The 922746-nt window shown below is 70.9% G+C and carries 780 protein-coding genes, 13 tRNA genes, 1 other RNA gene and 18 pseudogenes (1 of these 812 only partly in view); 514 read left to right on the plus strand and 298 right to left on the minus strand.

Features of this window, described 5'->3' with window-relative positions:
* From manD (HQM25_RS01260) to HQM25_RS01310, 11 genes are all read left to right on the plus strand, one after another.
* Positions 1–812 carry the 3' portion of a D-mannonate dehydratase ManD gene (gene manD / locus HQM25_RS01260; protein ID WP_172991440.1) on the plus strand. Its footprint begins 427 nt before the window's first position, so the window shows 812 of its 1239 coding nt (coding positions 428–1239); the start codon falls outside the window, past its left edge; its stop codon occupies positions 810–812.
* A gap of 278 nt (positions 813–1090) precedes the next feature.
* A complete protein-coding gene (locus HQM25_RS01265) occupies positions 1091–2455 on the plus strand; it encodes an MFS transporter (RefSeq protein ID WP_172988554.1) in 1365 nt (454 codons plus the stop codon).
* 83 nt (positions 2456–2538) lie between these two features.
* Entirely contained in the window at positions 2539–3420 is an 882-nt protein-coding gene (locus tag HQM25_RS01270) for a sugar phosphate isomerase/epimerase family protein (protein ID WP_254359480.1), read from the plus strand.
* Positions 3417–4460 carry a Gfo/Idh/MocA family protein gene (locus tag HQM25_RS01275; protein WP_172988555.1) on the plus strand — a complete coding sequence of 348 codons (1044 nt, stop codon included), beginning with the start codon at positions 3417–3419 and terminating at the stop codon, positions 4458–4460. Before HQM25_RS01270 ends, HQM25_RS01275 begins: the two co-directional genes overlap by 4 nt.
* Entirely contained in the window at positions 4457–5623 is a 1167-nt protein-coding gene (locus tag HQM25_RS01280; RefSeq protein WP_172988556.1) for a Gfo/Idh/MocA family protein, read from the plus strand. The genes HQM25_RS01275 and HQM25_RS01280 overlap by 4 nt, the downstream gene beginning before the upstream one ends.
* Before the next feature lie 39 nt (positions 5624–5662).
* Positions 5663–6556, plus strand: coding sequence for a sugar phosphate isomerase/epimerase family protein (locus HQM25_RS01285; RefSeq protein ID WP_172988557.1), 894 nt, complete (start codon positions 5663–5665; stop codon positions 6554–6556).
* 23 nt (positions 6557–6579) lie between these two features.
* On the plus strand, positions 6580–7116 hold the full coding sequence (locus HQM25_RS01290; protein WP_367948286.1) for a gluconokinase: 537 nt from the start codon (positions 6580–6582) through the stop codon (positions 7114–7116).
* Positions 7106–8155 (plus strand): LacI family DNA-binding transcriptional regulator, encoded by a 1050-nt coding sequence (locus HQM25_RS01295; protein ID WP_254359729.1) that lies wholly within the window; start codon positions 7106–7108, stop codon positions 8153–8155. Before HQM25_RS01290 ends, HQM25_RS01295 begins: the two co-directional genes overlap by 11 nt.
* Positions 8156–8355: 200 nt before the next feature.
* Positions 8356–10599 carry a hypothetical protein gene (locus HQM25_RS01300; RefSeq protein ID WP_172988558.1) on the plus strand — a complete coding sequence of 748 codons (2244 nt, stop codon included), beginning with the start codon at positions 8356–8358 and terminating at the stop codon, positions 10597–10599.
* Positions 10596–10892 (plus strand): hypothetical protein, encoded by a 297-nt coding sequence (locus HQM25_RS01305; protein WP_172988559.1) that lies wholly within the window; start codon positions 10596–10598, stop codon positions 10890–10892. Before HQM25_RS01300 ends, HQM25_RS01305 begins: the two co-directional genes overlap by 4 nt.
* A 258-nt stretch (positions 10893–11150) precedes the next feature.
* Positions 11151–12950 carry a glycoside hydrolase family 3 protein gene (locus tag HQM25_RS01310; protein ID WP_172988560.1) on the plus strand — a complete coding sequence of 600 codons (1800 nt, stop codon included), beginning with the start codon at positions 11151–11153 and terminating at the stop codon, positions 12948–12950.
* A gap of 67 nt (positions 12951–13017) precedes the next feature.
* Here HQM25_RS01310 and HQM25_RS01315 read toward each other — a convergent pair whose 3' ends face one another.
* A complete protein-coding gene (locus HQM25_RS01315; protein ID WP_172988561.1) occupies positions 13018–13809 on the minus strand; it encodes a glycoside hydrolase family 16 protein in 792 nt (263 codons plus the stop codon).
* A gap of 207 nt (positions 13810–14016) precedes the next feature.
* Here HQM25_RS01315 and HQM25_RS01320 point away from each other — a divergent pair, with 207 nt between their 5' ends.
* Complete coding sequence (locus HQM25_RS01320; RefSeq protein ID WP_172988562.1) at positions 14017–16122, plus strand: acyl-CoA dehydrogenase family protein; 2106 nt, start codon at positions 14017–14019, stop codon at positions 16120–16122.
* Positions 16123–16153: 31 nt separating this feature from the next.
* On the opposite strand, the gene HQM25_RS01325 is transcribed toward HQM25_RS01320, so the two are convergent.
* A complete protein-coding gene (locus tag HQM25_RS01325; RefSeq protein ID WP_172988563.1) occupies positions 16154–16558 on the minus strand; it encodes a glucose-6-phosphate dehydrogenase in 405 nt (134 codons plus the stop codon).
* Between the two features lie 195 nt (positions 16559–16753).
* Between HQM25_RS01325 and HQM25_RS01330 the strand changes: the two genes are divergently transcribed.
* Positions 16754–17320: a DNA-3-methyladenine glycosylase I gene (locus HQM25_RS01330; protein WP_172988564.1), complete on the plus strand. Its 567-nt coding sequence runs from the start codon at positions 16754–16756 to the stop codon at positions 17318–17320.
* A gap of 23 nt (positions 17321–17343) precedes the next feature.
* On the opposite strand, the gene HQM25_RS01335 is transcribed toward HQM25_RS01330, so the two are convergent.
* On the minus strand, positions 17344–18096 hold the full coding sequence (locus HQM25_RS01335; protein ID WP_172988565.1) for a formylglycine-generating enzyme family protein: 753 nt from the start codon (positions 18094–18096) through the stop codon (positions 17344–17346).
* 16 nt (positions 18097–18112) lie between these two features.
* Positions 18113–18301 (minus strand): PspC domain-containing protein, encoded by a 189-nt coding sequence (locus HQM25_RS01340; protein WP_172988566.1) that lies wholly within the window; start codon positions 18299–18301, stop codon positions 18113–18115.
* A 108-nt stretch (positions 18302–18409) separates the two neighbouring features.
* Between HQM25_RS01340 and HQM25_RS01345 the strand changes: the two genes are divergently transcribed.
* From HQM25_RS01345 to HQM25_RS01395, 11 genes are all read left to right on the plus strand, one after another.
* A complete protein-coding gene (locus HQM25_RS01345; protein WP_172988567.1) occupies positions 18410–19270 on the plus strand; it encodes an LLM class flavin-dependent oxidoreductase in 861 nt (286 codons plus the stop codon).
* Between the two features lie 98 nt (positions 19271–19368).
* Positions 19369–21726 carry an ATP-binding cassette domain-containing protein gene (locus HQM25_RS01350; RefSeq protein ID WP_172988568.1) on the plus strand — a complete coding sequence of 786 codons (2358 nt, stop codon included), beginning with the start codon at positions 19369–19371 and terminating at the stop codon, positions 21724–21726.
* Between the two features lie 205 nt (positions 21727–21931).
* Positions 21932–28000, plus strand: coding sequence for an Ig-like domain-containing protein (locus HQM25_RS01355; protein WP_172988569.1), 6069 nt, complete (start codon positions 21932–21934; stop codon positions 27998–28000).
* Between the two features lie 37 nt (positions 28001–28037).
* Complete coding sequence (locus HQM25_RS01360; protein ID WP_172988570.1) at positions 28038–29009, plus strand: AAA family ATPase; 972 nt, start codon at positions 28038–28040, stop codon at positions 29007–29009.
* Positions 29009–30268 carry a DUF58 domain-containing protein gene (locus HQM25_RS01365; protein WP_172988571.1) on the plus strand — a complete coding sequence of 420 codons (1260 nt, stop codon included), beginning with the start codon at positions 29009–29011 and terminating at the stop codon, positions 30266–30268. Before HQM25_RS01360 ends, HQM25_RS01365 begins: the two co-directional genes overlap by 1 nt.
* Positions 30265–32718, plus strand: coding sequence for a DUF4129 domain-containing transglutaminase family protein (locus tag HQM25_RS01370; protein ID WP_172988572.1), 2454 nt, complete (start codon positions 30265–30267; stop codon positions 32716–32718). The genes HQM25_RS01365 and HQM25_RS01370 overlap by 4 nt, the downstream gene beginning before the upstream one ends.
* The gene (locus HQM25_RS01375; protein ID WP_172988573.1) at positions 32715–33962 is read left to right on the plus strand and encodes an RDD family protein; all 1248 of its coding nucleotides are present in this window, start codon (positions 32715–32717) and stop codon (positions 33960–33962) included. Before HQM25_RS01370 ends, HQM25_RS01375 begins: the two co-directional genes overlap by 4 nt.
* On the plus strand, positions 33959–34798 hold the full coding sequence (locus tag HQM25_RS01380; RefSeq protein WP_254359481.1) for a PP2C family protein-serine/threonine phosphatase: 840 nt from the start codon (positions 33959–33961) through the stop codon (positions 34796–34798). The genes HQM25_RS01375 and HQM25_RS01380 overlap by 4 nt, the downstream gene beginning before the upstream one ends.
* Entirely contained in the window at positions 34798–36120 is a 1323-nt protein-coding gene (locus HQM25_RS01385) for an FHA domain-containing protein (RefSeq protein WP_172988574.1), read from the plus strand. The genes HQM25_RS01380 and HQM25_RS01385 overlap by 1 nt, the downstream gene beginning before the upstream one ends.
* Positions 36117–37877: a serine/threonine-protein kinase gene (locus HQM25_RS01390; protein ID WP_172988575.1), complete on the plus strand. Its 1761-nt coding sequence runs from the start codon at positions 36117–36119 to the stop codon at positions 37875–37877. The genes HQM25_RS01385 and HQM25_RS01390 overlap by 4 nt, the downstream gene beginning before the upstream one ends.
* A complete protein-coding gene (locus tag HQM25_RS01395) occupies positions 37865–38593 on the plus strand; it encodes a hypothetical protein (protein ID WP_438803614.1) in 729 nt (242 codons plus the stop codon). The genes HQM25_RS01390 and HQM25_RS01395 overlap by 13 nt, the downstream gene beginning before the upstream one ends.
* A gap of 10 nt (positions 38594–38603) precedes the next feature.
* On the opposite strand, the gene HQM25_RS01400 is transcribed toward HQM25_RS01395, so the two are convergent.
* From HQM25_RS01400 to HQM25_RS01405, 3 genes are all read right to left on the minus strand, one after another.
* Positions 38604–39071: a recombinase family protein gene (locus HQM25_RS01400; protein WP_438803642.1), complete on the minus strand. Its 468-nt coding sequence runs from the start codon at positions 39069–39071 to the stop codon at positions 38604–38606.
* Positions 39072–39180: 109 nt separating this feature from the next.
* Positions 39181–39306 (minus strand): hypothetical protein, encoded by a 126-nt coding sequence (locus HQM25_RS17925; RefSeq protein WP_302182835.1) that lies wholly within the window; start codon positions 39304–39306, stop codon positions 39181–39183.
* Between the two features lies 1 nt (position 39307).
* Positions 39308–40318: a malate dehydrogenase gene (locus HQM25_RS01405; RefSeq protein ID WP_172988577.1), complete on the minus strand. Its 1011-nt coding sequence runs from the start codon at positions 40316–40318 to the stop codon at positions 39308–39310.
* A gap of 695 nt (positions 40319–41013) precedes the next feature.
* On the opposite strand from HQM25_RS01405, the pseudogene pip reads away from it, so the two are divergent.
* Both pip and HQM25_RS01415 read left to right on the plus strand, forming a co-directional pair.
* A pseudogene (gene pip / locus HQM25_RS01410) lies at positions 41014–42036 on the plus strand (prolyl aminopeptidase); the annotation flags it as partial.
* A 310-nt stretch (positions 42037–42346) separates the two neighbouring features.
* A complete protein-coding gene (locus HQM25_RS01415) occupies positions 42347–43906 on the plus strand; it encodes a DEAD/DEAH box helicase (protein WP_172988578.1) in 1560 nt (519 codons plus the stop codon).
* A gap of 62 nt (positions 43907–43968) precedes the next feature.
* On the opposite strand, the gene HQM25_RS01420 is transcribed toward HQM25_RS01415, so the two are convergent.
* From HQM25_RS01420 to HQM25_RS01435, 4 genes are all read right to left on the minus strand, one after another.
* Positions 43969–45939: an aldehyde dehydrogenase family protein gene (locus tag HQM25_RS01420; RefSeq protein ID WP_254359482.1), complete on the minus strand. Its 1971-nt coding sequence runs from the start codon at positions 45937–45939 to the stop codon at positions 43969–43971.
* 58 nt (positions 45940–45997) lie between these two features.
* Positions 45998–47437, minus strand: coding sequence for an MFS transporter (locus HQM25_RS01425; RefSeq protein WP_172988579.1), 1440 nt, complete (start codon positions 47435–47437; stop codon positions 45998–46000).
* Between the two features lie 136 nt (positions 47438–47573).
* Positions 47574–48836: a kynureninase gene (locus HQM25_RS01430; RefSeq protein WP_172988580.1), complete on the minus strand. Its 1263-nt coding sequence runs from the start codon at positions 48834–48836 to the stop codon at positions 47574–47576.
* Positions 48823–49812 carry a hypothetical protein gene (locus tag HQM25_RS01435; RefSeq protein ID WP_254359484.1) on the minus strand — a complete coding sequence of 330 codons (990 nt, stop codon included), beginning with the start codon at positions 49810–49812 and terminating at the stop codon, positions 48823–48825. Before HQM25_RS01435 ends, HQM25_RS01430 begins: the two co-directional genes overlap by 14 nt.
* Before the next feature lie 157 nt (positions 49813–49969).
* Here HQM25_RS01435 and HQM25_RS01440 point away from each other — a divergent pair, with 157 nt between their 5' ends.
* Positions 49970–53137: a S8 family serine peptidase gene (locus tag HQM25_RS01440; protein WP_302182836.1), complete on the plus strand. Its 3168-nt coding sequence runs from the start codon at positions 49970–49972 to the stop codon at positions 53135–53137.
* A gap of 84 nt (positions 53138–53221) precedes the next feature.
* On the opposite strand, the gene kynA is transcribed toward HQM25_RS01440, so the two are convergent.
* Positions 53222–54082 (minus strand): tryptophan 2,3-dioxygenase, encoded by an 861-nt coding sequence (kynA, locus tag HQM25_RS01445; protein ID WP_172988581.1) that lies wholly within the window; start codon positions 54080–54082, stop codon positions 53222–53224.
* 45 nt (positions 54083–54127) lie between these two features.
* Entirely contained in the window at positions 54128–54391 is a 264-nt protein-coding gene (locus tag HQM25_RS01450; protein ID WP_172988582.1) for a glutaredoxin family protein, read from the minus strand.
* Positions 54392–54542: 151 nt separating this feature from the next.
* Between HQM25_RS01450 and HQM25_RS01455 the strand changes: the two genes are divergently transcribed.
* Positions 54543–55688, plus strand: coding sequence for a glycosyltransferase (locus HQM25_RS01455; RefSeq protein ID WP_172991449.1), 1146 nt, complete (start codon positions 54543–54545; stop codon positions 55686–55688).
* A gap of 398 nt (positions 55689–56086) precedes the next feature.
* On the opposite strand, the gene HQM25_RS01460 is transcribed toward HQM25_RS01455, so the two are convergent.
* Positions 56087–57268 (minus strand): SDR family oxidoreductase, encoded by a 1182-nt coding sequence (locus tag HQM25_RS01460; protein ID WP_172988583.1) that lies wholly within the window; start codon positions 57266–57268, stop codon positions 56087–56089.
* Between HQM25_RS01460 and HQM25_RS01465 the strand changes: the two genes are divergently transcribed.
* A complete protein-coding gene (locus tag HQM25_RS01465; protein WP_172988584.1) occupies positions 57267–57620 on the plus strand; it encodes a hypothetical protein in 354 nt (117 codons plus the stop codon). The two genes, HQM25_RS01460 and HQM25_RS01465, sit on opposite strands and share 2 nt — an antisense overlap.
* Positions 57621–57772: 152 nt before the next feature.
* On the opposite strand, the gene HQM25_RS01470 is transcribed toward HQM25_RS01465, so the two are convergent.
* Positions 57773–59569 (minus strand): LVIVD repeat-containing protein, encoded by a 1797-nt coding sequence (locus tag HQM25_RS01470; protein WP_172988585.1) that lies wholly within the window; start codon positions 59567–59569, stop codon positions 57773–57775.
* A 218-nt stretch (positions 59570–59787) separates the two neighbouring features.
* Between HQM25_RS01470 and HQM25_RS01475 the strand changes: the two genes are divergently transcribed.
* Both HQM25_RS01475 and HQM25_RS01480 read left to right on the plus strand, forming a co-directional pair.
* Complete coding sequence (locus HQM25_RS01475) at positions 59788–60447, plus strand: DUF305 domain-containing protein (protein ID WP_172988586.1); 660 nt, start codon at positions 59788–59790, stop codon at positions 60445–60447.
* Positions 60448–60476: 29 nt separating this feature from the next.
* Positions 60477–60989, plus strand: a complete 513-nt coding sequence (locus tag HQM25_RS01480; RefSeq protein WP_172988587.1) for a glycine cleavage system protein R — start codon at positions 60477–60479, stop codon at positions 60987–60989.
* Positions 60990–61043: 54 nt separating this feature from the next.
* Here HQM25_RS01480 and pgi read toward each other — a convergent pair whose 3' ends face one another.
* Both pgi and HQM25_RS01490 read right to left on the minus strand, forming a co-directional pair.
* The gene (gene pgi, locus HQM25_RS01485; RefSeq protein WP_172991450.1) at positions 61044–62729 is read right to left on the minus strand and encodes a glucose-6-phosphate isomerase; all 1686 of its coding nucleotides are present in this window, start codon (positions 62727–62729) and stop codon (positions 61044–61046) included.
* Positions 62730–62779: 50 nt separating this feature from the next.
* On the minus strand, positions 62780–63961 hold the full coding sequence (locus HQM25_RS01490; protein ID WP_172988588.1) for an aminotransferase class I/II-fold pyridoxal phosphate-dependent enzyme: 1182 nt from the start codon (positions 63959–63961) through the stop codon (positions 62780–62782).
* Between the two features lie 146 nt (positions 63962–64107).
* Here HQM25_RS01490 and HQM25_RS01495 point away from each other — a divergent pair, with 146 nt between their 5' ends.
* The gene (locus HQM25_RS01495; RefSeq protein WP_172988589.1) at positions 64108–64683 is read left to right on the plus strand and encodes a dihydrofolate reductase family protein; all 576 of its coding nucleotides are present in this window, start codon (positions 64108–64110) and stop codon (positions 64681–64683) included.
* Between the two features lie 118 nt (positions 64684–64801).
* Here HQM25_RS01495 and HQM25_RS01500 read toward each other — a convergent pair whose 3' ends face one another.
* Positions 64802–66400 carry a Na+/H+ antiporter NhaC family protein gene (locus tag HQM25_RS01500; protein ID WP_172988590.1) on the minus strand — a complete coding sequence of 533 codons (1599 nt, stop codon included), beginning with the start codon at positions 66398–66400 and terminating at the stop codon, positions 64802–64804.
* 176 nt (positions 66401–66576) lie between these two features.
* Between HQM25_RS01500 and HQM25_RS01505 the strand changes: the two genes are divergently transcribed.
* On the plus strand, positions 66577–68673 hold the full coding sequence (locus HQM25_RS01505; protein ID WP_172988591.1) for a glucose PTS transporter subunit IIA: 2097 nt from the start codon (positions 66577–66579) through the stop codon (positions 68671–68673).
* A gap of 153 nt (positions 68674–68826) precedes the next feature.
* Here HQM25_RS01505 and HQM25_RS01510 read toward each other — a convergent pair.
* The 3 genes from HQM25_RS01510 to HQM25_RS01520 all read right to left on the minus strand — a co-directional run bounded on the left by HQM25_RS01510 (position 68827) and on the right by HQM25_RS01520 (position 69169).
* Positions 68827–68899: transfer RNA gene (locus HQM25_RS01510), tRNA-Phe, on the minus strand.
* 93 nt (positions 68900–68992) lie between these two features.
* Positions 68993–69066, minus strand: a tRNA-Asp gene (locus HQM25_RS01515).
* A 30-nt stretch (positions 69067–69096) separates the two neighbouring features.
* Positions 69097–69169, minus strand: a tRNA-Glu gene (locus HQM25_RS01520).
* 216 nt (positions 69170–69385) lie between these two features.
* Between HQM25_RS01520 and HQM25_RS01525 the strand changes: the two genes are divergently transcribed.
* Positions 69386–70810 carry a peptidoglycan DD-metalloendopeptidase family protein gene (locus tag HQM25_RS01525; RefSeq protein WP_172988592.1) on the plus strand — a complete coding sequence of 475 codons (1425 nt, stop codon included), beginning with the start codon at positions 69386–69388 and terminating at the stop codon, positions 70808–70810.
* 51 nt (positions 70811–70861) lie between these two features.
* On the opposite strand, the gene HQM25_RS01530 is transcribed toward HQM25_RS01525, so the two are convergent.
* Positions 70862–72208 (minus strand): DUF2254 domain-containing protein, encoded by a 1347-nt coding sequence (locus tag HQM25_RS01530; protein WP_172988593.1) that lies wholly within the window; start codon positions 72206–72208, stop codon positions 70862–70864.
* Positions 72209–72217: 9 nt separating this feature from the next.
* Positions 72218–72751 (minus strand): inorganic diphosphatase, encoded by a 534-nt coding sequence (gene ppa, locus HQM25_RS01535; RefSeq protein WP_172988594.1) that lies wholly within the window; start codon positions 72749–72751, stop codon positions 72218–72220.
* Between the two features lie 99 nt (positions 72752–72850).
* Here ppa and tilS point away from each other — a divergent pair, with 99 nt between their 5' ends.
* The 12 genes and pseudogenes from tilS to lysS all read left to right on the plus strand — a co-directional run bounded on the left by tilS (position 72851) and on the right by lysS (position 83967).
* Positions 72851–73846 (plus strand): tRNA lysidine(34) synthetase TilS, encoded by a 996-nt coding sequence (gene tilS, locus HQM25_RS01540; protein WP_172988595.1) that lies wholly within the window; start codon positions 72851–72853, stop codon positions 73844–73846.
* Positions 73847–73916: 70 nt separating this feature from the next.
* Positions 73917–74468, plus strand: a complete 552-nt coding sequence (gene hpt, locus HQM25_RS01545; protein WP_172988596.1) for a hypoxanthine phosphoribosyltransferase — start codon at positions 73917–73919, stop codon at positions 74466–74468.
* A gap of 134 nt (positions 74469–74602) precedes the next feature.
* Entirely contained in the window at positions 74603–76612 is a 2010-nt protein-coding gene (gene ftsH / locus HQM25_RS01550) for an ATP-dependent zinc metalloprotease FtsH (protein ID WP_172988597.1), read from the plus strand.
* A gap of 10 nt (positions 76613–76622) precedes the next feature.
* Positions 76623–77213, plus strand: coding sequence for a GTP cyclohydrolase I (gene folE, locus HQM25_RS01555; protein ID WP_172988598.1), 591 nt, complete (start codon positions 76623–76625; stop codon positions 77211–77213).
* Entirely contained in the window at positions 77210–78022 is an 813-nt protein-coding gene (gene folP, locus HQM25_RS01560) for a dihydropteroate synthase (protein WP_172988599.1), read from the plus strand. The genes folE and folP (HQM25_RS01560) overlap by 4 nt, the downstream gene beginning before the upstream one ends.
* Positions 78022–78396 carry a dihydroneopterin aldolase gene (gene folB, locus HQM25_RS01565; protein ID WP_172991451.1) on the plus strand — a complete coding sequence of 125 codons (375 nt, stop codon included), beginning with the start codon at positions 78022–78024 and terminating at the stop codon, positions 78394–78396. Before folP (HQM25_RS01560) ends, folB begins: the two co-directional genes overlap by 1 nt.
* On the plus strand, positions 78393–78926 hold the full coding sequence (folK, locus tag HQM25_RS01570; protein ID WP_254359487.1) for a 2-amino-4-hydroxy-6-hydroxymethyldihydropteridine diphosphokinase: 534 nt from the start codon (positions 78393–78395) through the stop codon (positions 78924–78926). Before folB ends, folK begins: the two co-directional genes overlap by 4 nt.
* Positions 78923–79411 carry a DUF3180 family protein gene (locus HQM25_RS01575; protein ID WP_172988600.1) on the plus strand — a complete coding sequence of 163 codons (489 nt, stop codon included), beginning with the start codon at positions 78923–78925 and terminating at the stop codon, positions 79409–79411. Before folK ends, HQM25_RS01575 begins: the two co-directional genes overlap by 4 nt.
* Positions 79412–79607: 196 nt before the next feature.
* The gene (locus HQM25_RS01580) at positions 79608–80108 is read left to right on the plus strand and encodes a PH domain-containing protein (protein WP_172991453.1); all 501 of its coding nucleotides are present in this window, start codon (positions 79608–79610) and stop codon (positions 80106–80108) included.
* Positions 80105–81721: a PH domain-containing protein gene (locus HQM25_RS01585; RefSeq protein ID WP_254359488.1), complete on the plus strand. Its 1617-nt coding sequence runs from the start codon at positions 80105–80107 to the stop codon at positions 81719–81721. Before HQM25_RS01580 ends, HQM25_RS01585 begins: the two co-directional genes overlap by 4 nt.
* The gene (locus HQM25_RS01590; protein WP_172988601.1) at positions 81718–82443 is read left to right on the plus strand and encodes a Rossmann-like and DUF2520 domain-containing protein; all 726 of its coding nucleotides are present in this window, start codon (positions 81718–81720) and stop codon (positions 82441–82443) included. The genes HQM25_RS01585 and HQM25_RS01590 overlap by 4 nt, the downstream gene beginning before the upstream one ends.
* A pseudogene (gene lysS, locus HQM25_RS01595) lies at positions 82436–83967 on the plus strand (lysine--tRNA ligase). Before HQM25_RS01590 ends, lysS begins: the two are co-directional and overlap by 8 nt.
* Here the strand turns inward: lysS and HQM25_RS01600 are convergent.
* A complete protein-coding gene (locus HQM25_RS01600; protein WP_172988602.1) occupies positions 83960–85162 on the minus strand; it encodes a DUF4192 family protein in 1203 nt (400 codons plus the stop codon). The pseudogene lysS and the gene HQM25_RS01600 overlap by 8 nt on opposite strands.
* A gap of 120 nt (positions 85163–85282) precedes the next feature.
* Here HQM25_RS01600 and HQM25_RS01605 point away from each other — a divergent pair, with 120 nt between their 5' ends.
* From HQM25_RS01605 to HQM25_RS01625, 5 genes are all read left to right on the plus strand, one after another.
* A complete protein-coding gene (locus HQM25_RS01605; protein WP_172991455.1) occupies positions 85283–85510 on the plus strand; it encodes a hypothetical protein in 228 nt (75 codons plus the stop codon).
* A 61-nt stretch (positions 85511–85571) separates the two neighbouring features.
* The gene (cls, locus tag HQM25_RS01610; RefSeq protein WP_172988603.1) at positions 85572–87035 is read left to right on the plus strand and encodes a cardiolipin synthase; all 1464 of its coding nucleotides are present in this window, start codon (positions 85572–85574) and stop codon (positions 87033–87035) included.
* A gap of 82 nt (positions 87036–87117) precedes the next feature.
* Entirely contained in the window at positions 87118–87843 is a 726-nt protein-coding gene (locus HQM25_RS01615) for a hypothetical protein (protein WP_172988604.1), read from the plus strand.
* Positions 87844–88162: 319 nt separating this feature from the next.
* Positions 88163–89122 carry an endonuclease domain-containing protein gene (locus tag HQM25_RS01620; protein ID WP_172988605.1) on the plus strand — a complete coding sequence of 320 codons (960 nt, stop codon included), beginning with the start codon at positions 88163–88165 and terminating at the stop codon, positions 89120–89122.
* Positions 89123–89394: 272 nt separating this feature from the next.
* On the plus strand, positions 89395–91923 hold the full coding sequence (locus HQM25_RS01625; RefSeq protein ID WP_172988606.1) for an ATP-dependent Clp protease ATP-binding subunit: 2529 nt from the start codon (positions 89395–89397) through the stop codon (positions 91921–91923).
* Positions 91924–91990: 67 nt separating this feature from the next.
* On the opposite strand, the gene HQM25_RS01630 is transcribed toward HQM25_RS01625, so the two are convergent.
* The 3 genes from HQM25_RS01630 to HQM25_RS01640 are packed head-to-tail and all read right to left on the minus strand — an operon-like array spanning position 91991 to position 94859.
* Complete coding sequence (locus HQM25_RS01630; protein WP_172988607.1) at positions 91991–92638, minus strand: hypothetical protein; 648 nt, start codon at positions 92636–92638, stop codon at positions 91991–91993.
* Positions 92635–94257, minus strand: coding sequence for a copper resistance CopC/CopD family protein (locus HQM25_RS01635; RefSeq protein WP_172988608.1), 1623 nt, complete (start codon positions 94255–94257; stop codon positions 92635–92637). The genes HQM25_RS01630 and HQM25_RS01635 overlap by 4 nt, the downstream gene beginning before the upstream one ends.
* Positions 94254–94859: a hypothetical protein gene (locus HQM25_RS01640; RefSeq protein WP_172988609.1), complete on the minus strand. Its 606-nt coding sequence runs from the start codon at positions 94857–94859 to the stop codon at positions 94254–94256. Before HQM25_RS01640 ends, HQM25_RS01635 begins: the two co-directional genes overlap by 4 nt.
* Positions 94860–95011: 152 nt before the next feature.
* On the opposite strand from HQM25_RS01640, the gene HQM25_RS01645 reads away from it, so the two are divergent.
* The 5 genes from HQM25_RS01645 (at position 95012) to HQM25_RS01665 (ending at position 104845) form a co-directional block, all read left to right on the plus strand.
* The gene (locus HQM25_RS01645) at positions 95012–95566 is read left to right on the plus strand and encodes an amino-acid N-acetyltransferase (protein WP_172988610.1); all 555 of its coding nucleotides are present in this window, start codon (positions 95012–95014) and stop codon (positions 95564–95566) included.
* The gene (locus HQM25_RS01650) at positions 95563–96252 is read left to right on the plus strand and encodes a hypothetical protein (RefSeq protein ID WP_254359489.1); all 690 of its coding nucleotides are present in this window, start codon (positions 95563–95565) and stop codon (positions 96250–96252) included. The genes HQM25_RS01645 and HQM25_RS01650 overlap by 4 nt, the downstream gene beginning before the upstream one ends.
* A 263-nt stretch (positions 96253–96515) precedes the next feature.
* Positions 96516–103958: a cell wall-binding repeat-containing protein gene (locus tag HQM25_RS01655; protein ID WP_172988611.1), complete on the plus strand. Its 7443-nt coding sequence runs from the start codon at positions 96516–96518 to the stop codon at positions 103956–103958.
* A 70-nt stretch (positions 103959–104028) separates the two neighbouring features.
* Positions 104029–104436 (plus strand): dehydrogenase, encoded by a 408-nt coding sequence (locus HQM25_RS01660; protein WP_172988612.1) that lies wholly within the window; start codon positions 104029–104031, stop codon positions 104434–104436.
* A 40-nt stretch (positions 104437–104476) separates the two neighbouring features.
* Positions 104477–104845 (plus strand): hypothetical protein, encoded by a 369-nt coding sequence (locus tag HQM25_RS01665; RefSeq protein WP_172988613.1) that lies wholly within the window; start codon positions 104477–104479, stop codon positions 104843–104845.
* A gap of 83 nt (positions 104846–104928) precedes the next feature.
* On the opposite strand, the gene radA is transcribed toward HQM25_RS01665, so the two are convergent.
* The 5 genes from radA to HQM25_RS01690 form a co-directional block, all read right to left on the minus strand.
* On the minus strand, positions 104929–106296 hold the full coding sequence (radA, locus tag HQM25_RS01670) for a DNA repair protein RadA (RefSeq protein WP_172988614.1): 1368 nt from the start codon (positions 106294–106296) through the stop codon (positions 104929–104931).
* A 344-nt stretch (positions 106297–106640) separates the two neighbouring features.
* On the minus strand, positions 106641–107591 hold the full coding sequence (locus tag HQM25_RS01675; protein ID WP_172988615.1) for an L-lactate dehydrogenase: 951 nt from the start codon (positions 107589–107591) through the stop codon (positions 106641–106643).
* 75 nt (positions 107592–107666) lie between these two features.
* Positions 107667–108335, minus strand: coding sequence for a response regulator (locus HQM25_RS01680; RefSeq protein WP_172988616.1), 669 nt, complete (start codon positions 108333–108335; stop codon positions 107667–107669).
* On the minus strand, positions 108332–109984 hold the full coding sequence (locus HQM25_RS01685) for a sensor histidine kinase (protein WP_172988617.1): 1653 nt from the start codon (positions 109982–109984) through the stop codon (positions 108332–108334). Before HQM25_RS01685 ends, HQM25_RS01680 begins: the two co-directional genes overlap by 4 nt.
* Before the next feature lie 131 nt (positions 109985–110115).
* Positions 110116–110934: a universal stress protein gene (locus tag HQM25_RS01690; protein ID WP_172988618.1), complete on the minus strand. Its 819-nt coding sequence runs from the start codon at positions 110932–110934 to the stop codon at positions 110116–110118.
* A gap of 184 nt (positions 110935–111118) precedes the next feature.
* Between HQM25_RS01690 and HQM25_RS01695 the strand changes: the two genes are divergently transcribed.
* From HQM25_RS01695 to HQM25_RS17675, 4 genes and pseudogenes are all read left to right on the plus strand, one after another.
* Positions 111119–111292 carry a hypothetical protein gene (locus HQM25_RS01695; protein ID WP_172988619.1) on the plus strand — a complete coding sequence of 58 codons (174 nt, stop codon included), beginning with the start codon at positions 111119–111121 and terminating at the stop codon, positions 111290–111292.
* 190 nt (positions 111293–111482) lie between these two features.
* Positions 111483–111573, plus strand: a tRNA-Ser gene (locus tag HQM25_RS01700).
* Positions 111574–111663: 90 nt separating this feature from the next.
* Positions 111664–112284, plus strand: a pseudogene (locus HQM25_RS01705) (transposase); the annotation flags it as partial.
* A 52-nt stretch (positions 112285–112336) separates the two neighbouring features.
* Positions 112337–112597, plus strand: a pseudogene (locus HQM25_RS17675) (transposase); the annotation flags it as partial.
* Between the two features lies 1 nt (position 112598).
* On the opposite strand, the gene HQM25_RS01715 reads toward HQM25_RS17675, so the two are convergent.
* Positions 112599–112904 (minus strand): hypothetical protein, encoded by a 306-nt coding sequence (locus HQM25_RS01715; protein ID WP_172988620.1) that lies wholly within the window; start codon positions 112902–112904, stop codon positions 112599–112601.
* A 760-nt stretch (positions 112905–113664) separates the two neighbouring features.
* Between HQM25_RS01715 and HQM25_RS01720 the strand changes: the two genes are divergently transcribed.
* The 25 genes from HQM25_RS01720 to HQM25_RS01835 all read left to right on the plus strand — a co-directional run bounded on the left by HQM25_RS01720 (position 113665) and on the right by HQM25_RS01835 (position 140995).
* Positions 113665–114981, plus strand: coding sequence for an amidohydrolase family protein (locus HQM25_RS01720; RefSeq protein WP_172988621.1), 1317 nt, complete (start codon positions 113665–113667; stop codon positions 114979–114981).
* Positions 114971–116020, plus strand: a complete 1050-nt coding sequence (locus HQM25_RS01725; RefSeq protein WP_172988622.1) for a LacI family DNA-binding transcriptional regulator — start codon at positions 114971–114973, stop codon at positions 116018–116020. Before HQM25_RS01720 ends, HQM25_RS01725 begins: the two co-directional genes overlap by 11 nt.
* 151 nt (positions 116021–116171) lie before the next feature.
* Complete coding sequence (locus HQM25_RS01730) at positions 116172–116966, plus strand: glutamine amidotransferase (RefSeq protein ID WP_172988623.1); 795 nt, start codon at positions 116172–116174, stop codon at positions 116964–116966.
* Positions 116966–117673 carry a purine-nucleoside phosphorylase gene (gene deoD, locus HQM25_RS01735; protein WP_172988624.1) on the plus strand — a complete coding sequence of 236 codons (708 nt, stop codon included), beginning with the start codon at positions 116966–116968 and terminating at the stop codon, positions 117671–117673. The genes HQM25_RS01730 and deoD overlap by 1 nt, the downstream gene beginning before the upstream one ends.
* A 36-nt stretch (positions 117674–117709) precedes the next feature.
* Positions 117710–118819, plus strand: a complete 1110-nt coding sequence (locus tag HQM25_RS01740) for a BMP family lipoprotein (RefSeq protein ID WP_172988625.1) — start codon at positions 117710–117712, stop codon at positions 118817–118819.
* Complete coding sequence (locus tag HQM25_RS01745) at positions 118819–120381, plus strand: ABC transporter ATP-binding protein (protein ID WP_172988626.1); 1563 nt, start codon at positions 118819–118821, stop codon at positions 120379–120381. Before HQM25_RS01740 ends, HQM25_RS01745 begins: the two co-directional genes overlap by 1 nt.
* Entirely contained in the window at positions 120378–121478 is a 1101-nt protein-coding gene (locus tag HQM25_RS01750; protein ID WP_172988627.1) for an ABC transporter permease, read from the plus strand. Before HQM25_RS01745 ends, HQM25_RS01750 begins: the two co-directional genes overlap by 4 nt.
* Entirely contained in the window at positions 121475–122419 is a 945-nt protein-coding gene (locus tag HQM25_RS01755) for an ABC transporter permease (protein WP_172988628.1), read from the plus strand. The genes HQM25_RS01750 and HQM25_RS01755 overlap by 4 nt, the downstream gene beginning before the upstream one ends.
* A 23-nt stretch (positions 122420–122442) precedes the next feature.
* Positions 122443–123258, plus strand: a complete 816-nt coding sequence (locus tag HQM25_RS01760; protein WP_367948287.1) for a ribokinase — start codon at positions 122443–122445, stop codon at positions 123256–123258.
* A gap of 80 nt (positions 123259–123338) precedes the next feature.
* The gene (tkt, locus tag HQM25_RS01765) at positions 123339–125441 is read left to right on the plus strand and encodes a transketolase (protein ID WP_172988630.1); all 2103 of its coding nucleotides are present in this window, start codon (positions 123339–123341) and stop codon (positions 125439–125441) included.
* Positions 125438–125764: a YgjV family protein gene (locus HQM25_RS01770; protein WP_172988631.1), complete on the plus strand. Its 327-nt coding sequence runs from the start codon at positions 125438–125440 to the stop codon at positions 125762–125764. The genes tkt and HQM25_RS01770 overlap by 4 nt, the downstream gene beginning before the upstream one ends.
* 777 nt (positions 125765–126541) lie before the next feature.
* Positions 126542–127300 (plus strand): polysaccharide deacetylase family protein, encoded by a 759-nt coding sequence (locus tag HQM25_RS01775; RefSeq protein ID WP_172988632.1) that lies wholly within the window; start codon positions 126542–126544, stop codon positions 127298–127300.
* Positions 127301–127478: 178 nt separating this feature from the next.
* Positions 127479–127640: a hypothetical protein gene (locus tag HQM25_RS01780; protein WP_172988633.1), complete on the plus strand. Its 162-nt coding sequence runs from the start codon at positions 127479–127481 to the stop codon at positions 127638–127640.
* Positions 127641–128034: 394 nt separating this feature from the next.
* Positions 128035–129441 (plus strand): ABC transporter substrate-binding protein, encoded by a 1407-nt coding sequence (locus HQM25_RS01785; RefSeq protein ID WP_172988634.1) that lies wholly within the window; start codon positions 128035–128037, stop codon positions 129439–129441.
* Between the two features lie 56 nt (positions 129442–129497).
* Positions 129498–130439, plus strand: coding sequence for an ABC transporter permease (locus HQM25_RS01790; protein ID WP_172988635.1), 942 nt, complete (start codon positions 129498–129500; stop codon positions 130437–130439).
* Positions 130436–132004, plus strand: coding sequence for an ATP-binding cassette domain-containing protein (locus tag HQM25_RS01795; RefSeq protein ID WP_254359490.1), 1569 nt, complete (start codon positions 130436–130438; stop codon positions 132002–132004). Before HQM25_RS01790 ends, HQM25_RS01795 begins: the two co-directional genes overlap by 4 nt.
* Positions 131917–132261, plus strand: coding sequence for a hypothetical protein (locus tag HQM25_RS17680; protein ID WP_254359491.1), 345 nt, complete (start codon positions 131917–131919; stop codon positions 132259–132261). Before HQM25_RS01795 ends, HQM25_RS17680 begins: the two co-directional genes overlap by 88 nt.
* 2 nt (positions 132262–132263) lie before the next feature.
* Positions 132264–133097 (plus strand): ATP-binding cassette domain-containing protein, encoded by an 834-nt coding sequence (locus HQM25_RS01800; RefSeq protein ID WP_172988636.1) that lies wholly within the window; start codon positions 132264–132266, stop codon positions 133095–133097.
* A gap of 37 nt (positions 133098–133134) precedes the next feature.
* A complete protein-coding gene (gene uidA, locus HQM25_RS01805) occupies positions 133135–134937 on the plus strand; it encodes a beta-glucuronidase (RefSeq protein ID WP_172988637.1) in 1803 nt (600 codons plus the stop codon).
* A complete protein-coding gene (gene uxaC, locus HQM25_RS01810) occupies positions 134934–136337 on the plus strand; it encodes a glucuronate isomerase (RefSeq protein ID WP_172988638.1) in 1404 nt (467 codons plus the stop codon). The genes uidA and uxaC overlap by 4 nt, the downstream gene beginning before the upstream one ends.
* Positions 136334–137728, plus strand: a complete 1395-nt coding sequence (locus HQM25_RS01815; RefSeq protein WP_254359492.1) for a mannitol dehydrogenase family protein — start codon at positions 136334–136336, stop codon at positions 137726–137728. The genes uxaC and HQM25_RS01815 overlap by 4 nt, the downstream gene beginning before the upstream one ends.
* A gap of 39 nt (positions 137729–137767) precedes the next feature.
* Positions 137768–139006 carry a D-mannonate dehydratase ManD gene (gene manD, locus HQM25_RS01820; RefSeq protein ID WP_172988639.1) on the plus strand — a complete coding sequence of 413 codons (1239 nt, stop codon included), beginning with the start codon at positions 137768–137770 and terminating at the stop codon, positions 139004–139006.
* Between the two features lies 1 nt (position 139007).
* Complete coding sequence (locus HQM25_RS01825; protein ID WP_172988640.1) at positions 139008–139529, plus strand: gluconokinase; 522 nt, start codon at positions 139008–139010, stop codon at positions 139527–139529.
* On the plus strand, positions 139522–140592 hold the full coding sequence (locus HQM25_RS01830) for a LacI family DNA-binding transcriptional regulator (protein WP_172988641.1): 1071 nt from the start codon (positions 139522–139524) through the stop codon (positions 140590–140592). The genes HQM25_RS01825 and HQM25_RS01830 overlap by 8 nt, the downstream gene beginning before the upstream one ends.
* A gap of 172 nt (positions 140593–140764) precedes the next feature.
* On the plus strand, positions 140765–140995 hold the full coding sequence (locus HQM25_RS01835; RefSeq protein WP_172988642.1) for a HepT-like ribonuclease domain-containing protein: 231 nt from the start codon (positions 140765–140767) through the stop codon (positions 140993–140995).
* 695 nt (positions 140996–141690) lie between these two features.
* Here the strand turns inward: HQM25_RS01835 and HQM25_RS01840 are convergent.
* Genes HQM25_RS01840 through HQM25_RS01850 form a run of 3 tightly spaced genes read right to left on the minus strand, consistent with a single transcriptional unit; the run spans position 141691 to position 143902 of the window.
* A complete protein-coding gene (locus tag HQM25_RS01840) occupies positions 141691–142689 on the minus strand; it encodes a carbohydrate kinase family protein (RefSeq protein WP_172988643.1) in 999 nt (332 codons plus the stop codon).
* Positions 142665–142997, minus strand: coding sequence for a hypothetical protein (locus HQM25_RS01845; RefSeq protein WP_172988644.1), 333 nt, complete (start codon positions 142995–142997; stop codon positions 142665–142667). Before HQM25_RS01845 ends, HQM25_RS01840 begins: the two co-directional genes overlap by 25 nt.
* Positions 142997–143902 carry an SIS domain-containing protein gene (locus tag HQM25_RS01850; RefSeq protein WP_172988645.1) on the minus strand — a complete coding sequence of 302 codons (906 nt, stop codon included), beginning with the start codon at positions 143900–143902 and terminating at the stop codon, positions 142997–142999. Before HQM25_RS01850 ends, HQM25_RS01845 begins: the two co-directional genes overlap by 1 nt.
* Before the next feature lie 177 nt (positions 143903–144079).
* Between HQM25_RS01850 and HQM25_RS01855 the strand changes: the two genes are divergently transcribed.
* From HQM25_RS01855 to HQM25_RS01890, 8 genes are read left to right on the plus strand one after another with little or no spacing between them, the layout of a single operon-like run.
* Positions 144080–145378 (plus strand): ABC transporter substrate-binding protein, encoded by a 1299-nt coding sequence (locus tag HQM25_RS01855; protein ID WP_172988646.1) that lies wholly within the window; start codon positions 144080–144082, stop codon positions 145376–145378.
* On the plus strand, positions 145378–146319 hold the full coding sequence (locus tag HQM25_RS01860) for a carbohydrate ABC transporter permease (protein WP_172988647.1): 942 nt from the start codon (positions 145378–145380) through the stop codon (positions 146317–146319). The genes HQM25_RS01855 and HQM25_RS01860 overlap by 1 nt, the downstream gene beginning before the upstream one ends.
* Positions 146320–146328: 9 nt before the next feature.
* Positions 146329–147240 (plus strand): carbohydrate ABC transporter permease, encoded by a 912-nt coding sequence (locus HQM25_RS01865; RefSeq protein WP_254359494.1) that lies wholly within the window; start codon positions 146329–146331, stop codon positions 147238–147240.
* A complete protein-coding gene (locus tag HQM25_RS01870; protein WP_172988648.1) occupies positions 147237–148241 on the plus strand; it encodes a D-2-hydroxyacid dehydrogenase in 1005 nt (334 codons plus the stop codon). Before HQM25_RS01865 ends, HQM25_RS01870 begins: the two co-directional genes overlap by 4 nt.
* The gene (locus HQM25_RS01875) at positions 148225–149004 is read left to right on the plus strand and encodes a DeoR/GlpR family DNA-binding transcription regulator (RefSeq protein ID WP_172988649.1); all 780 of its coding nucleotides are present in this window, start codon (positions 148225–148227) and stop codon (positions 149002–149004) included. The genes HQM25_RS01870 and HQM25_RS01875 overlap by 17 nt, the downstream gene beginning before the upstream one ends.
* Positions 148998–149855, plus strand: a complete 858-nt coding sequence (locus HQM25_RS01880) for a class II fructose-bisphosphate aldolase (protein WP_172988650.1) — start codon at positions 148998–149000, stop codon at positions 149853–149855. Before HQM25_RS01875 ends, HQM25_RS01880 begins: the two co-directional genes overlap by 7 nt.
* 19 nt (positions 149856–149874) lie before the next feature.
* Entirely contained in the window at positions 149875–150249 is a 375-nt protein-coding gene (locus HQM25_RS01885; RefSeq protein ID WP_172988651.1) for a hypothetical protein, read from the plus strand.
* A gap of 1 nt (position 150250) precedes the next feature.
* Positions 150251–150931, plus strand: coding sequence for a polysaccharide deacetylase family protein (locus tag HQM25_RS01890; protein WP_172988652.1), 681 nt, complete (start codon positions 150251–150253; stop codon positions 150929–150931).
* A gap of 146 nt (positions 150932–151077) precedes the next feature.
* Here HQM25_RS01890 and HQM25_RS01895 read toward each other — a convergent pair whose 3' ends face one another.
* Complete coding sequence (locus HQM25_RS01895; RefSeq protein ID WP_172988653.1) at positions 151078–151761, minus strand: hypothetical protein; 684 nt, start codon at positions 151759–151761, stop codon at positions 151078–151080.
* 69 nt (positions 151762–151830) lie between these two features.
* On the opposite strand from HQM25_RS01895, the gene HQM25_RS01900 reads away from it, so the two are divergent.
* The 7 genes from HQM25_RS01900 (at position 151831) to HQM25_RS01930 (ending at position 160193) form a co-directional block, all read left to right on the plus strand.
* Positions 151831–152655, plus strand: coding sequence for a fumarylacetoacetate hydrolase family protein (locus HQM25_RS01900; protein WP_172988654.1), 825 nt, complete (start codon positions 151831–151833; stop codon positions 152653–152655).
* Between the two features lie 39 nt (positions 152656–152694).
* Complete coding sequence (locus tag HQM25_RS01905) at positions 152695–154062, plus strand: hypothetical protein (RefSeq protein ID WP_172988655.1); 1368 nt, start codon at positions 152695–152697, stop codon at positions 154060–154062.
* Positions 154059–155855: an IlvD/Edd family dehydratase gene (locus HQM25_RS01910; RefSeq protein WP_172988656.1), complete on the plus strand. Its 1797-nt coding sequence runs from the start codon at positions 154059–154061 to the stop codon at positions 155853–155855. The genes HQM25_RS01905 and HQM25_RS01910 overlap by 4 nt, the downstream gene beginning before the upstream one ends.
* A gap of 1 nt (position 155856) precedes the next feature.
* Entirely contained in the window at positions 155857–156312 is a 456-nt protein-coding gene (locus tag HQM25_RS01915) for a hypothetical protein (RefSeq protein WP_172988657.1), read from the plus strand.
* Positions 156309–157193: a 1-phosphofructokinase family hexose kinase gene (locus HQM25_RS01920; RefSeq protein ID WP_172988658.1), complete on the plus strand. Its 885-nt coding sequence runs from the start codon at positions 156309–156311 to the stop codon at positions 157191–157193. Before HQM25_RS01915 ends, HQM25_RS01920 begins: the two co-directional genes overlap by 4 nt.
* A 347-nt stretch (positions 157194–157540) precedes the next feature.
* Positions 157541–158863 carry a flavin monoamine oxidase family protein gene (locus tag HQM25_RS01925; RefSeq protein WP_172988659.1) on the plus strand — a complete coding sequence of 441 codons (1323 nt, stop codon included), beginning with the start codon at positions 157541–157543 and terminating at the stop codon, positions 158861–158863.
* A gap of 481 nt (positions 158864–159344) precedes the next feature.
* Positions 159345–160193: an HpcH/HpaI aldolase/citrate lyase family protein gene (locus HQM25_RS01930; RefSeq protein WP_254359496.1), complete on the plus strand. Its 849-nt coding sequence runs from the start codon at positions 159345–159347 to the stop codon at positions 160191–160193.
* A 606-nt stretch (positions 160194–160799) separates the two neighbouring features.
* Here HQM25_RS01930 and HQM25_RS01935 read toward each other — a convergent pair.
* Both HQM25_RS01935 and HQM25_RS01940 read right to left on the minus strand, forming a co-directional pair.
* Positions 160800–161129 (minus strand): annotated as a pseudogene (locus tag HQM25_RS01935) (transposase); the annotation flags it as partial.
* Positions 161130–161167: 38 nt separating this feature from the next.
* Positions 161168–161430 (minus strand): annotated as a pseudogene (locus HQM25_RS01940) (IS30 family transposase); the annotation flags it as partial.
* A gap of 197 nt (positions 161431–161627) precedes the next feature.
* Here HQM25_RS01940 and HQM25_RS01945 point away from each other — a divergent pair.
* Entirely contained in the window at positions 161628–162260 is a 633-nt protein-coding gene (locus HQM25_RS01945; RefSeq protein ID WP_172988661.1) for a hypothetical protein, read from the plus strand.
* A gap of 7 nt (positions 162261–162267) precedes the next feature.
* Here HQM25_RS01945 and HQM25_RS01950 read toward each other — a convergent pair whose 3' ends face one another.
* Genes HQM25_RS01950 through HQM25_RS01980 form a run of 7 tightly spaced genes read right to left on the minus strand, consistent with a single transcriptional unit; the run spans position 162268 to position 167840 of the window.
* Positions 162268–163236 (minus strand): energy-coupling factor ABC transporter permease, encoded by a 969-nt coding sequence (locus tag HQM25_RS01950; protein WP_172988662.1) that lies wholly within the window; start codon positions 163234–163236, stop codon positions 162268–162270.
* A 10-nt stretch (positions 163237–163246) separates the two neighbouring features.
* Positions 163247–164047 carry an urease accessory protein UreD gene (locus HQM25_RS01955; RefSeq protein ID WP_172988663.1) on the minus strand — a complete coding sequence of 267 codons (801 nt, stop codon included), beginning with the start codon at positions 164045–164047 and terminating at the stop codon, positions 163247–163249.
* 2 nt (positions 164048–164049) lie between these two features.
* Complete coding sequence (gene ureG, locus HQM25_RS01960; protein ID WP_172988664.1) at positions 164050–164823, minus strand: urease accessory protein UreG; 774 nt, start codon at positions 164821–164823, stop codon at positions 164050–164052.
* Positions 164816–165490, minus strand: coding sequence for an urease accessory protein UreF (locus HQM25_RS01965; RefSeq protein WP_172988665.1), 675 nt, complete (start codon positions 165488–165490; stop codon positions 164816–164818). Before HQM25_RS01965 ends, ureG begins: the two co-directional genes overlap by 8 nt.
* On the minus strand, positions 165490–167193 hold the full coding sequence (locus HQM25_RS01970; RefSeq protein WP_172988666.1) for an urease subunit alpha: 1704 nt from the start codon (positions 167191–167193) through the stop codon (positions 165490–165492). The genes HQM25_RS01965 and HQM25_RS01970 overlap by 1 nt, the downstream gene beginning before the upstream one ends.
* Complete coding sequence (gene ureB / locus HQM25_RS01975; RefSeq protein WP_172988667.1) at positions 167193–167528, minus strand: urease subunit beta; 336 nt, start codon at positions 167526–167528, stop codon at positions 167193–167195. Before ureB ends, HQM25_RS01970 begins: the two co-directional genes overlap by 1 nt.
* A gap of 9 nt (positions 167529–167537) precedes the next feature.
* Positions 167538–167840 carry an urease subunit gamma gene (locus HQM25_RS01980; RefSeq protein WP_172988669.1) on the minus strand — a complete coding sequence of 101 codons (303 nt, stop codon included), beginning with the start codon at positions 167838–167840 and terminating at the stop codon, positions 167538–167540.
* A gap of 404 nt (positions 167841–168244) precedes the next feature.
* On the opposite strand from HQM25_RS01980, the gene urtA reads away from it, so the two are divergent.
* The 9 genes from urtA (at position 168245) to HQM25_RS02025 (ending at position 177657) form a co-directional block, all read left to right on the plus strand.
* Positions 168245–169537 carry an urea ABC transporter substrate-binding protein gene (urtA, locus tag HQM25_RS01985; RefSeq protein WP_254359498.1) on the plus strand — a complete coding sequence of 431 codons (1293 nt, stop codon included), beginning with the start codon at positions 168245–168247 and terminating at the stop codon, positions 169535–169537.
* Positions 169538–169643: 106 nt separating this feature from the next.
* Positions 169644–170528, plus strand: coding sequence for an urea ABC transporter permease subunit UrtB (gene urtB, locus HQM25_RS01990; protein WP_172988672.1), 885 nt, complete (start codon positions 169644–169646; stop codon positions 170526–170528).
* Complete coding sequence (gene urtC, locus HQM25_RS01995; RefSeq protein WP_254359500.1) at positions 170528–171643, plus strand: urea ABC transporter permease subunit UrtC; 1116 nt, start codon at positions 170528–170530, stop codon at positions 171641–171643. The genes urtB and urtC overlap by 1 nt, the downstream gene beginning before the upstream one ends.
* Positions 171640–172449, plus strand: a complete 810-nt coding sequence (gene urtD, locus HQM25_RS02000) for an urea ABC transporter ATP-binding protein UrtD (RefSeq protein WP_172988674.1) — start codon at positions 171640–171642, stop codon at positions 172447–172449. The genes urtC and urtD overlap by 4 nt, the downstream gene beginning before the upstream one ends.
* Positions 172449–173129, plus strand: a complete 681-nt coding sequence (gene urtE, locus HQM25_RS02005) for an urea ABC transporter ATP-binding subunit UrtE (RefSeq protein WP_172988675.1) — start codon at positions 172449–172451, stop codon at positions 173127–173129. Before urtD ends, urtE begins: the two co-directional genes overlap by 1 nt.
* Positions 173130–173243: 114 nt before the next feature.
* Positions 173244–174926, plus strand: a complete 1683-nt coding sequence (locus HQM25_RS02010; RefSeq protein ID WP_254359501.1) for a purine-cytosine permease family protein — start codon at positions 173244–173246, stop codon at positions 174924–174926.
* Positions 174926–175489 (plus strand): TetR/AcrR family transcriptional regulator, encoded by a 564-nt coding sequence (locus tag HQM25_RS02015; protein ID WP_172988678.1) that lies wholly within the window; start codon positions 174926–174928, stop codon positions 175487–175489. The genes HQM25_RS02010 and HQM25_RS02015 overlap by 1 nt, the downstream gene beginning before the upstream one ends.
* 2 nt (positions 175490–175491) lie before the next feature.
* Positions 175492–176073, plus strand: a complete 582-nt coding sequence (locus tag HQM25_RS02020; protein ID WP_172988679.1) for a TetR/AcrR family transcriptional regulator — start codon at positions 175492–175494, stop codon at positions 176071–176073.
* A 189-nt stretch (positions 176074–176262) separates the two neighbouring features.
* Positions 176263–177657: a sensor histidine kinase gene (locus HQM25_RS02025; protein ID WP_172988680.1), complete on the plus strand. Its 1395-nt coding sequence runs from the start codon at positions 176263–176265 to the stop codon at positions 177655–177657.
* A gap of 4 nt (positions 177658–177661) precedes the next feature.
* On the opposite strand, the gene HQM25_RS02030 is transcribed toward HQM25_RS02025, so the two are convergent.
* On the minus strand, positions 177662–177985 hold the full coding sequence (locus tag HQM25_RS02030) for a hypothetical protein (protein WP_172988681.1): 324 nt from the start codon (positions 177983–177985) through the stop codon (positions 177662–177664).
* A gap of 94 nt (positions 177986–178079) precedes the next feature.
* Positions 178080–179918 carry a hypothetical protein gene (locus HQM25_RS02035; protein ID WP_172988682.1) on the minus strand — a complete coding sequence of 613 codons (1839 nt, stop codon included), beginning with the start codon at positions 179916–179918 and terminating at the stop codon, positions 178080–178082.
* Positions 179919–180348: 430 nt separating this feature from the next.
* On the opposite strand from HQM25_RS02035, the gene HQM25_RS02040 reads away from it, so the two are divergent.
* The 3 genes from HQM25_RS02040 (at position 180349) to HQM25_RS02050 (ending at position 184048) form a co-directional block, all read left to right on the plus strand.
* Positions 180349–181950 (plus strand): multicopper oxidase family protein, encoded by a 1602-nt coding sequence (locus tag HQM25_RS02040; protein ID WP_254359502.1) that lies wholly within the window; start codon positions 180349–180351, stop codon positions 181948–181950.
* A 58-nt stretch (positions 181951–182008) separates the two neighbouring features.
* Positions 182009–182476: a signal peptidase I gene (gene lepB, locus HQM25_RS02045; protein WP_254359503.1), complete on the plus strand. Its 468-nt coding sequence runs from the start codon at positions 182009–182011 to the stop codon at positions 182474–182476.
* 186 nt (positions 182477–182662) lie between these two features.
* Entirely contained in the window at positions 182663–184048 is a 1386-nt protein-coding gene (locus HQM25_RS02050) for a sensor histidine kinase (RefSeq protein ID WP_172988686.1), read from the plus strand.
* Positions 184049–184190: 142 nt separating this feature from the next.
* Here the strand turns inward: HQM25_RS02050 and HQM25_RS02055 are convergent, their stop codons facing one another.
* On the minus strand, positions 184191–186092 hold the full coding sequence (locus tag HQM25_RS02055; protein ID WP_172988687.1) for a hypothetical protein: 1902 nt from the start codon (positions 186090–186092) through the stop codon (positions 184191–184193).
* 408 nt (positions 186093–186500) lie between these two features.
* Between HQM25_RS02055 and HQM25_RS02060 the strand changes: the two genes are divergently transcribed.
* From HQM25_RS02060 to HQM25_RS02070, 3 genes are all read left to right on the plus strand, one after another.
* Positions 186501–188102: a multicopper oxidase family protein gene (locus tag HQM25_RS02060; RefSeq protein WP_254359504.1), complete on the plus strand. Its 1602-nt coding sequence runs from the start codon at positions 186501–186503 to the stop codon at positions 188100–188102.
* A gap of 83 nt (positions 188103–188185) precedes the next feature.
* Positions 188186–188896 carry a response regulator transcription factor gene (locus HQM25_RS02065; RefSeq protein ID WP_172988690.1) on the plus strand — a complete coding sequence of 237 codons (711 nt, stop codon included), beginning with the start codon at positions 188186–188188 and terminating at the stop codon, positions 188894–188896.
* A gap of 36 nt (positions 188897–188932) precedes the next feature.
* Positions 188933–189202, plus strand: a complete 270-nt coding sequence (locus HQM25_RS02070) for a hypothetical protein (RefSeq protein ID WP_172988691.1) — start codon at positions 188933–188935, stop codon at positions 189200–189202.
* A gap of 81 nt (positions 189203–189283) precedes the next feature.
* Here the strand turns inward: HQM25_RS02070 and HQM25_RS02075 are convergent, their stop codons facing one another.
* Positions 189284–191446 (minus strand): beta-glucosidase family protein, encoded by a 2163-nt coding sequence (locus HQM25_RS02075; protein WP_217275180.1) that lies wholly within the window; start codon positions 191444–191446, stop codon positions 189284–189286.
* Between the two features lie 225 nt (positions 191447–191671).
* Here HQM25_RS02075 and HQM25_RS02080 point away from each other — a divergent pair, with 225 nt between their 5' ends.
* Together HQM25_RS02080 and HQM25_RS02085 are read left to right on the plus strand one after the other, a co-directional pair.
* Positions 191672–191941, plus strand: a complete 270-nt coding sequence (locus HQM25_RS02080) for a hypothetical protein (RefSeq protein WP_172988692.1) — start codon at positions 191672–191674, stop codon at positions 191939–191941.
* A 6-nt stretch (positions 191942–191947) separates the two neighbouring features.
* Positions 191948–192628 (plus strand): TIGR00266 family protein, encoded by a 681-nt coding sequence (locus tag HQM25_RS02085; protein WP_217275181.1) that lies wholly within the window; start codon positions 191948–191950, stop codon positions 192626–192628.
* A gap of 18 nt (positions 192629–192646) precedes the next feature.
* On the opposite strand, the gene HQM25_RS02090 is transcribed toward HQM25_RS02085, so the two are convergent.
* The gene (locus tag HQM25_RS02090) at positions 192647–194302 is read right to left on the minus strand and encodes a DUF389 domain-containing protein (RefSeq protein WP_172988693.1); all 1656 of its coding nucleotides are present in this window, start codon (positions 194300–194302) and stop codon (positions 192647–192649) included.
* Between the two features lie 90 nt (positions 194303–194392).
* Positions 194393–195094, minus strand: a complete 702-nt coding sequence (locus tag HQM25_RS02095) for a TetR/AcrR family transcriptional regulator (protein ID WP_172988695.1) — start codon at positions 195092–195094, stop codon at positions 194393–194395.
* A gap of 109 nt (positions 195095–195203) precedes the next feature.
* Here HQM25_RS02095 and HQM25_RS02100 point away from each other — a divergent pair, with 109 nt between their 5' ends.
* Genes HQM25_RS02100 through HQM25_RS02120 form a run of 5 tightly spaced genes read left to right on the plus strand, consistent with a single transcriptional unit; the run spans position 195204 to position 202014 of the window.
* On the plus strand, positions 195204–196934 hold the full coding sequence (locus HQM25_RS02100; protein WP_172988696.1) for an amidohydrolase: 1731 nt from the start codon (positions 195204–195206) through the stop codon (positions 196932–196934).
* Positions 196931–198577 carry an ABC transporter substrate-binding protein gene (locus HQM25_RS02105; protein WP_172988697.1) on the plus strand — a complete coding sequence of 549 codons (1647 nt, stop codon included), beginning with the start codon at positions 196931–196933 and terminating at the stop codon, positions 198575–198577. Before HQM25_RS02100 ends, HQM25_RS02105 begins: the two co-directional genes overlap by 4 nt.
* A 13-nt stretch (positions 198578–198590) precedes the next feature.
* On the plus strand, positions 198591–199529 hold the full coding sequence (locus HQM25_RS02110; protein WP_438803615.1) for an ABC transporter permease: 939 nt from the start codon (positions 198591–198593) through the stop codon (positions 199527–199529).
* Positions 199526–200389 (plus strand): ABC transporter permease, encoded by an 864-nt coding sequence (locus HQM25_RS02115; protein ID WP_172988698.1) that lies wholly within the window; start codon positions 199526–199528, stop codon positions 200387–200389. Before HQM25_RS02110 ends, HQM25_RS02115 begins: the two co-directional genes overlap by 4 nt.
* Positions 200386–202014, plus strand: coding sequence for a dipeptide ABC transporter ATP-binding protein (locus HQM25_RS02120; RefSeq protein ID WP_172988699.1), 1629 nt, complete (start codon positions 200386–200388; stop codon positions 202012–202014). The genes HQM25_RS02115 and HQM25_RS02120 overlap by 4 nt, the downstream gene beginning before the upstream one ends.
* Here HQM25_RS02120 and HQM25_RS02125 read toward each other — a convergent pair.
* The gene (locus HQM25_RS02125) at positions 201999–202991 is read right to left on the minus strand and encodes a helix-turn-helix transcriptional regulator (protein WP_172988700.1); all 993 of its coding nucleotides are present in this window, start codon (positions 202989–202991) and stop codon (positions 201999–202001) included. The genes HQM25_RS02120 and HQM25_RS02125 overlap by 16 nt on opposite strands.
* Before the next feature lie 140 nt (positions 202992–203131).
* Here HQM25_RS02125 and HQM25_RS02130 point away from each other — a divergent pair, with 140 nt between their 5' ends.
* Positions 203132–206875 carry a S8 family serine peptidase gene (locus tag HQM25_RS02130; RefSeq protein ID WP_172988701.1) on the plus strand — a complete coding sequence of 1248 codons (3744 nt, stop codon included), beginning with the start codon at positions 203132–203134 and terminating at the stop codon, positions 206873–206875.
* 86 nt (positions 206876–206961) lie between these two features.
* Entirely contained in the window at positions 206962–207633 is a 672-nt protein-coding gene (locus HQM25_RS02135; RefSeq protein ID WP_172988703.1) for a GAP family protein, read from the plus strand.
* A gap of 6 nt (positions 207634–207639) precedes the next feature.
* Here HQM25_RS02135 and HQM25_RS02140 read toward each other — a convergent pair whose 3' ends face one another.
* The 4 genes from HQM25_RS02140 to HQM25_RS02155 all read right to left on the minus strand — a co-directional run bounded on the left by HQM25_RS02140 (position 207640) and on the right by HQM25_RS02155 (position 210870).
* Complete coding sequence (locus HQM25_RS02140) at positions 207640–207945, minus strand: SHOCT domain-containing protein (protein WP_172988704.1); 306 nt, start codon at positions 207943–207945, stop codon at positions 207640–207642.
* A gap of 14 nt (positions 207946–207959) precedes the next feature.
* Positions 207960–208406 carry a DUF6325 family protein gene (locus HQM25_RS02145; RefSeq protein WP_172988705.1) on the minus strand — a complete coding sequence of 149 codons (447 nt, stop codon included), beginning with the start codon at positions 208404–208406 and terminating at the stop codon, positions 207960–207962.
* A gap of 110 nt (positions 208407–208516) precedes the next feature.
* Positions 208517–210220: a long-chain-fatty-acid--CoA ligase gene (locus tag HQM25_RS02150; protein WP_172988707.1), complete on the minus strand. Its 1704-nt coding sequence runs from the start codon at positions 210218–210220 to the stop codon at positions 208517–208519.
* A 59-nt stretch (positions 210221–210279) separates the two neighbouring features.
* Complete coding sequence (locus tag HQM25_RS02155; protein ID WP_172988708.1) at positions 210280–210870, minus strand: TetR/AcrR family transcriptional regulator; 591 nt, start codon at positions 210868–210870, stop codon at positions 210280–210282.
* A 79-nt stretch (positions 210871–210949) separates the two neighbouring features.
* Here HQM25_RS02155 and HQM25_RS02160 point away from each other — a divergent pair, with 79 nt between their 5' ends.
* From HQM25_RS02160 to HQM25_RS02185, 6 genes are all read left to right on the plus strand, one after another.
* Positions 210950–212113, plus strand: a complete 1164-nt coding sequence (locus tag HQM25_RS02160) for an ABC transporter permease (RefSeq protein WP_172988709.1) — start codon at positions 210950–210952, stop codon at positions 212111–212113.
* Positions 212114–212254: 141 nt separating this feature from the next.
* Positions 212255–213079, plus strand: a complete 825-nt coding sequence (locus HQM25_RS02165) for a sugar phosphate isomerase/epimerase family protein (RefSeq protein ID WP_172988711.1) — start codon at positions 212255–212257, stop codon at positions 213077–213079.
* Complete coding sequence (locus HQM25_RS02170) at positions 213076–214200, plus strand: Gfo/Idh/MocA family protein (RefSeq protein WP_172988712.1); 1125 nt, start codon at positions 213076–213078, stop codon at positions 214198–214200. The genes HQM25_RS02165 and HQM25_RS02170 overlap by 4 nt, the downstream gene beginning before the upstream one ends.
* Positions 214201–214391: 191 nt before the next feature.
* On the plus strand, positions 214392–215363 hold the full coding sequence (locus HQM25_RS02175; RefSeq protein ID WP_172988713.1) for a ThuA domain-containing protein: 972 nt from the start codon (positions 214392–214394) through the stop codon (positions 215361–215363).
* Between the two features lie 184 nt (positions 215364–215547).
* The gene (locus tag HQM25_RS02180) at positions 215548–216288 is read left to right on the plus strand and encodes an IclR family transcriptional regulator (RefSeq protein WP_172988714.1); all 741 of its coding nucleotides are present in this window, start codon (positions 215548–215550) and stop codon (positions 216286–216288) included.
* A 5-nt stretch (positions 216289–216293) separates the two neighbouring features.
* Positions 216294–216929 (plus strand): IclR family transcriptional regulator, encoded by a 636-nt coding sequence (locus tag HQM25_RS02185; RefSeq protein ID WP_172988716.1) that lies wholly within the window; start codon positions 216294–216296, stop codon positions 216927–216929.
* Positions 216930–216934: 5 nt separating this feature from the next.
* On the opposite strand, the gene HQM25_RS02190 is transcribed toward HQM25_RS02185, so the two are convergent.
* The 4 genes and pseudogenes from HQM25_RS02190 to HQM25_RS18000 form a co-directional block, all read right to left on the minus strand.
* Positions 216935–217624, minus strand: coding sequence for a TetR/AcrR family transcriptional regulator (locus tag HQM25_RS02190; RefSeq protein WP_172988717.1), 690 nt, complete (start codon positions 217622–217624; stop codon positions 216935–216937).
* Positions 217621–218508 carry a shikimate dehydrogenase gene (locus HQM25_RS02195; RefSeq protein WP_172988718.1) on the minus strand — a complete coding sequence of 296 codons (888 nt, stop codon included), beginning with the start codon at positions 218506–218508 and terminating at the stop codon, positions 217621–217623. The genes HQM25_RS02190 and HQM25_RS02195 overlap by 4 nt, the downstream gene beginning before the upstream one ends.
* Positions 218505–219365 (minus strand): VOC family protein, encoded by an 861-nt coding sequence (locus tag HQM25_RS17995; protein WP_367948288.1) that lies wholly within the window; start codon positions 219363–219365, stop codon positions 218505–218507. The genes HQM25_RS02195 and HQM25_RS17995 overlap by 4 nt, the downstream gene beginning before the upstream one ends.
* 248 nt (positions 219366–219613) lie before the next feature.
* A pseudogene (locus tag HQM25_RS18000) lies at positions 219614–220345 on the minus strand (sugar phosphate isomerase/epimerase family protein); the annotation flags it as partial.
* 132 nt (positions 220346–220477) lie between these two features.
* Between HQM25_RS18000 and HQM25_RS02205 the strand changes: the two are divergent.
* Both HQM25_RS02205 and HQM25_RS02210 read left to right on the plus strand, forming a co-directional pair.
* Positions 220478–221236 carry an IclR family transcriptional regulator gene (locus tag HQM25_RS02205; protein WP_172988720.1) on the plus strand — a complete coding sequence of 253 codons (759 nt, stop codon included), beginning with the start codon at positions 220478–220480 and terminating at the stop codon, positions 221234–221236.
* Positions 221237–221238: 2 nt separating this feature from the next.
* Positions 221239–222000: an IclR family transcriptional regulator gene (locus HQM25_RS02210; protein ID WP_172988722.1), complete on the plus strand. Its 762-nt coding sequence runs from the start codon at positions 221239–221241 to the stop codon at positions 221998–222000.
* Positions 222001–222101: 101 nt separating this feature from the next.
* Here the strand turns inward: HQM25_RS02210 and dctP are convergent, their stop codons facing one another.
* Entirely contained in the window at positions 222102–223160 is a 1059-nt protein-coding gene (gene dctP / locus HQM25_RS02215; RefSeq protein WP_172988724.1) for a TRAP transporter substrate-binding protein DctP, read from the minus strand.
* A gap of 323 nt (positions 223161–223483) precedes the next feature.
* Here dctP and HQM25_RS02220 point away from each other — a divergent pair, with 323 nt between their 5' ends.
* On the plus strand, positions 223484–224575 hold the full coding sequence (locus tag HQM25_RS02220) for a Gfo/Idh/MocA family protein (RefSeq protein ID WP_172988726.1): 1092 nt from the start codon (positions 223484–223486) through the stop codon (positions 224573–224575).
* Entirely contained in the window at positions 224575–225930 is a 1356-nt protein-coding gene (locus tag HQM25_RS02225; protein ID WP_172988727.1) for an FAD-dependent oxidoreductase, read from the plus strand. Before HQM25_RS02220 ends, HQM25_RS02225 begins: the two co-directional genes overlap by 1 nt.
* Before the next feature lie 27 nt (positions 225931–225957).
* Here HQM25_RS02225 and HQM25_RS02230 read toward each other — a convergent pair whose 3' ends face one another.
* From HQM25_RS02230 to HQM25_RS02245, 4 genes are all read right to left on the minus strand, one after another.
* Complete coding sequence (locus HQM25_RS02230) at positions 225958–226401, minus strand: type II 3-dehydroquinate dehydratase (RefSeq protein ID WP_172988728.1); 444 nt, start codon at positions 226399–226401, stop codon at positions 225958–225960.
* A 77-nt stretch (positions 226402–226478) separates the two neighbouring features.
* Positions 226479–227759, minus strand: coding sequence for a TRAP transporter large permease (locus HQM25_RS02235; RefSeq protein ID WP_172988730.1), 1281 nt, complete (start codon positions 227757–227759; stop codon positions 226479–226481).
* Between the two features lie 3 nt (positions 227760–227762).
* On the minus strand, positions 227763–228419 hold the full coding sequence (locus HQM25_RS02240) for a TRAP transporter small permease (RefSeq protein ID WP_172988732.1): 657 nt from the start codon (positions 228417–228419) through the stop codon (positions 227763–227765).
* A gap of 205 nt (positions 228420–228624) precedes the next feature.
* Positions 228625–231312, minus strand: a complete 2688-nt coding sequence (locus tag HQM25_RS02245) for an outer membrane protein assembly factor BamB family protein (RefSeq protein ID WP_172988734.1) — start codon at positions 231310–231312, stop codon at positions 228625–228627.
* 305 nt (positions 231313–231617) lie between these two features.
* On the opposite strand from HQM25_RS02245, the gene HQM25_RS17685 reads away from it, so the two are divergent.
* The 4 genes from HQM25_RS17685 to HQM25_RS17590 are packed head-to-tail and all read left to right on the plus strand — an operon-like array spanning position 231618 to position 238438.
* On the plus strand, positions 231618–233069 hold the full coding sequence (locus tag HQM25_RS17685; protein ID WP_172988736.1) for an aldehyde dehydrogenase family protein: 1452 nt from the start codon (positions 231618–231620) through the stop codon (positions 233067–233069).
* Positions 233066–233965: a citryl-CoA lyase gene (locus HQM25_RS02255; protein ID WP_172988737.1), complete on the plus strand. Its 900-nt coding sequence runs from the start codon at positions 233066–233068 to the stop codon at positions 233963–233965. Before HQM25_RS17685 ends, HQM25_RS02255 begins: the two co-directional genes overlap by 4 nt.
* Positions 233962–235725 carry a thiamine pyrophosphate-binding protein gene (locus tag HQM25_RS02260; RefSeq protein WP_172988739.1) on the plus strand — a complete coding sequence of 588 codons (1764 nt, stop codon included), beginning with the start codon at positions 233962–233964 and terminating at the stop codon, positions 235723–235725. The genes HQM25_RS02255 and HQM25_RS02260 overlap by 4 nt, the downstream gene beginning before the upstream one ends.
* Before the next feature lie 16 nt (positions 235726–235741).
* The gene (locus tag HQM25_RS17590) at positions 235742–238438 is read left to right on the plus strand and encodes a TIM barrel protein (RefSeq protein WP_217275183.1); all 2697 of its coding nucleotides are present in this window, start codon (positions 235742–235744) and stop codon (positions 238436–238438) included.
* A gap of 144 nt (positions 238439–238582) precedes the next feature.
* Here the strand turns inward: HQM25_RS17590 and HQM25_RS02275 are convergent, their stop codons facing one another.
* Positions 238583–239569, minus strand: coding sequence for a phosphotransferase enzyme family protein (locus HQM25_RS02275; RefSeq protein WP_172988740.1), 987 nt, complete (start codon positions 239567–239569; stop codon positions 238583–238585).
* A gap of 35 nt (positions 239570–239604) precedes the next feature.
* Entirely contained in the window at positions 239605–241464 is a 1860-nt protein-coding gene (locus HQM25_RS02280) for a SulP family inorganic anion transporter (protein WP_254359505.1), read from the minus strand.
* On the opposite strand from HQM25_RS02280, the gene HQM25_RS02285 reads away from it, so the two are divergent.
* The 7 genes from HQM25_RS02285 to HQM25_RS02315 all read left to right on the plus strand — a co-directional run bounded on the left by HQM25_RS02285 (position 241463) and on the right by HQM25_RS02315 (position 249154).
* Positions 241463–242329 carry a MarR family transcriptional regulator gene (locus HQM25_RS02285; protein ID WP_172988742.1) on the plus strand — a complete coding sequence of 289 codons (867 nt, stop codon included), beginning with the start codon at positions 241463–241465 and terminating at the stop codon, positions 242327–242329. The genes HQM25_RS02280 and HQM25_RS02285 overlap by 2 nt on opposite strands.
* A 109-nt stretch (positions 242330–242438) precedes the next feature.
* Complete coding sequence (locus HQM25_RS02290; RefSeq protein ID WP_172988745.1) at positions 242439–244052, plus strand: esterase/lipase family protein; 1614 nt, start codon at positions 242439–242441, stop codon at positions 244050–244052.
* A 170-nt stretch (positions 244053–244222) separates the two neighbouring features.
* Positions 244223–245194 carry an ABC transporter substrate-binding protein gene (locus HQM25_RS02295; RefSeq protein ID WP_172988747.1) on the plus strand — a complete coding sequence of 324 codons (972 nt, stop codon included), beginning with the start codon at positions 244223–244225 and terminating at the stop codon, positions 245192–245194.
* Between the two features lie 131 nt (positions 245195–245325).
* Positions 245326–246264, plus strand: a complete 939-nt coding sequence (locus tag HQM25_RS02300; protein WP_172988748.1) for an amino acid ABC transporter permease — start codon at positions 245326–245328, stop codon at positions 246262–246264.
* Between the two features lie 5 nt (positions 246265–246269).
* Entirely contained in the window at positions 246270–247070 is an 801-nt protein-coding gene (locus tag HQM25_RS02305; RefSeq protein ID WP_172988750.1) for an amino acid ABC transporter ATP-binding protein, read from the plus strand.
* Positions 247071–248264: a M20 family metallopeptidase gene (locus HQM25_RS02310; RefSeq protein ID WP_217275184.1), complete on the plus strand. Its 1194-nt coding sequence runs from the start codon at positions 247071–247073 to the stop codon at positions 248262–248264.
* A 32-nt stretch (positions 248265–248296) separates the two neighbouring features.
* A complete protein-coding gene (locus tag HQM25_RS02315; RefSeq protein WP_172988752.1) occupies positions 248297–249154 on the plus strand; it encodes a MurR/RpiR family transcriptional regulator in 858 nt (285 codons plus the stop codon).
* Positions 249155–249215: 61 nt separating this feature from the next.
* Here the strand turns inward: HQM25_RS02315 and HQM25_RS02320 are convergent, their stop codons facing one another.
* Positions 249216–250523, minus strand: a complete 1308-nt coding sequence (locus HQM25_RS02320; RefSeq protein ID WP_172988754.1) for a cyanophycinase — start codon at positions 250521–250523, stop codon at positions 249216–249218.
* A gap of 168 nt (positions 250524–250691) precedes the next feature.
* On the opposite strand from HQM25_RS02320, the gene HQM25_RS02325 reads away from it, so the two are divergent.
* Positions 250692–252050, plus strand: coding sequence for a pyridoxal phosphate-dependent decarboxylase family protein (locus HQM25_RS02325; RefSeq protein WP_254359737.1), 1359 nt, complete (start codon positions 250692–250694; stop codon positions 252048–252050).
* A gap of 62 nt (positions 252051–252112) precedes the next feature.
* Positions 252113–253162, plus strand: a complete 1050-nt coding sequence (locus HQM25_RS02330; RefSeq protein WP_172988758.1) for a LacI family DNA-binding transcriptional regulator — start codon at positions 252113–252115, stop codon at positions 253160–253162.
* Between the two features lie 20 nt (positions 253163–253182).
* Here HQM25_RS02330 and HQM25_RS02335 read toward each other — a convergent pair whose 3' ends face one another.
* Both HQM25_RS02335 and HQM25_RS02340 read right to left on the minus strand, forming a co-directional pair.
* A complete protein-coding gene (locus HQM25_RS02335; protein WP_254359507.1) occupies positions 253183–254853 on the minus strand; it encodes a glycoside hydrolase family 32 protein in 1671 nt (556 codons plus the stop codon).
* An 83-nt stretch (positions 254854–254936) separates the two neighbouring features.
* Positions 254937–256586, minus strand: a complete 1650-nt coding sequence (locus HQM25_RS02340) for a glycoside hydrolase family 68 protein (protein ID WP_172988759.1) — start codon at positions 256584–256586, stop codon at positions 254937–254939.
* Positions 256587–256783: 197 nt separating this feature from the next.
* On the opposite strand from HQM25_RS02340, the gene HQM25_RS02345 reads away from it, so the two are divergent.
* The 9 genes from HQM25_RS02345 to HQM25_RS02385 all read left to right on the plus strand — a co-directional run bounded on the left by HQM25_RS02345 (position 256784) and on the right by HQM25_RS02385 (position 266803).
* Positions 256784–257830 (plus strand): LacI family DNA-binding transcriptional regulator, encoded by a 1047-nt coding sequence (locus tag HQM25_RS02345; RefSeq protein WP_172988760.1) that lies wholly within the window; start codon positions 256784–256786, stop codon positions 257828–257830.
* Between the two features lie 76 nt (positions 257831–257906).
* The gene (locus HQM25_RS02350) at positions 257907–259199 is read left to right on the plus strand and encodes a sugar ABC transporter substrate-binding protein (RefSeq protein WP_172988762.1); all 1293 of its coding nucleotides are present in this window, start codon (positions 257907–257909) and stop codon (positions 259197–259199) included.
* A 56-nt stretch (positions 259200–259255) separates the two neighbouring features.
* Positions 259256–260197, plus strand: a complete 942-nt coding sequence (locus HQM25_RS02355; protein WP_254359509.1) for a carbohydrate ABC transporter permease — start codon at positions 259256–259258, stop codon at positions 260195–260197.
* A 1-nt stretch (position 260198) separates the two neighbouring features.
* Positions 260199–261152: a carbohydrate ABC transporter permease gene (locus HQM25_RS02360; protein WP_172988764.1), complete on the plus strand. Its 954-nt coding sequence runs from the start codon at positions 260199–260201 to the stop codon at positions 261150–261152.
* A complete protein-coding gene (locus HQM25_RS02365; RefSeq protein WP_172988765.1) occupies positions 261149–262117 on the plus strand; it encodes a PfkB family carbohydrate kinase in 969 nt (322 codons plus the stop codon). Before HQM25_RS02360 ends, HQM25_RS02365 begins: the two co-directional genes overlap by 4 nt.
* Before the next feature lie 16 nt (positions 262118–262133).
* The gene (locus tag HQM25_RS02370) at positions 262134–263132 is read left to right on the plus strand and encodes a family 43 glycosylhydrolase (RefSeq protein WP_172988767.1); all 999 of its coding nucleotides are present in this window, start codon (positions 262134–262136) and stop codon (positions 263130–263132) included.
* A gap of 26 nt (positions 263133–263158) precedes the next feature.
* The gene (locus HQM25_RS02375) at positions 263159–265186 is read left to right on the plus strand and encodes a glycoside hydrolase family 32 protein (protein WP_172988768.1); all 2028 of its coding nucleotides are present in this window, start codon (positions 263159–263161) and stop codon (positions 265184–265186) included.
* A gap of 65 nt (positions 265187–265251) precedes the next feature.
* On the plus strand, positions 265252–265947 hold the full coding sequence (locus HQM25_RS02380) for a phosphatase PAP2 family protein (protein WP_172988770.1): 696 nt from the start codon (positions 265252–265254) through the stop codon (positions 265945–265947).
* Between the two features lie 52 nt (positions 265948–265999).
* Positions 266000–266803, plus strand: a complete 804-nt coding sequence (locus HQM25_RS02385; protein ID WP_172988771.1) for a DUF1206 domain-containing protein — start codon at positions 266000–266002, stop codon at positions 266801–266803.
* Here the strand turns inward: HQM25_RS02385 and HQM25_RS02390 are convergent.
* Positions 266788–267411, minus strand: a complete 624-nt coding sequence (locus HQM25_RS02390) for a TetR/AcrR family transcriptional regulator (protein ID WP_172988772.1) — start codon at positions 267409–267411, stop codon at positions 266788–266790. The genes HQM25_RS02385 and HQM25_RS02390 overlap by 16 nt on opposite strands.
* Positions 267412–267487: 76 nt before the next feature.
* Between HQM25_RS02390 and HQM25_RS02395 the strand changes: the two genes are divergently transcribed.
* Both HQM25_RS02395 and HQM25_RS02400 read left to right on the plus strand, forming a co-directional pair.
* A complete protein-coding gene (locus tag HQM25_RS02395; protein ID WP_172988773.1) occupies positions 267488–268933 on the plus strand; it encodes a purine-cytosine permease family protein in 1446 nt (481 codons plus the stop codon).
* Complete coding sequence (locus tag HQM25_RS02400) at positions 268930–270534, plus strand: amidohydrolase (RefSeq protein WP_172988775.1); 1605 nt, start codon at positions 268930–268932, stop codon at positions 270532–270534. The genes HQM25_RS02395 and HQM25_RS02400 overlap by 4 nt, the downstream gene beginning before the upstream one ends.
* Here the strand turns inward: HQM25_RS02400 and HQM25_RS02405 are convergent.
* A complete protein-coding gene (locus HQM25_RS02405) occupies positions 270522–271130 on the minus strand; it encodes a TetR/AcrR family transcriptional regulator (RefSeq protein ID WP_172988776.1) in 609 nt (202 codons plus the stop codon). The genes HQM25_RS02400 and HQM25_RS02405 overlap by 13 nt on opposite strands.
* A gap of 168 nt (positions 271131–271298) precedes the next feature.
* Between HQM25_RS02405 and HQM25_RS02410 the strand changes: the two genes are divergently transcribed.
* Together HQM25_RS02410 and HQM25_RS02415 are read left to right on the plus strand one after the other, a co-directional pair.
* Complete coding sequence (locus HQM25_RS02410) at positions 271299–272744, plus strand: MFS transporter (RefSeq protein WP_172988777.1); 1446 nt, start codon at positions 271299–271301, stop codon at positions 272742–272744.
* Positions 272741–274786, plus strand: coding sequence for a hypothetical protein (locus HQM25_RS02415; protein WP_217275185.1), 2046 nt, complete (start codon positions 272741–272743; stop codon positions 274784–274786). Before HQM25_RS02410 ends, HQM25_RS02415 begins: the two co-directional genes overlap by 4 nt.
* 57 nt (positions 274787–274843) lie before the next feature.
* On the opposite strand, the gene HQM25_RS17930 is transcribed toward HQM25_RS02415, so the two are convergent.
* The 3 genes from HQM25_RS17930 to HQM25_RS02430 form a co-directional block, all read right to left on the minus strand.
* The gene (locus HQM25_RS17930) at positions 274844–275878 is read right to left on the minus strand and encodes a peptidoglycan-binding protein (protein ID WP_172988779.1); all 1035 of its coding nucleotides are present in this window, start codon (positions 275876–275878) and stop codon (positions 274844–274846) included.
* A gap of 113 nt (positions 275879–275991) precedes the next feature.
* A complete protein-coding gene (locus HQM25_RS02425; protein ID WP_172988780.1) occupies positions 275992–278424 on the minus strand; it encodes a glycoside hydrolase family 2 TIM barrel-domain containing protein in 2433 nt (810 codons plus the stop codon).
* Positions 278421–279080, minus strand: a complete 660-nt coding sequence (locus HQM25_RS02430) for a TetR/AcrR family transcriptional regulator (RefSeq protein WP_172988782.1) — start codon at positions 279078–279080, stop codon at positions 278421–278423. Before HQM25_RS02430 ends, HQM25_RS02425 begins: the two co-directional genes overlap by 4 nt.
* Positions 279081–279138: 58 nt before the next feature.
* On the opposite strand from HQM25_RS02430, the gene HQM25_RS02435 reads away from it, so the two are divergent.
* On the plus strand, positions 279139–279483 hold the full coding sequence (locus HQM25_RS02435; RefSeq protein ID WP_172988784.1) for an ArsR/SmtB family transcription factor: 345 nt from the start codon (positions 279139–279141) through the stop codon (positions 279481–279483).
* Positions 279480–280703 (plus strand): MFS transporter, encoded by a 1224-nt coding sequence (locus HQM25_RS02440; protein WP_172988786.1) that lies wholly within the window; start codon positions 279480–279482, stop codon positions 280701–280703. The genes HQM25_RS02435 and HQM25_RS02440 overlap by 4 nt, the downstream gene beginning before the upstream one ends.
* A 94-nt stretch (positions 280704–280797) precedes the next feature.
* On the opposite strand, the gene cls (HQM25_RS02445) is transcribed toward HQM25_RS02440, so the two are convergent.
* On the minus strand, positions 280798–282264 hold the full coding sequence (cls, locus tag HQM25_RS02445; protein ID WP_254359510.1) for a cardiolipin synthase: 1467 nt from the start codon (positions 282262–282264) through the stop codon (positions 280798–280800).
* A gap of 171 nt (positions 282265–282435) precedes the next feature.
* Here cls (HQM25_RS02445) and HQM25_RS02450 point away from each other — a divergent pair, with 171 nt between their 5' ends.
* Genes HQM25_RS02450 through HQM25_RS02465 form a run of 4 tightly spaced genes read left to right on the plus strand, consistent with a single transcriptional unit; the run spans position 282436 to position 284702 of the window.
* A complete protein-coding gene (locus HQM25_RS02450; RefSeq protein WP_172988789.1) occupies positions 282436–282765 on the plus strand; it encodes a PadR family transcriptional regulator in 330 nt (109 codons plus the stop codon).
* Position 282766: 1 nt separating this feature from the next.
* A complete protein-coding gene (locus HQM25_RS02455; RefSeq protein ID WP_172988790.1) occupies positions 282767–283141 on the plus strand; it encodes a DUF1048 domain-containing protein in 375 nt (124 codons plus the stop codon).
* A complete protein-coding gene (locus HQM25_RS02460; RefSeq protein WP_172988791.1) occupies positions 283138–283938 on the plus strand; it encodes an ABC transporter ATP-binding protein in 801 nt (266 codons plus the stop codon). The genes HQM25_RS02455 and HQM25_RS02460 overlap by 4 nt, the downstream gene beginning before the upstream one ends.
* Positions 283935–284702 (plus strand): ABC transporter permease, encoded by a 768-nt coding sequence (locus HQM25_RS02465; RefSeq protein WP_172988793.1) that lies wholly within the window; start codon positions 283935–283937, stop codon positions 284700–284702. The genes HQM25_RS02460 and HQM25_RS02465 overlap by 4 nt, the downstream gene beginning before the upstream one ends.
* 276 nt (positions 284703–284978) lie before the next feature.
* Here the strand turns inward: HQM25_RS02465 and HQM25_RS02470 are convergent, their stop codons facing one another.
* The gene (locus tag HQM25_RS02470) at positions 284979–285554 is read right to left on the minus strand and encodes an NADPH-dependent F420 reductase (protein ID WP_172988794.1); all 576 of its coding nucleotides are present in this window, start codon (positions 285552–285554) and stop codon (positions 284979–284981) included.
* A 129-nt stretch (positions 285555–285683) separates the two neighbouring features.
* Between HQM25_RS02470 and HQM25_RS02475 the strand changes: the two genes are divergently transcribed.
* Both HQM25_RS02475 and HQM25_RS02480 read left to right on the plus strand, forming a co-directional pair.
* On the plus strand, positions 285684–286181 hold the full coding sequence (locus tag HQM25_RS02475; RefSeq protein ID WP_172988796.1) for a MarR family winged helix-turn-helix transcriptional regulator: 498 nt from the start codon (positions 285684–285686) through the stop codon (positions 286179–286181).
* Positions 286182–286243: 62 nt separating this feature from the next.
* Positions 286244–287629 carry an HNH endonuclease signature motif containing protein gene (locus HQM25_RS02480; protein ID WP_254359511.1) on the plus strand — a complete coding sequence of 462 codons (1386 nt, stop codon included), beginning with the start codon at positions 286244–286246 and terminating at the stop codon, positions 287627–287629.
* 45 nt (positions 287630–287674) lie between these two features.
* Here the strand turns inward: HQM25_RS02480 and HQM25_RS02485 are convergent, their stop codons facing one another.
* From HQM25_RS02485 to HQM25_RS02510, 6 genes are all read right to left on the minus strand, one after another.
* Entirely contained in the window at positions 287675–288523 is an 849-nt protein-coding gene (locus HQM25_RS02485) for an SDR family oxidoreductase (RefSeq protein WP_172988798.1), read from the minus strand.
* Positions 288524–288642: 119 nt separating this feature from the next.
* Positions 288643–289131, minus strand: coding sequence for a DUF3237 domain-containing protein (locus tag HQM25_RS02490; protein WP_254359512.1), 489 nt, complete (start codon positions 289129–289131; stop codon positions 288643–288645).
* Entirely contained in the window at positions 289128–290807 is a 1680-nt protein-coding gene (locus tag HQM25_RS02495) for a CocE/NonD family hydrolase (protein WP_172988800.1), read from the minus strand. The genes HQM25_RS02490 and HQM25_RS02495 overlap by 4 nt, the downstream gene beginning before the upstream one ends.
* Positions 290804–291376 (minus strand): MarR family winged helix-turn-helix transcriptional regulator, encoded by a 573-nt coding sequence (locus tag HQM25_RS02500; protein ID WP_172988802.1) that lies wholly within the window; start codon positions 291374–291376, stop codon positions 290804–290806. Before HQM25_RS02500 ends, HQM25_RS02495 begins: the two co-directional genes overlap by 4 nt.
* Positions 291373–292629, minus strand: coding sequence for a flavin-dependent oxidoreductase (locus HQM25_RS02505; protein WP_172988803.1), 1257 nt, complete (start codon positions 292627–292629; stop codon positions 291373–291375). Before HQM25_RS02505 ends, HQM25_RS02500 begins: the two co-directional genes overlap by 4 nt.
* 76 nt (positions 292630–292705) lie before the next feature.
* Positions 292706–293740 (minus strand): TolB family protein, encoded by a 1035-nt coding sequence (locus tag HQM25_RS02510; protein ID WP_254359513.1) that lies wholly within the window; start codon positions 293738–293740, stop codon positions 292706–292708.
* A gap of 92 nt (positions 293741–293832) precedes the next feature.
* On the opposite strand from HQM25_RS02510, the gene HQM25_RS02515 reads away from it, so the two are divergent.
* Genes HQM25_RS02515 through HQM25_RS02540 form a run of 6 tightly spaced genes read left to right on the plus strand, consistent with a single transcriptional unit; the run spans position 293833 to position 298164 of the window.
* Positions 293833–294315, plus strand: a complete 483-nt coding sequence (locus HQM25_RS02515; protein ID WP_172988804.1) for a heme-degrading domain-containing protein — start codon at positions 293833–293835, stop codon at positions 294313–294315.
* A 3-nt stretch (positions 294316–294318) separates the two neighbouring features.
* Positions 294319–294939 (plus strand): TetR/AcrR family transcriptional regulator, encoded by a 621-nt coding sequence (locus HQM25_RS02520; protein ID WP_172988806.1) that lies wholly within the window; start codon positions 294319–294321, stop codon positions 294937–294939.
* Positions 294940–294991: 52 nt separating this feature from the next.
* A complete protein-coding gene (locus tag HQM25_RS02525) occupies positions 294992–295804 on the plus strand; it encodes a DUF2520 domain-containing protein (protein WP_172988808.1) in 813 nt (270 codons plus the stop codon).
* Positions 295801–296682 (plus strand): pantoate--beta-alanine ligase, encoded by an 882-nt coding sequence (gene panC / locus HQM25_RS02530; protein ID WP_172988810.1) that lies wholly within the window; start codon positions 295801–295803, stop codon positions 296680–296682. The genes HQM25_RS02525 and panC overlap by 4 nt, the downstream gene beginning before the upstream one ends.
* Positions 296679–297533, plus strand: coding sequence for a 3-methyl-2-oxobutanoate hydroxymethyltransferase (gene panB / locus HQM25_RS02535; protein ID WP_172988812.1), 855 nt, complete (start codon positions 296679–296681; stop codon positions 297531–297533). Before panC ends, panB begins: the two co-directional genes overlap by 4 nt.
* 49 nt (positions 297534–297582) lie before the next feature.
* Complete coding sequence (locus tag HQM25_RS02540) at positions 297583–298164, plus strand: TetR/AcrR family transcriptional regulator (protein ID WP_172988813.1); 582 nt, start codon at positions 297583–297585, stop codon at positions 298162–298164.
* 18 nt (positions 298165–298182) lie between these two features.
* Here the strand turns inward: HQM25_RS02540 and HQM25_RS02545 are convergent, their stop codons facing one another.
* A complete protein-coding gene (locus HQM25_RS02545) occupies positions 298183–298815 on the minus strand; it encodes a TetR family transcriptional regulator (protein WP_254359514.1) in 633 nt (210 codons plus the stop codon).
* Positions 298816–298880: 65 nt separating this feature from the next.
* On the opposite strand from HQM25_RS02545, the gene HQM25_RS02550 reads away from it, so the two are divergent.
* The 4 genes from HQM25_RS02550 (at position 298881) to HQM25_RS02565 (ending at position 306544) form a co-directional block, all read left to right on the plus strand.
* Positions 298881–299978 carry an ABC transporter permease gene (locus HQM25_RS02550; protein ID WP_172988815.1) on the plus strand — a complete coding sequence of 366 codons (1098 nt, stop codon included), beginning with the start codon at positions 298881–298883 and terminating at the stop codon, positions 299976–299978.
* Positions 299975–301720: an ATP-binding cassette domain-containing protein gene (locus HQM25_RS17705; protein WP_172988816.1), complete on the plus strand. Its 1746-nt coding sequence runs from the start codon at positions 299975–299977 to the stop codon at positions 301718–301720. Before HQM25_RS02550 ends, HQM25_RS17705 begins: the two co-directional genes overlap by 4 nt.
* 270 nt (positions 301721–301990) lie before the next feature.
* On the plus strand, positions 301991–304528 hold the full coding sequence (locus HQM25_RS17935) for a LuxR C-terminal-related transcriptional regulator (RefSeq protein WP_302182837.1): 2538 nt from the start codon (positions 301991–301993) through the stop codon (positions 304526–304528).
* A 33-nt stretch (positions 304529–304561) separates the two neighbouring features.
* Positions 304562–306544 (plus strand): NAD(P)-binding protein, encoded by a 1983-nt coding sequence (locus tag HQM25_RS02565; RefSeq protein WP_172988818.1) that lies wholly within the window; start codon positions 304562–304564, stop codon positions 306542–306544.
* A gap of 55 nt (positions 306545–306599) precedes the next feature.
* Here the strand turns inward: HQM25_RS02565 and HQM25_RS02570 are convergent, their stop codons facing one another.
* Both HQM25_RS02570 and HQM25_RS02575 read right to left on the minus strand, forming a co-directional pair.
* Positions 306600–307397 (minus strand): ABC transporter permease subunit, encoded by a 798-nt coding sequence (locus HQM25_RS02570; protein ID WP_172988819.1) that lies wholly within the window; start codon positions 307395–307397, stop codon positions 306600–306602.
* Positions 307390–308352 carry an ABC transporter ATP-binding protein gene (locus HQM25_RS02575; RefSeq protein WP_254359515.1) on the minus strand — a complete coding sequence of 321 codons (963 nt, stop codon included), beginning with the start codon at positions 308350–308352 and terminating at the stop codon, positions 307390–307392. Before HQM25_RS02575 ends, HQM25_RS02570 begins: the two co-directional genes overlap by 8 nt.
* Positions 308353–308412: 60 nt before the next feature.
* Between HQM25_RS02575 and HQM25_RS02580 the strand changes: the two genes are divergently transcribed.
* Positions 308413–309975: an SLC13 family permease gene (locus tag HQM25_RS02580; protein ID WP_172988820.1), complete on the plus strand. Its 1563-nt coding sequence runs from the start codon at positions 308413–308415 to the stop codon at positions 309973–309975.
* 1 nt (position 309976) lies between these two features.
* Positions 309977–310348 carry a UBP-type zinc finger domain-containing protein gene (locus HQM25_RS02585; RefSeq protein ID WP_172988822.1) on the plus strand — a complete coding sequence of 124 codons (372 nt, stop codon included), beginning with the start codon at positions 309977–309979 and terminating at the stop codon, positions 310346–310348.
* A 351-nt stretch (positions 310349–310699) separates the two neighbouring features.
* Here HQM25_RS02585 and HQM25_RS02590 read toward each other — a convergent pair.
* Positions 310700–311760 (minus strand): annotated as a pseudogene (locus HQM25_RS02590) (SDR family NAD(P)-dependent oxidoreductase).
* A 50-nt stretch (positions 311761–311810) separates the two neighbouring features.
* On the opposite strand from HQM25_RS02590, the gene HQM25_RS02595 reads away from it, so the two are divergent.
* Both HQM25_RS02595 and HQM25_RS02600 read left to right on the plus strand, forming a co-directional pair.
* On the plus strand, positions 311811–312383 hold the full coding sequence (locus HQM25_RS02595) for a TetR/AcrR family transcriptional regulator (RefSeq protein WP_172988823.1): 573 nt from the start codon (positions 311811–311813) through the stop codon (positions 312381–312383).
* Between the two features lie 31 nt (positions 312384–312414).
* Positions 312415–312762 (plus strand): DUF7882 family protein, encoded by a 348-nt coding sequence (locus HQM25_RS02600; protein WP_172988825.1) that lies wholly within the window; start codon positions 312415–312417, stop codon positions 312760–312762.
* Here HQM25_RS02600 and HQM25_RS02605 read toward each other — a convergent pair.
* Complete coding sequence (locus HQM25_RS02605; RefSeq protein ID WP_172988827.1) at positions 312759–313124, minus strand: DUF7882 family protein; 366 nt, start codon at positions 313122–313124, stop codon at positions 312759–312761. The genes HQM25_RS02600 and HQM25_RS02605 overlap by 4 nt on opposite strands.
* Before the next feature lie 283 nt (positions 313125–313407).
* Between HQM25_RS02605 and HQM25_RS02610 the strand changes: the two genes are divergently transcribed.
* Complete coding sequence (locus tag HQM25_RS02610; RefSeq protein WP_254359516.1) at positions 313408–314499, plus strand: FUSC family protein; 1092 nt, start codon at positions 313408–313410, stop codon at positions 314497–314499.
* Between the two features lie 153 nt (positions 314500–314652).
* Here the strand turns inward: HQM25_RS02610 and HQM25_RS02615 are convergent, their stop codons facing one another.
* Positions 314653–316056 (minus strand): aspartate aminotransferase family protein, encoded by a 1404-nt coding sequence (locus HQM25_RS02615; protein ID WP_172988828.1) that lies wholly within the window; start codon positions 316054–316056, stop codon positions 314653–314655.
* A gap of 105 nt (positions 316057–316161) precedes the next feature.
* Positions 316162–317334, minus strand: coding sequence for an ROK family transcriptional regulator (locus HQM25_RS02620; RefSeq protein ID WP_438803616.1), 1173 nt, complete (start codon positions 317332–317334; stop codon positions 316162–316164).
* A gap of 125 nt (positions 317335–317459) precedes the next feature.
* Here HQM25_RS02620 and HQM25_RS02625 point away from each other — a divergent pair, with 125 nt between their 5' ends.
* Genes HQM25_RS02625 through HQM25_RS02640 form a run of 4 tightly spaced genes read left to right on the plus strand, consistent with a single transcriptional unit; the run spans position 317460 to position 323050 of the window.
* Positions 317460–318758 carry an ABC transporter substrate-binding protein gene (locus HQM25_RS02625; RefSeq protein WP_172988829.1) on the plus strand — a complete coding sequence of 433 codons (1299 nt, stop codon included), beginning with the start codon at positions 317460–317462 and terminating at the stop codon, positions 318756–318758.
* A gap of 10 nt (positions 318759–318768) precedes the next feature.
* Complete coding sequence (locus HQM25_RS02630) at positions 318769–319764, plus strand: carbohydrate ABC transporter permease (RefSeq protein WP_172988831.1); 996 nt, start codon at positions 318769–318771, stop codon at positions 319762–319764.
* Positions 319761–320654, plus strand: a complete 894-nt coding sequence (locus tag HQM25_RS02635) for a carbohydrate ABC transporter permease (RefSeq protein ID WP_172988832.1) — start codon at positions 319761–319763, stop codon at positions 320652–320654. Before HQM25_RS02630 ends, HQM25_RS02635 begins: the two co-directional genes overlap by 4 nt.
* A gap of 2 nt (positions 320655–320656) precedes the next feature.
* Positions 320657–323050, plus strand: a complete 2394-nt coding sequence (locus HQM25_RS02640; RefSeq protein ID WP_254359739.1) for a glycoside hydrolase family 3 N-terminal domain-containing protein — start codon at positions 320657–320659, stop codon at positions 323048–323050.
* A gap of 90 nt (positions 323051–323140) precedes the next feature.
* Here the strand turns inward: HQM25_RS02640 and HQM25_RS02645 are convergent, their stop codons facing one another.
* Positions 323141–324166 (minus strand): LacI family DNA-binding transcriptional regulator, encoded by a 1026-nt coding sequence (locus HQM25_RS02645; RefSeq protein ID WP_172988834.1) that lies wholly within the window; start codon positions 324164–324166, stop codon positions 323141–323143.
* A 120-nt stretch (positions 324167–324286) separates the two neighbouring features.
* On the opposite strand from HQM25_RS02645, the gene xylA reads away from it, so the two are divergent.
* The 9 genes from xylA (at position 324287) to HQM25_RS02690 (ending at position 333957) form a co-directional block, all read left to right on the plus strand.
* Positions 324287–325474 carry a xylose isomerase gene (gene xylA / locus HQM25_RS02650; RefSeq protein ID WP_172988835.1) on the plus strand — a complete coding sequence of 396 codons (1188 nt, stop codon included), beginning with the start codon at positions 324287–324289 and terminating at the stop codon, positions 325472–325474.
* A gap of 111 nt (positions 325475–325585) precedes the next feature.
* Complete coding sequence (xylB, locus tag HQM25_RS02655) at positions 325586–326887, plus strand: xylulokinase (protein WP_172988837.1); 1302 nt, start codon at positions 325586–325588, stop codon at positions 326885–326887.
* A gap of 34 nt (positions 326888–326921) precedes the next feature.
* Positions 326922–328448: a helix-turn-helix domain-containing protein gene (locus tag HQM25_RS02660; protein ID WP_172988839.1), complete on the plus strand. Its 1527-nt coding sequence runs from the start codon at positions 326922–326924 to the stop codon at positions 328446–328448.
* 118 nt (positions 328449–328566) lie between these two features.
* The gene (locus tag HQM25_RS02665) at positions 328567–329652 is read left to right on the plus strand and encodes a class I SAM-dependent methyltransferase (RefSeq protein ID WP_172988840.1); all 1086 of its coding nucleotides are present in this window, start codon (positions 328567–328569) and stop codon (positions 329650–329652) included.
* A gap of 62 nt (positions 329653–329714) precedes the next feature.
* The gene (locus tag HQM25_RS02670; RefSeq protein WP_172988842.1) at positions 329715–330575 is read left to right on the plus strand and encodes a transposase; all 861 of its coding nucleotides are present in this window, start codon (positions 329715–329717) and stop codon (positions 330573–330575) included.
* 22 nt (positions 330576–330597) lie between these two features.
* Positions 330598–331338: a GTP pyrophosphokinase gene (locus HQM25_RS02675; protein ID WP_172988843.1), complete on the plus strand. Its 741-nt coding sequence runs from the start codon at positions 330598–330600 to the stop codon at positions 331336–331338.
* 20 nt (positions 331339–331358) lie between these two features.
* Positions 331359–332558 (plus strand): cation:proton antiporter, encoded by a 1200-nt coding sequence (locus HQM25_RS02680; protein ID WP_254359519.1) that lies wholly within the window; start codon positions 331359–331361, stop codon positions 332556–332558.
* A 7-nt stretch (positions 332559–332565) separates the two neighbouring features.
* Positions 332566–333063: a glutaminase gene (locus HQM25_RS02685; protein WP_367948290.1), complete on the plus strand. Its 498-nt coding sequence runs from the start codon at positions 332566–332568 to the stop codon at positions 333061–333063.
* A 63-nt stretch (positions 333064–333126) separates the two neighbouring features.
* Positions 333127–333957: a tryptophan-rich sensory protein gene (locus HQM25_RS02690; RefSeq protein WP_172988845.1), complete on the plus strand. Its 831-nt coding sequence runs from the start codon at positions 333127–333129 to the stop codon at positions 333955–333957.
* On the opposite strand, the gene HQM25_RS02695 is transcribed toward HQM25_RS02690, so the two are convergent.
* A complete protein-coding gene (locus HQM25_RS02695) occupies positions 333887–334645 on the minus strand; it encodes a GMP synthase (protein WP_172988846.1) in 759 nt (252 codons plus the stop codon). The two genes, HQM25_RS02690 and HQM25_RS02695, sit on opposite strands and share 71 nt — an antisense overlap.
* A gap of 113 nt (positions 334646–334758) precedes the next feature.
* Here HQM25_RS02695 and HQM25_RS02700 point away from each other — a divergent pair, with 113 nt between their 5' ends.
* From HQM25_RS02700 to HQM25_RS02715, 4 genes are all read left to right on the plus strand, one after another.
* A complete protein-coding gene (locus tag HQM25_RS02700; RefSeq protein ID WP_254359521.1) occupies positions 334759–335376 on the plus strand; it encodes an RNA polymerase sigma factor in 618 nt (205 codons plus the stop codon).
* Positions 335366–335836, plus strand: coding sequence for a hypothetical protein (locus HQM25_RS02705; protein ID WP_172988848.1), 471 nt, complete (start codon positions 335366–335368; stop codon positions 335834–335836). Before HQM25_RS02700 ends, HQM25_RS02705 begins: the two co-directional genes overlap by 11 nt.
* A 76-nt stretch (positions 335837–335912) precedes the next feature.
* Positions 335913–337544, plus strand: coding sequence for a S8 family peptidase (locus tag HQM25_RS02710; RefSeq protein ID WP_172988849.1), 1632 nt, complete (start codon positions 335913–335915; stop codon positions 337542–337544).
* 40 nt (positions 337545–337584) lie between these two features.
* Positions 337585–340050 carry a CHAT domain-containing protein gene (locus tag HQM25_RS02715; protein WP_172988851.1) on the plus strand — a complete coding sequence of 822 codons (2466 nt, stop codon included), beginning with the start codon at positions 337585–337587 and terminating at the stop codon, positions 340048–340050.
* A 253-nt stretch (positions 340051–340303) separates the two neighbouring features.
* Here HQM25_RS02715 and HQM25_RS02720 read toward each other — a convergent pair whose 3' ends face one another.
* The gene (locus HQM25_RS02720) at positions 340304–341035 is read right to left on the minus strand and encodes a LysR family substrate-binding domain-containing protein (RefSeq protein WP_172988853.1); all 732 of its coding nucleotides are present in this window, start codon (positions 341033–341035) and stop codon (positions 340304–340306) included.
* A 35-nt stretch (positions 341036–341070) separates the two neighbouring features.
* Here HQM25_RS02720 and HQM25_RS02725 point away from each other — a divergent pair, with 35 nt between their 5' ends.
* Positions 341071–341469: a DUF1304 domain-containing protein gene (locus tag HQM25_RS02725; RefSeq protein ID WP_172988854.1), complete on the plus strand. Its 399-nt coding sequence runs from the start codon at positions 341071–341073 to the stop codon at positions 341467–341469.
* Positions 341470–341498: 29 nt separating this feature from the next.
* On the opposite strand, the gene HQM25_RS02730 is transcribed toward HQM25_RS02725, so the two are convergent.
* The 4 genes from HQM25_RS02730 to HQM25_RS02745 all read right to left on the minus strand — a co-directional run bounded on the left by HQM25_RS02730 (position 341499) and on the right by HQM25_RS02745 (position 345614).
* Positions 341499–342080 (minus strand): thermonuclease family protein, encoded by a 582-nt coding sequence (locus HQM25_RS02730; RefSeq protein ID WP_172988855.1) that lies wholly within the window; start codon positions 342078–342080, stop codon positions 341499–341501.
* 49 nt (positions 342081–342129) lie between these two features.
* Positions 342130–342537: a transferase gene (locus HQM25_RS02735; RefSeq protein WP_172988856.1), complete on the minus strand. Its 408-nt coding sequence runs from the start codon at positions 342535–342537 to the stop codon at positions 342130–342132.
* A 124-nt stretch (positions 342538–342661) separates the two neighbouring features.
* Positions 342662–344032: an aspartate aminotransferase family protein gene (locus HQM25_RS02740; protein WP_172988857.1), complete on the minus strand. Its 1371-nt coding sequence runs from the start codon at positions 344030–344032 to the stop codon at positions 342662–342664.
* Between the two features lie 19 nt (positions 344033–344051).
* Positions 344052–345614 (minus strand): CoA-acylating methylmalonate-semialdehyde dehydrogenase, encoded by a 1563-nt coding sequence (locus HQM25_RS02745; protein ID WP_172988858.1) that lies wholly within the window; start codon positions 345612–345614, stop codon positions 344052–344054.
* Between the two features lie 166 nt (positions 345615–345780).
* Between HQM25_RS02745 and HQM25_RS02750 the strand changes: the two genes are divergently transcribed.
* Entirely contained in the window at positions 345781–347367 is a 1587-nt protein-coding gene (locus HQM25_RS02750) for a PucR family transcriptional regulator (RefSeq protein WP_172988859.1), read from the plus strand.
* Here the strand turns inward: HQM25_RS02750 and HQM25_RS02755 are convergent.
* Complete coding sequence (locus HQM25_RS02755) at positions 347356–348522, minus strand: DmpA family aminopeptidase (protein ID WP_172988860.1); 1167 nt, start codon at positions 348520–348522, stop codon at positions 347356–347358. The two genes, HQM25_RS02750 and HQM25_RS02755, sit on opposite strands and share 12 nt — an antisense overlap.
* A gap of 125 nt (positions 348523–348647) precedes the next feature.
* Here HQM25_RS02755 and HQM25_RS02760 point away from each other — a divergent pair, with 125 nt between their 5' ends.
* A complete protein-coding gene (locus HQM25_RS02760; RefSeq protein WP_172988861.1) occupies positions 348648–350132 on the plus strand; it encodes an APC family permease in 1485 nt (494 codons plus the stop codon).
* On the plus strand, positions 350129–350743 hold the full coding sequence (locus tag HQM25_RS02765; RefSeq protein WP_172988862.1) for a TetR/AcrR family transcriptional regulator: 615 nt from the start codon (positions 350129–350131) through the stop codon (positions 350741–350743). Before HQM25_RS02760 ends, HQM25_RS02765 begins: the two co-directional genes overlap by 4 nt.
* Here the strand turns inward: HQM25_RS02765 and HQM25_RS02770 are convergent.
* From HQM25_RS02770 to HQM25_RS02785, 4 genes are all read right to left on the minus strand, one after another.
* Positions 350728–351075, minus strand: a complete 348-nt coding sequence (locus tag HQM25_RS02770) for a cupin domain-containing protein (protein WP_172988863.1) — start codon at positions 351073–351075, stop codon at positions 350728–350730. The genes HQM25_RS02765 and HQM25_RS02770 overlap by 16 nt on opposite strands.
* Positions 351072–352502, minus strand: coding sequence for an NAD(P)/FAD-dependent oxidoreductase (locus tag HQM25_RS02775; RefSeq protein ID WP_172988864.1), 1431 nt, complete (start codon positions 352500–352502; stop codon positions 351072–351074). The genes HQM25_RS02770 and HQM25_RS02775 overlap by 4 nt, the downstream gene beginning before the upstream one ends.
* A 251-nt stretch (positions 352503–352753) precedes the next feature.
* Positions 352754–354412 carry an amidohydrolase gene (locus tag HQM25_RS02780; RefSeq protein ID WP_172988865.1) on the minus strand — a complete coding sequence of 553 codons (1659 nt, stop codon included), beginning with the start codon at positions 354410–354412 and terminating at the stop codon, positions 352754–352756.
* A gap of 9 nt (positions 354413–354421) precedes the next feature.
* Positions 354422–355336: an ABC transporter permease gene (locus HQM25_RS02785; RefSeq protein ID WP_367948291.1), complete on the minus strand. Its 915-nt coding sequence runs from the start codon at positions 355334–355336 to the stop codon at positions 354422–354424.
* Positions 355337–355422: 86 nt separating this feature from the next.
* Between HQM25_RS02785 and HQM25_RS18005 the strand changes: the two genes are divergently transcribed.
* On the plus strand, positions 355423–355611 hold the full coding sequence (locus HQM25_RS18005; RefSeq protein WP_367948292.1) for a hypothetical protein: 189 nt from the start codon (positions 355423–355425) through the stop codon (positions 355609–355611).
* On the opposite strand, the pseudogene HQM25_RS02790 reads toward HQM25_RS18005, so the two are convergent.
* The 5 genes and pseudogenes from HQM25_RS02790 to HQM25_RS02810 all read right to left on the minus strand — a co-directional run.
* Positions 355530–356192 (minus strand): annotated as a pseudogene (locus HQM25_RS02790) (ABC transporter permease); the annotation flags it as partial. The gene HQM25_RS18005 and the pseudogene HQM25_RS02790 sit on opposite strands and share 82 nt — an antisense overlap.
* A gap of 73 nt (positions 356193–356265) precedes the next feature.
* Positions 356266–357453, minus strand: a complete 1188-nt coding sequence (locus HQM25_RS02795; RefSeq protein WP_172988867.1) for an extracellular solute-binding protein — start codon at positions 357451–357453, stop codon at positions 356266–356268.
* 42 nt (positions 357454–357495) lie between these two features.
* The gene (locus tag HQM25_RS02800; protein WP_254359522.1) at positions 357496–358662 is read right to left on the minus strand and encodes an ABC transporter ATP-binding protein; all 1167 of its coding nucleotides are present in this window, start codon (positions 358660–358662) and stop codon (positions 357496–357498) included.
* Positions 358663–358912: 250 nt separating this feature from the next.
* On the minus strand, positions 358913–359713 hold the full coding sequence (locus HQM25_RS02805; RefSeq protein WP_172988868.1) for an Fpg/Nei family DNA glycosylase: 801 nt from the start codon (positions 359711–359713) through the stop codon (positions 358913–358915).
* Positions 359714–359742: 29 nt separating this feature from the next.
* Entirely contained in the window at positions 359743–364527 is a 4785-nt protein-coding gene (locus HQM25_RS02810; RefSeq protein ID WP_172988869.1) for an Lhr family ATP-dependent helicase, read from the minus strand.
* A 99-nt stretch (positions 364528–364626) separates the two neighbouring features.
* Here HQM25_RS02810 and HQM25_RS17605 point away from each other — a divergent pair, with 99 nt between their 5' ends.
* A complete protein-coding gene (locus HQM25_RS17605) occupies positions 364627–365169 on the plus strand; it encodes a hypothetical protein (protein WP_217275187.1) in 543 nt (180 codons plus the stop codon).
* 49 nt (positions 365170–365218) lie between these two features.
* On the opposite strand, the gene HQM25_RS02820 is transcribed toward HQM25_RS17605, so the two are convergent.
* The 3 genes from HQM25_RS02820 to HQM25_RS02830 form a co-directional block, all read right to left on the minus strand.
* Positions 365219–366808 (minus strand): ABC-F family ATP-binding cassette domain-containing protein, encoded by a 1590-nt coding sequence (locus HQM25_RS02820; RefSeq protein WP_172988870.1) that lies wholly within the window; start codon positions 366806–366808, stop codon positions 365219–365221.
* Between the two features lie 227 nt (positions 366809–367035).
* Positions 367036–367710, minus strand: coding sequence for an alpha/beta hydrolase (locus HQM25_RS02825; protein ID WP_172988871.1), 675 nt, complete (start codon positions 367708–367710; stop codon positions 367036–367038).
* A gap of 54 nt (positions 367711–367764) precedes the next feature.
* A complete protein-coding gene (locus HQM25_RS02830; RefSeq protein WP_172988872.1) occupies positions 367765–368385 on the minus strand; it encodes a hypothetical protein in 621 nt (206 codons plus the stop codon).
* 102 nt (positions 368386–368487) lie between these two features.
* On the opposite strand from HQM25_RS02830, the gene HQM25_RS02835 reads away from it, so the two are divergent.
* The 3 genes from HQM25_RS02835 to HQM25_RS02845 all read left to right on the plus strand — a co-directional run bounded on the left by HQM25_RS02835 (position 368488) and on the right by HQM25_RS02845 (position 372744).
* On the plus strand, positions 368488–369075 hold the full coding sequence (locus tag HQM25_RS02835; protein ID WP_172988873.1) for a DUF4916 domain-containing protein: 588 nt from the start codon (positions 368488–368490) through the stop codon (positions 369073–369075).
* Between the two features lie 111 nt (positions 369076–369186).
* Entirely contained in the window at positions 369187–370803 is a 1617-nt protein-coding gene (locus tag HQM25_RS02840) for a DivIVA domain-containing protein (RefSeq protein ID WP_172988874.1), read from the plus strand.
* A 9-nt stretch (positions 370804–370812) separates the two neighbouring features.
* Entirely contained in the window at positions 370813–372744 is a 1932-nt protein-coding gene (locus HQM25_RS02845; protein WP_172988875.1) for a M3 family metallopeptidase, read from the plus strand.
* Between the two features lie 39 nt (positions 372745–372783).
* On the opposite strand, the gene HQM25_RS02850 is transcribed toward HQM25_RS02845, so the two are convergent.
* The 3 genes from HQM25_RS02850 to HQM25_RS02860 form a co-directional block, all read right to left on the minus strand.
* Positions 372784–373851: a threonine aldolase family protein gene (locus tag HQM25_RS02850; RefSeq protein WP_172988876.1), complete on the minus strand. Its 1068-nt coding sequence runs from the start codon at positions 373849–373851 to the stop codon at positions 372784–372786.
* 184 nt (positions 373852–374035) lie between these two features.
* Positions 374036–374707, minus strand: a complete 672-nt coding sequence (locus tag HQM25_RS02855; RefSeq protein ID WP_172988877.1) for an SDR family NAD(P)-dependent oxidoreductase — start codon at positions 374705–374707, stop codon at positions 374036–374038.
* Complete coding sequence (locus HQM25_RS02860) at positions 374700–376127, minus strand: DUF6421 family protein (protein ID WP_172988878.1); 1428 nt, start codon at positions 376125–376127, stop codon at positions 374700–374702. Before HQM25_RS02860 ends, HQM25_RS02855 begins: the two co-directional genes overlap by 8 nt.
* A 75-nt stretch (positions 376128–376202) precedes the next feature.
* On the opposite strand from HQM25_RS02860, the gene HQM25_RS02865 reads away from it, so the two are divergent.
* Positions 376203–376649, plus strand: coding sequence for an Lrp/AsnC family transcriptional regulator (locus HQM25_RS02865; protein WP_172988879.1), 447 nt, complete (start codon positions 376203–376205; stop codon positions 376647–376649).
* Positions 376650–377042: 393 nt separating this feature from the next.
* Here HQM25_RS02865 and HQM25_RS02870 read toward each other — a convergent pair whose 3' ends face one another.
* From HQM25_RS02870 to HQM25_RS02915, 10 genes are all read right to left on the minus strand, one after another.
* A complete protein-coding gene (locus HQM25_RS02870; protein ID WP_172988880.1) occupies positions 377043–378578 on the minus strand; it encodes a CoA-acylating methylmalonate-semialdehyde dehydrogenase in 1536 nt (511 codons plus the stop codon).
* 75 nt (positions 378579–378653) lie between these two features.
* Positions 378654–379982 (minus strand): aspartate aminotransferase family protein, encoded by a 1329-nt coding sequence (locus HQM25_RS02875; RefSeq protein WP_172988881.1) that lies wholly within the window; start codon positions 379980–379982, stop codon positions 378654–378656.
* An 86-nt stretch (positions 379983–380068) separates the two neighbouring features.
* A complete protein-coding gene (locus HQM25_RS02880) occupies positions 380069–381226 on the minus strand; it encodes an ABC transporter substrate-binding protein (RefSeq protein WP_172988882.1) in 1158 nt (385 codons plus the stop codon).
* Between the two features lie 69 nt (positions 381227–381295).
* On the minus strand, positions 381296–382105 hold the full coding sequence (locus tag HQM25_RS02885) for an ABC transporter permease (RefSeq protein WP_172988883.1): 810 nt from the start codon (positions 382103–382105) through the stop codon (positions 381296–381298).
* Positions 382102–382902 (minus strand): ABC transporter ATP-binding protein, encoded by an 801-nt coding sequence (locus HQM25_RS02890; protein ID WP_172988884.1) that lies wholly within the window; start codon positions 382900–382902, stop codon positions 382102–382104. Before HQM25_RS02890 ends, HQM25_RS02885 begins: the two co-directional genes overlap by 4 nt.
* Positions 382902–383855: an ABC transporter permease gene (locus tag HQM25_RS02895; protein WP_438803617.1), complete on the minus strand. Its 954-nt coding sequence runs from the start codon at positions 383853–383855 to the stop codon at positions 382902–382904. The genes HQM25_RS02890 and HQM25_RS02895 overlap by 1 nt, the downstream gene beginning before the upstream one ends.
* The gene (locus HQM25_RS02900) at positions 383852–384871 is read right to left on the minus strand and encodes a TIGR03842 family LLM class F420-dependent oxidoreductase (RefSeq protein WP_172988885.1); all 1020 of its coding nucleotides are present in this window, start codon (positions 384869–384871) and stop codon (positions 383852–383854) included. Before HQM25_RS02900 ends, HQM25_RS02895 begins: the two co-directional genes overlap by 4 nt.
* 34 nt (positions 384872–384905) lie before the next feature.
* A complete protein-coding gene (hydA, locus tag HQM25_RS02905; RefSeq protein WP_172988886.1) occupies positions 384906–386339 on the minus strand; it encodes a dihydropyrimidinase in 1434 nt (477 codons plus the stop codon).
* A gap of 42 nt (positions 386340–386381) precedes the next feature.
* Positions 386382–387230, minus strand: coding sequence for a nitrilase-related carbon-nitrogen hydrolase (locus HQM25_RS02910; protein ID WP_172988887.1), 849 nt, complete (start codon positions 387228–387230; stop codon positions 386382–386384).
* A 175-nt stretch (positions 387231–387405) separates the two neighbouring features.
* A complete protein-coding gene (locus tag HQM25_RS02915) occupies positions 387406–387951 on the minus strand; it encodes a hypothetical protein (RefSeq protein WP_172988888.1) in 546 nt (181 codons plus the stop codon).
* A gap of 75 nt (positions 387952–388026) precedes the next feature.
* Between HQM25_RS02915 and HQM25_RS02920 the strand changes: the two genes are divergently transcribed.
* Entirely contained in the window at positions 388027–388704 is a 678-nt protein-coding gene (locus HQM25_RS02920) for a 2-phosphosulfolactate phosphatase (protein WP_172988889.1), read from the plus strand.
* On the opposite strand, the gene HQM25_RS02925 is transcribed toward HQM25_RS02920, so the two are convergent.
* The 3 genes from HQM25_RS02925 to HQM25_RS02935 form a co-directional block, all read right to left on the minus strand.
* Positions 388664–389152, minus strand: coding sequence for a SprT-like domain-containing protein (locus HQM25_RS02925; protein WP_172988890.1), 489 nt, complete (start codon positions 389150–389152; stop codon positions 388664–388666). The genes HQM25_RS02920 and HQM25_RS02925 overlap by 41 nt on opposite strands.
* Before the next feature lie 30 nt (positions 389153–389182).
* Entirely contained in the window at positions 389183–389710 is a 528-nt protein-coding gene (locus HQM25_RS02930) for a hypothetical protein (protein ID WP_172988891.1), read from the minus strand.
* Positions 389711–389824: 114 nt separating this feature from the next.
* Positions 389825–390688: a spermidine synthase gene (locus HQM25_RS02935; RefSeq protein ID WP_172988892.1), complete on the minus strand. Its 864-nt coding sequence runs from the start codon at positions 390686–390688 to the stop codon at positions 389825–389827.
* Positions 390689–390928: 240 nt separating this feature from the next.
* Here HQM25_RS02935 and HQM25_RS02940 point away from each other — a divergent pair, with 240 nt between their 5' ends.
* The 3 genes from HQM25_RS02940 to HQM25_RS02950 all read left to right on the plus strand — a co-directional run bounded on the left by HQM25_RS02940 (position 390929) and on the right by HQM25_RS02950 (position 394656).
* Entirely contained in the window at positions 390929–392596 is a 1668-nt protein-coding gene (locus tag HQM25_RS02940) for an ABC transporter substrate-binding protein (RefSeq protein ID WP_172988893.1), read from the plus strand.
* A 91-nt stretch (positions 392597–392687) separates the two neighbouring features.
* Positions 392688–393692, plus strand: a complete 1005-nt coding sequence (locus HQM25_RS02945) for an ABC transporter permease (RefSeq protein ID WP_172988894.1) — start codon at positions 392688–392690, stop codon at positions 393690–393692.
* A gap of 67 nt (positions 393693–393759) precedes the next feature.
* The gene (locus HQM25_RS02950) at positions 393760–394656 is read left to right on the plus strand and encodes an ABC transporter permease (RefSeq protein ID WP_172988895.1); all 897 of its coding nucleotides are present in this window, start codon (positions 393760–393762) and stop codon (positions 394654–394656) included.
* A gap of 70 nt (positions 394657–394726) precedes the next feature.
* Here the strand turns inward: HQM25_RS02950 and HQM25_RS02955 are convergent, their stop codons facing one another.
* Positions 394727–396481 carry a dipeptide ABC transporter ATP-binding protein gene (locus tag HQM25_RS02955; protein WP_172988896.1) on the minus strand — a complete coding sequence of 585 codons (1755 nt, stop codon included), beginning with the start codon at positions 396479–396481 and terminating at the stop codon, positions 394727–394729.
* A gap of 237 nt (positions 396482–396718) precedes the next feature.
* Here HQM25_RS02955 and HQM25_RS02960 point away from each other — a divergent pair, with 237 nt between their 5' ends.
* Positions 396719–397474 carry a 5-oxoprolinase subunit PxpA gene (locus HQM25_RS02960; protein ID WP_172988897.1) on the plus strand — a complete coding sequence of 252 codons (756 nt, stop codon included), beginning with the start codon at positions 396719–396721 and terminating at the stop codon, positions 397472–397474.
* Between the two features lie 29 nt (positions 397475–397503).
* Positions 397504–399227 (plus strand): annotated as a pseudogene (locus HQM25_RS02965) (5-oxoprolinase/urea amidolyase family protein).
* 28 nt (positions 399228–399255) lie between these two features.
* On the opposite strand, the gene HQM25_RS02970 reads toward HQM25_RS02965, so the two are convergent.
* Positions 399256–401901: a DUF4062 domain-containing protein gene (locus HQM25_RS02970; protein ID WP_172988898.1), complete on the minus strand. Its 2646-nt coding sequence runs from the start codon at positions 401899–401901 to the stop codon at positions 399256–399258.
* Between the two features lie 322 nt (positions 401902–402223).
* On the opposite strand from HQM25_RS02970, the gene rpoB reads away from it, so the two are divergent.
* From rpoB to HQM25_RS02985, 3 genes are all read left to right on the plus strand, one after another.
* Positions 402224–405718 carry a DNA-directed RNA polymerase subunit beta gene (rpoB, locus tag HQM25_RS02975; protein ID WP_172988899.1) on the plus strand — a complete coding sequence of 1165 codons (3495 nt, stop codon included), beginning with the start codon at positions 402224–402226 and terminating at the stop codon, positions 405716–405718.
* 72 nt (positions 405719–405790) lie between these two features.
* Positions 405791–409663, plus strand: coding sequence for a DNA-directed RNA polymerase subunit beta' (rpoC, locus tag HQM25_RS02980; protein ID WP_172988900.1), 3873 nt, complete (start codon positions 405791–405793; stop codon positions 409661–409663).
* Between the two features lie 111 nt (positions 409664–409774).
* Complete coding sequence (locus HQM25_RS02985) at positions 409775–410389, plus strand: hypothetical protein (protein WP_172988901.1); 615 nt, start codon at positions 409775–409777, stop codon at positions 410387–410389.
* Positions 410390–410396: 7 nt separating this feature from the next.
* On the opposite strand, the gene HQM25_RS02990 is transcribed toward HQM25_RS02985, so the two are convergent.
* Both HQM25_RS02990 and HQM25_RS02995 read right to left on the minus strand, forming a co-directional pair.
* Positions 410397–411002 (minus strand): hypothetical protein, encoded by a 606-nt coding sequence (locus HQM25_RS02990; RefSeq protein ID WP_172988902.1) that lies wholly within the window; start codon positions 411000–411002, stop codon positions 410397–410399.
* 142 nt (positions 411003–411144) lie between these two features.
* Positions 411145–411627, minus strand: a complete 483-nt coding sequence (locus HQM25_RS02995) for a hypothetical protein (protein WP_172988903.1) — start codon at positions 411625–411627, stop codon at positions 411145–411147.
* A 48-nt stretch (positions 411628–411675) separates the two neighbouring features.
* On the opposite strand from HQM25_RS02995, the gene HQM25_RS03000 reads away from it, so the two are divergent.
* The 13 genes and pseudogenes from HQM25_RS03000 (at position 411676) to HQM25_RS03065 (ending at position 434432) form a co-directional block, all read left to right on the plus strand.
* The gene (locus tag HQM25_RS03000) at positions 411676–412230 is read left to right on the plus strand and encodes a hypothetical protein (RefSeq protein WP_254359524.1); all 555 of its coding nucleotides are present in this window, start codon (positions 411676–411678) and stop codon (positions 412228–412230) included.
* Positions 412231–412254: 24 nt separating this feature from the next.
* Positions 412255–412758 carry a hypothetical protein gene (locus tag HQM25_RS03005; RefSeq protein WP_254359526.1) on the plus strand — a complete coding sequence of 168 codons (504 nt, stop codon included), beginning with the start codon at positions 412255–412257 and terminating at the stop codon, positions 412756–412758.
* A gap of 85 nt (positions 412759–412843) precedes the next feature.
* Entirely contained in the window at positions 412844–413500 is a 657-nt protein-coding gene (locus HQM25_RS03010; RefSeq protein ID WP_172988904.1) for a spermidine/putrescine ABC transporter substrate-binding protein, read from the plus strand.
* A 129-nt stretch (positions 413501–413629) separates the two neighbouring features.
* The gene (locus HQM25_RS03015) at positions 413630–414763 is read left to right on the plus strand and encodes a serine/threonine-protein kinase (protein ID WP_172988906.1); all 1134 of its coding nucleotides are present in this window, start codon (positions 413630–413632) and stop codon (positions 414761–414763) included.
* A 554-nt stretch (positions 414764–415317) separates the two neighbouring features.
* A pseudogene (locus tag HQM25_RS17715) lies at positions 415318–417711 on the plus strand (Ig-like domain-containing protein); the annotation flags it as partial.
* A gap of 3091 nt (positions 417712–420802) precedes the next feature.
* Positions 420803–421768 carry an AAA family ATPase gene (locus HQM25_RS03030; protein WP_172991481.1) on the plus strand — a complete coding sequence of 322 codons (966 nt, stop codon included), beginning with the start codon at positions 420803–420805 and terminating at the stop codon, positions 421766–421768.
* A gap of 782 nt (positions 421769–422550) precedes the next feature.
* Positions 422551–423153: pseudogene (locus HQM25_RS17720) on the plus strand (DUF58 domain-containing protein); the annotation flags it as partial.
* A gap of 110 nt (positions 423154–423263) precedes the next feature.
* A pseudogene (locus HQM25_RS18010) lies at positions 423264–424982 on the plus strand (transglutaminaseTgpA domain-containing protein); the annotation flags it as partial.
* 688 nt (positions 424983–425670) lie between these two features.
* Positions 425671–427038, plus strand: coding sequence for a DUF5684 domain-containing protein (locus HQM25_RS18015; protein WP_367948303.1), 1368 nt, complete (start codon positions 425671–425673; stop codon positions 427036–427038).
* On the plus strand, positions 427035–427700 hold the full coding sequence (locus HQM25_RS03050) for a hypothetical protein (protein WP_172988908.1): 666 nt from the start codon (positions 427035–427037) through the stop codon (positions 427698–427700). The genes HQM25_RS18015 and HQM25_RS03050 overlap by 4 nt, the downstream gene beginning before the upstream one ends.
* A 21-nt stretch (positions 427701–427721) precedes the next feature.
* Entirely contained in the window at positions 427722–429071 is a 1350-nt protein-coding gene (locus tag HQM25_RS03055) for an RDD family protein (RefSeq protein WP_172988909.1), read from the plus strand.
* A 388-nt stretch (positions 429072–429459) separates the two neighbouring features.
* Positions 429460–433569 carry an FtsK/SpoIIIE domain-containing protein gene (locus tag HQM25_RS03060; RefSeq protein WP_367948293.1) on the plus strand — a complete coding sequence of 1370 codons (4110 nt, stop codon included), beginning with the start codon at positions 429460–429462 and terminating at the stop codon, positions 433567–433569.
* 29 nt (positions 433570–433598) lie between these two features.
* Positions 433599–434432 (plus strand): aldo/keto reductase, encoded by an 834-nt coding sequence (locus tag HQM25_RS03065; RefSeq protein ID WP_172988910.1) that lies wholly within the window; start codon positions 433599–433601, stop codon positions 434430–434432.
* 39 nt (positions 434433–434471) lie between these two features.
* Here HQM25_RS03065 and HQM25_RS03070 read toward each other — a convergent pair whose 3' ends face one another.
* On the minus strand, positions 434472–435233 hold the full coding sequence (locus HQM25_RS03070; protein ID WP_172991483.1) for an SDR family oxidoreductase: 762 nt from the start codon (positions 435231–435233) through the stop codon (positions 434472–434474).
* Positions 435234–435344: 111 nt separating this feature from the next.
* On the opposite strand from HQM25_RS03070, the gene sigJ reads away from it, so the two are divergent.
* Positions 435345–436229 carry an RNA polymerase sigma factor SigJ gene (gene sigJ / locus HQM25_RS03075; protein ID WP_172988911.1) on the plus strand — a complete coding sequence of 295 codons (885 nt, stop codon included), beginning with the start codon at positions 435345–435347 and terminating at the stop codon, positions 436227–436229.
* A gap of 10 nt (positions 436230–436239) precedes the next feature.
* On the plus strand, positions 436240–438351 hold the full coding sequence (locus tag HQM25_RS03080) for a S9 family peptidase (RefSeq protein ID WP_172988912.1): 2112 nt from the start codon (positions 436240–436242) through the stop codon (positions 438349–438351).
* A gap of 48 nt (positions 438352–438399) precedes the next feature.
* Here the strand turns inward: HQM25_RS03080 and HQM25_RS03085 are convergent, their stop codons facing one another.
* The 3 genes from HQM25_RS03085 to HQM25_RS03095 form a co-directional block, all read right to left on the minus strand.
* A complete protein-coding gene (locus tag HQM25_RS03085) occupies positions 438400–438588 on the minus strand; it encodes a DUF1918 domain-containing protein (protein ID WP_172988913.1) in 189 nt (62 codons plus the stop codon).
* Between the two features lie 85 nt (positions 438589–438673).
* Positions 438674–438898: a hypothetical protein gene (locus HQM25_RS03090; protein WP_172988914.1), complete on the minus strand. Its 225-nt coding sequence runs from the start codon at positions 438896–438898 to the stop codon at positions 438674–438676.
* A gap of 61 nt (positions 438899–438959) precedes the next feature.
* The gene (locus tag HQM25_RS03095) at positions 438960–439382 is read right to left on the minus strand and encodes a VOC family protein (RefSeq protein ID WP_172988915.1); all 423 of its coding nucleotides are present in this window, start codon (positions 439380–439382) and stop codon (positions 438960–438962) included.
* 429 nt (positions 439383–439811) lie between these two features.
* Here HQM25_RS03095 and HQM25_RS03100 point away from each other — a divergent pair, with 429 nt between their 5' ends.
* Positions 439812–440981 (plus strand): RtcB family protein, encoded by a 1170-nt coding sequence (locus HQM25_RS03100; protein WP_172988916.1) that lies wholly within the window; start codon positions 439812–439814, stop codon positions 440979–440981.
* 53 nt (positions 440982–441034) lie between these two features.
* Here the strand turns inward: HQM25_RS03100 and HQM25_RS03105 are convergent, their stop codons facing one another.
* Together HQM25_RS03105 and HQM25_RS17945 are read right to left on the minus strand one after the other, a co-directional pair.
* Entirely contained in the window at positions 441035–442009 is a 975-nt protein-coding gene (locus HQM25_RS03105) for a DNA-3-methyladenine glycosylase family protein (RefSeq protein WP_172988917.1), read from the minus strand.
* Between the two features lie 383 nt (positions 442010–442392).
* Positions 442393–443192: pseudogene (locus HQM25_RS17945) on the minus strand (winged helix-turn-helix domain-containing protein).
* 615 nt (positions 443193–443807) lie between these two features.
* On the opposite strand from HQM25_RS17945, the gene HQM25_RS03115 reads away from it, so the two are divergent.
* The 9 genes from HQM25_RS03115 to HQM25_RS03155 all read left to right on the plus strand — a co-directional run bounded on the left by HQM25_RS03115 (position 443808) and on the right by HQM25_RS03155 (position 453214).
* The gene (locus HQM25_RS03115) at positions 443808–444824 is read left to right on the plus strand and encodes a LacI family DNA-binding transcriptional regulator (protein ID WP_172988918.1); all 1017 of its coding nucleotides are present in this window, start codon (positions 443808–443810) and stop codon (positions 444822–444824) included.
* A 107-nt stretch (positions 444825–444931) separates the two neighbouring features.
* On the plus strand, positions 444932–446236 hold the full coding sequence (locus HQM25_RS03120) for an ABC transporter substrate-binding protein (protein ID WP_172988919.1): 1305 nt from the start codon (positions 444932–444934) through the stop codon (positions 446234–446236).
* Positions 446237–446327: 91 nt separating this feature from the next.
* A complete protein-coding gene (locus HQM25_RS03125; protein ID WP_172988920.1) occupies positions 446328–447311 on the plus strand; it encodes a carbohydrate ABC transporter permease in 984 nt (327 codons plus the stop codon).
* Positions 447311–448231, plus strand: a complete 921-nt coding sequence (locus HQM25_RS03130) for a carbohydrate ABC transporter permease (protein ID WP_172991484.1) — start codon at positions 447311–447313, stop codon at positions 448229–448231. Before HQM25_RS03125 ends, HQM25_RS03130 begins: the two co-directional genes overlap by 1 nt.
* On the plus strand, positions 448231–450462 hold the full coding sequence (yicI, locus tag HQM25_RS03135; protein ID WP_172988921.1) for an alpha-xylosidase: 2232 nt from the start codon (positions 448231–448233) through the stop codon (positions 450460–450462). The genes HQM25_RS03130 and yicI overlap by 1 nt, the downstream gene beginning before the upstream one ends.
* Positions 450459–451883: a glycoside hydrolase family 1 protein gene (locus HQM25_RS03140; RefSeq protein ID WP_172988922.1), complete on the plus strand. Its 1425-nt coding sequence runs from the start codon at positions 450459–450461 to the stop codon at positions 451881–451883. The genes yicI and HQM25_RS03140 overlap by 4 nt, the downstream gene beginning before the upstream one ends.
* A 98-nt stretch (positions 451884–451981) precedes the next feature.
* Positions 451982–452302, plus strand: a complete 321-nt coding sequence (locus HQM25_RS03145) for a GNAT family N-acetyltransferase (RefSeq protein ID WP_172988923.1) — start codon at positions 451982–451984, stop codon at positions 452300–452302.
* A 245-nt stretch (positions 452303–452547) separates the two neighbouring features.
* The gene (locus HQM25_RS03150; protein WP_172988924.1) at positions 452548–452757 is read left to right on the plus strand and encodes a hypothetical protein; all 210 of its coding nucleotides are present in this window, start codon (positions 452548–452550) and stop codon (positions 452755–452757) included.
* A 22-nt stretch (positions 452758–452779) separates the two neighbouring features.
* A complete protein-coding gene (locus tag HQM25_RS03155; RefSeq protein WP_172988925.1) occupies positions 452780–453214 on the plus strand; it encodes a DUF1801 domain-containing protein in 435 nt (144 codons plus the stop codon).
* Positions 453215–453602: 388 nt separating this feature from the next.
* Here the strand turns inward: HQM25_RS03155 and HQM25_RS03160 are convergent, their stop codons facing one another.
* On the minus strand, positions 453603–453818 hold the full coding sequence (locus HQM25_RS03160; RefSeq protein ID WP_172988926.1) for a hypothetical protein: 216 nt from the start codon (positions 453816–453818) through the stop codon (positions 453603–453605).
* Between the two features lie 171 nt (positions 453819–453989).
* Between HQM25_RS03160 and HQM25_RS03165 the strand changes: the two genes are divergently transcribed.
* The 4 genes from HQM25_RS03165 (at position 453990) to HQM25_RS03180 (ending at position 459600) form a co-directional block, all read left to right on the plus strand.
* Positions 453990–455144 (plus strand): exonuclease SbcCD subunit D, encoded by a 1155-nt coding sequence (locus HQM25_RS03165; RefSeq protein WP_172988927.1) that lies wholly within the window; start codon positions 453990–453992, stop codon positions 455142–455144.
* A complete protein-coding gene (locus HQM25_RS03170; protein WP_172988928.1) occupies positions 455141–458284 on the plus strand; it encodes an AAA family ATPase in 3144 nt (1047 codons plus the stop codon). Before HQM25_RS03165 ends, HQM25_RS03170 begins: the two co-directional genes overlap by 4 nt.
* Before the next feature lie 321 nt (positions 458285–458605).
* A complete protein-coding gene (locus tag HQM25_RS03175; protein ID WP_172988929.1) occupies positions 458606–459322 on the plus strand; it encodes a GDSL-type esterase/lipase family protein in 717 nt (238 codons plus the stop codon).
* A gap of 98 nt (positions 459323–459420) precedes the next feature.
* Complete coding sequence (locus HQM25_RS03180) at positions 459421–459600, plus strand: hypothetical protein (protein WP_172988930.1); 180 nt, start codon at positions 459421–459423, stop codon at positions 459598–459600.
* A 4-nt stretch (positions 459601–459604) separates the two neighbouring features.
* Here the strand turns inward: HQM25_RS03180 and HQM25_RS17735 are convergent, their stop codons facing one another.
* Positions 459605–459775 (minus strand): hypothetical protein, encoded by a 171-nt coding sequence (locus HQM25_RS17735; RefSeq protein ID WP_254359751.1) that lies wholly within the window; start codon positions 459773–459775, stop codon positions 459605–459607.
* Positions 459776–459906: 131 nt separating this feature from the next.
* Between HQM25_RS17735 and HQM25_RS17740 the strand changes: the two genes are divergently transcribed.
* Positions 459907–460263: a hypothetical protein gene (locus HQM25_RS17740; RefSeq protein ID WP_254359529.1), complete on the plus strand. Its 357-nt coding sequence runs from the start codon at positions 459907–459909 to the stop codon at positions 460261–460263.
* Positions 460264–460646: 383 nt separating this feature from the next.
* Here the strand turns inward: HQM25_RS17740 and HQM25_RS03190 are convergent, their stop codons facing one another.
* From HQM25_RS03190 to HQM25_RS18025, 3 genes are all read right to left on the minus strand, one after another.
* Entirely contained in the window at positions 460647–462191 is a 1545-nt protein-coding gene (locus HQM25_RS03190; RefSeq protein WP_172988931.1) for a lipase maturation factor family protein, read from the minus strand.
* A gap of 250 nt (positions 462192–462441) precedes the next feature.
* The gene (locus HQM25_RS18020; protein ID WP_367948294.1) at positions 462442–463131 is read right to left on the minus strand and encodes a phytoene desaturase family protein; all 690 of its coding nucleotides are present in this window, start codon (positions 463129–463131) and stop codon (positions 462442–462444) included.
* 101 nt (positions 463132–463232) lie between these two features.
* Positions 463233–463904: a phytoene desaturase family protein gene (locus HQM25_RS18025; RefSeq protein WP_367948295.1), complete on the minus strand. Its 672-nt coding sequence runs from the start codon at positions 463902–463904 to the stop codon at positions 463233–463235.
* A 130-nt stretch (positions 463905–464034) separates the two neighbouring features.
* On the opposite strand from HQM25_RS18025, the gene HQM25_RS03200 reads away from it, so the two are divergent.
* Complete coding sequence (locus HQM25_RS03200; protein ID WP_172988932.1) at positions 464035–464613, plus strand: hypothetical protein; 579 nt, start codon at positions 464035–464037, stop codon at positions 464611–464613.
* 97 nt (positions 464614–464710) lie between these two features.
* On the plus strand, positions 464711–465277 hold the full coding sequence (locus HQM25_RS03205; protein WP_172988933.1) for a hypothetical protein: 567 nt from the start codon (positions 464711–464713) through the stop codon (positions 465275–465277).
* Positions 465278–465292: 15 nt separating this feature from the next.
* Here the strand turns inward: HQM25_RS03205 and HQM25_RS03210 are convergent, their stop codons facing one another.
* Entirely contained in the window at positions 465293–467359 is a 2067-nt protein-coding gene (locus tag HQM25_RS03210; protein WP_172988934.1) for an NAD(+) synthase, read from the minus strand.
* Positions 467360–467452: 93 nt separating this feature from the next.
* Between HQM25_RS03210 and HQM25_RS03215 the strand changes: the two genes are divergently transcribed.
* From HQM25_RS03215 to HQM25_RS17750, 5 genes and pseudogenes are all read left to right on the plus strand, one after another.
* The gene (locus HQM25_RS03215; RefSeq protein WP_172988935.1) at positions 467453–471052 is read left to right on the plus strand and encodes a TM0106 family RecB-like putative nuclease; all 3600 of its coding nucleotides are present in this window, start codon (positions 467453–467455) and stop codon (positions 471050–471052) included.
* 85 nt (positions 471053–471137) lie between these two features.
* Positions 471138–471461 carry a DUF3467 domain-containing protein gene (locus HQM25_RS03220; RefSeq protein ID WP_172988936.1) on the plus strand — a complete coding sequence of 108 codons (324 nt, stop codon included), beginning with the start codon at positions 471138–471140 and terminating at the stop codon, positions 471459–471461.
* Between the two features lie 592 nt (positions 471462–472053).
* A complete protein-coding gene (locus HQM25_RS03225) occupies positions 472054–472575 on the plus strand; it encodes a hypothetical protein (protein WP_172988937.1) in 522 nt (173 codons plus the stop codon).
* Positions 472572–473359, plus strand: a pseudogene (locus HQM25_RS17745) (type III PLP-dependent enzyme); the annotation flags it as partial. The gene HQM25_RS03225 and the pseudogene HQM25_RS17745, both read left to right, overlap by 4 nt.
* Positions 473357–473875, plus strand: coding sequence for a hypothetical protein (locus tag HQM25_RS17750; protein ID WP_254359752.1), 519 nt, complete (start codon positions 473357–473359; stop codon positions 473873–473875). The pseudogene HQM25_RS17745 and the gene HQM25_RS17750, both read left to right, overlap by 3 nt.
* Before the next feature lie 10 nt (positions 473876–473885).
* Here HQM25_RS17750 and upp read toward each other — a convergent pair.
* Positions 473886–474517: pseudogene (gene upp / locus HQM25_RS03235) on the minus strand (uracil phosphoribosyltransferase).
* Between the two features lie 36 nt (positions 474518–474553).
* Here upp and tadA point away from each other — a divergent pair.
* Together tadA and HQM25_RS03245 are read left to right on the plus strand one after the other, a co-directional pair.
* Positions 474554–475012 carry a tRNA adenosine(34) deaminase TadA gene (gene tadA, locus HQM25_RS03240; RefSeq protein WP_254359754.1) on the plus strand — a complete coding sequence of 153 codons (459 nt, stop codon included), beginning with the start codon at positions 474554–474556 and terminating at the stop codon, positions 475010–475012.
* 121 nt (positions 475013–475133) lie between these two features.
* Positions 475134–475877: a DUF2306 domain-containing protein gene (locus HQM25_RS03245; protein WP_172988938.1), complete on the plus strand. Its 744-nt coding sequence runs from the start codon at positions 475134–475136 to the stop codon at positions 475875–475877.
* A gap of 4 nt (positions 475878–475881) precedes the next feature.
* On the opposite strand, the gene HQM25_RS03250 is transcribed toward HQM25_RS03245, so the two are convergent.
* The 3 genes from HQM25_RS03250 to HQM25_RS03260 are packed head-to-tail and all read right to left on the minus strand — an operon-like array spanning position 475882 to position 478964.
* On the minus strand, positions 475882–476808 hold the full coding sequence (locus HQM25_RS03250) for an LLM class F420-dependent oxidoreductase (RefSeq protein WP_172988939.1): 927 nt from the start codon (positions 476806–476808) through the stop codon (positions 475882–475884).
* 19 nt (positions 476809–476827) lie between these two features.
* Positions 476828–477793, minus strand: coding sequence for a cation diffusion facilitator family transporter (locus tag HQM25_RS03255; RefSeq protein ID WP_172988940.1), 966 nt, complete (start codon positions 477791–477793; stop codon positions 476828–476830).
* Positions 477794–477851: 58 nt separating this feature from the next.
* Entirely contained in the window at positions 477852–478964 is a 1113-nt protein-coding gene (locus tag HQM25_RS03260; RefSeq protein ID WP_172988941.1) for an alpha/beta fold hydrolase, read from the minus strand.
* Positions 478965–479156: 192 nt separating this feature from the next.
* Here HQM25_RS03260 and proC point away from each other — a divergent pair, with 192 nt between their 5' ends.
* From proC to HQM25_RS03275, 5 genes and pseudogenes are all read left to right on the plus strand, one after another.
* Complete coding sequence (gene proC / locus HQM25_RS03265) at positions 479157–479945, plus strand: pyrroline-5-carboxylate reductase (protein WP_254359756.1); 789 nt, start codon at positions 479157–479159, stop codon at positions 479943–479945.
* A 102-nt stretch (positions 479946–480047) separates the two neighbouring features.
* Positions 480048–480482, plus strand: a pseudogene (locus tag HQM25_RS18030) (potassium transporter TrkG); the annotation flags it as partial.
* Between the two features lie 37 nt (positions 480483–480519).
* Entirely contained in the window at positions 480520–480978 is a 459-nt protein-coding gene (locus HQM25_RS18035; RefSeq protein WP_367948304.1) for a potassium transporter TrkG, read from the plus strand.
* Positions 480975–481370, plus strand: coding sequence for a potassium transporter TrkG (locus tag HQM25_RS18040; RefSeq protein ID WP_367948296.1), 396 nt, complete (start codon positions 480975–480977; stop codon positions 481368–481370). The genes HQM25_RS18035 and HQM25_RS18040 overlap by 4 nt, the downstream gene beginning before the upstream one ends.
* Positions 481363–482058, plus strand: coding sequence for a potassium channel family protein (locus tag HQM25_RS03275; RefSeq protein ID WP_172988943.1), 696 nt, complete (start codon positions 481363–481365; stop codon positions 482056–482058). Before HQM25_RS18040 ends, HQM25_RS03275 begins: the two co-directional genes overlap by 8 nt.
* Positions 482059–482099: 41 nt before the next feature.
* On the opposite strand, the gene HQM25_RS03280 is transcribed toward HQM25_RS03275, so the two are convergent.
* Together HQM25_RS03280 and HQM25_RS03285 are read right to left on the minus strand one after the other, a co-directional pair.
* A complete protein-coding gene (locus HQM25_RS03280; RefSeq protein ID WP_172988944.1) occupies positions 482100–482771 on the minus strand; it encodes a potassium channel family protein in 672 nt (223 codons plus the stop codon).
* Positions 482764–484197 (minus strand): TrkH family potassium uptake protein, encoded by a 1434-nt coding sequence (locus HQM25_RS03285; RefSeq protein WP_254359757.1) that lies wholly within the window; start codon positions 484195–484197, stop codon positions 482764–482766. Before HQM25_RS03285 ends, HQM25_RS03280 begins: the two co-directional genes overlap by 8 nt.
* A 72-nt stretch (positions 484198–484269) precedes the next feature.
* Here HQM25_RS03285 and HQM25_RS03290 point away from each other — a divergent pair, with 72 nt between their 5' ends.
* The 5 genes from HQM25_RS03290 (at position 484270) to HQM25_RS03310 (ending at position 485840) form a co-directional block, all read left to right on the plus strand.
* Entirely contained in the window at positions 484270–484677 is a 408-nt protein-coding gene (locus HQM25_RS03290; protein WP_172988946.1) for an ArsR/SmtB family transcription factor, read from the plus strand.
* Positions 484678–484792: 115 nt separating this feature from the next.
* Positions 484793–484984, plus strand: a complete 192-nt coding sequence (locus HQM25_RS03295; RefSeq protein ID WP_172988947.1) for a helix-turn-helix domain-containing protein — start codon at positions 484793–484795, stop codon at positions 484982–484984.
* A gap of 82 nt (positions 484985–485066) precedes the next feature.
* Positions 485067–485165, plus strand: a complete 99-nt coding sequence (locus tag HQM25_RS03300) for a 30S ribosomal protein bS22 (protein WP_003792170.1) — start codon at positions 485067–485069, stop codon at positions 485163–485165.
* 100 nt (positions 485166–485265) lie between these two features.
* The gene (locus HQM25_RS03305; RefSeq protein ID WP_172988948.1) at positions 485266–485559 is read left to right on the plus strand and encodes a rhodanese-like domain-containing protein; all 294 of its coding nucleotides are present in this window, start codon (positions 485266–485268) and stop codon (positions 485557–485559) included.
* A gap of 32 nt (positions 485560–485591) precedes the next feature.
* A complete protein-coding gene (locus tag HQM25_RS03310) occupies positions 485592–485840 on the plus strand; it encodes a glutaredoxin family protein (protein ID WP_172988949.1) in 249 nt (82 codons plus the stop codon).
* Positions 485841–485846: 6 nt separating this feature from the next.
* Here HQM25_RS03310 and HQM25_RS03315 read toward each other — a convergent pair whose 3' ends face one another.
* Both HQM25_RS03315 and aspS read right to left on the minus strand, forming a co-directional pair.
* Positions 485847–486572: a tyrosine-protein phosphatase gene (locus tag HQM25_RS03315; protein WP_254359759.1), complete on the minus strand. Its 726-nt coding sequence runs from the start codon at positions 486570–486572 to the stop codon at positions 485847–485849.
* A gap of 99 nt (positions 486573–486671) precedes the next feature.
* The gene (gene aspS, locus HQM25_RS03320) at positions 486672–488030 is read right to left on the minus strand and encodes an aspartate--tRNA(Asn) ligase (protein ID WP_172988951.1); all 1359 of its coding nucleotides are present in this window, start codon (positions 488028–488030) and stop codon (positions 486672–486674) included.
* A gap of 79 nt (positions 488031–488109) precedes the next feature.
* Here aspS and HQM25_RS03325 point away from each other — a divergent pair, with 79 nt between their 5' ends.
* The 6 genes from HQM25_RS03325 to ccsB all read left to right on the plus strand — a co-directional run bounded on the left by HQM25_RS03325 (position 488110) and on the right by ccsB (position 494168).
* On the plus strand, positions 488110–489141 hold the full coding sequence (locus HQM25_RS03325) for a DUF368 domain-containing protein (protein WP_172988952.1): 1032 nt from the start codon (positions 488110–488112) through the stop codon (positions 489139–489141).
* 68 nt (positions 489142–489209) lie between these two features.
* Positions 489210–489839, plus strand: a complete 630-nt coding sequence (locus tag HQM25_RS03330) for a histidine phosphatase family protein (protein ID WP_172988953.1) — start codon at positions 489210–489212, stop codon at positions 489837–489839.
* Positions 489839–490453: a TlpA family protein disulfide reductase gene (locus tag HQM25_RS03335; protein WP_254359531.1), complete on the plus strand. Its 615-nt coding sequence runs from the start codon at positions 489839–489841 to the stop codon at positions 490451–490453. The genes HQM25_RS03330 and HQM25_RS03335 overlap by 1 nt, the downstream gene beginning before the upstream one ends.
* The gene (locus HQM25_RS03340) at positions 490450–491334 is read left to right on the plus strand and encodes a cytochrome c biogenesis CcdA family protein (RefSeq protein ID WP_172988954.1); all 885 of its coding nucleotides are present in this window, start codon (positions 490450–490452) and stop codon (positions 491332–491334) included. The genes HQM25_RS03335 and HQM25_RS03340 overlap by 4 nt, the downstream gene beginning before the upstream one ends.
* The gene (gene resB / locus HQM25_RS03345) at positions 491315–493105 is read left to right on the plus strand and encodes a cytochrome c biogenesis protein ResB (protein WP_172988955.1); all 1791 of its coding nucleotides are present in this window, start codon (positions 491315–491317) and stop codon (positions 493103–493105) included. The genes HQM25_RS03340 and resB overlap by 20 nt, the downstream gene beginning before the upstream one ends.
* A 4-nt stretch (positions 493106–493109) precedes the next feature.
* Positions 493110–494168 (plus strand): c-type cytochrome biogenesis protein CcsB, encoded by a 1059-nt coding sequence (gene ccsB / locus HQM25_RS03350; RefSeq protein ID WP_172988956.1) that lies wholly within the window; start codon positions 493110–493112, stop codon positions 494166–494168.
* Positions 494169–494298: 130 nt separating this feature from the next.
* Here the strand turns inward: ccsB and HQM25_RS03355 are convergent, their stop codons facing one another.
* Entirely contained in the window at positions 494299–495531 is a 1233-nt protein-coding gene (locus HQM25_RS03355; protein ID WP_172988957.1) for a trans-sulfuration enzyme family protein, read from the minus strand.
* Positions 495532–495644: 113 nt separating this feature from the next.
* On the opposite strand from HQM25_RS03355, the gene HQM25_RS03360 reads away from it, so the two are divergent.
* From HQM25_RS03360 to HQM25_RS03400, 9 genes are all read left to right on the plus strand, one after another.
* A complete protein-coding gene (locus tag HQM25_RS03360) occupies positions 495645–496130 on the plus strand; it encodes an Lrp/AsnC family transcriptional regulator (RefSeq protein ID WP_172988958.1) in 486 nt (161 codons plus the stop codon).
* A 296-nt stretch (positions 496131–496426) separates the two neighbouring features.
* Entirely contained in the window at positions 496427–497470 is a 1044-nt protein-coding gene (locus tag HQM25_RS03365; RefSeq protein WP_172988959.1) for a LacI family DNA-binding transcriptional regulator, read from the plus strand.
* An 88-nt stretch (positions 497471–497558) separates the two neighbouring features.
* Complete coding sequence (locus tag HQM25_RS03370; protein ID WP_172988960.1) at positions 497559–498506, plus strand: ROK family protein; 948 nt, start codon at positions 497559–497561, stop codon at positions 498504–498506.
* Entirely contained in the window at positions 498503–500320 is a 1818-nt protein-coding gene (locus HQM25_RS03375; protein WP_217275188.1) for a class I mannose-6-phosphate isomerase, read from the plus strand. Before HQM25_RS03370 ends, HQM25_RS03375 begins: the two co-directional genes overlap by 4 nt.
* 163 nt (positions 500321–500483) lie before the next feature.
* Positions 500484–501755 (plus strand): ABC transporter substrate-binding protein, encoded by a 1272-nt coding sequence (locus HQM25_RS03380; protein WP_254359532.1) that lies wholly within the window; start codon positions 500484–500486, stop codon positions 501753–501755.
* A 5-nt stretch (positions 501756–501760) separates the two neighbouring features.
* Complete coding sequence (locus tag HQM25_RS03385) at positions 501761–502702, plus strand: carbohydrate ABC transporter permease (protein WP_172988961.1); 942 nt, start codon at positions 501761–501763, stop codon at positions 502700–502702.
* Between the two features lie 2 nt (positions 502703–502704).
* Positions 502705–503517: a carbohydrate ABC transporter permease gene (locus HQM25_RS03390; protein WP_172988962.1), complete on the plus strand. Its 813-nt coding sequence runs from the start codon at positions 502705–502707 to the stop codon at positions 503515–503517.
* Between the two features lie 11 nt (positions 503518–503528).
* Positions 503529–505658 carry a hypothetical protein gene (locus HQM25_RS03395; RefSeq protein WP_172988963.1) on the plus strand — a complete coding sequence of 710 codons (2130 nt, stop codon included), beginning with the start codon at positions 503529–503531 and terminating at the stop codon, positions 505656–505658.
* A complete protein-coding gene (locus tag HQM25_RS03400) occupies positions 505655–506827 on the plus strand; it encodes a GDSL-type esterase/lipase family protein (RefSeq protein WP_217275189.1) in 1173 nt (390 codons plus the stop codon). The genes HQM25_RS03395 and HQM25_RS03400 overlap by 4 nt, the downstream gene beginning before the upstream one ends.
* Here the strand turns inward: HQM25_RS03400 and HQM25_RS03405 are convergent.
* Both HQM25_RS03405 and HQM25_RS03410 read right to left on the minus strand, forming a co-directional pair.
* Positions 506814–507863: a DUF4185 domain-containing protein gene (locus HQM25_RS03405; protein WP_172988964.1), complete on the minus strand. Its 1050-nt coding sequence runs from the start codon at positions 507861–507863 to the stop codon at positions 506814–506816. The genes HQM25_RS03400 and HQM25_RS03405 overlap by 14 nt on opposite strands.
* Positions 507864–507920: 57 nt before the next feature.
* Positions 507921–509090 (minus strand): DUF4185 domain-containing protein, encoded by a 1170-nt coding sequence (locus HQM25_RS03410; RefSeq protein ID WP_217275190.1) that lies wholly within the window; start codon positions 509088–509090, stop codon positions 507921–507923.
* A gap of 126 nt (positions 509091–509216) precedes the next feature.
* Here HQM25_RS03410 and HQM25_RS03415 point away from each other — a divergent pair, with 126 nt between their 5' ends.
* From HQM25_RS03415 to HQM25_RS03440, 6 genes are read left to right on the plus strand one after another with little or no spacing between them, the layout of a single operon-like run.
* On the plus strand, positions 509217–510179 hold the full coding sequence (locus HQM25_RS03415) for a DUF4432 family protein (RefSeq protein WP_172988965.1): 963 nt from the start codon (positions 509217–509219) through the stop codon (positions 510177–510179).
* An 18-nt stretch (positions 510180–510197) separates the two neighbouring features.
* Positions 510198–511079 (plus strand): fumarylacetoacetate hydrolase family protein, encoded by an 882-nt coding sequence (locus HQM25_RS03420; protein ID WP_172988966.1) that lies wholly within the window; start codon positions 510198–510200, stop codon positions 511077–511079.
* Positions 511067–511813, plus strand: coding sequence for an SDR family NAD(P)-dependent oxidoreductase (locus HQM25_RS03425; protein WP_172988967.1), 747 nt, complete (start codon positions 511067–511069; stop codon positions 511811–511813). The genes HQM25_RS03420 and HQM25_RS03425 overlap by 13 nt, the downstream gene beginning before the upstream one ends.
* Positions 511814–511824: 11 nt before the next feature.
* The gene (locus HQM25_RS03430; RefSeq protein WP_217275191.1) at positions 511825–512682 is read left to right on the plus strand and encodes an SMP-30/gluconolactonase/LRE family protein; all 858 of its coding nucleotides are present in this window, start codon (positions 511825–511827) and stop codon (positions 512680–512682) included.
* 16 nt (positions 512683–512698) lie between these two features.
* Entirely contained in the window at positions 512699–513505 is an 807-nt protein-coding gene (locus HQM25_RS03435) for an SDR family NAD(P)-dependent oxidoreductase (RefSeq protein ID WP_172988969.1), read from the plus strand.
* 8 nt (positions 513506–513513) lie between these two features.
* On the plus strand, positions 513514–514533 hold the full coding sequence (locus HQM25_RS03440; protein ID WP_172988970.1) for a mannonate dehydratase: 1020 nt from the start codon (positions 513514–513516) through the stop codon (positions 514531–514533).
* A gap of 136 nt (positions 514534–514669) precedes the next feature.
* Here the strand turns inward: HQM25_RS03440 and HQM25_RS03445 are convergent, their stop codons facing one another.
* Together HQM25_RS03445 and HQM25_RS03450 are read right to left on the minus strand one after the other, a co-directional pair.
* On the minus strand, positions 514670–516943 hold the full coding sequence (locus HQM25_RS03445; protein WP_172988971.1) for a YhgE/Pip domain-containing protein: 2274 nt from the start codon (positions 516941–516943) through the stop codon (positions 514670–514672).
* Positions 516940–519870, minus strand: a complete 2931-nt coding sequence (locus HQM25_RS03450) for an MMPL family transporter (protein ID WP_172988972.1) — start codon at positions 519868–519870, stop codon at positions 516940–516942. The genes HQM25_RS03445 and HQM25_RS03450 overlap by 4 nt, the downstream gene beginning before the upstream one ends.
* A 127-nt stretch (positions 519871–519997) precedes the next feature.
* Here HQM25_RS03450 and HQM25_RS03455 point away from each other — a divergent pair, with 127 nt between their 5' ends.
* A complete protein-coding gene (locus tag HQM25_RS03455; RefSeq protein WP_172988973.1) occupies positions 519998–520654 on the plus strand; it encodes a TetR/AcrR family transcriptional regulator in 657 nt (218 codons plus the stop codon).
* A 28-nt stretch (positions 520655–520682) separates the two neighbouring features.
* Here the strand turns inward: HQM25_RS03455 and HQM25_RS03460 are convergent, their stop codons facing one another.
* Entirely contained in the window at positions 520683–521702 is a 1020-nt protein-coding gene (locus HQM25_RS03460; RefSeq protein ID WP_254359533.1) for an o-succinylbenzoate synthase, read from the minus strand.
* Between the two features lie 106 nt (positions 521703–521808).
* On the opposite strand from HQM25_RS03460, the gene HQM25_RS03465 reads away from it, so the two are divergent.
* Genes HQM25_RS03465 through HQM25_RS03475 form a run of 3 tightly spaced genes read left to right on the plus strand, consistent with a single transcriptional unit; the run spans position 521809 to position 526927 of the window.
* Complete coding sequence (locus HQM25_RS03465; RefSeq protein ID WP_172988975.1) at positions 521809–522609, plus strand: LLM class F420-dependent oxidoreductase; 801 nt, start codon at positions 521809–521811, stop codon at positions 522607–522609.
* 55 nt (positions 522610–522664) lie between these two features.
* The gene (gene metH, locus HQM25_RS03470) at positions 522665–526333 is read left to right on the plus strand and encodes a methionine synthase (RefSeq protein ID WP_172988976.1); all 3669 of its coding nucleotides are present in this window, start codon (positions 522665–522667) and stop codon (positions 526331–526333) included.
* Between the two features lie 18 nt (positions 526334–526351).
* Positions 526352–526927, plus strand: a complete 576-nt coding sequence (locus HQM25_RS03475) for an AAA family ATPase (RefSeq protein WP_172988977.1) — start codon at positions 526352–526354, stop codon at positions 526925–526927.
* Between the two features lie 39 nt (positions 526928–526966).
* On the opposite strand, the gene HQM25_RS03480 is transcribed toward HQM25_RS03475, so the two are convergent.
* Entirely contained in the window at positions 526967–527698 is a 732-nt protein-coding gene (locus HQM25_RS03480; RefSeq protein ID WP_172988978.1) for a flavodoxin family protein, read from the minus strand.
* Between the two features lie 183 nt (positions 527699–527881).
* On the opposite strand from HQM25_RS03480, the gene HQM25_RS03485 reads away from it, so the two are divergent.
* Positions 527882–528157, plus strand: coding sequence for a GlsB/YeaQ/YmgE family stress response membrane protein (locus tag HQM25_RS03485; RefSeq protein WP_172988979.1), 276 nt, complete (start codon positions 527882–527884; stop codon positions 528155–528157).
* Here HQM25_RS03485 and HQM25_RS03490 read toward each other — a convergent pair.
* A complete protein-coding gene (locus HQM25_RS03490; RefSeq protein ID WP_172988980.1) occupies positions 528147–531110 on the minus strand; it encodes an ATP-binding cassette domain-containing protein in 2964 nt (987 codons plus the stop codon). The two genes, HQM25_RS03485 and HQM25_RS03490, sit on opposite strands and share 11 nt — an antisense overlap.
* Before the next feature lie 4 nt (positions 531111–531114).
* Positions 531115–531663, minus strand: coding sequence for a hypothetical protein (locus tag HQM25_RS03495; protein WP_172988981.1), 549 nt, complete (start codon positions 531661–531663; stop codon positions 531115–531117).
* Positions 531664–531835: 172 nt separating this feature from the next.
* Between HQM25_RS03495 and HQM25_RS03500 the strand changes: the two genes are divergently transcribed.
* The 3 genes from HQM25_RS03500 (at position 531836) to HQM25_RS03510 (ending at position 535120) form a co-directional block, all read left to right on the plus strand.
* Positions 531836–532768, plus strand: a complete 933-nt coding sequence (locus tag HQM25_RS03500; protein WP_172988982.1) for a 1,4-dihydroxy-2-naphthoyl-CoA synthase — start codon at positions 531836–531838, stop codon at positions 532766–532768.
* Positions 532769–532781: 13 nt separating this feature from the next.
* Positions 532782–533933, plus strand: a complete 1152-nt coding sequence (locus HQM25_RS03505; RefSeq protein WP_172988983.1) for an AMP-binding protein — start codon at positions 532782–532784, stop codon at positions 533931–533933.
* A 206-nt stretch (positions 533934–534139) separates the two neighbouring features.
* A complete protein-coding gene (locus HQM25_RS03510; RefSeq protein ID WP_172988984.1) occupies positions 534140–535120 on the plus strand; it encodes a 1,4-dihydroxy-2-naphthoate polyprenyltransferase in 981 nt (326 codons plus the stop codon).
* A 65-nt stretch (positions 535121–535185) separates the two neighbouring features.
* Here the strand turns inward: HQM25_RS03510 and HQM25_RS03515 are convergent, their stop codons facing one another.
* A complete protein-coding gene (locus HQM25_RS03515) occupies positions 535186–535521 on the minus strand; it encodes a DUF4229 domain-containing protein (RefSeq protein ID WP_172988985.1) in 336 nt (111 codons plus the stop codon).
* Positions 535522–535632: 111 nt separating this feature from the next.
* Between HQM25_RS03515 and HQM25_RS03520 the strand changes: the two genes are divergently transcribed.
* The 3 genes from HQM25_RS03520 to HQM25_RS03530 all read left to right on the plus strand — a co-directional run bounded on the left by HQM25_RS03520 (position 535633) and on the right by HQM25_RS03530 (position 538825).
* Positions 535633–536082: a PLDc N-terminal domain-containing protein gene (locus HQM25_RS03520; protein ID WP_172988986.1), complete on the plus strand. Its 450-nt coding sequence runs from the start codon at positions 535633–535635 to the stop codon at positions 536080–536082.
* Positions 536083–536084: 2 nt separating this feature from the next.
* Complete coding sequence (gene menD / locus HQM25_RS03525; RefSeq protein WP_254359534.1) at positions 536085–537881, plus strand: 2-succinyl-5-enolpyruvyl-6-hydroxy-3-cyclohexene-1-carboxylic-acid synthase; 1797 nt, start codon at positions 536085–536087, stop codon at positions 537879–537881.
* A gap of 80 nt (positions 537882–537961) precedes the next feature.
* A complete protein-coding gene (locus tag HQM25_RS03530; RefSeq protein ID WP_172988987.1) occupies positions 537962–538825 on the plus strand; it encodes a PPK2 family polyphosphate kinase in 864 nt (287 codons plus the stop codon).
* A 214-nt stretch (positions 538826–539039) separates the two neighbouring features.
* On the opposite strand, the gene HQM25_RS03535 is transcribed toward HQM25_RS03530, so the two are convergent.
* A complete protein-coding gene (locus HQM25_RS03535; RefSeq protein WP_172988988.1) occupies positions 539040–540290 on the minus strand; it encodes an isochorismate synthase in 1251 nt (416 codons plus the stop codon).
* Positions 540291–540312: 22 nt separating this feature from the next.
* Here HQM25_RS03535 and HQM25_RS03540 point away from each other — a divergent pair, with 22 nt between their 5' ends.
* The 6 genes from HQM25_RS03540 to HQM25_RS03565 all read left to right on the plus strand — a co-directional run bounded on the left by HQM25_RS03540 (position 540313) and on the right by HQM25_RS03565 (position 548165).
* Positions 540313–540903 (plus strand): DUF402 domain-containing protein, encoded by a 591-nt coding sequence (locus HQM25_RS03540; RefSeq protein ID WP_254359535.1) that lies wholly within the window; start codon positions 540313–540315, stop codon positions 540901–540903.
* Positions 540904–541013: 110 nt separating this feature from the next.
* Positions 541014–541724 carry a class I SAM-dependent methyltransferase gene (locus tag HQM25_RS03545; RefSeq protein ID WP_254359762.1) on the plus strand — a complete coding sequence of 237 codons (711 nt, stop codon included), beginning with the start codon at positions 541014–541016 and terminating at the stop codon, positions 541722–541724.
* A gap of 34 nt (positions 541725–541758) precedes the next feature.
* The gene (locus HQM25_RS03550) at positions 541759–542814 is read left to right on the plus strand and encodes a polyprenyl synthetase family protein (protein ID WP_172988990.1); all 1056 of its coding nucleotides are present in this window, start codon (positions 541759–541761) and stop codon (positions 542812–542814) included.
* Between the two features lie 23 nt (positions 542815–542837).
* Positions 542838–544211 carry an FAD-dependent oxidoreductase gene (locus tag HQM25_RS03555; protein WP_172988991.1) on the plus strand — a complete coding sequence of 458 codons (1374 nt, stop codon included), beginning with the start codon at positions 542838–542840 and terminating at the stop codon, positions 544209–544211.
* Between the two features lie 61 nt (positions 544212–544272).
* Positions 544273–545277 carry an alpha/beta hydrolase gene (locus HQM25_RS03560; RefSeq protein ID WP_172988992.1) on the plus strand — a complete coding sequence of 335 codons (1005 nt, stop codon included), beginning with the start codon at positions 544273–544275 and terminating at the stop codon, positions 545275–545277.
* A gap of 482 nt (positions 545278–545759) precedes the next feature.
* On the plus strand, positions 545760–548165 hold the full coding sequence (locus HQM25_RS03565; RefSeq protein WP_172988993.1) for an HAD-IC family P-type ATPase: 2406 nt from the start codon (positions 545760–545762) through the stop codon (positions 548163–548165).
* On the opposite strand, the gene HQM25_RS03570 is transcribed toward HQM25_RS03565, so the two are convergent.
* Positions 548144–548578 (minus strand): hypothetical protein, encoded by a 435-nt coding sequence (locus tag HQM25_RS03570; RefSeq protein WP_172988994.1) that lies wholly within the window; start codon positions 548576–548578, stop codon positions 548144–548146. The genes HQM25_RS03565 and HQM25_RS03570 overlap by 22 nt on opposite strands.
* 269 nt (positions 548579–548847) lie before the next feature.
* On the opposite strand from HQM25_RS03570, the gene HQM25_RS03575 reads away from it, so the two are divergent.
* From HQM25_RS03575 to HQM25_RS03585, 3 genes are all read left to right on the plus strand, one after another.
* Positions 548848–549891, plus strand: coding sequence for an iron ABC transporter substrate-binding protein (locus HQM25_RS03575; protein WP_172988995.1), 1044 nt, complete (start codon positions 548848–548850; stop codon positions 549889–549891).
* A 62-nt stretch (positions 549892–549953) separates the two neighbouring features.
* Positions 549954–551444, plus strand: a complete 1491-nt coding sequence (locus tag HQM25_RS03580) for an ABC transporter permease (RefSeq protein WP_254359763.1) — start codon at positions 549954–549956, stop codon at positions 551442–551444.
* Complete coding sequence (locus tag HQM25_RS03585) at positions 551441–552586, plus strand: ABC transporter ATP-binding protein (RefSeq protein WP_172988996.1); 1146 nt, start codon at positions 551441–551443, stop codon at positions 552584–552586. Before HQM25_RS03580 ends, HQM25_RS03585 begins: the two co-directional genes overlap by 4 nt.
* On the opposite strand, the gene HQM25_RS03590 is transcribed toward HQM25_RS03585, so the two are convergent.
* Entirely contained in the window at positions 552537–555227 is a 2691-nt protein-coding gene (locus HQM25_RS03590) for an AMP-binding protein (protein ID WP_172988997.1), read from the minus strand. The two genes, HQM25_RS03585 and HQM25_RS03590, sit on opposite strands and share 50 nt — an antisense overlap.
* A 223-nt stretch (positions 555228–555450) precedes the next feature.
* On the opposite strand from HQM25_RS03590, the gene HQM25_RS03595 reads away from it, so the two are divergent.
* The 3 genes from HQM25_RS03595 to HQM25_RS03605 all read left to right on the plus strand — a co-directional run bounded on the left by HQM25_RS03595 (position 555451) and on the right by HQM25_RS03605 (position 558881).
* Entirely contained in the window at positions 555451–556416 is a 966-nt protein-coding gene (locus tag HQM25_RS03595; RefSeq protein ID WP_172988998.1) for a TIGR03885 family FMN-dependent LLM class oxidoreductase, read from the plus strand.
* Entirely contained in the window at positions 556413–558080 is a 1668-nt protein-coding gene (locus HQM25_RS03600; protein WP_172988999.1) for an alpha-amylase family protein, read from the plus strand. The genes HQM25_RS03595 and HQM25_RS03600 overlap by 4 nt, the downstream gene beginning before the upstream one ends.
* A gap of 81 nt (positions 558081–558161) precedes the next feature.
* Positions 558162–558881 carry a hypothetical protein gene (locus HQM25_RS03605; RefSeq protein ID WP_172989000.1) on the plus strand — a complete coding sequence of 240 codons (720 nt, stop codon included), beginning with the start codon at positions 558162–558164 and terminating at the stop codon, positions 558879–558881.
* Here HQM25_RS03605 and HQM25_RS03610 read toward each other — a convergent pair.
* Together HQM25_RS03610 and HQM25_RS03615 are read right to left on the minus strand one after the other, a co-directional pair.
* Positions 558812–560152: a nucleotide disphospho-sugar-binding domain-containing protein gene (locus HQM25_RS03610; protein ID WP_172989001.1), complete on the minus strand. Its 1341-nt coding sequence runs from the start codon at positions 560150–560152 to the stop codon at positions 558812–558814. The genes HQM25_RS03605 and HQM25_RS03610 overlap by 70 nt on opposite strands.
* Positions 560149–562305: a glycosyltransferase gene (locus tag HQM25_RS03615; RefSeq protein WP_172989002.1), complete on the minus strand. Its 2157-nt coding sequence runs from the start codon at positions 562303–562305 to the stop codon at positions 560149–560151. The genes HQM25_RS03610 and HQM25_RS03615 overlap by 4 nt, the downstream gene beginning before the upstream one ends.
* A gap of 171 nt (positions 562306–562476) precedes the next feature.
* On the opposite strand from HQM25_RS03615, the gene HQM25_RS03620 reads away from it, so the two are divergent.
* Genes HQM25_RS03620 through HQM25_RS03630 form a run of 3 tightly spaced genes read left to right on the plus strand, consistent with a single transcriptional unit; the run spans position 562477 to position 566059 of the window.
* Positions 562477–563769 (plus strand): polysaccharide pyruvyl transferase family protein, encoded by a 1293-nt coding sequence (locus tag HQM25_RS03620; protein ID WP_172989003.1) that lies wholly within the window; start codon positions 562477–562479, stop codon positions 563767–563769.
* A gap of 4 nt (positions 563770–563773) precedes the next feature.
* Positions 563774–565684: an amylosucrase gene (locus HQM25_RS03625; RefSeq protein ID WP_172989004.1), complete on the plus strand. Its 1911-nt coding sequence runs from the start codon at positions 563774–563776 to the stop codon at positions 565682–565684.
* 30 nt (positions 565685–565714) lie between these two features.
* A complete protein-coding gene (locus HQM25_RS03630; RefSeq protein WP_254359536.1) occupies positions 565715–566059 on the plus strand; it encodes a hypothetical protein in 345 nt (114 codons plus the stop codon).
* 64 nt (positions 566060–566123) lie between these two features.
* Here HQM25_RS03630 and HQM25_RS03635 read toward each other — a convergent pair whose 3' ends face one another.
* From HQM25_RS03635 to HQM25_RS03660, 6 genes are all read right to left on the minus strand, one after another.
* Positions 566124–566522 (minus strand): ester cyclase, encoded by a 399-nt coding sequence (locus tag HQM25_RS03635; RefSeq protein WP_172989005.1) that lies wholly within the window; start codon positions 566520–566522, stop codon positions 566124–566126.
* Between the two features lie 71 nt (positions 566523–566593).
* Entirely contained in the window at positions 566594–567463 is an 870-nt protein-coding gene (locus tag HQM25_RS03640) for a ribokinase (protein WP_172989006.1), read from the minus strand.
* A complete protein-coding gene (locus HQM25_RS03645; protein ID WP_172989007.1) occupies positions 567460–568365 on the minus strand; it encodes a nucleoside hydrolase in 906 nt (301 codons plus the stop codon). Before HQM25_RS03645 ends, HQM25_RS03640 begins: the two co-directional genes overlap by 4 nt.
* Before the next feature lie 54 nt (positions 568366–568419).
* Complete coding sequence (locus HQM25_RS03650; protein ID WP_172989008.1) at positions 568420–569283, minus strand: carbohydrate ABC transporter permease; 864 nt, start codon at positions 569281–569283, stop codon at positions 568420–568422.
* A 1-nt stretch (position 569284) separates the two neighbouring features.
* Entirely contained in the window at positions 569285–570223 is a 939-nt protein-coding gene (locus HQM25_RS03655; protein ID WP_172989009.1) for a carbohydrate ABC transporter permease, read from the minus strand.
* A complete protein-coding gene (locus tag HQM25_RS03660; RefSeq protein ID WP_172989010.1) occupies positions 570220–571500 on the minus strand; it encodes a sugar ABC transporter substrate-binding protein in 1281 nt (426 codons plus the stop codon). The genes HQM25_RS03655 and HQM25_RS03660 overlap by 4 nt, the downstream gene beginning before the upstream one ends.
* 168 nt (positions 571501–571668) lie before the next feature.
* On the opposite strand from HQM25_RS03660, the gene HQM25_RS03665 reads away from it, so the two are divergent.
* A complete protein-coding gene (locus HQM25_RS03665) occupies positions 571669–572688 on the plus strand; it encodes a LacI family DNA-binding transcriptional regulator (RefSeq protein WP_172989011.1) in 1020 nt (339 codons plus the stop codon).
* A gap of 254 nt (positions 572689–572942) precedes the next feature.
* Here the strand turns inward: HQM25_RS03665 and HQM25_RS03670 are convergent, their stop codons facing one another.
* From HQM25_RS03670 to HQM25_RS03695, 6 genes are read right to left on the minus strand one after another with little or no spacing between them, the layout of a single operon-like run.
* On the minus strand, positions 572943–573152 hold the full coding sequence (locus HQM25_RS03670) for a hypothetical protein (RefSeq protein WP_172989012.1): 210 nt from the start codon (positions 573150–573152) through the stop codon (positions 572943–572945).
* Positions 573153–573173: 21 nt separating this feature from the next.
* Positions 573174–574064, minus strand: coding sequence for an HNH endonuclease (locus tag HQM25_RS03675; protein WP_172989013.1), 891 nt, complete (start codon positions 574062–574064; stop codon positions 573174–573176).
* A complete protein-coding gene (locus HQM25_RS03680) occupies positions 574064–574348 on the minus strand; it encodes a hypothetical protein (protein WP_172989014.1) in 285 nt (94 codons plus the stop codon). The genes HQM25_RS03675 and HQM25_RS03680 overlap by 1 nt, the downstream gene beginning before the upstream one ends.
* Before the next feature lie 42 nt (positions 574349–574390).
* The gene (locus HQM25_RS03685; RefSeq protein ID WP_172989015.1) at positions 574391–574708 is read right to left on the minus strand and encodes a hypothetical protein; all 318 of its coding nucleotides are present in this window, start codon (positions 574706–574708) and stop codon (positions 574391–574393) included.
* A gap of 25 nt (positions 574709–574733) precedes the next feature.
* A complete protein-coding gene (locus HQM25_RS03690) occupies positions 574734–576410 on the minus strand; it encodes a nuclease-related domain-containing DEAD/DEAH box helicase (RefSeq protein ID WP_172989016.1) in 1677 nt (558 codons plus the stop codon).
* 34 nt (positions 576411–576444) lie between these two features.
* Positions 576445–579192 carry an ATP-dependent helicase gene (locus HQM25_RS03695; protein WP_217275192.1) on the minus strand — a complete coding sequence of 916 codons (2748 nt, stop codon included), beginning with the start codon at positions 579190–579192 and terminating at the stop codon, positions 576445–576447.
* 154 nt (positions 579193–579346) lie between these two features.
* On the opposite strand from HQM25_RS03695, the gene HQM25_RS03700 reads away from it, so the two are divergent.
* The 7 genes from HQM25_RS03700 to HQM25_RS03730 all read left to right on the plus strand — a co-directional run bounded on the left by HQM25_RS03700 (position 579347) and on the right by HQM25_RS03730 (position 598309).
* The gene (locus HQM25_RS03700) at positions 579347–582082 is read left to right on the plus strand and encodes a hypothetical protein (RefSeq protein ID WP_172989017.1); all 2736 of its coding nucleotides are present in this window, start codon (positions 579347–579349) and stop codon (positions 582080–582082) included.
* Entirely contained in the window at positions 582079–583662 is a 1584-nt protein-coding gene (locus HQM25_RS03705; protein ID WP_217275193.1) for an AAA family ATPase, read from the plus strand. The genes HQM25_RS03700 and HQM25_RS03705 overlap by 4 nt, the downstream gene beginning before the upstream one ends.
* Before the next feature lie 10 nt (positions 583663–583672).
* A complete protein-coding gene (locus HQM25_RS03710; RefSeq protein ID WP_172989018.1) occupies positions 583673–585811 on the plus strand; it encodes a site-specific DNA-methyltransferase in 2139 nt (712 codons plus the stop codon).
* Positions 585808–588420 (plus strand): DEAD/DEAH box helicase, encoded by a 2613-nt coding sequence (locus HQM25_RS03715; RefSeq protein ID WP_172989019.1) that lies wholly within the window; start codon positions 585808–585810, stop codon positions 588418–588420. The genes HQM25_RS03710 and HQM25_RS03715 overlap by 4 nt, the downstream gene beginning before the upstream one ends.
* A 27-nt stretch (positions 588421–588447) precedes the next feature.
* Positions 588448–591756 carry a hypothetical protein gene (locus HQM25_RS03720; RefSeq protein ID WP_172989020.1) on the plus strand — a complete coding sequence of 1103 codons (3309 nt, stop codon included), beginning with the start codon at positions 588448–588450 and terminating at the stop codon, positions 591754–591756.
* Positions 591740–596440: a DEAD/DEAH box helicase gene (locus tag HQM25_RS03725; protein ID WP_172989021.1), complete on the plus strand. Its 4701-nt coding sequence runs from the start codon at positions 591740–591742 to the stop codon at positions 596438–596440. The genes HQM25_RS03720 and HQM25_RS03725 overlap by 17 nt, the downstream gene beginning before the upstream one ends.
* Before the next feature lie 96 nt (positions 596441–596536).
* On the plus strand, positions 596537–598309 hold the full coding sequence (locus tag HQM25_RS03730; RefSeq protein WP_172989022.1) for a DUF262 domain-containing protein: 1773 nt from the start codon (positions 596537–596539) through the stop codon (positions 598307–598309).
* A gap of 263 nt (positions 598310–598572) precedes the next feature.
* Here HQM25_RS03730 and HQM25_RS03735 read toward each other — a convergent pair whose 3' ends face one another.
* The 3 genes from HQM25_RS03735 to HQM25_RS03745 form a co-directional block, all read right to left on the minus strand.
* Positions 598573–599415, minus strand: coding sequence for an endonuclease/exonuclease/phosphatase family protein (locus HQM25_RS03735; protein ID WP_172989023.1), 843 nt, complete (start codon positions 599413–599415; stop codon positions 598573–598575).
* Positions 599416–599424: 9 nt separating this feature from the next.
* Positions 599425–600126, minus strand: coding sequence for an N-formylglutamate amidohydrolase (locus HQM25_RS03740; protein WP_172989024.1), 702 nt, complete (start codon positions 600124–600126; stop codon positions 599425–599427).
* A gap of 379 nt (positions 600127–600505) precedes the next feature.
* Positions 600506–600994 (minus strand): hypothetical protein, encoded by a 489-nt coding sequence (locus tag HQM25_RS03745; RefSeq protein WP_172989025.1) that lies wholly within the window; start codon positions 600992–600994, stop codon positions 600506–600508.
* Positions 600995–601056: 62 nt separating this feature from the next.
* On the opposite strand from HQM25_RS03745, the gene HQM25_RS03750 reads away from it, so the two are divergent.
* From HQM25_RS03750 to HQM25_RS03765, 4 genes are read left to right on the plus strand one after another with little or no spacing between them, the layout of a single operon-like run.
* Positions 601057–601662 (plus strand): hypothetical protein, encoded by a 606-nt coding sequence (locus HQM25_RS03750; RefSeq protein ID WP_172989026.1) that lies wholly within the window; start codon positions 601057–601059, stop codon positions 601660–601662.
* The gene (locus tag HQM25_RS03755) at positions 601659–602150 is read left to right on the plus strand and encodes a 5' nucleotidase, NT5C type (protein ID WP_172989027.1); all 492 of its coding nucleotides are present in this window, start codon (positions 601659–601661) and stop codon (positions 602148–602150) included. The genes HQM25_RS03750 and HQM25_RS03755 overlap by 4 nt, the downstream gene beginning before the upstream one ends.
* A 9-nt stretch (positions 602151–602159) precedes the next feature.
* Entirely contained in the window at positions 602160–602717 is a 558-nt protein-coding gene (locus HQM25_RS03760) for a phosphohydrolase (protein WP_172989028.1), read from the plus strand.
* Between the two features lie 33 nt (positions 602718–602750).
* Positions 602751–603407 carry an NUDIX hydrolase gene (locus HQM25_RS03765; RefSeq protein WP_172989029.1) on the plus strand — a complete coding sequence of 219 codons (657 nt, stop codon included), beginning with the start codon at positions 602751–602753 and terminating at the stop codon, positions 603405–603407.
* 263 nt (positions 603408–603670) lie between these two features.
* Here HQM25_RS03765 and HQM25_RS03770 read toward each other — a convergent pair whose 3' ends face one another.
* Both HQM25_RS03770 and HQM25_RS03775 read right to left on the minus strand, forming a co-directional pair.
* A complete protein-coding gene (locus HQM25_RS03770) occupies positions 603671–603856 on the minus strand; it encodes a hypothetical protein (RefSeq protein ID WP_172989030.1) in 186 nt (61 codons plus the stop codon).
* 213 nt (positions 603857–604069) lie between these two features.
* Entirely contained in the window at positions 604070–604558 is a 489-nt protein-coding gene (locus HQM25_RS03775; protein WP_172989031.1) for a YajQ family cyclic di-GMP-binding protein, read from the minus strand.
* Positions 604559–604808: 250 nt separating this feature from the next.
* On the opposite strand from HQM25_RS03775, the gene HQM25_RS03780 reads away from it, so the two are divergent.
* From HQM25_RS03780 to HQM25_RS03820, 9 genes are all read left to right on the plus strand, one after another.
* Positions 604809–606050, plus strand: coding sequence for a sugar ABC transporter substrate-binding protein (locus HQM25_RS03780; protein ID WP_172989032.1), 1242 nt, complete (start codon positions 604809–604811; stop codon positions 606048–606050).
* Positions 606051–606132: 82 nt separating this feature from the next.
* Positions 606133–607758, plus strand: coding sequence for an ABC transporter permease subunit (locus HQM25_RS03785; protein WP_172989033.1), 1626 nt, complete (start codon positions 606133–606135; stop codon positions 607756–607758).
* A gap of 1 nt (position 607759) precedes the next feature.
* Positions 607760–608779: a sugar ABC transporter permease gene (locus HQM25_RS03790; protein WP_172989034.1), complete on the plus strand. Its 1020-nt coding sequence runs from the start codon at positions 607760–607762 to the stop codon at positions 608777–608779.
* Between the two features lie 119 nt (positions 608780–608898).
* On the plus strand, positions 608899–610266 hold the full coding sequence (locus HQM25_RS03795) for an alpha-amylase (protein ID WP_172989035.1): 1368 nt from the start codon (positions 608899–608901) through the stop codon (positions 610264–610266).
* 150 nt (positions 610267–610416) lie between these two features.
* Entirely contained in the window at positions 610417–612354 is a 1938-nt protein-coding gene (locus HQM25_RS03800) for a glycoside hydrolase family 13 protein (RefSeq protein ID WP_172989036.1), read from the plus strand.
* A 334-nt stretch (positions 612355–612688) separates the two neighbouring features.
* Positions 612689–613591, plus strand: coding sequence for a bile acid:sodium symporter family protein (locus tag HQM25_RS03805; protein ID WP_172989037.1), 903 nt, complete (start codon positions 612689–612691; stop codon positions 613589–613591).
* 73 nt (positions 613592–613664) lie between these two features.
* The gene (locus HQM25_RS03810; RefSeq protein WP_172989038.1) at positions 613665–614165 is read left to right on the plus strand and encodes an FBP domain-containing protein; all 501 of its coding nucleotides are present in this window, start codon (positions 613665–613667) and stop codon (positions 614163–614165) included.
* Positions 614162–615079, plus strand: a complete 918-nt coding sequence (locus HQM25_RS03815) for a PfkB family carbohydrate kinase (RefSeq protein ID WP_172989039.1) — start codon at positions 614162–614164, stop codon at positions 615077–615079. Before HQM25_RS03810 ends, HQM25_RS03815 begins: the two co-directional genes overlap by 4 nt.
* Positions 615080–615168: 89 nt before the next feature.
* Positions 615169–615250: transfer RNA gene (locus tag HQM25_RS03820), tRNA-Tyr, on the plus strand.
* Positions 615251–615321: 71 nt separating this feature from the next.
* Here HQM25_RS03820 and HQM25_RS03825 read toward each other — a convergent pair.
* Positions 615322–617439 (minus strand): RecQ family ATP-dependent DNA helicase, encoded by a 2118-nt coding sequence (locus HQM25_RS03825; protein WP_172989040.1) that lies wholly within the window; start codon positions 617437–617439, stop codon positions 615322–615324.
* 155 nt (positions 617440–617594) lie between these two features.
* Here HQM25_RS03825 and HQM25_RS03830 point away from each other — a divergent pair, with 155 nt between their 5' ends.
* Positions 617595–618770, plus strand: coding sequence for a hypothetical protein (locus HQM25_RS03830; RefSeq protein WP_172989041.1), 1176 nt, complete (start codon positions 617595–617597; stop codon positions 618768–618770).
* 145 nt (positions 618771–618915) lie between these two features.
* Here HQM25_RS03830 and HQM25_RS03835 read toward each other — a convergent pair whose 3' ends face one another.
* Positions 618916–620526, minus strand: a complete 1611-nt coding sequence (locus HQM25_RS03835) for a phytoene desaturase family protein (RefSeq protein ID WP_172989042.1) — start codon at positions 620524–620526, stop codon at positions 618916–618918.
* A 42-nt stretch (positions 620527–620568) separates the two neighbouring features.
* Between HQM25_RS03835 and HQM25_RS03840 the strand changes: the two genes are divergently transcribed.
* From HQM25_RS03840 to HQM25_RS03855, 4 genes are all read left to right on the plus strand, one after another.
* Positions 620569–621384, plus strand: a complete 816-nt coding sequence (locus HQM25_RS03840) for an inositol monophosphatase family protein (protein ID WP_172989043.1) — start codon at positions 620569–620571, stop codon at positions 621382–621384.
* A gap of 182 nt (positions 621385–621566) precedes the next feature.
* A complete protein-coding gene (locus HQM25_RS03845) occupies positions 621567–623279 on the plus strand; it encodes a M23 family metallopeptidase (RefSeq protein ID WP_254359537.1) in 1713 nt (570 codons plus the stop codon).
* Positions 623280–623344: 65 nt separating this feature from the next.
* Positions 623345–623416, plus strand: a tRNA-Thr gene (locus tag HQM25_RS03850).
* Between the two features lie 34 nt (positions 623417–623450).
* Positions 623451–623524 (plus strand) — tRNA-Met (locus tag HQM25_RS03855).
* Between the two features lie 161 nt (positions 623525–623685).
* Here the strand turns inward: HQM25_RS03855 and HQM25_RS03860 are convergent.
* From HQM25_RS03860 to HQM25_RS03870, 3 genes are all read right to left on the minus strand, one after another.
* A complete protein-coding gene (locus tag HQM25_RS03860) occupies positions 623686–627996 on the minus strand; it encodes a Calx-beta domain-containing protein (protein ID WP_172989044.1) in 4311 nt (1436 codons plus the stop codon).
* A 264-nt stretch (positions 627997–628260) separates the two neighbouring features.
* Positions 628261–628611 (minus strand): DUF7882 family protein, encoded by a 351-nt coding sequence (locus HQM25_RS03865; protein WP_172989045.1) that lies wholly within the window; start codon positions 628609–628611, stop codon positions 628261–628263.
* Between the two features lie 47 nt (positions 628612–628658).
* Positions 628659–628847 carry a hypothetical protein gene (locus HQM25_RS03870; protein WP_172989046.1) on the minus strand — a complete coding sequence of 63 codons (189 nt, stop codon included), beginning with the start codon at positions 628845–628847 and terminating at the stop codon, positions 628659–628661.
* 186 nt (positions 628848–629033) lie between these two features.
* On the opposite strand from HQM25_RS03870, the gene HQM25_RS03875 reads away from it, so the two are divergent.
* From HQM25_RS03875 to HQM25_RS03885, 3 genes are all read left to right on the plus strand, one after another.
* On the plus strand, positions 629034–629546 hold the full coding sequence (locus HQM25_RS03875) for a MarR family winged helix-turn-helix transcriptional regulator (protein WP_172989047.1): 513 nt from the start codon (positions 629034–629036) through the stop codon (positions 629544–629546).
* Positions 629547–629682: 136 nt separating this feature from the next.
* Positions 629683–631434 (plus strand): bifunctional metallophosphatase/5'-nucleotidase, encoded by a 1752-nt coding sequence (locus tag HQM25_RS03880; RefSeq protein ID WP_172989048.1) that lies wholly within the window; start codon positions 629683–629685, stop codon positions 631432–631434.
* 138 nt (positions 631435–631572) lie between these two features.
* Complete coding sequence (locus HQM25_RS03885; RefSeq protein ID WP_172989049.1) at positions 631573–632961, plus strand: SPFH domain-containing protein; 1389 nt, start codon at positions 631573–631575, stop codon at positions 632959–632961.
* Positions 632962–633018: 57 nt separating this feature from the next.
* Here HQM25_RS03885 and adhP read toward each other — a convergent pair whose 3' ends face one another.
* A complete protein-coding gene (gene adhP, locus HQM25_RS03890; RefSeq protein WP_172991498.1) occupies positions 633019–634041 on the minus strand; it encodes an alcohol dehydrogenase AdhP in 1023 nt (340 codons plus the stop codon).
* 176 nt (positions 634042–634217) lie between these two features.
* On the opposite strand from adhP, the gene HQM25_RS03895 reads away from it, so the two are divergent.
* From HQM25_RS03895 to HQM25_RS03905, 3 genes are read left to right on the plus strand one after another with little or no spacing between them, the layout of a single operon-like run.
* On the plus strand, positions 634218–634688 hold the full coding sequence (locus tag HQM25_RS03895; protein ID WP_172989050.1) for a hypothetical protein: 471 nt from the start codon (positions 634218–634220) through the stop codon (positions 634686–634688).
* 22 nt (positions 634689–634710) lie between these two features.
* On the plus strand, positions 634711–635631 hold the full coding sequence (locus tag HQM25_RS03900; RefSeq protein ID WP_172989051.1) for a DUF2510 domain-containing protein: 921 nt from the start codon (positions 634711–634713) through the stop codon (positions 635629–635631).
* Entirely contained in the window at positions 635628–636422 is a 795-nt protein-coding gene (locus HQM25_RS03905; RefSeq protein WP_172989052.1) for a sulfite exporter TauE/SafE family protein, read from the plus strand. The genes HQM25_RS03900 and HQM25_RS03905 overlap by 4 nt, the downstream gene beginning before the upstream one ends.
* A 31-nt stretch (positions 636423–636453) precedes the next feature.
* Here the strand turns inward: HQM25_RS03905 and HQM25_RS03910 are convergent, their stop codons facing one another.
* The 3 genes from HQM25_RS03910 to HQM25_RS03920 form a co-directional block, all read right to left on the minus strand.
* Entirely contained in the window at positions 636454–637653 is a 1200-nt protein-coding gene (locus HQM25_RS03910; protein ID WP_172989053.1) for an ROK family transcriptional regulator, read from the minus strand.
* Positions 637654–637775: 122 nt separating this feature from the next.
* Positions 637776–638834, minus strand: coding sequence for an ABC transporter permease (locus HQM25_RS03915; RefSeq protein WP_172989054.1), 1059 nt, complete (start codon positions 638832–638834; stop codon positions 637776–637778).
* Positions 638831–640306: a sugar ABC transporter ATP-binding protein gene (locus tag HQM25_RS03920; protein WP_172989055.1), complete on the minus strand. Its 1476-nt coding sequence runs from the start codon at positions 640304–640306 to the stop codon at positions 638831–638833. Before HQM25_RS03920 ends, HQM25_RS03915 begins: the two co-directional genes overlap by 4 nt.
* 310 nt (positions 640307–640616) lie before the next feature.
* On the opposite strand from HQM25_RS03920, the gene HQM25_RS03925 reads away from it, so the two are divergent.
* From HQM25_RS03925 to HQM25_RS03965, 9 genes are all read left to right on the plus strand, one after another.
* Positions 640617–641663 carry a substrate-binding domain-containing protein gene (locus HQM25_RS03925; RefSeq protein WP_172989056.1) on the plus strand — a complete coding sequence of 349 codons (1047 nt, stop codon included), beginning with the start codon at positions 640617–640619 and terminating at the stop codon, positions 641661–641663.
* A gap of 93 nt (positions 641664–641756) precedes the next feature.
* On the plus strand, positions 641757–642896 hold the full coding sequence (locus HQM25_RS03930) for a Gfo/Idh/MocA family protein (protein WP_172991499.1): 1140 nt from the start codon (positions 641757–641759) through the stop codon (positions 642894–642896).
* 35 nt (positions 642897–642931) lie between these two features.
* Positions 642932–643933, plus strand: coding sequence for a sugar phosphate isomerase/epimerase family protein (locus HQM25_RS03935; protein WP_172989057.1), 1002 nt, complete (start codon positions 642932–642934; stop codon positions 643931–643933).
* 97 nt (positions 643934–644030) lie between these two features.
* Positions 644031–644480, plus strand: a complete 450-nt coding sequence (locus tag HQM25_RS03940) for an FAS1-like dehydratase domain-containing protein (protein ID WP_172989058.1) — start codon at positions 644031–644033, stop codon at positions 644478–644480.
* Complete coding sequence (locus HQM25_RS03945; protein ID WP_172989059.1) at positions 644477–644881, plus strand: MaoC/PaaZ C-terminal domain-containing protein; 405 nt, start codon at positions 644477–644479, stop codon at positions 644879–644881. The genes HQM25_RS03940 and HQM25_RS03945 overlap by 4 nt, the downstream gene beginning before the upstream one ends.
* On the plus strand, positions 644881–646017 hold the full coding sequence (locus tag HQM25_RS03950; protein WP_172989060.1) for a UDP-N-acetylmuramate dehydrogenase: 1137 nt from the start codon (positions 644881–644883) through the stop codon (positions 646015–646017). Before HQM25_RS03945 ends, HQM25_RS03950 begins: the two co-directional genes overlap by 1 nt.
* 478 nt (positions 646018–646495) lie before the next feature.
* Positions 646496–647176, plus strand: a complete 681-nt coding sequence (locus HQM25_RS03955; RefSeq protein ID WP_172989061.1) for a response regulator transcription factor — start codon at positions 646496–646498, stop codon at positions 647174–647176.
* Positions 647169–648500, plus strand: a complete 1332-nt coding sequence (locus HQM25_RS03960) for a sensor histidine kinase (RefSeq protein WP_172989062.1) — start codon at positions 647169–647171, stop codon at positions 648498–648500. Before HQM25_RS03955 ends, HQM25_RS03960 begins: the two co-directional genes overlap by 8 nt.
* A gap of 86 nt (positions 648501–648586) precedes the next feature.
* Positions 648587–649246: a PepSY domain-containing protein gene (locus tag HQM25_RS03965; protein WP_172989063.1), complete on the plus strand. Its 660-nt coding sequence runs from the start codon at positions 648587–648589 to the stop codon at positions 649244–649246.
* A gap of 76 nt (positions 649247–649322) precedes the next feature.
* Here the strand turns inward: HQM25_RS03965 and HQM25_RS03970 are convergent, their stop codons facing one another.
* Positions 649323–650522, minus strand: a complete 1200-nt coding sequence (locus HQM25_RS03970; RefSeq protein ID WP_172989064.1) for a pyridoxal phosphate-dependent aminotransferase — start codon at positions 650520–650522, stop codon at positions 649323–649325.
* A 163-nt stretch (positions 650523–650685) separates the two neighbouring features.
* Between HQM25_RS03970 and HQM25_RS03975 the strand changes: the two genes are divergently transcribed.
* From HQM25_RS03975 to HQM25_RS04010, 8 genes are all read left to right on the plus strand, one after another.
* Positions 650686–651549: an ABC transporter ATP-binding protein gene (locus tag HQM25_RS03975; protein ID WP_172989065.1), complete on the plus strand. Its 864-nt coding sequence runs from the start codon at positions 650686–650688 to the stop codon at positions 651547–651549.
* The gene (locus tag HQM25_RS03980) at positions 651546–652418 is read left to right on the plus strand and encodes an ABC transporter permease (protein WP_172989066.1); all 873 of its coding nucleotides are present in this window, start codon (positions 651546–651548) and stop codon (positions 652416–652418) included. Before HQM25_RS03975 ends, HQM25_RS03980 begins: the two co-directional genes overlap by 4 nt.
* A 17-nt stretch (positions 652419–652435) precedes the next feature.
* Positions 652436–653644 carry a sensor histidine kinase gene (locus HQM25_RS03985; RefSeq protein ID WP_172989067.1) on the plus strand — a complete coding sequence of 403 codons (1209 nt, stop codon included), beginning with the start codon at positions 652436–652438 and terminating at the stop codon, positions 653642–653644.
* Positions 653641–654273, plus strand: a complete 633-nt coding sequence (locus tag HQM25_RS03990; RefSeq protein WP_172989068.1) for a response regulator — start codon at positions 653641–653643, stop codon at positions 654271–654273. Before HQM25_RS03985 ends, HQM25_RS03990 begins: the two co-directional genes overlap by 4 nt.
* Positions 654274–654345: 72 nt before the next feature.
* Positions 654346–656070, plus strand: a complete 1725-nt coding sequence (locus HQM25_RS03995; RefSeq protein ID WP_172989069.1) for an acyl-CoA dehydrogenase — start codon at positions 654346–654348, stop codon at positions 656068–656070.
* 50 nt (positions 656071–656120) lie between these two features.
* Positions 656121–656234, plus strand: coding sequence for a Wadjet anti-phage system protein JetD domain-containing protein (locus tag HQM25_RS04000; RefSeq protein WP_172989070.1), 114 nt, complete (start codon positions 656121–656123; stop codon positions 656232–656234).
* A 38-nt stretch (positions 656235–656272) separates the two neighbouring features.
* Entirely contained in the window at positions 656273–656527 is a 255-nt protein-coding gene (locus HQM25_RS04005; protein WP_172989071.1) for an antitoxin, read from the plus strand.
* Positions 656524–656970, plus strand: coding sequence for a type II toxin-antitoxin system VapC family toxin (locus HQM25_RS04010; protein ID WP_172989072.1), 447 nt, complete (start codon positions 656524–656526; stop codon positions 656968–656970). The genes HQM25_RS04005 and HQM25_RS04010 overlap by 4 nt, the downstream gene beginning before the upstream one ends.
* Before the next feature lie 72 nt (positions 656971–657042).
* Here HQM25_RS04010 and HQM25_RS04015 read toward each other — a convergent pair whose 3' ends face one another.
* Positions 657043–658638, minus strand: coding sequence for an isocitrate lyase (locus tag HQM25_RS04015; RefSeq protein ID WP_172989073.1), 1596 nt, complete (start codon positions 658636–658638; stop codon positions 657043–657045).
* A 74-nt stretch (positions 658639–658712) separates the two neighbouring features.
* Complete coding sequence (gene aceB / locus HQM25_RS04020; protein WP_172991500.1) at positions 658713–660353, minus strand: malate synthase A; 1641 nt, start codon at positions 660351–660353, stop codon at positions 658713–658715.
* A 232-nt stretch (positions 660354–660585) separates the two neighbouring features.
* On the opposite strand from aceB, the gene HQM25_RS04025 reads away from it, so the two are divergent.
* Positions 660586–662064 (plus strand): helix-turn-helix transcriptional regulator, encoded by a 1479-nt coding sequence (locus HQM25_RS04025; protein ID WP_172989074.1) that lies wholly within the window; start codon positions 660586–660588, stop codon positions 662062–662064.
* Between the two features lie 263 nt (positions 662065–662327).
* Here HQM25_RS04025 and HQM25_RS04030 read toward each other — a convergent pair whose 3' ends face one another.
* Both HQM25_RS04030 and HQM25_RS04035 read right to left on the minus strand, forming a co-directional pair.
* Positions 662328–663716, minus strand: a complete 1389-nt coding sequence (locus tag HQM25_RS04030; protein WP_172989075.1) for an NAD(P)/FAD-dependent oxidoreductase — start codon at positions 663714–663716, stop codon at positions 662328–662330.
* Positions 663717–664126: 410 nt separating this feature from the next.
* On the minus strand, positions 664127–665650 hold the full coding sequence (locus HQM25_RS04035; RefSeq protein ID WP_172989076.1) for a PucR family transcriptional regulator: 1524 nt from the start codon (positions 665648–665650) through the stop codon (positions 664127–664129).
* Between the two features lie 110 nt (positions 665651–665760).
* On the opposite strand from HQM25_RS04035, the gene gabT reads away from it, so the two are divergent.
* From gabT to HQM25_RS04060, 5 genes are all read left to right on the plus strand, one after another.
* Complete coding sequence (gene gabT / locus HQM25_RS04040) at positions 665761–667122, plus strand: 4-aminobutyrate--2-oxoglutarate transaminase (protein WP_172989077.1); 1362 nt, start codon at positions 665761–665763, stop codon at positions 667120–667122.
* Between the two features lie 89 nt (positions 667123–667211).
* Entirely contained in the window at positions 667212–668573 is a 1362-nt protein-coding gene (locus HQM25_RS04045; protein WP_172989078.1) for a flavin monoamine oxidase family protein, read from the plus strand.
* Positions 668570–669457, plus strand: coding sequence for a universal stress protein (locus tag HQM25_RS04050; RefSeq protein WP_172989079.1), 888 nt, complete (start codon positions 668570–668572; stop codon positions 669455–669457). Before HQM25_RS04045 ends, HQM25_RS04050 begins: the two co-directional genes overlap by 4 nt.
* Positions 669454–671007: an APC family permease gene (locus tag HQM25_RS04055; RefSeq protein WP_172989080.1), complete on the plus strand. Its 1554-nt coding sequence runs from the start codon at positions 669454–669456 to the stop codon at positions 671005–671007. The genes HQM25_RS04050 and HQM25_RS04055 overlap by 4 nt, the downstream gene beginning before the upstream one ends.
* 42 nt (positions 671008–671049) lie before the next feature.
* Positions 671050–672411: an NAD-dependent succinate-semialdehyde dehydrogenase gene (locus HQM25_RS04060; RefSeq protein ID WP_172989081.1), complete on the plus strand. Its 1362-nt coding sequence runs from the start codon at positions 671050–671052 to the stop codon at positions 672409–672411.
* A gap of 24 nt (positions 672412–672435) precedes the next feature.
* On the opposite strand, the gene HQM25_RS04065 is transcribed toward HQM25_RS04060, so the two are convergent.
* Positions 672436–673050 carry a hypothetical protein gene (locus HQM25_RS04065; RefSeq protein WP_172989082.1) on the minus strand — a complete coding sequence of 205 codons (615 nt, stop codon included), beginning with the start codon at positions 673048–673050 and terminating at the stop codon, positions 672436–672438.
* Between the two features lie 76 nt (positions 673051–673126).
* On the opposite strand from HQM25_RS04065, the gene HQM25_RS04070 reads away from it, so the two are divergent.
* The 6 genes from HQM25_RS04070 to rplA all read left to right on the plus strand — a co-directional run bounded on the left by HQM25_RS04070 (position 673127) and on the right by rplA (position 676573).
* Positions 673127–673564, plus strand: a complete 438-nt coding sequence (locus HQM25_RS04070) for a pyridoxamine 5'-phosphate oxidase family protein (protein ID WP_172989083.1) — start codon at positions 673127–673129, stop codon at positions 673562–673564.
* A 172-nt stretch (positions 673565–673736) separates the two neighbouring features.
* Positions 673737–673809, plus strand: a tRNA-Trp gene (locus HQM25_RS04075).
* A gap of 71 nt (positions 673810–673880) precedes the next feature.
* Entirely contained in the window at positions 673881–674150 is a 270-nt protein-coding gene (gene secE, locus HQM25_RS04080) for a preprotein translocase subunit SecE (protein ID WP_172989084.1), read from the plus strand.
* A gap of 89 nt (positions 674151–674239) precedes the next feature.
* Complete coding sequence (gene nusG / locus HQM25_RS04085) at positions 674240–675262, plus strand: transcription termination/antitermination protein NusG (RefSeq protein ID WP_172989085.1); 1023 nt, start codon at positions 674240–674242, stop codon at positions 675260–675262.
* A gap of 172 nt (positions 675263–675434) precedes the next feature.
* Positions 675435–675866, plus strand: a complete 432-nt coding sequence (rplK, locus tag HQM25_RS04090) for a 50S ribosomal protein L11 (protein ID WP_172989086.1) — start codon at positions 675435–675437, stop codon at positions 675864–675866.
* A gap of 14 nt (positions 675867–675880) precedes the next feature.
* Positions 675881–676573 carry a 50S ribosomal protein L1 gene (gene rplA / locus HQM25_RS04095; protein ID WP_172989087.1) on the plus strand — a complete coding sequence of 231 codons (693 nt, stop codon included), beginning with the start codon at positions 675881–675883 and terminating at the stop codon, positions 676571–676573.
* A 90-nt stretch (positions 676574–676663) separates the two neighbouring features.
* On the opposite strand, the gene HQM25_RS04100 is transcribed toward rplA, so the two are convergent.
* Positions 676664–676939 (minus strand): acylphosphatase, encoded by a 276-nt coding sequence (locus HQM25_RS04100; protein WP_172989088.1) that lies wholly within the window; start codon positions 676937–676939, stop codon positions 676664–676666.
* Positions 676940–676999: 60 nt separating this feature from the next.
* Here HQM25_RS04100 and HQM25_RS04105 point away from each other — a divergent pair, with 60 nt between their 5' ends.
* Complete coding sequence (locus HQM25_RS04105; RefSeq protein ID WP_172989089.1) at positions 677000–677371, plus strand: iron chaperone; 372 nt, start codon at positions 677000–677002, stop codon at positions 677369–677371.
* Here HQM25_RS04105 and HQM25_RS04110 read toward each other — a convergent pair.
* On the minus strand, positions 677349–678092 hold the full coding sequence (locus tag HQM25_RS04110; RefSeq protein ID WP_172989090.1) for a LysE/ArgO family amino acid transporter: 744 nt from the start codon (positions 678090–678092) through the stop codon (positions 677349–677351). The genes HQM25_RS04105 and HQM25_RS04110 overlap by 23 nt on opposite strands.
* Positions 678093–678121: 29 nt before the next feature.
* Between HQM25_RS04110 and HQM25_RS04115 the strand changes: the two genes are divergently transcribed.
* Positions 678122–679009 (plus strand): LysR family transcriptional regulator ArgP, encoded by an 888-nt coding sequence (locus HQM25_RS04115; RefSeq protein ID WP_172989091.1) that lies wholly within the window; start codon positions 678122–678124, stop codon positions 679007–679009.
* 8 nt (positions 679010–679017) lie between these two features.
* Here the strand turns inward: HQM25_RS04115 and HQM25_RS04120 are convergent, their stop codons facing one another.
* The 3 genes from HQM25_RS04120 to HQM25_RS04130 all read right to left on the minus strand — a co-directional run bounded on the left by HQM25_RS04120 (position 679018) and on the right by HQM25_RS04130 (position 682395).
* Positions 679018–680040 (minus strand): NADP-dependent oxidoreductase, encoded by a 1023-nt coding sequence (locus HQM25_RS04120; RefSeq protein ID WP_172989092.1) that lies wholly within the window; start codon positions 680038–680040, stop codon positions 679018–679020.
* Positions 680041–680213: 173 nt separating this feature from the next.
* Positions 680214–680669, minus strand: coding sequence for a MarR family winged helix-turn-helix transcriptional regulator (locus HQM25_RS04125; protein WP_172989093.1), 456 nt, complete (start codon positions 680667–680669; stop codon positions 680214–680216).
* Positions 680670–680679: 10 nt separating this feature from the next.
* A complete protein-coding gene (locus HQM25_RS04130) occupies positions 680680–682395 on the minus strand; it encodes an MDR family MFS transporter (RefSeq protein WP_172991501.1) in 1716 nt (571 codons plus the stop codon).
* Between the two features lie 243 nt (positions 682396–682638).
* Here HQM25_RS04130 and HQM25_RS04135 point away from each other — a divergent pair, with 243 nt between their 5' ends.
* The gene (locus HQM25_RS04135; RefSeq protein ID WP_172989094.1) at positions 682639–683139 is read left to right on the plus strand and encodes a 2'-5' RNA ligase family protein; all 501 of its coding nucleotides are present in this window, start codon (positions 682639–682641) and stop codon (positions 683137–683139) included.
* Between the two features lie 9 nt (positions 683140–683148).
* On the opposite strand, the gene HQM25_RS04140 is transcribed toward HQM25_RS04135, so the two are convergent.
* Entirely contained in the window at positions 683149–683814 is a 666-nt protein-coding gene (locus HQM25_RS04140; RefSeq protein WP_172989095.1) for a YqaJ viral recombinase family protein, read from the minus strand.
* 112 nt (positions 683815–683926) lie between these two features.
* On the opposite strand from HQM25_RS04140, the gene HQM25_RS04145 reads away from it, so the two are divergent.
* The 8 genes from HQM25_RS04145 (at position 683927) to HQM25_RS04180 (ending at position 692241) form a co-directional block, all read left to right on the plus strand.
* Entirely contained in the window at positions 683927–684256 is a 330-nt protein-coding gene (locus HQM25_RS04145) for a 4a-hydroxytetrahydrobiopterin dehydratase (protein WP_172989096.1), read from the plus strand.
* 271 nt (positions 684257–684527) lie between these two features.
* Positions 684528–685043, plus strand: coding sequence for a 50S ribosomal protein L10 (gene rplJ / locus HQM25_RS04150; RefSeq protein WP_172989097.1), 516 nt, complete (start codon positions 684528–684530; stop codon positions 685041–685043).
* A 79-nt stretch (positions 685044–685122) separates the two neighbouring features.
* Complete coding sequence (gene rplL / locus HQM25_RS04155) at positions 685123–685512, plus strand: 50S ribosomal protein L7/L12 (RefSeq protein ID WP_172989098.1); 390 nt, start codon at positions 685123–685125, stop codon at positions 685510–685512.
* Positions 685513–685814: 302 nt separating this feature from the next.
* Positions 685815–686741: a carbohydrate ABC transporter permease gene (locus tag HQM25_RS04160; RefSeq protein ID WP_172989099.1), complete on the plus strand. Its 927-nt coding sequence runs from the start codon at positions 685815–685817 to the stop codon at positions 686739–686741.
* A 16-nt stretch (positions 686742–686757) separates the two neighbouring features.
* The gene (locus HQM25_RS04165; protein ID WP_172991502.1) at positions 686758–687657 is read left to right on the plus strand and encodes a carbohydrate ABC transporter permease; all 900 of its coding nucleotides are present in this window, start codon (positions 686758–686760) and stop codon (positions 687655–687657) included.
* Between the two features lie 95 nt (positions 687658–687752).
* A complete protein-coding gene (locus HQM25_RS04170) occupies positions 687753–689084 on the plus strand; it encodes an ABC transporter substrate-binding protein (protein ID WP_172989100.1) in 1332 nt (443 codons plus the stop codon).
* Between the two features lie 206 nt (positions 689085–689290).
* Positions 689291–691114, plus strand: a complete 1824-nt coding sequence (locus HQM25_RS04175; RefSeq protein WP_302182849.1) for a DUF6807 family protein — start codon at positions 689291–689293, stop codon at positions 691112–691114.
* Positions 691111–692241 (plus strand): Gfo/Idh/MocA family protein, encoded by a 1131-nt coding sequence (locus tag HQM25_RS04180; RefSeq protein ID WP_172989102.1) that lies wholly within the window; start codon positions 691111–691113, stop codon positions 692239–692241. Before HQM25_RS04175 ends, HQM25_RS04180 begins: the two co-directional genes overlap by 4 nt.
* An 87-nt stretch (positions 692242–692328) precedes the next feature.
* Here HQM25_RS04180 and HQM25_RS04185 read toward each other — a convergent pair whose 3' ends face one another.
* Complete coding sequence (locus HQM25_RS04185) at positions 692329–693390, minus strand: LacI family DNA-binding transcriptional regulator (protein WP_172989103.1); 1062 nt, start codon at positions 693388–693390, stop codon at positions 692329–692331.
* A gap of 253 nt (positions 693391–693643) precedes the next feature.
* On the opposite strand from HQM25_RS04185, the gene HQM25_RS04190 reads away from it, so the two are divergent.
* The 3 genes from HQM25_RS04190 to HQM25_RS04200 all read left to right on the plus strand — a co-directional run bounded on the left by HQM25_RS04190 (position 693644) and on the right by HQM25_RS04200 (position 697189).
* Complete coding sequence (locus tag HQM25_RS04190; protein ID WP_172989104.1) at positions 693644–694975, plus strand: ABC transporter substrate-binding protein; 1332 nt, start codon at positions 693644–693646, stop codon at positions 694973–694975.
* Between the two features lie 106 nt (positions 694976–695081).
* Positions 695082–696221: a carbohydrate ABC transporter permease gene (locus HQM25_RS04195; protein WP_172989105.1), complete on the plus strand. Its 1140-nt coding sequence runs from the start codon at positions 695082–695084 to the stop codon at positions 696219–696221.
* Entirely contained in the window at positions 696221–697189 is a 969-nt protein-coding gene (locus tag HQM25_RS04200) for a carbohydrate ABC transporter permease (protein ID WP_172989106.1), read from the plus strand. Before HQM25_RS04195 ends, HQM25_RS04200 begins: the two co-directional genes overlap by 1 nt.
* A gap of 81 nt (positions 697190–697270) precedes the next feature.
* Here HQM25_RS04200 and HQM25_RS04205 read toward each other — a convergent pair whose 3' ends face one another.
* On the minus strand, positions 697271–697960 hold the full coding sequence (locus HQM25_RS04205) for a DUF305 domain-containing protein (RefSeq protein ID WP_172989107.1): 690 nt from the start codon (positions 697958–697960) through the stop codon (positions 697271–697273).
* Between the two features lie 11 nt (positions 697961–697971).
* Positions 697972–698691 (minus strand): DUF3105 domain-containing protein, encoded by a 720-nt coding sequence (locus HQM25_RS04210; RefSeq protein ID WP_172989108.1) that lies wholly within the window; start codon positions 698689–698691, stop codon positions 697972–697974.
* A 201-nt stretch (positions 698692–698892) separates the two neighbouring features.
* On the opposite strand from HQM25_RS04210, the gene HQM25_RS04215 reads away from it, so the two are divergent.
* Positions 698893–700218 carry a multidrug effflux MFS transporter gene (locus HQM25_RS04215; RefSeq protein WP_172989109.1) on the plus strand — a complete coding sequence of 442 codons (1326 nt, stop codon included), beginning with the start codon at positions 698893–698895 and terminating at the stop codon, positions 700216–700218.
* A gap of 32 nt (positions 700219–700250) precedes the next feature.
* On the opposite strand, the gene HQM25_RS04220 is transcribed toward HQM25_RS04215, so the two are convergent.
* Positions 700251–700745 carry a nitroreductase family deazaflavin-dependent oxidoreductase gene (locus HQM25_RS04220; RefSeq protein ID WP_172989110.1) on the minus strand — a complete coding sequence of 165 codons (495 nt, stop codon included), beginning with the start codon at positions 700743–700745 and terminating at the stop codon, positions 700251–700253.
* 34 nt (positions 700746–700779) lie between these two features.
* Here HQM25_RS04220 and HQM25_RS04225 point away from each other — a divergent pair, with 34 nt between their 5' ends.
* Positions 700780–701466: a phosphatase PAP2 family protein gene (locus tag HQM25_RS04225; protein WP_172989111.1), complete on the plus strand. Its 687-nt coding sequence runs from the start codon at positions 700780–700782 to the stop codon at positions 701464–701466.
* 1107 nt (positions 701467–702573) lie between these two features.
* Entirely contained in the window at positions 702574–704277 is a 1704-nt protein-coding gene (locus tag HQM25_RS04235) for a helicase HerA-like domain-containing protein (RefSeq protein ID WP_254359766.1), read from the plus strand.
* Between the two features lie 10 nt (positions 704278–704287).
* Here the strand turns inward: HQM25_RS04235 and HQM25_RS04240 are convergent, their stop codons facing one another.
* Positions 704288–705028, minus strand: coding sequence for an IclR family transcriptional regulator (locus HQM25_RS04240; protein ID WP_254359767.1), 741 nt, complete (start codon positions 705026–705028; stop codon positions 704288–704290).
* Between the two features lie 2 nt (positions 705029–705030).
* Positions 705031–706470: an APC family permease gene (locus HQM25_RS04245; RefSeq protein WP_172989113.1), complete on the minus strand. Its 1440-nt coding sequence runs from the start codon at positions 706468–706470 to the stop codon at positions 705031–705033.
* A gap of 253 nt (positions 706471–706723) precedes the next feature.
* On the opposite strand from HQM25_RS04245, the gene HQM25_RS04250 reads away from it, so the two are divergent.
* From HQM25_RS04250 to HQM25_RS04275, 6 genes are all read left to right on the plus strand, one after another.
* Complete coding sequence (locus HQM25_RS04250; RefSeq protein ID WP_172989114.1) at positions 706724–707557, plus strand: hypothetical protein; 834 nt, start codon at positions 706724–706726, stop codon at positions 707555–707557.
* A 17-nt stretch (positions 707558–707574) separates the two neighbouring features.
* Entirely contained in the window at positions 707575–709539 is a 1965-nt protein-coding gene (locus HQM25_RS04255; RefSeq protein ID WP_172989115.1) for a hypothetical protein, read from the plus strand.
* 94 nt (positions 709540–709633) lie between these two features.
* Entirely contained in the window at positions 709634–710344 is a 711-nt protein-coding gene (locus HQM25_RS04260; protein ID WP_172989116.1) for a DUF305 domain-containing protein, read from the plus strand.
* Positions 710341–710838, plus strand: a complete 498-nt coding sequence (lepB, locus tag HQM25_RS04265; protein WP_172989117.1) for a signal peptidase I — start codon at positions 710341–710343, stop codon at positions 710836–710838. The genes HQM25_RS04260 and lepB (HQM25_RS04265) overlap by 4 nt, the downstream gene beginning before the upstream one ends.
* Before the next feature lie 81 nt (positions 710839–710919).
* Entirely contained in the window at positions 710920–711522 is a 603-nt protein-coding gene (locus HQM25_RS04270) for a DUF305 domain-containing protein (RefSeq protein WP_172989118.1), read from the plus strand.
* Between the two features lie 9 nt (positions 711523–711531).
* Complete coding sequence (locus tag HQM25_RS04275) at positions 711532–713880, plus strand: FdhF/YdeP family oxidoreductase (RefSeq protein ID WP_172989119.1); 2349 nt, start codon at positions 711532–711534, stop codon at positions 713878–713880.
* Here HQM25_RS04275 and HQM25_RS04280 read toward each other — a convergent pair.
* The gene (locus HQM25_RS04280) at positions 713877–714119 is read right to left on the minus strand and encodes a three-helix bundle dimerization domain-containing protein (RefSeq protein WP_172989120.1); all 243 of its coding nucleotides are present in this window, start codon (positions 714117–714119) and stop codon (positions 713877–713879) included. The two genes, HQM25_RS04275 and HQM25_RS04280, sit on opposite strands and share 4 nt — an antisense overlap.
* A gap of 88 nt (positions 714120–714207) precedes the next feature.
* Here HQM25_RS04280 and HQM25_RS04285 point away from each other — a divergent pair, with 88 nt between their 5' ends.
* From HQM25_RS04285 to HQM25_RS04300, 4 genes are read left to right on the plus strand one after another with little or no spacing between them, the layout of a single operon-like run.
* Complete coding sequence (locus tag HQM25_RS04285; RefSeq protein WP_172989121.1) at positions 714208–715824, plus strand: SDR family oxidoreductase; 1617 nt, start codon at positions 714208–714210, stop codon at positions 715822–715824.
* 36 nt (positions 715825–715860) lie between these two features.
* A complete protein-coding gene (locus HQM25_RS04290) occupies positions 715861–716961 on the plus strand; it encodes a cytochrome P450 (protein ID WP_172989122.1) in 1101 nt (366 codons plus the stop codon).
* A 45-nt stretch (positions 716962–717006) separates the two neighbouring features.
* The gene (locus HQM25_RS04295; protein ID WP_172989123.1) at positions 717007–717495 is read left to right on the plus strand and encodes a MogA/MoaB family molybdenum cofactor biosynthesis protein; all 489 of its coding nucleotides are present in this window, start codon (positions 717007–717009) and stop codon (positions 717493–717495) included.
* Positions 717492–717920, plus strand: a complete 429-nt coding sequence (locus HQM25_RS04300; protein WP_172991504.1) for a molybdenum cofactor biosynthesis protein MoaE — start codon at positions 717492–717494, stop codon at positions 717918–717920. Before HQM25_RS04295 ends, HQM25_RS04300 begins: the two co-directional genes overlap by 4 nt.
* A gap of 53 nt (positions 717921–717973) precedes the next feature.
* Here the strand turns inward: HQM25_RS04300 and HQM25_RS04305 are convergent, their stop codons facing one another.
* From HQM25_RS04305 to HQM25_RS04330, 6 genes are read right to left on the minus strand one after another with little or no spacing between them, the layout of a single operon-like run.
* Complete coding sequence (locus tag HQM25_RS04305) at positions 717974–718207, minus strand: MoaD/ThiS family protein (protein WP_172989124.1); 234 nt, start codon at positions 718205–718207, stop codon at positions 717974–717976.
* Positions 718207–718497, minus strand: coding sequence for a DUF6457 domain-containing protein (locus HQM25_RS04310; RefSeq protein ID WP_172989125.1), 291 nt, complete (start codon positions 718495–718497; stop codon positions 718207–718209). Before HQM25_RS04310 ends, HQM25_RS04305 begins: the two co-directional genes overlap by 1 nt.
* Entirely contained in the window at positions 718494–719120 is a 627-nt protein-coding gene (mobA, locus tag HQM25_RS04315; protein WP_254359539.1) for a molybdenum cofactor guanylyltransferase, read from the minus strand. Before mobA ends, HQM25_RS04310 begins: the two co-directional genes overlap by 4 nt.
* Positions 719117–719596: a cyclic pyranopterin monophosphate synthase MoaC gene (moaC, locus tag HQM25_RS04320; protein ID WP_172989127.1), complete on the minus strand. Its 480-nt coding sequence runs from the start codon at positions 719594–719596 to the stop codon at positions 719117–719119. Before moaC ends, mobA begins: the two co-directional genes overlap by 4 nt.
* Positions 719593–720840, minus strand: a complete 1248-nt coding sequence (locus HQM25_RS04325; RefSeq protein WP_172989128.1) for a molybdopterin molybdotransferase MoeA — start codon at positions 720838–720840, stop codon at positions 719593–719595. Before HQM25_RS04325 ends, moaC begins: the two co-directional genes overlap by 4 nt.
* A complete protein-coding gene (locus HQM25_RS04330; RefSeq protein WP_172989129.1) occupies positions 720837–722045 on the minus strand; it encodes a ThiF family adenylyltransferase in 1209 nt (402 codons plus the stop codon). Before HQM25_RS04330 ends, HQM25_RS04325 begins: the two co-directional genes overlap by 4 nt.
* A 231-nt stretch (positions 722046–722276) precedes the next feature.
* On the opposite strand from HQM25_RS04330, the gene HQM25_RS04335 reads away from it, so the two are divergent.
* From HQM25_RS04335 to HQM25_RS04355, 5 genes are read left to right on the plus strand one after another with little or no spacing between them, the layout of a single operon-like run.
* Positions 722277–722666, plus strand: coding sequence for a TOBE domain-containing protein (locus tag HQM25_RS04335; protein ID WP_172989130.1), 390 nt, complete (start codon positions 722277–722279; stop codon positions 722664–722666).
* 10 nt (positions 722667–722676) lie between these two features.
* A complete protein-coding gene (gene modA, locus HQM25_RS04340; protein ID WP_438803643.1) occupies positions 722677–723477 on the plus strand; it encodes a molybdate ABC transporter substrate-binding protein in 801 nt (266 codons plus the stop codon).
* Positions 723474–724298: an ABC transporter permease gene (locus HQM25_RS04345; RefSeq protein WP_172989131.1), complete on the plus strand. Its 825-nt coding sequence runs from the start codon at positions 723474–723476 to the stop codon at positions 724296–724298. Before modA ends, HQM25_RS04345 begins: the two co-directional genes overlap by 4 nt.
* Complete coding sequence (locus HQM25_RS04350) at positions 724295–725098, plus strand: ABC transporter ATP-binding protein (protein ID WP_172989132.1); 804 nt, start codon at positions 724295–724297, stop codon at positions 725096–725098. The genes HQM25_RS04345 and HQM25_RS04350 overlap by 4 nt, the downstream gene beginning before the upstream one ends.
* On the plus strand, positions 725095–725691 hold the full coding sequence (locus HQM25_RS04355) for a GNAT family N-acetyltransferase (protein ID WP_172989133.1): 597 nt from the start codon (positions 725095–725097) through the stop codon (positions 725689–725691). The genes HQM25_RS04350 and HQM25_RS04355 overlap by 4 nt, the downstream gene beginning before the upstream one ends.
* 6 nt (positions 725692–725697) lie before the next feature.
* Here HQM25_RS04355 and cydC read toward each other — a convergent pair whose 3' ends face one another.
* From cydC to HQM25_RS04375, 4 genes are read right to left on the minus strand one after another with little or no spacing between them, the layout of a single operon-like run.
* Positions 725698–727410 carry a thiol reductant ABC exporter subunit CydC gene (gene cydC / locus HQM25_RS04360; protein WP_172989134.1) on the minus strand — a complete coding sequence of 571 codons (1713 nt, stop codon included), beginning with the start codon at positions 727408–727410 and terminating at the stop codon, positions 725698–725700.
* Complete coding sequence (gene cydD, locus HQM25_RS04365) at positions 727407–729122, minus strand: thiol reductant ABC exporter subunit CydD (protein ID WP_172989135.1); 1716 nt, start codon at positions 729120–729122, stop codon at positions 727407–727409. The genes cydC and cydD overlap by 4 nt, the downstream gene beginning before the upstream one ends.
* Positions 729123–729159: 37 nt before the next feature.
* Positions 729160–730191, minus strand: coding sequence for a cytochrome d ubiquinol oxidase subunit II (gene cydB, locus HQM25_RS04370; RefSeq protein ID WP_172989136.1), 1032 nt, complete (start codon positions 730189–730191; stop codon positions 729160–729162).
* Positions 730192–730200: 9 nt separating this feature from the next.
* Positions 730201–731646 carry a cytochrome ubiquinol oxidase subunit I gene (locus tag HQM25_RS04375; RefSeq protein ID WP_172989137.1) on the minus strand — a complete coding sequence of 482 codons (1446 nt, stop codon included), beginning with the start codon at positions 731644–731646 and terminating at the stop codon, positions 730201–730203.
* 280 nt (positions 731647–731926) lie between these two features.
* On the opposite strand from HQM25_RS04375, the gene moaA reads away from it, so the two are divergent.
* From moaA to fdhD, 3 genes are read left to right on the plus strand one after another with little or no spacing between them, the layout of a single operon-like run.
* Positions 731927–733000 carry a GTP 3',8-cyclase MoaA gene (gene moaA / locus HQM25_RS04380; RefSeq protein ID WP_172989138.1) on the plus strand — a complete coding sequence of 358 codons (1074 nt, stop codon included), beginning with the start codon at positions 731927–731929 and terminating at the stop codon, positions 732998–733000.
* 22 nt (positions 733001–733022) lie between these two features.
* Positions 733023–733532 carry a GNAT family N-acetyltransferase gene (locus tag HQM25_RS04385; RefSeq protein WP_254359541.1) on the plus strand — a complete coding sequence of 170 codons (510 nt, stop codon included), beginning with the start codon at positions 733023–733025 and terminating at the stop codon, positions 733530–733532.
* 40 nt (positions 733533–733572) lie between these two features.
* On the plus strand, positions 733573–734415 hold the full coding sequence (gene fdhD / locus HQM25_RS04390) for a formate dehydrogenase accessory sulfurtransferase FdhD (RefSeq protein WP_172989139.1): 843 nt from the start codon (positions 733573–733575) through the stop codon (positions 734413–734415).
* Positions 734416–734432: 17 nt separating this feature from the next.
* On the opposite strand, the gene HQM25_RS04395 is transcribed toward fdhD, so the two are convergent.
* Positions 734433–734801, minus strand: a complete 369-nt coding sequence (locus tag HQM25_RS04395; RefSeq protein ID WP_254359542.1) for a hypothetical protein — start codon at positions 734799–734801, stop codon at positions 734433–734435.
* A gap of 107 nt (positions 734802–734908) precedes the next feature.
* Complete coding sequence (locus tag HQM25_RS04400; protein ID WP_172989140.1) at positions 734909–736501, minus strand: M20/M25/M40 family metallo-hydrolase; 1593 nt, start codon at positions 736499–736501, stop codon at positions 734909–734911.
* A gap of 319 nt (positions 736502–736820) precedes the next feature.
* On the opposite strand from HQM25_RS04400, the gene HQM25_RS04405 reads away from it, so the two are divergent.
* The gene (locus HQM25_RS04405) at positions 736821–737417 is read left to right on the plus strand and encodes a DoxX family protein (RefSeq protein WP_172989141.1); all 597 of its coding nucleotides are present in this window, start codon (positions 736821–736823) and stop codon (positions 737415–737417) included.
* Positions 737418–737527: 110 nt separating this feature from the next.
* Here HQM25_RS04405 and HQM25_RS04410 read toward each other — a convergent pair whose 3' ends face one another.
* Complete coding sequence (locus tag HQM25_RS04410) at positions 737528–738559, minus strand: LLM class flavin-dependent oxidoreductase (RefSeq protein ID WP_172989142.1); 1032 nt, start codon at positions 738557–738559, stop codon at positions 737528–737530.
* Positions 738560–738717: 158 nt separating this feature from the next.
* Here HQM25_RS04410 and deoC point away from each other — a divergent pair, with 158 nt between their 5' ends.
* Positions 738718–739383 carry a deoxyribose-phosphate aldolase gene (deoC, locus tag HQM25_RS04415; protein WP_172989143.1) on the plus strand — a complete coding sequence of 222 codons (666 nt, stop codon included), beginning with the start codon at positions 738718–738720 and terminating at the stop codon, positions 739381–739383.
* Positions 739384–739405: 22 nt separating this feature from the next.
* Here the strand turns inward: deoC and HQM25_RS04420 are convergent, their stop codons facing one another.
* Positions 739406–741082, minus strand: coding sequence for a cyclic nucleotide-binding domain-containing thioredoxin-disulfide reductase (locus tag HQM25_RS04420; RefSeq protein ID WP_254359544.1), 1677 nt, complete (start codon positions 741080–741082; stop codon positions 739406–739408).
* Between the two features lie 115 nt (positions 741083–741197).
* Between HQM25_RS04420 and HQM25_RS04425 the strand changes: the two genes are divergently transcribed.
* Positions 741198–741926, plus strand: a complete 729-nt coding sequence (locus HQM25_RS04425) for a sulfurtransferase (protein ID WP_172989144.1) — start codon at positions 741198–741200, stop codon at positions 741924–741926.
* A gap of 39 nt (positions 741927–741965) precedes the next feature.
* Here the strand turns inward: HQM25_RS04425 and HQM25_RS04430 are convergent, their stop codons facing one another.
* Entirely contained in the window at positions 741966–742889 is a 924-nt protein-coding gene (locus HQM25_RS04430) for a hypothetical protein (RefSeq protein WP_172989145.1), read from the minus strand.
* A gap of 254 nt (positions 742890–743143) precedes the next feature.
* Between HQM25_RS04430 and HQM25_RS04435 the strand changes: the two genes are divergently transcribed.
* From HQM25_RS04435 to HQM25_RS04445, 3 genes are all read left to right on the plus strand, one after another.
* Positions 743144–743593, plus strand: a complete 450-nt coding sequence (locus tag HQM25_RS04435) for a DUF3054 domain-containing protein (RefSeq protein ID WP_172989146.1) — start codon at positions 743144–743146, stop codon at positions 743591–743593.
* 62 nt (positions 743594–743655) lie between these two features.
* Entirely contained in the window at positions 743656–744213 is a 558-nt protein-coding gene (locus HQM25_RS04440; protein ID WP_172989147.1) for an NYN domain-containing protein, read from the plus strand.
* Between the two features lie 26 nt (positions 744214–744239).
* The gene (locus HQM25_RS04445) at positions 744240–746843 is read left to right on the plus strand and encodes a DUF2298 domain-containing protein (RefSeq protein WP_172989148.1); all 2604 of its coding nucleotides are present in this window, start codon (positions 744240–744242) and stop codon (positions 746841–746843) included.
* A gap of 30 nt (positions 746844–746873) precedes the next feature.
* Here the strand turns inward: HQM25_RS04445 and msrA are convergent, their stop codons facing one another.
* From msrA to HQM25_RS04465, 4 genes are all read right to left on the minus strand, one after another.
* Positions 746874–747434: a peptide-methionine (S)-S-oxide reductase MsrA gene (gene msrA, locus HQM25_RS04450; RefSeq protein WP_172989149.1), complete on the minus strand. Its 561-nt coding sequence runs from the start codon at positions 747432–747434 to the stop codon at positions 746874–746876.
* Positions 747435–747596: 162 nt separating this feature from the next.
* On the minus strand, positions 747597–748667 hold the full coding sequence (locus HQM25_RS04455; RefSeq protein ID WP_172989150.1) for a DNA polymerase IV: 1071 nt from the start codon (positions 748665–748667) through the stop codon (positions 747597–747599).
* A 293-nt stretch (positions 748668–748960) separates the two neighbouring features.
* Positions 748961–750664 carry an MDR family MFS transporter gene (locus HQM25_RS04460; RefSeq protein ID WP_172989151.1) on the minus strand — a complete coding sequence of 568 codons (1704 nt, stop codon included), beginning with the start codon at positions 750662–750664 and terminating at the stop codon, positions 748961–748963.
* Positions 750661–751311, minus strand: coding sequence for a TetR/AcrR family transcriptional regulator (locus HQM25_RS04465; protein ID WP_172989152.1), 651 nt, complete (start codon positions 751309–751311; stop codon positions 750661–750663). The genes HQM25_RS04460 and HQM25_RS04465 overlap by 4 nt, the downstream gene beginning before the upstream one ends.
* Positions 751312–751396: 85 nt before the next feature.
* On the opposite strand from HQM25_RS04465, the gene HQM25_RS04470 reads away from it, so the two are divergent.
* Positions 751397–751888 carry a DUF427 domain-containing protein gene (locus HQM25_RS04470; protein WP_172989153.1) on the plus strand — a complete coding sequence of 164 codons (492 nt, stop codon included), beginning with the start codon at positions 751397–751399 and terminating at the stop codon, positions 751886–751888.
* Here HQM25_RS04470 and HQM25_RS04475 read toward each other — a convergent pair.
* Positions 751857–752492 carry an LON peptidase substrate-binding domain-containing protein gene (locus HQM25_RS04475; protein ID WP_172989154.1) on the minus strand — a complete coding sequence of 212 codons (636 nt, stop codon included), beginning with the start codon at positions 752490–752492 and terminating at the stop codon, positions 751857–751859. The genes HQM25_RS04470 and HQM25_RS04475 overlap by 32 nt on opposite strands.
* Before the next feature lie 85 nt (positions 752493–752577).
* Here HQM25_RS04475 and HQM25_RS04480 point away from each other — a divergent pair, with 85 nt between their 5' ends.
* A complete protein-coding gene (locus HQM25_RS04480) occupies positions 752578–753864 on the plus strand; it encodes a M18 family aminopeptidase (protein WP_254359546.1) in 1287 nt (428 codons plus the stop codon).
* Between the two features lie 44 nt (positions 753865–753908).
* On the opposite strand, the gene HQM25_RS04485 is transcribed toward HQM25_RS04480, so the two are convergent.
* The gene (locus HQM25_RS04485) at positions 753909–755156 is read right to left on the minus strand and encodes an RNA polymerase sigma factor (protein WP_172989156.1); all 1248 of its coding nucleotides are present in this window, start codon (positions 755154–755156) and stop codon (positions 753909–753911) included.
* A gap of 13 nt (positions 755157–755169) precedes the next feature.
* Entirely contained in the window at positions 755170–755589 is a 420-nt protein-coding gene (locus HQM25_RS04490) for a YciI family protein (RefSeq protein ID WP_172989157.1), read from the minus strand.
* 368 nt (positions 755590–755957) lie between these two features.
* On the opposite strand from HQM25_RS04490, the gene HQM25_RS04495 reads away from it, so the two are divergent.
* From HQM25_RS04495 to HQM25_RS17950, 3 genes are read left to right on the plus strand one after another with little or no spacing between them, the layout of a single operon-like run.
* Positions 755958–756599 carry a PadR family transcriptional regulator gene (locus HQM25_RS04495; protein WP_172989158.1) on the plus strand — a complete coding sequence of 214 codons (642 nt, stop codon included), beginning with the start codon at positions 755958–755960 and terminating at the stop codon, positions 756597–756599.
* A 43-nt stretch (positions 756600–756642) separates the two neighbouring features.
* Positions 756643–758322: an ABC1 kinase family protein gene (locus HQM25_RS04500; protein WP_172989159.1), complete on the plus strand. Its 1680-nt coding sequence runs from the start codon at positions 756643–756645 to the stop codon at positions 758320–758322.
* Positions 758244–758582: a TetR/AcrR family transcriptional regulator gene (locus HQM25_RS17950; protein WP_302182839.1), complete on the plus strand. Its 339-nt coding sequence runs from the start codon at positions 758244–758246 to the stop codon at positions 758580–758582. The genes HQM25_RS04500 and HQM25_RS17950 overlap by 79 nt, the downstream gene beginning before the upstream one ends.
* On the opposite strand, the gene HQM25_RS04510 is transcribed toward HQM25_RS17950, so the two are convergent.
* From HQM25_RS04510 to HQM25_RS04530, 5 genes are all read right to left on the minus strand, one after another.
* Positions 758557–760272: an AfsR/SARP family transcriptional regulator gene (locus HQM25_RS04510; protein ID WP_172989161.1), complete on the minus strand. Its 1716-nt coding sequence runs from the start codon at positions 760270–760272 to the stop codon at positions 758557–758559. The genes HQM25_RS17950 and HQM25_RS04510 overlap by 26 nt on opposite strands.
* A 71-nt stretch (positions 760273–760343) precedes the next feature.
* Positions 760344–760625, minus strand: a complete 282-nt coding sequence (locus HQM25_RS04515) for a hypothetical protein (protein ID WP_172989162.1) — start codon at positions 760623–760625, stop codon at positions 760344–760346.
* Between the two features lie 172 nt (positions 760626–760797).
* Positions 760798–761103, minus strand: coding sequence for a hypothetical protein (locus tag HQM25_RS04520; protein WP_172989163.1), 306 nt, complete (start codon positions 761101–761103; stop codon positions 760798–760800).
* 74 nt (positions 761104–761177) lie between these two features.
* Entirely contained in the window at positions 761178–762158 is a 981-nt protein-coding gene (locus HQM25_RS04525) for a fatty acid desaturase family protein (RefSeq protein WP_254359548.1), read from the minus strand.
* Between the two features lie 357 nt (positions 762159–762515).
* The gene (locus tag HQM25_RS04530) at positions 762516–762719 is read right to left on the minus strand and encodes a cold-shock protein (protein ID WP_172991510.1); all 204 of its coding nucleotides are present in this window, start codon (positions 762717–762719) and stop codon (positions 762516–762518) included.
* Between the two features lie 584 nt (positions 762720–763303).
* Between HQM25_RS04530 and HQM25_RS04535 the strand changes: the two genes are divergently transcribed.
* The 3 genes from HQM25_RS04535 to HQM25_RS04545 all read left to right on the plus strand — a co-directional run bounded on the left by HQM25_RS04535 (position 763304) and on the right by HQM25_RS04545 (position 767100).
* Positions 763304–765793 (plus strand): PEP/pyruvate-binding domain-containing protein, encoded by a 2490-nt coding sequence (locus HQM25_RS04535; protein WP_172989164.1) that lies wholly within the window; start codon positions 763304–763306, stop codon positions 765791–765793.
* A gap of 49 nt (positions 765794–765842) precedes the next feature.
* The gene (locus HQM25_RS04540) at positions 765843–766376 is read left to right on the plus strand and encodes a TetR/AcrR family transcriptional regulator (protein ID WP_217275194.1); all 534 of its coding nucleotides are present in this window, start codon (positions 765843–765845) and stop codon (positions 766374–766376) included.
* 70 nt (positions 766377–766446) lie between these two features.
* Positions 766447–767100: a GyrI-like domain-containing protein gene (locus tag HQM25_RS04545; RefSeq protein ID WP_172989166.1), complete on the plus strand. Its 654-nt coding sequence runs from the start codon at positions 766447–766449 to the stop codon at positions 767098–767100.
* 21 nt (positions 767101–767121) lie between these two features.
* Here the strand turns inward: HQM25_RS04545 and HQM25_RS04550 are convergent, their stop codons facing one another.
* The gene (locus HQM25_RS04550) at positions 767122–768546 is read right to left on the minus strand and encodes a carboxylesterase/lipase family protein (RefSeq protein ID WP_172989167.1); all 1425 of its coding nucleotides are present in this window, start codon (positions 768544–768546) and stop codon (positions 767122–767124) included.
* A gap of 109 nt (positions 768547–768655) precedes the next feature.
* Positions 768656–769678: a lytic transglycosylase domain-containing protein gene (locus HQM25_RS04555; protein ID WP_172989168.1), complete on the minus strand. Its 1023-nt coding sequence runs from the start codon at positions 769676–769678 to the stop codon at positions 768656–768658.
* A 244-nt stretch (positions 769679–769922) separates the two neighbouring features.
* Here HQM25_RS04555 and HQM25_RS04560 point away from each other — a divergent pair, with 244 nt between their 5' ends.
* From HQM25_RS04560 to HQM25_RS04600, 9 genes are all read left to right on the plus strand, one after another.
* On the plus strand, positions 769923–770963 hold the full coding sequence (locus HQM25_RS04560) for a siderophore ABC transporter substrate-binding protein (RefSeq protein ID WP_172989169.1): 1041 nt from the start codon (positions 769923–769925) through the stop codon (positions 770961–770963).
* A gap of 73 nt (positions 770964–771036) precedes the next feature.
* A complete protein-coding gene (locus HQM25_RS04565; RefSeq protein WP_217275195.1) occupies positions 771037–771951 on the plus strand; it encodes an iron chelate uptake ABC transporter family permease subunit in 915 nt (304 codons plus the stop codon).
* Positions 771948–772967, plus strand: a complete 1020-nt coding sequence (locus HQM25_RS04570) for an iron chelate uptake ABC transporter family permease subunit (RefSeq protein WP_172989170.1) — start codon at positions 771948–771950, stop codon at positions 772965–772967. The genes HQM25_RS04565 and HQM25_RS04570 overlap by 4 nt, the downstream gene beginning before the upstream one ends.
* Before the next feature lies 1 nt (position 772968).
* Entirely contained in the window at positions 772969–773721 is a 753-nt protein-coding gene (locus HQM25_RS04575; protein WP_172989171.1) for an iron ABC transporter ATP-binding protein, read from the plus strand.
* Positions 773722–773765: 44 nt separating this feature from the next.
* Positions 773766–774563 carry a siderophore-interacting protein gene (locus HQM25_RS04580; RefSeq protein WP_172989172.1) on the plus strand — a complete coding sequence of 266 codons (798 nt, stop codon included), beginning with the start codon at positions 773766–773768 and terminating at the stop codon, positions 774561–774563.
* 40 nt (positions 774564–774603) lie between these two features.
* The gene (locus tag HQM25_RS04585; protein ID WP_254359549.1) at positions 774604–775308 is read left to right on the plus strand and encodes an NUDIX hydrolase; all 705 of its coding nucleotides are present in this window, start codon (positions 774604–774606) and stop codon (positions 775306–775308) included.
* A gap of 11 nt (positions 775309–775319) precedes the next feature.
* Positions 775320–776438, plus strand: a complete 1119-nt coding sequence (locus tag HQM25_RS04590; RefSeq protein ID WP_438803620.1) for a DNA glycosylase AlkZ-like family protein — start codon at positions 775320–775322, stop codon at positions 776436–776438.
* 137 nt (positions 776439–776575) lie between these two features.
* Positions 776576–777025 carry a hypothetical protein gene (locus HQM25_RS04595; RefSeq protein WP_172989173.1) on the plus strand — a complete coding sequence of 150 codons (450 nt, stop codon included), beginning with the start codon at positions 776576–776578 and terminating at the stop codon, positions 777023–777025.
* A 31-nt stretch (positions 777026–777056) separates the two neighbouring features.
* Complete coding sequence (locus HQM25_RS04600) at positions 777057–778511, plus strand: APC family permease (RefSeq protein WP_172989174.1); 1455 nt, start codon at positions 777057–777059, stop codon at positions 778509–778511.
* Here HQM25_RS04600 and HQM25_RS04605 read toward each other — a convergent pair.
* Positions 778424–779596, minus strand: coding sequence for a helix-turn-helix transcriptional regulator (locus tag HQM25_RS04605; RefSeq protein ID WP_172989175.1), 1173 nt, complete (start codon positions 779594–779596; stop codon positions 778424–778426). The two genes, HQM25_RS04600 and HQM25_RS04605, sit on opposite strands and share 88 nt — an antisense overlap.
* Before the next feature lie 171 nt (positions 779597–779767).
* Here HQM25_RS04605 and HQM25_RS04610 point away from each other — a divergent pair, with 171 nt between their 5' ends.
* Entirely contained in the window at positions 779768–781177 is a 1410-nt protein-coding gene (locus HQM25_RS04610) for an FAD-binding oxidoreductase (protein ID WP_172989176.1), read from the plus strand.
* Between the two features lie 14 nt (positions 781178–781191).
* On the opposite strand, the gene HQM25_RS04615 is transcribed toward HQM25_RS04610, so the two are convergent.
* The 4 genes from HQM25_RS04615 to HQM25_RS04630 are packed head-to-tail and all read right to left on the minus strand — an operon-like array spanning position 781192 to position 783581.
* Positions 781192–781962 (minus strand): anti-sigma factor, encoded by a 771-nt coding sequence (locus tag HQM25_RS04615; RefSeq protein WP_172989177.1) that lies wholly within the window; start codon positions 781960–781962, stop codon positions 781192–781194.
* On the minus strand, positions 781959–782576 hold the full coding sequence (gene sigK, locus HQM25_RS04620) for an ECF RNA polymerase sigma factor SigK (RefSeq protein ID WP_172989178.1): 618 nt from the start codon (positions 782574–782576) through the stop codon (positions 781959–781961). Before sigK ends, HQM25_RS04615 begins: the two co-directional genes overlap by 4 nt.
* A gap of 58 nt (positions 782577–782634) precedes the next feature.
* Positions 782635–783165 (minus strand): hypothetical protein, encoded by a 531-nt coding sequence (locus tag HQM25_RS04625; RefSeq protein ID WP_172989179.1) that lies wholly within the window; start codon positions 783163–783165, stop codon positions 782635–782637.
* Positions 783166–783170: 5 nt separating this feature from the next.
* Positions 783171–783581: a DUF4383 domain-containing protein gene (locus HQM25_RS04630; protein WP_172989180.1), complete on the minus strand. Its 411-nt coding sequence runs from the start codon at positions 783579–783581 to the stop codon at positions 783171–783173.
* A gap of 111 nt (positions 783582–783692) precedes the next feature.
* Here HQM25_RS04630 and HQM25_RS04635 point away from each other — a divergent pair, with 111 nt between their 5' ends.
* Positions 783693–784604 carry a metalloregulator ArsR/SmtB family transcription factor gene (locus tag HQM25_RS04635; RefSeq protein ID WP_172989181.1) on the plus strand — a complete coding sequence of 304 codons (912 nt, stop codon included), beginning with the start codon at positions 783693–783695 and terminating at the stop codon, positions 784602–784604.
* Positions 784605–784625: 21 nt separating this feature from the next.
* Complete coding sequence (locus tag HQM25_RS04640) at positions 784626–785060, plus strand: arsenate reductase ArsC (RefSeq protein WP_172989182.1); 435 nt, start codon at positions 784626–784628, stop codon at positions 785058–785060.
* An 18-nt stretch (positions 785061–785078) separates the two neighbouring features.
* Here the strand turns inward: HQM25_RS04640 and HQM25_RS04645 are convergent, their stop codons facing one another.
* Both HQM25_RS04645 and HQM25_RS04650 read right to left on the minus strand, forming a co-directional pair.
* Positions 785079–785351, minus strand: a complete 273-nt coding sequence (locus HQM25_RS04645; protein WP_172989183.1) for a DUF7218 family protein — start codon at positions 785349–785351, stop codon at positions 785079–785081.
* A 113-nt stretch (positions 785352–785464) separates the two neighbouring features.
* Positions 785465–785611, minus strand: coding sequence for a hypothetical protein (locus HQM25_RS04650; protein ID WP_172989184.1), 147 nt, complete (start codon positions 785609–785611; stop codon positions 785465–785467).
* A 196-nt stretch (positions 785612–785807) separates the two neighbouring features.
* On the opposite strand from HQM25_RS04650, the gene HQM25_RS04655 reads away from it, so the two are divergent.
* From HQM25_RS04655 to HQM25_RS04665, 3 genes are all read left to right on the plus strand, one after another.
* The gene (locus HQM25_RS04655) at positions 785808–786002 is read left to right on the plus strand and encodes a helix-turn-helix transcriptional regulator (RefSeq protein ID WP_172989185.1); all 195 of its coding nucleotides are present in this window, start codon (positions 785808–785810) and stop codon (positions 786000–786002) included.
* 149 nt (positions 786003–786151) lie between these two features.
* A complete protein-coding gene (locus tag HQM25_RS04660) occupies positions 786152–786607 on the plus strand; it encodes a hypothetical protein (protein ID WP_172989186.1) in 456 nt (151 codons plus the stop codon).
* A gap of 193 nt (positions 786608–786800) precedes the next feature.
* Positions 786801–788054 carry an FAD-dependent oxidoreductase gene (locus HQM25_RS04665; protein ID WP_172989187.1) on the plus strand — a complete coding sequence of 418 codons (1254 nt, stop codon included), beginning with the start codon at positions 786801–786803 and terminating at the stop codon, positions 788052–788054.
* Positions 788055–788146: 92 nt separating this feature from the next.
* Here the strand turns inward: HQM25_RS04665 and HQM25_RS04670 are convergent, their stop codons facing one another.
* Positions 788147–790867 (minus strand): helix-turn-helix transcriptional regulator, encoded by a 2721-nt coding sequence (locus HQM25_RS04670; protein ID WP_367948307.1) that lies wholly within the window; start codon positions 790865–790867, stop codon positions 788147–788149.
* Between the two features lie 160 nt (positions 790868–791027).
* Between HQM25_RS04670 and HQM25_RS04675 the strand changes: the two genes are divergently transcribed.
* The 5 genes and pseudogenes from HQM25_RS04675 (at position 791028) to HQM25_RS04695 (ending at position 795490) form a co-directional block, all read left to right on the plus strand.
* Positions 791028–791852 (plus strand): alpha/beta fold hydrolase, encoded by an 825-nt coding sequence (locus HQM25_RS04675; protein WP_172989189.1) that lies wholly within the window; start codon positions 791028–791030, stop codon positions 791850–791852.
* A 24-nt stretch (positions 791853–791876) separates the two neighbouring features.
* A complete protein-coding gene (locus HQM25_RS04680; protein WP_172989190.1) occupies positions 791877–792722 on the plus strand; it encodes an alpha/beta hydrolase in 846 nt (281 codons plus the stop codon).
* A 49-nt stretch (positions 792723–792771) separates the two neighbouring features.
* On the plus strand, positions 792772–793599 hold the full coding sequence (locus HQM25_RS04685; RefSeq protein WP_172989191.1) for an alpha/beta fold hydrolase: 828 nt from the start codon (positions 792772–792774) through the stop codon (positions 793597–793599).
* 218 nt (positions 793600–793817) lie between these two features.
* Positions 793818–794036, plus strand: a complete 219-nt coding sequence (locus HQM25_RS04690) for a dodecin (protein WP_172989192.1) — start codon at positions 793818–793820, stop codon at positions 794034–794036.
* A 297-nt stretch (positions 794037–794333) separates the two neighbouring features.
* Positions 794334–795490, plus strand: a pseudogene (locus HQM25_RS04695) (IS481 family transposase).
* A 117-nt stretch (positions 795491–795607) separates the two neighbouring features.
* Here HQM25_RS04695 and HQM25_RS04700 read toward each other — a convergent pair.
* A tRNA-Ser gene (locus HQM25_RS04700) sits at positions 795608–795695 on the minus strand.
* A 229-nt stretch (positions 795696–795924) separates the two neighbouring features.
* Between HQM25_RS04700 and HQM25_RS04705 the strand changes: the two genes are divergently transcribed.
* Positions 795925–797418 carry a dicarboxylate/amino acid:cation symporter gene (locus HQM25_RS04705; protein ID WP_172989193.1) on the plus strand — a complete coding sequence of 498 codons (1494 nt, stop codon included), beginning with the start codon at positions 795925–795927 and terminating at the stop codon, positions 797416–797418.
* Between the two features lie 149 nt (positions 797419–797567).
* Here HQM25_RS04705 and HQM25_RS04710 read toward each other — a convergent pair whose 3' ends face one another.
* From HQM25_RS04710 to HQM25_RS04720, 3 genes are read right to left on the minus strand one after another with little or no spacing between them, the layout of a single operon-like run.
* Positions 797568–799964 carry a transglutaminaseTgpA domain-containing protein gene (locus tag HQM25_RS04710; RefSeq protein WP_172989194.1) on the minus strand — a complete coding sequence of 799 codons (2397 nt, stop codon included), beginning with the start codon at positions 799962–799964 and terminating at the stop codon, positions 797568–797570.
* Positions 799951–801198 (minus strand): DUF58 domain-containing protein, encoded by a 1248-nt coding sequence (locus tag HQM25_RS04715; RefSeq protein ID WP_172989195.1) that lies wholly within the window; start codon positions 801196–801198, stop codon positions 799951–799953. Before HQM25_RS04715 ends, HQM25_RS04710 begins: the two co-directional genes overlap by 14 nt.
* A gap of 13 nt (positions 801199–801211) precedes the next feature.
* The gene (locus HQM25_RS04720) at positions 801212–802240 is read right to left on the minus strand and encodes an AAA family ATPase (protein ID WP_172989196.1); all 1029 of its coding nucleotides are present in this window, start codon (positions 802238–802240) and stop codon (positions 801212–801214) included.
* Positions 802241–802388: 148 nt separating this feature from the next.
* Between HQM25_RS04720 and HQM25_RS04725 the strand changes: the two genes are divergently transcribed.
* The 9 genes from HQM25_RS04725 to recR all read left to right on the plus strand — a co-directional run bounded on the left by HQM25_RS04725 (position 802389) and on the right by recR (position 814512).
* On the plus strand, positions 802389–802847 hold the full coding sequence (locus HQM25_RS04725; protein ID WP_172989197.1) for a hypothetical protein: 459 nt from the start codon (positions 802389–802391) through the stop codon (positions 802845–802847).
* The gene (locus tag HQM25_RS04730) at positions 802847–804502 is read left to right on the plus strand and encodes a DUF5671 domain-containing protein (RefSeq protein ID WP_172989198.1); all 1656 of its coding nucleotides are present in this window, start codon (positions 802847–802849) and stop codon (positions 804500–804502) included. Before HQM25_RS04725 ends, HQM25_RS04730 begins: the two co-directional genes overlap by 1 nt.
* Positions 804503–804535: 33 nt before the next feature.
* Positions 804536–804632, plus strand: an RNA gene (ffs, locus tag HQM25_RS04735) — signal recognition particle sRNA small type.
* Between the two features lie 110 nt (positions 804633–804742).
* Entirely contained in the window at positions 804743–806878 is a 2136-nt protein-coding gene (gene pta / locus HQM25_RS04740; protein ID WP_172989199.1) for a phosphate acetyltransferase, read from the plus strand.
* Entirely contained in the window at positions 806875–808137 is a 1263-nt protein-coding gene (locus HQM25_RS04745; protein ID WP_172989200.1) for an acetate/propionate family kinase, read from the plus strand. Before pta ends, HQM25_RS04745 begins: the two co-directional genes overlap by 4 nt.
* 147 nt (positions 808138–808284) lie before the next feature.
* Complete coding sequence (locus HQM25_RS04750) at positions 808285–809040, plus strand: HAD family hydrolase (RefSeq protein WP_172989201.1); 756 nt, start codon at positions 808285–808287, stop codon at positions 809038–809040.
* A complete protein-coding gene (locus tag HQM25_RS04755) occupies positions 809037–811553 on the plus strand; it encodes a glycoside hydrolase family 65 protein (RefSeq protein ID WP_172989202.1) in 2517 nt (838 codons plus the stop codon). The genes HQM25_RS04750 and HQM25_RS04755 overlap by 4 nt, the downstream gene beginning before the upstream one ends.
* An 85-nt stretch (positions 811554–811638) precedes the next feature.
* Entirely contained in the window at positions 811639–813915 is a 2277-nt protein-coding gene (locus HQM25_RS04760) for a DNA polymerase III subunit gamma and tau (RefSeq protein ID WP_172989203.1), read from the plus strand.
* Between the two features lie 3 nt (positions 813916–813918).
* Complete coding sequence (gene recR / locus HQM25_RS04765) at positions 813919–814512, plus strand: recombination mediator RecR (protein ID WP_172989204.1); 594 nt, start codon at positions 813919–813921, stop codon at positions 814510–814512.
* A 36-nt stretch (positions 814513–814548) separates the two neighbouring features.
* Here recR and HQM25_RS04770 read toward each other — a convergent pair whose 3' ends face one another.
* Complete coding sequence (locus tag HQM25_RS04770) at positions 814549–815952, minus strand: threonine/serine ThrE exporter family protein (RefSeq protein WP_172989205.1); 1404 nt, start codon at positions 815950–815952, stop codon at positions 814549–814551.
* Positions 815953–816169: 217 nt separating this feature from the next.
* Between HQM25_RS04770 and HQM25_RS04775 the strand changes: the two genes are divergently transcribed.
* The 7 genes from HQM25_RS04775 (at position 816170) to HQM25_RS04800 (ending at position 823113) form a co-directional block, all read left to right on the plus strand.
* Complete coding sequence (locus HQM25_RS04775) at positions 816170–817453, plus strand: aspartate kinase (protein ID WP_172989206.1); 1284 nt, start codon at positions 816170–816172, stop codon at positions 817451–817453.
* Between the two features lie 36 nt (positions 817454–817489).
* On the plus strand, positions 817490–818566 hold the full coding sequence (locus tag HQM25_RS04780; RefSeq protein ID WP_172989207.1) for an aspartate-semialdehyde dehydrogenase: 1077 nt from the start codon (positions 817490–817492) through the stop codon (positions 818564–818566).
* 96 nt (positions 818567–818662) lie between these two features.
* On the plus strand, positions 818663–820174 hold the full coding sequence (locus HQM25_RS04785) for a malate:quinone oxidoreductase (protein ID WP_302182840.1): 1512 nt from the start codon (positions 818663–818665) through the stop codon (positions 820172–820174).
* A 78-nt stretch (positions 820175–820252) separates the two neighbouring features.
* Complete coding sequence (locus HQM25_RS04790; RefSeq protein WP_172989208.1) at positions 820253–820906, plus strand: thymidine kinase; 654 nt, start codon at positions 820253–820255, stop codon at positions 820904–820906.
* A gap of 176 nt (positions 820907–821082) precedes the next feature.
* The gene (locus HQM25_RS18075; protein ID WP_438803621.1) at positions 821083–821340 is read left to right on the plus strand and encodes a FadR/GntR family transcriptional regulator; all 258 of its coding nucleotides are present in this window, start codon (positions 821083–821085) and stop codon (positions 821338–821340) included.
* Positions 821337–821816, plus strand: coding sequence for a FadR/GntR family transcriptional regulator (locus HQM25_RS04795; protein WP_438803622.1), 480 nt, complete (start codon positions 821337–821339; stop codon positions 821814–821816). Before HQM25_RS18075 ends, HQM25_RS04795 begins: the two co-directional genes overlap by 4 nt.
* Before the next feature lie 28 nt (positions 821817–821844).
* Positions 821845–823113: an alpha-hydroxy acid oxidase gene (locus HQM25_RS04800; protein WP_172989209.1), complete on the plus strand. Its 1269-nt coding sequence runs from the start codon at positions 821845–821847 to the stop codon at positions 823111–823113.
* A 76-nt stretch (positions 823114–823189) separates the two neighbouring features.
* Here HQM25_RS04800 and HQM25_RS04805 read toward each other — a convergent pair whose 3' ends face one another.
* The 4 genes from HQM25_RS04805 to HQM25_RS04820 form a co-directional block, all read right to left on the minus strand.
* The gene (locus HQM25_RS04805) at positions 823190–823954 is read right to left on the minus strand and encodes an HAD-IIB family hydrolase (RefSeq protein WP_172989210.1); all 765 of its coding nucleotides are present in this window, start codon (positions 823952–823954) and stop codon (positions 823190–823192) included.
* A 68-nt stretch (positions 823955–824022) separates the two neighbouring features.
* Positions 824023–824096 (minus strand) — tRNA-Pro (locus tag HQM25_RS04810).
* Positions 824097–824162: 66 nt separating this feature from the next.
* On the minus strand, positions 824163–825101 hold the full coding sequence (locus HQM25_RS04815) for a metallophosphoesterase (RefSeq protein WP_172989211.1): 939 nt from the start codon (positions 825099–825101) through the stop codon (positions 824163–824165).
* Positions 825101–827764 carry a transglycosylase domain-containing protein gene (locus HQM25_RS04820; protein WP_172989212.1) on the minus strand — a complete coding sequence of 888 codons (2664 nt, stop codon included), beginning with the start codon at positions 827762–827764 and terminating at the stop codon, positions 825101–825103. Before HQM25_RS04820 ends, HQM25_RS04815 begins: the two co-directional genes overlap by 1 nt.
* A gap of 121 nt (positions 827765–827885) precedes the next feature.
* Here HQM25_RS04820 and HQM25_RS04825 point away from each other — a divergent pair, with 121 nt between their 5' ends.
* Together HQM25_RS04825 and HQM25_RS04830 are read left to right on the plus strand one after the other, a co-directional pair.
* Positions 827886–828101, plus strand: coding sequence for a DUF4177 domain-containing protein (locus tag HQM25_RS04825; RefSeq protein WP_172989213.1), 216 nt, complete (start codon positions 827886–827888; stop codon positions 828099–828101).
* Position 828102: 1 nt separating this feature from the next.
* On the plus strand, positions 828103–828570 hold the full coding sequence (locus HQM25_RS04830; RefSeq protein WP_172989214.1) for a RidA family protein: 468 nt from the start codon (positions 828103–828105) through the stop codon (positions 828568–828570).
* Between the two features lie 59 nt (positions 828571–828629).
* Here the strand turns inward: HQM25_RS04830 and acs are convergent, their stop codons facing one another.
* Positions 828630–830597 carry an acetate--CoA ligase gene (acs, locus tag HQM25_RS04835; RefSeq protein ID WP_172989215.1) on the minus strand — a complete coding sequence of 656 codons (1968 nt, stop codon included), beginning with the start codon at positions 830595–830597 and terminating at the stop codon, positions 828630–828632.
* Between the two features lie 410 nt (positions 830598–831007).
* Between acs and HQM25_RS04840 the strand changes: the two genes are divergently transcribed.
* From HQM25_RS04840 to HQM25_RS04890, 11 genes are all read left to right on the plus strand, one after another.
* Entirely contained in the window at positions 831008–832207 is a 1200-nt protein-coding gene (locus tag HQM25_RS04840; protein WP_172989216.1) for a TadA family conjugal transfer-associated ATPase, read from the plus strand.
* Between the two features lie 85 nt (positions 832208–832292).
* Positions 832293–833096: a pilus assembly protein TadB gene (locus HQM25_RS04845; RefSeq protein ID WP_254359551.1), complete on the plus strand. Its 804-nt coding sequence runs from the start codon at positions 832293–832295 to the stop codon at positions 833094–833096.
* A 28-nt stretch (positions 833097–833124) separates the two neighbouring features.
* Positions 833125–833325 (plus strand): DUF4244 domain-containing protein, encoded by a 201-nt coding sequence (locus HQM25_RS04850; RefSeq protein ID WP_172989217.1) that lies wholly within the window; start codon positions 833125–833127, stop codon positions 833323–833325.
* Complete coding sequence (locus HQM25_RS04855) at positions 833322–833681, plus strand: TadE family type IV pilus minor pilin (protein WP_172989218.1); 360 nt, start codon at positions 833322–833324, stop codon at positions 833679–833681. The genes HQM25_RS04850 and HQM25_RS04855 overlap by 4 nt, the downstream gene beginning before the upstream one ends.
* Before the next feature lie 9 nt (positions 833682–833690).
* Positions 833691–834008 (plus strand): helicase, encoded by a 318-nt coding sequence (locus HQM25_RS04860; protein ID WP_172989219.1) that lies wholly within the window; start codon positions 833691–833693, stop codon positions 834006–834008.
* An 80-nt stretch (positions 834009–834088) separates the two neighbouring features.
* The gene (gene topA, locus HQM25_RS04865; protein WP_172989220.1) at positions 834089–836788 is read left to right on the plus strand and encodes a type I DNA topoisomerase; all 2700 of its coding nucleotides are present in this window, start codon (positions 834089–834091) and stop codon (positions 836786–836788) included.
* Positions 836789–836832: 44 nt separating this feature from the next.
* Entirely contained in the window at positions 836833–837492 is a 660-nt protein-coding gene (gene tmk, locus HQM25_RS04870; RefSeq protein WP_172991515.1) for a dTMP kinase, read from the plus strand.
* A gap of 10 nt (positions 837493–837502) precedes the next feature.
* Positions 837503–838669, plus strand: coding sequence for a DNA polymerase III subunit delta' (locus HQM25_RS04875; protein WP_438803623.1), 1167 nt, complete (start codon positions 837503–837505; stop codon positions 838667–838669).
* A 7-nt stretch (positions 838670–838676) separates the two neighbouring features.
* Entirely contained in the window at positions 838677–840260 is a 1584-nt protein-coding gene (locus tag HQM25_RS04880; RefSeq protein WP_172989221.1) for an alpha/beta hydrolase, read from the plus strand.
* 81 nt (positions 840261–840341) lie between these two features.
* Positions 840342–840417 (plus strand) — tRNA-Thr (locus HQM25_RS04885).
* Positions 840418–840497: 80 nt separating this feature from the next.
* Positions 840498–840893 carry a hypothetical protein gene (locus HQM25_RS04890; RefSeq protein WP_172989222.1) on the plus strand — a complete coding sequence of 132 codons (396 nt, stop codon included), beginning with the start codon at positions 840498–840500 and terminating at the stop codon, positions 840891–840893.
* Positions 840894–840914: 21 nt separating this feature from the next.
* Here HQM25_RS04890 and HQM25_RS04895 read toward each other — a convergent pair whose 3' ends face one another.
* Positions 840915–841808, minus strand: coding sequence for an EamA family transporter (locus HQM25_RS04895; protein WP_172989223.1), 894 nt, complete (start codon positions 841806–841808; stop codon positions 840915–840917).
* A gap of 66 nt (positions 841809–841874) precedes the next feature.
* Between HQM25_RS04895 and HQM25_RS04900 the strand changes: the two genes are divergently transcribed.
* On the plus strand, positions 841875–844193 hold the full coding sequence (locus HQM25_RS04900; RefSeq protein ID WP_172989224.1) for an MMPL family transporter: 2319 nt from the start codon (positions 841875–841877) through the stop codon (positions 844191–844193).
* On the plus strand, positions 844190–844771 hold the full coding sequence (locus HQM25_RS04905) for an isochorismatase family protein (protein ID WP_172989225.1): 582 nt from the start codon (positions 844190–844192) through the stop codon (positions 844769–844771). The genes HQM25_RS04900 and HQM25_RS04905 overlap by 4 nt, the downstream gene beginning before the upstream one ends.
* 4 nt (positions 844772–844775) lie before the next feature.
* On the opposite strand, the gene HQM25_RS04910 is transcribed toward HQM25_RS04905, so the two are convergent.
* The 8 genes from HQM25_RS04910 to HQM25_RS17955 form a co-directional block, all read right to left on the minus strand.
* Positions 844776–846185 carry a serine/threonine-protein kinase gene (locus tag HQM25_RS04910; RefSeq protein ID WP_172989226.1) on the minus strand — a complete coding sequence of 470 codons (1410 nt, stop codon included), beginning with the start codon at positions 846183–846185 and terminating at the stop codon, positions 844776–844778.
* A 77-nt stretch (positions 846186–846262) separates the two neighbouring features.
* The gene (locus HQM25_RS04915) at positions 846263–847480 is read right to left on the minus strand and encodes a nitrate/nitrite transporter (RefSeq protein WP_172989227.1); all 1218 of its coding nucleotides are present in this window, start codon (positions 847478–847480) and stop codon (positions 846263–846265) included.
* Entirely contained in the window at positions 847477–848259 is a 783-nt protein-coding gene (gene narI, locus HQM25_RS04920) for a respiratory nitrate reductase subunit gamma (protein ID WP_172989228.1), read from the minus strand. The genes HQM25_RS04915 and narI overlap by 4 nt, the downstream gene beginning before the upstream one ends.
* Positions 848259–848894: a nitrate reductase molybdenum cofactor assembly chaperone gene (narJ, locus tag HQM25_RS04925; RefSeq protein ID WP_172989229.1), complete on the minus strand. Its 636-nt coding sequence runs from the start codon at positions 848892–848894 to the stop codon at positions 848259–848261. The genes narI and narJ overlap by 1 nt, the downstream gene beginning before the upstream one ends.
* The gene (narH, locus tag HQM25_RS04930; protein ID WP_172989230.1) at positions 848891–850561 is read right to left on the minus strand and encodes a nitrate reductase subunit beta; all 1671 of its coding nucleotides are present in this window, start codon (positions 850559–850561) and stop codon (positions 848891–848893) included. The genes narJ and narH overlap by 4 nt, the downstream gene beginning before the upstream one ends.
* Positions 850561–854262: a nitrate reductase subunit alpha gene (locus tag HQM25_RS04935; RefSeq protein ID WP_172989231.1), complete on the minus strand. Its 3702-nt coding sequence runs from the start codon at positions 854260–854262 to the stop codon at positions 850561–850563. The genes narH and HQM25_RS04935 overlap by 1 nt, the downstream gene beginning before the upstream one ends.
* 130 nt (positions 854263–854392) lie before the next feature.
* A tRNA-Lys gene (locus HQM25_RS04940) sits at positions 854393–854468 on the minus strand.
* 55 nt (positions 854469–854523) lie between these two features.
* On the minus strand, positions 854524–855909 hold the full coding sequence (locus HQM25_RS17955) for a serine/threonine-protein kinase (protein WP_172989232.1): 1386 nt from the start codon (positions 855907–855909) through the stop codon (positions 854524–854526).
* Positions 855910–856034: 125 nt separating this feature from the next.
* Here HQM25_RS17955 and HQM25_RS04950 point away from each other — a divergent pair, with 125 nt between their 5' ends.
* From HQM25_RS04950 to HQM25_RS04970, 5 genes are all read left to right on the plus strand, one after another.
* Positions 856035–857216: an anti-sigma factor domain-containing protein gene (locus HQM25_RS04950; RefSeq protein ID WP_172989233.1), complete on the plus strand. Its 1182-nt coding sequence runs from the start codon at positions 856035–856037 to the stop codon at positions 857214–857216.
* 33 nt (positions 857217–857249) lie between these two features.
* Complete coding sequence (locus tag HQM25_RS04955) at positions 857250–857657, plus strand: helix-turn-helix transcriptional regulator (protein WP_172989234.1); 408 nt, start codon at positions 857250–857252, stop codon at positions 857655–857657.
* 67 nt (positions 857658–857724) lie between these two features.
* Entirely contained in the window at positions 857725–858129 is a 405-nt protein-coding gene (locus tag HQM25_RS04960; RefSeq protein ID WP_172989235.1) for a VOC family protein, read from the plus strand.
* 25 nt (positions 858130–858154) lie between these two features.
* Positions 858155–858793, plus strand: coding sequence for a response regulator transcription factor (locus tag HQM25_RS04965; protein WP_172989236.1), 639 nt, complete (start codon positions 858155–858157; stop codon positions 858791–858793).
* Between the two features lie 332 nt (positions 858794–859125).
* A complete protein-coding gene (locus HQM25_RS04970; RefSeq protein WP_172989237.1) occupies positions 859126–860010 on the plus strand; it encodes an aminodeoxychorismate lyase in 885 nt (294 codons plus the stop codon).
* 191 nt (positions 860011–860201) lie between these two features.
* Here HQM25_RS04970 and pstB read toward each other — a convergent pair whose 3' ends face one another.
* The 4 genes from pstB to HQM25_RS04990 all read right to left on the minus strand — a co-directional run bounded on the left by pstB (position 860202) and on the right by HQM25_RS04990 (position 864259).
* Positions 860202–860981: a phosphate ABC transporter ATP-binding protein PstB gene (pstB, locus tag HQM25_RS04975; RefSeq protein WP_172989238.1), complete on the minus strand. Its 780-nt coding sequence runs from the start codon at positions 860979–860981 to the stop codon at positions 860202–860204.
* Between the two features lie 38 nt (positions 860982–861019).
* Complete coding sequence (gene pstA / locus HQM25_RS04980; RefSeq protein WP_172989239.1) at positions 861020–862120, minus strand: phosphate ABC transporter permease PstA; 1101 nt, start codon at positions 862118–862120, stop codon at positions 861020–861022.
* A gap of 1 nt (position 862121) precedes the next feature.
* Entirely contained in the window at positions 862122–863069 is a 948-nt protein-coding gene (pstC, locus tag HQM25_RS04985) for a phosphate ABC transporter permease subunit PstC (protein WP_172989240.1), read from the minus strand.
* A gap of 71 nt (positions 863070–863140) precedes the next feature.
* Positions 863141–864259: a phosphate ABC transporter substrate-binding protein PstS gene (locus HQM25_RS04990; RefSeq protein WP_172989241.1), complete on the minus strand. Its 1119-nt coding sequence runs from the start codon at positions 864257–864259 to the stop codon at positions 863141–863143.
* Between the two features lie 211 nt (positions 864260–864470).
* Between HQM25_RS04990 and HQM25_RS04995 the strand changes: the two genes are divergently transcribed.
* The 3 genes from HQM25_RS04995 to HQM25_RS05005 are packed head-to-tail and all read left to right on the plus strand — an operon-like array spanning position 864471 to position 870215.
* Positions 864471–864965, plus strand: a complete 495-nt coding sequence (locus HQM25_RS04995; protein WP_172989242.1) for a hypothetical protein — start codon at positions 864471–864473, stop codon at positions 864963–864965.
* A 4-nt stretch (positions 864966–864969) separates the two neighbouring features.
* Entirely contained in the window at positions 864970–868905 is a 3936-nt protein-coding gene (locus HQM25_RS05000; protein ID WP_172989243.1) for a Pls/PosA family non-ribosomal peptide synthetase, read from the plus strand.
* A complete protein-coding gene (locus tag HQM25_RS05005; protein ID WP_172989244.1) occupies positions 868902–870215 on the plus strand; it encodes a M1 family metallopeptidase in 1314 nt (437 codons plus the stop codon). Before HQM25_RS05000 ends, HQM25_RS05005 begins: the two co-directional genes overlap by 4 nt.
* On the opposite strand, the gene HQM25_RS05010 is transcribed toward HQM25_RS05005, so the two are convergent.
* The 4 genes from HQM25_RS05010 to HQM25_RS05025 form a co-directional block, all read right to left on the minus strand.
* Positions 870136–870582: a hypothetical protein gene (locus tag HQM25_RS05010; protein WP_172989245.1), complete on the minus strand. Its 447-nt coding sequence runs from the start codon at positions 870580–870582 to the stop codon at positions 870136–870138. The two genes, HQM25_RS05005 and HQM25_RS05010, sit on opposite strands and share 80 nt — an antisense overlap.
* Positions 870583–870748: 166 nt before the next feature.
* Positions 870749–871687 (minus strand): NUDIX hydrolase, encoded by a 939-nt coding sequence (locus tag HQM25_RS05015; protein WP_172989246.1) that lies wholly within the window; start codon positions 871685–871687, stop codon positions 870749–870751.
* Positions 871684–873849 carry an RNA degradosome polyphosphate kinase gene (locus tag HQM25_RS05020; RefSeq protein WP_172989247.1) on the minus strand — a complete coding sequence of 722 codons (2166 nt, stop codon included), beginning with the start codon at positions 873847–873849 and terminating at the stop codon, positions 871684–871686. The genes HQM25_RS05015 and HQM25_RS05020 overlap by 4 nt, the downstream gene beginning before the upstream one ends.
* Positions 873850–873933: 84 nt before the next feature.
* The gene (locus HQM25_RS05025) at positions 873934–874632 is read right to left on the minus strand and encodes a winged helix-turn-helix domain-containing protein (RefSeq protein ID WP_172989248.1); all 699 of its coding nucleotides are present in this window, start codon (positions 874630–874632) and stop codon (positions 873934–873936) included.
* A 116-nt stretch (positions 874633–874748) separates the two neighbouring features.
* Here HQM25_RS05025 and HQM25_RS05030 point away from each other — a divergent pair, with 116 nt between their 5' ends.
* The 3 genes from HQM25_RS05030 to ygfZ all read left to right on the plus strand — a co-directional run bounded on the left by HQM25_RS05030 (position 874749) and on the right by ygfZ (position 876882).
* Positions 874749–875039 (plus strand): hypothetical protein, encoded by a 291-nt coding sequence (locus tag HQM25_RS05030; protein WP_172989249.1) that lies wholly within the window; start codon positions 874749–874751, stop codon positions 875037–875039.
* A gap of 131 nt (positions 875040–875170) precedes the next feature.
* A complete protein-coding gene (locus HQM25_RS05035; protein ID WP_172989250.1) occupies positions 875171–875776 on the plus strand; it encodes an FABP family protein in 606 nt (201 codons plus the stop codon).
* On the plus strand, positions 875776–876882 hold the full coding sequence (gene ygfZ / locus HQM25_RS05040) for a CAF17-like 4Fe-4S cluster assembly/insertion protein YgfZ (RefSeq protein ID WP_172989251.1): 1107 nt from the start codon (positions 875776–875778) through the stop codon (positions 876880–876882). The genes HQM25_RS05035 and ygfZ overlap by 1 nt, the downstream gene beginning before the upstream one ends.
* A 56-nt stretch (positions 876883–876938) precedes the next feature.
* Here the strand turns inward: ygfZ and HQM25_RS05045 are convergent, their stop codons facing one another.
* Positions 876939–877766 (minus strand): class I SAM-dependent methyltransferase, encoded by an 828-nt coding sequence (locus HQM25_RS05045; protein WP_172989252.1) that lies wholly within the window; start codon positions 877764–877766, stop codon positions 876939–876941.
* Between the two features lie 67 nt (positions 877767–877833).
* Here HQM25_RS05045 and HQM25_RS05050 point away from each other — a divergent pair, with 67 nt between their 5' ends.
* A complete protein-coding gene (locus HQM25_RS05050) occupies positions 877834–878589 on the plus strand; it encodes a phosphoglyceromutase (protein WP_172989253.1) in 756 nt (251 codons plus the stop codon).
* 64 nt (positions 878590–878653) lie between these two features.
* On the opposite strand, the gene phoU is transcribed toward HQM25_RS05050, so the two are convergent.
* Positions 878654–879337 (minus strand): phosphate signaling complex protein PhoU, encoded by a 684-nt coding sequence (gene phoU, locus HQM25_RS05055; RefSeq protein WP_172989254.1) that lies wholly within the window; start codon positions 879335–879337, stop codon positions 878654–878656.
* Between the two features lie 165 nt (positions 879338–879502).
* Here phoU and HQM25_RS05060 point away from each other — a divergent pair, with 165 nt between their 5' ends.
* Both HQM25_RS05060 and HQM25_RS05065 read left to right on the plus strand, forming a co-directional pair.
* Positions 879503–880744 (plus strand): sensor histidine kinase, encoded by a 1242-nt coding sequence (locus HQM25_RS05060; RefSeq protein WP_172989255.1) that lies wholly within the window; start codon positions 879503–879505, stop codon positions 880742–880744.
* A complete protein-coding gene (locus tag HQM25_RS05065; RefSeq protein WP_172989256.1) occupies positions 880741–881424 on the plus strand; it encodes a response regulator transcription factor in 684 nt (227 codons plus the stop codon). Before HQM25_RS05060 ends, HQM25_RS05065 begins: the two co-directional genes overlap by 4 nt.
* A 66-nt stretch (positions 881425–881490) precedes the next feature.
* Here the strand turns inward: HQM25_RS05065 and HQM25_RS05070 are convergent, their stop codons facing one another.
* The gene (locus HQM25_RS05070; RefSeq protein ID WP_254359553.1) at positions 881491–881988 is read right to left on the minus strand and encodes a DNA modification methylase; all 498 of its coding nucleotides are present in this window, start codon (positions 881986–881988) and stop codon (positions 881491–881493) included.
* 117 nt (positions 881989–882105) lie between these two features.
* Here HQM25_RS05070 and HQM25_RS05075 point away from each other — a divergent pair, with 117 nt between their 5' ends.
* Positions 882106–882588 carry a CarD family transcriptional regulator gene (locus tag HQM25_RS05075; RefSeq protein ID WP_172989257.1) on the plus strand — a complete coding sequence of 161 codons (483 nt, stop codon included), beginning with the start codon at positions 882106–882108 and terminating at the stop codon, positions 882586–882588.
* Between the two features lie 62 nt (positions 882589–882650).
* Positions 882651–883859 carry a 2-C-methyl-D-erythritol 4-phosphate cytidylyltransferase gene (gene ispD / locus HQM25_RS05080; RefSeq protein WP_172989258.1) on the plus strand — a complete coding sequence of 403 codons (1209 nt, stop codon included), beginning with the start codon at positions 882651–882653 and terminating at the stop codon, positions 883857–883859.
* A gap of 22 nt (positions 883860–883881) precedes the next feature.
* On the opposite strand, the gene HQM25_RS05085 is transcribed toward ispD, so the two are convergent.
* Positions 883882–884349, minus strand: a complete 468-nt coding sequence (locus HQM25_RS05085) for a GNAT family N-acetyltransferase (protein ID WP_254359554.1) — start codon at positions 884347–884349, stop codon at positions 883882–883884.
* 1 nt (position 884350) lies between these two features.
* Positions 884351–885283: a DMT family transporter gene (locus HQM25_RS05090; RefSeq protein WP_172989259.1), complete on the minus strand. Its 933-nt coding sequence runs from the start codon at positions 885281–885283 to the stop codon at positions 884351–884353.
* 61 nt (positions 885284–885344) lie between these two features.
* Between HQM25_RS05090 and cysS the strand changes: the two genes are divergently transcribed.
* From cysS to HQM25_RS05105, 3 genes are read left to right on the plus strand one after another with little or no spacing between them, the layout of a single operon-like run.
* Positions 885345–886763 (plus strand): cysteine--tRNA ligase, encoded by a 1419-nt coding sequence (cysS, locus tag HQM25_RS05095; protein ID WP_172989260.1) that lies wholly within the window; start codon positions 885345–885347, stop codon positions 886761–886763.
* Positions 886756–887757, plus strand: a complete 1002-nt coding sequence (gene rlmB / locus HQM25_RS05100) for a 23S rRNA (guanosine(2251)-2'-O)-methyltransferase RlmB (protein ID WP_172989261.1) — start codon at positions 886756–886758, stop codon at positions 887755–887757. The genes cysS and rlmB overlap by 8 nt, the downstream gene beginning before the upstream one ends.
* 1 nt (position 887758) lies before the next feature.
* Positions 887759–888400 (plus strand): NAD(P)-dependent oxidoreductase, encoded by a 642-nt coding sequence (locus tag HQM25_RS05105; protein WP_172989262.1) that lies wholly within the window; start codon positions 887759–887761, stop codon positions 888398–888400.
* Positions 888401–888447: 47 nt separating this feature from the next.
* On the opposite strand, the gene HQM25_RS05110 is transcribed toward HQM25_RS05105, so the two are convergent.
* On the minus strand, positions 888448–889755 hold the full coding sequence (locus HQM25_RS05110) for a DUF4032 domain-containing protein (RefSeq protein WP_172989263.1): 1308 nt from the start codon (positions 889753–889755) through the stop codon (positions 888448–888450).
* A 72-nt stretch (positions 889756–889827) separates the two neighbouring features.
* The gene (locus tag HQM25_RS05115; protein ID WP_172989264.1) at positions 889828–890931 is read right to left on the minus strand and encodes an ABC transporter ATP-binding protein; all 1104 of its coding nucleotides are present in this window, start codon (positions 890929–890931) and stop codon (positions 889828–889830) included.
* Positions 890932–891182: 251 nt separating this feature from the next.
* Between HQM25_RS05115 and HQM25_RS05120 the strand changes: the two genes are divergently transcribed.
* The 3 genes from HQM25_RS05120 to HQM25_RS05130 all read left to right on the plus strand — a co-directional run bounded on the left by HQM25_RS05120 (position 891183) and on the right by HQM25_RS05130 (position 893221).
* Positions 891183–892142 carry a DsbA family protein gene (locus HQM25_RS05120; protein WP_172989265.1) on the plus strand — a complete coding sequence of 320 codons (960 nt, stop codon included), beginning with the start codon at positions 891183–891185 and terminating at the stop codon, positions 892140–892142.
* Positions 892143–892195: 53 nt separating this feature from the next.
* Positions 892196–892271: transfer RNA gene (locus tag HQM25_RS05125), tRNA-Thr, on the plus strand.
* Positions 892271–893221, plus strand: coding sequence for a DMT family transporter (locus tag HQM25_RS05130; protein ID WP_172989266.1), 951 nt, complete (start codon positions 892271–892273; stop codon positions 893219–893221). The genes HQM25_RS05125 and HQM25_RS05130 overlap by 1 nt, the downstream gene beginning before the upstream one ends.
* Before the next feature lie 37 nt (positions 893222–893258).
* On the opposite strand, the gene HQM25_RS05135 is transcribed toward HQM25_RS05130, so the two are convergent.
* Positions 893259–893840: a nitroreductase family protein gene (locus HQM25_RS05135; RefSeq protein ID WP_172991519.1), complete on the minus strand. Its 582-nt coding sequence runs from the start codon at positions 893838–893840 to the stop codon at positions 893259–893261.
* 17 nt (positions 893841–893857) lie between these two features.
* Complete coding sequence (gene msrB / locus HQM25_RS05140) at positions 893858–894265, minus strand: peptide-methionine (R)-S-oxide reductase MsrB (protein WP_172989267.1); 408 nt, start codon at positions 894263–894265, stop codon at positions 893858–893860.
* 86 nt (positions 894266–894351) lie between these two features.
* On the opposite strand from msrB, the gene HQM25_RS05145 reads away from it, so the two are divergent.
* The 5 genes from HQM25_RS05145 to groL all read left to right on the plus strand — a co-directional run bounded on the left by HQM25_RS05145 (position 894352) and on the right by groL (position 898370).
* A complete protein-coding gene (locus tag HQM25_RS05145; protein WP_172989268.1) occupies positions 894352–895356 on the plus strand; it encodes a DUF2332 domain-containing protein in 1005 nt (334 codons plus the stop codon).
* A 10-nt stretch (positions 895357–895366) separates the two neighbouring features.
* Entirely contained in the window at positions 895367–895594 is a 228-nt protein-coding gene (locus HQM25_RS05150) for a DUF3263 domain-containing protein (protein ID WP_172989269.1), read from the plus strand.
* 72 nt (positions 895595–895666) lie between these two features.
* Entirely contained in the window at positions 895667–896248 is a 582-nt protein-coding gene (locus HQM25_RS05155) for a LytR C-terminal domain-containing protein (RefSeq protein WP_172989270.1), read from the plus strand.
* Positions 896249–896380: 132 nt separating this feature from the next.
* Positions 896381–896581 carry a cold-shock protein gene (locus tag HQM25_RS05160; protein ID WP_172989271.1) on the plus strand — a complete coding sequence of 67 codons (201 nt, stop codon included), beginning with the start codon at positions 896381–896383 and terminating at the stop codon, positions 896579–896581.
* 169 nt (positions 896582–896750) lie between these two features.
* On the plus strand, positions 896751–898370 hold the full coding sequence (gene groL / locus HQM25_RS05165; RefSeq protein ID WP_172989272.1) for a chaperonin GroEL: 1620 nt from the start codon (positions 896751–896753) through the stop codon (positions 898368–898370).
* Positions 898371–898512: 142 nt separating this feature from the next.
* On the opposite strand, the gene HQM25_RS05170 is transcribed toward groL, so the two are convergent.
* The 3 genes from HQM25_RS05170 to HQM25_RS05180 form a co-directional block, all read right to left on the minus strand.
* Positions 898513–898800 carry a WXG100 family type VII secretion target gene (locus HQM25_RS05170; protein ID WP_172989273.1) on the minus strand — a complete coding sequence of 96 codons (288 nt, stop codon included), beginning with the start codon at positions 898798–898800 and terminating at the stop codon, positions 898513–898515.
* A gap of 138 nt (positions 898801–898938) precedes the next feature.
* Positions 898939–900705, minus strand: a complete 1767-nt coding sequence (locus tag HQM25_RS05175) for a sensor histidine kinase (protein ID WP_172989274.1) — start codon at positions 900703–900705, stop codon at positions 898939–898941.
* Between the two features lie 20 nt (positions 900706–900725).
* Positions 900726–901418 carry a response regulator transcription factor gene (locus tag HQM25_RS05180; protein WP_172989275.1) on the minus strand — a complete coding sequence of 231 codons (693 nt, stop codon included), beginning with the start codon at positions 901416–901418 and terminating at the stop codon, positions 900726–900728.
* Between the two features lie 155 nt (positions 901419–901573).
* On the opposite strand from HQM25_RS05180, the gene HQM25_RS05185 reads away from it, so the two are divergent.
* From HQM25_RS05185 to HQM25_RS05195, 3 genes are read left to right on the plus strand one after another with little or no spacing between them, the layout of a single operon-like run.
* Complete coding sequence (locus HQM25_RS05185; RefSeq protein WP_172989276.1) at positions 901574–902794, plus strand: NAD(P)/FAD-dependent oxidoreductase; 1221 nt, start codon at positions 901574–901576, stop codon at positions 902792–902794.
* Complete coding sequence (gene folP / locus HQM25_RS05190) at positions 902791–903681, plus strand: dihydropteroate synthase (RefSeq protein WP_172989277.1); 891 nt, start codon at positions 902791–902793, stop codon at positions 903679–903681. Before HQM25_RS05185 ends, folP (HQM25_RS05190) begins: the two co-directional genes overlap by 4 nt.
* On the plus strand, positions 903681–904382 hold the full coding sequence (locus tag HQM25_RS05195) for a pyrimidine reductase family protein (RefSeq protein WP_172989278.1): 702 nt from the start codon (positions 903681–903683) through the stop codon (positions 904380–904382). The genes folP (HQM25_RS05190) and HQM25_RS05195 overlap by 1 nt, the downstream gene beginning before the upstream one ends.
* 9 nt (positions 904383–904391) lie before the next feature.
* On the opposite strand, the gene HQM25_RS05200 is transcribed toward HQM25_RS05195, so the two are convergent.
* Positions 904392–904940 (minus strand): TetR/AcrR family transcriptional regulator, encoded by a 549-nt coding sequence (locus HQM25_RS05200; protein WP_172989279.1) that lies wholly within the window; start codon positions 904938–904940, stop codon positions 904392–904394.
* A gap of 73 nt (positions 904941–905013) precedes the next feature.
* Here HQM25_RS05200 and HQM25_RS05205 point away from each other — a divergent pair, with 73 nt between their 5' ends.
* On the plus strand, positions 905014–905901 hold the full coding sequence (locus HQM25_RS05205) for an alpha/beta fold hydrolase (protein ID WP_172989280.1): 888 nt from the start codon (positions 905014–905016) through the stop codon (positions 905899–905901).
* A gap of 2 nt (positions 905902–905903) precedes the next feature.
* Here the strand turns inward: HQM25_RS05205 and HQM25_RS05210 are convergent, their stop codons facing one another.
* From HQM25_RS05210 to HQM25_RS05220, 3 genes are read right to left on the minus strand one after another with little or no spacing between them, the layout of a single operon-like run.
* Positions 905904–907568 (minus strand): DNA repair helicase XPB, encoded by a 1665-nt coding sequence (locus HQM25_RS05210; RefSeq protein ID WP_172989281.1) that lies wholly within the window; start codon positions 907566–907568, stop codon positions 905904–905906.
* 52 nt (positions 907569–907620) lie between these two features.
* On the minus strand, positions 907621–909339 hold the full coding sequence (locus HQM25_RS05215; protein ID WP_254359555.1) for a helicase-associated domain-containing protein: 1719 nt from the start codon (positions 909337–909339) through the stop codon (positions 907621–907623).
* A gap of 2 nt (positions 909340–909341) precedes the next feature.
* Positions 909342–909608, minus strand: coding sequence for a multidrug ABC transporter ATPase (locus tag HQM25_RS05220; RefSeq protein ID WP_172989282.1), 267 nt, complete (start codon positions 909606–909608; stop codon positions 909342–909344).
* A 112-nt stretch (positions 909609–909720) separates the two neighbouring features.
* Between HQM25_RS05220 and HQM25_RS05225 the strand changes: the two genes are divergently transcribed.
* Positions 909721–910104 (plus strand): cold-shock protein, encoded by a 384-nt coding sequence (locus HQM25_RS05225; protein WP_172989283.1) that lies wholly within the window; start codon positions 909721–909723, stop codon positions 910102–910104.
* The gene (locus tag HQM25_RS05230) at positions 910088–910927 is read left to right on the plus strand and encodes a DUF3027 domain-containing protein (RefSeq protein ID WP_172989284.1); all 840 of its coding nucleotides are present in this window, start codon (positions 910088–910090) and stop codon (positions 910925–910927) included. The genes HQM25_RS05225 and HQM25_RS05230 overlap by 17 nt, the downstream gene beginning before the upstream one ends.
* A gap of 23 nt (positions 910928–910950) precedes the next feature.
* On the opposite strand, the gene HQM25_RS05235 is transcribed toward HQM25_RS05230, so the two are convergent.
* The 6 genes from HQM25_RS05235 to HQM25_RS05260 all read right to left on the minus strand — a co-directional run bounded on the left by HQM25_RS05235 (position 910951) and on the right by HQM25_RS05260 (position 918714).
* A complete protein-coding gene (locus HQM25_RS05235) occupies positions 910951–913227 on the minus strand; it encodes a glycoside hydrolase family 3 N-terminal domain-containing protein (RefSeq protein ID WP_217275196.1) in 2277 nt (758 codons plus the stop codon).
* Positions 913224–914270 (minus strand): ABC transporter permease, encoded by a 1047-nt coding sequence (locus HQM25_RS05240; protein ID WP_172989285.1) that lies wholly within the window; start codon positions 914268–914270, stop codon positions 913224–913226. The genes HQM25_RS05235 and HQM25_RS05240 overlap by 4 nt, the downstream gene beginning before the upstream one ends.
* Before the next feature lie 2 nt (positions 914271–914272).
* Positions 914273–915352: an ABC transporter permease gene (locus HQM25_RS05245; RefSeq protein WP_172989286.1), complete on the minus strand. Its 1080-nt coding sequence runs from the start codon at positions 915350–915352 to the stop codon at positions 914273–914275.
* Complete coding sequence (locus HQM25_RS05250; RefSeq protein WP_172989287.1) at positions 915349–916158, minus strand: ABC transporter ATP-binding protein; 810 nt, start codon at positions 916156–916158, stop codon at positions 915349–915351. The genes HQM25_RS05245 and HQM25_RS05250 overlap by 4 nt, the downstream gene beginning before the upstream one ends.
* Positions 916155–916979 (minus strand): ABC transporter ATP-binding protein, encoded by an 825-nt coding sequence (locus HQM25_RS05255; protein ID WP_172989288.1) that lies wholly within the window; start codon positions 916977–916979, stop codon positions 916155–916157. Before HQM25_RS05255 ends, HQM25_RS05250 begins: the two co-directional genes overlap by 4 nt.
* A 70-nt stretch (positions 916980–917049) precedes the next feature.
* A complete protein-coding gene (locus HQM25_RS05260; protein WP_172989289.1) occupies positions 917050–918714 on the minus strand; it encodes an ABC transporter substrate-binding protein in 1665 nt (554 codons plus the stop codon).
* 180 nt (positions 918715–918894) lie between these two features.
* Between HQM25_RS05260 and HQM25_RS05265 the strand changes: the two genes are divergently transcribed.
* Positions 918895–919527 carry a TetR/AcrR family transcriptional regulator gene (locus HQM25_RS05265; RefSeq protein ID WP_172989290.1) on the plus strand — a complete coding sequence of 211 codons (633 nt, stop codon included), beginning with the start codon at positions 918895–918897 and terminating at the stop codon, positions 919525–919527.
* Between the two features lie 64 nt (positions 919528–919591).
* On the opposite strand, the gene serC is transcribed toward HQM25_RS05265, so the two are convergent.
* The gene (serC, locus tag HQM25_RS05270; protein WP_172989291.1) at positions 919592–920704 is read right to left on the minus strand and encodes a phosphoserine transaminase; all 1113 of its coding nucleotides are present in this window, start codon (positions 920702–920704) and stop codon (positions 919592–919594) included.
* A gap of 102 nt (positions 920705–920806) precedes the next feature.
* On the opposite strand from serC, the gene HQM25_RS05275 reads away from it, so the two are divergent.
* Both HQM25_RS05275 and HQM25_RS05280 read left to right on the plus strand, forming a co-directional pair.
* Positions 920807–921508: a metal-dependent transcriptional regulator gene (locus HQM25_RS05275; protein ID WP_172989292.1), complete on the plus strand. Its 702-nt coding sequence runs from the start codon at positions 920807–920809 to the stop codon at positions 921506–921508.
* A 240-nt stretch (positions 921509–921748) separates the two neighbouring features.
* Positions 921749–922639: a M23 family metallopeptidase gene (locus tag HQM25_RS05280; RefSeq protein WP_172989293.1), complete on the plus strand. Its 891-nt coding sequence runs from the start codon at positions 921749–921751 to the stop codon at positions 922637–922639.
* Positions 922640–922746: the final 107 nt, after the last annotated feature.

Here is a 922746-nt window from a genome sequence, read left to right on the forward strand (position 1 = left end):
ACAAGGCGATCCGCATCCAGACCGGCGTGCCGGGGCTGAAGGCGATCTACGGCATCGCGTCGCAGTCCGCCGACACCGGCGGCGGCGAGGCCCGGTACGACCACGAGCCCGCGCGCCGGGGCGCGAAGCCGGTGCAGGAGGACTGGGACACCCGCGCCTACCTGAACCACCTCCCCGGGGTGTTCGAGGCGGTCCGCAACGAGTTCGGCCCCGACATCCCGCTGCTGCACGACGGCCATCACCGCATGACGCCCCTCCAGGCGGCGAAGCTCGGCAAGTCGCTGGAGCCGTACGACCTGTTCTGGCTGGAGGACTGCACGCCGGCCGAGAACCAGGAGGCGCTGCGCCTGGTGCGCCAGCACACCACGACGCCGCTCGCGATCGGGGAGATCTTCAACACGATCTGGGACTTCAAAGACCTCATCCGCGACCAGCAGATCGACTACGTGCGCGGCGCGGTCACCCACATGGGCGGTATCTCGCCGTTGAAGAAGACGCTGGAGTACGCGGCGATGTATCAGGTGAAGTCGGGCATGCACGGCCCGACCGACATCTCGCCGGTCGGCATGGCCGCCGCGATGCACCTGGGCCTGTCGATCCACAACTTCGGCATCCAGGAGTACATGAAGCACGGGCAGAAGACCGACCAGGTCTTCGAGCAGTCCTTCTCGTGGCAGGGCGGACTGCTGCACCCGGGCGACAAGCCGGGCCTCGGCGTCGAGCTCAACCTCGACGAGGCCGGCAAGTACCCGTACGAGCAGGCCTACCTGCCCTACAACCGCCTCGCGGACGGCACCGTGCACGACTGGTGACCGAAGGCCCGCGCGGAAGGCGTCGTCCCGTCAGGGGCGGCGCCTTCCGCGCGTCGACCGGACAACGGCAACCGGTACCGGAGCACTGACTGCGGAAAAAGTGGTATCTGATCTCGCTTTGAAATGATTTCGTGCAATCGGTTGACAACCGGACGAAACAGCGGTTGACTGTGTGCACGAACAGCGATCGCCCTTGGGGCGCCGAGTTCTTGCATCCCACGACAAAGGAGTTCAGATGCGTGCAGCGCACTCGCACAGCATTGGTCAGGTGATCCGCCATGGATGAGATCACCAAGCCGCTCGACGCCACCCAGGCGCAGAAGACCTACGGCACCGACACCGCGACCGTCCCGACGCAGAAGGTGAAGGGCCGCCCGGGCGGGCTCGTCGCCCTCGCCTTCGCGAACATCGTCGACGGGTTCGAAGGCGGGCTCGTCAACACGCTGTTCCCCGTGATCCGCGACGCGCTGGGGCTGCAGACGAGCGCCCTCGGCATCCTGACGGCGATGAGCCGCTTCGCCCGCATGCTCTTCGGTCCGATCTGGGCCGCTGCCGCCGACCGCTTCGGCCGCAAGAAGGTGCTGTTCATCGCCACCGGCCTCTGGGGTCTGTGGACGGTCGCCGCCGGCTTCGCGCAGGATTCGACGCAGCTGTTCATCCTCTACGGCATCGGCGTCATCGGCACCGTCGCGAGCGAGCCGATCACCAACGGCCTCATCGTCGACATGTACCGCTCGAAGGAGCGCGGCCGCGCGTTCGGCATCCTCCGAACCCTGGGCATGATCGCCTCGGTGGTCGCCACTCCGCTGATCGGCCAGTTCGCGAACATCGACGAGGGCTGGCGCTACGGCATGTTCGCGATGGGCGGCATCAGCGTCGTGTCCGGCGTCCTCATCCTGCTCTTCGTGCACGAGCCGAAGAAGCACACGCCGGTCGGCGCGATCGATCCCGACGCCATGAAGTTCACCTTCCGCGACGCCGTCGGCCTGTTCCGCACCCGCACGATCCTCTTCATGGCCGTGCAGGTGATGCTCACCACGAGCCTCGTGCTGTTCGCCTTCTTCATCACGTTCTGGGTCGACGACCGCGGCTGGGGCGTCGCCGACGCGGCGCTTCTCATGTCGGTCTACATGCTGGGCGCTGTCATCAGCGGCTTCGTGGGCGGCTTCCTCGGCGACTGGTTCGAGAAGCGGTTCGGGTTCAAGGGCCGCGTCATGATGATGCAGGGCTACCTGGTGGGCTACGCGATCTCGACCGCGCTGCTGTTCCAGATCGACTGGGGCATGGGCGTCGCCGTCTACGTCGCGGTGTTCTTCACGGGTCTGCTCAGCTCCATCGGCCACCCCGGGGCGGTGCTGCCGATCGTCGGCTCGGTCGTGCACAAGAGCGTCGTAGCCACCGCCTACGCCCTGATCTTCTCGTTCATCCAGGGTCTGTTCGCGGCCCTGCTCAGCCTCGCGTTCGGCTTCCTGGCCGATTCGCTCGGCCTGCAGGCGCTCATGTTCTGGATCATCTCGGTGCCCTACGCGATCAACGCCGTGCTGTGGACCGTGATGTACCGCATCTACCCCAAGGACGCCGAGAAGCAGCGCGCCCTCGATGAGGCGGAGGAGTCCGCGGTCGCCACGGCCGCGGCAGAGTAAGTCCGTCGGGGGCGGCGCGCGCGTGCTGCCGCGCCGCCCCCGTACCCCACCGAAGAGATACGACACCGACCGGAGAGAACCTCGTGACCGAAACGCTGACCGCCCCCGACCCGACGACCGCCCCCGCCGGCACCGTCACCTGGACCCTGTCCGGCTTCGGCGACGAGATCGACCCGGAGCCGGCGACCCAGACCGCGGTGCTCGCGGCTCTCGGCGCCCGTCACATCGAGGTGCGCTCCGCGTGGGGCGTCAACGTCATCGACCTCGACGACGATCAGATCGCGGCCCTGCGGGGCGTGCTCGACCGGGCCGGATTCCAGGCGTCGGCGATCGGGTCGCCGATCGGCAAGGTGGATGTCGCGCTCGACGCCGATCTCGAGGTGCAGCGTCTGCGCCGCGTGATCCGCGTGGCCCACGCCCTCGAGACGCCGAACATCCGCATCTTCTCCTTCTTCCGCGCTCCCGGCCGCACCCCCGAGGAGATCCGCGACGACGTGCTCGTGCGGATGCGGCTGCTCGCCGACGAGGCCGAGCGCGAGGGCATCACGCTCCTCCACGAGAACGAGAAGGACATCTACGGCGACATCCCCTCCCGCGTGCACGACGTCGTCGAGTCGGTGGGCTCGTCGGCGTTGCGCCTGGCCTGGGACAACGCGAACTTCGTGCAGGTGGGGGTCAAGCCCTTCACCGACGGCTGGGCGCTGCTGCGTCCCTACGTGGACTACCTCCAGGTCAAGGACGCGCTCGCCGCCACCGGCGAGGTCGTGCCCGCCGGTGAGGGCGACGGCGAGCTGCGCGAGACGCTGACCGCGCTGCGCGACGAGGGCTACGCGGGCTTCGCGTCGCTGGAGCCGCACCTGGCGGCGGGCTTCGAGCTGGGCGGCTTCTCGGGGCCGTACGAGTTCGGCCGCGCGGCGCGCGCGTTCCGGTCGCTGACCGACGACCTCGGGGTGGCTCTCGCATGACCGCTCCGCTGCGGGTGGCCGTCATCGGCCTCGGCGACATCTCCACCGTGCACCTGGCCGCCATCGCCGATTCCGCCGACGCCGTGCTCGTCGGCGTCTGCGACCCCGACGACGTCCGCCGCGATGCCGTCGCGACCGCCGCCGGCGTCGAAGGCTACGCCGATCACCGCGACCTGCTCGACCGCGCCGCCCCCGATGTCGTGCACATCTGCACGCCCCACTTCACGCACTCCGACATCGCGGTCGACGCCCTCGAGCGCGGGGTGAACGTGATCCTCGAGAAGCCCCTGGCGGCGACCCGGGACGAGGGTCAACGGGTGGTGGATGCCGCGGCCACGAGCACCGCGCGCATCGCGGTCTGCTTCCAGAACCGCTACAACACCGCGGTGCAGCGTGCGAAGGAGATCCTCGACTCCGGGGAGCTCGGCGCGGTGCGCGGGGCGTGGGCGACCGTGCTGTGGCACCGCTCGCCCGACTACTACCGCGCGAGCCCCTGGCGCGGCACCTGGGCGGGCGGCGGCGGAGGCCTGCTCATGAACCAGGCGATCCACACCGTCGATCTCGTGCAGTGGCTCGTCGGCGAGGTGACGCACGTGGCCGGCAGCGCCGGCACCCGCGCCCTCGGCGACACCATCGAGGTCGAGGACACCGCCGACCTGGTGCTCACTCACGCGAACGGCGCACGCAGCGTGCTGTTCGCCACCGTCGCGCACATCGACAACGAACCGGTCGCGATCGAGATCACCGCCGAGCACGGCCGGCTCATCCTCAAGGGCGACCTCGAGATCATCCGCGCCGACGGCTCGCGCGAGATCGTCTCCGAAGACGCCATGGGCACCGGCGAACGCGCCTACTGGGGCGGCGCGCACGTACGCCTCATCACCGACTTCCACCGATCGCTCGGCGAACCGGGCCCCTTCTGGATCGACGCCGCCGCAGCCCAGAAGAGCCTGGAGATCATCCAGGACGTCTACGACCAGTCCTTCCCCCACCGGCGCGTGCCGGCACCGGCATCCCACGAATGGAGCACCACGTCATGACGAAGACCATCCGCCTCGGCATCATCGGTCTCGGCCAGCAGGGCGGTATGTACGCCGGTCTCATCGCGAAGGGCCAGACGCCGAACATCGAGCTCGCCGCGATCGCCGACACCGACCCCGCGAAGGCGGAGCGGGCTGCGGCCGAGTTCCCCGACGTGCCGTTCTTCGCCGACTACGTCGAGCTGCTCGACAGCGGCACCGTCGACGCCGTCGTGACGACCGTGCCCCACTACCTGCACCCCGAGATGGGCATCGCGGCGATCGAGCGCGGCATCCACGCCCTCGTCGAGAAGCCCGCGGGCGTCTACTCGAAGCAGGTCGCCGAGCTCAACGCCGTCGCGGCAGCCCACCCGGAGATCACCTTCGCGCTCATGTTCAATCAGCGCGCCAACCCTCTTTACCAGCGGCTCAAGGAGATCATCGACGGCGGCGAGATCGGCGACATCCTCCGCAGCAACTGGATCATCACGACCTGGTGGCGCCCGCAGGGCTACTACGACTCGAGCACCTGGCGCGCGACGTGGGGCGGCGAGGGCGGCGGCGTGCTCGTCAACCAGGCTCCGCACCAGCTCGACCTGTGGCAGTGGCTGTGCGGCGTGCCGACGTCGGTGTTCGCGAAGGCCGCCTTCGGCTTCCGCCGCGACATCGCCGTCGAAGACGAGGTGACCGCCTTCGTCGACTACGGCAACGGCGCGACCGGGGTGTTCGTCACCGCCACCCACGACATGGTCGGCACCGACCGCCTCGAGATCCTCGGCACCGCCGGAAAGATCGTCGTCGAGGACAGCAAGACCGCCGTCGTCACCCGGCTGAGCAAGCCCGAGCGCGAGCTCAGCGCCCAGATGGACATGCAGGATGTCATGAAGCTGTTCATGGGCCAGGCCGACATCGCCTCGCTGTACACGCAGGAGACCATCGAGTTCCCGTCGGCCTGGGGCACCCAGCACGCCGACGTGCTCGTGAACTTCGCCGCCGCGATCCTCGACGGCACGCCGCTCATCGCCTCGGGCGCCGAGGGCATCCGCGGCGTGCGGCTGGCCAACGCCATCCACCTGTCGAGCTGGACCGGCAAGGAGGTGCCGATCGACTTCGACGAAGACGAGTTCCTTGCCGAGTTGAACACCCGCATCGGCGCCGAGGGCCTCTACTCGACGCGCGGCTGACGCGCGGCATCCACTCACTCGACGACGGAAGGAAAGACGATGACCAGGATCGGCGTACAGGCGATGATGCTCAAGGAGAGCTTCGCGACCGACGGTGTGTTCGAGACCCTCAAGCAGGTGAGCGAGATCGGCTACTCGGCCTTCGAGATCTCGCAGGTGCCCATGACCCCCGAGAACGTCGACGAGCTCGACCGGGCGCGCCAGGAGCTCGGCGTCGAGATGGCCGCCCTGTCGGCGATGCTCACCGCACCTCCCGGCATGACCGCCGAGTCGCTCACCGACGACTTCGACAAGATCGTCGCAGACTGCCGCAGATTGGATGCCACGAAGCTGCGCATCGGCATGCTGCCGTTCGACGCCATGGCCTCCCTCGACCGCGTGCGGGCGTTCTGCGACGCTACCGAGGAGATCGCGGGTCGCCTGGCCGACCACGGCATCGGGCTGTACTACCACAACCATCACATCGAGTTCGCGAAGTACGACGGGCGCTACATGCTCGACATCATCGCCGACCGCGCTCCGAGCGTGGGGCTCGAGATCGACGTGCACTGGGTGCAGCGCGGCGGGCTCGACCCCGTCTCGACGCTGCGCAAGTACGGCGAGCGGGTGACCATGGTGCACCTCAAGGACTACCGCATCGGGCAGCTGCCCCCGTCGGCGTTCGAGGCGCTCGGGAAGGGCGACTTCCCCGGGTTCATGGCCGCATTCACGGGTGTCGTGCAGTTCGCCGAGGTGGGCGAGGGCAACCTCGACTTCGCCGGCATCATCGAGGAGAGCAAGGCCATCGGCGCCGAGTACCTCCTCGTCGAGCAGGACGACCTCTACGGCCGCACGCCGCTCGAGTGCCTCCAGACCTCCTACGACAACCTCGTCGCGCTCGGCTACGCCGATCTGTTCGGCGCCCCGGCGCTCGCCGCGACCGCCGGGTCGTGACCGGAACCGGCATGATGGGTGGGGTGAGCACCCTGGAGACACCCGTCGCCGGCGCACCCCACCGGGTGCGGGTCGTGGTGATGGGCGTCTCCGCGGTCGGCAAGTCGTCTGTCGCCCTCGCGCTGGCGGAGCGGCTCGGCGTGCCGATGCGGGATGCCGACGACCTGCATCCGAGCGCGAACGTCGAGAAGATGCGCGCGGGCACCCCGCTCACCGACGCCGATCGCGGGCCGTGGCTCGACCTCGTGGGAGCCGCGCTGGCCGGTGCCGAGGGCGGCGTCGTCATGGCCTGCTCGGCGTTGCGCCGCAGATACCGCGACCGGCTGCGGCTGCGGGCGCCGGGCGTCGTGTTCGTGCATCTGACGGGGTCTCCCGAGCTGCTCGCCGAACGCGCCGCCGGGCGCGCGGATCACTTCATGCCGCCGGCGCTGCTCGCGTCGCAGCTGGCCACGCTCGAGCCGCTCGAAGACGACGAGCCGGGCATCGCGCTCGATGTCGCCGCGCCGATCGAGGATCTGGCCGCGCGAGCGGGGGAATGGCTGGGTGCCCATGTCGGCTGAGCGTGCGGTGGGCGAGGGAATGGTCGTGTCCGACGAGGTCGCCGCACGCATCGCGCGGCGCGGCGGCAACTCGACCATCTACGACGTCGCGGAGGTCGCCGGGGTGAGCCCGTCGACGGTGTCGCGGGCGCTCAGCAAGCCGGGGCGCATCAGCGCGCGCACCGAGGAGCGCATCCGCGCCGCAGCGGCGCTCGTGGCCTTCCGCTTCAACCCCATGGCGCGCGCGCTTCCGACAGGGCGCACCCACACGCTCGCCGTCGTGGTCGCCGACATCACGAACCCGGTGGTGTTCGGCATCATCCGCGGTGCCGAGAAGGCCGCCTCCGACGCGGGCTACACGCTGGTCATCGCCGAGTCGCAGGAATCCGGCGAGGCCGAAGCCGCCGCGATCGAGCGGCTCATGCCCGGGGTCGACGGCATCGTGCTGGCCACCACGCGTCTAGGCGATGACCGCATCGCCGAGATCGCGGGGCGCAAGCCCATCGTGCTCATCAACCGCGATGTCGACGGCGTGCCCGGCATCCTTCCCGACGTCACCCAGGGCGTCGACGCACTCATGGCCCACCTCGCCGAGCTGGGGCACCGGTCGGTCGCCTTCCTCTCCGGACCCGCCGAGTCGTGGATCAGCGACCGCCGCTGGGACGCGATCCTCGACGCGGCCGAGCGCCTCGACATGGCGGCGATCGAGATCGGCCCGAACCAGCCGACGATCGAAGGCGGGCGCGCCGTCGCTCGGCGCCTCCTGGCCGCGCGCGTCGACGCCGTGATCGCGTTCAACGACCTCGTGGCCATCGGCGTCATCCAGGCGGCGACCGAGGCCGGCGTCGCCGTGCCCGGCGGCCTCAGCGTCGCGGGCTTCGACGACATCTTCGGCAGCGAGCTCGTGACCCCCACGCTCACCACCGTGCGCTCGCAGCTCGCCCTCGCCGGCGAGCGTGCCGTGCACGACCTGCTCGCCCCGCCCGCGGCCGACGCCGATGCGGCGCTGCTGGCCACCGAGCTGGTCGTGCGCCGCTCGACCGGCGCCGTCGCGCGCTGACGCCGGCGCCGCCGCGCGGCGCCCCCCTCGTCCGCTGCTCCTTTTGCTTCGCTGCTCCTTTTGCTTCGCTGCTCCGCTGTCGCACACGGTGCCGCGAACGACAGATTGCGACAGCGGAGCAGAGGAGGCGCGTGTATCCGCATCCGCCTCCGCGCCCTCCTCAACAGGGGGCATATGCCTCCCCTGTCCAAGGAGGAGCCATGACCATCATCGACGACGAGCACGGACTCGATCTCGATCAGCTCGAGGGGGGACCGCTTCCCCTCGACGAGCTCCAGCGGCTGCCGTTCCGGTACGCGTCCGCGAGCGGCACGTACGCGATCCGGCGTCCGTCGTTCTCACCGCGCGTCGCGCCGCCGGCCGAGGCCGCGGCCGAGCCCGATGAGGCGGATGCCGCGCTCGGCGACCCGCCCATCGCGTTCGCGCCGCTGCGCCTGCGCGAGGAACTGCGGCTCGACGTGGACCGGCACCATCCGCAGATGACCGCCAGCGGCACCTCGATCTCGCTGCTGTCGCGGCAGAAGTCGTGGATCGCGCGCGTGCGCAAGACGGGCACGTGGCGCTACGCCGGACCCATCTGGCACACCGACGGCTACGGGGCGGCGGGGTTCGCGTACGATCACGTCGACATCACCGTGGTGCCGTCGTTCTTCGGCGTCGGCGGCCATGCGACCGTGGTGTTCAGCCGCGGCGGCGGTCGCACGCTCACGCGCAGATACCCGTTCGAGTCGGCGTCGTTCCGTGCCGTGCAGTTCGAATTCGACGCCACTCCCGACGCCGAGCCGATCACCCAGATCGAAACCCACGACCACCCCAACCGGCCGGCCACGCTCGCCGACGAGGCGCTGTCGATCGAGACGGTGTTCCGCCGCGCGGGCTTCGCGGTGACCACGACGCCAGCCGGCACCGTGCCGGTCAGCGGCGCGGGCGCCAACGGCACCTGGAGCGACGCGGAGATGCACGACGCGATGCAGACGTACTGGTCGCGCTTCGCGGATGCGCCGCAGTGGGCGCTGTGGACCTTCTGGGCCCGCCAGCACGACACCGGGCGGAGCCTCGGCGGCGTCATGTTCGACGACATCGGCCCGAATCACCGGCAGGGGACCGCGATCTTCACCGACTCGTTCATCCGCGACGTGCCGGCCGGGGATGCCGCGCCCGACGCGTGGGACCGCCGCATGCGGTTCTGGACGGCCGTGCACGAGATGGGGCACGCGTTCAACCTCGCCCACTCCTGGCAGAAGGCGCTGGGCACCCCGTGGATCCCGATGGCGAACCAGCCGGAGGCGCGCTCGTTCATGAACTACCCGTACTTCGTCTCGGGCGGTCAGGCGGCGTTCTTCTCCGACTTCGCCTACCGCTTCTCCGACGAGGAGCTGCTGTTCCTGCGGCACGCGCCGTCGCGGTTCGTGCAGATGGGCAACGCGGACTGGTTCGACCACCACTCGTTCGAGCAGGCGTTCGCCGAGCTGCCCCCGGCCGAGTACCGCCTGGAGGTGCGGGCGAACCGGCCGGCGCCGGTGTTCGAGTTCCTGGAGCCGGTCGTGCTCGAGCTCAAGCTCACCAACACCAGTGCCGAGCCGAAGGTCGTGCACGCCGACATCCTCGACCCGCAGCACGTGCTGACGATCGTGGCGGGCTCGCGCACCGAACCGCGGCAGTGGATGCCGTATGCCCGCACCTGCACGGGGTCGATCGCCTCGGTGCTCGAGCCCCGAGGATCGGTCTACGCGTCGCTGCCGGTGTTCGCGGGCCTCAACGGCTGGGACGTGTCCGAGCCCGGCTCGTACGACGTGGTCGCCGTCGTCGAAGTCGACGGGCGCCCGCTGCGCAGCGAGCCGTTCTCGCTGCGGGTGGCGGCCCCCCGCTCGCCGGAGGAGTCGGCGCTCGCCGGCGAGGTCTTCACCGAGCGCGTCGGCCGGGCCCTGGCGTTCGACGGCACCGCGGTCGACACCGTCGCCGCGGACACGCTCGCCGAGGCCGTCGACCGGCTGCCCGCCTCGCGGATCGCGATCCACGCGGCTGCGGCGATCGCCCGCCCGCTCGCGCGCGACTACAAGCTCCTCGAGATCCCCGACGGCGCCGACGCGCAGTCGTCGGTCTCCGCCGCCGGCGGCGAGGTGCGCGTGCGCGCGGCGCAGGTCGATGAGGCGCTGCAGATCGCGGAGGCGCAGCTGGTGACGGATGCCGCGGCCGAGACGCTCGGACACATCCGCATGCACGGGCTCGTGGATGCGATCTCCGGGGATGCCGCACGGGAGGGAGCGGCCGACCACGCGGCATCCATGCAGCGAGGCATGCGCGACGTGCTCGAGGGCCGCGGGGTGCTGCCCCGGGTGCTCGACGACGTCGCCCGCACCGCGGAAGGCTACGCGCCGGAGCCCAAGGCCGCGGCCCGTAAGCCCGCCACCCGCAAGCCGGCGGCGAAGAAGGGGGCGAAGTGATCCCGCTGCATCTGGAGTTCCAGGACGGCTGGACCGGCGAGCACGTGGTCGTGCGCCTCGACGGGGGGATCGTCGCCGAGGCCGCGCCGACCACCCGCATGCAGATCGGGCTCGCCGAGGCGCTCGTCGTCGAGGTGGAGCCGGGTCCGCACGTGCTGACGGTCGAGATCGCGGATGCCGCGCTCGCCGCCGAGCATGCCTTCGACGCATCGACCGAGACGTGGGTGGGCATCTCCCGGGTGGACGGCACGGTCGCGTTCCGCGAGCAGCAGACGCTGTTCGGCTACGTCTGAGCGCGTCACTTCGCTGCTCCGCTGTCGCAAACGGTCACCTCGACTGCGGATTGCGACAGCGGAGCAGCGGAGCAGCGGAGTGCGGGAGCAGGAGCAACGGATTGCGACAGCGGAGCAGGAGCAACGGATTGCGACAGCGGAGCAGCGAAGCCGCGGAGTCCCGGACGCTGTGAGTTTCACGCGGAGAGTGAAAAGCGAGCGTTATTCGGAATACGATGGCGGGGCGCGACGACAGCGCTGCCACGAAGGAGTGACCGCATGACCCCGAACCCCGCCCCCGCCGAGACCGCCGCGCCGACCGGTGCCGCGGGCGCGGCATCCACTCGTCCCTGGCTCGACGCGACCCTTCCCGTCGACGAGCGCGTGGAGCTGCTGCTGGCCGAGATGACGATCGAGGAGAAGGCGGGCCTGTTCTTCCACACGATGATGGGCATCGGGCCGCTCGACCAGGGCAATGCGATGGTGGGCGGACCGTCGGCGGTCGAATTCGTCGCCGAGAAGCACATGAACCACTTCAACCTGCTGGGCGCCGCCCCCACCGGCCGCGACATCGCCGCCTGGCAGAACGCGCTGCAGGAGATCGCCGCCGGTACGCGACTGGGCATCCCGGTGACGCTGTCGACCGACCCGCGCCACTCGTTCAGCGACAACCCGGGCGCCGCCATCATGGCGGGGCCGTTCTCGCAGTGGCCCGAGACCATGGGGCTCGCCGCGATCGGCGACGAGGAGCTCGTCGAGCGGTTCGGCGACATCGCCCGCCAGGAGTACACCGCGGTGGGGCTGCGCGTGGCGCTGCACCCGCAGGTCGACCTCGCGACCGAGCCGCGCTGGGCGCGCCAGACCGCCACCTTCGGCGAGGACCCCGAGCTGTCGGGCCGCATGGGCGCCGCCTACATCCGGGGCTTCCAGGGCGCGTCGTTCGGTCCCGGCTCGGTGTCGACGATGACCAAGCACTTCCCCGGCGGCGGGCCGCAGCTCGACGGCGAGGACCCGCACTTCGCATACGGCCGGGAGCAGGTGTACCCCGGCGGGCAGTTCGAGCTGCACCTGAAGCCGTTCGAGGCCGCGTTCGAGGCGGGCACCCGCCAGATCATGCCGTACTACGGCATGCCCGTGGGCACCGAGTACGAAGAGGTCGGCTTCGGGTTCAACAAGTCCGTCATCACGGGGCTCCTGCGCGAGCGGTACGGCTTCGACGGCGTCGTGTGCACCGACTGGGGCCTGATCAACGACGCCGAGATCTTCGGCCAGCCCTTCCCCGCCCGCGCGTGGGGCGTCGAGCACCTCACGCCGCAGGAGCGGTTGAAGAAGGTGCTCGAGGCCGGTGCCGACCAGTTCGGCGGCGAGGCCTGCCCGGAGATGCTCGTCGAGCTCGTGGCCGCGGGCGAGATCGCGATCGAACGGGTGGATGCCTCGGCCCGCCGCCTCCTGCGGGAGAAGTTCGCGCTCGGCCTGTTCGAGAACGCGTTCGTCGACGAGGACGCCGCCGACGAGATCGTCGGCCGCGCGGACTTCCGCGCCGCCGGCGAAGCAGCCCAGCGCGCCTCGATCACGGTGCTGACCAACGACGGAGTGCTCCCGTTCGCGCGCGGGCGGAAGGTGTACGTGGAGGGCATCGACGCCGAGGTCGCGGGCACGTTCGGCACCGTCGTGACCACCCCGGCCGAGGCCGACATCGCCGTGCTCCGCCTGCACGCCCCCTTCGAGCAGCGCGAGACGATGTTCGAGAACTTCTTCCACGCCGGCTCGCTCGCCTTCTCCGACGAGGTCCTCGCCCACGTGCGGGAGGTCGCCGCCGCCGTGCCGACCGTCGTCGACGTGCTGCTCGATCGCCCCGCGATCCTCGAGCCCATCGTCGAGGTTGCCGCGGCGGTGACGGCGAACTGGGGGGTCAGCGGCGCGGGCCTGCTCGACGTGCTCGTCGGCGAGGCCGAGCCCCTGGGGCGTCTGCCGTTCGACCTTCCCCGCTCGATGGCGGCGGTCGCGGCATCCCGCCCCGACGTGCCGTTCGACACGGCCGATCCGCTGTTCCGCTTCGGCCACGGCCTGACCCTGTAAGCGCGCCGCCCGGCGCCCGACCCTTCCTCGGCCGGGCGCCTCGGGCCCGCGGGGCTCGCGGGCGGCGTCAGCGGGGCGGGAAGGTGCGCACCCGCTCGACCCGCAGCGTGTGCGGGAGGGCGGCGACGTCGCGCGTGCCGTCCGCACGCGGGAACTCGTACACGTCGAGCATCAGCTGCACCGGGTAGTCGATCGACTGGTCGACGGTCTTGATCCAGCGGCCGTCGACGAAGAAGCGCAGCTGGTCCGGCATCCATTCGACGGCGTAGTCGTGCATCTGCGTGAGGTCGCCGACGACCCGGACCTTCTCGAAGTCCTCGTGCAGCCGCGGGTCGCGCTGCGGCTTGACCCCGACGCCCACCCAGCCGGCGCGCTCGTCGACCTCGGAGCCGAAGATCTCGGCGATGCAGATCTCGCCGCAGTCGTCGGGGCGGTCCTCGAAGCCGATCGGCCAGCAGGCGACCATGACATCGGGATGCCGCACCGCGGCCATCCGCACCTCGATCACCCCGTGCCGCACGAGCCACAGGCGCCACGTGGGCTGGGGCTCCTGCACCGTCAGGCCGTCGCGGAACCGGTGCTGGCCGACCCCGCTGCCCGACGGCCCCGAGAACTGGCCCGTCTGCAGGTGCGACACGCGGATGTCGCCGTCGAGGTCGGGTGCCCAGGGCGGCGTGTCCTCGTCGATGCGCAGCGCCAGCCCGCGGCTGTCGGTCGACCAGCGCGCCTCCGCACGCTCGCGAGACGACCAGTGCGGCGTGTAGAACGGCCACCACCGGTTCGGGTCGAGCGGGCCGTCGAACCGTTCGTCGACGTCGGGAGTGCGCCCGGTGAGGTCGAGCGGCGACTGGTCGAGCACACGCCCAGTGTCCTCCGCCCCGGGGGCCCCGGCAATGGCCCCCGCGTACGCGGTCGCCGCCGTGAACTGTGCGCCGGACACAACGGAGGCGCGCTCGGAGCGCGGGCCGTTTTGTGGAGCATCCACATACGGGTTGGCGCAGGTTTGTGAGAGTCCTACCGTCGGGAGAGTACTTACCCCTGTCCATCGCACCGAGAGGTGATGCACATGGCCGACGCCGTCGTCCGTACCAAGAAGCCCTCCGTCCACAAGCGCACGCCCGCCGGCGGGGCGCCCACCGCACCGCGCACCGCGGGGGAGGCATCCGACCCCCGCATCGACATCGACGCGGTCACCGACCTGCTGCTGGGCACGTGGGCTGAGACCCGCCGCACCGCCCGCGAGATGATCAAGGACCCCGCCTTCTGGCAGGTGCCCGGGATGCCGCTCGACGAGCACCGCGAGCGGGTGCTCAGCCAGCTGCACCTGCTGGTCGAGAACGGCGGCTCGCGCCGCGCGTTCCCGAAGAAGTACGGCGGCGGCGACGACAACGGCGCGAACCTGGCCGGGTTCCAGGAGCTCGTGCTCGCCGACCCGAGCCTGCAGATCAAGTCCGGCGTGCAGTGGGGCCTGTTCGGCTCGGCGATCTACCAGCTCGGCACCGAGAAGCACTGGGACGCCTGGCTTCCCGACGTGATCAGCCTGGAGCTGCCGGGTGCGTTCGCGATGACCGAGACCGGCCACGGCTCCGATGTCTCCGCGATCGGCACGACCGCGACCTACGACCCCGAGACCGAGGAGTTCGTCATCCACACGCCGTTCCGCGGCGCGTACAAGGACTACCTCGGCAACGCGGCGCTGCACGGCAAGGCCGCGACGGTGTTCGCGCAGCTGATCACCGGCGGCGTGAACTACGGCGTGCACTGCTTCTTCGTGCCGATCCGCGACGACGCCGGCGCCATGATGCCCGGCATCCTCAGCGAGGACGACGGCGTGAAGGGCGGCCTGAACGGCATCGACAACGGCCGTCTCGCGTTCGACCAGGTGCGCGTGCCGCGGTTCAACCTGCTCGACCGCTACGGCCAGGTCGCCGCCGACGGGTCGTACAGCTCCGAGATCCCGTCGCCGGGCCGCCGCTTCTTCACGATGCTCGGCGCGCTCGTGCAGGGCCGCGTGTCGCTCGACGGAGCCGCGACCACCGGCACCGCGCTCGCCCTCCACATCGCGCTCACCTACGCGAACCAGCGCCGCCAGTTCGACTCCGGTGCCGGCACCGACGAGGTCGTGCTGCTGGACTACGGCAAGCACCAGCGGCGCCTGCTGCCGCTTCTCGCGCAGAACTACGCGCAGTTCTTCTCCCACGACGAGCTGCTGAAGAAGTTCGACGCCGTGTTCTCGGGCCGCCACGACACCCCCGACGAGCGCGAGGACCTCGAGACCCTCGCCGCGGCGCTCAAGCCCCTCTCGACCTGGAACGCCCTGTCGACCATCCAGGAGGCACGCGAGGCCTGCGGCGGATCGGGCTTCCTCGCCGAGAACCGCATGGTGAACCTCCACCAGGACCTCGACGTGTACGTCACCTTCGAGGGTGACAACAACGTGCTGCTGCAGCTGGTGGGCAAGCGCCTGCTGAGCGACTACGCCAAGCAGTTCAAGGGAGCGGATGCCGCGAAGCTGGCCTCCTTCGCCGCGAAGCAGACCGCCGAGAAGGTCTTCCACGGTGCCGGGCTCCGCCAGCTCGGGCAGACCGTCGCCGACTTCGGCTCCACCGCCCGCTCCGTGGAGCTCGGCCTGCGCGCCGACCAGCAGCACGATCTGCTCGCCGGCCGCGTCGAGCAGATGGTCGCCGATGTGGCCGCGGCGCTGCGCCCGGCATCCAAGCTCCCCCGCGACGAGGCCGCGGCGCTGTTCAACGCGCACCAGGCCGAGCTCATCGACGCCGCCCGCGCCCACGGCGAGCTGCTGCAGTGGGAGGCGTTCACCGACGGCGTGAACCGCGTCGCGGACGAGGGGACGAAGCAGGTGCTCACGTGGCTGCGCGACCTGTTCGGGCTGCACCTCATCGAGAAGCACCTCGCCTGGCACCTCATCAACGGGCGCCTCTCCGCGCAGCGCGCCGCCTCGGTGGGCCGGTACATCGACCGCCTCTGCGTGCGCCTGCGCCCGCACGCGCAGGACCTCGTCGACGCCTACGGATTCGCGCCCGAGCACGTGCGCGCGCCCATCGCCTCGGGTGCCGAGCAGGCCCGGCAGGACGAGGCGCGCGCGTACTACGAGGCGCTGGCCGCCTCGGGTGAGGCGCCCGTCTCGGAGAAGAGCCTCAAGAAGAAGTAGCCGCGCCGGTGCGGCGTGTGCCGGCGGCGGGTCAGAAGACCTTGTTGCCGCACATGCCGCACTCGCCGGTGGCCGACACCTCGAGGAAGCAGTCCGGGCACATCGCCCGCACGCGGTCGATGGACGGCGTCGGACGCGGCGTGGTCGTGCGCGGCGCGGCGGGCTTGCGGGCCGCCTTCGGCTTGGCGGCGGCGACCACGGGCGCGGGGGCGACGACCACCGCGGGACGGTGCTCGGCGCAGTAGAAGCGGACGAAGCCGCTGTGGTTCTTGGGATGCCGGTGCTTGACCGCCCACAGCTCGCTGCGCTCATGCAGTGCGGAGTCGGCGCCGCAGCCGACGCAGCGGGTGGGCTCTCCCGGCACGACGTCCGCGACGAGGGTGGGGGTCTCGAAGGGGAGGTTCTCTCGCCAGTCGGATGAGTCGACGATCTTCATGGCGGGTCCTTTGCGTGGGGAAGGCGGGCGGATCGCGCCAAAAGCGCATGCCCGACATTCCAGAGTAACCCGCCCCTCATCCCCCCGCGGCCGCCCCCTTCGTTCTCGCACCCTCTCGCGGGCGGTGCGGCGTCGGCGGTGCGGGCCGTGCAGCGTCGACGGTGGAGCGTCGGCGGTGCGGCGTAGGGTGGCGGCGTGAGCGTGCGCAACGGCGAAGACGGGATCGCGCGCTGCGCGTGGGTGGGAGACGACGCGGAGTACGCGCGCTACCACGACGAGGAATGGGGGCGTCCGCTCCGCGGCGACCGGCCCCTGTTCGAGAAGATGAGCCTCGAGGGCTTCCAGGCCGGCTTGTCGTGGATCACGATCCTGCGCAAGCGTCCGCGATTCCGCGAGGTCTTCGCGGGTTTCGACCCCGATGCGGTCGCGGACTTCGGCGAGGCCGACGTCGACCGCCTCATGGCCGATGCGGGCATCGTGCGCAACCGGGCGAAGATCCTCGCGACGATCTCGAACGCCCGGCTCGTGCGCGAGATGGATGCCGGCGAGCTCGACGCCTTCCTGTGGGGTTTCGCCCCGGCATCCCACGCCCGCCCGGCCTCGTTCGCCGACGTGCCCGCGACGACCGCGGAGTCCGACGCGCTGAGCAAGGCGCTCAAGAAGCGCGGCTTCCGGTTCGTCGGATCGACCACGATGTACGCGCTGATGCAGTCGGCGGGCATGGTCGACGACCACGTGGAGGGATGCTGGCGGGCGGCCTGACCGGCACACCGGCACCCGCGCCGTCAGCGCAGCGGCGTCCACCCGGGCGGGGTCGGGGCGTCGACTTCCGCGCGCTCGCGGTCGACCAGCGCCGACCAGCCCTGCGCGGCCTCCGTCCCGTCGAAGCCTCCGCGCGCGACGCGGAACCCGACATCGTCGTGGTGCATGCCGGGAGCACCGCCGCGGCGGGTCGAAGCGCGCACGCTCCAGGCGTCGTCGGCGAACCCGCCGCCCCGGAAGACGCGGTAGTCGCCGTACCTCGCGGGGTCCAGCAGGTCCCAGCACCACTCCCACACATTGCCGAGCGTGTCGAACAGGCCGTGCAGATTCGGATGCTTGCCCCCGACGTTCTGCGGCACGCGCACCCCGTCGGCGCTCGTCCACGCCACCTCCGCGAGGGGGCCGTAGTGCGCGCCCGTGGATCCCGCGCGGCACGCGTGCTCCCACTCGGCCTCGGTCGGCAGGCGGTAGCCCTCGGCATCCACGTGCCACGTCACCTCGGCGCCCTCGAAGGAGTACGCCGGATCGAGTCCCTCCCACTCCGACGCCGCATTGCAGAACCGCACGGCGCGCAGCCAGCTCACATCGACAGCGGGGCGGCGGGGGTGCACGCCCCCGCTCGCCGCCTCGCCGAGCAGCTCCGACATCTGCTCCTGCGTGACCGCGAACACGCCGAGCTCGAACGGCTCCAGCTCGACCCGCCGGCGCACGCTGCGGCGCGCGTCGTGCAGTTCCACGGTGCCGCCCGGGATGCGGGCGAGCTCGATGTCGGTCACCCGGGAGAGTATGCCGCTATTCGTCGCCCTGCGGGATGAGGATCCACAGACCGATGTAGAGCGGGATCGTGACGCCGAAGAAGAATGCGCCCATCACCGTGAGGATGCGCACCGGCGTGACCGTGATGCCGAAGCGCGCAGCGACGGCGGCGCACACACCCGCCAGCATGCGGTTCTCGAGGGGGCGGTAGAGGCCCTGCGTCATGGCGCCCAGGCTACACACGCGCGCCGCCGATTCCTATGGGCGGCCTGCGGGCCTGCGCGGGCAGGAATGCCCCGCGGGCGCGCGGGGTTCCCCCTCACGGAGGACACCATGGACTACGGGCACCCGTTGGAGTTCGGCGCGTTCATCACCCCGGCCGCCGCAGACCCCTCGATCCCCGTGCTGCTGTCGCGGGTCGCCGAGGAGGCCGGGCTCGACCTCGTCACCTTCCAGGACCACCCCTACCAGCCGGCGTTCCTCGACACGTGGACGCTGATGTCGTTCGTGGCCGCGCGCACCGCCCGCATCCGGATCGCGCCGAACGTGCTCAACGTTCCGCTGCGGCCGCCCGCGGTCGTCGCCCGCGCGGCGGCGAGTCTGGACCTGCTCTCGAACGGACGCTTCGAACTGGGCCTGGGCGCCGGTGGCTTCTGGGACGCCATCGCCGCGATGGGCGGCACGCGCCTCACCCCCGGCCAGTCGGTGACCGCGCTCGAGGAGGCGATCGGGCTCATCCGCGAACTGTGGAACACCGACGAGCGACGCGGCGCATTCACCGACGGCGTGCACCACTCCGTGCACGGAGCCAAGCGCGGACCGCGCCCGGCGCACCGCATCCCGCTCCACATCGGCGCGTACAAGCCGCGCATGCTCGCGCTCACCGGCCGCACCGGCGACGGCTGGCTGCCCTCGCTCGGATACATGAAGCCGGGCGATCTCGGTCGCGGCAACGCCGCCATCGACGAGGCTGCCGCCGCCGCGGGCCGCGACCCGGGCGAGATCCGGCGCCTCCTCAACGTCGGTCGCCTCGCCCCCGACCCCGGTGCGTTCGCCGAGCGGCTCGCGACCCTCGCCCGGAACGACGGCATCGGCACGTTCATCCTCGCCGCCGACGATCCGAACCTCCTGCGCGAGTTCGGCGAGGAGGTGGCCCCGGCGGTGCGCGCACTCGTCGCGCGGGAGCGCGCCTGACCGCCTCCGACTCGCCGCGCTCGCGCAGGGACCCGGTCGATCGGGTTCGAGCAGGATTCAGGAAGCGCGTTGTCCGCAACCCCGGGCAGACTGTCCCCATGCCTGCTGCGTCCGAGAACCACATCGCCGACTCCCACGAGGTCATCCGGGTCGTCGGCGCCCGGGAGAACAACCTCAAGAACGTCTCGCTCGACATCCCGAAGCGGCGACTCACCGTCTTCACCGGAGTCAGCGGGTCGGGCAAGTCCTCGCTCGTGTTCGCGACGATCGCGAACGAGTCGCAGCGGCTCATCAACGAGACCTATCCCACGTTCGTGCAGCAGTTCATGGCGCAGCTGAACCGGCCCGAGGTCGACGCGCTGGAGAACATCAGCCCGGCGATCATCGTCGACCAGGAGCGCATGGGGGCGAACGCCCGCTCCACCGTGGGCACCGCCACCGACGCCCACGCGATGCTCCGGCTGCTGTTCAGCCGCATCGGTCAGCCGCACGTCGGCTCGCCGCAGGCCTTCTCGTTCAACGTGCCGTCGGTGAGCGGCGCGGGAGCGGTGACGATCCAGGTCGGTGCGAACAAGGGCAGGAAGGAGCGCCGCAGCTTCGAGATCACCGGCGGCATGTGCCCGCGGTGCGAGGGACTCGGCGAGGTGAGCGACGTCGACCTCGACGAGCTGTACGACAAGACGAAGTCGCTCGCCGAGGGCGCGATCACGATTCCCGGCTACAACGCCGACGGCTGGATGGTGAAGGGCTTCACCGAGTCGGGGTTCGTCGACCCCGACAAGGCGATCCAGGACTACACCGACCAGGAGCGTCAGGACTTCCTCTACAAGGAGCCGACGAAGGTCAAGATCAACGGCATCAACATGACCTATGAGGGCCTGGTGCCGAAGATCACCAAGTCGATGCTGCAGAAGGATCGCGACGCTCTCCAGCCGCACGTGCGCGCCTTCGTGGACCGTGCCGTGAAGTTCCTCCCGTGCCCCGACTGCGGCGGCACCCGGCTCAACGAGGGCGCGCGCTCGTCGAAGATCAACGACACGAGCATCGCCGACGCCGCCGCGATGCAGATCACCGACCTGGCGGCCTGGCTCGACTCGGTCGACGCCACCGAGGTCGGGCCGCTCATGAAGAGCCTCCGCCAGTTGATCGGCTCGTTCATCGACATCGGTCTCGGCTACCTCTCGCTCGACCGCGCCAGCGGCACCCTGTCGGGGGGTGAGGCGCAGCGCACGAAGATGATCCGGCACCTCGGATCGAGCCTGACCGACATCAGCTACGTGTTCGACGAGCCGACCGCGGGCCTGCACCCGCACGACATCCAGCGCATGAACACGCTCCTGCAGCAGCTGCGCGACAAGGGCAACACGGTGCTCGTGGTCGAGCACAAGCCCGAGGTGATCGCGATCGCGGACCACGTCGTGGACCTCGGCCCCGGGGCCGGGCGCGCGGGCGGTGAGATCCAGTTCGAAGGAGACGTGGCCGCGCTGCGCGCTTCTGCGACGCTCACCGGTCGACACCTCGACCACCGTGCGCAGCTCAAGCAGTCCACGCGCACGCCGAAGGGGACTCTCGAGATCCGCGGCGCGACCCAGCACAACCTCCGCGGCGTCGACGTCGACATCCCGCTCGGAGTGCTCACGGTCGTCACCGGTGTCGCGGGCTCCGGCAAGTCCTCTCTCATCCACGGCAACGTGCCGGCGTTCGACGACGTGGTCGTCGTGGACCAGTCCGCGATCAAGGGTTCGCGCCGGTCGAGTCCGGCCACTTACACGGGGATCCTGGATGCCGTGCGCACCGCCTTCGCCAAGGCGAACGGCGTGAAGCCGGGCCTGTTCAGCGCCAACTCCGAGGGCGCGTGCCCCGCGTGCAAGGGTCTCGGCGTGATCATCACGAATCTCGGGTTCACGCAGTCGGTGGAGACGCTGTGCGAGCTGTGCGAGGGGTCGGGCTTCAGCGACGCGGTGCTCGAGTACACGCTCGACGGCAGGAACATCGCGGAGGTGCTGGCGATGTCGGCGAGCGAGGCGTCGGAGTTCATCACCAAGGGCCCCGCGCACGCGACCCTGCTGCGCATGATCGACGTCGGCCTCGGCTACATCACCCTCGGTCAGGCGCTCAACACGCTCTCCGGAGGTGAGCGGCAGCGTCTCAAGCTCGCGATCTCCATGGCCAAGAAGGGGGCGATCTACGTGCTCGACGAGCCGACCACCGGCCTCCACCTCGCCGACGTCGACAACATGCTCGGGATGCTGGATCGACTGGTGGATGCCGGCAACAGCGTGATCGTGATCGAGCACCATCAGGCGGTCATGGCCCACGCCGACTGGATCATCGACCTCGGACCCGGCGCGGGCCACGACGGCGGCCGGATCGTGTTCGAGGGCACGCCCACCGACCTGGTCGCGGCGGGGGAGACGCTGACGGCGGTGCACCTGAAGGAGTACGTCGGGGCGTGAGCCGGCACGCGATGGGGAACTCTCCCCATCGAGTGGTGCGGGTCGCCCGCCATACGATGCCCGGGCGGGCCGCCACGCGCGGAGAGCGCTTTCGCCGCGGTTAGGGTGGTGGAATCCCCTTGTGATCGAGCGCCTCAGACTCTCGTCCGGTCCGGTGCCCGCGCCCCGCGTACGTTGAGACTGCCTGCAGGAGGCCCCGGTCCCGATGAAGATCCCCGTGTGGCTTCGCGCGCGCCGACGCGTCGTGGCATCGACGAGCATCGTCACCACCGCAGCCCTGGTCGTGGCTGTGCTCGCGGTCGTCTACGAGGGCAATCCGACGACCGAGGTCGACCTGCACGACGGCAGTGTGTGGGTGACGAAGGAGTCGAGCCTGCTGGTGGGCCACTTCAACCACCCCTCGCGCGTGCTCGACGGGGGTCTTCGCACCGTCTCGGAGGAATACGACATCCTCCAGTCGGGCGACGACGTGCTCGTCGTCGACGAGGCGGGTTCCTCGATCACGCGCGTCGACACCACGAACGTCATGCTCACCGACAGCGCGACGGTCCCGAGCGGCGCCCGCATCGCCCTCGGGGGCCCGACCGTCGCCGTGCTCGATCCGAACGGCCCGCTGTGGGTGGGCGCGGCCGCGGGCATCGCGGGTCTCGACCCCGCCGGCACCGAGCCTGTCGCCGACCTCGGCGAGGGCGGCGCGGTCGCCGTCGGCACCGACGGCACGGTCTACGCGGTCTCGGCCGAGGATCGCACGCTGGTGACGGTGCGCGTCGATGCCGAGGGTGAGCCGGGAGAGCCGTCGACGTCCGATCTCGGTGCGCTCCCGGAGAACCCCGAGGTCGAGGTGACGGCGGTCGGCGACACCGCGATCGTGCTCGACGCGGCATCCGGCACCCTCGTGACAAGTCGGGGGCTGACGGCTCAGGTCGACGGTGCGGACACCGCGCGGCTGCAGGTCGCGTCGAACTCGGCGACCGGTGTGCGCCTGGCCACCGCCGACGCCCTCGTGACCGTGCCGTTCGACGGTTCCGAGCAGCGCCGCTTCGCGGCTGCCGCGGGCGCCCCCGCCGCGCCGGTGCAGATCGGCGGGTGCACCTACGGCGCGTGGTCGGGGTCGGCGGATTTCGTGCGCGACTGCCCCGGCGAAGCCGACGACCTGCACACGCCGGTGCCGGGCGCCGACGCCGATGCCGAGCTCGTCTTCCGGGTGAACCGCGACGTCATCGTGCTCAACGACGTCAGCGGCGGCTCGTCGTGGATGGCTGCCGACGACCTGCAGGAGGTCGACAACTGGGATGACCTGACCCCGCCGGAGGGCGAGGCTGAGGAGAACGACGAGGAGACCACCGAGCAGACGGTCGAGACGACGCTGCCCGAGCGCTCCGAGAAGAACACCGATCCGATCGCCGTCGACGATTCGTTCGGTGTGCGTCCCGGCCGCACCACGGTGCTGCCGGTGCTCGACAACGACACCGACCAGGACGGCGACATCCTGACGGTGAGTCTTCCCGACGGCGGTCCCTCTTTCGGCGAGGTGCAGACGATCAACCTGGGCGCGGGTCTGCAGATCGCCGTGCCCGACGACGCAGCGGGCACCGCGCGCTTCACGTACCGCATCGACGACGGCCGCGACGGCCGCGCGGAAGCCACGGTCACCTTGAACGTGCGCGACGCGTCGGTCAACGGCGCCCCGAAGCAGAACCGCGTGACCGCCCTCACGATGGAGGCCGGCGGCGTCGTCACGTACAACCTGCTTCCCGACTGGATCGACCCCGACGGCGACCAGCCGTTCCTGAGCCACGTCGAGCCGGCCGAGGGCGACGAGGTCGACTTCACGGCCGACGGCCGCATCACGTACCGCTCGATCAACGGCGTGCTGGGCCGCAAGGACATCGAGGTCCTCGTGTCGGACGGCGAGAAGACGGGTGCGGGCACGCTGCGCATCGATGTGCGCCCGCCCGGATCGACGGCGCCCGTCACCAACGCCGACCATGTCGTCACGCGCGTCGGCCAGCCGGTCGAGGTGTCTCCGCTGCTCAACGACACCAACGCGGGGAGCGAGCCGCTGCGGCTCACCCGCGTCGAAGAGGTGGCCGGGGCCACGGTCGTGCCCGATTACGCCGAGATGACCTTCACGTTCTCGTCCGAGACCGAGGGCGTGTACTACGTGCAGTACCAGGCGTCGTCGGGCGCGAAGATGTCGAGCGGCATCGTGCGCGTCGATGTGGAATCCGACGCGGACACCGACCTGCCACCGGTCGCCGTGCGCGATGTGGCGCTGCTGCCCAGCGGCGGCGAGACGCTCGTCGACGTGCTCGCCAACGATCTCGACCCGGCCGGCGGCATCCTCGTGGTGCAGTCGGTGTCGATCGATCGCGACAGCCGCGTGTCGGTGTCGGTGCTCGGACACGAGAAGCTGCGCATCTCGGATCAGGGCGCCCTCAGCCGTCAGACGACGGTGACCTACACGATCTCCAACGGGGTGCGCAGCGCACAGGGCGAGGTCGTCGTCATCCCGGTGCCGGGGCCGACGAAGCTGCGTCCGCCGGTCGCGAACGACGACACGGCGGTGGTGCGCGCGGGCGACATCGTCACGATCCCCGTGCTCGAGAACGACTATCACCCCAGCGGCGACACGATCCACGTGGCGGCTGACCTCGTCGAGCCGTTCCCGGCGGCCGAAGCGGGCCAGGTCTTCGTGTCGCAGGACACCGTGCGCTTCAAGGCGAACGAGAAGACGGGCACCGTCTACGCCACCTACGAAGTGGTCGACAGCACCGGGCAGAAGGATGCCGGCTACATCACCATCCAGGTGCTGCCGGTCAACGCCGAGACGAACCAGGCACCGCGCCCCAAGGACATCACGGCGCGCGTGCTGGCCGGGTCGCAGGTGCGCATCCCCGTCGCCCTCGACGGGATCGACCCCGACGGCGACTCGGTCGATCTCGTCGGGCTCGCCTCCGCCCCCGGCAAGGGGCGCGTCGTCGAGACGGGAGTGGGGAGCCTGACGTACGAGGCGGATGCCGCTTCCGCCGGCACGGATGTCTTCGAGTACCGCGTTCGCGACCGCCTGGGCGCGGAGGCGACGGCGACCGTGCGGGTCGGCATCGCTCCGCCGGAGACGCGCAATCAGGCGCCGTACGCGGTGAAGGACACGGTCGTCATGCGTCCCGGACGCGAGGTCGCCGTTCCCGTGCTGGCCAACGACTCCGACCCCGAGGGCGACACGCCGACGCTCGTGTCGAACGGGCTCATCGTGCCCGACGACGTTCCCGGCCTTGCCGCCGAGGTGCTCGGCGACCGGGTGGTCGTCACCTCGCCGGGCGAGGAGCTCGAGACGTCGCTGCAGTACACGATCACGGATTCGCACGCCGCGCAGGCCCGTGCGGTGGTGCAGATCACCGTCGATGAGGACGTGCCGCTGCAGCGTCCGATCGCCCGCGACGACCGCGTCAAGCCCGAGGACATCGACGGCGAGACCGTCGACGTCGAAGTGCTCGCCAACGACGAGGACCCGGACGGCACCGTTGCCGCACTCACGGTGGCGGTCGACGACGAGGGCGCGCGCGTGCTGCCCGACGGCGTCGTGCGCGTCACGATCGGCGACGATGAGCGTCTCCTCACGTACACGATCACCGACGAGGACGGCCTCTCGACGGCCGCGTTCCTGCGGGTGCCGTCGCTGGCGAGCGTCCCGCCGACGCTGATGTCCACGACCGGTGTCGAGGTGCTCAGCGGCGAGACGATCGAGATCCCGCTCGACGAGCACGTGCAGACCACCGGGGGCGGCTCGGTCGTCATCACGGAGGCGGCGAAGGTGTCGGCGGTGCACGCGAACGGGGCGAACCTCGTCAAGGACCAGCGCACCCTCGTGTACACCTCGGCCGAGGGCTACCACGGCACCGACGCGATCACCTTCGAGGTGACCGACGGCACCGGCCCTGACGATCCCGAGGGCACTAAGGCGACCCTGACGCTTCCGGTCACCGTCCTGCCGCCGGAGAACCAGCAGCCGACGTTCATCGACGGAGAGCTGACCGTCGCGCCCGGCGAGGATCCCGCGGCCCTCGACCTGCGCGCACTCACCAGCGACCCCGACGAGGGCGACCTCGACGGCATGACGTACACGCTCGTCGGGAGCGTGCCGAACAGGCTCACCGCGGCCGTCGACGGCCAGACGATGCGGGCGAGCGCCGACGTCGCCACCGAGAAGGGCACGCGTGCGACGCTCACGGTGCGCATCTCCGACGGCGAGACCGATCCGATCGAGGGCAGCGTGACCCTCACCGTCACCGCGTCCACGCGCGAGCTCGCCACCGCGAACGAAGACATCGTGCCCGAGGCCCACCAGGGCGACACGGTCGAGGTCGACGTGCTCGCCAACGACGTGAACCCGTTCGATGAGCCGCTGACGATCGTCTCGGCGGTGACCCAGACCGGCGAGGGCTTCGCCGAGGTCGTGGGCGACCGGGTCGCGGTCACGCCCGACCCCACCTACGTCGGCACGCTCACGGTGCGATACCGGGTGCAGGATGCCACGGGCGACCCCGACCGCGAGGTCGATGGCCTCATCACCCTCACCGTGCAGGGCGTGCCCGATGCACCGGGAACCCCGACCGTCTCGAGCGTGCAGGACCGCACCGTCGTGCTGTCGTGGACGCCGCCCGTCGACAACGGAGCCGAGATCACGGGATACACCGTGAGCGGGACCCGCGGCGACTACACCAAGGCGTGCTCCTCGACCACGTGCACCCTCGACGGGCTGACCAACAACGTCGAGTACAACTTCACGGTCGTCGCCACCAACCGGGTCGGCGACTCCGAGCCGTCGCCCCCGTCGGAGACCGCCCGTCCCGACGCGCGCCCCGACACCCCCCAGGCGCCCACGCTCGTCTTCGGCGACCGGAGCCTGCAGGTCGACTGGGTGACGCCGACCACACCGGGTTCGCCGGTCGAGCACTTCACGCTCGAGATCTCGCCGGCGCCGCCATCGGGCATCGTGCAGAAGGCTCTCGTCACCGGGAACACCCTGGTGTGGGACGGCCTGGAGAACGGCACCGCGTATCAGGTGCGCGTCCAGGCGCACAACCGCGCGCCCGATCCCTCGAGCTGGAGTGCGTGGTCGGCCACGGAGATCCCCGCTCGCGCGCCGGAGCCGGTCGCCGCGCCGTCGACCCAGCGTCTCGCCCCGGTGGGCGACCAGGCCCAGCTGCAGGTGGCGTGGAACGAGCCGGCCACGAACGGCGCGGCGATCTCGGGCTACGAGCTGCAGGTGCTGCGCGGCGGTGCGGTCGTGCGCACGATCACCGGGATCGCGGGCGACCAGCGCAGCCAGGCCGTCGTGGTCGACACGTCGACGACCGACTACACGTTCGCGCTGCGGGCGGTGAACAAGGCCGGCTGGGGATCGTTCGGCCCGGCCTCCGCGCCGCGTCGCGCCTTCGTCGCGCCGGACGCGCCGGCCAACGTCGCGGCGACGCCCGGTGACCGGCGCCTGACCGTCACGTTCACACCGCCGAACGGCAACGGAGCGACGCAGGCGGAGCTCGCCTACCAGTACTCGCTCAACGGCGGCGGCTCGTGGGCGGCTCTCCCGGGCAACCGCGTGATCACCGGGCTCACGAACGGCACGACCTACCGCGTGACCCTGCGCGCCTACACGTCGCTCGACGGCGTGCGCTATGACGGAGCCGCATCCGCGCCGTCGGCCCCGCAGGTGCCCTTCGGGCCTGTCGGAACACCGAGTGCGAAGGCGACCCGGTCGGGGACGAGCATCACGTACGAGTGGGGCGCTCCGGCCGAGAACGGACGCGCCATCACCCAGGTGCAGATCCGCATCGACGGGGGCTCCTGGGAGGACGTCGCCAAGAACGGCACCCGCACCCGCAGCTACGGCTACTCCGAGACCCACACGATCAGGGTGCGCGCGTTCGACTCGGCCGGTCAGGTGAGCTCTGTCGCGCAGGACTCGGCCACCACCGTGGCGCCGCCGCAGCCCGTCGCACGCGCGGGCAAGGGCGCACGCACCAACAGCAGCACGTGCACGAGCTCGCAGTGCGCGTATCTGACGCTCACGACGGAGAACTTCCCCGCCGGCAGCTACCGCGTGTACTGCAACGCGACCGGTCCGTACGGCGGAACCCCCTTCGCCGGCGGCGCCACCTGGAACATCCCCGCGAACGGGACCATCCAGCTCGGCTGCTACTTCGGCGACGGCGGGGAGCAGGCCTGGGTCACGATCCAGGGCTGGGGCGACTCGCAACGCGTGACCTGGTGAAAGACAACGGCATTCCACGAACGAGGAAGACACGAACATGACCATGACCCCCGAACAGGCCGCCTGGTTCCAGGGCACCTTCGCGCGACTCGTCGACAACGTCGACCAGGCGCTCATGGGCAAGCGCGAGATCGTCGGCCTGGTGCTGTCGGCCATGCTCGCCGAAGGGCACGTGCTGCTGGAGGATGCGCCGGGAACCGGCAAGACCAGCCTCGCGAAGGCGCTCGCTGCGACCGTGCAGGGCACGAGCAGCCGCATCCAGTTCACGCCCGACCTGCTCCCCTCGGATGTGACCGGCGTCACGATCTACGACCAGGCGCAGCACCGCTTCGAGTTCCATCGCGGGCCGGTCTTCGCCTCGATCGTGCTCGCCGATGAGATCAACCGCGCCTCGCCGAAGACGCAGTCGGCGCTGCTGGAGGTCATGGAGGAGTCGCGGGTCACCGTCGACGGCGTGCCCCACGAAGTGGGACGCCCGTTCCTGGTGATCGCGACGCAGAACCCGATCGAGCAGGCGGGCACCTACAAGCTGCCCGAGGCCCAGCTCGACCGCTTCCTCGTGAAGACATCCATCGGCTACCCCGATCTCGCCGTCGCCGAGCGCATCCTCGCCGGCTCCGCCGACCGCAACCCGTCCGCCCACCTTCCCGCGATCATCACGACCGGCGCGGTCGCCGACATGGCCGACCTCGCCGCGACCGTGCACGTGGAGAGCTCCGTGCTGCGCTACGCGGCCCAGCTCGCCGAGGCGACGCGCGCGGACCGCTCGGTGCGTCTGGGCGTCTCCGTGCGCGGGTCGATCGCGATGGTCCGCATCGCGAAGGTCTACGCCGCCGCGAACGGCCGCCACTACGTCGTCCCCGACGACATCAAGGCCCTGGCGCGCCCGGTGTGGACGCACCGCCTGGTTCTCGACCCCGAGGCCGAGTTCTCCGGCACGACCGCCGAGTCGATCATCGCTCGCGTGCTCGAGGACGTCGCCGCCCCGCAGGCCCGGACCGCCGCCTGATGACCGCCGCTGAGACGCTCGCCCCGACGGCTGCCTCCGCGCAGCCGTCGCCGGGCCGGCAGGAGGTCGCGGTCGCCGCGGCGACCGCCGCGCTCGCGCGCGTGCGCCTCATCGCGTCGGTCGTCCGTCCTGCCGGCTGGGTGCTGCTGGCGGGCGTCGTCGTGCTCTGGACCTGCGGGCAGACGCTCGGCTGGATCGAGCTCACGATCGCGGCGACCGTCATCGCCGCCGCCCTCGCGCTGTGCGCGCTGTTCCTCCTCGGCCGCACCGCCTACGACGTGGGGCTCGATCTCAATCGCCAGCACGTCGTGGTCGGCGAGCGGGCCGTCGGCGCGCTCACGCTCGCGAACAGATCGGCGCGCGCGATCCTGCCCTCCCGCGTCGTGCTGCCGGTCGGCGCCGGACGCGGCGAGTTCGCGGTGGGGCGGCTCGCGCCCGAAGCCTCGGTCGAGGAGCTGTTCGCGATCCCCACCACCCGCCGCGCCGTGCTCGCCGTGGGTCCGGTCAGCGTCGTGCGCGGCGATCCGCTCGGGCTGTTCGAGCGCGTGCATCGCCGCGACGAGCCGGTCGACCTGTACGTCCACCCGCGCACCGTGGGCTTCGAAGGCCAGTCGCTCGGCTTCTTCCGCGATCTCGAGGGTCTGGCCGCACGCGACCTGTCCCGCGACGACGTCTCGTTCCACGCCCTGCGCGAATACCAGCCCGGCGACGATCTGCGCCACGTGCATTGGAAGTCGACCGCGCGCACGGGCGATGTCATGGTGCGCCAGTACGAGGAGACCCGCCGCTCGCATTTCGTGATCGGCCTGTCGCGGCATCCCGGCGACTACCGCACCGACGACGAGTTCGAGCTCGCGATCTCGGCGGCGGGGTCGCTGGGTCTGCGCGCGGTGCGCGACTCGCGCCAGGTCGACCTGCAGGTGCAGGGGCGCTCGCTCGTGGCCGAGACCGGCAAGCGGCTGCTCGACGCCCTCTCCGCTCTCGAGCCGGCTCGCGCCGGAGGCGGCATCCTCGATCTGGCCGTCACGGTGGCCGCGTCCACCCCGCAGGCGAGCGTGGTCGTGCTGCTGTGCGGTTCGAAGGTCGAGGCGGCCACGCTCCGGGCCGCGTGCGCGCGCCTCCCGTATGGCGCGCGCGTGCTCGCCATCGTCGCCGCCGAGGGGGCGGCGCCGGGACTGCGCCGCATCGGCGAGGCAGACGTGGTCACGATCGGCGCGCTCGACGACCTGCCCTCGGCGCTGCGGCGGGTGCTCGCATGACCGCCGCCGCTGCCGCCGCCACCACCGCCGGCGCCCCGCCGGCGCTCCCGCGCCGCCGCTGGGTGCTCGATCTCGCCGCGACCGGCCTGCTCCTCGCCGTGCCGATCATCGGCTTCTGGCCGACGTACGCCGGCCCCGGATACCTCCCCGCCGCGATGGGCGGCGCGGTCCTGGGCGCGGGCCTGGCCGCCCTCGCCGCGTGGCGGCGCTGGGGCCTGCTCCTCGTCTCGGCCCTCGCCGTGCTCGTGTACTTCGTCTTCGGCGGCGCGGTGGCGCTGCCCCACACCGCCATCGCGGGCGTGGTCCCGACGCTCGAGACGTGGCGCCAGCTCGCTCTCGGGGTGGTGACGTCGTGGAAGCAGCTGCTCACCACGGTCGCCCCCGTTCCCGCCGGCGAGGGGTTCCTCCTCGTGCCGTTCCTGCTCGCGTACGTCGCCGCCCTCCTCACCGCGAGCCTCGCGCTGCGCGCCCGGCACGCGGCGTGGGCGCTGATCCCGGCGATCGCGTTCCTCGTGGCGCAGATCGCCCTGGGCACCTCCGATCCCGCAGCTCCCCTCGTGGAGGGCGGGGTGCTCGCCATCGTTGCGCTCGGCTGGCTGTCGGTGCGGCAGGCGTGGGCGCCCGCGCGGGGCGCCGTCCCCCTCGGCGAAGGGCACGCCTCGCGCACCGGCACGGTGCGCCGCATCGCCCTCGGCGGGGGTGTCGTCGCGGTCGCGGTGATGATCGGCGTGGTGACCAGCGGCCTCACCGCCCCGGCATCCCCGCGGTATGTCCTTCGCGACGTGGTGATCCCGCCGTTCGACGTGAAGGAGTTCGCGAGCCCGCTGCAGTCGTTCCGCGGGTACGTGCGCGACGCCGACGACGAGACGCTGTTCACCGTGAGCGGGCTGCCCGCGGGCGCCCGCGTGCGACTGGCCGCCATGGACGCCTACTCCGGCACGGTCTACAACGTGTCCGACAGTGGCTCGGGCTCGTCGAGCGCCTTCGCTCCGGTACGCCCGGAGATGTCGCCGGGCGTCGAGGGCACGCCCGTGAGCGTGCGCGTCGAGATCGGCGCGCTCGAGGGGGTGTGGATGCCGCAGGTCGGCGCCCTGCAGAGCGTCGTGTTCGACGGCGACCGCGGCGACGCCCTGCGTCGCAGCGCGCACTACAACACGTCGACGCGCACGGGTGTCGTGACGAGCGGACTCGCGAGCGGCGACGCGTACGACCTCGACGTCGTGGTGCCGGCGGTGCCGAGCGACAACGCCCTCGCCGCGGTCGATTTCGCCCCGGTGAAGCTGCCCGCCCAGAGCGGCGTGCCCCAGGAGTTCGCCGGGATCGCCTCCGATGCGATGACCGAGGCGGAGACGCCGATCGAGCGGGTGCGGGCCCTCCAGCAGATGCTTGCGGGCGGCGGCTTCTTCAGCCATGGCCTCGAGGGCGAGGCGCTCTCCCGCGCCGGTCACGGCGCCGAGCGCATCTCGACGCTCCTGGGGTCCGAGCAGATGGTGGGCGATGACGAGCAGTACGCCGTCGCGATGACCCTCCTCGCGCGCGAGGTCGGCATTCCGGCGCGCGTCGTGATGGGCTTCTACCCCGATCCGGACGCGGGCGATCAGGCGGTGTTCGCCGCGACCGGCGACACGCTGCACGCGTGGGTCGAGGTCGCGTTCGACGGGGTCGGCTGGGTGCCCTTCGACCCGACGCCGCCCGAGGACCAGGTCCCGAGCGACCAGACGACCAAGCCGAAGGCCGACCCGAAGCCGCAGGTGCTGCAGCCGCCGCCTCCTCTCGACCAGCCGGTCGAACTGCCGCCGTCGGTTCCCGACGAGCGCGAGGCCGAGGACGACAAGGAGGAGGGCGCCTCGATCGTCGGGCTCGTGCTGGCCATCGCCGGCGGCGTGCTCGGGCTCCTCGCCCTCATGCTGGCGCCGTTCCTCATCATCGGCGCGATCAAGGCCGCGCGTCGACGCGGCCGCCGCTCCGCCGAGCGCGGGGTCGACCGCATCACCGGCGGCTGGGACGAGCTCGTCGACCGGGCCGCGGACTTCGGCACCGACGTGCGCCCCGGCGCCACCCGGCAGGAGGATGCGCACCGCGTGCAGGCCGCGTTCGCGGCGCCCGCCGTGACCACGCTCGCCCGCCGCGCCGACGCCGAGGTGTTCGGGCCGGCCGAGCCGACCGAGGCCGAGATCGCCGAGTTCTGGCGCCAGGTCGACGAGATCGTCGGCACGATGGGCCGCCGCGCGTCACTCGGTCGCCGGCTGCGCGCACGTCTGAGCGTGCGGTCGCTGCTGGGCGGCACGCGCTTCGCCCTGCCGCCGCGCGCTCCGAAGCCGCCGAAGCGCCCGCGCGCGGCGGGCGCCGCCTCGCGTCGCTCCGCGCGCGCCGACCTCACCGATCACACCGCGGAGGCTCGCACCGAGCCGGGGGACCGCGCCGCTTCCCACCCTACGGAGACCGCATGAGCAGCATGCATCCCCTGGCCCTTGCCGCCCCCGCGTCGCTCGGACGCCGCGCGGGCGCGTACACGATCGACCTCGCGATCGCCTACGCGATCTACCTCGTGCCGACGCTCATCCTCGGTGCCGCCGTCACGGGCGTCGCCGGGTCGAGCGCCGATCCCACCGGCGCGGTGTTCGCGCTGCTCGGCGTGTCGCTGCTCATCCTCGTGCTGTCGGCGACGTGGGCGGTCGTCTACACGGTGATGCAGGGCGGTCGTGGCTCGGTGGGCCAGCGTGCGCTGGGCATCCGTCTGCGCGATGCCGAGACCGGCGGCGACATCGGCTTCTGGCGCGCGTTCCTGCGCAATCTCGTGTGGGGCGCGGCATGCTCGATCGTCGTCGGGTTCTTCACGCCGCTGTTCGACCAGAGCGGGCGCCGCCAGGGCTGGCACGATCTCGCGTCCCGTGCCGTCGTGGTCGACACGAGGGTGCGGGATGCCGCGCCCGCCCTCGCGCGTCCGGCTGCGCCTGCGCTCCCGACCGCACTCCCGGCGGCTCCGCCGCAGGCCGCGCCGGCTCGGACCTACGCGCCGCCCCCCATGTCTCCCGCCCCTGCGGCGGCACCGGGGCCGCGCTACGCGACCCCGCCGATGGCTGCCCCGGCGCCGGCGCCCGCACCCGCACCCGCACTCGCGCCGGCCCGCGGGTTCGGCGCCCCGGCGCCCTACGCGGGGCGTGCGGCGGCCGCGGCTCCGACGACGATGATCGCGGCGGTGCCCGGCGTCACCACGCCGCCCGTGGAGCATCCGCACCTCGCGTCGGTCATCGACATCCCGGCGCCGGCGCCCACCGCGGCGATGGCCGCTCCGGCCGCCGAGCCGGCGCTCGAGGCGACCAGGGTCGGCCGCGTCGCCTCCCAGGAGCGCGCGGCGCTGCATCCCGACTCGCCGACCCTCGCCGTGCTCACGTGGGACGACGGCACCCGCATGGCCGTGTACGGCCGCACCCTCTACGGCCGCAACCCCGCCGGCGAGGAGGGTGCGACCGCGGTGGCCGTGCGCGACGAGACCCTGTCGCTGTCGAAGACCCATTTCGAGATCGGCGGCGACGCGTCGGGGGCGTGGGTAGCCGACCGCTACTCGACCAACGGCACGGTGCTCGTGCGCGACGGCGGGCGCATCACGCTCATCCCCGGCATGCAGACGAGCCTGCGCCCGGGCGATCGGCTCGAGTTCGGCGATCGCTCGGCGGCGGTGGGTGCCTCGTGACGGGGGTGCCGATCCAGGTCGTCGCGGGCGCGGCGACCCACGCGGGCATGCGCCGACGCATCAACGAAGACGCGCACCTCGCGGCATCGCCGCTGTTCCTCGTGGCCGACGGCATGGGCGGGCACGAAGCCGGCGAGGTCGCGAGCGCCGCCGTCATCGACGAGTTCGCACGGCTGGCCGGCCGTGACGCGGTCACGATCGACGACCTCCACCGCACCCTGGACCGCGCGCGCCGGCGCGTCGAGGCGCTTCCGGCAGGCGCCGCCGGCGCCGGCACCACGCTGTCGGGCGTGGTGATCGCCGACGTCGAGGGCGAGGGGTACTGGCTGGCCGTCAACCTGGGCGACTCGCGCACGTACCGGCTCAGCGAAGGCCGTTTCGAGCAGATCAGCGTGGATCACTCCGTCGTGCAGGAGCTCGTCGACAGCGGCGAGCTCGACCCCGCGGATGCCATGCACGATGCGCGCCGCAACGTCATCACGCGCGCGATCGGCGCCGGGAGCGACTCGGCTGCCGACTACTGGCTGATCCCCGCCGAGGCCGGCGACCGCGTGCTGGTGTGCTCCGACGGCCTCTCCGGCGAGCTCGACGACGCCGCGATCCTGGAGATCCTCACCTCCGAGGCCGACCCGCAGTCGGCGGCGACGCGTCTCGTGCACGAGGCGATGCTCAAGGGCGGACGGGACAACATCACCGCGCTCGTCGTTCACGCGCACGCGGTACGCTCGCGTTCGGAGCGCACCGTCGATGACACCCTCCCCGTCGCACCGGGGGGTGCCGCCGACGAGATCGACGAGGACACTCGTCCGCGCGCCGCTGCCGCAGGAGGATTCTGATGTCGACGCACTACGCCCCGGGACAGGTCGCGGTCGCCGTGACGCGGCAGGGCCTGGTCGCCCTCGGCGCCGATGTGCCCCACGACGTCGCCGCGCGCGTCTGGTCGCGCATGGGCGAGGGCCGCGGGCTTCCCGGCGTGCTCGAGGCGCTCACCGGGGCGTTCGGCACGTCGCTGGCCGCCATCCCGCCGTTCGCGGTGGTGCTCGAGGAGGGCGACGCCGTGCGCGTCGCCGTGCGCGGAGAGTTCATCGTCGAGATCGAGGGCGAGGAGCCGCTGTCGGGCGCCGGGGTCACGACGTGGACGGAGCGGGCCTATGCCGGTGCCGGGCGCGTCGCGCTGACGACGTCGGAGGCGGCCGGATCCCCGGCCGCGCTGCCGGTCGTCGACGCCGTGGTGCTCGCCTCGGCGGTGACCTGGATCCGGGATGCCGCGGCCGCGGCCGCACCCGCCACGCCCGCGGCCGAGCCCGTGCCCCCGGTTCCGGCGGTGCCCGCAGTGCCCGTCCCCGAGGCTGTGCCCGCCGTTCCGGCTGTGCCCGCCACGCCCGCGGTGCCTCCGGCGGTCCCCGCCGCACCTGCCCCGGCATCCACCGCGCCCATCTCGGCCGTGCCGGGGCTGATCGACTCGCGGGCCGTGACCTCGATCGCCGACACCCTGATGCCGGTCGAGTCCACCGAGGGGCCCGGCGGTCTTCCGTCCGAGGAGACGGCGATCCCCGACGACGAGCCCGACTTCGGCGACACCGTCGTGTCGGTGCGCCGCAGCGCCCGGGATGCCGCGCAGACGCCCGTCGACGAGGCCACCCTCCTGCGCCCCGATGCAGCCGTCTCGGCGCCCCCGGCGCCGGGCGCGGCATCCGCTCCCGTCGTGACGGGGGGAGACCACGACGGGGCGACGGTCTCCCTCGCGGAGGTGCGGGCGGCCCGCGCGGCGCGCGACGATTCCGCGCCCGCGCCGCTGGCACCGCCGCGTGCGGCCGCGCCAGGCCGCATCCGGCTGTCCACCGGACAGCTGCTGCGCCTGGACCGCACCGTCGTGATCGGCCGGCGACCGCGCGCCACGCGCGTGGCCGGCACGGACCTTCCGCACCTCGTGGCCGTCGAAAGTCCGCAGCAGGACATCTCCCGCAGCCACCTCGAACTGCGGGTCGAGGGCGACAGCATCGTGGCGACCGACCTTCGCACGACCAACGGCACGACCCTGCGCCGCCCCGGCACCGACCCGGTGCGCCTGCACCCGGGCGAGGGCACGGTCGTCGTGCCCGGTGACGTGCTCGACCTCGGCGACGGCATCGTCGTCACCGTCGAGGAGATCGCGTGAGCACCAAGCGCGCCGCGATGGCGCCTCCCGATCTGCCCGGCTTCACGTACGTCGACGTGCTCGGGTCGGGGGGATTCGCCGACGTCTACCTGTACGAGCAGCATCTGCCGCGTCGCCGCGTCGCCGTCAAGGTGCTCCTCACCGAGCGGATGTCGAGCGGCTCGGTCGCCGAGTTCACCGCCGAGGCGAACGTCATGGCGATGCTGTCGACGCACCCGGCGATCGTCACGATCTACCAGGCGGGCGTCGCCGGCGACGGCAGGCCGTATCTCGTCATGGAGTACTGCCCCAAGCCCAACCTGCAGGTGCGGTATCGGCGCGAGCCGTTCGCGGTCGCCGAGGCGCTGCGGGTGGGCGTGCAGGTGGCGGCAGCCGTCGAGACCGCGCACCGGGCGGGCGTGCTGCACCGCGACATCAAGCCGGCGAACATCCTCGTCACCGAGTACAACCGCCCCGCGCTCACCGACTTCGGCATCGCCTCCACGACGACCGCGGCCGCCGAGTCGGCCGGTCTGTCGATCCCGTGGTCGCCGCCGGAGTCCTTCGCCGACGTGCCCGAGTCGGGTGCGCGCTCCGACGTCTACGCGCTCGGCGCGACCGTGTACTCCCTGCTGAGCGGCCGGTCTCCGTTCGAGGTGCCGGGAGAGCGCAACACCGCCGCCGATCTCATCCACCGCATCGAGACGGCACCACTGCCGCGCCTCTCGCGCCCCGACATGCCGGTATCGCTGCAGCACGTGCTCGAGCGTGCGATGGCGAAGTCGGCCGCCGACCGCTACGACAGCGCGATCGCCTTCGCCCGGTCGCTGCAGAAGGTGCAGATCGAGCTCTCGCACTCGGTCACCGCCATCGACATCCTCGACGACGGCCTGCCCGACGACACGGTCGACGACGAGGACGACGGGCTCACCCGTGTGCGCGGCGTGGTCAGCATCGATCCCGAGACCTCGCCCGCCGCCGGACTCACGCGTCCCTCGGCCACGACGGCTCCCTCTCGCGGCGTCTTCGCGGCGCCCGCCGACGCCGGGTTCGCGCCCGGGCCGGCCGCATCGACGGCTGCCGTCGACGACACCGTCATGCGGGATGCCGCCGCCGACGGCGCCACGATGCTGCGGCCGGCCGAGGGGTGGGCGTCCGCGCCGTCCGCGCCGGCGTCCGCCGCGCCCGCTCCCGCGCCCCACGCCCCTGCCGTGGACGACGCCGCGACGGCTCGCCGCGCCCCGGCATCCCTCTCGGCCGCCCCGGTTGAGCGACCCGGGAGCGGGCCGCGCACGCCCGCCGCCGCGGCCGGTGTCGACGCGCGCAGGGTCCCGGCCGCGGACGCTTCCGGGGCTCCGCGCCGGCGCACGGGGCTGTGGGTCGCGCTCGGCGCGGCAGCGCTGGTGATCGTCGCGGTGGTCGTGGGCGTGTCGCTGCCGGGCATCCTCTCCGGCGCGATGCCGGCGGCGGATCCGCCCGCCGAGGAGCCGGCGGCCCCTCAGGACCCCGTCATGCTCTCCGTGCCGGCGCCCGCCGATCTGACGGGCACGGTCACCGACGCCGGCGTGGTGTTCACGTGGACGAACCCGGTGCCCGAGAACGGCGACCGCTACCTGTGGGGCACGCTCACGCGCGCCGACGAGGATGCCGCGCTGCAGCCCGTCGACGTCGCCACCGTGACGGTGCCCGCCGATCCGTCCGGCACCACGTGCATCGAGGTCACCACGCTGCGGGCGAGCGGGCAGAGCTCCGACGCGGTGAGGGCGTGCGCACCGTGACCGGTGGTCTGACGGCCGAACTGACGGTCGAGTTCGCCGGCGAGCACTTCGTCGTCGACCCGTCGTCGACCTTCACCGTCGGCCGCGACGGCGACCTCGCCATCGACGACAACCTGTTCCTGCACCGCCATTTCCTCACGATCGAGAACCTCGAAGGGCTGTGGCTGCTCTCGAACGTCGGCTCACGGCTGTCGGCGACCGTCACCGACTCCGGCGGACGCGTGCAGGCCTGGCTCGCCCCGGGGGCGCGGCTGCCGCTCGTGTTCGCGTCGACGTCGGTGATCTTCAGCGCGGGACCGACCACGTACGAGCTCACGATCCGCTCGAGCGCGCCGGCGTTCCGCGAGACGGAGCCGCGAGATTTCGACGACGACGCCAGCACGATCGGCGAGGTGCCGCTCACGCTCAGCCAGAAGCTGATGATCCTCGCCCTCGCCGAGCCCGTGCTCCGGCGCGAGGGCACCGGGATGAGCGAGCTGCCGACCTCCGCGCAGGCGGCGGCGCGGCTCGGCTGGGCGCTGACGAAGTTCAACCGCAAGCTCGACAACGTGTGCGACAAGCTGGATCGCATCGGCGTGCCGGGGCTGCGCGGCGGGGTCGGCTCGTATGCCACGAACCGCCGGGTGCGTCTGGTCGAACACGCCATCTCGGCGCGGCTGGTCTCCCGTGCGGACCTGCCCCTGCTCGACCAGGAGCACGACGCCGCCGAGGGGTGACCCGGAGCGGTCAGCGCCCCGGATCGGCGAGGTGCCTGCCGCCGTGGCTGAGCACCTTCACGACCACGCCGCGGCGGTGCAGCTCGGCCACCGTGCGGGTCTCCTCGTCGATGTCGCGGCCCAGCGCATGCACATTGGCGACGACCAGCACGTCGCCGCGGCGCAGCGTGCCGAACAGGCGCACCAGCCGCGACTCCCAGGTCTCGAGCGTCTCGGGGGCGGGATGCCGGAACCCTTCGATCGGCACGCCGAAGCGCGTCAGCTCATCGCGCTGCTCGACGACCGAGGGCATGTCGTCGCGGGAGATGACGAGGCCGACCAGGCGCGATCCGACGGGCCGGGCCTGCCACCAGTGGCGGTCGCGCTGGAGCTCCGTGAAGCACTTCGGGCACTCCGCGGCCAGGTGCGGAAGATGCAGGGGCGCCGTCTCCGGCGATGAGCCGGGTTCATGCACGTGCGCGTGCGCCGCGGCATCCATCGATGTCGTGCCCTCGCCCATATGCGCTCCTTCGTCCGCCCCATTGTCCCCCGCGACGGCACCCGGAGCCAACCCGCCGGGCTCGGGATGCCGCGCCCGGCGCCCAGGGTCACTCGCCGGCGTCGCGCACCTCGAGGCTGAGCTGCTCGGCGTCGAGCTCCGCGAGGGCGTGGCGCAGGGCCGTCGTGACGGCGATCGTGATGACCGCCGCCACGACGAGCAGCAGCACCGTCACGTCAGATCACTCCGAGCTCGCGCACCGCATCGCGCTCAGCGGTCAGTTCGGCCACTGACGCCTCGAGCCGGGTGCGCGCCCGCGCATCGAGCTCGAGGCCCTCGACCACCCGATAGCCCCACCCGTCGGAGCGCACCGGGAACGAGCACACCAGTCCCTCCGGCACGCCGTACTCGCCGTGCGAGACGACCGCCGCCGAGGTCCAGCGCTCGCCGGTGCCCCGCACGTCGTCGCGCACATGCTCGATCGCCGCATTCGCCGCCGACGCGACCGACGACGAGCCTCGCACCTCGATGATCTCCGCGCCCCGGCGCGCGACGCGGGGCACGAACTCGTCGTCGAGCCAGCGCGCCGCGGTCGCGGCATCCCCGAACCGCGCCGTCAGGGCGTCGCGGGCGGCCATGCCGCGCACGGTCGCATGGTCGACGTCGGGGAACTGGGTCGCGGAGTGGTTGCCCCAGATCGCCACGCCGTCGATGTCGCCCGGGCCCGCGTCGAGCACGGCCGCCAGCTGGCCCACGGCCCGGTTATGGTCGAGCCGGGTGAGCGCGGTGAACCGCTCGGCGGGGACTCCCCGCGTGGATGCCGCGGCGATCAGCGCGTTCGTGTTCGCGGGGTTTCCCACCACGACCGCGCGCACATCGGCCGCCGCGTGCTCGCCGATCGCGGCGCCCTGGGGGCCGAAGATGCCCGCGTTGGCGGCGAGGAGATCGGAGCGCTCCATGCCCGGCCCGCGCGGGCGCGCGCCCACGAGCATCGCGATGCTGCACCCGTCGAACGCCACCGCCGGGTCGTCGGTCACCTCGACCCCGCGCAGGAGGGCGAAGGCGCCGTCCTGCAGCTCGAGCGCTGCGCCCTCTGCCGCGCGCAGTCCCTGCGGGATCTCCAGCAGCCGCAGCCGCACGGGGGTGTCGGGGCCGAGCATGTCGCCGGCGGCGATGCGGAACAGCAGCGCATAGCCGATCTGCCCGCCGGCGCCGGTGAGGGTCACGGTGACAGGTGCCGCGTTCATGGGGGAAGCCTATTGCGCGCGCCCCCGCCCCGGCATCCGATGCGCGCTCATCGCCGCGAGCGGGCGGGCGGGTGGGTTCGGTTCGTGGGGCGCGTGCGTGGGGTTGTGGGGCGTGGATGCCGCGGGACGCGCCCCACGAACCGATCAGGGGTTTGGCTCGTGGGGCGCGTGTGGTGGGTTGTGGGGCGTGGATCCTGCAGGAGGCGCCCCCTGAAGCGCGGGGTGCCGGGCGCCCCGTCGGGGGTCGGGTTCGTGGGGCGCGTGCGGTGGGTTGCGGGGCGTGGATGCCGCGCGAGGCGCCCCACGAGCGATCAGGGGTTGGGTTCGTGGGGCGCGTGCGTGGGGTTGCGGTGGGTGGATGCCGCGCGACGCGCCCCATGAAGCGTGGGGTGGCCGGGCGCGGGCCAGGGGTTCCGTTCGTGGGGCGCGTGCGGTGGGTTGCGGGGCGTGGATGCCGCGCGAGGCGCCCCACGAGCGATCAGGGGTTCGGGTCGTGGGGCGTGGATGCCCCGGGAGGCGCCCCATGAAGCGCGGGCGGCGCCGGGGTTCGGGCCGGTCGCGGCCCGGTTCCTCGCCGGAAGGGGCATCGGACGGTACCGTGGCGAGAAGACGTCCGCCGCGGACGTCGGCACGGCGCGCACACGCGCGTCGGACCGCGGCGCGGGCGCGACCAGACGGCATCCGGGGGGAAGCCTGTGAACGAACAGCTCGACGAGATCCTGTATCCGCCGATCGAGCCCTACGAGACCGGTGAGCTGCTCGTGGGCGACGGTCACCGCGTCTACTTCGAGCTCAGCGGCAACCCCGCGGGAAAGCCCGTGGTCTTCCTCCACGGCGGGCCGGGTGCCGGCACCTCGCCCTGGCACCGCCGCTTCTTCGACCCCGAGCGCTACCTCATCGTGCTGTTCGACCAGCGCGGCTCCGGGCGCTCGACCCCGCACGCGTCCGACCCGTCAGCGGACCTCCGCCACAACACCACGTGGCACCTCGTCGCCGACATGGAGCTTCTGCGCCGCAACCTCGGCATCGACCGGTGGATGGTGTTCGGCGGATCGTGGGGCAGCGCCCTCGCGCTCGCCTACTCCGAGGCGCACCCCGACGCCGTGACCGAGATTGTGCTGCGCGGCATCTTCACGCTGCGCCGGCACGAGCTGGAGTGGTTCTACGAGGGCGGCGCGGCGGTGCTCTTCCCCGACCTGTGGGAGGAATTCCTCGCACCCATCCCGGTGCTCGAGCGCTCGCGCATGATCGAGGCGTATCACCGGCGGCTGAGCGACCCCGATCCGGCCGTGCACGTGCCGGCCGGTGTCGCGTGGTCGCGCTGGGAGGCGGCCACCCTGACGCTGCTGCCCGACCCCGGTCTGGTCGCTGGAATGACGGAGGATGCCGCGGCCGTCGCGTTCGCCCGCATCGAGAACCACTACTTCATGCACGGGGGATGGTTCGACGACGGTCAGCTGATCGACCGCGTCGACGCGGTGCGCGGCATCCCCGCGGTCATCGTTCAGGGCAGGTACGACGTCTGCACGCCGATGATGACCGCGTGGGATCTGCATCGCGCGTGGCCGGAGGCCGAGTTCGTCGTCGTGCCCGATGCCTCCCACTCGGCGAGCGAGCCCGGGATCGCGGCCGCGCTGCGGGCCGCGGCCGACCGCTTCGCAGCCGAGGTCGAGATGCCCGCGGCCGAGGAAGAGGGGCACATGCCCGCGGCCGAGGAAGACGCGCAGATGCCCGGGGCCGAGCACGGGATGGATGCCGCGCCCGGCGATCCCGGTGCCCCCGTGGCCCTCTCCGACGACGAGGAGCCCGCCGTGCACGACGAGCCCGCCGACACCGACGCTCAGCAAGAGCAGGAGGCGCGCTGGTAGGGTGGGAGACCTTGCAGCGCTCCGACGCGCTTCTCGCGTCGTAGAACGCTTCCCCGCCGCCGTCTTCTGGACGATGCCGGTCTGACTTTCGTACGGCGACCCGAGGGCGAAATTCGCCCCGGCCACCGACCCAGGGCAGTGTTCTGCCCGGAGAACCCCCATGACTGAAACCACTTTCAGCGCGCTCGGCGTGCCCCAGCCCCTCGTCGACGCGCTCGCGGCCGACGGCAAGACCACCGCGTTCCCGATCCAGGTCGACACGCTTCCCGACACGCTCGCCGGCCGGGACGTGCTCGGCCGCGGCAAGACAGGCTCGGGCAAGACGCTCGCCTTCTCGATCCCGATGGCCGCGCGCCTCGGTGCCGCGAAGACCCGGCGCGTCGCCGGCCGCCCGCGCGGACTGGTGCTCGCCCCCACGCGCGAACTCGCCACCCAGATCGACGCGGCCCTCGCGCCGCTGGCCAAGGCCTACGGCCTGAACACCACGACGATCTTCGGCGGGGTGAGCCAGAACCGTCAGGTGCAGGCGCTCAACGCCGGCGTCGACATCGTCGTGGCCTGCCCGGGCCGGCTCGAAGACCTGATGAAGCAGGGCTTCATCCGCCTGGATGCCGTCGAGGTCACCGTCATCGACGAGGCCGACCACATGGCCGACCTCGGGTTCCTCCCCGGCGTCACCCGCATCCTCAACGCGACCCCGCAGGGCGGCCAGCGCCTGCTGTTCAGCGCGACCCTCGACAACGGGGTCGACAAGCTCGTGAAGCGGTTCCTGCAGAACGAGGTGCTCCACTCGGTCGACGAGGCGCACTCGCCCGTCGCCGCCATGACCCACCACGTGTTCACCCTCGTCGACGCCGATCTCAAGAAGGACGTCGTCACGGCGCTCGCCTCGGGCATGGGCCGCCGCATCCTCTTCATGCGCACCAAGCACCACGCCAAGAAGCTCGCCAAGCAGCTGACCGCGCAGGGCATCCCCTCCGTCGACCTGCACGGCAACCTGTCGCAGCCGGCCCGCGACCGCAACCTCGCCGCGTTCTCCTCGGGCGCCGCGAAGGTGCTCGTCGCCACCGATGTCGCCGCCCGCGGCGTGCACGTGGACGACGTCGAGCTGGTCGTGCACGTCGACCCGCCCACCGAGCACAAGGCGTACCTGCACCGCTCGGGCCGCACCGCCCGCGCCGGCGCCGAGGGCGCCGTGGTGACCCTCGTGCTGCCCGGCCAGGAGCGCGACGTGCAGCAGCTGCTGCGCAAGGCCGCGATCACCGCGAAGCCCGTGGGCGTCACCGCCACTTCTGCCGAGGTGACCGCGCTCGTCGGCGAGGTCGCGCCGTACGTGAAGCCCGAGCCGGTCGCGGCTCCCGCCCAGGGCGGCGGGCGCAGCCAGGGCGCCAACGCGCAGCGCAAGCGCGCCGCGCGCGAGCAGGGCGCCGGTCAGCAGGGCCAGGGCCAGGGCCGCGGTCGCGGTCGCGGCGGGCGCCCTGCCGGCGAGCGTGCGAACGGCGGCCGTCCGGTCGCCGAGCGATCCGCGCGAGACGACGCACCCGCCGCCGCGCGTGGCCGTGCCGACCACAGCGCCGGTCACACCCGCTCCGCGCAGCCGGCTCAGGCGCAGGGCAACCCGCGCACCACGGGACGCCGCGCGTCGACCGGCGGCACCGGAAAGCTCACGGTGGGCTCGGTCGTGCGTCAGAACGGCACGAACCGCCGCTCCGGCCGCTGACCGCGCACCCCATCGGGATGCGCTGACCGCGCGTGCGGCGAGGCGGGCCGGCGAGGCCCGTCTCAGCCGCGCAGCGCGGCGATCAGCGTGCGGGCGAAGTGCGCCCAGTCGCGGTCGGCGCGGAAGCGCGCGTAGCCTTCGCTCACCTGCGCACCGGTGCGGGCGGTGACGAACCACGGCGGCTTCGGCAGCAGCGAGAACGACCGTCCCTTCGACGCCACGAGGGCGCGCGGCTCGAGCGAGCGCGGGAAGGGGCGGAACGGCCCCCGCATGACGGCGCGCTCGACGCGGTCCAGCAGCATCGCGTTGTGCACGACGCCGATGCCGCTCTCCACCTCGCGCAGCGTGGCCCCCGGATACCCGCCCCACGGCAGCGCCGGGGTCATGAACCCGACCGCCGTCCACGAGTTGATCGAGATCGTGCCGTAGCGCAGCATCGCGATCGCCCGCTCGAACCCGTCGCCGAGGGCTGCCTGGGTCAGGGGATCGATCAGCACGTTCGCGCCGAGCGTGCCGATGAGCTCCTCGTTCGCGTGGCGCACGGCCGCGTCCACGAACTCCTGCCCGAGGCCCGGCAGCGACACCACGCCGAGCACCGGTGCGAAGTACTCCGTCTTCTCTACGGGTGCGGCATCCGCCCCGGCATCCACGATGATCAGGGCGCGCGAGCCGTCGGCGCACCACGTGGCGTCGGGATAGTCCGAGGCCGCGTCCTCGAGCTTGGCCGCCGCGCGCGGGTACCACGCCGACCGGCGCGGAGCCGCGTCGTACGCGGTGCGCAGCGCCTCCAGGAACGCGTCGCGCTGGTCCCAGTCGGAGCTCAGGAGCACGACCTGACCGGCGATGCAGTTGTGGCCCGAGTTCTGCAGCCGCATCGTCACGATGTGTTCGGCCTGGAACGCGAGGTCGGCCTCGCTCCATGCCCCCGGCACCACGATGATCGGCGAGACGCCGCCGAGCTCGGCGGTGATCGGCTTGTCCAGCAGCGGGCGGTTCTCGCGCCGGCGCCGGTCGGTCTCGTCGGCGTCGGGTCCCGAGGGCGGGCCCCAGACGATCCGGTCGAACGTGTCGGCGGCGCCCGTGATGTGCACGTGGGCGATCGCGGGATGCTGGGTGAGGTACGCCCCGACGGCGCCGTCGCCGCGCACGATGCGCAGGTACCCCGGTTCGATCAGGGGCGCGAGCGCCCGCTCGAACACCGGGACGAGAGCGTCCTGCGTCGGATTGACCTTGAGCAGCGCGACGCGGTTGTGCGCGAGCAGCTCGTACAGCACGTCGAGCACGGGGATCGCGGTGACGTTCCCGGCTCCGAGCACGAGACCGATCCCTCCCGACGCGGTCGGATCGAGCTGGCCGAGACCGGCTTCGCGCCGGGCCTGGTCCGCGGTCACCCCCGGCTCGAACCACACCTCGCCCGTGCAGCCCGGCACGAGCAGGTGGTCGATGGCCTGGCGGGGGAACACCCGTGCGCGCGTGCGGCCCTGCGCGGCATCCAGCTTCACGCGGTGGAGGGGGCTGTCGCCGGCGGCCATGCGGCGCAGGGTGTCGTGGTACGCCTCGAAGGCCGTGAGCACGCCGTACGGCCCGCTGAGCCACTCCTCGCCGCGCAGGGGTCCGGCCGGGTCGAGGTCCTTCGACAGCGCGGCGGTGTAGGCCCACGTATCGATGACGGTCGACGTGGTGGCATGCAGACGCTCCATCAGGCGGGCGCGCTGGTCGAGGGTGAGGTGCGTCCACGTGCGTGCGCCCGTATCGAGTGCCGCCAGCGCCGCGTCGATCGAGGCCTGCACCTCGACCGGAAGAGTGGATGCCGGCACCGGCGCCTCCGCGGGCGCCCCCGCTTCATCGACCGGCGCCGCGGCGACGGCGCCCGCGACGGGGGTCGGCGCGGTCGCCGCGGCGGCCTCGCGGCGTCGCCGCGCGCGCGACACGGGCACGCCGGCGGCCGGTGTCTCGGGCGGCATCGCGGCCGCCGACGGCGTCGACGACGCGGATGAGGGGACGGGGGACGAAGCCGGGACGGCGGACGACACGGAGAACTCTCCTCGGGGCGGGGGTGGTGACAGTCTAGGCGCGGTCGCGGACGCCGGCTCAGGCGCGGACCGGGGCGGTCGCGGCGATGTCGGCGCGGCGGAGCGGGTAGCGCGCCAGCGTGACAAGGCTCAGCGCGATGAGCGCGGCCGGGGCGATGCTGAAGCTCACGATGATGCCGGCGATCGCCGCTTCGGGCTGGGCGACAGACTCGGCCGCGGTCGAGGAGACGTAGCCGGTCGCGGCGAGGATGAGCGAGAGCACCGTGGCGCCGAGCGCGAAGCCGACCGTCTCGCCGGCGGTCCACACCCCGCTGAAGGCGCCCGCGCGGCCGGGGCCGTGCGTGCGCTCGTCGTGCGAGATCACGTCGGGCAGCATCGCCATCGGCAGCGACTGCATGCCCGCGTAGGCGATGCCCGCGATGCCCACCGGCGCATAGACCCAGGCTCCCGGCATCCACAGCGTGCCGATGATCGAGAGCGCGGCGACGGCGAACACGACCGAGGCGATCGCGAACGCGCGCTCCTTGCCGATGCGGCGCGCCAGCGCGCCCCACGCGGGGGCGGCCAGCAGAGCGGGGGCGATGAGGGCCGCGAAGAGGAGCTCCACGGCGGCCTCGGAGTGCAGCACCCAGCGCGCGAGGTACTGGGCTCCGGCCAGCATGAGCCCTGTGGCCAGGGCCTGCAGCACGAACGTCGTCAGCAGCAGGCGGAAGGGGCGGCTGCGCCGGAGGGCGTGGATGCCGGTGGCGTAGTGCGCTCGGATGCCGGCGCGCGCCGCGGTCGCGAGTGCCCCGGTGCGCACGGGCACGACGGCGTCGCCCCGTGCGGTCACCGGGCGGCGGGCGACGGTCGTGGCCACCAGCATGCCGACGCCGATGACGACGCCGGCGACCACGCCCATCACGAGGTAGCCGGTGACCGGGTCGCCCGTCAGCCGGCGCAGGGCCGGGCCGCCCGCGCCGAACAGCAGGATCGCGACGGTCAGCACGACCACTCGCCAGGTGAGCAGGCGCGTGCGCTCGTCGTAGTCGGGCGTGAGCTCGGCGGGCAGGGCGATGTAGGGCACCTGGAAGAGGCTGAACGCCGTGGCGGTCAGGGTGAAGGCGATGAAGACCCAGACGGCGCCGACCAGCGGGCCGACGGAGGGCGGCACCGCGAAGGTGAGGGCGAACAGCACCGGGATGCTCAGCGCTCCCACGCGCATGAGGCGGCGCCGGGAGCCGTGGCGTGCCAGGTCGCGGTCGGTGAGGGCGCCCACGATCGGGTCGATGACGACGTCCCAGATCTTCGCGACCGTGATCACGAGGCCCGCAACGAGCGCGGCCACGCCGAGCGAATCGGTGAGGTAGTACGTGAGCACGAGGCCCGGCAGCGTCGCGAACCCGCCCGTGCCGAGGGAGCCGATCGCGTAGCGCGCGATCGTGGACGGGCTGAGGTTCTTCGTGCGCGAGGGCAGGGGGGATGCCGCGGCGCCGGCGTCGGGAGCGTCGGTGCTCATCGGGAAAGCATACGTCGCCCCGCGGCATCCCTTCGCCTCCCCGTTCGAGGCGCGGGGTGCCCGCCCTTCGCTGCTCCGCTGTCACGATCGGCAGCGCCGCACGCCGATGGCGACAGCGGAGCGGCGGGCGCGGGTATCAGCTCGCGGCGCGCACCGCGGCGGCGACAGCGCGAAGGCCGGCGAGGGTCTCGGCGAAGCTCGTCGACAGGGGCGAGAGCCCGATGCGCAGGCCCTCGGGGTCGCGGTAGTCGGGGATGACGTCCTGCTCCCAGAGCGCGGCGGTGACCGCGCGCATGGCGGGGTGGGAGAGCGTCACGTGCCCGCCGCGCTCGGCCGCATCGCGCGGCGAGGCGACGGCGACCCCCAGCGGAGCCAGCAGCGTGTCGGAGACCGTCACGGTGAAGTCGGTCAGTGCGACCGACTTCGCGCGGATCGCCTCGATGCCGACCCGCTCGATCATCGCGAGGGTGTCCTGCATCGCGAGCATCCCGACGATGGGCGGGGTGCCCGAGAGGAATCGGCGCATCCCCTCGGCGGGGCGGTACTCGGGTCCCATCGCGAACACGTCGGCGGCGCCCATCCATCCCTGGATCGGCTGCGCGAGTGCGGCCTGATGGCGCTGCGCGACGTAGGCGAACGCGGGGGCGCCCGGCCCGCCGTTGAGGTACTTGTACGTGCACCCGACGGCGAGGTCGAATCCCCAGGCGTCGGCCTCGACCGGGACCGACCCGGCGGAGTGGCACAGGTCCCACAGGATGAGCGCTCCCGCATCGTGCGCGATCCCGGTGAGCGCGGGTGCGTCGGCGAGGTGCCCCGAGCGATAGGCGACATGGCTGAGCAGCACCACGGCGGTCTGCGGGCCGACCGCCGCGCGCAGCTGGTCCGCCGTCACGCCCGCCGCGCGGTCGGCCTCGATCCAGCGCACGCGGCCGCCGCGCTCGCGCGCGATGCCGTCGACGAGGTAGCGGTCGGTGGGGAAGTTGTCGGTGTCGACGACGATCTCCACGCGGGCCGGGTCGGCCGCCTGCTGGGCGTCGAAGGCGGCGCGCAGCAGCTTGTAGAGCAGCACCGTCGTCGAATCTCCGATCACGGTCTGGCCCGCACCGGCGCCGATCGCCACGCGGCCGATCTCGTCGCCGATCGCGAAGGGCAGCTGCATCCACGACTCGTCCCACCCGCGGATGAGCCGCCCGCCCCACTCCTCGGTGACGAACCTCGCGAGCCGGTCGACGGTGGCGCGCGGCGGGCGGCCGAGCGAATTCCCGTCGAAGTACACGAGCGAGGTCTCCGCACCGACGAACTCGTCCCGCAGCGCCGCGATCGGGTCGGCGGCGTCCAGCTCCGAGGCGGTGCGCTCGAGCCCCGCGATCGTCGTGGCGTCGAGGTCAGTGGTCGTCATGGAGGAGCTCCTCGGTGGGCACGACGCGCGCGCCGGCGAGCCAGCCGGGCACCGCGTCGAGGTCGGCGGGCACGGGGCCCGGGATGAAGGTGGCCACGCCCGCGGCGCCGTGGTCGGCGCCGGCGGGCCAGGGGTCGGTGAGGGCGGCGACCAGTGCGGCGCCGCGCACGCCGCACTCCTCCAGCGCCGCGATCTCGGCCGCGTTGACGCCGATGGGCAGATCGCCGTTGCCGAGGTCGGTGCCGTACAGCACGCGTCCGCCCGCAGCGGCGTACGCCGCGAGGTTGGCCCGCGCGTGGCCGCGCGCACCGGGATCGTCGCGATGGATGTCCAGCGTCGAGATCCAACGCTGTCCGGCGCGGGCGGCACGGCGCACGAGCGCGGCGTCGAGCGTCTCGGTGAAGGGCGTGTGCGCGAGGGCGTCGACACCGGCGTCGAGGGCGAGAAGCGGCATCCCTTCGCCTTCGACGTGCGCGACGACGGGCAGGCCGCGCTCGCGGGCGAGTTCCACGATCGCGGCGAGCGTGGCGGCGTCGAACACCGGCCCGGCCGCGCGATGGAGCGCCACCTTGATGACCGATGCGCCGCAGGCCGCCTGCTCGTCGACCGCGGTGGCGGCGCCGCCGGCGACCCCGGGGTGGGTCGAGGCGCTCGAGACCTCCCGCACGATCTCAGCGGGCGCCCACGAGCGACCCGACGGATAGCCGCCGGGCGCGGTGAGGAAGGCGCCGGCGTATTCCACGTGCGGCATCCCCGAACGGGCCCGCCGCGCGAAGGCGAACGGATCGCCGCCGAGATCGACCACCCCCGCGATGCCGCCCTCGATCAGCCGCCCTTCGTCGATGAGCGCGAGGTGCACGTGGTGGTCGATGAACGGCGGCAGGGTCGTGCCCAGTTCCCCCGTCGAGGCGCTGCGGCGGACGTCCGCGGCGGATCCGACGAGTTCGCGGACGGCGACGGGGTCGGGATGCTGCACCCGTCCATCATCCTCGATGGCGGCGCCCGGGGCCATCGGGGTGGTGCGCCCCGGCTTTCGTCGCGAATCGGCTCTGGACGATGCGCGACGCGGCATGCGAAGGTAACTCTCAGGTTCGCCCGTCCACATCGGACGGGCGCGAGGTGGAGGGTCTGCAATGAGACAACGTCGTCGTCGCGCATGGATCTCGGGCATTGCCGCAGCCGCGGCGGTGCCCGCGCTCGTCTTGGGGATGGGAGGTGCGGCCTGGGCGCTCGATGCCCCGGACCCGGTGCCGATCCCCGACGGGGCGATTGACCCGTCGATCGAGGCGCCCGTCCCGCTGGGCGTGTCCGCCGGGCTCGACGGCGTGACCGGCACCGTCGAGGTGACCGTGCGGCTCGCGGAGCCGGCGATCGCCGAGAGCGTCGTCGACGGCGCGCTCGCGGCCGGGACGGTGCCGACCAAGGCCGAGCAGAAGTCCAAGCGCACGAAGGTCGACGCCCAGCAGAAGTCGTTCGCGAAGAGCGCCAAGGCGCTCGGGGCGACCGAACTCGGCAGCATCCAGCTCGCCGGCAACGTGGTCGCCGTCTCGATCGACGCTGCCGACCTCGACGCGCTCGCCGCCCTCGACAATGTGATCTCGGTCACGCCGCTCGGGCGCTACGAGACGCACTCGACGAACGCCGACGAAGTCGAGTCGGGCAGCCTCGCGCAGGCGATCGACTACGTCGAGGCCGGCGCGCTGCACGACGCGGGCTACGACGGCTCCGGCGTGAAGGTCGCCGTGCTCGACTCGGGCATCGACTACACCCACTTCAACCTCGGGGGCCCCGGCGACGTCGCCTTCCACACCGCCTGCTTCGCGGTCGCGAATGCCCCGGTGGCCGGCGACTGCGCCGACTACTTCGGCCCCAGTGCCCCCAAGGTCAAGGGCGGGTACGACTTCGTCGGCGACGACTGGCCCACCTACGGCGCCGTCAAGCCCGACGCGAATCCGCTCGACGCGCCCAGCGCGCCCCGATTCTCCGGCGACAAGGCCTGGGACGGCGGCCACGGCACGCACGTCGCCGACATCATCGGCGGCCGCAGCGCGGACGAGTCCCACCAGGGCATCGCACCCGGCGCCGACCTCTACGCCGTGAAGGTGTGCTCGTCGGTGTCGACCTCCTGCAACGGGGTCGCGATCCTGCAGGGCATGGACTGGTCGCTCGACCCCAACGGCGACGGCGACATCTCAGACGCGGTCGACATCGTGAACATGTCGCTCGGCTCGGCATACGGCCAGGATCAGGACGACTCGTCGTTCGCCGCGGCGAACCTCGTGCACGCCGGCGTCACCGTCGTCGTCTCGGCCGGCAACTCCGCCGACCGCCCGTTCATCGTCGGCTCGCCGTCGTCGGCCCCCGGCGTGATCAGCGTGGCCCAGACCGCGCTGCCCGATGACCTGCAGTGGGTCATCACGACCGACCGGGGCATCACGATCAACCGGTCGGTGCACCAGTCCTGGTCGCCGCTGCCCACCGGGGTGATCTCCGCCGACCTCGCGCGGCCGACGGATGCCGGTGGCATCGGCTGCTCGCAGGGCGCGTTCCCTGCGACCATGGCCGGCAAGATCGCTCTCATCGCGCGCGGCATCTGCAACGTGTCCGACAAGGCGCTCTTCGCCCAGCGCGCGGGTGCCATCGCCGCGATCATCTACAACAACGTGGCCGGAGACGCGCCGAGCTTCAGCTTCGGCAGCGCCGAGGCGATCAGCATCCCGACTCTGACGATCACGCAGGCGGCCGGCACCCAGCTGGTCAACGCGCTGGCCACGGGTGCCGTCGTGGCCACGATCGACCCGGCATCGGCGATCTCGCTGGCCAACACCATGGTCGGCACGTCGAGCCGCGGTGTCACCGTCAGCGAGAACCGCGCGAAGCCCGACATCGGGGCGCCCGGCGCGTGGCTGTCGGCGGAGACCGCGACCGGCACCGAGGAGACCAACTTCGGCGGCACCTCCGGTGCGGCTCCGGTGGTCTCGGGTGCTGCGGCGCTGCTGCTCGACAAGTTCGAGAAGGCTCCGCCGGCGGAGATCAAGGCCCGTCTGCTCAACGGCGCCGACAACGCCAACACCACGCCGACCGCGACCGGGTTCGTCACGACCCCGATCTCGCGCATCGGTGCGGGCGAGGTGCGCGTGGCTCCGGCCGCTGCGGCGGTCAGCTGGCTCGCGGGACCCGAGGGCGCCGGCAACGTCGGGTTCGGCATCCCCTCGGTGACGGGCCTCTACGAGACGACGCTCGAGGCGACGCTGACCAACACCACGGGCAAGAACCAGAAGTACTCGTTCGCGACGACCTTCCGCGACGCGGCCGATCAGGCGAGCGGTGCGGTGTCGGTGACGGTCACGCCCAAGAGCGCCACCGTGCCCAAGGGCAAGACGCAGAAGGTCACCGTGCACCTGAAGATCGACGGCGCGAAGCTCGCGGACTGGCCGTTCAACAGTGTCGGCTCGAACGGCGACGGCACGACGCTCAACGCTCCCGAGTTCGACGGCTGGATCACCGCGACCGGCGCAGGCGACAGTGTGAAGCTCGGCTGGACGGTGCTGCCGCGCAAGGCGGCCGAGCTCAGCGCTCCGGCGTCGGCCACGGCGGTCGACGGGGTCGCGACGGTCGAGATCGCCAACGCTTCGCCGATCGCGGCGGGACCGCTGAGCATCTTCGGACTCACCGGCACGAGCCCTGAGCTCCCGGCGACCGGTGCGGGGGCCCCCGGCAGCAACGCCGCCGTGATCGACCTCGCCGCCACAGGCGTGCGGAGCGCGGGCGCGAACCTGCAGTTCGCGATGGCGACCTACGAGAGGCGCACGGTGCTCACCTACCCGGCCGAGTTCGACGTCTACATCGACACGAACAACGACGGGCAGGACGACTTCGTGCTCTACAACGCCGAGAATGGCGGCTTCGGGGCGACCGGTCAGTCGATCGTGAACGTGTTCGACCTGAATACGGGCGTGCAGTCGGCGTTCTTCTTCAACATCGGAGGGTTCGACTCGTCGACCCAGGTGTTCACCGTACCGGCGGCGGCTCTCGGGCTGACGGCCGGTCAGACGTTCGGCTTCAGCGTCTACGCGTTCGACAACTACTTCACCGGCAACCTGACGGACGCCATCGAAGGGCAGTCGTACACGCTCGGTTCGCCGAAGTACACGCCGACCGGAGTGGCGACGATCGCGGCCGGCGACGCGCTCACGCTTCCGGTGAGCGTCTCGAACGTCGCAGGCACCAGCGAGAGCGGGCTGCTGCTGTTGTACGGCAGCGCCGCCGAGAAGGACTGGGGCACGGTCGCCATCGACTGACCCCGTGAACGATGGCGGGCCGGGTGAGGATGCCTCACCCGGCCCGCTTCGTCTGTCGGCGCGCTGCGCGCGCAGCGTGGCGCGCTACGCGCCCAGTTCGGTGCGCACCGCGTACAGCTCGGGGAAGAAGGTGAGCTCCAGCGCCCGCTTGAGGAAGGGCGCGCCGCTGGACCCGCCGGTGCCGGTCTTCATGCCGATGATGCGCTCGACGGTCTTCAGATGCCGGAAGCGCCAGTGCTGGAAGTTGTCCTCCAGGTCGACGAGCTCCTCGCAGGTCTCGTACGTGGCCCAGTGGTTCTGCGGGTCTTCGTAGACGGCCGCGAGCACCGGAACCAGCTCAGGAGTGAACTCCCACGCCTGGGTGACATCGCGCTCGAGGATGGATGCCGGGATCTCGTACCCCGCACGCGCGAGCATGCGGAGGAACTCGTCGTAGAGGCTGGGGGCGTCGAGGGCGGCCTTCACCAGAGCATGGGCGTCGGGATCGGCCTCGAAGACGCGCAGCATCCCCGCGTTCTTGTTGCCGAGCGTGAACTCGATCGCCCGGTACTGGGCGGACTGGAAGCCGCTCGCGTTCCCGAGCACGCCGCGGAACTGCGCGTACTCCGCGGGGGTGAGGGTCGCCAGCACCGACCACTGCTCGGTGAGGGTCTTCTGGATGTGCTTGACCCGTGCGATGCACTTGAGGGCCGGCGCCAGGTTGTCGTCGCGCAGCATGAGCGCCGCACCGCTGAGCTCGTGCAGCACCAGCTTCAGCCACAGCTCCGTGGTCTGGTGCTGGATGATGAACAGCAGCTCGTCGTGGTGCTCCGGACTGCTCAGCGGACGCTGGGCGGACAGGAGCGTCTTCAGGTCGAGGTACCCGCCGTAGCTCATGCGGTCGGCGAAGTCGGTGACGACCGAGCCCTCGATCGTGCGGGTGTTGCGTTCGACGCCTTCGGTCATCCCTCCAGCGTAGCCAGCGGGCTCGGGGCCCGCCGGTCGGTCGCGTCAGATGAGGCTGAGCTCGCGCAGCTTGGTCTCGACGTCGGAATTCGACGGCTCGACGTGGTGCGAGGAGTCCGGGTACACGACGACGGGGATGTTGGTGCGACCGGAGATCTCGCGCGCGACGTCGGCGGCGGCGGGGTCGGCGACCAGGTCGACGTACGTGTAGGCGACACCCAGTGCGTCCAGCTGCGCCTTGGTGCGCACGCAGTCGCGGCACCAGTCGGCGCCGAACATCGTCAGGGTGGTGGTCGTCTCAGAAGTCATCCGCCCATTCTCCCGCATGGATCCTGGACGAGCGCCGCACGCCCACCCTGTCCTCCGCGAGATTGCAGCGGCGGCCGAGGGCGCCTCCGCTCGCATGTCCTCTCGTCGCGCAGATGCGCTGTCGCGGTGGGCGCGTGCGACGATGGAGGCAGTGCAGCTCTCGATCATCGTTCCCACGTTCAACGAGGCTCCGAACGTCGCGGAGCTCATCCGGCGCATCGGCGCGGCCGCGCGCGGGATCGAGGCCGAGATCGTGATCGTCGACGACTCCACCGATGACACGCCGGCGATCGCGCGGGCGGTCGCCGAGACGGCATCCCTTCCTGTGCGGGTAGTCCATCGCGACGAGGCCGAAGGCGGGCTCGGCGGTGCGGTGCTCGACGGGTTCGTCGCCGCGCGGGCTGATGCGTGCCTGGTCATGGACGCCGACCTGCAGCATCCACCCGAGAAGATCCCCGAGCTGTGGGACCGCTTCGTCGAGGGAGACGTCGACCTCGTCATCGCCTCGCGGTACGCGGGCGGCGGAACCGCGGAAGGGCTCGCCGACCGCACGCGGGTGCTCGTCTCGAAGGCATCGACCGCGCTCACGCGGGCGATGTTCCCGATCCGTCTGAAGGACGTCTCCGACCCGATGACGGGCTTCTTCCTGGTCGACCGCCGCGCCGTCGACCAGGCGATCCTGCAGCCGCGCGGCTTCAAGATCCTGCTCGAGATCCTCGCGCGCAGGCCGATGCGCGTCGCCGAGATCCCGTTCGAGTTCGCCGACCGTCACGCGGGGGACTCCAAGGCGTCGGTGCGGCAGGGCATCCACTTCCTCACCCAGCTCACCGCGCTGCGGTTCGGCAAGATGTCGATGTTCGCCCTCATCGGCGGTCTCGGCGCGATCGCCAACCTCGCGATCGTCTGGGCGCTGACCGGACTCGGCATGGACTACGTCATCGCGGCGATCATCGCCGCGGAGACGACGATCATCGGCAACTTCCTGCTGCTGGAGCGCTTCGTCTTCCACGACATGCGCGCCTCCGCGTCGGTCGGCTGGCTGAGGTTCGTGAAGTCGTTCACGTTCAACAACGCCGAAGCCCTCGTGCGCATCCCGATCATGGCGCTGCTGGTCGAGTCGTGGCACATCTCGGCGGTCGTGGCGACCGGCATCACCCTCGTCGCCGCGTTCGTGGTGCGCTTCGTCTTCCACTCCCTCGTCGTCTACGCGCCGCGCAAGCCCGGCGCGGAGCCGTCGCGAAGCCGGCGCTTCGTCGAGGCCGTCGACGACGAGGCGATGGCCCCCGGCGAGCTGTAGGCCCGGGCGAGCGACCGCGCGCCGGGGAGCGGCAGCGCGCGGCATCCACATTTGCTGAGATCAGGTGTTTGCCGCCTGCGGTCCGGTGCCGTTTGCTGAGATCAGGTGTTTCGGTGCCCGTTTGCTGAGATCAGGTGTTGCCGCCTGCGGTCCGCTGCCGCTTGCTGAGATCAGGTGTTTGCCACCTGCGGTCCGGTGCCCGTTTGCTGAGATCAGGTGATCTGCCGAAACCAGGACGATGGGGATGCCTCGCGTCCTGTTCTCAGCAGAACACCTGATCTCGGCAACACGCGCGGCCCCGCCCCCAGAACAGGTGATCTCGGCAACACCCGCGGCGCAGCCGCCAGAACAGGTGATCTCGGCAACGCGCGCCGCCTGATCTCGTCAGAACCGCTGGTCTAGAGAGTGGATGCCGCGCTCGCGGCGCCGGGAGCGGCATCCATTCCTCCCGCTGAGGCGGCGGCGAGCCGCACCCCGGTGAGGCGGTCGGCCAGATCGACCGCGCGCGCGGCCTCGCCGGCATCCCGCAGCGACCGCCACCGGCGCTGACCCACCGGCGGCCCCATCACGCCGCCGCGGCGCGAGGGCACCACGAGGTCGCCGCTGCGCAGGCCCGCGGCGGTGACCGCGTGCAGGGCCGGGAGGGCGGCGTCGGCGGCGCACTGGCCGAACACCCCGCGAGTCAGCAGCGCCCCGCTGACGCGGGTGAGGAGCGTGTCGCGCGCCTGCATCTCCGGCGGGGCGATGTTCGTCATCGCGACACCCGGGTGGCAGAGCACGGTGCGTAGCCCCCATCCGCCGGTGTCCGATCGGCGGGCGAGCTCGGTCGCGTAGAGGGCGAGTGCGGCCTTGGAGGCCGCGTACGCCCGCATGGCGCGGTAGCCGTGCTCGAGCTGCGGGTCGTCCCACTGCACCCGCCCGGTGCGCACCGCGAGGCTGCACTGCACCGCGAGGCGCGTGCGCGAGGCCTGGAGAAGGGGCAGGATGCCGGCCAGCAGCGCCGCATGCCCGAGGAAGTTCGTCTGCAGGTGCAGCTCGGTGCCGTCGGCGGTGAGGTGGCGCACCGGGTCGCCCAGCATCACGATGCCGGCGTTGATCACCACGATGTCGATCCGCGCGCCGGCGGACATGAGGTCGGCCGCGAGGGTGCGCGCCGATGCGGTCGACGCGAGGTCGAGGTCGTACAGCGTGAACCGGCCGGCGGGAGCGTCGGCAGTCAGTCGCGCGACCACCGCCTCGCCCTTCGCTCGGTTTCGCACCGGCATCAGCACGTGCGCGCCGGCGCTCGCGAGATCCCGGGCGATCTCGAGGCCGACGCCGTCGCTCGCGCCCGTGACGAGTGCGCGACGGCCCGACAGATCGGGCAGATCGATGGTCCAGCGTCGGGGCGGGGTGGCGGCATCCATGTTCGTCTCCTCGGACAGTATCGGGCGGGTGAGCGATCGGTCGGTAGTGCGGCGTGCGACGGCGACGGCGAGGCCGTCGACCTCGCCTGCGCAGAGCCGGCGCGCGGGCGCGCTGATACATGCCGCCCGGTGGATGCCGCCACCCCGGCCCGGCGCGGCTAGGCTGGCCGCCATGCCTCCCGCCGACTGGATCGAGCACCGACGTGCCGACGGTGAGCTGGTCGGCTGGATCGTCCCCGCCGGCGACGGGTTCCGTGTGCGCGATCTGCTCGGGCGCGAGGTGACCGGCGAGGTGGACTGGCTCGAGGCCGAGGAGACCCTCGACGCGCTCGGCATCGGCTACCTCGCCGACGCCTACACCCTGCGGCTGCCCGACGGGGCCGAGCGGCCGGTGCGGATCTCCGAGGCGAGCTCCCGCGGCATCACGGTCGTCGCCGACGAGTTCGGCGCCGCGAAGACGGTCGGCGCGGTGCTGGACAGCTGGCGCCTCCCGTTCCCCGCACCCGCCGACCTGCGCCCGATCTGAGGTCGGGTCGGGATCGGGGCCAGGTTCAGCCTGCTCGCCCGCGGCGGTGTGCGCGCTCGGCGCAGGAGAGGGGACGCCGCGCCCGCCGGCGCACACGCCGAAGGGGTGAGCGGATCGCTCCGCCCACCCCTCCGTGGTCCGACGTCGGCGTGTTACATGCTGCCGGCGAGAGCCTGGAGCGCCTCGACGACTGCCGCGTTCGCGCCGGCCTTGCGGACGGCGTTGTCGAACTGCGTCTGCACCGCGGTGGCGCTGGCGGACGAGCCGGCCAGCTTCTCCGCCTGCTCCACGGACTTGCGCACCTGCTTCAGGTCGTTGCCGACCAGCGTGCCCGCGCGCTCGGCCTGGTCGATGTACGACCGGGCCACGGCGAAGCTCGGGGTGTGCATGATCGGCTCCTGCGACTGGGCGTTGAGCTGGTCGACCTGTACGGCCATCGCCGCGGCGATCTCGTTGGCCGACAGCATCGCGCTCGGCGTGAGCGCGAGGGAGTCGAAGCCGCGCGCGATCTCGCTGCCCAGCACGTTGCCGTTGTACCAGTACGTCGACCAGTAGCCGCCGAGCACGAGGGAGGCCGTGCTGATCGGGCCGCGGTCGAAGGACGCGATCTCCACCGGGTTCTCACTGTCGGTGAAGTCGACGATCGACAGACCGCCCTGGTACCAGGCCTGCACCATGATGTCGCGGCCGGGAACCGGGATCAGCGAGCCGTTGTGGGCGACGCAGTTCTCCTGCGAGGTCTGGACGACCGGCAGCTTGTAGTAGCTGGCGAACTCGAGCTTGCCGGCGACGATGTCGAAGATCGCGTCGGCGCCCCAGTCCATGCGGTCGCCCTCACGGCACCGGGCGCCGCTGCCGCCGCCCCACTCGTCGGTGAAGACGACCTTCGTGCCGTCGTTGTTGAACGTGGCCGAGTGCCAGTACGCGAAGCCGGGGTCGGTGACCGCGTCGATGCGCATCGGATTGGCGGGGTCGCTGATGTCGATCAGGATGCCGTTGCCCTCGCACGCGCCGGCAGCGAGTCCGACGGCCGGGTAGACCGTGATGTCGTGGCAGGCGTCGGTCGCCGACGTCGACTGGGTGCCTTCGCCGTGGTTTCCGCCCGGCCAGAGGCCGGCGGGGCTGCCGGTCTCCGCGTCGGTGAACAGGCGCGCCTTGTTGACGACCTCGGCCGCTGCCGGGTTCGCGAGCGGAACCTTGATCACCTCGACGAGGAACCGCGATCCGAGGATCGGGTCGCCGTCCGCGTCGAGCTGCGACTCGATGGTGTTGCCGTTCACGTTCGTGCAGCCGCCGGGGACGTTCGGCGACGTCGTGCGCGCACCGCCGGTGCCGGAGACGTACACGTAGACGTTCTCGCTGTCGTCGGGGTCCGGGACCACGGTGTGCGTGTGCGAGCCACGGCACGTCTGCACCGCCGCGACCTGAACCGGTGCCGTCAGGTCGGAGATGTCGAAGACGCGGACGCCGCGGAAGTTCTGCGGGTCGCCCGTGGCCGGGCTCGGCGAGGTGCCGCAGTCGAGGCGGCCGGGCGCGGACTCCACCGACATGAACAGGATGTCGCCGTAGACCGACACATCGCCCTGACCGCCCGGACACACGAACGTGCCGTCGAGGCTCGGGCTGGCGGGGTCGCTGATGTCGTAGATCTGGAAGCCGTAGTAGCTGCCGACGATCGCCTTGTCGCCGGTGAAGGCGAGGTCGGAGTTGTACGCGGTCGGGTTGACGTTGAAAGCGAACGGCCCCTCCTTGGGCAGGTTCGCCAGCAGCGCGATGTTCGACGCGGCCTGCTCGGCATCGGCGAGACCGGCTCCGAGGTTCTCTCGCGGGTCGTCTTCGGCGACGGCGGCGCCCGCGGTGGCGGAGATCATCGACGCGCCGAGCACGATGGCTCCGGCGGCAGCCACGGCGCGGCGGCGCCATGACGAGGGGGCGGATCTGTCTCTCATGGGGTGGGGGCCCTTTCAGGATCATCGTTGATGTCGAGACGTGTTCAGTTGCACTGCGTTCGATCGCGCGGCGAGCCGGCGAATGCATCCCGAAAGTCGAACCTGCGACCCCGCGGGTTACATATCAGCGAATCTATAGTCAATTCTCAGCAGATCGCTAGGATCAAATCTCCGGCCTTGGCCGATCTGCTTCGATGTCGAACATTGGATGGTGCGTTGTGTCAGACACCGTTTTCCGCGCGGGCCTGGTGATTGTCCTCGGCCTGGGTGCGCTGGGACTGTCGGCGTGTACCGCTGACGAGCCCCCGTTCGTGGAGTCGACCGCTCCCGTCGTGCAAATCGGGGCGCCCGGAGAGCCCAACCGCGAGCTCAGCGCGGAGGAGCAGGAGGCACTCACCTCGCCCGAACACGTCGAGGCGGATGTCGTGTTCATCCGCGACATGCTCGAGCATCACGCGCAGGCGCTCGTCATGACCGGGCTCGTGCCCGACAACAGCGACGACCCCGACCTGGCGCTCCTCGCCGAGCGCATGCAGCTCAGCCAGGATGCCGAGATGGACCAGCTCGAGAAGTGGCTGCAGGATCGCGGCGAGGCGGTGCGCGACCCCGACGGCCACGGCCATTCCGCCGAGGACATGCCCGGCATGCTCACCGACGCCCAGCTCGCCGAGCTCGAAGCGGCAGACGGCGCGGAGTTCGACCTGCTGTTCCTCGAGTACATGATCCAGCACCACGAGGGCGCGATCGCCATGGTGCAGGAGCTCTACGCCGCCGGCGGGGGAATGGAGCTCGCCGTCGACGACATCGCCCGTCACGTCGAGGCCGACCAGGGGATCGAGATCGCGCGGATGCAGCAGATGATCGCCGAGCGCTCCTGAACCGCCGTCGACGCGGCTACGCTGACCTCGTGACAACGCTCGTCCTGACCGTCGTAGGTAATGACCGGGCCGGCCTGGTGGCCGCCGTCGCGGAGGTCGTGGGCGACCACGGCGGCAACTGGGAGTCGAGTCAGCTCGCCGAGCTCGCCGGCGCTTTCGCCGGGGTCATCGAGGTCTCCGTCGCTCCCGAGCGTTCGGAAGAGCTGCGCGCGGCCCTCGGCGAACTCGAAGGCCTCCTGACGGTCGCCGTGCACGCCAGCGAAGAAGACGCGGATGCCGCGCCCGCCCGCACGCTGGAATTCACCGTGCTCGGCAATGACCGCGTCGGCATCGTGCGGGACATCTCGAAGGTGCTCGGCGCCCACGACGTGTCGATCGAGCGGATGGCTACCGAGACGCGCGACGCCGCCATGTTCGGCGGGCGCCTGTTCGAGGCGACGATCGTCGCCACCGTGCCCGACTCCGTCGACCTCGAGTCCGTGCGCGACGAGATCGAGCGCCTCGCCACCGAGATCCAGGTCGACGTCACCCTCGCCCGCTGACCGCGATGAGTGGATGCCGCACCCGGCGGGCCGGGGGCGGCATCCACGTCTCGGCTATTCGCCGCGATGCGTGCGGTAGTAGTCGATGAGGGCGCGGGTGGACGCGTCCTGCGAGGCGAGGGCCTCGTCGTCGCCCTCGATGGCCGGGGCGATCTGCAGGGCGAGCTGCTTGCCGAGCTCCACGCCCCACTGGTCGAACGAGTTGATGCCCCAGATCACGCCCTGCGTGAACGTGATGTGCTCGTAGAGCGCGACGAGCTGTCCGAGCACCGAGGGGGTGAGGGCCGGCGCGAAGATCGACGTGGTCGGGCGGTTGCCGGCGAAGGTGCGCGCGGCCACGAGCGGGCCGGTCGTGCCCTCGGCCTCGACCTCGGTGGCCGTCTTGCCGAACGCGAGGGCCTTGGTCTGCGCGAGGAAGTTCGCCAGGAACAGGCCGTGCACGTCGCGCCCGCCGTCTTCGAGCGGGTAGGCCGGGTTCACGAACGCGATGAAGTCGGCCGGGATGAGCCGGGTGCCCTGGTGGATGAGCTGATAGAACGCGTGCTGGCCGTTGGTGCCCGGCTCGCCCCAGAAGACCTCGCCGGTGTCGGTGGTGACGGGGGAGCCGTCCCACCGCACCGATTTGCCGTTGGACTCCATCGTCAGCTGCTGCAGGTACGCGGCGAAGCGGTGCAGCTGCTGCGCGTACGGCAACACGGCGTGCGACTGCGAGCCCAGGAAGTTCGAGTACCAGACGTTGAGGAGCCCCATCAGCACGGGGACGTTCTGGGCCAGCGGCGTCTCGCGCACGTGCTCGTCGACGCGGTGGAAGCCCTCGAGCAGCTCGGTGAACACACCCGGTCCGAGCGTGATCGCCAGCGAGGTGCCGATCGCCGAGTCGACGGAGTAGCGGCCGCCCACCCAGTCCCAGAAGCCGAACGCGTTGTCGGTGTCGATGCCGAACGCGGCGACCTTGTCGAGGGCGGTCGAGACGGCGATGAAGTGGTGCGCGACCGCGTCGGTGCGGGACGCCTCGCCGCCGTCGATGATGTCGGCCTCGACCAGTCCGGCCCACAGCCAGTCCCGCGCGAGGCGCGCGTTGGTGAGGGTCTCGAGCGTCGTGAAGGTCTTCGACGCCACGATGAACAGCGTCGTCTCGGGGTCGAGGTCGGCGGTCTTCTGCGCGAGGTCGGTGGGATCGATGTTCGACACGAAGCGGGCCTCGATGCCCGCGTCGGCGTAGGGCTTGAGCGCCTCGTAGATCATCACCGGGCCGAGGTCGGAGCCGCCGATGCCGATGTTGACGACGTGCGTGACCTTCTTGCCGGTCACGCCCTTCCACGCGCCCGAGCGCACCCGCTCGGCGAAGGCGCCGACCTTGGCAAGCACGTCCTGCACGTCGGCATCCACGTCCTGCCCGTCCACGACGAGGGCGGGCTCGATGTCGGCGGGGCGCCGGAGCGCGGTGTGCAGCACCGCACGGTCCTCGGTGGTGTTGATGTGCTCGCCGGCGAGCATCGCGGCGTAGCGCTCGGCGACACCGGTCTGCTCGGCCAGGCGCACGAGGGAGGCGAGGATCTCGTCGGTGACGAGGTTCTTCGACAGGTCGACGTGGAGGTCGGCCAGGGGAAGGCTCAGGCGCTCGACGCGGCCCGGGTCGTCGGCGAACCAGCCGCGCAGGTCGGGGGTGAAGCTGTCGCGGTGCGCGGACAGCTCGGCCCAGGCGGAAGTGGCGGTGGCATCGATCGGAGCAGTCACGATCCCACGGTAGCGGGGCGATGTGACCGTGTCATGGCCGACATCTCACGGCGTCATCCGCGGGGTTGTGCGCCGGGTCCCGCCTCGATCAGCGCAGGAAGCGCGCGCTCGACGGTGTCGGAGGTCGCCGTGAGCGAGATCCGGAAGTGCGTGGGAACGTCGAAGAGCGTGCCCGGCATGAGATGGATGCCGCGCTCGGCGAGCCGGTCGCAGTATGCGAGCGCGTCGCCGCCGGGAGCCTCGCCCCACAGGTAGAAGGTGCCCTCGGGATTGGTGAGCGCATAGCCGGCGTCCCGCAGCGCGCCGACCACGCGGCTGCGCTTGCGCGCGAGCTCCTCCATGTCGATCGACACCGCCTCCAGCGCGGGAACGCTGTACTGCATGATCGCGTCGGGGAAGCCCCAGCCGATCGCGAGCTGCGTGGGCATGAACGCCTCGGCGAGCTGGGTGCGCTCGGCGGCCGGGAGCAGGGGCGACAGTGCGAGGTATCCGAGGCGCTGTCCCGGCGCGAGCAGCACCTTGCCGTAGCTGTAGTCGATGAGCGTCCACGGATAGTGCGCCGCCGGCGACGAGAACCCGATGCCGTCGAAGCGGATGCGCCGATACGGCTCGTCGGAGAGCAGCCAGATGCGCCGGCCGTGCGTGCGCGAGGCGTCTTCGAGCACGGCGGCCAGGGCGTCCCACGTCTCGGGCGGGTACACCCGGCCGGTCGGGTTCGCCGGGGAGTTGACGATCACGATCCGAGTGCGCGGGGTGAGGGCACGTGCGATCGCGTCGACATCGAGCGAGAAGTCGGACTGGTCCAGGGGTGCGGTGACCGGGACCAGGTCGGCCGCGTGCAGCATCGGCTCATAGCAGAACCACCCCGGCGTCGGGATCACCACTTCGTCGCCGGCGTCGGTGAGCAGGGCGAGAGCGAGCTGGATCGCTCCGAACGCGCCCTGGGTCATCGCGATGTCGTCGGGCACGAAGTCGAGTCCGAGCTCGCCCCGCAGCGCGGTCGCGATCGCCTCCTGGGCGTCGCGCTCGTTGGACTTGTATGCGAACCAGTCCACGGCGCGAGGCTCGACGTTCGCGCGCAGCGCGCCGACGAGCCCCGGCAGCGCCATCTCGTGCGGGTTGCCGAACGTGAAGTCGAGCGCGTCATCGCCCTCGAGCGATTGGATGCCGGCGAAGAAGCGGGTCACCTTGGCGACCGACTCCGCCGCTTTGCCTGCGCGTGCGGAAAGCACCATGCCGACCGCCTCCCCAGTGTCTGCGGTATGGATGGACGGTGCCAGCCTGGCGCGTCGGGGAGGCCGCGTCAACGGGGGTGCTGGGTGCGGGCGCGGGGTGCGGTTGCCCTGGCGGGTCGCGCGCGGGCGGGCGTAGCATCCCGGACATGCCGGGTCCCCTCGTGTACTTCAACAGCATGTCGCTCGACGGATACATCGCCGGGCCGGACGGAACCTTCGACTGGGCAGTGCCCGACCATGAGGTGCACTCGTTCGTCAACGACCTCGTCGGGGGCGCGCGCACGCACCTGTACGGCCGCAGGAACTACGAGATCATGCGGGTCTGGGATGACCTCGCCGACGATCCCGACATCTCCGAGCCCGAGCGCGAGTTCGCCGAGGCGTGGGAGGGGATCGACAAGATCGTCTACTCCACCACCCTCACGAGCGTCGACATGCGTCGCACGCAGCTGCGCGCGCGGTTCGACGCCGACGAGGTGCGACGGCTCAAGGACGCCGTCGACCATCCGGTCATGATCGGCGGCGGGCAGATCGCCGGGGTGGCCGCCCGCGCGGGGCTCCTCGACGAGGTGCACGCCATCGTGCTGCCCGTGGTCGCGGGCGGCGGCACGAGGTTCCTCGCCGACAGCGCGCACCTCGCCCTCGACCTCATCGACGAGCGCCGATTCGGCAACGGTTCTGTGTACCTCGGCTATCGCGTGCGGAGCACGGAGAGCGGGTAGGGCGGATCGATGGATGCCGGTGCCGGCGAACCTCGCGGAGCGGGAGATTCAATGGTGATGTCGACGATACTGCGCGAATGAACTCCGCCCCGCCCCGCTCGCGATCCGCGCCCGCGCCCTACGCGTTCTCGCCGACGGCTGCCGCAGCCTCGACCTCGACGGGTCGCATGACGAAGCGCACCAGCAGCACCGCGCCCACCAGCACGACGAGCGTCACCAGCAGCCCGAGCCAGATGAGCTGCGTGAGCGCCAGAACGACGTAGCCGACGAGCGTTGCAAGGCCGGCGACGCCGACGAACGGCAGCTGCGTCACGACGTGGGTCAGCACGTTGCAGCCGGCCCCGGTCGCGGAGAGGATCGTCGTGTCGGAGATCGGCGAGCTGTGGTCGCCCGCGACCGCGCCGGCCAGCACCGCGCCGAGCATCGGCAGCAGCAGCTCGGGTGCGTCGACGGCGTTCACGATGCCGCCCGCGATCGGCAGCAGCAGCCCGAACGACCCCCACGACGTTCCGGTGGCGAACGCCATCGCCGCCGCCACCAGGAACACGATCGGGATCAGCCACTGCGGCGAGATGCTCGCGCTCTCGACGAGGTCGCCGAGGTAGACGCCGGTGCCGAGCGTGTCGATGAGTCCGCCCAGCATCCACGCCAGGATCAGGATGCCGATCGCCGGCAGCATCGACTTCGCCCCACCGCCCCAGCCGCGGCCGAACGTGTGCCATCCGAACGTCGGGTTTGCGGCCGTGTAGCGCGCGTAGTAGTAGATGGCGCTCGCGAGCCCCAGGATGCCGCCGATGATGAGGGACGCGCTCGCGTCGGTGGAGGCGAGAAGATCGACGACCGCCCAGGATCCCGAAGCGCTGTACCCCGTCCACACGATGCCGGCGAACACGCCGACGACGAGCAGGACGAACGGCACGATGATCGCGCGCTTGGCCCCCGGTTCGTGCGAGGGGAGGTCTTCGCTCAGCTGACCCGGCACGACCTCGCCCTCGGCGAACGGGCGGCCCTCGACGATCGCGCGGCGCTCCTCGCGGCGCATCGCGCCGAGGTCGGCGCGGAAGGCGATCACGAGCCACACCAGCACGGCCGCCGCGATCGCGTAGTAGTTGGCGGCCGCGGCCCCGAGGAACGCCTCGACGCTGCCGATCGTCAGCGTGGATGCCGCGACGATCGGCGCGAAGATGCCGATGATGTACGCACCCCAGCTGGAGAACGGAGCCAGCACCGCGATCGGGGCCGACGTCGAGTCGACGATGTACGCGAGCTTCGCGCGCGAGATGCGGTGCGCGTCGGTCACCGGGCGGCTGATCTGACCGACCGCGAGGGCGTTGAAGTAGTCGTCGATGAAGATGACGATGCCGAGCACCGCGGGCAGGACCTGTCCCCCGCGGCGGGTGCGGATGCGCACGAGCGCCCAGTCGGCGAAGGCCTTCGTGCCGCCGGACATCATAATGAAGGCCGCGAACACTCCGAGCAGCAGGATGAACAGCAGGATGTAGATGTACCAGGTGTTCAGCGCGCCGTCGTCCCAGAAGATGACGGCGAAGGACTCCCAGATCACCCGGAGCGCCTCGACCACGTTGAACTCGGCGATCAGCAGCCCCGCCGCGAGGACGCCGGCACCCAGACTCAGCATGACCTTGCGGGTGATGATCGCCAGGGCGATCGCCACCGCCGGTGGAACAAGTGTCAGCCACGGAGCGGCGTCGAGCACGTCAGGTCCCTCTCTGTCGTATCGACGGTAATCGCGGGCATCGGGGTCGTCAAACGAACATTCGGCGGAGGTGATGGCGCACAGCCACTCGGATCAATAGCATCGCCACTGGGAGGCGGGTGCGGTCGTGGCCCGTCGGGGGTGTCTGAACGCTGATCCTTCAAGGGGGAAGAGCCATGGCGAGCAGTCCGGCCGCAGCCATCGTCGAGTCGCTCGGCGGGCCCGGCAATATCGAGAGCCTCACGCACTGTGCGACCCGGCTCAGGTTCCAGCTCCGCGACGCATCCGGAGTCGACCAATCACAGGTGGAGGCGATCCCGGGTGTGATGGGCGCCGTTCCGCAGGCGGGCGAGCGCTTCCAGGTGGTGATCGGCGGCGGCGTGCAGAACGTCTACAACGACATCATGGCGCTGCCCGCGATGTCCGGGGGCGGTGCAGCACCCGACGAGAGCCTCGACGACATCAAGAAGCGGGAGCGCGAGAAGGGCGTGCGCGGCAAGGTCGCCTGGATCGACACGCTGTTCGAGTTCCTGTCCGACTCGTTCCGGCCGATTCTCGGGGCGCTGCTCGGAGCATCCTTCTTCATCACCTTCATGGCGCTGATGGCGACCCTCGACGTGATCCCCGACTGGAACGCACCCGGCGTCACCCTCGACCCGTCGTGGGCGTTCATCAACCTGATGTGGCAGAGCGTCTTCATCTTCCTGCCGCTGATGGTCGCCTACAACGCGACCAAGAAGGTGGGAGCCGACCCGTGGGTGGGCTTCGCGATCATGGCCGTGCTGATGCTCCCCGGCTTCACCGCGCTCGGCGACGGCGTCGAGCCGACCGCGCTGTTCGGGTTGGATGCCGCATCCGTCGCGATCGTGCAGGTCTGGGGCATCCCGCTGCCGATCGCCAACTACAACTCGCAGGTGTTCCCGCCGCTGCTGATGGCAGCGGCCCTTGGTCCGCTGTACAAGCTGCTGCGGCGGATCATCTCCGCGAACCTGCAGCTCATCTTCGTGCCGTTCTTCGCGATGCTGATCATGATGCCGCTGACGGCCTTCGTGATCGGCCCGATCGGCGTGTACGTCGGCGCCGTGCTCGCGAGCGTGCTGGCCGCGATCAACAGCTTCTCGCCGTTCATCTTCGCGATCGTGATCCCGCTCGCCTACCCCTTCATGGTTCCCCTGGGGCTGCACTGGCCGATCAACGCGATCATGCTGCTGAACATCCAGACGCTGGGCTTCGACTTCATCCAGGGACCGATGGGCGCGTGGAACTTCGCGTGCTTCGGTGCGACCGCCGGTGTGCTCGTGCTGGCGTACCGTCACCGCGACACGCAGATGAAGCAGACGGCGACCGGCGCCCTCGCGGCGGGACTGCTCGGCGGCATCTCGGAGCCGTCGCTGTACGGCATCCATCTGAGATTCAAGCGGATCTATCCACGCATGCTCGTGGGCTGCTTCGTCGGCGGTCTCACGATCGGCCTCGGAAGCCTCTTCCTGGGACTCCCCAACGGCGTGACGACACAGGCGTTCGTGTTCACATCGCTGCTGACGATCCCGGCGTTCAACCCGATCGGCCTGTACGCGATCGCGATCGGGCTCGCGTTCGTCACCGCGATGGTGCTCGTGCTCACCGCGAACTTCCGCACGCCCGAGCAGCAGGCCGAGTTCGAGGCGGCGCGCGATGCAGCCGAGGCGAAGGCCGCGGCCGAGCACGTCAGCGCGGCGTCGGTCGAGGCGAGCGAGCCTCGGGTGATGGATGCCTCCGACGCGGCGCCAGCGGCGGCCGCGGCCGCCACGACCACCGCGGTGCTCGAGCGCCAGGAGGTGGAGATCATGTCCCCGCTGGCGGGCACGGTCGTTGCGCTGGATCAGGTGCCCGACCCCGTGTTCGCGAGCGGGACGATGGGCCCGGGCGCCGCGATCGAACCGAGCGGCGACACCGTCTACGCCCCGGGTGCCGGCATGGTCGCCGCCGCGCAGCCGACCGGTCACGCCTTCGGCCTCGTGCTCGACGGCGGGGTGGAGCTGCTGATCCACGTCGGCATCGACACGGTGAACCTCAAGGGCGAGGGCTTCGAGGTGCACGTCAAGAACGGTGACCGCATCGAGCTCGGCACCCCGCTGGTCACCTTCGACCGTGCGGTGATCGAGAAGGCCGGCTACCCCCTGATCACGCCCGTGATCGTGCTCAACGCCGACGACTTCGCCGAGGTGTCGCCGGTGCTCGAGGGCACCGTGGAGCCGGGTGCGTCGCTGATCTCGGTGGCGCCGAAGGCGTGAGCGCAGAACGTGCGGGGGCGTCCGAGCGGGCGTCCCCGCCGTTGCGCGGGCGGGTCTCGGCCCAAGAGCCGGGCGCGGCGCGGAGAAAGACGAAACCCCCGCGATGTAGAAGCTACGCGAGGGTTCCTGGGGTGATTGTAATGATCACCCTTGTGGCTCCGACCGGCATCGATCCGGTGACCTTTCGATTTTCAGTCGAACGCTCTACCAACTGAGCTACAGAGCCGCACGACGATCATGATCGCCGTGTCTAAACGAAAACCCCTCTATTCGTGGGAACCCTCTCGGGTTCCTCATGAGAAGGGGTTGTCGCTCGGAGCGACCCTGACGGGACTTGAACCCGCGACCTCCGCCGTGACAGGGCGGCACGCTAACCAACTGCGCTACAGGGCCATGCTTGTTGAATTGTGTTGTCGGCGTGAGTGACCCCAACGGGATTCGAACCCGTGCTACCGCCGTGAAAGGGCGGCGTCCTAGGCCGCTAAACGATGGGGCCGGATGAACCCGGTGGGCTCTCGCTTGCCGACGATCAAGCATAAGCAATCCTGAGCGAGATGCCAAATCGAGGCAGGTTCGCCGCGCGTCCCGGGCGCGTCCCCCTGGTGGAAACGGCGCGGATGACGGACACTTGCAGAGGATGCTCGGCCTTACTGGGGACGGGTGTGGGCGTCGTCACCCGTTGCGCATGTGACTCATGTTGCTAGTGTGAACGATGTCGGAGAGCAACGGGAGGCTTGGCGTGACTTCGGAGCACGACGTCGACGAGTGCGGATGCGCACCGTCCGCTCGTGAGCGTCGCGCCCTCTGGCCCGCCCTGAGCCGCCGCAGCGCTCTCGGGCTCGGAGTGCTCGGCGTCGCCGCGCTCGGCGCTATCGGCGGTCCGCTGCTGCCCGCCGCGTTCGCGGAGGAGTACCCCACGTGGGAAGACGTGGAACGTGCCCGTGCGAACGAAGCCGCCAAGGGGCAGGAGATCACGCGCATCCAGGGGCTCATCCAGAGCCTGGAGAACGAGGTCGCCGCCAAGCAGGCCGCCGCGAAGCAGGCCTCCGACGAGTTCTTCGTCGCGCAGCAGGAGTTCTTCGACGCCTCCTACAAGGCCGACCAGCTGCAGCAGCAGGCCGACGACCAGGCGCAGGCCGCTCAGGATGCCGCGGAGAAGGCCGCCCTCGTCGCCGCTCAGCTCTATCGCGACGGTGGCAGCGACACCTCGCTCGAGCTCTTCTTCTCGGGATCGGCGGCGAACGCCGACGATCTGCTCACGCGCCTGGGAACGATGGACAAGCTCCTCGAGCGCAACCAGGGCGTCTACGCCGAGGCGGTCACCGCCCGCGACTCGGCCCAGAGCCTCAGCGACCAGGCCGTCATCGCGCGCGACGAGCGGGACCGCCTCCAGAAGATCGCCGAAGACAAGATGGTCGTCGCCCAGCAGGCCGCCGAGGCGGCCGAGGCCGCGCTCGAGAAGCAGCAGACCCACCTGGGCGAACTCGAGGCCCAGCTGGCCGCCCTGCGCGACACCACGGCCAAGACGGTCGCCGACTACGAAGAGGGCGTGCGCGTGCGCGCCGAGCAGGAACGCCGCCGGCGCGAAGAAGAGGCGCGGCGCGCCCGTGAGGAAGCCGAGCGCATCGCCCGCGAACAGGCCGCAGCGGCCGCCGCCGGCGGTGGCGGTGGCGGTGGTGGCGGCGGGGGCGGCGGCGGCAACGGCGGCGCCACGACCGGCTCGGGCTGGGCCCGCCCGTCGTCGGGCTGGCACACCTCGGGCTACGGCCCCCGCACCGGCCAGTGCGGGAGCAGCTACTGCGCGAGCTCGTGGCACCTCGGCGTGGACCTCGCGGCCGGCTGCGGCGCCGGCATCTATGCGGCATCGGCCGGCACCGTCGTGTACGCGGGCGGCAATGGCGGCTACGGCAACTACATCAAGATCGATCACGGCAACGGCATCGCCACCGGCTACGCGCACATCCGCAACGGCGGCATCTTCGTGCGGTACGGCCAGCGGGTCAGCGCGGGTCAGCTCATCGGCAGCGAGGGGCGCACGGGCAACTCGTTCGGCTGCCACCTCCACTTCGAGGTCTACGAGTGGGGTCGGCCGATCAACCCGCAGCCGTTCATGTCCGCACGGGGCATCTCCGTCTGACGCCGCCGGCGCGGGGCGCACGGACGCCACCGGCGCACGGCGCTTCCCTGGTCACCGGGCCGACAGCGACGCGCGGGCGCGCTCGGCGAGCCGCGCGTACCGCTCGCGCTCGGTGTCGTCATAATCCGCCCGTGCGATCGACGCCTCGATGCGGTGCAGCTGGGCCGTCAGCACCGCGCGCTGTCCCGGCCGGTGCAGACGCCAGCCGAGATCGTCGACGGCCCGCAGCAGACGCTCCGCGACATCGGCGTCGCCGGCGCCGTACCGTCGCACCTGCTGGAGTCCCACCTCGACGAGGTCGTCGAACGTGTCGCCGGCGGGGATCAATCGTGGTCGGCCGTCGTCATCGCCCCACGCGGCCGGGGGCTCGTCGATCTCGGCGAGGTCGCCCAGCAGCGCGGTGATGTGGCCGAGGGCGTGCACCGCCGTCGTCGGGTCGTTCACCCCCGGCGACAGTGCCTTGGCGGCGACATCCCCGAGCTGGCGCAGGCCGAACCCGATGTCCTGGCTCGGCGTGCGTTCGTATGCGGCCGAGAACGCGTCGAGGATGCGCGCATCGATGCCCGCCCGCTCCGCGTCGGCGCTCGCCGCGCCCGCGGCGGGCCACCACTGCGCGAGCGGCGCCCCCTCGACGATGTTCGCGCCGACGGGCCGGAGCTCCCGCACGACCACGTCGTGCGCGACGGCGGTCTCCATCAGCGCGTGCCTGTCGACGCCGGTGAGGAATCCCGACGACGGGGCGCGCACGAGGCGTGCGTCGGACGGTGTGGCCGGGGCGGCGACGGGTCTGCCGGGACGATCGTCGGCGAGCAGGCGGATGGTCTGCGACGCCTCCCGGTGCACGTCGCGCATCATCGTCTCCACCCGCAGCTCACGGGCGAGGTGCGCGAGGAAGAACACCAGCAGCACGACGCTGGCGAGCGTGAGCAGCGACGCGGTGGTGAGGGCGATGCGCGGCACGAACGCGGCGGCCTGGTCGGTGGCGTCCTCCACCGTGCGCAGCACCGTCAGCGAGAACGAGAACGTGCCGAGGAACAGTGCGAGCGTGGCGTGCACCATCGGGTCGGCGGAGAACATCCGCAGCAGCCGCGGCGAAGCCTGACTGCTGGCCAGCTGCAGCGCCACGACGGTGAGCGAGAAGGTCAGGGATGCCGCGGTGATAAGTGATCCGGCGATCGCCGAGAGCACGGCGCGCGCGGCATCCACCCCTCCGGAGAAGAGCAGACGCGACAGTCCGTCGGGAATCGACGGGTCGAGTGCGCGATCCAGGACGGGCAGGGCGATGCCGAGGATGACCGCCGCGATGATCGCCACCAGCGGCACAGGCCACAGGCGCGAGGCGACGGCCTCGCTGAGCACGGCGAATCGGCGCCTCATCGCACCGTCCTGCCCGGTCATGCCCGAAGGCTACAGCGTGTTGGGCGCTTCGCCCTCGCCCTGCGTGCGGGTCTCGCCCTCGTGCTCCTCGAAGCGGGTGAACGCCTCGGCGACGAGGCGCTCGGCCTCGGCGGCGTCGGCCCACTCGTCGACCTTGACCCACTTGCCGGGCTCGAGGTCCTTGTAGTGCTCGAAGAAGTGGGTGATCTCCTTCTGCAGGTACTCGGAGATGTCGGCGACGTCCTGGATGTGGGTCCAGCGCGGGTCCTTGGCGAGCACCGCCACGACCTTGTCGTCGCCGCCGGCCTCGTCGCTCATCTTGAGCACGGCGACCGGGCGCACCTTCACGATCACGCCGGGGGCGATGTCGTGGTCGAGCAGGACCAGTACATCGAGCGGGTCGCCGTCTTCGCCGAGGGTGTTCTCGAAGAAGCCGTAGTTCGAGGGGTAGCCCATCGGCGTGTACAGGATGCGGTCGAGGAAGACGCGGCCGGTGCCGTGATCGACCTCGTACTTGATCTTGCTGTTGCGGGGGATCTCGATGACGGCGTCGTACGCGCCCATGCTGGTGCTCCTTCGGAAAGACTGTGCGGTTTCGGCGCGCGGGCGTCGCCCGGCGCGCGTGCCGCGTTCCAGCCTAGTCGGCTCGGATACCGTGAACCCATGGACGAGCGCCGCCCCAGCCTTCCTCCCGCCGTCGCCGAGGTCCGCCTGGCGGTGCGCCGCGCCCTCGCGACGCTGCCGGCCGGTGCGACGGTGGTCGCGGGGCTGTCGGGCGGCGCGGACTCCCTCGCCCTGGCGGCGGCCCTCGCCTTCGAGGCGCCGAAGGCGGGTGTGCGCGTGCGCGCGGTGACGGTCGATCACGGTCTCCAGCCGGGTTCCGACGAGGTCGCCGCGCGGGCGTCGCGGACGGCGACGGGGCTCGGCCTGGAGGCGCAGGTGGTGCGCGTGCAGGTCTCGGGGGAGGGCGGCCCCGAGGCGGCGGCGCGCTCGGCGCGATACGCCGCCCTGGTGGATGCCGCGCGCGCGGCATCCGCGACCGCCGTCGTCACCGCCCACACCCTCGACGACCAGGCCGAGACGGTGCTGCTGGGGCTCGCCCGGGGTGCCGGGGCCGCGAGCCTCCAGGGGATGGCGGCGGCGTCCGAGGTCGGGGGGATGTTGCTGCTGCGCCCGCTGCTCGAGGTGCGGCGCGCGACCACGCGGGCGGCGTGCGAGGCCGACGGCCTCGCCCCCTGGGACGATCCGCACAACCGCGACCACGCCTTCGCGCGCGTGCGTGCCCGCGAGAAGGTGCTGCCCGTGCTCGAGCGCGAGCTCGGCCCGGGCATCGCCGAAGCCCTCGCCCGCACCGCCGCGCAGCTGCGGGAGGACGCGGAGGCCTTCGACGAGATGATCGAGGAGACGATCGAGGACATCGTCGCGCACGCCGAAGCCGGCATCTCCGTCTCTGTCGCCGCGCTCGCCGCGAATCCGGCGGCGCTGCGCCACCGCATCATTCGGCACGTGGTGGCGGCCGAGTTCCACCAGCCGCTCACGCGCGTGCAGACCCTCGAGGTCGCGCGGCTGGTGACCGACTGGGCGGGGCAGGGGCCGATCGATCTTCCCGGATGCCGGGCCCGCCGCATCGGCGGACGCGTGGAGTTCACGGCGCGGTGAGCCCGGGCGCCGGGTGCGGGGCGCGGGCGGTCGTAGCCGCGGCGGGCGCGGCATCCATACACTCGTCTGTATGCGCGCCGCTGACATCGCCGACGACCTGACCGAAGTGCTCGTCACCGAAGAGCAGATCCTCGCCAAGCTCGAGGAGATCGCCGCGCGGGTCGCGGCCGACTACGAGGGCAAGGACCTTGTGCTGGTGGGGGTGCTCAAGGGCGCCGTCATGGTGATGGCCGACTTCGCGCGAGCCCTGCCCACGCTCGTGCCGATGGACTGGATGGCCGTCTCGTCGTACGGCGCGAGCACGAAGTCCAGCGGCGTGGTGCAGATCCGCAAGGACCTCGACACCGACCTGCACGGCAAGCACGTGCTGATCGTCGAGGACATCATCGACTCGGGCCTCACCCTCAGCTGGCTGCTGGAGAACTTCGCCTCCCGCGGCGCGGCCTCGATCGAGGTGTTCGCGCTGCTGCGCAAGCCCGAGGCGGCCAAGGTCGTCGTCGACTGCAAATACGTCGGGTTCGACATCCCCACCGACTTCGTCGTCGGCTACGGCCTCGACTACGCGGAGAAGTACCGCAACCTCCGCGACGTCGCGGTGCTCGCGCCGCACGTCTACAGCTGACCCGCACTGTACGCCCTTGGCGAATGCACAGATGGCACGGAGGATCGTAGGGGTACCCTGAATCCACCGTCGTCGGAGGGCTCTGCCTTGCCGGACGGCTCGTCGACGAAAGGGACCGGGCTCTCGCTCGCACCATGGACCTCAAGAAGATCACCCGCAACCCGCTCTTCTACATCCTGCTGATCGGACTGTTCCTGATCGTGGGATTCACGCTCATCACGAGCCTGGGCGGGGCCAAGCAGATCTCCACGCAGGAGGGTCTCGAGCTCCTCGGCGGCGACACGGTCACCGAGGTCGTGACCACCGACGGCGATCAGCGCGTCGACATGACCCTCTCGGAGCCCTACGAGGGCTCGACCGAGGTGCAGTTCTACTACGTCTCGGCGCGTGCCGACGAGGTCGTCTCGGCGATCAACGAAGCGGCCCCCGTCGACGGGTTCAACGACGAGGTTCCGCGCCCCAGCTTCTTCGACGGCTTCCTCTCGCTGCTGCTGCCGATCCTCCTGCTCGGCCTCCTGTTCTGGTGGCTGCTCTCCAGCGCCCAGGGTGGCGGCAGCAAGGTCATGCAGTTCGGCAAGTCCCGCGCGAAGCTCGTGACCAAGGAGATGCCGCAGGTCACCTTCCAGGACGTCGCCGGCTCCGACGAGGCGATCGAGGAGCTCGAGGAGATCAAGGACTTCCTCAAGGACCCCTCCAAGTTCCAGGCGGTCGGCGCCCGCATCCCCAAGGGCGTGCTGCTGTACGGCCCTCCCGGAACCGGAAAGACCCTGCTCGCCCGCGCCGTCGCCGGTGAAGCGGGCGTGCCGTTCTACTCGATCTCCGGCTCGGACTTCGTCGAGATGTTCGTCGGCGTCGGCGCCAGCCGTGTGCGCGACCTGTTCAACCAGGCCAAGGAGAACGCCCCGGCGATCATCTTCATCGACGAGATCGACGCCGTCGGCCGCCACCGCGGCGCCGGCATGGGCGGCGGCCACGACGAGCGCGAGCAGACGCTGAACCAGATGCTCGTCGAGATGGACGGCTTCGATCCCAAGGCCAACGTCATCGTCATCGCGGCCACCAACCGTCCCGACATCCTCGACCCGGCGCTGCTGCGCCCCGGTCGCTTCGACCGCCAGATCGGCGTCGACGCCCCCGACCTGAAGGGCCGCCAGCGGATCCTCGAGGTGCACGGCCGCGGAAAGCCGCTCGCCGACGGCGTCGACCTCGAGGTCGTCGCCCGCAAGACGCCCGGCTTCACCGGCGCCGACCTCGCGAACGTGCTCAACGAGGCCGCGCTGCTGACGGCGCGCTCCAACGCGCAGCTCATCGACAACCGCGCCCTCGACGAGGCCATCGACCGCGTGCTCGCCGGTCCCCAGCGCCGCACCCGCGTGATGAAGGACAAGGAGAAGCTCATCACGGCCTACCACGAGGGCGGACACGCGCTCGCGGCGGCGGCGATGAACCACACCGACCCGGTGACCAAGGTCACGATCCTCCCGCGCGGCAAGGCCCTCGGCTACACGATGGTGCTCCCGCTCGACGACAAGTACTCGGTCACCCGCAACGAGCTGCAGGACCAGCTGGCCTACGCGATGGGCGGCCGCGTCGCCGAGGAGATCGTGTTCCACGATCCGACGACCGGCGCCTCCAACGACATCGAGAAGGCCACGAGCATCGCCCGCAAGATGGTCACCGAGTACGGCATGACCACCGACGTGGGGCCGGTCAAGCTCGGCCAGTCCTCGGGCGAGGTGTTCATGGGCCGCGACATGGGCCACGGCCGCGACTTCTCGGAGCGCGTCGCCGAACGCGTCGACGTGCAGGTGCGCGGTCTGATCGAGCAGGCGCACGACGAGGCGTATCAGGTGATCAACGCCAACCGCGACGTGCTCGACAAGCTCGCGCTCGCCCTCCTCGAGAAGGAGACGCTCGACCACAACGAGCTGGCCGAGATCTTCAAGGACGTCCGCAAGCTCCCGCCGCGCCCGCAGTGGCTCTCCAGCGACGGGCGTCCCGTCTCGACCCTCCCGCCGGTCGCCGTTCCGCGCCGTGTCGAGGAGGCCGCGGGCATCGCCGCCTCGGTCGAGGCGGAGGAGCCCGCCGCCGAGAAGGCGCCGACCCGTCGCGCCACCGGTCAGGCACGGCCCGCGACCGCGTAGGCTCGGGCCCATGGCCGTCGACCGGGAACGTGTGGCGGGGCTGGTGCGCGAGCTGCTCGAGGCGATCGGGGAAGACCCGGAGCGCCCGGGACTGCGACAGACCCCGACGCGCGTCGCCGACGCGTACGCCGAGTTCTTCGGCGGCGTCGGGGAGGATGCCGCGACTCCGCTCGCGCAGACGATCTCCGTCTCGCGCGGACCGGCGCCCGACACCCTTCCCTCGGGCGCGGTGATGCTGCGCGACATCCGGTTCCGCTCGGTGTGCGAGCATCACCTGCTGCCCTTCCGGGGGCTCGCCCACGTCGCCTACCTCCCGGGCGAGCAGGTCGTCGGCCTGGGCGCGCTGCCGAAGGTGATCGACATCCTCGCCGCCCGGCCGCAGGTGCAGGAGCGGCTCGGCGAGCAGATCGCCGATACGATCGCGGGCGCCCTCGATGCGCGGGGCGTGCTGGTGGTCCTGGATGCCGCGCACGGCTGCGTCACGATGCGCGGCGGTCAGCAGTCCGACTCGAGCACCGTCACGATCGCCGCCCGCGGAGCGCTCGTCGAGCCCGCGGCGCGCGCCGAGCTCATCGCACTGCTGGGGGCCGCGCACGCATGACGCTCATCATGGGGATCGTCAACGTGACGCCCGATTCCTTCAGCGACGGCGGACTCTACCTCGACGCCGACGCCGCCGTCGCGCACGGCCTGGCCCTGCGCGCGCAGGGCGCCGACATCCTCGATGTCGGCGGCGAGTCGACCCGGCCCGGGGCTGAGCGGGTGGCCCCGGCCCTCGAGCAGGACCGCGTGGTGCCCGTCGTGCGCGCGCTGACCCGCGCCGGGGCCGTCGTGAGCATCGACACCATGAACGCATCCACCGCCCTCGCCGCGGTGGAGGCGGGAGCCCGGTACGTGAACGACGTGTCGGCGGGCCTCGCCGACGACGCCATGCTCCGGGCCGTCGCGGGGACGGATGCCGAGTTCATCGCCGGGCACTGGCGCGGCCCGTCGGCCGACATGTACGCCCGCGCAGACTACGCCGACGTCGTCACCGAGGTGGTGCGCGAGCTCGCCGAGCGCCTGCAGGCGGCGTGGACGGCCGGCATCCCGCCGCACCGGCTGATCGTCGACCCCGGCGTCGGATTCGGCAAGAAGGGCGAGCAGAACTGGCAGGTGCTGCGCGGCCTCGAGCGCGTCGCCGGAATGGGGCCGCGGGTGCTCATCGGCACCAGCCGCAAGCGGTTCCTCGCCGAGGCTCTCGCCGGAGTGGATGCTTCGCTCGTGGTCGACCAGCGGCGTCGGGATCTCGCCACGGCCGTCACGAGTGCGCTCGCGGTGCGTGCGGGAGTGTGGGCGGTTCGGGTGCACGACGTCGCCGGCACCCGCGATGCCCTCGCGGTGGCGCAGGCCTGGGAAGGACGCGAATGATGGAGACCTGGGACGAGATCACCCTCACCGGGCTGCGCGTGTTCGGCCGGCACGGCGTCTACGAGGAGGAGCGGCGGGTCGGCCAGTACTTCCTCGTCGACCTCACGCTGTTCGTCGACACGCGCACGGCCGCGGCCAGCGACGCCGTGGCCGACACCGTGCACTACGGCGAGGTGGCCGAGCGCGTGGCCGCGCTCGTCGCCGGCGACCCGGTCGACCTGCTCGAGACGCTCGTCGCCCGCATCGCGGACGATCTTCTGACCGTCGAGCTCGTGCAGGGGGTGCGGGTGACCGTCCACAAGCCCGACGCGCCGATCCCGGTGCCGTTCGCCGACGTGTCGGTGTCGATCGTGCGCACGCGAGGGGCTTCGTGAACCGCAGGCTCGCGCAGGGGTTCGCCGCCGACGTCGCTCCCGTGCACCGGATGCCGGTGCCCGCCGTCGTCGCCCTCGGGGCGAACCTCGGCGATCGCGCCGCCACCCTCGCGCAGGCCGTGGCGGAGCTGCGGCGGCTGCCGCTGGTCGACCGGGTGCAGGCGGCCGACCCGATCGAGTCGGTCGCCGTGACCCTCGACGGGCCGTCGACGGCCGCGCCGGCGTACCTGAACTCGGTGGCGATCGTGCAGACCCGACTCGCGCCCTCAGTGCTGCTCGGGTTCCTGCACGCGATCGAGGCCCGGCACGGGCGGGAGCGCACGGTGCGCTGGGGCGACCGCACCCTCGACCTCGACCTCATCGCCTACGGCGACCTCCGCAGCGACGATCCGCGGCTGCTGCTGCCGCATCCGCGTGCCGCCGAGCGGGACTTCGTGCTGGCGCCGTGGCTGGCGGTCGACCCCGACGCGGTGCTGCCGGGATCGGGGCGGGTCGATCAGCTCCTCGCCGCACTTCGGGAGGCACGGTGAGACGCACGAGCGCCGGAGTCCTGGTGTTCGCCGCGGCGCTGGGCGCGGCATCCGGTTTCCTCATCGACCAGGCCCTGACGGCATCGGGCCGCTCCACCTTCACCCCCGCGCTCTCGCTGCCGGTGCTCCTGGTGCTGCTGGGTGTGCTGGTCGTGACCCTCGCCCTGCCGATCCGCCGCGCGACGCGCGGCACCGGTCGGGTCGACCCGTTCCGGGCCGTGCGGGTGGCGATGCTCGCGAAGGCGTCGAGCATCGTCGGCGCGGCGATCGGCGGCCTGGCGCTCGGCTTCGCCCTGTTCCTCCTGAGCCGTCCGGTCCCGCCGTCGGTAGGCTCGATGGCGGCGATCCTCGTGACCGCGGGCGCCGGAGCGGTGCTCGTGGCGGCGGCCCTGGTCGCCGAGCATCTGTGCACCATCCGGAAGGACGACGATGACGAACAGCCCGGAGGCGTCGACCCCGGACTCGACCCCCACCCCCACACCTGAGACGGCCGCCGTCGCCGACGAGGCGCGGGCCGAGGCCGGGGCCGCGGGGTCTGGCGCCGCGGGGTCTGAAGCCGCGGGGTCTGAAGCCGCGGGGCCGGGCGCCGCGGGGTCGGCGCGGGTTCAGCCGACGGGGCCGGACACCGCGGGGTCCGACCGCGCTCAGCCGACGGGACTCGACGAGGGCACGTTCGACGGGATCGCGCAGACCCGCTCGGAGAACCGGCTCGCGCTCGCCTCGGGGGTCTGGCACCAGATCTCGCCCAAGTACGTCACGGTCCAGCTGATCTCGACCGGCTCCTTCCTCGCGCTCGTCATCGCCGCGACCTTGGCCCTCACGCTGTGGCTGCACCAGACCTGGGCGTGGATTCCGGGCGGCATCCTCACGGTCATCATGGTGTGGACCCTCGCGATCCTGCCGCGTCAGGCCCGCTCGATCGGCTATCAGCTGCGCTCCGACGACCTCGTGTTCCGGCGCGGCATCCTCTGGCAGCGCATGGTCGCGGTGCCGTACGGCCGGATGCAGCTCGTCGACATCACCCACGGGCCGCTGGACCGCGGCTTCGGCATCGCGCAGCTGAAATTCGTGACCGCCGCCGCGGCCACCGGGGTCGTCATCCCCGGGCTGTCGCAGCAGAACGCCGAGACCCTCCGCGACCATCTGATCGCGGTCGCCGAGAGCAGGCGGACCGGGCTGTGAGCGAGCCGACGCCGACCGCTGCGACGACGAACGCGCCGCCGCCGGAGCTGGTGCGCTCGCCGCTCAGCGACGGCGTCTGGCACCGGATGCACCCGCTGACGCCGCTGCTGCGCGGCGGCATCTTCCTGCTGGTGCTGCTCGGCATCGTGGTCTCGAACCTGCGGGACCGGATCATCTACGTGTTCCTGCCCGGAATCGTGCCCGGCATCGATCCCGAAGACGTCGAGGACTTCGAGACCGGCGACGTCATCGACTTCGTGCTCGTCAACGACCTCATCGTCGTGGCGCTGGTGGTCGTGCTGCTCGTGCTGCTGGTGCTCGTCGCGATGTTCTACACGATGTGGCGGTTCCACACCTTCCGCATCACCGACGACGACGTCGAAGTGCGCAGCGGCGTGCTCTTCCGCACCCAGAGGCGTGCGCCCCTGGACCGCGTGCAGGGTGTCAACCTCACCCGCCCGATGATCGCGCGCCTGTTCGGGCTCGCCAAGCTCGAGGTCGTCGGGGCCGGGGCGGACGCGAACGTCAAGCTCGAGTACCTGCCGACCACCAGCGCCGAGACCGTGCGGGCCGACATCCTCCGGCTCGCCTCGGGACGCCGGCTCGCCGCGGCGGAGCAGCGGTCCGCGACCGCGGAGCGTGCGGGGTCGCGGGTGGCCGCCCTGGGCCAGACGGTCAGCCGCGGCATCACGGGGCTCATCGAGGGCGACGAGGCGCCCGTCGACGAGCCGGAGTCGGTGGTCGACATCCCGCTGGGGCGCCTGATGCTCTCGCACGTGTTCAGCCCCGCCACCATCGGACTCATCGTCGCGGCCGCGGCGATCGGCATCGGCGTCTCCCGAGGGGCGTTCTGGCTGCTGTTCGCATTCGTCCCCGCCCTGATCGGATACGGCGCCTACTGGGTGCGTTCGATCGTGCGCTCGCTCCGGTACTCGATCGCGCCGACGCCCGACGGCGTGCGCATCACCTTCGGGCTCCTCACCACCGTCACCGAGAACGTGCCGCCGGGGCGCGTGCACGCGATTGAGATCAGCCAGTCCATCCTGTGGCGCCCGGCCGGCTGGTGGACCGTGCGGATCAACCGACTGAGCGGGCGCAACGCCTCCGATGCCGTCAGCGCGGACCAGTTCACCACCGTGCTGCCGGTCGGCACCTCGGCAGACGTGGAGAGGGTGCTGCGCCTGCTGCTGCCGCACCTTCCCGAGGACGAGTGGCCGCTGATCGTGAGAGAGGGGATGCTGGGCCCGACCGTGGACGACACCTTCACCAACACCCCGCGCCGGGCGCGGCTGATGAAGCCGTTCTCCTACCGCCGCAACGGGTTCCGCCTCACCGAGGGCCTGCTGATCCTGCGCCGCGGGGTGGTGTGGCGCAAGCTCGCCGTGCTCCCGCTCGCGCGCATGCAGAGCGTCGGCATCGACCAGGGGCCGCTCGACCGCCTCTTCGACGTCGCCGGCCTGCGCGCCCACGTCGTCGCCGGTCCCGTCACGACGATCCTGGCCGCCGTCGACCGCGCCCAGGCCGTCGCCCTGTTCGGCGACGCCGCGCAGGGCGCTGTGCGCGCGGCATCCGACGATCACACCCATCGCTGGGCGCAGGAGACCGAGCGATGACGCGTGAGGGCCGCCTCGGGGTCGGCATCATCGGCGCGGGGCGGGTCGGACCCGTGATCGGCGCGGCGCTGGGCGGGGCGGGCCACGCCGTGGTCGGCATCACACCGGGCTCCGACCCCGAGCGGATCGAGGCGGTGCTGCCAGGCGTCCCTCACCTGGACGCCGTCGAGGTCATCCGCCGCAGCGAACTCGTGATCGTCGCGGTGCCTTCCACTGAGCTCGAGGCACTGGTGGCCGGTCTCACCGACGTCGGCGCCTGGCAACCCGGTCAGCTGGTGCTGCACACCGATCCGCGCTTCGGCACCGGCATCCTGGCACCCGTGGTGGCCAAGGGGGCGATCCCGCTCGCCGTGCACCCCGCGATCGCCTTCACCGGCACCTCGATGGACCTGCGCGCCCTGGCCCACTCGTACGCCGCGGTCACCGCCCCCGCGCCGGTGCTCCCGATCGCGCAGGCGCTCGCGGTCGAGCTCGGCTGCGAGCCGGTCGTCGTCGCGGAGGCCGACCGGCCCGCCTACGCGGAGGCCATCGCCACGGCCACGGAGTTCTCGCGCTCGATCGTGGCGCAGGCGGCGCGCCTCCTGCGCCAGGCGGGCGTCGCGGCACCGGGTCCGTACCTCTCCTCGCTCATCCACTCGACCATCGATCACGCCCTCAGCGGGGCGGACGGGGGCGCCGATACAATTGACGGCGACTTCCGAGGAGCCCCCACGAATGACTGAGACCGCCGCGCCCACGTCCGCGCCCGTCGACACCGAGACGACAGAGGAGGACGTTCACGAGCAGAAGGCGGTCCGACTCGCCAAGCGCGAGCGGCTCATCGCCGAGCGCGAAGATGCGGCCGGCGGCGCCTACCCGGTGAGCCTGCCGATCACGACCACCATCCCGGCGCTGCGCGCCGAGTACGGCGAGCTCGAGGCCGGCGCCGAGACCGGTGTCACCGCGGGTGTCGCGGGCCGCATCGTGTTCAGCCGCAACACCGGCAAGCTGTGCTTCGCCACCCTGCAGGCCGGCGACGGCAGCCGCATCCAGGCGATGGTGTCGCTGGCCAACGTCGGCGACGCATCGCTGCAGGCGTGGAAGGAGCTCGTCGACCTCGGCGACCACGTCTTCGTCACGGGCGAGGTCATCTCGAGCCGTCGCGGCGAGCTGTCGATCATGGTCGCCGACTGGCAGATCGCCGCCAAGGCGATCCTGCCGCTGCCGAACATGTACAGCGAGCTCTCCGAGGAGAGCCGGGTGCGCAGCCGCTTCCTCGACCTCATCGTGCGCGACCGCGCCCGCGAGACCGTCGTCGCCCGTGCGAAGGTCAACGCGAGCCTGCGCCAGACCTTCGCCGACCGGGGCTACCTCGAGGTCGAGACGCCGATGCTCCAGGTGCAGCACGGCGGCGCCTCGGCACGGCCGTTCATCACGAACTCGAACGCTTTCGACTCCGACCTGTACCTTCGCATCGCCCCGGAGCTGTTCCTCAAGCGCGCCGTGGTGGGCGGCATCGACCGCGTGTTCGAGATCAACCGCAACTTCCGCAACGAGGGCGCCGACTCCACCCACAGCCCCGAGTTCGCGATGCTCGAGGCGTACGAGGCCTACAGCGACTACAACGGCATCGCCGACCTCACGCAGGCTCTCATCCAGAACGCGGCGATCGCCGTGACCGGCTCGACCACGGTGACGTGGGCCGACGGCACCGAGTACGACCTCGGCGGCGACTGGGACCGGCTCTCGATGTACGACTCGCTGTCCGAAGCCGCCGGGCGCGCGATCACGCCGCAGACCCCGCTCGAAGAGCTCATCGCCTTCGCGAACGAGGTCGGCGTCGACATCCCGCCGCACCCCATCCCCGGCAAGCTGGTCGAAGAGCTCTGGGAGCACTTCGTGAAGGCGCACCTCACGCGGCCGACCTTCGTCATGGACTTCCCCCTCGACACCAGCCCGCTGGTGCGCGAGCACCGCTCGATCCCGGGCGTGGTCGAGAAGTGGGACCTGTACGTGCGCGGGTTCGAGCTGGCGACCGGGTATTCCGAGCTCGTCGACCCCGTCATCCAGCGCGAGCGCTTCGTCGAGCAGGCCAAGCTCGCCGCGCGCGGCGACGACGAGGCTATGCGCATCGACGAGGAGTTCCTCCGCGCGCTCGAGCACGGCATGCCGCCCTCGGGGGCATGGGCATGGGCATCGACCGCCTGCTCATGGCCATCACGGGCCTCGGCATCCGCGAGACGATCCTCTTCCCGCTGGTCAAGTAAGGGCCCGCCACGTCGGCTCCGGGGGCACCGCGAGCGGGTCTGCCGTCAGCGGATCACCGGCGTGCTCGCGCGTGAACGCCCACTCGGGCAGGTGACCGGCGCCCACGAGGGTGAGAACGATCTCCGAGAGACCGTGCTCGGGGTCGATCCGCAGAGCCTCGCCCGCGAAGTGCGCCGCGTGGCTCGACCGGCCGAGCGCCCACGACAGCCAGCTGGCGGTGGCGAGGGTCCCCGGCCGTCGCACCCGGGGAGCGGATGCCGCGAGGCGGCGCATGAGGTCGACCGCGCGCTCCAGGCGCCGCGCATCGGGCCGGGGTCCGTCGCCCCACATGAAGGCGGCGTGCTCCTCGGGGTAGGCCTCGCCGTCCTCCCAGCGCAGCTGCGCGTCGAGCGCGGTGTCGGCGGCCGAGAGCCCGCCGTACCAGCCGCTGATCGCGACGTCGCGCAGCGACGGCCGGTCGAGGCACCAGATCAGCATCGCCGCCACGAACGGGTCCAGCTCGTCGGGATCGAGGGTCAGGGCGTGCTCGAAGAATGCCGGCAGATCGTCGAGCGCGACGACGGAGCCGAGCGCCCGCGGGTCGAAGCGTCGCTCCCCGGCGCGCCTGCCCTCCCGCGGCGGCCGGTACAGCAGCTCGACGGCCTCCTCGATCGCGATCAGCGCCCGTCCGACGTACTCCTTGGCGGCGAGGTCGACCGCCGGCAGCGCGCACGCCGCGAGCGGATCGGCGGCCGGCGTCGGCAGCGGCGCCTCACCCGGCCGGGCGGCCACGGCGATCGCCGTCAGCGGCGCGCCGGCGCCCGGAGGATCGTCGAGATACGAGCCCCACGCGTCGGCGGCCACGCATAGCGCGTCGACGACGCGCAGGCCGATGCGGCGGGCGCGCTCGGTGAGCGCGTCGATGAGACGTCGCCGCGGCATCGCCGGCCCCTCCTCGCCGAACTGCTCCGGGCAGTAGACGATCAGCGCGACGCCGTCGACGTCGGCGACCTTGCAGATCATCCCGAGCACGGTGCCGGCGAACGCGTCCACGTCCGCGTCCGGGTCCGGGGGCAGGTCCACGCGCATGGCGCCGCCGGTGCGCGGGCCGATGAACGGCACGAGCACCAGGCTCCGCTCGACGTGGCATCCCAGCAGCTGCGGCACGAGGCCGAGGAACTCCGCCGCGTTCGCGGCCTTCACAATCGTCGTCATGCCGCCCGACTCTGCCGGGGCGGGATGCCGCGTGACGCGGCATCCACAGATCTCGGCCCGATCCGGGCTCGAACCGCCCCGGTGCAGGAGACGATGCCGACCCGACGTACCATGGAGGGCATGGACGACTTCTGGCTCGCAGCTCTGTGGTCGCTGCTTCCGACCGTGGTCGTCAGCGCGCTCTTCTTCTATGTGCTCCGCAGCATCATCCGCGCCGACCGCAACGAGCGCCGCGAGTACGCACGCATCGAGGCGCAGGAGCGCGCCAAGCGCGGCCTTCCGCCGGCATCCGCGTCTCGCGCCGCCGACGAGCCGGCCGCCGACACGGCCGCACCCGCCGCGTCATAGCGTCGTCCTCCCCTCCCGCTACGCTGAGGGAGATCCCTCAGGGGGAGGAGGGCCCAGGCCCGTGGATCCGTCGACGCTCGCCGCGTGGTGGCTCATCTTCGTGTTCGTCTTCGACGTCACGGTGCGCATCACAGCGGTGATCATCGTGCCCCGCAACCGCCGTCCGACGGCGGCGATGGCGTGGCTGCTGGCGATCTACTTCATTCCGCTGATCGGCGTCTTCCTGTTCCTGCTGATCGGCAACCCGCGCCTTCCTCGCAAGCGTCGGCGCATGCAGCAGGCGATCAACGAGTACATCCACGAGACCAGTGCGGGGCTCGACTTCGGCACGCTGCGGCCGCACGCGCCCGAGTGGTTCACGTCGCTCGTGACGATGAACCGCAATCTCGGCGCGATGCCGCTCGCGGGCGACAACGGCGCGCACCTGATCCCCGACTACCAGGGGTCGCTCGATGAGATGGCCGACGCGGTGCGCACGGCGCAGCGCTACGTGCACATCGAGTTCTACATCCTGCAGACCGATGCCTCCACCGACAACCTCTTCCGCGCCATGGAGGAGGCCTGCGCGCGCGGCGTGACCGTGCGCGTGCTGCTGGACCACTGGGCCAACCGCGGCAAGCCGTTCTACAAGAAGACGCTGCGGCGCCTCGACGCCATGGGAGCGGCCTGGAAGCTCATGCTCCCGGTGCAGCCGCTGCGCGGGAAGTATCAGCGACCCGACCTGCGCAACCACCGCAAGCTCCTGGTCGTGGACGGCACCGTGGCCTTCATGGGATCGCAGAACGTCACCGATTCGACGTACAACCTCCGCAAGAACATCCGCCGCGGACTCCACTGGGTCGACCTGATGGTGCGCGTGCAGGGGCCGGTGGTGGCATCCATCAACGCGGTCTTCCTCAGCGACTGGTACAGCGAGACCGACGAGATCCTCACCGACGAGATCGACCTGTTCTCGGTCGAGGCCGGTCCCGGCGACCTCGACTGCCAGATCGTGCCGTCGGGTCCCGGGTTCGAGTTCGAGAACAACCTCAAGCTGTTCGCGGGCCTGCTGTACGCGGCGCAGCACAAGATCATCATGGTGAGCCCGTACTTCGTGCCGGCCGAGGCGCTGCTGCTGGCGGTCACCACCGCGTGCCAGCGCGGCGTCGAGGTGGAGCTGTTCGTCTCGGAGGAGGGCGATCAGGCGCTCGTCTACCACGCGCAGCGGTCGTACTACGAGGCGCTGCTGCGCGCCGGCGTGCGCATCTGGATGTACCGCAAGCCCTTCATCCTGCACTCCAAGTCGATGACGATCGACAACGAGACCGCCATCATCGGCTCGAGCAACATGGACATGCGCTCATTCGGTCTCAACATGGAGATCTCCATGCTCGTGCGCGGCGAGGAGTTCGTGCGCGAGATGCGCGAGGTCGAGGACACCTACCGCTCGCTCTCGCGCGAGCTCACCCTCGAGGAGTGGATGCGCCAGCGCCTGCGCTCCACCGTGCTCGACAACCTCGCCCGGCTGACCTCGGCGCTGCAGTAGGCCTGGAGACGATCGGCCGCTTCGCGACACCATAGAGGTGTGGATGCCGCGCTCGCGGCATCCCTCGTCGAAAGGGTCTCCCATGTCACGCCGGATTCTGCCGCTCGCCGTCCTGCTCGCGGGAGGGCTCCTGCTCAGCGCATGCGCAACCCCGGTGGGGACGGTCGGATCGGAGCCGTCGGGATCGTCGTCGCCGTCTCCGTCTCCGTCCGCTTCCGATGACGACACTGCCGAGACCGAGGTGGATGCCGCGTGGCTCGACGCCGGCCGCATGATCGGCGTCGTCACGTACGGCAGCTCGACGTGCATCCCGCGGGCCGAAGAGGTCGCCATGGTCGACGGCGTGCTCGAGGTCGAGCTGCGCGACGACCCGGCGGCCGCGTGCACGCGCGACCTCGCGCCGCGCGCGAGCGTGGTCGCGCTGCCGGAGGGCGTCGACCCGACGCAGGATCTCGAGATCCGGGTGACCGGCGGATACAGCGGTGACACCGACCTCGACGGACTCGATGCCGCACCCTCAGGGACGACCGAGTTCCTGCCGAGCGCCGGCTGGGTCGAAGACGGCATGTTCGTGGTCCTCACCTGGGGCTCGTCGTCGTGCGTGCCCGAGCTCGCCTCGGTCGAGGCGACCGGCCCGGCCGAGGTGACGGCGACCTTCGCCACCCCGCCCGCCGACCAGGTCTGCACGATGGACATGGCCCCGCGCGCGCTCGTCGCCACGGTCGAAGGCGTCGACGACGACGAGGCGGTGCTCGTGCTCACCGGCGGCGAGTTCCTCGAGGTCCGCACCCCGATCCTCCCCTCCTGACCCTCACCAGGCCACCCGTTCGCTGCTCCGCTGTCGCAGTCGGCGAGCGGGACTGCAGATTGTGACAGCGGAAGGGTGGGGTTGTGCGCGCGGCCTCCCGTTCGCTGCTCCGCTGTCGCAATCGGCGCCTCTCCCTGCAGATCGCGACAGCGGAAGGGTGGAGTGGCACCCGTGAGCGGTGAGCGTGAGCGTTGGGGTCGGGCCGCGACCGGGCCATCGCACCCGAAGTCCTCTCCTCCCCAGCCGCGCCGGCTGGCGAGAGGGCCCACAGGCGCCGTTTTCGCGGAGAGCAGGCCCCACCGCCTGGAACCATCGCGCCATGGCCAGCCCACTCCCCGACGAACTCGGCGACCGCTTCTCGGTCGCTGATGCACTCGCACGTGGCGTCCTCCCCAGTCGTCTGCGGGGCAAGGATCTCGAACAGCACTTCCACGGCGCGCGCTCGAGAGTCGCGTCTGATGACCCTCGACTGCATGAAGATCGATCGGGGATGCGCCGAGGGGAGCTCGAGCGGGAGCACCTTGCCCGCGCGCTCACCTACGCCACGCGGATGTCGGATGGAGCGTTCTTCAGCCACGTCACTGCTGCGGTCCTGTGGGACGTACCACTCCCGGGCGGGTTGATCCGGAATGCTCCGGTCGACGTCGCCGTCTTCAAACCGGTCCGGCTCTCCCGTGCACGCGGGGTGCGAGGCCACCAAGCAGCCGCAGCGACGACCCGCGTACGGGTCCACCCGACGTGGGGAGTCAGGCTCACGGCGCCGGCGACGACCTGGGCGATGCTCGGTTCGGTGCTGCGTCGCCCCGAGGATCTTGTCGCCGCGGGCGACGCGGTGGTCCGAGACTGGCGCGTGAACGAGGCCCTGGCATCGCTGGAGGATCTTCGTCACGCGATCTACGCGGGCCGCCGGGTAGGAGTCCAGCAACTCCGCGAGGCCATCCCCGATCTGCGGACGCGTTCCGCGTCGCGGCAGGAAAGCAGGCTGAGACTCTGCCTGATGGGAGCGGGCCTGCCCGAGCCCGATCTCAACTTCGACGTGTTCGAAAACGGGATCAAGATCGCGTGCGTCGATCTCGCTTACCCTCACCTGCGCATCGCCATCGAGTACGAGGGCGAGCACCACCTTCTCGACCCCGAGCAGTGGGCACGCGACATCCGTCGGTACGAGCAGCTGGAAGCGGCGGGCTGGCGCGTCATCCGAGTCACGAAGGCAGAGCTCGCCGGCGATCGCCGGGCGCTACTCGCGCGCGTGCGCGCGGCGATCGCCGGCCGATCGTGAAAGTTCGCTGCTCCGCTGTCGCAGTCGGCGAGCGGGACTGCAGATTGTGACAGCGGAAGGGCGGGAAGTGCGGTGGGGTGAGGCGGGGTGCGGTGGCCGGCGGAACGGTGGGGTGGGAGGGGAGGGGAGGCAAGGGATGCCCCGCCTGAGCCCCGCGGTGGGGATATGCCCACGGCGAACACGGGCATGCGCGGCGGGCTGCGTCGTTACCCTCGATGTAAGGCGCCAGAGGTGCATCCGCACACCGCCCGCGCCCCGGAGGAGTGAACGAGATGTTCGAGAGATTCACCGACCGTGCCCGTCGTGTGGTCGTCCTCGCCCAGGAAGAGGCGAAGATGCTCAACCACAACTACATCGGCACCGAGCACATCCTGCTCGGTCTCATCCACGAGGGCGAGGGCGTCGCCGCCAAGGCGCTCGAGAGCCTGGGCATCTCGCTCGATGCCGTGCGCGAGCAGGTGCAGGACATCATCGGCCAGGGTCAGCAGCAGCCGACCGGCCACATCCCCTTCACCCCGCGTGCCAAGAAGGTTCTCGAGCTCAGCCTGCGCGAGGCGCTGCAGCTCGGCCACAACTACATCGGCACCGAGCACATCCTGCTCGGACTCATCCGCGAGGGCGAGGGCGTGGCCGCCCAGGTGCTGGTCAAGCTCGGCGCCGACCTCAACAAGGTGCGCCAGCAGGTCATCCAGCTCCTGTCCGGCTACCAGGGCAAGGAGCCCGCGGGTGTCGCCAGCGGCGCCGGCGAGCAGACGCAGGGCACCACGCAGGGCGGATCCCAGGTGCTCGACCAGTTCGGCCGCAACCTCACGCAGGCCGCGCGCGACAACAAGCTCGACCCGGTGATCGGGCGCGAGAAGGAGATCGAGCGCGTCATGCAGATCCTGTCGCGCCGCTCCAAGAACAACCCCGTCCTCATCGGCGAGCCCGGCGTCGGCAAGACCGCCGTCGTCGAGGGCCTCGCCCAGGCGATCGTCAAGGGCGATGTGCCCGAGACCCTCAAGGACAAGCAGCTCTACTCGCTCGACCTCGGCTCGCTCATCGCCGGGTCCCGCTATCGCGGTGACTTCGAGGAGCGCCTGAAGAAGGTCACCAAGGAGATCCGCACGCGCGGCGACATCATCGTCTTCATCGACGAGATCCACACCCTCGTGGGTGCGGGCGCCGCCGAGGGCGCGATCGACGCGGCATCCATCCTCAAGCCGCTGCTGGCCCGCGGCGAGCTCCAGACGATCGGCGCGACGACCCTCGACGAGTACCGCAAGCATTTCGAGAAGGATGCCGCGCTCGAGCGCCGCTTCCAGCCGATCCAGGTCGCCGAGCCGAGCCTCCCGCACGCGATCAACATCCTGAAGGGGCTGCGCGACCGCTACGAGGCGCACCACAAGGTGCAGATCACCGACGGCGCGATCGTCGCGGCGGCCAACCTCGCCGACCGCTACATCAGCGACCGGTTCCTGCCCGACAAGGCGATCGACCTGATCGACGAGGCGGGCGCGCGTCTGCGCCTGAGCATCCTCTCCAGCCCGCCGGAGCTGCGCGAGTTCGACGAGAAGATCGCGAAGGTCCGCGAGGACAAGGAGAAGGCCTCCGAGGACCAGGACTTCGAGAAGGCGGCGAACCTGCGCGACGAGGAGAAGTCCCTGCTCGCGGAGCGCCTGCGCCTCGAGAAGCAGTGGCGCTCGGGTGACGTCGCCTCCCACGCGGTGGTCGACGAGGGTCTGATCGCCGAAGTGCTCGCGCAGGCCACCGGCATCCCGGTGTTCAAGCTGACGGAAGAGGAGTCGAGCCGCCTCGTCTTCATGGAGAAGGCGCTGCACCAGCGCGTCATCGGCCAGGAGGAGGCGATCGCCGCGCTGTCGAAGACGATCCGCCGCCAGCGCGCCGGCCTCAAGGACCCGAAGCGTCCGTCGGGCTCGTTCATCTTCGCCGGCCCCACCGGCGTCGGAAAGACCGAGCTCGCCAAGGCGCTCGCGGAGTTCCTCTTCGACGACGAGGCCGCGCTCATCTCGCTCGACATGAGCGAGTTCGGCGAGAAGCACACGGTGAGCCGTCTGTTCGGTGCGCCTCCCGGATTCGTCGGCTTCGAAGAGGGCGGCCAGCTCACCGAGAAGGTGCGCCGCAAGCCGTTCTCGGTCGTGCTGTTCGACGAGATCGAGAAGGCGCACCCCGACATCTTCAACTCGCTCCTGCAGATCCTCGAAGAGGGCCGTCTCACCGACGGTCAGGGCCGCGTGATCGACTTCAAGAACACCGTGATCATCATGACGACGAACCTCGGCTCGTCGGCGATCGCGGGCGGACCGGTCGGCTTCCAGGTCGAGGGCAACACGCAGACGACCTATGACCGTATGAAGGGCAAGGTCGACGAGGAGCTCAAGCGCCACTTCAAGCCCGAGTTCCTCAACCGCGTCGACGACATCATCGTGTTCCCGCAGCTCTCCAAGGAGGAGCTGGTGCAGATCGTCGATCTGTTCACCAAGCGCCTCGGCGAGCGTCTGCTCGACCGCGACATGACGATCGAGCTGAGCCTGCCCGCCAAGGAGCGCCTCATCGAGATCGGGTTCGACCCGGCTCTCGGCGCTCGCCCGCTGCGCCGCGCCATGCAGCGCGAGGTGGAGGACAAGCTCAGCGAGCTGATCCTGCACGGCCAGCTCGACTCGGGAGACCATGTGAAGGTGGATGCCGTGAACGGCGAGTTCGTGTTCGAGCACGCCCCGCGCGGGGAGAAGGTCGCGGTCGGGGTGGTCTCCAACGGCGAGATCGCCGCGACGCCCGATCTCGCGATCACCAGCGACTGAGACGCACCGCACGAAGACCTCGGGGTTCCGACCCCGAGGTCTTCGTCGTTGCCGCGGGCGCGCGGCGTCAGTTCTGTCGCGCAGATCGTCGCGGAAGCAGCACCGCCAGCACGACGGCGGTGATCGCGAGCGCCCCCACGACGGATCCGAGCACCCAGCCGATGGCGTCGTCGGTGGCCGAGGCCGGTGTTCCGGAGGCGTCATCGATCGGTGGCGCGGCCGTTGCCGTGGGCGCGGGAGTCGGCGTCGCCGCGGGCTCCTCGGTCGGCGTCGGTTCGAGCGGGGCCGCCTGCACCACCTGCTCGAGCGTCGCCTTGGGGGTGAGGGAGCTCAGACGCACCGTCCACTCGCCCGCGGTCGGCAGCGTGAGGTTGGCCGTCCAGATGCCGGCCGTGCCGCTCGGGGCGGCGATGACGGGCCCGACCGTGGAGCCGTCCGCTCCCTCGGCGATCGCGGTGACGGTTGCCGAGGTCGTAGCGGGATGGCCGTCATTGACGAAGGTGAGCTCGATCTCGACGAGCAGGTCGATCGCCCCCTCCCCGGCGCTGCTCTCGGCGGGTTCGGTCGAGACGATCACGAGAGTGCCGATCTCGTCGTGTGCTGACGCGGGCGCGGCGACCAGGAGGCTCGCGAGCGCGAGGAGTCCCGCGGCGGCCGCGGCGAGCAGCCGTGGTGCAGTGGGGCGAGGGAGCAGGGGATCGCGTGAGCGTGTCATTCGGACTCCTCGACACCTCGGATCGGAACGGTGAAGGTGACGGTGGACTCCTCGCCCCGGGAGAGGGTCGTGAGCTCGAAGGTCCATTCGCCGTCGGTGGGCAGCGACACGTCGATCGCGGCCCACCGGTCGGGGGCGAGGGCGGTGAGCGTCACCGCGCGCGGCGGAAGGTCGCCCTGGCTGACGGTGAGCTGCGCGACATCCACCCCGCGGGACGTGCCGACGCGGTCGGTGAACTGCATGGTGACGACGTTGTCGCCCACGATCGCGGGTTCGACGGTGACGTCGACCGTGCCGAAGTCCTCGGCCACGGCGACGGTGTACGGCTGAGGAGCGAGCGACTCCCGGGCCGGCACGGTCGCCACGAGCACCGCGGTGATCGCGAGCACGACGGCCGCCACGACGATCTCGGCCCGCACCCCCGTCAGGAGGCGGCCGGCGCTGTGCACCGCGCGGGCGAGTCGCCGCCGCTGCCACCACCCGAGAAGGGCCATCACGCCCACCAGCGCGATCTTCACGAGCAGGAGGACGCCGTACTCCGTGAACAGGGTCGTCGGGTTCGCGGCGGTCTGCCAGAGCGCCGAGGCGAACCCCGAGAGCACCACCGCCAGCAGCGCCCAGAGTGCGACCCGGGAGAAGCGCCGGATGGCGGCATCCATCTGGGTGCGGTCATCGAGCACCACGAGCGCGACCAAGCCCCCCACCCACACGGTGACGGCCAGCTGGTGCACGAGGTCGACGGATGCGGCCGCGATCGGGGGCTCGGCGGTCCAGGCGTGGCCGAGCACGGCGAGGGTGGCCATGACGGTCACGGTCGCGACGCCGGCGAGCCATGCCCCCCAGACTCGGCGCCACAGGAGCGCGCCGGCGAGCGCGACTCCGGCGGCGATCACCCGGATGCCGTCGAGCACGCCGGCGCGCGTGTCGAGCACCGGACCCAGCCCGAGAGCGAACACGTCGGTCACCGGCACACCGGCGGCCGAGGTCGCCTGCACCGCCATCTTGACGACCGAGCCGATGAGCATGAGTCCCGCCGCAGAGACCGCGACGACGCGGGCGCGCCGCCCGACGAGGGCGAATCGCAGCGCGAGGCGGGAGAGCACGAGGCCGCCGAGGGCGATCATCCCGGTGAAGATCGCCCAGCGCGCGAGCCACCCGAGCACGCCCACGACCCCGGCATCGGCCTGTTCGATGTCGGCCGCGGTGCCGGTGGGCTCGCCGACGTGGAAGACGAGGGTGCTCGAGAGCACGTGCGAGTCGACGGAGACCACACTCCACGCGACGGTGTACGTGCCTCGGTCGGATGCCTCGATCGGCGCCCAGACGGTCGTGTCGCCGTCGCGCTGCTGCGTCGGGCCGTCGACGCGCTCGCCCGACGGACCGAAGACGCGGATGCCGCCGAGCTCGACAGACACCGGCTCGTTGAAGGTGAGGGAGACCTCGTCGGGTGCATCGTCGTAGACCCAGTCGGGCACAGGATCGATCGACAGGATCGACGCGTGGGCCCGGGCGGGAGCAGCGCTGCCGAGCACGAGCGCGGGAACCAGCGCCAGGGCCATGGCGATGACGGCGAGAACACGGGTCGCCGCGGACGGGCGTACCGCGAGTGCGGAAGTCACTCGTCTTCGTCTTCGGTCTCGTGTCCGCTGTGCCCGCCCGGGTTGCCTGCCACGTCGACCGCCACTGACGCCGAGCCGGCGCCGAGCGAGAAGGAGGCGACCCCGGTCTCCACCGGCACCTCGAAGATCGCGAGCGCGTGCATCGCGGTGTTCGGCTCGAGGCGCTCGTCGTCGAGCATCGAGCTGACGACGCCGAAGGATGCGCCGTCGGCCGACAGGCTCACCCCCTCCAGGGGGAACTCCATCGCCTCGTCGCCGGCGGCCAGCTCGAGCTGCACCATGACGCGCTTCATCCCCTCCGGCACGGGGTCGCCCATCATCGCCGACATCGCGCTCATGCCGGCGGCAGAGAACTGCGCGGCGTTGTTCGCCGGCATCGCGCTCATCGGGTCGTCCATGGTCCAGGCGGCGACGACGGAGAACTCTCCGCCGTCGTGGGAGATCGTCTCCCCGATGAGGGCCCGCGGGTTCATCGCCGTGTACGCGCCCCACACGGCCAGCGCCACGAGGGCGGCGGACAGGACGGCGGCGACGGCCACGGCCACCCACCGCGACACGCGCGCGGGCGGTCGTTCGACCGTCGTCGCCGTCACCGATCCCACCAGCGGACTCCCCAGCGTCAGTACTGGCCCGGCGGCGCACCCGTGTGAGTGACGTCGCCGTTCGGGCGAATCCCCAGCCGCCCGTTGAGGAGATTGTAGACGCGGCGCGCGGCTGGCGACACCCCCGGATGCCGCAGTCGTAGGCTGAACCGGTGACCGAAACCCGTCCCACCGAGGCGCCGTTCACGGTGCGTCCGGCCCGCACGCGCGACGTGCGCGGCATCCAGAGCATGCTCGAGCCCTTCGTGCAGCGGCGGATCCTCCTCGGCAAAGACCCCGTGGTGCTCTACGAGGCCACGCAGCAGTTCGTGGTGGCGGAGACCCCCGACGGTGAGCTCATCGGGTGCGGTGCGCTGCACGTCATGTGGGAGGACCTCGGCGAGATCCGCACGCTCATCGTGGTCGACGGCTGGCTGCACCGCGGCGTCGGCCGGGAGATCGTCGACGCGCTGGAGGCGAACGCGCGGGTCCTCGGGCTGACGCGACTGTTCTGCCTCACCTTCGAGGTGGACTTCTTCACCCGGCGCGGGTTCGCCCCCATCGGCGAGCAGGTCGTCGACCCCGACGTGTACTCCCAGCTGGTGCGCTCTCCCGACGAAGGCGTGGCGGAGTTCCTCGACCTGGCGCACGTCAAGCCCAACACCCTCGGCAACACGCGCATGCTCAAGACGCTGCACGCGGATGCCGCGCGTAGCCTGGACGCGTGAGCGAGGCGACGCGCAGGCGACGGCAATCGCCGGCGGTGTACCGGCGGCGACGCCTCGCCCTGCTGATCCTCCTCCTTCTCGTGGCCGCCCTGGTGTGGGCGCTGATCGCCCAGCCGTGGCGCGGACTGGCATCGGAGCCTCAGGAGCCGAGCGGGGTGTCGAGCACCCCGTCGGAGACCGTCGCGATCCCGGCCCCGGGGTCCACATCGGTGGCCGCAGAGGCTGAGGCCGACGGCGATGCGGACGAAGACGCGGCCGAATCGGATGCCACGCCGAGCGCGGAGCCGGATGCGGCGGCGACACCCTCGCCGACGGCATCCACCGCGCCGCAGGCGGCGCCGTGCCGACCGCGCGAGGTGACGGTCGAAGCTCTGACCGACAAGGACTCGTACGCGGCGGGAGAGAACCCGCAGCTGTCGATCCGCCTCACGAACACGGGGTCCGAGGACTGCACGCTCAACGTCGGCACCGCCACGCAGGTGTTCGAGATCTCCAGCGGCAGCGACGTGTGGTGGCGTTCCACCGACTGCCAGACCGAGCCCAGCGACATGGTCGTGCTGCTGGCCGCGGGACAGACGGTGACCAGTGCCGCGCCGCTCGTGTGGGACCGCACGCGCTCGTCGGTGGATTCCTGCGGGGATGCCGCTCGGCAGCGCGCCGCGGGGGCGGCGCGACCTACCACCTGACGGTCGAGATCGGCGGGGTGACGGGCACCGAGTCGCGGCCTTTCCTCCTGTACTGATCGCGAAGTTGAGCAGTGTGCACTCTGAGGTTGCATGATGCGCATGCTCGAATCTCGTGTCATCCGGCGTGAATCCCTTGTCACTTGGGGGGCGACGGGCATACACTGCCCGGTAACCGACTCGATCATCTGGGGTTGATCGGGAGGTCGCGCAACGTGCGATGCACCTTTCGCGCGTTGCCGTGTGAAGCACTGGGGTTTGCTTTCATGGATAAAAGGTGGAGTAAGGGTCGTGTCGGCGTTGATGCCGCCACGGTCGTTGTCCTCGCGATGGCCGCGTGCGCCGCGGGATGGTTCGGAGCGGGCGTCGGAGCCGGCCTGGATCAGGTCCTGCGCGTCTGCGCGACGTTCTCGGTCGCCGCCGTGGCGGCGTACTTCGCGGTGCGAGCCGTGTGGCCGCTGGTCGCGCGACATGTGCCATCGGACCGGGCGGCCGCCGCCGCAGCGCGAGGAATCCTGGTCGGCGTGCTCGCCGTGCTCCTGGCGTTCGCGCTGAGCTGGCTGTCGGCCGTCATCCTCGGCACCGGCAACCACGGGGTGCACGCGCAGCACGCGGCCTCCGGAGGGGGCACTCTGCAGCACGCGCTGCTCGAGGTGTCGATGCTCGCTCCGGCCCTCGCGGTCGGGTTGGTCGTCGGGCACCTCGCGGGATCGGCCGTGCCGACCCTGCGGAGCTGGCACCGCGGGATGACGCAGCGGCAGCGGCGAATGGTGCTGCCGGCGGGCGCCACGATGGGCGTGCTCCTGGCGAGCACGATGCCGTTCGTGGCCGCGCCCGCGAATGCTGCGGTTCCGGCTGTGCCGGCGTGTACGGCTGAGACCGCCGTGCGCTCCTACGATGTCGCGGCGGTGCACACGTACATCCCGTTCTCCCGCTGGATCAACGACTCGCGCGTTCCCGAGCAGGACCCGGTGGTCGACGGCGTCGATCACCTCGGCGACGGTGACCCCGCCGGCATGCTCTTCGTGCTCCAGCAGGACAAGGCGGCTGTGCAGAACTGGCACGTTCCGATCGTCGGCACCGCCGCCGACGGATACGCCGGCGACCCGGCCGAGGGCCGGCGGATCCGGCCGCGCCCGCTCGTGCTGCGCGCGAACGTCGGCGAGTGCGTGGAGATCACCCTCAGCAACGAGCTCGACCCGGCTGCGATGGCGGAGTTCCTGCCGCAGGTCGACCCGCACGTCTCGATGCGGGCGTACGGCGTCTCCTACAACCCGGCAGACTCGGGCTCGGCTCCGGTGGGCTACAACCCTGACGGCACGGCCGGGGTGGGCGAGAGCCACACGTACTACTGGGTCGCGCCCAAGAGCGAGGGCGTATATCTCTTCCGCGACGACGGCATGACGGCCGGCGCCGACGAAGACGGCGGCGGCGCCGAGCACGGCCTGTACGGCGCGTTGGCGGTGCAGCCGGCCGGCGCCCACTGGTTCGACCCGACCACCGGCCGCGAGCTGTCGTCGGCGATCCCCGACCAGCAGTATGCGAGCGTCGCGGATCAGTCGGGCGACCTGTACATCAACGCGGTCATCTCGGATGCCGTGCAGAAGCGCTTTCGCGAGGCGGTGCTGGTCAGCCAGGACATCCTGCCCCGGCAGGATCGCGCCGACCTCACCGAGGAGGAGCTCGCCGCGCTGCCCGAACCGTTCGAACGGTTCGGCATCAACTACGGATCCGATCCCGAACCCAAGCGGCTCGAGTTCAACATCGAGGGCGACGAGCGCTGGTGCGAAGACTGCTCGAGCGAGGAGACGATCCTCTCGTCGTGGGTCTACGGCGACCCCGGCATGGTGAAGCTCGCGTCGGGGCCGGGGCCCTGGCTTCCGGAGGCGCCGGACTTCGGCGGGGAGGATCCGTTCTCGGCGCCGGGCGGACTCGTGGCGGACAACGTCGAGGACTGCGACCTCCGCCTCACCAACGCGGCCGATGAAGCTCGGCCGGCGTCGTGCTACGTGACCAATGTCGTGCGTGCCTACCAGGGCGATCCGATCAAGCTGCGCTTCGGGCACGCGGGCAACTACGAGACGCACGTGTTCCACCTGCACGCCCACACGTGGAGCGCGGAGCCCGACGACTCCGGACCGGCGGGCTCGAACCCGCCGGAGCCCACCGAGGACAACCAGCCGCGCGCGACCACCATCGACTCGAAGACCTACTCGCCGTGGACCGCGTTCACCGCCGACCTCAACTACGGCGCCGGCGCCCGCGTCGGCACGATCGGCGACTCGATCTTCCACTGCCACCTCTACACGCACTTCTCGCACGGGTTCTGGGCGCTGCTGAGATCGCACGACGTGCTCGAGGACGGCACGAACGCGCTGCCCGACGGCACGCGCGTGACCTCCCTCGTGCCGCTGCGCGAGACCGGAAGCTCGCTCGGATTCAACGCGTCGGTGCCGCCGACCAAGCTGGATGCCTCGTACGAGGTGCCCGGGTACCCGAGGTTCATCCCGGGTGAGTACGGTGCGCGCTCGCCGCAGGCTCCGGGGTCGATCTGGCAACGCGAGTTCGACGCCAACGGCGACCCGGTGCTCGACGAGAACGGGGAGCCGGTCGACGCGCCGGCCGTGCGCATCGTGGAGACGAACGAACTGGATCCGACGCTCCTGGAGGCGACGCAGAACATCGCGGTGGATGCCGCGGCGACGGGCGACCTGTCGCTGACGTTCGACGGCGAGACCGCCGCCGTGCCGCTCCCGGCCACCGCCGCACAGGTGGAGTCCGCCCTCGAGAGCCTGGACGCGCTCATCGACGTGTCCGTGACGGGAGCCGGCACCGAGCTCGATCCCTGGCTCGTGACACTCGTGTCGTGGGTGTCGACGAACGACCTCACGGTCGGCGCCACCGCGATCTCCGGCGTCGTGACAGTCACTCCCAGCGACGGCTTCGACCCCGGCGACCCGACGACCGCGAAGATCGCCTCCCGGCTCGCCGTCGAACGCAGCACCCAGATGACGTACCACGGTGCGCGCGGAACGGTGCCCGTGCCGGGTGCCCCTGTGGTGGACCCCTGTCCGGCCGGTGCGCGCGAGATCACCTACCGGGTCTCGGTGATCCAGCTGCCGCTGTGGTACACCGGGCAGGCCGGTGGCGACGGGTGGCGCGACGTGCAGGGGCGCATCCTGGTGCTGGACTCCGATGTGAACGCGGTGCTGTCGGGGGAGAAGGATCCGGAGCCGCTGTTCTACCGGGTGAACTCCGGGGACTGCGTCAACTTCCACCTGACGAACCGCACGCCCAACGTGATCGGCGACGACGCCTACCAGCAGCTCATCATGACGAACATGGCCGGGTCGCACATCCACCTCGTGAACTTCGACGTGCTGGCCTCGGACGGAGCATCCAACGGCTGGAACTACCAGCAGGCCGCGTTCACCCAGGAGCAGGCGGACTTCAACGACGACCTCCTGTCGGGCGCGGAGACCTGCGCGGTCGGGTCCGAGTGCCTGCCCGCGATGCCGGTCGGCCGCGATCCGGTCGCCGAGGCGGAGGACGCCCGAGGCAACTGGCTCATGAACGGGCAGACGATCAAGGAGCGCTGGTACGCCGACTACGAGCTGCGCACAGTGTTCAACCACGATCACCACTTCGCCGGAGCGCTGCAGAACCGCGGGCTCTATTCGGCGCTGCTCGTCGAGCCGGCCGGCTTCGACTCGCGCGACCCGTACACGGGTGAGTGGCTGCAGCCCATCAACCGGGCCGATCACGCGAGTGCCGCGGGCAAGGCGCTCTGCGTCGACGCCTGTTCCGGCGAGGCCGCCGGAACAGCGATGGACATGGTGGGTCCCAGTACGCCGCCGACGACCGAAGACGCCTGGGAGCCCGACGACTTCCGCGAGTACGGCATCGCGATCGCCGACTTCGTGCCGCTGTTCACGCAGTCGGCCACCCACGCCGACATCCTCGATCCCGCCAACGCGCTCGAGCCGCCGGCCGCGCCGCTGCGCGGGCCGGAAGGCGATCAGGGCGGCATGTCGATCAACTACCGCGCGGCACCGCTGATCGACCGGCAGTTCGCCGGAGTGCCGCCGACCGCGCCCGCGAACCCGACGACACCCATCACGAACGCGCAGCTCGCCGCGGCCGGCTGGGTCGATCCTGCCTACGCGTTCAGTTCGCGCAAGTGGGGCGACCCCGATACGCCGGTGCTGAGGGCGAACCGGGGTGACACCGTCCGCATCAGGCTCATTCAGGGCTCGCACGAGGAGATGCACAACTTCACCGTGCACGGTCTCCGGTGGAGGAACGATCCCCTCGACCCGGCTTCCCCGTACATCAACGCGAGACCCATCGGCGTGTCGGAGGCGTTCAACATGCAGGACGTCGCGGTCGGCTGCGGTCTGGGAGCGCCCGCGAACTGCTTCTACTCGCCCGACTCGACCGCGCCACGCGTGTCCGACTTCATGTACGGCGGCCCGGGCGTGGAAGACCTGTGGTTCGGCGTCTGGGGCATCATGCGGGTCTTCGACCAGACCGCCGGCAACGAGGGGCTTCTTCCGCTGCCGGACAACAACCGGGCGCTGCCGGTCGGCAACCCGCTGCCCGCGCCGGATCCGCTCGCGCCGATCGAGAAGGCACTGCCGAACCCGACGTGCCCCGACGGGGCGCCGGAGCAGCTCTTCGACGTCACCGCGATCAGTCACAACATCCAGTACAACCGGTACGGCGACCACGATCCCTATGGGCTCGCGTACGTCATGACGGAGGATGTCGCGGCGATCCGCGCCGGCACGAAGGAACTCGAACCGCTGGTGCTGCGCGTGCACGAGGGCGACTGCGTGCGGGTGACGCTGCGCAACGACGTCGACTGGGCGCACTTCAACCAGCACGGCCGCCTCGGCACGCTCGACGGCGACGCGGAGATGCCACTCGAACCGGTGTTCCCGCAGGTCGTCGAGGCGGGCGATGAGCCGCCCGACGACACCGGCGTGCCGTGGATCGCGGGCAACCGCGTCTCGCTGCACCCCTCGCTCGTGCGCTACGACGTGCGCACGTCCGATGGCACCACGGTGGGCTACAACTTCGATCAGACCGCGGGGCCGGGCGAGGCCGTGAACTACACGTGGTACGCCGACGAGGTCATCTATCAGGACCCCGCAGCCGAGCCGGCCCTGACCGACGGCGAGCTCGGCGCTGTGCCCCTGCTGGCGTACGGCGACGTGCGCGGCACCCGCCACCACGGCCTGCTCGCCGCGCTCGTGGTGGGACCGCGGGACGGCATGTTCCGCGATCCCTTCACCGGGGCGGTGGTCGACAACGGCGCACAGGTCGACGTCGATCCGTTCGGCGAGGGTGACGACTACCGTGACGCGGTGGTGTTCCAGCACAACGGCCTCAACCTGCGCGATGCCGACGGCAACCACATCTACGACCCGCTCGTGGGCGACTGGCCCGACAAGGGCGAGCGCGCGATCAGCTACCACAACGCGCCGCTGCACACGCGCCTCGGCCTCGACAACGCGTTCGTCGACAAGTTCGCCGATCCGCCGATCGACGGGAACGGGCCGCCGTTCAGCGATCCCGACTTCGGTGAGAAGCTGGCCAACGTCTTCAGTTCGACGTACGTGCTCGACACGGGCAACGGGCCGCAGACGCTCGGCGATCCGGACACCCCGATCATCCGCGCCTACCAGGGCGACGCGCTGCGCCTCCACGTGGTGGCCTCCAGCGACCGCGCCCGCACGGTGCAGTACGCCGTCCAGGGACACAACTGGCTCGAGCACCCGTTCGACGCGGGCTCCGTGAGGGCCGGGGTGCAGGGCTCGATCGCCACCGGGAGCGCCCACACGTTCCACATGGAGGCCGCGGGCGGTGTCATGCAGGCGATCGGCGACTACCGCTACGGCGTCGAGAACGCGCGCATGGGCATCTCGTCGGGCAGCTGGGGAATCGTGCGTGTGTACCAGCGACCCCGTGCCGGCACGGAGCGCATTCTCACGCCCCTCGCGCAGTGCCAGAACCCGTATCTCGGGTGCAACCCGCTGCGTGTGCTCAACGAGCCGCGCACGGCGCCCGCGGGCGCACCGGTGCTCGATGTGACGGCGAACCTGGACTTCGCGGTCGTCGGGCAGACGGTCGAGGTCGATGCGGTGCTGCGACTCGGGGACGTGCCGGTTCGCGCCGGTCACCAGGTGCAGTTCCGGTGGGTCGACGGTGCGACACCCGTGACGCAGACGTTCACCACGAACAACGACGGCGAGATCGCTTTCGATGTGCCGGTCGACGAGTATCCGCCCGGCGGCGTGCTGCAGATCATCGGCTCCACGATGCTCACCGACTCGTACGGCGTGACCTCGCAGATCAACGGCGGTGCGACGGTGATCGTGATCGATCCCACCGACGCGGTCGCGCCTGCGGTCGTGGCGGTCGATCCGCCCGACGGTGCGGAAGACGTGATGCGCTCGAAGCAGGTCGCGATCGAGTTCTCGGAGCGCCTCGACATCGACACGGTCGACGCGGCGGTGCGGCTCGTGCGCCTCGCCAACGGGGAGGCGGTCGATGCGGAGGTGTCGTTCACGCCGTCGGCGGATCTCACCCACTCGACGGCGCTGATCGTCGCGGACGGCCCGCTGCGCAGCGGCGGCTATCGCGTCGAGGTCGACGCCTCGGTGACCGACCTCAACGGCAACCCGCTCGGCACGCCCTTCACGAGCACCTTCACGGTGTCGGAGACGTTCTTCGACCGCATCGGCGGCGCAGACCGGTTCGCGACCGCTGCGATGATCAGCGAGCAGGCGTTCCCGACGGGGGCGGACACGGTGTTCGTCGCCAACGGGCTGAACTTCCCCGACGCCCTGGCCGGAGGACCCGCCGCGGCTGCCGCCGGGGGGCCAGTGCTGCTTGTCGCCGCGACTGGCGCCGTGCCCGCGGCGACCGTCGCGGAGCTGTCGAGGCTGCAGCCGATGCACATCAAGGTGCTCGGCGGTCCGGCAGCGGTGTCCGACGAGGTGATGACCGCGCTGTCCGTGCACCTGCCGACCGACGGCACCGGGACGATCGAGCGTCTCGCCGGGGGCGACCGCTACGCGACGGCCGCCAGCATCAGCGCGGCGACGTTCACGCCCGAGAATACGACCAGGGTGTTCCTGGCCAGTGGCGAGAACTTCCCCGACGCGCTCGCGGGGGCCGCGATCGCCGCCAACGGCGGTGCGCCTGTGCTGCTGACCGCGGCCGGGTCGTTGCCCGCGTCGACCGCTGCGGAGATCGCGCGCCTCCAGCCCGACGAGGTCATCGTGCTGGGTGGCTCGGTCGTGGTGTCGGATGCCGTCGCCAGCGCGGCGCAGGCCGCGGCCGGTTCGGGCGCGACCGTGCAGCGGCTCGCGGGGGCTGGTCGGTATGAGACGGCTGCGGCGATCAGCGCGGCCTTCCAGCCGGATGGGCCCACGGCGGTCGTGTACGTGGCGACGGGGTCGTCGTTCCCGGATGCGCTCGCCGCCGCACCGGTGGCCGGCTTGACCGGTGGACCGATCATCCTCCTCCCGCCGGCGGGGGAGATTCCCACCGAGGTGCTCGCCGAGCTGCGGCGGCTCGACCCGATCCAGCTGCGCATTCTCGGCGGCGAGGCGGCCATGCCCGACGCGCAGATCGCGCAGGTGCGGGTTGCGCTCGGACTGTCGGCGCCTGTGCTCCCGTTGGGGCCGACGCCGCAGTAGCGCACAGATGTGGCGCGGGGCCCGTGCCGGGGGATCGGCACGGGCCCCGCGTCGCGATTACGCTGGGACGGTGGCCGGCAAGAAGCGCGCGAAGAAGAAGGAACCGCTCGAGTTCCGCAATACGCAACTGACGGATGCGCTCCAGACCCAGGACATGGCGGCGGTCGCCTTCGCGCTGCGCCACGGCCCCACCGTCGTGCCGCTGATGCGTCCGGGCCAGCGTGACGATCCGCGTGACGTCGGCGAGGTGTGGACCTACCGCGACCCGAACACCGGCGATGTCGCACTGCTGCTGTTCAGCGACGCCGCGCACAAGCCGGCTTCGCTGCCGCCCGGCGTCGCCCTCCAGTCTCCGGCATGGCTGCGGGCCTTCCTCGGAACGCACGAGTCCGAGATCACCACGGTCTTCTTCGACATCGCCGGCCCGCACCCGCTGCAGGCGGCGCCTGCCGATCTCCTCGCCGCGCTCGACGCCTGAGCCGATGCGTCAGCGGCCGCCCCGTTGTCGACGCGCCGCGGTGTGCGTCGGCATCGCCGCGCTGCTGGCGCTCTCCGGCTGCGCCACGGGGCCGTTCACCGGGGTGCCGGTGACGGGGCCGCTCGCGGTGCATCCGCGGGTGGATGCCGGGATGGACGCGCTGCTCGAGGGAACGCTCCGCACTGACGATGACTGCATCCGTGTCGAGTACGGCGAGAGCGGCGAGTCCGTCGCGGTGCCGAGCTTTCCGGCGGGCGACGCGTCCGTCGAGGGCCGAACGCTCACCTGGCGCGGCGAGACCTATGGCGACGGCGGTGCGATCGCGCTCGGCGGCGGCTTCGCGAACTCGGGAGGCTACGTCCCGGGCTCGTGCGGGGAGGCCGAGGTGTTCGTCGTCTCGCCCTACTGACCGGGTCATGGCTGGCTCGGCGGCCGCTGCGGCCGCGGGGCCCTGCCAGTCCGGAAGCCCTGCGCGTTCAGGTGCCCCGCCTCTCAGAAACCGGGTTCGTCCTCGCCGCGCCGCGGGCGCGTGCGCACGGAGAGATCGTCGAGCGCGCCCCGGAGCGTCTTCGACGCGGCATCCACCACGGTCGCGTACCCCAGGCGCGCGGCCTCGGACCGCCGCTGCGCCGCCTGCGTGACGGGGCGGATCTCGCCCGTGAGCGTGAGCTCCCCGACCGCCGCGACACCCCGGGGCAGGGCGACATCGCGCAGGGCGTTGGCGATGGCGACCGCGATGGCGAGGTCGGCCGCGGGTTCGGTGAGGCGCACACCCCCGACCGTGGAGACGTAGACGTCCTGATCGGACACCTTGATGCGCGCGCGCCGCTCGAGCACGGCGAGCACCATCGCGACGCGGGCGGCGTCGACGCCGTTGACCACGCGGCGCGGATTGGGGGCGGACGTCTGGATCGTGAGCGCCTGCACCTCGACGGGCAGCGCGCGCCGCCCCTCCATCGCGATCGTGACGCACGTGCCCGGCTCGGGTGCGCCGTGCCCGAGGAACAGGGCCGAGGGGTCGGGAACCTCTGCGATGCCGTCGCCGGCCATGTCGAAGCATCCCACTTCGTCGGTCGGCCCGAAGCGGTTCTTCAGCGCCCGCACGAACCGCAGCGAGGTCTGCCGGTCGCCCTCGAAGTGGCACACGACGTCGACGAGGTGCTCGAGGATGCGGGGCCCCGCGATCGACCCGTCCTTGGTCACGTGCCCGACGATGATGGTCGGCAGCGCGCGCTCCTTCGCGACGCGGATGAGCGTGGATGCCACCTCCCGCACCTGCCCCGGATGCCCGGCCATCCCCTCCGACAGCGCGGACGACACCGTCTGCACCGAGTCGACGATCAGCAGCTCCGGCTCGACCTGATCGACGTGCCCGAGGATCGTCGCGAGATCGGTCTCGCTGGCGAGGTACAGCTCGTCGTGCAGGGCGCCGGTGCGCTCGGCGCGCAGGCGCACCTGGGCCGCGGATTCCTCGGCGCTCGCGTAGAGCACGCGGCGCCCTTCGCGCGCGGCCTGCACCGCGACCTCGAGCAGCAGCGTCGACTTGCCGACGCCCGGCTCCCCGGACAGCAGGATCGCCGCTCCCGGCACCAGCCCGCCGCCCAGCACCCGGTCGAACTCGCCGACGCCGGTCGTGCGGCGCGGAGTGTCGGCCGTGTCGATGTGCGTGATCGGTCGTGCCGCACGGGCCGCCCCCGGGGCGACGGGTGCGACGGAGCGCACGATGCCCGTCTGCTCAGCGGACTCGACGACCGTGCCCCACTGCTGGCACTCGCCGCACCGCCCCACCCACTTGATCGTCGTCCACCCGCACTCGGTGCAACGGTACGGCGCGGTCTGCGTGGGGCGTCGGGAGGCCATGCTCACACCCTATGCGCGGCCCCCGACAGCCTCCGCGCCGCGCCGGGCGCGGCATCCACTGCTTTCGCCGGGTGGTGCTGCGCGGGGTCGGTGGGGCGGTTTGTGTGGGTGCGGGATGCCGGATGCCCCGCGTCGCGCCCCATGAGGCGTAGGGTGACGCCGCCCGGGGGTTGGTGGGGCTGTTCGTGCATGTGGGGGTGGTGGATTCCGCGCGTAGCGCCCCACGAGGCGCAGGGGTGGCGCCGCCCGGGCTGTTGGTGGGGCAGTTCGTGCGGGCACCCGCCCGGGGATGCCGCACGTAGCGCCCCATGAAGCACAGGGGCAGTGCCCCACGAGGCCCGACGTCAGCGAAGGGTGTCGGCGACCTCGCGCAGGGCGGTGGCGCTGCGGTGCAGCAGCATGAGCTCGGACTCCGAGAACGTCGTCTGCATGATCGGGTGCGCACCCCTCGCGTTCACGATCGACGGTACCGAGAGGGCGACGCCGTCGACCCCGTGGTAGTCGTGCAGCACGGGCGAGACGGGCAGCACCGCGTTCTGATCGCCGAGGATCGCCTCGATGATGCGGGCGCTCGACAGTCCGATGGCGTAGTTGGTGGCGCCCTTGCCCTGGATGACCTTGTACGCGGCATCCCGCACGTCGACGGCGATCTGGTCGAGCTCGTCGACGGTCATGCGGTCGCCGCGCGGGGTGACCCACTCGAGGATCGGCACTGTGCCGATGGTGGCGTGCGACCACAGCGGGAACTCGGTGTCGCCGTGCTCGCCGACGATGTAGGCGTGCACGCTGGAGGTGGCGACGCCGGCGCGCTCGGCGAGCTTCCAGCGCAGGCGCGAGGTGTCGAGAACGGTGCCCGAGGCGAAGAGGCGCTCCGGCGGCAGGCCGGTCGCCTCGCGGGCGAGCACGGTGAGCACGTCGCACGGGTTCGTGACGATGACGTAGACCGCGTTCGGGGCGACCTCGAGCAGCTGAGGCATCATCGAGGCCATGATGCGTGCGTTCACCCCCGCGAGCTCGATCCGCGTCTGTCCGGGCTTCTGCTTGGCGCCCGCGGTGATGACCACCACGTGCGAGCCTTCGACGACGGAGATGTCGCTGCCGCCGCTGATGTCGCTCGAACCGGTGAACTGGGTGCCGTGGGCGAGGTCGAGCACTTCGGCTTCGACCTTCTCGGTGGCGATGTCGTAGAGCGTGACGTGGCGCGCCGAGCCGCGGATCAGGGCGGCGTAGGCGGTGCTGGCGCCGACGGATCCGGCGCCGACGACAGTGACTTTCGAGTTCTCGATGACGGCCATGCGCTCAGTCTGGCAGGGGCGACCGGCCGCTCACCAGGCCTCGTGCGACGAAGGTCCCGCCACGCGGGCGCGGGCTCAGTGGTGTGGATGCCGATGCTCGGCGCCGTACACGGCGGCCTGAGTGCGACGCTCCATGCCGAGCTTCGCGAGCAGTCCGCTCACGTAGTTCTTCACCGTCTTCTCGGCCAGGCCCAGGCGCTCGCCGATCTCGCGGTTGGTGAGGCCGTCGGCGATGAGGTCGAGCACCTGGCGCTCGCGATAGGTCAGGGTCGGGGTGTCGCGCAGGGCGGGGTCGGCGGCGATCGACGCCGATGCCGCCGCGGGCGCCGGCACCAGCGACTGCGCTGCCGCCCGCAGCGAGCGCGACGACTGCACCGTGCGCCCCGCGGCGGCGGCGCGGATCGCATCGAGCAGCGCGCTGCTGCGCACATCCTTCAGCACATAGCCGCTTGCGCCGGCGAGGGCGGCGGAGCGCAGCGCTTCGTCGTCGTCGTACGCGGTGAGGATGAGGCACGCGATCTGCGGATGCCGCGACCGCACCTCCCGGCACAGGGCGATGCCGTCTCCGTCGGGGAGGCGCACGTCGAGCACGGCGACGTCGGGGGCGATCGCCTCGATGCGCCGGAGCGCCTCGCGCACGGTGCCCGCCTCCCCGGCGACCTCCAGGTCGGGCGACGCGTCGATGAGCTGGCCGATGCCGCGTCGCACGATCTCGTGATCGTCGACCAGGAACACTCGGGTCATGCGGGGGCCTCCTCGCGGTCGGGATCGTCGGCGGGTGAGAGCGGAACGCTCCAGGTGACGGCGGTTCCGGCATCCACTCCCGTCTCGATGGTGCAGGAGCCGCCTCGCAGGTGGGCGCGCTCGACGATGTTGGCGAGCCCGCTGCGCCGGTTCGAGGGATGGATGCCGCGCCCGTCGTCGCGCACCGACAGGGTGACGGCGCTGTCGTCGACCGTCAGCGTCGCATCGACGACGGACGCCTCGGCGTGCTTGACGATGTTCGTGAGGCACTCCCGCAGCACGGCGGCCAGATCGTCGGCGAGGTCCGGCGAGACGAGGCTGTCGACCGGGCCGCTGAAGCGCAGCCGCGGGGCCGAGGGGAGGCCGGCCATGGTCTCCGACGTGACGGCGAGCAGGCGGTCGCGCGTGCCGCGCGGCGCGTGGTTGTCGCCGTCGGCGCTCCCGAGCGCGTAGATGACGGTGCGGATCTCCTTGATCGCGGCGTCGAGTGCGTCGATCTGCTCGGAGAGGGATGCCGCCGTCGGGGGCGGAGCCGTCATCGCGATCGCCTGCAGCGAGAGTCCCGCGCCGAACAGGCGCTGGATCACGTGGTCGTGCAGGTCGCGGGCGATGCGCGCGCGATCCTGCGATCGCTCGATGCGCCGACGGTCGTCGCGCCCTCGCACGACCTCGATCGCGACGCCCGCCTGACCGGCGAAGACGAAAGCCATCTCGAGCTCCGCGTCGGTGAAGGGACGTGTGCCGGGGTCGCGCGCGATCGTCAGCACGCCGAGCGGCTCGTCGCCGGCCAGGAGCGGCACCGCGACCGAGGGACCGAGTGCGGGCTGCTCGGCGAACAGCGTGCCGGCGGGCTGCTCGGGAGTGCTCACGGCGCGGCGTGAGGTGAGGGCGAGGTCGGCGGGCGTGCCGGCGCGTGCGAGGGTGCGTCCGCGCAGGCGCACACCCTGGCCGCCCGAGGAGGCGACGATGCGCAGCTCGTCGGGGCCGTGCGGCACCGACACCGCGGCGACGTCAGCCTGCACGAGGGGGGCGACGCGTTCGACGATGACGTCGAGGGCGTCGTCGCTGTCGACGTCGAGGAGCGCGCCCATGACGTCGGCGATGGCGGCGCTCCACTGCTCGCGCACGCGCGCCTGCTCATAGAGACGCGCGTTCTCGATCGCGACGCCCGCCGTCGCCGCCAGCGACACCATGAGCGACTCGTCGTCGGCGGTGAAGGCGCCTGAGGCGGCATCCGAGAGATAGAGATCGCCGTACACGGCGTCGCGCACGCGGATCGGCACGCCGAGGAACGAGTCCATCGGCGGGTGGTGGGCGGGAAACCCCACCGACCGGGGATCCTCGGCCAGATGCGGCAGGCGCACCGGCGCATGCGCGTGGATCACCGCGCCGAGCACGCCGTGCCCGCGCGGCAGATCGCCGATCTGCGCGGCCGTCTCGGGGCTGATGCCGCGATGGATGAACCGCTCGAGCAGGCCGTCCGCGCCGAGCACGCCCAGGGCGCCGTAGCGGGCATCGACGAGGGTCATCGCGGATTCCACGATGCGCCCGAGCACCTCGTCGAGCTCCAGCTGCTCGACGACCGACGTGCTCGCGCGGAGCAGGTCGTCGAGGCGTCGCTGCGAGGGGGGCCGGCCCGCGGCATCCATTCGCCCTCCCGGTGGTCGAGTCGGCGTCGGCTCTCGCCCGAGTCTAGTGATGTGGATGCCGCGCGCGCCGCGCCCGCGGCGGCACGGCCGGTCCGGCCGCGCCGGTCACGCGGCCGGTCACGCGCGGCCGGTCACGTGGCGGGCACGATGAGCACCGGGCAGTCGGTGCGCCCGAGCACGTCCTGGGCGACCGAGCCGAGGATGCCGCCCGTGACCAGCCCCCTCCCGTGCGTGCCGATCACGAGCAGAGATGAGCGGGGGGCGCGCTGCAGCAGGGCCGAACTCGGGTTGTCGGCCACGAGCGCCTCCTCCACGACGAGCTGAGGATATCTCGCGGCGACGTGGCGCACTGCGTCGCGCAGCACCTTGCGATGCTCCTCCTTCACCTGCAGCGGCGACGCGAGCAGCGCCACGGCGCCGTCGAGCTGCGGCGTCGGCATCGTCCACGCGTGGGTCACGCGCAGCGCTGCGCCCGCGCTCGCCGCCTCGGCCGCAGCGAGGTCGAGCGCGCGGTCCGACGAGGGGTCGTCGTCCACGCCGACCGTGACCGCGTGCTCGGTGAACGTCCAGTCGTCCGGCACGAGGCACACCGGCGTCTTCGCCCGTGCGGCCAGTCGCAGCGGCATCCATCCGGTCAGTGCGGCCCGCACCGGCTGGCCGCGCCGGATGCCCACCGCCAGGATGTCGGCCGTGCGGGTGTCTTCGAGCAGTGTCGCCGGCATGCTGCCGTCGATGCGGCGCGATTCGACGAGCACGCCCGGGGCCATGTCGTGGATGCGGCGCTCGACGTCGTGCAGTTCGCGGTCGACCTTCGTGACGTTGGAGGTGATCATCCCCGTCACGGTGACCAGATCGATGTGCGCCGGCCCTCGCAGGGCGCGGGAGGCCGCCCATTCGAGCGCGGCGCGCGAGGCGGCGCTGCCGTCGTATCCGACCGCGATGCGGACCATGGCTCCTCCTGGAGTGTGCTCGTGCATGCGAACCTACGCAGGCGCATCGCGCGCGGGCAGGGGCGAAGGTCCCGTGTGGGCGGGGTCGACGACACGGGACCTTGGGCCCTGTTCGAGATGCGGCCGGAGGAGTTGAGTGTGATCACCGGCAGAAACCGAGCCGGGGCACGGGAAGGAGCACACCATGGACACGAACGGAATTCCAGGCCAGGGCCGCGGCCTTCTCGGGCTCGGTGAGCGCCGCGAGGCCGCCCGCGACCGGACGGAGGTGCGCGTCGGCGGGTGGGCCGCCGTCGGGCCGACGCGGTTGCGGCGGCTGCGGCCCTACCGCATTCCGCACTTCGCGCCGGTGGGGTAGGCGAAGCCGCTGGGGGCGGATCACGGGGGATGGCGGTCGCGGTCGCGCAATGGGGAGCGCGGCCGCGACCGATCTCCGTGCCCCGTGAAGGGATGCCGGTGGGCAGCGCTCCCGGGGGCTTCACGTTCGACCGGATGCCGCTGTCCGCCTCGATTCGCGGCATCGGCTCGCGTGTCGTAGACTTGTCGGCGGTGACGTGTCCGAGCGGCCGAAGGTGCAACTCTCGAAAAGTTGTGTAGGGTAACCCCCTACCGTGGGTTCAAATCCCACCGTCACCGCCACCCGAAACCCCCGCAGATCCCTTGAAAACACTGGGATCGCGGGGGTTTTGCTTTGCCTGGATGGGGCCAGCCGTGAACAAAACGTGAACAACCGTTTGGGGCGCTGTTGTTGCGCAACTGACGAACGCCGGCCGGGGCGGGGTCCGGCTCGTCACGAGCGACGCGCACGCCGGGCTCGTGGAGGCGATCGCCGCGCACCTGCCCGGAGCGGTCTGGCAAAGATGCAGAACTCACTACGCGGCCAACCTGATGTCGGTGACGCCGAAGACGATGTGGCCGGCGGTGAAGGCGATGCTGCACTCCGTCTACGACCAGCCGGACGCGAAGTCGGTGCATGCCCAGTTCGACCGGCTGCTGGACTACGTCGACAGGAAGCTGCCCGACGCGTTCGAGCACCTCGACACCGCAAGGGCGGACATCCTCGCGTTCACCGGGTTCCCCGAAGGGCTCTGGCAGCAGATCTGGTCCAACAATCCCAACGAGCGATTGAACCGCGAGATCCGTCGCCGCACCGACTCCGTCGGCATCTTCCCGAATCGCGACGCGATCATCCGTCTCGTCGGCGCGGTTCTCGCCGAGATCACCGACGAGTGGGCCGAAGGCCGCCGCTACCTCGGGCTCGAGATCCTCGCGAAGTCCCGCCTCACCCTCGTCGCCGCCACCGGCACCGAGGAGGTGACCACTGACAGCATCCTCGAGCTCACCGCCTGACCATCAACAGATCGAAGGAACCCGAACTACACCACTCCCTGGGGCTTGACCGATCCGCCGCCGCACCGACGTCGTCGGCATCTTCCCGAACCGCGACGCGATCATCCGCCTCGTCGGCGCCGTGCTCGCCGAGCAGCACTACGAGTGGGCCGAACAGCGCCGCTACCTCGGCCTCGACGCCCTCACCAGGGCCCGCCGCGTCGGGGAGCCCGACCCCGAACCTGAGGAGGTCCCCGGCCCGACTACCGAGCCCTCACCGCCTAACAACACGAGGGATCACACGCGAACGGATACACCACTCAAAAGGACTTGACCTAGATGGCGTCATCAGCTTCATCAATCATCTCTTGAAGGAAGTCGCGAGCCTCCTCGGGCGACTCGCGGATGTATGCTTCGATCCACTCGCGGAGCAGCCAGTTCTCCATTTCAAAGTTCACCAGGAAGTCGCCTGAGAGTGACAGGCCACTCATCTTGCCCTGGGCTCGCCAGGCCGACGTGAACTTTGGCCCGAGGTACTCCGTTGTTGTGATCCTGCCGGGTGTTAGCGACGGAATCACCTCAACGACCTGGTGTCGGTGTGTCTTCTGACGATGCGACCAACCGCGAAACTCCATCTTCATGCCGAAACTCTATTGCGGCGGTCCACCGCCCCGGAATCGTGGACGCGCCCGGCGATTCGCCTCCTTTGTCGACAGAGTTCGCGCGAGCTGATGCGTCGATCGTGTGGTTCTCCAGATCGCCATCCAGCGCGTCGCGCGCGAGCGGAGGTGCTAGCGTCGCGGTGCTCTCGTTTAGCAGTCCCACCTACCGTGCCGTGCTTACCTCTTGAAGCGCTTCCAGGAGAGCGCTGTTGTCTGAGGGCTGGCGCCACCGTACTGCAACCACCGGAAAGTCGTACGTGGAGCGCGGCCAGTTTGGAAGCTCAAAAGGCGTTATGACGACGACGTTATCTTCGGGACGGAGCCACGCCCCAACTGACCCGAGCCATCTGCTTGCTGCGTTCCGCGCCTCACTTGCAGCGCGGCCCCACTTGATCTCGACCGCAATCCGCTGACCATGGAAGTCTACGATTGCGTCGGGCCGGCTCCCGGACGAATTCCACCGTTCGCGCATGAGATCAATTCCGTCTGTGGTTGCCGACAGCGTCGCGAGAGCCGTCTGCTCCCGAGGATGCAAGACCCAATCAGTTCCGGAACGGTGCCAGCGGATCCGGTCCGCGCCGCGGCAGACGCTGGAAACTGCGATGGGAACCTCGCGCAGCATCGATGCCCACCCAAGGCTCCCGTGACTCGGCAGGCTTGGGGTTATGCAAAACATTTTGTATCCCTACCGTTGGTGATCAGCCGCTGAGGAGATCGCGGCGAGAGGTTGCGAAGGAGCATGGTGGCGGTCAAAAGAGTTGTTGGGTGCCGGGTGGCGGACCCGGATGTCGAGGGGCTTGTCGACATCCTCATCGAGGCCGGGAGGATCCGAGAGATCCTTCCTGCTTCGGGAAGTCCGGCGGGGGCGGGGGATCTCGATGCCTGTGGCATGGTCGCCGTCCCCGGGCTGACGAACGCGCACACTCATACGCCGCTGAGTTTGATGAAGGGTGCAGCGGAGGACGTTTCGGTCGACGACTGGTTCAACAAGCGGGTGTGGCCGATGGAGATGAATCTCACTCCCGAGCGGGTAAAGATCGGCGCAAGACTCGCGTGCGCAGAAATGCTTCTCGGCGGTGTGACAGGTTTCGCTGACCACTACTTCTTCGCGGATCAGATCGCGGCAGCGGCTCAGGAACTCGGGATCCGTGCGAACATCGCCCCGACATTTTTCTCGGAGGCGGGTGGGGCATCGCGGGAGCGTGCCTTCGACCAGACCCGAGCGATCGTGGAGATGGACTCGCGCCTGGTGACCGCAAGTGTCGGTCCCCACGCGCCCTACACGGTGGGCGACGACGACCTTCGGTTGGCGTCGGACCTCGCGCGCTCCCTTGGGGTGCGGATTCACATCCACGCCGCCGAGAACATGCAGCAGACTGAGTCGTCGCTGGAACGACTGGGGTGCACGCCCATGACGGTGCTTGAGCGCACGGGCATCTTGGATGCCGGTGTGCTGATCGCCCACGGTGGAGGGATCGTTGCATCCGATCGGGAGGTTCTCGAGCCTGCGGCGGAGCGGGTGAGTGTGGCATGTTGCCCGAAGGTGTACTTCAAGCACGACATCGACCCGATTACTCCCGTGCGACTGCTCCACGAATGGGGCATCAGCGTCGGCGCTGGGACCGACGGCGCCGCGGGTGGCAACACGCTGGACGTCTGGGAGGCGATGCGATGGACGGCGCTCGCGCAGAAGCGCCAGGAGCACGACCCGCTCTTCCTGCCAGTCTCCGACGCGTTCGCTCTAGGGACCAGGGGAGGTGCAACGGCCGCATCCCACTCGAACGCAGGCGTACTGCGGGCAGGTGCGGTTGCGGACATCGTCCTCGTGGACGTGTCGGGTCCGCACTGTCAACCCATCCACGACCTCACCGCGACGCTGGTCTACTCCGTGCGCGCCTCGGACGTGCACTCTGTGATCGTTGACGGCGAACTCGTCGTGCGTGCGCGCCAACTGTGTAACGCGGAACTGGCCGAAATCGTGGAGGAGGCGCGCGCCACGGCGCCCGAACTGGTGAAGATCCGGCCGGGGGAGGCGGTTCAGCACTATGCCCCCTGAGAGTGCGAAGGGGGATGAACCGCAGATCCGTCCCACGAGACCCCGCAAGCCAGCATCCATCCGTGATGTCGCGCGGAGGGCAGGAGTGAGCCCCACGACCGTGTCGCACGCTCTCTCGGGCAGGCGACCTGTCGCGGAAGAGACTGCCGCCCGGATCAGAGCCCTCGTGCCGGAGATGGGCTACGTGCCGTACTTCGCCGCGCGCACGCTTCAGTCCGGGAGATCGTTCGTAATCGGTCTTGTGGTTCCCGGCATCGCCAACCAGTTCTTCGGAGAGATCGCGACCGGCGTTGAGGCATACGCGCACGACCAGGACTACGGAGTGATCCTGTGCACCTCGCAATCGGACATCCGACGCGAGAACCGCTACTTCAACATGCTCCGCAGCGGTGCGCTCGACGGGCTCATCTACAACGCGGCCGACGCTGCGGTTGATGACATGCTCCCGACGATCGCATCCGGGTTTCCGATCGTCGTTGTAGACGAGGAGATCCCGTCGATCAAGGACCGGCCTCTCGTCGCGGCCGATCACCGGCAAGGAGGGTTCCTCGCCGGAGTGCACCTTCGCGAACTGGGTCACGAGAACGCCGCCGTGTTCAGTGGGCCGCGGGGGCTGCGATCTAGCGAGGATCGCGTGGCGGGATTCCGTGAGGTCTTCCCGGACGCGCAAGTCCTGATCGGGGACTATACGGAACAATCCGGCGCAGTCCTTGCATCCCTCCTGTTCCAGGGCGACCGTCACACGACAGCGCTCTTCGCCGGCAACGACCTCATGGCCGTCGGCGCGATCAATGAGCTCACCGCTCTCGGGTTGAGTGTCCCCGGCGACGTATCCGTCGTCGGATTTGATGACGTGGAGTTCGCATCACGCCTCACACCCGCACTGACGACCGTGCGCCAGCCCGCCGTCGAATTGGGAAAGCGGTCGGCGCAACTTCTCCTCGACCACCTGATCCATGGACGAGACCTCGGTCATCAGGAACTCATCCTGCCCGTGCGGTTGGTCGTCAGGGGAAGCACCGCACTCGCCCCGCGCTGACCCAGCGCCCTGCATCGACGCCGCAGCTTGGGTGGAGCAAGCAAACCAGCCGTGTCGATGCGGATCCGTTACCAAAAGGTGCACAAACGCCTTATGCAAAACATTTTGTATACGTACCGTCTTCCGAGACGAGCAACAGAGAGGTTCACAAATGAGCACCGCCGCAACCGAGTCAAGGAACGAGACGAAGGCCGGCCAGCGCGTTCTGCTGGTGGGTGAGTCATGGTTCGTGTACTCCGTGCACCAGAAGGGCTTCGATACCTTCTACACATCCGAGTACACGGAAGGTGGCAGTGAGTTCGTCGGCACCCTCGCCGCGTCTGGACATCAGGTTGACCGAATCCCTGCCCATCTCATTGAGCGCGACTTCCCGACCTCGCTGGAAGCCCTCCAGGCAGCCGCCGACGTCGTCGTCATCTCCGACGTCGGTGCGAACAGTTTCCTGCTCTCAAAGACCACCTTCGCCCACTCCCGCGTCGATGCAGATCGCATCGAGATCCTTCGCCAGTTCGTGCTCGAGGGCGGCGCGGTCGTGATGGTCGGCGGCTACATGACGTTCGCTGGTATCGATGCCAAGGCGCGTTGGGGCAGGTCTGCGCTCGCCGACGTGTTGCCTGTCACGGTTCTCGACAGGGACGACCGGGTCGAGGTCCCCGGAGGTATCCAGCCCACTGTCGTCGCCTCCCACCCGATCGTCGACGGCCTCGATGCGACGTGGCCGACCCTACTGGGCTTGAACGAGGTCATCGCTAAGCCGGAAGCACAGACTCTCGCGACCGCTGGCGACTACCCGCTTGTCGTGGTTGGCACGGCCGGCCGCGGGCGGGTCGCCGCCTTCACCTCGGATCTCGCCCCTCACTGGGCCACACCAGAGTTTCTCGCGTGGAGCGGTTACAGCCCGCTTTTCGACCGAATCGTCCGCTGGACTGCTGGCGGTGAGATCTGATGTCCACGCCCCACATCCGAGCAGAAAAGGGACAGATCGCGGACCGCGTGATCATGCCCGGCGACCCCAAGCGGGCCGAACGGATCGCGACACAGCATCTCTCCGATGCGGTGCTGGTCACCGACGTGCGCGGCATCCTCGGTTTCACCGGCCACCACAACGGCCGCCCGGTCACGGTGATGGCCTCCGGAATGGGCATGCCCTCACTCACGATCTACGCGACCGAGCTCGCTCGAGAGTACGGCGTCCGGCAGATCGTTCGCGTGGGAACCGCAGGAGGCCTCACTGAGCGGGTGCGCCTCGGCGACGTGGTCATCGCGTCCGGAGCCCACACCGACTCGGCGATGACGCGGGGGAGGGTGCCCGGCGTCTCGCTCAGCCACATCCCCGACTTCGCCCTCGCGGCCAATGCCGTTCAGCATGCGAACGCCCGTGTCCCCGACGGCAACACCGTACACGTCGGCGCGGTGCTGACTACTGATCACTTCTATCTCGAACGCCCCGAGTTGATGCGCGCTCTCGCCGCACATGGCGCTCTCGCCACGGAGATGGAAGCAGCTGGCCTGTACGCGGTCGGGATGGCTGAGAGCATCCGCACCCTCGCGATCGTGACGATCAGCGATCACCTGCTCACTGGCGAGGAGATGAGCAGCGAAGACCGCGAAGCGCGGTTCCAGACCGCGTTGAGCATCGCACTTGCCGTCTGACGAATCCGAAACCTCAGCACACAGAAGGAAGCAATCATGAACATGTTCCTCCGGGCAGCAGCCGCCGTTGCCGCTATCGCCCTGGCGGGTGCCGCCTTGGCAGGCTGCGCTTCATCCAGCACCGACGCCACAGCCAGCGGTGGCACGGATACGGGTGCCAAGCGCATCAAGTTCGTCATCAACGGCACGCTCGGCGACAAGTCGTTCTTTGACTCCGCCCAGGCCGGCCTCGACGAGATCGCCGACGAGTACGGATACGAGGTGCAGACCATCGAACTCGGCTCGGAGCGCACCAAGTGGGCGCCCGGGTTCGAAGACGCCGCAGCGGCCGGCGACTACGACATCTTCGTCGCCGGCACCTTCGACGCCGTCGACTTCATCTCCACGCTCGCCCCTCAGTATCCCGACCAGGACTTCTGGCTGTTCGACGCCACCGCGGACTACGACGGCGTGAACGGCGGATGCTCGAACGACTGCGAGAACGTCTACTCGATCACCTTCAAGCAGAACGAAGCGGGCTACCTCGCCGGCTACATGGCCGCGGGAACTCTCGCCGCTGGCACCCTCCCGGGAGCGGAGGACGCGACAAAGGCCGGAGTGATCGGTGCGGTGGAGATACCGGTCATCGCCGACTTCCTCGTCGGGTTCGAAGCAGGCTTCGAAGCTGGCGGCGGGTCTTCGTCCGACGTGCTCTCGCAGTACATCGGCGGGTCGCTGCCCTTCGCCGACGCCCCGCGCGCGAAGGAGATCGCGACCTCCATGTACGGGCAGGGCGCAGGAATCGTCTGGCCCGTCGCCGGTTCGTCGGGCTTCGGAGTGTTCGAGGCGGCGGTCGAGCAGGAGCGGTATGCGTTCGGCATTGACTCCGACCAGTCGGAGACACTCGAGAAGCCCGAGCAGCAGGAGCGCGTCATCACATCCATCCTCAAGAACGTCGGTGCCGCTCTTGTCGACGCCGCCCAGCGTGACGCCGACGGCGACCTGCCCTACGGCACGTCGGAATCCCTCGGACTGAAGGAAGGCGCTGTCGGGTACGTCGACAACGCCCAGTACGAGCAGTTCGTTCCACAGAACGTCCGCGACGAGGTCGTCGAGATCTCGACCCAGATCGCCGACGGATCCATCACGGTGCCGAGTGCGTTCTGATGACTGACAACGACGGGGGTGCCTCGGAAGCGGGGCACCCCCCCATCCTCGAACTCCGTGCTGCGGAGAAGCTTTACCCCAACGGCGTCTACGCCGTCCGCGGCGTAGACCTGAAGATCTGTCGCGGCGAGATCCACTCCATCGTCGGAGAGAACGGCGCCGGCAAGTCCACCGCGATGAAGCTCGCCTACGGACTTGAGCACCTCACCGCAGGCAGCATCCTCATCGACGGCGAACAGCGCTCGATCGCCAGTCCCAGCGAGGCGATCAAGCTCGGCATCGGCATGGTCCACCAGAACCTCATGCTCGTCCCCTCGCTCACCGTCGCAGAGAACATCGCGCTCGGGGCCGAGCCGGGAAGCGCCGTCTACGTTTCGCGCAAGGACATGGACGCTGCAGCGACCGAACTGGCAGAGCGCACCGGGCTTCCGATCCAGCCCAAGAAGAAGGTCTCCGAGGCTTCGGTCGGGACACGACAGCGGGCTGCGATCCTGAAGGCGCTCGGTCGCGGCGCCAAAGTGCTGATCCTCGACGAGCCGACCGCGGTGCTCACCCCGCAGGAGACCGACGACCTGTTCGCCGCGGTGCGCAAACTCCGCGACGAGGGTCTCACCGTCATCTTCATCTCCCACAAGCTCGACGAGGTGCGGGCGATCTCCGACCGCATCTCGGTGATGCGACAGGGCAAGCTCATCGCGACGCACGACGTCGCCGATACAACCGAAGCCGGGCTCGCCGCCGAGATGGTCGGCCGATCCGTGTCGCTCGACGTCGAGCGCGGAACCACCGACATCATCGACGGGGTCCTCACCGTCGAAGGGCTCGTGACCCAGTTCTCCGCCGCCGCGCCGCTTGACCTCGCCGTCGCAGGCGGAGAGATCGTCGGGATCGCCGGCATCGAGGACAACGGCCAGTCCGAGCTCATGGACACACTCGCAGGCCTCATGCGTCCGGTAGCCGGAACCGTCCGCCTGAATGGGGAGGACATCACCCGGCACACCACCAAGCAACGGCGCCGCAACGGGGTCTCGATCGTCTCCGAAGACCGACTCCGCAACGGCGCAGCCCTCGACCTCGGCATCGACACCAACCTTGTCGTCGACCGCTATGATCGCGCACCATTCTCGAGTCGTGGAGTCCTCAAGCCCGGAGTCGTCCGGGAACTCGCCGAGCGGCTCATGGCCCAGTTCCGCGTCAAGGCTCCGGATCCTCGCGTGCCCGTCTCTGCGCTCTCGGGCGGGAACATGCAGAAGGTGATCATGGCTCGCGAGCTGTCCTCCGAGCCCACTCTGCTCCTCGCCTCCCAACCCACACGTGGCGTCGACATCGGCGCTCAGCAGTTCGTCTACGAGCAGATCGTCGCCGCCCGCGACACCGGCGCCGCTGTCCTCCTCGTCTCCGCCGACCTCGGCGAACTGCTGACACTCAGCGACCGCCTCCTCGTCATGCGCGAGGGGCGCCTGGTGGCTCGATTCGACAACCTGACCGGCATCACCGAAGAGAAGGTCGGTCAGCACATGCTCGGTGTCACCGCCGATGCCACCGAAGGAGGTGCGCAATGACCACCGTGGAGCAGGAAGATCGCGCCGCATTCCAGAAGCAGCGCGTCGCGTCCGCAATCACCGACATCGCCGGCGTGCTTGTCACGATCGTGATCGCACTCGCGCTGGCGTTCATCATCATCGCCATGCTCGGCAAGAACCCGGTCGATGCGTTCGCCGCGCTGATCACCGGGCCCCTCGAGCGCCCGAACCGGATCGGGAACTGGATCGAGCAGACCACCACGCTCACCATCCTCGGCCTCAGTGTGATGATCCCTTTCCGCACCGGACAGATCTCCATCGGGGCGGAAGGGCAGCTGTACCTCGGCGCCCTCGCCGGCGCAGCTGTCGCGATCATGGTCCCGATGCCGCTCGTGATCGGACCGATTGTCGCGGTTGTCGTCGCCATGCTCGCCGGCGGCTTCGCCGGCGCCATCCCCGGTGTCATGAAAGCACGCCTGGGTGCCAACGAGATCGTGGCAACACTGATGCTGAACGTCATCATCGTCCAGATCTTCGAGTTCCTCGTGCAGAACGTGCTGCGCTCCGAAACCGCGACCGCCGCCGTCTCCGACCCCATCCGATCCGAATACGCCTGGCCGAAGCTCCAAGAACTCACCGGGATCGCATTCAGCCGCTCCAACATCGGCATCCTGATCGCCATTCTGCTCGCCGTCGGCGTCTGGTTCCTGATGAGCCGCACCACGCTCGGCTACCGCATGCGCATCGTCGGCGGTAACCCCGAGTTCGCGACCTACGCGGGCCTCCCGGTCGCCCGCACCATCGAGTGGAGCTTCATCCTCGGCGGCGCACTCGCCGGGCTCGCGGGTGCACACCTCGTCTTCGGGGTCTTCGGCAGACTCGAACCCGGCATGGCCACAGGGCTCGCTTTCCTGGGAATCGTCATTGCGCTCCTCGGAAGAAACAACCCCATCGGTGTCGTCCTCGCCGCCGCGTTCTACGGTTACTTGCGCGTCGGCGGAGACGTCATGGAACAGCAGACCGACGTCGGCTCCGAACTCATCATCATCATCCAGGCCGTGATCGTGCTGCTCGTGACCGCGCAGGCCCTGCCGATGCTGGTGCGTCGCATCCGCGCCAAGAGAAAGGCCGCATGATGGAAATCCTCGCCGTCCTGACGTCCGCAACATTTCTTACCGCTGTACTGCGCGTTGCGACCCCGTATCTCTTCGCGGCCCTCGGCGGTGTGATCGCCGAACGCGCCGGTGTCCCCAACATCGCGCTCGAGGGGCAGATGCTCTCCGCCGCGTGCGTCGGTGTGCTCGTCGCTGGCGCTACCGGCAACGTGTGGCTGGGCGCCGCATGCGGCGTCGCGACCGGCGCGTTGCTCGGCGTGCTCCTGACCGCGATCGTGCTCGAATTGAAAGCCGACCCGATTATCGTCGGCATCGGCGTCAATCTGCTCGCATCGGGTGGGACAGCCTTCCTGGTCTTCACCCTTCTGGGCGACAAGGGCGGCACCACAGGGCTGAACTCGGGCACCCTCCCTCCGATGACGATCCCCGGGCTCGACGCGATCCCCGTTCTGGGGCCGCTTCTCGGCACGCAGAACATCCTCACCTTCGGGGCGTTCCTTGCGCTGCTGCTGGTGTGGTGGCTGATGTACCGAGCACGCTTCGGCTACCACATGCGCGCCGTCGGCGAAGCCGACGCCGCCGCCACCATGGTCGGCATCAGCGTCCGCCGCGTGAAGTATTCGAGCATGGCACTCTCCGGTGCTCTCGCCGGATGCGGCGGAGTGTTCCTGTCGATGGGTGCCGTGTCGTTCTTCCTCCGAGAGATGACCGCCGGTCGCGGCTACATCGCGCTCGCTGCCGTCTTCCTGGGCGGTGTCCGACCGGTCGGCGCGTTCATCGCCGCGCTCGTCTTCGGCGCCGCCGAAGCAGCGGCGATCCAGCTTGGCGCGTTCGAGATCCCCACCCAGCTCATCACCGCCATCCCCTACGCCATAACGCTGATCGCACTCGCGGTGTTCTCCACCCGTGTGCGGCAGGTCGCGAAGGACTGGCGGTTCAAGCGACGGGTGCGCCTCGTATGACCGCGTCACGGCCAGAACTCACCGTGGTGGGTGCGATCAACCTCGACCTCACCGCCACCACCCGCCGCATGCCTGCGCCGGGCGAGACCGTTGCCGACGGGGTTCTCTCGCAGCAGCCCGGCGGTAAGGGAGCGAACCAGGCCATCGCCGCCGCGCGGCTCGGAGCATCCGTTCGGATGCTCGGCGCGGTCGGCGACGATGCGAACGGTGCACTTTTGCGTGGCGCACTCGCGGCGGGAGGCGTGGATGTCCGCGGAGTGCAGACCGTGGCGGGTGCGACGGGCATCGCGCTGATCACCGTCGATGCTGAAGGGGAGAACTGCATCGTCGTGTGCCCCGGCGTGAACAGCGCGATCGAGACTGAGGCCGTTCGCGTCCATGCGCACACCGCCGTCCTCGCGCAACTCGAAGTCCCCCTCGAAGTCGTCAGTCACGTCAGTGAGCTGACGGACGGATTCTTCGCGCTGAACCTCTCGCCCGCCCGAGACATCCCCGAGGTGCTGTGGCAGCGCGTCGACCTGTTCATCGTGAACGAGGACGAGTACGCCGCGGCGCCCCGCCTCCGGAACGCGCGACTCGTGGCCGTCACTCTTGGTGCTCGAGGCGCGATCCTCTATAGGCACGGTACCCAGATCGCCAGTGCTCACGTTCCCGCCACCCTCGTCGTCAACACAGTTGGGGCGGGAGACAGTTTCGCGGCTGCGCTCACGGTCGGGTTGCTCCGAGGAGATCCGCCGCAGGACGCGCTTCACCGTGCCTGTGCCGTTGGCGCCGCAGCCGTTGGCGACCCCCGCTCGCAGCCCGAATTACGGGATCTGAGCGACTACCCGGCTCGTTGACGCGCGTCGCGAGAGTGCAAGAGACAGGTCGCGGGTGCGCAATCGAACGCGCCCGAAACCCGGAGAGAAAGAGTTACGCAATGGCAGACCTCGATTGGATGTACCTGGACGACCGCGCGGTGGATACCGCTCGTGTGCTGGCTGCGGATGCGGTGGAGAAGGTCGGCAACGGTCACCCGGGCACCGCGATGAGCCTCGCGCCGGCGGCGTACCTGCTGTATCAGAAGGTGATGCGGCACGACCCGGCCGACACCGACTGGCTGGGCCGGGACCGGTTCATCCTGTCCGCGGGCCACTCCTCGCTGACGCAGTACGTGCAGCTGTTTCTCGGCGGCTTCGGTCTGGAGTTGGATGATCTGAAGTCGCTGCGCACGTGGGGGTCGCTGACCCCGGGTCACCCGGAGTACGGGCACACCAAGGGTGTGGAGATCACCACCGGTCCGCTGGGTCAGGGCCTGGCCACGTCGGTCGGGTTCGCGTACGCGGCCCGGTACGAGCGGGGTCTGTTCGACCCGGAGGCGCCGGCGGGCGAGTCGCCGTTCGATCACTTCGTGTACGTGATCGCCGGGGACGGAGACCTGCAGGAGGGCATCACCAGCGAGGCGTCCTCGCTGGCCGGCCACCAGCAGCTCGGGAACCTGATCGCGATCTACGACTCGAACCAGATCTCGATCGAGGACGACACCGACGTCGCGTACACCGAGGACGTGCAGAAGCGCTACGAGGCGTACGGCTGGCACGTGCAGGTCGTGGACTGGAAGAAGTCCGGCGAGTATGTCGAGGACGTGCACGAGCTGTTCGCGGCGATCGAGGCGGCGAAGACCGAAACCGGCAAGCCGTCGCTGATCATCCTGCGCACGATCATCGGGTGGCCCGCTCCGGGCAAGCAGAACACCGGCAAGATCCACGGCTCCGCCCTCGGCGCGGACGAGCTGGCCGCGACGAAGAAGGTGCTCGGGTTCGACCCCGAGCAGTCCTTCGCGGTCGCCGACGACGTGATCGCCCACACCCGGGCGCTGGCCGACCGGGCCGCCGAGCAGCGCGCCGCATGGCAGGTCTCCTTCGACGCCTGGGCCGCGGCGAACCCCGAGCGCAAGGCGCTGCTGGACCGCCTGGAGGCGGGCGAGCTTCCCGCCGACCTCGCCGACGCGCTGCCGGTGTTCGAAACGGGCAAGGACGTGTCGACCCGTGCCGCATCCGGTCAGGTCATCAACGCGCTCGCCGGGCAGCTGCCCGAGCTGTGGGGCGGATCGGCCGACCTGGCCGAGTCGAACCTGACCACGATCAAGGACGCGAAGTCGTTCATCCCCGCCGAGTGGTCCACCGAGGAGTGGACGGGAGACCGGTACGGGCGGGTGCTGCACTTCGGGATCCGCGAGCACGCGATGGGCGCGATCGTCAACGGCATCGTGCTGCACGGTCCGACCCGCGCGTTCGGCGGCACGTTCCTGATCTTCAGCGACTACATGCGCCCCGCGGTGCGCCTGGCCGCCCTCATGGACGTCCCCTCCATCTACGTGTGGACGCACGACTCGGTCGCGCTCGGCGAGGACGGGCCGACGCACCAGCCGATCGAGCAGCTCGCGACCCTGCGGGCGATCCCGAACTTCACGATCGTGCGCCCCGCCGACGCGAACGAGACCGCGCACGCCTGGCTGGAGCTGCTGCGCCGCCAGGGCGGCCCCGCGGGCATGGCCCTGACCCGTCAGAACATCCCCGTGTTCCCGCGCGGCGAGGACGGGTTCGCCACCGCCGACGGCGTCGCCAAGGGCGCGTACGTCCTGATCGACGCCGAGAACGGTCAGCCGGATGTGATCCTGATCGCCACCGGCTCCGAGATGCAGCTGGCAGTCGCCGCCCGGGAGACGCTCGCCGCCGAAGGCGTCAACGCCCGCGTGGTGTCCGCCCCGTCGCTGGAATGGTTCGCCGAGCAGACCCCGGAGTACCGCGAGAGCGTGCTGCCCGCCGCGATCAAGGCGCGCGTGTCGGTCGAGGCCGGCTCCGCGCTCACCTGGGCCGGGATCGTCGGCGACGCCGGCCGTACCGTTGCGATCGACCACTTCGGCGCCTCCGCCGACTACAAGACCCTGTTCGAGAAGTTCGGCTTCACCGCCGACGCGGTCGCCGACGCGGCCCGCGAGACCATCGCCGCCGCCGCGGCACTCACCAAGGAGTACGCATGAGTGCCTGGATCGAAGTCGCCGGTTGGCTGGGATCGGTTCTGCTCGTCGTCTCACTACTCCAGGGCCGCATGATGCGACTGCGAGTGCTCAACCTCATCGCCGCACTCGCCCTCGTCGGCTACAACGTCGCAGTCGAGACCTGGCCGATGGTCGGCATGAACGCGGCGGTTGCCGTGATCGACGTCTTCTTCATCGTCAAGCTCCGCCAGCAGTCGCGGGCGGCGGGCTCAACCGATGCCGGCCGCGGACACGGCCATGGTGAGACCTACGCAGTCGACATCGGAGGGCGTGAGCCGGCGGTCGCTGTCACGACCGTTCGTTGACGGATCGTCGAACCAGGGGGGTACTCGCGTCCTCCGAATCCAGTGCTCTCACCCCAGACGCGGGGTGTCTCTCACCGGTCCGCGGTACTGTGTGGCCAGGCCGAGGGTGTGGCGCCACCGGGCTCCTGCACCGCACAAGGTGTGAACAGAGGCGTGAACAACTGAAGAGATCCCCCTCAGTCGGCGGCAGGCTTCGAGAACTCGAGTTCCGCGTGATTGCAGGGGAGTGCAGGGCTTGAGAACGAGGCTCCTCGGGGTGATGCGCGGCGATCAGGGTTCAAATCCCACCGTCACCGCCAGAAAAACCCCTGATGATCAGGGGTTTTTCCATTTTCAGAAGCGCTCGTGGCAACACGCGAGGTCGCTATCACTGCGTCGAGTCTGCGCGTCCTGCTCGCGGACCATGGCTGGCGCCATGGCCGCCGCGATGCACCTGGGCCTCTAGGGCCAGCCGGGTGTGGCCTGGAGTAGGCCGCAACGGGTGACCCATTGACGAGTAGGAGGATCGGCCTCCGGGATCCGGCGCCCATCGGCTTCCGTATCGGCGGCGCTGATGCCTCGTATTCAAGGCATCAATTGGAACCGTGGTCGTGAGTGCTTCTAACGTGACTTCAATCGGTTGCCAAACATCCGGCGCCGAGCAAGCTCCAACGGAGGAGATACAGCAATGAAGCCAAAGAGAGTCACAGCGATCGCTGCGGGAGAGCGATCGCTGCGGGAGCCGGTGTGCTCGCACTCACCTCGATCTCGAGTCGCGTCGATGGGAAGGAGCCCGCTATGACTCGTGCACACACCCGTGTACTCCGCCTCGTAGCGGCCCCGCTCGTCGTCGGCGCGCTCGTTCTTGGCTCGATCGCGCCGGCTCAGGCCGACGGGCGTGGACCGGGCCCGGGGCAGGGAGGGCCGGCGACGGCCGAACCCGTGATGACGACCATGCTCAGCGGCAATGTCGCCGCCCTCACCTTCGACGACGGTCCGAACCCGGAGACGGCACCCCGGCTGCTGGAGGTCCTGGAGGAGAACGACGCCAAGGCGGTCTTCTGTCTCATCGGAGAGTACGTCGAGCAGCACCCCGACGTGGTTCGGCAGCTTGTTGCCGCAGGTCACACCCTCTGCAACCACAGCATGTACCACACGCCCGGAATCGGCGGCTGGTCCGAAGCGGATCTGCGTGCCGACATGGAGGCAACCTCGGCTGCGATTCAGGAAGCCGTCGGAGGTGTACCCGTGCCGTACTACCGGGTGCCCTACGGCCGCTGGGGGCTGAGCGCCCAGGTGGCGGCGGACCTGGGGATGCAGCCCCTCGGCGCCACTTTCGTGATCTTCGACTGGGAGACGCAGGACGTCGACGTGCTCGCAGAGCGCCTGGAGACGCAGCTGCGGGCGAACCCCGGTGGGATCGCCCTGCTGCACGACGGCGCAGCAGCGGCTGCTGCCACCACAGACCGCACCGGCACGGTGGAGGCCCTCGCTCAGGTGCTTCCCGAGCTTCGGGCCGAGGGCTGGAAATTCCACAAGCCAGCCCGCCGCGGCTGAATCTCGACCGTGACGCTCGGGTCTGCTCCTCCGAGAGGAGCAGGCCCGAGCGTCTTGCGGTTGATCGCGGATCACTGCGGTCCACGACGGAGTCGGCGTACGCCGGTCTGAGGGGTGACGGCAAGATCAGCCGCACGCGGAGTTCGGTCACTGGCAAGGAGTGCGCGGAGAACAACTCGTGCTCGACCCGAGGCCCGTGCTCGCCGCGGTGCAGGAGATCGCGAATCGTTCCCACCGCTACGGTGCGGTGCTCACCGCGGAGGAGATTCTCGATGCCTTGCGAGATCGATGCGGCATCACCGAAGCCGTGGAGATGATGGTCGAAACGGCGTCCGCGTAGTCTCAGATCGCGCACGCCCGGATGGGCGCCGCGAACGCGGTAGGGGCCGATTCTTCGTTCCAGGTGTCCCCAGAGGGCCCAAGAGAGCCTGAGGATGAGCCCTCCGGATAAGGCCCACTCGGCTTCAGTATCAGCGGTGCTGATACCTCATATGCAATACACCAATTGGACTGTGTCCGTGAGTGGCTTCTAGTCTGAAGTCAATCGGTTGCCAAGCAGCCAGCACCGCGCAAGCTCCAACGGAGGAGAAACAGCAATGAAGCCTAAGAGGATCACAGCACTCGTCGCGGGAGTCGGGGCCCTTGCGCTCACGCTCGCCGCCTGCACAGGCGGAGGAGATGAGACACAGGAGGAATCGACGGACTCGCCCACCGGCGGTACGCTGCGGATCGGTGTGGCCGACGACATCCAGTCGTGGGACACCACGGCCGCCAGCAGCGGACAGCTGCTGCAGACGTATCAGGCACCGTACGACACCCTGATCCGTCAGACGCCGGATGGTGAGCTCGTGCCGATGCTCGCCACATCGTGGGAGTACGACGAGTCGCTGACCGAGCTCACACTCGAGCTCGAATCCGGTGTCACGTTCTCGGACGGCGAAGCGTTCGACGCCGAGGCCGTTCAGGCCAACCTCGAGTACTTCGCAGCCGGCCAGGGGCCGCAGACCTCTCAGCTCGCTGTTCTCGACTCGGTCGAGGTCGTCGACGAGGACACGGTCACGGTGCGACTGTCCGAGCCCGACCCGGCCCTGCTGACGTACTTCTCCGGCGCAGCCGGGCTCATGGCGAGTCCCGCCGCGATCGAGGCGGGCAACCTGGCGACCGAGCCTGTCGGCACCGGAGCGTACGTCCTGGACACGGGGGCTTCGGTCGTCGGCTCGCAGTACGTCCTCACCGCGCGTGAAGACTACTGGGCGCCCGACCTCCAGGTGTTCTCCGACGTCGAGTTCATCTATCTCGAGGACACGGCACTCGTCAACGCGCTGATCTCCGGCCAGGTGGACTCGGCGTACGTGGAGTTCGATGCCGTGCCGCAGGTGGAGGGTGCGGGCAATACCGTCATCAAGAACTCCGCCGACTGGGAAGGTCTCATCATCTTCGACCGTGACGGTCAGCTCGTGCCGGCGCTCGCCGACCCGCTCGTGCGCCAGGCGATCAACCACGCGATCGACCGCGACGCCATGAACGAGGGCGCTGCCGGCGGGGTGGCAGAGGTGACGACCCAGATCTTCGGCGCAGAGACCGGAGCCTACGTCGGCTCCCTCGACGAGGCGTATCCGTACGATCCCGAGCGCGCGCAGGAGCTGCTCGCCGATGCCGGGTACCCGGACGGGTTCGAGATGAGCGTGCCCGTCCCGGGTCCGCTGGGTCAGCCCTGGGCGCTGATGGCGCAGTATCTCGGCGACATCGGAATCACGGTCAACCAGGAGAGCGTCCCCTTCGAGAACTACCGCGGTGACATCGCCGCGCAGCAGTATCCGATGGCGCTGTTCCGATACAACCTCGGCGACCCGTGGGGCACTTCGATCCGCAACTACATCTCGACGAACGCCGGCGTGTGGAACCCGTTCCAGACTCAGACGGCCGAACTCGACGAGTTGCTCAGTGCCGTGCAGAACGGCGGGGACGAGTACCAGGAGCGGGCGCAGGCGGTGAACGAGTACGTGGTGGAGAACGCGTGGTTCGTGCCGCTGTTCCGTCCGGTCCAGAACTACGCCTTCAACCCCGAGACCGTCGAGGTCGTCGAGCAGGCGGGGTCCCCGATTCCCGCGCTGTACAACTTCACTCCGGCAACGGATTGACACAACCCCGATGGTGACAGGGGCGGCACCGTGCCGCTCCTGTCACCCGGAGAATCATGCTCTTTTTCATTCTGCGCAAGATCGCCGCGGGCCTCGTCCTGCTCGTGGTCGTCAGCTTTCTGACCTTCACCCTGCTGTATCTGTCGAGCAGCAACATCGCGCTCAACATGATCGGCGACAACGCGACGCCGGAGCAGATCGCCGCCGTCGAGCAGCGGCTCGGTCTCGACCAGCCGCTGTTCGCGCGATACTTCGCCTGGGTGGGTGCCGCCCTCGCGGGCGACCTGGGAACCTCCTGGTTCTCACCCGGAACGGTCGCATCCTCGATCGCCAGCCGCCTGCCGGTCACCCTCGCACTGATCCTGACAGCGGTGATGATCACCGCCATCGTCGCCACCGCCCTGGGCGTGCTCGCCGCGACGCGTCGCGGATGGGCGGATCGCCTCGTCCAGGTGGGCGCGATCGTGGGCGACGCGATCCCCGGCTTCGTGCTCGCGGTGTTCCTCATCACGCTGTTCGCGGTCCAGTTGCAGCTGCTCCCCGCGATCTCCACGATCCGCCCGGGCGTCGGTCTCGACGCATGGGTCTTCTCACTCATCCTCCCCGTGGCGGCGATCGTGGTGGCATCGACCACCAACTCCGCCCAGCAGATCCGAAGCGCGGTGATCAGCGAGCTCGGTCGTGACTACGTCCGGACGCTTCGCAGCCGAGGCATCGGAGAGCGCGAGATCCTCTTCCTGCACGTGCTGCGCGGGGCCGCACCCGCGGGGCTCACCGTCCTCGGGCTTCAATTCGTGGGTCTGCTCAGCGCATCCGTGATCGTGGAGTCGATCTTCGCGTTGCCCGGGCTCGGCTCTCTCGCTGTCACGGCGACATCGCAGTCCGACATCCCGGTCGTGATGGGCATCGTGATCGTCACGGTCATCCTCGTCGTCATCGTCAACCTGCTCGTCGATCTCGCCAACGGCTGGCTCAACCCGAAGGTGCGTGTCTCATGACCGCGGCCGACTTCGCCACATCCAATGTCCTCGCGCCGGTTCCACGACGCGACCCGCTCCTTCGCCGACTGCTACGCAACCCCATGGGCGCGATCTCGATGTCGGTCCTTCTCGTGGTCGCCTTCCTCGCGGTGTTCGGTCCGCTGCTGGCACCGATCGACCCCAACTTCTCGGACGCTCGCAACATCCTGGGCCCTCCCAGCGGCGCCCACATCCTCGGGACGGATCCTGCCGGACGCGATGTCTGGAGTCGACTGCTCACAGGCGCCCAGCTCACGATCGCGGCCGCCCTTTTGTGCGTGGCCGTCTCGCTCGCGATCGGCGTGCCTGCAGGGCTGCTGGCCGGCTACTACGGCGGTGTCTTCGATCGCGCGTCCGGATGGGCGAGTGAGCTTCTGATGAGCCTGCCCGGCATGATCGTGCTGCTGGCGGTGCGCGCGGCGCTCGGACCTTCGGTGTGGATCGCGATGGGGATGCTCGGCATCCTCATCTCTCCCGCCTACTTCCGGCTCGTGCGCGCCGCCGTGCGCAACGTGCGCAACGAGCTCTATGTCGACGCCGCCCGGGTATCAGGACTGAGCGATCGTCGCATCATCGCGCGGCACATTGTCTACGTCGTCCGCGCGCCCATCATCATCCAGACCGCGATGATCCTCGGTCTTGCGATCGCCGTGCAGTCGGGACTCCAGTTCCTCGGCCTGGGAGATGCGCTCAGCATCACCTGGGGCTCGATGCTGGGCCAGGGCTTCGACGCCCTGTACCGCGCGCCCCTGCTCATCCTGTGGCCCGCGCTGGCCATCGGTGCGACGGTCGGTGCTGCGGTCCTGTTCGCCAATGCCCTACGTGACGCGCTGGAGGACACCGCCTCCGGAACCGAGGGTCGTCGGCGCCGGCGCACCCAGGCGACCTCCGCTGGTGCGGCGAACCGACCCGCTGCCACAGCCCGGGAAGAGCACAGTGAGGACCCGAGCGAGGCCACAGAGGACGTGGCCGCCGACGCCATGCTCTGTGTGTCGCAGCTCGCGATCGCCTTCGAGCAGAAGGACGGCTCGCTCAAGCGCGTCGTAGACGGTGTCTCACTCTCGGTGCGACCAGGGGAAGTCGTCGGGCTGGTCGGCGAGTCGGGCTCGGGCAAGACCCAGACCGCGTTCGCGATTCTCGGCCTGCTCGCTCCGGAGGCCGAGATCGTCGGTGGTGCGATCGTCGTGGACGGCACGACGACGGTCACAGCGGGTCACATCGATCGGAAGCATCTGGCGCAGCTGCGTGGCCGCCGCATCTCTTACATCCCGCAGGAGCCCATGTCCAACCTCGATCCCAACTTCACGATCGGATCGCAGTTGTCGCGGCCCATGGTGAAGGTGCTCGGGATCTCACGCTCCGAGGCGAAGCGCCGCGCGCTCGAGCTTCTCGCTCGAGTCGGCATCGTCGACCCTGAGAAGACCTATGCGTCCCATCCCCACGAGATCTCGGGGGCATGGCGCAGCGCGTCCTCATCGCCGGCGCCGTCAGCTGCGAACCCGATCTCATCATCGCCGACGAGCCCACCACGGCACTGGATGTGACCGTGCAGGCCGAGGTCCTCGACCTGTTGCGTGACATGAAGGAGGAGCTGGGCGTGGGAATCCTCCTCGTGACGCACAACTTCGGCGTCGTCGCCGACCTCGCAGATCGGGTGGTCGTCATGCGGCACGGGCAGGTCGTGGAGTCCGGTGACGTGCGCAGCATCCTGAACGCGCCGAAAGAGCCGTACACACAGGCGCTGATCGGATCGATGATCCGGGGGCGCGAACCGATGACCATGCTGACGAAGGAGGACTGATCATGCTTCTCGACGTGGCTCACCTGAGTGTCGAATACCGCGGATCCGGGTTCCGACGCAAGCCGTTCCGCGCGCTGTCCGACGTCTCCGTCGCGGTGGACGAGGGGCAGACAGTGGGGCTCGTCGGCGAGTCCGGCTCTGGCAAGACGACGCTCGGTCGCGCGGTGCTGGGACTTGCTCCGGTCACCGAGGGTCGCATCACCTTCGACGGTCGGGACATTACCCATGCCGACCGTGCCGAGCGACGCCGACTCAGCAACGATCTGCAGGTCGTGTTCCAGGACCCCTACGGGTCGCTCAACCCGGCGCTCGAAGTCGGGGACATCCTCGCGGAGCCTCTGGTCGCCACAGGCATGGCGCCGGGGGAGGCGAGGACGCATATCGCGACCCTGCTCGAGCGGGTCGGGCTTCCGGCCGACGCGGCGAGCCGGTATCCGCGCAATTTCTCCGGCGGTCAGCGGCAGCGTATCGCGATCGCTCGGGCGCTCGCCCTGGGGCCGAAGCTGATCGTCTGCGACGAGCCGGTCAGCGCCCTGGACCTCACGACGCAGGCGCGGGTGATCGATCTGCTGCTGCAGATCCAGCGGGATACGGGGGTGGCGTATCTCTTCATCTCTCACGATCTCGATGTCGTTCGGCACGTCAGCCACCGGATCGCGGTGATGTATCGCGGTGAGATCGTCGAACAGGGGCCTGCGCTGCAGGTGGCCGATTCGCCCAGCCACCCCTACACCGAACGACTGCGGCTCGCCTCGCCGGTGCCGGATCCCGACGAGCAGGCGCAGCGTCGCCACGCCCGGGCCCAACTGGCCGGCGGTCAGTCCGCGCGCCCTTGACACGACGACCACGACTACGAGGAGATCAGGAACCCAAATGTTGAAGCCTCGCGCGGGCACGACCCGCGACCTCATCGACCTCGACGGGCTCTGGGCCTTCGCGCTCAGCGACGACGCGCCCGCCGAACCCTGGATGTCGTCTCTGCCGACCTCGGTCGAAATGCCGGTGCCCGCCAGCTACAACGACGTGCTCGCCGACCAGCGCGTGCACGATCACGTCGGCTGGGTGTGGTATCAGCGCACCGTCTTCGTCCCGCGGGGCTGGGACGGCGCGCGCATCGTCCTCCGTGTGGAGGCCGCCACGCACGAGGGCGTCGTGTACGTCGACGACACCGAGGTCGTACGCCATGTCGGCGGCTACCTGCCGTTCGAAGCCGACATCACCGATCGGGTGACCGCGGGTGAAGAGGTGCGGATCACGATCGGGGTCAACAACGAACTCACCAACGAGACGATTCCGCCGGGTGCCGTCACGACCGGGCCCGACGGTGTGCGTCGCCAGATGTACCGGCACGACTTCTACAACTATGCCGGTCTCGCGCGCTCGGTTCGCCTCTACACGACGCCGACCGTGTTCGTCCGCGACATCACCGTCGTGACCGACGTCGATGCATTGACGGGGATCGTCGATGTCGTCGTCGACGCGCAGGGCGGCGAACCCGCCGACATCGTCCCGCGCCTCACGCTCACCGATGCCGCCGGGGACGTGGTCGCCACGGCCGACGAGACGGCCGCCCGACTCGAGGTGGCGAACGCACGCCTGTGGCAGCCGGGAGACGGCTACCTCCACACGCTGCGGGTCGAGCTCTTCGACGGTGACACGGTCGTCGACCGCTACGACCTGCCTGTCGGCATCCGGTCGGTCCGGGTCGAAGGTCAGCGGTTCCTCATCAACGGTGAGCCGTTCTACTTCCGCGGGTTCGGCAAACACGAAGACTCCGCCGTTCGCGGCAAGGGCCACGACGACGCTCTGATGGTGCATGACTTCGCGCTCATGAAGTGGATGGGCGCCAACTCGTTCCGCACCGCCCACTACCCATACGACGAGGCCGTGCTGGATTACGCGGATCGGCACGGAATCGTCGTCATCGACGAAACACCGGCTGTCGGACTCAATCTCGGCCTCGGCGGCGGAGTGCATGGCGGTGGCGGTCAGCTCTCGTTCACGCCCGAGATGTTCAACGACCGCACGCGCGACGCCCATGCGCAGTCCATCCGCGAGCTGATCGCGAGGGACAAGAATCACCCTTCGGTGGTGATGTGGTGTCTGCTCAACGAGCCCGACGCGACGGAAGACGGCTCGCGTCCGTACTTCCAGCCGCTGGTCGATTTGGCGAGGGAACTCGATCCGTCGCGCCCGCTCACGTACGCGAACGAGTTCCGAGCCAGCTTCGACAACGATCGCGTCGTCGATCTCTTCGATGTGATCTGCCTGAACCGCTACTACGGCTGGTATCAGAACACGGGTGATCTCGTCACCGCGGCGGCCCGCCTCGAGGAAGAGCTGCGTGGATGGGCGCGGACATACGACAAGCCGATCCTCATGACGGAGTACGGCACCGACACGGTCGCGGGGCTCCACTCGGTCCTCGTTCAGCCGTGGAGCGAGGAGTACCAGCGCGACTTCCTCGACGCGTACCACGCCGTGTTCGACAAGATCGACGCCGTGGTGGGTGAGCAGATCTGGAACTTCGCTGACTTCCAGACCTCGGCGGGCATCATCCGAGTCGACGGCAACAAGAAGGGCGTCTTCACCCGCGACCGCCGACCGAAGGCCAGCGCCCACGCCCTGCGAGCCCGCTGGACCGCCGCCGAAGCGACCGGCTCCGAGACGTCATGACATCGACGAGAGCGCAGGGGCGTCACGCCCTCTTTCCCGCGGATCCGCATGCGCGCGAGATCGCCGAGGAACTCTACGAGCACGTCCGCGAGGCGCCCATCCTCTCGCCCCACGGACACGTGGACCCGGCGATCCTGGCGGAGGACACGCCGTTCAGCGATCCCACTGAACTGTTCATCACCCGCGACCACTATGTGACGCGCCTCCTGCACGCCGGGGGAGCCCCCCTCGACGCGCTCGGTCTGGCGCCGGACCAGCCGGCCGAGCCGCGCGAGGTCTGGCGGACCCTCGCGGCGAACTGGCATCGATTCGTGGGCACCGCGAGCGGGTACTGGATCGCTCAGGAGCTCGAGAGCCTCTTCGGCGTCGAGGATGAACTGAGTCCGGAGACCGCAGACCGAACCTACGACCGGGTGGCCTCGGGGCTGGCAGAGGCCGCCTTCCGCCCGCGCGCACTGTTCGACCGGTTCGGGATCGAGGTGCTCGCCACGACGGACGACCCGCTCGACGACCTCGCGCGGCACGACCTGCTCGCCTCGGACCCCTCCTTCCGCGGGCGGGTGCTGCCCACCTTCCGCCCGGACGCGTACCTCGACCCCGAGACGCCCGGTTTCGCCGAGCGCGTGGAACGGCTGCTCGCCGCGACAGCGCAGGAGACGACCTTCGCCGGGTACCTCACGGCGCTGGAGGCTCGCCGTGCGTACTTCCTGCAGCACGGTGCGGTGTCCGCGGACCACGGGGTCTACGAGCCGTTCACCACCGATCTCGATCCGGCGCGGGCGCAGGAGCTGTTCGCGGCGGCGCTCGGGGGTTCGCTCGACGATGCGGAGGCACGGCTGTTCCGGGGCCACATGCTGTTCCAGATGGCACGGATGAGCGCTGCGGACGGTCTGGTGATGACGATCCATCCGGGGGTGCGGCGCAATCACCATCGGCCGACGTTCGCCCGGTTCGGAGCCGACACGGGCCATGACATCCCGGTGCGCACCGAGTACACCGAGAACCTGCGGCCGCTGCTGGAGGCGTTCGGCACGGCGCCCGGGTTCCACATGGTGCTGTTCGCCGTGGACGAGGCCGTGTACTCGCGCGAAGTGGCGCCCCTGGCGGGGTTCTACCCGAGCGTCTTCATCGGGGCGCCGTGGTGGTTCCTCGACGCGCCGGACGCGATCCTTCGGTGGCGGTCGGCGGTGACAGAGACGGCCGGGTTCTACCGCTCGAGCGGTTTCATCGACGATACCCGCGCGTTCCTGTCGATTCCCGCCCGGCACGACACCGCCCGACGGGTGGATGCCGCGTTCCTCTCGCGTCTGGTCACGGAGGGTCGGGTGACCCTGCCCACGGCGCGGCGCATCGCCCGTGACCTCGTCGACGCGATTCCGCGTGAGGTGTTCAAGCTGTGACCGCCGTGCCGCTCTCCCGCGAGACTGTCGCCCTCCGCACCGGTGCAGAAGCCGCCCCGCCGCCGGTGCGGATCATCCACCTGGGCCTGGGCCACTTCTTCCGTGCGCACCAGGCGTGGTACACCGCGCATGCCGTCGACGCCCAGGACTGGGGCATCGCCGCGTTCACCGGACGCAGCACGGCGGCCGTCGAGGTGCTGTCGCGCCAGCAGGGCCTGTTCACGGTTGTGGAGCGGGGCCCGGGCGAGGACCGCGTCGAGATCGTGGGCAGCGTCGCCGAGGCGGTGGCGGGCACGGACATCGCCCGCCTGCGCGAGCTCGCCTCCGATCCCGCGGTCGCCGTGATCACGCTCACGGTGACCGAAAGCGGCTACCGCCTCACGCCTGCCGGGTGCCCCGATCTGGACGATGCCGATCTCACCGCAGACCTCGAGGACTTCATCTCCGGCCGCGTGGGCGCGCGGACCGTGCTCGGCAGGCTGGTGACGGCGCTGGACGCGCGCCGCCGCGCGGGTGCCGGGCCGATCGCGGTTGTCTCGTGCGACAACATCCCCGACAACGGCCGCTTCGTCTCGGGGGGCGTTGTGGATTTCGCCCGGCGTGCCGATGCCTCCCTTGCGGAATGGATCGGTGAGCACGTCTCGTTCGTGAGTACATCGGTGGACCGGATCACCCCGCACGTCCAGGGTGTGCCGGACGCGGTGATCGAGGCAGGGTGGATCGACGAATTGCCGGTGGTCACCGAGCCGTTCGCGGACTGGGTGCTCGCCGGCGACTTCCCGGCCGGCCGGCCGGCGTGGGAGACCGCGGGTGCGCGATTCGTCGACGACATCGAACCGTGGGAGAACCGGAAGCTCTGGCTGCTCAACGGCGCGCACAGCATCCTGACCTTCGCCGGCCAGCTTCGCGGCCATGAGACGGTCGCCGACGCGACCGCGGACCCGGAGTGCCGTGCGCTCGTCGACGCGTTCTGGGCGGAAGCGGTGCAGTGCCTCCCCGCGGGGACCGAGCACACCCGATACCGAGAGCAGCTCATCGACCGGTTCTCCAACCCTCGCATCGTCCACCGTCTCGCGCAGATCGCGCCGGAGTCGTCGACCAAAGTCGAGTTCCGGTTCGCCGCCGTCGCGGAACGATCGGTCGGCGCGGGGCGGTCCGCTGCTGCCACCGCGCACGCGATCGCGGTGTGGATTGACTGGCTCCGCTCGCGGCCGGGAGCGCCCGACGCCCGAGCGGCCGAGGTCGCCGCCGCGCTCGCCGCGCCGGATCCTGTCGCGGCGCTCGTACGGATGGTCTCGCCGACCCTCGCCGACGATTCCGGCTTCCTCAGCTCCGTGCGCGCGCACCGGACGTCTCCGACGGCACTGCCGGCGCCGACGTCCGCGCGGTGAACCGCACGCCTTCATCCGTTTCGCTCAAAGGAGAATCTCATGATCATCGACAAGGCCGAGGTGATCGTCACCAGCCCCGACCGTAACTTCGTGACCCTCAAGCTCACGACCGCCGACGGGCTCACGGGCCTCGGTGACGCGACCCTGAACGGCCGGGAGCTCGCCGTCGTCGCGTACCTCACCGAGCACGTCGTGCCGCTGCTGATCGGCAGCGACGCGTCGAGGATCGAGGACACGTGGCAGTTCCTGTACCGGTCGGCGTACTGGCGGCGCGGGCCGGTGACGATGGCTGCGATCGCGGCGGTCGACATGGCGCTGTGGGACATCAAGGGCAAGGCCGCCGGGATGCCGGTGTACCAGCTGCTGGGCGGCGCGTCCCGCTCCGGGCTGCTCGCCTACGGGCACGCGTCGGGCAAGGAGCTGCCCGAGCTGTTCGACAGCGTGCGTTCGCACCTCGAGCAGGGCTACCGCGCGATCCGCATCCAGACCGGCGTGCCCGGCCTGAAAGCGATCTACGGCATCGCGTCGCAGTCCTCCGACACCGGCGGGGGAGAGGCCCGTTACGACCATGAGCCGGCCCGCCGCGGCGCGAAGCCGGTGCAGGAGGACTGGGACACCCGCGCCTACCTGAACCACCTGCCGGGTGTGTTCGAGGCGGTCCGCAACGAGTTCGGTCCCGACATCCCGCTCCTCCACGACGGCCACCACCGGATGACCCCCATCCAGGCGGCGAAGCTCGGCAAGTCCCTGGAGCCGTATGACCTGTTCTGGCTCGAGGACTGCACGCCGGCCGAGAACGCCGAGGCGCTGCGGCTGGTGCGTCAGCACACCACGACGCCGCTGGCGATCGGCGAGATCTTCAACACGGTGTGGGACTTCAAGGACATCATCCGCGACCAGCTCATTGACTACGTCCGCGGCGCCGCCACCCACATGGGCGGCATCAGCCCGCTGAAGAAGACCCTCGAATACGCCGCGATGTACCAGATCAAGTCCGGCATGCACGGCCCCACCGACATCTCGCCGGTCGGGATGGCCGCGGCGATGCACCTGGGCCTCAGCATCCACAACTTCGGCATCCAGGAGTACATGAAGCACGGCGCGAAGACCGATCAGGTGTTCGAGCAGTCGTTCACCTGGTCCGGTGGTCTGCTGCACCCGGGCGACGGGCCGGGGCTGGGCGTGGAGCTGAACCTCGATGAGGCGGGGAAGTATCCGTACGAGCAGGCCTACCTGCCGTACAACCGCCTCGCCGACGGCACGGTGCATGATTGGTGAGATGACCACACCAACGCCCGCCGCGCCCGTCGTCGTGGTGATGGGTGTGTCGGCGGTGGGCAAGTCCACGGTAGCGGGACTGCTGGCGGACCGGCTCGGTGTCGACTGCACCGACGCGGACGACCTGCATCCGGCGGCGAACGTTGCCAAGATGTCCGCGGGGATCGCATTGGACGACCATGACCGCTTACCGTGGCTAGACGCCGTGGGCGCACGACTCGCACAGAGCGGGGCCGAGGGGGGAGTGGCGCTGGCGTGTTCGGCGCTCAAGCGTGCGTATCGCGACCGGCTTCGGGATGCCTGCCCGCAGGTGGTGTTCGTGCATCTCACCGGCTCGCGCGAGTTGCTCGCGGCGCGTGCCGCGGCGCGCGTGGCCCATTTCATGCCCCCGGCTCTGCTGGACTCCCAGCTCGCCGCGCTCGAGCCGCTGGAGGACGACGAGCGCGGAACCGTGGTCGATGTCGCCGGTGATCCGAGTTCGATCGCCACCCGTGCCGAGGAGTGGGTGAGGGCACATGGTTGACCAGACGAAGCCGTGGGACCCAGAGAGCGACGCGATCCCGACCGCGGTCGCGGAGCGGATCGGGCGCCGCGGAGGAACGGCGACGATCTACGACATCGCGGAACTGGCAGGAGTCAGCCCTTCGACGGTGTCGCGGGCACTATCCACTCCCGGTCGGATCAGTCAGAAGACCGAGGCAAAGATCCGCGCGGCGGCCACGAGGCTCGACTTCCGTGTCAATCCGATGGCCCGAGGTCTGCACTCCGGACGGAGCCACACGATCGCGCTGGTGGTCGCGGACATCACCAACCCCGTGGTGTTCGGCATCGTGCGCGGCGCGGAGCAGGCAGCCAGCGCCGCCGGTTACACCCTCGTCATCGCCGAATCGCAGGAGTCCGGTCCCACCGAGGCGGAGGCGGTCGCTCGCCTGATCCCGAGCGTCGACGGAATCGTGCTCGCGACCACGCGTCTCGCCGATGAACGGATTTCTGAGATCGCCGCGCGCAAGCCGGTCGTGCTGATAAACCGCTTCGTCGACGGGGTTCCCAGCGTGCTCCCCGATGTCGAGCAGGGTGTGTCGCAGGTCATCGATCATCTGGCCGAACTCGGGCATGGATCGATCGTGTACGTCGCCGGTCCCGACACGTCGTGGATCAGCGGTCGACGCTGGGAGACGATTCTGCAGGCCGCCGAAGAGCGACAGATCGCCGCCGTCGAGATCGGACCCACCCCGCCGACGATCCCCGGCGGGCGCGACGTTGTCCGGCGTGTGCTCGCAGCTCGTCCGACCGCGGTGGTCGCGTTCAACGACCTGATCGCCATCGGCATCATGCAGGCCGCGGCCGACCGCGGAATCCGCATCCCTGATGACCTGAGCGTCATCGGCTTCGACGACATCCTCGGCAGCGAACTGATCGTGCCCGCGCTCACCACGGTCCGCAGTCAATTGCCGGCAGCAGGCGCACGTGCGGTGGCCAGCATTCTTCGTCGGGTCGAGGCGACGGCCGAGCCGCCGGACGCTGACCTGCCATTGCTTGAGACTACCCTCATCGTCCGTGGGTCGACGGGACGCACTCGGCCCTGACCCCGGTATGGCCAACAGTGGTTCGAAAAACGACGCTTGAACGATGGAGGTGACGTCCGCGGGCGCCTGCTCCGCTACGGTTCAATGCCCGTAGGCGCGTGCGTCTCGTTTGCGTCACCTGTATGCCCGCGAATGCCCATGACTCTCCGCAACCGGCACCGCGAACGCAGTCGTGCCTGCGCAACTGCCGCGTCAACTCGAGATCGTCGGCGAGGCGCTCAACAACCTTCGACGGGTGGACGCTGCGACCGCCGCTTCTATCCCTGAGATCCAGCGCATCGTCGGGCTGTGCAACGTTCTCGCTCACGGGTACGCGGTCGTCGATGACAACGTGGTGTGGGCGGCCGCGACCAGCCGCGTGCCCGAGCTCAGCGACCTTGTCGACAGGCTGCTCGCTGAGTAAACCGTGAGCAAGATCGTCGCGAATCTCCGTCAACCGGGCACATCGACGAAAGGTCGACTCCCGCGGAAGATCAACGAAGAACGGGACCGGAACAGCGAGGAAATGTGATCTGTGATGGGTTCAAATCCCACCGTCACCGCCAGTTTTCGAAGCCCCGAGATCGTTGAAAAATCAACGATCTCGGGGCTTCTTCTTTGCCTTGACGGGCCAAACGTGAACAGAAACGTGAACAAACGCGTTCACGGATTGTTCACGGCGGGCGCCGATCTGGCGGCGCCGAGGCACGATCCGAGGGTCGCGAAGCCCGGAAACATGCGGAACCCGTGGCGGCGGACGGTCGAACCTACGGTGGGAATCTCGCCCATCGTCGGCGGCGCCGACAGCGGCCCATTCAGTCGGGTGCCCGACACCCCGGGGTGACTCAGCCCAACGGTGGAGTTGATCAATGCGGAAGCGGCCCCGCCCATCGGCCCTGCCCATCGGCGCCGCCCCGGACGAACGGACCATTGGCCGGCTCGCGATTCTCAACGGCAGCCGCTCTAAGGCCGTGTCGACCATGGCCGGGACCTGGAGTTGTGGATCCCGAAGCTGCGGACCGGGTCTTTCTGCTGCTCGTCGTATGAGTCATCGCGTTACAACGGCAGGTGTAGCGCACAGCTTGCGCCGCATTGGATCTTCGCCGGCCGGAGGTGTGGTCAGGCGTCGGTCGACAGGCGCACAGATGCGGCCACCGCATCCGCAGCAGTGCGGGACGGCTGGGCGCCGACGCCGCCGGGCCCGCGTGTCGAGGCGGTGCCGCACGCGACACCGAGGGCGAGGCAGTTCTCCACCGTGCCACCGGTGAGGCGGGCAGCTATGAACCCCGCAGCCAGCGAATCACCCGCACCCACGGTGTCGACGAGCTCGCCCGGCGCGTCGGGGGTTGCCGCGCTTATCCGTCGTGAGGCGCCGCGCTCGCGCCACATTGCGGACGCGCCGTCAGCGCCGAGCTTACAGACGACGATCGCGCCCTTAGGCATGCGGTCCAGAACCGACTCGACGGCGTCGTCGATATCGTCGGCGCCGGTGATGCCTCGAAGCTCCTGCTCGTTTCCGAAGAACACGTCGCAGTGCGCCAGCACATCGAGGATTCCGTTGTCCCAGCGCTCTGTCGGGTCGAAGTTGCCGTCGAGGGAAGTCGAGAGTCCCGCCTTGCGCGCGCGCTCGTACAGGGCCGCCGCGTCCGGCCACAGAGATTCCTGCAGGAAGTAGCTGCCGCAATGAAGGTGGGCGGCGCCGTGGATGACCGAGTCGGTCACGTCTGACGCTCGAGTGCGGCCGATCGACCCCATCGCGGTGAGGATCGCCCTGTCGCCGTCGGGGCGGGTCAGGTGTGTCGATGAGCCCGTGGGTGTGGACGGGTCGATGCGCACACTTGACACATCGACCCCGCGCGCGCGCAGTTCGCGGTCGATGTAAGAACCGAACTCATCGTCGCCCCTTACCCCGACCATCGTGGTGGGCACGTTCAGCGCGGCCGCCCCGCACGCGGTGATGGCAGACGAGCTCCCCATCGTGAGTGTCGTGAAGGGCACGATCTGCTCGTGCTGCCCGAATCGGATGGGCTGGTCGGAAAGACCGACGACGAGGTCGACGCACAGCTCGCCCACGACGGCGAGTCCTCGTGGGTTCATTCCGGCAGCGGCGTCAGCCATTGTGTCCACACACCTTCGCAGTCGATGCGGTTCTCGTCCGTCCATGCCCGCACCGCGGACTCTGCGGCGGTACGCGCCGCGTCCATCTTCTCGCGACCGCGATTGGAGCCGTGAATGCTCACGATCGGCCAGAACGACACGGATGCCGCGGCATCCGCCCCGCTCACCGCACTCGCGCCCGACGGCACGAACGTCGCGATGACATCGCCCGTCCCGAGCGAGAGCGCCTCGGCGACCGCCTCGGCGACCGACAGCACCAGCCGATCGACCCCAGGATGGGGTGCGGCGGTGACGGTGACGACGGGCATCAGTTGGTCGCCAGCACCGAACGGTTGAGGAACGGCGGTGTGTCGGGGTTGCGGCCGGCCGCGCGGGCCATCGCCAGCGCGAGCCGATGGGCGATCACGAGATTCGCCTGCGGATCGAGATCGTTGGAGTACACGTCTGCGCCGGTGCTGCGTACGTCAGCGGCGACGACCTCGGGCATATCTCCGAGGAACCACACGAGCGACCCGGGTCCGGCGCACGAGATAGGTCCGTGCTGGTATTCCCATACCGGGTAGGCCTCGGTCCACGCGCCCGCCGACTCGCGCAGCTTCAGGGCTGCCTCATGGGCGAGTCCGACGCCGAAGCGGTGGCCGAGGAAGACGACCTGCTTCACCGTCGCCGGGTCGGTCGGCAGCGGCAGTTCGAGCGCAGTGCGCGCGTCGTCGACGAGAGTGTCGGGGACGCGCCCGATCGAGGCGCGGAGCGTGGCGAGGACGGTGGTGGCGAATCGCGTCTGGACGATCGAGGTCTCGTCGGCGAACCCGAGGTGGACGACACGGTCGCACAGCGTGCCGAGCGGCGTGTCGAGGTCACCGAGGATTGCGGTGATGCGGTGGGTGTCGCGGTAGCGCTCGACGAGGTCGATGACGTCGGCGGTGGTGCCCGAACGCGAGATCACGACGATGTGCTCATCGTCATCGATCCAGGTGAGTTCTGTCGGGATCGCGGCGCGGGTTCGGCCGATGCCGGCATCGTTGCGCAGGTAGGCGTAGGAATCGCCGATGTAGTAGGAGGTTCCGCATCCGATCAGAATCACCTTTTCGCCGGCGCGGGGAAGAAGTCCGATCTCCTCAGCGGGGAGTGAGATCGCCTGTGCCCAGATGTCCGGCTGGCTGGTGAGCTCGCGCTCGGTCACGACGCCCAATGCGGTGGCGTGCTCGTTCATTCGTTTCCTCCTGTCGCTGCCTCGACGGTGAAGCCGTGAGTGAGTAAGCAGAGTCAATCACAAATGAGCACGAATTGAAAGTTCTTGACTATTTGATGATCATTGGTGATACTCGATCCAACCAAGAGGCGCAGCGCGGCACCGAGGCTGCGCGCCACACCCGAAGGGATTGCAAGCGTGAAACTCTCCAAGAAGCGGATGTTCGGCGGAGCAGCCGTACTCAGCACCGGAGCCCTCGTTCTCGCCGGCTGTGCCGGCTTCGGCGGCGGCGGGGGCACCGACTCGCAGTCGCTCACATTCACCACATGGGGGAGCGAGGCCGAAGAGATCCAGTTTGCCGCTCTCATCGACCAGTTCGAGGCCGAGAACGACGGCGTCACCATCGATCTCAACGTCGTTCCCTATGAGGGCATGTTTTCGAGTGTCGACGCGCAGCTCGCATCGGGTGACGCGCCCGACATCTTCCGTGTCGATTACGGAAACCTGGGCGTCTACTCCAGCCAGGATCAGCTGCTCGACCTCAGCCCGTACTTCACCGACGAAGAGATCGATGACTTCGTTCCGGCGATGTGGGAGGGGATCTCCTACGACGGAGCCCCGTACGGCGTGCCGCACCAGACGGATGTGTCGGCCCTTCTTGTCAACACCGCGATGGTTGAATCCGCCGGCATCGATCCCTCGACCTTCCCCACGACCCAGGACGACGCGTGGACGTGGGAGGAGTTCGCGAATGTGGCGGAGCAGCTGCGCGCCGGACTCCCCGCCGACAAGTATCCGTTCGTGTACAACTGGCAGCTCGGCGGAGCACCGCGCTGGCTGAGCTGGCTCTTCCAGACCGGCGGCACCTTCATCGGTGAGGACGGCGCATCGGCGACGATCAACTCAGCGGAGGGAGAGCGCGCGCTCGACTTCACGAGGAGCTTCTTCGAGAACGAGTGGGTTCCGCCCACCAGCTCGACCAAGGGAACGGTCTACGCCGACAACCTGTTCACTGAGCAGACAGCGGCCATGGCATTCGTCGGTTCGTTCCTGGTGCCTGACCAGGACTTCCTCAACGAATTCGAGTGGACCGCCATCCCGATGCCCCGTGACGCGCGAGGCGCGACGGATCTCGGCGGCAACGCGCTCGTCGCGACGAAGGATGCCGCGAATCCCGAGTTGGCTGCCGAGTTCCTGAAGTTCATGGTGTCCGCCGAGGCGATGTCGGCATTCTGCGCGGCCACGAATGAGCTGCCGACGCGTCTCGACCTCGCGGGCGACGCCGTGAAGTTCGATATCCGCCCCGATGTCATGCCGGTGTTCGTCGACCAGGCTGCCACGATCGAGGCGAGTGATGTCGCGCAGCTCACTTCGCCCGGAATGGCGGCGATCAACACGGCGCTGCAGGACCAGCTCGAGGCCGCGTTCCTCGGAGGCCAGTCCACCGCCGACACGCTGGCGAACCTGGAGCAGGCGATCCAGGAAGCGATCAACTGATGACTGCCGTGTCCGCCCGAGGCCGGGAGAGCGCCCCGGCGCCCGTCCGGCCCCGGGCGGCGCGCCGCGCCGCGCGCCTGAGGGAATCGCTCACCGGCTGGGGTTTCATCGGCCCGAACTTCATCCTGCTCGCGCTGTTCATGTTCTTCCCCATCCTGTGGGCGCTGCAGCTGTCGTTCCAGGAGACGCAGGGCTTCGGCGACCCGGAGTGGGTAGGGCTTGACAACTACATCCGGATGATGACCGACCCGGTCTTCTGGCAGAGCATGGGCAACACGCTCGTCTTCGTGATCGTGACCGTTCCGATCGACATGATTGCGGGACTCGGTCTCGCCGTTCTCCTGAACTCCGTCCTCCCGGCACGTGGCATCTGGCGCACGGTCATCGTGCTGCCGATGGTGATCTCGGGCGTGGCATCCGGCCTCATCGCAGTGGCGCTGTTCTACCAGAGCAACGGACTCATCAACAAGATCCTCGTCGCGATCGGCCTCGAGCCGATCTCGTGGCAGTCCGACGGCACCGCCGCGATGATCTCCGTCATGATCGCAGCAGTGTGGCTGCGGGTCGGCTTCAACATGATCATCTACCTGGCGGGGCTCCAGGGCATCTCGCCCGAGCTCTACGAGGCGGCCCGCATCGATGGCGCCAGCCGGTGGCAGCAGTTCCGTTCGGTCACCGTGCCGCTGGTCGGCCCGAGCACGTTCTTCCTGCTCATCATGAACGTCATCGCGTCTTTCCAAGTGTTCGACATCATCTTCGTCATGACCGGGGGAGGCCCGGGCAACGCGACATCGGTGCTCGTCACCTATGCCTACCGCAACGGCTTCCAGATCCGCGAGCAGGGCTACGGTGCCGCGATCGGCATCGTCATCCTCATCATCACGCTCATCTTCACGTTCATCCAGTGGAAGACGAGCCGTACCCGCGACACGGTCGAGTAGGGAACCCTGATGGCTCAGACAACTACGCTCCTCGAGATCGCCGAAGCAGACATGCTCGGCGAACGCAAGGCGAAGCGACTCCAGCGCCGCCGGCGCCGCCGGCAGGGCGACCGCAAGGGCATCGTCTGGCGCACCTTGATCGCGGTCGTTGTGTGCGTGATCGTCGTCTTCCCGCTCTACTGGATGCTGGTGATGGCCTTCTCCCCGCGAGGAGAGGTCTTCTCGGCCGAACTCCGACTGTGGCCAAGCGAGATCACACTCGACAACTTCGACCGGATCTTCCGGCGGTTCAACGTGTTCCTGTGGTTCCAGAACTCGGTCGTCATCAGCCTGTTCGTCACCACGCTGACGGTGATCGTGAATCTGCTGGCCGGATACGGATTCGCGCGGCTGAAGTTCCGCGGACGCAACGCGATCTTCCTCCTCACCCTCGCGACGATGATGATCCCGGTCCAGGCGATCATGGTCGCCCAGTTCAAGCTGGTGTCGGGGCTCGGGATCTACGGAACATACTGGGGAGTCATCCTGCCGGGTGCGGCTGCCGCGTTCGGCATCTTCCTGGCTCGCCAGTTCTTCATCAGCATCCCCGAAGAGATCCTCGAAGCGGCGAAGATCGACGGCGCGGGCCAGCTCCGGACGTTTCTGCAGGTCGTGCTGCCTCTATGCAAGCCGCTGATCGCGGTGCTCACACTGCTGACGCTGATGGGGAGTTGGAACGATTTCGCCTGGCCGCTCATCGCGTTGAAGGACAACGACCTCTTCACCCTGCCGATCGGCCTGCTCTTCCTCAAGAACCAAGCGGCACCCGACTACGAGGCCATCATGGCGCTGGCTCTCATCTCGGTCCTCCCGATGGTGATCCTGTTCCTCGCCTTCCAGCGCTACTTCGTCCAGGGCTTTGCCCGGAGTGGAATCAAATGACCCTCAGTTACCTGTGCACCCTCGATCTGCCCGACGAGTGGTTCACCGAACTCGCCGACCGTCTTCCTGACGTGCAGATCCACCGATCGGCGGGACAGGACGCGTCGTCCGAGGTGCTCGCCGAGCTCGACATGCTCCACACCAGCGAGTGGTTCCCCGAGGCATCCGCCGTACCGTCGCTGCGGTGCGTGCAGCTCGACACCTCCGGTGTCGACCACGTGCGCACGACCTCGCTCTGGGACACCCGCATCCCTATCGCCACCCTCGGCGGCATCGCGCCGGTGCCGATGGCCGAGTACGCGATGATGACGATCCTCGAGCTCTCGCACCGGATGCCGCTCATACAGCGGCTGCGCGACACGCGGTCGTGGCCGTCCAACGCCGACCGGCTCGCGCACCTCACACCGCGGCGGCTCGAAGGGGCCACGGTGGGGATCGTGGGGTACGGGCGGATCGGCCGCGAGATCTCACGTCTCGCGAACACGTTCGGGATGCGGGTTCTCGGGCTCAAGCGCAGCGTCGCGGCTACCTCCACCGACGCCAAGTTCGACACCGGTCGTCGCGCCGCCGCCGACGACCCGACCGAACTGTTCCCGATGGACCGCATTGACGATGTGCTCCGCCAGAGCGACATCCTCGTCGTCGTGGTACCGCTCACCGAACTCACCCGCGGCATGATCGGCGCCGAGCAGCTCGACGTCCTCCCCGAGGGCGCGCTGGTGGTCAACATCGCACGCGGCGGCATCGTCGACGAAGACGCCCTGCGTACGCGCCTGCGCGCCGGACGGATCGGCGGCGTCGCGCTGGACGTCTTCGACGAGGAGCCGCTCCCGGCAGACTCGCCGTGGTGGTCTGAGCCCGGCGCGCTGATCACCCCGCACGTTGCAGGGCTCGCTCCGCAATATCATGCTCAGACACTCGACCTCGTGGTCGAGAACCTGACCCGGCTCGCCGATGGGCGTCCCGTCCTGAATGAGGTGGATCGTGTCTCCGGTTACTGAACCACTGCTCGGACCCAAGCGTCAGCGTGAGCTGCTCAACTACATCCGCACATACGGTGCGGGTTCGGTGAATGAGATGGCGCGTCTGCTCGGCGTGAGCGCATCAACGGTGCGCCGCGATCTCAACGAGCTCCAGGAACGCGGTCTCATCGAACGCGTCCACGGCGGCGCGGCGCAGGTGAGCGACGACGTGGAACCGCTTCGCCCCCTCCGCGAGGTCTCGTACGCGGAGGAGAAGCGCCGTATCGGCGCGGCGGCCGCGCGACACGTCGGCGACAACTCGACGGTGCTCATCACCGGCGGAACCACCACCGAGGCGATGCTTCCGCACCTCGGAGCCGTCCGCGGATTGACGGTCCTCACCAACAGTCTTCCGGTCGTCAACCGCCTCTCGCAGTATCCCGACCTCGGGATCGTCGTGCTCGGTGGGCTCCTGCGCCGCGAAGAGATGTCGCTGCTCGGACATCTGACAATCGCGGGGCTCGACGAGTTCGGCATCGACCAGGTCTTCACCGGCGCCTTCGGCATCGACCCCGACACCGGGCTCACCGGTACGAACCTCAGCGAGACGCAGACCGATCGCTCCCTGAGTTCATCGGCGCGTGAGCTGATCGTGCTCGCCGACCACGGCAAGCTCGGACAGCGCGGACCGGCGCGGCTCGCGCCGACGAGCGCCATCACCACTCTCATCACCGATGACGCCGCCGACGAGGACCTCGTCGCACGCTTCCGCACCGCGGGGGTGAACGTCGAGACATGCTGACCTCCGCAGCCCGTCTTCTGGAGCCGGGCGCGGGCACGAGCGTGCCCGCGATTGCCGCTTTCAATGTCATCACGCTCGAGTATGCCGAGGGGATCGTCCTCGGCGCCGAGCGCGCAGGACTCCCCGTCCTGCTGTCCGTCAGCCACAACGCGGTGCGCTTCCACGGTGCGCTGGCGCCGATCGCGAAGGGATGCCTCGCGCTCGCCGAGGCTTCGTCGGCGCCCGTCGGACTCCACCTGGATCATTGCGAGGACGCCACGCTCGTAGAAGAAGCCGCGATGCTCGGGTTCGGTTCGGCGATGTTCGACGCATCCACTCTGCCGTACGCTGAAAACCTCGCGCGGACCGCCGCTGTCGCAGCGCGCGGACACGAACTCGGAATCTGGGTGGAGGCGGAGCTCGGCGAGATCGGCGGGAAGGACGGTGCACACGCGCCGGGGGTGCGCACCGACCCGGCCGAGGCGGCCGGCTTCGTCGACGCGACCGGCGTCGACGGGCTCGCTGTCGCGGTGGGCACCTCTCACGCGATGACCGAGCGCACCGCCCACCCCGACACCGCCCTGATCGCCCGGATCGCGGCCGAGGTGCCGGTGCCCCTCGTGCTGCACGGTTCCTCGGGCGTGCCGGATGAGGACATAGCCGCGGCCGTCGCCGCCGGCATCCGCAAAGTGAACGTCGGCACCCAGGTGTCGGCGGCGTACACGCGCGCCCTCGTCACCGGGCTCGGCCCCGGCCCGGACCCCCGCAAGGCCCTCGCCGCGGCGCGCTACGCGATCGCCGACGACGTCGAGCGCTTGCTGCGCGTCATCTCGACGCACTCTTCCCTCTCTGCGACCTCCGTCGTTTCCTGACGCCCCCGAAAGGAGCATCATGTCCGCCACCGTGAGCGGTCCGACCTCGCACGCCGATGAGCCCAGCGCCGCCGAACTCCTCGCCGCCGACGACATCGTCGGGCTCATGCGGGCCTGTCACGACCGCCGTCTCGAACGCGAAGGCATCCCGATGGTGCTTGGCTTCGTCGACGAACGCCGTGAGATCCCCGTGAACTCCGACGCAGCCCAGCTCGCCGAGGGCACGGCGTTCGCCGACGTCTTCGACCGCTACTCCGCGGCGCTCGTCCCGTGGGCGCGTGACGACGACGAGGGCGCCGTCATCACAGCGATGCAGGTGCTCGCCTACACCCACTTCGCGCCCGAAGCCCGTCCGATCACGGATGCCGCGGCATCCGTCGCCGAAGGAGTCTGACATGACCCGCCCCTCTTTCGCCGCGCAGCGGGAGCAGCTGCGCCGAGGCCATTTCATCCGTGTCGTGAACTACCACTCGACGCCCAATGGCGCCCGGGACGAGCTCGCGAAGGAGCTCGCCGGATTCGCGCGCGACTACGCACCCGTCACACTCGAGGACCTCGACCAGCTGTTCGAGACCGGCACGTGGCACAAGGAAAAGCCGGGCCTCATCCCCGTCTTCTACGAGGGGTACCGCAACTCGGCGACGGTGGCGGCGCCGCTGTGCGACGAGCTGGGGATCACCGGCTGGTTCCCGATCGCCACGTCGTTCGTCGACTGCGATCCCGAATACCAGGAAGCGTTCGCTCGTGCGCACTGGATCTCGCTCGTCGAGGAGGACACCCGCGGCGGGCGCATCGCGATGAACTGGGACGAGGTACACGACCTGTCCAAGCGGCACGTCGTCTACCCGCACACGGCCCACCACGAGGGTTTCGACTCGGCGGTGTCGGATGCCGACATCCAGCGCGAAGTGGTCGACTCCAAGCGCGCGCTCGAGGCGGTCACCGGTCAGGAGGCACCGGCGTTCGTGTGGCTGCACGGCTCCTCGTACGGACAGAGCCCGCGTCATGACGCGGCGGTGAAGGACGCCGGATACCGCTACCAGTTCGCCAACACGATGATCCACCGCGTGAACTGACCCTCACGCTCCACCCTCTCGCTCGTCCGCAAGGCCCTTGTTCGTTTGAGCGAGCGCAGCGAGTCGAAACGTCGTGGGGGTGGGGCGTTCGTCTCGTGGCTTTGCTCCTCGCTCAACGACCGTGGTCGCTCAGCGGTCGTGCCGGGTCAGCGCGGTACCCCGAGGTGGCGGATGGCACCGTCACGGTCGCGCCACGTGAGTTCGGTCGTGCCGCCGGCGCGCGTCGATGTCGCCGCACGCGCGGTCCCGGGCGTGATCTCATCGGCGGCGATTCCGGCTGCGACGATTTCAGCCGTCGCGTCTACGTCGAGCGCCGGTCCGCCCGCGGTGAGCACCCACGCGCGGGACGGATAACCGCGCGGCGGCGAGACGAGATGCCTCTTCGCGCCCTCGGTAGCGGCGACCGTTACAAGTAGCGTGCCGCGGTCGTGCGCGGCGGCGAAACGGGTGACGCCGGTGGCGGCATCTGTCACCCGTCGCTGGAATCCGGGTCCGGGCGACCAGAACCAGCTCTCAAGCACGCCGTCAGACGTCAGCGCGAGCACTTCGAGGTGGTCAGGGCCGACGGACGATTGCAGGATCTGTGCGTCGACGTAGCGACGTCCGGCCGCGAAGCGCAACCCTGCGCTCCAGTTCCCGGGTGGAACGTCGGGTGTCGCGAGGGGGTCGGTGTCGAGGTCGGCATTGAACCAGAACACCCAGAGCCCGTCCGCTGAGTCGCACGCGACGAGTTCGAGGTTTCCGCGCGCGCCGTAGACGCCCTGAGCCAGGCTGACGGCGCCGGAGGTCGCGGTCGCAGGACCGACGATGATTGCTGATCGTGAAAGCATGTGCTTATTCTTGCTCATATCTGCGCGGTTGTGACAAGATGTTGCGCAGAGCTCGATCGAAGGAGAGACATGAGAATCGCCCGCACCATCCTGAACGGCACGGCGCGCACGGTCGTGAAGGACGAGGCATCCGTTCGCCTGGCTCCCACCGACCACCTCGACGACGCGATCGCCGTGATTGCCTCGGTGCGCGCGGGACACTCCGCCGCGTGGGAGGCCGTGGACGAGGCAACCCTCGAGCTGACCTCGCCGGTGCGCACCGCAGGAAAGATGATCGCCGTGGGGCTCAACTACGCCGACCACACCAGCGAGACCGGGATCGCCCAGCCCGAGCGCCCCCTCACCTTCGCGAAGTACACCAGCTCGCTCACCGGCCCGACCGACGACATCGTCGTCCCCGGACACTTGACGGAGCAGGTCGACTACGAGGCCGAGCTCACACTGCTCATCGGCCGCCGCTGCGGTGGCGCCACCCCGGCGACCCTCGACGACGTCGCGGCCTACACCGTCGCCAACGACGTCTCGGCGCGCGACGTGCAGTTCGGCGACGTGCAGTGGACCCGCGGCAAGTCCTTCGACACGTTCACTCCGCTCGGTCCGTGGCTCGTGACCGCTGACGAGTTCGGCGAGCCCGGCGGTCACCGGCTGTACACCGAGGTCAACGGCGAGACCCTGCAGAGCGACGACACGGCCGAGATGATCTTCGACGTGCCGGCGCTCCTCGCCTTCATCAGCGACGGTGTCACCCTCGAGCCGGGCGATCTCATCCTCACCGGCACGCCGGCCGGGGCCGGCGCGTTCCGCAATCCCGCCCGGTTCCTCAAGGACGGTGACCTCGTCGTCTGTGGCGTCGAGGGCATCGGCGAGCTGCGTAACCGCGTGGTCGTCCGCTGAGCGCTGTCCACGCACGATAATCCATCGCAAAGGAGCACCATGGAAACCGACACCCGGGTCCTTGTCCTCATCGGGGCAGGATCTGCCGTCTTCACCCGCGGTCTTCTCGCCGACCTCATCGGCGCGGACGACCTTGGCGGCTGGGAGATCCGCCTGGTCGATGTCAACGAAGAGGCGCTGAACGTCGCCGCCGACCTCGCCGAGGCGATGGTGGAGGCGCGCGGCGCGGGCGGCAAGATCCGCGTCCTACGCTCGACCGACCGCCGCGCGGTGCTTTCGGGCGCCGACTTCATCGTCACGTGCGTCGGCGTCGGCGGACGCCCTGCCTGGCAGCTCGACCACGAGATCGTGCAGAAGCACGGGATCCACCAGCCGGTCGGCGATTCGATCATGCCGGGCGGCATTTCACGCCTCCTGCGCACGACGCCCGTGCTCGTCGAGATCGCCCGCGACATCGCCGACCTCGCACCCGATGCGTTCTTCTTTAACTACTCCAACCCGATGACAGCCAACGTGCAGGCGATCCATCAGGAGACCGGCCTCGACGTCGTGGGCCTCTGCCACGGGATGCACCACATCCAGCGCGAGCTTGCGCAGCTGATCGATGCGCCGTTCGAGCGCACTTCGACGCTGTACGCGGGGATCAACCACCTGACATTCATTTACGACTTCCGCCTCGACGGCAAGGACGCCTGGCCGGCGATCCGCGAGCGCGTGCAGCGTGAGCTGGCTGAAGCACCTGACCCCGCCGACATCGGCAACATCTTCTACGAGAAGCCGACGGCGTGGCACAACCCGTTCGCGTGGGAGTTGTTCGAGCGGTACGGCGCGTTTGCCGCGGCGGGCGATCGCCACGTCGTGGAGTTCTTTCCGGAGCGGTTCTCGCAGGGCGACTACTACGGCAAGAAGCTCGGGATCGACGCGTTCTCGCTGCCGGAGATCCTGGAGTGGGGCGAGAACCGGTATCAGGGGATGCTTCGCCAGGCGACCGGCCAGGAGCCGCTGGACCAGTCCATCTTCGAGCGCAGTGGCGGTGAGCAGGAGCAGCTGATCGCCATCATCCGCTCGATCACCTTCGACTCGCGCGAGATGTTCAGCTGCAACGTGGTCAACAGGGGACTCGTGCCCGGTCTGCCCGATTGGTCAGCGGTGGAGATCCCCGGCGTCGCCACAGCCCGCGGCATCCGCCCCATCGAGGTGCCCGACCTGGGCAAGCCGCTCACCGCGATCCTCGCCCGCCGTCTGACCTCCGTCGACCTCGCCGTCGACGCTGCACTGACGGGCGACCGAGACCTCGCGATTGAGGCGATGATCGCCGACGGCGCCGTCTTCGACGCCGCCAAGGCGGCCGCGCTCACCGACGATCTGCTCGCCGCACAGGCGCAGTACCTGCCGAGGTTCTCATGAGTGCCGAGAACCTCGGATCGACCGGATTCGACGAGCGCCCCGTGCCATTCTCGACCGCAGGCGACCGCCCGTGGGGAGAAGGGCTCCGTTCGCAGGTGTGGTTCGGGGACCCGGGGAAGACCGGCTTCATGCATCGGTCCTGGCTGCGCAGCGAGGGTCTGCCCGACGACACGTTCGAGGGCCGCCCGGTCATCGGCATCGCGAACTCGTGGTCCGAGCTCACGAGCTGCAACATCCACCTCCGCGCACTCGCCGAGCACGTCAAGCGCGGCGTCTGGCAGGCAGGTGGCGTACCGTTCGAGTTCCCGACGACGTCGGCGGGCGAGCCCTTGGTGCGTCCGACGGCGATGCTGCTGCGCAACCTCATGGCAATGGACCTCGAAGAGACCTTGCGTATGAACCCGCTCGACGGCGTCGTGCTGCTGGCCGGTTGCGACAAGACGACTCCGGCGTACCTGATGGGCGCGGCATCCGTAGATCTGCCAACCCTGCTAATCACCGGCGGCCCGATGCTCAACGGCAAGTACCGCGGCACCGACATCGGCTCGGGCACGAGTGTGTGGCGCTTCACCGAGGCGTACCGCGCCGGACAGATCACCGCCGACGACGTGCGCGAGGCCGAGGGGTGCATGGCCCGCAGTCAGGGGCACTGCATGACGATGGGTACGGCATCGACGATGGCGTGCGTGTCGGAGTACATGGGAATGCAGCTGCCCGGTACCGCCGCGCTCGGCGCGAACGACTCGCGCCGCGCGACCGCGGCTCACCTGGCCGGCCGGCGCATCGTCGAGATGGTCGCCGAGGATCTGCGTCCCTCGAAGATCCTCACCCGCGCGGCCTTCGAGAACGGCGTGCGCGCCAACGCCGCGCTCGGCGGGTCGACGAACGCCGTCATCCACCTACTCGCCCTGGCCCGTCGCGTCGGCGTAGAGCTCACCCTCGACGACTTCGACGAGCTCGTGCGCGACATCCCCGTCCTCGCCGACCTCATGCCGTCAGGCCGCTTCCTCATGGAGGAGTTCCAGGATGCCGGCGGCACCGCCGGTCTCGCTGCGACGCTGGGCGAGCTGCTCCACCGCGACACCCCCACCGTCACGGGGCGGACCCTCGGGGAGAACTACGACGGCGCCGAGGTGTGGGATCGCGAGGTCATCCGACCGCTGGAGAACCCCGTGAAGCCTGTGGGCTGGGGCATCGCCGTGCTGCGCGGCAACCTCGCGCCGCGGGGTGCGGTCATCAAGCAGTCCGCCGCGAAGCCGGAGCTGATGACCCACACCGGACGTGCTCTCGTGTGGGACTCGCTGCAGCAGTACCTCGCCGAGGCCGACGATCCCGATCTCGACGTCGACGCCTCCGACATCCTCATCGTCCGCAACGTCGGGCCGAAGGGATACCCCGGCATGCCCGAGGTCGGCAACATGCCATTGCCGCGCAAGATCCTCGAAGCCGGCATCCTCGACATGGTGCGGATCTCAGATGCGCGCATGAGCGGAACCTCATACGGGACGATCGTGCTGCACGTCGCACCCGAAGCCGCCGCCGGAGGGCCGCTCGCGCTCGTACGCACCGGCGACCGGGTGACTCTCGACGTGCCGAACCGGTCGCTGTCGATGGATGTCTCGGACGACGAGCTCGAGCGGCGTCGCGCGCAGTGGTCGGCCCCCGTCGTAGCGGGTGCGGAGCGCGGCTGGATCAAGCTCTACACCGAGCACGTGGTACAGGCTGACGAGGGGTGCGATCTCGACTTCCTGCAGGGTCGCAGCGGCGCGGCGGTCGGGCCGCAGGCGTTCTGACATGAGGGCTGTCCTCGTGATCGGCGCGACCGGCATTCTTGCTCCGGCGGCCTCACGCCTGTCCGAGCGAGGGATACACGTGGTCGGGATCTCCAGAAAGGGTCGGGAGGGGACTGTAGCCGTCGACGCTCACGATTCGGACGCCCTCACCGAAGCGCTCGCGGACGCGACGTGGGATGCCGCGATGGTCTACGAACCCGCGGTGTCGCAGAAATCGCTCGCGTACATCCACGGTGCGACGCCCGGTCGGTGCGTGGTCGTTCGCACGAGCGCTGCCGCCGATCCCGCTCGCGGCACGCTTGTCATCCCACGAGACACGTTGCAGCTCGGCTGGACCGCAGATACGCCGCACCGCTGGCACACCCCCTCAGAGGTGTCGGCGGCTGCGCTCGACGTGCTCGCCGATGGGCAGCCACGCACGCTCGGCACCGTACGCCCCTGGCAGGACCGGCCGTGATCGTCGCGCTCGCGATCTCGCCGAGTCTCGATGTCACCTACGAGGTCGAGCAGCTACGACACGGCGAGATCACCCGGCCGATACGGGTCACCCGTGTCGCGGGAGGCAAGGCGCTCAACGCCGCACGCGTGGCCCGCGCGTTCGGGGCGGAGGTGCGGGCGATAGCCGCGCTCGGGGGACACGCCGGCGCCGCTGTCGCAGAGCTCCTCGCGGCGGACGACGTGCCGACCAGAGTGGTGTCGCTGGCCGCCGAGACCCGGACCTGCATGGCGATCGTGGAAGGTGACGGTGCGACGTCAAGTACCGACATCTACGAGCCGGCCGCTCCACTGACTGCGCACGAATGGTCGCAGCTGACCGACGAGGCTACCGCGGCCGTAGGGGATCGGAGGCCGTGGGTCGCGGTTTCCGGATCGCTTCCGGAGAGCGTGCCGACCGAGGCTGCCGTTGACCTGATCATGTCATTGCAGCGGGCTGGCGCGCGCGTCGCGCTCGACAGTTCCGGACGGGGCTTGCGAACGCTGGGACCGGTCGTCGAACTCGTCAAGGTCAATCGTGCGGAAGCCGAGGAGTTCGTCGGAGGAGCGCCGCGGGATGCCGAGGAGTCGGCGCGCGCTCTCAACGCCGCGTGGGGATGTGACGTCGTCGTCACTGACGGGGTGCGAGGAGGGTTCGGCATCCTCGACACGAGAGAGATCGCGGTGCCCGCGCCGCGCAGGCTGGGCCGCTTCCCCGCAGGGAGTGGCGATGCCTTCTTCGGAGCGTTGCTCGCCGGTCTCGACCGCGGAGCGGACGCCGAGATCGCACTTACACAGGCGCGCGACGCCGCTGAGCGCAACGCCGCCGTGCCCGGACAGGGTGTGCTCGCCGATCCGCTCTGACGGATCGCGGGCCCGACCGGCGCGCGGGTCGGCGAGAACGTGGATGACTTCAAGCGCCGATACGTCGACACATGTGGATGCGGACCACCACCGCGCGCGCGGATCGCCACTGTAGCCGCACGTCCGGCACGCGTTACGCCGCGCGGCAACGTCCCGGCGTGGCTCGTCCGCACGAGCGGACATGTCGAACTGTTCGATCTGGCTAGCCGGATCCGCTCCGTCGGTGCAGGCGATGTCGATCATCATGAGCGTGATGCTCCTCCGCCCCGGACGCACCCGGAAGCATCACGCCGACTCAGAACCATAAATCACACGACAGACCCGCAGGTGCGGCTGATTGGAGCGAAATGTACGACACGGTCGTAGTCGGGGCGGGAATCGCCGGGATCACTGCCGCCCGGCTCTTGCAGCAGCAGGGACGGCGGGTGGTCGTCCTCGAAGCTCGCGATCGCATCGGGGGGCGGTTGTGGACCGACCGGACGGCCGGCTTCTCGGTCGACCGCGGGGCCTCGTGGATCCATGGCATTGACGGCAACCCGCTAGCCGACATTGTGGCCGGACTGGGAATGCGGACCGCGGAGTTCACGGTCGGAGCCTTTCAGGCCGGTGGTCGTCCCATCGCCAACTATGACGAGCAGAGGCGTCGTCTGGACGACGACTCCACCCGTCGGTGGGTGGCAGATGTCGATGTCGCCGACGAACAGCTTCGACGGTCCACCGCGGACTCCGCCGAGGGCGCCACCTACGCGCAGGTAGCCGGAGACGCACTGGCCCGTTTGCCATGGGATGCAGCCCGTGCATCGCGCGTCGCCGCCTTCTATCGGCATCGCATAGAGGAGCAGTGCGGTGCCGACATCGGCGATGCCGCCGCCCGCGCATTGGACGAAGACGTCATCGACGGCGATGAGGTGATCTTCCCCGACGGGTACGACGCCCTGGCGCAGACCCTTGCACGAGGGCTCGACATCCGTATTGAGCATGTTGTGACAACTATCGATTGGTCGACGACTGGCGTTAGCGTCCGGACTGCCCACGAGCAATTCGACGCGGGCTCGGTCATCGTGACGGTGCCACTGGGCGTGCTCAAGGCTCGTGCGATCGAGTTCGATCCGGAACTGCCCGCCGTCGTTTCGGGGCCGATCGATCGCGTCGGGATGGGTGTGTTCAACAAGGTGTTCCTGCAGTTCCCCGAGAAGTTCTGGCCCGAGGGTGTCTACGCGATCCGCCAACTCGGCGAACCGAGCTTCCCATGGCACTCCTGGTACGACGTTTCGGCTGTCAGCGGCGAACCGATGCTGCTGACCTTTGCCGGCGGTCAGTGGGCCCGCAGGATCGAGAAGATGGCGGACGCCGAAATCGTGGACTCGGTGCTCGAGGGCCTCAGGTCAATCTACGGACCGGGCGTCCCGTCACCAGCCGCGCACTGGATCACGCGGTGGTCCGCCGAAGAGTTCACTCGCGGCTCCTACTCCTACATCGCTGCGCCCGCGACACACGAGGACCATGACGCCATGGCCACTCCCGTGGCAGGCGTCGTGCACTTGGCGGGCGAGGCGACGTGGAGCGAAGCACCGGCAACCGTGCACGGGGCGCTGTTTTCGGGCCATCGAGCTGCAGAGCGCGTGCTCGGCAGATCTCTGGATATTGCCAACCTTCTCTCGGAGCGCTAGGCCCATGGCGCTAGACATATTCGGACGCACAGCCGTCCGGGGACCTGTTGCGTCGATCGATTCCATGATCGTGCGCGTGCACCAGCATGGCGCATCCCCTCCTCGGGTCACAGGGGGCTCTGTCGAACTACATCCGGGGTGGCCATGCTGTCATCGCCGGTCGTTCATCGGCATCGCTGCGCCACAGACCCAGGGACGGTTCCAGGCTGGCAGCGGGGGCGCCTTCCGGGCAGGTCTGCTCGCAGGGTCGACAGGGGCGACGGTGCCGAAGGCGGCGCTCGAGCTCGCCGGCGCCGTGGCGGAACGGAACGCCGCCGGGCCGGGATCCGGCATCCTGGCAGACGAGCTCTCCGCCGGGGCCGGGCGCTGAAGGCAGCGAACGACGTCGTCGGTGTGCGTTCGCCGGCGCGGCTGGGGGAGAATGGCATGTTGCGGTCCCGTGCTGTCCGCAGCCCACGTGAGGAACACCGAGAGGAATGACGTGACGACGACAGGAATAGACGCCACGACGGAGGTTCCCGCTCGGATCTCGAGGTCCTGGCTGCTGGTCTCGGGGCGACGCGTCGAGGCATTCGACGAGGCGCGCGGCAGCCGCGCAGACCAGATCATCCTCGACATCGAGGACGCCGTCGACCCGACGCAGAAGGACGCCGCGCGGACGGACGTCGCCGACTGGCTCGGCGGCGGCGGCAGTGCCTGGGTGCGGATCAACGATCGGAGCACCGAGTTCTGGGAGCGCGATGTCGCAGGCCTTCGCGCCGTCGCGGGACTGCGGGGCGTAGTCCTCGCCAAGACAGAGTCCGCGCAGGACGTCACCGAGACGTTCGATCGTCTGGGCGGAGACGTGCCCGTCGTTGCGCTCATCGAGTCTGCGCTGGGCATCGAGGAGGCCGTTGCGATCGCTCGGGCGCGCGGTGCGTTCCGCCTCGCTTTCGGCAGCGGCGACTACCGCCGCGACACCGGGACAAGCGCGGACGACCTCGCCATGGCCTATCCGCGCTCGCGGCTCGTCGTGGCCAGTCGGGTGGGCGGGCTGCCGGGCCCGATCGACGGTCCGACCGTCGGCTCCAGCCACCCGATCCTGCGAGAGCAGTCCGAGGTCGCGGTCGCTCTTGGCCTGACCGGTCGGCTCTGCCTTGAGCCGTCACAGCTCGCTGTTGTGAACGAGGTCATGAGCCCGACGGCATCCGACATCATCTGGGCGAGGGAGTTCCTCGCCGACTTCGAATCCCGCGGGCGAGTCGTGCGCGATGGAAGCGACCTCCCTCGCCTGGGTCGGGCGCAGAAGATCGAAGCCCTCGCCTCGGCCTTCGGGACTGGCCAGAGGTAGCGCGTACCGCTTCCCAGGACGACGGCCGGTGTCCTGGGGTCCTGGGGGCGGCTTCGATGCGAGGGGCGTTCCATGAGTGAACCGTGAGCAAGATCGTCGCGAATCTCGGTCAATCGGTTACATCGACGCAGGTCGGGCCGGTTCAGTCGTGAGTTCCTCGAGCCCTTCCCTGTCGGGCACCTCACGGGCTACCTTGTGACCAGGATCGCGGAGGGATCCGCCTGAGGGGGATCTGAATCCCGGGCGGGTGTGAACAGATGCGTGAACAACTGATGAGATTCCCCGCAGTCGACGGCAACGTTCGAGAACTCGAGTTCCGCGTGATTGCAGGGGAGTGCAGGTCTTGAGAACGAGGCGACTCGGGGTGATGCGCGGCGATCAGGGTTCAAATCCCACCGTCACCGCCATTTATCGAAGCCCCGGGATCGTTGAAAAATCAACGATCCCGGGGCTTCTTCTTTGCCCTGGTGAGCCAAACGTGAACAGAAACGTGAACAAACGCGTTCACGGATTGGGTGTGATGTCTCAGCACATGGGTGACAGTTCTGCATCAGGACATCGGTGACAGTTTGACCTGCCCCACGGATTTGGTGCCAGTGTCGGTGGCTAACTCGCGGCGGGGATGTCGTTGATTTCGAGTGTCTCGTATTCGATCGGTGTGCGGTAGCCGAGGGCGGAGTGTCGCCGCTGGCGGTTGTGGAAGATCTCGATGTACTCGAAGATCGCGTTGGCGAGCTCGACTCTGGTTTTCCACTTCTTCCGGTTCAGGAGCTCGATCTGCATCGAGGACCAGAAGCTTTCCATCATCGCGTTGTCCAGCCCGTCACCGACGGATCCGAAAGAGGGCAGCAGCCCGGCCGAGCGGATCTTCTCTCCGAAGAGCCACGAAGTGAATTGCGTTCCGTGGTCCGCGTGAACGATCCGCCCCGGACCGGGTGGGATCGTTCACGCGGACCACGGAACGCAAGGCGAATTCAACTGGTCGTCGCAACACCGCCTGTTTGCAGCAAGTGTAGGTGCTCGTCGAGTGCCTCAGCCGGGGTGCGCCAGCCGAGTCGCTTTCGCGGGCGCGTGTTGAGTGCGTGGGCGACGGCGGCGAGGTCGTCGGGAGCCCAACGTGAGAGAGATCGGTGCCCTTCGGAAAGTACTGCCGGAGGAGCCCGTTGGTGTTCTCGTTCGTGCCGCGCTGCCAGGGGCTGTGAGGGTCGGCGAAGTAGACCGTCAGGCCGGTGTCGATCGGGGATCCGATTCCGCGCATAGACGCGTGCTCGCCGTGCTCGCGTTCCTTCAGTACTGATAGCGGCACCCAGCACCCGACGACCGCCTGGCGGAGGTCGAATGTGCGACCCCGCGTCCACCGATCGATGGATGCCGCGGCCCGGCCGCGTCGGAAGACTGAGAGCACGCTACCCGCCACATCGAACAGGTGCTCTCATGTCCACTCAGCTCATTCCGATCCAGCGCCCCGGGCTCGTCCCGGTGCTGATCTCGTTGATTCCCACGTCGGCGTTCCTCGTCGTCGACAGCTGGCTGGGACTGGTGCCGGCGATGCTCGTCGCGAGTGTGCTCGCCGCAGGCTTCGTGCTCGTGCGGCGGCGCACCGGGCGCCGAATCGGGGTGCTGCTGCCATTGACCCTCGCCTATGTCGTCGTCAAAGCTGTCGCCGGCATCCTGACCGAATCGCACGTGGTGTACTTCGGCGCGGGCATCGTCCTCAGCGCCCTGATCGCACTCGCCGTCGGCGTCTCCGCCTTCACCCGTCGTCCCGTCGCGTCCTACCTGCTTCCGCTCGTGACGCCGTATCGCCACCTCACCAACGACCACCCGGTGTACCGGCGGGTCGCCGCCCACGTCACGCTCGTGTGGGCGGTCGTCGAGCTCGGCATCGCCGTATGGGAGGGCTGGCACCTCATCGATTCCTCGGCCTCCGAGTTCGTGCTCTGGCGCACGTTCGGCCCCTGGCTGGCGATGGGCGTGCTGATCTTCTGCCTCATCTTCTACGTGCGCTACCGCCTCGACCGCTACGAGTGGGCACTCGCGCGTGAGGCGCGGCGAACGGCGGTGTGAACCACCCCTACCGGTGGGCCGCACGCCTTTCAGGGCGCGCGGCCCGCGGCATCCCGGCGACGGCGAGCAGCGGAGAGGAAAGGCCGATGGTGACGAGGCCGGCCGCGACGATGCCGATCGCACCGACGAGCGCGATGCCGGTGCCGGCGATCGCGCCGTACTCGCTGAGCAGCGGCATCCCCGTGGCGATCGCCTCGCCGATCGGAAGTCCGTAGGCGAGCACGACGCTCTCCAGCCCGTCGGGGGTGGTCGCGGCGACGGCGGCGAGCGCGGTCGCGAAGACGACGGCGCTCGAACCGAGGGCGATTCCGGCGCGCAGCGGGGCGGAAGCTCCCGCGGGCCGCGCATCCCACGCGGTGGCCCCGGGTGCGGCGACCATCACGAGCGAGAGCACGGCGAGGGTGATGAGCGCCTCGCCCACGCCGATGAGCAGGTGCAGGCGGGTCATCGTGAGCGCCATCGATCCGAGATCCACGGAGCCCGCTCCGCCCAGCGCGTACAGCGCGACGAGGACGAGAGCCCCCGCCGGCACCGAGGCGAGGGCGGCGACGGCTGCCGTCGACCGCGGGAACCGTGCGGCTCCGATCGCATCGGCGAGGCGCTTGACCCCGACGGCGATGGCGATCGGGACGACCCCCATCACGAGGATGTTCGTGCCGAGCGCGGTGATCCCGCCGTCGCCGAACACCGCCGACTGGAGGGCGAGCACAGCGGCGATCGCCAGGAGGGCGAGCCGGGGGCCGATGAGCGCCGCCGCGAGCACTCCGCCCATCAGATGGCCGCTGGCTCCTTCGAGCACCGGGAAGGTGAACATCTGGGCGCCGAAGACGACGGCGGCCGCGGCACCCGCGAGCCCGACGCGCTGCGCCGAGAATCGTGGGCGCCCGACCGTGACGACTGCCGCGAGTGCACCGGCGGCGAGGATGCCGGTGGCGAGGGAGGTCTCCGGGGTGAGGAAGTGATCTGCGACGTGCATGGCGTTCCTTTCAAGGGAGTGTGGCGAGCGAGGCGAGAGTCGGAACCGCGGACGGGCGGTGGCGTTCGTGATCGGACGCGGTGTGCGGCATCCCGCCCGGGAGCGCGTCGGCGGCGAGGGTGCGGGGCAGGAACCCGGCGAGCGGGCTGTCGTGAACCGTGGCGCCGAGGTGGCGGAGCATCGTTCCGCCGCGTTCGAGATCGAGACGCACCGCGCCGGGCGGCTCGCCTCCTTCCGGAAGCGGGCGGCCCAGCATCAGGACGGTGTCCATCACCCGGGCCCCGCCGAGCACGCCCGGAACAGGCGTGGCGCCGCGGGCCTCGAGGGCGTCGCGGAGCACCGGCCCGCCGGCATCCACCGCGGCGGTGTCGGAACGCAGCCGACCGCCGGCCTCTCCGGTGCGCCCGAGCACGAGGGTCTCGCGGAGCATCGCCGAGGCACCCGAGCCGAGGGTGATCCGCAGCGAGCGGATGAGGTCGCCGGCGTCGGTGATCACCGTGGGGAGCGCATCCCACGTGAGATCGGCGCCGGACGCGAGATCGATGTGCGCGTGCCACTGCGATGCCTCGCCGACCTCGCCCGGTCTGCCGTAGGCGATCAGTCCGCCGATGTCGACGAGGCGCAGCGTGCACCCCGGGCCGACGCTGATCCGCAGACGTGCCTCATCACCGGGGAGGAGCATCGCGCGCCCGGCGACGAGGGCGACCTCGGCGGTGCGCCCTCGTCGCCGCACCAGGCGCGGGATGACGAGGTCACCCGAGAGTGCGCACGACACGTCCTCGCCGCGCGGTGCGATCTCGACGACGGTCATCGCTACCGGTGCGCGGATCCGACGGGGGCGTGCTCGTCGTGCGAGTGCTCGTGCTCGTGGTCGTGGTCGTGCGAGTGCAGGTAGCCGTTGCCCTCCTCGTCCGCGTGGAAGTGCGGTGCCATCGGCCCCGGATCCTGCGGAACGTGCGAACCCGCCCGATGCGCGGCGATCATCGAGAGCACCCACGTGCGCAGCGCGGCGACCGACGGGGCGTCCGTGCGCGAGAGGGCGAGCACCGGCCGGCCCTCGCGGGCATCGGTGGCATCGGCGACCATGCGGACGACGTCGACGCCCACGTAGGGGGCGAGATCCGTCTTGTTCACCACGAGCAGGTCGGCGCGGGCGATTCCCGGACCGCCCTTGCGTGCGACGTCGCCGCCGCCGGCGACGTCGAGCACGAAGATCTGGGCGTCGACGAGGGCGGGGGAGAACGTGGCGGTCAGGTTGTCGCCCCCTGATTCGATGACCACCAGGTCGAGGGGCGCGAACGCGCGCTCGAGGTCTTCGGCGGCGAGGAGGTTGGCCGTGACGTCATCGCGGATCGCCGTGTGGGGGCAGGCGCCGGTCTCGACCGCCACGATCCGCTCCGGCTCGAGCACGCCCGCCGAGCGGAGGAAACGCGCGTCCTCGTCGGTGTAGATGTCGTTCGTGATGACGCCGATGCGGATCTCGTCGGCGAGGGCGCGGCAGATCGTGGCGATGAGCGACGACTTGCCGACGCCGACGGGGCCGGCGACGCCGAGACGCAGGGCGCGGGGGGTGGGGGATTCAGGCACGGAAGAGCCTCCTGGTGGATCGGGCGTGGGCCTGTGCCCACGCTTCTGATTCCGGCGCGGAGCACGCCGGGATGTCGGATGGGTCGGTGATCGCGGCGACCGCGGCCAGTGCCGGCTCCGCGTCGGCGCACAGCCGGGCGACGAGCGATACGAGTTCGAGCGGATCCCTCGGCTCGAGCTTGAGCACCGCGGCGGCCGCCGCCTGCATCTCCTCGTAGACGACGAGCCGGGCGAGCTCGATCGGCGTCACCCCGAGCCCGGCTGCGATCACCCCGAGCACGCACGGTCGCGGCGGCGGCGTCGCCCGGCCGCGCCACGCCGCGATCACCGGATCGGCCGGAAGGAGCTGCCCGCCGACGCGGAGGTATCCGCGAGCGAGAAGGCGTGAGGCATCGCGCTGCGCCCCGCTCGGCGTGCGCGCCGCCCACTCCGCCTCGACGGTGTCGAGCGCTTCGCCGTGGATGCGGGCGTGGCGGGCCGCCACCGCGGTGCCGGCCTCGACCAGCGTGGTGGTCGAGGCGCGACCGCAGAGGAAGGCGGGCAGCGCGGTCGGCGCGGTTCCGGCCATGAGCGCGGGCTCGACCCCGGCCGAGTGCGCGTGGCCTCCCGAGGGCAGGCGCGCGTCGGCGAGCAGCATGGCGGCGGTGGACGGGGCGAGCACGGTCATCAGAAGAGCTGATAGAGCTGGGCCAGGGGAAGCGTGGCGGCCGGTGCCGGCTCGACCAGGTCGCCGTCGATCCGGATGTCGAACGTGTCGGCGGCGATGTCGATGCGCGGCAGCGCGTCGTTGTTGCGCATGTCGGCCTTGCCGACCTCGCGGGTGGACCGCAGCGGCAGGAGGCGCCGCGTGAGGCCGAGTCGCTCCTCGATCCCGGCATCCAGCGCCGCCGGCGCCACGAACGACACCGACAGCGCCGCGCCGATCGCATCGGCGAATGCCGGACGCATGAGAACCGGCTGCGGAGTCGGGATCGACGCGTTCGGGTCGCCGAGGGCTCCCCACACGAGGCCGCCGCCCTTCATCACGACGCTCGGGCGGAACCCGAAGAAGCGCGGATCCCACAGCACGAGGTCGGCGAGCTTTCCGGCCTCGACCGAACCCACCTCGCCGTCGATGCCGTGGGCGATCGCGGGGTTGACGGTGTACTTGGCGACGTACCGGCGCGCGCGCTCGTTGTCGGCGGGGAGTCCGCCCCCGAGCGGTCCGCGGCGGTGCTTCATGACGTGGGCCACCTGCCACGTGCGCGTGACGACCTCGCCGATGCGGCCCATGGCCTGCGCGTCCGACGACGTGATCGAGATCGCCCCCATGTCGTGCAGGATGTCCTCGGCCGCGATCGTGGTGCCCCGGATGCGGGACTCGGCGAACGCGAGATCCTCGGGCACGCCGGGGTTGAGATGGTGGCAGACCATCAGCATGTCGAGGTGCTCGGCGACCGTGTTGACGGTGTGCGGCAGCGTCGGGTTCGTGGATCCCGGGATCACGTAGGGCAGGCTCGCGATGGAGAGGATGTCCGGCGCATGCCCGCCGCCGGCACCTTCGACGTGGAAGGCATGGATGCTGCGCCCGGCCATCGCCGCGATGCTGGATTCGACGAACCCGGCCTCGTTGAGCGAGTCGCTGTGCAGCGCGACCTGCAGACCCCACTCCTCGGCGGCGCGCAGACTCGCATCGATCGCGGCGGGGGTCGACCCCCAGTCCTCGTGCACCTTGTAGCCGGCGGCGCCGGCCAGAGCCTGCTCTTCGAAGGCTGCGGCCGAGACTGTGTTGCCCTTGCCGAGCAGCAGCACGTTGAGCGGGAAGCGGTCGAGCGAGCGATGCATCTGCTCGAGGTGCCAGCCGCCGGGCGTCACGGTCGTGGCCTTCGACCCCTCGGAGGGGCCGGTGCCACCGCCGACGACGGTGGTGATCCCCGCCGCCAGAGCCTCGTGCAGCTGCGAGGGGGAGAGCAGATGCACGTGGGAGTCGATCGCCCCCGCCGTGAGGATCTTGCCCTCGCCCGAGATCACGTCCGTCGACGGGCCGATGACCAGGCGAGGGTCCACCCCGTCGGCGATGTCGGGGTTGCCCGCCCGCCCGATGCCGGCGATGCGCCCGTCGCGGATGCCGACATCGGCCCGGACGATGCCCCACCAGTCCAGGATGATCGCGTTCGTGATCACCGTGTCGAGCGCCCCCTCGGCCCGCGAGAGGGTGCTCTGGGCCATCGACTCCCGAATCGACTTGCCGCCGCCGAAGACCGCCTCCTCGCCGCCGATCGTCAGGTCGTCCTCGAGCTCGATCCACAGGTCGGTGTCTGCCAGGCGCACCTGGTCGCCGGTGGTGGGTCCGTAGATCGCGGCGTACCGCTCGCGGTCGATGCGCACCATCAGTCCCCCTCCTCGGCCGGGCGGATCTGGATGCCCGCCACACGGCGCCGGCCGCGCAGGGCGACGGCCGTGACGCGCTTGGAAACCCCCGGCTCGAAGCGCTCCGAGGTGCCGGAGGGGATGTCGAGCCGGAAGCCCTCCGTCGCCTCCCGGTCGAACGCGAGCGCGGCGTTCACGTCGGGGAGGTGGATGTGGGATCCGATCTGCACGGGGCGATCGCCGGTGTTGAGGATGACGAACTCCCGGCGTTCGTCGCCGGCGCGGTCGGCGTTCAGCTCGATCCAGCCGGGACGCACCCGGATCGCGCCCGGACCGCGTGATGCTCCTGATGCCACGGCGACTCCTCAGTCGATCGGGTGGTGAAGGGTCACGAGCTTGCGCCCGTCCGGGAAGGTGGCCTCGACCTGTACGTCGGCGAGCATGTCGGCGACGCCGTCCATCACGTCGGCACGGGAGAGCACCGTGCGCCCCTCGGTCATGAGTGCGGCGACCTCAGCGCCCTCGCGGGCGCGCTCGATGACCCACATCGTCAGCAGCGCGACGGCTTCGGGGTGGTTGAGTCTGACGCCGCGGCTGAGGCGGTCTCGTGCGACCATGCCCGCCACGGCGAGCAGAAGCTTCTCGGTGTCCGCCGGCGACAGATGCATCCGGCACTCCCTTCGTGTGTCCGTGGCGGGGTGGCGTCGGATCACTGCCGGTTCCGCCGTGCGCTGTCCGCGATCGAGGGCCTTCGATCACGTGTCAGAAGTGTGCCATCTTCCGATGGCCTTGCGAGGCGCAAGAACCGGTGGATTCCCGAGAATCCCCGTAATTACGCCGATCAGCGGGATGCCGCGGTGCGACTGTTTACATGTTCGATACGTCTGAGCAATGCCATTGCAACGCTCGATGCCTCATCGTGGGAACACCTGCAGCCACCGACGGATCTCTGCCGTCGGCGAAGACGTCATCACCAGCGTCCCCTCACCGGAACACCGGAACACCGGAACGCATGGACACCGGAACCTCCGAACACCCGAACACCCCATGAACGGAGCACAGCATGAACACCATGAGCAGGAAGCGCCTCAGGACGCTCCTGGCCGCCGGCGCACTGGTCACCAGTGCCGCCCTCGTCCTCACCGCCTGCGGCTCGCGGGCCGGTGACGCACCGTCGAGCGCGTCGCCGGAAGCGGCCGAGAGCTGCGTCGACACCTCCGGCGACACCATCAAGCTCGGATTCCTCAACTCCCTCACGGGCGGAATGGCCATCTCCGAGACGACCGTCTCGAACGTGCTGCACATGGCCGCCGAGGAGATCAACGCCGACGGTGGCATCCTCGGCAAGCAGATCGAGTACATCCAGGAGGACGGCGCCACCGACTGGCCCACGTTCGCGGAGAAGACCGAGAAGCTCCTCACCCAGGACTGCGTGGCGGCCATCTTCGGCGGCTGGACCTCGTCGTCGCGCAAGGCGGTCAAGCCGGTCGTCGAAGAGCACAACGGGCTGTTCTTCTATCCCGTGCAGTACGAGGGTCTCGAGTCGTCGCCGAACATCTACTACACCGGCGCGACGACCAACCAGCAGATCATCCCCGCCATGGACTACCTCGCCTCTCAGGGGGTCGAGACCCTGTTCCTCGCCGGTTCCGACTACGTCTTCCCGCGCACCGCGAACGCGATCATCAAGCTCTACGCGGCGGAGCTCGGCATCGAGATCGTCGGCGAGGAGTACGTCCCCCTCGACCGTGACGACTGGACGACGCAGGTCGCCAAGATCGTCGAGGCCGAACCCGACTTCGTCTTCAACACGATCAACGGATCGTCGAACGTCGGCTTCATCAAGGCGTACTACGACGCCGGGCTCACGCCCGAGACCACGCCCATCATCTCGGTGTCGATCGCCGAGGAGGAGGCTCCGGCGATGGGACACGAGGTCACCGGCAACTACGCGTCGTGGAACTACTTCCAGTCGCTCGACACCCCGAACAACCCGGCCTTCATCGAGGCGTGGCAGGCGTACCCGGGCAGCAGCGGTGTGACCTCCGACCCCATGGAGGCCGCGTACATCTCGCTCTACCTCTACAAGGCCCTGGTCGAGGCCGCGGACTCGTTCGACGTCGACGCGATCAACGCCGCGGCGCTGGAGAACGAGATCACCGTGGATGCGCCGGAGGGCGTCGTCACCCTCGACGGCGAGAACCACCACATCTCCAAGCCGGGCCACATCGGCCGCATCAATGCCGAGAACCAGTTCGACATCGTCTGGGAGTCCGAGGGCTTCATCGAGCCCGACCCGTACCTCGACGAATACGACTGGTTCCCGGAGGACGTCCGCGACTCCCTCGTGGCCGCCGCGGGCTGATCCCACAGCTGGGGGGGAGCGGGGCTTCGTGCCACGGCGCGGAGCCCCGCATCCCCTCTCCCTCTCCCGTCCCATCCGGCACTCCCGCAGAACGGAGGCACCGCTCGTGGATGCCCTCATCCCACCACTGCTCAACGGCACCGCCCTCGGCGCCCTGCTGCTGCTCGCCGCCCTCGGTCTCACGCTCACCTTCGGCCAGATGGGCGTGATCAACATGGCGCACGGCGAGTTCATCATGGCCGGCGCGTTCACCACCTACCTGGTCCAGCTCGCCATCCCCGACAGCAACATCTCGATTCCGATCGCTCTCCCGGTGGCCTTCGTCGTCGCGGGGCTCCTCGGCCTCCTGCTCGAGGTGGGCGTCATCCAATGGATGTACCGCCGGCCGCTCGACACGCTGCTGGTCACCGTGGGTGTGGCTCTGATCCTCCAGCAGGCCGCGCTGCAGATCTTCCCCGCGCAGGGAGTGCCGGTCGAGAACGCCGAGTGGCTGCGCGGCCAGGTCGACATCTTCGGCTACGCCTGGCCGCTGCGTCAGGTCTTCACGATCGTGCTCGCGGGGATCTGCGTCGCCGCGCTCGCCGCATGGCTCAAGTTCACCTCGTTCGGTCGGCGCATCCGTGCGACCGTGCAGAACCGCGACCTGGCCGAGACCGTGGGGGTGCGCACCCGCACCGTCGACCGCCTCACCTTCTTCGTGGGATCGGGACTCGCCGGAGTCGCCGGGGTCGCGGCATCCCTCATCGGCGGCACGAACTCCCAGATGGGGGTTCAGTACATCATCCCGGCCTTCCTGGTGGTGGTCGTCGGCGGCATCGGCCAGATCAAGGGCACGGTGATCGCGGCGTGGGCCATCGGCGTCGCGATGGCGTTCTTCGCCGACCTGACCACGGGCAGCCTCGCGCAGGTGCTCGCCTTCGTCCTGGTCGTGGTCTTCCTGCAGATCCGCCCGCAGGGACTGTTCACCGTGCGCACGAGAGGACTCGCGTGATGCTCACCAGACTCAAGCCCTACAGCTCCCTCATCGGGATCGCGGTGTTCGCGGTGATCCTGCTCGTGGTCGCTCCCGCGGTGCTGTCGATGCACTGGATCAACAACCTCGGCAAGTACTGCGCGTGGGCGATCGTCGCGGTCGGGATCGGCCTGGCCTGGGGCCGCGGCGGCATGCTCGTCATGGGGCAGGGGGTGTTCTTCGGACTCGGGGCGTACGCGATGGCGATGCACCTCACGCTGGAGACGGCAGGTCCCGACGCGACACCCACGTTCATGATCCTCTACGACCCCCTGGCGCCGGTCCCGGCGTTCTGGGAGCCGTTCCGCAGCGACCTGTTCACCATCATCGCGATCGTGCTGCTGCCGGTCATCGTCGCCGGCGTGCTGGGATACGCGCTCTTCAAGCGCCGAGTGAAGGGAGCGTACTTCGCGATCCTCACGCAGGCGCTCGCCGTCGCCCTGGCCGTGTTCATCAGCTCGACGATCCGCGAGACCGGCGGCGACACCGGCCTGAGCGGATTCCAGTACTTCTTCGGCTACGTCCTCGCCGACGACACCAACAAGATCATGATCTACATGATCACCGTGGTCCTGCTGATCGTGTGCATGCTCGTCGCGTGGCAGCTCAACCGCAGCCGGTTCGGAGAGCTGCTGCTCGCCACCCGCGACGCCGAGGATCGCGTGCGGTTCCTCGGCTACGACCCCGCCAACATCAAGCTCGTCGCCTTCGTGATCGCCGCGGTCATGGCCAGCATCGGCGGCGCGATGTTCGTGCCGCTCGTCGGCATCATCACCCCCGCCGAGATCGGCGCCTCGGCGTCGATCCTCATGATCGCGGGCGTCGCGCTGGGCGGACGCGCATCGCTGTTCGGGCCGGTGCTCGGCGCGATGGCGATCGGCTGGGGGCAGTCGAGTCTCGCGTCGAGCTGGCCGGAGGGCTGGATCTACATCCTGGGGCTGCTCTTCGTCGTGGTCACCCTGTTCCTTCCGAACGGGCTCGCGTCGCTGTACTCGAGGGCCAAGGCCCTCCTGATGAAAGGCGGTGCGCAGAAGCCGCCTCCACCGCCGTCCGCCGTCGTCGAGCGCGAAGCCGAGCAGGAGGTGCCCGCATGAGCGAGACGACGGAAGCGTCGGCGGGCGCCCCGCTGGTTCCGGATTCCGAGACCTCCGTCGAGGTGTCGCATCTGAGCGTCAGCTTCGACGGCTTCAAGGCGGTCGACGACGTGAGCCTGCTCATGCTCAGGGGCCAGGTCCACTTCCTCATCGGCCCGAACGGCGCCGGCAAGACCACTCTCGTCGATGCCCTCACGGGTCTCGTGCCGTCGACCGGCACGGCGACGTACAACGGCATGGATCTGCTGTCGATGAAGGCCAACAAGATCGTCCGGGCGGGCGTCGGACGCACCTTCCAGACCGCGACGGTCTTCGACGAGCTGTCGGTGCTGCAGAACCTCGACATCGCCGGGGGTGTGCACCGCAGAGCCTGGGGACTGCCGCTCACCCGCCGGGGGATCCCCGACTACGTCGAGTCGGCGCTCGAGACCATCGGATTGGCGGGGGTTCGCGACCGGCCGGCCGGCGTGCTCGCCCACGGGCAGAAGCAGTGGCTCGAGATCGGGATGCTCCTCGTGCAGGACGCGAAGGTGATGTTCCTCGACGAGCCGGTGGCCGGCATGAACGCCGACGAGCGCGATGAGACCGGGCAGCTGCTGCGCCGCATCGGCGATGAGCGCACGATCATCGTGATCGAGCACGACATGGACTTCGTGCGCAGCTACGCCGAGTGGGTCACCGTCATGCACACGGGAAAGCTGCTCACCGCGGGAACGGTCGAGCAGGTTCAAGCCGACAGGCGCGTTCAGGAGGTCTACCTCGGGACGGCGGCGGACGCGGCGGTCGAAGGCCAGGGAGGCCACTGATGCTCGAGATCAACGGGGTGACGGCCGGCTACGGCCGCACGAAGGTCCTCCACGACGTCACGGTGAGGATTCCGCACGGCCAGGCCGTGTCGATCATGGGGCACAACGGCGCCGGCAAGACGACGCTGCTGCGCGTGGCCACGGGGCTCCTGCCGGTGATGCAGGGCCAGGTTCTCATCGACGGCGAGGATGTGACGCGGATGCCGCCCTCCAAACGGGTGCAGCGGGGACTGGGCTACGTGCCGCAGGGGCAGCAGTCGTTTCCCCAGATGACCACCCTCGAGAATCTGCGCCTGGTGGCAAAGCGGCAGTCCGACATCGACGAGGTGTTCGACCTGTTCCCGGTGCTCAAGGAGCTCCTCGGTCGCCGCGCCGGCCTCCTCTCGGGCGGACAGCGCCAGCAGCTCGCGATCGCGCGCACCCTCCTCACCAAGCCGAAGCTCCTGGTGCTCGACGAGCCCACTGAGGGCATCCAGCCCAACATCGTCGCCGACATCGAGCGGGTCATCATCGATCTCACCCGCCGGGGGGATCTCTCGGTGCTCCTGGTCGAACAGCACGTCGGCTTCGCGCTGCGCTCCACCCACACGTTCTATGTGCTCCAGTCGGGGCGCATCACGATGAGCGGCGAAGGGGGCGCCTCGGCGATCGACACGGTGCGCCAGGCCATGGCGATCTGACGAACCCGCGCGATCTGAATCAGATCGATTCCTCGCGGCAACGCCGTGGAAACACGGTCACGGCATGATCCAGACATCGTGGACGCGCCGGAGGTGACTGTGGGTGCGCTGGGGGTGAGATCCGGCGCGCGAGGCGGAGATGCGCGCGCCGCGGCCGAGGACAGCCTCGAGGACTACGCGTTCCGGTACGTGCCGCGCTCCTTCCGCAGGTGGAGCGCGCTGTCGGTCGGCGGCACGGCACTCGGCTCCATCGCGTTCCTCGCCGATTTCTCGATCGGGGCGAGCATCGGACTCCATCACGGCACGAGCAACGCCGTGCTCGGCATCCTGCTGGCCTCGGTGATCATCTTCCTGGTCGGCTTCCCCGTCGCCTACTACGCGGCGCGCTACAACCTGGACCTCGATCTCATCGCCCGCGGCTCGGGATTCGGCTACTACGGCTCGATCATCACGACCGTCGTCTTCGCGGGATTCACGTGCATCTTCTTCGCGCTCGAGGGCGCCATCATGGCGCAGGGGCTGGAAGCTGCGGTCGGGATCCCTTTGCCCGTCGGCTACGTGATCTCCACCGTCGTGGTGATCCCGATCGTCATCTTCGGGATGCGTGCGCTCGAGCGGCTCCAGTTCTGGACGACTCCGCTGTGGCTCGCCCTCGCCCTCCTCCCGCTCCTGTGGATCGTGTTCACCGAGCCCGAGGCGGTCACCGACTTCATCGATTTCACCGGCGCCTCCGACGGCACGGTCTCCTTCAGCGCCATCGTGGCCAGCGCAGCCGTCTGCTTCGCGCTGACCCCGCAGTTGGCCGAGCAGATCGACTACATCCGCGTGATGCCGCCGCGCACGGCCGCGAACGCGCGATCGTGGTGGACGGCGTTCGTCTTCAGCGGACCGGGCTGGGTGATCTTCAGCGGCACCAAGCAGGTGATCGGGCTGTTCCTCGCCGTGTATCTGGTCACCAAGGTCGACCCCTCGATCGGCGACCGCGCGGTGGAGCCGGTGAAGCAGTTCCTCGGCATGTACCAGTCGCTCCTCCCGGACTGGGTCGCGCTCGGCCTGGCGCTGATCCTCATCGTCATCGCACAGGTGAAGATCAACGTGACCAACGCCTACTCCGGCTCGCTGGCGTGGTCCAACGTCTACACGCGCGTCAAGAAGCGCTACCCCGGCCGGACGGTCTTCGTGGTCTTCAACCTCGTCATCGCCCTGGCGCTCATGCTCCTCGACGTGTTCAGCCTCATCTCGTTCGTGCTGAGCCTGTACGCCAACGTGGTCATGGCGTGGCTCGTCACGATCTCCGCCGACATCGTGATCAACAAGCACCTGCTCCGGATCTCGCCGCGCTTCCCCGAGTTCCGCCGCGGGATGCTGCACGACTGGAATCCGGTCGGACCGGTCTCTGTCGCGGCGGCCTCCGGGCTTTCGCTGCTGTGCTTCGTCGGGGCGTTCGGCGCCGACTTCCAGCCCTTCTCGGTGCTCGTCGCGATCGGCGTCGCGGTGGTGGTCACGCCTGCCATGGCGCTCGCCACGCGGGGCCGGTTCTATCTGCGGCGCCGGACCGACGGCATCCCGACCCCCATCCTCGACCGCGACGGCAATCCGTCGGGGGAGCGCCTGCGCTGCCACGTCACCGGCTACATGTTCGAGCGCCCGGATATGCTGGCATCGGCCGAATCAGGACCGCGCGGAGAACTGCAGTTCGTCTCCTCGCTGGCGCTGGCGCTCGACGAATCGGACAGATACGTCCTGCCGCCCGAGCCGGCGGTGCGCGAGCGGGATGGGCCGGGAAGGAGATCGTGATGGGCGAGTCCGTCGACACCCCGTCGGCGATCCTCGAGAGCGCCGCACTGCTGCTGCGCCACGGCACCTTCGAGGATGTCTCCTACGCCGAGCTCGCCGAGCTCGCGGAGGTCTCCGAGCGCACGATCTATCGCCGCTTCCCCACGCGGTCGCATCTGCTCGAGGCCCTCGCGCGGTGGATCGAGGCGGAGCACTTCCCTCTCGCCGAGTTCCGCACGGTCGCCGAGTTCCGTCTCGCCGTGCGTGCGCGCTTCGCCGCGTTCGACGCGCAGCCCGCCTTCGCCTTCGTCGCCGCACGCGGCGCGGCGCTCTCGCCGACGAGCGGTGAGACAGCGGCGCCCATGACCGACGCGATCGTCGCCATGCTGAGCGCCGCCGCACCGGGGCTGAACCGACGAGACTCCCTGCGCGCGGCCGCCGCGCTCCGGTACTTCGCGTCGCCGATGTTCTGGGCGCGGATGCGGACCGGCTTCGAGATGAGCGCCGACGAGACCTTCGCCGCGTTCGATCTCGCGGCCGGCAGGGTGCTCCCGGTGGCGTCGAAGGCCGACTGGGCGGCCTAGCAGTGACAGGTCCGTCTTCGCCGGAGCTCACGGGCACCCAGGCGGCGATCCTCGCCGCGTACGCCGAGCTCATCGAGGAGGTCGGCACCGACGATGTCTCGTTCCGGCTGATCGCCCTGCGCGCGGGCGTCGGCGAGCGCACGATCTACCGCTACTACCCGACCCGGGTCGATCTGCTCCTGGCGACATCGGCCTGGATCGAGCAGACGATCTTCTCCCGCGAGGAGTCGGAGTCGATCTTCGACGTGCCGATCGCGATCCGCGAGGCGATGGATGCCTACGACCGGCGTCCCGAGCTCGCCCACGTCGTCGCCGAGGCGTCGATGCGCGGGGTCAACGGCGCGGAGCCCGCCACGCACCGCGCGCACTTCGACGCCCTCCTGCGGCGCGAGGTGCCCTCGCTCGCAGACCAGGAGCGCACCGTGATCGTCGCGGCCCTGTGTCATCTCGACTCGTCCGCCACGTGGGTGACCATGCGACGGGAGCTCGGCATGAGCGGACGCGACATCTCCGACGCCGCCACGTGGGCGGCCGAGGCCATCCTCGACCCGATCCGAGGGGCAGGTGGGCCAGCGGCCGGGTGACGGCGGGGTCTGCGTCGGTACGACCACGGTTCTTGTCGTGCTCTCCGTTCGGGGATACTCTCGCGGTAACGCGGGGTGGACGCCGCGGTCGCAGACCGGGTGATCGCGTGGGCGGCTGGGGTTTCCGCTCCTCCTGAGCGTGCCCCCCGAGCAGGGCGCGCCGGACTTCGTGCGTCTAAGGGGGAAGCGATGTGGTTCCGCCGTTCCCGGGGCCGCCTGCCGATCGCGCGGGCGGTGCTGATCTTCGGCTCTGCCGCGGTGGCCTCGCTCGCGGTGGTCGCGCTCGCGACGCTCGCCGGCACCCGCACGGCCGCGTACGACCAGGCGCTGGACGATGCGGAGAGACGCACCAACGCGATGGCCGTGCTGACCCTGGCCCCCACGCTCGAGCAGGCGCTCGCCGGTGACGGCGATCCGCTCGCCACGGCGGTGGAAGCGCGCATCAACGAGGGCTATCTCGCCGCCGTGCTCATCCGTGACGGCGCCGGCGACGTCGTCTTCTCCAGCCTCGGGCAGGCGGACGAGCCCGGCCGTCTTTCCGCCGCGGCGCGCGCGGCGATCGAAGAGGGACGCATCAGCTCGGAGCGGATCGCCGGCGAGGAGATGCCGCTGCTGCCGCCCACCGGCGAGAGCGGGTATCTCGAGGTCTATGTGCCCGTGGTGGTTCCGGGGCACGGAGCGCTGGTGGTCGAGGCGTACTTCGACGGGGCGCGGATCGACGTGTTCGCCGACGCCGAGGTGCGCCAGATGCTGCCGTTCATGCTCGTTCCGCTGCTCAGCGTGCAGCTGATCATGGTGGCCGTGTTCCTCTGGCTCGTGCGGCGCGCGCGAAGGCAGGAACGCGAGCGCACGGAGCTGCTGGAGTTCTCGCTGTCGGCGTCGGACCGGGAGCGCGAGCGCATCGCCGGTGACATCCACGACGGGCCGATCCAGGAGCTGGCGGGCGTCGGCTTCGTGCTCGACGCGGCCAAGCGGGTGCACGGCGAGGACCAGCGGCGGCTGCTGGATGCCGCGAACGCGGCCCTGCGGAGGGCGACCCGTTCGCTGCGCACCCTGATGGCCGACATCTATCCGCCCGATCTGCACACCGTGCCGCTGAAGGTGGCCATCACCCGGGTGGTGGAGACGACCGTGCCGACGGAGGTGGCGTCGACGGTCGTCGTGGGGGAGCTGCCCCCGCTGAGCGACGAGGCGATCGAGCTGGTGTATCGCATCGTGCGGGAGGCGCTCGGCAACGTCGCCAAGCACAGCGCCGCATCGACGCTGCGTGTCGAGATCTCCGCCGGGCGGTTCGACGGGATGCCGCGGGATGCCGTGCGTGTGAGCATCGTCGACGACGGGGTGGGAATCGACGACGTCGCCAACGCCGGGCGCCGCTCCGGCGACCATGTGGGGCTGCGGCTCATCCGGGATCGCGTGCGCAGCGCCGGGGGGACGGTGCGGATCGGGCGCGGGCCGACGGGCGGCACCCAGGTGCTCGCGCTGCTTCCCGTCGAGCCGGTGACCGTGCAGGACGCGGCGGCCCCGCGGGAGGAGCGATCGGGCTCCGCCGAGGACACCGCGGCGCCCACGCCGGTCGTCTGAGCCCTCAGACGGGGCGCGGAGCCCCCGCGTGGACGCGAGGCGCGTGGCCCCCGTGGCGCGCGCGGCGCTGGATCGTGAGCACCACCACGCCGCCTGCGGTGCCCACCGCGGCCGCGTAGAGCGCGATCGCAGAGGTCACCGTCGTCGGCGCCAGAGGTTCGTCGGCGTCGCGGATGATCACCGACCCGTGATGGGCGAGCGGCGCGGGAGCGTCGACCCCCGAGGACGTCGTGGAAGGTCGTTCGTCGACGGGGGCGACGGCGATGACCGCGGCCTCGACCTCGGCAGGGTGGGATGCGACGATCACGCTCACGGCGGGGGCGACCATGAGGGTCGCTCCCACCGTGAGGGTCGCAGCGATCAGGACGCGCCGTGTGGACGTCGCCAGGCTGGGGTAACCCCGCGTCCGGATCACGAGCCCATCACCCCGCTGCAACCGTCGCGGTCGTCGACCCACCGCGACTGGTCTGGACGAGCACCGAGGTGATCTGCACCCCCGGGCCGGGCTTCTGGCGCAGCTCCCATCCGCCCACGGTGTCGACGGTGACGCGTCCGAGCAGCACGGGCGCCGCCGGGTTGGTGTTGTTCCAGATCAGCACCTGGGTGGGCGGTGACAGCGGCCCCGCGACTCCCCCGATGAGCGACGTGCCGCCGATGCGCAGCTCCTTGCCCACCCGGTGACGGGCGACCGTGACCGCAAGGTCGCTGTCGAGCACCGGCACCGTGACATCGGCCATGCTCTCGACACCGGCAGCGGTGCGCGCGACGACGTGCAGAGTGATCGGATCCCACGCGGCGGCGGGCGCCGTCGTCGTCGCGGTGACGAAGAACGGGAGCGTCACCCGTGGCCGGGCGGTCGCGGCGTCTGCGATCGCCACCGCCGGTCCGCTCGTCTGCGTCCAGGTGTATTCGGTCGCGCCCGTGGTCGCCGTCGCGTCGATGTTCAGTGTCGATCCCGGGGTCACGGGACTCACCGTCGCGATGCTGATCACGGGCGGTGCCGACGGATCGGTCGGGTTGTCCGGAGTGTTGTCCGTGACGGGCGGCACATCCGGTCCCGGCGGCGGCGGCGTCACACCGGGAGGTGTGGCGGTTCCGCCGGTGATGGTGACGCGGTGGGTGGTGGTGGGTCCGGTGGTGGTGTGGGCGGTGATGTGGGCGGGTGGTGCGGTGAGGGTGAATTCGGTGGGGGTGGTGTCGGTGAGTTGGCCGATGCCGTCGATGGTGACGGGGTAGGTGGTGGCGGTTGCTTGGATGGTGAGGACGGTGCCGTTGTATTCCGCGCGGTCGATGACGATGTCTTCGAGGTCGATGGTGGCGGTGCTGACGGGGTCGTCGGAGAGGTTGCGGACGGTGACCTGGGTGGGTGCGGCGCCGGGTTCGAGGGCGATGCGGGCGTAGTGGTATTCGGAGCCGTCGTCGTTGGTCATGGGTGTGGTGGCGTATTGGCCTTCGGCACCGTCGACTTGGAGTTGGATGCTCTTGCTGGTGGCGAACACGTCGAGGAATCCGTCGGTGATGGATGCGCGGGTGCCGGCCAGGCCGGTGTTGGTGGCGATCTTGCCGCTGATGGTGAATTGGTCGGTGTCCAGGCTCAGGCCGGGTCCGGTGACGGAGAAGCGGTTGTAGCCGTCTTTGCCGCCGATGACGGTGTGTGCGATGCCGGGGTCGCCGACGAAGCCTGCGGGGGCTGCGGGGGCGGTGGCGGGGTCCCATTTCAGGAACGGGCCGAAGTTGCCGGTGAGGGCGAGGGTGAAGTTGCCCACGGAGGGGGCGATGTCTTCGACGAGGCGGCCGGCGCCGGTGTCGTCGGTGTCGATGGTGAGTTCGCCGAACGGGTGCCGGAAGGTGAGGGTGGCGTTGGCGGGTGCGTCGCGGACCACGACGCGGGTGCGGGCGAACACGACCTGGTTGCCGGGGGTGGCTTCTTCGGTGGTGAATGCTGCTTCCAGGCCGAGGGTGAGCACGGCGCGGCCGCCGCCGGGCAGGTCGAGTTCGGAGGCGACGAGCTGGTAGAAGAACTCGCCGGGGAAGTTGTCGGGGAAGCTGATCGGGATGGTGTCGTCGGGCACGTCGCCGGGCAGGAATCCGCACATCGGGTTGTCGATGTCCAGGCAGGGTTCGATGCGGGTGCCGGTGGAGTCTTCGTACCAGGCCGGGAAGCCGTGGTCGGAGCTGGACGGGCCGACCGCGGTCAGACCTCCCGGGTTGGTGACCGTGACCCGTGTGGCCGCGTTGGCGACCGTGGTTCCGGTCAACACCAGAACACCCACCGCCACCGCCGCCACCCACGCCGGCGGGCGCCGCCTCGGCAGCGAAGTCGTCGTCGATGCGTGCGAGTGCGCGCGCAAGGGTCCCCAGATTTTCGCGAACATGTCGCTCCCCAATTCCCGACCGCTGACATCCCAGCCCCAGGTCCGCGCGGTCGTACAGTCGAACGATCCCTCGATCGCGTTGCGACGCGCAGACCACGCTGGGGGGAGGGGGCACCCCCAAAAGAGGGGGTGAGCTTCACGGGCGGCGCATCCCCCCTCTTTTGGGGGTGGCGCTCACGCCCCACCGAGGGTGCCGTGTGGGATGGGGCAGCGGGACCATGGGTTCAGCAGGCGCTGGGGTGCCTGTTGCGGGTTTCCTGGGGTTGCCCGCCCGATTCGGCTCTGGGGGCCAATCATGACTGTTACGCGCCGTGAAATGCTGACGTTGACCGCCGTCGCCGGGGTCGCCACTGCAGGGGCTGTCGCGCTGGCCGCCCCGTGGGGGTCGCCGGTCGAGGCGAAATCGGCCAGCCAGCTGGCATCCAAATACTTCCCGAAGGTCTTCGCCGCGACCCTGCCGATGCAGCAGGTGCTCGCGCCCAAGCGCACGGAGGTGGATGACGAGGGGCCGGTGAACTACTACGACGTCTCGGAGGTCGTCGCCAACGCGAAGATCCTGCCGGGGGGTCTGCTGACCCCCGTGCTCGCGTACAACGGCGTCGTGCCGGGGCCGATCATCGAGGTAGACCAGGGCACGCGGGCCGTGCTGCGGATGCGGAACAGGCTCACCGCCGTGCACCCGACCTTCGGGACGCCGATCGCGACGTCGACCCATCTGCACGGCTCTGCGTCGCTGCCGGAGTACGACGGGTACGCGAGCGATGTGACCCTCCCCGGGCAGATGAAGGACTACCACTACCCGAACTTCCAGACGGCGCGCACGCTCTGGTACCACGACCACGGGGTTCACTACACGGCGCAGAACGCCTACTCGGGACTTGCCGCCCAGTACCACATGCATGACGCGCAGGAGCGCTCGCTGCTCCCGCAGGACGAGTTTGACGTCGCTCTCACGATCTGCGACATGATGTTCCAGGCGAACGGGGCTCAGCTCTACGAGGACCGCAGCCATTCCGGACTGTACGGCGATGTGATCCTGGTCAACGCGATGCCGTGGCCGGTGATGAAGGTCAAGCGCCGGGTCTACCGCTTCCGCCTGCTGAACTCCTCGCTCTCGAGGTCGTACCGGTTCCAGCTGTCGCCATCGACGCCCATGCACATGGTCTGCACCGACGGTGGGCTGATGCTCAAGACCCAGTCGGTCACCAGCTTCCGCATGGGCAGTGCGGAGCGCTACGAGTTCCTCATCGACTTCTCGCAGTTCAAGGCGGGCCAGCGGATCGAGATGCGCAACCTCTCGAATCCCGACAACCGCGACTTCGACTTCACGAACAAGGTCATGGCGTTCGATGTCGTCGACGACCCGTTCACGACGAACGATCCGTCGGCGCTGAGCATCCCCGACACGCTGAACCCGGGCAACGAGGTGATGGGGCTCGTCGAGAAGGGCGGGATGATCAAGCGCAACATCCGGGTGGAGCGCGACGACGTCACCGACATGTGGCAGCTCAACGAGCAGACCTGGGAGGACGTCATCGCCTCGAACTACCTGGCGACGCTGGCGAGCCCCACCGTGAACACCACCGAGGTGTGGGAGATCGAGAACAAGTCGGGCGGCTGGTTCCACCCCGTGCACATCCACCTCATCGACTTCAAGATCCTCTCGCGCGACGGCAAGGCGCCCTTCTCGTACGAGCTGGGACCGAAGGACGTCGTCTACGTCGGCGAGAACGAGAAGGTGCGGGTGATCGCCAAGTACGGTCCCCACGCGGGGCGGTACATGGTGCACTGCCACAATCTCGTGCACGAGGATCACGACATGATGCACCAGTTCCGGGTGTGGCCGGCCGACGGCTCGTCGGACGATCCGCACCACCCGATCCTGGCTGCACTGCCCGTGCCCGACGATGGGGCCTGAGCTCACGGCGGACTCCCCGGCTCGCGCGACCACGCCATCGCGTCGCGCGAGGCCGATCGTGGTCGCGGCCGTGGTGGTGGTCGTGCTCGCGCTCATCGCGCTCCGGCTCTGGGTCTTCGACATCGTGACCGTCGCATCGGGCAGCATGGCTCCGACGCTGTGTGCGGGGGATCTGGTGCTCGTCGAGCGTGTCGCACCATGGCAGCGCCTGGAGCACGGCGACATCGTCGTCTTCGCGAACCCCGGCGATGGCAGCCCGACCGTGAAGAGGGTGGTGGGGCTGCCGGGGGAGCAGGTTGGGATCGCCGACGCGATCCTGACCGTCGACGGCGAATTCATCGACGAGTCGTACGTGGACCGGGCCACGATCGACGGGGTCTACTTCGGTCCGGTCGAGGTGCCGCCGGACACGGTGTTCGTGATGGGCGACGCGCGCGAGTTCTCCATCGACTCCCGCGAATTCGGAGCGGTGCCCCGCGAAGACGTCAGCATGCGGATGCTCGTGAACCTGTCGGGGTGCCGCTGACCGGCGGTCACCGCACCGCGTCGCGCGCCGCCACGTTTTGTCAGATCGGGCGTTCGGAGGTACCCTGCCCTCACGCGGGGAGCACGCGGTCTCTTGGGGCGACCGCTCGGGGCGGCTTGGGCGCCGCGCCACCCTCCCACGGTGCTGATGGGGTGCGCCGAGATCCCGCGCAGAATCGAGGGCACCATGAGACTGCCCACTTCCCCCGCGCGAGGGCCGATCGTGCGAGCCGTGCTGATCTTCGGTCTCGCCGCGATCGCCTCGCTCGCCGTGGTCTGGCTGGCGACGTTCGCGGGCACGCGCACCGTCGCGTACGACCAGGCTCTCGATGATGCGCAGCGTCGCACCGAGGCGATGGCGGTGCTGACCTTTCCCGCCGCGCTCGAGCGCGCGTTCGCCGGCGACGACGCCGCTCTGCAGGATGCCGTGAGCGCGCGCATCGAGGAGGGCTATCTCTCGGCCGTGCTGGTGCGTGACGGCGACGGCACCCTCGTCTACTCCAGCCTCGGCAACACGGGGTCGCGGCACCCTCTTCCGGATGCCGCACGAGCGGCGATCGAGGAGGGGACGGTGACGTCGGAGCGCGCCGACCAGGACGAGCTGCGGTGGCTGCCGACGGCCACCGGCTACCTCGAGGTCTACGCGCCGTTGTCCGTTCCCGGCCACGGGACATACGCGATCGAGGTGTATTTCGACGACGCGGGCATCGAAGCTTTCGCCGACGTCGAGGTGAGCCAGATGCTCCCGATCATGCTGGTGCCGCTCATGAGTGTGCAGCTGATCATGGTCGCCGTCTTCCTCTGGCTCGTTCGTCGGGCGCGGAGGCAGGAGCGCGAGCGCGCGGAGCTGCTGGAGTTCTCGATCTCCGCGTCGGACCGGGAGCGCGAGCGCATCGCCGGCGACATCCACGACGGGCCGATCCAGGAGCTGGCAGGTGTCGGGTTCGTGCTCGACGCGGCCAAGCGGGTGCACGGCGATGATCAAGAGCGGCTGCTGGATGCCGCGCACGCGGCTCTGCGACGGGCCGCCACCTCGCTGCGCACCCTCATGGCCGACATCTATCCTCCCGATCTGCACAGCGTCCCGCTGAAGCTGGCCATCACTCGGCTCGTGGAGACGACCGTGCCCGTCGAGGTGGCCGCGACAGTCGACGTCGACGACATGCCGCCGCTGGGCGATGAGGCGATCGAGCTGGTGTACCGCATCGTGCGGGAGGCTCTCGGCAACGTCGCCAAGCACAGCGGCGCCGCCACCGTGCGGGTCGAGGTGGGGATGTCGCGGTTCGAGGAGACGTCGAAGGATGCCGTTCGCGTGCGGGTCACCGACGACGGTGTCGGCATCGACGGCGTCGAGAGGTCGCCCCGTCAGTCGCACCACGTCGGGCTGAGGCTCATCCGCGATCGCGTCCGCAGTGTCGGGGGGACGGTGCAGATCGGCTCCGGACCGGACGGGGGAACGGACGTCGTGGCGTTCATCCCGCTGCCGGCCCCGGCGCCGAAGGCGGCTCGACGCCGGTCCGGGGCGGCGGCGGGCGATGTCACGACCGCCCCTGCACCCGAACCCGTCGCGTAGGCGCCGGCCGAAGCGCGACCCCGCGCACACAGAGAGAGGGCGGGCGTGACTGGGGGTCACGCCCGCCCGAACGGTCACAGCACTGAGGCTGCTCCGTGCGGACGCCGGGGGGCTGGGGATCCTCGGCGTCCGGGCCTTCACATCATCCTGCGGCGACCGATGCGATCAGCGTTCCTCCGCGACTGGTCTGGACGAGCACCGCGGTGATCCGCACGGCCGGGCCGGGCTTCTGGCGCAGCTCCCATCCGCCCACGGTGTCGACGGGAACCCGTCCGAGCAGCACGGGCGCCGCCGGGTTGGTGTTGTTCCAGATCAGCACCTGGGTGGGGGGCGACAGCGGCCCGGCGACTCCTCCGATGAGCGAGGTGCCGCCGATGCGCAGCTCCTGACCGACCTTGTGTCGAGCGACCGTCACCGCGAGGTCGCTCTCCAGTACGGGCACCGTCACATCCGCCGTCGTCACGAGTTCGGTCGTGGCGTTGCGGGCGACGACGTGCAGCGTGATCGGGGCCCACGGGGCGGCCGGGACCGTCGTGGACGCCGTCACGAACGGGGGGATGCTCAGCCGCGGCGTCGCCGTGGAGGCATCGGCCAGCTGCACGGCCGGTCCGCCGGTCTGCGTCCACGTGAACTCCGTCGCACCCTTCGTGGCGCTCGCGTCGATCGTCACGGTCGACCCGGGAGTCGCGGGGCTCAGGGGCGCGATCACGATCTCAGGCGGCCCCGGAGGCAGATCGGGGTTGGTTCCCCCGTCGTTGTCGCCGGGATCCTCGCCGTCCCCACCGGGCGGGACCGTGCTCGGTGTGGCGGTTCCGCCGGTGATGGTGACGCGGTGGGTGGTGGTGGGTCCGGTGGTGGTGTGGGCGGTGATGTGGGCGGGTGGTGCGGTGAGGGTGAATTCGGTGGGGGTGGTGTCGGTGAGTTGGCCGATGCCGTCGATGGTGACGGGGTAGGTGGTGGCGGTTGCTTGGATGGTGAGGACGGTGCCGTTGTATTCCGCGCGGTCGATGACGATGTCTTCGAGGTCGATGGTGGCGGTGCTGACGGGGTCGTCGGAGAGGTTGCGGACGGTGACCTGGGTGGGTGCGGCGCCGGGTTCGAGGGCGATGCGGGCGTAGTGGTATTCGGAGCCGTCGTCGTTGGTCATGGGTGTGGTGGCGTATTGGCCTTCGACACCGTCGACTTGGAGTTGGATGCTCTTGCTGGTGGCGAACACGTCGAGGAATCCGTCGGTGATGGATGCGCGGGTGCCGGCCAGGCCGGTGTTGGTGGCGATCTTGCCGCTGATGGTGAATTGGTCGGTGTCCAGGCTCAGGCCGGGTCCGGTGACGGAGAAGCGGTTGTAGCCGTCTTTGCCGCCGATGACGGTGTGTGCGATGCCGGGGTCGCCGACGAAGCCTGCGGGGGCTGCGGGGGCGGTGGCGGGGTCCCATTTCAGGAACGGGCCGAAGTTGCCGGTGAGGGCGAGGGTGAAGTTGCCCACGGAGGGGGCGATGTCTTCGACGAGGCGGCCGGCGCCGGTCTCGTCGGTGTCGATGGTGAGTTCGCCGAACGGGTGCCGGAAGGTGAGGGTGGCGTTGGCGGGTGCGTCGCGGACCACGACGCGGGTGCGGGCGAACACGACCTGGTTGCCGGGGGTGGCTTCTTCGGTGGTGAATGCTGCTTCCAGGCCGAGGGTGAGCACGGCGCGGCCGCCGCCGGGCAGGTCGAGTTCGGAGGCGACGAGCTGGTAGAAGAACTCGCCGGGGAAGTTGTCGGGGAAGCTGATCGGGATGGTGTCGTCGGGCACGTCGCCGGGCAGGAATCCGCACATCGGGTTGTCGATGTCCAGGCAGGGTTCGATGCGGGTGCCGGTGGAGTCTTCGTACCAGGCCGGGAAGCCGTGGTCGGAGCTGGACGGGCCGACCGCGGTCAGACCTCCCGGGTTGGTGACCGTGACCCGTGTGGCCGCGTTGGCGACCGTGGTTCCGGTCAACACCAGAACACCCACCGCCACCGCCGCCACCCACGGCGACGGCCGCCGACCGGGCGATGTCAGCGACATCCTCTTCTTCTGCTGCGCGCCAGGCGCAGACGCAATTCGTGCGACCACGTCGCTCTCCCCATATCTCGCTCGCTGACATCCCTAACCCCAGTTCAGCGCGAGCGTCTCGGCAAACCTCCCCTGAAACCGGAGAGCGCGGTGAGCCCCTCTTGGGGGGACCTACGTCCCCCAAACGAGGGGGGTGGGTGCCGGCCCCCAATTTGGGGGTGGGCCGATCCTCCGAGCGGAGGGTGCTGTACCCGCCGGCTGCTGGCGACAATCATCGCGGTGGCCGTTTCGGCGGCCGATGCGGGACGCTTGGGGCGACCGTTTTCACGCATCGGTCTCTTCGCGGCTCACCGCGGAACGCGTGGGGCGGTCCGCACTCCGAGGCTCTGGGGGCCGATCATGACCGTAACGCGCCGTGAAATGATGACGCTGACCGCACTCGCCGGCGTCGCTGCCGCGGGAGCCGCCGCACTGACTGTTCCGTGGGGAGCGCCCGTCGCTGCCGGTACGCCCAGTCAGCTGGCATCCAAGTACTTCCCGAAGCGGTTCGCCGCCACTCTGCCGATGCAGCCCGTGCTCATGCCGACGCGCACGGACGTCGACGAGCAGGGGCCGGTCAACTACTACGACGTCTCGCAGGTGGTCGCGAATGCGAAGATCCTCCCGGGCGGACTGCTGACACCTGTCCTCGCTTACAACGGCCTGGTGCCCGGACCGCGCATCGACATCGACCAGGGAACCCGCGCCGTGCTGCGCATGCGCAATCGGCTCACCGCCACGCACCCCGTGTTCGGAACGCCGATCGCGACGTCGACCCATCTGCACGGCTCGGCGTCGCTGCCCGAGTACGACGGGTACGCGAGCGATATCACGCTGCCGGGGCAGATGAAGGACTATCACTACCCGAACTTCCAGGTCGCGCGCACGCTCTGGTACCACGACCACGGGGTTCACTACACGGCGCAGAACGCCTACTCGGGGCTGGCCGCCCAGTACCACCTGCACGACGCGCAGGAGCGCTCGCTGCTTCCCCAGAGCGAATTCGACGTCGCCCTCACGATCTGCGACATGATGTTCCAGGCCGACGGGTCGCAGCTCTACGAGGACCGCAGTCACTCCGGGCTCTACGGCGACGTGATCCTCGTCAACGGGACGCCGTGGCCGGTGATGAAGGTCAAGCGCCGCGTCTACCGCTTCCGGATCCTCAACTCGTCCATCTCGCGGTCCTACCGGCCGCAGCTGTCGCCGTCGACGCCGATGCACGTCGTCGCCACCGACGGCGGGCTGATGCCCAAGACCCAGTCGGTCAGCAACTTCCGGATCGGCTCGGCGGAGCGCTACGAGGTGCTCATCGACTTCTCGCAGTTCAAGGCAGGTCAGCGCATCGAGATGCGGAACCTCTCGAACCCGAACAACCGCGACTACGACTTCACCGGCCAGATCATGGCGTTCGACGTCGTCGACGACCCGTTCACGACGGACGATCCGTCGGCCTTGAGCATCCCCGGCACACTCAACCCCGGCAACGAGGTGATGGCGCTGACCGAGAAGAGCGGCATGATCAAGCGCAACATCCGCGTCGAGCGTGATGACGTCACGAACATGTGGCAGCTCAACGAGGAGACCTGGGACGACGTCGTGGCCTCCGACTACACCGCGACTCTCGGCGACCCCACGGTCAACTCGACCGAGGTGTGGGAGATCGAGAACAAGTCGGGCGGCTGGTTCCACCCCGTGCACATCCACCTCATCGACTTCAAGATCCTCTCGCGCAACGGCAAGGCGCCCTTCTCGTACGAGCTCGGCCCGAAGGACGTCGTCTACGTCGGCGAGGGCGAGAAGGTGCGGGTGCTCGCGAAGTTCGGCCCGCACGCGGGGCGGTACATGGTGCACTGCCACAACCTCGTGCACGAGGATCACGACATGATGCACCAGTTCCGGGTATGGCCGGCCGACGGCTCGTCGTACGATCCGCACCACCCCATCCTGGCTGCGCCGCCCGTGCCCGACGATGGGGCCTGACCCCGCTCGCCTTCCCTGGGGACGGGATCTCGCGGTGTAGTCTGGCGGGGAGCCTCTGGGGGGCCGACGCGATGGGAAACACCGTGCATCACTCCGATGGCGCCGCAACGGAGTCGGGCGCCGTTCCTCGTCGTGTTCTGATCGTCGACGACCACAGGTCCTTCGCCGAGTTGCTCTCGCAGGCTCTCGTGACCGCCGGGTACAACGTGGTGGGGATCGTGACGGATGCCACTCAGGCCACGCGCGCGAGCATCTCACTCGAGCCCGATGTCGTCGTCATGGACATCCAGATGCCGAAGCTCGACGGTCTGGCGGCCACGCGGAGCATCCGGCAGATCCGGCCCGACGCCGTGGTGGTGATCGTCACCGCCCACGAAGACGCGGCATGGATCTCCCGCGCGGCCCTCGCCGGGGCGGGAGCCTTCATCCCGAAGCACGCGTCGCTCGATGAGATGCTCAGCGTGCTCGAGAAGGCGGGCACCGGTCCGATCGTGGTGGCTCCGTCAGCCTTCGCCCACGACACCGCGCTGGCCGCGCGACCCGCCGCCGTCACTCTGACCGCGCGCGAGCAGGAGGTGCTGGCGCAGCTGGCCCGAGGGGTGCCGGCGAAGCAGATCGCGATCACGCTCGGCATCAGCGAGAACACGTGTCGCGGCTACATCAAGGCCGTACGCGCCAAGCTCGACGCCCACAGTCAGCTCGAGGCCATCGTGCGCGCCCAGGATCTCGGGCTCGTCCCCCACTCGGGCGGTCCCGCGGCCGACCCCGGCGACGTGCGGGCGGGCCCGGCCTGACCTCGCGGGCACCCCGCGCGTGCGATGATCGGTGCCATGTCACAAGCCGTCGAACGTCGCTCGAATCCGACCGCGTGGGCCGCCTTCTGGGTGGCGCTGGCCGGTCTCGTCCTCATGCCCATCCCGCTGTTCATCGGACTGATCGTGGGCGGCGGGCTGTCGATCGTCGCCGCGGTGCTCGCGGTGATCGCCCTGCTCAAGGGGCTCGCCCGCAGCGGGAAGGGCATCGCCCCGGTCGTCTTCGCGGCGATCTTCATCGCCCTCACCTGGGGCGGCATCTCGATCGGCGGCGGCACCATCTGGTGACCTCGACCGGCCGAGCGTGAGACGCGGTCGATCAGCGTGCCGCGTCGCCCCCGCGCGCGCACGGGGGCGACGTCGGTGCGCTCAGCCGGCGACCGTGATGGTGAGGGCGGCCGCAGTGGCCTCGCTCGAGGTGCCGACGTACACGGTGTAGTCGCCGGGCTTCACCTGGAACGAGCGGGTCGCGTAGTCCCACACCGAGAACGGGTGGTTCGTGGCGGCGGGGTCGATCGTGATCGACACCTCCTCCGTCGCGCCGGCGGTCACCGCCACCTTGGCGAAGCCGACCAGGCGCTTGGGCGGCTGGCCGTCGACGGGGATGCCGAGGTAGACCTGCACGACCTCCGCGCCGTCGCGCTCGCCGGTGTTGCGCACGGTCGCCGTCACGGTCACCGGCGTGGAGCCGTCGGTCGCGGTCGCGTCGAGAGCGGCATCCACCACCTCGAAGGTCGTGTACGAGAGGCCGTAGCCGAACGGGAACAGGGGAGCGATCTGCCGGCCCTGGAACCAGCGGTACCCCATCTCCAGGCCCTCGGAGTAGCGGATCGTGGGGTAGCCCGCGCCCTCGTCGGTGCCGGGGTAGCGGCTCGGCTCGTCGTGGTAGAGGAGGTCCTCCAGGCGGGCGGCGTAGGTGGTCGGGAGCTTGCCCGAGGGGTTCTCGACGCCCCACAGCAGATCAGCGACCACGTGGCCGTCTTCGGCGCCCTGGTTCCACACCTCGATGACCGTTGCCGCCTTGTCGATCCACGGAAGGAGCACGGGCGACGAGTTCTTCAGCACGACCACGCTGTGCGCATTGGCAGCCAGCAGCGCCTCGACCATGGCGTCCTGCCCGTACGGCATCTCGGGCGTCTTCAGGTCGGCGCCCTCGGTGGCGATGAGGCCCGCCATGATGAGCACGACGTCGGCCTCCGCCGCGGCCGCGGTCGCGGCATCCAGGTTCGACTGGTCTCGCTCGACGACGAACAGGTCGACCTGCGCGTCGGAGCCGAGGTCGGCGAGCACGTCGCGCGTTCCCGGCAGCGGGTCGACCGTGTAGAGCGGGTCGACCTTCGACGAGCCGCCGCCGCCCTGGCACGCCTTCTCGGCGAACGCCTTCATGCCCACGATGAGCACGCGGCCGGCATCCGGCGACAGGGGCAGCGTGCCGGCGTCGTTCTTGAGCAGCACGGCCATCTCGCGGCCGATGCGGCGGGAGATCGCACCGTGCTCGGCGGCGGGGATCTCGGTCGGCGCATACGGGCGCTCGAACTGGCCGAATCGGAACATCTGCGTGAACCGGCGCACGAGCGCACGGTCGACCGTCTGGATCTCGAGCGAGGTGTCCTGGAGGGCGGCGGTGACGTTCGCCTCGTTGAGCCACTTCGAGTCGGGCATCTCGAGGTCCATGCCCGCGTTCAGGGAGCCTGCGGCGGAGCGCGCCGACCAGAAGTCGGACTGCACGTAGCCGTCCCAGCCCCACTCCTCGCGGAGGATCTCGGTGAGCGTGTAGTAGTTCTCGGTGGCGTAGGTGCCGCGCACGCGGTTGTACGCGCTCATGATCGCGGCGATCTCGCCGTCTTTGCAGCACATCTCGAAAGGCAGCAGGTAGAGCTCGCGCAGCACGTGCTCGTCGACGACGACGTTCGCGCGGAAGCGCTCGTGCTCCTGGTCGTTGACGACGTAGTGCTTGGCCATGGCGATCACGTCGTTGTCCTGGATCGCCTTGGTGACCTGCACGCCCATGACGCCCGACAGGTACGGGTCTTCGGAGAAGTACTCGAAGTTGCGCCCGGCGATGGGGGTGCGGTGGAGGCATACGCCGGGGCCCTCCAGCACGTGCTGGCCGAGGTGCGCCGACTCCTTGCCGATGATGTCGCCGTACGCGTAGGCGAGGCCGGGGTCGAAGGATGCCGCGACGCCGATGGTCATCGGAAGCGCCGTGGCCGGGGGTGAGGGGGTGCCGTCGCCCATGCCGACGCCCACCGGGCCGTTGGTCACGCGCATGCGGGGGATGCCGAGCTCGTCGATTCCCGCGACGTGACGCTCGATGCGGATCTGCGCCATGAGCTGCGCCATCTTCTCCTCGTCGATCTCGCTCATGTCGACCCCGCCGAGCTCGTTCGACATCGAATAGATGTCGAATGTCGCCATGTTGCCGTGGAGCTGGGCGATCTTCTGCTCGACGGTCATCGCCGCCACCAGCGCCTCGGCGCGCTCCTTCGGCGTCAGGTCGGTGTTCATCCAGGGGCGGGCGTCGTTGCTCACGGGGATCCCTTCATCGCGGATCGGATGTGGCAAGGGGTTGCCAACAGGGAGATACTAACCCTTTCGCCGACAGATTGCAGAGGCCGTCCTCATATGGCAATCGGTTGATCGTCCGCTCAACACGCCGTCGCACTCTCAAACCTTGAAGTTCGCTGTGAATCCTGGGCAGGATGGGCGCAACCGTCGCATCGACCGGGTGCCGTCGGGCAAGCGAAGGGAATCGAGATGGACAAGGAAACGCTCACCACCCGCGCAGCCGCGGTCGGCCGCATCTACGGGACCATCGCCGCCATCGTGCTCATCGTGGGTGCGCTCGCGGTCATCGCCGGCTTCATCCAGGCCATCGCCCTCGCCGACGACGTCTGGACCGGCATCCTCGCGGGGCTCGTCGTCGGGCTGTCGATCGGGGTGTCGGTGATCGTCGCATGGGCCGGCGTGCAGATGTTCGCGCTCGTCGCCCGCTACATCGAGTGGCGCACCGGCCGGGAGTTCTGAGCGCTCGTGGACGTCGAGATCACATCGGGGCCGGCCTTCGCGATGGGCACGGTGACGCTCCGCCCGGGCGGCGCGGTGCGCGTCGAGGCGGGGGCGATGGCCATGACCCGCGGCGACATCGAGGTGCAGACCTCCGCGGGCGGCGGGTTCTTCAAGGGGCTGCGCCGTGCCCTGGGCGGCGAGAGCTTCTTCGTCAACGACTACAGCTCCGCGACCGGCGGGCAGGTGGGGGTTGCGGCGACCCTCCCAGGCGACATGGTGACGGTGCCCCTCGACGGGACGACGCCGCTGCTGGTCCAGTCGGGCTCCTGGAGTGCGTCGGACCACTCCGTCGACGTCGACTCGAAGTGGGGCGGCGGCAAGACGTTCTTCAGCGGTGAGGGGCTCATCCTCCTGCGCTGCACCGGTCAGGGCGACGTCCTGCTGTCGTCTTACGGCGCGATCATCGCCTCCGAACTCGCGCCAGGCGAGACGATGACGCTCGACACCGGGCACGTGGTCGCGTTCGACGAGACCGTGCAGTACACGGTGCGCAAGGCCGGCAACTGGAAGTCGACGCTGCTGGGCGGGGAAGGTCTGGTGACGGTTTTCACCGGCCCCGGCCGCATCTGGCTGCAGACACGATCCAGCTTCGATCTCATCGAGTGGATCAAGCGGGTCAACCCGCAGCAGCGCTCGAACTCGTAGACGGTACGGAGCTGCGCCTCAGTCCGCCGGGGGCGGGATGACGGTCACCTGCACCGGCACGACGGTCAACTCGAGGCCCACCGGCTCGAAGAAGTCGCCCTGGAGCGCGTCGACGAGGGCGTTCGCCGACGGAGGTGTGCCGTCGCCGGTGATCGTGACCTGCACCTGGGCTCCGGAGACGCTCACCTCGGTGACGACGAACGCGCTTTCGTCGCCGAGCCACTCCTGGACCGTGCTCTGCGCGTCGCGTTCGCGGGTCTCGGTCTGCAGGAGTCCCTCCGACGTGAGCATGAGCGGCACGAGGACGATGCCGGCCAGAGCCGCGAAGGGTGCGACGGTCTGAAGGATCTGGCGCGGCCGATTGCGCAGAGCGAAGGGGCGGGCGAAGCCGGTGATCGTGAACACCGCCGCCGCCGCGAGCACGATCGCGACGAAGTTCGTGAGGAACAGCAGCGCCGCACCGCCCGCGTCGTCGAAGCGGCCGCCGTTGAGGCTGACGCCGACCACGGCCAGCGGCGGCACCAGCGCGACGGCGATCGCGACTCCGGCGATGCCGCTGGCCACTCGAGCGTTCACGGTGGCGAAGGCGCCGGCGGCACCGGCCGCGAGGGCGATCAGCATGTCGACGGTGTTGGGCGACACCCTGGAGACGATCTGGCTGTTGGTCGTGAACGAGATCGCCACCGGTGCCCAGGCGGCGATGCCGTACGCGAGCACGATCGACACGAGAGCGCCGGCGAGGACCAGCACGCCCGACTCGAGGGCGCGGCGCCCCCAGCCGTTCACCAGCGCCCCGGCGAGGCCCAGGATCGGCACCATCAGCGGAGCCACGAGCATCGCGCCGATGATCACGGCCGTCGAGTCGGCGAGCACGGCGAACGTCGCGATGGCGACCGACAGCACGAGCATGACCCACCAGGTGCCGAGCTTGGTCAGCCGCGCGGGACGTTCGAAGTAGAGCCCGCTCGCCTGCTCCGCGCGCTCCTTGCGGCCGATGTCGGACCCCTCTATCCAGTCCCACAGCACTTCGGGGATCGATGCGCTCGCCGGATCCACCCCGCCTGCGCCGGTGGCGCGCCGCAGGCTCCACGAGACGAGGAGCAGGCCGACGACGAGGGACACCGTGGCCGCGGCGATGATGACGGTCGAGGCGATCGACGCGGGAACGGTGTAGGCGAGGATGCCGGCGATGACGGCGAGGGCGCCCCCGGCGATGCGCGGCAGCGGGTCGTGCTCGCGTCGTCGCAAGAGCGCCGAGGCGATCGTGACAGCCCCGCGGATGCCGACGTAGATGCCCACGAGACCGACGGTGATGGCCAGTGTGACCTCGCTCGACGCTGCGGCGAGCAGACCCATCGCCGTGGCGAACGCGAGGGCGGCGACGCCGCGCAGGGCGGCGAGCCAGCGGTTGATGTCGCGGCCGAACCAGCGTCGCCCGGTCACCGCGTAGAAGAGATCCATCCCGCCGCTCACGGCCAGCAGCGCCACGATGATGACCGTCGCGAGCGCGGTGGTCGCGGTGGGCAGAAGCAGCACGACCATCCCCACGGCGATGCAGATCAGCCCGCGCAGCGCCACGGTGTTCGACAGCGCCGCGATCACCTCCCGCGCCTGGTCGCGCAGGCGCGCGGTGGAGCGGGGTTCACTCGTCTCGGGCGTCTCGTCGATTTCCACGCAACGCTCCCCTCCGCGCGGACCACGCCGCGGACGGCTCAGTCTAGAGGCCCCCTCGTCGGCGGCACAGAGTGGATGCCGCGCCCGCCGTCACCCCTCGGCGCGGCGCGCCGCCCGCTCGGCGGAGTCGAGGATCGTCTCGACGCCGAGCAGCAGGAGGTCGCGGTCATCGAGCGCCCGCAGGCGCGGACCCAGTTCGGCGATGAGCGGGTACTCCTCCGGGTCCACCAGCAACGGGGACTCGATCCACGACATCGGCACGGCGGGGTCGTAGCCGCGCTCGCTGCGACTGCGGGCGATGCCGGCGGCGCTGGAGAGCGAGTGCACCGCGATCAGTGCGTAGTGCTCGACGAGCGCGTCGCCCTCGAGCCCGGCGCGGCGGAACGCGTCGAGCATGAGCTCGATGGCGCCGAGCTCGTTCGGACCTCCCGTGGTGAGCACGGTCGCCTCCATGCCTATGGCCGGATATGACGCGAAGACGTCGAGGGTGGCCTGCGTGAGCTGGCGGAGGCGCCCGCGCCAGTCGTCGGGATCGGCATCGACCCGCTGCAGCGTCATGCCGATCAGCTCGTCCAGCAGTGACCGCATCAGGTCGTCCTTGCCGCGGAAGTGGCGGTAGATCGCCGTCGGATCGGCGCCGAGGGCGCTGCCGAGATCGCGCACCGAGATCGCGGTGACGCCCGGCTGGCCGGCCAGGGCGAGCCCGGCCTCGAGGATCGCACGGCGATCGAGGCGCGTCTTCTCGCCGCCCCTTCCCCCGCGCGCGGGTGCTGATTTCGCCGGCGTCGTCATGCGGCCAGTGTAACGAATCGGAAAACAGTGCTGTCAACAGTGTTGACAGCACTGTTGCGCCCGACCTACAGTCGCGGCATCCCACCCATCGAAGGAAAGCGAGGGAGACGTGCCCGCAGATCTGCTCTTCACCGGCGGCCCCGTGTTCACCGGCACGGGCGCCCCGGTCCACGGCCACGCCGTCGCCGTCACGGGCAACCGCATCACCGCCGTGGTCCCCGATGCCGAGGCGGCGCCGCTCATCGGCCCCGACACCCGCGTCCTCGATCTGGGCGGAGCTCTGCTCAGCCCCGGGTTCCAGGACGCGCACATCCACCCCGTCGGCGGCGGTGTCGAACTGCTCCAGTGCGACGTGAGCGCGGCGCTCGACGCGGCCGATGCCGTCGAGCGCGTGCGGGCCTACGCCGACGCCCATCCCGACGAGCCGTGGATCCTCGGCGGCGGCTGGTCGATGGACCACTTCCCGGGTGGCGCGCCGGTGCGCGCACTCCTCGACGACGTCGTGCCCGACCGCCCCGTGCTCCTGCTCAGCCGCGACCACCACAGCTCCTGGGCGAACACCGTCGCCATCCGCCTCGCCGGAGTGGATGCCGCCACCGCCGACCCCGTCGACGGGCGCATCGAGCGCGAGGCCGACGGGCACCCGGCCGGCACCTTCCACGAGGGGGCGAGCGACCTGTTCGACGCGGTGCGTCCGCCGCTGCATCCGGACCTCGCGTACGCCGGACTCCTGCGCGCGCAGCGGGAGCTCATCGCCCTCGGGATCACCGGCTGGCAGGACGCCCTGGTCGCCGGGACGGTGGCCGGCGTCGCCGACCCGCTGGAGTCGTACCGCCGCGCGCTCGCCGCCGGAGAGCTGCTCGTGCATGTCGTCGGCGCGCAGTGGTGGGAGCGCGGCGGGGGGATCGAGCAGGTCGCCGAGATGAGCCGGCGCCGCGCCGAGATCGCCGCCCTCGGCGCCGAGGACCGGCTCGCGCTCGGCACGACGAAGATCATGGTCGACGGCGTCGCCGAGAACCAGACCGCCGCGATGCTGACGCCGTATCGCGACGCCCGCGGTCACGACACGTGCAACCACGGAATGTCGTTCATCGCTCCGGAGGCCCTGCGCGAGTATGTGACGGCGCTGGATGCCGCGGGGCAGCAGGTGCACTTCCATGCGCTCGGCGACCGGGCCGTGCGCGAGGCGCTCGACGCCCTCGAGGCCGCGCGGCGCGCGAACGGGGCGACCGACGGCCGCCACCACCTCGCGCACCTGCAGGTCGTCGAGGAGCGCGAGGCCGCCCGGTTCGCGGACCTCGGTGCCGTGGCCAACATCCAGGCGCTGTGGGCCTGCCACGAGGACCAGCTCGACGAGCTCACCCTGCCGTTCCTGCAGGATGGCGCGGAGGCCCGCCAGTATCCGTTCGGCGACTTCGTGCGGCACGGTGTGCGACTCGCGGCCGGCAGCGACTGGCCGGTCTCCAGCGCCGATCCGATCGACGCGATCCACATCGCCGTGAACCGCATCGTGCCCGGGGGAGACGCCGCCCCGCTCGGCGGAGCCCACCAGCGCCTCGACCTGGCGACGGCGATGGCCGCCTACACCTCGGGCAGCGCCTACGTGAACCACCGCGATCACGACACCGGCCACATCCGCGCCGGGCACCTCGCCAACCTCGTCGTGCTGGACCCCGACCCTTTCAGCCTGCCGGAGGCCCAGATCCATCGATCCGAGGTGCTCTCGACCTGGATCGACGGCGTCGCCGTCTACACCCGCCCTGACATCCCGACCCGACCCGGCACCCCGGCTCTCCGCACTGTCCCCGCCCTCCCGACCCGAACCGAGGAGCCCTCATGACCCGTACCCCTGCACTGCGTCGACGTCGCGCGGTGGCATCCTTCGCGGTGACCGCCGCCGCGGTGCTCGTGCTCAGCGCGTGCTCGACACCCGAGCCTGCTGCGCCGGAGGCCGTCGATTGGGAGCTCACGACCGCGACGGCGGCCCCCGCCGGCGACATCGACTCCTTCACGTGGGCCAGCTACGCCGAGCCCTTCTCGCTGGACTACGCCTACGCGTTCGACTACGCCGACAACCAGGTGCTCGCGAACGTGTGCGAGTCGCTGCTGCGTCTCAACCCCGACTTCACGCTGTCTCCCGGGCTCGCGGAGTCCTTCTCCCACCCCACCCCCACCACGTGGGTGTACGAGATCCGTGACGGTGTGACGTTCCACGACGGCACGCCGCTGACCGCGGCCGATGTCGTGGCATCCCTCTCCCGGCACATCGATCCCGCCGTCGGCTCGTTCTGGTACGGCGTGTACCAGAACGTCGTGTCGATCGAGCAGACCGGGGTGCGCCAGGTGACCGTGACCGAGGCGGTGCCGGACTCCCAGTTCAACCTCGCGATGGGCGGCGCAGCCGGTGTCGTCGAGTCCGCCGCGGCGCTCGCGGCCGCTGGCGCCGACTACGGCAACTCGACCGGCGGAGTGAACTGCACCGGTCCATTCCAGCTCGCCGACTGGACGTCGGGGGAGTCGATCACCCTCGAGCGCTACGACAGCTACTGGGATCCGGCGCTGCGGGCCCACGCGGGCGAGATGACGTTCGCGTTCATGACCGACGCGAACGCCCGCGTCAACGCCCTCCGCTCCGGCGAGGTCGACGGCAGCTGGATGATCCCGGCGGATGCGGTCCCCGACCTCGCGGGCTCCGACCGGGGCGACATGCTCTTCGGCCTCAACACCGCCGTGTCGAGCCTCGTCATCTCGAACCTCGACGGCCCGCTCGGCGACCTGCGGGTGCGCAAGGCGCTCCTGATGGCCCTCGACCGCGAAGGCATCGTGCAGGCGGCGGTGAAGGGCTACGCCGAGGTCACCGACGCCCTGTCGACCACGTCGGTGTGGCAGGGGGCCGATCCCGCCACCGTCGATGCCGCCTTCGGTGAGCTGGATGCCTACCCCCACGACCTCGACGCCGCCAAGGCGCTCGTCGAGGAAGCCGGAGCGACAGGGGCCGAGCTCACGTATGTGACCGCGCCGATGGGCGGCGACTTCTCCGTGTACGCGCAGGCCACGGCGGCGGCCGCCGCCGCGATCGGGCTGAAGGTGAACATCGAGACGGTCACCCCCGGTGCCTACACCGCGCTGTTCTCCGACCCGGCCGCCCGCGAGGGCGTCGATCTCTTCTTCACGGCCTGGTATCTCTCCAGCCCCGACCCGCTCGAGATGTACGCGGTGCTGCGCACCGGCGAGTTCAGCAACTTCGGCGGCTGGAGCAACGCCGAGTACGACCAGGTCGTGACCGAGGCGATCGGCATCGACGATCCGGCCGAGCGTGCCGAGAAGACGGCCGAGGCCCAGCGCATCGCGAACGCGGAGCTGCCGTGGCTGCCGCTGTTCGAGGCCCCGGCGACGCTGTTCCTCGGAGAGCGGATCACCGGGGTCACCCCGTCGGTGGCGTTCCTCTACTACCCCTGGGCGGCGACCGTTGGTGCACGCTGACACGGCGAAGCGGGTGGTGGGGAAGCTCGGTGCGCTGCTGCTCACCCTCTTCCTCGCCTCCCTCCTCGTCTTCTTCTCCCGCTTCCTCGTGCCGGGCGATCCGGACTCGTTCCTGCTGCGCGGGCGCAGCCCCAGCCCCGAGGCGATCGCCGAGGTGACCGCCCGGTACGGTCTCGACCTTCCACCGTGGCAGCAGTACCTGAACTGGGTGGCGGGCATCCTCCACGGCGACTTCGGTCGCTCCCTGCAGTACCGCCAGGAGGTCACCGAGGTGATCGGGCAGCGACTGCCCGTCACCCTCGGTCTGGTCGTCATGGCGGGCGCCCTCATCGCCCTCCTCGGCCTGGCAGCCGGCATCGTCGCCGCACTGAACCGCGGTCGGGTGCTCGATCGGGCCGTGCTCATCGGGCTCACGGTGCTGGGGGCGATTCCCTCCTTCGTCGGGGCGATCATCCTCATCGCCGTGTTCGCGGTGCAGCTGGGCTGGTTCCCCTCATTCGGCTCCGGCAGCGGCTTCCTGGACACCGTGTACCACCTCGTGCTTCCCTCCGTGGCGCTGGCGCTCGTGTTCGTGGTGCTCGTGGCGAAGGTGACCCGGTCGTCGATGATCGACCAGCTCGGCCGCGAGCACGTCGAGGTCGCCACCAGCCGTGGCATCCCCCGCGCGACGGTGATCCGGCGTCACGTCTTCCGCAACGCGCTGTCGCCGATCCTCACCGTGAGCGGCGTGCTGGTGGCGGGGCTCCTCGTCTCCAGCGCGATCGTCGAAGCGGCCTTCGGGCTGGCCGGCATCGGATCGCTTCTCGTGCAGTCGGTCGACCGGCTCGACTTCCCCGTCGTGCAGGCCATCGTGCTGCTCGTCGTGACGGCGTTCGTGGTCGTGAACGCGGTGATCGACGTGCTCGAGCCGTGGATCGACCCGCGGTCGGCCGCAGGGGCGGGTGCGCGATGACCGCTACTCCGACCCTCGCCCTCCGCGTGCTGCGGGCGCCGCGGGTGAGGCGCTCCGACATGCTCCTCCTCGTCAGCCTCGGCGTGCTGCTCGCGTTCGGCGTCGCGGCTCTGGCCGCCCCGATCATCGCCCCCTACGACCCCGACCAGGTGGACCTGCTGAACATCCAGGCGGGGCCCTCGGTCGCCCACGGGCTCGGCACCGACGCGCTCGGCCGCGACACGCTCAGCAGGATGATCTATGGCGCGCGCACGGCGCTGCTCGCACCGCTGATCGTGGTCATCTCCTCGACAGTGGCGGGGATCCTCCTGGGCTTGGTCGCCGGCTGGCGTGGGGGCTGGATCGACGCCGTGCTCGCGCGGCTGTTCGACGTGGTGTTCGCCTTCCCGGCGCTGCTGATCGCGATCCTCGCCGTGGCGCTGTTCGACAAGGGGCTGGTGGCGCCGGTCATCGCGATGAGCATCGCGTATACGCCGTTCGTGGCGCGGCTGACCCGCTCGCTGATCGCCGCCGAGCGTCGGCGATCGTATGTGTCCGCCTACCGGGTGCAGGGGTTCGGCGGATCGTTCATCGCGCTGCGCCGGGTGCTTCCGAACATCGTCCCGATCGTCGGCGCGCAGTCGACGCTCAACTTCGGCTACGTGCTCGCCGAACTCGCCGCGCTGTCGTTCCTCGGTCTCGGCGTCCAGCCGCCCACCGCCGATTGGGGCGCGATGATCAACGAGGCGCAGGCGGGCCTGCTGGGCGGGTACTTCCTGCCCGCGCTCGTGCCGGCGGTCGCCGTGGTGATCGTGGTCGTCGCGGTGAACATCGTGGGCGAAGACCTGTCCGATCGCATCGGGGGAGGGACCCGGCCATGACGCTTCTCGACATCTCCGGACTCACGCTCGATCTCCCCGATGGCCGCCGACTCCTCGATGGAGTGAGCCTCACGGTCGCGGCCGGTGAGACAGTGGGGCTGGTCGGGGAATCCGGATCCGGCAAGTCGCTCACCGCGCGCTCGGTGCTCGGCCTCCTCCCGGCGCGGGCGAGGACCGCGGGATCGGTGCGACTGGATGGCCGCTCCGTGCTCGATGCGGATGCGCGCGCACTCCTCGCGCTGCGGCGCGCCGACGCGGCGATGATCTTCCAGGATCCACGCGCCGGCATCAACCCGATGCGCACGATCGGCGCGCACCTCGCCGAGACCCTGCGTGGGCAAGGCGCGCGCTCCGCGGCCGATTCCGACCGTATCGCCCTGTCGCTTCTCGAGGCTGTGCGCCTGCCCCGTCCTGCCGAGCACCTCTCGCAGTACCCGCACGAACTCTCGGGCGGCATGCTGCAGCGGGTGATGATCGCCGGCGCCCTGACGGCGGCTCCGCGCCTCCTCATCTGCGACGAGCCGACCACGGCGCTCGACGTCACGACCCAGGCCGAGATCATCCAGGTGCTCGCCGAGCTGCGTGAGAGCCGCGGGATGGGCATGCTCTTCATCACCCACGACCTCGCCCTCGCGGCATCCCTCTGCGATCGGGTGCACGTGATGAGTGGCGGCCGTGTCGTGGAGGACGGCACCGCGCGGCAGGTGTTCGTGAGCCCGCGCGCCGACTACACGCGCCGTCTGCTGGCGGCGACCCCGTCGATCGCCGGGACGGTGGATGCCGCGCCGCGCCGCGCGCAGATCGAGCAGGCGCCCGAAGCGGCGCCCATGCTGGAGGCGACAGGGCTCTCCAAGACCTACCACCCGCGGGGGAAGGACCCCGTCGCGGCCGTCGTCGACGCGTCGATCGCGATCCCCCGCGGCGGCGCGCTCGGCGTCGTCGGGGAGTCGGGGTCGGGCAAGTCGACGCTGGCGCGCATGATCGTAGGCCTCGAAGACGCCGATGCCGGAGCGATCCGCATCGGCGGAGCCGAGCGCCGCGGCGCACCCCGCACCCGTCGCGACCGTCTCGCGCACGCGCGCAGCGTGCAGATGGTGTTCCAGGACCCCTACCTGTCGCTGGACCCGCGCATCACTGCGGGCCGCGCGATCGAGGACGCCCTGCGCCTGCACGGCCGACTCAGCACCACGCAGACGCGGGAGCGGGTCACGGCGCTGCTCGCACAGGTCGGCCTCGCCGAGGTTCACGCGCAGGCCCGGCCGCGCACGCTCTCGGGCGGCCAGCGCCAGCGGGTGGCGATCGCTCGGGCCCTCGCCATCGAACCCGACGTCCTGGTCATGGATGAGGCGACCAGCGCGCTCGATGTCTCGGTGCAGGCGCAGGTGCTGGAGCTGGTCGCCGAGATCCGACGGGAGCGGGGTCTCACCGTGCTGTTCATCAGTCACGATCTCGCCGTCGTCCGGCGGGTCTGCGATCGGACGGTCGTGATGAGGGCGGGCGCGATCGTCGAGCGCGGCGAGACGGCGCAGCTGCTGTCGGATCCGCAGCATCCGTACACCCGCCTGCTGATCGACTCGGTGCCGCGGCCGGCGTGGGAGGAAGGCGCGACTCAGATGAGTCCCTGACGGGCCGCTTGGATGCCGGCCTGGAAGCGCGACTGCGCGCCGAGCCGGTCGCACAGTTCGCGGATGCGACGCTGCATCGTGCGAGGGCTGAGTCCGAGTTCCCGCGCGATCGCGCCGTCGGTCAGCCCCGATGCCATGAGGGCCAGGATCGCGCGGTCCGCGGCATCGTCGGCGACGGTGGTATCGACCGTGAACGGGATCGAGCGGTTCCAGGTCGCCTCGAACAGCGCGATCAGCATGTCCAGCAGTGCGCCGCGGTGCACGATATGAAGCTGCCGGGTCAGAAGCACGTGGGACGAGGGCGGGAGCACCGCGTAGGTGCGGTCGACGATGAGCAGTCGCCCCGGCACCTCGGGGGTCACGCGCGCCTGCTCGCCCGCCGCGATGCCGACGCGCAGGTCCTCCAGCCGGCCGGGCTGATCGACGGCGCTGTTCTCGTACAGCACGCGGTGGGTCACTCCCCGGTTCAGGAGGTCCAGCTCCACCTGGTTCGGCGTCGCCGGCGACGTGGAGTAGGGCGGCCGCTCCATCGCCATCACCTCGTGCCGGGCGCCGCTGTAGATCTGCTCGAGCCGGCGCACCGCCGCTTCGGGATCGGTGATCGTCTCCAGAGTGGCGTCGATGACACCCTCGCCCTGCCGGCGTCGGTAGCGCGCCGTGAGGTCGTCGAGCGTCAGCCGGGCGTGGTGGAGATCCCGCTCGTGGGCAGCCACGATCTCCGACAGGGCGAAGGCGGGATCGACCAGGACGAAGGCCTCCTTCGACCGTGCGACCATGCCCCGGGCTTCGAACGCGTCGAGGATCCGGGTCACGGCCGCGGTGTCCAGATCGCGTGTGCCGGCAGCGGCGCCGACCGTGGCGGCGTCTCCTCGCCCGACCTCGAGCAGAGCGAGGTAGACCGCCTGCTCGTCGGCATCCAAGCCGAAGCCTTCGAGCGCGACCATGGTCTCCTCACCGTCGTGGCGAGTGTCCGCCACTGGCATGTCATCGCCACCCGAATGGCGGTTTCGGCCCTCGGGCGGCTCATAGATTATCCCTCACCGCTCGGTCGGATCAGCGCCGCCATCGCCCCCCATGGCTGTGCGCGACGGCCAGGACAACGAGGAGAGATCCAGAAGTGAAACCGTTCAGGAGATACCTGGCGGGCGCGTGCATCGGGTTGCTGGCAGCACCCCTGATCATCACCAGCGCTCAGGCCGAACCCGTCCCGGCTGCGGCCGCGGACCCGACGGCGGCCGCGACCGAGCAGTCCGTGGTCACCCTCATCACGGGTGACCGCGTCCACGTGACGACGTATCCCGATGAGGCCGTCGCGATCGACATCGACCCGGCGGAGCGCGCCACAGGCGTCGAGCCGGTCTTCAGCAAGCAGGAGTACGACGGCCACACCTACGTCATCCCCTCCGACGTCGCTGCTCTGGTGGGCGAGATGCTCGACCCCGCGCTGTTCGACGTGCGCGGACTCGTCGACGCCGGCTACGACGACGCGAGCGTGGACGACATCCCTGTGATCGTCGACTACGGCGTCACCGTGCCGTCGGCGCGCAGCCGGAGCACCGCGCTGCCCGCCATGGAGGTCGAGCGCACGCTCGCCTCGATCGGCGCCGTCAGCGCGGACCTCGACAAGGACGGCATCGCGGCGTTCCGCGACGCGCTGATCGCCCAGTCGGCGACCTCGTCGCGCGCTCGTGCAGCCGCACCGGCGATCGAGAAGATCTGGCTCGACGCTCGCGTCGAGGTGCAGCTCGAAGACAGCGTTCCGCAGATCGGCGCGCACCAGATGTGGGACGCCGGGTTCACCGGTGAGGGCATCCGCGTCGCCGTGCTCGACTCGGGCGTGGATGCCACGCACCCCGACCTCGCCGGCAAGATCGTCCTCGAAGAGAACTTCTCCAACGCGGCTGATGTCGTCGACCGGCACGGCCACGGCACCCACGTGGCGTCGACGGTCGCCGGTACCGGTGCCGCGTCGGACGGCCTGCGCAAGGGCGTCGCCCCCGACGCCGAGCTCATCAGCGGAAAGGTGCTCAACGACCTCGGAAGTGGCGCCATCTCGGAGATCATCGCCGGCATGGAGTGGGCGGTCGCCAACGACGCCGACATCGTCAGCATGAGCGTCGGCTCGAACGGCGTCTGGACCGACGGCAGCGATCCGGCCGCACAGGCCGTGAACGCGCTGAGCGCGGAGTCGGGCGTGCTGTTCGTCATCGCGGCCGGCAACAACGGCTCGGCCGCAGGCACGATCTCGACGCCGGGTTCGGCGGATGCGGCGCTCACCGTCGGAGCCGTCAACGACGCCGACGTGGTCGCGAACTTCTCGGGCCGCGGTCCGCGTGCCGGCGACTACCAGCTCAAGCCCGATGTGACCGCGCCGGGTGTCGGCATCATCGCCGCGCGCGCCGCCGGCACCAGCCGCGGCACCCTGCACGGGCAGTACTACACGGCGGTCAGCGGAACCTCGATGGCGACGCCCCACGTCGCCGGGGCCGCCGCCCTGCTGCTTCAGCAGAATCCTGATCTCACCGGCCAGGAGCTGAAGGGCCTGCTCTCGTCCACCGCGCTCCGCGGCGCCGGGACGATCTGGGACCAGGGCACGGGCCGCATCGACCTGACCTACGCGTCCAAGACGACGGTGCTCGCCGATTCGGGTTCGCTCAGCCTGGGGTTCTTCGACTATCCCCAGACCGACGTCGCACCCGTGACCCGCTCGATCACGTATACGAACATCGGCGAGGAGGACGTGACCCTCGCGATCGCGATGGACGTCGTCGACGAGCAGGGCGTCGCGCCCGCGCCGGGCATGCTCACGCTCCACCAGAGCGCCGTGACGGTTCCGGCCGGCGGATCCTCGACCGTCGACGTCACCGTCGACCCGCAGCAGGGCGAGCCCGGCGTCTACGCCGGCTACCTCACCGCCGAAGCGGAGTCGGGCGATGTGCTGCGCGCGGGCGTCGGGTTCGCCAAGGAGGCCGAGCGCTACGACCTCGTCATCACCGCGATCGACCGCAACGGCGATCCCGCCGGCGGGCAGAGCAGCGTCGACGTCGTCAACGTCGACGACCGGGCGATCTTCGCGAAGCCTGGCGTCGCGTACGTCGACGGCGTGGCAACCCTCCGTGTGCCGGCGGGCAACTACAGCGTCGGCGGTGTGACCTTCACGCCCGACGAGGGAGGCAAGTACGCCGTCGAGGAGACCACGGTGATGGTGCCCGAGGTGTACGTCGGCGACGACGTCGCCATCGAACTCGACGCTCGTGACGCGGTGGAGATCGATGTGGCGACTCCTGAGGAATCCGCGGTCAGCGGAACGATCCTCGCCTATCAGCGGAAGGACGCGAAGGGGTCGTCGTTCACTCACACGTGGAGCATGACCGCGCCGATCGACCGGCACTCCGTGCTGCCGACGGAGACCGTGCAGACCGGCTCCTTCGAGTGGTACACCTCGCAGACGCTGCGCGCTCCCGAGATCACGGCGTCGGTCGGCGATGAGCTCGAGCTGACGCTGCGATACGCGCGGCTGAGCGAGCGCCTCGACGGCGACATCACCGCGTCGTTCGTCGACGCCGGCTCCGGTACGCCCGCTGAGCTGGCGGCCGCAGGCGTCGAAGGCCGCGTCGCGCTCGTGGAGCGCACCGGGAACACGTTCAACCAGCAGGTGACCGACGCCACCGCTGCCGGCGCCTCCGCGATCGTGATCTACAACAGCGAACCCGGCCTGATCATGACCAACGGCATCACTGGCAAGATCCCGCACATGACTCTGTCGCAGGCCGAGGGGCACGCGATCCAGGAGCTCATGACGGACGGCGTGGTGGAGGTCTCCATCGTCGCGAGGAAGTCGACCCCGTACCTGTACGAGACGATGTTCCCCTTCGAGGGCGGCATTCCCTCGGAGCTCGACCTGCGGGTGACCGCGGAGAACGCCGCGACCGTCACGGCGAACTACCGCGCGCAGGTCGCGGGGGTCGGCATCGCCGAGACCCGCCACCGCTGGCGCCCGTGGGAGCCGTCGGCGTTCGGGCTGCTCCGTATCGACGAGACGCCGTCCGTTCGCACCGAGATGATCACGACCGATCCTGACACGATGTGGGGCCACAACTACTACATCAATGCGACGCCGGCGAACCCCTTCGGCGCGTACATGTCCGACACGCGGCGTCCGTACCTGGCCGGCACGCGGCTGGAGGAGAACTTCCAGACGCAGGTGACCGCACCCGGCTTCGCCCTGTACGGCCCGACGTCCGCGACCCGCACCGGCAACAAGGTGGCACTGGCGATCCCCGAGTGGGTCGACTCGGACGGTCACTGGGGCGAGTGGTTCTACCAGTCCGACTCGTCGTCGTTCCGCCTGTTCGAGAACGGCGTGCAGAAGGCAGCGAGCTCCCGCGCGAAGGGCACCTTCACGGTGGGCTCCGAACCGGCCGAGTACCGTCTCGAGCTCGACGTGGCGCGCACCGCCGAGTGGTGGACGATGTCGACCGCGACCTCGACCGTGTGGACGGTGCACAGCGCGCCCGAGGGCGTCGCGGCCGAAGTGCTCCCGCTGCTGCGCGCCGACCTCGAGCCGGATGTCGACCTGCACAACCGCGCGTCTCGCGCCGCGCACCACATCGACATCGAGATCCAGCACCAGCCGGGCGCTGTCGCGTCGGCGATCGTGGAGACCGCGGTATGGGTGTCGACCGATGACGGTGCGAACTGGCGCGAGGTGAAGGTGAGCAAGCACGGCAAGGACGGCCTGCGTGCGGTCGTGACCCGGCTGCCGAAGGACGCGGAGTTCGTCTCGCTGCGCATCGAGGCCACCGATGCTGCAGGCAACCGGATCGAGCAGGAGATCACGCGGGCCTACGGCCTGCGCTGATCCTGCCGACGGACCCCCTTCCGCCACGCGGAAGGGGGTCCGTCGCGATAGCGTGCGAGGAGCCGCTTCCACCGAAGGGATCCGCCGTGGGCTCTGCGATCGTCGACACCCTGCCGTTCGCGATCGGCATCGCCATCAGTCCTGTGCCGGTCATCGCGGTGATCCTCATGCTGCTGTCGCCGCAGGCTCGGGTGACGAGCGTCGGATTCCTTCTCGGCTGGATGGTCGGGATCGTCGGCGTGACGACTCTGTCCACGGTGCTCGCCTCGTTGCTTCCGACCCCGAGCGATGATCGTGCTGATCCGGTCCGCGCGATCATCCACATCGTGCTGGCGGCAGGCCTCCTGCTCCTCGCCGCACGGGTGTGGCAGCGACGTCCGAAGCCCGGCGAGGAGCCGCCGATGCCGGCGTGGATGGCGAAGATCGACGAGATGTCGTTCGGCGGTGCGTTCGGACTCGGCGCGCTGCTGTCGGGGGTGAACCCGAAGAACCTGATCCTCGCCGCAGGTGCGGGGTTGAGCATCGGCGCAGCGGGACTCGCGGCCGGCGCGATCGCGCCGACCATCCTCGTCTTCACCGTGATCGCGGCATCCAGCATCCTGGTGCCCGTGGTCGGGTACCTCATCGCGTCGGAGCGCCTGTCGGGAGCGCTCGACGCGCTCCGTGCGTGGCTCGTGCGTTACAACTCGACGATCATGGCGATTCTGCTGCTGGTGCTGTGGTTCGTCATGATCGCCCGCGCGATCGGCAGCTTCTGACGCGAATCAGAGTCCGGCGAGGATCTTCGCCTTCTGCGCCTCGAACTCGGCCTCGGTGAGCACGCCGGCGGCCTTGAGCTGACCCAGCTGGGTCAGCTTGGCGAGCATGTCGTCCGACGACGGCGCGGCGGCGGCCGGTGCGGGGGGCGGGGGAGCGGGCTGTGCGTAACCGGCCTGCTGCTGCTCGTTGTACGCCTGCGCATCGGCCTGCGTCTGCCAGCGGTTGGCCTGGCGGCGCGAGACGCGGTTCGACACGGCGGTGGCGGTGCCGGCGATGACGGCGGTGCGGGCGACGCCTCTGAGGAGTCCCATGTCCTGTCCTTTCCTCACGCCTGTTCGGCGTCGAGCTCGTCGAGTACGGCGATGAAGTCGGCCGCCGGGATGCGACCCGAGGCCACGAGCTGGGCTCCGTTGCTGCGCAGCGCGGTCGCGAAGGGCGCGGCCCACGTGTTCTCGTAGACGAGGATGGCCGCGGCCGAGCCGGGCTCCAGCGCGGCACCGGCCTCGCCGTACTCGTCGTCGCCGAGGATGCCGGAATGCACGCCCTCGAACACGGCGAGGTCGGGGATGCCGTCGCCGTCGAAGTCGGCGATGTCGATCTCGAGCACCGTGCCGTCTTCGTCCTTCTTCACGAACGAGAGGTCGAGGATGCGGATGAGTCCCCGGTCCACGAGATCGATCAGGTGCGGGAAGGCCTCGCCCGTCATCGGGGAGCCCTTGGGCCACTCGACGACCAGGTAGTCGATGGGGCCCATGAGAATCTCTTCGGTCATCCGCGCGTCCCTTTCGCAACGGCGTCGTACGGTCGTCGCACGGCGTCCGACGCCACCCTAGCGCCGCGGACCGGGCGGGCGCGAGAGGCCTCGTCGTCGCCCGCGCGCGCTCACCCGCCGTCGGCCAGCAGCTGCTCGCGCACGCGCGCGCGCAGCACCTTGCCGATGAGCGAGCGCGGCAGATCGTCGAGCGCGACGACGCGGCGCGGCACCTTGTATGCGGCGAGATGGGAGCGGCAGTGGTCGCGCACGGCGTCGGCATCCAGCGTCGCCCCTTCCCGCAGCACGACGGCGGCGACGACCTCCTCGCCGCCGCGCGCGTTCGGCAGGCCCACGGCGGCGGCGGCCACGATGTCGGGGTGGGTCTCCAGTGCGACCTCCACCTCGGTGGGCGAGACGTTGAAGCCGCCCGTGATGATGAGCTCCTTCAGCCGGTCGACGATCGTGACGAAGCCGTCGTCGGAGACGGTCGCGATGTCGCCGCTGCGCAGCCACCCGTCCGCGAGCAGCGTGGCGGCGGTCTCGGCGGGTCTGCGCCAGTAGCCGCGGAACACCTGCGGTCCGCGGATGAGCAGCTCGCCGGGTTCGCCGAGCGGCCTCACGACGGTCGGGTCGGCGGGGTCGACGACGCGGATCTCGGTGCTCGGGAACGGCACTCCCACCGTGCCCGGGCGCCGCGTGGGTCCCATCGGGTTCCCGATCGCGATCGGCGAGGACTCCGTCATGCCGTAGCCCTCGACGATGAGCCCTCCCGTGACCTCCTCCCACCGCCGCACCGTCTCGGCGGGCAGGCTCATCGCCCCCGAGATCGCGAACCGCACCGTCGAGAGGTCGACGAGGCCGCGCGATGCGGCGTCGGCCAGACGGTCGTAGATCGGCGGCACCGCGGGCAGGAAGGTCGGCGGGCTCGTGCGGGCGGCGCTCGCGACGAGGTCGACGTCGAACGTCGGGAACAGCACGAGCTTGGCGCCCAGGCTCATCGCGGAGGTCAGACACAGCGTCATGCCGTACGCGTGGAACAGTGGCAGCACGCCGTAGAACGTCTCGGCTCCCGGCACGAGTCCGGGCACCCACGCCACCCCCTGCGCGGCGTTCGCGCGCAGGGACGCGTGGGTGAGGATCGCGCCCTTCGGCGTGCCGGTCGTGCCGCTCGTGTACTGCAGCAGGGCGATGTCATCGACGGCAGGACCGGGCACGCGGCGCGGCAGGCGGCGGTGATCGATCAGCTTCTTCCAGGCGAGGGGATGCTTCGCCCGCGGCTTCGCGGTGAGCTTGGTGCGCGACTCCCGGGCTCGCGAGACCGGCAGGCGCAGCGCAAGGCGGGTGCGCAGGGGCATCGCCTCGGTCATGTCGACGCTCACGATGTGGTCGACCTTCAGGTCGGAGGGGAAGTCGGCGATCGTGTCGACGGTCTTGTCCCAGACGATGGCCACGCGCGCGCCGTGGTCCTCGAACTGGTGGCGCAGCTCCCGCGCGGTGTAGAGGGGGTTGTGCTCGATGACGATGGCGCCCAGGCGCAGCGCCGCGTAGAACGCGACGACGTGCTGCGGGCAGTTGGGGAGCACGAGCGCGACCCGGTCGCCGTGGGTCACCCCGAGCCGCCGGAGCCCTTCGGCAGCGCGCTCGATCTGATCGCCGAGCTCTCGATAGGTCGTGACGGCGCCGAAGAACTCCAGCGCGGGCCGCCGTCCGTATTCCGCGACGCTCGCCTGCATCATCTGCGACAGCGACTGCGCCGGGGGTGCGATCTCGTGGGGCACGTCGTCGGCGTACGCTGCCAGCCAGGGTCGTGCCGTGTACGGGTCGTTCGCCATGCCCACCATCCTGCCCCGCCGCGCGCCGTCGCGGGGCTCGTCGCTCGGCGCCGCCGGTGTCAGCGGAAGGGGAGCGCGTCGTCGAGCGCGGCCAGGTACGCGTCGGCGTCGAACCCGTCGACGAGCGCCAGCTGCACGACGAAGCCGGGGATGAGGCCCATGAGCACGGGTGCGGTCGCCGCCGCCCACGCATCCGGATCGACGCGGAGCTGATCGGCGTTCCCGCGCGCCCACTGGCGCAGCACGGCGATGATCGTGCCGCGCACGCGTCCCAGCACCACCTGCATCATCGCCCGGAGGTCGGGGTCGACGGTCGCCTCTCCCCACACCTGCACGAGTACCTCGATCGGGGCCTGCTCGCGCACGCCGGAGGCGAGGATCCGCACGATCGCCGCCGGTGTCAGGCCGGCGGTGTGCGCGGCCGTCTCAAGCACCGTCTGCCGATCGTCGAGGATCGCCTCGGCGACAGCCTTCAGCAGCTCCTCCTTGCTGTCGAAGTAGCCGTAGATCGCGCCGGCGGAGAGGCCCGATTCGGCGATGATGTCGGCCATCGACGTGCGCTGATAGCCGACTCGGCGGAAGCACCGCAGCGCGGCATCCAGGATCTGCGCTCGCCGCTGCTGGCGACGCGCCTCGCTGATCTTCGGCATCTGTGCTCCTCGGTTGACAACCCTACCCGTGAGGTTCACTATAAAGAACGACTATTCGTTTTTTTAAAGAGGAATCATCATGTCCACACCTCACGAAGACGCCGTGACCCCCTGGTGGCGGCTGCCGCTGATCGCCGTCGGCATCTCGATCGTCGTCGGCGTCGTGCTGCTCGCCTTCTCGTGGCCCGCGGTCAACGCCGAGCCCAAGGACCTGCCCGTCGGCGTCGTCGGCACCGCGGAGCAGATCGAGCAGGTCGCCGACGCCCTCGACGAGCAGGCCGACGGCGCGGTCGCGCTGACCGAGTTCGATGACCGGGATGCCGCGGTGACCGGCATCGAGCAGCGGGACGTGTACGGCGCCATCGTGCTGCCGGCCGAGCAGGGCGAGACGCCCGAGGTGCTGACCGCGACCGCGGGGAGCGCAGCGGTCGCGCAGCTTCTGGGCGGCGTCGCGCAGAGTCAGCAGGAGCAGATCGACGCGCAGATCCACGCGGCCGTCGAGGAGAACCTCGCGCAGCTGCAGGAGAGGGTCGCCGCGCAGATCCAGGCGGTGATCCAGGCCGTTCAGAGCGGTCAGGCGCCGCAGGTGCCGGGAGACGCGGCGGAGCCGATCACGATCCCGACCGTCACCGTGGAGGTGACCGACGTCGTGCCGCTCTCCGAGGACGACCCGAACGGCGCGGGGCTGGCCGCCTCGATGTTCCCCATGGTGATCGGCGGCATGATCGGCGGGATCGCCATGACCCTGCTGGTCAAGCCGGGCGGCGCGCGCCGCGTCGTCGGCGTGATCATCTACGCCCCGGTCGCGGGGCTGGTGCTGGCGGGCATCCTGCAGGGCCTCTACGGGGCGCTGCAGGGGGATTACTGGATCAACGCGGCCGCGATCACCCTTGCGATCGCCGCGATCTCGAGCACGATCACGGGTCTGGCGGGGCTCATCGGGCCCGCCGGTGTCGGGCTCGGTGCGGCGTTCATGATGCTCGTGGCCAACCCGCTGTCGGCGGCGACGACGCCGGTGGAGTTCCTCCCCGCGCCGGGGGGGGAGTTCGGGCAGTTCCTGCCGCCCGGCGCCGCGGCGACGCTCCTGCGCAGTCTCTCCTACTTCCCTGCGGCCGACGTCGCGTTCTCGTGGCTGGTGCTGGCGACGTGGGCGGTCGCGGGCCTCGCCCTGACGCTGGTCGATCTGCCGCGCCGCCGGCTGGCGGCGGGGGAGACGGCCGCGGATCATCCGCTGACCGTCTGAGGGCGGATGCCGCAAGCCCGCGACTCTCGGTCGCGGGCTGTTCGCGTACGGGAGAAGAAAAACCTCCGCGTGGAAGTTTTCTGCTACTCTGGCCGCGGGCGCCTTTCGCGTCCGCGGTCCACTTCACGGAAGAAGGTCAACGTGGCCCTGCCAGCAGCTTCGGTTCAGCTCTATACGCTCGCGGAGCAGTTCTCCGCGGATATGGGAGGGTCGCTCGACAAGCTCGCGGCGATCGGCCTGAAGAATGTGGAGGCGTTCGACTTCGTGCGTCGTCCCGACGAGATCCGTGCCGCGCTCGATGCCGCGGGGCTGGCGTCGCCGACGGGCCACGCGCCGCTGCTGTCGGATGAGCTGTGGACGCCGGACGGCTCGATCCCCACGCCCGCCCCGGAGGTCGTCTTCGAGGCGGCCGCGAAGGTCGGGATGACGACGGTGATCGATCCGTTCGTCGCGCCCGAGCGCTGGTTCACCCTGGAGGGTGTGACCGACATCGCCGATCGCCTCAACGCCCTGGTCGAGACGGCGGCCGGGTTCGGTCTGCAGGTCGGGTACCACAACCACGCGCAGGAGTTCGTGGCCGATTTCGACGGCCAGTCCGCGTTCGAGCGGTTCGTGACCCTCACCGATGAGCGGGTCCAGGTCGAGCTCGACCTGTTCTGGGCGCTCACCGGCGGTCAGGACGTTCCGGCCCTGGTCGAGCGCCTCGGCGACCGTCTGGTCGCCGTGCACGTGAAGGACGGTGTGGCACCGGTGCCCAACCCGTTCGGTCCGGACGCGGGCGAGTTCGGCTCCGCGAGCCTGGACCAGCGTCACGCCGGCACCGGCGAGGTTCCGCTGGCGGAGTCGCTGCGGGCGGCATCCGGTCTGCAGTACGCGGTCATCGAGTACGACAACCCGCCCGGGGACGTGTTCGCCGATGTCGCGGCCAGCTACGCGTTCCTCATCGAGGGCGGGTTCGCCCGATGAGCGCGGTCGGAATCGGCGTCATCGGCGTCGGGGTCATCAGCGACACCTACCTCGAGAACCTCGGACGCTTCCCCGACACCGAGGTGGTCATCCTCGGCGACCTCGACGTGGAGCGCGCCCGCGCGCAGGCCGAGAAGCACGGGGTCGCCGGGTTCGGCACCGCCGAGGACGTGCTCGCCCACCCGGGCGTCGACCTCGTGATCAATCTCACGATCCCGGCCGCGCACATCGCGGTCTCCCGCGCGGCGATCGCCGCCGGCAAGCACGTGTGGACCGAGAAGCCGATCGGGCTGGACCGCGAGGGTGCCGTCGAGCTGGTGACGGAGGCGAAGGCGGCGGGGCTGCGGATCGGGTCCGCGCCCGACACGCTGCTCGGCCCCGGGTTCCAGGCCGCCCGCCGGGCGATCGAGGAGGGCCGCATCGGCCGCCCGCTGTTCGCGCAGACCGTGTTCCAGACGCAGGGGCCCGACCTGTGGCATCCCAACCCCGGCTTCCTGTTCGCACAGGGCGCCGGCCCGCTCCTGGACATGGGGCCGTACTACTTCTCGGCGCTGGTGAGCCTGTTCGGACCGGTCGACCGGGTCTCGGCGGTGGGCACGAAGGCGCGCGAGGAGCGCCAGATCCACACCGGCCCGAACGCGGGCACCCTGTTCCCCGTCGAGGTGCCCTCGACGATCCAGATCGTGACGGCGTTCGAGTCGGGGCAGCAGGCGCAGAGCCTGCTGAGCTTCGACTCGGCGCTGGAGCGCCACGGCATCGTCGAGATCCACGGCACCGAGGGCTCGATCGTGATCCCCGACCCGAACCAGTTCGCCGGCCGCATCGCGTACGTCAACCCGCTCGGGGTGCTGCGCGACGGGATGTCGTTCGAGCAGCCCTGGATCGAGATCGAGCACGCCGACCTCGCCGTCGGCCGGGGCCTCGGCGCCCTCGACATGGTCCGTGCCATCGCCGAGGACCGCCCGCACGTCGCCTCGGGCGAGCTCGGCCTGCACGTGCTGGACGTGCTGCTGTCGGCGCAGGAGTCCGCTGCCACCGGCGCGACCGTCGAGGTGGCCAGCACCGTCGCCCCCGTGCCGCTGCTGCCCGAAGGCTTCGACCCCTTCGCCGCCACCCTGTAGGGTCCTGGTCGCCTCAGACGCCCCGGTTCCGACGCTCGAATCGTCGGAACCGGGGCGTCTTCGTGCCCGCGGCTTACTGGGTGGAACGCGCTTTGCGGCGCGCTTTCGGGCGCGCCTAGATTCGCGATACTCCCGGGGCCGGCGACAGCGGCTCGCCCGAGGGAACCGCACGAACGATCAAAGGAGATCACATGAAATCGCTCATACGCTCCGGCATCGCGCTGGTGGCCGCGGCGGCGCTCGGCGCCGGAATGGTGGTCGGCGGGACGGCGCTGAACACGGAGAAGCCGAACGGCAACGGCAATGGACTGGGCGGGCAGCCCACGACCTCGGACCAGATCTACCTGGACGAGATCAAGGACTACGGCGTCTGCCGCGGCGTGAACCCCGAGTGCTACAACGAATGGGGCCGCGGCTGGGAGGAGGGGGAGCCGAAGCGCATCCTCATCTGGAGCCGCACCGCCGGTCCGCGCCACGCCCACCTCGGCACCACCCTCGGACCGGGCCTGAACCCGCCGCTGAACGCGAACAACGTCGCGCAGTCGTCGATGATCGCGTGGGCCGCCGAGCGCGGCATCACGGCCGACTACACCGAGGACCTCGCGCAGTTCCGCCCGAACAACTACCAGGCCGTCATCTTCCTCGGCTCCAACCGCGACACGCTCGACGACACGGCGCAGACGTCGCTGATGCAGTACGTCCGCGGCGGCGGCGGCTTCGTCGGCATCCACAACGCCTTCGGCGCCGAGTACCACTGGCCGTACTACGAGGGCCTGCTCGGCGGGGCGAACTTCTACAACCACGGGCCGAACCGCGAGGGCACCGTCGAAGTCATCAACGGCGACGACGTCTCTACGTCGTTCATGCCGGACACGTGGGCGTTCAAGGATGAGTGGTACAACCTGGTGCCGTACCCGAGCTACGTCAACGTGCTGCTCGAGGTCGACCAGGCCACGAGCGAGGCGACCGTCCAGGGCCACGGCGAGTCGCACCCGGTGAGCTGGTGCCACTACTACGACGGCGGACGCGCGTGGCTCACCACGCTCGGCCACGATGTCGCAGCCTGGACCGACGCACCGCTGCCCGGCGACGAGTTCTTCCAGCAGCACGTCATGGAGGGCATCGAGAGCGCGATGGGCATCAAGCCGTTCTGCGCGGCGTAAGGGCCGTGCGCGGCATCCATCGGGACTGATCCGAGGGGCGCGGGTTCGTCGTTCGCGACGCACCTGCGCCCCTCGCGGCTGTCCGGGTGGATGCCGCTGCCTGGCCGTTCCACTGGATGGAACCTTTCCGCGCCGTCGCCGTGGCCTGCTTGCCGTGCCGCCCGGCCCGACTGATACTGCCGTCATGCGATCCGCTCTCAGAGACGAGCCGGTATCCGTGCTCGACAGGATCCTCGCCATCCTCGACACCGTCCGCGACGCACACGGCTCCACCACGATCACCCAGCTCGCCCTGGCCACAGACATCCCCAAGTCCACCGTCTCGCGGCTCGTCGCCGATCTCGTCCGCCAGCGCTACCTGCGGCGCACCCCGGGGGGCATCGCGATCGGACTGCGGCTGTTCGAGCTCGGCGCGCGGGCGAGCACCCCGCGGCGGCTCAGCCGCGCCGCGCTGCCCGTGCTCGCCGAGCTCTTCAACGCCACCGGCGAGCACCTGAACGTCGCGGTGCAGGAGGGCTGCGACATGCTGTCGGTCATCTCGGTGCGGGGTCGACTTCGACCCGTGCCTTCGCGTGCCGGCGCACGCGTCCCATCGGCGACGACCGCGCTGGGAAAGGCGGTGCTGGCCTTCACCGAGGACGAATCGGCGATGCGCACGGTGCTGGCCACCCTCGATCCGGGAGCGCGCCACGCACTCGAGAGGGAGCTGGGCGCGATCCGCTCCGACGAGATCGCGATCGACTGCTGTCACACGTTCCCGGGGGTCGTCGCCGTGGCGAGCCCCGTCCTCTCGCCGGACCGGCTTCCGGTGGCGGCCATCTCGGTCGCCGGCCCCGTGAGCGACATGGACCCCGCCAGGGTGGCGCCGCTCGTCCGCCACGCGGCGCTCGCTCTCACCCACCGCCTGGCCGTCCGAGTCGCGTGAGACGCATGACCGCGGACGGCGCGGGCGACGCGCTCGGCGTGCTCGACCGGATGACGTCCATCCTCGAGGCCTTCGGCGACGACGACCGCGGGCTGGGGATCTCGGAGCTCGCGGCGCGGGCGGGGCTCCCGAAGTCGACCGTCTCCCGGCTGGTCTCGACCCTCGTGCGCCAGCACTATCTGGAGCGCGACGGCTCGCGCATCCATCTCGGCCTGCGGCTGTTCGAACTCGGCCAGCTCGCCGCCCATCCGCGCGAGCTGCGCATCGCGGCCCTGCCCGTCATGACCGACCTGCGCAATCGCACGGGCCATCACGTGCACCTCGCCATCCGAGACGGCGACGACGTCGTGTGCATCGCGGCCCTGCGCGGCCGGTGGGCGGAGGGGCCCTTCCCGCGGACCGGCGCCCGGCTGGTGGGCGACACGGCCCACGGCCGGGCATTGCGGGCTGACGGCCCCGTCGTGGACGTCGACGGGGACACGCGCTGCGTGGCGTGCCCGGTGGCGGACGCCGCCGGGGCGGCGGTCGCGTCGATCTCCGTGTCGGGCCCCGCGGCGGAGGTGGACCTCGAGCGCGCGGTGCTCGCGACGCGCGCCGCCGCGCGCGCCCTGAGCGGGCGGTGGGGGGACGGCGGGCTCTGATCCCGTCAGCGTGCGTCGGCTCCGGGACGGGGCAGGTCGCGGCTGCGATCGGTCATCGTCGCCACGATCATGTCGCCGATCAGACGCCGGTGCGATTCCTGCAGGGCGGGGTCGAGCATGTCACGCCCGAAGATCGCCGCGAACGTGTGGCGGTTGGCGACGTGGAAGCACGCGTAGGCGCTGATCACCATGTGCACGTCCAGCGCGTCCACATCGTCCCGGAACTCGCCCTCGCGCACGCCCCGCTCGATGACCTCCTCGAGCAGGGTGATCGCCGTGACGTTCTCGCGGAGGATCGTCTCGGACTGGCGCAGGTGCTCGGCGCGGTGGATGTTCTCGATGCTCACGAGCTGGATGAAGGTCTCGTGCGTCGTGTGGTGGTCGTAGGTGGCCTCCGCCAGGGTGCGAAGAGCCTCCGCCGGCGCGAGGGTGTCGATGCGGATCGCCCGTTCGACGTCGCGGATGCGGGAGTACACGCGCTCGAGCACCGCGAGGTACAGGCCCTCCTTCGATCCGAAGTAGTAGTAGATCATCCGCTTGGTGGTGCGGGTGCGGGCCGCGATCTCGTCGACCCGCGCGCCCGTGTACCCCTTGGCGGCGAACTCGGCGGTCGCGACCTCGAGGATGTCACCCTGGGTGCGGACCGCACGTTCGGTCGGCGGAGCGTCCCGCACCCCCTCCGACGTGTCGCTCACTGCCGGTCCTCTCCCGCACCCGCGTCTTCTTCGGCGCTGATCAGTGCGCGGAAGTGCCGCTCCATCCGCTCGCGATCGGGTGCCGCGCCCGTGATGATCCGCAGACTAGCGCATGCCTGGCCGACGGCCATGCGGCCGCCGTCGAGCACGGGATGCCGGCGCGCGGCCGCGCGCCGGATCAGCTCGGTCTCCAGCGGCCGGTAGACGACGTCCGACACCCACGCGCCCGGGCGGAGGAGCTCGACGTCGAACGCGACGCCGGGGTGGTGCAGCATCCCCAGCGGGGTGGCGTGCACGACCCCGCCGGCGGCGGAGATCGCGTCATCCAGGTCTCCGCCGCGGAGTGCGATGACCTCCCGTCCGGGGAAGTGCGGGCGCATCCGTGCCGCGAGCTCACGCGCCCGGGCGTCGTCGACATCGGCCAGCTCGAGGCGCAGGACGCCGCGCGACAGCAGGGCGTACGCCGTCGCGGCGCCCGCCCCGCCGCACCCGATCTGCACGACACGGTCGAGGCCGGCATCGGGAAGGCCCGCGACGAGACCGTCGTGGAACCCCATCCAGTCGGTGTTGTAGCCGACGAGCCGACCACCGTCGAACACCACGAGGTTCACGGCGCGCAGGTGCGCGGCATCCGGATCCAGCTCGTCGACGAGGTCCAGCACGAGCTGCTTGCACGGGTGGGTGATGTTCATCGCGGCGTAGCCGGCGGCCCGGGCCTCGGCGAGCATCGCACCGAGGTCGGTGGCGGGCCGGCCCAGCTCGATGAGATCGAGCACCCGGTACTCGTAGTCCAGCCCCATCTCCGCGGCCTCGGCTTCGTGCATGGCGGGCGTCAGGGACGCGGTGATGCCTTCGCCGATGAGCCCGACGAGGAACCGGCTCACGAGCGGTCGTCCCGGCTCGCGGCGCGTCGGCGCTCATACTGTGCGGCGAGCCGCACGGGGGCGTTGACCGCTCCGTAGCCGGAGTAGCCGCCACGGCGCTCCACGGCTTCGAGGAAGACCGTTCCGATCGGGTCGGTGTAGAAGTGGAGGAACTCGCCGGTGTCGTCGCGGTCGTACATCACGTTGAGCTCTCTGAGCTGGTCGAGCAGCCCCGGATCCAGCTGGTGGCGCGCCTCGATGTCGTCGTAGTAGTTCGCGGGGATGTCGAGCGGACGGAAGCCGCGGTCGCGGGCCGCGCGGGCCAGGGCGAGCACGTCGGGGGTCGCGAAGGCGATGTGCTGCGGGAGGATCGCCTCGTCGCCCGCGCCGGAGGGGACCAGGTTGAGTGCGATCCGCACCACGCCGTCGCGGCTGCGCAGCACCTGGCTGCGCACGAGTCCGACCGGTGCGGCGACCTCGACGGAGGGCTCGGCGTGCAGGTCGAGCACCGAGCGGAAGAACAGCACGGCGGCGTCGAAGTGCTGCCACGGCTGAGCCAGGTTGATGTGGTCGACGGCGGTGACCAACGGCGGCGGCCCCGGTTCGGGCTCGCCGAACTCCTCGACCCAGCGCGGGGCCGGGGCGCCGGCCTCCCCGAAGAACACCTCCGAACCGTCGGGGGCGCGCACGCCCACGAGGGGCTCGTCATCGGCGTCCTCTTCGCGGGGTACGGCGGGTGCGGACAGCTCGAGTGCGCGTCGCAGCGAGGTCGACGGGTCGCCGACCGACAGGCCGATGCCGGCGACGGTGGGCTGCGCGCGGTCAGTGGCGGGTGCGCCGAGAATGATCCGGGCTGCGCCCTGCGACCAGAGCTCCACCCCTTGGTGCGGTGGGGCCCGTGAGCGACGAACCCGAGCCGGCCGAGCAGGGCGCGCACCGCCGGGAGGTCGTCCGATCGCAGTTCGACGTAGTTCACATCGGCGGGGGGTGCCACCGCCGGGAGGAGATCGGCAGGGAGACCGGCCGGGGGAGCGCTCGGGCCTGCGGCCATCGCCGCCTCGTGCTCGAGCCAGCGCAGCGACCGGCGGGCGTCGATGGCGGTGGCGAGGGGATCGGACTGCCGGAAGGTGTCGTTGAAGATCTCGAGCGAGATGGGTCCGTCGTACCCGGTGCGCAGCAGGTGCGCCATGAAGCCGCCCAGGTCGAAGCCGCCCTCGCCGGGGAACAGGCGATGGTGCCGGCTCCACGAGAGCACGTCGAGCGAGAGCAGCGGCGCGTCGGCCATCTGCACGAAGAAGATCCGGTCGGCGGGGATGGTCTCGATGGCCTCCGGGCTGTGCCCCTTGGAGAGGATGTGGAAGCTGTCCAGGCACAGGCCGATGCGCGGATGGTCGGCGAGGCGCACGATGCGCGCGGCCACCTCGTAATCGTCGACGAAGCGACCCCACGCGAGGGCCTCGTAGGCGACGCGCACCCCGTGCCGCTCGGCGAGGTCGCCGAGCTGCCGCAGCTGCGCGGCGGCCAGCTGCTCATCACCGCTGCGGGCGGTCGCCACGTTGCTGCACAGCAGCATCGTCTCGATCCCGAGCCGGTTCATCAGCGTGAACTTGGCGTCGGCGCGACGGAGGTTCTGCTCCAGGGCAGCCGGCCCGACCCCCTCGAAATCGCGGAACGGCTGGTACAGATCAAGGCTCAGGCCGAGTTCGGCGGCGCGGTCGCGGATCTGCTCCGGCGAGGCCCGCGTGGCCACGAGGTCGGGCTCGAAGATCTCGACGCCGTCGAACCCGGCGTCGCGCGCGGCGACGAGCTTCTCGTCGAGCGTGCCGCTGAGGCACACCGTGGCGATCGACGTGCGCATCACACCCTTCTGCGGTCACCGACGCTGGTGCCCGACCGATCTGTCTACAGCATTGCATGGTTACGTACTAACTAGTACGTTCGGTCTCAAGGCCGATCGATGACGATTCAACCTGTCAGAAGGGGGCGCTCGATGACGAGTCCCGCCGAATGGAACACCGCTCCTGCGCGCGCCGCAGCGCCCGTCTCGGTGCTCGGCCGCCTCATCGCGATCCTCGACGCCGTGAAGGAATCGGGCGGGGTGATCTCGATCACCGATCTGGCCGAGCGCACCGCCCTGCCCAAGTCCACCGTGTCGCGGCTCACGGCAGAGCTGACCGCGCAGCGATACCTCGAGCGCACCGACGGCGGTGTCGTGCTCGGGCTGCGGCTGTTCGAGCTCGGGGCGCGGGCGAGCCTGCCGCGCCGGCTGCTGGCGGCGGCGGCGCCGGTCATCCGCAACCTGCGGGACGCCACCGGAGAGCGCGTGGGGCTGTGGGTGCCGCAGGGCAGCGACATGGTGTCGCTCGCCACCGTCGCCGGGAACATCCCGCTGCTGCCCACGCGCGTGGGCATGCACGCGCCCGTCCTGACCACCGCCAGCGGAAAGGCGTATCTCGCGTTCTGCGCAGACCAGGGCCTCGTCAGCCGCATCAGCGCGCCTCTCGTGGCCGACGCGGCCAGCCACTTCCGCGACGAGCTCAGCGACGTGCGCAAGGCGGTCGTCGCGACCGACATCGAGAACTCCTACCCCGGCATCTCGGCGGTCGCGACCCCCGTGCTCTCGCCCGACCGCCGCGTGCTCGGCGCGATCTCCATCGCCGGACCGAGCGCCTCGCTGGATCCCCGCAGCGTCGCGCCCCTGGTGCGGGCGGCGGGAACCACCGTGACCCGCCGGCTCTCGGCGGCGTAGCGATGCGCATCGCCGACTGGACCGAGGCTGTCAGCGTCCTCGACCGCGTGACGGCCGTGTTCGATGCCTTCGGCGACGACGAGGAGGGGCTCGGGATCTCCGAGTTGGCGCGGCGCGCGAGCATCCCCAAATCGACGGTGTCGCGCATCGCGGCCGAACTCGTCGCGGAGCGCCTGCTCGACCGGGAGGGCGACAAGTTCTACCTCGGCGTGCGCCTGTTCGAGCTCGGTCAGACCGTGGCCCATCCCCGACGCCTCCGGCGACTGTCGCACTCGGTGATGGCGGAGCTGCGCGACGTCACCGGGCAGTCGGTCCAGCTGGCCGTGCTCGAGGGCGCCGACGTCGTCTACCTCGCGATCCTCCGCAGCGAGCCGGCCTTCCGACCGCATGCCGTCGTGGGCGGACGACTGCCGGCCCATGCCACAGCGCTGGGCAAGGCGCTGCTCGCGTACGCGCCGCCCGGCGTCATCGATCGGGTCGTGCAGGGCGGACTGACCCGTCGTACGCCGCACACCCTCACCGATCCCCAGGCGCTGCGCGACGAGCTGCGGCAGATCCGGAGCGCGGGAGTCGCCTCCGAGAAGGAGGAGTGCGTGCTCGGGCGCTCGTGCACCGCGGCGGTCGTCTTCGGCCATGACGGCTCTCCCCTGGCCGCAGTGTCGGTCGCCGGCACCGTCGAGTCGGTGTCCACGGAGCGGCTGGGCCCGGTCGTGCGGGCCGCGGCGGCCGCCCTGACCCGCCGGATCTCCGACCGCGAGGCGTGACCCGCCGGATCTGCGACCGCGAGGCGTGACCCGCCGGAACGAGAGAACGGGGTGGATGCCGGTCGGCACCCACCCCGTCTGCTCGCGTGGCCGGGAGGGGGTCAGTCCGCCGTCTCGCGGATGGCCTGGTAGGCCTCCAGGTTCTCGCCGGTGAAGTAGCCCTCGAAGAACGTCTCGGCCTTGCTGATGAAGGCGTCCATGTCGATGTCCTCCTGCTCGACGACCGTGAACGCGTCATTGGCGCGGTACTCGTCGAGGACCTCCTCGGTCGCCTCGTCGACGCAGTCGCGGTTCTCGGGGCGGATCTCGTGGATGGTCTCCTCGAGCAGCGCGGCCTGCTCCTCGCTCATCTTCTCGTAGGTCGCGTCGCTGACGATGATCCAGTGGATGCCGACCTGGTGGTTGTTCAGGACGGCGGTGTTGAGCACCTCGTCGTAGCTGGCGGCGTTCGTCGCGACGATCGGGTTCTCCTGGCCGGCGGCGATGCCCTGCTGCAGTGCGGAGTAGACCTCTTCGAAGGCGACGGAGACCGGGTTGGTGACGCCGAGCGCCTCCGCGTTGGCGAGGAACTGCGGCGAGTTCGGGAACCGGATCGGCACACCGTCGAGGTCGTCGGGGCTGGTGACCTCGACGTCCTTCGTGGTGAAGGTGCGGTCGCCGAAGAACCATCCGTCGACGACGGAGACGCCGGTCGCCTCGTGGAAGGCTGTGAACAGCTCCTCCGACGACTCGTCGATCCACCGGAAGGCGTGGTCGACGTCGTTGAACGCGTACGCGGCGTCGACGACGCCGATCGGCTCGAAGGTGGAGCTCAGCGCGGACGCACCCTGCAGGTCGATGTCGATGTCACCGGCCTGCACGAGCGGGAACCGGTCGGCGTCGGGGCCGAGCTGGCTCGCGGGGAACAGGTCGACCGTGAAGCCGATGTCGGCATCCTCGAGACGATCCTTGAGCAGTTGGACGCCGCAGTAGTAGTTCGGCGTCTCCTCGTTCTGGCTGGTCGCGACCGTCAGCGTCACGGGTTCATTCGTGGATTCGGAAGCGTCTTCCGTCTCCGTCGGGGTGCCGCCGCCGCCGGCGCAGCCGGTGACGACGAGTGCGGATGCTGCGAGCACCGACGCGGTAATGCGGCCTCGGCGCGTCGATCGGGCTGTGCCCATGTGACTGTCTCCTCTTACTCTGCGCACGTCTTCGTGCAAGCGCGGACGTGTCATTCGGTGGCCGCCCCGCGGCATCCGGTCGTCGTGACGTCGCACGGGGCGAGATCGTCGTCGACCAGGCTGTCGCGGTGCGGCTCGGTGGCAGTTGCGACTCTCTCGGACTCGGGACGGTTCGCAAAGCGATGTCCCGGCGAATGGAACATGCCTTCCGACTCGCGGTCCGGGCGTCCCGCGGAGCCACTGAGTGGAACGTGGACGGGTCGTCGGTTCATGGTGCCATACGCTCGGAGGCATCGCCGCCGCGACGACGCAAGGGGAACCCGATGACCGTTTCCGGACAGCCTGCGGTGCGCATCGCCGTGATCGGTGCGGGATTCATGGGGCGACAGCACATCGAGTTCGTCCACGCCGCCGCGGGGGCACGGCTGGTCGCCGTGGTCGACCCGGCGGTGACCGACGGCGAGGCCTTCGGGTGCCCGCTCTTCGACGGGACGGCGGCCATGCTCGAGGCGGTGCGACCGGATGCCGTCATCATCGCCAATCCGAACCGCGTCCATGTCGACACGGCGATCGAGTGCCTGGGCGCCGGTGTCGCGGTGCTGCTCGAAAAGCCGATCGCCAGCACATTCGGCGATTCGCGGCGACTCGTGCGCGAGGTCGCTCGGCGAGCCGATGCGCGCCTGCTCGTCGGACACCACCGCCGGCATCATCCCGCCATCGCCCGTGCGCGCGTGGCGGTCCGTGAGGGGGAGCTCGGCCAGATCGTGGCCGTCAGCGGAATGTGGTCGGCCCGCAAGGACGACGCGTACTTCTCCGACCTGCCCTGGCACCGCGAACCCGGCGCCGGTGTGATGCTCATCAACGTCGTGCACGACCTCGACCTGCTGCGCCACCTGCTCGGCGAGGTCGCGCAGATCCAGGCGATGAAGAGCCACCATGCGCGGGGTCTCGCGGTCGAGGACACCATCTCGCTGAGCCTGCGATTCGACAGCGGTGCGGTGGGGAGCTTCCTGGCCTCCGACGCCGGGGTCTCGCCGTGGGGGTGGGACCAGGCGACCGAGGAGACGGCCGCGTTCCCGTACGTCCCGGACGAGATCGCATACCGTGTGGTCGGCACGCGCGCCGGCCTGTCGGTGCCGAATCTCGCGATGTACGGGTATCACCCCTCGGTGGCCGCGGACTGGCACTCCCCGCTGTCGCGCACCTACCTGGCGGCGCCGCCGCGCGGGTCGTTCCAGGCCCAGCTGGACCACTTCCTCGACGTCGCCCGTGGCGACGCACCGCCTCTGGTGTCGGCCGAGGACGCGTCACGCACGCTGGCGCTCGTCGAAGCTGCGACCTGGGCGGCGCAGACGGGAGAGACGGTCGACGTGGAGCGCTTCCGCGTCGACGCGATCAGAGCGGCTGACAGCTGATGCCCGGTCCCCACGGCTTCGACGCGATCGTCGTGGGCGGAGGACTGGCCGGCCTGGCCGCCACCCAGCGCCTCGCTGCGGCGGGGGCGAGGGTCGCCCTCGTGGAGAAGCGCCCTCGGCTGGGAGGCAGCTCGGCGATGAGCGGCGGATGGTTCGCCCTTTCCGGCACCGCCGTGCAGCGGCGCGTCGGTGTCGCCGACTCGGACGACGTGTTCCTCGCCGACCTCGTGGCCACGGGCGGGGGCGCCGCCGATCCGGCGCTGCTGGAGGCGCTCGTCGCCCGGCAGTCGGACGCGACGGTGGCCATCGAGCGGGCGGGCGCATGGACGGGCGAGCTCAAGGTGAGCGCGGGAATGACCGTGGCACGCGCCCACCTCGTGCGCATCGCGGCGCTGCTCGGGATGCTCGAGGAGGAGGCGGTCGCCGCCGGGGCGACGGTGCTGCGCGGCCGGGCCGTGGCGGAGCTGGTGCACGACGGTAGGCGCGTCGTCGGGGTCCGTACCGGGTCCGACCTGCTCGAGGCTCCCGCGGGTGTCGTCCTCACCACCGGAGGCTTCTCGCGCTCGCCCGAGCTGCTCGAGCTGTTCGTGCCGGACCAGGCGGCCGCGATGCCGTACGGGGGAGTGGGGAACACCGGCGACGGTCTGCGCATGGCGTGGCTGCTGGGCGCGGGACTCGCCGACATCGGACATGTCACGGGCACCTACGGGCAGCACGCCGAGACGAGCGACGACGAGCATGAGCTCCTCACCGCGAACTACCTCGGCGCGATCCTCGTGAACTCCCGCGGGGAGCGGTTCGCCGACGAGTCCGCGTCGTACAAGGTCCTCGGTGCCGCGGTGCTGGCCCAGCCGGGCCGGACGGCGTTCCAGATCTTCGACGCGCGCGTGCGGGCGCTCTCCCGACCCGGGGTGCCGCTGTCGGACATGGACCGGATCGAGCAGCTCGGCCATCTGGTCACCGCGCCCACGATCGGAGCGCTCGCCGCCGAGGTGGGGATTCCACCGCGGGCGCTGCAGGCGACGGTGTCGGAGTACAACGGAATCGTGGCGGGCACTCGGCCGGACGGATTCGGGCGGACCGGGCTCGTGAACGGGGTGGGCGCGCTCGTGCCGGTCGCGACCCCTCCGTTCTGGGCCTATGCGGCCGTCACGGCCATGACGTCCACCTTCGGCGGCATCAGGGTCGGAGCGGACACCGGGGCGCGACGGGTCGACGGCACCCGGATCGACGGCCTGTACGCCGCCGGCGAGGTGGTCGGCGGATTCCACGGCGCGTCGTACATGACAGGGTCGGCTCTCACCAAGGCCCTCGTCTTCGGCTTCGCGGCCGCCGACGCGATCTCGGGTCGCTGACGCTGTGCGCCCAGGGGCGTCCCTCGCTCAGCGCGGCGGTGTGAGCCGGGCCGCGGTGCGGATCGCCAGTTCGTAGCCGTACGCGCCCGCGCCGGCGATCACCGCCCGGGCGACCGTGGAGATCAGCGATGTGCGGTGGATCTCGTCGCGGGCATGGATGTTGGTGATGTGCACCTCGACCACCGGTGTCGTGAGCATATGCAGCGCGTCCAGCAGGGGCACCGAGGCGAAGCTCAGCGCCGCCGGATTCACGACGACGGTCGCGCTCTGCCGGAACGCCTCGTGCACCCATTCCACGAGCTCGTGCTCCGCGTTCGACTGGGCGAAGAACAGATCGAAGCCGACTTCGTCGGCGACGCGCTCGCAGTCGGCGCGGATGTCGGCGAGGGTGGCCGTGCCGTACAGCTCCGGCTCGCGCTGTCCGAGCATGTTCAGATTTGGCCCGTTCAGCACGAAGAGGCGTCGGGTCATCGCATCCTTCCCTTCCTTCCCTGGGGCGCTGCGCCGATGCCCTTCCCCAGAACGGGCATCGGCGCAGCCGCCCGTGACTACAGCAGTCCGAGCAGCGTCGGCAGGGCCGTCACGATCTGCGGGAACAGGGTGAGCAGCAGCAGGACGACGCCGAGCGGGATGAGGAACGGGAGGATGCCGCGGAACAGCTCTCCCATGGGCCGTCGGGTGATCGACCCCACCACGAACAGCACGGCACCGACCGGTGGTGTCAAGGACCCGATCATCAGGTTCAGGATCATGATCACGCCCAGCTGCACCGGCTCGATCCCGAACTCGGCGACGATCGGCATGAGGATGGGCACCAGCACCAGGATCACCGGCGGCGCCTCGAGGGGCACGCCCAGCAGGATCAGCAGCACGTTCAGGATCAGCAGGAACACGATCGGGTTGTCGGTGACCCCGAGCAGCCACTCACCGAGGGCCCGTGACACCTGCTCGCGGGCCAGCACCTGGCCCATGAGGTTCGATGCGCCGAGGATCAGCAGGATGCCACCGGAGATGACGACCGTCTCCTTCGCCGACTTCCAGAACACCGGCCAGGTCAGCGTGCGGTAGATCAGGCCGAGCGCCAGCATGTAGGCGGCGGCGATGCCCGCGCTCTCGGTCGGTGTGAACAGGCCGCTGAAGATGCCGCCGAGGATGATCACGGGCAGCATGGCAGGCCCGATCACGCGCACCGCCGCCTTGCCCAGCAGCGCGCCGTTGAACGGCCGGCTCACGGCGACTTCCGGGTGACGGCGCACCCAGACGAAGACGTAGATCGCGAGCCCGACGGCCATGAGCATCGCGGGGATGATCGAGCCCGCGAACAGCGCACCCGTCGAGATCGACGCCGTGGCCGCGAACAGCACTGCGGGCACGCTCGGCGGCATCACCGTGCTCATCAGCGATCCCGAGGCCGTGAGACCGGCCGAGAAGCCGTACGGGTAGCCGGCCTTCAGCATCTGCGGGATCTGCACCTTGCTCGTCGAGGCCGCGTCGGCGAGCGCCGAGCCGCTGATCCACGAGAAGCCGATCGCCGTGCCGAGGTTGACGTAGGCGAGGTGCCCGGGGAGCCGGGGGAGCAGCGCTCGCGCCAGATCGTACAGACGGGTGGCGATGCCGAGGTTGTTGGCGATGCTGCCGACGAAGATGAACAGCGGAACCGCCAGCAGCGGGAAGCTGTTGATGCCGTTCACGATCGACGAGACCGCGTAACCGGCCGAGAGGCCCTGACTGTAGAAGTAGAGCATGCTCGCCGCGATCATCGCGAAGGCGACGGGCACCCGCAGCAGCAGGAAGACGACGAACAGCAGGATGTAGAGCCAGAGTTCCACCGCTCAGCCCTCCATCTCGCCGATGTCGAGCTTGCGCTCGGGGCGGTTCGCGTAGGGGATCTTGAAGGCGGAGTGGATCGCCGCCGACACGAAGCCGATGAGCGCGAAGATGTAGAGCACGCCCAGCGGGACGTGCATCGCCGCGCTGGCGCGCCCCCATTCGGTGTCGATCTTCACCCACGCCTCGAACGCGAGGGCGACGCTGGTGGCGACCATGATCACGGCGGAGACGACGCGCAGCGCGATGAACAGGCGGGTGCCCGCCAGCAGCTCGTCGAAGATCTCGAGGACGATGTGGCCGTTGCGGCCGACGAGGTAGCCGGTCACGACGAACGTCATGGCGATCATCGACAGCAGTGCGAGCTCGCCCGCCCCGACCCAGTTCACCGAGGGGAAGTAGCGCCCCAGCACCTGGTACATGACGCCGAAGACGATGAGGGCGAACAGCGTGACGCCGATCGTGATCTCGATGGCCGACAGGATCCGCAGGAACAGGGGGTCCTCGGGGGCGCCGCGGTTGAGGCCGGGAGCGGTGTAGTAGGTGTCGGTGGCGGGGTAGATGGACTCGCCCTCGGCCTCCGAGGCCTTGCGCGCCTGCTCGCCGTCCGCATCGCGGTGCGGCTCGTCCTCGGGCGTCCGCTCCGCGTCGTTGTCGGTCATGGCGTCACCGCCACGGTGTCAGGGTGCATTGCCAACCTCTCTGTTGATCCGGGGGGTGATGCGCACGCGCATGACCGCCCCTGTGACTCTGGTCTGTGATCCGGGAACTGCAAAGACGAGTCTCGCCGAATGGGACATCGGCCACACAGACCGATCCGCCCCCGTCGGGCGACGGGAGCGGATCGGCGTGCCGGCGATGCGGCGACTACTTGACGACGGTGACGACCGCGCTCGAGGAGAGCTGCTCCTGGGCGCCGTCGGCGTTCAGCACGTCGATGGTCAGTGTCAGGGTCACCTCCCCGGTGGGCACGTTGTTGTCGAGGTCCGCCTTGTCGATCTTCACGATGACGCGGTTCGGGTTCGCCGTGACGACGTCGACGGGCAGCGCCTGCAGTCCCAGCGGTGTCGTCAGCGCGGCGCCGCCGTCGTAGGTGTAGCCGGCGGGGAGCGCGAACTGCGCCGTGACGGTCCCGTGGATGCCGGTGAACAGCCCGGTGCCGGAGGCGAGGTTCAGCCTCGCCGGCGTGAAGGTGAGCGCGCCCGGCTGGTCCTCGGCCGTCAGGTAGACCTCGATCTTCCCGGTCGGCCGCGGGTCGGTGCAGTCGTTGAAGAAGTACTCACCGGCACGATCGAACGTGTGCTGGTAGGTCTCGCCCGGCTGCAGCCTCGCGTTGAACTCGCCCTCGAAGAACTGCGTGGCGCAGTGCTCCTTCAGGTTCGGGAAGTTCGGGAACGTCTCGACCCCGGGATTGCGGAAGGTCACCGTCGTTCCGACCGGCACGCGCAGGTGCGTCGGCTGCATGCCGCTCTGCGACACGCTGTCACGCGCCGCGGCGGTGTCGGCCGTACGGCTGCTGCGGGCCAGCAGCACGGTGTTCTCGACCGTCTCGCCCGCCACGGCGCCGCCGCTGACCGGGCGTCGGATCGACAGCGGACCGGTGATCGGACCCTCCTGGCTCCCCGATGCGGTGGTGTACGTGCCGCCGAGCTTGAACGCCCAGAGCGAGTCGCCCCGTGTGACCGAGCCGCCGTAGGGGTTCGTCGATCCCGCCGCGATGACGGCGACGTACTGCTCGCCGTCCACCTCGTACGTCACCGGCGCCCCGGCGATGCCCGAGCCGGTCTGGAACTCCCACAGCACGTCGCCGTGCGCTGCATCCATCGCCAGCAGGCGACCGTCGATCTGGCCGACGAACAGCAGATCGGATGCCGTCGTCAGCGGCCCCTGTCCGTGGGACATGTCGGTGCCGAGGTGGTTGCGCCACGCCACTTCGCCGGTCGAGGCGTCGTAGGCGAGGATGCCGCCGGTCTGGTACTGCCCCATCGCGCGCTGGCCGTTGGCCGCCGCGCCGTTCCAGTGCGCCACCGGGTTGGTGCCGTACGGGAAGTAGACGAGGTTCGTGCTGTGGCTGTACGAGTTGTTCGACCAGTCGCCGCCGCCGTTCTGGCTCGTCGTCGACAGGATCGGCGCGTCCCACTGCGGGTCGTACATGCAGCCCTCACGGTGGTCCTGGCCCTCCGGGTAGGTGAGGAAGGGCTCGTCGACGGCCACATAGCTGTCGGGGTTGTAGACGAGGTTGCCGTCCGCGTCGGGCTGGTAGCCGTTGTAGTTCGGCACTGCGCGCCACGGGTCTCCCGGGATGTTGTCGGGGTCGAGCTTCTCCCACACGAGGCACTCGGGGAGCAGTCGGTTCACGGGGAACGGCTGCGTCTCGGCGTGCGCCTGGCGCGAGTCGGTGATCATCGGCCTGTCGACCACGGGCAGGGCGGGCTGACCGTTCGTGCGGTCGAGCACGAACTGGTGACCCGACTTGCTCCCGTAGAAGAGCACCTTGCGCTCGACGCCCTCGATCTCGATGTCGGCGAGGGTCGGCGGGTGCACGTTGTCCATGTCCCAGACGTCGTGGCGGATCGACTGATAGTGCCACTTGTAGTCGCCGCTGACCGCGTCGACGGCCACCATCGTGCTCGAGAAGAGGTTGTCGCCGGGTCGCAGCGAGCCGTTCTGCGACGACGTGCAGCTGCGGGCGTTGCCGAAGGTGATGAAGTAGTAGCCGAGCTCCGGGTCGACGGAGCCGTGCATCCACGGGGTCGAGCCTCCGGTGAGGGAGCAGTCCACGCCGTTGGGCAGCACCGGACCCCACGTGGCCCCGGCATCCACCGAGTTCCCGTTGACGTCGGTGTAGATCACTCCGCGATCGGGACCGCCGAAGAAGTGCCAGACGTAGCTGCCGTCGCTCGCGTCGAGCGCGATCACGGCGGCGCGGTTTCCGTTGGCGGCGTGCGCGAAGACGAGACCGTTGTAGTAGACGGTCGCGACGCGATCGATGTTGCCGAGGAACTCGCCGTTCGGACCCTCCGGCGCGACGACCCAGACCTCCTCGCCGGTCTCCTGGTCCAGGGCCACCACGCGGTCGTCGGCGAGGGTGAAGATCTTCCCGTCGCCGGCCGAGACGCCGCGGCGGGTGCCGGCGGCCGGGTAGTCGGTGGGCTCCCACTTCCACTCCGACGCGCCCGTCGCACCGTCGACGGCGATGACGCCGCCGCTGGGGGTGTCGACGTAGATGACGCCGTCGACGACGATCGGGGTCGTCTGCTGTCCGACGTCGTCGCTGGCGGGGGCGATCGCCGAGACATGGGTGCGCCAGGCCGGCGCGAGCTCGTCGAGGTTCCTCTGGTCGATCTGCGTCAGGCCCGAGTAGTGCTGGTTGCCGAGGTTGCCGCCAACGGTCGGCATGTCCGCGCCGGTGGGCTCCATACCCGTCAGCCCGGCGGGGGGCATCGGCTCGGCGGGTCTTCCCAGCCCGTACGCGGGCGAGGCGGCCACGGCGAGCACGATCGCGAGTGCTCCGATCCCTGCGGCTCCCCACCCTCTGGTCAGTCTTCTGCGCATGCGTTGACTCCTTGATCATCGTTGATCCGACGCGGTCGGGTGGTGCCCGGTCCGCGCCGCTGGGGGCGCTGTCCGGCCCGCCCGACCTGGGGGTTCGGCGATGAACCGGCCAGCGCTGGGGACGCTAACGGCGGGTCCGCGGGCGGGCAACAGCGCGGCCCATCGAGTGAGACAGAGCCCGTGCGGAGGGCCCCGGACACGGGCGGCGGCCGCGCCGTTACTACCCAGTGGGACAGCCTTTGTCGGCCGCGGCGGACGGTGCCTACCATGCGGCTGTCGGCACCACGCCCATGGACGGAGTTGTCATGGCTGCATCAGCACCCAAATCCCTGTCGCCCGAGCAGGAGAGCGAGATCGACGAGGTCTTCGCCCGCGCACGCGCGGCGCTCGCGATCATCGAGACCTACGATCAGGCCCGGGTGGATCGCCTGATCCGGGCGGTCGCCTGGGCGGTGGCCAACCGCAGCACATTCCGCCGGCTCGTCTCGATGGGCATCGAGGAGTCCGGTCTCGGCGACTTCGACAGCCGCATGAACAAGCGCATGAAGATCCGCGGGGTGCTGCGCGACGCGCTGCGCAGCCCCTCCGTCGGGATCATCGAAGAGGATGCCGCGCGCGGCCTGGTCAAGTACGGCAAGCCCGTCGGCGTCATCGGCTGCGTCGTGCCGACCACCAACCCCGACCTGACGCCGGCCGGCAACGCGATCTATGCGATCAAGGCGCGCGACGTCGTCGTCTTCTCCCCGCACCCGCGCTCGCAGCACACGACCTTCGAGACGGTCCGGCTCATGCGCGAGGCGCTGGAGGCCGAAGGCGCGCCCGCCGACATCCTGCAGTGCATCACGCTGCCGAGCCTCGCGGCGTCGCAGGAGATCATGCGGCGCTCCGACCTCGTGATCGCCACAGGAGGTCAGGGACTGGTGCGCGCGGCGTACAGCTCCGGCACCCCGGCCTACGGGGTGGGAGCCGGGAACGCGACCGAGTTCGTCGACGAGACGGCCGACCTCGCCGAGACCGCGCGCAACTGCATGCTCTCGAAGACCTCGGACTTCGGCTCGGGCTGCTCGGCCGACGGCAACGTGCTGGTGCCCGCAGCCCGCTACGCCGACATGCTCGCCGCTCTCCAGGCCGAGGGCGGGTATCTCGCGAGCGCCGCGGAGCGGGATGCGCTGCGTGGCGCGATGTGGGACGACGAGGGGCACCGCCTGCCCGACACCGTCGCGATCTCGCCGCAGGCCCTCGCGCGCGCGGCCGGGTTCGGCATCCCGGACGACCGCCGGTTCATCGTCGTCGAGGGGGACGGGATCGGCGAGGATCGGCAGTTCTGCAAGGAGAAGCTCACGACGCTCATGGCGGTGCATGCCTACGAGGGCGGCTTCGAAGACGGTGTCGAGGTCGCCAAGCGGCTCTACGAGATCGGCGGCAAGGGGCATTCGTGCGGGATCGCATCGACGGACGACGCCCATATCGATTACTTCGCCCAGCACATGCCGGTCTCGCGGATCATGGTGCGCCAGCCCAATTCGAAGGCGAACGCGGGATCGTTCACGAACGGGATGCCGATGACCTCGTCGATGGGATGCGGCACGTGGGGCGGCAACATCACGTCGGAGAACGTCTCGCTGCGCCACTACCTCAACACGACCTGGGTCTCCCGCGCCATCGCGGAGGACCGGCCCTCCGACGAGGAGCTCTTCGGCGACTTCTACGACGCCGCGCTCGAGGCGTCGGACCCGGCTGTGGCCGCGGCATCGTGAACGGCGCGGATGAGGGCGCCGCCGGCGCGGATCCGGCGACCGGCAGGGAGTACGACGACCTCGTCTCCGAGGCCCGGCAGTGGTGGCAGACCGACATCATCGACGTGCACCCGGGCGAGATCGCGCTGCGGGGCTATCCGATCGAGGAGCTCATCGGCAACGCGGGCTTCGTCGACACGATCTGGCTCATGGTGCGCGGTGAACTGCCCTCCCGGGCGGAGGCCGCGCTGTTCGAAGCGGCGCTGGTCGCCTCGGTCGACCACGGCCCGCAGGCGCCGTCGATCGCGATCGCCCGCATGGCGATGACCTGCGGCGTGGCGATCAACGGTGCGATGGCCTCGGGGATCAACGTGCTCGGCGACGTGCACGGCGGCCCGGGCCAGCAGTGCATGGAGCTGTACTTCGAGATCGACGCCGAAGCCGAGCGGACGGGCAGCCTCGAGGAGGCCGTTGCGTCGGTGCTGCGCCGTCACCGGGAGGGGGGCGAGAAGTACGTCCCCGGCTTCGGGCATCGCTTCCACCCGCTCGACCCGCGCACCCCGCGGCTGCTGTCGCTCGTCGACGACGCCGTCGCCGACGGCGTCATCGGCGGCCGGTTCGCGGCCATCGGGCGTGCCGTCGAGGACGCGATCAGCGACGGCCGCGCGCAGCGGATACCGATGAACGTCGACGGGGTGACCGCGGTCATCTACTGCGAGCTCGGATTCAGCCCCGAGCTCGGGCGGGGGGTGTTCATCCTCGCCCGCTCGGTCGGCATCCTCGCCCACGCGCACGAGCAGATGGTGCAGGGCGGGCGCATCAAGGGGCCGACGCCGAAGGCCATCGGCTACACGTACACGGGACCGGCTCGCCGATCGGTTCCGCACACAGGCGACGACAGAGGGAGAACGTCATGAAGGATGTGGTGTCGAACCAGATCATCCGATATCTGGAGGCACGGGGCGTCGAGCACATCTTCGGACTGTGCGGGCACACCAACATCGCGCTTCTGGCCGCCCTCGAGCAGAGCGAGCAGATCGCCTTCGTGAACGTGCGTCACGAGCAGATCGCCGCGCACGCGGCCGACGGCTACGCCCGGGTGACCAAGCGGACCGGGGTCGTCCTCTCGCACCTCGGCCCCGGCCTGACCAATGCGACCACGGGCGTGGCGAACGCCGCGCTGGACTCGATCCCGATGGTCGTGATCGCCGGCGACGTGCCGACGCACTACTTCGGCAAGCATCCGCATCAGGAGGTCAACCTGCACGCGGATGCCGCCCAGTACGAGATCTACCGCCCCTTCGTCAAGCGCGCGTGGCGGGTGGATCAGCCTCACCTCATCGCCGAGATCCTGGACAAGGCCTTCACGCTTGCCGAGAGCGGGCGTCCGGGGCCGGTGCTGGTCGACGTGCCGATGGACGTGTTCTCGGCGGAGATCGACACCGCCCTGTTCGACCGGGTGATCGGCAACACCCGGGCCCTGGTCAAGCCGAGCCTCGACGAGGAGGTCGCCGAGCGGATCGTGCGGAACCTGCTCGAGGCCGAGCGGCCGGTGCTGTACGTCGGCGGCGGCGTCGTCGCCGCCGACGCCTCAGACGAACTCGTCGAGTTCGCAGAGCTGCTGTCGCTGCCCGTGGCGCACAGCCTCATGGGCAAGGGGGCCGTACCCGACGACAGCCCCCTTGTCCTGGGGATGACCGGGTTCTGGGGCACGGCTCTCACCAATGAGCAGACCCGGACGGCGGATCGGATCCTCGCCCTCGGCACGCGCTTCGCCGAAGCCGACTCGAGCTCCTGGTATCCCGAGTACACCTTCGACATCCCGGGCACGAAGCTCATGCAGATCGACATCGATCCGTCCGAGCTCGGGCGCAACTACCCGCTGGAGATCGGCGCGATCGCCGACCTGAAGTCGGCGCTGACCGTGCTCCTGCGCGTGGCGCGCCGACTCGCTCCGGACGGGGTCCAGCGCCCCGAGCTGCGGGAGCGGATCGCCGCCGACCGCGCCGCGCGCAAGCGCGGGAACGCCGACGCGCAGGTCTCCGACGCGTGGCCGATGCGGCCCGAGCGGATCCTCTCGGAGACGAGGGAGGTGCTGCCGGCCGACGCGATCATCACCACCGACGTCGGCTGGAACAAGAACGGCGTGGGGCAGCAGTTCGACATCCTCACGCCCGGGACCTTCCTGACGCCGGGCGGCTTCGCGACGATGGGCTTCGGTGCTCCCGCCGCCGTCGGCGCGAAGATCGCGCAGCCGGGTCGCGTGGTCGTCTCGCTCGTCGGCGACGGCGGCTTCGGCCAGAACCCCGCGGTGCTCGCCACCGCGCGGGAGGAGGGCGTGCCCGTGGTCTGGGTCGTGATGAACAACAACGCGTTCGGCACCATCGCGGGCCTCGAGAAGGCGGCGTTCGACACGACCTACGGCACCGTGTTCGGCAAGGGGGATGACCCCATGTACACCGACTACGCCGCGATCGCCCGGGCCTACGGCGTCACGGGGATCAAGGTCGAGTCGGCCGCCGAGTTCAAACCCGCGCTGGAGCGCGCGATCGCCCACGACGGCCCGGTCGTCATCGACGTGTCGATGGTGAACGTCCCTACGCCCACCACCGGGCACTGGAACATCCTCGACATCTACGCGCCCGGCGAGACCGTCGAGCACGTCGCCACGCACTGAGCGCCACGGACCTGTCGTGCAGAGCGTCGCCATCTCGACGGTGTGTCTGTCGGGAACCCTCGAGGACAAGCTGCGGGCCGCCGCGGCCGCCGGCTTCACCGGCGTCGAGCTGCTCGAATACGACCTCGTCATGTCCTCGTGGTCGCCCAGACGCCTCGCCGAGGAGGCCTCGGCACTGGGGCTCGCGATCGAGGTGTACCAGCCGCTCCACGTCGAGGCTGTCCCGCCCGAGCGCTTCGGCGCGGTGCTGAGGCTGGCCGAGCGCAAGTTCGCCCTGCTCGCCGAGCTCGGGGCTCGCGTTCTGGTGTGCTGTGCGACGCGGACGCCGCAGGGGCTCGACGACGACGATCTCGCCGCGCGCCAGCTGCGCGAGCTCGCCGTGCGCGCGGAGGCGCGCGGCATCCGGCTCGCGTTCGAGGCCGTGCCGTGGGGACGGGTGCGCACCGTCGAGCACGCGTGGCGGCTCGTGCAGGCCGTGGCGCACCCCGCCCTCGGCCTGTGTCTCGACAGCTTCCACGTGCTGTCGGCGCGGAACGACCCGGCGGCGATCGCGCCGATTCCGGGGGACCGGATCTTCCACGTTCAGCTCGCCGACGCTCCCCGGCTCGACATGGACGTGCGCGAGTGGAGCCTCCACGAGCGGGTGTTCCCCGGACAGGGCTCGCTCGAGGTCGTCGGCTTCCTCTCGCGCGTCTTCGAGAAGGGCTACACCGGCCCGATCGCGCTGGAGGTGTTCAACGACGTCTACCAGCAGGAGGACCCGCATCACGCCGCCACCGACGCCATGCGGTCGCTGCGGGTGCTCGCCGAGTCGCTGGAACCCGGCGCGGGCAGGTCGATATCGCCGCCGTCGGGTGTCGCGCTGCCTCCTGCCCCGCCGCTGGGCGGCTACGCGTTCGCGGAGCTCGCGGTCGACGAGGTCTCCGCGCCGCTCGTCGCGCGCACGCTCACCGCGCTCGGGTTCGTCGAGGCCGCCCGGCATCGCTCCAAGCCGGTCGGGCTGTGGGAGCAGGGCGACGCGCGCATCCTCCTCAATCGGGCGCCCGATCGGTCGGTCGCGCCGGCCACGGCCGCCGTGTGCGCGCTCGCGGTCGAGAGCGCAGACCCGGCCGCCTCGATGCGCCGCGCCGAGACGCTGCTCGCGCCGAAGCTCGCCAGGACGCGCCGTCCCGACGAGACCGACCTCGACTCGGTCGCGATGCCCGGCGGCACGGCGCTGTTCTTCTGCGGGGCGGCCGGCGGCCGGTCTTGGCTCGACGACTTCGCACGGTCCGGCGCCCCCGGCGTCGCCGATCCCCTGCTGCGGCGCATCGACCACGTATCGATCACCGAGACGATCGACGACTTCGACCCCTCGACCCTGTTCCTCCGCGCGGTCCTGGGCCTTCCGCCCGGGGAGTCCGTCGAGAGCACCGCTCCCTTCGGCCTCGTCCGCACCTGGACCGCCGCCGACGCATCGCGCAGCACCCGTGTCGCGCTGAGCACCACACCGCTGCGGCGGGGCGACTGGGCTCCCGGTGTGGCGAACCCGCAGCTGGTCGCCTTCGCCACCGACGATGCGATCGCGTGCGCGAAGGAGCTGCGCCGGCGCGGGGCGCCGCTGCTCGGCATCCCGGACAACTACTACGACGACCTCGAAGCGCGCTGCGACCTGCCCGGCGGCATGATCGACGAACTCCGGGCCAACGCGATCCTGTACGACCGCGACGAGAACGGCGAGTTCCTGCACTTCTTCACCGAGATGGTGGGATCGCGGGTCTTCTTCGAAATCGTGCAGCGCATCGACGGCTACGACGGCTTCGGCGACCCGCGCAGCGTTCCGCTGCGCATGGCCGCACACCGACGGCAGCGGATGCGCATGCTCGCCAGCGCCCCCACCAACCCCGCCGAGCACCGCCACGACTACTCGCTGGCCCACCTCACGGCGCTGAGCCTCTCGCCGCCGGAGCTCGTGGATGCCGCCGCGGCAGCCGGCTACCGCTATGTCGGCGTGCGCATGACGAAGGTCACGCCGCAGGAGCCGCACTACCCGCTGGCCTACGACCCGGCGCTCATGCGCGCGACCAAGACCCATCTCGCCGCGACGGGCATCGAGGTGCTCGACATCGAGCTGGCGCGGTTCACGTCGGGCGACAACCCGCGCGACTACCTCCGCTTCCTCGAGGCGGGAGCCGAGCTCGGCGCGCGCCACGTCATCGCGCAGTTCCCCGACGCCGACTTCGCCCGCAAGACCGACCGCTTCGCCGAGCTGTGCGCACTGGCGCGTCCGCTCGGGCTCACGATCGACCTCGAGTTCCCGTCGTGGACCGAGACGCCGAACCTCATCGAGGCGACACGCGTGCTGCGGGCCGCGGATCAGCCCAATGCGGGCCTGCTGATCGATCTGCTGCACTTCGCGCGGTCGGGGTCGAGCGTGGAAGAGCTGCGGAGCCTGCCGCGGGAGTGGTTCCACTACGCACACGTGTGCGACGCCCCGGCGGAGGTCCCCGCCACCACCGCCGAGCTCATCCACACCGCGCGGTTCGAGCGGCTGTTCCCGGGCGAGGGCGGGATCGACGCGCCCGCGATCCTCGGGGCGCTGCCGAGCGGCATCCCCTACGCCCTCGAGATCCCGCGGGCGATGCTCGTCGCGCAGGTCGGCGCCAAGGAGCACGCGCGCCTGGCCATCGCCGCCGCGCGCGCCCACCTCGACGCGCTCGCCGTCGCGCGGTGACGACGTCGGCGGCAAAGGCGTCGGCGGCAAGGGCGTCGTCGGCCTCTGAGCCACCGGCCCCGGGCCCTGCAGAACTCCGGAAGATCCGCGGTCGCGGCACCGATGGTCGCACCGATTCCGGGCGAGGGCGGAAAAGTTCCGGAGTTATGCGCGCGCCGCGTCGAGGAGGTCGATCATGTCGGCCGACCAGCGGTGCACGACGTCGAGCCGCGCCGCGAAGGCCGCGTTCACCCGCGCGGTGCCGGTGTACCAGAGGTCGAAGCCGACCTGCCGGGCGGCGATGTAGTCGTCGAGGTGGGTGAGGTCGATGTCTCGATGGGCGGTGTAGCCGGCCACGAGCGCGTCACGGTACTCCGGGTAGTCGGGCTCATCGCGGCGTTCCCACACGGCGACCGCGAGATCGTAGAGGCGCGGCCCGAACCCGCAGTCGTCGAAGTCGATGAGCCCGACCCGATCGCCCTCGAAGACCGCATTGCCGGTGTGGAGGTCGGCGTGGATGAGCCCCGTGTCGGGGTCGGCCGCCATCACGCCGTCGAGGCGCTCGGCCACCCGGTCGAAGCGCGCGCGCAGGTCGGCGGGCAGCATCGTCCAGCATTCGGCGGCCGGCACGTCGCCGTAGACCATCACGTCTCCGAAGAAGGCCGCGTGGTTCCACGAGATGCGGGAGAACCCGGGCGGCGGCGACCACGTGTCGGCGTGGCGGTGCAGACTCGCCATCGCGGCGCCGAGGCGTCGGAGGTGCACGGGTCGCGGATGGTCCTCGTGGATGCGACCCGGCAGCCACCCCAGGACGGAGACGTCGCGGGTGAGGCCGGAGGCCTGCGCCCGCGTGCTCGCCGCACCGGAGCGCGTCAGCACCGGCGCAGGCACCTCGAGATCGGTGTCGGCGCGCAGTGCGGTGAGCCAGGCGATCTCCGAGCGGATAGCGACGGTCGCAGCGTCGGCGGATCGCCCGTGGCGCTGCGGCCGGTGCACGCGCACGAGGCGGCGCCCGGCGGGGCCGTCGAGGCGGAACGTCGTGTTCTCGCCGTGCGTCAGGAAGGTGAGCCTGCCGTCGGGCAGGTCGTAGTCGGCCACCGCCGTCGCCGCCACCGCGCGCAGCCGCCTCAGCTGCGACCGTCGGGTCTCCATGGCCTCACTGTGGCGCGCCGTCGGCGGCTGCGCAATCAGCGATCCGTGCCGTCGCCGGCGCGCGGGGCGTCGTCGTCGTCCCAGCGTGTGCCGCCGAGGTCGCCCCGGAGCGTGCCGGTGATCTCGTCGACCGCCGCCCCCACCGTGGGCGCGAACCGGTCGGGGGTGAAGCGGTCGTCGAGCCCGAACCTCGTCAGCCGGTCGCGCACCGGGTCCTTCATCTCCGCGACGATCAGACGGATTCCGCGGGCGTCGAGGTACTCGTCGAGCTCGACGAGCTCGTCGACGGCGGTGGTGTCGATGTCGGTGATCGGCTCGGCGGCGAGGATGACCGAGTGGATGCCGGTGCCTGCGGCATCCACTCTCGATCGCACCCAATCATCGAACGAGCCGCCGTTCGCGAAGAAGAGGGGCGCGTCGAACCGCACGATCACGATGCCGGGGATGCGCTCGCCGCTCTCGCGGTATCGGGAGAGGTCGTGGTACCCGCGCAGGCCCGGGACGCGCCCGAGCTCGGCCCGGTAGGGTCGCCAGGCGCGCGAGAAGAAGGCGAGCAGCGACAGGAGGATCGCGACGAGGATTCCCTCGAGCACACCGAACACCAGCACGCCCGCGAAGGCCGCCAGCGACAGGGCGAGATCCAGTCGGCTCATGCGCCACAGCGCGACCACTCCGCGCACGTCGATGAGACTCACGGCGGCCGCCACGACCACGGCGCCCAGCACCGACGCCGGGAGGAACACCGTCAGCCCCGGGGCGACGAGGATGAAGACGGTGATGAGCACCGCGCCGACCACTCCGGTCAGCTGCGTGCGGGAGCCGGCCTGATCGGCCACCGGCGTGCGCGAGGACGATCCCGAGATGGGGAACCCGCCGAGCAGGCCGCCCGCGATGTTCGCGACGCCGATGCCGCGCAGTTCCCGATTGCCGCTGACGGTCTCGCCGCGCTTGGCGGCGAATGTGCGGGAGAGCACGGCGCTGTCGGTGAAGGAGACCAGCGCGATCCCGGCCGCGGGGATGATGAGCGGGACGACGTCGCTCCACTGGAGTCCGCCGAGGGCCGGGGCGGGAAGGCCCTGCGGCAGCGCGCCGACCACCGGCATCGCATCGGCGAGGTTCAGCGCCCAGGTGAGCACCATGCCGAGCACGACCGCGACCAGCACGCCGGGCACGGGGGAGCGCAGCGCCTTGAGGCCCCAGATCACCGCGAGGGCGCCCAGGCCGAAGGCGGCCGCCACCGGCTGGACGGAGCCGCCCAGGATTCCCTCGATGATCGCCGCGGCGGCGGCCGCGTTCCCCTCCGCGTCGACGCTGAAGCCGAGCACCTTCGGGATCTGCGAGATCAGCACGATCAGGGCGATGGCGTTGATGTAGCCGACGCGGATCGGCTTGGAGAGGAGGTCCGTGACGAAGCCGAGCCGGAGCAGTCCGCCGATCAGCATCAGCAGGCCGACCATGATGGCGAGAAGGCCCGCGAGGGCGACCGCCCGCGCCGTGTCGCCGAGCGCGAGCGGCAGGATCGCGGCGGCGATGATCGGCGCGAGCGCCGAGTCGGGGCCGAGCACGAGGATGCGCGACGGCCCGAACACCGCGTACGCGAGCAGGGGGATGATCGTCGCGTACAGGCCGGTCTCGGGCGGCAGTCCCGCGACCTGCGCGTAGCCCATGCCGGCGGGGATGAGCAGGGCGGTCACCACGATGCCGGCGCGGATGTCCGGCCACAGCCACGCGCGGCGGTACTCGCGCGCCACCGCGACCCCCGGCATCCACCTCGCGATGCCCGTCGTCATCATCAGGCCTCCTGACGCCATCTTGGCGGATGCCGAGGGGGAGCGCCTCGTTCCCCACGACCCGATCGCGAAGATGCCGACACCCTGCCGGTACTGTGAGTCCATGCCGACGGAATCGCCGGGCGGCCTCGCCGGAGTACGCGCCCTGGTGCTGCTGGGCCGCATCACGCGTCATGTGTCGGGGATCATCCCGCCGTCGCTGGAGGCGATCGCCAGCAGCAACGCCATGATGCGCCTGTTCGTGCTGATCGCGGATCAGCCCGGGCGCAGTCCGAGCGAGCTCGCCGACGTGCTCGCGCTCGATCGCGCGGTCGTCTCGCGCACGCTCGCGCGCCTCGACGGCCTCGGCATGATCATCCGCAAGGTGGATGCCTCGGATCGCCGCTACATCCAGGTGCGGCTCTCGGCGCGCGGCCGGCGACAGCTCGACGCGTACACCGCGGCGATCGTGCCCGTGCTGGCCGAGTGCGCGCCGTTGTTCGACGGTCTCGGCGGGGCGCTCGCGATCGAGGTCGCGGCCTCGCAGGCCGAGCGGCTGTCGGCCCCCGCGCTCATCGATCGGATGGGGGAGATCGGCGGCCGGATCGTGCCGGGACTCGTGGAGGCCGAGACGGCGCAGGGCGTGACGCACTGGACGCAGCGATTCGTCCTGTGGGAGGTGTGCGCCGCGCCGGGCGTCTCGTCGGCGACGGTGTGCGCGCGGCTCGAGCTCGACGCGGCCGCGACCGAGAAGGCCATCGGCCGGCTGACGAGGCTGGGGCTCATCGAGGTGCCCCCGCGCCGCGCCGTGCTCACCGAGGCGATGACGGCCACCGACGCGGGCCGGGCGCTCGTGGCCGCGCAGGCCGACGTGCTCGTGGGCTTCCGTGCGGAGCTCGCCGGCCTGCTCGGCACGTGGATCGCGAGCGTCGAGGAGGCGGCTTCGGCGCGCGGCGGACGTGGGGCGGAGACGATGGATGCCGCGGGCTGAGCGCCGCGGCATCCACCATCGGCTCGACCTGGCGTGACCCCTGTGCGCCGCGCGCTCCCGGGCGTACGCTGAGCCGCAACGGCACGGCGCACGGGAAAGGCCGATCTCGATGGCGAGCGAACTGCGACCTCTGATCCTTGTCCGCGGATTCGGGGGCGCCGACGTCTCCGACGAGCAGGCCAGCCCCTATCAGGGGTTCAACGACGGCACCGTGTACGGCAACCGGCGCGGTGAGAACTACATCTACGAGGGCTTCGTGCTGCGGGCGCTCAAATCGCCGACGCATCCGTATCAGGATGCGACCAACGTGGTCGGCTTCTACTCGAACAGCGTCGATGCGCCGCCGGTCCCGAGCGACATCGATCCTGACCTCCTGGAGGGCACCGTCGTGCTCGACCCGTCGGTCGAGGCGAGGGTGCTCGCCAACGGCGTGGCCGGAACGATCTGGATCTACCGCTATTACGACCTCCGACCGCGCGCCCTCGAGCGGTACGGCCAGGGCCTCGCGCGGCTGGTCGAGCTCATCGAGCGATCTGCCGCGCGCCACGGGGAGGAGTTCCGCGGCGTCGACATCGTGGCGCACAGCATGGGCGGGCTCGTCACGCGGGAGGGCGTGCTGGCGATCGATGCCGCCGAGAAGGGGTCTGCCGAGCGCAAAGTCCATCGCATCGTGACCCTCGGCACGCCGCACCGCGGCATCTCGTTCCAGCGGACGCCGGACTGGCTGCTGCGGGTGCTCCCGAAGGTGAACGACGCGGGGGATGAGCTGGCGTCGTTCACGCCCGACTCGACACGGTTCCTGGATTGGAACGATGTGTTCGACACGCGGCGCATCCTCACCGTGGTGGGTACCGACTTCCGCTCGTACAGCATCGGCGTGACCACGGCCCTGAACCGGCTCTCGAACCTGTTCGACGAGGGGAACATGGTCTACAACCGCAGCGACGGCCTCGTGAAGCAGGCCTCCGCGCAGCTTCCCGATGCGCCGCGCACCTTCGTGCACAAGTGTCACGGCGGGCGCGACTCGCTCGTCACCTCGCGCGAAGCCTACGAGATCGCGATGCGGTTCTTTCACGGCACGCACCGTGTCTCGCTCTCGCTCGAAGATGCCAAGATCACGCGTGGCGGCGACTGGTTCGGCAGGAGCGAGTTCTACTTCGGCGTGTCGATCAAGCCCCGCTACGTGGACTTCGAGCTGTTCCACCAGAGCGTCGAGGCCCAGAACTGCTACGGGCCGTTCCATGAGAAGGACCTCAGCGACGACCTGCCGGCGCTCGCCGACGAGCTGCGCAAGCCCCTCGCCGAGTACGGCGACCGCACGACGGGCTGGGCGGGACCGGATCGTCTCATCTGGGAGGGATGGGTCGACGGCCGGGTCAAGCCCGAGCAGGTGTACGGGCTGGTCTTCCGCGCCGACTTCTACCTCGGCGAGCGGGACTCGTTCGGCATCGGCTTCTCCGACAACGTCGTCTATCGCAAGCAGTACTACATCCAGGCGTTCCCCGGGGCGACGCCGCAGATCTTCGTGCACACCGGCGAGCGGTATCTCGCGGGGCCGGAGGCCCTGACCCAGGAGCAGCTGCAGCAGCGGGCGGGGACGGGGGCGCGCGACGAGATCCAGGCCGCGCAGCCGGTGGCGGGGTCGCCCGGGTACTGGACGTTCGACATCGGCGGCACGGGGTTCTCCGGCCGCTTCCGCATCGGAATCGTCCCCGAGGCCTGATCCGCCGCCGGCTCCGGCCGGTCTTCGCCCTGAGAAGCGCCCCACGGCGATGCTTCCGCGCGCTCTCGGAGCGTAATTCACGTTACCTATTGCACGATAACGAGTGCATATGTAACGTGTGTTACGCTCATCGCGGTCTCGACGATGAGACCCCCGAGAAAGGTCCACCGATGGAACACCTCACCTCCCGAATCCGCCGCGCGGGCTTCGCGGCCGCCGCGCTCGCCGTGACGGGCGCACTGCTGGCGGGCTGCACCGCTGCCGCCGAATCGGCGGAGCAGGCGGCCGACCCCACCGGCGATGCCGTCGAGATCCTCGACATGGAGATCGCCCTCGACGACGAGGCGCGCGCCCAGCTCCCCGATGACATCGCGGCCGCCGGCGCCGTCCGCGTCGCCACCGATGCCCCCTACGCGCCGTTCGAGATGTTCGTGGAGGAGGGGTCGGACGAGCTCACCGGCGTCGATGTGCTCCTCGGCCAGGCGATCGGGGCGAAGCTCGGCATCGCGTTCGAGTTCGCCCAGCAGGGTTTCGACGGCATCATCCCGGCGCTTCAGGCCGGCAACTTCGACGTCACGATCTCCGCGATGACCTCGAGCGTCGAGCGCATGGACGTGCTGACCTTCGTCGACTACTCGGCCTCGGGCACCGGCATCCTGACCCGTGCGGGCAACCCGGACGGCATCGAGACCTACCTCGACCTGTGCGGCAAGGACGTCGCCGTGCAGGCCGCCACCAGCCAGGTCGACCTCGTCAACGGCGTCTGGCAGGCCGAGTGCGCCGCCGAAGGGCGGGAGCCGATCGCGCTGAGCGAGTTCCCCTCCGACTCCGACGCGCAGCTGGCGATCACGGCGGGCAAGGCGGTCGCCTCGCTGCTGACCAAGCCGTCGGCGGGCTACGTCGCGAAGATCACCGGCGACGGCGACACGTTCGAGGTCGTCGAGGACCCCACCGCGCCGAACGGCTACGACGCCACCCTCAACGGCATCGGCGTGCTCGCATCGAATGCGGAGCTCGCCGAGGCGATCCAGGCGGCGCTCCAGTCGCTGATGGACGACGGCAGCTACGACGCGATCCTCGCCGAGTTCGGCGTCGAAGGCATCGGCATCGACGAGGCCACGATCAACGGCGCCGCCTCCTGATCGCGCGGGTGCGGTCGCCCCTGACCGGCCGCACCCGCCTCCCCGCCCGGCTCGCGCCCCCTCAGACCCCGCCCGGCTCGCGCCGCGGCCGACCCCTCCGGGCACACCGCCCCCGAACTCCGAGGAGCACCATGGCACCGTCGCCACAGCTCGCCGCGTCCACGGCCGCGACCGACTCCGCACCCCCCGCGCCCATCGCCGCCGTCCCGCTCCGCCACCCGTGGCGCTGGGTGTCGGGAGCCGTCGTCGGGCTCGCCGGCGCGGGACTGATCCTGTCCTTCGCGCAGAACCCGAACCTCGACTGGCCCACGGTCGGCGAGTACCTCTTCGCGCCGCTCACCCTGCAGGGCCTCGCCACGACCCTCTTCCTCACGGTCGCCGCCATGGCGATCGGCCTCGCCGGTGGGGTGGTCGTCGCGATCATGCGACTCTCGCCCAACCCGGTGCTGCGCGTCTCGAGCGGCCTGTTCGTGTGGGTGTTCCGGGGAACCCCGGTGCTCCTGCAGCTCATCTTCTGGGGCTTCATCGGCGCGTTCCTGCCCCGGGTCGTGGTGGGAATCCCCTTCACCAGCGTCGAGTTCTGGTCGGTGAGTACGAGCGATCTCATCCCCGCCACCGTGGCCGCCCTGCTCGCGCTCGGCCTCAACGAGATGGCCTACGCATCCGAGATCGTGCGGGCCGGCATCCAATCCGTCGATCACGGTCAGACCGAGGCGGCGCACTCGCTCGGCATGACGCCGGCGCGCACCATGCGACGCATCGTGCTCCCGCAGGCCATGCGCGTCATCGTGCCCCCGATGGGCAACGAGGTCATCACCATGCTGAAGACGACCGCCCTGGTGTCGGTGATCGCCGGACGCGACCTGATGTCGAACCTGCAGATGGCCTACGCCCAGAACTTCAAGATCATCCCGCTGCTGGTCGTCGCCGCGATCTGGTACCTGGCGCTCACGAGCATCCTCGCCGTGCCCCAGGCCTGGCTCGAACGGCGCTACGGCCGCGGTGTCGCGGGCGCGCGCGAGAGCGGCGTGTCCCGCATGCTCCAGCTCTGGAAGGGCGGAAAGAAGTGACCCTCATGACCCCGCACACCACGGCCGACGCGGCGGAGTCCGCGACCTCGGCCATCATCGACGCCCGCGACGTGCACAAGCGCTTCGGCTCGCTGGAGGTGCTCAAGGGCATCACGCTGCAGGTGGAGCGCGGTCAGGTGGCGTGCCTGCTCGGGCCGTCGGGGTCGGGCAAGTCGACCTTCCTGCGGTGCATCAACCACCTCGAGAAGATCGATGCCGGCAGCATCCGCGTGGCCGGCCGCACAGTCGGGTACGAAGAGCGCGGCGGCAGGCTGTACGAGCTCCGCGAGCGAGAGGTGGCCCGTCAGCGTCGCGGCGTGGGAATGGTCTTCCAGCGGTTCAACCTCTTTCCGCACATGACGGCGCTGGAGAACATCATCGAGGCGCCCACCCAGGTGCTCGGGCGCTCGCGCTCCGCCGCGCGTGAGCGCGCCGCCGAGCTGCTCGAGCGGGTGGGTCTGGCGGGCAAGGCCGACGCCTACCCCAGCGCGCTCTCGGGCGGTCAGCAGCAGCGCGTCGCGATCGCCCGGGCGCTCGCGATGGATCCCGAGGTGATGCTCTTCGACGAGCCGACCTCCGCCCTCGACCCGGAGCTCGTCGGAGACGTGCTCGACGTGATGCGCGATCTCGCCGCCAGCGGCATGACCATGATCGTCGTGACGCACGAGATCGGCTTCGCCCGCGAGGTGGGCGACCTGGCCGTGTTCATCGACGGGGGCGTCGTGGTCGAGCAGGGCCGCCCCGACGACGTGCTCGTGCGCCCTGCCGAGGCGCGCACGCAGGCGTTCCTCGCGAAGGTGCTCTGAGTGCGGCCCGCACTCGGCGAGGCGGTGCAGCTCTCGCCGTCGTCGCTGCGCCATCGCGCCGGGCAGCTGCTGCCCCAGTACCTGCGCGAGCTCGCCCACCTGGTGTCGATCGACTCGGGCACGCATGACGCCGAGGGCGTGGATGCCGTGGGCCGGTGGTGCTCGGCCCGGCTCGCCGCACTCGGCTTCGCCGTCGAGCACATCGCCACCGCGCCGGTCGAGGGCCGCCGGTACGGGCAGGTCGTCGTGGCGCGACGCCGCGGATCGGGCACGCGGCGCGTCCTGCTGTTCGCGCACCTCGACACGGTCTACCCGGCCGGAACCGCGGCAGCCCGACCGTTCCGGGAGAGAGACGGGCGTGCCTACGGACCCGGAGTCTGCGACGACAAGGGCGGCGCGCTGGCGGGCATCCATGCCGCTCAGGTGCTCGTCGAGTCAGGTTTCGACTCGTTCGGGGAGCTCGTGCTGGTGTTCACCCCCGATGAGGAGGTGGGGTCGCCCGCATCCGCCGAGATCCTCGCGGGCATCGCCGCGGGAATGGATGCCGCGCTCTGCCTCGAATGCGCACGGGAGAACGGCGATCTGGTCGTCGCGCGCAAGGGCGTCGCCGACATCGGCGTCTCCGTGCGCGGGCGCGCCGCCCACTCCGGCGTCGAGCCCGAACGGGGCCGGAACGCGGCCGTCGAGGCCGCACGCATCCTTCTGGATCTCGATCGGCTGAACGGTCGGCGAGCAGACCTCACCGTGAACGTCGGCGTGCTCACCGCCGGCGAGCGGCCGAACATCGTCCCGGGCTCGGCCACGCTGTCGGGAGAGGTGCGCGCGAAGACCGCGGCCGACCTCGCGTGGGCGCTGGAGGCCATCGAGCAGCGCGCGGCGGCCGGCACCGTGCCGGGCGTCACCGCGTGCGCGCAGCGCGCGGCCGTCTGCCCGCCACTGGAGCGCACGGCGACGCGACTGCTGTTCGATCGCGCGCGCGACGTCGGTGCCGAGCTGGGGATCGCCGTCGGCGGCGCGGCCACCGGCGGAGTCTCCGACGCGAACTTCGTGGCCGCGCGCGGTGTGCCGGTGCTCGACGGGATGGGGCCGATCGGCGGCGACGACCACTCCGAGGCGGAGTGGCTCGACGTCGCATCCGTCCCCGACCGGGTGGCGCTCCTCGCGCTGCTCGTCGCTCGCGTCGGGGAGGCGTGAGCGCGCTACTGTCGGTTCCGGAGGTTCACCAGATGACCGAAGCCGGCGTCGCCGAGTCCATCCGACGAGGGATGGGGGACTGCTCGCCCGCGGAGCGCAAGGTGGCCAGGGTGCTGCTGGCGGCGTATCCCTCCGCCGGGTTCGAGACCGTCGCGCGTCTCGCCGAGCGTGCGGGGGTGAGCGGCCCCACGGTCCTGCGCTTCGTGCAGCGGCTGGGCTACCGCGGATTCCCCGACTTCCAGGAGGCGCTGCGCCACGATCTCGATGAGCGCTCCGCATCGCCGTTGCGCATCTACGAGAAGCGCCCGCCGGCGGCGGATGATCTCGGATCGCTGCGCGACCGCTCCGCGGCCGTGGCCGCGAGCACCCTGCAGCGCACGTTCGACGAGCTCAGCCTCCACGATCTGGACCGCTGCATCGAACTCGTCTCCGACGCCCCCGGCGCGGTCGTGATCGCAGGCGGCCGGTACAGCGGCCTGCTCGGCCGGGTGCTCGCCCTTCATCTCGAGCAGCTGCGGCCGCGCGTGCGCACGCTGCCCGAGGAGCCCTCGGCGCGTGCGGCGATGGTCGAGGACCTCGGCCGGCGCGACGTGGTCGTGCTGTTCGACTATCGCCGGTACGAGGAGCAGACGCTGCGGCTCGCTCAGGTCGCGGAGGAGCGGGATGCCCGGGTCGTGCTGTTCACCGACGCGCTCCTGTCGCCCATCTCCTCGATCGCCGACGTCGTGCTGACCAGTGAGACGGCCGCTCCCAGCCCCTTCGACGCGCTCACCCCCGCCCTTGCGCTCATCGAGACGGTCGTCGCGGGCTGCTTCGAGCGCCTCGGCGACGCGGCCGTGCAGCGCATGGCCCGCGCCGATCGCACGGCGGAGCAGCTCGGCCTGTACTGATCCGGCGCGGAACGCGAACAGGGGGCCCGGCCATGAGCCGGACCCCCTGTTCGCGTTCTGATCAGTCCGCGCGGACGATGTCGACGCGCAGCTGTGAGAACCCGGTGCTTCCGCTCGGCGAGGCCCACGCCCGCGTCGCGCCGTCGCGGGTGAGGTGCGTCGCGAAGCGCGGGCCCTCCTCGTAGGTGAGGCCGATGCCGACCCCCGCGTGCGATGCGACGACCTCCCGCGCGAGGTCGCGCAGCGACGAGGTGCCGCCGGCGCCGTCGAGGGAATCCCAGGCGTCCTCGCGGATGGCGGGATCCGCGCCCTCGGCGGCGAGCTTCTTGGCACCCGTGCCGGCGCGCACCGCCGCCCCGTGGCGCAGATCGATGGTGTCGCCGGCGACGGCGTAGCTCCAGCGGACGCCCGTGGTCCCCGCCTCGGTCACCGTCGCTCCGGTGACGTCGAGCACGGAGGCGCCGTGCTCGCCGATCACGTGTCCGACCCCGCGCACGCGGTCGAGCACCACCGCGGTCGTCTCGTCGACGCCGAGCACGTAGGGATGCCCGGTCTCGAGGGCGAGCTCGACCGCGCGGCCCTGCCGGCCCCAGGTCGTGAAGTGGCTGTCGAGGAGGACCTCGTCGACGAAGCCGAACCCGCCGTGCGGGAGGTAGCCGAGGGCCGTGGCGTCGTCGAGGTAGCCCGCCGTGGCGCCGTCGCGCCATGCCTGGTAGGACTCGCCCCCCGTGATCATGTCGGCGCCCTGCTGGATCGTGAGACCGGCGCTCACACCGGCGACGACGCCGCGCGCGGCGACCTCGCGGATGGCGGTCATCGCGGGGGTGTCGCCGCACTCCGTGAACGCCTCGAGGGCGGCATCCTCGCACTGGAACAGGGTGCGCACGTACCGCATCTGGTCGCCGCCGCCGAAGAACACCCCCGTTGCGGATGCGATCTCGGCGCTGACCGCGGGGTCGAAGGCGCCGGCCGGGGTGTAGGCGTCTCCTGCGAACTGCACCCCGGTGTCGATCGGCACGGCGTATGTTTCGGCGCCGAAGCGCTCGAACAGCGCCGAGTAGTACAGGCCGTTCGCGGCGGCGTTGTTCCTGTCGGGGTCGGCGGCCTCGGCGGCGGTGCGGGCCGGAGATGCCGCGGCGGTCACGATCGCGATGCGCGCGGGGAGCGGGCCCTTCCCGTCGGGATCGGCGAGGTCGACGATCCGCTGGAGGATCTCGGCGTTCTCCCGCAGGTTGCCGCCGATGAGCACGGCGTGCGGGTTCTTCGAGGTCGCGCTGTGGGCCGGAGGTGCAGCGGACGCCGCTGTCGCGGAAAGGACGAGTGCGGTGGTCGCGGCGAGGACGCCGAGGCCGATGGCAGGTCTGGACACTGTTCTCCTTTGAAATGGAAAGTACAAAGCGTGTACTGTTGCGTCGAAATCTAACAAGCATTACAACTCAACGGAAGAGGCATCTCGATGCAGCGATCGCCTGTCATTCCCCTCGGGGCGCCCGGATTCGACCTTGCGGGAGTCGACGGCGACGAAGGGGTGCACGAGATGCACGCCGTGTCCGCCCACACCGCGGCCATCGTCGACGACGTGCTCGACTACGCCCGCCGCCGGGCGCTCTATCGCGACGTTCCCCTGGATCGCGCGGTGCCCGCGGCCGACCTCACCCGGCTCGCCGGCCCCACCGTGACCGAGGACGGCATCGGCGCACGACGCGCGCTGGGCGTGTTCGAGCACGTGCTCGCGCCCGCGTGCCTGTCCACGGACCACCCCGGCTACCTCTCCTTCATCCCCTCGGCGCCGACGAAGGCGGCGCTCGCGTTCGACGTCGTCGTGTCGGCGTCGGCGATCTACGGCGGGTCGTGGCTGGAAGGGGCGGGCGCCGTCCACGCCGAGAACGAGGTGCTCCGCTGGCTCGCCGGCGAGTTCGGCCTCCCCGCGACAGCGGGCGGGGTGTTCGTCCAAGGCGGCACGGTCGGGAACCTGTCCGCGCTGGTGACGGCCCGGGATGCCGCGCGGCGGCGCCTGCGCGCGGCGGGCCAGACCCCGCCGTCGCGGTGGATCGTCGTCTGCAGCGCGGAGGCGCACTCGTCGATCGCGGCGGCGGCCGACGTGATGGACGTCGACGTGCTCCCGGTTCCGGTGGACGCGGAGGGCCGGCTCCGCGGCGAAGCGGTGCGTCCGGCGCTGGAGGCAGGAGGCTCGGCGGTCTTCGCGGTCGTCGCCACGGCCGGCACCACCAACTTCGGGATCGTCGACGACGTGGCATCCATCGCGGAGGTCTGCCGCGCGCACGACGTGTGGCTCCACGTCGACGGGGCGTACGGGCTCGCCGCGATGCTCGCTCCGAGCACGCGCGGGCTGTTCGCGGGGGTCGAGTGGGCCGACTCGATGATCGTCGATCCGCACAAATGGCTGTTCGCGCCCTTCGACGCCTGTGCCCTGCTCTACCGCGATCCCGCGCGCGCGGCGGCGGCGCACACGCAGAAGGCCGAGTATCTCGAGACGCTCACCGACTCCGAGGGCGGGAATCCCTCCGACCTCGCCATTCAGCTCACCCGCCGGGCCCGAGGTCTTCCGCTCTGGTTCTCGCTCGCCGTCCACGGGGCGGCGCGCTATCGGATCGCCATCGAGGATGCCATCCGCAGAGCGCAGCGGCTCGCCGATGAGATCGCGCGGCGGCCGGAGCTCGAGCTCGTGCGGGCGCCGCAGCTCTCCGTGGTGGTGTTCCGGCGACGCGGGTGGACGGCCGCCGACTACCAGGGGTGGTCGGACCGGCTCCTGGCCGACCAGCGCGCGTTCATCACGCCCAGCTCGCACGATGGGGAGACCGTGCTGCGCATCGCCCTCATCTCGCCGCTGACCACCGACGATCTGCTCTCGGACATCCTGGATTCGCTCCGCTGAGCGCAGCGGTGGCCCACGTGCACGCAGGCGAACCCGTGCGAGTCAGCCTCTAGGCTGACCACATGGACGAGTCCGCCGCGCCCCGACGCTCGCGGTCGCGGGTGAGCGAGGTCGCCGCGGCGGCCGGGGTGTCGCCGACGACGGTGTCGCACGCGTTCAGCGGTGCGCGCGCCGTGAACGCCGAGACGCGGGAGCGCATCTTCGCCGCCGCGCGCGAGCTCGACTACGTGCCCGACCGCATCGCGAGCAGCCTGCGCACGCGGCGTACCGGGCTCATCGGGTTCGTGGGCGACCATCTCGCGACGACGCCCTACGCGGGTCGCATCATCGAGGGTGCGCGCCGGGCCGGCCTGGAGCGCGACGTGCTGCTGCTGGTGGGGGAGAGCGGGGGAGACGCCGCGGCCGAGGCGGACCTGCTCACCCGGCTGGTCGCGCAGCGGGTCGACGGCATCCTCCTGTCCCGCATGTTCCACCAGCGCGTGCGCCGGCCCGAGCTGCCCGAGGCGCTGCCGCTGGTCCTGGTCGACGCGGCGCCCGAGCCGGGGTGGGACGTCGATGCCGTCGTCCCCGACGAGGCGCAGATCGCCGCCCTCGCGTGCGAGCGCCTGCTGCGCGAGGGGCACCGCGACATCGCCTACGTCGGGACCACCGACACCTCGCGCGCCGCCCGCGGGCGCCAGATCGGCGTACGCACGGTGCTCGGCGACGCCGGCATCCCGCTCGGCCCGGACCGGCTCGTCTCGGATGCGTCCGACGCTCCCGGTGGCCGCCGCGCCGGGCTGACGCTGCTCAGCGGTCGATCACGGCCCACCGCGGTGATCTGCTTCAACGACCAGATCGCGATGGGGGTCATGCAGGCCGCGGCCCGGCTGGGCATCGACGTCCCCGCCGGGCTGTCGGTGGTCGGCATCGACGACCTGCACCCGGTCGCCGACGCGCTGGATCCGGCGCTGACGACCGTGGCCCTGCCGCACGAGGAGATGGGGCGCTGGGGCATGCGCCGCCTGCTGGACCTGATCGACGGATCGGCCGAGGCGGTCACCGGCGGACCGCACCGCCTCCCCGGCTGGCTCGTGGACCGCGAATCGGTGGCGGCGCCCGCCGCACGGTGACCGCAGCGGGCGGCACCGCGTCACGGCCCATCGAGGCGCTCCACCCCCGCCACACGCAGCGGGGTCACCGCGGCCTGCGACACCGCGACCTCACCGCGCGGGGCTTCGACGGCGATGCCGCGTGCTGCCGGCGCCGTCGTCGTCGCCATGCTGAGCGTGGCCTCGCCCTCGTTGACGAAGGCCTCCACCGAGCCGACGTCGACGAGCACGTCGAACTGCACCTGCCCGTCGCGCGGCGCCACGGGCGCTGTACTGGTGCGGGCGTACACCTCCGGCATGTCGGCGGCGATCGCGTCGGCGCCGCGGGCGATGAAGGCCGCGCCGGTGGCGAAGTCGTACCCGACCGTCGCGAAGCTGCCGTCGGATCCCACGCGTACGCGCACGCGGATCTCGTCGTCGCCCCCGTCCGGGTCCGACACCGTGAATCGCAGCCGATACGCGTCGGCGTCGGCCTCGGCGAGCGGACGCACCCCCGCGGCGGGAACGGTCGTGTCGTCGATCGTCTGAGCGGCGCCCTCCAGCTCTTCCAGCTGCTCGAGGGGCGTGGAGGTCAGCTGCAGGTTCCCCTCGCGTGTCGAGAGCGCGATGCGGCGCACGACCGAGTCCGAGCCGCCGTGCCAGCCGTCTCCGGGAATGCGATCGGCGTAGGCCCAGTTGTTCAGCCACCCGATCGCGTACCGATGCGCCAGGCGCTCTTCCGCGGCATCCCGGGGGTCGTCCCACGTCACGGTCGCGTACAGGTCCGGTCCGTGATCGAGCCAGCGGTGCCCCTCCTCGTCGGGCGTGAACGTCTCGCCGTCCCAGTCGCCGGTCCAGTAGACGGTGCCCGTCGTCCTTCCTTCGGCCCCGCCGTTGGCGCCGGCCACGAGCACCCAGCGCACGTCGTCCGGATCCCCGTCGACCGACATCGGGAACAGGTCGGGGCACTCCAGCACTCCCAGCCCGGCGGTCTGCACATCGGACCGGTAGGTCCACGAGCGCAGGTCGGGCGAGGTGTAGATGCCGAGCCGGTCATGCTCTGCCAGCACCATCACCCAGCGCCGAGCATCGTCGTCCCAGAACACGCGGGGGTCGCGGAAATCGGCGACGCCCGGGTTCTCCATCACCGGATTGCCCTCGAAGGACTCGAACGAGTACCCGCCGTCGTGCGAGACGAACAGCGACTGCCTCTGCACGCCCTCGGACTGCTGGGTGACGATCGCGATCACGGCGCCCTCGCCGAAGCCGGCGGAGCCGGTGCTGTCGACGACCGCGGTGCCGGTCCAGATGTCGCCGAGCCCGTTCGTGTACTTCTCGATCGCGATCCCGCGGTCGGTCCAGTGCACGAGATCGGGTGACGTCGCGTGGTACCACGCCGTGCCGTTCCCCGAGGGATAGTCGGCGTTGTAGAGGTAGTAGTAGTGCCACAGTCCGTCGAGGAAGAACGGCTTCTGCGGGTCGTTCTTCCAGTGCTGCTGCGGCGTGAGGTGGATCGCCGGACGATGCGGGCCCCACTCGGCCGGGCGCGTGTACGGGTCGCCGGTGTCGGCGTCGGGCCGCGGGGCGGGTGCGGGCGCGGAGTCGGGGGCGGAGGGGGTGAGCACGAGCACTGTCGCGATCACGGCGAGGGCGAGCGCGCCCGCCGCTGCCGCCAGGGCGGTGCGACGCCGGCGGGTGGTTCGCGTCGTCTGCGGGTCGGGGGTGGTCGGCACGGGCTTCTCCTCGGGTGGATCGTGGGTGGGCGGACGCAACGCGGGTGCCCCGGGCCTGGCGGCCGCGGAGCACCCGCGCGCGGTCACCGCCCGGCGGCGGCGAGCAGCTTCTGCGCCTCGGCGTCGGACACGAGCGTGCCGCGCTTGCCGTTGGTGAACAGGTGCAGGTTGGCGGGGATGTCGGCCCAGCCGCCCAGGCCGCCGTCGCCGTACGAGTAGTCGACGGCCGTCGCGGTCGGATCGCCGCCCACGCCGATGTCCATCTTCACCGTGGGAGCGAGCGTCCCGCCGCGGACGAAGTCATCGTGGGTGCCGATGGTGTCGATGAACGACTGCACGAGACCGCCGGGCATCACGTAGTGCGAGTACGCCTGGAAGTGGCCGGGGTGCTGATTGAAGTCGGGTGCGAACGGCTGACCGCCCCAGAAGTTGAGGTTGGTCGGGTTGCCCAGAGCGAGGCCGGAGCCGCTGTTGAGCGGCTGGAAGTCGCTGCGGATGCCGTTGCCGACGAAGCCGTACACGCCCTCCGGTCCGTCGAGCCCGGAGGCGAACGTGCCGCGGTGGCTGATCGTGAACAGGTACGACTTGCCGTCCTTGAACACGAACTGCGGACGCTCGGTCTGGTCGGTGACGCAGTTGGCCGAGAGGATCGGCGGGAGGAACTCCCACTCCGTCAGCTCCTTGTTCTTGGCCTTGGCCAGGCCGACGTTTCCGATCTGGTAGGTCGCGCCCGAAGCGTTGACCTCGTCGAGCGACTCGGCGAACGGGTCGCCGGGGCGATACCCGAGATCCTCCTCCGTGCACACGGCCTCCTCGCGAGGCATCGCGGAGTTGCCCTCGAAGACCATGTAGGTCTCGCCGGGGTGCGCGGGGTCCTCGAAGGTGAACGGGTCGCGGAAGTTGAAGAACTCGTTCTGCTCGCCGGTCTGGTAGTAGACGCCGTCGGCCTGGAGCAGGTCGGTCACCTTGTTGAAGCCCGAGAACGAGACGCCCTTCTTGCCCGCCTTCACCTTGCCGACGCTGAGCGCCAGACGCGGGTCGTAGGGCTTGCGGTTGCTGCCGTCGGCGTTGCGGTAGAACGCGACGTCGGTGAAGAACAGCTTGATCTCGCCGTTCTTGAACACGCGCGCCGAGCCCGACCACTGGGTCTGATGGCTGAACGACTTGTCCTCGAAGATCTCGCCGGTCACGCCCTCGTCGAAGACGAGGCCGCCGTAGGTCCAGCCGCCGTTCTCGGGGCGGTCTTCCGCGGCGATGCCGGCCGGACGGTAGAAGTATCCGATCTTCGCGAACACGTGGCGGTCGTCGAAGCCGAGATCGCGGTCGGCGACCAGCGAGAAGATGATCTCCCAGCCGTTGACCGAGTACTGGTTCCCGTCTTCGTCCGTGAGCGGCCACGTGTCCCACACCCACACCTCGCCGTTGGACATGTCGGGGAAGTCCTGCGGAACGGTGGGCATGGTCAGTTCGGCGGGCATCGAGTTCTCCCGGGAGGGAGCGCTCGGGTCTGAGAGGCGCTGGAGCTGGCGGGCGTCGGCCCGCGTCCACTTGGCGGTGAAGTCGTCTTCGGGGGCGAACGCCTCCTGGGTGTGCAGGGTCGGCTCCGGGCCGTCCTGCAGGTCGGGGGTGGCGGCGGTCGCCGCCGGGGCGCCGATCATCGCGGTGGCCACGAGCGCGCTCGCGACGACACCGCCGACGAGGCGTCGCCGGGAGCGGTGCGGGGGAGTGTGCATGAGTCTCTCCTTCGGAGGATGGAAGTGTGTGCAAATCGATTTGCACCGTTCTATGGTTGCACGCTTCGCGCCGGTGCGCATGTCGTCCTTTCGGGGGACAAGGATGCCGCCGCGGCCGTGCGCTTGACTCCCGCTGCGACGGCGTGCATAATCGTGCAGGCAGATGTTAAATCGATTTATCACAGCGAGGTGATCACATGGCGCGAGCGCGCATCTCCGACGTCGCGACCGCGGCGGGAGTCTCGCCGACGACCGTCTCGCTCGTCCTGAACGACGTGGAATCGCGGATCTCGGAAGAGACGCGCCGCCGTGTGCGCGAGGCGGCCGAAGCCGTGGGCTATGCGCCCAGCTCCGTCGCCCGCGGCCTGCGCACTCGCCAGACCCGCACGATCGGGCTCATCTCCGACCAGATCGCCACCACGCCCTTCGCGGGCCGCATGCTCGCCGGCGCGCAGGACGCCGCACGGGAGAACGGCCGCCTCGTCTTCCTCGTCGACACCGGTGGCGACGACGTCATCGAGCGCGAGGCGATCGCCGCCCTGTCGGCGCAGCAGGTGGACGCGATGATCTACGCCTGCATGTGGCACCGGGTCGTGCCCGCGCCGGAGGGGCTCCCCGCGGGCACCATCTTCATGGACTGCCGACCCGAGGGCGGTGGATTCCGCAGCGTCGTGCCGGACGACCGCGAGGGCGGTGCGGCCGCGGTGCGCGAGCTGGTCGCAGCCGGGCACCGTCGCATCGCCTATCTCGACACCTCCGACACCCCGATCGCCTCCGGACTGCGCTACGAGGGCTACCGGGCAGCGCTGGCCGAGGCCGGCCTGCCGTTCGACCCGGCGCTGCACGTGAGCGGCGACACCTCCGCGCAGGGAGGCCGCGCGGCGGCCGATCGACTGCTCGAACTGCCGGAAGACCGTCGCCCGACCGGCATCTTCTGCTTCAACGACCGCATGGCCATCGGCGTCTACACCGCCGCTCACCACCGCGGACTCGAGATTCCCCGCGATCTGTCCGTCGTCGGCTACGACGACCAGCAGCTGGTCGCGGCGGAGCAGGATCCCCCGCTGACCACGATCGCCCTGCCCCACTACGCGATGGGGCGATGGGCGATGGAGGTCGCGCTCGGCGTCCGCGCGGAGGGGGATGAGGACGCCACGCACCTGATGGAGTGTCCCATCGTCAGACGGAACTCAGTGGGCCCGCCGCCGGCGCAAGTCGCCAAACCCAGCCGGCGACGGGCTTAAACCAACCGAACGGCCGCAGAGGGCGGCCCCGATCGGTGATCGACGTGGACGTCGATCACAAGAAAAGGAAACCACAATGAAGCGCAGGACTGCGCCGATCCTCGCATCGGCAGGGCTTGTCGGGGCGCTCGCCCTGACCGGATGCGGCCAGGCGGGCCAGGGCGGAGACACCTCCGCCGACGGCCGCACGCAGTTGACGATGTGGACGCACTCGGCCGGCAACCCGGCCGAACTCGAGGTCTACGAGCGGATCATCTCGGACTTCAACGCCTCGCAGGACGAGTACGAGGTGGTCCACGAGTCGTTCCCGCAGGGCGCGTACAACGACGCGATCGTCGCCGCCGCGGCATCCGGAGATCTGCCCTGCCTGCTCGATCTCGACGGTCCGATCATGCCGAACTGGGCGTGGGCCGGATACCTCCAGCCGCTCGGCCTGCCCGCCGAGCTCACCGATTCGCTGCTGCCCACCGCGGTGGGAGTGTGGGACGACGAGATCTACTCCGCCGGCTACTGGGATGCCGCGCTCAGCATCTTCGCGCGCGAGTCGGTGCTCGACGCCAACGGCATCCGCATTCCGACAGTCGAGGAGCCCTGGACCGAGGCCGAGTTCTCCGATGTGCTCGCCACGCTGAAGGACGCGGGCTACGACACCCCGATCGACATCGGCGCCGAGGACGCGGGCGAATGGTGGCCCTACGCCTACTCGCCGTTCCTGCAGAGCTTCGGCGGCGACCTCATCGATCGCTCCACGATGCTGACCGCCGACGGCGTGCTCAACGGCGGCGACGCGGTGGCCTGGGGCGAGTGGTTCCAGTCGCTGTTCGCAGACGGCTACGCCGGCAACGGCGGCACCGTCGGCAACCAGGAGTTCGTCGACGACGAGGTCGCGCTCAGCTACACGGGCGTGTGGAACGCGGTGTCGGCGCTCGACGCCGTCGGCGACGACCTGCTCATCCTCCCCCCGCCGGACCTCGGTCAGGGACCGAAGATCGGCGGCGGGTCGTGGCAGTGGGCGATCTCGGCGGAGTGCAACGACGCCGACGGCGCCCGCGACTACCTCGAGTTCAGCTTCCAGGACGAGTACATCACCGAGTTCGCCGACAAGCAGGTCGTGATCCCGGCGACCGAGGGTGCCGCGGCCGCCTCGGAGTACTTCGGCGAGGACGGCGCGCTGCGCCCGTTCGTCGAATTCTCGCAGGAATACGCCGTGCTGCGGCCTGAGACGCCGGCCTACGCCGTCATCTCGAGCACGTTCGAGACCGCCGCGAAGGACATCATGAGCGGCGCCGACGTGCAGGAGACGCTCGACCGCGCCGTCGCCGAGATCGACGCGAACATCGCGTCGAACGACGGGTACGGCTTCCAGTGATCCGCGCGTGGGCGGGGGCCGTCGCGCCCCCGCCCACGCTCTCGAAGAGAGTCCCCATGACTGTCACACCTCCGACGGTCGCCGCCGAGAACGCTCGGCGTCAGACCCGTCGATTCCGCTCCATCAAGGGCCGCGAGACGTGGGCCGGGCTCGGCATGATCGCCCCGGCGGCGATCCTGCTCGTGCTGTTCCTCGTCATCCCCGTGCTCCTCGCGTTCACTCTCTCGTTCACGAACGCGCGCCTGATCTCTCCGAACCCGCCCCGCTTCGTCGGACTCGACAACTTCGTGCGGGCCTTCACCGCCGATCCTGTCTTCCTGCAGTCGGCGTGGAACACGTTCGTGTTCGCCCTCGTCGTGGTGCCGGTGCAGGCCGGCCTCGGGCTGCTGCTCGCGGTGCTCGTGAACCGTCGCATGCGGGGAGTCACCGCGTTCCGCGTGATCTTCTTCATCCCCGTGGTGACCTCGATCGTCGTGGTGTCGATCCTGTGGAAGTTCATGTACCAGAAGGACGGGCTGATCAACTCGTTCATCGACACGATCACCTTCGGGGCGTGGTCCGGCGTCGACTGGCTCAACAACCCCGACACCGCGCTCGGGGCGATCATCGTGCTCTCCATCTGGCAGGCCGTCGGCTTCCACATGATCATCTGGCTCTCGGGGCTGCAGACGATCCCCGAGGAGCTCTACGAGGCCGCCAAGATGGACGGCGCATCGCCCTGGCGCCAGTTCACCAACGTGACCTGGCCGGGGCTCCGGCCCACCATGGTCTTCGTCCTCGTGACGATCACCATCGCCGCTCTCGGCCTGTTCGTGCAGGTCGACGTGATGACGCAGGGCGGCCCGATCAACTCCACCTCCACGATCGTGTTCCACGCCGTGCGCAAGGGCTACCAGCAGCAGGAGATCGGCTATGCCGCAGCGATCTCGCTGATCTTCTTCGTGGCGGTGCTGATCATCGCACTCGTCCAGCGCCGGCTCACGCGAGAGAAGGACTGACATGACCGTGACACGCACTCTGACGACGGCGGGCTCGTCGCCGGATGATCGTCGCCCCGAGCCGCTGCCGCGCAGCGAGGCGGCACGCAAGCGGCGCGGGACGGTGCTGCTCTACATCGCCCTGGCGCTGTTCGGCGTGATCTTCCTCTTCCCGCTGGTGTTCATGTTCGTCTCGAGCCTGAAGCCGGATGCGCAGATCCTCCAGGACATCGATTCGCCCGCGGCGTTCCTGCCGGTCGGGGACATCAGCCTCGACAACTACTTCGGCGTCTTCGACCGAGTTCCGGTGGCGCAGTTCCTCTTCAACTCGGTGCTGGTGACGGTGCTGACGGTCGGGCTCGGACTCGTCGTCAATTCCATGGCGGGCTTCGCGCTGTCCCGCCTCGAGTGGAAGGGGCGGTTCGTCGTGCTCGCGCTCGTGGTCGCCACCCTCATCGTGCCCTTCGAGACGATCGCGGTGCCGATGGTCTACTGGGTGGCGCAGCTTCCCACGCTCGTGATCGAGGGCGGCGTCCTCAAATACGACTTCGGATGGCTGAACACCTACGAGGTGCAGATCGTGCCGTTCATCGCGAACGCCTTCTCGATCTTCCTGTTCACGCAGTACTTCTCCACGATTCCGAAGTCGCTCGACGAGGCGGCGCGCATCGACGGCGCGAGCTGGTTCACGATCTACCGGCGGATCATCGTGCCCCTGTCGGGCCCGGCGTTCGCGACGGTCGCGATCCTCACCTTCCTTCCCGCGTGGAACCAGTACCTGTGGCCGCTCATGGTCGTCCAGAAGGAGGAGCTGCGGCCGGTGATGGTCGGCATGCAGTACTTCTTCCAGCTCAACACCGCGTGGGGAGAGGTGATGGCGTACACCTCGCTCATCACGATCCCGGTGCTGATCGTCTTCCTCGTCTTCCAGCGGGCGTTCGTGAGCAGCATCGCGGCGAGCGGGGTCAAGGGATGATCGATGAGGATGCCGCGGTGCCGCGCTTCGCGGTGGTGGGCGAGGCGCTCGTCGACATCGTCCACCGCGGCGGCGCACCCGATGTCGAGCTTCCGGGAGGGAGCTGCGCGAACGTCGCGCTCGCGCTCGGGCGGCTGGGCCGACACCCGATCCTGCTCACCGCGCTCGGTGCGGATGCGCGCGGCGAGCGCCTCCGCGGCTGGCTCGACGCGTCGGGGGTGACGGTGCACGCCGCGCCGCTGCCACGGACCTCGACCGCGACGGCTGTCCTCGGCGCGGACGGGTCGGCGACGTACGACTTCGACGTCGACTGGACGCTCGAGTCGGCGCCGCTGCGCGATTCGCTGTCGGCGGATGTCGTGCACGTGGGCTCGCTGTCGGCGCTCCTTGCGCCGGGCTCCGAGCACGTCGCCCGGCTCGCGAGCCGGTGCCGCGACGAGTCGCTCGTGAGCTACGACCTCAACATCCGTCCGGCGCTCCTGCCCGATCGTGCGGCCGCGACGGCACGCGTGGACGCGATGATCGCGTCGGCGGATGTCGTCAAGGCCAGTGACGAGGACGCCGCCTGGCTGGATCCGGATGCCGACCCGCTCGACATCGCGCGCGGCTGGCTGGAGCGCGGCGCAGCCCTGGCCGTGGTCACCCTCGGCGCCCAGGGCGTCATCGCCGTCTCCGACCGCGACGTGCTCGAGGTCCCCGCCGCGCAGACGGCCGTCGCCGACACGATCGGCGCCGGCGACACGTTCATGGCTGCGCTGCTGGACGGGCTGGCCGCGCTCGGATTCTTCGGAGCCGCTGCGCGGGAACCGCTGCGCGGCATCCCCGCCGGCGACCTCGAGGCGCTGCTGCGTCACGCCGCGGCGGCGGCCGCGGTGACGGTCTCCCGACCCGGAGCCGACCCGCCGTGGCGCGCCGAGCTCCCCGACTCACCACTCACCTCTCTCGTGCGCGATGCGCGCATCTGACCTCGAAGGACTCCCCGTGTTCGATCTCCCCGGTTCCTGGGTCTGGGACTTCTGGTTCGCCGACGACGGCGAGCAGTACCACCTCTTCTTCCTCTACGCGTCGCGCGCGCTCCACGATCCGGATGCCCGCCACTACCGCGCCTCCATCGGCCACGCCGTCTCCGACGATCTCGTCGAGTGGACCCAGGTCGCCGACGCGCTGGTGCGCAGCGACGCCCCCGCGTTCGACGATCTCGCCACCTGGACCGGCTCGATCGTGCGTCACCCCGACGGCACGTGGTTCCTCTTCTACACCGGCTCCACGCTCGCCCCCGACGGCAAGAACGTGCAGCGGGTGGGATACGCGACCTCCACCGACCTGCACACCTGGACCAAGTCGGAAGCCCCGGTGCTCGAAGCCGCGGCGCCCTGGTACGAGACCCTCGACAGCGGTGCATGGCACGACGAGGCGTTCCGCGACCCCTGGGTGTTCGCCGATCCCGATGGCGACGGCTGGCACATGCTCATCACGGCGCGCGCAGCGCGCGGGCCCGTCGACGGGCGTGGGGTCATCGGCCACGCCTGGTCGCCCGATCTGCGTCGCTGGGAGCTGCGGGAGCCGCTCAGCGCGCCGAGCGAGCGCGGATTCGGGCAGCTCGAGGTGGCGCAGGTGGAGATCGTGGACGGACGCCCGGTGCTGCTGTTCTCGTGCCTCGCCGAGCACGCGACGCCCACCCGCCGGGCCGCGCGCGGCGGCACGTGGGCGGTTCCCGCCGACGGGCTGCTCGGCCCCTACGACATCGAGGGGGCGTACCCCCTCACCGACGAGAGCCTCTACGTCGGACGCCTGATCCGTCGTCGCTCCGACGGCCGGTGGATGCTGTGCGCGTTCCGCAACGTCGGACCCGACGGGCGCTTCTCTGGCGGCATCACCGACCCCATGCCGGTGCGGTGGGCGGGGGACCGGCTGACCGTCTCGCTTCCCGACGCCGCCGGTGTCGGCGCCGACCGCTCGATCGGAGTCGCCGCCGGCTGACCCGGCCCACCCCAGGAAGGACGACGATGTCCCCTCTCCCTCTCCACCCCGCCCGCCGTCGTGGCGCGGCGCTGCTGATCACCGCACTCCTCGGCGTCGGCGCCGCGGGAGGCTCGGCCGCTGCGGCCGGTGCTCCCGCGCGCGCGGACGAGCCGTCGGACCAGTACCGGGCGCAGTACCACTTCACGGTGCCCGACCACTGGAAGAACGACCCGCAGCGGCCCGTCTACGTCGACGGGGAGTTCCGCTACTACTACCTGTACAACGCGGATTACAACGCCGACCCGAGCGCGAACTTCGGCACCGAGTGGCGGCTCGCGACGACGCGCGATGGCGTGGTCTTCGCCGACCAGGGGGTCGCGGCTCCGAAGAAGACCACTGCGAACTACGACCTGTGGTCGGGCTCGGCGGTCGTCGATCACGACGGCACCGCCGGGTTCGGCGCCGGTGCGGTGGTGATGCTCGTGACCCAGATGGATCACCCCACCCCGGCGCAGCAGGAGGACGCCTCCGGGCCGCAGGCGCAGTTCCTCTGGTACTCCATCGACGGCGGGCGCACCTTCCGCCCGCACGGCGAAGACCCGGTGATCCCCAACGGCGGGCGCGCGGATTTCCGCGATCCGAAGGTGGTGTGGGACGACGAGCGCGGACAGTGGGTGGCGCTCATCGCGGAGCGCGATCGTGTGAGCTTCTACACCTCGCCCGATCTGCGCACGTGGCAGCGGACGGGGGAGTGGGTCGACGACGGCATCGGCACGATCGAATGCCCCGACCTCTTCCGCATGCGCGCCGACGACGGGACGCTCACGTGGGTCATGGGCGTGAGCGCGAACGGGTATGCCACCGGCGAGCCGGCGACCTTCGCCTACTGGACGGGCGACTTCGACGGCGCGGTGTTCACCCCTCACGACGCGGCGCCCCAATGGCTCGACCACGGTTTCGACTGGTACGGCGCGGTGACGTGGGAGGACCCGGTCCAACCGCTCGATCAGCGGTACGCGATCGCGTGGATGAACAACTGGGACTACGCCCACCGCACGCCGACGTTCGCGTCGGACGGCTTCAACGGCACCGACTCGATCACCCGGTCGGTGCGGCTCGTGCGCAACGGCGACCGCCACAGCCTCGTCTCCCGGCCTGTCGACGCGCTGCAGGACATCGCGACACGCACCGTCGAGCTCGGCGACCTCGACGTCGACGGATTCCTCCCACTCGCGTACGAAGGGACGGCCTACCAGGTCGATGTCGACGTCGCCTGGGATGCCGCCACGAACGTCGGGCTCCAGCTGCGACGGTCCGCCGACGGTACGCGTCACGCCGACGTCGGCGTGACGGAGTCGTACTCGTATCTGAACCGCGGGCAGACCGGCCACCCCGCGGACACGTGGAAGCGCGAGAGCCGCGCGGCCTTCGACGCGTCGGGCGGAACGGTGCACCTGCGCATCCTCGTCGACCGCTCCACGATCGAGGTCTTCGTCGACGACGGACTCGTGGTGCACTCGAGCCAGGTGTTCGCGCCGCCGGGCGACGACGGTCTGGCGCTGTACACGGTCGACGGACCGGCCCGCTTCGAGGATCTGACGATCACCGAGTTCGCGAGCGTGGCGCAGCGGCCCGCGCGTCCGATCGCCGGGTTCGAGGGCGACTGGTGGGGCGAGGGCTGGACGGCCACCGGCGACTTCACGTCGGCGGCGCCGACGCCCTCCGATCTGCCCGGGCAGGTGGGCGATCAGGTCGCCGACACGTTCGCGGGCGGCGGGGATGCCGCGACGGGGACGATCACCTCGCCGCCGTTCGTGATCGACCGCGACGCGCTCCACTTCCTCCTCGGCGGCGGCCGGCACCCGCTCGGGGTGGAGCCGGCGACGTCGGTGCAGCTCCTCATCGACGGTGTACCCGTGCGGACCGCGACGGGCGATGACTCAGGGCGCCTGCGGCACGTGGAGTGGGACGTGCGCGACCTCGCGGGCCGGAGCGCGCAGTTCCAGATTCTCGACGATGCGACGGGCGATTGGGGGCACCTGATGGTCGACCACGTCGTCCTCTCCGACTGACGTGACTCTGTCAACCCCCCGCCGTCCGACGGGTGCGCGGGCGCGGGCTGTGGCACCATGACGCCATGGCCCAGCCCCACGTCGAAGATGACAGCGCCGACAGCCCCGGCCCGGTGACCGCACGCCCCGACCCCGACGCGAGGCGGCTGCCCGCGCTCATCGCGGGAGTCGCCGCCGCCGTCCTGTTCGTGGCGCTGAGGTTCGTCGTCGCCCTCGACGGCGGCGCGCCGTTGCCGATCGACGCCTGGTGGGCGTCGACGATGCAGGACCTGCAATCGCCGGTCTGGCTCTTCGTGGCGTGGGTGCCGGCGATCGTCGGGGGCACCATCGGGATGATCGTGATCGGCGTGGTGATCATCGCGGTCTTCCTCATCCGGAAGCGACGATGGGATGCCGCCAATGTCGCCGCTGCCATGGTCGTGGTCGTCGCCATCGGCGCTCCGCTGGCGTCGGTGATCGGTCGGCAGCGGCCGGACTGGTCGCTGGCCGAGAGCGTGCCGACGTCGTTCCCGTCGGGCCATACGGCGGTGGCGACGACGGTCACTCTCACGCTCGCCCTCCTGCTGCGGCGCTGGTACGTGTGGGCTGGAGCGGTCACCTGGATCGTGCTCATGATGTGGAGTCGCACGTACCTCGGGGCGCACTGGTTGAGCGATGTGTTCGCGGGGATGCTGGAGGGCATCGCCGTCTCGATGCTCGTGTGGGTGGCGATCGAGGCGCTGCGCGACCGCCGCGCGCTGCGACGAGAGGCACAACTCTGAGGTTTGCGCAAGACCCCCTCCCGCGGAGGCGACGGGTCGATAGTCTCGCGCCATGAGCACAGCCAAATCCGCCGCCCGCACCGCCCAGGACTCGACCGCCTTCCGGGTGGTGGCCCGCGTCGGCTACGTCGTTCTCGGCATCCTCCACATCATCATCGGGGCGATCGCGGTCTCCATCGCCATCGGCGGAGGAGGCGGTGAGGCTGATCAGGGCGGTGCCATGGAGCAGATCCGGCAGACGCCGCTGGGTGTGGCGCTCCTGTGGGCCATCGTCCTGGGTCTGGTGGCACTCGCCATCTGGCAGATCGCCGAGGCCGTGCTCGAACGGGACTCCGATGCGAAGAAGAAGTGGGGCCATCGCATCAAGATGGTCGGCACCGCGATCGTGTACCTCGCGATCGCCTGGACGGCCCTCGTGTACGCGCTCGGCGGCAGCTCCGACTCCTCGGAGACCTCGCAGACCTTCACCGCGCAGCTGATGGCCACCCCCGGCGGAGTGTTCCTCGTCGCGCTGGTCGGGCTCGTCGTGCTCGGCATCGGCATCGCGTTCATCGTGCGCGGTCTCACCCGTGCGTTCGAGAAGTACCTCGCACTGCCGCCCGAGCCGGCGCGGAAGGGCATCGTCACCTTCGGCGTCGTCGGCTACGTCGCCAAGGGCATCGCGATCGGCGTCGCGGGCATCCTGTTCGTCGTGGCCGCGCTCACGCACAACCCGGAGCAGGCCGGCGGTCTGGATGCCGCGCTGCACACGCTCGCGGGCCTGCCGTTCGGGCCGGTCATCCTCTGGATCGTCGGCGCCGGCCTCGTGATCTACGGCATCTTCTGCTTCGCGCGCGCCCGCTACGCCAAGATGTGACGCAGCGCGCCCGCGGGCAGGCCGAGGGTCCATTCGGCGACGTCGGAGGCGAAGAGGTCGAGGGCGACCTGGTCGGCTGCGGGATCGTTGACGTACGAGCCTGAGCCGTCGACCGCGATGAGGATGCGGATCGCCGCCGCCTCGGCATCCACCTCGGCGAACGCGCCCGCGGCGATGCCGTCCTCGATGATCGCGGCGAGCCGCTCGCGGTCGAGCGCATCCTGCTCGCGCAGCGCATCGCCGAGCGCGGGCGAGAAGCGCGAGAGGTGGCGCGCGTTCAGCCACATGCGGGCGAGGGCGAGCGACGCGCCGCTCTGGATGTGGCCGAGGAAGTGCGCGAGGCGCTGCACAGGCGCACCCTGGGAGGGGAAGAAGTCTTCGCGCTCGCGGGTCGCGGCCCGCACGAAGGCGGCGATGACCAGGTCTTCGGCCGCGGGGAAGTAGTGCGTGATGAGTCCGGGGCGCACCCCGAGCCGCTCGGCGACCGCGCGGAGGGTGATGCGCTCCAGGCCCTCGTCGAGGGCGATGGATGCCGCAGCGTCGAGGATCTCCTCCCGACGCTCCTCGGGCTTCTTGCGAGATCGCTGCGGATCGACCCTTGACACCATGCCGGACATGTTATTGGATGTGTGACCAATAAGGAATTGGTCACGCGACCAACAAGCATCCCGATCCGGAGGACCCATGATCGACACACGCGCCGACGAGGCCCCGCCCGTCGACCCCGGCTTCGTCGACACGGCGACCCGGCCCGAGACCCGCGGTATCGAGCTCATCTCCGACGCCGAGCGACACGGGCGCCCGCGCGACCTCTTCTTCATCTGGGCGGCGCCGGGGGTCAGCATCCTGAACCTCACGATCGGCGCCACGCTCATCCTGCTCGGCCTCGAGATCTGGCAGGCCGCCGCCGTGATCCTCGCGGCGTCGGTGCTGTGGATCTTCCCCGGCCTCATCGCCGCGGCCGGTCCGGCGGCCGGCACCTCGGGCTCGGTGATCACCCGCGCCATGTACGGCATCGTCGGCAACAAGCTCTTCGTCGCCTTCGTGGGCTGGTTCATCGGGGCGGTGTTCCTGTCGCTCACGTGGCTGGCGTCGTCGTTCATGGGCGCCGATCTGCTTCGGCGGATGGGAATGGATGCCGGGGTGTGGGTGCCCATCGGCGTGACCCTGGTCATCTCCGCGATCACCGTGGTCGTCGCGGTGTTCGGACACGGGTTGATCCTGCGGGTGTACCCGCTGCTCGCCGGGGCGCTGTTCGTGATCTTCCTGCTGGTCGCGGCGTTCATCCTGCCCTCGGTGGACTGGCAGTACCGGGCGGCCGAGCCGCTCGAGGGCGTGGCGCTGTGGTCTGCCGTGACGATCGGGTTCACGATCCTGGCATCCAGCCCGCTGTCGTTCATCAACAGCCCCGACATCGCCCGGTACCTGCCGCGCAGTGCGAAGCGCTCGCACATCGCGGCGGCGACGGCGCTCGGCGGGGCGGTCCCCGCGGTGGTCTTCACGTTCGTCGGCGCGCTGCTGGCCACGGCGCTGACGCCGGATGCGATCGCCGCGGGAATCGAGCTCGCGCTTCTCGACCTGCTGCCCGCGTGGCTCGGGCCGGTGCTCGTGCTCGGCGTCGTGATCAACACCATCGCCCTGAACGCGATGACGGCCTACACCTCGAGCATGTCGCTCCAGGCGATCGGGCTGCCGCTGCGGCGCATCCCGGCGACGATCATCGTGGGCGTCGTCGGAACGGCGCTCACCATCTACCTCGTGATGTCGACCAGCCTGCTCGACGCGGTGAACCTCATGCTGCAGTTCCTCGTGGTCGTCTCGGGTCCGGCGATCGTGATCTTCGCCGTCGACCAGTTCCGCCGGCGCAACGACTACGACGGTCTCGACCTGTTCGACGACCGCCGCGGCGGACGCTTCTGGTTCACCGGCGGGTGGAGCGTGCCCGGCATCGCCGCCCTGCTGCTCGGCGGCAGCGCCACCGCGCTGTGCCTGGCGACCGAGGCGTGGGCGGGACCCATCGCCGAGGCGACGGGGTACATCGACCTGTCGGTTCCGGTGGGCATGATCGTCGCGGGGCTCGCCTACGCCGGGCTCAAGCGCACCGCACTCGGGAAGGAGACCCGCGCATGACCGACCTGTACACGCACGCACGCATCTTCACCGCCGACAGGCGCCGCTGGGCGGACGCCCTCGTCGTCGCGGACGGCCTCATCGTCTACGTGGGCGACGAGACCACGGCGCGTCGCATCGCGGGCGCCGATGCGCGGGAGGTCGCGCTCGACGGCGCTCTGGTGCTCCCGGGATTCGTCGACGGTCACGCGCACGTCGTCGGCACCGGCGAGGCCGCACAGCAGGTCGACCTGTGGGGCGCCGATTCGCCGGGCGAGATCCAGCGCCGGATCGGCGCGGCCGCCGCGCTGCAGCCCGACGCGCCGCGGATCCGCGCGCACGGCTGGCAGCACGGCGCCGTCGGCGGCGCGCCCACGCGTGAGCTGCTCGACGCGGTCGTCGGCGACCGGCCCGTCTACGCGATGGCGTACGACTTCCACTCGATCTGGCTCAACAGCGCCGCCCTCGCCGAGCTCGGCGTCGACGCCGACACCGTCGCGCCCGCGGGCGGGACGATCCATCGGGATGCCGCGGGGCAGCCGACGGGCGTGATCGACGAGGTCGCGATGGAGGACCTCGTACTGTCGGTCATCGACGGCTGGGTCACCGACGACGACCGCGACGCGGCGCTCGCCGCCGCGCAGCGCGGCTACCGCGAGACCGGCGTCACCGCGGCGACCGACATGGCGCTGAGCGCGCCGGAGCTCGACGCGATGGCGCGGGCCGAGGCCGCCGGCACCCTCACGACCCGCATCGTCGGGCACTGGCGGCTGTTCCCCGCCGTCGACGCGGCGGCGAATCTCGCCAATGTCGCGCACGCCGCGGAGCTGGCCCGTCGCCATCGCTCGGACCGCCTGCGCGTGACCGGCATCAAGGTCATGGTCGACGGCACGGTCGACGGCTGCACCGCGGTGCTCGGCCGTCCGTACGCGAATGGGTCCAATGCCGAGCCGATCTGGAGCCTCGATGAGCTGGCGCCGGTGGTGACCGCAGCCGATGCGGCCGGGCTCCAGGTCGCGATGCACGCGATCGGCGACGAGGCCGTGCGCATCGCCATCGGCGCGGTCGAGGCGGCGATCGCCGCGAACGGCCCCCGCGAGCGACGTCACCGCATCGAGCATCTCGAGGTGGTCGAGCGGGCGGACATCGATCGCCTCGCCGCCCTCGGCATCACGGCGAGCATGCAGCCGGTGCACTCCGATCCGGCGATCGAGGCCAACTGGAAGGCCATGCTCGGAGACGAGCGCGCCGAGCGCGGCTGGCCGTTCCCCGAGATGGTGGATGCCGGGGCCACGCTGGTCTTCGGCACCGATTCGCCCACCTCGCCGCACGCGCCGCTGCCGAACATGTTCATCGCCGCGACGCGCCGGTCGGCCCTGCAGCCGGCGCTGCCGCCGAACGTGCCGCAGTTCGCGGTGCCGCTGGAGGACGCCGTCGAGCACGCCACGCGCGACGCCGCCTGGGCGTGCCGCGCCGACGGCCGCTTCGGGCGCCTCGCTGCCGGTCTCGCCGCCGACTTCATCGTGCTCGATCGCGACATCTTCGCCGTGCCGCGCGACGAACTGCTCGAGGCGCGCGTGGTGCGCACCGTCGTCGGGGGCGAGACCGTCTACGAGGGCTGATCGTCTGCGGCGGTGATCCCCAGCGCATCCAGCAGATACGCGATGTGGGCGGTCATGTCGAGCGACGGGTCGTAGGACCACTGCGCCTGGAGGCCTTCCATGGCGGCGATGAGCAGCGTTGCAGCCCGCTCGGCATCGAGGGATGCCGGAACGCGCCCGTGTGCGCGCAGCTCGGTCAGGGCATCCGCGGAGATCTCGCGCGACGCCTCATACCGCTGTGCGAAGAAGACGTGCGCCGGATGGGCGGGCTCGGAGGCGTCCACGCTGAGCCGCAGGCCGAGCTGCAGGAGGCCCGGGGCCTGCGCCAGCGCGTCGGTCGCGTCGAGCACGCGCCGGCGGTAGTCCGATGCGATCCGGTGCGGGTCGGTTCCGATCTGGACGGTCAGCTGCTGGTCGCGGTGGCGGAGGATCTCGAGGAACAGCCGGTCCTTCGAGCCGAAGTAGTGCAGAAGTCCGTTCTGGCTGAGGCCGACGGCGTCGGCGAGCTCCTTGACGGTCGCGTTCGAGTAGCCGTTGCGCTCGATGACCTCCACCGCGGTGTCGAGGATCTCGGCGCGTTTGGCGACGCCCTTCTTGTACGGACCGCGTGCTGCCATAACCGGGAGTGTAGGCGGGATTCGCGTCGAGGGCGATGAAACCAGTGCGGTATGAGGTTTTGTTGCGGACTGTGAATGCCGCATGGCATGCTGATTTCAGCCGACCGGGGCGCTCGCCACAACAACGCCGTTGATCCGTGTCGGGCATCACCGTCGATGGGAGCTCGCATGAGCACAACCGAAACCCCCCGGCCCGGGGTCGCAGCGAAGGGCGAGGTGGTCGTCGATCCGGCTGAGCCGGGCACGTCCACGGTCCTGATCAAGGGGCTGCGCTCGCGCCGCTATCTCACCTGGTTCACGATCGTCACGATCGCCTCCACGGCGATCTGGGGCGCCACCTCGATTCTGCTCGCCAATCAGGTGCAGATGCTCGAGTTCGGCAACTGGTTCAGCGGGGCCGATGCCGACGTGGACCTGCAGCAGCTGACGCTGCTGAAGCAGCAGATCGACTCGGGCCTGGCGACGGCGACGCCCGAGCAGACGCGGCAGCTCGAGATCCTCGCCGGCTTCGACTCGGCACGCGCCCAGTCGCTGTCGGTCATCGCGTCGGTCGGTGTCGTGCTGACGATGCTCATCCAGCCCCTCGTGGGCGTCGCATCCGATCGCACGCGCACGCGCTGGGGTCGGCGCGCGCCCTGGATCCTCTTCGGCACGCTCGCGGGCGCGGCGCTGCTGGTCGCCGTGCGCTTCGCGCCCTCGGTCGCCATCCTCGCGGTCGTCTGGATGCTGGCGCAGGCCGTCATCAACTCGGGGATCGGCCCGCTCAACGCCACCGTGGCAGACCGCATGCCGGAGAATCGACGCGGCACGGCGTCGGCTCTCGGCGGGTTCGGCAACTTCTTCGGGGGTGTCGTCGGCGGCGTGTCGGCCGGCGCACTGTTCGCCGTGCTCGGGCTCGACATCTACTTCGTGATCGCCGCGTTCCTCGCCTTCGCGGGGGTGATGTTCGTGATCTTCGCCCGCGACGACTCCTCGAAGGACCTCGCCGTCGAGCCGTTCCATTGGCGCTCGTTCCTCGTCGGCTTCACGATCGCGCTGCGCTCCCGCAACTTCCGGTGGGTGTGGGTCGCGCGCATCCTCCTCACCTTCGGCTACGCCGTCTCGACGGCGCTGTCGCTGTACATGATGCAGAGCTACGTGCGCCCCGCGCTCAGCGCGATCGAGGCCACGCAGATGGCGGCCCTGCTCGCCCTCGTGGGGGTGCCCTTCCTGATCACCGCGGTGCTGGTGGCGGGCAAGCTCTCCGACAAGCTCCAGCAGCGCCGCTCGTTCGTGATCTTCTCGTCGCTGCTCATGGCGCTGTCCATGACGATCCCGATCATCTCGCCGACCCTGCCCGCCCTCTTCATCCAGGCGGTCGTCGCCGGCATCGCCTTCGGCACCTACCTCCCGGTCGACCAGGCCCTGTTCATCGATGTCCTCCCGGACCAGAAGGCGGCCGGCCGCGACCTCGGCGTGGCCGCGATGGGCAGCAACCTCGGACAGGCCCTCGGGCCGGTCATCGCCGGCGCGATCGTGGCGATCACCGGGGGCTACCTCGGTGTGTGGGTCGCCGCCTTCGTGCTCGTGCTGCTGGCAGGCATCCTCATCTTCCCTCTGAAGGGCATCAAGTGACCTCCGACCTGTCTACGACCACGCTCGTCGAGCGCTTCGCCGGCGCCTCGCCGCTCGCGGAGCATCCCGACCTCGGCGCACCGTTCATCGACGTCGACGAATGGCGGGAGCTGCCCGCGCCGCACCGCTACGTGCACGGCGGATTCGTCGGAAGCGGCATCCTGTTCTCCTTCCATTTCCCGCCGGCAGACGCCTACGAGGGGCGGTTCTTCCAATACATCACACCGGTACCTGAGAGCGAGAGGACGAGCCAGGCGGTCACCGGTGAGGACGACCGCATCGGGTCGACCCTCGCCGCCGGGGCGTACTTCATCGAGACCAACGGGGGCGGGGCGGCGGCGGCCGATCCCTTCTCGGGCGTGGATCCGACCATCGGCGCGTTCCGTGCCAACGCCGCGACGGCGATCTTCTCGCGCCAGATCGCGGAGGCGATCTACGGCGCGGGTCGCCCGTTCGGCTACTCGTTCGGCGGCAGCGGCGGCGCCTACCGCACGATCGGCGGACTCGAGAACACGGAGGGCGTGTGGGACGGCGCGGTGCCCTTCGTGCTCGGCTCTCCCATGGCCATCCCGAACTGCTTCACCCCTCGCATCCATGCCCTCCGTGTGATCGGCGACAGCCTCGACGATGTCGTGGATGCGATGGATGCCGGTGGCAGCGGCGACCCGTATGCGACGCTCTCCGCAGAGCAGGCCGAAGCGCTGCGGGAGGTGACCGGCATGGGCTTCCCGCTGCGCTCGTGGTACGGACACCGCTCGATGGGGATGCACGCGCTCGCCGTGCTCTATCCGGGCGTGCGGGCCATGGATCCGACGTACTTCGACGACTTCTGGACGGTGCCGGGCTACCTCGGTGCCGATGCGGCCTCCTCGGTGCACCGCGACCGCGTCGTGCTCGACACAGCGATCGCGGAGCTGCTCACCGTCGCCGACCTCGTGGCGGCGGGCGTCGACATCATGACGCTCCCCGGTGCCTCGACCGGCAATGCCGATGATTCCTGGCAGGGCCGCGACACCGCCGCCGTGGTGGGCGTGCGCCTGGCCGCGGAACCCGATCGCGACCCGGCCTTCGCCGAGCTCGTCGTCGCCACAGGGGGTGCCGCGGGCGCGCGGATCGTGCTGCTGCAGACCATCGGGGATGTCGCGGTGTTCGGCCCCGCCGACCCGCGCGTGCTCGGCGGCCTTGCCGCGGGCGATGCCGTCACGCTCGACAACTCCGGCTTCCTCGCAATCCAGACCTATCACCGTCACCAGGTGCCGGGGCCCGAGTACACGGTGTGGGACCAGTTCCGCGACGAATCGGGTGCGCCCCGGTACCCGCAGCGGCCGCTGCTCGTGGGGCCGGTCTTCGCGGCTGGGGCTGCGGGCACGGTGCCGACGGGCCGGTTCCACGGCAAGATGATCCTCGTCGAGTCGCTCATGGATAGGGAGGCCTACCCGTGGCAGGCCGACTGGTATCGCCGCGAGGCCGCGGCGTTCCACGGCGACGCCCTCGGCGACCGATTCCGGCTGTGGATGACCGACCGGGCGCTCCACTCCGACACGGACGTGCGCGATCACCCCGACCAGACGATCAACTACGGCGGCATGCTGCAGCAGGCCCTTCGCGACCTCGCGGCGTGGGTCGAGCGCGGCGTCGAGCCCCCGGCGCACTCGGCTTACCAGATCGAGGGCGGTCAGGTGAGCGTGTCGGGTGTCGCCTCCGAGCGCGGCGGCATCCAGCCCACCGTGACTCTGACGGCCGACGGTGCGGGTCGCGTCGAGGTGGGCGTGCGGGAAGACGTCGTGCTGCGCGCCGAAGCCGAGACTCCAGGATCGGGTGAGGTCGTCAGCTTCGAATGGGACCTCGACGCCGACGGCCGCTACGACACGATGTCGCCCGTTGCTCCCGCCCGGTCGGCGTTCGAGGAGCGCACCGTCTCGTTCGCCGAACCAGGCACCCATTTCGTCACGGTTCGGGTGGTTGCGCAGCGTGCGGTCGCCCAGGGCACGCCCTACGCGCGTCTCTACAATCTGGCGCGCGTGCGGGTCGTCGTCGCGTAGCACCGTCGAGCGTCGACCGGCGGTACCGCCCTGGGCGGTGCCGCCGGTCGGTGCCGCTCAGCGCCCGAAGCCCTTCGCGTCGGACATCGGGCCCCAGATGCCGTCGGCCGTGAGACCGTGCGCGGCCTGCCAGTTCTTCACCTTCGCCGTGGTGTCGGGTCCGTAGGCGCCGTCGGGCGTCGCGCCGACCAGGCGCTGGATGTCGGCGGTCGGCCGCTTCGTGATGTTGCGGCCGACGGGGCCGGCGGCGGGCTTGGCGGCCGGCTTCGCAGCGGGCTTGGCGACGGGCTTCGCGGCGGCCTTGGCTGCGGCCTTCGGGAATCCCTTCGCATCGGAGACCGGGCCCCAGATGCCGTCGGCGGTCAGCCCGTTCGCGGCCTGCCACGCCTTCACCTTCGCGGTCGTCGCCGGTCCGTAGATGCCGTCGGGCGTCGCGCCCACGAGGCGCTGGATGTCAGCCGTGGGGCGTGTGACCTGATTGCTCGCGCTCAGTCGCGCGGCCAGCGCGGCATCCAATCGGGCGTTCGTCTGCGGGCCCGGGATGCCGTCGACGGCGAGGTTGTTCTTCTTCTGGAACTCCTTCACCGCGGCGGCGGTCTTCGGCCCCATCACGCCGTCCTCGACCAGGTCGGCGCCGAGCTTGTTGAGCTTGTCCTGGATGGACCTGATCCACGCGGGGCTGAGAACGGGTCCGGCTGCTGCCGCGCTGCCGGCGTCGACCGCTCCGCCGACGACCCGGCGCTTGTCGAAATGCGCCCACACGCTCGCCTCGCCCGGACGCCCCTGGATCTCCAGGTGGAGGTGCGGTCCGGTGCTGTGGCCGGTCGTACCGACGTACGCGAAGCGATCGCCCGCCTTGACCACGCGACCCTTGCCCGGACCGTTGAGGTTGACGAGGTGGCAGTAGAGCACGGCGGGGCCGCCGTCGTACTGCACGATCTTCGCGTTGCCGGCGCGCGAGTTGAGCCAGCCCGAGAACGTGATGACTCCGCGCGCGGAGGCGCGGATGGCGGTGCCGGCGGCGTACGGGAAGTCGACGCCGGAGTGGTTGCGGTATGTCGTCCAACGGGCGAACGGCCGAGGCAGTGCCATGATCCTTGTCCTGTCGTGAGAGGGGCGGAAGCCCGGATTCTTGACGGGGAAGAGGGTCCGGCGGCGGGCGCTGATACGGCGCCGGCAGGGACGGAGGCGATGGATGCCGGCGCTCAGGCCGGCGCGATCTCCAGCGCGATCACCACCGGCTCCTGCCCCGGCGCGGTCACCGTCACGGTCGCGGCGCCGGACGAGACCGGCCGCACGACCGCGAGGGCCCGGCCGTCGAAGGTGCGCCAGGTCGCGTCGGCGAAGCGCTCCTCGGTCCGCGGGTTCGCGCTGCACATGCCGGCGAGCACCGCGAAGCCGTCCACGGTCACGGTGACGTCCGTGTCGGCATCCATCACCAGTCGCGCCTCCGCGTCGCGCAGCTCGATCGCGACGTAGGTGAGGTCGGCGTCGTCGGCGACGAGGGCGGTACGGTCGGCGGTCGCGGTGAGCGCCGCGGCGCCGGCGGTGGCGAGCGAGGTGCGACCGGCCTCAACCCCGTCGCGCAGCGCCACGGCGACGAGGGTCCCGGGGCGGTACTCGGTCTCGAGCACGGCGAGCATCGGGCGCTCGACGCCCACCGGTCCGCGCGCGACCTCGACCCCGTCGCGCAGCAGCACGACCTCGTCGGCGGCGGCGTACACCTCCACGGTCACCGGGTGTCCTTCGAAACCCGTCCAGGTCCACGACGAGACGGAATCGCTCCAGGCCCACGGGGACGGGCTGATGACCTCGGCCCCGTGTCGCGCCGCCCGGCGCACCGCGATGTACGGCTCCGAGCGCAGCCCGAACACGATCTCCCGGTAGTACGACAGGGGGCGGCGCCACCCCGTGATGTCGAGGTCGCCGCACCAGGCCGTGAGGAAGGGGTACTCGCGCTCGAGCGCGCCGGAGGCCCCGGGGTCGTCGGCGTACTGGACGGACCCGATGCCGACCTCGCCCAGGTAGTCCCAGCCGGTCCAGGTGAAATCTCCGATGACGTTGGGGCTGTCGACGACCTGGGGCCAGAGGCGTCCGATCTCCGGGCCGAACGTCTCGGACCCCACGATCACGCGGTGCGGGAACGCCTCCGCGTCGGGGGCGTACCGCGATTCGGCGTAGTTCAGGCCGAGCACGTCGAGCACGGCGCTGGACTCCTCGATCCGCGTCGTCGCCGCCGCGCTGGCGCTGACCGCGGCGAACGGGCCCCCGGCCCCGAGCACGGCGTTCAGGCCCCCGAGCTCCTCGACCACCTGCGGCATGTCGTCGAGCACGGCGAGCAGCGCGTTCACGCCGTTCGTGACGGGGCGTGCCGGATCGAGGGCGCGCAGGTGCTCGGCGAGGCGCCGGGCCCACCGGGCACCGTGGGGCGTGCCGGTCTCGGCGATCTCGTTGCCGATCGAGTACAGGATCACGCTCGGGTGGTTGCGGTCCTTCGCGACCATCGCGGCGAGGTCGTCCTGCCACCACCGCTCGAAGTCCGCCGCGTAGTCGTAGGGCGTCTTGAAGCGCGTCCACATGTCGAAGGCCTCGTCCATGACGAGCATGCCCAGCCGGTCGCACGCGTCGAGCATCGCGGAGCTGACCGGGTTGTGCGCCGCGCGGATGGCGTTGAAGCCGGCCGCCTTGAGCAGCTCGATGCGCCGCTCCTCGGCGCGACCGATCGCGGCCGCGCCCAGGGGTCCGTTGTCGTGGTGGATGCAGGCTCCGCGCAGCAGCACCGGCTCTCCGTTGATGCGCAGGCCCTTGCGCGGGTCGACGGTGACCGTGCGGATCCCGAACGGCACGTCCAGGGGAGTGGATGCCGTTCCCGCCGCCCCGGAGTCGGCATCCACGCGCACCTGCGCCGTGTACAGCGACGGCTCGTCGACCGACCAGAGCTGCGGGTCGGCGATGTACAGCCGCTGGCGCACGACGCCCTGCTCGCCCGGGGCGAGGGTGATCGGCGTGCGATCGGCTTCGGCGAGGGAGCCATCGGGTGCCGTGACGTCGGTGCGCACCCGCACCGTGTGCGTGCGGGCGTCGGCGTTGGCGAGGGTGGTGGCGATCTCGATGACGGCCTGGTCGTCTTCGATGCGCACGGTGTCGATGCGCACGCCGTCGGGCACGATGTGCACGAGGTCGTCGACGTGCAGGGCGACCGGGCGGTGGAGCCCCGCGCCCGAGTACCAGCGCGAGTCCTCGCCCGAGCGCACCTCGATGCGCAGCGTGTTGGCGCTGCCGAAGAGCAGGTAGGGCGTCAGGTCGACGAAGAACCGGGCATAGCCGTCGGCGCGCGTGCCGGCCAGCTCGTCGTTCACGAACACCTGCGCGCGGCGGAAGGCGCCGCCGATCTCGAGCCGCACGAGCTGGCCCGCCCACTCCGTCGGCACGTCGAGGCTCTTCAGGTACGTGTACGCGCCCGGGGGGAAGAACGCCGTCGCACCCCGGCCCGGCACGTCGGGCCGGCGCTGCTCGTCGCGCAGCGCGTCGTGGGGCAGATGCGCCGTGCCGAGCGCGCCGCTCTCGCCCGAGAAGGCGGCGAAGGGCCCGGCGGGGCGGCGGTAGGTCCAGTCGCGGTTGAGCGGGATGACGGTCATCGGTGGAGGCCTTTCTCGGGGGCGTGCTCGGTGACGAGATCCAGGAAGCGCTCGAGCACGTCGACCACGTCGATGCCCGCCGGGTCGATCACGCTGTGCAGCTGCGCGCCCTCCCACAGGGCGAAGAATGCGCTGGCTGCGAAGTCGGGGGTGAGGCCGGCGCGCAGCATCCCGGCCGCGTCGAGTTCGGCGAACCACTGCGCGAAGCCGGCGCGCACGCGGGGGAGGCGCTCACGGAAATAGTCGCCGAGGGGATGCTGCGGCGTCACCGACTCGGCGGCCAGGAGACTGTAGAGCTGCAGCACGCCGGGGGTGGACGCGTTGCGGCGGGCCAGCGCCAGGAACGCCTCCGGCACGTCTGCGATCGTCGCCGGCCGGGCCTCGGCCAGCACGTCGTCGTCGCGGCGGTCGCGCTCCTCCATGACGGCCCGCAGCAGCGCCTGCTTGGTGGGGAAGTGGTGGAGGATGCTCGACTGGTCGATTCCGATGCGGCCGGCGATCTCGCGCAGCGACCCGCCCGCGTAGCCGCGCGCGGCGAAGACGTCCATCGCGGCATCCAGGATCGCCTGCCGGGTCGTCGCCGACTTCCGATAGGGGCCGCGGCGCCGGGCCGTCGGGGGCGCGGCGACCTCGTTCCGCGAATTTCCATCACTCATTGGAAATTAAGGATGCCACGGCGTCGACGACGAACGCCAGGTTTCTTAGAATCTATGCATGCGCGCAGATACGTATGCAGACCGCCTGGGGCCCGACAGCGAGTTCGTCGATGTCGCGGTCGAGGTCTTCCGGCTCCTCGCCGACGCGACGCGCATCCGCATCGTGCTCGCCCTGCGGGACGGCGAGCGGGCGGTGAACGATCTCGCGGCCCTCGTCGACCGCTCGCCGGCCGCCGTCTCGCAGCACCTGGCGAAGCTGCGCTGGGGCAAGATCGTGCGCATCCGCAAGGACGCCAACCGCGTGCTCTACCGGCTCTCCGACGAGCACGCGATCCGGCTCGTCGTCGAGGCGATCAAGCAGGCCGAGCACACCGTCGAAGAGACCCCGGGGCACCACGTGTGATCGAGGTCCTCCGCCACCGCACCTACCGGTCGCTGTTCGCCGCGCAGGTGATCGCCCTCGTGGGCACGGGGCTGCTCACGGTCGCGCTCGGACTTCTCGCGTTCGATCTGGCCGGGGCCGACGCCGGTCTGGTGCTGGGCACGGCGCTGACCATCAAGATGGTCGCGTACGTGGGCGCGGCCCCGCTGGTCGCCGCTCTCGTCGACCGGCTCCCGCGGAAGGCGGTGCTCGTGGGCGCCGACCTCGTGCGCCTGATCGCCGCGCTGATGCTGCCGTTCGTGACCGAGACGTGGCAGATCTACACGCTCGTGTTCGTGCTCCAGTGCGCCTCGGCCATGTTCACGCCGGCGTTCCAGTCCCTCATCCCGTCCGTGCTTCCGGAGGCGCGCGACTACACGCGCGCGCTCGCGTTGTCGCGTCTCGCATATGACCTCGAGGCGCTGCTGAGCCCGGTGCTCGCCGCCGCGCTGCTGCTGGTGCTCGCCCCCACGAATCTCTTCCTGGGCACGGCCCTCGGCTTCGCCGTCTCGGCGATCCTGGTGCTGGTCACCGCGCTCCCGGCGCGGGATGCCGCTGCGGCGCCGTCGTCGTTCTGGCGGCGACTCCCCGCCGGGGTGCGGGTGTTCCTCCGCACGCCGAGCCTGTGGTTCCTCATGTGCGCAAACCTCGTGGTCGCTGCCGGCGCGGCCCTCGTGCTGGTGGACTCCGTCGTGTATGTCAAGGCGGCGCTCGCCCTCGGCGACGCCGCGCTCGCACTCACCTTCGGCGCGTACGGCGCAGGCTCGCTGCTGGTCGCGTTCGCCATCCCCCGGGTTGTCGATCGCGTCGGCGTGCGGGCGACGATGACGGCCGGCATCGTCGTCGTGACCGTCGGCCTGCTCGCGGCGGTCGCCGTGAGCGTCGCGATCGGGGTGGGTGCGATGGCGTGGGGGCTGCTGCTGGCGGCGTGGGCGGCGCTCGGGGCGGGCACGTCGCTCGTCAGCACGCCTTCAGCGCATCTGGTGGCCGACGCGTCGACGCCGGAGAACCGGACCCTCGTGTTCACGGCCCAGTTCGCCCTTTCGCACGCCTGCTTCCTCGTCGCCTATCCGATCGCGGGATGGCTGGGGGCGGTGAGCCTGCCGCTGGCGGCCGCAGTGCTCTGCGGGGTGGCGATCGTCGGCGGCGCCTTCGCCTTGTCGATCCCGCGCTGGCAGCGAGCCGTCGTTCCACAGGAGTGAACACGGGTCGACTTCCATTCGCGGGATCCGCGCGGGTGCGGCATCCTGACGTGCGAGGTCCTCGCGGCCACGCTGTCGGCGTGCAGCGCCTCGGTCAGTTGATCGCTGACGCGAGCCGGGCGACGCCGTCGAAGAACGTGCGGCGCACCGGCTCGCGGTCCCACTCCTCGAGCGTGAGTTCGCGGCCCTTGTCGCGATAGTCCTGCTCGACCGCGCGCATCTGCCGGACGAACGACGCGCCGTGCACGAGCATCATCATCTCGCTGTTGAGGCTGAACGAGCGGATGTCCATGTTGCTGGAGCCGATCACGGCGATCTCGTCGTCGATCGAGAAGTGCTTCGCGTGCAGGATGAAAGGTTCCGGATAGAGGAAGATCCGCACGCCGGCCTCCAGCAGCACCCGGTAGTACGAGCGCTGCGCGTGGTAGACCATCGCCTGGTCGCCGAGCTCCGAGACGAACAGCTGCACGTCGAGGCCGCGCTGGCAGGCGGTGGTGATCGCGTAGATCATCGCCTCGTCGGGCACGAAGTAGGGGCTCGTGAGGATGACCTTCTCGGTGGCCCCGTGGATGAGCGAGAGGAACAGCCGCAGGTTGTTCTCGGTGTCGTAGCCGGGTCCGCTCGGCACGAGCTGGCAGGTCACCGCGTCGGGCCCCGCGACCACCGGGATGCGGGATGCCGGCACGTGCTCGGCATCCAGTTCCTCGGCCGTCTCCAGCAGCCAGTCCGAGAGGAACACCGCGTTCACCTGGGCGACGGCGGGGCCGTTCACCCTGGCGACGAGCTCCTGCCACTTCAGGCCGCGCTTGATGTTCTTGGGTGCGTTGTAGGAGCGGTCGATGAGGTTCTGCGACCCCACGAACGCGACCGCGCCGTCGACGACGACGAGCTTGCGGTGGTTGCGCAGGTCGGGGCGCTGATACTTGCCCTTCAGGGGCATGACGGGGAGCATGAACTCCCACTGCACGCCGATGCGGTCGAGCTCGGCGAAGGTCTTGTCGGCGTCGGCGACCTTGCGCGAGGCGATGTGGTCGGCGAGGAGGCGCACCGTGACGCCGCGCGCGACGGCGGCTTCCATGGCCGCGAAGAAGCGGCGGGTCGTGTCGTCCCAGGCCACGATGTAGTACTCGACGTGCACGTAGTCGGTCGCGGTGTCGATCGCGGCGGCGGCGGCGTCGATCGAGGCCTGGTAGTCGTCGATGAGGGCGAGGGCGTTGCCGTCGACCGGGGGCAGGGCGGTGAGGCGCTCGTTCTGCGTCGTCACGCGCTGGAACCACGCCGGCCAGTGCGCCGGGTCGGAGGTGGATGCCTCGGCCGCCCGCTCGCGGATGACGGCGTTGATGCGCGCCTGCTCGTCGCGACGCTTCTTCGGCAGGCGGAAGCTGCCGATGAGCAGGAACAGCGCGATCCCCACGAACGGCAGCGCGAAGATCAGCAGCAGCCATGCCATGGCCGCGGTGGGCTTGCGGTCGCGGGGGATCACGATGAGGGCGATGACGTCGATCGCGACGACGACGGCGGCCGTCACGAGCCACCACGGGTTGGAGAAGAGCTGATCCACGCGGGCTCCCATCGGGCGAGGCGACCCATGGCCGCGGCGCCACACTATCGGCAGTCGAGGGTCGACAGCCACGAAGGGACTTCGGTATTCAGTGTTGCTATCTACTGGTACTCATGCTTACTATGTACCGGTAGTCAGTGATGTTGAGTAGGTATCGCGGAGGGAGCGCCGATGGGCAAGCAGGACACGGAGATGCTCAAGGGGGTCCTCGAGGGCATCGTGCTCGCCGTGCTCGCGCGGCGCCCCGCGTACGGATACGAGATCACCGCGTGGCTGCGCGAGCGGGGCTTCCGCGACATCGCCGAGGGCACGATCTACGCGCTGCTCGTGCGCATCGAGCAGCGCGGGCTCGTCGACGTCGAGAAGGTGCCCTCCGAGAAGGGGCCGCCGCGCAAGGTCTACACCCTCAATGCCCAGGGCGAGCAGTCGCTGGGCGAGTTCTGGAGGACGTGGAGCTTCCTCGCAGATCGACTGGAAGAGCTCCGCCGAGGAGAGGATTGACATGGCAGCGAAGTGGATCGAGGTCCTGACGGGATCCCTCGAGCAGAAGAAGCAGTACCGGCAGTACAAGTCCCGCATCGAGGCGCTCCCCGACCCGCATCGCACGGCAGCGAAGGCGTTCGAACGATACTTCATGTACAACGGCGGCATCGTCGACGGCGACCCCGTCGTGATGCTGACGATGCTGAACGATTTCGCCGACCTGTGGGAGCGCGCGGCCGCGGACGAGACGGCGGTCCGCGACATCGTCGGCGACGATCCCGTGGAGTTCGCCGAGGCGTTCGCCGCCGCATACACGGGAAAGCGCTGGATCGACAAGGAGCGCCAGCGGCTCACCAAGACGATCGACGACCTCGACGGGGGTGCGCCGTCATGAGCGCCGTCGCGACGATCGCGCCCGCGATCCGCGTGGCGGGCATCGAGAAGTCCTTCGCAGACCTCCGGGTGCTGCGCGGCGTCGACGTCGAGGTCGCTCCCGGCACCGTGTTCGCCCTGCTGGGGTCGAACGGCGCCGGGAAGACCACGCTCGTGCGGATCCTCTCGACGCTGCTGACGGCCGACGCGGGCAGTGCGGAGGTCGCCGGGTTCGACGTGGCGCGGGAGGGGGCCCGCGTGCGCGAGGCGATCAGCCTCACCGGGCAGTTCGCCGCCGTCGACGACGTGCTGACGGGGCGTGAGAACCTCGCGCTCATCGCGAGGCTGCGCCATCAGAAGGATGCCGGGCGGATCGCCGACGCGCTGCTGTCCCGCTTCGGGCTCGCCGATGCGGGATCACGGCGGGTGGCGACGTACTCGGGGGGCATGCGCCGCCGCCTGGACATCGCGATGAGCCTCATCGGCGATCCGGCGGTGGTGTTCCTCGACGAGCCGACGACCGGACTCGATCCGCAGGCGCGCCTCGAGGTCTGGGAGTCGGTGCGCCGGCTCGCGGCCGGCGGCACCACGGTGATGCTGACCACGCAGTACCTCGAGGAGGCCGAACAGCTCGCCGATCGCATCGCGATCCTGCACGAGGGCACGATCATCGCGCAGGGCACGCTCGCCGAGCTCAAGAAGCTGCTGCCGCCCGCGAAGGTCGAGTACGTGGAGAAGCAGCCGAGTCTGGAGGACGTCTTCTTCGCCATCACCGGGCGGCATGACGCCGCCGCCCCCGGTCAGGAGGTCGCCTCATGAGCGTTCACGTCGTCGGCGACACCGCCGTGCTCACGGGCCGTTCGCTGCGCCACATCACCCGCAGCGCCGACACCATCATCACCACGGCGGTGACGCCGATCGCCCTCATGCTGCTGTTCGTGTTCGTCTTCGGCGGTGCGATCGACACCGGGCCGGCCTCGGGCGCGTACATCGACTATCTGCTCCCCGGCATCCTGCTGATCACGATCGCCTCGGGCGTCGCGTACACGTCGTACCGGCTGTTCCTCGACCTGCAGGGCGGGATCTTCGAACGGTTCCAGTCCATGCCGATCGCGCGCTCCAGCGTGCTGTGGGCGCACGTGCTCACCTCGCTCGTGGCCAACCTCGTGTCGCTGGCGCTCGTGATCGCCGTCGCGTTCCTCATGGGTTTCCGCACCGGGGCGGACCCGGCTGCGTGGCTGGCCGTGACCGGCATCCTCGTGCTGTTCACCCTCGCGCTGACCTGGCTCGCGGTGATCGCGGGGCTGTCGGCGAAGTCGGTCGACGGTGCGAGCGCGTTCTCCTATCCGCTCATCTTCCTGCCGTTCATCAGCTCCGCGTTCGTGCCGACCGCGTCGATGCCGGGGCCGGTGCGCGTGTTCGCGGAGTACCAGCCGGTCACCTCGATCGTGAACGCCATCCGCGACCTGTTCGCGCAGGAGCCGGTCTCGGCCGATCTGTGGATCGCGCTCGCGTGGTGCGTCGGCATCCTCGTCGTCGCGTACGCGATCGCGATGGCGATCTATCGTCGCCGGTTCCGGTGAGGCGCTGCGTCAGCTGATCCGCGCGGGGTGCGATGGGCGAACACGCGGGTGAGGCGTGCGCGACGGGTGGAGAGGAACTCGCGCACTTCGCTGCGATGATCCCAGTCGTCGAGGCTACGCCGGGCCGTCGCCGTGCGGGGAGGGTCTGACGGTACCCGGCTCACGCACGACCGGTATGGCGCCCGCATCGTGAACAGCGTCGTGGCGCCCGTCGCGCACGCATCCACCCTTCGCCTCGACCCCCGCGCAGCGCACGCGCGGGGGCCGATGGCGCCGTCAGCGGGAGAGGGCCAGACCGCCGGTCCAGCCGATCTTCTCGCCCACGGCGAGGGTCAGCTGCAGGAAGCCGACGGCCTCGAGCTCGTGCGCGCGGGAGAGGGCGCCGGCGTCGACGGCGGTGAGCCCGCCCGCCTCGATCAGCGCGAGGAGGCCGCTCTTCGCATCGGCGTCATCGCCCGCGACGAGCACCGCCGTGGGCACCTCGCCGACCGTGCCCGAGGCGAGGGTCGCGGCGAAGTTCGTGTTGAAGGCCTTCAGCACCTTCGCGGCGGGCAGCGCCGCCTGCAGCTCGGCAGCAGCGGAGCTTCCGGCGGGCACGACCAGGGCGTCGAAGGTCGAGAAGTCGAGCGGGTTGGTGATGTCGACGACGGTCCGGCCCGCCAGCTGCGCGCCGTAGCCGGCGACGATGGACGCGATCGAGGGGTACGGCACCGCGAGCACGACGATGTCGCCGGCGATCGTGGCGGACGTGTCGGTGCTGGTGACGTGCTGGATGTCGGCGCCCCCGCGCGCGAGCACGCCCGCGATCGCCTGGCCCATGTTGCCGGTTCCGAAGATGGTGACGGTGGTCATGTCTGCTCCCGTGTCGGTGATGAATCGGTGATGCCCGTGGATGCCGCGGGTGCGGCATCCACATTGCTTGTAGGTGCAACTATCGCGGTGCAACTCGGTTGTCGGCACAACTATTCCTAGAATCGGAGAATGAGTCGCACGAGGTTCTACTCCGAGGACGAACTGGCGACGTGGGTGCCCTTCACGGCGCTGCTGGAGCTGCTGCCGCGGGAGCTCGACGCGCAGCTGCTGCGCGACGAGGAGCTGACGCACTTCGACTACATCGCACTGTCGGTGCTGACCGGGGCGCACGCGCACCGGCTGCAGATGAAGGAGCTCGCCGCGCGCACGAACGCGACGCTGCCCCGCCTGTCGCACGTCGTGTCGCGGCTGGAGAGGCGCGGGTTCGTGCGGCGGGAGGCGAACGCCGCCGACGCGCGCGCGACCGACGCGGTGATCACGGCGGAAGGGCGACGCAAGGTGCTCCGGGCGACGCCGGGTCACGTCGAGAACGTGCGGCGCGTGCTGCTGGACGTCATGACGCCCGAACAGGCGCGCGCGCTGCGCGACGTCACGGCGGCCGCGCTCGAGCGGCTCGATCCCGGTGGCCGGATGTCCGCGACCCGCATGCCCCGCACGCTGCGCTGACTCCGGCGGTATTCCCCGACGCGTCAGGATCGAGTGTCGTAGGTATGTTCTACTCTCGACCCATGACACGCGATGACAGCCTCCCCGAGTGGGAGGCGCGAGGCTGGGCTGATGCCGAGGCCGGTTGGTATCACGACGGCCCGCTGCGGGAGTCCGACCTGTGCGGGGAGCGCCTCGACTCTCCCACGGCCGGGCCCGACCCGATGGGCATGATCCAGGAGACCGCCGATCTCATCGCGACCTTCGCGGCGCGGCGCCTGCGCTTCGTCGATGAGGTGCGGCGCGACGCGCTCGACCGCGACGCCCTCGCGCGCGGCGGGGATGACGCCCGCGCCTCGACGGAGATCGTGCTTCGCGGACTGCGGCTGGAGCTGGCGGCGGCGCTGCGCATCACCGAGCACGCGGCGGGCGATCTGCTGGCGATGTCCGAGGCGCTCGTGCATCGCTACCCGGCCGTGCTCGACCTGCTCGAGCGCGCTGCGACGACGGAGCAGCACGCCCGGGTGCTCGTCGATGTCGTCTCCGGGGTGTCGCCCGGCGTGCGCGATCGCGTGCTCGATGCCGGCGTCGCGTGGGCTCAGACGCTTCCGGTCGGCGTCTTCCGGCACCGTCTGCGCACGCTCGCCGAATCGCTCGAGGCTGCGACCCTCGACGTGCGCCACGAGCGGGCGATCGATGACCGCCGTGTCGTCGTCGAACAGGCGGCTGACGGCATGGCGTGGCTGCACCTGTACGCGCCGGCGGTGGAGATCCACGCGATTCATGGGCGGGCGACGCGCATCGCGAAGCAGATCGATGCGGGCGGTGGTGATGATGACCGCACGCTCGACCAGGTGCGCGCCGACGTGCTCTGCGACCTGCTCATCGACGGCGAAACGGCGCTCTTCCCCGAGCGTGCACGCGGTATCCGCGCGACCACGGTCGTGACGGTCCCTGCACTGGCGCTGATCGACGGCGTCGCCGGCGCCACAGACGCTGCCGTCGTCGAGGGCCTCGGGCCGATTCCGCTCGAGACGGCACGACGGCTCGCCGGCGGTGACGGCACATGGATGCGCGTGCTCACGCATCCGGAGACCGGCATGGTGCTCTCCGTCGGACGGGACTCGTACCGGCCTCCCGCATCGCTGCAGCGGCTGGTGAAGTGGCGGGCCGATCGATGTATGGCGCCGGGATGCCTCGTTCCGGCGTCGCGATGTCAGATCGACCACCAGGTCGATTGGGCCCACGACGGCGAGACCTCGCTCGAGAACAACGCGCCGTTCTGCCAGGGGCATCACACCATCAAGCACCACAGTCGGTGGCGAGTGAGACAGGTGCCCGGCAGCGGCGGCGCGATCGAGTGGACCAGTCCGTCGGGCCGCGTGTACACGGTGCTGCCCGAGCGGCGGGTGCCGGTGTTCACGCCGTCGACCGTGGCGGGAGCGGGCGGCGACGAGGCGCCGTTCTGACGAAGCAGCCCTCGTCAGCGACGAAGCTGGTCGCCGGGCGGCCGGTCAGCGAGACAGATGCTCGGCCAGGCTCATAGGCGCGCGACCGGTCAGGGCCTCGACGTCGCCGGTGACATCGGCGAGCTCGCCCGCCGCGATCGCGGTGTACGTCGACACCCACGCGTCGTACTGCCAGTCGGGGGCCTCCCACGCTCGCCGCGATTCGTATGCCTCCGGCACGGTCTCCCGGTGATAGCCCACCGTCCGACCGGTGTGCGCCGTCAGCACCGCGGCGACCTCGTCGAGGGTGAGGGCCTCCGGTCCGCTGAGCTCGTAGGTGCGCCCGACATGCTCGCCGGGCGAGGCGAGCACCGCCACGGCGCAGGCTGCGATGTCCGCTCGCGTGACGACCGCCACGCGTCCGTCACCCGCCGGTCCTCTGATGACGCCGTCCGCGCCGACCATCGCCGGCAGGAAGTCGAGGTACAGGTTGTCACGCAGGAACGTCCACGCCATCCCGGATGCCTTGATCCGCCGCTCTGTGTGCCAGTGGTCGCGGGCCAGCGTGAAGGTCGACTCGGGCGCCGCGTGGAAGAACGAGGTGTACACGACGTGCTGCACGCCCGCGGCGGCCGCGGCATCCACGAAGGCGAAGTGCCGGTCGAGCCGGTCCGCGCTCTCTGAGGCCGACACCATGAACAGCACCGCGACGCCCTCGAGGGACCGCCGCGTCTCGTCGTCGTCGGCATAGCTGGATGCCACGACGATCGCCCCGGGCAGCGCGGGCGCCTTCGACGGGGTGCGGGCCAGCAGACGCTGCGCCACGCCGGCGTCGGCGAGCGCGCGTGCGACGCGTCCGCCGAGGTGCCCGGTCGAGCCGGTCACCGCTAGCGCGGGAAGGGTGGGTTCGGTCATGAGCGGAGCCTCCTGGGCGCGAGGCTAGCCCACGACACGCCGTACCTGGGCAGTTCGCGTCGGATCGGCCGCGGTTCAGGTCAGGCCGTACCCGGGCTGCTGCGGGGGGAGGTCGCGACTCAGGTCACGCGGTACGCGACATATCGCACGGCATCGGCATCGCGCGCGCAGGAGGCGACGAACACCGCGTGCTCGAGCGCTCCCAGCCGTGGCGACGCGGTCTCGATCGAGATCGCCGTGCGGAAGTAGTAGCCGTCCGCGGGCACCGCGGCGCCGCGCAGCAGCGCCTCGAGCACCTCGGGCGAGCCGCTGCGCACCCCCGTGACCTGCAGGTATACGAACTCGTCGTCGGCGGTGCGCGCGGTGTAGCGGCCGTCGATCTCGATCGCCCCGTCGGCGCGCACCCGCTGCCAGTCCGCGCCGCCGGCGAGGATCTCGGCGTTCCACGAGCCGTCGATCGCCGTGACCGTACCGCCCACGATCGGCACGACCCGACGGTGCCCCACCCGGGTCACGCCGTGGTCCTCGATCGGTCCGAGCCGCACGACAACGTCGAACGCCGGCTCGAGCGTCGGCACCGGCATCCCGCCCCCGGCCGCCGCGCTCACGCCGGCACCACCGGGAGAACGAGCCGTGAGGCATCCGCGCCGTCGTGCGACACGACCTGCTCCGCCACCACCGTGGTGGAGGCCACCGCCGCCGGCTCACCCGAGCCGGGGTTGCGCGCATAGCGCGGGTGGGCACCGGACGAGACCTGCACGCCGATGCGATGGCCGACCTCGAAGCGGTGGAAGGTCGGCCACAGCGGCACCTCGACCACCCGGAACCCCTCCGCGTCGGCGTCGGGGTCGGTCGCCGCACTCCCGACCGAACCGATCCGGCGGATGCCGTCGCACACGGTCATCGACCGCCCGTCGGGGTGCACGTCGGTGATGCGCACGAACACGTCGAACGACGGCGCCGACGAGTGGAATCGCACACGTGCGACCGGCTCGCCCGCCACCCGCACGGGCTCGGTCAGCGCGTCGCCACGGAACACCGCCACGTCGGGCCGCCGCTCGTGCGCGGCGTTGTCGACGGGGTCGGTGTCGGGGTTCAGGCTCGGGCCGCCGACGGCGGGCGTCGGATCGTCGGGGTCGTATCGGTACCCCGTGGTCCCGCCGTCGGGCGCCGCGGTGTCCAGCCGACCGCCGCGATGCAGGAACCACTCCTGCGCCGTCGACCCGGCCGGCGGCCACTCGGCCAGATCGTGCCACTGCTCGGCCCCGGTCTCGAACGCCCGCACCGGAGCAGGGCGCCCGGAGGGCGCATCCGTGAACACCTCGCGCAGGAAGCCGAGTCCCTCCGTGTGGGTGGGCGTGCCCATTCCCGGCGACACGTGGCCCCACGGCCCCAGCGTCAGCTGCGGCGGGTTGCCGGCATCCACCAGCGCCCGATAGGTGCGCAGCTGCCACGGCAGGAAGATGTCGTACCAGCCGGTGAGCATCATCACCGGCGCGGTCACCAGCGGCACGGTGGCCGTGTGCGACTGCTGCGTCCAGTACTCGTCGGTGAGCTTCTCGTGCGCGACCCAGTCCTGGTACCAGTGGTTCGGCGCACCGATCACGGCGGAGTCGCCGGCGCTCAGCGGCAGCACGTCGAACGCCGTGGCGAGGCGGCGATCGGGCAGCACCATCCCGAGCAGGGCCAGGCCGCCGCGACGCATCCTGTCCATCATGCGCGTCCAGCCCAGGGCGTTGCGCAGCGAGTAGGCGCCGTTGTCCCACGTGATCTGGCCGAAGTCGGGCATCGTGATCAGCAGCACGAGCGCGTCCTGCGCGGTCTCGGGCTCGTCGCGCTGGAGCTTTCCGGCCACCGCCCACTGCGTGTAGCCGAGATAGCTCTGTCCGTAGGTGGCGAGCTTCCCCGTGAACCACGGCTGCTGCCGCACCCACCGCAGGGTGGCGACGCCGTCGCGCTGCTCGTCGATCTGCGGCGTGAACACGCCCTCCGAGCCCCACGTGCCCCGACAGCTCTGGAACAGCACGGTGAACCCCTCGTAGGCGAGGGTGCGCGCACCGCCCGCCATCGGGCCCCGGCGACCGTAGGGCCCGCGCATCACGATCGTCGGCAGCGCCGGGTCGCCCCCGCCCACCGGACGGATGAGATCGGCGAGCAGCGCGACCCCGTCCTCCATCGGCACCCGCAGGTCCCGCTCGATCTCGATGTCGTGCGGCCCGAGGGCGACGCCCTTGAGCCGCCGGCCGTCCATGGCCTTGGTGAGCCGCTGTCGCAGCGTGGTCATTCCGCCTCCTTGCGGGATCGATCGATGGTGCGTGATGCCTCGGGGGATGCCGCGCCGGCCGCGTGACGAAGATCGACGAGCCCGTCGCGCACGGTGCGTGATGCCTCGGGGGATGCCGCGCCGGCCGCGTGACGAAGATCGACGAGCCCGTCGCGCAGTCGCTCGAGAGCGGGCACCGACGACTCGAGGGCCGCACGGTCGCCCGGATCGAGCGCGGCCATCGCCTCGGCGACCAGCGCCGCCGCGGCCGCATCGAACCGGTCGAACCAGCCGAGGGCCCGCGGGGTGGCGACCACCTCGACGCGGCGCCGATCGACCGCCGACGCGCGTCGCGCGATGAGCCCGGCATCCTCCATGGTCGCGAGCAGATTGCTCACCGTCGAGCGTCCGACTCCCAGCGCCTCGGCGAGGTCGCTCGGCGAGGCGACCGTGCCGCGGGGGAGGGCGCGCAGCACCTCGACCTGGGCGTCCGGGATCTCGGGCAGGTCCTCGCGTTCGCGCGCGGCCGCCAGCAGCGTGCGCCGCAGCGGCGAGATGACGGCGGCGAGGCGCGACGAGTCGACCGTCACGGTGTCGCCCCCGCGGCGGGCACGCTCAGCGAGCTCCGCGCGTTCAGCAGCTCCGGGTGGAATCCCGCCGCCCGCTTGTACGCCGCGGCGATCTCGGCGAGCTCATCCGCCGGGATCACATCGTGGATGTCGGCGAAGCCCTGAGGGGCGCGCTCGTGCGCGAGCAGCATCACCCGCTCCGGCCCCGTCTGACGCGTCATCTCCAGCAGGGCCGCCGTCGCCGGCCGTCGCGCGTCCTCATACGCCGCCAGCCCCGCCTCGACGGTCGTCGCCGTCGCGAGGTGGAAGGCGAGCGTGCGCGCATCGAGGATCGCCTGCGACCCGCCGTTGGACCCGTTCGGGTACATCGCGTGCGCGGCGTCGCCCAGCAGCGTCGTGCGTCCGAACGTCCACCGCGGGAGGACGTCGCGATCGACCATCGGATACTCCAGGATCTCCTCGGCCGCCGAGATCACCCCCGGCACGTCGATCCAGTCGAACCGCCACTCGCGGAACAGCTCCACCAGCGGCGCCGCGGGCACCGCACAGTTCCAGTCGGCATCCGGAGAGCCGACGCCGCGCCGCTCGGCGATGAAGTTCACGCGGGTGCGACCCGCGGCATCCACTCCCTCGATCGGGTAGGCGACGAACTTCTGCTCGCCGTCGCCGGCCATGATCATCGTGCGTCCGTCGAGGAACGGGGGCGCGAGCGCGGTGCCGCGCCAGAGCGTGAGCCCGCTCCACGGCGGAGCGCCCTCGGCGGGGTAGCGCAGCGCGCGCAACGACGAGTGGATGCCGTCAGCGCCGATGACCACGTCGGCGTCCGCCCGCACCGTGCCGCCCGACGTCTCGAACACGGTGACGGCGCCATCGGCGCCGTCCTCCACAGCGACCAGGCGGTGGTCGAGGCGGACGACATCGCCGAGCCGATCGTGCACGGCGTCGAGGAGCTCGAGCTGGAGCCGACCGCGGTGCACCGACACCTGCGGCCACGCATACCCGGCGGCGCGACCACGGGGCTCGCTCCAGATGGGCTGGCCGAAGCGGTTGTAGTAGGCGAGGGTCTGCGGCTCCACGCCGATCGCCGCCATCGCCGGGGCGAGCCCGAGCTCGGTGAGCTCGCGCATCGCGTGGGGGAGCAGATTGATCCCGACCCCGAGCCCCCGGATCTGCGGCGCGCGCTCGAAGACGGCGATCTCCCGCAGACCGGCCGCGTGGAGGCTCAGCGCGGCGGCGAGGCCGCCGATCCCGGCGCCGACGATGACGATGCGCATGCGGACTCCCTTGTTCGCGTTCGCGGTGAGGCGTTGTCCACATAGTTTTGTACATGAATCATCGACGTGTCCAGGGTCAGTTCGTCGCAGGCCGCCCCGGGTCGACGGGATAGTCCACGAAGGCGAGCCGATGCCCGTCCGGAGCCCAGCTGTTCACGTTGATCGTGCCCTGGCCCCCGAACAGGCGGACGACGGTGGATGCCGCGCCCCACGCCTCGCGCGCGCCCGCGCTCGCCGCGAGGTCGACGAGCTTCAGCTCCACCTCCCGGTCGGCGGGATGGCCCTCGGTGCCCGGCGGGAAGCTGAGGTAGACGGCGCGATCGCCCGCCGCCGTCAGGTGCGGGAACCAGTTCACGCGCTCGTCGGCGGTCAGCTGCTCGAGCGCGGAGCCGTCAGGGCGCACCCGCGCGATCTGCGCATGGCCCGGTCGCGTCGAGAAGCGCTCGGTGTTCAGGTAGATCCACGCCCCGTCCGGCGCGTACTCGCAGCCGTCGTCGGGCCCGCGCCCACCCGTGACCGCACGGTCGTCCGCACCGTCGACGCCCACCGTGCGGATCGTGCCCGAGTCCCAGCCCTCGGTCGGATCCAGCGCGACGTAGGCGAGCCGCGTGCCGTCGGGCGAGATGCCGTGGAGGAAGTGGAACCGACCTCCGGCGTCCCGCGTCACCCGCCGTGACGGCCCGCCGCGCAGCGACGCGGCGTAGAGGTGGCCGTCGTTCGCGGACAGGTACACGGTGTCGCCGTCGGGGGCGAGCACGTGGTCGTTGTTCAGCTCCGGCAGACCCTCGATCGGCACCACGGCGGGCGCGGTCGATCCATCCGCCGGCATCGTCCACAGCACCCCGTCGCCGTTGAGCACGAGCTGGTCGTCGACGGTCCAGTTCGGCGCCTCGAGCAGCACCGCGGTGTCTTCGTGCACGGTCAGCGTCTCACCCGTGCGGGCGTCGAGCACGCGCACCCGGCAGCGCCGGCCCGCACCCAGCTTGCGCGCCCAGGAGGTCTCCTGCTCGGCGGTCTCCTCGGTCTCCTCGGTCTCCTCGGTCTCCTCGGCCTCCTCGGTCGCCGGTGCGGCCGGTGCGGTGGGCGCGGCGTCGTGTGCGGCATCTCTCATCGTGGCCGCGACTTTACCACTGGTATATTCTGCGAGGGCTCCCGGGGCCGATCCCCGGTCGCGGCATCCACATCCGGTGAAGGAGCAGTTGCATGGACCTCGATCGTCCCCTCGAGCTCGACAAGCTCGCCGCACAGGAAGCGGTCGAGCTCCGCGCCTTCGACCACGACGCGGCGTGGCGGCTCGGCAGCGGCCTGCGCGACCGCGCGGCTACAGCCGGCTACGGCATCGCGATCGACATCCGGCGGCCGACCGGCGCGGTGCTGTTCCACGCGGCGCTGCCGGGCGCGACCGCCGATCAGGAGGAGTGGATCCGCCGCAAGGTCGCCGTCGTCTGGCGCTTCGAAGCGAGCTCCGCGCTCGTCTCGGCGCGGCTGAGAGCGGCGGGGAAGGTCGCCACCGACCCGGCGGCCGGATGGCTCGCCGCCGCGGATTACGCGGTCACCGGCGGCGCCGTGCCGATCCGCGTCGCCGGCGCCGGCATCGTCGCGGCGCTCACCGTCTCGGGGCTCAGCTCCGTCGCAGACCATCGACTCGCGGTCGACGCGATCGTGCGCCTGCGCGACGACGTCTGAGTCGTGCCCGCGCGACGCACCTCCGCGAAGGGAGCCGCTCGGCGCGAGCAGATCCTCGCCACCGCCCTGCGCGTCATCGGCGAGCAGGGCTTCCGCGCCGCGACGCTGCGCGGAATCGCGCGCGCCGCGGGCATGGAGACCGCCCACGTGCTGTACTACTTCGGCAGCCGTGAAGGCCTGCTGCGCGAGGTGATCGAGCGGTGGGATGCCGGCGCCACCGCCACCGCCGCCGCCGCAGGCGGCGCCGACGCGCTCGAGGTGTATGCGGCCGCGGTGCGGCGCAACCTCTCGGTCCGCGGAGCCATGCACCTGCACCTGTCGTTCGCGGCCGAAGCCGTCGACGCCGACCACGCCGCGCACACGTTCTTCCGCGACCGCTTCGCACGTACCGAACGCGGGATCGCCGACGCTCTGTGTGCGGGCCAGGAGGCGGGGCTCGTGCGGGCGGACCTCGACCCGGCGCGCGCCGCGCGCCTGCTCGTCGCGCTGGCCGACGGACTCCAGCTCCAGTCGCTGATGGACACCGACCTCGACGTGCGCGCCGACATCGACGCCGCACTCGATGACCTGTTCACCGGGGGAAAGCGTGTCCCGCTCGTGCCGACGCACGACGAACCGCGGTGACCGGCGGCGGGTACCCTGGAGTGTCCGCGGCCTGCCCCGTCCCGAGGTCCCCATGCCCCTCAGCCCACCGCTTCCCGCCCCGCTCCGCGAGCCGGGCGGAGTGCTCGTCGTCGGCACCGGCCGCATGGGGGCGGCACTGGCCGCGCGGCTGACCGACGCCGGCGTGCGCGTGCGCTCCACCTCGCAGCGCGGGGCGACCGGCCTCGATGCCGCCATCGTGCTGCTCGCCGTACCCGATGCCGCCATCCCGCGCGCGGCCGCAGCGGTCGCCCCGGGGAGGTTCGTCGGCCACCTGTCGGGAGCCACGACGCTCGCCCCGCTCGCACCGCACGCCGCGTTCAGCATCCATCCGCTCATGACCGTCACCGGCGCCGACACCTCGTTCGCCGGGGTGCCCGCCGCGATCGCGGGGTCGGACGACGACGCGCTGGCTGTCGCGCAGGCCCTCGCCGACGCGCTCGGACTGCGCGGCGTCGAGGTCGCCGATGCCGACAGGGCCGCCTATCACGCGGCCGCGACGATCGCGTCGAACTTCCTCCTCGCGCTCGAAGACACCGCGGAGCAGCTCGCCGCCACCGCCGGGGTCGACCGCGACGCCCTGCTCCCGCTCGTGCGCGCCACGGTCGGGAACTGGGCGGCCCACGGCGCCGGCGCCGCCCTGACCGGGCCCATCGCGCGCGGCGACGTCGACACCGTGCGTCGCCAGCGCGACGCGATCGCCGCCCGCCTGCCGGGCCGCCTCGCCCTCTTCGACGCGATGGTGGATGCCACGCGCGACCTCGCCACCCGATCGGTGCGCGACGCGACGAGCCTCGGCGCGGCGGCTCCCGCCGTCGACGTCGTCCGCGAGGGAGCCGGATCGTGATCGTCGCGCGCACCGCCGCCGACCTGCGCGCCGCGCTCGCCGGGCCCCGGCGCTCGGGCCGCGTGGGCCTGGTCCCCACGATGGGCGCCCTGCATGACGGGCACCTCTCGCTCGTCCACGCGGCGCGCGCGCAGAACGACACGGTCGTCATGACGATCTTCGTCAACCCGACGCAGTTCGGCGAGGCCGCCGACCTCGCCGCCTACCCGCGCACCGAGAAGGCCGACCTCGCGCTGGCCGCGCAGGCGGGCGTCGATGTCGTGTTCGCACCGTCGGTCGCGGAGATCTACCCGGCCGGCTTCGCCACGACGGTCTCCGTCGCAGGGCCGATCACCGAGACGCTCGAGGGTGCCGTGCGCGGCCGCTCCCACTTCGACGGGGTCGCCACCGTCGTCTCCAAGCTCCTCCTCGCCGCCCTCCCCGACGCCGCCTACTTCGGCGCGAAAGACGCTCAGCAGGTCGTCGTCATCCGTCGCATGGTCGCCGATCTCGGCATCCCGGTGCGCATCGAGGTCTGCCCGACGGCCCGCGACGCCGACGGGCTCGCGCTGTCGTCGCGCAATGCACGGCTGAGCGCCGCCGAGCGTGAGCGCGCGGTCGCCGTGCCGCGCGCGCTCGACGCGGTCACGCGGGCGGTCGACGCGGGCGAGCGCGAGCCATCCCGGGCGGCGGCCGCCGGACTCGCGGTGCTCGCCGCCGCCGGCCTCGAGGCCGAGTACCTCGCGCTCGTGCACCCCGACACTCTCGAACCCGTGGTCGCCGTCGCGCCGCCGATGCTCGCCGCGCTCGCCGTGCGGGTCGGGGAGACCCGGCTGATCGACAACGTGCTGCTGGACGCGGCATCCAGCCCTCTCGCCGACTCCGGAGGCAGCGAATGACACGACGACGTGTGACGGTGACCCGCCTGGCCGAGCTGAAGGCCGAGGGCACCCCGATCGTGATGGTCACCGCCTACGACCATCCCTCGGCCCGTGTGGCCGAACGTGCCGGGGTCGACATGGTGCTCGTCGGCGATTCGGGGGCTCAGGTCGTGCTCGGCCACGATTCCACCGTCGAGATCACGACCGACGAGATGCTCGTGCTCGCCCGTGCCGTGCGCCGCGGCGTGACCTCGGCGTTCGTCGTGTGTGACGTGCCCTTCGGATCCACCGAGATCTCCGACGAGCAGGCGGTGGCCACCGCGCTGCGCTTCGCGAAGGAGGCCGGCGCCGACGCCGTCAAGATCGAGGGCGGCAACCCCGCCCGCCTCAGCCGCATCGGCGCGATCGTGGATGCCGGAGTCCCCGTCGTCGGCCACGTCGGCCTCACCCCGCAGACCGCGGGGGCGCTCGGCGGCCTGCGCGTGCAGGGACGCACCGAGGAGACGGCCGCCCGATTCGTGCGCGAGGCGCTCGCCGTCGAGGCGGCCGGTGCGTGCGCACTCGTGGTCGAGGCGGTGCCGTCGGAGGTGGTGGCCGTGGTGCGTCGCGCCCTGCGCATCCCGCTCATCGGCATCGGCGCCGGTCCCGCCGACGGGCAGGTGCTCGTCTTCCACGACCTCCTCGGCATCACCGAGGGCAGGGTGGCCACCTTCGTGAAGCAGTACGCCGCGCTCGGCGACGCGATGGTCGAGGGCGTGGCCCGCTATGCCGAGGAGGTGCGCGCGGGAACCTTCCCGGCGAGCGCGCACCAGTACGGCGCCACGGCCGAGGCCGTCGCCGCGGCGGAGGCCGAGCTCGCTCGCGACTGAAAACCTCCGAGTGGAGGATTTTGGGCTCGTCCTGACATAGGATGCCGCCATGGCCTCATACGCGAAGGGCATCGCGCGCCGGCAGGAGATCCTCGACCGGGCGATCGAGGTGTTCGCCCGCCGCGGCTCCGACCGCACGAGCCTGCGCTCCATCGCGCAGGAGGTGGGGGTGACCCACTCGGCCCTCACGCACTACTTCGGCTCGCTCGAAGAGCTGCTGGTCGAGGTCTACCGCGAGTCGGCCCGCCAGTCCGACGCGCAGCATCCCGTGTCCGAAGACGCGACGCCGGTCGAGATCATGCGGGCCTCCGCGCGCGACAACCGCGAAGTGTCGGGACTCGTGCAGCTCTACTCCACGCTCGTCGCCGCCGCGCTCGAGGAGGGGCACCCCGCCGCCCGCGAGTTCGCCGCCACGCGCTTCGCGGCGCTGCGACGAAGCCTCGCCGAACGCGTGCGCCACAACCAGCGCAGCGGCCGCATGCGAGCCGATGTGGATGCCGATGCGGTGGCCGCCCTCGTGATCGCCGCGTCCGACGGCCTGCAGACCCAGTGGCTGCTCGACCCCGACCTCGACGAGCAGGGCGTGCTCACCATGCTCGACGACCTGCTGGCGGGGCCGGGGGCGCGCTGATGCGGATCCCGGTCGAGATCAGCCCTGTGCGGCACCGAGGTCGCCGGTGAGGTAGCGCTGCAGGGTCGGGCCGACCGCGGCGACGAGCTCGTCCACGGACGGGTCGGCCATCGGCGGCAGTTCGAGCACGTACCGCGTCACGAGCATGCCGACGATCTGACTCGCCGCGAGCCCTGCGCGCCGGCGCGCGTGCGGGTCGTCTTCCAGCCGATCGGCGATCCGCGCGAGGATCTCGCGCGAGACGAAGCCCACCAGCAGTGCCGCCGTGCGGCGGTTGCCGATCATGGCGCGGAGCACGGCGACGCCGCGCTTGCGCATGACGGGGTCCTCCCACATCTCCAGCACGAACCGCGCGACGCGCTCCCCGGCGGAGTCGAGGTCCCCGGCGAGCACGGCGTCGAGGCCGCGCGTCGGCGGCAGCGGGGCGCCGATCGCCCCCGCGAAGAGGTCGGCCTTGGTGCCGAAGTAGTGGTGCACGAGGGCGGCATCCACCCCCGCTCGCCCGGCGATGCCGCGGATCGTCGCCGCGTCGTAGCCCCGCTCGCCGAACTCCGCGATCGCGGCATCCACGATCCGCTCCCGTGCGCCCGAATCGCCGCCGCGGGGGCGACCGCGGCGACGCGAGGCGGTGGGCACGGCGAACTCGGGCACGGGCCCAGACTACGACGCGTCGCACCCCCTTGCCAGATATTCACTGCACGTTGAATAATGCCGCCATGCGCGCTGTGTTCCTCAAGGAGTTCCAGGAGCTGCGGCGGGATCGCCGCACGCTCGGGATGCTCGTGGTCATGCCCCTGCTGCTGCTGGTGATCTTCGGCTATGCGGCCAACTTCACGGTGGACGAGTTCCGCGTCGCGATCGTCGGCACGAACGCCGAGCAGGTCGACGACCTCGTCGAAGACAGCGACGACCTCGCCGATCACCTCGTGGTCGAGACCACCGACGCCGACGCCGACGAGGCCGACGCGGTGGAGCTGCTGCGCGAGGACCGCGTCGACGTCGCGATCGTCGCCGACGACGAGATCACCGTGCTCATCGACGGCTCGAACCTCTTCGCCGCCCAGTCGGCGCAGGTGCTGTTCACCCAGGTGCAGCAGCAGCTCTCGCAGAACCCGCAGGCGCCGCCCGTCGACATCGAGATCCTCTTCAACCCCGACCTGAAGACGTCGTGGGTGATGATCCCCGCGATCATCGGCCTGATCCTGACCTTCATCGGCACGATCATCACGAGCATCGGCCTGGTGCGGGAGCGCGAAGCCGGCACGCTGGAGCAGCTCGCCGTCATGCCGCTCAAGGCGACCGGGGTGATCCTCGGCAAGATTCTCCCGTACTTCCTGCTCGCGTCCTTCGACATGGTGCTCATCGCGGTGCTCGGCATCTGGCTGTTCGGCGTGCCCTTCGTCGGGAGCGTCTGGATCTTCATCCTCGGCGCCGCGCTGTTCCTGTTCGCCGTGCTCGGCATCGGCGTGCTGATCTCGTCGGTGTCGCAGACGTCCGGGCAGGCGATCCAGCTCGCGATGATGACGCTGCTGCCCCAGATCCTCCTGTCGGGGATGATCTTCCCGCTCGACGCGATGGCCGCCGGCGTCCGCTGGATCGGATACCTTCTGCCGCTCACGTACTTCACGATGATCTCCCAGGGCGTCATGCTGCGCGGCGCGCCCATCGAGTCGCTGTGGCTGCCGCTGACCGTGCTCGCGGTCATGGCGGTCGTGATCTTCGGCCTCGCCGTGGTGCGGTTGCACCGGAGCATCTCGCCCGCGAAGCCGCGCCGGCACGCCCGCCGTCACGCCGCGCACGGAGCCCGGCGATGAGCGGGATCGGTCTGGATGCCGTGCAGGTCGTCTTCGGCGACACCGTTGCGCTCGACGACGTCTCGCTCGCCGTCCCGGAGGGCGAGGTCACCGCGGTCGTCGGCGGAGACGGCGCCGGCAAGTCCACCCTGCTGCGCGTGCTCGCCCGCCGCGTCGCGCCCGGGTCAGGTGCCGTGCACACGCTCGACGCGGAGCGCATCGGCTACCAGCCGTCGACGTCGGGCGTGTGGGGCAACCTCAGCGTCGACGAGAACATCGCCTTCGTGGGCCGCTCGTACGGCATGGCCGATCGCGCAATCCGGTCCCGCGCGGGCGACCTGCTCGGCCGGGCCGGACTCTCCGAGGCCCGCTCGCGCCTCGGCCGCGCGCTCTCGGGCGGGATGCGGCAGAAGCTCGGCTTCGTGCTCGCGATCCTCCACGAGCCGCGGCTGGTGCTGCTCGACGAGCCGAGCACCGGTGTCGACCCGGTCAGCCGCGTCGAGCTGTGGCGACTCATCTCCGAGGCGGCAGCGGGCGACACCGCCGTGCTCATGGCGACCACCTACCTCGACGAGGCGCAGCGCGCGGCATCCGTCACCGCCCTCGATCGCGGCCGGATCATCGCCTCCGGGACGCCCGACGAGATCATCGCGGGGCTTCCCGGCGGCATCGGGATGCTTCGCACCGACGCTCCGGCACCGCCGGACTCGTGGCGACGCGGTCGGGAGCGCCACGTGTGGCTCGGGCGGGAGGAAGGACGCGCGGAGCCTGACGCCGCGGCCGTCACGCGCATCGATCCCCCCGACCTCGAGGACGCGCTGATCGCACTGACGATCTCCGGGCGAGACGAGCCCGACGCGGAATCGGAGCCACCGCAGCCACCGCAGCCGCCGCCCGCGGCGACGTCGCGGACGTCCGGGCCCGTCGTGGCGGCCGGACGCGGCGTGACCCGGAGGTTCGGCGTCCAGACCGCCGTCGACGACGTGAGCCTCGCCGTGCACGCCGGCGAGATCGTGGGTCTCATCGGCGCCAACGGCGCCGGCAAGACGACGTTCCTGCGCGCCCTCATCGGCCTGGACCGACCCGACGAGGGTGAGGTCGAGCTCTTCGGCGCGCCGCCGGATGCCGCCTCCCGACGCCGCCTCGGCTACGTCCCGCAGGGACTCGGGCTCTTCCGCACGATCAGCGTGCGCGAGAACGCCGAGTTCTTCGCGCGCGTCTACGCGGGAAGCGCTGCGACGCTGCCGGCCGCGCTCGACGAGGTCTCGCGCGACGTCGTCGCCGACATCGGGCTCGGCCGACAGCGCCAGCTCGCGTTCGCGCTCGCCCTCGAGCACGACCCCGATCTCCTCGTGCTCGACGAGCCGACCTCCGGCGTCGATCCGCTCTCCCGCGCACGCCTGTGGGACACGATCCATGCGCAGGCCGATGCCGGCCGCGGCGTGCTCGTGACGACCCACTACCTGCAGGAGGCCGAGCAATGCACGCGGCTGGCGCTCATGTCGCAGGGACGCCTGCTCGGACTCGGCTCGGTCGCCGACCTCACCGCCGGCGTGCGCGCCGTGCTCGTGCGCTCGCCGCAGTGGCAGGAGGCGTTCACCGCACTCGGCGCGGTGGGCCTGCCGACCATGCTGTCGGGACGGGAGGTGCGGGTGGCGGGCGTCGACGCCGACCGGGTGCGCGCGGCGCTCCGGGGGATCCCCGCCGAGATCGACGAGGTGGAGCCCACGCTCGAGGAGGCGATGGTGCTGCGCGAGGGGTGACGTCGCGCAGACCCGGACCGGGTGCGGCTCAGGCGGCCTCTTCGACGGGCCACCCTCCGTCGGCCGCGAGCTCCCGCTTCATGCCGGCCTCCCGGCCGTGAGCGGCGGCACCCCACGCCGAGTGGACGTCGTCTCCCCAGAAGACGAGTCGGCGTGGAGCTGCCGCCGACTCGAGCAAATCACTCCGACACTTGACGCACATCGGGCGAATGCCCGATATTGCTGACAGGGCGCGCATCCCCGCTGCGCCGCGATCGCTGGGGCAGGACGTTGACGTCAGTCGAGCTCGTGGGTCGGCACCGGGAGCAGGAGCAGCTCAGGACGCTCCTCGCGGACGGCCGCAGCTTCGTCGCGCTCAGCGGGAGGCCCGGGGTCGGCAAGAGCGCGCTGCTGCGCCAGGTCGGCTCGCTCGTACCGTCGACGACCCCGCTCAAGCGCCTCGACCTCGTCGGCGCAGTCGCCGGGGAGCGGCTCCTCGAGGAGGTCTCCCGGCGCCTCGGCCTCGGCACCGGCCGCGGGGGTGGCCCGCCCGCGAGCGACCTCGCCGGTGCGGACCGGCTGGCCCACGCGATCGGCTCCGCCCGGCTGGTGCTCGCCATCGACCACGTCGACGCGTGCGAGGTCGACCAGGACGAGATCTCCCGACTGACCTCGGTCTGCCCGCATCTCCAGTTCGTCGCCGCACGCGCGAGCAGGTGGACCGACGGCGCGGCGGCGATCGTCGTCCCGCCGCTCCCGGTTCCCGACGTCGACTCGACGGTGGCGGAGCTCGTCGTCAATCCCAGCGTCGTGCTGTTCGCACAGCGGGCGCGCATGGTCGATCCGCGGTTCGAACTCGACGCAACCACGGCGCGGGCGATCGCCGACGTCTGCCGACTCGTCGGCGGACTGCCATTGGCGATCGAGCTCGCCGCGGCCCGCAGCGCCTATCTTCCCCCGCGGGAGCTCGCGCGCGAGCTCGCCGCGGCGACGGCCGGCACCCTGGAGCTCCTGTCGGCGCCGGCGGGATCCGTCGGGGTCCGCGAATCCCTCGCTTCCGCGTGCGCGCTGCTTGCAGACGGGGAGCTCGACGTGCTCCGACGGATCGCGCGCTTCGACGGGCCGTTCCCCGTCGAGGCGGTGCGCGGCGTCGGCGACCAGCCGCTGGGCCGGGTGCTCGACGCACTGGAGCGTCTGGTCGACCTGCGCCTGGTGGAACCGCTCGCCGGTCGGGGCCCGGTCGTGGCGTTCGCGATGCTGCCGCTGGTGCGCGCCTACGTGCGGGAGACGGATCCGGCCGCCCACGACAGCGAGGAGGCGCGGAGGGCGCTCCTGGCAGCCGTGCTGCGCGCGGCCGCGTCGGACGTCGCGGCCGCGACGCCGAGCACGGCGATCGCGCAGGCGCAGCTGCTGCGCGTCGACCTCGTCGCCGAGGCCCGCCGCCGGTGCGCACTCGTGAAGGGCGGGGTCGAGGCGGAGGCCGAGGCTGGGGCCGGGGCAGGGGCCGAGGCCGAGGCTGGGGCCGGGGCCGGGGCCGATGCGGTGGGCGCGGCCGACGCCGTGGAGTGGGTGGTGTCGTGCGCGGCCGTGCTCGCGGGGTTCGCCGAGACCGCGCAGCTCGGACAGATGCTTGATCGCCTCATCGCCGATCCCGTGCTCGGGCAGCTGCCGCGTCATCTCCAGGCGGCGGCGTGGCTGTGGGCCTCGAACGCCCTCGCGTTCTCGCCCGACGGCATCGCCCTGCACGCCGCCGTGCGCGACCGGTGGCGACGCGGCCGAGAGCTGATCGACGACGAGAGCCGGCCGCGCCTGGCCATGCAGGCGCTGTTCATCGGCGTGACCAACGCGATCACGACGAGCGACATGGGCTCGGCGGTGACGCTCGCCGGCGAAGGGCGCGCCCTCGCCCTGCGACACGCGGAGCCGGTCTGGACGGCGCGATTCGAGGTGTGGATCGCCGGCGCCATGCACTCGACGGGCGACCTCGCCGGCGCCGCCGCGCTCGCCCTCGATGCCCTCGCCCACGCGCAGCGGCTGCACGACGCGTACGCGATCGTGTCGGCGGTGATCCTGTTGCGCACCATGGCCCCGGGTGCGGTGCCGGCCGACGCGCCGGTGCCGTCGCTCGAGGAGGCGCTCCAGCTCGCGCGCGACGCCCACGACGTCGTGTCCGAGTGGTTCGTCCTGGCCGTGCTCGCCCGTCGCGAGATCGCGCGGGGCGACCCGCATCGCGCCGCCCACTGGGCGGCGGAGCGACTGGCCGCCTCGTCGCTGCGCGGCTGGTCGTACCTTGCCGCGGGATCCCTCGTGCACACCGTGCTCATCGCCCGCGCCCTCGGCGATCCCGCTTTCGCGGCGCGCATGCTCGGGGCGATCGAGGCCGATCGCGGTCGCATCCTGCGCGGCATGGCGCCACAGACGACGCCCGAGATCGAGGCGGTGCGCGCGGAGGTGGTCGCCGGACTCGGCGAGAGTGCGCCATCGGCGATCGCCGCCGGAACGCTCCTCACCGGGACCGACGCGGCAGCCGAGGCATACGAGTGGCTGCGGGCCCATGCCCACGACGAGGCCGACCCGCCGGCATCCCCCGGCCCCGGCGATACGCCGTCGGCCGCCGTCGCGACCATCACCGCTCGCGAGCGCGAGGTGCTGCGACTGCTCGCCGACGGCCTCACCAACAAGCAGATCGCGCAGCAGCTGCGCATCTCGGCGAAGACCGTCATGCACCACTCGGTCGCCATCTACCGCAAGCTCGGGGTGCGTGGACGCTCGGAGGCGACGGCCTTCGCCTTCCGACACCGACTCATCGACCCGTCCGACAGGCGCTGACCCGCCCCGCGCCCGCCGCGATAGTTTCAGGGCATGACGCTCTGGGAACCGCTGCGCATCGGCCCGGTCGACGTGCCGAACCGGCTCATGCAGACCGCCCACTCCAAGCAGTACTCCGATCGGGTGGAGTCTCCGCGGGAGACCGCGTACTACGTGCGCCGGGCCCGCGGCGGGTGCGGACTGTTCGTTGCGGGCAACCACTTCGTGCACCCGAGCGGATCGATCCGCGGCTTCGAAGACGCCTTCCGCCCGGAGTCGGTGGCCGCCAACCGGGCGATGACCGACGCCGTCCACGAGGCCGGCGCCCGCATCTTCGTGCAGCTCAACCATCACGGCGCCCAGGCACAGGGCGACGGACCCGACGGCCCCCGCGCCGTGTACGCCCCTTCGCGCATCCTCTCGCCCTCGACCGCGATCGCGGCCAGGGAGATGGACGCCGCCGACATCCTCTCCTTCACCGCCGGCTGGGCGCGCTCGGCCGAGCTCGCGCGCGACGGCGGCTTCGACGGCGTCGAGGTCCACATGGCCCACGGCTACCTGCTGCACCAGTTCCTCTCGCCGCTCTACAACGCCCGCACCGACGAGTACGGCGGCGACCTCGAGGGCCGCACCCGCTTTCCGCGCGAGGTGCTGCGTGCCGTGCGCGCGGCGGTCGGCGACGACATCGCGGTGGGCATCCGCATCGTCGCCGACGAGTTCCATCCGCAGGGAATGGATGCCGCGCACCTGCGCGCCGTGATCGAACGCCTGCGCGCCGAGGCCCCGATCGACTTCCTCGACCTGGCGGCCGGCGGCTATCACAACGTGCACTACGTGTTCCCGTCCTCGCCGATGCCGGTCGCGTGGCTGCGTGACCAGGTCGCGGCGGTGAAGGCGGCCAACCCGGACATCGCCGTGTTCGGCGTCGGCGCCGCGCGTTCGGTCGAGGAAGCGGAGGAGGTGATCGACGCGGGCATCGCCGACATGGTCGCCCTCACGCGCGCCCAGATCGCCGACCCCGACCTGGGGCGCAAGCTCCGCGGCGCCGACGGGGGCGGCATCCGTCATTGCATCCGTCTGAACCAGGGGTGCCTCGGTCGCGGCAGCCGCGGCCTGCCGATGTCCTGCACGGTCAACCCGCTCGCCGGCCGCGAGGGGGAGCGGCCCGAGCGACCCCGCACCTCTTCGCCGCAGCGGTGGATCGTCGTCGGCGGCGGTCCCGCCGGCATGCGCGCCGCCGTGGAGCTGGCCGCGGACGGGCACGCCGTCGAGCTGTGGGAGCAGGCGGACGTGCTCGGCGGCCAGCTCCGGCTCGCCCGGCAGGTGCCCGGTCGCGAGAGCGTCGGTCTTCTGATCGACGACCTCGGGCGCGACCTCGCCGCGAGCGGTGTGACGGTGAGCCTCGGGCGGCGCGCGACCGCGGCGACGCTGCGCGACTCCGGGGTCGACGGCGTCGTGCTGGCCACCGGTGCGATCGCCCCCGCGACCACCTCCCTGGCGCTCGGCGGCGCGTACGAGGGCGGGATGCCGCTGGGCGGATTCATCGACGCGTTCGCCGCCGTCGCCGATCCCGCAGGCCTCGGGCGGCGGATCGCCGTGGTGGATGCCGATGGCACCGCCTACGCGTCGGGCATCGTGCTCACACTGCTCGCCGCGATCGGGGAGGTGGAGGTCATCACGCCGTTCGAGACCGTCTTCCCGCACGTGGGCGCCGGATACGACCGGCCGCTCCTGCTGGAGCGCCTCGGTGCGCACGTCGGGTTCCGTCGGCGCGTCTCGCAGCGCGTCGTGCGGCTCGGGGAGGGGGAGGCGACGCTCCGCGACACCGTGACGGGAGAGGAGGCGGTGCTCACGGGACTCGACGCGGTCGTCGCGATCGAGCCGCGCCAGGCGGTGGCCCTCGCCGATGCCCGGGATGCCGCGCCCCGCGTCGTCACGATCGGCGACGCCCTCTCGCCCCGCACGATCGACGCGGCGATCTTCGAGGCCGTCGAGCTCGCCTACGAGGTCGCGGGCATGGCTGCGCCGCGCGGCTGAGGTTGCGCGGCGGAGGTCACGCGGCTGAGGTTGCGCGGCTGTGGTTCGCGGGTGGTCAGCCGGTGACGTCCCGTCGGTGGAGCGCCCAGGCCGCCGCGGCGGCCAGTCCGAGCGCCACCGCCCACACCAGCAGGATCCCCGCCGACGCCTCGCCCTCCAGGGGCGGATCGCGGTACGCCCACGCGTACGGCGACAGGGTGCGCATCCAGGCCGCGTCATCGGATTGCCGGCCCACGGCGTTGAGCGCGTACCCCGCCACCGCGACCCCGGCGCCCAGGCCGACCGCCCAGATCCGGCGGCCCGTCAACGCCCCGACCAGCAGCGCGAGGGTGCCCGACAGCAGAGCCAGACCGCTCAGGGCGAGTACGGCGAGCACGACGCCCGCGGCGGGGAGCTCGAGCCGGGACGGCTCGTTGATCGCGAGGATGACCAGGCCCGCCGCAACGCCCAGCGCGAGCACCCGCACGACGATCGCGAGCCCCTGCTCGAGCGCATAGCCCACGCGGCCGACCCCGTGGGCGAGGTCGAGCTCGAGCCTGCCGGACTCCTCCGCGCCCCCGATCGCGCCCGCGCCCCAGCCGGTGGCGGCGATCACGAACAGCGCGAAGCCGACGAGTCCGAAGAACGTCGCCTGCGTGTAGCCGGCGCCCGAGCCGATCTGGTCGTACCCCAGTGCCGCGACCATCTCGGGGGGAAGAGAATCCATCATCGCCTGGATCTGGCCGTCCCCGGCCATGCTCTCGTAGATCGGCAGGTAGATGAGGATCGCGCCGACGATGCCGACGATCCAGCCGATGAGGGGCAAGAGCGACTCCCGCATCGTGCGGCGGAAGACGGCGAGCGGGCTACGCATCGGCGTCCTCGCCGGAGGTGTCGCCGTACAGCCGGAGCACCGACTCCTCCAGGTCCGGCTCGACCAGCTCCAGATCGGTCAGGCGCATCGTGGCCAGCACCGCGACCAGCCCGTTGATGTCGCCCTCGAGCTCCGCGACCACCCGGACCGCGCCGCTGTGCTCTGCGACCTCGAGATCGCGGATTCCGGGAACGGCCGCCAGCAGCGAGCGCACCTGCGCGGCATCCACGTCTCCCACCCCCGCCCGCACCCGCCGCACCGCGCGCACCCGGAGCGACCCGACATCCCCCTGGGCGACGATGCGGCCGCCCGCGAGCACGGCGACCTCGTCGGCGGCGTGCTCCACCTCGCTCAGCACATGCGAGCTCAGGAGCACGGTGCGACCGGCGTCCCTCGCCTCGCGGATCAGGGCGTGCACCTCGCGCTGCACGAGGGGATCCAGACCGCTGGTCGGCTCGTCGAGCACGAGCAGCTCCGGCTCGTGCATGAACGCCTGCACGAGGCCGACCTTCTGCTTGTTCCCCTTGGAGAGCGTGCGCACCGGGCGACCCAGATCCAGATCGAGGCGCTCGGCCAGTTCGGCGATGCGCCCGGGGGCCATCGGCCCGGACACCCGCGCGTAGAACTCGAGCAGCCGGCGCCCGGTGACCCGACCCTCCAGGCGAAGCTCGCCGGGCAGATACCCGATCCGCCGCCGGAGGGCGGGGCCGCCGGAGCGGGGATCGATGCCCAGCACCCGGGCGGTTCCCGACGTCGGCCGGATGATGTCCAGCAGCAGGCGCAGCGTCGTCGTCTTGCCGGCGCCGTTGGGACCGATGAGACCGAACACGGTGCCGCGGGGGATCGACAGGGTCACCCCGTCGAGTCCGACGTGCCGGCCGTAGCGCTTGCGCAGATCGACGACCGCCACGGCAGCGTCGGTCGCCGGCGCATCCACTTCGTCGCTCGGGGCCACGAGTCCGACACTACGGGCGGTCGCTGTTCACGGGCAACGCGCTCTCGCTACAGTGAACCCGTGGACCCGATCGTCGCCACTCTGTCGATTCTGGTGCTGGCGATCATCGCGTTCGTCAGCAACCGCATCTCGCTGGGCGTCGTCGCGATCGGGGTGTCCCTCGCGCTGTACTTCACGGGAGTGCTCACGCTCGAGGAATCCCTCGCGGGATTCGGCAACCCGACGGTCCTGTTCATCGCGGGGCTGTTCGTCGTGAGCGAGTCGCTCGATGCGACCGGCGTCACCGCGTGGGCGGGGCAGAAGGTCATCGGGCGCGCGGGCACCAACCCCACCGTGCTGATCGTGGTCATCGGCGTGCTGGTCGCGCTCGTCTCAGCGATCATCAGCATCAACGGGGCCACCGCCGCCCTCCTGCCGCTGGTCGTCGTGGTCGCCGCGCGCGCGGGCATCGCGTCGTCGCAGCTGCTCATGCCGCTGGCCTTCGCCGCCTCCGCCGGGTCGATGCTGCTGCTGACAGGCACGCCGGTGAACATCATCGTGTCGCAGTTCGCCGCCGACGCCGGCGGACGGGAGTTCAGCTTCTTCGAGTTCGCGGCGGTGGGCATCCCGCTCGTCATCGGCACCGTGCTCCTGCTCGTGCTGTTCGCGCGACGGCTGCTCCCCGAGCGCGTGGGCGCCATCATGCCGATGGACCTCGTCAACCACGCCCGGATGCTCCGCAGCAACTACGCCCTCTCGCTCGAGACGGGCGTCATCCTCGGCCCCTCCAGCGGCGTGACCGAAGTGGTCGTCGGCCCCCGCTCGCCCCTCATCGGCGAGCGTGTCACGCCCGGCATGAAGACCCCCGCCGGGGATCTCGTGGTGCTGGCGGTCAAGCGCGGCGACACGCTCCTGAAGAGCCAGGACATCGAGACGCAGGTGGGGGACATCCTCCTGCTGCAGGGTGCGTGGGACGACCTGGCCCGGCACTCCCACGAACCGGGGGTCATGGTCGTCGACGCCCCTGAGCAGCTGCGCCGCTCGATCCCGCTCGGACGCGGAGCCAAGCGCACGCTCGTCGTGCTGGCGGCCATGGTGGTGCTGCTGGCGACGGGCCTCGTGCCGCCCGCGGTCGCGGCGCTCCTCGCCGCCGGCGCACTCGTGGTCACCCGCACCATCAGCCCGCCGCAGGCGTACCGCTCGATCTCATGGACCACGATCGTGCTGATCGCGGGCATGATGCCGCTGTCGACCGCGTTCATCGAGACCGGCACGGCCGACCTCGTCGCCGGCTGGCTCCTCGACCTGCTCGGCGGGGCGAGCCCGCACCTCGCGCTGCTCGTGCTCGTGGTGATCACGGTCGTGCTGAGCCAGCTCATCAGCAACACGGCGACGGTGCTGATCGTCGCCCCGATCGCCATCTCCGTCGCCGCGACGATGGGCGTGTCGATCCTGCCGTTCATGATGGCGCTCACCGTCGCCGGCGCCGCGGCGTTCCTCACGCCGATCGCGACGCCCGCGAACCTCATGGTCATGGAGCCGGGCGGCTACAAGTTCGGCGACTACTGGAAGCTCGGCACCCCGCTCACGCTGTTCTTCATCGTCATGGCGGTGCTGTACGTGCCGCTGATCTGGCCGTTCTGACATGTCGTCGCCCGCGATCGACCCGACCGTGCCGCCCTCGGGAGCGGGATGCGTGGAATGCGACGCGCGCGACGGATGGTGGATCCACCTGCGCCGGTGCGCGGCGTGCGGGCACGTCGGGTGCTGCGACGACTCGCCGATGCGCCACGCGACGGCGCACTGGCGCGAGACCGGGCACTCCGTGATCCGCAGCTTCGAGCCCGGCGAGGACTGGTTCTGGGACTACGCTGCCTCGACGGCCGTCGACGGGCCGGAGTTGGCGCCCCCGCAGAACCGGCCGGCCGATCAACCGTCTCCGGGACCGGCCGGCCGGGTGCCGGCGGACTGGCGCGAGCTGCTCCGTCGCCGGCGGGAGGCCGAGGCGGGCCGCTGACGCGTGGGTCAGCGGATCACGCTGTCGACTCGCGCGCGGCGTCAGGCCGCGGACCAGCCGCCGTCGCTGGCGAGGATCACGCCGTTGACGTTCACCTGGGGCGTCAGGCCGCGGACCAGCCGCCGTCGCTGGCGAGGATCACGCCGTTGACGTTCACCTGGGGCGTCAGGCCGCGGACCAGCCGCCGTCGCTGGCGAGGATCACGCCGTTGACGTTCACCTGGGGCGTCAGGCCGCGGACCAGCCGCCGTCGCTGGCGAGGATCACGCCGTTGACGTTCACCTGGGGCGTCAGGCCGCGGACCAGCCGCCGTCGCTGGCGAGGATCACGCCGTTGACGTTCACCTGGGGCGTCAGGCCGCGGACCAGCCGCCGTCGCTGGCGAGGATCACGCCGTTGACGTTCACGCCGTCGTTGCTGAGCAGGAAGGTGATGGATGCCGCGAGGGCGTCGGCGCTCGCCGGCGTCGGCATCACCGCCATGCCGGTGCGCACGCGCTGCGCGCCGAGCTCCGAGGCGAACGTCGCCTCGATGTTGGTGATCGTGGGGCCGGGGGCCACGGCGTTCACGCGGATGCCGCTCGGGCCGTACATGAACGCGCTCGACTTGGTCAGACCCGCCACCGCGTGCTTCGACGCCGTGTACGCGGCACCGGCGGCCGAGCCGCGCAGAGCGGCCTCGGAGGCGGTGTTGACGATCGAGCCGCCGCCCTGGGCCATCATCGCGGGCACGACGGCGCGCATGAGCTTCATCGTGCCGGTCACGTTCACCGCGAACACGCGGTTCCACACGGCGTCGCTGACCTCGCCGACGGGGTCATGTCGTCCATGATCCCGGCGATGTTCGCGAGGCCGTCGATGGTGTCGCCGGCGGCCTGGACGATGCGGGCCACACCCGCGTCATCGGTGATGTCGGCGGTGAGCGCGACGACGTCGGCGTCGGGGTGCTCGGCGACGAAGGCGTCGAGACGCTCCTGGCTGACATCCACGGCCACGACGCGACCGCCCTCGCGGGCGATCCGCGACGCGGTGGCGCGGCCGATGCCCGAGCCCGCGCCGGTGACGATGATCGTCTGGCCGGTGAAGCGGCCGCCGTCGATCCGCTCGCTCCACTGACGCAGCGGCACGGCGGGGGCGGACGGCGCCTCCGCGGGCGCCTCGGCGGCGGCGGCTTCGACGGCTTCGGCCGAGACGTCGCCGGCCTCGGCACGACGGACGAGCCCGTCGAGCGCATCCTGCGTGAACGCGCCGCGACTGAGCTCGATGAGCTTGTTCAGGGGGAGACCGAAGACGGGGGCGAGGGTGTCGACCGCCTGCCCGGCGGGAGCCAGCATCTCGGTGAGGAGGGCGCGCCCGGTCGGGTCGGCGGCCCAGGTGCCGATCGACGAGTCGGCGGTGAGGGTGATGGTGCTCATGGGAGAGATCCTTTCTACCGGACATCCATGTCCGGTAATAGGCTACACCCGTGCCGAACGCTGAAGGAGCCTCGTCGAAGGTGAACCGCGGACCCGCCGCCGGGCCCGAGAACCGTCGCGCGCTCATCGCCGCTGCGCGAGAGGTCTACGCCGAGGACGGTCTCGGCGCACCCTTCAGCGCGGTCGCCCGCCGCGCAGGCGTGGGCCAGGGCAGCCTGTACCGGCACTTCCCGGATCGCATCGCCCTCGCCGTTGCGGTGTTCGAGGACAACATCGCCGAACTCGAGGCGCACGCCGCCGGAGCCGAGGGCGGCGTCGACGACCTGCTGGCGCAGGTCGCCGGGCAGGCGATGGCGTCGGGCGCACTTCTCGAACTCGTCACCGGGCACCTGGGCGACCCCCGGGTCGAGGTGCTGGGCGAACGGTTCCGCGGCGTCGTGGCGGCCCTGCTGACACGGGACCAGGCGAGCGGACGCGTGGCCGAGCACGTCGAGGTCGCCGACGTCGGAATGGCCGCCGGGATGCTCGCCCTCGAGCTCTCGCGCACCCCGATCCCGCTGCGCGAACAGGCCGCCGCGCGGGCGCGCCGCCTGTTCACCGCCGCCTTCGCGCCGCGGGACTAGGCTCTCCTCTCAGGTGACCTAGGAGACGCATATGGGCCGATTCATCTACGACGCAGCCGGGAACTCCGTCGACATCGAAGACCGCACGCTCGCGCATCTGCGAATCGTCGTGATGAACAAGCTGCGGCGCGCCGAGTCGTTCATGTTCGACGTCGAGATGGGCGACGGCAGCGGACGGCGCAGCTTCTGGATCAACCCCTCGGTCCCGCTGCAGTTCCACTTCTACGGGAGCCGCCCGCCGCGCATCAATCGCGCGTGGATCGAGGAGCTCATGCTCGTCGCGAGCGGACCCAACGGCCTCTCGATCATTCCCGAGCCCGACGAGGACCAGCCCGCCGCGGGCGCGGTCTCGCCGCCCGCCGGCCCCGCCGCCCGCTAGGGCGCGTGCTCCACGTCGACGCTGTCGGCGCTGTCCTCGTCGACCGTGGGCACCGGATCGGTGTCGAAGTGCTCGGCGATGAGCATGATGCCGCCCGAGGAGTTCGCCGAGTTGGCGAGCTCCTCGATCCACTCCCGGCTGAGCACGGTCGGCTCCGGCTCGTCGAACACGAACCGCAGGGGGATCGAGGGGTGGAGCCACAGCGTGCTGCGCCCGCGCGGCTGATCGTCGGGGTGCTGCCACGACACGGTGAAGCTCTCATTGCGCCGGAGCTTGGTCGAGATGACGACCTTCAGATGCGCCAGCGCCCGATCCTCGATGTGGATCGGGGTCGCCGACCCGCCGTAGTAGATGGTGCCCACGCGAACACCCTAGGCGTTGTCAAGGGGGATGTCGCCCACCGCGCGTTCAGGGCAGAGTGGAGGAGACGGATGGCAGCCGGAACAGACCACGCACGAAGGGAGCGCGCGATGGAACCCCGGACCGATCGACCCGAAACGGGCCCCGACCCCGTCGCCGCCCAGAGCCCGGCCGCAGGAAGACTCGCTCCCGCCCCGCAGCATCCCGAGTTCGATCTGGTGGACGGCGAGTACATTCCCCGCGGCGGCGCAGGCGGAAGGTTCCAGCCTCTGTGAGAATCGCAGAGTGAACCACGACGATCCGCAGCCGACCCCCGGGCGGCTGCCGTGGCACACGGCCACGATCGCGACGGTGCGCAGCTTCTACCATTTCCGTCCCGCGCCCGCCCCGCGCTGGCCGGTCGCGATCCAGGCCGCCCTGTCGATCGCCGCGCCGATCGCCGTCATGTCGGCACTCGGCCGGCCCGAGATCGGCTACCAGGCGGCCACCGGCGCCTTCACGGCCCTCCACCTCTCGCACCTGCGACCCCGCGAACGTGCCAAGGCTCTCCCGCTGGTCGCGCTGGCCCTCATCGCCGCGGGTGCCTTCGGCGTGCTCGTGGGACCCTCCGTTCCCTGGACGCTCATCGGCCTGGCGCTGATCACGGTGCTCGCCAGCGTGCTCGTCTACGGACTGCGGCTGGGACCCCCGGGCCCGCTGTTCTTCGTCCTCGTGTTCGGGGTGGCCGCACACGTCGCCGCCGTCGCGCCGGAATTCTCCGCACCCCGCTTCCTGCTGGCGCTGGCGGGCGGCTGCGTGTTCTCCTACCTCCTCGCCCTCACGCCGCTTCTGCGCAGGCGCGTGCGACGGGAACCGGCTCGACCGCTGCGCGTCCTGCTCCCGAAGCCCGAATGGGATGCCGGAACGCGGACGATGATCGGACGAGCGGCCGTGGTCGGCATCGTCGGTGCCCTCGTCGGCATCGCCGTGGACCCCGACCGGGCGTACTGGATCGTCGGATCGGGCATCGCGGTCGCCGGCATCGCCATCGAGCGCCGCGTCGCCGTCAGCCGCGGGCTGCACCGCACCGTCGGAACACTCGCCGGCGCCGGCCTCTACTTCGTGCTCGCCCTGGTGCCGTGGGCGGGCCTCGCGCTGGCCGGGCTCCTGGGCACGCTGCAGTTCCTCGTGGAGCTGCTGATCGTGCGCCACTACGCGCTCGCTCTCACCTTCATCACGCCGATGGTGCTGCTGCTCACGGGAGCCGCCACCGGCGAGATCGGATCCGGGGTCATCGCGGCGGAGCGCATCGTCGACACGCTCGTCGGCGCGGCACTGGGCATCATCGCGACGCTCGTGCTCAGCCTCCGCGACGCGCGACGAACTTCGCCCGGGTGACCTGTCGGTGAAACCCGGTCAGACGGGCTGTCCGGTCAGAGTCGGGTCCAGGTCTCGCTGAGCACGCTCCGCTGGATCTGCCGGTGCTGTCCGGTCAGAGTCGGGTCCAGGCCTCACCGAGCACGCTCCGCCGGATCTGCCGGTGCTGTCCGGTCAGAGTCGGGTCCAGGCCTCGCTGAGCACGCTCCGCAGAATCTGCTCGATCTCGTCGAACTCGCTCGGGCCGATCGTCAGCGGCGGCGCGAGCTGGATCACGGGGTCGCCGCGATCGTCGGCGCGGCAGTACAGGCCGGCGTCGAACAGCGCCTTGGAGAGGAACCCGCGCAGCAGCCGCTCCGACTCCTCGTCGTCGAACGTCTCCTTGGTGGCCTTGTCCTTGACCAGCTCGATCCCGAAGAAGTAGCCGTCGCCGCGCACGTCGCCCACGATCGGCAGGTCCGTGAGCTTCTCGAGCGTCTTGCGGAAGATCGGCGAATTCTCGCGCACCCGCTCGGGCAGACCCTCCTCCTCGAAGATGTCGAGGTTCTCCAGTGCGACGGCCGCCGACACCGGATGTCCGCCGAAGGTGTAGCCGTGGTAGAACGCCGTGTCGCCGTGTGCGAACGGCTCGTAGATGCGGTCGCTGACGACGGTGCCGCCCAGGGGCGAGTAGCCACTGGTGACGGCCTTGGCGAACGTGATCATGTCGGGCTGATACCCGTAGGCGTCGCACGCGAACATGTGCCCGACCCGGCCGAAGGCGCAGATGACCTCGTCGGAGACCAGCAGCACGTCGTACTTGTCGCAGATCTGGCGCACGCGCTGGAAGTATCCGGGCGGCGGGGGGAAGCATCCACCCGAGTTCTGCACGGGCTCGAGGAAGACGGCCGCGACCGTGTCCGGACCCTCGAACTGGATCATCTCCTCGATGCGATCGGCCGCCCAGACGCCGAAGGCCTCGAGGTCGTCGGCCGGGGCGCCCATGTCGGCCGCGCGGTAGAAGTTCGTGTTCGGCACGCGGAACCCGCCGGGGGTCAGCGGCTCGAACATGGCCTTCATGGCCGGGATCCCGGTGATCGCCAGCGCGCCCTGCGGGGTGCCGTGGTAGGCCACCGAGCGGGAGATCACCTTGTGCTTGGTGGGCTTGCCCTGCAGCTTCCAGTAGTACTTCGCCAGCTTGAAGGCGGTCTCGACGGCCTCGCCGCCGCCCGTGGAGAAGAACACCTTGTTGAGGTCGCCCGGCGCGTAGTCGGCGATGCGATCGGCCAGCTCGATGGCCGCGGGGTGCGCATACGACCAGATCGGGAAGAACGCGAGCTCCTCCGCCTGCTTGGCCGCCGCCTCCGCGAGACGCCGACGCCCATGACCGGCGGCGACGACGAACAGCCCCGCGAGCCCGTCGATGTACTTCCTGCCCTGCGAGTCCCAGATGTGGTGCCCCTCGCCCTTGACGATGATGGGCACTCCCGGGCCCTCGGTCATCACCGACTGGCGGGCGAAGTGCATCCACAGATGGTCCTTGGCCATCTGCTGGAGCTCCGCCTCGGTGCGGGTGTGGCGGTCGGTCGTCATGGACATGCGAGCCTCCTCTGGCGTGCTCACGACGATACCGGGGCGGCGGTGGAGCGACCACGAGGCGGATCGTCCGGTTCCCGGCGCCGACGCGGCGAACCGTCCGGATCGCTAGGCCGTGGGGTCGCGCAGGAGGTCGGCGAAGGCGGCCTCGGCCGCGCCGATCAGCAGCCGATCCTCGGCCAGCGACGCCACCCGGAGATCGAGATCCTCCATGTTCGCCGGCATGGCCTGCGCGCCGACGAGATCGGCGAGTCCGGGCAGGTCGTGTTCGGCGAGCGTCGCGAGGAAGCCGCCGAGCACGACGACCGAAGGGTTGAGGACGTTGACGGCATTCGCGAGAGCGGTGGAGAGGATGCGCCGCTGACGGTCGATCTCGGCGGCGGCGTCGGGGCCAGGGGCCGCGGCCAGCGCGGCGGCGAGGGCGGGCTCGTCGCCGGAGGCGAGGTGGGCGACGGCGAGGAGTCGAGCGCGACTCACCTCGTCTTCGAGCACGCCGTCTCCGGCGCGCCGATCGGTGGCGGTGGGGATGCCCGGGCGATTCTGGCCGAACTCGCCGGCGTAGCCGCCGGCGCCGCCCACCGGCATCCCGTGCACGATCACGCCGCCGCCGATGCCGCTCGCGCCGCCGTTGAGGTAGACCATGTCGTCGATGCCGCGACCGGCGCCGTAGAGGTGCTCGGCCACGGCGCCCCAGCTCGCGTCGTTGCCCACCACGGTAGAGACCCCGGTCGCCTGTGCGATGAGGTCGCGCAGGGGGGCGTCGGTCCAGAGCAGATGCGGGGCGTTGCGCACGAGGCCGTCGGAAGTGCGCACCAGCCCCGGCACGGCCACGCCGATCGCGACGATGTGCGCGTCGGCGAGATCTCCCGCCTGCCAGCGCCCGATGACATCGGCGACCTCCCGCGCGGTGTCCTCGGGGCTCGGCAGGTGGTGATGCTCGATCCGCTCGCGCAGACGGATGCCGCGGTCGAGGCCGACGGCGGCCACGGTGAGCGCGTCGACCTCGGGGTTCACCGCGATCGCGATCACGCGCGGGTCGACGGCGACCTGCGGAGAGGGTCGACCGACGCGCCGCGACGGATCGGGCGCCCGCTCTTCGACGAGGCCCTGCAGGGCGAGTTCGGTGACGAGGTCCGCGATCGTCGAGCGGTTCAGGCCCGTCGCCTCGGTGAGGGCGGCGCGCGACAGGGGGCCCTCCAGATGCACGATCCGCAGCACGCGCGCGAGGTTGCGCTGGCGCACACCTTCTGCGGCGGAGATCGGATCGCTCACGCACACCACTGTACGGGGGAGCGGACTCTCGCCGCGGATATTTGTTGCTCTTGACCGCAAATGCCGGGAGCCGTACGCTGAACCCGTCCACATCACTTTCGACGCAGCAGTCGAAACTTTCGAAAGGTTCGAAGATGAACACACGCAGCTCAGTCCGGCTCGCCGCCGGCGCTGCCGCCGCGGGCATCGCGATCGCGACGCTCGCCGGCTGCTCGGCGGGCGGCTCCGACTCCGCCGACAGCGAAGGTGGCGACGTCACCCTCACGTGGTGGCACAACGCGACCTCCGGCCCCCTTCCCGCGGTGTGGGAGGAGGTGGCGGCCGAGTTCGAGGAGGCCAATCCCGGCGTCACCGTCGAGCAGACCGGCTACCAGAACGAAGAGCTCCAGCGCACCCTCATCCCGAACGCGCTGGCCGCCGGTGACCCGCCGGACCTCTTCCAGGTCTGGCCGGGCGGCGAGCTGCGCGACCAGGTTGCCAACGGCTACCTCATGGCGCTCGACGACGTCATCCCCGACACGGTGTCCAGCGTCGGCGCGACCGTCAACCCGTGGCAGGTCGACGGCGCCACCTACGGTGTCCCCTTCACCTTCGGCATCGAGGGCGTCTGGTACAACACCGAGGAGTTCGAGGCCGCCGGCATCGACACGCCCGAGACCTTCGACGACCTCGTCGATGCGGTCGGCGCGCTCAGGGAGAGCGGCGTCGCCCCGATCGCGGTCGGCGCCGGCGACGGCTGGCCGGCTGCCCACTGGTGGTACCAGTTCGCGCTGAAGTCCTGCTCGCCCGAGACCCTCGCCGCCGCCGAGACGGAGTTCGACTTCAGCGACGACTGCTGGGTCGAAGCCGGCGAGCAGCTGCAGGACTTCCTCGGCATCGAGCCCTTCCAGGACGGCTTCCTCGGCACGCCCGCCCAGCAGGGCGCGGGCAGCTCGGCGGGCCTCCTCGCCAACGGACAGGCCTCGATGGAGCTCATGGGCCACTGGAACGCCGGCGTGATCGGCGGCCTCACCCCCGACCAGGAGGTCCCCGCGTTCCTCGGCTGGTTCCCGATGCCGGGCATCGACGGCGCCGCCGGCGACCCGACCGCCGCCCTCGGCGGCGGCGACGGCTTCGGCTGCTCGTCGGACGCCCCGCCGGAGTGCGCCGACCTGCTCGCCTTCATCATGAGCGAGGACGTGCAGAAGCGATTCGCCGCCAGCGGCTCAGGCATCCCCACCGTTCCGGCCGCGCAGGACTCGCTCGAGGACCCGAACCTCAAGATGGTCGCGGAGGGCCTCGCCGAGGCATCCTTCGTCCAGCTCTGGCTCGACACCGCCTTCGGCACCACGGTCGGCAACGCCATGAACGAGGGCATCGTCAACCTCTTCGCCGGCACCGGCACGCCGGAGGAGATCGTGCAGCGGATGCAGGACGCGGCAGCGACCCTCTGAGCACCCCGGCATGACCACTCTCACCACCCCCGGGCCCGCGGTCGACGCGGGCCCGGGCCCTGCCCCCGAACGCCGCTCGCGGCGTGGTGCGCGGCGTAAGCGCCTCGAGATCGCGCTGTTCGTCTCGCCCGCCCTGATCCTCTTCCTCGGCTTCGTCATCGTGCCGGTGGCGCTGGCCGCGGTGTACAGCTTCTACAACCTCCCCGCCGCGTTCCAGTGGAGCGACCTGGCCGAGCCCGAGCGCTTCGTCGGGTTCGACAACTACGTGCGCGCCCTCACCACGCCCGAGTTCCAGAAGGCGATCGCCAACACGTTCTTCATCCTCGTGATGTCGCTGCTCGTGCAGGGTCCCCTCGCCATCGGCGTCGCGCTGCTGCTGAACCGGCCGCTGCGCGGCCGCGGCCCCCTGCGGCTCCTCATCTTCGTCCCCTACGTGCTTGCCGAGGTGATCGCCGGTCTCTCCTGGAAGCTCATCCTCCAGCCCGCCGGCGCGGTCAACGCCACGCTCGAGTCGCTCGGCCTGGGCGCGTTCGCCCAGAACTGGCTCGCCGACCCGTCGATCGCCCTGTGGACGATCTTCGTCATCCTCACCTGGAAGTACATCGGCTTCGCCATCCTCCTGTTCCTCGCCGGCCTCCAGGGGATTCCCGACGAGCTCGCCGAGGCCGCGCAGATCGACGGCGCGAGCTGGTGGCAGATCCAGCGCCACATCACGCTGCCGCTGCTGGGCCCCACGATCCGCATCTGGGCGTTCCTGTCGATCATCGGCTCGCTGCAGGTGTTCGACATGGTGTGGGTGACCGTCGCCCCCGCCGTCCGCCGCATCGCCACCGAGACGATGGCGACCTACATGGTGCAGCAGGGCCAGTTCGCCGGGCAGCCCGGCTACGGCAGCGCCATCGCCGTGATCCTCTTCGTGATCTCCCTCGTCATCGCGCTGACCTATCAGCGCTTCGCCCTGCGCCGCGATCTCGCGGGCGCCGTCACCTCGGGAGCCCGCCGATGACCACCACCGCCATCGTCACCGGTTCGGCCGATCCGCGGCCGGCCGAGCCGGCCGGCCGCCGCTTCGACTGGGGGCAGCCGTTCGTCTACCTCGTCGCCTTCGTGGTCGCCGCGATCGCCGTCGGCCCCGTGCTCTACGTCTTCATCGGCGGGTTCCGCTCCACCGCGGACCTCAACGCCAACCCCGCGGGATGGCCCGACCCCTGGATGCTCGACAACTGGATCACGGTGCTCACCGCGCCGCGCTTCTGGGGCAATGTGCTGGCCTCCACGATCCTCGCCGTCGCGACCACCGCGGGGGTGGTGATCGCCGGCATCATGGCGGCGTTCGTGCTCGCCCGCTACGACTTCCGAGGGCGCCAGGGCCTGTACACGCTCTTCGCCGCGGGCCTCATGTTCCCGCTCACCGTGGCGGCGCTGCCGCTGACCCTGCTGCTGCGCACGCTGGGCCTGCACGGCACCTACCTCGGAGTGATCATCCCCGGCATCGCGTTCGCGCTGCCCACGACGATCATCATCCTGGTGCCCTTCCTCAAGGCGATCCCCGACGAGCTCGAAGAGGCCGCCATGATCGACGGCGCCTCCCGCATCGGTTTCTTCTGGCGGATCCTCCTGCCCCTGGCCAAGCCGGGGCTCATCACCGTCGGCATCCTCGCCTTCGTCGCCAGCTGGAACGGCTACCTCCTGCCCCTGCTCGTGATCAGCACCGGCACCCTCCCGCAGGAGCTGTGGCCCCTGCCGCTGGGGGTCACCCAGTTCTCCTCGCAGTACTCGCAGGACACCGGCGCCGTGCTGGCGTACACCTCGCTCGCGATGATCCCCGCCCTCGTCTTCTTCCTCCTCGCCGAAAAGCGCATCGTGGGCGGCCTCACCGGGGCGGTGAAGGGATGACGATGGAACCCGAGACGATGATGGATGCCGCGCCCCGAGCCGCGGCATCCACGGAAGCCCCTGTGTGGCGCGACCCGGCTCGCACGCCCGACGAGCGCGCCGACGCGCTCCTGCGCCAGATGACAATCGCTGAGAAGGTCGCGCAGCTCTACGGCGTGTGGGTCGGCGCCTCCGACGACGGCGACGACGTCGCCCCGCACCAGCACGACATGAGCGAGGAGCTCGATCTCGACGCGATCCTTCCCGCCGGACTCGGGCAGCTCACCCGCCCGTTCGGGACGGCGCCCGTCGATCCGGCCGTCGGCGCCCTGTCGCTGCAGCGCGCGCAGCAGCGCATCGCGGCGGCGAACAGGTTCGGCATCCCGGCGCTCGCGCACGAGGAGTGCCTGGCGGGCTTCGCGACGTGGGGGGCCACGGCCTACCCGGTGCCGCTGAGCTGGGGCGCCACGTTCGACCCCGACCTGGTTCGCGAGATCGGCGCGCGCATCGGCTCCGACATGCGCGCCGTCGGCGTGCATCAGGGCCTCGCCCCGGTGCTCGACGTCGTGCGCGATGCCCGCTGGGGCCGCGTCGAGGAGACGATCGGCGAGGACCCCTACCTCGTCGGCACCGTGGCCACCGCCTACATCCAGGGCGTCGAGTCCGCCGGGATCGTCGCGACCCTCAAGCACTTCGTGGGCTACTCCGCCTCGCGCGGCGGCCGCAACCTCGCCCCGGTCTCGGTCGGGCCGCGCGAGCTCGCCGACGTGCTGCTTCCCCCGTTCGAGATGGCGATCCGCGAGAGCGGGGTGCGGTCGGTCATGAACTCGTACACCGATCTCGACGGCATCCCCACCGCCGCGGACGCGCGCCTTCTCACCGGGATCCTGCGCGACGAGTGGGGGTTCACGGGAACGGTCGTTGCCGACTACTTCTCGATCGCGTTCCTGAAGGAGCTGCACGGCACGAGCGAGACGTGGACGGATGCCGCGCGCGACGCCCTGCGCGCGGGCGTCGACGTCGAGCTGCCCACGGTGAAGACCTTCGGCGCCGACCTCGTCGCGGCCGTCGAACGCGGCGACGTCGACGAGGCGCTCATCGACCGCGCCCTGCGACGCGTCCTCGCGCAGAAGGCCGCCCTCGGACTGCTCGACCCGGACTGGTCGCCGGTCCCGCCCGCACTGGCGGGGGCGCCGGTCGATGCCGGGGCCGTGCGCGGCACCGTCGACCTCGATCCGCCCGCCAACCGCGCGCTCGCGCGCCGCGCTGCCGAGCAGGCCGTGGTGCTCCTGCGAAACGACGGGGTGCTCCCGCTGTCCGCGGGCGGTGCGCCGCGGATCGCGGTCATCGGTCCGACCGCCGACGACCCGTACGCGGTGCTCGGCTGCTATTCGTTCCCCGCCCACGTGGGGGTGCGGCATCCCGAGGTGCCCCTCGGCATCGCCCTGCCCACGCTGCGCGAGTCCCTCGCCGCCGAGTTCCCGGGGGCGCGGTTCGAGTACGCCGCGGGCACCTCGATCGATGGCGGGGAGACGGCGGGCTTCGCCGAGGCGGTCGCCGCGGCATCCCGTGCCGACGTCGTCGTGCTCGCCCTCGGCGACCGCGCCGGCCTGTTCGGCCGCGGCACCTCGGGCGAGGGCTGCGACGCCGGCGACCTGTCGCTGCCGGGCGCCCAGCAGGCGCTGCTCGACGCGGTGCTCGCGGCGGGAGCGCCGACGGTCGTGACCCTGCTCGCCGGCCGGCCCTACGCGCTGGGGGCGGCTCCGCAGCGCGCCGCCGCCATCGTGCAGTCCTTCTTCGCCGGAGAGGAGGGGACGGGCGCGATCGCGGGCGTGATCAGCGGACGCGTGAACCCGTCCGGGCGACTTCCGGTCAGCGTGCCGGCCGACCCGGGTGCGCAGCCCTCGACCTACCTCGCCGCCCGCCTCGGTCGCCACAACGAGGTCTCGAACATCGACCCCACGCCCGCCTACGCCTTCGGCCACGGTCTGGGCTACAGCCCGTTCGTGTGGTCGGACGTCCAGGCGTCGGCGACCGCCATCGCGACCGATGGAACGGTGACCGTGTCGCTGACGGTGGGCAACGCGGGCGCGCGCGACGGCGCCGAGGTCGTGCAGCTGTACCTGCACGATCCGGTGGCCTCGGTCGTGCAGCCGGTGCAGCGGCTCATCGCCTACGCTCGCGTCGATGTCGCGGCGGGAGCACGCGTGCGCGTGTCGTTCGCCGTCCCGGCCGATCTGGCGGCGTTCACCGGCGTGGACGGTCGGCGCATCGTCGAGCCGGGGGAGATCGTGCTCGGCTTCGGGCGCTCCAGCGCCGACATCGTCGCCACCTGCGGCGTGCGTCTCACCGGGGACGCGCCGCGCCCGGTGGGATCGCACCGCGCCCGGCACGCGACGGTGACGGTGGAGCGCTGAGACCCTGGCCCGGGCGGCGCTCACCCGAGAGCGCCGGCCGGGCCGGCTCCGCCGCACCGGCAGGGCGCGGGATGCCGCGCGCGGCGCCGGTCAGACGGGGGATGCCGCGAGCGGCGCCGTGGAACCGCGCACCACGAGGTGCGTGGCGAGGTCCATGCGCAGGGTGTCGGCGGTGCCGCCGTCGGCCAGGCGCAGAGCCAGGCGCGTAGCCTCCTCGCCCATGCGCCGCAGCGGCTGGTGCACGGTGGTCAGCTGCGGGCTCATCCACCGGGCGAGGGCGATGTCGTCGTAGCCGACCACCGACAGGTCCTCCGGCACGCTCAGCCCCGCCGCCGCCCCCGCCGCGATCGCTCCGAGCGCCTGCAGGTCGCTGCCGGCGAAGATCGCCGTGGGCGGATCGTCGAGGGCGAGCAGCTCTCGCGCGCGCGCCTCGCCGCCGCTCGGGTGGAAGTCGCCGTAGCGGATGAGAGCCGGATCGATCGGGAGGCCGGCGGCGTTCATCGCCGAGCGGTAGCCGTCGACGCGGGCGAGCGAGCACATCATGTCCTCCGGGCCCGTGATGGCGGCGATGCGACGGTGCCCCAGCTCGATGAGGTGCCGGGTGGCCATGAGGCCGCCCGACCAGTTGGCCGACCCCACCGACGGCACGTCGGGCGACGGGTCGCCCGCGGGGTCGACGACGACGAACGGGATGCCGCTCGCGCGCAGCTTGTCGCGGTAGCGCACCGAGATGTCGGAGAACACCAGGACGACGCCGACCGGGCGCCGGCGCAGCACGCCGTCGATCCACTCGGGCCCGGGCTGGTGGCGGTCGCCGCTGACGGTCAGCACCACGGAGAGCCCGGCGGCGTGGGCGACGTCCTCGACGCCCTCGATGACCTCCATCGACCAGCTGGGCTCGAGCTCGTGGAACACCAGCTCGACGAACTCGCTGCGCTGCTTCGCGGCGCGGCGGGTGTAGCCGTGCTGGGCCAGATGCTCCTCCAGTCGCGAGCGCGTGGCGGGGGCGACATCGGTGCGCCCGTTGAGCACCTTCGACACGGTCGCCAGCGAGACGCCGGCCTCGGCCGCGATCGCGGCGAGGGTGACGCGGTCGGCGGGGCGCGCATCGGACATGTGCCGATCGTAGTCCGAAACTATCGGAGCGGTTTCGGACGCCCCGCGCTGGACGCGGCATCCGATCTGCTATACGTTGTCTTCAGCAACAATTACCCGCGACGGAGCTGAAGGAGCACCATGCCCACCCCCACTCGCGCCGACAAGTTCTCGTTCGGTCTCTGGACGATCGGCTACAACGGCACCGACCCCTTCGGCGGACCGACCCGCCCCGCCCTCGATGTCGTGCACGCGGTCGAGAAGCTCGCCGAGCTCGGCGCCTACGGCCTCACCTTCCACGACGACGACCTCTTCGCCTTCGGCTCGACCGACGCCGAGCGTCAGACGCAGATCGACCGCCTGAAGGGCGCGCTGGCCGACACCGGCCTCATCGTGCCGATGGTGACCACCAACCTCTTCTCGGCCCCCGTCTTCAAGGACGGCGGCTTCACCGCCAACGATCGCGACGTGCGCCGCTTCGCCCTGCGCAAGGTCTTCCGCCAGCTCGACCTCGGCGCCGAGCTCGGCGCCAAGACGTTCGTCATGTGGGGCGGACGCGAGGGCGCCGAGTACGACTCGGCCAAGGACGTGCGCCAGGCCCTCGAGCGCTACCGCGAGGCCGTCAACCTCCTCGGCCAGTACGTGGTCGACAAGGGCTACGACATCAAGTTCGCCATCGAGCCCAAGCCCAACGAGCCCCGCGGCGACATCCTGCTGCCGACCCTCGGCCACGCGATCGCGTTCATCGATTCGCTCGAGCGCCCCGAGCTCGTGGGCCTGAACCCCGAGGTCGGCCACGAGCAGATGGCGGGCCTGAACTTCGCCGCCGGCATCGCCCAGGCGCTGTACCACGGCAAGCTCTTCCACATCGACCTCAACGGCCAGCGCGGCATCAAGTACGACCAGGACCTCGTGTTCGGCCATGGCGACCTGCACAACGCGTTCGCCCTCGTCGACCTGCTCGAGAACGGCGGCCCCGGCGGCGTGCCCGCCTACGAGGGCCCCCGCCACTTCGACTACAAGCCCTCGCGCACCGAGGACGAGAAGGGCGTGTGGGAGTCGGCCGCGGCCAACATGCGCACCTACCTGCTGCTCAAGGAGCGCGCCGCCGCATTCCGCGCCGACCCCGAGGTGCAGGAGGCGCTCGCCGCCGCGAAGGTCGACGAGCTCTCGGTCCCGACCCTCAACCCCGGCGAGTCGTACGACGAGCTGCTCGCCGACCGCACCGCGTGGGAGGAGTTCGACGCCTCGGTGTACCTCGGCGGCAAGGGCGCCGGCTTCGTGCGCCTGCAGCAGCTGGCCACCGAGCACCTGATGGGCGCCCGCTGATCAGACAGTCTTGTCGCTGAGACCCAGCGATCGCGACGAGACCCACCGCACACGCGGGGGGTCTCGTCGCGAATCGTGGGTCTCAGCGCCCACCGTGAGCAAGGAGCAGCGATGCCGCAGGTGTTGGGGGTCGACTCGTCGACCCAGTCGTGCAAGGTCGTGATCGTGGATGCCGCGGGGGCGGTCGTGCGCCAGGGGCGCGCGTCGCACCCCGACGGCACGTCGGTCGACCCCGCCGCATGGTGGACGGCCCTGCAAGCGGCGATCGAGGATGCCGGCGGGCTCGATGACGTGGATGCCTGGGCGATCGGCGGCCAGCAGCACGGCATGGTCGCCCTCGACGCCGACGGGCGCGTGATCCGCGACGCCCTGCTGTGGAACGACACCCGCTCGGCGGGCGCGGCATCCGAGCTGATCGCCGAGTTCGGCGCCGAGGAGCTGGCGCGGCGCACGGGCCTCGTGCCCGTGGCATCCTTCACGATCACCAAGCTGCGCTGGCTGCGCGATCACGAACCCGACAACGCGCGGCGCGTCGCCGCCGTCGCGCTGCCGCACGACTGGCTCACCTGGCGCCTGCGCGGCTTCGGCCCGGCGGACGAATCGCCGCGCGGCCCGGTGCTCGACGAGCTCGTCACCGACCGCTCGGACGCGTCGGGCACCGGCTACTGGAACCCCGCCACCGACGGATACGACCGCGACCTGCTGATCGCCGCGCTCGGCCATGACGCGGTGCTTCCGCGGGTGCTCGGACCGACCGAGACCGTGACGGATGCCGCCGGTCGGCGCGTCGGCGGCGGTGCGGGCGACAACGCCGGCGCCGCCCTGGGCCTGGGCGCGGGCCCGGGCGACGTGGTCGTCTCGATCGGCACGAGCGGCACGGTCTTCGCCGTCAGCCAGGAGCGCACGATCGACCCGACGGGCACCGTCGCGGGCTTCGCCGACTGCACCGGACGCTTCCTGCCGCTGGTGGCGACCCTCAACGCGGCACGCGTGCTCGACGCGATCGCGCGCCTGCTGGGCGTGGACCACGCCGAGCTCAGCCGCCTGGCGCTTGCCGCGCAGCCCGGAGCCGGCGGCCTGACCCTCGTGCCGTACTTCGAGGGCGAGCGCACCCCGAACCTCCCCGACGCGACCGCGGCGCTCACCGGCATGACCCTCGCCTCCACCACGCGCGAGAACCTCGCCCGCGCCGCGGTGGAGGGCATGCTCGCCGGCCTCGGCGCCGGGCTCGAAGCGCTGCGCGGACTGGGCGTGCCGATCGAGCGCGCCCTGCTGATCGGCGGCGGTGCCCAGTCCGAAGCCGTGCGGGTCATCGCGCCGCGGGTGCTCGGGCTGCCGGTCGAGGTGCCCGAACCGGGGGAATACGTCGCCCTCGGGGCGGCGCGTCAGGCGGCATCGGCTCTCGCGGGCTGAGGACCTGCTGTCGGGGCGGGGGTAGCATGCCCGCATGACGGACCCGGCTGCGGGGGACCTGCTCGCTCTGGCGGTGTCGGCGTGGCGGCACGGCCGGGTCGTCGAGTGCTTCCGCGCTCTCGAAGACGCCTTCCGCGACCTCCGCGCCGCCGACGACCTTGCCGCCGCCGACGTCGCCCTCCTGGCGGCGCTGCTGAGGTTCACCACCGGCGAGGTCACGGTGGCCACCGCGTGGACGCGCCGCGCCGCACGCATCCTCGCGCCCCTCGCCGACCGCCCCGCCCACGCATACCTCGTGTATCTCGAGGCCGGCCTGGGGCTCGAGGGGGGTGAAGCGTGGTCCGCACAGAGCGCGGCACGACTGGCGGAACTGGATGCCGCGCTCGGCGATCCCGCCGTGGCGACCCTGTCGGCCGTGGTCGCGGGCATGCGGGGGCTTCGCACGGGGGATCCCGCGACGGGATTCGCGCACCTCGACGAAGCGATGCTGGGGGTGGTGGCGGGCGAACTCGCGCCGGAGTGGGCCGGCGACGCACTGTGCACGACGATCCATGCGTGCCACGAGCTCGCGGACTACCGCCGCATGGCCGACTGGACCCGCGCCACCGAGGAGTGGGGCGCCCACCTGGGCGATGACGCCGTGTACGCCGGGGTGTGCCGCGTGCACCGCCTGGAGCTGCGCTCCGCGGCGGGCGACTGGACCGGCGCCGAAGCGGCCCTGCAGCGCACCTGCGCCGACCTCGTCGCCGGCGAACCGTGGATCGCCGGCGAGGGCTGGTATCAGCTGGGCGAGCTGCGGCGCCTCCGCGGCGATGCGAGCGGCGCTGTGCAGGCCTACGCCCTGGCCAGGGACGCCGGCGTCGATCCCGCCCCCGGCGAGGCGCTGCTCGCCCTCGACGCGGGGGATCCCGCGCGTGCCTGGGCGCTGCTGCGCACGGCGCTGGCGGCCCGCGACCGCCTCGGACGGGTGCGGCTGCTCCGCGCGGGCGTGCGCATCGCGCTGGAGCGCGACGATCGCGACGAGGCTGCGCGGCTGCTCGCCGAGCTCGAGGCCGCCGCCGCCGACTTCGCCAGCGACGGCTTCCGCGCGTGGGCCGCGCACGCCCGCGGCATGGTGCTGCTCGCGGCCGTCGACCACGACGGCGCGCTCCGGGCCCTGCACGGCGCCCTCGACCGGTACCGCCGCCTGGGGCTGCGGTGGGAGCAGGCGCACGCCCTCACCTGGATCGCCGGTGCCCACGAAGCCCGGGGCGAGGCGGCCGCCGCCGCCCAGGTCCGTGACGACGCCGCCGCGATCCTCGACGCGCTCGGTGCGGCGCCGATCCGCCTGCCCGCGCCGGCGACGCCGCCCGTGGGCGTCGGACCGCTGACGGCCCGCGAGTCGGAGATCCTCGATCTCGTCGCCCGCGGAGCATCGAATCGCGAGATCGCGCAGCGCCTCTTCATCAGCGAGAAGACCGTCGGCCGGCACCTGGCCAACACGTACCTGAAACTCGACGTCTCCTCTCGCACCGCCGCGGCTGCCTGGTGGCACGCGCGCGACGGGCGCGGCATCCACTGATCGGGCGGCGATCTGCAGACGCCGCCGGATCTGCATGATTCTCCCGATGCCGGAGCACCGCCCCCGCTCGTAGCGTCGGGGCTGTCCCCATCGCTGACAGAGGAGCATCATGACCTTCATGACCGAACAGGACACCCCCGTCGAATCGGTCGACGCATTCGCCGACCGCGTGCAGTCGGCCGCGCTCGGCTGGATCGACCTCATGTCGATCCATCTGGGCTCGCAGCTGGGCTGGTACCGCGCGCTCGCCCAGGCAGGGCCTCTCGACGCCGACGAACTCGCCGCGGCCACCGGCACCCACCCGCGCTACGCGCGCGAGTGGCTCGAGCAGCAGGCGGCGACCGGCCTCCTGCGCGTCGCCGAGCCCGGCGACGCACCCGGACCCGCGCGGTTCGTGCTGCCGCCCGCCGCCGCCGAAGTGCTCACCGACGGCACGAGCCTGTCGTACCTCGAACCCCTCGCGCGCATGTTCGCCTCGTCCGGCGCGCGCATGGAGGATCTGATCGACGCGTATCGCACCGGCGGCGGGGTGAGCTGGGAGCGCCTGGGCCGCCACGCACGCCAGTCGCAGGCCGACATGAACCGGCCCTGGTACGAGCAGGAGCTCGCCGGGGCGATGGCGACCCACGCGCCCGTGCACGACATGCTCTCGCGTCCCGGCGCCCGCATCGCCGACGTCGGCATGGGAGAGGGCTGGTCGTCGATCGCGCTGGCCACCGCGTTCCCCGGCCTGCGCGTGGAGGGCTTCGACGTCGACCACGAGTCGGTGGTGGCGGCGCGCGCCAACGCCGAGCGTGCGGGCGTGGCCGACCGCGTCGCGTTCCACGAGGAGGACGCCGCGCGACTGCCGGAGTTCGGCCCGTTCGACGGCGTGTTCGCCTTCGAGTGCCTGCACGACATGCCCCACCCGGTCGAGGTGCTCGCCGCCGCGCGGGGGGCCGTGGCCCCCGGCGGTCACGTGGTGATCATGGACGAGGCCAGCGCGGAGTGGTTCGCGCCCGACGCCGACGACACCGAGCGCCTGCTCTACGGCTTCAGCCTCTTCATCTGCCTGCCCGACGGCATGAGCCACCAGCCGAGCGCCGGCACCGGCACGGTGTTCCGGCAGCACACCCTGCGCGACTACGCGCGCGCGGCCGGCTGGAGCGACGCCCGCGTGATCGTGCCCGAGTTCGGCATGTGGCGGTTCTACGAGATCGTGTGAGCCCGGCGGGCGGAGGGCCGGTGCCGGTCGCATCGCGCCCGTGCGAGCGGCAGGATGGGAGGATGCCGCCCGCAGCCGACGACGGCGCCGCCGACGATCTCGACACCATCGCCGCGGAGCTGTACGCGCTCGCACCCGACGCGTTCACGGCCGCGCGCAATGCGCGGGCCGGGGCGTTGCGCGACCGCGCACTCGCGACCCGCGTGAAGGCGCTGCGCAAGCCCGCGGTGGCCGCGTGGGCGGTGAACCTCCTCGCCCGCGAGGGACAGCTCGGCGAGGCGATCGAGCTGTCCACCGCGCTGCGCGACGCCCAGGACGACCTCGACGCCGCTGAACTCAGTCGCCTGGGCCGCCAGCGACGCGCCCTCGTGGCGGCCCTGGCGGCCCAGGCCGCCGACCTCGCGACGGCGGCCGGGGTTTCGGTGAGCGCCGCGGCCCGCGAAGCGGTGCACAAGACCATCAACGCCGCCATCATGGATGCCGCAGCAGCCGCCGCGGTGCGCACGGCGCGCCTGATCACGCCGCTCGAAGCGGGCACCTACGAGCCGGCCGATCTCGCCGACGCGGTCGCCGGATCGCTGCCCGGCGCCCCCGCCCCGCCCGCGCGGGACGACCTCGCCGAGCGCCGCGCGCGCAAGGCGGCCGAGAAGGCCGCCCGCGAGGCCGAGCGCGCGGCCAACGAGGCCGAGCGGATCCTCGCGACCGCGACCGCGCAGCGCGCGAAGGCCCGGGAGCGCGTCGACCACCTCCACGAGCGGCTCGACGACCTCCGCCGCGACCTCGCGCGCGTGCAGGAGGAGGCCGAAGCGGCCGAGACGCGGCTCGCGGCCCTCGACGACGAGCACCGCGCCGCGGCATCCCGGGCCACCCAGACCGCCGAAGCCGCCGAGCGCGCACGGAGCGCGCTCACAGCACCTTCGTAGACCAGCCTCGTACGGTGCCTGCATGACGATTCCCGCGGAGCCGGTCTCTGCAGACTCCGACGACTCGTTCACCGTCTCGGCCTCCGAGCTGCGCGCGCTGCGCGATGAGATGCAGCGCTTCATGATGGAGTACCGCTTCGGCATGCAGGAGATCGAGACGAAGATCTCGATCCTCCGCGACGAGTTCCTGCTCACCCACGATTACAACCCGATCGAGCACGTGACCAGCCGCCTCAAGTCGGCCGACAGCATCGTCGAGAAGGTGCAGCGCAAGGGCATCGACCCCGACCTCGATGCCATCCGGCAGCACATCACCGATGTCGCGGGCGTGCGCATCACGTGCAGCTTCGTGGCCGACGTGTACCGGCTGTTCGACCTGCTCGCCGCCCAGGACGACGTGCGCGTCCTGCAGGTGAAGGACTACATCGCCGTGCCGAAGGACAACGGCTACAAGAGCCTGCACGCGATCCTCTCGGTGCCGGTCTTCCTCTCCACCGGACGCATCGACGTTCCCGTCGAGGTGCAGTTCCGCACGATCGCCATGGACTTCTGGGCGAGCCTGGAGCACAAGATCTACTACAAATACGACCGCCGGGTGCCCGGCGAGCTGCTGGAGAGCCTGAAGGACGCCGCCGACACGGCCGCCGAGCTCGATCAGCGCATGGAGCGCCTGCACCGGGAGATCCGCGGCGAACGCGAGATCGGCGGCACGGGCGAGACGCGGGCGGAGGGTGCACCGCCGACGCGACCGATCCGGGTCTGACCCGCCGGTACGCTGAGGCGGTGGACGTCGATCTCACCTTCTTCGTCATCACGCTGCTCGCCGTCCTCGCGCCGCTCATGGCGAGAGGCATCGGCCGCGTGGTGCGCGTGCCCATCGTCGTGTTCGAGCTGCTGCTCGGCATCCTCGTGGGCCCGAGTCTGCTCGGGTGGGTGGCCGAGTCGGAGTTCACCGACGCCCTCAGCGAGGTGGGCCTGGCGATGCTCTTCTTCGTCGCGGGCACCGAGATCCAGGCGAGCGCCCTGCGCGGACGCACCGGACGCAACGCCTGGGGCGGCTGGCTGATCAGCATCGCGGCGGGCGTCGCGCTCGGCTGGTACTTCGCCCCGGGCGAGCCGGCGGTCATCATCGGCGTCGCGCTCGCCTCGACCGCCCTCGGCACGCTCCTGCCGATCCTGCGCGATGCGGGCGAACTGCCGACCCCCTTCGGCCGCTCGGTGAGCGCCCTCGGCACCGTCGGCGAGTTCGGACCCCTGATCGCGATCTCGATCTTCCTCGGCGGACGCGAACCGGGGCTGTCGACCCTCGTCCTGCTGCTGTTCGCCGTCATCGCGGGCGCCGCCATCTGGTGGGCGATGCGCGCCCCCCAGGGACGCCTGCACGCCGTCGTCAGCTCGACCCTGCACACCTCGGGGCAGTTCGCGGTGCGCGCCGTGCTGCTGATCCTCGCCGCCCTCGTGACGCTGAGCCTCCTGCTCGACATCGACATGCTCCTGGGCGCCTTCACCGCCGGCCTCGTGTGGCGCCTGGCGATGCGCCAGGCCAGCGAGCACGACCGGGCCGCGGTGGAGAGCAAGATCGAGGCGATCGCGTTCGGGTTCCTCGTGCCGATCTTCTTCATCTACACGGGCGTCACCTTTGACCTCCAGGCGCTGCTCGACGACCCGGTGCTGCTGCTGCTCGTGCCGCTCGCGCTCGTGGCCCTCCTCATCGTCCGCGGCCTCCCCTCGATCCTCGCCGCCCCCATCGGCTCGAGCATCCGCGAGAAGGCCTCGGTCATGCTCATGGGCGCCACCGGCCTGCCCATCATCGTCGCGGTCACCTCCATCGGCGTCGATCAGGAGATCCTCCCCACCAGCGCCGCGTCGGTGCTCGTGGGCGCCGGCATGCTCTCGGTGCTGCTGTTCCCCCTCATAGCGATGGCGCTGCGCGGAGATCGCGTCTCGCGCACCCCCGGCGCCCCGCTGGCCGAGGAGGCCTGAGCGCACCGTGGCCGACGACCCGCGCGTGATGCTCGAGGGGGTGCGTCGCCGCCTCGCCGCCGGCGGCGCCCCGCGCGAGGCGCTGGGCGCGCTCGTGCAGCCGCGCCGCATCCTCGGCATCGCACGGGCCCCCCGCATCGTCCCCCGCGGCCACGCCTGGCACCTGGGCGTGCTCCTGCTCACCGACGATGCCGTCCTGGCGACCGGAGACGTCGTCCGCGCCCGCCCGGAGGTCCGTCGCGGGTACACGGCGCAGTCGCAGCGCGAGCGTGCGGAACGTGCGGCCGCCGCCCACCGGGGCGGCTTCGCCGAGGGCACCACGGTGCACATCGACTGGCAGCCGATCGACCTCGACGCGCTGGGCGAAGCATCCACCCCCCTCGCCGTCCGCGCGGGCGCCCCGGCGGTGCGGTGGAGCCGGAGCGGGGGATGGATGCCGCTCCCGGCCTATCTCGACGAGCGCGCCGACCTGCTCCTGCACCCGCCGGCCGGCGCGAGCGCCTAGCGGGTCCGGGTGGGCCGTGTCAACGCCCCCCACCAGACCCCGCGCCGGCTCTAGTCTCGGGACATGAAGCAGGCGCGCCGGGACCTCGCCCGCCAGATCGGTGTGCTCAGCGCCGCGTGCTTCATGATCATCGCTGCGATGATCGGCACGGGGGCGCTGGGGGGCACCCCCGTGCAAGAACTCCAGGATGGCGCCCTCGACGTGGACGGCTCCTACCTGGCGCCGGCGCGGCCGGCGTTCTCGATCTGGTCGGTGATCTATCTCGGCCTGATCGTGTACACGGTGTGGCAGGCGCTGCCGGGGCAGCGCGCCGACGTCCGCCAGCGCGCGCTCGGCTGGTGGATCGCCGCGACGATGGTGCTCAACGGGCTGTGGCTGGTGACCTCGCAGTTCCTCACCCTGCCGCTCACGGTCGTCATGATCGTCGTGCTGCTCGTGGTGCTCGCGGTCACGTTCCGCCGTGCGGTGGTCGTCGCCCCTCCCGAGGGGTGGACCGACCGGGTGCTCATCGACGGGGTGACCGGACTGCACCTGGGCTGGGTCACGCTCGCGACCGTGGCGAACACGGCCGCCTGGCTCACGCGCACGGTGCCGCCCGCCTGGGAGGATGCGGCGACGATGTGGGGCATCGCGGTGCTCGCAGCGGTCGCGGCGATCGGCGCGGCGACGGCCGGGGTGTCCGGGCGGCTCGCGCCGGCGCTGGCCACGTCATGGGGCCTGGCCTGGCTCGCGGTCGCGCGCGTGACCGGCGAGCCTCACAACGACGCGATCGGCTGGACGGCCCTGGTCGTGGCCGTCATCGTGCTGATCGCCGGGATCGGCGTCACTGCGGCACGGGCGCGACCGAACCGAACCGCTGCGCGAACGAGCGCAGCAGACGCGACGGCTCGGTGACCGACGCCGCCAGCACGCGCCCCGCGATCTCGTCGTAGTCGCGGGCCTCGAAGTACCCGTCGTCGCGGTAGACGGCCATGCGTTCCGTGAACGCCCGCGTCGTGGGCTCGGGGTGGAACTGCGTGGCGTACAGGCGCCCCCCGACCGAGTACGCCTGCACGGGGCACGCCTCGTTCGTCGCCAGCAGCACCGAGCCCGGCGGCGTGGTGGCCGTGCCCTCCTTGTGGGCGGTCAGCGCCGTGAACCGCGCCGCGAGGGCACCCGTGATCGGATCGGCGCGCCCTGCCTCGGTGAGCTCGATCGCGACCGGCCCGGTGTCTTCGGGAAAGGCCCGGCTGACCCGACCGCCGAGCATGCGGGTCACGATGCCGATGCCGTAGCAGGTGAACAGCGCCGCCGGCCCGTCGCCGCCGGCCGTGGCGCGGGCGATGCGCTCGAGGTCGGCCTCGAGGCGGAGCTGGGCGTCGGTCTTCGTCGATTCGGGATCGGCGACGTTGAACGGACTCCCGCCGATGAGGAATCCGCTGTACGCCTCGAACGCGTCTGCGGGGAGCGCATCGCGGACGAGGTCGTGGCGCGCCAGCTGCGCGGGCTCGAGCCGCATCGCGGCGCGGAACGACTCGTACTCGGCGGTCGCAGCACCCTGCTGCGGACGCACGCACACGTACAGGAGGGGCGCGCTCGACATGGCTGAATTCTAGGTCTCGGCGGTCGGCCCCGCGATCCGCGGAACAAAGTTCGTCATCGATGTATCAGCGCGGTACTACCGCTCTCTGTATCGGTGTGGACAGAATGGGCGCTATGACGCACGCGGACGCCTCGGCATCCGTCGAATCGGCCGAACCGGCACGCTGGGAGCGTGCGGCGGCCCTTTTCGTGCGTTGGCGCGAAGGCGACAGCCGAGCGATGGACGACCTCGTCCGCCTCATGACACCGCCCCTGTGGCATGTCGTGCGCGCGTACGGGCTCGACCACGCACTGGCGCAGGACGTCGTGCAGACGACGTGGCTGACCCTGGTTCGTCGTCACGAGTCCATCCTCGACCCGCAAGCGGTGTCGGGATGGCTCACCATGTGCGCACGCCGTGAGGCGTGGCGCGTGGGAAAGCAGCACCGCAGAGCCGACGCCACCGAGGCGGAGTCTCTGGAACCCCACCTCCCTGTCCACGAATCCGCCGAGACCACCGCAGCCACCACCGACGAAGCCCGTCGGCTGTGGACGGCGGTCTCGACGCTCAACGACAGATGCCAGCGCCTGCTGCGGATCGTCGCGTTCGATGAACGACCCGACTACCACCGCATCGCCGAAGACCTCGCGATGCCCATCGGATCGATCGGACCGACCCGTCAGCGGTGCCTGGCCAAGCTCCGCGCCGTTCTGGAAGGCGACGGATGGGGAGGGGATCACCATGGAGATTGACGACTACGACCTTGACCGCGAGCTGTTCGCACAGCTGCGTGCGACGTGGGAGCAGGTCGATCCGGTGCCCGCCGACCTCGCCGACCGCATGGTCGCCGCCGTCGCCGTCGAAGACCTGACCCGCGAGTACGCGCTGCTCACGCTGGTCGCGAGCGACGAGCTCGCCGCCGTGCGCAGCGCCGCCGACACCGCAACTCTGCAGTTCAGCGACGGGTCGACGACCGTGCTCCTGCACGTGAGTCTCACCGACGACGGGACGCGCCGCATCGACGGATGGGTGGATGCCGAGGCTCTCGCCATCCGCCTCGTGCAGGGCGATCGCGACGTGAGCCCCACCTCCGTGGAAGACGGCCGGTTCGCCTTCGACGCGGTGCCCTCCGGCATGGCGCGCCTGCGGCTGGTCGTGCGCGGGGCCGACGGGGAGCTCAGCGACTTCCAGACACCGCAGTTCGAAGTGTGACACCGCAGTGACCGTGTAGAACCCGAATCGGATGCCGGACCTGGGGCCCGGCATCCCTCACGTGTGAGGAGAACTCATGGCCAGGCTCGATTCCGACGATCCCGCCCGCGGCTCCGCCGGCGGCCGCGGCGACTGGCGCGACCGCTATCGCGCGGCGCGCAGCGAGGGCGTCCCCCTCGATCCGCGCAGTGAGCCGGTCGAGGGCGTGGATGCCTACCCGACCGACTACGCACCCGACCACCTCCTGATCTCGACGACCCACGACGTCGAACCGATCCTCGACAAGCTCCGCCCGGCTGCCGCGGACTTCGGCTGGGGGATCGAGCTGCGCAACCTCGACAACACCGAGGTGGAGATGGCGGTCGCCTTGGATCGCGCCGTGCGCGGCCGACGGGACTTCGATCTGCCGACCATCTACCGGGTGCAGATCTTCCCGCAGCCCAGCCCTGACAAGGACGACCAGCCGGTACCGCCGATCGACGCGTGGCGGCTCCTGCAGCGCGCCCGCGCCCGCAACGGCGGCAAGAACATCGACGGCGTGATGCTCGACCACGTGCTCACGGTCGACCCCTTCGGCGGCAAGACGAACCCGTTCGGCGGCAAGACCAATCCCTACGGGGGCAAGACCAACCCGTTCAGTTCGAAGACGAACGGGCTCGACTCGTACGAGTGGCCCGGAAGCGGCGGCCGCCAGGTCGTGTCGTACCTCGGGCCGGAGCCGGTGCGCCAGGGCACGATCGCCAAGCGCGGGCGACGACCGGTCGTCGCCGTGCTCGACACAGGCTGCGGCCACCACCCCTGGCTCCCCGACGACATCGTCACCCGCTACCCGCGTACCGGGAGCGGGCGGGTGATCGGCAAGTCCGACCCGGCGACCGATCCCGAGCTGACGGGAGACCTCGCGGGGCCCTTCGACGGAGCGCTGGATGGCTCGGCCGGTCACGGCACCTTCATCGCCGGGGTGGTCCGCCAGCTCAGCCCCGAGTCCGACATCGTCTCGATCCGCATCGCCGACAGCATGGGGAACGTGCTCGAGGGCGAGTTCCTGCTCGGCGTGCGGACCCTCGTCAAGTGGATGCTGACCGAGAAGAAGCACGGCGGCCGGGCGATCGACGTGATCAACCTCTCGATCGGGTACTACCACGAGACCCCCGACGATGGACTGTTCGATACGACGCTGGCCGAGCTCCTGCTGCGGGCACGCCGCACGGGGTGCGCCGTCGTCTGCTCGGCGGGCAATGACGCGACCGACCGCCCCACCTTCCCCGCCGCCCTGTGGCAGTGGGGGAACGAGCTGGTCGTTCCCGACCCCAAGAACGCCGCGCCGCACGTCTCGGTGGGTGCGCTCAACCCCAATGGCACGGTGGCGCTGTTCAGCAACATCGGATCCTGGGTCAAGACCTATGCGCCGGGGGCGGCCGTGCTCAGCTGCTTCCCGCATCTGAACGGCGGACTGCAGCCGGAGGTGCGCAACGACCGGCAGCATCTGGCACGCGAGACGATCGACCCCGACGACTTCGATGGCGGGTTCGCACTCTGGAGCGGCACCTCCTTCGCGGCCCCCTACGTCGCCGGCATGCTCGCCGCGCGCATCGCCGGGCCGCTGATGGCCGGCAAGGCCGAGTCGGAGAAGGACCGCGTCGCCTCCCTGCGCCGGGCGTGGACGGCCGTGGACAAAGAGCTGCGGCACATGCGACGAGGACGCTGATCGCTCCCCTCGGCGCCGCCGGGCACGGCATGATGGGCGGATGGGGCGTTCGGCGGAGTCACTTCACCATGCCGCCGTCGAACTGACGAACCGAGGAAGGTTCGCGGCGGCGCAGCGCCTTCTCGCGCGCGCGGACGAGCTCACCGACGACGGCGACCTGCGGGCGAGGATCGTGGGGACGGAGGCGCTCATCCTCGCCCGGCTGGGCGACGTCGATGGGGCGGAAGCCGCCAGCTTGCGCGCGTGGGAGGCGCCGGGCCTGGCCACCGAGACGCGAGCGATCCTCGCCGGACAGCTCGGCTCCATCGCCGAGCGGACGGGTCGCCTCGACGAAGCGGACCTGTGGCTGACGCGGGCGATCGATGCGCTGGAGGACTCGGCCGCGCGTGCGCACCTTCTCCTCAACCGCGGCGTCGTCGGGATGGAAAGGCGCGACTTCACCCGCGCCGCGGATGACACGCGCGAGGCCGCGGACATCTACTCCGCGCGCGGCCTCGACATCGACGCCGCCGAGGCCCGGCACAACCTCGGCTACATCGACCTCCTCCGCGGCGACATCGTCGCGGCCCTCGCAGAGATGACCCGTGCCCGCCCCACTCTCGCCGCTGCCTCCCGGGCCAGCGAGGCGATCAGCGACCTCGACCGGGCCGAGGTGCTGAGAGATGCGGGCCTGGTACGCGAGGCCGAGGAGCTGCTGGCCAGTGCTGCCACCTCGCTGGCCGCCGCGCGCATGCCCAAAGAGCGCGCGGAAGCGGAGTTCGCGCTCGCGCAATCGCTGCTCAGCCATGACCCCCTGCGCGCGAGGCGCATGGCCGCATCGGCGGCGCGGCGGTTCCGCGGAGCCCGGAACGACCGGTGGGCCGCCCGCGCGGAGGCCCTGCGACTGCGGGCGGACCTCTCCGGGGGAGGGGTGACCCGCCAAGGTCGCGTGCCCGACGCGGCACGCGTTCCCGCGCACACCGAGGTGGAGAGGATCGCCGCCGCGCTCGAGGGCGAGGGCCTGGCGAGCGAAGCGGCGGCGCTGCGGCTGACCCGGGCGCTGTGGGAGGCGCGGAGGGGGCGGGCGCCCGCCGACGGCGCGGTCGGGCGCGTCCCCCGCGGCGCCACGATGGAGGTCCAGCTCCTCGCGCACGAGGTGCGGGCGACGCGCGCCGTCGCCCGAGGGCGCACCGCCGAGGCGCGCCGACACGCAGAGGAGGGCCTCGAAGCGCTGCTGCGATGGCAGCGCGAGTTCGGCAGCCTCGACCTGCAGACCTCGCTGGTCTGGCGGGGACACCCGCTCGTCGCCGTCGGCGTGCAGGCGGCGATGCGCACGCGCCGCGCCGACCTCGTCTTCGAGTGGTCCGAGCGGGCGCGGCACCTCAACCTGCAGGTCGTTCCCCTGCGACCCCCGCCCGACCCCGAGCTGGCCGCCGAGCTCACCGAGCTCCGCGTGCTCAGCGCCGACGGGGACGGATGGCTGTCGAATCCGCGGGCGGTCGAGCTGCAGAATCGGGCCCGCCAGCGCCAGTGGTCCGGCACACGCTCGGCAGCCGTGCAGCACCGCACGACGCTCGACGAGGCACAGGGCGCGCTCGACGACGACACCGCGATCCTCGCCTACGTGTATTCGGGTGACGCGCTCTCGGTGCTCGTCGTCACCGCCCATTCCGCGCGGCTCGTGGACCTCGGTGACTGGGCCGGCATCCGCGCGCCGCTTCCCGGCTTGCGCGCCGACCTCGACATGGCGGCGGCGATGCAGAGCGGGCCGATGGCGGCGGTGGTGCGCCGCTCGCTCGGCACGCGCCTCGAGGCCCTCTCGCGCGCGATCCTCGCCCCCGCGCTCGCCGTCGCCGGAGATCGCCGGCTCGTGCTCACCACCCCCGGGGTGCTGCAGGGCATTCCGTGGGCGATGCTCCCCGACATGCGCGGTCGCATCTTCACACTCGCGGCCTCGGTGTCACGATGGGTGAGCTTCCCCCGGCTCGCCCCCGCCGCGACGTCGGCCGGATTCGCCGTCGGTCCGCGGGTGCCGCGCGCCGCCGAGGAGGCACGTGTGGCCGCGTCCGCGTGGGAGAGGGCTGCCACCCTCGACCCCGCGACGATCGGGGAGACGACGCGGCTCGCTTCCGACGTCGACGTGCTGCACGTGAGCGCACACGGCCGCCACGCGGCCGACAACGCCCTCTTCTCCGGCCTCGAGCTCGCCGACGGCACGCTGTTCGGCTACGACATCGATCTCGTCGAGAAGGTTCCCGACGTCGTCGTGCTCTCGGCGTGCGAGGTCGGGCGCTCCTCTGTGCGCTGGGGCGAGGAGGCCATCGGCATGGCGCGGGTCTGGCTGCACGCGGGCACCCGCTGCGTGGTCGCCGCGCCCGTCGTGGTCGCCGATGACGACGCGTGCGAACTCCTCGGGGCGATGCACGCGGGCCTCGCCGCCGGGGCGCAGCCGGCCGAGGCGCTGGCCGCGGCGACCGAGAGCACCGGCATCGTCGCGCCGTTCCAGCCCCACGGCGCGGGTTTCTGAGTGCGACCTGGCCTCCGGGCGAGAAATCTCAGAAGATCTCGGATTCGATGTATCAGGCATCCCGTGCCGTGCTCCTGATCTGTGGAACGACCGGAAGCAGTCCGGGTTCGGGGACCAGGACACTGGGGGCGCGAGACCCTGGGGGCACGTCTGGGGCGTGCAGGTCTCGGCGGTCGGTTCCACGGGGGATGTCGCAGAGACCCAGGTCGGCGACATCCCCCGTTTTCCCGTGTCCGCGCGCGGGCCGCGGCCCTCAGGCGCGCGAGGAGCGGGCGGTGCGACCGCGCACGATGCCGACGAAGGCCTCCACCTCGGTCGTGGTGCGCGCGGCGACCCACGCCAGCGCGACCGACGAGGCGGGGCCGTCCCGCAGCGGCCGGTGCACGACGTCTTTGCGGTGATGGAGGCGCGCCAGGCTCATGGGCACGATGACGATGCCCACTCCGGTGGCGACCGTCGCGATCGCCTCGGCCGTATCGGCGGGCGGATCGAACCGGGGCGGGAGGCCACCGGGAACCTCGACGGCGAGCACGTCGTCGCGCGGGCGGATCACGACCTCGCCGGCGAGGTCGGCGAGCTCGAGCTCCTCGGCGAGGGACAGGTGCGACTCGGCGGACACCACGACCACCGGCACCTCCTCGTAGAGGGCGATCACATGCAGATCTTCGCGGTCGATCGGAAGGCGCACGAGGGCGGCATCCACCTCATCGTCGACGAGGGCGCGGCGCTGGTCGGCGACAGCCAGCGCCGCGAGCACCAATTCGGTGCGGGGCATGCGCTCACGCCAGGCGTCGATCCACTTGCCGGGCGTGGCGCCCGGGATCGCGCCGAGACGGAAGAGCTCGGCGGGCGGCGGCGGCGCGGCGGGGGAGGGCGCGGGGCGTGCCGCGCGGCGCGCCGCCGGCGTGCGCTTCGCGGCCTGCTTCGGTGACGGCCTGCCCTTGGCCCCGCCCGACCGGGATCGCGAACCGCCGCCCTTCACCATGCCCACCAGGCTATCGGGAGCGCTAAGGTGCGGACATGGTCGGGATTCTCGCCACCGTCTTCGCCGTACTCGCGGCGATCCTCCACGTGTACGTCTTCGTCATGGAATCCGTGCAGTGGACGCGGCCGCGCATCTGGAAGCGGTTCGGCGTGGCCGACCAGACCGCCGCGGAGATCACCCGTCCGATGGCCTACAACCAGGGCTTCTACAACCTGTTCCTCGCCATCGGAGCGGTGCTCGGAGTCGTGCTGTTCTGGGCGGGGTCGGACGGCACCGTCGCCGACGTCGCCGGGCGCACGCTCGTGCTGTTCACCCTCGGATCGATGGTCGCCGCGGCCCTCGTGCTGGTGACGACCGGGGTGAAGTATGTGCGCGCGGCCCTCATCCAGGGCACGCTGCCGCTCATCGGGTTCGTGCTGATGCTGTTCGCGTGACCTGATCGGCGCGAGCGGGCGCAGGCTGCTCAGCTGCACGCGCCCCAGCGGCCGAGGTCGGCCGCAGCCGCGTCGGCCTCGAGGCCGCGCAGCAGCTCCTCGTGGAGGTCGTTGGGGGAGTAGATCTCCACGCGCGCGGCGCCGTCGGCGACCAGGCGCGCGTTGATGAACTCGCCCTCGGCGGTCCAGAGGTAGAGCAGATTGCGGCCGTACTGGTCGAACGGGTCGCGGTCGGGCGCGACGATGATGGTCGACCCCGGCGGCGCCAGTGCGGTGAGGGCGTCGGTCGCCTCCGCGCCCCAGCACTCGAGCTCCGGCGAGATCTCCGGGGTGTCGATGCCGAGCAGACGGATGCGCGTCGATTCGGTCGTGGTGACGATGTCGTTGGGTGTGGCCACGACGGCCCGCAGCGTGTCGCCGTCGTGCACGCTCATGACCGTCATCTCGAACGCGTCGGCGGGCGGGGAGGGCAGCGTGACCTCGAACGAGGGGACATCGCCGCTGACGGCGGTGTCGCCGACGGTCGAGGAGACCTGCGAATACCAGATGACGCCCACGATGATCGCGATCGCGACCAGCACGACGGCGACGGCGGACGCGACTCGCTTCATACCGGCACGATATCCCGGATGCTCGGGCGTGCCGTGCCGCACAGATCGATCAGGCCGCCAGGCGCAGCCCTCGCCTGTCGGTGGCGACGCGCTCGTTGTCGGCGATCGTCTCGTCGTCGCCGATCAGCGATCCGACCGCGACGCGTGCGCCGGTGCCCACCTGCGTGCGCACCCCGATCTTGGCGCGGGCGCCGATGGCGGCTCCCGGCCCGATGTGCGCGTGCGGCGCGATCTCGGCGTCGGGGCCGATCATGGCATCCGCCTCGACCCAGACGCCGCGACCCACATGGGCGCCGGCGGCGATCTGAACGCCCGGTTCGACATACGCTCCAGCTTCGACCAGCGCCGTCGGGTGCACCTTGGCGCCGTGCGCGATCAGTCCGCGACCGTTGGCGTGCTTGCGGTAGCGCAGCGTCTCACCCTGGTCGTTCTCGATGTCGATGTAGTTCTTGCCCACTGTCCCCTCCTGCAGCACGCCCTCCGGCGGCACGCGGAACCCGCTGAGTACAGGAACAACGGTGAAGCCCGCCCGATCATTCCCGCATCGGCACATTCGATGCGGGAATGATGCGGCGCGGGCGTCAGAGGTGGGAGTCGGCGATCGAGAGGGCGCGATCGATGACGTCGAGGCCGCGCACGAGGTCGTCCTCCGAGATCACGAGCGGCGGCGCGACATGCACGCGGTTGAAGTGCGTGAACGGCCACAGTCCGTCGCGCTTGCACGCCGCGGCGACCGCCGCGACGGGGGCGGCATCCGCTCCGCTCGCGTTGAAGGGGACGAGCGCCTCGCGCGTCTCGCGGTCCTTGACCAGCTCGATCGCCCAGAACAGCCCCATGCCCCGCACGTCGCCGACGGACGGGTGCCGCTGCGCGATCTCGGCGAGCTTGGGGGCGACGACGCGGTCGCCGAGGTCGCGCACCCGCTCGAGGATGCCGTCGCGCTCGAACACCTCGAACGTCGCCACGCCCGCGGCGCACGCGAGCGGATGGCCCGAGTACGTCAGCCCGCCGGGGAAGGCGACGGTGTCGAAGTGGGCCGCGATCCGGTCGGAGATGACCACGCCGCCCAGCGGCACGTACCCCGAGTTCACGCCCTTGGCGAAGGTGATGAGGTCGGGCTGCACGTCGAAGGCCTGGAACGCGAACCACTCCCCGACGCGGCCGAAGCCGACCATCACCTCGTCGGCGATGTAGACGATGCCGTAGCGGTCGCACAGCTCCCGCACCCCGGCGAGGTAGCCGGGCGGGGGGATGAGCACACCGTTGGTGCCCACGATCGTCTCGAGGATGATCGCCGCGATCGTCGACGCGCCCTCGAGCACGATGGTCTGCTCGAGGTGGGCGAGGGCGCGCTCGGTCTCCTCCTCGGGCGTGGTCGCGTGGAACGCCGAGCGGTACGGGTACGGTCCGAAGAAGTGCGCGACCGAGCCGTCGGCCGGCTCGTTCGGCCAGCGGCGCGGGTCGCCGGTGAGCGAGATCGCCGTGGTGGTGTTGCCGTGGTAGCTGCGGTATGCCGACAGCACCTTGCGGCGACCGGTCACCAGGCGCGCCATGCGCACGGCGTTCTCGTTGGCGTCGGCGCCGCCGTTGGTGAAGAAGACCTTCTGGAACCCGTCACCGGCCACGCCCGCGATGCGGCGGGCGAGGTCGCCGCGCGCGTCGTTGGCCATCGAGGGCTGGATCGTCGCCAGGCGACCGGCCTGATCCTGGATGGCGCGCACCAGATCGGGATGCTGGTGGCCGAGGTTCAGGTTGACCAGCTGCGACGAGAAGTCGAGGTAGCTCTGTCCCTGATAGTCCCAGAAGGTCGCGCCGTCGCCGCCGGCGACGGGGAGCGGATCGATGAGGGCCTGCGCGCTCCAGGAGTGGAACACGTGTCCACGGTCGTCGGCGCGCACCCGCGCGTCGGCGTCGAGGTCGGGCGCGATGCCGGTGAGGAGTGTGTCGGTCATGTCGAGGTCTCCGCGGGGATCAGTGGTTCTGGGGGAAGCCGAGGTTGATGCCGCCGTGGGTGGCGGGGTCGAGCCAGCGGGCGGTGATGGCCTTCTCGCGGGTGAAGAAGTCGAAGCCGTGCACGCCGTAGGCCTTCGCGTCGCCGAACAGGGACTGCTTCCAGCCGCCGAAGGAGTGGTACGCGACGGGGACGGGGATGGGCACGTTGATGCCGATCATGCCGACCTGGACCTCGTTCTGGAACCGGCGGGCAGCGCCACCGTCGTTGGTGAAGATCGCGGTGCCGTTGCCGAACTGGCCGGAGTTGATGAGGTCGAGGCCCTCGTCGTAGGACTCCACGCGGACGACCGACAGCACCGGCCCGAAGATCTCCTCGGTGTAGGCGCGGCTGGTGGTGGGGACCCGGTCCAGCAGGGTGGGGCCGAAGAAGAATCCGTCCTCGTGCCCGTCGACGGTGTACCCGCGGCCGTCGACGACGACGGTCGCCCCGTCCTGCTCGGCGATGTCGACGTAGGAGGCGACCTTGTCGCGGTGGACGTCGGTGATCAGCGGACCCATGTCGGGCTCTACACCGTCCACCCCGGCACCATTGCCGATGCGGAGCTTGCCGATCCGCTCGGAGATCTTCGCGATCAGCTCGTCCGCGACCGGTTCGACGGCGAGCACGACCGAGATGGCCATGCAGCGTTCGCCGGCGGCGCCGTAGCCGGCGTTGACGGCCTGGTCGGCGACGAGGTCGAGGTCGGCGTCGGGGAGCACGAGCATGTGGTTCTTCGCACCGCCGAGGGCCTGCACGCGCTTGCCGTGCTTGCTGGCGGTCTCGTAGATGTACTGCGCGATCGGGGTCGACCCGACGAACGAGATCGACTGCACGACCGGCGAGGTGAGCAGCCCGTCGACGGCGAGCTTGTCGCCCTGGAGCACCGTGAACACCCCATCGGGGAGCCCGGCTTCCTTCCACAGGGCCGCGAGCCACAGCGCCGCCGACGGGTCCTTCTCACTGGGCTTGAGGACCACCGCGTTGCCGGCTGCCATCGCGATCGGGAAGAACCACATCGGCACCATCGCGGGGAAGTTGAACGGGGAGATGATCCCGACCACGCCGAGGGGCTGCTTGATCGAGTACACGTCCACACCGGTGGACGCGTTCTCCGAATAGGCGCCCTTGATCAGGTGCGGGAACCCGGTCGCGAGCTCCACGACCTCCTGCCCGCGGGCGATCTCCCCCATCGCGTCCGACAGCACCTTGCCGTGCTCCGCGGTGATGATCTGAGCGAGCTCGCCCTTGCGCGCGTTCAGCAGCTCACGGAACGCGAACAGCACACCCTGCCGCTTCGCGATCGACCAGGAGCTCCACACCGCGAACCCGCGCTCGGCCGATGCGAGCGCCGCATCGATCTCGGCCTGATCGGCGAGGGCGACGTGTGCCTGAACGGCACCGGTCGCCGGGTTGAACACCGGCGCCGTCCGCCCGCTCGAGGAAGGGACCTCCGCACCATCCACCCAATGCGAAATCACCCGCACCTCCCCGTGGACAGGCGAATCGGTGGCGGCGATGGCGGTGGCCTCGGCAGTGCTCATGGAGCGTCCTTTCGGTCTCGGACAGATCGTGTGGGAATCACGTAGGCTGTGTGAGTCCCAGTTTCGCAAGGAAGAGAAAGGCGACGTGGTGCCCGAACGTCGCGAAGATGACGCAAAACGGACGAATCGTCTGATCGGTCGTGCGACGCACGAGACGCTCCCGACCGTGCGCGAGGTCATCGCGCTGGACCAGGTCGTGGAGGGTGTGCCCGAGGTGCTGGTCGGTGACGGCGCGCTCGAGACACGCGTGCGCTGGCTGCACGTCTCCGACAGTGCGGGCGTCGCGCGCCTGCTCGACGGAGGGGAGCTCCTGCTCTCGACGGGATCGGCGTGGCCCGCCGAACCCGCAGAGCTTCGCCGCTTCATCGCGGAGCTGGTCGACGCAGGTCTTGCCGGGCTCGTGCTCGAACTCGGGACCCATTACCGCTACGTGCCCGCGGTCGTCCACGACGCCGCCGTCGAGTTCGGGCTGGCCCTGATCGTGCTGCACCGCGAGGTGAAGTTCGTCGCCCTCACCGAGGCGGTCCATCGCCACATCATCGCCGGTCAGACCGACGCTCTGCGCGCTCGCGACGAAGTGCGTGAGCGGTTCACCGCGCTCGCCCTGCGCGGCGCACCGGCGGACTTCATCGTGCACCAGCTGGCGCAGACCCTCGCGGCGCCGGTGATCCTGGAGAACCTCGCCCACGAGGTGGTCGCTGCCGAGGTCCCGCTCGCGCTCGACGAGGAGCTCTTCCACGAATGGGAGCTCCGCTCGCGCTCGGCCCATCGCCGCGCGCAGCAGCGTCACGAGCGCGGGGTGGCGCCCACCGCCGAGGACTGGCGCATCGTTCCGGTCGAGGCGCGCGGCATCCGCTGGGGGAACCTCATCGCCCTGCCCGGGCCCGCCCACCCCGCCGGCCGCACCGCCGTGCTCGAGCAGGCTGCCATCGCCCTCGCCGTCGGGCGGCTGGCCGACGGCGACGCCGATGAATGGGGCCGGATCGGCAGGCGACGCCTCGTCGACGGGCTGCTGAGCGGGCGATTCGCCGGAATCGCCGGCGCCGCCGCACGGCTGGAAGCCGCCGGCATCCCGTTGCACAACGCGACCCTCCACGGACTCGTGCTCACCGGGGCCGCAGCGCCGGCCGACGTGGTCGAGGCGGCGGCACGCGCCCTGCAGGGCCGCGTGCTGGTGGGATCGGCCCCCGAAGGCGTCACCGCACCCGCGGCCACGATCCTGCTCTCACTCCCTGCCCGAGCGACGTTCGACGACGACGCGGCCCGCGCCTTCGCGCGTGCGGTGCTCGATGGCTCCACCGACCCCGACCGCGTGACGCTGTCGGTGGGCCGCGCAGCCGACGACGTCGACGCGGCGCTGCTGTCGCTGCACGAGGCCGTCGACCTGGCGCGCGGCCGCGGCCGCCGCGGCGGACGCGGGCCGCACCTGCGCCGTGTGGAAGCGCGCCCGCTCGTTCAGCTCGTCACCGCGCTGCGCGATGACCATCGCGTGCTCGAGCACGGCGAACGCATGCTGGCGCCGCTCATCGTGCACGACCTCCAGCGCTCGGGCGACCTGCTCGACGTGCTGGAGGCGATGCTCGCCCATCCCGGAAACCGCACGGCCGCGGCATCCGCCTCGCATCTGTCCCGGTCGGTGTTCTACCAGCGCATCGCCCTCATCGAGGAACTGCTGGGCGTCGACCTCGACGACGGCGAGACGCAGACCGCACTGCACATCGCGCTGCTCGTGCGGCGCGCCTCAGGCCGCTGAGTCGGCGAGCGCAGCGGCGCCGGCCGGTACGGCGGTGCGGAACGCGGCGCGCACTTCGTCGTGGGGGAGCGCGTAGCTGACGTGATCCTCACGTCCCGCCATGTCCTCGGCGGCGACGAGCGCGTTGAGGACCGCTTCTTCGACCGCCTGCACGGTGGCCGTGTAGAACGGGTCGATGCGGCCCCACGGCACGAACGAGAGGGAGTCCAGCTCGCGGGCCTCATCCATGCGCGAGACCAGCGCGCCGGTGTTCGCCGTCGAGAAGGCGAGGAAGATGTCGCCGGAGAAGTGGCTGCCGGTCGTGCCGGTGCGGGCCAGGCCCAGCGGAACCCGGCGGGCCAGCGCCGCGCACTGCCCGGGCAGCAGCGGAGCATCGGTGCCGATGACGACGATCACGCTTCCGGCGCCCGGCACGGAGCGCGCGCGCTCCCCGTCGCGGAGGAACCACGCGATGTCCTCGATCGGCGCGGGCGCGGCCGAATCGGGGCCGAGTCGCCTCCCCGCCACCGACAGCTCCTCGCGCGACCCGAAGTTCGCCTGCACGAATGCGCCGACGACATAGCTCGAATCGCCGTAGGGCACGACGCGGGAGGAGGTGCCCGAGCCGCCCTTGAAGCTGTAGCAGTTCATGCCGGTGCCCCCGCCGACGTTGCCCTCGGCGACAGGCCCGGAACGGGCGGCATCCAGCGCGGCGATCGCGTGGCCGCTCGTGACGTGGTCTCCGTTGATCTGGTTGAGGTACCCGTCCCACGTCTCGGCGACCACGGGCAGCATCCACTGAGCGGAGATCTCGGGGTGGTGGCGGTCCATCCACTGGTCGACCCCGCGGTGCACGGCGCCGACGGCGTGGGAGTTCGTGATCGCGATGGGGGTCGAGAAGGAGCCGGCCTCGTCGATCCACGCGCGCCCGGTCATCTCGCCGTTGCCGTTGAAGGAGGACGTGCCTGCGGCACACGGGATGCCGGCCCCGGCGCGACCGCGGGGGAGGATCGCCGTGACGCCGGTGCGGGCGACGCGCTCCGCTCCCGGCTCGCCGTCGATGAGCGTCGTGTACCCGATCTCCACCCCGGGAACGTCGGTGAGGGCGTTGTGGGGGCCGGGGGTGCCGTCGAGCGGAATCCCGAGATCGCGGGCGCGGGGGCGGGTCTCGCTCACGGCGTACTCCTCTTCTTTGAACAAGTGTCACGATTTGGGTGTTGGCAACATAACACCTCTTGACGAACAGGGACAGATGCACTTTGAATGACTGTTCAGAAACGCTCAGCGATCCGGGAGGACACATGACAACGTCGACCAAGGGCGTGCTCGACGCCACCACGACAGGGACGACGCTCGCGTCGGGACGCCTCAGGGTGTGGGACATCGTCTTCTTCGTCGTCTCCGCGGCCGCGCCGCTCACCGTCGTCGTCAGCGCAGCGCCGGCCGCCTTCCGCCTCGGCGGCATCGGCGCCCCCGGAGCGATGATCTTCGCCGCCGTGGTGCTCATCCTCTTCGCACTCGGGTTCACGGCCATGTCGACGCACGTGCGCAACGCCGGCGCGTTCTACGCGTACGTCGGCAAGGGCCTCGGCAAGCCCGCGGGCATCGGCATCGCCTTCGTGACGGTGCTCGCCTACGCCGTGCTCGCGATCGCCTTCTACGGCTTCATCGGCTTCTTCGCGCAGCTCACCGCCGTCAACCTGCTCGGCCTCGACGTGCCGTGGTGGGTGTGGGCGCTCGCCTCGGTCGGGGTGGTCGCGCTGCTCGGCGCCCGCAAGATCGACGTCGGAGCCAAGGTGCTGGCCGTGCTGCTGGGCGCCGAGGTGCTCATCCTCCTCATCCTCACGGTCGCGATCCTCATCACCGGTGGCCCGGAGCCCGCCAGCGCCCTCCCGTTCTCTCCGGCCGCCGTGTTCGGCGCCCCGGGCGTGGCCGCCCTCATCGTGATCGCCTTCGGCGCCTTCCTCGGATTCGAGGGCACCGCGATCTACGCGGAGGAGGCTCATCGCCCGGAGAAGACGGTGCCGCGCGCCACCTACATCGCTGTCGCGTTCCTCGGCGTGTTCTACGCGTTCACGTTCTGGATCCTCACCTACGCCTTCGGCATCGACGGCGTCCTCGCGCTCGCGCAGTCCGACGACTTCACCGAGATGGTGTTCATCGCCGGCGACCAGTACCTCGGCGCATGGGCCGGAGTGGCGATGCAGGTCCTCATCGTGACGAGCTTCTTCGCCTGCGTGCTCGCGTTCCACAACGCCACGAGCCGCTACCTCTTCTCGCTCGGCCGCGAGGGTCTGCTGCCGCGGGCGCTCGCCCGCACCGGTCAGGCGACCGGTTCGCCGTACGTCGCGAGCTTCGCCATGGCCGCGCTCGCGGCCCTCGCCGTCGTGGTCGCCGCCGTGCTGGGCGCCGATCCGTACCTGCAGCTGGCGATCTGGACCTACGCCGTGGGCGTGGCGGGTGTCATCTTCGCGCAGGCCGTCGCCGCCATCTCGGCCGTCGCGTTCTTCGCGAAGGACCGCCGAGGGCACAGCGTGTGGCGGGTCATCGTCGCCCCCGCGTTCGGCGCGCTCGGACTCATCGTGGCGTTCTGCCTCGTGACGGCGAACTTCGAGATCGTCTCCGGCTTCACCGGGCCGATCAACTGGCTGCTCCTGCTGCCCACGCCCGTGCTGTTCGTGGCCGGTATCGTGGTGGGATTCGTGCTGCGCCGGCGTGCGCCCAAGACCTACGAGGGTCTCACGCAGTCGATCCCGATCATCGAAGAGGAGCCGTCGCAGCCGTGAGCCCGTCGTCCCGCCACCCGCAGCGCAAGGCGGCGCTCATCGCCGCCGCGCGGCGGGTGGCGGCCGAGCGCGGCCTCGCGCAGACCAACGTCCGCGCCGTCGCCGCCGAAGCCGACGTGAGCGCCGGCAGCGTCATCTACTACTTCCCGACCTTCGACGAACTCATCTACTCCAGCGTCGAGGCCGTGCTGGAGGAGTTCTCCGAGAGCCGACTGCGCGCCTCGCAGGTCGCCGCCGACCCGGTCGATCGCATGCGGATCCTGATCGACCTCGGCATCCCCGACGAGATCACCGACGAACTGCGCATCGTCTACGAATCCATCTCGCTCATGCGCGAGAAGCCGCATTACCGGCCCCTCATGCGCTCGATCGTCGAGCGGCAGGTCATGCTCTACCGCACGACCATCGAGCTCGGCACGGGCCTCGGTGCTTTCCGGCCCACGCGCGATCCGGCGGAGATCGCCGGCAACATCGTGGCCCTCGAGGACTCCTTCGACTATTACCCGCTCTTCGGGTACGCCCTCGATCGGGAGGCGTGCCGACGAGCCGTGCGCGCGTACGCGTCGCTGGCCCTCGACTGCGAGATCGAGCCCACTCAGGGCGCGATGTAGACCTTCCGCAGGGTTTCGCGCACGGTCCAGACCGTGCGCATGCCTGCCGCCAGGCGCACGACCGATCCGGCCGACAGCTCGATCGCCGGCAGCGCCGGCTGCGTGAATTCCACGGTGGCGTCGCCGGCGATCACGACGAACAGCTCCTCCGCCTCGACGTCGCGCATGGCGCCCTCGGTCATCTCCCACACGCCCACCTCGGCACCGGCGAGTTCGCCGATGGCGACGAAGCCCGTCGTGGGCCCGTTCTCGGCGACCTGGTCGCCGGCGACCGGTTCGTGGTGGATGCGCAGGGTGGCGGCATCCACCACCCGGCCCGGCTCCAGGGTCATGAGTCGAACCCCAGTCCGACGGCGTCCAGCGTCTTCAGGAGCAGGTTGCGCCGGCCGCCGTTGTGGTCGGCGCGATCCAGCGACCAGCGCGTGGCGTTGATGCCGATCGCCGCGGCGGGCTCGGGCGGGAACGGCAGCGGACGCTTGCGCACCATCTCGAGCTCGGTGCGCTCGGTCTTCTCGCCCGCGAGCAGGTCGAGCATCACCTCGCCCGCGAAGCGCGCGGCGCCCACGCCGAGCCCCGTGAATCCGGCCGCGTAGGCGACCCGGCCGCCGCGCGCCGTGCCGAAGAACGCGCAGAACTGCGTGGACGTGTCGATCGCGCCGGCCCAGCGGTGCGTGAAGGTCAGCCCCTCCAGCTGCGGGAACGTCGTGAAGAAATGGCTCGCGAGCTTCTCCCACGACTCCGGGCGATCCTCGTACTGCGCGCGCACCCGGCGCCCGTAGTGGTAGACCGCGTCGTACCCGCCGAAGAGGATGCGACCATCCTGCGTGGGCCGGTAGTAATGGAACTGGTTGGCCATGTCGCCGATGCCCTGGCGGTCGCGCCAGCCGACGGCATCCCATTGCTCCGCAGTCAGCGGCTCGGTCATGAGCACGTAGTCGTACACCGGCACCGTCATGAGGCGGTTGCGCTTGAGCAGCGACGGGAACACGTTGGTCGCCAGCACCACGCGATCGGCGATCAGCGCACCCTCCGCGGTCGTGACGCGCACCTGCGCCCCGGAGGTGTCGAGCCCCGTGACCCGGGAGTGCTCGTAGACCGTCGCGCCGCGCTCCTCCGCGGCCCGCGCGAGCCCCGCGGCCAGTCGCGCCGGATGCAGGATCGCGTTGTTGCGTCGGTGCCACACGGCGCCGAGATACGTGGGAGATGCGATGGATGCCTGCACCTCGGCCTCGTCGAGGAAGACGCTGTCGGGGCCGGCGTGCTCCATCTCCTCGCGCAGCCATTCCAGCTGGTGCGGCTCGACCGCGACATCCAGCTCGCCGACGCGCTCGAACTGGGCGTCGACGCCCCACTCGGCAAGGTCGGCCTCGAACGCGTCGAGGTTCTCCATGCCGAGTCGCTCGAGCGTGTCGATCTCGTCGGGCCAGCGGCTGAGGCCGTTGTCGTAGCCGTGGGTGATGCTCGCCTCGCAGAAGCCGCCGTTGCGGCCCGAGGCCGCCCAGCCGACGGTGGCCGCTTCGACGATCGCCACGCGCAGACCGGGGTCGCGGCGCAGCGCCAGCATCGCCGTCCACAGCCCGGTGTAGCCGGCGCCGACGACGACGAGGTCGGCGGTCTGCTCCCCGGAGAGGGCGGGACGGTCGGGGGTGAGGTCGGCGGGGAGGTCGTCGAGCCAGAACACGCCGTGGCGGGCGTCGGTGAGGCTGTGCGCGATGGTGGTGGATGCCGGACGGAGACGTTCGAAAACCGTGGTGCCCACGGCTATCACTTCCTTTGTGGATGGGGGTGTGGCTTGATCCTGGTGCCTCGCGGTGGCCGAGATCAGGTGATCCGCCGGAAACAGGACGGATCGGCTGGGGATCGTCCTGCCTCGGGCAGATCACCTGATCTCGGCAAGGGGGCGCGAGGGCGGAGGGGGGTGAGGTGGCAGGGGCGGGACCGGGGCCGGGCTTGCAGGGTGCCGGGGCTGGCAGGGTGCCGGGGCGGCCAGGGCCGGATGGATGCCGCGGCTCAGGAGTCGTCGGCGGCGAAGACCCGCTCGCCCTCGACGAAGGTCTGCAGCACACGGGTCGCGCCGATCTGGTCGGCGGGGCCCGCGAACGGATCGCGGTCGAGCACGGCGAGGTCGGCGAACTTGCCGACCTCGACCGTTCCGGTGACCTCGTCGAGGTGGTTCACCCACGCGGAGCCGGCGGTGTAGGCCGTGAGCGAGGTCGCCAGATCGATCGCCTGCTCGGGCAGGAAGGGGTCGTACTCGCCCTCCTCATGCCCGGGCGCGGCGGTGCGGTTCACCGCGGTGTGGATCGCCGCCAGGGGGTCGGGCGTAGAGACCGACCAGTCCGAACCGGCCGCGAGCACGGCGCCCGCGCGCAGCAGGTCGCCGAACGGGTACTGCCACGCGCTGCGCGGGGCGCCCAGGAACGGGAGGGTCAGCTCCACCATCTGGGGCTCGAGCGTCGCCCAGTAGGACTGCATGTTGGCGGCCACGCCGAGCTGCCGGAAGCGGGGGACGTCGTCGGGGTGCACGACCTGGATGTGCGCGATGTGGTGGCGGTTGTCGCGGCGCCCGCCGTTGCGGGCGATCGCGCGCTCGACGGCATCCAGGCATTCGCGCACCGCACGGTCGCCGATCGCGTGGAAGTGCACCTGGAAGCCGGCCTCGTCCAGCAGCGGCACGGCCTCGTTCAGGATCTCGGGCGCGACGAAGGAGATGCCGGAGTTGTCGGTGAAGTGCCCGTGGCCGTCGCCGTAGGGCTCGAGCATCGACGCGGTGAAGTTCTCGGCCACACCGTCCTGCATCACCTTGATGCTCGTCGCCGCGAACCGCCCGCCGCGGTACCGGTCGCGCCGCTCGAGCAGCGCGGGGATCTGCTCGAGGCCCTGGGTGCGGTCCCACCACAGCGCGCCGACCACGCGCGCCGTGAGGGTGCCGTCGGCGGCGGCCTTGAGGTACGCGGGACCGGGGTCGCCGGCATCCCCGTACGCCCCGACGATCGCGTCCTGCCAGGCCGTGATGCCGAACGAGTGCAGGTAGCGCTGGCCGACCAGCAGCGCCTCGGTGAGCCGGTCGAGCGGCTCCTCGGGCAGCAGCCGGTTCACGAGGCCCATCGCACCTTCGTGCAGGGTGCCGGACGGGTTGCCGGCCGCATCGCGCTCGATGCGGCCGTCGGCGGGGTCGGGGGTGTCGCGGTCGATTCCCGCCAGCCGCAGCGCGGCGGAGTTGACCCACGCCCCGTGGCCGTCCCGGTTCGGGAGGAACGCGGGCCGGTCGGCGACGACGGTGTCGAGCGCCGCGGCGGTGGGGGTCCCGCCGGGGAACGCCGACATCTGCCACCCGCCGCCGAGCACCCAGGCGTCATCCGGGTGGGATGCCGCGTAACGGCCGATCTCGTCGAGATACTCCGCGGCGCTCGAGAGGGCCGACAGGTCGCAGCGCAGCATGTCGAGCCCGCCCCACACCGGGTGCACGTGGGCGTCCTGGAATCCGGGCACGAGCATCCGGCCGCGCAGGTCGACGACCTCCGTGCGGGGGCCGACGAGCTCGCGCACGTCGTCGCCTCCGACGGCCACGATGCGGCCGCCGCGGACGGCGACGGCGGTCGCGCGCGAGCGGACGGTGTTCGCGGTGAACACCGGCCCGCCCGCGAAGACGAGATCAGCGTGTGCCATGGTGCCGGCTCAGCCGCCCGTCATGGTGCGCGCGATCTCGGTCGCCGAGTCGCCGGCGCGCTTGAGCACCAGGGCGACCAGCGCGAGCGCGACGAGCGTGAGCAGCAGCATCACGGTCGACACGGCGGCGATCTCGGGCCGCATGCCCGAACGCACGGCGCTGAGGACGTACACCGGCCACGGCGTGGTGCCCGACACCTGCACGAACGCGGCGATGACCGTGTTGTCGAGGCTCAGGGTGAACGCGAGCAGGAAGCCGGCCAGCACCGCCGGCAGCGCGAGCGGAAGCGTGACCTTCAGGAAGGTCGCGATCGGGTTCGCGTACAGGTCGCCGGAAGCCTCTTCGAGGTTCGCGTCCTGGCCGATCAGGCGCGCGCGGACGATGTACGACACCACGGCGGTCGCGAACAGCGACGAGCCGACGGAGAGGCGCACGAGGCCGTCGTTGAACATCGTCAGCCCCGCGTCCTGGCCGAGGAACACCATCCACGGCAGCAGCGCCACGGCGTCGACGATCTCGGGCGTCACCGACACGAACAGGAGCAGACCCAGGAACCACCACGTCCACTTGCCGGGGTGGCGTGCCATGGCGATGCCCGCGAGGGTGCCGAGAGCCGTGGCGATGATCGCCGCGAAGAAGGCGGTGATCAGCGACACGCGCACAGCGTTCTGGATCGCCGGCTTCTCGAGGATCGTCGCGAAGGCGTCGAACCCGAAACCGTCCCACGCGATCAGCAGGCGGCCGCTGTTGAACGAGTAGATGACGATCACGATGATCGGCGCGAACAGGAACAGCAGGACCAGCACGCCCCACACGTTGAGGGCGATGTCCGACCACGACTTGGGGGACCGCGCGCGGCGGACCTTGGTGCCGGTGTCGATCTCCTCGATGCGGGCGATCGCCTCGGTCTTCGTGATGGTCACGATGCCACCTCCGCGGGGCCTGGGTCGATGCGGTCTGCGCGGGTGCCTCGGCATCGGCCACGGGGCCGAGGACCAGGCGGTTGCGCGTGCGGAACGGCAGCGCGATCAGCCAGATGACCAGGGCCGCCACTCCGATCGTGAGCGTGATGGTGAGCATGAGCACGACCGCCATCGCCGAGCCCAGCGCCCAGTTCTGCGCCGTCTGGAACTGCGCGGCGACCAGCTGGCCGACCATGTTGCCCTTTGCCCCGCCGAGGACCGTCGCGGTGATGTAGTCGCCCATCAGGGGGATGAACACCAGCAGCACGCCCGCGATGATGCCCGGCTGCGACAGGGGCAGGGTCACCCGGAAGAAGGTGACGATCTTGCCCGCGCCGAGGTCCTTCGACGCCTCGCGCAGAGCGGGCCCCACGCGGTCGAACGCGACGAACAGGGGCAGCACCATGAGCGGGAGGTAGTTGTACACCACGCCCAGAAGCACCGCCTCGCGGGTGTAGAGCAGGTCGATCGGCCCGCCCAGCACCGGGCTCAGGAACTGGGACACCGCGCCCTCGGGCGACAGGATGATCTGCCAGCCGATGGTGCGCACGAGGAAGTTCGTCCAGAACGGGATGAGCACGAGGGCGATGAGGATGCCGCGGCGCTCGGGCCGGACCTTGAACGCCATCCAGTACGCCACCGGCGCTCCCACCAGGAAGCACAGCACCGTTCCGGCCAGGCCCACCCACAGGGTGTTCTGGAACGTCGTGAAGAACGTGGGCGAGAGCGCCTCGGCGTACCGGTCGAACGAGAGGATGTCGTTCGCGTGCGTGCCGAAGATGCCGGGCTTGTAGCCGAAGCTGAACCACACCACCATCAGCACGGGGGCGACGAAGAACAGCGAGAGCCACGCCCACGCCGGAATGGCGAGCGCGGCTCCCGCGGAGCGCTTAGGCACCAGCGGCGGCCTTCATCTCGGACCAGATCTCCACACGGCGCTGCTGCGTGTCGTTGAGCTCCTGCTCGTTCATCGTCTCGAGCTGCTCGGGGGTGAAGAAGATCATGTCGACGTAGTCGAGGCCGGCCTCGATCGCTGCCGGCTCCATGTCCTTGCCGCCCACGTTGTAGCCGATGTAGTCGAGGTTCGCCGCGAGGCTCTCGGTGCTCAGCGACCAGTTGATGAAGGCGTGCGCGGCCTCGATGTTCTGCGCGCCGGCGGCGATGGCCCAGTTGTCCATCCACAGCTCGGTGCGAGGGCCGGGGAAGACCCACTGCCAGCGCTCGGGCTCGGAGGACTCCTGCAGGCCCAGGCGCGCGTCGCCGTTCCACGCCTGCATGAGCACGTGGGTCCCCTGCGGGATGGCGCTCGAGCCCGGGTAGGAGTCGAAGGCGGCGATGTGGGGCGCGATCTCGTTCACCAGGAAGTCGGCGCACGCGTCGAGCTCGGCCTCGTCGTCGGTGTTCCAGTCCATGTCGTTGGCCCAGAAGTAGGAGCCGATGATGCCGGCGGGGTCGTCCGACATCGCCGTCTTGCCGCTGGCCTCGTTCTGGGCGGCGTCGAAGAAGTCGGCCCACGTGGTGAGCTCGCGGGTGATCACGGTCTTGTCGTAGACGTAGCCGGTGGTGCCCCATGCCTTCACGACGGTGTAGTCGTTCTCCGGGTCCCAGGCGCGGCCGAGGTAGAACGCGTCGAGGTTCGACATGTTCGGGATGAGGTCCTTGTTGAACTTCTCGAGCAGACCGTGCTCGATCATCTGGGGCACGAAAACGCCGGTCGGGACGACGATGTCGTAGCCGGAGGTGCCCTTGGCGGCGATGAGCTTGGCGATGAGCTCCTCGTTCGACGAGTACGAGTCCATCGTGATCTTGGGGCCGAGCTCGGACGTGAACGAGGACATCACCTCGGGCGCGTCGTAGTCGCCCCACGTGTAGACGGAGACGCCGTTCTCGAGCGCGCCTCCGGTGGCCTGGGGGGCGCTCGAGGTGCCGCTGCCGGGGCCGGCGCACGCGGCGAGGAAGGCGGCGCCGCCGGTGAGGGCGGCGAAGCTGAGGAAGCGGCGGCGCGACACTTCGCGCACGATCGCCTGTGCGGTGCCTTCGGGGGCGAGGATGCGCACGGCGTTGCGGGGATCGGTCATCGGGTTCTCCTTCGGGTGGAGCCGGTGGTGGCGGGGTTCGGTTCAGTGAGTGGGCGGTGCGATGTACCCGCCCTGGACGGCGGCGTCGTCCGACGGGAAGAGGAGGACGTGGTGGGCGGACCACGAGCAGCGCACCGTGTCGCCCACGCGCAGCGCGGGGGCGTCGGGCGTGGGGCGGCGCACGATCAGGCTCTGCTCGTCGCCGAGGCGCACCAGGTACTGCATGGTGTCGCCGAGGTGCGAGACGCCGATGAGGCTGCCGCGGGCGGTGTTCGGCTCGGCGCTCTCGGCAGCAGGGTCGTCGGCCTCGATGCGGATGAACTCCGGTCGCACGGCGGCCTCGCCCTGCGCCACGCCGGCGAGCGCGGGCTCGGCGGCGCGCACCAGGGCGTGGGGGGAGGCGACGGCCGAGCCGTCGTCGGTGGCGGCGCCGTGGAAGAAGTTCTGCTGTCCGACGAAGGCCGCGACATATGCCGAAGCGGGGCGCGCATACACGGTGTCGGCGTCGGCGAGCTGCTCGATGCGGCCGGCGCGCATGATCGCGATGCGGTCGCTCATCGACAGTGCCTCGCCCTGGTCGTGCGTGACGAAGACGAAGGTGATGCCCAGACGCGACTGCAGGAGCTTGAGCTCCAGCTGCATCTCCTCGCGCAGCTGGCGGTCGAGGGCGCCCAGCGGCTCGTCGAGCAGCAGCACCGCGGGACGGTTCACAAGGGCGCGGGCCAGCGCCACGCGCTGCTGCTGGCCGCCGGAGAGCTGCGTCGGCTTGCGATCTCCGAACGAGCGCATCTGCACCATGTCGAGGGCCTGCGAGACGCGCTCGCGCACCTCGGACTTGGGTGTGCGGCGCTGCTGCAGCCCGTACGCGACGTTCTCGGCGACCGAGAGGTGCGGGAACAGCGCATACGCCTGGAAGACCGTGTTCACGTCCCGGCGGTACGGGGGGACGTTCAGCACCGAGGTGCCCGAGATGCTGATCTGGCCAGCATCGGGATGCTCGAAGCCTGCGATCATGCGCAGCGTCGTCGTCTTGCCGCAGCCGGACGGGCCGAGGAACGAGATGAACTCGCCCGGCTCGATCGACAGCGACAGATCGTCGACCGCGACCGCCTCGCCGTAGTTCTTGGTGACGCCTTCGAGGCGCACGGCCCCGCGCCCCTCGAGCGTGGCGGTGCCCGCCATCGTGCCTGTCTCGGTCGCCGTGGTCACGTTCGCGGGGCCCTCCTGGTGGTGCCGCGCACCTGTGCGCGGCCGTGGAATCTGTTGCGACATTCAATACATCGGGTACCAGATGATGCAACGTCGCGGGGGCCGAACCGGACGATCCGGGCCGTGCGGGCTCCCGACCTGACATTCCGTCCGACGCCCCGTAACGGCGCGGAAACTCGCGCGTTTCCTCGGCGGCATGTCGTCATGATCCGCATCCGTCGGGTGAGGCGGGACAGATCGTCTGTCCCGGTCACCCCGGGGCGGCCGGCTGACACCGCGGACACCAGAACACGATGCGCTCCCGCGTGGGGTCGGCGCCGAGCGCGCCGCCCAGGATGAGCGTTCCGCATCGGCGGCAGGGCCTGCCCTCGCGGCGGTACACCCACGTGGTCCGCCCGCGCCGGGAATCCCCGGTGAAGGTGCGGTCGGCCCGATCGCGGTTCGCGCGGATCATGCGGGCGCCGAGGTCCACGACGCCCGCCGCGTCGATCGTGTGGGCGGGCGTGGTGGGGTGGATGCCGCGCACGAACAGGATCTCGTTGGCGTACTCGTTGCCGAAGCCGGCGACGTTGCGCTGGTCCTGCAGTGCGACATGGATCGGTCGATGGTCGGAGCCCAGGCGCTGGGCGGCTTCGGCCGGGTCCCAGTCCGGGCCGAGGGGATCGGGCCCGAGATGGCCGACGAGTGCGTCCTCGAGCGCGGTCGGGACGACCGCGATATCGGCGAGGTCGAAGCCGACGGTCTCGCACGAGGTGCCGTCGGGGCGCCGGCCCACGATGACCGCGCGCGCCGTGTGCGCGGGCGCGTGCCAGCGCTCTCCCGGCCGGTACACGTGCCAGGACCCCTCCATCTTGAGGTGGCTGCGCAGGGTGTGCTCGCCGATGCGATGCAGCAGATGCTTGCCGCGGGCTGTCACGTCGCGCACCACCTGCCCGCGCAGATCGACGGTGGCCGCCTGGGGCACCCGCAGTTCGAACCGGGTCACCTCGGAGCCCGAGAGCGCGGCATCCAGGCGTCGCGCCGTGCGGAAGACGGTGTCGCCCTCAGGCACGGGCGATCCCGGAGGCGTTCCCGGGCGACTCAGGCACGGGCCGCCTCCCGGAGGGCGTCGCCGGCGGTGGACTTGCGCAGCGTGAGCCCGCGCGGCGACTCGACGAAGCCGGCCTCGCGCAGGGCGCGGCCGATGCCCGTCCCGAGGACGAACGCGCCGTTGACCTGTTCGATCGTGAGGGTGTCGAGGCGGCGGGTGCGGGCGGTCGCCGCCAGATCCCGGGTCGCCGCGGCGATCATCGCCTCCTCGCCGGTGAACGCGAGTGCGGATTTGCCCCCGCGCTCCAGGTACAGCACCAGGGCGCCGTCGACGAGCACGACCAGGCCCCCGGCCTTGCGCCCGGGGCGGTGGCCGATGCCCTCGAGAGCCGGCCACGGCAGGGCGGCGCCGTAGGGGTTCGCGGGATCGGTGGCGGCGAGGGTCACCGCGCGCAGGGGAGGAGGGTCGGCCAGCGCGGCGAACTCCCGCAGCCGGTCCACCGTGGCCGAGGCGGCGAACTGGGCCGCGCCGAGCTTCTCGATGACATAGCCGCGTCGGCAGTGCCCGGCCTCCTCGAACCCGGAGAGCACCCGGTAGGTCTGCGCGAAGCCGCCCGGGTGCCCCTCGGCCTGCACGGCGCCGCGGGTGACGACCCCGTAGCGGTCGAGCAGCAGCCCGGCCGCGGCCGTGGCGCGCAGCGCGGGGTCGGGATCGGGCGTCGGCAGCAGCGACCAGCGCCCGCCGATCGACGGCGGCCGCGCCGGGGCTGCCGCCGCGACCGCGGCCGCGACGCTCCGCACGGCCGCGCCGCGGTACATCCGCGCCCGCGGCGCGCGCCGCGAGGTGCGGTGCGCCTGGGAGCCGCCGCCGAGGAGGGTGCGCACGGGCGCGAACGTGTCGTTGGTGACCCGGCCCGACCAGGTGAGCCGCCAGAGCGCGTCGATGACGGACTGCTCGTTCTCGGCGCCGACGGCTTGGCGCAGCTGGGCGGCGAAGTAGGCACCGCCACCCTCGAGCGCCGTAACGATCTGCGCGTCGAGGGTGTCGGCGGGCACGGCGTCGGCCTCATCGGCCTCGCGCAGCGTGAGGGCGACCGCGTCGGCCGGATGCAGGGCGATCCACCCGTCCCGTCCCGGCAGGCCGCCGTGTCCCGACCAGACGACCTCGCCGGTCGAGGTCAGCTCGTCGAGCATCCCGGGCGCGTAGTCGGAGACCCGCGCGGGCAGCACGAGCGACTCCCAGGCGCTCGCGGGGATCGGCACCCCCGCGAGCTGCTCGATGACCGCGGCGACGCCGTCGACCCCTTCGAGCGGCCTCGTCACGTGCTGCCACGTGGGCAGGAACCGCGCGAACGCCTGCGGCGGCACCGGTTCGACGCTGCCGCGGATCGCCGCCAGCGATCGCATGCGCAGGCGCCGGAGCACCTCCGCGTCGCACCATTCCGTCTCGTCGGCGGAGGACTCGCCGGCGCGCGCGGCGAGCTCCGCGGGGAGGAAGAACCCGCTCGCGAGGCGCCCCTGCGACTCGAGCCGCTGCAGGGTGAGCCGGGCCACGGCCACGCCGATGCCGAGGCGCTCGGCGATCGCCGCGGCCCGGAACGGCCCGTGCGTGCGGGCGTGACGGGCGACGAGGTCGCCGAGCGGATCGGCGACCGGCTCGAGGAACGCGGTCGGGATGCCGACCGGCAGCGGGACGCCGAGGGCATCGCGCAGTCGCCCGGCGTCTTCGATCGCCGCGACGCGGGCCGCGCCCGCGATCGTGACCGGGATCGCCCGGCGCGCGGCGACCAGCGTCTCGAGATGCGTCGCGGCGGGGGACCCCGCGGATGCGTCCTCGCCGTCGGCGGGCTCCAGGCGCTCCGCGACTTCTGCGGCATCCAGCGGTCCGAGCAGGCGCAGCAGATCGGCGGCGCCCTCGACGCCGCGCACCCGGCGATCGGGCGCGAGCCGCTGCGCCTCGCGTTCGAACTGCGCGATCACGTCGGGGTCGAGGAGCTCGCGCATCTCCACCTTGCCGAGCAGCTCGCTGAGCAGAGCGGGATCGACCGAGAGCGCGGCCGCCCGCCGCTCGGCCAGGGGGGAGTCGCCCTCGTACATGAACGCGCCGACATACCCGAACAGCAGGTCGCGGGCGAACGGCGAGGGCTGTGCGGGCTCGGTCTCGATCAGACGGATGCGCCGTTCGCCGATCCCGCGCATGAGCCGCAACAGGGCGGGCACGTCGTAGACGTCCTGCAGCACCTCGCGCAGCGTCTCCAGGATGATCGGGAACGTCGGGTAGCGGCGCGCCACCTCCAGCAGCTGCGCCGAGCGCTGCCGCTGCTGCCACAGCGGGGTGCGTCGCCCCGGGGTGCGCCGGGGCATCAGCAGCGCGCGCGCCGCGCACTCGCGGAACCGCGAGGCGAACAGCGCGGAACCGCCCACCTCGTCGGTGACCAGCTGCTCGAGCTCGGCCGGATCGAACACGAACAGGTCCGCCCCCGGCGGCTCGGCCGTGGCGTCGGGGATCCGCGCGATGATGCCGTCGTCGCTGGCCACGGCCGACCCCTCGACCCCGAGACGCTCCCGGATCCGCGCGTTCACAGCGAGCGCCCACGGAGCGTGCACCGGCATGCCGTACGGAGAATGCAGGATCACGCGCCAGTCGCCGACTTCGTCGCGACCCCTCTCGACCGTGAGCTGACGATCGGTCGGCAGGGTGCCGGTCGCCTCGCGCTGCTCGGCGAGGTAGGCGAGGAGGTTGCCCTGCGCGGAGGCATCGAGACCGGCGGCATCCAGCCGGTCGCCCGCCTTCTCGGGACCGGCAGCCGACACCTCGCGGCTGAACCTGCCGAGCGCCTCGCCGAGTTCCGCCGGGCGCCCGATGCCGTCGCCGTGCCAGAAGGGCACCTTGCCGGGCTGGCCGAACGCCGGCACGACGTTCACGCGGTCGTGGGTGATCTCGGTGATGCGCCAGCTGGTCGTGCCGAGCGTGAACACATCGTTCACGCGCGACTCGTAGACCATCTCCTCGTCGAGCTCGCCCACCCGGGCGTTCTGCGACTCTCCGGCGACGAAGACGCCGAACAGCCCGCGGTCGGGGATGGTCCCCCCGCTCGTGACGGCGATGCGCTGGGAGCCCGGGCGGCCGGTGAGCACGCCGAGGTCGCGATCCCAGACCACGCGCGGGCGCAGCTCGGCGAACTCGTCCGACGGGAAGCGGCCGGCGAGCAGGTCGAGCGTCGCCTCGTAGGCCGACCGCGGCAGCGAGCGGAACGGCGCGCTGCGCTTGAGCGTCTCGTACCAGCCCTCGACGTCGAGCGGGGCGAGGGCGGAGGCGGCGACCGTCTGCTGGGCGAGGATGTCGAGCGGGTTCTGCGGGATCGCGATCGCCTCGATCTGCCCGGCGAGCATGCGCTCGGTGACGATGGCCGTGTGGAGCACGTCGCCGCGGTGCTTGGGGAACAGGGCCGCGCGGCTCACCTCGCCCACCTGGTGGCCGGCCCGGCCGATGCGCTGCAGACCCGATGCCGCGCTGGGCGGCGCCTCGACCTGGATCACGAGGTCGACGGCGCCCATGTCGATGCCGAGCTCGAGGCTCGAGGTGGCCACGACGCAGCGCAGCACGCCGGATTTCAGCTCCTCCTCGACCTGCGCGCGCTGCTCCTTCGACACCGACCCGTGGTGCGCCTTCGCGAGAACCGGGTCGGCGCCCGCCGTCGCGCCCGCCTGCGCCATCATGGCCGCGGGCGGCGCACCGGGCGCGGGCACGCCGATGCCGAGGCGCTCGCTGTAGATCTCGTTGAGGCGCCCCGTCAGCCGTTCGGCCAGACGCCGCGAATTGCAGAAGACGATGGTCGACCGGTGCTGCACGATGCGGTCGACGATGGCCTCCTCGACGTGCGGCCACACCGAGCCCGTCATCTCGGAGGACTCGGCACGCGGCGTGCCCGCCGAGCCGTCGGCGAACCAGTCCTCGTCGATCGTCGGCTCGCTCTCGAGGTCATCGACCGTGCGCGTCTCGCGCGGCGGCGTGTCTTTCGCGTCCGCCGCGGCGCCCGGTGCCGGCGGCGGATTGAGCATGTCGTCGATCGGCACGACGACCTTCATGTCGAACGCCTTCGTCGCGCGGGGCGCCACGATCTCCACCGGCGCCGCCCCGCCCAGGAACCGCGCCACTTCGTCGATCGGGCGCACGGTCGCAGACAGGCCGATGCGCTGGGCGGGCGCCGCATCCGGGGCGAAGGACCGGCGCAGTTCGTCGAGACGCTCGAGGCTCACCGCGAGGTGGGCGCCGCGCTTGGTGGCGGCCACGGCGTGCACCTCGTCGACGATGACCGTGTGCACGTCGCGCAGGGTGTCGCCGGCCCGGCTGGTGAGCATGAGGTACAGCGACTCGGGCGTCGTGATGAGGATGTCGGGCGGAGCCTGCACGAGCTTGCGGCGATCGCTCGAGGTCGTGTCGCCCGAGCGCACTCCGACGGTCACCTCGGGCACGACGACCCCGAGCCGCCGCGCCGACTGGCCGATGCCGACCAGCGGCGAGCGCAGATTCCGCTCGACATCGACGCCGAGTGCCTTCAGCGGCGAGATGTAGAGGATGCCGGTGCCCGCGGCATCCACCGACCTGCGGCCCTTCGCCGGAGCGGTGGGCACCGCCTTGGTGTGGAAGACGCGGTCGATGGCCCAGAGGAACGCCGAGAGCGTCTTGCCCGAGCCGGTGGGCGCGACCACGAGCGCGTGCTTGCCGGCGGAGATGGCCTGCCAGGCGCCGACCTGCGCGTCGGTGGGGCGGGGGAACGCGCCGCGGAACCAGTCCTGCGTGGCAGGACCGAATCGTTCCAGAACATCGCCCACCCCACCATCTTGCTCGTCCCCGCCGACATCGGGCCAGACCGCAGGGCGCACGGTCGCGTAGGCTCGGTGGGTCCCCCGACGTCGTCACACAGGAATCCGATGGAGCCGACCCGTTCGAGCGCGCCGGTGACTCCCCCGCCGCCCGCGCGATCCGACGATCCCGCGCCCGCGTCGCCCGCGTCGCCCGCGTCGCCCGCGTGGCTCGCGTGGCTGCGCACGCGGCGCGTGCGCGCCTTCGGCCTGGGCGCCCTGTGCGGCGCGCTGGCCCTGTCGCTGGTCGTGGTCGTCTCGATGATCATCGCCACTCCGCGCGACGGAGCGCTGCTTCCGGGCGAGCCCGCCCCGGCCGCCGACGTGCGCACCTCGCCGCGGCCGACGCCCTCCGAGGCGCCCGCCGGCGCGGGGCGCCCGACGCCGTCGCCGCGCCCTCCCACCGACGCTGCGCCCGACGACACGGCCCCCGGGCAGGTGGAGCCGACGCGGACCACCACCCCGACACCCACGCCGACGCCGACCCCCACGCCGACCTCGGGCCCGATCGCGACGCCCACCCCGACCCCTGCTCCCGAGGAGGACGGGCAGGAGCGACCGGGCAACAGCGGCAGCGCCCCCGGCCACACCAAGGGACCCAAGGTCCCCTGACGGGCCGCCCGGCCGGAGGCCGGGCCGCCCGGCCGGAGGCGCCGCGCGCTCATCGCGCCGTGAGGGTGCCGCCCGGCCCGAGTTCGAGCACCAGATCCATGCCGACGCGCTCGAGGAATGCGTCGTCGTGGCTCACGATCAGCACCGCGCCGCGATAGGCCGACAGGGCTGACACCAACTGTTCGGCGGTGTCGATGTCGAGGTTGTTCGTCGGCTCGTCGAGCACCAGCAGCTGCGGCGGCGGGTCGGCCAGCAGCAGCCGCGACAGCGCGACGCGGAAGCGCTCGCCGCCCGAGAGCGTCGCCACCGGCCGCTCGACCGCGGCGCCCCGGATGAGGAACCGCGCGAGCCGGTTGCGCAGCTCGGCGCTGCCGACTCCGGGAGCGGCGGCGGCGACGTTCTCCAGCACCGACGCGTGCTCGTCGAGCCCGTCCATCCGCTGCGGCAGGTACCCGACCCGGTCGGTGTGCAGCTGCGACCCGGAGTGCGTGCCCCGCCCGACCAGGGCCTCCAGCAGCGTGGTCTTGCCGACACCGTTGGGTCCCACGACGGCCACGCGCTCGGCGCCCTGCACCACCCACGAGCGATCCCCGTCGCCGAGGGTCAGGATGCGCCGCCCGGCCGCCACACCGGGGTCGGGCAGGTCGATGCGCACGTCGTCGTCGTCGCGCACCCGCCGCTCCGCGGCATCCAGCGCCGTCCGGGCCGCAGCCTCGCGCTCGGCCTTCTCGCCGCGCAGCTTGCCGGCTGACACCTGCGCGGCACGCTTGCGGCCGCCCGCGACGATCCCCGGTACCCGCTTCTCGAGCTGCGCCTTGCGCCCCATCGCCGCGCGCCGGGCGATCGTGGTCTCGGCCTCGATGCGCTCGCGCTTCTCGCGCCGCACGACCTGACGCGCCGCCCGCTCGGCGTCACGCGCGGCGTCCTGCTCGGCATCCAGCCACGCGCGCCACTGCGAGTACGGTCCTCCGAACACCGACAGGAGGGAGCCGTAGAGCTCGGCGGTGTCATCCATCTCCTCCAGCAGCGCCAGGTCGTGGCTCACGACCACCAGCGCCCCCCGCCAGGCGCGCACCATGGCGTGGAGGCGGGCGCGCGCGTCGCGGTCGAGGTTGTTGGTCGGCTCGTCCAGCAGCGCGATGGGCGCTCCGCGCAGCCGGATGCCGGCGATCGCGGTCAGCACCGCCTCGCCGCCGGAGAGCTCGCCGACCCGGCGGTCGAGCATGCCGGGAGCGAGCCCGGCCTCGGCGAGAGCCGCGTGGGAGCGCGCTTCGACGTCCCAGTCGGAGCCGATCGCGTCGAAGTGCGCCGGGTCGGGGTCGCCGGCTTCGATCGCGCGCACCGCGCGCAGGGCCGCGCCGACGCCCAGAAGATCGGCGACGGGGCGATCGACATCGAGCGTGAGCCGCTGGGGCAGGTACGCCACCTCGGCGGTGGTCGCGACGTGCCCCGCCGACGGCGCCAGTTCGCCGGCGACGAGCCGCAGCAGGGTCGACTTGCCGGCGCCGTTGCGGCCGACCAGGCCCGTGCGTCCCGCTCCGAAGGCGCCGGAGACGCCGTCGAGGGCCACGGACCCGTCGGGCCAGGCGAAGCGCACGCGGTCGAGGGTGATGGAGGGGGTGAGGGTGTGTGCAGGCATGAGGCCTCCTTGCGTCAGGGGTGCGCTGACGGGCGAGGAGGGCGGCTGCCTCGGGGGCGCCGCGGCGGGATGCCGCAGACGACGGAACGGCCGAGGAAGGGGCCCGGATCGACGGTCAGCGCGAGGGATGTGCGCGACCGTCGGGATCGACGGATCAGCGCGATATCAGAGCGCGGTCGCGTCGATCTTCTTCAAGGGAGTTCCTCACCTGGGGGACAGGGCCGCCGTCATCTTACGCCATCGGCGGTCGAGAGCGCGTCGAGCTGCTTGCCCAGGAACGCGACGACATCGGCGAGCTCTGGCTCCGAGACGCTGTGGGTGAGCCCGGGGTACACCCGTCCGCTCAGCTCGACCCGCGACGGAAGCCATTCGGTGGTGTGATCGACGAGGAACTCCGGGATCACGTCGTCGTGCGTGCCGCGCCCCCAGAAGACGGGCGGCTTCACCTCGGCGAGCGCGGCGTCGCCCTCGAGCGCGCCCGGAGTCGCGTAGCCCGACAGGTTCACCGCGTACGCGAAGCGCGTCGGCGCGAGCCGCAGCGCCTGGAGCGAGACCGCGCCGCCCTGCGAGAAGCCGAGGAGGCCGATGGATGCCGCTCCCGTCGCGTGCGCGTCGACCCAGTCGATCATCGCCTGCGCGGCGGCCGTCACGTGCGAGGGGTCGCGGCCGTCGAGGCCGTCGATCGGGTACCAGGAGCGCCCGGGTGCGGGCCACGGCGGGGTGAGCGGCGCCGCGAGCGCCGCGACCACCAGCGGCGCGGGCAGATACGAGCGCAGCCCGTACAGGTCGTGCTCGTCGGCCCCGTAGCCGTGCAGCAGGAGGAGGAGGTGGCGTCCGTCGAGCGCATGGCGATCGTCGGACCACAGGACGGCGTCGGAATCGAGGACGAGGGCTTCCGGCATCCCCTCATCCTGCCACCGCCCTCCGACAGGCGGCTGGGCACCGACACGGCCGGGTCAGACCCGGATGGGGAAGGTCAGCAGGATGACGATGCCCACGACCGAGACCACGACCGCGAGGCCGAGGAGCGTGCGCCCCACCCACGTCTTCACGTCGCGCTGCGACATGGCCGTGAGGAACAGCACGAGGGCGAACAGCACCGTCAGGAGCGAGTAGTTGTCGCCGCGCTGGTTGTTGTCGAGCGCCTCCTGGAACTTCGCGTCGGCGCGGGCGGACAGCGCGGCCGCCTCCTCGGCGCCCGGCGGCACGTACTCCTCGCGGGCGAACGGGCCGTTCTCGACCATGCCGTCGTCGACCCACGCGTCGAAGGCGACGGCGAAGTGCGGCGTGAAGCGGTCCTCGATGTAATCGGCGAGGCCCGAGCGCTCGTCGGCGGTGGCCACCACCCACTGGGCGTAGATGGTGAGGTCGAACTGCTCGGCGGACTGCGCCTCGCTCTGGGCGGCGGTGGCCTGGATGCGGGCGGAGGATGCCTCGCTGAACGCGATCGACATCTCGCCGCCCCACTTCGAGGACTGGAAGCCGCACCAGGCGGTGAGCACGGCGATGATGGACAGCACGAACACGCCGACGATGTCCTGGATGCGGCTGATGCGCTCCTGCGTCTGGTCACCCATGCGAACGACCCCCCTGTTCAGATCTGACGCAAGCGTACTGTCGCGTCGGGGCCGCGTCGCGCGGCATCCCGATCCCGCCCGAGGAAGGGGTATACAGGAGGCATGGCCGTGCGCACCCCCGATCCCGAACCGGCCGGCGACGAGCCCTTCGGCCCGCCGCCGGGGAACGTGTCGAATCCAGGCTGGCTCAGCGACATCGAACTCGCCGAGTCGCGCCGCCGCCTGCCCATGCTCTACGTGGAGGGCATCCCGGTGCGCACCGACGGCATGGGGCAGGTCACCGAGGTCGGCATCCTTCTGCGCGCGACCCCGCTCGGCGAGATCACCCGCACGATCGTGTCGGGTCGCGTGCGCTACGGCGAGACGGTGCGCGACGCGCTGTTCCGCCACCTCGAGAACGACCTCGGGCCGATGGCGTTCCCGCTCCTGCCGCCCCAGCCGCTGCCGTTCACCGTGGCCGAGTACTTCCCGCTGCCGGGAATGAGCGCGTTCCACGACGACCGTCAGCACGCCGTCTCGCTCGCGTTCGTCGTTCCCGTGACCGGCACCTGCGAGCCCCGCCAGGACGCGCTGGAGGTCACCTGGCTCAAGCCCGAGGAAGCGGCCTCCGACGCGCTCGCGGCCGAGATGGAGGGCGGACGCGGCACGCTGGTGCGCATGGCGCTGGCGAGCGTGGGCGCTCTGCGCTGATCGTCGTGGGCGCGCGGCGCTGATCCGGGTTATCTTTCTGGTACCCCGAATCGCGGCATCCCCCCTTGCCGCTGCCACTTTCACGCGCGCGTGAAGAAGCGAGATCCCCTCATGCCCGACCAGCACCCCCTGTTCCCCGCGACGCCGTCCAGCTCCTCCGAGTCGCACACCTCGTTCGATGCGCTCGTCGCGGCGTCGTCGGCCCCGCAGCAGGCGCCCGCGCCCTCGCAGACCTCGTCGACCGCCGACGCGTCGTTCACGACCACATTCCGCGGCTACGACAAGGACGAGGTCGACACCGCCATCGCGCGCCTGAAGGCGCGCCTGCGCGCCGAGACCGAGGAGATCGCGTTCCTGCAGGAGCGCTACCGCCTCGAGCTGGAAGCGGTCGACGCTGAGACGCGCGACGAGCTCGAGCAGCTCCAGGCCGAGGTCACCGCCGCGACCGAGCGCGCCGAGCAGGCCGAGCAGCGCGTCGCCGAGGCCGCCGAGGCTGCTGCCCAGAACGCCTCCGCCGCCCAGCAGGCCGTCGTGGCCGAGCTGCAGGCGAAGGTGGATGCCGCGACCCAGCGCGCCGAGACCGCCGCCGCCGAGGTCCAGGCCCAGGTGGATGCCGCCACCGCCGCCGCCCGCGCCGACCTCGAGCGCCTCGAGGCCGAGGTCGCCGCCGCGAACGCCCGCGCAGCCCAGGCGGAGGCGGGGATGACCGCGCTCAGCGAGGAGCTCGTCGCCGACGCCTCCGCCGACTCGCCCAACCGGCACCAGTTCGAAGAGGTGCTGCGGGTCGCCGAGGAGCAGGCGAGCGTGCTCATCCGCAACGCGACGATCCAGGCGGAGCGCCTGCTCGAGGCCGCGCGCGAGGAGATCCAGAGCCGCCGCCAGGAGGCGCAGGCCGACGCCGAGTCGACGCGCTCGCAGGCCGAGCACGAGGCCCAGCAGGTGCGCCTGCGCATCGAGACCGAGCTGACCGCCCACGAGGCGCAGCTCGAGCGCGAGGCCGCCCACGCCGCCGAGAAGGTGTCGCAGGCCGAGCAGGAGGCCGCGGCGATCCGCTCCGAGGCCGAGAAGGGCGCGGCCGCGCTGCGCGCGATGGTCAGCCGCGAGACGAGCCACCAGCGCACCGAGGCCGAGGAGGCCGTGCGCGAGCTGCGCCTGCGGGCCCTCGAGTTCGAGGAGTCGCTGGCCCGCCGCCAGGACGACGCCCAGCAGGAGTTCCTCGTGCTGCACAACCAGGCCGTCGCCCACGCCGAGCGCATCACGCAGGACGCCAACGAGCAGGTCGCCGCCTCGCTCGAGCACGCCCAGCGCGTGGCCGCCAAGGCCGACGACTTCGACCGCCTCATGCGCGCCCAGGCCGCCCAGATCGAGGCCGAGGCGCAGATCCGCGCCCGCGAGACGCTCGACCGCGCCCGCGACAAGGCCCAGCGCATCATCGAGATGGTCACCACGAACTCGCAGAGCGTGCTGCGCGACGCCGAGGACCGCACGCGACAGCTCCGCTGGCAGCAGCACCAGCTGACGAGCTTCATGGCCGAGGTCAAGGAGCTCATCCGCCCGGAGGCACCGCGCGAGGCGGCCGCCGAGGCCCCTGACGCCCCGGAGCCCGCCGCCGCGAACGAGCCCGCCGCGCCGGAGCACCCCGCGCAGGACGAGCCTGCCGCGCAGGAGCCCGCCGAGGACGCGCCGTCCGAGGCGGCGGAGAACACCGGCGAGCACGCGCCCGAATAGGCTCTGGGGGTGACGAGCGCGCCCCTGGAGTTCCCCACCGACCACGCCGGCTGGATCGCCTTCGCGACCGACCGGCCCGCAGCCCGGCTCGCCGAGGTGCGCGCGATCGATGCGCGCCTCATCGGCGAAGCCGGGCTGTCGGCGTCCGAGCGGCTCGCGCTGCTCGACGATGCGGAGATCGCGCTGCGCCGCGCCCTGAGCGAGGGGTACGTGCTCAGCGAGGCGCACCCCGACGCCGACGTGCGCGCCGCCGCCGAGGAGCAGGTGCAGGCCGCTGAGGCGCTGTCGGCCGCGCGCGTGCTCGACCGCGACCTGTGGGCGGTGTTCGAGGGGATCGCCCCGGCCGATCTCGAGCCCGCCGATCTCGAGCGCGGCGCCGCCCGCGTGCTGGAGCACGTGCTGCGCGACTTCCGCCGCGGCGGGGTCGACCTCGACGACGCGCACCGCGAGCGCGCACGGGAGCTCGCCGAACGCGACACCGCGCTCTCCCTCGCCTTCTCCCGCAACATCCGCGACGGCCGACGCGAGGTGAAGGTCGCCCCGGACGCGCTCGCGGGCCTCCCCGAAGACTTCGTGGCGCGGCATCCCGTCGACGACGACGGATTCGTGACCCTCTCCACCGACTACACCGACCTGCTGCCGGTGCGCGAGTACGCGCACGACCGGGCGACCCGCGTGGCGCTCGTCGGGGCGTACAACGACATGGCCTGGCCGGAGAACGACGCGATCCTCGGCGAGCTGCTCGCGGTCCGCGATGAGCGCGCGCAGCTGCTCGGCTATGCCGACTGGCCGGCCTACGAGACCGAGACGCGCATGATCGGGGCGGGGGTCGAGATCCCGCGGTTCCTCGAGCGGCTGGCCGCGGCTTCCGCTCCCGCCACCGGCCCCGAGTACGAGCGTCTGCTCGCCCGGCTCCGGCAGGACGACCCCGAGGCGACCGAGGTCACCATCGCCGACTTCTGGTACCTGATCGGCCAGATCAAGCGCGAGGAGTACGACGTCGACGCGCAGGAGGTGCGCACGTACTTCTCCTTCGACCGCGTGCTGCCGGGCGTGCTCGAGGTCACCGGGCGTCTGCTCGACCTCGACTACCGGCCCGTCGAGGTGCCCACATGGCACGCGGACGTGCGCTCGTACGACGTCGTGCGCGGCGACGTCGTGCTCGGCCGCATCCACCTCGACCTGCACCCGCGCGAGGGCAAGTTCAATCACGCGGCGTGCTTCCCGCTCGCCCCGGCGGTCGCCGACCGCGGACTGCCGGAGGGGGTGCTGCTGTGCAACTTCTCGCGGGGCCTGCTCGAACACGACGACGTGATCACGTTCTTCCACGAGTTCGGGCACCTCGTGCACTTCGTGCTCGGCAGCCGCCAGCCATGGTCCCGCTCCAGCGGCATCAAGACCGAGTGGGACTTCGTGGAGGCGCCGAGCCAGATGCTCGAGGCCTGGGCATGGGATGCCGGGGTGCTGGCCTCGTTCACCGCGAACGGCGCGGGGGAGCCCATCCCCGCCGACCTCGTCGCGCGCATGCGACGGGCCGACGCGTTCGGCCGCGCCCTGGAGGTGCGCCGGCAGCTCGGCCACGCCCGGGTGTCGTACCACCTGCACGCCGACCGGCCGGCCGACCTGCCCGCCGCGACCGAGCGCCTGTACGCCGAATCGAGCCCCGTGCAGCCGTTGCGCGGGCGGCATTCGTACGCCGGCTTCGGCCACCTCACCGGGTACGGCGCCTGCTACTACACGTACCAGTGGAGCCTCGTCATCGCGAAGGACCTGCTGTCGGCCTTCGATGGCGACCTGATGGATGCCGAGGTGGCCGCCCGCTACCGCACCGAGGTGCTCGAGCGCGGCGGCAGCCGCGACGCCGCCGATCTCGTGCGGGCCTTCCTCGGGCGCGACTACGCGTTCGACGCCTACGCGGACTGGCTCGCCGAGGGGCGCTGAGGCCGGGGGTGCGGTGTCCGCGCCCCCGGCGCCGCGCGCTCAGGCGCCGGTCTCGCGCGCGATCGCGGCGATGAAGGCGTCGATGTCGTTCTCGCTCGTGTCGAACGAGCACATCCAGCGCACCTCGTTGCGCGCGGCATCCCAGTCGTAGAAGCGGAACGATGAGCGCAGCCGGTCGGCGACCCCGTCGGGCAGCGTCGCGAACACGCCGTTGGCCTGCGTCGGCTGCGTGAATCCGACCCCGCGGATGGAGCCGTCGGCGAGCCCTGCCTCGACGCCGTGCCGCAGACGCTGAGCCATCGCGTTGGAGTGCCGCGCGTTGCGCAGCCACAGGTCGCCCTCCAGGAGGGCCACCAGCTGCGCCGACACGAACCGCATCTTGGAGCTCAGCTGCATGTTGAGCTTGCGCAGGAACAGCAGGCCCTCCGAGGCTGCCGGGTCGAGGACGACGACGGCCTCGCCGAGCATGGCGCCGTTCTTGGTGCCGCCGAAGCTCATCACATCCACGCCGGCGTCGCGCGTGAAGGCGCGCAGGGGAAGGTCGAGCGCCGCGGCGGCGTTGGCGATGCGCGCGCCGTCCAGGTGCAGGCGCATGCCGCGGGCGTGCACGTGGTCGGCGATCGCGCGGATCTCGTCCACGGTGTAGAGGGTGCCGAGCTCGGTCGACTGCGTGATCGAGACCACCAGCGGCTGCGCGCGGTGCTCGTCGCCCCAGCCCCACGCCTCGCGGTCGATGAGGTCGGGGGTGAGCTTGCCGTCGTCGGTGGGCACGTTCAGGATCTTGATGCCCGCCACCCGTTCGGGTGCGCCGCCCTCGTCGACGTTGATGTGCGCGGTGGATGCCGCGATCACGGCGCCCCAGCGGGGGAGCATCGACTGCAGCCCGACCACGTTCGCACCGGTGCCGTTGAACACCGGGAACGCTTCGACGCCCTCGCCGAGGTGCTGCGCGAACACCTCCTGGAGCCGGGCGGTGTAGGCGTCTTCGCCGTAGGCCACCTGGTGGCCCTCGTTGGCGGCGGTGATGGCGGCGAGCACCTCGGGGTGCACTCCGGAGTAGTTGTCCGAGGCGAAGCCGCGGACGTTCGGGTCGTGGATGGTGGTCACGAGGTTCCAATCTAGTTCGGTGCCGGAGGGGCCGCGGCCGCGGGGCCGCGCCGGGCGTGCAGAACTCCGGAGGAATTCCGCCGTTGGGCGGTTCTGGCGCGCAGAGCGGTGCCGCCGGCGAGGTTTCTCCGGAGTTCTGCACGCCGGCGGGCCGGCAGGGCGCCGGCCGGGGCCGCCGGGGCCGTCAGGGGCTCGGGGCGGTCAGGTCGATGACGGTGTCGTTGACGGCCGCGGCGTCGGCATCCCACAGGTCGCGATAGGCCTCCGCGAGGCGCTGCTCGAGGCCGGCGAGGGTGGTGACGCGGAAGATGGTGGATGCCGCCCGCAGCGGCTCGTCCGCGTCGCGCGCGCTCTTCGCGAAGCCCTGCGCCACCGCGCGCGTCCAGGCCTCGGCGGCCGCCTTCACCGCCGCGTAGTTCGCGCCGCCCGCGAGCGGTCGGGTCACCGACGTCGAGGAGACGATCGCCAGCCGGGCCGATGCCGACGACCGCAGGTCCGCGTCGAACGCGCGGGTGACGTGCCGCAGCGCCGTGAGCGACCCCTCGAGCGCGCGGAAGTCCTCCTCGGTCTGTCCCGCCAGTCCGCCGCCGCCGCGCCAGCCGCCCACGAGGTGCAGCACGCCGTCGGGCGGGCCGTACGCGGTGCGCACGCGTGCGGCGAGGCGCACGACGTCCCGCTCGTCGGTGAGATCGCACACCTCGACCGCGCCGTGGGCGGCCAGCGGCGCCAGGCGCTCGGCGTCGCGTCCGACCGCGACGACGCGGGCGCCGGCGTCGGCCAGCACCCGCGTCGCCGCGGCGCCGCTCGCGCTCGTGGCGCCGGCGATCACGACGGTGCGCCCGGCGGCGCTAGACATCCGCGCCCGTGATGCCGGTCGTCGACGCGATGACCGGGCGCATCTTCTTCTCGAGCGCCTCGTAGAACATCGACAGCGGGAACTCGTCGTCCATCACGGCGTCGGTGTACCCCTTCGGCGCCCCGGCGAGGATGTCGTCGGGCAGCCCGCGCGCCCAGGCCGAGGCCGGGTTCGGCGTGAGTGTCGCGCGCACGAGGTCGTACGCGGCCAGCCAGTGCGCCGGCTTCGGGCGGTCGATCGAGCGCCAGTACAGCTCGTCGATCGCGTCGCCGAGGGCGACGACCGCGGCGGGAACCGCGTCCCAGTCGAATGCGAGCGAGGTGTCGGTCCAGTGCAGCACGCCGCGCTGGTGCAGCCAGGCGAACAGCAGCTGCCCGCCGAGGCCGTCGTAGTTGCGCACGCGGGAGCCGGTGATCGCGAAGCGGAAGATGCGGTCGAAGATCACCGCGTACTGCACGAGCCGTGCGTGCTCGAGCATCTCCGCCTCCGCGGCATCCAGCCCGTCCTCGTCGCGTCGCGCGGTCAGGCGCTGCTGGATCGCGACGCACTCGCGGAACGCGGTGAGGTCGCACCGCAGCTCCTCGAGCGAGTACAGGAAGTACGGCATCCGCTGCTTGATCATGAACGGGTCGAACGGCAGATCCCCGCGCATGTGGGTGCGGTCGTGGATGATGTCCCACATCACGAACGTCTTCTCGGTGAGCGACTGGTCGTCGAGCATGCGCGCGGCGTCGGCCGGGAGGTCGAGCTTGGTGATCTCGGCGGCCGCGCGGGTGACGCGACGGTAGCGCGCGGCCTCCCGGTCCTGGAAGATCGCGCCCCACGTGAACGTCGGGATCTCGCGCATGGCGACCGTCTCGGGGAAGAGCACGGCGCTGTTGGTGTCGTACCCGGGCGTGAAGTCGATCAGGCGCAGCGAGACGAAGAGCTTGTTGCCGTAGTCGCCCGCCTCCAGCCGTGCGATGAACTCGGGCCAGATGACCTCGACGATGAGGGCCTCCACATGCCGGTCGCTCGAGCCGTTCTGCGTGTACATCGGGAACACGACGAGGTGGCGGAGGCCGTCGACGCGGTGCCGCTGCGGCTGGAACGCGACGAGGGAGTCGAGGAAGTCCGGCACGCCGAAGCCGCTGTCGGCCCAGCGCTGGAAATCGACGATGGATGCCGCGAGGTACGCGTCATCGTGCGGGAAGAGCGGACGCAGTTCGGCGATGGCCGCGGTGATCGCGGTGACGTGCGCGCGCGCCGCGGCGTGGTGCGCGGCATCCGGGATCGAGCCGTCCTTGATCTGCAGCGGCTGGAGGGCGGTCGCGGCGGCTTTGAGACGCAGCCACGCGGCGGAGTGCTCGACCGCGGCGTCCTCGACGACCTCGGGCTCGCCGATGATGACCTTGGTCGGGGTGATGGGGGTCACGGACATGGAAGAACCTCCGATCTGGCGATCTCGCGGAAACTTTCCTGCGAACGCAGGAACCTGCCGGTATTCTTCCATGCCGTGGAAGATGCTGTCGACACGCTGATCGTGCGCGAGGTCTCGTTGAACGCCCGGGCGACCCTGTCCGAGCTGTCGGCCGTGGTGGGGCTGTCGGTCTCGGCCGTGCAGACGCGACTGCGACGACTGGAGACGCGCGGCGTCATCACCGGGTACCGCGCGGCGATCGATCCCGAGGCGGTGGGCAAGCCGCTGTCGGCGTTCATCGAGATCACTCCGCTCGATCCCGCCCAGCCGGACACCGCGCCGGAGCTGCTCGAGCACCTGAGCGAGATCGAGGCGTGCCACTCGATCGCGGGCGACGCGAGCTACATCCTGTTCGTGCGAGTCGCCTCGCCGCGCCACCTCGAGTCGCTGATCCGCGACATCCGCGCCGCCGCCTCGGTCAACACGCGCACGACGGTCGTGCTGCAGACCTTTTACGAGAACCGGCCGCTGCTGCCCGGCTGAGTCGGACCGGCATCGCGCAGCCGCATTCGATCGGATTCTCCGTTCGGGATGTTCCCGATTTCGCCGTTGAACTTCCTGCTCACAGGGGTCCGATGGACTTCGTGTTCACGCGGCGTGGTCGATCGGCGCCGACGGATGCGGCTGAACTTCGCGCGTGCGCCGGCCCGATGGACTTCCCGCGCACATGCTCCTGTTGAACCTCCCGCTCACACGCCGTCGGCGACGTCGCGGCCACGGGTCTGTGTGAGCGGGAGGTGCAATGGTGGAATCGACATGCCGACGCGGGCTGGATTCGTCGGCGGCGAGGGCGCTCGGGGGGGGAGGGCAGCGGCCGCCGTGGGCGGCAAACAAACCTCCGGAGGGCAAGGAACGCCGTCGGCTCGGGCCCCGGCGTCAGGTGTGCTGGGGGAAGCCCAGGTTGATGCCGCCGTGCGACGGGTCGAGCCAGCGGGAGGTGATCGCCTTCTCGGCGGTGAAGAACTCGAACCCGTGCGGACCGTAGGCCTTCGCGTCGCCGAAGAGGGAGGCCTTCCAGCCTCCGAACGAGTGGTACGCGACCGGCACCGGGATCGGCACGTTGATGCCGATCATGCCGACCTGCACCTCGCGCTGGAAGCGCCGGGCGGCGCCCCCGTCGTTCGTGAAGATCGCCGTGCCGTTGCCGAAGGCGCCGGAGTTGATGAGGTCGAGCCCGTCCTCGTACCCGTCCACGCGCACGACCGACAGCACGGGGCCGAAGATCTCGTCGCGATACGCCGCCGACGAGGTCGGCACGCGGTCGAGCAGTGTCGGGCCGACCCAGAAGCCGTTCGGGTCGCCGTCGACCTCGATGCCCCGGCCGTCGACGACGACATCGGCGCCGTCGCCGGCGGCCACTTCCACGTACGAGGCGACCTTGTCGCGGTGGGCGCCGGTGATGAGCGGACCCATGTCGCACCCGCGGGTGCCGTCGCCGGTGCGCAGCCGCCCCATGCGCTCCGAGATCTTCTCCACGAGCGCATCGGCCACCGTGTCGACGGCCAGCACGACCGAGATCGCCATGCACCGCTCTCCCGCCGAGCCGAAGCCCGCGTTCACGGCGGCGTCGGCGGCGAGGTCGAGGTCGGCGTCCGGCAGCACGAGCATGTGGTTCTTCGCGCCGCCGAGGGCCTGCACGCGCTTGCCGTTGCGGGTGCCCGTCTCGTACACGTACCGGGCGATCGGCGTGGACCCCACGAACGAGATCGCCTTCACCTCCGGGTGCTCCAGCAGCCCGTCCACGGCGACCTTGTCGCCGTGCAGCACCGTGAAGACCCCGTCGGGCAGGCCCGCCTCGGTGAGGGCGGCGGCCATCCAGTTCGCCGCGCTCGGGTCCTTCTCCGAGGGCTTGAGCACGACGGCGTTGCCGGCGGCCAGGGCGATGGAGAAGAACCACATCGGCACCATCGCCGGGAAGTTGAACGGGCTGATGATGCCCACCACGCCCAGCGGCTGGCGGAGCGTGTACACGTCGATGCCGCTGGAGGCGTTCTCGCTGTACGCGCCCTTGGTGAGGTGCCCGAGCCCGCACGCGAACTCCACCACCTCCAGGCCCCGGGCGATCTCGCCGAGCGCGTCGGAGAGCACCTTGCCGTGCTCGGCGGTGAGGATCGCCGCCAGCTCGTCGCGGCGCGCGTTCACGATCTCGCGGAACGCGAACATCACCTGCTGGCGCTTCGCGATCGAGGCATCCCGCCAGCCGGCGGCGGCGTCGACGGCCACCTGCACGGCGTGGTCGACGTCGTCGGCTGTCGCGAAGCGCACGTGCCGCTGCACGGTGCCGAGCGCCGGGTTGAAGACCTCGCCCAGGCGGTCGGAGGCGCCGGCCCACGGCATCCCTCCCACCCAGTGGTCGACGATCGCGGTGGCAGCGGCGGGTGCGTCGTGCTCGAGGGTCGTGGTGTCGGTCATGTCGTCCTCTCCATTGAGTCGCCCTTCGTGGGGGCCGCCTTCCAGTCTGCGCCACGCCGCCGTGGACGCAACCCCTCAGGCGGATTCGACCGCGGTGAGCGCGGCGTCGTAGGCCGCCATCGCCTCGACAACCTCGTCGGCGGTCACCACGCACGGCGGCACGACGTGGATGCGATTGTCGGCCGTGAACGGCAGCACGCCGCGGGCGGCGATCTCCTTCTTCAGCGCGCCGATGAGGGCGGGCGGCGCCGGCTCGCGCGTCGCGCGGTCGGTCACGAGCTCCATCGCCCAGAAGACGCCCTCGCCGCGCACCTCGCCGATGAGCGGATGCCGCTCGGCGAGTTCCCTCAGGCCGGGGCCGATCGCCTCGGCGCCGACGGTGCGGGCGTGCTCGACGATGCCCTCCGCCTCCATCGCGTCGATCGAGGCGATGATGGATGCCGCCGCCAGCGGGTGTCCGGAGTAGGTCAGTCCGCCGGGGAAGACGCGCTCGTCGAAGACCGCCGCGATCGGCTCGGAGATGACGACCCCGCCCACCGGCACGTAGCCGGAGTTCACACCCTTCGCGAAGGTGATGAGGTCGGGGACCACGTCGTACCCCTCGAAGGCGAACCAGCGACCCGTGCGGCCGAAGCCGGCCATCACCTCATCGAGGATCAGCACGATGCCGAACTCGTCGCACAGCTCCCGCACACCGGCGAGGTAACCGGGCGGCGGCAGGAGGATGCCGGCGGTGCCGGGCACCGACTCCAGCAGGATCGCGGCGACCGTCTGGGGGCCCTCCGACTCCACGACCCGCCGCAGATGGTGGAGCGCGCGCTCCGACTCCTCCTCGGGCGTCGTCGCCCAGAACTCGCTGCGGTACAGGTAGGGGCCGAAGAAGTGCGCGTGCCCGCGGGCGTACTGGTTCGGCATCCGTCGCCAGTCGCCGGTCGCGACGATCGCGGCGCCCGTGTTGCCGTGGTACGAGCGGTAGGTCGAGAGCACCGTGTCTCGCCCCGTGGACAGGCGGGCCATGCGGATCGCGTTCTCGTTGGCATCCGCTCCGCCGTTGGTGAAGAAGACCTTGCGGAAACCGCCTCGCCCGCTCGACGACGCCTCCGCCTTCGAGAGGATGCGCTCGGCGGCCAGCCCTCGATGCAGGTTCGCCGTGGCCGGGCCGATGGTCGCCAGCCGCGCCGCCTGCTCCTGGATGCCGGCCACCACCGCGGGATGCTGGTGCCCGATGTTCACGTTGACGAGCTGGCTGGCGAAGTCCAGCATCCGGTTCCCCGCGTGATCCCACACGACGGTGCCCGATCCGCCGGCGATCACCGGCAGGTCGAGGGCGCCCTGGGCCGACCAGGAGTGGAACACGTACTCGCGGTCGAGGAGTTTCGCGCGGTCGTCGAGGTCCTCGCTCATGCTGTCATCCTTCCCGATGCGGCGCGGGCTGTGGGGCGCTCGGTCTCGCGATCGCGCGAGCGGGCGAGGCAAGCGCCCCACGCCGATCAGTTGCCGCCCTCCTGCAGCTCGACCTCGATCGGCGCGAAGTCCGCGCCGCTCACGTCGACGCCGTCGGCTTCGAGCTCGTCCAGCGCCTGCTGGATGTACTCGTTGCTCCACGCGGTGGCCGGGGGCTCCTCGGTGATGAGGTGGGCGCCCGTCTCGTTGACCGCGGCGAGGGCGCCCTCGACGGTCTGCTCCCACGCGGCCTCATCGATGACACCGATGCCCGCGTCCGCCGGCCAGATGAGCTTGTTGATCTCGTTCATCATCCACAGCTCGTGGCTGGGTCCCCAGCCCGATCCGCTGGCGAGCGTGATCTCGGCGGCCTCCTCGGGGTTGTCGCGCGCGAACGCCCAGCCCTTGACGACGGCCTTCAGGAACTTGACCGCGGTCTCGGCGTAGGCCTCGTCGGAGTCCAGCCGCTCGGTGTCGGCCCAGATCGCGTCCTGCAGCATGCCGCCGACGGTGTCCTGGTAGCTGATGACGTTGAAGTCCTCCGGCTGGTAGAGCTCGCCGGTGTCGGGGTTCGCGGTCTCGAGCAGCTGCGCGTACTCGTTGTAGGTCATCGCCTGCGCGGCGTCGATGTCGCCCTGCAGGAAGGCGTTCATGTTGAAGTCCTGCGTGATGATCTCCACGGTGGTCGAGTCGAGTCCCTCCGCGGCCATCGCCGCGAAGATCTCCCACTCGTTGCCGAAACCCCACGAGCCGATCTTCTTGCCCTCGAAGTCGGCGACCGACTCGATGCCCGAGTCCGCCCACGAGACCTGGAGGGTGCCCGAGCGCTGGAAGATCTGCGCGATGTCGGTGAGGTTCGCCCCGGCCTCGATCGAGCCGAGCACCTTGGGCACCCAGGCGATCGCGAAGTCGACGTCGCCGTTGGCGAGGGCGTCCTGCGGGACGATGTCGCCGCCCGACGGGATGATCTCGACCTCCAGGCCCTCCTCCTCGAAGAAGCCCTGGTCGACCGCGGCGAAGTACCCCGCGAACTGGGCCTGCGGCAGCCACTGGAGCTGGAGCTTCACCTCGGTGAGCTCGCCGGAGGCGTCCCCGTCGTCGCTCGGGTCGGCGGAGCCTCCGCCGCCGGCGCAGCCGGCGAGAAGGAGCGCGGCCGACACGGCGAGGGCGCCGGTCGCGAGTCCGCGACGTGTGCTGTGCTTCATGTCGTTCCTTTCGATGTGTTGCTGCGGTGGTGCGGGTCGCCTCGCGCGCGGCGAGGACGCGGAGGGGGGTCAGGGTGCGGACTGCGGGAGCAGCCGCCGCATCACGAGGCGCTCGAGCAGGGCGGTCGCGACGTAGAAGAGGAGCCCGAGCGCGATCGCGGCGGCGACGTACGCCCACGCCCGGGCGTAGGCGCTGGTGGCGGCCGAGGTCGAGATGAAGCTCCCGAGGCCGCCGCGCGGGCCGCCGAAGTACTCGGCGACGAGGGCCGAGATGACCGCGAGCGAGCTCGCGATCCGGATGCCCGTCATGAGGTACGGGACGGCGGTGGGGAGGGTGACGAAGCGGAACTCCTGGGCCCCGGATGCCGCATAGCTGCGCATGAGCTCGCGATGCACGGGCCGGGTCTGCCGGAGCCCGCGCAGCGTGTTCACGAACACGGGGACGAAGGCGGCCAGCGCCGCGATCGCCTGCCGGCCGAACTGGCTGTCGGCGCCGAACATCGAGTTGAGCACGGGGGCGAGGGCGACGATGGGCACGACCGCGAGTGCGGCGACGATCGGCGCCGACATGCCGTCGACCGCGTGCCAGCGCGCGGCGAGGGCCGCGAGCAGGATCGCGAGGAGGCTCCCGACGACCAGGCCGATGAGCGCGTTCGTGCCCGTCACGATCGTCGCCTGCAGGATCGCGGGCCAGAACGCGACGAACTCCTCGGCGATCGCGGCCGGGCTCGGGAGCAGATAGTCCGAGACCCCGACGACCGTGACGAGGAACTGCCACACGGCAAGCCCCACCACGCCCACGACGACGGGCGCGAGCACCCGCAGTCGGCGCTCGGTCGCGGGCGACCAGCCGGTGCGCCGGTCCGCGACGGCGGTCATCGCGTCTCCCGGCCGCCCGGGGCCACCGGCGAGCCGTGCAGCGCCTCGCGCACGGCGGTCACCCGGTCGAAGAACGCGGGCGCCTCGCGCAGCGAGTCGTCGCGGGCGACGTCGGTGCCGAAGCCGGTCGTGATGACCTCGGTGATGCGCCCCGGTCGCGGCGACATCACCACGACGCGATCCGAGAGGAACACCGCCTCGGGGATGGAGTGGGTCACGAACACGACCGCGGCGCCGGTCTCCGCGGTGATGCGCACGAGCTCGGCCTGCATGCGCTCGCGGGTCATCTCGTCGAGGGCGCCGAACGGCTCGTCCATCAGCAGCAGCCGGGGGCGCTCGGCGAGCGCGCGGGCGATCGCCACGCGCTGCTGCATGCCGCCCGAGAGCTGGTCGGGATAGCGGTCGGCGAACTCGGAGAGCCCCACCAGCTCCGTCAGCTCGGCCACCCGCGCGCGCCGCTCGGCGGCGGCGATGCCGTGCAGCTCCAGGGGGAGCCCGATGTTCGCGGCGACCGTGCGCCACGGCAGCAGCCCGGCCTGCTGGAAGGCGATGCCGTACTCCTGGTCGCGGCGGGCCTGCGCGGCCGGCTTGCCGAACACCTCGACGGTGCCCGCCGTGGCCGTGTCGAGGTCGGCGACCAGTCGCAGCAGCGTCGACTTGCCGCACCCCGACGGCCCGATGAGCGACACGAACTCGCCCTCGTCGACCTCGAGGTCGACGGCATCCAGCGCCCGCACATCGCCCGTCCTGGCCGGAAACGTCTTCGAGACGCCCCTGACCGTCACCGCACCCGCCATCACGCCGCCTCTCCGCGTCGGTAGTCCTTGAGAATCCAGCCCAGGAGCGCGATCGATCCGGCCGCGACCAGCCCGAGCGCGACCGCGCCGAAGATCGGTCCCCACGCCTTCGACGGGTCGCCCGAGGCCTGCCCGGCGAACTGGATGAGCAGCCGCCCGATCCCGCCCTGCAGCCCGGTCGACACCTCGGCGACGACCGCGCCGATCACGGCGTTCGCCGCCCCGAGCCGGAGTGCGGGGAGGAGGTAGGGAACGGATGCCGGCACCCGCAGCCGCAGCAGGGTCGGCCAGTACCCGGCGGCGTAGGTGTGCATGAGCTCCACGTGGATGCGGTCGGGCGACTGGAGGCCCCGCAGCGCGCCGATCGCGATCGGGAAGAAGGCGAGATACGACGCGATGACGGCGACCGACATCCAGTCCTGCCACTCGAAGCCGCCGATCTCGATGCGCGACCCCCAGCTCTTCACGATCGGCGCGAACGCGATGAGGGGCACCGTCTGGCTGAGGATGATCCAGGGGAGGAGGCTCCACTCGGCGAGGCGCCACCGCTGCATCACGAGCGCCAGCGCGAACCCGACGACGAGCCCGACGAGCCATCCGGCCGCGGCGATGCCGAGCGTCGTCAGCGCGGCGAGCGCGATCGCCGCCCACAGCGGCGGCGATCCCTCCTGCCGGGTCACAGGCTCCATGAGCCGAGCCGCCATGTCCCACACGTGCGGCATCGCGAGATCCGTCGTGCGGGGAAGCACCCGGAGCCCTCCGATGACCACGCCGTCGTCGGGGGCGAGGAGCTTGTACAGCTCCCACCCGGCGATGACGGCGAGGATGCCGACCGCGCCCCACGCCCACGCGCTCGCGGTCCGGCTCGCCCGGCGCGGGGCGCGGGCGCGGCGACCCGCGGCGGGCGGGACCGGGGCGTCCGTCATCGCCCCGCGCGGGTCGGTCACCGTCACGACTTGGCCGTCACGTGCGTCTGCAGTGCGGGGATCACGGTCTCGCCGTAGACGCGCATCGTCTCCTCCTTGTTGTCGTGCTGGAGGTAGCCGGCGAACTGGGTGACGCCGATGTCGGCGAGGGCCCGGAGCTTGTCGATGTGCTCCTCGGCGGTGCCGAGGATGCAGAAGCGGTCGACGATCTCGTCGGGCACGAAGTCGACGTGGTCGTTGTCGGACCTGCCGTGGGTGTTGTAGTCGTAGCCGGTGCGCTTGTCGATGTAGTCCGTCAGCGCCTCGGGCACCGCGTCGCCGTGGTGGCCGTACTTGGCGACGATGTCGGCGACGTGGTTGCCGACCATCCCGCCGAACCACCGGCACTGATCGCGCATGTGCTGCTGGTCCTCGCCGATGTACATCGGCGCGGCGACGCAGAACTGCAGCGACTCCGGATCGCGACCGGCTGCCGCCGCGGCATCCTTCACCGTCCTGATCATCCACGCGGCGATGTCGACGTCGGCCAGCTGCAGGATGAAGCCGTCGCCGACCTCGCCGGTCAGCTTCAGCGCCATCGGGCCGTAGGCGGCCACCCACACGTCGAGGGACGAGCCGCGACTCCACGGGAACTGCAGCGTCGCGCCCTTGTACTCGACCGGCCGCGAATTGCCGAGCTCGCGGATCACGTGGATCGACTCGCGCAGCTCCGCCATCGTGGTCGGCTTGCCGTTGGTCACGCGCACGGCGGAGTCGCCCCGGCCGATGCCGCAGATCGTGCGGTTGCCGTACATCTCGTTGAGCGTCGCGAACACGGATGCCGTGACCGTCCAGTCGCGCGTGGCGGGATTCGTGACGAACGGGCCGACCATCACCCGCTTGGTCGCGGCGAGGATCGCCGAGTGGATCACGTACGGCTCCTGCCACAGCAGATGCGAGTCGAAGGTCCACACGTGGCTGAACCCGTGCGCCTCGGCGAGGGTCGCCAGCTGCACCGTGCGCGCGGCAGGGGGATTGGTCTGGAGGACGATTCCGAAGTCCATGATTCACATTTCCGGTCGTTGAGCGGGCGAAGCGTCAGATGAGGTACTGGCTGAGGCCCCGCTTGAGGAACCTCCCGTCGCCCTTGGCGCCCAGGTACACCCCGCCGTCGACGACGACCTTGCCGCGGGAGATCACGGTGTCGACGTGCCCGTCGATCTCGAAGCCCTCCCACGCTGAGTGGTCCATGTTCATGTGATGGGATGCCGCCGAGATCGTCGTGTGCCCGTTCGGGTCGTACACCACGACGTCGCCGTCGGCGCCGGGCTGGATGACGCCCTTCCTGCCGTACAGCCCGAACATGCGGGCGGGGGTGGTGCTGGTGAGCTCGACCCACCGCTCGAGCGTGATCTTGCCGGTGACCACGCCCTGGTACATGAGGTCCATGCGGTGCTCGACCGAGCCGATGCCGTTGGGGATCGCCCGGAAGTCGTCGCGCCCGAGCTCCTTCTGGCCCTTCATGCAGAACGGGCAGTGGTCGGTGGAGACCATCTGGATGTCGTTGGTGCGCAGCGCCTGCCACATGTGATGCTGGTGGCCCTCGTCGCGGCTGCGCAGCGGCGTCGAGCACACCCACTTGGCGCCTTCGAACTGGCCCCACTCCGTGCTGAATGCGCCGAGCTGCTCCTCGAGAGACAGATACAGGTACTGCGGGCACGTCTCGCCGAACACGTTCCACCCCTGGTCGCGGGCCCACGCGATCTGGTCCACCGCCTGCTTCGCGCTCACGTGCACGGTGTACAGCGGCGCCCCGGTGAGGTTCGCGAGCATGATCGCGCGGTGCGTGGCCTCCTCCTCCATCTGCCAGGCGCGGGCGATGCCGTGGTAGTACGGCGCCTTCTTGCCGGCTTCGGCCAGCTGGGCGGCCAGCACGTCGATCGCTGGGCCGTTCTCGGCGTGCATCATCGTGAGCAGCCCGGTCTCGGCCGAGACCTGCATGGCCTTCAGCACCTGCGCGTCGTCGGAGTAGAAGACGCCCGGGTAGGCCATGAAGAGCTTGAAGCTCGAGACGCCCTCGTCGAGCAGGCCCCGCATCGCGGCGAGCGAGTCGTCGTCGACGCCGCCCACGATCTGGTGGAAGCCGTAGTCGATCGCGCAGTTGCCGGCGGCCTTCTCGTGCCAGGCGGCCAGGCCGTCCTGCACGCGCTCGCCGTAGCGCTGCACCGCGAAGTCGATGATGCTCGTCGTGCCGCCCCACGCGGCGGCCCGCGTGCCGGTCTCGAACGTGTCGCTCGCGTTGGTGCCGCCGAAGGGCAGCTCCATGTGCGTGTGCGCGTCGATGCCGCCGGGGATGACGTACTTTCCGGTGGCGTCGACGACGGTGTCGACGGATGCCGCGAGGTCGGTGCCCAGCAGCTGCGAGCCCGGCGCGAGCACGGCCGCGATCGTCTCGCCGTCGATGAGCACGTCGGCCTCGCCGCGCCCGGTGGCGGAGACGACGGTGCCTCCGGTGATGAGGGTGGTGGTCATGATCTCGATACGCTCCTTCGTCGCGACTCGATCAGCGGATGGTCAGGGCTTCGCGATCCTCGTGTACGAGTCGGGGCGGCGGTCGCGGTAGAACTGCCAGTCGTCGCGCATCTCGCGCACCATGTCCAGGTCGAGGTCGCGCACCAGCAGCTCCTCGTGCGTTCCCGAGCCGCGTTCGCCGACGAAGTTGCCGCGCGGATCGATCACCTGGCTCGTGCCGTAGAAGTCGACCGCCAGCTCGCCGTACTCGTTGTCCTCGCGCCCGACGCGGTTGGGCTGGAGCACGAAGTATCCGTTGGCCACCGCCGCCGCCGGCCCCTCGACCTCCCAGAGCCGGTTGGAGAGCCCGGGCTTGGTCGCGTTCGGGTTGAACACCATGTGCGCGTCGTTGAGCCCGAGCTCGCGCCATCCCTCGGGGAAGTGCCGGTCGTAGCAGATGTACATGCCGATGCGGCCGACCGCGGTGTCGAAGACGGGGTAGCCGAGGTTGCCGGGGCGGAAGTAGAACTTCTCCCAGAAGCGGTCGAGGTGCGGCAGGTGGTGCTTGCGGTACTTCCCGAGCACGCTGCCGTCGGCATCCACCAGCACCGAGGTGTTGTAGTACACCCCGGTCTCGGCCTCCTCGTAGATGGGGAGCACCATGACGATCCCGAGCTCCTTCGCGATCGCCGCGAACCGCTGCACGATGGGCCCCTCGGCCGACTCGGCGAAGCGGTAGTACTTCTTGTCCTGCGTGATGCCGAAGTAAGGGCCGTAGAACAGCTCCTGGAAGCACATCACCTGGGCGCCCTGGGCGGCGGCGTCGCGCACGAATCCCTCGTGCTTGTCGAGCATCGACTCCTTGTCGCCCGTCCAGGTGGTCTGCGATATGGCTGCGCGAACCGTGGTCATCGTGTCTCCGTCCATGCTCGAAGGAACCGCTTCGTACTGCCGGCGACGGGGGTTCGGTCGGGTCCGAGGGGACGCCCCGTGTCCTGATCCTCTTCGATCCGGATTTCCCGTCCGTTTCGGCCTGTGTCCGGACAGTAAAGCCTCCCGGCGACCTCGGGCAAGGGGGTGGATGCCGTCAGCCGGCCGTTCCGGCCTCCCGCGCGCGCTCGGGCGCATCGCCGCCGGGAGCGGCCGGGTCGAAGGCCCACGTGGGGGCGAGCGCGCGGATGCGGGCGGCCCGCCACTGCCAGACGCCCCACAGCACCGGCCACAGGGCGGCCGCGGCCGGGCCGCCGATGACGAGCCGGTCGCGCCAGAGGGTCTTCGTCGGGTCGCCGGGGGCGGGGGAGACGGCCATCTGGTGGTCCCAGATGTCGAGGCTCGCCAGCGGCCCGGTGAGGGGGATGCCGCTGTCGCGGAGGATCCGCACCTCGCCGTGGCGCTCGGGGACGAACCGCTCGCTCACGTGGATGAGCTGCGCCCCCAGCGGAACCGCGCCGCCGAACGACATGCGCACCGGCACGTCGGCGCCCGGCTCCAGCGTGACGGGCATGCTCGCGGCATCCATCGGCGCCAGATCCACGACCGGCCCGTACAGATCGGCGACCGCTCGGGGGGAGTGCAGCGCCCGCCAGGCGGCGTCGGCGTCGCAGTCGATGACCAGCTTCAGCAGAATGCGCATGGCCCCAGTGTGCCGTGCCGGCCGCCGGCTGTCGCGGGCGTGCGATCTCCCAGGCCCGCCTCGTAGGCTGGGGGGATGTCTGCGCACGCCCAGCCCTTCGACCAGCAGCGCTATCAGGTGCGCTTCGAGTGGGGTGCGGACGGCCTGGCGCGACTGGACCCGGCCGACATCGTGGTCGTCGTCGACGTGCTGCGCTTCTCCTCGGCGGTCGTCGACGAGCTCGACGCGGGTGAGCCCGTCGCGCTGGATGCCGCGGCGCACGCGGTCTCGCTCAACGGCGCGCTCGTCGCCGAGCGCGCGGCCGAGACCGGTGCGCTCGTCATGCTCGGCTGCCTGCGCAACGCCGCCGCCGTCGCCGACGCGGTACTCGCCGAACAGGCGCGCCGCGGTGCGCGCACGAGTGTGGCGGTCATCGCCGCGGGCGAGCGCTCGGGTCCGAACGCCGGGGCGGTCGTGCGTTTCGCGGTCGAGGACCAGCTCGGGGCGGGAGCGGTGATCGACGCGCTCGGCGGCCGCGGCATCGACCACACCTCGCCCGAGGCGGCGGCCGCCTGCGAGGCGTTCCGGGGGCTGCGCGGGGCCGTGCGGCACCTGCTCACCGCCGCGGGCTCCGGCCAGGAGCTGCTCGAGCGCGGTCTGCGCGACGAGGTGCTCGCGGCGGCCGAACTCGACGCGTCGACCTCGGTCCCGGTGCTGCGCGACGGGGTGTTCGTCAGCGCGGAGTCATCGCGGCGAGGCGGGTCGCGGGTGTGATCTCGCGGCGCGTCCAGGCGAAGGCGAACCGCTCGTCGAAGCGCGGCGCGCACTTCGCGCACGACATCGCGCGCCCCGGGCGACGGTGCCGGTAGGCGACGTGCCCTGACGGGCAGGTGCCCACCCACGGGGCGAGCTCGGTGGCCGTCTCGCCGTGGTGCGTGGTGCCGCCCACGTACCCGAGCTCGCGCGCGAGCGCCTTCCACCGCGGCCCGTGCCCGGCGCCCGCGCCGGCGAGCGCGTGGGCCACCTCGTGCAGCAGGGTCTGGTGGTTCGTGTCGTCGTCGTACCGGGCGGCGAGATAGCGCGAGACGCTGATGCGCCGGCGCGTGTAGTCGCACAGCCCGGCGCGGCGCTTCGCGTTGTCGAACGCGAATGTCCACGACGGGTCGAGGTGCAGCGAGATGAGAGCCTCCGCCCACCGGCGGACGTCACGGAGTTCCGACATGCCCGGAAAAGTAGAACAAACCTACGACATTCAGCTGGCGACGCTGGCCGACGCGCGGCGGCGGTCGGCGGCATCCACCGCCATCAGCGTCGATTCGAGCTGGTCGTCGGTCGCGCCGGACTCCTGGCGCAGGAACAGCGCGCGCTTGAAGTCGGCGCGCGCCGCGTCGAAGTCGCCGGCCTCGTACGAGGTCTTGCCGCGGTGCTGGTAGGCGAAGGCGGCGATGCTCGCCCAGCCCTGCCCCTCCGCCTCGTCGGCGCAGGTCGACAGCTCCTGCTCGGCGGCGGCGTACGCGCCGCGGAACTGCAGCACCGAGGCGTGCAGGATGCGCGCGCGCAGCAGATCCTTGCGGGTGCCGGCCATCCGGGCCACCCGCACGGACTGGTCCGAGAGCACGAGCGCCTCGTCGAGGCGGTCGAGCACCTTGAGCAGCCACACCCGCTCCAGCAGCGCCGGAAGGCTCCGCTGCTCGCCGATCTCGTCGAGGCGGTGCTCGCACTCGCGTGGCTCGACGATCTCTCGAAGGGTGTCGGGATCGTACCCGTGGATATAGCTCACCGTGACTCCCTTCGCCCGCGCCCCGACGGCTCGCCCCTCCAGTGTGCCCCGGCCCCTCGGAAGGTGTCGGCATGCCGCGCCGGGTGTCGCGTGCGAAGTCGGCCCCGGTCCGCCTCAGCGCTCGAAGACCGATGCCGCGGGCTTGGGGGATGCCGTCGCGTCGGCGTCCGTGGCCACCCGCGCTCCGCGTGCGAAGTCGTCGAGCTCTGCCCCCTGCGCCACCTTCGCCGGGTGCGGCCCCGCCGCCATGAGGCGCGGCAGCCACGTCGTCGGCAGCGGCGCGGAGGAGGCCGCGATCACGAGGTTGCCGAAGCGACGGCCCTTGAGCGTCTGCACCTCGGCGAGCACGATGACGTGCTCGAGCACGGCCCGCACCGTGGCGACCTGGCGTCGCGCGAAGGCGAGGCCCGCGCCGTCGGCGACGTTGACCAGCAGCACGCCCTCGGGGGCGAGCAGGCGCGCGCACGCCGTGTAGAACTCCACGGTGGTCAGGTGCGCGGGGGTCTGCGCGCCGGAGTAGACGTCCGAGACGAGCAGGTCGACCGTTCCCCTGAGCCCCGCGGGCAGCCGCCCCAGCACCTCGCGCGCGTCGCCGATGCGGGTGCGGATCGACGCGCCGCGCGGAAGGGGGAGGTTCTCCCGCACGAGGTCGACGAGCGCCTGCTCGATCTCCACGACCTGCTGGCGCGATCCCGGCCGCGTCGCCTCGACGTAGCGGGGGATGGTCATCGCCCCGGCCCCCAGGTGCACGGCGGTGAGGGGCTGTCGCGGAAGACGGAGTTGGTCGATCACGGCGCCCATCCTCGCCACGTACTCGAAATGCAGGTGGGTCGGATCGTCCAGGTCCACGTGGGACTGCGGCGTGCCTGCGACGTCGAGCTCCCAGCCGCCCGCGAACGACGAGGGCGCGATGCGCGCGATCGATCCGTCGGAGAGTCGGGCCTCGGGTCCGCCGGGCTCTCGGTGTGCGCGCGCCATGGTCTCCACGCTAGTCGGTTCGCCGAGATGGATGCCGCGACATCGCGCGATCTGCATAACGTGGCGCGTGCACAGTGAGCATTTCGACCGTTTCGCGACCTCCGGCGTCGCTGAAACACGATCGAGACAAAGGTGTAATCCTCCGGTCGCCCGCCCCCCGGTAGCGTCAACCCATCAGTCCCCCGAGCGGGACCGGCCGATGCCGGCCGGGTCCGGCATCCCACATGGAAGGTGCACAGCATGCTCCACACATCCGCACGGCGATGGGCCACCGGCGTGGCCGCCGTGGCCATCGGCGCGATGGCGCTCACCGCCTGCGCCAGCGAGCGCGGTTCGGACGACGCCGCCGACGGCGACGTCGACGGCACGTTCGTCTTCGGGTCCTCGTCGGACCCCGCCAGCCTCGACCCCGCGTTCGCGCAGGACGGCGAGACGTTCCGCGTCTCGCGCCAGATCTTCGAGGGCCTCGTCGGCACCGAGCCCGGCACCGCCGACCCGGCGCCGCTGCTGGCCGAGTCGTGGGACTCGTCGGAAGACGGCATGACCCACACCTTCCAGCTGAAGGAGGGCGTGGTCTTCCACGACGGCACGCCCTTCGACGCCGAGGCGGTCTGCGTCAACTTCGACCGCTGGTACAACTGGACGGGCCTGGCCGCCAGCGAGAGCCTCGGCTACTACTACAACAAGCTCTTCCGCGGCTACGCCGACACCCCCGACACCGCCGTCTACGAGTCCTGCTCGGCGGACAGCGACACCGAGGTCACGATCCAGCTCGCCCAGCCGTTCGCGGGGTTCATCCCGGCCCTGTCGCTGCCGGCGTTCTCGATGCAGAGCCCGACCGCGCTCGAGGAGTACGCCGCCGACGAGGTGGGCGGCACCGCCGAGGCGCCGACGCTGTCGGAGTACGCGATGGCGCACCCCTCCGGCACGGGCCCGTACATGTTCGAGTCCTGGTCGCCGGGTGAGGAGCTCACCCTCACCGCGTTCGAGGACTACTGGGGCGACCCCGGTCAGATCGACGAGATCATCTTCCGCCCGATCGGCGACCCGACCGCGCGCCGCCAGGCGCTGGAGTCCGGCTCGATCGACGGCTACGACCTCGTCGGCCCCGCCGACGCGGCGGCCCTGGAGGAGGACGGCTACACGATGGTGTCGCGTCCGCCCTTCACGATCCTCTACCTCGCCTTCAACCAGGCGGTGCCCGAGCTCGCCGACCCGACCGTGCGCGAGGCCCTCTCGTACGCGATCGACAAGGACGCGCTCATCGCCCAGGTGCTCCCGGAGGGCACCGAGAAGGCGACGCAGTTCATGCCCGACGTGGTCAACGGCTGGAACCCCGACGTCACCACGTACGAGTACGACCCCGAGCGGGCCATGGAGCTGCTGGCCGAGGCCGGCTTCGACGAGTCGAACCCGCTGACGCTGCAGTTCAACTACCCGGTCGACGTCTCCCGCCCCTACATGCCGGACCCCGAGCAGATCTACACCGTGCTCTCGACCCAGCTCTCCGAGGTCGGCGTCGTCACCGAGCCCGCCCCGAACGCCTGGAACCCGGACTACCTCGAGCGCATCACCGGAACCGCCGACCACGGCATCCACCTGCTCGGCTGGACCGGCGACTACAACGACACCGACAACTTCGTCGGCGTGTTCTTCGGCGCGCAGTCGTCGGAGTGGGGCTTCGACAACCCCGAGCTGTTCGCCGCCCTCTCCGAGGCGCGCGGCATCTCGAACCTCGAGGAGCAGACCGCGGCGTACGAGGAGATCAACGAGATGGTCGCCGAGTTCATCCCCGGTGTGCCGATCGCCCACCCGGCGCCGACCCTCGCGTTCGCCGAGCGCGTGGAGAGCTACCCGGCCAGCCCCGTCAACGACGAGGTGTTCTCGGAGATCGTGCTGACCGAGTAGTCTCGGCCGTTCACGTCCCCGGCGACGCGGGGCGAGGCATCTCCCTCGCCCCGCGTCGCCTCTCCGCCTCGAACACCCTCGGAGTCACCGCGTGCTGCGCACGATCGGCCGGAGAGTCCTTCTCCTCATCCCCACCCTGCTCGGGCTGAGCATCCTCCTGTTCCTGTGGGTGCGCGCCCTGCCCGGCGGCCCCGCCGTGGCCCTCCTCGGCGAGAAGGCCACGCCCGAGGCGGTGGAGAGGATCAACGAGCTCTACGGCTTCAACCGGCCCGTGCTGGAGCAGTACTTCACGTGGCTCGGGCGCCTGGCGATCGGCGACTTCGGGTCGTCGATCACGACCGGCCGCGAGGTGCTCGACGAGTTCCTGCGCCGCCTTCCCGCCACCATCGAGCTGTCGATGTTCGCCCTCGTGTTCGCCGTCGGCATCGGCATCCCGCTCGGCTACTGGGCCGCCCGCCGCCACGGCCGCTTCGCCGACCACTCGGCGGTCGCCCTCAGCCTCATCGGCATCACGATCCCGGTGTTCTTCCTCGCGTTCATCCTGAAGTACATCTTCGCCGTCGAACTGGGCTGGCTGCCCTCCGACGGCCGCCAGGATCCGCGCATCGACGCGACCCATCCCACCGGCTTCTACGTGCTCGACGGCATCCTCACCGGCGAGTTCGATGCGGCGTGGGACGCCTTCCTCCACCTGATCCTGCCGGGCATCGCCCTGGGGACCATCCCGCTCGCGATCATCGTGCGCATCACGCGGGCCTCGGTGCTCGAGGTGCAGAACGCCGACTACGTGCGCACCGGACGCGCGAAGGGCGTGTCCACCGGCGTGATCCGCAGCCGGTTCATCCTCCGCAACGCGATGCTCCCGGTCATCACCACGATCGGGTTGCAGACGGGTCTGCTGATCGCCGGGGCGGTGCTCACCGAGACGGTGTTCGCGTACCCGGGCGTCGGCTCGTTCATGGCCGAGGCCATCTTCCGCCGCGACTTCCCGGTGCTGCAGGGCTTCATCATCTTCATCGCGATCATCTACGCGTTCATCAACCTGTTCGTCGACGTCTCCTACAGCGTCATCGATCCGAGAGTGCGGGTGCAGTGATGACCAGCGTCCTTCCTCCCGCCCCGAGGGCGGTCCGGTCGACGACACGGCGATCGTCGACAAGGCGATGCTCGCCGCCTCCACCCGCGGCACCCGCGGCGGCTTCTGGCACGACACGTTCCAGCGCCTGGTCCGCAACCCGTCGGCGTGGATCGGCGCGGCGATCGTGTTCGTGTTCGTGCTCGTGGCGGTGTTCGCCCCGTGGCTCGCGCCGTATCCGGAGAACGCGCTGCCGGGCGCCCGGTTCATCACCCCCACGAACATCCCGGGGCCGGGCGAGATCCCCGAATTCCCCCTGGGTCTCGACCGCTTCGGCGGCGACGTGCTCTCCAAGCTCATCTGGGGCGCCCGAGCGTCACTGCTGGTCGGCGTCGTCTCCACCGCGTTCGGCCTCGTCGGCGGCATGCTGCTGGGGCTTCTCGCGGGCACCTTCGGCGGCTGGGTCGACAACGTCGTGATGCGCTTCGTCGACATCCTCCTGTCCGTGCCGAACCTCCTCCTGGCCGTCTCGATCGCCGCCCTGCTCGGCCAGAGCGAACTCGCGGTCATGATCGCCATCGGAGCCTCGCAGGTGCCGATCTTCGCGCGCCTCCTGCGCGCGTCGATGCTGCAGCAGCGGTCGGCCGACTACGTGCTCTCGGCGCAGACGCTGGGGCTCGGCCGCGGCACCATCACGATGAGCCACGTGCTGCCGAACTCGATCGGACCGGTGATCGTGCAGGGCACCCTGACCCTCGCCACCGCCGTGATCGATGCGGCCGCGCTGTCGTTCCTCGGCCTCGGCGGCGGACGCCCCGAGACCGCCGAGTGGGGCCGCATGCTCACGTACGCGCAGGCGGAGCTCGCGATCGCCCCCTGGCTGGCCTTCCTCCCGGGTCTGTGCATCACCCTCACGGCGCTCGGGTTCACCCTGTTCGGGGAGGCGCTGCGCGAGGCGATGGACCCCCGCACCCGCGCCCGCTGACGCACGGGAGACGGGCGGGGCGCGGGGCGATGCCCGCGGTCGGGGCGACGTCGGTGCGGCGACCCGCCGGTCAGACGGCGATGTCGAGCTCGTTGCCGGGGATCGACGCCAGCAGTCGCCGGGTGTAGGGGTCGCGCGGGTTGGTGAAGATCTCCTCGCTGGAGGCCGCTTCCACCAGCATCCCGTCCTTCATGACGCACACGTAGTCGCTGATGAGGCGCACGACGGCCAGGTCGTGGGAGATGAAGAGGTAGCTCAGGCCGTACTCGCGCTGCAGGTCGCCGAGCAGCGTCAGCACCTGGTCCTGCACGAGCACGTCGAGGGCTGACACGGGCTCGTCGCACACGATGAGGTCGGGGGAGAGCGCGAGCGCGCGGGCGATCGCGACGCGCTGGCGCTGGCCGCCGGAGAGCTCCGACGGGTAGCGGCGCAGCATGGTCTGGGGCAGGGCCACATCGTCGAGGAGCTGTCGCACGCGCGCGGCGCGCTGCTTCGCGTTCCCGCGCTTGTAGAAGTCGAGGGGCTCCGAGATGATCCGCTCGATCGTGAACATGGGGTTCAGCGACGAGTACGGGTCCTGGAAGATCGGCTGCACCCGCTGGCGGAAGTCGCGCAGGGCGCGGCCCTTGAGCGCCGCGACGTCCTGCCCGTCGAAGCGGATCGTGCCGGCCGTGGGTTCGACGACCTTCAGCATCATGCGTGCGGTCGTGGTCTTGCCCGATCCCGATTCGCCCACGATCGCGACGGTCTCCCCGCGCGGGATGGCGAAGGAGACGTCCTTGGCGGCGGCGAAGTCCTCCTTGCTGCCGCGCACCTTGTAGACCTTGGTGAGCCCTTCGACCTCGACGATGTTGTCGACCGGCTCCGCGGCGGGCGCCGGTGCGCTCTCCGAAGCGCTCTCCGGAGCGCTCTCCGCGACCGACGCGGGCGCGCCCTCTCGCGGGGTGATGTCGGGCGAGGGGATGCCGGGCGAGGCCGTGCGGAAAACCTCGGGCCGCAGGCGCGCGGCCGACACCGACGGCGCCGCGTTCACGAGCGACCGGGTGTACGCGTGCTGCGGGTCCTCGAGGATCTGCTGGGCGGGACCCTGTTCGACGATGAGGCCCCGGTGCATGACCACCACGCGCTCGGCCCGCTCGGCGGCCAGGCCCAGGTCGTGGGTGATGAGCATCACCGCCGTGCCGAGCTCGCCGGTCATGCGCCCGAGCTGGTCGAGGATCGTCTTCTGCACGGTGACGTCGAGGGCGCTGGTGGGCTCGTCGGCGATGAGCAGGCGCGGGTTGCAGGCCAGGCCGATCGCGATCAGGGCGCGCTGGCGCATGCCGCCGGAGAACTCGTGCGGATACTGCTTCGCGCGTTCCGCGGCGTTCGGAAGGCCCGCCGCCGCGAGCGTCTCGACCACGCGGCGGTCGACGTCCTTCTTGGTGGCCAGGCCGTGGGCCAGCAGCGTCTCGGCGACCTGCGTGCCGATCTTCGCGACCGGGTTGAGGTTCGACATCGGATCCTGCGGCACGAGGCCGATGGAGCCGCCGCGCACCGTGCGCATGAGCGACTCCGGAGCGCCCACCAGGTTCTGGCCCTCGAAGGTGATGCTGCCGCGCGTCACCCGGCCATTGCCGGGCAGCAGGCCGATGACGGCCATCGCCGTGGTCGACTTGCCCGAGCCCGACTCGCCCACGATGGCGAGCGTCTCCCCGGCGGCGAGGTCGAGGTCCACGCCCTCGACCGCCTTCACGGATCCCCCGACGGTGCGGAACTCGACGGCGACATCCCGCACCTGCAGCAGCGGCGAGCCGGCGACGGGGCGATCGGTGGTGCGTGGCATCCCCCCATCCTGCCTCCCGCCCGCCCGGGGCGCACCCGCCCCGGGCAGCCTTTACCCAGTCGTAACGCCCGGCGGTGGCGGCGCCCGCACGTGCAGAACTCCGGAAGAACCGCCGCGTGGGCGGCCGCACGGCCCCAGAACGGGGGAACCGGCCCGGATTTCCGGAGTTCTGCACACGCGGCCGGGCGGGCCGGCGGCCGGCGGGCGGCGGGCGGCGGGCGGCGGTACCGTGGGCGGATGGCCACGATCGACCTGAACGCCGACCTCGGCGAGACGGTGGGCGGCGTGCCGACTGCCGACGACGAGGCGATGTTCGCGGTGATCTCGAGCGCCAGCATCGCGTGCGGCGGCCACGCCGGCGACGCCGCCTCGATGCGCGCGGCCGCGGAGCGCGCGCGGCGGTTCGGCGTGTCCGTGGGGGCGCATCCGTCGTACGCCGATCCGGCCAACTTCGGGCGCATCGCCCGCGATCTGCCACCGGCGTCGCTGCGGGCGATGCTCGAGGTGCAGCTCCAGAGCCTCATCGCCGCCGGTGCCGACGTGCGCTACGTCAAGCCCCACGGGGCGCTGTACAACCGCATCGTGCACGACGCCGCGCAGGCCGACGCGGTCGCCGACGCGATCGCGTCCCTCGCGTCGCGGCTGGGCAGGCCGCTGCCGGTGCTGGGCCTGGGCGGCGCGATCGCGGCGGCGGCCGGCGACCGGGGGCTGCCGTTCGTGCGCGAGGCGTTCCTCGATCGCGGATACCTTCCCGACGGCACGCTCGTGCCGCGCTCGCGACCGGGTGCGCTCCTGGACGACCCCGACGCCGTCGCCGCGCGCGCGGTGCGGCTCGTGCGCGCCGGGACGGTGACGGCCGTCGACGGCTCCGAGGTGGAGGTGGATGCCGCGTCGCTGTGCGTCCACGGCGATTCCCCCGCCGCCGTCGCGATGGCCCGGGCGGTGCGCGCCGCGCTCGACGCGGCGGCGGTCGAGGTGCGCTCGCCGTGGTGACCGGTTCCGCGAGGGTGCGCGTGCTGCCGATGGGGCCGCGCGCTCTGCTGGTCGAGGTCGACGCGCTGGAGGCCGCCCTGGCGCTGCACCGGCGCCTGGCCGCCGCGCCCCCGCACGGGGTCGAGGAGCTCGTGCCGGCGGCGCGCACCGTGCTCGTGCGCATCGACCCGGCCCGCTGCGCGCCGGCGGCGGCGCGGGCGTGGATCCTCGCGGCCGGGTCGGGCGAGGCATCCCTTCCGCCCTCGTCGACGCGGGCCGTCGAGATCCCGGTCGTCTACGACGGCGCCGATCTCGTCGAGACGGCGCGGATGCTGGGGGTCGACGCCGACGAACTCGTGAACCGCCACCGCCGCGCCGCGTGGACGGTCGCCTTCACCGGATTCGCGCCCGGATTCGGCTACCTCGTGAGCGAGGACTGGCCGTTCGACGTGCCGCGCCTGGATGAGCCGCGCACGCGCGTTCCCGCGGGGTCGGTGGGGCTGGCGGGCGTCTTCAGCGGCGCGTACCCGCGCGACACGCCGGGCGGGTGGCGGCTCATCGGCACGACCGACGCGGTGCTGTTCGACCCCGCCGCCGACGACCCGGCGCTGCTGGCCCCGGGTGCGCGCGTGCGGTACGTGCCCGAGCGGGCGCGCGCCGTCGTCGGGGCGTTGCCGGAATCAGGTGATCCGCCGAGAACAGGCCACGCGGCGGGGAAGCAGCCTGTCTCCGGCGGATCACCTGATCTCGGCAAGGGCGAGGGAGTGGATGCCGGCGGCAAAGCTGCGCGAGAGGATGCCGGCGAGGCTACGGGAGTGGATCTCGGCAAGGGCGAGGGAGTGGATGCCGGCGGCGAGGGCACGGGAGTCGATGCCGTCGAGATCCAGGTCGTGGATGCCGATGCCGGCGGCATCCGGATCGTCGAGTCCGGGCTCCTGGCGACCCTGCAGGACCGCGGCCGCCCGGGTCGCGCGGCGCTCGGCGTCGCCCCCTCGGGCGCGCTCGACCGCGGCGCCCACGCGGCGGCGAACCGGCTGCTCGGCAACGCCCCCGACGCCGCCGCCATCGAGGTGACCATGGGGGCCTGCGCGCGGTCGCGGAAGCCGACCTGTGGTGCGCGGTGACCGGCGCGTGGGGCGCGGTGCGGCTGGCGGGCCGCGAGATCGACCCCTACACGGCCACGCGGTGGCCCGCGGGGGAGGAGTTGCACCTCGACTGGTTCGCCCACGGCGCGCGGGCCTACCTCGCCGTGCGCGGGGGCTTCGACGCGCCGACGGCGCTCGGCTCGCGCTCCGCCGACCGCCTCGCGCGCCTCGGGCCGCCCGCGCTCGCGGCCGGCGACCGGGTCGCCCTCGCGGGCGACATCACCGGACCCATCCCGGCGCTCGACATCGCGCCGTGGAGTGCGCCGCTCGACGACCTGCTCGAGGTCGAGCTGCTCCCGGGCCCGCGCGAGGACTGGTTCACCCCGCTCGCCCGTCGTGCGCTCTTCGACGCCGAGTGGACGGTGACCCGCGACGCCGACCGCGTCGGCATCCGCCTCGACGGGCCGGTGCTCGACCGCTCCCGAGGCGGGGAGCTGCCCAGCGAGGGCATGTCGCCCGGCGCCCTGCAGGTGCCGCCGCACGGCCGTCCGGTCGTGCTGCTGGCAGACGGCCCCGTGACCGGCGGCTATCCCGTGATCGCGGTGGCCACCGATGCCGCCCTCGACGCCCTCGCGCAGGTCCGGCCCGGCACGCGCGTGCGCTTCCGCCACGCCCGGCAGTCGGGCTGAGCCGCGGCATCCCCATCGCGCCCGGCGATCACCACCGGCGCAGCGCCGCGGCGACCCCGGCGTGCTCGGCCTCGGGGAGGGCCATGGCGACCGCCTCGGCCACGCTCAGCTGCGCACCGGCGGCCTCGCCCGCCGCGACGTTGGCGGGGTCGCGACCGCGCAGGATCTCCAGGTGCGGAGTGTGCACGGTGAACGCCTCGACGTCGAACACGCCGATGCGGTGGCGGATGCGGGCCGCCGCCGTCGCCAGCGCCGCGGCCCGCCACGCGTCGCCCCGGGCCGCGGCCACGGCGCACACCCCCTCGAGCCCGTAGGCCACGCCCTCGTCGAAGTGCAGCCGCACCGAGAGCACCAGGGTCTGGATGAACTCCGGCTCGGCGCGGGTGATCTCGCCGCGCAGGAAGTTCAGCCGTGCACGGAGGTTGCCGGCCACCGAGGTGGTGAACAGGTCGCCGCCGGCGGAGGCGACGTCGCTGGCGCGATCGAGGTGGGCCAGCGCGGTGTCGGTGTCGCCGCGCACCCACGCGAGGCGTCCGAGGGAGACCTCCGTGATCGCCTCGGCCCAGCCGTTGCCATGCGCACGCAGCTCCTGCACGGCCTCGTCGAGCTCGTCCTGTGCCTTCTGCACGTCGGCGCCGGCGAACTGCACGCGCGCGGTCGCCCGTGCCGCGAGCGCCATGGCGGAGGCATCCGCATCGCCCGCTTCGGCGAACAGGCGCACGCATTCGCCCAGGCCCGCCACGACCTGTTCGCTCGGCCGCTGCCACATCTCGCCCCACAGCGTGAAGAACCACGCGACGGCCCGCGTGTGGGCGGTGATCGGGTGCTCGTGCTGCTTCTCCAGCAGCTCCAGCATCCACAGCCGCACCTCCGCGAAGAAGCCCGAGATCCACCAGTAGATCAGCAGCGACCACGCGAACGCCCCCGCGTCGTCGAGGCGGTCGGTGTACACGAGGTGCCGCACCGCGGCGCGCAGGTTCGGCAGCTCCAGCCCGAGCTGGAACACCGCATCGACCTGGCCGCGGCCGCCGAGGCCCGGGGCGACCGATCGCACGAAGTCCACGTAGTAGTCGGCGTGCGCGGTGCGCACCGCCGCGGCATCCCCGCGCTCTTTGAGGCGCCCGAGCGCGTACTCGCGCACCGTCGCGAGCAGGGAGAACACCGCGCGGCCCTCGACGACCGTCTGGGTCACCAGCGACGCGTCGATGAGCGCCGCGAGCGACTCCATCGCATCGTCGTGCCAGGGGCGGCCGGCGCCGATCGCCTCGACGGCCTCGAGCGAGAACCGGGTGGCGAACACGCCCAGCGACTCGAGCAGGTCGCGCTGGTCGTCGGGCAGCAGCTCCACGCTCCACTCGATCGTGGCGCGCATCGTGCGATGCCGCTCGGGCAGGTCGCGCGCCGCGGCGGTGAGCAGGGGCAGACTCTGCTGCAGCCGCTCGGCGATCCCGCGCGGGGACAGCACCCGCACCTTCGCGGCGGCCAGCTCGATCCCCAGCGGCAGCCCCTCCAGTCGCCGGCAGATGTCGGCGAGGTCCTGCGCGTTGTCGGCGGTCACGTCGAAGTCGGGCTTGAACGCCCGGGCGCGGTCGACGAACAGCGCCACCGCGCCGGAGCGCACGGCGGGATCCAGGCTCGCCGGAAGCGTCTCGATCGGGGTGCTCAGCGGGCGCACCTCGTAGACGCGCTCGCCGCGCACGTGCAGCACGACCCGGCTGGTGACCAGGAAGCTCACGGTGGGCGAGCTGGTGTAGAGGCGCACGAGGATCGGCGCGGCATCCACGATCTGCTCGAAGTTGTCGAGCACGATCAGCACGCGCCGCCCCTCGAGCGCGCGCGAGATGCGCTCCTCCAGCGGCGCCTCGCCGTTGTCGCGGATGCCGAGGTAGTACGCGATCGTGGGCAGCAGCAGCCCCGACTCCAGCACGCCCTCCAAGGGGACGAAGTACACCTCGTCGGGGAACAGGTCGGATGCCGCGCGGGCGACCTCGATGGCCAGTCGGCTCTTGCCGATGCCGCCGGGGCCGATGAGGCTCACGATGCGGTCGGTGTGGGCGGCGAGGATCTCGCGGATGGCCGCGATGTCGGCATCCCGCCCGATGGTCGTCGTGTACGGGGCCGGCAGGCGCGAGGCGGGGGAGAGCGCGTCCGGCTCGTCCGCCTGCGCCGCGTCGGGTGCCGGGGGGATGCGGGACTCGTCGAACCGCTCGGCCAGCAGGGTCGCCAGATCGCCGACCACCTGCTCCTCGAGCTGGGCGGGATCGTGGAAGGGGAGGTACGCGGCGGTGTCGTCGTCGCGGATGCGCGAGATGAGCTCCTCGAGCCGCTCGTCGCGCGTGTCGACCGCCTTGATGTAGATGAGCTTGGGCATGTCGCGCGGGGCGAGGTTGTACTCGTCCTCCAGGCCGGAGACGTCCTCGTCGGGGGCGACCCAGCCGTAGCTGGCGCCGTAGATCCCCACGAACACGTCGCTCTGCGACAGATACGAGCGGTAGAGGGCGCGGGGCGGATGCGGGCGCGCGCCCAGTTCGAACATGACAGGCGCGAGGCGCAGCCGCTCCACCGCGGCGCGCACGGCCAGTCGCTCGTCGGCGAGCTCGCGCAGGGTCGAGCTCACGAACACCCGGATCCGCTGGTCGGGCGTGCGGATCACGGGTCCTGAGACCCCAGTCATGACCACATCATGGCCCGTCGGCCCCGGCGTGTGAATACACCGAGCCCGGGAAATCCGCGAAATCCCGGGCGTTCGCCCGGCGAAATCGCGGTTATACCGCAGCGGGACACCTTCGTCAAGAATCCGACTGGACACGGCGCGCCGCGAGGCGTATAGTAGGTGGTTGCGCTCTTGGATTCCCCCTGCCCTCATATGGTGGTCGGCTGTGCCTGCGCCCCCTCGTGCGATCTGCGAGGTGTGGTGCGCGGGCTTCGGGGATGACTGAGCACTCTACCTGACGACAAGGAAACGAGCCCCACACGGGCCCACGGAGGTAATCCCCTTGGCTGCTGCGCTCAACGCATCCACCACCACCCCCAAGAACGGACGCGGAGCTTCCCGCCTCTCGTTCGCCAAGATCTCCGACACGCTCACGGTCCCCGACCTGCTGGCGCTGCAGACCGAGTCCTTCGATTGGCTCGTCGGCAACGACACCTGGAAGGCCCGTGTCGCCGAGGCGCAGGCCACCGGCCGCACCGACGTGTCGACGGTCTCCGGCCTCGAGGAGATCTTCGAGGAGATCTCTCCCATCGAGGACCTGAGCGAGACGATGCAGCTCTCGTTCACGAACCCCTACCTCGAGCCCGAGAAGTACTCCATCGAGGAGTGCAAGGAGCGCGGCAAGACGTACGCCGCCCCGCTCTACGTCGAGGCCGAGTTCATGAACCACCAGACCGGTGAGATCAAGACCCAGACGGTCTTCATGGGCGACTTCCCGCTCCAGACCGACAAGGGCACGTTCATCATCAACGGCACCGAGCGCGTCGTCGTGTCGCAGCTCGTCCGTTCGCCTGGCGTCTACTTCGACAAGACCCCCGACAAGACCTCCGACAAGGACATCGTGTCGGCGCGCGTCATCCCCAGCCGCGGTGCGTGGCTCGAGTTCGAGATCGACAAGCGCGACCAGGTCGGCGTGCGCATCGACCGCAAGCGCAAGCAGTCGGTCACCGTCTTCCTCAAGGCCCTGGGCCTGAGCTCGGAGGACATCCTCAACGAGTTCGCCGGCTTCGAGTCGATCGAGGAGACGCTGTCCAAGGACACGATCCTCACCAAGGAAGACGCCCTCCGCGACATCTACCGCAAGCTCCGTCCGGGCGAGCAGGTCGCCGCCGAGGCCGCCCGCGCGCTGCTGGACAACTTCTACTTCAACCCGAAGCGCTACGACCTCGCCAAGGTCGGCCGCTACAAGATCAACCGCAAGCTCGGCCTCGACGCCCAGCTCAGCGAGTCGGTCCTCACGGTCGAAGACATCGTCGCGACGATCAAGTACCTGGTCCGCCTCCACCGCGGCGACGTCACCTTCGAGGGTGTGCGCGGCGGCGAGACCGTCGAGATCCGTCTCGACGTCGACGACATCGACAACTTCGGCAACCGTCGCATCCGCGCGGTGGGCGAGCTCATCCAGAACCAGGTCCGCACCGGTCTGTCGCGCATGGAGCGCGTCGTCCGCGAGCGCATGACCACCCAGGACATCGAGGCGATCACGCCGCAGACCCTGATCAACGTGCGCCCCGTCGTCGCCGCGATCAAGGAGTTCTTCGGAACCTCGCAGCTGTCGCAGTTCATGGACCAGAACAACCCGCTCGCGGGCCTGACCCACAAGCGCCGCCTCTCGGCGCTCGGCCCCGGCGGTCTGTCGCGTGAGCGCGCCGGCGTCGAGGTCCGTGACGTGCACCCGTCGCACTACGGCCGCATGTGCCCGATCGAGACGCCGGAAGGCCCGAACATCGGTCTGATCGGCTCGCTCGCGTCGTTCGCCCGGATCAACTCGTTCGGCTTCATCGAGACGCCGTACCGCAAGGTCGTCGCCGGCAAGGTCACCGACCAGATCGACTACCTCACCGCCTCCGAGGAGAGCGACTACATCGTCGCCCAGGCCGGTGTGGAGCTCAAGGCCGACGGCTCGTTCGCGCAGGACCGCGTGCTGGCCCGTCGCGGCCAGGGTGGCGAAGTCGACCTGTTCCCCGCCGACGAGATCGGCTACATGGACGTCTCGCCGCGCCAGATGGTGTCGGTGGCGACCTCGCTCATCCCGTTCCTCGAGCACGACGACGCCAACCGCGCCCTCATGGGTGCGAACATGCAGCGTCAGGCGGTGCCGCTGCTGCGCAGCGAGTCGCCCGTGGTCGGCACCGGTATGGAGGGCTACGCCGCGATCGACGCCGGTGACGTCGTCACCGCCGAGAAGTCGGGCGTCGTGCTCGAGGTCTCGGCCGACGTCGTGACCATCCAGCTCGACGAGGGCGGCACGCAGGACTACTTCCTGCGCAAGTTCGACCGCTCCAACCAGGGCACGTCGTACAACCAGCGCGTCATCGTCTCGGCGGGCGAGCGCATCGAGGCCGGCGAGGTCATCGCCGACGGCCCGGCGACGGAGGACGGCGAGCTCGCGCTCGGCAAAAACCTCCTCGTCGCGTTCATGACGTGGGAGGGCCACAACTTCGAGGACGCCATCATCCTCAGCCAGGACCTCGTCAAGGACGACACCCTCTCATCGATCCACATCGAGGAGTACGAGGTCGACGCCCGTGACACCAAGCTCGGCAAGGAGGAGATCACCCGCGACCTCCCCAACGTCAGCCCCGACCTGCTGAAGGACCTCGACGAGCGCGGCATCATCCGCATCGGCGCCGAGGTGCGTCCCGGCGACATCCTCGTCGGCAAGGTCACGCCCAAGGGCGAGACCGAGCTGTCGGCCGAGGAGCGACTGCTGCGCGCGATCTTCAACGAGAAGAGCCGCGAGGTCCGCGACACGTCGCTGAAGGTCCCCCACGGCGAGCAGGGCACGATCATCGCCGTCAAGGAGTTCAACGCCGAGGACGGCGACGACGAGCTCGGCTCGGGCGTCAACCGCCGCGTCGTGGTCTACATCGCCCAGAAGCGCAAGATCACCGAGGGCGACAAGCTCGCCGGCCGCCACGGCAACAAGGGCGTCATCGCGAAGATCCTCCCCGTCGAGGACATGCCCTTCCTCGCCGACGGCACGCCGGTCGACGTGATCCTCAACCCGCTCGGCATCCCGGGTCGAATGAACTTCGGCCAGGTGCTCGAGACCCACCTCGGCTGGGTCGCCAAGCAGGGCTGGAAGGTCGAGGGCAACCCCGAGTGGGCCGTGCGCCTGCCCGAGGGCGCCCGGGAGGCCGCGCCCGGCACGAAGGTCGCCACCCCGGTGTTCGACGGTGCCTTCGAGGAGGAGATCGCGGGTCTGCTCGACTCGACGCTGCCCACCCGCGACGGTGAGCGCCTCATCGACTCGAGCGGCAAGACGCGCCTGTACGACGGCCGCTCCGGCGAGCCGTTCCCGGCACCGATCTCGGTCGGCTACATGTACATCCTGAAGCTGCACCACCTCGTGGACGACAAGATCCACGCGCGCTCGACGGGTCCCTACTCGATGATCACCCAGCAGCCGCTCGGTGGTAAGGCGCAGTTCGGCGGCCAGCGCTTCGGTGAGATGGAGGTGTGGGCCCTCGAGGCCTACGGCGCCGCGTACGCGCTCCAGGAGCTCCTCACGATCAAGTCCGACGACATCCTCGGCCGCGTCAAGGTCTACGAGGCGATCGTCAAGGGCGAGAACATCCAGGAGCCCGGCATCCCCGAGTCGTTCAAGGTCCTCATGAAGGAGATGCAGTCGCTCTGCCTGAACGTCGAGGTGCTCTCGGCCGACGGCACGGCGGTGAACCTCCGCGACACCGATGACGACGCCTTCCGCGCAGCGGAGGAGCTCGGCATCAACATCTCCACCCGGTTCGAGTCGTCGTCGATCGACGAGATCTGAATCTCGATACGCCCGCCGCGCGGGCTACTCGATCACCGGCTGAATCAAAAGTTTTAGAACACAGGAGAACTAGTGCTCGACGCAACAACCTTCGATGAGCTTCGCATCGGCCTTGCGACCGCCGACGACATCCGCCGTTGGTCCTACGGCGAGGTCAAGAAGCCCGAGACCATCAACTACCGCACGCTCAAGCCCGAGAAGGACGGCCTCTTCGGCGAGCAGATCTTCGGGCCCTCCCGCGACTGGGAGTGCGCCTGCGGAAAGTACAAGCGCGTCCGCTTCAAGGGCATCGTGTGCGAGCGCTGCGGCGTGGAGGTCACCAAGTCCTCCGTCCGCCGCGAGCGCATGGGCCACATCGAGCTGGCGGCGCCCGTCACCCACATCTGGTACTTCAAGGGCGTGCCCTCGCGCCTCGGGTACCTGCTCGACATGGCGCCGAAGGACCTCGAGAAGGTCATCTACTTCGCCGCGTACATGGTCATCTCGGTCGACGAGGATGCCCGCCACCGCGACCTCGCGACGCAGGAGAACAACATCCGCCTCGAGCTGAAGACGCTCGCGGACCGGCGTGACTCGCGCATCGCGACCCGCCTCCAGAAGCTGGAGGAGGAGCTCGCGGCGCTCGAGGAGGAGGGTGCCAAGGCCGACCAGAAGAAGAAGGTCAAGGACGCCGCCGAGAAGGAGATGGCGCAGATCCGCAAGAACGCGGACGACTCCATCGCCAAGCTCGAGCGCGTGTGGGAGGACTTCCGCACCCTCGAGGTGGGCGCCCTGAAGGGCGAGGACGAGATCTTCCACGAGCTCCAGGACCGCTTCGGACAGTACTTCGAGGCCTACATGGGCGCCGAGTCGATCCAGCGCCGCCTGGCCGCGTTCGACCTGGCCGCCGAGGCCGAGAGCCTGCACCTGCAGATCGCCGAGGGCAAGGGCCAGCGCAAGATCCGCGCGATCAAGCGCCTGAAGGTCGTCAACTCGTTCCTGCAGACGGGCATGAGCCCGGCCGCGATGGTGCTCGACGTCGTTCCGGTGATCCCGCCGGAGCTGCGTCCGATGGTGCAGCTCGACGGTGGCCGCTTCGCGACCTCCGACCTCAACGACCTGTACCGCCGCGTCATCAACCGCAACAACCGCCTCCGTCGCCTGATCGACCTCGGCGCCCCCGAGATCATCGTCAACAACGAGAAGCGCATGCTGCAGGAGGCCGTCGACGCGCTGTTCGACAACGGCCGCCGCGGTCGTCCCGTCACGGGCACCGGCAACCGCGCCCTGAAGTCCCTCAGCGACATGCTGAAGGGAAAGCAGGGTCGGTTCCGCCAGAACCTGCTCGGAAAGCGCGTGGACTACTCGGGCCGTTCGGTCATCATCGTGGGCCCGCAGCTCAAGCTCCACCAGTGCGGTCTGCCCAAGCAGATGGCGCTCGAGCTGTTCAAGCCGTTCGTGATCAAGCGTCTGATCGACCTCGGTCACTCGCAGAACATCAAGGCGGCCAAGCGCGCCGTCGAGCGCACCCGCCCCGAGGTGTGGGACGTGCTCGAGGAGATCATCCGCGAGCGTCCGGTGCTCCTCAACCGCGCGCCCACGCTGCACCGCCTCGGCATCCAGGCCTTCGAGCCGCAGCTCGTCGAGGGCAAGGCCATCCAGCTGCACCCGCTCGTGTGCGCCGCCTTCAACGCGGACTTCGACGGTGACCAGATGGCCGTGCACCTGCCGCTGTCGGTCGAGGCCCAGGCCGAGGCCCGCATCCTGATGCTGGCGTCGAACAACATCCTGAAGCCGTCGGACGGCCGTCCGGTGACCCTGCCCTCGCAGGACATGATCATCGGCCTCCACCACCTGACCACGGTCAAGGAGGGCGCCGTCGGCGAGGGTCGCGTGTTCGGCTCGGTCTCGGAGGCGATCCTCGCCAAGGACGAGGGCACCCTCGACCTGCAGGCCAAGGTCCGCATCCGCGTCCCCGGTCTCACCTTCCTCGAGGGTGAGGCTCCGGAGGGCTACGAGCGCCACGGTCTGCTGGATGCCTCGCTCGGCCAGGCGATCTTCAACGACACCCTTCCCAAGGGCTACCCGTTCGTGCGCGAGCAGGCAGACAAGGGCAAGCTGTCGCAGATCGTCAACAAGCTCGCCGAGGAGTACCCGAAGGTGGAGGTCGCCGCTTCGCTCGACCGCATCAAGGACGCCGGCTTCTACTGGGCCACCCGCTCGGGTGTCACGGTGGCGCTGAGCGACATCCTCACGCCGCCGAGCAAGAAGGAGATCGTCGCCAAGCACGAGAAGGCCGCGGCGAAGGCCCAGGCGCAGTTCGAGAAGGGTCTCACCACCGACGCCGAGCGTCGTCAGGAGCTCATCAAGATCTGGACCGAGGCCACCGACGAGGTCCAGAAGGCGATGCGCGACCACTTCCCGGCCGACAACACCATCAACCGCATGGTCTCGTCGGGCGCCCGTGGTAACTGGCTGCAGATCCGCAACATCGCGGGTATGCGAGGCCTGGTGAACAACCCGAAGGGTGAGATCATCCCCCGTCCGATCATCTCCTCGTACCGCGAGGGTCTGTCGGTGGCGGAGTACTTCATCGCGACGCACGGTGCCCGAAAGGGTCTGGCCGACACGGCCCTCCGTACCGCCGACTCGGGCTACCTGACCCGACGCCTGGTGGACGTCTCGCAGGATGTCATCATCCGCGAGGAGGACTGCGCCACGACCAAGGGCCTCGAGTTCACCATCGCCGCGCCGGGCGCCGACGGCACCCTGCGTCGCGACGACAACGTCGAGAACTCGGTGTTCGCCCGTACGCTGGCCGCCGATGTGGTGGATGCCGCGGGCACCGTGGTCGCCGAGGCCGGCGACGACGTGGGCGACGTGCTCATCGACCGCCTCGTCGAGGTGGGCATCGAGACCATCAAGGTCCGCTCGGTGCTCACGTGCGACTCGGCCGTCGGCGTCTGCGCGAAGTGCTACGGCCGTTCGCTCGCGACCGGCAAGATCGTCGACATCGGCGAGGCCGTGGGCATCATCGCCGCCCAGTCGATCGGTGAGCCCGGCACGCAGCTGACGATGCGCACCTTCCACACCGGTGGTTCGGCGTCGGCCGACGACATCACGCAGGGTCTTCCCCGCGTGCAGGAGCTCTTCGAGGCCCGCACCCCCAAGGGCGCGTCGCCGATCGCCGAGGCCGATGGCCGCATCACGATCGAAGAGACCGACAAGTCGAAGAAGGTCATCCTCACGCCCGACAACGGCGACGAGCCGCACGTCTACCCCGTGCTCAAGCGCGCGACGCTGCTGGTCGAGGACGGCCAGCACGTCGAGGTGGGCCAGCCTCTCCAGGTCGGCACGCTCGACCCCAAGGAGGTCATGCGCGTGCAGGGTGCCCGCGAGGTGCAGAAGTACCTCGTCGGCGGCGTGCAGGGCGTGTACCGCTCGCAGGGTGTGCCGATCCACGACAAGCACATCGAGGTCATCGTGCGTCAGATGCTGCGCAAGGTCACCGTGGTCGACCACGCTGACACCACGCTGCTTCCGGGTGAGCTCGTCGACCTCAAGCGCTACCAGGCGATCAACCGCGAGGCCGTGGCCGAGGGCAAGCGCCCCGCGTCGGGCCGTCCGGAGCTGATGGGTATCACGAAGGCGTCGCTCGCGACGGAGTCGTGGCTGTCGGCCGCGTCGTTCCAGGAGACCACCCGCGTTCTCACGCAGGCGGCCATGGAGGGCAAGAGCGACCCGCTCGTCGGCCTCAAGGAGAACGTCATCATCGGAAAGCTCATCCCCGCCGGAACCGGACTCACCAAGTACCGGAACGTCACGGTCGAGGCGACGGAGGAGGCCAAGAGCGAGCGGTACCCCAACCGCATCTTCGCCTCGGACGGCGCGTACAGCGACGCCGACCTGAGCTACGTCGACTTCGACAGCTTCACCACCGACACGTTCGGCACGGAGTACAACTGACATCCGTCACCTGAAGGGGTCCCGGCATCGCGCCGGGGCCCCTTCGGCGTTCCCGGGGTGCCGCGCCGCGGCATCCGTCGACGGCGACGTACCGTTGTCGGGGAGGCTCCGATGGCGCGTACGGGCGGACGCAGTGTGTGGATCGCGGTTCCCGCGACCCTGCTGTGCTTCGCCGTGGTCGGGGCTCTGGTGTGGCTCGCCGTGCCGATGGTTCCCGTCGTCATCACGTGGGCCGGCGACACTCTGCGGGGGGCGACCGAGCGGGCGCAGCGCGAGACCGAGGTGCAGCCGGCCGTGCAGGCGATCGACGACGGCGCGATCGACTGCCGCAGCCTCTACCCCGACGGCCTGTGGTCCGAGCTGCTGTGGACCCCCGGCATCCTGCTCACCCAGAATGCGGCGCCGCCGGCGACGGTCGAGGCCGCGCTCGTCGACGCGCTCGCTCCGGAAGTGATCGTCACGTGCGCGTGGGTGCGCACCGAGCCCGGCTCGGTCATCACGACCCTGGCGCGGGTGGACGCGGACGCGCGTCCGATCGCGGAGGCCGCCCTGCGCGCCGACGGGTTCGCGTGCGCGGCCGACGGGGAGGCCCTCCGGTGCGGGCGCGAGCGCGGGCGCGCGGCTGAGGAGCACGTGTTCCGCGACGACCTGTGGCTCGCGAACGTCGGGACCGCGTGGATGCCGGAGGATTACACCGCCCGCTTGGAGAAGACCCTGTGGGGATGAACCGCGGCTAGCCGAAGATCGACGCGATCACGGCCGACGTGTAGCCGGTGGGCGCGAGGTTCGAGTACTGCGTGTCGATGAGGATGTCGTCGCGCCAGAACAGGGTGCGCCCGTCGGTGACAGGGTACGTCTCGTTCTCCCACGTCTTCTCGCAGCGCGTGCCGTCGTCGGGGGTGTAGCAGGTGAAGTCCTCTTCGTCGGCGAGGTCGTTCATGAGGTCGAGCGCCGGGCCGCGGGACATGCGGCTGATCGTGGTGGTCAGCCCCGTCGTGTCTGCGGCGGGGTCCGCCCACACGCACACGAGACTGCCGTCCGCGAGCGCCCCCGACTCCCCGAACGCGGGGTCGTTGAGGGGCACCTCCTCCAGCTGCGCGAGCACGTCGTCGGTGAGGATCGCGCGGCAGTCGGTCGGAATGCGCGCCGCGACCGGCGTCGCCGACGGATCGGCGCTGCGGGTGGCGATCGGCTCCGGCGTGCTCTCGGGCGTCGCCGAGGCCGACGGCGGCGCGGTCTCGGCGTCGGGCGCGCACGCCGACAGCGCACCCAGCGCGACGACGAGCGGGAGGAGGAGGGATGCCGCGCGCCGCGTCGCGCGTGCGGGTCGGTAACGCATGACGACACCGTAGCCCGCGCCGCACACCTCGGCGCGCCTCGGCACGCCTGCGCGGTGTGCGCGGACGCTCGGGTTACCCTCGCCAGTGCGGGGGGCCGCCCCTGCGTGAGGAGCGCATTCCGATGAGTGACCCCAAGTCGACTTACGGCGACCCCGTCGACGAGCCCCGCGAGACGGACGACGTGGTGGGCCGCGCCAACGAGGGACTCGCCGACGCCGAGGCCGCCGGTCGCGATGCGGTCGGCGAGCCCGCCGCCGCTCCGGCCGCGCAGACCGCTCCGGCCGACACATCTGCTTCCGCCCCGGCGGACGAATCGGCGCCCGCGGAGGAGCCCGCGCCCGCGGACGAGCCGGCGCCGGCGCCGGAGGCCGCCTCCGCGGAGGACGCCCCCGCAGAGGCCGAGCCCGCCGTCGACGAGGCGGACTTCGACGATCCCGTCTTCACCGATCCCGCGTACCGCGAACCCGCGGCATCCACCGCGCCCACGACCCCCGCCGAGTCGGAGGCCGCACCGGAGGCCGAGGTCACGACGACGCCGCCCGCCGCGCAGACCGACGACGCGCCCACCGTCGCGTACGGCGCCGCCGGCGCCGGTGCGGCCGCCGCGGCCGCACCGACCCTCACCCCAGCGAACCGGCGGCCGAGGCCCCGTTCGGCGGGCAGCCGATCTTCGTGCAGGCGCCCGAGGCGCCGCGTCCGCGCGGCAACCGCGCCGCGGCCGGGGCTATCGGCCTGCTCGCGGCGCTGGCGTTCGCGGTGCTCTACCTCGCGACGTGGCTCGCCGTCGGCGCGATCGACGGCGACGTCACCGCGGGTGACGTCGGCACCGCGGCGCTCGAGGCGCTGGCCACGTGGGCGCTGTGGGTGCCCGTCGTGGTGTTCTTCCTCGCGTTCTGGCTGCTGGGGGCCATCATCAACCGCGGCCGCTGGGGCGCGTGGGTGATCCTCGGCGTGCTGGTCGGCGCCGCGGCGTACGGCGGCCACCTGCTGGGGCAGCTGTTCCAGGCGCCGTTCTGGACCCTCACGGCCTCGCAGGGAGCGGAGCTGGTGGAGAGCCAGCTGCTGGCGCCGCTGGCGATCGCCGCGTTCTTCTTCGCCCGCGAGCTCACCATCTGGTTCGGCGCCTGGGCCGCCGCGCGCGGCAAGCGCGTCACCGAGCTGAACCTCGAGGCTCAGCGCGAGTACGAGCGCACGCTCGAGGCGGGACCGCAGCTGTACCGTCAGTAGAGTCCGGTCGGCACAGGTGCGAGGGTGAGCTCGGAACCCGGAGACCCCGGCTCGACGGACGCCGGGGGAGGCCCGGTGCGACCGGGCGTGGCGCTCGCGCTCGCGACGATCTCCTTCGTCACGCTGGTGATCTTCGGGTTCGGGATGCTGAGCCTGGCCGCCGATGTCGATGTCATCGCTGTGCCCGGGCTCGGCCAGGTGCCCGGGATCGTGGCCACCACGGCGGCCACGATCGCCTTCGCCGGGTCGCTGTGGCCGATCGTGCGCCGCCCGCAGCCGTCGTACGGAGGGTCGGCGATCACGGCCCTCGCCGGCTTCCTCGCCTATGTGATCGGCCTGTGGGTGGCCGCCGTCGCGGGCGGCGCCGACCTGGCGCGGGCCGGGGCGGCTGCGGCGGGGTTCGCCACCTCCGGGTTCGCCCTGGTGCTCGCCGGGGCGGGGCTGGTGGCAGGCTGGGGCGGCATCGCACTGGTGCGCACCCGCGCGCGCCGCCCGCGCTGGCCGTGGGAGGACGAGTTCGACCAGTAGCGGCGGGCGCGGCATCCACTCGGAATCCTCGATGTATCGGGGGAATGTCCGGACAGACGTGCACCTGCGGCGCTACCGTGGAGAGGTGGAGCGGTCGGTCGAGACCCAGGTCAGCCAGGCGGTGGATGCCTGGCTGGCGTGGTTGCCCCGGTGGGAGCCCTCCACGCACCGCGGCCGCGTCGCCCCGTGCCGCCGCTGCTTCGGCTCGCCCGTGCTGTCGGCTGCCGGTCTCGGCTCCGATGTACCGCACGGCGTGCAGCACGGTCTTTCCACGCGGATGAAGACGATCGTCGACCGCGCGGTGGCGGACTACACCGCGGTGAACCTGCCGATGCTCCAGACCGAGCTCGACCACCAGGCCGCGCGCAACCGAGCCCGCAGCTACCGGCCCGCCGAAGGACTGGACCCCGAGTTCGAGGGCCTGCCGCTGGATCCCGAGCCGGTTCCGGGCGCGCCGTTCCTGTTCACGATCTCGGGCCTCGCGGAGGAGGCGGAGGCAGGAGTGCCGGCCCTTCCCCCGCTCAGCGAAGAGGCGAAGGCGGCGCTGAGGCAGGAGGTGGGGCTCGCCGACGACTACGCCAACATGGTGGGCCGCGAGGTCTGCGCGATCCTTCTGCACCATCGCCTGCGCATCCAGGCGGCCATCGCCACCTACGTCGAGCCGCAGATCGCGGCGATGCTCGAGGAGCTGACCCGCTCGCTCGATGCGCCGTTCGACCCGAACGAGCCGCTCGGCGACTGAACGCGGCCCGTTACCGAGCCGTGTCCCCGTGGGCATCGGCGCGGTGCCCGCGCTTGTTAGGATAGCCCCGCCGCGGGCGTGGTCTGTCCGCGCCGCCGCTCTCGGCGGAAGGACCCGAGGGGAGGACAGGTGGCCGCGCGACTGCCCTCAACCCCGCCCATCCTTCCCGGGCTGGCCTATATCCGCCCCCTCGGCTCGGGCGGCTTCGCGGATGTCTTCCTGTACGAGCAGGACATGCCCCGGCGCAACGTCGCCGTGAAGGTGCTCCCGAGCGACGTCGGGGATCCGGAACTGCGGCGCATGTTCAACGCCGAGGCCGACGTGCTCGCGCACCTGTCGGCGCATCCGGCGATCGTCACCGTCTACCAGGCCGGCATCTCCGCCGACGGTCGCCCCTACATCGTCATGGAGTACTGCCCGGGATCGCTCGCGCAGCGCTATCGCATCGAGCGGATCCCGGTCGAGGAGGTGCTCACCATCGGCGTGCGCATGGCCAGCGCCCTGGAGAGCGCGCACGGCGCGGGTCTCGTGCACCGCGACGTGAAGCCGAGCAACATCCTCATCACCACCTTCGGCACCCCCGTGCTCGCCGACTTCGGCATCTCCTCGTCGCTGCTGCGCCACAGCGCGGGGGAGGTGCTGGCGATGTCGGTGCCGTGGAGCGCCCCCGAGGTGGTCGCCGAGCAGACCTCCGGCAGCATCGCGAGCGAGGTGTGGAGCCTGGGGGCGACGGTGTATTCGCTGCTGGCCGGGCACAGCCCGTTCGAGCGCCGCGAGAAGGGCCAGAACGGCAAGGAGCAGCTCCGCCGCCGCATCGCCCGCGCCCGTTACACCGACATCGCCCGCACCGACGTGCCCGACTCCCTCCAGGCGGTGCTGGCGACCTCGATGCAGCGAGACCCCGACCGGCGCCACCCCTCGGCGCGCGCGTTCGCCGAAGCGCTGCGCGAGGTGCAGGCCGAGCTCGGGCTCGCCCAGACGCCTCTCGAGGTGCCGGCGGCGGAGTGGAGCGCGTCGGGTCCGGTCGACTTCGGCGACACCGAGATGCGCGGACCCGCGCGTTCGCGGATCGAGCGGACCTCCCTGCGCAAGCCGGCGCACGACCGCGCCGGTGTCGCCGCCCTCGCGCGGGACGAGGACACCGACATCTCCGCGCCCGATCCGCGCCGCCCGCGCATCGCCCCCTGGGCGGTGGCGGCCGCGGCCGTCGGGGCGGTGGTCGTGGCGGTGCTCGCCACGATCGTGATCACGGCGGTGATGTGATGCGGCGCCGCACGGCTGCGGGAGTGATCGCCGGTGCCGCCGCGATCGCCGTGGTCGTGGTGGCCAGCGTGGTCTGGCCCGGGCTCGACGCGCAGGAGACGCCCGAGGTCGACACGGCGGTGTGGGCGCTGCAGACCGCCGAGGGCCGCCGGTACGCGCGGGTGAACACGGCGGTCGGCGAACTCGACACGGTGCGCGCCATCAGCGCCCCCAGTCAGGTGGTGCAGACCGCGGACAGCGCGTTCCTGTTCAGCGACAGCTTCGCCCGCGTCACCGAGATCGATCCCGCCTTCCCCGTCGACCTCGACGAGCAGACGCTCGAGGAGTCGGCGACCACGCCGTCCGGCACCCGGGACATCGCGACCGCCGGCGACTTCGTCGCGTACCTCACCGACGCCGGCACCGTCTATGCGGGGCTGCTCGGGGCCGACATCACGGTGCCGCTCGATCCGTTCCCCGTCGCCGGCGACGACGGCCCCGCCTACGCCGCGGACGCCATCGCCATCGACGAGCGCGGCATGCTGTTCGCCTACTCGAGCGACGACGAGTCGGTGATGCGCTACGACGTGCCGACGGGCACCGTGCGCGCGCGCGACACGCTCGTGGCCGAGGGGCTGAGCACACCGGCGATCACTGCGGCGGGCAACGCCTGGGCCGTGGTCGACCTCGACGACGGCGAGGTGTGGCTCGACGAGGCGGACGCCCCGGTGACGGCGCCGACCGTCGGTGTCGTCGTCGTCGGCGCCCCCGATCCCGCCGGCGAGCGGATCTTTCTCGCCGACCAGACGGGCCTCGTGAGCACCGGGTTCGACGGCGCCGGCTTCCAGACCCACATCGGCGACGGGACGACGGCGCTCGGCGAGCCGGCGGAGCCGGTCGCGCACGAGGGCGTCCTGCACGCCGCCTGGCTGCGGCAGGGGGGCGGCGGCGGCACGCTGTGGACCTCGGAGGGCGGCCCGTCCGACCTCCTCTACGGCAGCGAGGAGATCGGCGACCAGCTGCGCCCCGTCTTCACGGTCGGATCCGGGGCGCTCATCCTCAACGAGATCCGCTCCGGGTGGGTGTGGACCGTGCCCGACGGGCAGCTCGTCGTGTCGAGTCAGAACTGGGCGCTCGATGACGACCTCGACGCCGACGCGGTGCCCAGCGAGGAGCAGCTGCCGGTGCAGATCGCGCCCAAGGCGCCGATCGCCGAACCCGACGTGTTCGGGGTGCGCGCCGGTGCGCTCAGCGCGCTTCCGGTGCTGCTGAACGACCACGATCCGAATGAAGACATCCTCACGATCGATCCGGCCTCGGTGACGGGGCTCGACCCGGGCTTCGGTCGGGTGTCGATCACCGACGAGGGCCAGCGGCTGGCGGTGCACGTCGAACCGGGAGCCTCCGGTTCGGCGACCTTCTCGTACGCCGTGACCGACGGCACGGCCGAGGGTGGTCTCGTCTCCGACCCGACGACCGTGACCCTCACCGCCACCCCCGCCGGGGTGAACTCCGCGCCGCAGTGGTGCGGTGTGGAGGGATGCCTGGTCGAATGGCCCGAGCCCGAGGTCGCCTCCGGCGGCACGGTGACGGTGCCGGTGCTGCCCGGGTGGGTCGATCCCGAAGGCGACCCGGTGTTCCTCCTGTCGGTCGTCAACAGCAGCGCCGTCGGAAGCGTCGCGGCGACCCCCGCCGGGGAGGTCGTCTATCAGCACAGCGACGACGGGAGCGCCGGGGATCAGCTCATCGATCTGACCGTGACGGTCGCCGACACGGCCGGGCAGGCCAGTTCCCAGCAGCTCGTCGTGCGGGTCTCCTCCGCCCCCGACCTCGCCGCCCAGTCCTTCGCGGTCACCGCGACGGCCGGAACGGGCGTCACCGTCGACGTCGCCCCCCACGTCACCGGCACGGCGGGAATGGTCATGCTCGAGTCGGTGCGCGTGCTCGACGACGCCGCGGCGACCGTCACCCCGGTCGAGGGCACGACAGGATTCGACCTGTCCGCGCAGGAGCCGGGGACGTACCGGGTGGACTACACCGTCACCGATGGATCGACCACCGCGACCGCCGGGGTGCGGGTGACGCTGCTGCCCGAGGACGCTCCCGCGCAGCTGGCCACCGCCCCGCTCGTCGTGTTCGTGCACCCGAAGGAGGACGCCACCCTCGACGTGCTCGAGGCCGTCTCCAACCCGACCGGGCGCGTGCTGCTGCTCAGCGACGTGACGGGGCGCGCCGAACAGGGCGCGAGCCTCGCGGTGGATGCCGTGGGACAGCGCCACCTCCGGGTCTCGGGCGCCACCGACACGGCCGCCGCGGGGCGCCTGGGCACGGTGACCTACACGGTCAGCGACGGCACCGACGACCAGGGGTCGAGCGTGCAGGGCGAGGCGACCGTGTACCTGCTGCCCCCGGCTCCCGAACTGGCGCCGATCGCCGTCGACGACACGGTCGTGGTGCGCGCGGGCGCCCAGGTCGACATCCCGGTGCTCGAGAACGACATCTCACCGGCCGGCGGCGCCCCCCTGCTCAATCCCGCGCTCGTCGCCTCGTCGACGCCGGACGCTCTGGCCTTCGGCTCGGGTGACGTCGTGCGCTACCTCGCGCCCTCCGACGAGGGCGAGTACACGATCGACTACGCGGTGTACACCACCGGCGCGCCCTCGCTCGCCGACTCCGCGACGGTGCGGGTGCGCGTGGTCGCGCCGGAGGCCAACCGCGCTCCCTCGCCGTCGGCGCTGGAGGGGCGCGTCCTCAGCGGACAGACCTCGACGATCGAGTTCGACGGGTTCGGGATGGACCCCGACGGCGACGTCGTGACGCTCGATCGCATCACCCGCCAGCCCGACAGCGGCGCCGCCTCGATCTCGGCGGAGGGCGACGCGATCGTCTACTCGAGCGTTCCGGGTTTCAACGGCCAGGTGGAGTTCGCGTACCAGGTCGTCGACGCGTTCGGCGAGACGGGCGTCGCCACGGTGCGGGTCGGCGTGCTCGACGCCCAGTCCAACCCGAGCCCGGTCACCTTCACCGACTATGTGCAGGTGCAGGCCGGCGCCGGCAACACGGTGCGGGTCAGTCCCCTCGCCAACGACATCGATCCCACCGGCGGGGAGCTCTCCATCGACGACGTGCGGCCGGATGCGGTCGCGACCCTCGAGGACGGCACCGCGAATCCCGAGTACGAACGGCTCGCAGCGCTGGTGGACGCCTCGGCCGACCGCGGGACGATCGTCATCGGCGCCGGGGAGGATCCCGGAACCCGGGCGTACTTCTACGACGTGAGCTCCGACTCGGGCAACACCGGCCGCGGCATGATCGTGGTGCGCGTGGTGCGCGAGAGCGTGCCGGACTACCCGATCGTCTCCGACACCCAGCTGGGCGTGGAGACCCGCGAGGACTTCCCGCGGGGCGTGGATGTGCTCACCGACAAGGCGACCTGGGCCGGCGGTGACGTCGCCGAGCTCGAGGTCTCGCTGTGGGGAGCCCCCGAGGGCGTGAGCGCGTCCGGGCGCACGCTGCGCGGCGAGCTGCCCGAAAGCACCCGGGTCATCCCGTTCGAGGTCACCGGCGAGGGGCAGGACGGCCCGGTCACCACCTACGCGTTCCTGCGCGTGCCCGGCGACGACGACCTGGAGCTCGCCCTCAAGCGGCAGGCCGTGACGCCGCGGGTCACCGAGCTGGAGTCGGTCTCCTTCGACATGGCCGGCCTCGTCGCCCTTCCGCGCGGCGCGCGCCTCGAGGTCGGCGACGAGGTGCGGGCCTCGGGCGCCCGCACCGAGGCGGTGTGCGCCCGCGAGGGTGCCACGGGTGTGCGCTACGACTCCGGCTCGGGCGACCCGTGGGTCGACGCGTGCCAGGTGCAGGTGCGCATCGAGGGGCAGGACGAATGGACCGTCCTGTCGGTGCCGATCGAGATCATCGCCCTCGACCCGCAGCCGACGCTGCGCGCGGCATCCCTCACCGTCGGTCCGGGCGAGACGGTGACCTACGACCTGAGGCAGCTGACCACGTGGCAGCTGCGCGAGGACTGGGAGGGCATCCGCTACGCGCTGGAGTACGGCGGCGCGGCGTTCGACGTGTCGCAGGAGGGGTCGCTGGTCACCGTCACCGGCGCCGACCGGGCCGTGGCCGGAAGCGAGGAGGCGGCGACCGTCGCCGTCCCCAGTCATCCCAGGGTCGCGTCCGTGCGCCTGATCCTGCGTGTCGGTGCGGCACCGTCGACGCTGCCGCAGGGCGGGTCGGTCAGCCGGCAGTGCTCCCAGGCCGCGGGGAGCTCGTGCGTCATCGAAGTGGTCGGCGCGCCGGGCGAGGTCAACCCGCTGCCGCGGACCCCGCTCGAGCTCATCGAGGTGCGCGCCACCGGCGCGTGCGCCGGCGTCACCTTCCAGCCCGTGTCGGCCACCGCGGTCGAGGCGGCGTGGACGGAGGAGACGCCGGGCGCGACCTGCACCGCGTCGTACTCGGTGCGCGACGCCCAGGGCCGGCGCACCAACGGCGACCGCGACGGGCGCGTCGTGCTCGACCTCCTCGGCTTCCCCGGGGCCCCCGCGAGCGTCGTGCAGACCGCGTACGCCGACGGCACGCTCACCCTGCGGGTCGATCCGGGTCAGGCCCGCCAGGCCTATCCGATCCTCACCGGCTTCGCCGTGCGCTTCGACGGCGAGGTGGTCGCCCAGTGCGGCGCCGACGGGGTGTGCCCGCCGATCGCGGCACCCAACGGCGAGCCGCGCACCTACGAGGCGTTCGCGGTGAACGAGGTGGGGGACTCGCGCGCCGCGGTGCGCACGACCGGGTGGGCCTACGACCCGCCGCCCCCGCCGACCGAGGTGGTCGTGCGCCCCGTGGTGACCGCCGGAGAGGGCGGCATCGTCGCGCTGTCGATCGCGGGTGTGGATGCCGCGCAGACGGGCAGCATCGAGATCGCCAGCGCGAGCGGCGAGAGCGTGCGCGTGCCGGTCGCGCCCGGCCAGTCCCGCGTGGAGGTCGCCTCCTACCGCCTCAACGCGAACACCGCGACGCCGATCACGGTCACGCCGTTCTCGCGCTTCGAGATCCCGCCGGGACTCACCGGCAGCGCGTCGGGCGCCGCCGTCACGGCCCTGGGCAACGGCGTCGGCGCCCCGCGCACGCCTGCGCTGACGCTGAGCTCGGCGTCCAACGGCGACGGGACCTCGACGGTGTTCGCCAGCGCGACGGCCGCCTCCGGCGGCGACGGCTCGGTGCTGCGCTACGGCGTCGTCCCGGAGGGCTCGCCGTGCACGACGGCCGCAGACGGGGCGAGCGCCACCTTCGGCCCTCTCCCCGACGGCATCGAGTACCGCTACACGATGTGCGTCGAATCGTACGTCGGCGATGTCGCGTTCGGACGCGCGACCGCCTCGGGCGCCGTGCAGGCCGTGCAGTCGGGCCGGGCGCCCACCGGCTGGACCTTCGCCGTCTCCCCGACGCCCAACATCGGCGCGGGACGCGCGGAGTGGATCATCCGCGATCAGCCCACCACGACCGACCGCATCCCTAACAACAACGTCGCAGAGTTCCAGGGCGCGCCGCCGACCGCCGTCTTCGACCGCGATCCCGGCATCCTGGTCCGATACGTGCACCGGGTGTGGGGGCGACCGACGCCGTGGGCGCTGGTGACGCCGCGCGCCGGCAGCGCGCCGTACCAGGTGCGCGCGCAGTGGGCTGCGGGAGCCTGCGTCGGCGGCGGCCAGCTGAGCGTGAACACCTCGTCGTCGGTGTCGCCGACGGGCGTGGGCGCGCAGTTCGCGCTCGACAACTCGCAGCTGGTGTACGTCAACGCCGGCGGCGCCGTGATCCCGCACGAGGCGGGCACGTGGACGGTGCCGGCCGGAGCGGTGCGCGTGGACGGCATCCGCGTGACGGTGAACTGGGATGCCACGGGGTGGGGCCTTGCGCCGGCTGCGGCCACCTTCTCGGCCACGTGCGACGCGAACCTGCCGCCCGAGCCCACCCCCACGCCCGAGCCCACCCCGACGCCCGAGCCCACGCCGACCCCGACCCCGCGCCCTGAGCCGCGGCCGACGCGAAACCCACGAGGACACGATGACGATCACGCAAGAGCAGGCGACCTGGTTCGCGCAGACGTTCCGCCAGATCGCGGACAACGTCGAGCGCGCGGTGCTGGGCAAGCGCCACGTCGTCGAACTCGTGCTGACGGCGATGCTCAGCGACGGACACGTGCTGCTGGAGGACGTGCCCGGCACCGGCAAGACGTCGCTGGCTCGCGCGCTCGGGCAGTCCGTGCAGGGCACCAACACGCGCATCCAGTTCACTCCCGACCTGCTCCCGGGCGACATCACCGGCATCAGCGTGTACGACCAGAAGGAGGGCGTGTTCGAGTTCCACTCGGGCCCCATCTTCGCCAACATCGTGCTCGCCGACGAGATCAACCGCGCCTCGCCCAAGACCCAGTCGGCGCTGCTGGAGGTCATGGAGGAGGGACGCGTCACGATCGACGGCGTCTCCCGCCAGGTGGGCGTCCCCTTCCTCGTGCTGGCGACGCAGAACCCGGTCGAGCAGGCCGGCACCTACCGCCTCCCCGAGGCGCAGCTCGACCGCTTCATGATGCGCGCCGCGATCGGCTACCCCGACCACGCGGCGACCGTGCGCATCCTCGACGGTGCCGCAGTGGACACCTCGACCCTCTCGCCGATCATCACCCCGCAGGCGCTGATCGGCATGGCCGACCTCGCGGCGCAGGTGTACATCGACGCCCTCGTGCTCGACTACATCGCGCGGCTGGTCGATGCGACGCGCTCGGCCGACGAGGTGCGCCTCGGGGTCAGCATCCGCGGCGCCCTCGCCCTCACGCGGGCGACGCGCACCCGCGCCGCCGCGCAGGGGCGCACCTACGCGACGCCCGACGATGTCAAGGCGCTCGCCGTCGCGGTGCTCTCGCACCGGCTGATCCTGCACCCCGAGGCCGAGTTCGACGGGGTGACCCAGGAGGCGGTCGTCGGGCAGGTGCTGCTCGATGTGACCCCGCCCACGCGCAGAGAGGCCGTATGAGCCCGACCGAGACGCGACTGACGCGCACCTCCGCGGCCACGGGCACCGGAGGGCGCACGCACGCGACCTCCACCCAGGTGACCTCCACGGCCGTGGCGGCCACGGGGCGCGGTCGCGCGTACGTGCGCATCGCGGTGTGGGCGGCGGCGGTGGCGCGCGCTCTCGGACGCGCGATCCGCGCCGCCGCGGAGTGGACGGCGAGCACCGTGCGCCCCGCCGGCACGCTCGTCGTGCTCGCGGCCACGGGCGGTCTCGTACTCGGCGTGGCCTTCGGGTGGGTGGAATGGATGGTGGGCGGCACGGTCGCCGCCCTGCTGCTGGCGGCGGCCATCCCCTTCCTGTTCGGCGCCCGCTCGTACGACGTCGACCTCTCCCTGGCCCACGAGCGCATCGTCGCGGGCGACGGGGTGACCGGGGAGATCGTGGTGCGCAACCACGGCGCCCGCACGGCCCTCCCCGGTCGCATCGACATCCCCGTCGGCGACGGACTGGTCGAGTTCGGCATCCCGCTGCTGCGCCCCGCCCACACGATCACCCAGCCGCTGGAGATCCCCGCCCTGCGACGCGGGATCGTCGCCGTGGGCCCGGCGACCACGGTGCGCAGCGACCCGATCGGGCTGCTGCGGCGCGAGCACGCCTTCCACGACGTGCACGAACTGTTCGTGCACCCGCGCACCGTGGCGCTTCCCTCCACGAGCGCCGGCCTCATCCGGGACCTCGAGGGCAGCCCCACCCGGCGGCTGGTCGATGCGGACATGTCCTTCCACGCCATCCGCGAGTACGCGCCGGGGGATTCGCGGCGCCAGATCCACTGGAAGTCGACGGCCAAGACCGGTCGGCTGATGGTGCGCCAGTACGAGGAGTCCCGCCGCTCGCGCATGGCCGTGATCCTCGCCTCGGCGCAGACGGAGTACCTCGACGCCGACGAGTACGAACTCGCCGTCTCGTGCGCCGCCTCGCTCGGACTGCGCGCGGTGCGCGACGCGCGCGATGTCGCGCTGGTCACCGGGTCGGAGATCCCGCGGGTGGTCCGGGGCCGGCTCCGGGCGATCCGCCGGATCCCGTCCGACGCGCCGCGTCCGATGCTCGACGGCTTCAGCGGCGTCGAGCGCATCGACAACACGATGCCCGTCGCGGAGATCTGCCGCCTGGCCGCGGAGTCGGGCGACGCCCTGTCGATCGCGTTCGTGATCGTGGGCTCGACCGTGCCGCTGGTGCGCCTGCAGCAGGCGGCGCTCGCGTTCGCCGCCGACACCGCCGTGGTCGCCGTCATCTGCGACGAGCGCGCGCACCCGCGCCGCCAGACCATGTCGGGGCTCACGGTTCTCACCGTCGGCACGCTCGACGACCTCGCCGGTCTCCTCGTGCGGGGGGCGGCCTCGTGAGCGCCCGCCGCTCCACGCGTTCCCGCGTGCGCCGTGCGCGCGAGCAGACCGCCCCCCGCACGGTGTCGCCGCGCATCCTCGCCGGGACCGCCTTCGCGATCGCGGTGGTGGTGATCGCGGGCGCCGCCGCCTGGCCGATCTACCGCGCGCCGTCGTACCTCGTGCTCGTGGCCGTCGCCTCCCTCGTGGCGGGGGTGCTGGCTGCGGCATCCCGATTCTGGCGATGGGACGGCTGGATCACGGCGGCCGCGGTCGCCGCGGCCCTGCTGCTGACCGGCGTGCCCCTCGCGGTGCCCTCCCGACTGGGCCCGCCCGGCGAGCTGCTGCGCGGCATCGCCGAGGTCGGCACCGGCGTCGTGGTGGCCTGGAAGGACCTCGTCACCGTGGACCTGCCGGTCGGGTCCTATCGCAACCTGCTGGTGCCGGCGCTCGTGGTCTTCCTCGTCGGCACGTGCGCGATGCTGGTGCTCTCGTGGCGCGACGACCGCGCCGCCTACGCGGCCGCGCCGATCGGGCTGGCGATGATCTCGTTCGGGCTGTTCTTCGGCAGCGCGGCCGCCAGTGCGCCGTGGGATCTCGGCGCGGTCACCCTCTTCGCGCCGGTCGAGACGGCGCTGGGGCTGTCGGGCCTGCTCACGGCGATGCTGTGGCTCGCGTGGCGCGCGCACGACGAGCGTCGGCGCGCCCTCGAGCGCGCGGCCGCCGGCAGCGGCGTGCGCATGTCGACGCGGCCGTCGTCGGCCGACCGCCGGCGCGCGGCGCTGGGGGCGGGGATCATCGCGGTCGCGTCCGCCGTCGCCGTCGCCGTGGTGCCCTTCGCCGCCCGCGGCGTGGATCGCGACGTGCTCCGCACCGCCATCGGCCCCGAGATCGACCTGTCGGCCGAGGTCAGTCCGCTCGCCCGGTATCGCGCGCTCTTCGACGACGCCCGCGCCGCCGACGTGCTGTTCACGGTCACCGGTCCGGCGCTGCCCGATCGCGTGCGCCTCGCGACCCTCGACGCCTACGACGGCGAGGTGTTCCGCTCCGGCGGCAGCGGCGCGGTCGACGACGCCCGCTTCGTGCGTGTGCCCTCGGAGCTCGACCCGGGCGAGGGCACCGCCATCGAGGCCGTCGTGACGATCGACGGACTGACGGGGGTGTGGATGCCGACCGCCGGCGCTCTGGCCGGCGTCGACTTCGCGGGCGGGCGCGCGGCGGCCCTGGACGACGGGTTCTACTACTCCCAGGCGTCGTCGGCGGGGGTGCAGATCGCCGGGGGAGGCCTCCGCGCGGGCGACCGGTACACCCTGCACGGCGTCGAGGCCGAGGCCGTGGCCGTGGCGGACCTGCGGGCGCCGGGCATCGCTGACGGCGACGTGGTCGCCCCCGACAGCCTGCGCGAGTGGATGGACCGCAACGTGGTCGGCAGCGGCGGGCAGGCGCTCGCGGACGCCGTCGCGCTGCTGCGCGAGCGCGGGTACCTCAGCCACGGTCTTTCCGTCACGGAGGAGTCGGTGTGGGTGACCGCGCTGCCCTCGTACGAGTTCCAGCCCAGCGCGTCGGGACACTCCTTGGCCCGGGTCAACAGCATGTTCACGCGCCTGCTCGAGCGCGAGGTCGACCCGCGTGCCGCCGAATCGGGCAACTACGTGGCCGCGATCGGAGACGACGAGCAGTTCGCGGTGGCGACCGCGCTCGTCGCCCGCGAGCTCGGCTTCCCCTCGCGCGTCGTGCTCGGCGCGCGTCTGGCCGACACGGGCGAGGGGCTGACCACGTGCGAGGAGGGCGTGTGCCGCGCACAGGACCTCGCGGCGTGGACCGAGGTGCGCGGCGCCGGCGGCGCCTGGGTGCCCGTGGACGTGACGCCGCAGTACGAGAACTCACCGAGCCTGGATGTGACGGAGCAGCGGGACCCCGAGGTCGTGACCGACGTGCTCCCCGACACGGTCGACGAGGTGGAGCCGCCCGACCCCGTGCAGGAGGACACGCTCGCCGATCCCGCCGACGACGAACAGGCGGGCCTGGACCTCAGCTGGCTGTGGCCCATCCTGCGCGTCGCCGGGATCGTCTTCCTGCTGCTGCTGGTGGCCTTCGGGCCGTTCCTGGTCGTGATCGTCGCGAAGGCGCTTCGCCGACGCGGTCGGCGCACGCACCCCGCTCCCGCCGTGCGCGTGTCGGGCGGCTGGGACGAGTACGTCGATGCGGCGGTGGATGCCGGGCTCGTCGCCCCACGGGAGCTCACCCGCCGCGAGCTCGCGGGCGCCTTCGAGAGCGCGTCCGGGGTGGCGCTGGCCGACACCGCCGACCGTGCGGTGTTCTCCGACGCCGAGGTCTCCGCGGCCGACGCCGAGGCGTTCTGGCGCCTGGTGGATGACGAGCGCCGGAGCCTGCGACGCGGTCGCGGGGTCTGGCGCGGACTCGCCGCGACCGTATCGTTGAGATCGTTCCTTCGACAGCTCGCACCCGACCCGAGTGCGAGAAGCCGCTTCGCCGAGAGGGGGAAGCGCCGGACCCCCGGTCCGCGCGTGCCGCAACATGACACCCACGACCATCGACGCCTCCACGATCGCGGCGCTCAGCCTCATCTGGCTGATCGGCGCCGTCGCCCTCTACGTGTGGGTCGCCCTCGCCCTGGCCGCCGTGTTCCGCAAGTCCGGCGAAGAGGGCTGGAAGGGATGGGTGCCGGTCTGGAACCTCGTCGTGCTCCTCCAGCTCGGCGGCTTCTCCGGATGGTTCGTGCTGCTCGCGCTGGTGCCGATCGTCGGGCAGCTGGCTCTCTGGGCGGTGCTGGTCATCGCCTGCCACCGGATCGGCGGGGCATTCGGCTTCGGACCCGGCATGACGGTGCTCGCCGCGCTGCTCCTGCCCCTGTGGGCCTCGATCATCGGATTCGGATCGGCCCGGTGGATCGGAGCGACGCAGGTGCCCACGGCGGCGGGGGCCGCTGCGGACGCCGCGCCGCGACGCCGCAGTGCGCCGATCGACCCGCCGGCATCGGCGGCCGCGGCCCCGGCGGACCGCCCGCCGCTCCCCTCGTGGGCGTATCCGTCGACGACCGATGCCCCGGCAGCGCCCGCGGCGCCCCCGGCCCCGGCAGCGCCCCTGGCCGCTCCCGCGCCGCGCGGTGCCTCCACCGCGTCGATCGAGATCCCGCCGCGCCCGCCGCTGCCGGCGGGATGGGCGCCCCCCGCCCCGGCGGCGGAGCCCACCGGCTCGGTTCCCGAGTACACCGAAGAGGTCACCGCCGCGGTGCCGGGCGCACCGGGACCCGTCTCGGCGGTGCCAGGCGTTCGCCGCGAGCCGGCCAACGAGCCCGTCGCGCCGCCCGTGACCCGCGTGCCGGCCGCGCCGCGCACGGTCGACTCCGAGCCCTGGGCGCCGGCGGTGTCGCCGTTCCCCGAGCCCGACGCGTTCCCGGAGGCGTCGGGCGAGGTGTCGGCGGTCGTCGGCGCGCCGCAGGCGGGCAGTCCGCTGTCCGCGCTCGGATCCGTGTCGGCGCAGCACCGGCTCTCCCACATCCCCGACGACGACGACCTCGACGAGGCCACGGTCGTGGCCAGTCGCCGGCGCGCACCGTGGGTGCTCGCGCTCCCGACCGGCACCGAGGTCGACCTTTCGGCCGATGTCGTATACCTCGGCCGACGGCCCTCGCCCAACGCGGCCTTCCCGCAGGCGCAGCTGGTCGAGATCCACGACGGCACGGTCTCGAAGACCCACGCGCGACTGGAGCGCCGCGACGACGGCTGGGCGATCGCCGACCTCGACTCGACCAACGGCACCGTTCTGGTCGGTGCTGACGGCGCGGAGCGCGAGATCGAGCCGGGGGAGATCGTCGCCGTGACGGAGCGCTTCTTCGTCGGCGACGCCGTCGTGCGCCTCACGCGGGCAGACGACGGTCGATGACCGTCGATCCTGAGCGGGACGCGGACGGCGCCGCCGAGACGGCGAGTGACGCCGACGAGCAGACGGCGCTCTCCCGCCGCCGCGTCGCGGCCCGGCCGGCGGATGACGACGACGCGCCCTTCGCCGAGGACACGATCGTCGCCCGACGCAGGGTCGCCGCGATCGCGACCGCGCCGATCGCGACCGTCGCCGAGCCCGACGCCGACGCCCACGACGTGACCGAGGCGACGGTGATCGGGCGCCGCCCGCCGCGCCCCGCGCCGCCCGCCGACCTCGACGACACCGTCATCCGCCCGCGGACCCCCGCGCGCCCCGATCTCGCGCCGGGGACGGCGGCGGACATCGACGACACGGCGCTCGCCGCGCGCGCCCGCCCGATCCGCCCCCGCACGGCCTCCGACGACGCCGTACCCGCGCCGCCCGTGCGGGAGGCGCACGTGCCGCGGCCGGCGGAGGTGATCGCCGACGACGTGGTGCGCCCCGAGCCCACGGTCGCGATGCGCGCCGCCTCGCCGTCGCCGGTTTCCCGAGCGGCTGCCGAGCATGAGAGTGTGGATCGCGCTTTCCGCGTGCGCGAGCGACGTCGCCTGCTGATCGTCGCCATCGCCGCGCTCGGGATCGCCGCAGCGGCGGCTGTCGTGGTCGCCCTCCTGCTGATCTGACGCCTGCCCCCGAGGATGACGATGACCGACCGCCCCTTCTCCGCCGCGCCCGCCCCGGCCGATGCCGCCGTCGCGCCCGCCGCCGAAGGCCTCGACCCGGTCGCCTCCGCGCGGCTCGGACTCGTTCCGGCGGCCACCGGCCACCGTGCCGTCGCGTTCGCGATCGACGCCGCGATCTGGCTCCTGCTCTCCGCTCCGGTCGTGATCGGCACCGTGCTCCTGGCGATGGCCGCCGCCGTGGGCGATCCGGTGTCGATCCTCGGAGCCGTGCTCGTCTTCGCGGGCACCGCGATGACGACGACGTTCGTCATCATCCAGCTCGTCACCCACGGCCTGCGCGGAGTCACCGCAGGCAAGGCGGCGATGCGGCTGCGCTCGATCCGCCTCGACGACCTCGGCCGCCCCGGTTTCTGGCGCATCGTGCTGCGCGCACTCGTGCTGTCCGCCTCCTGCCTGGTGCCGCTGGTGGGCCCCGCCCTCCTCTTCCTCTCGTACGGGATCGATCCGCAGCGCCGCGGGCGCAGCATCCTCGACCGCATCGCGGGCATCTGGCTCATCGACGCCCGCGCGGGCCTGGATCCCTTCGACGCCAAGGCGCTGCGCCACGCCCGTCGCGCGATGCGCGGCAAGCCGGCCTCCGAGGAGGACCTCCCGTCGCTGGCCACGGGAGCCGCCGCCGAGAGCGCCCTGCGCATCGCCGACGCGCGCTCGCGTGCCGGCGTGGTGGGCCCCGGGGGCACCGGGGCGCAGTGGGCGCCGGTGGCCGGCGCGTCGTCCCTCGCCGATGTCATCGCCCGGGTGCCCGGAGCGCAGCGGACGGTGGATGCCGCCCCCGCGGCATCCGGCGGCGCAGCGTCCTTCGCCCCGGCCGCGGCGCCCGCACCGGTGCCCGCACCGGCCGCCGCAGCGCCCGCTCCGACCCCCGCGGCGCCCGCGCCCGCGCCGGCCGTGGCAGCGACGCCCGCGCCTGCGCCCGCGCCGGCTCCGGCCGCGGCGACCCCCGCGGCTCAGCGCCTGGCCACGCGGCGCGCGCAGGTGGCGGTGCGCTTCGACGACGGCTCGCTGGTGCGGGTGCCCTCGTTCGCCCTCATCGGACGCGACCCCGAGTCCGCCTCCGGCGAGAGCGTGGACGCCCGGGTGAGCCTCGACGATCCCGAGCGGCTCATGTCCAAGACCCATGCCGCGTTCGGCCAGTCCGCCGAGGGCGTGTGGGTGAGCGATCGCGGGTCGCGCAACGGCACCCAGCTCCACTCGCCGGGCGGAGACGTCGTCGACGTGCCGACGCAGGAGCGCATGCTGGTGCCGACCGGGTGGCGGGTGCAGCTGGGCGGGAGATCGTTCGAGGTCGTGGCCCGAGGGAGTGACTCATGAAGCTGAAGCTGGGCCTGCGGCGCGGCGCGGGAGCCGCCGTCGACGTGCTCATCACCGCCGATGCCACGGCGACCGTCGAAGACGTCGCGCGGGCCGTGGCGGCCGGTGACGCGCTCGCCTCGGCGGGAGCCGTCAACGCCGGGGGAGTGCCGACCCTTCAGGTCGCGCCGCCCGCGGGGCATCCCGTGCAGCTGGATCCGCGCGCCCTCATCGCCGAAGCCCCCATCGGCTCCGGCTTCGACGCGGCCGTCGTGCCCGCCCCGGCGGGAGCCGCCGGCGGCGGGGCCACGGCAGCGATCATGCAGATCCACAGCGGGCCGGAGGCGGGCCGCACCGTGGCGCTGCCGGCCGGCGCCTCGGTCATCGGCCGGGTCGCCCCGCGCAGGTCGTGCTCGACGATCCCCTCGTCTCCAAGCGCCACGCGCGCGTGGAGGTCGACCAGAGCATCGAGCTCGTCGACCTCAACTCCGCCAACGGCCTGGTCGTCGACGGGGGACTGGTCCAGCGCGTCCGGGTGATCCCCGGCCAGCGGATCACGATCGGCGCGACCGAGGTGTCCTTCGCCCTCGTGCCGCGGGTGGAGACCGACGACTCGCGCGTGCTCGAGCGCGGCGGCGCGCTCATGTTCAACCGCTCGCCGCGCGTGGAGGATCGCTACGCGGGGCGCGAGTTCCGGCATCCGATCATCCCGAACGAGGCCGATCCGCGCATCTTCCCGTGGCCGATGATCATGGCCCCGGTGCTCCTCGGGCTCGCGATGTTCGCGATGACCCAGCGCCCCACGTCGCTGCTCATCGTCTTCATGGCCCCGCTCATGATGCTCGGCAACTTCATCGGCCAGCGCACCCAGCAGGGCAAGAAGCTGCAGCTGGAGATCGCGACGTTCGAGACCCAGCTCGACGACCTCGAAGACGCCCTCCAGCGCGAGGAGGTCGTCGAGCGCGACCGTCGCCGCGCCGAGGCTCCGGCGACGGCCACGGTGTACGAGGCCGCGATGGCGCTCGGACCCCTGCTGTGGACGCGGCGCCCCGAGCACTGGAACTTCCTGGGGCTGCGGCTCGGAGTGGGAACCGGCACGAGCCGCAACACCGTGCAGGAGCCCACCGACCAGCGCGGCATCGCCCAGTACTCGCTCCAGGTCGAGCAGCTGCGCGAGCGCTTCCGCACGGTCGAGGACGTGCCGCTGATCGAGCTGCTGCCCTCGGCGGGGGCGATCGGCATCGCCGGCCCGCGCGAACTCGCCGCCGACGTCGTGCGCGGCCTCGGCGTGCAGCTGTTCGGCCTGCACGCGCCCAACGAGGTCGTCACCGCCGCCATCGTCGATCCGGGCTGGACCGGCGACATGGAGTGGATGAAGTGGCTCCCGCACACCACGAGCCCGCGCTCGCCGTTCGCAGAGATGGCCCTCGCCGACAGCCAGTCGGCGGGGACGGCGCTGCTCAACGGCCTGGAGGAGGCGATCCTGGAGCGGCTCTCCGGGTCAGCCACGCGCCGCGGCCCGCTGTCCGCGCAGGCGACCTCGATGGCCATGGGCAAGCACGTCGGGGACCACCGCGACGCCGCGGGCGAGGTCGGCGACGTGTCGCTCGTGCTCTTCGTCACCCACGATGCGCCGGTGGACCGCCCGCGCCTCACCCAGGTGATCGAGCGCGGGCCGGATGCCGGTGTCTACACGATCTTCGTCGCCCCCACGGTCGAGTCGCTGCCGGCGGCCTGCCGCACCTTCGTCGACGTATCGAACGGCCTCGCCGACGCGACCGTCGGCTGGGTGCGCGCCGGCGAGCGCGGGCCGTCGGTCGCGATCGAAGGCGTCTCCCGCGAATACGCCGAGATCTTCGCCAAGCGCCTGGCCCCGGTGGTCGACTCGAGCTCGGTGGCCGCAGACTCCTCCGACCTGCCGGCGAGCGTGTCGCTGCTGCGCCTCATCGGCACCGACATGGCCGCCGAGCCGCAGGCCGCCGTCGAGCGGTGGCGGCAGAACAACTCGATCGTCGACCGCACGCGAGGACCCCGGCCGCGCCTGAAGCGCGCCGGCACCCTCAAGGCGTACATCGGCCAGGGCAGCCCCGACGCCATGTCGCTCGACCTGCGCACCCAGGGTCCGCATGCGCTCGTGGGCGGCACGACCGGGTCGGGCAAGTCGGAGTTCCTGCAGGCGTGGGTGCTGGGCATGGCCGCCGAGTACAGTCCCGACCGCGTCACGTTCCTGTTCGTCGACTACAAGGGCGGGTCGGCCTTCGCCGACTGCGTCGACCTGCCGCACTGCGTTGGCCTGGTCACCGACCTGAGCCCGCACCTCGTACGCCGTGCGCTCACGAGCCTGCGGGCGGAGCTCCACCACCGCGAGCACCTGTTCAACCGCAAGAAGGCAAAAGACCTCCTCGAGCTGGAGAAGCGCCAGGACCCCGAGACGCCGCCCGCGCTGGTGCTCGTCATCGACGAGTTCGCCGCGCTCGCGACCGAGGTGCCGGAGTTCGTCGACGGGGTGGTCGACATCGCCCAGCGAGGCCGCTCGCTCGGCATCCACCTGATCATGGCCACCCAGCGGCCGGCCGGCGTCATCAAGGACAACCTGCGCGCGAACACCAACCTTCGCGTCGCGCTGCGGATGGCCGATGCGGCCGATTCGAACGACGTCGTCGGCGACGTCGTGGCCTCGACCTTCGATCCGTCGCTGCCCGGCCGCGGCATCGCCAAGACCGGCCCGGGCCGGCTCGTGCCGTTCCAGTCCGGCTACGCGGGCGGCTGGACCTCGGAGGAGCCCGACCACGCCCAGGTGCGGGTGGCGGAGCTGCGCTTCGGATCGGTGACGCTGTGGGAGTCGGACGGCGAGGGCGAGTCGGACACCCACGACGAGGACCTCGGACCCAACGACCAGAAGCGGCTGGTCGCGAACCTCGTGCGCGCGGCAGCCGACGCCGCGATCCCGGCGCCGCGCCGGCCGTGGCTCGACGACCTCGCCGGCACGATCGACCTGCGCGACCTGCCGCTGGAGGGCGATCACCGGATCCCCCTCGGCGTCGCCGACATCCCGCAGCGCCAGCTGCAGGCGCCGGTGTTCTTCGAGCCCGACACCGACGGCCACATGCTCGTCTACGGCACCAGCGGCGCCGGCAAGAGCGCCGCCCTGCGCACCATCGGCATCGCCGCGGGCGCGCGGCCCGACCTCGCCCGCGCCGCGGTGTACGGCATCGACTTCGGCACCGGCGCGCTGCGCTCGATGGAGTCGCTCCCGCACGTGGGCTCGATCGTGCCCGGCGACGACGCCGAGCGTGTGCAGCGCCTGTTCCGGACCCTGCGCGGCATGCTCGACGATCGCGCGAAGCGCTACTCGACCGTCAACGCCGCGACCCTCGCCGAGTACCGTGCGATCACCGGCGACGCGTCCGAGCCCCGGGTCTTCGTGCTGCTGGACGGCTTCGGCGTCTTCAAGCAGGACTGGGAGACCGTCTCGGCACGCGCGCCGTTCTACGCGATCTTCATGCGCCTGCTCGGCGAGGGCCGGCCCCTCGGCATCCACGTGGTCGCCACCGCCGACCGCTACGGCGCGGTGCCCACCGCGGTGAGCGCCAACGTCACCAAGCGCATCGTGCTGCGGATGTCCGACGAGGGCGCCTACGCGATCCTCGGCGTCGCAAAGGACGTGCTCACCGAGCGGAGCGTCCCCGGCCGCGCCATCGTCGACGGCCTCGAGACCCAGGTCGCCGTTCTCGGCGGCACGACCAACGTCGCCGAGCAGAACGCGGCGACCGAGCAGTTCGCCGCGCGCCTGCGGGCGGCGGGGTCGGTCGAGGCGAAGAACATCGGATCCCTGCCCGTCGAGCTCGATCTCTCGGCGCTGCCCGACCGTGTCGGCGACCTCCCCGTGCTCGGCATCGGCGACGACACGCTCGGCCCCACAGGCTTCGAGCCGATCGGCACGTTCGTCGTCGCCGGCCCCCCGCAGAGCGGCAAGACGACGGCGGTGCGCGCGATCGTGGCCGCCCTCGAGCGCTTCGACCCCGACGTGGAGCTGTTCCACATCGGCGGGCGGCGTGCGGCCCTGCGCGAGTTCCGCCCCTGGCGACGGGCGGTGTCGGGCGTCGAGGACGTGCGCGCGCTCGCGAAGGAGCTCAAGGAGATCGTCGCCGACGAGTCGATCGCCTCGCGCCTCGCCATCGTGGTCGAGAACATCGCCGAGTTCGGCGACACCGACGCCGAGCGTCCCCTCAAGGAGCTGTTCCAGGCGATCAACCGCAGCGATCACTTCCTGGTGGCCGACGGAGACGTCGCCCAGCTCACCAGCGGCTACGGTCTCATCGGCGAGCTCAAGGCCGGACGTCACGGCATCGCGCTGCGGCCCGACAGCTACGACGGCGACTCGCTGTTCAAGGTGCCGTTCCCCAAGGTGCAGCGCCACGAGTTCCCGTCCGGCCGCGGGCTGTTCGTCGAGAACGGCCGCTCCATCACCGTGCAGATGCCCCTGGTCGTCGAGGAGTTCGCCGGCGCCCGCCCCTGAAACGCCCGGAAGCGGGCAGGATGGGAGCCATGGCGACCATCCCCACGGTGACACTCAACGACGGCACGGACTTCCCCGAGCTCGGACTCGGCACCTACAACCTGCGCGGGCAGGAAGGGGTGGATGCCGTCGTGGCGGCGGTCGGAGCCGGGTACCGGCTCCTCGACACGGCGGTGAACTACGAGAACGAGCGCGAGATCGGCGAGGCGGTGCGGCACGCGCCCGTCGACCGCGACCAGCTCCTGGTCACCTCCAAGATCCCGGGGCGCCACCACGGCTACGACGAGGCGATCGACAGCATCCGCGGCTCGCTGGGCCTGCTCGGCCTCGACCGCATCGACCTGCAGCTGATCCACTGGCCGAACCCCAGCGTCGGCCGGTACGTCGACACCTGGCGGGGCATGATCGCGGCGCGCGACGAGGGGCTGGTCACCTCGATCGGCGTCTCCAACTTCACCGAGGCCATGCTCGACGAGCTCATCGACGCCACCGGCGTGACGCCGGCCGTCAACCAGGTGGAGCTGCACCCGTACTTCCCGCAGACGGCGCTGCGCGCCTTCCACGCCGAGCGCGGCATCCGCACCGAGAGCTGGAGCCCGCTCGCGCGGCGCTCCGAGCTGCTCACGGAGCAGCTCGTGCAGGAGCTCGCCGCCGTGTACGACGTGACGCCGACCCAGCTCGTGCTGCGCTGGCATGTCGAGCTCGGCAGCACGCCGATCCCGAAGTCCGCCGACCCCGACCGCCAGCGCGAGAACGCCGACGTCTTCGGCTTCTCCCTCGCCGCTGATCACGTCGCCGCGCTGTCCGGGCTCGAGCGCGGACGGCTCTGGGACGGCGACCCGAACACGCACGAGGAGATGTGACCGGCGGGCCGGACGGGTCTCCGGGGTGGCGCGCCGGCCTCACGGCGCCGCTACGGCGGCGGGCGTCGCGCTGAGCCATTGCGCGAACGTCTGGTGTCCGCGCTGGGCGTCCGGGCCGGGGAGGATCGTCCCATCGCGCAGGGCTCTGCCCTGGCGGCCGGGAAGCGGCACCGACGGCACCCAGCCGCGGTAGCCGATGCTCGCGGCATAGCGGCGCACCATGTCGTCGAGCCGCTCCTCGCGCGGCCCGGCGAGGTCGGTCGCGCGCCCCTGCGGGCGCCCGGCCGCGATCGACACCAGGTGCGCGCCGACCTCGGCCGCCGCGATCGGCTGCACGCGGCCCTTCGGCGCGAGGTGCAGCGGTCCGAGCCGACCGCGGTCGAACAGCTGCGCGGAGAATTCGTGGAACTGCGTCGCGCGCAGGATCGTGGCCGGCACGGCGCCCGCCTCGACCACGCGCTCCTGCGCAAGCTTGCCCGCGTAGTAGTCGTACGGCGCGCGATCCACCCCCACGATCGACAGCAGCACGAGGTGGGCGACACGACGCCGCGCGGCTGCGGCCAGAAGCGTGCCGGTCGCGGTCTCGAAGAAGCGCGTCGCGACGTCGGCTTTCAGCGTCGTGATGTTGGAGAGGTCGATGACGGCGTCGACACCTTCCAGGGCGGCATCCACCCCCTCTCCGGTGAGCAGGTCGACGCCGCGGGACCGGGCCAGCACGACGGGGGTGTGTCCGGCGGCGCGGACCGCCTCGACGGTCGGGCGCCCGACGACGCCGGTGCCGCCGGCGACGGCGATGGTCAGGGGGTGCGGTTCTCGCTCATACCCTTTCGACGACGCAGACGACGAGAATGTGAGGCGCGCGGCTCACATTCCGTGCCGGCGCATCGTCGGATCGTCGAAGGGAGGTCGGTCATGGACGACACCGCTGCTCTCGCGCGGGAGCGACCGGCCCTGGTGGGCGTGGCGTACCGGCTCATGGGCACCGTCGCCGACGCGGAAGACGCCGTGCAGGAGGCCTATATGCGCTGGTACCGCCTCGGTGCGGCCGAGCGTGCCGCCATCGCCTCGCCGGGTGCCTGGCTGACCCGGGTCGTGAGCCGCGTGTGCCTGGACATGCTGGGCTCAGCGCGCGCGCGGCGCGAGCGCTACGTGGGCGAATGGCTGCCCGAGCCCGTGCCGGGGGACTCGCCCCTGGCGATGTCGCCGTCAGCGGACCCCCTCGAGCGGGTCACGCTCGACGAATCGGTCTCGACCGCGCTGCTGGTGGTGCTCGAGGCGCTCACCCCCGCGGAGCGCGTCGCGTTCGTGCTGCACGATGTGTTCGGGATGCCGTTCGCCGAAGTCGCCGAGACGGTGGGACGATCGCCGGATGCCGTGCGGCAGCTGGCATCCCAGGCCCGCCGTCACGTGCGCGCCCGCCGCTCGCGCCCGGCGGCGCGCGAGGAGCACGATGCGGTGGCCCGTGCATTCGCGGCGGCCGTCGCCACCGGCGACCTCGCCGCGCTCGCGGGCGTGCTCGACCCTGCCGTCGTCGCGCACGCGGACGGCGGCGGCGTGGTCTCCGCCGCCCGGCGGCCCGTGGTCGGCGCCGACCGGGTCGCGCGCTTCCTGCTGGGGCTGCCGCGCCTGCAGCCCGACGCGGTCGTGTCTCCGACGGTCACGGCGGACGGGCTCGCATTCCTCGTCACCGTTGCCGGCCGGGCCGACGCGGTGATCTCGCTCGCGGTCTCGATGGGTCGCATCACCGATGTCTACATCGTGCGCAACCCCGCCAAGCTCACGCTGTGGGGCCATTAGCGTGGGAGTCATGCCCACGACGCCGTTCCACTCGCTCGATGACTACATCTCCCTCCCGCGCGTGGAGGCGCTCGCTCTGTCACCCGACGGCAGCCGCGCCGTGCTCACGGTCGCCGTGCTGAAGAAGGATGCCACCGGCTACGAGCGTTCGCTGTGGGAGGTGCCCGCCACCGGAGGCGGAACCCCGCGGCGCCTCACCCGCTCGGCCAAGGGGGAGAGCGGTGCGGCCTTCACGCCGGACGGCGACGTGCTGTTCGTCTCGGCGCGACCCGACGGCGACGCCGACGAGTCGGCGGCCCAGCTGTGGCTGCTGCCGGCCGCCGGCGGTGAAGCGCGCCCGGTGACCGCGCTCGCCGGGGGCGTCGAGTCCGTCACCGCCGTCGCCGACGCGGCCGCGACCGTCGTCGTGCAGGCCGCCCTCCTCCCCGGGGCCGACTCCCTCGAGGCGGAGGGTGCGCTGCGTGCCCGGCGCAAGGAGAAGAAGGTCGCCGCGATCCTCCACGAGGCCTACCCGGTGCGCTATTGGGACCACGACCTCGGCCCCGCCGAGCCGCACCAGCTCGCCATCGATCTCGGCGCCCTCGACGACAGCATCGCCGCCGTGGTCGCCGAGGAGGCGGCCGAGGAGGAGGCTGCGGCCGCGGTGGATGCCGCGGGCGCGGCATCCACCGACCCGAAGCCCTACCCGGCGGCGCTGCCCCGCCCCCGCGACCTCACGCCGCGGCCGGGCCGGTCGGCCGACGTGCAGGGGGCCGCCCTCACGCCCGACGGCCGCACGCTGATCGTGGCGATGCAGCGGCCAGAGGCGCGGGGCGCCCGCTCGGTCATCGTCGCGATCGACGTCGAGACCGGTGCGCACACGACGCTGTTCGACGAGGAGGGCGTGCACTACGAGGCCCCCGTCCTCAGCCACGATGGCGCCATGCTCGCGTACGTGCGGCAGGTCAAGGCGACACCCGCGGGGCCCACCGACATCGAAGTGTGGGTCGCGGGTGTCGACGGCTCCGGGCCCCGCCGCCTCGCGCCCACGTGGGACCGATGGGCGACGAGCCTCGCCTTCGCCGCCGATGACGCTGCGCTCATCGCCACCGCCGACCACGACGGGCGCGGTCCGGTGTTCCGTCTGCCGCTCGACGGCGGACCGGCCGAGAAGCTCACCGACGACGACTACACGTACTCCCACGTGCAGGTCGACCGCGCCGGTGGCGTCCTCGTCGCCCTGCGCTCGTCCTGGACGGTGCCGCCGCACCCGGTGCGCATCGCACGCGACGGCTCCGTGACGCCGCTGGCCACGCCCGCCGCGACCCCCGCCGCGCCCGGCACGATCACCGAGGTCGAGACGGTCGCCGCCGACGGCGCGCGCGTGCGCGGCTGGCTGCTGCTGCCCGAGGGGGCGTCCGCGGCAGAGCCCGCCCCGCTGCTCCTGTGGATCCACGGCGGGCCGCTCAACAGCTGGAACGCCTGGAGCTGGCGCTGGGCGCCGCTGCTGGCGGTCGCCCAGGGTTACGCGGTGCTGCTGCCCGACCCCGCGCTGTCGACCGGCTACGGGCTGGAGTTCATCGCGCGCGGATGGAACGCGTGGGGCGGCGCGCCCTACACCGACCTCATGGCGATCACCGACGCGGTCGTCGCCCGCGACGACATCGACGCGGACCGCACGGCCGCCATGGGCGGGTCGTTCGGCGGCTACATGGCCAACTGGGTCGCCGGGCACACGGACCGGTTCGACGCCATCGTCACCCACGCGTCGCTGTGGGCACTCGACCAGTTCGCCGGCACCACCGACCTGTCGGTGTACTGGCAGGAGATCTTCTCGCCGGAGGCGATGATCGAGAACTCGCCGCACCGGTTCGCCGCCGACATCCGCACGCCGCTGCTGGTCGTCCACGGCGACAAGGACTACCGGGTGCCGATCGGCGAGGGGCTGCGCCTGTGGTCGGATCTGGCCGAGCACCACGCCGACGACGCCGGGCGCATGCCGCACCGCTTCCTGTACTTCCCCGATGAGAACCACTGGGTGCTCTCGCCGCAGCACGCCATCGTCTGGTACCAGACGGTGTTCGCGTTCCTCGCGCAGCACGTGCGCGGGGGCGAGTGGCAACGGCCGGAGCTGCTCGGGTGACGCGGGGTGGCGCGGCCGTGGGGTCCACGCCCCTAGCCCGCGCGTCGCTCACCCGTCGAGGTGCCGGATCTCGCAGTCGCTGCCCGGCGACAGGATCGCCTCGTGCCCGTCGTCGTACCTGACGACCAGCAGCGGACTGTCGTCGTGGCCGCGGACCTCGATCACCTCACCGGTGCGCTCAGCGGCCCCCACGGTGCGCCCGTGGATGACCACGCGATCGCCGACGCTGGCTCGCATGCGGATCACCTCCGCTGCTCACGATACGACCTCGCCGCAGTCGCGGCTACGGGTGGTCTGCGCACGTTCGGCGCCCGGCCGGAGGCTACAGGCGCGCCCCGTCGTCGTCGGGGTTGTCGAGCCCGACGCTCTTTCCGCGCCACGACTCGTACGCCATCAGCCAGCCGATCGATACGGCGAAGGCGAGGATGAGGCCCAGCCACAGGTTTCCCCAGATCAGTCCGAAGACGATCCCGAGCGTGAACAGCAGGGCGGTGCCGAAGGCCCAGCCGGTGTGGCCGCGCGTCCAGCCGCGTCGCGTCGAACTCATGCGGCCAGCCTACGGTGCGCCGCCCGGGACCCGGGCGGCGCACCGGGCACGGCTCGCCGTGTCAGGCCCGCGGCGCGGCAGCGTTGACGGCGACCATCCAGTCGATGCCGAACCTGTCGGTCAGCATCCCGAACTTGCCGCCCCACGGCGGCGTGTCGAAGGGCATCGCGACGGTGCCGCCGTCGGCCAGCGCGTTCCAGAAACCGGTCAGCTGCTCCTCGTCGTCGCCGCTGACCGAGACGGAGATGCCGGCCGGCTTCGCGTAGGGCATCGACGACGGAGTGTCGGCGCCCATGATCACGAACCCGTCCGGCGTGGTGAGCTGGGCGTGCATCACGAGGGTCTTCTCGGCGGGGTCGTCGACCATCCCTTCGAAGCCCTCGAACGTGTCGATCTCGAGGTCGCCGCCGAAAACGCTCTGGTAGAAGGTCATCGCGTCGCGGGCCTCCGTGCGGAAGGAGAGGTAGGGGTTGAGGCTGGGCATGTCGCCCTCCTTGGAGTGGTGGGGAACGGGGTGGATGCCGCGCCCGGCCGCGTGGCGCATCCCAGTGTTCCCCCACCCTCCGACATCCACAACGGGTTCTCCGGTGGCCGATCGACGACGAGACGATTGACCCGGCATCCACCCCTCCGCTACCGTGACGAGTCCGTGCCGCCGGCACGGATCATGATGAGCCGAGAGGACGTGGAATGAGCGCGCAGCGCGAACTCCGCTTCGCCGCGGTCCTGGGTCAGCAGCCCAATGACCGCTACGAGTCGTCCCCTCCGGCGCAGGCCGTGTAGCAGCATCCCGCTGAATCCACGCCCCGCACCGCACAGGTCCGGGGCTTTTCCTTTGTTGGAGACCCTCGGGCCGCAGGCCCATCGCTCTCCGCGTGCTCCGTCCGGGGCACCGCACGCAAGGAAAGGAATCATGGAGAGGCTCTCCGCACGGCTGCTCTCGTGGGCGAGCCTGATCGACGAGAAGACCGTCGAGCAGGCGCGCACCTCGAGCCGCATGCCGTTCATCCACCCGCACCTGGCGCTCATGCCCGATGCGCACCTCGGCAAGGGCGCCACCGTGGGGTCGGTCATCCCGACCCTCGGCGCGATCATGCCCGCCGCCGTCGGCGTCGACATCGGGTGCGGCATGATCGCCGTGCGCACCCGGTTCACCCGGGCGCAGCTCGTCGAGCGCGACCTCACGCAGCTGCGCGAGCAGATCGAGCGCGCCGTGCCGCTGTCGGCCGGCCGCGACAACCGCAAGGTCGTCGCGACCGCCGAGCCGCGCGTCGCCGAGCTCGAGGAGCTCGCCGAGAAGGCGGAGTTCGACCCCGGCCGCTACGCGGGGCACTGGCGGCACCAGCTGGGGTCGCTCGGCTCGGGCAACCACTTCATCGAGGTGTCGGTCGACGAGCTCGACCGGGTGTGGATGTTCCTGCACTCGGGCTCGCGGGGCGTGGGCAACAAGATTGCCACGCACCACATCGGGGTCGCGCAGCGGCTCGCGAAGAAGTGGGCGATCGAGCTTCCCGATCCCGACCTCGCGTACCTCGTGGAGGGCACCGATGAGTTCCGCCGGTACATCCGGGAGCTGCGCTGGGCGCAGCACTTCGCGCTGCTGAACCGCGAGGAGATGATGGACCGCGTCGCCCGCCAGCTCGGCGAGCTGATGGGGGAGGCGGTGATCGAGGAGGAGCGGATCAACTGCCACCACAACTTCACCGAGTCCGAGAGGCACTTCGGAAAGCAGGTGTGGGTGTCGCGCAAGGGCGCGATCCAGGCCGATGCCGGCCGGCCCGGGCTCATCCCCGGCTCCATGGGCACGGCCTCCTACGTGGTCGAGGGGCTCGGCAACCCGCTGTCGCTCAACTCGTCGCCGCACGGCGCCGGGCGCGAGTACTCACGGTCGGCGGCCCGGCGCGCGTTCACCCACGCGCAGCTGCGGGAGGCGATGACGGGCATCGAGTTCCGAGACACGGATGCCTTCATCGATGAGATCCCCCAGGCGTACAAGCCGATCGACCGGGTGATGGCCGACGCGGCCGACCTCGTGTCGGTGCGCCACACCCTGCGGCAGCTCGTCAACGTGAAGGGCGATTGAGGTGGATGCCGCGGCCGGCCGCAGCGGCCGGGTGCGGCATCCACTCTCGCGGTTCAGCGGTCGCGGTGGTCTTCGGGATGCAGGCGGGGTGCGCGGCGCGGCTCGTGCGCCCCGCTCGCGCCGATCAGGCGGATGACCCGCTGACGCTGCCCCGCCCACGGGGCCAGCAGGCGCAGCATCCCGTCGTCGTCGGTGCGTTCGCCGGTGAGGGCGTAGCCGACCTCGTGCGCGAGGTGGAAATCCCCGACGCTCACCGCATCCGGGTCGCCGAGTGCGCGGATGCGGGTCTCGGCCGAGGTCCACGGCCCGATGCCCGGCTGGCTGATGAGCACGCGGTCGACCGCCTCGCCGTCGGGGGCGGTCTCGACGGCGCGCACGATCGACTCGCCGCGCGCGGCGGCCCTCGTGACCGTCTTGGCCTGGGGCGGTTCGAGTCCGGCGCGGTGCCAGTCCCACGACGGGATGCGCCGCCACCCGTCGATCGTCGGCGGCGCGAACATCGGATGCGGCGTCGGGCCGGGCGCGCGCTCGCCGTGCCGCGTGACGATGCGCCGCCAGGCGGCGAAGGCCTGCAGGCCGGTGATCTTCTGCTCGAAAATCGCACAGGCGAGCGCGTCGAACACGCGCTCGCTGCGGCCGAGGCGCAAGCCGGGGTTGCGTCGGTGCGCGTCGGCGACGAGGGGATGGATGCCGGCCTCGAAGCCGGACGCGTCATCGAACGCGCCGCACAGCGCGGGAACCTGGCCGAGGGCGTGAACGGCACCAGGACCCCACGCGGCGGCCCTGATGACACCGGGGGCCGTCTCGCGCAGCGCGAGCGTGGCGATGCCTTCCGGCGTGCGGCTCGCGCGCCAGATCACGCGGCCGGAGACCGTCATCGTCGGGTCGCTGCGCCCCCGGCGCTGGAACAGCACCGCGCGCGCGAGGTCCAGCGCGTGGCGCGGGCGGTACTCGGTCTCGAGAGGCCGCTCGTCGGCGCGGCCCGCATCGCGCTCCACCGCGGCGGGCGGGGGCGCGATCGACGTCATGCTCCGACCCTACGCCCCGCCCTCCGACATCGCCCGAAGTACTCGGGTTCGTGGGGCGGTTGCGGTGGGTTCCCGGGGCTGGATGCCGCGCGAAGCGCCCCATGAACGTGTGCGGTCGAGAGTGCGAGGCGTTCGTGGGCGGTTGCGGTGGGTTCCCGGGGTGGATGCCGCGCGAAGCGCCCCATGAACGTGTGCGGTCGAGAGGGCGAGGCGTTCGTGGGGCGGTTCTGGTGGGTTCCCGGGGTGGATGCCGCGCGAAGCGCCCCATGAACGTGTGCGGTCGGGAAGGCGAGGCGTTCGTGGGGCGGTTGCGGTGGGTTCCCGGGGCTGGATGCCGCGCGAAGCGCCCCATGGATGCCGCCCCATGCGGCGCAGAACGGGCCTCAGAAGCGGTCGGGCGAGGGCGTGCCGTGGCCGTAGCGGATGACGACGTCGGCGTGGCGGTCGAAGCGGTAGCCGACGCCGCGCACGGTGCGCACGATGTCCTCGTAGCGACCGAGCTTGGCGCGCAGGCGCCGCACGTGCACGTCGATGGTGCGCTCGCCGGGGGCCTCCTCGTCGGTGGCGCCCTGCCACAGCGACGAGACGAGCTCCGTGCGCTCGATCGTGCTGCCCTCTCGCAGCACGAGGTACTGCAGCAGCTCGAACTCCTTGAAGGTGAACGCGGCCGACTCGCCGTCGATGAGCACGCGCTTGCGGGAGATGTCGACGGTCACACCGCGCGGCGCCTCGACGTCCTCGACGGGCTCCTCCTGCTTGGTGCGCGCGACGGCCGACGGCTCGTGCAGTGCGAGGCGCACGACGTCGACGTCACGACCGCCGGCGCCGACGGGCGCGAGGGCGACGGTCGCGTGGGTCTCGGCCTCGGGGGCGAGCTCGGCGATCGTGCGGCGGAGGGCCTCGACGAGCACGCCGAGCGACACGCCGGAGGCGGCGGCTTTGGCCTCGTCGAGTCCGACGTAGAGGGCGAAGCCGCGCGGGCGGTGCCGGCGGGCAGGCCGTTCGCCGCCGGAGCGTTCGCCGCCGGAGCGGCGGGCGCCGGCGAGGTGGATGCCGTACGCGGCGCGGGCGCGGTCGGGGCGGTGGTCACCGGACGCAGCGCGGCCGGAGCGGCGGCGCGGGTCGCGGGGGCGCCGACGGCGCGGAGGTGGGTGGGACGTTCGAGGAGTGCGGTGTTCGACATGATGATGGGTCCTAGCGGGAGATGAACCCCGGCCGCTGATCGGCCCGGAAAGGGGTTCGGGTGTGATGCTGCTCTGCCCCTCCGAGATCAGGGGCGGGTGCGGAGGCAGCTCGGCTGCGCGTGATCGACGCGCAGGTCCGGTGCTCCGGGGGACTCCACGTCCGGCGCGCCTCCGTGGGGCTGCAGTTCGGGCGGAATCCGGCAGGGGGTCACAGTGCTAGTGGCACATTCGACAACAGATGACAATGCGGCCGGCCATCATCATGCCGGCAGTCCTGTTCGCCTCCCAGGCGGACAGAGAACGCGCGTTGTCAGTCATGTGGCCGATTATGACGGAGTGCGTCGGCATACGTCAAATCGCTCGATGCCGCAAGGCCGAGCGTCGGAGAATGCGCCACAATGCTCAATCCGCGACCATGGTACGCGGTCTGCCGGGCCTCGACACGCAGTTTCACCGCTTCGCCACGCGTCCTGAGAGCGCTCTCTCGCTTATGTTGCCAATTCCGCGAAAAGGCTTGCGCTCCCGCTCGCGATCGCGCTAGCATCCCAGTCGAAGCGCTTCGCGAAGCGTTTCGACAACCAGGACAATCAGGACAACCAGACGACGGAGTCGACATGGCGAGGATCAACGAGGTGGCCGAGGCCGCCGGCGTGTCGATCAGCACCGTCTCCTACGCACTGAGCGGCAAGCGGCCTGTCTCGCCGGCCACGCGCAAGCGCGTCGAAGATGCCGTGCAGCGCCTGGGCTACAGCCCGAACGCGGGCGCCCGAATGCTCGCCGGACGCCGCACGAACATCTTCGCGCTCACCGAGCCGCTGCGCCGCGACACGCACGCCCCCACCCACATGGCCTTCGTGCTCGCCACCGCGGTGGCCGCGCGCCGCCACGATTACGACATCCTGCTGCTCACCGACGAGCAGGCCCGCGCCGGTATGAGCCGGGTCGCCGCCAACGGGCTCGTCGACGCGATCCTCGTGCTCGATGTCGCCCCCGACGACGAGCGGGCCGCCCTGTCGCGACTCATCGCGACGCCGACCGTCTTCATCGGCGTTCCCGATGACCACGCCGGCCTCGTCTGCGTCGACCTCGATTTCGAGGCGGCGGCCGCGCTCGCCGTCGACCGTCTCGCCGACGCGGGCCACGCGCGCATCGGCCTGATCGGCCAGCACGCCGTCGCGTACGAGAAGTCGAACTTCCCTCCCCGCGTGAAGGCGGCGTTCGAGCGTCGCGCCGACGAGCGCGGCATCCACCATGACTTCCGCGTGAGCGGGCACGCCCAGCCCGATCTCGCCGTCGCCCGGCGCGCGGTGCGCGAGATGCTCGCCGATGAGGTGACCGGCCTGGTGCTGCACTGCACCGAGGAGGAGCACGCCGCCGTGCTGCGCGAGCTCGCCGCACAGGGCCTCCGTGTGCCGGGCGACATCTCGGTCGTCGCCGTCGGAGCGAGCTTCGACACCGAGGCGCACGAGGTGCCGGTCGACACCGTTCCGCTCATCCCCGCCGCCTCGTGCGAGCGGGCCGTGACGCTCGCGCTGGAATGTCTCGGCGCTGAGCGTCCCGAGCCGGGCGTCCGGCTCATCGATCCCGTGTACCACGACCACGCTTCGGTCGCGCCCCCGCGGCGCCTCTGACGCCCACCGCCCCCGGGCGGCCTTCGCGCGACGTTCATCGAAGCGCTTCGACAACTTCACACGATCACACCCCGACCACCGCTGGTCACCGAGAAAGGATGCCGAAGATGGCACGACACACCCCCCGCCGCACCCGCGTGCTCGCGGCTGCGAGCACCCTCACCGTCGCAGGCCTCGCCCTGGCCGGCTGCGCCGGCTCGAGCGCCGGCGAGAGCGACGACACGCTGACGCTCTGGCACTACGAGGGCGCGAACAGCGCCATGGGCATCGCCTGGGACGAGGCGATCCGCGTCTTCGAGGAGGAGACGGGCGCCACCGTCGAGTTCGAGGAGAAGAGCTTCGAGCAGATCCGCTCGACCGCCAGCCAGGTGCTCAACTCCGACGAGGCCCCCGACCTCATGGAGTTCAACAAGGGCAACGCCACGGCCGGGCTCCTCGCCAGCCAGGGCCTGCTCACCGACATCAGCGACGCGGTCGACGAGTTCGGCTGGGACGACATGCTCGCCCCGTCCCTGCAGACCACCGCGCGGTACGACGAAGACGGCGTCATGGGCTCGGGCGCCTGGTACGGCATCCCGAACTACGGCGAGTTCGTCACCGTGTACTACAACGAGGACGCCTTCGCCGAGGCGGGCCTGGAGATCCCGACCACCTACGACGAGTTCATCGACGTGCTCGACGCGTTCGTCGCGCAGGGGGTCACGCCGCTCGCCGAGGCGGGGCTGGAGTACCCGCTCGGCCAGCTCTGGTACCAGCTCGCCCTGAGCCAGGCCGACCGTCAGTTCGTGAACGACTACCAGCTCTACGAGAACCCGGTGGACTGGACCGGTGACGAGATCACCTACGCCACCGAGACCCTGCTCGACTACGTCGACGCGGGCTACATCTCGTCCGACGTGACGGGCCTGAAGGCCGAGGACGCCGGCGTGTCGTTCATCAACGGCTCGGCGCCGATCTTCATCTCGGGCAGCTGGTGGTACGGCCGCTTCGTCGACGAGATCTCGGGCTTCGACTGGGGCCTGTTCCCCTTCCCGGACAGCGACCTGAGCCTGGGCTCGTCGGGCAACCTGTGGGTCGTGCCCGAGCGCGCCGGCGACAAGGACCTCGCCTACGAGTTCATCGACATCACGATGCGCCCCGAGATCCAGGCGCTCATCGGCAACAACGGCGGCCTGCCGGTCGCCGCCGACGAGGCCGACATCACCGATGAGAAGAGCCTCGAGCTCATCCAGGCGTTCAACGCGGTCAACGAGAAGGACGGCCTGTCGTTCTACCCCGACTGGCCCACCCCCACCTTCTACGACACGATCGTCGCCGAGCTCCAGGAGCTCATCAACGGCACGAAGACGCCCGAAGAGGTCCAGCAGTCCCTCGGCGACGAGTACGACGCGTACGTCGACGACTTCCGCTGAGTCGAAAGAGGTGGATGCCGCGCACGCCGCGCGGCGCGGCATCCACCCTCCCTCTCACACACCCCGAAAGCCCACCGGTCAGGAGATCGACATGTCCGCCGTCCCGTTCGTGCGCGAAGCGAGAGCGAAGCGCGCGAAGCTCCCTCCCGAGGAGCCGCTCATCCCCGATCGCCGCAGCCGCGCCTCGCTCGGATACTGGCTCTACCTGGTTCCGGGCCTGCTGCTGCTGACGGTGGTCATCATCGTTCCGCTCGTGTGGAACGTCTACCTCAGCTTCACCGAGTGGCGCGGCATCCGCCCGCCCGTGTGGATCGGCCTCGAGAACTGGATCGAGCTGTTCGGTGATGCGAAGTTCTGGACCTCCTTCGCCAACAGCATCTGGATGATCGTCGCCATGGTCATCGTGCCGACCGTGGTCGGCCTGATCCTCGCGGCCCTCCTGTTCGACGTCGTCGGCCGCAAGTTCGGCGGGAAGCTCGCGAGCTTCCTGCGCGCCACCTACTACCTGCCGCAGATCCTCCCCGTGGTCATCGCGGGCATCGTGATCGGCTGGATCCTGCGCCCGGGCGACGGCGCCCTGAACGTGATCCTCACCAACATCGGGCTCGAGCAGCTCACCCACAACTGGCTCGGCAGCCCCGACACGGCCCTGGCGAGCATCATGGTCGTGCTCGTGTGGGTGCAGATCGGCTACCCGGTCGTCATCTTCATGGCCGCGCTGCAGCGCGTCGACCCCGAGCTCTACGAGGCGGCCGAGCTCGACGGCGCCAACTGGTTCCAGCGCTTCCGCGCGATCACGGTGAGTATCATCCGCCCCGAGATCTACGTCGTCACCCTCACCTGCACGATCGCCGCGCTCAAGGTCTTCGGCCCGGTGTACGTGCTCACCCGCGGCGGCCCCGGCACCTCGACGATCGTGCCGGCGTACTACGCGTACACCGAGTTCTTCCAGTCCCAGCAGGTCGGCTACGGCGCGACGATCGCGACGGCCCTGACGGTCGTCATCGCGATCGTGTCGGTGCTGTTCATCCGCGCGCAGAACGCCGCGGAGCGCAAGGAAAGGGCGGGTCTGTGATGGTCACCCAGCTTCCCGCAGAGACCACGAGCACGCGCGCCCTCATCGCGAGCAAGCCGCGGGGGCTCGGAAAGCCGCGCCCGCGCGGCGGCATGAACAAGAAGAGCGGCGTCGACTGGCTGATGCTCGCGTTCGCGGTCGTCGCCGCGATCCTCATCATCGCGCCGTTCTATCTGATCCTCGTGAACTCGTTCAAGTCGCCCGCCGACTACGCCAACAACGGCGTGCTCGGCCTTCCGACGACGCTGTACTTCGACGGCATCGTCGCCTTCTGGGAGCGCGTGCAGTTCCCCCGCGTGCTGTGGAACTCGATCTTCATCTCCGGCACCGTCGCGGTGCTGGCGGTGCTGCTGTCGGTGCTGAACGCGTTCGCGATCGGCATCGGCCGCATCAAGGGCCGCTCCTGGATCGTGCTGCTGTTCCTGCTGGCGAACCTGCTGCCGCAGGAGGGCCTGCTCTACCCGCTGTACTACATGTTCAAGTCGGTCGGGCTCTACGACAACGTGTGGTCGGTCATCATCATCTTCACGGTGATCCAGGCGGCCTTCGGAACCTACCTTCTGTCGGCGGTCTACGGCACGTTCCCCAAGGAGGTGCTCGAGGCGGCGGCGATCGACGGCGCGACGCGCTGGCAGATCCTGTGGCGGGTGATCTTCCCGATCAGCCGGCCCACCCTGTCGGTGCTGCTCGTGTTCTTCTTCATCTGGACGTGGAACGAGTTCCTGATCCCGCTGACGTTCCTCGTCTCGAACGCGAATCAGACGGTTCCGGTGGCCATCAGCGTGCTGCAGGGCGATCGCCTCATGGATGTCACGACCACGAGCGCCTCGGCCCTGCTGGGACTCATCCCCACCATCATCTTCTTCCTCATCTTCCAGCGCACGCTCGCGCGCGGCATCACGGCAGGAGCAGTCAAGTAATGAAGTTCACCGACGGGTTCTGGCAGCTGCGTCCCGGCGTCACCGCGCTCTACGCGCAGGAGGCGTACGACATCTGGCAGACCGACACCGCCGACGGCCCGGGGCTCGTGATCACCGCGCCGACGAAGGCCATCGCCGGTCGCGGCGACACGCTCAACCGCGCGGTCCTGACCACGACGATCTCCTCGCCCGCCGAGGGCGTGGTGCGCGTGCGCATCGCCCACCACGAGGGCGGGACGTGGCACGGCGGGTTCGCACTGCCGGGTGCGGCCGCCGCCGGGGAGGGCGCGGGCGCGGCATCCATCGAGGAGGGTGCGGGAGTGCTCGTCTCGGGGGCCCTCACCGCGCGGATCGCGCCCGGCGCACCGTGGAGCCTCGCGTTCGAGGTCGACGGCCGGCGTGTGACCGGCAGCGGACACAAGGCGCAGGGCTACGTGCAGCTGGGCTCGCAGGCCCAGGTCGATCCGGGCATCGTGGGCGCGGCGCCGGGGGCGGCGCTGGCCGACACATACCTGCACGAGCAGCTCGATCTCGGGGTCGGGGAGCTGATCTACGGACTCGGGGAGCGCTTCGGCCCGCTGGTCAAGAACGGCCAGACCGTCGAGGTGTGGAACGCCGACGGCGGCACCTCGAGCGAGCAGGCGTACAAGAACGTGCCGTTCTACCTCTCCAGCGCCGGCTACGGCGTGCTCGTCAACGACCCCGGCCACGTGTCGTTCGAGGTGGGCAGCGAGTCCGTCGAGCGGGTGCAGTTCTCGGTGTCGGGGGAGGCGCTGGAGTATTTCGTGTTCGCCGGTCCCACCCCGAAGGACGTGCTGAACCGCTACACGGCGCTCACCGGCCGCCCGCCGGTGGTGCCGGCGTGGTCATACGGCCTGTGGCTGTCGACGTCGTTCACCACGGACTACGACGAGCAGACCGTGACGTCGTTCATCGACGAGATGGCGGCCCGCGAGCTGCCGGTGTCGGTCTTCCACTTCGACTGCTTCTGGATGCGCGAGTTCAACTGGTGCGACTTCGAGTGGGATCCGCGCGTGTTCCCGGACCCCGACGGCATGCTCGCGCGGCTGCACGAGAAGGACCTGCGCGTGTGCGTGTGGATCAATCCGTACATCGGCCAGCGCTCGCCGCTGTTCGCCGAGGCGGCCGCGCAGGGCTTCCTGGTGACGCGCCCCGACGGCTCGGTGTGGCAGTGGGACCTGTGGCAGGCGGGCATGGGCCTGGTCGATTTCACGAACCCCGACGCGACCGCGTGGTATCAGTCGAAGCTGCGCGCGCTGGTCGACCAGGGCGTGGACTGCTTCAAGACCGACTTCGGCGAGCGGATCCCCACCGACGTCGTGTGGGCCGACGGCGCCGACCCCGAGCGCATGCACAACCTGTACACGCACCTCTACAACCGGGCCGTGCACGACGTGCTGGTCGACGCGCGGGGCGAGGGCGACGCGGTGCTGTTCGCCCGCTCGGCCACCGCCGGCGGCCAGTCGATGCCGGTGCACTGGGGCGGCGATTCGACCTCGACGTTCGCGTCGATGGCCGAGACCCTCCGCGGCGGCCTGTCGCTCGCGTTGAGCGGCTTCGCGTACTGGTCGCATGACATCGGCGGCTTCGAGGGCACGCCGGATGCCGGCGTGTTCAAGCGCTGGACCGCCTTCGGCCTGCTCGGCTCGCACTCCCGCTTCCACGGCTCGCAGTCCTACCGGGTGCCGTGGCAGTTCGACGAGGAGGCCGTCGAGGTCACTCGCGTCTTCACCCGGCTGAAGATGCGGCTCATGCCGTACCTGTACCGACTGGGAATGGATGCCGCGGCCACCGGCGTGCCGGTGATGCGGCCGATGCAGCTCGAGTTCCCCGGCGACCCCGCGGTGGCCTACCTCGACCGGCAGTACATGCTCGGCCCCGATCTGCTGGTCGCCCCGGTGTTCTCCGTCGACGGCGCGGTGGAGTTCTACCTGCCCGCGGGCACCTGGACGTCGCTGTTCACGGGCGAGGAGGTCGAAGGCGGCCGGTGGGTGCGCGAGACGCACGGCTTCGCGTCGCTGCCGCTCTACGCCCGCCCCGGCGCCGTGATCCCGTGGGGCGCCCGCGACGACCGGCCCGACTACGACTACCTCGACGGCCTGCAGCTGCGGGTCTTCGGCGGCGGCACCGGCACGCGGGAGGTGGTCGTCACGACTCCCGACGGGCGCTCCGAGACGCGCACGGCCGACCTGTCGGCGGTCACCCGATGACCGGCTCTCCCGACTACCGGGATTCCGGACTCGTCTTCCCGCCCGGATTCACGTTCGGCTCGGCGACGGCGGCGTACCAGGTCGAGGGTGCCTTCGATGCGGACGGGCGCGGCCCGTCGATCTGGGACACGTTCTCCAAGACGCCGGGGAAGGTGTGGAACGGCGACACCGGAGATGTCGCGTGCGACCACTTCCACCGGTGGGAGGGCGACCTCGATCTCATGGCCGAGCTCGGGCTCGACGCGTATCGGTTCTCGATCGCGTGGCCGCGCATCCAGCCGACCGGCACGGGGGCCCCGAACCAGGCGGGCATCGACTTCTACTCGCGGCTGGTCGACGGGCTCCTCGAGCGCGGCATCCGGCCCGTCGCCACGCTCTACCACTGGGACCTGCCGCAGGCGCTGGAGGATGCCGGCGGCTGGCCGGCGCGGGCGACGGCGGATGCGTTCGAGGAGTACGCCGCGATCATGGGCGCCGCCCTCGGCGACCGCGTGCACACGTGGACCACTCTCAACGAGCCATGGTGCTCGGCGTATCTCGGCTACGGCCAGGGCGGCCACGCTCCCGGCCGGCACGAGCCGGCCGCAGCGCTGGCGGCGGTGCACCACCTGAACCTCGCGCACGGCCGCGCGGTGCAGGCGCTGCGAGAGACCTCGACGGGGGATCCGGACTACTCGCTCACGCTGAACTTCCACGTGCTGCGCGGGGTCGGCGACGGTGCGGGCGAAGCGATGCGGCGCATCGACGCCCTCGCGAACCGGGCGTTCACGCATCCGGTGCTGAAGGGGGAGTACCCGGCCGACCTGCTGGCCGACACCGCGGCGGTGACGGACTGGTCGTTCGTGCACGAGGGCGACCTGGCGGCGATCCATCAGCCGCTCGATGTGCTCGGGGTGAACTATTACTCCACCGCGACCGTGCGCCTGTGGGACGGCGTCTCGCCGAAGCAGATGAACGACGGCCACAAGGGCGCCGCGGGCGGGACCGCGTGGCCGGGCAGCGATCAGCTCGTCGAGTTCGTGGAGCAGCCGGGACCGTACACCGCCATGGGGTGGAACATCGCGCCCGAGGGGCTGGAGGAGCTGCTCGTCGGGCTGTCGGGGGAGTTCCCCGGCCAGCCGCTCATGGTCACCGAGAACGGTGCGGCGTTCGACGACGTCGTGGCCGCCGACGGCTCGGTGCCCGACCCCGAGCGGCTCGACTACCTGCGCCGGCACTTCACCGCCGCCCACCGGGCGATGGAGCGCGGGGTCGACCTGCGCGGCTACTTCGTGTGGTCGCTGCTGGACAACTTCGAGTGGGGATACGGGTACGCCAAGAGGTTCGGGATCGTGCGGGTCGACTTCGACACGCTCGAGCGCACCGTGAAGGACAGCGGCCGCTGGTACGCGGCGCTCGCCGCCACCGGGACGATGCCCTGACCCGTTCGCCGTGAGCCGGCCGTGGGTCGGCGGAGCGTTCGCTGTGACACGCGGGCCCGCCGACCCTCCGCCCCTCCGGGCGGGCGTACCGTGAACGGGTGAGTCAACTGAGCTTTGCGAACGAACCCGACGCTTCGCGCTACACGCTCCGCCGCGGCGATGACCTCGTGAGCGTGCTCGACTATCGCGACGACGGCCGCACGGTGGCCATGACGCGCGCCTACACGGTGCCGACCTTCCGTGGCCACGGCTACGCCGGTGAGGTGGTGGAGCGCGCGGTCGCCGAGATCGAGCGTCGCGGCGACCGGCGGGTGATCCCGGTGTGCTGGTACGTGGCGGACTGGTTCGCCGCCCATCCCGAGCGCGGCGCCGTGCTGCGCGAACCTCCGTCCGGTGGAGCGCGGCGCGCGGCATCCTGACCCCCGCTCCGGCCGCTGTCAACCCCGTTCCCGGCTGCCGCGCGATGGGCGACGCTGGTCTCGGGTGATCTGCGGGACTCGCGGATCATCCGCTCGACGAGAGGAGCCGTGATGAGCACGCCCGACCAGACCACCCGAGCAGCGACCACTTCGGGCAGGACGAGGGACGCGAGACCCTCACGGCCGGCCAGGCCCAGCGCGAGGACGGGGGCCTGGGCGAGAACGGCGAGCAGCGCCTGCCGGCGATGGCGCAGAACGACGCGTCGTCGCTCGAGAAGCTCGCGGGCCTCGTCGCGCAGACCCGCTCGGACGTCGGCGCCGAATCCCTCGATCAGATCCGGCACGTGCTGGGGCAGCGCCTCGAGCAGACCGGCATCGAGCTGCCCGACCACGTCGTCGACGAGCTGGCGCGGCAGATCCACAGCGGAGATCCGGCCGCCCCCGCGACCTCCTGACCGCCGGTCGTACGATGGGCGCATGGAGCGGTCCGCCACCTCTGTCGACGACTACCTCGCCGCCCTCGACGATCCTCGCCGCGATCAGCTCGCGCGCCTGGACGCGCTGATCCGCGAGAGGATGCCGGCCGCGGCGCGTGTGCTGTGGACCGGCGTCTTCTGGGGCGGCACCGACCAGGAGATCATCGGCTACGGGGACTGGTCGTACAGCCGCTCCGACGGCACGCCCGTCGAGTGGTTCCGCGTGGGCGCCGCCCTGCAGAAGAACCACGTGAGCGTCTACCTCAACGCGACCGAGGACGGGCAGTACCTCGCCAAGAAGTACGGCGCCGGCCTCGGCCGTGTGAAGGTCGGCTCGGCTGCGGTCTCGTTCCCGTCGCTCGACCGCATCGACCTCGACGAGCTCGGACGCCTGGTCGCACTGGCCGCGACCGCGGGCGACGACGGAGCCGTCTGAGGCGGCCCGTCGGGCGGTGCTGTCGGGCGGTGCTGTCGGGCGGTGCTGTCGGGCGGTGCTGTCGGGCGGTGCTGTCGGTGCTGTCGGGTGCTGTCGGGCGGTGCTGTCGGGCGGTGCTGTCGGGCGGTGCTGTCGGGCGGTGCTGTCGGGCGGTGCTGTCGGTGCTGCGGGCGGTGCTGGGCGGTGCGGGCGGTGCTGTCGGGCGGTGCGGGCGGTGCTGTCGGGCGGTGCTGCTGTCGGGCGGTGCTGTCGGGCGGTGCTGTCGGGCGGTGCTGTCGGGCGGTGCTGTCGGGCGGTGCTGTCGGGCGGTGCTGTGACGTCAGGCCGCGGTCGGCGCCGGGGCGTCAGGCCGAGGGTGGCGGTGCGTTCTCAGGCGGCGCCCCGGGCGTCAGGCCGCGGTCGGGTGCAGGTGCGCGCCGATCGGTCGCGGCCACGAAGCCCTGGTGACCCGACGCGCGGTGAGGGTGCGGGCCGCGTCGGCCCACGCCTCGGCCGCGCGGGCCTCGCGGCGCTCGCGGATGCTGACCATGATCGCGTGCTCCCGTGCCCGGCGGGCGCTCTCGTGACGGTGCTCGTATTCGGCGGCGGTGACAAGCAGCAGCATGATTTCCTCCGTTGGTTCCGATGTCGGCAACGTACGCCGGGGGTCCGACATTGCCGCCATCGGCCACCTCGGCAGGAATCGCACGCCGCTCGGCAGGAAGCGCACGCCCGATGCGGCGACCCTCCGCCGGCCTGTCCGGCGATGTCGCAGCCCCCGCCTACCGTTTTCTCCATGCGGATCCTGCACACCTCCGACTGGCACATCGGCCGGTCCTTCCACGGGCACTCGACCCTCGCCGCCCTGCGCGGCGTGCTCGACGTGCTGGTGGTGCAGGTCCGCGAGCACCGGGTCGACGTCGTGGTCGTCGCCGGCGACGTGTTCGACTCCGCCGCCCCCGCCGCCGCGTGCTACGCCGTGCTCACCGACGCGCTCGCCGCGCTGTCCGACGCGGGCGCCCAGGTGATCGTCACCAGCGGCAACCACGATTCCGCGGCCCGTCTCGGCTTCCAGGCGGCCCTGCTGCGCCAGGGCATCCACGTGGTCACCGACCCGCTCGCGGTGGGCGTGCCGATCACGATCGATGATGCCGACGGGCCGGTGCGGTTCTACCCGATCCCGTTCCTCGAGCCCGCCCTGGTGCGACACCTGTGGGAGGGCGCGGAGCTGCGCTCGCAGCATCAGACGATCGCGCACGCGATGGGGCTGATCCGCGACGACCTCGCCGTGCGCGGCGGGCGCTCGGTGGTCATCTCGCACTGCTTCGCCGCGGGAGTGGATGCCACGCCCGGCGTCGAGCGGGAGATCCGGCAGGGCACGCTCGACGTCGTGCCGCTGTCCGTGTTCGACGGGCCCGACTATGTGGCGCTCGGCCACATCCACGGGCGACAGAGGCTCTCCGACCGCGTGCGGTACGCGGGGGCGCCGCTGCACTACAGCTTCGGCGAGGCGGACAAGCCCCGCGGCTCCTGGCTCGTCGACCTCGACGCAGATGGGTTCGCCGACGCACAGTGGCTGGATCTCCCCGTTCCGCGTCGGCTGGTGACCCTGCGCGGCCCGCTCGACGACCTGCTCGACGACCCCGCCCACGCCGCGGCGGAAGACGCCTGGGTGTGCGCGCAGTACACCGATGCCACGCCCCAGCCCGACCCCATGCGACGTCTGCTGGCCCGCTTCCCCTTCTGCGCCACGGTCGTGCACACCCCGCTGCAGCAGCGGGCCGACGACGGCCGCACGTACGCCGACCGTGTGCGCGCGGCGCGGTCCGACGCGGAACTCATCGACGCGTTCCTCACGCACGTGCGCGACGGAGAGGCCGCATCCGAGCGGGAGGCCGCCATCATCCGCGACGTCATCGGCGAGCGCTCCCTCGCGGAGGCCTCGGCGTGAGACTGCATCGACTCGAGCTCGAGGGCTTCGGCCCGTTCCGCACCCGCCAGGCCGTCGATCTCGACGCATTCGCCGGCGACGGCATCTTCCTCATCGCCGGCCGCACCGGCGCAGGCAAGTCGAGTGTGCTCGACGGCATCTGCTTCGCCCTCTACGGCGGCGTGCCCCGCTACGACGGTGCCGAGAAGCGCCTGCGCAGCGACCACTGCGCGCCCGATGAGGCGACCCGCGTCACGGTCGAGTTCACGGCGGCCGACCGGCGCTGGCGGGTCACACGCTCGCCCGAGTACTCGCGCGCCAAGAAGCGGGGCAGCGGCACGACGGTGGTCGGGGCGGAAGCGCAGCTCGACGAGTTCGTCGACGGGCGCTGGGTGGGCCATTCGTCCGGCCCCCGCAACGTCGGGCTCGCACTCGATGAGATCGTCGGGCTCAGCCAGCAGCAGTTCCTGCAGGTGATCCTTCTCGCGCAGAACCGGTTCGCGGAGTTCCTGCTGGCCAAGAACGACGAGCGACAGAAGCTGCTGCGCAGGCTGTTCGGCACCCGGCGGTACGAGGACTACCAGGCGGCCTTCGACGAGCGACGCCGCGACGCGGAGCGCGCGGTCGCCACCGCCGGCGGCGCCGTCGATCTCCTGCTGGGCGAGGCCGAGCGAACGCTGGCCGACGCCCGACTCGCCGGCGACGCGGCGCCGACAGGGGGTGCTGCCGGCGAGAGCGCCGCAGTCGTTGGTGCCGACGGTGGGCTCGGGGCTGAGGGCGCGGTGAGCGGCGGCCCCGCCGCCGCGGTTCCGGCCGGCGCTCCCCGTGGGGAGGTTCCCGGGAGCCAGACGGCGCGTCTCGAGGCGCTCGAGGTCGGGCTCCAGCGGGCCGACTACCGCGTCGAGACCCTTGTCCGCGAGCGTGCCGAGGCCGACGCGGGCCACGCGGCGGCCGATGCCGCGCACGCGGCGGCCCGCGGCCTGCGCGATGCGCAGGTGCGTCGCAGGCGGGCGCGCGACGAGCTCGCCGCGCTCGAGAGCCGCGAAAAGGCCGTGGCCGACGACCGCCGCACCCTCGATCGGGCTCTGGCCGCCGAGGTGCTCCGCGCGCCGATCGAGATCTCCGCGGTCGCCGCTGCAGGGCTCCGCGCGCGCGAGGCCGCGCTCGTCGACGCGATCGGCGACTGGCGTCGGGTCGCGCCGGCGACCGCCGCGTCATCCGGCCTCGAGCACCCCGTTCCGCAGGCTGTCGCGCTGCGCGAGGAGGTGGCCCGCCTCACCGGCGACATCGCGGTGTGGCGCGCCGCGGAATCGGCGGAGCGCGAGATCGAAGAGCTCGACGTACAGCGGGAGAGGGAGCGTCGGCAGGAGGCCGCGGCGACCGCCCATCTCGTCCGCCTCGATGCGGAGGCCGCCGAGCGCCCTGGAATGCTCGCCGACCTCGACGAGCGCCTCGCGTCCGCGCGCGACGCCGCCGGCTCTCTCGATGCGGCGCGCGCACGCGCCGACGATGTGGCCGCTCGGCTCGCGGCCGCGCGCGAGGGCGAGCGTCTCGCCGAACGCTCGCGCACGCTCGATGCGTCCTACCTCCAGGCTGCCGCCGTGCTCGACACCGCGCGCGCGGCGGTGACCGACCTGCTGCGCCGCCGGCTCGCGGGGCACGCCGGCGAGCTCGCGGCGGCACTCGCGCCCGGTGAGCCGTGCGGGGTGTGCGGTGCGCTCGAGCACCCGCATCCGGCCGCGCCGACGACCGACCCCGTCACCGACGAGCAGGTCGCCGCCGCCGAGTCGGCACGAGACGCCGCGGCCCGCGCAGACAGCGACGCCGCCGACGCCGCCCGCACCGCCCGCGCCGCGGTCGCGGAAGCCACCGCCCGCGCCGGCGGAGACGACACCGCGACCCTCGTCCGGAGCACCGACGAAGCGGCTGCCGCCCTCGCCCGCGCGGAGGCCGCCGCCGCTCGGCGCGACGCCCTCGTCATCGAGCGCGCGTCGCTCGTGGCAGCCGACGAGGCCGCTCGGGCCGACCGGGAGCGGTCGGCCGCCGAGGTCGCCGAGCACGGTGCCGCGCTGGCGGCTCTCGACGCCCGTATCGCCGCCGCGGCCCGCGTCGTCGACGCGGCGCGCGGCGAGCACGCGAGTGTGCGCGCCCGCATCGACGACGCCGACCGCCGACGAATGGCGGCGGCGGCGCTGGCCGACGCCGTCGACGCGCGCGACAGCGCTGTGGCCGCTGCCGAGCGTGCCGCCGGCGACCTCGCTGAGCGCCTGGCAGCAACGGACTTCGCCGACGCGGGCGAGGCCGCCGCCGCGCTATGCGACCTCGCCACCCGCAGCGGTCTCGATGACGGCATCCGCGCGCACGAGGTCGCTCTCGCGAACGCCCGTGACCGCCTGCTGGAGCTCGAGCTCGCCCTCGCCGGGCAGCCCGACGACCTCGTCGACCTCGCTGTCACCGAGGGCGCGCTGGCCGACGCCCGCGAGCGCTGGTCGAGGGCGGTCGATGCCGCCGCGCACGCGCAGCAGACGGCGACCCGGGCGCGGGAGCTCGTCGGCCGTGCGCGGGACGGGCATGCCGCGATCGCCGATCTCGCCGCCGACCACGCCGTGATCGTGCGTCTGGCCGACACCGTCGCCGGGCGCGCCCCCAACACGCACCGCATGGCGCTCGAGTCCTTCGTGCTGGCCGCCGAGCTCGAGGAGATCGTCGACGCGGCGAACCTGCGCCTCGACGACATGTCGGCGGGGCGCTACCGACTGCTCCACACCGATGCGCTGGCCTCGCGGGGTGCGGCATCAGGGCTCGGCATCCTGGTCCTCGACGCGCACACCGGTCAGCCCCGGCCGGCCCAGTCGCTGTCGGGCGGCGAGACCTTCCTGGCGTCGCTCTCGCTCGCGCTCGGCCTCGCCGAGGTGGTCACCGCGCGCGCCGGGGGAGTGCGGCTGGACACACTGTTCATCGATGAGGGGTTCGGCTCGCTCGATGAAGACACGCTCGAGCTCGCGATGCGCACCCTCGACGAACTGCGTCAGGGGGGTCGCACCGTCGGGCTCATCAGCCACGTCGCCGCGATGCGGGAGCAGATCCCCGCGCAGCTGCGCGTGGCGGCGACACCGCAGGGTCCGAGCGTCATCACCCAAGACGCCCTGGTGAGCACATGAATCGAGATCGTTGCCCGCCGCACGGTGCGGGGTGTAGTGTCGCGCCAGGTCGACGCTGAGGGATCGATCGCCGACGACGAACGGGGAGCCGATCGTCTACCGCCGGAATCACGCCGGTCACGGTGCGCCGTGGACTGGAGGCCTCCGGCCGCGGTTCGCCGCGCCCGCATTCCGACGACGACGACGTTCACGGGAGACCTTCATGCATCTGTCCACACGGGCGCGCCGCGCCCTCGCCACTCTGTCCGCCGCCGTCGTCCTCGCCGGCGGCGCCCTGCTGTCCGCCCCCGCCGCCTCCGCAGCGCCCCGCCGCCGGCGCGCATGGCCGCCATCGGAGATTCGATCACCCAGGCATCCATGACCTGCTCGCTGCTGCTGATGTGCCCCGCGGGCAGCTGGGCCACGGGCACGTCATCGACGGTGCAGTCCCATGCGGTGCGGCTGCGTGCCACCGCCCCGGTCACCGCGTACAACAACGCCGTTCCGGGCGCGGTCGCCGCAGAGCTGCCCGCGCAGGCGACGCGGGCCGCTTCGCAGGGCGCGCAGTACGTCACCATGCAGATCGGCGCGAACGACGCCTGCGCCGACACGGTCGCGCTCATGACGCCCACCGCCGATTTCGCGGCGAGTGTGCAGACGACCCTCGCGACCCTCGCGGCGAGCCCCGCGCAGCCGGAGATCTTCGTCGCCAGCATCCCGAATCTCAAGCGGCTGTGGGAGCTGAACAAGTCCAGCTTCTCGGCCCGGCTCGCGTGGGCGGCGTTCCGTCAGTGCGATTCGATGCTGCTGCGCCCGACGAGCACCGCCGCCGCCGACGTGATCCGCCGCGACGCGGTGCAGACCCGGGTCGACGAGTACAACGCCGCGCTCGCCGCAGCGTGCGCGGCCACGGCGAAGTGCCGCTGGGACGGCTACGCCGTCGCGAACTACGCCTTCACGCGCAGCGACGTCTCCACCCGCGACTACTTCCACCCCTCGACGACGGGCCAGCGGTCGCTGGCGGCCGTCACGTGGGCCGCGTCGCAGTGGGTCGGGTGACTCGCCGTCGCTGAGACCGCCGGTGGCGGGGTCGGTCCCAGCCGCCCGCCCACCGGTGCTCGTCTCGCGGGCGGTGCAGGCCCGTCTAGGGTGGGAGGGTGACCAAGAACACCCTCTGGACCGTCCTGGCTGTCATTGCGGCCATCGCCATCGCCTGGGTGCTCGTGAACCTGCTGTTCTCGGTGCTCTGGTTCGTCGTGAAGCTGGCGATCATCGCCGGCGTCGCCGTGGTCGTGTACCTCTTCCTGCGCGGCGCCTTCTCGAAGTCGAAGAGCTGAACCCCTACAGGTCGTACTCTGCGCGCACGCGCGCGTACAGCTGCGCGCTGCACGCGGCCACCGCGTCGAGCCAGCTCATGTGCGCGTCGTCCTGCGCGCGATCCGACACCGACTTGAGCACCCGCAGCGGCACGCCGAACTGCTCGGCGACCCACGCGTACGCGTAGGTCTCCATGTCGACGAGCACGGCCCCGAGGGGCGGATGCTGCGCGCGGCCTCCGCATCGTCGACGAAGTGGTCGCCGGTGGCGATCGTGACGCCGTCGGCTGTCCCGGGACCGATGCGCACCCGCGCGGGGAGCGAGACGTGCTGCCCGACGATGCCGTCGATGTCGGTGACGTCGTGCTGGATCGCCGCTTCGACCTCGAACACCTCGTAGGGCAGCGACGGGTCGATCGCTCCGGCGGTGCCCACCACCAGGATCTCCTCATAGGGCTGCGCATCCAGCGCGCGGGTGAGGGCGTACGCGGCCTGGAGCTTTCCAGGCCCGGTGATCAGCCGATCGAAGCCGGGCAGCTCCGCGGGGAAGGCGGCGAGTTCGGACTCGAGGGCGGCGACGAGCAGTCTCATCGTTCCATTCTCCCCGTCCGCCGGCGCTTATGCAGTGTGTGGAGTGGGGCGCCGCGGTTCGTGGGGCGCTGGCTGCGGCTTTCGCGCTCGTGATCCCGTCGGGAGCGACCCTTGAAGGTGGGGGCGTCGCGGCACGCAGGGTTCGTGGGGCGCTGGCTGCGGCTTTCGCGCTCGTGATCCCGTCGGGAGCGACCCTTGAAGGTGGGGGCGTGCGGCACGCAGGGTTCGTGGGGCGCTGGCTGCGGCATCCACGTGACTGAACCCGTCCGGAGCGACCCACGAACGCCGAGGCGCCGCGGCGCATGTGGTTCGTGGGGCGCTGGCTGTGGCATCCACGTGACTGAACCCGTCCGGAGCGACCCACGAACGCCGAGGCGCCGCGGTGCGCGTGGTTCGTGGGGCGCTGGCTGGGGCATCCATGTGACTGAACCCGCTGGAAGCGACCCACGAACGCGGGCGAGCACCATCCGAGGGGTTCACGCGCCGCGCTGCGCGGCATCCGCACCGATCGGCGGCACCACGAGCCGCTCGCGGTCGCGCACCCAGCGCGCTCCGTCGGCGCGATGCTCGGCGCGGGTGGCGAAGCGGTACCGGTACGACACCGCACGCACGAAGCGCGGCCGGCCGCCGTCGAACGGGTCGTGCCCCAGCAGTCGCAGAGTGGCGGGGTCGGCGTCGAGCAGGCGCACGAGGAACGTCGTGAACCACTCGTCGAGCGAACGCCCGAGCGGCAGGAACCACATCAGCCAGTCCAGCCGCAGATGGTACGGCGCGAACGGGCGCGGCACGCGCCGCAGGTCGCCGGGCTTGCCCTTGAACCCGTACTCCTCCCAGTGCGCCCGGTCGGGGTCGGCATCCATGGTCCCCTCCACCACGATCTCGATGCGCTGCTTCGTGACCGAGCCGAACGCGCCGTAGGCGTTGGCGAGCTGCCACCGGTTGAAAGACGCGTTCATGAGCTGCCGCCGCGCCACGAGGTTCTGCACGGGGGCGACGCTCAGCCACAGGTACAGCGCGCCGACCGCGCACGTCACGACGAGCCACGCGATCGGCACCCCGTCGATCGTGCCGGGGAGAGGGGATGCCGCGCCCGCGGCCCCGGGGCCGGCATCCCCTCCGCGCAGTGCGGTGGCAGGAACCCCGATCGCCGAGAAGGCCAGCACGATCGTCGCCCAGTTCAGCCACGCGAAGTTCCCGGTGAGCACGAGCCAGAGCTGCGTCGCGATGACGACGGCCGCCGCGCCCGCGCCGACCAGGGCGGGGATCGGGCCGGGCACCACCAGCCCCAGCAGCGGAGCGAAAAGGAACCACGGCACCACCAGTTGGGCGACGTGGTTCCCGACCACCTCGCCGCGATGGAACCAGCGCGGCAGCAGGTGCGCCTGGCGGCTGAGCGGTCCCGGCATCGGCTGCGTCTCGTGGTGGTACATGAGGGCGGTGAGATCGCGCCACTCGCGTCCGCCGCGGATCTTGATCATGCCCGCGCCGAACTCGAGCCGGAACACGAGCCACCAGAACAGCACGATCACGACGACCGTCGGCGGCTGGTCGTTCGAGCCGAGGAACGCGGCGAGGAACCCGGCCTCCAGCAGCAGCATCTCCCAGCCGAATCCGTAGAAGGTCTGGCCGATCGAGACGATCGACATATACCCCAGCCACAGCGCGAGGAAGCATAGCATCGGCACCCAGGGCGGACCGAGCTGGGGGATGCCGGCCACCAGCGTCGCCGCCATGACCAGCCCCGCAAGGCACAGCGCGACCAGACGGGCATCGGTGTAGCGGAGGTAGCGGAACATCGTCGGCCGCAGCCGGTACCGCGCCCGCCGCGAGGCGTGGGCGGACGCGCGCGCGGTGGCGCGCGCCCAGCCGAGCAGCTCGGGGGCGGGCAGCAGGCCGCGCTCGCCGAGCAGGGGGCGGAACTGGTTCAGGGTCGACACGAACGCGATGGCGTACAGCGCCGCGATGCCCCGTTGGAGCACCTCGCGCGCGAGACCGAAGTCGACCGCCGCGAAGCCGTCCATGCCGGTCACGGTACGCCCGGCGCGCGACCGGCGACAGGCCCCGCCCGCGTCCCGCGTCGATACAGGCTGTCGCAGGCGTCGGTACGGGCTGCTCCGCCGTCACGAGCTGCGGGTGCGGGCGCCGATGGTGACAGCGGAGCGGGGGAGGCTGCGGGTGCGGGCGCCGATGGTGACAGCGGAGCGGGGGAGGCTGCGGGTGCGGGCGGCGATGATGACAGCGGAGCGGGGGAGGCCGCGGGTGCGGGCGGCGTCACCCGGCGAAGAGGTCGTCGAGCGTGGCCTCGACGCCGACCGTGTCGGCGATGGCCTGGCGGGCGGCGTACCAGCCCGGCATCCCCGTCACCCCGGGCCCGGGAGGCGTGGCCGCCGAGGCGAGGTACACCCCGCGCAGCGGCGTGCGCCAGGGGGTGCGCGAGAGCACGGGGCGCCGCACCGCCTGCACGAGGCTGAACGCGCCGCCGAGGATGTCGCCGCCGATGTCGGCCGGGTTGAACGCCTCGCGCTCGGCGGCGGTCATGGCCCGCGAGGCCAGCACCCGCTCGCGGAACCCGGGTGCGAAGCGCTCGACCTGACGCAACACCGGCTCGGTGGGGTCCAGCGTCGATCCCGCCGGCACGTGGATGTACGCCCACAGCACCTGCGCATCGCCCGGCGCCCGGGTGCCGTCGAGCATCGACGGCTGCACGGCGAGCACGTACGGCGCATCGGCCACCCGACCGCGCGCGACGGCGTTCTCGCTCGCCTCGACCTCGGCGCGCGTGCCGCCCAGGTGCACGGTCGGCGCCCGCGCCACGTCGGGATGCGCCCACGGCACCGGGCCGGAGAGGGCGAAGTCGACCTTCGCCGCCGCGGGGCCGTACCGGTAGGCGCGGATCGCGCGGGCGTACGCGGCCGGGAGGGCGGGGTGGGTGAGCAGCAGCCGCGGCGAGGTGTCGAGCACGAGCACGTCGCCGCGGGCCGGATCCCCCCACGCGAAGCCGTCGAGGCTGTCGATGCGCCGATCCGTCTCGATCTCGCCGCCGTGCGCGACGAGGTCGGCGATCAGCGCGTCGGCGATGCGCTGCGCGCCGCCGCGGGGAAGGCCCAGCCCTCGCCGACGTGGCCGTGCGCGAGCAGGAACAGCCCCGATGCCGCGCCGCCCAGCGAGGGGAGCGGAGTGTTGCCGTGGGCGAGCACGCCGGTCACCAGAGCGTCGCCCTCCTCGGTCGCGAAGGTGCGTCGTCCGAGCGAGGAGCCGAGTTCCAGCATCCGCGCTCCGAAGCGGGCCATGACGAGGGGATGCCGCGGCAGGCGCAGCAGCTGCGCGCCGCTGAACTCGACGATCTCCTCGAGGTGGCGGGCCATGGGCCGCACGACCGCGCGCCAGGCCGCGGCATCCCGACCCAGCCCGTCGGCCGTGCGCTCGAGGTCGCGCCACGCGATGGCGGCGCGCCCGCCGTCGAGCGGCTGCGCGTAGGAGGCCTCCGGCACTGCCCAGTCGATGCGCTCCCGCAGCCCGAACGCGCGGAAGAAGGCCGAGGTGAGCGCGGCCGGGTGCACGGCCGAGCCGACGTCGTGGTGGAAGCCCGGGATCGTGAGCTCCGCCGTGCGCACGCCGCCGCCGGGGGTGGATGCCGCCTCCTGCACGCGCACGCGGTACCCGGCGCGCGCGAGCGAGACGGCGGCGGACAGCCCGTTCGGGCCGCTGCCGACGACGGTGGCGCGGGGAGCCATGCGCCCATCCTCGCACCGTGGGACGCGGCGGTGGGCGCCGACGACCTGGTGAGCGCGTCAGGCTTTGCGCGGCGGCGCGACTTGGGCAGGATGGGAGGGCGGCGAGGCGCCGCGCAGAGAGGTGGGGGTCATGAAATCGGTTCTGCTCGACACGCCCGCAGGCATCACGGCGCGACTGGGGTGGGACCCCAAGCTCTCCGAGCATGATCGCAAGCGCATGCTCGCGCGGGAGATCCTCGCCGCGCATCTGAAGGTCGAGGAGCGGGCCGTGCGCGTGGAACGCGAGGCGCCGACCCACTTCGGCTTCCACACCCAGCTCATCGCCGAGGTCAACGGCCAGGAGGTGCCGCTGGCGATCCGCAACGCGAGCTTCCGCGCCGCCACGATCGTGGCCGTCGCCGATCCGGCCGTGCCGATCGGCCTCGACATCCGCGACGGGCGCCCCGACACCGTCGAGGTGCACACGATGAAGCGGCACTCGCATCTGCTCGACGAGGACGACCTGCCCAAGCTCATCGCCCACTGGACGCGCGTGCAGGCGGTGCGCGACGCGGACGGGCGCGGCACGCGCGTGGCGGCCGACCACGTGCGCCTGGACTCTCCGCAGACCAAGGGCTGGATCCCCGACCGCAAGGTCTTCTACCAGCTCGCCGACCTGTCCCGCGACGGGTTCATCATCACGATGGCGTACGGAGCGCTGCCGGCCTGACGCGCGACGCAGCGGCATCCATCCCGATCCGGGCGATGACTCACGACGTTTCGGCGCGTGTCATCCCGCTGAAACGCCGCGCGCCGTACGCTGGAGCATGGCGTACAGCCCGGTTGCCGGACCTTTCGGAACCGTCGTCGCGATCGTCGGCGATGGTGCCCCCGACGTGGTCGCCGAGCTCAGCGGCGCGCCGGGCATCGAGGCGCTGACCCTCACCGACGACGATCCGGCGCTGGGCGCTCGCCGGATCCGCGCGTCGCTGTCGACCTGGGTCGTGCACGACGCCGATCCTCTCGTGCATGTCGCCTCAGCCTGGGTGGAGCTGTTCGAGGAGCGCTCGACGCTCGGTGCGCTCGAAGCCGAGGTCGACAGTGCGCTGGCGCGGTTCGGCGCGGGCGAGGCGGTCATGCCCGACTACTACGTCGTGCTCGATCCCGGCTCCGCCGAGCACACCTGGCGGCACTGGTGGTGCGGCGCACTCGGCCATCGCGCGCCGCGGCGGGTCATCCCGGTGGATGTGCCCGAGGCGGGGCGGGATGCCGCGGTGCGGCGCGCGCTCACGGGGCTGCCCACCTCCCGACCGTGGCCGGAGCCGCGATCGTGGCTGCCGGGTCTCGCGTTCGAGATCCCCGACCGCGTCGGGGTGCGCGACACCGGGCGATGACGCCCGCGCCCCTCGTCAGTCGACGAGGTCGGGCAGGGCCGCCTTCAGCTCGTCCAGCCAGACCCGCGCGTTGCCGTCGGAGGGCGCGCGCCAGTCGCCGCGCGGTGAGAGGGAGCCCGCGGGCGAGACCTTCGGCCCGTTCGGGATCGCCGAGCGCTTGAACTGCGCGAACGCGAAGTAGCGCTTCAGGAACACCTGCAGCCACTTCGTCACGGTCGCCAGGTCGTAGTCGAAGCGATCGTCGTCGGGGAAGCCGGGGGGCCAGGCCCCGGCATCCCGATCCCGCCAGGCATGCTCGGCGAGGAAGGCGATCTTCGAGGGCCGCAGGCCGTAGCGCAGCACGTGGAAGAGCGTGAAGTCGTGGAGGGCGTACGGGCCGATGCGGTCCTCGGTGGACTGCATCTTGCCGTCCTGCCCGGCCGGCACGAGCTCGGGGGAGATCTCGGTGTCGAGCACCGACTGCAGCACGGCCTTCGCGGCATCCGACAGATCGGTCGAGCCGTCGCCGTCGTGGGCGATCACCCAGCGGATGAGGTGCTGGATGAGGGTCTTGGGCACGCCGCTGTTGACGGCGTAATGGCTCATCTGGTCGCCGACGCCGTAGGTCGACCAGCCGAGGGCCATCTCGGACAGGTCGGAGGTGCCGATCACGATGCCGCCGTGGTGGTTCGCGAGGCGGAACAGGAAGTCGGTGCGGATGCCGGCCTGGACGTTCTCGAACGTGATGTCGTGCACGGGCTCGCCGTCGGCGAACGGATGGTCGATGCCTTCGAGGATCTCCAGGGCTGCGGGGCGGATGTCGATCGTCTCGATCGACGCGCCGATCGCCTCGGCCAGTGCGATGGCGTTCGACTTGGTGTGGTCGCTGGTGGCGAATCCGGGCATCGTGAACGCGCGGATGTGGCTGCGCGGCATCCCCATGCGGTCCATCGCGCGCGCGACGACCAGCAGCGCGTGGGTCGAGTCGAGCCCGCCGCTGACCCCGATCACGGGCTTCGGGCGCCCGATCGCCTCGAGGCGCTGCACGAGGCCCGAGACCTGGATGTTGAACGCCTCGTAGCAGTCCTGCGACAGGCGCGCGGGGTCGTCGGGGACGAAGGGGAAGCGGTCGAGCGTGCGCCGGAGGCCGACATCGCGCGCGGGCGGCTCCAGGTACAGGTCGACCGTGACGAACGCTCCCGCGCCGGCGGAGGCGCGGTTGTCGTCGAAGGTGCCCTGCCGGATGCGGTCCTGACGGAGCCGGTCGAGGTCGACGTCGGCGACCGACCGTCGCGGCCCGTCCGGGAAGCGCTCGGTCTCGGCCAGCAGCAGGCCGCCCTCGTAGATCATGGTCTGGCCGTCCCACGACACGTCGTTCGTGGATTCGCCCGCCCCCGCCGCGGCGTACGCGTAGGCGGCGAGGCAGCGCAGCGACTGCGACTGGCACAGAGTCTTCCGGTCGTCGGCACGCGCGATCGTGATGGGGCTGCCCGACAGGTTCACCAGCACCGTCGCGCCCGCCAGCGCGGCCAGCGACGACGGCGGCACCGGCACCCACACGTCTTCGCACACCTCTGCGTGGAGCACGAGGCCCGGGACGTCGCGCACGTCGAAGAGCAGGTTCGTGCCGAACACGGCCTCGTACTCGCCGATGCGGATCGGCTCGCCGGCCCACTCCTCGCCCGGTGCGTACCAGCGGCGCTCGTAGAACTCGCGGTAGGTGGGCAGGTGGGCCTTCGGCGCGACGCCGACGACCTCTCCCCGGTGGATCACGACAGCGCAGTTGTAGAGCCGGTTCCGGTGGCGCAGCGGGGCTCCCACCACGAGCACCGGGAGCAGATCGGCGGAGGCCTCGGCGATCCGCGCGATCGCCGCCGTGACGGCATCCAGCACCGCGTCCTGCATCACGAGGTCGTCGATCGCGTACCCGGTGAGGCACAGCTCCGGGAACACCGCCACCGCGACCGCGTCGTCGTGGCACCCGCGTGCCGCCTCGATCACCGCGTCGGCGTTCGCGGCCGGGTCGGCGATCGAGACCGGGATCGTGCACGCGGCGATCCGCGCGAATCCGTGCCGGTAGACGCTCTCGAACGGGAGGCTCATGGTGCTCAGTCTGTCAGGTGCGCGACGGGCCGGTGGATGCCGTGCCCGGCGTTGTCGGGGGCGCGGGCTATCGTCGGGAGGAGAAGGGGAGGCATGCGGTACGTACCCGAGGATGGCCGGATCGTCTGGAGCGCCAGCGACCTGAAGGCCGCGGCGGAATGCGAGTTCGCCTGGCTGCGCGCGATCGATGCCCGACTGGGCCGGGTCGACGCCGTCGACGACCCCGAAGACCTCACGCTCGAGCGTGCCGGGCGCCTGGGCACCGCGCACGAGCTGCGGGTGCTCGCGGAGTACGTCGCCGAGTTCGGCGACCGTGTTGTGGAGATCCCGGAGACGCGGTCGTCCGATGCGCGGGCGCTGGCGTCGGCGGTCGAGCTCACGAACCGCGCGCTCGCCTCCGACGCGCAGGTCGTCTATCAGGCGGCGTTCTCGACGCGCGAGTTCGTGGGCTTCGCGGACTTCCTCGTGCGCGACGACGCCGGGCGCTGGCTCGTGCAGGACACCAAGCTCGCCCGGCGCGCCCGGGTGACCGCGCTGATGCAGCTGGCGGCGTACGTCGATCAGCTCGACCGGCTCGGGGTCGGCCGGTCCGACCGGGTGGAGCTGCTCCTGGGCGACGGCTCCGTCAGCAGCCACGAGGTGGCCGACATCATGCCCGTGTTCCGGCTGCGCCGCGAGCGCCTCGGCGCGCTGATCGCCGATCGCCGCCTCGAACTCGGGGCCGCAGGCGACGCGATCGCGTGGGGCGATGCCCGCGGCGACCTCGACGTGTTCGCGTGCGGTCGCTGCGCCACGTGCGACGCCGAGGTCGTGGCATCCCGCGATCTGCTGCTGGTGGCCGGAATGCGCCCGAGCCAGCGCCAGAGGCTGCGCGATGCCGGCATCCGCACGATCGAGCAGCTCTCGTCGACGGCGGCGGGGCCGGCCGGCATGAACCCCGACACGTTCTCGCTGCTGCGGGTGCAGGCGCGGCTGCAGCTGGAGAGCCCGGCGGGCACGCCCGCGCTGTTCCCGGCGCCGGCGCCGGAGCCTGTCGCGGTCGGCGGGGTCGCGGTCGATTCTGCGGCGGGCGCGGCGGTCGCGGTGGCGCCCGCTCCCGCGCCCCCGGTGCCGATCTATCGGGTCGTCGCGCCGAAGGCGCTCGGCGCGCTTCCGCGGCCCGATCACGGCGACATGTTCTTCGACTTCGAGGGCGACCCCCTCCACTCCGAGCGGGTGAGCGGCGACCGCACCGAGTGGGGCATCGACTACCTCTTCGGCTGGGTCGACGATCGCGAGCAGTACTCGGCGCTGTGGGCCCACACCTTCGCCGACGAGAAGGCGGCGCTGGAGCGGTTCCTCGAGGTGGTGGCGCTGCGGCGCGCCCAGCACCCCGGGATGCACATCTACCACTACGCGCCCTATGAGCCCACGCACCTGCTGGCGATGGCGGCGCGCCACGGTGTGGGGGAGGCCGAGGTCGACCGGCTGCTCGCCGACGGCGTGTTCGTCGACCTGTATCCGATCGTGCGGCGTGCGGTGCGGGTCGGCTCTCGCTCGTACTCGATCAAGAAGCTCGAGCCGCTGTACATGGGCGACGAGGTGCGCACCAGCGACGTGCAGAAGGGCGACGACTCGATCGTGCGCTACGTCGAGGCGCGCGCCCTCGTCGACGACGGCGAGTCGGCGGCCGGCCAGGCGATCCTCGACGACCTCGCCGACTACAACCGGTACGACTGCGTTTCCACGCTGCGCCTGCGGGACTGGCTGGTCGACCGTGCGCGCGAGGCGGGCCTGCGCCCGGTGCCGAACCCGACCCCGGAGGAGTCGGCGTACGAGCCCTCGCCGCGCGCGACCGCGCTGCAGCGCAGCGCCGAGCGCCTCGACCCGGATTCGGCCGAGGCTCAGGCGATGCGCCTGGCCGCGGCGGCGATCGACTACTACCCGCGCGAGGCGAAGTCGTTCTGGGCGACCCACTTCCTGCGCGTGCGCGAGCCGCTCTCGCTGTGGGAGGAGACGCGCGATGTCGTCGCCGTCGACCCCGTGCGCTCGCGCGTCGTGACCGATTGGCAGCATCCCGAGTCCGGACGCGGCGGCCTGCGGCGCGTCGTCGAGATCCGCGGAGAGCTCGCCCCCGGCACCCGGCTCAGCGAGGGGGCGAACCCGTTCGCCCTGTACGAGCTGCCCGCGCCCTTCCCGTACGACGCTGACCCGCGGTGGATCCATGCGTACCGCTCGGTGACCGTCGTCGAGGTGCTCGACGACGGGGCGGTGATCGAGGAGACGGCGGTCGACGGCTTCACGTGGGCGGAGCTGCCCCTCGCGCTCACTCCGGCCGCTCCGCCGCGCGCCGGCAATCAGCAGTCGGCGATCGACGCGTGGGCCGACCGTGTGATCGCCGCGGCCCCCGATCTGCCGGCGGATCCGGCATCCGACGTCCTGCTGCGCCGGCCGCCGCGCATGGTCGGCGGCGGCGCGCTGCCGGAGCCGACCGGCGATGACGTCGACACCATCGTCCGCGCCGTGCGCGATCTCGAACGGAGCTATCTCGCGGTGCAGGGGCCTCCCGGAACCGGCAAGACGTACGTCGGCTCGCACGTGATCGCCCGACTGGTCTCCGAGCACGGGTTCAGGGTCGGAGTCGTGGCGCAGTCGCACGCTGTCGTGGAGCAGATGCTCGACCGTGTCGTCGACGCCGGGGTGGAGCCTCAGCGCGTGGCGAAGGCGCTCAAGGCGGGCACGTCGCCCGGCGCCGTGACCTTCACCGCGATCCCGAAGAACGGCGTCGCGGCCTTCGCCGCCGAGCACCCCGAGGGGTATGTCATCGGCGGCACGGCGTGGGACTTCAGCCACGAAGCGCGCGTGCCGCGCGGCAGCCTCGACCTGCTCGTGATCGACGAGGCGGGGCAGTTCTCGCTCGCCTCGACCATCGCCGTGTCCCTGGCCGCCCCGCGTCTGCTGCTGCTGGGCGACCCGCAGCAGCTTCCCCAGGTGAGCCAGGGCACGCACCCGGAGCCTGTCGACACCTCGGCGCTCGGCTGGGTGATGCACGACGCCGATGTGATCCCGCGCGAGCGCGGGTACTTCCTCGCCCGCACGCGGCGCATGCACCCGGACGTCGCCGCTGTCGTCTCGACGCTCTCCTATCGCGGCGAGCTGGCGGCGCACCCGTCCACCGCGCTGCGGAGCATCGAGGGCGTCGCCCCCGGGGTGCACCCCGTGCCCGTGCGCCACCGCGGCAATGCGACGTGCTCCGCAGAGGAGGCCGCCGCGGTCGTGCGGATCGTCGACGACCTCCTCGGCCGCGCGTGGACCGACGCGACCACCGACGACGTCGACGCCGGCATCCCTGCGCCCCCGCGCCCGCTCGAGGAACGCGACCTCATCGTGGTCACGCCCTACAACGCCCAGCAGGTCGACGTCGAGCGCGCGCTCGACGACGCCGGCCACGGGGCGATCCGCGTCGGCACCGTCGACAAGTTCCAGGGGCAGGAGGCGGCGGTCGCGATCGTCTCGCTGGCGGCCTCGTCGGGACGTGACGCGCCGCGCGGCCTCGAGTTCCTGCTCCTGCGCAACCGCCTCAACGTCGCGGTGTCGCGTGCGAAGCACACGGCGTACGTCGTGTATTCGCCCGGGCTCCTCGACGACCTGCCCTACACACCCGAAGGCGTCGGCCGGCTCAGCGCATTCGCCCGGCTCGTCGGGCGCTCCTGAGCGGGGGCGGGAGCGCGCGGCGCCGGAGCGCGCGGCGCCGGAGTGCGTAGACTCGCGCTCGACGCCCGACAGCGAGGAGGACGCCATGACCGAGGACGCGCCCCGGCAGTTCGAGATCGACCTGCCGCCGGAGCTGATCGGCGGCGCCTACGCCGACTTCGCCAACGTGTGGCACACGCCCACCGTGTTCGTGATGGACTTCCTCACGCTCGCGAAGCCCCCCACCGACCACGTCGACCCCGAGACGGGCGAGCGGCGCACGCTCGTTCCCGCCCGCGTGGTCAGCCGCATCCGCATCCCTCCCGAGCAGGTGTTCGAACTCGCCAAGGCGCTCACGCAGCAGCTCGAGTTCTGGGAGCAGGAGACCGGCCGCCGCAAGCCGCCCGGCCCGATGCTCGGCGACGAGTAGTCGCGTCGCCCTGGCCTGTCAACCCCATGGGGGCCGCAGCCGCGCGCGCCTAACCTGACAGGGCGTCCACCGACGCGGGTGCGGCGTCCGTTCGGCGAGGGGCGGGCGCCGCACCATTCTGTCCCCGCGCTCTCGCGCCCCGCGCCGCCCCGCGCCACTGCGCCCCGCGCCCCGCCCGCTGCGCCGCGCCACTGCGCCCGCGCCCCGCCCCGCTGCGCCGCGCCCCGCCCCGCTGCGCCGCGCCCCGCCCCGCTGCGCCGCGCCCGCCCCGCTGCGCCGCGCCCCGCCGCGCCGCGCCGCCCCGCGCCCCGCCCCGCTGCGCCGCCGCGCCCCGCGCCGCCCCGCCGCGGTCCATTGCGCCCCGCGCCGCCGGCCCGTGTGCGCCCACCCGCTTCGGCGAGTCCGGAAACCGGAGGTTCGCGCTCTTTCCGGGGCGGGAAGCGGTTCCGCATCCGAGAACGCGCGGGAACTCCGGCGTTCGGCGGCCGGTCTGCCGTCGCGACCGGCCGAGTGGATGCTCCGCCCGCCCATCCGCCGGGCCGGCGTATCACCGCGCCCGCGTCGGGCTCCTCCACTGCGGAAAGGAGCCGGGATGAGTGCGCAGACCGTCATGGTCATCACCCCCGCGGTGCACGTCGCCGCGCCCGCGCCGAGAACGCGCGGACTGCTGTTCTGGATCCGCCGGTATCTGCCGGCCGAGATCGTCTGCACGATCGCGATGCTCGCCGCCACCGCGCTCGTCGCGCTGTGGACCGACAACGTCGCGCTGCTGGCGGCCGCGGCCTACATCGGCGAGACAATCGGGTTCTACGGCGTGCTCGCCGTGACCGTGTACGTCGAGCAGCGCCGCGAGTTCGGCGGCGGGCCCCGCACGCTCGGTCGCACCGGCGTGCTCCTGGTCGCCGAGTTCGGCCCCGCCGAGATCGTCGATTCGGTGCTCGTGCGTCCGGCGGCACTGATCGCGGGCGTGTGGCTCCTGCCCGATCCGCTGCTGGGAGTGCTCGCCGGCAAGTTCGCCGCCGACCTCGTCTTCTACCTCGTCGCCGCCGGCTCGTTCTCGCTCACCGACCGCGTCGGACTCCGTCGGCGTCGCGAGACGGGAGCGGCCGCATGAGCGCGCCGCGCCGGGGCGGAGCCGACGGGCGCCGCCCGCTCGCGCAGCGTCGCCGCGCCGAGACCGCGCGCCTTCTCGCGCACGACGACGCGCGCACCGCGCTCGCCCTGCACGGCACTCCGCTCCTGCTGCTCCAGCCCGACCGGGTCGTCGCCCAGTACGCGCGCCTGCGTGCCGCGCTGCCCGATGTGGCCTTCCACTACGCCGTGAAGGCGCTCTCCCACGACACCGTGATCGGCTCGCTCGCCGCGGCCGGCTGCGCCTTCGACGTGGCGACCTCGGCGGAGCTCGACCAGGTGCGCGCCCACGGCGTCGAGGCCGACCGCATCATCCACACCCACCCGATCAAGAAGCCGGCGGAGATCTCCGCCGCACTCGCCGCGGGCGTGCGCACCTTCGTCGTCGACAACGAGATCGAGATCGACAAGTTCGCGGGCACCCCGCCGACGTGCGGCTCCTCGTGCGGCTCGCGTACCGCAGCCCGCACGCCAAGAGCGATCTGTCGAGCAAGTTCGGCGTCGGTCCCGTCGACGCGGAGCGCCTCGTGCTGTGCGCGAGGGAGCGGGGCGTGCGGGTCGCGGGCTTCAGCTTCCACGTGGGCAGCCAGCTCGACGACCCCGATCGGTTCGCGGATGCCACGGCGCAGACCCTCGCTCTCATGGACGACCTCGAGCATCGGCACGACGTGCGGCTCGACGTGCTCGACATCGGCGGCGGCTTCCCGGTGGCCTACGACGACGACGTGGCCTCGATCGAGCAGATCGCCGCGCGGCTGCGCCCCGTGCTGTCGGCGCAGGCCGGTCGCCGCGAGATCATCGCCGAACCCGGTCGCATCCTGGTCGCCGAGGCGATGACACTCGTGACCAGCGTGGTCGGGGTGGCTGACCGCGGCGACGGCCGCTGGTACTACCTCGACGACGGCGTGTACGGGTCGTACTCGAACGTGGTCGCCGAGGACGTGCATCCCCTCGTGTTCGCCGTCTCCGGGCTGGCGGAGCCGGCATCCCGCCGCGAACGGCGTCCCGTGACCCTCGGCGGACCGACGTGCGATTCGGGCGACGTCATCGCCCGCGGCGTGCTGCTGCCCGAGCTGGCGGTCGGGGACCTCCTCGCGAGCCCCGCGATGGGCGCGTACACGGCGGTGACCGCGACCGGCTTCAACGGCCTTCCGCTGGCGTCCGTCGTCGCGGTCGCCGCGGGATCCGCATCCGTGGCCATCGCGAAGCCCGCAGAAGCCGAGCCCGCAGCGGCCGAGCCCGCAGTGGCCGAGCCCGCAGAGACGGAGCCCGCCGCCGCATGACGGTCGCGATTCAGACGGTGCCGTACAGCCGGTCGCCGGCGTCGCCGAGCCCCGGCACGATGTAGCCCTTCTCGTTCAGGCGCTCGTCCTGCGCGCCGAGCACGAGGGTGACGTCACGGTCGCCCACCTGCTTCTCGATCGCCGCCACGCCCTCGGGGCGCCGAGCAGGCAGATCGCGGTGACGTCCTGCGCGCCGCGCGAGAAGAGGAACTCGATCGCCGCGCCCAGCGACCCGCCGGTGGCGAGCATCGGGTCGAGCACGAAGCACTGGCGGTCGCTGAGATCATCGGGCAGGCGTTCGGCGTACGTCGAGGGCTCGAGGGTCTCTTCGTTGCGCACCATGCCGAGGAAGCCGACCTCCGCGGTGGGGATGAGCTTGACCATGCCCTCGAGCATGCCGAGCCCGGCGCGCAGGATCGGCACGACGAGCGGGCGGGGCTCGCTGATCTTCACCCCGGTCGTCGTCGTCACCGGTGTCTGGATCTGGATGGGGTCCACGCGCACGTTGCGCGTGGCCTCGTAGGCGAGCAGCGTGACGAGTTCCTCGGTGAGCTGCCGGAACACCGGCGAGGGGGTGCGCTCGTCGCGCAGCACCGTCAGCTTGTGGGTGATCAGCGGGTGGTCGGCGACGTGGAGGCGCATACGCAACAGGTTATCGCCGCGTACCCTCGTGGTGTGATGCACGACGCGGCCGACCTCGCCGCCATGGAGCGCGCGCTCGAACTGGCCGCCGAGGCCGGGGCGGCGGGCGAGGTGCCCGTGGGCGCGGTGGTGAGGGATGCCACGGGCGCCGTCATCGGCGAGGGGCGCAATCTCCGCGAGACCACCCACGATCCCACCGCGCACGCCGAGATCGTCGCTCTCCGCCAGGCCGCGGTCGCCTTCGACGCGTGGAACCTCGAGGGATGCACCCTCGTCGTCACCCTCGAGCCGTGCCTCATGTGCGCGGGCGCCATCCTTCAATCCCGCATCTCCCGCGTCGTGTTCGGCGCCTGGGACGACAAGGCAGGGGCCGTGGGCTCCGTCTACGACGTGCTGCGCGATCGCCGCCTGCCCTATCGTGCGGAGGTGGTCGCCGGAGTCGGCGAAGGCGAAGCATCCACTCTGCTGCGCGACTTCTTCGACGCTCGACGCTGATCCCCACGGTGATCGCGCCACGGACGCGCGATGGCGCAGCACTGACTGGGGGGTTTCCCGCCCCGGAAGTCGGGGGATCGCCCGGTTCCCGCGGCGCGCGGCCCTTCGTACGCTGACCCCCATGACCCAGGCATCCCTCGCCCCTCGCATCGGCTGGACGTCCATCGCGCTCGCCGCGCTCGCGATCGCCGGCTTCGCCGCCGCTCCCTACCTCACGGCGTCTCTCGCGGACCTCGCCGACGATGGTGCGGGCATCGCGCGGTCGTACGCGACGGCACCCGGCGTCGTGCAGGTCGCCCTCTACGTCCACATCGTCGGAGGGGCCACGGCGCTCGCGGTCGGTCCCCTGCAGTTCTGGCGGGGGCTGCGCCGCCGCTTCCCGCGATTCCACCGGTGGACGGGGCGCATCTACCTTTCGGCCGTGGCTCTCGGCGGAGCAGGTGCGCTCGTCATCGCACCGTTCAACCTCGCGGGCTGGGTCGGGCTCTTCGGGTTCGGTGCGCTGGGGGTGCTGTGGCTGGTCACGGGGATGCGGGGATACCGCGCCATACGCCGCGGCGACGTGCCCGCCCATCAGGCGTGGATGATCCGCAACTACGCGCTGACGTTCTCGGCGGTGACGCTGCGGCTGTGGCTCCCGCTCCTGCTCGTGCTGTCGCTCTCCCTCGGCGTGCCCGGCGGGGCGGATGCGGCCTTCGCGAACGCCTACGCGGCCGTTCCCTTCCTGTGCTGGGTGCCGAATCTGATCGTGGCGGAATGGCTCATCCGGCGCCGCGGACTCCCGTCGTACCGGCTGACGCCGGCGCCTGCGCCGATCGAGGAGCGCGTGCCGGCGATCGCCGCGGATCGGGCGTCGGCGGCGTGACCGATCAGCGGGGCAGGTGGGGGAGCACCTCGGTGCCGAGGAAGTCGACGTGCTCGGCATCCTGCAGATCGAGCACCTGGAAGTAGACGCGCTCGATGCCGAACGACCGGTACTTCTCCACCCGCTCGCCGATCTCATCGGCGCCGCCCACGATGTTCGTGCCGTCGCGCACGTCGTCGAGCGTCTTGCCGATCGCGGCCGCCCGCCGTGCGAGGTCGGCGTCGGTGGCACCCGCGAAGGTCGACATCGCGATCGAGAGGCGCACGGTCGCCGGGTCGCGTCCGACCCGCTCGCAGGCGGCGTGCAGATTGTCGATGCGGGCGCGGATCTCGTGGTCCTCGGGGAAGCCGACGTTGTACTCCCGCGCGAAGCGCGCGACCAGATCAGGGGTGCGGCGCGGTCCGCCGCCCCCGATCACCACGGGCACGGGCGACTGCACCGGCTTGGGGAGGGCGGGTGCGGCATCCAGTCGGTAGTAGTCGCCGTCGAAGGAGAACGTCTCGCCGATAGGCGTCGACCACAGCCCCGTCACGACCTGCAGCTGCTCCTCGAGGAGGTCGAATCGCTTCGGCGGGAACGGGATGCCGTACGCGGTGTGCTCGCGCGCGAACCAGCCTGCGCCCAGGCCCAGCTCGACGCGTCCGCTCGACATCTCGTCGACCTGCGCGACCTGGATGGCGAGCACGGACGGATGCCGGAAGGTCACCGGCGACACGAGCGTGCCCAGGCGCAGGGTCGAGGTCTCGCGGGCGAGGCCGGCCAGCGTCACCCATGCGTCGGTCGGCCCGGGCAGGCCGTCGCCCATGCCGCTGAGGTAGTGGTCGGAGCGGAAGTAGCCGGTGAACCCGGTGCGCTCGGCGATCTGCGCGAAGGCGAGCTGATCGGCGTAGGTCGCACCCAGGTGGGGCTCGGTGAAGACGCAGTACTCCATGGCGTGATCCCGCTCCCGCTTAGTCGGCGGACTTGATCACGAACGCTTCGGTGGACGGCGACGGATCAGTGCCGGGGCGATACACGTCGGGCTCGAGGTAGATGACGCGCGCGGCCGGCACCGCCGCGCGGATGCGCGCCTCGATCTGATCGATGTCGCCGGCGACCGCGCCCAGCGGCTTGTCGGAGGGGAGGCCGATCTTCGCGGCCACGAGGAGCTCGTCGGGGCCGAGGTAGAGCGTCTTGATGTGGATGAGCTTCTCCACCTCGGGGCCGTCTTCGACGGCGTCGACGATCCGCGCGTGGTCGGCGTCGGTCGCGCCCTCGCCGACGAGGAGGCTCTTGGTCTCCACGCCGAGCACGATCGCGACGACGATCAGCAGCGTGCCGATCATGAGCGTGCCGATCGCGTCGAAGATCGAGTTGCCGGTGATCGCGGTGAGCCCGACGCCCAGCAGCGCGAACGCGAGTCCCGTGAGCGCAGCCACGTCTTCGAGGAGCACGACGGGCAGTTCCGGAGCCTTCGCGCGGCGCACGAACGCGACCCACGACTGGCCCTTCTCCCGCACGTGGTTGCTCTCGCGCACAGCGGTGCGCAGTGAGAAGGACTCCAGCCCGATCGCGATCACGAGCACCGCGATCGGGATCCACACGTTCTCGAGCTCATGCGGGTCGGCGATCTTCTCCACGCCCTCGTAGATCGAGAACAGGCCGCCCACCGAGAACAGGATGATCGAGACGACGAACGCGTACACGTAGCGCTCGCGGCCGTACCCGAAGGGATGATCGGCATCGGCGCGTTTGCGTGCCTGGCGCCCGCCGAGCATCAGGAGCAGCTGGTTGCCGGAGTCGGCGACCGAGTGGATGGCCTCGGCGAGCATCGAGGCCGACCCCGAGAGGAACCACGCGACGAACTTCGCCAGGGCGATGCCCATGTTCGCCAGGAACGCCGCGAGGATGGCCTTGCCGCCGCCGGATGCACTCATGGCGACGAGTCTAGAGTCGCCGGGGCGCGCCGCTCGGCCTGGCGCCCCCGCGCGCCGCTCAGTCGGCGGAGCGAAGGATGATCGCCTCGGTCGGAGGCGAGGGATGCTGCGCGTGGCCGATGTACCCGATGACCTCCAGCAGCGCGTGACGCACCTCCGCAGGGCGCTCGATGTGCGGGGTGTGGCCGACGCCCTCCAGCGCCAGTTCGGCGACCTCGCCGCCGTCGGCGGCGTAGCGCCCGAGCACGTCGCGGGTCTGCCCGATCATCTCCTGCGCCGGGGCGACCTCGGCGCCGGGCCAGTCGGGCACGATGCCGAGCTGACCGAGGTTGTTGACGTCGAAGAACGACGCGTCCGAGATGATCGCGTCCGCCGTGCCGCGCACCCACAGAATCGGCGGCTTGACCTCGAGCTCGGTGATCGCCGACACGTTGAAGTGCTTCGGCGCCAGCGTGTTCACGACGCCGATGTCTCCGGCGGCGAAGCCGGGCCAGTTCTCCGAGGGGCGCGAGTCGCCCGGGTAGTTGCCGCTGGCGGTCGAGGTGGTGAGCATGGATGCCACCCACACGTCCTCGATGTCGGTCTTGTAGTCCGAGGCGACGTAGGTGGCGCGAAAGACCGAGCGAGGCGAGGTCGCCGCCTCATCGGTGGTGTCGCCCGCCGTGAGCCGCGCCACGAAGTCGGGATTGGCGGAGCCGCCGCCGCAGCCGGCGTCGTCGTCGGTGAGCCGAGAGCCGTCGCGCCGCGTGCCGCCGAAGCCGTACGGAGAGACGGGCGATTCGAGCGTGAGGCTGAGCACCGGGTGGTCGAGCGCGTATTGCATGACGACGGCGCCGCCCATCGACCAGCCGACCAGGTGCGCGGTGGGGATCTCGAGCTCCTCGAGCGTCGCGAAGACGTCGTCGCTGAAGTCGCGCACGCCGCGCGTGGCGTCGACCGGCAGATTCTCGCTGGCTCCGAAGCCGCGCAGGTCCACCGCGATCACGCGGAGGTCGGCGGGCAGATCCTGCATCAGCTCCTGCCAGAACAGCGACGAGGACACGTTGCCGTGCACGAAGACGATCGTGCGCACGGGCGGCGCTGCCGGGTCGTCGCCCTCGCGCTCGAGGATCCCGACGTTCAGGCGCGGGGTCTCGATGATGCGCTGGGTGATTCCGTCGAGGAGGTTCATGGGCCGGATCCTTCACTTCGCCGCGGGTGCCTCGGCGCCCCCGCATCCTCGACTATAGCCCCGCCCTCGAAGCCTCGTGAATCACCTTTCATGTTCGTGGTCGACCCCCCACTGCAACGGCGATGCCGCGCCTAGGATGGCGAGGTGACCATTGACGCGCTGCCCCCCATCGCCATCATCGGAGCCGGCTCGATGGGCGGTGCGATCCTGCAGGGCCTGGTCGCCAGCGGGGCCGCGCCGCGCGTGATCGTCACCAACCGCACGGCGCAGAAGGCCGAGGCGCTGTCCGGTCTCGCCGGCGTCGAGAGCATCGCCCTGGAGCACGACCCCGACGGGAACGCACGCGCCGCCGCCGCCGCCGACGTGGTGCTCATCGGGGTGAAGCCGGCGATGGTGCCCGACCTGCTCGCCGACATCGCGCCGGCGCTTCGCCCAGGAACGATCGTGGTCAGCCTCGCCGCCGGAGTGACGATCGCGACCTTCGAGCGCATCCTCGGCTCGGCCTGCCCGGTGGTCCGGTCGATGCCGAACACGCCCGCGATCGTCGGCCGAGCCGTCACCGGCATCGCCGCAGGCTCCACCGCCACCGCCACGCACGTGGAGACCGTGCGGCGTCTGTTCGAGACCTGCGGCGCCGTGATCGAGCTGCCCGAGGCGCAGATCGATGCACTCTCGACGATCTCCGGATCGGGCCCGGCGTACGTCTACCTCCTCATCGAGGAGCTCACGCGTGCCGCGATCGGCAAGGGCTTCACGGAGGCCGATGCGCGCCTCATGGCGGAGCAGACCTTCATCGGGGCCTCGGCCCTGCTGGCCGCGTCGGGAGAGGATCCCGCGGAGCTGCGGCGGCGGGTCACCAGCCCCAAGGGCACGACCGAGCGCGCGATCGCCGTGCTGCAGGAGGCGCGCCTCGACGACCTGTTCGCGAGGGCGACGGATGCCGCGCTCGCCCGCGCACGGGAGCTCGCCGCCGGCGCGTGAGGGCGGGTGGGTCGCGGCGCGCCGCTTGCGCTCCGCCCCGCGAGGCGTAGCATCCGGTTCGTGCTCACACGTGACGCGGCGAGGGTGCGGCGTCGCCGCGGCATGCGCCTCCACCCGGCCCAGGTGGTCGTCGTCGGATTCGCCTCGGTCATCCTCGCCGGGGCAGGGCTGCTGACGCTGCCGGCGTCGTCGGCGACGGGGGAATGGACCGACTTCGACGACGCGCTGTTCACCTCGACGTCGGCCGTGTGCGTGACCGGGCTCACCACGCTCGACACCGCGACGCACTGGAGCGGGTTCGGCCTGGTGGTCATCATGCTGCTGATCCAGGTCGGCGGCCTGGGCATCATGATCCTCGCCACCCTCATCGGCGTGGTGCTGGTGCGGCGCGTGAGCGTGCGCTCACGCCTGAACGCCGCGGCTGAGACGCGGGCGATCGACAGGTCGGACGTGCGCCGCGTCGTGCGCGGCATCGTGCTGGCCTCGCTGGTCATCGAGGCGGCGGTCTTCCTGCTCCTCCTGCCGCGGCTCGTCGCCGGATACGGTTACGGATGGGGGGGGGGCCTGGCACGCGCTGTTCCACGCGGTCTCCTCGTTCAACAACGCGGGCTTCGCGCTCTACAGCGACAACCTCATCGGGTTCGCGACCGATCCGTTCATCTGCCTCCCCATCTGCGCGGCGATCATCCTCGGCGGACTCGGCTTCCCCGTGCTGCTCCAGCTGCGCCGCGAATGGCGGCGGCCGCTGCACTGGAGCATGAACACCAAGCTCGTGCTGTCGCTCACTGTGACCCTTCTCGTGCTCGGCACGGCCTTCATCACCGCGCTCGAATGGAACAACCCCGACACGCTCGGTGGGTACGAGGACCTGTGGGCGCGTGTGCTGATCGGGTTCTTCCACTCGGTCCAGACCCGTACCGCCGGCTTCAACTCGGTGGATGTCGGGCTCATGCACGATGAGACGTGGGTCGGGATGGACGTGCTGATGTTCATCGGCGGGGGCCGGCCGGCACCGCCGGCGGCATCAAGGTGACCACGTTCGCGGTGCTGTGGTTCATCCTGCTGACAGAGCTGCGCGGCGAGGGCGCGGTGAACATCTTCGGCAAGCGCCTCTCCCGCGCGGTGCACCGGCAGGCGATCGCGGTGGTGCTCGTCGCGATCGCCGCGGTCATGGCGGCCGTGATCGCGCTCATGGTCATCACCGGCCTCCCGTTCGACCGGGTGCTGTTCGAGGCGGTGTCCGCCTTCGGCACGGTCGGGCTCTCGACCGGCATCACGCCCTCCCTGCCGCCGTCGGCGGAGCTCGTGCTCATCGTGCTCATGTTCCTCGGCCGCATCGGCCCGCTCACCCTGGGCTCCGCCCTCGCGCTGCGCGAACGACGCATCCTGTACGAGTACCCGAAGGAAAGGCCCGCCATTGGCTAAGTTCTCGCTGTTCTCCGACACCTCGCGACGCATCGCCGAGGCCGACTCGGTGGCGGTCATCGGGCTCGGCAGGTTCGGCACGGCGCTCGCCGAGGAGCTGATGGCCTCGGGCACCGAGGTGCTCGGCATCGACACCGACGAAGACCTCGTGCAGTCGTTCAACGGCGTGCTCACGCAGGCCGTGCGCGCCGATGCGACCAAGGAGGAGGTGCTGCGCCAGCTCGCCGTCGACCAGTTCGATCGCGTCGTGGTGGCGATCGGGCACGACCTGCAGGCATCCATCCTCACGGCATCCCTCCTGCTGCAGCTGAAGGTCCCGGTGATCTGGGCGAAAGCCGTCAACGAGCAGCACGGGCGCATCCTCGAGCAGCTCGGCGTGCATCACGTGATCTACCCCGAGCGGGAGATGGGCCGCCGCGTGGCCCACCTGGTGCGCGGAGCGGCCATGGACTACCTCGAGATCGAGCGCGGGTACTCGCTCGCGAAGATCGTGATCCCGGCGACCTTCACGGAGCGGGCGCTCGGCGAGACCTCGATCCGCCAGAAGCACGGCATCACGGTCACCGCGTACCACCCGGTCGACGGGGTGTGGCAGAACGCCGACAACGCGACGGTGCTGCACACCGGCGACAAGGTGCTGATCGTCGGTCCGACCGAGCGCGTGGAGGCATTCGCCCAGCTGCGCTGACCGCGGACTTGCGCGTCCGCGGTCGACCGCGGACGCGCGCGTCAGCGATCCAGCGCGGCGAAGCGCTCGATGTCGGAGTTGGTGCCCGACACGATGATGAGGTCGTGGTTGGTGACGATGGTGTTCGCCTCCGCGTAGCGGAACGGCTTTCCCGGGCTCTTCACGCCCACCACGGTCACGTTGTACTTCGTGCGCACGCCCGACTCGTTCAGGCCCACGCCACGGATGAACTTGGGCGGGTACATCTTGGCGAGCACGAAGTCGTCGTCGAAGCGGATGAAGTCGAGCATGCGGCCGCTCACGAGGTGGGCCACGCGTTCGCCGGCCTCCCGCTCCGGGTAGATGACGTGGTTCGCGCCCACGCGGGCGAGGATCTTGCCGTGCGACTGCGAGACCGCCTTCGCCCAGATCTGCGGCACCTTCAGGTCGACGAGATTGGCGGTGATGAGCACGGATGCCTCGATCGAGGACCCCACGGCGACCACGGCGACCTGGAAGTCCTGCGCCCCCACCTGCTTGAGCGCGTCGATGTTGCGCGCGTCGGCCTGCACGGCGTGGGTGACCCGCTCGGACCACTTCTGCACGAGGTCGAGGCTCTCGTCGATGGCCAGCACCTCGCGGTCGAGGCGGTCGAGCTCGCCGGCGCAGGCTGCTCCGAACCGGCCGAGACCGATGACCAGGACGGGGGCGTCGCTGCGGATCCTCTCAACCAACGATGGGCCTTTCCACGGGCAGCGAGTACAGCTGCGATCGGGACGTCGCGGCCACCGCCGCGGCGAGTGTCACTGTACCAATGCGGCCCATGAAGATCGTCAGGGCCATCACGTACACGGCGGGGTCGGGGAGCTCGGAGGTGAGCCCCGTCGAGAGCCCGACCGTGCCGAACGCCGAGATGACGTCGAAGAGCACCTCGGCGATGGGCGCTTTGGTGATCTGGGCGATCGTGATCGTGGAGAGGGCGACGATGGTGGCACCCCACGCGACGACCGAGAGGGCGACGCGCTGCACGTCGCTCGGGATGCGGCGGCCGAAAGCCTCCACCGAGGCGCGGCCCCGCGCCTCCGACCAGACGGCGAGGGCGAGCACGGCGAGCGTGGTCACCTTGATGCCGCCGGCGGTGGACGCGGAGCCCCCGCCCACGAACATGAGCATCGATCCGACCACCAGCGACGAGCCGTACAGCTCTCCGATGTCGACGACGGAGAAACCGCCCGATCGGGTCATGGCGGACAGGAAGAAGGCCTGGAAGGTCGTGTCCCAGGCATCCATCGAGCCGAACGTGCCGGGGTTGTCGTATTCGAGTCCGAGGAACGCGATGGCGCCGGCGAAGAAGAGCAGCACCGTCGTGATGAGGGTGAGCTTGGTGTGCAGCGACCATCCTTTGAGGTGCCACGTGGTCCGTGCCAGCGTGTAGATCACCGGGAAGCCGATGCTGCCGAGGAACACCGCGATCATGAGGATCGTCAGGAGCACGTAATCGTCGGCGAACGGCTCCAAGCCGCCCGGGTTCGGCGTGAAGCCCGTGTTGGTGAAGGCCATCGCCGCGTAGAACGGGGCCTCCCACAGCGCCGCGAGCGGCTCGATGCCGGCGAGGATGAGCGCGGGATAGAGCGTGACGGCGATGACGCCCTCGATGAGGAGGGTCGACAGGGCGACCGTCCGCAGCAGCTGGCCGACCTCGCCCAGGCGCACGGTCTGGCCCTCGTTGACGGGGCCGCCGTGCGCGCGCAGCGGGTTCGAGTCCCCCGCGGCGATGAGCTTGGCACGCAGGCCCAGCCGCTTGGAGATGACCAGACCCAGGATCGAGGCGAGCGTCAGCACGCCCATGCCGCCGATGTTCACGCCGATGAAGATGATCGTCTTGCCGAACGCCGACCAGTGCGTCGCGGTGTCGACGGTCGTGAGCCCGGTGACGCAGATCGTCGACATCGCGGTGAACAGCGCGTCGGCGAGCGCCGTGCGCCGCCCGTCGGCCGCCGCCGCCGGCAGCGACAGCAGCGCGGTGAAGATGAGGATGAGGAGCGAGAACACGCCGACCGCGAAGCGCGAGGGAGATGCCGTGGTGAGGTCGCGCACGGTGTCCCATATGCGCTCGAGCTGTTGCGGGATGCGCCGCACGAACGAGCCGCCCGGGCTCATCGACATGCGTCCCCCTTCACTCCTGAAACTCCCGTCATGGTACTCCGGCGGGTGCCCCACTACTCTGAACCCATGGCGGACATCTTCGACGTGATCGCAGACGGCACACGCCGCGACATCCTGCGGATACTCCTGGATCGTGCGACCGCCGGGGAAAGAGGCACGAGCGTGTCGCACATCGTGCACGAGCTCGGGGCCAGTCAGCCCACCGTCTCCAAGCACCTCAAGGTGCTGCGCGAGGCCCACCTCGTGACCGTGCGCGAGGAGGGGCAGCACCGCTACTACAGCCTGTCGGCGGCGCCGCTGGACGAGGTCGACGACTGGCTCGTCCCCTTCCTCGGCGAGGGGGAGGATGCCGCGATGGCGGCCGCCTCGTCGCTCCCCGACTCTGCGGCGCACGCCGCCGAGGTCGTCGGCCGGGCGGCCGCTTCGGCGAAGTACAAGCTCGGCAATGCGCTGAAGAAGCTCCCCGGTCGCTGAGGCCGAGACCGCGTGGGCCGTCTCCCCCCGGCTTTCCCACGCGTCACACCTGTTTACACGCGTCCCGGAGACGCCCTAAAGTGGCCAGCAGCAGCACACGCGGAAGGGGACCGAGATGGCAGAGCTGCCTGATGTGCGCTTCCTGACGGTCGCCGAGGTGGCCGAGCTCATGCGGGTCTCGAAGATGACCGTGTACCGACTCGTGCACTCGGGGGAGCTCCCCGCGGTGCGGTTCGGCCGCAGCTATCGCGTGCCGGAATCGGCCGTCGTCGACGCGATGCAACGCCCTATCGCCGACGTCGGCTAGACTGGTCCGAGGCATTTTTCCATTTGCCCGATCCCGGGCGCGCACGAGCCGCGCCCAGACCCCTGACATAGCGAGGTTTTCCGTGGGTTCAGTCATCAAGAAGCGCCGCAAGCGCATGGCGAAGAAGAAGCACCGCAAGCTGCTTCGCAAGACTCGCCACCAGCGCCGCAACAAGAAGTAAGCGGCACGAAACACCAAGCGCCCCCGACAGGTACGCCCGTCGATGGGGGCGCTTCGTGTATGCGCCGGCGACCCCGATACGAAGGCACCGAAGGCAGCGAATGCAGCAGATCACCGTCCATGAGCTCCACGCCCGCGTCGACACGCCGTTGATCGACGTGCGCGAAGAGGATGAGTTCTCCGCCGGGCACGTGCCCGGAGCGGTCAACCTCCCGATGTCGACCATCGGCGCGCGACTGGACGAGCTGCCCGAGGGGCCTTTCGACGTCATCTGCAAAGTCGGCGGCCGCTCCGCCCGCGTGGTGCAGGCCCTCGCCGCCCGCGGGTACGAGGCGAGCAACGTCGAGGGCGGCACCGACGAGTGGATCGCGGCGGGCTACCCGCTCGAGGCGTGAGATCCGGCATCCGGTCTCCGTATGATCGACGGGTGACCACCCTCACTCTCATCGGCAAGCCCGACTGCCACCTGTGCGAGGTGGCGCGCGAGGTCGTCGAGACCGTCGTCGCAGAGCTGCCCGAAGACGCCATCGACGTCGAGGAGCTGTCGATCCTCGACGACGAGCGTCTCTACGCGCAGTGGTGGGAGAAGATCCCCGTCGTGCTCATCGACGGCGACCTCCACGCGCATTGGCGGGTGTCACCCGACCGGCTGCGCGCCGCGCTCGCCGACGCGTGACCGCGCTCAGGAATCGATGAGCCGGGCGCGCAGCGTCTCCAGCGCCGGCTCCGACAGCCCGCTCGCGGCCAGGTAGGCCGCCGATCCGCCGCGCTCGCGGTCGATCCACCCCAGCGCCTCGTCGATCGCGTCGACGGGTGAGCCGGCCAGGAGCACCTCCAGCTCGGGGGTGACCTCCACGCCCATCGCCCGCACGCGCGCGAACATGCTCTCGGCCCATTCGCCCGCGAGGTTGGGGCCCGACGACGCGTAGTCCTCGAGGATCGCGTCGCGGTCGGCGCCCGCGGCATCCAGCAGCACGGCCACGGCGATGCCCGTGCGGTCCTTGCCGGCCGTGCAGTGCACCAGCACCGCCTCGGGCCGACCGTCGACTTCGGCGGTCAGGTACTGCGCGATGCGCGCGAACGTGCCGCCGGCGTGCGCGGCCATCTGCCGGTAGAGGCCGGGGAGGGTGGGAACGCGGGTTGCGGCATCCCGAGCCATGCCCTCCAGAAGCGGGAGGTGCACGAGTTCGATCTCGCGCGAACCGGGAAGGCGGTCGGGTCGCTGGTCGACCTCCTCCTGCGTGCGGAGGTCGACGACCGTGCCGATCGGCGTGCGGGCGAACATCTCCAGCCCCGCGGCGGTGAGGCCGCCCAGCGCATCGGAGCGGTACAGCACTCCGCGGCGCACGCGGCCCTCGCCGGCGGGCAGCCCGCCCACATCGCGGAAGTTGAAGGTCCCGTCGAGCATGTCCACGCGTCGAGCCTATTGGCACACGTCGGGGCACGCCCGGGGAGCCCGCGGGCGGGCTTCCGCACCCGGGCGAGGAGAGCCGCGGGTGGACGCGGCTTACGGGGCCAGGCGCGTGGGGCCGCGGAAGAGGTAGGTGACCTCGCGGATCGACTCCTGACCGAGCAGGAGCATGAGCACCCGGGCCAGGCCCATGCCGAACCCGCCGTGGGGCGGGGCGCCGTAGCGGAAGAAGTCGAGGTAGAACTCGAGGTGCTCGGGCTCCAGGCCCTTCTCCTTGGCCTGCTCGATGAGCACGTCGACGCGGTGCTCGCGCTGCGCGCCGGTCGTGATCTCGACGCCGTTGAACAGCAGGTCGTACGACTTGGTGAGCCCGGTCTCCTCGTTGCGCATGTGATAGAACGCGCGGATCTCGGGGTGGTAGTCGGTGATGAAGACGAACTGGTGGCCGTAGGTCTCGAGCACGTGCGCGGCGATCTGGCGCTCGCCCTCGGGGTCGAGGTCGCCGTCGGTGCGGGGGATCTCGTACCCGCGCGCCTTCACGATCTCGCGCGCCTCGGCGAGCGGGATGCGCGGGAACGGGATGGCCGGCACCTGCACCTCGAGGCCGAACAGCTCCTCGATCTCGGCGCCGTGCTTCTCCTTGACGGCGGCGATCGCCGTGGCCAGGAGTTCCTCCTGCATGGCGGCGACGTCTTCGTGGGAGTCGATCCAGCTGATCTCGGCGTCGATCGAGGTGAACTCGGTCGCGTGGCGCGAGGTGAAGGAGGGGTCGGCGCGGAACGCCGGCGCGATCTCGAAGATCTTGCCGAAGCCGGCGACCTGCGCCATCTGCTTGAAGAACTGCGGGCTCTGGGCGAGGTAGGCCGTCTTCTCCTCGAAGTAGGGCACCTCGAACAGCTCGGCGTTCGACTCCGACGCCGAGGCCATGAGCTTGGGGGAGTGCACCTCGATGTAGTCGCGCTCGATCCAGTACGTGCGCATCGCGTGCTCGAGGGTGGTCTGCACGCGGAAGATCAGGTTGTTGCGGCGCTGGCGCAGGTCGAGGAAGCGCCAGTCCATGCGCTTGTCCAGGCCCGAATCGGCGGCGATCGGGGTCTCGGGGAGGGCCGCGGCGGCCACCTCGAGCGCGCCGATCTTGATCTCGACGCCGCCGAGCTTGACGCGCTCGTCGTGCTTGAGGTCGCCCGTCACGGTGAGGAAGGTGCCCGTCGACAGGTTCGAGATGAGGTCGGTGAGGGCGAGCGCCGCGGGGTCCTGGGGCGCGGCGGGCTCGACGGCCGCGGCGGGGTCGACCGGCCGGGTCGCCGGGTTCACCAGCTGCACGGCGCCGGTCTCGTCACGGAGGATGACGAACTGCACCTTCTTCTGATCGCGGACGGTCTCGACCCACCCGGACACGGACACCGGGCCGTCGGCAAGACCCTGAAGCTGCTGGACGAGAACGCGTTCACTCACGGTCGTCAAGTCTAGGTGGCGTGTGAACACTGTGTGACATGCACGGTTCGCCCAGGCCCGAGGCCGTATCCTCGGGTCCATGACGACGCCTTCCGCGACGCCGCCTGTCTCCACCGCTCCCGTGCGGGGCGGTCTGCTCCCGATCCTCCTCAACGCCCTCCGCGGCGGCCTCATCGGCCTCGCCGAGCTGCTGCCGGGCATCTCCGGCGGCACGATCGCGCTGATCACCGGTGTGTACGAGCGCCTCATCGACGCGGCGGCGGCGATCGTCTCCGCCGTCAAGCGTCTCGTCTTCGGCCCCGACCGTCGCGCGGGCTTCGCCGCCGAGATGCGCCGGGTCGAGTGGATGCTGGTGGTGCCGGTGATCGTCGGCATGGGCGCCATGGTGCTCACTCTCGCGGGCCTCGTCGAGGGCCTCGTCTCGGGCAGCCCGGAGCTGTCCCGCGGGCTCTTCTTCGGTCTGGTCGCTGCGAGCATCGTCGTCCCGCTCCAGCTCGTGCCCCGGGCATCCCGCGGCATCGGCGCGCGACTGACGGGATTCGCGGTGTTCGCCCTCGCCGCTGTGGCCGCCTACGCCTCCGTGGACTTCGCCGCCGGCTCGCTCGTGGTCGAGCCGCCCCTGTGGTTCGTGTTCATCGCCGCAGCGATCGCGGTGTGCGCGCTGGTCGTGCCCGGCGTCTCCGGGTCGTTCTTCCTCCTCGCGATCGGCCTGTACTCGCCGACCCTCCTCGCCGTCGACGAGCGCGACCTCGCCTATCTCGGCGTCTTCGCCGCGGGCGCCCTGGTGGGCCTGGTGACGATCGTGCGCGTCATGAAATTCCTGCTGGACCGCTTCCGCCGTCTGACGCTGCTCGCGATGGCCGGGCTCATGCTGGGCTCGCTGCGCGCGCTGTGGCCGTGGCAGACCCACCCGGCGGGCGAGGACCACGGCATCGGCGAACTCGCCGCGCCCTACGACCCGATCGCGGGGCCGATCCTGCTGGCGGTGCTCGGCGCGGCGATCGTGCTCGGCCTGCTGCTGGTCGAGCGCGGCATCCACCGTCGCGCCACCGCGGCGGCCGTCGAGGCCGGCGGAGCGGACGAGCCCGAGCGCGTCGGCGCCGGTCGCTGACCCGCCGTCGCGTCGCATACAGCGTTCGCTCAGCGGGCGCACAGATGACGCCCACGTAGACTGATCGGGTGCCCGCCGATCGCCTTCATCTCGTGCGCCACGGAGAGGTCTACAACCCCCGCCGCGTGCTCTACGGTCGGCTTCCGGGCTACCAGCTGAGCGTCGACGGGCGCCGCATGGCGCGGCAGGCCGCCGAGTACGTGCAGAGCCTCGAGCGCCCCGTCTCGGCGCTGGTCTGCTCGCCGCTGGAGCGCACGCGCGAGTCGGCCGAGCCGTTCGCCGAGATCTTCGACGTCGACCCGCGCATCGACGAGCGCGTGATCGAGCCCACGAACGTGTTCGAAGGCCGCCGCATGGTCAAGGCGCTCGTGAATCCCTGGAACTGGCGCCACCTTCGCAAGCCCGCCCTCCCCAGCTGGGGCGAGCCGTACGGCGAGGTCATCGCGCGCATGAACGCCGCCATGACCCAGGCGTGGGAGTCGGTCGACTCGGGCGACGTCGTGATCGTGTCGCACCAGCTCCCCATCTGGATCACCCACCTCGCCGTCACCGGCCGGCCCTCCCGCCACGACCCGCGGGAGCGCCGCTGCGCGCTGTCGAGCGTGACGAGCTTCGAGATGCCCGACGGGAAGTGGACCGAGGTGGCCTACGCGGAGCCCGCGACGACCGCCGGCGCCGTGGACGTGGGGGCGGTGTGATGGGTCGCACGTCGATGTCGGCGCGGCTGCGGGCCGCGGCATCCACTCTTCTCGTTCTCAGCCTGGGCGCGGGGCTCGTCGCCTGCTCGAACGACCCGCTCGCCGAGCAGTACCGCGCCGGCGACAACAAGGGGTTCATCGCCGGTGATTTCCGCGTGGTCGAGGTGCCCGAGGCCGAGCGCGGCGAGCCGGTCGCCTTCGAGGGCGTGCTCGATGTCGGCGGCACGGTGTCGAGCGACGACTACGCCGGCGACGTGCTCGTCGTGAACTTCTGGTACGCGGGCTGCGCGCCCTGCCGTGTGGAGGCCCCCGAGCTCGAGGCCGCGCACGAGGCGTTCGCGGGCGACGACGTGTCGTTCCTCGGCGTGAACATCTACGACGGCGCGGAGGCCTCGCTCGCCTTCGCCGAGACGTACGGCGTGACCTATCCGAGTGCGCTGGCGACCGAGGACGGCTCGATCAAGCTCGCCTTCGCCGACCAGACGCCCCTGAACGCCGTGCCCACCACCCTCGTGCTCGACGCCGAGGGCCGCGTCGCGGCGCGCATCATCGGGCAGCTCCCCGACGCGTCGGTGCTCACCTCCCTCGTGCGCGACGCGCTGGAGGAGTCGTGAACCCCGGCGCACTCGTCGCCGACGGGTCGTTGCTGGTCGCGATCCCGATCGCGGTGCTCGCCGGCCTCATTTCGTTCCTCTCGCCCTGCGTGCTGCCGCTCGTGCCCGGTTACCTGGGCTTCATCGGCGGTGCTGTCGCGCCGCGGCCGGCTTCCGCGCCCGAACTTCGGAGTTCCGGGCGCATTTCGGACTTTTCGCGCGATCGCGTCCGGAAAGCGGCGGGTTCTCCGGTTTCCGGACCCGTCACGAACGCCGGGGGAGTGGATGCTTCGCCCGCCGCCACCGCGACCGCGACGGCCCCCACCCGCAGCCGCCTGCTGCTCGGGGTGCTGCTGTTCATCGCCGGGTTCACCGTCGTGTTCATGAGCGTCGCGATGCTCGGCGGCACGCTCGGCCGGTTCCTGCTGGAGTACGCCGACATCATCACGCGCGTGCTGGGTGTGGTGATCATCGCGATGGGCCTCGTGTTCATCGGCGTGTTCGGCCTCGCCCAGCGCACCCTGCGTCCGCAGGTGCGCGGCAACCTCGGGCTCATCGGCGCCCCGCTGCTGGGCGTCGCGCTCGGCATCGGCTGGACCCCGTGCATCGGCCCGACCCTCGCCGTCATCCTCGGCATGTCGTTCGACGCCGGCTCGGCCGGCCGGGGCGCGCTGCTCGGCCTCGCGTATTCGCTGGGGCTCGGCATCCCGTTCGTGCTCCTCACCCTCGGATTCGGCTGGGCGACCCGTTCGGTCGGGTTCCTGCGCCGGCACATCCGCGTCGTGAACATCATCGGCGGCGTCGTGCTGATCGTGCTGGGCCTTCTCATGGTGACCGGCATCTGGACGGCCATCATGTCGCAGCTGCAGGGGGTGTTCGCGAGTGTCCCGCTCCCGATCTGACGACGCCGCGCTCGACGAGGGCGCCGCGACCGACCCGCTGCGTCCGACCGACCACGCCGACGCGGCCCCCGCGCCGGCGCCCGCAGACCCCGACGAGCCGCAGGCGGCGGGCGAGGCATCCATCACCCAGCCCGCGCTCGGCGTCGTCGGGTGGCTGCGGTGGGGCTGGCGTCAGCTCACCTCGATGCGCACCGCGCTGGTGCTGCTGCTCCTGCTCGCGATCGCGGCGGTGCCCGGGTCGCTGGTTCCGCAGCGCAGCGCCGACCCCAACGGCGTGACCCAGTACTTCCAGGACAACCCCGACCTCGCGCCCGTGCTCGACGGGCTGAGCATGTTCGACGTGTACACGTCGCCCTGGTTCTCGGCGATCTACCTGCTGCTGTTCGTGTCGCTGATCGGCTGCGTGATCCCGCGCACGCAGCACCACGCCAAGGCGCTGCGCTCGCGGCCGCCGCGCACTCCCGCCCGCCTGCAGCGCCTGGACGCGTACCGCTCCCTCACACGCGAGACGGAGGACGCCGACGACGTCGCGGCCACCGCCGCCGATCTCGCCGAGCGGCAGCTGCGTAAGGCGGGGTACCGCGTGGAGCGGTACGACCGGGGCGGCATCCTGTCGGTCTCGGCCGAGCGGGGGTATCTCCGCGAGACCGGCAACCTCGTCTTCCACGCGTCGCTGGTGGGCGTGCTCATCGCCGTGGGCCTCGGCGGCGGGTTCACCTACACGGGCCAGAGCGTCATCATCGAGGGCCGCACCTTCGTCAACACGATGCTCGACTACGCCTCGTTCAACCCGGGACGCTTCGTCGACGAGGACAGCCTGTCGCCGTACGCGCTCACGCTCGACGAGTTCTCCGTCACCTACGAGCCGGCCGGGTCCAACGCCGCCGGGCAGGCGGGGGACTTCGTCGCTCACCTGACCACCCAGAAGCCCGGCGAGGATCCCGTCGAGGGCGACGTGCGCGTCAACCACCCGCTCGAGATCGACGGCGACCGCATCTACCTCATGGGCAACGGCTACGCGCCGACGATCACGATCCGCGACGCAGACGGCGACGTCGTCTTCTCGGAGTCGGTGCCCTTCCTCCCGCAGGACACCAACATGACCTCGCTCGGCGTCGTGAAGGTGCCCGACGGGCTGTCGGACCAGCTGGGCCTGGTGGGCTTCTTCTACCCGACCCAGGCGCCGCTCACCACCGGCGCGTTCACCTCGGCCTACCCGGCGCTGGTGAACCCGGTGCTCTCGCTCGACGTGTACTCGGGCGACCTCGGCATCGACGGCGGCACCCCGCGCTCGGTGTACACGCTCGACCCGACCGACATGACCAAGCTCGCCGGCCGCGGCACCGACGTCGACGCCATCGAGCTCGCCCCGGGCGAGACGACAGAGCTGCCCGACGGCTTCGGCACGATCACCTTCGAGGACGAGTCGCCCGCGGGCGCCGAGGGCTACGAGGAGTCGGTCAAGCGTTACGTGTCGCTCTCGATCCACCGCGACGCCGCCGCCACCTGGGTGCTCGTGTTCGCGCTGCTGGCCACGGCGGGTCTGCTCGCCGGGCTGTTCGTGCCGCGTCGGCGCATGTGGGTCAAGGTGCAGGCCGACGGCTCGCAGGTGCGCGTCGAGTACGCCGGCCTCGCCCGCGGCGAGGACCCCACCTTGATGGATGCCGTCGACCAGGTCGCGCAGCGCCACGGCTCCGCGCTCGACGCGATGCTTCCGGCCGCCGAAGATTCCTCCGCTGATCAGCCCCGATCCTCCGCGAAAGTAGACTGACGCCATGTCCGACTCCGCCCTCAGCCTCGACTCGGTCTCGGTGCTCCTGGTCTGGACCGCGATCGCGATCTACGCGCTCGCGTTCATCGCCTACGCGGTAGACCTCGCGCACCGCTCCGCGCTCGCGATCGACGAGAGGGATGCCGCGGCCTCAGCCTCGCGTCGACGTGAGCTCGTCGGCGCCGCCGCGGGCGCGGCATCCACCACCGCCGTCGCGCAGCTGCGCGCGCAGGAGGCCGCCGCCGACGCGACGCTGGACGCACCGACGGCGAAGCGCCCGCGGCTCGTGTGGGCGCGGATCGGCACCTCGCTGACGGTGCTCGCCTTCCTCTTCCACCTCGCCGGCGACATCACGCGCGGCATCGCGGCCGGGCGCGTGCCGTGGTCGAACATGTACGAGTTCGCCCTCACCGGCACGCTGCTGATCGTCGCCGTGTTCCTGGCGACGCTGGTGCGCTTCGACCTGCGCTTCCTCGGCTCGCTCATCACCGGCCTCACCGTCGTGCTGCTGGGTGGAGCGACCCTCGCGTTCTACGTCGAGGTCGTGCCGCTGGCCGACCCGCTCAAGAGCGTGTGGCTGGTCATCCACGTCTTCGTCGCGTCGCTGGCGACGGCCCTGTTCGCCCTGGCCTTCGGCCTCTCGGTGCTGCAGCTCATGCAGGCGCGCCGCGAGCGCAAGATCCTGGTCGGGGCCGGCTCGGCAGAGGGCACGGGCAGGATGGGCCCGGGGTTCCTGCGCACGATCCCGAGCGCCGACGCGCTGGAGTCCCTGGCCTACCGCTTCGCGATCATCGGCTTCATCTTCTGGACGTTCACCCTCATCGCCGGCTCCATCTGGGCCAACGACGCGTGGGGCCGCTACTGGGGCTTCGACACCAAGGAGGTGTGGACCTTCGTCATCTGGGTGCTCTACGCCGGCTACATCCACGCGCGCGCCACGCGCGGCTGGCGCGGCGCACGCTCGGCGTGGCTGTCGATCATCGGCTTCACCGCGGTGCTGTTCAACTTCACGATCGTGAACATGTTCTTCAAGGGCCTGCACGCCTACAGCGGCCTGAGCTGAGCCCGCTCCGCGCGCGAACCCCTGGGCGCGAGTCCACACTTCGGGCCCCGAGTCCACAATCCCGCCTTCGCGCGGGTGTGGATTCGGGGCCCGATGTGTTGATTCAGCGTGACACGAGCCCCGATCGGCGTCAGTGCGCAGACACGAGATCGGGGCTGGATGCCGCGGGCGCGGCATCCACATCATCGACGCACGCCGCGAGGGCGGCCGCGAGGTCGGCGATGAGATCGCCCGCGTCTTCGAGACCGATCGACAGGCGCAGCACGTCGGCGTCGGGCCGCGCCTCGGGCGGCACGGGGCGATGGGTGAGGGCCGCGGGGTGCTGGATGAGCGAGTCCACGCCGCCGAGCGAGACCGCGTGCGTGAACAGCCGGGTGGCGGTGAGCACCCGTGCCGCGGCGGCGAACCCGCCGTGCAGGCGGAGGGCGATCATCGCCCCGGTGCCGGTCATCTGGCGCTCGAGGATCCCGTGCGGATCCCCGTCGAGCCCCGGATAGAACACCTGCGCGACGGCGGGCTGGTCGACGAGCCACTGCACGATCCGGCGGGCGCTCTCCTGCTGGCGCTCCAGCCGCACCGGCAGGGTCGACAGGCCCCGGTGCAGGAGGTACGCGCCGAGGGGGTGCAGCAGCCCGCCCGTGATCGCGCGTACGCGGCGCAGCGCCTCCGCGGTCGTCTCGTCGCACGCGATGACGCCGGCGATCACGTCGCCGTGCCCGCCGAGGTACTTGGTCGCGCTGTGCAGCGACATCGCGGCGCCGAGCGCGACGGGCTGCTGCAGCAGGGGAGTGGCGAACGTGTTGTCGACGAGCACGGGCACCGCGCCCGCCTGACTCACGACGGCGGCGATGTCGACGAGTTCGAGCGTCGGGTTCGCGGGGGTTTCGAGCACCACCAGGCCCGTGTCGGGGCGGATCGCCGCGGCCACCTCGTCCTGCTCGCAGAAGGTCGTCTCCACGCCGAGGGGACCGGCGCCGAGGAGGTGGTCGGTGCCGCCGTAGAGGGGGCGCACCGCGACCACATGGGGCTTGCCGACCGAGGTCGTTTGCGCGAGCACGGCCGCGGTCATCGCCGCCATCCCCGACGCGAAAGCGACGGCGGTCTCGGTGCCCTCGAGCTCGGCGAGGGCGCATTCGAACCGCGCGACCGTCGGATTCCACAGGCGCGCGTACACCGACCCGCCCTCGCGCGGGCGCCCGCCGAGGGCCATCGACTCGTACGAATCGCCGCCGAGCTCCACATCGGGGAGGGGGTTGGTGGTCGACAGGTCGATGGGCGGCGCGTGCACGCCGAGCGCGGCCAGGTCGTCGCGTCCGCAGCGCACGGCGCGGGTGTCGGGGTGCAGAGGGGGAGTGTGGAGCATGCCGACATTCCCTCACGGATCGCAAGAATGGATGCCGCACCTTGCGTTTTCGGCAGTGATCGACTGTGATTCTGCAGGAGTGAGCAAAGACAGCTCGCGAATCGGAGGGAACGTTGGCGAAGACGCAGGGCTCGGACTGGGCGGACGACCTCGACGACGTGGACGTCGCCATCCTCCGCGCGCTCAGCGACGACGCCGATACGACGAACAAGGCGCTCGCCCAGCGCCTGGGGCTCGCGGAGTCGACGTGCGCGCACCGCATCCGGGCGCTGCGCGCGCGCGGCGTGATCCGCGACACACGCGCGCGCCTCGACGGAGCCGCCCTCGGCCTGCCGCTGCAGGCGATCATCCGCGTGCGGCTGGGCAACCACACCCCGGAGGGCGTGCGCGCGGTCTACGACGCGCTGGTGGCGACCCCGCGGGTGCTGCAGGTGTTCCACGTCGCCGGCATGGACGACTTCCTCGTGCACGTCGCGGTGCAGGATGCCACGGCGCTGCGCGACATCGTGCTCGAGCACATCACGGTGCACGCGATCGTGCGGGCGACCGAGACGCAGCTGGTCTTCGAGCTGCGAGACGGGGCCGGGATGCTCGCCTGAGCCGCAGCACGCGGAGTTTGTCGATGAGATAAGTGCGGAAGCTGGTGATGCCGCCGGTGGCAACGTCCAGCGGCAACACCTTGTGTGGGCGACCAGCCCAGCGCCGGAAGGGGCGAGCCTTTCCTGGGTGGCAAACGGGGCGCCAGGTGTGTGCGTCTGCGAGGCCCAGATAGCGGTAACGTTATCAAGAGGCTGGCACGCAACGACGTCTCGAGTCCCGCGCCATGTGGCGGGACCCGATCGGCGGCCCGATAGCATTCACGGGCGTCAACCGCCTCGCGGGAGAGGGATTCGCTATGGCCGACACTGCTGGGACAGGTAAGAAGCCAACAGTCAAGGAGGTCGCGCGCCACGCCGGCGTGAGTCCGATGACCGTGTCGCGCACCCTCGCCGGCGGCGCGAACGTTCGACCGGATGTGCAGGAGAAGGTGCACGCCGCGGTGCGAGAGCTCGGCTACCACCGCAATGAGAACGCGCGCAGCCTGCGGCCCGGCCAGTCGAGCGGCCTCATCGGCGTCGCGATCACGAATCTCGGCAACCCGTACTACGGGAACTTCGCGCTCGGGGTGGAGGAAGTCGTCGCCGAGACGGGACGCCGCATCATCCTCGGCAACACGGGCGGCGAGTCGGCGCGGGAACGTCAGCTCGTCGCCGACCTCAAGGGTCGCCAGGTCGAGGGGCTCATCCTCGTTCCCGCTGGCGGCTCCACTGACCATCTGCTGCCGGAGCGGCTCGGCGACATGCCACTGGTGCTCGCCTCCCGCCGCATCTATGGACTCGACGTCGACGTTGTGCTGCTCGACGACGTCGGCGGTGCGTACCGGGGCACCCTCGCGCTCCTCGACTCCGGTCACACCCGCATCGGATACCTAGGGAATGTCGGATCAGCCTTCACGGGCGGACGCCGGTACGAAGGCTACGCCCGCGCGCTGTCCGAGCGCGGCATCGCGCTCGATCCCGAACTGGTCGTACGGGAGCACCAGGATGCTGCGTCCGCATCCGCCGGCGAGGCGACCAGGCGGCTCCTCGACCTCGACTCGCCGCCCACCGCGATCTTCAGCGCGAACAACCGGAACAGCATCGGAGCGCTCCGCGAGATCGGTCGACGACTTCGCGAGGGCGCGGTCGCTGCCGAGATGCCCGAGATCGTCAGCTTCGATGACTTCGAGCTTGCCGAGGTCATGCCCGTGCCGGTGACCATCGTCGACCATGACGCACGACAGCTCGGTCGGGAGGCTGCCCGACTGCTGCTCTCGAGGCTCGAGAAGAGCGAGCGCGCACAGGGCCCGTCGAGGCTCGTCGAGATGCCGGTCCGCCTCGGAGCTGCCGTACACACGTGATTGCCCACCTGGGCGTTGCGGTCGTCGAGACTCTGGAGTATGGTAACGTTACCAAAACAGGATCCGCGACGAGTGGGAAGGGCAGGCCATGCGCATCGCTGCGATCGACTTCGGAGGCACAGCCGTCAAGCTCGGCGTGTTCGAGTCGCGTCGCATGGTCGCCGCGGAGGAAGCTCCGATCGTCGGCGGCCGCGTCGACCTCGAGGCAGTGGCTCGCCGCCTTGATGTGCTGCTGGAGGGCCACCGACCGGATTTCGCCGGAATCGCCGTGCCTGGGATCATCGACCCGACGGGCACCAGACTGCTCGCGGCGCACGGGAAATACGGCGATCTGCACGATGTCGACCTGTCCGCGTGGTCGGTCGAGCAGTTCGGCTGCGGCGCTGCGGTGGAGAACGACGCCCGTGCGGCACTCATCGGAGAAGTCGCCGACGGCAGTGCTCGGGGGGCGAGGGATGCTGCCCTCATCGTCCTCGGAACGGGGATAGGCACCGCGGCTGTTGTCGACGGACGCGTCGTGCGCGGAAGTCACGGGCACGGAGGAATCCTGGGCGGTCATGTCACCGTCGACGTATCGGGACCGCGATGCGCGTGCGGGAACATCGGATGCGCCGAGGCGATCGCGAGCACGTGGGCGCTGAGCGCCGATGCCAAGGCCGGTCGTCTTGCTTTGGGTCCGGTGCTGTCGGAGCGCTTGTCCGTTGCCGGGTCGATCGGCATCCGCGACCTCATCGAGACGCGAGAGGAGCCAGAGTCGGCATCCCTGCTCGACAGGTACATCGCTGTCTGGGCGGCCGCCGTCGTCACGCACTGCCACGCGTTCGATCCCGAGGTCATCGTCGTCACCGGCGGCGTGATGCGCTCGGCGGGCGTGATCCTCCCCGCACTTCGCGGGATCGTGCACCAGAACCTCTGGTCCTCCTCGTACCGACCACGTTTCGTCGTACCCGAGGCCCCCTCCACGTCGGTTCTCCGCGGTATCGCCGCACTGGCCGCCGACATGGATTCCGATAACACCAACGAAGGACGGCAATGACAACTGTCGACTCGCGGGGCGTCTCGCTCGACGATTACGTGCTCGACGATCGGAGCAGCTACGTGAAGCTGCCGACCGTCCCGCTGCCCGAGGGAAGCCGCATCCTGGTCGGTGACGACGCGTGGCGCGCGGCGATGGAGATCGCCTCGGCGCGTACGGCGAATCCCGTTGTCGCCGTCGACGTGTACCCGGGTGCCGACGTTGTCGGGATCATCGAGCGGATCCGCGCCGCGATCCCCGAGGTGGAGGTCATCGACATCGAAGAGGCTGCGGCCGCAGCCCCGGAAGAGATCCAGACGCTCATCGACCGGAATCTGACCGACGACCGGGTGTTCGGCGTCATGAGCCACTTCACGATCGACGAGTTCTACGACGCCGGTCGCCTCGCTGCGCTTCGCGAGCGCGTCGACGCCCGCACCGCACCAACCGTGGTCGTGGGATGGGGCGCCGACCTCGCTGCCGGTCGGGCCGCCGATGCTCTCGTCCTCGTGGATATGGCGCGGTGGGAGATCCAGCAGCGCCAGCGGGCCGGCGCATCGAACTGGCGCGCCGGAAACGGCGACCTGGACGTGCTCCGAAAGTACAAGCGCGGGTTCTTCGTCGAGTGGCGGACGGCGGACCGGCACAAGCGCACGCTCTTCGACCGCATCGACCTCGTCGTCGACGGGAACACGGACCTCGAGGGCGCAGGTGCCGTGCGCGGCGATGATTTCCGCGCCGCCCTCGCAGCAGCGACAGCCGCTCCGCTACGGGTGGTCCCGTTCTTCGACCCAGGTGTGTGGGGCGGCCAGTGGATGAAATCGACGCTTGATCTCGACCCGACCGCCCATAACTATGCCTGGTGCTTCGATTGCGTGCCCGAGGAGAACTCGCTCCTGCTCGAGGCCGACGGACGCGTGGTGGAAATTCCTGCGATGGACCTTGTGCTGAGCCAGCCGCGCGCGCTGCTGGGCGAGCGCACGTTCGCGCGGTTCGGGGCGGAGTTCCCCATCCGCTTCGACTTCCTCGACACGATGGGTGGCGGCAACCTTTCGCTGCAGGTGCACCCGCTCACGGAGTACATCCGCGACACGTTCGGCATGGCCTATACGCAGGACGAGAGCTACTACATGCTCGACGCCGAGGATGACGCCGTCGTCTACCTCGGCGTGAAGACCGGCGTCGATCCGCAGGAGATGCTGGAAGCGCTGCGTGCCGCCACGGACGGCGAGCATCCGTTCGATGCGGAGAAGTACGTCAACACGTACCCCGCGCGCAAGCACGACCACTTCGCGATCCCCGCGGGCACGGTGCACTGCTCCGGGGCCAACTCGATGGTGCTCGAGATCTCGGCGACGCCGTACATCTTCACCTTCAAGCTCTGGGACTGGGGTCGCGTCGGTCTCGACGGCGTCCCGCGCCCCGTGCACATCGATCACGGTGCGAAGAACATCCAGTGGGATCGAGACACCGAGTGGGTCGACCGCAACCTCGTCGGCCAGGTCGAGGAGTTGCACCGCGAGCCGGGTCTCGTGGAAGAGCGCACCGGCCTGCACGACCTCGAGTTCATCGAGGTCCGCCGTCACTGGTTCGACGAGGAGGCGGCCCACGACACCGAGGGCACGGTCAACGTGCTCAACCTGGTGGAAGGCGACGAAGTCGAGGTCGTCAGCCCAACCAACGCATTCGCGCCGTACACCGTCCACTACGCCGAGACGTTCATCGTCCCGGCGGCAGTCGGGCCCTACATCATCCGCCGTACGCCGAACTCCCGCAGCGATCGCTTCGGAACCGTGAAGGCCTACGTGCGGGGAACCAGGTCGAGTGACGCCTGAGCGTCGGCGGCCCTGAACAACTGAACACGCACGCCACAACTCAACACGTAAGCACAGCAATGCGGCATCCGCCGCAGCCAGCCGCCGACCTTGCGCCGACTCACTCGAGTTGATAGCTTGGTCAGGGGTTGGTAACGATACCAACAAGGACAAGGGAGTTCCAGTGAAGTCACGACGCATGATCGGGGCGGGCATCGCAACCCTCGCCGCAGCCACGATGCTGCTCGCGGGCTGCTCGGCCGGAAACGGCGGCGACGAGGCCGTCGCCACGACCGGCACGCTCGATTTCTACACCGACAAGGCCGCCTGGGAACCGAACTTCGACGAGCTCAACGCTGCGAGCGAGGAAGACGTCGATATCACCCTCAACACGACCGGCTACTCGGATGCCGCGCAGTACGACGCGTTCATCAAGCAGTCGTTCCGCACGCAGAAGAGCCCTGGGCTCTTCACGTGGCACACCGGTGACTCGCTGAAGCAGATCGTCGATGAGGGGCTCGTCGCAGAGACGACCGACCTCTGGACGAAGGCCGTCGACGAGGGCTGGGCGACGGAGGACCTGCGCAAGGAGTACACGTTCGACGGCAAGCAGTACTGCGTGCCGATGAACATCGCCTACTGGGTGATGTACTACAACAAGAACATCTTCGACGAGCAGGGCATCGACGAGCCGACCACGTGGGAAGAGCTCGACGAGGCGGCGACCACGCTCAAGGCGGCCGGGATCACCCCGTACTACCAGACGAGCATCCTGTTCACGTTCCAGTGGTTCCAGCAGCTTGTCGCGGGCACCGACCCCGACCTCTACCGCGGTCTGTCGACGGGCGACGTCAAGTACACCGACCCCGAGATCGTCGACATCATGAACATCTGGCTCGACCAGCACGAGAAGGGCTGGTTCAGCGACGCGGGGAGCACGATCGACCCGGCCGTGGGCCTGAAGGAGGGCGAGTTCGCGATGATGAACTTCGGCTCCTTCTTCAACGGCTCGCTCGACGGAGCGGGAATGGTGTCGGGCGAGGACTACGACATGTTCGTCATCCCCGCAGTCGACCCCGGCCTCGACAAGACGCCGGTCGCTGTGGAGACGGGCCCGCTGTGCGTCGCCGAGAACTCGCCGCAGAAGGATCTCGGAATGGCGTACTCGGAGTGGTGGATCTCGCCCGAGGCACAGACCGCGTGGAACGCTGCTCGCGGCGATGTCGCGTTCAACCCGCTCGCCACCGTGAACGACCCGATGCTGTCCGACCTCGGCACGACCGTCGCCGACGGCAGCCATGAACTCGTCACGCGCTACTTCGAGGCCACGCCCACGCCGATCCTCACGGTCGCGCTCGAGCAGTTCGGTGCGTTCAATGCCAACCCCGGCGACCCCATGCCGTTCCTCGAGGCCATCCAGGCCGAGGCGGACAGCTACTGGGCCGACCAGGAGTAAACCGCATGGCCGTCCTTCAGACACCTGAGCAGGAGCGGACGGCCCGGGTCTCCCCCCGGAGCTCGGGCCGGCCCTCCCGCCGGAGGACGCCGTATCAGGGTTCCGCCCGGGGCTTCATCGCCCCGGGCGTGTTCCTGGTCGCCGTCCTCCTCTACCTGCCGCTGCTGTGGACGACGTTCCTCAGCTTCACCGAGTACAACGGGCTGGGCGAGCCCGAGTGGGTCGGGATCGACAACTACGTCGAGATGTTCGAGGATCCGGCGTTCGTCGGTTCCCTGATGAACACCTTGTTGTGGGTGGTCGGGACCCTCCTGATCCCGGTGGGCGTAGGTCTCATGATCGCGCTGCTCACGTGGAATCTGCCCGGCGGCGTGTGGCTCCGGCTGCCGTTCCTCATTCCCTACGCGGTCTCCGGCATCGGAGTCGGTGTCGTCTGGTCGTTCATCCTCAGCGCCAACGGCGCGCTCGATCAGGCTCTCGAGGTGTTCGGGATCACAGACCCGCCGCGCTGGCTGGTGGATGCTCCGCTGAACACGATCGTGATGATCCTCGCCGCATCGTGGCAGGGGGTCGGTGTCAATGCACTTCTGTTCACGATCGGGCTCCAGTCCATCCCCAAGGAGCCGCTCGAAGCCGCACGCGTCGATGGCGCCACCGGACTCCGGCTCTTCGGCAGCATCCTCTGGCCGATGCTGCGCCCCCTCACCGCTGTCGTCGTCGGTCTCTCGATCGTCGCGAGCCTCAAGACGTTCGACATCGTCCTGTCCATGACCCGTGGCGGGCCGGGCCGTGCATCCGAGACGCTCGCGCTCACGATGTACCGCGAGACCTTCGTCAACAGCGACTACGGGCTCGGATCCGCGATCGCCGTGTTCCTGTCGGTCGTCACGCTGGTCGCCTCGGTGCTGTATCTCCGTCAGCAGCTCTCCCAGAAGCACGAGATGTGAACATGTCCAGAATCATCCGCACTACGGTCCTCATCGTCCTGGGCCTGTTCTGGCTCCTTCCGATCTATCTTCTCGTCGTCAACGCGAGCAAGGCTCCGACCGAGTTCGTCTCGGGCGAGGCGTGGATTCCCAACGGCTTCGCCCTCTTCCCGAACATCCTCGACGCACTGCAGCTCTCCGGACTTGCGGACAGCGTGGTCAGCACGATCATCTACGCCGTCGTGTCGCCCATCATCGCGGTCGTCGTCGGAGCGGCCGCCGGCTACGCGATCGTGGCGCTGCGCCTCAAGCGCGGATTCATGTGGTTCGTCATCATCTTCGGCGGAACGATCTTCCCGCTTCAGATGATCCTGCTCCCGTTGTTCGACGCGTACTCGCGCGTGGGACTGTACGACACACAAGTCGGCATGATCATCGTGTACACAGCGATCTCGATCCCGTTCTCCGCCTTCGTCATGCGCAACTTCTTCACCGGTGTCGCGTACAACGTGTTCGAGGCGTCGGTGCTGGACGGGGCGTCGACGTGGCGGACTTTCACGAGGATCTATCTCCCGATGGCCTCGAGCGCTCTGGTGGCTGTCTTCATCCTCCAGGCGACGTTCATCTGGAACGATCTGCTGCTGGGACTCACGCTCACGCAGTCTGACGAGGTCCGACCGATCGTGACAGCGCTGGCCGGCATGCAGAGCACATACGGGGGCGCGCAGATCTCGACCGTCCTCGCAGCAGCCGTGCTGGTGTCCCTGCCGACGGTCATCCTGTTCCTGTTCACGCAGAAGTTCTTCGCCCGCGGTCTCGCGCTCGGGCAGTACTAGGAGTCATCACGTTGCTCACCCAGACGCGCCACATCCCGACGGTGGCGGATCTTTCGGCAGACCCTGTCACGCATCACTACGACGACATGGTGGCCCCTCCAGGCCTGACCAACAACCTCGGCACGGTGAGGGTCGATCACGACCTCACGTCGATCACGGCGGTCCAGTTTCCGCCGGTGTCGCAGGGCCTCGCCGCTACCGCGGTCGCGTTCGTCGACGGCCGGATCTTCAAGTCGTACGGAGCGCCCGTGACGCACGAGTGGCGTCCGGACCGGGTGGTGCGTCGCGCGGACCTCCCGGGGCTCGAGCTCGAGACGACGACAGTGGCCGTGCCCGGCACGACAGCGGTGGCAATCGATGTCCGAATTCGCAACTCGGGGTCGGAGCACCGTTCGGTCGAGATCATGCTCTCCCTCGCGGCACGGGTGGTTGCGCACGGTGGCGCCTGGCTCTCCGCGGAGTCGCCGGATGCGCGGAACGAGGCGGCCGTCGATGGCGCACGGCTCGTCTTCGCCGATGATGGCGCCACCGCCTGGAGCGTGCAGGGTGTCGACGTACCCGCGACCGCGCGTCTGAGCGGAGTCGCCCCCACCTCGGAGGAGTTCTCGATCGGTGTCGGGGGCATGGGGCGCGGCGGCGACGTCACCGTCGTGCTCGAGGTCGCTGCAGGTCGCGAGGCGCGGTTCGGCTACGTGCAGGCGGTCGGGCGCACGCGTGACTCCGCCATCGGGGTGTTCGACGCGGTGGCGGCGGACATTCCCGGGGCGATCAGCGCGTCGGAAGAGTACTGGAACGCGCAGCTCGAAGCGGCCGTCACCCCGGGCAACCCCGAGTTCTCCGGCCATCTGCCCGTGCTCGAGACCTCGTCCGATGCGCTGCGCCGCCTCTACTGGTGGGGCATCCTCGGCATCCTCTATTTCCGTCGCGACTACGAGGGGAACGTGCTCGGCCGCAGCTACGACACCCTCATGCCCAACTACTGGGGCACGACCACGTTCCTCTGGGACTTCAGTCTGAGCTCGGTCACGCACGCGCTCCTGGATCCTGCGGCGATGAAGCGCCAGCTGACGCACTGGATCGCGAGCGACACGCACACGCTCTTCGGCACATCGTCGTTGACGGGCGGGGCGGTCGGGCAGTGGTACTCGGTCAACGACTACGCGATGACGCGGCTCGTGCGCGACTACGTGCGGTTCACCGGCGACGACGCCTTCCTCGACGAACAGCAGGCAGACGGTCGCACCGTGCTCGACCACCTCCGGTTCTGGGCTCGCGCATGGAAGGGCCTCCGCCGGTCGTCGAAGCTCGCCGACTACGGAGAGATCGAGAATCTTCTGGAGTGCGTGAGCTCGTACACGCACGAGGTCGCGAGCTTCAACGCCGCGAACGTGTGGAACCTGCGCGTCACGGCGGATGCGCTGGAATCACGAGGGGATGCTGCCGCCGCGGCCGACCTGCGTGCCGAGGCCGACGAGCTCGTCGCCGCCGTCCTCGACCTCTACCTCCCGGGCGAAGGATTCTTCGCCGCCGGGCAGCCCGACGGCACGAGGCTCCCGGTGCGTCATTGCTACGACTTCAACATCGTCGGGACCTCGATCGCGGACGACATCAGCGAGGAGATGCGCCGCGAGATGGTCGCGTTCTTCCAGCGCGAGCTGCAGACGCCAGAATGGCTGCGCGCCCTGTCGCCGTGGGACCCGGATGCGTCGTACAGCGTCCGCCCCGACCACCAATGGAACGGCGCCTACACGGCATGGCCGGCAGACGCCGCCCGTGCGCTCGTCGCCCTCGGGCGCGCCGACGTCGCCATGGACTGGCTTCCGGGCCTCGCCCGTACGGCGAACCAGGGCCCTCCCGGGCAGGCGCACTTCGTGGAAGAGGCGCAGCCGCTGCTCAACGGAGGGGCGCGCAAGGCGCCCCCGCAGCTGCCCTACATCAACGACTGGGCGTGCTCGTCTTCGGGAGCGTACGTTGCGCTCGTGATCGAATCGCTCTTCGGCGCTGAACCGGGACTCGACGGTCTCGCCGACGTGAAGGGCAGCGTCGCGGAGATGGATCCGTCGGCCGTGCTTCGCGGCCTTCGGGTGGGCGAGCGTCTGGTCGACGTGCACGCCGACGGTCGGGTGGTCGACCGCGCGTGAGCGGCGAGCTGCGCGGGATCGACCTCGGCGCGGTGCGCTTGCGAGGGGCCGTCGAGATCGAGCGCACGGCGCACGGAATCCTCCCGCACCGCCTGCCGGCGTGGGCGCGGGCGCAGGTTCCCGACACGTTCATGGTGCAGACCTCCGCGGAATCCGCCGGAATCCGTCTCGCGTTCCGCACCGCCGCGACGACGCTCGAGCTCGACGTCTCGGCCCGCCGGATGGCGCCGGATGAGCACGTCGCACTCCCGCCGAGCACCTACGAGCTGACCTCTGGTGGAGTCGTCGTCGCTTTCGGGGCGGCCGTCGCCGGGTCGCGCTATCTGTTCAGCTTCGAAGACCCGAGCGGCCGGATCGTCGACGGCCCGGCATCCACGGTTCGCTTCGACGGATTGCCGGGGCACGAGACCGACTACGAGCTCTGGCTGCCGTATACGGACGCGGTCGAGATCCGCGCCTTCCGCGCTGATGCACCGGTCCGCACGGCGGAGGAGATCGGTGCCCTGCGCTGGATCCATCACGGAAGCTCGATCAGCCACGGCTATCGCGCCGACAGCACCGCCGGAACCTGGCCCGTCGTCGCGGCGCTCGCGACCGGTGTCGATCTGACGAATCTCGCCTTCTCCGGCAACGCGATGCTCGACCCGTTCACGGCGCGCACGATACGCGACCGTCCGGCAGATCTCATCACGCTCAAGGTCGGCATCAACCTCGTGAACGGAGACGTGATGCGCATGCGGGCATTCCGTCCGGCGCTCGACGGCTTCCTCGACACGATCCGGGAAGGACACCCGTCCACTCCCATCGTCGTCATCTCTCCGATCCTCTGCGCTCCGGTTGAGACTGCTGCGGGGCCGACCGTCCAAGATCCTACGCGGACGTACGAGTGGTCGATCGCGGGGGGCACCGACGCCGATGTCGCCCTCGGCAAGCTCTCGCTGCAGAGCATCCGTTCCGCGATCGAGAGCGTCGTCGAGCGACGCCGCTCCACCGACCCGCACCTGCGGTACGTCGACGGGCTCGGGCTCTACGGGCCCGACGACGCGCGCGCGATGCCACTGCCCGACAACCTGCATCCGGGCCCCGACGTGCAGCGCCTCATCGGGGAGCGGTTCGTGCAGAGCGTCCTGCGTCCCTTCCTCTCCGAGGCCGCCCCTATGCGAAGGTGATCTCGATGAGGTGGGGCTTGTAGACCGTCGAGTCGATGAAGGTCATGTAGGTGACCTTGCCCCCGTCTCTCGCGAACTCCGGGTGCTCCTTGCCGGCGTTGAACAGCGCCGCATCTGACGTGCGCTCGGGCCGGAACACCACCTCGGGTTCGCTCCAGGGGCCCGTCAGCTCGGGCGCGGTGCGGATCACGAGGATGTTGTCACGTTGATAGGTCGTGAGCGAGATGAAGCAGCCGAGGTGGGGGTTCCACGACGACGACATCTCGTTGGGGACGTCGGAGAAAAGGCAGGCGGTGGGTGTGAAGGTCTCGGACCAGCGCACGTCGCGGTCGGGATGAGCGAGGGTGGGCGCGGAGACGAGGTACTCGTACGCCGACAGATCCTCGATCCGTTCCGGGAGCACGCGTGCGAGGTACATGTCGCCCGCCGACTTGGATTCCGGCTGGATCGAGCCCCAGAGATACAGGTGCTCGCCGTGCCGCTGGACCCAGACGCCGAAACCGGGCTGGTCGCCCTTCCACCATTCGTACGTGCCGTCCGGAGCGGCGAGGCGCTCGAAGCGGTGTTCGGCATCGCCGCGCGCGACACCCATGCCGTCGAGCGTGAACGTCTCGAACACGTCGAGAGCGGGGTCCATCGTGATGCGGTGGTAGTAGAGGTAGAGGTGGCCACCGGTGTGCACGCCGTGAATCGCCCACAGGCGCTGCGTGGACTTGTGCTCGGGTGGGATGAAGCCGATCAGCTGGCGGGCGCGGGTGCCGCTTCCATCGGCCAGATATCGGAATCGCTTGACGCCGTGCGCGATGTCCTGCAGCGGGACGATGGCGCCGGTGTTGGAGAGCACGTCGGTCAGTTCGAAGCCGCGGATCGTGTCGAACGGTCCCTCTACCGAGTCGCCGAACACCCAGAACGTCTCCCCCTCGGGGAGTTCGATCGATGTCACGGCGTCCTGGCCGGTGATGTCGACTTCGTTGCCGGCGAACTGGACCCCCAGGTCGCGTACCGATGCGACCAGCTTGCTGGGCGTGAGTGTCATGTCAGGTTCCTCCCGCGACCGGACCCGGACGGCGCCGGGTCCGGTCGCGTATGGCTGTCAGGGCGTGACGGTCAGCTCGACGCTGACGAAGCGCGGACGGTAGATCGTGACGTCGTCGTACAGGTCGTCGCCGACGAAGCTGTTGACGTTGTAGGTCACCAGGAGGGTGTCGCCGTCGCGGTTCTCGGGGTGCTCATGGGCGTTGTAGGTGAACACGTTCGGGTTGCCGTACGAGCCGAACAGGCCGGTCTCGGGCGTACGGTAGAGCTCGGCCGCGACGGTGAACGGTCCGGTGGGCGAGCACGAGACCTGCGCGACGATGCGCGTGCTGAACAGCTCGCTCGTGTCCTGCGTCACCATGAGGTAGCCGTCACGATAGGGCTCGACGCTGAATTCGTTCGCGACGTAGGAGGCGACGGGCACGGCATCGGCTTCGTTCGGGGCCCACCGCGTGCCGTCCCAGAACTTCCACTGCTTCGAGAGGTCGCCACCGGCGACGCGGGCGACGAAGGCCGAACGGACGCCCTCGATGTCGTTGATGCCGTAGATGTACGTCGTGTTGCCCTCCGACAGCGTGTACGAGCCCCAGTTGATCCCGACCTCGGACGGGAGTTCCGTGATGGATGAGACTTCGAGAGTCGAGCCGTCGAGGGTCGCGAGACGGTTGGCCGACCATCCCCAGTCCCACATTCCCGGTCCGAATCGCTCGAACTGGAGGAGCGGGATCTGCACGTCGCCCTTCTTGTTCAGCTCGGGGTCGCCGATCCAGTGCCAGTTGCCCTCCGGCGTCATTCCGATGATCGACTCCGGTGCCTCAGCCGTGCCACCGGTGACCGTGGAGAGGACCCCTCCGTCGTCGACGACGATGGAGTTGTTGAGGAATGGAGTGGAGAGCGGGCGTCCGAGATCGGCGTCGACCGGTCCGAGGAACGTGTCGGAGAAGAACCACGCCTGGCGACCGTCCTCGAGGGTCAGGGAGTACGTGCTGTCGCCACCGGTCCAGCCAACCCCGGAGTTGCCGTAGTCGGCGAAGGCGGCTGTCCGCTCGGCATCGATCGACGACGCGGCGCTGATCGTGCTGTCGACGAGGGCGCAGGTGTCGGCCGGGGCAGACACCGCACCCGGGTCGGCGGCAGCCGGAATCGCGGGGACGAGCAGCGCTGCGGCGACCGAAGCAGCGGTGGCTGCCGTGGCGACGAGACGGCGTGCGGGACGGGGATGACTCATGACGCTCCTTTGCGTTGGTATCGTTATCAACGTTGGTATCGTAAACAATGCCACGCGAGGCGTCAGGGTTCAATGCCCAGGATCGCCCCGCCACGAACGAGGCTCTTCGAGGATGAGGAGGATTGCATGGTCGCAAACCCCGCAGCGGATCGCGCCAGGCCGTTCACCCTGTGCACCGAACGGATCAGGGTCGACGTGGACCCGGGCCGTGGTGCCGACGTCCTGCAGATCACGGACGTCGCGTCCGGTGTCGGCATCCTCGCCGCCACTCCGTGGCGCCGCCGGGCGGACAGCATCCGGGCCGGCCGGATGGCGCCCAGCGCGATCGACGCCACCGATCGCTGGCTCGAGCAGTATCGCGGCGGATGGCAGACCCTGTGCCCCAACGCCGGACCACCGCGCCGTGTCGGAGGGACCGAGGTCGGCTTCCACGGCGAGGCGTCCGTCTCGGCCTGGGACGTCGAGGCGAACGACGAGGCGAGCGCCCGGCTTTCGCTCGAGCTGTTCTCCGTGCCCGTGCGGATCGACCGCGAACTGCGTGTCGAAGAAGCCCGGCTCATCCAGACGGACGTGCTCACGAACCTGAGCCGCGACCGCATCGACATCGACTACGTCAGCCACCCGGCGTTTGGCGGCGAATTCCTCGACGGAAGATGCGTGGTGGCCACGGACGCGCGCTCGGTCTCGCTGGACCCGGGCGAACACGACCTGCCGAGCGCGGAATGGCCGCGCCTTCCGGGAGGTGACGACGGCAGCGATCTGCGTGTCGTTCCACCCCCGGGTGTGCCTGCCCGCACGTTCGGCTGGCTGTCGGACTTCGACGCCGGGTGGTACGCCATCACCAATGCCGATCGCGGGCTCGAGGTGCGCGTCGAGTGGGACGCCCGCACCCTCCCGCACGCCTGGTGGTGGCAGGAGCTCAACGGCTCTCCAGAACACCCGTGGTTCGGGCGCGCGCGAATCATGGCGATCGAACCCGCCAGCACGACGACATCGGGGAGCGGGCGGGCAGCGAGCCTGAGCCTGGAGCCGACCGCCCAGACCCGTATCGAGATCTCGGTTGCGCTGTCGACGACCGCGAACCGCTGAACAGGAAGGACAGGAACCATGCAGCTCATGCGCCTCGGCGAAGCAGGAGCCGAGCGACCCGTCGTCCGCGTCGACGATGGCTTCTATGTCGACGTCTCGGATGTCGTTCGCGACTTCGACGGAGACTTCTTCGACCACGGCCTCGCGGGGCTCGCGGAGCTGGTGGCGCGGCGTCGGGATGCCGGGCAGGTGCTCCCCTTCGCGGGGGAGCGAGTCGGTGCACCGCTCGCGCGCCCGCATCAGATCCTGTGCATCGGCCTGAACTTCAGCGACCATGCTGCCGAGTCGGGGATGCCGATTCCGCCGGAGCCGATCCTTTTCACGAAATCGCCCAACACCCTCGTCGGTCCGAACGACGACGTCCGGCTGCCGCCAGGCTCGACCGCGACGGATTGGGAGGTCGAGCTCGGGATCGTCATCGGCAGGCGCGCGAGCTACCTCAGCGACATCGACGAGGCGCGGGATGCGATCGCCGGGTTCGTCCTCTGCAACGACGTCAGCGAACGGTCGTTCCAGCTGGATCGCGGCGGGCAGTGGAGCAAGGGCAAGTCGGCCGCGACCTTCAATCCGTGCGGACCGTGGATCGCGACGCGAGACGAGTTCGACGACAACGCACCTCTGGCGATGTGGCTCGACGTGAACGGCGTGCGACGGCAGACGGGAACCACCGGGACGATGATCTTCGACCCGTACTTCATCGTCGGCTACCTGAGCCAGTTCATGGTCCTCGAGCCGGGGGACCTCATCAACACGGGAACACCGCCGGGCGTCGGGCTCGGCATGACCCCGCCGACGTATCTCCGGGAAGGAGACGTGATGACACTCGGAATCGAGCGTCTCGGCGCGCAGCGACAACGCGTCGTCGCCACCGCGCCGCGGGAGGTGCCATGGACGGCCTGACCGGACTCGTCGCTGTCGTCACCGGGGGTGGTAGCGGCATCGGCGCGGCGACGGTCGCCGCGCTCCGCCGCGCGGGCGCCCAGGTCGCCGTCCTCGACAGACAGGTCCCTGCGCACGACGATCATGCATTCGCCTGCGACGTGACGGATGCCCTGGCCGTCGACCGCGTGATCGCCGAGGTGGTCTCGAGGTTCGGGCGGCTGGACATCGTCGTGAACAACGCCGGAATCGGAGCCACGGGAGACGTCGCGGGCAACTCGGATGACGAATGGCGCCAGGTCTTCGATGTCAACGTGCTGGGCGTCGCGCGGGTGTCGCGCGCCGCGCTCCCGCATCTGCGGAGGTCGCTGCACGCCGCGATCGTCAACACATGCTCTATCGTCGCGACGATCGGAGTGCCGCAGCGCGCGCTGTACTCGGCGAGCAAGGGGGCGGTGGCGGCGCTGACGCTCGCGATGGCAGCGGACCACGTGGCCGAGGGCATCCGTGTCAACGCAGTACTGCCCGGAACCGCCGACACCCCGTGGGTGTCGAGGCTGCTGGAAGCCGCCGATGATCCGGATGCTGCTGCCGAGGCCCTGCGGCGCCGGCAGCCGATGGGTCGCCTGGTGACCGCGGAAGAGATCGCCCAGGCGATCCTGTACCTCGCGAGTCCGCTGGCCGGTTCGACGACGGGGATCCTCCTGCCGGTGGACGGTGGCATGGGCGGCATCCGGGTGCCGCAGAAGGCGTGAGGGAGCGAAACGTGGTGAGAGACGTCCGTCCGATCATCCGTGCGGAAGCGCGCGTGGGCGAGGGGCCGGTGACCGATCCGCGAACGGGAAGATTGTGCTGGGTCGACATCCTCGCCGGCGACCTGCTTCAGAGCGACCTCGATGGCGGCACGACCGAGCGGTGGGAGTTCGATACCTATCTCGGCGCGATCGCACCCCGCGCATCGCAATCCGGGTTCGCGGTCGCCGTCGCCGAGGGGTTCGGTTTCGCGGTCGACGGGGCGCTCGCGATCGAAGATCCCGTGCTCGCCGATCCGCAGCTGCGGATGAACGACGCCAAGTGCGACCCGCTCGGGCGGCTCTGGGCGGGAAGCAACGACCTCGCCTTCGCCTCGGGCCGAGGATCGCTGCACCGCTGGGACGGAGGCGGGGCGAGCACCGTCATCCGGAGCGGTCTCACCCTGCCGAACGGGCTCGGATGGACCGAGGATGCCGGGACCATGATCCTCATCGACAGCATGGCGGGTACGGTCATGCGCGCGCCGTTCGATGTCGACCGCGGCGAGGTCGGCGACTTCGTGCCCTTCGCAACGGTCGACGACGGGCTGCCCGACGGCCTGGCGGTCGATCGGGAGGACTGCGTGTGGGTGGCGATCTGGGGTGCGTCGGCCGTACATCGGTATGACCTCTCGGGGCGCCTCATCGAGCGGGTCGACATGCCGGTCAGCCAGCCGTCGAGCTGCTCGTTCGCCGCTGACGGGACTCTCTATGTGACCTCGGCGCGCGAGGGGTTGTCCGCGGAGCAGCTGGCTCGCGAGCCGCTCGCAGGCAGCGTGTTCGCCATCGACACCGACACCCGGGGCGTGCCCGTCGCGGCCTTCGCCGCCTGAGCAGAGGAGTGAGTGAATGAAGGATCATGACGGCCGGACCTGCCTGGTCATCGGCGGAAGCAGCGGAATCGGGCGCGGCGCCTGCCAGGCGCTCGCCGCCGCGGGTGCGCGTGTCGCCGTGCACGGGCTCGATCTCGACGATGCGGCACAGGTCGCAGCATCCATCGAGGAATCGGGAGGGCGCGCGATCGCCGTCGCCGGCGACGTTCGCGACCCCGAGACCTCTCTGCAGGCCGTCGACACGACCCTCGCGACGTTCGGGTCGCTCGATTCGCTCGTCGTCTCCAGCGGGATCCAGCGATACGGCGACGTCGTGGAGACGGCCGTCGAGGAGTGGGACGAGGTGTTCGATGTGAATGTTCGCGGGGCATATCTCGCGGCGCGGGCCGCGCTGCCCGCGATCCGCTCGACGGATTCCGGCACCGTCGTCTTCGTCGCCTCCGTGCAGGGGTCAGCCAGTCAGCCGAGGGTCGCCGCGTACTCCGCGAGCAAGGGCGCGCTGATCGCGCTGGTCCGCTCTATGGCGGTCGATGAGGCGCTGCACGGTGTGCGGGTGAACAGCGTCAGCCCGGGTTCGATCGACACGCCGATGCTTCGGTCCTCTGCGGAGCAGGCGAGTCGGGCGGGCGGGCGCCACGTCGAGGAGGTGCTCGCCCACTGGGGCACGGCCCACGCGCTCGGACGCGTCGGTGACGACGCGGAGGTCGGGGAGGCGATCGCCTTCCTCGCCGGGCCGCGATCGGGATTCATCACCGGCGTCGACCTGCGGGTGGACGGCGGGATGATGGCACGGCTTCCGGCGCCGATCGGAGAACTGCGATGAGCGGGGACATGGAACTCATCGAACTGCTGTCTCCGCGGCCATCGCGACTCTGGCCGCTCGTCAAGCAGTGCGGGGTGAACGGCATCGCCGCGCTCATGAACGGAGCCGAACAGGACCAGCGGATGTTCCGGTCGGTGGGAGTCGCTGCGGAAGCCGCGTCCGCCGACCGCGACCTCGCGCCGTGGAGCGAGAAGGCCCTCGCGAGGGATATCGGAGTCTTCGCCGAAGGGGGCTTCTCCGTGCAGGTCATCGAGGACACTCCGCCGCTCGACAAGGCGCGAGCGGGCGCGGACGGCCGCGACGAGCAGATCGAGCACGTGATCACGCAGGTGCGGGCGATGGGGAACCTCGGCATTCCGGTGCTCTGCTACAACTGGATGGCTGTCACCAGTTGGGCGCGCACCTCGATCGAAACACGCGCGCGCGGCGGGGCGCTCGTTACGGCGTTCGATGCCGAGCATGCGTCCGCGCAGGACCACGTGGTCGAACCCGGAGAGGTGACCGCCGAGCAGCTCTGGGAGGCCCTGCGATACTTCCTCGATGCGGTGGTGCCCGAGGCGGAGGCTGCGGGCGTGCAGCTTGCGATGCATCCCGATGATCCGCCGCGCCCCGTCGTGAGGGGGGTCCCGCGCATCATGAGCTCGGTGGAGGGGTTCCGGCGACTACTCGATCTGAATCCTTCACCCGCGAACGGCATCACACTCTGCCAGGGCAACTTCGCGCTCATGACCGATGACCTTCCGTCGGTGATCCGGGAGTTCGGCGAGCGCCGCAGGATCGGATTCGTGCACTTCCGCGACGTGGCCGGCACCGCCGACGACTTCGTCGAGACTTTCCACGACGACGGCCCGACCGACATGCTCGCCTGCCTGAACGAGTATGAGAACGTCGGCTTTCGCGGTGCGCTTCGTCCCGACCACGTGCCCACGATGGCGGGAGAGGCGAACGACATGCCGGGGTACGGGACGCTCGGTCGGCTCTTCGCCCTCGGCTACATTCGTGGGCTTCAGGAGGGCCTGGCGAAATAGTCGTTGAATACGTCGACCGGTCGACTGCCCGCTGCCGGAACTCGACCGCGCAGTTCCTCCGGCACGTCGGGGGGCAAGTGCGCGCATCGTCGAACGCGACCCCGGCCGGAGCCGAGGTCGCGTTCGATGAGTCGGATCAGGCCAGCGCGGGCGCGGGTGACGCCAGCAGCTGCCGCGCCGAGACGCTTCGGCGTCGGGCCACCGCGAGGATCGTCGTCACCAGCGCCAGCAGGGTCCAGATGACCAGGCCCGCCAGGGCCGCCCCGACACCGCCGGCGGTCGTGAGCGCCGCCACCATGCCGTTGTAGGCGGGTGCGGTCGGCAGGAGCGCGGCGAGGCTCGCCAGCACGCCGGGCACCGTCGAGACGATGCCGGTGGCGACCGTGAGCACGCCCACCATGGCCGACGCCCAGCGGCCGGCGCCGCCAAAGACGGCCACGAGGGCCTGGTTCACGGCGGCGAAGGCGACGCCGGCGGCCACGCACAGCGCGGCGAAGACGAACCACTCGCCCCAGGTGTACTCGGCGGCCAGCTGCACGACGCCCGCCACCAGCAGGCCCTGAAGCGCGCCGAGCCCGGCGGCGGGCAGGAGCGCCCGCAGCGCGAGGGCCGCCGAGGAGGCGCGCGACGACAGGGTGCGCCGCGAGACCGCCTGCAGGGCGATGAAGCTGCCGAGACCGCCGAACCACAGCGCGAGGGTCGACAGCAGCGGGATCGCCGAGGCGCCGAACAGGCTCGAGCCGACGCCTTCGGCCGAGACGGGGTCGGCGACCACGGCCGCAACGTCGGCCGCTTCGTCCTCGGTGTACGAGGGGATCTGGTCGACCGCGGTCTGCAGGCCGCCCGCCAGCTCGTCGGTGCCGTCGGCGATCAGCCCGATGCCGCCGGCGAGCTCGCCGGCGCCGCCCGCGGCATCCGATGCCCCGGACGCCCAGGCGGAGGCGCCCGACGACCAGGTGCTCGCACCGGTCGCGGCCTGGGAGGCGCCGGAGGCCCAGGTCGATGCGCCGCTCGACCAGGTGGCCGCGCCGGCCGCCCAGGTCGAGGTGCCGTCGCCGAGCTCGGCCGCGCCGCCGGAGACGGAGGTCATGCCGGCGGCCAGCGAGTCCAGGCCGTTCGCGCTGTCGGTGGCGCCGGTGGCGAGCTCGGCCATGCCGTCGGCCAGGCCGCTCGCACCCGCGGCGGACTGCTGCAGGGCGGCGACGAGCGTCGGCTCGAACGCGGCGAGCTGCTCGACGCCGGCGGCCAGCGCGCCCGAGCTGTCGAGGAAGCCGGTCACCGTGGGAACGGCGCCGTTGACGTCAGCCGAGACCTGGGCGACCGCATCGCACAGTTCGGCGGTGCCGCCCTGGGCCAGACAGTCGGCCGAGAGCGCGGCCAGCTGCGCGGCCGCATCGGTGACAGCGGTGGAGATCTGCGCGCTGTTGGCGGCGAGGTCGTTCGCGGCGGTGACAAGCTCCGGCGGCACGTCGGGGAGCTGCGCAACGCCGACCGCCATCTGGTCGAGGCCGTTCGCGAGGTCCCGTCCGCCGGCGGCGATGTCGTTCGCGCCGGCCGCCCACCGGTCGAGGCCGTCCGCGGCGGCGGTCGTACCGGAGGCGAGCTGCGCGGTCCCGGAGGCGATGCCGGCCGCACCCGAGGAGATGCCGTTTGCGCCGTCGGCGAGTCCCGTCGCGCCGGAGGCGAGCTCGTGGGCACCACCGGCGAGCTGTCCGACGCCCGAGGAGATGCCGTTCGCACCGTCGGCGAGCTGCCCGGCGCCGCTGGAGAGCTGTGCGATGCCGTCGGCGAGGGTCACCGTGCCCTCGGCTGCGTCACCCGCCCCGTCGGCGAGCTGCGCGGCGCCGTCGGCCGCGCCGCCGAGCTCGTCGCCCAGCGTGGTGAAGCCGAGCAGCACGTTCTCGAGGTACAGCGACGACAGCTGGTCTCCCATCGCGGTCGAGGCGGCCGAGGCCACCTGCGCGGTGATCGCATCGTCGACGATCAGGCTGTCGGGCGGCGTGGTCACCTCGATCACGGCCTGCTCGGGCGTTGCGCCGGGCTGGGTCGAGGTTGCGGCGGCCGAGAAGTTCTCGGGAATCGTGATGACCGCGGCGTAGGTGCCGTCGGCCAGTCCCTCTTCGGCGTCGTCGGGGTTGGAGATGGTCCAGGTGAGGTTGCTGTCGAGGTCGTCGGATCCCTCGACCAGACCCGCCGTGAGCTGGCGGCCGAGCGGCACCAGTTGGCCGTCGATCGTGACGGCCTCGTCTTCGTTCACGACGGCCGCGTTGAGGCTGTCGAGGCGCTCGGTCGGGTTGTAGAGCGCGGCCACGAGGATGCCGCCGATGACGGCCGGGAGCAGGATGACGCCGATGAGCGTGAGCCACGTGATGGGGCGGCGCGACCGGGCGCGTTCGATGGGCAGAGTCATGCGATCACCTCGGGGGTCGCGTCAGCGGACGAGTACGTGTGGGTGCGCAGCGCGAGGGCTGCGACATCGGGCCGATGCGCGTCGGCGAGCAGGCCGAGCGCGGCGCCCTCGCTGCGGGCGGTGACCACCACCGTCAGGCGCGAGGTCGCGTCGCCGCGGCGCTCGCGACGACGGGAGGCGGCGTCGCGCAGCAGCGCGGCGGCCTGGTCGCGCTCGCCGGTGTCGAGGGCGTCGAGTCCGTCGACCACCACCAGCGCGGTGTTCCCGGACAGGGCGTGGCGGAGATCCTTCAGCGGGTCCTCCGAACCTCGGAGCATCGCCAGGCCGACGTGTCCCCGCACCCAGGCCGCGCGGCCGGGGAGCAGGTGGCCCGCCACGCGGAGGCGGCCGTCGTCGGGCTGGAGGCGCCCGGCCACGGTCAGCGCGAACGCGCGGGTCGCGAGGGTCTCGCCGGTGACCAGCAGCGTGCCGCCGCGCTCGACGCGGAAGTCGGCGCCGTCGAAGAGCGTCACCTCGCCCACGGTGCGCCCGCCGTCGGCGCGCACGGCGACCCCTTCGCCGACGACCGCGGCGGTGGTGTTCGGCTCCGGCCACGACGACAGGGCGAGCTCGCGCTCGACGGCCTCGCCCTCGATGTCGAAGTGGGGGAGGACGCGGTCGAGCCACTGCGGCATCGACCACGCCCTGTCGCCGAGGAGCGCCATGACGGCGGGCACGAGGGTCATGCGCACGATGAACGCGTCGACGGCGATGCCGACGGCAAGACCGAGGGCGATCGGCTTGATCGAGGAGTCGCCCTCGGGCACGAACGCCGCGAAGACGGCGAACATGATGACGGCTGCCGCCGTGACCACGCGCGCCGAGGCGGTGAAGCCGGAGCGCACGGCGTCGATCGCGACGCGGCGACGGCTGAAGGCCTCGCCGGTGGCGCGTGCGGCCCGCAGCGCATGCACGTAGTCCTCGCGCATGCGCGAGACGAGGAAGACCTCGTAGTCCATCGCGAGGCCGAACAGCACGCCCATGAGGATGATCGGCATGAAGCTGATGACCGGGCCGGTCTTGTCCACGTGCAGCAGGTCGGCGAACCAGCCCCACTCGAAGACGACGGCCACGACGCCGAACGCGGCGAGCACCGACAGCAGGTAGCCGGCCGCGGCCTTCAGCGGCACCCAGATCGACCGGAACACGATCATCAGCAGCACGAGCGAGAGGCCCACCACGAAGATGCCGAACGGCACGAGCGCGGCGCCCAGGCGGTCGGAGATGTCGATGCCGACGGCGGTGAAGCCGGTGACCTTCAGGTCGACGCCGTACTCGTCGTTCAGCTCCGGGGCGAGGGCGCGGAGGGCGCGCACGAGGTCGGCGGTGGCGGGGTCGTCGGGGGCGGTCTCGGGCACGATCTGGATGAGTCCGGTGTCGGCGGTCATGTTCGGGGTGGCCAGGGCCACCTCCTTCACACCGGGCACCTTCTCGATCTCGGCGGCGAGGTCGTCCATCAGACCGAGCGGATCGGTCGAGGTGACGATGGTTCCCGCCATGATGAGGGGGCCGTTCTCGCCGGGACCGAAGTGCGCTGCGGTGAGGTCGTACGCCACCCGCGCCTGGCTGGACTCGGGCTGCATGCCCGCGTTGGGCAGGGCGAGGGTGAGGCTCGTGGCGGGCACCGCCATGACGCCGAGGCCGACGATCACCGCGACGGTGGTGACGATGGGATGCTTCGTCACCAGGCGCACCCAGGGGTTGGTCTTCGCGGGCGTGGCGTGGACCGCGGGCTCCGCCGGTGCGGCGGGCGCGGCATCCACTCCCTCGGTCGGCTCGAGCTCTGCGGCGTCGTCCGCGGCGTCGGCGGCAGCCACGGCGGTGCGGCGCCGGCGCACCGGCACCCCGGCGCGCGCGACGCGGCCCCAGCCGGCGACGCGGCCCTTCGCGAAGCCGAGGAGGGCGGGGGTGAGGGTCACGGCGACCACGACGGCGATCGCGACGGCGACGGCCGCGGCGATGCCCATGGTGGTGAGGAACGGGATGCCGGCGAACGAGAGCCCGACCAGGGCGATGAGCACCGTGACACCGGCGAACACGACGGCCGATCCGGCGGTGCCGGTCGCGCGGGCGGCGGATTCCTCCGGTTCGACGCCGACGCGCACCTGGTCCTGATGTCGGGCGACGATGAAGAGGGCGTAGTCGATGCCGACCGCGAGCCCCAGCATGATCGCGAGCATCGGGGTGGTCGAGGAGATGGTGGCGAAGGCCGTCGACACGAAGATGAGCGCGATCGCGAGGGCCACGCCGATCAGGGCGCTGATCAGGGGGAAGAAGGCCACCGAGAGGGAGCGGAACGTGATGATCAGCACGAACAGGGCGATGAGCACGCCGATCGCCTCGGTGATCGTCAGGCCCGGCACCGAGGTCGAGTACAGGTCGCCGCCGATGGCGACCTCCGACCCGGCGGGGAGGGACTCGCCCATGTCGGCGGCGACGCCGTCGAGGGTGTCCTTCGTCTCGTCGCTGATGTCGGTGGGGCTGCCGTCGAACTGGAGGCGGATGATGGCGGCGGACTCGTCGTCGGAGACGAGGCCCGACACCATCTCGTCGAACGGGTCGGTCACGGCGAGCACGCCGTCGAGGTCTTCGAACGCCGCGATCGTGTCGGCGATCTCGCCCGCGTAGGGGTCGTCGGCGACGCTGTCGCCCTCGGCGGCGACGATGATCAGCTGTGCGCTGGTGCCCGAGGCCTGCGGGAAGGTGCGATCGAGCATCTCGATGCCCTCCTGGGCCTCGGTGCCCGGGATCGAGAAGGAGTTGTCGGTGCCCTTCATGAAGATGCCGGCGCTGCCGCCGGCGATCGCGAGAAGAAGGATCCAGCCGATGAGCACCCGCCACGGGTGACGGTACGACCAGCGTCCGAGTGAGTACAGCAGTGTGGACACAGCGCCTCCGGGTCCGGGTCAAACAGGTTCGATACAGCGCTGTATCGGATACATGAGTGTATCGTAGAGCGGTTCCTGCACCCGAAACTGAATGCCCGGTGTGAAGATGGGGCGAGGGAGGATCGACATGGCCGATGCCGTCGTCGCGATGTCGCGTCGCCGCGAGGCGACCCGTCGCAAGCTCATGGATGCCGCGGCCCAGGTGTTCGCCGAGGTCGGGCTCGACGCCGCATCCGTCGAGGCGATCTGCGAGCGCGCGGGCTTCACGCGCGGGGCGTTCTATTCGAACTTCGAGACCAAGGACGAGCTCTTCCTCGAGCTCGTCGCCGCGGTCGCCGGGGAGCGCGTTGAAGCGGTCCGCCGCCGCGTGCTCCACCTCGAGCACGACGGGGAGTTGGCGGGTGCGCACGTCGACGCCCTCGGCATCGTGCAGCAGGTGCTCGACATCACCAGCGACGACCGCCTCGGGGTGCTGCTGATGAGCGAGATCCGCATCCACGCGCTGCGCACGCCCGAGCTCGCCACCGCCTACCTCGCCCAGGAGCAGGCGATGCTGCGCTCGGTATCGCGCATCATCGACGACATCGCCGAGGCCAAGGGGCTCGTCTTCCGGGTGCCCGCCGACGAGGCCGCGCGCCTCATGCTCACCGTGTGGGAGAGCGCGTCGATGCGCGCGGTGATGTCCGGCGAGGACTACGAGGCCATGTGCGCCTCGGTCAACGCCGACCTCGCGCGGGTGGCGCAGCTCATCATCGAGCCCCCGGTCGCACCGACCGAAAGTTGACCGCGGCGCAGCCGCTGTTCTGAGCGCTTCAGAGGGGCTCGGCCGCGACCTCGGGGGTCGCGGCGAGCACCGAGTGGCACCGCGCCAGCCGGTCGAGCCACCACTGCGTGCGCTCCGGCGAGGCGGCGTGCCGGTCGAGGAGATCGGGGTCGGGCACAACCCGCCCGACCGGGAGCGCCCCGTCGCGCGGTGCGAGCCCGGGCGAGAGCACGTCGGCGAGGAACAGCGACGCCGTGCCGAGTCCGCAGTCGTAGTCGAGGTCCGGCAGCGCCGCGGCGAGCGTCGCGCCCATCGACAGGCCGATCGAGGTGTCCAGTGCGCTCGAGACGACCGCCGGAAGGCCCGCCTCGGCCACGATCTCCAGGGCCCGGCGCACCCCGCCGAGCGGCTGCGCCTTCACCACGAGCAGGTCGGCAGCCCCGGCGCGCGCGACCGCGAGGGGGTCGGCGGCCTTGCGCACGCTCTCGTCGGCGGCGATCGGGATGCCCATGTACTTCACGCGCCGGCGGAGCTCGGCCAGTTCGTCGACGGTTGCGCACGGCTGCTCGACGTACTCCAGGTCGAACTCCGCGAGAGCGTGCACGGCGTGCTCGGCCTCGTCCACGTTCCACGCGGCGTTGGCGTCGACGCGGATGCGCCCCTCCGGCCCCATGACCTCGCGCACGGCGCGCACACGCGCGACGTCGTCGGCGAGCACCTGGCCGCGCTCGGCGACCTTCACTTTCGCGGTGCGGCACCCGTCGAAGCGCGCGAGCACATCGGCGACGGCCGTCGCCGTCACCGCCGGCACGGTGGCGTTGACCGGGATCACGTTCCGCACGGGCGCGGGCTGCGGCATCCACCCGAAGTCGATCGCCGCGGCGAGCCAGGTCGCGGCCTCGGCGTCGTCGTATTCGGCGAAGGGCGAGAACTCGGTCCAGCCCTCGGGGCCTTCGAAGACGACCGCCTCGCGCACGTCGACCCCGCGGAAGCGGGCCGCCAGCGGCAGGGCGACGACCCGGGCGGAGGCGAGGATCTCGGACAGCGGCGGCGGTGCGGCAAGGCTCACGGCATCCATCCTGCCGTCGCGCGCGCCGCATCAGAAGACGGATCACCGTTCACGCGACGACACCGAGACGGCCCGACCCCTCATCCGACGCCCCTAGGCTTTCGCCATGCCTCTTCTCGACACCCCGGTGCGCCTCGGCGTCCAGCTCGTCCCGCAGCACGTGACCTACCCGCAGATCCGCGAGGCCGTCTTCCGCCTCGAGGAGCTGGGCGTCGACATCATCTTCAACTGGGACCACTTCTACCCGCTCTCGGGTGAGCCCGACGGGCTGCATTTCGAGTCCTGGACGGAGCTGGCCGCGTGGGCCGAGCAGACCGAGCGCGTGGAATTCGGCGCCCTCGTCAACTGCAACAGCTACCGCAACCCCGACCTGCAGGCCGACATGGCCCGCACGATCGACCACATCTCGGCGAAGGGCACCGGCACCGGCCGTTTCATCTTCGGCACCGGGTCGGGCTGGTTCCAGCGCGACTACGACGAGTACGGCTACGAGTTCGGCACGGCCGGCTCCCGCCTCGACGACCTCGCCGACGGCCTCGCGCGCATCGAAGCGCGCTGGGCCAAGCTCAACCCGGCGCCCACGCGCGACATCCCGGTGATGATCGGCGGACAGGGCGAGCAGAAGACCCTGCGCCTGGTGGCCCGTCACGCCGACATCTGGCACAGCTTCGTGCGCCCCGACGCGCTGGCCCACAAGATCTCGGTGATCGAGAAGTGGGCCGAGAAGGAGGGGACGGATGCCTCGCGCATCGTCGTCTCGAACGAGCTCGCTCGTCGCACACCGGAGGTCGCCGACGCCCTGTTCGACGCCGGGGCGCGCCTGTTCACGCTCAACTTCGACGGCCCCGACTACGACTACGACCTCGTGAAGCGGTGGCTCGCCTGGCGCGACGCGAAGAACGCGTGACGCCGCGTGGCGGGCGCCCGGGTGCCCGGTCACCCGCGCGACTAGAATCGCGCGGGTGACAGGCACCGCTCCGGCCCCCCGCTTCGCCCTCGACATCGAGGGGGTTCCGCGTCCGGCGCGATCGCAGGCGCTGCTCGACGCGCTCGCCGCGCGCGTGGTCATCGCCGACGGCGCGATGGGCACGATGCTGCAGCGGCACGACCTCTCGATCGAGACCGACTTCGCCGGGCTCGAGGGCTGCAACGAGATCCTCAACGAGACGCGTCCCGATGTGGTCGCCGCGATCCATGACGCCTACTACGCCGTCGGGGTCGACGCCGTCGAGACCAACACGTTCGGCGCCAACTGGTCGAACCTGTCGGACTACGGCATCGACGATCGCATCGCCGACCTCGCCGAGAAGGGCGCCCGCATCGCCCGCGAGCGCGCCGAGGCCGCCGAGGCCGGCGACGGGCGCATGCGCTGGGTGCTCGGCTCCATGGGACCCGGCACGAAGCTGCCGAGCCTCGGCCACACCACGTACGAGCACCTGCGCGAGACCTTCGCGCTGCAGGCCGAGGGGCTGATCGACGGCGGAGCCGACGCGTTCCTCGTGGAGACCTCGCAGGATCTGCTCCAGACCAAGGCGGCGATCAACGGCTGCAAGCAGGCGATCGTCGCGCGCGGCATCCGGCTGCCGATCTTCGTCGAGGTGACCGTCGAGACGACCGGCACCATGCTGATGGGCAGCGAGATCGGCGCCGCGCTCACCGCGCTCGAACCCCTCGGCGTCGACGCGATCGGCCTGAACTGCGCCACCGGCCCCGCCGAGATGAGCGAACACCTCCGCCACCTGTCCAAGCACTCGTCGGTCACGATCGCGTGCATGCCCAACGCCGGGCTGCCGGTGCTCACCGCCGACGGCGCGCACTACCCGCTGTCGCCTGTCGAGCTCGCCACCGCGCACGAGCAGTTCGTGCGCGAGTTCGGGCTCGGCCTGATCGGTGGATGCTGCGGCACGACGCCCGAGCACCTGGCGGCCGTCGTCGAGCGGCTCGGCACGGGCGCGCACGCCGCAGCGGCCGCGGGCGGATCGGCCTCGCAGCGCGTCCGCGTGCCCGCGCCCGACCCGGGCGTCGCGTCGCTCTACCAGCACGTGCCGTTCCAGCAGGATGCCTCGTACCTCGCGATCGGCGAGCGCACCAACGCCAACGGGTCCAAGGCGTTCCGCGAGGCGATGCTCGAGGGCCGGTGGGACGACTGCGTCGAGATCGCGCGCAACCAGATCCGCGTGGGCGCCCACCTGCTCGACGTGTGCGTCGACTACGTCGGCCGCGACGGGGTGGCCGACGTGCGCGAGGTCGTGTCGCGCTTCGCGTCGGCATCCACACTTCCGCTCGTCATCGACTCGACCGAGCCCGCCGTCATCCAGGCCGGGCTGGAGCTCATCGGCGGTCGCCCCGTCGTGAACTCGGTGAACTACGAGGACGGCGACGGGCCGGCATCCCGATTCGGCCGCATCATGCCGCTCGTGAAGGAGCACGGCACCGCCGTGATCGCGCTCACGATCGACGAGCAGGGGCAGGCGCGCACCGCCGACGACAAGGTGCGGATCGCGTCGCGCCTGATCGACGAGCTCGTCGGCGACTGGGGCATGCGCGTGGACGACATCATCGTGGACTGCCTGACGTTCCCGATCGCGACCGGGCAGGAGGAGACCCGCCGCGACGCGATCGAGACGATCGAGGCGATCCGCACGATCAGTGCGAAGTACCCGGGCATCAACACCACGCTCGGGGTGTCGAACGTGTCGTTCGGGCTCAATCCCGCCGCCCGCGTGGTGCTGAACTCGGCGTTCCTGCACGAGGCGGTCGAGGCGGGGCTCACCTCGGGCATCATCGACGCGGCCAAGATCGTGCCGCTGGCCTCGATCTCCGACGAGCAGCGCCAGGTCGCGCTCGACCTGGTGTGGGACCGCCGCGAGTACGACGCCGACGGCAACGTCACCTACGACCCGCTCGCGACGATGCTCGACCTGTTCGCCGGGGTCGACACGGCGGCGCTGCGCGACCAGCGTGCGGCCGAGCTCGCCGCGCTGCCCGTCGGCGAGCGCCTGCAGCGGCGCATCATCGACGGCGAGTCCAAGGGACTCGAGGCCGATCTCGACCTCGCCCGCGCCGAAGGCATGACCGCGCTCGGCATCATCAACGACCAGCTGCTGGAGGGCATGAAGGTCGTCGGCGAGCGCTTCGGCTCGGGTGAGATGCAGCTGCCCTTCGTGCTGCAGTCCGCCGAGGTCATGAAGACCGCCGTCGCCCTGCTCGAGCCGTACATGGAGAAGTCGGACGCCTCCGGCAAGGGCACGATCGTGCTCGCGACCGTGCGCGGCGATGTGCACGACATCGGCAAGAACCTCGTCGACATCATCCTCACCAACAACGGCTACGACGTCGTCAACCTCGGCATCAAGCAGCCGATCGCCGACATCATCGCCGCCGCCGAGGAGCACGGCGCCGACGTGATCGGCATGTCGGGCCTGCTCGTGAAGTCGACGGTCGTGATGAAGGAGAACCTCCAGGAGCTGAGCGCGCGCGGGCTCGGCACGAAGTGGCCGGTGATCCTCGGTGGCGCGGCGCTGACGCGCGCCTACGTCGAGGACGACCTCGCGTCGCTGTTCGACGGCGAGGTGCGCTACGCCCGCGATGCGTTCGAGGGACTCGCGCTGATGGAGCCGCTCGTGAAGATCGCCCGCGGCACCGACCCGGGCGAGGTCGGGCTGCCCGCCCTCAAGAAGCGGCGCCACGCGGCCGGCTCGAAGCTCACACTCACCGAGCCCGAGGCCATGCCGGCGCGCTCGGACGTGGCATCCGACAACCGGGTCCCCGCCCCGCCGTTCTGGGGCACCCGCATCGTACGCGGCATCGCGCTCGCCGACTACGCCGCGTTCCTCGACGAGCGCGCCACGTTCATGGGGCAGTGGGGGCTCAAGCCCGGCCGCGGCGAGGGCGGCCTCTCGTACGAGCAGCTCGTCGAAGCCGAGGGGCGCCCGCGCCTGCGGTACTGGCTCGACCGCATCCTCGCCGAGGGCATGCTCGACGCCTCGGTCGCGTACGGCTACTTCCCGGTGGTGTCGGAGGGCGACGACCTCGTCGTGCTGCACCATGGCGACGACCCCACGGGGGTGCTGGGCACGCCTGGCCTCCTCGCCCCCGACGGCGGGTCGCCCGCAGGCGGTGAGCTCGGCGCCGAGCGGCTGCGCTTCCACTTCCCGCGCCAGCGCCGTGACCGGCATCTCTGCCTGTCGGACTTCGTGCGCTCGCGCGCGTCGGGCGCGGTGGACGTGCTGCCGGTGCAGCTGGTCACCGCGGGCGCCGCGATCGACCAGGTGACCGCGAAGCTGTTCGCCGAGGACCGGTACCGCGACTATTACGAGCTCAATGGGCTCGTGATGCAACTGACCGAGGCGCTCGCCGAGTACTGGCACGCCCGCATCCGCGCCGAGCTCGGCTTCGCCGACGAGGACCCCGCCGACATCGCCGGTCACTTCAAGCTCGAGTACCGCGGCGCGCGGTTCTCCCTCGGCTACCCCGCCTGCCCCGACATGGAGGACCGCCGCAAGGTGGTCGAGCTGCTGCGCCCCGAGCGCATGGGCGTCGAGCTCAGCGAGGAGCTGCAGCTGCACCCCGAGCAGTCCACCGACGCGTTCGTGTTCCACCACCCGGAGGCCAAGTACTTCTCGGTGTGATCCGTCTAGCATCGGGGGATGCTCACCGCCGACGATCCGCTGCCCGACGCGCCGCGTCGCGTCGTGGTCGCGGGGGTGTCGGGCGTCGGCAAGACCACCCTCGCGGTGCGGATCGCCCAGGTCGCGGGGCTCCCCCATACCGAGATCGACGCCCTGTTCCACGGTGCGGACTGGGTGCCGCGCCTCGAGTTCGTCGACGACGTGCTCGCGCTGGTTCAGACCGACCGCTGGGTCACCGAGTGGCAGTACCGGAGCGCGCGCCCGCTGCTGACGGAGCGCGCCGACACGCTGGTGTGGCTGGATCTGCCGTTCGCGACTGTGACCCTGCCGCGCGTCATCGGGCGCACGCTGCGTCGCCGCCTGCGCCGCGAGGAGCTGTGGAACGGCAACCTCGAGCCGCCCCTGCACACGTTCTTCACCGACCCCGAGCACATCGTGCGGTGGTCCGTGTCGACCCGCGGGAAGTACCGCGAGCGGGTGCCGGCGCTGGCCGGGCAGCATCCGCATCTCACGATCGTCCGCCTGCGGACCCCGCGCGAGGTGGAGCGGTGGATCGCCGGTCCGCTCACGGCCGCGGTGGGCGCGGCCCGCTGAGGCGGCTCCCGGCCTTCCGGCGCCGGGCGTCCTCGCGGCTCAGCGGTACTCGGGGTTCGCGTCGAACCCGAAGTGCTCGCCGCCGTCCCATGCGCGGCGCACGTTGCCCCAGGCGGGCAGGCCCCCGGCATCCTTCAGCATGCGCGCCGTGTGCAGGAGGTTCCACGTCATGAACGTCGTGTTGCGGTTGGTGAAGTCGCTCTCGGGGCCGCCCGAGCCCGGATCGAGGTAGCTGGGGCCGGGGCCGATGGCGCCGATCCAGCCGGCATCCGCGTTCGGCGGAACCATGAACCCGATGTGCTGCAGGCTGTAGAGGATCGCCATCGAGGAGTGCTTCACGCCGTCCTCGTTGCCGGTGATGATGGCTCCGCCGGTCTTGCCGTAGTAGATGTACTGCCCGCGGTCGTTGAGCATTCCGCTCATGGAATACAGCCGCTCGATGAGCTTGCGCGTGATCGACGAGTTGTCGCCGAGCCAGATCGGCCCGCCCACGACCAGGATGTCGGCGGCGTCGATCTTCGGCCAGATCTCGTCGGGCCACGCATCGGTCTGCCAGCCGTGCTCGCGCATGTCGGGGTATACGCCGGTTGCGACGTCGTGATCGACGAAGCGGATGCCTTCGACGCTCACGCCCTGCCCGCGCATGAGGTCCATGCTGCGGTCCATCAGGCCCTGGGTGTGGCTCAGCTCGGGGGAGCGTTTGAGCGTGCAGTTGATGTAGACGGCCCGAAGGTCGGAGTACTCGGCGGGGGCGTCGGTGAGTCCGCTCATGCCGTGAATCTACGCCTCGAGGAGCGCCGGCGGGAGTCCGCTACCGCAGCGGGGCCGGCAAATCAAGGGGCCCCCGGGTGATGCACAGGCTGGGCCAGACTCGTGGCCAGTGAAAGCCCCCACCACCCGGTGCGGGGGACAGCAGACACTGCGGGTGTCCCCGCGAGAGAAGGAGAGCGGAACATGCTCTGGACCATCCTCGGTCTCATCCTCATCGGCCTCATCGCCGGCCTCATCGCTCGTGCCGTCATCCCCGGCAAGCAGAGCATGGGCATCCTCATGACGATCGTGCTCGGCGTCGTCGGCTCGTTCGTGGGCGGATTCCTCGGATTCCTCCTGTTCGGCGCCGACCCGGCGGGCGGCTTCCTGCAGCCGGCGGGGATCATCGGCTCGATCATCGGGGCGATCCTCGTGCTCGGCATCTACGTGCTGGCCACGCGCAACCGCGTCACGCGCTGACGCGGTCCGATCGGGGTCGTCCGCGCGCCGGCGCGGGCGGCCCCGATCGCGTTGCCGGCTGCAGCGGCTTCGCGCGGCGCAGCGCCGCCAGCACCGCGCGGCCGACCACCAGCATCCCGATGATCGTCGTGATCGCGCGGAGGGTGTCCCAGCTCAGCGACGAGGTCACCAGCGAGTACAGCAGGAAGCTCGCGAGGTTGACCCCCAGCGGCGCGTCGCCGTCGTACGAGATGCCCGTGCCGTAGCCGACCGCGAACGGCCAGAACCACAGGTTCATCACCAGGCCGAACGCATACGACGCGACCACTCCGTAGACGCTGAGCATCGCGATCTCCGCGCCGCCGCGCACGCGGCGGGGGAGGAGGCCCGCGCCCGCTCCGACCCACGCGCACGCGAACATCTGGAAGGGCGTCCAGGGGCCGAACGTTCCCGTGACGAGCGTCGAGAGAGCGATGGATGCCATGCCGAGCAGCATCCCGAACCGGGCGCCGAACGCACGGCCGGCGAGGATCAGCAGGATGAACAGGGCCTCCACGCCGCCGACCCCGGTGCTCGCGATCCGCACGGCGGCGCCGATCGCGGCGAGGGTGCCCAGCAGCGCCAGCAGGTGCGCGGAGCGCACGCGCCCATCAAGGGTCGCCACCACGACCAGGGCCGCCAGCGGGAGCAGCGCCAGCGCCGCGACGGGAACCGCGGCCTCGGCCTGGTCGGGCACGGCGGTGGCCACCAGCGGCCAGGCGAACGCGGCGAGGGCGACGAGGTTGGCGGCGGCGAGGGCGGCGAGTGCCGTCACCGTCGTGCGGGCGGCGCGCGGTGGCGTCCCGGGTGGGCGTGCGGGCGGGGGAGGTGCGGGCGGCGGCGGCGCGGCGACCCGCGGTGTGCGAAACTCCGGAAGATCGGGCTGTCGAGCGCCAATCGGCGTCGGCGCGGCGCCGATCGCCGCCGGAATCTCCGGAGTTTTGCACGCCCGCAGCACGCCGCGCTCCATGCGCAGCACCCGGTCGGCACCCGCGGCGACCTCCGGCTCGTGCGAGGCGACGAGCACGGCGACGCCGCGGCGGGTGAGCGCCGTGAGCGCGGCGAGCACGTCGTCGCGCGCGGCCGGATCGAGCCCGCGCGTCGGCTCGTCCACGAGCAGCACCCCGGGGTCGCCGGCGAGCTGGATCGACAGGGCGAGAAGGCGGCGCTCGCCGACGGACAGGTCACGGGGATGCCGCGCCAGGCGCGCCGCGAGGGCGAGGCTGTCGGGTGAGAGGCCGAGGAACCCGCCGAACCGTGCGGCGGTGGTGGCGGCCCCGGCGCGTGCACGGCGGTCGGCGCGCGCGCACTCCGCGCCGACCGTGTCATAGACGAAGAGGTCGTCGGAGGCGTCGGGAACGAGGGCGAGGCTCCCGGCGACGCGCCTGTCGAGCGCGAAGGCGGTCAGCAGGCTCGACTTGCCGGCGCCGTTGGGTCCGGTCAGTACGACGAGCTCCCCGGCTGCCAGCTCGACCGTCGCGGCGGCGACGGCCACGACGGCGCCGTGGCGCACGGTGAGGTCGGTGACGCGCAGGGCCGGCGGCGCCGGTGACGGCCGGGGGACGGATGAGCCCGCGCCCGCCCGCCCCCCCGGATTCTCCGAGGCCAGCGCCGCCGGAGGCCCGATCGGTCCCCCGATGTGCACGCCGTCGGGCGTGGATCCGCCGCCCGCGTCGAGCGCCAGGGGCTGGAAACGGCCGTCGGGCGTGGATCCGCCGCCCGCGTCGAGCGCCAGGGGCCGGAGGCGGCCGTCGGCGACGCGCAGCCGGCGGTCGGCGACCTCGCGCAGTGCGTCGGCGCGGTGCTCGGCCACGACGACGCAGACCCCGGCTTCGTGCGCGAGCGCGTCGAGCAGCGCCACGATGCGCGCCCGCGCCGCGGCATCCAGGTCGGCGAGCGGTTCGTCGACGAGCAGCAGGATGGGTTCCTCGATGACGGCCGCGGCGATCGCGACGCGTGTCGCCTCGCCCGCCGACAGCCGCGCCGTGCGCCGGTCGAGCAGGTCGGCGACGCCGACCCTCGCGGCGATCTCCGCCACCCGGGCGGCGACGATCACCGGCGCGACGCCGCGCAGCACGAGCGCGAGTCCGATCTCGTCGCGCACGTGCTCCGTGGCGAACGCGGATCGTGGATGCTGCGCCACGACCCCCACGCGGCGGGCGAGGTCGCGCGGGGGCACGGCCGCCCGATCGTGTCCCACCACGCGCAGCCGCCCGTCGACGATGCCGCCGTCGACATGCGAGTGGAGGCCCGCCACGGCCCGCAGCACCGTCGTCTTGCCCGACCCCGTGGCGCCCGTGACGAGCGTCAGCGTGCCCGGCGCGAGGGTGAGGGCGTCGAGATGCACGACGGGCCCCGCCGCATCGCCGAAGCCGATCCCGACCCCGTCGGTCTCCACCGCCGCCACGCAGTCGCCCTCGAGCCCGCGCCCCGCGAATCCGCGCACCTCGAGCGTCGCGGCCACCGCCGCGGCGCGTTCGAGCGTGCGCTCCAGCAGCGGCGCCAGCACCCGGACTCCCGCGCGCTGTCCGCGCAGGCGCTGCGCGAACCGCACGGCGCGGGCGGCGTCGGCGAGGGCCGGCAGGGTGGCCCAGGCGATCGCGAGCGCACGGCCCAGTCCGCTGAAGGGTCCGCGCGCGGAGGCGCGCACGATGAGCCGCGGCAGGTCGACGAGCGCGCTCAGCACGCCGAACGCGAGGATCGTCGCGGCGATCGGCACGGCGCTCGCCGCGGCATCCACCAGTCCGTCGGCCGTCACCGGACCGAACATCACGACGTGGGCGAACGGCGCCGGCAGCCGCACCTCCGGCAGCGGCAGGAGCACCGGTCCGGTGCCGTCGGCGCCGTGGAAGAGCACCCGGTAGACGACCCGGACGACGACGAACCCGGCGGCGAGGGCCGCCGCGGCGCGCAGGGGTCCGGGCCGCAGGGTCATCGGGTCACGAGGTCGGAGCCGCCGGCTCGCCGTTCAGCGTGAACAGCAGGGCGAGGCTCTCGCCCGGCTGCAGCTCCAGCGTCGCCAGGCCCTCCGTGGCGTAGCCCCACTGGCCGGCGACGGGGCGGGTGAACAGCGACCAGTACGCGAAGGCCGCGGGCATCGACGCGCAGGTCTCGAAGTAGTCGGAGCCGTCTTCGGCGGGGATCGCGAGGTCTTCGGCGGGCACGCCGTTCACGCGGCACACGACCTGGTCGCCGAACTCCTCGGTGCCCTCGACGGTGATGCCGGCCTCGGTGAGCGCGTCGGAGGCGCCGATCGCCTCATCGGTGTCGATGCAGGTCGAGCCGGCGGGGGAGTCCTCCACCTCGAGGTCGCCGGTCTCGATGACCACCAGCACCCCGGAGCATTCGCCCACCGACTCGGCGGGCGCGGACGACGCGGCCGGCGCCGAGGTCTCGGTCGCGGCGGGGCCGGAGGCGCAGGCGGTGAGGGCGAACAGCGCGGCGGCGATCGCGGCGGCAGCGGGGAACAGGCGGCGGGTCGAAGTCACCGAACCAGCGTAGGGCGCCGGGCTCTGCGCGTGCTCCCGCATGACGCCCCGCGTCGCCGCCGCCCCCGCCCCCGCGCGAGTGCATCGCCCGATGAGGGTGAGGCCACCGGCACGCACTCTCGGCGCGGCGATGCACTCTCGCGGCCAGAGGACGCGGGCCTAGGCTGGGGCGGTGAGCGTTTCGGACCTGTTCGACGAAGACGAGTGGATGCCGGCACCCGGCGCCCCTGAAACCGGGTACACCGACATCACGGCGCATGTCTCGCGCGACGGGCGGATCGCCCGCATCGCGTTCGATCGCCCCGAGGTGCGCAACGCGTTCCGGCCGCACACGGTGGACGAGCTCTACCGGGCCCTCGACATCGCGCGACAGGATCCGAAGATCGGCGTCGTGCTGCTGACCGGCAACGGGCCGAGCCCGAAGGACGGCGGCTGGGCGTTCTGCTCCGGCGGCGATCAGCGCATCCGCGGGCGCGACGGCTACAAGTACGAAGCCCCGGTCGCTGAGCGAGCCGAGCGAGACGAAGCGCCGGTGGCCGACCCGGCCCGAGCCGGGCGCCTGCACATCCTCGAGGTGCAGCGGCTGATCCGGTTCATGCCGAAGGTGGTCATCGCCGTCATCCCGGGGTGGGCGGCCGGGGGCGGGCATTCCCTGCACGTCGTGTGCGACATGTCGATCGCGAGCGCCGAGCACGGCCGCTTCAAGCAGACCGATGCCGATGTCGGCTCGTTCGACGCGGGCTACGGCTCGGCGTACTTCGCGCGCCAGATCGGGCAGAAGTTCGCGCGCGAGGTGTTCTTCCTCGCCGAGGAGTACTCGGCCCAGCGCGCGTTCGAGATGGGCGCGGTGAACCGCGTCGTGCCGCACGCCGACCTCGAGCGCGAGGCGATCGCGATGGCGCGCACGATCCTCACCAAGAGCCCGACCGCGATCCGCATGCTGAAGTTCGCCTTCAACGCCGTCGATGACGGAATGGTCGGCCAGCAGGTGTTCGCGGGCGAGGCGACGCGCCTCGCGTACGGCACCGACGAGGCCGTCGAGGGGCGCGATTCGTTCCTGCAGAAGCGCGACCCCGACTGGTCGCCCTACCCTTGGCACTACTGACGACGGAGCGGAGATGAAGCTCGAGCCGATCACCGGCGACGACCCGCGCGACGTGCTGCGCGCGCTGCGCGGCGCTCTGAACGGCGGGGCGCCCGCCCTCGGGCTGGGGCTCGTCAGCGACCTGCCCGCGACGGTGCGCGACGGCACCGCCGCCGTCGTCACCACCTCCGGATCCACGGGCATCCCCAAGAGCGTCGTGCTCAGCGCCGACGCGCTCACCGCCAGCGCGCACGCCACCGCCGACCGGATCGGCGAGGGGGCTTGGCTGCTGGCGCTGCCGGCGAGCTACGTGGCGGGCCTCCAGGTGCTGGTGCGATCGCTTCTGGCCGATCGAGAGCCGGCGGTGCTGTCCGGTCCGTTCACTCCGGCCGCGTTCACCGAGGCGGCCTTGGAGGTGCAGGACAGGCACGCCGGCACGCGTCCGGCGACGTACACGTCGCTGGTTCCCGCGCAGCTGAGCAGGCTGCTGGATGCCGCGCCCGACGACCCGCGGCTGCGCGCGGCCCTTCGCTCGTTCGAGGCGATCCTCGTCGGCGGACAGGCGCTTCCCCCGGCGACGCTCGAGCGCGCCGAGGACCTCGGGGCGCGGATCGTGCGCACCTACGGCTCCACCGAGACCAGCGGCGGCTGCGTCTACGACGGGGTGCCCCTGCGCGCGGTGACCGTGCGCGTGGAGCGCGGCGAGGTGCAGGTGTCGGGGCCGCAGCTGGCCGACGGCTACCTCGGCGACCGGGAGGGCACCGACGCCGTGTTCGTGCGCGAGGGCGGCACCCGCTGGTACCGCACCGGCGACGCCGGCATCCTCGAAGACGGGGTGCTGCGCGTGCGCGGGCGCCTCGACAACGTCATCGTCTCGGGCGGCGTGAACATCTCGCTCGATCGGGTCGAGCGCGTGGTGCGCAGCATCCCGGGTCTTGCCGGAGCCGTGGTGATCGGCGTGCCCGATGCCCGGTGGGGCGAGGCCTCGGTGGTCGTCGCCACGCGCGGCGAGGCGCTCCGCCGCAGCGAGTCGGTGCAGCTGGAGGAGGCCCGCAAGGCAGTGGGGGCGGAGGTGGGCTCGCACGCGCGCCCCGCGCGACTCGTGCTCGTCGACGAGCTGGCGACCCTTCCCAGCGGCAAGCCCGACCGCGAGGCGATCCGTCGCGCGGTCGCGGCGCTGCGCTGACGGCACCCCGCCGCACCCCGCGCCGCGGCGTGCCGTGCCCGGCACACCGCGCCGCCGCGCCCGACACCCCGTACCGCAGCGCGCCCCGCGTACGCCGCAGTGCCCTGCACCGCAGCGCCGCCGCGTGCCCGGCGCACGCGCGCCGTGCCCCGCACCGCAGCGCGCCCGCGTACGCCGCAGTGCGGCGCCGCCTATGATGTCCACTCGTGGCAGGCACCTCCCGCAAGAAGCGCAAGACCCCGGCATCCCGCTCGACCGGATCCCGCGGCAACCCCCAGAAGACCCCGGCGCACCAGAACCCCCAGAAGGTGACGCCGGCGACCGCGCGCGACTGGATCGGCGCGGCGCGCCTGCGCACGCTGCCCCTGGCCGTGTCGCCGATCCTCGTCGGCACGGGCGCGGCGATGCTCGTGGCCGGCGCGTTCCACTGGGTCATCGCCCTGTTCTGCCTCCTCGTGTCGGTTTCGCTGCAGATCGGCGTGAACTACGCGAACGACTACAGCGACGGCGTGCGCGGCACCGACGACCACCGCGTGGGACCTGCCCGCCTCACCGCGAGCCGCAAGGCGAAGCCGCGCACAGTGCTGACCGTGGCGCTCGCGTTCTTCGCGATCGCGGCGGTCGCGGGCCTGGCGATCACGATCCGCACCGAGCAGTGGTGGCTCCTCGCGGTCGGCGCGGCATGCATCGTCGCCGCGTGGTTCTACACCGGCGGCAAGCGCCCGTACGGGTACTACGGCCTCGGCGAACTGTTCGTCTTCGTCTTCTTCGGCCTGGTCGCCACCCTCGGCACGACGTGGGTGCAGGCGTTCGCGCTCCCGCAGGAGGCGTGGTTCGGCGCCGTGGGCGTGGGACTGATCGCGTGCGCCGTGCTGCTGGCGAACAACCTGCGCGACATCGATCAGGACCGCGTCGCCCGCAAGCGCACCCTCACCGTGCTCATCGGCCGCACCGCGACCCGCTGGCTGTTCACGGTGTTCGTGCTCGTGCCGTTCCTGATCGCCGCGTTCCTGGCGCTCGTCTACCCCGTGGCCTGGCTCACGCTGCTGGTGCTGCTGGCGGCGCTGCCGGCGATCCTCATCGTCTGGACCTACCGCGACCCGCGGGAGCTCGTCGTCGCCCTGGGCCTCACGTCGCTCACCTCGCTGGGCTACGCCGCGTTCCTGTGCTGGGCCTTCGTGTTCTGACCCGCGTCGGGCCGGCCTGAGGACTCAGCCGACACGTCAGCCCGAGGGCTCAGCGCCCGCGCACCTCAGGCGGGGTCGGGGCGGCTCTGGTCGTCGCGCTCTGCCGGAACCCGCGGAGTGGATGCCGCACCCGGCGCGACCGCGTCGGCGGCGGCATCCTCGGCGGCCTCGTCGCTCGCGGCGGCGCGGGCCTGCGCGCGGCGGGCGGCCAGGTCGCGGGTCACCTCGTCGAGCGGGCGGCGCAGGAACAGCAGCGACAGGCTCAGCCCGATGAGCGCCGCGAAGATCGCCGACAGCCAGTAGAACTCGCGCCCGATCGGCAGCAGCATCAGCAGCGTGAACGGCACGAGGAACGCGAGCAGGCGCAGCACCGTGTAGACGAGGGCGGAGCGGGCTTTCACCCGACGATCCTATGTCGACGCCACCCCGCTCCCCTGGGAGGCGGCCGTGCAGGAGGTGCCGGTTGCATCACGACCCGTCCGGTGCGCGCCCGACGCGCCTAGGATGGGGGAATGGCGCGTGTACTGCTCATCGTTGCGCTGCTGGCCACCGTGTTCTGGGTCTACAGCATCGTCGATTGCGCAGTGCAGCCCCCGATCCGGCACCGCGGCGTGCCCAAGCCCGTCTGGCTGTTGATCGTGATCCTGCTCCCCGTGCTCGGCGGCGTGCTGTGGTTCGTCATCGGCCGCACCCGTCGCTCGACGGCCGCGTCGCGGCGCGCGCCCGATGACGATCCCGAGTTCCTCGGCACCATCGGCACCATCAGCGACCAGGACGAGCGCATCCGCCGCCTCGAGGAGGAGCTCGCCCAGCTCGACGCCGAAGACGACGACCCGCGCTGGAACCCGCCGGAGGGCTCGACCCCGCCGCCGGCGGCGGGGGGCACCGCGGCGGAGCCGCCCAAGCGCCCGGCAGCAGACGGGGACGACGAGGGCTTCGGCTCGCGCGGCGCACTCGGCTGATCGTGACCGCTGCCGCCCCGGCGACCGACGCCGCCGCCGCACTGCTGTGCCGCCTGGTCGAGAACGGCGTGCGCCACGTCGTGCTGAGCCCCGGATCGAGGTCCCAGTCGCTCGCGCTCGTGGCCGCCGAGCTCGAACGTCGCGGCCGCATCCGCCTCCACGTGCGCATCGACGAGCGCGTTGCGGGCTTCACCGCACTCGGCATCGGTCGCGAGAGCGGGATGCCGGCGGCCGTGGTCTGCACGTCGGGCACCGCCGTCGCCAACCTCCTACCGGCCGCGCTCGAGGCGCACCACGCCGGGGTGCCCCTGCTGCTGCTGACCGCGGATCGGCCGCCCGAGCTGCGCGGGGTCGGGGCCAACCAGACCACCCGCCAGCCGGGGCTGTTCTCGGCGGCGACGCGCTTCGAGGCCGACCTGCCGGTGCCCGAGGAGCTCGACCCGACCGGCGACGGCCCGCAGTCGGAGCTGATGCGCTCGGTCGCCGACGCGGCCCTGGCCGCCTGTCTCGGCGAGGGACTGCGGGCGCCGGGACCGGTGCACCTCAACCTGCCCTATCGCGAGCCGCTGGCCGGTGCGCTGCCGAACTGGCTGGACATGCCGGCTGCGGAGCTGGTCGCCACGACCGACGACGATCCCGACGCGGCGCCGGTCGACGACGAGGTGGCGGAGGAGATGTCGGGTGCGCTCTACCAAGGCGGCGGCGGCATCGGCGAGTCCGACCTGCCCACCGCCGTCGACGACGACCCGCACGTGCTCGAGCGAGGCCCGCGCACCGTCGTGATCGCCGGAAGCGGCGCCGGCCCCGACGCGGAGACCCTCGCGCACCTGGGCGGCTGGCCCCTCATCGCCGAGATCGTCAGCGGCGCGCGGTTCGGACGGTGGCTCATCCACGGCTATCGGGGGCTCCTCGCCGACGCCGACCTCGGCGGCCGCATCGAGCGGGCCGTGGTGCTCGGGCATCCGACCCTCAGCCGCGAGGTCGCCGCGGTGCTCTCCCGCCCCGACGTCGAGGTGATCGCGGTGCGCGGTCCGGGCGAGCCCCTGAACCTCAACGGCGCGACGCTCGCGGTGGATGCCGTCTCGGTGGCCGTCGGCGAGACCGACCGCGCGTGGCTCGGGGCCTGGATGACCGCGTCGCGCGCGGCATCCATCGATCTGTCACCCCCCGCCCCCGACGCCGACGGACTGTCGTCGGCGGTGCCGGGGGAGCGGCTGGAGGCGATCGCGACCGAGCTCGCGACGATCCGTGCCGCCCTCGACCGGGAGACCCTCGTCGACGCGGTCTGGCGGGCCACGTGGCCCCACGACCGGCTGCTGTTCGGGTCGTCGCGCCTGGTGCGGGTGGCCGACACGGTGCTCGGCGGCAAGAAGGTGCCGGTGCACGCCAACCGCGGGCTCGCCGGCATCGACGGCACGGTCGCCACGGCCATCGGCATCGCCGCGGCCAGTCAGGACGCGGGCGCCCCGGGCGTCACGCGCGTGCTGCTGGGCGACCTCGCCCTGCTGCACGACGTCGGCGCACTGCTGCTGCCGGGGGGCGAGGCAGAGCCCCGCGTGCAGGTGATCGTGGGCAACGACGGCGGCGGCACGATCTTCGACCGGCTCGAGGTCGCGGGCGTCGCCGACGCCGCCGCGATGGACCGCGTGCTCTACACCCCGCACGGAGTGGGACTGGAACACCTCGCGCGCGCGTACGGGTGGGAGTACCGCCGTGTGCAGACCCGGTCGGAGCTCGACCAGGCGCTCACCGCCGCGGTGAGCGGACGCCAGCTGATCGAGGTCGCGCTCGCGCGCTGATCGCGGCGGGCCCATAGCGGGTTGCGGCGCGTCGCGCCACCCACCCCCGGTAGCGGGCCGGCAGGCTCCATGATGGTCGGATGATCGCCAACCGCCAGAAGAACTGGTCCGCCGACGTCGCCGAGATCCTCCGGGTGCGTGACGGCTTCGTGCTGTCGGGCGTCGATCCCGACGCGACCCCCGGATACGAGGGCAAGAAGCGCGACGGCAAGGACGACCTCGCCGACGGTGCCGACCTGTTCTGCGACTATCAGGAGCGTCTGTTCGCCGCCAGCAGCAGCGAGACCACCAACGGGTCGGTGCTCCTGGTGCTCCAGGCGATGGACTCGGCCGGCAAGGGCGGGATCGTGCGCCACGTCGTCGGCTCCGCCGACCCGCAGGGCATCACGGTGACCGCCTTCAAGAAGCCCACCGCGCAGGAGCTCAAGCACGACTTCCTCTGGCGGATCGCCAAGCACGCGCCCGAGGCCGGGGAGATCGCCGTCTTCGACCGCTCCCACTACGAGGACGTGCTCGTCGCCCGGGTACGCGAGCTCGCCGAGCCCGAGGAGATCGAGCGCCGCTACGACGCGATCAACGCGTTCGAGAAGGAGCTCTTCGACGCGGGCACGCGCGTGGTCAAGGTGATGCTCCACATCTCGTACGAGCAGCAGCGCGACCGGCTCATGGCGCGCCTGGAGACCCCCGAGAAGCACTGGAAGTACAACCCCGGCGACGTCGACGAGCGCGTGCTCTGGCCCCACTACATGTCGGCGTTCCAGGCCATGTTCGACCGCACCTCGACCGCGTACGCGCCATGGCACGTGGTGCCCGGCAACCACAAGTGGTACGCACGCCTGGCCGTGCAGGAGCTGCTGCTGCAGGCGTTCGCCGACATCGACCCGCAGTGGCCCGCGGCCGACTACGACATCGAGCTGGAGAAGGCGCGCCTGCGCGAGTCCTGATCCGTGGATGCCGCGCCCGCCCCGCCCCGCCGGTCGCACCCGCCGTGCCGTGCCGCGCCGCGCCCCGCTGCTCCCCGCCGCGCCGCCGGTTCCGGTGAGACCCACCTTTCCCGCCGAGACCTCCGCCGTAGCCGATGGGTCTCGCGCGGATGCGTGGGTCTCGCGCGGATGCGTGGGTCCCGCGCGGCGCTGGGGATGGATGCCGCGCCCGGCGTCAGGCCAGGGCGTCGACGATCGGGCGGAACTTCACGCGCGTCTCGAGCAGCTCGAGCTCGGGATCGCTGCCCGCCACGATCCCCGCGCCGGCGTGCGCGACGACCGGCCGCGTGCGTGCGGCGGGATCGGCGGCTTCGGCGATCTGCGCGCAGCGCAGCGCGATCGCCCACTCGCCGTCGCCGTCGCCGTCGATCCAGCCGACGGGGCCGGCGTAGCGGCCGCGGTCGAAGGGCTCCAATCGGCGGATGACCTCGATCGCCGCCGCCGTCGGGGTCCCCGCCACGGCGGCGGTCGGATGCAGCGCCGCGACCAGGTCGAGGGTCGACGCGTGGTCGGCGAGCACGCCCTCCACATCGGTGGCGAGGTGCCAGAGGTTGGGGAGTTCGAGCACGAACGGCTCGTCGTCGGCGCGCACGTGCGTCACGTGCGGGGAGAGCGCGTCGAGCACGCTGCGCACGGCGTACCGGTGCTCATCGAGGTTCTTGCCGCTGTGGGCCAGGCCGAACGAGGCGGCGACGTCGTCGTCGGCATCCACGCCGCGCCCGACCGTCCCGGCCAGCACGCGCGCGGTGACCGTGCCGTGCGAGGCGGTGACGAGGGTCTCGGGGCTTGCGCCGATGAGCCCGTCGACGGCGAACGTCCAGGTGTCGGGGTAGTCGGTCGCGAGCGCCCGCACCAGGCGGCGCAGGTCCGCGTCGGCGGGCACGGTGCCGACGAGGTCGCGCGCCAGCACGACCTTGCCCACTTCGCCCGCCGCGATCGCGGCGAGGCCGGCGCGCACCGCGTCGCCGTAGCCGGCGGGATCCAACGCCCCCGGGCCGAGTGTGCCCGACCAGTACGGTCCCCAGGGCTCCGGGGCCAGCGCAGCGGGGGCGGAGAGGTCGTCTTCCCGGCGCACGCGGGTGAGCCACGAACGTCCGTCGCGCCGCCCGAGCACCGCCTCCGGAACGATGAGGCGTCCGCTCGACGCCGAGCGTTCGTCGAAGGGGAGCGCCCCGAAGGCGACGAGTCCGGTGCCGGGCAGCCCCACGCCGTCGTCGACGCGGGCAGCCGAGGCCACCTCGCGCCAGATGCGGGCCGTGGATGCCGACACATCGAGGTCGAGCACGGCGCGGCCGATCCCCACGATCCCCTCGTCCCGGCGCAGCCACGCCAGCGGCGCGTGCGCGGCCGTCCAGGAGAGGATGTCGTCGACGGGGTCGATCTCGCGGGTCTCGACCACCAGGCGCGGGTGGGCGGAGGCAGTCACGACACAAGCCTAGACTCGCACCGTGACCGCTGTTTCCGAGACCCGACCCGAGCCCGGCACGCGGCTGACCTTCCGCTGGCGCAAGTGGGACGGCATGCCGCACTGGGAGCACGAATGCGTGTACCTCGGCAGCGACCGGTGGGGGGACTGGTTCGGGCAGGAGGCGGGGTGGCGCAGCATCCGTCCCGGTCGGGACATGGCGGTGCGCTCGCGCAACGTGACGCTCGTGCCCCCGAGCGGCGACTACGCCTACACCTGGAACTCGCCGCCCCAGACCACGCGAATCTACATCGACATCGCGTGGGACATCCGGTGGTCCGACGCCGGGGAGCCCGAGGGCATCGACATGGACCTCGACGTGGTGCGCCGCGAACCCGATGAGCCGTACATCGACCGCGAGGGCGTGCCCCGCGAGCCGGGCGACGTGTACATCGAGGACCGCGACGAGTGGGACCTGCACCGGGAGCGCTACGGCTACCCCGCCGACGTGGTCACCACCCTCGAAGCCCGCGCGCTCGAGCTCGAGCAGGCGGTGCGGGCAGGTGAGGCGCCTTTCGACGCCGCAACCGCCCGGCACTGGCTCGACCGGCTCGCCGCCTACGACCTCGCCTGAGCGTCCGGGGGAGCGCGGCCGCGCGGCGATCTAGACTCGAACCCGTGAGCCCTCGCGAACCCGAGTCCCACCGAGCCGACCTGCAGAAGGATCCCGGCCGGGTCAGCGGCATGTTCGACGAAGTGGCCGCGGGGTACGACCGCACCAACACGGTGCTGAGCCTCGGCAACGACAAGCTCTGGCGCGTCGCGACCACCCGCGCCGTCGACCCTAAGCCGGGTCAGCGCATCCTCGACCTCGCCGCCGGCACCGGGGCATCGAGCGTCTCCCTCGCCCGCAGCGGCGCCGAGGTGGTGGCCGCCGACTTCTCGCCCGGAATGATCGCGGAGGGGCGGCGCCGGCACGGCGGCATCCCGAATCTCACGTTCGCCCAGGCCGACGCGACCGCCCTGCCCTTCGGCGACGCCGAGTTCGACACGGTGACGATGTCGTTCGGCCTGCGCAACGTCAACGAGCCCGACCAGGCGCTGCGCGAGCTGCTGCGCGTCACCAAGCCGGGCGGGCGGCTGGTGGTCTGCGAGTTCTCGCACCCGCCGTCGCCGGCGTTCAACGGCCTCTACCGGTTCTACAACGACCGCGTGCTGCCGGTGGTCGCCAAGACCGTGAGCTCCAACGCCGAGGCGTACGACTACCTCAACGAGTCGATCAAGGACTGGCCCGATCAGGCGGCGCTGGCCGCGCGCATCCGCGAGGCCGGCTGGATCGGCGTCGCCCACCGCAACCTGTCGATGGGCATCGTCGCTCTGCACCGTGCCCTCAAGCCCGCGTCGCCCGCCCCCGCCGAGCCGTCGGCGGCCGAGGGCTCCGAGGCCGGCCGCTGACCGGGTGCGGCGACAGCCCCGCTAGGCTGGGACGGTGACTCCCTCAGCGTCCGACTCGCGCATCGCGGGCAAGCTGGGCCTTTCCGATCGCATCTTCGCCGGCCCGCGGTCGCGGCGGCTGCTGAAGACCGTCGAGGCCGGGCTCGAGCGCGTCGACCAGACGCTCGGCGCCGAGCTGCGCATGACCGATGCGCTCGCCGATTCCACCAGCCGGTACCTCTACGACGCCGGCGGCAAGCGCGTGCGACCGCTGCTGGCGCTGCTGACCGCCCAGCTCGGAGACGGCGCGACCGACGAGGTCGTCTCGGCCGCCACGGCGCTGGAGCTCACCCACCTCGGCTCGCTTTATCACGACGATGTGATGGATGCCGCAGACAAGCGCCGCGGAGTGCCCAGCGCCCACGAGGTGTGGGGCAACAGCGTCGCCATCCTCACCGGAGACCTGCTGTTCTCCCGGGCCAGCCAGATCATGGCGCGCAACGGCGACCGGGCGATCCGGCTGCAGGCCGACACGTTCGAGCGCCTGGTGCTCGGCCAGATGCACGAGACGGTCGGCCCGCAGGAGGGCGATGACCGCATCGCGTTCTACCTGCAGGTGCTCGCCGACAAGACCGGCTCGCTGATCGCCGCGGCCGCCCAGGCGGGCGTGATCTTCTCGAACGCGGCGCCCGAGTACGAGCAGGCCATGGTGACCTTCGGGGAGAAGTGCGGCGTCGCCTTCCAGCTCCTCGACGACGTGATCGACCTCTCGTCCGACCCCGACGAGACCGGAAAGGTCCCCGGCACCGACCTGCGCGCGGGCGTGCCGACCATGCCGTACCTCGTGCTCGCGGAGCGCCCGGATGCGGCATCCATCGAGCTGCGCACCCGCATCGATGAGGGCGTGGCCCGCATCGCCGACGGGGCGGACCCGGCGATCCTCGACGGGCCGCTCGCAGAGCTGCGCGACCACGACGCGACCCAGGCCACCCTCGATCTCGCGCACGCCTGGTCGCGCGAGGCCGTCGAGGCACTGGCCCCCCTCCCCGACGGACAGGTCCGCGAGGCGCTCACGCGCTTCGCGGAGGCCGTCGCCGACCGCTCGAGCTGAGAGCGGCCCAGAAAGGACCATCAATGACCAAGCTCAGGCTTGCCATCGTCGGCGCGGGCCCCGCCGGCATCTACGCCGCCGACATCCTGCTCAAGGCCGAGCGCAAGTTCGACGTCTCGATCGACCTGTTCGAGCAGCTTCCGGCGCCCTACGGCCTCGTGCGCTACGGGGTCGCCCCCGACCACCCGCGCATCAAGGGCATCATCACCGCGCTGCGCGAGGTGCTCGACCGCGGTGTCATCCGCATCTTCGGCAACGTGCGCTTCGGCGAGGACATCACCCTCGAAGACCTCAAGCGCCACTACCACGCGGTGATCTTCTCCACCGGCGCCATCCGCGATGCGGGCCTGAACGTGCCCGGCATCGACGCGGAGGGCTCGTACGGCGCCGCCGACTTCGTGAGCTGGTTCGACGGCCACCCCGACGTGCCGCGCGAGTGGCCGCTGAACGCCGAGTCGGTGGCGGTCATCGGCAACGGCAACGTCGCCCTCGACATCACCCGCATGCTCGCCAAGCACGCCGACGACCTGCTGCCGACCGAGATCCCCGCGAACGTCTACGAAGGGCTGAAGGCCTCGCCCGTCACCGACGTGCACGTGTTCGGCCGGCGCGGACCGGCCAACGTCAAGTTCACCCCGCTCGAGCTGCGCGAGCTCGGCGAGCTGCGCGACGTCGACATGGTCGTCTACGACGAGGACTTCGACTACGACGAGGCCGCGCGGGCCGCCGTCGCCTCCAACAAGCAGGTCATGGTCATCGACCGGGTGCTGCAGTCGTGGCGCAAGCGCGACTCGGCGAACAACGCCGGCGGCACCGCCTCGCGGCGTCTGCACCTGCATTTCTGGGCCAAGCCCGTCGAGGTCAAGACCGACGCCGAGGGCCGCGTCAGCGCGTTCGTGTACGAGCGCACGCGCTCCGACGGCGAGGGCGGCGTGGTCGGCACGGGGGAGCTGCGGGAGATCCCGGTGCAGGCGCTGTACCGCGCGGTCGGCTACTTCGGCTCGCCTCTGCCCGGCGTGCCGTTCGACGCGCGGCACGGTGTGATCCCCAACCGCGAGGGCCAGGTGCTCGACGGCGAATCCAACCAGCGCGTGCCCGGCGTGTACGCGACCGGGTGGATCAAGCGCGGACCGGTCGGCCTCATCGGCCACACGAAGTCCGACGCGATGGAGACGATCAGCCACCTCATCAACGACCAGGGCTCGTGGTGGCAGCCGGCCGATCCCTCGCCCGAGGCGATCCCGGCGCTGCTGGCCGAGCGCGGCGTGGCGTGGACCGACCTCGACGGCTGGCACCGCCTCGACGAGCACGAGATCGCCCTCGGCGCCCCGCACGGCCGCGCCCGCATCAAGGTCGTCCCGCGTGACGAGATGGTGAGCGTCTCGCGCGGGCAGTAGTGCTCCGCTCGCGCGGTGCGTAGTGCTCGGCTCGCGCGGGGGCCTGGCCTAGGCTGACGGCATGCCCGACGACTGGGTGGCCGACCTCCTCGGCAAGCCGTTCGAGCAGCGCACGCTCGATCTGGGCGCCGAGGGTGCGCGGGAGGGTCTCGTCGCGACGCTGGTGCGCAGCATCCCGAACCCGGTCACCTCGGTGTTCGCGCCGCTGCGCGACGTGGACGTGCTCTACGTGCACGGGTGGTCGGACTACTTCTTCCAGACCGGGCTCGCCCAGTTCTTCACGCGGCGCGGCGCCCGCTTCCACGCGCTCGATCTGCACCGCTACGGCCGGAGCCTGCGCGAGGGCCAGATCCCGGGTTACATGCAGTCGCTCGCCGACTACGACGCCGACATCGAGGCGGCGCTCACCGCGATGGGGCATGGGGTGGATGCCGCGCCCCGGCGCCGCCTCGTGCTGCTCGGCCACTCCACGGGCGGCCTGACCCTCACCCTGTGGGCGGCGCGGCACCCCGGCCGCGCGCAGGCCCTCGTGCTCAACAGTCCGTGGCTGGAGCTGCAGGTCGGCGCGATCGGCCGACAGGCGATCGCGCCGCTGGTGGAGGTGCGCGCCCGCCTCGATCCGCGCGGATCGCATCCGGCCGTCGACCTGGGCTTCTACACCCGCGCCCAGCGTGACGTCGGCGCGCTGCCGGTGCCCGGATACCGCGACGACTGGCGCCCGGAGTTCGGCTTCCCCACCCATCCGGGGTGGCTGGCGGCGGTGCTCGAGGGCCACCGGCGCGTGGCGGCGGGCCTCGATGTCGGGTGCCCGGCCCTGGTCATGCTCTCGGCACGATCGAGCCCGCCGATCTACTGGCAGGACGCGATGCGGTCGTCGGATTCCGTGCTCGTCGTCGACGACATCGCCAAGGCGGCGGTGCGCATCGGGTCGCTCGTGACCGTGGCCCGCATCGACGGCGCGCTGCACGACGTGTTCCTCTCGGCGCCCGACCCACGGGCGCACGCGTACGAGGTGATGGCCCGCTGGCTGGCGGCCAATGCGAACGGCGATTCACTTCCGCGGTGAGGTGGTCCAGGGTGAGCCGGGTGCGACGGGGCGGGCGCGGGCGCGGGCCCGGAGGCGGGTTCAAGCCTGGGTCCGGGCGCGGTGCGGCGGTGCCGGGGTGTCCGGTGCCGGGGTGTCCGGCCCGTCACATTCGGATTCGGGGGTTCCGCGGCCGGAGCGTCGTTCGTAACCTATGACGTGGGCGCGCGTGGGGGCGCGCGCCACAACGCCGCTCTCCGCGCCCCGACGCCGGAGAGACGGAGGCCCTCTCGATGTCCGCCTTTAGGGAGGAGGACATCGAGAGGGCCGTTTCCTGTGCGACGGGGATTCCGTCCCACGGAGCTTGGGGACCTCCATGAGCCGCTGGGGACAGCTTGGGACGGAACGCGCACAACGTCGCCACTACAGGTTAGGCCGGTGCGCAAGGGCGTGTCTGTCCCCTCTTCGGGGGACAGACGCGCCAGTTCCGGGGGAACGGCGGCCGACCCGCTACTGTGACTCGCATGTCCGTGGATGCCGCGACCGGCCTGACTGCGGCCGATGTGGCCGAGCGTGTCGCCGCGGGGCGGTCGAACGTCTTCGTGGCCGACACCAGTCGCAGCGCGTGGACGATCGTGCGCGCGAACGTCTTCACCCTGTTCAACGGCATCGTCGGCGCGTGCTTCCTCGTGCTGCTGTTGGTGGGCCGCTGGCAGGACGCGCTGTTCGGCCTCAGTGCGCTCGCCAACGCGATCATCGGCTGCTACCAGGAGTTCCGCGCCAAGGCGGCCCTCGACAGGCTCGCCCTGCTGAACGCCCCGCGGGCGCGCGTGCGCCGAGACGGGGCAGAGGCCGAGGTGGCGCCGGCCGACGTCGTGCTCGACGACATCCTGGTGCTGCGCGCGGGCGACCAGGTGCCCGCCGACGCCGAGGTCGTCGAGACGCGCGGGCTGCAGATCGACGAGTCGATGCTGACGGGCGAATCGGATGCCGTCGACAAGCGCCCCGGCGACGAGGCGCTGTCGGGCTCGGTAGTGGTGGCGGGAGAGGGCGCCGCGCGGGTGACGCGCGTGGGGGCCGATTCGTACGCCAACAGGTTCGCGGGCGAAGCGAAGCGGTTCTCGCTCGTCGCCTCGGAGCTGCGCTCGTCGATCGACAAGGTGCTGAAGTGGGTGGGCTGGATCATCGGCCCGATCGGCCTGCTGGTGCTCAACGCCCAGATGCTGGTCGCCGGTGGCTGGGCGAGCGCGATCCAGTCCGACGCGTGGCAGCAGCCGGTTGTCAACACCGTCGCCGCGCTGACGGCGATGATCCCCCTCGGCCTCGTGCTCATGACCTCCATCGCGTTCGCGGTGGGTGCCGCCAAGCTCGCGAGCCGTCAGGTGCTCGTGAACGAGCTGCCCGCGGTCGAAGGCCTCGCGCGCGTCGACATCATCTGCCTCGACAAGACCGGCACCCTGACCGCCGGTGAGATCGCGTTCGACGCGGCCCATGCGCTCGCGGGGGAGACCCCCGGGTGGGAGGACGCGCTCGCCTGGTACGGCGCATCGCCCGACGCCAACGCGACCGCGAAATGCCTCCGGGAGCCTTACCCGGTGACGACGCCGCGCACCGCGACCGGCTACATCCCGTTCTCGTCGGCGCGCAAGTGGAGCGCGGTGGCGTTCGGCGAGGAGACCTGGGTTCTCGGCGCTCCCGAGATGGTGTTCGGGGATGCCGCGACCGACCCGGCCTCGCCCCTCGGCGAGGTCGTCACGGCGCTCGCCTCCGCCGGCCGTCGCACCCTCGTGCTGGGGCGTGCGCCCGGCGGGCTGTCGGCCGACGACGTGGAGGCGGAGCGCCTGCCGGCGGGGCTCGCCGCTGTCGTGGTCGTCACGTTCCGCGAGCAGGTGCGACCGGATGCCGCGCAGACGCTGTCGTACTTCCAGGCGCAGGGGGTCGGCATCCGCGTCATCTCCGGCGACAACCCGCGCACGGTCGCCGCGATCGCGCGGGAGGTGGGTCTCGAGGTCGCCGACGGCTTCGACGCGCGCAGGCTGCCCGACGACGAGGCCGAGCTCGGCGAGGTGCTCGAGGAGCACGCCGTGTTCGGCCGGGTGACCCCCGAGCAGAAGAAGCGCATGGTCACCGCCCTCCAGGCCCGCGGCCACACCGTGGCGATGACCGGCGACGGTGTGAACGACGCGCTCGCGATCAAGACGGCCGATATCGGCATCGCGATGAACTCCGGCGCAGCGGCGACGAAGGCGGTCGCGCGCCTCGTGCTGCTCGACGGCCAGTTCTCGCACCTGCCCGACGTCGTCGCCGAAGGGCGGCAGGTGATCGCCAACATCGAGCGCGTCTCGATGCTGTTCCTCAACAAGACCGTCTACGCGACCGGGCTCGCGATCCTGTTCGGCGTGCTCGTGATGGAGTTCCCGTTCCTGCCGCGACAGCTCTCGATCACCGACGGGCTGACCATCGGCATCCCGGCGTTCTTCCTCGCCCTCATGCCGAACGCGCAGCGGTACGTGCCGGGGTTCCTGAAGCGGTCGCTCACCTTCGCGGTGCCCGCCGGCCTCGTGATCGCCGTGGCGCTCACGCTGTACACCCGGGGCGCGATGGCGCTCGAGGTGCCGGAGGACGAGCTGCGCACCGGATCGACGATCATCCTCGCGATCGTCGGCATCTGGGTGCTCGCGGTGCTGTCGCGGCCCCTGAACCGCTACAAGGTGCTCGTGGTCGGCGGCATGTTCGTCGCGCTCGTGGGGCTGTTCACGATTCCGCTCGCGGCCGAGTTCTTCGTGCTCGTCGACCCGGGCCGCGACGCGGCCTACCTCGTGGCCGTGACGTCGGTGCTGACGATCCTCGCGATCGAGGTGGTGCGGTTCTTCCACCGCCGCTACGTGGCCAGGTCGCTGGCGGCTGCTCAGCCGGCGGGCGCTGCCTGACCCGCGGCCGAGCGCGCGCCCATGAACCGCGACACCGGCGGCAGCCACAGCGCGACGAGGATGAACGCCTCGACGGCGACGTTGACCGCCGAACTCGCGTCCCAGGTGTCGGCGAGGATGATCGTGACCGCGCTGAGCGCCAGCAGTGCGCCGATGTAGACGGTCAGGAGGATCCGCGACAGGGCGCTCCCGCGACCGACGCCTGAGGCGACGGCGAGCACGAGCAGTCCGAACAGGATGATCGCCGAGCCCAGCAGCGACACGGGCAGCACGATCGACGGCTCGACGTCGTAGCGGCTCAGCAGCACGAGGATGCCGGTCAGCACCTGGGCGAGGGCGTTGAGATACACCAGCACGATCGCCACGGTCAGCACGACGGGCCGTCGCACGGCGGTGGCGGCATCCTGGCTCATGCCGCCCACTGTAGTGTCCGGCGGCCGGCCGGCCGCGGATGGCGGCCGGGCGGCCGCGGATCCGCCGGGCAGAACTCCGGAGGTTTCGGCCGAAAGGCGCGGGAATGGCCGCGGCGGGCTGGGGGCGAGCGGGTTTCTCCGGAGTTCTGCACACCGCGCGGGCGAGGCGTGCGGGTGTCGCCGCGCGGAGGCGGGACCCAAACCCGGCTCGGCGTCGCGGGCCGGTTGCTTTAGGCTAGCCTTACCTGTCTGTTTCCAAGGGGTTCTCCATGCCTTCACGCCTGCGCCCGTCCGCGCTGCGCCCTGTCCTCGCCCTCCCCGCCATCGTCGGGGTGGTCGCGCTCGCCGGGTGCGCGGGCTCTGCCGGCGGCGCGGCGGTCGATCCCGACGCCCTCGTGGTCTACAACGCGCAGCATGAGCAGCTCACCCAGGAGTGGGCCGACGCGTTCACCGAGGAGACGGGCATCGAGGTCGTGCTGCGCAACGGCGACGACAGCGAGCTCGCCAACCAGCTCGTGCAGGAGGGCTCGGCATCCAAGGCCGACGTGTTCCTCACCGAGAACTCCCCGGCCATGTCGCTGGTGGAGGATGCCGGACTCTTCGCCCCGGTCGACGAGGCGACCCTCGCCCTCGTGCCCGAGCAGTACCGTCCCGCCTCCGGCGTGTGGACCGGCATCGCCGCCCGCTCGACCGTGCTGGTCTACAACCCCGACCTCATCTCGGAGGGCGAGCTGCCGGCATCCCTCATGGATCTCGCCGACCCGGAGTGGAAGGACCGCTGGGGCGGCGCGCCCGCCAAGGCCGACTTCCAGGCGATCGTGTCGGCGGTGCTGGCCACCCAGGGCGAGGACGCCACGGCGGAGTGGCTCGACGCCATGGCCGAGAACGCGGTGCAGTACCGCAACAACATCGTGACGATGAAGGCCGTCAACGCCGGCGAGGTGCCGGTCGGCATCATCTACCACTACTACTGGTTCCGTGATCAGGATGCCGCGGCCGAAGACAGCGCGAACACCGCGCTCCACTACTTCGGCAACCAGGACCCCGGGGCGTTCGTGAGCATCTCCGGCGGCGGCGTGATGGAGAACGCGCCCCACCCCGACGAGGCGCAGCAGTTCCTCGCGTTCATCGCGGGGGAGCAGGGCCAGACCATCCTCGGCGAGGGGTACAGCTTCGAGTACCCCGTCGCCTCCGACGTCCCCGCGAAGGACCCGCTTCCCCCGCTCGCCGAGCTCGACGCTCCCGTGATCGACCCCTCCACCCTCAACGGGCCCGCGGTGATCGAGCTCATGACGGAAGCCGGACTCCTCTGACCCAGATCCAGGCGCGGACTTCCGCGCGTCGCCCGCGCGACCGGCGACCACCGACGGGGTTGGTGGTCGTCGTCGCGCTGCTCGCGCTGGGCGCGCTCATCCCGATCGGGTACGTCGTCGAGTCGGCGATCGCGATGGGGTGGGACCAGCTGTCGGCGCTCGTCTTCCGGCCGAAGGTGGCCGACCTCCTGGTCAACACCGTGCTGCTGGTGGTCATCGGGGTGCCGGCGACGGTGGTCGTCGGAGTCTCGGGAGCGTGGCTGGTGGAGCGCACCACCCTTCCGGGCAGGGGCGTGCTGCGGGTGGCGTTCGCCGCGCCGCTGGCCATTCCCGCCTTCGTCGCCAGCTACGGGTGGGCCAGCGCCATCCCGTCGATGAATGGGCTCTGGGCAGCGGTGCTGATCGCCACGCTCGCGTACTTCCCCCTGGTCTACCTGCCGGCGCTCGCCGCGATCCGGGGGCTCGATCCCGCGCTCGAGGAGTCGGCGCGGACGCTCGGGATGGGCTCGTGGGCGGTGTTCTTCCGGGTCGTCGTGCCGCAGCTGCGTCTTGCCGTGCTCGGCGGGGCGCTGGTGGTCGCGCTGCACCTGCTCGCCGAGTACGGCGCGTTCGCCTTCGTGCGCTTCGACACGTTCACGACGGCGATCGTCGTCGCCTACGAGAGCATGTTCGCCGGCCCCAACGCGGCAGCCCTCGGCCTTGTGCTCGCGGTGCTCTGCCTCATCCTGCTGGGCGCCGAATCGCTCGCCCGCGGGCGAGCCCGCTACGCGCGGGTCGGCGGCGGATCCCCGCACCCGCCCGCCCTGCTCCGCCTCGGCCGGTGGACCGTCCCCACGCTCGCCGCCGTCGCGCTGCTGCTGGTCGGCGCCCTCGTCGTGCCGCTCGCGAGCGTCGCGCGCTGGCTGACGCGCGCCGAGGCGGAGGCCTTCGCCGGCGTCGGGATCGCCGCGGTGCAGACGCTCGGACTGGCCCTCGCCGGGGCGCTCTGCACGATCGCGGTCGCCCTGCCGTTCGCGTGGCTCGCAGTGCGGTATCCCGGCCGGCTCTCCCGGGTGCTGGAAGGCGCGGCGTACCTCGCGAGCAGCCTTCCGGCCATCATCGTGGCGCTGGCGTTCGTGTCGGTCACCCTCGCGTTCGCACCCGGCCTCTACCAGACGGCGTTCACCGTCGTGGCGGCCTATGTCGTGATCTTCCTGCCGCGCGCGCTCGTGCCCCTCCGGGCGGGGCTCTCGCAGGTGCCCGAATCCCTCGAGGAGGCCGCGCGCGCCCTCGCCGTGCCGCCCGCGGCCGCCCGGATGCGGGTGACCGCGCCGCTGCTGCTCCCGGCGATCGGCGCCGGCGGCGCGCTCGTGGCGCTCGGGGCGGCCAACGAGTTGACCGCGACGCTGCTGCTCGCACCCACGGGCACCAGCACCGTGGCGACGAGCTTCTGGTCGGCGGCATCCGCCCTCGACTATCCGACCGCGGCGCCGTACGCCGTGCTGCTCGTGCTGATGTCGGTGCCGGCGGTCGCGCTCATGTTCACGCACGCGACGGGGAGGACCCTGCGATGACGCTGCGACTGCAGGGAGTGTCGAAGTCGTTCGGCGGCACCGAGGTGCTGCAGGATGTCTCGCTCGAAGTTCCGCGGGGCACACGGCTGGCGCTGGTGGGCGCCTCGGGAAGCGGCAAGACCACGCTGCTGCGCCTGGTCGCCGGCTTCGTCGACCCCGACGGCGGGATCATCCGACTGGGCGACGACGAGCTCGCCGGCAACGGGCGCTCGATCCCCACCCACCGTCGCGGCATCGGCTACGTCGCGCAGGACGGCGCGCTGTTCCCGCACTTGTCGGTGGCCCGCAACATCGCGTTCGGGCTGCCCCGCGGCTCGCACCGCAAGGCCCGCGTGCGGGAGCTGCTGGAACTGGCATCCCTGCATCCCGATCTCGCCGACCGCATGCCGCACGAGCTCTCCGGAGGGCAGCAGCAGCGCGTGGCCCTCGCGCGCGCCCTCGCGCAGCGGCCGAGCGTCATCCTGCTCGACGAGCCGTTCAGCGCCCTGGACACGGGGCTGCGCTCGGCGACCCGCGATGCGGTCGTCGACGTGCTCGAGCGCAGCGGCGTGACTGCGGTGCTCGTCACCCACGACCAGCACGAGGCCCTCTCGTTCGGCCACCAGGTCGGCGTGCTGTCGGGCGGCCGGCTCGTGCAGTCCGGCGACCCGATGGCCGTGTACGACGCTCCGATCGACGCGGATGTCGCCGTCTTCCTCGGGGATGCCCTCGTGATCCCCGCGCGCGCCCATTCCGAGGGCGTCGACTGCGGCTTCGGGCGGCTCACCGTCCGTCACGACCTCTCCGGCGGTGCCCGGCGCGTGCAGGCGATGGTGCGACCCGCGCAGCTGCGCGTCGCGGCAGCCGCCCACGGCGCCGCGGCAACGCTCGCACCGGTCGCCAACGGGTTCGTGACCGCCCTCCGGCCCGCCGGGTCCACCGCCGACATCCGGCTGCGGGTGGGCGAGGGGGAGTTCCTCACGGAGTTCGGCTACCGGGTGCCGCAGCACCGCGCCACCGCGTTCGCGCCCGGCACGGCGGTGCGGGTGATCGTCGAAGGCGGCGTGGTGCTCTACGCCGCGCAGGGCGAGCCCGGCGCCGGCCATCGCACGGTCACGCCCGAAGCGACTCCGGCGACTCCGCGGACGGCCGCGACGGCATAGCCCGCCGCAGCCGCGACGCGGCGCGCGTGAGCCACCCGGCCGACACGAGGTAGAGCCGGTAGGCGGCCATGCCGACGACGAACGAGAGCAGCGTGCCGAACCACGGAGCGCTCTCCTCGAACGGCGGGTACACCTGCCAGTGCGTGAGGTAGACGAAGAAGGATGCCGCGGCGACGGAGGTCACGAGGGGAATCGTGACCCGGGGGAGCGGGATGGCCCGAATCCACACCAGCACGAGGATGCCGCCGGCAACGATCGCCTCGCGCCAGGGGTCGCCGAAGAATCCGAAGGTCGTCACGACGGCGGCCGCCGAGACCAGCACGCGGCGCAGGGTCGTGTCGGCTCGGGCGATCAGCCATCCGAGGGCGACCAGCCACACGACGACCGGGGCGGCGTAGCGCTCGACGTACTCCGCGGTGGGGCCGGCGATCGCGAAGCGCGCGACGAGCGCGGCCGCGAACACGACCGCGGCGAACGCGAACGGCGCGCGCCGTTCGAGCCGCTCGACGCGCCGCACCGAGAAGAGCGCCGCGATGCCCACGAACGACCACAGCACTGCTTCGAGGAACCAGAACTGCCACTGCTCGTTCCAGCGCCCGTCGCTGGGGACGAGATTGTTCACGAGGAGCGCCGTGGTCGGCGCGTACTGGCCCGTGATGAGGGCTACCGCCCCGATCCACAGCACCGCGGGCACGGCGAGCTGGAGGGCGCTGCGGCCGAGCCGCTGCAGCCGTGCGGTGCCGCCGGTGGGTGCCAGAGCGAACCGGGCGAGGTTGTATCCGGCCACGGCCAGCAGCAGGTGCGCCCCGCCCTTGAGGGAGAGGAGGTCGGCGTGGGTCGCCACGATCAGGAAGATGGCGACGGCGCGCAGCGCCACCGGGGTCTCGAGCCGCGTCCAGGTGAACCACGAGCGCGGGTCCCGCGTGAGCGGTCGGCGCGCGGCACGAGGTCGTCGCGCTGTGGAGGAGTCGCCGGCGCCGCCGCCGGTGGCGGACGGTGCTGCGGCCTCCGCGGAGCGTGCGGCGGCGAGCGCGGCCAGCTCGTGGGGCGTGCGGGTCGGCCAGTCGCGGGGGAGCGTGCCCACCAGCTCCTCGAGCCGCAGCGCGACCTCGACGTAGCTGAGCGAATCTCCGCACAGGCCCGCGAACGAGTCGTCGACGCCCGCGGCCGGCTCGCCCAGGAGCGCCCGGTAGAGGTCGCGGATCGTCTCGGGCGTCACGGCCGCGGTCGCCGCCGTGTCGGGATGCCGCGCCGCGGCGTCCTGGAGCTCCGCGACGCGCACCAGGGCGGCGTAGTCGCGCTTGCCGCTGGAGGTGCGCGGGAACTCGGCGACCACGTGCGCGCCGATCACGCGGGCCGGAAGCCCGATCAGCGCGGCCGCGCGCTCGCGCGCCCGTGCGGCGACCCGGTCCGTCGTCGCGAACAGCAGCAGTCGCTCGTCGGCGCTCGCCGCGCGCACCTCGATGCCCTCCTCCGCGAGCAGCTGCTCGACGCGGTCGAGGTCGAGGCGCAGGCCGAACACCTTCACGAAGCGGTTCATGCGCCCGACGATCTCGTAGAGGCCGTCGGTGCGCAGGCGCGCGACATCCCCGGTGCGCAGCTCGGTCAGCGTGGGCCCGAGCGCGAAATCCGCGGGGTCGGAGGCGTACCCCATCATCACGTTGGGGCCTTCGTAGACGAGCTCTCCCGACTCGGCGCCGCCTTCCGCGTCGATGCGGAACGAGCCGCCCGGGATCGGCTGACCGATCGCGCCCGCGTGCGTGGCGGCGAGCTGCGGCGGCAGGTAGGCCATGCGCGCGGTCGCCTCGGTCTGCCCGTACATGACGAAAAGGTCGAAGCCGCGCTGCGCGCCGCGGTGCGCGAACCGGCGCACCATGCCGGCATCCATCCGCCCACCCGCCTGCGTCACGTACCGCAGCGACGGCAGCTCAGCACCGGTGAAGCCGGTCGCCTCGAGCAGCTCGAACGTGTACGGCACCCCGGCGAACGAGGTCACCCGGTGCTCCCGGGCCCCGCGCCAGAACGCCTCGTCCGAGACGGAGCGCTCGGTGAGCATGAGGCTGGCCCCCGCCAGCAGGTGGCTGTTGACGACCGACAGCCCGTAGCAGTACTGGAGCGGCAGCGTGGTGGCGGCGCGGTCGGCCGGGGTGAGCCCGAGGTACTCGGCGATGGCGGCCGCGTTGCTGCGCACGTTCTCGACCGACAGGCGCACGAGCTTGGGCGATCCGGTCGATCCCGAAGTGCTCGCGAGCACTGCCAGCTCGGGGTGGAACTCGTGCCGGCTGCCGGGGCGGCGCTCCTCGAGCGCCCAGCCCCGCGAGCCGGAACCGGCCGTCACATCGGGATCGAATCGCTCGATGAGCGACGCGCGGTGCGCGCGGGCGGCTTCGTCGTCGCCGTCGGCGAAGAGAAGCACGGGATGCCCGCCCTCCATCGCCGCGAGATACGTCGCGATCGCGTCGACGGTGTTGCTCCCGGCGATCATCACGAGCCGGCGCACATCGCCGAGCGCGTCGCGCGTGTCCCGCACGCGCCGCTCCAGCTCGGCGTAGGTGAGCGCCCTGCCGTCGACGACGAGTGCCGGCGCGTCGGGCTCTCCGCCGAGCAGAGACAGGCCGAGGGCTGGCGCGGTCGAGGTCATGGGGGCGATGGTGGTTTTCTCCTGGGCAGGGCGTACGCGGGCGAGCGACGCGCGGTGCGAAGGTATGGCTAGCCTAACCTGACCACCCTGAGGATGCGATCTGAGATGACGGCCCGAGGCTCGGAAACGCAGCGCGGAGGCTGTTTCGCCCCGGACATAGCCGATCAGGCACCGTCGCTTCAAGGCCCTCCCACCCTCAGCCGTCGTCGCCCAGACTCGGGCGATGGCATTCATCGGATTCCACGCGTCTCACGAGCAGATCCCCCCGAGCGAGCTCCTCCAGGCGGTCCGGTCCGCGGAGGCCGCGGGCTTCGACGGTGCGATGTGCTCGGATCATCTGGCGCCCTGGAACCCCCGGCAGGGGGAGTCGGGCTTCGCCCTGAGCTGGATCGCCGCCGCCCTCGCTCTGACGGAGTTCCCGATCGGGATGGTCAACGCGCCGGGTCAGCGCTATCACCCGGTGATCGTGGCGCAGGCGTTCGCCACTCTCGAGGAGATGTTCCCCGGCCGCTTCTGGGCCGCACTCGGCAGCGGCGAGGCCATGAACGAGCACGTCACGGGCGATGATTGGCCGCCGAAGGACGTGCGCACCCGGCGACTCGGGGAGAGCGTCGACGTCATCCGCCGCCTGTTCGCGGGCGAGGAGGTCAGCCACGACGGCCTGGTCCGGGTGCATCGGGCGCGTCTGTGGAGCCGGCCTGCCACGCCCCCACCGCTCCTGGCGACGGCGGTGTCAGCCGAGACGGCCGCGTGGGCCGCGGGATGGGCCGAGGGCATCGCGACGGTCGCGCAGGAACCGGCCGCCCTCGAACGGCTTCTCGACGCCTACGGTTCGGCGGGCGGGCAGGGGCCGCGCGTGCTCCAGGTGCACGTGAGCATCGCAGAGACGGATGCCGAGGCGTACGCGATCGCGTCGGATCAATGGCGCAACGGTCTGGTTCCGCCGCCCCGGGCGTGGGATCTCGAGCAGCCCGAGCACTTCGACGCCGCCGTCGGCGAGGTCGACGAGGCGGAGCTGCGTCGGGCGGTGCTCGTCGACGACGACCCCGTCGCGCTCGCCGAGCGCGTGGCCGGCCTCGTCCGTCTCGGATTCGACCGGGTGTACCTGCACCACGTCGGACGCGACCAGCAATATTTCCTGGATGCCGCGGGCCGCAGCATCCTCCCCGCCCTGAAGGAGGCGCTGTGAAGATCACCGACACCAGCGATCTGTGGTGGAAGACCGCGGTCATCTACTGCCTCGACGTGGAGACCTTCCTCGACTCCGACGGAGACGGAGCGGGTGACCTGCAGGGCCTCGCGCAGCGGATCGACTACCTCTCGCAGGTCGGGGTCACGTGTCTGTGGCTGATGCCGTTCTATCCGACGCCCGACCGCGACGACGGGTACGACATCACCGACTTCTACGGCGTCGACCCTCGGCTGGGCACGCACGGCGACCTCGTCGAGGTGATCCGCACCGCGAACGACCGCGGCATGCGGGTCATCGTCGACCTCGTCGTCAACCACACCTCCGACCGGCATCCGTGGTTCCGGGCCGCCAAGCGCAGCGTGAACTCGCGATATCGCGACTACTACGTGTGGCGCGACGACGCTCCGCCGAAGGGGCAGAAGAACGCGGTGTTCCCCGGCGAGGCGAACGGCATCTGGACCCGTGAGGACACGTCGGGCCAGTGGTATCAGCACAGCTTCTACGAGCACCAGCCCGACCTCAACGTCGCCAACCCGCGCGTGCGCGACGAGCTCGCCCGGGTGATCGGCTTCTGGCTGCAGCTGGGGATCTCCGGGTTCCGCGTGGACGCCGTGCCGTTCTTCCTCGAGATGCCGCCCGGCGTCGACATCGCCGACCCGCACGACCTGCTGCGCGACATCCGCCGATTCCTGCAGCGGCGCTCCAGCGAGGCGATCATGCTCGGCGAGGTGAATCTGCCCTACGAGCAGCAGGTCGAGTACTTCGGCGGCGGGTCGGACGCGGCCGGCGAGCTGTCGATGCAGTTCGACTTCGTCGGGATGCAGGCCTTCTACCTCTCGCTGGCGCGCAGCGACCCCGCGCCCCTGATCGCGGCGCTCACGTCGCGCCCGACGCTGCCGCCGGAGGCGCAGTGGGCGAACTTCCTGCGCAACCACGACGAGCTGACGCTCGACAAGCTCTCCGAGGACGAGCGTCAGGAGGTCTTCGACGCGTTCGCGCCCGACGAGCGCCAGCGCGTGTTCGGGCGCGGGATCACGCGGCGGCTCCCGCCCATGCTCGGGGATCCGCGTCGCATCCGCATGGCCTACAGCCTGCTGTTCACCCTGCCCGGCACACCGGTGCTGTTCTACGGCGAGGAGATCGGCATGGGCGAGAACATCGACATTCCGGGGCGGGAGGCGGTGCGCACGCCCATGCAGTGGTCGGCCGACCGCAACGGCGGGTTCTCGGAGGCCGCGCCGTCGCGCCTGGTGGCAGCCCCACCCGGAGACGGCTTCGCGCCCGAGCACGTCAACGTCGCGGCGCAGCTGGAGGACCGGGAGTCGCTGCTCCACTTCTTCCGGGACCTCACGGCCCGCTATCGCATCTCGCCGGAGCTCGGCTGGGGCGAGCTGGAGGTTCTGGATCAGCCCGTGCCGGGGATCCTCGCCCATTCGCTCAGCGCCGACGTCGGGCGCATGCTCGCCGTGCACAACTTCGCCGACGTGCCGGCATCCACCTCGTTCGTCTTGGCGGACGAGCCCGAGGGGACGTGCCTGGTCGACCTGCTCGGCGCGGAGCGCATCCCGCTCGATGGGCGCGGGCGCGTCGACCTCGAGATGCCCGCCTACGGTTATCGCTGGCTGCGCGTGTCTCGTCCCGGGGACAGGCGCGTGACGTAGCGACGGGTCCGGGACACTAGCCGATGGATCGCCCTGGCGCCAGGGGTTCGTTCCCGGGGGTGCGCGTCGTAGTCTCACGTCATGTCGCTCGATTTCGCTGTGAGGATCGTCCTGCCGTGGCGACCCGCGCCGTCACGTCTGGACGCGTTCGACCGCGTGGTCGCGTGGTACCGGACGCAGTTCCCGGAGGTGCCGCTGCTGACGGTCGACAGCGGCGACGAGCCCTTCGTGCTCGCCGCCTGCCGTAACCGGACGATGGCCGCGGCCGCGCCCGATGAGGTCGTCGTCATCGGCGACGCCGACACGATCCCGGAGGCCGACGCCCTCCGCGCGGCCATCCGCGCGGCGCGCACGAGTGATCGGGTGCAGCTGCCGTACACGGAGTACCGGTGGCTCGGGCGCGCGGGTTCCGCCCAGTTCGCCGAGGGCGTGCCGCTCGCGCGCTGCGACCACGAGCTCGTGATCGGCGCGTGCTCGGGGGTCTACGTCGCGACACCGCGCACGTGGGCCGCTCACGGCGGACAGGACGAGCGGTTCCGCGGCTGGGGGTTCGAGGATGCCGCGTGGAACCTCGCCCACGAGACTCTCCTCGGCGGCCCGCCCGAGCGTCACGAAGGCCGCGTGTACGCGCTGTACCACGTCGGCGAGACGCGGGCGGGGGAGCAGTACGAGGCGAACGCCGCGCGGATGGAGCGCTATCGCGCCGCCGCGGGCGACCGCCGCGCGATGGCTCAGCTGGTCGGGCTGAGCGTGCCGGCGGGGCCTGCGGAAGGTGTGGGGGTCGAGGAGAGCGTCGCGTAGGCGAGTGACGGGCCCGGACGCGACCGCTGCTGCGCCGCCTCCGCGGCGAGGAGCCGGCGACCTGCCTCGAAGTGGTCTGCCAGGGTCATGACCGCCTCGTGAAGCTCCTCCACCGTGGCCGTGTTCGGGGCGAGCGAGATTCCCGCTCCGGTGCGCTCGATCGCGGCGGCGCCCGCGAACTGGTCCGTCGAGAACGGGAGCACGAGAAGCGGCACCCCCTGTCCCACCGCCTCCGTCACGGAGTTGTTGCCGCCGTGCGTGACCGCGAGGGATGCCGCGCCGAGCAGCCGAACCTGCGGCAGGAACTCGCGCACGAGCCACGTGTCGGGGATCTGCCCGAGGGCTGCCGGGGCCGTCGAGCCCGTCGCGATCGCCGCCCGCAGGCCCGCGCGTGAGATCGCGGCGGCCACCCGCGCGAGCACGTCGTCGCGCACCGACAGGAAGCTCCCGAAGCTCACGTACACGAAGGGGGTGTCGTCGGCGAGGAACTCCGCCACCTCGGCGTCGAGAGGCTCGTCCCGTCGCGTCGAGCCGAGGAACACGTGCGGGGGAATGCTCCGCCCGTCGCCCGCGGCGAGGAGTGCCGGGTAGTTGTACAGCACGGTGTCGCCGTGGCGGGCGAACGCGTCGGAGATCTCGGCCACGCCCGGATCGAGCGCGGTCGCGGCCGTGTTCCACTGCCGCGCGAAGCGCTCGGAGACCTCGGCGCACAGCAGTCGCAGCTCGGCCAGCTCGCCATCGTTGGGCGCGAACGCGCGCGGCCACGCGGGAGGGAAGCCGTACACCTCGTCGGCGACCGGGAGCGCGGAGGGATGCCCGAGCACCACGTCTGCGTAGTCGATGCCCGCCGTGTGCAGTGCGAGCCGGGCGCTGAAGGCGAGATGGTCGACGAGGATCGTGCCGGGACGCACGGCGTCGACGACCGCGAGCGTCGCCCGCGCCCGGTCGAGCGGCTGCCACATGAGGTCGGTCAGCCGCTCGCGTGCCTGGTACGTGAGAGTGGGGACCATCCCGCGCCGGGTGGCGTCGAAGAATCCCTCGAGGGATGCCGCCTCCGCGGCATCCTGTTCCTTGGTGCGCATCACGCCCGCGTTCGCACCGCGCCCGAGCGGCAGGTCGACGCGGTCGAAACCGAAATCGGCGACGATCGGTGCCGTGGCCGTGCCGGTGGCCACCACGACCCGTTCCCCCGCCTCCCGCCACGCCGTCGCCAGGGTCGCCAGCGGCAGCAGGTGGGAGGCGTAGTCGGGGCTGATGACCAGGAGTGTCATGCCGGCATCCTCGCCGCGCGGAGCAGCTCCGCCTCCTGCGCGACGACGGAGCCGTAGACCGGGGCGAGCGTCGCGGCCATCGCCTGGATCGTGAACCGCGCCGCGACCATCGCTCGCGCTCGCTCGGGACGGACCGCGTCGCCGTCGGCGGCGCGGTCCAGCGCGCCGGCCGTCGCCGCGGCGAGCCGGTCGCGGTCCCACGTGGCGGTGAGGAAGCCGGTGTCGCCGTCGGCGACGTACGTGGCCGGTCCGCCGCCGTCGGGGGCGACGACGACGAGTCCGGTCGCCAGCGCCTCCAGCACCGCGAGACCGAACTCCTCCTTGATGCTGGCGCACACGTACGCGCCGTCGGGGGCGGCCAGTCCCGGCATCCCGAACCGGGCCGCGGCGATCCACCGTGCGGCCACGTCGTTGGGGCGGTGGCCGGCGAGGATCAGCCCCCGCTCCTTCCGCTCGCCGGCGGGCACCACCCGGTCGATGAGGTCGAGCTGCGCGCGCTCGTCGACCGATGGCGTGTCCAGATCGCCGCCGATCACGAGGAGGTTCGCGCGATCGCGCAGGGGCGATGAGGCCCACGCGTCGACGAGCGTCGCCATGCCCTTCACCCGGTGCATGCGGCCGACGGTCACGAGCAGGGGGAGACCCCGGCGCTCCGGGGCGAGGTCCTCGAGCAGGCGCGCGAGTTCGCCGATCGCCCCGCTCAGCTGCGCGCGGGGCGTCGACGCCGCCCTGCGCGCGTCGTGTACGGCGTCGTCGATGACCGCGAGGTCGACGCCCTCGGCGACGACGGTGTGGCGTTCGCTGCGGCTCTCGATGTCGATGCCGACCAGCTCACGCATGTCCTGCGCGAGGTTCGGCCGGGGAAAGAGCACGGTGTGCGACGCCGACGCGGCGAGTGCCTGAACGAGTCGGGCGCGGAACCAGAAGTGGTCGCGCAGATCCGCTGCGCCGAAGTCCCCGCGCGTCAGGCTGCCGGCGCCTTCGAGCGAGCTGATCACGCTGTGCGGGTCGGGCGCGACGGTGAACACCGTGGGAATGCCGAGCTCGCGCGCCACGTCGGCGGCGGCGAGGCTGCCGACGTCGGCCATGCGCAGGTGGAGCACGTCCACCCCTCCCGCCGCGGTCAGTGCCCGACGGATGCCGCGCCGGGCCTGCACGCGCAGCGGCCACGCCGCGGCGGAGGCGACCGGTGTCGCGCCGAGCGGAACGTGCCCGTACACGTGACCCGACGGGCTGCCGGCCAACTGCAGCAGATCCTCGGCGCTCTGCGCGAGCGAGCCGCGGGACAGCGTGACGACCCGCTCGATCTGGCCGGCGGCGGGGGCGCTGAGGGCGTCGCCCAAGCGCACGAGGAGCGTGGCGATTCCCCCGTTGTCGCCGGCTCCCGCGGCCGACAGCGACGGATCGATGTCGGCATGGAGGAAGAGCTGGGCGACCGTGAGTCCCCGGCCGGGCATCCGCGCCGGAGGAACGGCCTCGAGGTCGACGAGCGCGAGCCGGGCGACCGCGGCGAGCCGGCCGTCGCCCGCGAGGATCGCCTCGAGGTCGTCGGCGACGCCCGCGGCGCCGCGGCGCTGCCCGAGAGCGGCGATCGCGGCCTCGCGCACCGCCTCCGGTTCGGTCGTGTCGCGAGCGAGCTCGCTCAGGCGCCGGGTGGCGATCGGCTGGCGGACGAGCCCGAGCGTCTCGACGAGCACGGCGCGCGGCGCGGCATCCATGATCCCGAGGAGGGCGGACTCGATCGCCACGGCGATCTCGACGCCCGCCGACCCCGACCACTTCTCGATCGTGTGCTGGGCGAGCATGCCGGTGAAGCCGCCGCCCGCGACCAGCCCCAGCAGTCGGCCGATCGCCTCGGGCCGGGGGAGGCTCTGGCCCAGTGCCCAGGCGGCGTGCTCGCGGATGTACGGTCGCGTGTCGGACAGGAGCGCGACGAGCCGGCTCACCGCCTCCGCGTCGTGCATCTCGGCCAGCGCGTGCACCGAGGCGATCGCGGCGATGTCGTCGGAGCCGGTCAGCCCGGCGGCCAGCACGCGCAGGGTGCGCACCCCCGGGTCGCGGCCGGCTTCGAAGGCGACGTCGTCGGCGGCGCGCAGGGCCTCGACGATCGTGGGCGCGTGGAGCACTCGGTCCATCGCGGTCTGCACGCCCATGGGCACTCCTCTCGGGGCGCGGTGCGCGCCCGCGCTGAGCACAGCGTAAGCGGGCGGAGGCGGTGGCCGCGCGGGGTTGACACGTGCCCCCGCGATGGTCCTGGCTGTGTGTGGAGAGCGGGCGCGTGGGAACAGACCCGTGGACGCGCTCGATCGAGGAACGGAGAGGGCATGACGGTGCTGGCGATCGGCGACATCGGTGTGGTGTCGGGGATGATGCACATCGGCGACGAGGCCATGTTCGAGGCGGCGCGCGACGAACTCGCGGCGCGAGCGGTCGGGATCATCGGGGTCTCGTCGGCGCCGGCGGAGTCCGCCGCCCGGTACGGCGTGCCGATGGTCGCGCGTCTCGGGTTCGCGGGACTCGACCGCTCGGCGGCCGAAGAGCGCACCCGCGTGCTGGTGGATGCCGCAGCCGGCCGCGTGCGGCTGGCCGACGACGATCCCGCCCGGGGCGTTCTCGCCGCGCTCGACGAGGTGACCGGCCTGCTCAACGCCGGGGGCGGGAACCTCGCGTCGCGGTGGCCGGTGCACATCTTCGAGCGGACCGCGCTCGCCGCCATGGCCCGCGAGCGGGGTCTGCCGCTCGTGGTCACGGGGCAGACGTTCGGCCCCGATCTGGAGGACGGTGACGACGAGCGGGTCGCCTCGCTCGTACGGTCGGCTGCTCTCGTGAGCGTGCGCGAATCGATCTCCGGCGCGCTCGTGCGGTCGTGGGGCGTGCCGGTGGTCGAGGGCGTCGACGATGCGTCCTTCCTCGGCTGGCCCGACGGAGGGGCCGCGGTGGCGACTGGGGTGGGTGCCGGGGTGGATGCCGCGGTGGTGACGGGGGTGGTTGCCCGGGTGGCGACTGGGGTGGATGCCGCGCCCGTCGTCGTCAGCCTGTCGGGCTGGTTCGCCGGCCGCCCGGCCGACGACGTCGAGGAGCGCATCGCCCGTTTGCTCGACCACGCCGTGCGCACGGTCGGGCCCGTGGCCTTCCACGCCCACTTCGGCCCGCTCGACCCCGCGGCGGAGCCCGCGGGCGACAGCGCCCTGCACGAGCGGGTGCGTGCCCGCATGAGCGAGCCCAGCACGGTCGTGCCGACCGGCGACTCCCTCGGGGCTGCCCGGCTCGCGCGTTCGGCGCGCCTGCTCATCACGAGCAGGTACCACCCGGCGGTGTTCGCGGCGCCCGCCGGCGTGCCGGTCGTGGCGCTCGCTGCAGACGACTACACGCGCATCAAGCTGACCGGCGCGCTCGCGCACTGGGGGCAGTCCAGTGTGCTCGATCTCGACGATCTCCCGTCCGACTCGATCGACCGGGCCCGCGCGCAGCGGGAGGCGATCGCGTCGGCCGCCGCCGACCGGTTCACCGGACTGCGCGGCGACGCGGCGGAGTGGTGGGATGCCGTCGCCGACGCACTGAATCCGGCCGCTGCCGGCGCAGGCTCTCGCGCACGGCGCGTCGATGTAACACGCTAGGCGTATGGCACGCCTTGGCACCGACGCCGCTGTCGACCTCGCCCGCATCCGGGAGCAGCTCTCCTCCACCGACGCCGACTTCCAGCGACGCGTCGACGAGCAGTTCCCGCGGCTGCACGGTCTCTTCCAGACGCTGTACGGCGAACATGACGCCGGGTTCGACCAGCTGGCCGGTGTGATCGCCGACGCCGCGGCATCCTGGAACACCCGCCCGCAGGATCTGCGGGCGCTCGATGCCCAGCGCGAGCACGACCCCGGCTGGTACGGCTCGAACCGCATGCTGGGCGGGGTCTGCTACGTCGACCGGTACGGGATGGACCTCACCGGCATCCGCGCGCGCATCCCGCAGTTCGTCGACCTCGGCCTCACCTACCTGCATCTCATGCCGCTGTACGCCGTGCCCGAGGGGAACTCCGACGGCGGGTACGCGGTGTCGAGCTACCGCGATGTCGATCCCCGCCTCGGCACCATCGACGACCTGCAGGCTCTCGCGTCGGAGCTGCGCGGGCACGGCATCTCGCTCGTGCTGGACTTCATCTTCAACCACACCGCGAGCAACCACGAGTGGGCGCAGCGCGCGGTCGCGGGTGACCCCGACTTCAGCGACTTCTACCTGATCTTCCCCGACCGCGAGATGCCCGATGCGTACGAGCGCACGGTGCGGGAGATCTTCCCCGACGACCATCCCGGTTCGTTCGTGCCGCTCCCCGACGGGCGGTGGATCTGGGCGACCTTCCACACCTTCCAATGGGACCTCAACTACGCGAATCCCGCGGTGTTCCGCGCCATGGCGAGCGAGATGCTCTTCCTCGCGAACCTCGGCGTCGAGGTGCTGCGGATGGATGCCGTCGCGTTCATCTGGAAGCGCCTGGGAACCGCGTGCGAGTCCCTGCCCGAGGCGCACCTGCTGCTGCAGGCGTTCAACGCGGTGCTGCGCATCGCCGCGCCCGCGCTGCTGTTCAAGTCGGAGGCGATCGTGCACCCCGACGAGGTGGTCGAGTACATCTCCCTCGAGGAGTGCCAGATCTCCTACAACCCGCTGCAGATGGCGCTCACGTGGGAGGCGCTCGCGACCCGCAATCCGCAGCTGCTCGCGCAGGCGCTGGAGCGCCGTCATGCCCTCGCTCCGGGATGCGCGTGGGTGAACTACGTGCGCGGCCACGACGACATCGGCTGGACGTTCGCCGACGAGGATGCCGCGGAGTTCGGCATCAACGGCTTCGATCACCGCCGGTTCTTGAACTCCTTCTACGTGAACCGGTTCCCGGGCAGCTTCGCGCGCGGGGTGCCGTTCCAGGAGAACCCGCGCACCGGCGACGCCCGGGTCGCCGGCACGACCGCGTCGCTCGCGGGCATCGAGGCCGGTGACCCGCACGGCGTGGACCGGGTGCTGCTCGCCCACGCGATCGCGCTGTCGACCGGCGGCATCCCGCTCATCTACCTCGGCGACGAGGTCGCGCAGCTGAACGACTACTCCTACCTCGACGATCCCGATCTGGCGGGCGACAGCCGGTGGGTGAACCGGCCCTGGTACCCCGCGGCGGACTATCTGCACCGCGACGACCCGTCGACGCCCGCCGGCGCCGTCTACGCCGGCCTCACGCGCCTGATCGCGGTGCGGCAGGCGACGCCCGAGTTCGCGGTGGGGCCGCTGATCGGGTTCGACGCGAAGCATCCGCACGTGCTCGGGTACCAGCGGGTGCAGGATGCTGCTGAGGCGGACGGGTCTGTCGTGCTGGTGCTGGCGAACTTCGGGGATGAGGCTGCGACCGTCGATGCGCTGACGCTGTCGGGGTTCGACGGCGAGGCGGTCGAGCTCATCAGCGATCGGGTCATCTCGCTGAGGCAGGGACTCACGCTGGAGGCCTGTCACGTGATGTGGCTGCGGGTCACGCCGCGGGGTGCCGGCGCGTGATCGGGTCGCGCCGGATGTGAGGATGGGGGTGTGACCGCGTCCGAGATCCCGAACTCACCCGTGTCGGACGACCCACCGGCGACCCGCCGCATCGAGCTGACACTGACGCGTCCGTGGTTCGCGCTCTACGCGGGCATCCGGCCGACCGTCGTGGTGGCGGGGCGCGGACATCCCGTGCAGTGGGGCGTCGGCACGTGGCAGCTGCCCGCCGATGGCGCCGCGGCCATCGGCGTGTTCCTCTTCAACCGGGTGTGGCGCTTCGGCGAGTCCGAGCTGGTCGTGCGACCCGAGGACCCACCCGCGATCGCGTATCGGGCTCCCGCTCTGCCCTTCGGGCGGGGACAGCTGCGCGTGACCGCGCCGCGCCGCGACTGAGCACGGGCGGAGCTCGTCTGACGGTGAGCCGCGCCGCGGGCAGGGCGGGACGCGCCGCCGCGCTTCAGCCCTTGGAAGCGTCCACCTCGAACGCGTCGCGGTCGAGCAGTTCCCACACCTCGACCACGGCATCCGCCTCGAACCTCAGGAAGAACATGTGCTCGACGGCGACGGTGCGCCCTGTCGGCGGTGCGCCGCGCCAGGGGCCATCGTTCGTCCCGTGCAGAGTCGCGCGGATCGCGGCGTGGTCGCCGGATGCCACGACCGTATGCACCTCGAACCGGAAGTCCGAGAACGCGTCGTGCCAGCCGGCGATGATGTCGCGCACCGCGTCGAGGTCGAGCTGCCGGTCGACCTCGCCCACATGCAGCCGCACGTACTGCAGTGCGTCACCGACGCGCGAGTAGTCCTGCCGATTCCAGCCCTCTTCGAAGACGGCTCGGGCGAGCGTGGCGCGGTCCATGGGTTCGACGGTAGTCCGCCGCCCGCGGGCGTGCGGGCATCGGGAGGAGTCGCTCGGGGCGCCGGAGACTCTCAGCTGCGGTCGACCGCGAGCCCGGGAGTCTCCGGACGGTAGTCGTCGAGCCGCCCGAACGGCGGCTGCGCCGAGAGGTGCTCGACGGCGGCGGAGCCCACACGGCAGGCGATCTCCAGCGCCGCTGCGGGCGTCTCTTCTGACAGCATCGCGACCACGATGGCCGCGGTGAATGCGTCGCCGGCTCCCACCGTGCTGCGCACCGCGGCAGGGGCGACGCCGGAGGCCCGGGCGATGACCGTGCCGTGTTCGCGCAGCTCCGCGCCCTCGGCCCCGAGGGTGACGGCGACCAGGCGCGCGCGGGCGAGCTCGGGCATAAGCGCGTACTCGGACTCGTTCACCACGAACAGATCCACGCGTTCCACGAGATCGTCGGGCAGGGGATGAGCGGGCGCCGCGTTCACCGCGACGAACCCGGGTGTGGATGCCACGACCCGCCGCACCACGTCGAACGGCACCTCGAGCTGCAGTAGCACGGCTTCGTCGTCGATGATCGCGAGGGCCGCGGCATCCACCTCGGCGTTCGCTCCGGGGCAGACGACGATGCTGTTCTCCCCGGCGGCGTCGACCATGATGACGGCCGTGCCGGTCGGCGCGTCGACCTTCGTGACACCCGCCGCATCGACGCCGGCGGATTCGAGAGCGCCGATCAGCAGATCGCCGTCGCCGTCGTTCCCGACGCAGCCGAGCATGCGGGTGCGCGCGCCCAGGCGAGCGGCCGCAGCGGCCTGGTTCGCCCCTTTGCCGCCGGGTTCCCGGCGAAGCACGCCGTCGCCGATGGTCTCGCCGGGCTGCGGCAGGCGCGCCGCGGTCGCCACGATGTCGACGTTGAGCGAGCCGACCACCGCGAGGCGCGCCCGGCTGGTCATCGCGCCGCTTCGGTCGTCGCTCCGAGGCCGGCGCGTTCGATCGCGGCGACGATCCGCGCACCGACGGCCGACCCGTCGAGTCCGGTCACCACGCGCGCCGAACCGTCACCGGCGGTGAACGTGCTCCGGCCCGCGGCGTCGCCGTCGCGCTCGACGGTCACGATCCCGAGGGGCGAGAACTCGAACAGCTCCGGCTCGATCAGCGTCAGTACGGCCACGGGGTCGTGGGGCACGTTCCACTCCTCGTTCCAGAACTTCCACCACTGCTCGATCTCGGCCACGAGGATCGCGCCCAGCTCGCCGGCGGCACCGATGCGGGCGAGTTCGTCGCGACGGATCTCGACCTGACGCGTGGCCTCGAGCCCGGTGATCGTCATCGGGATGCCGGAGGCGAACACGATCTCCGCCGCGTGGGTGTCGCTGCGGAAGTTGTGCTCCGGCTCCTGGCTCGTGAACGCCCCGCCCATGATCCACAAGTGTCGCACCGCGGTCGCGAAGCGCGCATCGGCGGTGATCGCCGCGGCGATGTTCGTCAGGGGGCCGATCGCGATCACGTCGATCTCGCCGGGGTGCGCGACGACCTGCTCGACGAGGTAGTCGATCGCGTCGGTCGCCTCCACCGTCTCGCGCTCGAGGCCTTCGTAGAGCCCGCCCTCGTGGCCGGCCCACCAGACCTCACGGCCCGACAGCGGCGTCGTGCGTCCGACGTGCACGGGGATCTCGCGGCCCGCGAGGTGGCCGAGGCGACGGGCCAGGCGCGCCCGCAGCAGGGTGTCGCCGTAGACGGTGGTCACGCCGATCAGGTCGACTTCGGGGTGGCCGAGCAGCTGGCTCAGGGCCATGGCGTCGTCGACATCGGATCCGATGTCGGTGTCGAGGATGACTCGGTGGGCAGCGCGCATGGCTGCGCTCCTTTCGGGATGCGTGGGATCAGGCGGTCGCGGAGACCGCGCGACTCACTTGATGCCGGTCGTGGAGACGGACTGGATGAAGTACCGCTGGAATCCGAGGATGATCGCGAGCGGAATGAGGATGAGGATCATGGATGCCGCGAACAGCAGGCCGTAGTCGACCGCGAACTGACCCTGGAGGTTCGACAGGGCGACCGGTCCGACGATGTGCGCGCTGTCGGTTCCCATGAGGAGCGGCCAGACGTAGGCCTGCCACTGGAAGAGGAACAGCATGAGTCCCGCGCCGATGAGCGCCGGCACCGACAGCGGCAGGTAGATGCGGCGGAACACGCCCCACCAACCCAGGCCGTCCAGTCGCGCCGCCTCGACGAGCTCCTCCGGGATCGCCAGGAAGAACGTGCGCAGCAGGAAGATCGCCATGCCGTTGCCGAGGCCCGGGAGGATCAGCCCGGTGAAGGTGTTCTGCAGGTTCCACTCGCGGAACATCCCGGCCAGCGGGATCGCGATCGCGTCGAACGGGATGAGGAACGACAGGATGATCACCGAGAACAGCACGGCGCGACCGCGGAAGCGGAACGCCGACAGCCCGAAGGCCGCGGTGGCGCAGATCGCGAGACCGATGACGACGGTGACGAGGCTGACGAACAGCGAGTTGCCGATCGCTCGCGCCAGGTCGGTGTCGAACAGCGCCAGGTAGTTGTCCAGTGTGGGCGTCAGCGTGAAGAACGTCTGCCAGCTGAGCGGATTGAGGTAGCTGAACGTCTCGTCTCCGGGGCGGAGCGAATTGACGAACGACCACCACAGGGGGATCAGGAACGCGATTCCGACGACGGCCGTCGCGAAGGTGACGAAGGCGCGCATGACCCAGCGGCGCGGGGTGCGGCGCGTGCCGGCAACAGACAGGGCCATCTCAGTCCTCCGACTTCAGCAGGCGGAACTGCACGGCGACGATCGCGATCGTGATGAGCACGAGGATCACGACCTCGGCCTGGGCGCGGTTGAGGTCGCCCAGGGTGTAGGCACGCGTGAAGATGTCGTACATCAGCAGGTTGGTCGAGCCCTCCGGACCGCCCTTGGTCAGGATCTGGATCGGCGCGAAGACGAGCAGGTTCGAGACCGTGTCGGCGACGAGCACGAAGGCGAGGGGCCGGCGCACGAGCGGGAAGGTGATCGTCCAGAGCTGGCGCCACGCAGAGGCGCCGTCGAGCGAGGCCGCCTCGTAGTACTCGTTCGGGATGTCGTTGATCCCGGCGATCAGGAACATCATCCAGTACCCGACGCCGATCCACGACAGCAGCACCATGATCGACGCCAGCGACTGCTGCGGTGAGGTGAGGAAGGGCTGCGCGGGGATGCCGAAGAGGTCGAGGAACGCGTTGGCCAGACCGTCGGGCCGGTAGATGACGCTCCAGATGACGGCGGAGACGGCGGGCGGGATGGCGATCGGCAGGATGACGAGCGAGCGCCAGAACTTCGAGCCGCGTGTGCGGCGGGTGTAGAGCACGGCGAGCAGGAACGCGGTCGCGACCTGCAGCGGGTTCACGAGGAGCGTGAACAGGAGCGTCACGCCGACGGCGTTCTGGAAGTCGGGGTTCGTGGCGAGGTCGACGTAGTTTCCGAGCCCGACGAACTGGGTGCCGCCGAGCAGGCTCGTGCGGAAGAGGCTGTCCCACAGCGCGACCGCCGCGGGCGCGAGGCGCAGCACGACGAGGGCGACCAGCGCCGGGGCGAGGAAGGCGAGCGAGATCAGGGCGGGATGCTGCCGGAGCGGCCGCTTCGCGCGTGTTCCCGGGCGCCCGGTGCGGACGCGCGTGTCGCGCGCGTCCGCACCGGTCGACTGGAGAGTCATCGCAAGTTGCTCCAGGCATCCTCGATCTGCGCGGTCGCCTGCTCGAGGCGGTCCGCAGCCGGCGATCCATTGCGGATGTCGGCGAAGGCCTTGTTCATGGCCGACTCGAACTGCACGTAGCCGACCGAGACGGGGCGGGCCACCGCGGTGGTGTCGACCTCGTAGGTGATGAGGTCGGCGACGCCGGCGGAGTGCTCGCCGCCCTGCTCCTCGAAGCCCGGAAGGAACTCGGCCGCGGCCTCGCTGTTCGCGGGGATGCTTGCCGTGACCTCGACGGTCGCGAGGTTGCCGGCCGGGTTGAGCGCCGCGAACTCGAGGAACTGGCGCGCGGCATCCTTGTTCTTCGAAGCCGTGTTGATGCCCCACGACCATGAGCCGGTCGGGGTCGCGATCTCGCCGCCGTCGAAGGACGGCATCGGGGCGACGCCCCAGTCGAAGTCGACGTCGGCCGAGAAACGGCCGACGTCCCACGGGCCGCCGACGAAGAAGGTCACGTTGCCGTCCATGAAGACGGGCGAGGTCTGGAAGCCGCCGACGCCGCGCGGCGAGAGGCCGCTGGCGAAGGTATCGCCGTACCAGGTCATCGCCTCTTCCCAGCCGTCGTTGGTGACATCGACCGAGAGCATGTCGTCACCGGTGATGCCGGAGCCGCCGCCGAGCGACTCGGCCAGGGGCTGGAGCTGGTAGTACGCCTCGACCTGCTCGAAGAGGAGGCCGTACTGCATGCCGCCCTCCTGGGTGGCGCGGCCCGCGTCGGCGACCTGCTCCCAGGTCCAGCGGTCGGCCGGGTCGACCGACGGCGCGTCGATGCCGGCGGCGGTGAGCGCATCGCGGTTGAAGAACAGCATCTGGGTGGAGTTCCAGATCGAGAGCGCCCAGAGCTTGTCCTCGTAGACGTTGGTCTCGTACATCGCGGGGGAGGTGGCGGCCTGCGCCTCGTCCTGCAGGTCGCTCAGGTCTTCGAGGAATCCCTGGGCGGCGATCTGCGAGATGTTGGGCTGGTCGACGGCGTAGACGTCGATCGAGTCGTCCTTGGCGCCCAGGCGCTGCTGCAGCGTGCTGGAGTACTGGTCGAACGGCACCTGGGTGTAGGTGATCGTGATGTCGGGGTGCTCCGCCTCGAACGCGTCGATGATGGGCGCGAAGGTAGCCGGGTCCTCCGGACCGAGGAAGTTCACCGTCCCCGAGGCGGACGCGGCGTCTTCGCTCGCCGAGCAGCCGCTCAGCACGAGCGCGGCGGCTGTGGCGCCCGCGAGGAACAGAAGTGATCGCTTCATTGGGAGTGCACCTTTCCTGCAGTGTAACCCGTCGATCTAAGCGGATAGACGAATCGGTTAGATGGAACTATAAGCACGATCGACACACCCGCGCAACAACGGGATCGGCGGGGGAACAGGGTGTTAGCATGGCCGGGATCTAACCGGTTAGCGAGCAAGGGGGCTGATATGGCGACCGGACGCGACGTCGCGAAGCTGGCGGGCACCTCCACCGCCGTCGTCAGCTACGTGTTCAACAACGGTCCCCGCAACGTCTCCGCCGAGACGCGGGCGAAGGTTCTCGCCGCTGCCGAGAAGCTGAACTACCACCCCAACGCGCTCGCCCGTGCGCTGAGCTTCGGGCGCACGGCCTCGGTCGGACTCATCGTGCCCGACATCGCGAACCCGTTCTTCGGCGAGCTCGCGAGGGCCCTCGAAGACGCCGCGATCTCGCGCGGCGACCTCCTCCTCATCGGCGACTCCGCACTCGATGTCGACCGCGAGGCACAGATCGTCGCGGCCTTCGTCGAGCGCCGAGTCGACTCCGTCGTGATGGTCTCGCTTCACGAGCATCCCGATTTCAGCGCCTTCACGCGCGCCGGCATCCCGATCGTCGCGTTGCACCCGGTGGATGCCGCCTCCCCGGCGTCTTCGGTCACGATCGACTACGACGCCGCATCCCGGGCTGCCGCCGAGCACATGATCGGCCACGGCTACGAGACGATCGCGCTGCTGAACGGACCGAGCGAATCGGTGGGAGCCGGCCATCACCGCCGCGGATTCGCCGCTGCGGTCGCCGCCGGGGTCGCCGCCGGGGGAGCATCGATCCGGACCACCGAGGTCAACTCGGCGACCTCACGGGCGGATGCCGCAACCATGGCTCTGGATTGGCTGGTCACGCCCGACCGCCCCCGGGCCGTGATCTGCGCCACCGACGAGCAGGCGTACGGTGTGCTCCACGCTGCCCACCGTCTCGGCTTGCGGGTTCCTCAAGACCTCGCCGTCATGGGCTTCGACGGCACCGAGCACTCGGCCTACGCCGTGCCCGCCCTGAGCACTGTTCGCCAGCCGATCCCGCTCATCGCGGAACGCGCCGTCGGGCTCCTGCGCGACGCGGAGTCGGGGCCGGTCCATGAGGTGCTCGGGCATGAGCTCGAGCTGCGGGAGTCCTGCGGATGCCATGACGAGGCCGGTAGCGCCCACCGGTAGTTGACGAAAGGCATCGGGGGTCTTGGTGGGGGTTGGCGAGGGTGGAAAACCGCGGAATTCCGCGGATTTTGGGTGGTCGCCGATTGGCGCGACACGCCGTGCGCTGAGAATTCTGCGGACTTTTTGCGGACTGGAGCGGGTGGCTGGGAGCCGGGGCCGGCAGGTCATCCACAGAGGGAACTCCGGCCTGCTGGCATCGACAGTCAGTGTCGGCCGCGTGACGTAGCCACGTAGTTCGACCTCGTCTGGATGGTTCAGAAGCCGCGCGGGTTCGACCGATTCTGGAGATAGCCCCGCTCGCTGCAAAGGTCTTGCCAGGCCTCTTCGTTGACCTGCCTGAAGTTGCGTCCGCGCACACGACAGATGTGGCTCCACCCGTCGCGGCTGACCAGATCTTCCGACGGGACCGACCCGCTGTTGATGGCGCGCACGATCTGCGCGTCACTCCAACTCGTGATGCTCATGACTCTCCTCAACCGGCACAGCTAGCGCCGCGCGAACAGCTCGAACTTCTGGGCAAGCCGGTCTCGGTCGGGATGCGCGGCGCGGCTCGACGGAAGTCGGATCGGCCTTCCGTGCATGTCCTGCAGGCCATGTCGAAGCATTGGCCCATCGATCTCGTCGAGCAGCTCCTGGTCGATCCGGACTTCGAAGTCCGCCGTTATGCCCATCAACGAGCGGTCATACGCGGCGTGATGGATCTTGCACATCGCCAGCCCATTCGTGACGTGGGCGACTCCGTGCTCCTCTGCGTCAGGAATGATGTGTGCCGCGTCCAGCAGCTCAGAGTGCCTAATGTCGCACACCGTGCACGCGCCTGAATACGCGTGCAGCACTCGAGCACGGAAGATCGGTTGGTGGAGTCGGGTGCGCACGATCGACTCGGCGTACCGCCGCTTCTGCTCGTCGTACGAACCCGGATCTCCGAGGAACGTGAGTGCTTGATCGAGGGGGAAGCGCACGACCCGAGCGACGGGGTCGTTGTGGGCGATCACGATCGGGTAGTACGGAATGTAGAACCCCTCCCGCACCGCGCGGAAGTAAACCAAGGGATCACCGTTGGCCCAGGCTCGCACGAGCTTTGTGTTGTCGCCGCCCTCACCCTCGCGATAGTGATAGGTAACCCATCCGTCGTCTGACTCGTAGTCGGAATACTTGTTTGCCTTCCATCCCGACATGATCGACAGCGTCGACGAGAAGGTCGCGGGGTTGCGGATCCCCTTGCCCCGATCGAGCAACGGAATGTGCTGGTCGCCAAAGTGGTATCCGCGAAGCACCGAGCTGTGGATTTCGTATCCACCCTGGCCAATGAATTGCTCATCAAGCCAACGGAAGATGTCGGCACGTATCGCGAGCTCCTCCTCGCGGCTTCGCATCACGCAATCCCTGTGACCGTGAAGCCCAGCTCAGCGAGCCGACCGGCGGCGCCCATCCTGCCGCCACTGAACTCATCTGATGTCAGTGCCGTGCCATGCTGATACCCGTAGGCAACCCCAAAGATCGCCTTGGAGTCGTAGCTGCCGTGCTCGGTCGTGAGCATGTACTGACGTGCCGGCCCGAAGCCGTACTTGTGGAGAAACTCGTCCCGTCCGATCCGGTCAAACTCTTCAAGGGCCTGATGGACTGCCGAGCGATCGGTGAGGGCAGAGTATCGCGACACGTCCCCAAATCTAGACCCTGAGCTCCAGCGTTCGAACGGGGTCTACAGCCTGTCAATCCATGTGTCTTCCTCGCGGTCGTCCCACGAGTTGCCGGTCGTTAGGCGACCCGAAGTCTGCACGCGCCGATTGAGGGCACCGATCAGCCGATGGGCGGTCGCCGCGTCCAGCTCGCCGACCCGAGAGATTCGGACGCCGGTGAGTTCGGCCGTGACCTCGAACTGCCGCGCGGCGGTAGAGATGTCCAGTCGCGAGAACAGCTCCCGGATCTCGGACCGTTGGCCCTCCGTCATCGGAAGCCGGCGAACGCTGGCCGACTCCGTGTTGTCATTGTCATCGAAGACCGACAGCAGATCGCTCATCTTTCCATTCTGGATCGTGACCCCGCTAGATCGAGATGAGGTGATCAAGCGAGGTGAGCACGACCAATCGGTCCTGTGCTCTGGTAGCGCCGGCGTAGATCAGGTCAGGCAGCCGTGCGCTCGTCCCCGAGATGTCAGTCAAGATGATTGCCGGCGCCTCCATTCCCTTGAACTCGTGAATCGTCCCCCAGCGGATGTACGAGGTATCCCGAATGCCCGAACCCAGCGTCGACACCGAAGTCTTTTGCTCTGTTGCCCGCTTCGCCGCGGAGTCCCGGTATGGCGCGAGGATGACAACGTCCTTCGGTCCGTATCCTTCGGCGCGTAGTCCACGCACCACGTCATCAAGCATGTTGACTTCGTCGGCCTTCGACGAGAAGAGCCGGACGTCGACGGCGTCGCCGGCTACAGCATCCCGACGGAACGCCTTGCAGATGCCTGAACGGCCGCTCGCTCGCTCAGCCCACTCGCCAATTTCGCGCCTGTTCCGGCAGTTGGTGTCGAGATCAATCGGGACAATGCCTGGCACGCGGCGTTCGATCGTTTCGCGCCCGTCGTCGATCCCGCTCCGAAAGATGTTCTGGTGCGAGAAGTCACCGAGCATGAGCATCCGACCCTCGCTGAGACCGCCGGCGAGCACGGCGTCCAGAAAGTCGAGGTTGAGGTCGGACGCAATGTCTTGGGCCTCGTCGACGATGAGGTAGTCGTACGGCGGGGCGAAGTCTGATTCGGTTGCCTTCTCGAGCGCGGCGAGCGGCAGCTCGGTGTTGTACCAGTCGGCGCTCCCGTTCGCCGACGACGTGACTCCACCGACACGCTCCATCTCGGCGTGGAGACGTATGGCCGTGACACCGCCGACGTCGGCGAGAGCCGATTGCAGGTGACCTTCGAGGAGGCGGTTGAACATGACCACGAGCACCCGCTCGCCCGCGCTAGCGTGTCGTCGTGCGGCCTCCGCGGCGATGTAGGTCTTTCCCGTTCCTGCCGGTCCCTCGACGAGCACCCTTGGAACCCGACCGATCAGGTCGAGCGTGCGGACCTGATCAGCGGTAAACGACGTCAGCTCTAGCTCCCGGCGCCGTCTGATCTCAGCCGGCTTGATCTCCGTAGTGAAGGTGGGGGAAAGTACATCCCGGATTCGGTGGACGCGCTCCAACGATGGCTCACCGGCGACGTGGTTGTACCCAACGCGCTTCGTCGCAATGTCTCGGTCTAGCGATGTGAGTACGCGCCGCACGGCGCTCGCGGGATGGGCGAGGTCGCCCGCGTCAAGCACAGCCCACTCCTGCCAGCCGATCGCCGGTGGAATGTTCTGCTTCGCGATCGCCGTGAACCATACTGCGTATCCGGCCGGGAATGCGACGGGCTCGAGTGAGCGCTGCCGAAGGAACTGAACAATGCTGTGGAACTCGCCGCTGGCCTGCGCGAACGGCGAGCGATCAGTCCAGTCGTCGTTGCCAAGCTTCCACCTGCCCGACACATCCGTCTGGATGCGGAGATGAGACTTAACCTCGATCACCAGGATGCCGGCACCTGGCGCCATGACGACGAAGTCGGCCTCACCCTCCCGCTGGGTGACGTGTCGACCAATCGCGAGGGAGTGGAAAACAGTCCAGTCGTCGGTGCCGGGGGCGTCGCGGAGCGCAGCGAATGCTGCTTTCTCCCCGGGCGCCGCGTCGTCGGAGATCGCCGGCGGAATCATGCGCGCCACATCTACCGCCGCACCCAAAGTTTGCTCACGATGCCGAATCCTTGCAGAGGAGTCGGACATCGCAGTGCTTGCACTTCTCCTTCGTGGGTGCCGGTGCAAAAGTCAGCGAGCGCAGGCCCGAGGCCGCCGCCTGCACTCGTACCTCCGCAGCCGCGATCGCACCATCAGAGACATCTACCGAGTGACGCGCCCCTTGCCCCATGTCGTGCACGAATCCCGCCGAGACCGTCAAACCCTCACGTCGGCCCGCGTCCGCATAGATCTGCAGCTGAAGGGGTTCGATCTCGGGCCCTGTCGCGGTCTTGTAGTCGACGATTGCGAGATTTGAGGGGACTCCATCGTGCTCGTCGTAGATGACGTCGGCGCGCCCCGCGACGACGACCCCGTCGAGGAACAGCTCGAAGGGCCGCTCCGTTGCCCACGTCCGCAGGAACTCCTCGGGGTGGCTATCGAGGTATGTCTGCACGAGCGCACGGGCACGCGCCTTCATCAGTCTGTGTGCCGGCTTGTTGGCGAATGGCAGAAAGAAGTCCGAGTCGACCAGTGCGTCGATGTCGGATGCCGAGGGCATCTCTCCGGTGTCCTTCGTACGTTCCGCGAGCACGCGCATCACGTGGTGGACCGCGTTGCCGTAACCCAGCTCATCGCGAACGGGGGGAAGGAACCCGAGCCGTGATCGCAAGAGGTAGCTGCGCCCGCAGGCGAGGTAGGCAGCTACGTCGCTGTAACTCAGTTGCAGGTCAGGGGACTCGATCGACTTTGCATCGAAGGAATCGGCGCTGCCTCCGACGCCGGCAATCGCGCGCGCCGACTCAAGGTACGGTGACGGCGCGGCGGACTGCTTGGTGACTCGTGCGTGTGACGAGAGCGAGACCCAATCGCGCGCGCGCGTCACGGCGACGTAGAACAACCGTCGTTCGTCGGCGTCCGATCCCTCGTAGCGTGAGGCATCGAACATCTCCCGCGGCAGCAGCCACGTTTGCTGGGAGCCAGTCCTCATCGAGGGGAATCGTTTCTTGGTGAGCGACGGCAGGAACACGACCGGCCATTCGAGACCTTTCGCGCCGTGCACCGTTCCCAGGGCGACTGCGTCGCCAGCCAGGTCCTCCTCGCCATCGAAGTCGTCGTACTCTCCCGACGCGTAGTTCACCATAAGGATGGCGAGGCTCTTGTAGTACCAGGGTGTCCAAGCGGTGCCGACCTGTTCGCCGGGGTTCGCCGTGTCCCGACGTGATCGACGCTGTACGGATTCGTAATCCGCGAGCACCTGCGTGAACCGGGCGATAGTGCCGAGGGCGTTGCGAACCAGAAGGTCGTCGAGGTTCCACTCTTTAACGCCGAGAAGGCCGAGCAGCGCATAGAGGTCACCGATCAGATCTACCGACGACGATGTCGCCGAGGCCCGCGCCTTCCACGAAGTCAGGTGATGGCGGACGAGTTGCAGTGAGCGCCGGTTGAGCGTGAACGCGCGCACGACTGCGAGCACGACCTCGTCGAGCGTGACGTCGATGCGAGCCTTGGTACCGGCGAATTTCCACTGCAGATCGGCGAGCCATGCGTACACCGAGCCCAGCGCGTCAGCGGCGGGTTGCTCGAAGAGTCCGGTGCGTCCACCCGGCTGAACGGGGATTCCATGCGCCGCGAAGGCGTCCATGATCCTCGGGTACGCGGCCTTGCCGCGCACGAGCACAGCGATGGACCGAAACGGTACGCCGCTCGCGTTGAGTTCGACAATGCTCTTGGCCAGGTCTGACGCCTCGTCAGCTTCGGTGCCCGTACCTACGCTGATCTTCACCGACTCGCCGGATGCGGGTCGGGACGGCAGCATCTCTTTGTCGAGCCGACCGGGAATCGACCCCGCGAACTCGTTTGCGAGCGCAACGATCCCCGGCCGCGAGCGACGGTTGGTGAGCAAGCGGAACTGCGCGACGTCCGGGTAGCGCTCGGTGAACGTCACAATGTTGTCTACCGCTGATCCGCGCCACTGATAGATCGCCTGATCGTCATCGCCGACGACCACCAGATCCGCACGCCCCGTCGGTGATGCGAGCAGCGAGATCAGCCGCTCCTGAGCGGGGTTGATGTCTTGGTACTCGTCGACGATGAGGTGCTCGACAACCGCAGTGACGGCAGCGTGGATCGTTGGCTGCTCGAGTGCCCGGACGGCCTGAACGATCTGCTGGCCGAAGGTCAGCACGCGATAGCGGTCGAGCGTCGCGTAGTAGTCCCGAACGGCATCCTTGAAGTCGCCGTCCGGAAGCGCGTCGACGTCGATCAACTCGTTCTCCAGAACGTCGACGCTTCGCAGAAAGTTCTTGATGCCGTCGAAGAGACCGCGCCCGAATCGCTTAAGGTTCAAGCGGCTGCCCTCGCGGGACATCAGCGCGACGAGTTGATTCTCGTCAACGAGTGAGTACGCCTCGAAGTGCGGGTCGTAGGTCTGGAGCAGCCGGAAGCAGTACGCGTGGATGGTGCTTACCTGAAGTTGGCCGAGCTTGTCGCCCGCGGAATGCCCCACACGGGCCGTCACCCGCTGCCGGATGCGTTCCTTGAGCTCTGCCGCAGCCTTCTCGGTGAACGTGAACGCAACGATCGAGCGAGGTTCGACACCCGTCGCGATGAGGTCGGCGACGCGTTGCGAGACCACCTCTGTCTTGCCCGAGCCAGCGGCGGCGATGATCTGGATGTGGCCGCCGCGGTGAGCGACGGCATCCGCAGCGTCGCCCTCGAGGGTCGGGATGTCAGTTTCGTTGGCGTCCACAGTGTCTGTCACGATAGCGGGAGCGTTGCCGGAACTCCGTCATCGGTTCGCCGATGTCGGAGGTCCCTGGCAGTGTGTCGATCACTGGGGAGTGTCGCGCACTGACGCCGGGCCGGCGGCGCGATCAGAAGCTCGCGGGTTAGGCTCGCGTCTGGGAAGGGTTTCAGTGGCGACGATTTCGACGGGCGGCGGATCGAGCGCGGTCGCGGCATCCGCTCACGCGGCCTGTGCACGGTTTCGGGGCACCGATCCGCTGATCACCGGGCGACCGCGTCGCAAGCTCGCCGCCGAGATCGGGTTCGAAGATCTCGGAGTGGGTATCCCCGAAGCGCGCTGGATGCGCGCGATGACGTTCGAGCGTCTCGTGCGCGACAAGGCCTTCGCGAGTCGTGTCACTACCTCGGCGGTGGGCGAGCTGGGTTTGGATCGCCCCACCTCCGTCGTCACCCTTGATGTGAGGGTGGATGCCGAAAAGACTGCCTCCGCGCTGAGCGCTGCCCACGACCGCGCAGTTCGCAAGGGCGAGGCGACACTGATCCATCAGCCCGCGTTACCCTTCCCGGGGTTCGAGGGCAAGGATGCGACCGAGGTCAAGCCCGACTACGTCGTCGTAGCGTCGAAGGCGGGGAGCGGCGGATCGGGATCGTGGCTGATCGTTGGCGACGCCAAAGACTACGAGCGCGTCCGCTCCCGCATCGACGACGGACGGATGCTGAAGGGCTTCCTTCAGGTCGCGCTCGGTGCCGAAGCGTTCCAGGCCTGGTCGCGGGTGCCCGACAACATGACGGTGCACACGCACGGCATCCTCGCGGTTCCGCGCAACGCGTTCCTCCAGCCGATGGCCGTCGTGGAAGATCTCCGCGACCACCGTGAAGAGGTGCGAATGCGGGTCGCCGAGCGACGCGCCGAGGCAGAGGCTGCGCAGCTCGAAGAAGATGACGCGCTCTCCGACTACGTCGCTCACCTCACGGCTACTTTCGACCCGGCGACGTGCACGACGTGCAACATGTTCTCGTTCTGCCGCGAAGAACTGCGAAAGTCAGATGACCCTGATGACCTGCTGGTCGAGATCGGGATTGACCCAGCTATGCGCGCTCACCTCCGCCCGCTCATCGCCGATCCTGAAGCTCAGGTGCCAGCGCCAGAGTCGATCGTCGCCATGGTCCGCGCGACGATCGCAGGTACCGCCGTCCACACGGGTCAGCGTCGCATTGATGCGGCAGGGCTTCCGGGCACGATCAACGTTGTCCTTGCGAAGTCGGATGCGGCCGCTCTGGGCGTCCACGGCATCGGCATCCAGCGCGTGACCGCGTCTGGTCGCGGGGAATGGAAATTCGAGACCTTCGCGAACCCGCAGGCGCCGGAGACCCGGCGCAATGTGATGAGGCATCTCGGCGTAGCCATCGAAGACGCCCTCCGTGATCAGCGCAAGGCGAACCCGACCGCGCCGAGCCCGATCCATCTCGTGGTTCCCGACGCGGCGACGGCCGATGTGCTCACCTCGATCGCCGATAACCTCGCCGGCGTCGAGCTCAGCCGTCTCCGGTGGGAGCGCGACCTCGACCAGCACCGCCCAGCGCTCACCTGGGACGGTGAGCCGGCGGAGGTCCCACGTCCCTTGCGCGAAACGGCCCGCACGGCGGTGTCATTCCTGCTCGAGGAGGACAGAGCCCGCGCGCTGAGTGTCCGATGCCCGATCATCGATCTGCGCACCGTGCTCTCGCGACACATCATCGCGGGTGGCCCGGCCGTCAACGCCCTCCGCCTCGACTACGTCGTGGAGTGGGCCGCGAGCAGCAAGCCGATCGATCACCGCGCCTACGGCGACAGCATCGAGCAGAACGAATACACCCCCGGTGCTCGGCTCACCAAGACGCGGTCCGATGCGCTGCACCAGGCTCTCGCCGGGGTCGCACCTCGCGGACGGTCGCGCGGCGTCGATCCCGACCCGGCACTCCACGATCGGCTGACCCGCGAGGAGCTCCAGTACAAGGCAGAGGTGCTCGACGTCGCGCTGGACGCGCTCGAGCCGCTGGAAGTGTCCGAGCTTCGTCAGGCGTACCGTGCGGTGGAGGGTGACGCTCAAGCAGTGTGGCGCCGTCGCCTATCTCTGAATGCGTCCGATCTCGTGCGTTTTGGGCGCACCTACCGGCGCTGGCGCAACTCGCTGGTCCGCGTGATCGAGGCCGACGCCGCGTGCCACGATCAGCTCCTCGCACTTGCCAACCCATCAGCGGCCGCCGAGATGGCAACGGATGCCGGTACCCGCCATATCGCGCACGCCACCGTGCTGTCGGTCGATCCCCTCGAGATCGCGATCGACTCGCGTCGCATCGTCGCCGGCAGCAAGATCGTGCTGCTGCACCTCAATGGCGAACCGTGCGTCGAGGGTGTCGGTGCGTCTGTCACTCTGACGGCTGGCGCCTTCACAATCGAGGGCTTGAGTATCGGTGCCCTCACCCGCGATGGGATCGACGAGGCTCGCCCCGAGCGGGAGTTCCGATGGATGCCGAAGATCGCAGCGCATCTCGCACCCGGTGATCAGCTGGTCGTGGCCAATGTCGATTGGTTCGCGTCGGCGCCGTGGAGCAAGCGACTCAACCTCGCGCGTCCGCCGGCGGATGAGTACGGTGCTCCGAAGGTCGATTGCACGCGAGACTCGTACGCACAGGACCCCGAAGCGCACAAGTGGTGCTGCAAGTCCCACGTCGCCAACGAGTCAGAGTTCTCGGACCAGCTCGCCGAACGCCGCGCGCGCGGCGAGCTCAACCCGGAGGCGTGGCCGCCTGTCCGCGATCTCGACGGCTTCGAGGTCTCACCCGGTGGGTTGCCGGAGGGTGACGCCACTCGCACCCCGTCTGTTCAGCCGCCGGTGGACGTGACCCTGGACGATGTGGAGTGAGCCCGGTGATCGAATTCACGACTCCGCTCGCCGCGCCCGCGAGCGGGGTGCACCACGAGGCTGCGGCCGCGGGCAACGCGGCGGTGGCGGATGCCGCGGCGCGAGCGCTCCGCGAGGCACTCTCACGCACCGCTCCGATCGACCGGATCCTGCTCAAGGCTGCCGCTGGAGCCGGCAAGTCGTACGTGCTCAAGCGACTCGTCGCTGAGGCACTCGAGCATCCGCAGTGCACCCAGGTGTCGATCGTCGCGTTCACGAACAAGCAGACGCGACCGCTCGCGCGGTCGCTGGGCAAGCTTCTCGGTAAGGATCGGGTCTGCCTGCGCGTGAGCGCCAAGGGCGCCGGTGACGTACCTCCTGGCGTTGCCGATGCAGTGACGGTCGCCGCCGCGCGGAAGGAGATCCCATCGACCGCGCAGGTCATGATCTCGACGGTCGCGATGCTCCGTGCTCCCAAGGAGCTGTGGGAGATGGAGAAGGCGCTCGGCGGCAAGGGCGCCAACGGCGAGCGCACGTTTGACGTGCTGTTCGTGGATGAGGCGTGGCAGATCCCTCACCACCTCTTCGACGACATCACCCGTGCGGCTCCCATCTGGGTGGGTGTCGGAGACGTCGGTCAGCTGCCACCGCTCGAGATCGGCACCAACCCGTGGCGCGGCGACGATCGTTACAACCCCTATCGCGCCTGGCCGACCGACTACGACGGCGACTCCCGAACGTGGTCCCGTGAGCTCCCCGCGGTGTGGCGGCCCAACGCTGCCCAGCTTGGGTTGTGGCGCGCGTTCTACCCCGAATGGTCCGAGCTGAACTGCGTCGCCGCCCCCGGCGACCGCACGATCAACCTCTCGCCGGCGCCGGTCGTTGAGCGCCCTTCGGCACGCTCAGGAACCGCGGAGCGAGGCGATGCGAAACCAGCGATCACGCCGGAGGCCGCCCGCGCGGTCTGGGACCAAGTCGCGACCGGAACCCCGACGATTCTCGAGATCGACGGTCTCGATCCCGCGGAGGCACCCGACGTCGACCTCCCGCTGATGAACGCGATCGAGGCGCTGCTCGACCACCTCTTCACCTCCGGCGTCTCGCTCGGGCACGCGAATTACGACGACAACGCTGCGCCCGACGCCACGCTGACGACGACCGAGACAGGGTCTGCGCACGAGGACCCGATCGTCTCCGTCCTCGCCACGCGTAACCAGGCAGTGGACGACGCCGCCGACATGGTCGCCCGCCTCCGCGAGAAGCACGACCTCGCCGAGAACGATCTCGTGAGCTCCACCGTCGACTCGTACCAGGGGCAGACGAACGGGATCACCGTTGCCCTTCACCCGCTGACCGGCGCGGCGAAGCTCGACGACTTCAACTCCGCTTTCGGTCGACTTGCCGTCACGTGCACCCGAGCGACACACGGGCTGCTGCTCGTCGCCCGGCCCGGGCTCGACACTCTGCTCCAGCAGGCTCCGGCCCGCCCGGGCACGCCGTTCGGTGAGCCCGGCAATCGCACCCTGCCGCGCCAGACGCATCAGCGCATTCTTGCCACGTTCGCTCGCGGCACCCTCGACCTCACCCCCTCCGACGCCTAAGGACTACGCGTTGTCACATCTGAACGACCTCATCCGCCAACTCGCCACGAAAGACGAGTCGCTCGCGCGCGACATCGAGCGCGAAGTCGCCGCGCTCCAGGACCGGCGCGCGTTCGGCCTCAACTTCGAGCGCCACCAGCCCGAGGCAGTGGAACTGCCCGGCCGCAAGGTGCGCCGCGGCGACAAGGTGCGTGTCCTGCCTCCGCGCGGACAGATGCCGAAGAAGGAGAACGAGCGGCTCTTCAAGGTCCGCGAGATCGCAGCGACTGACGACGGACGTGTCGCAACGATCGAGGCTCTCGATGACACCGAAGCCATTGACCAGGTCGTCATCGAGGATCTCGTCGTCGTGGCGGAGTTCCGCGACCCGATCTATCCCGGACTCGTCTCGACGGGCAAGGTCGAGCGGGGCGGCGACAAGCCCTACCACGCAGTCATCAATGCAGAGAACTACCACGCGCTCCAGGCGCTGCTCTTCACGCACCGCGGCAAGGTGGACTGCATCTACATCGATCCGCCATACAACACCGGCGCGAAGGACTGGAAGTACAACAACGACTACGTCGAGGGTGACGACCTCTACCGCCACTCGAAGTGGCTCGCGTTCATGGAGCGCCGGCTGCTGCTCGCGAAGGAGTTGCTGAACCCCGATGACTCGGTACTCATCGTCACGATCGACGAGAAGGAATATTTGCGGCTAGGGATGCTACTTGAGCAGGTGTTTCCTGAAGCGGAGATACAGATGGTGAGCTCGCAGATCAACCCGGCCGCCTCGGCGCGGGCTGGATCGTTTGGTCGAGTTGATGAGTACATCTACTTCGTGCGCTTCGGGGCATCGGTGGCTGCACGGGTCGTCTTATCGAGGGAATGGGTGTCTTCTCGAGGGCGAACGCACACAGGTGTTCCCCGATGGGACATGCTGCGCCGTTCTGGCGGCGGAGCGCGCCGACAGGACTCGCCGGGTGGTTTCTACCCGATCTACATCGACGAATCTGGCCCCCGAGTGGCGGCCGTCGGCGAACCGCTCGCCGCGGGCAACTCGGAGCCGCCTCAAGTTGATAACGCCGTGGCGATCCTGCCCATCCGCCAGGACGGCTCAGAGGGACGATGGATGTGGAGCAAGAAAGAGTTCGAGCGCAGATTGGCGCAGGGACGAGTGCGCATTACGGGATCAGCGACGCAGGGATTCGTTGTCTCGATCCTGAAGGACGGTGAGTACGCCAAGATTCTCGCCGGTGAGTTCGCGGTTGCGGGTCACGGTCCGGATGGGTCAATGCAGTTCGAGAAGGGCGACGTTGACCAGGTTCGCGCTATCCCTGGAACGCAGTGGCGAATCGCGTCGCATGACGCCACGCAGTATGGATCTCGGTTGCTTCGCAGTGCCGTGATTCCCGGGCGCGAGTTTCCGTTTCCGAAGTCGCTTTACGCCGTCGAGGATGCGATCCGGTTCTTCGTCGCGGAGAAGCCGAACGCAACGGTGCTCGACTTCTTCTCAGGCTCGGGAACGACAGCGCATGCCACCTTGCGCTTGAACAAGCAAGACGGTGGGCTCAGGCAATCGATCTCGGTTACTAACAATGAAGTGTCCGCCGAGGAACAGAAAGCGCTGGTGGCGCGTGGGCTCCGAGCGGGTGATTCCGAGTGGGAGGCATTCGGAATCTGCGATTTCATCACCAAGCCGCGTATCCGGGCGGCGGTGACCGGACTGACGCCTGAAGGCGAAGCGATCAGAGGCGACTACAAGTTCACCGACGAGTTCCCGATGGCTGACGGCTTCGAGGAGAATGTCGAATTCTTTACGCTTACCTATGAGTCTCCACTTCGTGTCGAAGCGAACCGAGAGTTCGCGCGTATTGCGCCCTTGCTGTGGCTCCGAGCCGGGTCGAAGGGACGTCGCATCGACGAATTGCCGAACGGGTGGGACGTCGCCGACGGCTACGGCGTGATCTCCGACCTCGACCGCTCGGAGCAGTTCGCCGAGGCGATCGCGGCGGCGCCCGAGGCATCCGTCGCGTTCATCATCACCGACGAAGACCGCCTGTTCGAAGCGCTCGTGCGGGAGCTGCCGGAGCACGTCGAGCCGGTGCGGTTGTACGAGGCGTACCTCCGAACATTCGAGATTGAGGCGCGGAGGGCGGCAGAGCGATGAAGTACACGCTCAAGGACTATCAGGCAGAGGCAGTCGACAAGGTTCTGATCAACCTCGAGAAGGCGCGCAGCACCTACCGACGCGATGGTGACGAGGTCGCGTTCAGCCTCACCGCAGCCACCGGCGCCGGCAAGACGGTCATGGCCGCGGCCTCCATAGAGGCGCTCTTCTACGGAAGCGACACGTTCGAGTTCGATCCCGACCCGGGTGCTGTCGTGATCTGGTTCTCGGACAGCCCCGCGCTCAACCTTCAGAGCCGCACGCGTCTGATGCAGGCCTCTGAAAAGCTGACATCGGGCGATCTCGTCGTCATCGAGCCTCCCTTCGCGATTCCGCAACTTGAATCGGGCAAGGTCTACTTCCTCAACACCCAGAAGCTCGGCTCCAAGTCCAAGCTCGTTCGTGGCTACGTGCGAGACGAGGACCGGGAACTCGCCGGCTTCGAGCGAGTCGCGTCGCCCGACGACCTTGCCTGGAATATCTGGGAGACCATCGGCAACACAATCTCTAACGACGACAAGACTCTTTACCTCGTGCTCGATGAGGCACACCGCGGCTTCGACACGAAGACGGCGAGCGACCGAAAGACGATTGTTCAGCGACTCGTCAACGGCGAGGGCGGGCAGCCCCCGATTCCGATTGTGATGGGTATCTCGGCAACAATCGACCGCTTCGCCGAGGCGATGAAGGAAGCGCAGGCGGTCGATCGGCGCCGGGTGCTTGATCAGGTCGCCGTGCATCCCTGGCAGGTGCAGGAGTCGGGCCTCGTCAAGGACACAGTGATGCTCGACATCCCTGATGAGGTGGGCAACTTCGACTCGGTGCTCGTGCGCCGCGCGGCGCGCAAGCTCAAGGAATCCACGACGGTCTGGCATGCGTACTCGAAGCACCAGGGCCTCGCCGATGTCGTGGAGCCGCTGCTCGTCGTTCAGGTGCCGAACGTCCCGGAACACGACGACGTGGGCATCGCGCTCGACACGATCGCGGACGAGCTCGGCGGACTTCCCAGCAGCGCGGTGAGGCACGTGCTTGGCGACCACAAGACCCAGACCTTCGGCAGCTGGGACATCGATCACATCGAGCCGCAGCGCGTGCAGGACACCCCGCACGTCAAGGTGCTGATCGCGAAGGACGGCATCTCGACCGGGTGGGACTGCCCCCGCGCCGAGGTGCTGGTGTCTTTCCGGCCGGCGAAGGATCACACGCACATCACTCAGCTTCTCGGTCGCATGGTGCGCAATCCGCTCGCTCGGCGCGTGCCCGGTGACGAACGACTGAACTCGGTGGACTGCATCCTTCCGTTCTTCGACAAGACGATGGCGGGCAAGGTCGTCAAGTACATGACGGGGCAAGTCGAGGAGGTCGATAACACCTCGTCGCGCAAGGTGGTTATCGAGCCGCACGAAATGTCAGCCAATCCCAACGTCGGTGAAGCCGTGTGGAAAGTCTGGGACTCGCTCCCGTCGCTGAGTGTTCCGGTGAAGGGCGCGCGGCCGGTGAAGCGGTTGGTTGCACTCGCCCAGGCGCTCTCGAGCGACGGGCTGCGAAGCGGAGCGCTGGCCGAAGTCGAGTCGAGGCTGCACGCGGTGCTCGACGAGTTCGCCGACCAGTATCCCGACCTGCTCGCCGCTGCGGTGAACGAGGTCTGGGAAGTCCACGTGCTCAACCTCGTCGCGAAGACCGGCAAGGCAGGGGTGTCGTACCGCCATTTTGTCGAGCGAGCCGACGCGCGAGCCATTCGCGTCGCTTTCGAAGACGCGAAGCGCGCCTACGGCGCCGATATCGCGCAGTCGTACGTCGACCACCTCGCGGGGCCTGACGACGAAGACGCCGACGACGACGGACTCACTGAGGCGTATGTGAAGGCCGCCGCGCTCGCCTACATCCCGGAGCTTCGGAAGAAGATCGACGCGGTGTCGGAGTCCATCGCGAAGGACTGGTTCGCCGAGTACAGCGACGCCATCGGCACGCTGAACGACGAGCGCCAGGAACAGTACCTCGAGATCTGGACGCTCGCGACGGTTCCGCAACCGGGCAAGCTGCGGCGCCCGCGCAACCGTATCGAGGACTGGAAGATGGTCGACGCCAACGAGCAAATTGTCGCGGCGCCGCTGGCCGAGCTGCATCTCATGTCGGATGCCGACGGGTGGTTCCCGATCGGCACGCTCAACGACTGGGAGCGCAAGGTCGTCGCTGCGGAACTCGCCTCGGGCACGTGTCTCGGGTGGTACCGCAACCCTGCACGTGCCGCGGTCGACGCGCTGGGCGTGACGTACCGCGACGTGCTCGGCAATTGGCGGTCGATGCATCCCGACTTCCTCTTCTTCCACGAGATCGACGGCGAGATCAAAGCATCGATTGTCGACCCGCACGGACACCACCTCGACGACGCACTCGTGAAGCTCAAGGGCCTGGCGGAGTTCGCTCGCGACTACGGGAAGCACTTCCACCGGATCGAGGCAATCGCGAGCGGGTCGAGCGGCCCCGCGCTCAAGTCGTTGGACCTCAAGAACCCGGGCCTGCAGCGAGCGATTCTCGAGGGTGCTGGTCGGGTCGCGGACTTCTACGACGGCGAGTTTGCCATCGAGTACGCCGGTCCAGCGCAGTAGCGGCGACAGCGGGCCGGGGCAAGCGACATGGTGGTCGTCACGAACGAGATCTTCGACCAGTGGGAGAACGACTGGCGAAAGCGCATGGTCGGGTGCTCCTTGGTGGCGGAAGCGAACGTCAATCCTGAGGAAGCACTCGCGGCGTTCCGCATTTTCGGCCTCAACTGGATCCGTCTGACGTCGGCCCACGAACGGGCACGGCTCGCTCGCACCTACCGTGCTGTGCTCCTCGCGGGCCTATGTGCAGTTGGCGCCCGTGACTACGATTCCGGCACCTACTGGGATCACGCGTTCGCAGCCTTCGACGCGCGCAGCGACGGCAACCGGCAGTCCGAACTTGCCGAGTCGTTCCGCTACGGGCTGAAGACTCTCGGGCTCTCCCGATTCACCCTGCCGACGCGTCGGCATGTGGGCGAGATCTTGCTCCACGGCGGCATACCGATCAAGAGCACCGGGGCATTCGCCAAAGTATTGGCTCGTTGGGATGCGCAGAATCCCTCGGGCGATGCGCGCAGCTTCGTCGCGTGGATCACAAGCTCCTCACAACACGTGGCGATCTCGCGCGGCATCGATGTGCCAACGTGGCTCTTTCTCACCGAGACCGGCGAGATCGCGGAGGACTTCGTCGAGCGGTGTCTCGTCGCGCTCGACCAACTCGGGGATCCCGGTGGAGGCGATACGGGCCTATCGCCAGCGGTCCTCGACGAAATATCAGACGAAGTTGGTGGAACTAGGTCAAGCCCGCGCCGCCGCGACCGCAGCCGCAGATCGCTGGACTCCGCCCCAACTATCTCGTTCTCGCCTCAGCGCGGCGTTGAGGTGCGGCTTCCGCCGCTCGAGGCCTTCACCGAGTCGGACGTGGACTGGCTTGTGAGCGCCGACGGGATTGGCGAACGCATCGAGTCCCCGGCGCCGTGGCCGGGCGACCTCATCGAGCCAAAATACGTCGGCGTCCGTGCTCCCGTGAAGCGCGTTGTAGTGCAAGTGTCACCCTCAGATCAGACGTGGGACCTCGACGTCGTAGACACCGACGACCCGTTGCTGGTTTTCGACGGCGAGTCGAGGCAATTGATCCCCGCGCGGAACACGTTGCCGCGAGGTCGTGTGTGGGTGGCATTCCCAAACGACGACGGCTCGGCGATCGCGGACCGGCTCAGCTCTGACTCGCCGATCCTCGTCATAGAGGAGACTGCCGCGCCGAACGGGTGGCATGGGTGGAGCTTCGCCGCGCTAGACCTATCCGCCGCCGCCCGGCTTTCCCTCGTCGATGCCACGCGTGCACGGTACGTCTCGACGACGCGGCGCCCGCGGCTCATTGAGGGCGACCGCATCCCTCATCTCGAGACGCGCGACGGGCGTCCTGTGTACGCCACCCTTCCCCGCGTGGAGCTGCCGGGGACCGGGAGCGAAGGCACACTCGGGTGGCACGTCTCGATTGCGACGATCGATGGCGAGGTGTTGGTTGCGCGGGAGTTCACCGTCGCCGGGGAGTCTCGGATCGTCGATCCGTGGTCGGCCGGGCCCAGACCCGTGCTCGGCGACTTCGTCGTCACCGTTCGCGGCCCCTGGGGGCGTGGCGCCGTTCTGCCCGTGGCGATTGCGCAAGGATTCTCGACAGAAGTTTCAACGTCGTTCCGGTGGATGAGGTCTGACGGGCAAGGACTGGAGCACGCCGAGTTGCGCGTCCGGTCGGGCGAACCAGCGGCCTCGGAGGTGCGTGTTGCCTTCGAACCTCATCGCTGGCGTCGGGCTACTTCATTGCGGTCGTCCACCGGTGAGCTCGCGCTCACGGCGCGCCTCCCATCGATGTCGGTCAGCACCGCGGGTGCAATATCCCGGGGGAAGTCGGGCGGTCCGATCCCCCTCGATCTTGAGTCGCTGCGCGACACCACGCTCCGCGTCGATGTTCCGTCGGGGACGCGTCGCACACAACTTGCAGCGGTCGCGGGTGACCGACTCGTGCAGGCGCTCGACTCCACCCAGTACACCGGAGAGTCTCGGGTATTCTCGCTCGGGCAGTTGAGCGACACCCTCGACATACACCGATTCGCGCAGCTTCGGCTCGTTGTGGATGACCGCTCGATTCCCGTCGCCTACGTGCGACCTCGACAGCTCGCAACGGGTGTCACGGTGAGTGACGGCACCCTATCGCTCGACGAGGCGATGCCGGTCGACGGACTGATGGTGCTCGCCTACGGCCGGTTTGCGCCCTGGGAGAAGCCGACCCGTATCGACTTTGCGACGGGCCAGACCAGTGTCGCGCTGCCAGAAGCGATTCTTCGCGAGGGTGCCGCGACGTTTGTGGTCTACGTCGCAAACCCGTGGGTGCCCTTCGACGCGCCTGATCTCGCCGACTGGTCGACCCGAAACGCATTCGTGGCGGAGTGGGGCGACCCGATCGAGCCAGTCGACCTACCCGAGACTGGGTTCAGAAGCTGGCTCGCCGGTCACTCGCCGTGTCCGGCGTCGGACGCGAGCCTGCACATCGCGCTGAAGGTCTACGCGCTCGTACCAAGATTCGCGATGCGACGAGACGTCGACCGACTTCGCAGCGAACTCGCTGAGGCAGTGAGGTCGAGTCGCACTCACGTCGTAGACGCCGTGCTGCGCGCGAAGGCAGATGCACGCGACCTCTTCCGGCTGTTCGTCGAAGCAGATGTCGTCACGGTGCCGCGCGAGGCCTGGGAGTCATCAGATCTGCTGTGGTCATTCAGCCCAGCTCTCGGCATCGTGGCGGACACGGACGAGCACGTCGGGGAAGGTCGGGACCAGTTCCGTGCGAACTTGACTGCGTACGCGGGCACCCCCGCGTTGGCGATCCTCGACGAGGGCGTCGATCCGTTCGCGACGGTGGGCATGTTCGGTCCACCGACTCGGGCGCTTGACCGGATGCCGCAAGAACGCATCGACGCGATCATGGCGGTCGCCAATCTGCTGCCTCAGGGGCTCCTCGACAAGGACTCACGGGCGCAGGCGAGTAAGCAGCTCTTCGACCAGCGACGAGATCGTTCGATGGACGCCGTGATCGCAGTGTCCCGCTCGTTGATCGCCGAAGCACGGGCCGCCGTCACATCAGACATCGGTGCGTACGCGACGACACCCATCGACGTCCGCGCGAGCGACGACGGGTGGATGAGCCTGCCGGTGCTTTCGTTGGCCTGTGCGTTCGTCGCGCGAGCCGCCGCGCGCGGCGGTGTCGCGTCTGGTCGTGCGTTCTCCAAGCTCAGGCAGGCGTACATGCGACTCGCGGAGGCAGCCCCCGATATCGTTCAGCAGGACCTCGGTCTCGCTGAGCTCTGGATCACGAGATGGAACGAACATGACAACAGCAATTGATCCGGTCGCGGTCTCTGCGACCGTTTCATCCGCGTACCGGCGCTATCTCCGATCTCTCGTCACGCCGAACGACGCTGCGATCGCGACGGCGCTGCACCATGCGATCGAGACTGAGGCGGCACAGCAGCTCGTGAAGGGACCGTACCTGGAGGCGACTCCGCCGTTCGTCAAGGGTGCTGCGCCCGTGGATCTGATCGCCGAGGGCATCCTGTGCAAGAGCTTCGCCTCGCTGGCCTCACCATCGTTTCCGCTCGAGAGACCGCTCTATTCGCACCAGGAGGCGTCGATCCGTGCGATCCATGCAGGGCGCAACGTCGTGGTCGCAACTGGGACAGGGTCGGGAAAAACAGAGAGCTTCCTTCTTCCCGTCGTAGATCGTCTGCTCCGCGAACACGAGGCGGGCACCCTCGGTGCTGGTGTACGAGCCATCTTGCTTTACCCGATGAACGCGCTAGCGAACGACCAGCTGAAGCGACTTCGCTCGCTCCTCGCGAACACCCCGCAGATCACCTTCGGTCGATACACGGGCGACACTGAACAGGCCACGGAATACGCGCGGAAGAGGTTCAGCAAGCAGTTCCCCGGACAGCCGATGCTGCCCAACGAATTGCTCAGCCGCGAACAGATGCGTGCGACACCTCCGCACCTCCTGCTCACGAACTACGCGATGCTTGAGTACCTGCTCCTCCGGCCGCAGGACATGGAGCTCTTCGCGTCGCCCGGGGGCAAGAGCACCTGGCAGTTCATCGTCGTCGACGAAGCTCACGTGTACGACGGCGCTTCGGGCGCCGAGGTGGGATTCTTGTTGCGCCGACTGCGGGATCGCGTGGGCGCGAATTCGCGTATCCAAGCCATCGCGACGAGTGCAACCGTGGGCAACGATGTCACCCGCGCCGCGCGGTTCGCGGAGGATCTGTTCGGTCTACCCTTCGACTCGGGCGAGAAGGGCCCGGCTGATGTGATCTCTGCACGTCGTGTGGACTTCGGGGGGACACCGACGTGGGGACGGTTCACCGCAGCCGAATTGGCAACTGATTCGGCTGACTCGCTGTTGGCTGCGGCTAAGGCGCGAGGAAGCATGGCGGAGACCATTGCCGGCGCGTTGGTGGGTGAAGAGCGACTCGCGGGGATCCGCGCTCTTGCGGGGGATCGCGCTCGCACCGTTAGCGACATCGCGCATCGGCTGGATCCGGTCGCTCCGCCGTCGGTTGAGGAGATCACGCGCCTGGTCACCTGGGGGGCGAGCCAGCGCACGCCGGACGGCGAACCCGTGCTCTCCGCGAAGTACCACTTGTTCGCACGAGCGACTGAGGGTGCGTTCCTGTGTCTCTCTCCCACTGGCCCGCATGTGACTCTCAGTCGACACGAACGGTGTGCGACCTGCGACTGGCAGGTATTCGAAATGGCCGCGTGCCAGATGTGCGGCGCTGTCCATCTCGTCGGCTCGATGGAGATCAGGGGGAAGACACGACGGCTGTCGCCAAAGAGCGGCGACGACCAGCGAATCGCATGGTTCGCCCTCGGTGCGGGTGACGAAGCAGAATTCGACGAGGATGTCGTGCTGCTCGACGAGGCACCTTCGGGCTCGGGCTCGGGCTCGGGCTCGGGCTCGGGCTCGGGCTCGGGCTCGGGCTCGAGTGCTGGTGCCGCGCTCGCCCTCTGCCCGAGGTGTGGAGCACTCAGCCAGAACGTGGGCAGCTCCTGCACAAAAGGGGAATGCGCGGGGACAGCAACGCGAACCATCGTTCAGGTGGGCCGATCAGCGGATAGCCCTCGCAAGTGTGTGCAGTGTGGCGGCAACAGGCCACGCCTGATCCGACGCTTCGAAAGCGGAAACGATGCCTCCGTCTCGGTGCTCGTGACCGCGCTCTACCCCGAACTGCCCGCTCCGTCCGTCGACCAGGTCGGAATGCCCGGCGGCGGGCGGAAGCTCTTGGCATTCAGCGACAGCCGTCAGCAGGCAGCCTTCTTCGCGCCCTACCTCGAGAACTCCTACGGTCGGCTCCTTCAGCGGAGGATTCTCTTCACGGCGATACAGAAGGGTCAGTTCGGCGGACAGGCGGCGGCAACCAAAGACATCGCCGCTATCACAAGCGACCTCGCGTCGCGGGCCGGTGTGTTTGATGCCTTGGAGACCGATCTCACTCGTCAGCGCACCGCGGAGACGTGGCTGCAGGCGGAGCTCATGGGTCTTGACCGACGAATCTCTCTCGAGGGCGTCGGACTGGTCGGGTGGCGTTTGCGAGACGTCGGCGAGCTTCCGCCGATGCCACCGCTGACAGCGCTGGGTTTCAGCGCCGAAGAGATTCGCGCCCTGTGCCAGACGCTGCTCGATACGTTGCGTCACCAGGGAGCTGTTGCCGGGCTCGAGTATGTGAACCTTCAGGATGCGATCTTCGAACCGCGGCTCGGTCCGATCTATGCGCGCAAGCGTGGGTCGGACGCGAAGAAGAAGATACTCAGCTGGGTGCCAACGCGGGGGAGAAACGCGCGCTCGGATTACCTCGGCCGGGTGCTTGCCGCGGCGGGTGGGGATCCTGGGGCGGCAGAAGGTTTCCTCGAGGGCGTCTTCGACGCCCTCACACATTCGACGGCAGCGACGTCGGTGTGGTTTGAGCGAACGATCGACTCGGTGCTGGGAGAGTTGCTCCGCCTCAACCCGCGAATGTTCGAGGCGCGACTCGTGGCCGAAGCCGAGGGCGTATGGCGGTGTTCGGTATGCCGGTCCGTTTCCTCCGAAAACGTGCGCGGAGTCTGCCCCACCTACAGGTGCGCGGGATCACTAGAGCCGTGGGCGCCAGCCAACACATATGACGACGACCACTACCGAACCATCTATCGTCAGCTCGACCCCATCCCGTTGTCGGCGATGGAGCACACTGCGCAGTGGAGCACCGAACGCGCGGCTGAGATCCAGCAGGACTTTATCGACGGACGCGTCAACGTGCTCTCCTGCTCCACGACGTTTGAATTGGGCGTCGATGTGGGCGAGCTACAGTCCGTCGTGCTGAGGAACGTTCCGCCGACGGTTTCGAACTATGTTCAGCGCGCTGGCCGAGCCGGAAGACGCTCGGACAACGCTGCGCTCGCGGTGACCTACGCACAACGGCGACCGCATGACCTGGCCGCGTTCGCGCGCCCCGAGCAGATGATCAGTGGTGCGGTGCGGCCCCCCGTGGTGCCCATCGACAACGACCGCATTGCGGAGCGTCATATCTACTCGATTGCGCTCGCACGATTCTTCCGCGACCAGCTCGCCCACGCCGGGACCATCTATCGAACCGTCGGTGACTTCTTTGACAGTGCGCCCGGTCAACCAACAGGCGCGGAGCTCTTCGCCGCGTTCGTGGAACGGCCCGATGTTGAGCTGGTGGCCTCCATCGAACGGGTATTGCCCGTGTCGATTCGTGGCACCGATCTCACCCGTTGGGACGGCTGGTCCGCGGAGCTCCGAGACCTCCTTGCTGCGGTTCAGCAGGAACACCGCGACGAGACAAAGTTCTACGAGGACGAGTCTCTCGCCGCCTATCAGGCGCGCAAAGGGTTCCTCGGAGATCGCTACGGCCGCATCCTCGACACGATCCGCAGCGCTGCTCTTCTGGGCTACCTCGCTAACCACAATCTGATTCCGAAGTACGGGTTCCCCGTCGATACTGTCGAGATGAAGCCGCCGCTCGGCGCGCCGGGCTCGGCGTCAGATCTCGATCTCACCCGCGACCTCTCGCAGGCGATCTTCGAATACGCACCCGGCGCTGCCATCATCGCAGGCGGGCAGCTGTGGACATCGGCAGGAGTTGCTACCCGCCACAACCGAGAGTGGCAGCCGTTCTTCTTCGCGACATGCGACAACTGCGGTCGCTACTGGGAGAAGCTCGGCGAGGACATCGGCGCCTGCCCTGACTGCGCTACCGCGCCCGATGGAGCGCGGCGGAAGTACATGGAACCGCGGTTCGGCTTCATCACGGCTCCGACGCCGGGGAAGCCTGGGGACGCGCCCCCGAGGACGAGCTGGCGGGGCGAAACTCACGTGGCTGAACCTGGAAAGAGCACGTCCAAGAGAACTCTGACCTTCGGAGGTTCACCTGTCGAGTGCGAGGTCCAGGAACGCGCGCGCCTGGTGCGATTGAACCTTGGGCCGGGCGAGCTCGGGTACCGCCTGTGCGAGTGGTGCGGTGCCGGCGTCACGGGGATTGGCGAGGCGCCGAAGTCCCATGTCAATGTGCGAACCCAGAAACCGTGTGGGGGTCACTTCCATCCCTGGACCCTCGGGCATAGGTACGAGACGGACGTCGTCCGGATGTCACTCGGCGTTCCCTGGTCCGGGGCTACGGTCGCGGAGCGACACGCGATGGCTTACTCGGTGCTGTACTCGGTTCTCCAAGGGGTCAGTGAGTCGTTGCAGATCGCGCGCGACAATGTCGATGGCTCCGTGACGGGAGGACTCGCGCACGGAATGCCGGAGCTCGTCCTTATGGACACTGTTCCGGGCGGTGCGGGTTATGCCGCATTGATTGCCGAGAATATGGAGTCAGTCCTGCGACGCGCGTTGGAGATCGCCGCGACCTGCGAGTGCGGACCGGAGACGAGCTGCAGTTCCTGCCTTCGTACCTACTCCAACCAGAAATGGCACAACCAGCTCTCGCGCGGCGCAGCCGAGGTGTACCTTGAGCGGCTGATGGGATAGGCGTGCTCGTCGCGCGGGCGACTCCAGCCGATGGCGCGACGTCGAATGAGTGCGCCGAAATTGCTCCGTTAGGTCACCTCGAAATACGCTCTCGATGTGATCAACTCCGCCCAGCAGTATCCGGTGCACGTTCTCCTGAACAACGAGGACAAGGTGCAGTACCGGGTTCCGAAGTATCAGCGCGAGTACTCATGGCAGCGCCCCCAATGGGAGGACCTCTTCGAGGATCTCGTTGAGGCGGATGGATCACACTTTCTGGGCACGATCATCACCCTCAACCAGACGAAGGACGCTTCAAGCAAGATCGTGCTGGAGCTCATTGATGGTCAGCAGCGGATGACGACGCTGACAATCCTGCTCGCCGCCGTATACAGCTGTCTCGCCGAGGATTCCAACCCCGATGACGAGACCACGCTGAATCGGCTCAATCTGCGCCACAGGCTCGTGCGCAAGAACGACCAAGAGCTTCGCGTCATCCCGCAGGTTCAAGGGCATAATCTCGCCGACTACTCGACCGCGCTCAATCGCGCCGGCCTCACGGACATCAAGGCGGACGTTCGCCCCTACTATCCCTCGCGGCGAATCTCGAAGTGCTATCAGTATTTCCGTGATGCGATCGAGTCTTTGGCCGAGACCGAGGAGGTTGCGCTTGCGGTCGCAGCCAATCGAATACTCGAGTCTGTCTTGCAGGCAGTGATGGTGAAGATCGAGGTGGCGAGCCACGCTGACGCCTTCGTGCTGTTCGAGTCACTCAACAACCGCGGCATGGCACTCACCCCCGTTGATCTGATCAAGAACCATCTCCTCGCGGAGTCCGAGCGTCGGTCCGTAATGAGCGTGGACGAAGCGTTCGACCGTTGGAACGCTATGCTCGCGAACCTCGGAGATGACTATGCAATGCATGAGCGGTTCTTGCGCCACTACTACAACGCATTTCGAGGCGAGCTCCCGCTTGTCGAGAACGCGCCGGTTGCAACGAAAGCCCGCCTGATTCGCATCTATGAGCGTCTGCTCGCTGACGATTTCACCGGCGTGATCGAAAGGCTTGTTGGCGCGAGCGAGTTGTATGGGCGCATCGCCTGCGTGCGGGGGGCAGATCGCTCGACTTCTCTGGACGTTGCTCTGAATCGGCTCATGCGGGCGCAGGGCGTGCCGTCCTACGTCTTGATTCTCTGGCTCATGGTCCATGCGGAAGAGCTGAGGATCGATGAGACTCACCTGAATCGTGTGATCGGACACCTTACGAGCTTCTTCGTCCGTCGTAACCTGTCTGGCCTTCCCGCTACCTACACGCTTCCCAAGCTCTTCATGACTGTGATCGAGTCGCTGAATGGGCTCGCGGCGGATGGCGTCGTCGGTGAGATTCGGAGGCGCCTCGTCGAAGTGTCTGTCTCTGATGAAACTTTCCGGGAGGCGCTGCGAGGGCCGATCTACAACGTCAACTCTGACGTTGCGCGGTTCGTGCTCACAGCCCTCGAAGAAGAGCGAATGACTTCTGAGTCGCAGAGGGACCTATGGGAATGGGAGCGCGGACACTTCGTCTGGACGATCGAGCACATCTTCCCGCAGGGAGCGAACCTGCCGGAGGGTTGGGTGGAGATGATGGGGGGCAGCGAGGCGGCCACGGCTGCGCAGGAAAGCGACGTCCACCGTCTGGGGAACCTGACCATCACGCGATACAACAGCACGCTGAGCAATCGGACATTCTCCGAGAAGCGGGATCGCGAGGATCAGAAGGGCAGGGCCATCGGCTACCGCAACGGGCTCTGGCTGAACGCAGATCTTCGTGATCGAGACGGCTGGGTCCTCGCCGACATCCACGAGCGCACAGAGCGACTCGCCGTAGAGGTGCTCAACTTGTTCTCCTGAGACGACGACCGGCGACCTCCGCGACACCACCACGACACCACCACGACACCCTGTCGACTAGAAGACGGACGCGGTGAAGGATGCCGCCGCGCTCGCCGAGCGGGCCCTGTACTACAAGCCCCAGCTCGACGCCTATGTGCGCGCGCTTGAGGCTGCGACAGGTGAGCGACCGGCAGCGCAGCTTGTGTTCCTTGACCCGACTGGACGTGGGGGGCGGGCTGTACCGGTCACGTAACCTGCGCGCGCCGCCCGCAAGGAACACGTCAGGCGAGCTCCACCGTCGCGGTGACCAGGGAGTGGTCACTCAACCGAACTGCGCCCTCGCGTACCGCATGGTCGTAGGCTGCATCTGTCACGGTCAGCCCATCGCCCGCGACGAGGATGTGATCGAACCATCTCTTCTGCTTGCCGCGGACAAGATGCGTGGGTTCGAGCGCGACGCCCGCGTCGAGCGCGGCGAACCGGCCTCCCCAGGCGTTGCGCGTGGGATCGGGGTGAAGCACCGAGTCAACCGCGGACTGCCACCTCGCGCGTGGGTGGGTGATGTCGAACAGATCGGTGAACTCGCCGTCGGTGTGGCCGGTGTCGGTTGCGCCGAATGACGTGAGCGCGGGCTCGAAGGATCGGGGTTCGTTGAAGTCGCCGGCGAGGATGCGAGCGCCCGATAGCGCCGCCAAGCCCTCTGCCAGGGACTCGAGGGCGTAGACCTTCTCCCAGCCGTTTCCCGAACCATTCGGGATGTGGGCGCCGACGACGGTTACGGGCCATTGCGGTGTTGCGATCGATCCGGCGACAAGCAGCTGCGGCCAGGTGGCGGCGGCAGGCCAGGCCAGCGATTCGATAGGCCACCGCGTCGCGAGGACGTTGCCGTATGCCTTGTCGCGGGCATCGCGCCGGACGCGGGGTCCGCTGAAGCTGAAGTATCCGTACCCGGCAGTCGCCAGCTCATCACGGAGCGTGTCGACCGTCTGCGCCCGCGACGAGACCTCCTGAAGGACGAGGATGTCGGGGGCGTGGGCATCGAGGGCGGCGACGATCCGTCGCAGTCGTTCGGCGCTCGCCCCACGCAGTGCATGGATGTTCCAGGTCGCGACTGTGAGGCGCATGTCCCGACCCTAGAAGGCACTCGCGAGGGACTGCACGCGGGACCGGATGTCGGCGATGGCCGCGGCGGAGGCGATCATGTCCCGCCGGATCTCCAGCATCACGGCTTGCGCCCGCGGCTCTGTCCGGTAGAACGCCAGCGGCACGTATGCCCCCTGGAACGGCTCGTTCGCGATGATCTCCCACCCGCTGAATGCTTCGTTTACGGCGTCGCGGAGCGCGGATGTGGCATGGAAGGGGTCGTAGCCGAGGCAGAGTTGGGGGCGTCGCTGGTCGCGATGCAACTCGTAGGGGAGCGGATCGCGGGGGAACGAATGGATGTCGATGATGAGCGCCCGTCGGTGGGAGGCGAGCGCGTTCGCGGTCAGGCGCTCCACGGTGGCCGCGTAGGCTCGGTAGAACTGTGACAGTTCGGGGGCGGAGATTCGGGCGGAGTCGCGGATCGACTGCCGGCGGGTTCCGTGCGTATAGAGCACTCCCATGCCGACCGCGTTCATCTCCTCGGAGTCATCGTCGAACCGTTCCACATCGACCACAAATCTCGAGAGTCGGTTGATCACGCGGCTGACTCCGCGGATCCCGGACGCGATCGTGTCGGTCTGATGGTCGGTGAGCGCGCCGATCTCCGTGGTGAGTTCGTCGTCATCGATCGTGAACGCGCTGCGGTGGCGTCGGGGGATGACTGTTCCCCCATGTGGCGCGTGCACGATCACGGGTGAGGTCGACGTGGCGTCCGCGAGCCGCACGTGCGCGGTCAGAGCTGGTTGGTTGACCTCGGACAGACCCCCACTGCAGGTGGCACGATGAGCAGCGCCACGCGGTGGCTCCTGGCTCGATGACGCATCCCCCCGCGATGACCCCGGCCGGTGGGGGGTCGCTGAACAGGCCGTATGCGATCTGCCAGGGATCCGGGGTGCCGCAGTCCGGGCAGATCGCGCCTTCGGCGAGGGTGTCGGGCTCGATCATGTGCTCCTTCCAGAAGCGGCCGACCCCACGATAGCCGCAAGCTCCGACAGGGGCAGCGGGCAGTGGCGTCGAGAGGCTCGGCGCGTTCAAAACCTGGACCGACACGCTCTGCCGTCGCGCTGCATCTCATCCATCTCCATTTGCGCTTCCGAAGAGGGCGTCCAGTTGGGTCTTCGCCGGTTCGATCCCGGCGAAGTGGAAGCGCCAGGCTCCGCGCACCGGGGCATCGGACACGCAAGCGTAGATGGCGTAGTCGCAGAGCTCGAGGCGGCTGCTTTCGCGGTCTCGGCCTTCGAGTGGGACGCGCAGCGTGATGCCGACGAAGGAGTCGTCGGCGCACGGGAGCGACTCGTAGAAGGCCCAGGGCATCGGGCCGTCCGTTAGACGCACAGGCATCGTGCTCGGAGAGAGTGACTGCGGCGGCAGGCCGCGTTCCGCGAACGCTCGGAAAGCGGCGATGCGCGCGCGATCCGCGCGTCTCAGCACGATGTCGTCGGTCAGCAACGCGTCGACTTTGCGTGACTCCTCGCTCCCGCAGTCGTCCCAGTCGGCGCCGTGCTTCTCCCGCCACGGGCACTCGCGATAGACCGTCACCACCTCATCCACCCCAGCCATCGACACTCCTTCCGGATTTCACGCACGTGCGCGCTAATCATCCATAACCAGTATCTCAACAATTGCGAATTAACGCAAGATTGCGTAAAATAGAACTGAAAGAAGGAGATGACGTGATGAGCACGAGATGGCTGCCCCGAATTGCGCCCGAGGCGGCGCCGAGGATCGAGTTGATGCCCACTGTCGACGACTCGACTGTCGCGCCGCCCGAGACCGGCCTGGTCGAAGAGATCGAGGAATGGGTGCGCACATCGGCGAAGCCGAGTGCCCCCGTGATGTGGTGCCCATTCGGCCACCCTGAGAACGCGATCGGCGGCGCCGATCAGCTGGCGAGAAAGGTTGCGACCCTCGCCGACATCGGGGAGTGGGCGGTCGCGCGCCGCACGCATGGGTGGACGTGGGCGCAGTGCCTGCGCGTCGAAGGCGGCTGGATCGTCGAAGTCAACGGCATCCCGGGCCCCGACTGCTTCGCCCGCCGCGTGACCCGCGCCGGTACGCGTCGCTGGCTGCCGCCGCGTCGTCGCGAAGTGCGCCGCAACGGGCACCTGATGGCGCTCTACGCGCGGCCGGATGTGATCCGCACGACCGGTGAGGTCGGTGCGATCATGTGGTCGTGGCTGCGCGGCGGGCTGCCTGAGGGCTTCGAACTGCAAGCGATCAAAGCATGACCGAAGGGGAGAACGTGAGCAAGACCAAGAAGATCCTGTACATCGACATGGACAACACCCTCGTCGACTTCGCGGCGAAGCTGAAGGGTATCGACCCCGCGATCCTTGCGGCCTACGAGAAGCGCGCCGACGAGATCCCCGGGATCTTCGCCGTGATGCCTCCGGTGAAGGACGCCATCGAGTCGTTCCGCACTCTCGCGAAGGAGTTCGACACCTACATCCTGTCGACCGCGCCGTGGAACAACCCCTCGGCCTGGCAGCACAAGATCGAGTGGGTGCACCTCCACCTCGGCCTCGACGAGGGCTCGCCCGCGTACAAGCGGCTGATCCTGTCGCACCACAAAGACCTCAACCGCGGTGACTTCCTCGTCGACGACAGGCATGACAAGAACGGTGCCGATGGCTTCCAGGGTGAGTTCGTGCACTTCGGCAGCGACGAGTTCCCTGACTGGAAGGCCGTCACTGATTACCTGCTCGCCCGAGCGTAAGGAGCCCGCATGACAACCATCACCCGCCCAATCGCGGAATTCACAGATCACGAGCGGATGCTGCAGGCCGCCCGGTCCCAAGCGATCGCTGTCGCCGCGCACACCGGCCAGGTCGACAAGCTCGGCGTCGACTACATCCATCACCCGGCCGCGGTCAGCCTGCACTTCGACCCGATCGCCCAGACAGTCGAACACTGCGCCGCGTGGTTGCACGACGTGATCGAAGACACCGACGTGACGGCCGACCGCCTGCTGCTGGCCGACATCCACCCCGAGATCATCGAAGTGGTCGAGCTTCTCACCCGCCCCGAAGGTGGAGGCGGCGACGACTACTACCACCGGATCGCGGCGCATCCGGCCGCGAAAGCGGTGAAGTTCGCTGACATCACCCACAACACCGAACCTGCGCGCGTGGCGCAGCTCGACCCGGAGAAGCGCGAAGAGCTACGGAAGAAGTACGAACACGCGCTCGCGTTGCTCGGGCTCGGCTGGCCCAGCCACACGGAGATCAGCGCGAGCGCGGCGTTCCGATTCGGAGCGCCGGCAGTCTACGGGTCGACGGAATGAACGGCCCTGGTGCCGAAGCGAGCGGATATCTCCGTGGCTGATGGCCCCTACCGAGACAGCCGCGGTCGCACGCTCGAGGAGTATCCGCGGCCGTCTGTCGCCGTCGACACCGCGCTGCTCACCGTCACGGATGGCCAGCTCTGCGTCCTGCTGACCCTGACGAACGACGCCGTGCGCGGCGGGGCCGAGGAATGGCGGCTGCCGGGAAGCTTCCTCCACGACGGAGAGACTCTCGCGGAGGCCGTGCTCCGCTCCCTCCGTGAGAAGGCTGGCGTCGACGGGATACGTCCACGTCAGCTGCACGTGTTCGACGCCGTCGATCGCGACGACCGCGGCCGCGTGGTGAGCGTCGCCCACCTCGACGTGGCGCGCGCCGACAGGCTCGCAGCGTCCGACCGCACCCGCCTCGTGCCGCTTGGCGACCTGCCCCACCTCAAGTACGACCACGACGACATCGTCGCTTTCGCCGTCGCCGCGCTCCGCGCCGACTACACCCGGATGCCCGACCCGGCGCGTCTGCTGGACGAGCCCTTCACGATGCGCGAACTGCGCGAGCTGCACGAGGCCGTGCTGGGGGAGCGGCTGCTGCCCGACACATTCCGCCGCTCGATGCTCGACGGACTCGAGTCGACGGGGGAGTTCTCCCGCGCAGGTCGGGGGAGGCCGGCGGAGCTGTACCGCAGCCGATAGTGTCGCCCCTGGATCCCTCGAAGTGCAGGACTCTTCGGGGCGTTACGTCGGGAGGCATTCTTCTCGGGTGCGGCAACCACTTGGGCGAACCTGGCCGCGCGGTCGGATTCGCCTGAGTCAACTCTTGGCGGCGAGGTCGGTCGCGTTGTCGTGAGTGTGGTTGTTCAGTCTGCACTTCGACCCTGACCCGAGGGCGACTGTCGAAACAAGTACTCCGACGACATGCCGGGGAGTGGGGAGCCATGGCGCAGGTCAGGCGCACGTCAGTGGGGACCCAAGCGGTCGATGATGGCATCGTCCCGGGTAATTGCGGCGCCTGCCGCTGCGGCGTAGATGAGCAGTCGATCGACTTCGGACTCCCGAATTGCGAGAAAGTCGCCGTTCAGTACGGTCGATTTCATCGACCCGACGATCCAGTTTTTCGTCACCCGAGCCGCCAGCCACGCCATTAGCTTTGCAGTGGTCTGAAACCAACACGGGAGGATGGGGAATCGGCAGGGTCAACCAACTCCGAGTTGGTCCGCCATCGCCTCAACCCTTCCCGCCTGACGCGGTCCCCAGAAGAAGGACAAGGCGGGATGATTCCCGGCAACCCGACTCTGCGGACTCTTGCGGACTCCCTGCGGACTGAAACCAATAAAACCCTGATCAGAGGGCTTGTGCTACCGGTAGTTGACGAACTGCAGGTCGACGTCGAGGTCCGCGGCCTTCAGCAGCCGCTGGACTTCCTGCAGGTCGTCGCGCGACTTCGACTGCACGCGCAGCTCGTCGCCCTGGATCTGCGACTTCACCGACTTGGGGCCCTCGTCGCGGATGATCTTGCCGATCTTCTTCGCGTTCTCCTGCGAGATGCCCTCCTTGAGGGTGGAGGTGATGCGCACCTCCTTGCCGCTCTGCTGCGGCTCGCCCGACTCGAGGCTCTTCAGCGAGATGCCGCGCTTGATGAGCTTGGTCTGGAAGACGTCGAGCACGGCCTTGGCGCGCTCCTCGGAGTTCGCCTTGATCAGGATGGCCTCGCCGCTCCACGCGATCGAGGCGTCGGTGCCCTTGAAGTCGTAGCGCTGCTCGACCTCTTTGCGCGCCTGGTTGAGCGCGTTGTCGGCCTCCTGGCGGTCGATCTTGCTGACGATGTCGAACGAGGAATCTGCCATGCGAGGAAGTTTAGTCCGGCAGGTGGATGCCGGCGGGGCGGCGTGCATCGCGTTCTTGCGCGGTTCCTGCAAGCGATTACAGATGCGATCAAGATCACGGCCTGATATCGCTTCAGAAGCCTGCGATTGCGTTATATGCGCGGGTGAGGTAGAACTGTAAGCGCTTGCAGTCCTGTGAGCGCGAAGAACGGTCTTCGGGTGCTCCCCAGCTCCAAGGCCGGGACCATCAGCACAAGAGAGGCACACACCAATGAAGGTGAACAAGAGGAGCATCGTCGCTTTCGGCGCGATCGCCGCTGTTTCCACCCTCGCCCTCGCCGGCTGCGCCAGCGGCGGCTCGAGCGATGACACCGAAGGCCCCGCAGCGGACTTCTCGGGCGAGATCACGGTCTGGGTCGACGCCGACCGCGCGGGCGTCCTCGAAGAGGCCGCCGCAGACTTCACCGAGACCACCGGCGTCGAGGTCAACCTCGTCCAGAAGGAATTCGGCGAGATCCGCGACCAGTTCGTCCAGCAGGTTCCTACCGGTGAAGGCCCCGACGTCGCCGTGGGCGCGCACGACTGGCTCGGCGTGCTCGTCGAGAACGGCGTGGTCGCTCCGGTCGAGCTCGGCGACAAGGCCGGCGACTTCGAAGAGGTCGCGGTCGAGGCCTGGGCCTACGACGGCCAGACCTACGCCGTCCCCTACGCGATCGAGAACATCGCGCTGCTGCGCAACACGGACCTCGTGTCGGAGGTCGCCACCGACTACGACGACATGATCGCCAAGGGTGCCGCCGCCGGCGTCGACTACGAGTTCCTCGTGGGCCTTGACCCCGAGGCTGCCGACCCGTACCACCTGTACCCGTTCCAGACGTCGTTCGGCGCTCCGGTCTTCGGCAACAACGAAGACGGCAGCTACAACGCCGACGACCTGCAGATCGGCAACGAGGGCGGCCAGGAGTTCGCCACGTGGCTCGGCGAGCAGGGTGCTGCCGGCATCCTCAACACGAACATCACCGGCGACCTCGCCAAGGAGAACTTCAACACCGGCAAGTCGCCGTACTTCCTCACCGGCCCGTGGAACGTGCCGGACGCGGAGGCCGCCGGCATCAACCTCGCCGTCGACCCGATCCCCTCGGCCGGTGGCGGCGACGCCCAGCCGTTCGCGGGTGTGCAGGGCTTCTTCCTCTCCTCGGAGAGCGAGAACCGTCTCGCCGCCAACGAGTTCCTCGTGAACTACCTCGGCTCCGAAGAGGTGCAGACCGCTCTCTACGAGGTGGGTGGCCGTGCACCGGCTCTGACCGCCGCGTTCGACGCCGCTGTCGCGAGCGACCCGATCGTCGCCGGCTTCGGCGAGGTCGGCGCGAACGCCGTGCCGATGCCCTCGATCCCCGAGATGGGTTCGGTGTGGCAGTTCTGGGGCGTGACCGAGGCCGCCATCATCAACGGTGGTGACCCCGCCGAGCTGTGGACCAAGATGGCCACCGACGTCCAGGGCGCCATCGAGTAAGTCTCGATCGACGACGGGGCGGCATCCGCTCAGGGTGTCGCCCCGTCGTCATCTCCCGTTCGCTCCAAACCAGGGGATCGTGATGACGACACCGACCACTCAGGACCGCGAGAGCACCGCGGCCGAAAAGACCCGCGCGAAGCGCTCGGCCAGCGCAGCGCGCATGGCGGAAGCCGCGTCAGGAGGATGGAAGGTCCTCCTCGTCAAGGTGATCGCCCTCGGCATCATCGACGCCATCGCGGTCTACAGCGTGCTCGTGCTGCTCCAGAGCGAGCAGTGGGTCGCCGCCGGCATCGTGGTCGCGGTCACCGCCTTCGCCAACTGGATCTACTTCAGCCGCGGACACCTGCCCGCCAAGTACCTGATCCCGGGCCTGATCTTCCTCTTCGTCTTCCAGGTGTTCGCCGCGCTCTACACGGGCTACGTCGCGTTCACGAACTACGGCACCGGGCACAACAGCGACAAGGACAGCGCGGTCAACTCGCTGCTGCTGTCGGCGCAGGAGCGCGTGCCCGACTCGCCCGCCTACGGGCTCACGATCGTCGAGCAGCTCGGCGAGTTCTCGTTCCTGGTCACCGACCCCGACGGCGATGTCTCCATCGGCGGCGACGAGCGCCCGCTCGAGCCGGTCGACAACGCCGACATGGACGGCGGCAAGGCCGTGGGCCTTCCCGCCCACAACACCCTCAGCTTCGCGGACATCGTCGCGAACCAGCAGGTCATCGCCGACATGGCGGTGCCGCTGACCGACGACCCCAACGACGGGGCCCTCCGCACCCCCGACGGCTCGTCGGCCTACGTCTACCTCTCCAACCTCGTCTACGACGAGCAGGCCGACACCATGACCGACACCCGCACCGGCGTCGTCTACAGCGACATCGGCACCGGCGCCTTCGTCGCCGATGACGGCACCGAGCTGCGCCCCGGCTGGCAGATCTGGGTCGGATTCGACAACTTCATCCGCGCCTTCTCCGAGGAATCCATCCGCGCACCCTTCTTCGCGGTGCTCATCTGGACGTTCGTCTTCGCATTCCTGTCGGTGTTCACGACCTTCGTGATGGGCCTGTTCCTCGCGATCGTCTTCAACGATCCCCGCATGAAGTCGAAGAAGTACTACCGGCTGGTGATGATCCTCCCGTACGCCTTCCCCGGGTTCCTCTCGGCGCTGGTGTGGGCCGGAATGATGAACCAGGAGTTCGGCTTCATCAACGTCGTGCTCTTCGGCGGCGCCGACATCCCGTGGCTCACGAACGAGTGGCTGGCGAAGTTCAGCATCCTGCTCGTGAACCTGTGGCTGGGCTTCCCCTACATGTTCCTCATCTGCACGGGCGCCCTCCAGTCGATTCCCGACGAGCTGCAGGAGGCGGCCCGCGTCGACGGCGCAACCGCATGGCAGGTGTTCCGCAGCATCAAGCTGCCGCTGCTGTTCGTGGCCGTCGCGCCGCTGCTGATCGCATCCTTCGCCTACAACTTCAACAACTTCACACTCATCTACATGCTCACCGGCGGCGGACCGCGGGATGCCACGGCCGGCGTCAACGTCGGTGCCACCGACATCCTCATCTCGATGGTCTACAAGGTCGCCTTCGTCGGATCGACGGCGGACTACGGCCTGGCGAGCGCCTTCTCGATCATCATCTTCATCCTCGTCGCGACGATCTCGATCATCGCCTTCCGACGCACCAAGGCCCTCGAGGAGCTGAACTGACATGAGCAACATCCACGACTCAGACGAGACCTCGACCCGCGAGAGCTTCGGCGGCCAGGTCGGCCGGGCCGAGGCGGCGATCGCCACACGTGCGCCGATCGCCGGCTTCGACAACACCGACACCCACGACGACGGCGGCGTGCGCGGCGAGGGCCAGGAGCCCCGTCGTCCCTTCAAGCGGTACTTCCGCGAGACGGGCTGGCGCCACCTCATCGGCCTCGCCGCGGGCGCCTTCGCGATCTTCCCGCTGCTGTACGTGCTGTCGGCATCGCTGAACCCCGGGGGAACGCTGCTCACGGCGAACGGCCTGTTCCAGAACTTCAGCTTCGAGAGCTACGTCGACCTGTTCTCGTCGCCGCGCCAGCCGTACGCCGCGTGGTACGTCAACACGCTGGTCATCGGCCTCGTGACCGCCGCGGGCACGGTGATCCTCGGCGCGCTCGCCGCGTACTCGTTCTCGCGCATGCGGTTCACCGGCAGGCGGTTCGGCCTGACGACCCTGCTGGTCGTGCAGATGTTCCCGCAGATGCTGGCGATGGTCGCGATCTTCCTGCTCATGGTGGCGATCGGCGACATCTTCCCGGCGATCGGCCTGAACAGCCAGATCGGCCTCATCATGGTCTACCTCGGCGGTGCGCTCGGGGTGAACACCTACCTCATGTACGGGTTCTTCAACACCGTGCCCTCGTCGATCGACGAGGCGGCCAAGATCGACGGCGCCGGCCACGCGCGCATCTTCTTCACGATCATCCTGCGCCTGGTCGCCCCGATCCTCGCGGTCGTGGGGCTCCTGTCGTTCATCGGCACCTCGAGCGAGTTCGTGCTGGCGAGCATCATCCTCATCGACCCCGAGAAGCAGACCCTCGCGGTCGGCCTCTACAAGTACATCTCCGACGAGTTCTCGCAGAACTGGAGCATCTTCGCCGCGGGCGCCGTGCTCGCTGCGATCCTGCCGGTGGGCCTGTTCCTCGCGCTGCAGCGCTACATCGTCGGCGGTCTCACCGCGGGAAGCGTGAAGTAGGGGATGCTTCGCCACGCGCGCTCCGGCCGACGACGCCTGTCGGCCGGAGCAGCGGCGTTCCTCGCCGCGACGCTCGCGACCGCGCTGGCCGGCTGCTCCGCGCCGGGCGCCCGGAACCGGTGGCGCCGGATGCCGGCATCCAACTCTTCCAGCTGCCCTGGAACTCGATCGCCGAGGAGTGCGAGACCACCCTCGCCCCGAACGGCTTCGCCTGGGTGCTCACCTCGCCCCCGAACGAGCACATCGCGGGGGAGCAATGGTGGACTTCGTACCAGCCGGTGAGCTACCTCGTGGAGTCGCGCCTGGGCACCCGCGAGGAGTTCGCCGAGATGGTGGAGCGTTGCGATGCGGTGGGCGTCGAGATCATCGCCGACGCCGTCGTCAACCACATGACGGGTCAGGATGCCGCGGGCATCGGCGTCGCGGGGTCCACGTACGACCACTACGAGTACCCGGGGCTCTACGGGTTCGACGACTTCCACCACTGCGGGCTGACCTCGCAGGACGACATCGAGGACTACAATTCCCGCGAGCAGGTGCAGACCTGCGAACTCGTGAACCTCGCCGACCTCGACACCGCCAGCCCGACGGTGCAGGCCACGATCGCGGCCTACCTCGACGATCTGCTCTCGCTCGGCGTCGCCGGCTTCCGCATCGACGCCGCCAAGCACATGGCCGCCGACGACGTCGCGGCGATCGTCGCCGGGCTTCCCGCGGGCACGCGGGTGCTCAGCGAGGTGATCCGCGGCGGCGGCGAGCCGGTGCAGCCCGAGGAGTACACCGCGTTCGGCGAGGTGTTCGAGTTCACCTACGCGCGCGACCTCACCCCGCCCCTGGAGAGCGGCGTGTTCACCGATCCGGAGCTCGAGGGCGACCGGCCCCTGCACGTGCCGAGCGATGCGGCGATCGTTTTCGTCGACAACCATGACACCGAGCGCGGCGAGGCGAAGGTGACCTACCGCAACGGGGACCTCTACGTCATCGCGAATGCGCTCATGCTCGCCGACGACTACGGCACCCCCGTCGTGTACTCCGGTTACGCGTTCAGCGACCGCGACGCCGGAGCGCCGTCGCAGGGCAACCGCGTGCTGCCGGCGACGTGCGCGCCCGAGGTGGAGCCGGCGGCGACCTACACCGACGGACACCGCACCTGCGTGCAGTCCTGGCCCGCCATCGCCGGCATGCTCGAGTTCCGTGCCCAGGTCGGCGACGCGCCGCGCCTGCAGGGTGTCGAGGAGGGCGACGCCTACGGCTTCGAGCGCGAGGGCCGTGGCGTCGTCGCGGTGAACGTGGGCGCCGGCCCTCAGGAGCTGTCGATCCCGACGAGCCTGCCCGCCGGCGAGTACTGCGACGTCATCAGCGGTGGCCGCGAGGCCGCCGAGGAGAGTGGATGCCGCGGCGCGACCTACACGGTCGAGAACGGCGCCGTCACGGTCGAGCTCGAACCGCGCAGCGCGGTGGCGATCCACGTGGGCTCGCGCCCCTGACCGTTGCCGCGACGGCGCCGATGTCGGCGACGCGTGGCATCATCGAGACGCACAACTGAACAACAACTCAAGGGCTCTGTCATGGTCGCGGCCGTGCAACCACGTCGCATCCGGCGGCACTGCCGCCTTGTCTCCACGAAAGGCCAGACCATGACCACCCTGCTTCCTCACCACGACGGCTCTCCGCTGTACGTGTCGAACGACGCTCCCGAGCTCGGCGAGATCGTCACCGTGCGCCTGCGCGTGCCCGCCGGCTACGGCCCGCTCGCGGCCGTCGGCACCCGCTCCAACCCCGACCACGAGCCGGAGTGGTCCGTCGCCCGTCACGTCGGCACCCACGACGGCTGGGACTGGTGGGCGGCCCCGATCGCCGTGCGCAACCGCCGCCACGGCTACCGCTGGGTTCTCCAGCACGTCGACGGCACGGTGGAGTGGCTGAACCAGGCCGGCATCCACCGCATCGAGACCGTCGACGCCGACGACTTCGCCCTCGTCGCCCACCCCGCCCCGCCGTCATGGATGGGGGATGCCGTCATGTACCAGGTCTTCCCCGACCGGTTCGCGCGCTCGGCGCAGGCCGACCAGCACGAGACGCCCGAGTGGGCGATCGCCGCGGAGTGGGGCGACCCTGTCGATCCGGTCATGCCCGGGCGTTCGCAGCAGTTCTACGGCGGCGACCTCGACGGCATCACCGAGAAGCTCGACCACCTCGTCGGCCTGGGGGTGAACCTGCTGTATCTCACGCCCGTGTTCCCCGCGGCATCCAATCATCGCTACGACGCGTCGAGCTTCGACAGCGTCGATCCGCTGCTGGGCGGCGACGAGGCGTACGTGCGGCTCATCGAGGCCGCGCACGCCCGCGGCATCCGGGTGATCGGCGACCTCACGAGCAACCACTCCGGCGACCGGCACGAGTGGTTCCAGGCGGCGCTCGGGAATCCCGGGGCCGAGACGGAGAGCTACTACTACTTCACCGATGACGCGAACACGGAGTACGTGTCGTGGCTCGGAACTCCGACGCTGCCGAAGTTCAACTGGGAGTCGGAGCCGCTGCGGGAGCGGTTCATCTCGGGCGAGGACTCGGTCGTCGCGAAGTGGCTGAAGCCGCCGTTCGCCACCGACGGCTGGCGCATCGACGTGGCGAACATGACGGGGCGCCTGGGCGATGTCGACCTCAACGCCGAGGTGCGGCAGCTGCTTCGCGAGACGATGCTCGAGATCAACCCGGAGGCGATCCTGCTGGGGGAGTCGACGAACGACGCGATCAGCGACCTGCAGGGCGACGGCTGGCACGGGGCGATGACGTACACGTCGTTCACACGTCCGCTCTGGGCGTGGCTGTCGGAGCCGCGATTCGAGCCGTACCTCACCGGGGAGGGCGAGGAGGTCACCCAGCCCTGGTTCTTCGGGCAGCCGATCGGTGGCATCCCGCGCTACACCGCGCGACAGTTCGCCGACGCGGTGGTGCGGTTCACCGCCGGCATCCCGTGGCGCGTGCGCCTGGGCAACATGCAGGCGCTCGACAGCCACGACAGCGGACGCTTCGCCACCAACGCCGCCCCCGGCGCGATCCCGGTCGCGGTGGGGCTGTCGATGGCGCTGCCGGGGCTTCCGGTCATGTTCGCGGGCGACGAGTTCGGCCTCACCGGAGTCGACGGCGAGGCCAGCCGCACCCCGATGCCGTGGGGCACCGAGGGCGACCCGGCCGTGGCCGAGCGCCTCGCGCTGTACCGCGACCTCGTGGGACTGCGCCGTGCGCACCCGGCGCTGCAGACCGGCGGCATGCGGTGGCTGCACGTCTCCGATGACGCGATCGTCTTCGTGCGGGAAGCGGCCTCCGAGTCGGTGCTCGTCGTCGCGGCCCGCGGCGACGTCGACGTCGAGCTGGCGCCGGGTGCGCTGCACGGTGCCGCTGCTGCCGAGCCGCTGTTCGGGGATGCCACGCTCGCCGTGGCCTCCGACGGCGCGGTGCTGCTCTCGGCCGACGGGCCGGTGTTCGCGGCCTGGGCGCTGCCCGGGGTGGAGGCGCCGGCGTGGCCTGCGGCCAGCTCGGCCGACGAGGTCTCCCGCGGCGTCGTGGAGGCGTAGCGCTCGGGTGCCGCTGCCCCTTTGCTGAGAACAGGTGATCCGGCGTAGGCAGGCTGTTTCAGCGCCATATCGTCCTGTGTGCGGTAGATCACCTGTTCTCGGCAGCGTCGCAGCCGTCGCTGGCGCCGCGCGGTGCCTGCCGGCCAGCCGCTGCCCCTTTGCTGAGAACAGGTGATCCGGCGTAGGCAGGCTGTTTCAGCGCCATATCGACCTGTGTGCGGCAGATCACCTGATCTCGGCCACTCGCTGGGCAGCGCGGCGCCTCGGCTGGGACGGCGCCGGGTTATCCACAGGCGCCTGACGCCCGGTCGCGGCGTGGTGCACACTGAGTGCCATGTCAGCGTTGACGACCATCGGCCTTCCCGTGGCCCTCGGCATCATCATGTTCGGTCTGGGCCTCAGTCTCACCCTCGGCGACTTCTCCCGGGTGCTCAAGCAGCCGAAGGCGGTGATCATCGCACTGCTGTGTCAGCTGATCGTGCTCCCCGCGATCTGCTTCGGACTCGTGCTGCTGTTCCAGCTGCCGCCCGTGCTGGCCGTGGGCATGATGATGCTCGCGGCCTCGCCGGGCGGCACGACGGCGAACCTCTACAGCCACCTGTTCCGGGGAGACGTGGCGCTCAACATCTCGCTCACTGCGGTGAACTCGGTGATCGCCGTGTTCACGCTGCCGGTCATCACGAATCTCGCGATCCTCTACTTCAACCCGTTCGACGACCAGCTGGGGCTCCAGTGGGCCAAGACGCTCGAGGTGTTCGCGATCGTGCTGCTTCCGGTGGCGCTCGGCATGCTCGTGCGGCGCTTCCAGCCGCGCTTCGCCGACGCGATGGACAAGCCGGTGCGCATCGCCTCGGTCATCATCCTCATCGTCGTGATCGCCGGTGCCGTGGCCTCCAACTGGGCGCTGCTCGTCGAGAACGCCGCCACGCTCTCGCTCATCACCGTGGTGTTCTGCCTCATCAGCCTGTCGATCGGCTACCTCGTTCCGCGGCTGCTGCGCGTGGGCACGCGCCAGGCGATCGCGTCGTCATTCGAGATCGGCATCCACAACGCGACCCTCGCGATCGTGATCGCACAGACCGTACTCGGCTCCGTCGAGCTCGGCCTCCCGGCCGCCGTGTACGGCGTGCTGATGTTCTTGATCGCCTTCGGGTTCGGGTTCCTCATCCGCGAGAGGCCGGGTTCGGCATCCACGTCGCTCGACGAGCAGTCATCCGAGGCGACCGCCGCACCCTGATCGTCAGGCTCGGGATGCCGCGCCCGCCGTCTCCGCCCGTGCGTACACTGGGCGGAGACGGCGAGGAGGCTTCATGCGACCCCTGACCGAAGACGACGTGCGTTCATCGTTCGTGAACGCGACCGCCGATGACCTGCGCCTGGTGACGCTGCCCGGGGACTTCCTGTTCGCGGACTGGGATCATCTCGACTTCTACGCCTGGCGCGATCCCCGCACACGAGGTCGCGGGTACATGATCGCCGAGATCGACGGCGAGCCCCGCGGCATCGTGATGCGCGCGGCCGAGGGCACGCCGCGGGTGCGATCGGCGATGTGCAACCTCTGCCACACCACGCAGCCCGCCGACCAGGTGTCGATGTTCAGCGCGCGCAAGGCCGGCGACGCCGGCGAGCACGGCGACACGGTCGGCACCTACATCTGCGCCGACCTGTCGTGCCACGAGAACGTGCGCCTGGCCGCGCCTCTCGCGCCCAACGAGGTGCGCGCCAGCGTCGACATGCGCATCGACGGCACGAAGCGCCGCACCGAGGCGTTCGTCGCCCGCGTGCTCGAGACGGCGGGATCCCGGCGATGACCGGCAGTGCGGTCGTCGTCGGCGACGCGCTCATCGACGAGCTGCGCGACGACGGGGGAGTGCGCGAGTTCGTCGGCGGCGCCGCGCTGAACGTCGCCGTGGGCATGGCGCGGCTAGGGCTGCGCACCGCGCTCGTGGCCATGGTCGGGGAGGACGATGCCGGAGCGCACATCCGGTCGTACCTCGCGGACTTCGGCGTCACCCTGCTGGCGACCCCGTCACCGCTCGGCACCGCCCGGGCGGTGAGCACGCGCAGCGGGGCCGGCGAGCCGACCTACGACTTCAACGAGGCGTCGCAGAAGCGGCGCATCCGCTACGGCGACGACGTGCGGGGTGCCTTCGCCGCGGCGGACGTCGTCGCCATCAGCTGCGTAGCGTTCGACGACGGCGAGCAGACCGCCGAGCTGGGGGAGGCGCTCGCCGCGACCCGCACCCCCTACGCGATCGACCCGAACCCGCGCACCGGCATGCTGCGCGACAAGGCGGCGTTCGTGCGCGGCTTCGAAGGACTCGTGCCGAAGGCGGCGATCGTCAAGGTCGGCGAAGACGACGCCGACCTCCTCTACGGCACCCCGCTCGACACGCTGCGCGCACGGCTCATCGACCTCGGCGCGGGTGCGGTGCTCGCCACATACGGCGCCGGCGGCGCGGCGATCGAGACACCGGGGTCGGTCGTGACGCGGCCGATCTCGCCGCTGCCCGGCAGGGTCGTCGACACCATGGGCGCGGGCGACGCGGCGTTCGCGGCGACCCTCGCGGGGTGGATGCGCGACCGTCCGGCCAACCCCGACGGCTGGTCCGCGGTGCTGGCCGAGGCGATGGATGCCGCGGCGGCAACCTGCCGGTTCGAAGGCGCCCTGCTGCGCCTGCCGTCGGCCCTCGCAGACCTCGATCTCGACCGGATCGGCACGTGATCCGGCCTCGATTTCGAGCATGCCGAAAGACAGAGTAGGATTGTTGATCGCGCCTCCGGTCGACTGGAAAAGCTGGGCGGGTGCGCACTGGCGAGTTACCCAAGTGGCCAAAGGGATCTGACTGTAAATCAGCCGTCTTCGACTTCGGGGGTTCGAATCCCTCACTCGCCACAAAACGAACGACGAAGGGGCTCCGCGACGCGGGGCCCCTTCGTCGTTCCGCCGGCCGGATTCGCGACGCGTCAGCCGCGCATCGCGAGCGCGAACGGCAGCACGCGGGTCGCGCCGGCGGCGCGCAGCTCGCGCGCCGCGACCGTCAGCGTCCATCGGCTGTCGACGAGGTCGTCGACCAGCAGCACCGGACCCTGCGGGACCTCGAGGTTCGCGGCACTGATCCGGCCCCAGACGCCCGCGAGCCGGAAGGCGCTGTTGCCGCCGGGCCGGCCGGTCGGCCCCCCGTCGACGAGATCGAGGGTGCCGAGCAAGGGCATGCGCCCGATCTCGGCGATGCCCCGCGCGAGCGTGTCGACGAGCAGCGGTCGGCCGCGGGAGGGCATCGCGGCCACGGCGACCGGGCGCTCGTCCCATCCCCAGTCGGCCAGCACGCGCACGCAGGCGGAGAGCACGTTCGCGGCGACCGGCGCATCCGGGGCGCCCGCGGCGAACAGCGTGCGCAGAGTTCCTCCCCAGCCGAGGTCGGTCAGGCGCGCGAGGGCTCGTCCCTCGTCGGCCTGCTCGCCGGCGGGGATGCGGCCTCGCACGGGCACGCCCAGCTTGTCGGCCCCCGTCGGCCACTGCCGGCGCGGTTCGAGCGGAACTCCGACGCGATCGAGGGCGACGGACGCGGCATCCGTCGCATCCTCGCGGATCGAGGTCGGGAACCATGGGCCCGCGCAGTTGTCGCAGCGTCCGCACGGGATCGCGGTGTCGTCGTCGAGGGAGCGCTGGAGGAACTCCATCCGGCAACCCTCGGTCTGCTCGTAGTCGAGCATGTGCTGCTGCTCGGCGATGCGCTCGGCGGCGATCCGGCGGTACCTGTCCTCGTCGTAGGTCCACGGCTGACCCGTCGCGATCCATCCGCCCTGCACGCGGGCGACCGCCCCGTCGACGTCGAGCACCTTCAGCAGCAGTTCCAGGGGCGTGCGGCGGATGTCGACCACGGCCTCGAGCGCGGGCGTCGACACCGGCTTCGCCGAGGCAGAGAGGGCCGCGAGCACGCGCTCGGCGCGCTCGCGGTCGGGCATGGATGCCGTGGCGAAGTAGTGCCAGATGTCGCGGTCTTCGACGCCCGGGAGCAGGAGCACGTCGGCCGACGCCGTCGCGCGCCCGGCTCGCCCCACCTGCTGGTAGTACGACACCGGCGACGAGGGTGCGCCCAGATGCACGATGAAGCCGAGGTCGGGTTTGTCGAAGCCCATCCCGAGAGCGCTCGTGGCCACGAGGGCCTTCACCCGGTTGTCCTTCAGCAGCGCCTCGGACTCCTCCCGCTCATCGGGATCGGTCTGACCGGTGTACGCGCGCACGTCGAATCCGCGATCGCGCAGGAGGCGCGCCGTGTCGTTCGCGGCCGCGACGGTGAGCGTGTAGATGATGCCCGACCCGGGGAGGTCGTCGAGGTGGCTGATCAGCCACGCCAGCCGGCTGGGGGCGCTGCTCAGCCGCAGCACGCCGAGCCGCAGCGAGGTGCGCGCGAGCGGCCCGCGGATGACCAGCACCTCGGCGGAGTCCGCGCTCCGCTCCAGTCCGCCGAGCTGTTCGGCGACATCCGCCACGACCCGGCTGTTCGCGGTCGCCGTGGTCGCGAGCACGGGCACCCCGGCGGGCGTGCGCGCGATGAGGTCGCGAAGCCGCCGGTAGTCCGGCCGGAAGTCGTGGCCCCAGTCGCTGATGCAGTGCGCCTCATCGACGACCAGCAGGCCGATCCGGGCGACCAGCTGCGGCAGCTGCTCGTCACGGAACGACGGGTTGTTCAGCCGCTCGGGCGACACCAGCAGCACGTCGACCTCGTCGCGCTCGAGCTGCGCGAGCACCTCGCCCCACTCGTGCGCGTTGGTCGAGTTGATGGCCACCGCGCGCACTCCCGCCCGGCGCGCGGCCGCGATCTGGTCGCGCATGAGCGCCAGCAGCGGCGAGACCAGCACGGTGGGCCCCGCCCCGCGTCGGCGCAGCAGCAGCGTCGCGACGAAGTACACGGCCGACTTGCCCCATCCCGTGCGCTGCACCACGAGCGCTCGCCGCCGGTCGTCGACGAGGGCCTCGATCGCTTCGAACTGTCCGTCGTGGAAGTCCGCGCCGTCGGAGCCGACGAGGGAGCGCAGGGCATCGAGCGCCTGCGCCCGCAGGGTCGTGGTCGCAGTCATGGGGACCACTCTCCCTCACCCCGCCGACATGACGAAGCGCGTGGCCACCGCGCGGGGCACGAGCTGCGAACGATATGGAGAGGCCTGGGAAGGATCGGCCGCGCCCGTGCCAGGATGGCTCATGCGGGCCGCGCCCCGCGAGAGAGAGGATCGCCATGACCGTGCCCGACCCGTACTCGCCGGCTCCCGCGGCCGACTCGACTGCCCCGTCGCCGCTGTTCCGCGCGGCGATCTGGGTCGCGATCGGCGCGCTCATCGCCGCCGCGCTCGTGTGCGTGGTGTGGGTGCTCGTGGGCAACCAGAACGGCATCGTCGGGCGTGCGTTCCTCACGATCCTGCTGCTGGTCGGCTTCGCCGGCGTCGCGTTGCTCGACGCGCATCTCGCACCCCGCCGGCCCGGCTGGTTCGCGCTCGCGAGCATGGCCTCCTGGATCATCGCGCTCCTCATCGGCGCGGTCATGATCTGGATGCCCGAGCGCTTCCCCTGGAGCGGCTTCACCCGCACGGTGCAGTTCCTCCTCATCGTGCTGATCCTGCAGCTCGTGCTGCTGCACCTGCGCCTGTACACGAAGGCGTTCCAGCGCTACGTGACCCCGTTCACCCAGGTCGTGGCCATCGCCACGATCGCCCTCGTCGTGGGCCTGGCCGCGCTGGTGATCGTGCCCCTCATGGTCGGCGAGTTCTTCACCTTCGCCGAGATCTACTGGCGCATCGTGGTGGCGGTGTCGATCCTCGCCGCGGTCGGCACCGCGCTGATCCCGCTCGTGAACGCGCTGTTCGCTCCGCGTCGGGAGCGCGTGGCCGCGCCGGTGCCTGCGCCGGACTACACGTCGTGGCCGCCTCCCGGGGCGCAGACGGCGGCCGCGGCGCCTGCGATCGAGACGGCGCTCGAGCAGGAGCTGCTCCCGTGGCCCACGTACTACGACGGCGTCACGCCGCTGCCGATCATGCCCGACGGCTCTCCGGACTGGGGCGCGTACTACACCGGCTACCCCTCGGAGGGGGCGCAGGTGATCGGGATGCCGCTCCCCGCCGCCGAAGAGACGCCGGCCGATGCGGGCCTGGCGTGGGAGGCGGAGCAGACCGACCCGGGCGTGCGCGCCGCCGAGCCGGCCGCGGAACAGCCCGAGACCGCGCCCTACGCGGAGCCGGCCGTTGAACAGCCCGCCGCCGACCCGGCCGCGCAGCAGCCGGAGGCCGCGCCCGCCGCCGAGCCGGCGCCCGCGCCTGCGCCTGAGCCGGAGCGCGCGCAGCCCGCGCCGGCGCCACCGCAGCCTCCCTCGGGCTACGAGGGCTACCCGCCGCCCCCGCCGCTGCCCCCGCGCTCGTAGGCCGGCGGCGCCCGCAACGCTCGCGTGCCCGCAACGCTCCCGGCGCCCGTAGGGCCGGCGGCGCCCGCAACGCTCGCGCGCCCGCAACGCTCCCGGCGCCCATAGACCGCCCGCGCCGCGCCCGCAGCCCGAGCGCCCGGTCCGCTCAGCCGAGCAGCTCCAGCGCGGCCATGGCCGCATTGTGCCCGCCGATGCCGCTGACCGCACCGCCGCGGCGTGCGCCCGACCCGCACAGCAGCACGCGGTCGTGCGCCGTGCCGACGCCCCAGCGCTGCGCGGGGGTCTCCAGCGGCTCGTCGTCTGCCGCCCAGGGCCACGCGAGCGGCCCGTGGAAGATGTCGCCCGCGACCATGCCGAGAGACTCCTCGAGGTCGGCGGTCGTGCGGGCCTCGATGCACGGCGTGCCGTCCGGCGCCTCGTAGAGGCAGTCGGCGAGCGGCTCGGCGAGCACGGCGTCGAGCGAGCGCTGGGCCGCTTCGAGCAGTGCGGCGCGCGCGGCATCCCGATCCGCTCCGGCCATCAGCCGATGCGGCGTCTGCAGCCCGAAGAGGGTGAGGGTCTGGGCGCCCTCGGCGCGCAGCGCCGGCCCGAGGATCGATGGATCGGTGAGCGAGTGGCAGTAGATCTCGGCCGGGAGCGGATCGGGGATGCCGCCCGCGGCGGCCTCCGCGTGCGCGCGGTCGAGCTGGGTGAGCGTCTCGTTGATGTGGAAGGTGCCCGCGAACGCCGCCTCCGGCGCCACGCTGCCATCGCGCAGGCGCGGAAGCCGACGCAGCAGCATGTTCACCTTCACCTGCGCGCCCTCGGGCGCCGCGTCGGCGCCGATGCCGGCCGGGGGAGTGGATGCCGCACCCGCCGCCCCGGCTGCCGACAGCAGCCCGTCGAGCACGGCGGGCCCGACACCGCTCAGCACCACGCGTGCGTGCACGCGCGATCCGTCGACGAGCGCGACCTCGCCGTCGGGGGAGAGCGAGGCCACCTCGGCGCTCGTGCGCAGCTCCGCGCCGGACTCGCGCGCGGCGCGCTCGAGCTCTGCGGTGACCTGGCCCATGCCGCCGATCGGCACGTCCCAGTCGCCGGTGCCGCCGCCGATCACGTGATAGAGGAAGCAGCGGTTCTGGCGCAGGCTCTCGTCATCGGCGGTCGCGAAGGTGCCGATGAGTCCGTCGGTGAGGGCGATGCCGCGAGCGAGGTCGGTGCGCAGGGCCCGGCGGAGCATCCCTCCCAGCGGCGCCTCGATGACGTCGTGCCACAGGGCGTCGTCGCCGAGCCGCATGCGCACCTCCGCGCGCCGCGCGAGCGGTTCCGTCACGGTGGGGAACAGCGCCTGCGCGAGCGGAGCGAGTCGTTCGCCGAACGCCGCGAACCGGGCGGCTTCAGACGCATCGCCCGTGGTGCGCAGGAATGAGGCGGCGGTGGCGGCGGCATCCCCGTTGTCGATGAGGATGCCGCGCGAGGGGTCCCCGGGATCGGGCGTGTACGAGGAGATGCGGCGGCGGCGCAGCCGCACCGACAGGCCGAGGTCGTCGATCACGCGGCGGGGGAGGAGGCTCACGAGGTACGAGTAGCGCGACAGGCGGGCATCCACCCCGGCCCATGGCCGCTCCGAGACGGCGGCGCCGCCGACGTGATCGAGGCGCTCGAGCACGACCACGCTGCGCCCGGCACGGGCGAGGTAGGCCGCGGCGACGAGGGCGTTGTGGCCGCCTCCGATGATCACGACGTCGTGGGCGGCGGGGGGAGCGGCGGCGGTCATGCCCACAAGATAACCCGGGCGCGGCGCCGCTAGCGTGGACGGGTGACCACACCCCAGCAACTGCAGTCGCTCGCCATCGAGATCGCGCGCGAGGCCGGTGACCTCGCACGCAGGCGCCGGACCGAGGGTGTCGCGATCGCGGCCACCAAGTCCGCGCTCGCCGACATCGTCACCGAGGCCGATCGCGAGGTCGAGGCGCTCATCCGCGCGCGGCTCGCCGAGCTGCGGCCCGCAGACGGCTTCCTCGGCGAGGAGTCGGGCGCCGAGCACGGCACGACCGGCATCACGTGGGTGGTCGACCCCATCGACGGCACGGTGAACTACGCCTTCGGAATCCCCACCTACGCGGTGAGCATCGCGGCGGTGACCGGCGATCCGGCGCCTGGGCGCTGGGAGGCGCAGGCGGCGGTGGTGTTCGCCCCCGCGATGGGCGAGCTCTTCCACGCCGCGCGGGGCGAAGGCGCTTGGCTCGACGGTCGGCGTCTGGCCGTGAACGCGGAGCCGACGCCCGCCGGAGCGCTGCTCGGCACGGGATTCGGCTATGACCCCACCACGCACGCGGGCGACCTCGCGCGGGTCGCGCGGGTGATGCCGATCGCCCGCGATCTGCGGCGCATGGGCGCGGCATCCCTCGATCTCGCCTATGTCGCCGCGGGTCGCCTCGACGGCTACTTCGAGAGCGGACTGTCGCCCTGGGACCACGCCGCCGGCGCCCTCCTCGTGCAGGAGGCCGGAGGTGTCGTCGCCGGGCCGGCGCCCTCGCCCGGCGCGCGCAGCGGGCTGTTCGTCGCGGCCGGACCGGCCCTGTTCGACCGGCTCTTCGCGGCCGCCTCTGCGAACGGCACGGCACCGCGATGATCGTTTTCCACAGGATGGGCGTGTACATGGCATTCCCAGCCGTGCCCCGGTAGGGTTTACCCGATCGTTACCACTGTCGCCCGAACGGCAGTGCGTGATTTCGCCCGACTGTCCGACCTGGTGCTTTCCCCCCGAGCGCCTCGATCTGAGAGCCTGTCTCCGTTTTGCCTTTCGACTCCCCCATGGCTGAGCCGGCGCGCACGCGCCGAAGCAGTCGCACCGCTCCCACGCCTGTTCAGGCGCCGGTCGAGCAGGGCGAGTCGCGTGCGCAGCTGCGGCGGCGGATGACGGGCGAAGTGCCCACGCGTCCGGCCGTGGTCTGGGGTCGCGAGGCCCACGTGACGCCGGTCGAGACGAAGATGGATGCCGCGCCCGCCGGCCCGGTGGCATCGAACGTTCCCGACGTCGAGCCCGCCCCCGTCGTCGCCCCTGAGATCGTCTCGCCGGCACCCGCCGCCGCGGCGCCGGTCACTCCCGCGGAGCCGGCCGCTCCCGCTGTGCCCGTCGTCCCCGAGCCTGCGCCCCCGGTGCTCTCGCGCCGCGCGCGCCGCGCTCCCGCGAGCGGTGAGCAGGCGGTGCTGCCGGTGCCGGCGCTCGACGAGGTCGAGGTCGAGCCCCTCACCGAGGCGCAGCCGGTCGTCGAGATCGCGCGCGAGGTGGTCGCGCCCGAGCAGCCTCCGCTCTTGCGTTCGCGTCGCAGCCGGGTCGCTCCGGTCGTGCACGAAACGGCCGAACCGAGCCTTCCCGAGGCCGTTCAGGCGCCGGTCGAGCCCTTCCAGCTCATCGAACCCGAGCCGGTCGTCGTCCCCGAGCCGGTCGCACCGGTCCCGGTGGAGCCGGCCGCAGCGGTCGTCGACACTCCCGAGCCCGTGGCGGCGTCGAAGCCGGTCGCCGCGCCGGAGCCGGTGAGCGCCCCCGAGCCCGCCGCCACGATCCCGGCCGCCGAAGAGCCCATCGTCGACGAGCCCGTCCGCCCGCACACGCCGCGCGCGGCATCCGACGTCGACGAGTTCGAGGCCGCGGCCAAGCTCTTCTCCTTCACCGGCCAGACTCCCGTGCAGCAGCCGGCCGACGCACCCCCGGCGCCGGCCGACGACGAGACGGCACCGCAGGCAGCCGATGCCGCCGACGGCGACTCCGCGCACCAGGCCCCGCCCCGCATGCGCACGCGCACGACGTTCAAGCGCATCGCCGCGACGTCGTTCTCGGTGGGCGTGATGGGCATCGTCGGCCTGATGGCGGTCGGCATGACCGTTCCGGCCGAGGCCGTCGCCGCCGTGCAGGGCACCGACGCGACCACGTCGCTGCTGGCCGGCGATGTCAGCTCCGGCATCGACGAAGAAGACATCCAGGCCTACGTCGCACCCGCCGGCACCGAGAGCGCCGACCTCACCCGCAGCGAGAACTACGGCACCGTCACGATGGCCGAGATCGCCGCCGCGTCGGGCATCCGCAACACCTCGAACTTCTTCGTCAACGACCCGACCGCGGCCATCCAGTGGCCCTTCGCGGTCGGCGTGCCGATCAGCTACGGCTTCGGCATGCGCTCGGGCCGCATGCACGAGGGCGTCGACTTCACGCCCGGCGACGGGTCGCCCATCCAGGCGATCGCCGACGGTGTCGTGCGCGAGGCGACGCAGGCCGGCGGCGCGTACGGCGTGCACGTGATCATCGACCACATCATCGACGGCCAGCTCGTCTCGAGCCACTACGCGCACATGCAGTACGGCTCGCTGCAGGTGGTGCCCGGTCAGCACGTGACCGTGGGCACGATCCTCGGCCGCACCGGCAACACCGGACGCTCCTACGGGGCGCACACGCACTTCGAGATCCTCGCCAACGGCACCACGGCGATCGACCCGATTCCGTGGCTCCGTCAGCACGCCGGGGGATGACCCCGGTTTCAGAAGTGGTCCAAAGCTCTGGTATCCTCTTCTAGTTGCCTTCTTGAAGGTGACACGCCCCGATAGCTCAGTGGCAGAGCACTTCCATGGTAAGGAAGGGGTCGTCAGTTCAATCCTGACTCGGGGCTCGCAGACATCCGGTTCGCGACGCGGATGCCGTGCGGCAGGGTAGCTCAGTTGGTGAGAGCGCACGACTCATAATCGTGAGGTCGCGGGTTCAAGCCCCGCTCCTGCTACAGAAGAAAACCCCCGGTTATCCGGGGGTTTTTGCGTTGGAAGTCGCGTCGCGAGCGGGCTGGGTCGGATGGATCGGTGCAGTAAGCGGTGCAGTCGGGGCCGCGTTTGCGGGGTGACCGGGTCGCGCGACCAACGCCGGCGCGGGCGTGAACGACGGTGATCACATGGCCGGCAGCTGCGGCGTCACCTCCCGCATGCTCTGTCTCGCGAGGGAGATGAGGATGTCCGCCTTGTCGTCGGCGATCTCCTTCTCGGTCTGAGCGTCCACCTCCGCGATGAAGGCGGCCAGGGTGTTGTTGCCCGCCGTGACCTCGCCCCGCGCGAACGCGCGGTCGGACGCCGCGAGCTTGACGCACAGGGAGTTCGCCACGCCCGGCTGCGTCACCCACTGCCTGACAAGAGCGCACAGATCGCCCAGTGACCCGCGAACGGTGAAGCTCGTCGAACCGGCGCCCATGTTGCCTGCCTCGTCGGTCGCCGTCGCCGAGACGTTCGTCGTGCCGACCGGGAAGTCGTACGCGGGGCCGCTGATGTCGGCGCACGTGTGGTCGGCGACGCCGGAGCCGCTGTCGGCAGCGACGCACGTAATGGCGATCGTGTCCAGCCACCCGTACTCGCCGGCGTTGCCGGTGTAGGTCACCGTCGGATCGGTGGAGTCCGCCTGGTAGAACGGTGAGGTGGCCGAGGTCTCGTTTCCGGCGTTGTCGGAGACCGTGCATTCGAATGCCAGCACCGGACCTTCGGCCGAGGATGTCTCCGGCTCGCAGGTGGATGCCAGACCCGAGACGGTGTCGGCGACGGTCCAGTTCACGGTGACGTCGCCGACATACCAGCCGTTCTCGCCCATCGTTCCGGAGAGGGTCGCGGTCGCCGTCGGTGCGTTCGCGTCGCGCTTCACGGTCGTCGCACCGGTTGCGGTCCCCCCACCGGTGGTCACCGTGCAGGTGAAGGTCAGCGCCACCGCATCTCCGGTGACCGTGCCGCCGTCGCACCCGCTGGTCGCGGTGACGGGGGCTCCCGCGGTCTCCACGGTGAAGCTGACGACGACGTCCGAGACGTACCAGCCGTTCTCTCCGAGCGTTCCCTCCACGTGCGGCGTCACAGTCGGCGGCGGGATGATCACGTCATCCGTCAGAATCTCCCCGGTTGCGCTCCCGCCTCCGGCAAGAGTGGCTCCCGTCGGAGTGGTCAGTGCAAGGGTCAACTCTTCGTCTGCTTCGCCCACGCTGTCGCAGAGCACGTCGACCCTGACGGTCTTGGTGGTCTCGCCCGGCTCGAACGTGAGCAGTCCCGACGCGGGGGTGTAGTCGGTGTTGGCGGTTGCCGTCCCGCTCACGGTGTCGTATCGGACGGTGACCGGGGACGTGCTCTCCCCGCTGAGCTCCACCGTGAAGTCCAGCGGAGTGGTCACGCAGTCGGTACCCTCGACGACGCTCGCCCCGGTGACGTTCAGGGTGCGGAAGTCGTCGTTGCGGATCGTGGCAGCGCGCTTCGTCATATCCCGGTCGAGGGCGAACCCTGCGGCGGCTGCCGGATCGTCGGGGGTCGTGAACCCCGTGATCTGGATGAAGAACTCCTCGTCGGGCTCGACGTCGGTATCGCCGATCACCTTGACTTCGATCCTCTCGGACGTCGCCGCCAACGGCTCGATGGTCACGGTGCCGGAGGTGGGTGTGTAGTCGCCGGGCGCCTCGGCGCTACCATCGACGGTCTCGTAAGCCACCACGATGCGGTGGGCGACCCTGTCTCTCATCGCGACGGTGAAGGAGAACGTTGCGCCGGGGTCGATGGCGCTTCCGCTGCCCTCCGTCCATGGGCCGTCGACCGTCAACTGGATGGTGTTGGCGTCGTCGTCGTCGAGAATCGTGCCGACGGCGCTTCCCCTGCCGAGTACGACGTCGGTCTCGCCTTCGATCGAGAGCGCCACCTCGAAGGTCTCATTGGGTTCGTAGTCCCGATCGCATTTCACCGTGACCTCGAGGGTCTGCGTGGTGACTCCCGGACTGAATTCCAGCGTCCCGGATGTGGGGGTGTAGTCCTGGCCGGCGAGCGCCGGGGCGGTGTAGTCCTCGCCGGGGAGCGCTGTGCCGCCGTGGGCCCTCGTCGTGTATGCCACCCGCACGGGGACGCTGCGCGGCTCGCTGAGCGTGACGTCGAATCTCATCGGCGTCGGGTTGTCGGTGCAGAGAAGCCCATTGCCGAGTGGTTGGAAGGTGCCCTCCCGCAGCGAGGCATCGGCGATGCTCACGGCGTAGACGTCATCGTCGATGATCGTGCCGATGGCCGTTCCGTCCTCGATGTTCAGCCCCTGATCGGCCGGCCAGCCATCGAAGATCCTCACTTCGAACGTCTCCTCGCTTTCCACGCGGGCATCCGCCGACACGTTGACTCGCACGGTGGTCGAGAATGCGCCGGCGGGGATTCTCACGTACGGACGAGCGGTGCTCGCCGGGCCGTAGTCGCAGCGGATGGGATCGCACGGCTGGAGGGCGCCCGTCGTCGCGGTGCCGTCGACGAGCTGGAAGCGGATCGACGTGTCTCGGCTTCGCGGCTGGTCCATTCTCACGGTGAAGTCGAACGCCGTCGGCGTCGCGCCCGTGCCCTCGACGGCCGTGACGTCGTCGATGGTGACGTTGGGGGGTCCGCTGCCCCGGTCGCATCGGGAGAGTTCGTCGGGCTGCGGCACAGAGCTCTGACCCTGCTCGTTCGGCAGCCACGACCAGACGCACGCGTAGAGGGAGTACTGGACGGTCGAGCTGCCCGAGCTCCCTGTGCCACTGGTCGACAGGGTCCCGGGAGCAGGACACGCGCGGACGTCCGCGAAGCACCCGGACACGTCGATCTCGGTCGCCTTCAGGGTCGACGAGCCGTCGATCGCGGACCAGTCGTCGTCGCTGCCCACATCGGCATCCACCATGCCGAACCACATCGATGCGGTTCCCCAATCGTTGGGATACGCGCGCCACGCAGACCAATAAGGAATGATCGACGCACTGTCGTTGCTCTTCAGGCCCTCTCTGCTGCGGATCTGCCACGGGGACGGCGGCAGGTTGCCGTAGTAGTAGACGGGGTAGTAGTCCGGGCCGTTGAAATCGTCGTGGCTGGAAAGCTCCTTGACCGTGGCGATCGAGATCGCCGTCCGCGTCGCGCCCTTGTTCAGCAGGAACACCTCTTCGGTGAACTCCGTCGAGTAGTAGTCCACGTGCACGATGTTCACGAGATCCCGCCGGATCTGGGTGAGCGCGGGCAGCAATCGGGGGTTCGTGAAGGCCGATACATCGTCGAGGCCCCCGAACTCGTCCCAATCGTCGATGATGGCCGGGCAGAGTTGACCGTCAGGACCACCGGGGAGGACGCTTCCCGGATCGCCGGGACACAGGATCTGCCGAATGATCGCGGTGCCGTCGCCGTCCAAGCCCATGGTGGCCCCCACACTGAAGAGCGCCTCAGGGTCGGCGCGCTTCTCGAAGATCTGGCCCATCGTGTCGACGAGCTCCCAATCGGTGCGCCACGGCAGGGTGTGGTTGTCGGGGGTCGGGTACTCGTTCGCGCCCCCGGCGCTGCCATTCTGGATCGACCAGAGCACCGGCTGATAGGCGGCCGGCGTAGATGACGTATCGATCTCCGGCAGGGCGAGGATGACCTGGGCTCCGGAGTCGAGCACTTCCTGCGGGGTCGCGTTCACACCGAGTGACGCCGGGGCGAGGTACGGCCCGAGCTCTGCCTCGATCGCCGCGAACAGTGCGGACAGCGACTCCGTCGGCATGTCCCCGGCCCCTTCGTACAGCTTGTCGAGTCGCAGGATCAGGAGTTCGCGCTCGTGCCCCGGTTCCTCCAGGAAGGTGACGATGTTCAGGAGGATCTCATCGAGTGTCGGGCCGCGCAGGGTGTGGTGGATGTAGAACGTGCCTTCTGTCATCTGGTGCTGGGGAGCGAGCTGACGGGTGGCCTCCTCGTCGTCTGCTGTCGCTCGGAAGAAGCGGAGGTCGAGGAAGCGCGATCCGGCCATGAGCTGGTCGTAGACGATGAGATCCTGCGCCTGGGCCCAGGGGCGTGAGAGCGCGGCGAACGTGGAGAACGCCGCTCCGCACAGCACGTCGCTCACCGCCGCCCGGCATCCGTCCCAGGCGGAGCGGAAGCTCTCCTTTCCGCAGTTCTCGCACGCGAGGGTCTCGGTGAGGTCGTATGTTCCGGCGTCGTGGGAGCCCGGGAAGATGAACCGCCACAGCGGCACCTTCAAGGCGGTCGGCGCCACCGCCTCCAGCTCCTTCATCCACTGATCGTGATTCTCGACACCGGCGGAAGCTGCGGTGACGGCGGCGAGGGCCGCGGTGCTGGCCGGGGCGGCCACGGAGGCCGGGGCCTCCGCCTGCGCAGCGGGGGCGGTCCGGGTGGCCGGGGTGGCCTGGGCGACTGCCGGTGGAGTGGCGCCGGCGAGAATCGCGGCGATCAGGATCGCCGTGAGCGTCATCGCCCATGTGCGTCTCTTGATCGGTCGGCGGTTCGCGCTGTCGAGAACGACGCCGGCAGGGGGCAGAGAAGCATGAGACGGCGACATTGGAGTCCGATCCCCAGGACAGGTCGCCGCACACGGGTGGAGCGGTCACATGCAGTCCCCAGATCGGACGTGCACACCTGCACGAGTCAGAAATACACCCGGTGAGATCTGATCTGCAAGGGGGTCGGCGGCGAGACGAGAGGCGCAGCCGATGCGGCTGCGCCTCTCGTCTCGTGGCTACGCGGCCGTGGCGACCGCGCGAAGGGGTTCGGGGGCGGGGCGATCGAGGTGCGCGTCGCTCCACTCGATGGTGAGGCCGCCCGACGAGTTGGCCGAGCGGGCGAGGTCCTGCAGATAGTCGGAGTCGAGCTTCTCGGCCTCGGGGGACTCGAAGACGAAGCGCAGGGGGATCGCCGGCTGGATCCACAGCGACGTGCGACCGGCGGGGTGCCCGCACGGGTGGGTCCAGGTGAGCGTGAAGCTTTCGCCGCGGCGGAGCTTGGTGGTCATGACGACCTTCACGTGCGCGAGCACCCGGTCGGGGATCTCGGCGGGTTGCGGTTCCGATCCGTAGTACAGGTAGCCCATGATCGAGCCTTTCTTGTGGATGGCGAGGGCGGAGATGCGGCGGGGTGTCAGGCTGCGGCGCGCGAGCGGTGGCGGCGCTCGTGGCGGTAGAGGGCGAGCAGATCGCTCAAGCCTCCACGGGTGAGCGGGCGCACCCGCGGAACCAGTGAAACCCCGATCGCGGGGCGGGGAGCGCTGAGCGGGGACACCGTCGCAGCGGCTGCGGCGTGGGGCGTGGCATCCAGGATCTGAGTCATCGTCTTGCGCCTCTCTGTTCGGCAGTTCGTCTGCCGTGTTCGGCAGCTCGTCTGCGATCTCAAGCTAGTCGTGTTTCTTAGAAAGTGTCAATCCCAGTAAATGAGAAATACATGAAGTATGAAAGATTGCGAGATACATACGGAGTGTGACTATGCTGTCCTCTGAGGAGCATCACGGAGGTACCCATGCCCCAGACCGTCATGCGCCATGAAGGCGAGCACCTGTATTCGTCGCGCCCGCAGACCGGCATCGGTGAAAAGCTGAGCGCCGCGATCCTGCGTCTGCGCAGCAGTGAACGCATCCAGGCCGAGCGCGCCCAGCGCGCGTCGGGTCTGTCCAGCGTCGATCTGCTCGCACTGCGCTACCTCGTGCAGGGGTGGCGCGATGAGCGCCGGCTCAGCCCGAAGGACCTCATCTTCATGCTGGACACCTCCAGCGCGACCGTCACGAACGTCGTCGAGCGACTCGTGAAGCGCGGCTACGTCACGCGTGAGCAGCATCCCACCGACCGGCGTGCGCACTTCCTCCTGCCCACCGAGGATGCGGTCGACTGCGTCGACCAGGCGTACTCGGGTCGCGATTCCGCCGTCGTCGGCGTGATCGACGGGCTGACAGATGCCGAAGCGGAGATCGCGACAGACGTCATCGCGCGTCTTGCGTCGGCCTTGGATGCCGTCTCCGACATGCACGGTCGGTGACCATCACCTGGCTGAGCGGTGAGCGCTCGGCGGCGGCTGCGCGCGAGGGTGTGCGACTCGCGGATTCGGCATAGCGCGGGGCCGCCCGCTCCCCATAGTCTGGCCGAGACCCTCAGACCCCCAGGGAGATATCTCGATGAATCGCTCGACCCGACGCGCCATAGGATCCATCGCCGCCGTCGCCGTGGGTGCGGGACTGGTGCTGACCGCACCGTCCATCGCCCTCGCCGACAAGGGAGGCACGCCGAACCCCGGCAAGGGCAACGGCCCGAAGATCGCGGAGAACGTGCAGATCCTGTCGTTCAACGACTACCACGGTCACATCACCTCGCCCGACACGGGCACCCAGGGTGGCGGACAGTACCTGTCGACGAAGCTGGACCAGCTGCGCGAGAGCGCCCCCGACGGTCGCACCCTCACCGTCGCCGCGGGTGACCTCATCGGCGGCTCGCCGTTCCTCTCGGGCCTCTTCCACGACGAGCCCTCGGTCGAGTCGCTCAACGCGATGGGCCTCGACATCTCCTCGGTGGGCAACCACGAGTTCGACGAGGGCACGACCGAACTGCTGCGCATGCAGAACGGCGGATGCCACCCGGTCGACGGCTGCTATTTCCCCGACGACCCGTACGCCGGCGCCGACTTCGACTGGCTCGCGGCGAACGTCTTCAACGCGGGAACCGACACGACGCTCCTGCCGGGAACGAAGGTCGAAGACCTCGACGGCACGAAGGTCGGCTTCATCGGCATGACGCTGGAGTCCACTCCTACGCTCGTGAGCCCCACCGGGGTCGCCGACGTCGAGTTCAAGGACGAGGTCGAGACGGCCAACGCCGAGGCGAAGAAGCTCCGCAAGATGGGTGTGAAGGCCATCGTCGTCCTGCTCCACGAGGGTGGCATCCCGGTGCTGGGCAGCCCCATCAACAGCTGCGACGGCGTCTCGTCGCCGATCGCCGAGATCGCGGGTGCGATGGATGCCGACATCGACCTGATCGTGACCGGACACACCCACCAGGCGTACATCTGCTCGTTCGCCGACCCGCACGGCAAGCCGCGCCTCGTCACCTCCGCGTCGCAGTACGGCCGTGTCGTCACCGAGACGACGCTCGCGTTCACGCCCAGCGGCGACGTCGACCGCGCCAAGACCGTTGCCGTGAACCACGTGGTCGACGGCGTCGAAGCCGACCCCGCCATCACCGAGATCGTCACCAAGTGGAACACGATCGCCGCCCCGCTGGCTGGTCGCGTGGTGGGCACCGTCGCTGAGGACATCACGGGTGACGCCGGCGGCAACCGCGCCATCGAGACGCCCATGGCCGATCTCGTCGCCGACGGCATCCTCGCCGCCACCGCTGAACCTGAAGACGGAGGTGCGCAGATCGCCTTCATGAACGTCGGAGGTGTGCGCGCCTCATTGCTTCTCGCCGACGACCCCGATGACACCTCCGACGGGGTGCTCCCCGGCCAGGTGACGTACTCCGAGGCATTCGACGTGAACCCGTTCAACAACATCATCGTCACGATCGACTTGACCGGAGCTCAGATCGAGGAGGCCCTGAACCAGCAGTATCAGCCGATCGCCTCGCGCGGTTCGCGTCCGATGCTCGCCCTGGGTGTCTCGGAGGGCTTCAGCTATGAGTGGAACGACGATGATCTGGACAACCGATTCGTCGTGCCGGGCTCGATGACGCTGAACGGTGTGCCGCTGGTCGCCGACCAGGTGTACCGCGTGGCTCTCTACAATTTCCTCGCGGACGGCGGCGATGCATTCACCGCTTTCGCCGAGGGAACCAACCGCGTCGGGGGCCCCGAGGACCTCGCGGCCTTCGTGGACTACCTCGAGGCGAACCCGGGCCTGACGGCTCCGGCGAGCCGGATCGACGGTCTGTGATCTGACGCGCGGGCGCTCAGGAACCTGAACGCGCCGTCGATGCGGGTGACTCCCGCATCGACGGCGCGTTCGCCGTTGTTCGGCAGCCGCCTGTGGACAACTTCCACAGGCGTCACACCGGCCCCATAGGGTGGGGCCATGGATCCCTTCTCGCTCTTCGGCGCCATCGTGCCGATCGTGCTCATCGGCATCGCCGCCCTCGTCGTCTTCTTCATCGGCGTCTTGATCTTCCGCGCCTGGTACCGGGTGGCGAAGGCTGACGAGGCGCTCGTGATCGTCGGCAAGACGCAGAAGAGCGCCGACGGTCAGGCCTCCCGCATCTCGGTGATCACCGGCGGCGGCGCGATCGTCAACCCGATCACGCAGCGCTCCGAGCTCGTCTCGCTGCGCGCGCGCCAGATCAAGATGGAGCCGGTGGCGCAGTCGTCGAACGGCGTGACCGTGAACGTCTCGGGCGTCGCGCTCGTGAAGATCGGCTCCGAGCCCGATGCCGTGCGTCGCGCCGCCGAACGCTTCGCGTCGCAGGACAAGGCGATCGAGCAGTTCACCACCGAGCAGCTCGAGGGCGCCCTGCGCGGCGTGGTCGCCACGCTCACGGTCGAGGAGCTCATGCGCGACCGTCAGCGACTCTCCGACCAGATCGCCGAGGGAATCAAGTCCGACCTGTCGAGCCAGGGGCTCATCCTCGACTCGTTCCAGATCCAGGGCGTCACCGACTCCAACGGCTACATCGCCGCCCTCGGTGCGGCAGAGGTCGAGCGCGTCAAGCGCGACGCCGAGGTCGCCGAGATCAACGCGCGCCGCGAGATCAAGGCGCGCGAGCTCGCTACGAGCGAGGCGACGCTGATCGAGCAGACGGCGTACGACAAGAACACGGCCGCAGCCAAGGCCGAGGTCGGCCGGGCGAACGCCGAGGCCGAGCAGGCTGAGGCGCTGGCGCACGCGCAGTCGGAGCAGGGCGTGCTGCAGCAGCGCGCGGAGAACCGTCAGGCGCAGCTGGATGCCGACGTCAAGCGCGTCGCCGACGCGAAGCTCTACGAGCGTCAGCGCGCCGCCGACGCCGAGGCCTACGAGCAGGTGAAGGCCGCCGAGGCGCAGTCGCAGATCGCCGAGGAGGAGGCGAAGGCCATTCGCCTGCGCGCCGAGGCCGAGGCCGACGCGATCCGTCTTGCCGGTGCCGCCAAGGCCGAGGCACTCGCCGCCGAGGCCGAGGCACTCGCGCAGAACCAGTCGGCGCTGCTCGCCCAGCGCGCCCTCGACGCGCTGCCCAACGTGATGGCCGAGTTCGCCAAGGGCTTCGAGCGCGTCGGCACCATCACGGTGCTCGGCGGCGATGGGGCATCGTCGCACATCGCGGGGGAGTCGGCGATCGGGCTGCGGTCGGTCTTCGACTCGGTCAAGTCCGCGACCGGACTCGACATCGCCTCGATCATCCAGGGTCGCGCAGTCGGCGAGGGCATCGGGGCGAGCATCGCCGCAGAGACCAATGGATCCTCGAAGGCGTCGGCGGCGGCATCCACCGACTGAGAACACAGAAGCGGGGCGAGGTCATCAGACCCCGCCCCGCTTCGTCGTTGCGGCGCGTCAGCTCGCGTCGTAGCGCATGACCACGCGACCTTCGATCCGACCCTCTTCCATGCGGTGGAAGATGTCGTTGATGTCGTCGATGGTCTCCACCGACGACACGGTCGGGTGGATGAGGCCCCGGGCGTAGAAGTCGAGCGCCTCGGCCATGTCCTGCCGGGTGCCCACGATCGAGCCGCGCACAGTGATCGCGCGCAGCACGGTGTCGAAGATGTCGGCGGGGAAGGCCCCCGGGGGCAGCCCCACGAACACGACGGTGCCGCCGCGGCGGGCCATGCCGGTCGCCTGGCCGAACGCCTTCGGGTGCACGGCGGTCACGAGCACACCGTGGGCGCCGCCGGTCTGCTCCTGGATCGCGAGCACCGGGTCGGAGGTGGCCGCGTTGACGGTGACCTCGGCGCCGTGGCGACGCGCGAGAGCCAGCTTGTCGTCGTCGACGTCGACCGCGGCGACCCGCATGCCCATGGCGCGGGCATACTGCACGGCGATGTGGCCGAGGCCGCCGATGCCCGAGATCACGACCCATTCGCCGGGCTTGGTCTCGGTCATCTTGAGGCCCTTGTAGACGGTGACGCCGGCGCAGAGGATCGGGGCGACCTCGACCGGGTCCGAGCCCTCGGGGATGCGGGCGGCGAAGCGCTCGTCGACGAGCATGTACTCGCCGAAGCTGCCGTCGACGCCGTAGCCGCCGTTGAGCTGCTCGGTGCAGAGGGTCTCGCGGCCGGTGCGGCAGAACTCGCACGTGCCGCAGGCGCTCCACAGCCACGCGTTGCCGACGAGCTCGCCCACGTGCAGGGTGGTCACGCCTTCGCCGAGGGCGACGACGCGGCCGTACCCCTCGTGGCCGGGAATGAGATCGGCCTTCGGCGGCACGGGCCAGTCGCCGCGGGCCGCGTGGAGGTCGGTGTGGCAGACGCCGCTGGTGATCACACGGACAAGGGCCTGTCCGGGTCCGGGCGCCGGGATGGGCACGTCGGAGACGGCGAGGGGCTTGTCGGGCGCGACCACCACGGCCGCGCGCATGACACCTTCGGGAACGACGCCGCGGTCGACGCTTTCGAGCATCTCCGGCATGGCGGTCATCGAAATCACTTCCTCATCGGACGGACGTTCGCCGTCCATGTGTCCAGGATACCCCGTGTGGTCAGACCACACCACACCGCGCCGGAGACTCTCAGGCCACCCATAGGATCGGCGACATGCCGAAGCTCATCGCGCTGACCGGGACGATCGCTGTCATCGCCTACGCGACCCTCGCGATCACCCAGATCCTCGTGCTCAACCCGCTGGCCGCCGTGCCCGGCGCGACCCTCGACGAGATCCACGCGGGTCTCGCCGCGGCGAACGAGGTCATCAGCGCGCCCTGGGTCATCGGGCTGCTCGCGATCGGACCGATCCTCGCCGTGGTGCTCGCGCTGCTCAGCCGCCGAGCCGATATGACCGGCCGCGCGATCGCGCTCGCATACCTGCTCATCCTCGCCTTCGGCGCGCCGGCGTATTTCGTCGCATCGTTCGGCCCCGGCATGGCGCTGGCCGACGCATTCATGATCAGCGGCGCGGACTATGCGCCCTGGGGAGGGGCGCTGTATCTGGTGAGCGGTGCGGCGCTCCTGGCCGCGGTCGTCGTCGCGATCGTGCCGCAGCGCGCGGCATCCCCTCTCGCGTCCTGACCCGCGCGATAGGGTGGCCCCCATGAGCACGACGCCTCCCGGGTGGTACGACGACGGCCACGGCGCCCTGCGCTGGTGGGACGGCGCGCACTGGACCGAGCACGTGGCCGAGCCCGACCCCGAGCCCGCCGTGGGCGTCGCTCCCGAGACCGGCATCGCCCCCGCGCCGACGCCCGAGGGGATGGATGCCACGCCCGGCGGCCCGCAGGCGCCGGCCGTGCCCGCCGAGCCCACCGCGGCCGAATCCGTGCTCCCGCCGGAGCTCGCCGCCGAGTTCGATGCAGCGGCTGCCGCCTCGGCCGGCATGCCCTCGCCCGCCGGATCGCCCGACTACACGGCCTACACGGGGACCGCCCCGACCGTGCCCGGCAACCCCGCCTATCCGGGCGGGTATCCGGCCGACTACGCGGGACAGGGGGCATTCGTCTCGGCGACCGAGCCCACCAAGTCGAAGCTCTGGATCGTCTGGGTCGTGCTCGGCGTCGTGCTGCTGGGCATCGTGATCGGCGCGGCCGTGCTCATTCCGCTGCTGTTCCTCAGCCTCACCTCGAGCTCGTCCGTCTCGCCCGAGGGGGAGGCTCAGACCGCTGCGGTGGCGGCGGTCGAGCTGTACGACGAGGCCTGGCAGGAGGTCGACTGCGACAAGCTCGTCTCGTCGACCACCGATGACTTCCGGTCGACGCAGCGGCTCGACGACTGCGAGGTGTTCGAAGCGCAGGCCGCGCCGTTCGCCGCCTCCGTGGAGAACTACGAGGTCAGCATCGACACCATCGCCGCGGCCGACGACGAGATCGTCATCGAGACCACCGAGACCTACGACGCGCTGTTCGATCAAGAGGGAAACCCCACCGATCAGACCTCGCCGTTCGAGGTGCATTACCGCTACACGATCGTGCCCGAAGACGGCGGCTGGCTCATCGACGACCTGGCGAACGCCGAGTGAGCGAGGTCGCCCCTCGCGCGCGCGGCGCGCGGTTCATCCTCACCTGTCTGGGGGTGGGCCTGCTGGCGGGGCTCCTTTCGGGGCTGTTCGGCGTCGGCGGCGGCACCGTCATCGTGCCGCTGCTCGTGCTGATCCTCGCCTTCGACCAGCGCCTCGCGTCGGGCACGTCGCTGGCGGCGATCGTGCCGACCGCGACCGTCGGTGTCATCTCTTACGGCGTCCAGGGCGAGGTCGCGTGGATTCCCGCGCTCATCCTCGCCGCCGGCGCCGTCGTCGGCGCCCAGATCGGCACGTGGCTGCTCGCGCGACTCTCGCAGACCGTGCTGCGGTGGAGCTTCGTCGGCTTCCTCGCCGTCGTGATCGTGACGCTGTTCATCGTGATCCCCTCGCGCGACGCCGGGCTGGAGCTCACCTGGCTGAGCGGGATCAGCCTCATCGTGCTGGGACTGATCACCGGCATCCTCTCGGGCCTGCTCGGCGTCGGCGGCGGCATCGTCGTCGTCCCCGCGCTCATGATCCTGTTCGGCACGAGCGACCTCATCGCCAAGGGCACGTCGCTGCTCATGATGATCCCGACGGCGATCTCCGGCACCATCGGCAACTTCCGCCGTCACAACGTCGATCTGCCCGCCGCGCTGCTGGTGGGTGTCGCCGCCTGCACGACCACGGCACTCGGCGCGTGGCTAGCCGCGCTCCTCCAGCCCGGGGTCGCCAACGCTCTGTTCGCCGTCTTCCTCGTGGTGATCGCCGTGCAGATGGCGATGAAAGCGCTCCGCTCCCGTCGCGGCTGACCCGATGGATGCCGGGGGCACCGGCATCCACTCACCCGACGGCCGCCGGCGCGGCCTGCGCCATGAATGCCGTGAGCGACTCCGGCGACAGGGCGTGCTCGATGGCCAGCATGCTCGCCCCGCGCACGCCGGCGTGCTGTGCGGCCGCGGACGGCACGATGGCCAGATGCTCGGTGGCGAGGGGGATGGAGCGGGTGTACACGACCTCCCGCACCCCGGCGATGAGATGCTCGCCGACACGCGCCATCGATCCGCCGATGGTGATCACGGACGGGTTCACAAGGCTGACGCACGTCGTCAGCACCTCGCCGATGTCGCGTCCGGCCTGGCGCACGGCCTGGATCGCATCGATGTTCCCGCGCTTGACGAGGTCGACGACGTCGTCGCCGGTCTCGGCAGCCACTCCCTGCGCCCGCAGGTCCCGGGCGATCGCAGGTCCGGAGGCGAGCGCCTCGAGACACCCCTTATTGCCGCAGTGGCAGGGCACCCCCGCGCCGCGGGCTACCTGCACGTGCCCGATGTCGCCCGCGATGCCCTGTGCTCCGCGCTGCAGCGCACCGCCGGAGATGAGACCGGCGCCGATGCCCGTGGCGACCTTCACGAACATGAGGTGCTCCACGCCCGGGTAGGCCGTGGCGCGCTCGCCGAGCGCCATGATGTTCACATCGTTGTCGACCAGCACCGGCACGTCGAGGTGCTGCTGCACCCAGCCCGGCACGTCGAAGCGATCCCAGCCCGGCATGATCGGGGGGTTGACCGGCTGGCCGGTCGAATGCTCGACCGGCCCGGGCACGCCCATGCCGATCGCCGCGACGTCGCCGGTGGGGCGACCGAGGTCGGCCAGCAGCTGGACGGCGTTGTCGACCACCCAGGTGAGCACCGGTTCAGGACCGAGGCCCACGTCGAGCGGTTCGAGGTGCTCGGCCATGACGTTCCCGGCCAGATCGGCGACGGCGAGGGTCGCATGCGAGGCGCCGATGTCGGCGGCCAGAACCAGGCGCGCCTGCGGGTTGAGCGCGAACTGCGAGGGCGGCCGGCCACCGGTCGAGACCGATTCGGCGACGGGGATCACCAGACCCATCCGCAGCAGTTCGTCGACGCGGATCGCGATCGTCGAGCGGGCCAGCCCGGTCGCCTTCGCCAGCTGCGCCCGTGTGCGGGGGGCGCCGTCGCGCATCAGCTGGAACAGCTGGCTGACGCCCGAGGCGGCGGGGGCCGGGTCAACGCTCATACTTGCCACATTTCACTCTAACGACGGCGGTTCGCGACCCGAAGTCCGGCGACTTCTGCCGGAGCCGGCCGCCGATCTCCGTCGCGGCGGCGGAAGATCCCGCCACCGCGACGACAGGGTGCCTACGATGAACGGCCGACGGGCTTCGCGAAGCGCTGCTGCAGCAGAACGGCGACGACGATGATGACGCCCTTGGCGACGGCCTGCACCGACGAGGTGAGGTTGTTCTGCACGAAGACGTTCGTGAGAACGGCGAAGATCAGCACGCCGAACACGGTTCCGGTGATGGTGCCGCGTCCGCCGACCAGCAGCGTGCCTCCGACGACGACCGCGGCGATGGCGTCGAGTTCGTAGAGCAGGCCGTGGGTGGAGGTCCCCGCCGTGGTGCGTCCGAGGATCATCACGGCGGCGATGCCGGCGCTCAGGCCGGCGAGGGCGTAGAGCCACATCGTGTGGCGTCGCACGTCGATTCCCGCGAGGCGGGCCGCCTCGCGGTTTCCGCCGATCGCGACCGTGCGGCGACCGAACGTGGTGCGGTTGAGCAGCACCCAGCCGGCGACCGCGACGAGCACGAAGATCCAGATCAGGATGTCCACCCCGAGGATGTCCTCGTTGAGCGCGTTGATGAACCCGCGGTCGCCGACGATCAGCGTGCGGCGCTCGGCGAGGATCTCGGCGAGGCCTCGCGCGGCGACGAGCATGGCGAGGGTGGCCATGAAGGCCACCACATTGCCGTACGCGATCACGATGCCGTTGATGAGGCCGGCGGCCAGGCCCACACCAAGGGCCATGAGGATCATGAACACCCAGTGGGTGTCGTCGACGAGGTCCTGCACGGCCGCCAGCGTCGCGGCCACCGAGGCGAGCCCCATGACCGAACCGACGGACAGGTCGATGCCTCCGGCGATGATGACCAGCGTCATGCCGATCGCGATCACCCCGACGATCGAGGCCTGGCGGAGGATCGTCAGCGCGTTGCTGAGGTTCGCGAAGTCGGCGCCGGCCGTCACCGTGCCGACGACGATGAGGAGCAGGAGGGCCACGACCAGGCCGAGGTTGCGCCCGACGGAGCCGGACAGGAGATTCTGGATGCCGGAAGAGGCGCGTCCGCCGCCAGACGGCGGAGTCGCATCGGCGGGCGGAGAGGCGACGGCGCCTCCGGAGGTGGTCTGCTCGCTCACGCGGCGGTTCCTTTCATGACGAGGTCGAGCACGCCGTGCTCGTCGATCTGCGAAGCGGGGAGGGATTGGAGCACGCGTCCGTCCGAGACGACGAGCACGGTGTCGGCGAGACCGAGGACTTCCTCGATCTCGCTGGAGACGATGACGATGGCATTGCCCGCGGCCGACAGCCGCCGGATGAGCGCGTAGATCTCCGCGCGCGCCCCCACGTCGACGCCGCGCGTGGGCTCGTCGAGCAGCAGCACGCGGGTGCCGTGCACGAGCCACCGCGCAAGCAGGATCTTCTGCTGGTTGCCGCCGGAGAGCGTCGCGGCGGGGCGGTCGGGATCGGCCGGGCGCAGTTCGAGCGCCTCGATCTGCTCGCGGGCGACAGCGCGCTCGGCGCGTTCGTCGAGGAAGCCGGCTTTGGCGAAGCGCCCCATCGACGACAGGGTGACGTTCATGAAGATCGGCTGCTGGAGCACGAGGCCCTGGCTCTTGCGCTCTTCGGGGGAGAGGCCGATGCCGGCGGCGACGGCGGCGGTGACGGAGCCGCGACGCAGGCGGGAGCCGCTCACCCGCACCTCTCCGGCCGTGCGGCGCCGCGCGCCGTAGATCGTCTCGAGGATCTCCGAGCGGCCCGAGCCGACCAGGCCCGCGAGTCCGACGATCTCGCCGGCCCGCACGCGGAAGGACACGTCCTCGAACAGGCCCGTCGCGCCGAGCCCGTCGACCTCGAGCACCACCGGGGCATCGTCGGCGACCGGCACCGCGGGCGGGAACACGTTCTCGACGTTGCGGCCGGTCATCAGGGTGATGAGCTCATGCGTCGGGGTGTCGGCCACAGCCAGTCCGCTGGCCATCGACCGCCCGTCCTTGAGGACGGTGATGCGGTCGCCGATCTGGCGGATCTCCTCGAGGCGGTGGGTGATGTACACGACGGCGATGCCGGTCGCTGTCAGCTCGCGGACGACGTGGAAGAGGTTCTTCACCTCCTCGGTGTCGAGCACCGCGCTCGGCTCGTCCATGATGATCAGCTTGATGTCGTGGGAGAGCGCGCGGGCCATGCTCACGATCTGCTTGTTCGCCGCGCTGAGCTCGCCGACCTCCATGTGCGGGGAGAGCCCCGGGTGACCGAGGCGGCGGAGGAGCTCGCGGGTCTGCTTGGCGGCCTCGGACCGCCGCGTGAAGCCGCCGCGCGCGACCTCGTGTCCGAGGAAGATGTTCTCGGCGATGGTCAGGCCGTCGACGACGTCGAGCTCCTGGTACATGGTGGCGATGCCGAGGGCGAGCGCCGCCTGCGGATCGGGGATCGTGACGTTCTCGCCGAGCCAGATGATCTCACCGCCGTCGGGGCGGTGCACCCCCGCGAGGGTCTTGATGAGCGTGGACTTGCCGGCGCCGTTCTGGCCCAGCACGCAGTGCACCTCGCCCGGGGTCACCTCGAGGTCGACGCCGCGCAGCGCCTGCACACCGGCGAACGACTTCGTCACGTTGCGGACGGCGAGTAATGCCGACGGATGGTCATCTTTGATCACCCGCCGCACAATACACAGGTTTCGGGTGCTTGCCGAGGGGGTGCGCGAGGTCGATGCGCGATCGTTGCGCGTGACGGTCATCGTGATTTCCGCGCGATCTCGGGCGGAAAATCACGAACGGGACACTTTTGGCAGGACGTGAGCAAAAGCTGACACAAGCGAGCATGCTTCTGCTAGCTTGTCCCCCGTCAGCGCGGACGCCTCGAGTGCGATGAGCCGAGCGATGCCCCGCTGTCCCTGCTGCATCACATTCAAGGAGGAAGAAATGCGCTCACACCTGAACGCACGCACCCGGCTGGTGCTCACCGGCACGGCGATGGTCGCGGCGATCGGACTGCTCGCGGGCTGCACCGGCTCGGGCGAAGAGGAGTCGGTCGTCGACCAGGGAACGACCACCGAGGAGAACGCCGAGTCGGGCGACACCGTCGTCATCGGCTTCTCCGGGCCCGCGGCCGACCACGGCTGGCTTGGCGCCATCAACTCGGGGGCGCAGGCCGCTGCCGACAGCTTCGATGACGTCGACCTGCAGGTGGCCGAAGGCACCAACGACGCCAACACGCAGATCGCCGCCGTCGAGACGTTCGTGAACCAGGGCGTCGATGCGATCGTGCTGCTGCCCACCGACGGCGCCGCGCTCACCGAGGCGGCCATCGCCGCCATGGAAGCAGGCATCCCCGTCATCAACGTCGACCGTGAGTTCTCGAGCCCGTTCGCGGCGCGCGCCACGATCCTCGGCGACAACTACGGCATGGGCGTGTCGGCGGGCACCTACATCTGCGAGCAGCTCGGCGACAACCCCGACGCGGTCGTGGCCGAGATCGCCGGCATCGACTCGCTGCCGCTCACCCAGGACCGCTCCCGCGGATTCGCCGACGCGCTCGGCGACTGCGGACTGGAGGTCTCGGCGCGCGTGGCTGCGGACTTCACCGTCGCGGGCGGCGAGGCGGCGGCCTCGCAGCTGCTGGCCGCCAACCCGCAGATCGACGCGCTGTGGAACCATGACGACGACCAGGGCGTCGGTGTGCTGGCGGCGATCGAGTCGGCCGGCCGGGACGAGTTCTTCATGATGGGCGGCGCGGGGTCGCGCAACGCCATGGAGCTCATCCAGGAGGACAGCTCGGTGCTGAAGGCCACCGTCATCTACCCGTCGACCCAGGCGGCCGACGGCATCGCGCTGGCGCGACTGATCGCGCAGGCCAAGACGATGGGCGACCTCATCACGCCGTCGGTCCCGAACCGGATCGTGCTCGACGCGCCGGTGGTCACCAAGGACAACGTCGACGAGTTCATCGACCTCTCCTTCGAATCCTGAGACCCGGGGCGCCCGTGTGGACGCGGGCGCCCCGAACCGACCTCCCGCGAGAGAGAGGACACCGCGTTGACCACACAGACGCTTCGCGTCGCCATGATCGGCCACGGCTTCATGGGCGCCGCGCACTCGCAGGGCTGGCGCGTCGCGCCGCGCTTCTTCGACCTGCCGCTGCAGCCGGAGATGGCGGTGCTCGTCGGGCGCACGGGCGCCGACGCCTCGGCGCGCAAGTGGGGCTGGGCCGAATCCGCCACCGACTGGCGGGCCGTGATCGACCGCGACGACATCGACGTGGTCGACATCGTCACCCCGGGAGACACCCACCGCGAGATCGCGATCGCCGCGCTCGCCGCCGGCAAGCACGTGCTCTGCGAGAAGCCCCTCGCGAACACCGTCGCCGAGGCGGAGGAGATGGATGCCGCGGCCACCGCCGCGGCCGAGCGCGGCATCCGCTCCATGGTCGGGTTCACATACCGGCGCGTGCCGGCGACGACCTTCGCTCGCGATCTCGTCGCCTCGGGGCGGCTCGGGCAGGTGCGCCAGGTGCGGGCGGAGTACCTCCAGGACTGGCTGATCGATCCGGAGGCGCCGCTGACATGGCGGCTGAAGAAGGACCTCGCGGGCTCGGGCGCGCTGGGCGACATCGGCGCCCATGCGATCGATCTCACCGAGTACATCACCGGTCAGCAGGTCACCTCGGTGTCCGGCATCATCGAGACCCTCGTCGCGGAGCGTCCGCTGCTGGGCGAAGGAGTGGGGTTGTCGGGCACGGCGTCGAGCGAACGCGGCGCCGTCACCGTCGACGACGTCGCCCTGTTCACCGGACGCCTGTCGGGCGGGGCCCTCGCCTCGTTCGAGGCGAGCCGGTTCCGCACCGGCCGCAAGAACGCGCTGCGCATCGAGATCTCGGGATCGAAGGGCGCTCTCGCCTTCGACCTCGAGCGTTTGAACGAGCTGGAGTTCTACGACGCGACGCTGCCCGAGACCCAGCTGGGCTTCCAGCGGATCCTCGTCACCGAGCACGACCACCCCTACCTCGCACCGTGGTGGCCGACCGGCCACATGCTCGGCTACGAGCACGGCTTCTCGCACCAGGTCGGCGACTTCGTCACCGCGATCCACGCCGGCGCGCAGCCTCGGCCCTCCTTCGCCGACGGCCTGCATGTGCAGCGCGTGCTGGATGCCGTGGAGCGCAGCTCCGCCGCGGGGAGCACCTGGATCGACACGAGCGCCTGAGGCGCAGCATCCCGATCATCGGAAAGGACCACGCAATGACGCGACCGATCACCCTGTTCACCGGCCAGTGGGCGGATCTGCCCTTCGAAGAGGTGGCGCGACTGGCCGCCGAGTGGGGCTACGACGGCCTCGAGATCGCCTGCTGGGGCGACCACCTCGACCCGTGGCGCTGGGACGAGCCCGGGTACGTCGACGGCAAGCTCGCCGTACTCGAGCGCTACGGCCTGAAGGTGTGGGCGATCTCCAACCACCTCAAGGGGCAGGCGGTCTGCGACGATCCCATCGACCAGCGCCACCGCGACATCGTCTCCGATCGCGTGTGGGGAGACGGCGACCCCGAAGGCGTGCGTCAGCGCGCCGCCGAAGAGATGAAGCACACCGCGCGCCTGGCGGCCAAGCTCGGCGTGAAGACCGTCATCGGCTTCACCGGGTCGTCGATCTGGAAGTACGTCGCGATGTTCCCGCCGGTGTCGCAGGAGGCTGTCGACGCCGGGTACCAGGACTTCGCCGACCGGTGGAACCCGATCCTCGACGTGTTCGACGAGGTGGGCGTGCGCTTCGCGCACGAGGTGCACCCGTCGGAGATCGCCTACGACTACTGGACGACGGTGCGCACCCTCGAGGCGATCGGCCACCGGGAGGCGTTCGGGCTCAACTGGGACCCCTCGCACTTCATCTGGCAGCAGCTCGATCCCGTCGACTTCATCCTGGAGTTCCGCGACCGGATCTACCACGTCGACTGCAAGGACGTGAAGCTCAATGTCGGCAACGGCCGCAACGGCCGGCTCGGCTCGCACCTGGCGTGGGCGGATCTGCGGCGCGGGTGGGACTTCGTCTCGACCGGGCGCGGCGACGTGCCCTGGGAGGCCTCGTTCCGCGCGCTCAACGCGATCGGGTACGACGGGCCGATCTCGGTCGAGTGGGAGGACGCGGGGATGGACCGGCTGCTCGGCGCACCCGAAGCACTCGAGTTCGTCAGGCGGAACGCCTTCGCCGCGCCGACGGCCGCGTTCGACGCGGCGTTCAGCAGCCGCTGAGCCCCACCCGGCGACAGCCGAGGGAGAGTGGATGCCGCGGGCGCGGCATCCACTCTGCGCCGCCGCCCTCCGCGGAGCCGGTCGGTAGGATGGCACGGTGCCAGTGAACCCCGAGCTCCTCGGCCGCGAGTTCCCCCCGACCGCGCCGTACCTGGTCGGCCGCGAGAAGGTGCGCGAGTTCGCGCGCGCCGTCTTCGCCGACGACCCTCAGCACCACGACCCCGCTGCCGCGCAGGCACTCGGCTACGCCGATGTCGTCGCGCCGCCGACGTTCGCGATGGTGGTGCAGGACCTCACGCTGCAGCAGCTGCTGGCCGAGCCCGACTCGGGCATCGTGCTCTCGCGCGTGCTGCACGGCGAGCAGCGCTTCCGTTACACGCGGCCGATCGTGGCCGGAGACGAACTCACCGCGCGACTGACGGTGAGCGGACTGCGCGCGATGGGCGGCGGCACGATGGTCACCAGCGACGCCGAGATCGTGGATCAGACGGGCGCCCACGTGGTCACCGCGACCTCGGTGCTGGTCGTGGGGGAGGGTGAGGCATGAGCGAGCTGACCGTCGGCGACGTCGTCGCCGAGCGCACCGTGCACCTGACCCGCGAGTCGCTGGTGCGCTACGCCGGCGCGTCGGGCGACTTCAACCCCATCCACTACCGCGACGACGTCGCCGCCGAGGTAGGGCTCCCGGGCGTGCTCGCGCACGGGATGCTCACGATGGGCCTCGCGGTCGAGACGATCGTGCCGTGGCTGGGCGATGCCGGACGCATCCTCGAGTACGGCACGCGCTTCACCAAGCCGGTCATCGTCGATCCGGTCGACGGCGCCGATGTCACCATCGTCGCCAAGGTGGGGGCGATCGAGGAGGATGCGCTCCGCATCGACCTCACGGTGACCTTCGACGAGAAGACCGTGCTCGTCAAAGCGCAGGTGCGCGTACGGGCGGCGTGATGCCCGAGATCGAGCCGATCGCACTCTCCGCGCTCACCACGCTTCGGGTGGGTGCGGCGCCGCTGCGCATGTTCGACGCGGGGACCCGCGATGAACTGGTCGACACCCTGCGCACCCTGTGGGCGGAGCACGAGCCGGTTCTCGTGCTCGGCGGCGGCTCGAACCTGTTCGTCGGCGACGAGCCCTTCGACGGGTCGGTCGTGCGCGTGCGCACGCAGGGGATCGAACGTCTGCCGTCCCCGCGCGAGGGTTTCGTGCGGCTGCGCGTCGAAGCCGGCCACGACTGGGACGCACTGGTGGCGTACGCGGTGGATGCCGGGCTCGCCGGCATCGAGGCCATGTCGGGGATCCCCGGCACCGTGGGCGCGGCGCCGGTGCAGAACATCGGCGCGTACGGCCAGGAGATCGTGCAGACCATCGTCGAGGTCGACCTGATCGACGAGTCCACCGGCGAGGTGTCGACCGTGCCGGCGGCGGAGCTCGGCCTGGGATTTCGCACATCCGTGCTCAAGCACCATTACGGCTCCGCGCCCGAACGTCGCGCCGTCATCCTGTCGGTTTCGCTCGAGCTCGCCGAGATCGGACCCGGCGAGCGCCCGATCCACGGCGCCCAGCTGCGCACCGCACTCGGGCTCGACCCCGAACAGGCCGTCACCCTCGCGTGGATCCGCGAGCACGTGCTCGCCACCCGTGCCTCCAAGGGAATGGTCCTCGACCCGACCGACCCCGACACCGCGAGTGCCGGCTCGTTCTTCCAGAACGCGATCGTCTCGGCATCCTTCGCCCGCACGCTCCCTGCCGCGTGCCCGCGCTGGCCGGTCGCTCCCGATGTGGATCCGGTGCTGGTCATCCCGCTCGCATCGTGGGACGGACAGGTGCCGCCGCCGCCGTCGGGCGAACCCGACGTCAAGGTGAGCGCCGCCTGGCTCATCGAGCAGTCGGGGGTGCGCAAGGGCTTCAAGATCCCGCGCTCCCGCGCCGGCGTCTCGACCAAGCACGCCCTCGCACTCACGAACCGCGGCAACGCGTCTGCCGCTGAGCTCGCCGAGCTCGCCCGGTACATCCAGGGCCGCGTGCAGTCGGAGTTCGGCCTCATCCTCCAGCCCGAGCCCGTGCTCATCGGCGTCGAGCTCTAGAGGGGCGGCAGGGGCGGCCGGGGCGGACGGGGCGGGCATCCACTCGTCTGGCTGGTCCCACGACCGCGACAGAACGCGGCATCCGCTGCATCGATCGGTGGCGCGGATGCCGCAAGCTGGCGCGGTCATGGGATTGGCGGTGCCGCAACGTGGCGCGGATGCCGGAAGGTGGCGCGGTCGTGGGGTCGGCGGTGCCGCAAGCTGGCGCGGATGCCGGAAGGTGGCGCGGTCGTGGGGTCGGCGGTGCCGCAAGCTGGCGCGGATGCCGGAAGTGGCGCGGTCGTGGGGTCGGCGGTGCCGCAACATGGCGCGGATGCCGCAAGCTCGCGCGGATGCCGCAACGTGGCGCGGTCGCGGCCCAGGCGCTCGGCCTCGGCGTGATCGGTCCCTGAGCGAGGAGCGCAGCGACGCGACGAAGGGCGGCCGTGTCCGGCCGCGCTTCAGCCCCGGTTCAGCGAACGTCGGCCACGATGGGCTCATGCGGGTGCTGGTGGTCGATGACGAGGTGCGCCTGGCCGAGGGGCTGCGTCTCGGGCTCGAGGCCGAGGGCTTCGCCGTGGATGTCGCGCACACCGGCACCGACGGGCTCTGGTTCGCGCGGGAGAACGCCTACGACGCGATCCTGCTCGACATCATGCTCCCCGGCATGAACGGATACCTCGTGTGCCGCGCGCTGCGCGAGGAGGAGAATTGGACGCCGGTGCTCATGCTCACCGCCAAGGACGGCGAGTGGGACCAGGTCGAAGGGCTCGACACGGGGGCCGACGACTATCTCACCAAGCCGTTCTCGTTCGCCGTGCTGCTCGCGCGTCTGCGCGCCCTCACCCGTCGCGGCGCCGCCCCGCGGCCGGTCGCCGTGACGGTCGGCGATCTCGTGCTCGACCCCGCCTCGCGCACGGTGGCGCGCGGCGGCGCGCCCATCGATCTGACCAGTCGCGAATTCGCCGTGCTCGAGTTCCTCATGCGGCGCGCGGGCGAGGTGGTCTCCAAGGCGCAGATCCTCGGCGGCGTGTGGGACTTCTCGTTCGACGGCGACCCCAACATCGTCGAGGTCTACATCGGCCACCTGCGCGCGAAGGTGGACCGCCCCTTCGGCCGCGCCTCGATCACGACCGTGCGCGGAGCCGGGTACCGCCTCGATGCGGACGGCGATGGCTGAGCCGGCCCGCCGTCGCACCGGCATCCGCCTGCGCATCACCGCGGTCGCGGGCCTCGCGGTCGCGCTCGCCCTGGTGGTCGGGGCGGTGCTGTTCTGGCTCATCCTGCGGGAGTCGCTGCTCGACCAGATGACCTCGGCGACCCGTCAGGATGCGGCAGCCTTCGCCGAGCAGGTGGATGAGACGGGCATCGAGTCGCTCCCGGATCTCGACGACGACCGGCTCTGGCAGGTGATCGACCGCGACCGCGGCACGGTGATCGACGCGAGCGACGTCGCCGAGGACCTTCCGGCGCTCGCCGATCGCGACGCGGGCGTTGCGGGCCTCGTGGACATCGCGGGGGAGGGTGTCTACGTGCTCGCCGCCGACCGCGACGGCGATGCGGTCGTGGTCGCGGGCCGCGCGACGGCGGAGGTGGATGCCACGCTCGCGGCGGTCGCGGCGCTCCTGGCGGTCGCGGTGCCGGTCGTGGTGATGATCGTGGGTGTCACGGTCTGGCTCGTGGTCGGACGCTCGCTGGCCCCCGTGGAGCGCCTGCGTCGCGAGGTGGACGCCGTCGGCGACGGCGACCTCAGCAGGCGCGTGCACGACCCCGGCACGCGGGACGAGATCGGTCGCCTCGCGCACACGATGAACGACATGCTCGCCCGGCTCGAGATCGCGCAGCAGACCCAGCGCCGATTCATCTCGGATGCCTCGCACGAGCTGAAATCGCCGCTGGCGGTGCTGCGCCAGTACGCGGAGGTCGCGCGCGATCATCCCGCGAAGGTGAGCCCGGGTCTGCTCACCGAGACGGTGCTGAGCGAGGGGGAGAGGCTGGAGCGGCTCGTGCAGGGCATGCTCGTGCTCGCCCGGGCCGACGAACGGGCTCTCGTGCTCACGCCCGCCGACGTCGACCTCGACGATGTGCTGCTCGCTGAGGCCCAGCGGCTGCGGGCCCATCCCGCGCTCGCGGTGGACACGTCGGGCATCGCGCCGGTGCGGGTCCGCGCCGACGCGGGCCTTCTCGGCCAGGCCGTGCGCAACCTCGTGGACAACGCCGCCCGGCACGCGCGGCGTCGCATCGCGCTCGCCGTCACGGCCGTCGACGGCACCGCGCTCCTCACGGTCGACGACGACGGCCCTGGGGTGCCTCCGGGTGATCGCGAGCGCGTCTTCGAGCGGTTCGTGCGCCTCGACGAGGCGCGGTCGAGGGATGCCGGCGGCAGCGGCCTGGGATTGTCGATCGTCCGCGAGATCGCGGTGCGGCACGGCGGCTCCGTGCGCATCGCCGAGGCGCCCGGTGGCGGCGCACGGGCGGAGCTGAGGGTGCCGCTCGCCGGCTGACCGCGCTCGCGCGAACGAATTCCGGTCGCTTCAGGTCTGCTTCAGCATCCGCGCGGCACGGTGGTGTCGTACCTGAGGAGGACACCATGAGAAAGCGCACCATCGGCTTCATCGCCGCCGCGGCGGCAGGGGCGATCGCACTGGCAGGCGGGGCCGCGGTCGCGGCATCCACCGTTTCGAATCCGACTGCGGCGACCCTCGTCTCCGCCGACGCCACCGGGAGCGGCGACGACACGACGCCCACCCCGTCGCCCGGAGGCGGGCCGAACGACGGCTTCTCGCCGACGGAGAACATGATCGACCGGGCGATCGCCGGCGCGCTGGAGGAGACCGGACCTGGCACCGTGCGCGAGGTGGAGATCGACGACAACGACGCGTACGCCTACGAGATCACGATCGCGCTCGAGGCGGGCGGGTTCGCCGAGGTCAAGCTCGACCGCGACTACGCGATCGTGTCGGTCGACCTCGACGACAGCGCCGACGACAGCGCCGACGACAGCGCCGACGGGAGCGCCGACGACTCCGGTCGTGACGACTCCGGCCGCGACGACGACGCGGTCGTCGACCCGGCCGAGCTCGAGGCGGCGAAGGACGCGGCCCTGCTGCACGTGGGCGGCGGCACCGTCACCGAGGTGGAGTACAGCGACGACGCCGACCACCGCTACGAGGTCGAGATCGACCTCGGAAACGGCGAGGACATCGACGTCGAACTCGACGCGGACTTCTTCGTCGTCAAGGCCGGCTGACCCCGCAGACGGCCGGAGCCGCCCGGTGCCCCCAGAGCACCGGGCGGCTCCGTCGTGTGCGGGCCGCCGGGGCGGGTCAGGCGAAGAGCTCCTGCAGTCGGCGCACGCCCTCCAGGAGCGCGTCGTCGCCGAGCGCGTAGGAGAGGCGCAGGTAGCCCGAGGGGCCGAACGCCTCGCCGGGCACCACCGCGACCTCGGCCTTCTCCAGGATGAGATCGGCGAGCTCGAGGGTGGTGGTCGGGGTGACGCCGTGCCACTCGCGGCCGAGCAGGCCCCGCACATCGGGGTAGACGTAGAAGGCGCCGAGCGGGTTGGGCACCGTCACGCCGTCGATCTTCGACAGCTCCGCCACGATGAGCTTGCGGCGGCGGTCGAAGGCGACCCGCATCTGCTCGGCCTCGGTCTGCGGTCCCGTCAGGGCGGCGAGGGCCGCGCGCTGCGCGACGTTGTTCACGTTCGAGCTCAGGTGCGACTGCAGGTTCGCGGCGACCTTGATGGCGTCGGCGGGCCCCACCATCCAGCCCACGCGCCAGCCGGTCATGGCGTACGTCTTGGCGACGCCGTTGACGAGGATGGTCTGGGCGGCGGCCTCGGGCACCGCCTCGACGATCGACACCGCGCGGATGCCCTCGTACACGAGGTTCTGGTAGATCTCGTCGGAGATGATCCAGATGCCGTGCTCGACGGCCCACTCGCCGATCGCCTTGGTCTCGTCGGCGGTGTACACCGAGCCGGTCGGGTTCGAGGGCGACACGAACACGAGCGCGGTGGTCTTCTCGGTGCGGGCGGCCTCGAGCTGCTCGACCGTGACCTTGTAGTCCTGGTCGGCGCCGGCGAAGACCTCGACCGGGATGCCGTCGGCCAGCGCGATCGCCTCGGGATAGGTCGTCCAGTACGGCGCGGGCAGCAGCACCTCGTCGCCGGGGTTCACGACGGCCTGGAAGGCCTGGTAGACCGCCTGCTTGCCGCCGTTGGTGACGATGACCTGCGACGGGGCGACCTCCAGCCCGGAGTCGCGCAGCGTCTTGGCGGCGATCGCCTCGCGCAGCACGGGGAGCCCGACGGCGGGGGTGTAGCGGTAGTTCGCGGGATTCGCGAGCGCCTCGGCCGCGGCATCCACGATGAACCGCGGTGTCGCGAAGTCCGGCTCGCCCGCCGCATACGAGATGACGGGGCGGCCGGCGGCCTGGAGCGCCTTCGCCTTCGCGTCGACCTTGAGGGTCGCCGACTCGGCGATCGCGGAGAGCTTGCGAGACAGGGGAGCACGTTCGGTCACGCCTTCGAGCGTAGTCGCCGATGCCGCCCGCGACCTTCCGGATTCCGCCCTGTGACCGGACGATCCGCACGATCCGGCTGATCCGGGCATCCACCGAATGGAGGACCCCGGACCGGACGAACGGGCGCTGCCGCAGGCACCCGCCGCGCGGGACCGTGGAGTCATGAACGAGAACGTGGTGCGGGTGCGGAACCTGCGCAAAGAGTATTCAGGCCGCATGGTCGTCGACGACGTGTCGTTCGACATCGCCCGCGGCGAGACCTTCGCCCTGCTCGGGCCCAACGGCGCCGGCAAGTCGACGACCGTGGAGATCCTGGAGGGCTTCCGGCGCCGCACGGGCGGCGAGGTCGCGGTGCTGGGCGAGGACCCGGCGCGCGGGGCCCTCGAATGGAAGGCGCGTCTGGGCGTGGTGCTGCAGAGCGCCGGAAGCCTCGGGGCGCTGACCGTGCGGGAGTACGTGCGCCAGTTCGCGGGCTTCTTCCCGCGGCCGCGCGACGTCGACGAGGTGATCGCCGCGGTGGGCCTCGAGCCGCAGGCCGACGCGCGGGTGGCCAAGCTCTCCGGCGGCCAGCAGCGACGGGTCGATGTCGCTCTCGGGATCGTCGGCGATCCCGAGCTGCTCTTCCTCGATGAGCCGACGACCGGGTTCGACCCGCAGGCGCGGCGCGACTTCTGGGCGATGATCCGGGGACTGTCGGGCCAGGGCACGACGATCCTGCTCACGACCCACTATCTCGAAGAGGCCGAGCACCTGGCCGACCGCGTCGGGATCCTCGTCGGAGGGCGGCTGGAGGCCATCGGTCCGGTCGCCGAGATCGGCGGGACCGATGCTCGCACCCCGCTCGTGCGGTGGCGGGATGCCGCCGGCGCACACGAGCACCGCACGGCCGAGCCGGGACGCTTCGTCGCGGACCTCGTCGCGCGCACCGCAGCCGAGCCCGCCGACGTGCAGATCGTGCGTCCCTCGCTCGAAGACATCTACCTCGGCCTCGTGGCCGAGCAGCCCGAAATGGAGGCAGTGCGATGAGCACCATCGCCCGTACGACCGATGCCCACGGCATCCACACCCGCGGCCGCCGAGCCGGGCGCGGCATCATCGGAGCAGGGCTGTGGCGCACCCGCTTCGAGCTCCTGCAGTACTTCCGCTCGCTCGACACCCTGGTGTTCACGTTCCTCTTCCCGATCGTGATGCTCGGCCTGTTCAGCGTCGCGTTCGGCGGTGAGGGCGACATGCAGCCCGCCCCGGGGCTTCCGGCCGTGCCGGTGGGGCAGATGTACCTGCCCGGCATGATCGCCGCGGGCCTCCTGCTGTCGGGCTTCCAGAACCTCGCGATCGACATCGCGATCGAGCGATCCGAGGGGGTTCTCAAGCGCCTCGGTTCGACGCCGCTGTCGCCGGTGAGCTACTTCTTCGGCAAGATCGGGCAGGTGGCGGCCACCGGCGTGCTGCAGGCCGTGCTCATCCTCGCCTTCGCGGGCCTGGTGCTGCGCGTGCCGCTGCCCACCGAGCCCGAGAAGTGGCTCGTGTTCGCCGGGGTGTTCCTGCTCGGCATCACCGGGTCGTCGCTGCTGGGCGTCGCGATCTCGGCCGTGCCCCGCACGGCGCGCAGCGCCACCGCGGTGGTCATCCCGATCGTGCTGGTGGTGCAGTTCCTGTCGGGCGTGTACCTCTTCTTCTACATGCTTCCCGGATGGCTGCAGACCGCCGCCGGCCTGCTGCCGGTTAAGTGGATGGCACAGGGCATGCGGTACGTCTTCCTCCCCGACTCCTATGCGGCGCTCGAGCAGGGCGGCGAGTGGAACCTCGCGGGCGTGGCGATCGCCCTGACGGTCTGGCTCGTGATCGGCCTGGTGCTGGCCCGGGTGACCTTCCGCTGGATCCGCCGGGACGCGTAGCCTGAGGCCGGGGACTCATGTTCAATCGACGATGGTGGGACGCGGCGGTGATCGCCGCGTCCCTCGCGATCGTGGTGGCCATGCTCGTCGGACTCGGCGGGCCGTCATCCGGTCGCACGGCGCCGGTGACCGCCGGCGCCCTCGTCCTGTTCGCGGGCGGGTACCTGCTCGTCGCGCGCCCGGGCCTCGGCGATCCGCGCCCGTGGCGGCTGCCGGCCTTCGCGGGGCTGGCCGCGGTCGCGCTCGCGGTCGGCTGCGCGACCCAGCCCTTCTTCGCGATCGCCCAGGCGATCGCGTATCCGCTCGTGTGGGTGCTCGCCGCCCGCCGACGCCCCGCCATCGCCGGCTCCGCGGCGGTCGCGGGCGGCGTGTTCGTCGGGTTCGCGCTGTTCGCCGGCATCCTCGACGGCGGCGACGCGGTCGGCCCGGCCCTCGCGACCGCCGCCGCGTCGGCCGCCTTCGGCTTCGCCTTCGCGATCGCCTTCGGCCTGTGGATCTCGAGCATCGTGGAGTACGGCGAGGAGCGCGCGCGTCTGCTGGCCGAACTCACCGCGGCGCAGGGCGAGGTGGAGACCCTGAGCCGCGAGCGCGGCGCGGCGGCCGAGCGCGAGCGACTGGCGCGCGACCTGCACGACACGCTCGCCCAGACGCTCGCGGGACTCGCGATCCTCGCCGAGCGCGCCGGTCGCCAGCTGGACGACGGTCGAGCGGATGCCGCGGCCGAGACGATCGCGACGGTCGAGCGGCTCTCGCGCGACGCGCTGGAGGAGGCGCGCGCGATCGTGTCGCGCACCGCGGCGGTGCCCTCCGACGCCGCCCTGGGCGATGCCGTGGATCGACTGGTCGACCGCTTCCGCGCGGAGGTCGGGCTCACGATCGACCTCGACGCGCAGCTGGACTCGGCGGGCGTGCTGGGGCGCGAGTCGCAGCTCGTGCTGCTGCGCTGCCTGCAGGAGGGGCTCGCCAACGTCCGCAAGCACGCGGGTGCGACGCAGGTGCGGGTGGCGGTGTCGGCGGCTGCCGACGGGGGAGCGCGGCTGGAGGTCGCTGATGACGGACACGGATTCGACACGGCGGCCCGGGGCCGCGGCTTCGGGCTGGAGGGCATGGAGGAGCGCGTGGGACTCGCGGGCGGGACGTTCGAAGTGACGTCGTCGCCGGGCGCGGGAACGACCCTCGTGGTGCGCCTGCCCGCCACGACCGCCGATGAGGCGGTGCCCCGATGATCCGGCTCGTCATCGTCGACGACCACCCCGTCGTGCGGGCGGGCCTGGTCGGCATGCTCTCCGATGAGCCCGGGTTCGAGGTCGTCGGAGAGGCCGCCGACGGCGAGCACGCCGTGCGCATCGCCGCTGCGACCACTCCCGACGTCGTGCTCATGGATCTGCGGATGCCCGGCGTCGACGGCGTCGAAGCCACAGCGCGCATTACGGCGGAGGGCTCGGCGAAGGTGCTGATCCTCACCACGTACGAGACCGACGATCAGATCCTCGCCGCGATCGAGGCCGGGGCGAGCGGCTACCTGCTGAAGGCGGCGCCGCAGGCCGAGATCGTCGCGGGAATCCGGTCGGTCGCCGCCGGACAGACCGCGCTCTCGCCCCAGGTCGCGGTGCGGCTCGTGGAGCGCATGCGGGCGCCGGCGACGACGGAGACGGTGCTCACCGCGCGCGAGACCGAGGTGCTGCAGCTGGTGGCGACCGGGCACAGCAACAAGCAGATCGCCGTGGCGCTGGGCATCGGCGAGTCGACGGTGAAGACGCACCTGCTGAAGACGTTCGACAAGCTCGGGGTCGCCGACCGCACGCGCGCGGTGACCCTCGCGATGGAACGGGGGCTGCTGCCGGCATCCTCCTGACATTCCCAGGTTCGGTGGAACTGAGTCTCGCGTATCATGGTTCGCAGTTTCACCAGACTTGGAGCATCCGTCATGGCAGACGCATCGACCTACACCGCCCCCGCCGAGGACTACGCGTTCCTCTACCGCGAGGCCTTCGGCACCGACATCGTCGCGCGCGCGACGGGAGGGGCGATGGATGCCGGCGATGCCGTCGACGTCGTCACGGCCGCCGGCGAGTTCGCCGCCGAGGTGCTCGCGCCCCTGGACCAGGTCGGCGACCGGGTCGGCGCGACGCTCGTCGACGGGCAGGCGCGCCTGCCCGAGGGCTTCGCCGAGGCGTACGCCGCGCTCGTCGAGGCGGGCTGGATCACCGCCGAGGCACCGGAGTCCGCCGGCGGCAACGGACTGCCTGTGCTCATCCAGAACGGGCTCGGCGAGATCTGGAACGGCTCGAACATGGCCTTCGCGCTGTGCTGGATGCTGACCGCCGGCGCCATCCACGCCCTCGATGCCGTGGCATCCCCCGAACTGCGCGAGACCTACCTCGCGCCGATGGTGGAGGGCCGCTGGACCGGCACGATGAACCTCACCGAGCCGCAGGCCGGCACCGACCTCGGCGCGATCCGCACCACGGCGACCCCGAACGACGACGGCACGTGGTCGATCAGCGGCCAGAAGATCTTCATCACGTGGGGCGACCACGACGTGGCCGACAACATCGTCCACCTGGTGCTCGCCCGCACGCCCGGCGCTCCGGAGGGGGCGAAGGGCATCTCGCTGTTCGTGGTGCCGAAGTTCCTCGTGAACGCCGACGGCTCCCTCGGGGAGCGCAACGGCGTGCAGACGGTCTCGCTCGAGCACAAGATCGGCATCCACGGCAGCCCGACCGCCGTGCTGTCCTATGAGGGCGCGACCGGCTACCTCGCCGGCGGCCTGCACGGGGGCCTGGCCGGCATGTTCGTGATGATGAACTCGGCCCGCGCCGGCATGGGCCTGCAGGCCACCGGCGTCTCCGACCGCGCTTACCAGCGTGCGCTCGCGTACGCGCAGGCGCGCCTGCAGGGGCCGGTCCTGGGCCGCGAGGACGGCGCGACCATCGCGGAGCACCCCGACGTGCGGCGCCTGCTGCTGGCGATGTCGAGCGAGATCTTCGCGATGCGGGCGATGGGCGTCTATGTCGGCGACCTGTTCGACCGCGCCGAGACCGAAGGCACGCTCGCTCGCGCGGAGTTCTTCGTGCCGATCTTCAAGGGCTGGACCACCGAGGAGGCCCTGCGCATCACCTCCGACGCCATCCAGGTGCACGGCGGCATGGGCTTCATCGAGGAGACCGGCGTCGCCCAGCACTACCGCGACGCGCGCATCATGCCGATCTACGAGGGCACCACCGCCATCCAGTCGAACGATCTCGTGGGCCGCAAGCTGATCCGCGACGGCGGGGCGACGGCATCCGCTCTCCTCGACGACATGTCGGAGACCGTCGCGACCCTGCGCGGCCTCTCCCACCCGGTGGCCGGCCGCACCGCCGACCGCCTCGAGCGGGCCGTGGATGCCGCGCGCCGCGCGACCGCGGCCGTGCTGGGCTTCGCGGCGTCGCCGCGTGACGCCTACGCCGTGAGCGTTCCCTACCTGACGCTGCTCGGCACCCTCGCCGGCGGCTGGATGCACGCCCTCGCCATCGTCGCCGTGCTCGGCCACGACGCCGAGCAGCCCGCCGACGCGCAGCGCCTTCTCGAGGCCGACTTCTACGGCGCGCACCACCTCTCCCGCGTGGCGGCGCTCGCCGAGACGGTCGAGGCCGGCGAGATCGGCTGACTCCCGCGGGTTGCGCCGCTGTCGGGGGCGTCGCCTACCCGTGACGCAGCATGGACCACCGCGCTCTCTACGACGACCTCGTGACCGACCGCTTCGGCCCCGCCGTGCGGCTCGAGCAGGAGCGCCTCGACGGGGATTGGGCGCTCGGGCAACGAGGAGAATGACAGCAGCGCATCAGTTCACCTGACGCTATGCTGTCATCGTGCGCACCACGGTGACTTTGGACCCAGACGCGGAAGCGGCGATCCGACGCCTCATGGCGCAGCGAGGCATCTCCTTCAAGCGCGCGTTGAACGACGCCATCCGCGCGGGAACGAGCACCGCGCCCAGGCGTGAAGGCGGATACACGAGGCCACGCGATCTGGGCGCCGCGGCGGTCGACCTCATGCATGCCAATCGTCTTCTCGCCGACCTCGAGGACGACGAGCTGATCCGCCGGCTCCAGGTCGATCGATGAGGATCATCGACACCAACGTCCTCGTCTACGCCGTGGATGCTCGCAGCCCGCAGCATGCGGCATCCATCGCCTGGCTCGACTCCGCACTCGACGGTCGCGATGACGTCGGCTTCAGCTGGAACGCGCTGCTCGGCTTCATCCGCCTCACGACGAATCCGCGTGTGTTCCCGTCGCCGCTCGCGGCGGAAGAGGCGATGGCGCAGGTGCATGACTGGCTCGCCGCCCCCAGCGCCCATGTGCTCAATCCCGGAGCGCGGCACCCCGAGATCCTCGAGCGGCTGCTCGTCGCGCGCGGAGCCGCAGGGAACCTGGTCAACGATGCCCACCTCGCCGCGCTCGCCATCGAGAACCGGGCGAGCGTGGTCACCTTCGACTCCGACCTCTCCCGCTTCGAAGGCGTTCGCGCGGTCACCCCCGACGACCTCCTCCGCCGCGCGCGCTAGCGCGGGAACGCGCAGAGACGGTGGATGCCTCGGACCGGCTGGTCCGAGGCATCCACCGTCTTACGGGTGAGATCAGCTGAACTGGTTCATCGTGTTGTGCTGGCCGCCGGCCTTGAGGGCGGCGTCGCCGGCGAAGTACTCCTTGTGGTTGTCGCCGATGTCGCTGCCGGCCATGTTCTGGTGCTTGACGGTGGCGATGCCCTCTCGGATCTCCCGACGCTGCACGCCCGCGACGTAGGCGAGCATGCCCTCGTCGCCGAAGTAGTCCTTGGCCAGGCTGTCGGTCGACAGCGCCGCCGTGTGGTACGTCGGCAGCGTGATGAGGTGGTGGAAGATGCCCGCCCGAGCAGAGCCGTCGCGCTGGAAGGTGCGGATCTTCTCGTCGGCCAGCCGCGCGAGCTCGGTGTCGTCGTACTCGACGCCCATGAGCTCATCGCGCTTGTATGCCGAGACGTCGGCGCCCTGCTCGGCGAGCTCGTCGTAGGCCTGCTGGCGGAAGTTGAGCGTCCAGTTGAACGACGGGCTGTTGTTGTAGACGAGCTTCGCGTTGGGGATCTCCTCGCGGATCGCGTCGACCATGCCCGCGATCTGCTCCACGTGCGGCTTCTCGGTCTCGATCCACAGCAGGTCGGCGCCGTTTCGCAGCGACGTGATGCAGTCGAGCACGCAGCGCGCCTCTCCGGTGCCCGGGCGGAACCGGTAGAGGTTGCTGGCCAGGCGCTTCGGGCGCAGCAGCTTGCCGTCGCGCTTGATGACGACATCGCCGTTGCCGAGGTCGGCGTCCGAGATCTCCTCGACGTCGAGGAACGCGTTGTACTGGTCGCCGAGATCCCCCGGCTGGTGGGTGACCGCGAGCTTCTGCGTGAGACCGGCGCCGAGCGAATCGGTGCGGGCCACGATGACGCCGTTGTCGATGCCGAGCTCGAGGAACGCGTACCGGACCGCGGTGATCTTCGCGATGAAGTCCTCGTGGGGGACGGTCACCTTGCCGTCCTGGTGGCCGCACTGCTTCTCGTCGGACACCTGGTTCTCGATCTGGATCGCGCACGCGCCCGCCTCGATCATCTTCTTGGCGAGCAGGTACGTGGCCTCGGGGTTGCCGAAACCGGCGTCGATGTCGGCGATGATCGGCACCACGTGGGTCTCGTAGTTGTCGATCTGCGACTGCACGAACTCGGCCGCCGTCTCGTCTCCCGCGGCGCGGGCCGCATCGAGCTGGGTGAACAGCAGGTCGAGCTCACGCGCGTCGGCCTGGCGCAGGAACGTGTAGAGCTCCTCGATCAGGGCCGGCACCGCGGTCTTCTCGTGCATCGACTGGTCGGGGAGCGGCCCGAACTCCGAGCGCAGCGCGGCGACCATCCATCCCGACAGGTAGAGGTAGCGCTTGTTCGTCGACTTCAGGTGCTTCTTGATCGAGATGAGCTTCTGCTGCCCGATGAATCCGTGCCAGACGCCGAGCGACTGGGTGTACACCGACGAGTCGGCGTCGTACTCGGCCATGTCGCGGCGCATGATGTCGGCGGTGTACTGGGCGATCTCCAGACCCGTGCGGAAGCGGTTCTGCGCGCGCATCCGGGCGGCGGACTCGGGGTCGATGGCATCCCAGCTGGAGCCGTGCTGCTCCGTGAGAGCGCGGATGGCGTCGATGTCGTCCTGGTAGGTGGTCATGCTCTTTCCCTTCTGGGGTGGTGTGGGAGCGGCGCGTGCGAGGCGGGGCCTCGCACGCGCCGCGGAGGGGGGTGTCAGTCGGTCTCGACGAGGAACTTCGCGTAGGCGGGCAGCGTCAGGAACGCCGGGAACTCCTGCCCGAGAGCGACCTCGCGGAAGATCTCGGCGGCGTCGTCGAAGCGGTCGCCCTCGCGGCGCTCGACCTCCCCGAGCACCTCGGCGATGAGCCCTTCGATGTACTCGCGCGTGATGTGGTCGCCCTCGGCGGTCTGGCGGTCCTGGTGGATCCACTGCCACACCTGCGAGCGCGAGATCTCGGCGGTCGCGGCATCCTCCATCAGGTTGTCGATGGCGACGGCGCCCAGGCCCCGCAGCCAGGCCTCGATGTAGCGGATGGCCACCGACACGTTGTCGCGCACGCCCTGCGCGGTGACCGGGCGCCCGATGTGCACCTCGATCAGGTCCGCAGCGGCCACCTGCACCTCGGGACGCTGCCGATCGAGCTGGTTCGGCCGGTCGCCCAGCACCGCGTCGAACTCGGCCCGGGCCACGGGGATGAGGTCGGGGTGGGCCACCCAGGTGCCGTCGAAGCCGTCGCCGGCCTCGCGCTTCTTGTCAGCGGCCACCTTCTCGAACGCGCGCTCGGTGACCTCGGGGTCGCGGCGATTCGGGATGAAGGCGCTCATGCCGCCGATCGCGAAGGCGCCGCGCTTGTGGCAGGTCTTCACCAGCAGCTCGGTGTAGGCGCGCATGAACGGCACCGTCATCGTGACCTCGCTGCGGTCGGGGAGCACGAAGCGCGCACCGCGGCCGCGGTAGTTCTTGATGATCGAGAAGATGTAGTCCCAGCGGCCCGCATTCAGACCCGCGATGTGATCACGCAGCTCGAAGAGGATCTCCTCCATCTCGAACGCGGCCGGCAGCGTCTCGATGAGCACCGTCGCGCGGATCGTGCCGTGCGGGATGCCGATGTAGCGCTCGCTGAAGGTGAAGACGTCGTCCCACAGCTTCGCCTCCTCGCTCGACTCGAGCTTGGCGATGTAGAAGTAGGGTCCGCGGCCGTTGGCGATGAGCTGCTGCGCGTTGTGGAAGAAGTACAGCCCGAAGTCGACGAGCGAGCCCGAGGCATCCATCGTGCGGCCGGTGCGGTCGGTGAAGCGGATGTGCTTCTCGACCAGGTGCCAGCCGCGCGGGCGCATCACGATCGTGGGGGTCTCGGTGGCGGTGACCTCGTAGCGCTTCCCCTCGGGGCTCGTGAAGCCGAGCTCGCCGCGGATGGCATCCCGCAGCGACAGCTGGCCCTCGATGACGTTCTTCCAGGTGGGGCTGGTGGCGTCCTCCTGGTCGGCCAGCCACACCTTCGCGCCCGAGTTGAGTGCGTTGATGGTCATCTTCGGGTCGGTGGGGCCGGTGATCTCCACGCGGCGGTCCTCCAGGCCCGGACCGGCGCCGGCGACGCGCCACTCGTCGTCCTCGCGGATGTGCGCGGTGTCGTCGCGGAAGCCCGGGTCGTGGCCGTTGCCGATCTCGAAGCGGCGGCGCATGCGGTCGGCGAGGCGGTCGTGGCGGCGGGCGGCGAAGCGCTCGTGCAGCTCCGTGAGGAAGGCGACCGCCTCGGCGGTGAGGATCTCGTCGTAACGGTCGCGGACGGGCCCGGCGATCTCGATCGAGGGCGTGTGGGTCTGCGTGGGGATGGGTCCGGTGCGGGTGCGCATCGGGGCGGTGGTGGAGGGAGTCATGACTCTGCCTTCCTAGGGACGAGAGGTGTGTGTGGATTCGGGGGATGCCTGCTCCGGCGTGTGCGCCGGGTGAGGCATCCCGTGATCCGCGTGTGAGGATCGGTCGGTGGTGGTCGTGCATCCACTATCCGGTGAAGTTCGGGGGTGCTCCTGACGAAATCGACTGTGAAGTTTGTCGATAATTCTGCTTTCGTGACAGAATCGCGGCATGACGACGACCTTCACCCGCGACGCCGGCCCGGAAGATCTCGACGATGAAGAGGTGGATGCCCTCACCATCGGCCGTCGGATCCGTCAGCTGCGCACCGACCGCGGCATGACGCTCGACGAGCTCGCCGGCGCGGTCGACCGTGCCCCCAGCCAGCTGTCGATGATCGAGAACGGACGCCGCGAGCCGAAGCTCACGCTCCTGCAGGCGATCGCGCGCGCCCTGGGTACGACGCTCGATGCGCTGCTGGAGTCCGAGCCGCTCGACGAGCGCTCGACGCTGGAGATCCAGCTCGAGCGGGCGATGCGCGGGCAGACCTTCCAGGCTCTCGGCATCCCGCCGTTCCGCATCGGCAAGACGGTGCCCACCGACGCCCTCAAGGCGATGCTCGCGCTCCAGGGAGAGATCGAGCGGCTCCGCGACGAGCGTGCCGCCACCCCGGAGGAGGCGCGCCGCGCGAACGTGGCGCTGCGCCGGCTCATGCGCACCCAGAACAATTACTTCCCCGAGCTCGAGGCCCAGGCCCGCGGCATCCTCGACGCCGTCGATCACCCCGGCGGCCCGCTCACTCAGCGCACCGCGTCGGACATCGCGGCGCACCTCGGCTTCACGCTGCACTACGTGCCCGATCTGCCGCAGACGACGCGGTCGGTCGCCGACATCCGCAACGGCCGGCTCTACCTGTCGAGCCGCCAGGCGGCCAAGGGCGATCCGCGCACGGCGCTGCTGCAGGCGCTGTCCAGCCGCATCCTCGGCCACCGCGAGCCCACGTCCTACGCCGAGTTCCTGCGCCAGCGCGTCGAGACGAACTATCTCACCGGCGCTCTGCTGATCCCCGAGGCGCACGTCGTGCCGGCCCTGCAGGACGCCAAGGACGACCGCGCGATCTCCATCGAGGACCTGCGCGACGCGTACTCGGTGTCGTACGAGACCGCCGCACACCGCTTCACGAACCTCGCCACGGTGCACCTGGGCATCCCCGTGCACTTCCTCAAGGTGCACGAGTCGGGCACCATCACGAAGGCGTACGAGAACGACGACGTGAACTTCCCGACCGACCGGCTCGGGGCCATCGAAGGGCAGATGTGCTGCCGCAAGTGGACCTCGCGCGTCGTCTTCGACGTCGACGACCACTTCAACCCGTACTACCAGTACACCGACACCGGCAACGGCACGTACTGGTGCACGGCGCGCGTCGAGCTGTCGAGCGAAGGCGCGCACTCGGTCTCGGTCGGGGTGCGCTTCGACGACACGAAGTGGTTCCTCGGGCGCGACACGCCCCACCGCGGCGTATCGAAGCACTCCGTCGAGGTGTGCTGCCGTCGCGCACCCGCCGACCTCGAGGGCGCGTGGCGGGAGCACTCGTGGCCGAACGTGCGCACGCCCCGTACGCTGCTGGCGACGCTGCCGACCGGAGCCTTCCCCGGCGTCGACACCACCGACGTGTACGAGTTCCTGGAGGCCCACGCCCCGCGCTGAGCGCCGCGTGGTGTCGCCCCGCCTGCCGAGATCAGGTGATCCGCCGAGAACAGGCCGTTGCCCCGCAGGATCGTCCTGTTTCCGGCAGATCACCTGATCTCAGCAAGTGGATGCCGCGCCGGGCGGCCTCCGGCCGTGCCCGCGAGTGGATGCCACGCCGGGCCGCGTCCGGCCGTGCCGGCGAGTGGATGCCACGCCGGGCCGCGTCCGGCCGCGCCGGCGAGTGGATGCCAACCCCGCGCGGCCTCCAGCGGCTCGTGGGCTCAGCGCCCGGCGACCCACCCGGCGACGTGCGCCGGCCACGCCGTGCGCGCCGACGAACGCGACGATTCCGCGCGGTCGGCCATGCGGTACGCGGTGTAGATCGCAGTGACGGCGGTCCACCGCAGCGGCTCCGGCTCCCACTTCTTCGCCCGGTGGCCGACCCATGGCAGGCGGGCGAGGTCGGTGTCGCGCCGCAGCACGAGGTCGGCCAGGGTGCGCCCGGCGAGGTTCGTGGCGGTCACGCCGGTGCCGACGTACCCTCCGGCCCAGCCGAGGCCGGTCGCGGCATCCAGCCCCACCGTCGCCGCCCAGTCGCGCGGCACACCCAGCACGCCCGCCCACGCGTGCGCGATCGGCACGTCGGAAGCCGCCGGAAAGAAGTCCCGCAGCAGATGCGCCAGCGAGGCGATCGTCTGCTCCTGCGTTGCGCCGTCGGTGTCGACGCGGGATCCGTAGCGGTACGGAACGCCCCGCCCCCCGAAGGCGATGCGATCGTCGTCGGTGCGCTGGGCGTACATGTACACGTGGGCGTGGTCGCCGAGGGTCTCGCGACCGCTCCAGCCCACGGCATACCAGAAGGAGGCGGGCAGGGGCTCGGTGACGATCATCGACGAGTTCATCGGCAGCCACGTGCGGTGCTCGCCGGCGAGGTCGGGGGTGAAGCCCTCGGTGGCACGGATCACGTGGGCGGCGTTGACATCGCCGTGCTCGGTGATCGCCCGTCCGGGCACGATCCGCGTGACACGGGTTCCCTCGTAGATCGGCACGCCCAGCCGCTCCACCGCCTCCGCGAGCCCGCGCACGAGCTTGACCGGGTGCACACGGGCGCAGTGGGGGTGCCACGTGCCGCCGACGACGCCGTCGACCGCGATCCTGGATGCCGCCTCCGCGGCATCCAGCACCTCGAGGTCGAGATCGGGCCATGCCTGCTCCGCGGCGACGTGCGCGCGCAGGCGCGCGAGCTGCGCTGGAGTGCGGGCGATCTCGAACTCGCCGCCCTTGACGATGTCGGCGTCGATCCCCTCACGGTCGGCGACCGCGATCACCTCGTCGACGGCGCCATTGAGCGCACGCTGCAGCCGCGCCCCGCCGTCGCGCCCGTACCGCGCGCGCCCGCCCGTAACGGAGTTCGTGAGCCACCCGCCGTTGCGGCCCGACGCCCCGAAGCCCGCGAAGCGCTGCTCGAGCACGGCGACGCGCAGATCGGGCTGCAGCGTCTTCAAGTAGTAGGCGGTCCACAGGCCGGTGTAGCCGGCCCCGACGATGGCCACATCGACATCGATCCACCCGGGCAGTGCGGCGCGCGGCGTCGGCAGGCCGCCGATGTCGCGCCACCACCACGACACGTCGCCGTTGACAGGGGATCCGAGGGTCGCGCGAGTGCTCACCGTGCCATCATGCCGCCGCCCCACCCGAGCGGCGAGCGACGGCGGCGGATCCACACGTTTCGTCTCGAATCCACATGCTTTCCGCCCGCGGGGTGTGGAGTCGCGCTCGGATGTGTGGACTCATGCGCGAGGGCCGCGCGCGGGGTGTGGAGTCGCGCTCGGATGTGTGGACTCATGCGCGAGGGCCGCCCGCGGGGCGTGGAGTCGCGCTCGGATGTGTGGACTCATGCGCGAGGGCCGCGCGCGGGGTGTGGAGTCGCGCTCGGATGTGTGGACTCATGCGCGAGGGCCGCGCGCGGGGTGTGGAGTCGCGCTCGGATGTGTGGACTCATGCGCGAGGGCCGCGCGCGGGGTGTGGAGTCGCGCTCGGATGTGTGGACTCATGCGCGAGGGCCGCCCGCGGGGTGTGCTCAGTCGCCGACGGCCTGCAGGGCCGCCCACAGCTCGGCCCGCACGGCGAACGACGCGAGGTCGAGACCGAGGAGGCGCTCGGCCAGTGCGAGCCTCGTGCGCACGGTGTGCCGGTGCACGCCCAGCGCCTGGGCCGCCGCCTCGTGCGAGCAGTCGGCGTCGAACCACGCCGCGAGCGTCGTGCGCAGCTGCGTGCCCTGTGCGGCGTCGTGCGCGCTCAGCGGCGCGAGCTCGGCCTCGGCGAGCGCGCGCGCCTGGCTCGACAGCGCCGACAGCACTCCGGCGCGCCCGATCTCCGCGAAGTCGGTCACGGGGCCGGCGCCGCGGTCGCGCGCGACGCGGGCCTGATCGGCCGCCGCCGCGAACGCGTCGTAGCCGGTCGGATCCGACACCCCGATGCGCGCGCCGAAGCGCTCGGCCGCCTCGTCGATCACGCCGCGGTCGCCGGCGGCGGTCACGATGACGAAGCCGTCGTCGCCGCGGCCGAAGAACAGCGCGCCGCGACGCTCGTCGGCGCGCAGCTCGAGCATCTCGGCGAGCCCGTCGATGCGGGCCGCCGCCCCGTCGGTCATCGCCACCACGACCGGCGCGGTGGGCAGAGGCCCCCACATCTCGCGGGCGATGCGGCGCGCAAGGCCCGGATCCCCGCCCAGCAGCGCCTGCACGAGACCCGCACGGAGCGCGCCGCGGGCCCGCGAGAGTCCCTGCTGCTGCTCGAGCGCGAGCCCGGCCATCGCGATCACCGCCGTCACGACGCTGCGGCCCTCCTGGTCGAGCTCCTCGGCGGCGATCGCGATCACACCGCGCAGGTGGCCGCCGCGACCGAGCGTCTGCAGCGTGAAGGGGGTCGGACCGATGTGCAGAGACGACCCGGCCCGTGCACCGCGCCGGAGGACGGCATCCACTTCGGCGCCCAGTTCGGCGGCGGTCTCCTCGTCGAGCCCGGGGGTGGGATGCTGCCGCACGAGCTCGCCGGCGGCGTCGAACATTCCGACCCAGGCGTCCAGCTGCCGCGCGAGCTCGGCGAGGGTGGCCCCGAGCCCGTCGGGACGGAGGGCGGCGAGCGCGATGGCGCGCTGAGCCGCCAGTGCCCAGCTGCGCCGGGCGTAGGCCTGCGCGGCGATCGCCTCGGCGTTGGCGCGGGCCACCGCGATGAACGGGGTGCGGTAGGGCACCTCGAACAGCGGCATCCCCTCGTCGCGGCACGCCTCGATGAGCGCGTGGGGGATGCCGACCCGCACCACCTCGGTGCCGAAGCCGAGACCGACCACGCCGCGCCCCGACAGGCGCGAGACGTACTCGCGGTAGGTCGCCGGTGCCGTGTCGTCGCCGAACTGGGTCCCGGTCGTCAGCAGCACCAAGCCTTCTGAGAGGAAGGGCGTGGGATCGGCGAGGTCTGTGGAGTGCACCCACCGCACCCACTGGTCGAGCGCGTCGGGGGCCGCATCGCCCTCCAGGCGAAGCCCCAGTCCGCCGCGGGCGAGCAGCGCACGCAGGGTCGGAGCATCGGCGTCGACGACCATGCACAACCCCCCTGCGCGGGCGCCCGGATGTACAACGTGTACAGGCGCCTCTACAGAATGTACTCGTCGGACGGTGCTTCCGGGCAGGTCGTCTGCCTACGATCCCGAACATGACCGCAGCCGACACCCTCACGACCACGCCCCTGGGCGGACCCGGCCTGCCGCAGGAGCGGCGCCTCGTCACCAGCATCCCCGGCCCGCGCTCGCAGGAGCTGCTGGCGCGCAAGGCCGACGCCGTCGCCGCGGGCGTCGGACACACCGCGCCGGTCGAGGCTGTCGCCGCCGGCGGCGGCGTGATCGTCGATGCCGACGGCAACTCGCTCATCGACCTCGGCTCGGGCATCGCGGTCACCACGGTCGGCAACGCGCACCCCAAGGTCGTCGCGGCCGTGCAGGAGCAGGTGGCGCAGTTCACCCACACCTGCTTCATGATCGCGCCGTACGACTCGTACGTCTCGGTCGCCGAGGCGCTCAACCGCATCACGCCCGGCGACCACGCCAAGAAGAGCGCCCTGTTCAACTCGGGCGCCGAGGCGGTCGAGAACGCGATCAAGATCGCCCGCAAGTACACGAAGAAGCAGGCGGTCGTCGCGTTCGACCACGGCTACCACGGCCGCACCAACCTCACGATGGCGCTCACCGCCAAGGCGATGCCCTACAAGAGCGGCTTCGGCCCCTTCGCGAGTGAGGTCTACCGCGCGCCCCTGTCGTACCCGTACCGCGACGGCCTGACCGGCCCGGAGGCGGCCAAGAAGGCGATCTCGGTCATCGAGAAGCAGGTCGGCGCCGACAACCTCGCCGCCGTCATCATCGAGCCCATCCAGGGCGAGGGCGGCTTCATCGTCCCGGCCGAGGGCTTCCTCCCCGCGATCGTCGAGTGGTGCCGCGCCAACGGCGTCGTCTTCATCGCCGATGAGATCCAGACCGGCTTCGCCCGCACCGGCGAGATGTTCGCCAGCGACGTGTTCGGCATCGTGCCCGACCTCATCACCACCGCGAAGGGCATCGCCGGCGGCCTGCCGCTGGCCGCCGTCACCGGTCGCGCCGAGATCATGGACGCCTCCCACGCCGGCGGCCTGGGCGGCACCTACGGCGGCAACCCGATCGCGTGCGCCGCAGCCCTCGCCACGATCGACCTGTTCGAGAACGATGGCATGCTCGAGCGCGCTCGCGAGGTCGAGACGATCCTGAAGGGGCGCCTCACCGCGCTCCAGGCGGCCGACCCGCGCGTCGGCGACGTGCGCGGCCACGGCGCGATGATCGCGGCCGAGTTCGTCGACCCCGTGACCGGGGAGCCGGATGCCGCGCTCGCCGCCGCGGTGGCCAAGGCCTGCATCGCCGAGGGTGTCATCGTGCTCACCTGCGGAACGTACGGCAACGTCTTCCGCTTCCTCCCGCCGCTGTCGATCACCGACGACCTGCTCCACGAGGGGCTCGACGTCGTCGCCGCCGCGCTGGCCGCGGCATCCTGATCCGCCGGGACATCACCAACGAAGAGCCGGGCAGGGATGCCGCGGCCGAACGCACCAGGCGCGGCGACGCGCCAGACGAAGGAGTCCTCATGACCGAGATCACCCGTGATGTCGTCATCGTCGGAGCCGGCGCCGCCGGTCTGACCGCGGCGAACGAACTCAAGAAGGCGGGCCTGTCGGTCGTCGTGCTCGAAGCGCGCGACCGCGTGGGCGGGCGTCTGTGGACCGACACGGTCGACGGCGCGATGCTCGAGATCGGCGGCCAGTGGGTCTCGCCCGACCAGGACGCGCTCAAGGAGACGCTCGCAGACCTGGGCCTGGAGACCTACAGCCGCTACCGCGAGGGCGAGTCGGTCTACATCGGCAAGGACGGCGCGCTCACCCGCTTCACGGGTGAGATCTTCCCGGTCGCCCCCGAGACCGAGAAGGAGATCGTGCGTCTCATCGAGGTGCTCGACGGCCTGGTCGCCCAGGTCGATCCCGACAGGCCGTGGGAGCACCCCGACGCGGAGGAGCTCGACCGCATCTCGTTCGAGGCGTGGCTCGAGGAGCAGACCGACGACCAGGAGGCGCGCGACAACATCGCCCTCTTCATCGCCGGCGCGATGCTCACCAAGCCCGCGTACGCCTTCTCGGCGCTGCAGGCCCTCCTCATGGCCGCCAGCGCCGGCAGCTTCAGCCACCTGGTCGACGCGGACTTCATCCTCGACGAGCGTGTGGTGGGCGGCCTGCAGCAGGTTCCGCTGCTGCTGGCCGAGCGCCTCGGCGACGACGTCATGCTCGACCAGCCCGTCAACGAGGTGCACTGGTCCGAGGACGGCGTGCGCATCGTCACCGACAAGGGCCTCCAGGTGCGCGCCCGCTTCGCGATCCTCGCCCACGCCCCGGTGCTCTACCCGTGGATCGAGTTCCAGCCGGCCCTGCCGCGCCTGAAGCAGCAGATGCACCAGCACATCTCGATGGGCTTCGTCATCAAGGTGCACGCCGTCTACGACCGCCCGTTCTGGCGCGAACAGGGCCTGTCGGGCACCGCTTTCAGCCCGTACGAGATCTCGCACGAGGCCTACGACAACACCAACTACGGCGACGAGCGCGGCACCCTCGTGGGCTTCGTGTCCGACCGCAACGCCGATGACCTGTTCCGCGTGTCGCCCGAGGAGCGCAAGGAGCGCATCCTCGAGTCGCTGTCGCACTACTACGGCCCCGAGGCCAAGACGCCGCTCGTGTACTTCGAGAGCGACTGGGGCGCCGAGGAGTGGACCCGCGGCGCGTACGCCGCGAGCTTCGACCTGGGCGGCCTCGCCCGCTACGGCGCCGACCTGCGCACGCCCGTGGGCCCCATCCACTTCGCCTGCTCCGACATGGCCGGCGCCGGCTACCAGCACGTCGACGGCGCGGTCCGCATGGGCCGCCTGGTGGCATCCAACATCGTCGCAGGAGCCCGCGCGTGACCGCCGGGATCGTCGTCGGCTACACCGCCACCGACGCGGGCGCCGACGCGGTCACCCTCGCATCGCGGCTGGCCGCCAACATCGGCTCGACGCTCGACATCGTGGTCGTCCTCCCGAACGACCAGCGCAGCGTGATCACCCCGCCGGACGCCGGCTACGAGCGCTACCTTCGCGCCCAGGCCGAGGAATGGCTCCAGGAGGCGACCGCCAAGGTTCCGGATGCCGTCGCACGGCGCACCCACGTGCGGTACGCCGACTCCTTCGCCGAGGGTCTCGTGACTCTCGCGGACGAGCTGGTCGCCACGCACATCGTGGTCGGAGCGGCGAACGGTGGCCTGCGCGGCCGCCACCGCCTGGGCACGGTGGCCACCGAGCTGCTGCACTCCTCGGACGTGCCGGTCGTGCTCGCACCGGAGGGTTCGCGCCGTGTCGACCCGACCACGGGCATCACCCGCGTGACCGCGGCGGTGGGCACCCGGCCGGGCGCGGACGCGCTCCTCGAAGAGGCGACCGGCCTGGCCGTGGCGCTGGGCGCGGAACTGCGCCTCGTGTCGCTCGTCTCGGTCGATCTGCCCGTCTCCGTCGACACCGGTGTGATCCGCGTCGCGGGGGCGGCCCACGCCGACGACGTGCTCGCCAAGGCCGTCGCCGGCCTCCCCGACGGCATCGATGCGGAGGTCGTGGTCGCCCGCGGCACGAGCATCGAGGATGCCGTCTCGCACCTGAGCTGGGAGCCCGGCGAGATCGCCGTGGTCGGTTCGAGCCGGCTCGCCCAGCCCCGGCGCCTGTTCCTCGGCTCGACTGCGGCGAAGATGCTGCACGAGCTTCCCGTTCCGATGGTCGTCGTGCCCCGCACGCGCGCCCAGGAAGGAGGGTCGCGATGACCGCTGCCCCTGACACCCGGACGCCCGCCACCGCGGTGACCGGCACGATCTCGAAGAAGGGCCTGAACCCGGGCGCCGTCGGCATGATCGGCGCCGTCGTGATCGGCATCTCCACGATCGCCCCGGCCTACACGCTCACCGCCTCGCTCGGCCCGACCGTGTCCGAGGTCGGCTTCCAGGTGCCGGCGATCATCCTCGCCGGCTTCATCCCGATGCTGCTGGTGGCCTTCGGCTACCGGGAGCTCAACCGCGCGATCCCCGACTCGGGTACCTCGTTCACGTGGGCGACGCGCGCCTTCGGCCCCTGGATCGGCTGGATGGCCGGCTGGGGCCTGGTCGCGGCGACGGTGCTGGTGCTCTCGAACCTGGCCGGCATCGCCGTCGAGTTCCTGTTCCTGCTCATCGACCAGCTGGCCGGCAGCCCGGGCACGATCGCCGAACTGGCGTTCAACCCGTTCATCAACGTGGCCGTCTGCCTGCTGTTCATGCTCGGCGCCACGTGGGTGTCGTACCGCGACCTGCAGACCACCCAGAAGCTGCAGTACTTCCTCGTCGGCTTCCAGGTCGTCGTGCTGGTGATCTTCTCGATCGCCGCGCTCGTGCACGTCTCCAACGGCACCGCGTTCGACGCGAGCGCCGTCGACCTCTCGTGGTTCAACCCGCTCGCGGTCGGCTCCGTCGGCGCCGTCGTCGCCGGCCTGTCGCTGTCGATCTTCATCTTCTGGGGCTGGGACGTCGTCCTCACCATGAACGAGGAGACGAAGAACCCCGAGAAGACGCCCGGCCGCGCGGCGACGGTCACCGTCCTCATCGTGGTGGCGCTCTACCTTCTCATCTCGATCTCGCTGCTGGCCTTCGCCGGCGTCGGGGAGGGCGAGCTGGGCCTGGGCAACCCCGACATCCAGGCGAACGTCTTCTTCTACCTGTCCGGCCCCATCCTCGGCCCGCTGGCCTTCCTCGTCTCGCTCGCGGTGCTCACCAGCTCCGCCTCGTCGCTGCAGTCCACCGCGGTCGGCCCGGCCCGCACGCTGCTCGCGATGGGCCACTACGGCGCCCTGCCGCAGCGCTTCGCCCGCGTCAGCCCCCGCTTCTTCACCCCGGGCTACGCCACCGTGGTCTCGGCGGTCGTGGCATCCGTGTTCTACGCGGTCATGCGCTTCGCCAGCGAGAACGTGCTGTGGGACACCATCACCGCACTCGGCATGATGATCTGCTTCTACTACGGACTCACCGCGTTCGCGTGCGTGTGGTACTTCCGCAAGCAGTGGTTCGACTCGGCGCGCTCGTTCCTGTTCACGTTCCTCTTCCCGCTCGTCGGGGGCGCGATCCTCGCGGTGCTGTTCGTGATCACCCTCGTCGACAGCATGGACCCCGACTACGGCAGCGGCTCGAACATCGGGGGAGTGGGCCTGGTGTTCCTCCTCGGCGTCGCGGTGATCCTCGTGGGCGTCGTGATCATGATCTGGCAGTCGATCAAGCGTCCGGCATTCTTCCGCGGCGAGACACTCGGTCTCGAAGCACCCCCGAGTCTTCGCCGCGCACGGCGCTGACCGGCAGACTTGACCCACCCACCCGATCGGAGAGAGAACGCAATGAGTGACTACGCCGTCGTCAACCCCGCCACGGGGGAGACCCTGGCCACCTACCCGACGATCACCGACGACGCGCTCGAGTCGGCGATCGCCACCGCCGACGCCGCGTACCGCGCGTGGCGCGACGCGCCCGTCGCGGAGCGCGCCGCCAAGATCCGCCGTGTGGCGGAGCTGCACCGCGAGCGCCGTGACGAGCTCGCCGCGATCATCGTCCGCGAGATGGGCAAGCCGCTGGCCGCCGCGGAGGGCGAGGTCGACTTCGCCGCCGACATCACGGAGTACTACGCCGACAACGCCGAGAAGATCACCGGCGACCAGCCGCTGGACATCCTCGGCGAGGGCACGGCGGTCATCCGCCGCTCGCCGCTGGGCGTGCTGCTGGGCATCATGCCGTGGAACTTCCCGTACTACCAGGTGGCCCGCTTCGCCGCGCCGAACATCGTGGTGGGCAACACCATCCTCCTCAAGCACGCTCCGCAGTGCCCCGAGTCGGCCCAGGCCATCGAGGACATCTACCGCGAGGCGGGCCTCGAGGGCGCGTACGTGAACATCTTCGCGACCAACGACCAGGCCGCCGCCGTGATCGCCGACAAGCGCGTCCAGGGCGTCTCGGTCACCGGCTCCGAGCGCGCGGGCTCCGCTGTGGCCGCCCTCGCCGGCCAGCACCTGAAGAAGGTCGCGCTGGAGCTCGGCGGCTCGGACCCCTTCATCGTCCTGTCGACCGAAGACCTCGACGGAACCGTCGCGGCCGCGGTCGAGGCGCGCATGGACAACAACGGCCAGTCGTGCAACGCCCCGAAGCGCTTCATCGTCGTCGACGAGCTCTACGACGCCTTCCTGGAGAAGTTCACGGCGGCGATGCAGGAGCAGAAGATGGGTGACCCGTTCGCCGAGGACACGCTGCTCGGACCCCTCTCGTCGCTCGCCGCGGCGGAGCGTCTGCAGTCACAGGTCGACAACGCCGTCGCGCAGGGCGCGACGCTGGTCACCGGCGGCACCCGCGAGGGCGCCTTCTACGCCCCGACGGTGCTCACCGGCGTGACGGCGGAGATGGACGTCTACCGCGAGGAGCTCTTCGGTCCCGCGGGCGTGGTCTACAAGGTCTCCGGTGAGGACGAGGCCGTGCAGATCGCCAACGACACCAGCTACGGCCTGGGCTCCTACGTGTACACGACCGACCCCGAGCAGGCCGCGCGCGTGGCCGACAAGATCGACGCCGGCATGGTCTACGTCAACGTGGTGCTCGCCGACTCGCCGGAGCTCCCCTTCGGCGGCGTGAAGCGCTCCGGCACCTCGCGCGAGATGGGCCTTCTGGCCGCGGACGAGTTCGTCAACAAGAAGCTCATCCGCATCGGGGCCTGATCCGGGCTCCGCGGCTCAGCGGTCTCAGAGGGCGGCTCGCGCCTCGGCGAGCGCCTCTTCCGCCCACTGACGCTGCTCGGCGGTACCCCACTGCCGGGCAGCGTCACGGGCGTTCTCGAACGCCGTGACGGCTTCCGCCGCACGGCCGGCGTCGAGCAGCATCCACCCGGCGTTGCTGTGCAGCGAGACGGTCCAGCGCAGCGTGCGCGCGTCGGAGACGCCGTCGAGCACCCGCAGCGCCTCGGCGGTCCATGCCTCCGCCCGCTCCGCATCGGCGATCGCCAGCATGTGGAGCGCGTCGACCTGCAGGAAGACGAGCGAGGCGGATGCCGCGGAGTCGACGGCCGCGCGGAACAGCGGCACCGCGGGCTCGGGCTCACCGGCCGACAGGCGCAAGCGCCCGCGCTCCAGGCCCACCCGCGTGGTGACCGCCGCGCCCGGGTGGGACACCCCGTCGAGAAGCACGTGCGCCTCGTCGAAGCGCTCCTGCAGACCCATCGCGCGCACCACCTGCGTTGCGAGCTCCGCGTGCACCGCGGCATCCGGCTCCGCGTCCGCGGCGGCGCGCAGCCGCTCCTCCGACCCGGCGGGGTCCGAGAAGTCCCACAGGCGGTCGAGCCGCTCCTGAGCGAGGACCATGCTCGGATCGTACGCCCCGATCGCGGAGGGCCGAAGGTCCCTGGCGGTCGTCGCGGTCGTGGTCCAGCATGGACGCATGAACGAGACATCGCTCGCGGTGACCCCGCTCTCCGACGAGGAGTGCTGGGCGCACCTGCGCACCCAGGAGCTCGGTCGCCTCGTCACCCATGTCGGCGACGTGCTCGACATCTTCCCCGTCAACTACGTCGTCGACGGCGCTTCGCTGATGTTCCGCACCGCCGAAGGCAGCAAGCTGTTCGAGCTCACCGTCAACGACGAGGTGCTGTTCGAAGTCGACGACCACACGGCCGTGGATGCCTGGAGCGTCGTGGTGCGCGGCCATGCGCATCGTCTCGACACGGCGGAGGAGGTGGCGGCCGCCGACCGGCTGCCCCTGCATCCGTGGATTCCGACGCTCAAGTACAACTACGTGCGCATCCTCCCGGATTCGCTGTCGGGCCGGGCCTTCCAACGAGGCGAGGAGCCGGATCGCTACGGCATCCAGGAGTATTGAGCGGCCGGCGGGAGGTGCTCGGAGCCCGTGCCGGTTCGCGGCCCCTTCGGGCATGCCGTACACTGGAACGTGCAGTTCCAATCTGCATTCTTTCGCCGTGCCCGCCCCGGGCGGGAACCCTCCGAGTAGGTCATGGCAGAAGTCTGCGGATCGAGATCCCCGGCGGATCTCTAGGGCGGTAGCTCAATTGGCAGAGCAGCGGTCTCCAAAACCGCAGGTTGCAGGTTCGATTCCTGTCCGCCCTGCGCGCGCCGGCGCTTGCGCCGGCACACGGCGTCAGCTCAAGCTGACACGAAAGGTAATACAGGTGGCATCGATGGTTCAGGACGAGCCGAACGGCGAAGTCGTCGCGACGAACGGCGGCTCGACCCGTGAGAAGAAGCCCAATGTCTTCTCGCGGATCGCACTGTTCATCCGTCAGGTGTTCGCGGAACTCCGCAAGGTGGTCACCCCCACCCGTCAGGAGCTCCTCAAGTACACCGGGGTCGTCCTGGGCTTCGTCGTCGTGATGATGGCGATCGTGTACGGCCTCGATGTGCTCTTCGTCTGGATCACGTCGTACGTCTTCGGAGTCCCCGGCGCCTGAGCCCCGGTGCTCGGCACGCGTGCGTCTGAAACGGCGGAGTGCGGATGCCGTCACCAGTACGTCCCTCGGACGGAACGGAAGAGAACGCAGTGTCTGAAAGATATGTCGACGACGCCGACTGGGCGACCGCCGCGGAGCAGTCCTCCGAGGACGACGAGGCCCAGGAGGGCAACGTCCTCGAAGCCGAGGAGCGCTCGGTGGAAGCCGCGGAGCACGTCGCGCTGCATATCGAAGGCGGCGACGACGAGGACGACGACACCGAAGAACTTGACGACATCGACGACCCGGAGGCAGACGCGATCGTGAACGACGCTCTCAATCTCGACGAGGCAGCAGAGTCCGAAGCCGCCGCTGAGGTGCTCAACGACTCCATCGCCGAGGAGGTCGCCCAGGCGGAGGCGGACGCGGCCGCCGAGGTCGGCCCCTACGACGGCCCCGACGTGAACGGCGACGACGAGTCCGAGTCCGAGGCCGACGAGGACGGCGACGAGGACCCGTACGACGCCTTCCGCAGCGAACTGCGCAGCCTCCCGGGCAAGTGGTACGTCATCCACTCCTACGCCGGCTTCGAGCGCAAGGTGAAGGCCAACATCGAGCAGCGCAAGTCGACGCTCGAGGTCGAAGAGGACATCTACCAGATCGAGGTCCCGATGGAGGACGTCGTCGAGATCAAGAACGGGCAGCGCAAGATGGTCACGCGCGTCCGGATCCCCGGCTACGTGCTCGTGCGCATGGAGCTCAACGAGGACACCTGGTCGGTCGTGCGCCACACGCCGGGCGTCACCGGCTTCGTGGGCAACGCCCACAACCCGACTCCCCTCCGCTTCGAGGAGGCCTTCAACATGCTGAAGAGCCTGGTCGAGGTCAAGGAGGTCGCGCCGGCCAAGGCGGGCGCCGCCAAGGGCGGTCAGCCGGTGGCTCGTGCGCTCCCCGCCGAGGTCGACTTCGAGATCGGCGAGACCATCACCATCAAGGAGGGCTCGTTCGCGGGTCTTCCGGGCTCGATCAGCGAGATCAAGCCCGAGAGCGGCAAGCTCACCGTGCTCGTCTCGCTGTTCGAGCGCGAGACCCCGGTCGAGCTGTCGTTCGACCAGGTGACCAAGATGATCTGACCTGCTCTCGCAGGAGTGAAAGGCGCCCGACCTCGCGGTCGGGCGCCTTTTCGCGTACTATGGACAGGTTGCGCCGTTCGACGGACGCAGCACAATCCCATCCCACCACTTCCCGTGCTCCGGCGCGGATCGTGGAAGCGCGTCCGCGGACGCTCGAAAGAAAGGGAGCCGCATGGCACCGAAGAAGAAGGTGACCGGCCTGATCAAGCTCCAGATCAACGCCGGCGCCGCAAACCCCGCCCCTCCGATCGGCCCCGCGCTCGGTCAGCACGGCGTCAACATCATGGAGTTCTGCAAGGCGTACAACGCGGCGACCGAGTCGCAGCGCGGCAACGTCATCCCCGTGGAGATCACCGTCTACGAGGACCGCAGCTTCACCTTCATCCTGAAGACCCCGCCGGCAGCCGAGCTCATCAAGAAGGCCGCAGGCCTGCAGAAGGGCTCGTCCACGCCGCACACGGTCAAGGTGGGCAAGCTCACCAAGGAGCAGGTGCGTCAGATCGCCGAGCAGAAGCAGCCCGACCTGAACGCGAACGACATCGAGGCCGCCTCGAAGATCATCGCCGGCACCGCCCGTTCCATGGGCATCACGGTCGAGGACTGAGGGGAGTAGGAAACATGGCTACGAAGTCCAAGGCCTACCAGGCCGCCGCCGCCAAGATCGCGGCTGACAAGTTCTACACGCCCACCGAGGCCGTCGCCCTGGCGAAGGAGACCGGTTCGGCGAAGTTCGACGCCACCGTCGAGGTCGCGCTGAAGCTCTCGGTCGACCCCCGCAAGGCGGACCAGATGGTGCGCGGCACCGTCATCCTCCCGCACGGCACCGGCAAGACCGCCCGCGTCATCGTGTTCGCGACCGGTGCGGCCGCTGAGGCCGCGATCGCCGCGGGTGCCGACGAGGTCGGCGGCGCCGAGCTCATCGAGAAGGTCGCCGCCGGCTGGACCGCGTTCGACGCGGCCGTCGCTACGCCCGAGCTCATGGGCCAGGTCGGTCGACTGGGTAAGGTGCTGGGCCCCCGCGGCCTCATGCCCAACCCGAAGACCGGCACCGTGACCCCCAACCCGGCCAAGGCCGTGGAGGAGATCAAGGGCGGCAAGATCGAGTTCCGCGTCGACAAGCACGCCAACGTGCACTTCGTCGTGGGCAAGGCCTCGTTCTCGGCCGAGCAGCTCGACGAGAACCTGAAGGCTGCGCTCGACGAGATCGTTCGTCTGAAGCCGTCGAGCTCGAAGGGCCGTTACATCCAGAAGGGCGCCGTGTCGACCACGTTCGGCCCCGGCATCCCGCTGGACGTCAACACCATCGTCTGATCTCCTGATCCTCCGAGGATCCGGCGCCGCCGCAGGCGGCGCGCCGAGATCGGAGAAGGGCTCCACCTCCGGGTGGGGCCCTTCGTCGTTTCACGCCGTGGGCCGCACGTCGAATCCCACCGCGCCGGTGGGTGCGGCATCCCGAACCGTCGCCGCGTCCACGCGGGATCCCGGTGGGCCCTCGGCCATCCACGCCAGCACGGCGTCGACCTGCGCGGATGCGCCCTCGATCTCGGCCTCCACGGTGCCGTCGGCGCGGTTGCGCACCCAGCCCGCGACGCCCTCGTCGCGGGCGACCATCCGCATCGTATAGCGGTAGCCGACGCCCTGGACCATTCCGCGGACGATCACGTGCACGCGCCTCATGGCTCCATGGTGGCGTGCGGAGGGGTTACCGGCGACCCCGAGCTCTGCGAGGATGCTCGCGTGGGCACCGTCGACGATTACCTGGCAACCCTCGACGAGGACGACCGGGTGGTGATCTCCCACGTGTTCGACGTCGCGCGCGAGCACGTTCCGGGCACCGAGCAGGGCACGAGCTACGGCATGCCGGCGCTGCTGTACCGAGGGAAGGCGCTCATCGCGGTGATGCGCACGCGCAAGCACATCGGGCTGTATCCGTTCAGCGGACTGGTGCCCGAGAAGGTCGCAGCCTCGCTCGAGGGGTTCGAGCACGACAAGGGCACGATCCGCTTCCAACCCGAAAAGCCGCTCCCCGACGACACGGTGCGCATGATCCTCGATGCGCGGGTCGCCGAGATCGGCGATCCCTCGCTCAGGCGGCGACCACGAGACTGATCCCGAGCGCGATCATCACGAGCGCGATGACCGCGTCGAGCACCCGCCATGCCCGCGGCGTCGCCAGCCACCGGCCGAGCAGGCGCGCGCCGTAGCCGAGCGCGGCGAACCACACGATGCTCGCCGCCATCGCGCCGATCGCGAACACCCCGCGCCCGTCGCCGTGCGTGTTGGCGACGGAGCCGAGCAGGAACACGGTGTCGAAATACACGTGCGGGTTGAGCCAGGTCAGTGCGAGGCACGTCAGCACCACCGGTGCCAGGCGCGCGGTCGCGGTGGCGGTGGTGGTCGCCATCCGCGCTGAGGACGGTGTGGATGCCGCGCCCGGCGCGTCCGTCGCGCCGCCGGCCGCGCCGCCAGCCGCGCCGGTGTCGTTCACCCGCAGCCCCGTCGCGCTCCCGCGCCACGCGCGCCGCGCCGCGAGCAGACCGTAGCCGACGAGGAACGCCGCTCCCGCCCAGCGCACGGCCACCACGAGCCACGGCAGGGCGGCCAGCGCGAGCCCGACGCCCGACACGCCGAGCGCGATGAGCGCGGCATCCGAGAGGGCGCACACCGCCACGACCGCGAAGACGTGCTCGCGGCGGATGCCCTGGCGCAGCACGAACAGGTTCTGCGCACCGATGGCGATGATGAGCGACAGGCCGAGGCCGAAGCCGGCGAGGAGGTGGGGGAGCACGTCCTCGACGCTAGGCGCCGCGCCGGATGCAGTCCAGTTCATGATTCTTCGGCAGCATTAGCATCACTTATGTGAGGATCCCCTCGGAACTGGCGGAGACCCTGGCCGTCGTGATCGACGAAGGCAGCCTCGATGCGGCCGCGCGCCGCCTCCACGTCACTCCCTCCGCGATCAGCCAGCGCATCAAGGCGCTCGAGGAGATCCTGGGCCGCGTGGTGCTCGTGCGCTCGAAGCCGGTGCGCGCCACCGAGGCCGGTGCCGCCGTGGTGCGCCTGGCCCGGCAGGCGGCACTCCTCGAGCACGACGCCCTGACCGAGCTCGGCGCCGCCGACGACGGCCGCGCCACGGTGCCGCTCGCGGTGAACGCCGACTCGCTGGCGACGTGGTTCCTCGCTCCGCTCGCGCGGCTCGCACAGCGGCATCCTGTCGTGTTCGATCTGCACCGGGACGACCAGGACTTCACCGCCGGCCTCCTCGAGGCGGGCACGGTGATGGGTGCGGTGACCACGCGCGCGGCGCCCGTCGCCGGCTGCCGGGTGAGCACGCTCGGGATCATGAGGTACGAAGCGGTCGCGGCGCCGGGATTCGTCGCGCGATGGCTGCCGGGCGGTGTCACCGTCGCCGGCCTGCGCGACGCGCCGGTGGTGGATTTCGACCGCCGCGACGACCTGCAGTCGCGGTGGCTGTCGCAGATGGATGCCGCCCCCGCCGCCCCGCCGCGGCATCGGGTTCCGGCATCCCACGACTTCGCCACCGCGATCGCGCTCGGCCTCGGCTGGGGGCTGCTGCCGTCGCTGCAGTCCGCGCACGGCCTGGCGGAGGGCACCCTCGTGTCGCTGGGGGGTCTGGCCGTCGACGTGCCACTGCACTGGCAGCAGTGGAACCTCCGCTCGCCCCTGCTCGAGGCCATCGCCGACGAGATCGTCGAGGAGGGGCGCCGTGTGCTCGATCGGGCGTGAGGGTCGCCCTAGTCGTCGCTGACGCGCAGCACGATCTTGCCGCGGGTGTGACCCGCCTCGAGCTCGCGATGCGCCTGGGGTGCGTCGGCGAGGTCGAAGACCTTGTCGATGTAGACCTGAACGGCGCCCGAGTCGAGGAGCCGGCCCACGGTCGCGAGGGCCGTGCCGTCGGGGACCACCTTGTACGACGTGGCGCGCACCCCGGCCGCCGCCGCTGCATCGCCGTACTCCGCCCACGCCCCGGTGGGCACGAGCACGTACAGCCCGCCCGGGCGCAGCACGCCCAGGGAGCGGGAGCCGACATCGCCGCCGACGAGGTCGATGACGACGTCCATGTCGGAGACGACGTCTTCGAATCGCGTCGTCGTGTAGTCGATGACCACCGAGGCGCCGAGCTCCCGCAGCCACGACGCGTTGCGGCCCGAGGCCGTCACCGTCACGTGGGCGCCGAAGTAGGCGGCGAACTGCACCGCGAAGTGGCCCACGCCGCCGCTGCCGGCGTGGATCAGCACGCGCTGGCCCTCATGGGCATGCGCGGTCTCGACGACCAGTCCCCAGGCGGTGAGGGCCGCCAGGGGCACGCCCGCCGCCTCGACGTGCGAGAGCGTCGACGGCTTGCGCGCGATCGACAGCGTCGGCGCCACGACGTATTCGGCATAGGTGCCGCCCGATCGCGGGTACGACGCCATGCCGAACACGGCCGTGCCGGGCGGGAACGCGTGCGCCTCGTACGGCGCCTTCACGACGATGCCGCTGAAGTCGTAGCCCGGCACGGTCGGGTACTCCGCGATGGCGGCGGAGACGCCCTTGCCGGCACGGGTCTTCGCGTCGATGGGGTTGATGCCGGCGGCGACCACCCGCACCAGAACCTCGCTCATGACGGGCGAGGGCACGGGCACGGATGCCACGTGCAGGGCGTCGGCGGTGCCGGGGGCGTCGAAGACGACGGCGGTCATCGTCTCGGGCGGATCGTTCACGGGCACCGAAGCGGCATCGGCGGCGGGTGTCGATCGCAGCGGCCGGAATCTCATCGGTCGCTCCTTCCGTAGTGCATGTCGGCGTCGGCAGCACTCGTTGCTTGCTCTCACACAGTCAAGCGCGCGATTGTCTCGGTCGTGTTACGCGAGTGCTACCGCGCGGGAAAGGTCGCCGCGCTCCGCCGGCCCCGCACGTGAGGCGTGCCGCACACGATCCGGTGGCGCCGTCAGGACAGGACGCCGGTGCGAAGCGCCCGCAGCATGCTCGTGAGGTTGCCGATGTCGTCGACCGGCCAGTCCTCGAGCGCGTTCATCAGCAGACCCTCGTGGGGCTGGCGCGCTTCGGCGAGGCGCTCGCGCCCGAAGGCGGTGGGGCGCAGGAGGCTCGACCGGCGGTCGCCGGGATCGGGGGTGCGCTCGATGAGCCCGATGCGCTCGAGTTCGCGCACCGCGCGGCTGATCTGGCCCTTGTCGGATCCGAGCGTCTCGGCCAGGGACGACAGGGTGATCCCCTCGAGGCGCGCGATGGTGCTGAACACCTTGTACGCACCGGGGTGCAGCCCCGGGCTCACGCGTTCGGCCCGCTCCGCCAGGATGCGGCGGAAGCTGTTCATCAGCTCGCTGAATTCGGCCTCGAGAGCGCGCACCGCCTCGGTGCGCGCCCCCGCAGTCGTCTCGACCATGTCGCAGAGCCTAGCCCCGTACGCCGGCGGTGCCGGATGCATCCGCACGGCCGGTCGCGAGGGTCCCCTCGGCCGGGTGGGCCGCGCCGGCACCGGCGGTCGCGGCGGGCGCGGCATCCCGATCGCTCGCGCTCGCCGTGAGCACCTGCATGCCCTCGTCGACGGACACGGTCGCAAGGTCGGCCTCGGCCGCCTGGGCCCGCTCGACGGTGGTCATGCGCGTGAGCGGAACGTTCGGCAGGAACACGATCGCGATGAGGCTGATCACCGCGAAGGGCACGGCGATGAGGAACGAGTGCGAGATTCCCTGCGCGTAGACGTCCTCGACGATGACGCGCACGCTCTCGGGCATGGTCGACACCTGGGGGAGGGTGCCGCTCTGGATCTGCTCCGCCACCGCGGCGCCCTTGTCGCCCAGTGCCACGATCGCCGCCGTCAGGTCGTCCTTGCGGTCGATCATGAGCTCGGTGACCCGCGAGGCGAGCGCGGCGCCCATGACCGAGACGCCCACCGTGCCGCCGAGGCTGCGGAAGAAGGTGACGCCGGAGCTGGCGACCCCGATCTCGGCGGGCGCCGTGGTGTTCTGCACGACGAGCACGAGGTTCTGCATCGTCATGCCCACCCCGGCGCCGAGCAGGAACATGTAGAGCGAGACGAGCGCGAAGTTCGTGTCGTAGTGGATCGTCGACAGCAGATACGACCCGGCGATGAGCGAGACGCCGCCCGCGAGCAGATACGGCTTCCAGTGGCCGTACTTGGTGATGAGCCCGCCGGCGCCGATGGATGCCAGCAGCAGGCCGGCGATCATCGGGATGGTCATGAGACCGGCCTCGGTGGGGGTCGCGCCGCGCGCCAGCTGCATGTACTGGCTGAGGAACACCGACGCGCCGAACATCGCGATGCCGGTGGCGATCGAGGCGATGACCGAGAGCGTGAAGGTGCGGTTGCGGAACATCGACAGCGGCACGAGCGGCTCCTTCGAGCGCAGCTCGACGACGATGAACAGCGCCGTGCCGAGGACGGCGCCGCCGACCATGAGGACCGTCTCGAGGCTCCACCAGTCGAAGCTGTCGCCGGCGAGGCTGACCCAGATCAGCAGGAGCGACACCGAGACCGACAGCAGCACGATGCCGAGATAGTCGATCGACACCTTCGAGCGGGTGCGCGGGACGATGCGCAGCGTGCGCTGCAGGATGATGAGCGCGGCGACGGCGAACGGCAGTGCGACGAAGAAGTTCCAGCGCCATCCCCAGGTGTCGGTGATGAGGCCGCCCAGCAGCGGTCCGCCGACCGTGGCGACGGCCATGACCGCGCCGAACAGGCCCATATAGCGGCCGCGCTCGCGCGGGCTGATGATGTCGGCCATGATGACCTGGCTGAGGGCGGCCAGGCCGCCCGCGCCGATGCCCTGCACCGCGCGGAAGGCGATGAGCGTCTCGGAGTTCTGCGAGAAGCCGGCCGCGGCGGTGGCGAGCACGAACAGCACGATGGCGAGCTGGATGAGCAGCTTGCGGTTGAAGAGGTCGGCGAGCTTGCCCCAGATCGGCGTCGAGATCGCCGTGGTGAGGAGGGTGGCGGTGACCACCCACGTGAAGACGGACTGGTCGCCGTCGAGGTCGTGGACGATGACCGGCAGCGACGTCGAGACGACGGTCGAGGCGAGCATCGAGACGAACATCCCCAGGAGCAGGCCGGAGAGGGCCTCCAGCACCTGGCGGTGGGTCATTCGGGGTTGAGGCGCGACCGGTTCGGCGGCCACGGCGTCTGCGGTGGGTGCGGACATGGGGAATCCTTCGCGTGAGGAGGGGGCGCGGCGACGCTGACGCGATGACGGTGAGGCGATGACGTTGATGCGATTCAACAGTTGAGAGAAGTCAACTATAAGGGATTGGTTGACATGGCTCAACCATCGTGGGTGCGTCATCCGGATGTGCGGACACGACGGGGCCGCACGCGCGAGGATGGAGTCGTGTTCAGCGTCGAGCTGCTGCCGGACCCGCGCATCGATCGCGCGGTGCGATCCGACTGGGAGCGCCTGCGCGAAGCCCACCTGCCGAGCGCAGGACGCAACCCGTCGCCGAGCAACCGGCCGCACCTGACCGCGGCGGTGCGCGAGCACGTCGACCCCGCCGCGCTCGAAGATCTCGTCGAGCTGCTGCCGCTGCCGCTGGAGGTGAGCGGCGTGGTGCTGTTCGGACGGGAGCGGTTCGTGCTGGCGCGGCACGTCGTCGTGGCCGGCGCGCTGGCCGCGTTCCACGCCGCGGTGGCCCGGCGGCTGGGACCGCCCGGGGCGCGGTTCGAGACGACGGCCGTCGATCGCTGGACCCCGCACCTGACCCTCGCGCGGGGACTCGATGCCGACCACCTCGCGCGGGCTCTGCGGGCGGTGGAGATCCCGAACATGGTCGGCGAGGCCGTCGGACTGCGTGTGTGGGATGCCGCGGCCAAGGCGGTCACGACGCTGCGGTGATCCGCGCGGTCAGTCGGCGAGTGCGAGGGCGCGATACGCCTGGCGCGGCTCGGGCGCCGGGTGCGGCATCCCGAGCTGTCCTGGTGCGGTGCGACCGGTCGTGCGCCGGTAGAGCTCGTCGATGAGCGACGTCGCGAGACGCACGAGCTTGCGGATCTCGAGGTCGTCGCGCTCCACCCAGGCGCAGCGGGGCTCGTCGCCGATCGGCACGAAGTCGTCGTGCTGCTCCCAGGCGACGAGGGTGCGCTCCGCGCCCAGCACGTGCTGCTGCCACCACACCTGGCGAAGATAGGAGCGGGGGATGCTGCGCCAGGCCTTGTTCGTCGTCTTGATCTCGGCGAGGGTGATGCGGCCCGCCGCGTCCACGCCGATGCCGTCGGGGGTGGCGAGGTGCCGCTTCTCGACGACGGCGTGGAACAGCGCCGACGACGGCTGGATGCCGTGGGTCGCGGCGACCCATGCGGCGATCTCGGGCTCGCGGGCCCGCCCGTGCGCGGTGTAGGCGTTGCCGGAGAACCCCGAGCCATGGAGCTTCGCATCCGCTGCGCGCGCGATCGCGCGGTCGCTGGTGAGGGTCGCGACGTCGGTGGCGGTGATGCCGCGCGAGCGCGCCCGCACCCACGCGACCCGGTCGCGGGAGTCCGCGACGATGCGTGCGGCGAGCTCGGGTGTCACCCTTCGACCCTACGTCGGTCCCGGGACATCCGCGGGGTGCGACGCACCGGCGGCCGCCGGTCCGGAGGTGGCCGGGGTTGTGCGCTGCCGTGTCGCGGCGCAGAGTCGGAGCATGGAGACGATCTCAGCAGCGCATTTCCGCGACGCCCTCGGTCGGCGCGGCTGGCACGCCGATCGCACCGGAGCGCGCATCACCTACCGCACCGGCGATTTCGCGACCGGCGCGCGGCTGTTCGCGGAGGTCGCGCGGCTCGCCGACGAGGCGAATCACCATCCCGACGTCGAGGTGGGCTATCCCGCCGTCTCGCTCCACCTCATCACCCATGAAGCCGGCGGGCTCACCGCGAAGGACCTCGCGCTCGCCGAGCAGATCAGCGATGCCGCGGCGGACCTCGGAATCGAGCCGGACGCGACCCCGGGAGACGCCGAACCGGGGGAGTGAGGAGCCCGCCCCCGCCTCGATTTGGCGGCTCATCGGTCGTCGCGTACTATGGACGAAGCCGAAGACCGCCGGTCATCGACGTGCGCGCAAGCGCGCCGAGATCGAAGCACTGCGAATGCAGAGGCCCGCGCAGGTGTCACGAACGATTCTCCTGGATTCCCAGGATTCCCGCTCCGTGCGCTTGCGCCGGAGCTTTTTTCATGCGCAGAGCCCGGTGTTCCAGGTCGACGCCCCGTCATCGCGGAGCGTCTCGTACACACAAGGAGTGGCCATGGCGCAGAAGGAAGCATCGGTCGCCGAGCTCACGAAGCACTTCGAGGACTCGACCGCCGTTCTGCTCACCGAGTACCGCGGTCTGACGGTTGCCCAGCTCAAGGAGCTGCGCAACAGCATCCGTCAGGACGCGGAATACGCCGTGGTGAAGAACACGCTGACCAAGATCGCCGCGAGCAACGCGGGGGTCACGGGACTGGACGACGACCTCAAGGGTCCGTCGGCTGTCGCGTTCGTGCACGGTGACCCGGTCGCCGTCGCGAAGGGCCTGCGTGCCTTCGCCAAGGCACACCCTCTTCTCGTGATCAAGGGCGGGTACTTCGACGGTGCCGCCCTGACCGCAGACGAGGTCAACAAGCTCGCCGACCTCGAGAGCCGTGAAGTCCTGCTGGCGAAGCTCGCCGGTGCGATGAAGGCATCGATGACCAAGGCGGCATACGTCTTCAACGCGCTCCCGTCGAAGGCCGTTCGCACGGTCGACGCGCTGCGCGAGAAGCAGGAGTCCGCGGCCTAACCCTTGGCCCCGGCAAACCAATCGGTTGTCGAGAGGGCCGCGAAGCGGCCGTATCGAGACACAATCAAGGAGAATCATCATGGCAAAGCTCAGCACTGAGGAGCTGCTCGACGCGTTCAAGGAGCTCACCCTCATCGAGCTCAGCGAGTTCGTCAAGGCGTTCGAGGAGACCTTCGACGTCACCGCTGCCGCCCCCGTCGCCGTTGCCGCCGCTGGCGCTCCGGCCGGTGGCGCTCCCGCCGAGGAGGCCGAGGAGAAGGACGCGTTCGACGTCGTCCTCGAGGCCGCCGGCGACAAGAAGATCCAGGTCATCAAGGTCGTCCGCGAGCTCACCTCGCTCGGCCTCGGTGAGGCGAAGGCCGTCGTCGACGGTGCTCCCAAGGCCGTCCTCGAGGGCGCCAACAAGGAGACCGCTGACAAGGCGAAGGCCGCTCTCGAAGAGGCCGGCGCGACGGTTACCCTCAAGTAATCCCGCGCTGCATTCGCAGCATCTTCGGAAGGCCCCGGTGCTTCGGCACCGGGGCCTTCTGTCATGTCGGGATGCCGCACCTGCACGGCTTCCGTGAATGCCCTTTCTCGCCCCACCGCATACCTTTCTCCTTGATTTTGCGCAGATAGCTTGCATCCGCTTCGTGAACCGGGTAGAACAGAAAGCGCATTCCAGAATGCGCTTTCTCATCCATCGACGAAGATGACGGAGGGTACGGTGACGACGACGCACCGCTTGCGCCACGCAGTCCGCGTGACCCGCGCCAGGGCCGGAGGGCTCGCATGAGCGCCATCGGGGAGCTCGGCACGCTGAAGTCCGCCAAGGCGGCCGGCAAGAAGCAGAACAAAGCCGCCTACCTGTTCCTGCTGCCGTGGTTCGTGGGCCTCGCACTGATCACGGTCGGCCCGATGATCGCCTCGTTCGCGCTCTCGTTCACGCGCTACAACCTGCTGAGCCCGCCGCGCTTCAACGGTCTCGACAACTACGCGCGCATGCTCGAGGACGACCGCCTGTGGACCTCGCTCACGGTCACCTTCACGTACGTGTTCGTGTCGGTGCCGCTGCAGCTGGCGGTCGCCCTGCTGCTCGCGATCGTGCTCGACCGGGGGCTTCGCGGTCTCGCCTTCTACCGCTCGGCGTTCTACCTGCCGTCGCTGCTGGGCGCGAGTGTGGCGATCGCGATGCTGTGGCGCCAGCTGTTCGGCGTCGACGGCCTGGTCAACACGGTGCTCGGATGGTTCGGCATCGAGGGGCAGGGCTGGATCTCCAACCCGGATACGGCTCTGGGCACCCTGATGATCCTCAACGTCTGGACCTTCGGGTCGCCGATGGTGATCTTCCTCGCGGGGCTCCGCCAGATCCCGACGATGTACTACGAGGCGGCCGCGATCGACGGCGCGTCCAAGCGACAGCAGCTCTTCCGCATCACGATCCCGCTGCTGACCCCGATCATCTTCTTCAACCTCGTGCTGCAGGTGATCGGCGCGTTCCAGTCGTTCACGCAGGCCTACATCGTCTCGGGCGGCTCCGGGGGACCCGTCGATTCGACGCTCTTCTACACGCTCTACCTGTACCAGCAGGGCTTCACCTCGCTGAACATGGGCTACGCCTCGGCGATGGCCTGGATCCTGCTGCTGATCGTGGCAGCGCTGACCGCACTGGCCTTCTGGACCAGCAAGTACTGGGTTTTCTACGATGACCAGGATTGAGGACCGGCCCATGGCGATGACCGCCGAACTCCCGACCGAGACGATCGTCACGGGCAAGCCGCCCGCTCGCCGCGGTGCGAACCCGTTCCGCAAGCCCGCCATGAGCATCCTGCGCCACGCGGTGCTGATCCTGCTCGCCCTGCTGATGCTCTATCCGGTGATCTGGATGGTCGTGAGCTCCCTGCGGCCCAACGAGCTCATCTTCCGCGAGCCGGGCATCGTGCTGGACAGCTTCGAGATCTCCAACTACACGGAGGGCTGGAACGCGCTGTCGTACCCGTTCAACGTGTACCTGCTCAACTCCGCGATCGTGGTGCTGGGCTGCGTGGTCGGCAACCTCGTGTCCTGCTCGATGGCGGCCTACGCCTTCGCGCGGCTCGAGTTCTCGGGCAAGAAGTTCTGGTTCGCGATCATGCTGCTGAGCATCATGCTCCCGATCCACGTGATCATCGTGCCGCAGTACATCATGTTCTCCCAGATCGGCTGGGTGAACACGTTCCTTCCGCTGATCGTGCCGAAGCTGCTGGCCACCGACGCGTTCTTCGTCTTCCTGATGGTGCAGTTCATCCGCGGCATCCCGCGCGAGCTCGACGAGGCGGCCCGCATCGACGGAGCGGGCCACCCGCGAATCTTCCTGCAGGTGATCCTTCCCCTGATGACGCCGGCGCTGGCGACCGCGGCGATCTTCACCTTCATCTGGACGTGGAACGACTTCTTCTCCCAGCTGATCTTCCTGACCCGGCCGGAGATGTACACCGTGCCGCTGGCCCTCGCCGCCTTCCAGGACGCCCAGAGCGCCACCAACTACGCGCAGATGTTCGCCATGAGCGTCGTCTCGCTCGTTCCGATCTTCCTGATCTTCCTGTTCGGCCAGCGATTCCTCATCAAGGGCATCGCGACCACGGGAATCAAGTGACGAAGCCGTCACGACCGCAGTACTCGCGACCCGCCCCGGGTCGTCCTCATCACCCGCACCGAAACACGACGACTCCGGTCGAAAGGATGCATGACATGCGACGCACCACAACCGCACACCGCTGGTTGTCCGCAGCCGCGGTCGGCGCAGCGACGACGCTTGCGCTCACCGCCTGCGCGGGCACGTCCGCCGGCGGCGACAACCTCGAACTGTCCGACGAGCCGGTCACGCTCACCTTCACCTGGTGGGGCAACGACGTGAGGCACGAGATCACGCAGGAGCTGATCGACGCGTTCGAGGCCGAGCACGAGAACATCACCATCGAGCCGCAGTTCACCGACTGGTCGGGCTACTGGGACAAGCTGTCGACGTCGGTCGCCGCCGGCGACATCCCCGACATCATCCAGATGGACGAGAAGCAGCTGTCGACCTACGCCGCCAACGGCGTGCTGCTCGACCTCGGCTCGCTCGGCGACAACCTGCCGCTCGGCGACTTCCCCGACGCGGTGCTGGGCACCGGCGCCCTCGACGGCACCCAGTTCGGCGTGCCCGTGGGCATCAACACCTACACCTACATGGTCAACCTCGACATCCTCGACAGCCTCGGCATCGAGGTCCCGGACGACGAGTCGTGGACCTGGGAGGACCTGCAGACGGTCGCCGTCGAGGTCACCGAAGCCAGCGGCGGCGCGATCGTCGGATCGCAGTCGTGGGGCTTCGAAGACGGCGGCCTGAACAACTGGCTGCGCCAGCACGGAGAGTCGCTGTACAGCGACAACGGCGACGGCACCGTCGCCGCGACGGAAGGAACCCTCGCCGGCTGGTGGGAGAACCTCCTCGCCATCACCGAGGCCGGCGGCACCCCCGACCCGTCCGCCACGCTCGAGCGCGAATCGGGCGGCCTCGCGGAGTCCTTCACCGCGACCAACCAGGCGGCGTTCGGCCCGTGGTGGTCCAACCAGGTGTCCGCGCTGCGCGACGCCAGCGGCCAGAACCTCGTCGCCCTGCGCGTGCCGACCACCGGCAGCGGCGACGCGTCGGCCTACTACAAGCCGTCGATGTTCTGGTCGGCGTCCTCGAAGTCGGAGCACCCCGCCGAGGTGGCGCTGTTCCTGGACTTCCTCGCCAACAGCGAGGACGCCGCCGACCTCCTGCTCGCCGAGCGCGGCGTGCCCGCCAACGAGAAGATGCGCGAGTACGTCACGCCCAAGCTCGACGAGGTCAACCAGGAGGTCGTCGCCTTCCTCGACGCGATCGCACCGCAGGTCGGCGACGCCCCGCCGGCCACGCCCCCGGGCGGCGGCGCGATCGAGACGATCATCGACCAGCACACGCAGCAGGTGCTGTTCGGCGAGATGACCCCCGACGAGGCGGCCGCGAGCTTCATCGAGGAGCTCCAGCGAGCCCTCGACGACGCCGCCGTCTGATCGTTCGCGGCGGGTGCGGGGCGACCCGAACGCCCCGCACCCGCCGCCACCCCGACCCCGCGTGGAACCGGGCCGAGTGATGAGGGGCTCGGTTCCACGCGGCCGCCCAGAGCGGCATCCCGGGCTCCGGCCCGACCATCCCACTACAGTCAGAAAGCGAACCCGGGGAGGGGACCTTGGTCGACGTCACACCGCGGCCCATCACGATGGCGCAGGTCGCAGAATATGCGGGGGTGTCCCAGGCATCGGTGTCGCGCGTGCTCAACGGCGTCGCCACCGTCGACCCCGCGATCGTCACGAAGGTGACGCGGGCCGTCGCCGCGCTGAACTACTCGCCGAGCGAAGCGGCGCGCAGTCTCGTGCGGGGGAGCACCCACACGATCGCCCTGATCGTGCCCGACCTCGAGAACCCGATGTTCCAGGGCGTGCTCAAGGGAATGACCCTCGCCGCCGCGCGCGACGGCTACCGCGTGCTGGTCGCCGACAGCGCCGAGGCCGCGGGCGCGGAGTACGAGATCGCCCTGGAGGCGCGCAGCAAATGCGACGCGCTCGCGCTGGTGTCGCCGCGCATGGCGGATGCCGAACTGCGGGAGCTGCTGCAGCGCGCGGCGCCGGTCGTGGTCGTCAACCGCAAGGTCGAGGGGGCGCCGCAGCTGGCGGTCGACTACCAGACCGCGGTGCTCGAACTCGGCGAGCATCTGATCGGGTTCGGCCACCGGCGCATCGCCTACGTCGCGGGGCCGCCGCTGAGCTACGCGAACGCCCGACGCGTGGCGGGGCTCGACGACCTGCAGCGCGCGCATCCGCAGCTCGAGCTGCTCACCGTGCCGGCCGGCTCCAGCATCGAGTCGGGGTATGCCGCGGCGGACCAGGTGCTGGAGCTGGGCGCGACGGCGGCGATCGCCTTCAACGACCTGGTGGCGCTCGGCGTGCTCTCGCGGCTGCGGGAGGTCGGCGTCGAGGTGCCGACCCAGCTGTCCCTGGTGGGGCTCGACGACATCCCGCTGTCGCGCTTCGCCGCACCCCCGCTCACCTCGATGTCGGTGCCGCGCATCGAGATCGGCCGCCAGGCGTGGAACAGGCTGCGCGACGCGATCGTCGGAGAGCCCAGCGACCACCCCCTCTTCTACCGGCCGGTGCTCGTGCCGCGGGCGAGCTCGGGCCCGGCATCCCACGCCAGCGGCTGGCTCGGACCCGCCCACCCGGTGCTGCGCCTGGGCGGCACGGTCGTGGCCCGCTACGACGAGGGCACCGCGGTCGATTCCGTGCTCTCGCCGCGCCCGTTCCTCGACCACGTCACCTCGGTGTCGGGCACCCCGCTGACCGTGGCCCAGCCCACCGACCACCCGCACCACCTGGGCATGAGCCTCGCCATCGCCGACGTGAACGGCACGTCGTACTGGGGCGGGCGCACCTTCGTGCGCGACGAGGGATCGGTCATGGTGCCCAACCACGGGCGCCAGCGCCGCGACGAACTGAAGATCCACGGGCACGTCCTCGACGAACGGCTCAGCTGGGTCGACCAGACCGGCACCACCCAGCTCGTCGAGGTGCGCACGCTGCAGTCGGCGGAGCTCGAGAACGGCTGGGCGCTGCGCTGGCACAGCCGCCTCAAGGCGACGCTCGACGCGATCGATTTCGGCTCGCCGGCCACCAACGGCCGGGAGGGCGCGGGCTACGGAGGTCTGTTCTGGCGCTTCCCGCACGACATCGCCCGCGTGTTCAGTCCCGCCGGAACGGCCGAGCGCGACATCCACGGCGCGGCGACGGAGTGGCTCGCCTTCGCGTTCCCCGAGCGGCAGACCACCGTGGTGCTGGTGCAGGGCGGCGACGAGGTCATGCCGTGGTTCGTGCGGGTCGCGGAGTACCTCGGCGCGGGTCCGGCCATCGCGTGGGACGAGCCTCGCCACATCCCCGAGGGCGGGGAGCTGCACCTGGAGATGACCGCCTTCGTCATCGACGAGCTGCTGGCCACGCCCGCCGCCGTCGAGCGCGCCCTGCCGCTGCTGCGCGCGCAGTCCGGACTGTGAGTCTTCCCCGCCTCGGCATCGCGGGCGTGCACGGTCACGGTCGCTCGCACGTGGATGCCGCGCTGGCGCTGCAGCGCGCGGGCGCGGTCGAACTCGTCGCCGTCGCCGACCCCCGGGGCGGCGGCGACGTGCCCGACGGAACGACCGTGTTCGCCGACGCCGAGGCGATGCTCGCGGGCATCCCGCTCGATGTCGCGGTGCTCAGCACGCCGATCCCCACCCACGCCGACCTGACGCTGCGGGCACTGGACGCGGGCGCGCACGTGCTTCTGGAGAAGCCTCCGGTCGTCTCGGGAGAGGAGCACCGGCGCGTGGTCCAGGGGGCGATGGATGCCGGGCGCGGCGTGCAGGTCGGATTCCAGTCCCTCGGCAGCGACGGGATCGATGCCGCCCGCGACCTCGTCGCCTCCGGCGCGATCGGCGACCTCGTCCACATCGGCGCCGTCGGACAGTGGTCGCGATCCGAGGAGTACTGGCGCCGAGCCCCCTGGGCCGGCCATCGCGTGCGGGCAGGGCGACTGGTGGCCGACGGCGCCGCGACGAACCCGCTCGCGCACGCGCTGGCCACGGCGCTCGCGATCGCCGGCGCGGCAGCGCTCGACGACGTGGTCGCAGTCGACCTGGACATGTACCGCGCGAACGACATCGCCACCGACGACACCTCCTCGATGCTCCTCACGCTGGCCTCGGGCACGGTGGTGGCGGCGGGGCTCGCCGTGACGGCCGCGCGCCGGCACGAGCCGTACGTGCTCCTGCGCGGCACACGCGGCCATGCGCTGTACTGGTACACGCTCGACGTGCTCTCGCTGCACCCCTCCGGCGCACACCTGCCGCGCACGTGGGTGTTCCCGCGCGCGGGCCTGCTCGCCGATCTCGTCGACTACGCCCGCACCGGCTCCCCGCTGCGGGTGCCGCTCGACGCGACCGGAGCGTTCACGCGCGTGCTGGAGTCGATCGTCGCCGCGCCGGCGCCCGCGTCGATCGGCGCCGCGCACATCGAGGTCCGCCGCGGCGGCGATGAGAGCTTCAGGGTCGTGCGCGGCGTGGAGGAGTGGACCGAGCGGGTCGCGTGGGAGGCGCGGACGTTCGCTCAGCTCGGTGCGCCGTGGGCGGCGCCCGCGGGGTGACCGCGGCGGCAGAGGCCGCGCGCGCCGCGGTGGGCGTAGCACACCGCGGGCCCGAGGGCGCCGCGGTGCGGCATCCACGATCCGGGCTCACTCGTCGGCGAATCGCCTCCGCTGCACGCGCATGTCTCCCACCGCGGCGGTCTCGTGCGTGGCGGGGGGAGCCGTCGAGGAGCGCATGACCAGGCGCGCCTGCAGCCGCACCTGCCGCGGGGCGTGGTCGGGGTCGGCGATGTGGGCGAGGAGGAGCTCCACCGCCGCCAGTCCCTGCGACCGGGGCACCTGCTCCAGCGTGGTGAGCGCGAACATCTCGGCGTACTCGTGGTCGTCGATGCCGACGACGCTGAGGTCGGTGGGCACGCGGATGCCGAGCCGGCGCGACGCGATGATCGCCCCGATCGCGACCTCGTCGCAGACCCCGACGATCGCGGTGGGCGTGCGGCGGGCACCGCCCAGGAGGTCGACCGCCGCGGCGTAGCCGCCGGGCAGCGACACGTCCGAGGGGACGTGGCGCACATGGTCGCCGAGGTCGGCGTCGGCCATCGCCTCCAGATAGCCGTCGAGCCGGCGCCTGTCGACGTGCGCCCAGTTCGAGCCCGCCCCGCCGCCGAGGAAGACGATGCTGTCGTGTCCGAGCGCGATGAGATGCTCGGTCGCACGGCGCACGGCATGATCGTCGTCGATCGCGACGACACTGGTCGAGGGGTCCTCGCCGACGACGGTGACCAAGGGCCGGTCGATCGCGCGCATGCGCTCGAGCTCATCGTCGGCGGGTTCGAGGCCAACCGCGATGAGGCCGTCGAACCGCTTGCGGGCGAGGAAGTCCTCGAAGATGCGCCGGCGTCCCGCGCTTCCGGGCTTCGCGTCGTAGAGCGTGAGGTCGAGCCCGTGTTCGAGCAGGGCCTCCTGGATGCCCTCGAGCACCTCCGCGAAGAACCAGCGGTTCACGTACGGCATGACGACGCCGATGGTGCGCGTGCGCCCCGTCGCCAGGCTCACGGCGCTCGTGGAGGGGACGTAGCCGATCGTCGCCGCGGCGGCGATCACCCGCGCGCGGGTCGACTCCGAGACGTACCCCGCGCCGGTGAGGGCGCGACTGGCGGTCGACTTGGACACACCGGCGAGCTCGGCGACCTTCGCGATCCCGCTCACCCGACTGCCCTCCATGGCAGGCGTCGTCGCCCGCCCGATTCAGGGTAGGTGATGGATGCCGAAAACGGAACCGGTTCCAGAGCGGCCGCTGTGCGGGGGAGGGGGCCGAAACGCCGGTTTATCGAGATGTGATCCGGGGACTGTTGTGCGCGGCATCCCACTCCCGTAGGTTGGCCTGGAATCGGTTCCCGAGTTCCTGCATGACTGATTCATCGAGGGGCGCCTCGCGTCCCGCTCTCGAAGAGGAGGACACATGATGGCTCAGAGACGAGGACGCATCCTCATCTCGATCGCCGCGGCCGGCGTGGCCGGTCTCGCGCTCACTTCGTGCTCCGGGGGCCCCGGCAGCACCGGCGGGGGCGGCGGAGGCGGCGAAGACGACAACGTCGTGACCGTGTACGGCACCATCGCCGACACCGAGGCCGAACTCCTCGAGGAGTCGTGGGCCGACTGGGAGGAAGAGAACGACATCGACATCCAGTACGAGTCGTCGAAGGAGTTCGAGGCCCAGATCGCCGTGCGCGCCCAGGGCGGCACGGCCCCCGATATCGCGATCTTCCCGCAGCCGGGACTGCTCGCCGACATGGCATCGCGCGGATTCCTGGTCGAAGCGCCCCAGGCGGTCGCCGACAACGTCGCGGAGTACTGGAGTGAGGACTGGGCCGCCTACGGCACCGTGGACGACACCCTCTACGGCGCGCCGCTCATGGCGAGCGTCAAGGGCTGGATCTGGTACTCGCCGTCCCAGTTCGAGGAGAACGGCTACGAGATCCCGACCGACTGGCAGGGCCTGCTCGACCTGACGGCCCAGATGCAGGCCGACACCGGCGAGCCGCCGTGGTGCATCACATTCGGCTCCGATGCCGCCACCGGATGGCCCGGCACGGACTGGGTCGAGGACATCGTGCTGCGTCAATCGGGCACCGACGTCTACGACCAGTGGGTCGCCAACGAGGTTCCCTTCACCGACCCGCAGATCAAGTCGGCGTTCGAGGAGTTCGGCAAGATCGCGCTGAACCCCGAATACGTCAACGCGGGCTTCGGCGGCACCGACACGATCGTGACGAACGCGTTCGGAGATTCGGCGACGCAGCTGGCGAACGGAAACTGCGCGCTGCACCACCAGGCATCGTTCTTCGACGGCTTCATCACCGACGCCGGCGCGACGGTGGCTGAGGACGGCGACATCTGGGCGTTCATCACGCCCGGGTTCGGCGGCGGCGACGGAGACGGCGCGGTCGTGACCGGCGGCGGCGAGATCGTCGGCGCGTTCGACGACTCGGAGTCGACCCAGGCCGTGCTGGAGTACCTGTCCAGCCCCGAGTGGGCCAACAGCCGCGTCTCCCTCGGCGGCGTGATCAGCGCGAACTCGGGTCTGGACCCGTCGAACGCGTCGAGCGCGATCCTGGAGCAGGCGATCGCCATCCTCCAGGACGAGTCCACCACGTTCCGGTTCGATGCGTCCGACCTCATGCCGTCGGCCGTCGGAGCGGGCACGTTCTGGAAGGGCATGGTCGACTACGTGAACGGCACGGCCGTCGACACGGTGCTCGAGCAGATCGAGGCCGGCTGGCCGTCGAGCTGAGGTGATCTGAGAACGGGGCCGTCTCGCCCGGGGGCGACCCCGTTCTCCACCTCGCCCAGGCCGCCCGGGTCAGCCCGAGTCCACAGACGCACTCGAAAGGCCGTCCATGTCGCTACCCGCATTCCTGCAGTGGCTCTCCACGCTGAACCCCTGGCTGGAGATCGTCATCATCGTCGGCGTCTTCCTCGTGGTGGTCGCCCTCATCCTGTTCCTCATCGAGATCTCCCCGCGGCCCGGTCGCGCCTACACGATCGTGCGGCTGGCGGCCTGCATCATCGGCCCCGCACTCGTGCTGTGGCTGCTGCAGTCGTACCAGTGGGCGATCGCGGTCGCGGCCGTGCTCGGCCTCGGCTTCTACTTCCTCGATCGCCGGGCCAAAGACGGCCCCGGCTCGATCTTCCAGCTGGTCGGCTTCCTCGCCCCGGCGATGATCCTCCTGCTGTTCGGTCTGGTCGTGCCGACGATCCAGACCACGTTCCAGGCGTTCATGAACTCCCGCGGTACCGAGTTCGTGGGGCTCGACAACTTCGTCTGGGTGTTCACCCAGCCGCAGAACGTGCGGGTCATCGTGAACACGATCATCTGGGTGCTGATCGCGCCGATCGTCTCGACGGTCGCCGGGCTCGCGTATGCGTACTTCATCGACAAGACGCGCGGGGAGAAGTACTACAAGATCCTCGTGTTCCTGCCGATGGCGATCTCGTTCGTCGGCGCCTCGATCATCTGGCGCTTCATGTACACGCCGCGCCCCGAGGGACAGAACCAGATCGGCTTCCTCAATCAGGTCATCGTGTGGTTCGGCGGCCAGCCGTACAATTTCCTGGCCGACAACCCATGGAACACGCTCTGGCTCATCGTCGTGTTCATCTGGATCCAGACCGGTTTCGCCATGGTCGTGCTGTCCGCGGCGATCAAGGGCGTTCCCACGGAACAACTCGAGGCAGCCGAGCTCGACGGCACGAACGCGTGGCAGCGGTTCTTCAACGTCGTCGTGCCCGGCATCCGGCCCGCCCTCATCGTCGTGCTCACGACGATCTCGATCGCGTCGCTGAAGGTCTTCGACATCGTCCGCACGATGACAGCCGGTGCGAACAGCACCTCGGTGCTCGCCAACGAGATGTACTCGCAGTTCGTGGCGTTCGAGGTCGGAAGATCGGCCGCGTTCGCGGTGATCCTCTTCGTGATGGTCATGCCGATCGTCATCTACAACGCGGTGCAGCTCAAGAAGCAGAGGGAGGTGCGCTGATGGCGATTCAGCCCGTCGATCTGCCCATGGAGGCAGAGGATGCCCGCCGCATCAAGCGCGGAGAGCGCAAGTCCGAGGCGCAGATGCTCGGCAAGACCAAGAAGCGGCTGAGCTCCCCGTGGGCGACCGCGGCGGCGCTCGTCATCGCGATCGCGTGGACGATCCCCACGTTCGGTCTGCTCGTGACCTCGTTCCGCCCGCGGGAGCTCATCAACACCAGCGGCTGGTGGACGATCTTCCAGAACTGGGGCTTCACCCTCGAGAACTACGGGGAAGCGCTCCAGAGCGGCAACAGCCAGCTGAACATGGCCCAGGCGTTCGTGAACTCCTTCGCGATCACGATCCCCGTCACCGTGTTCGCGGTGTCGCTCGCGATGCTCGCGGCGTACGCCTTCGCGTGGATCGACTTCCGAGGCAAGAACTGGCTGTTCGTCTTCGTGTTCGCGCTGCAGATCGTGCCGATCCAGATGGCGTTCGTGCCGGTGCTGCAGCTGTTCGCCCAGGGGACCGTCTTCGGCATTCCCGTGATCCAGGCCTTCGGGTCGGTCGGGTACGCGCAGGTGTGGATCGCCCACACCATGTTCGGCCTGCCGCTGATGATCTACCTGCTCCACAACTTCGTCTCGGAGATCCCGAGCGAGGTGATCGAGGCGGCGCGCGTCGACGGCGCGGGCCACGGCCAGATCTTCTTCCGGCTGATCCTGCCGCTCACGATGCCGGCGATCGCCTCGGTGGCGATCTTCCAGTTCCTGTGGGTGTGGAACGACCTGCTCGTGGCGCTGATCTTCGCCGATGGAAACGTCGCGCCGATCACCAAGCTGCTGGCGGAGATGACCGGAAGCCGAGGCCAGGACTGGCACCTGCTGACGGCGGGCGCCTTCATCGCCATGATCGTGCCGCTGATCGTGTTCCTGTCGCTGCAGAGATACTTCGTGAGAGGACTGCTCGCCGGCTCTACCAAGGGCTGACCGGGGGAGCAGAAGCGGCGCGGTCCTTCAGGACCGCGCCGCTTCCGCGCGTGCGTGCGGCGATTCTCGCCGACTGGATGGTCAGCCGGTGCAGCCGAGGCGCTCCTGGATCGACCGCATGGCGTCGATCTCGGCGGTCTGGCCGGTGACGATCGCGCCGGCCACCTCGAGCACGCGGGCGTCGGAGCCGAGCTCGATCACCGCCTCCGCCATGGGGACAGCGCCCTCGTGGTGGCGGATCATCAGGTCGAGGAACAGGCAGTCCGCCTCGGTGCCCGTGGCGGCGACGAGGTCGCGCAGCTCGGCGTCGGAGGCCATGCCCATGGCCCCGCGAGCGTCATCCTCGCTGAGCGGCTCCGTAGCCGAGACGCCGTGGTCGTGGCCCGCGTCGGTCTCGGCCATCCACTGCATCATGGTGCCGCTGCGCTGCGGGAGCCCCCACTGCACGAGCCAGTCGTACATCTCACCGCGCTGCCCCGCCTGCCCGGTGGCGATGTCGTACGAGAGCACACGCAGCTCGGGGTCGTCGGTCTTGCGGTAGATCTCCATCGCCATCTCGATCGCCTGCGCGTGGTGCACCTGCATGTCGCGGGAGAACCCCGCCTCGGGCGAGGAGCTGCCGGGGCTGGATGCCGCAGATGACGCTCCGAATGTGGAGAAGCGTCCGACGGCGAACGCCAGCGCGGCGATCCCGAGTCCGACGAGGACGTACACCCACCACCGCGGGCGGTCGGGCGCAGCGGCGCCGGGGGAGTCGGGATCGCCGATCATGCCGGTCGCTGTTACTGCTTGCCCGGGGCGTCGAACGCTCCGGAGCACGCGGCGTTGGGCTCGGGTGCGCTCGTGGAGCGCCAGTACGCCTCGATGAACTCGCCGATGCGCTCGTCGTCGGCCGAGTCGACCTTCAGCTGCGCGTTCCACGCGCTCACGGCGATCGGGGTGTCCATGCCCTCGTACGGCGAGAGGATCACGTAGCTCGAGGGGAGCTGCGACTCGAGCGCCTCGACGCCGGCGGCATCCACCGAGGCCGGGTCGTAGGTGACCCAGACGGCGCCGTGCTCGAGCGAGTGCACCGCGTTCTCATTGGGGACCTGCTGGGTGTACACGCCGCAGTTCAGCCACACGGCGTTGTGGTCGCCGCCGGCGGGCGGGGTCTGCGCGTACTCGACCGCGCCCTCGACGTGCGTCGCCGAGTTGGAGAAGGTCTCGACCCCTTCGATCGACGAGCTGTCGCCGTCACCGGGCCTGAGGGTCGGCGGGGCCGCGGGGGCGAACACGATCGAGGCGACGATCGCGCCGATCACGGCGATGGCGGCGACGACGCCCACAACCCACCACACGAGCTTGCTGCGGCGGCGCTTGGCGAGCTGCCGCTGATACTCGGCGAGCTTCTCCTGGCGCTTCTGCTCGCGCTGCTGCTTGACGGTGAGATTGATGTCGGCCTGCGTGGCGGGGTTTCCGCTCGTGCGCTTGTCGGTGGGGCGCGGGGATGTCGGGGTCATGTCGCTGATCTCGGCTCGGGCGCCCGGAGCGTGCGGCTGCGGGCCAGGGAACGGGTTTCGAGCAATCCTATGCGAGCGAATGCGCGGCGGGGCTGGGAAGGCGCCGGGATGGATGCCGCGCCGCCGGGCGGCATCCGGTATCATCGTCCTTTCGAATCGATTCGACGAGTCGATTCGACGGACACTTGAAACGAAACACACGTGCGCGATACTTCACCGATTCCCCTTGCCACGCCCCCGGGCACCACGACCGGAGCCATCCGCACCCTCGGGCCGAACCCCGAGACCGCGCCGATCGTGCTCCATCCCGGCGATTCGATCTCGACGCGCCGCCGCGTGCTCTACATCGTGCTGCTGGGCGCGCTCACCGCGCTCGGGCCGTTCACCATCGACCTGTACCTGCCGGCGTTCCCGACGCTCGAGGCAGACTTCGACACGACCGCGGCGGCGATCCAGCTCACCCTCACCGGCACGATGATCGGTTTCGCCCTCGGGCAGCTCATCGTCGGCCCCCTCAGCGACAAGGTGGGTCGCCGGCTGCCGCTGCTGTCGGTGACGGCGCTGCACGTGCTGGCGAGCACGGCCGCGGCCTTCGCACCGACGCTCGAACTCCTCTCCGTCGCCCGCGTGCTCCAGGGCGCCGGTGCTGCGGCGGGCGGCGTGGTCGCCGCCGCGATCGTGCGCGACCTGTTCGGCGGCCGGCGCCTCGTCGTCATGCTCTCGCGCCTGGCCCTCGTGTCGGGTGTGGCCCCGGTGCTCGCGCCGCTGATCGGCTCGGCGCTTCTCCTGGTGATGCCGTGGCGGGGGATCTTCGTCGTGCTCGCCGTCTACGGCGCGGTGATGCTCATCTCGGCGATCGCCTTCATCCCCGAGACGCTCCCGCCCGCGCGGCGCCACGACCGGGGTACGACGACGGTCTGGCAGCGATACCGCAGCGTGCTGAGCGACCGCGTGTTCATCGGCGTGCTCATCATCGGCGGCATGACCTTCAGCGGACTGTTCTCGTACCTGTCGAGCTCGCCGTTCCTGTTCCAGGAGACCTACGGCTTCGACGCGCAGCTGTACGGCATCCTCTTCGCCGTGAACTCCCTCGGCGTGGTCGTCGGCGTGCAGACCGCCGCGCGGCTGGCGGCCCGATTCGGACCGCAGTGGGTGCTCGCGTGGTCGACCGGGGTGCTGGTGGTCGCGGCATCCGCCATCATCGTCGCCGACCAGTTGGGCCTGGGCCTGTGGGGCACGATCGTGCCGCTGTTCGTCTTCATGACCGCGTGCGGCTTCACCTTCCCGTGCGTGCAGGTGCTCGCCCTGGACCGGCACGGCAACGCCGCCGGCACGGCGCAGTCGATCGTGGGCGCGAGCAACTTCGGCGTCGCCGGCATCATCTCGCCCATGGTGGGCTGGATCGCCCAGGATGCCGGCATCACGGCCACCACGATGGCGGCCGTCATGGCCGGCTGCGCGGTGATCGGCGTGCTGTCGCTGTGGCTGGTCGTGCGCCCGCGCACCGTGGAGCGCCTCGCGCCGTAGGCGGTGCCGTGGGGTGCGCGGCCGGGGCGGGGTCAGTGCTCCCGCACCGGCTGCAGCCGGAACAGACGGACCGTGCGGCCCGAGTCCCGCTCGTAGCCGCGATAACCGGGCCACTGCGCCTCGATGAGTCGCCACACGGCATCGCGCTCGGCGTCGGGGACGCGGCTCGAGCGCACGAGCATGCGGCGGCCGCGCACGGTGATGGCGGCGTCGGGATGGGCGAGCAGGTTCGTCGTCCACGCGGGATGACGCGCGCCGGCGAAGTTCGTGCCCGCGACGATGGCGCGGCCCTGGCCGTCGGGCGTGTACATCAGCGCGGCGTCGCGCGGCGCACCGGACTTGGCGCCCACCGTGTGGAGCACGAGCGAGGGCACCAGCAGCGCACTCACCTGCACGCGGCCACCGGTGAGCCGGCCGATGACCGCCTCGAGCGGCGGCAGCACAGCGGGGCCGATCGCGCGCCGGAACACGCGGGTGCGGGTCAGCGGCGCGATCGCCGCCCGCACGACATCCACGACGCGGGTCACGTCCCCATTGTGCTCCATGCGGCATGATGGCGGGATGCCGAACGCTGACCAGCACGGACGCACACAGATCAACTACCGTCGGCCCCTGTGGATCGGGGTCGGCCTGCTCGCGGCCGGCGTGCTGCTCGCGGTCGGCATCTTCGTCGGGCTGGGGAACGAGACCTTCGGGATCGACCGGGCATGGCAGGACCTGCTCGCCGCGAGCCGCGGCCCCGTCGCGCTGTGGTTCGCGTACGCGATGGACTTCCTCGGCGGTGGCTGGTTCGGCGTCTTCGCGGTGCCCGTGGTCGGGGGCGTGATCCTCGTGCTGGTGCGGCGCCCCTGGGCGGCGCTGTACTTCGTCGTCGCACAGGCCGCCAGCGCCGGCGTGGTGCAGATCCTCAAGCACGCTGTCGGGCGCGCGCGACCGGAGGACATCATCGTCGTCTCGGACTTCGGCTCATTCCCGTCCGGGCATGTGGCAAACGCCGCCACCATCGCCGTCGCGCTGCTCGTGATCTTCCCGCACTGGTGGGTGGCGCTGGCCGGGGCGGTGTGGACCCTCGCGATGGCCTTCACACGCACCTACCTCGGGGCGCACTGGCTGAGCGACACGATCGGCGGGGCACTGGTGGGCGCCGGCGCCGCGCTGCTGGTGGCCGCGGCCTTCGCGCGACCGCTGGCCACAGAGCAGGCGCGGCTGCGCGCGCGGGCGCCGCAGCGGAACGACCTGCCTGGCTAGGCTGGCGCCATGACCGCGCCCGCCTCGCCCGATCCCGCCGTCGCCGAAGCGGAGCTCGCCCGCCTGCGGGCCGCCGCCGAGGCCGCCGAGGCGGAGCTGAAGGCCGCGCAGGCGCGCGCCGCGCTCGCCGCCGCCGAGGCCGCCGCCGCGAAGGCGCGTGCCACGGCATCCGCCGCTGCGGCGCCTGCGGTGTCTGCGGTGTCTGCGGTGTCTGAGGTGCCTGCGGTGCCTGCGGTGTCTTCGCAAGCGGCATCCATTGATTCAGAACAGGTGATCCGCCGAGAACAGGAAGGTTCGGCTGTGGATCGGCCTGTGTCCGGCGGATCACCTGTTCTCGGCGAGGGGGTGGGGGTGGATGCTTCGCCCGTCGCGTCCACTGCACCTGCGGCATCCGCTGCGCCTGCGGCATCCATTGATTCAGAACCGGTGATCCGCCGAGAACAGGAAGGTTCGGCTGTGGATCGGCCTGTGTCCGGCGGATCACCTGTTCTCGGCAAGGGGGTGGGGGTGGATGCTGCGCCGGCGGCATCCGCTGCGCCTGCGGCATCCATTGATTCAGAACCGGTGATCCGCCGAGAACAGGAAGGTTCGGCTGTGGATCGGCCTGTGTCCGGCGGATCACCTGATCTCGGCAAGGGGGTGGGGGCGGATGCCGCGCCCGCCGCGTCCACTGCACCTGCGGCATCCGCTGCGCCGGCGGCATCCATTGATTCAGAACCGGTGATCCGCCGAGAACAGGAAGGTTCGGCTGTGGATCGGCCTGTGTCCGGCGGATCACCTGATCTCGGCAAGGGGGTGGGGGCGGATGCCGCGCCCGCCGCATCCGCTGCACCTGCGGCATCCGCTGCGCCTGCGGTATCCATTGATTCAGAACCGGTGATCCGCCGAGAACAGGAAGGTTCGGCTGTGGATCGGCCTGTGTCCGGCGGATCACCTGATCTCGGCAAGGGGGTGGGGGTGGATGCTTCGCCCGTCGCGTCCACTGCACCTGCGGAATCCACTTCGCCTGCGGCATCCATTGATTCAGAACCGGTGATCCGCCGAGAACAGGAAGGTTCGGCTGTGGATCGGCCTGTGTCCGGCGGATCACCTGATCTCGGCAAGGGGGTGGGGGTGGATGCTTCGCCCGTCGCGTCCACTGCACCTGCGGCATCCGCTGCGCCTGCGGCGCCGGGCGGCCCGCTCGACGCCGACGAGATCGCCCGCGTGCGCGACGGCTATGCCTTCGACGCCCATACGCTCGACCTGGGCGCGCTCGTGAACACCGAGCCGCTCGCCGAGGTGCAGGTGCGCATTCCGCTGGCGATGATGAACCGTCACGGTCTCGTCGCGGGGGCGACGGGAACAGGCAAGACCCGCACCCTGCAGGGCCTGGCAGAGCAGCTGGCCGCCAAGGGGGTGCCGGTGTTCGCCGCGGACGTCAAGGGCGACCTGTCCGGCGTGGCCACGCCTGGCACACCGAGCGAGAAGCTGCTCGCCCGCACCCGAGGCATCGGGCAGGACTGGCAGCCGGCCGCCTCGGCGACCGAGTACTTCGCCCTCGGCGGCGTCGGCAGGGGCGTGCCGGTGCGGGCCACCGTCTCGGGGTTCGGGCCGCTGCTGCTGAGCAAGGTGCTGGGACTCAACGCGACCCAGGAATCGAGCCTCGGCCTCGTGTTCCACTACGCCGATCGCAGCGGCCTCGCCCTGGTCGACCTCGCCGATCTGCGGGCCGTGCTCACGTACCTGGTCAGCGACGAAGGGAAGGCCGAGCTGAAAGAACTCGGCGGTCTGTCGTCGGCGACGGCGGGCGTGATCCTGCGCGAGCTCATCACCTTCGCCGACGGCGGCGCCGACGTGTTCTTCGGCGAGCCGGAGTTCGAGGTGGGCGATTTCCTCCGCACCGCGCCCGACGGGCGGGGGATCATCAGCCTCCTCGAGGTGCCGGGGGTCATCGACCGCCCGGAGCTGTTCTCGACCTTCCTCATGTACCTGCTCGCGGAACTGTTCGAGACCCTGCCCGAGGTCGGCGACGCCGACAGGCCGAAGCTCGTGTTCTTCTTCGATGAGGCGCATCTGCTCTTCCGGGACGCCTCGAAGGACTTCCTCGCCGCGATCGTGCAGACCGTGCGCCTCATACGCTCCAAGGGCGTGGGGGTGTTCTTCGTGACGCAGACCCCCAAGGACGTGCCCGCCGATGTGCTGGGGCAGCTCGGCTCCCGCGTGCAGCACGCCCTGCGCGCGTTCACCCCCGACGACGCGAAGGCCCTGCGGGCGAGCGTCGGCACGTACCCGAAGAGCGGGTACGACCTCGAGCGGGTGCTGCAGGAGCTCGGCACGGGCGAGGCGATCGTCACCGTGATGAGCGAGAAGGGCGCGCCGACGCCCGTGGCCTGGACGCGACTGCGCGCGCCGCAGGGGCTGATGTCGCCGACTCCGGATGCCGCGATCGAGGCCGCGGTGGCGGCATCCCCGCTCCTCGCGCGGTACGGGACGCCGATCGATCGCGAGTCGGCCCGCGAGATCCTCACCGCGCGCATGAACGCGGCCGCCGAGAAGTCCGCGGCCGAGAGCGCGGCCCTGGAGAAGGCGCGCGTGGAGGCGGAGCTGGCGAAGCAGCAGGCTGCGATCGACAAGGCCCAGGCCGCGGCTGAGCGCAAGGCGCAGCAGGAGTACGAGCGGCTGCTGAAGAAGACCGCCGGCACCTCGCGCACGACGCGCAGCCGCTCGCGTGCGGCGTCGTCGCCGCTGGAGCAGATCCTCACGTCGCGGTCGACGGAAGCGGTGCTCTCCGGGGTGATCCGCGGCCTGTTCGGCACCGGGCGGCGCTGACGCACCCGGGTCAGCCCGCGCGCACCGTATCGACCTCCGCGAGCGCGCCCGCCGCCTCGCGGAGGGCGCCGATGTGGCGGGCGGCTACCGACAGCCGCGCGATCGAGGTCGACAGCGAGATCGCTCCCACCTGACGACGGTGCGCGTCGAGGATGGGCACGGCGAGGCATCCGCGGTCCGGCGCCAGCAGCGCGGCCTGCTCGGTGTAGCCGCGCACCGAGAACGCGTCGGTGACCTCACTCACGTCGTCGCGGCTGACGCGTGTCTGCCAGCGCGCCGCGCGCGGCGCGTCGCGATCGGGGTGGTCCAGCAGCCAGAGATGGCCGATCGCCGAGCGGAGCGGGTCGGCCAGCAGGGTCGCGGGGTCCGAGAGCGGGCGCGCCGGATCCTCATCGATGATCAGAAGACCGGCGCGGTGGAAGCCGAACAGGTGGACCGCCTCGCCGGTGCGCTCGCGCACCGTGGTGAGGACGTCGGCGTGGGGCGGTCGCCGGTGCGCGTCGACGATCGCCGCCAGCTCGAGAACCCGCGCGCCGAGCAGGAAGCCCGACAGGTCGGGACGGCGCACCAGGTACTCGTCGCGCACGAGCGAGTTCAGCACGCGATAGACGGTCGCGCGCGGGGCGCCGACCGCCCGCGCGATGTCCGCAGCGGTGGTGCCATGGCTGTGGCGGGCGACCTGCTCGAGTATCTCCAGCGCCAGTCCGAGTCCCTTCTCGGGCAGGCGAGCCCCCGTCGACGCCGCCCCCATGGTCACTGCCGATCCGCTCCGGCGATGGTGTCGGACGCGGTGGCCCAGTCGTGCATGCCCATGCGCGACACGAGTTCGGGATGCCGCCGCAGACGCACCGCACCGGCTGTGGCGATCGCCGCGATGCCCGCGACCGCCCACGCGAATCCGCCCGGGTTGTCGCGCACGGTCGCCGCGACGTAGAACCCGAGCGCGGCGCCGAGCCCCAGCAGCGGCATCGCCGCGAGCACCGTCGCGCGCGCGGTGAGCTCGCCGATGCGCGCGAGGAACACCGGCGCGGCCAGGCACAGCAGCGCGTAGGCGAGCAGGAACCCGACCGTGGAGGCGGGGGAGGTCACCAGGCGCATGTCCTGCCGGGATCCGCCGGCGGCGAGCACGGCGATCGGCGCACCGGCCACGAGCAACGACAGCATCACCCCGCCGAGGGCCGGTACGCCCCGCGGCGAGGTGCGCCCGAACGCGGCGGGGAGGAGGCCCTCCCTGCTCATCGCGAAGGCGATGCGCACGGCGGCATTGGTCATCGCGAGGGAGCAGGCGAGGAAGGAGACGCCGACGATCAGATCGGTCAGACCGGGGAGCCCGGTGACAGCGGTGAGCGATGCGGCCCCGGGCTTCTCGGCGACGATCGAGAGCTGCGCGGCGGTTCCGACGAGCATCACCAGCCCGGTCGCGCCCACGCTCAGCAGGATCGCGCGGGGGACCGCCGCGAAGGGACGCCGCGTCTCCGGGCCGAGGGCCGCGCCGCTTTCGAAGCCGACGAACCCGATGAGGGCGAACGCGACCCCGGTCATCACGGCATCCGCCGAGAAGTGCCCGGCGCGGGGCACGAGGAGCGCCAGGTCCCATCCGGTCGCCGCCAGGGCCCAGACGCTCAGCGCCAGCACGGCGAGCACCGCGATCGTCTCGACGATCAGCAGCATCCGGGTCGACATGCGCAGCCCGCGTGCGATCACGAGGGCGTTGGCCACGCCGAACACGGCGATCAGCCCGGCCGTGAGGAGGGGCGGCGGTTCGACACCGGGGAGGAGGAGCTGGATGATGCGGCCGGCGGCACCGCTGATCGTGTTCATCGCGATGGCGAGCGATCCGAGGCCGAGCGCGGCGCCGGCGACCAGTCCCACGTGCGGACCGAGACCGCGCGCGGTGAACGTGTAGAGCGAGCCCGTGCTCGAGATACGGCGCGCGAACATGCCGATCACGAGCGCGACGCCCAGCACGAGCGTGATGGTCACCACGATGTCGAGGAAGGCGAGCGAGCCGCTGCGCGCGTACAGCGCGCCGGGGTGGATGAGCAGGACCCCGGCCGGCGCGGTGGCGGCGACGGACTGCGCGACGATGTCGACCGTGCGCGCGTGGCGGCGGCGCAGGCCCGCGAAGGGCGACGCGGGATCGAGGGCGGTGTGGGGCGCGCCGCGGCGGATCGCGTCGGCGAGTGCGCTCATGCGATCGCTCCCCTCGGTGCGTCGGGCCAGCGGGCTGTCTGGGTGGTGAGGCTAGCCGTCGCGGATTGCGCCGAGCGCCCACGCGTGTTTCGCGGATGTGTCGCGTGGTGAGACGTCGCGCCGCGGGGCGGTCTCGGCTGTCTCATGCGGATTTCGTCGGGCGTTCGCGGCCGCTCACGACCGGGAAATCCGCCTCGCGCAGAATCGCGACGACGCCGATCGCGCGTCGCCGTGCCCCATCGAAAGGAAACCTGTGACTGACACACAGCTCTCGCCGCAGGGAGACTCGCCGCCTCCCTCGCGCTGGCGGCGCCTGGTCACCCCGCGCACGCTCGGCATCGCCTCCGGCGTGACCGCCGGCGCGGCCGCCGTCGCCCTCGTCTTCGCGACCCAGACCGCCGTGCAGGCGACCTCGTCGCCCGAGGCGCCGGCATCCACACCCATCGCCGCCGACAGCACCGACGAGGACGCGCCCGAGAAGGCGGAGGAGCCCATCGAGGCGCCCGAGAGCCTCGCGGCCGCCTACGACCAGCTCTCCGGGGAGGAGGTCGAGTACGTCCGCTACCTCGGCGCGCAGGCGGAGCCGTTCGTCGACGGGGTCGACGTCTTCGGCGACCCCGGCCTGCAGTTCCTCTCGACCGACGTCGCCGACCCGGCGTCGTACGGCGACGGGCAGCGCCGCATGCTCTCGCTCTACTACGACTACGGCACCAACGAGCTCGTGAGCATGATCGTCAACGTCACCGATGGTGTCGTCGAGGAGACCGCGCGCGCCACCGGCTCCCAGCCGGCGCCCACCGAGGCGGAGACCGCTCTGGCGTGGGAGCTGCTGCTGGACTCCCCGCTCGGCGAGCCGCTGCACTCGGAGTTCGCGACCCTCACCGGCGGCTCCGCCCTCCTGCCGGGATCGGTCGAGGTCGAGCTCACCGCCCACTCCTTCACCACCGACGCCGGCTCGTTCGGCGCCGAGACCTGCGGCCTCGACCGCTGCGTGCAGCTGCTCGCGCAGGTCAACGGCGGTGCGTTCCTGACCACGACACCGTACGTCGTCAACCTGTCCACCCAGACCGTCCTGTCCATCTCATGACCAGGGAGAACACCCGAATGAAGCGCACTCTCAGCGCGGCGACCGTCGGCGCCGTGCTCGCGGGAGGACTCGTCCTCGCCGCGCCCCTTCCCGCCTCGGCGCAGACTGTCACCGAGGCATCCTGCTCCGGCGACTCGCTCGTCTCCGAGACCCTCGAATCGGGGTCGAGCTGGCAGATGTGCTGGCGCATCGACACCTACCGCGGGCTCGTGCTCGACAAGGTCGCCTACCAGCCCCGTGATGACGCCGCACCCTTCCTCGTGCTCGACTCGATCGCGCTCGCGCAGCTCAACGTGCCTTACGACACCGGCGCGACCGAGTACAACGACGTCACCACCTACCAGGTCGGCGGGCGCCGCCTGCAGGCTCTCGAGGCCGTCGACTGCGTCGTGGGCGAGACCCGCTCGGCGTGGGTCGACGCCAACCGCGGCGAGATCCCCGCGGTCTGCATCGGCGAGGAGGATTCGGGCATCGCGTACCGCTCGAACATCAACCGCGATGCGCTCTACGCGGCGCAGGGAACCGACCTCGTGCTGCACTCGGTGTCGCGGATCGGCTGGTACGAGTACCAGACCGAGTACCGCTTCCACGACGACGGCGAGATCTCGGTGCGACTGGGCGCCACCGGCGACCTGTCGCCCAACGACTATGTGAACGTCGTGAACCAGGGCTGGCCGCTCGCCGAGGGCCAGGAGGACTTCGCGGTCAACCACTACCACTCGGCCTTCTGGCGCGTGGACTTCGGCCTCGACAGCGGCGCGAGCCAGTACGTCGAGAAGTTCTCGACCACGCCCACCGGCGACTACGGCACCACCGGCGACACGGGTCACACCGCGATCCTGAACACCGAGATCACGCCGATCACCACCGAGACCAAGACGATGGGCGCGAACCGCGAGGCGTACCGGGTGGTCAACCCGGTGAGCCTGAACGCCGACGGCCACGCCCGTTCGTACGAGATCATCGTGCCGCGCGACTCGGCCTACAACCTCAACCCGGAGACGGACTACGACATCGCGTTCACGCAGGCGAAGTCCGACGAGATCCACGCCAGCTACAACCTGATCCCGAGCAAGGCCGGCCAGATGGTGACCGACTACATCGCCGACGGCGAGACGCTCGACGACCCGGTGGCGTGGGTGAACGTGGGCTTCCACCACATCAACCGCGACGAGGACCAGAGCCCGATGCCGATCCACTGGCAGGGCTTCACCCTCTACCCGCGCGACTTCGCCGCACAGAACCCGATCATCCCCGAGGGGCGCAAGTGGGTGAACGGCGACATGCGCGGCGTTCCGAACCCGAACATCCCGACGCCGACCCCGACGGTAACCCCGACCCCGACGGTCACTCCGACGCCCGAGCCGACCGAGGGGGCCGAGCCGACTCCGACCCCGACCCCGGCCGAGGGAGAGGGCGAGCCGACCCCGACGCCGACCCCGACGCCGACCCCGACGGGCGGTGGAACCACGCCTCCGACCGACGGCGGAACCACGCCTCCCGCCGACGGCGGGAGCACGCCTCCGGCCGACGGCGGCAGCGAGGGCGAGACCGCCGCGAACCCGATCGTCTTCGGAGCATCAGAGGTCGCACCCGGCGCCGCGCAGACCGCGACCGCCGAGGGCTTCGCGCCGGGCGAGACGGTGAGCGCCGTGCTGCACTCCGACCCGATCGACGTCGGCACCTTCGTCGCCGACGACAGCGGCGTGGTGAAGGCGCAGTTCATCGTGCCCTCCGACGTCGCGACGGGCGAGCACACGCTGGTGCTGACGGGTCAGACCTCGGGCACCGTCGCGGAGGGCACCTTCACGGTCGCCTCCGCGTCGCCCGCGGCCGTGCTCGGTGCGCTCGCCGCGACCGGATCCGACGCCAACCGCTGGGCCCTCTCGGGGCTGGTGCTGCTGGTCGCCGGAACGGGACTCGCGGGACTGTCATGGCACCTGCGCCGTCAGCAGCGCCCTGCCGCCGAGGCTGCCGCCTGACCCGCTGGACCCGCTGACGCGCTGACGCGCTGATGCGCCCCTCGCGGGGCGGCCCGACCCCAGCGGGCCGCCCCGCACTCTCCGAAGGGATCCCATGCGCAAGCTGATCGCCGGCATCGGACTGATCGTCGCCGTCGCCACCGGATTCGGTGCCGTGGCGACGGTCGTGCTCGGCAGCACGCCGCCGGATGCGGATGCCGCGCCGGCGGCATCCGCTGCGACCGCCGCGGCACCCGCGACCCCCGTCGTGATGATCGACGAGCGCTACCCGACGACGGTGGACTACTGCTATGTGGAGGCGATGATCCCGCATCACGCCCAGGCCCTGGAGTTGAGCGGGCTCGTGCTCGCCGCCGGCGGGGTGGGGGAGCGCACGCGGGCACTGGCGGAGTTCATCGTCGCCGACCAGTCCGCCGAGATCGACACCATGCGCGCCTGGCAGACGGCGTGGCAGAAGGCACTGCCGCCCGGGGCCGGCGACGGCTCCGCCGCGCACAGCGCGCATGATGCGGCCGCCGGCGAGATCGCGCGCGGCTGCCACGCCGGTGCCGGTCACGGCCACGGCCGGATGGCGGGCATGGCGACTCCGGCGCAGCTCGCCGCCCTCGGCGAGGCGGAGGGCGCGGCGGCCGAGAGACTCTTCCTCGACCTCATGATCGTCCACCACGAGGGGGCGCTGGAGATGGCCGCCCTCGCCGTCACCGAGGGCGCCAACGCCTTCGTCCGGTCCTCGGCCAAGCACGTCCTGGTCGAGCAGGAGAAGGAGATCGCCGCGATGACCGCCCTGCGCGAACTCCTTCCGTGACCTGGCGCGGGCTCGCCGCCGCGGCCGCGCCCGTCGTCGGCGCGGTGTGCGTGATCGCGGCGATCGGGGTCGCCCACGTGGAGCACGACTCCATGTCGCCGACCCTGAGCGCCGGCACCCGGGTCGTCTACGACCGGGTCTCCACGCCCCACCGCGGCGACATCGTGCTGATCGAGGACCGCGGCGGGTGGTCGGGCGTCGCGGGCGCCACCCTCATCAAGCGCGTCATCGGCGTCGCGGGCGATCAGGTCGTGTGCTGCGAGCCCGGCACCGGCCGGCTGATCGTCAACGGCATCGCCGTCGACGAGCCCTTCGTCGACGGCGAGCGGCCGGGCGGCAGCATCCCGTTCCGCATCACGGTGGCGCGGGGCACCGTGTTCGTGATGGGCGACAACCGCGGCGCGTCGCTCGACTCGCGCGCGGGGCTCGACGATCCCGGCCACGGCGGTGTCGCCGTCGACGACGTGCTCGGCGTCGTGCGGGCGTGGTGGTGAGCCCGAGCGCGCCCCCTTCAGCGCCCTCACGGGTGCGCGCCATTACGCTGAACGGGTTCCTCCCGTGAAAGGCGTCGACCCGTGCGCAGACCTGTCCTCGCGGTCGGCGTCGCGCTCGCGCTGGTCGTCGCCGGCGGCGCGACCGCCGTCGCGCTGGCCGGAGCCTCCGGCGGATCCGCGCCGGCGCAGGTCGTCGCGACCGCGTCGGGGTCGCCGAGCGCCGAGCCGGTCGGCGCATCCGACTTCTGCTTCGTCGAGGCCATGATCTTCTACCGTGTCGAAGCCGACGAGCTCGCCACGGTGGTGCTCGCCGCCGACGGCATCTCCGCCGAGACCCGCGATGCCGCCGCGGCCGACGCGGCGCATCAGCGTGAGGAGCTCGACGCACTGCGCGCCTGGTACGTCGAGTGGGCGCCGGCCCGGCCGCTCGAACCCACCGACGATGGCGCCTGCTCGGGCCATGGAGATCACGCCGCCATGCCCGGCATCCCATCCCGATCGCAGCGCGGCGCCCTCTCGTCGGCCGACGGCCCCGAGGCCGAGGACCTCTACCTCGCGCTGCGCGCCGGGGTGGATGCCGGCATCCATGACCTCGCCGCCCAGACGCTGGCCGCGCCGGGCCACCCGCTCGTGCATGCTGAGGCTGAAGCAGCCGCGGCCGAAGTGGCGGCGCGGCGGGCTTAGCCTGGGGAGATGGCGACGAAGCCCCCGGCCTCCGACATCGACGAATCGCTCCTGCGCGTCTCCGCGCCCAAGACCCATGCCGTCGGCATCCCCGCGGTGATGCACGCCCTGCGGATCTCGTACGAGCAGATGGGTGTGGCGCGCAGCATCCAGACGCTCACGCAGGTCAATCAGAAGGACGGCTTCGACTGCCCGGGGTGCGCGTGGCCGGAGGAGGATCGCCGCCACCTCGCCGAGTTCTGCGAGAACGGGGCGAAGGCGGTCGCCGAGGAGGCGACGCTGCGCCGGGTCGGGCCGGAGTTCTTCGCCGCGCACCCGGTGGCAGAGCTCGCCGGCCACGACGACTGGTGGCTCGGCCAGCAAGGGCGTCTGACCCACCCCATGGTGCTCGACGAGGGCGCCACGCACTATCGCCCGATCTCGTGGGACGACGCCCTCGCGATGGTGGCCGCCGAGCTGCGCGGACTGGAAACGCCCGACCAGGCGGTGTTCTACACTTCCGGCCGCACCTCCAACGAGGCCGCCTTCCTGTACCAGCTCCTGGTGCGGGGCCTTGGCACCAACAACCTGCCGGACTGCTCCAACATGTGCCACGAGTCCAGCGGCTCCGCGCTCACCGAGACCCTCGGCATCGGCAAGGGCACGGTGTCGATCGGCGACATCCACGCGGCCGACCTGCTGATCGTGGCCGGCCAGAACCCCGGCACCAACCACCCGCGCATGCTGTCGGCGCTCGAGAAGGCGAAGGCCAACGGCGCGACGATCATCGCGGTCAATCCGCTGCCCGAGGCGGGGCTGGTGCGGTTCGAGAATCCGCAGACCGTGAAGGGCATGATCCTCGGCGGGACCAAGCTGGCCGACCGGTTCGTCCAGATCCGCCTCGGTGGCGACCAGGCGCTGTTCCAGGCGATCGGCAAGCACCTGCTCGAGCGGGAGGATGCCGCGGGCGGCGTGCTCGACCACGACTTCATCGCCGCGCACACAAGCGGGTTCGACGCCTACCGCGCCGAGATGGCGGCGGTCGCCTGGCCGGAGCTGGAGACCGCGACCGGGCTCACCGAGGCCGAACTGCGTGAGATCGCCGAGAAGGTCGCCGTCTCGAAGGCCACGATCGTGTGCTGGGCGATGGGCCTCACCCAGCACAAGCACTCGGTCGCGACCCTCCGCGACGTCGTGAACGTGCTCCTGCTGCGCGGCGACATCGGCCGCCCCGGCGCCGGGGTCTGCCCGGTGCGCGGGCACTCGAACGTGCAGGGCGATCGTACGATGGGCATCTACGAGAAGCCCTCCGAGGCCTTCCTCGCGGCCCTCGACGACGAGTTCGCCTTCACCGCGCCCCGCGCCCACGGCTTCGACACGGTCGCCGCGATCCGCGCGATGCGCGACGGCGACGCGACCTTCTTCATGGGCATGGGCGGCAACTTCGTGAGCGCCACCCCCGACACCGAGGTCGTCGAGGCGGCGCTGCGGCGCACGAGCCTCACCGTGCAGGTGTCGACCAAGCTCAATCGGTCGCACGTGGTGACCGGTCGCCGTGCCCTCATCCTGCCGACGCTCGGCCGCACCGACCGCGACGAGCGCGGCGGCCGCGACCAGCGGGTGAGCGTCGAGGACTCCATGGGCGCCGTCCACTCTTCCCGCGGCCGGCTCGCGCCGCCGTCGGGAGATCTGCTCAGCGAGGTGGCCATCGTCGCGCGGCTGTGCGCGCTGCTGTTCGATGATGTGGATGCCGCGGGCGCGGCATCCACCCGATCCGTACCCCCTCCCCGGGCGGAGTGGGCCGCGCTCGAGGCGGACTACGCCCTGATCCGCCGGCACATCGAGCGCGTCGTGCCCGGCTTCGACGACTTCGACAAGCGCATCGAGCGCGGGCGGACGATCTTCCTTCCGAACGGCCCGCGGGATGAGCGGCGGTTCGCGACCGTCGACGGCAGGGCGCGGTTCACGGCGAACGCGCTCGAGTACCCGGTGATCCCGCCCGGCCGCCTGCTGCTGCAGACCCTGCGCTCGCACGACCAGTACAACACCACGATCTACGGCAAGGACGACCGCTATCGCGGCATCCACGGCGGTCGGCGCGTGGTGATGGTCAACCCCGACGACATCGAGGCGCTCGGCGTCGCCGACGGCGAGATCGTGGACCTCGTGTCGGAGTGGACGGGGCCCGATGGCATCGTGCAGCACCGGCGCGCCGCGGCGTTCCGGGTCGTGCCGTATCCGACGCCGCGCGGCAACGCCGCCGCCTATTACCCCGAGACGAACGTGCTCGTGCCCCTGGACTCCGTGGCCGACGTCAGCGGCACGCCGACCTCGAAGTCGGTGATCGTGCGGCTGGAGCGACGCGCGGCCGGGGCCTAGCCTCCCACCGCGGCGGCGGGCGGGGCGGCCACGGCGGTGGCGTGCAGGCGGTCGGCGACGGCGCGCTCGACGAGCACAGGCACGAAGTCGCGCACGTGAGCATCGTCGAACTGCTGGAACTCCTCGGCCGTGAGCTCGCGCAGCTCGCTCTCGGCCGTGTGGGGGAACCGCTCTTTGAGGCGGTTGACGACGTGCATCAGAGCCTCGTACTCGGACTCCGGGTCGGTCGCACTGTTCATGCTCCGATGATGCGGCCGCGGGGCGCCGTTGTCCATACCCGCGGATACAACACGCCTCGCCGCCCGCGTCAAGCCCTCGCGAGGGTGGATGCCACGGCGTAGCGTCGCTGCTGTGACCGATCTCTCCTCACCCACCGGCCACGAAGCGGCCCTGCGCGCTGTTCCGCGCGCCGACGGCACGCCTCCTCGCGCTCTCGTCCTCGGGGCGACCGGCTACATCGGCGGCCGCCTGGTGCCGCGGCTGATCGCCGCCGGGCATCGGGTGCGGGTGCTCGCCCGCGATCCTGCGCGGGTGGCGGCGTTCGCGTGGGGCGACGAGGTCGAGGTGGTCCAGGGGGCGGCGGAGGACCCGACGGCGATGGCGGCCGCGGCTGCCGACGTCGACGCGCTCTACTACCTCGTGCACTCGATGTCGGCCGGACGCGGGTTCGAGCAGGCCGACGAGCGCGCGGCGCACGTCGTCGCGGAGGCCGCCCTCGTGGCATCCGTCCGTCGGATCGTGTACCTGGGCGGGCTGCATCCCGAGGGGGTCCCCCTGTCGCCGCACCTTCGCTCCCGCGTCGAGGTGGGGGAGGTGTTCCTCGGCAGCGGCGTGCCGACTCTGGTGCTGCAGGCGGGGGTCGTGATCGGATCGGGCTCCGCCTCGTTCGAGATGGTGCGCCACCTCACCGAGGTGCTGCCGTACATGCCGGCGCCCAAGTGGGTGCGCAACCGCATCCAGCCGATCGCGGTGCGCGATGTTCTGCACTATCTGCTCGGGGCGGCGACGGTGGATGCCGCGGTCAACCGCGCCGTCGACATCGGCGGGCCCGACGTGCTGCGCTACGGGCAGATGATGAACGGCTACGCCGTCGAGGCGGGGCTGCGCCAGCGCGCGATCGCGGCGCTGCCGGTGCTGACGCCCGGGCTCGCCTCGCACTGGGTGAATCTCGTGACGCCGATCCCGCGCTCCATCGCGAGGCCCCTGGTGGCCTCGCTGCAGAACGAGTGCGTCATGAAGGACCACGACATCGACGCGCTGATCCCGCCGCCGGAAGACGGTCTGACGCCCTACCGGACTGCCGTCGCCCTCGCGCTCGGCCGCGTGCGCGGCGATGAGGTGGAGACGAGCTGGCTCGACGCGGAGGTGCTCGGCGTGCCGAGCGATCCGCTGCCGAGCGACCCGGAGTGGGCCGGACGCACGGTGTTCACCGATGCGAGATCGGCGCACACGTCCGCCTCGCCCGACGCGCTGTGGCGCGTGATCGAGGGCATCGGCGGGGAGAACGGGTGGTACTCGTCGCCGCTGCTGTGGGCGGTGCGCGGATGGATGGACCGCGTCGTCGGCGGCATCGGGCTGGCGCGCGGCCGACGCTCCCGCTCCCGACTCGCGGTGGGAGACGCACTCGACTTCTGGCGCGTCGAGGCGATCGAGCCGGGGTCGTTCCTGCGGCTGCGTGCCGAGATGAAGGTGCCCGGACTCGCCTGGCTCGACCTGCGCGCCACCCCCGATGGGGGCGGATCGCGCTACGACCAGAGGGCGGTGTTCTTCCCGAAGGGGCTCTCGGGCCGCCTCTACTGGCTGGCGGTGCTGCCCTTCCACGGGTTCATCTTCGCGGGGATGGCACGTCGGATCACCGCGACGGCCGAGACCGCCGCCGAGAACTCCGCGGCGGCGGATGCCGAGGCGGCCGCACCCATGGCCGCGGCGGGCGCCGATCGCTAGGGTCGGTCTCATCGGGCGTCCGCGCCCCCGAGGACCATGGAACCCATCGCCGACACCGCCCAGCATCCCCTCCATCCGGCTCGTGACGGAGCCGGCCGGCTTCTGCTGACCCGTCACGCAGAGGTGGTCGCCGCCGCGGTCGACCCCACCCTGTTCTCGAGCGCGGTCTCCGCCCACCTCCAGGTGCCCAACGGCCTCGACGGCGACGGGCACGCCGCCGTCCGCCGCGCCCTCGACCCCTTCTTCGCTCCCGACGCGCTCGCGCCACTGGTCGCGCAGCTCGCCCGCGTCGCCGGCGAGCTCGTCGCGCGCCAGTCGGCCCACGACGCGCACTTCGACGCGGTGGCCGATCTCGGCGCGCGCTTCGCCGTGCGCGGCCAGGCGCTCTGGCTCGGATGGCCCGAGGCCATCGACGACATCCTGCTGCAGTGGGTCGCCGACAGTCGTGCGGCCGCCCGCGGCGGCGATCGGACCGCGCTCGCCGCGGCCGCGGAGCGCTTCGACGCGATCGTGCGGGGGATCCTCGATGACCGGCGGGCGACACCTGCCCGCGACGACGTCACGGGGCGCCTGATGGCGGTGCGCCTCGACGGCGGTCGCCGTTTCACCGATGCGGAACTCGTGTCGGTGCTGCGCAACTGGACCGGCGGCGACCTGTCGTCGCTGGCGCTGTGCGCCGGCGTGATCGTGCATTGGCTGGCCGCGCACCCCGACGAGCAGCGCGCGCTCGCCGAGGCGCCGGATGAAGAGCTGGATGCCGCGATCGACGAGATCCTCCGCATCGACGATCCCTTCGTGTCGAACCGCCGCGTCGCCACGCGCGACACCGTCGTCGGCGGGTGCCCGGTGGCCGCCGGCGAGCACGTCGTGCTGCACTGGCGTCACGCGAACCGCGACCCCGACGCGGTGCCCGAGCCGACGGTGTTCCGCCCGGCGGCGAACGCTGCCGCGAACCTGGTCTGGGGGATCGGACCGCACGCGTGCCCCGGCAGGCCGCTCGCGACCGCCGAGCTGCGGGTGCTGGTGCGCGCGCTGCTGCGCGCGGGAACGATCATCCCGGAGGGGGAGGCGGTGCGCGAGATCGCGCCGGTCGCGGGATTTCGCACCGTGCCGGTGCGGATCGTCCCGCACGGCTGAGTCGTCGCCGCACCGGGCCGCCCGCCCGGCCTCTAGGGTGGGATCGTGCTCGAGCGCTCCACACACTCCGCCGCCGTCGTCACGGTGTCCGACCGGTCGGCGCGCGGCGAGCGCGCCGACACGAGCGGACCGCTCGCGGTCGCGGCGCTGCGCGGGGCCGGGTTCGCGTGCGACGAGGCGCTGGTCGTACCCGACGGCGCCGACCACGTGGAGGCGGCGCTTCGCGCCCTCGTCGCCGGCGGGGTGCGGGTGGTGGTCACCACCGGCGGAACCGGGGTCGCACCGCGCGACCAGACACCGGAGGGCACCCTGCGCGTCATCGATCGCGAGCTCCCCGGCATCGCCGAGGAGCTGCGGCGCCGGGGCGCGCAGGCCAAGCCCCTCGCCCTCGTCTCCCGCGGACGCGCCGGTGTCGCGGCATCCACTCTCATCGTCAACCTGCCCGGATCGACCTCGGGCGTGGCCGAGGGGATGCCGCTGATCACGTCGCTCGCGGGCCACATCATCGACCAGCTCGACGGGGGCGACCACTGATGGTCGTGCGCCTGGCCCGCATCTCGCCGGAATCGCTCGACCTCGATGCGCATCTCCTCGCCATCGACGACGCCGCGGCGGGTGCCGTGACGACGTTCGTCGGCCGCGTGCGCGACCATGATCCGGATGCCGCCGGTGCGGTGGTCGCGCTCGAGTACACCGCGCACCCCGACGCCGAGACGACGCTCGCCGCCCTCGCCACGCGCGCGATCGGCGACACCGACGCGATCGTCGCCGTGAGCCACCGGGTCGGCCGGCTCGCGGTGGGAGATGCCGCGGTGGTGATCGCGGTGGCCAGCGCCCACCGCGCCGAGGCGTTCGAGGTGTGCCGCGCGCTGATCGAGATCATCAAGACCGATCTGCCGGTGTGGAAGCGGCAGGTCGAGGCCGACGGCACGACGGCCTGGAAGGGGCTCGGCGGCTGAGCGGTCGCCGCCGTGGTCTGCGGGCGGGTCAGCCGCCGTGGTCTGCGGGCGGGTCAGCCGCCGGCGAACGGCGGCAGCACGTCGACGAGCGTGTCGGCGGTGAGCACAGTGTCGTCGTCGGCGCGCTCTCCGGCGACCAGCACCGCGCACCGGGGGAGGATGCCGCCCAGGCCCGGGTGGTCGGCGGCCACGGCGACGCGCAGCGCGCCGAGCGTGGCTTCGCCGCGGGTCTCCTCGTCGCGGCCGGCGGCCTCCTGCGCGGCGGCGAAGTAGCGCACCCGCGCCATCAGGGCTGGTCCGGCGCGGCCTCGGCGCCCGCAGGTCCCGTGGCCAGGGCGACCACTGCGGCGAGGGCTTCGCGCACGGCCGACGCATCGCCGCCCGAGCGGCCCGCGGCCAGACCCGCGACGAAGGCGCCCAGGGGGGCCGCGGGGCGCGCGACGCTGGTGGCGACATCACGGGTGAGGTCGAGCACGGCGGCGACCGGCACCTGCTCGGGCTCGAGCCCGAAGTGCGCGCACAGCGCCTGCGCCCAGGCGTCGAGGGCTTCCGGGGGAAGAGTGCGGGAATCCGTCATGATGCCTCCTCGGGACGGTCGGCGAGCGCGCGGGCTCTGTGCAGATCCTCCCACGTGTCGACGTCGTCGGTCAGGCCCTGCAGGTCGGTGATCACGGTGATCGCACGGTCGTCGAACAGTGCGCGCACCGGCGCGTCGCGCGCCGCGTCGGGCACCGCGTAGGCGCTCTCGCGCAGGGCGTCGGTGCGGTAGAGGCCGGTCAGCCACTGCGGCCGCCCGGTGCGGTCGCCCAGACACAGCCCGTCGCTGTCCGTGCCCAGCAGCGCCGCGTCGGCCGTCAGCCGCGCGACCGCCTCGTCGGCGCGGGGCAGATCGCACGCGAGCAGCAGGGTCCACGCCGGGATCTCGCCCGTGGCATCCCAGGCCCGGAGCGCGGCGACCGTGGCGGCGGCGGGGCCGGCGAACGGCGGATCCTCGCGCACCCAGTCCACGTCGGTGCGCTCTTCGAGCACGGGCGCGACGACCGTGATCGGCCGGGCGCCGGCATCCCTCGCCCCCGCGATCGCGGCGGCCAGCAGCGATCGGCCGCCGATCTCCAGCAGCGGCTTGGCACGGCCGTCGAGCCTCGTCGCGCGTCCGCCGGCGAGCAGGATCGCCCCGACGGCGTCGCTGAGCGTGCTCACGCGTCCTCGCCCGGCCGCAGCCACGCGCCGCTCTTGCCGCCGGTCTTGGCGACGATGCGCACGTGCTCGATCGAGGTGCCCTTGTCGAGGCCCTTCACCATGTCGACGACGGCGAGGGCGGCGACCGAGACGGCCGTGAGCGCCTCCATCTCGACGCCGGTGCGGTCGGCGGTGCGCACGGTCGCCTCGATCTCCACGCCGCCCTCGACGACGCCCAGATCGACCGCCGCGCCGTGCACGCCGATCACGTGTGCGAGGGGCAGCAGGTCGGGCGTGCGCTTGGCGGCCTGGATGCCGGCGATGCGGGCCACCGCGAGCACGTCGCCCTTGGGCACCGCGCCGTCGCGGAGGGCGGTGACCACCTCGGGCGCGCACCGCACGAACCCGCGCGCCGTGGCGGCGCGCACGGTCGGCTGCTTCTGGGTGACGTCGACCATGCGGGCGTGGCCGGCGTCATCGAGGTGGGTGAAGCTCATGTGATCAGCATGACATCGACGACATCGCCGGTGCGCACCGCGTCGATCTCCGCCGGGACGATCGCGTACGCCTCGGCCCGGCCGAGTCCGCCCGGCAGGTGCGACCCGCCCGCGGTCGCGGGGACCGCACGCCAGTGCGCCGGATCGGACCGGTCGAGCACCAGCGGCAGGTACTGCCGCCGCTCGGGCGGCGTGCGCCACCCGGTCGCGGCGGCCAGGCGCAGGAGAGGCCGGCCGGTCGTGCTGCGCCCCTGCATCGTCAGCAGCGCGGGGCGCACGAACACCTCGAACGAGACGGCGGCGCTCACCGGATTGCCGGGCAGCCCGAACAGCAGCGTGCCGTCGTCGAGCACGCCGAAGCCCTGTGGCTTGCCCGGCTGCATCGCGATCTTCGAGAACTCCATGGCATCGGCCAGCGCGGTCTTCACGACCTCGTAGGCGCCGGCGCTCACACCGCCCGAGAAGACCACGGCGTCCGCGCGGAGGGCACGCGCTTCGGCCACCGCCCGCGCGGGGCCGTCGCCATCGTCGGACACGGTCATCCGGAGCACGACCTCGGCGCCGGCCTCAGCGCAGAGCTCGGCGAGGAGGCGGCTGTTGGACTCCGGGATCTGTCCGCGCGAGAGCGGCTCCCCGGGAGGGACGAGCTCGGAGCCGGTGGAGACGACGGCCACCCGCGGCGGGCGGGCCACGCGCACGCGGTCGACGCCGGCAGCGGCCGCCGCGGACAGCTGCAGCGCGCCGAGGCGGATGCCCGCCGGCAGCAGCTCCGCGCCGACCCGGGCGTCTTCGCCGGCGCGGCGGATGTGCGCGCCGATCCCTCGGGGCGCGGCGAGCACGGCGATCTCGCCGAGGGAGTCGGCGAGGCCCCCGGCGGTGTCCTCGAAGGGCACGATGGCGTCGGCGTCGGCGGGAACGGGGGACCCGGTCATGATGCGCGCGGCCTGGCCCGGCGAGAGCGCGGGATCGAGCGCGGTGCCGGCGGGAAGGTCGGCCACCACGGTCAGGTGCACCGGTGCGTCGGGGCGGGCGTGCGCGACGTCGGCGAAGCGCACGGCGAATCCGTCCATCGCCGAGTTGTCGAACACCGGGATGTCCACGTGCGCGCGCACCGGCTCGGCGAGCGTGCGGCCGTGCGCGGCATCCATCGAGGTCTCGACGGTCTCGACCCGCCGCGCGGCGGCGAGCACGCGGGCGAGGTGCTCCTCGACGCTGCGCAGCGCGGCGGCCGGCTCGCCGGTCATACGGCGGCTCCGGGCGCTGCCAGCGGGCGGGATGCCGCGCTCCGCCACGCCTGCATGCCGCCCTCGAGCACGGTGGCGTCGATGCCCTGCCGCGCGAGGGCGTCGGCGGCGCGGCGGGCGCGGCCCGATGCCTCGCACACGAGCACGAGCGGGCGGCCGTCGCCGTCATCGGCTGCGGCGGCGGGATCGGCGAGGAGTTCGGCGAGGGGCACGTGGCGTGAGCCGGGCACCATGCCGCGCACCGTCTCGAAGTCCTCGCGCACATCGACGATGTCGAAGGCGTCGGGGCCCGCCTCTGTCAGCGCGGCGGCGGTGGTGACCGAGACCGCGCCGGTCCGCCGCGTCGGGGCGGGCGCGGCCGCGGGCGTGGCCGCGGGCGTGGCCGCGGGCGTGGCCGCGGGCGTGGCCGCGGGGACGGTCTCGGCCGCACGCGCGGCGGCGCGACGGGCGCGCAGCGGCACCTCGCTCTGCCGGGCGCGCAGGGAGTCGATCACGAGCACGCGGCCCAGCAGCGGCTCGCCGATGCCGGCGATGAGCTTGATCGCCTCCATGGCCAGGAGGGATCCGACCTGGAGGCACAGCGCGCCCAGCACCCCGACCTGTGCACAGGTGGGCACCTCGCCGGCGCTTCCCGGCGGGTAGAGGTCGGCCAGGCGCACCGGCGGCACGCCGGCCGGCGGGGCGGACCAGAACACGGTCGCCTGCGCGTCGAACTCCTGCACCGTGCCCCACACGAGCGGCACGCCGAGCGACTCGCACGCGGCCGCGACGGCCTCGCGGGTCTCGAAGGTGTCGGAGCCGTCGATCACGACGTCGGCGCCCCGCAGCAGATCGGCCGCGTTCCAGGCCGTCAGGCGCTCGGCGATGCCCCGCACGACGGTGGCGGACAGATCCGCGGCGGCACGCGCCGCACTGTCGATCTTGGCGGTGCCCACGTCGCGGTGGCGATGCAGCACCTGACGCTGCAGGTTCGAGGCATCCACCGTGTCGTCGTCGATCACGGTGAGCGTGCCGATGCCGGCGGCGGCGAGGGCGAGGATCACCGGCGAGCCGAGGCCGCCCGCGCCGACGACCGCGACGTGCGCGGCGGCCAGGCGCCGCTGGCCGATCTCGCCCAGGCCCGCGAGCACGCGGTGGCGCGCGGTGCGCGCGCGTTCCTCGTCGCTGAGCGCGGCGACGGGTTCGACCAGGGGCGGCAGCGGCATGCTCAACAGGCTAGTCCCGCATCGCCGGGCGCGGGCCGCGACGCCGCGTCTCCGTGCGATCCGGAAACCGGATGCCCTCGCACCTTCCGGACCCAGGCGGCGATCCGCTCCGGGAAGGGTGCCGACCTCCGGTTTCCGGATCGGCCCAGGGCGTCCGAACGCGGCACCAGCAAGCGCAGATGCGGCGGATCGGCTCTGGGAACGCCGCAGATGCGGTGCTAGCGTGACGGCATGGACTACAAGATCTCCCAGGCGGCGCGTCTGCTGGGGGTCAGTGACGACACCGTGCGCCGGTGGGTGGATGCCGGTGTGCTGCCGGTCACCGACGCGAGCCCCGCCGAGGTGCCCGGCGAGGCGCTCGCCGCCCGCGCGGTCGCCCTCGCCGCCGATGCGGAGGACCCCGCCGACATGCTCTCGAGCGCCCGCAACCGCTTCGTGGGACTGGTCACGCGCGTGCAGGTCGATGGGGTGATGGCGCAGGTCGACATCCAGTCCGGCCCGCACCGGGTGGTCTCCCTCATGTCGGCCGAGGCGGTGCACGAGATGGGGCTGGAGGTCGGCGGGCTCGCCGTCGCCGTCGTGAAGGCCACCACCGTCATCGTCGAGACCCCGAGGAGCTGACGTGCGCGGCATCCGCCCCCGACTGAGGGCAGGCTCCGTGCTCGCCGCCGCCCTGCTGCTGGCGGGGTGCGCCGCGCAAGCAGAGGGCGCTCGCGACGGCGCGGAGGACACCACCCCCGCACCGGCGTCGCAGGAGCTGAGCGGTGAGCTCACCGTGTACGCCGCCGCCTCGCTCGCAGCCGCCTTCGACGAGATCGCGACCCGGTTCGAAGTGCTCCATCCCTCGCTCGAGGTGCTCCCGCTCATCTCCGACGGCTCGAGCACCCTCGCCACGCAGCTGGTCGAGGGCGCGCCCGCCGACGTGTTCGCCTCGGCCGACGAGGCGAACATGCAGAAGGTCGTCGACGCAGGTCTCGCGTCGGATCCGGTCGTGTTCGCCACCAACACGCTCGTGATCGTCGTGCCGGCGGGCAACCCGGGCGGCGTGAAGATCATCGAGGACCTCGCCTGGCCCGAGACCGAGGTGGTGCTGTGCGCCCCCGAGGTGCCGTGCGGTGCGGCATCCCTCGCCCTGCTCGACGCGCAGCGGGTGCAGGTCGAGCCGGTGAGCCTGGAGCAGAGCGTCACCGCCGTGCTCACCAAGGTCGCCGCCGGCGAGGCGGACGCCGGCCTCGTGTACGCGACCGACCTCGCCCGAGCCGAGGATGTGCAGGCGGTGGCGGCCGAGGGGGCCGAGCGCATCGTCAACCGGTACCCGATCGCGCCGCTGGGGGATGCCCCGAACCCGGCAGCCGCGCAGGCGTTCGCCGACTTCGTCGCGGGTGAGGAGGGGCAGGCGGTGCTCGCCGAGTTCGGATTCGGCGCGCCGTGAGTGCGCGCACCGCGGCTGCGGCGGCCGAGACCCGCGGCTTCATCCCGCGCGTGCTGGCCGTTCCCGCCGTCATCGGGCTGGCGCTGCTGATCGTGCCGCTGCTCGCCCTCGTGCAGCGGGTGGAATGGTCGACGCTGTGGACCGACATCACCGCACCTGAAGCGCGGGCGGCGCTCGTGCTCTCGCTGCAGACGGCGCTGACCGCCACCGCCGTGTGCGTCGTGCTGGGCGTGCCGCTGGCGCTCGTGATCGCCCGCGCGAACGCGCGCACGGCCGCCGTGCTGCGCGCCCTCGTCACCGTGCCCCTCGTGCTTCCGCCGATGGTCGGCGGTGTGGCGCTGCTCTTCCTGTTCGGGCGCAGCGGGGCGCTCGGTCAGCTCCTGGCCGAGTGGGGCGTGCGCATCACGTTCACCACGACCGCCGTGGTGATCGCGCAGACCTTCGTCGCGCTGCCGTTCCTGGTGCTCGCGGTGGAAGGAGCGCTGCGGGCGACCGGGGTCGGCTTCGAGCAGACCGCAGCGGCTCTGGGCGCCGGGCGCTGGACGATCCTGCGCCGGATCACCCTGCCGCTGGCCGCGCCCGGCCTGATCGCGGGGGTCGTGCTGTGCTTCGCCCGGGCGATCGGCGAGTTCGGTGCGACCGCGCTGTTCGCCGGCAATGCGCCGGGGGTCACCCAGACGATGCCCCTCGCGATCTACACCGCCTTCAACGGCGCGGGGGTCTCGCAGGGCACCGCGGTGGCGCTGTCACTGCTGCTGCTGGTCACCGCCATCGGCGTGCTGGTGCTCGTGCGCGCCTGGCGCGGCGAGGTGCCGCGATGACCGGCGCCGCGCTCGATGCGCACCTCATCGTCGATCGGGGCCGGTTCGCGGTCGACGTCGCGCTCACCGTGGGGGCCGGTCGCACCGCGGCGCTGATGGGGCCGAGCGGGGCCGGCAAGTCGACGATCCTCGCGGCGATCTCGGGCCTCGTGAGCCTCAGCGGCGGTCACGTGCGGCTGGACGGCGCGACGGTCGCCGCCGAGCGCGTGCACGTGGAGCCTGCCCGGCGCGGGGTGGTGCTGCTCGGGCAGGACCCCCGGCTGTTCCCCCACCTCTCCGTGGTCGAGAACGTCGCGTTCGGGCCGCGTGCGGCCGGGGTCCCGGTGGCGGCGGCGCGGGCGTCGGCGGGGGAGTGGCTGCGCCGGGTGGGACTCGGGGATGCCGGTGCCCGGCACCCCGCGGAGCTGTCGGGCGGTCAGCAGCAGCGGGTGGCCCTCGCCCGCGCGCTCGCGATCGAGCCCCGGGTGCTGCTGCTGGACGAGCCGTTCACCTCGCTCGATGTGGAGACCGCCGCCGACGTGCGGCGCCTGGTCGCCCAGCAGCTCGCGGCGACGCGGGCGACCGCGGTGGTGGTCTCCCACGATGCCGACGACGCCGTCGCCCTCGCGGGTCGGCTGCTGGTCATCGAACAGGGGCTGCTCGTGCAGGAGGGGACGGTGGCCGAGGTGCTGGCCGCCCCCGCCACGCGCTTCGTCGCGGCGGTCGCAGCGTCGCACCGGTTCGGGCTCGCGGCGACCGCGACCGGCGACGGGGAGAGCGACCGCGCCCGTGACGGCGAGGGCCTAGACTCGCGCGAATGAGCCGCATCCGCCCGTTCCGCCCCGGTGACGAGCCCGCACTCGCCGACGTGTGCCTGCGCACCGCCGATGCGGGCGGCGACGCCACCGGGATCTTCGACGACGACGACCTGTGGGCCGAGGTCTTCGTGCTGCCCTACGTGGCGCGGCATCCCGATCTCGCGTTCGTGGTCGAGACCGACGACGGCCGCATCGCCGGCTACATCGTGGGCACACCCGACACGAAGGCGTTCGAGGACTGGTTCCAGGCGCAGTGGTGGCCCCGGCACGCCCAGCGGTGGCCGCGGCCGGAGGTGGAAGCCACGCGGCAGGACGGCACGCTCATCTACGCCTACGCGCGCCGCGCCGGCGCCGAGCCGTATTCCGACGCGTACCCCGCGCACCTGCACATCGATCTGCTGCCCGAGCTGCAGGGACAGGGATGGGGGCGCCGGCTGATCCAGACCCTCGAAGACGCGCTGCGCGAGCGGGGTGTCGCGGGCCTGCATCTGGTCGCGGCGTCGGAGAACACCGGCGCGCTCGCCTTCTACCCGCGCGTGGGATTCACGCCGATCCCTTCGCACCCCGGCGTGCAGGCCTTCGGCAAGGCGCTGTAGCGGCGGTCACGGCCTCGGGCCTGCGGCCGGCTCGAGCTGCCCGCCCTCGAGCCGCACGACGCGGTCGACGAGTCCGTCGGGCACGGCGACGTGCGAGATGAGCACGACGGCGCGGTCCGCGCCGACCGCCCCGAGAAGGTCGCGCAGGAGCGCGTCGGATGCGTCCGGGTCGACGCCGGCGGTCGGCTCGTCGAGCACGAGCACCGGGAAGTCCCGCAGCAGCGCGCGCGCGAGGGCGATGCGCTGCGCCTGCCCGCCGGAGACCAGCGCGCCGCGCTCGCCGACGCGGGCGTCCAGCCCGCCGCGCTCGCGGAGCCAGTCGCCCAGGCCCACCCGCGCGAGTGCCGCCTCGAGGTCGGCATCGGTGGCCGTGTCGCGAGCGAAGAGGAGATTCTGCCGGATGTCCTCGTCGAAGAGCATGGGATGCTGCTCGCACAGGCCCACGGTCAGACGCACGTCGTCCGCGGCGAGACGGGTCGCGTCGGCGCCCCCGATCGTGTACCGGCCGTCGACCGCGAGGAAACGCACCAGCGCGTGGGCGAGACTCGTCTTGCCGGCGCCGCTCGGACCCTCCACGAGCACCCGCTCGCCGGGTCGCACGTGCAGCGACACGTCACGGAGGGCCGGCAGGCCGGCCCCCGGCCAGCGCACATCGACCTCGTCGAGACGGAGCCCGTCGCCGAGGTCGGGTGCCTCTCCGGAACCCATCGTGTCGTCGGCGACGATGTCGCGGGGAGCCGTCTGGGGCACCGACGTCGCGATGCGGCCGGCCGCCGCACGCACCTGCCGCCATGCGGATGCGGCCAGCGGCACCGCCGCGAACACCTCGAAGACCGCCATGGGAACGAGCACGGCGACCGCGAACTCCGGACCGCCGAGCGTCCCGGCGGCCACCGCCGGCGCCGCCGCGAGCACCGCCGCGATCGACGCGGCGCCCGCGAGCGTCGAGACGAGGGCGGTCGTGCCGGCGTGCGCGCCGGCGCGGTGCACGACAGCCCGGCGGAGGGCCGCGTCGGCCTCGGCGATGCGCCGGCGTGCGGCGTCCTCGGCCCCGTACGCCTGCAGCACGTCGAGGCTCGAGAGGTGATCGAGCACGGCATCGGCCAGGCGCGCACGCAGCGGGGCGATCGCGCGCTCGGCCCGGGCCCCGGCGGCCCACCCCCACAGCGTCGCGATGAGGCCGGCGGCCAGCAGGCACAGGGCGAGGGTGAGTGCCGCGGGCGGCGAGACGAGGGCGACGAGCACCACCGCGCCGACGGCGACCGCCGCCGATGCCACGAGCGGCTGCACGACGCGCAGAGGAAGGTTCTGCAGCTCATCGACGTCGTCGACGAGGGCTCCCAGCACCGAGCCGCGCCGGGTGCGGGTGAGGCCGTCGGGCGCCAGCGGCACCAGCCGCCGCACGAGATCGGCGCGCGAGGCGGCGAGCTGGCGGAGGGCGGCGTCGTGCCCGGCGAGCCGCTCGAGGTAGCGGAAGGCGGCGCGCGAGAGCGCGAAGGCACGCACGCCGACGACGGCGAAGGTCAGGTACAGCACAGGCGGCTGCTCGCTCGCGCGCACGATGAGCCACGCGCTCACGGCCAGCAGCGCCACCGCGGAGGCCTCCGCGAGGAATCCGGCCGCCAGGGCCGGCCACAGCCGACGCGCCGGCGGGAGGGCACGGCGCAGCACCGCGACCGCTGCGGGGGTCGGGCCGCCGGTGCCGTTCGGGGCCGTCATGCCGCGACCTCGCTGCCGGCGAGGCGGACCACGGCATCGGCCACCCCGCGCGCGCTCGCTCGGTGCGACACGAGCAGCACCGTCGCGCCGCCGTCGGCGACCTCGCGCAGCGCCTGCCACAGTCGGGCTTCGGTCGCGGCATCCAGCGCCGAACTCGGCTCGTCGAGCGCGATCACGGCGGCGCGCCCGCGCAGGTGGCGGTACAGCGCCCGCGCGACGGCGACGCGCTGGGCCTGACCGCCCGACAGGCCCGCGCTCTGCACGCCGAGCTCGAGCAGCGGGGGGATGCCGTCGGCGCACGCCAGGGCGAGGGATCGTGCGACCAGATCGGCGTCGACGGCGTCATCGCCGAGCGCGACGTTGTCGGCGACGGTGCCCGCCATGAGCCCCGGCTGCTGTCCGGCCCACGCGAGCCACGAGGCGGGGGAGAGCTCCCGCGTCTCGGCGCCGGCCCACGTCGCCGTGCCCTCGTGATCGGCGACGCCCCGCAGGGCGGCGAGCACGCTCGACTTGCCCACGCCGCTCGGGCCCTCGATGAGCGTGATGGTGCCGGGTTCGGCCGTGAAGCTCACCGGCGGCAGGAGCCGCTGGCCGCGCCGCACGCGCACCTCGCGCAGCGCGAGCCCGCCGGCGCCCGCGACGGTTCGGGCGGGGTCGGGGCCGGCAGAAGTCGACCCCACGGTGGCCCGGGCGGGGCCTGCCGTCGTGGGGCGCGCGGCGGCGGCATCCAGCACCTCGAAGACGTCGGTGGTGGCGGCCACCCCCTCGGCGGCCGCGTGGAACTGCACCCCGACCTGACGGATCGGCAGGTATGCCTCGGGCGCGAGCAGCAGCACGAAGAGGCCGACGCCGAGGGCGAGCGAGCCGTCGAGCAGGCGGAACCCGATCGAGACGGCGACGATGGCCACCGAGATCGACGCGAGGAACTCGAGCGCGAAGCCGGAGAGGAACGAGACGCGCAGTACCTTCATCGTCTCGCGGCGGTAGTCGTCGGTGACCCGCTCGATGGATGCCGCGGCCCGATGCTGACGGCCGAAGACCTTCAGCGTCGACAGGCCGTTGACCGTGTCGGCGAAGCGCGCGGCCAGTCGCTGCAGCGTCTGCCACTGGCGCTGCTGCACCGAGCGGGTGACGAGCCCGATGAGCACCATGAACAGCGGGATCAGCGGAAGGGTGAGCAGCACCGTGAGGCCGGAGATCCAGTCCTGCCACCACATGACCGCCACGAGCACGGGCGTGGCCACCGCCGTCTGCACCAGCTGGGGCAGATAGCGGCCGAAGTACGCCTCGAGGGCATCGAGCCCGCGCCCGGCCGTGACGGCGAGCGAGGCGGAGCTGCGGGCGGCGAGCCACTCGGGCCCGAGGGCGGCAACGGCCGAGATCAGGTGGGCGCGCAGCTCTCCCTGCACCCGGGCGGCAGCCCGGGCGGCGACCTGCTCGCGACCCCACAGCAGCAGCGCCCGGGCGGCCACGACCCCGGCGAGGGCGCCGAGGGTCGGCGTCAGCGCGGCCACCGGCATCCCTTCGACGGCGTCGACCACCGCGCGGGTCAGCAGCCACGCGAACGCCACGATCACGGCGGTCTGGGCGATCGCGATCGCGCCGATCGCCACGAAGAATCCGCGCGACGCCCGCGCATGGCGCAGCAGACGCGGATCCACGGGGCCGCGCCGCGCCGGGCGCGACGCGGCCTCCTGGTCGGTGTTCGTCATCGTGGTTCGACCCTAACCGGGTCGGGCGTCCGCCTCGTCAGTGGGCCGCGGCAGCGGCCTTCTCGATGCGCGAGCGCGAGACGCGCTTGCGGAAGATCCAGTAGGTCCACCCCTGGTAGGCGAGCACCAGCGGCAGGAAGATGAGGGCCGCCCACGACATGATCGTGAGGGTGAGATCGGTGCTCGACGCATTCTCGATCGTGAGGCTGTTGGCTGGGTCGCTGGTCGAGGGCATGACGTACGGGAACAGGGCGGTCCACAGGGCGAGCACCGCGAAGACGATGGTCACCGCGCCGAACGTGAACGCCCAGCCCTCGCGCCTGACGGCGTTGGCCGCCACCGACGCGAGCAGTGCCACGGCCGCGATCACCCCGGTCGCGATGCTCAGCCACAGCAGCGGCGCCTCGCGGCCGCCCGCGATCACCCAGGTCCACACCACGGTGCCGGCGGCGAAGATCACCGTCGGGATGGCGAGGCGCTTGGCGAGCACGTTGGCGTCGTGCTGCACCTGGCCGTCGGTCTTGAGGGCGAGGAAGTACAGCCCGTGCACCCAGAACAGCAGCAGCGTGGTCGCGCCCACCCACAGCCCGTAGGGGTTCAGCAGCGTCAGCAGCGTGCCGGTGAAGTTGAAGTCCGCATCGATCGGCACTCCCTGCACGATGTTGCCCACCGCGACGCCCCACAGGAGGGCCGGGAGCGCCGACCCGATGAAGATCATCGCGTCGAAGCGGGCCCGCCACTTCGGGTCGTCGCGCTGGTGGCGGTACTCGAACGAGACGCCGCGCGCGATGAGGGCCAGCAGGATCAGCAGCAGCGCCAGGTAGAAGCCGCTGAACAGGGTGGCGTACCACTCCGGGAACGCGGCGAACAGACACGCGCCCGCGACGATCACCCACGTCTCGTTGAGGTCCCAGACCGGCCCGATCGTGTTGATGATCTGCCGACGGGAGATCTCGTCCTTGCCGAGGAAGGGCAGCGAGATGCCGACGCCGAAGTCGAACCCGTCGAGCACGAAGTAGCCGACGAACAGCACCCCGACGATGAAGAACCAGAGGTATGCGAGATCCATGGCGGGCTCCTAGTACACCGTCGTGGGCGTGTCTTCGACCGACAGGTCGTTCGGGTGCGGGTCGTCGGGACCCGGCAGCGGGTCGGGGCCGGTGCGCACCGTCTTGAAGATGAGACCGAACTCCACCACGGCCAAAGCCGCGTAGATGAGCGTGAACGCGATGAGCGAGACCAGCACGTTCCACCCGGGCACGTTCGGCGAGACGCCGTCTTCGGTGAGCATGAGGCCGAACACGATCCACGGCTGGCGGCCCATCTCGGTGAAGATCCACCCGACGAGGATGCCGAACAGCGCGAGCGGCGCCTGCCAGATAGCGATCTTCCACATCCACGGGGCGACCTCGCGCTTCGCGCTCTTGCGGGTGACCCACAGGCCCACGACCGCGATGAAGGCGGCGAGGATGCCGAAGCCCATCATCCAGCGGAACGACCAGTACGTGACCCACAGGATCGGGGCGAAGCTGCCGTCGACCTGGTCGGCGAACTGCGGGAACAGCTCCTGCGTGTAGAGGAGGTTCAGGTCGTTGATGCCCTCCACGCACCCGTCGAGGGTGTGGGTCGACAGGAAGGCCAGCAGATACGGCACCCGCAGCGACCAGATCTCGCTGGTGCCGTCGGGTGTGCCGATGGAGAAGAGCGAGAACGAGGCGTCCGCCCCGCACGCGGAGTCGAACATGGCCTCGGCCGCGGCCATCTTCATCGGCTGGGTCTCGACCATCACGAGGCCCAGCTGGTCGCCCGAGAGGCCCACGCCGATGAAGGACACGATCATCGCCCACAGGCCGAGCTTCAGGGCCGGCCGCATGGTCTCGATGTTCTGCTTGCGCGCCAGGTGCCACGCGGCGACGGCGATCATCACACCGGCGGCGAACATGCCCGCCGAGAAGATCGTGTGCGGGAACTGGGTGAGTGCGACGGGGTTCAGCAGCACGGCGACGAAGTCGGCCATCTCGGCCCGGCCGCCGTCCTGGGCCATCTGGTAGCCGACCGGGTTCTGCATGAACGCGTTGGCGGCGAGGATGAAGTAGGCCGACATCCACGTGCCCGCCACCGTGATCCAGATCGTGGCCAGGTGCAGGCCGCGCGGGAGCTTGTCCCAGCCGAAGATCCACAGGCCGATGAAGGTGGCCTCGAAGAAGAAGGCCATGAGGCCTTCGAAGGCCAGCGGCGCCCCGAACACGTCGCCCACGAACCGGCTGTACGACGACCAGTTCATGCCGAACTGGAACTCCTGCACGATGCCGGTGACGATCCCCATCGCGAAGTTGATGAGGAAGATCTTGCCGAAGAAGCGCGTCAGCACGAGGTACTTCGCATCGCCCGTGCGGTACCACGCGCTCTGGAAGATCGCCACGAACAGCGACATGCCCAGCGTGAGCGGAACGAAGATGAAGTGGTACAGCGTCGTCAGGCCGAACTGCCAGCGCGCCAGCAGCAGGGGGTCCAGCAGATCCACGATGCAGACTCCGATCGCTCAGAAGGGACCACGCGGTCTGCCGTCACCCTAGCAGTGGTCAGACCACTCCGGGAGCGCTCCTCGCTCCCAGTCGGCTCCCAGAATCCCAGTCCCTCGACCGTCCCGCCACCCACCCTCGGGACTTTGGTCCCACGGCGATCGTGCGGGCGGTCCGAGCGGCAGGGCACGCGGCGCCGCGCCGCCGCGGCCCGGCCGCGACCGTGCGGCGGTAGCCTCGATCCATGGCGCATCGACCACGCACCGGCACGGGGGTCGCAGCATGACCGCGATCCCGGTGACGATCGGCACCCGCGTTCCGGAGGCGGAGCGGATGGATGCCGCGCCCGGCGCGGCGCCGGCGCTGGTCGACACCTTCGGCCGGGTGCACCGCGACCTGCGCATCTCGCTGACCGATCGCTGCTCGCTGCGCTGCACGTACTGCATGCCCGAGCAGGGAAACGAGTGGCTCGCGAAGTCGAGCATCCTCACCCTCGACGAGATCGTCGAGGTCGCCCGGGTCGCCGCGGCGGCGGGGATCACGACCTTCCGCCTCACCGGCGGCGAGCCGCTCCTGCGCATCGACATCGTCGAGGTCGTGCGGCGCCTCGCCGCCCTGCGCACCGACGCGGGCTCCCCGATCGAGATCGCGATGACCACCAACGGCATCCGTCTCCCCGAGGCCCTCCCGGGGCTCATCGAGGCCGGGCTGTCCCGGCTGAACATCTCGATCGACACGCTGCGTCGCGAGAAGTTCCACACGCTCACCCGTCGCGACCGCCTCGACGACGTGCTCGAGGGGATCGCCGCCGCCGCGGCATCCCGCCTGCGCCCCCTCAAGCTCAACGCGGTGGCGATGCGCGACGTCAACGACGACGAGCTCGTCGACCTCGTGGAATTCGCCGTCGCCCACGACGCGCAGCTGCGCTTCATCGAGCAGATGCCCCTGGATGCCGGACACACGTGGGACCGCTCGCGCATGGTCACGCGCGAGGAGATCCTGGCCGCGCTCTCGGAGCGATGGCGACTGGATCCGATGCCGGGCCGTGGCGGCGCGCCGGCCGAGCGGTGGCTGCTCGACGGCGGACCCCACACCGTCGGGGTCATCGCCTCGGTGACGGCGCCGTTCTGCGGCGACTGCGATCGACTGCGGCTGACCGCCGACGGCCAGCTGCGCAACTGCCTCTTCTCGACCTCGGAGTACGACCTGCTCCCGGTGCTGCGCGGCGCCGCCGACCGCGATGCCGGGATCGACGCGGTGCTGCGCGCCTGCGTGCGCGGGAAGCTTCCCGGTCACGCCATCGACGACCCCTCCTTCCTCCAGCCCGTGCGCGGCATGAACGCGATCGGCGGATGACCGGGCGGGCTACGCTCGACGGGTGACCGACCGCATCCTCTCCGACGGCGCCGTGCTGCGCGCCGCGCGCCCGGGCGACGAGCCCGGCATCCTCGCCTGCATCACCGCGCTGGCGGTGTACGAGAAGGAGCCCGACGCCGTGGAGAACACGGTCGAGGCGCTCACCGCCACGCTCTTCGGCGCCGACCCCAAGGCGTTCGCGCACGTCGTCGAGCACGAGGGCGAGATCGTGGGCATCGCGCTGTGGTTCCTCACCTATTCGACGTGGACCGGCACCCACGGCATCTGGCTCGAGGACCTCTTCGTCTACGAGGACCAGCGCGGCGCCGGCTACGGCAAGGCGCTGCTGGCAGAGCTCGCGCACGTGTGCGTCGAGCGCGGCTACCGCCGCTTCGAGTGGACCGTGCTCGACTGGAACGCGCCCTCGATCGCGTTCTACCGGTCGGTCGGCGCCGAGCCGATGAGCGAGTGGACGACCCAGCGCCTCACCGGCGACGCGCTCGCCGCACTGGCCGGTCTCGCTGCGCGGTAGGCGCGCGCCGACCTCTCCCGGGCGGGCTTAGGCTGGCCGGATGGGACGCATCACGCAGCGGCGCCCGGTGATCCGCATCTCGCTCGCGCACGGGGAGCGCCGCCGTGCCGACGTTCTCGCCGTCGAGGAGCCGCTGGAGATCCGCGTGGGTGGTCGCCCGCTCGCCGTGACGATGCGCACCCCGGGAGCCGACGTGGACCTCGCCGCCGGATTCCTCGTCTCGGAGGGGGTCATCGCCGCCGCGGTCGACCTCGCCGGCGCGATCCACTGCGCGGGGCCGGGCGACGGTGAGAACACCTACAACGTGCTCGATGTCACCCTCGCCCCCGACGTGGCCCCGCCCGCGCCCGACCTGGCCCGCAGCCACTACACGACCAGCTCGTGCGGGGTGTGCGGCAAGGCCTCGATCGAGGCCGTCGAGACCGTGTCGCGCTTCACCGTGGCACAGGACGACACGACAGTGGATGCCGCGCTGCTGGCCGGATTCCCCGAGGCCCTCCGCGCCCGGCAGGAGGTGTTCGAGAAGACCGGCGGGCTCCACGCGGCCGCGCTCTTGGACGCCGCCACGGGAGAGGTGCTGGTCGTGCGGGAGGACGTCGGGCGCCACAACGCCGTCGACAAGGTCGTCGGCTGGGCACTGCGGGAGGGCCTGCTGCCGCTGCGCGGCACGGTGCTGCAGGTGTCGGGTCGGGCAAGCTTCGAGCTGGTGCAGAAGGCCGCCATGGCCGGCATCCCGATCCTCGCCGCGGTCTCCGCGCCCTCGTCGCTCGCGGTGGAGCTCGCCGAGGCGCGGGGTGTCGCGCTGGTCGGGTTCCTGCGCGGCCAGACGATGAACGTGTACGCGAACGACGGCCGCATCGTGCGGCCGTCGTTCAGCGGGTGAGGGGCTGACCGGGCGGGTCAGAAGACGAACATCTGCCCCATGATCAGCACCGCGATGATGAACAGCGCGATGATCGCGCCGATGATCGCGAGCGTGCGACCGGACAGGCGCGCCACGCCCCAGCCGACGAGCACGGGAAGGGCGACGAGGAAGATCGCCACGATCCACCAGAATGCCTGGTAGCCGCCGGTGGTCGCCTCTTCGAGGCGGCCGCCGAACAGCTGCTGGGTGCCGGGGTGGGTGGCGAACGAGACGGCCGCCGACAGCGGGACCGCGATGAAGGCGGCCACGACCAGACCCGACAGCACGCCCCACAGGGTCGGGCTGCCACCGCCGCTCATCACGCCGCCGGAGTGCTCACCATCACGCTGTTGCTGCGAAGCCATGAGCAGAACTCTAGTGGTCCACCGCCCCGGGGAAATGCGTGGGGTGGGATGCCGCGGCATCCCACCCCACTGTGTGCGCCGCTCACACGGCGCCGGTCATGCTCCGATCAGTCGATGTCGTCGCCGTGGGAGTGGTCGTGACCGCCGCCCCCGCCCGCGAACGTGCCCTCGGGGCCGGCCGGAGCCGGGAACGTGAAGCCGCCGGGCACCTTCTTGCCGACCACGCCGTTGACCGATTCGGTCGAGTACGCGAACGTGAGCACGGCTGTCGCGATCGCGTCGGAGTTCACATCGAGCGCCTCGTGGGAGAGGTTGTCGATCGTGTCGCACGCGAGGTGGTAGCACGGGTCGAACTGAGCGCCGGCGGTGCCGCCCCAGATCTCCTGCTGCTCCGGGGTCTTCACGACCTCGGCACCGGTGAACAGACCGCCGGCGGGGATGCCGTTGAGGATGAAGGCCTGATAGTCGCTGCGACCGCTGAACTCGGCATCCTCGTAGGGGATGCCGCGCTTGGTGAAGTAGCTCTCGAAGACGTCCTCGATCTGGATCGAGCCCTCCGGAACCACCACGGGCGCGGGGAACGACGACTCGTCACCGTCGTACACCATGAAGATGTAGTTCGGCGAGGCCACCATGTCGAAGTTCAGGTACAGCGCGATGCGGTCCTTCTCCTCCTGCGGCAGGCCGTTGACGTAGGCGTTGGAGCCCAGCAGCCCGCTCTCCTCGGCGCCCCACCACGCGAAGCGCAGCGTGTTCTGCGGCTCGAGCTTGGCGATCTGCTGTGCGATCTCCAGGAGTGCGGCCGACCCGCTGCCGTTGTCGTTGATGCCGGGGCCGCGTTGCACCGAGTCGAGGTGGGCGCCGGCCATGACGACGTTGTCGTCGTTCTTGCCCGGGAGCTCCGCGATCACGTTCACCTGCGGGCGCTGCTCGGGGGCGTCGACCTGGATGGTCGCCATCGATCCGGGCTGCGAGAGGGCCACGCCGTCGGCGAAGCTCGCGCCGACGACCGGGATGGTCACGGTGGCGCCGTCCGGCAGGAGCGTGCCGATGATCAGACCTTCACGATCCGGCGTGTTGCCCTGGTTGAAGATGATCACCGCGGTCGCACCGGCCGCCTGCGCGTTGACGGCCTTGATGCCGAAGCTGCACGTGCCGCGCTGGACGAGGGCGATGTTCCCGGGGGTGAAGCCGGCGAAGTCGGCGGGCTCGCAGCCGCTCGTGCTCGCGCGCGGCGGAGCGAGAGCCAGATCGACGGACTCGACGCTTGCGGACACGGTGCCGAAGCCGGTGCCGGTGAAGGTCCCCGTCTCGTAGGTTGCGGTGACCGGGGCGGTCTGCGTGAGCTGGGCGGGCGGCACGAACGTGAAGGGGAACTCGTTGGTCGTGACGTTCCAGCCGGCCGCGCGCAGCGTTTCGGCCACGTACTCCGCGCTGTCGGTGTAGCCGGGAAGACCGGCGGCGCGGTTCCCGCCGTTGGCGTCGGCGATCGCCTGGAAGGCCTCCTCGTGCTCGAGCACACCGTCCAGGCGGACGCACTCCAGCAGCTTCTCGTAGGTGTTGTTGACGCGGTTGTCGCAGCCGGCGGAGGCCGGTGCGGCCGTCGCTGCGCCCGCGGATCCCAGGGTGAGGGCGGCGGCAGCGGCTGCGGCGGCGGTGATGGCCGCCACGCGTCGGGAAAGCAGTGCAGATCGATACATCGTCTCTCCTGTTTCGGTTATCGTGCGGCTTCATCGACGCACGTTGGCCCGAACGTATACGTCGCGGGTCCCACGCGGGGGAGTTCTCATCTGTCTCTCATCAATTCGGTGATGGCGATGGGTCGACGGGATGCGGAATGCTGCGCCCCGCGCGTCGGAAGAGTGCAGTGTGACAGGGCGTCGGGGGTCCGGCTCGTGTGCCCGCGGCGGGACCAAAGTCCCTGTCGGGGTGCTCGCGGATGCGGGATTCTTATGTGGTCAGACCACAAACGAGAGAGGCCGGCGGACGTCGACCCCGACCGAAGCAAGGAGAATCCTCATGACCACCCACGCGGTTCCCACCCGACTCGCGACAGCGGGCACTCGAACCCCCGCCGTCGCGAAGGCCGTGCCGGCCGAGCGGTCGATCGTCACCACGGTCGTCGGCCGTCGCTCGCTCGCCGTGCTGCGCCTCGCCACGGGGTTCATCTTCCTGTGGGCATTCCTCGACAAGGCCTTCGGACTGGGCTTCGCCACGCCGGTCGAGCGGGCCTGGATCAACGGCGGCACCCCCGCGCAGGGCTTCCTCAACAGCGAGGCCGTGACCGGACCCCTGCAGCCCTTCTTCCAGAGCCTGGCCTCGCCGCTCGTCGACGTGCTGTTCATGGCAGGACTCCTCGGTATCGGGGTCGCACTCATCGCGGGCGTGGGTCTGCGCATCGCGGCCGGCGCCACCACGGCGCTGATGCTCCTCATGTACCTGGCCGAGTGGCCGTTCGCCGCGAACGCCGGCTCGACCAACCCGCTCATCGATTACCACGTCGTGTACGCCCTGGTCGCGATCGCCATCGCCGCGTTGGCCGCCGGCGAGACGTGGGGCCTGGGCGCCCAGTGGAAGAAGCTGCCGTTCGTGCAGCGCAACCGCTGGCTGATCTGACGGCACGGCGGGCTCCCTGAGCCCCCGTCGACCGTCACCCACCGGCTCGGAGCCCGCCCCCCTGGGGCTCCGAGCCGGTTCAGGTCTGTGTGCGCGGGGCCGCGTCCGGTTCAGACCCGGGTGCTCTGCCAGCCGAGGGCGGGCGCCACGTGGGTCGCGAAGGATTCGACCACCCGCAGGTTGAACGCGACGCCGAGCTGGCTGGGAATCGTCAGCATGAGGGTGTCGGCACTCCGGATCGCGGCGTCCTGGAGCAGCTGCTCGACGAGCACGTCGGGCTCGGCCGCGTAGGTCTTGCCGAAGGTGGAGCGGATGCCATCGATGACGCCGATCTGGTCGCCGTCCTGGCGGCCGCCGAAGTACAGGTGGTCCTCCGCGGTCGTGAGCGGGAAGATCGACCGGCTCACCGAGACGCGCGGCTCGCCGGGGTGGCCGGCCTCCCGCCACGCGGCGCGGAACGCCTCGATCTGCTGGGCCTGGAGCTCGTCGAACGGCGTGCCGTCGGCCTCGGTGAGCAGCGTCGAGGACATGAGGTTCACGCCCATGCGCCCTGCCCATTCGGCGGAGTCGCGATTGCCCGCACCCCACCACACGCGCGAACGCAGCCCGGGGGAGTGCGGCTCGATGCGCTGCCTCCCGGTGGCCCCGGTGCCGAACGGGCTCACCGCATCGCGCTCGGCGAGGCCCTCCCCGTCGATCGCGCGCAGGAACAGGTCGAAGTGCTCGCGGGCGAGGTCGGCCCCACGCGGGTCGGCGGAACCGGTGTAGCCGAACGCCTCGTAGCCCCGCACGACCGTCTCCGGTGACCCGCGGCTGACGCCGAGGGCGAGCCTGCCGTCGGAGAGCAGATCCACCGCGGCCGCCTCCTCCGCGAGGTAGAGCGGGTTCTCGTAGCGCATGTCGATCACGCCGGTGCCCATCTCGATGCGCTCGGTGGTCGCCGCGATGGCCGCCAGGAGCGGCATCGGGGAGGCCTGCTGCCGGGCGAAGTGGTGCACGCGGAAGTAGATGCCGTTCGCGCCCAGGTCGTCCATCCCCTGCGCCAGGTCGACGGCCTGCTTCATCGAGTCGCCCGCGGTGAGCTGGCGGCCGCCGCCGAGGGGGCCGTAGTGGCCGAAGGAGAGGGTTCCGAAACGCTGCATGGCAGACCGAACGCTACTCCGGCGCGCTTCATTCCGGTGAATGGATGCCGCGCGCGGCATCCATCGATCAGCAACCTGCCAGGTGGATGCGGGACAATGAAGGGTTGCTCCGGTGCTCGGAGCGACGCCACCCCACCCGCTCTCGTCCCTGGAGGATCATGTCCATCGAGGCTCTTGCTCGCACCGTCGACCACACGCTGCTCAAGCCCGACGCGACCTCCGACGACATCGCCGCCGCGATCGCCGAGGCTTCCGAGCTCGGTGCGTACAGCGTCTGCGTCTCGCCGTCGGCGCTGCCCGTGGCGGTGCCCGGCGACCTGAAGCTCACCGTCGTGTGCGGCTTCCCCAGCGGCAAGCACCACTCCGAGGTCAAGGCCGCCGAGGCGCGCCTCGCCACCGCGCAGGGCGCGGACGAGATCGACATGGTCATCGACATCAGCGCCGCTCGCGAGGGCCGCTTCGCCGACGTCGAGGCCGACATCCGCGCCGTGCGCGCGGCCGCGCCGGCGCCCGTGGTGCTGAAGGTCATCATCGAGTCGGCCGCCCTCACCGACGAGCAGATCGTGGGCGCGTGCCGCGCCGCCGAGGCAGCCGGCGCCGACTTCGTCAAGACCTCGACCGGCTTCCACCCGGCGGGCGGCGCGACGCTGCACGCCGTCGAGCTGATGAAGACCACGGTCGGCGACCGGCTCGAGGTCAAGGCCTCGGGCGGCATCCGCACCCTGGCCGACGCCGAGGCGATGCTCGCCGCCGGCGCCTCGCGCCTGGGCGTGTCGAGCACGCGGGCGATCCTCGCGGGCACCGTCGTCACCAGCACGTACTGACCCGGATCGCCGGCGCGCCGGTTCAGCCGGCGAGTGCCCGGTGCACGGAGGCGACCGCGCTGGAGCCCTCGCCGACGGCCGCAGCCACGCGCTTCATCGACCCTCGGCGCACGTCGCCGGCCGCGAACACACGCGGCACCGACGTCTCGAACGGAAGCGGCTCGCGGCGCAGCGCGCGCCAGCGTTCGCCCAGCGCGGCCCCGGCGATATCGGTGCCGGTGCGCAGGAACCCCTCCTCGTCGCGGTCCAGCCCCGCCAGCCATGCGGTCGCCGGCTCGGCGCCGATGAAGCAGAACAGCCCCTTCGCGTCGACGTCGCCGACGCCCTCGATGCGCACGCGCTCGAGCGCGGCCTCTCCGTCGAGGCCCACCACACGGGCCCGGGTGTGCACCTGCACCCGCGGGTCCTCGACGAGCCGGTCGACGAGGTAGCTCGACATCCGCGCCGACAGGTCGGCGCCGCGCGCGACCAGGCGCACCGGACACCCGTTCGCGGCGAGGTACAGCGCGGCCTGCCCGGCCGAGTTCGCACCCCCCACGACCACGACCGGCGATTCGGCGACCTGGCGCAGCTCCAGCGGAGTGGCGGCGTAGAAGATCCCCGCGCCCTCGAAGTCGCTCCACCGATCGAGGTCGAGGCGACGATATGCGGCGCCTGAGGTGACGATGGCGCTGCGAGCGTGCACGACGCGCCCGTCGCTCAGCGTGATCTCGAGGGCACCGTCGACCTCGTCGAGCGCGACCGCCTCGCACGGCGCGTAGACGCGAACCCCGAATTTCAGGGCCTGCAGCGAGGCCTGGCCGATGAGGTCGCCGCCGCTCACGCCGAACGGGAAGCCCAGGAAGTTCTCGATGCGCGACGTCGCCGCCGCCTGCCCGCCCGGTGCCACCGAATCCAGGAGCACGGTGCTCAGACCCTCCGAGGCGCCGTAGATCGCCGCCGCGAGCCCGGCCGGCCCGCCGCCGATGACGGCGAGGTCGACGAGCGTGTCGGCGTGGGCCTGATAGCTCAGTCCGAGCCGATCGGCGACGATGCCCGGTGTCGCGCGCAGGATCGGCTCGCCCTGCACGAACGCGACCGGAAGGTCATCGGCCGTCACCCCGTGCTCGCCCAGATGGCCGAGGTCGCCCGGCGCCAGCTCGAACGAGGTGTGCACCAGGTCGGTGCGCTCGGCGAAGCGGCGCAGGTCCTGGAAGCCCTTCGAACCGCGCGGCCCGACGAGCTTGAGCGTGAGGGCGGCAGGTCCCTTCCGCAGCGACTCCCGCCGCGCCCACAGCGCGTGGAGGATGAGATCGCACAGCTCGTCGTCCTCGCTCATCAGGCGGCGCAGCCTCGCGCGCGGCACGCGGCGGATCGTCCCCGGTTCGGTCACCCGCGCCGAGAGGAACGCGGACTGGCCGTTGAGCAGACCGAGCTCGCCGGCGAACGACCGCGGCCCCATGCGCGTGATGAGGGCTTCGCCGACCCAGCCGAGGGAGTCCCGCACGATCTCCAGCGCGCCGGACTCGATGAGGATCAGGTCGTACTCGGGGTCGCCGGTGCGGAACGCGTAGTCGCCGGCCGCGACCTCCTGGGGCTCGCCGATCGCGCACAGCCGCGCCCACTGCGCGTCGGTGAGCTGCGGCGCCATGGACGTGTCGGGCAGGGGCGTGTCGGCCGTATCGGCGCCGTGCCCGGCGTCGTGAGACTTCTCGTGCACGAGTCCGAGGGTAGACCCGCAGGCCGCGACCGCGGGCCGGTCCTTCCGAGATCGGTTCACGCCGGCGTGCGGTGGTCCCGCGCGTTCCCAGGCGGTGTTTCGTACGCTTGTCGGCGTGGCATCCATCCTGAACATCTCCGCCTACCTGTTCACGGCGATCGACGATCGTGAGCAGCTGCGTCCGGTGCTGCGCGAGCGCGCGCTCGCGGCGGGGCTGAAGGGCACGATCCTGCTCGCCGAGGAGGGGATCAATCTGTTCCTGGCGGGCGACGCCGACGCGGTGCGCGCATTCGTCGACGAGCTGCGCCGCGACCCTCGCTTCGCGCGGCTCACGACCAAGGAGAGCTGGTCCGAGACCCAGCCGTTCGGCAAGTTGCTCGTCAAGCTCAAGGGCGAGATCATCCGGATGAACCACCCGACGATCCGCCCCGAGTCCGGTCGCGCGCCCGCCGTGGAGCCGGCGACGCTGCGGCGCTGGCTGGATCAGGGGCACGACGACGCCGGCCGAGAGGTGGTGCTTCTCGACACGCGCAACGCCTTCGAGGTCGACTACGGCACCTTCGTCGGCGCGCTGGACTGGCGCATCGAGCGGTTCACGCAGTTCCCCGGCGCCGCGGCCGAGAACCGGGCGGCGCTGGAGGGCAAGACGGTCGTGAGCTTCTGCACGGGCGGCATCCGCTGCGAGAAGGCCGCCATCTACCTGCAGGATGCCGGGATCGACGCGCTGCAACTCGAAGGCGGCATCCTCGGCTATTTCGAACGCGAGGGCGGCGCCCATTGGGCCGGCGACTGCTTCGTCTTCGACGAGCGCGAGGCGCTCACCCCGGAGCTCGCACCCCGCTGAGCGGGTCGTTCCGGTGTGCTCGATCCACCGGAAGGGGCCCTACGGCGTCCGGGGCTTCGCTCCGGACGGCTCCTTGACCGAGCCCGGCTTGTCGCCGGGGTGCCGCGTGATGAGGTTCGTGGCCCAGCGTTCGTTGAAGCCGGCGAGGAACCCGAGCGCGCCCCAGAAGTAGAAGCTGTCCACGGTCTCGCTCGCTCCGGGACCGATGCCGAAGTCGGCGATCACCCCGCTCTTGAGGAGCAGGAGGATCGCGACGCCGAAGGCCACGCCCAGGGCGATGCGATAGTGCGCGGCGCCGCTGCGGGCGACGTCGTACGAGACATCGGAGTGGCTGAGCCGCAGGAGCACGCTGACGCCGGCGCCGGCCGCCCCCGCTCCGACCACGACGAGGATGTCGCGCATGGCGGCGAGTTCGGCGGCGGTCGGCGCGATGATCCGGTTCGACCGGAGCGAGTACTCGGCGACGACGACCACGAGGATCACCAGCATGGTGAACAGCACGCTCTGCGTCAGCCGGTGCGCATACAGGCGCCGCGAGATCTCACCCTCCCGTCGTTCGACGAAGTCCTTGGCGCACCGCACACGGCGCTCGAGGGATTTCCTCGCTTCGGGGGTGAACCGCTCGGCGGCCGTCAGCGCGAGGGCGGCTTCGTGGACCCCCTCGCGGACGATCTCCTCGAACTGCTCGGACTCGGTGAGGCCCATCACGCGGCGACCGCGGAGGTAGAACTCGTCGAGCTCCCCGAACAGGGCGGGGGCGGCCTTCGCCACGAGTGCGGCATCGGCCCGGTACGACTCCTCCCCGGAACGGAGGAGGCCGCGAACGGGTTGAGCCCCGCTCAGTGCGGGCGGCACCGCCCGCGCCACGAAGCGCTTCCAGGCTCGTCCGGCTTTGGCCGCGGCATCCGCTGCGGCTGCGCTCAGGTCGTCGCTCGCCGACCCGGGCGCCGTCGTTGTGGTCATGGCACATCTCCCTGTTCGGGGCGCCGACACCGCGTCGGCGCGCGTGACTGTCGTGAAGGGAGAGGCGCGGGGAGTGGAGTGTGATACCGCCTCGCACCGCCGCCCATGGCAGCAGAACGTCGGAGATCTGCCGTCGTGCGGACACGATCGGCTCCTTTGCTCCGAACGACGGCGGATCTCCGAAGCAGGCACGCGGGGTGGGGCCGGCAGGGCAGGCGTGCGGGTCGATTCCGCGGCGCGCGTAGCCTGGATGAGTGACCTCACGACCCGCCACCGCAGCCCGCCGCCCCTCCGCCCGGGCGATCGTCGGTGCGGCGGCGCTCGACGCCGCGCTCGTCACGACGTTCGCGGCCATCGGGCGGGCGAGCCACGGCGAGAGCGCATTCGCCGGCCTGGGCGCCACCGCCTGGCCGTTCCTGGTGGGGCTGGCGGCCGGCTGGGTGGCGACGCTGGCCTGGCGCGCGCCCGCCAGGCCGGTGCGCACGGGCATCGGCGTCTGGCTCGTGACCGTCGGGATCGGGATGCTGCTGCGCGCGGCATCCGGTCAGGGCATCGCCGCCGCCTTCATCGTCGTCGCGACGATCACGCTGGCGGTGTTCCTGGTGGGATGGCGGCTCATCGCGGCCCTGATCGGGCGTCGCCGCGCGACCGCCGGGGCGCGGCGCGGGGCTCCCGACGCGCACGGTCTCAGCCGCGCCCCCTAGGATCTTTCGCGTAGCCGCACACGCGGCCCGCCCGCGCAGAGCGGACCCGCGAAGGAGCACACATGGACGACGGCGGCATCACGTGGGTGCTCGTGGACGGCGAGAACATCGACGCCACGCTCGGCGGCTCGATCCTCGGGCGCCGCCCCCAGCCCGACGAGCGCCCGCGCTGGGACCGCCTCATCGCCTTCGCGGAGCGCGAGTGGCAGCAGCCGGCACAGGGGCTGTTCTTCCTCAACGCCTCGACCGGCATCCCGATGTCGTTCGTGCAGGCGCTGAAGGCCATGGACTACCGCGTCGTTCCGCTCGCGGGAACGGCCGACGAGAAGGTCGTCGACATGGCGATCCAGCGCACGCTGCAGGCGCTGCGCGAGCGTGACGGCGACGCGATCCTCGTCAGCCACGACGGCGACTTCCTCGACGACCTCTCGGCGCTCGTCGACGGCGAGCGGCGGGTCGGCGTGCTCGCGTTCAACGAGTTCCGCAACATCGGGTTCGCCTCGTCCCCCGGCATCGAGAAGTTCGATCTCGAGTACGACGCCGGAGTGTTCGACGCCCCGCTGCCCCGCGTGCGCGTCATCCCCATCGACGAGTTCGATCCCGCCGAGTTCCTGCGTTGACCCGTCCTGTGACCGACAAGCACCCCGTGACCGAGCAGACTCCCGTGACCGAGCACCCGACCTCCACCACACCCGCCGCGCGGCGCGCCGCGGCGCCCGCGCAGACCGAGCGGGGGTGGATGCCGGCGGGTGCCGTCGGCGCGGTCGTGACACTCGTCGCGCTCGTGGTCTTCAGTGCGCTGCTGGGCGGTCTCGGCGCCGACGGCGGCCGCTGGCTCGTGTGGCTGGGCACGATGCTCGCCCCGGCCATCGCGGTCTGGCCGCTCGCGGTGCGGCTGTTCCGCGGCATCGCGGCCGTCGCCTTCCCGTTCGCGCTGGCCCTCGGCGGGCTCCTGGTCGCGTTCGCCTCGTGGACGCTCGCGTACCTGCAGCTGCTGCCGTTCGCGTCGTGGTCGGCGTGGCTGCTCGTGGCCGCGCTGGCGGTCGCGTGCTGGGCTCCGCCCGGCCTGCGGCAAGGCGCGGTCTCCGCCGTCCGCGAGCGCGCCACGCGTTCGGGCCTCGGCTTCTTCCTCGCGGTCTTCGTGGTCGCGCTCGGCACCTGGGCCTACGTGCGCGGCACGATGCCGCAGATCGACGGGCTCGAGAAGTTCATGGACTACGGGTTCATGATGAGCATCGGCCGCACCGATTTCCTGCCCGCCGCCGACATGTGGTTCGCCGGCCAGGACATCAACTACTACTACTTCGGCCAGTTCTTCTATGCGCTCCTGTGCGCGCTCGCCTTCACGTCGGCGGCCGTCGGCTACAACCTTGCGATGGCCTCGACCTTCGCCTTCATGGTGACCCTCGCCGCCGCCATCGGATGGCAGCTGAACGCCCTGCGCCGCGCCCGCCGCGGGGCTGCGGGGGGCAGCAGCGCCGGCGATGGGGTCGCGGGTGTGCTGACGGCCTTCTTCGTCGCCATCGCCGGAAACTCCCACGCCTTCTTCTTCGCCCCCGGAGCGCCCGGACGCCCCCTCATCGAATGGCTGAACGGCGTGGGCATCGCCGGCGCATCGCTCGAGGGCTGGTTCTACCCGCACTCGACGCGCTTCATCGGCTACAACCCCGTCACCACCGACAAGACGATCCACGAGTTCCCGTTCTACTCGTTCCTCGTCGGCGACCTCCATGCCCACCTCGTCAACACGGCGTTCGTGCTGCTGTTCGTCGGCCTGGTCGTGCAGCGGGTCGCCGGAGGGGCTCGGGATGCCGCACCGGCGGCCGTGCCGGCATCCATCGGGTTCAGCTGGGCGGAGGCGGTGCACCGGCTCTCGGGCGCCTCCCGCCGGTTCCTGCTCGACCCGATCCCGCTCGTGGGCGCGGTGCTGCTGGCCGTGTTCCTGATGGGCAACTACTGGGACTTCGTCATCTACTACACGGTGCTCCTCGTGGCGGCGCTGGTCGCCGGACTGCTGGTCGCGCCGCGATCGGGGCTCCTCAGCGTCGGCGTGCTGGTGATCCAGCAGGCGTGCGTGCTCGTGCCGTACCTGCTGTTCGAGAGCCCGCTCGCGGCGACCGTGGGCGGACTGGTCGGCGCCGCGCTCGCGGGCCTCGCGCTCGCCCTGCGGGAGGACCGCCTCACCCGCAGCGGGTTCGAGCTGGCGGCCCTCGTCGCCCTCGCGCAGGTGCTGTCGCTGCCGTTCGCGCTCGCGTTCGAGCCGATCTCGCGCAGCATCGGGTTCGCGCAGCAGCACACCCCGTTCTGGCAGCTCGCCGTGCTGTGGGGGCCGCAGGTGCTGATCCTCGCGGGCGGGCTGGCGGGGCTCATCCTCGTCCGGCGCGGCGCCGGGGGTCTCACGCGCATCGATGCCGTGGTCGTCGCGCTCGGCATCAGCGCGGTCGGGCTCATCCTCGTGCCCGAGGTCGTCTACGTCGTCGACATCTACGAGAACGGGTTCGCCCGCGCCAACACGATGTTCAAGCTGACGTATCAGGCGAGCATCCTGCTCGGCATCGTCATGCCGTTCGCGGTGATCGGCGCGTGGCGCGCGGTGCGGCAGGGGATGCGGCGCCGTCAGGCCGGGGATGCGACGGGCCGTGCCCCGCTCATCGCCTCGTGGGTCGCGCTGGTCGCGGGCGCGGGGCTGCTCGTGCTGCCCGCGTGGTACCCGTTCGCGGCCTTCCCGCAGGCGGCGCCGGGTGCGACGGCGCAGAATTACGTCGGACTCGACGGAGCGGCGTGGATGGCCGCCGCGCCGCCGGGAACCGCGACGATCGGGGATGCCGCCTACACCGAGTCGATCGCCGACGACGCGGCGGCGATCGCGTGGCTGAATGAGAACGTCGACGGCCAGCCGGCCATCGTCGAAGCCGCCGGCATCTCGTACACGCACCTCGGCCGCATCTCCGCGTACACGGGGCTGCCCACGGTGATCGGGTGGGAGTCGCACGAGTGGCTGTGGCGCACGTCGGCCGACGAGCCCGACGCGTACTCGGCCCTGGTCGCCCCGCGCATCGGCGAGGTGCAGCAGTTCTATGAGAACACCGCCGCCACCGCCGACGCGTTCATCGACAAGTACGACATCGAGTACGTGATCGTGGGGGAGTGGGAGATGTCGCGCTATCCGACGCTGGATGCCGCCCTGCTCGAATCCCTCGGCGAGGTGGTCTTCGAGCAGGGCAACACCACGGTCATCCGGGTGGACTGACCGCTCCGGCAACGTGCGCCCGAGCGCGGGTCAGGCGCCCGAGCCCACGTCGGTGCGCTGGGGGAGCACCCAGCCGGCGCGGGGGAAGTGGCACGTGTACCCGTTCGGGATGCGCAGGAGGTAGTCCTGGTGCTCGGGCTCGGCCTCCCAGAACGGGGCGGCCGGCTCGATGGTCGTCACCGCCTTGCCGGGCCACAGGCCCGAGGCATCCACATCGGCGATCGTGTCGCGCGCGACCTGCTCCTGCTCGGGGGAGAGGGGGAAGATCGCCGAGCGATAGCTCGAGCCGATGTCGTTGCCCTGACGGTTCAGCGTCGACGGGTCGTGGATCTGGAAGAAGAACGCCAGGATGTCGCGATACGTCGTCTTCGACGGATCGAAGACGATCTCGACCGCCTCGGCATGGCCGGGGTGGCTTCGGTAGGTGGCGTGGTCGTTCTGTCCGCCGGTGTAGCCCACGCGCGTGTCGAGCACGCCGGGCTGGCGGCGGATGAGGTCTTCCATGCCCCAGAAGCAGCCGCCCGCGAGCACGGCGGTCTCGGTGCCCGGCGTCTGGGTGATGGTTCCGGTGTCAGTGGGCCCACTGGTCATGGTGATTCCTTCGGCTTCGGTGTCGGTCGCACAGCGGTGCGCCCTGCGACTCAAGGGTAAGCAACGGCGGCAGGCCGTGGTTTGGTCCCGCGAACCTGGGAGCGCGCCGTGAGTTCGCGCACGGGGGCGCGCGCCCCGCGCCCCGCGCCCGAGGCGATGTGGTCACCAGCCGCTGCGGGTGGGGGTGTGCGCGCCGCGAGCGTCGTCGGGCATGGCCATCTCGGCTCGCGCGCCGAGGAGGCGCACAGGGCGGTCCTCGATCCTCGCGACGAGCGCCAGGATCTCCTCGATGACCGTCTGCCGGTCGAACGTCTCGGCGATCTTGTGCACGAAGGTCTTCGTCGTGAACGGCGCGTAGCGCACCTTCAGTCCGACCCCGACGACCGGCCGCCCTTCGGCGACCACATCATCGAGCACTTGGGCGGCGAGCGTGCGCGCGGCATCCACGATCTCTGCCCGGTCGACCAGGTCGGTCTGAAAAGTCGTCTCGCGACTGTGCCCGCGGGCCACCCACGGGGTGTCGTCGACGACCGCAGACCCGTCGCCGCGGCCGAGCTGCCGATACCAGGGCCCCATCTTCGGTCCGAACTCCGCCGCCAGCGGCGGCTCCTCGGCGCGGGCGAGGTCGTCGACGGTGTGGATGCCCAGCGCCGCCAGCCGCTTCGAGATCTTCGATCCGACCCCCCACAGGTCGATCACGGGCCGCGCGCCCATCACCTCGAGCCAGTTCTCGGCGGTGAGGCGGAAGACGCCGCGCGGCTTGCCGAGGTCGGTCGCGTTCTTGGCACGCACGAGGGTGTCGCCGATGCCGACGCTGCAGTGCAGCCGGGTCGCGTCGAGCACCGCGCGCTGCAATTCCCGGGCGGCCGCTTCGGGATCGTCGGAGGTGAGCCCGACGAACGCCTCATCCCAGCCGAGCACCTGGACCACCGCGCCGGGCTGTGCGCGCAGCGTCTCCATCACCGCCTCGGAGGCGGCGGTGTAGGCGGGCGCGTCGACCGGCAGCAGGATCGCGTCCGGCGCCTTGCGCGCGGCGATGCGCAGCGGCATCCCGGATCCGACGCCGAAGGCGCGCGCCTCGTACGACGCGGTCGACACCACGGCGCGCTCGGTCGGGTCGCCCCGACCGCCGACGATCACCGGCTTGCCGGCGAGCTCGGGCCGGCGCAGCACCTCGACGGCGGCGATGAACTGGTCGAGATCGACGTGCAGCACCCAGGGTCGCGCGTCCATGCCCTCAGTCTGGCCGCTCGCGCCGCCCGCGTCACCGCGTCACGGCGTCACCGCGTCACAGGGCGAGGTGGATGCGAAGCGCTTCGTCGATCTCGCCCATCCGCTCCGCGCCGAGCCACCCGACGATCCCGCTGATGCGCGCGACCGAGACGGTGCGCACCCGCTCCGCCTGCGCCTTCCTGCTTGCTACTCCGGCAGGCGGGTGTGAGATGGATGCGAAGTCCCCCGCTCCGCTGTCGCAATGTGCGGTCGGGCTGACCGATTGCGACAGCGGAGCGGGGGACGGGGGAGTGCTACTTCTCCGACGGGGGAGTGGATGCCGCGCCCGGCGCGTCAGCTGCCGCGAGGGCTCCCGCGTCAGCTGCCGCGCCGCGGCCGGCGGCCGCGCGCTGCTCGGCCTCCAGGCGCTCGGCCTCCTCGCCGCCGATCGCCTCGCCGCGGGCGACGAGCCCGGCGACGTCGGAGAGCGGGATCTCCTTGAGGAAGAGGGCCAGCACGAAGGCGACCGCCAGGAACGGCACGAGATACCAGAACACCGGGGCGAGGGAGTCGGCGTAGGCGGTGACGATCGCGTCGCGCACAGGCCCGGGCAGATCGTTCAGGGTCGCGGGGTCGATCGTGGCGGCCGCCTGGCCCGCCTGATCGGCTGAGGCGCCGGCGTCGGTGAAGGCCGCGAGCAGGTTGTCGGTCAGGCGCGAGGTGAACATCGCGCCGAACACGGCGATGCCCAGAGCCGCTCCCGCCTCGCGGAAGTAGTTGTTCGAGCTGGTCGCGGTGCCGATCTCCGAAGCGGGGACCGCGTTCTGCACCACCAGCACGACGACCTGCATGACGAAGCCGAGGCCGGCGCCCAGCGCGAACAGGTACACGCAGATGAGCCACACGGGGGTCTCAGCGGTGAGCGAGGTCATGACGACCATCACGGCGCCGGTGATGAAGGTGCCGAGGATCGGATAGATCTTGTACTTGCCGGTCTTGGTGATGATCAGACCTGACGCGATCGAGGTGCCCATGACGCCGACCATCATCGGGAGCATGAGGAGGCCGGATGCGGCCGCGGAGGTGCCCGAGGACATCTGCAGGAAGGTCGGCACGAACGCCAGGGCCGCGAACATGCCGATGCCCACGACGAAGCCGATGGCGGTGGCGTTGACGAACACCGGGTTCTTGAACAGCGACAGCGGCATGACCGGGTCGGCCGCGCGGGACTCGGTGAAGACGAACAGCGCGACGGCCACGAGCAGGCCCGCCCCCCACGCCCACGTGAGCGGGTCGTCCCAGCCGTGGTCGCGATCTCCGCCGAAGTCGGTGAAGAAGATGAGGCATGTCGTGGCGATCGAGAGGAACACGACGCCGAGCCAGTCGATGGGCTTGTCGGCCTTCTTGCTCGGGAGCTTGAGGGCGAAGAAGGCGATCGCGAACGCGGCGATGCCGACCGGGATGTTGATGTAGAACGCCCACTGCCAGGTCAGGTGGTCGACGAAGAAGCCGCCCAGCAGCGGCCCCGCGACGGCGGACAGGCCGAAGACGGCGCCCAGCGGGCCGAGGTACTTGCCGCGCTCGTTGGCCGGCACGATGTCGGCGATGATCGCCTGCGACAGGATCATGAGGCCGCCGCCGCCGAGGCCCTGCACGGCGCGGAACACCACGAACATCCAGAAGTCGGTCGCGAACGCGCAGCCGATCGAGGCCAGCGTGAAGATCGCGATCGCGAGGAGGAAGAGGTTGCGCCGGCCCAGGATGTCGCCGAATTTGCCGTAGATGGGCATGACGATCGTCGTCGCGAGGATGTAGGCGCTCGTGATCCACACCTGGTGCTCGACCCCGCCGAGCTCGCCGACGAGAGTCGGCATCGCGGTGGAGACGATGGTCTGGTCGAGGCTGGACAGGAGCATTCCGGCGATGAGGGCCGAGAAGATGATCCAGATGCGCCGCTGGGTCAGCAGCATCGGGCCGTCGCCGGGCGCGACGGTCGGGGTGGGGGCGGTGGTGGTCATCGGGTGCTTTCCGGGTCGTTCATGGTCTGCGTGGTGAACAGCGCGTGCACGGCGGCGAGATGCCGTTCGAGCACGTCGCGGAAGTCCTGCGGGTGGTCGGGATCGAGCGAGGCCGGCACCGCGACGCGTGCGAGGTGGCCGACCAGCTGCACCATCGCGACGATGCGCGGATCGTCGTCGGTGACGCCCTCGCGGCGAGCGACCAGGGTGATGTCGTTTCGCTCGTCGGTGCGGTGCCGCTCGATCATGTGCGCGATGAGGCGCGGCTCGCGCTCGGCGGCGGCCATCAGCTCCGCCGCGGCGGCGTGGTCGATCTCCAACGCGGCCCAGCGGGCTTCGGTGAGGGCGGCGAAGTCGGTGAGGAGGTTGCTCGAGAGCTCGCCAGGAGGGGTCAGGGGACGCATCCGCACGAACATCTCCTCGATGTCGGAGGTGTCGAGGTTCAGCGCGAAGCCGAGCACGGCGTCTTCCTTCGACGCGAAGTAGTTGAAGAAGGTGCGCCGGGAGACCCCTGCCTGCTCGCACAGCTCCTCGATGGTGAACCCGGTGAGGCCGGTGGATGCCGTCGCGCGGCGCGCGAGGGAGATGAGAGTGCGGGTCGTCTCGGTGCGCCGTCGCTCCCGTGGGCCTGTTGCACTCTGGTTCACAGAGTGCATTATTGCACTCTTACGGGGAGAGTGCAGACTTCCGTTCTCCCGCCCGAGGTCCGCCGGGCCGACATACGGTAGCGGTATGCCGCAGCGTGACCCCGTCGCCCCCGGTCAGGAATCCGTCTGGGACTATCCGCGCCCGCCGCGCGTCGAGCGCGTTGATCGGCGCGTGCGCATCGTGCTCGGCGGTGCGGAGATCGTCGACACCGGCGACGTCGTGCGGGTGCTCGAGACGAGCCATCCGCCCGTGTACTACCTCCCGATCGCCGATTTCGCGCCGGGGGCGCTGACCGCCGGCGACGGCTCGTCGTTCTGCGAGTTCAAGGGCGCGGCAGGGTATTTCGACGTGCACGGCGGCGGCCAGACCCGTTCCCGGGCGGCGTGGACCTATCCCACCCCGACCCCCGGCTTCGAGGTTCTCGTCGGCCGTGTCGCCGTGTACGCGCAGCAGATGGACCGGTGCGAGGTCGACGGGATCGAGGTCGTCCCGCAGCCGGGTCGCTTCTACGGGGGATGGATCACTCCGGAGATCGTCGGCCCCTTCAAGGGCGGTCCGGGGTCGATGGGCTGGTGATCTCGTCGACCTCGAGCGTGAGGTCGATGAGCCGTCGCAGCAGCCCGCCGAGCGTCGTGGAGCGCAGCAGCTTCTGACGGTCGAGTTCGCCCAGCGGCGCGATCGCCGCGAGCTGCCACGAGGACTCCACGGGGTCGTCCGAGATCGGCGCGTCGGCGTCCCAGCGCACGTCGGCGATCTCGGGATCGCCGGTGGATGCCACGCGCGCAGCCACACGTCGCACGATCGCCTCCGCCTCGGCGCGCAGGGGCGCGAGCGCCTCGTCCCACTCGAGCGGAGGGAGTGCGACCACCTCGGCCATCGGGTGCGGGTCGTCATCGAGCCAGCGAGCCACCTCGAACCGGCTGTCGCCGACGGCGACGAGGTACATCGCCTCGGCGGCGGCATCCACCTTCACGATGCGTGCGACGGTGCCGATCGTGGATCGCTGCTCGCCGCCGCCCACCTCGCTGCCGCGCTCGATCAGCACGACGCCGAACTCGGGGTTCTCCCGCTCGAGCAGGCGTCCGAGCATCGTGAGGTAGCGCGGCTCGAAGAGGCGCAGCATCAGGGGCGTGGCCGGGAACAGCACCGACCCCAACGGGAACATCGACATCTCGCCCATGCGCCCAGTCAACCAGGCCGACGCTCGATGCGGGCGTGCGCCGCGTACGATCGAAGCACCCCCGAACACACCCAGGAGGCTCGTCGTGCCCGCAGCACCCGAGACCCTCGCGCACGCCGCCGATCTGGCCGCGTTCGTCGAGGCATCCCCGTCCAGCTTCCATGCCGCCGCCGAGGTGGCCGCCCGCCTGGAGAGTGCGGGGTTCACGCGCCTCGACGAGGCCGCGGCCTGGCCGGCGCCGGCGGGCGGGAGGTTCCTCGTCGTGCGCGACGGAGCGGTGCTCGCGTGGGTGGTCCCGCCGTCGGCGACGGCGTCGACGGGCGTGCGCATCTTCGGGGCGCACAGCGACTCACCCGCCTTCAAGCTCAAGCCCAAGCCCACCACGGGCAAGCTCGGGTGGCTGCAGGCGGGCGTGGAGATCTACGGCGGCCCGCTGCTGAACTCCTGGCTCGACCGCGAGCTGCGCCTCGCGGGGCGCCTGGTGCTCGACGACGGCTCCACCGCGCTCGCCGCGACGGGGCCGCTGCTGCGCCTGCCGCAGCTGGCGATCCACCTCGACCGCGACGTCAACAGCGGGCTCGCCCTCGACAAGCAGTCCCAGACCCAGCCGGTGTGGGGCCTGGGCGCCTCCGACTCGGCCGACATCCTCGGCGAGCTCGCCCGAGAGGCGGGAGTGGATGCCGCCCGCATCCGCGGGTACGACATCGTCACCGCCGACGCCGCGCGGGGCGCCACGTTCGGGCTCGACGACGTGTTCTTCGCCTCGGGACGCCTCGACGACCTCGCCTCGGTGCACGCGGGGGTGGTCGCGCTGGAGCGCGCGGCCGACGGCTTCGACGCCGACCACATCGCGATGCTCGCCGTCTTCGACCACGAGGAAGTCGGCTCGGGCACCCGCTCCGGCGCCGCGGGGCCGTTCCTGTCCGATGTGCTCGAGCGCCTGTGGCTCTCGCTCGGCGCCGACCGCGAGCAGCAGCTGCGCGCGCTCGCCGCGTCGTGGTGCGTCTCCAGCGACGTCGGGCACTCGGTGCACCCCAACTACGCCGACAAGCACGACCCGGTCGTGCAGCCGATGCTCGGCTCCGGCCCGATCCTCAAGATCAACGCCAATCAGCGGTATGCGACGGATGCCGCGGGGGCGGCTGCCTGGAACACGTGGTGCGCCGAGGCCGGCGTGCACAGTCAGGAGTTCGTCTCGAACAACGGCGTGCCGTGCGGGTCGACGATCGGACCGATCACCGCGACCCGGCTCGGCATCCGCACGGTGGATGTCGGCATTCCGATCCTGTCGATGCACTCGGCGCGGGAGCTCGCGGGCGTGAGCGATCTGTGGGACCTCGCGCGGGTCGCCGAGGTGTTCTTCCGCGGCTGAGCATCCGGCAGCGGGCCGCCGCACGTCGTGCACGGCCCGCCGGTTCAGTGCGGGGCGAGCGCATCCGCCTTCTCGCGCAGCACGCGCTGCTGCGCGGCGTTGCCGGTGAGGCTCGCGGCGGTGAGCAGTTCGGCGCGGGCCTCCTCGCGTCGCCCGAGCTGCGCGAGGAGCTCGCCGCGCACGCTCGGCACGAGGTGGCTGCCGCGCAGGGCGCCGGACTCCTCGAGGGCGTCGACGATCGGCAGCGCATCGGCGGGGCCGGAGGCCATCGACACCGCCGCGGCGCGGTTGAGCTCCACGACCGGACTCGGGGCGATCCGCCCGAGCACCTCGTAGAGCACGACGATGCGGGGCCAGTCGGTCTCCGCGACACTCGGCGCCACCGCGTGGCACTGCGCGATCGCCGCCTGCAGCGCATAGGGGCCGCGCCCCGACCCGCGCGTGGACGCGGCGGCATCCGCGCGCCGGAGCAGGTCGATCGCCCGCGCGATCTGCCCGCGGTCCCACCGGCTGCGGTCCTGGTCGGCCAGCAGCACCGGTGCACCCGAGCGGGATTCGCGGGCCGCGAATCGCGAGCGCTGGAACTCCATGAGCGCCACCAGCGCGAGCGGCTCCGGCTCGCGGGGGAGGAGGGCCGCCACGATCCTGCCGAGTCGCAGCGCCTCGTCGGCGAGATCGGGGCGCACCCAGCGGTCGCCGGAGGTGGCCGCATAGCCCTCCGTGAAGACGAGGTACACCACGCCGAGCACGGCGGACAGGCGCGGCATCCACTCACCCGGGTCGGGGGTCTCGAAGGGCACGCGGGCGGCGGCGAGCGACTTCTTGGCCCGCGTGATGCGCGCCTGCACCGTCGGCACGGTGGTCAGCAGCATGCGCGCGATCTCCTCCGTCGACAGGCCCGCGACCACGCGCAGCGTGAGGGCGACCTGCGACTCGCGTGAGAGCACCGGATGGCATGCCGTGAAGACGAGCCGCAGCACGTCGTCGTCGATCGGCGCCCACTCCTGCTCGGTCGCCTCGTCGAGCGTGTGCGCGATCGCCGCGTAGCGCTCGTCGAGCCGTTCGCGCCGTCGCCAGGTGTCGATGGCGCGGCGCTTGGCCACCGCGGTCAGCCACGCGCCGGGATTGTCCGGGATGCCGTCGCGCGGCCACGCGGTGAGTGCTTCGAGCACCGCATCCTGCGCGACATCCTCGGCGAGGCCGAGGTCGCCGGTCATCTTGGCCACGGACGCCGTGATCCGCAGGCCCTCGATGCGCCAGACGGCCTCGACCGTGCGCCGGGTGTCGTCCATGCCGGTGCGGGGATCAGGCGCCGGCGGGCTCGCCGCGCCACTCCTTCTCCTTCTGGATGTACTCGTTGTCGGCGTAGTCGGCGAAGTCGCTCTCGTCGGTGACGCGGCGCACCTCCAGCTTGCTGCCCGGGCCGAGCGGGCACCGCTTGGCCCACTCCAGCGCCTCCTCGGCGGTGTTGGTCTGGATGATCCAGAACCCGTTGAACAGCTCGTGCACCTCGCCGTAGGGGCCGTCGCTCACGATCGGCGTCTCGCCGGCGAAATCGATCACGTAGCCCGGCTCGGGCGCCAGGCCGTCGCCGGCGACCATGACGCCCGCCGTGATCATCGCCTCGTTGTACTTTCCCATCGCGTTGATGACGGCCTCGAAGTCCATCTCCTCGTAGCTCTGCACGGCTTCGGCGGTGGCTCGCATGATCAGCATGTGCTTCATCGTCGTTCTCCCTGTTCGGCGGGGCTCTGTCGTCCCCTCTCACTATCGCGTCGAACGGCCGCGCGCGGAATCGACATCGCCCGCGAACTTCTCTGCGCAGCATCCACTCGCGCCCCTGTCGCCCGATCCGGAAACCGGATCGCACAGCGCGTTCCGGACGAATCCGGCCGTTCGCTCCGGTAAACGCGCGGGTGTCCGGTTTCCGGATCTGCGGCGCGGCCGACGGGATGCCGCACCCGGCGAGCGGCGCGCCCGAGCCTGGCAACGCGGTGTGAGTTCGCCCAGATCCCTCGCATTCCGGCTCGCTCAGCGATATATCGGTAGGTATCGCCCGACGATGGGCGCAGCATCCGATCGAGGAGGTCGCCATGAACGACTCGTACACGAACGACGGCAGCGAGCAGCAGGGGCCGCGACGCGGCCCGGGTGGTCCCGGCTGGGGCGGCGGCGGCCTGTGGGACGCGCTCGACCAGCTGCGCGAAGGGTTCGAGAAGAACTTCGGCGGCGCGGGGTCGGGCTTCGGGCAGGGCTTCGGGCACGGACCCGGATTCGGCGGTCCGGGCTTCGGCTCGCGCATGGGGCGCGGCGACGTGCGGGCGGCGGTGCTCGCGCTGCTGCTCGAGGGGCCGATGCACGGGTACCAGATCATCCGCGAGATCGAGGAGCGCAGCGGCGGCGTCTGGAAGCCGAGCCCCGGCTCGGTGTATCCGACGCTGCAGATGCTGTCCGACGAGGGCCTGATCTCCGCCGAGGAGTCCGGAGGCAAGAAGGTCTACTCGCTCACCGAGGCCGGTCGCGCAGAGGCCGAATCGGCGCACGGCGCCGCCCCCTGGGAATCGAGCGGGATGAAGGATGCCGCGCGCGCCGCCGCACTGCCCAAGGCCGGGGCGAAGCTGGCCCAGGCGACGGCGACCGTCGGGCGCACCGGGTCGCGCGAGCAGGTCGAGGAAGCGGTGGCCGTGCTCGACGAGGCGCGCCGCAAGATGTACGCGATCCTCGCCCAGGAGTGACCGCCGCCCCACCGTCGCGACTCCGGGTCGGCATGATGGACGCATGACGACCGTCGCCGGCGAGCATCGCGCGCGCTACCGCCGCATCATGCTGTTCGCATGGCGGTACATGGTGCAGGCCTGGTGGTTCGAACTCGTGCTGCCCCGCATCGGCCTCGGCGATGCCGCCGCGCGGGGCCGCGCCAAGCGCCTGCAGCGCATCGCCCGCAGCTTCCACGGCCTCGCCGTGGATCTCGGCGGCCTCATGATCAAGGTCGGGCAGTTCCTCTCCTCACGGCTGGACGTGCTGCCGCCCGAGATCACGAGGGAGCTCGAGGGTCTGCAGGACGAAGTGCCCGCGGTGCCGTTCGATCAGATCCGCACCCTCGCAGAGGCGGAACTGGGGATGCCGCTGGCCCGGGCCTACGCGTCGTTCGAGCCGGTGCCGGTGGCGGCGGCATCCCTCGGCCAGGCCCACCGGGCGCAGCTGACCGAGGCCGAGGCGGCCGACACCGGGTTCGCCGCGGTCGTCGTCAAGGTGCAGCGGCCGGGCATCGAGGAGATCGTCACGGTCGACCTCACCGCGCTGCGGAGGGTCGCCCGCTGGCTCGACCGTGTGCGCATCGTGCGCGAGCACGTCGACCTGCCGGCGCTCATCGAGGAGTTCGCCGAGACCAGCCGCGAGGAGATCGACTACCGGCACGAGGCGCGCAACGCCGAGCGATTCCGCGCGAACTTCGCGGGCGATCCCCGCGTGGGCGCGCCCGAGGTGGCGTGGGAGCGCTCGACCGACCGCGTGCTCACCCTCGAGGACGTCACCGCCGTCAAGATCAACGACGTCGAGGGGCTCCGTGCGGCCGGCATCGATCCGTCGCAGGTGGCGGCGGAGTTCGCGGCGGTCATGTTCGATCAGCTGTTCGTGGACGGCTACTTCCACGCGGACCCGCACCCGGGCAACATCTTCGTCACGCCGGGTTCGTTCGGCGACCGCGCGTGGCGCTTCACCTTCGTCGACTTCGGGATGATGGGCGAGGTGCCCGACCGCCTGCGGGCGGGGCTGCGGCGCGTGATCATCGCGGTCGCGTCCCGCAACGGCAAACAGCTGGTGGAGAGCATCCGCGACGTCGGCGCGCTGCTTCCCTCGGCCGACACCGCCGAGCTGGAGCGGGTGATGACCGCGCTGTTCGACCGGTTCGGGGGCATGGGCTTCGCCGAGCTGCAGCGGGTGGACGAGCGGGAGTTCCGCGAGTTCGCCCGCGAGTTCGGCGACACCATGCGGGCGATGCCGTTCCAGCTTCCCGAGAACTTCCTGCTCATCGTGCGGGCGATCTCGCTGACGTCGGGCATGTGCAGCTCGCTGGATGCGGACTTCAACATCTGGGATGCCGTCGAGCCCTACGCCCAGCAGCTGCTGCGCGACGAGGGCGGGCGCACGGTGCGCGCGTTCGCCAAGGAGGCGGTCGCGGTGGCGGGCGTCGCCGCGCGGCTCCCGCGCCGGCTCGACGACCTCGCGACGCGCTTCGAGGAGGGGCGGGTGGCGGTCGAGGCGCCGCGGGTGGATGCGCGCCTGCGCCGCCTCGAGCGGCTCGGGCGACGCCTGGTGTCGGCCGTGCTCTTCGCCGGCCTGCTCATCGCCGGTGTGCTCCTGCGCGCCGACGACATGGCGTGGGGCACGGCCCTGATGATCATCTCGGCCGGGCCGGGACTGCACGCGGTGCTGGCAGGGCTCGGCCGCGCGCGCTGAGACACGACGATGCGCTGCGCGAACGGCTGATCATCGCCGCCGCCGACACGATCGCCCGCGACGGGGTGGGTGCGCTATCGCTGCGCACGCTCGCCGCCGGCGAGGGAACGCCGACGTCTGCGATCTACTCGCTGTTCGGCGGCAAGGACGGGCTGCTCGAGGCGGTGTACCGCGACAGCTTCCGCCGCGTCGGCGAGGCGACGCGCGGTTCAGCGCGCCGCGCCGACGCGCGGTTCAGCGCGCCGCGCCGACGTCGGTGAGGGTGCGCAGCGCCCGGCCGAGAAGTTCATCCATGCCGTGGGTCGCCGCGTCGGCCACCGCCTGGCGGGCGGCGCGGTCGGCGCGCTCGAGGTCGCCCGCGGCGAGCGCCACGCGTGCCTGGGTCGCGAGGATCTCGATCGCGACCCACACGTAGGTGTCGTTCTTGCGCCGGAACTGCGCCATCGCCCGGTCGAGCCAGTCGAGGGCGCGGTCGTGGTCGCCTTCGACCTCGTACGTCTCGGCCAGCGCCTTCGCCGAGATCGACTCCCAGCACGGGTCGCCGATCTGGCAGGCCATCGCGAAGGTGCCCGACAGCTGCTCCCGCACCTGGTCGGGGTCGTCACCGCGTGCGAGGCGCACGTGCGCCCGCCAGGCCTCCGGCCACGGGACGAACGCGGTCCAGTGCACGGCGGCCAGCTCGCACGAGCGCCGCCCCCATTCCTCCGCAGCGTCGTAGTCACCGCGCAGGTACTGCGTACGCGCGCCGACGCCGAGGATCCACGCCTCCCGCGCCGGCGCCTGCGCGGCCTGCGCCAGCGCGACGGCCTCGTGAAAGCGTGCGGATGCCTCCTCGAGACTCCCTTCGTCATTGAGGTTCATGCCCTCGAAGCCGGCCAGACGCGCCGTCAGCTCGGGGTCGTCGTGGTGCAGCGCCCGCGCGGCGCGGAGGCTCGAGACGGCGCTCGCACGGCGCCCGGCGAGCAGGTCGAGGTAGGCGAGCTCGGCGAGGGCCGTCGCTTCCGTCGCCCGGTCGCCCGCGCGGTGGGACTGGTCCGCCGCGCGCCGGAGCACCACGGCGCCCTCGTCGTCGTAGCCCCGCACCGAGTGCACCAGTGCCGTGCCCAGCTCCGTGAGGCAGCGGCCCTCGAGCGCGGCGTCTCCGGTGCTCTCCGCCGCCTCGGCGGCCGCGCGCAGGCTCTCGATGCCGGCGTCCGCCGCGCCCGCCGAGACCGCCGCGAGCCCGGCCCGCTGCAGCGAGATCGCGGTCGCGCGCGCCGGAATCCCGAGCGCGGGACGGGTCGCGGGTGCGCGGGCGGCATCGCGGATCGCGCGCGAGGGGGCGGCGCCGGTCTCCGCGAGGAAGAGGGCCTCCGACGCCCTGACCTGCTGCAGCGCGGCATCCCTCTCCCCGGCAGTGGCGAGGGCTTTGACGAGCACGACGTGGGCGCCTTCGTTGAGCGGTGTGCGGGCGACCATCGCGCGTCCGAGGTCGGCGGCGGCGTCGAAGCGGCGCGCCGAGATCGACTGCAGTGCGGCCTGTCGCAGCGCCTCGGACACCTCGCCGTCGATGCGGCTGCGCTCGACGAGCAGCCAGGACTCGAATCCGGGCGAGCCGCGCACCTCGACCCCGTCGAGGAAGCCCCCGAGCGGGATGCCGCGCGCGACGGTGTCGGGCGAGATGTGCCGCGCATCGATCCAGGCGTCGTCGAGCCCCAGGATCACGGGGTTGCCACTGACCGCCTGGGGTTCGCCGAGGCTCCGCCGCAGCTCCGCGAGCGTCCAGCGGAGGGCTGCCTGCGGATCGTCGGCCTCGGCGAACAGCTCCTCGACGAGCACCTGGCGCGGCACGGCATCGGCCGATCGCGCGAGGCGGCCCAGCAGCGCCCACGACTTGTGCCCGCGCGGACCCGCGACCCGCTTCCCGTCGCGGTCGGCGCCGGGGCGGCCGATCAGCTGGATCCGCAGCACGGCCTCACGGTATCGGGGTCGGCCGCCGGGACGGTAGTGCGGCGCGCACGTCGGCGGACTGCGCAGAGACCTCAGGCGGCAAGGCGGTAGAGCTCGCTGACCCGCCGCATCGAGGTCTCCATGCTCCGGTCGGCGTGCATCTGGCGCAGGATCGCGCCGTGCACGAGGCCGAACGCGCGCAGCCGCGTGACCTCGTTCGCCGTCCAGTCGACGAGGGCGTCGGCAGCAGCCGGTGCGTCGTCGTGCGCCTCGACGGCGAGGAATTCGAGTTCGCCGCGGTGCGCGGCGGTGCCGTGCTCAGCGACGGCATAGGCCAGGTCTTCGAGGACGACGGCCAGGTCGATGGTGCTCATGATGTGCCCTTCGGTGGGTCTCGGACTGTGTGAAGCCAGCATCCGAGCCCGCCGTGTGACGGGGCGTGTGACCGTGCAGATTCTCCGTGGGGCGCTCGTCACACGGCGTCCGGGAGTGCGGCGGAGCGACCGATCCCGACGGCTGCCGGACGGCGAGGGGCAGCGCTTGCGGCTACCGGTGGTCGCGGGACGCCTCGTGGCGCAGGCCGGTGTCGATCACGATGCGGTTGCCGGTGATCACGCCCGGGCCGTCTCCGGGGGTGGGGGCGGGTGCCGGGAGGATCTGCTCGGCGTCCCAGACATCGCGCGCGTGTGCGCCGGACGGGTGGAAGACCTCGTCGACGCCCATCACAGCTCCCGATGAGACACGCGGTCGCCGGCCATGCCGCCGCGCGTCGATCATGTGCCACACGAAGTACACGGGCAGCGCGCACAGGAGCGTGATGATGCCCCACCCGATGGTCTGTCCCATGTCCACGGACCGAGCATACGCCGACCGCGTGGATGCCTCCTTCGAGGCATCCACGCGGTCGGCGTTCCGCGCGGCGGCGGTCAGGCGCGGCGGTACTCCGCGGTCACGGGGCAGTCGAACGGATCGCGCGCGGCGAGGCCGACGCGGTTCAGGTACTGGATCACGATGGCGTACGACCGCCAGAGCGAGGTCTCCGCGTAGGGCACGTCCAGATGACGGCACTGGTCGCGCACGATCTCGCGGGCCTTCGCGAGGTGGGGGCGCGCCATGCTCGGGAACAGGTGGTGCTCGATCTGGTAGTTGAGGCCGCCCATGAGCCACGTCGCCCACCAGCCGCCGCGGACGTTCCGCGAGGTGCGCACCTGCTTGCTGAAGAAGTCGAGCTTCGCGTCGGGCGCGATGACCGGCATCCCCTTGTGGTTCGGTGCGAACGAGGCGCCCATGTACACGCCGAACACCGCGACCTGCACGCCGAAGAACGCGAAGGCCATGCCGATCGGGAGGAAGACGAACACCGGCGCGACGAAGATCGCGAAGCGCGCGGCGAGCAGACCGAGCTCGATCCAGCGGCCCTTCACCGGCTCCCGGCTGAAGAGGTGGCGGAAGGCGAGCGCGTGGAGGTTGAGGCCCTCGAGGGTCAGCAGGGGGAAGAACAGCCACCCCTGGCGCTTCGTGATCAGGCGACGCAGGCCCCGCGCGGAGGCGGCGTCGGTGTCGAGGAACGAGATCGTGTCGATCTCGATGTCGGGATCCTTGCCGACCCGGTTGGGGTTTCCGTGGTGCCGGGTGTGCTTGTGGGCCCACCAGGAGTAGCTCATGCCGACCACGCCGTTGCCGAGCAGTCGTGCGAGGCGGTCGTTGGCGGGGCCGGAGGAGAGGATCTGGCGGTGGGCCGCCTCGTGCGAGAGGAACGCCACCTGGGTGAAGAGGATGCCGAGGGCGCCGGCCATCAGCAGCTGGAACCAGCTGTCGCCGAGCAGCACGAACCCGGTCACGACGCCTCCGAAGGCGAGGGCGAGGACGATGCCGACGATCCCGTAGAACCATGGCGTGCGGCCCATCAGCCCGGTCTCGCGGACGACCTGCGCGACGTCGGTGTACGCGCGGGTGAGGGGCGGGAACTCCCGTGTGCCGGAGTAGGTCTGGCGGACGGGTCCGAGCCGAGGCTCGAGGGTGGTGGAGGAGATGGTGCACCCGGTTTCGATCGTGACCGCTGCGGCCGTGCGGAGCCAAAGGCGGTTGCCGATCGCTGGTGCCAGGCTACGGGGTGCATCATGGCGCGACCGGCATATGACCCTGCGGGCCGCAGTCGCACATCGGTGCGTCGAGGGGATGGTGCGTCGAGGGGATGGTGCGTCGGTGGCGGACATGCGTCCGCCCGGGCCGACCGTGCAGGTCGACCCGGGCGGATGGCGGGATCAGAGGGGCCGGATGTTCGCGGCCTGCATGCCCTTGGGGCCACGCTCGGCGTCGAATTCGACCTTCTGCGTCTCGCGGAGCTCCTTGAAGCCCTCGCCAGTGATCGCGCTGAAGTGCGCGAACAGGTCGGCCGAGCCGTCATCGGGTGCGATGAAGCCGTAGCCCTTCTCGGAGTTGAACCATTTCACGGTGCCAGTGGCCATCGTGTCTTTCCTTTTTCTGCGGGGGCCGCGCGAGCGGCCCATGGTGCCCCTCCGACGTGTGCGGAGCGGACGGATGTGGCGCGGGTGGCACGTGGGCGCAGCCAGCGCGAGCGGTGCGGCGACCGCCCGGAGGGCGAGGTCGCGCGTCTCGTGCAGGCCGAGGTCGGTGCCGGTGGCGCTGTGAGCCTCGAAGCCGCGCGGCGTGACCGCGACGAAGCCGGCGTATTCGCCGGCGCGGGTCGCGACGTACACGTCGTCATCGGCCTGGCGCCAGTCGAGCGCGGGCGCGGCGAGGGAGGCCGCGGGCGCGGCGATCGAGGTCGCGCGCGCGGCGACGGGGGCCGCGAGGCTGGGGGATGAAGTGATGAGAGTCAATAGTGGGGTGCGCTTCGGCGCCGCGTGGACGCGGGCGGTGCGCGAGTGTCGAAAGCTGAGGGCGGACCGCGTCGTTCAGGACGATCGGCGTCCACGTGAGATGCATCTCCGCGGAGAGCGGAGGAGGCGCGAGAGGCCCGGCAAGCGTAGCACGGCGGATTCGCGACACGTTTATTGTGAACGAGTCGTTCACTATCTAGGCTGGGCGCATGAGCTCGTCGTGGTGCCTCCCGCTCGCCGACCTCTCCGCGGCCGATCTCGAGACCGCCGGCGGCAAGGGGGCGAACCTCGGCGAACTCGTCCGCGCGGGCTTCGCGGTGCCCCCGGGGTTCGTCGTCTCGACGGCCGCCTACCGGGCCGCGGTCACGGCAGTGGCGGCGGGGGTCGACGCCTCCGGGCGCGACGACGCCGCCGCGCGCGTGCCCGACGCCGTGCGCGGTGTGCCGCTGCCCGAGGAGGTGGGCGAGAGCATCCGATCCGCATACGCGGGTCTGGGCGGCGGCAGGGTCGCCGTGCGCTCCAGTGCGACCGCGGAAGACCTCCCCGGCGCCGCGTTCGCCGGTCAGCAGGACACGTTCCTCGGCATCGAGGGCGAGGATGCCGTGCTCGACGCCGTGCAGCGGTGCTGGGCGTCGCTGCGCACGGAGCGGGCTGTCGCCTACCGCGCGCGGCTCGGTATCGACGAGAACGCGGTGGCGATCGCCGTCGTCGTGCAGCGCATGGTCCCCGCCGACCTCGCCGGTGTGCTGTTCACCGCCGATCCTGTCACGGGTCGGCGGGATCGCACGGTCATCGATTCCAGTCCCGGGCTCGGTGAGGCGGTGGTGTCGGGCCTGGTGACCCCCGATCATGCCGTGCTCGGCACCGATGGCACGGTGATCGAGCGCCGTGCGGGCCGTGCCGGCACCGTGATCCGCCAGCGCGCGAGCGGCGGCACCGAGGAGGTGCACGCGGCGGAGGATGAGGATGCCGCGCGCCTGACCGCCGCGCAGCTGGCCCAGCTCGCGGGGCTCGGCCGCCGCATCGCCGCGCACTTCGGCCGTCCGCAGGACATCGAATGGGCCTTCGCCGACGGCGAGCCGGCGATCCTGCAGGCGCGGCCGATGACGGCCCTTCCGCCCGCGCCCATCCGGCTCACCCGCCGGCAGCGGCTCACCGGTCCCGTCATCCTGGAGCTGGTGCCGCGCCGTCCGTTCCCGATGGAGTTGAGCGCGTGGATCGAGCCCAACGTCGGTCTGCACGTCGAGCGGCTGGTCGGCGGCATCGTGGGGGCGCGCTTCTCGCTGCGCGATGTGCTTCCCGCGGTGGACGGCGTCGTGCAGCAGTTCGTGCCGCCGAATCCGGAACCCACCCGCCAGGTGCCGCGCACGCTGTTGCGCACGATCGGCCGATTCCGACGCGACCCGCGCGCGTGGGAGCGAGACCCGCGTCTGGCGGGGTTCCGCGCCGACGTCGACGCCCTCGCCGCGCGCGATGTGCGCGAGCTGACGTGGGACGAGCTGGTCGGCATCCCGGATCTCGCGGGCCGCCTCACCGACCGCATCACGGCGCTCCGGGTCGAGTACCTGCCGCCGGCGGGCGCGGCGCTGGTCCGCCTGCGGGTGCTCCTGACGATGCTCGGGCAGCGGGGTCTGTTCGCACCGCTCGTGCTCGACGCGCACACCGCGACGCAGGCTGCGAACGCGCGGCTGGCGGAGCTGGCCGCGCTCATCCGGGCGCGGCCGGGTCTGGCCCGCCGCGCGGGGGGGCTGGGCGGCCCGCAGCTCCACGACCTCGTCGTGCGCGACCCCGAGGCCGCCGAGGTGCGCGAGGGCCTGAACGCCTTCCTCGCCGAGTTCGGACACCGCGAGACCGCGAGCATCCTCCTGCCGAAAGACCCGACGTGGTCGGACGATCCGGGCACCGTGCTCGCACTCGTGGCGGTGCTGCTCGACGACGGCGCCGATCGGCGCCCTGATCCCGCGGCGGCCGCCGCCGCGCTCGAGGCGGTGCTGAGGCATCCGCTCATCCGCGCGACGCGCTCGGCGCGCCGGGTGCGCCGGCTCGTGCACACGGCGGCCGCGGCGGTGACGGTGCGCGAGGACACCCACTTCGAGCTCACCCGCACCATGCCGATCGTGCGGCACGCGGTGCAGGAGATCGGCCGGCGGCTCGCGGATGCCGGCGTGCTCGCCGATGCCGACGACGCGTGGCTGCTCACGCTCGACGATCTGCGCAACCTGCCCACGCCCCGCGATCCGCGCGGCGAGCTGGCGGCCGCGGCCGCACGGCGTCGCGCGGCGTACGGCGAGCTCGCCGGGTCGCCGCTGATCGCGCCGACGACCCTCTACGGGGCGCGGCGCACGCGGGAGGTCGCGGGGGCGCTGGTCACCGGCTTCGGCGGCGGAGGCGGGCGTGCCGCCGGCCCCGTGCGCATCGTGCGCGGACCGGACGAGTTCGCGACATTGCGCACCGGGGAAGTGCTCGTGTGTGCGGCGACCAACCCGTCGTGGACGCCGCTGTTCGCCCGCGCCGCGGCTGTCGTGGTCGACAACGGCGGACTCGCCTCGCACGCGGCGATCGTCGCGCGGGAGTACGGCATCGCGGCGGTGATGGGCACGGGCGACGGCACCAGCGTGCTCGAGGACGGCGCGCGCGTGGTGGTCGACGGTGATCGCGGCGCCGTGTTCCCCGAGGGTCCCGATGCCGGCCTCCGGTGATCACCGGAGGCGCCCCCGCCGACGGGGCGCCGCGCTCGAGGAGGCGATCGTGGCGGCGACCATCGCGGAGCTGAGGGAGGTCGGCTACGCGGCGATGACGATGGATGCCGTCGCCCGCCGCGCCGGGGCGGGCAAGGTGTCGGTGTACCGGCGGTGGCGCACGAAGGCCGAACTCGCCCGCGAGGCGGCGTATCGCCTGGTCGGCGAACCGGAGCTGCCGCCGGAGCCCAGCACGCTGCGGGAGGATCTGCTCGCCGCGTTCCGCGCGATGGCGCAGCAGATGGAGGGTCCGGCGGGGGAGGCGCTGCGCGGCATCGTCTCCGAGGCGCTGCGGGACGCCGCGGCGCCGAGCGTCTTCGACGGCTCCCGCGCCGGCAGCCTGCGGGCGATGCGGACGCTCGTCGCCCGCGCCGCGGCCCGCGGCGAGCCGGTCGATCCCGCACCGGCCCCGACCCGCCTGCAGGCGGCGCCTGCGCTCATTCAGCACCGGTTCCTGACCCAGGGCGTCGATCACCTCGACGAGGCGTTCCTCGTCGAGGTGATCGACGAGGTGGCGCTGCCGCTGCTGCGACGCGACGGGTGACCGGTTCGCGTCCGCGGGATCGCCACGACGGGCGCGGAGCGGGGTAGGCGCCAGGCGGTAGCGTCATCGCATGTCCGATCCCGCCGGCGCGCACACCAAGAGGGACCTCAAGAAGGATCTCGCGGCCTACCGCGCTCCCCGTGGACGGTTCGAGGTCGTGGACCTGCCCCCGCAGCGCTACCTCGCGATCGACGGGTCGGGAGCGCCGGCCGGCGAGGCGTTCACCGGGGCGATCGCCGCGCTGTACCCGGTGGCGTACGCGCTGAAGTTCGCCAGCAAGCGGGAGCTCGGCCGCGACTACGTCGTGCCCCCGCTCGAGGGCCTGTGGTGGGCCGACGACATGGCGACCTTCACCACGCGACGCGACAAGGCTCGGTGGCGGTGGACCCTGCTCATCCTCGTGCCGGAGTGGGTCGATGACGCGCTCGTCGAGGCAGCCCTGGCCGCAGGGGCGGCGAAGAGCCCGGCGTCACGGGCGGTGCGGGCGGTGACGCTCGCGGAGGGGACCTGCGTGCAGACGCTGCACGTGGGCTCGTTCGACGACGAGGGGCCTGTGCTCGCGCGCATGCACGACGAGTTCCTCCCCGCCCAGGGACTGCGCATGACCGGACGGCACCACGAGATCTACCTCAGCGACTTCCGGCGCGTCGAGCCGGCGAAGCTGCGAACGATCCTGCGCCAGCCGGTGCTCCCCGTCGGCGCGGCAGCGCCACCGGGGGAGTGAGCGCGCCCGTCGCCGCGCCGGTCACGCGAGCGCGTCGACTACGCCCGTGCGACGCTGCGGCTCGGTTCGGGTGCCGGTGTCGAAGATGCGCGTCAGTCGCTGTGCGCCGAACGGCTCCCAGCCGGGGTCTGCGTCGGTGATGAACGACACCCAGGCCCGATGCATCTCGGTGGCGAGCTCCTGCGGGGCCTCGGGGCCGCTGAGGGAGACCGACGCGCGCTCTCCGACGTTGTCGAACACGAAGCCGAGCTCCACCGCGTGCGCCGCACGCAGGTCGCGCACGGGGCTCTGCCACGCGAACTCGAACACGTACGTCGTCGCGGGCCGCGACGACGCCACCGCCGTCAACGGGGCGCGCAGCAGGCGATCGGTGAGCAGCTGGCCCAGCACCTCGCCGGGGGATGCGTCGGGGGCATCGGCGCGCGCGGCCGCGACGGCACGGCGCGGCAGTCGCAGCGCCGCGCGGGCGAGCAGCGCCTTGACCGGGCTGATCGCGTCCAGCGCCGCGGGAGGGAACCAGAGCCGGTATTCGTCGGTGTTGGTGCCGATGAGCAGGGGAACGTCCCCCTCGGCGAGCGCCTCGTGCGGCGACCGCGGGAGGAAGTCGGGGTCGAGGGCGAGCTGGAAGCTCGGAGCCCCGCTCAACGCCGATCGTCCTTTCGCCTGATCGGTGCGCGCCTGGAGCAGCCGCTCAGGGGCGACCTCGCGGAACGCGGCGGCCGTCGCGGGCACCCCGAGGGAGGCGGCGAGGCCACGGGTCACGGCTGCGGCCTTGGCCGGCGCGACAGCCTCGAGCGGGCCCGATTCGATGATCCCGCCCGCCACCAGCCGTGCCGATTCCGGCCGGGAGAGCAGAGCCGCCACGAGCGCGCCGCCGGCCGACTCGCCCATGAGGGTGATCCTCGACGGGTCGCCTCCGAACGCGGCGATCTCGCGGTGCACCCATTCCAGTGCCAGCGCGGCGTCGCGCAGGCCGAGGTTCAGCGGGGCTCCATCGAGCACCGAGAAGCCCTCCGAGCCCAGGCGGTAGTTGATCGACGCGAACACGATGCCGTCGCGGGCGAACGTGCTGCCGTCGTAGCCGCTCAGGCTCGCGCTGCCGCGCTCGAGCGCGCCGCCGTGCAGCCACAGCACCACCGGGGCCGCCGTCGCGTCGGCGGGCGCCCACACGTTGACGGTGAGCATGTCCTCGCCCCAGCCGTCCACACTCGGCAGCAGTTCGCCGATCTCGCCCGGGTAGGCGGTCTGCGGCGCGGCCGGACCGAAGGCGGTCGCTTCGCGCACGCCCTCCCAGGCCTCGCGCGGCTGCGGCGCCGCGAACCGCAGGTCGCCGATCGGCGGCTGCGCGTACGGGATGCCGAGGAAGCGGTGGATGCCGTCGGTCGTGATCCCCCGCAGGGCGCCGACGCTCACCTCCACGTCGACGGACGGGGTCGTGGATGTCATCGAAGCTCCTTCGCTGCGCTGAGGGGACCCTCTGGCTGGTCCCGAGCGTAGCGGGCCCGCGCGGTGTCAGGCCGGAGCTCTCACCGGCGCCCCCGGGCGCCGCGACGGATCAGTACCAGCCGTACGCCTGCGAGTGGCCCCATGCACCGCAGGGCGAGCCGTAGCGGCCCTGGATGTAGCCCAGGCCCCAGCGGATCTGCGTGGCGGCGTTGGTCTGCCAGTCGGCGCCGGCCGAGGCCATCTTGCTGCCGGGCAGCGCCTGGGGAATGCCGAAGGCGCCGCTGGAGGGGTTGTAGGCCTGAGAGTTCCAGCCGGACTCCTTGTTCCACAGCGAGACGAGGCAGCCGAACTGATCGTCGCCCCAGCCGAAGCTGGGCAGCATGCTGCGGGCGATCGACTGCGCCTCGGCCGCGCTCGTGCCGGCGGCGGCGTAGGTCGGTGCCGGCGCGGGGGCGCTGGTGCCCGACGATGATCCGGAGTTCGCGTTGGCATTGGCGGCGGCCGCTGCGGCGGCTTCTGCGGCCGCCTTCTCCGCGGCGGCCTTCTCGGCGGCGGCCTTCGCCTCGGCCTCGCGGCGCGCCTTCTCGGCGGCCTCCTCCTCGGCCTTCTTCTTGATGGCGGCGTCGAGGCCGGTGCGCAGTTCCGTCACCCGCGTCTCGACGGAGGCGACGAGCGCGGTCACGTCGTCGGTGAGATCGGGGATGAGGGGCGCCGGCATGTCCAGGCCGCCCTGCAGGCGCTCCGCGGCGTCGGCGAGGTCGCCGGTGTCGATCGTGATGTCGTCGGTTCCGATGTCCAGGCCCGAGGCGGTGATGTCCTCCTCGACCTGCGCCGCGGCGGCCACCGCGCTGTCGGTCGCGTCGAGCGCGGCGTACGCGGCGGTCGAGATGTCATCGGTGCCCTCGGCGCTGACGACGGCGACCGGCTCGAGCGTCGTGGTGTACGACGCGAGCTCGAAGCTGCCGAACGAGTCCTGCGCCTGCGCCGACGTCAGGGGCACCGCGGTGGCTGCTCCCACGGTGGCCGTCAGGCCGATCGCGACGCTCGCGGCGACCGCAGCCAGGCGGCGGGTCGAGCGGCGGCGGGCGCGCCGGGCGCGACGGGTGAGGGCATCAGGAGAGTTCGAGCGCATGGAGAGACCGGTTCCGTATCGGGGAGCGGCACCGACCGCACGGGTCACGGCCGACGCAAGGCCCCGAGTTTGCCGACCTCGTCTGGACGGTTCCAGGACGTTTCCTGGGTGAACCATGTGAGCGGGCCGCGCAGAAAAGTCCTGATCAAGAGCCTACCCCGCATGCCGGTTCCGGCATACCGACGCTCGCCGCGGGGGTCGAGGTGGCCACGTGGAGGTTTCGAGTTAGGTTAGGCTCACCTTCATGTCCACCACCTCGACACGAGCATCCTGGTCCGTCGCCGTCCTCGCTGCAGCCGGCCTCGCCGTCACCGCCTGCGCCTCCTCGCCCGGGGCGACCGCGCCGTCCGACGACGCGTCCGACCCCCGAGTCGTCACCGTCGCGAACGCCCAGCCCACGCTGGTCCTGGTCGAACAGGATGGCGAATCGTCGTATCGCGAAGACGCCGAGACTCCCCGCGGATCCGTCGAGGTGCCGTACCAGCCCGAGGCGGTCGTGACCTTCGACATCGCGACCCTCGACACGCTCGACGCCATCGGGGCCGGCGACGCCGTGGTCGGCATCCCGGACATTCCGCTTCCGGACTATCTCTCGGACTACGCCGACCTCCCCAAGGTCGGAACCCTCTTCGAGCCCGACTTCGAGGCCGTCGCAGAACTGGAGCCCGATCTCATCGTCGTGGCCGCCCGCAGCACCGGTCAGTACGACGAGCTGAGCGAGATCTCCACCACGATCGACCTCACCGGCACGGCCGGCGGAACCTTCGACCCGAGCGCCGGCCTCGAGCGCGCCGAGCAGCTCGGCGAGATCTTCGGAGCGGAGGATGCCGTCGCCGAGCGGATCGCCGAGATCGACGAGCTCACCGCCGCCATCGAGGACGAGGTCAGCGGCACGGCGCTCGTGCTGTCGGTCTCGGGCGGCGAGTACGGCGCGTTCGGCGAAGGTTCGCGCTTCGGCTACTTCTTCGACGAGCTGGGCTTCGTGCCGGCCGTCCCCGCGACCGAGCTCCCGGGCGCCGAAGGCTCGTCGCACGGCGACACCGTCACGAACGAGTTCCTCCTGACCGCCGACCCCGACTGGATCATCGCGTTCGATCGGGGCGCTGCCACCGGTGAGGGCTCGAGCGCGGAGGAGACCCTCGACAACGAGCTCGTCGCCGAGACCGTCGCCGGCAAGGAGGGCCAGATCATCCTGCTCCCCGCGAGCGAGCTCTACATCGTCATCAACGGGCTCACCTCGATCCAGAACGTGCTCACCACGCTGCACGACGCCGTGTCGGAGTGACGGTGACGGACGCCGTGACGGGGAGCGCCGAGCCCTGAAGCGCCTCTCTCCCACCGCGCTGATCGTCGCGGGGGTGGTCCTGGTGGCCGTCCTCGCGACGATCTCGCTGTTCGTCGGCGTCGCCGACCTCGACGCATTCGTGCTGTTCGCGAGCCGCGTGCCGCGCACCGTGTCGCTCATCCTCGCCGGGGCGGCCTTCGCGATCACCGGCCTCATCATGCAGCTGCTCACCCGCAACCGCTTCGTCGAACCCGGCACCACCGGAGCGACCGATGCCGCCGGCCTCGCCCTCCTCGCCGTGCTCATGGCGGTGCCGGGCGTCCCCATCGGGGCCAAGGCTGTCGCGGCCTCGCTCGGCGCGATGGTCGGCGTCATCGGATTCCTCGCCCTCGCCCGGCGCATCCCGTCGCGCTCCAGCGTGCTCGTGCCGATCATCGGCATCCTCTACGGCGGCGTGATCGGCGCCGTCACGACGTTCATCGCCTACCGCGCGGACGTGCTGCAGGAGCTGCTCAGCTGGGGCGTCGGCGACTTCTCGGGCATCCTGCGCGGCCGCTACGAGATGCTCTACCTCGCCGCCGCGGCGGCCCTCATCGCCTGGATCGCCGCCGACCGCTTCACCGTCGCGGGACTCGGCGAGGATGCCGCGCGCGGCCTCGGACTCGACACCCGCGCCGTCCTCGGCCTCGGCGTGGGGATTATCGCCGTCGTGACCGGAACCATGGTGGTCGTCACCGGCGCACTGCCCTTCCTCGGACTCATCGCCCCGAACATCGTCAGCCGCCTCATCGGGGACAACATGCGCCGTGCCGTGCCGCTTGTCGCCCTGCTCGGGGCCTCGCTCGTGCTGGCATGCGACCTCATCGGCCGCCTGGCCCGCTTTCCGTTCGAGATCCCGATCTCGGTGGTCATGGGCGTCGTGGGCGGAATCGTCTTCCTGTGGATGCTGCTGGGCGGCGCCCGCGAGAGAACCGGAGCCCCCGCATGACCCGCACCGGCACCGACCGGCGCGCCGTCGGTCCCGCACCCGCCGTCGCCGATGTCGCCCGGCGCGCGCTCCGAACCCCCGAGCGCCGGCTCCTCGCCCTGGCTGCCCTGGCGCTGCTGATGATCGCGCTCTTCGTGTTCACGGATCTCCCCGGCAGATGGGAGTACGCGCTCGGCCTGCGCGGGCGCACCGTGGCGGGCATGGTCATCGCCGCCGCGGCTGTGGGCGTGGCGACCGTGCTGTTCCAGACGATCACGGCGAACCGCATCCTCACGCCCGGCATCATGGGCTTCGACGCCGTCTTCCTGGCCATCCAGGTGGTCACGGCCTTCGCGATCGGCCCGGCCGTGCTGGTCGGCGCCCCGCCCCTCGCGTCGTGGCTGGTCGAGCTCGTGCTCATGGCGGGGTCCATCTCGCTGCTCTACTGGTGGCTGTTCCTGCGACGACGCCTCGACCTCCACGTGATCGTGCTGGCGGGGCTGGTGCTCGGCGTGCTGTTCCGCTCGGTCACCGCCTTCCTGCAGCGATTGCTCGACCCCGACACGTTCGCCATCGTGCAGAACCTCGCCTTCGCGAGCTTCACCTCGGTCGACCGCGAGCTGCTGGTGCCTACCGGGGTGCTCGTGGCAGCGGCGATCGGCTCGCTGTGGCCGATCCGCCGCTCCCTCGACGTGCTCTCCCTCGGCGAGTCCGCCGCGATCTCCCTCGGAGTGGACCACCGGCGCACGGTGATGCACACGGTGCTCGCGATCGCGGTGATGGTCGCGGCATCCACCGCCCTCGTGGGACCGGTGACGTTCTTCGGCCTGCTGGTGGCGAATCTGGCCTACGGCGCGGTCGGGCATCGGCACCTGCGCAGCATCCCGGCCGCCATCGCGATCGGAGCGATCGCCCTCGTCGGCGGGCAGTTCGTCCTGGACCGGCTGCTGGGCTTCGGCACCGAGCTGCCCGTGGTCATCGAGTTCGTCGGGGGACTCTTCTTCATCGCTCTCATGCTGACCGGAAGGGCACGCTGACATGATCGAGATCGATCACCTGACCAAGCGCCACGGCGCGGTCGTCGCCATCGACGACGTCGCGCTGGCGATCGGACGCGGCGTGACCGCCGTCATCGGCCCCAACGGCGCCGGCAAGTCGACGCTGCTGGCCGCGGTCGGCCGTCTGATCGGGGTGGATGCCGGCACCGCGCGCGTCGCGGGGCTCGACGTGATCACCGCGAAGTCGCGCGCGCTGGCCAGGCGCCTGGCCATCCTGCGGCAGGACAACCACCTCGCCGTGCGGCTCAGCGTCGAGGACCTCGTCGCGTACGGTCGCTTCCCGCACGGCGGGTCGGGACGCACGCCGGTCGATCGCGAGCACGTCGACGGTGCGATCCGCAGACTCGACCTCGAGTCCGTGCGCACCCGCTTCCTGGACGAGCTCTCCGGCGGGCAGCGTCAGCGCGCGTTCGTGGCGATGGCGATCGCGCAGGACGCCGACCACCTGCTCCTGGACGAGCCCCTCAACAACCTCGACCCGCGCCACAGTGTGAGCCTCATGAAGCTCGTGCGCCGGCTCGCCGCAGAGCGGGAGATGACGATCGTCGTCGTGCTGCACGACATCAACGTGGCCGCGCAGTTCGCCGACGACATCGTCGCCATGCGCGACGGCCGCGTGGTGCATCACGGCCCCGTCGACGAGGTGGTGACCGCGCAGAACCTCGCCGCCCTGTACGACACGCCTGCTCACGTGACCGAGGTCGCCGGACGGCGGGTCGTGCTGTGGGAGTGAGCGTGACCCGACCTTCCCCGAACCGAGTGCAGACTGGAGACACCATGACCCCCACCCACATCGCCCCGACCTACGCCCTCGCCCGTCAGGGCCTCGATATGCGATTCCGCTTCGCCCGGCTCGTCGAGCGGTCGTGGCTCACCGAGGAGTACGTGCGGGTGCGCCTGCGCGGCGACGACCTCGTCGGCTTCGCCTCGCTGGGCGCCGACGACCACTGCCGCGTCTTCTTCCCGGCGGGCGGCGAAGAGCCCGCCTCCGTCGAGGAGATGCGCGCGGCGCCCAGTCGCGAGTACACGCCCTTCGCGTTCGGCGAGGACTGGCTCGAGCTCGAGTTCGCGATCCACGGTGAACCGGGCGACCGGGGCGTGGCCGCAGAGTGGGCGGCCACGGCGCCGCTCGGGTCTCTCGTCGGGGTCGGCGGGCCGCGCGGCTCGATGATCATCGAGGGGCGGCCGCAGGTGTGGTTCCTCGCGGGCGATGAGACCGCCGTGCCGGCGATCCGCCGCTTCGCGGCATCCATGCCCGCCGACGCCGTCGGCACCGTGCTCGTCGAGGTGCCCGACGCCGCCCGCGAACTCGCCGTCGAGGCGCCGGCCGGCGTGGGCGTGGAGTACGTGCACCGCGGCGACGCGCGCGGGGGCACGGCGCTGGCGGAGCGGCTCGACGCGCTCGGGGCGGAGCACCGGCCGGACGGCGACGTGTTCGTCTTCATCGCCTCGGAGCAGGCCATCGTCAAGACGGGCCGGGCGCTCGCTGTCGACCGCTGGGGGCTGGAGGCGGATCGCATCGTGGTGAAGGGCTACTGGAAGCGCGGCGACGTCGAGTTCCACGCCCCGCATTGAGCTGCCGCCCGGTGTCGGCGACCGGGCGTAGCCTGAACGGGTGCGTGCCGACACCGACCCGACCAGTGCCCGCGATCAGCTCGCGGCGCTCGTCGCGGCCGCCTCGGGGGCGAGCCCGGCGCCTCCCGCGCCGGGTGAGCGGCCGGCTGCGGTGCTCATGCTGTTCGGAGTGCTCGACGGTCGCCCGAGCGATCGCGCGGCGCAGGCGGGCGCGGTCTCCCGTGACCTCGACGTGCTGCTGCTCGCGCGCGCCCGCACGCTGCGGTCGCACCCGGGCCAGATCGCCTTTCCGGGCGGCCGTATCGACTCCGGTGACGCCTCACCCGTCGACGCGGCGCTGCGCGAGGCCGTCGAGGAGACGGGGCTCGACCCGGCCGGCGTCGACGTGCTGGGCGTGCTCGAAGACGTGCCGCTGCTGTACTCGGGGCACCGGGTCACACCCGTGGTGGCGTGGTGGCGTGCGCCGTCGCCGGTGGGGGTGGTCGACGTCGCCGAGTCGGCGGCGGTGTTCCGGGCGCCCGTGGCCGACCTGCTCGACCCCGCCCAGCGAGGTGTCACCGTGATCCGGCGTGACGGGCAGGAGTGGCGCGGCCCCGGGTTCCTCGTGCACGATCGCACCGGCGACCACCTCGTGTGGGGCTTCACCGGCATGCTGCTGGACGGCCTGTTCGATCGCCTGGGCTGGACGGAGCCGTGGGATGCCGCGAGGGAGTTGCCGCTCGAGTACCCGGTCGCCGAGGTCTGAGCGCGGCTCCGATGACGAGCAGCATGCGGGTGCTGAGCGCCGAGCAGGCGCGACGCATCATCGTGCGGGCGCAGCTGCTCGACGCGGACCGGCCGGGCGACGTCGTCGAGGTCGCCGAGCAGCTCGGCGCCGTCAAGATCGATCCGACCGCCACGATCGCCCCCGCCGAGCACACCGTGCTGTGGTCGCGCATCGGCTGGTCGTACGAGGCCGGGCAGCTCGTGAAGGCCGTCGAAGGCGACCGGCTGCTGTTCGAGTTCGACGGCGCCTTCCGCCCGATGAGCCTGCTGCCGCTCATGCTGCCGGCGATGAGACGCTGGCCGCGACGGGCGAGCAGCCGTCAGTGGCTGGAGGCGAATGCACGGTTCCGCGCCGACGTGCTCTCCCGCCTCGATGCCGAGGGGCCGCTGACGGCGGCGCAGATCCCCGACACCGCCCAGGTGTCGCGCGCCCCCGACGGATGGTCGGGCTCGAACCAGGTGCCGCACATGCTCGAGTTCCTGCTGCGACAGGGCGAGGTGGCTGTCGTCGGCCGCGAGGGGCGCACCCGCCGGTGGGACCTCGCGTCGCGCGTGTACCCGGCAGATCTCCCGGTGCTCGACGACGACGAGGCAGCGCGGCTCCTCGACGAGCGCCGGCTGCAGGCGGCCGGCATCGCCAAGCAGCGCTCGCCGTGGACGCCGGTCGGCGACGCCGGCATCCCGATCATGATCGAGGGGTCCCTGCGCCGCTACCGCGTCGATCCCGAAGCGCTCGCCGCCCTCGACGCCGACGAGGCGGCGGGAGCGGACCCGGGCGGACGGGTGGCGTTCCTCAACCCGTACGACGGCATGCTCGCCGACCGCCCGCGGCTGAGCGAGGTCTTCGGGTTCGAGTACGTGCTCGAGCAGTTCAAGCCGAAGGCCCAGCGCCGCTACGGATTCTTCGCCCACCCCATCCTCCTGGGCGATCGCTTCGTCGGGATGCTGGAGGCCGAGGTCGTCCGGGGGCGAGACGGCGATGGGGGAGGGCTCCGGGTCGACGCCGTGCACGAGTTCCTGCCGTTCGAGCCGGAGGAGCACGAGATGGTGCGCGCCGAGATCGACGAGCTCGCCCAATGGCTGGGCGTGGAGGTCACGGGGGCTGTGTGAGCGGCGCAGCGTGAGCGGCGCAGCGCGAGCGGGAGGGGAGCGCATCCTCCACTCCCCAGGGGTGCGCAGGGGCGGCTGCCTCCACATCGGGGGCTTCGCGCCGTCGTGGATGCCGTCTCCCGGCCAGGCTGAGCGGCATGACCGATATCGACTTCGACGTCCGCTTCCACGAACCTCTCCGCACCGATGACCAGCTGCGCCTCGCGCTCGAGGATCTCCTGCAGTGCGCGAACCTGCCGCAGCTGTGGTTCATCTTCCTCGACGAGGACCAGCACCTGGTCGGGCCCTTCATGCCCGGCGACGGCTACCCCGACGACCCGGCCCAGCCGGTCGACACCGACGACCTCGGCACGGTGCCCAGTGCCGAGGTGATGGCGGTGCGGGTCGGGATGATCGCCGAACTGGTGGGCGCCGCCCACGCGGTACTCGTCTGGGAGCGCCCGGGGCCCGACCGCCTCACCGAGGGCGTGCGCGCGTGGGTGCGCGCCGTCGCCGCCGCGTGCCTCGCGCGGGAGGTCTCGCTGCGCGCTCAACTCCTCCTCCACGACGACGGCCTGCGCATGCTCGTTCCCGACGACTGGGTGTAGGCGCGGCGGGTGCGGGGCTAAGGTGACCAGCATGCGCGAGCTGTTCCGTCGCAAGCCGGTCACCGCCCCCGCCGAACGCGTCGGCGGGCTCACGCGCGGGCTGGGCACCTTCCAGCTGGCGATGCTGGGGGTCGGAGCGACCATCGGCACCGGGGTCTTCTTCGTCATGCACGAGTCCGTGCCGCTGGCCGGCCCCGCCGTCGTGGTCGCGTTCGTCGTCGCCGGGGTCGTGGCAGGGCTCACGGCCGTCTGCTACGCGGAGCTCGCCTCGGCCGTGCCCGTCTCCGGATCCACCTACGCGTACGCGTACGCCACGCTCGGGGAGCTCGTCGCGATGATCGTCGCGGCGTGCCTCGTGCTCGAATACGGGGTGTCGGCCGCCGCCGTCGCCTCGGGCTGGAGCGGCTACCTCGATCGGCTCATCGGCGACCTGTTCGGCTGGCATCTGCCGCCCGCCCTCGCCGCCGGCCCGCTCGAGGGCGGCATCCTGAACCTTCCGGCCGTGCTCCTGGTGGGGATGTGCGCGGTGCTCCTCATCCGGGGCACGCGGGAGTCCGCGCTGGTGAACACGATCATGGTCGCCATCAAGGTGGGCGTGCTCCTCATGTTCGCGTTCATCGCGATCACCGCGTTCCAGGTCGACAACTTCGCCGACTTCGCCCCGCACGGCGCCGCGGGGGTGACCGCGGCCGCCGGCACGATCTTCTTCACCTTCATCGGGCTCGATGCCGTGAGCACCGCCGGCGACGAGGTGCGCGATCCGCAGCGCTCGCTGCCGCGGGCCATCATGATCGCGTTGGCCACCGTCGTGACCGTGTACCTGTTCGTGGCGATCGCGGCCGTCGGCGCTCAGCCCTGGCAGGACTTCGAGCGCGAGGAGCAGCAGTCGGCGGGCCTGGCCGTGATCCTCGGGGACGTGCTCGGCGCGACCTGGCCGGCGACCGTGCTCGCCGCGGGAGCGGTGGTCTCGATCTTCTCGGTCACCCTGGTGGTGCTGTTCGGGCAGACGCGCATCCTCTACGCGATCGGCCGCGACGGGCTCATCCCGAAGGCCTTCGCGCGGGTCGATCCCCGCACGCACACTCCCGTGTTCTCCACGGTGGTGTGCGCCGGCGCGATCGCGCTGCTGGCGGGGCTCGTGCCGCTGTCGAACCTCTGGGACCTCGTGTCGATGGGCACCCTCGTCGCCTTCATCGTCGTCTCGCTCGGCGTCATCGTGCTGCGCCGCACCCGCCCCGACCTCGAGCGCTCGTTCCGCGTGCCCGGCTACCCGGTCACGCCGATCCTGTCCATCGCCGCGTGCCTGTATCTCATCGCCGGGCTCGGCTGGACGACCTACGCGTGGTTCGCCGCGTGGGTGGCGGTGGTGGTCGCGTTCTATCTGCTGTGGGGCCGTCGTCACAGCGTGCTGGGCAGGTCCGCCGCGGCGGACGCGACGGGGTCGGAGGAGACGAACCAGCCGCTCGATCCGACCGCGTCGCCGTAGCGCGGTGCGTACTGGTCGAAGTACACCCGTGCGACGAGCTCGCGCCGGCTGGTCACCCCGGCCTTCTCGAAGATCGACTTCAGGTGATCCTGCACGGTGTACGGCGACACGTGCATGGCGGTCGCGATCTCCTTCGTATCCGCTCCGCGCAGCACGCTGGCCACGACGTCGCGCTCTCGCGCGGTGAGCCCGAACGCGGCCGCGACGAGGTCGATCACCTCCTGCGGACGGGCCTCCTCGATCGTCACCACGACATCTCCCGCCCGCTCGCCGGCCCCACCCAGGGGAGCCGCATGCAGCACCAGCCACACCCCGTCGCTCGTGCGGACGCGCACGCGCGGCATCCGATCGGTCTCGCCGCGCCCGAAGCGCCGCGCCCCGCTGACCAGCGAATAGACGCACGCGAGGGGATCACCGGTGCGGGGCACCGCCGCCATCCGCTCCAGGTGGGAGTGAGCCCCCGGGCTCGCCTGCACGAGCCGGTCGGCGGCATCGATGACGAGCACGGCCGGACCGGCGTGCGCCGCGCTGTCCGTCCGAGTCGTCTGCGAGAGCAGGCCCGCGCGGATTCCGCGTGTGAAGGCCGGTGCCGCCGAAGCGAGGAAGTCCAGCTCGGCCCGCGTGAACGGAGTGTCGTCCTGCGCACGGAACACGCACAGCGACCCCCACGCCCCGCTGCGGTCCGAGAAGACCACGCGCGCCTCGTCGCGGTAGTCGAAGCGGGGGATGAGGAGATCGGCCATGCGCACCGACTGATCGGTGTTCTCACCCAGTCGGTCGCGCACCCCCAGCGCCACCTGCCCGGCATCCACCATCGCGGTGATGGCGGTGGGGTCGTCGGCGCCGTACTCGATGCGGGCCCAGGTCACGTCGTCGGCGTTGCGTCCGTCGAGGTCGCCGAACTTGCGGGTGCTCGACACGAGCGAGGTGGCCGGGTCCAGCGTCGACAGGCATCCGGCGACGAACGGAACGACCCGCTGCAGCGCGACGGTGGCCTCGTCCATGAACCGATGAAGCGGCAGGCCGGCCCGCGACATCACATCGATGTCGCTGCGCGCGCGACCGACCGCCAATGCCGAGGTCATGGCATCAGTGTGCTCCCGCCCGGGGCGATCCCGCCATCCCAGGTATCTGGGAGAGCGGATCTCCCCTCACCGCTGGGATGGATGCCGCGACGCCGCAGCCTCCACACTGGGCGGCGCATCCATCGATGTTCGCCCGCCTTCCGGGCGCATCGCCCTCGAACAGGAGACCTCATGACCCTCGAGAACACGCTGGACCGCGCCGCCGGGCATCCGGGGCCGGGCCGTCCTCCCCTCCGCACCGCCGATCGACTGCGGCTGCTCCTCGGCGACCGGGCGGTGCTCGCGGGTCACGCCGACTACGACCGCATGCGCACCCCCTGGAACCTCGCCATCGATCAGCGTCCTTTCGCGGTCGTGCAGCCCGAGTCCGCGGAGGAGGTGGTGGACGCGGTGCGTGCGGCCGCGGCGTGCGGGCTCCGCGTCGCCGCCCAGTCCACCGGCCATGCGGCTGCGGCACTGGCCGACACCGACCTGTCGACCACGCTGCTGGTGTCTCTCGCACGGCTGCGCGGGGTCACCGTCGATGCCGAGCGTCGCACGGCGCGCGTGCTCGGCGGCACGGTGTGGAACGACGTGCTCGAGGCTGCTGCGCCCTACGGCCTGACCGCGCTGCACGGCAGTGCCGGAGACGTCTCGGTCGCCGGCTACAGCCTGTCGGGCGGTGTGTCGTTCTACGCGCGCCGACACGGTCTCGCCGTGGGCGCGGTGCGCGCGGCGCAGATGGTCACGGCCGACGGGACGCTCGTGCGCGCCAGCGCCGAGGAGAACCCCGACCTGTTCTGGGCGGTGCGCGGCGGCTCCGGAGCTTTCGGCGTGGTCGTCTCGCTCGAGATCGATCTGCTCCCGTACCCCGACGTCTACGCCGGCATGCTGATGTGGGATGCCGCACGTGCCGCCGACGTCGCGCACGCGTGGGCGCGCTGGACGGCGACCGCGCCGGAGAGCGCGACGACCGCTCTGCGCATCCTGCACTTCCCGCCCCTGCCCGAGCTGCCGCCGTTCCTCGCGGGACGCTCGCTCGTCGTGATCGACGGGGCGATCCTCGCGACCGATGAGGCGGCATCCGACCTCCTGCAGCCCCTGCGCGATCTCGCACCCGAGATGGACACGTTCGCGCGGATCCCGGCGGCCGGGCTCGTGCAGGTGCACATGGACCCGCCGGGGCCGACGCCCGCGCTCACGGGCCACGCGATGCTCGCCGGCCTGCCGGCCGAGGCGGTCGATGCGTTCGTCGCATCGGCCGCGACCCCGGGCCTGTTCATCGCCGAACTCCGGCACGTGGGTGCGGCCGCCGCTCTCCGGCCGGAGGGCGGCGGCGCGGTCGCCGCGCTCGAGGGCGACTACCTCGCGCACACCGTCGCGATGGTGCCCGCGCCCGAGGCCGCAGCCGGTGCGGTCGCAGCGACCTCGGCGGGAATCGCCGCCCTCTCCCCGTGGCACGCCGACGCGCTGGCGCTCACCTTCGTCGATGGCGGGGGAGCGAACCGCGCTCCCGGGTTCGGGGCGTCGCTGCCGCGATTGCGGGAGCTCAAGCACGCCTACGATCCGGAGGACCGGTTCGCCGCGGGGCAGCCGCTCTGACGCGATCGGAGCGGCTACGTCTCGACCGCGAACAGGGGATCGGTGGTCGGCTCCCCGGTGGGGGAGCCGCCCGCCGGCTCGACGGTCATCGCGATGACATCGCCCGCCTCGTAGTCCCCGTTCAGGAGCGTCGTCGTGGTGCCGTCGGGGCCGACATCGAAGGTTCCCGCCGAGACCGCGCCGTCGGGGCGCACGAACCAGAGCTCGTACGTCTGACCCACCGACGGTGCGTCGACGCCCTCCGTCACGAGCACCGCCTGCCCCTCCGAGGCCGACCAGTGCACGGTCGCCCGTCCGGCGGGGGTGAGCTCGGTGGTCGCCGACGCGGCGTCGGACGATCCCTCGATCTGCGCCAGGGCCACCTCGGCGGCGGGGCGGGTCAGCTGTCCGACGGCGACGACCGCCCCGATCCCGAGTGCGAGCACCAGCACCGCGCTCGCCGCGAGGGCGAACCACCGCGCGGTCGGCCGGCGCGGCGTCGACGGCGTGGCGGGCGCCGGGCCGGCCGCCGACTGCGGCTGTTCCGGTTGCGGCTGCTCCGGTTGCGGCTGCTCCGGCAGGGCGCCGGAAGAGATGCGGGCGAGCAGCGCGGCGCGGGCGGTCGCGGGCGGTTCCACGGGTTCCGTGGCGTCAGCGAGGCCCGCCGCAGCGTCGACGGCGCCCGCCACGTGGTGCGTCCACTCGGGGTGGTCGGCGAGGGCGCGCTCGAACGCGCGCTCGTCCTGGTCCGACAGCGCGTGCAGCGCATGGCCGGCGGCGAGCTCGGCGAACTCGGACTCGGTCATCTCGACACCCCCATCGCATCCCTCAGATTGTTCAGTCCGTCGCGCATCCGCGACTTGATCGTGCCCAGCGGCGCGCCCACGAGGGCGGCGATCTCGCTCTGGCTGTACCCGCCGTAGTAGGCGAGGGTGAGCGCCTCGCGCTGCGGATCGGGCAGCCGGGTCAGGGCGGCCGCCACCTGCGCGCCCTCGATGCGCAGCTGCACGCTCTCCTCGACGCTGTCATGTGGCGTATCGAGATCGCGCAGGCCCGCCCGCAGGTCGCGGCCGGCACTGGCCTGCGCGGCCCGCACGCGGTCGACGGCTCGGCGGTGGGCGATGGTGAGCAGCCAGGACCGGCCCTGCCCCCGTGCCGGGTCGAACCGCGCGGCGGCCTGCCACGCTTCGAGGAAGACCTCCTGGAGCACTTCCTCGCTCTGCGCCCGATCGACGAGCACCCGGACGATGAGTCCGAACACCCGGGCCGAGAGCATGTCGTACAGGCCGGCGAAGGCGTCCTGGTCGCCGTCGGCGACCCGCGTGATCAAATCGGCCACGTGATCGGGCGCGCGCCCGGATGAGCGCTCGGCGCCCTCGTCGGGCACTTCCACGCCGTCGATCACCATGTCCACCAGCATGCCGCAGGTCCCTCCTGCCTCGGGTGCGATGTACGGCGGTTCGGATTCGCGGTCGCCGTCAGTGGCCGCTGTGGGCGGGGGAGACCGACGACGGACCACCCTGGCCGGCCAGCGCGATGTCCTGAGCCGACCCCAGCACCGGGGTCACGATCAGGGCGATCACCGCCGCCACCACGGTCATCCGCACGACGGGCAGCGGTTGCCGGTGACGGTCCTGGCGCGCTGCACCCGCGGCGCCGATCGCCGTCACGGCCAGCAGCGCGATCCCGGCGGCCACCGCGAGCGGACTCGTCCGACCGGGCACCGTGAGCAGCGGGGCCGCCAGAGCCCCCATCCCCGCGATCGCTGTGGCGACCGCGGCGCGCGGCGCCGGCATCCACCCCCGTGCCAGCCCCGCGCAGCCCCATGCCAGCGCGGCAAGTCCCAGAAGTACGAGCGTCGCCCCCACCCCCCAAGCGGCGGGGGCGACGCCCGGCGAGGTGATCGTCGCGGCTCCCACGGCCGCTTCGATCAGCCCCGCGCCCCATGCGGTCGGCGCGGTCCACCACGGGGAGAACCCCCGGGCCCCTCCCTCAGCCGTCCGACGCATGGGAGTCACGCGGTCGCGGTGGTGCGCACCGAGCGCTCGGCGCCCAGACCCACGCCGAGGAGCACGATGGCGCTCGCCAGGTGCAGGAAGTGGTCGGGAACGTTCAGCGCCAGGATGTTCGCCGGCGTGCCGACGAGGAAGAAGCCCACGACGCCGAGCAGCAGGTACGCCGCGCCCACGACGGTGTTCACGGTCTTCGCCGAGCGGGCCCCCGCGAGGCCGGCGACCAGCAGGGCCCCGCCGATCAGCAGGTGGGCAACGTTGTGGAGCGGGTTCACGGCGAAGATACCCAGCAGCAGGCCGCCGTCGGTGGCGAGGAAGCCGACGCCGCCGGTGACGGCGAAGCCGAGCAGGCCGACCAGCACATAGACGGCGCCGAAGATCGTGCCGAAGAGGCGGTTGGGTGACGAGAGCATGGTTCCTCCTTCGATCGCGACACGGCGTGTGCCGCATCCACCTGTTCTTCGGAGGTGACGCGGAATCGGATGGGAGCCGATCGCGTCGGAGTCGCAGATAGACTGCCGTCTATGGATGCCCAGACGGTCGACCGATCTCTGGCCGTGCTCGCGGATCCGACCAGGGCACGCATCGTCGGCCTCATCCGGGATGCCGACGAGGAACGGGCGCTGGTCGGCGGGCTGGCGAAGAGCCTCGGTCTGACCCAGCCGACGGTGAGCCACCACATGCGGATGCTCCTCACGGAGGGGGTGGTGCAGCGCACGCGCGACGGCAGACGGGTCTGGTATTCGATCGACCCCGACGCTCGGGAGCGTGTGGCGGCGATGCTCGGCGCGCCCGCTGTGCCCCCGCGCACGCCCGACCTCGAGCGGATCTCGCGCGACCTCGCGCGCCGCTTCCGCGGCACGTTCAGCGCCGAGACGGTCGCGCACTACGTCGACGACAGCCATCGGCTGCTCGCGGCGAGGGGGCCGATCTCCCAGGTGGCCTCTCGCACGGCGGCGTTCGCCGCATCTCGCCTGGATGCCCTCGCCCGCGCCCGCCATCCGGGCGGCGGCGTGCCGGAGGTGCTGTTCGTCTGCGTCCAGAACGCCGGGCGCTCGCAGTTGGCGTCGGCCATCCTGCGCCACCTCGCGGGCGGCCGGGTGATGGTGCGCACGGCCGGTTCCGCGCCCGGGGGCGAAGTGCGCTCCGCGATCGTGACGGCACTCGATGAGATCGGTGTGCCGCTCGGCGGGGAGTTCCCCAAGCCGCTGACCGACGAGGCGGTGAAGGCGGCCGACGTCGTGATCACCATGGGCTGCGGCGATGCGTGTCCGATCTACCCGGGTCGCACCTACCTCGACTGGGAGCTCGCCGACCCCGTCGGTCGACCGCTCGAAGAGGTGCGGGCGATCCGGGATGACATCGACACACGGGTACGGGCGCTGATCGCCGATCTGGACATCGAACGTTCATCGAGGGCGGAGACGAAAGCATAGACATTGATCTATGCTTTAGCCATGAGCGAGCACGACAACGCGACCACGCCCACCGTCCTCTTCGTCTGCGTCCACAATGCCGGCCGCTCCCAGATGGCCGCCGGATATCTGCAGGCGCTGGCGGGCGACGATGTGCGCGTGTTCTCCGCCGGGTCGGCGCCGAAGGATCAGGTCAACCCCGTCGCGGTGCAGGCGATGGCGGAAGAGGGCATCGACATCGCCGGCAACACGCCGAAGGTGCTCACCATCGACGCCGTGAAGGAGTCCGATGTCGTCATCACGATGGGCTGCGGCGACGCGTGCCCGATCTTTCCCGGCAAGCGCTACGAGGACTGGGAGCTGGACGACCCGGCCGGCCAGGGCATCGAGGCGGTACGTCCGATCCGCGACGAGATCCGCCGGCGCATCGAGGGTCTGATCGACGACCTGCTGCCGGAGAACGCGGCGCGATCCTGACCACGCGCGCCGGCGCGTTCAGTGGTTGCGGAGCGCGTCGATGAGGGCCTGCTTGTTCTTCTTCGAGTACCCCGTGAGGCCGAGCTCCTTGGCCCGCTTCTTCAGTTCGGGTACCGTCCACTCGTCGTAGCTGCCGGATTCCCCGCCCTTCTGCGCGGTCTGCCGCCTTCCGGACGTCGTGCCGCCCGCGGCGTTCGAGATCCGCGCAGCCTTCTCCTTCGACGCGCCGTCCTTGCGGAGCGCTTCATACATCTCCGGGTCTTTGAGCCGTGAGTCCTTGCCGCGTGGCATCCTCTGCTCCCTTCCGTGTTCCGCGCTGTTCGTCCTCCGCCCGCCGGGCGATGGGCCCGGTGCGTGGCGGCAGGTGCGGGATGGGCACCGGACGGGTCGCCGACCGGCCCTTCTCAGCCATCGGCGATGATCCCTGCTGCGATGAGCTCCTGGCGGAGGGTCTCCTCGAAGTCGTCGCCGAACTCGTCGTCGAGGTCGGCGTGGTCGTCGGGTGCGGGGCCGACGGTGCGGCTCGCTCCGCTGTGTTCCAGGATGCTCATATCGATCACTTCTCCGCGTCAGGGCTCTGCGACGGGCCCTATCGTGCTCATTGTGCAGACACGAGCGGATGTGCGGACGGGGGTTGACATTCGCGCACCGGGGTGCGCCGGCTGGGTGGGTGCGGGACGGTGCCTCTGGGCTTCACCGCGGCCCGTGGTTCGTCATCGCCTTCGCCGCCGGCCGGCTCCGGTACCGATGAGAAACCGCATCGTCAGCCTTCGCACCGAGCGAGGATGGACGCAGGCGGACCTCGCCCTTCGCGTCGGTGTGTCACGGCAGTCGATCAACGCGATCGATACGGGGAAGTTCGACCCGAGCCTGCCGGTCGCATTCCGCCTCGCCGACCTCTTCGGGGCGAAGATCGAGGACATCTTCACTCACGACGGCTGAAGCGGCGTCGCAGCAGCGTGACGGCGCCGGGGAGATCGGCCCGATCGGCCCAGATCCGCGCGCGGTGGTGACCGGCGTGCGCGCGGTCGTCGACTCTCCACTGCACCGTCCTAGGGGGGTAACCTTGCGGTCATCACTCAGGGGGGATCGTGAAGCGGCGAAACGCGAAGCACCTCATCAGCGAAGACGAGCAGATTGCCCGATACGCGTACGTCTTGGGAAATGTGCCAGCCGCGATCGCGGACAAGGCGTACTCGGGCGCCTTCCAACGACTCGCGGCGCCGCAGCGGGAGCGCTTGATGCAGGGGCTGCGCGAGCAGCTTCCCGCAGGCATACAAGAGACGGCATCCGACGATCCGGAAGCGTTCGCGACACTGATGCGCAATCTGCACGCCCGCCACGCAGTCGTGACCGTGCCTGGCGCCGCTGACCTGGCGGCCGCGTTCGTCACAAGCCCTCCGGTTGTGGCCTATTTCACGACGGGCGCAGGTTCGGTGGTGATAGACCAGCACCCGCCTTGGCTGCACGAGATTGCCGGACACGAAACGGCGCCGATAGACGCCGGGCGGAACAGAAGCTTCAACGGCCCGCAACGCTGGGCCTGATCGCCGAGCGAGGCGGCACGGGATAGCGCACTCACGCAGCGCGGCGCAGCAGGCTGCCCATATCACTACCGCCATTCGCAGGCTCGTTGAACCCGCGCGGACGTGGATTGGCCTCGCACGTGCAGACCGGCACGATCGGAGGAGATCGAGGCGGGGAGAGCCCCGCTGCACGTCGTCCTTCTACACTCGGCTCATGCAGACGCACGACGTGGTCGTGATCGGTGCCGGGCCTGCCGGCCTGCGGTGCGCCGCCGAACTGGCGGGCCGCGGCCGCGAGGTGGTCGTGCTCGAGGCCGACGATCGCGTCGGCGGACGCCAGCGCACCGATCGCGTGGACGGCTTCACGCTCGACCGCGGGTTTCACGTCTTGAACACCGCCTATCCGGCCGTCCGGGCCTCGGTGGACGTAGATGGCCTCGCGGTGCGGTCGTTCCCGGCGGCGGTCCGGGTGCGCCGCGCAAACGGCTCCTGGGCGACGATCGGGCACCCGCTTCGGCATGCGAATCTGCTTCCCGCGACGCTGGCAAGCGGTCTTGTGACACCGCGTGACGTCGTCGCGCTTCTCCGGTGGCTCGGCCCGATCGTCGTCCGTCCGCGCGCCGCGGTGACGCGCACGGACCAGAGCGTGGGCGAGGGCTGGAACGCCGCGGGGCTTACCGGGTCGTTGCGCACCGAGCTCCTGTCGCCGTTCTTTTCGGGTGTTCTGGCGGACGCGTCGGAATCGACGTCCGACACCTACGTGCGCCTCCTCGCCCGATCGTTCCTGCCGGCAGCGGCAGGACTGCCCCGGGAAGGGATCGGTGCGCTGCCGAGAGCCCTTGCCTCGCGCGCTCGAACCGCGGGAGCCGATATCCGGGTCGGCCGTGCCGTCAGCCGCCTGCGGCGGCGCGAGAATCGGTGGGAGGTGCGCGCGCTCGGCGAGGGACGACTCCTCGCGCGCGACGTCGTCGTCGCGGTCGGCGCGGAGGCTCTCGACGTGCTCGTGGACGTACGTGCCCCCGCCACCCGAGGGCTGCAGACATGGTGGTTCGCGACCGAGCAACCCCCGGCATCCGCCCTTCTGACGGTCGACGGCACTCGCGACGGTCCTATCGTCAATTCGCTGGCGATCTCCGCTGCGGTGCCTCAGTCGGCGCCGCCGGGCCGTCACCTGATACAGGCGACCTGCCTGTGGACGCCGGAGCGTGTCGCGAACGAGCGCGAGGTGCGCGCCCAGCTCTCGCACGTGTGGGGCCGGGCCTCGACGACGTGGGAACTCCTCCGGCGCGACGACATCCCACACGCACTCCCCGCGCTGCCGCCACCCATGCGGCGGCGGTCGCCCGCCCGCATAGGCGACGGGCTGCACGTCGCGGGCGACCACCGCGAGACGCCGTCGATACAAGGCGCGCTCCTCTCGGGGATGCGGGCGGCGAAATCCGTGCTGGCGTCACCGGTGCGGGATTGACGCAGCCGTCAGCGTCGCCCGCCTGAATGGAGCCACCGGTGACCGAACGCACTCTCGAGCGGGCGACCGAAGAACGGACGGGCGGCGAGCGCTCACGGGGCAAGCAGATCGGTGAGCTGGCGGCGTGAGTTGATCTGGAGTTTCCGGAACACCTTGCGCAGGTGGTAGTCGACCGTGTTGGGGCTGATGAACATCGACGCGGCTATCTCGGTGTTCGTCGCACCGCGCGCTGCCAGCACTGCGACTTCCCGTTCCTGGCTGGTGAGAAGGTCTGGCGCTTTCGGTTCGCTGAGGACCTGTGCGCCCGCGGCGTGGATCTCACGGCGAGCGCGTTCGGCGAAGGTGACCGCCCCGCGTGCGGTGAACGTGTCGTACGCCAGCTGCAGCTGTTCGCGGGCGTCGTTCCTGCGCCGCACACGACGCAGCCATTCTCCGTAGAGCAGGCGGGCGCGGGCGCCGTCGCCGTCGTGGTCGCCGACGAGCGTGTCGATGGCGGAGAGGTAGTGCTGCTCAGCGCTCTGATCGTCGGCGAGCAGGGCGCGCGATCGGTCTCGCAGCCCGCGCGCGACGACGGAGCCGCTCGCATCGGCGTAGGACTCCAGCTTCGCGAGCGCCCAGTGGGCCGATGAACGGTTTCCGCTTCGGGCGGCAGCCTCGATGTACTCGGGGATGTGGTGAAAGCTCGCTTGAAGGAACGGGTGGCGCACGAGCGGCGAAAGGCGCTCGAACGCCGCCTCGTACGCTCCGGCGGCGATCTCGTTGATCGCGATCGCACCGGTGGCCATGCGGGAGATGCCTCCCCACCCCGCTTCGTGAATCGCGTGGGTGATCTGCTCGACGACCGCCGGCGGTGTGCCCTGCCAGGCGAGCAGCCCCGCGTTCACCGCCTGCTCGTCGATCACCCCGAGCGCGCGTCGGAGCTCCGCAGATTGCTCGATGTATCCGGCTGCGGCCGTGGGGTTCATCCTGCTCATCTCGACTGCGCTGAGGATCCACAGACAAGCGTCGACGTCGCGCAGTGCGCCGGCGATCCGACCGACTCGCGCCGCGCGCAGGAGCATTTCGGACGCGGCCTGCCAGTCCCAGAGCGCGACGCACGGGATGGTCACATAGAAGGCGAGGCCGTTGAGCTCCTCGCCCATTCCGCCGAGCAGCGCGTCGAGCGCTTCCCGGAGCAGGGGCGCCGCGATCGGGTAGTCATCGAGGATGAACGCGCTCACCGCGCGGAGCAGTATCGCGGTGATGTCTTCGCCGTCGGAAGCGGCCCTCATCCGGAGTCCGAGATCTCGAATGTCGGCGCCGACGGCCTGCTCCTCCGTGACGGTGGCCGAGTTGAGGGCGAGCAGCAGCGTCTGGCGGGACAGGTCAGGCGCCAGCTCGCTCACGAGATCGGCCGCGGCGATCAGCTTCCCGAGGCCGCCCCGAAGACCCTCCGGGTCGGACAGGAACAATCCCGACATCGCCTCGACGATGAGCTTGCGGCCTCTGCCGACGTCGTTGAGGGTGGCTTCGTCGACTCGGTCGAGCAGCTGTACGGCAAGTCGCGCAGCGCCCGCGCTGAGGGCGGCCTCGGCGGCCGCCACGGATCGCTCGCTGCGATCGCCGATCGTGGTCGACAGCGAGGCGGCGCGGGCGAGCAGGTGCGCGCGCGAGAGCATGCCACCGCGCGCACCGGCGGTGTCGGCTGCCGCGGAGAGTTCCGCGGCGACGTCGTCGTCGGGCCTGTCGACTGCGGCCGCCGCGTGGTAGGCCGCGATCTCGGGCCGGCCGTGCGATCTGGCGTGGTCGCCGAGCGCGTGGTGCGCTCTCCTTCTGTCTGCGCCGGTGGCGTCGGCGTAGACGGCTGAGCGGATGAGCGGATGCCGGAAGCGGATTCTGTCGCGGGTACGCACGAAGTCGATGCGCTCGGCCTCTGCAGAGGCGTCGGCGGGGATGCCGAGCGCGTCGGCGGCGGCGCCGACCGCGCCGATATCACCGCTCGACTCGGCCGCGGCGATGAGAAGCCATTGCCTGCTGGCTTCGGGAAGCTCCCGCAGCCGGCGCGCGTAGATCTGCTCGAGTCGGCGACCGATCGGAATCGGCGAGTGGGAGATCGCGGTCGCGGTGAGCTCCTCCGCCGACCATTCCACGGCGAGCTCTCGCAGCGCGAGCGGATTCCCCGCCGTGTATGCGACGTAGTCGGCAGCCACGGTGTGATCGAGGACTCCTCTTGTCGCCCCGCGAATCAGTGCGGAGCCGGATTCCGGGTCCAAGCCGCCCAACTCGAGACGAGGTACGCCGGCCAGGGCGCCGTCGACCGCGTCGTCCATGCGGGCGGCGATCACGATGCCGGCGCGCTCGGCGGTGAGCCTCCGCGCGACGAATCCGAGTGCGAGCAGCGACTCGGCGTCTGCGTGCTGTGCGTCATCGATCACGCAGACGGTCGGCTGGTCGGTTCCCGCCCGTGCGAGCAGGCTGAGGAACCCCAGCCCCACGAGCGCCGGCTGGGGCGGCAGCCCCTGTTCGACCCCCGCTGCGATCCGCAACGCGGTCTGCTGCGCCGGCGGGAGCTCATCGACGTATTCGATGAGCGGCAGGCCGAGCCGTTGGAGGGCGCCGTACGCGATCGCGGATTCCACCTCGACACCCTGTGTGCGCAGGACCCGGAGTCCGTGCTGCTCGCTCAGGGCGGCTTCCACGAGTGTGGTCTTGCCGATTCCCGGGTCACCGGTGATGAGCAGTGCGCCGCCCGCCTGGTTCCTCGCGCCCGCGAACAGCACGCGGAGCCGTTCGGTCTCCGCGTACCGCCCGAGCAGCGCCAGATCGTTGTCGATGAGTGCACATTATCGAGGAGTCGGCAACCTATGGAAGTGCGAATCTGCCGGACCGCGTGGCGTGGGCGGCGCATCGGTGCCGTGGCGGACTACGTGGTTCACGTGGTGCGCGCCACCCGCCGGGCCCGCGACGATGTCGCCAACCGATGAAGGAGGCGCCATGCCGTTCGTGACCACAGACGATGGAACCGAGATCTTCTACAAGGACTGGGGAGGCGACGGAGCTCCCGTGCTGCTCAGCCACGGCTGGCCTCTGAACTCCGACGCCTGGGAGTCGGCGGCCCTGTTCCTCGCCGAGCACGGGCACCGCGCGATCGCGCACGACCGGCGCGGGCACGGCAAGTCCACCCAGACCTGGAGCGGCAACGACATGGACACGTATGCCGACGACCTCGCGTGCCTCATCAACCACCTCGACCTGGAGAGCGTGACCCTTGTCGGCCACTCGACAGGCGGCGGCGAGGTGCTCCACTACGTCGCGCGCCACGGCTCGGCGCGCGTCGCGAAGCTCATCCTCGTGTCGGCGGTTCCACCGCTGATGCTCCGGACAGACGACAATCCGCACGCACTTCCCATCGACGTGTTCGACGGGATCCGCGCGGGCGAAGCGCACAACCGATCGCAGCTGTACCGGGATCTCGCCGACGGTCCGTTCTTCGGGAACAACCGTGCCGGCGACGTGCCGCAGGGAACCCGGGACGCGTTCTGGCTGCAGGGTCTGGCATCCGGCACCCGCAACGCCTACGAGTGCATCGCCGCGTTCTCCGCCACCGACTTCCGGCCAGACCTCGCCAAGGTCGATGTCCCGACCCTCGTGATCCATGGCGACGACGACCAGATCGTCCCGTTCGAGCTCAGCGGCAAGCTCTCCGCCGAGGGCATCGCCGATGCCGAACTCCTCGTCTACGAGGGACGCCCGCACGGGCTCCCCGACACCGACCGGGAACGCCTCCATGCCGACATCCTCGCGTTCGTCGAGCGCTGACAACACGAAACGGAGACCCAGACCATGAGCGAAGACCGCCGCGACACCGCACCTCCGCCGATCGTCCTGGTGCATGGCCTATGGATGACGCCCTCGAGCTGGGACACGTGGGCGGAGCGCTTCCGTGCACGAGGTCACGAAGTACTCGCGCCGGGGTGGCCCGGAATCGACGACCGCACTCCCGCCGACGTCCGCCGTGATCCGAGTGCGCTGGAGAACCTCTCCATCACCGAGATCGTCGATTCCTACGACCGCATCATCCGGGCGCTGCCTGAAGCGCCGATCATCATGGGCCACTCGTTCGGCGGGATCTTCACCCAGATGCTTCTCGACCGCGGTCTGGGCGTCGCCGGGGTGGGTGTCGAGCCCGGACAGCCGGCCGGTGTCCTCTCCCTGCCGTTCTCGACGCTTCGCACGGGGCTCCCGATCCTCTCGAACCCGTTTCGGAAGGGCAAGGCGAACGCCATCAGCAAGAGCCACTTTCACTACACCTTCGGAAACGACCTCCCCCGTGCAGCATCCGACATCGAATGGGACAAGAGCGCCGTGAACTCCGTGAACCGGGTGTTCTTCGAGGGCGTGCTGTCGCTGCCGAGGCCGAAGTCCGGAATCACACGCATCGACTTCCGCAAGCCCGACCGGGCGCCGCTGCTGTTGATCTCCGGGGGGATCGATCATGTCGCACCGCCGGCGATCCAGAAGGCCCTCCTCCAGCGATACGCGGCCGGACCTTCGATCGTGGAGCGGATCGAGTTCCCGGGCCGGTCCCACCGCATCGTCAGTCAGGACGGCTGGGAGGAGGTCGCCGACTACGCGCTCGATTGGGCTGTCAGTCACGCGCGGCAAACGCGGTCCGCCGCCGCCGGGTGATCCGAACGCACACAGAACCCTGCACCACCGCACACCGAAAGGAAACATCATGATCAATCGAAAGGGCAGAGGCCTGCTGGGCCTCGCCGCCGCCGCTATCGTTTCGTTCGCCGTGGTCACGGGAATCGCCACCCCCGCCACTGCAGGTCCCAGCGCAACCACTGGGTCCGGCACGCCCAAGCCCACGATCGTCCTCGTGCACGGCGCGTTCGCCGACTCCAGCGGATGGAACCTCGTAGCCCCCGCCCTCCAAGCCGGCGGCTACCCGGTCATCGCCTTCTCCAACCCCTTGCGCGGCATCCAGTTCGACAGCGACTACCTGCGCGACTTCCTCACCACGATCGAAGGACCCGTCGTGCTCGTCGGACACTCCTACGGCGGTGCACTCATCACGAACGCCGCCACGGGCAACCCCAACGTGAAGTCGCTCGTCTACATCGCGGCCTACGCCCTGGCCGAAGGCGAATCCGTCGCTGCGGCGAACGGGCTCGGCGGCGGACACTCCGAGGTCACCGAGCACCTCGTCATCCGTCCGTTCCCCGGTGCATCCGAGAACGACGCCGACGCCTACATCGACCCGGCAGTGTTCCCGGAGCTGTTCGCTCAGGACGTCCCCAAGCCGTTGGCGAAGACGATGGCCGCCTCGCAGCGCCCCGGTTCCTTCGCCTCGCTCGTCACGCCCTCGGGGCCGCCGGCGTGGGAGAGCATTCCGAGCTGGTACATGGTCGCCAAGCAGGACCGCATCATCCCGCCAGAGGCCGAACGCGCGATGGCAGAACGCGCAGGCGCGACCACGGTCGAGGTGAACACCTCGCACGTGCCGATGATCAGCAAGCCCCTCTCGGTGATCGCCCTGATCAAGCAGGCCGCCAAGTAGCAGCCGACAGATCGCCGGCTCCGCGGGTCGAACCCGCGGAGCCGGCGATCTGTGCCCGGCGCACACGTTGCGGACCACGTCGGCGCACCGGTCGACGCATCTCCAAGGTCAAGGTCTGCACGAGAAGTCGAGGGCCCCGCGCACCCGTAGAACATTCGTGCGCCGTCGCGTAGGTTCGAGGCAGCGTGAGGCGGCTCGACCGGATGGAGTGATCAACGATGACCAACCACACCTATCGCGTGACAGAGATCGTCGGGACCTCGCCGGACGGAACGGACGCAGCCATCCGCAACGGGATAGAGCGAGCGTCACAGACGCTTCGCCACATCGATTGGTTCGAGGTGGTGTCGACGCGGGGACATCTCGAGGACGGCGCCATCCATCACTTCCAAGTGACGCTCAAAGTCGGCTTCCGCCTCGAAGACGCCGACGGTTAGGGCCGGGTCGCCCGCGCCAACGATCCGGGCGATGAACTGCACATCGGCCGCACAGCCGAAGCTCGCCCGCGACGCCCGTCTACGCGCACTGCACGGATACGGATCCCTTGGGGACACGGGGGAAATCTGGCGGAGGATAGGGTGTCTGGTTTCAGGACATCGTTGACGCCTGTTCGCGTGGATCGGGCTCGTGATCGTTGACACGTGAGTCGGGACATCGTTGACACCACCGACGTCGTGATCGTTGACGGGTGAGTCGCGTCATCGTTGACGCCCCGGCGTCGGGACGATGCGGTGGTGAAGCCGAAGAATCTTGTCATCGTCCGTGCTGTCCGCGACCAGGGCCTGACGCACGCGGAAGCCGCCGCCCGATACGGAGTCACCCGGCAATGGGTGCACGTCCTCGTCCGCCGCTACGACGCGGACGGCCCCGACGGTGTCACACCCCGGTCGCGGGCGCCGAAGACCCGCCCCGGCGCGACACCCGACGCGGTGGTCACCCGCGTCATCGAGCTGCGACACGAGCTGGTCAGATCGGGCGCGGACGCGGGACCGGCGACGATCGCATGGCACCTCGAACAAGAGGGCCACCACGGGCCGTCAACCGCGACGATCCGCCGCATCCTGCACACCGCGGGCCTCATCACCCCCGCACCCGAGAAACGCCCCCGCTCCTCATACATCCGGTTCGAAGCAGATCTGCCCAACGAGTGCTGGCAGGCCGACATCACCCACTGGCACCTGTCCACCGGTATCCGGGTCGAGATCCTCGACTTCCTCGACGACCATGCCCGCTACCTCCTCACCATCCACGCCGCAGCCGCGTTCACCGGCCCGATGGTCGTCACCGCGATGACCGACCTGATCAGCCGATACGGCCCGCCCGCGTCAACACTGACCGATAACGGACTGGTATTCACCACCCGCCTCGCCCGCCACAAAGGCGCCCGCGGCGGGTTCGAGAAACTGATCGCCGCGCACCACATCACCCAGAAGAACGGCCGCCCCGGACACCCGCAGACCCAGGGGAAGATCGAACGCTTCCACCAGACCCTGAAACGCTGGCTCGCCGCCCGCCCGCTACCCGACACCATCGAGCATCTGCAGACCCTGCTGGACGAGTTCCGCACCTGGTACAACACCGCCCGCCCACACCGCTCTCTCAACCGCCGCACCCCGGAGCAGGCCTACAGGCCCTCCCGAAAGCAACCCCGAACGGCAAGCCCACCTCCGAGTGGCGGACCCGCACCGACAAAGTCGACCAGCACGGAAAGCTCACCGTCCGATACGCCGGCACACTCCGCCACCTCGGCGTCGGGAAAGCCCACGCCGGCACACCCGTGCTCATGCTCATCAAAGACCGCGAAGTCTCCGTCAGCGACATGAACACCGGCGAGATCATCGCCGAACACACCATCGACCCGACCCGGAACTACCAGCCCCGAAAGCAATGAGAACGCCCGTCAACGATGACCCGACTCACCAGCACGCCGTCACCGTCAACACCACGAACCCAACAAAAAAGCCCTGAGTCGCAACATCGTGTAAACGATGTCGCGACTCAGGACATCTGGCGGAGGATAGGGGATTCGAACCCCTGAGGGCTTGCACCCAACACGCTTTCCAAGCGTGCGCCATAGGCCACTAGGCGAATCCTCCAGGGCCACATGGGCCGCGGGACAGTCTACCTGAGCCGAGCCGTGTCCCCGAACCGAGCACGCTCGCGCAACAATTCGCGGAAATCGGGAATGAACCCCGGGAGCCCGGCGGTTGTCATTCCGCGTCACATCGAGGCGTCGGGTTCACCATTCGGCTTAGCCTCGACCGGGTCGCCTCATCACGGTGATCACGCTCCGCCCGGCCCCGCGCCGAGACCCCAGAAAGAACCATGAGCTCCACCGCACTCCCGCAGCGTGCCGGCACCAAGAAGCCGCGCCGCTGGTACACCTCGTTCGGCTTCCAGATCACCGCGGCTCTCGTCGTCGGGGTCCTTCTCGGCCTCTTCGCCCGCAGCCTTGGGGCCAACGAAGACGGCACCCCCAACGGCCTCGCCGCGACGCTCGACACGATCGGCAGCTCCTACGTCACCCTGCTGAAGGTCGCGGTCGTCCCGCTCATCTTCACCGCGATCGTCGCGAGCATCGCGCAGCTGAGCCGGGTCACCAACGCCGCGCGCCTCGCGGGCCAGACGCTGCTCTGGTTCGGCATCACCGCCCTCATCGCGGTGACGATCGGCATCGTGCTCGGCGTCGTGATCCAGCCTGGCGCGCGCGTGGATCAGGCCGCCCTCACCCCGGGCGACCCGTACACGGTCGGCACGTGGTGGAACTTCCTCATCGGCCTCGTGCCGCAGAACTTCCTCGGCCTGACGGTGTCGACCTCGATCAACCCGGAGACCGGGGCCGCGGCATCCACCGTCGGCTTCAACGTGCTGCAGGTCATCGTCATCGCGGTGGCGGTGGGCATCGCGACCCTCAAGCTCGGCCGTCGCGCCGAGCCGTTCGTGAGCTTCACCGAATCGTCCCTGAAGGTGATCCAGCGCGTGCTGTGGTGGATCATCCGCATCGCGCCCATCGGCACGCTCGGCCTCATCGGCGCCGCCGTCGTCAAGTACGGCTGGGAGAAGCTCACCACCCTCGCGTGGTTTGCGATCGCCGTCTACATCGGCCTCGCGCTCGTGCTGTTCGTCGTGTACCCGATCCTCGTGCGCGCGCACGGCCTGTCGATCCGCCAGTACTTCACGGGCGTGTGGCCGGCGGTGCAGCTCGCGTTCGTGAGCCGTTCGTCGATCGGCACGCTGCCCCTCACCGAGCGCGTCACCGAGCGCAACCTCGGCGTGCCGCGCGAGTACGCGTCGTTCGCCGTGCCGCTGGGCGCCACCACCAAGATGGACGGCTGCGCCGCCATCTACCCGGCGATCGCCGCGATCTTCGTCGCCCAGTTCTTCGGCATCGACCTCGACATCTGGCAGTACCTGCTCATCGCGCTCGTCTCGGTCGTCGGCTCCGCCGCCACCGCGGGAACCACCGGTGCGACCGTCATGCTCACGCTCACGCTGTCGACCCTGGGCCTGCCGCTCGCGGGCGTCGGCCTGCTCCTGGCGATCGACCCGATCCTCGACATGGGCCGCACCGCGGTCAACGTCGCAGGTCAGGCGCTCGTGCCGACGATCGTCGCCAAGCGCGAGGGCATCCTCGACGAGACGCTGTACAACGCCGAGCGCGGCGACGTGCCCTTCGCCGATGACAGCGACGACAGCGATGACAGCGACGACAGCGACGCGGTCGTCGACGCTGCTCCCGCCGACGAGGCTGCTCCCGCCGACGAGGCCGCGGTGGCGGAGGACGCGCCGGCGCTGGCATCCACCGGCTCGCGCGACTGATCTCGCAGGGCCATCCCTCCCGCTGAGAGTGCATCTGGGGGACGAGCGGCGGATCCACCGTCGCGAACTCGTCCCCTGGATGCACTCTCGCGGTTCCGGCCGGCGCGCCGGCCGGCGGGGTGCCGTGCGCGCCGCGGCCGGCGCCGCGCTCAGGGGCGCGACACGTGCACCGGGTGCTCGCCGGCGTGGGCGGTGGCGGCGTACACGCTGCCCGGCCGGATGATCAGCGACCGCGGCACGGTGAGCGCGAGCAGCCGGCGTGCGCGGCTCTCGCCGGCCATCACGGCCGCGGCGACCTGCTCGGCGGCCTTCGCGACCGCGTCGCCCTGCCAGAACTGCGACCCCCACGGGGCGTAGCTCGCGCGCTCGACCGACTCGACCAGCAGGGAGACGGCCTCGGCGGGGGCGCCGTACTCTCCGACGAGTCGTGATCCGAAGGCGCGCGGGCTGTCGCTGGCGGGCACGGGGATCCCGAGGTCGACGGCGGCGTCCTGCACCAGGGTCCACGCGGCCATCACATCGCCCTGCCGCGTCTGCTCGAGCTGACGGCGGCGGCGCAGTTCTCGCAGCAATGCGGGCAGCGACAGCACCAGCAGCACGGCGAGGGCGGCGCCGATCGCCGGCCACGCGGTGGTCGTCTCGTCGGTGCCCGAGCCCAGCCCCTGGGCCTGCTGCTCCTCGAGCTGCTCGGGGGAGAGCGTGGCGGTGGAGGTCGGCCCGGTGGTCGGCCCGGCGGTCGGGGAGTTGGGGTCCTGCTGTCCTCCCGGCCCCGTCTGGGCGGAGCTGAAGGCCGTGGGGGTGCCGAGGCTGTTGGTCGGCTCGAAGCCGATCCAGCCGATGCCGTCGAAGTACACCTCGGGCCACGCGTGCGAGCGCGACGTCGACACGGAGTAGACGGTCTGCGCATCGACGGTGGTCGCCGTGGCGACACCCGGCAGGTACCCGACGACGATGCGGCTGGGCATCTCGAGGGTGCGCGCCATCAGGGCGAAGGCCGCCGCGAAGTGGATGCAGTACCCCTCCCGCACGTCGAGGAACTGGGCGATCGCCTCGGCGCCGCTGCCGTCGAAGCCATCGTCGACGGGCGCTTCGAGCGAGTACTCGAACTGGTTCGACCGGAACCAGCGCTGCAGGGCGATCGCCCGGTCGTAGTCGGTCGTGGCCTCGGCCGTCACCGTGGCGGCGAGCTCGGCGATCACCGGAGGCAGGTCGCCCGGCAGCTGGGTGCTGTCGTTGAGCGGGTCCGACAGCGCGGCATCGCTCTGGCGGATCTGCTCCAGCGACGGTCGCGGCACCTGGGTCATGACCTCGTACGTCTGCCCTTGCGTGCCGCCCCCCTGTGAGAGCACCGTGCGGTTGTAGGGCGCGGCCGCCCACTGTCCGTCCAGTCCCTCCACGCCGACCGCCGGGTAGGTGACCGGCAGGTACTCGGAGACGAGGTTCGTGATCTGCACCGACGTCGTGTAGTCGACGAAGGGGATGTCGTCGTCGACGCCGACGCGGGCGATGTCGGCGAGGCCGTCCAGCTGCACCGTGCGCGGCTCGTCGGGGCGCCAGATCTCGCCGTCGAAGGCCGACAGTGTCGCCGCGCGCAGGTACTGGGGCACCGGGGCGCTGGATCGCACGAGCATGATCTCCACCTCGCGCGGACGCCGCAGGTCGCTGCCGAGCTGCAGCGTGGCATCCAGGCCGATGCCGGTGCCGAACTCGCTGGACCCCGCGCGGATCACCGGCTGCGGCAGCGCGGGCGTGAGCGCGAGGGCGACGACGACGCCGACGGCGCCGATGCCGAGCGCGGTGGCGGCCACGCCCGACGGGCGCGGAGCGGGCTCGTCGCGCTCGACCTCCGTCTCGGCGTCCGTCTCGCGGGAGGCCGTCTCGGCGCGCACGAGGAAGAGGATGGATGCCGCCAGCAGCACGAACGCGGGCACGTCGGGCTCCAGCGGCACCGCGATCGCCGGGATCAGCGACACGGCCACCAGGGCGACGGCGGCGAGCATCGGCATGCGCGCGGTGATCACGACGTGGTCGATGATGATCGTCAGGATGCCGACGGCCCCCACGATCATCAGCCCGAGATCGGCTCCCGCCTCCAGCGGCGCGACGCCGGTGACGATGTCGTTCATCGCGCTCTCGATCATCCCCGGCACCGCGCGCACGGTGTCGGGAGTCGGGAGGATGCCGAGCAGCGCGGTCTCGCGCAGGAAGACGATCGTGACGAAGACGACCCAGACCGCGGTCTCCAGCAGCGACACCGCCACGGCGGGAAGGCGGAAGGAGCGCGCGATGTAGCCGGTCACGAGGATCGCCGCCACCAGCACGACCGCGCCCAGCAGCCACACCCCCGGCTCGATGACACGCACGAGGGGAAGAAGCGTGGAGGCCATCGCCGCGAACACGCCGATCGCGAGCATCAGCTGACCGCTCCGGCGTGCCCCGCGTGCCGGACGGCCGGAGCGGGCGCCGGCGCCGCGCGCGAGGCGGCCGGGCCCGGGCGCGGCGTCGCCGGCGCGCACGCGGATCGTGCCGGTGTCAGCGGACGACATGGCTCACCCCCCGATCCACCGTGTCGGCCCACACGATCGCGAGGTCGGCATCCGGATCCAGCCTCCCCGCGCGCCATCCGTGCGCCGCGGCGCGCTCGAGCGCATCGCTGGTGGGGGAGACCGCCAGCAGCAGCGGAAAGGTCGTGTGATGGGCGAGCGGAGCGAGCAGATCGGCGTCGGCGGCGTCGAAGCGGCCGAGGATCACGACGACGGGACCGGTGATGGTGCCCGCGAACACGTGCGGCAGCCGCGCGAGCGTGTCGTCGCGGCGGGTCGTCACGGTCGCGCACGCGGTGACGAACGCCTCGACCTCGGCGATGTCGCTGCCCTCGATCGGATCGGCCATGAGGGTGCCGTCGCTGTCGGCCACCTCGACCGAGTAGCCGTCGCGCACGAGGCGGGCCACCACCGACACGCACGCCGCCACGCCGGCCTCGAAACCCGGGTCGACGCCCGGGGCGTGCAGCGCCTCGGGAGACCAGCGCAGGGCGCCCCGGTCGAGCACGACCGTCGCCTCGGGAGTCGACTCCTGCTCCTCCTGGCGCACCATCAGCTCGTCGCGGTGCGCGGTCGCCCGCCAGTGGATGCGCCGCATCGAGTCTCCGGGCACGTAGGCGCGCGGGGTGAGGTTGTCGCTGCCCTGGCCGAGTTGCTCGTTGGTCACGTGCAGCATGCCGCCGGTCTCCCCGGCGAGGTCGGACACCGGCGACAGCTCGACCACCGCGGGGGCGACGGTCACCCGCGTGCGCTGCGGGAAGACGGTCGTGCGCTTGACCAGTCCGAACGGATCGATCGTCGAGACCGAGAGCGGACCGACCGAGTGGATGCCGCGGCGCTGCCCCGTCACGGTGTATTCGAGTTCGACCGTGCGATCGGCACCCCGGAACCCGGAGCCGAGCGCCGGGAAGACGCCGCGGGCGACCCCGTCCAGCCCGTGCGGGAGCGCGTCGCGCCACGTGCCCGAGGCGGTCGGCAGCGCGCTGCGCGCGCCGACCTGCACGATCACGCGGGATTCGCGGCCGACGCTGACGGTGTCGGGGGAGAGCGATCGCTCGACGCTCTCGGTGCGCTGGGCGAAGTAGAGGGTCGCGAAGCTCGTGGCGACCACGGCCAGCAGCAGGATGCCGAAGTAGACCAGCTCGACCAGGCCGAGCTCGCCGGCGCCGATGAAGCAGCCGACGGCCAGCACGAGCGCACCGGTGCCCCGGGGGGTGAACGGCCACAGGCGTCGCATATCGGGCTCCGGCTCAGGGACGCGAGGCGATCGGCACCCGCACGCCGCCGGCGATCCGCTGCAGGATGCCGGCGACCGCATCCGCACCGCTGCGCGCGCGTGCGCCGCCTGCGGTGCGCGTCGGGATCAGCCGGTGCGCGAACACCGGGGACAGCAGCGCGGTGATGTCGTCCGGGATCACGTACCCGCGTCCGTCGAGAGCCGCCCACACCTTCGCCGCCCGGATGAGCTGGAGCGTCGCCCGCGGGCTCGCCCCCAAACGCAGGTCGGCATGCGTGCGGGTCGCGTGCGCGAGAGCGACCGCGTACTCCTCGATCGCCGGGGCGACGTGCACGGCGCGCGCCCACGCGATCAGCGCCGTCACCTGCGCGCCGGAGACGACGGGGGTGATCTGGTCGAGCGGGTTGGAGGTCTCGCGCTGGCGCAGCATGAGCGCCTCGGCCGCGGCATCCGGGTATCCCATCGACAGTCGCATCATGAAACGGTCGCGCTGGGCCTCGGGGAGGGCGTACGTGCCCTCCATCTCGAGCGGGTTCTGCGTCGCGACCACGAGGAACGGCGCCGGCAGCTCATGGGTGCGTCCGTCGACGGTGACCTGCTGCTCCTCCATCGCCTCCAGCAGCGCCGACTGGGTCTTGGGGGAGGAGCGGTTGATCTCGTCGGCGATGACGATGTTGGCGAAGATCGCGCCGCGCTTGAACTCGAACTCCCGCTCGACCGGGTTGAACACCGAGACGCCGGTGACATCGCCCGGGAGCAGGTCGGGGGTGAATTGGATGCGACGCACCGTGGCATCCACGGAGGCCGCGAGCGCTCGCGCGAGCATCGTCTTCCCGACGCCAGGGACGTCTTCGATCAGCAGATGCCCCTCGGCGAGGAGGCACACCAGCGCCGAGCGGACCGCGCCCGGCTTGCCATCGATCACGCGGGAGACCGAGGCCAGGATCCCGTCGGTGAGCCGGGTGAAATCCTCCCCGCTCAGCGGCGCGGCATCGGTGTCGGGCGCGCCCGGCACGGCATCGGTCATCGCGGTGTCCGTCATGCGACCTCCTCAGGCTGCCGTCGGGGGCGGGGAGCCTTCGTCCAGCGGTGCGGGCGCCGTCGCCCACGCGTTCGACACTACCAACGGCGCGGCGGACGCGGGCCTGGGATTCCGCCGGGATTCCGCGGGAGTGCGGCATCATGGGCCCATGAGCGAGCAGACGAAGAGGTCGCGCGCGTTGATCATCGGCATTCTGGTCGCCATCGTGGCCGTCGTCGTGGTCGCGATCGTCGCGGTCTTCGCCGGGGGCGACCCGGCGCAGCGCGACCCCGCGACGCCGGAGGGCGTCGTGCAGAGATACGCCCAGGCGGTGATCGACGGCGACATCGACGGCGCGCGATCGTATCTCGTCGAGGACGCCGCCGATCCGTGCGACCGTGTCGAGCCGATCGACGGGGCGGTGCGGGTGACGCTCATCGACACGGTGGAGCGGGACGACTCGGCGCGCGTGTCGGTGCGCATCACGAGCGGCTTCGGCTCCGGCCCGCTGGGCACGAGCGAGTTCGAGTCCGACGGCGTGTTCGACCTCGACCGCTCGGGAGACGGCTGGCTGATCGCCACCACCCCGTGGGAGCTCACCGTCTGCGCGGGGACCGGGCCGTTCTGATGGCGGACACCCCACCTGCGGCGCCGCCGGCGTCGACGGCGTCACGCGGCCAGACGGCGCTGCGGCGCATCCTCGTCTTCGCGATCCTGTTCGCGCTCATCGTGATCGCCGCGGTGGGGGTGGGCGGGCTGCTCGCCCGCGCGCTCGGTCTCGCCCGCGTGCTGGCGACCTCCGACACCGATCTGGCGCGCTCGCTCGCCTTCGCGCTCGTCGGCGTGCCCCTGGCCGGCCTGCTGTGGTGGTGGCAGCGTCGTCGGCTGGCCCTCGACCCCGGCGAGCGGGCGTCGCTGGTGTGGGCGCTCTACCTCACGGCCATGACGCTCACCGCCCTCATCGGGGCCACCGTCGAGCTGGCCGACGCCGCGGCGGCCGGCATCGACGGGCGATGGGCGCCCGCCTCCGTCGCGTACGGCCTGGTCTGGTCCGGCGTCTGGGTCTGGCACACGTGGATGCGCCGCACGCCGGCGATCGCGCCGACCCGGCTGAGCACCCTGCCCACCCTGCTGGGCGGCGCCTACGGGGTGGTGCTGGGCGCCCTCGGCGCTGTCGGGGCGATCTCGACGATCGTCTCGGCGGCTCTGGTCGACCGGGGTGCGCTGCTGGTCGAGGATGCCGCGCCGATCGTGGGCCTGCTCCAGGCGCTGGTGTGGGCGGGGCTGGGCATCCTCGCCTGGTGGTGGCACTGGCACGTCGACGGCGGCCGCGTCGCGCGCGGCCCGTTCGCCTCGGTGATCCTCGTCGTGATCACCGGGGCCGCGGCGGCGGCGACGCTGTTCGCCGCCGGCACGATCCTGTGGGTCCTCCTGCGGCTGGTGGCCGATCCGGCCCCTCGCGCGGAGGTGCTCGCGCCGCTGGACACCGCCGTGGCCACGGCGCTGGTCGCGGGCCTCGTGTGGGCCTCCCACCACGCCGTCGTCGCCACGCGGCCGGAGCCCGTGTCCCGGGCCGCGCGACTGGTGCTGGCTGCCGTCGCGCTGGTGGGCGCGGCGAGCGGCTTCGGGGTGGTGGTGAACGCGCTGCTCGCGACGATCCCCGCGACCCTCGTCGCCGGCGACCCGCGGAGCCTCCTGCTGGGTGGGCTCAGCGCCCTGGTCGTCGGCTTCCCGGTGTGGTGGCTGGCGTGGCATCCCGAGCGCAGCGCGACCGTCGTCGAGGCGGCCGACACCGGGCGCCGGGTGTACCTCGTGGTGATCTTCGGGGTGAGCGCGGTCGTCGCGATCGTGACGCTGCTGCTGATCGGCTTCCGCGTCTTCGACTTCTTCCTCGGCGCGTCCGGAGCGCGCGGACTCGTCGAACGCGTGCGCGCGCCGCTGGGTCTGCTGAGCGCCACCGCCGCCGTCTTCGCGTACCACTTCGCCGTGTGGCGGCGCGATCGCGCACTCGTCCGCGCCGCCGCGCCCGCAGGGGCAGCCCCCGCGTCCGTGGTCGCGCAGGTGATCCTGGTGAGCGAGGGGGATGCCGCCGACGCGGCGGCTCGTCTGCGCGCGGCCCTCGGAGCGAAGGTCACGGTGTGGCAGGCGGCCGCCGGCCAGGGGCAGGTGGGCGAGGCCGACGTGGATGCACTCGTCGAACGGCTCCGGTCCGTCGCGACCGTGCGGGCGCTGGTGATCGCCGAGAGCGGGGCCGCCCCGCGCATCGTGCCTCTCAGCGGCTGATTCGGCGCTGCCGGGGGAGCGGGTTAGACTGGGGACAGCTCTCCGCGAGGCGGCATCCAGGCCAACTCCCCCAGGACGGAAACGTAGCAAGGGTAACCGGGCTCTGCCGGGTTCGCGGAGAGTCTTACTTTTCCGGCGGGAGCGCAGCGCTGCGCCGCCGCCGCCGGGCCTCTGGCCGGGGCGTCGCCCTCTTCACCGGGCCTCTGGCCGGGGCGTCGCCCTCTTCAATAGTGTGGTGCCGTGGCGCAGAGCATCTTCATCACCTCGGCAGAAGGTCACTCCGGGAAGTCCACGGTCGCGCTGGGCGTGCTCAACGCGCTCAGCCTCGCGACCCCGCGCGTAGGGGTGTTCCGGGCCATCTCCCGGTCGACCGTGGAACGCGACTACGTGCTGGAGATGCTGCTCGACCACGACAACGTCGATCTCGCCTACGACGAGTGCATCGGCGTCAGCTACGACGACGTGCGGCACGACCCCGAGGCGGCGCTGGCCACCATCGTCGAGCGCTTCAAGGCCGTCGAGGCGCAGTGCGACGCGGTCGTGGTGCTCGGCAGCGACTACACCGACGTCGGCAGCCCCGCCGAACTCGGCTACAACGCCCGCATCGCCGCCAACCTCGGCACCCCGGTGCTGCTGGTGCTCGGCGGGCGGGCCTCGCAGGGCCAGCCCGAGCAGTTGGGCTCCACCGTCGCGCGCACCCCCGCGCAGATGGGTCAGATCGCCGACCTCGCCCTCACCGAACTCGCCCACGGCCGCGCCGAGCTGTTCGCCGTCATCGCGAACCGCGCCGACGGCGACGCGATCGAGGCGACCGTCGGCGAGATCTCGCGCGTCGTCGCCGAGGCGCGCGGCGCGCGCGGGAACGTGCCGGTCTGGGCGATCCCCGAGGACCGGTTCCTCGTCGCCCCCTCGATGCGCGGCGTCATGCGCTCGGTCGACGGCGAGCTTCTCTCCGGAGACCCCGACCTCCTCACGCGCGAGGCTCTCGGCGTCGTGGTGGCGGGGATGTCGATGGTCAACGTGCTCCCGCGCCTGTTCGAGGGTGCGGTGGTCGTGATCCCCGGTGACCGCTCGGAGGTGCTGCTGGCGACGCTGCTGGCCAACTCCTCGGGCACGTTCCCCTCGCTGGCGGGCATCGTGCTCAACGGCGGCTTCGAGCTGCCCGAGCCGATCACGCGGCTGCTCGAGGGCCTGGGGTCGAAGCTGCCGATCGTCGCGACCGAGTTCGGCACCTACGAGACGGCCGTGCGCATCATGAACACGCGCGGGCGACTGGCCGCCGACTCGAAGCGCCGCTACGACACGGCTCTGACGATGTTCGAGCAGAACGTCGACACCGACGAGCTGCTGCGGCTGGTCGGCGTCGCCCGCGCCACCGTCGTCACGCCGCTCATGTTCGAATACCAGCTCATCGAGCGCGCCCGATCGGATCGCAAGCGCATCGTGCTCCCCGAGGGCGGCGACGACCGGGTGCTGCGCGCGGCGGCGACGGTGCTCAAGCGCGGCATCGCGGACCTCACGATCCTCGGCGAGCCGTTCGAGGTGCGGGCGCGCGCGATCGAACTCGGCATCGACATCCAGGACGCGCAGGTGCTCTCGCCCTTCGACGCCCCCCACGTGCACCGGTTCGCCGACGAGTATGCGCGGCTCCGCGCCCACAAGGGCGTCACGTTCGGGAAGGCCGCCGACACCGTCACCGACGTGTCGTACTTCGGCACGCTGATGGTGCACCTGGGCCTGGCCGACGGCATGGTGTCGGGCGCCGCGCACACCACCGCCCACACGATCCGGCCGGCGTTCGAGATCATCAAGACCAAGCCCGGCGTCTCGGTCGTCTCCAGCGTGTTCCTCATGGCCCTCGCCGACCGCGTGCTCGTCTACGGCGACTGCGCCGTGATCCCCGACCCCAGTGCTCCGCAGCTGGCCGACATCGCCATCTCCTCGGCGGCGACGGCGACGCAGTTCGGCATCGACCCGCGCGTGGCCATGCTGTCCTACTCGACGGGGGAGTCGGGGTCGGGCGCCGATGTCGAGAAGGTGCGCGAGGCGACCGGACTCGTGCGGGAGCGCGCGCCGCAACTGCTGGTGGAGGGCCCGATCCAGTATGACGCGGCCACCGACGTGGCCGTCGCCGCCGCGAAGATGCCCGGCTCCGACGTGGCGGGTCGGGCGACGGTGTTCATCTTCCCCGACCTCAACACGGGCAACAACACGTACAAGGCGGTGCAGCGCTCCGCCGGCGCGGTGGCGATCGGGCCGGTGCTGCAAGGACTCAACAAGCCGATCAACGACCTCTCGCGCGGTGCGCTGGTCGAAGACATCGTCAACACCATCGCGATCACGGCCATCCAGGCGCAGAATGAGGCTTCCCCATGACCGATCCCACCAGCATCCTCGTCGTCAACAGCGGCTCGTCGTCGTTCAAGTACCAGCTGATCGACATGGACGCAGAGCGCACGCTCGCCTCGGGGCTGGTGGAGCGCATCGGCGACGATGAGGGGAGGGCCAAGCACACGGTGCACGCGGAACCGGGGCAGCCCGGTGAGGGCTCGGCGGCGATGCTCGAAGCGACGTACACGCGCACGCTGCCGATCCCCGACCACACCGCGGGGTTCCGCGTGATGCTCGAGGCGTTCGCCGAGCACGGGCCGGCGCTGGACGTCCACCCGCCGGCGGCGGTCGGGCACCGGGTGGTGCACGGCGGTGCGCGGTTCTTCGAACCCACCCTCATCACCCCCCTCGTCGAGATCAACATCGACGAGCTGTCGGTGCTCGCGCCGCTGCACAACCCGGCGAACCTCGCCGGGATCGTCGCCGCCCGCGCCGCATTCCCCGCCGTGCCGCACGTGGCGGTCTTCGACACCGCCTTCCACCAGACCCTCGCCCCCGAGGCCTACACCTACGCGATCGACGCGAAGGTGGCATCCACCCATCGGATCCGCCGATACGGCTTCCACGGCACCTCGCACAAGTTCGTGAGCGAGACCGCCGCCGCCCACCTCGGCCGGCCGCTGTCCGAGCTCAAGCAGATCGTGTTCCACCTCGGCAACGGCGCGTCGGTCACCGCGATCGACGGCGGCCGCTCCGTCGAGACCTCGATGGGCTTCACTCCGCTCGAGGGCCTCGTGATGGGCACGCGCTCGGGCGACCTCGACCCCGCCGTGCTGTTCCACCTCGCCCGTCGGGAGGGCATGTCGATCGACGACCTCGACGACCTCCTCAACAAGCGCAGCGGGCTGCTGGGTCTCGCAGGCTCCAACGACCTGCGCGACATCCGCACCGCCATCGAGCAGGGCGACGCGAGCGCCGTGCTGGCGTACGAGGTCTACGTGCACCGGCTCCGCCACTACGCCGGCGCCTACCTCGCGCAGCTCGGCGGCGCCGACGTGATCGTCTTCACCGCCGGGGTCGGCGAGAACGCCCCCTTCGTGCGTGCCCACACCCTCGACACGCTCGGCTTCGCCGGCGTCGAGATCGACCCCGAGCGCAATCGGCGCGCGGGCCGCGACGGCGGGGGCGACGGGCGCGGCATCCACGTCATCTCCACCGACGCGTCGCGCGTCACCGTGCTGGTCGTGCCCACCGACGAGGAGCTCGAGATCGCCCGCCAGACCCTCGCCGTCGCGCAGGGATGAGCGTCGGGGTGAGCGTCGAGGTGGGCGCGTCGCCACGGGTCGCTGTACCGCGCGGGGGTGCGCGCCACTACGCTGGCACCACGGCACGAAGAGGAGCCGCATCCGCCCGTCCCGCACCTCGCCGGAGGTTCCGTGTCCCCTGACGCGATGCCCGATCTGACCACATTCGACGCCGTGCTGTTCGACCTCGACGGGGTGCTCACCCCGACCGCCGAGGTGCACATGCACGCGTGGCAGACGATGTTCCAGGAGCTGTTCGACGCGTGGGAGGTCTCGCCGCCCTACGCCGAACGGGACTACTTCGACTACCTCGACGGCAAGAAGCGGTACGACGGGGTCGCGAGCCTGCTGCGCAGCCGCGACATCGAGATCGCGTGGGGGAGCCCCGACGACCCGCCCACGGCCGACACCGTCTGCGGCATCGGCAACCGCAAGAACGACTTCTTCGAGGCGGCGCTGCGCGCCGACGGCATCGCCCCCTACCCGGGATCCCTCGCGCTGGTCGAGCAGCTCGTGGCCGCGGGAACCCCCGTCGCCGTGGTCTCCAGCTCCAAGAACGCCGAAGAGGTGCTGCGGGTGGCGGGGATCCGCGACCTGTTCCCGGTGGTGATGGACGGCGTGATCGCCGAGCGAGACCATCTGGCATCCAAGCCCGCACCCGACGTGTTCGTCGAGGCGGCCCGCATGATGGGCGTCGACCCGGCGCGCAGCGCCGCCGTGGAAGACGCGCTCAGCGGTGTGCAGTCCGCCGTCGCCGGCGGCTTCGCGCTCGTGATCGGCGTCGACCGGGGCGTGGGGTCGGAAGACCTCGTGGCGGCCGGCGCGCACCTCGTCGTCGATGACCTGGGCGTGCTCGTGCGCCCCTCCGACCCCTCCGGCACCACCGAGGAGACCTCCGCATGATGGATCGCGACCGCTTTCCGATCGACCCCTGGAAGCTGATCGAGAACCAGATCTCGCTCGACGACGTGGGCGTCACGGAGACACTCTTCTCGGTCGGCAACGGGTGGCTGGGGCTTCGGGGCAACCATCCCGAGGGTCGGTACGGCCACGAGCACGGCACGTTCCTCAACGGCTTCCACGAGACCTTCCCGATCCGCCACGCCGAGCAGGCGTACGGCTTCGCCGAGGTCGGGCAGACGATCATCAATGCGCCCGACGCGAAGGTCATGCGCGTCTACGTCGATGACGAGCCCCTCTCCTTCGACATCGCCGACATCCGGGAGTACCGGCGCGAGCTCGACATGCGCGAGGGCGTGCTGCGCCGCCACCTGCTCTGGGTGACCCCGTCGGGCAAGGAGGTGCGCATCGACTTCGACCGCATGGTGTCGTTCGAGGAGAAGCACCTCGCGCTCATGCGCATCGAGGTGACGGTGCTCAACGCCGACGCCCCCGTCACCGTCAGCTGCCAGCTCGTGAACCGCCAGGACGGCGAAGACGTCTACGGCGGCGTGCCCAACGCGCCCCGCAAGGCCGGATTCGATCCGCGCAAGTCCGAGCGCCTGCACGAGCGGGTGCTGCAGCCGCAGGAGTACTGGCAGGACCGGCTCCGCTCGGCGCTGTCGTACCGGGCGACCGAGTCGGGCATGACGATGGCCGTGGTCGCCGACCACATCATCGACACCGAGAACGAGCACACGGCGCGCAACCTCATCGAGCAGGACATCGCCAAGAACGTCTTCCGCGTCAACGCGAAGGCGGGCGTGCCGATCACCATCACCAAGCTGGTCAGCTACCACGCCTCGCGCGGCGTGCCCGCGCGAGAGCTCGTCGATCGCTGCCGCCGCACGGTCGACCGGGCGATGAGCCAGGGGGTGCAGGCGCAGTACGACAAGCAGTCCGAGTGGCTCGCCGAGTTCTGGGAGCGCTCCGACGTGCAGATCATCGGGCAGGACGACCTGCAGCAGGCCACCCGGTGGTGCCTGTTCCAGCTCGCCCAGGCCGCGGCGCGCGCCGACGGGCTCGGCGTGCCGGCCAAGGGCGTGAGCGGGTCGGGCTACTCCGGGCACTACTTCTGGGACACCGAGATCTATGTGCTCCCGTTCCTCGCGTACACGACCCCGCAGTGGGCCCGCAACGCGCTGCGCATGCGCTACCTCATGCTGCCCGCGGCCCGCCGCCGCGCCTTCCAGCTCAACGAGGCTGGCGCCCTGTTCCCCTGGCGCACGATCAACGGCGAGGAGGCCTCGGCGTACTACGCCGCCGGCACCGCGCAGTACCACATCAACGCCGACGTGAGCTTCGCGCTCGCCAAGTACGTGCGCGCGACCGGCGACGACGAGCTGCTCCATCACGAGGGCGTCGACATCGCGGTCGAGACGGCGCGCCTGTGGACCACGCTCGGGTTCTGGCGCAACGCCGAGGCGGGTGGGGAGAGCTTCCACATCCACGGGGTGACCGGGCCCGACGAGTACACGACGGTGGTCAACGACAACCTCTTCACCAACGTCATGGCGCGGTTCAACCTGCGCTTCGCGGCGCGCACGGTGCGTGAGATGGCCGAGCGCGACGGCGAGGTCTACCGCCGCATGGTCGAGCGCCTCGACCTCGACCCCGACGAGCCGGAGGCCTGGGAGCGCGCCGCCGAGGCGATGCACATCCCGTTCAGCCCCGCCCTCGGCATCCACCCTCAGGATCACGTCTTCCTCGAGCGCGAGATCTGGGACCTCGAGAACACCCCGTCCGACAAGCGGCCGCTGCTGCTGCACTTCCACCCGCTGGTGATCTACCGCTACCAGGTGCTCAAGCAGGCCGATGTCGTGCTCGCGCTGTTCCTGCAGGGCAACCACTTCTCGGCGGAGGACAAGCTCGCCGACTTCGAGTACTACGACCCGCTGACCACCGGCGATTCGACGCTGTCGGCCGTGGTCCAGTCGATCCTCGCGGCGGAGGTCGGCTACCAGGACCTGTCGCTCGAGTACTTCCGCCAGTCGATCTTCGTCGACCTCGCCGACCTGCACCACAATGCCGCCGATGGCGTGCACGTGGCCTCGGCGGGCGGGATCTGGACCGCGCTCGTCTCCGGCTTCGGCGGCATGCGCGACCACTTCGGCGAACTGTCGTTCGACCCGAGACTGCCCGTCGACTGGCCGGAGCTGCGCTACGTGCTCCACTGGCACGGCATGCGGCTGGGGATCTCCCTGACGGCGGGCTCGATGACGGTGGATGCCGCGGGCGGCGCCACTCCGGTCTCGTTCAGCGTGCGGGGCACGGGATACGTGATCGGCGACGGCGAGCAGGTCGTCGTGCCTCTGGACGGCCAGGGGCCGCTCCTGCCCGGACGCCCGTCGCTGCGCCAGTTCGCCGACGTGCGCCGCGAGGACGGCAGCATGCTGTCGGCGTCGGTGCCGGCCGTCACGACCTCGATCCCGGTGCTCGGCGTGGGCGCCGATCTCGAGAGCGGGGTGGACGCCTGACGCCGGACTCGGGGCGAGGCCGGGCGGCCGCGCTGCGTTGCGCTGCGCATGCCGAAGTGTCGGACGCACGCCGTAGGGTGGATGCGTGACCACAGCCCTGTATCGCCGCTATCGGCCCGAGTCGTTCGCGGAGATGATCGGGCAGTCGCAGGTCACCGAGCCGCTCATGACGGCGCTGCGCGGTGACCGCGTCGGGCACGCCTACCTGTTCTCGGGTCCGCGCGGCTGCGGAAAGACGACGTCGGCGCGCATCCTCGCGCGCTGCCTGAACTGCGCCCAGGGTCCCACCGACACGCCGTGCGGCACGTGCGACAGCTGCGTCGAGCTCGGCCGCGGCGGGGGAGGCTCCCTCGACGTCGTCGAGATCGACGCCGCCTCCCACAACGGCGTCGACGATGCGCGCGACCTGCGGGAGCGGGCCGTGTTCGCCCCGGCGCGCGACCGCTTCAAGATCTTCATCCTCGACGAGGCGCACATGGTCACCCCGCAGGGATTCAACGCCCTGCTCAAGCTGGTCGAAGAGCCCCCCGCGCACGTGAAGTTCATCTTCGCGACGACCGAGCCCGAGAAGGTCATCGGCACCATCCGCTCGCGCACCCACCACTATCCGTTCCGGCTCGTGCCCCCCGCGGCGATGCTCGACTACGTGCAGGAGCTCTGCGAGCAGGAGAAGGTCACGGTCGAAGCGGGCGTGCTGCCGCTGGTCGTGCGCGCCGGCGGCGGATCGCCGCGCGACACCCTGTCGCTGCTCGACCAGCTCATCGCCGGCTCCGAGCGCACGGCTTCGGGGGAGATCGTCGTCGGGTACGAGCGCGCCGTCGCCCTGCTGGGCTACACCCACGCCGAGCTGCTCGACGAGGTGATCGACGCGTTCGGCGCCGCCGATGCGGCGGGCGCCTTCGCGGCCGTCGACCGCGTCGTGCAGACGGGCCAGGACCCCCGCCGCTTCGTCGACGACCTGCTCGAGCGCCTCCGCGACCTCATCGTGGTCGCGGCCACCGGGCAGGACGCCGCGGCGGTGCTGCGCGGGGTGTCCGCTGAAGACCTCGCGCAGATGCAGCGTCAGGCCGACGTGTTCGGCACGGCCCGCCTCTCGCGCACGGCAGATCTGGTGATCGGCACGCTCGACGAGATGACCGGTGCGACCTCGCCCCGGCTTCAGCTCGAGCTGATGGTCGCCCGCGTGCTCGCGCAGGCGGCTCCGATCGCGCAGGTCGCCCCCGTGGCGGCGCAGGCTCCGGCGGCCCAGGCTCCGGCGGCGCAGGCTCCGGCGGCGCAGGCTCCGGCGGCGCAGGCGGCTCCCGTGCCACCCGCGCAGGCTCCGGCCCGCCCGGCGCCGGTCGCGCACACCCCGATCGCCGACCGAGCGGATGCCCCAGCGTCCGTCGGGCCGCAGGCGCCTCCCGCCGGGCCGCAGGCGCCCGCCGCCGAGCCCGATCCTGCTCCCGCGCCCGCTCCTGCCGGCCCCGTCACCACGCAGCGCATGCGCGATGCGTGGCCCGAGGTGATGGCCCGGCTCGCCGATGTGAGCCGCTCGTCGTGGATGCTCGTGTCCAACGCGCGGGTCGCAGACCTCAGCGGCGATGTGCTCACGCTGCTGTTCGCCTCGCCGGGCGACGTGGCGAAGTTCAAGCACCTCGCGGCGGGGAAGGGGCCGAGCGAAGATCTCCGCACCGCGATCCTGGCCGTGATCGGCATCCGCGTGAAGTATCTCGCCCGCCACGATCCCGATGGCGAAGCCGTCCCCGACGAGGCGCCCGGCCCCGCACCGACCGCATCGCGCGAGGGCGGGTCTTCCCGCGCGGAGCAGGAACCGACCGTTCGTGCCGCGCCCCCCGCGTCGCCGCCCGCGCCTCCGGCCGACCGGGCGGGCAGCGCCGCTGCACGCGCGGAGCAGCGTCCTGATCCGCGCCGCGCCCCCGCCGACGCACCACCACCGCCCCGCGCCTCCGCGGCGGCGGCCGCGCCCGTGACCGACTGGGCGGTGGCCCCCATCCCCGCGTCGGACCCGTTCGAGGACGAGGTGGCGGGTGTGGTCGGGCAGTTCGCGGTCGACGACGAGCCCGACGACGCCGCCGGGCAGACACGCGGCGCCGTCGCGACCCTCGCGCCCCCGCACGACGGAGACGTGCTCCCGCCGCGCGAGGTCGAGGCGCCCGCCGAGCGGGACGACGACGAAACCGACCTGCCGCCGGCCGAGCCCTCCGACGCCCCGGTGCCGCCGATGGTCGCGCCGCCGACGCCGCGGGTGACCACGCGGTCCGACGGCGTGCAGCGCTACGGCGAAGCCGTCATCCGACAGGTGCTCGGAGCCACTTTCGTTCGCGAAGAGCCCTACCAGGCACCCACGAGGTTCAACTAGTCCATGTACGACGGCATCGTCCAAGACCTGATCGACGAGTTCGGCCGCCTTCCCGGCATCGGGCCCAAGTCCGCTCAGCGCATCACGTTCCACATCCTGCAGACGCCGAACTTCGACGTCGCGCACCTCGCCGAACTGCTCAGCACGGTGCGCGAGAAGGTGCGCTTCTGCGAGATCTGCGGCAACGTCTCCGAGAGCGAGCGCTGCGGCATCTGCCGCGACCCGCGTCGCAACGAGACCCTCATCTGCGTGGTTGAAGACGCCAAGGACGTCGCGGCGATCGAGCGCACGCGCGAGTTCCGGGGGCTCTACCACGTGCTGGGCGGGGCGATCAGCCCGATCGCGGGCATCGGCCCCGACGACCTGCGAATCACGCAGCTGATGCAGCGACTGGCCGACGGCACGGTGCAGGAGGTCATCCTCGCCACGAACCCCAACCTCGAGGGGGAGGCGACGGCCACCTACCTCAGCCGTCTGCTGCGCACGCTCGAGATCAGCGTCACCCGCCTCGCGTCGGGTCTCCCGGTGGGCGGCGATCTCGAGTATGCCGACGAGGTCACCCTCGGCCGCGCGTTCGAAGGGCGCCGGTCGATCTGAGCGGGCGCCCCGGCCGCGGCTCGCACGACCGCGCGGTCAGCGCCGGACGCGCGCGCGGGCCCGGTCCACCGAGCGCAGCGATGCGCTCACCGGCTGGCCCAGGTAGATGCCGAGGGTCGCGCCGACCGCGAGCGAGATGCCCACGACCGCGGCACTCACGAGCGTGCCGAACCCCTCCAGCAGAAGAGCGGGGTTCTCACCCGACTCGACCACGCCCAGCAGTCCCCGGAACACCGCGGCCCCGGGGACCATCGGCAGGATCGCGGCGGTGGTGATCGCCACCGAGGGCACGTGCAGGCGGTACGCGGCGATGATCCCCACGAAGCTGCCGAGGAACGCGCCGGCAGCGCTCGCGGCCGCGGTGTCGAAGCCGATCGTCGAGGCGGCCAGGTACCCGAGCCAGGCTACGAGGCTGAGTCCGGCGCTGACGGCGACGATCCGCGACCCGGCGCCGTTGAACACGGCTACCGCGATCGCGATGAGGGCCGCCCCGAGGAACTGCAGCGGCACCGGGCCGAGAGGCACGGCCTCGCTCGGCTGCTCCATCGCCATGCCGATCACGCGCGCCGTCTCCAGACCCACGAGGATGCCGAGCACGACGCCCAGGGTGTGGGTCATGAGCTCCAGGATGCGTCCCATCGCCGTCAGCGCGAACCCGTCGATCGCATCCTGCGCCGCCCCCACCACGGTGAGGCCCGCGAGCATGAGCACGACGCCGGAGGCGACGACCACCGAGGGGCGCAGGGTCTGCGCGGCTTCGAGACCCGTCTGCGCCAGCAGCGGCGACAGCGCCGCCACCATGGTCAGCACGAACGCGCCGGCGATCTGACTGAAGAAGTAGGGCACGCGGGCCCTCCCGAGCCCGAACTGCGTCACCGCGGCCAGTGCGGCGGCCAGGAACGCCAGCACCATCACCAGCCAGTTCACGCCGAACATGACCGCAACACCCAGAGCCAGCAGCGCCTGCGCGCCGATCACCACAGCGGGGCGGTACGCGAAGGGCGTGCGACGGATGGTGCGGAAGCGCCCGGCCGCGGCATCCAGGTCCAGGCCCGCGTCGATGTCGGCCACGAGCGCCTGCAGCCGCTGCAGCCGCTCGTGGTCGGGCGCGGGTCCCCGGATCACGCGCAGCAGGGTGATCGGGCGCGCGACGGCGCTGCGATGGTAGGCGGCCGTGATCGAGTTGTAGGTGACGTCGACGTGCACGGGGTCCAGGCCGAACGCGGAGGTCACCCGCACGATGGTCACCGTGACATCGCTCGCCGACGACCCCGCCACGAGCATGGCCTCGCCCATGTGCACGGCGAGGTCGAGGATCCGCAGGGCCAGTGCGTCGTCGATGATCGGCAGCGCTTCGGTGAGCGCGGGCGTCTCGCGCGCTGGATCGGCGCGCACGAACACGCTCAGCGATCGGAAGATCCTGCGGCGCTCCGGCCTCATCCCCGCATTCCTCGCATTCCTCGCATCCCTCGCGTCGACGTGGGCGACCGGGAGGTCGGTTCCGATCGTAGCGAGCGCCTCCGTCCCACGGCGTCACATGGCGGCACCGGCATGCGGGGCATCCGTAAGATGGTGCGGGCGGGCGCGGCATCCACGCCCCGCACCTCATCGCACGCCGGACGCCTGAGACGGGCGCGGCATCCCCGGGAGTTCCATCGTGGCGCTGATCGTCCAGAAGTACGGCGGGTCCTCCGTCGCGGATGCCGAGAGCATCAAGCGGGTCGCGAAGCGCATCGTCGACACCCGTCGGGCCGGCCACGATGTGGTCGTCGCCGTCAGCGCCATGGGCGACACGACCGACGAGCTGCTGGACCTCGCCTCCCAGGTCGCCCCGATCCCGGCGCCGCGCGAGCTGGACATGCTGCTGTCCAGCGGTGAGCGCATCTCGATGGCGCTGCTGGCGATGTCGATCCACTCGATGGGCTTCGAGGCGCGCTCGTTCACCGGCTCCCAGGCCGGGATGATCACGGATGCCACGCACGGCGCGGCGCGCATCGTCGACGTCACCCCTGTGCGCCTGCGTGAGGCTCTCGACGACGGCGCGATCGTCATCGTCGCCGGCTTCCAGGGCTTCAACCGCGACACCCGCGACATCACGACCCTCGGCCGCGGCGGCTCCGACACGACCGCCGTCGCCCTGGCTGCCGCGCTGAACGCGGACGTCTGCGAGATCTACAGCGACGTCGACGGCATCTACACGGCCGATCCGCGCGTGGTGCCGAAGGCCCGCAAGCTCGAGGTGGTCGACGCCGAGGAGATGCTCGAGCTCGCCGCCAACGGCGCCAAGGTCCTCTACATCCGCGCGGTCGAGTACGCGCGGCGTCATGGCGTGCTCATCCACGCGCGCTCCACGTTCAGCTCGGGCGAGGGCACGTGGGTGCTCGGTCCCGGACAGACCCGTCCGTCAGGTGCAGGAGAAGAGATGGAAGAGCCGATCGTCGCGGGAGTCGCGACCGACCTCAGCCAGGCCAAGATCACGATCATCGGCGTTCCCGATGTGCCGGGCAAGGCCGCGGAGATCTTCAAGATCGTCGCGAAGTCCGGCGCGAACGTCGACATGATCGTGCAGAACGTCTCGGCGGCCTCCACCGGCCGCACCGACATCTCGTTCACATTGCCCAAGACCGATGCGACGATGGCGCTGAAGGCGCTCGCCGGCGATCAGGCCGAGATCGGCTTCGAGAACCTCGTGCACGACGACCAGATCGGCAAGCTCTCGGTCGTCGGGGCGGGGATGCGCACGCACTCCGGCGTCTCGGCAACGCTGTTCGAGGCGCTGAGCGTGTCCGGCATCAACATCGAGATGATCTCGACCTCCGAGATCCGCATCTCCGTGGTCGTCCGCGGCGACGACCTCGCCGAGGCGGCGCGCGTCGTGCACACCGCCTACGGGCTCGACGGCGACGTCGACGCCGTCGTCCACGCCGGCACCGGCCGCTAGAATCTGCACCCACACCGACTCTCCCGAGGTAAAGCCATGACCCGCATCTCCGATTCAGGACTCTCCGTCGCCGTCGTCGGCGCCACCGGCCAGGTCGGCACCGTCATGCGCGAGATTCTCGCGGAGCGCGCCTTCCCGATCCGCGAGCTCCGGCTGTTCGCGACCGCGCGCTCGGCGGGCACCGCCGTCGAGTTCGGCGGGCAGACGATCGTGATCGAGGATGTCGCCACGGCAGACCCGGCGGGCATCGACATCGCGCTGTTCTCGGCCGGCGCCACCGGCAGCCGCGCTCACGCGCCGCGCTTCGCCGAGGCCGGCGCCGTCGTCATCGACAACTCCAGCGCCTGGCGCATGGACCCCGAGGTTCCGCTCGTGGTCGCCGAGGTGAACCCGCACGCGATCGCCGACCTCCCCAAGGGCATCATCGCCAATCCCAACTGCACGACGATGGCGGCCATGCCCGTGCTGAAGGTCCTCGACGCCGAGGCGGGCCTCGAGCGGCTCATCGTGTCGACCTTCCAGGCGGTGTCGGGCTCGGGGCTGGCCGGTGCGCAGGAGCTGCTCGGACAGGTCGAGGGGGTGCTCGCCCAGGGCGACACGCTCCGTCTCGTGCACGACGGGTCGTCGATCGACTTCCCGCAGCCGGAGAAGTACGTGGCCCCGATCGCGTTCGACGTGATTCCGCTCGCCGGATCGATCGTCGACGACGGCCTCAACGAGACCGACGAGGAGAAGAAGCTCCGCAACGAGAGCCGCAAGATCCTCGAACTGCCCGACCTCCGGGTGGCGGGCACCTGCGTGCGCGTGCCGGTCTTCACGGGCCACTCGCTCTCGATCAACGTCGAGTTCGCGCGTGAGATCACGCCCGACCGTGCCCGCGAGGTGCTCGCGGACGCTCCCGGCGTCGTGCTCGAGGAGGTGCCCACGCCCCTGCAGGCCGCCGGCAAGGACCCGAGCTTCGTCGGCCGCATCCGCGCCGACCAGTCGGCGCCGGAGGGCAGGGGGCTCGTGCTGTTCATCTCGAACGACAACCTGCGCAAGGGCGCGGCCCTCAACGCGGTGCAGATCGCCGAGCTCGTCGCGGCGCGTCTGGCCGAGCCCGCGCACGCCTGACCGCCGGGCTGACAGCAGGGCAAGAATCGCGCTTCTTTCGGCCGTGCAGACCCGCATCCGTCCGGGGCGGTGCGAACTCGCGCCTACAATTGACCGGTGACCGAAACCCCTGGTGTGAGCAACAACCCCGGCGGGCGTGACGAGACGGTGGATGTCGTCCTCATCGGCGGCGGCATCATGAGCGCCACCCTGGGGACGCTTCTGTCCGAGCTGCAGCCCGACTGGAAGATCGTCGTCTACGAACGTCTCGGCGACGTCGCGCTCGAGAGTTCGAACGCGTGGAACAACGCCGGCACGGGGCACGCCGCCCTGTGCGAGCTGAACTACATGCCCGAGGGCAAGGACGGCTCCGTCGATCCCGCGAAGGCGATCGCGATCAACGAGCAGTTCCAGCAGAGCCGCCAGTTCTGGTCGAAGCTCGTCGAGGAGGGCGTGCTCGACGAGCCGTCGACGTTCATCAACTCCGCCCCGCACATGACCTTCGTGCGCGGCGAGAAGGACGTCAGCTACCTCAAGAAGCGCTACGAGGCGCTCAAGCAGGAGCCCCTGTTCGCCGGCATCGAGTACAGCGAGGACTCCCGCGTCATCAACCAGTGGGCGCCGCTGCTCATGCAGAAGCGCCGCAAGGGCGAGCCGTTCGCGGCCACCCGCGTTCCTGCCGGCACCGACGTCGACTTCGGCGCGCTCACCCGCCAGCTGTTCGCCAACCTCGAGACCCGGGGCGCCGAGGTCGTGCGCAACCGCGAGGTGCGCGGTCTCAAGCGCCTCTCCGACGGCACCTGGCGCGTGTCGTGGCGCAACACCGTGGGGCGCACCCCGGGCACCACGAAGGCCCGCTTCGTGTTCGTCGGCGCCGGCGGCTGGGCGCTCAAGCTCCTGCAGAGCTCGGGCATCCCCGAGATCTCCGGCTACGGCGTCTTCCCGATCGGCGGCCAGTTCCTCAAGACCACGAACCCTGCCGTGGTCGCTCAGCACAAGGCGAAGGTCTACTCGCAGGCCTCGGTCGGCGCGCCGCCGATGTCGGTGCCGCACCTGGACACCCGTGTCGTCGACGGAGAGACCTCGCTGCTGTTCGGGCCGTTCGCCACGTTCAGCCCGAAGTTCCTGAAGACCGGATCGGTGCTCGACATCGTCACGCAGGTGCGTCCCGGCAATCTGTGGCCGATGCTCAAGGTCGCCATCGACAACCCGTCGCTGATCTCCTACCTCGTCGGCGAGCTGCTGAAGAACCACAGCAAGAAGGTCGACAGCCTCCGCACCTTCGTGCCGACAGCCAAGGACGCCGACTGGGAGCTCATCCAGGCCGGTCAGCGCGCCCAGGTCATGAAGAAGGACCCCGAGAAGGGCGGCATCCTGCAGTTCGGCACCGAGGTCGTCACCGGCGGCGACGGCACGATCGCGGGCCTGCTGGGCGCGTCTCCGGGCGCCTCGACGGCGGTGTCGATCATGCTCGGCCTGCTGAGCACGTGCTTCCCCGACCGCATCGACGAATGGTCGCCGCGTCTGCGCGACCTGATCCCGAGCTACGGCGAGAAGCTCAACACGCGCCCCGACGCGGCCGAAGAGTCGCTGACCGTGACCGCCGACACCCTCGCGCTCACCGCGTAGCGCGGCATCCCGGCACCAGGCCGCACACACAGCGCGACCCCGCTCCGAGCGGGGTCGCGCTGTCTGTAGGCTCGCCTGGTGGCGAAACTGTACTTCCGGTACGGGGCGATGAACTCCGGCAAATCCACCGCACTCCTGCAGGCCGCGTACAACTACGAGGAGCGCGGCCAGCACGTGCTGCTGGCGAAGCCCGTGATCGACACCAAGGGCGCCGATCAGATCGACAGCCGCCTGGGCGTCAAGCGCACGGTCGACTTCCTCATCGAGCCCGGCGACGATCTGCGGGCGCTGTTCGCCGGTCATCGTGCGCGTGTGCGCGACCGCGCCGAAGCGGCGCTGATCCCGGAGTCGGCCGCGACCGGCGCGGCCCCCGACGTCGCCTGCTTCCTCATCGACGAGGCGCAGTTCCTCACCCGTGACCAGGTCGACGATCTGCTGCGGATCGTGGTGCTCGACGGCATCCCGGTGCTCGCCTACGGCATCCGCACCGACTTCCAGACGCAGGCGTTCCCGGGATCGCGGCGTCTGATGGAGCTCGCGCACAGCCTCGAGGAGCTGAAGACCATCTGCCGCTGCGGGCGCAAGGCGCTGTTCAATGCGCGCCTGGTCGGCGGCCGGTTCGTGTTCGAGGGCGACCAGGTCGCCATCGACGAGCTCACCGCCGACCGGGTGACCTACGAGTCGATGTGCGCGGAGTGCTACCTGCGCGAGTCGGGCGGACGGCTGGGCTGAGCAGGCGCGCCGGATGGGGCGTGTGAGGCCGCGCCGAGCCGTGTGACGCCGCGCCGAGGGCCGAGCCGTGCAGCGCCGCGCCGAGCCGTGTGACGCGCGGGCCGAGCCGTGTGACACGCGCCCCTTGCTGGTCTGACCACATGGTGTACTGTGGTCAGGCCACCGAAGGAGTCTCCATGCCCGAATCCGCCGCGACGTCGCCGCGTGCCTGGCAGACCGTGCTCACCAAGATCGAGGACGACCTCCTCGAGGGCCGGCTCGCGCCCGGCGATCGCCTGCCGGGCGAGCGCGACCTCGCCGCATCTCTCGGTGTCGGACGCTCGAGCGTGCGCGAGGCGCTGCGCGTGCTGGAGGTGATGGGCCTCATCCGCACCGCGACCGGCTCCGGCCCCAACGCCGGGGCCATCATCACCACGACCCCCACGGTGGCATGACGGCTCTCCTGCGCCTCCAGGTGGCCGCACAGGGCTTCCCGTTCGACGACGTGGTCCGCACCCGTCTGGTGCTCGAATCGGCTGTCGTCGAGGCTCTCGCGGCGCATCCCGCCGCACAGACCGCCGACGCCCACGCGGTGCTGGATGCGATGGATGCCGAGGGCCTGGCCCCCGCGGAGTTCCTCGCCCTCGATGCGCAGTTCCACCTCGCCCTCGCCGATGCGTCGGACAACGTGGTCATCGCCGCGATGATGGCGGGGCTGCGCACCGCGATCGAGACGTACGTGCAGGCCGGGGCGGCGAAGATCCCCGACTGGGATGCCGTCGCCGACCGCCTGCGCGCCGAGCACCGCGACATCGTGGCCGCCGTCGAGGCGGGGGAGGGCACCCGGGCGGCGACGCTCGTGACCTCCCACATCGCGGGCTATTACGCCCATCTCGCCGCGACGCCCGCCGCGCCCGCGGACAAGAACTGACAAGACCGGATTACGGAAGGAACCGCCGATGGTCACCCGCCAACTGCCCAACCCGGCCGAGCTGCTCGAGCTGATGCAGTTCAAGAAGCCCGAGCTCGACGGCCGCAAGCGCCGCCTCGACGCCGCCCTGACCATCGCCGACCTGCGTGCGATCGCGAAGCGCCGCACGCCCAAGGCGGCGTTCGACTACACCGACGGCGCCGCCGAGGGGGAGCTCTCGCTCTCCCGGGCGCGGCAGGCGTTCGAGGACATCGAGTTCCACCCCGACATCCTGCGCCCCGCCGAGCACGTCGACACGTCCACCGAGATCCTCGGCGGGCCCTCCGCGCTGCCGTTCGGCATCGCTCCGACCGGTTTCACCCGCCTCATGCAGACCGAGGGCGAAATCGCCGGCGCGGGCGCGGCCGGCACCGCCGGCATCCCGTTCACGCTCTCGACGCTCGGCACCACCTCGATCGAAGACGTCAAGGCCGCGAACCCCCACGGACGCAACTGGTTCCAGCTCTATGTGATGCGCGATCGCGAGATCTCCTACGGGCTCGCCCGGCGCGCGGCCGCGGCGGGCTTCGACACGCTGCAGTTCACCGTCGACACCCCGGTGGCGGGCGCTCGCCTGCGCGACAAGCGCAACGGATTCTCGATCCCGCCGCAGCTGACGCTCGGCACGATCATCAACGCGATCCCGCGCCCCTGGTGGTGGTACGACTTCCTGACCACGCCGAAGCTCGAGTTCGCGTCGCTGTCCACCACGGGCGGCACGGTCGGCGAGCTGCTGAACTCGGCGATGGATCCGACCATCAGCTTCGACGACCTCGGGATCATCCGGGAGATCTGGCCGGGCAAGATCGTCGTCAAGGGCGTGCAGAACGTCGCCGACTCGAAGCGGCTCATCGACGCCGGTGTCGACGGCATCATCCTCTCCAACCACGGCGGCCGGCAGCTCGATCGCGCCCCGATCCCGTTCCACCTGCTTCCCAAGGTCGTCCGCGAGGTCGGCAAGGATGCCACGGTCATGATCGACACCGGAATCATGAACGGCGCCGACATCGTGGCATCCATCGCCCTCGGCGCGAAGTTCACCCTCATCGGCCGCGCGTACCTCTACGGCCTCATGGCCGGCGGACGCCAGGGTGTGGACCGCACCATCGCGATCCTGCGCTCCGAGATCGAGCGGACGATGACGCTCCTGGGCGTCTCGTCGCTGGCGGAGCTCGAGCCGCGCCACGTCACGCAGCTGCAGCGGCTGGCGCCGGTGGCGCAGCCGGTGCGCCGTGCCCCGACTCGCGCGAAGGCGTAGCACCCGCTGACGCGACCCGCCTGACGCGGAGCGACCCCGGAGATCCTCCGGGGTCGCTCTGCGTGGCTGAGGGCTGTCAGAGGGTCGGGATGAGGCCCTCGAGGAAGGCGGCGGTGTCCTCCCAGCCCTCGACGGCGTGGCACGCCACGCCCATCGCGAGCACCGGGTAGTCGTTGCCGTCCGGGTCGAGGCGGTCGCCGACGAAGAGCATCTCGTCGAGGGCGATGCCGGTCTGCGTCGCGAGCTGGCTCATGCCGTAGGCCTTGTCGATGCCGCGGTGGGTGATGTCCACCGAGGTCGAGCCGCCAGAGCGCACCTCGAGGTCGGGGATGCGGTCGGCAACGGCCGCGCGCAGGGCGTTCTTCTTGGCGCCGGTCGGGTCCCACGCGGTCTTCGCGTCGAGCGGCGCGCGCTGGCCGAGAGCGGAGAACGTGATCTGCGAGCCGCGGTCTTCGAGGATGTCGCCCCAGGTCTCGCTCTCCCAGTAGCCGAGGCGCTTGGCCTCCTCTTCGACCGCCGTCAGCGCGCGGGTCTTCTCGTCGTCGGTGAGCGCGTGGGCGTAGACGGTCGTGATGCCGTCGGCCTCGATGCGGTAGTACTGGGTGCCGCACGTGGGCAGGAGGTGGATGCGACCCAGGACGTCGTCGTCGGTGTCGGGGAGCCGGTCGACCACCTGCGCGGTGAACTGGGCGAGCTGACCGCCGGAGATGATCGCCACCTCGACGCGCTGGGCGAGCGCGATCAGCAGGTCGCCGATGCGCGGGTCGATCGCGCTCTTGGATGGAGCGAGCGTGTCGTCGAGATCGAAGGCGACGAGGCGGGGCGGGCGGCCGGCGGACACGGGACCTCCAGGATGCATTCGGGTGAGACGCGAAAGGCTCCGCCGTCTCCGGCGGAGCCTCTCTGCTGTCGGGGTGACAGGATTTGAACCTGCGGCCTCTTCGTCCCGAACGAAGCGCGCTACCAAGCTGCGCCACACCCCGTTTTCGACAACCCCATGAGTCTACCTGATCGGAAGCGATGCTCCGAACCGAGGGGCGGTCGGAAGGTTATTCACGGGGGAGCAGGGTGAGCAGCGACGCCTCCGGGCGGCATCCGAACCGCACCGGCGCGTAGATCGAGTGGCCGAGCCCGGCGCTCACGTTCAGCGGCACCGTGCGCCCGCCCGCGCGCCACGCGCTCAGCCCGCGGGCCTGGTCGAGGGGGATGTCGCAGTTGGCCACCAGCGCCGAGCGGGAGCCGGGGATGCGCACCTGGCCGCCGTGGGTGTGACCGGCGAGGATCACATCCGCGCCGAGCGCGGCGAATGCGTCGAGCACCCGCACATAGGGGGCGTGCGTGACGCCCAGGGTGACCGTCGAACCCTCGCGGGCGGCGCCGATCGCGGCGAGCCGGTCGGGGAGCACCTCGAGGCGATCCCACCCGCGGTGGGCGTCGCTCACGCCGAAGGCCGCGATGCGCTGCCCGCCGGCATCCAGCGTCGTCGCCTCGTTGTTGAGGGCGATCCAGCCGAGTTCGTCGGCGAGATACCCGTCGAGAGCGCTCGTGTCCAGCGGCTCCGCAGTCGGATTGTGCGACGAGGGGCCGGTGAAGTACCGGATCGGATTGCGCGGGCTCGGTGCCAGATGGTCGTTGGAGCCGTGCACGAACACGCCGGGGATGCCGCGCAGCGGGTCGAACGCGGCGCGAAGGCCGCGCAGCCCGTCGGCGTGACCGAGATTGTCGCCCGTGTTGACCACGAGGTCGGGCTGCAGGTCGGCGAGGGCGGCGATCCACCGCTGCTTGCGGTGCTGCCACGGCGCCATGTGGGCGTCGGACAGGTGCAGCACGCGCACGGCCGGCGAGCCGGGCGCGAGCACCGGCAGGGCGTGGTGGCGCACCGTGAAGAGGTACCGCTCGATGCCGATGCCCCAGACGGCGGCACCTGCGCCGACCGCCCCCACCACGCCGAGCGCGGTGAGGGCGGTGCGAGCCGAAGCGTCGGGCATCAGCCGTTGGAGCCGGTGTCGCCGGTTCCGCCGGTGTCGCCGCCGGTGTCGCCGCCGTTTCCGCCGCCGCCGTCGCCGCCGCAATTGCGCGCGGTGTAGTTGACGGTGATGGTGGTGTCCCGACTGACCTCGGAGCCTGCGCCCGGGTCGGTGCCGGTGGCCTCCGGGTTCCTGCCCGCGTTCTCGTCGGCGGTGCAGGAGCCGCCCTGCACGTTGCGGAATCCGGCCTTGCGCAGCGCGCTGAGGGCCGAGTCGAGGCTGCGCCCCGACACATCGGGCACGGTGACGCCGCGGCCGTTGGACGGGCTGAGGGTCACGGTCGTGCCGCCGGCGACGCGGCCGGCTCCGGGGCTCTGCTCGGCGACCAGACCCTTGTCGATCGACGACTCGACGGCATCGCCCACCTCGACGTTGAACCCGGCGTTCTCGAGGATCCCGGTGGCCTCCTCGACCGACTTGCCGACGACGTTCGGAAGATCGCGCAGCACCTGGCGGGTGAGGTTCTGGTCGGGCTGCGGGAACGCGTCGCCACCGTAGAGGCTGTTCGCGGTGCCCTGGAGATTGCGGGCCAGCACGTAGCGCAGCTGGGAGAACTGGATGCCGTTCGGGGTCCAGTTCCGGAACATGTCGAGCGTGCCGTAGGACTCGTCGACGTTGCCCACCCATGAGGCCGTCGCGACCTTGGAGCTCGACTCCACGAGCCACGTCTGCAGCTGCTGGTGGGTACCCGTCTTGCCGACGAGGGAGGTGCCGTCGTACGGGTTGCCCTGCGAGCCGGTGCCGCCCCGCATGACGCCCTCGAGGGCGTAGGCGGCCGTCGCGGCGACGGCGGGATCGAGCACCTCGGTGCACGTGCGCTCGGGAAGGGCGACCTCGTTGCCGTCGGCGTCGGTGATCTTGTCGATCGCCTTCGGCTCGCAGTACGTGCCGTTGTTGGCGACGGTGGCGTACGCGCCTGCCATCGCGATCGGCGATACGCTGTCCGACCCGATCACCTGGTTGGGGAGGGTCGTGGAGATCGGCTCTCCGACTCCCGCCGCCTGCGCGGTTCCGCGCTCGGTCTGCGACAGGCCCATCTTGGTGGCGACCTTGCCGATGTCGCAGAGATCGAGCTCGGCCGCCATCGCGATGTAGCCGGAGTTGAGCGAGTCGCGGGTGAACTCCATCGGCGTGGCGACGTAGCCGCCGCCGCCGCCGAAGTTGCCCGGCTTCCACTGGTCGGCGTTCACGTAGGTTCCGTTGCACGTGTCGAACGTCTTCACGACGGTGTCGCGGCCGTTGACGACCTCGCGCACGGAGTGCCCCTTCTCGAGCCAGTCGAGGAGGGTGAACAGCTTGAAGGTCGACCCGGCCTGGAAGCCGCCGGAGTTTCCGAACGTGCTGTCGCCGGCGTAGACGATCGAGGTGAAGTTGGCGTCGTCGCTGCTCGTCTCGCGGAACTTCGTGTTCTGCGCGATCGAGAGGATGCGGCCGGTGGAGGCTTCGATGCTCACCGTCGACGCGCCGAGCCTTCCGCCGTCGGCCGACGACGGGACGTTCTCGGCCATGGTCGCGGTGGCGGAGTTCTGCATGCGCCAGTCGAGCGTCGTGTAGACGTTCAGGCCGCCGCGGCGCAGCACCTCCTTGCGCTCCTCCTCGGTCTCGCCGAAGGCGGGATCGCGCTCGATCACGTAGCGGACGTACTGGCAGAAGTACTCGGCGCCGGTCGCGGCCGCGCACCCGGTCTTCGGCTGCGTGATCTTCGGCTCGATCGGGGCCTCATAGACCTCGTCGAACTGCTCCTGCGTGATCTTGCCGTCATCGAGCAGACGCCCGAGCACGTACTGCTGTCGCTGCTTGGTGAGGGCGTACCCGTCGGCCGCGCCGTTGACCTCGTTGTTCGGCTGGTCGATGCGGTAGGTGTTCGGGTTCTGCACGATGCCCGCCAGCGTCGCCGCCTGGGCGAGGCTCAGGTCCTTCGCGGCGACACCGAAGTAGTACCGCGAGGCCGCGTCGATGCCGTAGGTGGTGCCGCCGAAGTTCGCGATGTTGAGGTACCCGAGCAGGATGTCGTTCTTGGAGTACTTCTGCTCGAGCGAGATCGCGTAGCGCATCTCCTGCAGCTTGCGCTGGATGCCCTCGCTGCCGTCGGAGCGCGTCGCTTCGAACCAGCAGTTGTAGCGCTCTTCCTCGTTGGCCGCCTCGGCCTCACAGCGCTGCACCAGGATGTTCTTGACGTACTGCTGGCTGATCGAGGAGCCACCCTGCGTCTCGGCACCGCCGGCGACGTTGCTCATCACGGCGCGGGTGGTGCCGATGAGGTCGACGCCACCGTGCGAGTAGTAGCGCGGGTCCTCGCTGGAGAGGATCGAGTCGTACATGATCGGGGCGATCTCGTCGAACTCCACCGGCGACCGGTTCTGGTCGTAGAACTGCGTCATCTCCACGTACTCCCCGGTGTCCGGGTTCTTCGCGTAGATGGTCGTCGGCAGCATGAGCTTGTCGATGTCGAGAACGCTCGGCAGCTTGTCGAACATCGTGATGGCGCTCGACGCGGCGGCGCCCGAGAGCGCGATGGCGGGGGTCACCGTCGCGCTGATGAGCACACCGGCGACCGCGCTCAGGCCGACGAGGCCGGCGAGTCCGCCGAGCACACCGCTAGCCGTCCGATTCTTTCCAGGCATAGGGTTGATCGTAGGGGAGGTACCTGGGCGATCCCCGCACAGGCATGCCCCTGTGGATGACATTCCCAGCCCCCCGAACACCGAGAAGGCACCGCTTTCGGCGCCCAGACGAGGAGTCCCGATGACGACGTGGGAGTACTTGACCACGCCCCTGCTGATCCACAACACGGCCGCGATCCTCAACAACTGGGGCAAGCAGGGGTGGGAGCTCGTCCAGGTCGTCCCCGGCCCCGAGGGCGGCCTCGTCGCCTACTTCAAGCGCCCCGTCGGCGGAGGCTCGGCCAACGCCGGATTGGATGCCGCGGCCGTGGCGGCCCAGCAGTTCGAGGGCAACTGACATGGCGGTCTCGCAGCGTCTCGCCGAGCTCGGCATCCAGCTCCCCGACGTCGTCCCGCCCGTCGCCGCCTACGTTCCCGCGCGGGTGCACGGCGACCTCGTCTACACCTCCGGTCAGCTGCCCATGGTCGCCGGCAGCCTGCCGGCCACGGGCAAGGTGGGCGACGGCCACGGGCTCGTGCCCGCCTCCGACGCCAAGGACTACGCCCGCACATGCGCGCTCAACGCCGTGGCGGCTGCCGCGGCGGTCGCGGGCGGTGTCGACCGGCTCGCCGGCGTGCTCAAGGTCACCGGGTTCGTCTCGTCGGTGCCCGAGTTCACCGGCCAGCCCGGCGTCATCAACGGTGCGAGCGAGGTGCTCGGCGAGATCTTCGGCGAGGCCGGCCGCCACGCCCGCTCGGCCGTGGGCGTTCCGGTGCTCCCGCTGGATTCGCCCGTCGAGGTCGAGGTGATCTTCACCCTCGCCTGAGAAGACCATGCAGAGAGGGGATGCCGCGGCGCGCGGCATCCCCTCTCTGCATCTGTCCGCTACTTGACCTGCGCCGAGATCACGCTCATGACGGCAGTGTCGGCCAGCGTGGTCGTGTCGCCGACCTCGCGACCCTCGGCGACATCCCGCAGGAGGCGTCGCATGATCTTGCCGGAGCGGGTCTTGGGCAGCTCGCTGACGATGTAGATGTCGCGGGGGCGCGCGATAGGTCCGATCTGCTCGCCCACCCACAGCCGCAGCGATTGCGCCAGGCCCTCGGGGGAGTGCTCCCGCAGGAAGCTCTCCTTCAGGATCACGAAGGCGACCACGGCCTGCCCGGTCGTCTCGTCGGAGGCGCCGACCACGGCCGCCTCGGCGGTGGCCTCGTGGGCGACGAGCGCGGACTCGATCTCGGCCGTCGACAGCCGGTGGCCCGAGACGTTCATCACGTCGTCGACGCGGCCGAGCAGCCAGATCTCGCCGTCCTCGTCGAGCCGCGCGCCGTCGCCGGCGAAGTAGTAGCCCTGCTTCTGGAACTTCTCCCAGTAGGTCTCCACGAACCGCTCCGGGTCGCCCCAGATCCCGCGCAGCATGCTCGGCCAGGGCTCGGTGAGCACCAGGAGCCCGCCGTTGTCGGTGCCGACGTGCTCGCCCGACTCGTCGACGACGTCGACGGAGATGCCGGGGACCGGCACCTGCGCCGAACCGGGCTTGGTCTCGGTCACGCCCGGCAGTGCGGAGATCATGATGGCCCCCGTCTCGGTCTGCCACCACGTGTCGATGATCGGCGCGGCGTCGGCGCCGATGATCGTGCGGTACCACATCCACGCTTCGGGGTTGATCGGCTCACCCACCGAGCCGAGCAGCCGGATCGACGACAGATCGAAGCTCTGCGGCACGGCGCGGCCGATCTTCATGAACGAGCGGATCGCGGTGGGGGCCGTGTAGAGGATCGTCACTGCGTACTTCTGCACGATCTCCCACCACCGGCCGGGGTGAGGGGAGTCGGGCGTGCCCTCGTAGAGCACCTGCGTCGCCCCGTTGGCCAGCGGACCGTAGGTGACATAGGAGTGGCCGGTGATCCAGCCGATGTCGGCCGTGCACCAGTACACGTCGGTCTCGGGGTGGATGTCGTGCACGACCTTGTTCGTGAAGGCGGCCTGGGTCAGGTAGCCGCCCGAGGTGTGCAGGATGCCCTTGGGCTTGCCCGTCGTGCCCGACGTGTAGAGGATGAACAGCGGGTTCTCGGCGGGAAAGGCCCGCGCCTCGTGCTCGGCCGGCGCCTGCGGCACCGTCTCGTGCCACCACAGGTCGCGGCCGTCGGTCCACTCGACCGCGTTCTCGCCACGCTTGACGACGAGCACGTGCTCGACGGTCTCCTGCACCCCCGAGCCGTTGCGGTCGGCCAGCGCCTGGTCCACCGCGGGCTTCAGCGGCGACACCTTGCCCTTGCGGTACCCGCCGTCGGCGGTGATGACGAGCTTGGCACCCGCGTCGTCGATGCGCGCGCGCAGGCTGTCGGCGGAGAAGCCGCCGAAGACGACGGAGTGGATCGCGCCGATGCGTGCCACGGCGAGCATCGCGGCGACCGCCTCGGGGATCATCGGCATGTAGATGGCCACGCGATCGCCCTGGCCGACGCCGAGGCCCTCCAGCACGTTCGCGAGACGCTTGACCTCGTCGGTCAGTTCGGCATAGGTCACGCGACGCTCGTCGCCGGGCTCGCCCTCCCACAGCAGCGCCACGCGGTCGCCGTTGCCGGCGGCGACGTGGCGGTCCAGGCAGTTGTAGGCCACGTTCAGCTCGCCGTCGGCGAACCACTTCGCGAACGGGGGGGTCGACCAGTCCAGCACCTCCGTGAAGGGGGTGTGCCAGTGGAGGTCGCGCGCCTGCTGCGCCCAGAACGCCTCTCGGTCGGTCGCGGCCTCGGCGTACAGCGCGGCGTCTGCGACGGCGTTCGCGGCGAATTCCTCCGACGGTGCGAACCGTCGGGTCTCGGTGAGGAGGTGGTCGATCTGACTGGTCATGGGCGCGCTCCTTCGCGGCTGGCACGGGTCTGCCGGGTCGTCGGCGAGTCTGCGAGGAAATGTAGCGCGGCGTCCCGTCTGCCACTACCTCCGATAGTGGGGGGCGGCGTAACAAGGTTGTAACCGATATATCGCTGGAGAACGCTCCCAAACGGTTGGTGGGAACGCATCCAGTCGCATATGCTCTTGCACGGCCGAACATCGATTCTGGCATTGCGGCACCCGAATCACCCCCGAAGTGAGGTGCCGCGCGTGGCGGCATCCCATTCCCCCCATGGGATGCCGCCCCTTACTTTTTCCGCCGCCGCGCGCGGCGCGCTCTCTTCTCCCCAGGACGGTTTCCGGGTGATTCCCTCCACGGGTGGCCGCTTCCCGCCCGGGTCGACGGGCGGCCCGCCTACCGTCGGGGCATGCCCGATGCATTCGTTCCCCGGCCCCGCACGCCGCACCTCGTCTCCGCCGCCGCCACGGCGGAGGATGCCGACGACCGGCGGGTGCTCGATGAACTGGAGCGCGAGGCGTGGCCCTCGCCGGCTGATCTGCCGCGCCCCTGGGTCGCGACCCCGCGCGTGCGCGCCGATGCCGCCACCGATGCCGCCCCCGCCGCCGCCCCCGAGGAGGTGCGCGAAGCGCCTACGCGCCACGCAGCCGCGCGGCTGCTGCACGGCGCCGTGCACCCGGGGGTCGCGGCACTGGCCGCTCACCTCGACGACCCTGCGGTCACCGACCTCTTCGTCAACGGGGCAGAGGGCATGTTCGTCGATCGCGGCGACGGGCCCACGGAGGTCGCCCGCTGGCGCGCGGCCGAAGAGGAGGTGCGCGATCTCGCGGTCGCGCTGATCGGGCTCGGCGGGCGTCATCTCGACGACGCCGCGCCCTGCGTCGATGTCCGCCTCGAGGGCGGGATCCGCGTGCACGCCGTTCTTCCGCCCGTCTCGGCGACCGGCACGCTCATCTCGGTGCGCGTCCCCCGCGTGGAGCGCGCGACCCTGACCGCCCTCGCCGAGCGGGGCATGTTCGGTGCGCGGGTGGGGGAGAGGCTGCACGAGCTCGTCGCGCGGAGGGAGAACGTGCTCGTGACCGGTGCGGCCGGTGCGGGCAAGACGACACTGCTGGCCGCCCTGCTGGCGGCGGCGTCTGCGCGGGAGCGGCTCGTGACGATCGAGGATGTCGCCGAGCTGAACATCGACCATCCTCACCATGTGCGGCTGGAGGCGCGCCAGCCGAACCTCGAGGGCGCCGGCGCCGTCTCGCTGACCCGTCTGGTGCGCGAGGCCCTGCGCATGCGACCCGACCGCCTGGTCGTGGGGGAGTGTCGCGGCGAGGAGGTGCGCGAACTGCTGTCGGCCCTGAACACGGGGCACGACGGCGGCGCCGGCACCGTGCACGCGAACAGCATCGACGACGTACCGGCGCGAATGGAGGCGCTGGGGGCCTTGGCCGGGCTCGACCCCGCATCGATCGCGCGCCAGGTCGCCAGCGCGATCGGCTGCGTGCTCCACGTCTCGCGCGGTCGCGACGGCGTGCGCCGGCTCGCCGGAGCGGGCCGGCCGGTCGTCGACGAGACCGGCCGTCTGGTGATCGAGAGGCTGCCGTGGGAGTGCGCGTAAGCGACGCTGCGACTGCGGCCGCGACCGCCGACACCGTGCTGCGGCTGGCCGTGCTGCTGCAGGCGGGCATCGCCCCGGCACGCGCGTGGCACCACCTCGCCGCCGCGGGCGACGCGACAGCCGCGCACGTCGCGGGTCAGATCGCCGAGGGGCGGAGCTGCCCGCGGCCATCGACGCGCTCGGCGGCTGGGCGGATGTCGCCGCCGCCTGGCGCATCGCCGCAGCGGTCGGCGCACCGCTGGCCGACAGCCTGCGCGCCATCGCGCACGCGCTGACCGACGCGCAGGAGGCGGCCGACGAGGTGCGCGCGGCCCTCGCCGAACCGGCCGGCGCAGCCCGGCTCATGGGATGGCTGCCACTGATCACGATCGGCCTCGGCGCGGCGCTGGGCTTCGACACCATCGGCGTTCTCATCGGATCACCAGCCGGGTGGGTGTGCCTCCTGGGCGGGCTGGCGCTCGTGGCGGCCGCGCAGGGGTGGACGCGCGCCCTGGTGCGGCGTGCGCGCGGCGACAACGCCGTTCCGGGTCTGGACGCCGAACTCCTCGCGATCGCCCTCAGCGGCGGCGCCTCGATCGACCGCGCCACGGGCCTCGTCACGCGCGCCCGGGATCGCCCGATCGACGACGGGGCGCGCGCGGTGCTGGATCTCTCCCGGGCCGCCGGCGCACCCGCTGTCGAACTCCTGCGCGCATCGGCGGGCTTCTCCCGCCACCGCGTGCGCGCCGAGGGCAAGGTGCGCGCCGCCCGCCTCTCGACGCGCCTGCTGATCCCGCTCGGGGTGTGCACGCTGCCGGCGTTCGTGCTGCTGGGTGTGATCCCCCTCTTCCTCGGCGTGGTCGGCGTGCTGGCGCCGCTCCCGCTGCTCACCGCCGTGCCCGCCGACTGACACACACCCTATAGATAGGAGCATCCGCATGAATCTGCCCCGCCTCACCTCCTCGCGGGCCCGACGACTGTTCGCCGACCGCGACGAGACCGGAGCCGCCACCGCCGAGTATGCGATCGCCACGATGGCCGCCGTCGCCTTCGCGGGACTCCTGGTGGTGATCATGCGCAGCGACGAGGTGCGCACGATCCTCACCGACCTGGTCCGTCGCGCGCTCACCGTCCAGTGAGTGCGCGCGGCCGCAGGAACGACGACGACGGAGCGGTGGTCGCCGAGTTCGCCGTGGCGCTTCCCGCGGTCGCGATCGTGCTCGCCCTGGCGATCGGAGGGGTGTCGGCGGGGGCGCAGTCGGTGCGGCTGCAGTCCGCCGCCGACACGGCGGCTCGCCTTGCCGCGCGCGGCGAGCCCGCCGACCGTGTCGCGGCCGCCGTCGCCGGCGCGGGAGGCGTGGGCGGGCAGGCGCCGGCACTGTCGATCGATCGCGTCGGCGACACGGTGTGCGTCACCGTCACCGCCGCGGCCCCTCCGTTCGGTGTGCAGCGTGCACGGGGCTGCACGCTGGCCGGTGCCCTGCCGGCCGGGTGAGGTGCAGCGGTGGCCGGCTCCTCCCTGTCGCTCGGCGTCGTCGCCGCCACCGTGGCGCTGGCGCTCGCCGCCATGACGGCCGGATCGGCGGCGCTCACCGCGCGACGGGTCGCCGGGGCCGCCGATGCGGCCGCGCTCGCCGCCGCGGACGCCGCCTCGGGCGCCGTCGGCGGAGTCCCGTGCGAGCGTGCGGCGGAGCTCGCGACCCTCGGCGGCGCCGCGCTCACCGCCTGCGAGCTCGACGTTCTCATCGCCACCGTGTCGGTGACCGCGTCGTTCGCGGGGCTCCCCGTCACCGCCCGCGCGCGGGCGGGGCCGCCGCCGTGACGCGCCGCTGCTCGGCATCCTCACAGCGCTCGCCGGGTTGCACGGTGTGTATGGTGTGCATCGAAGAAAGGAAGTGCCCCTTGGCAGAAGGAAAGAAGCTCGTCATCGTCGAGTCACCGACGAAGATGAAGTCGATCCAGGGGTACCTCGGCGACGGGTACGAGGTTCTCAGTTCGGTCGGGCACATCCGCGACCTCGCGGACAAGCGCGACATCCCCGCCGAGAAGAAGCAGGCCTACGGCAAGTACTCGATCGACATCGACAACGGGTTCGATCCCTACTACGTGCCCAGCGATCGCGGCAAGAAGACCGTCGCCGACCTCAAGCGCGCGCTCAAGGGCGCCGACGAACTCCTGCTCGCCACCGATGAAGACCGCGAGGGCGAAGCCATCGCGTGGCACCTGCTCGAGGCGCTCAAGCCCAAGGTCCCGGTTCGCCGCATGGTCTTCCACGAGATCACCAAGGACGCCATCCGCGCCGCCGTCGACAACACGCGCGAGCTCGACCTCGCGCTGGTGGACGCGCAGGAGACCCGACGGATCCTCGACCGCCTCTACGGCTGGGACGTCTCGCCGGTGCTGTGGATGAAGGTGCAGCAGGGCACCTCCGCCGGGCGCGTGCAGTCCGCCGCCACTCGGCTCGTCGTCGACCGCGAGCGCGAGCGCATGGCGTTCGTCTCGGCGTCGTACTGGGACATCGAGGCCCTGGCGGCCAAGGAGGCGGCGGCGTTCTCCACCCGTCTCGTGCGCGTCGACGGTGCCCCGCTGGCGCGCGGCACCGACTTCGACGACACCGGATCGCTGAAGAAAGCCGTGCTCGTGCTCGACGAGGCCGAGGCCCGCGCCCTGGCCGCCGCCATCGAGGCCGTCGGCACGGCGGAGGTCTCGAACATCGAGGCCAAGCCCGGCACCCGCAGCCCCCGCGCGCCCTTCACGACCTCCACGCTCCAGCAGGAGGCCGGCCGGAAGCTCTCGATGAGCGCGAAGCACGCGATGAGCGTCGCCCAGCGCCTGTACGAGAAGGGCTTCATCACCTATATGCGCACCGACTCGACCGCGCTGTCGAAGCAGGCGGTCGAGGCTGCGCGCGCCCAGGCGGTCGCCCTCTACGGCGACAAGGCCGTGCCGCCGAACCCCCGCACCTACGCGAACAAGAGCAAGAACGCACAGGAGGCGCACGAGGCGATCCGCCCGTCGGGGGAGACCTTCCGCACACCGTCGTCGGTGTCGGGCGAGCTCGACCGCGACGAGCAGCGTCTCTACGACCTGATCTGGAAGCGCACGGTCGCCAGCCAGATGGCCGATGCCAAGTACGAGACCACCACCGTGACCCTCGTCGCCGATGCCGGCGGCAAGCGCGTCGAGTTCACCGCGTCGGGCACCGTCTACACGTTCAAGGGCTTCCTCGACGCGTACGAGGAGGGTCGCGACGAGAAGCGCGGCGACGCCGACAAGTCCGACGACCAGTCGCTTCCCGCGGTCGCCGTCGGCGACCAGCTGCGTCTGCGCGACGTCGAGCCCAAGGGGCACAGCACCAGCCCGAAGCCCCGCTACACCGAGGCGAGCCTCGTCAAGGCGCTCGAGGAGAAGGGCATCGGCCGCCCCTCCACCTTCGCCAGCATCATCGACGTCATCCTCACCCGCGGCTACGTGAGCAAGCGCGGTCAGGCGCTCATCCCGAGCTGGCTCGCCTTCAGCGTCGTGCGGCTGCTCGAGCAGCACTTCGCCGACCTCGTCGACTACGACTTCACGGCGGCGCTCGAAGACGACCTCGACGCGATCGCGCGGGGCGAGCAGAAGCGCGTCGACTGGCTGAAGGAGTTCTACTTCGGCTCCGACGAGCACGTCGGGCTGCGCAACATCGTCGACAACCTCGGCGAGATCGACGCCCGCGCACTCAACTCGACCCCCATCGGCGACATCGCGACCCTCCGCTTCGGCAAGTACGGCCCGTACCTCGAGGTCGTCGACCCCGATGCGGGGGAGGATGCCGCGCCGCGCCGCATCAACATCCCCGACGACCTCGCCCCCGACGAGCTGACGCCCGCCAAGGCGCAGGAGCTCATCGACGCTCCGGTCGCCGGAGACCGCGTGCTCGGGGAGAACCCCGACAACGGCAAGCTCATCGTCGTCAAGGACGGCCGGTACGGACCCTACGTGCAGGAGATCGACCCGCCCGCCCCGGAGACCGAGGCGGCGGCGGAGCCGGAGGCCGAGGCGGCCCCCGCGCCCAAGAAGCGCGGTGCCAAGAAGGAGGCGGCGCCCAAGCCCCGCACCGGATCGCTGTTCAAGTCGATGTCCGTCGAGACGGTCGACCTCGAGACCGCGCTGCGTCTGCTCGATCTTCCCCGCACGGTGGGCGTCGACCCCGAGTCGGGAGACCCGATCACCGCGCAGAACGGCCGCTACGGCCCGTACCTCAAGAAGGGCGCGGAGTCGCGCACCCTCGACAGCGAGCAGCTCATCTTCGACATCACGCTCGAGCAGGCGCTCGCCATCTACGCGCAGCCGAAGTACGGTGCGCGCCGCGCCTCCAGCGCGCTCAAGGAGTTCGAGAACGACCCGACCAGCGGCAAGCCGATCAAGCTGCGCGACGGCCGCTTCGGTCCCTACGTCACCGACGGCGAGACCAATGCGACCATCCCGCGCGGTGAGGATGCCATGGAGGTGACCTTCGAGCGTGCGGTGCAGCTGCTGGCCGACAAGCGCGCGAAGGGGCCCGCCCCCAAGCGCACGACGCGGCGCACGACGGCCACCCGCAAGACGACCGCCAAGAAGTGAGTCCCGAGGTGAAGGGCGGCACACCCGTTCCGCCCACCGCTCCCGTGCGCGACGCGGGGCTGGGTGTGTTCGTCACGTTCGAGGGCGGAGACGGATCGGGCAAGACGACGCAGTCGGCGCTGCTGGAGGACTGGCTGGAGGATGCCGGGCGCACCGTCGTGCGCACGCGCGAGCCGGGTGGCACCGAGGTCGGGCGACTGGTGCGAGAGATCGTGCTGCACCATCGCGGCGACATCGCGCCGCGCGCCGAGGCACTGCTGTACGCCGCCGATCGTGCGCACCACATCGAGACCGTCGTGCGGCCGGCGCTCCAGCGCGGCGAGGTCGTGATCCAGGACCGATACCTCGACTCGTCGGTGGCCTACCAGGGCGCCGGGCGCGTGCTCGGCCGCGACGAAGTGCGCCGGCTCTCGCTGTGGGCGGCGGGCGGCCTGCTTCCCGACCTCACGGTGCTGCTCGACCTCGATCCCGAGGTCGCGCGGGAGCGCCTCACCGCGGACGACAAGCCGTTCGACCGGCTGGAGGCCGAGAAGCACGACTTCCACACCCGGGTGCGCGCCGAGTATCTGTCGCTCGCCGAGGCCGAGCCCGAGCGCTTCCTCGTGCTCGACGCGACGCTGCCGGAGAGCGAACTCGCCCACGCCGTGCGCGAGCGCCTGGGCGCTCTGCTGACGGCGACCGGCGACGTCGGCGACGACGATTAGGCTGGGCGACATGATGGAGGCGGCACCCACGATCAGCGCGCCGCCTCTGCCGTGGGCCGAGGTCTGGGGTCAGCCGGAGGCACTCGCGCAGCTGCAGGCGGCGGCATCCGATCCCGCGCAGCTCACCCACGCGTGGCTGATCACCGGGCCGCCCGGGTCGGGGCGCTCGACGCTCGCATACGCGTTCGCGGCCGCCCTCATCGCCGAGCCCGGCGACGAGGCGGCGATGCGCCAGGTGCTCGCCGGCACCCACCCCGACCTCACGGCGCTGCGCACCGAGCAGGTCATCATCCGCATCGACGAAGCCCGCCGACTCGTCGAGCGCGCCTACTTCGCGCCCTCGATCGGCCGCTATCGGGTCATCGTCGTCGAGGATGCCGATCGCATGGCCGAGCGCACCTCGAACGTGCTGCTGAAGGCGCTCGAAGAGCCGCCCGACCGCACGATCTGGGTGCTGTGCGCCCCGAGCGACGCCGACCTGCTGCCGACGATCCGCTCCCGCGTGCGCACGCTGCGCCTGCGCGAGCCCGACATCGCCGACGTCGCCCGGCTCATCTCCGCGCGCAGCGGCGTCGCCCCCGACATCGCCGAGCAGTCCGCCCGGCACGCTCAGCGCCACATCGGGATGGCCCAGCGGCTGGCCACCGACGACGCAGCGCGCGAGCGGCGCGCCACGACGCTGCGCGGGGTGCTGGAGGTGCGCGGGGTGGGCGACGCCGTCGAGGTCGCCGGGCGCATCGTCGCCGCCGCGACCGACGACGCGAAGGCGCTCGGCGCCGAGCGCGACGAGCAGGAGCGCGCCGCGCTGCGCCGCACGCTCGGCATCGCCGAGGGGGCGCCCGTGCCGCCGGCCGTGCGCGGGCAGCTGTCGGCCCTCGAAGACGACCAGAAGCGCCGGGCGACGCGGAGCCTGCGCGACGGCATCGACCGCGTGCTGACCGACCTGCAGTCGCTGTTCCGCGATCTGCTGATGGTCCAGTTCGGCAACGACGCAGAGCTCATCAACCGCGAACTCGAGCCGGAGCTGCGCGCCCTCGCCGCGGCCTGGACGCCGTCGCGCACCCTCGCCGTCGTCGACCGCATCGCAGAGACCCGGCGCAACCTGGAGCAGAACGTCGCTCCCACCCTGGCCCTGGAGAGCATGCTCGTGACCGTCGCGAGCGGAAGGATTCCGTGAGAACCCCGTGAACGTCGTCCCCCCGCCCCGCGGCCGTGTCCGCAGTCGCGCCTCCCGCGCGCGTCGAACCGTCGTCGCGCTCGCCGTGGTCGCCGCGGCATCCCTCGCCCTCAGCGGCTGCCTGTACGCGCTCATCCCCGACGAGCAGCCGCTGCCGACCGCCAGCGCCGCGCCCGACCTCGAGGGCGTGTCCGCCGACCTGCTGCCCTACTACGGCCAGGAGCTCGCCTGGCAGACGTGCGACAGTACCTTCGAGTGCACCACCGTCACGGCACCGCTCGACTGGGCGAACCCGGGAGCCGGCGAGATCGAGCTGTCGGTCATCCGCAGCCGCGCGGAAGGCGGCGAGGCGATCGGGTCTCTGCTGACCAACCCGGGCGGGCCGGGCAGCAGCGGAGTCGACCTGGTGCGCGACTCGCTCACCTTCGCCGTCGGCGACGACGTGCGCGCGCGGTACGACACGATCGGCTTCGACCCGCGCGGGGTAGGGGAGTCCACCGCCGTGACGTGCTTCGACGACGCCGACATGGATGCCTACCTCTTCGACATCCCGGAGAACGAGCGGGGATCGGATGCCTGGACCGAGGAGCTCGAGGAGCGCAACCAGGCCTTCGCCGACGCCTGCGAGGACGACTCCGACGGCATCCTCCCGTACATCACGACGGAGAACTCCGCGCGGGACATGGATCTGATCCGGGCCGTGCTCGGCGACGCGCAGCTGAACTACCTCGGCTACTCCTACGGCACCTTCCTCGGCGCCACCTACGCGAAGCTCTTCCCCGAGCGCGTCGGACGTCTCGTGCTCGACGGGGCGATCGACCCGTCGGTTTCTGGGCTGTCGGTGAGCACGACGCAGGCGATCGGCTTCGAGTCGGCGCTGCGCGCCTATATGGCCGATTGCCTCGACGACAGCGAGTGCCCGTTCCGCGGCACGGTCGACGACGGCATGAGAGACCTGGGCGCGCTCCTGGCGAGCGTGGATCGCACGCCGCTCACGGGCTCCGACGGGCGGATGCTCGGCGCCGACGCCCTCATGACAGCGATCGTGGCGGCGCTGTACTCGCAGGACAGCTGGCCGTTCCTCACGCAGGCCCTGGCCGATGTGCTGCAGGGCGATCCGACAATCGCGTTCCTGCTGGCCGACTTCTACTACGACCGCGAAAACGGGGTGTACCTCGACAACTCGACCGAGGCGTTCCGGGCGTACAACTGCATGGACTACCCCGACGACACCACCGAGGCCGAGGAGGCGGAGGCCGAGGCGCTCATCGCCGCCGAGGCGCCGACGATCGCGCCGTACTGGGAGGGCCCGGATCCCTGCGACGTGTGGCCGGAGGAGCCCACCGGGGTGCGCGAGCCGATCTCGGCCGGCGGCGCCGCGCCGATCGTCGTGGTCGGCACCACGAACGACCCTGCCACGCCGTACGAGTGGTCGGTCTCGCTCGCCGAGCAGCTCTCGTCGGGTGTGCTCGTGACCCGCGTCGGGGAGGGGCACACCGGCTACAACAAGGGCAGCGAATGCGTGGATGCCGCCGTCGAGGCGTATCTGCTCGAGGGCACGGTTCCCACCGACGGGCTGCGCTGCGAGTAGCCTCCTTGGGTGGTGGCCCGGTTCGCGAGCACGCTCCGGAGCATGTAAGATCGATGCTTGTGCAACGCGCAAGCGAGGCGCGCCACCTTAGCTCAGTCGGCAGAGCGATTCACTCGTAATGAATAGGTCAAGGGTTCGATTCCCTTAGGTGGCTCCATCGGATCGAGGGTCGCGAACGTGCGGCCCTCGCGTCGTTTCCGGAGAACCGAGTCGCTTCCGGAGAACCGGAGAGAGCGGATGGACTCAGCGATCGACGCGATCGTCGAGATCTTCACCTGGGTCGGTCTCGGAACGGGGGCCTTCCTCGCCGTGATCGCGCTCATCCTCTCCCTCTTCGACGGCACGTGGCACCCCGCCCGCGCCGTCATCGAGGAGGACGGGCACGGCCGCTTCGTGCGCTGGTTCGACGAGGAGGGCGGCGTCAACGAGGCTCGGCTCTCGCACGAGCAGGATCACGCCCTCGCCGGGGCCACGATGGCCGACATCTTCTACAGGCGGGGTTCGCGCGGCCGCATGCGACTGACCCCGGGGTCGCCGGTCGTGCGCGGATTCCTGCGCATCGCGATCGGTCTGCTCGCGCTCGGCCTGGTCGCCCTCGTGCTCTCCGGGGTGCTGCTGTTCGCGCGCGGCTGACAGCCCGGTCCGCACGTGCCCTCACGCCAGGGCGAGCATCGCGCCCGCGGTGAGGGCGAGTGCGAGGCCCGCCCACTGCACGGCGGCGATGCGCTCGCGCAGCACCAGCCCCGCGAGCAGGATCGTGCCGGCCGGGTAGAGCGCGGTGAGCGCGGACACGATCGAAAGGTCGCCCAGTCGCAGCGCGGCCAGCGCGGCGCCGTTGGCGGTCGCGTCGAGCAGGCCGCACACGACCACCGCCACCCACGCGCGCGAGCGCACCCCGCTGGTCGCGTGCGGGGCGGCGAGGATGGATGCGGCGGGCTCGCCGCGCCGGAGGGCGCCCATGAGCATCGCGCCGATCGCCGCGGCGGTGAGGGCGACGGTCGTCGCGCGGCTCACCACCAGCGGCGCGAGCCCGCTCGCGGGCTCGGTGAGGTCGATCACGATGAGGAATCCGCCGATCGCGACGCCCGCCCCGATGGCCATGGTCACCCCGCGCAGGCTCGGACGGACCACGTGCCGGGCGGGGACGAAGCCCACGAGCACCACCGCCGCGAGCGCGACGCCGAGTCCCGCGTAGCCGATCGGCGACAGGGACTCGCCCTTCACGAGCAGCCCCCACAGCATCGGCGCGATCGCCGAGACGACCGCCGTCAGCGGCGACAGGATGCTCATCGGACCGATGGCGAGGCACGCGTACAGCAGCGCGAGTGCGATCGCGCCGAACACGCCCGCCAGAGCCCCCCAGGCGGCATCGCGCGCAGACCAGGCGCCCCCCAGAAGTGGGAGCGCGAGCGCCAGCGCGACCAGGCCTGCCAGGCCGGCGGCGCCGGTGACGACGACCGCTCGCAGCTGCCGCGTCGCGAGGCCTCCGAAGAAGTCCGCCGCGCCGTAGACCACGGCGCCGACGAGGGCGACGAGGGCGGCGATCACCGTCCCCAGCATAGGGACGATCCGGGGTGGATTGCCGGATCCGAATTCGCTAGATAAGCTAGCGATATGGCGAACCCCCACCACGCGTCGCGGCAGCCCACCCGATGGCTGCGCATCGGCATCCCCGTCCTTCTCGTGCTCGTGTGGCTCGTGGGAGGTTCGATCGGCGGACCCTACTTCGGAAAGGTCGACGAGGTCTCCACGAATGACCGTTCCTCGTTCCTGCCCGAGAGCGCCGACGCGACCCAGGTGAACGAGCGCCTGCCGGAGTTCCTCGGCGACGACACGATCCCCGCCGTCGTCATCGTGGAATCCGACGCCGCGCTCACCGACGCCGACCTGGCCGACCTGCAGACCCTCGCCGATGAGATCGCGACCATCGAGGGCGTGCAGGCCGAGGTGTCGCCGCCGCTCGCGTCCGACGATGGAGACGCGGCACAGATCTTCGTGCCGATCGACTCGTCCGGCGAGATCGACGCCGTGGTCGGTGAGATCCGCGAGCTCCTCGGCGAGGAGCTGCCCGCCGGCACGGAAGGCTGGGTGACCGGGCCCGCGGGGTTCACCGCCGACCTCGTCGAGGGCTTCCTCGGCATCGACGGTCTGCTGCTGGGGGTCGCCCTGATCGCGGTGTTCCTCATCCTCGTGATCGTCTACCGGTCGCCGCTGCTTCCGGTGCTCGTGCTGCTGACGAGCGTGTTCGCGCTGTGCGTGGCGCTGCTGACCGTCTGGTGGCTGGCATATGCGGGCATCTTCGTTCTCAACGGCCAGGTGCAGGGAATCCTGTTCATCCTCGTGATCGGGGCGGCCACCGACTATGCGCTGCTGTATGTCGCCCGCTACCGCGAGGCCATCGCCGACGGCTTCCGACGGTGGGAGGCGACGCTGCGAGCATGGCGGGGCGCGTTCGAGCCGATCCTGGCGTCGGGCGGCACGGTGATCGCGGGACTGCTGTGCCTGCTGCTGTCCGATCTTGCCACCAACAGGGCACTCGGACCGATCGCGTCGATCGGCATCGCCTTCTCGATGCTGTCCGCGCTCACCTTCCTGCCGGCGCTGCTGGCGCTGTGCGGTCGGGCGGCATTCTGGCCCTTCATCCCCAAGGAGCCGATCGCCACCATTCCCGACGATCTCTCGCAGCCCGTCAAGGGACTGTGGCCGCGGCAGGCGCGCTTCGTCGCCCGGCATGCGCGCGCGGTCTGGATCATCTGCACGGTCGTGCTGCTGGCCGGAGCCGTCGGCATCACGCAGCTCAAGGCCGACGGCGTGCCCACGAGCGATCTCGTGCTGGGCACCTCGGAGGCGCGTGACGGTCAGGCCGTGCTCGCCGAGCACTTCCCGGCAGGATCCGGTTCGCCCGTCTACGTCATCGTCGCCGAGGACGACCTCGCCGACGCGGTCGAGGTGCTCGACGCGAGCGACGGCGTCGACGCCGTCTCGGTCGCGTCGGAGGACTCGCCCACGGGCCAGGCGGCCGTCGAGGTCGAGGACGGAGAGCCCGTCTTCACCGCGGTCGGCCCGCCCGGCACCCCGGCGCCCGAGCCGACGCTCGCCGACGGAGACGTCCTGGTGATCGGCACCCTCACCGACGCGGCCGACTCCGTCGCCGCCGAGGACACCGTGCGGGAGCTGCGCACCGACCTCGACAGCGCTCTCGGTGAAGGGGCGGCGGTGGTCGGCGGCGAGACGGCGACCGACATCGACACCAACGACACCTCGATCCGCGATCGCACGATCATCATCCCGGTGATCCTGCTGGTGATCTTCCTCATCCTGATGCTCCTGCTGCGTTCGGTCCTCGCCCCGGTGATCCTCATCGCGACGGTGATCCTCTCCTTCGGCACGGCCCTGGGGGTCAGTGCCCTCGTGTTCAACGGGATCTTCGACTTCCCCGGTGCCGATCCGGCGGTGCCGCTGTACGGGTTCGTCTTCCTCGTGGCGCTCGGCGTGGACTACAACATCTTCCTGATGTCCCGCGTGCGTGAGGAGTCGCTCGTGCACGGCACGCGTCCGGGCATCCTCCGCGGCCTCGTGGCCACGGGCGGCGTGATCACCTCTGCAGGCCTCGTGCTGGCGGCCACCTTCGCGGCCCTGGGCGTGATCCCGATCCTGTTCCTGGTGCAGCTGGCGTTCATCGTCGCCTTCGGCGTGCTGCTGGACACGTTCGTCGTGCGGTCGCTCCTGGTCCCCGCACTGTCGTACGACATCGGTCCGGCGATCTGGTGGCCGTCGAAGCTGTGGCGCAAGCCGGTCACCGGTGCCGGCGCCCCGTCCGCAGCCGCTCCCGCCCGCGATGCCCAGCTTCCGGTCGAGACCGACCCCGAACTGGTCGCCGACGACGGTCATCCGCTGACCCGCGAGGAGTATCGGCGTAATCTCGACGCATGAGCAAGGCGCTGTTCATCGTCGACGTGCAGAACGACTTCACCGAGGGGGGCGCCCTCGGCGTCGAGGGAGGGGATGCCGTCGCCGCCGCGATCTCGCGGTACCTGGTCACCCACGGCGAGGAGTATGCCGTCATCATCGCCTCGCGGGACTGGCATGACGGCGACGGCGACAACGGCGGCCACTTCGCCGCCGGGGAGCCGGACTTCGTCGACACGTGGCCGGTGCACTGCGTGGCAGGGACCGAGGGTGCCGAATACGACGCGGGCCTGGACACGTCAGCGGTCACCCACCACGTCAAGAAGGGGCAGGGCAAGCCGGCGTACTCGCTGTTCGAGGGGACGACGGATGCCGGCGAGACGGTGTCCCAGCTGCTCGATGCGCACGGGGTGGTCGATGTCGACGTCACGGGCATCGCGACCGACTACTGCGTGCGGGCGTCCGCCCTCGACGCCGTCGAGCACGGGCGCCACGTGCGCATCCTGACCGACCTGGTTGCCGGGGTCGCGCAGGCGTCGAGCGAGGCCGCGCTGGCGGAGCTCGCCCATGCCGGCGCGGAGCTGGCAGACAGCGGCGCCTGAGGTCTCACCGCGCGTCCGCGCCGCGTCCCTTCTCGGCGCCGCGGCCGTTCGCGCTCCCGTTGCCACCGCTGCCGGGGCCGGTGCGCACCTCGGACTCCTTCTGCGCGGTGCCGGCACCGCCGTTGTCGGAAACCTCCTCGCCGGTGGTGGCCGACGTGCCCCCCACGGGTGAGTCCGGCGCCGTGCCTTCGGCGGGCGCGACGGCGGGGTCAGCCGGCTGCGCGGGGTCATCCGGCTGCGCGGGGGCGGGCGTGGAGTCGACAGCCGTGTGCGTGACCGTCGACGGCGGCGTCACGGCAACGATGGATCGGGGCTCGAGCACCGTCGTCGTCTCCGAGGGTGCCGCCGCGAGCGAGAGCGACAGCCCGGCGACGCCGATGGCCGCACCGGCCGCCGCACCGGCCAGCAGCACGCCGAAGCGGCTCGCACGTCGCCGGGCGCGGTGAGAGCTTCCGGCCGACCGCTGCGGGGTATTCCCGGGCACGGCAGGCAGCGACCGCGTGCCGGTGGCGCGCGCGACCGGGGTGGCCGCCACCGGGAGCCGCACGGGCGCCGTCGCCGCATCGAGCGGGTTTCCCTCGGCGGCCAGCGGAAGGCACGCCCCGGCCGAGGCGACCTCCGCCGCGGCCGGGCGGTCGCGCGGATCGATCTCCGTCATCGACGAGAGCAGGCTTCGCCACAGCGGCGGGAGATCCGCCGGGATCGCGGGCCCGACGGTCAGGCGGGCCGCGAGGATCTCCGGTGCGGTCGAGCTGCGGAACGCGCGCTCGCCCGTGAGTGCCTCCAGCAGCACCAGGCCCAGACTGTAGACGTCGGCGGCGGCGGTCGGCTCGTCGCCGCGCACCTGCTCCGGGGCGAGGTACGCGGCGGTGCCGACGGTCATCCCGGGGGAGGTGACGCGCGTCCAGTCGGCGAGATGCGCGATTCCGAAGTCGGCGAGCTTCGCGCGGACGGGCTCCGTCTCCGCCTCGGTAAGCAGCACGTTCGACGGCGTGAGGTCGCGGTGCACGATGCCGGCGGCGTGCACAGCGTGCAGACCCTCGGCCAGGTCGACGGCGATCGAGGCGGCATCCACCATCGACAGCGCGCCGAGATCGAGCCGCCGACGCAGCGTCGGGCCCGGCACGTACTCCAGCACGAGGAATCCCGACCCGTCGTCGGCGACGTCGGCGTCGTACAGCGTGACCAGTCCCGGGTGGCTCACCGCGCCGAGCGCCGCGGCCTCGGCCCGCATGCGCCGCACGGCGGCGTGGTCGTCGGGAGCGGCGCGCATGACCTTGACGGCCACGGTGCGGTCGAGGGCCGTGTCGTGCGCGCGGTACACCGACGACATGCCGCCTTGGCCGATGCGCTCGGCGAGCACGTATCGGCCGCCGAGGACGACTCCCGGTGAAGGCGGCGCGATTGCGGGCATGCGAGCACGCTATCCATCCACGGGTCGTCGGCGATGCCCCTTGACGTGCCGGTCGGAACGTGCAATCGGCGAGGGAGTCAGGCGGATGTGCGGGTGCGACGAGAGAGGAAGAACGTGAACACGAGAGCGACGAGCGCCGTCGCGCACAGCAGCGACAGTCCGACGGTGTAGTTGTTCGCGTCCGCGTTGTAGGTCGCGCCCATCACCAGGGGCGGGAAGTACCCGCCGAGACCGCCCGCAGCCCCCACGATGCCGGTCACGGTCCCCACCCGCTCCGACGGTGCGCGCTGCGCGACCCACGTGAACACCGCGCCGGTGCCGAGACCCAGGAACGCCGCCATGGCGACGAACGACGAGCCCGCGGCGAGCTCGGGGGGCGGCTGGAAGGCGATCACCACCGCCATCACCGCGGCGCCAGCGAGGGAGATCATGAGCACCGCCGCCGGGCCGATGCGGTCCGAGAGCCAGCCGCCGACGGGGCGGGCGATCACCGCGGCGATCGCGAAGCCGGCGGTGCGGGCGCCCGCGTCGGCCAGGTCGTACGCGTAGATGTTGTTGAGGTAGGTGGGCAGGTAGGTGGAGAACGCCACGAAGCCGCCGAAGGTGACCGCGTACAGGAAGGCCATCTGCCACGTCACGGCGAGCTTCGACGCGGCGGCGAGCTTGGGCATCACCGGGTCGGTGTTGGGGCTCCACGCGGGGGAGTCCTCCATGAAGAACCAGACGATCGCCGCGACGACCAGAAGCGCTCCCGCCATGAGCAGATGGGTGGGGAGATAGCCGATGGCGGCCACGAGCCGGGGAGTGAAGAACGACGACAGCGCCGTGCCGCCCATGCCTGCTCCGAACAGGCCGGTGGCGAAGCCGCGCTTGGACGGGTCGTACCAGGCGTTGACGAAGGGGATGCCGATGGCGAAGGTGGTGCCGGCGATGCCGAGGAGGAACCCGAACGCGATCATCAGCGCATACGAGTTGTTCAGACCCGCGATCGCGACCAGCACGACCGGCACGGCCGAGACGGCGGTGAGCACGGTGAACATCAGCCGGCCGCCGTACCGGTCGGTCAGGGCGCCCGTGACGATGCGTCCGACCGACCCGACGATCACCGGGGTCGCGATGAGGATGGAGGTCTGCGTCGAATCCAGCCCCATGTTCGCGGCGTACTGCACGCCGAGTGGCGCGATGAGGTTCCACGCCCAGAAGGTGATCGCAAAGGCGAGCAGCGCGAGCCACAGGTTCTTGGTGCGGCCGGGGAGGATCTGCGGGGGTGTGGCGGTCGCACCGGTGGCGGTCATCGTCGGCTCCTGTCGCGGCGGAGTGAGGTGGATCGATCGCGGGTCCTGTCGGGCGTGCCCACCGGCGCCCAGCCGCGCCGGATCCCGCCCGCGGCCGTGGGACGCCCGTCCCGGGAGCGGTAGACGATGTACGGGCGGAAGAGGTAGTGCACCGGCGCCGTGAACGCGTGCACGAGCCGGGTGAACGGCCAGATCATGAACAGCACCATTCCGATGACCGTGTGGATCTGGAAGTCCAGTCCTGCGGCGCTCATCGCGGCGATGTCGGGCTGGAAGATGAACAGCGAGCGGAACCACGGTGCGACGGTCTCGCGATAGGTCACCTCCTGGTGCGGTCCGAACACGCTGATCAGGGTGGTCGCCAGTCCCGCGATGATGGCGGCCACGAGCACGACGTACATCGTCTTGTCGTTCTTGGTCGTCGCCATGAACACGGGCCCGGTGGTCCGCCGACGCCAGATGAGGATGCCGACCCCGGCGAGCGTGGCGACGCCCGCGATCGAGCCGAGGCCGAGCGCCATCACGTGGTACATGTCCTCGGTGACCCCGACCGCGTCGGTCCAGGCCTTCGGGATCACCAGGCCGATGACGTGGCCGACCACCACCACGAGGATGCCGAAGTGGAACAGGGGAGAGCCGATCCGCAGCAGCCTCGACTCGTACAGCTGCGACGAGCGCGTGGTCCAGCCGAACTGGTCGTAGCGGTAGCGCCAGACGGTACCGCCGACGAGGAGGGCGACCATGAGGTACGGGAGGATGCCCCAGAGGAAGACGTCCATCAGCGGCCTCCGGTCGCCATCGGCAGCAGTCGAGGGTCGTAGGCGTCCAGGCCCACCGACTCGGTCGGCGGTCCGTTCGATGCGAGAGCCATCGCCTGCTGGCGGTCGGCCGGCGAGTGCCCGGGGAGCGTGCCGCACACCGCCGCCACGACGCCCGCATAGGGTGACCCGCGCTCGGCGAGGGCCAGGCGGATGAGCTCGATCGACGCCCGGTACTCCTGCAGGAGCCCCGCTCCGGCGGCCGGGTCGTGGCGGGCGAACTCCAGCACGAGCGGCACATAGTCTGGCAGCTCGCCTCCCGTCCCCTCGAGCGCGAGCCCGGCATCCCGGTAGCGCTGCTTGAGATCGGCGAGCACCCCGCCGCGCCGACGGGTGTCGCCGTCGGTCCAGTAGCTGAGATACAGCGCGTGGCGCTTGGACATGTCGAACGTGTCGACGTAGGCGGTGCGCACCGCGGAGCGGGGCGTCGCCTGCCACCAGGCGAGCAGCGGTGTGAAGGATGCCGCGGCGTGCGGCGCGGACTCGTGCAGGGCCGCGGCGACGACGGGCGCGGCATCCAACACGGCGTCATCGGGGTAGGACAGGCAGATCGAGGCCGCCTGGTACACGATCCGGTTCGCCCGCGTCTGGCTCATGCGTCGCCCTTCGGCTCGCGGCGGGCCGGGAACAGCCCCGAGGGCGAGCCGTTGCCGTCCCAGTTGAGGAGGTTCACGCGGCCGCGCAGCGATTCGGCGGAGACGCCCTCGTCGGAGGTCTGCCGGTCGCGCAGCGCCTGATAGGTCTCCACCGCCACCGGCTGCACCCGTCCACTCGCCTCGCCGAAGGGCCCCGACTCGTAGGGGCCGCCGTCGAAGTCGAGCGAGCAACCGAGCTCCTCGAGTTCGTGCGCCCGCTCGTAGTGGGCCGTGGGGATGACGTAGCGCTCTTCGTACTTGGCGATCGCCAGCAGCCGGTACATCTCGTAGAGGGTCTCGCCGGTCATGCCGACCGCCTCGGGGATCGACTCGTCGCGCTCGCGGTCCAGCGTGATGTCCCGCAGGTAGGCGCGCATCGCCGCGAGCCGGTACAGGACGGCGGTGACGATGTCGGTGTCGCCCGCGGTGAACAGCTCGGCGAGGTACTCGACGGGGATCCGCAGCGCCTCGATCGCGCCGAACAGGGTGCCGGCGGACTCGGCATCATGGCCCTGATCGCGCAGAAGATCGACGATCGGCGACAGTGGCGGGATGTACCAGACCATCGGCATCGTGCGGTACTCGGGGTGCAGCGGCAGCGCCACCCGGTACTTCTTCGCGAGGGCGTACACGGGGGAGCGGCGCGCGGCATCCATCCAGTCGTCGGGGATGTCGCCCTGCGCCTTCACGGCGGCGATCACCTCGGGGTCATCGGGGTCGAGCATGAGGTCGAGCTGGGCCTCGTAGAGGTCTTTCTCGTCGGGCGTGGCGGCCGCGGCGGTCACCTTGTCGGCGTCGTAGAGGAACAGCCCCAGGTAGCGCAGGCGGCCCACGCACGTCTCCGAGCAGACGGTCGGGATGCCGACCTCCAGGCGCGGATAGCACAGCGTGCACTTCTCGGCTTTGCCGGTCTTGTGGTTGAAGTAGATCTTCTTGTATGGGCACCCGGTGATGCATTGGCGCCAGCCGCGGCAGCGGTCCTGGTCGACGAGCACGATCCCGTCCTCGGCGCGCTTGTAGATCGCGCCCGACGGGCACGAGGCCATGCACGACGGGTTCAGGCAGTGCTCGCAGATGCGCGGCAGATAGAACATGAACGTCTGCTCGAACGAGAACTTGATCTTGTCCTCGGATTCGCGGCGCACCTTCTCGACGATCGGGTCGAGGTGTCCCATCTCGCTCGTGCCGCCGAGGTCGTCGTCCCAGTTCGCCGACCATGTGATCTTCGTGTCCTCGCCCGTGATGAGCGACTTCGGCCGTGCGACCGGGAAGTCGTCGCCGAGGGGCGCGTCGATCAGGGTCTCGTAGTCGTAGGTCCAGGGCTCGTAGTAGTCCTCGAGCTTGGGCTGCACGGGCGAGGAGAAGATCGTCAGCAGTCGCTTCAGGCGGCTGCCGGTGCGCAGCGTCAGCCTCCCGCGGCTGTTGAGCGTCCACCCGCCTCTCCACTGCTCCTGGTCCTCGTAGCGGCGGGGGTAGCCTTGCCCGGGCCGTGTCTCGACGTTGTTGAACCAGACGTACTCGGTGCCGGCGCGGTTCGTCCACGCCTGCTTGCATGTGACCGAGCACGTATGGCACCCGATGCACTTGTCGAGGTTCATCACCATGCCCATCTGGGCCATGACTCGCATCAGTACGTCACCTCCTGCGAACGGCGTCGGATGGTCGCCACCATGTCGCGCTGGTTGCCGGTGGGCCCCAGGTAGTTGAAGGTGTACGAGAGCTGCGCATAACCGCCGATCATGTGCGTCGGCTTCACCAGCAGGCGGGTGACCGAATTGTGGATGCCGCCACGTCGGCCGGTCGCCTCCGACTTCGGCACATCGATCGTGCGCTCCTGTGCGTGGTGCACGTAGACGACCCCCTCCGGCATCCGATGCGAGACGACGGCCCGGGCCACCAGCACGCCGTTGGAGTTCACGCACTCGACCCAGTCGTTGTCCTTCACGAGGATCGACGCCGCGTCTTCCGCGCTCATCCAGACGGTGGGCCCGCCGCGCGAGAGCGAGAGCATGAAGAGGTTGTCCTGGTACTCGGAGTGGATCGACCACTTCGAGTGCGGGGTGAGGTAGCGCACCACCACTTCCTTGCGTCCGTCGCGGCCGAGCTTGGGTTCGCCGAACAGCTGGTGCATGTCCAACGGCGGACGGTAGATCGGCATCGCCTCGCCGAGATCGCGCATCCAGTCGTGATCGAGGTAGAAGTGCATGCGACCGGTGAGGGTGTGGAAGGGTTTCAGCCGCTCGATGTTCACGGTGAAGGGGGCGTACCGCCGGCCCCCTGTCTCGGAGCCCGACCACTCCGGGGAGGTGATCACCGGCTGCGGCGCGGACTGGGTCATGGGGAACGTGATGCGCTTCTCCTCCGACCCCTCGGCGAGGTCGGCCAGAGGCTTCCCGACCCTCTTCTCGAGGGTGCGGAAACCCTGCGTCGCCAGCTCGCCGTTCGTCGTGCCGGAGAAGGTGAGGATCGCCTCGGCCATCTTCACGTCGGTGTCGATCGCCGGGCGCCCGGCGGCCGCACCGCTCGGATACACGCCGTGCTGCTTCGCGAGCCGGTCGACCTCGTGCGTCACGTCGTAGGTGACATTCTTCACGGTGAACCCCAGCGTGTCAGCCAGCGGGCCGACGGCTGCCAGTTTGTCGGCGATCGCGGTGTAGTCGCGCTCGACCACGACCAGCTGCGGCATCGTCCTGCCCGGGATGGGCGCGACGTCGCCCCGCGCCCAGTCGCGCACCACGCCGCCGGGCTGGCTGATCTCGCCGGGGGTGTCGTGCTGCATCGGCACCGACACCAGGTCGTGACGGGTGCCGAGGTGGGTCTTGGCCATCTCCGACAGCTCGCGCGCGATGGCGTGGAACATGTCGAAGTCGCTCCGCGCCTCCCACGGCGGGTCGATCGCCGGAGTGAAGGCGTGCACGAACGGGTGCATGTCGGTCGAGGACAGATCGTGCTTCTCGTACCACGTGGCGGCGGGGAAGACGACATCCGACAGCAGCGTGGTCGAGGTCATGCGGAAGTCGGCCGAGACGAGCAGATCGAGCTTGCCCTCGGGGATCTCGTCGCGCCACGCGATGTCCCGCGGGCGGATGGATGCCTCGTCCGTGCCCATCACGTTGCTGTGCGTGCCGAGCAGGTGCTTGAGGAAGTACTCGTTGCCCTTCGCGGACGAGCCCATGAGGTTCGATCGCCACAGCGTCAGCAGCCGCGGCCAGTTCTCCGGGGCGTCGACGTCGGCGATCGCCGCGTTGAGCTCGCCGCCTCGGAGCTGGTCGACGACGAACGATGCCGCATCGGCGGCGGTGCCCGCCTCGACGGCCTGCGCGGCCTGATCGGCCAGGTCGAGCGGGTTGCGGTCGAACTGCGGATAGAACGGCATCCAGCCCAGCCGCGCGGACTGCGCGATCGTGTCAGCGGTGTGCATGCCGGTGAAGTTGCCTTCCGCCAGCGGCGAGGCGAGCGCGTCGGCGGCGTAGCCGTCGTAGCGCCACTGATCGGTGTGCATGTACCAGTAGGCGGTGCCGATCATCGTGCGCGGCGGGCGCGCCCAGTCGAGCGCATTCGCGAGCGAGATCCATCCCGTGATCGGGCGGCACTTCTCCTGGCCGACGTAGTGGGCCCAGCCGCCGCCATTGCGGCCCATGGCCCCGGTGAGGATGAGCATCGCGAGGATCGCGCGGTAGGTGGCATCCCCGTGGAACCACTGGCAGATGCCGGCGCCCATGATGATCATCGACCGGCCCTCGGAGTCGATCGAGTTCTGAGCGAACTCGCGCGCGATGCGGGTGCAGGCCTCGGCGGGGACGCCGGTGATGTCCTCCTGCCACGCGGGCGTGTAGGGGGTCGTGGCGTCGTCGTAGCCGGTGGGCCACTGTCCCGGAAGCCCGTCGCGACCCACGCCGTACTGGGCGAGCATGAGGTCGAGCACCGTCGTCACGAGCACGCCGTTCACGCGCGTCGCGGGGACCCCCCGCGTGAGCACGGCCCCGGAGCCGTCGGGGGCGTCGAAGCGGGGGAGCAGCACCTCGGTCGGCTCCTCGGCGACCTTCGCGTCGCGCACCGAGAGCGCGGGCACGATGTCTCCGAGATCGAGGTTCCAGCTGCCCTCACCCGCGTCGGCGTAGCGGAATCCCATCGACCCGTTGGGCACCCGCGGGGCTCCGGATGCCGCGTCCAGCACCACCGTCTTCCACTGGTCTTCGGGCGCGGTCCGGCCGAGATCTGCGGCGGTGAGGAACTTGCCGGGCACGAGGCCGCCGTCCTTGTGCGGGACGAGGGTGATGAGGTGGGGGAGGTCGGTGTACGTCTTGGCGTAGTCGACGAAGAACGGCACGCGCTGGTCGACGTAGCGCTCCTTGAGGATGACGTGCCCCATCGCCATCGCGAGAGCCGCATCGGTGCCGGCCTGGCATGGCAGCCACTCGTCGGCGAACTTGGTGTTGTCGGCGTAGTCGGGGGAGACGGTCACGACCTTGGTGCCGCGGTAGCGGACCTCGGCCATCCAATGGGCGTCGGGGGTGCGCGTCACCGGCACGTTCGAGCCCCACATCATGAGGTACGCGGCATCCCACCAGTCGCCGGACTCCGGAACGTCGGTCTGGTCGCCGAAGACCTGGGGGCTTGCCACCGGAAGGTCCGCGTACCAGTCGTAGAAGCTCGTCATCACGCCGCCCACCAGCTGCGTGAACCGGGTGCCGATGCAGTGCGACACCATCGACATCGCGGGGATGGGGGAGAAGCCGGCCACGCGGTCGGGGCCGTACTCCTTGATCGTGTGCACGTAGCCGGCAGCGACCAGTTCGACCGCCTCGGCCCAGGTGGCGCGGACGAGTCCGCCCTTGCCGCGCGCCTGCTGGTAGCGCCGGCGGGTCTCCGGGTCGGTGGTCACCTCGCCGAACGCCAGCACCGGATCGCCCGTGCGGGCCTTCGCCTCGCGGTAGGCGTCGAGCAGCACACCGCGCACGTAGGGATAGCGCACCCGCGTGGGGGAGTACGTGTACCACGAGAACGCGGCTCCGCGGGGGCATCCGCGGGGCTCGTATTCGGGGCGGTCGGGGCCGACGCTGGGGTAGTCGGTCTGCTGGGCCTCCCACGTGATGATCCCGTCCTTGACGTAGACCTTCCAGGAGCAGCTGCCGGTGCAGTTCACGCCGTGCGTCGAGCGGACGACCTTGTCGTGGCTCCACCGGTCGCGATAGAACGCGTCGCCTTCGCGCCCGCCGGTGAGGAACGCCGCCCGGTGATCGGGGGTCTGCTCCCACCTCGTGAAGTAGCGGCCTGCCGCCAGCAGGGCATCCGAAGCTGCACCATCCACACCGACACGGGGCGTCATGCCTGCACCATAGCGACGCAGGCCGGTGGTGCAACAGGGGGTGCGGTGCTCGCGTGTGGTGGGCCCCGTGGGGCTCGAACCCACGACCCGCGGATGAAAAGGTGCGGTGCTCGCGTGTGGTGTTCGCGTGTGGTGGGCCCCGTGGGGCTCGAACCCACGACCCGCGGATTAAAAGTCCGATGCTCTACCGACTGAGCTAGAGGCCCGTGGTCTCCAGCCTACTTGCCCGCGGAGATCGTCGATGACGTCGACGGGGCTGCGTCAGCCGTTGCCGTTGCCGTTGCCGTTGTTGTTCCCCGGCCCGCTGTTGTCGTTCCCGTTCCCGTTCCCGTTCCCGTTCCCGTTCCCGTTGCTGTTGCCCGGTCCGCTGTTGTCGTTCTCGACCGGCTCGGTGTCGTCGTCTTCGGCGGGCGTCACCGGAACGGGTGTGGGCTCGGGGCTCTCCGACACCACCGGTGCCGACGGCGTGGGCGCGACCTGGCCGGCCGGAGAGAGCATCGACATCGACACGATGATCGCGATCGCGCCAGCCGCGGCGGCCGCGGCGGCGCCGATGACGACGGCGCGCCGGCGCGCGCGGCGAGCGGGGCGCTGAGGCGGCGACGCCGCCACCTGCGGCTGCGGCGGGAGCGGTGGCACCGGCGGCAGCACGGCGGTCGCGGCCAGTGTGGGTGCAGTGGGCTGATCATCGCGCCGCGCGGCGGTCGATGCGATCGTGGGCGCCGGCGCGGCCACCGTGATCGGCGTCGCCGCGATGGTCGAGGCGGGGCCGGCGGCCTCCGGCGGCGCCGCGCGGCCGGCGAGTGCCGCCGCCGCCCGGTGCACCTCGAGCGCCGTGGGCCGGTCTTCGGGGCGCAGCACCGTCATCCCGCGCAGCAGACCCTGCCAGGCGGCATCCAGATCCTGGGGGATCGACGGCGGCGTCGACATGCGTGCGACGAGGGTGCCGATGCCCTGGGCGTCGGGGAACGGCCGCGAGCCGGTGAGCACCTCGAGGAAGGTGATCCCCAGCCCGTACACATCGGCGGCGGGTGCCGGGGTCACGGTGCCCGTGGCCTGCTCGGGCGCGAGGTACGCGATCGTGCCGATCACGAGCCCGGGCGTGGTGAGCCGGCTCGTGTCGTCGAGGTAGGCGATGCCGAAGTCGGCGAGCTTCGGGCGCCAGCGCTCACCGGGTACCGGCGAGCGGGTGAGCAGCATGTTCGACGGCTTGATGTCACGGTGCACGATGCCCGCCTCGTGGGCGACGTGGAGCCCCTCGGCGATGGCGGCGAGCAGACCCGCCGCCTCGACAGGGTCCACCGGTCCCTGGGCGATGAGATCGCGCAGGGTCGGACCGTCGACGTACTCCATGACGAGGTAACCGCCGCCGTCGGGCCGCAGGCGCGCGTCGTGCAGAGTGACCAGCGACGGGTGGTTGAGCGAGGCGAGCAGCGTCGTCTCGGCGCGGGCGCGCTCGACCGATGTGGCGCCGTCGACCGAGGGGCGCAGCAGCTTGATCGCGACGATGCGATGCAGCGACAGGTCTTCGGCGCGGTAGACCTGCGCCATGCCGCCCTCGCCGATGCGCTCCTCGAGCCGGTAACGACCGTCGAGCACCTCTCCGGTGACGGGCTCGTCGCCGGCCCGCAGGTCGGGTCCGCTCATGCCTCGCTCCCTCGTCATTGCACCCGTGCGGTGCCTCGCGGACGCGGGAACCGGCGGGTGCGCCTCTCGCGACCCTAGAGCACCCGCCTGGGAGGGAGCGCCGTGTGTAGGGCATGCTGGGAGGCATGGCCATCGACGGCGGCGTTCCCTCCGCGCGCGACAGCGCGGCGGCTGACCATGTCGGAGAACTGCTCGTTCGCGTCGCGGACGGCGACCAGCGCGCCTTCGCGCGCGTCTACGATCTGCTCTCGCGACGTGCCTACGGAGTCATCCTCAGCGCGGTCGGTGAGCCGGCGACGAGCGAGGCGACGCTCCAGGAGGCGTTCCTGGAGGTGTGGCGCACCGCGTCATCGTTCGACCCCTCGCGCGAGGTCGGCCGCCCGTGGGTGCTCGGGCTGGTGCAGAGACGCGCGCTGGCCGCGGCGGCGGAGCGGGGAGAGGATGCCACGCCCGGCCCTGAGGGCGACGCGGCGCCCCCGCTCGGATTGCGCAGCCGGCTGCTCGCACGCATCTCGGATGCCCCGCAGGCCGGATCCGCCGCGGCGCAGACGCGCGCCGCCCGGCGTGCGGCCGCCGCCACCGCGGGCGCCGGCGAGACCGGGGCGACGATCGGCGGCACGCCGCCGGGCGACGGCGCCGAACCCACGGCGCCTGGGGCCGAGGCCGCTGCGACCGAGGATCCCGCGACCGAGGTGACGGCGACCGGCGCGGCCGCGGCGCTCCTGACGCCCGCCGCAACCCGCCCCGCCGCAACCCACCCCGGGGCCGCGGCGCCCGGGGCTTCCGCCCCCGCCCTGGAGCCGGCGCCGACGACCACCGTGATGCAGGCGATCGAGCGCCGCAACTGGACGCAGGGCCTGCTCATCCTGGCCGCGGCCCTGGTCGGCCTCACGGTGCTCGGCTTCGCGTCGGTGACGGTCAACGAGTACCTCAACCGCCCCGAGGCGGTGCAGGCGCTCGAGCGGATCGAGGCGTCCGACGATGGGCGATCGGCCACGACCGAGCTCACCGAGGGCGGGATCGCGACCGCCTACTGGTCGGCCGCCGAGGGCGAGGCGGTCGTCGTGACCGAGGATCTGCCGACGCTGACCTCCGACCAGGACTTCGAGCTCTGGCTGTTCCGGGAGGGCGCCGCGATCCGGGCGGGAATCGTCGAGCCCGCGACCACGGGTGAGACCGTCGCGCTGCTGGATGCGCGCTACCAGGACGGCGACGAGATCCAGATCACCATCGAGCCGGCCGGCGGCTCGCCGGAAGACGTGCCGTCGGGCACGCCGATCTTCGTCGTGCCCACCGCGACCGGCTGAGCGCGGCATCCCCGCACGGGTATCGTCTGAGCCGTGGCATCCACGCCCCAGTCCCCGCAGACCCTCGTGCACCTGCGCCGTGCGCGCGACCTCATCGACCGCGCCTACGCCGAGCCGCTCGACGTTCCGACGATGGCGGCGCGCGCGCACATGTCGCCCGCCCACTTCTCCCGGGAGTTCAAGTCGGCCTACGGCGAGACGCCGTACGCCTACCTCATGACCCGCCGCATCGAGCGGGCGATGGCTCTCCTGCGCGACGGGTCCTCCGTCACCGACGCGTGCACCGCGGTGGGCACGACCTCGCTCGGATCGTTCAGCTCCACGTTCACGCAGATCGTCGGTGAGACCCCCAGCGCGTACCGCGCCCGTCCGCACGACGCGGCGGAGGCGATGCCCCTGTGCATCGCGCGCATCCTCACCAGACCCACCCGCTACGCCTGAGCGGCCCGCTACGAGTCGAGCAGGATCGGAGAAGCGCGCGCCGGCCGGCGCGCCTAGCGTGGCATCCATGTCCATCTCACTCGCCTACTGCCCGATCACCGTCGACGACGTCGACGCCGCCGTGCCCTTCTACCGCGACGGCCTCGGCCTCGAGGTCGTCAACGACGTCGCCTACCAGGAACACCGGTGGGTGAGCTTCGGCTTCGCGGGGCAGCCGGGGCTGGCCGCGGTCGTCTCGGACCCCGGCGCGGGCCGCTCGCCCGACGACGCCGACGCGCTCGAGCGGCTCGTCGTCAAGGGGTCTGCGCCGGGGCCGTACGTATTCACCACCTCCGACCTCGACGCGACGTTCGAGCGTCTGCGCGCGTGGGGCGCGGAGGTGCTGCAGGAGCCGATCGCCCAGGACTGGGGGCCGCGCGACTGCGCGTTCCGCGATCCGGCCGGGAACCACATCCGCATCAACCAGGCCTGAGGCCGGGCCGGGTACCCTGGACCGGGTGAGTGACGCATCCCGCGATTTCCACAAGCCCGTCCGGCGGCCCGCCGAGCTGTTCGACCGCCTGTTCGCCGCCGAGGACCCGGCCGAGATCTCCCGTGCCGCGCATTCGACCGCGCAGGCATTGCTCTCGCGCGTGCGCGCCGATCCCGACGCGGCGATCATCGACCGGCTCGTGTCGTTCACCGGCGAGCACGGCATCGACGACATCGCCGAGCTGTGGTCGCGCTCGCCCGCCAAGACCCTGCCCGGGGCGCTGTGGCGGCTGTACCTGCTGCAGCTGATGATCCACGACGACCCCCGCACCGCGGCGCTGCTGTACGAGCGCGGCCGCGTCGAGCTGCCGTCGGTCGACGACGTCATCGCGGGCGCGCCGTCGCCGGCGGGCCCCGAGGAGCTCGTCGCCCTGGTCGACACGATCCTGCGCGGACTGTTCGAGGGCGACTTCGCGGTCGCCCTCGACCGCGCCGCCGCCTTCTGCCGAGTGCAGGCCTCCGGGGCCACCCACCTCGCCGACGACTACGAGGGCACCGAGTCCGATCGGGCGAGCGCGCTCACCACGCGGGCTCTGCGCCTGTCGGACTACGCGGTCGACCTCACCGCCTGCGCGGCCCTGTGGCGCCGCGATGCGCTGACCTGAGCCCGACCACCGTCCGGGCGCGAGCCGGGCGCAGCCCGTGCCCGTGCCCGTGCCTGTGCCCAGCAGCGGACGGTTTCCGCGACCCGCCGCGGCGCGGCATCCCGCACCGGCGTGCCGGCGACGAGGCCCGCTCCCGTGCGCCGGAAGCGCGGGGGATGCCGCCGCCCGGCGCCTCCGGAGCCGGAGACGAAAAGTGCCGGGCCGCAGAACGCCTCTCGGCGCAAGGCCGCTCGCAGCGGCAGAAGATGGAGCCCGGGGTTACTGCGGCCCGGCCGATCCAGTGTAACGGACGAGGGGCGGGAAGAATTCCCGACGCCGTTAGGCTCTGATCCATGACCTGGCGATACGCGCTCGTGATCGACCCCGTGGACGCCGACGACGACCGCACGACGTGGGACGACACCTTCACCGTGATCGACCCGTCGGCACCCGCCCTCAGCGTGGGGGAGCTCAGCACCCAGCGCGGCGACGGCATCTTCGAGTCGATCGGCGTCGTCGACGGCCACGCGCAGGAGGTCGGCCCCCACCTGGAGCGCCTCGCCCACTCGGCCCGGCTGTGCGACCTGCCCGCGCCCCACCTCGCCCAGTGGCGCGCCGCCATCGCGGAGGCCGCCGCACACTGCCCGGCCGGCGAGGCGGTCATCAAGCTCATCCTCAGCCGCGGCGTCGAGCACGGCCCGGCCCCGACGGCGTGGGTCACGGCGGCCGTCGCGGCCGACAACTCCGCGCCCCGGGAGCGGGGCATCCGCGTGGTCGTCCTCGACCGCGGCTTCGACAGCGGGGCCCCCGATCGCGCACCCTGGCTGCTGCTGGGCGCGAAGACCCTCTCGTACGCGGTCAACATGGCGGCTATCCGCGAGGCGCGGCGACGGGGCGCCGACGACGCCGTGTTCGTCTCGTCGGACGGGATCCTGCTCGAAGGCCCCACCTCGTCGCTGATCGTCCGGCACGGCAGTCGCTTCTCGACGCCCGCGCCGGGTGCGGGGATCCTCCACGGCACGACCCAGCTCAGCCTGTTCGCCGACCTCGAGCGACGCGGGTTCGAGACTGCGTACGGCGATCTGCGGCTGGGCGACCTCACCGGGGCCGACGCCGCGTGGCTCGTCTCGTCGGTGCGGCTGGCCGCGCCGATCACGACGGTCGATCAGACGCCGATCCCCGTGGATGCCGCGCTCACGGCATCCATCAACGAGTACCTGCTCAGCCCGCGGGACTGACCCGACGATGACGAAGCCCCCGCGCGCGGCGGGGGCTTCGTCATCGAGACCGGTCTTTGTCCGTGTCTCGGTACGCGCTTCGCGCTACTCGACAACCGGCTTGGCTGGGCCGCTGGACGCGGCTCAGCCGTGTCTCGGTACGCGCTTCGCGCTACTCGACAACCGGCTTCGGATAGGGCGCTGGACGCGCCTTATCCGAAGCGGCCCGAGACGTAGTCCTCGGTGGCCTGCACGGATGGCGTCGTGAAGATCGTCTTGGTGTCGTCGTACTCGATGAGCTTGCCGGGCTTGCCGGTGCCGGCGATGTTGAAGAACGCCGTCTTGTCGCTCACGCGCGAGGCCTGCTGCATGTTGTGGGTCACGATGACGACCGTGTAGTCGTTCTTGAGCTCGCCGATCAGCTCCTCGATCGCGTACGTCGAGATGGGATCGAGGGCCGAGCACGGCTCGTCCATGAGGATGACCTCGGGGGAGACGGCGATCGCGCGGGCGATGCACAGACGCTGCTGCTGACCGCCTGACAGCCCGGAGCCGGGCTTGTCGAGGCGGTCCTTGACCTCGTTCCACAGGTTGGCGCCGCTGAGGGACTTCTCGACGAGGGCGTCGGCGTCGGACTTCGACATCTTCTTGTTGTTGAGCTTCACGCCCGCCAGCACGTTCTCCTTGATCGACATCGTGGGGAACGGGTTGGGGCGCTGGAAGACCATGCCGACCTGACGGCGCACGAGCACCGGGTCGACGTTCGGGGCGTACAGGTTGTCGCCGTCGAGCAGCACCTCGCCCTCGACGCGCGCGCCGGGGATGACCTCGTGCATGCGGTTCAGCGTGCGCAGGAAGGTCGACTTGCCGCAGCCCGACGGGCCGATGAAGGCGGTGACGCTGCGGGGTTCGATGTCGAGCGAGACGCCCTCCACGGCCAGGAAGTCGCTGTAGTAGACGTTCAGGTCGTTGACTTCGATGCTCTTGGACACGGGTTCCTCTGGTTCTTCTTCGGGTGAGTGGATGCTGCTCAGCGGCCGAGCTTCGGCGAGAACACCTTCGCGACGAGACGCGCGATGAGGTTCAGGAGCATGACGATGACGATGAGCACGAGGGCTGCCGCCCACGCGCGGTCGATGAAGGCCTGGGCGGGGATGCCCTGGTTCATGTACTGCGAGTACGCGAACACGGGCAGCGTCATCATGCGGCCGTCGAACAGGTTGTAGTTCATGGAGGTGGTCACGCCCGCGGTGAGCAGCAGCGGCGCGGTCTCGCCGATGACGCGGGAGATCGAGAGCATGACGCCGGTCGTGATGCCCGCCATCGAGGTGGGGAGCACGACCTTGGCGATCGTGCGCCACTTGGGCACGCCGAGCGCGTAGGAGGCTTCGCGCAGCTCGTTGGGCACGAGGCGCAGCATCTCCTCGGTCGAGCGCACCACGACGGGGATCATGAGCACCGCCAGGGCGATGGAGCCCATGATGCCCATGCGGATGCCGGGGCCGAAGATCAGGGCGAACACGGCGTAGGCGAACAGACCGGCCACGATCGAGGGGATGCCGGTCATCACGTCGACGAGGAAGGTGATGGCCCGGCTCAGACGCGAGCCATCTCCGTACTCGACGAGGTAGATGGCGGTGAAGATGCCGATCGGGATCGAGATCACGGCCGCGGCCAGCGTGATCAGCAGCGTTCCGACGATGGCGTGCAGCGCGCCGCCGCCTTCGCCGACGACGTTGCGCATCGACATCGTGAAGAAGTCGGCCGAGATGCCCGCGACGCCGTTGACGACGACGGTCGCAGCGACAGAGACCAGCGGCACCATCGCGATGAGGAAGGCGATCGACACGACGCCGGTGACCAGGCGGTCGACGGCCTTGCGGCGCCCCTCGACCATGCTCGAGGAGATCGCGATGAGGGCGAGGTAGACGAGTGCTGTCACCACGGCGAAGCCGGCGACGTTGAAGCCGGCGTCGCCGGTGAGGGCGAAGACGCCGAAGATCGCGGCGCTGACGACGGCGCTCAGGACGATGAGCACCCACGGCGCCCACTTCGGCAGCTGGCCGCTGGTGAGCCGCGGCGTCTCGGGGACCGACGGGGGCGTCTGGGGCGGAGCGGTGGTCACGGTCATGTCAGTTCGCTCCCGAGAATTCCTTGCGCCGGCTGACGATCCATCGGGCGACGGCGTTGACGGCGAAGGTGACGACGAAGAGGATGAGACCCGTCGCGATGAGCACGTTCACGTTGACGCCGAACGCCTCGGGGAAGGTGAGGGCGATGTTCGCCGGGATCGTGCCGGGGTTGTCGGAGGTGAACAGCTCGAGGGTCACCCGGTTCGAGATCGAGAGCACCATGGCGACGGCCATGGTCTCGCCGAGGGCGCGACCGAGACCGAGCATGGATGCCGACACGATGCCGCTGCGGCCGAAGGGGAACACCGCCATGCGGATCATCTCCCAGCGCGTGGCGCCGAGCGCGAGCGCGGCCTCCTCGTGGAGGACCGGGGTCTGCAGGAAGATCTCGCGGCAGATGGCGGTGATGATCGGCACGACCATCATCGCGAGGACGATCGCGGCGGTGAAGATCGTGCGGCCGGTGCTGGAGACGGTTCCGCCGAAGAGGGGGAACCAGCCGACGTTCGCGTTGAGCCAGGCGTACACCGGCTGCACGGCCGGCGCGAGCACGAGGATGCCCCACAGGCCGTAGACGACCGACGGAACGGCGGCGAGAAGATCGACCGCGTATCCGAGGCCCTGGGCGATCCGGCGGGGCGCGTAGTGCGAGATGAACAGCGCGACACTCACCGCGAGGGGCACGGCCATGAGAAGGGCCAGGAGCGATGCCCAGACGGTGCCGAACACGAGCGGCCAGACGTACTGCCAGAAGTTCGAGCCGCCGAGGATCCGCGCCTCTTCGGGCGAGGCCACGAGGCCGGGGATCGACTGCACGATGAGGAAGATCGCGACCGCTGCCAGCGTCACGAGGATCATGAGACCCGCGCCGAGCGCGGTTCCCGAGAACCAGCGGTCGCCTGGCCGCTGCTTGACCTTCTCCGCCGGGGCGGTGGTCGTGGTGGTCATGGTGTCCTTCTGGTTCTGATGGAGATGTGCTCCCCGGTCCGGCGCGGACGCCGGACCGGGGAGCGGGGGTCTTACTCGGCGACGATGAGCTCGATCGCGGCGTTCACCTGATCGCGCAGGGTGTCCGAGATCGGCGCGTTTCCGGCGGCGGCGGCCGCCGCGTCCTGGCCCTCGGCGCTGGCCAGGTACTCGAGGAAGCCCTTGACGATCGGGGCGGCCTCGGTGTCGACGTACTCCTGGCAGGCGATCATGTAGCTCACGAGCACGATCGGGTAGACGCCGGCCTCGGTGGAGGTGCGGTCCAGCTCGATGGCGAGGTCGCCCTCTTCGCGGCCCTCGGCGAACGGCGAGGCGTCGACGATGGCCGCGGCGGCCTCCGGCGAGTACTCGACGAACTCGTCGCCGACCTGCACGGCGGCGGTGGCCAGGCCCTCTTCTGCGGCGCGCGACGCGTCTGCGTAGCCGATGGTGCCGTTGCCGCCGGCGACGGCGGAGACGACGCCCGAGGTGCCCTGGGCGGCCTCACCGGCGACCGGGGTGCCCGGCCACACGCCGTCGGGCTCATAGGTCCAGACGTCGCCGGCTGCCTGGAACAGGTAGTCGGTGAAGTTCTCCGTGGTGCCCGAGTCGTCGGCGCGGTGCACCGGGGTGACGGCCAGGTCGGGCAGCTCGACGCCCTCGTTCAGCGCGGCGATCGCCGGGTCGTTCCAGTTGGTGATGGTGCCGGCGAACAGGCCCGCGATGACCTCGGGGCTGAGGTTGAGCGCGTCGACGCCCTCGATGTGGAAGATGACCGCGATCGGCGAGATGTAGGTCGGCAGCTCGATGATGCCGGTGCCCTCGACGCAGCCGTCGAACGGGCCGGCCTCGATCTCCTCGACCTCGAAGGCGCGGTCCGAACCCGCGAACGGGAAGGCGCCGGCCTGGAACGACTCGCGGCCCGCGCCGGAGCCGGCGGGGTCGTACGTGATCGTCACGTCGGGGTTCGCGGTCTGGAAACCGGCGACCCACGCGTTGACGGCCACTTCCTGCGACGAGGCGCCGCCGCCGGCGATTTCGCCGGCGAGCATCGACTCGGGAGCCTCAGAGGCGTCGCCGCCCGTGGTGCCCTCGTTGGCGGCGCAACCGGCGAGGGTGAGGGCCGCGACGGCGGCGACAGCGCCCAGCTGGGCGATGCGGGAGATCTTCACAGTGTGAATCCTTCACGTGTTCAGGGAATGAGGCCACGAACGGGCTTCGGGTATCGGCCCTTGGTGCAGGGCACGCACTGAAACGTAAGCGCGGACGATTAAGAGACTGCGCTGAGACGGTGAACGGAAGGTGAACGGCCTTCAGCCGGGGAGGGTGCCGTGCAAGTCTGAGAGACTTGCCGTTCACCCGCGCACGATATCGTGTGCGCTCATGGCGAAGAAGAAGGCGACGAAGGCCGAGCGCACCGCGCTGTCGGCGATCGACGAGGCGGCCGCGGCGGCCAAGGCCGCGAAGAAGACGGCGAAGTCCCTGCCGCCGAAGTCCGCGAAGAAAGTGCGCGAGCTCGCCGCCGATGCGCGCGATGCCGCCGACGTGTCATCGAAGGCGATTCGCAAGAACCCGCGCAATGTGGCAGATCGCGCCCACCGCGCCCAGGCGAAACTCGTGAAGGCGATGCGCGCCGCCATCGCCAAGGCCGAGAAGAAGGCGCGCCTGAAGGCGGAGGCCGAGCGCGCGGCCGCCGAGGCCGCGCGCGCCGCCGAGGAGGCCGTCGCCGTGCCGGAGCCCGCGCCCGCGGCATCCACCCCCGACGCTCCAGACCTCTCGACCTTCACCGTGGCCCAGCTGCGGCTGCGCGCGCGCAACTCGGGCGTCACGGGATTCTCGCGCATGACCAAGGCCCAGCTCGTCGACGCGCTGACCTGACGACGTGACCTCCACACCCGCTGCGCAGGCCGAGCTCGACCGCACCGACCGCACGCCGCCCGAGCGCACGCTCATCGACATCCTGCGCGCGACCACGGCGCGGCATCCCGAGTCGTCGGCGATCGACGACGGGTCGGGGGCGCTCAGCTATCGCGAGATGATGGCGCGCGTCGGCCGCACCGCCGCACGCCTGCACGAGGCGGGGGTGCGCCGCGGCGACCGCATCGGGGTGCGCATGCCGTCCGGCACGAAGGAGCTGTACATCTCGATCCTGGGCGTCATGGCGGTCGGCGCCGCCTACGTGCCGGTCGACGCCGACGACCCCGACGAGCGCGCACGCCTCGTGTTCGGCGAAGCGCACGTGGCCGGCATCATCGGCGGAGACGGCACCTACCTTCCCACCGACGACGGGTCGGGCGCCGCCGAGGACCTCTTCCACGGCGACGCACCCCATCCGAGCACGCATGCGGTGGAGGCCGTTCCGCCGCCCGCACCCGACGATGATGCGTGGATCATCTTCACCTCGGGATCGACGGGCGTTCCCAAGGGCGTCGCGGTCTCGCATCGCTCAGCCGCCGCCTTCGTGGATGCCGAAGCCCGCCTCTTCCTGCAGGAGGCGCCCCTCGGCCCCGGCGACCGCGTTCTGGCCGGGCTCTCGGTCGCCTTCGACGCCTCGTGCGAGGAGATGTGGCTCGCGTGGCGCCACGGCGCGTGCCTCGTGCCGGCTCCGCGGTCGCTCGTGCGCTCGGGGGAGGACCTCGCGCCGTGGCTGGTGCGCCAGACGATCTCGGCGGTCTCGACGGTGCCGACCCTCGCCGCGATGTGGCCGGTCGAATCGATCGAGAACGTGCGCCTGCTCATCTTCGGCGGCGAGGCGTGTCCGCCCGAGCTGGCGGCGCGCCTGGCCGGCGACGGACGCGAGGTGTGGAACACCTACGGCCCCACCGAGGCCACCGTGGTCGCCTGCGGCGCGATGCTCGACGGCTCGGTGCCGGTGCGGATCGGCCTGCCGCTGGACGGCTGGGCGCTGGCCGTCGTCGGCGCCGACGACCAGCCCGTCGCACCGGGCGAGGTCGGCGAGCTCATCATCGGCGGGGTGGGGCTCGCCCGTTATCTCGACCCGGTGAAGGATCTCGAGAAATACGGCCCCATGCCCACCCTCGGGTGGGACCGCGCCTACCGCTCTGGCGATCTGGTGCGCTACGACCCCGCGGGGCTCGTCTTCCAGGGCCGTGCCGACGACCAGGTCAAGGTGGGCGGCCGGCGCATCGAGCTGGGCGAGGTCGAGTCGGCTCTGCAGGATCTGCCGGGTGTCACGGCCGCCAGTGCCGCGGTGCGCACCACCGAAGCCGGGGTGCCGGTGCTGGTCGGATACCTGGCCGTCGACGGCGACCTCGATCGCGCCGCCGCCCGCGCCCAGCTCGCCGAGCGCCTTCCCGCGGCGGTAGTGCCGCTGCTGGCGGTCATGGACGAACTGCCCGTGCGCACGTCGGGCAAGGTCGACCGCGCAGCGCTCCCGTGGCCGCTCCCGGGCGTCGAGCTCCCCGACGCCGGCTTCAGCCCCGCCGAGGCGTGGCTGGCCGAGCAGTGGCAGGCGGTGCTCGGGATGCCGGTGCCCGGGCCCAAGGCGGACTTCTTCGACCTCGGCGGCGGATCGCTGTCGGCCGCGCAGCTGGTCTCGCGCATCCGCGCCCGCGTGCCGGAGTTCTCCGTCGCCGACATCTACGACGTGCCGAGGCTGGGGGCGATGGCCAAGGCGCTCGGACCCTTCCTCGGCGACGAGGCCTCGAACGAGTTCCGCCAGCCCGTGCCCACGCCGCGCGCCACGCAGTGGCTGCAGTCGGTGCTGGGCGTACCCCTGTTCATCCTCTCCGGCGTCCGCTGGCTCCTGTACGTGCTCACCGCCAGTGCGATCCTGCGCACCGCGCCGGGATTCGAGGTGCTTCCCGACACCCCGTGGATCGTCCTCGTGATCGGCCTCATCGTGTTCGCCACGCCCTTCGGCCGGATGGCGATCGCAGCGGTCGCCGCGCGCCTCCTGCTGGCAGACCTCCGCCCCGGCGACTACCCGCGCGGCGGTTCCGTGCACCTGCGGCTGTGGCTCGCCGAGCAGATCGCCGATCAGGTCGACGCCGTCGGACTGGCCGGAGCCCCCTGGGTGAAGGCGTACGGCCGGGCTCTCGGGGCCAAGATCGGCAGCGACGTCGACATGCACACGCTCCCGCCGATCACCGGCATGCTGGAGGTCGGCGACGGCGCGGCGATCGAGCCCGAGGTCGACCTCACCGGCTACTGGATCGACGGCGATCTCCTGCGCGTCGGCGAGGTGCGCATCGGCGCGGACGCCACCGTCGGCACGCGCAGCACGCTCGCTCCCGGCACGCGCATCGGCCGGCGCGCCGAGATCGCCCCGGGGTCGGCGGTGTTCGGACGCGTGCGGGCCGACCAGTCGTGGGCGGGCTCACCGGCGGTGCGGGTGGGCGGTACGGCCGAGGGCTGGCCGACCGAAGCCCCACCCCGCGCGCGTCGCTGGCTGTGGGCCTATGCCGGATCGGCGCTCGTGCTGGCGCTGCTCCCGCTCGCCTCTTTCGCCGTCGGCGGCCTGGTGCTGGCGCGCGGCATCCGCGGGGCGGCCGACCTCGGCGCCGCGTTCGTCGGCGCGCTGGTGTGGCTCGTGCCGGCCACGCTCACCGTCGGGGTGGTGTTCGCGCTGTCGGCCGTGCTGCTGGTGCGCCTGCTGTCGATCGGCCTCGCCGAGGGCATCCATCCCGTGCGCTCGCGCATCGGGTGGCAGGCCTGGACCGTCGAGCGGCTCCTCGACTCGGCGCGCACGATCCTCTTCCCGCTGTACTCGAGCCTGTTCACTCCCGTCTGGCTGCGGATGCTGGGAGCGAAGGTGGGACGCGACGTCGAGGCATCCACCGTCCTGCTCATCCCGTCGATGACCCAGATCGACGACGGCGCCTTCCTCGCCGACGACACGATGGTGGCCTCCTACGAGCTGCGCGGCGGCTGGCTGCGCCTGGGCGCGGTGCGCATCGGCAAGCGGGCGTTCCTCGGCAACTCCGGCATGGCCTCGCCCGGTCACCGCGTGCCCCGCGATGGACTGGTCGCCGTGCTCTCGTCCGCGCCGGTGAAGGCGAAGGCGGGCTCGTCGTGGCTCGGGTCGCCCGCCGTACGCCTGCGTCGCACGACCGCCGCGGGCGACCAGAGCCGCACCTACGCTCCGCCGCTGCGCCTGCGCCTGGCCCGCGCGGCGTGGGAGCTGCTGCGCATCGTGCCGGTGTTCGTCTCCTGCGCGATCGGCGTGTGGGTGCTGTTCGCCCTCGCCGCCGTCACCGAGTGGCTCGGTGCGTTCGCCGCCCTGCTGCTGTCGGGGCCGATCCTGCTCGCCGCCGGCGCGCTCGCCGCCGGTGTGAGCGCGGGCATGAAGTGGCTCTTCGTCGGGCCGATCCGGGCGGGGGAGCAGCCGCTCTGGTCGAGTTTCGTCTGGCGCACGGAGGTGTCGGACACCTTCACCGAGATGGTCGCCGCCCCCTGGTTCGCCCGCTCCGCGTCGGGCACGCCGGCGCTGGCCGTGTGGCTGCGCGCGCTCGGCGCGAAGATCGGCCGCGGTGTCTGGTGCGAGAGCTACTGGCTGCCCGAGCCCGACCTGGTCACCCTCGGCGACGGATCCACCGTCAACCGCGGGTGCGTCGTGCAGACCCACCTCTTCCATGATCGAATCATGAGCATGGACACCGTCGAACTCGAGGCCGGGGCGACCCTCGGCCCGCACAGCGTGATCCTGCCCGCCGCCGCGATCGGCGCCCACGCCACGGTCGGCCCCGCCTCCCTCGTGATGCGCGGTGAATCCGTGCCCGTCGGCTCGCGCTGGAGCGGCAACCCGATCGGACCGTGGCGCGCCGTCAAGGTGCGCGCGTACCAGTCGACATCGTGACGACCGCCGACCCCTACGCCGCGCAGAGCGGCGACGTGACGTTCGACGTCGTGTCGTACGACCTCGACATCTCGTACCGCGTGCGCACGAACCGGCTCGAGGGCACCGCCCTCCTCAACGCCGTCGTCGCGGTGCCCACCCGCGCGATCACCCTGGATCTCATCGGCCTGCGCGCGAGCCGGGTGCGCGTCGACGGCGAGCCGCCGGCGTCGTTCCGGCAGGGGCCGCGCGAGCTGCACATCGGCCTGCCGCGCGCCTTCGAGCCGGGTGAGGAGTTCTCGGTCGAGGTCGTCTACGCCGGAGCGCCCCGCCCGCGCCGCTCCCGCTGGGGCGCGATCGGGTGGGAGGAGCTCGAAGACGGTGCGCTGGTGGCCTCCCAGCCCACAGGGGCGCCGACCTGGTTCCCCTGCAACGACCGACCCGACGACCGGGCGCGCTACCGCATCGCGATCACCACCGATCCGGGGTACACGGTTGCCGCCACCGGCGTCGCCGAGCGTCCGGTGAAGGCGGGAGCGCGCGTGCGCTGGGCCTTCCGCTCCGATGTTCCGATGGCGACCTACCTCGCGGCCGTGCACATCGGCCGCTATCGCGCCGAGAGCGCCGGGCGCGTGCAGTACGTCTACCCGGGCAGGCTCAAGACCCCGGTCCGGCAGGCGTTCGCGGAGGTGCCCGCCATCCTGACCGTGTTCGAGTCCGCCTTCGGCGCGTACCCGCAGGACACCTGCACCGTCGTGGTCACCGAGGACGCGCTCGACATCCCGCTGGAGGCGCAGGGGCTGGTCGTCTTCGGATCCAACCACCTCGGTCCCGACACCGCGCGCCTCATCCCGCACGAGATCGCACACCAGTGGTTCGGCAACAGCGTCGGTCTGGCCCATTGGCGCGACATCTGGCTCAACGAGGGGTTCGCGTGCTTCGCGGAGTGGGTGTGGTCGGAGGCCTCCGGCGGCCCGACGATCGCCGATCTCGCCGAGAGCCACCACGCGCGTCTGCGCACGCTGCCCCAGGACCTTCTGCTCGCCGACCCGGGGCCGGACCTGATGTTCGACGACCGCGTCTACAAGCGCGGGGCGCTCACGCTGGAGGCGCTGCGTCGCACGATCGGCGTCGCCGCCTTCGGCGATGTCCTCCGCCACTGGACGACGCTGCACCGCCACCACCTGGCCACCACCGCGGACTTCCGCGCGTGCGTCGAGCAGATCGCCCCCGGCGACCACGCCGCGCTGCTCACGGCGTGGCTGGATGCGCCCGCCCTGCCGGATCTTCCTCCCCCGCTGCCGGCGGCACCGCGCGCAGCGCGACGCTGACGACCAGTCCTGGCGGGCCCGCGGCATCCCAGCCCTCGAAGGCCCCGCCGTCGGGCACCGTCGCGGTCCACGTCGAGGCAGGAGGGGATGCCGCGCCCGGCGCTGCGGGTCGCGCGCGGATGCGCACCGCGGCAGGGTCGACACGCAGCCCGCGCCCGTCCGCCTTCAGGGCGGCCTCGACCCGCGTCCACTCGCGCGCAGACGCGACCCGCTCGGGGCCGAGCACGCCCGCGTATTCGCCCGGTGGACCGGCAGCGTCGCTCTCGGCATCCACGCCCACGGCCTCCGCGGCCGCGGCGGGCGCGACGACGGCGACCGCGAACCCGGCGGCATAGCTCACGCTCGCGCGGTACGCGGCTCCGGTCACCCGCACCGGACCGTGATCGCCGCCGCAGCGCGGACAGGGGTTGCTCAGCCGCGCCGAGGCGGGCAGAAGGGAGCGCAGCAGCCCCCACGCGACCGCGCGGCGCGTGCTCCGCTCGGGGGCGGGCGCCCAGGCGAGGTCGAACGGGGCAGCGGTGCGCGCGGCGATGTCAGACCTTCGGGATGTGGGTCTCGATCGCCACGATCCCCGAACCGGGGTTCTCCACCGAGAGGTGCACGACCGAGAAGGCGGCGGGTTCGAGGGCCGAAGCGCTCCCGAGGTAGGACCCCCGGAGGGTCCCGGTGGCCAGGGCGATCTCGCTGAGGATGTCGGGCAGCACGGGACCATGGCTGCACAGCACGACGGGCTTGCGGGAGCGCACCCGCTGCCCGATCAGGGTCCGAGGATCAGACGCGCCCTCCTCCCAGGAATCCTGGCTGATGAGGGGGCTCAGCGTGATCTTCTTGCCGAGCGCGTCGGAGAGGGGCTTGACGGTCTTCACACACCGCACGGCGGGGCTGGAGACGATCTTGCGGGTGCCGAAGGCGAGGAGCGGGCCCACGATGGAGCGCGCTTGGAGCTTTCCCCGCGCGGCGAGGGGCCGCGACAGGTCGTCGCTCTTCCAGCCGTCGCGCGCGAGGGCCTTCGCGTGGCGCAGCGCGATGATCGGGAAGGTGCGCAGCACCCCCTCGTCGACCAGCCGCAGGAAGTGCTCCATGATCTCGTGGTCGACGGGATAGCTCAGCCGGGACACGGCCTTGCGCGCCGGCACCCACTCCAGCGCCGCGATCTCACGGTTCGGCACGAAGGCCGATGTGCGGATCGCCTCATCGGTGGCCTCCGCGGCCCAGTAGTGCACGATCTTGGTGCGCTTGCTGGGCAGCCGGTAGCGAGAGACCCCCACCGGCACCCCGAGCGCGACGCGGATGCCGGTCTCCTCGTGGATCTCGCGCACCGCGGTCTCGGCGAGCATCTCGCCCGGGTCGACCTTGCCCTTGGGCAGGGTCACGTCTCGGTACTGGGTGCGATGGATCAGCAGCACGTGCAGCTTGTCGTCGACGACGCGCCACACCACGCCGCCCGCGGCGTAGACGGCGGTCTCGGTCATCGCACCGCCCGGGCCCGGCGGCGGCGCTGCACGGTCGCCATGGTGCGGTCCTGGATGTCGATGAGGCGCTTGCCCTCGGCATCCACATGGTGCCGGCTCCACTCGCCCTCCGGTCCCAGATGCCACGACGAGGTGCCGTCGCTCATCGCCAGGTCGAACAGCTGGTTCAGCTCCTTCACCTGGTGGGGGGCGACCACCCGCACGAGCGCCTCGACCCGGCGGTCGAGGTTGCGGTGCATCATGTCTGCACTGCCGATGTAGGCCTGCGGTGCGCCGGCATTCTCGAACGCGAAGATGCGCGAGTGCTCGAGATAGCGACCCAGGATGCTGCGCACGACGATGTTCTCGCTCATCCCCTCCACTCCGGGCTTGAGCGAGCAGATGCCCCGCACCCACACCTCGACGGGCACCCCGGCCTGGCTGGCGCGGTAGAGGGCGTCGATGATCTGCTCGTCGACCATGGAGTTGACCTTGATGCGCACCCGGGCGGGCTTGCCGGCCAGCGCGTTGCGCCGCTCGTGGTCGATGAGCCGGAGCAGCCCCTTGCGCAGATGGAGCGGCGCGACGAGGAGCCGCTTGAACTTCTTCTCGATGGCGTAGCCGCTGAGCTCGTTGAACAGGCGCGTGAGATCGCGGCCGACCTGGTCGTCGACCGTGAACAGGCCGAAGTCCTCGTAGATGCGACTCGTCTTGGGGTTGTAGTTGCCCGTTCCCACGTGGCTGTAGTGGCGCAGCACCCCGTCCTCCTCGCGGATGACCAGGGCCAGTTTGCAGTGCGTCTTCAGCCCGACCAGGCCGTACACGACGTGGACGCCGGCCTTCTCGAGCTTGCGCGCCCAGACGATGTTCGCCGCCTCGTCGAACCGCGCCTTCACCTCGACCAGGGCGAGCACCTGCTTGCCCGCCTCGGCGGCGTCGATCAGCGCCTGCACGATGGGACTGTCGCCCGAGGTGCGGTACAGCGTCTGCTTGATGGCCAGCACGTGCGGGTCCTTGGCCGCCTGCTCGAGGAAGGCCTGCACGCTCGTGGCGAACGACTCGTAGGGGTGGTGGACGAGCACGTCGGCCTTGCGGATGGCGGTGAAGATGTCGGAGCGCTCGTTGTTGTCGCCCGGCTGGAACGCGAGCGCCGTCGTCGGCAGGTGGGGCTTGTCGCGCAGGTCGGGGCGGTCGATGCGCGCCAGGTCGAACAGGCCGCGCAGATCGAGCGGACCGGGGAGGCGGTAGACCTCCTGCGCCGTGATGTCGAGCTCGCCGATCAGCAGATCGAGAGTGAGCTCGTCCATGTCGTCGCCGACCTCGAGGCGGATGGGCGGGCCGAAGCGGCGGCGCAGCAGCTCCGCCTCGAGGGCCTGGATGAGGTTCTCGGTCTCGTCCTCCTCGATCACGACGTCTTCGTTGCGCGTGAGGCGGAACGTGTGGTGATCGAGGATCTCCATGCCGGGGAACAGGTCCTCCAGGTGGTTGGAGATGAGCTCCTCGAGCGGCAGGTAGCGCACCTTGTCGCCGTCGCGGCCCACTTCGACGAACCGGGGGAGCATCGGCGGCACCTTGAGACGGGCGAACTCCTGACGGCCGGTGCGGGCGTTGCGGATGCGGATCGCGAGGTTCAGCGAGAGTCCCGAGATGTACGGGAAGGGGTGTGCCGGATCGACCGCCAGCGGCATGAGCACGGGGAAGACCTGCTCGTGGAAGTAGTCGTACAGGCGCGAGCGCTCGCCGTCGTCGAGCTGGTCGTAATCGAGCACCTCGATCCCCGCTTCGGCGAGGGTGGGCCGGACCATCGAGGCCCACACGTCGGCGTGGCGCAGCTGCAGCTCGTGGGCGAGCTTCGAGATGTCGGCGAGCACGTCCTGGGGAGCGCGGCCGACGTTGGTCGGCACGGCCAGGCCGGTCACGATGCGGCGCTTGAGGCCCGCGACCCGCACCATGAAGAACTCGTCGAGGTTGCTGGCGAAGATCGCGAGGAAGTTCGCGCGCTCGAGGGCGGGCATCAGCGGGTCCTCGGCGAGTTCGAGCACCCGCTGGTTGAACGCCAGCCAGCTCAGCTCGCGATCGAGGTACCTGTTCTCGGGGAGCTGGGAGTCGGGCGACTCGTCCAGGTCGAAGTCATCATCATCCGCGTCGCCGAGCCCTGCGTCGAGCACACCGTGTTCGATCATCCCCTCATCATGGCAGGGTCACGTGACGGGTTTGTGAACGGATTCGCGATCCGCGCACAACCGGTCGCGCCACGAGTCGCCGTGTCAGGCCTGGGAGCGCTCGGACGGTGTCGGGAGCTGGTCGTCGTCGTACACGTTGAACCGGTAGCCGACGTTGCGCACCGTACCGATCAGCTGCTCGAGATCGCCGAGCTTCGCGCGCAGGCGCCGCACATGCACATCGACGGTGCGGGTGCCGCCGAAGTAGTCGTAGCCCCACACCTCGCTCAGCAGCTGCTCGCGCGTGAACACGCGTGAAGGGTGCGTCGCGAAGAAGTGCAGGAGCTGGAACTCCTTGTACGTCAGATCGAGGGGCTTGCCGTGCACCTTCGCCGAGTACGACGACTCGTCGATCGTGATCCCCGAGGTCTGGATGCGGCTCGAGACCTGCTCTTTCGACATGCGTCCGATCGCCAGGCGCACGCGCGCGTCGACCTCCGCAGGGCCGGCCGACACCAGGATCACGTCGTCGACGCCCCAGTCGGTGGACACCGCCGTGAGACCGCCCTCGGTGACCACCAGGATCAGGGGCGCGTCGAGGCCGGTCGTGTTGAGGATCTTGCAGAGCGACTTCGCGCCCACCAGGTCCACCCGCGCATCGACGAAGATGACGTCGGCGCTCGGGGCGTTCACCAGCTGCGCCGGCTCCGCGGGGATCTGCCGCACGCGGTGGCTGAGCAGCTCGAGCGAGGGCAGGACGGGGCCCCCTCCGCTCGTGGAGCTCAGAACCAGAAGCTGTGCCAAGACGTCACCCTCCCGGCGCCGCTGGGCGCGCCGTGACCCCCAGTGTAGGGCCCCTCAGGACCAGGGTTCGGTCAATCCGACTGGGGAAGTCGCCCGAGGTGCGCGACAATGGCAGGGTGTCCGCGCCTGAACTCGCCCCGCGCCGCTCCCTCGGCGGCGTCATCGCCGTCTGGGTCGCGGCGGCTATCCTCGGCGTCGTGATCGGCGTGTTCGCGGCCCCCGACTGGCGCGCTCCCTGGCTGGCCGTCGCACTCGGCGGCTGCCTCGTGCTCGCCTTCGCCGTGCAGCTGGCACAGGGGCGCTCGCAGGGCTTCATCGCGCGCGTGGCGATGAGCGTGCTGGGCGCCATGCTCGTCCTCGGCGTCATCAGCCTCGGGTACGGCCTGGCGGCTGTCGTTCCGGGCTAAGGTGGACCCCATGGATCTCGTCGCGCTCGAACTCTTCTTCGTGGGCCTTCTCGGCCTCGCGTCCCTCGCGATCGCCTTCGTGTCGGGCGCCGTGATCTGGAACCTGTACCGCGGTCAGCGCTGAGGCCGCCGTGCTGGATCTGCCGACCGATCTCCCGGCCGATCTCGTACCGCTCTCGTGGCTCGTCGGCGTCTGGGAGGGCACCGGCGTCATCGACTACGAGGCGGCCGGTCACCACTACGCCGGTGAGTTCACCCACCGCGTGAGCTTCAGCCACGACGGCGGGGCGTACCTGAACTACAGCGCCACCGCGTGGCTGCACGCACCCGACGGCGAGACCCGCACCCCGCTCGTGGCCGAGATGGGCTATTGGCGGCTCGCCCGCGCCGCGCGCGAATCCGACGCCGGCCCCGGACTGCTGCCGGCCTCTGCCGCATCCGCCGCGCGCACCGTCGACGACGTCGAGACGCTCCGCAACGCGGAGGGCGGATTCGACATCGAGGTGTCGCTGGTGCACGCCGACGGAGTGAGCGAGCTCTATCTCGGTCAGATCCGCGGACCGCGCATCGACATCTCCACCGATGCCGTCGTGCGCACGGCCGGCGCCAAGCCCTACACGGCGGCGACGCGGATGTACGGGCTGGTGGACGGTCACCTGCTGTGGGCGTGGGACATCGCCGCCCTCGGCCGGGAGCTGAGCTCCCACGCGTCGGCGCGTCTCGCGAAGGCGGAGTGATGAGCTCGCCGTTCGAAGCCGTCTCCGGTGCCGTCCTGGAAGACGGGGTGCTGCAGCACGTGGGCCGGCCCCTCGCGGAACAGCGGGCGCTCGCCGAAGGAGAGGCAGTCGCCCCGCTGGGCGACCGCGCGGTGATCGCGGTGCCCGGTGAGGACCGCCTGTCGTGGCTGGACTCGCTCACATCGCAGGCGCTGGCGGACCTCGCCCCGGGTGAGAGCACGGAGCTTCTCGTCCTCGATCCGCAGGGGCACGTCGAGCACGCCGCCGCGGTCGTCGACGACGGCGAGACCGCCTGGCTCATCGCCGACCGCGACGACGCGCCGGCACTGCTGGCCTGGCTGCGGCGCATGCGGTTCCGCCTCCGCGTCGACCCGCGCGACGCCTCGGACGAGGTCGCCGTCGTCGGCGGCACCCGCGCAGCCGTCGAGGCGCTCGATCCCTTCTCGCCGAACGGCGTCGCCCTCGTATGGCGCGACCCGTGGCCGGCTGTGAGTCCCGGCGGGCACCCCTACGCCGCGATCGACGCCCATCCCGGCGCCGACCGCGACTGGGCCGAGGCGATCGTCACCCGCGAGCGGGAGTCCGCGCTCGCGGATGCCGCTGCCGGTGGCGCGACCGCCCTCGCGGGCGTCGTCGCCGCAGACGCCCTCCGCATCGCGGCGTGGCGTCCGCGCTGGCGGGGCGAGGTCGACGGCCGCACCCTGCCGCACGAGGTGGACTGGCTGCGCACGGCGGTGCACCTGTCGAAGGGGTGCTATCGCGGCCAGGAGACCGTCGCCAAGGTGCACAATCTCGGCCACCCGCCACGGCGCCTCGTCGCGCTGCAGCTCGACGGCAGCGCCAGCATCCTTCCTCCGCGCGGGGCGGCGGTGCACGCGGGGGAGACCGAGGTGGGCCTCGTGACATCGGCGGCGCTGCACTACGAGGAAGGCCCCATCGCCCTCGCGATCCTGCGCCGCACCGTGCCGGTCGACGCCGCGCTCACCGTGATCACCGACGACGGCCCGATCGCGGCCGCGCAGGAGGTCGTGGTGCCGCCGGACGCCGGCGCCACCGCCAACGTGCCGCGCATCACACGCCTCTCGCGCCGCGCTCGCGCGGACTGAGCGCCGCGCGGAGCGCACGAGCGCCGCGCACAGCGGCGGACTCAGCGCGCGCACGCTCACGCCGACGGCGCGACCGCCTCCCAGGGCACGGTGACTTCGCCCAGCCGCCAGCGCCCGCGTTCGCGCACGGGCCAGCCGGCCGCTGACAGCCCCTCGATCGCCGTCTGCCAGCGGTGCACCGGGCCGAAGGTCGAGACCGCGGAGGCACGCTCCCAGCCCACGTCGAGCGCCGTGAGGAATGCGTGCACCCGCTCCCCGGCGACATTCCGGTGGATGAGCGCCTTGGGAAGCCGCTCCGCGGCGATCGAGGGATGCTCGAGCCCGGCCAGGCGCAGCGACACGGTCAGCGTGCGCGGCGCCCCGTCGGCGCCCAGCGCGACCCAGGTCGCGATCCTGCCCAGCTCATCGCACGTGCCCTCCACCAGCAGACCCTCGGGAGCCAGCCGCGAGGTCATCGACTCCCACGCCGCGGCGACCTCGTGCTCGTCGTACTGGCGGAGCACGTTGAAGGCCCGGATGATCGCGGGCCGGCGTCCGCCGGGGACGGGCACCTCGAACCCGCCCCGCCCGAACGACACCCGCGCGTCGGGGGCGAACGAGGTGCGTCCCGCCTGCACCGCCGCCAGCTGAGCGCGCGCCCGCGCCACGCGCGCGGGGTCGATCTCGAGCCCCAGCACCTCCACATCGGGCCGGGCGCCGGCCAGCCGGGCGTGGAGCTCGAGCGGCGTGACGGCGCTCGCACCGTAGCCGAGGTCGACCACGAGGGGATCGGCGGCGCGACGGAGCACGGGATGACGGGCGATCCAGCGGTCGACCCGGCGGAGACGATTGGTCCCGGTGGTGCCCCGGGTGATCTGCCCGATCGGCGCTCCCGCGGTGCCCATCACCCCATGATGCCAGCCGTTGCCCGTACGGCCGCATGCGCGGCGCTCCCGCCGATATCATGGCCCCATGACCGCGCCCTACACGCTGATCCTCCTTCGTCACGGCCAGAGCGAGTGGAACAAGACCAACCAGTTCACGGGGTGGGTGGATGTCCGCCTCACCGAGCAGGGCGAGGCTGAGGCCGCCCGCGGCGGCGAACTGCTCGCGGAGTCCGGCATCCTGCCCGACGTTCTGCACACCTCGCTTCTCAGCCGTGCGATCCAGACCGCGAACATCGCCCTTGACACCGCGGATCGGCTCTGGATCCCCGTCAAGCGCACGTGGCGCCTCAACGAGCGCCACTACGGCGCCCTGCAGGGCAAGGACAAGTCGCAGACCCTCGAGGAGTTCGGCCAGGAGCAGTTCATGCTCTGGCGTCGCTCGTTCGACGTGCCGCCGCCGCCGCTTCCCGCCGACGACCGGTACAGCCAGGTCGACGACCCCCGCTACACCGGCATCGACGGCGAAGTGCCGCACACCGAGTCGCTCAAGCTCGTGATCGACCGCATGCTGCCGTACTGGCACAGCGACATCGTCCCCGACCTGCAGGCGGGCAAGACCGTGCTGGTCACGGCGCACGGCAACTCGCTGCGCGGACTCGTGAAGCACCTCGACGGGATCAGCGACGCCGACATCGCGGAGCTGAACATCCCCACCGGCATCCCGCTGGTCTACAAGCTCGACGAGAACCTGCGGCCGCTCGCACCGGGGGAGTATCTCGACCCCGACGCCGCGGCAGCCGGTGCCGCGGCCGTGGCGAACCAGGGTGCGCAGAAGGGCTGAGCGCGCCCCCAGAACGAGAGAGACCGGATGCCGCGGCATCCGGTCTCTCTCGTTCTGGCCTGTGTCAGGGTGAGGGGAACGCGATCACGTCGACGGTGTCGGTCTCGGTGCGCCAGTCGCCGGTCGCGAGGTAGGAGACCTTCTTGGCGACCGAGACGGCGTGGTCGCCGAAGCGCTCGAGGTAGCGGCTGGCCAGGGTCGCGTCGATCGTCGCGCTGGCTTCACCCTGCCAGCTGTCGCTGAGCACCTTCTCGAAGACCGAGACGTGGAGCTCGTCGAGCTTGTCGTCGGCGTTGCGCAGCTCGGCGACGAGGGCGAGCTCCTCGGTGCGCAGCAGCTCGGTGAGCTTCTCGGCCACCTCGACGTCGAGCTCGCCCATCTTGGTGAACGTCGACTTGAGGCCCTTCGGGATCGCTCGCTCGGGGTAGCGCATGCGGGTCAGCTGGGCGATGTGCTCGGCGATGTCGCCCATGCGCTCGAGCGAGGCGCTCACGCGCAGCGCGCTGACGACGATGCGCAGATCGCGGGCGACGGGCTGCTGACGGGCGAGGATCTCGATCGCCAGCTCGTCGAGGGACAGCGCCTTCTCATCGATCACCGCGTCGTTCTCGATGACCTCCTCCGCCAACGTGACATCGCTCGTGGCGAAGGCGCGGGTCGCCTTGTCGATCGCGACCGTGACGAGCTCCGAGATCTCGACGAGTCGGTGCCGGACGTCTTCGAGTGACTGGTGGAAGACTTCGCGCATTCGGACGCACCTTTCCTGGGTTCGCACTGCTCGGGGCGCAGACGCCCCGTGATTCTCACCGCCGAAAGTAAACGAACGGTGCCGTGGGAGTGAATAGTAGCCGCGCCGGCCGCCGACGGGTGTCACGGGGCGTGGCGGCGCACTGCGGCCGTTTACAGTGAGTCCATGGATACGACGCAGCTCGCGCTGCTCGCACTCCTCGCGGGAGTCGTGATCGGCGGCTCCGTTGCCGCTGTGCTCGTGTTGGCTCTGCGAGCCCGCGATCGGGCCCGGGTCGAATCGTCGACCGTGATTCCCGAGGGCGTGCGCGAGGTGCTGCACGGCATGGACGACCCGGTGGTCGTCGCGGACCGCTCGTACACGGTGCAGGCGGCATCGGTCTCCGCCGTCCCGTTCGGCCTGCCCGAGGGATCGGCCCTGCCCAACGAGCTCCGCGCCCTCGTGCGCACGGTGCGCGACTCGCAGGTGACCGCCACCGACACGCTGCGTCTGCGCCGGGGAGCGCCGCCGGCCGAGCCCCGTCTGGTCGCCGTGCGCGCCAGCCGGATCTCGCCGCGGCTGACCCTCCTCGTGCTGCGCGACATCACCGAGCGAGAGCGCGTCGAGCAGATGCGCCGTGACTTCGTGGCCAACACGAGTCACGAGCTGAAGACCCCGGTCGGCGCGGTCAGCCTCCTGGCCGAGGCGATCGAGTCGGCCGCCGACGACCCCGAGCAGGTCCGCGACTTCGCCTCGCGGCTCACCGCGGAGGCGGCGCGGCTGGCCGGTCTCACCTCGCGCATCATGAACCTCTCACGGCTGCAGGCGGCCGACGACCTCACGGCCGACAACGACGTTGCCGTCGATGAGATCGTCGCGTGGGCGATCGACGCCCACGCGGTGCAGGCGGCCTCCGCCGGCGTGACGCTCAAGCGCGGGGGATGGCGCGGGCTCCACGTGCGCGGCGACGCGCAGGTGCTGAGCGAAGCGGTGGGCAATCTGCTCTCCAACGCGATCGCCTACTCGCCGGCGGGCAGCGACGTCGGCGTGGGCGTGAACGCCGTCGACGGCGTCGTCGAGATCGCCGTCACCGATCGCGGCATCGGCATCTCCGAGGCGGATCAGGATCGGGTCTTCGAGCGGTTCTACCGCGCCGATCAGGCGCGCTCGCGGCGCACGGGCGGATCGGGGCTGGGGCTGTCGATCGTCAAGCACGCCGTCCAGCGCCACGGCGGCGAGGTGCGCGTGTGGTCGAGGCCCGGACGAGGTTCCACTTTCACCATCCGCCTCCCGCAGGGCGAGACGCCCCCCGATCAGCCGGCGCCCCGACGCAAGCCCAAGAAGAAGCGCAAGCGGGCGATCGAGTCGACGCCCCCGTACCACTCGGCCGTCGCCACGGCCGCACCCCGAAACGGAGAACCCGCATGACACGCGTCCTGATCGTCGAGGACGAGCCGGACCTGGCCGATCCGCTGGCCTACCTGCTGCGCCGCGAAGGATACGAGGTCGACATCGCCGAGGACGGTCCGGCTGCGCTCGCCGTCTTCCGCGAGCAGGGGGCCGACATCGTCCTGCTGGACCTGATGCTTCCGGGGATGCCGGGGACCGAGGTGTGCCGGCAGATCCGCATCACCTCGACCGTGCCGATCATCATGCTGACCGCGAAGGACACCGAGGTCGACATCGTGGTGGGGCTGGAGCTCGGCGCGGACGACTACATGACCAAGCCGTACTCGTCGAGAGAGCTGCTGGCGCGCATGCGCGCCGTGCTGCGGCGCCACGCGCCTGCGGAGCCCGACCTCGAGGAGCGGGTGCTCGACGGTGGCCGCGTGGTGCTGGACATCGACCGTCACACCGTGGCGGTCGCGGGCAGCGAGATCAGCATGCCGCTGAAGGAATTCGAGCTGCTCGAGGTGCTGATGCGCAATTCGGGCCGCGTGCTCACGCGGGGCCAGCTCATCGATCGCGTGTGGGGGAGCGACTACTACGGCGACACCAAGACCCTCGATGTGCACATCAAGCGGATCCGGTCGCGCATCGAGGTGACGCCGTCGGAGCCCACGATGCTCGTGACCGTGCGCGGCCTCGGGTACCGATTCGAGGGCTGAGGCCGCACGAACGAATGCGGAAGGGGCCGCATCCGCCTGCGCGGATGCGGCCCCTTCCGATGAGACTCAGGGGACGTAGGGCTCCAGGTAGGGGAGCGTGCCGTCGAGGACCGGGACCGAGATGAGGCTGCTCGCGTCGCCGACCTCGAAGTAGCCCGGGATGTCCTCGCCCGGAGCGGTGTCGAGACCCTCCAGGAGTAGCGGCTCCTCGCCGTCGACGCCGAGGCTGACGCTCGAGTTCGCCGGGATGCGCACGGTCTGGCGGATCACCGAGGAGCCCTCGCCGAACTCCATGTTGACGGTGGCCGACTCGTCGGACTCGTTGACGAAAGCGGCGATGAAGTTGCCCTCAGCGCCGTCTTCGGTGGCGACGATCTGCGCGTTGCGGATCGCGACCTGACCCTCCAGCGGGACGTTGACGCCGTCGGAGGCCGAGTATTCGATCTCGGTGGACTGCGGTGTGATGAAGGTGCAGCCCGTGGTCGCGAAGACGATGGCTGCGCCGACGATGGTCGACGCGATGAGACGCGATTTCACGGATCCTCCCAGATCGGCTGACGGCACCCTTGCATTCTAGGGGGTCGCCGCGGTTCGGCATGGATGCCCGGCGGAGGGGTGGGCGGCGAACCTTAGCGTATGGGGCCTGTGTTATCCTGTAGGTTGCCGAAAGGACATAACTCCATGCTTTTTGAGGTTGGCGAAACGGTCGTCTACCCCCACCACGGGGCAGCCACGATCGCTGAAGTGAAGACCCGCATCATCAAAGGCGAAGAGAAGGTCTACCTGAAGCTCCGCGTCACCCAGGGCGACCTGACCATCGAGGTTCCCGCCGACAACGTCGATCTCGTCGGCGTCCGCGATGTGATCGGCAAGGAAGGGCTCGAGCGCGTGTTCGAGGTCCTTCGCGCGCCGTTCACCGAGGAGCCGACCAACTGGTCGCGCCGGTACAAGGCGAACCTCGAGAAGCTCGCCTCGGGTGACGTGATCAAGGTCAGCGAGGTCGTGCGCGACCTCTGGCGCCGCGACCAGGATCGCGGGCTCTCCGCGGGTGAGAAGCGCATGCTCGCCAAGGCGAAGCAGATCCTCATCTCCGAGCTCGCGCTGGCGGAGAAGACCGACGAAGAGAAGGCCAGCGTCCTCCTCGACGAGGTCCTCGCCAGCTGAGACTGTGACAGAAGCACCGCCGGAGACGGCGGTGCTTCTGTCATGCGCGCTAGTAGCGTGTCATGGTGACCATCACCCCTTCTCCCCGCATCGCCGTCATCGTCGTGGCCGGCGGCTCCGGGACGCGACTCGGGGCGCATGCTCCGAAAGCCTTCGTCGGCATCGATGACCGCACGATCCTGCGGCACTGCCTCGGCAATGTGTTCGCCGCGCCGCTCGCGCAGGTCGTGATCGTGGCGCCCGCCGGGCGCGAGGGTGACGCGCTGACCGAGGCGTATGACGCGGCCGGCACGCGCCGCGATCTCGTCTCGGTCGTCACCGGGGGCGCGACCCGGCAGTCGTCCGTGGATGCGGGTCTGGCGGCCGTGTGGGCCGAGGTCGAGATCGTGCTGGTGCACGATGCGGCCCGCGCGCTCACGCCTCCGGACGTGTTCGCCCGTGTCGTCGACGCCATCGAGGACGGGCACCCCGGCGCGCTCCCGGTGCAGCCGGTGGTCGACACGATCAAGCGCGTCGAGTCAGGGGTCGTGGTGGGGGTGGTCGACCGGGCCGAACTCTCCGCCGCCCAGACGCCGCAGGGATTCCGCCGTGACGTGCTGGTCGAGGCATATGCCGCCGCGACCGCCGACTTCACCGACGATGCCGCGCTCGTGGCGACCCGCGGGCACGTCGTGGCCGCGGTCGACGGCGACGACCTCGCGTTCAAGATCACGACGCCCGCCGACCTCGAGCGGGCGCGCGGCCTCGTCGCCCCGCGCAGGGATGCCCATCGGGCGCCGTCCGTGGAGCGCGCTCCGGCGCTGCCGCGCATCGGAATCGGCACCGACGTGCACGGCTACGGCGGCGAGGGCGATCTGTGGCTGGCCGGACTGCACTGGCCGGGCGAGCGTGCGCTCTCCGGTCACTCCGACGGCGACGCGGTGTCGCACGCCATCGTCGACGCGCTGCTGTCGGCGGCGGGGCTCGGCGACATCGGCACGCACTTCGGCACCGACCGCCCCGAGTACGCGGGGGCGCACGCCGACGCCTTCCTCGCACGTACGCACGCGCTCGTCGCCGAGGCGGGCTTCCGCATCGGCAACGTCGCCGTGCAGTTTCAGGCGAACAGGCCGCGGCTGGCGGGCCGGCGCGCCGACGCCGAGCAGGCGCTGTCGGCGGCGCTCGGGGGAGCGCCCGTGACCCTGTCGGCGACCACCACCGACGGCCTCGCCTTCACCGGTCGCGGCGAAGGGGTGGCTGCGTACGCCGTGGCGCTGATCCTGCCGGTCTGAGGCGGTTGTTCCGCCGCCGTGCTCAGAGCGTGCGGGTCATGAACACGGAGAACGGATCGAGTGCGTACCCGTCGAAAGGTCCGCACTCCCGGAACCCCTCGCTCGCGTACAGGCGCACCGCCGGCGCGAACTCCGGTGTCGAGCCCGTCTCGAGCCACAGACTCGTCATGCCGCGTACCCGTGCCTGCGCGATGATGTGGCGCAGCAGCGCACGGCCGATCCCGTGGCCGAGGAAGGCGTCGTCGACGCGCATCGACTTGATCTCGCCACGCGCGGCATCCAGCGTCTTGAGCGCGCCGATGCCCGCGAGCCGGTCACCCTCCCACGCTGACCAGAAGGAGATCGACTCGTGGGTCAGGGCGGCGGCATCCAGGGCGTGGACGCTCTCCGCCGGCGACGAGTCGTGCATTCCCGCGAGGTGACGCGCGATCAGCCGCAGCGTGGCCTGGCCGGTCAGATCGTCGGGACGGATCGTGAGGCCCGGGCGCACCTCAGCCCTCCACCGCGAACGGCTCGGCGTCGCGCGGCTGACGCGAGCCCCACGCGAGGAGGGCCAGTCCGGCTCCGAGCACGACGAGCCCGATGATCGCGAGCACGGAGAGGCGCTCGCTCAGCACGGTGATGCCCAGGATGCCGGCAGTCAGCGGCTCGCCGAGGGTGAGGGTGGCGGCGGTGGCGGCGGTGAGCCCGCTCAGACCCCACGTGAACAGCACATAGGCGATCGAGATCGTGGCGAGCCCCAGCCACAGCGCCATCGGCCACCCGCCCGGCGAGGAGAGCCACGACACGTCGACGAAGGGCAGCGCCAGGGCGCACAGCGCCGCCGAGCTCGCGCCCATCGCGCCCACGACGGTGAACGGATCCCACCCGGCATCCAGCAGCCGGCGCTGCGCGTTCGCGATGACGGCGAACGAGGCCCCCGCTCCGATCGAGCCGAGCAGCCCTACCGGGTCGGTGCCGGCTCCGGCGGCGTCGGCGGAGCCGCCGACACCGAGGAACACCACGCCGAGCGTGGCCAGTGCGGTCGCGATCATCCAGGTGCCGGAGGGGACGCGGCGGGTGAGGGCCCACTCCAGCAGTCCCGCGAGGATCGGCGCGGACCCGAGCGCCACCACGGTGCCCACCGCCACGCCGTTGCGCTCGGTGCCGAGGAAGAACAGCGGCTGGTAGAGCGCCAGGCACGCGCCGGTGAGGATCATGAGCGACAGCGGTGCGAGGCCGAGGCGCAGGGCCGCTTCGCTGGGCGGGCGCCGACGGGCATGTCGTGCGGCGAGGGTGAACGCCAGCAGCGCCAGCCCGGTTCCGCCGATGACCATGCGCATCACGCCGATGGACAGCGGCGTGGTGTCATCGGGTCCGAGCGCCTGAGAGGTTCCGGTGGTCCCGAACAGGAGCGCAGCGGCGAGGACGGCGAGCACATGCACAGGACAGTTCTACCGTGCGGCGGCCGGGGAGTCTGCAGGTGCGCGCCGGTAGGCTGTACCGGTGACCGTCAGGCTCTACGACACCAAGGCGCAGGCGTTGCGCGACTTCGTGCCGATCGACCCCGCGAATGTCACGATCTACGTCTGCGGTCCGACGGTGCAGTCGGGCCCCCACATCGGGCACCTCCGCGGTGCGCTGAGCTTCGACATCCTCCGTCGATGGCTCTCCCACAGGTTCGGGCGCACGACCTTCGTGCGCAACGTGACCGACATCGACGACAAGGTGCTGGCCAACGCCTCCGACGACGAGCCCTGGTGGGCGCTCGCCTATCGCATGGAGCTCGCCTTCACGCGCGCCTACGGCGCCGTCGGGATCCTTCCCCCGACGTACGAGCCGCGGGCCACGGCATCCATTCCGCAGATGCAGGAGATGGTGCAGCGGCTCATCGACGCAGGTCACGCCTACCCCGCGGACCCCGGGACGGATGCCGCCGGAGACGTCTACTTCGACGTGCGGTCGTGGGGGGACTACGGCTCGCTCACCAACCAGAGCATCGACGCGATGGAAGCGGCTGAGGACGCCGATCCGCGCGGAAAGCGGGACGCGCGGGACTTCGCGCTGTGGAAGGGCGCGAAGGCGGGTGAGCCGGCGTCGGCGACGTGGGACTCGCCGTGGGGGCCGGGCCGGCCGGGCTGGCACATCGAGTGCTCGGCGATGTCGCGCCGCTACCTCGGGGCCCAGTTCGACATCCACGGAGGCGGGCTCGACCTGCGGTTCCCGCATCACGAGAACGAGCTCGCCCAGTCGACGGCGGCGGGCGACGCGTTCGCGCGCTACTGGGTGCACAACGGGCTGGTGACCGTCGGCGGGCAGAAGATGTCGAAGTCGCTGTTCAACTTCATCCTCGCCGACGACGTGCTCTCGGTCCGCGACCCGCTCACGGTGCGGTACGCCCTCGGGGCGGCGCACTACCGGTCGAGCCTGGACATCACCGAATCGACCTTCGACGAGGCCGACGCCGCACTCGATCGGATCCGGACGTTCCTCGAGCGGGCGGCGAGGGCCGATGGCCACCCGGGGCGGTACGCCGACGCGGAGCTGCCCGAGGCCTTCGCGGTCGCCATGGACGACGACCTGGGGGTTCCGCAGGCCCTCGCCGTCGTGCACGAGACCGTACGGGCGGGCAACGTCGCCCTCGACGCCGGCGACACCGACGCCGCCGCACGCGCGGCTGGACAGGTCTCCGCGATGACGTCGGTGCTCGGGGTGAACCCGCTCGAGGCGCCGTGGACCACCGCAGACGGATCGGGCGCGGCATCCGCCCTCGACACGCTCGTGCAGACGATGATCGCCCAGCGCGCCGCGGCGCGGGCGGAGAAGGACTGGGCCGCGGCCGATCGCATCCGCGATGCGATCGCCGCGGCAGGGATCGCGCTGGAAGACAGCGCCGACGGAACACATTGGAGTCTCGATGGCTAAGCCAGGCCGCCCCGGAGCGGGCAACAGCAAGAAGAAGGGCCCCCAGAAGGGCACCGGCGGTCACAGCCGCAAGGCGCTCGAGGGCAAGGGCCCGACCCCCAAGGCCGAGGACCGCGCCTGGCACGTCGCCGGAAAGCGCAAGGCGGCTCAGGAGCGCTATGCCGCCGCGGGCGGAAAGGGCAAGCCGGGTCAGAAGCCGCAGGGCGGAAGCTCGAGCCGCGGTCCGCGCGCGAAGGCGAGCGACGACACCGAGACGGTCACCGGGCGCAACAGCGTGCTGGAGGCGCTGCGGGCGAAGATCCCCGCGACGGCGTTCTACATCGCGCAGCGCGTGGAGATGGACGATCGCGTCAAGGAGATGCTGTCGATCGCGACCAACCGCGACATCCCGGTGCTCGAGGTCACCCGTCAGGAACTCGACCGCATGGCCGGCTTCGACGGCGTGCACCAGGGCGTGGCGCTGAAGGTGCCGCCCTACGAGTACGCCCACCCGCAGGATCTCCTGGAGAAGGTTGTCGACAGCGGCCAGACGCCGCTGCTGGTCGCCCTCGACGGCATCACCGACCCCCGCAACCTCGGCGCGATCATCCGCTCGACGGCTGCCTTCGGCGGGCAGGGCATCATCCTGCCGCAGCGTCGCTCGGCCGGTGTGAACTCGGCGGCCTGGAAGACCAGCGCCGGCGCGGCGGCGCGCGTGCCGGTCGCGATGGCCGCGAACCTCACCACCACGCTCAAGGAGTTCAAGAAGCAGGGCGTGTTCGTGCTCGGCCTGGACGGCGGCGGCGACGTGTCGCTGCCCGCGCTGGAGCTGGCCGACCGCCCCGTCGTCATCGTCGTGGGCTCGGAGGGCAAGGGGCTTTCGCGTCTGGTCACCGAGACGTGCGACCAGATCGTCTCGATCCCCATCTCCGCCGCCACCGAGTCGCTCAACGCCGGCATCGCCGCATCGGTGGCTCTCTATCAGGTCGCCACCCTCCGCGCAGAAGGAGCATGACATGACCCGCATCGCCGTCATCGGAGGCAACGGCTACGCCGGACACCACATCGTCGCCGAGGCCGTGGGCCGCGGGCACACGGTGGTCTCGGTGGGTCGCCGGCTGCCGTCGGAGCGCGTCGAGGGCACGACCTACCTGGTCGGCTCGCTGCTGGCGCCCTCGGACCTGGCCGCGCGACTGGACGGCGTCGAGGTCGTCGTCGCGGCTGTGCCCGCCCGCGGCGACATGGTGGGCAAGGTCCGCTCGAACGTCGCGACGCTGATCGCGGAGCTGCCGACCGAGGTGCGCATCGGCGTGATCGGCGGAGCGGGCGGCAGCCTCATCGCGCCCGGCGGTGAGCGCCTGGTCGACCAGCCGTCGTTCACCGACGAGTACAAGCCGGAGGCGCTCGAGGCGATCGGCATCCTCGAGGACCTGCAGGACTCCGACGGAGGGCACGACTGGTTCTACGTCCACCCGGCGGGCGGCTTCGGCGCGTGGAACCCGGGCGAGCGCACCGGCACCTACCGCGACGGTGGAGACGTGCTGGTCACCGACGCCGACGGCGAGTCCTTCATCTCGGGTCCGGACCTGGCCGTCGCGGTCGTCGATGAGATCGAGAACCCGCGACACTCCCGGCAGCGCTTCACCGTCGGGTACTGAGGTCGGGCGGGTCGAGTTCGCGGGACGGCCGCGGCCCGAGCCCGCACTCAGACGAGGTCGCGCCAGTCGATCCCGTCGTCTTCGTCGGCATCGATCGGCACCGGCGAGGTGATGACGCTCAGCGACACCGTCTCGGTGGGCGGCCCCATCAGGGTCGCCTCGTCGCGGCGGTGCCGCAGCACCTCGTCGACGTAGCTCGTCAGGGTCTCGGCCAGCGGCACGGAGCGTCCGCGCGACTGGGACATGTACCAGCGGTGCTCGAGCACCTGGTGATACACCTCGGCGGGCTCGAGCTTGGCGCGCAGATCCCACGGGATCGCCTTCACGACGGGCTCGAACACGCGGGTGAGCCACTCGTGCGCGACCATTTCCTCGTCGTCGCCCAGGCGTGAGATGCGCGCGCGGAACTCGTCGAGGTCGTTGAGCAGGCGCCGTGCCTGGTTCTCCTCGACGTCCAGCCCGGTCAGCCGCAGCAACCGTCGCTGGTGGTGGCCGGCATCCACGACCTTGGGCTGGATCGAGACGCGCGTGCCGTTGCTGATCGTCTGGATCGACATCTCGTCGATGTCGAAACCGAGGTCGTTGAGGCGCTGGACGCGCTCGGTGATGCGCCACGACTCGTCGGCGCGGAAGGTCTCGCGGTCGGTGAGCGCGGCCCACAGCGCCCGGTACGACGACACGATGCCGTCGGCGATGGCGATCGCATCGACCCCGCCCTCGAGGCGTCCGCCCGCTTCGAGGTCCATGATCTCGCCCGCGATGTTCGTGCGGGCCACGTCGAGGTCGTGCTCCCGCTGGCCGGGAGTCAGCCCCGCCTCGTGGAGCTCGCCGGTCTCGGCGTCGACCAGATAGGCGGCGAAGGCGCCGGCATCGCGGCGGAAGAGCGTGTTCGACAGCGACACGTCGCCCCAGAAGAAGCCCACGTTGTGCAGGCGCACCAGCAGCAGCGCGAGCGCGTCGACCAGTCGCGTGGCGGTGTCGGGCCGCAGCACCTGCGTGAACAGGGCGCGGTAGGGGAGCGAGAACCGCAGGTGCGCCGTGACCAGCGCTGCCGGCAGCGCCTCGCCGTTCGCGTCGGTGCGGCCGGCGATGACCGCGACCCGCTCGACGCAGGGCGCGTCCAGGCGGGAGAGGTTCCCGAGCATGTCGTACTCTCGCCGGGCCATTTCGGCCGTCGTCTCCTTGATGGCGACGACCCGTCCCGACAGGTTGGCGAAGCGCACGAGATGGCGCGAGATGCCCTTGGGGAGATAGACGATGCGATCCGACGGCCACTCGGCCAGGGGTGTCGCCCACGGGAGTGTCAGCAGGGCGGGATCGACGCTGCGCGCCGTGATGCTCAGAGCGTCCGACATGGAACCCCCGGGGTGATGCGCAACGGCGCGGGGGGAGGAACTCCCGCCCGCGCCGTTGCCGATGCGATGTGCTTACGCCGAGGCGATCGCCTTGTCGGTGAGACGCTCGCCGCTCTCGACGTCGAAGACGTGCACGTGGCCCGGGATCGGGGCGAGCACGACGGTGTCGCCGGCCATCGGGTGGCGGCGACCATCGACGCGCGCGACGATGTCGGTGCGCTTGCCGGCGATGTCGGTGTGGCCGTACAGGTAGCCGTCCGCGCCGAGCTCCTCGACCAGGTCGACGACGACGGACAGGCCCTTGCCGTCCTCCGGGGCGACGACGATGTCCTCGGGACGCACGCCGACGGTGACCTCGGAGCCGTGGGCCTTGCCGAGCGTCTCGTGGTCGACGCTGACGATCTTGTTGCCGAACTCCACACCGCCCTCGACGAGGTGCACCGGGAACAGGTTCATCGCGGGCGAGCCGATGAAGCCGGCCACGAACACGTTGCTGGGCTTCTCGTAGAGGTCGCGCGGCGTGCCGACCTGCTGGAGCAGACCGTCCTTGAGCACGGCGATCCGGTCGCCCATGGTGAGCGCCTCGGTCTGGTCGTGGGTCACGTAGACGGTCGTGACGCCCAGGCGGCGCTGCAGCGACGCGATCTGGGTGCGGGTCTGCACGCGCAGCTTCGCGTCGAGGTTCGACAGCGGCTCGTCCATGAGGAACACCTGCGGCTGGCGCACGATCGCGCGGCCCATGGCGACACGCTGACGCTGGCCGCCCGAGAGCGCCTTGGGCTTGCGGGTCAGGTACTGCTCCAGGTCGAGCAGCTTGGCGGCCTCGAGCACACGCTGGGCGCGCTCCTCCTTGCCGATGCCGGCGATCTTCAGGGCGAAGCCCATGTTCTCGGCGACGGTCATGTGCGGGTAGAGCGCGTAGTTCTGGAAGACCATCGCGATGTCGCGGTCCTTCGGCGGAACGTCGGTGACGTCGCGCTCGCCGATGCGGATGGCGCCCGAGTTGACCTCTTCGAGGCCGGCGAGCATACGCAGCGAGGTGGATTTTCCGCAGCCGGAGGGGCCGACGAGAACGAGGAACTCGCCGTCGGCGATCTCGAGGTTGAGCTTGTCCACTGCGGGGCGCGTGCCCCCGGGGTACAGGCGAGTTGCGTTGTCGAACGTGACTGACGCCATGGTTCTCTTCTCCTTCACCGGCAGGTACGTGCCGGACGATCCGTAGTGATGGATGAGCGGGGGCTATCCCGCACGCCCGCCGTCGGGCGCTACCACAGTATGGCACGGACCGGCGCCCACCCCCGACGATACGGCTGGCATGGAGAGTCCGTCTGGGCATTTCCCAGACTGCCTGACTAGTCTCCTTCCCAGTGCGTCGCCCCCGGCGCCTCCCGCCGGATCACCGGCCCCACACCGTCCCGAGAGGTCCCATGTCGAGCGACGAGTCATCGAACGCGTCTGGCCCGAGCGAGCGCCGCGGCGCCGTGCGCGAGAAGGCGCTGCAGGTGCAGGCGCGCCAGAAGCGAGCCCGCGCGATCCGCACCGCGACCCTGGCCACCACGCTGGTGGCGCTGGTCACGGTCGGTGCGGTCGTGGTGACGTGGGCCGTCTCATCCTCGGCATCCAAGCCCCTCCTGAGCCCCGCGAACGTCACCGACGACGGATTCGCCGTGACCGCGCTGACCGGGGTCGCCCTCGCCAGCGAAGGCTCGGGCTCGCAGGCCGACGTCGCCGCCACCGCGACCGCCACCCCGACGCCGACCGCCACGGCGTCTCCCAGCCCGACCGCGGAGCGCGCGAGCGTCGACATCCGCGTGTACGTCGACTACCTGTCGACCGGCTCCCGCGACTTCCAGCTCGCCAACGTGCAGCAGCTGTCGAAGTGGGTCAGCCAGGATGCCGCGACCCTGACCTACTACCCGGTGGCGATGCTCACCTCGAAGTCGAACGGCACGAAGTACTCGCAGCGCGCCGCCAGCGCCGCCGCGTGCGTGGCGACCCACTCGCCGGACTCGTTCTTCGCGTACAACAACGAGCTGCTCACCAACCAGCCCGAGGTCGACTCGGACGGGTACACCGATCAGGAGCTGGCCGACCTCGCCCAGGCGCGCGGCGCGACCTCGCCGAAGGTCGTGCGGGAGTGCATCGAAGAGCACGACTACATGTCGTGGGCCCGCTCCGCGACCCAGCGCGCGCTCGACGGCCTCCCCGGCACCGACGACCTCGCCCTGACCGGCACGCCCACCGTCCTGGTCAACGGCACGCCGTACGTCGGCGCGCTCGACGACCCCAAGGAGTTCGCGCAGTTCGTGCTCACGATCGCCAGCGACGCCTACTACAAGGCGACCCCCTCGCCGTCGCCGAGCACGACGCCCAGCGCCACTCCGTGACCGGTCCGCCCTCGGCCTCGAGGGCCGCGCGGCGCCGGTAGACTGGGCCTCCTGCCGACTTGGCGCAATTGGTAGCGCACCTAACTTGTAATTAGGGGGTTACGGGTTCGAGTCCCGTAGTCGGCTCCATGGAGCCACCGCATCGTCTTCCCGCGTGGGTCGCCCTCGCCGGGGCCGGCGTGGTCGGCGCGCTGACGGCGCTGCAGGCGCGGGTGAACGGTCAGCTCGGACTGCGCCTCGACGACGGACTGACCGCGGCCGCCGTCTCGTTCGCATCGGGCCTCGCGATCCTCGTCGTGCTGTCGGCCGTCGTGCCCTCAGGGCGCCGCGGATGGCGCGCGCTGTCCGACGGCGTGCGCGCCCGGGCCATTCCGTGGTGGATGCTGGCGGGCGGCGCCGCCGGCGCCCTCACTGTCGCGACCCAGGGCGTGGCCGTGGGCATCATCGGCGTCTCGCTGTTCACCGTCGGCGTGGTGGCCGGACAGACCGTGTGCGGGCTGGTCCTGGATCGGGTGGGCTACGGCCCGGCGGGAGTGGTGGCGGTGACGCTGCCCCGCGTGGCGGGCGGCGCGCTGGCGCTCGGCGCGGTGGCCATCGCCCTCGTCGGCGACGGGGTCGCCGCTGTTCCCTGGTGGATGCTCGTGCTGCCGTTCCTCGCCGGCGTCGGCATCGCGTGGCAGCAGGCCACCAACGGCCGGCTCCGCCAGCGCGTGGGGACGCCGCTGACGGCGACGCTGGTCAACTTCGCGGGCGGAACGCTCATCCTCGTCGCCGCGGCCGCCATCGGCGTGGCCACCGGCGGCGCGCCGCGCGCCTTCCCGGGCGAATGGTGGATCTACACCGGCGGCGCGATCGGCGTGGTGTACATCTTCCTCTCGGCGGCCATCGTGCCGTACACGGGCGTGCTGCTGTTCGGGCTGGGCGCGGTGGTCGGCCAGCTCGTGAGCTCGGTGATCCTCGACGCGCTGTGGCCGGCGCCGTCGAGTCCCGGGATGTGGCAGGAACTGGCGATGGTCGCCGTCGCGCTGCTGTCGGTGGTCGTGGCCGCGGCTCCGTGGTCGCGTCGCGCTGCGGCGTGAGGGCCGCTTCCTGCGTCGCGCGCCCCGCGGCGCCGGACTACTTCTTCTTGCTCTTCTTGCTCTTCTTGGACTTCTTGCCCTGCTTCGCGGCGGCGGAGCCGTGGGCGCCCGGCATGCGCGAGAGGTGGCGGGCGGCATCCACCGGCTTTCGGCGGCCAGGGCGGCCCGATGGCTTGCCGCCGACGTACAGCCAGCCCAGCAGTTCCTCGTCCGCACCGAGCCCGTGGGCCTTGGCGACCGCCTTGGAGCGCGTGTAGTGGCCGGTGCGCCACAGCACGCCCCACCCCGCCTCGTCGAGCAGGAGGCTGAGCGCGTGGGCGACGCCGGAGGCGACGGCCTCCTGCTCCCAGCGCGGCACCTTGCCGCTCTTGCGGTAGCTGGCGACGACAGCGATGAGCAGAGGTGCCCGCTGCGGCTTGGACGACACGCCCTTCTCGCCCTCGGCCTTCGCGATCGCGCGACCGAGCGTCTCCCGGTCGCTGCCGCGCAGTTCGATCAGGCGCCACGGTCGCAGCGAGGAGTGGTCGGCGACCCGCCCCGCGGCGGCGACGAGCTCGAGCAGCTCCGCGTGCGTGGGGGCGGCCTCGGTCACCTTCGACCACGAGCGGCGGGACCGCATCGCCTCGAGGGCGCTGCTCACTCGCCGGACTCCGGCGTGAAGTCGAGGGAGAGCGAGTTCATGCAGTAGCGGTCGCCGGTGGGCGTGCCGAAGCCGTCGGGGAAGACGTGTCCGAGGTGCGACCCGCAGTTCGCGCAGCGCACCTCGGTGCGCACCATGCCGTGGCTGCGGTCCTCGATGAGCTCCACGGCCTCGGGACGGATCGACTCGTAGAAGCTCGGCCACCCGCAGTGCGAATCGAACTTCGTGCCGCTCTGGAACAGCTCGGTCCCGCACGCCGCGCACGTGTAGAGGCCGGCGCGGTTCTCGTCGAGCAGTTCACCGGTCCAGGGGCGCTCGGTGCCCGCCTCGCGAAGCACGGCGAACTGCGCCGGAGTCAGCTCCTCGCGCCACTGCTCGTCGCTCTTGTCCACGGCATATGTCATGACTTCTCCTTACGACCACTCCATTCAACCTCAGCCGCACCCGCTGCGGGCCCGCCAGGCTGGGCAACGCCCGCGAGAATGGGCGGGTGGACGTGGATGCCGAGACCGCAGCCGTCATCGAGCGCTACGCGCGCTTCGCCCGGGAGGAGGCGCCCGGGCGCTCCGCGCTGTACGGCGAGTGGGCGGCAGGCGTCGCCGACGACGACGCGACCGCGCGGATCCTCGCCCGCATCCCCGCGACCCGCCGCCAGCCGCCGCTGGTGTTCGCGATCACGCGGATGCTCGGCGCGCCCGAGGACGGATTCGGCGCCTGGGCAGCCTGGCTCGACCGGCACGCCGACGCCGTCGTGGCCGAGGCTGCGCGGCGAGGACTGCAGACCAACGAGCCGCAGCGGTGCGCGGCGCTGCTGCCGGCGCTGGCGACGATCCCCGGGCCGATCGCGCTCATCGAGATCGGCGCGAGCGCGGGTCTGTGCCTGTATCCCGACCGTTATTCGTATCGCTATCGGGACGATCGCGACGTCGTCGACCTCGATCCGGCCGACGGGCCCTCGCGCGTGCGACTGGAATGCCGGGTGACCGGCGCGCCGCCCCTGCGGATGCCCGAGATCGTGTGGCGCGCCGGGATCGACCTGCAGCCCCTGGATGCGGCCTCGCCCGAGGACCGTGCGTTCCTTCGCGCCCTGGTCTGGCCGGGGGAGGAGGGACGGGCCGAGCGGGTGGAGGCCGCCCTCGACATCGTGGCCGCGGACCTGCCCCGCATCGTGGCCGGCGATGCCGCGGAGCCGGAGACGCTGCGGGCGCTCATCGCGTCGGCGCCCGCCGGTATCCCGACCGTGGTGACCACGCCCGGCGTGCTGCCGCACGTGCCGCGCGCCGGGCGCGAGCGCATCCGCGCGACCCTTCGCGGCGCCGACGTCACGTGGGTGACGATCGATCCCCCCGCGCTCGACGCGGCGTGGCATCCACCCCTCCCGATCGATGCGTGGGGCGGCTTCGTGCTCGCCCGCGACGCCGCGCCACTGGCTTCGGTCGACCCGCTCGGCGCGTTCGTGGAGTGGCGCGCGGGTGTGGAGGCGGCACGCCGCTAGCGTGGAGCACGTGCCCCTCACCGACCGCGACCGCGCCGTTCTGGACTTCGAAGCCGAGTGGCGTCGGCACGCGGGCGACAAGGAAGACGCGATCAGATCGGAGCTGGGGCTCGCCCCCGCGCGGTACTACCAGCTGCTCGGGCGCCTGCTGGACACCGTCGAGGCGCAGCGGCACGATCCGATGCTGGTCAAGCGGCTGCGCCGCCTCCGCGACGAGGGAGACCGCTCGGCGGGGTAGGTCCGGCGCTCGGAGGGGCGGCCGGTCGGCGGGTTCGCAGAGCTCCCGGGCGGCTCCCGATAGCATCGGGGGGTGCCGCACCCGTCGTACCCGAAGGATCGTTTCGACGACCTCCCCTCCGACACCGGTCGCGTCGGCGCCCACCGCGCCGAGAACCCCCACATCCACCGCTGGGTGGTGCTCATGTGGGCGGTCGGGGCGACGATCGTGCTCATCGCGCTCGGCGTGTTCGCGACGCTGCTGGCCTCCGGCCGCGTGACGCTGTTCCCGACGAGCGCGCCCGTCGTGGAGGCGAGTCCGACCGCGACGGTCGTCCCGGTGCTCGACACCACCTACGAGGTGCTCGTCCTCAACGCGACGCCGCAGAGCGGTCTGGCCACCCAGACGAAGGACGCCGTCGTGAACGCCGGCTGGCCGGCCGACGATGTGCTGGCCAGCGAGGCCGGCACCGACGACTTCCCCGAGACGACGGTGTACTACGCGACCGAGGCCGATCAGGCCGCGGCAGCCGGCCTCGCCGAGGCGATCGGCGGCGCCCGCATCGAGCAGAGCAGCGTCTACCAGCCCGCCGACGACCCCGAGGCGCGGCAGCTGACGGTGGTGGTCGGTCTGGATCGCACCGACGCTCCGGCCGCGCAGACGCCCGAATCCTGAGGCATCGATCCGCGTGTGTTTCGCCGCGGTAAAAACTTCGATGCATGCGTGTCAACAGTTCGCCTGCGGGCCCGTACGGGGCAGAACGGGTGCATACGATGGCCGCAGTCCCACCAGCAACAGGAGAACAGCATGACCCAGGGCACCGTCAAGTGGTTCAACGCCGAGAAGGGCTACGGCTTCATCACGGTGACGGATGGACAGGACGTCTTCGTGCACTACTCGAACATCGACATGACCGGCTTCCGCGTCCTCGAAGAGGGCCAGACCGTCGAGTTCACCGTCGGCTCGGGTCAGAAGGGCCCGCAGGCGGAATCGGTCCGCATCGTCTAGATCCCCCACCCTTCCTGCGCGCGCGCCCGTCGACCGGGCGCGCGCGTTTTCGCTTCCCCCGGATGCACGTGGCTTGCACTCGATAGGGTCGAGTGCCAGAATGTGTTAGCACTCGCTATCGGTGAGTGCTAAAGACCGAAAGCCAACGTCCGGGAGGGACGACACACACATGGCAAAGATCATCGCTTTCGATGAGGAGGCCCGCCGTGGCCTCGAGCGCGGCCTGAACATCCTGGCCGACGCGGTCAAGGTGACCCTGGGCCCGCGCGGTCGCAACGTCGTGCTCGAGAAGAAGTGGGGCGCCCCCACCATCACGAACGACGGCGTGTCGATCGCCAAGGAGATCGAGCTCGACGACCCGTACGAGAAGATCGGCGCGGAGCTCGTCAAGGAGGTCGCCAAGAAGACCGACGACGTCGCCGGTGACGGCACGACCACGGCTACCGTCCTCGCCCAGGCACTCGTCCGCGAGGGCCTTCGCAACGTCGCCGCAGGCGCCGACCCCATCTCGCTCAAGCGCGGCATCGAGAAGGCTGTCGCAGCGATCACCGCTGAGCTGCTCGCGGGCGCCAAGGAGGTCGAGGGCAAGGACGAGATCGCCGCCACGGCATCGATCTCGGCCGCAGACCCGGAGATCGGCCAGCTGATCGCCGAGGCGATCGACAAGGTCGGCAAGGAGGGCGTGGTCACCGTCGAGGAGTCGCAGACTTTCGGCACCGAGCTCGAGCTCACCGAGGGCATGCGCTTCGACAAGGGCTACCTGAACCCCTACTTCGTCACCGACCCCGAGCGTCAGGAAGCGGTCTTCGAGGACCCCTACATCCTGATCGCCAACCAGAAGATCTCGAACATCAAGGACCTTCTGCCGATCGTCGACAAGGTGATCCAGGACGGCAAGGAGCTCCTGATCATCGCCGAGGACGTCGAGGGTGAGGCTCTCGCGACCCTCGTGCTCAACAAGATCCGCGGCATCTTCAAGTCGGCCGCCGTCAAGGCTCCCGGCTTCGGCGACCGTCGCAAGGCGCAGCTGCAGGACATCGCGATCCTCACCGGCGGCCAGGTCATCACCGAGGAGGTCGGTCTCAAGCTCGAGAACGCCACCCTCGACCTGCTCGGCCGTGCGCGCAAGGTCATCATCACCAAGGACGAGACGACCATCGTCGAGGGTGCCGGCGACCAGGCGCAGATCGAGGGTCGCGTGACCCAGATCCGTCGCGAGATCGAGAACACCGACAGCGACTACGACCGCGAGAAGCTCCAGGAGCGCCTCGCCAAGCTCGCCGGCGGCGTCGCCGTCATCAAGGCGGGCGCGGCCACCGAGGTCGAGCTCAAGGAGCGCAAGCACCGCATCGAAGACGCCGTGCGCAACGCCAAGGCAGCCGTCGAGGAGGGCATCGTCCCCGGTGGTGGCGTCGCCCTCATCCAGTCGGGCAAGAAGGCGCTCGACGCCCTCGAGCTCGTCGGCGACGAGGCGACCGGTGCGAACATCGTGCGCGTCGCGATCGAGGCCCCGCTCAAGCAGATCGCGCTCAACGCCGGTCTCGAGCCGGGCGTCGTCGCCAACAAGGTCTCGGAGCTGCCGGCCGGCCACGGCCTGAACGCCGCTACGGGCGAGTACGGCGACATGTTCGCGCAGGGCATCATCGACCCCGCCAAGGTGACCCGCTCGGCGCTGCAGAACGCCGCGTCGATCGCCGGCCTGTTCCTCACGACCGAGGCCGTCGTCGCCGACAAGCCGGAGAAGGTCGCGGCTCCCGCCGGCGACCCGACCGGTGGTATGGATTTCTGACGCGAGACGGATCGAATGCCGCGCAGCGGCGTTGATGCGGCTCGGGTGAAGGTCGAGTAGCCCGCGAAGCGAGCGTATCGAGACCCAGCCGCCGCACACGAAGGCCCCTCCGCGAGGAGGGGCCTTCGTCGTTCCCGACCGTTCAGCGGAAGAGGCTCATCGTCGCCGTCTCGGCCTCGGAGTACTGGCGCGCGGCCACCCCCAGGGCGGAGTTGATGCCCGCGAGGCTCTCTTCGACATGCCGCTGTGTGGCGCGCCACTCCTCGACGACGGAGTGGAAGGCGACCGAGGCCGAACCGGTCCACGACGACTGGAGCTGCGTGAGCTGCGACATCATCGCCTGCGTCTCGGCCTGCAGGCGATCGATGGTGCCGCGCACGGAGGCGGTCGCGGCGAGGACGGCGTCGCTGTCGACGGAGAAGACGGCCATGGTGTTCCCTCTCGGATCCGGCGGGCGACCCGATGCCGCGCCCGCATGCGTTAAGGCTAGGGATGCCGCGCCGCACGCCATCGACGAGAACGCCCGACGTGGACGGTGCCCTCGCATGCGTGGTCTGGGGAGGAGAGGTCAGGCGTCGTCGGCGGTGGGCCGGCGGATCGGCTGGGTCTGGATGAATCTCTGATCGGCCGCCTCCCGCTCCTTCTGCAGGGGGAACCCGACCCGGAAGGTCGCCCCTCCGCCCGGAGTGTCGACGACGCCGACGCTCCCGTGCAGCGCCTCGACGATCGCCGAGACGATCGACAGGCCGAGACCGGTGCCCCCGGTCTCGCGCGTGCGCGAGGTGTCTGCTCGCCAGAACCGCTGGAAGATCTTCTCCTTGATCTGGTCGGGCACCCCCTCGCCGTGGTCGACGATCTCGATCCAGCCCAGCGCGGCCTCGGGGTCGACGCCCACGCGCAGCTCGATGGGGGAGTCCTCGGCGGTGAACCGCTGAGCGTTCCCCAGCAGGTTCGTCACCACCTGACGGACGCGGTTCTCGTCGCCGAGCACGATGGGCGCGATCGGGGCGGCGGGCGCCGGGACGGGATTCGAGGGACGGGGCGGTCCGCCGGCCGGTGCATCGCCGGAGGGCCGGGCGGTCTGGATCGAGCCCGTGCGCGGACGACGGCGAAGCAGCGACAGCGTGGCGCCCGCCCGCGAGATCGCGGACGTGTTCGGCGCGGGCCGACGTCGGCCAGAGGGTGAAACGGGTGCCGGAGAGACCTCGCCGGTGGTCGCAGGCGGCTCCTGCGCCGTGGTGTCGATCACCGTCACTGGCCGACGCGGTGCGGCAGCGCGCACGTCGAGCGCGGCATCCCGGGCGATGGGACGCAGGTCGACGGGCGCGATCACGACATCGCGGCGCTCGTCGAGGCGGGCGAGGTTCAGCAGGTCCTCGACGAGCACGCCCATGCGGATCGCCTCCTTCTCGATGCGATCCATCGACTGGGTGACATCGTCCTCGGTGGAGATCGCGCCCATGCGGTACAGCTCGGCGTACCCGCGCACGGTCACGAGCGGGGTGCGCAGCTCGTGGCTCGCGTCGCCGATGAACCGGCGCATCTGCTGCACCGTCGCATCGCGCTGGCCGATGGCGACGTCGACTTCGCCGAGCATGGTGTTGATCGCGGCCTTCAGGCGCCCGACCTCGGTGCCGGGCGCGATGTCGGTCATGCGGATGCTGAAATCGCCCTCGGCGATGGCCGTGGCGGTGGTCTCGACCTGCCGGAGGCTGCGGAACGCGAGGGTCACCAGCAGCCGCGTCAGCAGTGCGCCGGCCACGATGGTGATGACGGCGATCACGCTGTAGATGCCGAGATAGGTGGCGATCGTGCGGTTGACCGAGGCGAGGGGCACGGCGACCAGCTGCGTGTACAGCACTCCGGTGCTGCGCACCTCTTCGACGGTCACCGTCGCGCGGTACTCGGCTTCGCCGTCGACCGAGGTCAGATTGAAAGGGGCGAGGGTGGAGGCGATGGCGCGGTCGAGCGGAAAGCTCTCGGGGAAGTCGGGGGCCGGGGCTCCGCGGCCGCCGGCCGTGCCGACGAGCTCGCCCTCGGTCGGCTCGTACACGGCGACGAAGAAGTCGGTCTGCGCCGCGTTCTCGGTCGGCTCGGTCTCCAGCACTCCGTCGACGGTCTCCAGATCCAGCAGAGGCGAGGTCACATCCGTCTGGGCGAGCTGGCGGAGGTTGGTGTCCACATTGCCGACCAGAGCCGTGCGGAGGAAGGTGGTCGTGCCGATGCCCGCGCCGAACAGGCCCGCCGCGAGCACGGCGACGCACACGCCCGTCACCTTGGCGCGCAGGCTGATGCCCCGCCACCACCGGGTGACCGCGTCGGACGTTCGTGCCACGACGTCCCCTCTCGACGGGCTCAGGCCGACTTGCCCGCCTTGAGCATGTAGCCGAAGCCGCGCTTGGTCTGGATGAGCGGCTCGGTCGAGTGGGGGTCGATCTTGCGGCGGAGGTAGGAGATGTAGCTCTCGACGATGCCCGCGTCGCCGTTGAAGTCGTACTCCCAGACGTGGTCGAGGATCTGCGCCTTCGACAGCACCCGGTTGGGGTTGAGCATGAGATAGCGCAGCAGCTTGAACTCGGTGGGGCTGAGGTCGATCGAGACGTCGCCGACCTGCACGTCGTGGGTGTCCTGATCCATCGTGAGCTCGCCGGCGCGGATGATGGACTCCTCGTCGGCCTGCATCGTGCGGCGGAGGATCGCCTGGATGCGCGCGACGATCTCGTCGAGGCTGAACGGCTTGGTCACGTAGTCGTCACCGCCGGCGTTGAGGCCGGTGATCTTGTCCTCGGTCTCGTCCTTGGCGGTGAGGAAGAGGATCGGTGCGGTGTAGCCGGCACCGCGCAGGCGCTTGGTGACGCTGAAGCCGTTCATGTCGGGGAGCATGACGTCGAGCACGATCAGATCGGGTTCTTCTTCGAGGACGGCCGAGATGGTCTGCGCGCCGTTGGCGACGGCGCGGACCTGGAAGCCCGCGAACCGGAGACTCGTGATGAGCAGGTCGCGGATGTTCGGCTCGTCGTCCACGACGAGGATGCGCGGTGCGGTCATGGGCCCATTATGGCCACGGATCCGATGCGCTGTCTGGATATCGGCCGGTGCGGCCGGTTTCGGTCCCGGCCGGGCGAGCCCCTTGAACCGGAGCCGACGGGCGGGAACGATGGCCACAGGACGGCGCCGCGCCGCCGCCGGACGAGGAGCTTCGCATGTCGCAGATCGTGATCGTCGGAGGCGGCCAGGCCGCCGGAGCCGCCGCCGAGACCCTCCGCGAGGAGGGCTTCGACGGCGATGTCGTTCTGGTGGCCGCGGAGGCGCATCCGCCCTATCAGCGCCCGCCGCTGTCCAAGGGCTACCTCGCGGGCGACGACGGGGTGGATGCCGCGGTGCTGCACCCCGCCTCGTGGTACGCCGACCACGCGATCGATCTGCGCACCGGCATCCGCGCGACCGCCCTCGATGTCGCCGCCCGCACCCTCGACCTCGCGGACGGCACGCAGCTCGCCTACGACGCCCTGCTGCTGGCGACCGGAGCGACCTCGCGGCGCCTGCCGCTGCCGGGCGCCGACCGGGACGGCGTGCACTACCTGCGCAGCCTCGACCAGTCCGACGCCCTGGCTGCCGCCCTGCGGGACGGTGGGCAGCGCCTCGTCGTCATCGGGGCGGGCTGGATCGGCATGGAGGTGGCCGCGACCGCCCGCGGACTCGGCAACGAGGTGACCGTGCTCGATCGGGATCCGGTGCCGCTGGCGGCGGCCCTCGGCACGCGGATGGGGGAGGTCTTCCGCGCACTCCACGAGGAGCACGGCGTCGTGGTGCGCACCTCGGTCTCGGTGGAGGGCATCGTCGGGTCGGAACGCGCGGAGGGCGTCGTGGTCGACGGCGAGACCCTGCCGGCCGACCTCGTGCTCATCGGCGTCGGTGCCGTGCCAGACACGGCCCTCGCCGAGGAGGCGGGTCTGGAGGTGCAGGGCGGCATCCTCGTCGACGGCGCGCTGCGCACCAGCGCCCCGGGCGTCTGGGCCGCAGGTGACGTCGCGAACGCGTTCCATCCGGTGCTCCAGCGCCATCTGCGCAGCGAGCACTGGGCCAACGCGCTGGAGGGCGGCAAGGTCGCGGCGCGCTCGATGCTCGGACGCGACGTCGCGCACGACGGCATCCCGTACTTCTACACCGACCAGTTCGACCTCGGCATGGAGCTCTCCGGCTACGCGCCCCTCATGGCCGACGCGGAGGTTCTGGTGCGCGGCGACCTCGACGCCCGCGAGTTCATCGCCTTCTGGGTGGATGATGGGCGTGTGGTGGCGGGGATGAATGTCAACGTGTGGGACGTGAACGAGCAGGTCCAGGCGCTCATCCGCTCGGGAGCGCGCGTCGATCCCGCCGCGCTGCGCGACCCGGACGTCGCGCTCGAGAGCCTCATCGCATGAGGGCCGTGCCCGATACCCCGCGCGTACGTGCGGGGGCGCACGAACTCGAACTCGCGCGCCACATCGCCGTCATGGCCATCGTCAACCGCACGCCCGATTCGTTCTACGACCGCGGGGCGACCTTCGCGCTCGACGCTGCGGTGACGGCGGGACACGCCGCGCGCGCCGCCGGCGCGGAGATCATCGACGTGGGCGGAGTGAAATTCGCCCCGGGGCCACCCGTGCCGATCGACGAGGAGATCGCCCGTGTCGTGCCCGTCGTGGCCGCGCTCGCCGCCGACGTCGCCGTGAGCGTCGACACCTTCCAGCCCGAGGTGGCCCGCGCGGCGATCGCGGCGGGAGCGGCCGTCATCAACGACACGACGGGGCTGCGCGACCCGGAGATGGTGCGGGTGATCGCCGATTCGGAGGCAGCCGTGGTGATCGCCCACAGTCGCGCGCAGCCGCGCACGCAGCTGCCGATGCCGCGGTACGCCGATGTGGTCGCCGAGGTCGGCGGCTTCCTCGCCGAGCGCCGCGACCGGGCGCTGGCGGGCGGCATCCCCGCGGAGCGCATCGTGCTCGATCCCGGGCACGACCTCAACAAGAACACCCGCCACTCGCTCGAGCTGACCCGTCGCCTCGACGAGCTCGCCGCGCTGGGCTCGCCGCTGCTGGTGGCGCTGTCGAACAAGGACTTCATCGGCGAGACGCTCGACCGCGACCGGGGCGACCGGCTGCCGGGGTCGCTGGCGGCGGCGGTGTTCTGCGCGCTCCACGGTGCACGGATCGTGCGCGCGCACAACGTCGCCGAGACCGTTGACGCGATGCGGATGGTGGAGGCGATCCTGGGGTGGCGAGAGCCCGCGTATCTGCGCCACAACATGCGCCCGGAGGGGAACGACTGATGCTGCCGCATGAGGCGCTCGTCGAGGCCTACGCGCTCGAGGACCGCACGACCCCTCGCATCCGCATGAACTTCGTGTCCTCGATCGACGGGGCCGCCACCGTCGCGGGCCGGAGCGCCGACCTCGGGGGTGAGACGGATCGCGCCGTGATGCAGGTGCTGCGCGCGATGTGCGACGTGATCCTCGTGGGTGCGGGCACCGTGCGGGCGGAGGGGTACGGGGGGACCCGCGTCGAAGGGGAGGATGCCGCGTGGCGGCGTGCCGCGGGGCTGACAGGTCAGCCCCGGCTCGCCGTGGTCTCGCGCGCGCTCGATCTGGATGCGGCGCATCCGTTCTTCACGGAGGCGGTGGTCCGACCGCTGGTGGTGACCTGCGCCACAGCTCCGGCCGACCGACGTGCGGCCCTGGGGGCCGTCGCCGACGTGCTCGTCTGCGGGGAGGCATCCGTCGATCTCGCCGCGGCACGCGAGCGACTGGAGGGCCTGGGGATGCCGCAGATCCTGTGCGAGGGCGGGCCGCACCTGTTCGGCGCGCTGCATGCCGCAGACCTCGTCGACGAGCTGTGCCTGACACTGTCGCCGCGACTGGCCGGGGGAGAGGCGGGGCGCATCCTGCGCGGCGGGGCGGAGCGGGTCACCGACATGGGGCTTGCCGGGCTGCTGCGCGAGGGGGACTGGCTGTTCCTGCGCTACGCGCGGTGAGTGCCGCGCTCAGTCCATGCACGCGCGCACGGCGCGGGCGATGACGGGCCGGATCTCGGCGTCGGGATCCACCGTGACGCGGTGGAGCGTGAGGCCGTCGCCGGCTGCCATCACGGTGCGCACGGCGGCGGCGGGGTCGGGGGCGCCGACCCGGGCGAGCAGATCGGTCGTCCACGCGACGAACACCGCCCGCTGCGCGATCAGCGGCGCGAGCAGCTCGGGATCGCCCGCGCCCTCGAGGAAGAGCGCATAGCGAGCACGGGTGCGTGCCGCCAGCGGCCCGGTGTACAGGGCCACGGCCTGTGTGAGCGCCTCGACGAGGTCGTCGGGCGTGTCGATCACGAGGGCAGGGGCGTTCTCGAAGTCGGCGCGCTCCTGCTCGGACAGCCACGTCACCACCCCCGCCACCAAGGCGTCGCGGGTGCGGAACCAGTTCGACGTCGAGCCGCGGGGGAGCCCTGCCCGCTCGTCGACGCGCGCGTGGGTGAGGGCGCGGATCCCTTCCTCGCCGACGAGGGCGAGGGCGGCGTCGAGGGCGCGGGTGCGGGTGGATGCCACACCCTCACCCTACGGAGGATCGAGCTACTACAGAAGTAGTGACACGACACTATGAAAGTAGTAATCTCGCGTCATGGACGAGAAGACGGTTCCCGCCTCGGATGCGGCACCGCCGCTTCCGGAGGTCGCGGGGTTCACGCACCGGTTCGTCGATACCCGCGGCCTGCGCACGCACGTGGCCGAGGTCGGCGAAGGCGAGCCGGTCGTCATGCTGCACGGGTTTCCGCAGCACTGGTGGCAATGGCGCATCATCGGCCCGGCTCTGGCCGCCCGGTACCGGGTGATCTGCCCCGACCTGCGCGGGTCCGGCTGGACGCGCGCGGCGACCACGCGGATCGAGCGGCTGTCGATGAGGGATGACCTGCTCGGGCTCATGGATGTGATGGGGCTCGACCGCGTGCGCATCGTCGCGCACGACATGGGAGGCCTTCCTGCCGCGCAGATGGCGTACGCGGCGCCGGATCGGGTGCGCGCGATGATCGTCCTGTCGGTGCCTCCGCCGTTCATGAGGCTCACACCGGCGATGCTTCCCGCGATGCGGCACGTTCCGAAGCTCCGCTTCCACCGCGCCGGTCGATCGCTCGCGTATCTGTTCCGTCCGCCGTACATCGCCGTGCCGATGTCGGCGGCCACGGTCGAGACCTACCTCGCGCCGCACCGGGACCCGGCGATCGACGCGGCGGTGCGCGAGGTGTACCGGGGGCTCATCGGGGGCGAGGCGCCGCGCCTGGTGACCGGTGCGTATCGCAAGGAGCGACTGCGTGTGCCGAGCCTCTACGCGTTCAGCGTCGAGGACCACCCGCTCACGGCGCCGTTCGTCCGTCGGCACTGCGCAGACGTCTCCCGCTACGCCGACCACCTGGAGATCGCGTCGGTCGAGGGCGCGGCCCATTTCATGACCGACGACAATCCGCGTGCGGTCGAGGAGCTCGCGCTCGACTTCTTCGCGCGCGTCGGCTGAGTTCAGGCTGCGACGTCGATGGAGTGGGCGTCCAAGATCGTGTACGCGTAGCCCTGCTCGGCGAGGAAGCGCTGGCGGTTCTGCGCGAAGTCCTGATCGACGGTGTCGCGGGCGATGAGCGTGTAGAAGCTCGCCGTGTGGGCCGACTGCTTGGGCCGGAGCAGGCGGCCGAGGCGCTGGGCCTCCTCCTGCCGCGAGCCGAACGAGCCGGAGACCTGGATGGCGACGGATGCCTCGGGCAGGTCGATCGAGAAGTTCGCGACCTTCGAGACGACGAGCACCGAGATCTCGCCCTCGCGGAACGCCTGGTACAGCTCCGACCGCTCGTCGACGGGCGTCTGACCGGTGATCTTCGGCGCGCCGAGGGCCTCGGAGAGCACGTCGATCTGGTCGAGGTACTGGCCGATGATGAGGATGCGCTCGCCCTCGTGGCGCTCGACGAGCCGGCGCACGACGCCGATCTTCGCCGGCGCGGTGGCGGCGAGGCGGTAGCGCTCGTCGTCGGCCGCCGCGGCGTACTCGAGCCGGTCGCCCGCCGGCAGGTCGACGCGCACCTCGTAGCAGACGGCAGGGGAGATGAAGCCCTGGGCCTCGATCTCCTTCCAGGGGGCGTCGAACCGCTTGGGGCCGATGAGGCTGAACACATCGCCCTCGCGGCCGTCCTCGCGCACGAGGGTGGCGGTCAGGCCCAGGCGGCGTCGGGCCTGGAGGTCGGCGGTGAGCTTGAACACCGGAGCCGGCAGCAGGTGCACCTCGTCGTAGACGATCAGACCCCAGTCGAGCGCGTCGAGCAGGGCCAGGTGCGCGTACTGCCCCTTCCGCTTGGCCGTGAGGATCTGGTAGGTCGCGATCGTGACCGGCTTGATCTCCTTCGACTGCCCGGAGTACTCGCCGATCTCCTCGGCGGTCAGCGAGGTGCGCTTGAGGAGCTCGTCGCGCCACTGCCGGGCGCTGACGGTGTTGGTGACCAGGATCAGCGTCGTCGTCTTCGTCGCCGCCATCGCCCCGGCGCCCACGAGCGTCTTGCCGGCGCCGCAGGGGAGCACCACCACGCCCGAGCCGCCGTCGGAGAAGATGTCGACGGCGTGGCGCTGGTACGGGCGCAGCGTCCATCCGTCCTCGGCGAGGTCGATCGGGTGGGGCGTGCCGGGCGTGTAGCCGGCAAGGTCTTCGGCGGGCCAGCCGATCTTGAGGAGCTCCTGCTTGATGTGACCGCGGGCCCAGGCATCCACCACAAAGGTGTCGGGGGAGGGATGGCCGATCAGCAGGGGCTGGATGCGCTTGTTCTTCGACACTTCGGCGAGCACGGCGGCGTCGGTCGAGCGCAGCACCAGCTCGCCGCCGGTGCCGTCCTCGGCGACGGGGGTGCGCTCGATCACGAGCCGGCCGTAGCGGCCCACCGTCTCGGAGATGTCGATCGAGACGGACGGGGGCACCGGAAAGCGCGACCAGCGGTCGAGCGTCGCGAGCATGTCGGCGGCGTCGTGCCCGGCGGCGCGGGCGTTCCACAGGCCGAGCCGGGTGATGCGGTACGTGTGGATGTGCTCGGGCGCCCGCTCCAGCTCGGCGAAGATCGCGAGCTCGTGGCGGGCGCTCTCGGCGTCGGGATGCGCCACCTCGAGCAGCACGGTGCGGTCGCTTTGCACGATGAGGGGTCCGTCAGCCATAACAGGCCATTCTACCGGCGGCGCATCGATGGCGGCGCGGGGCGACGCCGATTCACGCGGGGCGCACGCTCACGATGCTCGAAACGGGCAGCGTGCGTTCGATGTCGGCGGTGCGATCGCGTCCGCGCAGGCGCCCTCCGCCGAGACCCGCCGCCTCCACGGTCAGCGAGCGCTCGCTGCCGTCGGGCATGCGCACGACCACCACGATCTCGCTGCGGGCGCGCACCGCCTGCTCGAGTTCGCGGGCCAGCCACGCGGCATCGCCGTCGGCGCCGTGGCCCTCGCGCAGCCGCAGGATGAGGTCGCGATAGGTCTCGAGCGGGGTCGTGAGGCGCGCGGAGGACACGCCTGCCGCCCGCCGGTGCAGCTCCTCGGGTTCGCCGCCTCCGTCGAGCGCGACCACCGGATAGCGGGCGTCCACCAGCGACCAGTACACGGCGTCGCGGGCGACCCGCGACAGCAGGGCGCCGCCCGATTCCACCAGCCCCAGCGGGCGGAGGACCTGATCGACCGACAGGGCAGCGAGCAGCCCCGGGTCGGGGCTGTCGACGCGGGTGCGGCCGGTCGCGGCATCCTCTACGACCTTCACGAGGCCGTGCCGGGAGGCCGTGCTCTCGATGAGATAGTCCAGGGGCTGCGGGATGCCCGTGAGCGACAGCTCGCGCAGGAACGCGCGCATCGACTCGGCGGTCTCACCGGCGATGATGCCGCCGCTGACCGAGCCGGCGGTGAAGCGGTAGGTCGAGGCCTGAGCGCGGGACTCGCGCACCGCCATGCGGCGCAGGCGCAGATCGAGCGCGGGGGCGAGCGGCCCGGGGGCGATCGCCGTGAGATCTGCCTGAAGGTACACGCGGTCGATCTCCGCCGGCAGGAGCCGGGCGAGCTGCTCGGGGTCGGGCTCGCCGCCCCCGCGCAGCCCCGCCGCCCACGCCGGCGTGCGTCCGGCCGGGTCGAGGATGCCCCACCGGCCGGCCGTGCGCCGGTGCCTGTCGGCGACCGCCGGCCACTCGGGATCGAGCGGGTACGCAGCCGGCCACGAGGTGGGGTCGCGGAATCCGCCTTCCGCGGTGAGCATCCCTTCGGGGAGGGCGGCCCGCCAGCCGCGCGCGATCCTCGCCCAGCGGTGCGGGGTGGACGAAGCCAGCCATGCCTCGCCGGCGTCGGTGAGGGTCCACACGCGTTCGCCGGCGTGCAGGAGCCCGCACGCGGTCGCGACGGCGAGATGGTCGTCGAGCTCCTCGCCGGTGTGCACGGCGCCGGCCTCGATGAGCCGTTTGCGATCGACGGCGCTGATCGCGCCCGAGCCGGTGCGGGTGAGCGGGGTCGTCGCGCACGCGAGGAGCACATCGGCGAGGGAGCCGGCAGCGGCGAACACGTGCTCGGCCGCGGCGGCGGCGCCCCGGTCGTCGGGCGGGCTCGCCGGCACCTCCGGAAGAGAGGCGGTGAAGGCATCGGGGTGCTGCGCGGCCAGGAGGGCCACGCGCGCGCCGACCGGCGCATACGGGGCACCGGCATCGTCGACCAGCGCGAGGGCGGCCAGTCGACGGGTCACGGACGCGGACGCGGATGCGCCGGCCAGTGCGTGCAGGGCGTCGCGGTCGAGGGCGACGAGGGCGCGGTCGATCGAGCTCGCATCGAGGAGGCCTTCGGCGACGTCGAAGAAGTCATCCCAGCCCGTGGAGGCGGGAACGCCGCGTGCCGCCAGGAGTGCCGCGAGCGTGGCGTCGTCGCGCGTGACCAGCCACGACGCGAGACCCCGCCCGTCGGACACCCTCAGTCTCCCCGGTTGGCCCGGGACCTCCGCACGAAGCTCATGATCAGAACCGTCAGCAGCAGTGCGAAGGCGATGATCGGCGCGATGTAGACGAGAACCCCCACCGCGGGCCAGACGCCGCTGGACATGTCCGCTCCCGAAGAGGAGCCGATCATGATCGCGAAGAAGCTGATGATCGACAGCAGCAGCAGGCCCAGCGACATGAACGCCAGGATCCGGTCGATCGGGCGGATCGGGACATCTTCGCCCGGAGTGCGATTGCTCATCCGCCTCAGCCTACCCGCTGTCCCTGGTGCCGTAGGCTTGTCGCCGGGGATCTGCTGATCCCTGTTCCGTCATGCCCGCGTTCTCGGGCGCCGTCAGCAGCGAGGTTGTGAAATGCCCACCGGCAAGGTCAGGTTCTACGACGAGGAGAAGGGGTTCGGCTTCATCACCACCGATGAGGGCCAGGACGTCTTCCTGCACGCCACCAACCTGCCCTCCGGCGCGCCCGCGCCGAAGGCGGGGACGCGGCTCGAGTTCGGCGTCGCCGACGGCAAGCGCGGCTTGCAGGCGCTCTCGGTGCGCGTGCTCGACGCGCCGGTGAGCCTGTCCAAGCGCTCGCGCAAGCCCGCCGACGACATGGCGATCATCGTCGAGGACCTCGTGAAGCTCCTCGATGGGATCGGCGCCGACCTGCGTCGCGGGCGCTACCCCGGCGGCCCGCAGGCCAAGAAGATCGCGGCCGTGCTGCGCAAGGTCGCAGATGACTTCGACGCCTGAGTCCGATGCCGCGCCCGAGACCGAGGCGACCGACGCGCTGTCCGTGAGCGCGCAGACCGCCGCGCCCGCCGGGGCCGAAACGCCCGTGGAGGCCGAAGCGCCCGTGGAGGCTGAAACGCCCGTGGAGGCTGAAGCGCCCGTGGAGGCCGCCGCAGACGCCGAGACGGAGACGCCCGCGGAGACCGACGTGTCCGTCGGAGAGATCGCGGAAGCGCCGGAGGTGCTCGCGGAGCCCGATGCGGCGCTTCTCGAGGCGCACGACCTCGCCCTCGCCGCGCTGCGCGAGATCACGCCCGACACGACCATCGGTGCGCCTGCCGGCCACCGGGCAGAGGCCGACGGCGTCGTCTCGCTGCGATTCCACAACCGCCTCGGCGGGTATCCGGGCTGGTACTGGACGGTGAGCCTCGCCCGCGTCGACGGTGCCGAGCCCACTGTGCTCGAGGTGGAGCTGCTCCCGGGCGACGGCGCGCTGCTGGCGCCGGATTGGGTGCCGTGGGCCGTGCGCCTGGCCGACTACCAGGCCGCGCAGGCCGCACTGGCAGAAGCCGCCCTCGACGAGGAAGACGTCGAGATCGACGATGCCGACGACGACGCGGAGGAGTCCGAGGCCGACCTCGATGACGTCGACGACCTCGACGCGGCCGATTTCGACGACGACGGCTCGCCGATCCTGCACGCCGGCGATGTCGACGGCGTCGACATCGACGAGCTCGACGACTCCGCCGACGAGGCGGATGCGGTCGAAGTGGACGACGAAGAAGACGCCGACGAAGAAGACGCCGACGAGGACGACGAAGAAGACGCCGACGAGGACGAATAGTCCTCGTCGGCGTCAGCCGTCGCTCACACCGGTGCGACGGCGGGCGTCGCGGCGCGCACCCGGAAGATGACCGACCGGAGTGCCTCATCGCGCGAGGACGGACCCACGAGCAGTTCGAACTCGCCGGGCTCCACGACGCGTGCGCCCGCGGCATCCACGATCGAGCAGTCCGCCACGGCGAGTTCCAGCTCGACCGTGCGCGATTCGCCGGGCGCGAGGTCGACCAGGCGGTAGCCCTTGAGCTCTTTGTCGGCCCAGCTGACAGAGGTGACGCTGTCGCGCACGTACAGCTGCACCACTTCGCGCGCGGGGCGCGCGCCCGAGTTGGTCAGCCGCACACGTGCGCGTACGACGTCGTCGACGGCGCACTCGTCGTCGATCAGCTCGAGTCCGTCGTAGTCGACCGTCGTGTACGAGAGGCCCTCGCCGAAGGCGAACGCGGGGCTCTGGGTGAGGTCGGCGTAGCGGGAGCCGTGCTGGCCGCGGATCTGGTTGTAGTAGGTGGGCTGCTGGCCCGAGTGGCGGGCGAACGAGATCGGCAGGCGGCCCGTCGGCTCGATGCGGCCGAGGAGCAGATCGGCGATCGCCTCGCCGCCCTTCATGCCGGGGCTGGCGGCCCAGATCAGGGCCGCGGCCGCGTCCGCCGAGGGCGGCAGCACGAGAGGCTTGGAGGCCAGCAGCACGACGACGAACGGGGTGCCGGCGGCCGCGATCGCGTCGAGGAGCGCGACCTGGCCGCCTATGAGCTCGAGCGTCGCCGTGGAGCGGCCTTCGCCGACCAGCTCGATGACATCGCCCACGACCACCACGGCGAGGTCGCTGCCCTGGGCGGCGGCGACGGCCTCGGCGATCTGAGCCGGATCGGGGTCGCAGGGCACCACGATCTGCGGACGGGGCTGCCCGTCGGGGAACAGTGCGCCCTCCGGGTCGTCCTCGAGGGTGAGGATGTCGGCTCCGCGCGCGAAGGAGACCGCGTCGGGGCCCACCGCGGCGCGCAGGCCGTCGAGCACCGTCGTGATCATCGCGCGCGGATGCCCGTCGGGGAGCCAGTCGGCCTGCCCCGACGAGCCGGCCCAATCGCCGAGCTGCGTCTGCGCATCGTCGGCGAGGGGGCCGAGCACTGCGATGCGCCGCGGCGTCGGGGCCAGCGGCAGCAGGCCGTCGTTGCGCAGCAGCACGAGCGAGCGATGCGCCGCCTCGAGATTGAGGTCGGCGTGGACGTCGCCGCCGACGACGGTGGCGACGCGAGCCGGGTCGGGGCGCCGCGGGTCTTCGAAAAGCCCGAACTCGAACTTCAGGAGCAGGATGCGGGCGACGGCGCGGTCGAGGTCGGCCTCGCTCAGCATGCCGCGGTCGATGGCTTCCAGAGCGCCTTCGAAGAAGCCCGGTGTCGTCATGATCATGTCGTTGCCGGCCTTGACGGCGGCGGCCGCCGCGTGGGCGTAGTCGGGCTGGACCTTCTGCTCCCACACCATGCGGCCGACGTTGTCCCAGTCGGTGATGAGCGTGCCGGTATAGCCCCACTCCGCGCGCAGAACGTCGTTCAGCAGCCAGTCGTTGACCGTGATCGGCACACCGTCGGTGGTCTGGTAGCCGAGCATGAAGGTGCGGCAACCCTCCTTCGCGACGCGCTCGAACGGCGGCAGGAACCAGGAGCGGAGCTTGCGGCGCGAAAGGTCGGCCTCGCTGGCGTCGCGCCCTCCCTGGGTCTCGGAGTACCCGGCGAAGTGCTTCGCGGTCGCCAGGATCGCCGTCTGATCATCCAGTCCGCCGCCCTGGTAGCCGCGCACCATCGCCGACGCCAGCTCGCCGATGAGGAACGGGTCCTCGCCGAACGTCTCGTCGATGCGGCCCCAGCGAAGATCGCGCGCGATGCACAGCACGGGGGAGAAGGTCCAGTGAACGCCCGTGGCGGAGACCTCGACCGCCGTCGCGCGGGCGACCCGCTCGAGCAGATCGGCATCCCACGAGGCGGCCATGCCGAGCTGGGTGGGGAAGATCGTCGAGCCCTCGAAGAACGAGTGGCCGTGGATGCAGTCCTCGCCGACCAGCAGCGGGATGCGCAGCCGCGTGCGGCCGACGAGCTCATGCGCGCGCATGAGCCGCTCGGGCGACGCGTGCAGGATCGAGCCGACGTGCTGGCGCAGCACCTGGTCCTCGAGGTCCTCCCGCGCGTCGAGCTGCATCATCTGCCCGACCTTCTCCTCGATCGTCATGCGAGTGAGCAGGTCGGCGATGCGGTCGGCGACGGGGAGGGCGGCGTCGAGGTAGGCCGCTGCGGCGATGTCGGGGGTGGTCACGAAGTCTCCTGTGTGGTCGTTGCGGGCCGGACGGCGGTGACGGTGTCGTTCACGTCGAGGCCCTTCTTCTTCATCGCGCGGGCGCGCTCACCGGCGGAGCGCAGGCGAGGATTGACGTACTCGTCGATGCCGAAGTTGATCAGCGACAGCGCCACGCCGATCGCGGCGATGCACAGCCCCGGCGGCAGATACCACCACCACTGGCCGAGACGGAATGCGCCCTGGGCGCTGGCCCAGTTGAGGATCGTGCCCCAGTTGTACGTGGTGACGGGGATGATGCCGATGTAGGACAGCGTGGTGAGACCGATGATGGCCGCCGTCACCGTGCCCACGAAGCTCGCCGCGATCAGGGCCATGAGATTGGGCAGCATCTCGACGGTGATGATTCGGCGCAGAGGCTCGCCGTTCGCCCGCGCGGCCAGCACGAAGTCCCTGCCGCGCAGCGACATGGTCTGCGCGCGGAGCACCCGCGCACCCCACGCCCAGCCGATGAGGCCGAGCACTGCCGCGATGACCCACAGCGGCGGGTCCTCGAACATCGTCGCCACGATGATGATGAGCGGGATGCCCGGGATCACGAGGAACACGTTGGTGACGGCCGACAGCGCTTCGCTGCGCCATCCGCGAAGGTAGCCCGAGGTCACGCCGACGACGATCGCGATGAGCGTGGCGATGACGGCCGCGAGGAACCCCACCACGATGACGCCGCGCGTGCCGTGGATGACCTGGCTCAGCACGTCTTCGCCGATGTGGGTGGTGCCCAGCCAGTGGGCGGCCGACGGTGGCTGGAAGCGCGCGGTGTTGTCCACCTTGGTGGGCGAGTACGGGGCGAGCAGATCGGCGAAGATCGCGACGAGCACGAAGAACCCGAGAATGGAGAGCCCCGCGATCGACTTGCCATTGCCGAACATGGCGAACGCCGATCCGAGCTTGGACCAGAACGTCGGGCGCTTCGGCGCGCGCTCTGCCGGGGGTCTGCGCACGGTGGCCGTCGCGGGGGTGTGCGCCTGCCGCGCGGCGCCGGCCTCGGTGATGGTGTCCATGTTCAGGCCTCCGTCTGGCGCGTGCGCGGGTCGAGGAATGCGTAGGCGACGTCTGCGAGCAGGTTCGCCAGCAGCACCGAGATGGTGATCACGAGGAAGACGCCCTGCATGAGCGCGTAATCCTTCGCGTTCGTGGCATCCAGCAGCAGCTTGCCCACCCCGGGGTAGCTGAAGACAACCTCCATGACGATGGTCCCGCCGACGATGAAGCCGAGCGCGAGCGCGAAGCTCTGGATCTGCGGAAGCACCGCGTTGCGGGCGGCGTAGCGCCACAGCACGCGCTGATTCGGCAGACCCTTGGCCTGGGCCACCGTGACGTAGTCCTCGTCGAGGACCGTCAGCATCATGTTGCGCATGCCGAGCATCCAGCCGCCGAGGGAGGCGACGATGATCGTCGCGGCGGGGAGGAAGCCGTGGTGCACGACGTCGCCGATGAATTCCGCCGACCACTCCGGCCTCACGCCCACACCGTACGCCTTGCCGATCGGGAACCAGCCGAGGGCGACCGAGAACACCGAGATGGCGACCAGGCCCAGCCAGAAGTAGGGGATGGTGCTCAGGAACGTCGTGATCGGGATGAGCGCGTCGAGGCGGCTGCCCCGCCGCCAGCCGACGATCGCGCCGCCGATGGTGCCGATCGCGAATGCGACGAGGGTGGCGAAGCCGACGAGCCCGACCGTCCAGATGAGGGACTGGCCGACCACCTCCGTCACCGGTCGCATTCCGTGCAGCAGTGAGATGCCGAGATCGCCGCGCAGAAGCAGTCCCCAGTAGTCGAGATACTGCTGCCACAGCGAGGTGTCGGTGTCGAGCCCCAGGAGCGCTCGCAGCGCCTCGGCCGCCTCGGGCGACACATTGCGGTTGCGCGCGAGATACGCCGTCACCGCGTCGCCTTTCATCAGGCGGGGGAGGAAGAAGTTGATGGTGATGGCCGCCCACAGGGTGAACAGGTAGAACAGGGCTCGTCCCCCGAGGAAGCGCCAGGGGATCCGGGTTCGGCCGGCGACGGCGCTGGTGGCCGTCGTGCCCGCCTCGATCGCGTCGAAGTCCGGTGCGGGGATCTGGGGGGCGACCGCGCTCACTTCTCACCTCCGAGGATTCCTGAGGCATGCGCGAAGTAGGTCTCGGGATCGGGGGATGCCGCGCGCAGCTGCTGGGTGTACGGGTTCTGAGGGCGGAGGATCACGTCGTCCGCGGGGCCGCGCTCCACGACGCGCCCCTGATTGAGGACGAGGATCTCGTCACTGAAGTGGCGGGCGGTCGCGAGGTCGTGCGTGATGTAGAGCACGCCGAGCCCTTCCTCGCGCTGCAGGTCGGCGAGCAGATTGAGCACGCCGAGACGGATCGACACGTCGAGCATCGAGACGGGTTCGTCTGCCACGAGCAGTCGCGGCCGCGACGCCAGGGCGCGGGCGATGGCGACACGCTGACGCTGGCCGCCCGAGAGCTCGTGGGGCCGCCGGTCGATGACACGAGCGGCATCGAGGCGCACACGATCGAGCAGACGTCGCACCTCGTCGTCGAGCTGGTCTTTCGGCACGACGTGGTCCAGCTCGAGGGGGCGCTGGATGGTGTAGCGGATCGAGTGGTAAGGGTTCAGCGAGGCGAAGGGATCCTGGAACACCATGCGAAGCTGCTGGCGATAGGCGCGCAGGCCGGCCCCGCGGCGGGGGATCGGGCGGCCGTCGAGACGCACCTCGCCGCTTGTGGGCGTCTCGAGCTGGGTGAGGATCTTCGCGATCGTCGACTTGCCGCTGCCGGACTGTCCGACGAGTCCGATCGTCTGTCCCGAGTGCAGCGTGAAGCTGACATCGTCGAGGGCCTTGATCTGGCCGGCGCCGCGCACGCTGTACGCCTTGGTCACGGCGTCGAACTCGAGCATGGTCATCGGAGCACCACCCCCCGCTCGCCGGTGAGCCGGGGGAAGGAGGCGAGGAGCGTGCGGGTGTACTCGTCCTGGGGATCGGTCCAGATCCGCTCTGCGGTGTCGAGCTCGACGACCTCGCCGTCGCGCATGATCGCGATGCGGTCGCTGATCTCCAGCAGCAGCGGAAGGTCGTGGGTGATGAAGATCACGGAAAATCCGAACTCGTGGCGCAGCTGCGAGATCTGCCGCAGGATCTCCCGCTGCACCAGGACGTCGAGCGCCGTCGTCGGCTCGTCCATCACCATCAGCTGAGGTCGCAGGGCCAGCGCCATGGCGATCATGATCCGCTGGCGCATGCCGCCCGACAGCTCGTGGGGGTATGACCGCGAACGCTGGGCGCCGACCTTGACGATCTCGAGCAGCTCGGCGACGGCCGCGCGTCGCTCGGCGCGGGAGTATTCGGGACGGTGCACCTCGAAGACGTCTTCCAGCTGCGACCCGACCGTGGTGACCGGGTTCAGCGAGTTCATCGCGCCCTGGAACACCATGGAGATCTTGTCCCAGCGGAAGCGGCGCATCTGCTCGGAATCCAGCGCGTTGATGTCGATGTCGTCGCCGTCGGCGTCGTGGAAGACCACCGATCCGCTCGTGATGACCGCCGGCGGCTTGAGCAGCCGCTGGAGCCCGTAGGCGAGCGTGGTCTTGCCGCACCCGCTCTCGCCGGCGAGACCGAGGATCTCGCCGCGCCGCAGCTCCAGGGTGACTCCTCGCACCGCGCGGACAGGGGGATCGACGTCGTACACGACCGAGAAGTCGTCGACCGAGAGCAGGGCGTCCCTCATGGGTTTCTCGCTTTCGTGGAGTGTGGGGCGGGCGGGGTGGATGCCGCCGCACCACCCCGCCCGCAGCTGGTCACTCGGCGGGCTGCAGCTCGGTGAGGATCTGCACCACAGCCGGCTGGGTCGGGTCGGCGGAGGCGTAGGGGTTCTCCTCCGACGGCCAGCCGACGTAGTTGCGGGTGTTGAACTCACCCAGCAGAGGGTGGGCGCCGAGCGGGATGACGGGCACGTTCTCGACGAACGCCTTCTGCATCACCGCGAGGGCCGCTTCGCGGTCGGCTTCCGACGAGGCGTTCGCGTACGTGTTCAGCGCCTCGGTGACGGCCGGGTCGTCGAAGCGTCCGAAGTTGAACTGCGCCTTGTCGTCGACGATCCACTTGGGGTCCATCGCCGAGGTGTAGAGGCCGTAGGCGTTGCCGGTGTCTTCGAGCCAATGGATGATCGCCTGGAACGTGCCTTCCTGGCGCGCGGCATCCCAGCCGCCCCAGTCGGGCTGGTCGACCTTGACCTCGATGCCGAGGCCCTCCTTGAGCTCTTCCGCGATGAGCGCCTGCTCGGTGTTCCAGTCGCTCCAGCCGGCCGGCACCGAGATCGAGAACGTCACGGCCTCGCCGTCGGGGTCGATGAGCTTCTCGTCGTCCCAGGTGTAGCCGGCGTCGGTGAGCACCTCGCGGGCCGTCTCGACGTCGACCGAGTAGTTCTGGTCGGCGTACTCGGGCAGGATCTCGTCCTCGAGCAGGGTGCCGAGCCCGGTGACGCTCCAGACCGCCTCGCTCGCGCCCTCACGGGCGATGTCGACGTACGCCTGCCGGTCGATGGTCCAGGCCACCGCCTGGCGCAGCGCCGGGTCGTTGAAGGGTTTCGTCTGCAGGTTCATGAACAGCGTGCCCGCGCCGGCGGTGGGGGAGGCGAGGAACTTGTTGTCAGGGTCGGCCGACAGATAGCTGTCCTGGATCTGCGGGATGAAGGCCTGCGCCCAGTCGGCTTCACCGGTCGCCAGTGCCGTGGTGAGCGCCGCGTTGTCGCCGTACGACACGTAGTGCAGCTCGGGAACGGCCAGGTCTCCGCCCCAGTAGTCGGGGTTCGCCGCGAGCGTGACCGACTCGGTCGTCCACGAGTCGAGCACGTACGGGCCGGTTCCGACGGCCTGACCCTCGCCGGTGAGCGGGTCGGTGTTCGGGTCGGCGATGTCTGCCCAGACGTGCTCGGGCACGATCGGGTAGTGCAGCACGCGCGCCTGCTGGGTGTACTTCGAGCTGTTGAAGTCGATCGTCACGGTGTCGCCGTCGACCGTCACGCCCTTGAGGTCGAACGCGTTCGTGTCGTTGATCTTGCCGTCGAGCACCTGCGTGAACGAGAACGCGATGTCGTCGGCGGTGAAGTCCTCGCCGTCGCTCCACTTCACGCCGCTGCGCGCGACGGCCGTCAGCTGGGTGTAGTCGTCGTTCCACGTGACCGACTCGGCCAGCCATGGAGTGGTGCCGAGGTCGCCGGTGGGGTTCACGAGGGCGAGGGACTCGAAGATCACCTTGCCGTAGGCGTACTTCGAGGCCGAGGAGTCGCCGAGGTAGGGGTTGTTCGACTCGGTGGTGATGGCGCCGTCGGGCTTGGCGATGGTGAGCGCGGCCGTTCCGGTGGTCTCGCTGCTGCTGTCGTCTTCGCCGCTTCCGGCGGCGCACCCGGTGAGCACGAGTGCCGTGGCGATGCCCGCGGCGACGACGGATGTTCTGAGCCTCATTGCTTCTCCTTGTCTGTGGACGCACGACGGCGCCCTGCCTCGGAGAGGACGACGCTGTCGTGCAGTGATTGCGGAGTTAACTTACAACCAAGTAAGTAACTATTGCAAGCGAGGCGCTGACGGCCCCGCGGGCAGCGCCTCAGTAGACTCACAGGCGCGACGACGAAAGGGGTACCGACCATGGCAGGTCAGCGTCGTCAGGCGCGTTCGCGCCCGGAGACCATCGCTCGCCGCAAGGAGATCGTGAAGATCGCCACCGAGGTGTTCGGCGCCAAGGGCTACAACGCGGGAACGCTCGTGGACATCGCCGACCAGGCGGGCATGACGCACGCCGGCATCCTCCACCACTTCGGGTCGAAGGACCAGCTCCTCCTCGAGGTGCTGACATACCGCGACGAGACCGACGTCGAAGACCTCGAGGAGCGGCACATCCCCGGCGGGGAGGAGCTGTTCCGCCACCTCGTGCGCACCGCGATCAAGAACGCGGAGCGCGCGGGCATCGTGCAGTCCTTCGTCGTCCTCTCCGCCGAGTCGGTGACCGACGACCATCCCGCGCGCGACTTCTTCGTGTCGCGCTACGCGACGCTGCGCGGCGAGATCTCCCTCGCGTTCGCCGCGATGTGCGAGGAGCGGGGCATCGATCAGCCCGCCGTCGTCGCCGATGCCGCCGCGTCGATCCTCGCGGTGATGGACGGTCTGCAGGTGCAGTGGCTGCTCGAGCGCTCTGCGGTCGACCTCGGGCGCGCCACCGAGTTCGCCATCGAGGCCATCGTCGCCTCCGTGCTGAGCCCGCAGCCGTCTCCGTTCGCCTGAGCTCACGCGCGGGCCGACGCGTTCCCGGTCGCCGCGTGAGCCCGATGACCGGGTCGGCGAGCGTTCAGAGCCGCGCGAGCGTGTAGTCGATCGCGCCGATGAGCCGCCGCACGTCGTCGGGGTCGATCGCCACGAACGTCGCCACGCGCAGCTGGTTGCGACCGAGCTTGCGGTACGGCTCCGTGTCGACGATGCCGTTCGCACGCAGGCTCTTGGCGATCGCCGCGGCATCCACCGACTCATCGAAGTCGATCGTGACGACCACGGGGGAGCGGTCGGCGGGGTCTGCGACGAACGGGGTCGCCTGCTCCGACGCCTCCGCCCAGGTGTACAGCGCCTGCGACGACTCGGCCGTGCGCGCACCGGCCCACGCGAGCCCGCCGTTGTCGAGGATCCAGCGCACCTGCTCGTCGAGGAGGATGAGCGTGGCGACCGCCGGCGTGTTCAGGGTCTGGTTGAGACGGGAGTTGTCGACCGCGTTCTTCAGGCTGAGGAACTCGGGGATGTAGCGGCCCGACGCGGCGATCCGCTCGATCCGCTCGATCGCGGCCGGCGAGACCGCGGCGTACCAGAGGCCGCCGTCCGAGGCGAAGTTCTTCTGCGGCGCGAAGTAGTAGACGTCGGCCTCGGCCATCGAGAAGTCGATGCCGCCGGCGGCACTGGTCGCGTCGATGACGGTCAGGGCGCCATCGTCGCCGGCCACGCGCCGGATCGCGGTGGCGACGCCCGTGGAGGTCTCGTTGTGCGGCCACGCGTACACGTCGACGCGCTCGACAGGCTCGGCTGCGGCGCTCGTGCCCGGCTCGACCTTGCGCACGTCGGGTGCGGTCAGCCAGGGAGCTGCGGCCGCTGCCGCGAACTTGCCGCCGAACTCGCCGAACACGAGGTTCTGGGCGCGGTTCTCGATGAGGCCGAACGCTGCGGCATCCCAGAAGGCGGTCGACCCGCCGTTGCCGAGGATGATCTCGTAGCCCTCGGGCAGCGAGAACAGCTCGGCGAGGCCCTCGCGCGTCGAGCCGACGAGGTTCTTCACCGGCGCCTGGCGGTGCGAGGTGCCCAGCAGCGCCGCGCCGCGGGTCGCGAGGGCCTCGAGCTGCGCCGGGCGCACCTTCGAGGGGCCGCAGCCGAATCGTCCGTCGGCGGGCAGGAGGTCGTGGGGCAGCTCGACAGTGGCCATACGTCGATTCTATGGATGCCGGTCCCCGGCCGCCGCGCCGTGTGACGGGCCGTGACGGATAGGCTGTCCTTGCCTTACTCAACAGCTCGAGGACGCCCCACGATGACCGATCTGATCGACACCACCGAGATGTACCTGCGCACCATCCTCGAGCTCGAGGAGGAGAACATCATCCCGCTGCGCGCACGCATCTCGGAGCGTCTCGGGCACTCGGGCCCGACGGTGTCGCAGACGGTGGGCCGCATGGAGCGCGACGGCCTCGTCGTCGTCTCGGAGGACCGCCGGCTCGAGCTCACCGACGCCGGCCGCCAGAAGGCCGTCGACGTGATGCGCAAGCACCGGCTCGCCGAGCGGCTGCTCTCGGATGTCATCGGCCTCGATTGGGCCTATGTGCACGAAGAGGCCTGCCGCTGGGAGCACGTGATGAGCGAGCAGGTCGAGCGACGCCTCGTCGAACTGCTGGGGCACCCGACCGAGTCGCCGTACGGCAACCCGATCCCCGGGCTGGATCAGCTCGGCGACATCCCGGCGACCCAGTTCGAGCAGGGCGTGGTGGGGCTCGTGCGGCGCCTCAACGACGCCGGCGCGCCCATCTCGGGCACCGTCCGGCGCCTCGCCGAGCCCGCGCAGGTCGATCCCGAGCTGCTGCAGCAGCTCAAGGGGGCGGGCGTCGTGCCCGGCGCGACCGGTGACTACCGGTACAGCGAGGGCTACGTGCTCGTGCAGATGAACGGCGCGGGCGAGGCCCTCGAGCTGCCCGTCGAGGTCGCGTCGCACATCTTCCTCGTCGACGACCGGGTCTGACCGCTCTCCTCTCCTCCCCAGCTCGGACCGGGGGCACGCCCAGCACACTGCCAGGGCGTGAGCGTGACTTATTCGTTACCTTCGGGTAGCCTCGAAAAGTCCACAGGCGAGAAGCCCGCCGTCGGACCCCCTGCGGATTGCCTCGCCGGCTCGTCGTTCGCAAGGGGAAACCCGCACAACGTGCCCCGACATCGAGTGCCGACGAGTCAGCGCCCCGGCGCAGAGGCGCCGGAGGAACTATTGGCTGAAACGATCGAATCGAACGCGCAGAGCAACGAGGGCGACGCCCTCGGAGTCACGCGGCGTTCCCGCTCTCAGCGCGCGGTATCGAGCCGCGCCACGTCCGTCGCGACGAAGGCGCCCGCCCGCCCCCGCTCCGCTCGCAGCGCGGTCAAGCCGCTGAAGAGCCTCGCGATCCTGACCATGGTCGGCGGTCTCATCGCCACCGTGGCCCTGCCCGCCTACGGAGCTTTCCGCCCCACCGTGACGGAGGAGCCCGTCACGCTGCAGCAGGTCGCCGCCGACGACGCGCAGTCGCTCGTCGTCGGATCGGATGCGACCGGATCCGAGCTCACGCGCGACAGCTACTCGGCCACCACGCAGGCCGAGATCGACGAGAAGAAGGCGAAGGAGGCCGCTGCCGCGGCCGCCGCCGCCCGGGCGCGCGCCGCCGCTGCTGCCGCTGCCGCCGCCGCGACCTCGACCCCGGTCGACATCACCCTCGTCTCCCCGGGCAGCGGTGCGGTGCGCTGGCCCATCACCAACTTCACCAAGGGCCGCGGGCTCTGGGACTCCGGCTATCACCAGGGCGTCGACCTCCTCGCCTCGTGCGGCACGCCGCTGTACGCGGCCGCCGGGGGCGTCGTCCGCGTGTCGCAGGAGAGCTTCGGCGGCTACGGCGTCGCGGTCACCATCGACCACGTCATCAACGGCCAGCGCGTGTCGACCCTCTACGGTCACATGACCTACGGCAGCCGGATGGTGTCCTCCGGGCAGACCGTCTCGGCCGGTCAGCAGATCGGCGTCGTGGGCTCCACCGGCAGCTCCACGGCGTGCCACCTGCACTTCGAGGTCCACATCAACGACTCCGTCGTCGATCCGTGGGCGTGGCTGGTCAACAACGCCGGCTGAGCGGGCTGAGCGAAACGGCGGCCACGGATGCCGCGCACCGGCTGCGCGGCATCCGTAACCAACACGCCACCAGGCGTTTACATGCCAACGACCCTTCATGGGGTGAG

Source organism: Microbacterium hominis, assembly GCF_013282805.1.
GTDB lineage: Bacteria > Actinomycetota > Actinomycetes > Actinomycetales > Microbacteriaceae > Microbacterium > Microbacterium hominis_B.

Excerpts from the sequence above, each read along its gene's own strand:
- HQM25_RS01790 (WP_172988635.1), top strand. The coding sequence starts at position 129,498 with ATGCTCTTTTTCATTCTGCGCAAGATCGCCGCGGGCCTCGTCCTGCTC.
- HQM25_RS03165 (WP_172988927.1), top strand. The coding sequence starts at position 453,990 with ATGCGGATCCTGCACACCTCCGACTGGCACATCGGCCGGTCCTTCCAC.
- HQM25_RS02510 (WP_254359513.1), bottom strand. The coding sequence starts at position 293,740 with ATGAGAGATGCCGCACACGACGCCGCGCCCACCGCACCGGCCGCACCG.
- HQM25_RS02405 (WP_172988776.1), bottom strand. The coding sequence starts at position 271,130 with ATGGCAGCACGCGGTCCGTACAAGAAGGGCGTCGCCAAACGCGCCGAG.
- HQM25_RS02315 (WP_172988752.1), top strand. The coding sequence starts at position 248,297 with ATGACCGAAGCCGGCGTCGCCGAGTCCATCCGACGAGGGATGGGGGAC.
- HQM25_RS04840 (WP_172989216.1), top strand. The coding sequence starts at position 831,008 with ATGCCCGATGCATTCGTTCCCCGGCCCCGCACGCCGCACCTCGTCTCC.
- HQM25_RS02990 (WP_172988902.1), bottom strand. The coding sequence starts at position 411,002 with ATGCGTTACCGACCCGCACGCGCGACGCGGCGCGCGGCATCCCTCCTC.
- HQM25_RS01370 (WP_172988572.1), top strand. The coding sequence starts at position 30,265 with ATGACCGCCGCCGCTGCCGCCGCCACCACCGCCGGCGCCCCGCCGGCG.
- HQM25_RS03465 (WP_172988975.1), top strand. The coding sequence starts at position 521,809 with ATGCCTCTTCTCGACACCCCGGTGCGCCTCGGCGTCCAGCTCGTCCCG.
- HQM25_RS03860 (WP_172989044.1), bottom strand. The coding sequence starts at position 627,996 with ATGACGCTCACGGCGATCCTGATCGCCGCGATTCTCGCCGGCGCCACT.
- HQM25_RS05160 (WP_172989271.1), top strand. The coding sequence starts at position 896,381 with ATGACCCAGGGCACCGTCAAGTGGTTCAACGCCGAGAAGGGCTACGGC.
- HQM25_RS05135 (WP_172991519.1), bottom strand. The coding sequence starts at position 893,840 with ATGCGGTCCCGCCGCTCGTGGTCGAAGGTGACCGAGGCCGCCCCCACG.
- HQM25_RS01900 (WP_172988654.1), top strand. The coding sequence starts at position 151,831 with ATGAGAATCGCCCGCACCATCCTGAACGGCACGGCGCGCACGGTCGTG.
- HQM25_RS01840 (WP_172988643.1), bottom strand. The coding sequence starts at position 142,689 with ATGGCTGACGCCGCTGCCGGAATGAACCCACGAGGACTCGCCGTCGTG.
- HQM25_RS02485 (WP_172988798.1), bottom strand. The coding sequence starts at position 288,523 with ATGACCGAACCCACCCTTCCCGCGCTAGCGGTGACCGGCTCGACCGGG.
- HQM25_RS03570 (WP_172988994.1), bottom strand. The coding sequence starts at position 548,578 with ATGAGCCAGGATGCCGCCACCGCCGTGCGACGGCCCGTCGTGCTGACC.
- HQM25_RS04410 (WP_172989142.1), bottom strand. The coding sequence starts at position 738,559 with ATGCAGCGTTTCGGAACCCTCTCCTTCGGCCACTACGGCCCCCTCGGC.
- HQM25_RS03785 (WP_172989033.1), top strand. The coding sequence starts at position 606,133 with ATGACGACACCGACCACTCAGGACCGCGAGAGCACCGCGGCCGAAAAG.
- folE (WP_172988598.1), top strand. The coding sequence starts at position 76,623 with ATGGCCGTCGACCGGGAACGTGTGGCGGGGCTGGTGCGCGAGCTGCTC.
- HQM25_RS03405 (WP_172988964.1), bottom strand. The coding sequence starts at position 507,863 with ATGACACTCACGCCCAGCAAGCTGGTCGCATCGGTACGCGACCTGGGG.
- HQM25_RS18015 (WP_367948303.1), top strand. The coding sequence starts at position 425,671 with ATGACACCCACGACCATCGACGCCTCCACGATCGCGGCGCTCAGCCTC.
- HQM25_RS04875 (WP_438803623.1), top strand. The coding sequence starts at position 837,503 with ATGATGGAGGCGGCACCCACGATCAGCGCGCCGCCTCTGCCGTGGGCC.
- tadA (WP_254359754.1), top strand. The coding sequence starts at position 474,554 with ATGCACGACGCGGCCGACCTCGCCGCCATGGAGCGCGCGCTCGAACTG.
- HQM25_RS02715 (WP_172988851.1), top strand. The coding sequence starts at position 337,585 with ATGGGGCGTTCGGCGGAGTCACTTCACCATGCCGCCGTCGAACTGACG.
- HQM25_RS03995 (WP_172989069.1), top strand. The coding sequence starts at position 654,346 with ATGGCAGACGCATCGACCTACACCGCCCCCGCCGAGGACTACGCGTTC.
- HQM25_RS04055 (WP_172989080.1), top strand. The coding sequence starts at position 669,454 with ATGACCGCTGCCCCTGACACCCGGACGCCCGCCACCGCGGTGACCGGC.
- HQM25_RS02665 (WP_172988840.1), top strand. The coding sequence starts at position 328,567 with ATGACCGAACAGGACACCCCCGTCGAATCGGTCGACGCATTCGCCGAC.
- HQM25_RS02070 (WP_172988691.1), top strand. The coding sequence starts at position 188,933 with ATGTCACAAGCCGTCGAACGTCGCTCGAATCCGACCGCGTGGGCCGCC.
- HQM25_RS02245 (WP_172988734.1), bottom strand. The coding sequence starts at position 231,312 with ATGCGCAGAAGACTGACCAGAGGGTGGGGAGCCGCAGGGATCGGAGCA.
- HQM25_RS01800 (WP_172988636.1), top strand. The coding sequence starts at position 132,264 with ATGCTTCTCGACGTGGCTCACCTGAGTGTCGAATACCGCGGATCCGGG.
- HQM25_RS02375 (WP_172988768.1), top strand. The coding sequence starts at position 263,159 with ATGTCCCCTCTCCCTCTCCACCCCGCCCGCCGTCGTGGCGCGGCGCTG.
- HQM25_RS03090 (WP_172988914.1), bottom strand. The coding sequence starts at position 438,898 with ATGAGTTCGACGCGACGCGGCTGGACGCGCGGCCACACCGGCTGGGCC.
- HQM25_RS01925 (WP_172988659.1), top strand. The coding sequence starts at position 157,541 with ATGTACGACACGGTCGTAGTCGGGGCGGGAATCGCCGGGATCACTGCC.
- HQM25_RS04600 (WP_172989174.1), top strand. The coding sequence starts at position 777,057 with ATGCGCGAGCTGTTCCGTCGCAAGCCGGTCACCGCCCCCGCCGAACGC.
- HQM25_RS02970 (WP_172988898.1), bottom strand. The coding sequence starts at position 401,901 with ATGACTGGGGTCTCAGGACCCGTGATCCGCACGCCCGACCAGCGGATC.
- HQM25_RS02155 (WP_172988708.1), bottom strand. The coding sequence starts at position 210,870 with ATGCCGAAGATCAGCGAGGCGCGTCGCCAGCAGCGGCGAGCGCAGATC.
- HQM25_RS02455 (WP_172988790.1), top strand. The coding sequence starts at position 282,767 with ATGGCAGCGAAGTGGATCGAGGTCCTGACGGGATCCCTCGAGCAGAAG.
- HQM25_RS03065 (WP_172988910.1), top strand. The coding sequence starts at position 433,599 with ATGGCGACCATCCCCACGGTGACACTCAACGACGGCACGGACTTCCCC.
- HQM25_RS05180 (WP_172989275.1), bottom strand. The coding sequence starts at position 901,418 with ATGACCGCACCGCGCATCCTCGTCGTGGACGACGAGCCGAACATCCGC.
- HQM25_RS04795 (WP_438803622.1), top strand. The coding sequence starts at position 821,337 with ATGACGGCTCTCCTGCGCCTCCAGGTGGCCGCACAGGGCTTCCCGTTC.
- cydC (WP_172989134.1), bottom strand. The coding sequence starts at position 727,410 with ATGACGGCCCCGAACGGCACCGGCGGCCCGACCCCCGCAGCGGTCGCG.
- HQM25_RS03815 (WP_172989039.1), top strand. The coding sequence starts at position 614,162 with ATGACCGGCAGTGCGGTCGTCGTCGGCGACGCGCTCATCGACGAGCTG.
- HQM25_RS02400 (WP_172988775.1), top strand. The coding sequence starts at position 268,930 with ATGACCGACCTGTACACGCACGCACGCATCTTCACCGCCGACAGGCGC.
- HQM25_RS02770 (WP_172988863.1), bottom strand. The coding sequence starts at position 351,075 with ATGACCCTGGAGCCGGGCCGGGTGGTGGATGCCGCCACCCTGCGCATC.
- sigJ (WP_172988911.1), top strand. The coding sequence starts at position 435,345 with ATGGACGACACCGCTGCTCTCGCGCGGGAGCGACCGGCCCTGGTGGGC.
- HQM25_RS02915 (WP_172988888.1), bottom strand. The coding sequence starts at position 387,951 with ATGCGCATTCTGCTGAAGCTGGTCATCGACTGCGACGCCGACGCCGCC.
- HQM25_RS04210 (WP_172989108.1), bottom strand. The coding sequence starts at position 698,691 with ATGACCCCGACATCCCCGCGCCCCACCGACAAGCGCACGAGCGGAAAC.
- HQM25_RS02450 (WP_172988789.1), top strand. The coding sequence starts at position 282,436 with ATGGGCAAGCAGGACACGGAGATGCTCAAGGGGGTCCTCGAGGGCATC.
- HQM25_RS01755 (WP_172988628.1), top strand. The coding sequence starts at position 121,475 with ATGATGGAAATCCTCGCCGTCCTGACGTCCGCAACATTTCTTACCGCT.
- HQM25_RS18025 (WP_367948295.1), bottom strand. The coding sequence starts at position 463,904 with ATGGCTCCCCGCGCCACCGTCGTCGGCAGCGGCCCGAACGGGCTGTCC.
- HQM25_RS03735 (WP_172989023.1), bottom strand. The coding sequence starts at position 599,415 with ATGCGCCTCACAGTCGCGACCTGGAACATCCATGCACTGCGTGGGGCG.
- HQM25_RS02330 (WP_172988758.1), top strand. The coding sequence starts at position 252,113 with ATGGACGAGTCCGCCGCGCCCCGACGCTCGCGGTCGCGGGTGAGCGAG.
- HQM25_RS05210 (WP_172989281.1), bottom strand. The coding sequence starts at position 907,568 with ATGGCTGACGGACCCCTCATCGTGCAAAGCGACCGCACCGTGCTGCTC.
- HQM25_RS02240 (WP_172988732.1), bottom strand. The coding sequence starts at position 228,419 with ATGACCGACAACGACGCGGAGCGGACGCCCGAGGACGAGCCGCACCGC.
- HQM25_RS03030 (WP_172991481.1), top strand. The coding sequence starts at position 420,803 with ATGACGATCACGCAAGAGCAGGCGACCTGGTTCGCGCAGACGTTCCGC.
- HQM25_RS02040 (WP_254359502.1), top strand. The coding sequence starts at position 180,349 with ATGCTGACGTTGACCGCCGTCGCCGGGGTCGCCACTGCAGGGGCTGTC.
- HQM25_RS04935 (WP_172989231.1), bottom strand. The coding sequence starts at position 854,262 with ATGACGCCCCGTGTCGGTGTGGATGGTGCAGCTTCGGATGCCCTGCTG.
- HQM25_RS01945 (WP_172988661.1), top strand. The coding sequence starts at position 161,628 with ATGTCCACTCAGCTCATTCCGATCCAGCGCCCCGGGCTCGTCCCGGTG.
- HQM25_RS03130 (WP_172991484.1), top strand. The coding sequence starts at position 447,311 with ATGGTCACCCAGCTTCCCGCAGAGACCACGAGCACGCGCGCCCTCATC.
- HQM25_RS04745 (WP_172989200.1), top strand. The coding sequence starts at position 806,875 with ATGACCGATCCCACCAGCATCCTCGTCGTCAACAGCGGCTCGTCGTCG.
- HQM25_RS04995 (WP_172989242.1), top strand. The coding sequence starts at position 864,471 with ATGGCGAAGAAGAAGGCGACGAAGGCCGAGCGCACCGCGCTGTCGGCG.
- HQM25_RS04605 (WP_172989175.1), bottom strand. The coding sequence starts at position 779,596 with ATGACCTCGGCATTGGCGGTCGGTCGCGCGCGCAGCGACATCGATGTG.
- HQM25_RS17955 (WP_172989232.1), bottom strand. The coding sequence starts at position 855,909 with ATGAGCGGACCCGACCTGCGGGCCGGCGACGAGCCCGTCACCGGAGAG.
- HQM25_RS01625 (WP_172988606.1), top strand. The coding sequence starts at position 89,395 with ATGTTCGAGAGATTCACCGACCGTGCCCGTCGTGTGGTCGTCCTCGCC.
- HQM25_RS03555 (WP_172988991.1), top strand. The coding sequence starts at position 542,838 with ATGACCAAGCTCAGGCTTGCCATCGTCGGCGCGGGCCCCGCCGGCATC.
- HQM25_RS04625 (WP_172989179.1), bottom strand. The coding sequence starts at position 783,165 with ATGCGTCGGACGGCTGAGGGAGGGGCCCGGGGGTTCTCCCCGTGGTGG.
- HQM25_RS02290 (WP_172988745.1), top strand. The coding sequence starts at position 242,439 with ATGGCGAGCGAACTGCGACCTCTGATCCTTGTCCGCGGATTCGGGGGC.
- manD (WP_172988639.1), top strand. The coding sequence starts at position 137,768 with ATGATCATCGACAAGGCCGAGGTGATCGTCACCAGCCCCGACCGTAAC.
- HQM25_RS02880 (WP_172988882.1), bottom strand. The coding sequence starts at position 381,226 with ATGAAGCACAGCACACGTCGCGGACTCGCGACCGGCGCCCTCGCCGTG.
- HQM25_RS01345 (WP_172988567.1), top strand. The coding sequence starts at position 18,410 with ATGGACTACGGGCACCCGTTGGAGTTCGGCGCGTTCATCACCCCGGCC.
- HQM25_RS04910 (WP_172989226.1), bottom strand. The coding sequence starts at position 846,185 with ATGCCCGCAATCGCGCCGCCTTCACCGGGAGTCGTCCTCGGCGGCCGA.
- HQM25_RS05265 (WP_172989290.1), top strand. The coding sequence starts at position 918,895 with ATGGCAGGTCAGCGTCGTCAGGCGCGTTCGCGCCCGGAGACCATCGCT.
- HQM25_RS02355 (WP_254359509.1), top strand. The coding sequence starts at position 259,256 with ATGACTGTCACACCTCCGACGGTCGCCGCCGAGAACGCTCGGCGTCAG.
- HQM25_RS03420 (WP_172988966.1), top strand. The coding sequence starts at position 510,198 with ATGCAGCTCATGCGCCTCGGCGAAGCAGGAGCCGAGCGACCCGTCGTC.
- HQM25_RS04755 (WP_172989202.1), top strand. The coding sequence starts at position 809,037 with ATGATGGATCGCGACCGCTTTCCGATCGACCCCTGGAAGCTGATCGAG.
- HQM25_RS02935 (WP_172988892.1), bottom strand. The coding sequence starts at position 390,688 with ATGGCGCGCGCACACCGAGAGCCCGGCGGACCCGAGGCCCGACTCTCC.
- HQM25_RS01885 (WP_172988651.1), top strand. The coding sequence starts at position 149,875 with ATGTCCGCCACCGTGAGCGGTCCGACCTCGCACGCCGATGAGCCCAGC.
- HQM25_RS01620 (WP_172988605.1), top strand. The coding sequence starts at position 88,163 with ATGGCCAGCCCACTCCCCGACGAACTCGGCGACCGCTTCTCGGTCGCT.
- HQM25_RS03455 (WP_172988973.1), top strand. The coding sequence starts at position 519,998 with ATGGCCGATGCCGTCGTCGCGATGTCGCGTCGCCGCGAGGCGACCCGT.
- HQM25_RS02115 (WP_172988698.1), top strand. The coding sequence starts at position 199,526 with ATGACCGCTACTCCGACCCTCGCCCTCCGCGTGCTGCGGGCGCCGCGG.
- uxaC (WP_172988638.1), top strand. The coding sequence starts at position 134,934 with ATGACATCGACGAGAGCGCAGGGGCGTCACGCCCTCTTTCCCGCGGAT.
- HQM25_RS03485 (WP_172988979.1), top strand. The coding sequence starts at position 527,882 with ATGCTCTGGACCATCCTCGGTCTCATCCTCATCGGCCTCATCGCCGGC.
- HQM25_RS04575 (WP_172989171.1), top strand. The coding sequence starts at position 772,969 with ATGATCGAGATCGATCACCTGACCAAGCGCCACGGCGCGGTCGTCGCC.
- HQM25_RS04645 (WP_172989183.1), bottom strand. The coding sequence starts at position 785,351 with ATGCCACGCGGCAAGGACTCACGGCTCAAAGACCCGGAGATGTATGAA.
- HQM25_RS02150 (WP_172988707.1), bottom strand. The coding sequence starts at position 210,220 with ATGGCGAACGACCCGTACACGGCACGACCCTGGCTGGCAGCGTACGCC.
- HQM25_RS04010 (WP_172989072.1), top strand. The coding sequence starts at position 656,524 with ATGAGGATCATCGACACCAACGTCCTCGTCTACGCCGTGGATGCTCGC.
- HQM25_RS03880 (WP_172989048.1), top strand. The coding sequence starts at position 629,683 with ATGAATCGCTCGACCCGACGCGCCATAGGATCCATCGCCGCCGTCGCC.
- HQM25_RS03800 (WP_172989036.1), top strand. The coding sequence starts at position 610,417 with ATGACCACCCTGCTTCCTCACCACGACGGCTCTCCGCTGTACGTGTCG.
- HQM25_RS04200 (WP_172989106.1), top strand. The coding sequence starts at position 696,221 with ATGGCGATTCAGCCCGTCGATCTGCCCATGGAGGCAGAGGATGCCCGC.
- HQM25_RS04630 (WP_172989180.1), bottom strand. The coding sequence starts at position 783,581 with ATGCTCTCGTCACCCAACCGCCTCTTCGGCACGATCTTCGGCGCCGTC.
- HQM25_RS18075 (WP_438803621.1), top strand. The coding sequence starts at position 821,083 with ATGCCCGAATCCGCCGCGACGTCGCCGCGTGCCTGGCAGACCGTGCTC.
- HQM25_RS03655 (WP_172989009.1), bottom strand. The coding sequence starts at position 570,223 with ATGACTCTCCAGTCGACCGGTGCGGACGCGCGCGACACGCGCGTCCGC.
- ftsH (WP_172988597.1), top strand. The coding sequence starts at position 74,603 with ATGGACCTCAAGAAGATCACCCGCAACCCGCTCTTCTACATCCTGCTG.
- HQM25_RS03725 (WP_172989021.1), top strand. The coding sequence starts at position 591,740 with ATGACAACAGCAATTGATCCGGTCGCGGTCTCTGCGACCGTTTCATCC.
- urtD (WP_172988674.1), top strand. The coding sequence starts at position 171,640 with ATGAGCGAGACGACGGAAGCGTCGGCGGGCGCCCCGCTGGTTCCGGAT.
- HQM25_RS01965 (WP_172988665.1), bottom strand. The coding sequence starts at position 165,490 with ATGACCGTGCTCGCCCCGTCCACCGCCGCCATGCTGCTCGCCGACGCG.
- HQM25_RS03690 (WP_172989016.1), bottom strand. The coding sequence starts at position 576,410 with ATGATTCCGCCGGCGATCTCCGACGACGCGGCGCCCGGGGAGAAAGCA.
- HQM25_RS05220 (WP_172989282.1), bottom strand. The coding sequence starts at position 909,608 with ATGAGCAATCGCACTCCGGGCGAAGATGTCCCGATCCGCCCGATCGAC.
- HQM25_RS04310 (WP_172989125.1), bottom strand. The coding sequence starts at position 718,497 with ATGACGGATTCCCGCACTCTTCCCCCGGAAGCCCTCGACGCCTGGGCG.
- HQM25_RS03615 (WP_172989002.1), bottom strand. The coding sequence starts at position 562,305 with ATGGGCGTGCAGACCGCGATGGACCGAGTGCTCCACGCGCCCACGATC.
- HQM25_RS04610 (WP_172989176.1), top strand. The coding sequence starts at position 779,768 with ATGACCCTCGAGAACACGCTGGACCGCGCCGCCGGGCATCCGGGGCCG.
- fdhD (WP_172989139.1), top strand. The coding sequence starts at position 733,573 with ATGGGACGCATCACGCAGCGGCGCCCGGTGATCCGCATCTCGCTCGCG.
- HQM25_RS04280 (WP_172989120.1), bottom strand. The coding sequence starts at position 714,119 with ATGAACAGTGCGACCGACCCGGAGTCCGAGTACGAGGCTCTGATGCAC.
- HQM25_RS03865 (WP_172989045.1), bottom strand. The coding sequence starts at position 628,611 with ATGGGCTACCTGTACTACGGATCGGAACCGCAACCCGCCGAGATCCCC.
- HQM25_RS04650 (WP_172989184.1), bottom strand. The coding sequence starts at position 785,611 with ATGAGCATCCTGGAACACAGCGGAGCGAGCCGCACCGTCGGCCCCGCA.
- HQM25_RS04550 (WP_172989167.1), bottom strand. The coding sequence starts at position 768,546 with ATGACATCCACGACCCCGTCCGTCGACGTGGAGGTGAGCGTCGGCGCC.
- HQM25_RS03225 (WP_172988937.1), top strand. The coding sequence starts at position 472,054 with ATGAGTGCGCAGACCGTCATGGTCATCACCCCCGCGGTGCACGTCGCC.
- HQM25_RS02050 (WP_172988686.1), top strand. The coding sequence starts at position 182,663 with ATGAGACTGCCCACTTCCCCCGCGCGAGGGCCGATCGTGCGAGCCGTG.
- HQM25_RS02435 (WP_172988784.1), top strand. The coding sequence starts at position 279,139 with ATGCGCGCAGATACGTATGCAGACCGCCTGGGGCCCGACAGCGAGTTC.
- HQM25_RS04525 (WP_254359548.1), bottom strand. The coding sequence starts at position 762,158 with ATGGGCCGCACGCCATGGTTCTACGGGATCGTCGGCATCGTCCTCGCC.
- HQM25_RS01460 (WP_172988583.1), bottom strand. The coding sequence starts at position 57,268 with ATGGCGGCCAGCCTAGCCGCGCCGGGCCGGGGTGGCGGCATCCACCGG.
- HQM25_RS02385 (WP_172988771.1), top strand. The coding sequence starts at position 266,000 with ATGAGCACAGCCAAATCCGCCGCCCGCACCGCCCAGGACTCGACCGCC.
- HQM25_RS02480 (WP_254359511.1), top strand. The coding sequence starts at position 286,244 with ATGACACGCGATGACAGCCTCCCCGAGTGGGAGGCGCGAGGCTGGGCT.
- HQM25_RS04500 (WP_172989159.1), top strand. The coding sequence starts at position 756,643 with ATGACGACCGTCGCCGGCGAGCATCGCGCGCGCTACCGCCGCATCATG.
- HQM25_RS04290 (WP_172989122.1), top strand. The coding sequence starts at position 715,861 with ATGGAACCCATCGCCGACACCGCCCAGCATCCCCTCCATCCGGCTCGT.
- HQM25_RS02925 (WP_172988890.1), bottom strand. The coding sequence starts at position 389,152 with ATGTCGGAACTCCGTGACGTCCGCCGGTGGGCGGAGGCTCTCATCTCG.
- secE (WP_172989084.1), top strand. The coding sequence starts at position 673,881 with ATGGTTCAGGACGAGCCGAACGGCGAAGTCGTCGCGACGAACGGCGGC.
- HQM25_RS04335 (WP_172989130.1), top strand. The coding sequence starts at position 722,277 with ATGGACTACAAGATCTCCCAGGCGGCGCGTCTGCTGGGGGTCAGTGAC.
- HQM25_RS04665 (WP_172989187.1), top strand. The coding sequence starts at position 786,801 with ATGCAGACGCACGACGTGGTCGTGATCGGTGCCGGGCCTGCCGGCCTG.
- HQM25_RS04440 (WP_172989147.1), top strand. The coding sequence starts at position 743,656 with ATGGACGACGGCGGCATCACGTGGGTGCTCGTGGACGGCGAGAACATC.
- HQM25_RS03055 (WP_172988909.1), top strand. The coding sequence starts at position 427,722 with ATGACCGACCGCCCCTTCTCCGCCGCGCCCGCCCCGGCCGATGCCGCC.
- HQM25_RS03295 (WP_172988947.1), top strand. The coding sequence starts at position 484,793 with ATGGCAGAGCTGCCTGATGTGCGCTTCCTGACGGTCGCCGAGGTGGCC.
- HQM25_RS02220 (WP_172988726.1), top strand. The coding sequence starts at position 223,484 with ATGACCGTTTCCGGACAGCCTGCGGTGCGCATCGCCGTGATCGGTGCG.
- HQM25_RS17735 (WP_254359751.1), bottom strand. The coding sequence starts at position 459,775 with ATGGAGACCTACGCGTACGCGTGGGTCGCCGAGCAGTTCGGCGTGCCG.
- HQM25_RS02825 (WP_172988871.1), bottom strand. The coding sequence starts at position 367,710 with ATGCCGGAAGCCCTCGTCCTCGATTCCGACGCCGTCCTGTGGTCCGAC.
- moaA (WP_172989138.1), top strand. The coding sequence starts at position 731,927 with ATGACCGCGATCCCGGTGACGATCGGCACCCGCGTTCCGGAGGCGGAG.
- HQM25_RS01680 (WP_172988616.1), bottom strand. The coding sequence starts at position 108,335 with ATGACCCGAGTGTTCCTGGTCGACGATCACGAGATCGTGCGACGCGGC.
- HQM25_RS04495 (WP_172989158.1), top strand. The coding sequence starts at position 755,958 with ATGAACGACTCGTACACGAACGACGGCAGCGAGCAGCAGGGGCCGCGA.
- HQM25_RS02640 (WP_254359739.1), top strand. The coding sequence starts at position 320,657 with ATGGAACCCGAGACGATGATGGATGCCGCGCCCCGAGCCGCGGCATCC.
- urtE (WP_172988675.1), top strand. The coding sequence starts at position 172,449 with ATGCTCGAGATCAACGGGGTGACGGCCGGCTACGGCCGCACGAAGGTC.
- HQM25_RS01265 (WP_172988554.1), top strand. The coding sequence starts at position 1,091 with ATGGATGAGATCACCAAGCCGCTCGACGCCACCCAGGCGCAGAAGACC.
- HQM25_RS03125 (WP_172988920.1), top strand. The coding sequence starts at position 446,328 with ATGTCCGCCGTCCCGTTCGTGCGCGAAGCGAGAGCGAAGCGCGCGAAG.
- HQM25_RS02410 (WP_172988777.1), top strand. The coding sequence starts at position 271,299 with ATGAGCACAACCGAAACCCCCCGGCCCGGGGTCGCAGCGAAGGGCGAG.
- HQM25_RS01285 (WP_172988557.1), top strand. The coding sequence starts at position 5,663 with ATGACCAGGATCGGCGTACAGGCGATGATGCTCAAGGAGAGCTTCGCG.
- HQM25_RS01955 (WP_172988663.1), bottom strand. The coding sequence starts at position 164,047 with ATGACCGTCGTCGAGATCGCACCGCGCGGCGAGGACGTGTCGTGCGCA.
- HQM25_RS01880 (WP_172988650.1), top strand. The coding sequence starts at position 148,998 with ATGCTGACCTCCGCAGCCCGTCTTCTGGAGCCGGGCGCGGGCACGAGC.
- HQM25_RS01495 (WP_172988589.1), top strand. The coding sequence starts at position 64,108 with ATGCCGGGTCCCCTCGTGTACTTCAACAGCATGTCGCTCGACGGATAC.
- HQM25_RS02325 (WP_254359737.1), top strand. The coding sequence starts at position 250,692 with ATGCACGCCGTGTCCGCCCACACCGCGGCCATCGTCGACGACGTGCTC.
- HQM25_RS04770 (WP_172989205.1), bottom strand. The coding sequence starts at position 815,952 with ATGAGGCCGGAGCGCCGCAGGATCTTCCGATCGCTGAGCGTGTTCGTG.
- rplK (WP_172989086.1), top strand. The coding sequence starts at position 675,435 with ATGGCACCGAAGAAGAAGGTGACCGGCCTGATCAAGCTCCAGATCAAC.
- HQM25_RS02635 (WP_172988832.1), top strand. The coding sequence starts at position 319,761 with ATGACCACCACCGCCATCGTCACCGGTTCGGCCGATCCGCGGCCGGCC.
- HQM25_RS04635 (WP_172989181.1), top strand. The coding sequence starts at position 783,693 with ATGGATGCCCAGACGGTCGACCGATCTCTGGCCGTGCTCGCGGATCCG.
- HQM25_RS03985 (WP_172989067.1), top strand. The coding sequence starts at position 652,436 with ATGTTCAATCGACGATGGTGGGACGCGGCGGTGATCGCCGCGTCCCTC.
- HQM25_RS02025 (WP_172988680.1), top strand. The coding sequence starts at position 176,263 with ATGTGGTTCCGCCGTTCCCGGGGCCGCCTGCCGATCGCGCGGGCGGTG.
- HQM25_RS04195 (WP_172989105.1), top strand. The coding sequence starts at position 695,082 with ATGTCGCTACCCGCATTCCTGCAGTGGCTCTCCACGCTGAACCCCTGG.
- HQM25_RS03780 (WP_172989032.1), top strand. The coding sequence starts at position 604,809 with ATGAAGGTGAACAAGAGGAGCATCGTCGCTTTCGGCGCGATCGCCGCT.
- HQM25_RS01770 (WP_172988631.1), top strand. The coding sequence starts at position 125,438 with ATGAGTGCCTGGATCGAAGTCGCCGGTTGGCTGGGATCGGTTCTGCTC.
- HQM25_RS03945 (WP_172989059.1), top strand. The coding sequence starts at position 644,477 with ATGAGCGAGCTGACCGTCGGCGACGTCGTCGCCGAGCGCACCGTGCAC.
- HQM25_RS05020 (WP_172989247.1), bottom strand. The coding sequence starts at position 873,849 with ATGATCGAACACGGTGTGCTCGACGCAGGGCTCGGCGACGCGGATGAT.
- HQM25_RS02760 (WP_172988861.1), top strand. The coding sequence starts at position 348,648 with ATGACAACGTCGACCAAGGGCGTGCTCGACGCCACCACGACAGGGACG.
- HQM25_RS02985 (WP_172988901.1), top strand. The coding sequence starts at position 409,775 with ATGGCGCGTACGGGCGGACGCAGTGTGTGGATCGCGGTTCCCGCGACC.
- HQM25_RS03605 (WP_172989000.1), top strand. The coding sequence starts at position 558,162 with ATGTCGCTCGATTTCGCTGTGAGGATCGTCCTGCCGTGGCGACCCGCG.
- HQM25_RS01605 (WP_172991455.1), top strand. The coding sequence starts at position 85,283 with ATGGACGACTTCTGGCTCGCAGCTCTGTGGTCGCTGCTTCCGACCGTG.
- HQM25_RS04725 (WP_172989197.1), top strand. The coding sequence starts at position 802,389 with ATGAGCGAGCAGACGAAGAGGTCGCGCGCGTTGATCATCGGCATTCTG.
- HQM25_RS02550 (WP_172988815.1), top strand. The coding sequence starts at position 298,881 with ATGCGCGCTGTGTTCCTCAAGGAGTTCCAGGAGCTGCGGCGGGATCGC.
- HQM25_RS03480 (WP_172988978.1), bottom strand. The coding sequence starts at position 527,698 with ATGAGCGGACTCACCGACGCCCCCGCCGAGTACTCCGACCTTCGGGCC.
- HQM25_RS01845 (WP_172988644.1), bottom strand. The coding sequence starts at position 142,997 with ATGCCCGTCGTCACCGTCACCGCCGCACCCCATCCTGGGGTCGATCGG.
- HQM25_RS03095 (WP_172988915.1), bottom strand. The coding sequence starts at position 439,382 with ATGCCCAGCCTCAACCCCTACCTCTCCTTCCGCACGGAGGCCCGCGAC.
- HQM25_RS04820 (WP_172989212.1), bottom strand. The coding sequence starts at position 827,764 with ATGCCTGGAAAGAATCGGACGGCTAGCGGTGTGCTCGGCGGACTCGCC.
- HQM25_RS02700 (WP_254359521.1), top strand. The coding sequence starts at position 334,759 with ATGACGCACGCGGACGCCTCGGCATCCGTCGAATCGGCCGAACCGGCA.
- HQM25_RS02055 (WP_172988687.1), bottom strand. The coding sequence starts at position 186,092 with ATGTCGCTGACATCGCCCGGTCGGCGGCCGTCGCCGTGGGTGGCGGCG.
- HQM25_RS03575 (WP_172988995.1), top strand. The coding sequence starts at position 548,848 with ATGCCTTCACGCCTGCGCCCGTCCGCGCTGCGCCCTGTCCTCGCCCTC.
- cydB (WP_172989136.1), bottom strand. The coding sequence starts at position 730,191 with ATGGATCTCGCATACCTCTGGTTCTTCATCGTCGGGGTGCTGTTCGTC.
- HQM25_RS01375 (WP_172988573.1), top strand. The coding sequence starts at position 32,715 with ATGAGCAGCATGCATCCCCTGGCCCTTGCCGCCCCCGCGTCGCTCGGA.
- HQM25_RS03255 (WP_172988940.1), bottom strand. The coding sequence starts at position 477,793 with ATGAGTGCATCCGGCGGCGGCAAGGCCATCCTCGCGGCGTTCCTGGCG.
- HQM25_RS04560 (WP_172989169.1), top strand. The coding sequence starts at position 769,923 with ATGTCCACCACCTCGACACGAGCATCCTGGTCCGTCGCCGTCCTCGCT.
- HQM25_RS04260 (WP_172989116.1), top strand. The coding sequence starts at position 709,634 with ATGCGCAAGCTGATCGCCGGCATCGGACTGATCGTCGCCGTCGCCACC.
- HQM25_RS03245 (WP_172988938.1), top strand. The coding sequence starts at position 475,134 with ATGACCCAGGCATCCCTCGCCCCTCGCATCGGCTGGACGTCCATCGCG.
- HQM25_RS02740 (WP_172988857.1), bottom strand. The coding sequence starts at position 344,032 with ATGACCGACACACTCCTCACCGGCATCGCGCCCGACCTCGACGCCGAC.
- HQM25_RS03305 (WP_172988948.1), top strand. The coding sequence starts at position 485,266 with ATGCAGCAGATCACCGTCCATGAGCTCCACGCCCGCGTCGACACGCCG.
- HQM25_RS03745 (WP_172989025.1), bottom strand. The coding sequence starts at position 600,994 with ATGGCTGGGGTGGATGAGGTGGTGACGGTCTATCGCGAGTGCCCGTGG.
- HQM25_RS03825 (WP_172989040.1), bottom strand. The coding sequence starts at position 617,439 with ATGACTGCGACCACGACCCTGCGGGCGCAGGCGCTCGATGCCCTGCGC.
- HQM25_RS05060 (WP_172989255.1), top strand. The coding sequence starts at position 879,503 with ATGGATACGACGCAGCTCGCGCTGCTCGCACTCCTCGCGGGAGTCGTG.
- HQM25_RS02615 (WP_172988828.1), bottom strand. The coding sequence starts at position 316,056 with ATGTCCATGACGACCGACCGCCACACCCGCACCGAGGCGGAGCTCCAG.
- HQM25_RS03955 (WP_172989061.1), top strand. The coding sequence starts at position 646,496 with ATGCGGGTGCTGGTGGTCGATGACGAGGTGCGCCTGGCCGAGGGGCTG.
- HQM25_RS02705 (WP_172988848.1), top strand. The coding sequence starts at position 335,366 with ATGGAGATTGACGACTACGACCTTGACCGCGAGCTGTTCGCACAGCTG.
- recR (WP_172989204.1), top strand. The coding sequence starts at position 813,919 with ATGTACGACGGCATCGTCCAAGACCTGATCGACGAGTTCGGCCGCCTT.
- HQM25_RS04330 (WP_172989129.1), bottom strand. The coding sequence starts at position 722,045 with ATGCCGCTGCCGCCCCTGGTCGAACCCGTCGCCGCGCTCAGCGACGAG.
- tilS (WP_172988595.1), top strand. The coding sequence starts at position 72,851 with ATGGACGAGCGCCGCCCCAGCCTTCCTCCCGCCGTCGCCGAGGTCCGC.
- HQM25_RS04970 (WP_172989237.1), top strand. The coding sequence starts at position 859,126 with ATGACCTGGCGATACGCGCTCGTGATCGACCCCGTGGACGCCGACGAC.
- HQM25_RS04160 (WP_172989099.1), top strand. The coding sequence starts at position 685,815 with ATGAGCGCCATCGGGGAGCTCGGCACGCTGAAGTCCGCCAAGGCGGCC.
- HQM25_RS02855 (WP_172988877.1), bottom strand. The coding sequence starts at position 374,707 with ATGTCTAGCGCCGCCGGGCGCACCGTCGTGATCGCCGGCGCCACGAGC.
- HQM25_RS01430 (WP_172988580.1), bottom strand. The coding sequence starts at position 48,836 with ATGACGACCACTGACCTCGACGCCACGACGATCGCGGGGCTCGAGCGC.
- HQM25_RS01910 (WP_172988656.1), top strand. The coding sequence starts at position 154,059 with ATGAGTGCCGAGAACCTCGGATCGACCGGATTCGACGAGCGCCCCGTG.
- HQM25_RS04590 (WP_438803620.1), top strand. The coding sequence starts at position 775,320 with ATGACGAGCAGCATGCGGGTGCTGAGCGCCGAGCAGGCGCGACGCATC.
- ppa (WP_172988594.1), bottom strand. The coding sequence starts at position 72,751 with ATGGGCGCGTACGACGCCGTCATCGAGATCCCCCGCAACAGCAAGATC.
- HQM25_RS02210 (WP_172988722.1), top strand. The coding sequence starts at position 221,239 with ATGCGCATCGCCGACTGGACCGAGGCTGTCAGCGTCCTCGACCGCGTG.
- rlmB (WP_172989261.1), top strand. The coding sequence starts at position 886,756 with ATGGCTAAGCCAGGCCGCCCCGGAGCGGGCAACAGCAAGAAGAAGGGC.
- HQM25_RS03585 (WP_172988996.1), top strand. The coding sequence starts at position 551,441 with ATGACGCTGCGACTGCAGGGAGTGTCGAAGTCGTTCGGCGGCACCGAG.
- HQM25_RS03565 (WP_172988993.1), top strand. The coding sequence starts at position 545,760 with ATGTCCGTGGATGCCGCGACCGGCCTGACTGCGGCCGATGTGGCCGAG.
- HQM25_RS04730 (WP_172989198.1), top strand. The coding sequence starts at position 802,847 with ATGGCGGACACCCCACCTGCGGCGCCGCCGGCGTCGACGGCGTCACGC.
- HQM25_RS03325 (WP_172988952.1), top strand. The coding sequence starts at position 488,110 with ATGACGACGCCTTCCGCGACGCCGCCTGTCTCCACCGCTCCCGTGCGG.
- HQM25_RS05255 (WP_172989288.1), bottom strand. The coding sequence starts at position 916,979 with ATGAGGGACGCCCTGCTCTCGGTCGACGACTTCTCGGTCGTGTACGAC.
- HQM25_RS02600 (WP_172988825.1), top strand. The coding sequence starts at position 312,415 with ATGGGCCGATTCATCTACGACGCAGCCGGGAACTCCGTCGACATCGAA.
- HQM25_RS03830 (WP_172989041.1), top strand. The coding sequence starts at position 617,595 with ATGACCGTGCCCGACCCGTACTCGCCGGCTCCCGCGGCCGACTCGACT.
- HQM25_RS01440 (WP_302182836.1), top strand. The coding sequence starts at position 49,970 with ATGAGACAACGTCGTCGTCGCGCATGGATCTCGGGCATTGCCGCAGCC.
- HQM25_RS05105 (WP_172989262.1), top strand. The coding sequence starts at position 887,759 with ATGACCCGCATCGCCGTCATCGGAGGCAACGGCTACGCCGGACACCAC.
- HQM25_RS01425 (WP_172988579.1), bottom strand. The coding sequence starts at position 47,437 with ATGAGCACCGACGCTCCCGACGCCGGCGCCGCGGCATCCCCCCTGCCC.
- HQM25_RS05045 (WP_172989252.1), bottom strand. The coding sequence starts at position 877,766 with ATGGGCACCGCGGGAGCGCCGATCGGGCAGATCACCCGGGGCACCACC.
- HQM25_RS02380 (WP_172988770.1), top strand. The coding sequence starts at position 265,252 with ATGGCCCAGCCCCACGTCGAAGATGACAGCGCCGACAGCCCCGGCCCG.
- HQM25_RS02720 (WP_172988853.1), bottom strand. The coding sequence starts at position 341,035 with ATGGTGAAGGGCGGCGGTTCGCGATCCCGGTCGGGCGGGGCCAAGGGC.
- HQM25_RS03210 (WP_172988934.1), bottom strand. The coding sequence starts at position 467,359 with ATGAGCCTCCCGTTCGAGAGCGTCTACCGGCACGGATTCGCGCGGATC.
- HQM25_RS01685 (WP_172988617.1), bottom strand. The coding sequence starts at position 109,984 with ATGGATGCCGCGGGCCGGCCCCCCTCGCAGCGACGCCTCGACGACCTG.
- HQM25_RS02305 (WP_172988750.1), top strand. The coding sequence starts at position 246,270 with ATGACCCCGCACACCACGGCCGACGCGGCGGAGTCCGCGACCTCGGCC.
- HQM25_RS03385 (WP_172988961.1), top strand. The coding sequence starts at position 501,761 with ATGGCCGTCCTTCAGACACCTGAGCAGGAGCGGACGGCCCGGGTCTCC.
- HQM25_RS02105 (WP_172988697.1), top strand. The coding sequence starts at position 196,931 with ATGACCCGTACCCCTGCACTGCGTCGACGTCGCGCGGTGGCATCCTTC.
- HQM25_RS02730 (WP_172988855.1), bottom strand. The coding sequence starts at position 342,080 with ATGAAGCGAGTCGCGTCCGCCGTCGCCGTCGTGCTGGTCGCGATCGCG.
- HQM25_RS03315 (WP_254359759.1), bottom strand. The coding sequence starts at position 486,572 with ATGCTCGACGGGACCTTCAACTTCCGCGATGTGGGCGGGCTGCCCGCC.
- HQM25_RS04685 (WP_172989191.1), top strand. The coding sequence starts at position 792,772 with ATGATCAATCGAAAGGGCAGAGGCCTGCTGGGCCTCGCCGCCGCCGCT.
- pstC (WP_172989240.1), bottom strand. The coding sequence starts at position 863,069 with ATGACCACCACGACCACCGCCCCGGCGGAGAAGGTCAAGCAGCGGCCA.
- HQM25_RS04225 (WP_172989111.1), top strand. The coding sequence starts at position 700,780 with ATGCCGAACGCTGACCAGCACGGACGCACACAGATCAACTACCGTCGG.
- HQM25_RS01750 (WP_172988627.1), top strand. The coding sequence starts at position 120,378 with ATGACCACCGTGGAGCAGGAAGATCGCGCCGCATTCCAGAAGCAGCGC.
- HQM25_RS04555 (WP_172989168.1), bottom strand. The coding sequence starts at position 769,678 with ATGCGCTCGAACTCTCCTGATGCCCTCACCCGTCGCGCCCGGCGCGCC.
- HQM25_RS02860 (WP_172988878.1), bottom strand. The coding sequence starts at position 376,127 with ATGTCCGTGACCCCCATCACCCCGACCAAGGTCATCATCGGCGAGCCC.
- HQM25_RS01280 (WP_172988556.1), top strand. The coding sequence starts at position 4,457 with ATGACGAAGACCATCCGCCTCGGCATCATCGGTCTCGGCCAGCAGGGC.
- moaC (WP_172989127.1), bottom strand. The coding sequence starts at position 719,596 with ATGAGCTTCACCCACCTCGATGACGCCGGCCACGCCCGCATGGTCGAC.
- HQM25_RS02875 (WP_172988881.1), bottom strand. The coding sequence starts at position 379,982 with ATGAGCGAGGACCTCGACGACCGCGCGAAACTCCTCGACCGCGAGTAC.
- HQM25_RS03805 (WP_172989037.1), top strand. The coding sequence starts at position 612,689 with ATGTCAGCGTTGACGACCATCGGCCTTCCCGTGGCCCTCGGCATCATC.
- HQM25_RS01795 (WP_254359490.1), top strand. The coding sequence starts at position 130,436 with ATGACCGCGGCCGACTTCGCCACATCCAATGTCCTCGCGCCGGTTCCA.
- HQM25_RS02495 (WP_172988800.1), bottom strand. The coding sequence starts at position 290,807 with ATGACCACGCTGCGACAGCGGCTCACCAAGGCCATGGACGGCCGGCGG.
- HQM25_RS02955 (WP_172988896.1), bottom strand. The coding sequence starts at position 396,481 with ATGCCACGCACCACCGATCGCCCCGTCGCCGGCTCGCCGCTGCTGCAG.
- HQM25_RS03490 (WP_172988980.1), bottom strand. The coding sequence starts at position 531,110 with ATGACCCTGCGGCCCGGACCCCTGCGCGCCGCGGCGGCCCTCGCCGCC.
- HQM25_RS02205 (WP_172988720.1), top strand. The coding sequence starts at position 220,478 with ATGACGAGTCCCGCCGAATGGAACACCGCTCCTGCGCGCGCCGCAGCG.
- HQM25_RS01365 (WP_172988571.1), top strand. The coding sequence starts at position 29,009 with ATGACCGCCGCTGAGACGCTCGCCCCGACGGCTGCCTCCGCGCAGCCG.
- yicI (WP_172988921.1), top strand. The coding sequence starts at position 448,231 with ATGAAGTTCACCGACGGGTTCTGGCAGCTGCGTCCCGGCGTCACCGCG.
- HQM25_RS03080 (WP_172988912.1), top strand. The coding sequence starts at position 436,240 with ATGCCCACGACGCCGTTCCACTCGCTCGATGACTACATCTCCCTCCCG.
- HQM25_RS04015 (WP_172989073.1), bottom strand. The coding sequence starts at position 658,638 with ATGACCACCTACCAGGACGACATCGACGCCATCCGCGCTCTCACGGAG.
- panB (WP_172988812.1), top strand. The coding sequence starts at position 296,679 with ATGACACGACGACGTGTGACGGTGACCCGCCTGGCCGAGCTGAAGGCC.
- HQM25_RS03775 (WP_172989031.1), bottom strand. The coding sequence starts at position 604,558 with ATGGCAGATTCCTCGTTCGACATCGTCAGCAAGATCGACCGCCAGGAG.
- aceB (WP_172991500.1), bottom strand. The coding sequence starts at position 660,353 with ATGCGCACCCGCACCGGACCCATCCCCACGCAGACCCACACGCCCTCG.
- HQM25_RS04545 (WP_172989166.1), top strand. The coding sequence starts at position 766,447 with ATGTCCGATCCCGCCGGCGCGCACACCAAGAGGGACCTCAAGAAGGAT.
- ygfZ (WP_172989251.1), top strand. The coding sequence starts at position 875,776 with ATGAGCTCGCCGTTCGAAGCCGTCTCCGGTGCCGTCCTGGAAGACGGG.
- HQM25_RS05250 (WP_172989287.1), bottom strand. The coding sequence starts at position 916,158 with ATGACCATGCTCGAGTTCGACGCCGTGACCAAGGCGTACAGCGTGCGC.
- HQM25_RS03505 (WP_172988983.1), top strand. The coding sequence starts at position 532,782 with ATGAAGCTCGAGCCGATCACCGGCGACGACCCGCGCGACGTGCTGCGC.
- HQM25_RS02540 (WP_172988813.1), top strand. The coding sequence starts at position 297,583 with ATGGCCTCATACGCGAAGGGCATCGCGCGCCGGCAGGAGATCCTCGAC.
- HQM25_RS04710 (WP_172989194.1), bottom strand. The coding sequence starts at position 799,964 with ATGTCGTCCGCTGACACCGGCACGATCCGCGTGCGCGCCGGCGACGCC.
- HQM25_RS03980 (WP_172989066.1), top strand. The coding sequence starts at position 651,546 with ATGAGCACCATCGCCCGTACGACCGATGCCCACGGCATCCACACCCGC.
- HQM25_RS04825 (WP_172989213.1), top strand. The coding sequence starts at position 827,886 with ATGACGACGTGGGAGTACTTGACCACGCCCCTGCTGATCCACAACACG.
- HQM25_RS04675 (WP_172989189.1), top strand. The coding sequence starts at position 791,028 with ATGCCGTTCGTGACCACAGACGATGGAACCGAGATCTTCTACAAGGAC.
- HQM25_RS02670 (WP_172988842.1), top strand. The coding sequence starts at position 329,715 with ATGCCGCCCGCAGCCGACGACGGCGCCGCCGACGATCTCGACACCATC.
- HQM25_RS04715 (WP_172989195.1), bottom strand. The coding sequence starts at position 801,198 with ATGCGACGCCTGTGGCCGTTCACCCCCCGGGGCACCGGTGCGCTCGTG.
- rplJ (WP_172989097.1), top strand. The coding sequence starts at position 684,528 with ATGGCGCAGAAGGAAGCATCGGTCGCCGAGCTCACGAAGCACTTCGAG.
- HQM25_RS01450 (WP_172988582.1), bottom strand. The coding sequence starts at position 54,391 with ATGACTTCTGAGACGACCACCACCCTGACGATGTTCGGCGCCGACTGG.
- HQM25_RS02185 (WP_172988716.1), top strand. The coding sequence starts at position 216,294 with ATGACCGCGGACGGCGCGGGCGACGCGCTCGGCGTGCTCGACCGGATG.
- folB (WP_172991451.1), top strand. The coding sequence starts at position 78,022 with ATGGAGACCTGGGACGAGATCACCCTCACCGGGCTGCGCGTGTTCGGC.
- HQM25_RS03260 (WP_172988941.1), bottom strand. The coding sequence starts at position 478,964 with ATGAACCTCCTCGACGGAATCACCCAGCGCATCATCGAGACCCCGCGC.
- HQM25_RS02660 (WP_172988839.1), top strand. The coding sequence starts at position 326,922 with ATGACGGACCCGGCTGCGGGGGACCTGCTCGCTCTGGCGGTGTCGGCG.
- HQM25_RS04145 (WP_172989096.1), top strand. The coding sequence starts at position 683,927 with ATGGAGACGATCTCAGCAGCGCATTTCCGCGACGCCCTCGGTCGGCGC.
- HQM25_RS04950 (WP_172989233.1), top strand. The coding sequence starts at position 856,035 with ATGGCCATCGACGGCGGCGTTCCCTCCGCGCGCGACAGCGCGGCGGCT.
- radA (WP_172988614.1), bottom strand. The coding sequence starts at position 106,296 with ATGGCCTCCCGACGCCCCACGCAGACCGCGCCGTACCGTTGCACCGAG.
- HQM25_RS03155 (WP_172988925.1), top strand. The coding sequence starts at position 452,780 with ATGGAGCGGTCCGCCACCTCTGTCGACGACTACCTCGCCGCCCTCGAC.
- HQM25_RS01915 (WP_172988657.1), top strand. The coding sequence starts at position 155,857 with ATGAGGGCTGTCCTCGTGATCGGCGCGACCGGCATTCTTGCTCCGGCG.
- HQM25_RS02525 (WP_172988808.1), top strand. The coding sequence starts at position 294,992 with ATGCCCCTCAGCCCACCGCTTCCCGCCCCGCTCCGCGAGCCGGGCGGA.
- HQM25_RS02885 (WP_172988883.1), bottom strand. The coding sequence starts at position 382,105 with ATGACCGCCGTCGCGGACCGGCGCACCGGCTGGTCGCCCGCGACCGAG.
- HQM25_RS03595 (WP_172988998.1), top strand. The coding sequence starts at position 555,451 with ATGGCATTCATCGGATTCCACGCGTCTCACGAGCAGATCCCCCCGAGC.
- HQM25_RS02515 (WP_172988804.1), top strand. The coding sequence starts at position 293,833 with ATGGACCTCGATCGTCCCCTCGAGCTCGACAAGCTCGCCGCACAGGAA.
- hpt (WP_172988596.1), top strand. The coding sequence starts at position 73,917 with ATGCGCGCCGCTGACATCGCCGACGACCTGACCGAAGTGCTCGTCACC.
- HQM25_RS03205 (WP_172988933.1), top strand. The coding sequence starts at position 464,711 with ATGGCGTACAGCCCGGTTGCCGGACCTTTCGGAACCGTCGTCGCGATC.
- HQM25_RS04110 (WP_172989090.1), bottom strand. The coding sequence starts at position 678,092 with ATGAACTGGACTGCATCCGGCGCGGCGCCTAGCGTCGAGGACGTGCTC.
- HQM25_RS02360 (WP_172988764.1), top strand. The coding sequence starts at position 260,199 with ATGACCGTGACACGCACTCTGACGACGGCGGGCTCGTCGCCGGATGAT.
- folP (WP_172989277.1), top strand. The coding sequence starts at position 902,791 with ATGAGGGCCGTGCCCGATACCCCGCGCGTACGTGCGGGGGCGCACGAA.
- HQM25_RS03160 (WP_172988926.1), bottom strand. The coding sequence starts at position 453,818 with ATGCTGCTGCTTGTCACCGCCGCCGAATACGAGCACCGTCACGAGAGC.
- HQM25_RS02295 (WP_172988747.1), top strand. The coding sequence starts at position 244,223 with ATGGAACACCTCACCTCCCGAATCCGCCGCGCGGGCTTCGCGGCCGCC.
- HQM25_RS03660 (WP_172989010.1), bottom strand. The coding sequence starts at position 571,500 with ATGAAGCGATCACTTCTGTTCCTCGCGGGCGCCACAGCCGCCGCGCTC.
- HQM25_RS03425 (WP_172988967.1), top strand. The coding sequence starts at position 511,067 with ATGGACGGCCTGACCGGACTCGTCGCTGTCGTCACCGGGGGTGGTAGC.
- HQM25_RS02960 (WP_172988897.1), top strand. The coding sequence starts at position 396,719 with ATGGCCACGATCGACCTGAACGCCGACCTCGGCGAGACGGTGGGCGGC.
- HQM25_RS03990 (WP_172989068.1), top strand. The coding sequence starts at position 653,641 with ATGATCCGGCTCGTCATCGTCGACGACCACCCCGTCGTGCGGGCGGGC.
- HQM25_RS01675 (WP_172988615.1), bottom strand. The coding sequence starts at position 107,591 with ATGGCCGTCATCGAGAACTCGAAAGTCACTGTCGTCGGCGCCGGATCC.
- uidA (WP_172988637.1), top strand. The coding sequence starts at position 133,135 with ATGTTGAAGCCTCGCGCGGGCACGACCCGCGACCTCATCGACCTCGAC.
- deoC (WP_172989143.1), top strand. The coding sequence starts at position 738,718 with ATGTCCATCGAGGCTCTTGCTCGCACCGTCGACCACACGCTGCTCAAG.
- HQM25_RS02505 (WP_172988803.1), bottom strand. The coding sequence starts at position 292,629 with ATGCGCATCGTCATCGTCGGCGCCGGGATCGGCGGCCTCGCCGCCGCG.
- HQM25_RS03475 (WP_172988977.1), top strand. The coding sequence starts at position 526,352 with ATGCTCACCGCCGACGATCCGCTGCCCGACGCGCCGCGTCGCGTCGTG.
- phoU (WP_172989254.1), bottom strand. The coding sequence starts at position 879,337 with ATGCGCGAAGTCTTCCACCAGTCACTCGAAGACGTCCGGCACCGACTC.
- urtC (WP_254359500.1), top strand. The coding sequence starts at position 170,528 with ATGCTCACCAGACTCAAGCCCTACAGCTCCCTCATCGGGATCGCGGTG.
- HQM25_RS01830 (WP_172988641.1), top strand. The coding sequence starts at position 139,522 with ATGGTTGACCAGACGAAGCCGTGGGACCCAGAGAGCGACGCGATCCCG.
- cydD (WP_172989135.1), bottom strand. The coding sequence starts at position 729,122 with ATGACGAACACCGACCAGGAGGCCGCGTCGCGCCCGGCGCGGCGCGGC.
- HQM25_RS02430 (WP_172988782.1), bottom strand. The coding sequence starts at position 279,080 with ATGAGTGATGGAAATTCGCGGAACGAGGTCGCCGCGCCCCCGACGGCC.
- HQM25_RS02225 (WP_172988727.1), top strand. The coding sequence starts at position 224,575 with ATGCCCGGTCCCCACGGCTTCGACGCGATCGTCGTGGGCGGAGGACTG.
- HQM25_RS01870 (WP_172988648.1), top strand. The coding sequence starts at position 147,237 with ATGACCCTCAGTTACCTGTGCACCCTCGATCTGCCCGACGAGTGGTTC.
- HQM25_RS03925 (WP_172989056.1), top strand. The coding sequence starts at position 640,617 with ATGCGCTCACACCTGAACGCACGCACCCGGCTGGTGCTCACCGGCACG.
- HQM25_RS02475 (WP_172988796.1), top strand. The coding sequence starts at position 285,684 with ATGAGTCGCACGAGGTTCTACTCCGAGGACGAACTGGCGACGTGGGTG.
- HQM25_RS03375 (WP_217275188.1), top strand. The coding sequence starts at position 498,503 with ATGACAACTGTCGACTCGCGGGGCGTCTCGCTCGACGATTACGTGCTC.
- HQM25_RS01415 (WP_172988578.1), top strand. The coding sequence starts at position 42,347 with ATGACTGAAACCACTTTCAGCGCGCTCGGCGTGCCCCAGCCCCTCGTC.
- HQM25_RS02030 (WP_172988681.1), bottom strand. The coding sequence starts at position 177,985 with ATGGTCGCCCCCGCCGTGAGCGTGATCGTCGCATCCCACCCTGCCGAG.
- HQM25_RS01405 (WP_172988577.1), bottom strand. The coding sequence starts at position 40,318 with ATGAACGCGGCACCTGTCACCGTGACCCTCACCGGCGCCGGCGGGCAG.
- HQM25_RS02470 (WP_172988794.1), bottom strand. The coding sequence starts at position 285,554 with ATGACCACCGTCACCATCTTCGGAACCGGCAACATGGGCCAGGCGATC.
- HQM25_RS04680 (WP_172989190.1), top strand. The coding sequence starts at position 791,877 with ATGAGCGAAGACCGCCGCGACACCGCACCTCCGCCGATCGTCCTGGTG.
- HQM25_RS17685 (WP_172988736.1), top strand. The coding sequence starts at position 231,618 with ATGGCTGCATCAGCACCCAAATCCCTGTCGCCCGAGCAGGAGAGCGAG.
- HQM25_RS03910 (WP_172989053.1), bottom strand. The coding sequence starts at position 637,653 with ATGAGCGTTGACCCGGCCCCCGCCGCCTCGGGCGTCAGCCAGCTGTTC.
- HQM25_RS05115 (WP_172989264.1), bottom strand. The coding sequence starts at position 890,931 with ATGGCGTCAGTCACGTTCGACAACGCAACTCGCCTGTACCCCGGGGGC.
- HQM25_RS01905 (WP_172988655.1), top strand. The coding sequence starts at position 152,695 with ATGGAAACCGACACCCGGGTCCTTGTCCTCATCGGGGCAGGATCTGCC.
- HQM25_RS04915 (WP_172989227.1), bottom strand. The coding sequence starts at position 847,480 with ATGACCGCCACCGGTGCGACCGCCACACCCCCGCAGATCCTCCCCGGC.
- HQM25_RS04580 (WP_172989172.1), top strand. The coding sequence starts at position 773,766 with ATGACCCCCACCCACATCGCCCCGACCTACGCCCTCGCCCGTCAGGGC.
- HQM25_RS03435 (WP_172988969.1), top strand. The coding sequence starts at position 512,699 with ATGAAGGATCATGACGGCCGGACCTGCCTGGTCATCGGCGGAAGCAGC.
- HQM25_RS01320 (WP_172988562.1), top strand. The coding sequence starts at position 14,017 with ATGGCCGACGCCGTCGTCCGTACCAAGAAGCCCTCCGTCCACAAGCGC.
- HQM25_RS03190 (WP_172988931.1), bottom strand. The coding sequence starts at position 462,191 with ATGGACGGCTTCGCGGCGGTCGACTTCGGTCTCGCGCGCGAGGTGCTC.
- HQM25_RS03545 (WP_254359762.1), top strand. The coding sequence starts at position 541,014 with ATGTTCGACGAAGTGGCCGCGGGGTACGACCGCACCAACACGGTGCTG.
- tkt (WP_172988630.1), top strand. The coding sequence starts at position 123,339 with ATGGCAGACCTCGATTGGATGTACCTGGACGACCGCGCGGTGGATACC.
- HQM25_RS05120 (WP_172989265.1), top strand. The coding sequence starts at position 891,183 with ATGTCGAGCGACGAGTCATCGAACGCGTCTGGCCCGAGCGAGCGCCGC.
- HQM25_RS04690 (WP_172989192.1), top strand. The coding sequence starts at position 793,818 with ATGACCAACCACACCTATCGCGTGACAGAGATCGTCGGGACCTCGCCG.
- HQM25_RS02920 (WP_172988889.1), top strand. The coding sequence starts at position 388,027 with ATGTCTGCGCACGCCCAGCCCTTCGACCAGCAGCGCTATCAGGTGCGC.
- HQM25_RS01655 (WP_172988611.1), top strand. The coding sequence starts at position 96,516 with ATGGATAAAAGGTGGAGTAAGGGTCGTGTCGGCGTTGATGCCGCCACG.
- HQM25_RS01615 (WP_172988604.1), top strand. The coding sequence starts at position 87,118 with ATGTCACGCCGGATTCTGCCGCTCGCCGTCCTGCTCGCGGGAGGGCTC.
- HQM25_RS02095 (WP_172988695.1), bottom strand. The coding sequence starts at position 195,094 with ATGACGACGCCGGCGAAATCAGCACCCGCGCGCGGGGGAAGGGGCGGC.
- HQM25_RS03675 (WP_172989013.1), bottom strand. The coding sequence starts at position 574,064 with ATGCGAAGCCGCGAGGAGGAGCTCGCGATACGTGCCGACATCTTCCGT.
- HQM25_RS02950 (WP_172988895.1), top strand. The coding sequence starts at position 393,760 with ATGCTCGCCGCCTCCACCCGCGGCACCCGCGGCGGCTTCTGGCACGAC.
- HQM25_RS04405 (WP_172989141.1), top strand. The coding sequence starts at position 736,821 with ATGACCACCCACGCGGTTCCCACCCGACTCGCGACAGCGGGCACTCGA.
- xylA (WP_172988835.1), top strand. The coding sequence starts at position 324,287 with ATGCCCACCCCCACTCGCGCCGACAAGTTCTCGTTCGGTCTCTGGACG.
- HQM25_RS02820 (WP_172988870.1), bottom strand. The coding sequence starts at position 366,808 with ATGCCTGCACACACCCTCACCCCCTCCATCACCCTCGACCGCGTGCGC.
- HQM25_RS04045 (WP_172989078.1), top strand. The coding sequence starts at position 667,212 with ATGACCGAGATCACCCGTGATGTCGTCATCGTCGGAGCCGGCGCCGCC.
- HQM25_RS04815 (WP_172989211.1), bottom strand. The coding sequence starts at position 825,101 with ATGCCCGACGCTTCGGCTCGCACCGCCCTCACCGCGCTCGGCGTGGTG.
- HQM25_RS04255 (WP_172989115.1), top strand. The coding sequence starts at position 707,575 with ATGAAGCGCACTCTCAGCGCGGCGACCGTCGGCGCCGTGCTCGCGGGA.
- HQM25_RS03085 (WP_172988913.1), bottom strand. The coding sequence starts at position 438,588 with ATGCGAGCCAGCGTCGGCGATCGCGTGGTCATCCACGGGCGCACCGTG.
- HQM25_RS01600 (WP_172988602.1), bottom strand. The coding sequence starts at position 85,162 with ATGACGACGATTGTGAAGGCCGCGAACGCGGCGGAGTTCCTCGGCCTC.
- HQM25_RS01695 (WP_172988619.1), top strand. The coding sequence starts at position 111,119 with ATGGACACGAACGGAATTCCAGGCCAGGGCCGCGGCCTTCTCGGGCTC.
- ccsB (WP_172988956.1), top strand. The coding sequence starts at position 493,110 with ATGTCCGACTCCGCCCTCAGCCTCGACTCGGTCTCGGTGCTCCTGGTC.
- HQM25_RS03520 (WP_172988986.1), top strand. The coding sequence starts at position 535,633 with ATGGCGCGTGTACTGCTCATCGTTGCGCTGCTGGCCACCGTGTTCTGG.
- HQM25_RS01895 (WP_172988653.1), bottom strand. The coding sequence starts at position 151,761 with ATGCTTTCACGATCAGCAATCATCGTCGGTCCTGCGACCGCGACCTCC.
- HQM25_RS04130 (WP_172991501.1), bottom strand. The coding sequence starts at position 682,395 with ATGACCCACCGCCAGGTGCTGGAGGCCCTCTCCGGCCTGCTCCTGGGG.
- HQM25_RS03950 (WP_172989060.1), top strand. The coding sequence starts at position 644,881 with ATGCCCGAGATCGAGCCGATCGCACTCTCCGCGCTCACCACGCTTCGG.
- HQM25_RS04285 (WP_172989121.1), top strand. The coding sequence starts at position 714,208 with ATGCCACGGCGTAGCGTCGCTGCTGTGACCGATCTCTCCTCACCCACC.
- HQM25_RS03365 (WP_172988959.1), top strand. The coding sequence starts at position 496,427 with ATGGCCGACACTGCTGGGACAGGTAAGAAGCCAACAGTCAAGGAGGTC.
- HQM25_RS02690 (WP_172988845.1), top strand. The coding sequence starts at position 333,127 with ATGAAGCAGGCGCGCCGGGACCTCGCCCGCCAGATCGGTGTGCTCAGC.
- HQM25_RS04430 (WP_172989145.1), bottom strand. The coding sequence starts at position 742,889 with ATGACCACAACGACGGCGCCCGGGTCGGCGAGCGACGACCTGAGCGCA.
- HQM25_RS03895 (WP_172989050.1), top strand. The coding sequence starts at position 634,218 with ATGCCGAAGCTCATCGCGCTGACCGGGACGATCGCTGTCATCGCCTAC.
- HQM25_RS03810 (WP_172989038.1), top strand. The coding sequence starts at position 613,665 with ATGCGACCCCTGACCGAAGACGACGTGCGTTCATCGTTCGTGAACGCG.
- HQM25_RS04175 (WP_302182849.1), top strand. The coding sequence starts at position 689,291 with ATGGCGCAGGTCGCAGAATATGCGGGGGTGTCCCAGGCATCGGTGTCG.
- HQM25_RS05065 (WP_172989256.1), top strand. The coding sequence starts at position 880,741 with ATGACACGCGTCCTGATCGTCGAGGACGAGCCGGACCTGGCCGATCCG.
- HQM25_RS03335 (WP_254359531.1), top strand. The coding sequence starts at position 489,839 with ATGGGTCGCACGTCGATGTCGGCGCGGCTGCGGGCCGCGGCATCCACT.
- HQM25_RS04615 (WP_172989177.1), bottom strand. The coding sequence starts at position 781,962 with ATGACCGAGTCCGAGTTCGCCGAGCTCGCCGCCGGCCATGCGCTGCAC.
- HQM25_RS04035 (WP_172989076.1), bottom strand. The coding sequence starts at position 665,650 with ATGGTCGTCGACGCCGATGCTCCGACCCTGCGTGCGCTGCTCGCCCGC.
- HQM25_RS03670 (WP_172989012.1), bottom strand. The coding sequence starts at position 573,152 with ATGAGCATCACGAGTTGGAGTGACGCGCAGATCGTGCGCGCCATCAAC.
- HQM25_RS03770 (WP_172989030.1), bottom strand. The coding sequence starts at position 603,856 with ATGGCGTGGCTGGCGGCTCGGGTGACGAAAAACTGGATCGTCGGGTCG.
- HQM25_RS03960 (WP_172989062.1), top strand. The coding sequence starts at position 647,169 with ATGGCTGAGCCGGCCCGCCGTCGCACCGGCATCCGCCTGCGCATCACC.
- HQM25_RS05185 (WP_172989276.1), top strand. The coding sequence starts at position 901,574 with ATGTCGCAGATCGTGATCGTCGGAGGCGGCCAGGCCGCCGGAGCCGCC.
- deoD (WP_172988624.1), top strand. The coding sequence starts at position 116,966 with ATGTCCACGCCCCACATCCGAGCAGAAAAGGGACAGATCGCGGACCGC.
- HQM25_RS01980 (WP_172988669.1), bottom strand. The coding sequence starts at position 167,840 with ATGCATCTGTCGCCGGCGGACACCGAGAAGCTTCTGCTCGCCGTGGCG.
- HQM25_RS03560 (WP_172988992.1), top strand. The coding sequence starts at position 544,273 with ATGCCCGACGACTGGGTGGCCGACCTCCTCGGCAAGCCGTTCGAGCAG.
- HQM25_RS04065 (WP_172989082.1), bottom strand. The coding sequence starts at position 673,050 with ATGGTCCTCGCTCAGGAGCGGCTCGACCGCCTGTGGGACTTCTCGGAC.
- HQM25_RS04305 (WP_172989124.1), bottom strand. The coding sequence starts at position 718,207 with ATGGCGCGGGTGCGCTACTTCGCCGCCGCGCAGGAGGCCGCCGGCCGC.
- HQM25_RS01630 (WP_172988607.1), bottom strand. The coding sequence starts at position 92,638 with ATGACACGCTCACGCGATCCCCTGCTCCCTCGCCCCACTGCACCACGG.
- HQM25_RS02695 (WP_172988846.1), bottom strand. The coding sequence starts at position 334,645 with ATGTCGAGCGCGCCCCTCCTGTACGTGTGCGTGCGTCCGCAGCAGGGT.
- HQM25_RS05205 (WP_172989280.1), top strand. The coding sequence starts at position 905,014 with ATGGACGAGAAGACGGTTCCCGCCTCGGATGCGGCACCGCCGCTTCCG.
- HQM25_RS04240 (WP_254359767.1), bottom strand. The coding sequence starts at position 705,028 with ATGGGGGCGGCGTCGACGGGGGCTCGCCTGCCCGAGAAGGGACTCGGA.
- HQM25_RS01890 (WP_172988652.1), top strand. The coding sequence starts at position 150,251 with ATGACCCGCCCCTCTTTCGCCGCGCAGCGGGAGCAGCTGCGCCGAGGC.
- HQM25_RS02340 (WP_172988759.1), bottom strand. The coding sequence starts at position 256,586 with ATGCACACTCCCCCGCACCGCTCCCGGCGACGCCTCGTCGGCGGTGTC.
- HQM25_RS01730 (WP_172988623.1), top strand. The coding sequence starts at position 116,172 with ATGAGCACCGCCGCAACCGAGTCAAGGAACGAGACGAAGGCCGGCCAG.
- HQM25_RS01725 (WP_172988622.1), top strand. The coding sequence starts at position 114,971 with ATGCCCCCTGAGAGTGCGAAGGGGGATGAACCGCAGATCCGTCCCACG.
- HQM25_RS03410 (WP_217275190.1), bottom strand. The coding sequence starts at position 509,090 with ATGAGTCATCCCCGTCCCGCACGCCGTCTCGTCGCCACGGCAGCCACC.
- HQM25_RS01465 (WP_172988584.1), top strand. The coding sequence starts at position 57,267 with ATGCCTCCCGCCGACTGGATCGAGCACCGACGTGCCGACGGTGAGCTG.
- HQM25_RS03870 (WP_172989046.1), bottom strand. The coding sequence starts at position 628,847 with ATGACTCAGATCCTGGATGCCACGCCCCACGCCGCAGCCGCTGCGACG.
- rplL (WP_172989098.1), top strand. The coding sequence starts at position 685,123 with ATGGCAAAGCTCAGCACTGAGGAGCTGCTCGACGCGTTCAAGGAGCTC.
- HQM25_RS01310 (WP_172988560.1), top strand. The coding sequence starts at position 11,151 with ATGACCCCGAACCCCGCCCCCGCCGAGACCGCCGCGCCGACCGGTGCC.
- HQM25_RS03650 (WP_172989008.1), bottom strand. The coding sequence starts at position 569,283 with ATGGCCCTGTCTGTTGCCGGCACGCGCCGCACCCCGCGCCGCTGGGTC.
- HQM25_RS04170 (WP_172989100.1), top strand. The coding sequence starts at position 687,753 with ATGCGACGCACCACAACCGCACACCGCTGGTTGTCCGCAGCCGCGGTC.
- HQM25_RS05170 (WP_172989273.1), bottom strand. The coding sequence starts at position 898,800 with ATGGCCGTCTTCTCCGTCGACAGCGACGCCGTCCTCGCCGCGACCGCC.
- HQM25_RS01590 (WP_172988601.1), top strand. The coding sequence starts at position 81,718 with ATGACGCGTGAGGGCCGCCTCGGGGTCGGCATCATCGGCGCGGGGCGG.
- HQM25_RS02630 (WP_172988831.1), top strand. The coding sequence starts at position 318,769 with ATGACCACTCTCACCACCCCCGGGCCCGCGGTCGACGCGGGCCCGGGC.
- HQM25_RS04830 (WP_172989214.1), top strand. The coding sequence starts at position 828,103 with ATGGCGGTCTCGCAGCGTCTCGCCGAGCTCGGCATCCAGCTCCCCGAC.
- HQM25_RS04890 (WP_172989222.1), top strand. The coding sequence starts at position 840,498 with ATGGACTCAGCGATCGACGCGATCGTCGAGATCTTCACCTGGGTCGGT.
- HQM25_RS04515 (WP_172989162.1), bottom strand. The coding sequence starts at position 760,625 with ATGAGCACCATCGACCTGGCCGTCGTCCTCGAAGACCTGGCCTATGCC.
- msrB (WP_172989267.1), bottom strand. The coding sequence starts at position 894,265 with ATGACATATGCCGTGGACAAGAGCGACGAGCAGTGGCGCGAGGAGCTG.
- HQM25_RS03930 (WP_172991499.1), top strand. The coding sequence starts at position 641,757 with ATGATCGGCCACGGCTTCATGGGCGCCGCGCACTCGCAGGGCTGGCGC.
- HQM25_RS02425 (WP_172988780.1), bottom strand. The coding sequence starts at position 278,424 with ATGACCGTCATCCCGCTCAACCGCGACTGGACCTACCGCCGCCCCGCC.
- HQM25_RS02725 (WP_172988854.1), top strand. The coding sequence starts at position 341,071 with ATGGTCGGGATTCTCGCCACCGTCTTCGCCGTACTCGCGGCGATCCTC.
- HQM25_RS04355 (WP_172989133.1), top strand. The coding sequence starts at position 725,095 with ATGAGCCGCATCCGCCCGTTCCGCCCCGGTGACGAGCCCGCACTCGCC.
- HQM25_RS03885 (WP_172989049.1), top strand. The coding sequence starts at position 631,573 with ATGGATCCCTTCTCGCTCTTCGGCGCCATCGTGCCGATCGTGCTCATC.
- HQM25_RS05110 (WP_172989263.1), bottom strand. The coding sequence starts at position 889,755 with ATGTCGGACGCTCTGAGCATCACGGCGCGCAGCGTCGATCCCGCCCTG.
- HQM25_RS04165 (WP_172991502.1), top strand. The coding sequence starts at position 686,758 with ATGACCGCCGAACTCCCGACCGAGACGATCGTCACGGGCAAGCCGCCC.
- HQM25_RS17930 (WP_172988779.1), bottom strand. The coding sequence starts at position 275,878 with ATGGCACTGCCTCGGCCGTTCGCCCGTTGGACGACATACCGCAACCAC.
- HQM25_RS05275 (WP_172989292.1), top strand. The coding sequence starts at position 920,807 with ATGACCGATCTGATCGACACCACCGAGATGTACCTGCGCACCATCCTC.
- HQM25_RS03530 (WP_172988987.1), top strand. The coding sequence starts at position 537,962 with ATGATCGCCAACCGCCAGAAGAACTGGTCCGCCGACGTCGCCGAGATC.
- HQM25_RS02175 (WP_172988713.1), top strand. The coding sequence starts at position 214,392 with ATGAAATCGCTCATACGCTCCGGCATCGCGCTGGTGGCCGCGGCGGCG.
- HQM25_RS05260 (WP_172989289.1), bottom strand. The coding sequence starts at position 918,714 with ATGAGGCTCAGAACATCCGTCGTCGCCGCGGGCATCGCCACGGCACTC.
- narH (WP_172989230.1), bottom strand. The coding sequence starts at position 850,561 with ATGCGAGTCATGGCCCAGATGGGCATGGTGATGAACCTCGACAAGTGC.
- HQM25_RS01715 (WP_172988620.1), bottom strand. The coding sequence starts at position 112,904 with ATGAAGATGGAGTTTCGCGGTTGGTCGCATCGTCAGAAGACACACCGA.
- HQM25_RS04000 (WP_172989070.1), top strand. The coding sequence starts at position 656,121 with ATGGACCACCGCGCTCTCTACGACGACCTCGTGACCGACCGCTTCGGC.
- HQM25_RS05050 (WP_172989253.1), top strand. The coding sequence starts at position 877,834 with ATGACCGCGCCCTACACGCTGATCCTCCTTCGTCACGGCCAGAGCGAG.
- HQM25_RS02585 (WP_172988822.1), top strand. The coding sequence starts at position 309,977 with ATGTCGTCGCCCGCGATCGACCCGACCGTGCCGCCCTCGGGAGCGGGA.
- adhP (WP_172991498.1), bottom strand. The coding sequence starts at position 634,041 with ATGCGCGCGGCCGTGGTGGTCGCGCCCGACAAGCCCCTCGCCGTCTCC.
- proC (WP_254359756.1), top strand. The coding sequence starts at position 479,157 with ATGGGCGGTGCGATCCTGCAGGGCCTGGTCGCCAGCGGGGCCGCGCCG.
- HQM25_RS02890 (WP_172988884.1), bottom strand. The coding sequence starts at position 382,902 with ATGGCGGGTGCGGTGACGGTCAGGGGCGTCTCGAAGACGTTTCCGGCC.
- HQM25_RS03200 (WP_172988932.1), top strand. The coding sequence starts at position 464,035 with ATGAAATCGGTTCTGCTCGACACGCCCGCAGGCATCACGGCGCGACTG.
- HQM25_RS04395 (WP_254359542.1), bottom strand. The coding sequence starts at position 734,801 with ATGGCTTCGCAGCAACAGCGTGATGGTGAGCACTCCGGCGGCGTGATG.
- HQM25_RS02835 (WP_172988873.1), top strand. The coding sequence starts at position 368,488 with ATGGCCGTGCGCACCCCCGATCCCGAACCGGCCGGCGACGAGCCCTTC.
- HQM25_RS03250 (WP_172988939.1), bottom strand. The coding sequence starts at position 476,808 with ATGGAGTACTGCGTCTTCACCGAGCCCCACCTGGGTGCGACCTACGCC.
- HQM25_RS03050 (WP_172988908.1), top strand. The coding sequence starts at position 427,035 with ATGACCGTCGATCCTGAGCGGGACGCGGACGGCGCCGCCGAGACGGCG.
- HQM25_RS03120 (WP_172988919.1), top strand. The coding sequence starts at position 444,932 with ATGGCACGACACACCCCCCGCCGCACCCGCGTGCTCGCGGCTGCGAGC.
- HQM25_RS03635 (WP_172989005.1), bottom strand. The coding sequence starts at position 566,522 with ATGGACCGCGCCACGCTCGCCCGAGCCGTCTTCGAAGAGGGCTGGAAT.
- HQM25_RS04530 (WP_172991510.1), bottom strand. The coding sequence starts at position 762,719 with ATGGCCACTGGCACCGTGAAATGGTTCAACTCCGAGAAGGGCTACGGC.
- HQM25_RS04275 (WP_172989119.1), top strand. The coding sequence starts at position 711,532 with ATGGCGACGAAGCCCCCGGCCTCCGACATCGACGAATCGCTCCTGCGC.
- HQM25_RS03975 (WP_172989065.1), top strand. The coding sequence starts at position 650,686 with ATGAACGAGAACGTGGTGCGGGTGCGGAACCTGCGCAAAGAGTATTCA.
- HQM25_RS01530 (WP_172988593.1), bottom strand. The coding sequence starts at position 72,208 with ATGACCGGGCAGGACGGTGCGATGAGGCGCCGATTCGCCGTGCTCAGC.
- HQM25_RS04905 (WP_172989225.1), top strand. The coding sequence starts at position 844,190 with ATGAGCAAGGCGCTGTTCATCGTCGACGTGCAGAACGACTTCACCGAG.
- HQM25_RS01850 (WP_172988645.1), bottom strand. The coding sequence starts at position 143,902 with ATGAACGAGCACGCCACCGCATTGGGCGTCGTGACCGAGCGCGAGCTC.
- HQM25_RS02570 (WP_172988819.1), bottom strand. The coding sequence starts at position 307,397 with ATGCGTAGCCCGCTCGCCGTCTTCCGCCGCACGATGCGGGAGTCGCTC.
- HQM25_RS03220 (WP_172988936.1), top strand. The coding sequence starts at position 471,138 with ATGACCGAGGACGCGCCCCGGCAGTTCGAGATCGACCTGCCGCCGGAG.
- HQM25_RS01505 (WP_172988591.1), top strand. The coding sequence starts at position 66,577 with ATGGCGAGCAGTCCGGCCGCAGCCATCGTCGAGTCGCTCGGCGGGCCC.
- HQM25_RS02180 (WP_172988714.1), top strand. The coding sequence starts at position 215,548 with ATGCGATCCGCTCTCAGAGACGAGCCGGTATCCGTGCTCGACAGGATC.
- HQM25_RS03845 (WP_254359537.1), top strand. The coding sequence starts at position 621,567 with ATGGCTGAGCCGGCGCGCACGCGCCGAAGCAGTCGCACCGCTCCCACG.
- HQM25_RS03755 (WP_172989027.1), top strand. The coding sequence starts at position 601,659 with ATGACCGAAGGGGAGAACGTGAGCAAGACCAAGAAGATCCTGTACATC.
- HQM25_RS02280 (WP_254359505.1), bottom strand. The coding sequence starts at position 241,464 with ATGGACTCACAGTACCGGCAGGGTGTCGGCATCTTCGCGATCGGGTCG.
- HQM25_RS04100 (WP_172989088.1), bottom strand. The coding sequence starts at position 676,939 with ATGAGGCGCGTGCACGTGATCGTCCGCGGAATGGTCCAGGGCGTCGGC.
- HQM25_RS02830 (WP_172988872.1), bottom strand. The coding sequence starts at position 368,385 with ATGGGTGACCAGACGCAGGAGCGCATCAGCCGCATCCAGGACATCGTC.
- HQM25_RS03215 (WP_172988935.1), top strand. The coding sequence starts at position 467,453 with ATGCGGTACGTACCCGAGGATGGCCGGATCGTCTGGAGCGCCAGCGAC.
- HQM25_RS02910 (WP_172988887.1), bottom strand. The coding sequence starts at position 387,230 with ATGACCACGGTTCGCGCAGCCATATCGCAGACCACCTGGACGGGCGAC.
- HQM25_RS01295 (WP_254359729.1), top strand. The coding sequence starts at position 7,106 with ATGTCGGCTGAGCGTGCGGTGGGCGAGGGAATGGTCGTGTCCGACGAG.
- HQM25_RS01275 (WP_172988555.1), top strand. The coding sequence starts at position 3,417 with ATGACCGCTCCGCTGCGGGTGGCCGTCATCGGCCTCGGCGACATCTCC.
- HQM25_RS04960 (WP_172989235.1), top strand. The coding sequence starts at position 857,725 with ATGTCCATCTCACTCGCCTACTGCCCGATCACCGTCGACGACGTCGAC.
- HQM25_RS02940 (WP_172988893.1), top strand. The coding sequence starts at position 390,929 with ATGCTCCACACATCCGCACGGCGATGGGCCACCGGCGTGGCCGCCGTG.
- HQM25_RS03610 (WP_172989001.1), bottom strand. The coding sequence starts at position 560,152 with ATGACACTCCTGGTCATCAGCCCCGACTACGCCTCCCACCTGCTGCCG.
- HQM25_RS03355 (WP_172988957.1), bottom strand. The coding sequence starts at position 495,531 with ATGCTCCACACTCCCCCTCTGCACCCCGACACCCGCGCCGTGCGCTGC.
- HQM25_RS04850 (WP_172989217.1), top strand. The coding sequence starts at position 833,125 with ATGAATCTGCCCCGCCTCACCTCCTCGCGGGCCCGACGACTGTTCGCC.
- HQM25_RS04070 (WP_172989083.1), top strand. The coding sequence starts at position 673,127 with ATGAACGAGACATCGCTCGCGGTGACCCCGCTCTCCGACGAGGAGTGC.
- HQM25_RS02780 (WP_172988865.1), bottom strand. The coding sequence starts at position 354,412 with ATGGCACACGCTGATCTCGTCTTCGCGGGCGGGCCGGTGTTCACCGCG.
- HQM25_RS03720 (WP_172989020.1), top strand. The coding sequence starts at position 588,448 with ATGGTGGTCGTCACGAACGAGATCTTCGACCAGTGGGAGAACGACTGG.
- HQM25_RS03645 (WP_172989007.1), bottom strand. The coding sequence starts at position 568,365 with ATGCGCGCTGCCCACCGAGTCATCCTCGACACCGACATCGGATCCGAT.
- HQM25_RS03415 (WP_172988965.1), top strand. The coding sequence starts at position 509,217 with ATGGTCGCAAACCCCGCAGCGGATCGCGCCAGGCCGTTCACCCTGTGC.
- HQM25_RS04325 (WP_172989128.1), bottom strand. The coding sequence starts at position 720,840 with ATGACCGGCGAGCCGGCCGCCGCGCTGCGCAGCGTCGAGGAGCACCTC.
- HQM25_RS01740 (WP_172988625.1), top strand. The coding sequence starts at position 117,710 with ATGAACATGTTCCTCCGGGCAGCAGCCGCCGTTGCCGCTATCGCCCTG.
- HQM25_RS01745 (WP_172988626.1), top strand. The coding sequence starts at position 118,819 with ATGACTGACAACGACGGGGGTGCCTCGGAAGCGGGGCACCCCCCCATC.
- serC (WP_172989291.1), bottom strand. The coding sequence starts at position 920,704 with ATGGCCACTGTCGAGCTGCCCCACGACCTCCTGCCCGCCGACGGACGA.
- HQM25_RS03440 (WP_172988970.1), top strand. The coding sequence starts at position 513,514 with ATGGAACTCATCGAACTGCTGTCTCCGCGGCCATCGCGACTCTGGCCG.
- HQM25_RS01950 (WP_172988662.1), bottom strand. The coding sequence starts at position 163,236 with ATGCACGTCGCAGATCACTTCCTCACCCCGGAGACCTCCCTCGCCACC.
- HQM25_RS02260 (WP_172988739.1), top strand. The coding sequence starts at position 233,962 with ATGAAGGATGTGGTGTCGAACCAGATCATCCGATATCTGGAGGCACGG.
- HQM25_RS01525 (WP_172988592.1), top strand. The coding sequence starts at position 69,386 with ATGTCGGAGAGCAACGGGAGGCTTGGCGTGACTTCGGAGCACGACGTC.
- HQM25_RS03715 (WP_172989019.1), top strand. The coding sequence starts at position 585,808 with ATGAAGTACACGCTCAAGGACTATCAGGCAGAGGCAGTCGACAAGGTT.
- HQM25_RS02870 (WP_172988880.1), bottom strand. The coding sequence starts at position 378,578 with ATGACCGACACCACGACCCTCGAGCACGACGCACCCGCCGCTGCCACC.
- HQM25_RS03105 (WP_172988917.1), bottom strand. The coding sequence starts at position 442,009 with ATGACGTCGATCGCGCCCCCGCCCGCCGCGGTGGAGCGCGATGCGGGC.
- HQM25_RS02345 (WP_172988760.1), top strand. The coding sequence starts at position 256,784 with ATGGCGCGAGCGCGCATCTCCGACGTCGCGACCGCGGCGGGAGTCTCG.
- HQM25_RS02015 (WP_172988678.1), top strand. The coding sequence starts at position 174,926 with ATGGGCGAGTCCGTCGACACCCCGTCGGCGATCCTCGAGAGCGCCGCA.
- HQM25_RS01325 (WP_172988563.1), bottom strand. The coding sequence starts at position 16,558 with ATGAAGATCGTCGACTCATCCGACTGGCGAGAGAACCTCCCCTTCGAG.
- HQM25_RS17680 (WP_254359491.1), top strand. The coding sequence starts at position 131,917 with ATGGCGCAGCGCGTCCTCATCGCCGGCGCCGTCAGCTGCGAACCCGAT.
- HQM25_RS05075 (WP_172989257.1), top strand. The coding sequence starts at position 882,106 with ATGCTTTTTGAGGTTGGCGAAACGGTCGTCTACCCCCACCACGGGGCA.
- HQM25_RS01970 (WP_172988666.1), bottom strand. The coding sequence starts at position 167,193 with ATGGTGCGCATCGACCGCGAGCGGTACGCCGCGATCTACGGACCCACC.
- HQM25_RS04400 (WP_172989140.1), bottom strand. The coding sequence starts at position 736,501 with ATGTATCGATCTGCACTGCTTTCCCGACGCGTGGCGGCCATCACCGCC.
- HQM25_RS05130 (WP_172989266.1), top strand. The coding sequence starts at position 892,271 with ATGGAGCCACCGCATCGTCTTCCCGCGTGGGTCGCCCTCGCCGGGGCC.
- HQM25_RS02395 (WP_172988773.1), top strand. The coding sequence starts at position 267,488 with ATGATCGACACACGCGCCGACGAGGCCCCGCCCGTCGACCCCGGCTTC.
- groL (WP_172989272.1), top strand. The coding sequence starts at position 896,751 with ATGGCAAAGATCATCGCTTTCGATGAGGAGGCCCGCCGTGGCCTCGAG.
- HQM25_RS02160 (WP_172988709.1), top strand. The coding sequence starts at position 210,950 with ATGTCCACACCTCACGAAGACGCCGTGACCCCCTGGTGGCGGCTGCCG.
- HQM25_RS03935 (WP_172989057.1), top strand. The coding sequence starts at position 642,932 with ATGACGCGACCGATCACCCTGTTCACCGGCCAGTGGGCGGATCTGCCC.
- HQM25_RS03175 (WP_172988929.1), top strand. The coding sequence starts at position 458,606 with ATGGCCGCCATCGGAGATTCGATCACCCAGGCATCCATGACCTGCTCG.
- HQM25_RS03760 (WP_172989028.1), top strand. The coding sequence starts at position 602,160 with ATGACAACCATCACCCGCCCAATCGCGGAATTCACAGATCACGAGCGG.
- HQM25_RS04205 (WP_172989107.1), bottom strand. The coding sequence starts at position 697,960 with ATGATCGGCGATCCCGACTCCCCCGGCGCCGCTGCGCCCGACCGCCCG.
- HQM25_RS04655 (WP_172989185.1), top strand. The coding sequence starts at position 785,808 with ATGAGAAACCGCATCGTCAGCCTTCGCACCGAGCGAGGATGGACGCAG.
- HQM25_RS01385 (WP_172988574.1), top strand. The coding sequence starts at position 34,798 with ATGTCGACGCACTACGCCCCGGGACAGGTCGCGGTCGCCGTGACGCGG.
- HQM25_RS01825 (WP_172988640.1), top strand. The coding sequence starts at position 139,008 with ATGACCACACCAACGCCCGCCGCGCCCGTCGTCGTGGTGATGGGTGTG.
- HQM25_RS02745 (WP_172988858.1), bottom strand. The coding sequence starts at position 345,614 with ATGAGCACTGCCGAGGCCACCGCCATCGCCGCCACCGATTCGCCTGTC.
- HQM25_RS04470 (WP_172989153.1), top strand. The coding sequence starts at position 751,397 with ATGCCGCAGCGTGACCCCGTCGCCCCCGGTCAGGAATCCGTCTGGGAC.
- HQM25_RS03965 (WP_172989063.1), top strand. The coding sequence starts at position 648,587 with ATGAGAAAGCGCACCATCGGCTTCATCGCCGCCGCGGCGGCAGGGGCG.
- HQM25_RS01470 (WP_172988585.1), bottom strand. The coding sequence starts at position 59,569 with ATGAGAGACAGATCCGCCCCCTCGTCATGGCGCCGCCGCGCCGTGGCT.
- HQM25_RS03900 (WP_172989051.1), top strand. The coding sequence starts at position 634,711 with ATGAGCACGACGCCTCCCGGGTGGTACGACGACGGCCACGGCGCCCTG.
- acs (WP_172989215.1), bottom strand. The coding sequence starts at position 830,597 with ATGACCAGTCAGATCGACCACCTCCTCACCGAGACCCGACGGTTCGCA.
- HQM25_RS02625 (WP_172988829.1), top strand. The coding sequence starts at position 317,460 with ATGAACACACGCAGCTCAGTCCGGCTCGCCGCCGGCGCTGCCGCCGCG.
- HQM25_RS02465 (WP_172988793.1), top strand. The coding sequence starts at position 283,935 with ATGAGCGTTCACGTCGTCGGCGACACCGCCGTGCTCACGGGCCGTTCG.
- HQM25_RS04720 (WP_172989196.1), bottom strand. The coding sequence starts at position 802,240 with ATGACGGACACCGCGATGACCGATGCCGTGCCGGGCGCGCCCGACACC.
- HQM25_RS01860 (WP_172988647.1), top strand. The coding sequence starts at position 145,378 with ATGACTGCCGTGTCCGCCCGAGGCCGGGAGAGCGCCCCGGCGCCCGTC.
- HQM25_RS02795 (WP_172988867.1), bottom strand. The coding sequence starts at position 357,453 with ATGACCGATCCCCGCAACGCCGTGCGCATCCTCGCCCCCGAAGGCACC.
- HQM25_RS03835 (WP_172989042.1), bottom strand. The coding sequence starts at position 620,526 with ATGACCGCCGCCGCTCCCCCCGCCGCCCACGACGTCGTGATCATCGGA.
- HQM25_RS04350 (WP_172989132.1), top strand. The coding sequence starts at position 724,295 with ATGACCGGCGCCGCGCTCGATGCGCACCTCATCGTCGATCGGGGCCGG.
- HQM25_RS02900 (WP_172988885.1), bottom strand. The coding sequence starts at position 384,871 with ATGGACTTCGGAATCGTCCTCCAGACCAATCCCCCTGCCGCGCGCACG.
- HQM25_RS01865 (WP_254359494.1), top strand. The coding sequence starts at position 146,329 with ATGGCTCAGACAACTACGCTCCTCGAGATCGCCGAAGCAGACATGCTC.
- HQM25_RS04490 (WP_172989157.1), bottom strand. The coding sequence starts at position 755,589 with ATGAAGCACATGCTGATCATGCGAGCCACCGCCGAAGCCGTGCAGAGC.
- HQM25_RS04475 (WP_172989154.1), bottom strand. The coding sequence starts at position 752,492 with ATGGGCGAGATGTCGATGTTCCCGTTGGGGTCGGTGCTGTTCCCGGCC.
- HQM25_RS02565 (WP_172988818.1), top strand. The coding sequence starts at position 304,562 with ATGACGCTCTGGGAACCGCTGCGCATCGGCCCGGTCGACGTGCCGAAC.
- HQM25_RS02460 (WP_172988791.1), top strand. The coding sequence starts at position 283,138 with ATGAGCGCCGTCGCGACGATCGCGCCCGCGATCCGCGTGGCGGGCATC.
- HQM25_RS04460 (WP_172989151.1), bottom strand. The coding sequence starts at position 750,664 with ATGACCACCACCGCCCCCACCCCGACCGTCGCGCCCGGCGACGGCCCG.
- narJ (WP_172989229.1), bottom strand. The coding sequence starts at position 848,894 with ATGAGCCAGACGCGGGCGAACCGGATCGTGTACCAGGCGGCCTCGATC.
- HQM25_RS02710 (WP_172988849.1), top strand. The coding sequence starts at position 335,913 with ATGGCCAGGCTCGATTCCGACGATCCCGCCCGCGGCTCCGCCGGCGGC.
- HQM25_RS17705 (WP_172988816.1), top strand. The coding sequence starts at position 299,975 with ATGAGCGGGATCGGTCTGGATGCCGTGCAGGTCGTCTTCGGCGACACC.
- HQM25_RS02230 (WP_172988728.1), bottom strand. The coding sequence starts at position 226,401 with ATGACCCGACGCCTCTTCGTGCTGAACGGGCCAAATCTGAACATGCTC.
- HQM25_RS04900 (WP_172989224.1), top strand. The coding sequence starts at position 841,875 with ATGGCGAACCCCCACCACGCGTCGCGGCAGCCCACCCGATGGCTGCGC.
- HQM25_RS03290 (WP_172988946.1), top strand. The coding sequence starts at position 484,270 with ATGGCGGACATCTTCGACGTGATCGCAGACGGCACACGCCGCGACATC.
- HQM25_RS04780 (WP_172989207.1), top strand. The coding sequence starts at position 817,490 with ATGACCCGCATCTCCGATTCAGGACTCTCCGTCGCCGTCGTCGGCGCC.
- HQM25_RS05230 (WP_172989284.1), top strand. The coding sequence starts at position 910,088 with ATGACTTCGACGCCTGAGTCCGATGCCGCGCCCGAGACCGAGGCGACC.
- pstA (WP_172989239.1), bottom strand. The coding sequence starts at position 862,120 with ATGACCGTGACCACCGCTCCGCCCCAGACGCCCCCGTCGGTCCCCGAG.
- urtA (WP_254359498.1), top strand. The coding sequence starts at position 168,245 with ATGAGCAGGAAGCGCCTCAGGACGCTCCTGGCCGCCGGCGCACTGGTC.
- HQM25_RS01690 (WP_172988618.1), bottom strand. The coding sequence starts at position 110,934 with ATGGTCCGCATCGCGGTCGGATACGACGGCAGCGCCGCCTCGCGCGCC.
- HQM25_RS04485 (WP_172989156.1), bottom strand. The coding sequence starts at position 755,156 with ATGGACGACACCCGGCGCACGGTCGAGGCCGTCTGGCGCATCGAGGGC.
- HQM25_RS01400 (WP_438803642.1), bottom strand. The coding sequence starts at position 39,071 with ATGGATGCCGCGGCGCACGCGCACGTGCATGAACCCGGCTCATCGCCG.
- HQM25_RS03390 (WP_172988962.1), top strand. The coding sequence starts at position 502,705 with ATGTCCAGAATCATCCGCACTACGGTCCTCATCGTCCTGGGCCTGTTC.
- sigK (WP_172989178.1), bottom strand. The coding sequence starts at position 782,576 with ATGCTGGTGGACATGGTGATCGACGGCGTGGAAGTGCCCGACGAGGGC.
- HQM25_RS02060 (WP_254359504.1), top strand. The coding sequence starts at position 186,501 with ATGATGACGCTGACCGCACTCGCCGGCGTCGCTGCCGCGGGAGCCGCC.
- HQM25_RS01720 (WP_172988621.1), top strand. The coding sequence starts at position 113,665 with ATGGTGGCGGTCAAAAGAGTTGTTGGGTGCCGGGTGGCGGACCCGGAT.
- HQM25_RS02140 (WP_172988704.1), bottom strand. The coding sequence starts at position 207,945 with ATGGGACTCCTCAGAGGCGTCGCCCGCACCGCCGTCATCGCCGGCACC.
- narI (WP_172989228.1), bottom strand. The coding sequence starts at position 848,259 with ATGGACGTCTTCCTCTGGGGCATCCTCCCGTACCTCATGGTCGCCCTC.
- HQM25_RS02365 (WP_172988765.1), top strand. The coding sequence starts at position 261,149 with ATGATCGATGAGGATGCCGCGGTGCCGCGCTTCGCGGTGGTGGGCGAG.
- HQM25_RS01350 (WP_172988568.1), top strand. The coding sequence starts at position 19,369 with ATGCCTGCTGCGTCCGAGAACCACATCGCCGACTCCCACGAGGTCATC.
- HQM25_RS02170 (WP_172988712.1), top strand. The coding sequence starts at position 213,076 with ATGAGCGCGGTCGGAATCGGCGTCATCGGCGTCGGGGTCATCAGCGAC.
- HQM25_RS03445 (WP_172988971.1), bottom strand. The coding sequence starts at position 516,943 with ATGACTCTGCCCATCGAACGCGCCCGGTCGCGCCGCCCCATCACGTGG.
- HQM25_RS04120 (WP_172989092.1), bottom strand. The coding sequence starts at position 680,040 with ATGAGATTCCGGCCGCTGCGATCGACACCCGCCGCCGATGCCGCTTCG.
- HQM25_RS01355 (WP_172988569.1), top strand. The coding sequence starts at position 21,932 with ATGAAGATCCCCGTGTGGCTTCGCGCGCGCCGACGCGTCGTGGCATCG.
- HQM25_RS02145 (WP_172988705.1), bottom strand. The coding sequence starts at position 208,406 with ATGACCGAAGAGATTCTCATGGGCCCCATCGACTACCTGGTCGTCGAG.
- HQM25_RS04060 (WP_172989081.1), top strand. The coding sequence starts at position 671,050 with ATGAGTGACTACGCCGTCGTCAACCCCGCCACGGGGGAGACCCTGGCC.
- HQM25_RS04190 (WP_172989104.1), top strand. The coding sequence starts at position 693,644 with ATGATGGCTCAGAGACGAGGACGCATCCTCATCTCGATCGCCGCGGCC.
- HQM25_RS02275 (WP_172988740.1), bottom strand. The coding sequence starts at position 239,569 with ATGGAGACCCGACGGTCGCAGCTGAGGCGGCTGCGCGCGGTGGCGGCG.
- HQM25_RS17605 (WP_217275187.1), top strand. The coding sequence starts at position 364,627 with ATGGAGCCGACCCGTTCGAGCGCGCCGGTGACTCCCCCGCCGCCCGCG.
- HQM25_RS03875 (WP_172989047.1), top strand. The coding sequence starts at position 629,034 with ATGCCCCAGACCGTCATGCGCCATGAAGGCGAGCACCTGTATTCGTCG.
- HQM25_RS01300 (WP_172988558.1), top strand. The coding sequence starts at position 8,356 with ATGACCATCATCGACGACGAGCACGGACTCGATCTCGATCAGCTCGAG.
- HQM25_RS04750 (WP_172989201.1), top strand. The coding sequence starts at position 808,285 with ATGCCCGATCTGACCACATTCGACGCCGTGCTGTTCGACCTCGACGGG.
- HQM25_RS05240 (WP_172989285.1), bottom strand. The coding sequence starts at position 914,270 with ATGGACACCATCACCGAGGCCGGCGCCGCGCGGCAGGCGCACACCCCC.
- HQM25_RS04705 (WP_172989193.1), top strand. The coding sequence starts at position 795,925 with ATGAGCTCCACCGCACTCCCGCAGCGTGCCGGCACCAAGAAGCCGCGC.
- HQM25_RS03625 (WP_172989004.1), top strand. The coding sequence starts at position 563,774 with ATGGCACGCCTTGGCACCGACGCCGCTGTCGACCTCGCCCGCATCCGG.
- HQM25_RS05225 (WP_172989283.1), top strand. The coding sequence starts at position 909,721 with ATGCCCACCGGCAAGGTCAGGTTCTACGACGAGGAGAAGGGGTTCGGC.
- HQM25_RS02285 (WP_172988742.1), top strand. The coding sequence starts at position 241,463 with ATGCCGACGGAATCGCCGGGCGGCCTCGCCGGAGTACGCGCCCTGGTG.
- HQM25_RS04125 (WP_172989093.1), bottom strand. The coding sequence starts at position 680,669 with ATGGTCGAGACGACTGCGGGGGCGCGCACCGAGGCGGTGCGCGCTCTC.
- HQM25_RS04025 (WP_172989074.1), top strand. The coding sequence starts at position 660,586 with ATGACGACGACCTTCACCCGCGACGCCGGCCCGGAAGATCTCGACGAT.
- HQM25_RS04595 (WP_172989173.1), top strand. The coding sequence starts at position 776,576 with ATGACCGATATCGACTTCGACGTCCGCTTCCACGAACCTCTCCGCACC.
- HQM25_RS04800 (WP_172989209.1), top strand. The coding sequence starts at position 821,845 with ATGGTCACCCGCCAACTGCCCAACCCGGCCGAGCTGCTCGAGCTGATG.
- rplA (WP_172989087.1), top strand. The coding sequence starts at position 675,881 with ATGGCTACGAAGTCCAAGGCCTACCAGGCCGCCGCCGCCAAGATCGCG.
- HQM25_RS01775 (WP_172988632.1), top strand. The coding sequence starts at position 126,542 with ATGACTCGTGCACACACCCGTGTACTCCGCCTCGTAGCGGCCCCGCTC.
- HQM25_RS03620 (WP_172989003.1), top strand. The coding sequence starts at position 562,477 with ATGACGGTGCTGGCGATCGGCGACATCGGTGTGGTGTCGGGGATGATG.
- HQM25_RS01490 (WP_172988588.1), bottom strand. The coding sequence starts at position 63,961 with ATGGTGCTTTCCGCACGCGCAGGCAAAGCGGCGGAGTCGGTCGCCAAG.
- msrA (WP_172989149.1), bottom strand. The coding sequence starts at position 747,434 with ATGACCAGTGGGCCCACTGACACCGGAACCATCACCCAGACGCCGGGC.
- HQM25_RS02120 (WP_172988699.1), top strand. The coding sequence starts at position 200,386 with ATGACGCTTCTCGACATCTCCGGACTCACGCTCGATCTCCCCGATGGC.
- HQM25_RS05195 (WP_172989278.1), top strand. The coding sequence starts at position 903,681 with ATGCTGCCGCATGAGGCGCTCGTCGAGGCCTACGCGCTCGAGGACCGC.
- ispD (WP_172989258.1), top strand. The coding sequence starts at position 882,651 with ATGGTGACCATCACCCCTTCTCCCCGCATCGCCGTCATCGTCGTGGCC.
- kynA (WP_172988581.1), bottom strand. The coding sequence starts at position 54,082 with ATGACCGAAGGCGTCGAACGCAACACCCGCACGATCGAGGGCTCGGTC.
- HQM25_RS02080 (WP_172988692.1), top strand. The coding sequence starts at position 191,672 with ATGGACAAGGAAACGCTCACCACCCGCGCAGCCGCGGTCGGCCGCATC.
- HQM25_RS03150 (WP_172988924.1), top strand. The coding sequence starts at position 452,548 with ATGGCGCAGAACGACGCGTCGTCGCTCGAGAAGCTCGCGGGCCTCGTC.
- HQM25_RS01360 (WP_172988570.1), top strand. The coding sequence starts at position 28,038 with ATGACCATGACCCCCGAACAGGCCGCCTGGTTCCAGGGCACCTTCGCG.
- HQM25_RS04245 (WP_172989113.1), bottom strand. The coding sequence starts at position 706,470 with ATGAGCGCACTCGCCGACGCGATCCGCCGCGGCGCGCCCCACACCGCC.
- hydA (WP_172988886.1), bottom strand. The coding sequence starts at position 386,339 with ATGACCACCACCCTCATCACCGGAGGCACCGTCGTCTCCGCCACCGGG.
- HQM25_RS03140 (WP_172988922.1), top strand. The coding sequence starts at position 450,459 with ATGACCGGCTCTCCCGACTACCGGGATTCCGGACTCGTCTTCCCGCCC.
- HQM25_RS04535 (WP_172989164.1), top strand. The coding sequence starts at position 763,304 with ATGAGCTCGTCGTGGTGCCTCCCGCTCGCCGACCTCTCCGCGGCCGAT.
- HQM25_RS02675 (WP_172988843.1), top strand. The coding sequence starts at position 330,598 with ATGACGATTCCCGCGGAGCCGGTCTCTGCAGACTCCGACGACTCGTTC.
- HQM25_RS03685 (WP_172989015.1), bottom strand. The coding sequence starts at position 574,708 with ATGAGCGATCTGCTGTCGGTCTTCGATGACAATGACAACACGGAGTCG.
- HQM25_RS05015 (WP_172989246.1), bottom strand. The coding sequence starts at position 871,687 with ATGACCGAGACCGCCGTCTACGCCGCGGGCGGCGTGGTGTGGCGCGTC.
- HQM25_RS03590 (WP_172988997.1), bottom strand. The coding sequence starts at position 555,227 with ATGACCTCGACCGCGCCAGCCCTCGGCCTGTCTCTGCTCGGCGGAGAG.
- HQM25_RS03115 (WP_172988918.1), top strand. The coding sequence starts at position 443,808 with ATGGCGAGGATCAACGAGGTGGCCGAGGCCGCCGGCGTGTCGATCAGC.
- HQM25_RS03640 (WP_172989006.1), bottom strand. The coding sequence starts at position 567,463 with ATGACCAGCCGGGCGCGCCTCGCGGTGGTCGGCTCGCTCAACGTCGAC.
- HQM25_RS01340 (WP_172988566.1), bottom strand. The coding sequence starts at position 18,301 with ATGACGCAGGGCCTCTACCGCCCCCTCGAGAACCGCATGCTGGCGGGT.
- gabT (WP_172989077.1), top strand. The coding sequence starts at position 665,761 with ATGACCGCAGCCGACACCCTCACGACCACGCCCCTGGGCGGACCCGGC.
- HQM25_RS02840 (WP_172988874.1), top strand. The coding sequence starts at position 369,187 with ATGCCCGACCAGCACCCCCTGTTCCCCGCGACGCCGTCCAGCTCCTCC.
- HQM25_RS03665 (WP_172989011.1), top strand. The coding sequence starts at position 571,669 with ATGGCGACCGGACGCGACGTCGCGAAGCTGGCGGGCACCTCCACCGCC.
- HQM25_RS03285 (WP_254359757.1), bottom strand. The coding sequence starts at position 484,197 with ATGAGCCCGGGCGGCTCGTTCGTGCGGCGCATCCCGCAACAGCTCGAG.
- HQM25_RS02350 (WP_172988762.1), top strand. The coding sequence starts at position 257,907 with ATGAAGCGCAGGACTGCGCCGATCCTCGCATCGGCAGGGCTTGTCGGG.
- dctP (WP_172988724.1), bottom strand. The coding sequence starts at position 223,160 with ATGGGCACAGCCCGATCGACGCGCCGAGGCCGCATTACCGCGTCGGTG.
- HQM25_RS03100 (WP_172988916.1), top strand. The coding sequence starts at position 439,812 with ATGGAGAGGCTCTCCGCACGGCTGCTCTCGTGGGCGAGCCTGATCGAC.
- HQM25_RS04455 (WP_172989150.1), bottom strand. The coding sequence starts at position 748,667 with ATGGACGCGCGACCCTGGGTGCTGCACGTCGATCTCGACCAGTTCATC.
- xylB (WP_172988837.1), top strand. The coding sequence starts at position 325,586 with ATGCCGCAGGTGTTGGGGGTCGACTCGTCGACCCAGTCGTGCAAGGTC.
- HQM25_RS02390 (WP_172988772.1), bottom strand. The coding sequence starts at position 267,411 with ATGGTGTCAAGGGTCGATCCGCAGCGATCTCGCAAGAAGCCCGAGGAG.
- HQM25_RS03790 (WP_172989034.1), top strand. The coding sequence starts at position 607,760 with ATGAGCAACATCCACGACTCAGACGAGACCTCGACCCGCGAGAGCTTC.
- folP (WP_172988599.1), top strand. The coding sequence starts at position 77,210 with ATGACGCTCATCATGGGGATCGTCAACGTGACGCCCGATTCCTTCAGC.
- HQM25_RS03370 (WP_172988960.1), top strand. The coding sequence starts at position 497,559 with ATGCGCATCGCTGCGATCGACTTCGGAGGCACAGCCGTCAAGCTCGGC.
- HQM25_RS02300 (WP_172988748.1), top strand. The coding sequence starts at position 245,326 with ATGGCACCGTCGCCACAGCTCGCCGCGTCCACGGCCGCGACCGACTCC.
- HQM25_RS04640 (WP_172989182.1), top strand. The coding sequence starts at position 784,626 with ATGAGCGAGCACGACAACGCGACCACGCCCACCGTCCTCTTCGTCTGC.
- HQM25_RS04570 (WP_172989170.1), top strand. The coding sequence starts at position 771,948 with ATGACCCGCACCGGCACCGACCGGCGCGCCGTCGGTCCCGCACCCGCC.
- HQM25_RS02645 (WP_172988834.1), bottom strand. The coding sequence starts at position 324,166 with ATGTCCGATGCGCGCCCCGCCGACCGCGTCACCCTCGCCGCGATCGCG.